The organism is Helicobacter apodemus, assembly GCF_003097575.1.
In the GTDB taxonomy this organism is placed as follows: domain Bacteria; phylum Campylobacterota; class Campylobacteria; order Campylobacterales; family Helicobacteraceae; genus Helicobacter_D; species Helicobacter_D apodemus.
The window spans coordinates 286,024-1,208,769 of record NZ_CP021886.1; the positions used below are offsets into that span (position 1 = coordinate 286,024).

The following is a 922,746-nucleotide window of genomic DNA, read 5'->3' on the forward strand; positions in this document are numbered from 1 at the left end:
AAAGTGTTTGGTAGAGATTGCTTTTTATCGTGGCTTTTGTCCCTAAGATTAGGATTTTAGAATCTTTGTTTTTAATGGTGTTTTCTAAGGCTAAGATTCCGGGTTTAATAACCCCAATGATAGGGTAAGATGAGACTTGTTGCATTGATTGTAACCCATAGGCACTTATGGTATTGCACGCTACAATGAGTAAGTCGATATGCTGGGTTTTAAAAAAATTTAGAGCTTCTAGGGAGTATTGGATAATGACTTTTTGGCTGCGGTTTCCATAAGGAACTCTTGCGGTATCGCCATAATAAATGATTTCTTCAAAGATTTGAGAATTTATAAGGCTTTTTAAGACACTTAAGCCTCCTGCTCCACTATCAAAAACACCGATTTTTTTGGGAGTTGTTTTAATTTTTTGCACTATCATTCATCATATTTAAGAATTCTTCGTTGTCTTTGGATTTTTGCATTTGGGAGTAGAGGAAAGTTAAGGCGTCTATTTCATTATTCATTTGGTGGATAGCATTGCGTAATACCCATACTTTTTGGAGTTTATCGGCTCCTAAGAGGAGTTCTTCTTTTCTTGTTCCGCTTTTTAAAATATCCATTGCGGGGTAGATTCTACGCTCTGAAATATGTCTAGCTAGGACAATTTCGCTATTTCCTGTGCCTTTAAACTCTTCAAAAATCACTTCATCCATTCGGGAGCCTGTTTCGATAAGGGCGGTTGCGATAATGGTTAGGGAACCTCCTTGCTCGATGTTTCTAGCTGCTCCGAAAAATCGCTTTGGCTTATGGAGGGCATTAGCATCTACCCCTCCGCTTAGGACTTTACCACTACTTGGGGTCGCGGTATTATAAGCCCTTGCGAGTCTAGTAATAGAATCAAGCAAGATTACTACATCTTTGCCTAACTCTACCATTCTTTTAGCCTTTTCTATAACAAGCTCCGCAACGCGTGTGTGATTATTCGCTGGCATATCAAAGGTGGAGCTATAAACCTCTCCTTTAACGCTTCTTTCCATATCGGTTACTTCCTCTGGACGCTCATCGACTAGTAAAACAATGAGTTCAATTTCTGGATGATTGTGCGTGATTCCATAGGCTAATTCTTTCATAAGCTCTGTTTTTCCTGTCCTTGGCGGTGCTACGATTAAGGCTCTTTGTCCTTTGCCAATGGGGGCAAATAAATCTAGCATTCTTCCGGTGATTTTTAGGCTATTGTATTCTAAATGGATTTGCTCTGTTGGGAATAGGGGGGTTAGATTATCAAAGAGGGGGCGGTTTTTCATCTCATCGTGGGATTGGTAGTTAATCGCTTCTATTTTTAGCAATGCATAGTAACGTTCTTGGTCTTTAGGGGAGCGGACTTGTCCGGTTACAATATCTCCACTTCTTAGGGCGAATCTGCGGATTTGGGTGCTACTTACATAGGCGTCATTTTGAGAGCCAGAGAAGTTTTCATCAATAGCGCGTAAGAAACCATAGCCTTCTGAAGTGATTTCTAAAATCCCGGTAAAGAGGATAAAACCGCCTTTACTCACTTGGGTTTTTAAGATTTCAAAGATTAAGTCTTGACGCAAAAGCTCTTGGGGGTTTTCAATACCTAAGGATTTTGCAATATCGGCTAGTTTGTTAATAGGTTTTGCACGTAAGTCTTCTATGGTGTAGCCCTCAACGGGTGTATGTGTCCTCATCTTTTGTTCTTTTTTATGCTGATTATCGCTCATATAAAAACCTTTTTAAAATCGCAAAACTCCTTTTAAGAGAGTGCAAAAATTTTGCTTGTCAAAGAATGCTTAAGAGAACTATTAAGATTAGTTTTATTTAAGTCTTTAGTTTAAGTCGAAGTTTCCCTTCTAGTAGTTTTGCAGATGTTACAATAAAGTAGAATTTTAGTCTAAAACTTTTTTCTTGTCAATATTAATTTATTAATGGGTAGAAAATTAACACATTCTTTTAATGTTTGGTGGATTCCTTAAATATTACTAATAAAGAATTGACTTTATATATAAATTAAGTTTTAATGCTTGTTTTATAACTAAATTTGGTAAAAGGAAGCTTCAGATGAATAAAGGTTTGATTATGGTTTTATGGGCTATTGTAGCCATTATTGGGGCTTATAGTTTTGGGGTTTTAGCACTCCATAGCGGAGAGAGCATTTCTGCGGTTTGGTTAGTAGTAGCCGCTGTATGTATTTATGCTATTGGCTATAGGTTTTATTCTAAATATATCGCTTGTAAGGTGTTAGAGTTAGATGATAATCGTGCTACTCCTGCGGTAATAAATAATGATGGTAGGGATTTTGTCCCTACTAATAAGATAGTGCTTTTTGGGCATCATTTTGCCGCTATTGCGGGAGCAGGTCCTTTGGTTGGTCCTATTTTAGCAGCACAAATGGGGTATTTGCCCAGTATGCTTTGGATTGTTGTAGGTGTTGTGTTAGCAGGGGCTGTGCATGATTTTACGGTGCTGTTTATCTCTATGCGTAGGAATGGTAAATCTTTAGGAGAGATTATTAAGCTAGAGCTTGGTAAGGGAGTAGGGAGTATTACTATGATTGGGATTTTAGGTATTATGATGCTTATTATTGCGATTTTATCCCTTGTGGTGGTGAATGCCTTAGCACAATCGCCTTGGGGGTTATTTACGATTGCTATGACGATACCTATTGCGATTTATATGGGGATTCATATGCGTTTCTTGCGTCCAGGTAGGATTGGGGAGGCAAGTATTATAGGCTTTGTATTGCTTATCTTGGCACTTATTTATGGTAGTGAGGTGGCAGCAAGTCCTACTTTAAGTGCGTTTTTTACTTTAAGTCCTGTTAGCTTAACTTATGTAATTATTATTTATGGCTTTGTCGCTGCTATTTTACCTGTGTGGTTTTTGCTCGCTCCTAGGGATTATTTAAGCACTTTTTTAAAAATTGGCGTTATCGTGCTTATGGCGGTGGGGATTTTAATTGTCGCTCCAGAGGTTAAATTTGCAAGTGTAACGCAATTTATTGATGGGAGTGGTCCGGTTTTTAGCGGAGAATTATTCCCCTTTTTATTTATTACTATTGCTTGTGGGGCAATTAGTGGATTCCACGCACTTATTTCAAGTGGGACAACCCCTAAAATGCTAGAGAGAGAATCGCACGCTAGGGCTGTTGGTTATGGAGCTATGATTATGGAATCTGCAGTTGCGGTAATGGCGTTAATAGCGGCTGTAATTCTAACTCCGGGATTGTATTTTTCTTTAAATGTTGCTCCAGCTGCACTTGGGACGAGTGCTTTTTATGAGAGTGGAGCACTAAAAGATGCTGCTCTTGCTGCACAGGTAGCAGCACAGACTATTAGTAGTTGGGGATTTGTTATTACTCCAGAGGAGATTTTAAATACTGCACAAGAAATAGGGGAGGGCAGTATTTTAAGCAAAACAGGGGGAGCACCGACTTTTGCGGTTGGTTTAGCTGTTATTATTTCGCAAGTTCCACTTTTTAGTCAAGGTTCTATGGCGTTTTGGTATCATTTTGCTATTTTGTTTGAAGCACTTTTTATCTTAACGGCAGTAGATGCAGGAACAAGGGCTGCTAGGTTTATGGTGCAAGATATATTAGGTAATGTTTATAAGCCCTTTGGGAATATTCAATCTGTTTTTTATGGTGCGATTGCGACTTTGATTTGTGTAGCCCTTTGGGGTTATATTCTTTATCAAGGGGTAACAGACCCACAAGGTGGTATTAAATCTCTTTGGACGCTCTTTGGGGTTTCTAATCAAATGCTTGCGGGAATGGCTTTGCTTGCTGTGGTGGTCGTGCTTTTTAAAATGGGTAAAATTAAACAATCTTGGGTTGTCATTTTGCCTGTAACTTGGGTATTGGTAAGCACTTTGTATGCGGGGACTTTAAAGCTACTTCCTGCTAATGGAGAGAAGATTCACGATTCTGTTAGCCATATCGCCATTTGGCAAAATAATAGTGCAAAAGCCGAAGTAAAAATGCTTGAAGCAATGGCAACAAGTGATGTAGAGCTGGCTACTAAACTCACTCAAGAGGCACAAAGGCTTTCAAAGATTGCTAATAATAATCTTTTAAATGCGATTCTTTGTGCCTTTTTTATGTTTGTAACTTTGCTTGTTTTGGTGCAAACTCTAAGGATTTGTTGGCAGTGTTCTAGGGGGCAAAAAACCATTCCTTTAGCGGAATTTCCTTATAAAAAGATAAGTGATTATGAGGGGGTTGTTTAATGGATAGAATATTAAAGGTTTTTAGCTTACTAAAAAAAATCTATCAAAAATCTGATAGATTTTTGTATTTACTTGTTGGCATACCTAGTTATGATAAATATAAAGAGTATATGTCTAAATACCGCCCTAATGAACCCCTTAAAACACAAGAGGAGTTTTTTAAAGAAGCTATGGATAATAAATATGGTTCTAAGGGCAATCCTAAGTGTTGTTAAGAAAGACGCGATAAGTTTATCGATACCTAATCATTCTTGCACTTGGGGTGTTTGTGTGATTCTTTCTATTTCTGCGATGGCTTGTATAATACCATATCGGTTTAAAACCACATTACTTCTAGCTTTTGTTAGGAGTAATTCCGCATCTAAAAAATTGCTTGTGCTTTCAATCCTTGCTTTATAGCGATTTTGTGAGATTCTATAATTTTCCTCTGCTTGTTTAAGGGCTATAAGGGAGATTTCATAAGCATTTAGAGCAAGATTATAAGTTTCTAGGCTTTCAAAGAGTTGTAAATTTAGATTTTCTATGAGGGTGATTCTTTGGGATTGAAAAGCTAATTTATTGACTTTAGAGGATTCTAAGAGATATTTATCTTTAAAGCCATTGAAAAGATTAAGATTGATTTGTAATTCTGCTGAAGTTTCCTCTCTATAACTACCATTTTTGCCTATTAATGGGTAATTATCGCTATAATTGGTGTATTTTCCTATAAGGTTAATATCGGGTAGAAAATTTCCCTCATTGCTTTTGATGAGATAATCTTTGCTTTGGATGATTTTGTCTAGGTGGAGTAATGCGGAATTCTTTGCATACATAAGATTTTGTAGGGCATCAAGCTTCAAGCTTGGTTTATGGAGTTTTAATTCTATAAGTTCTTTGGGATTAATGCTTGTGTTTGTGTATCGTTCAAGCGTTTTTATAAAGTAGGCTAAATTACTCTTTGCGCTTAAGAGTGTTTGCGTGGCATTTTTAAGTTCTACTTCTACTTTCAATAAATCATTTTTAGGGATTAATCCTACTTTATAAAATTCTGCACTTTCTCTCCTTTGCTCCTCTAAGAGGGCTTTAGATTGCTCGGCTATGAGGACATTTTGGTTTTGACGCAACACATTAATATAAGCGGTTTTAACTAGCAAAATAATATCCTCTTTAGTGGCTTGTAATTGGTGTTCTTGTGCTTGGTAGAGAGAGTTAGAGCTAGAGAGTGTGAAAATATCGCTTAATCCATTAAAAAGGTTATAGGTAATGTTACCTCCAAAACTTCCTGAAGCTTTTTTATCTCTTTGGTTTAGGCGATTGCTTTGATTGGTGGTGTAATTAGCGTCAATAGATGGATAAAAAGGGCTTTGGTTTTTTTGGTGAATATATTGCATTTCTTTTAAAAGGTATGTTTGTTCTTTGATATTATGATTATTATTAAGGGTTAATTCTATGGCTTCTTGCAAACTTAGTGCATAGCTAAAATGAAAAAGACTTATAAGGAGTAATATTTTATAAAACATACTTTTTTTCCTTAGTGATAAAAAAAGATAAAAGGCAAGGGATTAGGAAAATGGTTAAAAAGGTGGATAATGCTAATCCCCCTAAGATTACTGCCCCAAGCCCTCGATAGATTTCGCTTCCAGCCCCGGGAGCTAGGACTAAGGGAAGCATACCAAAGAGTGAGGTTAGGGAGCTCATATAAATAGGTCGGATTCGGACTCTTATAGCTTCTATAATGGCTTTTTGATAATCCATTCCATAAATCCTAATATTATGTAAAGATTGATAGATGATTAAAATAGCGTTATTTACAACAATTCCTACTAAAATAATAAAGCCAAGCATTGTAAGGACATCTAAACTTTGCTTGATTAAAAAGGTATCCACAAGCCATAAGCCTAAAATCCCTCCACTTAAAGCTAAAGGGATAGTAAAGAGTATGATAAAGGGGTAAATAAAGTCCTCATATAAAGCTGCCATTAACAGATAGATAATAAAAACAGCAAGGATGAATCCCCCCTCTAAAGCAAGCCGTATTTTTGTAAGTTGGTTAGCATTTCCACCAAGGGTTAGTTTATTGTCCCCTAAAAAACCATTGTTTCTAAGTTTTTCTAAAACTTCCTTTTCTATTTTATCCATCGCTTCTTGTAGCGTGATATTTTGGGGGGGATTGATTTGTAGGGTTATGGTGCGGTTTGTCTCTAAATGCCTAATTTCGTTAATGCCATATTCTAGTTTTTGTAAAGCTAATGAAGAGAGCGGTAATATCCCTCCATTAGGAGTATAAATAAGGGAACGATGAAGTTCTTCTGGAGAGGAGATTTGGGATTTTTGAGTTTTTAAGATTAAGTCTATATTGTTTCTCCCCTCTTCTTTGTATTCTGCAATTTTTCTGCCATCCATTAAAACATCTAGGGCTATACCAAAACTTCTTGAGTCTAAGCCCACTGCTTTTAATCTGTCATTATTGGGATAGAGATTAAATTCTGGATAGAGTAATTCTAGGCTTGGGATAGGTCTTATTTGTGTTTGTGTTCCAAAGGTTTCAAAAATAATTTTTTGTAATTCTAGGGCGGTTGCTATAATGGATTCTAAATTTTCTCCGCTAATATTGACATCAATGCTTCTTCCTGCTCCCCCTCTTCTTTCAAAGATGCCTGCTTGGGAGGTATTTCCGCTAATACCGGGAATGGTTGCAATACATTCTCTTGCTAAGGGGATGAGTTCAGCAGCCCTTGTAATCTCTGTAGAACGCAATCCAAAGAGCATATTGGATTCACTCCCTAAATAGAATATATTGTGGATAGGAGGCATTTTTTCATTACCTTTAAACCCATTTTCTTTTAAATAAGGTTGCAGACACGTAAAAAGCATTTCACCGATTTTTTGACGCTCATTATAAGAAAGTCCTGGAGGTGGGTTTAGAATGCTTAGAATGAAATTTTGATTGCCTTGTGGGAGATATTCCATTTTGGGGAATAGAATATAACCTAATAGCAAGGGGAGGGAGGTTAAAGTAAGGATTGTAAGAACCTTGCTTTTAGTGTTTTGAAGGCATTTTTGGACGAAAAACATAATGAGGGCTACACATTTATCACCAAAATTTTGGAGGCATTGGGAGATAGTATTTAAGGGTTTTAGAGGGATTGTTTGGAATTTTGGTGTTATTTTATGTATTTGGTAATATAAAGTTGGAATAACTATTAGGGATACAAAAAGTGAGAAAGCAACCGCACTGCTTGCAGCAAGGGCTATATCTTTGAAAAGTTGTCCTGCTTCTTCTTGTATCCTAATAATAGGGATAAAGATAGCAATAGTAGTAAGCACAGAAGCAATTAATCCGCCAATAACTTCTGTGGTTCCATCATTAATAGCTTGAAAGAGGGGTTTATTCATTTTTGTATGTCTATGGATATTTTCTAATACTACAATAGATGAATCTACAAGCATACCTACTGCAAAAGAGATCCCCGCTAAAGAGACAACATTTAAAGTCCTATTAAGGGCTGCCATAATGATAAAAGTCCCAAAAATACTTAGGGGTATGGAGAGTGCGATAATAAAGGTAGAGGTGATAGAGCGTAAGAATATAAGGAGTATCCCACAAGCTAAAAAAGCTCCTATAAAAATGTTTTGTTGCACTAAAGCAATGGCTTGTTGTATATAATCCCTTTGGTCATACATCCATTCTAATTTTAGGTGTTCTTTGGCTAGGATTCCTGCATTGAGACTTAAAAAAACTTTTTCTACTTGATTTGTTAAATCTAAAACATTAGCATCAGCGGTAGGCTTGATAAAAATACTTAAGGCTTCCTTGCCATTATAAAGGGAAGCGGTCGTTTTGGTGCTATAACCTTCTTTGACTTCTGCAATATCCTTAATTCTTACACGTTTTAAGCCATCACTCCAAAGAATGGTGTCAGCAATCATTTGTGGGGTTTTATATTCAGCATTTGTGCGGATTCTATAAGATTTTCTTCCATAATTCATAATTCCAGCAGAGATATTGACATTTTCTCTCTCTAGGGTGTTGATAATAGAATCAATGCTTAAATTATAAGCGGCTAATTTTTGATAATCTAAGATAATATGCATTTCTCTATTATCTCCACTAGGGAAAAACACTTCTGCAACACCCTCTATTCTTTCAAAATATTGAATGATTTGCTCATTAAAAAAAGTTCGGTATTGGCGGACATTTTTATTTTTGTCTAAGCTTATTAACATCATACGCACTATGGGTGAAGTATCTTCTCCAGTAGCCCTTATAATAGGCTTATCTATATTATCAGGGTATCCTTTAACTTCATTAAGCTTATTACTAACTTCTAACATCACTTGGGTTAAATTGGTGTTAATGTTAAATTCTAAGGTAATAAAGGCTCTGCTATTGCGAGCGTTAGAATATAAACTTACTAAATTATCAATGCCTTTAAGGGCTTGTTCTTGCCTTTGGATAATTTCTCTTTCTATTTCATAGGGTGTTGCACCGCTCCAAGTTGTTTGTATAGTAATAATAGGACGCGTAACTTTTGGCGTTAATTGATAAGGCAGACTCTTAAGGCTTAAAATTCCAAAGAGTGCCATTAAAATCATTAAAACAATAATAACAATGGGTCGGTTAATTAGTGTTTTTATCATAATGCTTGTTCTTTAATGCTCTCTCCATCCTTTAAACGTTCATTACCTTGAGTAATAACTCTATCTTCTGTGCTTAGGGTCGTATTTAGTGGTTCAATAGAGGCATTAAATCCTTCATAACCCTTGATATTAACCATTACTTGTTTAGCTTTGTTGTCTTTGATGATAAAAATCGCGTAGCCATTTTGTATGGGAATGATACTATCTCTAGGGACAAGAAGACTTTCTTTTTCTCTTTGTATATGTAGGTTAGCTTTAACTTCTAAGCCTTCAATGAGTTCTCCTTTTTTATCTTCAATAGAGAGTTTAATAGGGAAAGTCCTAGTTTTGGAATCTCCTAGAGGAATAATGGCGATGATTTTAGATGGGTAGTTTTTACCAGCAATGGAGGTTTCTATAGTATCCCCAATTTTTAAAGAACGTAAGATTGCAAAGGGGACTTCAATGGTTGCTTCTAGCGGGGTGAGTTTGGCGATTTTAAAAACATTTGCTCCTGTGCTTACCCACTCACCAATTTTGAGGGTTTTTTCTAAAACTACCCCATCATAGGGGGCTTTTATCACTTTTTTTTGTAGTTGTGCTTGGAGTAGCTGTAACTCTGAAGCAATAGCGTTTGTATTTCCCTCTTGAGCTTGTAGGTCAAAGAGGGCGTCTTCGTATTCTTTATAAGCAATGGAATTACTTTTATAAAGCTCCTCATAACGTTTAAAATCTTTTGTGCTTTTTTTTAAAAGAGCTTGTGCTTGTCGTAAGAGAGCTTTTTTAATAGTAATTTCTGTATTTAGTAAATCACTATTAAGCCGTGCTAGGGCTTGATTTTTTTGGATTTTATCCCCTTCATTGACAAAAATTTCTTCGATAACACCAGAAATTTCAGAGGCTAAAAAGGATCGTTCGCTAAAATACAAAGACCCGATATAGTAATGATTTTGTGTAAAGATTCCATTTTTAATAGGCTCTGCGACGATGAGTGTAGGGTTTCCTAAGAGTTGATAAGAAAAGAGCAAAATACAAATGATAAGGATTTTCATATTTCTATTAAGACTCCAAAGTTTTGGTATTTATGTTTTTAAAAGAGCATCAAACTTCTTTTGTAAAAAAAGGGGTTGGTAAGACTGCTTGGCTTTCCTTAACCCTTCAATCCCTAAATCCTCTTCACGATTGACATAAGTATAATTGTGCCACTCTCTAGCTAAAAACTCTCTATTGATAGCTTGATAAGCCCCTTGATAGTCAATATCTGCCTTTTCGATATGGATAACAATCGTATTTGCATTTAGAGGTTCCCCAAAACTAAAAGCGATAATTTTGCCATTTACCCTGATAATTCCTCCTTTAAAGCTTAGAGTATGAAAGGCTTTTAAGGATTCTATAATCCCTATATATTCATTCTTTAAGCCCTCATTAGCATTATCCTTATCAAACCATTGTTCATAGGTTGTAATAAGTTCTGCAACATTACAAGTATCTAGGGCTTCATAACTAAAAGGATAACGTTCTAAAAAGCGATTAAGATGGGTTTTTTTCTTATGATATTTTTTGCCCTTTAACGCAATAAGCTCGGGGATAGAGTAAATATAATCGCTCCTATCCTCCCTATAAACATAATCAAAAGCATTAGGTAGCAAGGATTCTAACTCCTCCTTATCTACTTGGCTTAAAGAATGGATAGAAAACTCCAAGCTTTGAGTTTTATATCCCTGCATAATGGCTAGAATGGCTTGTTTTTTGGATTCTTTATGGTTGTCTTTGTGGATAGGATAAAAGATAAAGGGTTGTTTATTGGGGTATTGGGTTTGTATTACAAGGCAGTCGTTACAAACACAATAACTAATGGCTCTTGAGTAGTGCCATAAATAAAGATTACTAAAAGTTAAATCCGATACTAAGAGGTTTTGAGGTTTTAAAAAACTTTCAATGAATGCTTTATCTTCTATGCTAATAGGCTTAAAGTCCATACAATTTCCTTATTTTAAAGCGTAATTGTATAGTAAGAATTATAAAGATAGATTAATTCTAGGAATGTTTTGCTCTTGGGGTAGAAATTTTTTTGTTTGTTTGAGTTTTCTCATTTCTTGGCTTAATTGCTGTTTTTGAGTTTTAGCATATTCCGTGATTTGCTCCATTATCGTTAGAGCTTCAAATATTTCATCCCTTGTAGTGAGAGTAGGCAGATTATCTAATAATTCGTTAATTTTATTATCGTTTCTATTAAGGTAAGCAACTTTTAATTCATTGAGCCAGTTCATTTTGATTGACCTCCTTCCAAGCTTCTAATAAGCCTTTGGTTACTTTTATTACAATATCAATTTTATCTTTACTATTTTCCATATTTGCTTGGGTTAAAAGCTTGATTTGGTGGGTGTATAATCCTGTTAGATAATGAGCTACTTGCCCACCTTTTTCATAATCTAAAGAATTGAGTAATTCTACAAAAATATCAGTTGTGCGATTGATATAATAAATTTTTTTTTCAATATCCTCTGAGTCGATACAACGTTTTGCCATAGAGGCAAAACGCAAGATACCCTCATAAAGCATTTCGATCAATCTTGTAGGAGATTCTACTGCTACAGAGTTTTGTTGATAGGAGTTATAAGCTGCATTGGGTTTCATTTCTAGCCTTTATTGTTTCATTTGTGCAGCAATGATTGTAGACAATTTTTGTTGTTGTTGGGTAAGCTTGGCTATCATTTGATCATAAAGTGCCCATTTCTCTGCCATCGCATTATATTTGTCATCAATCCGTTTTTGCGTATTGGTTTTTTCTGTCTCTAGTTTTTTCTTATCATCATTAAGTGAGGTTTCTAGAAGCTTTAAGGTTCCCTTTTTTTCTTTTCCATTGACTTTCTCATCGGTAATAAATCCATCAAGGGTTTTTTTAATTTTTGTAAAAACTCCATCAATTTCTTTACTCTCTCCATTAATAATGCTAGTGCTACTTCTGAAAAATGCGATGGCAGCGTCAGGATCTTTTTTAAATTCTGTATCGAATTTCTCTTTTTCAAACTTCAAAGTTCCATCATCATTAAGAAAGACACCAAATTTCATTAAGTTATTTCCACTAGGGTCTATAGAGGTGATAATAGCATTCAATTTACGCGTGATACTTGTAATATCACTATTACCATTGAAAACTCCTGTTACTTTCGTATCCTTATCATATTTAGTAAGCTCTTTGAGTTTATTAAACATTTCATTATAGTTTTCTACAAACTTTTTGACTTCATCACTAAGCCCACTATCATCTCTTGCTATCCTTACGATAACTTCTTCATTAGGTTTAGTAACTGCGGTAAGCTCTAGGGTAAGTCCAGAGACAATATCATCAATGCTATTTTTATCCCTTTCTATATTAATCCCATTATAGGTAAGTTTTGCATTTTGTGCTTTTTGGATATTTGTGATATTCATATCCTTTAAGAAGTTTTTGTTTGTTGCATAAATTCCTGCATTTAATCCTAATGAATCTAGTGCATTATCGCTAGAGGATAAGGTAATCTCTTCTCCACTTTGATGATTTAAGATAAGTCTGCCATTTTCTATTTTGGCTTCTACTTTGGTAGTGCTTGTTTGTGCATTGATAAGAGCAGCGACTTTTTCTGCATTATTAGCTCCTGTTTGTGAGCTAACTTGGCTTAAATCAAACTCTGTGCCATTGATAGAAAACTTTCCGGTTAAAGTTTCGTTGCTTACTCCTTTGCTACCTGTAACTTGGTTAGGGGTTTGTGTTTTTTTGGTAGAAAAACCTAAATCAGTCTCTGCACTAGTTGTTCCTTGTGCGGCTTGGAATTTCATATCTTTAACTTCAACTGATATGTCTCCGCCCTTAGAATCATTAAGCATTAATCCTGTGCCATCTTTATTAAGTTCGATGGTTACTTGTCCGCTATCGACTAATCCTTTGAGTGTGCTATTGCTTGGATCTTCAAGTTTTTTGTTGATAGCATCTAAAAGTGCTTGAGCGTTTTGTTCTGCAGTATTCCCAAAGTCGCTTTGAATATCCTTAGCGTCAATTTTTAGTTTTTGACCAGCAATATCAAATTCAATACTTCCTGAATTGGTAGTTTCTATTTTACCTCCGGGTAATGCGGATCCTACTAGGGTGCTACCAAAATAGACTTTATTATCCGCTCCGCTATCTTTAGACTGAATCATTAATTGGTAGGGATTATCTCCACCTGTTTTCATAATGATACCTAAAACTTTACCATCTGTAGCGTCTGTGATGGCTTGTCCAACTTCAGAGAGAGTCATACCTGCTTTAATATTAATATTATAGTTTGTGCCATTATGGTAGAAGTTTAAGGTTGTATTTTTGTTGCTAAACACACTATCCCTTGATGCGAATTTTAATCCTACTTGATTTACATCATTTTGTGCGAGTTGGGAGACATTAATTTTAATATCTTGCACCGCTAAACCAGCCCCTGCAGTTGCCTTTATCCCTGTGCCTTCAATAGTGGTTGAACGTTTTTGGTAAGTGCTTAAATCCGAGAGATTCTTTGCTTGAGTATTCAAAGAAGTCATATTGGTTATGAGTTTAGCAAGCTCTGTTTGTTGTTCGACATTTTTCTCTATTTTTTTGGTGATAGGATTAATGAGATTTTTAACATCATTGTTTTTAAGCTCATTAAGATTATCCCAACTTAAGAGTCCGCTACCAATTCCTAATGATGAAGTAGTTGCTATTGCCATAATAAACTCCTTGTTTTTGAGATTATGCCTCTTTGTTGAAAATTATGCCTACGATTTCTTTCATTTTCGCCATAAGTTTCATTGCCTCATCGCTTGGAATTTTTCGGATTAAGCGATTCGTGCTTTTTTCAGTAACCGAGACATACATTCCATTAATATCTTCATTAAAGCCAAAAGAAATGCTTGTATTAAGAGGATTTAATTCTTTATTGAGTTGTTGTGCTAACTCAATAAGTTGCTGCCTTTTTTCCTCTTTATCTTGATTTTTTTGACTTTCCTTAATACTTTGTTCCTGCACTTGCTGTGTTTGCATAAATGAGGAAGTGGAGGTATTGTTATCTCTTGTTTTATTCCCTTGATGGGTATTTATTGGGTTATTAGCAATTTTTGTTCCACTTTCAATTGTATTCATTTTATCCCCTTTTTAATAAATTTCTTTGAAGTATATCGGATATTTATAAAAAAAGTGAAGTAAAAAATAAATTCTTTATTATTTTTTGATTTTGAAGGATTTTAGTCTTTTAAAAGGTGGGGATAGTGATAAGTGATATTTGTATGCTATTTCTTGATAATAGGAGTAGCGGATAATGTATTATATTAAGGGATTAGGAGTGAGTAGTTTAAGTCTTTAAATATTTTGTGATGTAATAAGTTCTAGTGGGTCAATATGCTTATCTTTAAGGGTTACTTCAAACTTTAAGACATTTTCTACTCTCCCTATGGTGTATCCCTTTTTTACGGTGCTTCCGGGTTTGATGGTCGGAGCTATTTTATCAAGTTGGGCATAAATGGTATGTATATTATTTTTATGCTCGATAATTACAACGCGTTTTAGAATCGGTGTATCTTTGGCAAAAACAACCTTTCCATCAAGCACACTTTTAACTTTGTCATCTCCTTTTGGGACAAGGGTTATGGATTCATTAAAGACTTTCATTTTATAAACGGGGTCATAATAAGGACCAAAACGTTTTTCTATCGTGAAATCATCAAGCGGGGCTATTGTCTTAGCGCCTTTGTATTTGGTGGTGTTGATATTATGATAAGAGCTCGCTACTTGACGCACATCAAAGTCATTAGTGGGTATTTTTTGGGATTGTTGTTTAGTGTTTGTAGGTGAGAGATTTTCAGGTTGTGGTTTTTCGCTTTTGGCTAATTCTTGAAGTTTTTTGCGTTTTTCTTCCTCTTGGCTTTTTAGGATATTAAGATTAACAAGTATATCTTGGAGACCATCCCTTTCTTGGACGATTTTCTTTAGCTCTTGGTTGTATTTTTCAATTTCTTTTTGATAATTTGCGAGTAAGGTTTGTTGCTTTTTTTGGAGATTTTTTAGGGTTTCCCTTTTTTTGTTTTCTGATTGTATAAATGCTTTGAGTGTTTTGAGTTCTTCTTGTAAATTTTGAAGGTTAGCTACAATTTTGCTTTGTTCTTCACTTAGATTTATGATATGTTGTTTAGTGTTTTGGTTTAAAACTTTAAAGCTCTCCTCTGTTAGTAAATCCCGAATAGATTCTGGCTGGTAGCTATTTAATAAGATAGAAAATGAAGCCTCTTTAGTCATTAAATCAATAATTTCTAATTCTATTTTTTTGCGTTTTTGGAAAAGGTCTTTTTGTGTTTGTGAGAGAGCCTCTATAGATTTTTGTTTTTGGAGGTATTCTTCCTCATTTTTAGCAATGTTAGCCTCACTTTCATCTATAACTTTTTGCAAGGCTTTAGCCTCTTCTTTTTGTTTATTGGCTTCATTGCCTAATTCTTGAAGTTTTTGATTGATTTGTGCTTCTTTTTTCTTTTTACTTTCAAGAGCGGCTTTATTTTGTGTGATTTTTTGGCTAATATCTTTTTCATTGGCGTTTAAGAAAAGTATGCAAAAAAGAATAAGAAATATTTTAAACATTTTTAATCCTTTGCTTGTAGGCTAACAATCCAAACAGAGATTAAGGAGATGGTTAAACCTACAAATAAGAGAATAATGCAATCTGCCATAGGGGAGAATATTTTTGGGTTGAGACTTAATTCTTGCATAAAGATTAGGAATGTAGGGTTTTGGGTAACATACCATAACCCAATGCCTACGATAATAACAGCGATAATGGTATCTAAACAAGCAAGTCGGAACAATATTTGAGAACGCATCCATAGAGGTGCTCCAAGTAAAGTCATAATCTCCATCCTTTCTAAATGCTGAAATTTCCAAATTTCTATTTGTTTAAACATTAAGAGGATGCTAATAAGTGCAATAAGGCTTGAAAAGATAAGAATACTTCCATTAATAATTAAAAGTAGTTGGTAAATTTGGCTATGGCTTTTTGTGAAAGTTTCTATGCGTAGAATGTTATCAAGAGACTTTAAGGCTTTGTTAATGGCTTCTAGCCGTGAAGAGCTTGGGTAAGAATCAAGGTTTAATGAATAAAAAAATGGGAGAGAATTTTTGAGTAATGTTAGGTTAGTGGGAGAGATATTTTTCTCTAAATTTTCTAAAATAATTTTTGAATCTATGGTGTTGAGGGATTTAGATTCTGGAATTTTATTTTTAATTTCTTCTAGGGTTAATTCTTTAGAAGCTGCAAGGATAATCGCATAATTATTGCCTAATTTACTCTCATAGTCTTTAAGTATCCGATGCATAAGCAAAATACTTTCTAAAGCAAAGAGTAAGGCAATAAGGGGAATAATCAGTGCTAGATGATTTTTAAGAGAGTTCATAAATCACTCCTTCTTCAATGTGTAGATGACGATAATGGAGATTGAAAGCTTCTGGGATTCTATGTGTTACAACTAATATGGTAATGCCTAATTGTTCATTAACCCCTTTTAGGAGACTCCATATCACTTCACTAGAATAATCATCAAGGTTTCCTGTGGGTTCATCGGCTAAAATAATGAGAGGATTATGGGAGAGTGCTCTAGCCATTGCGACCCTTTGTTGTTCTCCTCCGCTTAGCTCTAAGGGATATTTACTGCCTTTATGAGAAAGTTTGATATGCGCTAGAAGTCTATCTGTTTGGGATTGGCAAGATTCCTTAGTAAAGCCTCCTATAATCATAGGTAGCATTACATTTTTTTCAACATTGAAATCTTTAATGAGTTTATAATCTTGAAAAATAATTCCTAAATGACGGCGAAGTGTTTCTATATTTTTTTTACTTGCTTTAAACATCTCTACTCCACATACTTCTAAAGAGCCGCTTTTTAGATTTAAATCGCCATAGATAGAACGCATTAAAGTGCTTTTACCGCTTCCACTAGGACCGCTAATAAAAACGAATTCTTGAGGGAATATGCTAAAAGTTGCGTTTTTAATAATCATTTCATTGTTATAGCCTAAATTCATATTTTCTGCTTTAATAATTGCATCCATTGTTTAATCCTTCAAATAATAGAGTGCAAAGCAATCTGTGGGATTGATAATTTGCCTCCGTTGGTAGTGGTTTTTCTTTGAAATATTGGACTTTATTGTCAATAATTATATAGTGGTTTTGCGGATAATTGAATGCCCCAAAAGAAATTTTTAAGACTTTTTTAGGTTTTTGTGTAGAATTTGATTCTACTAATAAATCTTCAAGATTTAAAAAAAAGTCTTTTTTTAGAAATTTATGGGGGGCAAATTGTGTAAGCATTGCTTGCTTGATTGAATCTGCGGAAGGAAAAGTAAAATCATAGGTTCCTTTTGTGTTTTTTTGTGTATTTTTAGCGGTTAATACCAAATCATAAATATTTTTTTGCTGTCTTTTCCAACGCGCTTCATATTTACTTGTTATTGGATTTTGTTGATTAATAGCCTCTTTAGCGGTGAAAAGTGGTGAATCTTTAGCTAAAGTTTGACTATATTCAAAGTATTCTTTGCTGTCTGTGCGTAATTCTAAAGTTCCTCTTTCTTTTAAAATCCTATGGGTTTGTGTCAAGAAAGATGGGCTAAAGATTCTACGATGAGGATTTTTATCCCAAGGGATTGGAAAATGAATAAATATTCTCTCTAAAGAGTTAGTAGGTAATAATTCTAAAAAGATTCTTGCATCATAATTAAAAATAAGCAAGTTTTTGAGTTTGCAAAGCCCAATTTGTCTAGCAACTTGCTCTAAAGAGGGATGATGAATCTCTAAGCCTATGTGTAAAATATCCGGATTATTCTTTGCATTATGTAATAAATGTCTCCCGCTACCAAAGCCAATTTCTAGCCAGAGAGTTTGTGTGGAATCTTCTAACATTTTTTTAATATCTGCAATTTCTTTAATAAAAGGGAGTTTAAAGCTTGGGGTAATGTTCTTTGGTGTTAGATTGTGAGATATAAGGGAATTTTGTTGATTAGCTAAGAATAAAAGTGCAGTTTTTGCGATCTCTATGGGGGCGATTTTAGATGATTTATCACATTTTATGAGATATTGGTCTTCTTTGGGGGATTTAATGGATAGAAAGAAGTCTTTAGGGGGTAGATTGTGTGGAATATATCTTGTGTGAAGTAGAGAGTGGTTTTTAAAATAAGCAGAAATGTAATGCTCTAAAAAATAAAATTTACCTTCTTGTGTAGTAGTCTCAAAGGGAAGGGCGGGGAGTGTCAGGGTGTGAGATTTGAAATGTGGCATAGGATTAAAAAGAAAGTGTTACTTCTTTGGTTTGTTTAGATTCTAAACCATTACTATCAAGAGCACTAACGCTATAATCGTATTTTTGTCCGGGTGTTATTTCTCTATCTATAAATTCTGGTGTTAAGACTTTGTTGTAACGCAAGATTTCACTAAAGAAGCTTGATTTCTTATAAACAATGTATTCAGTGGCTCTATCATCTTGAGGAGTCCAACGTAAAATCACAGCATTATTTTCAATTTGTGCATAAGTAATAAGGGGTGTTGCTGGAATTTGTAGAGTGCTACCTGTTACAGGAGGACTTTCAAGGCTTGGAATTCCATCTTTATCAATAGCAAGAATCTTATATTCGTAACTTTGCCCATCTTTATCTATTATATCTGTATAATTTGTTGCCGAAGAATCTAAAGTCTGTAATTTAGAAAAACCTAATAGGGAAGAGCGTAAAAGTGTATAGTGGGTAACTTCTGGATTTGGGTGTTTATCCCATTGCAGGGTAATTTTTCTAGGGAGATTGTTGGTAGCTTGCAAATTGCTAACAGAAATGGGCTTTGGCTTAGTAGTAGCTATTGCTACTTCAGAGGGTTCTGATAAGGATTGATTGGCATTATAGGCATAGATTCTATATTCATTAGTTGCATTATCTTCTAAATTTTTATCAAGATATTCCACTAAAAGACGATTAGGGATTTTTGTAAGTTCTTTCCAATCACCATTTTTATTTTTCTTTTCTATGAGGTAGCCAGTTACTCTTAGATCTGGGTGAGGATTCCAAAGTATTTTGATAATGCGTGGATAATTGCTAATGGCTTTTATGTAGCTTAGGGGTGCTAGAGTTTGTGTTTTTGCTTCAATAATTGGTGAGTAGGGTGAGATATTTTTATTTGTATCAAAGGAAGCAAATTGGTAGAGATAATCCGTATTTGGTGTTAATTTTGTATCCGCATAATGGGTTATGAATCTTGAATCTAAAGTGGCTATTTTTTGGAAATTTTGTTCATTGGCTTTCTTGCGGTAGATTTGATAGCCTATTGTATTAGAATCAGGCACAATTTGCCATTCAAAAGCAATTGTGTTAATATCTGTTAAGGTCTTAATATCATTAGGGGGTGTTAGATTATTATTAATGGTTTGGGGGGTATTGGGGTTTAGGCTTGATAAGGGGTTGTTTAAGGTGCTACTGCAACCATAGGATATTAATAGCAAAAAAGCATAACAAAATAACTTTAAAATATAGGTATTAGGTTGCTTCATAGAGATTCCTTAAAGATTTACTAATTGATAGCACTTTTAAAATATTAATATGCTTAATACGCATTTTGTTTAGTGCTAAATCATAGCATAGATTTTCTAAAAATATTATTTACCAAAAATATGGCAATACATCTCATCAAGAGGTATTTGAAAGTCTTTATTTAAGGGCTGTTGGTAATAAGATTCTTCTAAATAATCTTTCATATCTTCATAAAGTGGGGCATAAACTTTTATGAATTTTTGTGTTTTAGGGTGAATAAAATGAATGATATGAGAATGTAAAAGAATCCTTTTTTGGTAATTTTCTTTATATCCATAGAAATTATCGCCTAAAATATGACGATTAATTCCTGCTAAATGTGCCCTTATTTGATGGGTTCTTCCGCTAAAGAGTTTTGCCCCTATGAGTTCTGTTTTGTGGTTGGTGATAATTTTAAAAAAAGCACTTTTGGCACTTTTAGCTAAAGGATTGTTTAGAGTTGCAGTAATGTATTTTAAGCGGTTTTTTGGGCTACGTATGAGAGGGAATTCTATAATTTTGTGCTCTTTAAGGGGCTTATCAATTACGCATAGATAATATCTACCCATTGTCTTAGATTTGATTTGAAGGCTTAGGTTCTGGTGGGCTATGTTGTTTTTAGCGATTATCATAGCACCGCTTGTGCCTTTGTCTAATCTATGTACAATTCCTAAGCGATAGGAATCTCCAAGATTTGATAATGCAAAATTTTTGGCAACAAGATAATCTACAAGTGTTGGTTCTTTGTCGTATTCATTAATCCTGTGGGTTAAGAGATTAATGGGTTTGTTGATAACTAGCACATCTTCATCTTCATATAAAATAGGGATAGAAAAATATTTTTCAAAAGTTTTTTGTGGAGTTATTTGTTCTTTAATGCTGATAATATCTCCATTTTTTATAAGAATCCCTTTTTTATCTAGGGGTGCATTATTAAGGAGAATTTGTTGATTTTGGATAAGTTTTTCTACTTGGTTACGAGGCAGATTAAGTGTAGAGGATAGAAATTTATCTAATCGCTTTGTTTCATTATTAAAAGCCCTAAAAGTAATAGATGATCTTTTCATAAGTTTTTATTCTTTATTCTAAAAAGTTGTGTTAGAATCCTAGCCTCTTAAACCAACATAATAATTCAAGGTATTGATTTTGTTTAGCTTCAATAAAAAGATTCTAGCATATTTTGATTTTGCATTGCTTTTGCTTACAATTCCCATTATTTTATTATCTTGGCATCTTATTAATGAGAATAATAGTTTTTTAGGGGATAAAGTATTAGTTTATATGTTTATTGGGTTTTTGGTGTTTATTGTAGTATTCCTTATTCCTATGCAACAAGTGCCATGGCTAATTATTTCTTTTTATTGGTTAAATATTCTTTTGTTGCTAATTGTGGAATTTTTTGGTAGCACAAGGCTTGGTGCTCAAAGATGGCTTGAAATTCCTTTTGTGCATTTTACCTTCCAACCCTCTGAAACAATGAAGATAGCACTTATTTTAATGTTAGCTTATCTTATTAGTAAAAATCCTCCTAAAAAAAATGGTTATGGTATTTTTCAATTTTTAAAATTTTCTTTTTTTATTTTATTACCTTTTGTTTTTGTCTTAAAACAACCCGATTTGGGAACTTCTTTAGTGCTGCTGTTAATGAGTTATGGTGTTTTGTTTCTTATTGGGGTTAATTATAAAATTTGGCTTATTCTTTTAGTAGCGATTGGTTTTTTATCACCGATTTTATATGCGAATTTGCACGATTATCAAAAAAAACGTATTATAGATTTTATTTCTAAAGATCCCGATTATCAAGTTCAGCAATCTATTATCGCTATAGGTTCTGGAGGGATCTTAGGTAAAGATAAGCAAGAGGCAACACAAGCTATGTATCAATTTTTGCCAATTGCAACTAGTGATTTTATTTTTCCTTATTTTGCAGAAAGATTTGGTTTTATCGGGGTTATTGGGCTTTTTATTCTTTATGGAATGCTTATTTTTCATATTTTTAGCCTTAGTAGAGAAGATAAAAAAGATTATTTTTTAAAAGTCGTTTCTTATTGTGTGGGATTATTAATTTTTATTTATTTTAGTGTTAACATCGCAATGACAATTGGGTTAGCCCCCGTAGTTGGGATACCTTTACCCTTTTTTAGTTATGGCGGAACTAGTTTTATTACCTTTATGGTTTTATTTGCTATTTTAGAAAATATTCTTGCTTTTAAGTATAAATTTGTGTATAATCACAGCTCTTTTTTAAATCAGGGTCCTTAGCTCAGCTGGTTAGAGCACTCGGCTCATAACCGATTGGTCATAGGTTCAAGTCCTATAGGACCCACCACTTCTTTATAGGAAAAATAGGAATATTTTATGAAAATCCAATGCGTAAATATCAAATGTCAAGGTTGTGTTGATAAAATTAAAAATGTCTTAGCACAAAAATATCCAGATTTAGAGGTGGATATTCCTCAACAAATTGTTGAAGTCAATGTTAATGAAGAACAGCTCAAGGAAATTCAAGACAAGCTTCAAGAATTAGGTTTTTTACAACCTCAAGGCATTGTGGGAAAAATAAAGAATTTTTTTACACATTAATTATTAAGGAATCAGTCTATGGAAATTCTTTTGCTCATTACTATAGTTATTATTGCTCTTGCAATTATGAATTTCAAAGATTATCTCTCTAATCCTCATAAACGTCCAAAGATATATCCAGAAAATGAAATTGAAGATTTTAAAAATTATCAAGATATTTATACTACACCTAGTAAAGAATATAAAATTAGAAATAGCGAATATGGCTTAATGATAGGGCTTATGTCAAAACTTGCAAAAAGTGATGGCAAAGTTTGTGAGCTAGAAGAGGAGATGATTGCTAATACCTTAGAGGATATGGCTGAACAGATTGCCTTGCAAAGTGCTATGAATCAAAAAGAAGAAATTTTGCAAACACTTCAAGCAATTTTTGCTAATACTCAAGAGGCAGTGGAGGAATTAACGCAAAAATATGCAACACTGACTAAAGGACAATATAAGGCTCGTCTTAAATTAGTTGAATATTTATTAGCCCTTGCTTATGCTGATGGAATTTTGGGTGAAAAAGAGCGAGAAATTATTTTAGATGTTGCGGCTTATTTGGAGATTGAAAATGCAGATTTTAATACTTTATATGAAGCATTTATCGCCTTTTATGCAGAGCATAAAAAATCCTCTAATATAGACGAAGCTTGTAAGGTTTTAGGGGTTAATAAAGAGGATAGTTTGGAGGAGATAAAAAAGGCTTATAAAAAATTAGTAAGAGAATATCATCCTGATATTTTGCACCATAAAGGATTGGATAAATCTATTATTGAAACATCCACGGCAAAACTTCAAGAAATTAATGCTGCTTATGAGAGCATTAAGGCTTTTAAGAAGGAATAAGGTGGAAAAGAGGGTATTTGCGGATATTATCAAAATTTATCACTTCTTAGAAAATGAAAATAAAGCTATGAATGCTTTGTATGAAAATGTGAGTCTTCAAAATATTCCTAGCTTTTTAGTAGAAATTTTTGCTTCATTACCACAAAATGAGGAAATCCTTTTAGCACTTCTTGATAGAGTTTTAAGCTTAAAAGAGGCTTCTTTAGAAAATATTTTAAAAAAATTTGATTACTCTGAGGAAAAAATATTGGAGGTAAAAGAGAGAATGTTTTTGTTAAGTGAAAAATTCTATACACAAAAACACGAAAAATTGCTTAATTTTATCCAATCCCAACAGCTTTTAACTCCTTTTTTAAGGGAACTTATAGAAGTTGTGCATAGAATTGGTTTATGTTTTAATAGATTTTTTAGAAGTTGGCAAAAAGAATTGATTTTAGGGATTAACAAGAGTTTAAAAGATAGGTATTATAATGATTTGCCTACCATTTTAAAGGTTTTACAGACAAGTTTAGAGGTTACTAAAGATGGGGAGATTAGTGATAGAAGCTATTCTATTCCTGTTTTAAAAGATACTTATGAAGCAGTGGCTTATGCAGATTTTTTTGAAAAGGAATTTTTAACTTTTAAAACCATTTTTCAAGAGTCTTTGCCGCTTTTAGAAAATACCAAAGAGGTTTGTCCCAAATTAGAACAAAAGGGATCTTATTTAAGATACCTTAAAGCTTTGCAACAAGCCTTATTGCAAAAGGATACTAAAGAACTCTTAGAATCTTGGCGTGAAGTGGATAGGTGTTGGATGCAGATTACTTCACCTTTACAAATTGGACATCCCTTAGAGTATTATGAGGATCATTTTAGAAGAGCTGTTGCACCAGAGTGGGATTTAAGAATTGCTAGAATTTATGAGGGTCAGGATTTATTAACAGGTGTCTCTAATTGTGGCATTAGCAAAGAATCTTTTTTGAGATTCTATCAAGAATTAAGCTCACAAATGCCAAAGACTGCTTTTAAATCTGAAATAGATGTGTGCGTAGAAGAGTCTTTAAAGAAAACTCAAAGTTATGGTGGAATGCCTTTGTTGTTTTATGGGGCAGAGTTAAATGGGCTTTTTAGTGCACAAGTTGTTCCTAATGATGAAAATGTAAGTGCAAAATATGGTAAGAAAATTTTTTATTTTCCCGATAGGGTTAGGGAGCTATCTTGTGCAAAGCCTTTTATGCTTTTAAGCTCTAAAACCTTTTCGCAAGATTTTCTAGATTTTAATCGGGAATTATTGTATTTTAGAAAAGAAGATTGGTATAGGGTTTATGAAATTTCTACCATTGGGCATGAGTTTGGGCACATTCTATGGGTGAGCTTTGATAGTGAATTGCAGATGAATAAGAGTGGAGAATTTAAAAATATTGAAGAATTTAAAGCAACAATGGGTGGTTTAGTCTATTATTTTTTAAAGGGTGATTTAACCTTGCTAAAAGAATTGGTTTTTAATACTATATCCCGTGCAGTCTCCCTTATTACTTGGCAGAGAGAAAATGAAGTATTGCCTTATTATTGTGAAGGACTTATTCATTTAGATATTTTATTTAGTAGTGGAATCTTATCTTATTGTGGAGATTTTGAGAATATTGCTTTGAGTGTTGATTATGAAAAGGTGAAAATTCTTATGGATTTATATTTAAAGACTTATAATGAATTAGTTGCTGTTTATTTACAAAAAAGTGATGCTAAAGAGTTTTTAATTAGGTATATGAAAAAAGATGAAAAAGGTATTTTTAAGCCTATAAAAATAGAAGTTTTATTATTTGTCGAAGACTATTATAAAAAATATCAAGAAATAGGGCAGAGAGTAGATTCTATAACCCCACAAATATGGAAAAGAAATTATATAAGGAGACAGAATGAGCGTAGTTGTTCGTGATGCAGAGATAAATAAAGCTAAGGAATTAATTTATGAATTAGCGGGGATACATTTATCCAACGATAAAGATTTAGCTATTAAGAATCGTCTAAATAAATTAATCAAAAGTTGTAATATTCAAAATTTTGATGATTTTTTTTCGCAATTAAAAACTGGAAAGTTTAAGCAAGAGTTTATCAATACCTTTACTAACAATAAGACAGATTTTTTTCGGGAAGATTTTCATTTTGTAGATATGTTAGATAGGATATTACCACATCGCTTAAAAGAATCAGAACCTTTAAAAATATGGTGTTCTGCAAGCTCTACAGGAGAGGAACCTTATTCTATAGCGGCAACTTTATCTTATGGTAGAGATATTTACCGCTCTAATACTCCTTGTAGTATTTTAGCCACAGATATTGATACTTCTGTCTTAGAGACTGCTAAAATTGGTGAATATGTGGTTGATACCTGTATTACTCCATTGCCTGAATGGTTAGATTTAGAAAATTCTTTTGATATTACTCCTAAGAGTGAGAGAAATGTATTTATCAAAGTAAAGCCTTCTTTAAAAAATTTTATTACTTTTAAACAGCTTAACTTACAACTATCTACTTATCCTTTTGGGATTAATGAATTTGATATTATTTTTTGCCGTAATCAAATTATTTATTTTAAAATTGAAGATCAAGAGAAAGTATTAAAAAAGATTTTTTCTTATTTAAAAATTGGTGGAACACTTTATTTGGGTCATTCAGAAAGCCCTTTGGGCATACAAAATAAAGTCGAAAAACTTGGACAGAATATTTTTATAAAAGTGATGGATTAAGTTTTGGGAAATTACGATAAACATCATCCAGATTTGTTGTTGGCATCTTCCCCTTATAATGGAGAAGGTAAAAAAATCATAGGTATTGGTGCAAGTACAGGTGGAATTGATGCGATTGTAAAAATTTTGCAAAATTTGCCTGTTAATCTTCCTCCTATTGTTATCACACAGCATATACCTGCTGGATTTTCTACTTCTTTTGCAGAACGTCTTGATGAAGTCTCTGCTATAAAAGTATATGAGGTTAATAAAAAAATGCTTCTTAAATCTTCTTGTGCCTATCTTGCGGCAGGTGGAACGCATTTGTTGTTAAAACGTAGTGGTAATGAATATAGTGCCGAACCCTTAGAAGGAGAGAGAATTAGTCGCCATAAACCAAGCGTTGATATTATGTTTCGTAGTTTAAATAATGTTGCTGGAAAAAATGCCTTAGGAATTATTTTAACTGGAATGGGTGATGATGGGAGTATTGGCATAAAAGAGCTTCATAAAAATGGAGCTTATACTATCGCACAAGATGAAGCAAGTTGTGTAGTTTTTGGTATGCCAAAACAGGCTATTAGCAGGGGTGCAATTACTGAAGTAGTATCTTTAGAGGATATTCCTTTAAGAATTGTTAAGTTTTCTCAAGGAACATTAATTAATAATCGAAGGGAATAAAATATGTTAAGTCCTTCAGGGATTATTGAAGAATCTTATGAAATTAAAAATTCTAAATTCCTTGCTTTTTTAACCCCTAAAGAGGTTTTTATTGATTTTATTGCTAAGATGCGTGTAAAACACCCTAAAGCTGTGCATTTTGTTAATGCTAGTAGAGGGTTTAATGAACAAGGACAGATTGTAGAATCTTTTAGCGATGATGGAGAACCAAAAGGGACTTCAGGAATGCCTGCTTTAAAGGTGTTAAGAGGCTATGAGCTTGTTGAATGCGGGTTAGTGATTGTGCGTTATTTTGGTGGGGTGTTGCTTGGTAGCGGTGGGCTGGTGCGGGCTTATACACAAAGCGCAAAAGAAGTGATTTTAAAAGCACAAAACCTCGATGCTCTAATCCCTTATACGCCAAAGACAAAAAAAGAAATTTTTATTCCTTTTAGTGATTTATCCCAAGCAGAATATTGGATAAAGAAAAAAGAAATTGAAATTCTAAAAAGAAATTTTCAATCAGAGGGTGTTTTGCTTGAAATTTCAGCCTCTTTAGAGAGTGTGCGATCTTTTTTAGAGACTTTGAAGCATTAAAAAGAGTTTATAGGCTTGAAAGAATAGCAAAATACCAAAGGCTAAAAAAAGGATTCCACAAATTTTGTCAATCCTATCAAAAAAAGTATTGCTAATAAAGCTTCTACTAAAAGTGCCTAAAAAGATAACCAATAAAAACGATAAAGATAATCCACAAAGCAAAATTATTAAACTTATTTCAAAGTTTGTATTTATAAAGGGTGAGATGACAATAGTAAAAAATAAAATTGCTTTAGGGTTAGAGAGGTTAATTAATAAACCTTTAAAATAAATAAAAAGACTTTTTTCAAGTTTTTGGTGGAAGTTAATATGGTTTTTGGGCTTTTTAAAAAGTGTATAGGAGATATAAAAGAGATAGATTCCTCCTATGAGGTTAAGGGAGATTTGAATAAAAATGCCATTAAAAACTTGTGAAAGTCCAAAATAAATAAGGCTTAAAAAAATAATCCAACCACTAAAAATTCCTAAAAATGCTAAGAATCCTTGTTTGCCGCCAAAATTTAGTGTGTTTCTAAGGACGAATAAAATATCAGGTCCTGGAGTTAATGCTACCATAAAGCCTAGTAAAAAGAGTCCTAGAAGTTCCATACTAAAAATAGGGAAAGTTTTTAGGAGTTTGGAGTGTTTTTTTTATAAGAAGTGTTTCTAAAACTGCCATTCTAATAGCAACCCCATTGGTAACTTGTTCTAACACTTTACAACGTTTATCTTCAAGCATTTCATCACTAATATCAATATTGCGAATTACAGGTCCTGGATGGAGTAAGATAATATCCCTCTCCCCAAAAAGTTCTTTGGTAATACAATAATCACTAGCATAGTCTTTAAGACTTGAATAAATAGGAGAATTATGCCTTTCTGTTTGTGTTCTTAAGCTCATTACAGCATCGACTTCATTGATGATTTCTTTTAAAAAAAGGCTATGCCTTAGTGAAGTTTGCGGTATAAAATGCGGAGGTCCTACTAAAATAATCTCCATTCCAAAGCGACTTAGAAGTTCAATGTTACTATTGGCTACGCGAGAATTTCTTATATCTCCTACAATGGCTATTTTTTTGTTTTGTAAATTCCCTAAATGTTTTTTAAGTGTAAGTAAATCTAGAAGTGCTTGTGTAGGGTGTGCGTGTGCCCCATCTCCCCCATTTATGATAGAACAGGAGACATATTTAGAGAGGATATTTGGCACTCCAGCATTTTTATGGCGGACAACAATAGCACTAGGATTCATTGCATTAAGATTAGCCGCTGTATCAAAGAGTGTTTCACCTTTGTTAGTGGAACTTCTTGAGACTTCTAATCGAACAACATTTCCCCCAAGTTTCTTAGCTGCAAATTCAAAGCTAGAGAGTGTGCGTGTAGAGTTTTCAAAAAAAATTGTAACGATGATATGCCCTTTTAAGCTATTTCTTGGCTTTCCATCTAAAAACTGCTCGGCTAACTCTAAAATATTTTCTACTTCTTGTTTGCTGAAGTCTCTTGTATCCAATAAATGATTTGGCATTAATTCACCTTCTGTAATCTCAAAGCCTAAAATTATAATCTTTCATCCATAAAATAATAATAAAGTTGTATAATTAGCTTAAAAATATCTTTAAAAGGGAATCTTTGAAAAAACCTAGATTATCTTTTTCTTTATTGCATAAAATCTTTGTTGCAGCAAGTATTCGTAGGTGGAATGATCAGGCTACACCTGTAGAGTTTTTAGAGCTTGATAAACAAGCGCATAAAATTGTTATCGCGTATTTCTTAGCACATTTTGAAACCATAAAAAACAAACAAACAATTGATTGGGAGCTTTTGATTTTACAATTTTGTTATGAGTTTTTTGAGCGGATTATCCTTACGGATATTAAACCCCCTGTTTTTCATAAGCTTGTTAAAAATCATAATAAAGAGCTTGTAGATTTTGTATGTTTAGAGCTTGAGGAGGATTTAAAAGGTTTTCCTTTTTTTGAAAATATGCGTAGTTATCTTTATGGAGAGGTTAATAATATAGAAAAACAGATTCTAAAAGCCTCTCATTATTATGCTTCTAAATGGGAATTTGATATTATTTATCATTTTAATCCTAAAATGTTTGATGTTCAAAATATTAAAAATATCATTGATAGGCAAGTAGAGGAGCATTATCATTTAGCAGGGATTGTTGAAATTGTACTTTACCAAGAAATACGAGAAATTATAGGTATGTTTGGACAGCTTAGATTCCAAAAACGTTGGAGTCAAACACCTAGGGTTCCAGCCACCTCTGTTTTAGGGCATACTTTGGTTGTAGCCCTTTGTGCTTTATTATTAGGCTATGATTTAAAATGTTGCAAACAGATGCAAATTAATCATTTTTTATGTGGATTATTTCACGATTTGCCAGAGATTTTAACAAGGGATATTATCTCTCCTATTAAGCGAAGTATAAAGGGATTAGATACTTTTATTAAGCAAATTGAAGAAGAGGAGGTGAAAGAAAAAATCCTTACAAAAGTTCCAAAACTTATTCAAGAGGATATTATTTATTTCACTAAAGAAGAATTTAGTAATCGTTATAAAAAAGATGGAAAAATAATATTCTTGCCTAAAGGTGAGGAGATTTTAAGGGATTTTAATAAAGATTTTTATTCGCCTGTTTTTGGGGAATTTTTGAAATATTGCGACCATTTAAGTGCGTTTTTAGAAGCAAAAATTTCCATAGGGCATGGAATCTCTAGTAAAGATTTACAAGAGGGTGCAAAAAACCTAGAATATCAATATAATGATAAAGAAATTAATGGGATAGATTTGGGTTATTTATTTAGAGGATTTAAGGGTTAATATGCTTTTAATAACTTTGTATATTATCGGGATTACCGCAGAGGGAATGACTGGTGCATTAGCTGCTGGAAGGCATAATATGGATTGGTTTGGAGTGATATTTATTGCTTGTGTAACAGCTATCGGTGGTGGCTCTATTCGTGATGTTCTATTTGGGCATTATCCTCTTACTTGGGTGGCTCATCCTGAATATCTTGTAATTATTTGTCTTGCAGCATTAATCACTACAAAAATTCCTTATTTTGTAGAGCGATTTGAAAAGGCTTTTTTAGTGCTTGATGCCTTAGGTTTAGCCGTATTTAGCGTTATTGGAGCAAGAGTTGGTATGGATTTGCACTCTAGCGGTGCTATGGCAGTAGCTGGTGCAGTTATTACGGGGGTTTTTGGGGGTATTTTGCGTGATATTTTTTGTGCAAGGATTCCGCTTGTATTCCAAAAAGAGCTTTATGCTAGTATTGCTTTATTGACAGGTAGTTTATATGTAGTGCTAAATTTTATTAATAGTTATTATTTTGGTTTAAGTGAAAATTTTATAACTATTTTTTCTCTATTGGTTGGTTTTGTTGCTCGATTGCTTGCCATCCGCTATCATTTGGGATTACCAATTTTTCAATATAAGCCTAAAGAATAAACTTGGTTATTGAATATTTGTTGGATGTAAAATATAAAGAGTTTTGGTATTTTGCAATGATTGTCTTTGCTAAGAATTGCTACGCTAATTGTCAATATTAATACTCTCTTAAATATTTCAAGGTAAAATTTCATATATTATTAATATCAAAGTAAAAAGGTAAGTAATGAAAAGAGTGGTTTTAAGCTCATTGGTTACATTGGCGTTGTTACAAGGGATAGGTATCGCAAAAACTTTTGCAAAGGTAAATGGAGAAGAAGTTACAGACAAAGATATTACGCTTTTAATGCGTGCAATGCCTGGAGTATCTTTTGATCAATTACCCCAAGAAGGAAAAGAGCAAGTCATTAATCAGGCTATTGAAAGAAAGCTTTTAATTGAGCAAAGCAAAAAAGATAAGATACAAAATACTAAGGAATACAAAGAAGCTATAGCTAATGCACAAGATGACTTAATGCTTGAAGTTTGGATGCGTCAAAAGTTGGATAAAATCAAAGTTTCTAGTGCGGAAATTAAAAGCTTTTATGATGAAAATAAAGCAGGATTTATTCAACCTGATCTTATTAAAGCAAGGCATATTTTGGTGAGTTCTGAAGAGGATGCTAAGAGAATTATTTCGGATTTAAAAAAATCAGGAACGAATGTTTTAAGTAAATTTGAAGAGTTGGCTAAGATTAAATCAAAAGATGGTTCTGCACAAAATGGTGGAGATTTAGGTTGGTTTGATAAAAACCAATTTATTCCAGAATTTTCAGAAGCAGCTTTTAAGCTCAAAAAAGGAAGCTATACGCAGACTCCTGTAAAGAGTCAATTTGGTTATCATATAATTTATGTAGATGATAAAAAACCATCCGCTACATTATCTCTAAAAGAGGTAGAGGGGCAGATTGAAAATAATCTTAAAATTAGCAAGTTTCAAGATACAATTAAAAAAGAAAGTGACGAATTGCGTAAAAAAGCAAAAATTGAAATTTCTCAATAAGGATTTTTTATGTTAGTTAGCGGGAGTGTTGTTTTAGATAAGGCAAATAAAGAAAATTATGGCGTAGGTGCATTTAATTTTGTAAATTATGAAATGCTAAGTGCGATTTTTGAAGCGGCAAATCTTAAAAATTCTCCTATTATTGTTCAAGCAAGTGAGGGTGCTATTAAATATATGGGTATTGATATGGCAGTAGGAATGGTAGAGATATTATCTAGGAGGTATCCTCATATTCCTGTTGCTTTGCATTTGGACCACGGGACAAGCTTTGAATCTTGTATTAAGGCAATACGAGCAGGTTTTACTTCTGTAATGATTGATGCTAGTCATCATCCTTTTGAGGAAAATTTAAGAGAAACTAAAAAGGTTGTTGAAGTTGCGCATATTGCGGGAGTTAGCGTTGAAGCAGAGCTTGGTAGATTAATGGGGATTGAGGATAATATTTCTGTTGATGAAAAAGAGGCGTGTTTGGTGAATCCTCAAGAAGCAGAGGAGTTTGTTAAAGAAAGTGAAGTAGATTTTTTAGCGCCTGCTATTGGGACAAGTCATGGTGCTTTTAAGTTTAAAGGAGAACCTATTCTTGATTTTGAACGTCTTATAGAGGTAAAGAGGCGAACAAAGATACCTTTGGTGTTACACGGAGCAAGTGCGATTCCACAAAATGTAAGGGAAGCATTTTTGCAAAATGGTGGAGATTTAAAGGGTAGCAAGGGTGTTCCTTTTGATTTTTTAAAAGAAGCCATTAAGGGTGGAATTAACAAAATTAATACCGATACAGACTTGCGAATAGCATTTATATCTGAAGTGCGTAGGGTAGCTAATGAAGATAAAACGCAATTTGATTTAAGAAAGTTTTTTACTCCTGCAAAGGAATTTATGATAAAGGTGATAAGTGAAAGAATGGATGTTTTAGGAAGTTCTAATAAGATTTAAAAAGAAGGGAATATAATGGCATATTCAATGGGAGATTTAAAAAAGGGTTTAAAGATTGAATTAGAGGGTATCCCTTATAAAATTGTAGAATATCAGCATGTAAAGCCTGGAAAAGGGGCGGCATTTGTTCGCGTTAAGATGAAATCTTTTTTAGATGGCAGAGTGTTAGAGAAAACTTTTCACGCAGGGGATAAATGCGAAGAGCCTAATTTGCAAGAACATTCTATGCAGTTTTTATACCACGATGGCGATTCTTTTCAATTTATGGATAATGAGACTTATGAACAAATTGGGTTAAATGAGGTGCAAGTTGGGGATAGTGCTAAATGGATCATTGATGGAATGAGTATTAGTGTTTTATTCCACAATGGTAAAGCCATTAGCGTCAATGTTCCACAAAGTGTAGAATTAAAAGTTACTGAAACTCCTCCTAACTTTAAGGGGATACTACAAGTGCAGGCAAGAAACCAGCTACATTAGAAACTGGGGCGGTTGTGCAAGTGCCTTATCATATCTTAGAGGGAGATATTATCCGTATTAATACAGAGAGTGGCGAGTATTTAGATAAGGTAAAATAAGGAATAAAATGATAGTAAGAGTTTTGGTTCCATTGGCGGATGGATTTGAAGAGCTAGAAGCAATTTCTATTATTGATGTTTTAAGAAGAGTTGGTTGCGAGGTTATTCTTGCTAGTTTAAAGACATCTTTAGAGGTCTCTTCTCAAGGAAAAGTTAAGTTTATAGTGGATAAAAGTATTTTTGAAATACAGGCGGATTGTTTAGATGCGGTAGTTTTTCCTGGAGGTTGGGAAGGCACTCAAAATCTAGCAAATTCAGAATCCTTAAAACATATTTTGCAGATTCTGCATAATAAAGGCAAAATTATTGGTGCTATTTGTGCTGCACCTTTAGCGTTATTTAAAATGGGGATTTTAGAAAACAAACGATTTACTTGTTATCCCGGTATTGAGGGAATGATTGCAAATAATTATTATCAAACTATGCCTAATGTTGTTGAAGATGCAAATATTATTACTTCAAGAGGACCTGCTACGGCTTTAGAATTTGCTTTTATATTGGCAGAAAAGTTAGTAGGATTAGAAAAAACCCAAGAGATAAAAAAAGGAATGTTAGTTCTTTGAAAATCATAACCTTTTGTTTTGGAGCGGGTGTTTTATTAGCGGGTTGTTTAATGGGTTATAGAGACTTAGTTTATAATCCTCAAGTAATCCCTAAAGAAATCCCTAAAGAAGTTCCCCAAATAATCCCTAAAGAAGTTCCCCAAATAATCCCTAAAGAAGTTCCCAAAGAAGTGCTTATGAAGCAAGTTGCTGAACATCTATTAAGTCCGCAAAAACTTGAAGAGTATATTCAAAACATTCCTATTAACTTCAAAAAAATTCTTACGCAATTTACACAGCAAGTTGCAAAACAATGGGGCAAAGATAATGCACCAACTGCTTCTCAAGATATTTATGTAAAATATACAAACTCTTATCTCTCACGTGCAGAGGTAGATTTTTCAAAAGGTGTAATATCTGTTTCAACTTTAGATACAAAGAATCCTAAAGAAGCCTTGAAAAAAGCTATTGTAACGACTTTATTAACGCCAGAAGATCCTCAAGAGGTTGATTTGTATTCTGATAAAGATATTGAATATAGAGGGAAGCCTTACTTGGCAAATTTAGTAAAAGATAATGAAGGGATGGTTGTTCTTTATCCTTGGAGGGCTAATCGTTATGCAAAATATTTAGTAGAAAATAAATTACAAACAAAAGATATTGTAGAAGGTGGTATAACAAAAAAGGTGCATTATGTCCAGTTTGATATGGTAGGAGATAGAGAGATTCAAAGCGAACATAAATATGGGGAATATGTAGCACTTTATTCTAGAGAATATAAGCTTGATCAAGCTTTGATATTTGCTATTATTAAAACAGAGAGCAGTTTTAATCCCTATGCGGTTAGCCGCATACCTGCTTATGGATTAATGCAAGTTGTCCCAACAAGTGCGGGGAGAGATGTTTATAAAACTTTAAATAGTAGAGATGGAGTTCCAACAAAGGAGATGCTTTTCACCCCAAAAACTAATATTCAATATGGTTCAACTTATTTAAATATTCTCTTTACGCGTTATTTAAAGGGGATTAAAAACTCTCTCTCACAGGAATACGCTGTTATTGCTGCTTATAACACAGGTAGTGGAAATGTTTTATCAGTCTTTCATAGTAATAGGACAAAGGCAGTAGAAATTATTAATGGAATGACTTCTGCAGAAGTTTATAGAAAGCTTAGAACTTCTTTAAAATACGAGGAAGCAAGAAATTATCTTTTAAAGGTTACAACTGCTAAAAAAGAATTTCAAAAAGTATCAAATAATGCCTCATCTTTAGGGGATATAGCTAGTTTGCAATAATGGAAATTTTTGAATTAGTGCAAGCTCCTAAAGTATGCAGCTATTTGCCAGATTGTGAAGCAACTTTTCGTTATTTTTACATTCAAGGATGCACCCCTAGTTTTTATTATAAATTATTAGATAGGGGTTGGAGAAGATTTGGGAATTATTTTTTTGTTCCCATTTGCAAAGAATGTAATGCTTGTATTACTATTCGTCAAGATTGTGAATCTTTTGTATTTTCTAAATCACAAAAAAGAATTTTGAAAAATCCTTTAACACTTAAAATTTGTCGCCCACGAGTAACCCAAACCCATTTAGTCCTTTATGATCAATACCATAAAAGGATGCAAGACAAAAAGGGTTGGGATTATCAAAATATCACCTTAGAAGCTTATTATGAAACTTTTGTTCAAGGTTATCAAAGTTTTGGCTATGAATTTGATTATTATTATGGAGAGCAACTAGTAGGGGTTGCTTTAGTAGATATATTGTCTAATAGTATTTCTGCGGTTTATTGTTATTATGATCATAATTTTGAAAAATTCTCTATTGGAACTTATTCTATTCTTAAGCAAATTAAAATTGCAAAAGAGTATAATATTAAGTATTTATATCCAGGCTATTGGATAAAGAATCACCATTCTATGGGGTATAAAGAGAGATTTAAACCTTTTGAGATATTAAGTAATCGTCCTCATTTGAATGAAGAAACTATTTGGATAAAGGAATAATTTGCATTATACAAATTTTATTTCTCATCTTTTTGAAAAAATTACACATTGTGCCTTTCCTAGAAAGATGCAAGTCTTTATTAACCGCACTTATGTGAAATTTTTTGGTATTAATATGGAAGAATTTGATACTTTAGAGAGTTATCCTACTTTAAATGCCCTTTTTACGCGTTCTTTTGTTAAGCAAAGAGAGTTTGATAAAACAACTACAACTATGATTGCTCCTTGTGATAGCCTTATTATGGAGTTTGGAGAGTGTCAAAATGATTTAGCTATGCAAATTAAGGGTAAAGCTTATGCTATTAGTGATTTTGTAACAAAGAATTTAGAAGATGGATTTTTTTACATAAATTTTTATCTCTCCCCTAAAGATTATCATAGATTCCACGCACCTATAAATTTAAAGGTAAAAAGTGTGAATTTTATTAATGGAATGTTGTTACCTGTGCATAGAAAATCTTTAGAAAAAAATGATAATCTTTTTAATAAAAATAAAAGAGTGGTTTTAGAATGCATAGATGATTTTGAAAATCCCTTTTATTTAGTTGCAATAGGTGCTTTAAATGTTGGAAGGATTCAAATACATATTATTCCAGAGATTGTAAATTTAAAAGAAAATAAAAGTTTTATTTTTAAAGAATCTTATCTTTTAAAGAAAGGAGATGAAATTGGTTGTTTTGAAATGGGTTCTACTATTGTTGTTTTATCTAAAAATTGGGAATATTCTATAAAGAATAAGGAGAAAATACATTTTGGAGAATGTATAGGTAGCCATAAAAGAGGTTAAAGATGAGAGCAAGGATTGAAGCGTTAAAAGAAAAAAATGATGTTTTGTTGGTAGCGCATTTTTATCAACGCGATGAAGTTGTAGAAATAGCGGATTTAACAGGTGATAGTTTAGAATTAGCTAGGAAGGCAAGTGCGAGTGAGCATAATATAGTCCTTTTTTGCGGTGTTGGATTTATGGGGCAGAGTGTAAAGATATTAGCACCCGGCAAACAAGTGTTTATGCCCAAAATCGCTTGTTGTTCTATGGCAAGAATGATTAGCGATGCGTATTTTGATGATTCTATTGCGTTACTTGAAAGTTATGGAATCACAAATATTTTTCCTGTTACTTATATTAATTCTAATGCTGAAGTTAAAGCTAAAGTTGCAGAACTTGGTGGCGTGGTTTGTACAAGTGCTAATGCTACTAAAATTATGGAATATGCACTTAAGCAGGGCAAAAAAATCTTTTTTTTACCCGATAGATGTTTAGGCGAGAATTTGGCTATTCAAAATGGGCTAAAAAGTGCAGTTTTAGGAGAAGATTCTAAAGAAGCAGTGCAGGGGGCTGATGTGATTTGTTATAATGGCTTTTGTTCTGTGCATCAGCTTTTTACTCCAGAGGATATTGATTTTTATCGTGAAAAATATCCCGATATTTTAGTAGCTGTGCATCCAGAGTGCAAACCAAGTGTTGTAGCAAAGGCAGATTTTGTAGGTTCTACTAGTCAAATTATTGCTTATGTAAAGGGGCTAAAAGAAACGCAAAAAGTAGTAGTAGGGACAGAATTTAATCTTGTCAATCGTTTAAGAAAACCTCATAATGGGATACAAAACACTTTTGTCCTCTCTTCTACAAAACCCGAATGCCCTACAATGAATGAAACAACTTTAGAGGATATTTTAAGGGCTTTAGAATACATTGATAAAGGGGAATCTTATAATGAAATAATATTGCCTAAAGATACTGCTATAAAAGCTAAGAGGGCTTTAGATAAGATGCTTGAACTTTCATAAAGGAAACAAATGCAAAAGATTTTATTAGATGATTTCTTAAAACAGGTTTTAAAAGAGGATGTTGGTAGGGGTGATTTGTATATGCGAATTACTAATAGCTCTGTTGTAGAAAGTTATATTGTCGCTAAAGAAGAGGGTGTATTCTCTGGTAGAATGTATGTAGAGAGATTATGTGAATTACTTAATATTAGAGGTGAATTTAGTTTAGAGGATGGAGGAGAGTTTGGGGCAGGGCAAAAACTTGTAAAATTTATCGGAAATATTAATGATATTTTAAGTGCCGAGCGAACAATTTTGAATCTATTAGAGCATTCTAGCGGTATTGCTACTTTAACTAATATTTATGTCAAAGCTATGGAGGGGAGCAAATGTATTTTACTCGATACGCGTAAAACTCGTCCTTTGTTGAGAGATTTTGAAAAATATTCTACCCGTAATGGTGGGGCTATTAATCATCGTTTAGGATTAGATGATTGCTTGATGCTCAAAGATACACATTTATCAAGGATACTTTCTTTAAAAAAGTTTGTTGCTGATGTTCGTTGTAAAATCCCTATGACCGCTAAAGTTGAAGTAGAGTGTGAAAATCTTTTACAAGCAAGAGAATCATTAGAAGCAGGGATAGATATTTTAATGTGTGATAATATGGAAATACCAATGATAAAAGAAGTGGTAAAAATGCGTAATGAGTTAGCACCTAGTGTATTTTTAGAGGCTAGTGGCGGCATTACTTTAAGCAACATTAGGGAATATGCTTTAAGTGGTGTTGATGCTATTTCGTGTGGGGCAATTATTCATCAAGCAAAATGGATAGATATGAGTATGAAAATTGATTAATGCAAGATAGAGAAAAGCAATTTATCCAAACCTTAAAGAGAGGAAATGCTACTTATGGGGTTGGCGATGATGGTGTTGTTTTAGGGGACTATGTTATAGCTACAGATGCGTTTTTTGAAGGAATCCATTTCAAAAGAGAATGGGGCAGCTTAGAGATTCTTATTGAAAAATGTTTTTTGGTTAATCTCTCTGATATTTATGCGATGAATGCGATCCCAAAATATTTACTCTTAACCCTTTGTGTTCCAAAAGATATAAAAGATGTTAAATATCTTGCTAAAATCTTTTCTGCAATGGCTTTGAAATATGGTCTAAAGATTATCGGGGGAGATACGATTGTAGGGGAGAAATTGCATTTTTCTTTAACGCTCTTAGGGCAAAAGGGTAAAAAAGGATTATATCGCTGTGGCATTAAACCTAATGATTATCTAGCCTATCTTAATCCTAAAAGTATTTTAAACTATTCTAAAAAACAAGCGTTTGGAAAAAATATTTTACATTTAAAAAGGGCTTTATTGTTTGGCATTTATCCTAAAGATAGTCGTTTTGCAATGCCTTTGCTATACCCTAAAATGATTCTAGCCCTTAATGCTATTGCAAGGGCTGGAATGGATATTTCTGATGGAATCTTTATAGAGTTATCAAGATTGGCTAAGATTAATAAAATTGGTTTTACATTTTTGCTAAAAAAATCAAATTGGTTTTATTCCCCTGAAGAATACCAAATGCTTTATGCTTTCTCTCCCTATAAACTCTCAAAGGCTAAAAGATTAGCTAATCAATATCGCCATCAATTAGTTGTATTTGCAAGAGCAAAAAGAGGCTCTTATAAATTAGTAAAGAAAAATTGGCACCGATAATTTAAACTTATTAATACAGATGATACCTTTTTATGGATTATAAATTTAATAGCAATAAATTTGTAAGAATAAAAATCTGCATTAACTACTACTTTTTATAGAATGGAGTCAATATAAGATTCTTGAAAACTTCTATATTTTATGTGTATAAATGTATCAATTCTATTTCATTTACCTATTATGTGCTATTTATTTTGATATGTCTTTACATAGAAAAAGAAAGTATTAAAAAGCGGTAATTCATCTTAACCCTTCTAATAAGTTTTGATAGCGGATTATACAAGGTAAGCATAATCAAAACTAATTTTTATAAAAGATAGAAGTTGTGAGGCAGGGTTTATAGCTTATAAGTGCCTTTTAAAAGAATTAGCTCTTCCTTAAAAAATTTCATTCTTTTAGCCCTGTGCGTTTAAAATTAAGTTGGACTTTGAGGTCATAGTATCTTTACAAGTTGCAGATTAAGGCATCAGGTTAGATTAAGTAGATTAAAAACCACCCCTTTACATAAAAGAAAAGTTTTCAAAGAAACTATGATTTTTTAGTTTCTTAAAGAATAGTTTTAAGATTCTATTTTTAAAAGTATTAGTTATTGCCTTTGTTATATTAGATTTATTAAATACAAAGGATTTATTCCTTTGTGATTTAAGAAGAACAGGCGGATTTACCATTATCTACAGGTTGGATAGAGCTATTATCCGCTAGTTTCTTTTGATTAACTTCTTCTATAAAATCCCATAATTCTTTAGCGGCTTTAAGGTATTCTTGAGAGGATTTAGAATTTGGGTGAAAATAAACAATAGGTTTGCCCTCATCTCCTCCCTCTCTAACACTAGGTTCAATAGGGATTTGTGCAAGTGTTTTTGTGCCATAGTTTTTGGCAACTTCTTCTGTGGTGCCTTTACCAAAAATATCATATTCTTTACCGCTATCAGGACAGATAAATCCGCTCATATTTTCGATGATTCCAGCTACTGGGATTTTAAGTTTAGAAAACATATCTAAAGCCCTAGCTCCATCATCTAAAGCAACTTTTTGCGGAGTAGATACCGCTATTCCTGCAGTTACAGGCACACTTTGTGCTAATGTAAGTTGTGCATCTCCCGTGCCAGGGGGCATATCTATAATCATTACATCTAAATTATCCCATAATACATCTGTTAGCATTTGTTCAATCGCACGGATAATCATAGGACCTCTCCAAATAAGGCTCTGTCCCTCATCATATAGCACTCCCATAGACATCATCTCTACACCATAGGCTTGAAGCGGGATAAGTTTTTTTAGTGCTTGATGCACTTCAGGCTTATCTTTTTGCAATCCTAACATTCTAGGCACATTAGGACCATAAATATCTGCATCTAAAAGAGCTACCTTTTTACCTTGTTGGGCTAGAGCAATAGCGAGATTAACACTTGTTGTTGATTTACCAACTCCCCCTTTACCACTACTAACCATAACGAAGTTTTTAATTTGGGGTGCTAAATTTTTTGTCCCTTGGGGCTTATTGTTGTTTTGTGGAGAGGGTTGTTTAATATCTAAGTTAAGTTTAGTAATGCCATTGTCTTTAAGTTTTTGCGTAATACTCTCACGCAATGTATTAGCCACATCTGCAGAAGCAGAGGGAATCTCTAATCGTATAGAAACAGAATTTTCGTGTATTAACATTTCTTTGACAAATCCAAAGGTAACAATATCTTTTTCAAAATTAGGGTAAATAATCTCTTTAAGTAAATTAACGAGTTGTTCTTGATTCATTTTTTTCCTTTTTATTAAACTTCTTGTCTTTCTTGTTCGATAATATCTTGTGAAATTTTATAGCTACAAAACTTTGGTCCGCACATTGAGCAAAATTTGGCTTCTTTGAAAACTTCTTGGGGTAAGCTCTCATCGTGATATTCTCTAGCTCTCTCTGGATCAAGGGCTAATTCAAATTGTTTATTCCAATCAAAGCTATATCTTGCATTGCTCATCGCATCATCCCTTACCCTAGAGTGAATCCTGCCCCTAGCTATATCAGCAGCGTGTGCGGCAATTTTATAAGCAATAATGCCTTCTCGGACATCTTTAACATTGGGTAACCCTAAATGTTCTTTAGGAGTTACATAACATAACATAGCAACTCCTTTCCACGCTGCAATAGAAGCTCCAATAGCAGAGGCGATATGATCATAACCTGCAGCAATATCTGTTACAAGAGGACCTAAGACATAAAAGGGTGCTTCGTGGCATAATTCTTTTTGGAGTTCTACATTGCGTTCTATTTCATTCATAGGCACATGCCCTGGACCCTCAATCATAACTTGTACATCTTTCTCCCAAGCCCTTAGAGTAAGCTCACCTAGAACTTTAAGCTCTCCTAATTGTGCTTCATCACTAGAATCCGCTAAACAGCCCGGACGCAAAGAATCTCCAAGGCTTAAAGAGACATCGTATTTTTGACAAATTTCTAAAATATCATCAAAAGCCTCATAGAAAGGATTTTGCTTATGATAGTGCATCATCCAAGCAGCCATAAGGCTTCCGCCACGACTTACAATACCCATTTTTCGTTTAGCAAGGCGAGGCATATGTTCTAATAAGAATCCACAATGGATAGTAAAATAGCTTACACCTTGTTTGGCTTGTCTCTCCATAACTTCTAACATCTTATCAATAGTTAGCGCATTAATATCATTTTTAACATCGTGTAGGATTTGATAAATAGGGACGGTTCCAATAGGCACACTAGAGTTTTGAATAACCGCTTGACGAATACTATCCAAATCTCCCCCTGTGCTTAAATCCATAATAGTATCTGCGCCATATTTAATAGAAATGAGAGTTTTTTCAATTTCTTCTTCAATAGAGCTGGCAAGAGCAGAGCTTCCAATATTAGAGTTAATCTTAGTTCTTGTCGCTACACCAATCCCCATAGGCTCTAGGTTCGTATGATTGACATTAGAGGGAAGTATTAATCTTCCTTTGGTGATCTCTCTTAAGACATCATCAGTTCTTAAATGTTCGATATTGGCTACATATTCCATCTCTGGAGTGATGATGCCCTTTTTGGCATAATGAAGCTGTGTTTTGATTTTATCGTTTTTACGCGCTTTAACCCATTGTGTTCGCATACTTTCTCCTTAGCTAATTGTTTTGGCTTCTAAAGGTAGCAAAATAAAAATAAATTTTAGCTTTTCTTTTTGTAAAGAATGGATAAAAATGCGAAGATTCTTTAAATTTGTGTAAAAGCTAGAGGAGTTTCTCTAGCTTTTAATTAAAAGAGATATTTAACTTCAACTCTTAATTCGTTGAATTTCTCTTTATTGGTAGAATTAACACTATCATCTCCTACAGAAGATCTAATGCTTTTTTGTGCTTTTGATTGCAAGAAAGAATAATAAGAAGAGATTTTGAGGGATTTAGAATATTGCCAAGTAAGATTTGGGCTAATTTCATAGAAACTAATATTTCCAGAACTTTTAGCATTTGATAAGCCTCTTGTAAGCTTATTTTTTCCTTGAACATAATCAATACCGATATTAAGATTGTCTAAAATATCATAATTCACATTTGAATAAAAGGCACTAAGCTTATTTTTCTCATATCCTTTAGGCATTGCTCCACCACCCACATTAAACATAGAGATATTTATTCCTGTAGCTGCGTTGTCAAACCAAAGTTGTCCTGCTTTTAAAAACCCTCCTTCATTATCTAAAGAAACCGCATAACCATCTTGAGTATTACCCCAATAGCCTACATTAAGAGCGACAGGAACATTAAAATCACTAAAGTCTAATCCTGCACCAAGTGTATAAAGGTCATTAGCAGTTTTAGGCTTATAACCCCACATAGTTTCAGTATTGGTGCTAAGAGGTCCTGAATTATCTAATTTGCTATAAGCATATTGTCCTGTTAAAGATACCATATTATTATCCCAAGTTAATTCACCAAACCCGATAAAATCCGCAATATCTTGGATATAATAGAGCCATAATTGAGTGCTGAAGTTTCCGATACTTGTATCATAGTTGCTTAAAGCAGCGAGTGTATAGTAAGGTTTAGCTACAGAACCGCCATTACCATTTGGCACACCGTCATCTAAACTCCAAGAATCAAAAGCTCCTGCTGCGAAACTCCAGTTATCAATATCAGAATTTGTGATAAATACTCCCGTTCCTCTATCATCAGAATCATTAAGTGGAGTTAATAAAGGCATTTTACCTAATTTGAATGTAGTAGAAGTGGTATCTGGGGTAATAGTTGCGGTAAATTCACGCACACCAAATTGACCATCACTTCCAGCACCTAGACCATTGCCTATAAATCCATTTGAAGTTGAAGTATTGTTGTTTGTATTACCACTTGTGCCTTTTCCGTGATTAACATTATTAGAACCCCCATAATAAACACCAAGATTCATAGAGATGTTGTTAATAACAGGAGTTTTAAAGAGTGCTTCGGCTCTCCATTGGTGTTTAGCACTACCCTTACTTGCACCACCTTGACCTCGAATACTTGCCGAATCATCTTTGGTATATTTTTGATTTTTATATCTATCATCTGTATAACGATAACGCAACATACCGCTAACATCAATACCCTTGATGGCTTCCTCTAAAGGCTGGGCTGAACTTATAGTTGATAAACCAGCAAGTGCAACGCATGTTGCTAAACTAAGCTTTATAAATTTCATTTTATTCCTTTCTTTTTAAAGTTTGAGTGCATTTTTGGTCACAAAACCATACTTTAGAGTATATTTAAGCTAAACTTAAATAAAAATTAAAAAGTTTAATATAGACTTAGATTTTTTAGGATTTATAGAGTTTAAGGGTTAAAAAGGTATAATCGCAACTATTTAATTCTACATAAATATTTGGATTTTAGGAGCTAGAATGAAGAAGTATTTAAGAAAAATATCTGATCCCAAAGTTGTTGGTATCTTTAGTAAAAGTGGCTTAGGACTAGCTGCTGTGCTTATTATTGTGGGTTGTAATAACAATATTGGTGAGAATGTGGGTGGTAAAGTAAAAGAAGCGGTTAAAAATGGTGCAACCGTAATGATAGAGCAACAAAGCGATGGAAGTTATAAAATATTAGAGGAATATCCAAGTAGCACGACTCGAATAATTTTAAAGGAAGCAAATGGTAATGAGAGGATTTTAACTCAAGAAGAAGTGGATATGCTCATCGCTGAAGAATCTAAAAAGATTGATTCTGGAACTTCACAGCTTACCAATCCAACAGGTGGTGGATTATCCTTAGGGGAGACGATTTTAGCAAGTGCTGCTGGAGCAATTTTGGGGAGTTGGATAGGTAGCAAACTTTTTAATAATCAAAATTTTCAATCCCAACAAAGAAGCTCTTATAAATCACCACAAGCCTATGAACGCTCACAAAGCTCGTTTAATAAGGGAGCTACCGCAGGGACAAGAGCGGGGACAAATGCCGGAAAAAGTGGGTTTTATGCTCCTAATAACACAGGTGGGCAAAATAGAAATAATGTTTCAAGCGGCTCTTCTGCGGGTTCAAGCAGTTTTGGGGGGTAACCTATGGAGATTTTAAAAGTTAATCCTTTAAGTCCAAAAGATTTAGAAGAGCTTGGGCTTAGTTGGCATATGGATACTGACAATACTTCTTATGTTAGTGATGAAATTATAGAGGTTACAGAACAGGAAGCACAAGATTATTATAATGCTACTAATGAACTCTATGATATGTATATTGAAGCGGGGCAATATGTAATTAATAATCGTTTGTTTTTTGAGCTTGGAATCCCCTTTAATCTCATAGAAGCTATTGAGATGAGTTGGGCAGAGGAAGTGCATTGGCATTTGTATGGTCGTTTTGATTTAGCTGGTGGAATTGATGGGAAACCTATTAAGTTACTTGAGTTTAACGCAGATACCCCGACAATGGTTTATGAAAGTGCGATTATCCAATGGGCGATGTTGAAAAAAAATGGATTTGATGAATCCTTGCAGTTTAATAATCTCTATGAGGCTTTAGGTGATAACTTTAAACGTATGATTACTTTAGGGGATGATATTTCTAATTTTGGTGCAATTTATGAGGGTTGGAAGATACTTTTTTCTAGCATACAAGGGAGTGAGGAGGAAGAAAACACGGTGAGATTGCTTGAAGTGATTGCTAAGGAAGCAGGATTTAAGACTGATTTTTGTTACGCTCACGAAGCACATTTAGATGAGAGTTTAGGTTTAAGTTATGCAGAAGAGAATTTTGAATTTTGGTTTAAGCTTATTCCTTGGGAGAGCATTGCTACTGATGAACCAGAAATGGCGACTTTAATAACTGCAATGATACGCAATAAAAATACAATCTTTTTAAATCCTGCTTATACATTGATGTTTCAAAGCAAGAGAATGCTAAAGATTCTATGGGATTTATTCCCTAATCATCCGCTTTTGCTAGAAACTTCTTTTGAGCCTTTAGCTAATAAAAAGCAGGTTAAAAAACACGCTTTTGGTAGGGAAGGGGAAAGTGTGAGTATCCTTGATAATGCGGGGAATGCTTTAATAGTAAAAGAGGGAAATTATGGGAATTATCCAGAAGTTTATCAAGAATTTGTGGATTTAAATACCTATAATAATAGTTTCTACCAAGCAAATGTCTTTTATGCTTATGAAGCTTGTGCGTTAGGATTTAGAAAAGGAGGAGAGATTTTAGATAATCTATCAAAATTCGTCTCCCATAAAATTAAATAAGCTATAAAAATAGGATAATAATTATTGAGTTTATACTCCTTGCTCTATAGATTTTACAAGATTCTTTGGTATTGATATTTAATAGGTCTTGGATTATTTGTAACATTTTGTAGAATATTGTGTTAATGTTTTAATTTTATTGGGATAGTATGGTGAGTTTGTGTTAGAATCGGCAAAGATTTAATTTTTTCAAATGCTTTTGTTAATCCATTAATTAAAGATAGCTGTAATGAAACGTTTAGAGCAGATTCTAAAGATCAAAAAAGAACAATTATGGAATGTTATTATCATTGGAGGAGGGGCAACAGGGTTGGGTATAGCGGTTGATTGCGCAACTCGTGGCTATAAAACTTTGTTATTAGAGAGATCTGATTTTACAAAATCGACTTCTAGTCGCTCTACAAAATTATTACATGGGGGTGTAAGATATCTTGCTCAAGGCAATATTTCTTTAGTTTATGAAGCACTGCACGAGAGAAGTCTATTAATACGCAATGCGCCACATTTATGCAAACCACAAGCTTTTGTTATCCCTACTACAAGTATTTTTAGTGCTTTTTATTATACTATAGGACTTAGTATCTATGATTATATGGCAGGAAGATTAAGCTTAGGCAAAACGCGCTACCTCAATAGAGAAGAAGTTAGAAAGAGTTTAAGTGGGATAAAAGACTTAAAAATGCAAGCGGGAGTTTGTTATTACGATGGGCAGTTTGATGATGCTAGATTGGGTTTGAGTCTAGCTAGAACTGCGGTTGAAAATCAAGCTTGTTTGATAAATTATATGCGAGTTAATCAATTATTGAAAAATAAAGAGGGAAAAATTTGTGGTGTTGAGATTGAGGATGTTTTAGAGCCTTCTTTTAAGCAACAAATCTATTCTCAATGTGTTATTAATGCAACTGGAGTTTTTAGTAATGAGATTAATCAAATGGATAAAGATGATAGCTTAAGTCTCGTGGTAAGCCAAGGAATCCATTTGGTGTTTGATGCGAAGATTTTACCTAATGATAATGCTTTGATGGTCCCAAAAACTTCTGATGGGAGGGTATTGTTTGCTATTCCGTGGCATCATAAATTAATTGTTGGAACAACAGATACCCAAATCCAAAATGTTGCCTATGAACCTCTGCCTTTAGAAGAAGAGATAGATTTTCTTTTAAAAACACTTAATGAATACACTACTAGAAAAGTTAATAGAGAAGATATTTTGTCTATTTTTGTTGGCTTACGTCCATTGATAAAACAAAAGAATAAAGCTAGTAAGAATGTGTCAAGAAGCCATAAAATCCACATTTCTGAAAGTCAATTAATCTCTATTAATGGTGGTAAATGGACGACTTATAGAAAAATGGCAGAAGAAACGATAGATTTTGCTATTGCAAAGAAATTATTACCTTATCAACCTTGCATAACTAAAGAGCTTCCTTTATATGGTTATTTAAATAATGGAGATTTTAAGGATAGACTCTGTGTCTATGGCAGTGATTATAGGGCTATTTTAGAATTAGAGCAAAAAGAAGCACAATTAGCCCAAAAAATCCACCCCAATTATCCTTATACTTATGCGCAAGTCTTGTGGGCTTTAGAATATGAAATGGCAGAAACTTTAGAGGATGTATTATCTCGTAGAATCCGCTTATTATTTCTTGATGCAAAGGCTTCTAATGAAATAGCTAAAGAGGTTGGAATATTTATTGGTAAATATAAAAACTGGAGCAAAAAGAGATTAGAAAAAGAGATTGAAGATTTCAAAAATTTAACCAAACAATATTGCATTAAAGGAGTTTAGTGTGAAAAAATATATTATGGCTTTAGACCAAGGAACAACTTCATCAAGAGCTATTATTTTTGATAAAGAGGGCAAAATTATTGCTAATGCGCAAAAAACTTTTACGCAATATTTTCCTCATTTGGGTTGGGTGGAACATGATGCAAAGGAAATATGGAGTTCCCAAATTTCTACTCTTACTGAAGCTTTAGCAAAATCTAATCTTAATGCTACAGATATTGCAGCTATTGGCATAACCAATCAAAGAGAAACAACTATTATTTGGGATAAAACAACAGGGGAACCTATTGCTAAAGCTATCGTTTGGCAAGATCGTAGAACCGCTGATTATTGTGAGAATCTGAAAAAAGATTATTCTAAAATAATATATTCTAAGACAGGTTTAATTATTGACGCTTATTTTTCAGCGACAAAAATAAAATGGCTTTTAGATAATATCCCAAATGCTAGGAAAAAAGCTAATAATGGAGAATTATGCTTTGGAACGGTAGATACGTGGATAATTTATAATCTTACACGTGGTAAAGTGCATATTACAGATCCTAGTAATGCCAGTAGAACAATGCTTTATAATATCCATACTTTAGATTGGGATGATGAATTATTAGAATTATTTGATATTCCTTTATCGATTTTACCAAGAGTAAAATCCTCTAGTGAAATCTATGGATATACTGCAACGCGTTGGGTAGATAATGAAATTGCAATAGCGGGAATTGCAGGAGATCAACAGGCTGCTCTGTTTGGGCAAATGTGTATAGATAAAGGTATGATAAAAAATACTTATGGCACAGGATGTTTTTTATTGATGAATACAGGAGAGAAGCCTGTTGAGAGTAAAAATAATCTCTTAACAACCATTGCGTGGCAAATTGATGGAAAGACCACTTATGCTTTAGAAGGTGGCGTATTTGTCGGTGGTGCAGCTATTCAATGGCTAAGAGATGGTGCTAAAATGATACGCACCTCTTCAGATATTGATGCCTTAGCCGCAAAGGTTGAAGATAATGGCGGAGTTTATTTTGTTCCTGCTTTAACTGGACTTGGTGCACCTTATTGGGATCAATATGCTCGCGGAACCTTTTTTGGGATTAGTAGAGGGACGACAGATGGGCATATGGCTCGTGCTGTTTTAGAAGGTATTGCCTTTCAAGTCTATGATATTGTTAAAGAAATGGAAGCTGATGCCAATAGTGTTTGCCAAGAAATTAGAGTTGATGGAGGAGCGAGCCAAAGTCAATATTTAATGCAGATTCAATCAGATATTTTTAACTTTAATATAGTGCGCCCAAAAATAATTGAGACAACTGCTTTAGGAGCAGCTTATTTAGCAGGATTAGCGGTGGGATATTTCAAAAGTATTGATGAGATTAAATCGCAATGGCATATAGATACTTTATTTTCACCAAAATTAGACAAAAAACAAGTTAATAAGATGTTATATTATTGGCAGAAAGCTGTAAAAAGCTCCTTGCATTGGCTAGAACAAGACGATAAAGGTTTTTGAAATGAGTATTTTTATGGCAGAGCTTTTAGGTACGGCTTTAATGATACTCTTAGGTAATGGAGTAGTAGCGACTTGTTGTTTGAAAAACACTAAACATGATAAAAATGGGAATTGGATGATAATAACTACTGCGTGGGCTTTTGCAGTATTTGTAGGGGTTATTGTTGCTGGACCAATAAGTGGTGCACATCTTAATCCTGTTGTAACGATAACTTTCGCGCTAACAAATGCTGTTGCTTGGAAATTAGTACCACAATATCTCATGGGAGAATTTATTGGTGCTATGGTAGGAGCTTTTTTGGTTTGGATAGTTTATAAAGATCATTTCAAAATTACAGAAGATGAAAGTGCTAAGAGAGCTTGTTTTTGCACTGAACCTGCAATTCGTAATTATGTATCTAATTTTATTAGTGAATTTACTGCTACTTTCGTTTTAATTTTTACGATTTTACATATTACAGGTGCTAATATTCATTTAACAATTGACCCAAATGCTAATATAGGGCTTGGTTCTATAGGTGCTTTACCTGTGGCTATTTTAGTTTGGGTATTAGGTCTTTCTTTGGGTTCTACGACAGGTTATGCTATGAATCCTGCTAGAGATTTAGGACCTAGGATAGTGTTATTTTTGCTACCACTTAAAGTAAAGATAGATTGGAGATACTCTTGGATTCCTATTTTAGCTCCATTATGTGGTGGAGTTGTAGCAACATTTTTTTATATGTTTTTAAGTTTATGATACTTAGCATCTAAGTTTGCTTATAAAAATATATAGCCTAAAATTTAGAATGTATTTGAATCTTGAAATGGGAGAGAAAAGGGTAGAATTCAGATAATTTACAAACAAAAAACACTTAAGCAATAGCAAAAAGAAAAGTAATATTTAAACACCAAAAAGGTTAAATAACAATAAACAATAAGAAACTAAGAAAACTAAAGCCTTAGATAAAGAAACTAAGAGACTAAGAAACAAATAAACTAAAACATATAAAGAGATATGAAGAATAAATAACAAACTTAAAAACTTTAAAAGCATAAACAAAAACCAATAACCCTACTAAAGCTTTCTTATATACAACAAAAGAAAGCTTGATTAAAACTAATTAAACCCAACAAACCTAACCAAACAAACTACCAAATCTATCTAAACATTACCACTTAAAAGACCTAAACTAACTAACCTAACAACCACTTAAACCCCTTAACTTTATTAAATCTATGAAAACTTATTAATTTATTTATTAAAAATCTTATTAAACCCTACAATAAACTTTAAAAGAATAATAAATAACCAACAAAAGATTCAAATAGAAAATTCAAACAAAACTTAATCTTTCAAAGAAATAACCTACTAAAACTTTATAAGAACTAATAATCCTTACTCCCTTATTATTTTTTATCTTTACTATGCTGTGTGGGTATGTTATGTTAATCATTATCTTTAGTGCTGTGTATTAGCTCTAATGGATAGGGGTTTTAGTTATTTGGTGGGGTGTAGTGTTGGCTGTTCTTTTTAGGCATTTTTATTTAGTGTAGTAGCTGGGTTTTTACTTTATTTTTATTGTGTGCTGTGTGGGTATGTTATGTTAATCTTCATCTTTGGTTTAGTGTGGTTTTTAATCTTTATCTTTGTTGTTGTGTGAGTAAGATTAAATAAAAGTAAATAACACTAAACAATCCTAAATCTTAACAAACTAACCAACCCTAACCAAACAATAACCCTACTAAAGCTTTCTTATATACAATAAAAGAAAGCTTGATTGAAACTAATTAACCTAACAATCCTAACCAATCTTAGCTATGGCTACCTAAACATTACTACCTAAAAGAGCTAACCAATCCTAACCTAATAAACCAAACAAACTAAACCAACCAACCCTAACCAACCAAAGAATAACCAAAACTAAATAAAACTAAATAAAACTAAATAAAACTAAATAAAACCCTTAAAGGATAAAGTAAGTAATACTAACTAAGAGTAAGTAAAATAAACTAACCTAACAAACTAAACCAACCAACTCTTAAGGAATAGAGTAAGTAGGGGTAGCGTGTGGGATTGTTTTAGTTATTGTCTTTATTGTGTTGTAGTAGCTGGGTTTTTACTTTATTTTTATTGTGTGCTGTATGTTGGGGAGGAGGAGGGATAAGTATTATCTTTGGTGGGGGGTATGAGAGCAACTAAAGAGTCAATAAAGCTTAGTGCTTTTATTGTCTCTTAATCTTTGTCTCTTTTTGATTATTCTAAATGTTATTAACGCAAATTGTTTTCTCTTTAATATTCTCTTTAATATTTAATAGAGAGAGTATGGCTACCTTTCCCCTACCACATATAATTAAACTTCCCATACCCTGTATGCATAGTGGTATTCTTAGTCCCATTCATTCCATAGTTAGAATTCTTAAGTAGGGATAAGGATTAAACCCTACCACATATAATTAAACTTCCCATACCCTGTATGCATAGTGGTATTCTTAGTCCCATTCATTCCATAATTTAAAGAGAAATAAAAAGCATCATTTAAAGGAATAACTAAAGTAGTCCCTAAAGCATATTCTAAATTATCTAATTTACTCTCTCCTCCTCCATAATACCCTATATTAGAATATCTCCCTTTAGGATTATCTACATTAGGATTCATAGTCCAATCTACTCCTGCATACACTAAAGTCTTAAAATGTTTATGCCAATCACTATATAAAGAAAGAGAGGTTTTAGTTTTAAATAAATTCATCTTATGGGTATAATTGCGTCTTGTAATAGTATTGATGGCATTACTCATCGTATAAGCTTTAGAATATCCTCCATTATAACCTAAACCTATCTCTGGAGTTAAAGTATGCTTAGTATTAAGCTTAATATTTATCCCCATATTAACATTAGCATCATAAGCATAAGATTTAGGTTCTCCTTTAAATTCTGTTTGTCCTACCCTTTCAGAAATATCATTTTGTATTAAACCAAATTGTGAAGAGAATTTAGAAAAGAGTTCATAATCTTTATAATTAAAAGGATGATAATACCTAACTCCTGCATAATAGGTTCTATTATTTAAAGCTAGAATATCTGAAGGATAAGTTTTAGAACTAAAATCATCATATCCTCCATAAATCCCATAAATATCTTTATTGTTAGGATTTAAATAACTATAACCAAAGATTACTCCTTTAGTATGTCCTTTAGAAGTTAATCCTCCATTTAAAGAAGTATTACTCTTAGAGATATAAGGAAGCATAAAGGCTAAATGATTCTTATCTTTAGTTTCACTAGATCTAAGTAAAGCATCACTCCCTAAATTATCAAAGTTTGCATAAATAGCTCCTTCCTCATAAGCCTTATTAAAGTTAGAATACACATTAGCACTTCCTTGATTATGGATTAAATTCACCGCATTCATAGCATTACCCATTACAGCATTTACAAAGTTTGCTCTAGCTTGGGTATTACTAATGAGTGTTTTTCCTAATGCTGCTGCTGAAGTCTTAGCAGCATCAACAGAAAAGCTTAGAGTTTTACTTAAAGCATCAACATTAACATTAACACTAGGATCATTGGTTTTAAATTCTGCTTTAGCAAAGACTTTAGAATTAATCTCTGCAGGATTGCTTATAGTAGTATCTTGAGAAGTATCAATATTAATAACATTTTTAGGATCTTGAACTAAAGAAGAGAGATTAGTAATATTTCCTGCATCAAAGGTAACATTAGAAACACTTACAACACTTAAATTAGTTCCTGTTATTTCTAAAGGTTTAACCTCTCCTTGAGAATTTGTAGAGACTAACCATTCTTCAACTTCTACTTTACCACTTCCATTACTCTCTATTTTCGTAGTATCACTAACTTTACCTGTATTGCTTATACTTAAACTACCACTTCCATTATTTTTAATATTAGCCCCTATACTAGCATTCCCTGTATTACTAAGGGAGAGATTTCCAGAACCAGAGTTAATAATATCTGATTGTAAGGTAGCATTCCCTTCGTTTTTAATAACGATAGGAGCATCTCCACTTACTTCAATATTTCCTGCAACCTTTGCATTATCAGAATTAGTAATACTAATAGGGGCATTACCACTAGCAGTGATAGAGCCTCCTATGCTACCACTTCCTGTGTTAGTAATGCTTAAAGGAGCATTAGAGGAAGAAGTGATAGAGCCTCCTATGCTACTATTGCCAGAGTTAGTAAGGCTTAGGGCTACATTATCTTTAGCTTCAATACTTCCTGTAATATTACCATTACCAGTATTTTCTACACTAAAGTCTTTAACTTCATCAGAGAGTGTAATACTTGCTTGAATCTCTCCTGCATTAGAAATACCTGTTTTAGCTTCTATCTTTCCTGCGATATTAATATCCCCTGTGATATGGTTATTGGGAGCTACATTAATAGCTGATCCATCTGAACTTTTGATAATAGCACCTTTTTGGATTTCTATACCTTTTACTTCGGTTTTTTTACCATTTTGGATATTAATGTTGATACCACTTACTTTAGCATCTATAACGCTATTTGGTTCTAGGATGATTTTGCCAAGTTTGGTATCTCTGCCTGTGGAATCAAAATTATGAATATAGATACCATTTTCTGCTTGTATAGTTCCTTTATTGATAATAGTTTCTATATTATTCCCCACTTCATAGAAAATACCACTAGACTTGGCTTGAATGAGACCTTCATTGAGGATAGTTTTGATACTTGTAGGGCTGTTGTCCCTATTAAAAACAACAATACCAGAGGTTTTAGTCTCTATTGTTCCACTATTAACTAAAGCATCGACCTTTCCACCCCATATGACTATACCACCATCTCCAGTGCTTTCTTTAGTCCTTATTAATCCCTTATTGATAAGAGTAGTTATTGGAGAGTTAATAGTATATATGTATATACCAGTATTTTTTGATTCTATCGTCCCACTATTAGTAATGTTTTCTATAGTAGAATGATTAATGTAAATACCATGTCCCCCCTCTATCGTCCCCTTATTCTCAAAATTAGTAATGCTAGTCCCATTTAAGATATTAATCCCTACTCCTCTGTTACCCTCACTCTTAATAATTCCATTCTCACCATTAATAAAACTACTAATCGTAGCTTTATTAATATATACCGCATCCCTACCACTTGTCTCTTTAGCAAGAATAGTTCCTGTGTTGTTAAAATTAGTAATGGTAGTATTAGGTTGTAAAGCAATACCATAACCTTTAGAATCTATTATTCCACTATTGCTAAAGTTATCAATAGTTCCTTGAGTGATATTAAAGTTAAATTTACCAGTATTAGTATTAGTTATGGTTCCAATATTTTCAAAAGATTGGATAGAGCTTGTATTAATACTAATATTATGATTCCCACTCCCACTAATTAATCCTTTATTGGTAATACTCTCTATCGTAGCATTATTTTGAATATTGATAGCAAAGTTAGCATTTGTATTAGTAATACTCCCAGTATTAGTAATTTCTAAGTTTTTATATTCTTTAGTTTGTGAAGCAGAGATTTGTTTATTAGTAAGTGCTTTTGTTACTTTATTAGCATTAGTATCTGTTGTTGTATCTAAAGTATCATTACCTATTGCTACCCAATTATCTTTAGCACTAATACTATGAGGAATAGTTAATAAAACACTTGCACAGATTAAAGAGAGGAAAGAGGGGCTTAGAGATTTAGGATTTAATAATTTAAAATTAATATCTCTTATTTTAGGATTAGAATCTAATGTTTTAACATTAATCCTAGAGTATAGAGGTTTAAGATTAGAATTAGAATCTAAAAACTTAGGATTAAATAATTGAGAGATTAAACTTTGAGAATCTAAAGGTTTAGGATTCATAGCTTTTGTATTGAGATTAGAATCTAAAACTTTAGGATTTAAAAGTTTAGAATATTTATAATCAAAGTTCATATTTAAACTTTGAGAATCTAAAGGTTTAGGATTACTTTTAGAATCTAATGTTTTAACATTACTCTTAAAATCTAAGTTTAAAACATAATCTTTAACATTAACCTTGATAGTCTCTATAGGAGTATTATTGCCCCCCCCCCCCAGAATTTATAATAGGGCTTACATAAAAAGATTTATTACTCATAATTTCTCCTTTTTTGCCCCCCCCCCCCTAATATATATTATATTAGGAGATTTAGGCATTTTTACTATGTATTTGTCATAAGTTATTTTTAACATTTCTAGTATAGCATAAAATTTAAACTTTATTAAGTAATATTTAGGATTATTTTAACTTTTAATTAACTTTTAATTTTTGGTTTTTAAAGGAGCAGGGTGGGGTAAGCTAATTGCGTGTTAATCCGCTTATGTTAAAATATGGATATTTTTAAGGAGTAGGATAAAATGAATTTCAAACCAAAATTGCATAAGAAATTGCGTTTTAAGACGCATTTTCAAATATTATCGGGGTTAAGTTTGGCAATCTTTTTTGCCTTTGTTGTGGGATTTTTAAGTTTTTATTATTTTAAGGCTTCTTTTGAAGTGGCGGCTTTTATTGGGATTTTGTCTTTACTTATTACCTTGTGGATTAATGAGGCTTTGCCCTTAGGGATTGTTTCTTTGCTGCCTATTATTTTATTCCCTGCTTTTGGGATATTAGATGTTAAGAGTGCGACAAGTAATTATGCAAATCCTATTATATTCCTCTTTTTGGGTGGTTTTATGCTGGCTATTGCGGTAGAGAAAACTGGATTGCATAAGATTGTGGCTAAGCAGTTTCTAGGTTATTTTCCTGCTACCCCTAAGGGGGTTATTACCGCTCTTGGTGTTGCAAGTGTGGCTTTAGGCAGTGTGCTTTCTAATTCTACGGTTGCACTTTTGCTCGTGCCTATTGCTTATTCTATTACGCAAGATCCCTTGCTTAAAACGCGTTTTTTGTTAGCAGTAGCCTTTGGGGCTAGTATTAGTGGGATTACCACTCCCATAGGAACGCCACCTAATTTAATCTTTTTGGGGTTTTTGGAGACTATGAAGTTTGAGAGCATTAGTTTTGTAACTTGGATTTTAATGATGTTGCCTTTAAGCATTAGTATGCTTTATGTGATGATTAAACTGCTTTCTTATAGGGTTGTGGAGGAAGAGCTTAAGATTGATTCTTTTGAGGGTATTGGAGTAAGCTTTGAACATAAAAAGTTAATTGTGCTTGTGGGGGTTTTGCTTCTTTTGCTGCTGCTTAATTCTCCTATAAAGCCTATTTATAGTGGGATTGGTCTTAATGAAAATATTTTGTTGCTAACTTTTGGATTATTAATGTTTGTCCCTAAGATTGGTTGTTTGCGTTGGGAAGATTCTAAGGCTATTCCTATTGAAGTTATGTTTTTGTTCGGTGCTGGGTTTTGTATCGCTATGGCGATAGCTAATGAATTTAGGCGATGCCTTTAAACCTATTTTTGAGTATTTTGGGACATTGCCTATTTTGGTCTTTTTGTTTTGTGTTTGCCTACTTGTTTTGTGCTTAACGATGTTTATTAGTTCTACGGCTTTGATTGCTATTTTGCTTTCTGCTATTTTTGCTTCTACCAAAGACTTTTTAGATGTGCCTATGCAAAGCTTAGTTATGCTTATTGCTACGATTTGTGTGGGGTTTTCGTTTATGTTTCCAATCTCTACTCCTCCTAATGCGATAGTTTTTAGTAAAGGTGGGGTGAAAATCTGGGATATGTTTAGGTTTGGATTCTTATTAAGTATGGCGGGGATTGTTTTAATCATTGTCTTTGGTATGCTGTATTGGCGGTGGTTTTTTTAATCTTTAGTATCTAGGAGTTTTAAACTCATAAAAGATAATAGCTGCTAAAATGCAAAGTCCCCCTAAGATTTGGGATAAATTTGGACTTTGTGCTAGGAGAGTAAAGGCTAAAATCATCGCAAAAATAGGCTCACTAAGCTCTATAAGTGCGACAGAGTTTGAGCTTGTTAAGCTTAGGGCTTTTATCGTGCAGTAAAATCCACCAATGGTGGGCAGGAGGGCTAGGGCTAAGAGGAGGGTTAGGTTTTGGAAGTTTAGATGAAAATTTAGATGTGTATTAAGAATCATCGGAAAAGCTAAATAAAAGCTTCCTATCAAGAGTAAAGCACAAAGCCCTAAGAATCCTGTTTTAAGATTAAAGTATTTAGTAAAAAACAAAAATAAGCCATAACCTAAACCCGCTAAAATAGCCTGAATGAGAGCTTTAATATTGCTAAAATCCTCTAAGCTTCCTCCCTCGCTTATGAATATCAAAGTAAGCCCGATAAAAGCTAGGATTAGGCTTATTATCTCTTTAGGTGTAAAAAATCTTTTTTGATATACGCATTGGCATAAAAAAGCACAGAGTAGGGAACTTGCAAAAAGTGTAAAAACAACACTTGCTACACTCATACCCACATAAGCGGCACTTTCAAAATGATAAAGCATAAAAATTCCAAAAAAGGCACATAAAAGCAAGGCTTTAAAATGCTGTTTTATCAACACTAAAAAGTCTTTTAGCCTCTTTAGGAGGGGGATAAAAATAATTAATCCTGCAAGGAGGCATTTTAAGAAAGCCACTTCAAAACTTGTAAAATTTTCTTGAAAAAGTAATACGCTAAAAATCCCTACAAAGGCGTTGCATAAAGCGGCTAGAGTGGCGTAGAAAATCGCTTTATTCATAACCAAATCCTTGTGTATTATGGCTATAATGTTGTAAAATTTTCTTCCATAAAGAAAGATTTGAGCTGGATGCGGAGGAAAAAATTCCCCCCATTTTTTCATTAAGTCTTTTATATTCTTCATTTTGTAGCATTATTTTATGGGCTTTAGCAAGATTCCAAAAAAGGAATGCTAGGCATTAAATGATGCACCAAATGATAATTTTCAGCATGTATTCCTGTAAAAAATAATTCTAATTTATTGCCAAATCTATTCCAAGATCTTTCCATTTCTTTTTGATTATGGATAATAGGAAAATGTTCCGCCATTTCTATAAACCAGCCTATTATTGGAAATGTTGTTACTAAAGGAATAAACCAATAAAAAAATAAAATATCTAATGTGTTTGTATAAAAGCATAGCAAAAGAATAACAATCCATAAAAGAATTAAAGATTTTAATTCATTGTCCTTAAAATCTCCCAAACGATTTTTTACAAGATATTTAATAAAAGTTAGGCTTTTACTAAAAAATAAGGGAAAAATGAGATGTTTTAAAATAAATCTTTTCTTTGTCTGTGGTTGAAAAAGCTTAGATTCTCTATAAAAATCATAATCTGGATCTTGATTTTTAATACCCAAAAAATTATGATGAAGCATGACATGGCTTCGTCTATACTTCTTAAAAGTTTGAAAAATTAGACAACCACTTGCAAATTTACCCAAGAAATCATTTAATTTTCTATTTTTTGCTAAAACTCTATGGGCTGATTCGTGCAAAATAGTCGCTAAAGCTCTTTGTCTAGAGCCTATGAAAAAAATTGTAAAAATATAAATAAGGATGTTTTGCATATAACAAGAAAAAACAATAAGCAATAGAATTTGGAAATAATCCCAAAATATAGCTAAAATTCCGTGATAATTATCAAATTTTGATAAAGCTCTTAAATCTTTCATAATGTTCTTTTCAAAACGCATTTTTGTCCCCTAGTTGTTGAAAGTTTTAAAATTTGATTTTTAGTCTTAATTAAGACTAAATGGATTTTCTTAGCCTAGCCAAAATAAATCGCTAAATTCATTGAAATTCATAGCTTCTAAGTTTTGTTGGTTACTGCAAATTTCTTGAATAACCGCTGCTTTTTTAGGGTCAAACTTGGTGGCTAAATTTTCTTTAAATTTGTTTAAGAGTAGGGGGATTCCCTCATTTCTACGCCTTTTGTGTCCTACTGGGTATTCTACTTCTATCTTTTGGGTTTTAGAGCCATCTTTGAAAAAGACTTGCACTGCATTTGCGATACTCCTTTTATCGGCTTCTAAGTATTCCTTAGTGTATCGCTCATCGACTTCTACAAGCATTTTTTCTCTTAGCTTATCTATTCTTGAATCTTTGGCTATATTATCTTCATAATCATCGGCAACAAGCCTACCAAAGATTAGAGGAATTGCCACCATATATTGTATGCAGTGGTCTCTATCGGCTGGGTTTGCAAGTTCTCCTACCTTATTGATAATGCGGTGTCCTGATTCTTGGGTTGTAATGATGATTTTTTCTATTGTCTCAAGGCGGTCTTTGACTTCATTGTGTAGTTTCAAAGCTGCTTCTACCGCAGTTTGCGCGTGAAATTCTGCGGGAAAGGAGATTTTAAATAATATATTTTCCATTACATAAGAGCCAAATTCTTTAGGAATGGTAAGCTTTGCACCTTTCATTTTCACATCTTCATAACCCCAAAAACTAGCACTTAGAGCAGAGGGGTAGCCCATTTCACCGCTTTTTGCCTTGAGGGCTAAATCCACGCCTCTACTTGAGGCGTCCCCTGCTGCCCAACTCTTTCTACTCCCTGTATTTGGAGCGTGGCGATAAGTTCGTAATGCCCCCCCATCAATAAAAGCGTGAGAGATTGCGTTTCTAATCTCTTCAAAGCTACAACCTAGAAGCTTCGCACTTACTGCACTAGAGGCGATACGGACAAGTAAAACATGGTCCATTCCTACTTTGTTAAAGCAGTTTTCAAGTGCTAAAACTCCTTGAATTTCGTGAGCTTTTATCATAGCCTTTAACACACAACCTACTTTTAAAGGCTCTTTACCCTCGCTAATATTTTTGCGACTTATATAATCACTAACCGCCCAAATCGCTCCTAAATTATCGCTTGGATGTCCCCATTCTGCCGCAAGCCAAGTATCATTAAAATCAAGCCACCTTACCATAGCACCTACATTAAAAGCCCCTCTTATGGGTTCAAGCTGATAAGAAGTTCCGGGTATTTTGCTCCCTAGTGGTCTAAACTCTGCTCCCTCAACACTGGGTCCTAAAAGCTTCGTGCAAGCGGGGTATTTGAGGGCTAAAAGCCCACAACCTAAAGTATCCATTAAACAATATCTAGCAGTCTCTAGGGCTAATTCGCTAGTGATTTCATATTCATCCACATATTTAGCGATTTTTGTTAGCAACTCATCAAATTCTGGTCTTTTTGCCTCTAAGATTCCCATATTACTCATTTGTTCTCCTTATCTCTTGTCAATCTCTACAAATTCTCTAGGTTCTACGCCTATGTATTCACTACTTGGGCGGATGATTTTGTTATTTGCTCTTTGTTCTTTGATATGTGCACTCCACCCACTTACCCTACTCATAATAAAAATAGGGGTGAAATACTCTGTTTTAATCCCCATAAAGTGATAGGCTGATGCACTATAAAAATCTGCATTAGGGGGCAAATTTGGTTTTTTCTCTTTCATTAGAGTTTCAATAGCTTCACTAACTTTAAAGAGTAGGGTATCGCCCCCTAAGTGCTTACTCCATTCTTTGATTAAAGCATTTCTAGGGTCTCCTCCTGCTCCATAAACCCTATGTCCAAAGCCCATTAAGAGTTCTTTATTGCTAAGTTTTTCATTCACGCCTTTGAGGGCTTCTTCTACACTATTAAAGCTTTGTATTAAATACATCGCTGCTTCGTTTGCTCCTCCGTGCAATGGTCCTCTTAAAGCACCTATGGCTGCGGATATGGCAGAGAATATATCACTTTTGGTGGAAGCACAAACTCTAGCGGTAAAAGTAGAAGCGTTAAACTCGTGTTCTGCATAAAGGATAAGGGAGCAGTGCATAGCTTTGATAAAATCCTCTTTGGGTTCTTTTTCTAAAAGTTTTTCTAAAAAATATCCTCCTATACTCTCTTGTTTAGAATCAAAGCTAATTTCTTTGCCAAAATTTGCATAATGATGCCAAAATACAAGGATTGAGGGCAGGATTCCTAAAAGTCTAATGATTTTTTCATCTTGATTACTAAAATCCTCTTTCTCCCCCTCTAATGCCCCTAGAGCTGATACTGCAGTTTGCATAAGATTCATAGGATGGGCGTTTTTGGGGATTGCCCTTAAAATTGCCTTTAATTCCTCACTTAAAGCCCTTTGTGCGATAATCTTTTGTTTATATTCTTTGAGTTGTGAGAGGGTGGGTAGTTCTCCAAATTGTAAAAGGTAAGCGACTTCTTCAAATTCTGCATTTTTTGCTAAATCTTCAATCGCATAACCATAATAATTTAACCCATTGCCTAATCCGCAAGTGCAAATCGCACTCTCTCCAGCTATAATTCCGGCTAAGCCGCCTTGCTTTTTTTTCGCTTCACTTAAGCTCATTTTTTTCTCCTTTAAAAAGTTTATCAAGTTTGTTTTCATAAGCATAATAATCAAGCATTGTATAGAGCTCTTCTCTTGTTTGCATAAGCTCTAATACTTCTTTTTGGTGTCCATTTTTGAGTATGCTCTCATACACTAAAACCGCTGCTTTATTCATCGCTCTATTAGCAGAGAGTGGATATAGCACCATAGAGATTCCTACTTCTTTAAGCTCTTTAGCGGTAAAGTAGGGGGTTTTGCCAAATTCTGTAATATTTGCTAAAACAGGCACTTTAATGGTGTTGGTAAATTCTTTGTATTCCTCTAAAGTATGGATAGCTTCGGCAAAAATCATTTCAGCACCCGCTTCTACATAGGCTAAAGCCCTTTGTATAGCCTTTTGTTGCCCTTCTATGGCGTGTGCGTCTGTTCTTGCCATTACCACAAAATTATTATCAATCTTTGCGTCCATCGCCGCTTTAATCCTATCGCACATTTCTTCGGTGCTAACAAGCTCTTTATTGGGTCTATGTCCGCATCTTTTTTGTGCTACTTGGTCTTCTATATGGGCTGCTGCCGCACCTGCTCTTATTAGCTCTTTGATAGTCCTTGCGATATTAAAAGCACCTCCAAAGCCTGTATCTGCATCAACAAGCAAGGGAGTATCCACACAAGAGGTAATGCGTCTAACATCAATACACACATCTTCAAGCCCCACTATGCCTAAATCGGGTAGTCCATAACTCGCACTTGCAACGCCACTTCCTGAAAGATATAAGGCTTTATGCCCTAATTTTGTAGCTTGTAATGCACTATAAGCATTAATAGTCCCTACTATAAGTAGCGGTGAATTTTCTTTTAAAGTTTCTCTAAATCTCTTTCCTGCACTCATTTATTCTCCTTTATATGATGGTTTTCATAAGTTAAATTTAGTGATACTCCTTATATAATTGTGTTTAAGGCATTATAAAACCAATTTCTATAAAAATAAATGCTATTTCTTTTGGTAAAATGCAGTATAAATAAACTTTTTCTTAAAAAGATATTCAACTTTTATACAAAGTGTAGATTTTCTATACTATATTTTTGGGTTCTAATTACCTAAAAATAAGAGTAAAGTATTACTAAAAGTAACATTGCAAAGATGGGGGGCTAGAATATGTTAAACTCAATGGAGAGATTAGGAGAGATTTTTAAAAAGTCAAGATTGAGTATCAATAAGTTTGCAGAGATTCTACATAAAGATAGGAGGACGCTTGTAAGCTGGATTAATCTTAAAACCAAAAAAGAGCTTAGTGAGGAGATTAAAGAAAAGATTTGTGAGCTTTTTTATTATCCTAGAGAGATTTGGTTTTGTGAGGATGTAGATTTTTTTAACCTATTGCATAAGATTCAAACAAAAGAAATTAAAATTATTGATGATGGGTATTATGGGGGATTGAAATATATCTTTGAAAATGAGAATGAGGGGTCTTTGATTATCCACCCTAGCTTTCCTAATCCTGCTTATAGGGATTTTATCTGTCCTGCGGTGTATAAAGAGAGTAAAAATGAGGATATAGAAGTTTATAGGATTAAAAGGTGGGAGAAAATGAAAAATTACTCTTTTGCGGTTAGTGAGTGGTATTCGATTAAATCTTTATTGGAATTTTGCTTTGCTAATATAGGGAATTTCTATACACATTCCCAAAAAATAGCAATTCTTGAATTAATGATTGAAACCTTTAAAGATAATCTTAATAAAAATCTTTATTTTTTTGATTCTTATGATAAAAAAATTTATGGATTAGATCTTATTTATACTTCTATTAATATTAAAGAGGAAAAAATGTTTTTTAAAGCACCTATGGAATCTTTGATTATAGAAATTTGTAATAGTGAGTTTGTCAAAAAGCTTCATAGGCATTATACTAACGCTAAAGAATGTCCGATACATATCACTTCTAATGGGGCTATTGAAACGCTTTGTCTTTTGTTGGATTGTATTCAGAGGAATTTAAGCTTTGAACAAAGCTGTGAAGTGATAAAGGAGAAGAGTTTATTTAAAGACTTATTCCTTAAAAGTTTGAGTTTGGATTATAGGAAGTAGGGTAGGGATAAGCTACTAAAGCCTTATACTTTTATACTTTGGTTGATTTAGTCTGGTTTTTGTTACTAAAATCCCATACCTAAGTATAATTTGGAATATCTCTATATTTTCATAATTTTGGTTAAAAGTTTTTTGTCAATTTAAGTGGATTTTTATCAATGGTTTCTTACAATCCGCTTCATATTTTAATATACATTCTTATTATTATAATTATGTTAAATTTATCTTTTATGGAGTATTTAATGGATAGTAGAAACTTTTTGCACCAAAAGTCTTTTTTAGGTTTCTTAATTGTGTATTCTTTGGCATTAAGTGTTAATGCTGAAGAGAATTATAAAATTCCTAATGTAATTGTTTCCTCTACCGGGCTTGAAGAAAATGTGGATTTAAAAGTGGGGAATATTTTAGTCCTTGAAGGAGAGGAATTAACTAAAAAAGGTTATTCTTCATTAGAACAAGCCTTAGAAAGAGTTCCGGGAATCTCCTTTGTTAATAGTGGGCTTGGACGCAATATTGATATGAGGGGGCAGGGGAGCAAAGCAAATGTTGCGGTGAAAGTTTTAGTTGATGGTAGAGAAATTAATGTGCTAGATAATTCGCACGGCGTTACGCCTCTTGAAGCTATCAATTTAGAGAATATTGAAAGGATAGAAATTATACCCGGAGGAGGTGCGGTGCTTTATGGAAATGGCACTAGAGGGGGAGTGATTAATATCATTACCAAAAAAAGTAAGCAAGATAGTTTAGGTGTGGCTTTGAAAAATCAATTTTTTGATGCTGGACATTGGGGTGGAAGCTTCAATACTAATTTAAGTAAAAAAATTAACGAAAATTTTGCTGTTTCTGCGGATATTAATGGTTTTAATAAAGATGGCTTTCAAAATGGAAGTAACGAAAAAGGGTTTTTTGTAAATTCTAAGGCTTATTTAGATTTTGAAAATTCAAATTTAGTATTTGGGGTTGGTTATCATAAGAATAAGAAGTCAAGCACGGGTTATTTAACAAAAGCTCAAATAGATTCAAATCCAACACAAAAAGGGGCTGATGATATTTTGCAAAAAATCACGCGTCCAGAGTTTAGTCTTGATTTCACCCATAACTTTAGTGATGAATGGGAGTTTAACGCTAATACTTTTTGGCAAAGTCAAACCATAAAATATATAAAAAATATTCAAGCTAGAAGAGCAATGAATATAAGTTATAATTTATCCCAAAGTGGAAGCTCTTTTAAAGATACCTTAACAGGACTAAAGCTTAAGAATAAATACCATTACAGGGATAATTCTTATTTCGTTGTTGGTTATGATTTTGAACATCACGATGCAAAAAGAGATAGCAGGGTTTCTTATGGGAATGTAGGACCTATTGTATATCATAAAATGACAACTATTATGGATATGAAGAAGCAAAGCCATTCGCTTTTTGTCTTAGATTCTCATCAATTTACAGAACAATTTTCTCTTAGAGGGGGAGTGAGGTATGAATATGCTACTTATAGAGGGGATAGGACTTATCGTAGTGAGATGGCTATGAATGTTCCTCCTAATAGCAGTCCTACTGATACAACCACAAATTTTAGTATGGATAAGAAAAATACCCATAATTTTGCCTTTGAGCTTACCCCTAAATTTCAATATTCTAATACAGGTTCAATATATTTCAAATATGAAAGAGGCTTTGTAAGCCCAACTCCAGCACAATTTATAAATCGTAACAATACAAGGATAAACCCAAACTACCCCCCTTACTATACTGCTAATTTGAATTCTGAAAAGTATAATACCTTTGAGATGGGCTTAAACGACCTTTGGTGGGATTTTTATGGTTTAAATGTAGTGGCTTTTTATACTCAAAGCAAGGATGAAATCTCTTATACAGGAGATCCCCATTCTGCAACGGGATCCTTTTGGAGGTATTATAATATAGACAAGACAAGACGCATAGGCGTAGAGCTTGCGTTGCACCAAAGTTTTTCAAATGGACTCACACTTAAGCAAAGCCTTAACTTTTTAGACGCAAAGGTTTCAAAAGGTGTAAATGATGGTAAGAGGGTGCCTTATGTTTCAAAAGTTAAAGCTACAAGTTCGCTTGAATATGCTTTTAATAAGAATTTTAAAACTTTTGTTGATGTGAGTTATTATTCAAGGGCAAAAGATGGTGGCAGGATTCTACCAAAGGATACAAACACGGGGAAAATTTCAAATATGGGCTGGATAAAGGAGTATTTATTAACAGATATAGGTGCAAGCTATACTTATAAGGATTGGCAAATTTTAGGCGGTATTCATAATCTTTTTGATGAAAGCTATTATACTTATCAAAACTCGGTAGATAATCAATACTTGGTGGGTAGTGGAAGAAACTATTATTTAGAACTTAAATATGTATTCTAAAAAGCCCTTTATCTTTACAACTATTATTTTTGTCGCTTATTTTTTTATCATCCTTGCTAGTTTATGCTTAGGTGATGAAAATCTAAGCCCCATTGAGCTTTTTGACTATATTGTAGGAGGAGATGAAATTCAAAGAATGATTATATTAGAGGGGAGACTTCCGCGTATTATAATGGCGATTCTTATTGGAATGTTACTTGCAAGTAGTGGAGCTATTACACAAACAATATTTTCAAATCCCATAGCAGATCCTTATATTATAGGCATAGCTTCTGCGGCAACTTTTGGGGCTTTTCTTGCTTATCTTGTTGGTTTAGGGGATGTTTATTTTGGAATTATTGGCTTTATTTGTGCATCACTTTTTTCTTTTGGGATCTTTAAGGTTTCAAATAAAGCTAGTTTAGTTACATTACTCATTATAGGCATAGCAGCTTCTTCATTCTTAGGTGCTTTTACTTCGTTTTTTACTTATCTTATTGGTGAAGATTCCTTTAAGATTATTACTTGGCTTATGGGTAATATTGGTTTTGCATCGTGGTTTAGGGTAGTTTTGCTTTTTATTCCTTTAACTTTTTGTATCTGTTATTTTTATAAACATAAAAATGAGCTTAATATTCTCTTAAGTGGTGATGATGAAGCTAGAAATTTAGGTGTTGATGCCACTAGACTTAAAATCAAATTACTTGTTGTCTCTAGTTTAGCTGTCTCCTTTGCGGTCGCATTTACGGGGCTTATTGGTTTTGTGGGATTAATCATTCCTCATATTGTCCGCTTAGCGATAAAAAATTATAATAATGCACTTGTAATTCCTCTTTGCACGCTTTTGGGCGGATTGTTTTTAGTTATTTGCGATACTCTTGCGAGGACACTTTTAGCCCCCATTATCCTACCTATTGGAATCCTTACAGCATTTTTTGGTGCGCCTATTTTTTTATTTTTGGCATTGAAAGCTAGGAGTATGCTATGATGGAAGTCAAAAATTTATATTTTTCTTATTACCAAAAATCTCTACTTAAAAACATAAGTTTTCAAATAGGGCAGGGCGAATTTCTAGGAATTTTAGGACCAAATGGCTGTGGCAAAAGCACCTTAATGAAAAATATGCTGAAAAACTTAGATTATAATAGCGGAGAAATTTGCGTTTTAGGCAAAGACTTAAAAAATTTTAACTTAAAGGAATTTGCTAAAATTTCAGGCTATGTTCCGCAAAGCTCACAACTTAAAACACCGCTTAAAGTGCTTGATGTTTTGCTAATGAGTAAATATGCAGGGCTTAAGCATAGCTTTAGCGATTATAGCCAAAAAGACAAGGATGAAGCGGTGAAGTTAGCTAAGAGTTTAAAATTTGAAGACTTTTTAGAAAGAAATGTGCTTTCTTTAAGCGGTGGTGAATTTCAAAGGGTGCTTTTAGCAAGAGCGATTCTAAAAAATCCAAAAATCTTGTTTTTAGATGAGCCAACTTCTGCACTTGATTTAAATTATGCTATTGAACTCTTAAATTTGTGTGAATCCCTAATTAAAGAGCGTAATATGGCAGTTGTAGCGATTTTGCACGATTTGAATTTAGCGTCTATGTTTTGTTCGCGTATTCTTTTTATCAAAGAGGGCAAAATTTGTTATGATGGAAAAGTTAATGAACTCTTTACAGAAGAGATTTTAAAAGAAATTTATGATTTAAATTGTAAAGTGCTTATGCAAGAGGACAAACCCTATATTTTAGCAATCAAGTAATTGGGGTAGAGATTGAAATAAAAGGAAAAGAATGAAAAAGATAATTTTTTTATGGTGTGCTTTTGTTGGACTTGTTTTTGCTAATACAGAAGAGTTAAGATTAGTTGTGCTTGACCCAGCGAGTATCGAAACGCTTTTTATGTTAGAGAGTGGGGATAAAATTGTAGGAATTGCTAATTTGCAACATTCTAGTATTTATCCACAGGAGAAAACAAGTAAAATTACTTCTGTTGGGACTTTTTCTAATCCCTCCTTAGAGAAAATCGTTCAACTTAAGCCAACTCTAGTAATACTAAGCTCTTATTCTTTAAATTTAGAAAACGAGCTTAAAAAGTTTGGGATAAAAAGCTTGTATTTAAAGGCTGATAGGCTAGAGGATATTCAAAGCAATATTCAAACATTATCCCAATTAGTTCATAAAGAAAAGGAGGGGGAAAGTTTGCTTAAAAACTTTAATCAAGAATTAGAAAAACTAAGAGAAAACCCCATTAGAAAAAGTGCGTTTTATCTCTATTCTAGTAATCCTTTAATGGCTTTTTCGGATAACTCTTTAATGGCTGATATTTTAAATCTCATTGGGATTAGCAATCTAAGCCCTAAAAGTGAGATTGAGAGATTTATTATCTCTAGTGAATTTATGGCAAAAGCAAAGCCTGATATTTTAATCCTTGGAGTTGGAATAGGGGATGTTGAAAAGTTTAAAGAAGCTAATCCTCTTTTAAAAAATACTCCAGCATTTAAAAATTCTGCCATTTTCTTTAATCCTAATACCTATATTTTATTGCGACTAAGTCCAAAAATTACAGATAGAATCGCAGAGTTTAAAGTAAAAATAATTCAAGGGAAATTCTAAGCAAGAACAAAAAGTCTTAAAGTGTAGGGGGATAAACATAAAATTAAAAAGTTTGAAAATTATAGTTTTCAATACAAAATAATATTTTTTTGCTATAATCACAACTTATTAATTATGGCTGTATTTAAATTTTAAGAAATTTTTAAGAAAAAGGAAGCTTATGCGTTATCCCATAGATTTTAAAGATGATTTTGCGATGAATCTATTATTTTGGATTGAGAGATTTATTTATAGCAAACTTAATAGCCTCTCTAATCATCAAGTCAATAATAAAAAGGAAATTATTACGAGTCTTAATATATTGCGTAAAGGGGTTGAAAATATAGAAACCTTGCAAGAAGTTTGCAAACAATGTAGAAATGCGGGATTAATTGGCATTAATACTTATGTAAATCCACTTCTAAAATTGTATGAGTATTTAACTTATTTGGGATTTGCTTCTTTAAAGGAAGTTGATGAAGAAATGCTAAAAGAATTTTTAACTATCCATACAAGTGCGTTATCGGATGCGACTAAAAAAAACTATCGAATCGCATTAATTAACTTCTTTGGCTTTGTGGATAAGCAAAATGAGGAAGAAGATGGCTCTTCTTATATTTTTCGTATTGAATTAAAGAATTGGGGAGGATTACGCGGTAAAAGCGGACAAAAGCTTCCCTCTTATATGAATGAAGAGGAAGTAAAAAGGTTTTTAGATGGGATTGATTCTTTTCCTTTTAAGCATATGAATTTGGGTGCTAGGAATAGACTTTTATTAAAAATTATTATTTACACAGGGATACGCGTTGGAGAAGCCTTAAACCTTAAGGTTAAAGATATTATGCTTGATAAGGAACTTTATATTATACAAGTTCGGGGTAAAGGCAATAAACCACGTGTCGTTATGGTTAAAGCAAAAAATATAGCTTCAGATTTTTCAGCTTGGGTAGAATCTCGACCGCTTGAAATTGAAGATGATTTACTTTTTTGTAATCATAAAGGCAAAAAACTTACTCAAGCTTATGTTAGTAGGATTGTAGAGCAAGTCTTAATAACTAATGGGATTCGCAAAGAAAAAAATGGCGCACATATGTTAAGGCATTCCTTTGCCACCCTACTCTACCAAAAATCTCAAGATTTAGTATTGGTGCAAGAAGCCTTAGGACACGCAAGTTTAGATACTTCAAGGATTTATACACATTTTGATAAACAAAAATTAAGGGCTACAACAGAGATTATAGAATGATTCAATCAATGTCTATTAAGTCAAACTCTTTAAAAATAGTTGGTTTTTTGATAAGTGGAGCTGCAAATTCATTAGCTCTTTGGTAGATTGGTAAAGAAAAAATCTCTTTTTTATCTTCTTTGTTGGGCTTTTCTTTGAGGGCGTAGAAAGGTTGATCATTTTTCTTAGATTTTTTAGAAAGATTTAAAGCAATACTTTGCATTTGGGGTGTTTGAAAGTAGCCTTGAAGTTGTTTAATTTTGTTAGCAATATCTGTATAATAAAACTCTGCTTGAGTGTTAGATTGAGAGCTTTTTTGCCAAGTATAACCCTTGTTGTAGGATTTGATAATATTTTTCCAATTCCCCTTGTGTTCTTTATACCAAAATTTTAGCTCTGTAATAGCAATTTTTGCAGCAAAATCATCATCATCCACTAACATAGCTCCAACCATATTTTGAGTAAATCCATTTTGCTTAAGTTCGGGATAACGTTTAATAACTCCGGGAATATAAGCGTGAAAATTTCCTGCACTTGGGTCTTGAAAATTCATCTTATAAACTCCAGCACAAGATTCTTTCCAAGCTATGGCTGCTAAAGTATAACCAAATCCTTCTGCTTCTCCAGCTAAATAAGCGTGGAGTAAAACCTCTTTTTGGGAAGGGGAAAATTGCTCTAGGGGGACACAAGAATTCTTAAAATCTACCTTTGGGAGAGCATAGGAGGAAACACTATATAGAGCAATTAATAATCCTTGCAAGGCTAGTTTAAGCATAAAATTTCCTTATCTTAAAATTAAACAAAAATTAGCAATTATTATTCCACTTTGGAATCTTTAATTCAAAAGTTGCAATGGCACCTTTCTTATCTATTCGGTTTTGCAAAGAAATAGATCCACCAAGATTTGTAGCCGCATTTTTGGCTAAAAATAGTCCTAACCCTGCCCCACTTTTATTTCCGGCTCTTTTAAAAGGTGCATAAATATCTTCTAACTCTGAATCTACACCACATCCTTCATCAATTACAACAATCTTTAGAATCTCATTATCGACAATAAGGCTTTGGAGAAATATATTTTTACCCTCTGGGGTAAATTTAAAAGCATTTTGTAAAAAGTTTTGTATAACTTGGGTTAGGAGTGTTGGTTTAATCATTAAGAAAAGTCCTTGAGTTTGCAGTCTATAGGTAAAATTTTTCTTTTCTTTTTGGCTTAAGATTTTAAAATTTTCTGCGATATTCCTTAGAGCTTTGGTTATATCAAGATGGATAGATTTTTCAAATTGCGCACTCTCTTGGCGACCTAATCCTAATAAAGTTTTAACAATAGCATTAATTTCATTGATGCTATGAATGTTTTCCTTTAAAGCATTAATATAAATTTCTTTTTCACGCTCTTTAATGAGTGTTACTTCGCATTTAGTTTTAATGACAGCTAGAGGTGTTTTTAGTTCGTGGGCTATACCGATAAATAACTGCTTTTGTGTGTTAAAGTAATTTTTAATTCTTTGCAAAAGATTATTGATAGAGGTTACAAGAGGGTTAAATTCCAAGGGCAATACCCTCTCATCAATTAATTCTAAATCATACTCTTTAAGCTTACTTAGAGTTGTTGATAATTTTTGAATAGGTTTATAGAGAATATTAGAAAAAGCTAAAGCAAAAAGCTGAATTAAGATGAGACAGAAAAAAAATACAACAATAATTCCTTCTAATAAGGTATTTAAAAAAGTTACTTCTTTGGTTATGTTTTGGGTAATCTTTAGGGTTTTATTGTGTAAATAAGGTGTAGAGATGGAATAGTAATAACTCTGATGAGATTGAATGCTTTCATAAAGATTTTTTGGTATTTTCTCATCAAAGACTTCTATTTTTAGCTTTTCATTGGTTAGTGGATTTAAATCTTGAATGTAAAAAATTTTTCCTGCTTTATAATGAATATTGTTTTGCAAAATATGGTCAATGTATTTATAAATATTGTGTTTAACGCTTGTATAGGTTGTATAATAAAGATAAGAATAAAGCAACAAAGAAAATATCGTTAAAAAAGCAACAAAAGAGATTATAATTTGCTTTGTATAATCTCCTCTTATACTCCTTTTGGATAACAAAATCTATAACCTCTGCGTCTTACAGTTTCTATGGTAGAAATATCTAAAGGTTTATCCATTTTTTGACGAATCTGATTGATAGCGACTTCGATAACATTAGGAGTTACAAGTTCTGGTTCTTCCCAAATAGCATCTAATAATTGCTCTTTTGATACAATTTGTTCTCTATGTCTTGCAAGATGTGTTAAAACTTCAAAGGGCTTTCCTTTAAGCTCTATTTCTTGCCCTCTATAAGTAATTTTTTCTTCATCTGGATTAATGATTAAATCTTCAATTTCAATTAAATTTGTTCCTCCAAATCGCAATCTTGCTTCAATTCTCGCGACCAAAACACCAAAATCAAAAGGCTTGGCTAAAAAATCATCTGCACCACCTTTTAAAGCTTCTATTTCACTCTCTGCATCATCTCGTGCAGAAATTATTATAATAGGGGTTCTAGGGGATTTACTTTTGACTTGTTGAATAATTTCTAATCCACTTCCATCTGGTAACATCCAATCAACTAATACTAAGTCATAATTACGAATGCTAATATAATATTCACCATCTTTGAGATTTTCTGCTACATCTGTTTGATAATTAAACTCATTTAGTCCTTCAGTAATTGTTTTATTAAGACTAATTTCATCTTCAATAATTAAGATACGCATTAAATATCCTTGCTTTACAAATTTGATACCGCTGCCATTATAGCATAAATTTAGCTAATTTTAAAAAAAGTTTTATAAAAAATTAAATTTAAGGATAAAAATAAATCTAATTTTTTAACTATCTCTTATTGACTTTTTAAACTTTTATCTTGATTATATTTGGCGATTTTTTAAAATATCGGCAATTAAGAAAGATAATTCAATCGCTTGATTAGCATTTAATCGAGGATCGCATTGTGTATTATAGTTACAACCTAAATTTTCTTCTGTAATGGCTTGCATACCTCCTACACATTCTGTTACATCTTCACCTGTCATCTCTAAATGCACACCACCTGCATAAGTTCCGATGCTTCTATGAATCTCAAAAAAACTTTTAACTTCCTCTAAAATGCTATCAAAATTGCGTGTTTTATACCCACTCCCTGCTTTAATAGTATTTCCGTGCATAGGGTCAATACTCCAAAGTATCTCCCTACCCTCATTTTTAATAGATTCTAAGAGTTTAGGTAATTTTTCTTTAATGGTTGTAGCCCCCATACGAATAATGAAGTTTAATCTCCCTGCCTCGTTATTTGGGTTTAAAATCTCACAAATGCCTAAAATATCCTCTTTTGTTGCATTAGGTCCTATTTTTACCCCTAAAGGATTATCTACACCGCGTAAAAATTCTAAATGAGCACCCTCTAAATTACGCGTTCTTTCACCAATCCAAAGCATATGTGCAGAGCAATCATACCATTTCCCAGTAAGATGATCTTGTCTTGTAAGGGATTCTTCATAATTTAGCAACAAAGCTTCGTGAGAAGTATAAAATTCTGTCTCACGCAAGGTAGGTGTATTAGTAGCATTAATACCACAGGCTTCCATAAAAGCTAGAGCTTGATTGATTTTATCTGTCATTTGTAGGTATCTATCCGTAGAAGCTCCGTGTGCAAAATCAAGATTCCATTTTTGTACTTTGTTTAAATTGGCTAATCCACCTTGTGCAAATGCACGAATGAGATTTAAGGTAGCAGCACATTGATGATAGGCTTGCAATATTCTTTTAGGGTCAGCCTCTCTAGCTTTAGCTTCAAAAGCCATTCCATTAATAATATCCCCTCGATAGCTAGGTAATGTAACACCATCAACGGTTTCTGTATCATTGCTTCTTGGTTTAGCAAATTGTCCAGCAAGTCGTCCAACTTTTACCACAGGAGAAGCACCTGCATAAGTTAAAACTACCGCCATTTGTAAAATAACTTTAAATAAATCACGAATCTTGATGGTATTAAAATCCGCAAAACTTTCTGCACAATCTCCACCTTGCAATAAAAAGGCTTCACCCCTAGAGACTTTAGCTAAATGTTTCTTTAAAGCCCTCGCCTCACCTGCAAATACTAAGGGGGGGAATTTACTTAATTCTTCTTCAACTTCTTTTAATAGTTTTATGTCATTATAAATTGGTTGTTGTAAGGCAACTTTTTTTCTCCAACTTTTTAGATTCCACTCTTGCATAAAATTTCCTCTATATATATTGTAAATGTAATTGTAGTTAAAAAAGATTAAAAAGGACTAAGTAAGGGGTTCTACTTAGTAAATTAGTAATAGTATTATTTGCCTAAATAAACCTGTCTTGGGCGAGTAATTCTAATATTTGGAGTTTTGATATGTTCCATAACTTGTGCACACCAACCAGGCATTCTACCAATTACAAAAATGGGGGTAAAAAGTGACACAGGGATTCTTAGAGCTGTTAGGATAATGCCACTATAAAAATCTACATTAGGATAAAGATTTCTTTCTTTGAAATAATCATCATTTAAAGCTACTTCCTCAAGTTTTTCTGCAATTTCACTGAAACGATCATTCATTTTAATCCCCTTTTTAGCTAATTCATCTTTCAAGCCTTTAATTGCTTTAGCTCTAGGATCATAACTCTTATAAACGCGATGCCCAAATCCCATTAGTCGGAAAGGATCACTTTTGTCTTTCACCCTTGCGATAAATTTATCCACATTTTTAACATCCCCTATTTCTCTTAATTGATCTAATACTTTTTCATTGGCACCTCCATGTGATGGTCCCCATAAAGCATTAATTCCTGCTGAAATAGCCGCATAAGGATGAACTCCTGTTGAAGCTACATTCCTAACCGTTGTAGTAGAAGCATTTTGTCCGTGGTCTGCGTGTAGGGTAAAGATTTTATCTAATGCTTCCACTTCAAGGGGTAAAATCTCTTCTTCTCCGGATAAAGAATATTTCAATCTTCCATTAGGGTATGCCCTTAACATATAAAGGAAGTTTTCTACATAATTACGACTAACATCTGGATAAACAAAGGGAATACCAACAGAATTACGATAAGAAGAAGCGACCAAAGTGGTGATTTTGGCAATGATTCTTCTTGCCATAGTTTGGTAATCATCTTCATCACCCATTTCTTTATGGTCAAAGTAGAAAGTAGATAATGCAGATACTGCGGAACTAAGATTTGCCATAGGATGCCCACCATCTGGAAAGGCACTAAAGATATTGATTAATCCCTCGTGTAAAAAAGAGCGGTGTCTAAGTTCTAAATCAAACTCTTGGGATTGAATATCATCTTTTGGCAATTCTCCTGTAATTAATAATTTGGCAACATCAGTAAATTTGTATTTTTCTACTAATTCTTCAATAGGTAGTCCTCTATAAAGTAATTGACCATTTTTGCCATCTATATAACTAATAGTTGATTCACAGCCTGCAGTAGAGCTATAACCGGGATCATAAGAAAAAATATTGGTTTTTTCAAATAATTTACTAAAATTAACTGCTTTGGGTCCCCTTGTGCATTCAATAAGCTCAAAGTCAAATTTTTCACCTGTTTCATTATTAATTAGTGTTATTGTTCCCATTTTAATTCCTTAAAGTTATTGTATGTTAATCAGTAAGTTTAGGTTATAGACCCTAAGTTTCTTACCTCTATCTTTGGTGCTTATGCCTTTTGATTTTACGGAATTTTAAAAAAAAAGTCAAATAAAATTTATCTTTACTTTAAATAGTTAAAGAATGATTTACTATTTTTACACATTAATTATAAATAATATCTATATCACTGCCAGGATTGAAATCAAAAATATTTTCATTTTTTAATACATTAAGTTTTATATTTTTAAAAATAATATGTATTTTGTTTTCTAAGGCATCTATAAAAGTGATTTCCTTAGGGATACCATCTTGAACTAAAATTGTATAAATTACTCCTGCAACCTTAGCTTCATAGGTGTTTTTATCAATTTTTTTTGCTTGTTGCATGAGGGATAAAATATTAAGATTTTCTTGGATATTTGTAATAATGGCTTGTCGGAGCTTTGGTTCATAAATGATGCTTATGCTCTCTTGGATATAAATATCTTTAGGGATTGGTTTAGTATATCTCCATAAAGCATTACTTGGAGCTTGAATATAAATTTCTCCCTCATAAAGAATCTGTCCATTTTGGGAAGTAAGTGTTTGGATAAATTGTGCTTCAAAGCTTTGAATCTCATTTAATTCTACCGCAGACGATAAGATTTTCAAAAAACATAAAGATATAATCATTTTCTTCATTAAACTTTCCTCAATTTTGATTATTTTTAGCATTTTAGCTAACTAGTATCGCAATTATGATAAAATCCTGCTTTTAATATCCCCATATTTTAAATTCGAGAAAGAAGGTTATTTATAATGATAGCAAATCTTACAAAAAATTTTTTTAGTAATAGGAATGATCGTCTTATCAAACATTATCAAAAAGAAGTTAAAAAGATTAATAATTTAGAATCTCACTACGAAGCCTTAAATGATAAAGAGCTACAAGAAGCCTTTGAGGCATTAAAGAGTCGAGTTCAACAATCAGCAGATCCCCAAGAAGAGTTGCAAAAAGTGCTTTTTCGCTCTTTTGCTATTACAAGAGAAGCTAGTAAGAGGATTCTTAATATGCGTCATTTTGATGTGCAGCTTATTGGGGGTATGGTATTACATGTAGGTAAAATTGCTGAAATGAAAACAGGAGAAGGAAAAACTCTTGTAGCAACCTTACCAGTATGTCTTAATGCAATGACGGGGGAAAGTGTGCATATTGTTACGGTTAATGATTATCTAGCTAAAAGAGATGCAGAGACTATGCGACCCTTATATGAGTTTTTAGGGTTTAGTGTTGGGGTTATTGTGGGTGGATATTATGATGATGAAGATAGGCTAAAACAATATGCTTGTAATATTGTTTATGGCACTAATAATGAATTTGGATTTGATTATTTACGCGATAATATGAAATATGATTTTCAACAAAAAGTGCAAAAACATCATTATTTTGCCATTATTGATGAAGTAGATTCAATCCTTATTGATGAAGCAAGAACACCGCTTATTATCTCTGGTCCTGCAAATAGGACTTTGGATAATTATAAAATCGCTAATGAAGTTGCCTTAAAATTGAAAGAAGAAGAGCATTATAGTATTGATGAGAAAAATCGTGTTATTTTATTAACAGAATCTGGGATTAGCGAAGCAGAGAGGCTTTTTAATATTGATAACCTATATAGTATAGAAAATGCAATTTTAGCCCACCATTTAGACCAAGCTTTAAAAGCTAATAATCTTTTTAAAAAGGATAAAGATTATGTATTGCGTGATGGGGAAGTCGTTATTGTTGATGAATTTACGGGACGATTAAGTGAGGGAAGGAGATTTAGTGAGGGATTGCATCAAGCCTTAGAAGCTAAAGAAAATGTAAAAATAAAAGAAGAATCTCAAACCCTTGCAGATATCACTTACCAAAATTATTTTAGGCTTTATGAAAAGTTATCGGGTATGACAGGGACAGCACAAACAGAAGCTAGTGAATTTTTACAAATTTACAATCTTGAAGTAATTTCTATTCCAACTAATATTCCTGTTCATAGAAAGGATTTGAATGATTTAATCTATAAAACAGAAAAAGAGAAATTTAAAGCTCTCATACAAAAAATCATAGAACTTCATAAAAATGGGCAACCTATATTAGTAGGGACTGCTTCGATTGAAAAAAGTGAGAGAATCCACGAACTTTTAAAGGCACAAAGGATTCCGCATTCTGTTTTAAATGCTAAACAACACGCACAAGAAGCAGAGATTATCAAAGATGCTGGAAAAAAGGGGGCGGTAACCGTTGCTACAAATATGGCAGGAAGAGGAGTGGATATAAAGATTGATGATGAAGTAAGAGAGCTTGGGGGGCTTTATATTATAGGGACAGAAAGACACGAATCTAGAAGAATTGATAACCAATTGCGGGGTAGAAGTGGAAGACAAGGAGATCCTGGAACAAGTCAATTTTATTTAAGTTTAGAAGATTCTTTATTGAGGATTTTTGGTAGTGATAGGATTAAAAATATTATGGATAAATTAGGGCTTGATGAGGGAGAGCATATAGAATCTAAACTTGTAACAAGATCTGTTGAAAGCGCACAAAAAAAAATTGAAAGTATGCATTTTGAAGCAAGAAAGCATCTTTTGGAATATGATGATGTGGCTAATGAGCAAAGAAAGGCTATTTATCGTGTAAGGAATGAGCTTTTAGATCCTAACCAAAATATCACGCATCGTATTATTGAAAATAGACAAGAATGTATTGCCCTGCTCTTGCAAAAAGCTGAAGTTTTTAGTAATGAGGATGATTTAAATGCACTTTGTGGATTAGCTTTAGAGGATTTTAATATCACCCTAGAAGCAGAAGCACTTAAAGAATATTACCAAAAGCATAATAATTTTGAAACCTATTTAGATAGGGTTTTAACACAAGCCTATGAAGAAAAAATGTCTTCTTTAAATGAAAAAACGCGGAATGAAATAGAAAAGCTTATCTATTTACAAACATTAGATAATCTATGGAGAGAGCATTTATATACAATGGATAACTTAAAAACAGGGATTGGCTTAAGGGGGTATAACCAAAAAGATCCCTTAGTGGAGTATAAAAAAGAGAGTTTTAATCTTTTTTTAGATCTTATTAAGCAAATTAAATACACAAGTATTAAAATGCTACATAAAGTTCAACTAAACCCTCTTAATGAAGATATACAAGAAGAGGCAAAACACACTAAAATAAAACTTGAACAAAATAATACTCATCTACAAACCAATGATTATTCATTTATGTCTAAAAAACCTGTTAGAAATGAACCCTGCCCTTGTGGAAGTGGAAAAAAATATAAAAATTGTTGTGGAAAAAGCGGTCCTAAACAAGGAATCTTAGCTCAATGAGTTCCCCAATAATCCCTTTTTTAATCAAACGTTATTTACGTTTTAACAAACAACAACCCTTTATTTCTATATCCGCTATTCTTGCATTTTTGGGGATTTGTGTAGGTGTAATGGTTTTAATTGTTGCAATGGCATTAATGAATGGTTTTGATAAAGAGTTTGAACGCAAACTCTTTGTGATGAATTATCCCCTAACAATGTTTTCTAATTATTTAGAGAAAATAGACAAACAAACTTTAGAAACTTTAGAAATGGATTTTCCTCATTTAAAATTTAGCCCTTTTATCCAAACACAAGCATTTTCCAAAATGGGACAGAGAATAGAAGGTGGTATTGTTTTTGGTGTAGATTTTCAAAGAGAGGCTTTAATAAATCCTATATTTGCTAAAGCTTACCAAGAAGCACAAACTTCTTATAAACAAATCTACCAAGCACCTTATATACCAAATACTTTTGATGTAATTGTTGGTGAGGGGTTAAAAGAATATTATGGATTACAATACCAATCTAATTTGCTTTTAATTTTTACCAATGCAATGCCTAATGCAATGAGTATTTCCCCAACTATAAAACGTTTTAATGTTAATGGATTTTTTCATTCTGGGTTATTAGCTTATGACAAAGGCTATATTTATACTACTCTTGAATCTTTAAGTATTATTAAAAATATGCCTAAAGATACTTATGATGGGATACATATCTACTCTAATAATCCCCAAAAAGATATTTTACTGCTTCAAGAAAGATACCCGCAGACAAAAATCATTGGCTGGTGGGAACAAAATGGGAATTTTTTTGCCGCTTTAGCGTTAGAAAAAAGAGCGCTTTTCATTGTTTTAATGCTTATTATATTGATAGCTTCTTTAAATATTATTACTTCTTTATTAATGACAATAATGAATAGAAGAAAAGAAATTGCCCTTTTACTTACTATGGGAGCAAGTATTCAAGAAATTAAAAAAACTTTTCTTTATCTAGGGAATCTTATTGGGATTAGTGGAATGCTTTGTGGTTGTACGCTTGCTGCTATCATTCTTTTTATCTTATCAAATTTCTCTGTAATTTCCCTCCCTGCTGATGTTTATGGAAGCTCAAAACTCCCATTAGAGCTCTCTTTAATCGATTTGATTTTTATCATCAGTGGCTCACTCATAATCATATTCCTTTCCTCTTATTATCCTGCTAAAAAAGCTACACAAATGGATCCTTTACAAGTTTTACGCAATGAGTGAAAAATTTGAAAAAATCTTTATAGAAATTACAAACTTCTGCGGACTTGATTGTTCCTTTTGCACACCTAAAAAACAAGTAAAAAAGCTAATGCCACTTGAGGATTTTAAGAAAGTTACACAAAAAGTTTCACCTTATACAAAACTCTGTGCTTTACATATTTTAGGTGATCCCCTTAGTGTTAAAAATCTATCGCAATATCTACAAATCGCACAATCCTATAATTTAAAACTAGAAATAACTAGTAGTGGATTTTATCTTGAAGATAACATTGATGTACTTTTAAATACTCCTTGTATCCACCAAATTAATATTTCCTTAATGAGTGCTTTATACCAAAGTAAAGCTGTTAATCTTGAGGAATACTTTCAACCGATTTTAAAACTCTGTAAGATGCACCAAGAACTAAAAAGTGAAAAATTTATTAATTTAAGACTTTGGAATTTAGATAAAAATTTCAATCCCCCTGCCCTCAATACAGAAGTTTATAATTTGCTAAAGCGATATTTTGCATTTCGAGAAACCTCTGCTTTGAAGATTCGCCTAAATTACAAAATTTTTCTTCATCAAGCAAGATGTTTTGAGTGGGCAAATGTAGCTTCTACAATCTCATATAAAAAAGGATTTTGTTATGGGGGTATAAAGCAGCTTGGGATCCTTTGTGATGGGAGAGTTGTTCCTTGTTGCTTTGATACTAAGGGTATTATCAACTTAGGCAATATTTTAGAAGAATCTTTAGAGGAGATTTTACTAAAGCAAAGAACAAAATCTTTAGTGCAGGGATTTAAAGACAATAATCTTGTAGAATTGCTTTGTCAATTTTGCAGTTATCCTCAATATTTAGCCTCTAAGTCTCCTTGTAGGAATTGATGAAGTTTATTGTATTCCCCCCTTGTTAAAAACCTAACTTTTCCACTAGGGAGATTATTTAAAGAGACAAAGCCATAAGCAATGCGTTTTAAATCTAGTATTTCTAACCCAAAATGGCTAAAAAACCTCCTTAACTCCCTATTCTTACCTTCATTGATAATCACTTTAAGCTTTGAAAAATTTTTTGTATTTTTAATGACTTCATAGCCTAAAAAAGGTGAAAATTCCATAGATTGGATAGGGCTTTTAAAGTGCCCACCTTTGGTAGCGTCCTCTAAGTTTAACCCACTCTCCATAGTATCAAAAACCCTCTCTTTAATGAAACCAGAAAATTTCAATAAATAAACTCTCTCTAATTTGCTCTCCATAAGTTTTGTTACAACACTTATATTATCACTTAATAAGAGTAGCCCTTCACTGGCAAAATCAAGCCTACCAATAGGTGTAAAATGAGCAAATCTCTTAGGTAAGGAATCAAAAATGGTCTTGCGTCCCCTATCATCTTTTTTGCTAACTAGCTCACCTTTTGGTTTATTATAAACAATAAGAGTGTATGCTTCCCTTTCTTTTAGTAATTTATCATTGACATAGACTTTTTGATTTTCAACCTGATAAGAAAAATCTTGAATAATCCTTTTATTGATAGAAACTCTACCCTCTTGGATAAGCTTATCGGCTTCTCTCCTTGAATATGTAGAATGGTGGGCGATATATTGATTAAGACGCATTATTTATTAAAGTAAAAAGATTCTTTTTTTAAAAGTTTTTTAAGAATCTCTAAATGCTTCCCTTGAAACTCTAGTAAATACCCTTTTTTATCGACTTTTAAACTCCCTCCACAAGCAAGGGTTTTCTTGATTTTTTTTAAAATTTTTTGCATAGTGGATTTTTCTTCATAAAATATTCCACAAAGTGTAATATCTTTTCCTTTACGTTTTTGAGAGTTTATCCATAAAGTATAAGAATCCCTGTTTTTAACCTCTAAGGGAATATTACAAATACATTGACTTTGGAGATTCTTGCATTGCTTACAAACTTTATCAATCCCATCACAAAAATTTGCTTCTAATTTGAAATGATTGAAATTTAACCCACCCATTGTAATTCTTTTAATTCCTCTTTAATCTGACTATGCACATAAAAAGAGCTTATCATTTCTAATTCTTGTGTTTTGGTTTGGTAACGAATCCTAAGCTCTCTTTTTCCTTTATGCTTAAGAGCAGCTTCCCGTAAAATGATAATAGTATTTTCATTACTTTGCGTATCTAAAAGGAGAATTAAAGGATCACTGGTATCAGCCTTTTGCATAGCAAATTCAACCTTTTCATTATGTGCCTCTTCTAAATGCAAAATTTTATCGGCTTTAAGTTTTTTGGTTTCTTCTTGTTCTTGCACTGTGCATTTAACCACAACGGGCTTTTCCCTATCCCATAGTTCAAGCTTACTTAAGGTTTGTTCAAAAATAGTAAGCTCTACACTTCCATAGAGATCTTGAAGCTTTAAGATTCCATAACGTTTGCCACTTTTTGAAAATTTACTAATAATATCTTCAATTTTACCCACTAACAAAATACTGCTATTCTCTGCAATATCTTGGATTTGATTCGTAAAAGCACAATGAAGCTTTTTAATAGCCTCTTTGTATTCATCAAGAGGATGTCCTGAAGCATAAAACCCTAAGCTCTCTTTTTCAAGTTCTAAGATTTCTTTAAGGGAATATTCCTCTTTATCTATTAGATTAATATCAACTGCCATTAATTCCTCACTATCTCCAAAAAGTGAATTTTCAGCAACTTTTTTAGCGAGTTGGGCAGATTTTGAAGCTTCTGTTATAGTCTCTATTTGCTCTAAGAGTGTTTTTCTCGTATATCCAAAACAATCCATAGCCCCACTTCTAATAAAAGATTCTAAAGCTTTTTTATTAACCTTTTGGGAATCAATCCTTTTTAAAAAATCTTTTAAATCTTTAAACTCTCCATTCTTTTTTCTCTCCTCTAAAATGATATTAATAGCAACTTCACCTGCTCCTTTAATAGCACCTAAACCAAATAAGATATTACTCTCACCATCAATATCTGCAACACTAAATTCTAATTCAGATTTTTGTAGATTGGGTGGGGAGACTTGAATATTCATCTTTTTAGCCTCTTCAATATATTCTACAACTTTATCGGTATCATTCTTTTCTGAAGTTAATAAGGCTGCCATAAATTCTTTTGGATAATAAGTTTTTAAATAGGCAGTTTGAAAAGTAATCATCGCATAAGCAGCGGAATGTGATTTATTAAATCCATAACCAGCAAATTTAACAATTAATTCCCAAAGTTCTTCGGCTTTAACCCTGTCAAATCCTTGTTTTTGTGCTCCTTGTGCAAATTTGCTTTTATTATCTTCCATAATTTGGGCATCTTTTTTTCCCATTGCTCTTCGTATTAAGTCTGCCTCTCCTAAGCTAAAGCCACCAATTTTTTGCACAATTTGCATAACTTGTTCTTGATAGACAATGGTTCCATAAGTAGGTTTTAAAATGGGTTCTAGTTCTGCAAACATATAAGAAATAGGTTTTCTGCCGTGCTTTCTATCAATAAAATCATCTACCATTCCAGATTCCATAGGACCAGGACGCCCCAAAGCAATAATAGCTATAATATCTTCAAAAGTATTAGGCTTTAATCGTTTATTAATGCCTTGAAACATACTTGATTCTATTTGAAAAACACCCAAAGTGTTACCATCTTGTAAAGTCTCATAAACCTTTTGATCATCCATATTTGCTTCTAAAAAGTCAATTTCTTTTTCAAATCTATTTTTAATAAGTTTTAAAGAATTATCAATAAGTGTTAAAGTCTTTAAGCCTAAAAAGTCAAATTTTATTAGATCTACATCTTCTAAGTATTTCATAGAATATTGCGTTGCGATGATACCATCACGTGTAGAACAATATAAAGGGGCTTTATTCCAAAGTTCTTGCTCAGAATCTATGACAACAGCAGCAGCGTGAGTTCCGGGATTGCGTTTAGTGTTTTCTAAGATTAGGGCAAATTCCCATACCTTTTTTGCTAAAGGATTCTTTTGGATTAATTCATTAATTTTTGGTTCTTTTTCATAAGCTTTTTGTAGTGTAATATCTAATTCTTTAGGGATGAGTTTTGCCATAGAATCTGCTTCGCCATATGGCATACCCATCACCCTTGCTACATCTCTAATAACCGCTTTTGCTTTCATCATACCAAAAGTAATAACTTGGGCTACATTATGCCGCCCATATTTTTCTGTTACATAATCTAAAATCTCTCCGCGTCTGCTTTGGCAAAAATCCATATCAATATCAGGCATACTTACGCGTTCGGGATTTAAAAATCTCTCAAAAAGTAAATCATATTTTAAAGGATCAATATTAGTAATTTCTAAGCAAAAGGCAACTAAGCTCCCTGCAGCACTTCCTCTACCAGGTCCTACAGGGATTCCCCTCTCTTTAGCAGCTCGCACAAAATCCCAAACAATTAGCATATATCCCGGGAATTTCATAGCATTAATAACATTTATTTCGTGTTCTAAACGTTCTTTATATATTTGGTGTTTTTCTTTAGGGATTTTTTCTAATCTTTTCTTTAAACCCTCTTTGCATTTATGGGTAAAATACTCACTATCTCCGATACAATCTAACCCTTCTTGTTTAGAATATTCTTTAGTAAATTTAAAAGTAGGTGGAGTTGGATTCCCTAAATTTAATTCTAAATTACATTTGTTAGCAATTTCTTGCGTATTTGCAAGGGCTTCTGGAATATCTGCATAAAGAGCCGCCATTTGCTCGGGGCTTTTAATATAAAACTCTTGCACGGTATGCCGCATACGATTAGGATCATTAAAGTCTTTGCCAAAACCAATACAAAATGCAACCTCTTGAGCTGTAGAATCGCTTTGTTTAGTGTAATGTGTATCATTGGTAGCGATAATTTTAATCCCTGTTTCTTGAGAAATTTGAATAATTTGTGTATCAATGAGTTGTTGCTCTTCAATACCGTGCCTCATAAGTTCTAAATAAAAATCCTCCCCAAAAATATCTTGATACTCTAAAGCTACTTCTTTAGCTCTTTCATAGCCTTTTCTTCCTTTGTTATCCTCTTTTTTAAGATTTAAATGCCATTGCACTTCACCATTTAAACAAGCTGAAGAGCAAATTAAGCCTTTGCTATACTCCCTTAGCATTTTTTTGCTAATACGTGGCTTCATATGAAAGCCATACAAACAAGCTTGAGAGCTTAAATACATTAGATTCTTATAACCCTCTAAATCTTTTGCATAAAGGCATAAATGAAAACGTTGGTTGCTCTTATCGCCTATTTCCTCGGCATTGTGCAAATAAGCTTCCATTCCTAAAATAGGTTTAATACCCTCGCTTTTCATTGTTTTATAAAATTCAATAGCACCAAACATATTTCCGTGATCTGTAACTGCAACGCTATTCATTCCTAATTCTTTAATACATTTTGCTAATGTTTTGATTTTATTTAACCCATCTAATAAAGAATATTCTGTGTGTAAATGTAGATGTGTAAAACCCTCTAACGTTGTGTTAGAATTTTGTATTTCTGTTTTGCTCATTAATGCCCCCTCTAAACTTTTTAAGCTTTAAAAGCTCTTTTTAATCCTCAATATAATTTTTGAGTTTTCTCCCTACTTTTGGGTGTTTAAGTTTTTTTATCGCACTAGATTCTATTTGCCTTACCCTCTCTCTTGTTACATTTAATTCTTTCCCAATTTCTTCTAAGGTTCTATCTGATTCATCCTCTAAAAGTCCAAATCTCATACGAATAACAGCTTTTTCCCTTTCATTGAGCTGGTCTAAAACATCATCAATTTGAGACTTTAAATCCTCTTTTAAAATCTGCTCCATAGGTCCTGCTAAAGTCTTATCCTCAACAAAATCTCCGAATTTTCCATCCTCTCCATTGCCAATAGGGGATTCAAGACTAATGGGTTCTTTGGTGATTTTAATAACATTTTTAACCTTATCTACAGGAAGCCCAACTTCTTCTGCTATTTTTTCAATGTCTGGCTCTTTACCCTCCTCTTGCAAGAATTTCCGCATAATCTTATTGATACGATTAATGGTTTCAATCATATGAATAGGTATCCTAATAGTCCTTGCCTGATCGGCAATTGCTCTTGAAATCGCTTGCCTAATCCACCAAGTTGCATAAGTGGAAAATTTATAACCTTTTTTATATTCAAATTTATCGACAGCTTTCATAAGCCCGATATTCCCCTCTTGAATTAAATCTAAGAAAGGCAATCCACGATTAGTGTAACGTTTAGCGATACTTACCACAAGACGCAAATTAGACTTTGCCATTTTTGTCTTTGCTTTATCGGCTATATCTTTTCCACGTTTAATTTGTTCTAAAATCTGCTTGAGTTTTTCTGGCTCTAAATCAAAGCTCCCCTCACTGGCTGCTTTAGTTTGAAAGAGTTTTTTTATCTCCATATAAGTAGATACCATTGTAGTCTCTGGCACAGATGCGGTAATTTCTGCTTTACTCATTTGTGTAATATTCTCTAAGATTTTCCTATGGTTATTAAGCAATAAATCATTAAAAAGGGGTAAGCGGTATTCTAAACGTTTCAATTCCCTATCAAAGCCCTCATCGCTTTTTATAGTATTCTCCATAGCCTTCACAAGCTCATTAATCAATTTACTAGTAGGACCTAAATCTAATAATTTTTCTTTTAGGAATTGTTTTTTATGGGCTAAAATAAGTAGAAAAAGCATATCATTATCGCTTTTTTTCTCATTGCTTTGCTCCCAAGTTTTTAACCAATCTTTCTTAGCTTTCTCCAAAGCTTTAAAGCTCGCTAAAACATTTTCAATTCTTTTTTGATCTTTTTTACTAATAGGTTTTTTTGCCTCTCCAACTTCTTCACCCTCTTCTATCTCTTCTTCTTCCTCCTCTTCACTCTCTTCTGCTTCTTCATCATCAAAGCTTTTAAAAAGCTCTTTAACTCTTCTTTCCCGATTAATTAAGGCTTCTTTATAGTCTAAGATAAAATCAATCAAATAAGGCACAGAGCAAATCGCATCTAAAATAATATTCTCACCCAATTCTATGTTTTTACTAAGCTCTACTTCGTCCTCACGCGTTAAAAGCTGAATCTGCCCCATTTCTCTTAAATACATTCTTACTGGACTATCACTACGACTCCATTCTAATAGTTCTCGCTCTTTCATAAAATCAAATTCTTCTTCTAATTCCTCATCTAAAAGTCGTTTTTTTTCTTCTTTTATCTTCTTTGCTTCATCTTGATTAAGGAGTTTTGCAACTTCTGAAGCAGACATTAATTGCTTATTATATTTTTTAGCTAATTCCTGCACTCTTTTTGCTTGAGCAGCTGTTGGTAATTTACCTAAGACTTGTGCAACCTTTTCATAAGAAATGTATTTTGTTGTATTTTTAAATAACTCATCAAGCTGTTGATTAACATTTTTCGCAGACATAGCAAACTCCAAAAGCAGTATATATGATTTGTCAAAAGTCCTGGATTATACATAAAATTATTTAAAACTTTATTAAGAATACTTTATTCTATTTTTAACGAAATTGCCAACATTCTTTCATTTGTTTTAAATATTTTTTATCCAAACTTACAATTAATAGCTCTTCCCTATCGCCTAAACAATCTATAACCTCACCATTAGGATTAACTAGTAAAGAATCCCCATAAAAATTCCATAAAGTTTGTGTTATTTCATCTTGATGTTGTCCTATACGATTAGCCCTTAGAATATAACAATTATTTAAAAAAGCACGCATTTTAATAATACTTCTCCAACGCAAAGAAGAATCAAAAGTAGAAGCACTAGGGAGTAAAACACAATCGACTTGATGGGTTTTAAATTGTAACCAAAACTCATCAAAGTGTAACTCATAACCAAATAGGATAGAAAACTTTAGTCCGCCCATACTAAAAACGGGAGGAATTTTGATATTTTTAGGAATAGTATTAGCAAAAAATTTCGCTTCATTCCAATGTTCATAGGGCATCAATCTTTGTGCTCGATAAAAAAGAATTTTTCCCTTATTAATAATGGCTATAGATTTATAAATTTTATTCCCCACTACTTCAAATATCGGCGTTACTATGGTAAGAGCGTAAGAGTTAGAGATTTTTATCAACTGCTCATTGCTAGATTGTATAGAATGAATAAGTAAGCTTTTCTTTGTATTTTCAAATTTTTTAAAAAATGGGCTTAATAAATACTCCCCAAAAAGAATGATTTTTGCTTTTTGTTCTAATGCAACTTGCAAATAAGATTTTATTTCGTTTTCACCTTTAAAGGCTGATAGCTGAAGTGCAGCAATTTTCATTATACTTCCTTTTTATCAACTTGCTCATCAAATTGTGCTTTTAATTCTTGGCATCGTATTTTTGCATCTTCAAGCATTTTTTGTGCCTTTTTTAAGGTTTGCATTCCTTCTTTATAAAATTCCATACTCTGATGCAAGGTTATATTTTCATCACCTAGCTTTTCAATATATTGTTGAACAATCATCAAATGATCTTCAAAACTATCGCTTTTAATATTGTCATTTTTTTTGTTTTTATTCATTGTTTTGCTCTGTTGTTTCACTCTCTAAAAGTTTCTTTGCATCTATACAAAGATTCTTCCAAGGAGATTGAATATCTACTGCTTCACATTCTGTGTAAGCTTGTATTGCTTCTGGAATCTTATTTAATTTGTGATTTAAATAACCTTGTAAATAGTAGATTTGTATTTTTTCTTGTGGTTTTGAGATATGTGTTTGGGCTGATAAAAGCAATTGTAAAGATTCTTGAAACTTAGCTTCACGATTAAGAGTTTCAACTAAACTTAATTCAACCCAAGGAGAATATTCATAATGTTGGTATTTATTTTGTAGGTCGATAATCTTTTGAGCATAGATTTTAATAGCCGTATCATCTTTTTTTTCAAGTGCATTAAGTAAGGCAATACGATAGATTTCGATCATTTTTTCATTGTCTTTTAGTTTTTCTTCTAAAATTGGTAAAAGGTTAAAAGCTTCTTCTTTACGTTTTTCGTGATTTAAAGCCATAAATAACACCCACGCAATATCATTATATTCTTCTTTACTTAGGAGATTAAGGGCATCTCTGGACGCAAGAGCCGCTTTAGGATAATTTTGCAGTTGGTATTCCACCCACCCTAAATAATAAAGCCATTTTTCTTTATTCTCTGCTTTAGTAATTTTTTGTAATGCTTCTTGTGCAATTTTTTGAGCAGGAATATATTGTTGGTTTTGGTAAAGGCATTGCAATAAATCAAATTTTTCACTCTCTTCAAGAGGAATTTTTTCTGCATATAAATTACCATAATAAGCAGCACTTTTGCAGTTATCTTCAGAGAGGGAATCTTTGACTAAAGCAGCCACTGCACCTAATAATAAAGGATTGTTTTCTTCTAATTCATTACGCAAGGCAAAAATTTCTTCATAATGTTTTTCTTGAAATAAGGTTTCTATTTTTTTCTCTAAAGCCTTTTTAGCTTCTTCTTTGCCTTCATAGTTTTTAAGAACATAGTCATAATGTTTCAAACGTTTTTCTACATCATCTTCATCAAGTTTTAAGAGCAAAATATCATCTAATTCCTTAATTTCCTCTTCCTCTTTGTCGTCTGTTGGGTTTTGTAATAAAAGCTGATAATAATGATGAGCCTTAGGGAGATTCTCTGATTTATCATACCATATAGCGACATCTTTAAGTATATCTCTGTATTCTGGATAATCTTCATCAAGGGATAAAAATAGTAATTCTGCAATTTGTGCTGGAACTGTATAAATGCCTTTTTCTGTCCATTGTTTTAACATATTATAATAAGTTGGGACATCTTTTTCAAAGAAAGTTGGATTAGCCTCTAAAACACTCTGGAGATATTTTTGGGCTTCTTCTTTATCCGTTTCTCTGTAATATTCCCCTAAAGCGATGGAAGCTAAAGAAGCAATATCTAAATTTTGTGTTTCATTAAGCACGGATTGATAAAGATTTAATACTAATTTCCTCTCCCCCCTTAAATAGAGATTTTTTCCATAATCTAATCGCGCTAGGAGTTCAAATTGATCCCCTTTGTATTCATCAAATAATCGTCTATAATAATAACTAGCCTCTTCAAAGAAATCCATCTTTGCATAGGTCTTAGCTATAATATATAAAATCTCTGAAATGTGAATATCTGTGGGATAGGCATTTTGCCAAGTCTTAGCAAGCGTAATAATATCCTCATAGTTTTCCTCACTTGCTAAACCATCTAAAGCTATTATCTTTAAATACAAAATATCGCGTTTAAAAATGGTATTAGGAAATAAAGAAGACATTTCATCAATAGCTATTAGAGCTTCTTGATAAGACTTATTAGCTATTAGGGATTGAATTTTTAAAAAAGAATCTTTATCAGCACTCCCTGTATTATCACTTATAGGAGACATTCTAATATCTAAAACACCAATACTTGGATAGCCAATAATATCATTAAAAGTGATAGGAAAATTTAAACCCTCACTTGGTTTATCCTCTAAAAAGGGCAAGGTATCCTCATAACCAACAATCTGCCACCTTTTAGATTCTATATTGGTTTCTAAAGGGATAGGATAAGGGGTATTAATATTAAAGGCTGTGTTAAAAAGTTTTATTTTTTTCTTAGGGGTTATTCGCAGATAAAAACCTTTTTTTTGCAATTCTGGTTCGATTACAAAAAACAAAGTATTGCTACTTGAAACCCTTGATGCTAGTTTTTGATCAAACTTACATAAAATACTTTCTACTTCGGAATTTCTATTTAAAGTTTCTTGGCATAAAAAAGGTTTATCGTGAATAATATTTAAAACTGCGAAGTTCTTATTGTTTTCTTTACCGCCATTAATATATAGCTCTAGCCCAAATGCAAATTCTAAGCTACAAAAATACAAAAAAATAAGAATAAATTTTTGTTTCATATACTTCCAAGCTCTTTAAAATTCTGTGTATTATACTTTTTTTGCATTAAAACTCTCATCAAACTTTTCTTGTGCTGGTAAAAATTTAAAATAAGTAATTTCAGCCCTTGCTAAAATTCTCATAGGGGGACCCCAAAACCCTGTTCCGCGATTTACATAGATTTGTGTTTTTGCATTATGTTGATAGAGTCCTGCTAAGTAAGGTTGATCAAGAGTTACTAAAAATCTAAAAGGAAAAATTTGACCGCCGTGCGTATGTCCGCTTAAAACTAAATCTACCTGATTTTTTTCTTTTACTTCAAAGATAAATTTAGGCTGATGGGCTAAAAGGATAGTCGGTAAAGTTTCTTGCCTATTTTCTAAAGCTTCTTGTAAATTGGGCTCTAAAACGCCAATTCTCTTACCAAATAAATCATAAACTCCTGCAAGATTAATTAAAGGCTCTCCATTTTTTTCTAAAAGAATATTTTGATTTTCTAAAATTTTTATCCCCATTGACTTAATGGTTCCTAATAATTCACCAATATTATGAAAATATTCGTGATTACCAGCAATAAAATAAATACCAAGAGGGGCTTTTAGGTTTGATAACTCCTCAAGTGCTTCTGAAACTTGAGAGATTTTAGCATCAATAATATCGCCTGTAAGAAATATAACATCGGTTTCAAGCGCATTAGTTTGTTTAACAATCTCTCTTACCGCATTTTTTTCTATTAATCCCCCAATATGTAAATCACTAATTTGCACAGCACTAAAAGATGTGGGTAATTTTGATAATGGGAGTTCTATGACTTCTATCTTAGGTTTTAACCCCCCTTCAATCATACCCCAACCCAAATAACCACCTGCGAAGATTCCACTTCCTATATTAACAATATTCCTAAAAAACCCTCTCCGCTTCTTACTAAAATACGGGATTAAAGATAAGGGTTGATAAATAAGCATAACAACAAATAAAATAAAGGCTACACCAATAGATAAAGAGACTAAAAAATAAAGACTTAAGGGTATATTGAGATAATAACGTCCCCAAAAATAACACAAAATTCCCAAAAAGTTAAAGACTAAAAAATATTTTAAAAGCAAAAGTGGGAATCTTGTCTTTATCATTCTTTTAAATAACAAAAAATAAATGCCAAGATGCATTATCAAAAAAACTATTAAAGCTAAAAGGGGGAATAGATTTTTCATAAATTTTTATCCTTTATTTGTCTATAAACAGATTTAATCTCTCTTAAGGAGTTCTAAAATTTCAAATTTATACCATTCTCTAAGAAAATTTTCAAGATACTGCCTAATCTATAAGGGATACTTTGCCGCTCCAATAAGGCTATTTTACAATCTTGATAAGTTTTAAGGTATGCTTTAATCACAAATTGAGAATTATATTTAAGCGTGAAAGATAGTGATAAATTTAAACATTTATATCTAGTTTTTTCATTATGGGGGGCTTTAATTTTTTTGGATAATGGAATTTAATTGTGGAAACACGAAAGCTCGTCAGCTATTCTACGCTTCCACATTAAGAGATTGTTTTAGTTTTAAGTTTTGAGATTTTAGATTTTTTGCCTTTAAATTTTTGCTATCAAGTAGATATTGTAGATATTTAACTTTTTCCTCTATAGTATCCATTAGTTCAAAAATGCTTTTGTTATTTTCCCCTGCTACTTGGGAATTGATCTTAAGCTTAAACATCTTTTGTTTAAACTCCTTTATATTTGTGCCATTGACAGCTTCTAAAAATTCTCCAAAGTGATCAAAATCCAATAATGAATCTAATTCTTTATTTATATCCTCTACCGCACTTTTACTCATAGAGGGGTCAAGTCCCTGCATTTTCCCCCAAATAGTTACTTCTCCAGCAATTAAAGGAGTAGGCGTTGTGCCAGTATGCATATTGCTACTTAAAAACCCTACCAAAAGTCCTCCTTTAGTAATGCTTCCATCTTTATTAGTGTATTTTTGAAGCATAACATCAAAACTTCCATTATTGAAAACATTAATATCAAAAGGCTTTGGAATAACACTATCATCTTTAGTAAAAAAGCTAGGGGCAATGCTTTCATTACTAGAAACACCTTTAAAGCCATCATTAGCTAAGATGTTTTTAACTTCTTTATAAGAATATACTTCTTTAACCTTTCCATTTTGTTTATCTATCTTGTAATTTTGTGGAAAATGCTCCGCTAAATCCTCCCCGCTAAAACTCTCTTTTGAGGCAAGTTTAGGACTTTTTTCTAAAAGTTGAAAAACTATCTTATAGGCATTACCCAAAGTTTGGGCAATATCTATGCTTTTATATTCTCGAAAAACCTTTCTACTATCTGTCTCTTTTGCTACTAAGTTTTGCATTGTAGAGGAGTGAATCTTATAATCCTCTGGTATTCCTGCTGCTTTATTAAACTCTTTAGTAAAATACCCTTCTTTATCGACTTTATAGCCTAAGATTTCTTTAGAATCTAAGGAGGATTTTTTAGATTCTATGCTTTGGTTATTTTTTTCTATATTAGTATTGTCTGCATTATTAGTATTACTTGCATTAGTATTACTGATGCGGAGATTATTGCTAATGTTTAAAGAAAAACTACTTAAAGAAAAGCTAGAGTTTAAAGAACCTATCATAGTTATATTCTCCTTTTTCAAGATTAAATCTATCAATATGCTTTGATACTTTATACTTCCATTCCTTAGAGGTATCAAAGCAAAAGATATTCCTTAAATACTGAGATTTCTTCTATTTATTTTAATCTTTGAAAGATAAAAAGAGAGAAAAGCTATCTACCTAAACATTAATATCAAGCTTTTTCATCGCTTGTTGGATTCTTTGTTTTTCTTCTTGTTTCTTTTTTTGTATGCGCTTTAGATTCTTTTTCATTGCTTCATCTAGCTCTTCGAGCATTATTTGCATAGGGCTTTTGTAGTTTTTTTCAAACTCTTCATCCTCTTTTCGCCATTGATCTAATTTTCTTTGATAAGATTTCATAAGTTCTGAATGTTTTTTCTTAAAAGTCTCCAAATCAGTTCCAAACAACCAACTACCATCTTCCCCTGTTGCATAGAGAGGTCCTAGAGACTCAAGGTAGGAACTAAAAACCCACTCCACTTCTTGCCTACTTAAACTTTTATCATACCCTTCTCCTTTACCTCTTATTGTTGTTGTGCCTTCTATTGTGTAACTCAGTTTATTAACAACAGCTACTAAAAGCCCACCTTTAGTAATAGAGCCATCTTCATTAATGTATTTACTGCCATTAGGGTTGAAATTGAAGGATTCTTCTTGACCACCACTAGCATTATTAAAAATATCTGTAGCAGGGAGACCTTGTCTCATTGTCTCACCACTGCTAAAGAAGAGATTTGAAGCTTTTTTATCTTGCTTTTCTAAATCTTTCCAATTTGCCTGATTACTAGCAAAATTCATATAATCCTTAGTAGTTTGATAAATTTTAGTAACTTGCAAACTTCGTCTATCATATTCATAGCCTTGAGGGAATTTAGCTATTTCTTCAAGGCTAAAACTATCTTTATCTTTTAAAGTATCCTCCCCTACGACTTGGGAGAGAATCTTATAGGCATTACCTATGGTTTTGGCAATATCTATATCGGTAAAGTCCAAGGAAGGAGCTCTTACCCTCACTAAACTCTCTAAGCTTGAGGAGTGAATCTTATAATCCTCTGGTATTCCTGCTGCTTTATTAAACTCTTGTGTAAAATACCCTTCTTTATCGACTTTATAGCCTAAGATTTCTTTAAAAGCTAATGAGGATTTTTTAGATTCTATGCTTTGGTTATTTTTCTTTATATTAGTATTATCTACATTATCAGAATTACTTGCATTAGTATTATTGATGCGGAGATTATTGCTAATGTTTAAAGCATAATTATTAAAAGAAAAGCTAGAGTTTAAAGAACCTATCATAGCTATGTCTCCTTGTTTAATATATCTTAAGATAAATTATTATCGTATAAGAATCTTATATTAGGTAATTCTATTACTTCAAAGAAATTCAAGCAAAAGGTATTCCTTAGTAATTAAGATTTATTCTAATGCTTCTAGTCTTTAAGGAATGAGAAAGAAAGTTCTGTCATTGAATTAAAATAATCTTTGCCATTAAAGATAGGATTTAAAATAGCTCCAACATTGACATAAACATTAATTTAGAGAATCTCTAAAATAAATATTGTTATGCTATTTATTATACTTCCCTATCCATCTTTTGTGTTTTAAGAAAACTCTCTATGATGAAGTTATCTAACCTGTTGAAAGAAGAATCCACATTGGAGCTTTGATTAAATAGGAGAGAGAGCAAATTCGCTTTTTGTTGGTTTTGTAAGAATTGCAAAGTATTAAAGATATTTGTATCTTGATAGGTTTGATTTTGGCTTTTGCCTTCAATAGGCTTAAAAGGATTTTTTCCTTTTTGTTCCACTAGATTGTTGATTTGCTCTATCTCCACATTTTCCACTCCAATCCCCTTTAGCTGATTCTCATTCTTGGCTTGATATTCTTTTCTCAATTCCTCCCATTGTGCCCTAAACTCTTCTGGAGTTATTTCATTGATAGACTTTCTTAATAGCTCTCCAGCTTTACCCCTATCAAGGATATTCATCCCCAATAAATTATCATTCTCATCTAGGATGTTTGCATATTTGCTTCCAGCCCTCTGCATCTCTCCTGCTATCGTTAAATCACCGACTATATATTCATCATTTAATACCATAAAAGCTGTGAATTTACCACTTTGATTTAATTCACCCTTATTGTCAATGAATTGAGGAATCTTCAAAAGAGAATCATAAAGCGATTGATTATCACCCATTGGCTTTTGCTTAGCTTGGCTTATCAAGACTTCTATGCCTTGATTAGATAGTTTTGAAAATGCTTGGTAGCTGTTTTGAATACTTGCTTGCATATTAATATTGTTGTAATAACCCAATGCTTGGGACAAATCATATCTTACAACAATATCAGAAGGGATTTTTATGCTACTTGGGATTCCAAGTTTTGCATTCAAGTCATTGTGGAAAAATCCATCTTGATTGGGCGTATAACCAATAGCTTTAGCAACTGTTCCATTCCAATCAAATAAGGAGGTTGAAGAATTTGTCGCAGAATCTATTGGAGTAGGTTTTTCTTGATTTTTAGACAATAAATTATTCTTTTGATTAAAAGAGTGCTCTAACTCCCTTTGTGTAGTCAAATGATAATTATTATGAGATTGAATCTTCATCATTAATCCTTATTGAAATCTTGATTCTAAAACTTTTTTATATTGGTTGCGTATTTCATTAACAATCATATTATTGGGAGTAAACCCTATTGAATACGCAGTTCCTGTTGCTATATTATAAATAGCCGTTCCGTAAGAAAAATAGATATATCTACCATTCCTAGAATAACCCACATGCCTTCTTACAGTAAAGCCTATAAGATTATAAGGAGTGCCAGTGGCAGCTAACCAATCCTGTCCTCTGCGTTGGCTTGGATTAGAGCATGAAGATTGACCTTCTCCGCATAAACCTATAGAAAAATAATTGCCGTTTCTCTTTAAGGTTTTTAACTCATAATCACTAGGAACCATAATAGCATGAATTTCATTTCCTCCACCAGCAAATCCAACCCTATATCCCCCTTCACCTGTTTTTTCTCTTCAGTGTTTAGTTTAGTAACACCTACACTATTACTAGTAACTTTTCCTTTACTCACTAACGCTAAAACATCTTCTTGTGCTAATGCTAAGCTTAAAGGTAAAGAACCTAAAACTAAAATACTCAAAACCTTTTTAAACATAATTTCTCCTTTTTAAAATTTTGTGTTTTCACTCTAACATAATTTTTATTTTGAAGTCAATCTTTATTTTACTTTTATAATTATTTATTCTTTAAAATTCTAGTCAATATCTTTAAATTTAAAAGGATTGGAATGAAAAAACTTTTGCTTACTCTATTGTTTCTAACAAGCACTCTTTTAGCCAGTGATGAACTCAATATCGATAATCTTTTTAAAAAACAAATTGGTTTAAGGAGCATTACAAGCTTTTCTTTGCTTAGCACAGGAAATGCCAATACTTATTCTCTCTATCCTAATATTAGTATAGGGGGAGATACAACACTTTGGGATGATACCAAGCAACTAAGTCTTAATCAGGCTTTTATTTATACACTTATGCCTAAGTTTGATATTCTTGTATCAGGGAGTGGTAGTTATACAAGGAAAGAATATACAGATACTTCTAGTCAAAATCGCATAGGTTTTGATAATTTATGGCTTGGCTTTATCTATACAGGCAAAAGTATTGCAGACTTTATCCCACAGATTACCTTTCAAACCGCTATTCTCCAAAGAGAATCTTCAGCTACTGAAGATAAAAGCTTCTACCTTAAATCCCAAAGTCTCCAAGCAACCCTAAGGGGATATAGTGATCCTGTAGTCTATAGTATTTATAGTGGATTGGGATATAACGCAAAAAGGAAGTTTAAGATAGGTAAGATAGATTATGGGCATAGTCTCTATATAGGAGGAGATCTCTCTATTATCTTAAGCCCTAAAATCACTTTAGATTTAGGAGCAGAACAGAGATTCCAAACCAAACAAAAGATTAATGGGAATCAAACCTCTAATATCCGCTCTATCCCTACCTTTTCTGTTGGTTCTACTTATAGTCTTAACCAAGATACAGCCATTTCTGTTAATGCTAACTTTGGTGGAAGCTCTGCTGCTCCAGATGCAATATTTGGATTAACCTTATGGAAAAAGTTTTAAATGATACTTCAAGTCTTTAAACTTTATTTGGTTGTGTATCTATGCTTCCTTACAAGATAACAAGAAAGAAATAACTATGAAAAGACTCTTAAAATTTCTTATCTTCTTTTCTTGGCTACCCTTAGCTTTAAAAGCAGAATTTATCCTCAAATCCTATCAAGAGATAAGGAATGAGAAGGTAATAAGACAAACTTATGAGCAATCTTGTGGTGCTTCCTCACTAGCTACTTTAATAAACCTTATTGATAACCAAAAGCTTAGTGAATTAGATTTGTTAAAAGTAATGAGTGAAAAAGAACTTACTACCGATATGGTAAGCTTCTTAGATTTAGAAGAAGCGGTTAAAAAACTAGATTTTAAAAGTGATTCTTTTCGCATTAATGAGCAAGTCTTAGATAAACTTATTAATATTCCCTTACTTGTCAAAATTGAAGATGATCCAAGATTCCCACATTTTGTAATCATCATTAATTATCAAGGTGATTTTCTTAAAGTGCTTGACCCAAGCTTTGGAGAATATATTAGCTCTAAAAGAGAGTTTTATAGTATATGGGATAGAGAGAATAAAGGCGGATATGCTTTGGTAGTTGTCCCAAAGCAAGAGTTTAAAAGACTTGATTTTAATTTCCCTAATAAGCTTAATTTTGAAAAAAGGGTGTTTGGGAGGTTTTAGACTCATTAATCTACATAAGACTCACAAAACTAAGCTAAAAAGCTTTTAGAGCTAGAACATAAAAATCGTGCGATTTTTGTTATAATCTAGGGCAACTTTATATTCAAGAATTAGGATTATGCTTTTTAAAACTTTCTTACAAACCTTGCCTGTTTTAATGGCTTATTTGCCACTTGGCATTGCATTTGGTATTCTTTTTTCTACATTGCAAATTGCTTGGTATTTTGGAATCTTAATCGCCATTTTTGTTTTTACAGCTGCGGGACAATTTTTACTTATTTCACTCCTTAGTATAAATGCTGGATTATTAGAAATTGGTATTGCCTCTTTCTTGCTAAATATTCGCCATATGTTTTACTCCCTTGCAATTACTCCTCAAATTAAAAATTTTGGCTCAAGTAAATATTATATTCTCTTTGGATTAACAGATGAGACTTTTGCTCTTGTAAAAACTTACCAACAAGAACAAAATTTGCAAGAACAAAATCTCTCGCTTAAAGCATTGCAAAAATATTATATAACTATTACTTTTTTAAACCATATGTATTGGGTTGTAGGTTGTGCGTTAGGGGTATTTATAGGAAAACATTTAGAATTTATACCTAAAGGTATAGAATTTTCCCTTACAGCCCTTTTTAGCGTATTAACATTATCCCTTTTGCAGAACTCTCCTAATAAAATACCTTTCATTATCGCTTTAGGAATTGGAGTAGTAGGCTTATTTTTCTTTCCAAGTGAGCAATTTTTACTTTTTAGTTTGCTTTGTGGTATTTTTGTCTTACTTATTGGTAAAAAATGGATTTATCGTGGATAATCAAATATTTTATATTATTGGTGCTATTTTCTTTGCCTCTTTAGGGACAGCAATAACACGATTTTTACCTTTTTTTCTTTTAAAAGATAGAGTGGATAGCCCTCTTTTAAAATATTTGCAAGATACTATGCCACTCTTAATTATGACTCTTTTAGTGTTTTTTACCCTTAAAGATATTCCTTGGGAGCAAACCTATGGAATCTATGAAATTAGTGGAATTTTATGCGCAATTTTTTGTTTTTTATTGTTTAAAAATTCTGTTTTGAGTATATTTTCAGGAATTATTTTTTATCTTTTGGTAATAAGGATTTTTTAAATGGTTAAAATTTATGGGATTAAAAACTGCGGTAGTGTTAAAAAAGCAATAGATTTTTTTATGAATAAAAAAATAGATTATGAATTTATTGATTTTAAAAAAACACCACCTAGCTTAGAAAAAATACAAGAATGGGCAGAAAGAAGTTCTTTAGAAGCACTTTTAAATAAGAAAGGCACAACTTACAAGAAATTAGAATTAAAGAATAAAACTTTAACTCCACCATTAATTCAAGATTATCTTTTAAAAGAACCTATGCTTATTAAAAGACCCGTAGTTGAAGCAAAAAATAAAATATTCATAGGTTTTGATAGTGAAAAATATGAGGAGATACAATGCTAAAAATCATTCAATTTAGTAGTTTTATTTCCCTTATTTTTATTTTATTGGGTTGTGCTAACATCACTCCTGCTTCTGTTTCTACGCAAATAGACTCATCCCTCCCTAAGCAAGATTTGAGACTTTATGCAAAAGATACCCGAGTTTTTAAAGATAGCTTAAAGCTTAAAGAAGGCTATTTAAAGCATTTTTTCTCACCCTTTAATCAAGAGCCACAGCTTAATGCTTTAGAAGTTCAATGGGGATTAAGGGCTGCTTATAATAATTTAGGCTTTGGTGAAAACCTCCTCCCTTATACCATAGATTTTATAGATAATATCAAGCAAGAGATGAATCTAGAGAGTTTTCCTAACACCAAAAAACCTGCAATTATCACTCGCTCTACAAACTTAAGGGTTGTTCCAACACATAAACCACGATTTTTAGATCCTAAATTACCCGGAGAGGGATTCCCCTTTGATACTTGGCAAAATTCCTCTATCTATGCAGGAACACCTATTTTAATCACACATTATTCACAATCTAAAGAGTGGGCTTTTGTAGAGAGTGGGTTTGTAAGTGGTTGGGTGAGTGTTTTAGATATTGCTTTATTAAATCCTACCCAAATACAACTTTTAAAAAACACTCAAGATTTTCTTGTAGTTAAAAAAGACTATACTCCTATAAAAAGTTCTACTAATCATTTCTTAGAATCTGCTAGAATTGGTATGCTCTTACCCCTTATTGGAAGCACTAAAAAAACTTATGAAAGCCTTTTTTTTATCCGCACCCCTAGTGGTTATGCAAAAGTGATTAAAACCCACCTACCTGTAGAAAACTTTGTAAAATTCCCTATGCCCTTTTCTTCAGTAAATTATGCGAATCTTACTCAAGGTATTGTTGGTGAAAGGTATGGTTGGGGAGGAATGTTTGGTAATAGGGATTGTTCTATGTTTTTACGCGATACTTTAGGAAATTTTGGTTTTTTCTTATTAAGAAATTCCCAAGCACAAATTAAACAAAAAGATTTTAAGGATCGCTCGTTATATGTTGATTTATCACAAAAAACACCCCAAGAGAAAATAGCTTTTTTAAAAGAAAATGCTATTCCCTTTGCGACTTTACTTGGTATGAGGGGGCATATTATGCTTTATCTTGGAGTTTTTAATGATGAAGTTTTAGCCATTCACGATATTTGGGGATTAAGAACATTACAAGACGGAAAAGAAGGGAGAGAAATATTAGGGAGAATCATCATCACTCCTCTTGATATTGGTAAAGATATAAAAACTATTTCACAAGATTCTTTACTCATAAAACGGATTAGTGGAATGCGGAATCTTTTTGAAACAAATGAATTAAAAAATGCAAAATAGTAACTCTAAAGAAATAATTGAATGCAAAAATGTTAAATTTTCTTTTACCAAAGAACGAATTTTGTATAATGTGGATTGGGTAATTAAAGAAGGCGATTTTTGGGCTATCATTGGACCAAATGGTGGTGGAAAAAGCACTTTAGCGCGTCTTTTAGTGGGATTATTAAGTCCAACAGAAGGCAGTATTATTAAAGATTCTAACCTAAAAATTGGTTATGTCCCACAAAATACTTTCTTCAATCGCCACTTCCCAATCACTGCTTTAGAGGTTGTGATGATGGGATTTTTAAAATCTAATCTTTTTGGAGGATTTTTGCCTAAAAATGCTAAAGAAACAGCCTTAAACCTTTTAGAGCAGTTTCATTTACAATCTTATGCAAATAAAAAAATTGGTGAGCTCTCTGGTGGTCAGAGGCAAAGGATACTTATCGCAAGAGCATTATGTGGGAATCCTAATCTTTTAATTTTAGATGAACCAACAGCAAGTATTGATTCAAAAAATCAAAAAGAGATTTATGATTTATTGCAAAAAATCAATCAAGAAAAGACTATAATTATAATTAGTCACGATGTTTCTGTTTTATTAGGTTATGCTAGAGAAGTTTTATATGTTAATCAAAGCATAAAATCTCATAATATTAGTCATTTAAAGCAAATTCATCAAACTGAGCATTTTTGTGAAGTAGAAATGTTAATGGAATTTCAACATTCAAACAATTTAGGAGGTAATCAATGAATAATTCATATGATGTAGCAATCATAGGAGCTGGAATTTCTGGGAGTGCATTATTTTATGCTTTAACACATTATACAAATATTCAAAGAGTGGTTTTATTAGAAAAGTATTCAGAACCCGCAACACTTAGCTCAAGTGGAAATAATAATTCTCAAACTATCCACGCAGGAGATATCGAAACAAATTACCCTTTTGAGAAAGCTAAAAAAGTAGCACGAGATGCAGAACTTTTAGTTTCTTATGCACTTTTTCATAATTTACAAAATAAAAGCATTTTTGAATACCAAAAAATGGCAATTGGTGTAGGAGATGAAGAAGTAGAGTTTATGAAAAAACGTCATCAAGAATTTCAAGAGATTTTTCCAAATTTAGAGTTTTTCACTAAAGATACCCTAAGAGAAATAGAGCCTAATGTTGTTAAGATGCTTGATGGAAGTGATAGAGTAGAAGATATTGTAGGTTCTGGATCAAGAAAAGCTTTTTGTGCGATGAATTTCCACGCTGTATCAAATCATATGATAGAACAAAGTCTTTTTGGGGAACATAAACTAATTTGTAATTTTAAAGTTACAGATATTATCGAACAAGGGGATGGGGCTTATACCCTTAAAGCTCCCGGACAACCCCCTATCACCGCTTCTTTTGTTTTAGTTGATGCGGGTGCACATTCATTAGTCTTAGCTCAAAATATGGGATATGGATTAGATTTAGGCTGTTTGCCTATCTCTGGTAGCTTTTATTTTATACCCGGTAATAAACTACAAGGAAAAGTCTATACTGTTCAAAACCCTAAACTTCCTTTTGCAGCAATACACGGAGATCCAGATATTATTGCTACAGGAAAAACAAGATTGGGTCCTACTGCACTTTCTTTACCTAAACTTGAACGTTTTAAAAGTGGCACTTTCTTAGAATTTCTTAAAGTTTCTGGGTTTGGGGAACTCTCTACTGCAAAAATTATGTGGGATTTAATTTCTGATAGGGAAATTAGAAATTACATTTTACGAAACTTTATTTATGAAATTCCAAGTATTGGACGAAAATATTTTTGGGAAGAAGCAAAAAAGATTATCCCCTCTATTCAACTTCATGAGTTATCTTATGCAAGTGGTTTTGGTGGTATTAGACCCCAAGTTCTTGATAAAACACAAAAAAAGCTAATCTTTGGTGAGAAAAAAATTAAAAGCAATAAAGGTATTACTTTTAATATGACTCCAAGCCCGGGTGCTACAAGCTGTATTAAAAATGCTCTTGTAGATATGTTAGAGATTGTAGAATACCTTGGTAAAGAAATTAAAATGGATAAAATCAAAGAAGAATTAAAAGAAGAGAGTTTGGAGTGGGTGCTTGAGTGATATTTTGCAATATACTTTTATGCAAAATGCCCTTATTGGAGCATTTTGGGCGAGCATTATTTGCGGTATTATTGGCACTTTGGTTGTTACTAATAAAATGGTATTTCTTGCAGGAGGTATTGCTCATAGCCTCTATGGCGGAGTTGGGATTGCGATTTTTTTAGGATTCCCAATTATTATTGGAACAGCCTTTTTTAGTGTTGCTTGTGCTATTTTTCTTGGAATTATGTTGCTTTATGCTAAAGAGAGATTTGACGCGTTAATTGGCTCACTTTGGGCTTTTGGAATGGCGGTAGGAATTATCTTAGTAGAATTATCACCTGGATATAATAAGGATTTTATGGGATACCTTTTTGGGAGCATCTTAAGTATCACAGATAATGATATTTACTCTATGATAATTTTTAGCGGTTTTTTATTTTGCTTTGTTTGGCTAAATTATAGAGTTATTCTTGGTATTTCTTATGATAGCGAATTTACCCAATTACAAGGAATTAATACAAAAGTTTTTAATATCCTCTTAATGATTATCATTGCTTTGGGTATTGTTATTTCTATGCACTCTGTTGGACTTATTCTTATTATCGCACTTTTAAGTATCCCTGCTTATTGTAGTGAAGTTTTTACTAATTCCTTAGCTAAGATGATGATTGCCTCTAGTTGTATTTCTTTTATCGCAATGATTGGTGGCATTTTAATCGCTTATTTTTATGATTTTGCTGCTGGTGCTAGTATCGTTGTTGTGCTTTGTGTTTTGTCTTTTATTTTAATATTGGGAAATTATTTTTGTCACAAACAATTTTCAAAACCTTAAAGGTAATAAAAATGGAGAATTTACAAAAAGAAATCAATCAATACAAAAAAATCGCTTCTAGGGCTGTAAAAATCGCTCTTATATCTTGTGCTATTACCATTATTTTTGCTTTTCTTAGTCTTTGGATTCTTCTTAACCAAATCACAGCAACAGCGAATCTTACAAAAAATATTAGAAATTTAGAGCAAAAAATATTAGAAATCTCTAATTTTAAAATGGAATAAAAAATGCTTTTATCCTTTTAAAAATTAAAGGAGTTTCAATGCTTTCATCAATCAATCCTTATGGATTAGGAAATATACAAACTAGCCATACTATACCTACTACCGCAAAACAAAATGAAATAACACAAAAACCCCAATCAAAAGAGATTCAAGAATTGCCTACAATCTCTAATGAGGCACTAGAAATTCGTAAATTTAGTGATGGTATTAAAGGTGCTAATGAAATTATTGGTGCTATGCAAATTGCGGATATAACTTTAAATGCCCTAAGCTCTCAAGTTAAAACTCTTGGAGGGGTTAATTCTCAAAATATAGACGCCTTAGATAAAACAGCAAAGAATGCACAATTTAAAGGAGACGCACTTTTTGGTAAAGAACTTACATTAAACCTTGCAGGGGAAAATGTTTCTCTTTCTCTACCTCTACCTAGTCAGTTACTTAAAGAAAATTCCTCTCTTATGCAGGCATTAGCTAATAAACACGATGAAATCTCACAAAAATTAGGGCAAGTTAGCGATCTCGTAGAAAAAGCAAGTTTGCCACTTAATCAGGCAACAACAAATTTTGATTTTGAAAATTTTGATGCTAATACCTTTAAGGGCTTATTTTCTTGAGCCTTAAAGTTATTATTGCAAACCTCTCATAGATTCTTAGAAAAATCTATAACTTCTTCTTTAGAAAAACGAATTTTTTGAGGTATTTCATCTGTTTTCCTATGCCCCACTACTAACATTATAGAAGTTTTTTCTTTGGAAGTATCAAGCTTTAGATAAATATCTAAAGCCTCATTATTAAAGCCCCCAATAATGCAAGAGCCAAGATTTAGTGCAGTTGCTCCATTAGCTAAATTCCCTAAGGCTAAAAAAGTTTGCTCTCTTGCATAATGAAGTTTTTGCGCAGGATTCATAGATTCAATAAAAGGTTTATAAAGTTCAATACGTTTTTGGAGTTCTTCTTTTGACATATTTCTTGATTGTAGTTTTTTTACAAAATATTCCCCAAAATCTAATCGTGCTACAACAATAATGATAGCTCCACACTTTGCAACATGCTTTTGAGAATTAGCAATTTCTGCAATTTCTTGTTTAGTTTTGTTATCTTCTATAACAATAAATCTCCAAGGTTCAAGCCCTAAAGAACTAGGAGATAATCTCCCCGCTTCTAAAATATAATCTAATTCCTCTTTGCTTAAAAGCTTCTCTTGAAACTCTCTGCACGAAAAACGTTCTTCTAATATTTTTTTAAAAATTTCTTTTTGCATATTCTCTCCTTATAAAATAAATATTTTCTAGTTTTTTTGCTTCTAAAAGTTGAAGCTTTCATCGACAATTAAATCCCCTTTTTTCAAATTTTCTAAATATTGTTGAAGCTTACGCAATAAAAAGGATTTCTCTCTTAAAGAAAGTGTCGAATCTTTAATAAGTATTTTTCTCCTCTCATCATAATGCTTATACAAAATCATAATCATCTGCCGCTTTAGCATCTCTTTGTTTTGTGCCTTAATACGTTCATCAAGTAAAATTCCAATTAATTGTGAATCTTCTAAATCTTTTTTTAAGAGTTTCTCATAAGCTTCCCTTTGAGAAAAAAACATGGAAGATTCTAAATAATTCATAACATATTCCAAAAGATCCATATCCTCTAAAACACTTTTAATAATAATCTTTTCGACAAGAGTATAATAATCTTCATTGCTTTGAAGGATTTCAGAAGTTGGTTTTATGTTATTTTTATGGACTTTTGTTGGGATTAGATGTAGGGGTAAGTGAAGTTTTTGTCCTAACCATATCCTGTATTCCTCTTGTAAAACTAAAGATAATTGGTGTAAAAACTCCAAAGATTCTTTTAAGCAAGAATCTTTTTGCATAGGATTTTTTAAATCATATTTTGCAATAATCTCCCCAAAAACAAAATCCACTAAAGAAATAGGAGCATAAAATAAATCTTTTAACTGCTTTATTTCGCCATTATTTACCATATCAGCTGGATCTAAGCCTTTATCAAAAATTACTACACCACCTTCTTTGTGAGCTAAACTTAAAAGCATAGCGGCTTTAAAAGCCGCTATGATACCTGCACTATCACCATCATAAGCAATAATAACCTTTGGGTTGCCCTTAGCTATTAAGGGTAAATGTTCTTTGGTTAAAGCTGTTCCTAAAGTAGCCACTGCATTATTAAACCCTGCTTGGTGTAGCATAATCACATCTAAATATCCCTCTGTAATGATAATCTCCCCTTTTTTATAAATATTTTCTTTAGCTTGGGGATAACCATAGAGAAGTTGTGATTTATTAAAAAGTTTGGTTTGGGGGAGTTAATATATTTTGCTTGGTGATTCCCTAATGTCCTCCCTCCAAAACCTACGATTTTATTTTGGGGAGAACGAATGGGAAAAATTATTCGTTGGGCTAATCGTGCGTAATAATGCTTAACTCCATTTTCATCATCTACTCCTAATATCCCTAAATTCAAAGCCTCCGGTAAAGAAATAGAATGCTTTTGTAAATATCCCATAATCTCATAATTATTAGGTGCATAACCTATTTCAAAAAGATTTCTAATAGACTCTGTAATGCCTCGTTTTTGAATATAACTCTTAGCTTCTGCATTGAGTTGTAGCTGGTAATATTCATTCATAAAATCTAAAATTTTATTATCTTCTTTGGGTTGATAAGTTTGGGCATAAGTTAAAGAAATATTATAAATTTGTGCTAGTTTTTCAAGAGATTCTTTATAAGAGATCTTTTCATATTCCATAACAAATTGGATACTATCTCCACCCACACCACAACCAAAACAATGGTAATAGCCCTTATTGGCGTTAATAACAAAGCTTGGTGTTTTTTCTTGGTGAAAAGGACAACAAGCTTTATAGGTTGCTCCTACTTTCTTCACTTCTATATAATGAGAAATAACCTCTACAATATCTAACTGATTTTTAAGATTTTCTATACTCTCTTGTGTAATCAATGCTAATGAGCCTTAGATTTTTAGATAAGCTTATTATAGAATATTTGTTATAATTAAAAGATAATAATTAGTTGTTTTAAGGTTTATATTTGGAATTTTTAGAAAGTATTGAATACAGAGATCCACTTTTTGGAATCATAATCCTCATCTTTTGTATAGGATTAATTAGCCTTTTTGCTTATTATTGGAATTATATTATTAGTAAAAGGCAACACCAAAATCTATTAAAATTTATGAAAAACTTTGATTATATTGGCTTTGATAAAGAAATCAAAGAATTTTTAGCCTTAAACCCAAACCCTACTTCCTCACTCATTTTTATGGCAAAAACCTATCAAAAATGTGCAGATTATGAAAAAGCTATTCGCCTTTATAACACACTTTTAAGCTCTATTAAAAACCCCGTTGATAAAATCCCAATTTTAGAAGATTTAGGCGATGTTTATTATAAAGCTGGTTTTCCTTTGCGTTCTAAAGAAATTTATTTAGAGATTCTTTACCATTATCCACGATCCCCTAAAATCTTAAAATCTCTTATTAAAATCTATGAAGAGCTTGCATTATATCAAGATGCTCTTAATGCACTAGATTGTCTAGAGGAAATAGAGGGCAAAACAAAAATGCATCATCTTTATTTACAAACAAAAATTATTATCTCTAACCAAAATTCCACAGAAATAAAACCTGAAAAACTTGAAAAGCTCATTGAAGAGGAGCCTAAGTTATTACGTTTGGTTTTGAGTTTTTTTAAAGACTTCTATCCCTCTTATTTTTGGAGATTTATTCAAAATAAGTCCAAAGAGGAGATTTTTCAAATTTTAGATATTTTATGGAATCTTGAAAATAATGAACTTCCTAATGTAGCATTCCAAAACCCTATTCTAAACGATATTTTTCAAGCAAAAGGGTATTATCCTTTACAAAAAGGAACTAAAGTTTCCTTTGAATTAGAATCTTTATGCCTTTTACGCAAATACAGAAGTTATCAAGGGGATTTACAATTTAATTATTCTTGTAATTCTTGTAAAGCAATTAGCCCACTCTCTTTTGAAATTTGCCCGCATTGTGGAGAATTACTAAGCGCAAAAATTTTAGTTTTTATAAAAGAAAAATATGATGAAGAAAGTTACTCTTTTTTGTGATGGTTCATCTTTAGGGAACCCCGGAGCTGGTGGATGGTGTGCTATTTTATATTATAAACACCACCAAAAGATTCTAAGTGGTGGTGCAAGTAATGTAACTAATAACCAAATGGAACTTTCTGCACTTATTTTTGGGCTTGAATCCCTTAAAGAATCTTGTGAAGTCTTAGTTATTAGCGATTCAAAATATGTTTTAGATGGAATCTCTAAATGGTTACCTAATTGGATTAAAAAAGATTTTAAAAATGTCAAAAATCCAGAGCTTTGGAAGCATTTTTTAGAGGTTTCAAAATATCATAACCTACAAATACAATGGGTAAAAGGGCATAGCGGGCATAGCGAAAATGAGCTTTGTGATAAAATCGCTAAAGAAGAAGCCCTAAAAATTAAACAAAAGGGATGAGAAAATGCATTTAAAAAATTTTCAGCAAAGTTTAGGATATTCCTTTAAAAATACACAATTGTTAAAAGAAGCACTAACGCATAAAAGCACAAAAAAAGAAACGCATAATGAACGTTTGGAATTTTTAGGAGATGCAGTTTTAGATTTAATTATTGGGGAATTTTTATATAAAAAATTTCCGCATTCTCCAGAGGGAGAACTCTCTAAAATGCGTGCTTCTATCGTGAATGAAAAAGCTTTTGCTACTTTAGCAAAATATTTAAAAATTGGGGAATACCTTTATATCTCTAGTGCAGAAGAACAAAATAATGGGAGAGAAAAAGATTCTATTCTCTCTAATGCTTTTGAAGCAATTATGGGGGCAATTTATTTAGAAAACGGCTTAGAATCTGTGCAAAAATTAGTGCTTAATTTACTTGATAAAGTTTATACTATTTCCGATTTTAAGAATCTTTTTTATGACCATAAAACTAATCTACAAGAACTTACACAAGCTATTTTTGGGGTAATACCTGAATACATTGTTTTAGATTCTAAAGGACCTGATCATAATAAAGAATTTTTAGTAGGAGTTTTTATACAAGAGAAAGAATACGCAAAGGCTAGTGGAAAGAGCAAAAAAGAAGCACAACAAAATTGTGCGAAAATTGCTTTAGAAGTCTTAAAGGGACAACAATGAATACTTTCGGAGAATATTTAAGATTAACAACTTTTGGAGAAAGTCACGGAAAAGGAATTGGAGGGGTTTTAGATGGGCTTCCAGCGGGATTAAATATTGATGAATCTTTTATTGCGACTGAAATGGTTAGGAGACAAGGGGGAAGAAACTATTACTCCACCCAAAGAAAAGAGCCTGATAAAGTGGAGATTTTAAGTGGGGTCTTTGAGGGTAAAAGCACAGGAACGCCTTTAGGGTTTTTTATCCACAACACCTCTAGCAAAAGCAGTGATTATACTGCTTTAAAAGATATATTTCGTCCAGGACACGCAGATTTTACTTATTTTTACAAATATGGCATAAGGGATTATAGGGGAGGAGGACGCAGTAGTGCTAGAGAAAGTAGTGCTAGAGTAGCAGCAGGGGCTATCGCAAAACTCCTCTTAAAAGAATTCCAAATTACTCTAAGAAGTGGAATTCTTAGCATAGGAAATGTTACAGGAGAGGATATAGACTTTAATTTTGCTATCCAAAGTGAAATCTATGCTTTAGATAAAAAAGTAGAAGAACAACAAAAAGAAGCTATTACACAAGCTAGAAAAGCACATAATAGTATCGGTGGAGTAGCGATTGTGAGTGCTTTAAATGTTCCTATTGGGTTAGGCGAACCTCTTTATTATAAATTAGATTCTGCTATTGGGAGTTTAATGCTGGGGTTAAATGGAGTAAAAGCGGTTGAAATTGGGAGCGGTGTAGAATGCTCTAAAATGCGGGGCTCTCAACATAATGATGTGATTTATAAGGGGGGATTTGAAACTAATCATAGCGGAGGAATCTTGGGGGGAATTAGTAATGGTGATGAAATTTTGATTAAAATACATTTTAAACCAACCCCTAGTATTTTTATCCCACAAAACTCCCTTAACACTGCTAAAGAGGAGTGTTCTTGTATTATTAAAGGGAGGCACGACCCTTGCATTGCCATTCGTGGAAGTGTTGTGTGCGAATCAATGCTTGCTCTTATATTAGCAGATATGCTGCTCCTTAATAGTGCTTCAAAGCTAGAAAATCTCAAAAAAATCTATGCAAAAAACTCCTAAAAAAGCCCTTCTTTTTGCGGATAAAAAGTTAGGTATTGGTTTAGGTCATATGAGCCGCACTAAAGCATTAGCAAATTTATTAGAACAAAATCATTATCAAGCTAAAATCCTTGATTGCATATTCTTAGAATCGTTTAAGGAATCTTGTGATTTAATGAGTATTGATTCTTATACCTTACCTATAGATTCCTATTATCAAGCCACTTCTTTAGCAAGAGTTTGTATATTTTTTGATGATACATTAAGGCTACCCTACCCTAAGGGCATACTATTAAATGCCTCTTTAGGGGCAGACTTACAATCTTATAAAAACAAATACCCTAATCATACCTTATGGATAGGCAAGGGATATACACTTTTGCAAAAACCCTTTTTACAGCTCCTTAATACTCCTCATAAACTACATAAAACTATAAAAAATATTATGGTTACTTTAGGGGGTGCAGATATTTTGGGTTTAACCAAATGGCTTTGTGAAGAACTTTATACTTTCAATTCAAATTTTCAAATCCATTATATTCATAAAGATAAACATCTCTTTAAAAAAGCAAAAGGTTATAGCAATCTTAATGCTACACAAATGGCAAATTTATTCTCACAAATGGATCTTTGCATTTGTGCTTGTGGGCAAACGCTTAGTGAAAGCATTGCTTGTAAAGTCCCAACTTTAGGATTAGAAGTCGCTATCAATCAAAGAGCAAATTTAATAGGCTATGCAAATTGTATAGAAAGTATTAAGGAAGTTTGGACACTTGATAAAGAAGCATTAAAAACACAACTTTTACAAAGTATTATTAGACTTAAAGATCTCTCTTATAGAGAACTTTTAGTAAAAAGAGGGTTTCTCCTCTTTTGTGAAAATACTCAATGGAAAGAGGGTTTTAAAGCCCTAAAAGCCCTCTTAGAATAAAAGCCTAGAATAAGCAAAGGAATGAGAGCTTTTAAAAATACTCTTTTGCTGATTAACCTCTAAGGAATGAAAAATTAATGCATTGAGTTTAGAATAGTAGTCATCATCAAATTTTTTTGCTAATTGCTCTACGATATTCTCTCCTTTTTGGGTATTAGATTCAAAACTAAGAAAACTCTCTTCTAATTGATTCCACATTTTTGAAATTTCTTGAGTAACACCATTAGTGGCATTACTAAGTGCCTCTAAGGAAAAAGAATTGTTTTGTGAAAAACTTAAACTACTTTGTTGATTGCTTTGCACACTAGAAAGCGTGAAATGAAGGCTAATATTTTGAATATAAGCTTTGTTGGCAGAAGCTTGTAAGCCTTGAAAATTGAATTTATCATAAGAAGTTTGTAATTTTTTAGAATCTTCTTCATTATCTTTAGCGATTAAATCAATATGGTGAATTTGCCCTGCTCTACCATCATTAAATAAAAAATCTGCAGTTTTTTGTTTAATACCTAATAAGTCTCCCCCTTCTCCTCTCATCATCTCTTGAGCTTCTTTTGGGTTAAGATAAATCACACCAATACCTTTTTCTCCAAGACCAACTAGCTCTCCCTCACCCTTTGGGTTGGGAATCCAAATTCTTAGCTTGTCATAAATGGGATCGTTTTTATCAATTCTTCCATCTCTATTGGTATCATATTTTGCTAAATCTTTAAAACCATCTCCACTTTGAGTTCCAAAAAGCTCACTGCCATTATTAATAATTCCATCATTATTTTTATCTAAAGCTAAAAATCCTGAACCCTTCTTTAAAGTAGAGATTTGATCTTTTTTACCATCACTATCTAAATCAAAACTCATCGTAATATCACTAAGCTCTGTTCCATTTCCCTCATAATCAATAACCAAAGGATCAATAGGTTCATTGTATTTAGTGGGTTGTTGAATCCTATCATTTGTAGAATTAATTTGAAGATTTTGCATAAAACTTTGTGAGAAATGAATATTTATATTTAAATCTCTTTTTACCCCGTCTTTCCCTATAATGCTTCCTTGTATAGAAAGATCTAAAGATTGATAAAACCCCTGCTTAATACTTAATCCACTCCCTAAATTAAAGCTAGGACGACTAAAATTTTTATTCAATAAAGACTCTAAATCATCAAAAGAAGACTTAGAAGGATTAGCGTTCTTATTAGAAAATAATTTCTCCCAAATCTTTACCATTTCATTTTTTATTTCAGAGACTTTCCCTAATGCTTGATTAATAACTGCTTTTTGAAAATCCTCTAATTTTTGATTTGACAAATCTATTGAGGAGGAAATATTAGTTGCTTTTTGCCCTCCCTCTTTTTGATTAGTAATTTGTGGAACACTATTTGCTTCTTTTTTTGTAATCTCTTCTCCTAAAGCACTCTGGTTGGTCGTAATAAATGAGGCTTGTAGAGAAGAGAAGCGAATATTTGCTTCCATTGCTTCTCCTTGTTTTAAATAAATTAACATTGACTATATCGACATTTTATTAAAAAACTAAATCTTTTTACTAAGACCTTAAATCAATAATAAAAAATTATGAATTATTTTTAGATTTTAAAAGCACTCCACTTTCTAAATGTTGCGTATGGGGGAATTGATCAAAAAAGGCTAAAGCAGTAATTTGGTGTGTTTGCCTTAGAATCTCTAAATCTTTTAGGAGTGTAGCGGGATTGCAAGAGATATAAAATATCTGATTGAATTGCTGCAAAAATCGACAAACCCTCTCCCCTGCTCCACAGCGAGGTGGGTCTATTAAAATAGTGCTGAAAGTATATTCTTGCAAATTAATGGAATCTAATCGCCTAAATTTTCTTTGAAAGGTCAATGCTTCTATACACTCCTCTCCACTTAAACGCACAAATTCTATATTAGAAATTTTATTTTTAGAAGCTGCAAATTTTGCTGCTTGAATCGAAGTTTTAGAAATTTCAGTAGCCAGTATTTTTCTAAATTTTTGCGATAAAGGGAGGGTAAAATTCCCACAACCACAATACATTTCTAATAAATCTAAAGAATCTTTTTCTGCCTTAGACAAAATCCATTCAATCATTTTTACATTAATACTAGGATTTGGTTGTGTAAAACTCCCTTCATCATAACGATAAAAATAATATTTATCGGCAACCTCTAATTTCTCTATAACATAATCCCTATCTACAACTAGTTTAACTCCTCTGGAGCGACCAATTAATGCTATTTTCATCAAAAGCTTTTCTTCTAATATTTTCTTTAATTTTGTCGCTAAAATTAACCAAGATTGCTCAAGTCTCCTATGGTAAATAAAAGTTATTAATAGTTCATTTTGTTGTGTGGATAATATCTCTAAAGCAAAAAGCTTATTAATAAACTCCCTAAAATCTCTTTGGTGAAGAATGGGGTGCAAGACTTGTAAAAATTGTTGGATATTCAAAACCAAATTTGGGCAATTTTGTATGCAAACAAACTGCTTACCCTTACGCATAGTATAAAAAAACCCATTATCTTTATGGTAGATTCCTAATTCACAACGTGCTCTAAAACTACTCTCTGAAGATAAAAAAACTTCATAGGGATCAAAAGCAAGAGATTTTGCGACTAAAGCTATTTTATCCTCTAAAGGATATTCTATACAACCCCCACAAATTCCCAAATAATCACAAGTCATAAAATATTAATGAAAACTTTGCACGAGGTTTATTGTTAAGAGATTAAACCCATCTACTAAAATAAAAATTAAAATTTTAAAAGGTAGAGAAATCATTGTTGGTGGTAACATCATCATACCCATAGCCATTAAAATAGAGCTAATTACCATATCAATTACCAAAAAGGGTAAATATAATAAAAATCCAATTTGAAAAGCGGTTTTCATTTCACTAATAATAAAAGCAGGTAGAACTATACTTAAAGGGACATCATCGACACTTTGGGGATTCTCCATTCCCCTAATACGATAAAAAATGGCTAAATCTTTAGGTCTAGTATTTCTAATCATAAAATCTTTAAAGGGGGCTGCTGCAAGCACAAAGGCTTCATCATAAGGTATTTCTTTGGCAACATAAGGCTTAATGCCTTTTTCATAAGCCTCTTTTGCGATAGGTTCCATAATAAAAATTGTTAAAATCAATGCAAAAGAAACTAAAAGTTGTGTAGGGGGAGATTGTTGCGTTCCCATAGCGGTGCGTAAGAAAGAAAATACAATAAGAATCCTAGCAAAACTTGTAGCCATTAAAATAAATGAAGGTGCTAAAGCTAGTAAGGTGAGAATAACGACAATATTTAGGGTCGTTACTAAATCTCCTGGCTCTGTTGGCACTCCTAGTGTTAAATTTACCATTGGAATTGTAGGAGTTTCTGGAAGTTCAGGTGGTGCAGCTAACAGAAAAGATGGGAAAATTTCAATTAATAACCATAAAGAAAAAAATAGCTTCATAAAGTCTCATTTGGGTTGTTGGTTGGGATATTGCTTTCCCGTTGTTGTATAGTTTTTTCTAAAATATTTTGATTTTTATGCAAAGATCTATTATCAGGATAAAATCTAAACTCTACACGACGATTAGTGGCACGATTCTCCTCATTAATATTGGGAAATACAAAATTATTGGCTCCACCCCCTAATGCGGTTATTTTTTGTGGATTTACATTATTTTGCATAAGAATCCTACTAACACTTGCAGCCCTTAATGCACTTAAGCCTAAATTATCTTGATATTGTGCGGTGGGTTTAACTACTCTATCATCGGTATATCCAATAACATCCATATGAGTATTAGGTGGAATTTTTTGTAAAATTAGAGCAAGTCTTTTTAAAAATAAAATCTCATCAGCACTAGTAACATTATAATCATCAGGTTTAAAAAGTAATTTTCCATGAAACCTTAAAATAAATCCTTCAGTCCCATTATCAATAATACTAGAGGGACCTAAAGAAACTTTTACATTTTCTTTAAAATCTAAAATCTCACTTTCTATTTTTTTAACTTCTTCTGTGGTTTCTGGATCTTCTACCATATCAGCTTGTTGTTGAATCCTTGTATTATCAACTTCTATCTTAATGCCACCACTTAAAAGGCTTAATGCACCATCAACACTACCTTCGGCTTCTGATAACTTTTTAGCATCAAAGGTAACCATTGAAAGCAATAAAATAAAAAAAGTAAGGATTAAAGTAACCATATCCCCATAAGTTCCAAGCCATAAGGGTAAGACATTAGGGCAATCACAAGGTGGACAACGTTTTGCCATATTATCTCTTACTCAAACGAACTTACGCGTTGATTAGGGGGTAAAAAGGTCAAGAGTTTTGTTTCTAAAGAGCGTGGATTATCTCCGGCTTGAATTGACATAACTCCTTCAATAACAAGAAGTTGCACAAGTGCTTCATCATTAGCCCTAACGACTAAAATATTAGCAATAGGTGCTCCTAAAATATTTCCAATAAATGAACCATAAAAAGTCGTTAAAAGGGCAACAGCCATAGCAGGTCCAATAGATGCAGGATCAGACATATTTAAAAGCATTGCCACTAATCCAATAAGTGTCCCAAGCATTCCATATGCCCCTGCATAAGAACCCCAAGTATCAAATAATCCGGCATTAGTTTTATGGCGATCTAGAGTTCTATCCATTTCAATCTCTAACAAATCCCGAATACTATCAGGTTCTGCCCCATCAATTGCCATACCAAGCCCTTTACGCAAAAATGAATTTTCTTCTTGATTAACTTGTTGCTCTAAAGATAATATCCCATCTCTTCTTGCTTGGGTGGAATAATCTACCAACCTTTTAATTAATGCTGGAACATCAAAAGTTTGTGGTTTAAAAGCAATCATAAAAAAAGCAACACTTTTTTTCATCGTTTCCATTTTATAAGCAATAAATAAACTTGTAATTGATCCCCCAACTGTAATCAAAATGGAGGGAGGATCCAAATAAGGTGCAATTCCTACCCCAAGCATCATCGCCGTTCCAAGCAAGATAAGTGATAATGACATACCAATAACCGTTGCTATATCCATCGCTAAAATCCCTTATAAAAATATTCAAATTACTTTAATGACTATAAAGATTTAATTTTAAAATTTATTGTGTTAAAATCTTATTAAATTTTTCTAACTAAAGTATGGACTTCAATTCTATGAAAAATACTTCTTTATCAATTATTATCTTAGCTGCTGGAAAAGGCAAAAGAATGCAATCACAAACCCCAAAAGTTTTGCATAAAATTTGCGGAAGGGAAATGCTTTATTTTAGTATAAAAGAAGCCTTAAAATTAAGTGATGATGTGAGTATTGTTGTAGGCTTTGAAGCTAAAAAGATTCAAGCAAAAATGAAAGAATACTTTGGCAATAATATTGTCTTTTTAGAACAGGATTTAAAGAATTATCCCGGCACTGGCGGAGCGTTAAAAAATTATCATCCAAAATACCAAAAAGTATTAGTATTAAATGGGGATATGCCCTTAATCCAATCTGAAGATTTAGAAAAGTTTGTTTCTATGCAATCTGATATTATTATGAGTGTTTTAGATTCCCCTAATACCTATGGATATGGTAGAGTTGTTATAAATAATGGAGAGGTTTTAGAAATCATTGAAGAAAAAGATGCTAGTGCAGAAATTTTAAATTTAAGCACTCTTAATGGTGGTATTTACTGCTTTAGTAAAAGTATTTTAGAAGATTATCTCCCCAAACTTCAAAATAATAACGCACAAAAGGAATATTATCTCACAGATGTTATTTCTCTTGCTAAAAAAGATTCTAAAAAAATCACGCCTATTTATGGAAAAATAGAAAATTTTAAAGGTGTCAATGATAAGCTAGATTTAGCTAAAGCAGAAGAAATACTCGGTAATAGGATTAAAGAATATTGGCTTAAAAAAGGCGTTAGAATGAATCTTATAAATACCATTTATATTGAAGATTCTGTAACCTTTGAAGGAGAATGCGTTATAGAAAATGGAGTAAGTATTTATGGGGATAGCAAGATTATTAACTCTCATATCAAAGCTCATAGCATCATTGAATCAAGTATTATTGAAAATAGCGATATAGGACCCTTAGCACATTTAAGACCACAAAGCATACTTAAAAAAACTCATATTGGTAATTTTGTCGAAATTAAAAAATCTACACTTAGTGGAGTTAAAGCCGGGCATTTAAGTTATATCGGAGATAGTGAGATTGATATAGGGACAAATATCGGAGCAGGATTTATCACTTGTAATTATGATGGCAAAGATAAACATTTAACAAAGATTGGAAAAAATGTATTTATTGGGAGCGATACTCAAGTAGTATCCCCAATTTGTATTGAAGATAATTGCATCATTGGGGCAGGAAGCACCGTTAGAAAAGATATAAAAGAAGGAGAATTGTTTTTAACAAGGGGCGAGGAGGTAAGAAAAAAAGGGTTTTTTTATGATTTTTTTAAGAAAAAAAGCATAGAATAATTTTCATTAAACACTACAAACACTATCCAAAGTACAAAAATAAGGAGTTTTATATGCAAGTTAGATTAAATGGAAAAAATATCTCAACACAAACAACAACTCTACTTCATCTCTTACAAGAATACAAAATTGACACTAAAAGCATTGCTGTTGCCATTAATTTAGAAGTTATTAAACGAGATAAATGGGATACTCACTCTCTCAAAGAAGGTGATACTATTGAATGTTTAACATTTTTAGGAGGGGGGTGATCAATCATAAATTTCAAACTACCCTATAAACTTAAAAATCATTTAAGGAAAAATAATGAAAATTGCTGCTTCTATTATTGGAGCTGGAGGTTATACAGGGCTAGAGCTTATAAAGCTACTTATTAATCACCCCATTTTTGAACTCGTATCTATTTATGGCACAGAATATCATGAAGAATTAAGCACCCTTTATCCTAGTTTTAAAAAAATTCTTTCAATGCCAGTTTTACAGACCAATATCCAAAGTATTGTTCAAAGTTCTAAGGTTGTTTTTCTAGCATTGCCCCATCAAAAAGCTATGGAATACATTAAAATACTCTCAAAACACGAAATTAAAATTATTGATTTATCAGCAGATTATCGATTATCTCTTAATCAATATGAAGCTTTTTACACACGACATCTTGATGCAGAAAATCTTAACAATGCTATTTATGGTCTCCCAGAATACAACCGCTCTTTGATTGCTAAAAGTAACTTAATAGCAAATCCAGGTTGCTACCCAACAGCTTCACTTTTAGCCATATTGCCTTTTATTCCTTATTTAGATAGCACACAGACGCTTTATATTGATGCAAAAAGTGGCGTAAGTGGAGCGGGTAAAAAACTTGCTTATACCTCACATTTTGTAAATATTAATGAAAACCTCTTTGCATATTCTCCTATTACTCATAGGCATTCACCTGAAATTGATGAACAAATCACAAAGATCACCAAGACTTCTATCAAAATCCTTTTTGTCCCCCACCTTATCCCGCTTACTAGAGGAATGCTTGTCTCCATTTATGCTAGACTCAAAGACATTATTAACCCCTTAGAAATACTCCAACAACATTATAAAGAAGAAAAATTTATTAGAATCTGTGATTATTGTGTCCAAATTAAAAATGTTGTAGGAACGCATTTTTGTGATATTTATGCCAAAAATGATGGGAAGGATTTATTTATTACTGCAAGTATTGATAATCTTTTACGAGGTGCTAGCTCACAAGCAGTAGCTAATGCAAATTTAATGTGTGGTTTAGAAGAGACTTTAGGTTTGCCAAAAATTGCCTATGTTCCCTAATCTTATAACTATTAAAGAAAATGCTATATTTATTGCCGATTCTCATCATCATAGCCTTTATCGTAATACTTTAGATAAATTTTTTCAATCTCTCCTGCTTCTCCCTAGAAGACAAATCTTTTTAATGGGAGATATTTTTGATTTTTTAGTTGGTGATATTTCTCAATGCTTAAAAGATAATCAAAAAACACTAAATATTTTAGAGCAACTTGCCTTAAAACATGAAATCTATTATTTAGAGGGAAATCACGATTTTCTCCTACAAACAATCCCTGCTTTTAAAAATATTCGTTGTTTTTCTATCCAATCTCAACCTATTTGCTGTTTTTTAAACCAAAACAAAGTTTATTTAGCCCACGGGGATATTCTCTTATCGTGGCATTATAGATTTTACACAATGTTAATACGCCAAAAAATCACTATTAAATTTTTACATCTCTTTAAAAACATCCTTTATCCTTTCTTAATTAATCATTTAAAGAAAAAAACGCTAAAAGAATCCTCTAAGGATTCTTCACATTTCATTACTCAAAGAATCTTAAATTATATTAAGCAATACAATATTCAACAACATTCTTATATTATTGAAGGGCATTTTCATCTTAATAAAAATCTAAATTTTCATACTATGAACTATATTGGACTACCTCTTTTTGCTTGTAAAAAAAAATATTTTGTTGTAGAATATGAGAATAATTACCTATCCTTAAAAATGAAGGAGTTTTAGTTGGCAAGTTTTGAAAAACAAGATACTTTAAAAGCAAGCAGTAATGAAATAGAGCTTGTTGATTTTCGAATTTATAAATTAGAGAAAGGTAAAATTTATGAAGGAATTTATGGGATTAATGTCGCTAAAGTTAATGAGATTATCCGCCTACCACACTTAACTGAATTACCTGGTGCACCTGAATATATTGAAGGTATTTTTGATTTACGTGGGATTGTCATTCCTGTGATTAACCTTGCAAAATGGATGCATGTGGAAGTCCCAAAAAACAAAAAGATTAAGCCTCGTGTTATTATAGCAGAGCTCAATGATATTGTAATTGGCTTTATTGTTCATGAGGCAAAACGTATTCGAAGAATCAATTGGAAAAATATAGAACCCGCTAATTTTAGCTCCTCATCTAGCACAAATTCAAAATTAGATAAGGGAAAAATTACAGGTATTACACGAATTGATGGAGGGGAAGAAGTTTTACTAATTCTTGATTTAGAAAGTATCATTCAAGATTTAGGTCTTTACCGCCCAGAAATTAACGCTGATCGCAGTTATACACAATTTGGAGGTTTGGCGCTAATTTTAGATGATAGTGCAATTGCACGAAAAATTACCAAAGAATTTTTAGAAAAAATGGGCTTTGATGTTACAGAAGCTAATGATGGAGAGGCTGGTTTAGAAAAACTTGAAAAACTTTATGAAAATTATGGTGAAAAACTTTCGCAATTCCTAAAAGTTATCATTTCGGATATTGAAATGCCAAAAATGGATGGTTTTCATTTTGCCAAAAAGGTTAAAGAAGACCCAAGATTTGCTAAATTTCCTATTATCTTTAGTTCCTCTATTAGTGATAAATTTAGTAAAGAAAAAGGTGAAAAAGCAGGAGGAGAATCTTATCTTGTGAAATTTGATGGAAATAAACTTCACGATGAGATTTCAAAAATTGTTAGTAAATATGATAAAGAATTAGAAAAGTTCTAATTTATATCTTTAAAAGAAAGGGATTTATATGGATGAAATGCAAGAAATAATGGAAGACTTTTTAATCGAAGCATTTGAAATGATTGAACAGCTCGATCAAGATTTAGTTGAGTTAGAAACTAGACCAGAGGATTTAGATTTACTCAATAGAATTTTTAGAGTTGCTCATACTATTAAAGGTTCAGGTTCATTTCTAAACTTTTCAGTTCTTACTCATCTTACACACCATATGGAAGATGTTTTAAACAAAGCAAGACACGGGGAATTAACAATTACTCCTGATATTATGGATATTGTTTTAGCTTCTATAGATTTTATGAAAAAACTTCTTAATGCAATCCGTGATACAGGAACAGATGCAAATACAGGTTTAGATTCAGATATTGCTGTAGTTGTAGAAAAACTTGATGCCATATCAAAAGGAGAATCGCTATCAACTCAGCCTGCAGTAGAATCTCCAGCTGCTGATACTATACCCATAGAAGAAGAGCCTGAACTTGATTATGCCAATATGTCTCCAGAGGAAATCGAAAAAGAGATTGATCGACTACTTAGTAAGCGTCAAGAAGAAGATAAAAGAAAAAGGCAGCAAAAAAAAGCAGAGGGCAAGGGCGAAGAAATTCAAGCTCCAGCAGAAATTAAAGAAAATGCTCCAGTTACTCCTGAACCCGAAATCGCTACTGCTACACCAGTAGCATCCACTCCTGCAAAGCCTGTAGCTACTACAAAAGCCCCCCCTAAAACAACAACTCCATCACAAGACACTAAAGCTCCTGCTACTGCTGTTGAACAGACTATTCGGGTTGATGTTAAAAGGTTAGATAGCTTAATGAATCTTATTGGTGAGCTTGTATTAGGAAAGAATCGACTGATCAAAATCTACAATGATGTAGAAGAGCGGTATGAGGGAGAGAAGTTCTTAGAAGAACTTAATCAAGTTGTAGCAAGTGTTTCTATGGTAACAACTGATATTCAATTAGCAGTTATGAAAACAAGAATGTTACCTATTGGGAGAGTTTTTAATAAATTTCCAAGAATGGTTAGGGATCTCTCAAGAGAGGTTGGTAAAAACATTGAACTTATCATTAGCGGAGAAGAAACAGAACTAGATAAATCTATCGTTGAAGAAATAGGTGACCCTCTTGTGCATTTGATTAGAAACGCTTGTGATCACGGAATAGAAACCAAAGAAGAAAGGGTTGCTGCGGGAAAAAGTGAGCAAGGGACTGTGGAATTAAAAGCTTATAATGAGGGGAATCATATCGTTGTTGAAATAAAAGATGATGGAAAAGGAATGGATCCAGAAGCTCTCAAAGTTAAAGCAATTGAAAAAGGACTTATTAGCGAAAAAGAAGCAGATACTATGAGTGATAAGGAGGCTTATTCTTTAATTTTCAAAGCTGGTTTCTCCACAGCAAAAGTCGTTACAAATATTAGCGGACGTGGTGTTGGTATGGATGTTGTAAAGACCAATATTGAAAAACTTAATGGTATTATTGATGTAGAAAGTGCTTTTGGAGAAGGCACCACTTTAAAACTCAAAATTCCTCTTACACTTGCTATTATTCAATCTTTACTAGTTGGTGTGCAAGAAGAATATTACGCTATTCCGCTTGCTTCTGTTATTGAAACTGTTAGAATCTCTCAAGATGAAATTTACACGGTAGAAAACAAAAGTGTTTTAAGACTTAGAAATGAAGTGCTTCCACTTGTGAGATTAGCAGATATTTTTGGGGTCAATGCTGTTCTTGATAATTCTGAACAAGCCTATGTTGTAGTAATTGGTCTTGCGGAAAATAAAATAGGAGTAATTGTTGATTTTCTCATTGGGCAAGAAGAAGTTGTTATTAAATCACTTGGCTCTTATCTCAAAGGAACTGAAGGAATTGCTGGTGCAACTATTCGAGGAGATGGTAGAGTAACGCTTATTGTAGATATTGCAGCAATGATGCAGATGGCAAAACAAGTTAAAGTTAGCATTAGTAATCTCATACAAGAAAATGAATCTAAAAAAGGAAAAAGTGCTCCTAGCGATTACCAAGTTTTAATTGTGGATGATTCAATGACTGATAGGGCTATTATGAAAAAATCCCTTAAACCTCTAGGAATTACTTTAACAGAAGCCACAAATGGGGTAGAAGCACTAGATATAGTTAAAAATGGAGATAAAACTTTTGATGCTATTTTAATTGATATTGAAATGCCTAAAATGGACGGCTATACATTAGCGGGTGAAATTAGGAGATACGCTAAGTTTAAAAATCTACCACTTATTGCCGTTACAAGTAGGACAAGCAAAACTGATAGAATGCGTGGAGTTGAATCAGGTATGACAGAATACATTACCAAGCCCTATTCTCCAGAATACTTAATGAATGTTGTAAAAAGAAATATCAAATTTACTATGGAGGTAACTGAATAATGAGTAATCAATTACAAGATGTTCTACAAAAACAACAAGAGCAAAAAAAACCAGCTGCAGAGAATGAAGATGTTATTCAACTTGTAGCTTTTGTTGTAGGCTCTGAAGAATTTGCTTTACCCATCTTAACTATTCAAGAGATTATCAAACCTTTTGAATATACTAGAGTTCCAGGAGTTCCAAATTATGTTTTAGGTGTATTTAATATGCGTGGTTGGGTTATTCCTTTGATTAATTTACGTCTCAAGTTTGGATTACCTTTTGAAAAACCGACAGAGGATACACGTTATATTGTTATTAAAATTCAAGAAGAGAGAGCTGGATTTGTTATTGATAGATTGACAGAAGCTGTAAGAATTAAAGAATCAGATGTAGATCCCACTCCTGAAACCATTAGTCAAGATGAAAGCCTAATTTATGGAGTAGGCAAAAAAGATGATAGGTTAATTACTATTTTACGACCTGAAGAGCTTCTAAAACGTACTTTTTAGACTTTCTATTGTTAGAATTATTTAGGCTTATGATTTCGTAGTAAAATATTATATCTTTGTTGTAAAATCGGATTATTAGAAAGGTCAAAATTATCAATAATCTTTTTTACATCTCTTTCATCCAACAAATCTAGAGCTTCTTTTAATAGGATACTAAAAGCTAATTCATCTTCACTATTAACAATTTCAGCAAATTTCTTTGTATAATCCTTAATTAATGTTTTTTCTTCATTTTCCCTATCTTTATCCTTTAGCAAAACCGCTTCTATATTTCTTAAAACAACAATTTTTTTATTTTTAAGAACAGCCTTTTTATAAGCATTGGTTAAAGACATAATACGTTCTATAATCTGATTCTTTTTATCTTCATCTTCATAATATTCCTCATAATTCTCATATAAAAAATCAGGGAAATAATCATGAATAATTTCAAATTTAAGTTGGGATATTTTAGTAAATTTGCTTTGATTATTATTTTTTTTCATTGTATGAATAATATCTCTTAAAAAAGCAATATCCTCTCGTTTTTTACTATAAATGCTCATTTGTTCATATTGTTCTTCAGGTGGATATTCCCTACATAATTCTTCTATTTCTTCTAATAAACTTTCTTGGTAGTATCTATACACTAATTCTATAATCTGTGTTATTTGTTTATAATACTTTTCGCTAACTTGGGACAAAACTAATTCGACAGCTTCATTCATTCCATAAAAAGCAAAGATTTTTTCAATAGCTTCATAAAGTGTAAAAAAATCTATTTCTTCTTTTATAGCGTGGGATATATTCTCTAATTCCTTGCTAATATACTCACTTGTATTATCAGAAATAATCTCCACTTGCTTCTCGCTAGGCATCATTTCTAAAAACTCTAAGATTCTATTTTTACTGATTTTTTTTGATAATTGAATAAGCTCTCTTGTTGACATTACTTCTAAGGTTGCTTTAGAATACCCATAATTAGATAATTGGTAAATCATCTCTTTTCGTTCAATCAATGTAACTCCTGCCAAACCCTTAAGGCTTGAATATGTTCTTTGGTATCGTGGCACCGAATAATATTAGCCCCATTATTGAGTGCTTCTAAATGAATGGCTAAAGTGCCAGCTAAACGCTCATTAACATTAGATGGAATAATTTTATCAATCATAGATTTACGACTAGCACCTACTAAAAGTGGATAACCAAAATGAAAAAAATGCTTCAAATGCTTGATTAGTTCGCAGTTATGCTCTAAGGTTTTTCCAAACCCAATCCCGACATCTAATATAATATGTGTGTTTCCATTTTTATAAAGTTTTTCTATTTGTCGCATAAAAAAACTATCAATTTCTAAAAATAAATTTTCATATTGCGGATTATATTGCATTTCTTTAGGATTTCCTTGCATATGCATAATCACACATTCACATTCATAACCACGAACAGCTTCAAGCATTTTTGGGTTTGTAAATCCTGTAATATCATTAACCACGCAAAAACCATTTTCTAAACAAAGCCTTGCAACTTCTGGAGTGTAAGTATCAATACTAAATTTTACCTTTTTTATTAAATTTTCTGCAACAATGAATTCTACAATAGGTTTAATCCTACTCCTCTCTTCCTCTGCACTTATCCAAGCACTTCCAGGACGAGTAGAAGCACCACCAATATCAATAATATCAACACCCTCCTCTATCATTTCTAAGATTCGTTTTCTAGCACTTTGTAAGTTTTGTCTGGAATATTCATAAAAACTATCAGGGGTTACATTAATAACCCCCATAATACCAAAAGGATATTCTAATTCTTTGAAGTGCTTCTTAATTACTAAAGCAAGATTTTTTAACCCAAAAGGTTGAATTTGCAACTTTTTTAAAAGCACTTTAGCTTGAGATTTGGTAATCATCAAAATCCCATCATAAAACTCTTTAGCATAGACTATGGCATCTTTTGGGAGAGCAAAATCTCCTCCACAAGCTAAAGCTTCTTGTTTAAGAATATTTGCTGCAGGTGCCTTAATACCATAAAGATAAAAACTAAAAATCTCACCTTTTAAGGAGAGTATCTCATAACCTATTCCATCACAATGAAGTTTTTTTAATTCCTTTTTGCAGTTTTTTAATCGCTTCACAAACATATTATTCCCTAATGATGACTTCTAAAGTTTAAAATTTCTTTGTTTAACTTTTAAAATCATCAATAATAACACTAATAAAATATTATGATGTTTTTCTTTTTGGCTATCCCACACTAGAGCTTCTTCAAATACCCTATGTTCTTGCTCATTAAAAAATAGCCCACTTTTAATACAATCCATATATAAAGCTTCAATCTCTGATTTTCTCTCACTGCTCCCAAACTCTTTTTGCCTTTCTTTTAAAAAATCATAAACTTTTTGGAGATTTAAAGTTTGAATCTCTAAAGGAAATGGGGGTAAAGGAGTTTTTTGTATTTTATTCATAATAGGGATTCTTGAACGTATTGTTGGCAATAATAAAGATTTCATTTTTGTAAAGAGGATAAAAATAATTTGGCTTGGTGGCTCCTCTAAAACCTTTAAAAGAGCATTTTGCGCAGGAATATTAAAGCTATTTGCGGCAATTAAAAGTGTCTTTATTCCATTACTTGCAATATAACTCTCATCAATAATAGCCCTAGCTATTTCTATATTCAAATCCTCTGCACAAAAAAGTCTAAAAAACTGGGGATTATTATTCTCATAATAAATATTTGCTTCTTCTATGGGGTTTTTAGTCAATAAAATATGGCTAAAAGGATATTGCATATTTATTCCAAAGAGATGCGTCCAAACATTGCTGCATCAATAGTTAAATTAAAGATTCTAAACATTTGCATAAGCTTAATATCTATAAGAGGATCTGTAGATTGCAAAGTAAAACTATTTTGTAAATTAGTATCAAATAGCCATAAAAATCCATCTTCACGATTAAACACAAATTTAGCCCTTGGTGTATCATTTCTCCCAACATACCAAAAGAAATAACGTCGCATAAAAATATTATCAAAATAATCATCAATAAGAGCCATTTCTGTATCATCTTTATGGAATTTATCAATTTGAGGGAATAAAGAATGAATGCTTAGTATGGGCAAATAAGGACGATTGCTACTTTTATTAATAGAATTAATAATATAATGGATAAACCATTCCCTATCCCTATCAGTAATTAAAATCAAACTCTCACCATTAAATATTCTTTGTAAAGTTCTCTTAATAAGAGGAATCCACTCAAACTTACGCTCTTCTAACCAAGTAGGACGACTTACATCGTGCCGAAGCGTATGAATGGTCCAAGAAGCAATATCTTGCATTATTTTTCTAATTTATAAATGCTATGTAGTGTCCTAATAGCAAGTTCTGAATATTTAAGTTTAATAATCATAGAGATTTTAATCTCACTTGTGCTAATCATCATAATATTGATATTATCCTCCGCTAGTGCTTGAAAAGCTTTAGCGGCTACTCCACTATGAGACTTCATACCTACACCCACAATAGAAACTTTTGCAATATCAGAATCATAATCAATACTTTCAACATTATCTTCAAAAGATTTTAAAACGCGTTTGGTATTTTCTAATTCTACTTCTGGGATGGTAAAGTCTAAATCTGTTTTTCCATCTCTACCAATGGTTTGCACAATCATATCAACATTAATATTAGCCTCTGATAATGTCCCAAAAATCTCTGCAGCAATACCGGGTCTATCCTCTACATTACAAATACTCACTCTAGCTTGATTCTTATCTAGTGCAATCCCACTAACAATTGGCTGTTCCATAATTAACTCCTCTTTAGTAATTAATGTGCCCTCATTATGATTAAAACTATTTCTTGTAACTAAATTAACATTGAGTTTTTTTGCCATTTCAACCGAGCGATTAAGTAAAACTTTAGCACCCATTGAAGCAAGCTCTAACATCTCATCATAACTAATCTTATCAATTTTTTTAGCTTTAGGTTCGATTCTAGGATCTGTAGTATAAACCCCATCAACATCGGTATAAATCTCGCATAAATCTGCCTCTAAAGCCCCCGCTAAAGCAACAGCGGATAAATCACTCCCTCCCCTTCCTAGTGTTGTTACTTCACCTTTAGAAGTAACACCTTGAAAACCTGCAACCACTACAATATAATCCTTAGCTAATAATGCATTTAACCTTGAAGTATCAATCATTTGAATCCTAGCTTTTGTATGGGAATTATCTGTAATCATACCCGCACCTCTACCACTTAAAGAAATTGCTTTATAGCCTAATTCTTCTAAAGCAATTGCTAAAAGCGCACTTGTAATCCTCTCACCCGCACTCAAAACCATATCCATTTCGCGTTCGTTAGGCAGTTTAGAAAAAAATTTTGTATAATCTAAAAGTTTATCGGTCTCTCCACTCATTGCTGAAACCACTACAACAAGACTATGCCCCGCTTTTTTGGTTTCTACAACACGAGCAGCAACATTTTGAATCTTCTCACAATCCCCAACACTTGTGCCACCATATTTTTGAATAATTAGCATTTATAAATACCCCTTCTTTTTAAAATACTCTAAAACCTGCTTATAGACAGGTCGTTTAAAATAAGTGATATAATTAAAAACTTCATCAATTGTTACAAATTTATATTCATCAAATTCTGGTTCTTCTGTATGGATATTGATACTCCCCTCCTCTTTTAAACGCACTAAAAAATATTTTTGTATTTGTCCATCATAAGGATACATTTTTTTGACAACTAAAGGAGGAAAATCATAACTAATCCATTGAGGATATTCTGCGATAATATCTATAGCATCTGTCCCTATTTCTTCTTTAAGCTCACGATGTAAGGCCTCTTTAGGGGTTTCTGTTTTATCAATTCCCCCTTGAGGAAATTGCCAAGCATTTTTAATATCAGTGCGACTTGCGATAAATAATTCACAAATAAGAGGGTATTTTGGAGAGAGTATAATAGCAGCTACATTAGGGCGATAAGTTTTTGTCTCTTTTTTCACTAATATTCCTAACCAAAATATTTCTCTAATAATAATTTAAAACTTTTTAAACGCAGTTTATATTAAGTTGAATTTTTATAAAATCTTGAATATTTCTTTAATTATCAATATAGGGTAATAAACAAAATCATTAAGGTTTCTCTTGCAAAAGCAGACATTATCAAAAAAATCTCAAGAAAAATATAACAAGATTCTTAAAATAGCTTTTAAACTTTTTTTAAAGTATGGCTATGCTAAAACAAGCCTACAAATGGTTATAAAACAAACAGAGGGTTCATTAGCCACTATCTACAAACTCTTTGGGGATAAAAAAACTTTATTTGTAGAATCCCTAAAATATGGCACAAAAGATTTTATGGAAGCACTAGATAATAATCTCTTTTGTATTGATAAGTCTAATTTAAGTTTAGAAGATTTTTTAAAAAAATATGCACAAAACCTTCTTAATGAGATGTTTCAAAAAGATTCTATTGCTCTACAACGTATTATTATCATAGAGGGGTATCACCAACCAGAAATTTTTAAAATTTTTGAAGCTGTTTGTATCAAAAAAGCAAATTTCTACCTTATAGAAGGGTTGAAAATTTATTGCCAAAAAAACAATTTAAAAATCAAAAACCTTGAAGAAGCTCAAGATTTTTTTATCAATCAAATCATTCATCCCTATTTTTATTATATAATTTCTAATTCAAGCTATACTCCTCCAAAGACCAAAGAGGAGATAGATAAAATTATCCAAAGAGGCGTTAAAATGTTTATGTTTTATTTAAAAAATTATGAGGAGTTTTAATGAGTATTGATACCAATCTTTTAATGCGTTTGCAAAAACTAGCAAATATCACCCTAAAGACAGAAGAAATAGAAAAAACCAAAGATAACTTAAATGAAATTATAAATTTTATTGAAAATATCAATAACCTTGATTTGGAAGACATTCCTACTTTCTTTAGCCAAAGAACGACTGCTTTAACTATGCGGGATGATATTCCTATTAATAATCCTAACATAGCTCAAGATATTTTAAAAAATGCTCCAAAAAGTGAAAATAACTTTTTCATCGTGCCTAAAATTATTGAATAATGGAAAAGTTAAGCATTTCTTTAGATAAAATCCAGATGGATTCTTCTTGGAAAGAATTCCTTAAAGAAGAATTTTTTAAGCCCTATTTTTTAGAAATAAAACAACATTTTATTCAAGCAAAACAAAAAGGGGCTATCATATATCCTCCCGCCCCACTCATCTTTAACGCCTTTAATCTCACACCGCTCCCAAGCTTAAAAGTTGTTATTTTAGGACAAGATCCCTATCATAATAAATCCCAAGCAATGGGACTTTCTTTTTCAGTTCCTAAAAATATCCCTCTCCCCCCCTCACTTAAAAATATTTATAAGGAATTAAACGAAGATTTAGGGATACCCCCCTCTAGTAATGGTGATTTAAGTAAATGGGCAAAACAAGGTGTGCTACTTCTTAATAGTATTTTAAGTGTAGAGGAGAATAAACCTGCCTCTCATCAACATTTTGGTTGGCAGCTCTTTACGGATGATGTTATAAAAAAAATTAGTCAAGAAAAAGAGGGGATTATATTTTTATTATGGGGAAATTATGCAAGGGCAAAGAGTAATCTTATTGATAGCAAAAAACATTTTATATTAGAAGCCGCTCACCCATCTCCACTTGCTAAAAGCGGTTTTTTAGGCTGCAAACATTTCTCAAAAACCAACAAAATATTACAAGAACAAGGTAAAATCCCTATTGATTGGCAAATTGACTAAAAACTCTCCATAGGCATTTGCAATTCTTTATTAATATTTAAAATTTTTAAAATCTTTTGATCACTCTTTGTTAGAGTTTTAAACTCTACTCTACGCGATAATTCTTGACTTTCAAGAGGTTTGGCAAAAGAAAGTCCATTAGCCCGCAAAACCTTAATAAGCCATTGTTTATAAGGATTAATATCGGTATATTCAAAACAATATTTTAAAACTTCTAAAGCTCTTGCTTGTGATAATTCAGCATTTGCTAAATACCTAACCTCTAAGCTATCAGTATTTTTCCACTCTGTAGAAGTGTGTCCCTCAATCCTAATCTCTTCAATATCATCTTTATATTTTTCTTGACTTAAAATCTTAATATATCGTGGAAAAAAATCATCTAATATTTCTTTAAAACGTATTTTAACAACCTTTTGCCCTTGATCAAACAAAATATCTGGCTCTCTAAAACGCACGGTATTATCGGTATCAATTTCTGCATTCCATTCTTCTAGGTTATTAGAAAACTCCGCAATTAAATCATTATAGAGTTTCACTTGTAAATTTTGATGAGTTTTAGCTATATCACTCATTTGCCTATTAAGCTCTAAAAGTTCAGCATTTTGCAAGGCAAGCCTTTTTTCTGTGGAACTAATAACCACCATATAAGAAACCGCAACGAGCAAAAATATCATCATAATCCCTGCCATCATATCCGAGATACTAATCCATTCACTACCCTTGCTATTGCTTATCATTAGTTTCTTGCTCCCATAAGCTCTTTTATTCTACGCAAAAACCATTCATAATCTTGACGAAACCCTAGAGTAATATTAGATAATGCACTATCAAGATCCCCTAAGGATTTACAAAGATTCTCATTTAAGTTTGAAGTTTGAAATAAAGAAGAAGTAATATTTTCTTGCATAATTTTTAAAATCCCATCAATTTCTTTACGATTATTCTCTAAAGAATGATAAGTTTCATCTAAAGCTAAACCTAAATTTTTTTGCAAATTATTAAATTCATTTAAAAGCTCTGCGCTTGCATTTTTTGGTAATTCTAAACTTTTCTTCGTTAAGAGTTGGAGCATTTCCATATAACCTTTTGCCATAGATTCTAAAGAATCTTTGATTTTTGCTTCTAAGCTAGAATATTGCTTAATAACTTCTTTAGAATGCGAATCTAATTGCGTTTTAGAATTTTGCAATAATTCTTTTGTAAAGTTTTGGGTTGTTTTTGCGATAACCCTCAAATGTTCCTGTAAGTCGTTTTGTAAATTTTGATGGCTTTGTAAGGTTTGGTCGTATTTTTTCTTCAATTCTTCAAAACTCTTTTGGTTTAAAGTCATAAGTTGATTTTGATAGCTTGTTGTTGTATTTTTCAAATACGCAGCTAAAGCTTCTAAAGCATTTTTATAAGATTCTCCAAAGCTACTACGCATTTGGTCTTGAAATTCCCTATTACATTCACTGCCCTTTTCAATCATCGCATTAATATGTTGCCTAAACCCATCTATATTATGCTGCATTAGATCTTCAAAACTCTTTGTATGCTGTTTGTTATACTCTAAAATACGATGGATACTATTATGCATTGTATCAGCAGTTTTATTGAGGCTTTGCGTAATAGTTTCATTACTTTGTATAAAAGATTTTTCTATGTTTTGAGTGCTTTGGCTAAGGGTATTAGCAGTATCATTTAGGAGTGTATCAAGACTTTTAGTAGTTGTTGTCATAGTAGATTCAATCTCTTTTGAAAGTCCTATTAATACTTCTTTATTGGTTTTAAAATTTTCCTCTAAAGTTTTAGTGGTATTGCCTAAGAGGGTATCAAAACTAACAATAGCATTCCTAATATGCCCCTCAATAGTATAAAAATCTTTGCTAAGTTGCTCACTTGTCTTTTGGCTTACTTCTTGCAAGCTTGTATTAGCTTTGTCTAAAGAAAGTTCCATATTTTGTGTATGCTTAATCAGCAAATCATCACTTCTTTTTGTTTGGCTCTCCATAAGTAGTAAAGATTCCCTTTGGGTATTATCTAGCTTTTGCAAAGTATTATCAAAAATTTCCCTAATTCCTCCTATTTTCTCTTCAATCTTAAGCTGTATTTGTGTTATCATTTCCGCATTTTTTTCTTTTAGCACTAAATCATTAGCATAAATTTCTTGCGTGTGGTGTTGGATTTCATCTTTGATAGCTAATGTAAAGTTTTGAATATTTTCTTTATTTTGTGTTAAGTATTGTTGATTAAAGTTCTCAAATTGTTGTTGAAGATTAGTTAGATTATCGCTAGTTTTTTGATAATCTTCCTCTAGCACTTTTAAGTTAATAGTTAATAATTCTTGCGTGTTGCTCTGATGTTCTTTAAGGCTTTGTCTGAAAAACTCCTTTAGAGTTTCAAGATTTATTTTTGTTAAATCTAAAGTTTGAGAATGGGAATTCTCTAAGGTTTTTGTCAATTTTTCTACGCAATGCAAGGCTTTACTTGCGTCTTCGTGCATTGTAGAAAATCCGGCTAATAGGTGAGATAATTTTTCATTTTCTATTCTTGAAGCTTCAATACTATGGGCTAAAGATTCATAAACTCTCAAAATCTCCTCATCGCGTTTAGTAATTAACTCCAAAGACCTTGTAGAGCTTTCAAAAACGCATAAAGTGTTTTTTAAATGCTCCCCTAGACTTTCTACGGAGTCTTTATAATCCTCTTGCCACTTAACCATTGAAGAAACCGCATTATTAAGCTCTTTAAAGTTATCCCCAAATTGATCGCTAATGCGTTGATTAAAATCTTTAATAACTCCCTCTAAAGCAGCAATTAACTCTTTAGAAGCCCCTTGCGCTAAATGGTGCATTGCTTCTTTTAAGGATTGATTAGTAGTTTGAAAAGATTCTTTTAACACAAGAAAATTTTGGGATTGTATTTGGTAGTAATTCTCTTGCAGTTTATGGGTTTGTTTATTTTGCTCTAAAATCTTTGAGAGATTTTCCAAATCCGCTAATTTATCCAATTTAGAGATTTGAAGTGAAAAATACTCTAGCATATTTTCAAAATCACTTTTAACTGCTTTGCTCTTTTGTATGATGGCAAGTAAAATAGCTAATCCCATACCTAAAATCGAAGTATAAAAAGCAATTTTTAATCCCCCCAACAAAAAAGGCACAGAGCTTTCAATATTCACAACATCAAAATTTTGTAACCCCACAAATATACCTACAAAAGTCCCCAAAACCCCAGTGCTCATAATAATGGATTTAAAATCGCGATGCTTTTGCTTCCCATAACTAATAAAATCCCAAATCGCCAGTGCAACCATAATGAGGGTAAAAATTATATTAATGGCAATGTTTTCCATTTATTTCCTTTTTCTCCTCTTATCATTATCAAAACGTTCATCATCTAACCAATCAGGCTTTTGAATAGTAGGTCTTTTACGATTTATCATATAAAGCATAAACCGAATCACGAAAACTAGCATAACAAAGGTAATAATCGCAGAAATAATAGTCCCTAAATCATAACTTTCTCTAAACATTAGGGTTGCTCCACTTCAATATCTACATTCATCCTATCAATCTTATTAAGCATTCCAATAAGTGCAATAAACTTTTCAAAATAACTCTTAGAATCACCCCTTAATAAAATCGCTGTATCCTTTGGCATTTCCAATAATGCCAACTCCAGTGCTTCTAAAGTCGTTTGATTTTTATCTAAAAAATAACTTCCTTTTTCATCAATAGTAATTTCTACTTGTTTTAAATCTTGAGTAATCTCACTAGCTCCTTGTGCTTGAGGAAGATTAATAGGAATCTTACCTTGTGCAATGAAAGTTGCACTTGTTAGCACAATTACGAGCAACACAAGCATAATATCAATAAATGGGACAACATTAATAGTATCCATTCTTTTTGCATTCTTCATTTTTACTCTTTTATTTATCTTTTTTAATCTTTTTCTTTTAAAGCTTCCCATCTAGCTATTAAAACTTCAGTTTGCCTAAGTAAGAGATTATAAAAAACAATAGAAGGAATCGCTACAAGCAATCCTCCAGCAGTTGCGTATAAAGCTAAAGCAAGACCTATCATAATAGCCCCTGTATCCACTACTCCAGATTGTCCAATTTGAACAAAAGTTAAGATAATTCCAAAAACTGTCCCTAATAGCCCAACATAAGGTGCATTAGAACCTATTGTTGCAATAAGCGTTAAGTTTTGAGATAAAGCAATTTCTAATTCTACTTTTTTATGATAGGCATGAAGCATAACACTACGATAGAATAAAACACGTTCTATAATAGCCCATAAAGCAATGATACTCATCACCAACAAAACACCAAAAATTCCATATTCTACAATATCTTTTAAAGCTAATCCAAACAAATTTACTCCTTATTTTTTATAAAATTCTTTTAAACTCTGCATAATCTCTCTTTTTTGAATCTTTTCTTTAAGACTCTCTCGTTTATCGTGGAGATTCTTGCCTTTTGCTAAGGCAATTTCAAGTTTTGCTTTATTTGTTTTATTAAAATAAATCTTTAAAGCTACAATACTCATTCCTGCTACTTGAGTTTTCCCAAAGAGTTTATCAATCTCTTTTCTATGCAAAAGTAACTTTCTAGGACGTTTTTCATCAGGCTTGTAATAATGGTTAGTTGTCCCTAATGTTGCGATATGGGCTTGAAACAAAAAAGCTTCACCTTGGATAATTTTAACAAAGCTATCTTTTAAATTTACCTTTGCCTCACGAATGGATTTTACCTCACTACCCTTTAATTCAATCCCTGCTTCATATTTTTCTAAAATAAAAAAATCATAATTAGCCTTTTTATTGGTTGCAATTATCTTCATACTGCTCTCCAAAAACAACTGCCACTACCACTTAAAAAAAACCCTTCCTTAACCCAATGATTAAGATTAGGGTAAATTTTAAGTAAAGGGGCTAATAAATCATTAATCTCAAAAGCAGATTTTTCTAAAATTTTATTATTCTCTAAATAAAACCAATTTTCTTGACTAGGCTTATAAAAGTTTTTAGAATATTCCTTATAGATTTGAGCGGTATTACAAGGAATATTAGGATTTACAATCTCTACTTTTAAAGCTTCCTCATCATAAAATTCCACTACTTCTCCTCTCCCACTTACATTAGCCATTGTATATCCACTGACAAAAAAAGGCACATCACTCCCAACTCTGCTTCCAATTTCACAAAGCCTTTCTTTCTCCAAATCAAGCTTACAAAAATCATTCACCCAACACAAAAAACTTGCCGCATTAGAACTTCCTCCGCCTAACCCCCCACCACTTGGTATTTTTTTATTAACAACTACTTGTAAATGTGAAAGGATTTCTCTTTGTTGTTGATTTAAAAAAGGCAAAATCTCTTTATAAGCTCTATAAATAGTATTTCTCTCTAAAGAACAATCAAAATTTCCTAATATTTCAAACTCTTTAGAATCTAAGCTTATCTCCATCTCATCATACAAGTCTTTATAAAGCATAAAACGCGAAGAAAGCGTATGATAATCTTGACCTTTGTAAACCATTTTACCCGTGATTTTCAAAAAAATATTAATTTTTGCAAAAGATTTTATCATAAACTTTTTTTCTTGGCACCCATTAACTTGCCGATATAATCCCCTTGCCTACTAAGAGATTTTTTATTCTCCTCTAAAATAGCTAATTTCAATTCCTCACGCAAAATCAATAGATTAGGGGGAGCTTCAAATCCTAATTTTACATTTCCTTTATCAATGGAGACAACCTTAATAACGATATTATCGCCAATAGTGATACTTTCATTTTCTTTTCTTGATAAAATCAACACAAGGAAATCCTATTTACTAAATATTCTATATTTTTTTCTTGGTATAAAATTATAGAAAAAAATTCCTCAAATTTTACTATATATTTACCTTCTTTGTAAATTTTTAAATCCTCTTTAGAGATTCTTTTTCCATTAAAAACAGCTTCTTTAAGATTCTCTTGACATTTAATAATAGGAAAAGGCAAAATATCTAAAGGATTTAGTTTTTTTTCATTTTGATAGACTAATCCCCCCTCACTTAATCGCTCTAAATAACTAAGTGAGCCAAAACAATCAAGTTCTCTAGCAATTAACTCTCCTAAAGAGCGGATATAGCTGCCCTCACTCACCCAAACTTTAAAACTTAAAAAAGGATGAGAGTAATTTAAAAATTCTATTTTAAAAACTTCCATTTCTTGAGCTTTTAAAACCACCTTCCCCCCTGATCTAGCAATTTCATAAGCTTTTTTTCCATTAATTTTTTTTGCACTATATTTTGGCGGGATAAAAGAGACTTTACCACAAAAACTTTGCAACAAAGATTCTAGCCTCTCCTCTTTAAACCTCTTAATATTATGAATCTTTTTAATCCCTTCAATATCTAGGGTATCACTCTCTAATCCTAGCCAAAGTGTAGCTTGATAAACTTTAGGATTCTTATCTAAAAATGTAAAAAGTCTTGTATATCCCCCATAAGCAATGATTAAAGTCCCACAAGCAAAAGGATCTAAAATCCCGCTAAATCCAGCTTTTTTAACCTTATCGCGTTTTTTAAGCTGACTTAAATAAGCATTAGAAGAAATAAAGAGAGGTTTTTTAGCAACAAAGATACAATTCAAACTTTGCCTTTAAGCTATAATTATTAAAAAGGATTTTTATGAAAAAGATTTTATCATTTTTTCTTTTAGGATTTATACTCTATGGTTGCTCTTATAAAGAAAATATCGCCACACAAACCCTGCTTATCCCATACCCTATGATTATTTATCAAAGTGCCTCTAGCACTTCTCCTATCCCACAAGATTTAATCCAAACTTTTCAAAACCGCTTCAAAATACTTTTTAATCAAAACCCCGATAATGCCATTACGCAAGTAGAATATTTTTTCACAGATTTTTATAATGAATCTCAAGGGGATTTTTCACCTAATGCTTCTTTTTCAAGGATTGCAAGATATATCTTTACACTCCATATTAAAATCTCCTACCCCAACAATATAACAAAAACCCTAAAAAGAGATTATGAATTTCCAGTTATAAGCTTCAATCCCCTTTATGATTCACATTTTGATAAACTCATTTTAGAATCCTTAAAATAACGCAATTAAAAGAATACTCTTAAGAACCGATATTTTTCTATTTCTTTTAGAGTTTCATTTCCTATCTTTAAAAGCTCTTGATGGGTCTTTTTATTCTTCAATAATTCATTGAAATGAAATCCAACCCCACCAAAAGCAATTATTATAAAGAAAATAAGAATTTCTTAAACTTTATAATAATTCCTTTGATACTCTTTGTAAAATTCTTTTATATTTCAAACTAAAAGATTAAAATAAGACTAAAAAACTTTTAAATAAGAATAATCAATAAAACAAATCAATAAAAACAAAATATCTAAACAAAGATATTAAAAGATAAAAGTTTTTAATGGTAAATCCTAAACCAAACGAACAAATACTAGTTAAAACAAAATACTTAAGGGATAAACTAAATAAAACTAATCCCCTACCACATATAATTAAACTTCCCATACCCTGTATGCATAGTGGTATTCTTAGTCCCATTCATTCCATAATTTAAAGAGAAATAAAAAGCATCATTTAAAGGAATAACTAAAGTAGTCCCTAAAGCATATTCTAAATTATCTAATTTACTCTCTCCTCCTCCATAATACCCTATATTAGAATATCTCCCTTTAGGATTATCTACATTAGGATTCATAGTCCAATCTACTCCTGCATACACTAAAGTCTTAAAATGTTTATGCCAATCACTATAAAAAGAAAGAGAGGTTTTAGTTTTAAATAAATTCATCTTATGGGTATAATTGCGTCTTGTAATAGTATTGATGGCATTACTCATCGTATAAGCTTTAGAATATCCTCCATTATAACCTAAACCTATCTCTGGAGTTAAAGTATGCTTAGTATTAAGCTTAATATTTATCCCCATATTAACATTAGCATCATAAGCATAAGATTTAGGTTCTCCTTTAAATTCTGTTTGTCCTACCCTTTCAGAAATATCATTTTGTATTAAACCAAATTGTGAAGAGAATTTAGAAAAGAGTTCATAATCTTTATAATTAAAAGGATGATAATACCTAACTCCTGCATAATAGGTTCTATTATTTAAAGCTAGAATATCTGAAGGATAAGTTTTAGAACTAAAATCATCATATCCTCCATAAATCCCATAAATATCTTTATTGTTAGGATTTAAATAACTATAACCAAAGATTACTCCTTTAGTATGTCCTTTAGAAGTTAATCCTCCATTTAAAGAAGTATTACTCTTAGAGATATAAGGAAGCATAAAGGCTAAATGATTCTTATCTTTAGTTTCACTAGATCTAAGTAAAGCATCACTCCCTAAATTATCAAAGTTTGCATAAATAGCTCCTTCCTCATAAGCCTTATTAAAGTTAGAATACACATTAGCACTTCCTTGATTATGGATTAAATTCACCGCATTCATAGCATTACCCATTACAGCATTTACAAAGTTTGCTCTAGCTTGGGTATTACTAATGAGTGTTTTTCCTAATGCTGCTGCTGAAGTCTTAGCAGCATCAACAGAAAAGCTTAGAGTTTTACTTAAAGCATCAACATTAACATTAACACTAGGATCATTGGTTTTAAATTCTGCTTTAGCAAAGACTTTAGAATTAATCTCTGCAGGATTGCTTATAGTAGTATCTTGAGAAGTATCAATATTAATAACATTTTTAGGATCTTGAACTAAAGAAGAGAGATTAGTAATATTTCCTGCATCAAAGGTAACATTAGAAACACTTACAACACTTAAATTAGTTCCTGTTATTTCTAAAGGTTTAACCTCTCCTTGAGAATTTGTAGAGACTAACCATTCTTCAACTTCTACTTTACCACTTCCATTACTCTCTATTTTTGTTGTATCACTAACTTTACCTGTATTGCTTATACTTAAACTACCACTTCCATTATTTTTAATATTAGCACCTATACTAGCATTCCCTGTATTACTAAGGGAGAGATTTCCAGAACCAGAGTTAATAATATCTGATTGTAAGGTAGCATTCCCTTCGTTTTTAATAACGATAGGAGCATCTCCACTTACTTCAATATTTCCTGCAACCTTTGCATTATCAGAATTAGTAATACTAATAGGGGCATTACCACTAGCAGTGATAGAGCCTCCTATGCTACCACTTCCTGAATTGTTAATTTTTAATTCAGCATTTCCTGCTGTTTTAATATCTCCTCCAATACTTCCAGAATTAGAAATAGCTAAAGGAGTGCTACTTTTAGTTTCAATACTTCCTGTAATAGCATTAGCATTACTTGAAGTATTAGTAATAGAGTTAAGCTTACTACTCTCATCAATAGTAATATTCCCTAATATAGAAGCATTACCATTATTTACTAATCCTCCATTAACACTAGCACCTTTTTCTATCTTTATCTCACTCCCTATATTGGCATTACCACTATTTACAATATTACCTTCTAGTTTCGTATTAGCACCACTTATGGTAATACTTCCACTAAGGGTAGCATTCCCTGAATTGCTAATAGCATTCTTTGAAGTAGCGGTTATAGTTGCACCATCTGATATAGTGATGTTACCAGTTATATTAGAATCCTCATTAAAAATACCTGCTTTCGTTCCTCCTTTTATCATAGAGCCAACACCTGATATGTTAATATCTCCACTAAGGTTAGCACCATCGCTAACCCAGATTCCACTTTCTACTCCCTCTATCTTAGCTCCATCTTTGATAGTAATTTTTTGGGTTTTTGATCTAGTATCTAAGTAAATACCATTTTCACCCCCACTAATCTTAGTATTAGCTCCACTAATTTCAAGATCTCCTAGAGTTTGGTTTGTTGCTACTGTAATACCTGAATATTTTCCATGCACTACTGCTCCATCTTGCATAGAGAGCTTTCCAAATTTACCATTACTTACCGCAATACCAAAACTATTTGCTCTTATTGTTCCTGTATTAATAATAGTTTCAATAGTTCCTCCACCTTGTAGTTTAATACCTGCATCTGCTGCTGAGCTACTCTCACTAATTATACTTCCCTTATTAATAAGGGTTTTAATAGTTCCTCCTGCAGTGAATATACCACTATCCCCTCCTTTAATTGTCCCACTATTATTAAAATTACTAATCGTAGAACCATTAATCTCAACACCCTCTCCCCTCTTATTACTTATCGTCCCCTTATTCTCAAAATTCGTAATAGTAGATCCTGATGCTCTAAAATGCCCTATCGTCCCACTATTAGTAAAATTACTTATACTACTCCCATTGAAAATATTAATCCCTACTCCTCTGTTACCCTCACTCTTAATTAATCCCTCATTACTAAAGGTTTGTATGGTAGCTTTATTAATAAATACCGCATCTCTACTAGCAGTCTCTTTAGCAAGAATAGTTCCTGTGTTGTTAAAATTAGTAATGGTAGTATTAGGTTGTAAAGCAATACCATAACCTTTAGAATCTATTATTCCACTATTGTTAAACTTATCAATAGTTCCTTGAGTGATATTAAAATTAAATTTACCAGTATTAGTATTAGTTATGGTTCCAATATTTTCAAAAGATTGGATAGAGCTTGTATTAATACTAATATTATGATTCCCACTCCCACTAATTAATCCTTTATTGGTAATACTCTCTATCGTAGCATTATTTTGAATATTGATAGCAAAGTTAGCATTTGTATTAGTAATACTCCCAGTATTAGTAATTTCTAAGTTTTTATATTCTTTAGTTTGTGAAGCAGAGATTTGTTTATTAGTAAGTGCTTTTGTTACTTTATTAGCATTAGTATCTGTTGTTGTATCTAAAGTATCATTACCTATTGCTACCCAATTATCTTTAGCACTAATACTATGAGGAATAGTTAATAAAACACTCGCACAGATTAAAGAGAGGAAAGAGGGGCTTAGAGATTTAGGATTTAATAATTTAAAATTAATATCTCTTATTTTGGGATTAGAATCTAATGTTTTAACATTAATCCTAGAGTATAGAGGTTTAAGATTAGAATTAGAATCTAAAAACTTAGGATTAAATAATTGAGAGATTAAACTTTGAGAATCTAAAGGTTTAGGATTCATAGCTTTTGTATTGAGATTAGAATCTAAAACTTTAGGATTTAAAAGTTTAGAATATTTATAATCAAAGTTCATATTTAAACTTTGAGAATCTAAAGGTTTAGGATTACTTTGAGAATCTAAAGGTTTAGGATTACTTTTAGAATCTAATGTTTTAACATTACTCTTAAAATCTAAGTTTAAAACATAATCTTTAACATTAACCTTGATAGTCTCTATAGGAGTAGAATGAGGCATTATTTTGCCCCCCCCCCCGCTGGGTATTAAGGTTGTAAGTGTAAGCATAGAGTTTTGCATAGGTTATTCTCCTTAGTATTAAAATATTTTTGCTTAATCAATATTTTTAATCTCTGAATAATATTATTCCGTTATTTATGCTTTATATCTAAATTTCTCTAAAAAGTGTATAAAAGTTGCGGGTTTTGTGCAGTTTTCTACTAAAATTAAGATTTTATGGAAAGATTAAAAAAGGATTCTTCCACTATGCGTATAAATATTGGCTTTATTATCTCTAGCAAAGCCTATTAGAGTAACCCCAGTTTGTACTGCCGCTTTTACTCCCATATAAGTAGCCGCTGCTTTTGAAACTATAATAGGGATATTATGCATCACCGCTTTAACTACCATTTCCAAAGAAAGTCTTCCGCTTACAAACAACACAGCATTACTAGGATCAACTCCTTGCATAGCTGCCTTTCCCATAACCTTATCAATGGCATTATGCCTCCCAATATCTTCAGAAGTTAAAATTTGATTTTCTAAAACCAACATCGCTTTATGCACACAACCTGTTTTTTCAAAAAGTTCGCTAGGATAAGAGAAATATTCAAGATTTTTAAAAATCTCCTTTATGCCGATTTTATAAGGAGATTGGATAAACTTTTCTACAATGTGTCCTTCTAGATTCCCTGCTACACCCACACAACAACCAGAGGTTAATGTCTTTTCTCTAAAAAGATGCCTTAACTTTTCCTCTTCTATCTCTGCTTGCATTCGCACTGATTTGCCATCTTCTGCAACTTCTAGCTTTTGAATCACTGATACATCTTCAAGCACTCCTTCACTTATCAAAAACCCAATAATATGAAAATCTTGCTCATTAGGGATGCTCATAACTGAAAGAAGTTTTTTTTCATTAAGATAGAAAGCTATCCTCTCTTCTTTAACTACATAATCAATGCAAATGGAAGCATTTCCATTAACATCGATTCTATCAATTTGAAGAGTTTGGTAAAAGGATTCCATTAAGCATTAATTTCTTTATAATAATAACTATGCAAAATGGCAATCTCTTCCTCGCCCATATGCCCATCTATAATAGCATTTAATGCACCCTCAATGGCAAAAACCGCCATATAAATATGGGTAATTAAAAAAGCAATAATCAAAAACCCTAATGCGTTATGCACTAATGCCATTATTCTTAATGTTTCAATATCGGCAAATTGGAAGAACATATAAGCACCTGAAATTGCCATTATGAATCCACCAATAGTGCAAATCCAAAACCACATTTTCTGTCCAGCATTAAATTTACCCGCAGGAATAGCTCTTTTCTCTTGGGATAAATATCCTCCCATCATCATTAACCACTGTATATCATAGGCTTTTGGTAAAGCATTTTTTACCCACATTAAAAACATCAAAATTCCAAAAACGACAAAGGCAATAGTAGCAATCCCATGTATATCTCTTGCAAGACGAACAAAAGCACCACCGCCTAATTTATCTCCAAAAACCATTATAAGTCCTGTTAGAGCAATTATCATAAAAGGAATAGCTGCACACCAATGCACGATAATGTTATAAGAAGAAAATACACGAATCTTTCTTCCATGATTAAACTTCTTTTGCCCTATAACTATATAATGCCCTAAAAAGGCTAAGATAGTAAAGAGTATCACTAAGGCAAAGATGGTTGAGAAATAATGCCCTTGTAGAAGCGTAAAGATCTCTCCCCATCCTATAGAATTTGGAGAATGAATCCCCCATGATTTAACAGATTCTACTTCAGGACCTCCATAAAGCTTATGATTCATAGGATTAATCATTAAAGAATTATTGCCCTGGGTAGTTTCCGCATATTGCTTCCCACTCTCTGCATTTGGCGTATTCGCCGCCAATACTGCCCCTACTAAAGCTAAAAAAAGGACAGAAACTCTAAAAAAAGATTGAAATAGTTTCATACAATCTCCTTAGTTTCCATAAGCAGTTTTCCAAACATTTGGTACAGCATTTGGAATGTTTTGTCCTCTCATTGCTGCACGATGAGTAATAATATTTGAAACCTCCTCACCACTTCCTGCTAAGAGAGCCTTTGTCGAACACATGCTAGCACACATTGGCACTTTTCCTTCTGCAATTCTATTTTGTCCATAGAGTTCATATTCTTCTTCACTATTGGTTTCTTCAGGACCTCCTGCACAAAAGGTGCATTTATCCATAGCACCCCGACTTTCAAAAACTCCATTTTTTGGAAATTGCGGTGCACCAAAAGGACAAGCATATAAACAATACCCACAACCAATACAGGTTTTTTTATCATGCAATACAATCCCATCTTTACGAATATAAAAACAATCTACTGGGCAAACTTGCGCACAAGGAGCATCTGCACAATGCATACAAGAGATAGATACGGCACTTTCTTTACCGACTTGCCCTTCATTAAGCAAAATCACTCTTCTACGATTAACGCCAATTGGCAAATGATGTGCCTCTTTACAAGCTACATCGCAGCCGTGGCATTCAATGCAACGATTGGTATCGCAATAAAACTTAATCCTTGCAAAATTTTCAAGGTTTGATTCAATTTCACTCATAAGTTCCTCCTTTAGGCTTTTTCAATACGGCATAAACCACATTTTGTCTCCGGACAAGCGGTATTATAGTCATATCCATAACTTGAAATCATATTAGCTGACTCACCAATGGCATAAGGGGCAGTGCCTTGAGGATATTTGTCAAGCAGATTTTTTCCCTGCTCTAAACCAGAGAAGTTTTGCGGCATCCACACACTATTAACATCTACGCGATAAGAAAGCTTTGCTTTAATCAAAGCACGTGTCCCCATAGTTCCATACACCCACACCATATCACCATCGTTAATACCAAGCTCATAAGCCTTATCAGGGTGAATCTCTACAAACATCTCCCCTTCAACTTCAGCTAAATATTTCGCACTTCTTGTCTCTGTCCCAGTCCCCATATGTGCAACCAATCGCCCACTTAGCAAATTAACAGGAAATTCTTTTACCCAATCTTTTTCAATCTGTCTTGAACGATACTTGATATTAGCCCGATAAAGATTAGGCTTATCTGGGAAGTTTGGATATTTATTAACCAAATCTCCACGCACAGAATGGATAGGTTCACGATGCAAAGGAATCTTATCATACCAATTCCATACAACCGCCCTTGCCTTCCCATTACCATAAGGACAAAGTCCTGCTTCAAGAGCCTTTTCGACTAAGATATTATTTCCAAAGCCTATAGCATAAGTTGTTCCTTCTACTTGCTTTTGTTCTTCTTTAGTAAGTTTTATTCCTAAAGATTCTGCATTAGCTGCACTAACAGGAGAATGTCCTGCAACACTAGCATTAGGCAATCTATGGGGAGAGAGCATACTTTGCCCATCTGGTGATACATCTCCCCAATTTACCCTAAATCCCATACCCCCACGCATTACAGGAATGGAATCATTATAAAATACTGGTGTTCCGGGATGCTTATCGCTCCAACAAGGCCAAGGAAGCCCATAATACTCTCCTTTAAAAGGACCCTTTCCTTCAAGAGTAACTTTATCAAACATATGCCAATTTTCTTGATGAGCTTTTAAACGCTTATAGCTCATACCTTGCAATCCAATAGAGCGAACACTTTGTGTTAATTCTGTTGTCGCATCTTCAGGCCATATAAACTCACTTCTTCCTTCTTTTTTGGCATTTTCATAAAGGCTTCTTTGGAACTCCTCTAAAAAGCCAAATCTCTTAGCAAATTCAAAAAGCACTTCTTGATCTTCTTTACATTCAAATAGAGGTTCCATAACTTTAGAACGCCACTGATAACTACGATTTGTTGCCGCTACAGAACCAGAACTTTCCATTTGAGAAGCTGCTGGAAGCAAGAAAAGATCATTATCTCTATCACTATAAATAGCTAAATCATTCACATAAGGATCAACAAAAACTATAAGATCTAATTTATCCATTGCTTTCTTTTGTAAATCAAGCAAAGAAACTGAAGTCATACCTGAACCGATAACTACTAAGGCACGAAGTTTTGTTCCTCCATTGTTTTGGATATTTTCATCATCTAAAACACCAAACTTCCAAGTTGAATGCGCATAACCCCTTGTTTCCATCATTGTTTTATTCTTAAAGCGAGAAACTAGCCAATCATAATCTACATACCAATGCTTCGCAAAATGTCTCCAAGAAGTTTCACTTAAATTATAATAACCGGGTAATACATCAGGGTTTGCTGCCATATCCGAGCTACCTTGTACATTATCGTGTCCCCTTAAGATATTCACGCCTCCACCATTTTTACCCATATTCCCTAAAAACATTTGCAAAATTGGCATAATACGGGTATTGCTAGTTCCAACGGTATGTTGCGTTAATCCTTGATTCCAAATCAAGCTTGCAGGTTTTGCTGCTGCCATTTCCTCTGCAATATGGATAATATCCTTAACAGGAATCCCTGTGATATTACTTGCCTCCTCAACAGTATATCGCATTGCTTCTTTAATAATCTCTTCATAGCCATATACACGATCTTCAAGAAACTTCTTATCATAAAGATTATTTTTTATAATATGATTGAGCATACCATAAATAAGGGCTATATCTGTCCCGCTACGAATCCTATAATATTCATCGGCTTTTGCACCCGTTTTAGTAAAACGCGGATCTACAACAACAATCTTAGCTCCCGCCTCTTTTGCACGCAAAATATGCACCATTGAAACAGGGTGATTCACCGCAGGATTAGCTCCGATGATAAAAATGTATTTTGAAAACATCATATCACCAATATGGTTTGTCATTCCACCAAACCCAAATGTATTTGCCACACCGGCAACTGTTGGGGAATGTCAAACTCTATTACAATGGTCGATATTATTTGTTCCAAAGAATGCGGAAAATTTACGGAAATAATAGGCTTGCTCGTTAGAAATTTTAGCACTTCCTATCCACATTACCGCATCAGGACCGCTCTCTTCCCTAATAGCACTTAACTTAGAAGCGATTTTATCCATTGCTTCATCCCAGCTTGTTCTTTGCCATTTGCCATTGACTTTTTCAAGAGGATAACGCAATCTTGTCTCACTCCTCGCCCTATCAATTAAATCCGCACCCTTACAGCAATGCCCACCTTGAGAGATAGGATGATCTTGAGCTACCTCTTGACGTACCCAAACACCATCAACCACTTCAGCAATAACCCCACAACCAACAGAACAATGGGTACAAATTGTTTTTATTTTTTGTGAATTAGGATATTTTTCCTGTAATTCTTGCTGTGTAGCAGAACGCATCGTCTTTGATGTATCTGCACCAAAGACATTACTAGCACCCACCAAACTACCAAGAGCAGTCATTTTTAAAAACGCACGTCTTGTATTGCGCCTTCTCATTGTTTCACTCATTTTGCTTCCTTTCTTATTTTGCAACAGAATAATACAAATCCCATTGCTTACTTTTTTGGTAAAGAATTTCCTCTTTAGGAGACTTGCCTTGTACAACATTCTCATTAGGTGTATTTTTACTACATCCTGCCAATACAACACCAACACCAGCAACAGCTACAGAAGTCTTGGTGGCATTTTTCAAAAACTCACGCCTACTTTTTTGCATATTTACTCCTATCCTAAGATTTGGGATAATCCCACTAAGACTTTTTGAAAAAGCCTTAGTCAAACTATCTTTAATGGTAAAACTCTTTTTCAAATTTCAAAAAAGATTCCAAAAGCAAGGCTAAATGCAAATACAGCTTAGAATCTCCCCTTTCTTGTAATTCCCTGCATAAACCCAAAAAAGCATTATGAGAAAACAAAAAAACCTCTTTAGCTAAAGAATCTTGATTATTCTGAATAAGATAACCTATAAATCCAAATAAAAATCCTATATGCTCTTCAGTATCTTTGAAGCGATCTCTATTGAGACGAATATCACTTTGTTTAACCAATGAACGCATTGTTAATAAACTCTCACCGCCGATACAATTCTCATAATAATGGGAAAGATGAATGCCAACTTGCTTCCCATCAAAGGGCAGAGCAAACATTTGTGTATGCTCTTGTTTAAAGCCTTGCATACCATTATTTTTTATTTCTTCTTGTAAATAGCTAAGACTTTCATCTAAAGATTCTTCCAATAAAGATTGCTTCAAAATCAAAATCTGTTTTTGGGAAGTTTCCAATCTCCCCTCAATGAGTTCATACACAAAAAACCCATTAAAAAAATCATAATAGAGATTTCTGGCATTTTGAATATTTTGCTGTTCTTCTTTAGTCAAATGAAGCATTAAAGTCCTCCAAACATTACTTTTACTTTGCAATCTGGACAGCACTGGAGTGTTTTTAACTTTTTCTCATCAGAAGCAAAAGCAGAACTTAGAATCGCAAAAACTTTATCAATGGATTTTTTAGTCGAAAAAACTTTTCCGCACTCTACACACTTAAAAGGCTCATCTTTAGCGAGTTCCTTGCTTTTAAAATATTCCCTATTAAGCTCTAACCCATCCCTACTTAGGTCCATAACATTCTCTGGACAAGAAGTTACGCAATAACCACAGGTAGTACAAATAGAAGGATTGAATCGCAAAGAAAAATCGTCCTCTTTAGCAAAAATTGCATTAACATTACAGGCTCCTACACAAGAGAGACATAATGTGCATCGTGTAGAATCTACCTTAATATTTCCATAAAAAACAGGTGCTATACTCTTAGCTATGCCAAAATCTTTATCCTTAATCATATATTGCAGACGTTGAGCAAAAGATTCTCTATGGGGCTTATTGTAGCGATTCTTGTACAAATATTTCTCAAAGGACTGAATTTCTGTAGCTCTTTGATAAATCTCCTCTACATTGTCTGTATAATAAATCGCATTTTTTGTATAAATTTGCATAGTGATAGATTTAACAAAATCTACTACACTCTCAATCCATTGATTTTCTAAATCTTGCATAAAAATCAATATCTCATTCCCACTTGTTTGCAACATACTCATCAAATCATTTTCATTTAAAAATGTTAAATTGGGTAAAACTAAAGGAGTTAAGGAACTGGGTAATATAAAATTTTGTCTAATTAAATTTTCATAACCTTGATAATCACACAAGAAAATCACTTTATCTTCATAAAGATCTATAATCTCCTCTAAACCTTCTTTGGGTATCTCTTCATATTCTAAAGCACCTGTAGGGCATACCCCTACACATAATCCACACGCAGTGCAGTCTATAGGAGAGAAAACAAGCTCCATTAAGCTATCATTAGCCCCCACTCCAAAAGTAGGGCAAATTTGAGCACATTTGGAACAATGCTTATCACGGCGATGATAATATTGACAAATTTCATTTTTAAAACTAATAACCTCTTTATAGCTATATATTCCAAGATTTTCTTTAAGATAAACCATTAAACTTTGAGGATTGTCAAAATCTGCTACACTATAAATTCCCCTAAATCGCAATAAATTCTCTTCATAAACAAACACGACAGCTTGTGCAAAGGAGATATTTTCCTCATTCTCCATCTTAGCGGTAAAATTCCCAAATCCCCCATTAACACTAGCAATCTTTGCAATATCTAAATAAAAAACTTCAAAATCACTTTCTAAATCTTTCCCAAAATGCTTAACAATAGAGGGCATCTCTCCATCATCACTAGTGTATATTAAAGCTATTTGGTTATTAATGGTAATGCTCTTTGTATCTTCAAGTATAAAATCATCAACAATTTCTTGTATTTGACTTAAAAAATCTAATTGCTCATTATAAGCTAAATATTTCTTGTCTAATAATAAATGACCTCTAGGAGATGAATTTGGCAATCCCATCAAAAACCTTTACTTTAGCTTTTCAAATATAACTTTGGGTTTTATTCTACTCCTAATACCTTATAAAAGTCAATATTTTTTTAAACATTTCATTATACTTATTAATATATATTGAAGTTTAATTTAAATTGTTGGGATTTGTTAATTTTGGAAGTTATAGCAACATAATTTTGTATTTTTAGTAAAACTAGCAAAAGCTAGTTTTACTTGGAAGAGCCTTTGCTTAAAGCCTCATTAGCATATTTTTCGCCAATTTCAAAAGCCTTTTTATTAAGATCAATAACTTTAGCAGGAACCTTACTAATCATTGTCTCATAGACTAAATTTCTCTCTACACATTTTGTCAAAGTTACAGTAATAGCTAAAGCAACCACAGATTGGGTAACTACATTACCTACCTCTTCTTTTGCTATTGTAATAATAGGGATAGAATAAATTTTAAACTTTTGCTTATCTTCCTCACTGGGTGTTATTAAATTAGGCTCAATCACAATCGTTGCACCCTCTTTTAACCCCCCCTTAAATTGGTCATAGCTTACTTGGGCGGTAGATAACATAAACTCTACCTCGCCTTCATTCGCATAAGGGTATAAAATCTCATCATCATCAAGCAAAATATCAACTTTGGTAGGACCACCACGAACTTGAGAGGTATAAGTAGCAGCTTTAACACCATATCCGCCATTTTTAATTTGTGCTTCTGCTAATATTTCCCCTGCTAACAAAACTCCCTGCCCACCAACTCCTGTAAAGCGAAGCTGTCTTCTCATTTTGCACCCCCCTTTTTAGCCTGTGCCTTTTCTTGCACTTGCTTATAAGCCTTACAATACTCTATTGCATCAGGGTTATGGTGTAAAATTCCTGTTGGATATTTTTGATTTTTTTCCGATTCTTCTAAAGCATCATATTTTTTCTTAGAAACAATAAGGTTTTCAATCCATTTAAGCGTATCAACTGCTTCACCCATTTTATTTTTTCTACCTAAATTAACATGGCAGTTACTAAAAATATCAATGAAGCTAAAACCCTCGTGTTGAAATCCCTCCACTAAGACTTTTTCCATTTTTTTAGGATCTAAAACCGACTCTCTAGCTACAAAACTTGCTCCAGCTGCTTCTGCTAATTTACAAGCATCAAAAGTAGGATCAATATTGCCATATTGTGCAGTTACAGTCCACATTCCCTGTGGTGTTGTTGGTGAAGTTTGGGAATTTGTCAAACCATAAATAAAATTATTAATCAAAACATAATTAATATCAATATTTCTCCTACAAGCGTGAATAGTATGGTTTCCACCAATAGCTAAACCATCACCATCACCCCCTACAACAATGACCTTTTTAGTAGGATTTGCTAATTTAATCCCTGTGGCATAAGCTAAGGTTCTGCCGTGTGTAGTATGCACGGTATTGCAATTTACATAAGAAGAAATACGACCGCTACAGCCAATTCCGCTTACCAAGCAAACATCATCCATATTCCAACCAAGCTTATCAATGGCCCGCACAACAGCCTTTAAAATAATGCCATCACCACAACCCCAACACCAAAGTGTCGGCATTTTATCCACTCTTAAATATTCATCATAATTAAATGCCATTTTATAACTCCTTTACCTTATTAATTATTTCTGTTGGGGATAGTGGGCGTCCATTTGCCTTACCTAAAAAGTCTACTTCCTTTTTCATAATATGTTCAACTTCTACTAAAAATTGTCCTTTATTTAGCTCTGCTACAAGGATTTTATTAAATCTTTTGCCAAGCTTCTCTAGCTCCTCTTTAGGCGAAGGCCAAATTGTAATAGGTCTAAAAAGCCCTATTTTGATACCACTTTCACGCAATCTATCTACCGCCTCCTTAGCACTTCTTGAAGTAGAACCATAGGCAATTAATAAAATTTCAGCTTCATCTAACTTATATTCCTCATAAGCTACAACTTCATTCCTTTTACTAAGAATTTTATTAAAAAGTCTATCAATTAAGTTTTGTGAAAGCACAGCATCTTCAGTAGGAAACCCGGTAGGTCCGTGGTGCAATCCTGTAATATGATAGCGATATCCTTGAAAAAAAGGATTTAAAATAGCAGATTCATCTTGTTTAACCCCATAAGGCTTATAATCGTTCTTGTCTCCATTAAAAATACGACGATTTATAATACTTTTTTGAATCTCTGCTAAATCTGGCACTGTAGCTTTACCGTGCATATGCCCCAAGGTTTCATCAAGCAATAAAAATACTGGGGTCATAAACTTTTCTGCTAAATTAAAAGCACGGACTGTTTCTGTATATGCCTCTTCTAAACTACCCGGACATAAGGCAATAGATTGAAAATCACCATGTGATGGATGAGCTGCTTGGGCAATATCACCTTGTGCTACACGCGTTGGCAATCCTGTTGATGGTCCTCCACGCATTACATTAACAATCACTAAAGGTATTTCTGCCATAAAGCTTAATCCGATTTGTTCGGATTTCAAGGAAATTCCAGGACCTGAAGTAGCAGTCATTGATTTTACACCGCTCATTGCTGCTCCAAGTGCTACAGAAATCCCGCCAATTTCATCCTCCATTTGGATAAAACTCCCATTTTCTCTTGGCAATAACACACTCATTTCGTGTGCTACTTCACTAGAGGGTGTAATAGGATAACCACCAAAAAATTTACAGCCTACATCAATGGCTGCGTGTGCCACTAATTCATTTCCACTTGAAATTATTTCTCTACTCACTTATTACTCCTTATAGAACCATAAAACCATTAGCTCTAATTGCCTCTGCTCTTTGCTTAGAATCTTCTGTTAGTTTTGCGAATTTAAATTCTTTTTTATCCGCAACAGCAATCGCAAAATCCGGACAATGCAACTCACAATCCATACAACCAATACAACTTTCAGGATGAATAACCTTAACAATTTTTCCCAAAACTTTATGTTCGTCTAACTGCATACCCAAAGTTCCACTAGGACATACTGATACACATAAATCACAAGCTTTACAACGACTTTCATTAACCCAAACCGGAGTATTTTCCGGTGCCTTTAATAATCCCATTTCGTAACTCCTTAAATTATAATATTTAAAAACCAAAATCCATTTTCAAGCCGATATTTTTAAATTATGTGCCTCCTCAAAAATAGATTCAAAAATAATTTTTATTTAATTCATTAATGAGAATTAAAACAGATTGTATAGATTTATCAAATTGCTTTTTTTCTACTTCATTAAGTTTTAACTCTACAATCTTTTCAACTCCATTAATACCAAGTTCCACAGGCACACCAGCTACTACATTAGTATAACCATATTCCCCTTGCAAAAAAGTAGCACAAGGCAAAATTTTATGGCTGTCACTCATAATAGCTCGCACCACTTCTGCTGTAGCTTTTGCAGGTGCAAAATAAGCAGAACCATTTTTTAAGCAAGATACAATCTCAGCTCCTGCATTTTTAGTCCTCTTAATAATTTCATCAATTTCTTCTTGACTAAGCAATTCACTAAGTGGCACACCATTAACTGTAGAAAATCTAGGAAGGGGAACCATATCATCACCATGTCCTCCCATAACAGGAGCCACAATTTGTCCTTGAGCACAACGAATCTTATCAAAAATAAAACTTGCCATTCTAGCACTATCTAACACACCAGCCATACCTAAAATCTGTCTTGGATTAAATCCTGTTTCTCTTAAGGCGGTATAAACCATAGCATCAAGAGGGTTTGTTACAAGCACAACAATGGCTTCTGGTGCATTCTCTTTAATATGATTTGAAATCTCACCAACAACTTTAGCATTAGCAAATAACAAATCACTCCTACTCATTCCGGGTAATCTTGGAGAACCTGCTGTTATTACAACAACATCACAACCTTGCAAATCCTTAGGGGAAGCAATGACTCCTAATTTTGTAAAATTGACACCTATGCAAGAAGCTTGAAACATATCTAAAAGCATACCTCTAGCTCTGTCTTTATCCTTATCTTGCAAAACAATTTCATAGGGGGTTGTGGCAGATAAAATAAAGGCTAAAGTAGAACCCACATGACCTGCACCTATAATTCCGACCTTTTTAACTCGTTCCATAAATTTATATATCCTTAAGAAGACAAAACAAATTTTGCAATTTTTTGTAAAAAGCAAAGATTTATTTAACTTTATGTATTAGTATTGTCAATCATTTTACCTTAAATAAATCTTATTATTTAAATTTTTTTGTTATTTTGAAAAATGCTGCAAATGTTCTTGATAACTCTTAGAAAAAGAATGCACACCACTTTTATTTCTTACAAAATAGAGATAATCGACATTTGCAGGAAATATAGCAGCTTGAATTGCTTTAAAACTCACACTTCCAACAGGTGCTTGTGGAATCCCATCATAGCGATAAGTATTATAAAAGGTTGTATCATTTCGTATCATTTCAGGAGTAACTTTTGTATGAGAATATTTACCATAGTTTAATGTGCCATCCATCTGCAAACGCATTTTCAACCTTAAACGATTATGGATAACTGCGGATACCAAAGGCATTTCTTCATTGTTAGCGGATTCTTTTTGGATAATAGAAGCAAGTGTTATATATCTAAACCATTGTTTCTCATCATATTCACCTAAAAATCTTATTGCCCATTTTTGATGCTCTTTTAAAGAAGTATTAACAAGATAATACATTAAGTGTTTTTCGCTAATGCCCTTTGGTATCTTATAAGTATTTGCTAAAATCACCCCATCAATATAAGGTGCATATTCTTTATAGGCTAAATGCAACTTTTTTTCATCAAGCCCTAATTGAAGTGTTAAATCTTTGATAAAAAAATACAAAGTCTCTCCGGGAATAAGCGTAATATCCTCTAAGAGCGCCTTTGATTTTGTTATTAAATATAAAAATTCCCCTTTAGTTAATTGTGTCCTACCAATATCTAACCAACCACTTTGAATATGCCCTAAGAATCGTAAAATATATGTATCAATTTTTATTAAGTCAAAATTATTTTTTCTTAAATATGCTATAATTTCATTTGTTCCTCCTTGTGGAATATAAACCACTTTGCTAGAACTCATTGGAATTTGCAAATAAAAACACAAGACAATTAGTAAAATGAAAAAACTATCAATAAGAACATTAGAAAAAATTTTGTTTTTTACATTTTTTATTGGGATACTCATAACACTCTATGCCTTTCTTTATAATGGAATAAGGATTCATCAATTTGAAATTGCTGGAGTAAAGCTTGAGGGATTGTATCTAAAGTTAGATAAAAAATTAATTGTGCAACTCCAAACCCTTAATCTAACGAGTATAGATTCTACAAATCATAAAACTTTTGATATTAAACAACAAATCCAATATGCAAAAAATATTCATTTAGTCTTACAATACTTTCAAGAAATTAGTATTGAAACAATACTTTTTGAAGATTATCAAGCAAATTTATTCTACGACGGAAATAATTTTACGATTAACCTCCCTGAAGTTTATGCAAAACTTAATCTTAATGAAGAATCTTCTAAAATCCTTATTGAAATTCAAGATCTCTATTTAAAGCCTTATAATATCTACTATCAAGGAAGTGGGGAATATAATTTAAGGAGACAATCTTTAAAACTTGTGGGAAAATTAGATTTCTTAGAGTCCCAAAACTACAGCACTCTAGCAAGCGTTCATTTACAAATCAATAGCACTTTAAATAACCTCTTACTTACTGGCTCTAGCACCACTTTTGAAAATATTAAATTTTTACGCCCTATTCTCCCTAAAATACAAAATCCGCTTGTAGATGCTTGGGTATTTGATAACTATTCTGCTACCGATATAAAGATTCACGACTTTTTAGTTAGCATTCCTTTAAAAAGTAAAAATCTTTTAGAAAATTCGCTTAAAAATCTTTATGTCTCCTTAGAAGCAAACAATACACATATCACTTTTCACCCTAACCTCCCACCCATTCACGCCAAAAATCTTCAAATTATCTTTAAAAACAACGCTTTAGAATTCTACCCTAGTAATCCTAACTACCAAAATCACTCCCTAAATGGTAGCCAAGTTGTCTTAAAAAACCTTACAACAAATCCTTTTTTACAAATTAATATTGCCACAGATACCATTTTAGATTCAACTATTTTAAACCTTTTACAAACTTATAATATCTCTCTACCTATTGCCCTGCCCGAGACAAAAATCAAAACTAATCTTTATTTAGGGATTGACTTAATCACACATTCTATAGAAACAAAAGGCTTCTTTACTGCCAAAAATGCAAAAACTCTAATCAATGCTATGCCTTTAACCTCTGAAGATATTCAAGTCAAACTTGATAATGAACTTATTTATATAGAAACAAAAAACACCCAATATGAAAATCTTTTAAAAACTGATACAAACTTTATTATCAACACAGATAACAAAAACTTAAGCGGAGATTTAACAATTGACTTTCTTTTATTATCTGACAAATTACCAGAATTATTGTTTATACAAAATCAAAAACTCCCCTTTAATGTAGATTTTAAACAAAAAGATAAAACTATTCTTTCGCTCCCAACATTATCTTTTGAAGCCACACTTAGCGATTCTTATAGTTTTAACTTTCAAGATATTGTTTTCTTCCTCCCTTTTTCTAAATTTTTGCAAAATTATTATTTACAAGGCGGGAAAGTTAAAATCTCCACACAAGACTTTGAATCTTTCAAGGGGGATTTAAAGATCCAATCTAACCAACCTTTCTTGCTTGATAAAACTACCAATAAACCTTGGAATTCTTTGCATTTACTTTTAGATTATCATCCAACAAGTTTTACGATTCAAAACATTGATAATACCTTTAAATTCCATAGCTCCAAGCAGTCTAAAAATCTTAATCTTAAAAATATTGCTTTATTTATTGACCCTACACATTTTTCTAATCATATCCTTAATGATATTCCATTAATTATTGAAGGAGAAAACTCTAATATCCTTTTTAAAGATAAGCTACTCTTGGGTGATTATTTTTCATTTTCGATAGTAGATGATGAAATAAAGGGGGTCTTGAGGTATAAAAATGGCGTGGCAGATTTGTATAAAAAAAATGATTTTTATACCATTGATGCTAGAGAATTTGGGGATGAATTTGTTAATACTTTTATCAAAAAAAATGCTTTTCATCAAGGAAGATTTTTCTTAAATGCCAACACAAATTCTCAAGGAACATTAATAGGTGAAATAAAGTTATCTAATACTGCCATCAATGAATTAAATATTCTCCAAAACCTTATGGCTTTTATTGATACTATTCCTGCATTATTAAGCCTTAAAAACCCGGGGTTTAATCAAGATGGGTATTATGTAAAAAATGGAACTATTCAATTTGGTCTTAATGAGGAATTTCTTGCTATACAAGCCCTTGAACTCAATGGCAGCTCTATTGATATTAAAGGAAAAGGCATTCTTTCTTTAAAAAATAATAATCTTGATTTTTATGCACAACTTATTACCGCAAAATCTTTAAGCAACATTATCAACAAAATTCCGCTTGTAAATTACATCTTGCTAGGCAAAGAAGGCAAAATTTATACAAATTTTAAAATACAGGGGACTTCAGAAAACCCTATTATCCAAACCCAAGTTACGCAAGATATTCTTCTCTCTCCTTTTAATGCCTTAAAACGTGTTATTGTTTCGCCTTTTGAAATTTTTAATAAAACAAAAGATGAATCCATCAAATAAAGGAAATTTATGCAAAAAGCCACCAAAAAACAAATCCAAGAAATAAAATCGCTTTTTTTACAACATTATAAAAACGCTAAAACAGAATTAAACTATACCAATGACTATGAGCTACTCATTGCTGTAATGCTCTCTGCTCAATGCACAGATAAACGCGTCAATCTTATCACTCCAGCACTTTTTAAAAAATATCCCGATATTCTCTCACTTAAAGACGCTAATATAGAAGAAATAAAAGAACTTATTAAAACTTGTTCATTTTTCAACAATAAAGCCAAAAACCTTAAAGCAATGGCAGAGGAAGTTTATCAAAATTTTCAAGGTGAAATACCCCTAGATAGGGAATCATTAAAAAGCTTATCGGGTGTTGGACAAAAAACTGCAAATGTTGTTTTAATTGAATCTAAAGAGGCTAATTTTATAGCTGTAGATACTCATGTTTTTAGGGTTTCTCATCGTTTAGGATTAAGCAAAGCCAACACACCTTTACAAACAGAAGAAGATTTAACAAAAGCCTTTAAGGATAATCTTAGCACACTCCATCAAGCTATGGTTCTCTTTGGTAGATATACCTGTAAATCCCTAAAACCACAATGCCAAAATTGCTTTTTAAATCATCTTTGCAAAAGTAAAATAAGCTATAAACCCAGATAAACCCGCTAAAACTTCTTTATTATTAACATATCCCAAATATCGCTTAAACGATAATATCATAAAGTTTATATCTAAAATAGACTATAGTTGTCTTATCCCACATTAATTGTTTTTTTGTGTATCAATAGACATAACCATTAGAATACTTTTTTATGTTACATAATGGATACAAAAATATTATGAGATTTAGTAATTTCCTGCAACAATTTATTCTCCAATTATTGAAAAATTCTTATATCACCTTGTATTAAAATAATTTTAAGAATAATCACTTAAAGCAATTACTCCAATATGGAGCTTTCTAATAGTTTATTATTTGCATTGTTATAAATACAATTAAATAACTCTTTCTACATAAAGTAGAAAGAAAAAATGCTTATTTTATTTTACAAAAAGCACAGAATCTATTTTATCGCTTCCATAAATGGGGGCTAAAGTTTTTTCATAAGCTTCTTTCATAAAACCATTAGTATTTAAGGTTTCTATTTCTTTATTCAACCATTGCAATAATTCTTTATCACCCTTTCTTACTGCAGGAGCGATAACATCCTCTTCACCTAGCTTTTCAATCCCTACTGCAAATTCAGGATTTTCTTTAGTCCACGCAAATACTAATAAATTATCGTGAGCTAAAGCATCACCTCTAGCATTTTTTAATGCCAAAAAAGCTTCTGTGTTTTGGTCAAATTTTAAAAGCTCAATTTCAGGATGATTTTTACTAAAATAAAAGTCCGCAGTTGTTCCTTTATTCACAATAAGTTTTTTACCTCTTAAATCCTCAATAGAAGTAATAGCACCTCCTAAAGATACCACGCCTAAAGCTACTTTCATATAAGGAGTAGCAAAATCAACCACTTCTTCTCTTTCTTTTGTTTTTGTGAAGTTTGCCATAATAATATCGATTTTTCCGCTTTTTAGAAATTCTACACGACTAGCAGCCTCAACTAATTCAAATTTAACTTTAGATTCATCCCCTAACAAATCTTTAGCAATTTGTTTAGCAATCAAAACATCAAAGCCATCATTTTGTCCCTCTTTATTAATAAACCCAAAAGGAGGCTTATCGCTAAAAACCCCAATGGTGATAACATCTTTCTTTTTAAATGATTCTAAAGTATTCCCTCCTTGATTAGTGCAACCTATGAGGTAAAAGCCCAATATTAAACTAACAAGCAAAATTATTTTTTTCATATTTATTCCTTTAAGTATTAGATTCCTTACACCCTAATTATATTCAAAAAATACACTTACTTCTATATATTTTTTTCTTATCAAAATTCAAAAATATTTAAAAATCTCTTAACTCTCTCACTCTTTGGATTAGTAAAAAACTCCTTAGGCGAAGCTATTTCCTCTATCTTTCCCTTATCAAAGAAAACAATCCTATCCGCAACATTTTCTGCAAATCTCATCTCGTGAGTTACTAAAATCATCGTCATACCCTCTTTTACTAACTCTCTAATTACCTCTAAAACTTCTTTGACCATTTCAGGATCTAAAGATGCTGTTACTTCATCAAAAAGCATTATTTCAGGATTCATACATAAAGAGCGAACAATAGCTACCCTTTGCTTTTGTCCTCCACTTAATGTCCGAGGATAAAAGTCTCGTTTTTGTTCTAAACCAACGCGTTTTAAAAGTTTCAATGCTTCAGAAACCACCGTTTCTTTTCTCCTTTTTTGCACCTTAAGGGGAGCTAAAATAACATTTTCTAATACATTTAAATGCGGAAAAAGCTCATAATTTTGAAAAACCATACCTATTTTTTCTCTAATTTTTCTCCATTCTACTAAGGTAATGTCCTCTCCTTTAAAATAAATCTTTCCCCCATTTATATTTTCTAATCCATTAATACAACGCAAAAATGTGCTTTTTCCACAACCACTTGGACCCAAAATCGCACATACTTCACCCTTTTTTATTTCTAAAGAAATATTATCTAAAATCAAAGTCTCGCCAAATTTCTTGGTTAAATTCTCAATGCTTAATAAAACTTCATTACTTAAATGATGAGCCATTCTCCCCCTTATGCAAATTTTCTTTCTAAAATACGACTAACAAAAGACAAAGGATAACAAAGTAAAAAATACAACAAGAAAATCCCACCATAAACCCAAAAACTTGCCTGGGGATAATCAATAATATTCACCTCAATAATCTGTTGCCCAACTTTTAGCATATCACTCACCCCAATTAAAGCAGCTAATGGTGTCGTTTTAATCATCCGCGTAAAAAGATTAACTAGAGGAGGTAAAAGCCTTTTTAGGGTTTGTGGAAAAATAATAAAAATTTGGATTTGCATCTCACTTAACCCTAAAGCTCTGCCGCTTTCACTTTGGTGTTTAGGAAGGCTTGATATAGCTCCACGCACCAAATCCCCCATCTCTGCAATACCCCAAAGACTAAAAACAATAATACAAGCCTCTATAGCACTTAAGTTAAAAAGAAAAGAAAACCCAAAATAAACAATAAAAAGCCAAGCAAGGATGGGGATAATACGAATACTTTCTAAATAAAAACGACACAAAAAGCTCAAAACCCTAGAGGGCAAAGTCATCAAATAACCCAAAACAAACCCAAAAACACAAGAAAAAAAGATGGAGCTAAAAGCAATTAAAAAGGTAATCCCTATCCCTTCTAAGATTCTTTTTATTATTTGCCAATCTAAAAAAAATTCCATTTAACCTATAATCTTCTTATAATGCTTCTCTAAAGCATAAAACAAAAGGGATAATGGCAACAAAACCACCAAATAACAAAGAACTAGCAATAATAAAGTTTCGCTACTTTTATAATAACTTCCTAATAAATCTTTAGTTACATAGAAAACATCGGCTAAAGCAATAGCACTTACCACAGAAGTTTCTTTTAGCAAAAAAATTGCATTAGCACCAATATAAGGAAGACTTACCATAAGACTTTGGGGCAATACAATATAAAAAATAAGTTGCATTTCATTTAAGCCCAAACTCCTAGCACTCTCTAGTTGAATCTTGCCTACAGATTCTAATCCGGCACGAAAGGATTCTGCCATATAACTCCCACCTAGAAACACTACACCTATTAAAGCACAAGTATAGCTATCAAGCTTCCAACCAATTTGTGGCAACCCATAATACAGGAAAAATAATTGAATAAGCAAAGGGGTATTGCGGGATAGCTCCACATAAGCTTTAACTACCATACAAAAACCTCTAACCTTATAATAAGTAATAATAGCTACAAAAAACCCAACAATAATAGAAAATATCACACCCCAAAAAGATAAATGCAAAGTAAGCCATAAAGCCTTAGTAAAAAGTGGAATCGCATTTTCCATAAAACCCCAATCCAAACCTAACATCCCAATAATCTCCTAATGTAGAAAATGCCTTTTATGGCTAAAATAAAGTGCCATATTATTCTCATTAGCACAAGCTATAACTTCCTCATCTCTAACACTTCCACCAGGTTCAATTACTGCACTAACACCTGCTTTATAAGCCTCTTGTATGCTATCTTTAAAAGGAAAAAAGGCTTCAGAAGCTAAAACACAACCTTGTAAATCTATCCCCATTTCTTTAGCTTTAATAATAGCAGCTTTTGCCGCATCAACACGGCTTGTCATACCCATCCCAATAGCTACCATAGCACGATTTTTCACATAAACTACGCAATTAGACTTTACAAGTGCAGCGATTTTATAGGCAATTTCTAAGTCTTGCATTTGTGTATTAGTGGCTTTTTTAATACTCATACATTGTGCGTTTTTCACTTCATCACTTAATACTTCATCGCTCTCTTGCAAAAGAAATCCCCCTTCAATATGTTTAAAATCTTTAGCATCTTTAGGAAGTTTTAAATACCTCTCCCCACAAAGAAAAATCTTTAACTTCTTCTTAGGCATTAAAAATTCTAAGGCTTCCTTAGTAATACTTGGGGCAACCAAAACTTCAAAGAATATTTTTCCCATTTCTTGGGCTAAAGCTAAATCCACTTCCCCGTTAACAGCGACAACACCGCCATAAGCAGAAATACTATCACATCTTAAAGCTTGCCTATAAGAATCCAATAAAGTATCACTTATAGCAAATCCACAAGGATTGCCGTGTTTTACAATACATACCGCTTTACTTTCTCCAAAATTTGAAGCGATCTTTACAGCACTATTAATATCTGTAAGATTATTAAAACTTAGTTCTCCTTTTAAGGTTTTAAAGTTTTTAGAATAAAAATCCTCCCATTCATAATACGCTCCTTTTTGATGAGGATTCTCACCATAGCGGGTTTTACCCACAAGCTTTCCGGCTAAAAAATGCATATCCCCAAATCCCTCTTTAAAAGTTTTATTCATATAATTAGCAATCATTACATCATAACTTGCGGTATGTTCATAAGCCTTTATCATCATTTTTTGACGCAAGACTAAAGTATTTTGATGGCTCTTTAAGGCTTCAATAATAAAATCATAATCACTAGGGTTACTAACTACCAATACGGATTGAAAATTCTTAGCAGCTGCTCTAAGCAAGGTAGGACCACCAATATCAATATTTCCTATAATCTCTTCAAAATCATCAGTTCTTTGTATAGTTTGTTTAAAAGGATAGAGATTAACACAGACAAGATTAATATCCCTTATCCCATATTCTTTAGCGATTTTAACATCTTCACTATTTTGCCTCCGATATAAAATCCCACCAGCAATTCTAGGATGAAGGGTCTTAACTCTCCCACCAAACATCTCTTGACTTTGCGTATAACTACTCACTTCTATAGCCTCTATCCCTTCTTCTTGCAAGGTTTTCAAAGTTCCACCTGTAGATATAATCTCATACCCTATTGCTATTAGCTCCCTTGCAAAAGAAATTATATTGGTTTTATCACTCACACTTAATAAAGCAGTCATTTCTATCCTTTTAACAATCTTAAAAATATCCAACCACCCACCACTATAAACATCACAAAAGGGAATAAGATTCCAATTTCTGGCAATAAAAACCCGCTAATGGCTAATCTTGAGAGGATAAAAAATATCCCCCATAATAACAAAAGACTAAGTATCATTCCAAAAGTCATCATACCCAAATGGATATAACGATTGCAATCAGGAGTAAATCTTGATAAAGCAATCATCATTAAAGGTGCAAAAAGAGGAAACAAAAGCAAGACATAAAAAGAGGCTCTAAGTTTTTGGGTATTAATACCTTGTTGGGCTAAAAGCTGTATTGCTTCATAAGCATCTATTAAAGAAATATTCCCCTGCTTTTCATAAATATTATCCAAAATTTTGGGCTTAAAACCCTCTAAAATCGTATAACTTTCTTGATATTCAACGACTATTGGAGTTTGACCTAGCTTTAAATCTTTTGGCAAAGTCGTAATCTTGACATTTTCTAGTTTCCACTCCTCACCAGTAAAAATAGCTCTTTGTGATTGAATCACTTTATCAATTAATAAAGTTTGCGGATTAAACTCATAAACCCTTACCCCCTCTGCACTTTGCAATAAAGGAAAAATCTTTTCAAAATAAATATAATACTGCTGATATTTCAATAATACATTACTTTTATAGCTCCCTACATAGCCTCTTTCTATAATCAATTCTATTTTTTCTTTAGCATAAGCAAAAGGTGTAGCGTTCAAACCAATAAAGGCAAAGATTATAACAAAACTTATAAAAAAGATAGGTGCAAAAATATTAAATCTTGAATATCCAAGTGCTAAAAATGCAGTCCATTGAGAATTTCTCAACATAGCATTGATTAAAACAATTTGTGCTAATATGAGTGCTAAGGGCAAAATAAAACCGCTTGCATAAATAAAATCATAAGCAATAAGCAAAACTATCAAATTAGCAGAATTAGGAAATTCATCGACAAACTTTATTAAATCAATAAAAACAAAAAAGCACTCTAAGGCAATAAAAAGTATTAAAAAATACCGCATATAAGAAAAACTAATATAACGATAAAATAAACTCATTGAACAAAATCTTTTAGGGTTTGCTTAGGGCAATTAATCGTATAAAAACAAGAGATTTTGGAGGCAAGTAACGCAGGATTATCTAATTTTGTAATTTCTAGTGCAACCTTTGAACAATGCTTAATCAAAGCCTCATTTAACTGCATTTCATATTCATTAAAATCCTCTAACACCCATTTAACAACCTCTTGCTTATTTTGTGGCTTCCCAATACCATAGCGAATCCTATAATATCCATTTCCACACATACTATCAATAGATTTTAGCCCATTATGCCCACCACTTCCACCACCAAATTTGAATCTAATTACACCAAATGCTAAATCCAAATCATCGTGTATTACTAAAATATTTTCTATTTTGTAATAATTTTTTACTCTCAAAAAACATTCTCCAGAGGCATTCATAAAAGTAGTAGGTTTTAATAATAATATTTGGTGAGACTTATAAAGCTCACCATAAAAGTCTTTATTAGATTGTTTGGTTGCTTCTAAAGAAGCAATGAGGTCATCTATCACCATAAACCCTATATTATGGCGATTATTCTTGTATTTATCTCCGGGATTCCCCAAACCAGCAATTAAAAACATTTAACGCGATTTGATAACACCTACAATAGCTACATCATTCCTCTCCACAATTTTTACTCCATTATTTTGTGGCAAATCCCTTATAAGAATAACATCCCCTACATCAAGATTTGTTACATCAATTTCATAGTTTTTAGGGAGATTTTCAGGAGCAGCTTTTACCTTAATACGTTTTTTAGAAAGCATTAAAACTCCTTTATTTTTTAATCCCTTTGCAGTGCCTACAATCTTTACCTTCACAGAATATTTAGCCTCAATTCCTTCTTGGGCTAACATTAAATCCACATGGATAATATCATTAGTAATAGGATCTTTTTGGTATTCTTGAATTACAACAGGATATTCCTTAGAACCAACTTGAATTTTAAAAATTAAATCTGTTTTATTGCGAACTTCGCGTATAAAATCATTGCGTTTAAACGCACAATGAATATTTTCTCTGCCTTTCCCATAAATATTGGCAATTAGATAACCATTTTTTCGTAAAGCTTTTACATCCGCTTTAGAAATACTCTCTCTAATTATTCCACTTAACATTTAAATCCTTCATTCATAAAATTAAAGGCTAAAATTATGGCATTTTTTTTTTAAAAGTTTATTTAATTTAAGCTCTCTAAAATCTTTCCAAATGCTTCTTTAAAGCTCTGCAATCCTTCTTGTAGCAATTCTTTTGCAACTTTTTCTACATCAATCCCTGCTTCTTTAAGCATTTTAAAATAATCCTCTAATTCTTCATCACTAGGCAAATAAGCACCATCAACTACATTTAACTCCATAAAAGATTCTAAAGCAGTTAAAGGAGCAGTATTAATCGCATAAGGGTGATAAAGCTCTTTAATATAATAACTAGGCTCTAACTCTCCACCTTTAACCCCCGTGCTAGCAAAAAGCGGTCTAACAGGCAAAGAATAATCTTTAACAATCTTATAAAGCTGCTGCGCATTTTTAATCCCTAAAGTTCCCGTTGGAATTTCTTTATTTTTAAAAACTTCATCACATTTTCTATCAAATCTGGAGACAAAAATACTAAGCACTGCTCGTGGATATTCTTTTAATTCCATTTTATTGCTTTCTTTTAAAATACCATAAGCCTTTTTAAAAGATTCCATACACTCAATAGCTTGTTCTTTGGAAAAAACTAAGGTTGCATTTACAGGAATACCTTGTAAAATTAATTCCTCCATAGCAACAATTCCTGCTTTAGTTGCTGGAATTTTAATCATTACATTAGGATAACCAATACTCTTAAAAAGCCTAACTCCCTCATCAATGCTTCCTTTAGCGTTATCGCATAAGTTAGGATCAATCTCAAAACTAATATAGCCATCATTAGGATTATCCTCATAAATAGGGAGTAAAATTTCTGCAGCCCTTTTTATATCTTCAATAGCTAAATTTTCATAAATCTCTTTTGGCTCTTTTCCTTTGAAATCTTCCTTTTGTTTTTGATAACTTGCATTAGTGAATGCTTGTTGAAAAATCACGGGATTACTAGTAGCACCTTGAATCACCTTACTTTGCACTAATGTTTGAAACTGATTTTCTAAAAACTCCCTTTCAATAAAATCACACCAAAGCGAAAAGGAAATATTTTCAGACATTATAAACTCCTTAAATATACGCGATAATCTCTCTTAAATCTTTCTTATCTACAATAATATTTGCAAACTTCTTAACAATATCTTTACCACAAAAAGAAATTGTTTTCTTAGCATAAGGGAACATTGAAATATCATTAGCACCATCCCCCATTACAATAGTATCCTCTTCACCGATACTTAAGAGATTCTGCACTTTTTTAAGCATTCTCCCTTTAGAGTAGCTAAACATCATCTCCCCTCCAACTTCTCCGGTTAAAACTCCATTTTTATGGTGCAAAGTATTACTAAAATGCATATCATAACCCAATACTTTCTTACCCGCACTAACCCCTTCATCAAATCCACCACTAAAAACTACCACCTTATAATCTTTGGCTTTTAGGGCAAGTATTAACTCCTTAGCACCAGGAACATAAGGAAGATTGTTGCAAGTCTCCTCTACAAGAGGTAAAGGCATTCCCGCTAAAGTCTCCACCCTCCTTTTTAAACTTTGGTAAAAGTCTAATTCTCCATTCATAGCTTCTTTGGTAATTTTACTTACCTCTTCTTCTTTGGCATAAGCTTTTGCTAAAAGATCAATGGTCTCCCCATCCATCAAAGTAGAATCAAAATCAAATACTGCAAGTTTCACATTCTACCCTTATGAAATCCCTAATTTTTTCTCTAACTTTACAATTCTATCCCAAGTTTCAATCACAGAATCGGGATTCAAAGAAATTGAAGAAATACCATTTTCTACCAAAAATTCTGCAATTTCTGGATAATCACTAGGTGCTTGCCCACAGATGCCACAATATTTATTATATTTCTTACACGCATCTATGGCTAGTTTAAACATTTTTAAAAGGGCAGGATTGCGTTCATCAAAAATATGGCTTACTAACTCACCATCTCTATCTACACCTAAAATAAGCTGTGTTAGGTCATTAGAACCTATAGAAAATCCATCAAAGAGCTGCAAAAACTCATCAGCTAAAATCACATTTACAGGCAATTCACACATTACATAAATCTCTAATCCATTCTCTCCTTGCACAAGGCCATTTTTACGCATAATCTCTAAAACGCGTTTTCCCTCTTCAGGTGTTCTTAAGAAAGGAATCATAATTTTCATATTCGTAAATCCCATTTCATTCCTAGCCATTGCTAAACCTTGACATTCTAATTCAAAGGCGTGGATATATTCCTTGGAATAATACCGACTAGCCCCCTATAACCAATCATAGGATTTTCTTCTTGTGGCTCGTAATTTTTACCACCTACCATTCTGCGGTATTCATTAGATTTAAAATCACTAGTCCTTACAATAACTGGTTTTGGGTAAAAAGCTGCTGCAATCATACCCACACCCTCTGCGATTTTTTTAATAAAAAAATCTTTAGGATTTGCATAACCAGACATAATATCCCTCACACCCTCTATTCCATCAAATTCTCGATTACCACTATGTAAATCAATAAGTGCTAAAGGATGAGCTTTAATATAATTATTAATAATAAATTCCATCCTAGCTAATCCTACACCATTATTAGGTATCATCGAAAACGCAAAAGATTTTTCCGGATTTCCTACATTAATATAGATTTTTGTTTTGGGTTGTTCTAGTGAGCTTAAATCTACCCTTTCAACTTCATACTCAAAGATTCCATCATAGACTAACCCATCCTCTCCCTCTGCACAAGAAACCGTTACTTCCATCCCCGTTTCTAAGGTTTCTGTAGCACCTACTGCACCTACAATAGCAGGAACACCAATTTCTCTTGCTACAATGGCAGCGTGGCAAGTTCTACCCCCACGATTAGTAATGACTGCAGCGGCTTTTTTCATCGCTGGTTCCCAATCAGGATCTGTATTATCCGTTACTAAAATTTCGCCAACTTGTAATTCTCCCATATGCACAATATCATTAATTACCCTAATCTTTCCGCTCCCAATCCTTGCACCAACAGCTTTACCCCTAATTAAAACAGGCTTTTCTTTAGAATCTACAAAATAATATTTTTCTAAAGTATTATTACTTTTTTTCATTTTTTGACTTTGCACTGTTTCTGGACGTGCTTGGACAATAAAAATTTCTCCACTATTTCCATCTTTTGCCCATTCCATATCCATAGGACGATATTCACCCGCTTCTTTAGAATAATGTTTCTCAATTAAAACTGCATAACGCGCTAAAGTTAAGACCTCATCATCATTAATAGAAAAACTTTTTAATTCCTCTTCTGTAGTATCAATATTTTTGGTAGGATGTTTAGCACCAGGGGCTGCATACACCATTTTTATATTTTTATGCCCTAATTGACGCTTCAAAATAGGACGTTTTCCTAATTCTAAAGCAGGTTTAAAAACATAAAATTCATCAGGATTAACACTCCCTCCTACCACATTTTCACCTAACCCCCAAGAAGAGGTAATTAACACAGCATCTTTAAAGCCTGTTTCTGTATCAATACTAAACATTACTCCCGAGCTTGCCTTATCAGAGCGAACCATTTTTTGAACCCCAACAGATAAAGCTACTTTAAAATGGTCAAATCCTCTTGAAGCCCTATAACTTACTGCTCTATCGGTAAAAAGTGAAGCCATACAAGATTTAATATAATGAATAAGCTCACTTTGTCCTTGAACACTCAAATAAGTATCTTGCTGCCCAGCAAAAGAAGCATCAGGTAAATCCTCTGCGGTAGCAGAGCTTCTAACGGCTACATCGGCTTCCTCCATTCCATATTCTTGACTTAAAATCCTATAAGCCTCTAAAATCTCCTCCCGCAAGTCTGTAGGCAAGGGAGTCCCAAAAATCATATCACGTATCTTTTTGGAGCGGACATTTAAAACATCAATTTCTGTTACATCAATCCCATCAAGGAGTTCTTTAATTTTATCTCTAATCCCAGCACTATCTAGCAAATACCAATATGCCTTACTAGTAATGGCAAATCCATTAGGGACTTTAATACCCATAGGAACAAGCTCTTGAAACATCTCACCAATACTTGCATTTTTACCGCCCACAATATGGACATCTTTATTGTTTAACTCCCTAAAAAACTTGATGTATTGCATTATAATTTTCTCCTATAAAGATAATCTTGATTTAGCAAAACAATTCTACTTAAAAAATATTTATCTCATTCTTAGTTTATCTCTACTTTATCACTTCTTTGTTAAACTTTAGTATTTATATTCTTTGAGATTAGTAAAAACTACACAATTAAACTTCAAGGTGATAAATGGAAAATCTAGAATCGGTTTTAAAACAACACAAACTTACTTTAGAGAACTACCAAAAGATTTTGCATATTCTACAAAGGGAGCCAAATCTTATTGAAATTGGGATTTTTTCTGCTATGTGGAGTGAGCATTGTAGCTATAAATCAAGCAAAATTTATCTTAATGGATTCCCAAGTGATGCAAAATGGGTGCTTCAAGGACCAGGAGAGAATGCAGGAATTATTGATATTGGTGGAGGATATGGGGCGGTGTTTAAAATAGAATCCCATAATCACCCAAGTTTCATTGAGCCTTATGCCGGAGCTGCTACAGGAGTTGGAGGGATTATGCGTGATATTTTTACTATGGGAGCTAAACCTGTAGCAAGTCTTAATGCCATTCGCTTTGGCGATATTACCCAAAACAATTCCACAGGCTCTAAACACCGCTACCTTTTACGCGGAGTTGTAAGTGGTATAGGAGGATATGGTAATTGTATGGGAGTCCCAACCATTGGGGGGAGATGAGCTTTGAATCTTGCTATGAGGGTAATATCTTAGTTAATGCCTTTACTTTAGGGATTATCAAAAATGATGAAATTTTTTATGGGAGGGCTGAGGGAATTGGAAATCCTGTTATTTATGTAGGGAGCAAAACCGGACGAGATGGCTTAGGAGGTGCTGTTATGAGTAGTGATTCTTTTAGTGAGGATTCTAAATCTTTGCGTCCTACTGTGCAAATAGGCGACCCATTTACAGAAAAGCTCCTTTTAGAGGCTTGTTTAGAATTATTCAAAAAAGACTTGATTGTGGGGATACAAGATATGGGGGCTGCAGGGCTTACAAGCTCTAGTTTTGAAATGGCAGGACGCAGTGGAAGCGGAATGATACTACACTTAGATAAAGTGCCTACGCGAGAAGAAAAAATGAATCCCTATGAATTAATGCTTAGTGAATCCCAAGAGCGAATGCTTATTTGTGCCAAGAAGGGTTGTGAGGCAAATATTATAGAAATCTTTAACAAATGGGAGCTTGATTGTGCGATTATTGGGGAGGTTACTAATAGTGGCAAAATGGAGCTTTATTGGGAGGGTGCAAAATGTGCGGAGATTCCTATTGCTCCCTTAAGCGAGGAAGCACCTATTCTAAAGCGTCCAGTAAGTCAAAACCCTACTTATTTAGATTCTCTGCCACCGCTTAAAAAAGAAATATTCCAAGCTTTAAACCCTAATGAAATCTTTCAAGAACTTTTAAAAAGCCCTGATATTTGTGATAAAGCGTGGGTATATGAGCAATATGATAGCACCGTGCAAACCAATACTATTACCAAAGCTGGGAGTGGTGGAGCAAGTGTTATTAGAGTAAAAGAAAATAACAAAGCTTTAGCAATGAGTGCCATCTGCCCTATTAGAATCTGCTACCTTAACCCTAAAGAGGGTGCAAAACAAGCTGTAGCAAAGGCAGGAAGGGATATTGCCCTAAGGGGCGGTAGAGCCTTAGCAATCACTGATTGTCTTAACTTTGGAAACCCAGAAAATCCAGAAGTTATGTGGCAATTTAAAGAAACTTGTGAAGGCATTAAAGAATCTTGCAAAATACTCAATACCCACGTTGTAAGTGGAAATGTTAGCCTCTATAACCAAACTAACCAACAAGATATTTATCCTACACCTACAATAGTTGGTGTTGGTGTTATTGATAATCCTTTAAAGACGCTTAGTAGTAAATTCTCTGCTAATCTTAGCATCTATCATCTAAAACCTAAATCTTACAATCCACAATTTGGTGGAAGCCTTGTAGCTAAACACTTTGGCAATAGCATCAAAGCCCCTATTGCACCTATTAATCTACAAGATGAATTACTCCTATGGGATATTCTTTTAAAGGCTAACGATAAAGGATTATTAAAAGCTGCGGTTGATATTTATCAAGGAGGTCTTGCCCTCTCCCTAGCTAAAGCTTGTATAAGAGGACAAGTAGGGTGTGAGAGTATTCAACCTTTAAGCTTTCAAAATCTTTTTGCAGAATCCCCGACACAAGTCTTAATCGCCATAAATACTCAAAAAGAAGAAATTACTTTAAAATCCCTTATGGATTTAACAACAAATTCTAATTTTTGCTTAACAAAAATAGCCCATACTGGAGGAGATAAACTAAAAATAGGCGATATTTCTCTGCCCTTACAACAAGCAAATAAGTATTATTTTGAAAGCTTTAAAACCACTATTGAAACCTTTTAAATTATTTTTATTCTTGTATTTTGGGATTCATAGGGCTTATGCTATGGATTTTGAAACTTTTTACCAACAAGTCCATATTCAAAGCTTAGAAAAAAATTACATCCGCTTTAGAGGTAGAAAATTATTAAGTTATGAATCTTATCATTTAATGAATACAGAGCAAAAAGAACAACTTTATGGTTCTTTAGTGCTTGTATTTACTAAAATTTCTCGCTTTATCACTTTTAATGAGCAAAACGGGATTGGAATTGCCACGCAATTAGGAAGCTATTTACAATTTGACATTAAATACTATGAAACCCTAGAGGATATTGGAATACAAGGAGAGATTAAAGCAATATGTGTGTTGCCCTATTTTGATAAATGTATCCTACTAGGGTATCAAACCTTTTAATTATTCAAATTGCCCTTTAATATTTCCTATCCATTCTTTAATCCTTTGCTCACTTAGCTCTTCTTGATTATCTTCATCAAGCATTAAGCCTATAAATTGTCCATCAACAATTGTCTTTGTTTCTTCATATTCATAACCCTCTGTTTTAGTAAATCCAATAATCTTTCCTTGTTTATTAGCGACTTCATAAATAGGTAATAATCCATCACAAAAACTATCTGCATAAGTATCTTGGTCGCCTAAACCCACTAATGCTATAACCTTTCCATTAAAATCCTCTGGGCTTAAAGTCTCTAAAAACTCTTCCCAATCCCCTTGCATATCTCCACTACCATAAGTTGGAGTTGCTAAAATAAGATTTTTATATTCTAAAAGTTTTGCCTTCTCTGTTTTTGCAACATCAAAAAGATCTACATCTCCTAATGTATCAGCAATTTTCTTAGCGATATTTTCAGTATTTCCACTATCACTGCCATAAAATAAACCAATTTTTTGCATTATCTATATCCTTTTATTTAAATTTTAAGAAACATTATTATTTTAAAACAAAAATCATTAAAATAGAATTATAAGAATACTATGTATTATTAACTTAAACTTAAATTTTCTACGATTACAATCTATTAAATTATTTTAAATTATAATTACATTCCTAAAATATTTATAATAACAAGGATTTTACTTATGAAAAACAAAAAATATTTAAGTTTAGTGTTAGCTTGTTCCTTATTAGGAAATGTGGCAATAGCTCAAGAGAATAAAACTTATGATGCAGAAGATATTGCAGACATATTTTATCAGTTAAATAGTAGCCCACAAGATCCTAAAAGAAAAATTAATCATACAAAAGGTTTCTGTGCTAGCGGAATTTTTGAACCTACTACAGATATTACTGCTACAATTGATGTTCCATTATTTAAACAAAGTTCTATTCCTATGGAAATTCGTTATTCATTAGGTGGTGCTATTATGGATGACAAGAGTAAAGCAAGAGGAATGGCTCTGAGGTTTCAAGGAGAGAACCATCAATGGACAATGGTAATGCTAAATACGGAAGTAAATTTTGCAAAAAATCCCCAAGAGTTTGGACAATTTTTTGAGATGAGAATACCTGTAAATGGTAAAGTAGATACACAAAAAATTAAAAAACTAACTCAAGAAATAGATTCTTATAAAAATTATGCAGCTATGGTTGATAAAATGGGCATCTCTAGTCTTGAAAATACCCCTTTTTATAGCAATCATACTTTTTGGTTTAAAACACCCAACCAAAAAGATCCCATTCCTGCTAGATGGAAATTTATTCCCAAAGATGGGATAAAATATCTTGATGAAAAACAACTTAAAAATATGAGTAAAAATTTCTTGCTTGAAAACTTCCAAACTTACACACAAGCAAAACCCATTGAATATGATATGTATCTTGTGTATCCTAATAAAGGAGACGCGACCAATGATACGACAGCTATTTGGAAAGGAAAGCACAAAGAAACTTTAGTGGGCACTTTAAAAGTTCAACAATACCAAGGAATGCAATGTAATAAAGATGTTTATTTTCCAGCGGATTTACCAACAGGTGTGGAAGCACCAAAAGACCCACTATTTGATCTTAGAAATGCTACTTATGCCATAACCTTTGGTAGGAGACAATAATCTTTAATAGGACTTAGTCCTATTAATACTGCTTCTTTTGAATCTCCATTTTTATTTCACCCACTATTTCATTAACCCTTAAGCTAATTTCTTGGGAATTATTAACCGCTTCAACGCTTTTTTGTGTAACACCCTCTAATTGATTAATAGCTTCATTAATTTGTGAAATACCCTCTGTTTGTTCTTTAATAGATTCACTCATATCATTAATACCTTGCACTAAGACATTAACATTAGCTTCAATCTCATTTAAAGACTTTCCTGTTCTCTCTGCTAATTTTCTAACTTCATCTGCAACAACTGCAAAGCCTCTTCCGTGTTCTCCTGCTCTTGCTGCTTCAATAGCTGCATTTAATGCTAAGAGATTAGTTTGATCGGCAATATCTTTAATCACACTTACGATATTTTTAATATCCTCTGCTTGTCTTGTAACCTCTCCTGTCTTATCACTAACATTTTGCATAGAGCTAGAGATTTCTTCAATAGCAGTAGCGGATTTCTCAAGTGAGGAATGCTGCTGAGAAATAGCATTTGATAAATTCACCATTTCTTCGTTTTGTTTATTAGAGCTACCCTCTAAGTTTAAACTCATCATTTCTTGGGTTTTTAAAATATTTACCATTTCATCACCTAGATAATTAATCCCATCAATTAACACACAAGCTTGTTTTTCATATCCATCTGCTTTAATTCTTTCTCTAAAATCATTATGGGAATATCTTTTCAAAATTTGATTAACTTCTAAGAGTAAAAAAGACCAACTCTTCATAGCTTCATTTAGCAAATTGACTAAAAGATTCAAATTAGGATTAGAGGGCTTATTGGTAATTTGTAAAGACAAATCACCCTTTTTGAATTTACTAACAATATCTTGAAATTGCGAAATTGTTTGTTTATCTGTTTCAATACCAAGTTTAATATCTTTAACATTTTTATTAATCAATAACGCCATTTGACTAAATTCATCCTTAGAATTAATGGGTGTTAAAGAAACATTATCAGTCTTATAACTTAAATATTCAAAAAAAGAAACAATATTTCCTTGCAAGATTCGAACACTTTTTACGATATCCGAGTAAAAACTCCAAACTAGCGGTATGATAAAAACAATAAAGATTCCACATACAATTAAACCAGCCAATAAAAAATTCTTAGCTATAGCACTTACAAATATATTAGAATATATTTTTGCCTCACTTTCTACATTATCAATATAAACACCTGTCCCAATCCAAAGATTATCCGTATTAGCAATTTTTTGTGCATAAGCGACTTTTTTGGCATCTATTATAGTGCCATCGGGTAAAGGTTTGGAAAACACATAATAAACAAATCTCCCTTCTTTACTTTGGTTTAATCCCGTATCTTTTAGCTCCCTAACATAGAAAACTCCATTTACATCTTTAATATCATAAAGGGATTTACCCACTAAATCCGGTCTCACAGGATGCACTATAGGAGTATAATCTTTATAGGCAAAGAAATACCCTGATTTATCATCTTCAAAACGAAATTCAGAAATTGCTTGGTTAAGCAGCATAACCTGATTTTCTTCTGAAAGCCCTTTTACTAACATTCCTAAAGAGCTAGCTAACATATCTGTAGCTAATTTTAGTTTTAGCTCTATTTGAGAACGAATTATGGTATTCATATTCTCTTCTACACTTATTCTTGCCTCCCTCTCACTCCACAATCCTGAAAGAATTAAAGCCACTAAAGCAAGACAATATCCCAAAAATAACACTATAATTTTCATTTTCAAAGAAAGCTTCTTAAACATAAAATCCCTACCAAATTTTAAATTAATACAACACTTTGTATTTTATCCCTAAATTTAATTATTTAAGGATTTTTTATTTTTTCAAAAAACATTTATTAAAACACTTAAAAAGTAAAATTTTATTAATAATACCTATTAACCCGTATAAATTTACCCACTTAAAAAACTCTACGCCTTAAAATCCCTAAAAATAAACATAAGTTAAAAAGCGTTATAATTTGAAACTAAAATATTTATTAATATAGTAAGGAAACTGCTGTGAATCCTAAACAAAATCCAACACCGCTTGAATACATTATTATCACCAATGCTAAAGAAAATAATCTCAAAAACATTCATCTTAATATCCCTAAAAATAAGCTTGTTGTTTTAACAGGACTTAGTGGCAGCGGGAAAAGCACTCTAGCTTTTGATACCCTCTATGCAGAAGGACAGAGACGTTATATAGAAAGCCTCTCAAGCTATGCAAGACAATTTTTAGACAAAATCGGTAAGCCAGATGTCGATAAAATAGAGGGATTAACTCCAGCTATTGCTATTGATCAAAAAACTACGAGTAAAAATCCCCGCTCCACCGTTGGAACTATTACAGAGATTTATGATTATTTACGGCTTTTGTATGCAAGAGTAGGAATCCAACATTGCCACCTATGTAAAAAACCTATTTCACAAATGAGTGCTAGTGATATTATCACTCAAATCTTAAAATTGCCCGAAGATTCTAAAGCCCTTATTCTAGCCCCTATTATTCGTGAAAAAAAGGGAACTTTTACAGATAAACTTGAATCTTTGCGTCAAAAGGGTTATATAAGAGCACAAATTAATGGTGTCTTAGTGCGTCTTGATGAAGAGATTCATTTAGCTAAAACCAAAAAACATACTATAAAAATTGTTATTGATAGAGTTGTTATTAATCCCCAAAATAAAGATAGGATTGCACAAAGTATTGAAAAAGCCCTTAAAGAATCTTATGGGGAAGTAGAAATTGAACTCTTAAAAGAAAATAAAAATGAGCTTATCCATTTTAGTGAGCATTTAGCCTGCTTTGATTGTAAAGTCTCTTTTAATCCTTTAGAGCCCCTTAGCTTTTCTTTCAACTCCCCTAAAGGTGCTTGCCAAAAATGCGATGGCTTAGGGATTAGGTATAGCATTGATACCAAGAAGATTCTTGATATTTCTTTACCCTTAAGTGAGGGGGGAATTAAAATCATTCACGGATTTAACAAAAGCTATTACAATGAGCTTTTTAAAGGATTTTGTAAAGCTAATAAAATCAACCCACAAAGTGCTTTTGAGGACTTAAAAGACTTTGAACAAAAAGCTATTCTTTATGGAAATAACCAAGAAATAGAATTTACTTGGAAAAGCTCCCATTTAAAGCGTCCTTGGAGTGGCATTATAGCCATTGCTTATGATATGTTTAAAGACAATAAAGACTTAAATGATTATATGAGTGAAAAAGTTTGTGAAGAATGCAAAGGGCATAGATTATTACCCCAAAGCCTCTCTGTGCAAGTAGCAAACAAAACTCTAGGAGAACTCTTGGATTTACCCATTGATCAATGTTATGGCTTCTTTGCTAATACACAAAATTTTGAATATTTCAATACCCAACAAGCAATGATCGCTGCCCCTATTTTAAAAGAAATTTGTGAGAGACTCTATTTCCTTTATGATGTAGGCTTAGGTTATTTAAGTTTAGGGAGGGACGCTCGTAGTATTAGCGGCGGGGAATCGCAAAGGATAAGAATAGCTAGTCAAATTGGGAGTGGTTTAACAGGCGTTATGTATGTGCTTGATGAACCAAGTATTGGATTACACGAAAGGGATACTTTAAAGCTTATTAAAACCTTAAGAAACCTGCAACAAAAGGGAAACTCTGTTATTGTCGTAGAGCACGACAAAGAGACGATAGAACACGCAGATTTTATTGTAGATATTGGACCAGGTGCGGGAAAATATGGAGGAGAAGTAGTCTTTAGCGGGAATCTCACACAACTTTTAGGCAGTGATACACAAACCGCACAATACCTAAATGGTAAGAAAAAAATAGAATATTTTGTAAGGAGAAATCAAGAAGAATGGATTGAGATTAAAAATGTCAATATCAATAATATCCATAATCTAAGTGTGCAAATACCACTTAAAAACTTTGTATGCATAAGCGGAGTAAGCGGAAGCGGAAAAAGCTCCCTTATCCTGCAAACACTCCTGCCTGTAGCCCAAGAAATCCTTAATAATAGCAAAAAGGTAAAAAAAGTGGATGGGGTAGAGATTGAAGGACTAGAAAAACTTGATAAAGTTATATACCTAGACCAAAGCCCCATTGGTAGAACCCCCCGATCTAATCCTGTAACCTACACCGGTGCTATGGATGAAATACGGCAAATTTTCTCCCAAACCAAAGAAGCACAAATCCGTAATTACAATATTAGTCGCTTTAGCTTTAATGTCAAGGGTGGAAGATGTGAAAAATGCCAAGGTGAGGGAGAAATAAAGATTGAAATGCACTTTTTACCCGATATTATGGTGAAATGTGATTCGTGTAATGGGACGCGTTATAACGCACAAACACTTGAAGTAGAATATAAAGGCAAAAATATCGCACAAGTCTTAGAAATGAGTGTTGATGAAGCCTATGAGTTTTTTAACAAAATCCCCAAAATTCACCAAAAGCTTAAAACACTCAAAGAAGTAGGATTAGGCTATATCACTTTAGGACAAAACGCTACTACCCTTAGTGGAGGGGAAGCCCAAAGGATCAAACTTGCTAAAGAACTTAGCCGCAAAGATACCGGAAAAACCCTCTATATCCTTGATGAGCCAACCACAGGATTGCATTTTGCCGATGTAGATAGACTTGTAAAAGTTTTGCACCACCTAACAGATTTAGGCAATAGTGTTATCGTCATAGAACATAATTTAGATATGATAAAAAATGCAGATTTTATCATCGATATAGGACCAGAGGGGGAAGCAATGGAGGCAATATCGTAGATAGTGGATCTCCAGAGAAAATCGCAAAAAGGGCTAAAAAAACAGGAAGTCATACAGGGAGATTCTTAGCTAAAGAGCTAAAACACTCATAAAATCCCTTACCCTCCTCTTAAAAATCTTAGCTAACTTGACTTAGTTTAAGTGAAATCAATCTCTACGGCAAAGCATACCAGCTAATTAATTTTAATGGCTCGATTGAAGAGACTAAAAAGTGTAATTTTGGCAAATACTCTACAAAAACATCAATATACTTGTTTTACTTTACTTCCTCATTTGTTTCAAGTCTTAAAGAAACTCCCAAACAATACCAAAAATCAAAAAATTTATATTTTTTACCAAAAAACTCCCACAGCTAAAAGTAATTTTTTCTTATAATGCATTTTTTAAATTTTGCTATAAAGGATTGAATATGAGAGAAAAAATAGCAAAAGCAGTCTGTGCTTTAGGTATTTGTTTGAGTGCATTAAACGCACAAGAAATAAGCGGTTTTGCCTCACCAGAAAGCATTTGGGTAGAGGGAAATAGCGTTTATGTAGCCAATGTCGGCGAGAAATTAGCCCCTCTAATAAAAGATAATGATGGCTTTATCTCTAAGCTTGATACACAGGGGAATATAATAGAATTGCACTTTTTAAGTAATTTAAATGCTCCAAAGGGTATGACCCAACTTGACAATACACTTTTTGTCGTAGATATTGATACTCTAAAAGGCTTTGATATTCTAAGCAAAAAACAGGTTTTTTCGCTACCTATTGTAGGTTCTGTGTTTTTAAATGATATTGCCGCCTATGACAACAACACACTTTTTATGAGTGATACAGACACAGGCATTATCCACAAAGTCAATGTGAAAAATAAAAAATATGAAACTTTTATGAAGCTTGATGCAGACAAATATGGCAGACCAAATGGACTTTTGTTTGATAAAGACAAAACAAAGCTTTATGTTGCTAACACAAGAGGTGGAGAAGTGCTTAGTATTGATATGCAAAGCTTAGGGATTAAAACACTCATTGCACAAAAGGGTGCGTATGATGGTTTAGCCTTTGCCAAAAATGGTGATTTGCTCGTGAGTAATTGGGGTGAGAATGGCAAGGGTGCGATTTATAGGGTTGATAAGAAGGGCAAGAAAAGCACTTTAAATCTCCCCTTTATCAAAGGACCAGCGGATATGTTTAGCGATGGGAAGTTTTTATGGATTCCCAAAATGGGAGAAAATAAGATTCTAAAAATTAACTTGCCTTAAAATATTTATATAAAAACTTAAAAGTTATACTTCATACAATCTTTTAAGCTTTTGGGCTTTTACACCTTTCCCCTTGACAAACACTAGGTGTCAGGATTTATAATTACAGAATCTATTTTATCCTAAAGGAGTAGCAATGACAAAAATGTTGTTTTTTGCACTAATGTTTGGCTTAATGTCTCATCTTTTTGCAACACAAGCACAGGTAAAAACGCTTTTGATTGCTTCACACCCTTATCCAGAAAGATCCACTTTTATTAAAGGCTTAGAGGAGGCTGCAAGAGGTGTGAAAGGCGTGGAGGTGAGGAATCTTGAAAGTCTCTATGGCTATGACACAAGGGCGATTGATGGCGCAAAATAGCGGGAGATTACAAGGCAGTATGACAGAATCGTATTTTTGTTTCCTACGCATTGGTTTAATATCACGCCGATGATGAAAGCCTACCTTAACGAGACTTGGGGAAGCGTAGGACCGGGTTTGTGGAGCGGCAAAGAAATGTTAATAGTTTCTACTGCGGCAGGAGGCTCTAGCACCTATGGCAAAAATGGCAGAATCGGCGTGGAACTTAAAGATGTGTTTTTGCCGATGAAAGCAAGTGCTTTACATTGTGGTATGACATACTTAGAACCTCTTGTTTTTGAAACAGTGAGCCATTCAAAACTAGAATCTTATCAAAAAGCCCTCATTGAGCGACTAAGCAAATAATCATCACAAGGAGAGAAAATGCAAGACAAACTATCCCTAGAGCGTAGAGAGTTTTTAAAAACCTCTGCAAAGTTTGGTACAGTCGCAAGTTTAGCAAGTTTTAGCGGCTTTGCTTTGAGTGCGTGTAATTCTAATTCCACGCAAAATATAGAGAAAATACAAAACATTCAAGGAGACACAATGAAAACCAATCTTACCCCAAAAGCAAAACAAACTTTTGAAAAACTCTTTGACAGCACTGATGTGCCACTTGCAAAGAGCGACCCCGAGTTTTTTACCAATTATGTGAATTTCGCTTTTGATGAAGTCCCCACAGAATCTAAGCTTGAGCTTAAAGAAAGCTTGATGATTACTCTTGCTTCACTTGTAGCCATTCCTGCTTTGAGTGAGTTTAAAATTATCCTAAAGGCGACTTTGAAAAATGGCGTTGAACCTGTGGCAATCAAGGAAATTCTCTACCAAGCCACGCCTTATGTTGGTATGGGAAAGGTGCTAGATTTTATCAGTGCCACCAATGAAATCTTTATGCAACAATGAATCGCACTTCCTTTAGAATCTCAAGGCAAGATAGAATATGCCCAAAGGAGAGAAAAGGGGCTTGAAACCCAACGCACACTTTTTGGTGAAGCCATTGATAAAGGCAATGCAGCAGCACCAAAGGATTATCAACATATCCGCACCTTTTTAAGCGCAAACTGCTTTGGGGATTATTATACGCGTGGTGGGCTTCTTTTAAAGTTTCGGGAGCTTTTAACCTTTGTATATATTCTTTCAATGGGAGGGGCAGATTCTCAAGTGAGAGCACATATTGCAGGGAATCTAAGAATCGGAAATGATAGAGCTAAACTCATTGCAGTTGTTACTGCACTTGTGCCTTATATCGGCTATCCTAGAAGCTTAAACGCCCTAAGTGTGCTTGATGAGATAGCACCCTTGCGTTAGATAAAGATTTAACTATCTTAGATTCTAAAATAATCCACGGTGGATTATTTTTTGCAAGGATTTAAGGCGTGAATTTAGGTTTTAGTGCTGTGATGAATTACTCTTAACTTTTACCTTTTATTTTTCTTTAAATCATCAAGAGGGGGGGTTAGTATAATCTTGCGTTTTGTATTTATGGCAAAGGAATGCAATAGCAAGAGATGAAGTTGAAACAGATTCTTAAGTGAAAGATTTATTAAAAATTGCAAAAATATCCCTTAAAAGCCTCTCGCCAAAACTACCCCACTTGTCAATTTACAAATGCCTAATTCTTATATATTTAGAATCACTTTTCCATTTGGTTGTCTGATTAACTTCAGATTCTATCTCATCAAAGACATTTTGAGCTAACTTGAAAATATCCATTAAACAAGCTCCTTATCATAAAAACCCTTTGCGATAAGTGCTTCCTCTATTAAGGAGGTGCGAAGATTAAGGCTTGAATTTGTGCCTATAAAACTTATCTGTTCCCAATTTATGCTCTCCATTGCTTTTTTTACTTGCATTTTGTCTTTAAGGATAACAATACCATAGCCTCTTCTGTGTGGTAAGGATTCAAAATCATAATAAAGCTTCATTTGTGGCTTTGTGTGTGGGTGGAAACAAGTGCTAGGCAAATACAAATCGCATTTATGCAGCATAGCTTTATTTCTTGTGCTAGAGCTTGTGCCTCCATCACTTAGAGAATAAACTTTGATAAATTCCTTACAAGTTTTCATCTGTGGAATTTCAATGTTGATAGACTTATTTTCGAGCAAAGCATTATTGACCCATATTTGGAAAAGTGTCGCAACTTCAACCTCCTTACCATTTGGATAAATAAAACTATTTAAAGGTAGTTTTTCACTCAAAGCTAAAGTAAAATTCCTAATCCTTTTTTAGGACTACCCTTACCATCGCTATCAAATAAAGGTGGCAAAATAAAAGCAACAAAATCCGCAAAATACCCTGCGTGATTAATAAACCTTAAAGCAAGATTACTACGAAGCGCAAAAGGAGGATTCCCTAAGACAATGTATTTTTGAAAGTCTTTATTTTGTTCTTGTGGTAAAAAAGAAAGAAAATTTTGGCATAAAATCTCATTATTTTTTGTATTCTAAATCAATGCCAACTCTTTTATTTTTTGGCATCAAATCATAAAAGCTACAATCCCCGCAACTTGGTTCGATAAAGGTATAATTTTTCATTGAAACCTTATGTAGCTTTGTAAAATTCCTAAAGCTTTTAAAACAATATTTCGCTATTTCTTTTTTGGTGAAAAACTCATTATGGCTTCGATAATTTGCCTTAATAAGTTCGTATTTATTGCCTAATAAAAAATTTAAATCAAAAAGGTATTCATTGGGGATTTTTCGTGTAGCTTCCCAACGTTTTAATGTGCCTGTATGAAGATAGAGCTTTTTAGCAAGTTCAGTAATGCTGTAATTTTGTTTAAGCTCGTAATACATCGTATTTGCGGTCATTCTCTCTAATCCTCTTTTTAATACACTTTATCTTGCAAACACTAAAAACGCACTTAAGGGCAATATAAATATTTTGTTATAAAAACAATAATTTTATCCTCCCCCTCCCTCTTGACAAATACTAAGTATCAGGTTTTATAATGTTATTTTTACTTTAATATTTTAAGGAGCAAATATGCAAAATAAATCTCTTAACAAAACACGTAGAAATCTCTTCAAAAGTGCGAGTATTGGTGCGGGTATAGTGGCACTTGGCGGAGCTTTTAGCCTAGTGAATGCAAAAGATACTAAAGCACACGACTTACCAGCAGCACCCGGTAAAGACTGGGACAAAACCTTTCCTAAAAGTGATAAAGTTACTCACAGCAAGGTTACTTTTCATAACCGCTTTGGAATCACGCTTGTAGCGGATATGTATGTGCCTAAAAATGCAAAAGGCAAACTTCCTGCCATTGCAGTTAGTGGTCCATTTGGTGCAGTAAAAGAGCAGCCAAGCGGACTCTATGCACAAACTTTGGCAGAACGTGGATTCATCACCCTAGCCTTTGACCCAAGCTTCACGGGGGAAAGTGGAGGTGCGGCAAGGTATGTCGCCTCACCCGATATAAGCACAGAGGATTTTAGTGCAGCGATGGATTTCTTAAGCACGCAAAAGAATGTAGATAAAGATAAAATCGGCATTATCGGCGTTTGTGGTTGGGGTGGATTTGCACTCAATGCAGCAGCAAATGACCCACGCATTAAAGCAACTCTAGTTTCTACAATGTATGATATGAGTCGTGTCAATGCCAATGGCTATTTTGACGAAGAAAACAGCAAAAAAGCAAGAATACAAAAGCGCAAAACTCTAGCACAGCAAAGAATTAAGGATTATAAGAATGGCAAATACGCACTTGCTGGTGGCGTGCCTGAAACTTTGCCAAATGACGCACCGCAGTTTATGAAAGATTATCACGCGTATTACAAAACCCCACGCGGTTATCACAAACGTTCGCTCAATTCAAACAATGGATGGAATCTCACCTCCTCTCTAAGCTTTCTTAATATGCCTATTCTCACATACAGCGATGAAATAGATAATGCAGTTTTAATAATTCACGGGGAAAATGCCCATAGCAGATACTTTAGCGAAGATGCCTTTAAGAAGCTAAAAGGCAACAATAAAGAGCTTTTTATCGTGCCTAACGCAGTGCATACAGATTTGTATGACAATCTGCAAAAGATTCCTTTTGATAAAATCGAGGTATTTTTCAAGCAATATCTTGCATAATGCACTAAGTTTAGAATAACCTTATCTTTATGGCGGTAAAACTTTTATGGAATTAAATTTTACCACCATATTGCAAGGCATACTTTAAAATCTCTAATTTTTGCATTCATAAATAAAATTGTGTAGCACATTTCAAGCACTAAGCAAAATAACCACATAAACAAGTCTCATAAAAAGGATAAAAGATGAAAAGAACAATCATTGAAGCAGAGCGCAAAACTGGGATTCCCTCTACTAGAATTCGCTTTTGGCTTAAAAAAGGGCTTTTCCCAGAACTAGAAACAGACAAGAATGGTGTCCGACTTTTTGACAATCAAGATATTGATAAGCTCAAATGGGTTGAATGGTTTCGTTTTGTGAAAATGAGTTTAGCAAACATCAAACGTTATATGCACCTCGTCTCTCTTGGAGAAAAAAGCACTTTTCAAGAACGTAAAAAAATCCTTGAAGACCAAAGAGAGTTAATTATCAAAGACCTGCAACTAACACAAGAAATTCTAAGTAAAATAGAGCAAAAAATCAAAACTCTTGATAAACAATGCCATTGTAAAGTGTAAAATACATTTGTAGCAATTCCTACTCTATTGTCGATTTTTTTACAAACCCCTTGACAAATATTACATATCAGGGTTTATAATTTTACTTCAACTTTTTATTTTAAAGAGAAGTAATACAAGAAAAAAGTGCAGAGAGTTTTTAAAGAACTCTACCTGTATCGCAGGATTAGCAACATTTGGGGTGTAAGCACCAACCCTAACACAAGCTTCTCTAAATAAAGCAATTCTAAAAAAGGAGCAACAATGCAAACTCTTACTCTCAATAATAGCATTAAAATGCCACTTCTTGGGCTTGGCACTTATCAGCTAACAGGAAGTACGGGGCAAAAGGCGATGTGCCAAGCCATAGAGGTGGGTTATCGGCTCTTTGATAGCGCACAAATGTATGGCAATGAAAAATATCTTGGAGCAGCGATAAATGCGGCAATAAAGGGCGGAATCAAACGCGAGGAGTTTTTTATCCAAACAAAGCTCTTGGGTGCAAATAGCGAGAATTCCACGAAAAAATCCATTGAAAAATCACTCCAAAGTTTAAGGCTTGATTACATAGATTCTCTGCTTATCCACGAACCTTACGCACAATCAAAGGCAATGTATAAAGCAATGGAGAGTTTTTATAAGCAAGGAATCTTAAAGAGTATTGGCATTTCAAACTTTAGCGCAAAGGCTTATAAAGAATTTATACAAACTTGTGAGATAATCCCTGCGATTAATCAATGCGAGACGCATTTGCTAATGCAGCAAAAGCCCTTAAGAGAGGTGATGAAGGCTAAAGGCACACTCTTGCAGTCTTGGAGTCCCTTTATCGCAGGGAAAAATGTGGCTGGAAAAAATATGGGCGGGGGTTCAATCTTAGAAAATCCCACACTTAAAAGTATTGCTTCAAAATACGATAAAACCCCCGCACAAGTGGTTTTGCGATTCCTCATTAAACAAGGAATCTCTGTCATACCAAAAACTTCTAAAAAGACAAGAATGATAGAAAATTTTAATGTTTTTGATTGCTCTTTAAGTGCAGAAGATAGGGAGATTCTAAGTGCTTTAGACACAAATAAAAGCTCCTTTTCTTGGACGAATTATTAATTAGTGAATAAAGTATTATTTCTTACTCCTCCCTCTCCACTCCCTTACTATTCTCTTAGATTCAACAAAATAAAACCATAGAATGCCCCCCCCCCACTATAATTAACATTATTAGCTTTTAAGTAAGGAATAGGAAATTTAAAGAAATTTTGTTTCTTAGCTTTAATAAAAGCTTCCCCTAATTGATAAGAAAGTGTATTTTTTATTTTTAAAGCATCTTTATAATCTCTATAAGATTCTAAGGTAGGAAGTTTTAAACTAGGATTCTTTTTTATCTTTTCTTGGTATTCTTTTTGTTCTTGTTTATGTTTATCTTTGATATAAGATAATACATAAGGCATTCTTATATTTGTGCCATTTTTGCAAGTCTATCCAAATTGTAGGAATTTTTACCTAAAAGGCGGGGGGGGTAGAAACCCAATGGGGTTGCAGAAATTTTGTGCCAAAACTGCACTTTTTGCTTTAAAAATTGATTTTCACTTTTTAAAATTATTCATTTAAACATTAGTTTATATTAGCTCTAACGCTTTTTGTGTGAGTGTGTGGGGCAATAAGTATGTATTTTTGCCCTTGTGTGTGGCGTTTGCGAAATGCTTTAATAGGAGAAAAAATGGATAAAGGAAATAATGCAATAAATATAAATCGTGCGAATGTGGGTGATACGCAACGATTACAACCATTAGAATCTTGTAAGGAGTTTCCACAATGAAAACAAATCAAATAGCTTTTAAATTATCACGCACAAAATACAGAGATTAAAGATTGAGGATAGACAATGCAAGATTCCAAACAAATCAAAGCCTTATTATTTTCTTATTTTCACTTTAAAAGGCAATTTTTGGGTATTGTAAGTGAGATGCAATTGCTAAAAGACATAGATGAAATTGAGGATTTTGTAGCTTTCAAAAATGATGAGATTATTGGGGATTTAATTCGGGAGATAAATAATGAAAATTAAACTTGAAAAGACAGATTTAGAGTTTGGGGATTTAACACTAATTTAAAATTTTAAAGAGATTGCTCTTAATGTTAGCTTTAGTTAGGAAGCTATGGCTTCCTAAAGCTGTGGTAATTCACTTACTTTCAAGTGCAGTTTTAATTGCAAGAATCGGAATAATAAAAACCATTAAAGCCATACAAACAACAATTATTTCTGTAAGCATTACAAATCCCTTAAATTTTTGATTTTTTTATTAATATTTTTCTGTAAGAGGATGATTGCCACTCCTAGAAAAATAACCGCCACAAAACCTAATGATAGCAATAAGAAACTTATTGTCTCATAATTGGTAATACTCCAACCTAAAATAGCCAAATAAGGTAGCCACAGCAATACCAAGCCAAAATTTTAAATTGTTAATTTCCTCTTTCGTTTCATCTAACTTACTCATAACAAAATTATATCCCCTCTTTTCTTAAAATATTAAAGCCCCAAAAGCTTTGTAAATTGCGTTGGCAAAAATTAAAACTAAACCAATAAAGCATTTCAATAGGGTTTTTTGAAGCATTTAGAAAGCTTTTTAAGTATAATTGTCGCAGGGCATTCACCGCAGGATGAAGCCCTGCAGTGAAAATTTATGCCCAAAAGGAGCGAAGATGGACATTGCTAAATACATCTTGGTTACAATTATATTGCTTTGTCTTATAATTGTCAAGGCTTATTAGCCTGTGTGCTCTTTGTAGCACACCTTGATGTATTCCTGTTTTTTTGCATTTTGACTTCTAAAAGTCTTAAAACAAGATAAGCAACACTAACTTCAACAATCCTTGATAATTTAATCACTTTTAAAACCTATCCATTTCACATAAGCTTTAAAAAAGATTAAACACCCAAAGGGTGAAAGGTTCTAACACAATAGGTTTGTGTTAGAGAATAATATCAAAACTACACTTGTTTAACTCATCAAACATAGAATCTTTCCATTTTTGAAACATTATTGTTTTGTCTCTTTATTTGGTGTATATGTTGTAGAGAACCATAAGCACCAATAGTAGAATCATAATTCCCACCCATTTCATAATTTCAAGAAAGAAAGATAACCAAGATTTCTTAGCTTTTTTATTGTTTTCTACAGCCTGTAATCTGCATTCTAACTTTCTCTTTAAGAGCAATTTCACGCTCTCTTAATTCAAGCTGTTTTTTAAGAATCTCATCATCTTGAGATTTACGCTTATCGGAAAACTCTTTAGGGGAGATTTTTCTTTCATTATTCATTTTTTTCTCCTTTAATTTAAAGTTTGGATAATCCAAACTGCATACAAGGATATACTATCCCTGTTGGGATAACTTATATCCCAACTAGGGGTTGTAAGTATTTTAGTGTTAGCTACTTAAGAAAAGCAGTGATAAAGTCAAAGACTTTAGATTGGAGGATAATTATTAAGAATCCTAAACCTATTGCATAGAATTTCATCTCTTGCCTAAGAGAGCGATAATCAGCTCTAACTTCTGCAATTTCTTTTTGCACTTCTGCTATTCTTTTATCCACAAAGTCTTTAGTGGCTAATTCGTTTCCTATCTCCTCTAAAGCTTCAGCTTTTAGCCTATCAAGATTTATCTTTTGTGTAGTTGCTCTATCATTGACCACTTCTTCAAAAGCAATCTTTAACTTAGTGGCTATTTCTTTATCACTAAAGATTCCATCAAGTAAGGCTTTAAAGCCTTCATTTAATTGGTATTGATGATTAGTCATCATTTTCTCCTTTTATATGATTAGATTATAACATAATAAACAAGGATACACCTATACTAACTCATCTTTGTAGGTTTTTAATATCCACTTCTTTAAGCTCTTGCTAAATGGAAGGGTTTCAAACCACTCTTTTGCATAACTTGGATTCCATACATGCAATGATTCTAAATCATTTAGCACTTGATTAGAATCTAAGAATTCCTTTTTAAGGATACCTATTAATTCCTCTTTAAAGTTATGATTATAACTTCTATCTATTCTAGTCCTAATTTCTTCTAATAAATCCTCATCGCAAAATTCATCTAATGTGACTTCTACTTCAACTATCATATTTACTCCTTAATTTTATTACATTTTTCACAAATAACTAAATAATCATCTCCTATTAACCCACTGCCTATTATGGTATTTTGCCTTTTTGCAACCGCATATATCACAATTTGCATAACGCAATTCCACATTATCAGCATAGGGTAAGAGTTTAACTACATTCTCCCACATTTGATGATGAATGTTTGATAACAATCCAGCAATATAGAAGTTATAGTTATTCCTATTGTTAATAATTGCTTGTATATATTCTTTCTTGAAGAATTGAATCTCATCAATTAAAAGTGTCTTATGCTGACTATAATCAAAGGATTCATCATAGACTTCTAGGCAATTTTCAACATTCCTAGCAAAAAACTCTCTTTTAGATACATTAGGTGCAATGAGTGCAACACCTTGTGTGCTAAACTCTTTTGCAAGAGATAAGAGTTTTGTGCTTTTACCTGCTTTCATAGTTCCTAAGATTAAATGAAGCATTTAAGAAATCCTCTTTTGTCTATGGAGAGTGATTGTGTTTAAAGCATTAAGATTTAACAAATCATTCAAATCATTAACCTCTTCATTCCAATTTGCAATGTAAGTGTCAATTCCTAAATGTAAGAGTTTAGCTACTAAAGTTGCTTCACTATTACGACCTGCACTATCTTTATCAAAAGCAACAATCACTTTTTTATCTTTAAATAATCCTAGAACTTCTTCCTTATAAGACCAAACACCAGCAAAAGAACAAAAATCACTATTCTCTTTTTTATTTTGGCTAACTCCACTAAGAGCATCAATATGCCCCTCAGTAATCCATATCCACTCTTTACTTTTAAGTGTAGAGTAAGTTAGATTAAAAGGAAGTGGGATTTCAAGTTCAGAGCAATTAACATTTAACTCTTTAATTGTAGAATCTCCATTAATAGTTCTTAAGGAAAATCCACAAATTAAATCTGTATATAAATCAAAACAAGGAACAACACAAACATTCTTAGAGTAATTCCAGCCATACTTCTTTTTACTAAAGACTTTAAAGTCTTGTAAATCCTCTAAAGGAAAGTATTTAGTTAATTCTTGCTCTAATCTTGTAATATCATTCCAACCTAAAAAGCCTATTGTTTTAACATCACAAGTAATCCCACGATTCTTATAATAAGCTTCTTTTTTTGCTTGTTGTGTTAAAAGGGAATAACGATATATGAAGGTATAAACCATTTTTAATTGCATATTCCTAGATAAATTTTTATAATCTCCAAAGATTTCTCTTAACACAATATTTTTAAACTCTTTTTGTGGCTCAAAGACTTTAACTTTTTCTTTCAAAGTTGGTATTCTTTTTACCACTTTTGGTTGAATAGCTTGATAACTACTTGCTTCAAGGAATGGAATACTCCAAGCACTATGCAGCCACTCACAAGCTTTTTTAAAATCCCCATTAAATGCCATTTTAGCCATTTCAATAGGACCACCACTTAATCCACAAGCAAAGCAATGACAAGAATTGCTCTTAGCATAGACTGCTAAAGAGGGTTTTTTATCTTGGTTTTTATGGGCTTTAATATTAAAGCAGTGCATAACTTTACCATTGCTTTGGATAGCATAATCAGCCCCTATGGAAGCTAATACTTCATTAATAGGAATCTGTTTTAGCCTATCTAAATCATATTTCATTTTTACTCCCTTTATTACTCTATAAGACCGCTATTATTGATTGCCTCAATAATTTCCTTGTTGTTACAATTTTCTGCACACTCTTTAAGCTCAATAAAATCACTCTTATTCCAGCCTATGTGCTTATTAAATTCTAAAAAGTCTATAACAAACTCATTATCCCTATTCTCAATGGCTACTTTTAGCTCTTCTATCTTTAAATCATTTTCATAAAAATTCATAATATCTCCTTGTAAAATAAAAATTAACAAGGATACAAGCAGTATAATCCCACCCTCTTTGGGATACTTGTATCCCAACAAAGGGTAAGATTAGAGTAGTTTTTGCTACTTTGTAGCTAAATTAGAAATCCTAATTTAGAGAGTATCCACTCTAAGATAGAGTAAATACTCCAAAAGAGATTCAATACCCCCACAAGGGAAGTAAAAATCCCTTGTGGAATATTTGAAACTCCCAAGCAAAAGCTTAAAAGTGTAGTTAAATAAATTTTAAATATTCACCATTTCTCATATCAAAAGCAAAAGTTTGAGAGATAAATTGCTCTTTAACTTTTACTTTACCATCCTCTTTTTCTTCCTCAAGTATTTCTACTTTTTCAAAGCAGCCTTTTATTAAAAATCCTCCAATATCTTTCTCGCACAATCCCGCACTTAATAATAAAGCTGATTGCCCATCATTGGGTGTTTGAATGCTAGAAATGAAATTATTTTTTACAGGATTTAGTAATTTATTCCAAAATTCTTTAGGAGCATTTGTATTGGCTAAAAGCTTTTCTTTTTGCCAAATTTTAAGCTCTTGAAAGGTTTCAAAAAGAATCCTCTCTTTAAAGTTTGATTTTGGTATCTCTACATTTGAAAAATCTACTTCAGCAAATGGCTTAGAATTGCTCTTAGAAATTAATGCTAATAAGTCAGATTGACTTTCTGCATTCTTATCCTTTTTAAAGAGCAAAAAGTATTGTTTAAACTTTAAATGGTCATCATTATCAAAGAAAAAATTTGCAACAAATTGCATTTTGGCTTTTTGTAAATAGCTAACCATTCTTTCATTGATACAAGATGGATTAATGATTAAAAGCATATAGCCTTGCTCACTAATTGTTCCTACCCAAGTTTTTACAAACTCAATTTCTAAACGATTGTTTGCTTCTTGTGTTTTTAATTCCCCATAAGGAGGATTTAAAAAAAGAAAATCAAAAACATCTTTACTCTTTCGCATACTATATATGGCATCTGCAGAGGCAAATAAATCTACTCTTTCTTGTGCTTCTTTGCCTCTATTCTCATCTAATTCAACACCAAATGTTTTTATATTCTTAAAAGCTTTTTTTCCATAACTCCAAAATAATGCCTTTTCCGCAACAAGGGTCGCAGATTCTAAAGTTACTAAATGTTTTATCTTTAGAAATCTCCTTGATGAATGCTTTAACTGCATTAATATCAGTAGGATAATAAGCTAACTTTTCTTCACACGCTAATCTTGCCATTTTTTCTCCTTTAATTCTTTAATTCATAAATATTTAAGCCACTTCTAAATCACTTTTGTAGCTTTTTGCTTTAATTTCTTTTTTTCTTACCATAGAGTGATACACTAACTCAATTATTTTGCATAGCTCCTTATACTCATTATCAATAAGAAAGCTCATATCAAAAAGAGTAAGGAGTTTGGTATCTTTTGCTTTATCTCCAAGAGAATGTAAAACAGTGTAGCTTATAATAGGTGTTAGTGATTTACTTTTTACCAATTCAAAAACCTTTTTTCTAAAGTTTTTATCCTTTGGAACAGGAATACCTAACTTATCAAGCCAATTAGAAAAATCTTTTAATGTTTCCTCATTAACTTCAATGAAACCAAAAAGTGGCTTTTTAGTCATTAAGTATTTTTTACTTAATAACTCCTCTGTATAAATAATTACTAAGGAATAACCACGCTCTAAAGGTGCAATTTCTCTTTTATAACGCATTTTGCTCCTGAAGTTTATGTGTTTGGCATTAGAAAATCCTGCTGATAATCTTTTATCAGACAACACAGAAGTAAATGTTTTATTAAAAACCCTATTGGTAACTGCTTTGATGATTTGTGTTTTTCCAAAAAGCTCTGCATAAAGCACATCTTCATTGTTATCAACAAAAACATCAATGCAATCCAACCTAAAAACAGATTTTCCATCACTGCTTTCTGTAACTAAAGCCATAAAATCTTTTTCTTTATTAGTATTTAATGTATTATTCATTTTTTCTCCTTATTAACATAATTAACAAGGATATAAGCAAAAACCCTTAAGTGGGATAGCTTATATCCCAACTTAGGGTTTAGGGGAAGTAGAAATTTTAACTTTCTACTTTGTTTAGTAGTTTATTTAGAATATTTAAGATTATGATTTATTTCAAACTCTCTAGCATAAAATTCATCATAACCCAAGTGCTTGATATAATGGTTATAGCAGTAACCACTCCAACACCTAAAAGCCAATAAATGCCTTGCACTTTTGCATTTGCAATCTCTAGCTTCAGCTCTTTTTCTACTTTTGCAATTTCTTTTTCTACTTCTGCTATTCTTTTATCCACAAAGTCTTTAGTGGCTAATTCGTTTCCTATCTCCTCTAAAGCTTCAGCTTTTAGCCTATCAAGATTTATCTTTTGTGTAGTTGCTCTATCATTGACCACTTCTTCAAAAGCAATCTTTAACTTAGTGGCTATTTCTTTATCACTAAAGATTCCATCAAGTAAGGCTTTAAAGCCTTCATTTAAGACATATTGATGAGTATTCATTATATATCCTTTCATTTTATCTCCTTATTCTATCATTTTTAAGGTTGTTACACCTTAAATATTAACAAGGGTAGAAGTATCCCAAAGTGGGATAGCTTATATCCCAACTTAGGGCTAGGGTGAAACACAGATTTCAATAATCTATAAAAACTATAAATATACATTCAATATTTAAATTTCTCTCTTTTCTCCTTTATCGCTTCATTACTATAAAGTTACACAGGGTGTAACTAACCTACTCTTTTATTCAATATTCCTAAAATAAGGATAATTGAATATTTTTACAACTTTCATCTTTTAAAGCATTCACAATATCATCCGCAGTCATTTCACAAACCATTTGTTCGCCATTTTTAATGAAAGTTACCGACATTGTTTTTTGCCCTAAATCTTCTCTAATTCTTTGTTCTAAAGAAACTTCTATTAACGCTTTTTCTTTGACCTCTTTAGCAAATACATTACTTTGCAAATTCCTATAATGGGATTCAAAAGGATTCCACTCTCTAGGAGAGAAGCTCCATTCAGAAGTTTCTGCTTCTGCATTTTTAGAATCATCATTCTTTAAAATTGCCTTTGCGATTTGCTCTTAAATAGATATTCCCTTATCAACAGCTAAGGAAGCTAATTCATTAGCGGTATTAACAAGTCTTCCCTCTAAATTATTTAAAGCTTTGATTTTTTTACTCATAAGGGTTAGGGCTATATATTGTGGAGAATTACGATAACTAAAGAATTTCACAATACATTTTTCTTTTTGCCCTATCCTCCAAGCCCTACGAGAGGCTTGTTTTAAAGTAGAAACATTGTAGCCTGTTTCATAAAAGAAAAGACTAGGATAATCAAGTAAATCCAAACCTGTTTTAACAAGTTCTGAATTACAAATAAGAATATCCGCATAATTATCTTTAATCCACTTATCTCGCCTATCAGGATTAATAGCACTTGATAAATGTTTAATGATTTGATTAGGAAAAGATTTTTCAAGGATTTTAACTATCCTCTCAGCAACACCAAGTTCAGAAAATGTTACAAACAATAGTTCTACGCTTTTGTTGCATTTCTTTTTCTAATTCTTTAATTAAGGCTTTTTCTTTATTGGTAATGTAACTTTCATTAACTAAAGGATAATACTCTATAAATTCAATGCCTAACTTTTCCTTGCTTGCATCAACAGATTTTGCCATAAAAGGTAAATCTGGTATTGACAAGCTAGAATTTGCTAAAGCACCCAATAAATGTTTTTACCCTCCATAATTTGTTCTACAATATTACTTAAAAAATCTCTATAGGGAATAGAGATTTGTTCCTCTAAATCTACACTAATAATCTCCTCTTTATAATTAGGTAATGCTGTATTCATCTCATCAAGTCTCAAGAATAAAGTCATTCCTAACAATTCTTTAACAAGAAGAGGATTAATAAAAGGAAGCTCCTTTAATTTAGTAGATTTTCCCTTATGGGTGATTAAACCATCTTGGAGGCTTAAATTATGAGCTTCTCCAACAGAATATTCTCTTTCAAAAGAACCAAAGGTTTCTACAAATTTTTGCACTTCACTATATTTTAATCCTAAAGTTTTTTTCATAAATTGAGGATTCATTTTATAGAGAATATAAAAGATAGAGGAAGCATAACCATTAAGTAATGTTCCTGTTAATCCTACAACTTTCTTACTGCAAGAGGCTAAAATTCCAAAAGATGTGCCTTGTGCGGTATCGTTTCCTTTAAGTTCGTGAATTTCATCTAAAATGAGCAAATCAATAAAATATTTTGGCATTTTCTTTTTAATAAATTCTGCCACCCCATATTTTTTCTTTGCACCAACTAATGGATTCTTTTTTATTCCAAGTATCCATTCTTTAAAGGTAGTTTGTTGGAATCTATTCATACTAATTAATTTCCTGCATTTTTTACAAGAAACCTTTTCCTCTATATTTTGTGTTAATCGTGATAGAGTGCAAGTGATGTCTTTACTTAAAGTATAAGCTTCACCTGTGTATTCATCAATGCGTGTAACATTAAGGAATGTATTATTTTCATCTATAATAGTTTCTAATTCCTTACCACAACTAGCACATTTAAGAACACTTAAAGAATGATTTATTTTCTTAATTTGTGTTTTTGCGGTTAAATCTAAAGATGGTATGCGTGGATAAGATAACTTAGCAACTTCTTTAGAGCAGATGAAAAATCTTAATAGGTTTTTTTCTAAATTCTTAAAAACTGCCATATCAGAAAATTTTTTAATGATTATAATTTCATAATTTAAGATTGCTTCATTACTTTTTCCAAGTGTTACTTCTATCTCACTTGCCCATTTAGGAACAAGATGCGATGGACTCATAATAAAGACATTCCCTCCATTTTTCAATAAAGAGTAAGATAAGCTAATCCCCATTAAAGTTTTTCCTGTCCCCATCTCACAAGATAAAAGAAGGGATTTTCTTTTTTTCAAGTGATTAACACCAGCAGTAATAATAGTAGCTTGTGTAGGAAAAGGTTTTTTCTTAAGCCTTAATAATGTTTCAATATCTTTATTGTATTTGGTAGGCTCTTGTAATCCTATAAATGTAGGCGATACTGATTCGTGCAAAGAAGCCTTAATAGCAGTTTTATGATTGATTAAAAAATCTGAAAAGTTCATTGTTTATCTTTATTATCATAGAAAACTAAAAGGCTTTAGATTAAAACCTTTTAAACTAAAACAAGGATATACCTAACCCCAAATGGGATAAAATATATCCCAACTTGGGGCTGATAATTATAAATTAGTTAAAGAAGTTTATGCAAATTAGGATTGATAAATCTTATCAATGCTTTTTGTATTGCAATTAGTGTGCTATCCTCCACAATACCAATTTTGCTTTGGAATCGTTTTGTAGATAGGTATCTAGTTTGCTGAATATTAAAACCTGATACATTAGATAACCCATTTACACTATTAGGTTGTATTTGCACTATCCACGGCAATGAAGCAAACTTATCTCTCCAAGTTGTAATAGGAACGACAAGTCGCATAAATTGACTAGCCAAGTAATTATCATCAATGATTACAGCTGGTCTAATCTTTTTAATTTCATTACCTATAGTAGGGTCAAAATTAACATACCATATTTCATTGCAATTCATCATCTAAATCCCCTGTTTCTAAGTCTTCATAGAGAATAGAAGAGAGCTTAGAATCATTATCTGCTAATTTTACAGCATTATGCCATTGCTCTAATTCTAGTCTATATTTATACTCTTTCACAGCATCCTTAATAATATTTGAAATGGATTTTAAACCATAATCACGCTTAATATCATCAAGCATTTGTTTAAAATCCCTATCCGCATTAAATGTAATTTTAACAGTATCCATATACTCTCCTTAATACAGATTAATATAAGGTAATTATACCATATATAGCTAAGGCAATTAATCCATTCTAGCTTTATGTTTAACTTTGTGTGTGTATTTGCTTCTATTTCTCACAAATCTAGTTTGTAAATTAATCTCTCTCTTATAAGAGGCAATAATTGCCTTATTTCTTTTGATGGTTATATTTTTCATTGTTTATCCTTATTAAAATTAACAAGGATACAAGTAGAATCCCCAAGTGGGATAACTTCTATCCCAACTTAGGGCTTAAAAGAAAAACTACAGGCTAAGTAGTTATAGTTTTAGAGGATTTTTATAATGGTTGTAATAATACCCCCAACATAAAAATTCATCATTTACCTAATGTTTCTAATAAGAATTTTACCATTGCAAAGTTTGCACCAATAATTACAACTGCAGATGCTATACCTGTGTAAATGACAAACCACATTTGCTTTGTTTGAGTTTTTGCAATCTCAGTTCTTACTCCTGCAATCTCCGCTCTAACAAAATCTTTCGTAGCTAATTCTCCTTTTAGCTTTTCAACTACTTCTTCTCTTATTAACTCAGAGGAGATTCTATTATCTCTTTTAACTTCATCGACAATAGCAACAATATCATTTAAAACTTCTTGTTGTTCCTCTTCTTTATAGCTTTTTTTAATAAGCTTCATTATTAAAGCTATTGTGCTTTGTGAAATAGTATGATTGGGTTGTATAACTTGCATCATATTTCCTTGCATATTAATTCCTTAATTCTTTCTATTATACCACAAACTCTCTATTCATCATTACAAGTTAGTAATGACTGCAAGACAATCTATGGATAATTGTATAGCTTAAAGCACCTAAAACTGATACTTAGAGTAAAAATACTCTAAGAAAGGATTCTTATATTCCCACAAGGGAAGTAATAATCCCTTGTTGGAATATTTAATATTAAAAAGTCTCTTAGGTTTTATTTCAATCTAAAGGAAAGTAAATAAATCACTCTTGCTTAGGCAGTAAGAGTTTTATTGCTTATAAGATTGATAAAAGCCTAGAGGGTTTAGATTTAAAACAATAAGAACTAGAAAGGTATGCCCTCTCCAGCATCAGTATTGTTTGGATTGACTTGTGGCTGTCCTTCATAAACTGCATTAGGTTCATTATCAACAACTACTTCAGAAGTATTAGCATCTGCTTTTGCACTATTGCCACCAAGCATTTGCATACTTTCTGCTGTAATGCTATGCTTACTTTTCTTCTGTCCATTATTATCCATCCAAGTATCTAATACCAAACGACCTTCAATTAACACAGAAGAACCTTTTTTAAGGTATTGATTAGCTACTTCAGCAGTTCTACCAAAAAGATTCACATCAATAAAACATACTTCTTCTCCTTGTGAGCCATCTTGCTTTTTATAGCGGCGATTGGTAGCAAGTCCTAGTTTAGCTAATGCACTTTGATTGGGTAAATAACGCAACTCAACATCACGAGTTAAATTTCCTACTAAAATAACTTTGTTAAACATTTCTATCCTTTAAGATAAATTTAGACAAACTAAAGTTGCCTTTAAAAACAAACACTAAAGGTGGAATTTGCTTGTAAAGACCACCTTAGAGTGCTTCTTAAAAATTACAGACTTATATTCAAAAAGAAAATCTACACTAGGAAATCCTTGTTCATTCCTCTATGACAGAAATGCTTTTAAAAACATAAGCACCTTAACAAACTTAAAATCTAAAAAAGAAATTCCTATGAAGTGTAAAACTCCTTTAGGCAGAAAGACTTAAAAGATATAAGTATCCCAAAAAAACCAAGTCTTAAATAAATCTACACTCTGGAATATCAACATCAACCCCCTATAGTAGAAAAGCCTTTAAGACTTTTAAAGTTTTCAGGTATTATTAAATTAACTAACTAGGCGTTAGTGATAATTTTTAATTTATCTTTATGTTCTGCATAGTTGGCAACACTATACACGCCTTAAATCGTAATTAAAATACAAGGCTTTTTGCCTTTATGAATTTTTTACGATTTAAGAGCTGCTCTATGTCACCATAGAGAACGGACTATATCTTCACTCTAAAAAAGAGTGTCCCTCCGCTTGGACTGTCTTAGTAATTCCTCATTCTCTCTTATACTATTATGCTTCTTCTTTCTTACTCTCTTGTGTTTTAGCTTTTTTAGTTTTAGCTTCTTTTGTCTCAATAGATTTTTTAATCTCTTGTCTTAAAAAGAAGTTTTCTATACCACGACTTTTGCCATTATTGACTAATAATTCTTTACCATACATATTTGCTTCTGTAATTTTTGTATAAATCTCATCAACAAGTTTAATCCATTTTTCCATATCTTTTGCACTAATTTTATCACCCAAAAATTCCTTAATGTAGAATCTAGTGCATCTGTTGCCCTTAATTCTCTAAAGATTTTTATAGTATTTAAAGACTTAAGGACAAAGACTTCTGCATTAATGTTCTTTTCAATTGTTGCAATCTTTCGTTTTTGGTTTGCCTCAATAATACTTCGTCTTGATGGTGGATTATTATTTTGTGTAGGTTTTATGGGTTGATTATTTGTTTCAACAATAATTTCTTGTTCTTGTTGTCCTGCTTTGATTTTAGCCATTTTAGCTCCTTATTATTTAATTGTTGTTTTTTATATAGATAATCATCTTTTAGCTTATGTTTATAGACTACTTAAAAAAAGAGATTGGATAATAATGAGAGAATAAATGAGGTAAATATACTTGCTTACAGCCTACTCCTAGATAAAGGATAGAATTTGTAATTTATGAATTTCTACAAAACATTAAGGTTTTAAATATTACAATCTATTACTTTATCTTGTGGATAGTCTCTGAACTTTCTTCATAGGATTAAAGATTAAATAGAAACTTAAAAACAACATATTAAAAGGATTTGTAAAGTAAAAGGATTTTTGAAGGAAAAAAGTTAAAAGCTTTACAAAACCTATTTGTTATTTGCTCTTATTGAAGACTTTAACCCATTAGAAGCTTAGCTGCTGATTATCTCTAAGTGTTAATTGTTACTGCATAATGCACTATTATTTCTAATAGTTGGAGTATAACACTCTAAACAAGGAGAGACAGAAAAAGACAATGTATGGCTTTTCAAGAGGAATAACACCCTTTGAAGACAATAATATATCTTTTACTTTATCCTCTTGTATTGCAAGACTTCCCAGCAATTCAAAGGGAAAGAGCTATATGGTTTAACCCTGAATTAGACAGTTTAGTTTTATGAAAATCGGACTATCTCAAAGGATAATCGATTTTCAAGAGGATAATCTCTAGGTGCAACTGCTACACCTATAAATGATTTAGAAAAAACCCTAACACCACTTAACTTAATAAGAAAAACTATTCTATGGTAAAAATTTATAAAGTCAAGCGTTTTGTAATTTTTAAATTAAAAGGTTAAAGGTATTTAAAATATGGTTCAGATTAAAGATTTACTTTTTTAACCCTTTATTTTTAAAACTTATTTTTTAAGATACATACAAAAGAGTGAAATTGCTCCAGTAGAATTTTTAGAGATTTTTTAATTTAAAAAATTCAAAATTATTTTTTAAGTGAAAATTTAAAAGAAATTTAATTGTGAAAAATTTGTTTAGAATTTTCTTTTAGAATCTTTTTAAACTCTTTTTATATATTTTTATATTCACAAGAAATGTGCTTTAAATATTGTAAAATGCGAGGTTAAAAGACAATGAATTTCAAGAGTAAAAGAGAGAAATTAGGAGGGTAAAATCTTGCTCCTCTTTGCTAACCCATATTTGCATAACACAAAGACCAAAGATTAAATCTTTATCTCGCTTTAATATCTCTTTATCATAATTTTCACTTTGGGTAAAAACATCTAAAATATCGTTACAAAAATGTTTTTTAAAATAAAGGATTAAAGCTTTTATTTAAACAAAACAATCATACTAGAATATTTTAAGGAATTATTTGTTATATTAAAAAGCTATAAATTTAAGGATATAAAGATGGAAGCTATGGAGATTGCAAAATATTTCTTATTTTTGGCTAGAAATAGAGAAGCTGGTAATACCATAAGTAACCTTAAAATCCAAAAAATGCTTTATTACGCACAAGGATATTCATTATGCTTATTTGAAAAACCTCTTTTTAGTGATAGAATAGAAGCTTGGAAGCATGGTCCTGTAGTCAAGACAATCTACAAACAATTTAAAAAATATGGTTTAGATTCTATATCTTTTGATGAGTTAAGTAACTTTAATACCGACAGCATCGCAAACAATAAAGAAATACAAGAATTATTAGTTTTTATTTTTAACAAATATGGCTCTATGTCGGCTTGAATTTATTCAATAAAACTTTCTCGATATTGTTCATTTGTGATAAGTTGTGGGGCATAGTAATTTAAACATTACTTATAAGGTCTATGCCAAATTTATAAAAAATGACAACAAAGAAAGGGCAACCTTTTTAAATGATTATAAGGAGTAAAAAATGATAGTTAAACCACAATTCAAAACAAACTATACAAGGGTAAATAATACCCTTATTAAACATGAGACTTTAAGCGTTAATGCTAAGATGCTAGCAATACTGCTTTTAAGCTTACCTAATACTTGGAATGTCAATGTTGAATATTTAACAAAAACGCTAAGTATTGGACAGACAGCCATAAGAAAAGCCATGAGAGAACTAATTGATAATTCTATCTTAAAAAGAGAGCAGGGAAAGACAAATGGGAAGTTTAATGGAAAAATGAAATATGAATTTATAGATCCTCAAGAGGAGGAGATTTTTATAAAAGAGGAGGAAATAACAGACCCAAAAATCATAGAAAATTTAGAATTTAATGATCTGCTAAACCAACCCTTGCAACAACAAGGACAGGATTTATCAGAAAGCTTAAAAGAGCCTAAAAATAATGATTCCTCCCGTTTGGTAGAATCACTTATAATGGAAAATTTACCAACATATAAAGATAGATATAATAATAATATTTATAAAAAAAGAGAATCTATATTAAGACAATCACAAAAAGTTATAAATTTATCAACACTCTTTATTAAGCCTAAGAAAAATCTTGAATTAGATTTTAAAGACTTTTCAGAAGAAGAATTAAAATCCATACAAAACTTTTTTAATTACCGCAAGGAAAAACACAGAAATCTTTGCCTTACCACAAAGAAAAGCATATTAGACAACCTAAGAAAGCTAAAAGAGCAAGGAGAGGATATTATTAGCATTATTCAAACAAGCATTAATCGAGGTTGGAGTGGATTATTCCCTAAAAATAAAACCATAATGCCTACCTATGGCTTTAGATCTAAGAAATCTTTAGCTAAACAATCACCCAGAGATAGGGAACAGCAAGATAAGCAAGATAAGCAAGATAAGGAACTTATTATGCAACATATTGGTGAATTAACCCCAGAAAATCTAGCCAAATACGAGCAAGGAACGATAGTGCCTTTAACGATTAATGGAGAGGAAAGGCATATCCAAAAACAGGGTGATTTGGTGTATTTTGTAATTTAAGGAGAGAAAATGCACTACAAAAAGACAAAAACCCCTAAGATTCATTCAGGGAGCTTTTATTTAACAGAACAAACCTTGCAAGTTTTAAATTTTATTGCAGAACTTGAAAATATAAGCCGAAGTTTGATTGTTGAAAATGCTTTAATTTCTGCGTTTAAAGGATTTAAAAATGGAGAGAAAAAAAAAGAAAAAAATTTACCCTAAAGCAAAGCACAATCAAAAAAATAGGAAAAATAAGCAGACAAAAAAATATATCCAAAAATGCTTATTTGCATAAGTGCTTAGATGATTTTTTTATACAAAAATCAACACAAAATTTATTTGTTTTTCAATTTTTAAAGGAGTGTAATAATGGAAGCACGCATATTTAACGAAATAGTTCTTTGTAAAGTCAAATTTGAAAATGAAGTATTCAAGGAATATCTCATAGAGTTTATTAACATTATTCCTAAAAGCTATTATCAGAAATTAGCCTTCGTCTTAAATGATAGAGGATTTAATATTTCTTTAAATGAGTTTGCAAGGATTTTTAAAAAAGAAATGCTAAAAACTTGTGAGCAAAAGGCATATCAAGGACATATCAAAAACTTTGTAGGCACAAGGCTACAAGAAATAGAGATAATAACTAAACTTCTGTATTCTCAAGAGATTAAAAAATGCCCTAAATGGGTGCAGGAGGCATAAGAAACAATGGAAGCGATGATTTTAAAATCCATGTTGCATTATCAGGATGATTTTTTTGAGTTTTTAGAAATTGTAACCCAAAATTGTTTTTCTAAAAAGGGTTTAGACATTTTAGAAAAAATGATACCCCTAAAAGAAAAAGAAGCTTTAAGCATACAAACACTCCTTTGCTCTTTAGATGAAAATTTCAAGCAAAGCGATTATTTTTTAAACTTCCTCTCTACAGAGCCAAACCCTAATTATTTAAATTTTACGCAAAATTTCATCTTTGAATCTAAAATCAAAAAACAAAGGCTTTTAGCGGACAAACTAAAAAATGCTAGTAATGATAATGTCTTGCTAGATTTATCAATGCTGCAACAACAGCTAGAAATACATAGCAATGACCTAAAAACTGAAAAGGAATGGATTGAGGAATTAAAAGACAAAGTCAAAATGCCGCAATATCCTACTAAAATTGATTTTTTAGATTCTTGTTTTAATGGGGGATTTACACTCGGGCAATTAATGCTTATAAGTGGAGATGCAGAAGCTGGGAAAACAATGTTAGGCTTACAGATTTTAGAAAATCTAGCTAAAACAACCAAAGTGGGCTTTTTCTGCTTTGAATTTATGATTGAAAATCACTTGTATCGAAAACAAAAGCAAACTAGTAGTTCAGATAATATTATTATAGTTAATGAGGGATTTGATATTTATGAGGTTGTAGCAAATATTAAAAGAATGTATAAAAAGGGGGCTAAGTTTTTCTTAATTGATAGTCAAATGCGCCTTACTACCCCTCAAACTCGAAGTATGGAGGAGGAGGAAAGTTTAAAATTTAGCACACTTGCAAGGCTTTGCCATACCTTAAAAATCTTTGTGATTTTAATCGTGCAAACCGCTAAAGGAGATAAGGATAATCCTATGGGGAGCAAAAAGGGAGGACACGAAGCAAGTATCACTATTAGGATAGAGAAAATCCCCGAACAAAAGGGAGAAAATACAGATTTTAACGAAAATGAGAGAATAATCATTGTCAAGAAAAACAAGCAAACAGGGAAGCATTTTAAAGAAAAGGTATTTTTTAACCCCAAAACCTTAACCTTTAGCAAAGAACAGCAACAAGAGCCTTTAGAAGTGTTTTTTGAGGATAGTAAAAAAACAATGATTATTGATACACCAAAGATTTAAGGAGTTAGTATGGAAGAAATTTATCTTTTTATTTATGGGATGGTTTTTGTGTTTGTCTTAGACATTATTACTGGGCTTGTTTTGTGCGTTATAAATGGAGTATGATAGATGCAAGGTATATAAAAAACAAGGAGTGTATTATGGTTACAAATCTTGAAGCATTAAAAGAGAGAATAGATATTATACAAGTGCTTAGTAAATACCTACCTTTACGCAAAAGTGGAGTAAATTATGCTTGCAATTGTCCCTTTCACCAAGAAAGAAGTCCTAGCTTTATAATCTCCCCCCAAAAACAGATTTACCATTGTTTTGGTTGTGGAGCTAGTGGGGATGCTATCAAATTCTTGCAAGAATATAAAAAGCTAAGTTTTGAGGAAGCCTTAGAGGAAATTGCTAATGATGTGAATTTTACCCTTATTAAAACCCAAGTAAAACCCCAATATAAAGGATATGAAGCCCTAAAGTCTCTTAATGATGTTTTTAAAGAACATTTAAGAGCAAAAGAGAATAAAAAGATAATGCAATATCTCTTTAATCGTGGATTAGAATTAGAGGATTTAGAATCTTTTGATATAGGATTATGTCCTAATACTTTACCAACAGAGTATAAAAAGGAATTATTAGAGCTAGGGGTTATGTATGAGAACAATAAAAGCCCATTTTCTAATCGCATAACCTTTGGGCTTAGGAATGCTACGCATAAAATAGTAGGATTTTCAGCAAGGATTCACCCTTATATTAATTTTACAAACACCGCTAAATATATTAACTCTAAAGAAAGCAGGATATTTAATAAATCCCAAATACTCTACAACCTAAGCAAGGCTAGGAGTGAGATAGCTAAGCAAAAGAGTGTGTATATTGTAGAGGGTTTTTTGGATTGTATCGCTCTTTATAAAATGGGCGTTAGAAACTGCGTTGCAACTTGTGGAACTGCTTTTAATATCCACCATTTAAGCAATATTAATCGATTAAAAGAGGATATTCATATCAACCTTTGTTTTGATAATGATGAAGCAGGGCTTATGGCTTCAAAAAGAGCTTTAGAACTTTTAATCAATGAAGGTTTCTTTAACTGCTCTTTGTCTTTTTTAAGTGGAGGATTTAAAGATATAGGGGAGATTTTACAAAAAAAGGCAGAATTGCGGTTTAAAAATATCGATGGCTTTTCTTACTTTTGCCTAAATGGCATTAAAACCGCACAAACACCTAAAGAAAAAGAGCAGCATACCAACAAGATAAAAGCTATTATTGCAAGGCAGAGTAATTTTTATCTCAAAGAGGAGCTAATAGCCAAAGCTATAGATACCCTTAATCTTTCACCCTCTTTTTTTACACAAAGCAGCAAGAATAATAAAAATACTTCTTTAGAACAATCCCTTTTTAAAACCTTGCTTTTAGATGAGAGCTTAATTGAAATTATTATGACATACTCCCCACGCATAAATGCGGGGGTTTCTAGTATCAACAAATCTAGCCTACTTTTGTAGGTCTTACAAATTCTCCACTAAGAGTTGATGCCCCAACTCTATAAATGTTTAAACTAGCATTATAATCTCTATCTAATTTTGCTTTGCAATTAGGACAATCAAACATTCTATCTTTAAGATTCAAATCGTTTTTGATATATCCACAACAACTGCAAGTTTTGGAGCTAGGATAGAATTTATCAATCTTAACAACATTTGTTTTAGTCGCTAAGATACCAATAAACTCGTTAAATGCTAAATCATTTATCTTTCTACCCCAAATCTTAGCCATAGCCTTTAAATTTAGGTCTTCAACAAAGACATTATCATACTTTTTAGCTATAGTCTTTGCTAATTTAAAGAAATAATCTTTTCTTGGTATTCTTTTTGTTCTTGTTTATGTTTATCTTTGATATAAGATAATACATAAGGCATTCTTATATATCCCCATAGACTTTTAGAGTTTAGAATTAAAGCTTGTCTTAGTTTATAAGAGAGATGAGGTTTAAAGAGTGAGGAATCAGTGCTATAGTTTAAATGAAATTTGTAAAGTTTGGGTTTGAGTTTTTAATGTTTTGATAGTGTTCTCTAATTTATTAAGATGGAGATTCATATTAGCGACAAACTCATTATTTATCTCTATTTTTTTCTGTTGTAATTCTTTGTCAAAAATGGGAGTTTTTAAAGCACATTCCCACCACAAATCTATAATGTTTTGATAAAAGCAAATTTTATTCTTAGAATGTCCTAGCCAAAGCATAAGGCTACGCCAAGGCTTAGGTCGTATATAGTGGATAATTTGGATATGATCTTTAAAACGCAAAAAATCATCTTTTTCAAAAATTTTAAAATCATCACTTTGAAAAGTTTGAAGCCAAAAATTATATCGTAGGGGAAGTTTAAGCGTATTTTCATTTTTTATAACAGCATTTAATGCCTCTTGATCGAAATGATTTGGATAATTCTTTAAACGCGTTAAACATTTTTGCTCTAAACCTTGTATCCTCCATTCTTCAAGATTAAAGAGTAAAAAACCTGCATTATAAATATTCTCAAAGGGTGCTTGATTTTGCACCGTTGCTAATGTAAAACCCTTTAAATCAAGACTAAAAAGCTCCCTTAAATCCCCTTCTACAAGCATATCTACATCTAAATAGAGGCAAGTTTTGCAACTTTTTAGTAAAGTTGGGATTACAAGACGATAATAAGTGGTGAAATTCCTGCCTTCGCCCCAGCTTAAACTTCCCATAGTTTTAAAATCTATCGTGATATTTTAATAACCTTTATCAATCAAGGATAGCTCTTGTTAAGTTCAGAGGCTAAGGTATTTAGTTTTTGTTCATTCTCTAGGGAAATATCCTCACTTAAGATATAAAAGACATAACCCTCACATTTTTCCTCATCGCTTAAAGTCTCAAAATTAAGCTTATCATATCCTATTAATCCATAATCTGCTTCGCAAAAATCCTTAAACCCTCTTTCTCTTTGAGTATTTTTAATAATACTACTTATCAAAACCGCAACATATTTAATGTAATTATTATCCGCACTAAAGACGATATTAAACATTCTCTCCCTCTATTGGAATTTCATTCTCTTTAAATCTTTTATTTTTGTAAAACCAACATTAAAAAATCCGCTAAATTATTTTCATCAAGAATCTTTTGGATTTGGTTTGACACAGAGCAAATCTTCTCATATAAAGATTGATTTTTATCAAAACCTTCAAAAGCGTGAATTATATCCATAAATCCTTGTCCATAAGCCCATTTTCCAACTAATGTAAATCCCCCCCCCCCCGCAGAAGTACAAGCAATTTCTAAAGATTTTTCACTAAAGATATTAAGGTGAAAAGGTGGGATTAAATGTCTATACACTCTATTGCTTGCTAGAGCATTAGCATAACTTGAAAGGGAGGGATGTCTTGGCACTTCTATCACAAGCAAGGCATCTTTTGCCATATTTTCCCCAAAAAACTCTAAAGTTTGCTTAGGATTAGCTAAATGCTCCAAAACATTAAAAAAGGTAACAACATTTGCTTTATTAATAGCCTCTAAAAGCTCTTGATTACAATTTTGTATATCTAAAAAGCCCTCTTTCACATAATCACCCTTTAGTTTTTCATTAGAAAACTTCAAAGCTTTCAAATCTGATTCAAATCCTCTCACTTCATAGCCTAATTCTTTAGCGACATAGAGATTTTCTCCTCCACCACTTCCAATGTCAAGCCAAAGCTTATTTTGGGAATATTTCTTAGCAATTTCATCAATAAAGCTAACCTTAGGCTTTGCTATAAACTCCAATCTTTTATTAAAAATTTCATCATTCAAATAACATTCAAAAGCACTTTGAGAGCCATCATTGGTATAAAGCTTATGTAAGTCTTTTAAGGGATTTGCTAAAAAGAGGTTTTCACAATTTTGGCATTCCTTATAAATAAATTCATAAATTCTTGCAAATTCCACCACTTCCTTGCTTTCACAAATAGGACAAGCGTTTAAAGATTCTTTTTCTTCTTTAATAAACTTTTTTGCTTTTGCCTTAGCGTTTTCGCTTTGATTTTTAAGCCATTGAGGCGTTCTTAAGATAGCTTTATTATCAAAATCTTTGCCATATCTCTTTATTGCTTTCATTTTTTCTCCTTCAAAATTTCATTTGCTCTTTTTAAGTCGCTAGGTTCATCTATATCTAAAGAGCTTTGTGTATCCATTAAGAAATAACTAGTTTGCTTAGCTAAAAAAGTAAGATTTTTAAGAAAATCTTTCGTCTTACCTAAATAAATTGCTCCATTTGCCATAAAGACTTCAGGCAATTCTTGCCTTGGCATAAAAGGAAACGAATCATTGCAGATTCCTTTTAAATAACCTTTTTCATTTAAGATAAAGGCTTTTAAAATTGTCTTTTCGTAAGTACAAACACTAATTAAGCTTTGAGCATTCTCCTCTTGAAACTTTCTATAAGCTTGTTCTATATGTGCTGCTTCCCTAAAGGGTGAAGTAGGTTGCAACAAGACAAATTCTTCATAATTTGGATAATGCTTTAAGCAATACTCTACAACCTCATCACTTCTTGAAGTATCTTGTGCAAGCTCTTTTGGTCTTTTTAAGATGCTAACGCCTTGATTGTTAGCATATTCTAAGATTTCCTCATCTTCACTACTTACGATAATCTCTTGGATACATTTTGATTCTTTAGCGGCTTTTATGGTGTAATAAAGCAAAGGTTTATCACCCAAAAGTGCTAGATTTTTCTTTTTAATGCTTTTACTTCCTCCCCTTGCTGGGATAATTGCTAATAGCATTTTCACTTCTTAATAATAAAAGTTGGTTTGTGTAAAAAGGGGAGCTTTTGTAAGGCTAAATTCTTATCCTTAATAAATTCATCGACTGCCTTAGTCTCTCCTGCAAAAATAGAGTAATCATCAAACATTATAATCCCCCCCCCCCACTTACCCTTTCATACATATTATCCAAGATAGTTACAGCGGGTTCATAAACATCCGTATCAATGTGTAAAAGTGCGATTTTAAGCTCTGGCTTATCCTTGCAGTATTGAGGCAGAGTATCATTAATATCGCCCTTAATAAGCTCATAGTTTTCTATCTTTTTATAAGCTAAAGCCCCTCTGTATCTCTTCATAACTAATACCACTTCCTGCTTCATCAATAAAGGCTTGTCTTTTGTGCTTATCTTCTTCAAAATTCGTCTCTGGAAACTCTCCAAAGGTATCAAAGCCTATGATTTTTCTACTAGCTTCCGTTTCAAGAATATTCCGAAAATGCACCCATTCAAAAAAGGAATTTCCTTTAAATACTCCACATTCTACAATAGCTCCGGGTAAATGCGTAATTTTTTTATAAAGCTCCAAATGCACGATAAACTTACCAATGCGTCTATCATCTGCAGTAATAAAATAACCATTTTCATATTCAAAAGCCTTATTGGTATCATAAGCATTAAGTTTCATTTTTTCTCCTTTAACCTAAATTTGCTTGACCATATTCAAAAAGATTGCAATCATATCTTGGTAGAGCTTGGGGATTATGCAAAATATCCTCTAATGCAATATCCTTATAATTCACATCAAAAGAAAATCCCACACTTAAAAGTATTGCTTCAAAATACGATAAAACCCCCGCACAAGTGGTTTTGCGATTCCTCATTAAACAAGGAATCTCTGTCATACCAAAAACTTCTAAAAAGACAAGAATGATAGAAAATTTTAATGTTTTTGATTGCTCTTTAAGTGCAGAAGATAGGGAGATTCTAAGTGCTTTAGACACAAATAAAAGCTCCTTTTCTTGGACGAATTATTAATTAGTGAATAAAGTATTATTTCTTACTCCTCCCTCTCCACTCCCTTACTATTCTCTTAGATTCAACAAAATAAAACCATAGAATGCCCCCCCCCCCACTATAATTAACATTATTAGCTTTTAAGTAAGGAATAGGAAATTTAAAGAAATTTTGTTTCTTAGCTTTAATAAAAGCTTCCCCTAATTGATAAGAAAGTGTATTTTTTATTTTTAAAGCATCTTTATAATCTCTATAAGATTCTAAGGTAGGAAGTTTTAAACTAGGATTCTTTTTTATCTTTTCTTGGTATTCTTTTTGTTCTTGTTTATGTTTATCTTTGATATAAGATAATACATAAGGCATTCTTATATATCCCCATAGACTTTTAGAGTTTAAAATCAAAGCTTGTCCTAGTTTATAAGAGAGATGAGATTTAATGCGGGAGGGGGCACCTAGGGGTTTGGGGGGATATTACCACTAGTCTGTTTTAAGATCCTATCTCTTAGTATTATGAAATCTTTATTGTTGGGAAATTTTTTAGTAAGTTCAAGAATTTTTGTGTAACTTTCTTTGAGGTATGGACTTTTAAAATAGTTTTTAAAAAAGTTTTCATCTAGTTCTATTTCTTTTATAAATTGTTCTGCCTCATTGAAGCGAGAACATTCATAATAGTTTATAAAAAGCTGAATAATATAGAGCACATTTGGGTGGAGAGAAAAAGCAAGATAGAGATAATCTAAGTAATCTTTTTTATAGGCTAATTTAGCGACTTGAAAAGTGTAATAAGCTGAATAAGCCTTTTGGAATAAATGTGCTTTAAATTTGTGAATGCGTCTAGTCATTATCTCATATAATTTCTCATAATCAAAGATTTTCCAGTAAAAGCTTGGTTCATCTCCTAAGCCTATATAGCTTGCTACTTTTGCAAATGAGCTATCTCCAGAATAGATAGTTTTTGCATTAGACATAAAAGAAATTTCAAAGAAATTTCTTTCTGTATCTTGCAATATTGTATCAAAATCATCAATGCAGTAAATTTCTATATTTTTATAAAAGTTTTTTAAGTCTTTAATTATTTTAAAGTCATCGCTACATAAAACGATGGTTTTATCTTGGTTTAATTCTATAAGCTCTATGGCTATTTCTATAGGCATTGCCTTGTTCCAATATGCATTTTGTTGAATTTGTGTATTGGGGTGAAAGACAATGTCTCCACTTCGGATATGAATTATGATAAATTCTCCTAATGTCTTACTTAGTCTTGAAGCTTCCTTAATGATTTCTTTTATTCTTTTAGAAAAACCTATTTCATTCCATACCTTTTTATAATGATGTCCTATACTTTTAACATCTTTAAATATTCCTTGATGTGTTAGAGTATAGGAGACAAACCAACCCCAATCTTTATCAAATGGAAGTTTTTTTAATTGCTCTAAAGTAATTTTGTTAAAATATCCTCTATCCATCGGAAGCGTCTTAGTATAAGAATATTGTTTAATAAAATCTTTACTAAAAATTTGTTCTTCTTTTCCTGTATGTAGAGATGCTATTTTATTATCATCAACTTTTTCAATGAAGTTAAAAAGGGATTCACAATCCCACCAAGTATAACCAAATTTAAAATCTGTATATTTAGAGAGGACTAAGGCATTTAGAAGGGGTAATAATCTAGCTCCAATGCCATCTCCTCTTGAAGCTACTACCAACCCCGGATATTTTCTACTAAAAACGCGGATGGCATTAAGCTTACATTTAGTATTTCCTTCCATAGATATTTGTAGCTCTTGTGTATAAAATTCACTTTTTAACTCTATATATAAAACCTCTTCACTATAAATAGGTATGGATTTTATGAGTTCAAATTCTTCCCCCTTTTTGATTTTTATCAATAAATTTTGTTGATTGCACCAAAGATATTGCTCATCAAGGTAGATTTTAATGTATTCTAAAGCATATTTTTTTTCAAATTTAACGATATAGCATTCTTTATACTTTTTTAAATTTGTGTTTAATTCTAATAAATCCCTTTTTTTAAAAACCAATTCATCTCCTTAACTCTAATAAAAAATGTTTGAATCCCCTAAGAGTGAATCTCATTTGGAGAAATTTACACCCTAGCTGATAAACTTCTTGATTTTTTAGCTCAAAAGCTTCTTTAAAGTCTTTATAATCTTCTAAAGCGAGTGGTTTTCGTTTTGGATTAGCGATAAAATATAGTTTTGAAAAACCGAGCTTTATTTTATGAATGGTAGCAATGAGGGCAATTTTTAAAATTAATGTTTTTATTCCTATGTGATTATTAGCATAATCCATAAGCTTTAAGCCTATTTTATAGCTTAGTTGATTTTTTACTCTCTTAATAGCACCTGTTTTTTCTGTAGCGTTTAAATAAGGTTTTAACGCATAAAATTGTTTTTTAAGATTTAAAGGATCAATAGAAAAATTAAGGATGAGTTTGGCTCTTTTGCAATAAGTAGGAACAAAGACTCTTTTGATAGAGTTAGCTTTTTCTCTGTCTTTATAGTTATTTGCCCAAGCTAGTATTTTTTGTGCTGTTACAATAGAGCTTTGAACTCTTAAGTATTCCTTTAATAAATTACAATCTCCATTGAAACTTTCTAAAATATTGTTAAATCTAGGAGGAGCTTTATATTGACTTTGGTAAGCACAGCTTGAACTTGTCCTAATCCTATAGACATAAAAGGCTTTTTGTAAAACATAAATCCTAGAACTAATCCCCACAAGCAAGACACCAAATAGTAAATCCTCTGCATAAATATCACTGGGATACAAAAGCTTGTTTTTATATACCAAGGAATGATTTATCATTCCTTGGCATACGAAGCAAAAGCTTCGTATGCCAGTGTAAATATTGATAAAAATAAAGTCTTTATCACTTATAACACCCTCTTTTGTAATACGATAATTTTGAAAGTGTGTTCTTAAGTTCTCATCCTTTTCCACCCCATCAAAAAAATACTCAAATCCAGAATACAAAAAATCCACCCCTTGAATATAATAAAGATAATTTTTAAAAGTATTAGGTTTAATAAAATCATCTGAATCAATAAAGCAAAGGTAGTCAAAATTTGGAGTGTCTTGGATTTGTGTATCGGGGTTTAAAAGGCTTTCAAAGTCTTTTATAGCCTTCTGACATATAAAGGCTTGAATAAGTTTTTTGCCGGTATAACAAAAATAACTTTTAAAACCTTTAAAGGTTTTCATTTCATCTTTTAGATTCCCAAAAGTTTTTGCTTCAAGATTTTGTTTTAATTCCTCTTTGTTTTGAAAGTTAAGTCTTCCACCAGCTGTTAAAATACCTATGTTTCTAGCACTGCCTTGTCCTGCATTTTTTTGTGAAAAAACAAAAATCCTCGTATCTTTTTGGGCATATTCAAGGGCAATTTGAAGACTCTCATCAGAGCTTTCATCATCGCATAAGAATAGTTTAAAGTTTATATGGCTTTGGCTTAAAATACTTTCAATGCATTGTTTTAAATAAGGAGCAACATTATAAATAGGGACAATTACGGCTATGCTTTTTGTTTGCAAAGTTGTAATGTAAGTTCGCTCCATATCTTTAGGATCTTTGGTTTCTTTGTAGGATATATTGCTAATATCTTTTAGGTTGTGATTTTCCTTATTCTTGCATAGATTATTCATTCCCATCCTTTAGTCTTAAAAACTCTTTTGGGTTTTTATAAAGAAATTCTATTGCATGAGCTAATCCCATATAGTCTTCTGCCTCTACAAGCATTCCAGAATTTTCATCTACAAATTCTGGAATCGCTGCAACTTTATTAGTAATAGGCACAAGCCCACTAGAACTTGCTTCATCTCTTGAAACACCTTGAGAATCCATACGCGTTGGATTTAAAAAGATTCCATATTCTTTATGGAGTTTAGCGATTTCCCCTTGTTGTAAGAATTTTTGTTGAATGGTTATATTTTTAAATCCTCTTAAAGGTTTAAGTGTTTCTTTGAATAATTCTCCATCTCCAATGATAAGAAATTCTAACTCTTTAAAAAAGTCTTTTTTACTAAGTGCTAATATGGCTTTAACCGATAAATCATTAGCGTATGTTTTGTATTTGTTTTCTTTAAAACTTGCTATTGTGATAGGCACAAGCCCACTAGAACTTGCTTCATCTCTTGAAACACCTTGAGAATCCATACGCGTTGGATTTAAAAAGATTCCATATTCTTTATGGAGTTTAGCGATTTCCCCTTGTTGTAAGAATTTTTGTTGAATGGTTATATTTTTAAATCCTCTTAAAGGTTTAAGTGTTTCTTTGAATAATTCTCCATCTCCAATGATAAGAAATTCTAACTCTTTAAAAAAGTCTTTTTTACTAAGTGCTAATATGGCTTTAACCGATAAATCATTAGCGTATTTTTTACTAGCAAAAGGTCTAATAGAGTATAAAAATCGCACAAAGAGAAACCTATACCGCTGAGAATTTAAGCTTAAATAATAATTTTTTAAAGATTTTTTAACACCTAATCCTTTAAAAATAAAAAAATATTTAAAAAATAGTATTAATTTTCTATGTAAAGCTAATATTCCATTTATTAAAGCTGAAATTAAGTATTTTTTAATAAAAAAATATTGCTTTAAAATTTTTTCTTTATTATTGATATAAAGAAAAAATTTAGGAATTCTGCCTAAAGATTGATTTTCCATCAAAAACCTTTATCTCTCTTTGTATGCTTTGCTCTATACTGCTTTGCTCTCTTACTCTTTTTGCGGCATTATTAGAAAGTCTTAAAAACTCTTTTGGGTTTTTATAAAGAAATTCTATTGCATGAGCTAATCCCATATAGTCTTCTGCCTCTACAAGCATTCCAGAATTTTCATCTACAAATTCTGGAATCGCTGCAACTTTATTAGTAATAGGCACAAGCCCACTAGAACTTGCTTCATCTCTTGAAACACCTTGAGAATCCATACGCGTTGGATTTAAAAAGATTCCATATTCTTTATGGAGTTTAGCGATTTCCCCTTGTTGTAAGAATTTTTGTTGAATGGTTATATTTTTAAATCCTCTTAAAGGTTTAAGTGTTTCTTTGAATAATTCTCCATCTCCAATGATAAGAAATTCTAACTCTTTAAAAAAGTCTTTTTTACTAAGTGCTAATATGGCTTTAACCGATAAATCATTAGCGTATGTTTTACTAGCAAAAGGTCTAATAGAGAGAATTTTTTTTCTTGATTCTGCGCTTTTAGGGATATAGTTAAAGAGAGTTGTGTCGATTGGATTATGTATGATAGAATAAGAATCTTTTGGTAAATCCATTCCAATATCTCCTAAGCATTCATTTTTAAAATGTTGAGAGACAAAGATAAAATGAAGATTTTTATGGTTTGCGCCAATGATTTTTTGCCAAAATTTTTTTCGCCGCTCACTCATCGATTTTTGGCGATTGATTTCAGCTTCACCTAAATGTTCAAAGTTAAATAATCTCCTATACCACATTTGTATTTCATAACCGTGAACCCATACAAGAATATTAATTTTATCTACAAATTGGCTTAAGATTTCCCACATCTCCTCATCTAAGAAATGTACTAAAATATGCGTGTATTGCTGGCTTTGCAAAGAATGTAGTAAAACTTCCTTAGAGGCACTCATTACATCAATTCCCTCAAACTCATAAGCGTAGTATTTGCAATCATTATTTAGTCTAAAAACATCCACTAAAACACCCTTTTCTTTATAGGCTTTTATCCTTGTGTGTAAGAATCCAAATTTATAAATGTCTTCATAAGAGGGGTATTGCCTAGTTAAAACTAATGTTTTAGATTTGGCTAACATTAAATAGGGCTCATTACTCACATCATCTAAAATTAGCTCTTTAATCTGGATTGTGCCACTCCCTTTAATCCTTAACCCAAAGCGAATATAAGCGCAATGATTTGGCAAACTTAAAGTAATAATGTCTCCTATCTCATTGAGACTTTTAGAAATACTATGCTTATCTTTATCTAATAACTCACAAACGCTCCTTAAATCTTCTACATCATATTCACATTTAAAGAGAAGTTTTGAGTTTTGGAGCAGATTCATCGCTTCTTTTTCTAAGGGTTTTTTGAAATAGATGGTTTCTTCCTCGTGTTTTTGGAGTTTTGAGGTAAGTATTAAATAAGGATCTTGGAGCTTCATAGAGACTTTGTGGGAGTTTTTGAAAAGCTCATAGAGTTTAGAGGCAGAGAATTTATAAATATCTTTTGTGGTGCATTCTTCTTTCAAAGAAGCGGGAATGAGTTTTGTGATTTTGGGGTTTATATTATCAAAAGGAATACCGCTATCTTGTAGATACAGATCATCAATAACTTCGAGTTTATCATCAGTAAGTAAGGCTCCATTTTTGCAATAATTAAATCGATCAAGTGCTAACATATACTCTAAGTGATAATTTGTTTTGCCATCTAAGAATTGGTGAATTAAATATTCTTTTAGTTCTTTTACACAAAGAATAGAGGAGCAAATATCAAGCTCTTTGACTAAGCGGTATTCTAAATTCTCATTTTGTAGTATTAATTTTTCTGTATAAGTATAGAAACAAGCTTTACCGAAAGCTTTATAATCGGAATATTTTTGTGCTAAAAGTAAATCTGTGAGATAGGATTTGCCATAATAATCCTTAGGATTAAAAATACTAAAAAATCCTGATTCTAAATTTTTTAAATAAGCAATACATTCTTTTTTGGAATCTTTTAATAAAATATTTTTATCTTGCGTCTCTAAAATTTGATTGAAGTTCTTATAAAGAATTAAAATTTTATTATTAATAGATTTTTGCGCCTTGAAATAAGTAATAATTCGTTCGTATTCTTCTAAAGAGTTGATTTGGGAGTAGATATAAATAGGAGATTCACTATAAGGTATAAAATTGTCAAACATTACAGAACACATAAAAGAAAATCTGTCTTTGTAGGTATGCTCACTCATAACCTTCCTAAGTCCTAATAATCGGAATTTTCTGTAATATAAATCTTCTTTTATAAGGGGGTTTAAGTTTTTATGAATCTCTTTGGCATTATCAGAGGCAATCACTAAATCACCAAAAAAATATCGGATCGCTCTTGAGAAATTACTTAACACTATGGTATTAGAAGCTAAAAGTTCAAAAACTCTTCTAGCAAACATTGTTTGTGAGTTTTTAATGCTATTAATGTTAATCCCAAATTTATAGCCTTTATAAGCTTTTTGTATTTCTTCAAAATTTAAGCCCCCAATAATAAGATCTTGAAATTCTTGAGGGTAGGAGTTATGTGCGTGGCTTTTGCCATAATTTCTATCATAAATAGCCACAGGTTTTAGTGCTTTAGCAGCGTCAATAATGATGCTAAAGTCTTTGTGTCGGTTTGGAAAACGCATATAATAAGAACCTGCAAAGCAAAAACCATCTTTTCTACTTAATGCTTCAATGGGATTACAAAATTTTGTTTGCGCGGCAAAGGGGAGGCAATAAACATTAGAATGTTTCGCATAATATTTGTATTTGGCTACACAATGTATATCGCTTGTAAATATAAAATCCACTTCCTTTGCAAGATATAAAAATCTTTCAAAATCAATGGGGTCTTCTTTGTTCCAAAACGCTGTTGGAATTTTTGCTTTTTTACAAAATTCAAGTAATGCTATAATCTCCTTACTTGGCATTGATAATTTCTCTTTCCACGAAGTATCAAGCCCACTCCACGCTGATTCTATTAATACAAAATCTGGTTGAAATTCTTGAATTTGGGATTCCCATTTGCTAAATGTAAGATAGAGCAAATTACATTCATACTTGAAACAATGGTAGCTAAACTCATCAAGAATACAAGCGACTTTAATGGAGTTAGGCTCTGATTGGAGAGTGAATCGTTTTTGGGTGTTTTGTATATTATGCGTGGGGAATAGGAAGCTATGTTTATTAGAAGTAGGTAAAATATTGGGTTTAACTTTGCCTTTAAAGGCTTTATAGTCTTGATGGAGATCATAAGGTAGAGTGAGGATTTTTTTCAAAGACTTTGCTTTAATGATTCTATTCCCCCATCTAAAAGAAAGGGTGTTTTTTAACCGATCTTCGTTTTGTTGGGAGGTATTGAGTTTTAGTAAGAGATTTTGATTTTGTTCTTTTAGATTTGTGATAGTTTGCTTTAACCGATCTTCGTTTTGTTGGGAGGTATTGAGTTTTAGTAAGAGATTTTGATTTTGTTCTTTTAGATTTGTGATAGTTTGCTTTAACCGCTCTTCGTTTTGTTGGGAGGTATTGAGTTTGTTGTCTAGTTTTTTAATAGCTCCATAGCTATAAAGTGTATAATAACTATCATAAGTAAGTTTTGATAATACCTTATTTAACATTTTTTTTTCATCTAAATGCTCATTGGGAATATAAAGATGCGTAGGTGTGCTATTAAAAGTCTCACAACAGCTAAAATTTAAGGCTTCTAAAAGAGTGTTGATACGATGAAAAGAAGAAATATCTATAGCTTCAATATAAATAAGGGGTCGATTTTTTTTAATAGTTTCTTTAGCCCCTAATAAAACTTTTTCTTCCATTCCTTCAACATCAATTTTTATTACCCCTATTTTTTCCTTAAATTTAAAATCATCTAATCTTTTGCATTGGATATTGCCTTTTCCTAAAGTAAGTGCATTTCCTCCTAAGTTGCTCGTATCTAAATGTGTAAATTCTCCTAATTCCTCTCTATCACTTAAGCCATAATTATAAATTTGTATATTTTGGTATCCATTGATTTCTATGCTTTTTTGGGTTATTTCACACAGCTCTTTATTGGCTTCAAAGGCATAGACTTTAATCCCATTAGCTGCTAAAAACAAAGAATGGTTGCCTATATTTGCCCCTATATCTAAAAAGGCAGAATTTTTGTCTATTCTTTTTAGAATATCTTGTAGCATTGCATATTCGTAAGGGATTAATTTAGCAGTAATTTCTCTTTGAATATAATCACTTTCTTTATAAGGGAGATAGAGTTTATAGGTTACATTCTCTTCATTTAATATTAAAGTTGTAATTGTTTGTGCTTCCATTACACTTCTCTAATATTAACAAAATCTAAAATTTCTTGGGTTGGGATATTTAAATTTAAAAATGCTTTATGCGCTACTAAGATAATAATGAGTTGGGACTCATCTAAAGCTTCTTTTAAAGTGCATAGTCTAACATTTGGATAACTTAATTCTTGAGGCAAATGTTTGATATGGGGTTCGACAATTAAAATTTCTCGTTTGGCATCTGTGATAATGGTCTTGGCGATTTTCATTGCTGGGCTTTCTCTTAGGTCATCAATATCTGGCTTAAAAGATAGTCCTAAAATAGCAATTTTTTTATAATCCTTTTGCAAGAGTCTATGCGTGATTTTTTGAGTAACAAAATGTGTTTTGTAGTCATTAACTTCTCTAGCCGTTTTAATCAGTTTAGATTGTTTAGGAAAATCACTTATGATAAACCAAGGATCAACAGCAATGCAATGTCCGCCAACTCCACAACTTGGCTTTAGTATATTCACTCGTGGGTGATGATTAGCAAGTTTAATAAGCGTATAAACATCAATACCCGCTTCCTCACAGATTAAAGATAATTCATTAGCAAAAGCAATATTAACATCTCTAAAAGCATTTTCTGTAAGTTTTGTCATTTCGGCAGTCTTTGCATCTGTAGGGATACATTCTCCTTTGACAAAAATCTTATAAAGCTCTATAGCCTTTTTTGTGCATTGGGTTGTAATCCCGCCAATAATCCTGTCATTTTCTACTAACTCTTTGAGGATAGATCCCGGTAATACTCTCTCTGGAGTATAAGCTACAAAAATATCTGCTTGTTTATTGTTATGAGGAAATTTCAAATCCTCTCTTATTGTGCTAAGATATTGGGATATTTTTTCTGTGGTGCCGCAAGGAGAGGTTGATTCTAATAGCACAAGATTACCTTTTTGTAGGTATTTTGCAATAGCCTTAGAGGCTTGTTGTATATACTCTATATTGGGTTGATGATTTTGCTTAAAAGGTGTTGGCACACAAATAATAAATACATCTGCATAATCAGGCTTTAAACTTGCTTTTAAAAATCCTTTTTTTACCGACTCAAAGACAAGTTTGTCAAGCTCTGGCTCTATAATGTGCGTTTTGGCTTGATTGATAGTATCAACAATGGTTGGATTAGTATCTACGCCTAAGACTTCTAATCCTTTTTGAGCAAAGATAGTAGCTGTGGGTAGTCCAATATAACCAAGTCCAATTACGCATATTTTCATTCCTTATCCCTTTGTAAGTTTTTGATGAAATCTACAATCCTTTCACAAGCTTTTCCATCGCCATATGGATTAATAGAGTGAGACATTGCTTGATAATCTTTAGGATTATCCAAAAGATTTTGTGCCTCTTTTGTAATGCTTTGAATGTGCGTTCCGACTAGTTTCACTACCCTAGCCTCTAATGCTTCAGGTCTTTCTGTGTTGTTTCGCATTAATAATATAGGCTTTCTTAGTGAAGGTGCTTCTTCTTGAATACCTCCAGAATCTGTCATTATGAAATAACAATGAGACATTAAATAGACAAAATATTCATAATTTAAGGGTGGGATTAAAAAGATATTTGGGGTATCAGTAAGTAAGCTTTTTGTAGTTTTTTGCACATTAGGGTTAGGATGTGTAGGATAAATAATATCTATTTGTGGATTATTATAGGCAATTTGTTTTAAAGCCTTGCAAATTTGGATCAGTCCTTCTCCAAAATTTTCTCTCCTATGAGCTGTTACAAGGATAAATTTTCTTTGGGGGTTTAAAGGATAGTAAAGCGATAAATCTTTTTTAATCTTTTGCTCTAGGTTTTGATTAGATTTTATAAGATTGAGCGTTAAAAAAAGTGCATCAATAACTGTATTTCCGCTAATGCAGATATTTTTTTCTTTTTTACCTTCAAGGAGTAAATTATTTTTTGAATCGTTGGTTGGAACAAAATAGTAATTTGTTAAGGTATCAATCATTTGTCGATTAGCTTCTTCAGGGTAGGGGGATGCAAGGTTGTGTGTCCTAAGACCTGCTTCGATATGGGCAATTGGGACTTTTTCATAAAACCCCGCTAAAGCACCGCTCAATGCCGTTGTAGTATCTCCATGAACTAGGATTAAATGAGGTTTAAAACCTTGTAAAATCTCTTTTAAGGCTAATAGGATTTTTGCTGTAATACTAAATAAGTCTTGATTGGATTCCATAATATTTAAATCAAAGTCTGGTTGTAAATTAAAAAAATTTAAAGTTTGATCTAACATTTCTCTGTGTTGGGCACTCACACAGAGTTTGGTTTCAAAATCAGAATCTTTTTTAAAAATATTCACTAAAGGAGCCATTTTTATGGCTTCTGGTCTAGTTCCAAAAACAAATAAGACTCTTTTTATCAATTTATGACCTTCTAATACTATTGAAAATTGCACTTTTCAAACTAAAATGCACTTATATTTTTTAAATATTCTAAGAACTACAATGAGCTTTTGCAGTAACTTTTTCGTATAGATTTGAATGGCGGATTATAGTTAATAATTTCTTAAACTTCAAGGTAATTAAGATTGAATTCTGCTCTATATTCCACAAAATATCTTACATTCTTAAAAGATTTGATTATTTTTTGAAAAATAGACTAAAAAAGTTTGAAAAGTGCAATTTTCAATAGTTGTTAGAGAGTTATAAATTAATGAAATCTAAAGTTGCCATTATTATTCCTGTTTATAATGTAGAACAATACCTAAGGCAATGCTTAGATTCTCTACTCTCTCAAACCCTTAAAAGCTTACAAATCCTTTGTGTTAATGATGGTTCAACAGATAAAAGCTTAAATATCCTTGAAGAATACGCTAATAAAGATAAACGCATACAAATACTTAATAAAGAAAATGGCGGACAAGGTAGTGCTAGGAATCTAGGTATTGCGTATGTAAATGCAGAATGTGTATATTTTGTGGATTCTGATGATTGGTTAGAAATAGATGCTTTAGAAAAGTTTTATACCCTACTCCAAAAAAGTAATGCGGATATAGTGTTAAGTGGAGCATTAGCCTATGTTGATGATACGCAAAAATTCTTTCCAACAGACTTTTCTAATATTCTCCATAAAACCCCTTATGTTTCTGGCAAAACCTATTGCTACCAACAAATAAAACCTCTTATTTTTACAGGATTTGGAGTGCCTTTTAAATTCTACCGCTACGATTTTTTAAAAACCCTTTTAACTAATGAAAAACTCTATCCAGAAAACAATAAAATGACGGGGGGGGGGGCAACAAACTATTATTCGAAGATGTCTTCCCATCTATCAAGGCTCTATTACTTGCAAAAAGAATTTGCATATTCAAAGAAGACTTATACTACTACCGCATACGAAAGGATTCCACAATGAGAAGCAATTATTCTTGCAATGAGGGAATTTTTGATATTTTTGTAGTGATAAAGCAAGTTGAGCAGTTTTTATTAGCTTATCATATTATGGATGAGCTAAAAAATGAATTTTCTCTGTTTGTGTGTGAATGTATAAACTTCCACCTTAGACGCTGCTCTAAAGTATTCAAAGAAAGGTTTATTCAACAATCCCAAGAGATTATCAATGGATATGATGATTCTTATTTTACAGACCCAAAAACAGAAGCAATGGCAGAGTATATCTTAAAACTTCAAGGCAAAGGTGCTACACAAAGAATAAAAAATCATCTAGCCTATAAACTAGGTCAAGAAATGCTAAAAGCAAAATCTCCCCTAAAGATTCTAAAGCTCCCCTTTACCCTCATTAAAACCATCCAAACCCATAAATTTGAATCTAAAGTTTTAAAAACTCTTTATAAATCCCATCCACAACTTAAACCACCTGCCCTAGAGCATTATGCAGATTATAAAGAAGCATTAAAAGTTAAAGAGCATTTAAGCTATTGCTTAGGAGAGGCTATGCTTAAAAATCCTTTGACTTTTGTGTTTAAAATAGCTTTTATTTATAGGGATTATAAAAGGAAAAGATTATGAAATCCAAAGTTGCCATTATTATTCCTGTTTATAATGTAGAACAATACCTAAGGCAATGCTTAGATTCTCTACTCTCTCAAACCCTTAAAAGCTTACAAATCCTTTGTGTTAATGATGGTTCAACAGATAAAAGCTTAAATATCCTTGAAGAATACGCTAATAAAGATAAACGCATACAAATACTTAATAAAGAAAATGGCGGACAAGGTAGTGCTAGGAATCTAGGTATTGCGTATGTAAATGCAGAATGTGTATATTTTGTGGATTCTGATGATTGGTTAGAAATAGATGCTTTAGAAAAGTTTTATACCCTACTCCAAAAAAGTAATGCGGATATAGTGTTAAGTGGAGCTACCATTTATTACCAACTCTTAGAAAAATATGATACGAAGTTTTTATCCACTTGCTATAATAAGCAAGATGAAGAAATTTGCGATTTTAAAGCCATACAATCTAAGATTTTTACTAGAATTGCACCCTTTTTTAAGTTTTACCGCTTTAGCTTCCTCCAAACACTCTTAGAAAATGGAAAACTCTACCCAGAAAATATACTCTTTGAAGATATACTGCCCCATATCAAATCTTTGCTTTTAGCAAAAAAAATCACCTTTTTAAACCAAAATAAATATTTTTATCGCGTGCGAGAAAATTCTACAATGACAAGCCAATATTCTCGTAATGCAGGCATTTTTGATTCCCTTGTTGCGGTTAAACAAATCGAAGAATTTTTATTAACCCACCATTTAATGGATACCTTAAAAAAAGAATTTTTCATCTTTGTTTGCGAGCATACCCAATACCACTTTAATCGCTGCTCCAAAACATTTAAACCAAGCTTTGCACAAAAGGCTAAAGAATACTTAGCCACCTTTGATAATCCCTATTTTATCGATGAAAAAACACAACCCTATAAAGAAAAAATTTTAAAAACTTTAGATTTAAACAAACCAACAGGTGCTACGCAAAGAATAAAAAATCATCTAGCCTATAAACTAGGTCAAGAAATGCTAAAAGCAAAATCTCCCCTAAAGATTCTAAAGCTCCCCTTTACCCTCATTAAAACCATCCAAACCCATAAATTTGAATCTAAAGTTTTAAAAACTCTTTATAAATCCCATCCACAACTTAAACCACCTGCCCTAGAGCATTATGCAGATTATAAAGAAGCATTAAAAGTTAAAGAGCATTTAAGCTATTGCTTAGGAGAGGCTATGCTTAAAAATCCTTTGACTTTTGTGTTTAAAATAGCTTTTATTTATAGGGATTATAAAAGGAAAAGATTATGAAAATAGCCGTTGTTTTAGCTGGTGGTGTCGGAAAGAGAATGGGAGATGTGAAGCTGCCTAAGCAGTTTTTAGAAATTAATGGCATTGCTACGATTATCTTAACCTTAAAAAATCTCCTAGATTCACAACTTTTTGATTCTTCATATATTGTAATCCATAAAGATTGGAAACAATATCTTGAGGAATTGCTTACAAACTCTTGTGTAAATATCCCTAAAGAAAACATTATTTGTGGTGGAAAAGAGAGAATAGATAGCATAGAAAACGCCCTTGATACTTTAAAAATAAAAAACACCAAAGGGGATGATATAGTGCTTTTTCACGATGCTGTCCGACCTTTTATCACCAAAGAGTTACTCAATAGAGGCTTATTAACAGCCCTTAAATATGATGCTTGTGTCGCCATCACCCCCGTTAAAGATACGATGATTATTGTAGAAGATGAAGTAGCCCTTGCAATGCCTAATCGTTCCTCTTTATTTCACGGACAAGCCCCTGATATATTTAAATTTAGTCTCATTTATGATTGTATCAAGAGCTTAAAACCTGAAGAAAAAGCCACTATCACCGGCACTGCACAAATTTGCCAAACAAAGGGGGTTAAAGTGCATACCTTTTTAGGGGATGAAAGGAATATAAAAATTACAAGCATAATGGATTTATTCTTAGCTAAAGCAATTTATAGAGAGATGTATGAGCAATGAAAGCGTGGGTATTAAAAGGAATTGAGGATATAGAGCAAACCCAAGTGGAGACGCCACTTATCAATAAAGGTGAAGCGTTAGTGAAAATTAGAGCTTGCGGTATTTGCAGCAGTGATTTAGACAGATTCTACAAAGGGGCTTATCACTATCCCCTAATCTTAGGGCACGAAATCGCTGGAGAAGTCATTGAAGTAGCAGAGGATTTAGATAAAAATCTCATCGGCAAAAAGGTGGTGGTATTCCCCCTACTACCTTGCAACAAATGCCAAAATTGCTATAACAAGAATTACGCACAATGTGAAAATTATAACTACTTTGGTTCAAGGAGAGACGGAGGATTTGCAGAGTTTTTATCTGTCCCATTGTGGAATCTTAAGATTTTTGAAAATAGATTTGATTTTCTAAACGCTTCCCTTTGTGAGCCTGCTGCGGTAGCAAAACATACCCTCTCTAAGATTGAGGGAAAAGAGATTTGCATTATAGGATCGGGCGTAATTGGGATTTTAATAGGAATTTGGGCTAAACTTGCGAATTTAGAGGTATTTTTCTTAATTAGAAATAAAGCAAAAGCAAAATTCTTAGAACAATTAGGCTTTGGAGTGATTTTTTCAACAACTAAAAAATTTGACTCTTGCATAGAATGTGTCGGTAGTGAAGAATCCTTGCAATCTTGCATAGAAATTACGAAAAGTAGGGGTAAAATTATCCTTGTAGGTAACCCTAAAGCTGCGATAAATCTACCCCAAAAAGTCTATTGGAATATTTTAAGGGAAGAGTTGCAAATACAAGGGATATGGAATAGTGAGTATCCCAAAGATTGGGATTTTGTTTTAAAAAACCTAGATAAAATCCCCGCACAAAAACTCATTACGCACACCTTTAAATTCCACGAATGCCAAAGGGCTTTTCAAGCACTCTCATCCACTTCTAACTTCCACATAAAGGGGACTTTTATTAATGAGTAAAATTTCTGCTTCTTTAATGTGTTCTAACCCCTACACCCTACAAAGTGATATACAAACTTTAGAAAATACAAAGATTGATTATTTGCATATGGATATTATGGATGGGCATTTTGTCCCCAACTTAGGCTTTAGCATAGATTTCATACAATCCATACGTCAATGCACCTCCTTGCCCTTTGACTTCCATTTAATGGTCGAAAATCCTCTCAAAATCATCCCTAGACTTTCTTTGCAAAAAGGAGATATTGTCTCTATTCATTTTGAAGCAAGTTATTATTTAGAGGATATTATCGCACTCATTAAAAGCTATGAATGTGAGCTTTTTATCGCTCTAAACCCCCAAACTCCGGTATGTATCCTAGAAAATTTACACCATCATATCAATGGTGTAAATTTTCTAACAATAAACCCCGGATTCTCTGGGCAAAAAATCCTGCCTATGGCTATAGAAAAATTTTTATACCTTAAATCCTATCTTTTAAAAAACAATTTAGAACATCTAAATATCGAAGTTGATGGAAATATGAGTTTTGAAAACGCTAAGAAATTTAAAGAAATGGGAGCAGATATTTTTGTCGCTGGCACTTCTAGTATCTTCCCCAACAAAAAATTATCCAAAAAGCAAATCCAAAACTTCCAATCCCTACTAAAGGCGTAAAAATGAAATTCTCTATTATCATTCCTGCATATAATGCACAAAAAACCATTGCTGATACGATACAATCCATCTTAGAGCAAAAAGTAACCCCCGAATATGACTTTGAGATTATTATTATTGATGATGGGAGTAGTGATGATACCTTAAAGGTGTGCGAATATTTCCTACAATTCCATAAAAATATAGAAGTTTATACCCAAGCAAATAATGGATTAACAAAGGCGAGGAATCAAGGTGCTTCAAAGGCGAAGGGTGAAATACTGCTTTTTTTAGATAGTGATGATATGCTACCACCTAACACACTTTGGCATTATTATTTGGTGTTTAGCAACTATGAAGTAGATTTTGTAGCAGGACTTATGGGGTATTATTGGGAGCATAGCAAGTCTTATAGCATAGATAAAAACTACCTAAGAGGTCATAAAGGATTCTTAGATAAATCCCTCTTTATCCCTGTCTTTGCTTATGTAATAAGTGCTAGCACAAAAGCTTACAAAAAAGAATTTCTCACCAGACATAACTTGCGTTTCTTAGATGGGCATCATCTGTGCGAAGATCATTTATGGACTTTATCACTTCTTAAATACACACAAGCGGTATTTTTAATCGATGAAGTCGTTTTGTATTACCGAATGCACGCTAATAACTCTGTGAGTAACTGGAAAAATAGTTATTTAGAAGATATGATAGCGGTGCAAGAGGGAATTTTAAAACTCCAAATGCCTTTAGATTTAAACTCCTATTATGAGCGTTTTTTAAAAAACTTTGATTTTAAAAAGTTCCTTGTAGAACAGGCTATTATAGGGCAAGAGAGGGCTAAACTCCAAGAGTTAGTAGAGCCTTTGCAAAAACTATTAGAAATTATCCCAACCCAATACCAACAAAAATATATGCCAAAATGGTATGCATTCAATGATCATAGCAAGAGTGGAATTTATAAAACCATATTACGCATTAGACGCAATAGAAAGCTTAAAAAAACCTATAAAAAGCTGAAAAACTTTTTTATCAAACCCCTAAAACATCTTTTAGATATGGCTAATGGATTATGGTATAGACGATTGCTTAAGAAATACCAATGCCGCCATAAATTCTTAAAAGTTCTCTACCAAATCTTCTCTTATTTACCCATTACCAAAGCAAAGGTTACTTTCGCTGAATGTATCTATGAAATGAAATATCTAGGGGCTATTAAGGAAACATTAAAAGATTCTAATCTTATTATCACAACCCTAAATTATAGAATAACGTTAAGTGATGATATAAAAAGAATGTATCATTTAGCAAAATCGCCCATTATATTAATCGATAATTACTACCAACCCCTCTTTGGCATTACCACAAGGAAAGAATCCCTTGTATTGCAATGCTGGCACGCTGGAGGACTTTTCAAAAAATTTGGCTGTGATAATGCCGTTAAAGGGAGTAAAGAATACCAATATGAAACCAAAATTCATCAATCCTATTCTTATGCTTTCGTATCTGGAAAAAAGGCAATAGAGGGATATATGAGTGCTTTTAATCTCAAAAGGGAGCAAATCCTACCTTTAGGGAATATTATGGCAGATATTCTTATCAACAAGCAAATAGACCAAAAAGAAGCAAAAGTGATTTTAGGGGTCAATCCTCATAAAAAACTCATTGTCTATGCCCCAACCTTTAGGGACTGGGAAAGACCTGATTTTAATCTTCATTTAGACTTCCAATCTTTTATAGAAAAATATTCTGATAAATACGAGTTTGCACTAAGAATCCACCCAACTACCAAACCTACCATCAACCAACAAGGGATTCATAACTTTTCTTTAAAAGAAGAATGGTTAGTTTTAAATGCTGCTGATGCTCTAATTACAGATTATTCCTCCATTATATTTACTTATGCGTATTTTGGACGCCCTATTTATTTCTACCCCTATGATTATCCAAAATACCTAAGCCAAAAAGGATTTTATGAAGACTATTTGCATTTTGTCCCCGGAGATATTGCCTTTAGTGAAGAGGAGTTATTAAAGCTACTAGAACATATCCCGCCCATAAGTGTAAAAGTGCAGCAACTATGGCAAGACTATATGGGAGAGTGTGATGGTAATACCGCAGAAAAAATAGCGGATTTTATAAAGACGAGGATGGGTATAAACAATGCTTAAAGACTTAGATTATAGAGCAATAAACTTTATAGAAACCACACAGGCAAGTCAAGATTCTTTTACCCACTATTTACACCTTATAAAAGCACAAGAAATTCATACAATCCAACTACTATTTAGCGAAAATATCACAAAAACCATAAAAATTGCCATTAGCTATAACAAAACCCATTATATCCCTCTACAAGAATTTTGTGCTAATGGAAAGCTCCATAGGGTAAAAAACACCTTTAGGGGAAATATTGCTGCTATCAAAGTCAAGATTCTTAAAGGGCGGCTTAGGGATATGCAAAACATAGAAATACTCTCTAAGGCATATAATCGCCTAATCATAGCTGCTAGAAGTGATGGCATAGGGGCTAGAATGATAACCCTACTAAATACTATTTATTTAAGCAATTTGCTTGGGGGACAAACAAAATTTGGCTTTGTTTGGAAAAATGACTTTCTCTCTAATAATCTTAATCCTATGAGGAATAAAAATGAAATAGAAGGGAATAAAATCGCCGGTTTAGGTTTAGAGGGTGAGGAAGCAATCTTCACACAAGAGTTTATCCAACAATTCTCCTATACAAACTCTCTAGGAGTCTATAATGGCTCTTATCCAAAAGGCAATAATCTACAAGAATTTCTGCAACTCTCTATAGAGGCTACCACAACTAAAGATTGCTTTTTTCTAAGTATCCCTACGCCACTTTATGAGATTTTTAAAGAAATTCAAGAATGTGAATACAGGAAGGGCTTAAGAGAGATTTGGGATACTTTAGAATTCACGCCTAAGCTTAAAAATATTATAAATACGGCTAAAAAAATAGCCCTACAAAATCAAGATTTTATCGCTATACACATAAGAAGTGGAGATGTAATTTTTATCCCTGAATACCGCAATAACTTAGATAGAATGTTCGCTCATACATTACCCTTAGAATTAGCCATAGCTTGTATTGAAATGGAACTAAAAGCAAATCATAAAGTCGTATTATTTTCCGATGATTTTTCTTCTATGGAGATTTTGCTTCGATGGTTTAAAAATCACAAGCTTTTATATTCTATCCAATCCTTAATCCCTGCCAATCTTGACCTAAATAATTTAGAAAGAGTATTTTTTGAAATTACTTTTATGTCCTTTGCTGATAAAATCTATACCTCCAAAACCTCTGTTTATGCAAGACTTAGCCATTATATAGGAAATAATAGTGTCTTAATCAATACCTATGAAGTCTTTGATAAACAAACACAATACCAATTATTACAACAATACACTATAACCCCTCATCGATTCCAAAGAGCCTTGAGTAGTTTTTATAAGTTTGTATTAAGTAGAGATTTAAACCTCAATTACACTATTCAACAAACCCATATTAAAGCTTGTATGGAAGCAGATAAAGAAAATTTACTCTATAAAATGCTTTATATAGATTTGCTTTTAGAGACTAAAAGGCATTATCAAGCTAATGAATCTTTAGAGGATATTATTAGCAATCATCACTCAAGCTTTATAACAATGCTTTCGCAGCCAAATCATACCGCACAAAGAGAAAAATACCTAAAAATAAGCCTTGAATATCATAATATTGCAACCATTGCTTCAGCATTAAAGCCTTTCATTCCAGTGCCTAATAAAGTGCCTATCCCCCCAAACCCCTAGGTGCCTCCTCCCGCATTAAATCTCATCTTTCTTATAAACTAGGAGAAGCTTTGATTTTAAACTCTAAAAGTCTATGGGGATATATAAGAATGCCTTATGTATTATCTTATATCAAAGATAAACATAAACAAGAACAAAAAGAATACCAAGAAAAGATAAAAAAGAATCCTAGTTTAAAACTTCCTACCTTAGAATCTTATAGAGATTATAAAGATGCTTTAAAAATAAAAAATACACTTTCTTATCAATTAGGGGAAGCTTTTATTAAAGCTAAGAAACAAAATTTCTTTAAATTTCCTATTCCTTACTTAAAAGCTAATAATGTTAATTATAGTGGGGGGGGGGGCATTCTATGGTTTTATTTTGTTGAATCTAAGAGAATAGTAAGGGAGTGGAGAGGGAGGAGTAAGAAATATTCCCTCTAAAGTCCTATCCTCTACAAATATTCATCCTTAAATTCCTTACTCATTGCAAATTTATGTTAAAATTAGAATTATTCTCCTGTATAAGGACAACACGATGAAAAAAGTATCTTTGATAGCTTTTAGTTCAATATGTTTTTTACTACTAAATGCTTGTTCGCAAAAGCCAAATTTAGCACTTAATGTCAATGTTAATCAATCCTGCAAAGAACCTATTGTTTTTTACCAATTTGACTATATTGCAAAGGGAGAGTTTAACCATTTAAATTTTGAAGAAAGCACGATTAAAAGTCTTTTAAAAACTGCTTTAGAAACAAGTGGTTGCTTTAAAGAAGAAGCGATACTTGATGATAATGTATATTCTTTAGAAGTTCTTTTTGGAAGCATTAATAACCAAAAAACACAAGGCAATTTTCTTAGCTCAAACTCTCACAATGAAACCATTATTGAAGTTAAATTAGCTTTTCATAACCCTAATGAAACAAGAATCTTTAGCGGAAAATCCACCCTTGAAAAGCAAAATACCAAATATCTCAGCATTGGTAAATCCGCTACTTTAACCTCTAATCAAATTCAACAAACACTTACCAACGCAATTAATGTATCTGTGAATGAGGCAATTCAATCTTTTTGGGGCAAGTCTCTAAAGCCCTTTAAATAACTAATAGCCTACTAATAACCCATAAAATTTTATCAACAAAAAATAAAGAAAAGCAAACACCCAAAAGAGCAATCCCCACAATAATTTTCAATGGCAAAGTAGCATTTTGCAAATAGATACTACCATCTTGAATAATAGGTTCTTTTAAAAACATATAGACAATTAACTTTAAATAATAATAAGCAGCAATGGCACTATTAATAGCCATTACAAGTGCTAAAAATAAATAATCATTAGCAAGAGCCGCCCCTATTAAATAGATTTTTCCCCAAAACAATGAAAAGGGTGGAATCCCCGCAAGAGACAACATCAATAACCCCATAATTACTGCCATAAAAGGAGATAATTTGATAAGTCCTGAAAATTTCTCATAAGTGTGATCATAACGCGTATCCCATATTTGCTCTTTTGATCGGGTTATCCAGAGCATTCCAAAAATACCTAAATTAGTAAATAAAAATAAAATCCAATACAAAAACAATGCGCTATAAGCCATATCATTACTAATTAAAATAGCACTAAAGGCAAATCCAGCGTGCGAAATAGAACTATAAGCTAACATTCTTTTCACATCTTTTTGCGTTAAAGCTACGAGATTTGGTAAAGTCATTGTAATAACAATCAAGGCATAAAATACATAATGAACCCACAAAATATCATTAATAAAAAAGTTAAAAATCCTAATTGATACTATTAAAGCTGCAATTTTTGGGGCAATAGACATAAAACCAGCTAAAAAAGCATTAGAACCCTCATAAACATCAGGAGTCCAAGTATGAAAAGGCACCAATGAACATTTAAAACCAAGCGCAACAATAAAAAATGCAATACCCGCTAAGACTAAATAAAAAGGTTCATAATCAGTTTGTTGTAAAACACCAATAATACTACTTAAATCTAAATACCCAGTTGCAGCATATAATAACATTGCTCCATAAGCGAAACAACCCGCAGATAAAGCCCCCATTGTGAAATATTTAATAGCAGCTTCAAAAGCAGTTTTTCTATTATGCATAGCAATGAGTGTATAAAGTGCTAAAGAAGCTACTTCCAAACCTAAGAAAATAACAATTAAATGATCGCTACTCATCATAAATTGCAATCCAGCACATAAAAACAAAAAAAGTGCGTAATATTCCGGATATTCAAATTCGTGAAATTTATTATAATTCAATGTTAGGGGGATAAACAAAATCGCTGCGGTTAATAAAATTATCTGCCCCAAAAGCGACAATCCATCAATTAAAATCAAATCAAAAAAGGCTAAAGAAAAATCAAAATTTAAAAATACAATATACCCTAAATCAAGGATTAAGAACAAAAGAGCAAGTATGGTGTAAAGCTGCTTATTAGAATCTTTAATACATAAATCCACCACCAAAATAATAATTGCACCTACAATGGCAATCAACATTGGCATAATGCTAAAGAAATTTAAACCCTCTAAGGAAATATTAAAAGCTTCCAACATTGACTACCTCCTCTTGAATATTTTGCATATCCTCTTTTGATACCATATTTAAAAACTCCCAATTTTTCTCATCTACCACCCTTAAATGAGCGATATTTAGCATATTCTCCACCCCTTTATTAATAGGCTCTAAAAGCACTTTAGGATAAATTCCAAGCCATATAACAATCACTACAAGCGGCAATAAAGCAATCATCTCCCTCTTATCTAAGTCTTTTAATTTGAAATTCTTTTCATTTTTTAACTCTCCATAAAATACCTTTCTATATAAATGCAACATATAAATCGCACCTACAATGATACTAATTCCAGCAATTCCGGAAATAATAGGAGAAATGGCAAAAAATCCCAAAAGCGATAAAAACTCTCCAACAAACCCCATAGTTAAAGGCAATCCAGCAGATGCCATCATCATAACCCCAAAAATTGCAGCATAATTTGGCATAACTTTTGTTAATCCGCCAAAATCACTAATAAGCTTAGTATGGCGTCTATCATAAATCACACCAACAAGCATAAATAAAGCTCCACTAATAATCCCATGACTTAACATAAAAAATATAGAACCCGCAATCCCTTCAATATTTAAAGAAAAAACTCCTATCATAATAACACCCATATGCGAAATTGAGCTATAAGCGATAACTTGCTTCATATCCTCTTGAGCAAAAGCTACCATAGCCCCATAAACCACCATAATTAACGATAAAATAGCTATAGGGAGCAGAAAAACTACACTCGCATCAGGAAAAAGCGGTAGAGAAAAACGAACAAAGCCATAAGTTCCCATCTTTAACAAAACAGCAGCTAAAATGACCGAACCAATGGTGGGAGCTTGTCCGTGGGCATAAGGCAACCAAGTATGGAAAGGAAACATAGGCACTTTAACAGCCAATCCACAAAAAAATGCTGCAAATAACCAAAGTTGCAAATCACTAGGGATAACTTCTATGCTATACCATTGCAAAAGAGAAAAAGTCCATATACCACTAATTGCATAATAATAATAGGCTAGATATAAAATACCCACTAACATAATCAAAGAACCCAAAAAGGTATAAAGAAAAAACTTCACAGCCGCATAAATTCTACTGCCACTACCCCAAGCACCTATGATATACAACATAGGGATTAAAGAAAGCTCCCAAAAAATATAAAATAAAATCATATCAAGGGCACAAAAAACGCCTATCATAATGCCCTCTAAAAACAACAAAGAAATGACAAGCTTTTTAACTTCGCTTTTTTCATTAAGGTAAATGAAGCCAATAAGACTAATAAAGGCACTCAATAGAATCAAAAATAAGGAGATTCCATCAACTCCTACTATATAATTAACACCAAAACTCTCTATGAGTGGAAAAGCAGTAACAAACTGAAAACTATCCGCTTTAGAATCAAAGCTCATCCAAAGTAGAATCGCTAAAGATAATTCAATAATGCTAACAATAATTGCATAAGCTCTAAGATTATTCCTAATAACAATTGCAAATATAGCCGCTAAAAAAGGAAAGAAAATAAGTAAAGTTAAAAGATAATCCATAGGGCTCTCTCCTTAAGATATAAATATCAATAATAATAAAAGAATTAATCCAAAAAACATTATTCTAAGCATATTAGAAAGATTACCACTTTGAATAACTCTTAACCTAAAACCAGCTCCATTAAGCATATAGGCGATACCATCAACAATAAAATCAATGATTTTTTTATCAATTTGCCACCAAAAAAATCTTGAAATTTTGATAAAACTTTGAATAAAAATCTTTTCATAAAGATAAGGAATATAATATTGATTAAACAAAAGCCTATAAATAAAAGTTTGCTCCCAACAAGGAGAAAAACCGCCTTTGTAATATTTAATAACTGCAAAAACAATCCCCGCTAATGCGACAAAAGAGGTGATAAATATAAGATTCCATACTATTTGGCTATCAAGTTTAGAATCAAAATCTGGTAATGTGTGTGTGATAAAATGATGAAAGAAAGGTTCAAAAAATCCACTAAAAACTGCTAATATACCAAGAGGCAACATTGCATAAAGCATATAAGGATAAGCTTCGTGAGGATGCTCTTGATGTTTTTTCTCCCCAAAGAAAACAAGCATAATCAATCTAAAACTATAAAAAGCTGTTAAAAATGCCCCTAAAAGCAACATACCCCAAAGTATATAAGCTCCACTGCCAAAAGCGGCTTCTAAGATTTTGTCTTTAGAGAAAAAGCCAGAGAAAGGATAAATGCCCGCTAGAGCAATAGAAGCTAATATCATTAAAATTGCTGTGTATTTCAAAGGCTGATATAAAGCCCCCATTTTACTAATATCTAATTTATCATTCATTGCGTGCATAACATTTCCCGCACCCAAAAATAGCAAAGATTTAAAAAATGCGTGGGTTGCCAAATGAAAAAGTGCTATCCAATAAGCCTCTAAACCAGCAGCTACAAACATATACCCTAATTGTGAAAGTGTAGAATAAGCAATAATTCTTTTCAAATCACGATTAACCAAAGCCATACTTGCCGCAAAAACCGCTACAAACGCTCCTAAAGAAGCGATAACAAATCCAACTTCTGGAATCATTACATAAAGAGGATTTGCTCTAATAACTAAATAAACCCCCGCTGTTACCATAGTCGCTGCGTGAATAAGTGCCGAAACAGGCGTTGGACCCTCCATCGCATCAGCTAACCAAGTATGTAAGGGAAATTGCGCACTTTTTCCCATAGCTCCTATAAACAATAAAATACCAATAGCTACCAAAATCCCCTTAGGTGCTTCATAAATATTATTAAATACTTCCTCATAAGTTAAGCTTCCAAAAGTCCAATAGATTAAAAATATGCCAAGCAACATTCCTAAATCCGCTATACGATTCATAATAAAAGCCTCATTAGCGGCAAAACTAACACTATCCCTTTGATACCAAAACCCAATTAACATCCAAGAACATAACCCAACACCTTCCCAACCAATGAATAAACCAGCAAAATTATCACTAACTACCAAAATAAGCATAGAAAACACAAAAGCACTTAAATAAATAAAAAAGCGATTAAAACTTTTATCGTGTTTCATATAACCTATCGCATAAATATGCACACACAAAGACACTAAGGTTACAACTATCATCATTGTAGCAGTTACTCCATCAACTAAAAAGCCAAAAGGGATATAAAGCCCCCCTGCACCAATCCAATCCATTAAAACGGATTTTAAGATTCCATTTTGAAAAGTATAAACAAAAAGAAATAAGGAAGAAAGAAAAGAAACCCCAATCATTAAAGAAGCAAAAATAGCGACACTTAAAACTTTTTCTCTTGTAGCAAAAGGTATCCCAAACACTGAACCAACCAATGGAGCAAATAAAGCACTATACAAAAAAGCTTCCATTCTTAGCCTTTCATAATTTGAAGTGAATCTAGATCAAGCGTATGGTATTTTTTATACCACCCAATAAGCAATCCTACACCAACAGCAACTTCACTTGCAGCAACCGCTAAAATAAAAAAGGCAAAGAGCTGCCCATTTAAATCACCCAAATAATAACCAACAGCTACTAACCCCACATTAACAGAGCTTAATAAAATTTCGGTTGCAAAAAACAACATTAAAATATTTTTACGTCTTAATATCCCAAAAATACCTATCATAAACATCAAAGCAGACACAATTAAATAGTGATTAAGTGTTATCATTTTAATTCCTCTTTATGGTTTTCACTCTCCCCTAAAGTCAAAGAATATTTCATACCCTTACTTGCTAAAATAATTCCTGCTATCATCGCAACTAAAAGCATAATAGCGGCAATTTCAAAAGGTATTAAAAATTTGGTAAAAAGCACATACCCAACCATTTGCACATTACCTATTCCCTCTTGTGTAGGTAATGAAGGGATAATTTCAGCAAGATTCTCCCCAATAATAGGTGCTATAACGATAATAACAAGCAACAATGCACCAACCCCACTTAATAAAAATAAAATTTTAGGATTCTCAATCTTTTCATTTTGTAAATTTTGTGTATCAAAAAACATCATAGCAAAAGCATAAAGTGCAATAACAGCTCCGGTATAAACAACAATTTGCACCACCCCTAAAAACTCCGCTTCAAGCAAAAAAAAGAAAGCAGAGATAAATATCATTCCTGCCGCTAAGGCACTAAGGGCATAAAGGATATTCCTTGTAGTAACCACTACCAAAAACATTGCCAAAGTCAAGGCACAAAAAGTATAAAAAGCAATAGCCTCAAACATTTTCTTCTTCCTTTTGTAAATATTTCAATGGAGTTATTTTGATTTTTAAATCCGCATCCACACTAACACTCCCTACCCCATCATATTCACAATCTTGACCTTTTAAAACTTTATCAAGGGGAGTTAGCATATCTTGCTTCAAAGAAAAAGATGCCCTTTGCTCACAAGCATTCTCATATCTACCACCATGCACGATAGCAAGCTCTGGACAAACTTCAGCACATAAACCACAATAAATACAACGTCCAAAATTAATCGTATATTCACTCACTTTTTTACGCTTATCCTCGCCATAGCTTGTCTCCATTCTAATACAATTAGCCACACAAATTTTCTCACACAATCCACAACCAATACAACGTTCACTTCCACTTTCTAAAAGTCTTTTTAACTCATGCACAGCCCTATATCTAGGACTAATAGGTAATTTTTCCAAAGGATATTGCACGGTATGAATTTGCGCCTTACACAACTCTTTGAAAACTAACCATAACCCTACAAACATCTCTCCTCTAAAGGCTCGATTCCAAAACCGAATAAATTTTTGTCCATCACTTAGTGGCTTTTGTTTATCAACAATTTTTACATACTTACTCATAATCCACCTCCTAAAACTACAAAACCTGTTAGTAAAACATTTAAAAGTGCCAAAGGAAATAAAACCCGCCAACATAATCCCATAAGTTGATCAGGTCTAATATGGGGATAAGCAGCCCTAGCCCACATAAATAAAAAGATAAAAAACATTACTTTTAAAATAATGGCAATGCCTCCGGGGATAAACCATAGAGGATTAAACCCACCTAAAAATAAAAGAGAAACAATAAAAGAAAGTGCAATCATATTAGCATACTCACCAATAAAAAACATTCCCCAACGCATTCCAGAATATTCTGTTGCATATCCCGCAACAATCTCTGCTTCGTGTTCTAATAAATCAAAAGGCGTCCTATTTAACTCTGCATATCCTGCGATTAAAAATAATAAAAATGCTAAAGGTTGAGAAAATATTAACCAATTACTAATTCCACCGCTTTGATAATTATTAATATCAATCAAAGACAAAGAACCAACAAGCATAATAGGCGCTAAAAGCGATAATCCCGACACCACTTCAAAACTTAAAAGCTGTATAGTTGTCCTAGCAGCCCCTAAAAGGGAGTATTTACTATTAGCACTAATCCCTCCTAAAAGAGGACCATAAAGACCAGCAGCACCGACACCAAGCACAAAAAGAATCCCTACATTAATATCAGAAATAATAGGTTGTATAGTCATTCCAAAAGCTTCAAATTCAGGAAAAAATGGAATTGGAGCCATAGCGATAAAAGCCGTTGCAGCAGTAATTGCTGGTGCTATTCTAAAAATAATAGGATTAGCACCACTAGGAACAATGTCTTCTTTAGTAAAGAGCTTAATTCCATCGGCTAAAATCTGTAAAACCCCAAAAGGACCAACCATTGTAGGACCTAAACGTCTTTGAAAAAAAGCTAATACTTTGCGTTCTACATAGGTAGTAAAGCCTCCTAAGGCAGAAAAAATTAACACAACTAATAAGATCTTAATTAAAGTCTCAATCACATAAACCAACATCAAATAACCTTTATAGAAGCTTTAAGATAACGGGAACTACCGATAAAATCATCAAATTCACAATCACCCAATGCCATAAAATCACCCTCCATACCCAAATCAATGATAACTTGTGTTTGCAAGGTTTTTTCATCATCTAAACTTATCTCCACTCTATCATTAGCACTTAACTTCAGTTTTTGTGCCAAAGAAGCAGAAATTTGCAAACCATTTTTAGAATCAATATATTTAGACTTTAGAGTTTGTTTAGAAAAATGTGCCATAGGGTTTCTAATATAGAGATTATATTCTCGTAATGGCTTTAACTCTACAGGCTGAATTTCGATATTTTCTTCTAAGGGATAATTAGTGTTTAATAAATATCCCCGTATTTCTGTGCCATCATTTGCAAAGCCATATTCTAAATCATCATATTCTACAGATTTAAATCCTTTTTCTAAAGGAAGCAATGGGGTATAATCAATGGTATTTTCACAATCTAAACACAATTCCTTTGCAATATCATTAAGCTCATAGCCATAATAAGGCGTTGCAGGAGATATAGGAATCACTCTTTTATCAATATTGACCAATGTGCCTTCTTGCTCGTTTAAATAAGGCATTATAAGCATATTCTCACTACTAGATCCAATCCTATAATCCCCTTTTGTGTTATAGCCTATGCAATACCCCTCTTTTTCTTCATCTAGGTTACAAATAAGCGATATTCCTAAAGCATTAGTTGTAGGTGCAAGTAATAAAATCTTGACTCCCGAATATCTCTCAATCATTCCTAAGATTCTAGCAATGTTTTGAGCATTTGGGGCATTATAAATATCAAATCCAATCACCAAAATCGGATTTTTAGCAACATTTAAAGATTGTTTTAGTACCTCTAGGGATTCTAATAAATCCTTAGAGCAATAATCGATAAGCTGACTACTTGAAATTGTAATAGTTTCTTTAACTTTACTACTCTCCTCTTTTTCTATAAATTTCTCTTTTCCCTCTTCATCTAAAACTGCATTCCCACTCTCATCAAGTTCTGGAATTTTAACTTTTGTTTTAACTTCCCTTTCTATTTCCTTTTCCATAAATGTTTGATATTTTTCAATTTGCCTCTTTAAAGATTCCACCCTCTTATCCTCTGGAATACAAATACTTGCTAACAAAAGGGCAAAGGCTTCTTCAGAATCTGGTTTATAAATACCTTTAATAAGATTTGCAGGTTTTACAAAATTATTAGCAACACAATCTTCCATAGTATGAAAATACGCTAAAGTCGCACCTTTATTTTGTTTCATAGCATTATTAATAAAATGCGTAACTACTGGCATATCATAACTCATAGCACCACCAAAACAAATCACTAATGTGCTATCCATAATATCTTTTTGGGTGGCTTCCCCTAAATTTCCAGATGTATAAGAAAAAACCTCAAGAAATTTTGAAAACTCCTTGACTTCATCACATAAAAGCCTATAACCCATTTTTTCCTTCAAATACTGCAAGATTAGAGCCTCTTCATTGCTAATATCCCCTCTAAAAGCAATCGTATGGGCTTCTTTAAAAGCTGCTATAGTAGCCCTAAAAGCATTTTCATTCTTTTGTATATTCTGATTATTTACATCAAAGGCTAATCTCCCAGCAGGACATAGGGTTGCAAAATTCCAATCACTAGTAACACGATAAACCTGTTTTTCTGCCCCTCCTATGCCTGCTTGCTTCACTTCATATTCAATAGGACAGCCATTAGCACAATGCACGCAACTACTTGGAATCTTATGCAGCTCCCACGCATTAGAGCGGTATTGAAAATGCCCAATACTAAGTGCCCCAACAGGACAAACACTCGCACATTCTCCACAATCACCACAATCTCCTTCACCGCTAAGACCAATTAAAGATTTTTTAAACTTTGTCCAAACCCCATAAGCATCTTTTGGCATAATATCTTTATATTCTTTAGAGGGCATATTACCATCGTGCTTTAGGGCTTTAATATAAGACTTTCCAATCTTATCCTTACAAAGCGTTACACAACGTTCACAAACAATACATAAATTAGGGTCATAAACAGTCTTTCCCCAACTATCAAAAGATTTATATTCATCTTTTAAGGCATATTCTTGGGAATTGACACCAACATAATGCGTATAATTTTGTAATTCACATTCTCCACTTTTATCACAAACACCACACTGCAAAGGATGATTCACATCATAAGCTTGCATAATTGCTTTACGCTCTTGTTCAATTTCTGGGGTATTTACAATTACTTCTAAGCCATCTTTTACTTTCGCATTACAAGCATAAACTCTCTTCCCATCAACTTCCACCATACACATTTTACAAGCTAAAGTAGGAGAACACGAAGTAAGGTAACAAATAGCGGGAATAAATACTCCATTTGCTCTTGCTGTATTTAAAATACTCTCTCCCTCATTACACTCAATCTCATAACCATCAATCTTAATTTTTACCTGATTCATTATGCCACCTTATTTATACTAATTTTCTTATAACAATAACTATTCTTTTCTTTTTTTGGCACCCATAAAATCCCTATCATTCCCTTTATGAATTGATTTTCAACAAAAGAAACTTTTAAATTTCTATTATCTAGTTGAATATTAATAACTTGATTATTTAAAACTTTCCCCACTCTAGCAAATTGCTTAGAAGCCTCAAGATAAGGAGATTTAATAGTATCTCTTGCTTGAATATAAACTACCATTCCATCAATTCCATAGACTTCATTAATACTACTAATAGGGGTTTTAGTCATATTTGTTTGCACTTTTATAGATTCTAAGAACACTATTTGAATATCTAAGTTTTGACTTATTAAAGCTAAAATTCTAGCAATATTTTCAGCCTTTTTGGAATTATAAAAATCCTCTCCTATAATTAAGGTCTTTTTAAGAGATTTTGCAAAAACCCCTTCAATGGCTTCTAATTCTTCTTCTGATAAATTAGATTCGGATGCAAGATAGCCAATATCAAGATTTTTTTTAAATTCCAAAACTTCATCATTAGTTTGGGTAATCAAATACATCGCCAAAAGGGCAATAACTGCTTCCTCACACTCTACCTCATAAAGAATCTGTTTAATAAAAGGATCTCTACAAAAATTCAAAGGATGCAATAAAAAAATTTCTTTGTTTTGAAAATGTAAATTAGGTAATAAATTAAAAAACTCTTGAATAAAACCACCTAATAAAATAATACTTTCTTGCTGACTACCCTGCTGCTTCAAATATTCATCAACACAAGTAATCTTCCCACCATTCGCAAGATAAGTATCAAAAAAAATTGTTTTGCTCATTTTTAAGAAGCCTTTTTAACAACAATTGTCCAATCTACTTCATTAAAACGTAAAGAATTCATCAATATATAACCACACTCATCAACAATATTTGCACTCTTTTGAACATTGTCAAAATCTATAACTTCAAACAAAAAAATCCCTACCTCCTCTTTTTCTAATTCATTATTTAAAATCTCTTTTAAACGTCCTGCAAAATCATTTTTTAAATGCCTTAAATCAAATCGCTTCATCTATCAATCTCTCCAAAAACAATATTTGTATTACCAATAATTGTAACCACATCTGCTAAATAATGCCCAGGCAATAAATCCTGTAAGATTCCGGTATGAAAAAAACTAGGTGTTCGTATTTTTAAACGATAAGGATAAGGCTCTCCTTGAGAGCAAATAAAAAATCCAAGCTCTCCCTTAGGAGATTCTGTTGGGACATAAATTTCTCCTACAGGAGGACGCATACCTTGCGTAACCAAAACAAAATGCTGCATTAAAGAATAATTTTGCGTCATAATTTGCTCTTTAGGGGCAGAGAAATAACGCGTATCCTCACACATTAAAAGGGTATCGGTTGCTTTGTATTTTTCAATGAGTTGATAAAGGATTCTAACACTTTGACGCATCTCTTCAATATAGAGTAAATACCTACCATAACTATCATTGCTATCACTTATAGGAATATCAAACTCTAATTCATCATACATTTCATAGGGTTCTTCTTTTCTAATATCCCACTCAATACCACTTCCACGTAATAAAACACCCGATAATCCCCAACTTTTTGCCATCTCTTTACTAACAACACCAACATTTTCTAAACGCATTCTCCAAATTCTATTTTCTGTTAATATCCCTTCATACAAAGCAATTTGTTTGGGTAATTCATCCAAAAAATGTTTTAAAGATTCACACCAACCCTCTGGTAAATCCAAAGGCACTCCACCGATTCTTACACTAGAATGCGTTAATCTAGCACCGCAATAATCTTCAATTAAATCAATAGCAAATTCTCTCTCTCTAAAACAATAAAGAAAAATACTCATAGCTCCAACATCTAAAGCGTGAGTAGCCAACCAAAAGAGATGAGAGATAATACGATTAAGCTCTAATAGCATTGTGCGGATTACTTTTGCCCTTCTAGGGACTTCTACACCTAAAAGTCTCTCAACACTTAGAGCAAAGGCATAATTATTAGAGCTCGCAGCAATATAATCCATCCTATCTGTGGTAGGCAAAAACTCATTATAAATCATATTTTCAGCCATTTTTTCCATACCTCGATGCAAATAGCCAATCTCTGGAGTTGCCTTAACAACTCTCTCACCCTCTAATTCTAAAATTAAACGTAACTGACCATGCGCACTTGGATGTTGAGGACCAAAATTCACTACCATTACATTATCGCTAATCCTATCAAAAGCTATATTTTCATAAAAAGGAATTAGTCTATTTGGGGTTTGCATATTATTTCCTCTTTTGTAAGTGTTTAATTTTTTCTGGTTTTACCTTAGCAACAAAAAGCACTCCTTCCTCTTCTTGATAAGTAATAGGATGCGCTCTCTCTTCACCTTCTTTAATACTCTCTCCATAATCAACTTCATAACCAAGTCTTGAAAATCTTGTTGTATCATATCTATCTACTCTTGCAGAATCCCTTTGCTCTTTGCCAATAACATCACGATATTCCTTACCAAAGATGGTATCAACCTCATACCATTGTGCATACTCATCACCTTTCAAAGGATAGCTTTTCAAAAGTGGATACCCAACCCAATCATCAGGCATTAAAATACGTTTAGGATAAGGATGATTTAAAGGCAAGATTCCAAACATATCATACATTTCCCTCTCGCTCCAATTTGCACTACTAAAAAGAGAGCTAACAGATTCTATTTTAGAATCCTTTTTTAAAAAAGTTTTTACCCTCAAACGTCTCTTTTTCTGCATAGAAAGTAATTGATAAAAAATTTCAAAACCACCCTTTTGCGCAAGATAATCTATCGCACTCATCTCACTTAAAATATCATAATCTAAAGCTTTCAATGATTCTAAAAGAGAGAATATATTATCTTTATCCACCCAAATTACTAATATTCCTCTTTCTTCATAGGTTTCTAACAAAGGACATTGTGCTTTTAAAGATTCTACATCTTTTAGATAAATAGAATCTGTTACCTCTAATTTGGGTATTTGAGGTGATACATAGAATCTATCCTTATAATAAACTTTCTTTTGTGCATTGGTTTTTGGTTTATATTCTCTCATTTTTCACCTTTACAAAAGACGTTTAGGAGCTAATTTGCGACCTGCTTTTTGTTTTCTGATTTTTTGTTGTAAAACCATCAAAGCATATTGTAAGGTTTCTGGACGCGGGGAACAGCCCGGAAGATAAATATCTACAGGAATAATTCTATCAACCCCTTGAACCGTGGCATAAGTATTAAACATTCCCCCCGTATTTGCACAGCTTCCCATAGAAATAACCCATTTAGGTTCTGGCATTTGATCATAAAGTCTTCTTACAAATTGTGCATGTTTTTTAGTCACCGTTCCTGCGACAATCATTACATCACTTTGTCTAGGTGAAGCCCTAAAAATTGTCCCAAATCTATCAAAATCATAACGACTAGCACCTGTTGCCATCATCTCAATAGCACAACAGGCTAATCCATAAGTCATAGCCCAAAGTGAGTTACTTCTGCCCCAATTTACTAGTTTATCAACACTGGTTAAAGCAACAGGTAATCCTGCACTTTTAAAATAATTTACTTCATGCTCTGCCATTGTAAAGCTCCTTTTCTCCAAGCATACACAAAACCTATTACTAATAAAAACACAAATAAAAGCATTTCAATAAAGCCAAAAACTCCTAAAACCTTGAAATCCACTGCCCAAGGAAACATAAAAATAATTTCCACATCAAATAAAATAAATAATAAAGCCATCAAATAAAATTGTGAAGAAATTCTATTAGGTTGCTTTGTTGGTGCCAAACCGCACTCATAAGGAGCTAATTTTAGTTTTTGAGCATTTTTATTTGCAAGAGATTTACCAATAAATCTTGATAAAAAAGTAGTGGCTAAAAATGCCACAAAAGTAAAAATAAAAATCACAAAAACACCAAAATAAGAATGAGCCAAATCAAGATGAGACATAAATTCTCCTCAATGCTTAAAAATTTTATATTAAATATTATCGAAGTTTTCCTAAAAATCAAAAGAGAAAAAATATTTTTAAAAAAATTTTTGACAAAAGTTACATCTAGCTATACCAAATAAAGATGAAATCATCCTTTAGTTTTGTAATTTTGTGATTTAATAATTTATTTTCGCTTTAAAATAGCCTCCAAAGAGCTTTCAACATCCCCAGCATAAGTAATATCTTGAGCTTGTAATGTATCATCTTGTAAAATTTGGGGGATACTATTAGCTTTTTGTATATCATCCCGCATAGATGCCAATTCAGAGCTATGATAAGAATAAATCATTTGGGCTGACATTACCCCTTTAATTTCTTCTATCCTTTTAAGTGTTTTTATCTCATTGTCAATATTTTCAGATTCAATAGTAATAATAATTTTACCGCTCTGCTCTTTATAATGGCATTCAACATTAGTTATTTGCCCCATCTCTCTCCACAATCTATCTATATCCTCAGGCTGACACATAACGACAACACTAGATACATTAAAATCTTCCATACTCTCTCTCCTTAAGGTAATTTCCAAAACAAAATTCTCTGTGCATCTTCAGAACTTACAAGAATGGTATCATTAATAAAAAGAATGCTATTTAACAAATTTGTATGCCCCTTTAAATAAGCCACTTCTTCTTTACTCTTAATATCAAAAACAATAATATCGCTATTCTCATTTTTAGTATAAGCACCCCTAGAAGCATTCTCATTAAGACCTACACTATACACCAAAAATTCAGATTCCTTAATATAAAATTGTCTCTTTTGTTGGGAATCTAAGAAATAAACTCCAACTTTCCTATCTTGCCCAGCTGTAATAATAATATTATTACCCATAGAATCTTTTTTCATCTTTACTTCATAAACATTGTCTTTATTGACTTCTTCAAAAGTTTGCAAAACCTCTCCATCTTGGGTTTTACCATAATATAAAATCCCCGATTCTGAAGTGCTTAAGAAATATTTTCTATCTTCACTTAAAACAAAATCTGAAAATCTCGCTTCAGAGAGTTGTTTGCGGTATAAGATTTTAGAATGCTTTAAATCATATAACAATATCTCATTACTTACTAAGCCCAAAAATATCTGTTCCTCATTGATAAAAAGGGCTTTTTTAATGTTTAAAAAATTCTCCGCACCAAAAATTAATACTAACTCCCCATCAAGAATAAAAAGATTTTTCGTTCCTTCACTACCTTCACTATTAATTAAATATTTTCCTTTATAAAGATCGACAGAAAAAACTTTAGGGGCATAAAAATCATCAAGAAAGCCACGAATATCTGGAAGTTTAACAATACTATGTTCTTGAATATTTTTTAAAGATTCATCAAAAGTTATTTCTAAAACTTCACCAAAATCTGTGGCAACAAATAATCGTCCCTCTATCAACTCCATAGAAATAATATTATGGTTTATATTGAGTTCATAACTAGGGGTTATTATCTTAGCAAAAAGAAAAATAGGTATAAATAGAAACAAAACTCTATACATTCTCTCTCTCCCTAATTCCTATAGCATTAGTAGGACAACTTTTAATACACATTCCACAACCTATACATTCTTGATTAATTTTAGGATAAAAAAGCCCGATAAACTCAATAGCATTAGAGATTCCCAATACACTTTGACAAATATCCTTACAAGTATAACACATTGTTTTTTGATGGGCTATACATAAATTTTCCTCAATGACAATAGCAACATTCCAATTTGCCCTATTCTCCCAACCCTCCTCTCCAACCTCCAATACTCCATTAGGACAAGCAATGGCACATTCTCCACACAATTTACAGCCATCAACCCTAAAATCTACATAAACAGATTTGCCATTACTTTTGATAATTCCTTCTTTACAAACTCTGCTACAAGCATCTACACAATCTTTTTGACATTCTTGACAAAATTTATAAAAAAGGGAGCGGTTAAAGTTATAAGGAGGTAGAACAAAAAGATTCTCATCTTTTTGTTTCCCATAATTTAATAAAGAATGAAAAAACTCCCTCCTATTAAGCATTTATTTTAACCCCTCATTTAAAACATCAAGGAGATTAGAACGCACATTTCCATTATCTTGACGAAAATCTGCTTTAAAATTATTCCCAACAAGTGCTGGAGCATTAACTTGTGTTGTATGGCAAATCACGCAATTAAAACGGGAATCATCCATCTGTCCTTGTAAATCAACATTATCCCTAAAATTATAAAAATGTGATTTAGGCATAGGAACAGCACCTACTGCTTCAGCAATATCAGGTAAATGGCAAGAAGTGCAAGCATTATTATCCTTTGTAATAGGCAACATACCCTCTGTGCTATGTGGAATCATTGGCGGAGCATTTTCAAAAGCTCTCTCAATAAGCATTGATTCTCCTGCCACCTTACCACTATAATCATAAGCCTCTATGGTTGCATTTTCATTAAATAAAGTAGTTTTTCTCAAACCTAATTCATCCTCTGAATAACTCTTTAAACCTTGACAGCCTAAAAAAATAATTCCTAATACCGCAATACTCATCATTGCTACTTTTTTAAAATTCATTGTTTTTCCTTTTTTGCAAAACTCAAAAGATTAAATGTAAGGGCATTATCCCCACAAACCTCAATACATCTTCCACAACGTGTACATTCACCACTTATTACATTTCCACTATTTTTACCAATAAGCCCTAAAACCTGTTTTTCTGGGCAGATATGTTTGCATTCCATACAATGCGTGCAAGATTCCAAGTCATATTTAACCCTCAACAATGCAAATCTACCGATGAATGAATAAAAAGCCCCTAGCGGACATAAATGCCCACAAAAAGCATTTTTAGTTACAAACAAATCTAACAAAAAAACTATTAGCAAAGAAAAGCCACCTAATCCCATCCCAAAGACCAAACCTCTATGCAACATAGAAATAGGACTAATAGCTTCAAAAGCAGCTAATCCAAAAATACTTGAAAGGATTAAAGAGAGGGCTAATACGATATAGCGGATTTGTCTTTTTAAAAATACAAAACTTCCTAAATTCCCAACTTTTAAGATTCTACGCAAATAATTAGCTAAATCTGTAATTAAATTTATCGGGCAGACATAAGAGCAATAAGCTCTCCCAACTAGCAATCCATAGAATAATGTAACAATTAAAGCCCCTATTAACGCATTACTCCCTACAATAGCCCCACTAAAAAAGAGTTGTAAGATAGCAAAAGGATCACTTAAGGGAATCACACCAAAAACTAAAGAACCACTAAGATTGCCTTGTAATATTTTCCAACCTGCATAATTACCTAAAAAATACAAAAGGAGCAATCCTACTTGAACCAATCGTCTTAAGATTAAAAACTGGTATTGCCTCATCTTAAATCTCTCCACCATTTAAATAATCTTGTACTTTTGAAGGATTAAGAATTTCTGGTAAATTACGCGTTTTTGCCTTTTCCAAGCGATTTTCATCTTGGGTTTCCCAACCTTTAATATAATTTGTCCCAACACTGCCTGATGCAATTTCTCGGGGCAAAACAATAATAGAAGCCTTATCAGTTACACAAGCCTTTTCGCATTTACCACAACCCGTGCAAACTTCGCTTTCCACAACAGGTAAAAGATAAGAATGCTTACCCGTTCTATCGTTGCGTTTTACTTCTAGCTTAATTGCCTCACCAATTAAAGGACAAGCACGATAACAGGCATCACATTGAATTCCCCAATAGGCAATGCAATGTTCTTTATCAACAATAGCCACGCCCATTTTTGCATCCCTAATCTCCCATAAACCATTTTCATCTTGAACCAACTTAGGATCTAAAGCCTTTGTAGGACAAATAGGCACACAGGGAATATCAGGACACATCTCACAAGGAATATCTCTTGGTTTAAAATAAGGCGTCCCAATAGGCATTCCATCTCCTGCACTAGCAAGCTTTAAAGTATCAAAAGGACAAGCCTCTACACATAAGCCACACTTAATGCAATGCTTTAAAAACTCTTTTTCCTCTAAAGCACCTGGTGGTCTTAGTATTAAAGGGTTAGCTTTGCTTTCTTTTAAAAAAGCACTCCAAACTAATCCACCAATAGAAGCTAATGCAACAGCTTGAGCACTATTTAATAGAAATTTTCTTCGTGGATTATTTGCACTCATATTGTTTATGCCTTATAAATTTTAACCGCACATTTTTTAAAATCTGTTTGTTTAGAGATTGGACAAGTCGCATCAAGACAGACTTTATTAATATAAACCTTCTCATCAAACCACGGCACATAAACTAAGCCCATAGGGGGTCTATTCCTACCACGCATATCAACCCTAGCTTTTACCTTCCCGCGTCTTGATTCAACCCAGATAAGATCATTTTGTTGTATGCTTAGCTTCTCTCCATCTTTTGGATGCATATAACATAACGCCTCTGGCACTGCACGATAAAGCTCTGGAACCCTCATTGTCATAGTCCCACTATGCCAATGCTCTAAAACCCTGCCTGTGCTTAACCAAAAAGGATATTCTTCACTTGGCATTTCTGGTGGGTCCATATAAGGGCGGAAAAATATTTTTGCTTTATTTTTAAGTGAATAGGTTTCTTGTGTTTTTGGACTTAGCAAGTCTCCTCTAGGAAGAGATTTTTGCAATTCACCATAAAAGGCAAAATCACCATTATTTTGTTTTCTGGCATAATAATCATATTTAGCGTTAAACCTCCATTGAGTTTCCTTTCCATCAACAACTGGCCACCTTAAGCCTCTTACACGATGATAAGTATCAAAATCTGCTAAATCATGACCATGCCCTACACCAAATTTGCGGTATTCTTCCCAAAGGTATTTTTGGATAAAGAATCCATAACCTTCAAAAACTTTCCCATCACTTCCAATAACATTTCGCTTATCACCAAACACTTCGGAATTTAGAGTGTTTTCTAATGTTTTATCAGAGATGGAATAGCTTTTTGCCTCTTTATTAGCAAATAGCACTTCAAAGAGTGTTGTATCCTCATTATATCCCATAGCTTTGGCTGCCTCTAACACATTAGGGAGTGTTAATTTATCATTGATTCTTTGCTCACCCCATACTTCTTTTAGCGTAAAATATTTAGAAAATTCCATCATTTGCCAAATATCACTCATAGCATCACCTTGGGGTAATACTTGCTGTTTCCAATGTTGTGTTCTTCTCTCAGCATTTCCATAAGCACCCCATTTCTCATAAATCATCGCAACGGGCAAAATCAAATCCGCCACTTTTGCACTAATACCCGGATAAGCATCAGAGACTACGATAAAATTATCCATTTCTCTAGCAGCTTTTATCCAATGGTTTGCATTAGCAGTATTTTGCCAAGGATTATTGACTTGAACCCACGCCCATTTAATCTTTCCATCCTCTAAATCGCGCATAATTTGCATAAAATGCGCTCCAATAGCTGGATTAATGGTTCCTGAAGGTAATTTCCAAATTTTCTCTGTAATATCTCTATGTTTTTTATTTCCTACTATCATATCAGCAGGTAATCTATGGGCGAATGTCCCTACTTCTCTTGCTGTCCCACAGGCACTTGGTTGCCCTGTCAATGAAAAAGCACCGCTCCCAGGTTTTGCTTGTTTCCCTAAAAGCATATGCACCATATAAGCTTGTTCATTAACCCAAGTTCCTCTTGTATGCTGATTCATACCCATAGTCCAAAAACTTACGATTTTTCTATCTTGTTGCGTATAATAATTTGCAAGTTGTTTCAACTTTGCTTTAAAATCCTCCAAACTCTCAGCAGAATCCCCCTTAGCAAGTTGTGCGACAAAATCTAATGTATAAGGTGCTAATGCTTTTTTAAAATCCTCAAAAGAGATTTCCCAATGATTCCCAGCTTGAGCATTATGTTTATTTTCCATAACATCGCCAGATTTCATTCCTAGATATTGCAGGGTTACCCCCTCTCTATCACTAAGGACTTTTGATTTTTCTTTAGCTGCAATATCAAGCTCTTTGGGATCATAATCAGAATGCTTAATATCTGTTCGCATACCATAGCCAATATCCGCAAAACCTGTTGTAAAAATACAATTTTTCTTAACAAATCCCCAATCAATGCTTTTAGGATTATTATAAACAATTTCTCTTGCGATATAATTCCAAATTGCCAAATCTGTATGCGGGGCAAACACAATTTCAATATCTGCTAGATCCGAAGTTCTATTAGAATAAGGCGTAAGATTCACAATCTTTACTTTATCAGCATTAGATAGCTTCCTATCTGTAACTCTAGCCCACAAAATTGGATGCATTTCCGCCATATTAGCTCCCCAAGTTACGATAGTATCAGTTAATTCAATATCATCATAACAGCCCGCTGGTTCATCAATACCAAAAGTTTCTATAAACCCAACAACCGCACTAGCCATACAATGTCTAGCATTAGGATCAATATTATTACTTCTAAATCCACCTTTAACAAGCTTAACTGCCGCATAACCCTCTTGAACTGTATATTGCCCAGAGCCAAATACGCCAATACCTGTAGGTCCAAGCTCCTTATAAGTTTCTTTAAATTTTTGCGCCATTACATCAAAGGCTTTCTCCCAGCTTACAGGCTTAAACTTTCCTTTCTTGTCAAACTCACCTTTAGAATTTACACGCAATAAAGGTTGGGTTAGCCTATCTTGTCCATACATAATTTTTGCATTAAAATAACCCTTAATACAATTTAAACCTCTATTTACAGGAGCCGCTGGATCTCCTTTAACAGCAACAATTTGTTCATCTTTAGTTGCCACCATAATCCCACAACCCGTTCCACAAAATCTACAAACTGCTTTATCCCACTTCCAATTACTTTCAATTTCTTTAGCCGCTGCTAAACTTGAAGTAGGCACAGCAATACCAACTGCACTAGCAGCACTAGCAGCTGCAGCAGTTTTTAAAAATGCTCTTCTATTCATAACTATAAGCCTCCCTATAAAGTCTTAAATTCAACATCATTTTTGATGTTATAGAAAATTATAACACTTTAAGAATTCTTAAAATTTGATTTAAGTCAATATATACATTTTGGTATTACGGTTTTTTAGGAATTTATCGAAGTTAAGAAGTTTGAAAAGTTTTTCATAATTATGCGGTCAAAATAAGGTTTTACTTATTTAACCATTAAACGTCTTAAAGCATCCTCTACTTGAATAGGGTCGGATTTAGAAATAAATTCATCAGCATTTAAAGAACGTGCCATATCTTCATTACTACTACCACTCATAGAAGAATTTACGACAATAGGTATATGAGAAGTTCTAGAATCCCCTTTCATTTGCTTCATAACTTCAAAACCACTTGCCTCTGGCATTTCTAAATCCGTAATAACAATGCCTATATTAGAAATATCTGCTCCACCAAAGATATAATCTAGCAATTTTTGCCCATTTGAAAAAGTTTTATAATTAACACCTAATTTATTCAAAATATTTTCCATAGTTTTGACAACAGCTAAAGAATCATCGGCTAAAAGAACTTCTTTATCACTAACAATTTGCTTAACTCTGTTAATTTGATCATTTTTTTCATCTTCAACCCAAGGAAACACATCCACAAGCATTCTCTCAATATCTACTACTTGAACCAAGCTCCCATCAAAATATCTTGTGCGACTAACTAATTTAGTATTTAAGCCTGTATCTGAACTTTGTTCAATTTCTGTCCATTTTTTATTAAGAATCCTATCAGCCTCATAGATACGAACACCCACTGTCCATCTAGAAAACTCGCAAATCATAACCACTTCATCCTCACCCTCTTCCCTCTTAACACCATAATTTTCAAGATTCTTAAATTCGTTATTAGCATCATAATAAAACCATTTCTTTAAATCTATTAAAGGAATAGTAAGCTCTCTAATAGTGATTAATCCCTCCACTAAAGAATTTCCTTCGTGAGATATTACCGTAACATCCCCACGATACTTAACAACCTCCCGTATCTTAAAAACATTAACCGCATATAGATCTTTATCTTTTTCAAGCCTAAAACACAAAAGCTGTAACTCATTATTTCTATGTAAATTCGTGGTTTGATCAACGCTAGATAAATTAGACATAATCATTTCCTCTTTTTGAGAATTTCTCTGCATTATAACATACTTTATACTAGATATACTTTAGATATTTTTATACATCCCCAAAAGCTTTTGATTTTTCAAATACTTCCTCCATACTCCCACTATTAGTAATTTCGCCATTTTGAAAAAAATAAACTTTATTAGCCAAAGCAATCGTTGAAGGACGATGCGCAATAATAATAACAATCCTATTTTTGATAATCTTTACTAAAGTTTCTTTTAATTCTTCTTCTATTTTACTATCTAAAGCACTGGTTGCTTCATCCAAAATTAAAATTTCAGGATTCTTATACAATGCTCTTGCAATGGCTATCCTTTGTCTTTGACCACCGCTTAAATTAGTCCCAAATTCATCTAAAATACTATAAATTCCTTGAGGGAGAGATTGGACATAATCCCAAATCTTAGCTTGTTTTAAAGCATTTTTTACTTTATCCTCATCAACTTCTGCATTATAAGCAATATTTTTTGCAATACTATCATTAAAAATAAAAATCCTTTGGGTAACAATAGCAATTTTACTCCGCAAAGATTCTTGTGTATAACTTCTTATATCTTTTCCATTAATAACAATCCTCCCTTTACTTGTATCATAAAGACGCAAAAGCAAATTCACTAAAGAGCTTTTCCCTCCTCCACTACTTCCAACTAAAGCAATACACTCTCCCTCGTTAATGCATAAATTAATATTCTTTAAAGCCTGTTTTTCTTGATAAAACAAATCTACCCTTTCAAAAACTATGCTCTTTATCTTCTCTTGTAAAACTTCAACGCCATCTTGTATTTTTTCTTTCCTATCTAAGATTTCAAAGATTCTATCTCCAGCCACGAAAGCTATCTGTATCTTCCCATAAAGGTGGCTAACTTTTTTTAAAGGAGTATAAAGCATAAATAAGGCCGTTACAAAAGAAAAAAATGCTCCTGTGGTAATCTCTCCGTCAATAACTTTATGCCCACCAATAAAAATCACACCCGCAACAGCAATAGCTCCTAAAGTCTCCATTAAAGGCGATGTTAATTCAGAAATACGCACTGTTTTCATAGAGAGTCTAAAAAGCTCTTTATTTTGGTGAGAGAATTCATCAAGCTCTATTTTATTCCCATTATTAGCCTTAATAATCTCTATATTATTGAAAATTTCGATAAGTTTTGCGGATAAATCCGCATTTTTCTCTTGCATTTTTTTAGAAGTTTTACGCATTTTTCTAGCGATTAAAACAATAGGATAAAGGGCTAAAGGCATAATAAACAACCCAAAAAATGCCAACTTGGGGCTTTGATAAATCACAACAGCAACAAGCCCTATGATCGTTAATCCCTCTCTAATTCCCTCAATAAAATAATTTGAAACTGCACCTTGAATTGCTCCAATATCACTTGTAACCCGCGAAAAAAGTTCGCCATTACGATAACGATTAAAAAATTCCATTTCAAAAGTTAGCATTTTTTGTAACAAAATATCTTTCAAACGTCTTGTAATATCTTGCCCAACAAAATTCATAAAATAAGTTTGGATATAAGCACCCAATCCTTTAGTAAAATAAGCTAAAACAACCAAAAAGGGAAGTATTACAAGCATTGCTTGATCTCTTTTAATGAAAATATCATCAAGCACAGGTTTCACAAGATAAGCACTAGCACTACTAGCAAGGGCAACCATAATAGTCCCCAATATAGAATAAATAAAATATAATTTATACTGCTTAATATAAGGATAAAAACGTTTAAAAAATAATTTCATTATTTTGTATGCTTTGATTATGTTTTAGAGGTGTTTTATCAGTGTAAAAATATTTCTCGCCATTAATAACACTACTCCTTACTCCTTCAGGGATATTAAAATTACGTTGCAATCCTGGATCAATTTCTAAAATCCTATTAAAGAAATAAGAAAATACAGGGGCTGCAGCAACTCCCCCTGTCTCACTATCCCCCATAGAGGTATTATCATCTTTCCCATACCATATAATTGTCTCTATGCTAGGTGAAAATCCAGAAAACCACGCATCAATATTATCATTAGTCGTTCCTGTCTTTCCAGCTATTTCAATCCCTGCAACTTTAGCACGTCTTCCTGTTCCATTTTCGATACTATTGCGTAAAATATCCATCACCAAAAAACTCTGTCTTGCATCCGCCAACTCTGTCTTTATCGCCTCACTAAAAAATATTGTATTCCCCCTAACATCTACAATCCTATCAACTAATCTTGGTTCAATTACTACACCATAATTAGAAAAAACCATAAAATTTTTCGCCATTTCTATTGGGGATGTACCAAAACTTCCTAAAGAAATCGTTAAATCTTTTGGAATATTTTTAAAACCATATTTCATTAACTCATTATAAATCCTATCAAATCCCACCTCTTCTACTAAATTAATAGTCGCTAAATTAAGGGATTTTGACAAAGCTTCTTTGAGTGTTACAAAACCTCTTAAAGTGCTTCCATAATTCTTAGGTTGCCATCTTTTTTTCTCATTATTAACCCTATAATCATAAGTCCTAGCAATATCAGGTATTTCATAATTTTGAGAAAGTCCAGAATCCATTGCACTTAAATACAAAAAAGGCTTAACACTACTTCCAATTTGTCTAGAACTTTGTGTTGCACGATTAAAATTACTTTTCTTATAATCCACACCACCTACTAATGCAAGGATTTTCCCACTTTGACTTTCTAAAACAACAAAGGCTCCATTTAGCTTATCTTCCAAACTTTTATTATCTTTATGTCGTGACAATATCTGTTCATAGCCAAAATAAAGGGATTCTTGAGCAATCTCTTGATAATCAAGATCAATATTTAAATAAATCTTATAACCACCATTTTTTAAATTTGCTATCTCCTTAAGTTGTCTTTGCACTTCATCTACCACATAAGGAGCGACATTCTTTGTTAAAGTATCATCATAAACCTGTGGAGCTTGGGCTAAAGATTCTTCTAATTCCTCTTGGGAAATCCAACCTAATTCATTCATCCTTTGCAAAACATTATTAGCCCTTGCTAAAGAAAAATCATAATTTTTGGTTGGGTCATAAAAACTTGGTGCTCTTGGGAGGGAGACAAGCATAGCAATTTCTTTTAAAGTAAGCTCATCCATATCTTTTCTAAAATATCCTTTTGAAGCTGTTTTGATACCATAAAATCCGTGTCCAAAATAAGTATGATTTAAATAACGTTCCAAAATCTCTTCTTTGCTTAAAAGAGTCTCTAAACGCAGAGCCAAAAGAATTTCTTTAAGCTTTCTTTCAATAGTTTTATCTCGGGTTAAAACAATATTTTTAATAAGTTGCTGTGTAATAGTGCTTCCACCCTCTGCATAACGAGCATTTTTGATATTCTTAAGCATAGCACGCATGATAGCATCTAAATTAACTCCAATATGTTCAAAAAACAAAGTATCCTCAATGGTTAATAAGGCTTCAATGATTCTAGGGGGTATTTCTTCAAAGTTTGCATAAAAACGAAATTCTTTATCAAATAGATTAGCTATTAAACGTTCTTTTCTGTCAAAAATTTGTGTAGCAATAGGAGGATTATAATGCAGGATTTTATCTGTATCATCTCTAATTTCTGAATAAATACGACCAACAACAATGATAATAATAAGAACTCCAACAATCCCAACAACGCCTAAAAGTCGTAAAAAAATTCTCATTAAAAAAACCTAAAAATCCTAATTAAGATATAAAATGCTTTAAAATTCTATCATACAAAATTTTAAAAAAATATTGCCTATTGATTCTTTAAAATTTGCAACTAAATAACACTCTAAGATTCTTAAATAAATTTCACTAAACTATAATATGCCATAATCTAACATTTATAGTAATACTTTTTACAAGAATCATCATTTAAAGGAATAACTAAAGTAGTCCCTAAAGCATATTCTAAATTATCTAATTTACTCTCTCCTCCTCCATAATACCCTATATTAGAATATCTCCCTTTAGGATTATCTACATTAGGATTCATAGTCCAATCTACTCCTGCATACACTAAAGTCTTAAAATGTTTATGCCAATCACTATAAAAAGAAAGAGAGGTTTTAGTTTTAAATAAATTCATCTTATGGGTATAAGTTCTTCTTTTAATGGTATTACTATTTGCCCCTCTTATCTGTTATAATGCCTACCTTAATTTTAAGATTAAGGAATCTCTAATGAATAAACTAATGCTTAATCTCTCTATTAACTTTCATTTTAAAGGATTCTTTAGTGAATAACACCTATTTTAATAATCTTAATCCCAATCTTAATAACCCTAATAACTTAAATACTAACCCTATAAGGATTCTCTATGTCCTCTTTTAATCCAAACTCTGCAAAAGAAAGAATAAAAAACCATTTAATCTATAAATTGGGTTTAGCTTTAATTACTTATGATAAGCAAAGAAAAGAAAACTTAAAACATAACAATAAAATTAAAAAATCTCAAACTCCTATAATCCCTAATCATACTTTATGTGCTAATCTCTCTTACCAACAAGAATCTTTTAAAAACACTTATTCTTCTTTTAATCTGTGGGGGGGGGGCAAAATAACACTTATTTAGTTTCTCTTATTCCTTTTGCCTTTTTAAAACTTCTCCTCTGTCTTTATAAAATCAAACAAACCCATAAAAAACAACAGCAATTCTATAAACAAACTATACAACTCTTTCCTAATCTTAAATATCCATCTTTACAAGATTGTAAAGATTATCAACAATCTCTCTGCTTTCAATACCATTTAGCCTATCTATTAGGAGAGGCATTAAGTAAAGCAGATAAGATTTGGTATAAAGGAGGATATTTTACATTAAACAAGAAAATAAAAGAAGCTAAACACATTTACAAGCTGCACCAAGAATATAAAGCTATACTAAAAGTATTTAATCTACCTTATTGCTTTATCCCTAAAGAATCTCTTTTACAGACACTTTCTTTTTTAAAAGCTTTAAAACATCTTTATAATGCTTCAGATTCTAAAACAACACAAACTTTCTTTTTACACCTTTTTAACCAAATACCTTTTTATACACAAAGACCTTTTCTTTTAAAATACAAAGAGGAGATTTTAGAATGGTTAGAATCTAAAGAATTTAAAGAACAATATATAAAGACTAATCATCCTTATCCCCCTTTACTTAATCCTAAGAGATTATATAAGAAAGAAAGCATAGAAGTAAAATCTCAAAGAGAGGATAGAGGTAGAAGTGAGGATGGAGGAGAATTACAAAGGAGAGGAGATAGAGAGGATAGAGAAACTAAAGAAGGTAAAGAAGTAGAGATTCAAAGTAAAGAAACTAAAGAGAAAGAAACGCAAAGTAATAGTAAAGGAATTAAAGGTATAAAGACTGAAAGTAAAGAGTCTCAAGATGGAGAATTGCAAAGTAATACCAATGTCTTTATAGATTCTAAGAGTAAAGAAGAGATAAAGAGCAAAGAGATTAAAAGCAATAAGGAGATGGGGGATAAGGAGAGTAAAGATAATGGAATAAGTGGAAGTCATACAAAAGAGAGGATTAGAGGAGAGAGTGAAGAGGTAAAACATAAAGAGAAATTAGTAGCATTAACAATACAAAGCAATAATGAGGTAAAGAGTAAGGAGATTAAAGAGGATAGAAATAGAGAAACTAAAGAAGGTAAAGAAGTAGAGATTCAAAGTAAAGAAACTAAAGAGAAAGAAACGCAAAATATAAAAGGGATTATTAAAGAAATAAGTAAGCAACAAGAGATACAAAATCAAAAAGAGAATAGTGAGGAATTAGTAGAAGTAAAAACAGAGATAAATAAAGGGATAGGGGATAGAGATAGTGAAAATGTAGAATCTAAGAATGAAGAATCCTTACAACCTTATGCTAATTTAAGTTATGAGAGTATTCCTGCTTCCCTTGCTTGGGATTTGAATTTGCCATTAGTTGGGGGGTATAATTTAATTTTTATAGGTCGTGGTGTTAGCGGACATGCAGCATTATGGAGATATTTATCTTTGTGTGGTATTAGTGTCAAAGTAATACGCGAGGGAGATCAAAAAGCTATGTTTCTTCCATTATATTCTAGAGATAGTGCAGAAAATACTTGTATAGCCCTCATTACTTGGTGGAATCATAATAGATTAAAGCAAGCAAGCTTATTAGATAAAAATGTTCCTGTGATATTTCTTGTGCGGGATCCTATTTCTCGGTTAAAATCTGCGATGAATCATGGTAACGGTATAGGAAATGGAGAGTTTGTATTAGGGGATGATTTAGAGAAGGTATTGGATAGGAAGCGATATTATAAAAATAGCAGAACGATAAATCCAGAGAGTCTTGAGCATCTATGGAGAGCGTATGATTTTAGGGATTATACAAATGTTGCTTGGTTTAGTGGTAAAGAAATTGTTTATGTAGATATGCAAGAGATTATGCCAAATCGTGCATTTGAGACAATGACAAGATTATCTAAAATAGTCGGATTTAATCCGCCAAAGCCAGAGAATAAGCATTTATTTGAAGCGCAATCGGTAGTATTTGAATTAGCACATACATTGCCTTTAACATTAAAAGTGAAATATGATTGCAATGTGATTTGCATTGAAATTACAAGGGATATTTATACAAACCCAAACAAATATTTATTAAATAATGAATTAACGCCACATTTAATGCTAAAGCAAATTAGTATTAGGCTTGAAACTGAACATTATGCAATTTTATTCCAAAATAAACCATTATTTAAAGAAGTTTTAGAGTATTTGGATAAATTTGTCTTAGCGCTTTGGGAAAAAAAGGAATGGATAAGACAAATGCAATGGAATGAGGCAAGGGTATTAGAATACCTAAGAGATAATAAACCTCTACGCAATGAAATTTATAGGAAACTAGAAAAAGAATTAGTGCATATTAAATCTCATCGTCTTGATATTGTAAAGTCTTGGAAATATTACCAAGAGTTTGTGAAAATGTGTGAAGTGTTGGATTAAATTATTTTATAATCTTGCGTCTTGGGCTTTATTTTTAAATGATGATGGATTTGTAAATGTGCGTGAATTGTTTATACAATGTGTGCTTCGTTAGTGGATTCTTATAAAGTGTTTTCAAGATATTTCATCGACTTTAGTAACAAAACTAAGGTGTGTTAATAATATAAACAAAATAGTTGGATTTTAAGGGATCATAAGTTGGTTTCATTATTCCTTTTATTGCAGTTGTGTTGCAGTATGATTGGGTTTGATGAAATATTCAAATCTTGCTTGTCTTCAATGTAATAAAAATGAAGCAATGTTTTTGTATAATACTTGAAATCTTAGTAAATTTAAGGGTTTGCGATGAATATTCATTCAGATTTTTTAAATCCCAAAGAAGCACTAAAACTTTATGATTTAGATATTTTCACCTTAGGCAAAATGGCAGATACGATTAGGCAAAAGTATTTTGGCAAGAAAGTGTTTTTTAACTCTAATGCTCATATTAATCCTACTAATGAATGTTCGGATTTTTGTAGATTTTGTGGATTTTCCGTGCATAGAAAAAATCCAAATCCTTATACTCTAAGCAAAGAAGAGGTTTTAATTAGGGCAAAGAAAGCTATAGATTTAGGGGCGTTGGAATTGCATATTGTGGGGGCACATAATCCTAAATTAAATTTAAAGTGGTATTTAGAGGTATTTGAGGCTTTGAAACAAGCATTTCCTTTCATTCATCTTAAGGCTTTAACAGCAGCGGAAGTGAATTACTTAGCAAAAATTACAGGAATAACTTATCAAGAGGTTTTAGAATCTATGGCTAAAGCAGGTGTGGATTCAATGCCAGGTGGTGGGGCTGAAATTTTTGATGAAAAGATACGAGAATATATTTGTAAGGGAAAAGTAGATTCTAAGACTTGGTTGGCAACACATAGCTTTTGGCATAGTTTAGGTAAAAAATCTAATGCGACAATGCTGTTTGGACATATAGAGAGCAGGGAGCATAGGATTGATCATTTATTGAGATTATATTATCAGCAAGAGGATAGTGGGGGATTTAATGCTTTTATTCCGCTTGTTTATCAAAAGGAGAATAATTTTTTACAGGTTAAAGACTTCCCCAGCGGACAGGAAGTTTTAAAGACTATTGCTATTGCTAGAATCTTATTGCCTAATATTCCTCATATTAAAGCTTATTGGGCGACTTTAGGCATTAATCTTGCTATTGTAGCACAGGAGTTTGGGGCAGATGATATTGATGGGACCATCCAAAAAGAAGCTATTCAAAGTGCAAGTGGGAGTAAAAGTGCTAATGGAATTTTGAAAGATGAGTTAGTGGCACAGATTACTAATGCGGGATTTATAGCAGTTGAGCGTGATAGTTTGTATAATGAGGTAAAAGTTTATTAAGGGGTGTTTATGCGGTATTATAGTTATGAGTCCTTTAAGACTGATATGAAAACCCTAGTTTGCAAGCTTGATTTTAATCCTGATGGTATTGTGGCGATTTCAAGAGGCGGATTGACAATGGCACATTTTTTAGGGATTGCTTTAGATTTGCGTAAGATTTATACAATAAATGCGATTTCTTTTGTTAATAAAGTTCAACAAGAGTTACAGGTCTCTAATATACCAGAATTAAGAGATAATTCAAGAATCTTAATTGTCGATGAGATTATTGATAGCGGAACAAGTATGGAGAGGGTTTTAAGTATTTTAAAAAATATTAATCCTAATATTGAGTTTAAAACTGCTGTGATTTTTGCTAAGAAAAATGCAAGAATACAACCTGATTATTTTATTCAAGAGGCTAAGGAATGGATTGAGTTTTTTTGGGAGGTTGATATTCTTAAATCCCTTAGAGAAAGGCGAGAGAGTTAGTTATTTTTGACGCTTTAGGCAGTCTTTGCATACTACATACAAAAGCATATCGTGTCCTACAAGCTTGGAGTTGTGAGAATTAGCTACTTCTATTTGGAGATTTTCTATCTCTTCATTGCAAAACTCTTCGATTTTGCCACATTCTACGCAAATAATATGGTCGTGGTGAAGTCCGCTAGCAATTTCATAACGTTTTCCTGTCTTATCCACTTCTAGCGAATTTACAAAACCTTCTTTTTCAAGAAAGGATAGGATTCTATAAATAGAGGAAATGCTTGTATTTTTGTAAGTTTTTTTAATAATTGCAAAAATATCTTCTGGACTTAAATGCCCTCCATCCTCATAAATAGCTTTTAGGATAAATTCTCTTTGTTTGGAATTTTTAAGATTGTTTTTTCTTATTGAGAGATGTAATCTATCAAGGATAGTTTTAAGAGATTCTTTATACTTTTTCATTGTTAGCCCTTTTGTATTATTTAAGATACTTTTTGAATTATTTAGGGGGAAATAAAACTCTAGGAGTATAGCACAATAATACTATAAAAAACAAATATAAAATGATAATTATTTTTATTAATTATTAAGTTAATATTGATTATTATTTTATTAAATTCTTTTATAGGAAGTGTTCTAATTTAGTATTTAAGGAGAGACAATGTCGGTTTTAGTTATTGGAGGTGATGAAATTACTCCTATTAAAGCAGTATTAAAGGATTTTGGCTGCAAGGAAATTACACACTGGGATGGAAGAAGGGAGAGCGTTAATCATAAAGATTTACCTAAAAATATTTCTTGCCTTGTGATGCTAACGAATTTCTTAAACCATAATACGATGAAAAAATTTCGTAATGCGGCAAAAAAGAAGGAGATTCCTATAATTTGCACCAAAAGGAGTGTAAGTTGTTTATATTGTGAATGTGTGAGGGTTTTTGGTGAAGAGCGTAAAAATTGCCCCTTTAAGTAGGGCTTAAGTCCAAGGAGCAATTTGCCTCCTATGGGTATGGAGCAATGCTATAAATAATGTGGTAGAGGAGGGATCATTTAAGAAATATATTTTAGTGGATTTAAGACTTTATGGGGTGATTACTTTAGGAGTTTAATCCAACACTTCACACATTTTCACAAACTCTTGGTAATATTTCCAAGACTTTACAATATCAAGACGATGAGATTTAATATGCACTAATTCTTTTTCTAGTTTCCTATAAATTTCATTGCGTAGAGGTTTATTATCTCTTAGGTATTCTAATACCCTTGCCTCATTCCATTGCATTTGTCTTATCCATTCCTTTTTTTCCCAAAGCGCTAAGACAAATTTATCCAAATACTCTAAAACTTCTTTAAATAATGGTTTATTTTGGAATAAAATTGCATAATGTTCAGTTTCAAGCCTAATACTAATTTGCTTTAGCATTAAATGTGGCGTTAATTCATTATTTAATAAATATTTGTTTGGGTTTGTATAAATATCCCTTGTAATTTCAATGCAAATCACATTGCAATCATATTTCACTTTTAATGTTAAAGGCAATGTATGTGCTAATTCAAATACTACCGATTGCGCTTCAAATAAATGCTTATTCTCTGGCTTTGGCGGATTAAATCCGACTATTTTAGATAATCTTGTCATTGTCTCAAATGCACGATTTGGCATAATCTCTTGCATATCTACATAAACAATTTCTTTACCACTAAACCAAGCAACATTTGTATAATCCCTAAAATCATACGCTCTCCATAGATGCTCAAGACTCTCTGGATTTATCGTTCTGCTATTTTTATAATATCGCTTCCTATCCAATACCTTCTCTAAATCATCCCCTAATACAAACTCTCCATTTCCTATACCGTTACCATGATTCATCGCAGATTTTAACCGAGAAATAGGATCCCGCACAAGAAATATCACAGGAACATTTTTATCTAATAAGCTTGCTTGCTTTAATCTATTATGATTCCACCAAGTAATGAGGGCTATACAAGTATTTTCTGCACTATCTCTAGAATATAATGGAAGAAACATAGCTTTTTGATCTCCCTCGCGTATTACTTTGACACTAATACCACACAAAGATAAATATCTCCATAATGCTGCATGTCCGCTAACACCACGACCTATAAAAATTAAATTATACCCCCCAACTAATGGCAAATTCAAATCCCAAGCAAGGGAAGCAGGAATACTCTCATAACTTAAATTAGCATAAGGTTGTAAGGATTCTTCATTCTTAGATTCTACATTTTCACTATCTCTATCCCCTATCCCTTTATTTATCTCTGTTTTTACTTCTACTAATTCCTCACTATTCTCTTTTTGATTTTGTATCTCTTGTTGCTTACTTATTTCTTTAATAATCCCTTTTATATTTTGCGTTTCTTTCTCTTTAGTTTCTTTACTTTGAATCTCTACTTCTTTACCTTCTTTAGTTTCTCTATTTCTATCCTCTTTAATCTCCTTACTCTTTACCTCATTATTGCTTTGTATTGTTAATGCTACTAATTTCTCTTTATGTTTTACCTCTTCACTCTCTCCTCTAATCCTCTCTTTTGTATGACTTCCACTTATTCCATTATCTTTACTCTCCTTATCCCCCATCTCCTTATTGCTTTTAATCTCTTTGCTCTTTATCTCTTCTTTACTCTTAGAATCTATAAAGACATTGGTATTACTTTGCAATTCTCCATCTTGAGACTCTTTACTTTCAGTCTTTATACCTTTAATTCCTTTACTATTACTTTGCGTTTCTTTCTCTTTAGTTTCTTTACTTTGAATCTCTACTTCTTTACCTTCTTTAGTTTCTCTATCCTCTCTATCTCCTCTCCTTTGTAATTCTCCTCCATCCTCACTTCTACCTCTATCCTCTCTTTGAGATTTTACTTCTATGCTTTCTTTCTTATATAATCTCTTAGGATTAAGTAAAGGGGGATAAGGATGATTAGTCTTTATATATTGTTCTTTAAATTCTTTAGATTCTAACCATTCTAAAATCTCCTCTTTGTATTTTAAAAGAAAAGGTCTTTGTGTATAAAAAGGTATTTGGTTAAAAAGGTGTAAAAAGAAAGTTTGTGTTGTTTTAGAATCTGAAGCATTATAAAGATGTTTTAAAGCTTTTAAAAAAGAAAGTGTCTGTAAAAGAGATTCTTTAGGGATAAAGCAATAAGGTAGATTAAATACTTTTAGTATAGCTTTATATTCTTGGTGCAGCTTGTAAATGTGTTTAGCTTCTTTTATTTTCTTGTTTAATGTAAAATATCCTCCTTTATACCAAATCTTATCTGCTTTACTTAATGCCTCTCCTAATAGATAGGCTAAATGGTATTGAAAGCAGAGAGATTGTTGATAATCTTTACAATCTTGTAAAGATGGATATTTAAGATTAGGAAAGAGTTGTATAGTTTGTTTATAGAATTGCTGTTGTTTTTTATGGGTTTGTTTGATTTTATAAAGACAGAGGAGAAGTTTTAAAAAGGCAAAAGGAATAAGAGAAACTAAATAAGTGTTATTTTGCCCCCCCCCCCCACAGATTAAAAGAAGAATAAGTGTTTTTAAAAGATTCTTGTTGGTAAGAGAGATTAGCACATAAAGTATGATTAGGGATTATAGGAGTTTGAGATTTTTTAATTTTATTGTTATGTTTTAAGTTTTCTTTTCTTTGCTTATCATAAGTAATTAAAGCTAAACCCAATTTATAGATTAAATGGTTTTTTATTCTTTCTTTTGCAGAGTTTGGATTAAAAGAGGACATAGAGAATCCTTATAGGGTTAGTATTTAAGTTATTAGGGTTATTAAGATTGGGATTAAGATTATTAAAATAGGTGTTATTCACTAAAGAATCCTTTAAAATGAAAGTTAATAGAGAGATTAAGCATTAGTTTATTCATTAGAGATTCCTTAATCTTAAAATTAAGGTAGGCATTATAACAGATAAGAGGGGCAAATAGTAATACCATTAAAAGAAGAACTTATACCCATAAGATGAATTTATTTAAAACTAAAACCTCTCTTTCTTTTTATAGTGATTGGCATAAACATTTTAAGACTTTAGTGTATGCAGGAGTAGATTGGACTATGAATCCTAATGTAGATAATCCTAAAGGGAGATATTCTAATATAGGGTATTATGGAGGAGGAGAGAGTAAATTAGATAATTTAGAATATGCTTTAGGGACTACTTTAGTTATTCCTTTAAATGATGATTCTTGTAAAAAGTATTACTATAAATGTTAGATTATGGCATATTATAGTTTAGTGAAATTTATTTAAGAATCTTAGAGTGTTATTTAAGGGAATTAGGATAGGAATTTTTATTAAGGTTAGTATTTAAGTTAGAGTTAGAAGTTATTAGGATGAAGTATAGGGATTCCTTAGGGTTAAAGCCATTTTTTCTTTTTAAAATAAATAATGGGAACAATCGTAGAAATAATCATCATCAAAAGCACAAAAGGATAAGCATAGTCCCAATCTAACTCTGGCATATGCTTAAAATTCATTCCATAAACTGTTGCGATAAGTGTAGGAGGCATCATTGCTACAGTTACCACGGTAAAAAGCTTAATAATTTTGTTTTGTTGGATATTAATTTGGCTAGAAAAAAGTTCTTGGATGTTATCTAAAATATTCATATTAACATTTGCAAATTCCACCAAAGAGTTAATATCCTTTAAAACAATACTTAAGTCTTTCTTAGCTTGAATATCTGCCTTATTAGTTCTAAGTAATGCAGTAATAGCTAGTCTTTTATCAAAAAGGCTATCACGCAAACTTAAATGCATTTCTTGCAAAATAGCAAGTTTTTCTAAAATTTCGTCCCCTAATTGCTTATCAAAAACAACATTCCTCCTTAAAAGTCTTGTTTCTTTGGCAATACTCTCTAGCATATCCGCATCTTTTTCTACACGCAATTCAAAAATTTTAGAAATTAAATCAAATCCATCTTCAAAATTTTTTGGGCTTGCTAATACCCTTTGTTGGATTTCATCAAAAACCTTAAACTCACTATAGCGAACAGTAAATAAGATATTATGTGCCAATAAAAAAGTAATGGTTTCATTATGTAAGATATTTTCTTCATTGGGACGCGTTAAGAAATAAGTATTAATAGTAATAGTTTCACTATTTTCCCAATAGCGGGAGGATTCTTCAATCTCTTCTCGTTCTTCTTTAGTGGGGATGTCTAAAAGGTAGGTTTTAGAGATATAAGAAATCTCTTGTAAGCTTGGGTGTAAAAGATCAATCCACAAAATATCTGCTTCCACTTCTATGGCATCAACAGATTGGATACTCTCACGAACAACCATTCCATTACGTTTAATAAAAAGATTTAGCATAACCCTCTCCCCTAAATTCTATCCTCACTTTTTTTATCTAAAACCTCAAAGGCGGGTAACACAATACCTTCTAATAATTCTAATCCTGCTCCACCCCCTGTTGAAGTGAAACTCATATTGTCTTTATCACCTGCCTTATCTACTGCATCAGCTGTATCTCCCCCACCAATAACACTATAAGCATAAGTATTAGCAATAGCGTGAGAGATACTAAAGGTTCCACGCGAAAACTTTTGATTCTCATAAACCCCTAAAGGTCCATTCCAAATAATAGTTTCACACTCTCTTATAACTTCGTTAAATAATTTCACGGTTGCAGGTCCAATATCAACAACCATAAATCCATTAGGAATATCTTGAGCGGGGGTAATTTTAATCTCTTTTGAATCTTTAACATTATCTGTGGAAACAACATCCACAGGTAGATAAATTTTCACATTCTTTTCTTTAGCTGAACGCAAAATATGCCTTGCCTCTTCTAATAAATCATCCTCTACAAAAGAAGCCTTAGTATCATAACCTACTGCCTTTAAAAAAGTATTACTCATCGCTCCACCGATGATAATCTTATCTACTATATCCAAAATAGCGTTTAATAAAGTAAGCTTTGAAGAAACCTTAGAGCCTCCAACAATTAACAATAAAGGTCGTAAAGGATTAGTAAGAGCAATAGCAAAAGAATCAATTTCCTTTTTTAAAAGCAATCCTGCAACCTTTTGTTTAGCATACTTAGCAATCCCATAGGTTGAAGAGTGTTTGCGGTGAGAGGTTCCAAAAGCATCATTGATAAAAATATCACAAAGATTCGCTAATTTTTGGGAGAGATTATCGTCATTTTTTTCCTCACCCTCATAAAATCGGATGTTTTCTAAAAGGATAATACTCCCATCAACAAGTGTATTGAGTGTTATTTGGGCATTGTCTAAATTATCCACAAATACAATATCTTTTAAAAGCAATCTTTCAAGTCTTTTAAGAATAGTTTTAAGAGAAAATTCTTCACACCTTTGCTTAGGGCGTCCTAAATGGCTTACTAAAATAATGGATTTAGCCCCATTATCAATGCAATAATTAATCGTAGGGATAGCCTCTCGTATCCTTGTATCATCGTTAATATTTAATTCACTATCTAATGGCACATTAAAATCAACGCGTATCAAAATGCGTTTATCTTTTATATCTATTTCGCGGATATTTTTAACTTTTTGCATTCTTTTAATATTTTCAATCATTCTTAAACCCTTAGCCTTTATGTTTCTAGGATTTTAGCTAGATATGCCTTAATTTTTGCGTAAAATTAGGATTTTTAAGAATACAGAGGCAATGAAATTTCAAACCCCTTTTTTTCTTCTTGGAGGATCTTTATACTTCCATTATGAGCTTCAATGATTTGTAAAGATAATGCTAAACCTAAGCCATTACCCTTAAGTTTCGTGGTTTTAAAAGGTTCAAAAAGAATTTGTGGATTTTCAATAGGTTTTCCACTGTCAAAAATTCTAAAAATAGCATTATTTGAATCATTAAAATAATAAAACTCTATTACTCCATTATCACTATCTCCATCTTCTATAGCATCAATAGCGTTAAAAAGAAAATTTTGCAAAACAATGCAAAGTAAATCAAAATCTGCTTCTAACTTCTTATATTCAAAATCAAACAAAAAATGAATATTCTTAGAATAGGTATAATAATCAAGAACTCCCCTAAGCTCATTTTCTATATTCTTTGGATCATTAGTGCTCTTTTGAATATGCACCCCTTTAGAAAACAACAAGGTTGCTTTTATGATTCGTTCAACCCTCCAAATAGATTTTTTAATCTCTAATACTAAGGCTTTATTTTTAATATCCACGCGATTAGACAATGTCGATGCAAGCAGGGCAACAGAACCTATGGGATTTCTTATTTCGTGGGCTAAATGTGCAGAGATTTGCCCCATTGAAGCTAATCTCTCTCTGCGTTTCTCACTGGTAATATCTGTTGCAGAAATGATAGTTTTATTGAGTTTTTGATTGCTTTGAAAAAGATATACTCTAGATTCTATCTCTATTTCTTGACGCGTACCACCTTGTAGATGAAAATAATCTAAAAGCTGTGGAATCTCACTAGCAAGAGAGTTTTGATAAAATATTTCCCCCCCTTCTTCTAGCACCCAAACTGCTGTTGGAAGAATATCTAAAACTTCTTCAAACAAGGCTTTTAACTCTATAAATTCTTTTTCTACTTCATAAGTCTGCGTAATGAGTTCTTTTAAACCCCTAGCAAAAGATTCTTTATCGCTACTGCTTAGGGATTCTAATAAGTTTTCATCAATCACTTTAAACTCTATTATTTTTGTAAATCTTTTAAATAATTAAAAAGTAACTCGCTAAACCCAAAACTTCCACTTAAAGATTGGGAGAGGGTCTCTTTATACATTGATTGGTAAATATCGTGCCCAGGGGCTTTAGGGAAAAGGCTATCATCGGTTTTTAGGGCAATATCTAGCATATTTTTAACAATTAATGCTTCAAAGGCATCAGTTTGCTCCCTTAAAAGGGAATCATCATCGGTTTTTTGGATTTTTGGTGTCTCTTTAATCTCATCTAATAATTGCTTAGAATAAGCACTAAAATTATCAAAATTAATATTCATCATCTCTCCTTAAATAATTTCTAAATCCGCACTAAAAGCACCTGCTTTTTTCATCGTTTCAATAATAGCGATCATATCCTTAGGGGTTGCTCCCATTTTTTGCAAAGCCCTTGTGACACTTGCAATAGTTGGATTATTAGGGCTTGCTACAACTGCTTGCCCTGCACTAAAAGTTGCCCCCCCTCCTACATCTTGAGCTTCAGGGTCATTAATAGCTTCATTAGAGACTTTAATCGTGATATTATTGTGTGTAACTATCACAGGAGAAACTTCGACACCAAGTCCAGCAATTACTGTTCCTGTTCGTTCATTGATAATAATTTTATCTTCTTTGACATAATCAATATCAATATTTTGCACTCTAGCTAAAAATTCCACCATACTCATTTCTTGGGGTCTTTGTAGTTTAATAGTCCTTGAATCTACAGCAGTTGCAATTGTTAATTTTGTATTACTAAAGGCTTCATTGATACGTTTTTGAATTTGTATGGCATTTTGAAAATTCGATTTTTTAAGACTTAAAGTAGCATTTACTTTATTATATAAATCATAGCTTACTTCCCTTTCAACAATCCCTCCATTTGGCATATCAGCAACTAAAGGATGATTAGCACTCCCCCCTCTTTCACCTTTACCCCCTATCCCTATTGCGCCTTGAGCCACTGCATAAATTCTACCATCTAAACCACTTAAAGGGGTTAAAAGCAAAGTCCCGCCTTCAAGGGATTTCGCATCCCCAATACTAGAAACTAAAATATCAATCTTATCCCCTTGTCTAGCAAAAGCAGGTAATTTAGCAGTTACCATCACAGCAGCAACATTCTTAGATTGTATCGCATTAGGTTCGATTTTTACATTCACACTCTCTAACATATTTGCCATAGATTGCATAGTAAAAATTGAGGTTGTCTTATCACCTGTTCCATTTAAACCTACCACAAGTCCATAACCTAACAATTGATTATCCCTAACACCTACAATATTTGCTACATCACTAACTTTTGCACCTAAAAGTGGGAGAGCTGCAAATATAAAACTTATTAACATCTTTTTAAGAAAAGTTTTATTCATTACTTTAAAGTCCTTTTAATATTTTCTTAAAACATAAAAAGCAAAATATATTCCATTTCATCTTCAACAATATTTAATGAATTTTTGCTAAGATTTTGCTTTATATTTTATCGGAGTATAGCGCAGCCTGGCTAGCGCACACCCTTGGGGTGGGTGAGGTCGTGGGTTCAAATCCCGCTACTCCGACCATTTTTTAAAACTTAGCTATTATCAAACAAATACTTAAAATTATCAAAAACTTCTTGAAACATCACACTTAAAACCGCTATATAGAGTATTACAAGTAAATATTTATGCCTTTTAGCATCCATAATATTCAAAATCCAAATCCCGATTCTAACGCCTATTAAAGAAGCAATGCCCACGATAAAGCCTTGCTTATAATCCACATATCCGTGCATTGATAAAGAAATAAAACCAGAAAGTGAGGAAAAGATAATAAAAAAGAGTGCAATGGGGATAATTTTTTTACTACTATAGCCCAAATAATAAGCTAAAAGGGGTGTTAATATCATACCCCCACCGATCCCTAAAGAAATAGCAAAAATCCCTACGAGTATCCCACAACCTACTAAAAAAAATTTAGATTTTAAGGGATTATGGATTTTTGCCTCTTCTCCATAAGCATTAATCTTAAAAAGCTTAAAAAGATTATAAAGCAAAAAGAGTATAAAAACCGCACTTATAATATCAGAAGATACCCTATCAAGAATAACCCCACTAAAAGCTGCACCAAAAAATCCACCTATCCCTACATAAAATCCATCTTTAAAATCTAAATAACTTTGTTTATAATTGATATAAGTGCCATAAAAAGATGAAAATATCATTTGCATAATAGAAATACCAATAGCAATCTTAATATCATTCCCCAATAAAACCATCATAGGAACAACAATCGCTCCTCCACCTATACCAAAACAACCCGCTATTACCCCTGTAAAGATCCCTATTACAGCAAGAATAATAATAGCCAAAGGTTCAAAAGCCAAAATCTCCATTTTCTACTCCAAAAAACAAAATTGTTAAAATAATATAGCCTAGATAAAAAACTACTAAAGATGAACTTAAAAAAATTTTTCTATAAGCTAAAAACATTACAATTCTCTATCCCAATCAAGCAAGGAAACAATGAAAGACAAAAAGAAAATAACACATTTTGTCAAAGTAGCAGGTTGAGCAGGTAAAGTAGGTCTGGAAGATCTAGCACATTTATCCTTAAGCTCTAACCATCAAGACAAAAATGTCTTAACGGATTTTATCGGCAATGAAGATGCAGGCGTGTATCAAATCAATGAGGATTTAGCACTTATCCAAACCGCTGATTTCATCACCCCTGTTGTAGATGATCCTTATCTTTATGGACAAATTGCTGCGGCAAATGCACTTAGTGATGTTTATGCAATGGGGGGAGAAGTTAAAACCGCTCTTAATCTTGTAATGTGGGATTCTTGTAATATCCCCTCTGCACTGCTAAAAGAGATTCTACAAGGAGGATTATCTAAAATCCAAGAAAGTGGAGGTGTTTTATTAGGAGGGCATACTATTGCAGATAATGAGCAAAAGTATGGATTAAGTGTTACAGGTATCATTCACCCCCAAAAAATATGGAGGAATAATCAAGCTAAAATAGGGGATTGCTTTGTCTTAACCAAACCTCTAGGAATGGGAGTTTTAACAACTGCTCTAAAAGCTGGAAAACTCTCTTCAACTATGCAAGATACTATTGCAAAGATTATGGCAACACTCAATCAAAAAGCCGCCCAAATCGCACAAAAATACCCCATCCACGCCTGCACAGATATAACGGGATTTGGGCTTTTAGGGCATTTATATGAAATGTGTAATACAAATATCACGCTTTGCCTTTACTCCCAAGAAGTTCCCATCCTTAAAGAAGCCATAGAATTTGCAAAGCAAGGGATAATCCCCGGTGGCAGTTATGCTAATGAAAAAAGTATAAAACCACATTGCCATTTTAAACTTGGTAAAGATTCCCCTTATAGAGGTTTAGAGATTTTACTCTTTGATGCACAAACTTCGGGTGGATTAGTCTTTGCCCTACCCCAAAAAGAAGCTTTTTTACTAAAAAAAGAGCTTATAGATAATGGATTAGAGCATACAAATATTATTGCAGAAGCTAGAATAAAATCTAGCTTTCCACTAGAGATATATTAACTCTCTTTTTGCAAGGCACAAGAATCCAAGAGATAAATAATATGTTGCCATACCCTCTTAGTATTTGCACTTAAACCTATCTCACAAGTGCTAGAACTAGAATACCCTAATTCTATGGGTTGTTTTTGGTAGAACTTTACAAATCCCTCTAAAGCTGAAGTATTTAAAGAGGGATTTAAGAATCCTTTATCACCTGCAAATCCACAGCATTTAGTATCTTGATGAATAAAAACTTCTTTCGCACAAACCTTAGCAATATCTATTAAGGCTTGTTCGTTATCAATTTCTTGCTTATAAGATCTTGTGCTACAAGGAGCATAAAGCCCTATTTTTATAGGTTTTTGAGAGATTCTAAGGGAGGGGATAATAAACTGCAATACAAAAGATGGCATATCAAAAATTTGAAGTTTCACATCTCCTAAAACTTCAAACTCTCTTATCCTCTCTAATAACTCCAAAGAACAAGCACTATGGTCGCAAACAATAGGAATTTCTCCTCCATTACTTATCTCTTTTAAAGCTTTGAAAGTCTTTAATGCCACTTCTCTAGCGATATTAGAATAACTCTTAAAAGCTTTTGAACAACATAAGCCAGTAATATTCTTAGGATAGCGGTATTTAATCCCTGCTTTTTGGCATAAAGATTGAAAAACCTCTTGAATATTGCGTTTATCATCGGCTTCTTTGGGGGGAGAGAAAATCCTATTTAAACAGGAGCTAAAATAAATCACCTCTTTTTTATGGGGTAATACGGAATCTTTATAGAATTTTTTAGGATTTGCATTAGGAAAACAATGAGGCATAATAGGCGTATGTATCCAATTATTGAGCTTTCTAGAAATTCTTTGGCTTAAAAGTGGCGTGCAATTAGCTACTTTTATAGCAGTTTTTAACGCACTACTAGTTAGTGCAAGATTTTTGCTTATATGATGAGCAATTTTAGGAAAATTGCCTTGAATATTTTTAGCAACACAAGCTGTATCGATATGTAAAGGACAGAGATTAGCACAAGCACTACAAGTCGCACAGGTCTCTATCCCAAAATAACGATAACCTAACTTTAATGCCTCTAGCTCTTCTTTTTCTTTAATGCTCAAGAAATCTTTAGATTCTAAACGTTTAATCTCTACATAAACACTAATTCTTTGACGCGGTGTTAATGTAAGATTTCTACTAGGGCAATGTTTCTCGCAAAAACCACATTCCATACAAGCCCCAACAAGCTCTCCTACCTCATCATATTCTTCCCAGGAGGGCTTAAAATTTTTTAAATGGATATTTTTGTCCTCACTAATAATAACATTAGGATTAAAAATATTTTTGCCATCAAAGAGATTTTTGATCTTTTTATTAATGGCATAGGCTTTTTTACCCCATTCTAATTCCACAAAAGGTGCTACCATTCTCCCGGTTCCATGTTCTGCCTTAATACTTCCTTGAAGATTAGCTACAACTTTTGCTAAATCATCCATAAGTCCTCCAAAGGCTTTATTTTGTACTTTGTCATTAAGGTTAGGCGTAATGATAAAATGCACATTACCACTTAAGGCATGCCCAAAAATAATCCCTTTAAAAGCATATTTTTCAAAAAGTTTTAATATCTCTGCAATCCCTTTCGTAAAATCCTCTATAAAAAAGCAAATATCCTCTACAATAACAACGCTTCCTTTAGGGCGGTTACCTGCTGCTATGGGTAAGATTCCCTTGCGGATTAACCACCAAGAATCTTGCTTTTGCTTATCCAAGCTAAAACACACACCAAAGAGTGTTTTTAAAGCTTGCATTTTAGGTGCTAAAAAATCAATATTTTTTTGCAAAAGATTCTGGGTTTTTGCTTCAAGCTGTATCAAAATCGCACAATTCCCTTCTTGAATCTGTAATATCTCTTTAGGCATCCCCTCTAAATGTTGTGCGCTTTTTAAACAAGCATAATCCATAATCTCTGCTGCATTGATAATATCTTGATGTTTAGCAAAAAGTAAAATCGCATCACTAGCCTCATAAATATCACTAAAAAATAATAAAGCACAGGCTTTATGCGGGTGATTGTCTAAAGTATAATACTCTACTTTGCTAACAAACCCCAATGTCCCCTCTGCCCCAATAAAAATATGATTGAAAATATCTTTAGGATTATCAAAATCTACTAAGGCATTAAGGCTATAGCCGGTAGTGTTTTTAATACTAAATTTTTTCTTAATAAGAGAGTGAAGCTCCCTATCTGCTAAAATCTCTTGACGCAAATGCAACAATTCCTTTACAAGCAAGGAGTGGCTTTGGCAAAATGCTTGGAATGATTCTTCGCTAGAAGTATCCAAAATAGAGCCATCTTGCAAGATAATACGTACAGATTTAATAGTGTGGTAACTATTATGCTTCACTCCACAACACATTCCACTAGAATTATTAGAGAATATCCCCCTATTTTTGCACTAGCAATCGTCGCTGGATCTGGTCCTATTTTCTTACCGTAAGGAGCCAATACATCATTAGCATAACTCCCAATCACTCCACAATCACAGATAATGCTCTTAGCCCCTTTACCAATCTCTACTTCCTCTTTATGACAAATCACTAAGACATTCTCACTACTCGCCTGTCCGCTAAGAGAAGTTCCCGCAGCTCTGAAGGTTAAGGGTATTTCAAAATAATATGCCAATTTTATAAGCTCTCTAATCTCCTCCTCACTCTCACTCCAAATCACCGCTTTAGGAATATAACGATAGCAAGAAGCATCAATCCCATAGGCAAAACGACGTAAATAATCTAAAAATAATCGCTCTTTAAAAATCTTTTGGGTAGCCTCTAAAAATGCAGAAAAATTTTTCATTAAAACTCCTTTAGTAAAGACACAAAGACATTTTTTAGGTTTTCTACCTCACTTATCTTTACCCGCTCATTAATAGCGTGAATCCTATCATTACAAACCCCACATTCTACGACATCTACTCCGTATTCCGCAAAATATCTCGCATCACTTGTGCCTCCACTTGTGCTTAATGTGGGCGTTATTTGCAGTGTTGTTTGTAAAGATTGCATAACTTTAGCAACAAGGGAATTATTCGGATTAGTTAAAAAAGGTTTTGAACTTTGTTTAAGATCTAATGTATGAGGAATATGCTTTAAAAGATCTTGTAAATATTGCTTTAAATCCTCTAAGCTTGTTTGCGTAGAGTTTCGCACATTAAACATAATTTTTAAATCATTAGGGGTTACATTCACAACCTCCAACCCCCCCTTATATCGGTAATAACAATTTTACTTGGCTCAAAAGAAGCATTCCCGCTATCAAGGTTATAACCCGCAATTTTAGGCAAAATAGGTGCGATAATTTCTACAGGATTGATACACTTATTAGGATAAGCAACATGCCCTTGCTTTCCTTGAATCTTTAAGATTCCATTAATTGAACCTCTCCTGCCTATCTTTATCATATCACCAAAAGTATTAACGCTTGTAGGCTCTGCAACAATAGCAAAATGCGGGAGTAAGTTCCTCTCCTTTAGAGATTGCAAAGCGTATTTGCTCCCATAGATTGCTTCTCCCTCCTCATCACTTGTTAAAAGAATCGATAGGATACCATTAAAAGAATGTGTTTTGCTCTCACAAAATTCTTTTATGGCACAAAGAAAAGCCGCAACCCCTCCTTTCATATCCTGTGTGCCTCTACCATAGAGATACCCTCCTTTAGCCACTGGAGTAAAAGCCTCCCAACCATCCCCGGGAGGGACAACATCAATATGCCCGCCAAAACATAAATCCCTCCTCTCCCCCTCTCCTTGAAATTGTTTATACAAAAAAAGATTTTTAACATTATTTTTATTCAATTCTAAAACTTCAAAATCGGGTAAAAATTCTTTAATAAACTTATAAATACCGCATTCTTTGGGGTAATAGTGGGATAAGTGATAAGAGTCTTTAAAACTTCTAATATCTGCATAAATTTCTCCTAAAATTTCATCAATTATAGCATTTCTAGGTAAGAGTGATTGCAAATATCCCACAAATATCACATAAGTTAAAACAATAAATCTTAGATTACATATTTAGATTTTATAATGTGTATCGGGTTGTTGTAGCCTAGAATTTATAGATTGATTGATTAATTTTAAATCCTAGGTAGAAATATGAAAAGTAAGGTTTTGAGTTTATAGTGTTAGGATTTTCTATGGTTTTTAATATTGCCTAACTTAACAACAGAAGTAATAATTGCTGGAATAAGTGAGAGCCAAGCATTGGGTTTATCATTTATGGCTAGATATGCACCAAAGCCCAAACTTCCAACGATAACGATAACAGCTGTGATAGCCCCCAACCCTTGCAAACCATAAAACCAACGCATACTTGACACTCTATTCTTTTGTTCTTGCCTTTCTAATTCAAGAATTTCCCTATCTATTTGCATTTTATATTCAGCAGTTTTTTCAAGCAAATTCATAGCTCGTTGTGCTAAAGGTTCGGGGAGTTTGCCTATTGCGTTAAGTTCGTTTTCCATAAAAATATTATTTTGTATATTTAATTGATTTTGTGGGTTTGTATCATTTGGTGGATTATTTTTTCTTACAGGCTTCTTATTCATTTGTCAAAGTCTTGAGTTTTGTTCTCTGTTCTTTATGATTTGCATTAATTTGTTTATAGGCTTGTATTTGTTTTTGTTGAATCTCTTGTGTAATTTGTCCATATTTTTTGGGTGCAGTTGGTGAGGATATAGCAGAAAATCCATTGGTATAACCTTCAGCAAAGCTATCAAGAGATAAATTTGTCTCAGAATCTCTTTTACACAATTTATAAATCCAAAAGCCTATACCAGCAGTTAAAATGCCAAATAAAACCCATTTAAACCATTTCATTGTTATCACTCTTTTGTATTTTTATATATTTTAACATATTAAATAGTAAAGTCGGTTATTTCTCTATAATCTTAATTTCGCTTTGATTTAGATTATACAGCTTATACACTAATTTATCAATTTGGGATTCTAAAACGGAAATATCAAAGGTGGAATCTTTTGCCTTAAGTTTTAGAATCTCATCAACTAAAGCAATGATTTGATTCACGATATGTTGGTTTGCTTTGGTGGTTTTTGGGATAGGGAGTTTTAAAAGATTATTTGTTTTTAACTCACCTTCAATACCTCCTCCCATATAAAATTCACGCATAAGAAAATATACAAAAGAAGAGTTTAAAAACCCTGTAAGATATTTCATATCACATTCTTTGCCTGTAATGAGATTTGCGGGGGCTAGAGCAAAAAAGCCTTTTTCCTCATACACAAAACAAGATTCATTTGCCATTATGCAAGGATAAAGAATCTTACCTTGATATGTAATTTGAGCTTCCATTGTAAAATTGCAAGTGGAATCATAAAATTGCGTATATAAACGATAAAGATTCTCAATTATTTCTGTTCTCTCTCTCTTGTTGATAATTCAGATTCAATTAAGTTTATCTCATTTTCATTCAATCCATAAGCTTTATAAATCAAAGAATCAAGGTGCGATTCTAAAGTTTTTAGCGTTGCATTTGAGCGATAAATTGCGGATTCTTCGCTCTCAACTTCGGTCATTAGTGTTTTACTAACTCCCTCGTTTCGTGCTTGAAAACCACAATTTCTCATCTCAACTGCTTCTGCTTGTGCATTGGTATGATTTACCTTAGAATTGTTGTTCTCTCTAGCATCATCTCTCTCTTGATTCAACGCTTCCACACCGAGCGGGTGAGATTGTAGGTTTTTAGAATCTGCTTTGGTTTGCAAAATCTCACTTGCAAGATTTTCAATCTCTTTTAAAAGTGTAGAATCTATTTTGTGTGTCTCTATAATAGGTAGTTTTTCTACAAAGATTTTGCTCATTTCATAACCACTCACACCTAAAGTTGCTCCAATTTGTTTAAAATACCAAAAGTTTGTCTTAGAGTTGAGAATCGCAGTTAGATAGAGTAATCTATTTTTATCTTTTATATTATCGCTTAAAATGAAACATTTTTGATTAGTAAAAAATCCTTGCATATCAAGATAAGCAATAAATTCCTTTGCCATATTTGGATAGATAATCTTGCCTTGATATTGTTTTTGTGGCACTTTAAGTCCCTCACAGAATTTAAAGGTTTCTTTTAACTCTAATTCAAAATTTTCACAAAGCAACTTCACTAAAACAATAAGTTGAGATTCCACACAGGCAAGGAGCAGGTAAGCTAAACTATATTTTGCCCCCCCCCCCCGCACAATAATATTTATTTCTTTCTCATCTAATCCATAGAGGGAGAAAACCATAGAATCTAGTTTAGTTTCTAAAGAATCAAGGCGAGATTCTAAATCTTGCAACTCTTCTTTATTATTAGAGTCTTTTTCTTCTCGCAAAAAAGGGTTTATCCCCTCCACGCTCCCCTTAGCCCCAAAAAAGACGCCGCTTTTTTGGCAATCAAGGGGAGAGCCTCGCTTATTCGCTTCTAGCTCTAATCGTGCGGAGGCACTACTGCCTCCTTTTTCCACGATTTCCGCACCACGAAGCGAGCGAGTATTTTTGTTGCCCTTAGCTCCTAAAGACTTTTTGCACTCTATAATCTCTCGCATGATTGCTATAAATTCTGCTTCTTGGCTTTGAGTAATTTTGGGGATTGGGAGATTTTCTAAAAAAGCTTTCTTGTAGCGATAGCCACTTTCTCCTAATCCCCCTCCTGCATAAAATTCCTTAAAGGCAAAAGTGCAAAGTTTAGAATGTAAAAGCCCTAAAAGGTATTCTAGGGAGCTTTTAAAGTTTTTATTACCACTTAAAATAAAGCTTGTTGCTTCTGCATAGAAATACCCAAACTTAAACTCACCATTATCTAAATAAAATTGTGGTTCTCTAACGATTTCACTATATACGATTTTAGGTTTGGCAAATTCAGGTAAATACGCACAATTTCTAAGATTATAGGGCGTTATGCCTTTATCATCTCGGTTATAGAATCCTTTGCCCTTGCTCTGTTTGCCCTCACTCGCCACCTTATCAAAGTAAGTCTTAAGTGTTGGATACTTATCTATATCAATAGGCGGAATTTTAATTTTTTGAACTTCTTTAGTTTGTGTTTTAGAATCTTTGAGAGAAGCATTTGCGATTCTAGTATCTTGCGTGGATTTTGTGGATTGCGTAGGATTTGAGGAATGAGACACACTTTTTTGTGCTTCGCAGTGAGGCAAATCCAAACTCCCGCAAAAGCCGCCAAGAGACGAATCGTCTATTGTGTAGCCATTATGGACATTGATTATCCACAATCCCGCCCACTCATAACTATACCTTTTAATATCTCTCCCACGCAAAATAGGCTTAATCAGCTCCTTTGTCCTTGCTCTCTCCTCCTCATTAGCACACGCATTTAAAATCTCCTCACGTTTTTTAGTATCTATAATAAAGGCTTCATTGTAGCCTGTTTTGATACCATAATTTATATTTATATCCCAATCCTTTAGCGGTGTGCCGATTTTTTCAATCTTTGCCTTTAAGGTTGCAATTTCTGGGCTTGTGAAAATAAAGGAATCAATGCTTAGGGAATCTTGTGGGATTTGAGTAAGCTCTAAGCTCTCCTCTAAGGGTTCGTTTTCTTTGGGGTTATAATCCTTTGGGTTTGCATAGTTTAGGCTGTGGCTTGCATCGGCTTTTGCCTTATGAAACTCTAAAATGCTCGTATCCACTGTGGCGGATTCAAAAACTTTCACACCATTTAAATCCAGATAGGCATTGATGGTGGTGTTTTCAAGCAAAAATTTGCGTAAAGGCTCGCCATAGGCAGCTCTGCACCATTTATTAGAGGTGATGAAGCTTAAGATACCATTGTCTTTAAGAATCTTAAGCCCAAGTTCGTAGAAGTAGGTATAAATATCGCTCGTGCCTTTGTAAATGCTAAAGGCTTTTTGCAAATGAGGTTTTAAGTGTTTGATTTCTTCTTGTCGGATATAGGGTGGATTACCAATCACCAAGTCAAAGCCTAGAAAATCTCCAAAAGTATCTTTTATTTCTTGTTTGTTTTCTTTACCCTCTGTGGCTTTGATTGCATTATTTGCGCTCACTCGCTTTTGTTTTTCCTCAAAAGTTTCTAAATCTAGCACTTCAGGAAATGCGAAACGCCATTCAAAAGTATCACTTTTACGTAGAGATTCTAAAGTTTCAAATTCTTTCTGGATAAGGGCGAGTAAATCTTGTCCCTTTTTGTCTATAGGCTTAGGTTCTAGCTCCTCCAGGGTGGGTTGGAATTTAAGATTCTTTTTTCTAATAATCCTTATTATCTCCATACCAAAGGGCGTTTCCATATCAAAGCATTCATCGCCATAAATTCGCACGAATGCCCTTAAATTTTTCTCTAAAGATTCCATTATGTAGCCATTATTAATAAGCGCATCTTTAAAGAATGTTTTTAGCGAATGTATTTCTTTATCTATGTCTTGTTTGTTGCCTAGCTTTTCTTTATAAATTTGCACGAGTTCATTGTAGCGCAGAAGTTTTTCTTTGAAGTTTTTACTAAATGTAGAATCCTGTTTTTTTAGCCACGCAAAAGTTCCTCTTTGTGGGTTTTGTTGCTTATCATACTCATAAGTGTCAAAATGTGAGATTAAACTATTCCCACACTTAATATTTATATCAATATTGGGTAGAGTTTGGAGCTTATGAATTTTAGAATCTTTATCTTTAGAAAAGTTAAGATAATAGGCGTTTTTAAGTAGCTCTATCCAAAGGCGTAGCCTTGCGATATTGCACGAATTGGGATTAATATCCACGCCAAAGAGATTGTTTTCAATAATAGATTTTTTAAGTTCAAAAAGTTCCTTTTGGATTTGGTGATTTTTATCTTGTTCGCCCTCTGGTCTTTGATAGGTGAAATTTTTGCTGCCTTTAGTTAGATAAATTTCATCATCTAAAATCCGCAAATCTTCACAATCAATTTCCAAAAGCCCAAGTCTATAATAAACGCTCACCATTTCACTTAATGCAGAGACGAGAAAATGTCCGCTACCCACGCTTGGGTCGCAGATTCTAATGCCTTCTAAAAGTTTTTTGTATCTTTCTTTGATTTGTGTGCTATTTTCTCTTTGCTTTCGCTTTTCTCTCTGTATTTCTTCGTCTATATCTTCTAAAGTTTTTGCGTTCCATTGAGGATTTTGTGCATTGAATTTCTCCAATACGATTTTTTGCAAACTTTCCTTACACATATAGGAGGTAATGAAGTTTGGGGTATAGAAACTGCCCTCTTGATAGCCATTGAGCTTTTCAAACATCGCACCAAGCACACTTGAATTAATCAGTTTGTCGCTTGTGCTAGAATCTTGACTTTTGCCAAAGTCAAAGCATTCTAAGAAATCAAAGAGATAGGTAAGAAAGCGGACAGATTTTCCCTCTTTATATTCTGTTTGTGTAGTGGCAAAGGGCAAAATCTCTAAAGTATCATCAAGCGCACTTAAGTCGCAAATTTCTTTTTCATCTTGGATAAAAAGTGAGGAATTAAGATAAGGCAGGAAGTTAAAGCCCTTATCTTGCTTTCGCTCCGCATAATCCCTTGCCAACACTTCAAAAAAGAGATGAGCCAAAATGCTAAAACTCGTGATTTTTGTAGAGGTTAAGAATTGCAAGTTTTTATCAAAATCATTAAAATGCAGCAAGTTTGCTTCAATAAGTTTCAAAAACAAAATCCGATTGAGCCACACGATAATATGGCTCATCGTGGTTTCAAAATCACTTGGTTTATTATCGTTTTTTAGCTTGTCGCTGATATGTTTTGCGAAGCTGCTTTTTTGTGCCTCGTCTATTTGAATAAGAATCTTGCCCTTAGTCTCTATTTCTTTTAAGCCCAAAATATGCAAAAGCTCATAGTAGAATTTGGGATTAAGAGCGTTGGGATCTCTTTTGTATTCGTGGTGCAAGAAATCCCTATTTAGAATCTTATGTGCAATATTTAAGTGTTTGTCGTTGCGTAAATCAAAGAATATGCATTGAAGAGATAATCCCCCCCCCCCCGCAGCGTTAGAATCTAAAATTTTGGAGAGCTCATTATAAAAATCGTTTTGATTCTCTATCAAGCTCCCTTTTTCATTGAGTTTTTTATAAACTTTCTGAATCTCTTTATTTGCTTCAATGAGCCTTTTAAATTCTAACGCATAAAAGATATAGAATTGATAAAAATTAGTCATGATAATATAGCGCACACTTGCATTGCGTATCAAGCTTTGATTTTCCCCTTCTCGTTCGCGTAAATAGTAGAGGATACACTCGTGCAATGCCTTGCAATTGGGGTTGCTTTCGCTCAACATTTCGGTTGAGTTTTCGGGCTTTTTTGCTTCAATAATGATTTCCACATTGCCATCTTTAAGCAAAGCCAAGTCAATTTCGCTATTGCCTTTTTGTTTGAAAGCTGCTTGAGCGTGGAATCCTAACCCTTGCAAAAAGGGTGCAAGAACATTTGCAACAAGGGCTTTTTCATTTTGCTCTTTGTGTTTCTCAAGGGATTCCAAATATTGCGCAACTTTTTCTTTAAACTTCTCTAGCCCAAATACTTTAGAATCCGCATAATCCTTATTATGAGATTCTAAAAATTCTTTTAAAGGAATGGATTTAAAACTTAGAGACATTTTTATCCTTTTGTAGCTATTCAAATGTAATCTACTTATTGTTTGGTTAAGAGAGTTAAAATTTAAAATTAATGCTTATAATACTCATTGAAAATGGCTTATTATAGCATTATTTATGTAGCAAAATTATCTAAAAAGGATATTAAAATAATTAGGTTTCCTTAAAACCTAATTATTTTTGCTTTTCATAGAGCTTTTTTTCTATATCTATATAAAATTGAGCAATTTTGCCATAGGCTACTTCCCAAGCCTTAAGCACTTTATCATTAGGGTTTAAAAGATTTTTAATGGCTTTTAAAAGGCATTCCCCAACAAGCGGATAATGCTCTTCTTTTACATTTAAACTTATATGAGTCTTAGCGACTTTCTCTACAAATCCCCTTGTATTCTCTAAATTTTCTATATTTTTAGCTGCCATTAATATGGCTAACGCTAAAGCTTTTGGTTGCTCACCAGATACTTGTTTATCCTTATTAAACATTGGTTTTACTTCAGGATAAGTTTCAAACAATACCCTATAAAATTCTTTGGTTAAGCTTTCACCATTTTTTTGCAAAATTGGCACACATTCTTTAATAATTGTAATCTGTTCTTTTGTCATTTTTACTCTTTATATTGAAAGTTTAAAAAGATATTTTACATTCTAAAGAGCAATAAATTATTGATGTAGGTTAATTTATTAAGGTTAATGCAACAACTACTTCATTCTTTCATAGCGATAAATGTAGCAAAATTTACCCATCTAAAAAGGGTTTCTATGCCTTTAAAGCCAGAATCTCTTAGCATCTTTTTATTTTCTCTCTCACTATAGGGCACAAGAACATTCTCCAAAGCCTCTCTTTTTTTGGTAATTTCAAATTCGCTATAACCTTGTTTTTTCTTGCTTTGCAAATAATAATCAATCATTGCAAAATCTAATCGTTTATCCTCACAAATGATTTTTTCTGAAAAGATAAAAAAACCTTCAGGTTTCAAAGAATGATAAATCTTTTGGATGAGTTTTTCTCTATGCAAAGGGCGGATGAATTGTAAAGTGTAATTGGCAATAATACCATCACATCTTGGAAATTCCTCCTTTAAAATATCTCCACAAATAAGCTTTGCTTCCATCCCATAAGCGTCTAGCTTATTCTTTGCAATTTTTAACATAGAAGAGGAGTTATCTATCCCAATAAGATTAAGTTTAAAATCCGCTTTTGCTAATATCTCAAGCAACATAGTTCCTGTGGAAGTGCCTAAATCTAACAAAATAGAATCTTCTTTTAAAAAGCGCAAAGCAAAATCCGCACTTAAAGACAAAACCTCTTTATAATAGGGGATAGAGCGACTAAGCATATCATCAAAAACCCCCGCAACCTTTTCATCAAATTCAAATTGCTTCTGCAAAGATTGTGTAAAAATTTTATCCACAGGATTGCTCTAACTTTAAGATTTTACAAGCTTTTTGTATATCTTGCTGAATTTGTGCCTTTAAAAGCTCTAAGGTATTAAAATATTCATTATCGCGGATCTTTTTATAAAAATAAAATCCCGCCTCTTTTTCTGTAACTTCTATATTTTGTCCTAATAAATGCCCTTCAATAGCAAAAGTCTTATCCGTGCTTACGCGGTTGCCTAAGAAAATTACTGCTGGATATTTAAAACTTGTATGGCTTTGTTTTCCCAATTGCACATAACCTGCATATACTCCCTCTTGTGGAAGCAAAAATCCATCATTTTTTAAATTAATGGTTGCAGCAAGGCTTTTCTGCCCTATTCCTTGCCCCCTAATAATCTCTCCCCTAATCTCAAAAAGTCGTCCTAAAAGCCTATTAGCTTGTTTAATATTGCCATTTAATAATAATTCTTTGATTAAACCACTATGCACAGAGAGTTTTTTATAAAATACTTCATTAACAATGGTTAGCTTACCTGAAAAATGCTTTTTAATATCAAAGGGATAATAAGCCCTATCCTTACCAAATCGAAAATCATAGCCCACAACAATATGGGTAAGATTTGGCAAAATACTTAAAAGAAGCCTTAAAAACTCTTTAGCATTCTTTTCTTTGACTAACTCTAAAGAAAGGTGATAAATTGGGTAAGAGATAAAGAATTGCCGATATTTTTTAGGGAGTAACTCTCCCATATTTGATTCAATACACAAAATTGCACCCCCTTCATCTAAAGCCTTAAAAAGTTCAAAATGAGCAATATGCATACCATCAAATTTCCCTAAAGCAATACTTGTAATCTTAGAAGCCTCTTTAGGCTCTTTCACAAGCGATAAAAAACTCTTCATTCCCCTCCTTTCCCTTAATAATAGATTTTTCACAAATACGGACTCTCAAGCCATTTTCTCTCAAAAACTCTAGCGTGCTTTTAAGCGATTGTTGGATGCTTTGATTATCTATCACCACCCCCTTTTTGTTTCGTTTTGCACTCCTCCCTACTTCAAATTGTGGTTTAAAAAGCAAAATTAACCACCGACCAATTAACCCTTGAAAACTCTTCAAAATAGAAAAAATAGAGATAAAAGAAACATCACAAACAACAATATCATAAGCTTTTAGTGGAGATAATGCAGCAAAGCTTCTAATATCTGTTTTCTCAAAAAGCTGAATTTTAGGATTATGCCTTAAGGTGCTATGTAATTGGTGGCTACCCACATCTACACAATAAACAGCTTTTATACCCTTTTGTAATAAAACTTGTGTGAATCCTCCTGTGCTAGATCCTATATCTAATGCGTTTAAGCCCTCTAAAGCAAAGGAATGATTAGATAAAAAGCCAAAAAGCTTCTCCCCTGCCCTACTTACAAAACTTTTCTCTTCCTTAAGGGTGATTTCATCCTCTAAAGAAACTTCTAAAGAGGATTTAAGCATTATCACTTCATTAACGCTTATAAGTCCTCTTTTAATAGCTTCTTGGGCTTTGTTCCTTGATAGAAAGAATCCCTTTTGAATACAAGCTTTATCTAATCGCATCATCACTTTTGAATGGCTTTAAAGCCAAAATTTAGAGTATTTTCCCCAAATTTTTTATGGGATAGTGTGATACTTAATCTATCTTGAATGCGTTTATTTTGAGGGGAAAATTCCAATAAATAATATTCTCCCCAAGGTATTGCGTATTCTGCTATTAGTCCTTGCAATTCACTGGCTTTTAAGGGCGTTACTTTAAGAGGTTTTTGTCCGCTATTTAAAACAAGATTATAGGCTTTTAAAAAATCTTTCTTCCCATCACTTTGATAAACACTGACAAAAAATATTTCTCCCTTTTGTTTAGGATAAGCTTCCTCATCAAATGCATTCAAATGCGTAGCTATGAGGATAATTTGTGTTTTTTCTTGATAAATAATTTCTGTCTTTCTGGTAGCTTGAATATAAGATTCTTGCAAAGAAGTCGGGGTAAGCTTTATGAAATTCACAGGATGATCCGCACAACCAACAAACCATAAAACACTTAAATAAATAAAATACTTTAACATTCTTTCACACCAATTTGGTAATACATAAACCCCATTCTTTGGAGCCGTTTTATATTGTATTGATTGCGACCATCAAAAATAATAGGCTCTTTTAACAATGTTTTAATCTCATCAAAATCTGGACTTCTAAATTCTTTCCATTCCGTAACAAGCACCAAAGCATTGCAATTCTTTAAAGCTTCATATTTACTGGATGCATAAGTAATATTAGGAACACCTTTTAAATAATTTGTCTTTGCCTCTTCCATAGCCTTTGGATCATAAACCTTAAACCTAGCACCTTTTGTTACTAACTCATTAATAAGCACGATAGAGGTTGCCTCACGCATATCATCGGTTTCTGGCTTGAAACTAAGCCCCCAAATTGCAAAGCTTTTATCCCTTAAATCTTCCCCAAAATGCTGGATGATTTTTTTTGCTAGAATCTTTCTTTGCTCTTTATTAACTTCCTCTACTGCATTAATAATTCTTGGATTAATCCCTGATTGCAAAGCGATTTTACTAAGTGCTCTAATATCTTTTGGAAAACAACTCCCTCCATACCCACAACCTGCATAAATGAAGCTATAACCTATTCTCTTATCACTCCCAATACCCCTCCGGACATCATTCACATTTGCACCCACCGCTTCACAAATATTAGCTATTTCATTAATAAAACTAATTTTTGTTGCAAGCATTGCATTAGCTGCATATTTTGTCATCTCCGCACTTTGAATGTCCATCGTAATAATTTTGTCATAATTCCTGCCAAAAGGAGCATAGAGCTCTTTTAAAACCTCTTCACTTGTTTTATCCTCTGTGCCAATAATCACTCTATCGGGTTTCAAAAAATCATTAACCGCATCGCCCTCTTTTAAAAACTCTGGATTGCTTGCGACACTAAAACTAATATTTAAATCTCGCTTTTGTAAAGATTCTTGAATAACCCTTTTTACCTTATGTGCTGTGCCTACTGGAACAGTAGATTTATTAACAACAATTAAAGGTTTTTGCATAATTTCGCCAATTTCTCTTGCAGCATCCAAAACATATTGCAAATCTGCACTTCCATCCTCTCCCATAGGTGTGCCAACAGCAATAAAGACTATTTCACAATCCTTTAATGCTTCTTGTAAAGAAGTTGTAAAAAATAAATTCCTATGGTCATAATTCTTGACTACTAAATCCTCTAATCCCGGCTCATAAATAGGAATTTTACCTAATTTTAAATCTTGTATTTTACTCTCTTGTGTATCCACACAATAGACTTTATTCCCCATTTCAGAAAAGCATGTTCCACTCACCAATCCTACATAGCCTGTTCCTATGATTGTTATATTCATACAAGATTCCTAACTAAACTCTAAGTTTATTGTGGAATTATAGCAACTTATTCCTTAGGAAGTTTTAGTTTCTTAAAAGAATACTTAATAGATAGTATTGTAATTTTTAAGGCAAAATTGTTTATAATCTTTAAAATCATTATTTAGGAGTTTTTATGCTACACGAATACAGAGAACAAATCAGTGTCTTAAAACAAGAAAACGCTCATTTTGCAAAAATTTTTGATGAGCACAATAATTTAGACCAAAAGATTCAAGATATTACAGAAGGCAGAGAGCATCTTGATGATATGGAGTTAAGGGAATTAAAACGAAAAAAACTTGAACTTAAAGATGAAGCACACGCCATCATCATGGAATATATTAAAGAACAAAAAAACTAAGGGCTAACCCTTAACCCTTTAGTGTATTTTTATGCCATTGCTTATAAGACTTTGAAACTTTATGAACTTTGATCCCTATAATCTCTGGAATCTCATAGCTATGCCATTTAAGAATTAACTTTTTTATCTTTTTAAAATCTTTTTGATTAATCTTAAAACTTAAACATATTTCTTTCTCTCTTACCTTCTTATTTTTCCAAAGATAATGACTTGTAATAACCTCTTGTTGCACACAAGAGGTCAAACCTTTGTTAAAAGCTTTTTGAATAAGTTTTTTTGCGTTTTTAGGATTACTAGTTGTTTGTAAAATCATAAAAGCCATTATTGGGTTTCTTCCTCTTTAGATTTTTTCTTATCCCTCTCTTCTTGTGCTCTCTTTTTTTCTTCTTTTCTCATTAATTCTAAATTTATCTGACGCTCTTTAGATTTTCTAAACTTTTCTATAAACTCTTCCCTTTCAGTTGAGCTTTGATAGGCTATGGGTTTTATAAAAAACACAATAAGCATCAAAATAAAAAAAGCTATAGAAATTTCTTGATTTTGTGTAAGGTAATACCATATTACTGCAATAGCAAATGCGATAATAATCTTAAAGAGATGAATCACTAAAGCATCTTTGGGGGAATATTATGTTCTTTAAAAAGGAGGTTAGTAGCATTACTATCTCTAAAAGTGCTTAAAAATACCTGCGGTAAAAATAGCAATGGTATCTCTAAATCATCGCGTCCAGCAGTTTTTTGTATCATTTTTGAATGCCTATCAAAAATCTCAAAATTCCCAATATTAGCAGTCATAATAAAATCAACCCCACAATCAGCCATTTCATAATAATCATTAGAAGCCATTTTATAAGCTAAAGTCGGATTAATTTTTAAAAGATAATCATAGCTATCTTTATAAAAAGGGAGGATTTTTAGCTCCAATATATTTTCTAATTTCTCCAAAAATTGTATTTCTTTAACAAAACTTTCTAACTCTCTATCAATAATAAAAGCAGCTTTAAAACCTTTCCAGCTCCTAAAATTATCATCTTTTTTAAAAGTTTCTAAAACAATTTCTGGGATAAACTTAATGCTCCCCTCTAAGGCTAAAATATCAATTTCCTCTTTCAAAAAATGCGTTAATTCCTCTTTAAATTCTTGCTCTTCATAAAGTTTTTTAATAAGCTTTATAATCACTATAAGACTTTGACTATCACAAATTAAAGTTTGCTTATCTTCTTTTTGTATGGTTATAAGCACTTTTAAAACTTTATAATAAAACCTCTCTTGCATTAAAAAAGAAAGTTTATTTCCTAGAGGAAGTTGTTGAATTTGACAATCATTAATGCAATTTTTTTTTAAAAGGTTTTTTAAATTTTGCAATAAAATTATTGAACTTGTAGGATAAAAATCATTATGCAATATCACAAAAGAATCCATATTATTCCTTCAATAAATTTTTTGTAAGATAATTTTTAAATTTTTGTATATCGCCCTCAAAGCATTCTTCTAAAATATCTTTTTGGAATTGGCAAATATAATCATCAATTTTACTATCTTGAGGATAAAGGTAAGTTTCAAGATTTTGAGCATTAAAAATGCCATTTTCAAAATTTGCTACGAGTTTTAATAAATCTTTATTTTTATTTTTTTGGTATAAAGAATAAGCAATTACAAAAAAGGCTTCCGTTAAATATTCTTTATTTTCAACGCTTAAAGGTGTAGCATAGGCATAAGGTAAAAAAGAAAGAATAAATTTATCATCTTGCTTAAGCCCATATTCTCTTAAAACTTCTACTTTTTTTAAAAAAGATTCAGGATTAATTGCTAAATCTTTTATGACTAAATGTGGATTTAAAGGCTCAATTTTCCAAGTAGAACCAAATTTTTTATATAAAGAAACTATTTTTAATTCAAAATCAAAAACAACCACATCATTAATTTTAAATCCATAGGCATCATAAGTGTATGCAAAAACATCTTCTTTAATTTCCTCTAACAAATCAGCAAGGGTAGCATCTTCATCAATCATCCTATTAATCTTAGTGTAATAAGGTAAATAATCCGTTTGTATATCAAAACGAAACAACTCTAATTCTATTTTCTTCATCAAACTACCTCCCAAACAAGCTTTCTAGTATAGCAAAAATTTCTCATTTTTTAAACTTACTATTTTTAGGGTTTGATAATAAAGCTTTCATTGAACTATTAATCCCCTCTTCTTCATTATTTTTGGCATTTTTAGGCTCTAAAAGCACTCCAAACAAATTAATATAAAGACATAAGTCAGAACGAAAATTCTCATCATCAGGTAATAAAATTTGCACAATGCTTTCTAAAGGAACTGTTACAAAACTCCCCAAATTATCCTCACCAAATCCTGCTTCAAAATATAAATTATTCTCCTCTAACTCTAAACTCTCAAAAGTATAGCCAGCTAAAATAAACATTGTTAAATCATTAAAGGTATCATAAATCTGATTGGGTAATGGAGGTTCAAACTTCACACAAGCGACACTACAGACAATAGAAAAATTTATGCGTTTATCCATAAGAACTTTTATTATTTCATAGCAATGCCTTTTTAATAGAGATAAAAACCTTTTATCACTTAACAAAATTTTCACCACCCCCTCCTTATAAAATGCCTTTTAATTCTTCAAGCAATAATCTCACTTCATTAATACCAATTTTCCAAAAATCTTTATCCTCAATATCAAGCCCAAAAATAGCAACAAGATCCTTAGGTGACTGACTACCTCCAAGGCTCAAAAACTTTTCATATTTAGGAATAAAACTTTTACCCTCTTCACGATATACACCAAAAAGTGCCATTACTAAAAGTTGTCCATAGCTATAAGCATAGCAATAAAAAGGTGTATGAATAAAATGAGGAATATAAGACCACCACAGACGATAATTTTCACTTAAAATTACACTATCCCCAAACATTTTTTGATTTTCATCTTGCCATATTGTATTAATTTCCTCTGTGGATAACTCACCCTCTTTTGTATGAATCCTACGTTCAAAGTTTGTAAAAACATTTTGCCTAAAAAGTGTCGCAAAAATATCCTCTAATTTTCCAGCATAAAGGGCAATTTTCTCCTCTTTCTTTAAAGAATCTTTCATATTCTCAAATAAGAGCATTTCAGCAAATACGGAGGCGGTTTCAGCAGTAGTTAAAGGTGTATCAGAATTTAAATACCCCACACTATAAGAAAGATTTTGATGGATAGTGTGCCCCAATTCGTGAGCTATCGTAAAAACATCTCTCCTTTGGTTAGTATGATTTAAGAGCAAATAAGGATGAACACTTGCAATCCCACTATGGCTAAAAGCTCCTCCTCGTTTATTGTCTCTAGGATGAGAATCAATCCAACCCTCCTCAAAAGCCTTTTTGGCAATCTCATAAAATTTAGTAGAAAAATCCTTAAAAGTATCCAAGATGATCTTTTTAGAGTCTTCATAATTAAAAACTTCATTATTACTCATAGGCAAAGGTGCATACCTATCATAATCATAAAGTTTATCATAGCTTAAAAGCCCACTTTTTATATTGTAATACTCCTCAACAATTTTTACATTTTCATCAATAGTTTGCACCATTAAATCTACGCTTTTTTGTGTCGTTTGGTTACTGATATGGCGAGATTCTTCTAAGCTTTCATATCCTCTAAGCTCACTTTGTATTTTTAAATCTTTTCTCACAACATTATAAATATACGTCAAAAACTCTATATTCCTATTTAACTCTAAGCTCAAAGATTGTGCTGCTTTTTTTCTTGTCTCTCTATCTTTATGGTAAAGAAAACTTAAAATTTCTTCTTCGCTTAGCTCTTGTTCATCAAACTTAAATTTTATGCGACTAAAATGCTCATCAAAAAGCCTTTTAAAGGCATCAACCCCAACGGGTTGTGTTTTTAATAAAATTTTTTCTTCAGGTAGGGTTAGTTGATGTTTAGCATTTTTAGATAAAAGCTCCAAAAAATAAGTGTATTTTCCACCTTGCTGGATAAACTGCTCTTGCAATTCTTTTGGAAGTGCATTAAACTCCACTTCAAAAAAGAGTAAAGATTCTTGGGCTTTATTAACCTGCATTTCACATTCTGCATAAAACGCTCCCTCTTTGGTATTAGCAGCAAAAGATAAAAAAGCATAAGTCATTATTCTAGCAAGATCTTCACAATTATTTTCATAAGTTTCTACAAGTATAAAAAACTCTTTGGGGCTTAAAGCGTGAAGTTTATCTTTATATTTCTCTTCAAATATTTTTGTATTTTCAATACTTTTTTTAATAGCAACTTGCAAAGAATCTTTATCCTTAAAAAGTGGAGTTAAATCCCACAAACTCTTCATATCTTGCATAACATTCCTTTTTAAATATAAATCTCACCTAAATCACAAATTCTACACCAAATGCACTTAATTTAGAATATTTTAGATAAATTTTATCATTCTTTAATCATTTGCAAATAGATTATTTATAAATCTCTTGATTGCTTTTTTATTTAACATAAAATAAAGTCATACATTTCCTATATCATTAACAACACCATCATCAAATAATAAGCCCTTCTTCTACATAATTTTCAAAAATACTTAATATTGTAACAGCTCTATGGCATAATGAGAAATATTATTCTTAATTAAGCTCCATCTTAATAAATGAGGCTTATTATTTTAGAATATTCTAAGGCTAAAGTTAAAACATTTTTAAAAACTTAAAAAGAGAATTCTTATGAAAAAGACATTATTAAAAATGCTTTTGGTCGCAGGTATCAGTGTTTATTCTTATGGAAATATAGATTATAATCAAAGTAATGATAGTTTTAATGTGTTGCAAAAATATGAAACCATAAAAACTAATGAAAATAAACAAAATACAAAAAATATCATTGCAAGTGCAGAATCTAAGTCTGGATTAGTGAGAAGATGCGTTAGTATGAAAATAGGCAGACGTATTTGTTTTTTAGTATGGAAACCCATAATTTAAAGGAGAGAAAATGCCTATAGGTGGTGCAAACAATATCGTATCAAAGACACTCTATCTATCCGCCAATAATCGCTCACAATCCTCTCTGCAAAGGGAGGCAGAGCAAGATTCACAGACAAAACCAAAAAACATTCAAGAATCTATAAAAGCAAAACTAATAGGGCAAGATTCTAATTATAAACCCGTGCTTTTTAATGATCCTACAAGCGGAAATAGAATTAGCACACTCCTCTCTAAAGAGAATTTAGAGCGATTGCAAGAAAAATTTGATAAAAAAGATTTTTTACCAGAGAAGATGGGCTAATACGCTTAAGCGGCAAGGCAGAATCCTATGTGAGTGGTTGGTATGCACACATTACTACTGGAGATGTGGAAGCACAAAAAGCGGATTTAGACAGGGATGGGAAATTTTCCGAATCAGAAAGAGAGCTAATAAAAGACGGCTATGAATTTGGGATATTAGAAAAAGGTATTTTAAACAATGGTATAGTGGTGCATTCTGTCTCTACAAACTCAAAGGCAGACGATACCAATGTGCGCACCATAGAGGATTTACTCAATAATTTCATCACTCAAGACCAAAATTTAGATGGCGAAATAAGTGTGAAAGAACACATTGAAGTAACTCGGGGTAGCTTAGCAGAGACACTTAAAAATATTTTAAAATCTCAAGAAAATTCTTTAGCCAAAATGGTGGATAACTCCAACCAAGCAAATAATGAAGGAGCAAAAACAAAAAGGAAAAATAAACCCAATATATCAGCTTTAGAGGAGGCAGCAAAAATCTTAGCAAAAATCAAACAAAGTAAAGATTTAAGCTTACTCTCACTACAAGAGCAAGAAGTAGTGCGACAATATTTCGCAGGAGAAGTAGAACAATTAAAACAACAAAATGTTGATTCTAATGCTATCAACCAACATCTAAGCGATAAAATTCAAGAATTTGTAGAAGAGGTTTCCTCTAATAAAAACCTTATTTTTGAAACAAAGGCATAATTAGCACTCTTTATTATAACCTCATCTAAGACTAAAATCATAAATAAAGCAACTTTTAGTCTTAAAACTTTACTACTCTTGACAAAGTTCTGTGCAAAAGCCCTAGTCCTTATTTATATTCCTTTCTAAAAATTTATAAACTATCAAGAAACAAAATTCCTAACAAGGGACTATCATCATTTATATAGCTGTAGATTGTTAAAAGTATTTAGGATTCTTATGATGATGGATTAATTTTTTTGAATTAGAACATAGCAAAAAGCACAAGAAGTTAGAAACTTCTTGCAAGATTTAAAAAAGATTTCAAAAAAGGTAGGGGAATTACATCATTCCACCCATACCTCCCATTCCACCCATGCCACTCATATCAGGCATAGCTGGTTTATCTTCTTTAATCTCATGGACAGTTGCTTCTGTAGTGAGCAACAAGCTAGATACAGATACTGCATTTTGTAGAGCGATTCTAGCAACTTTGAGGGGATCAATAATTCCAGCTTCAAACATATCAACATATTTTCCGCTTGAAGCGTCAAATCCATTGTTAATATTAGAATCTTTTTCCACATTATTAACAACCACACCATCATCAAATCCAGCATTTGCAGCAATTTGCTTAATAGGAGCTGAAATGGCACGTTTAATAATTTCATAACCAATTTTTTCATCACCCTCTAAATTAAGTTTTACTTTTGCTGCAGCACGAATTAAAGCAGCTCCACCACCAATAATAATCCCTTCTTCTACAGCAGCTTTAGTTGCAGAAAGTGCATCATCTACTCTATCTTTTTTCTCTTTCATTTCTACTTCACTTGCAGCACCCACTTTGATAACTGCCACACCACCACTAAGTTTTGCTAATCGCTCTTGGAGTTTTTCTTTATCATAATCACTAGTTGTCGATTCAATTTGTGTTTTAATCTGTGCTATTCTAGCATTTACTGCACCTTTATCCCCTGCTCCATCTACAATAGTTGTATTATCTTTATCAATAACAATTCTTGAAGCTTGCCCTAAATCTTCAATAGTAGCATTTTCTAGTGTTTTACCAAGCTCTTCACTAATCACTTCTCCACCTGTTAAAGTCGCAATATCTTTTAGCATTTCCTTTCTTCTATCGCCAAATCCAGGAGCTTTAACAGCAGCAACATTTAAAACACCCCTTAATTTATTGACAACCAAAGTTGTTAAAGCCTCACCCTCAATATCTTCAGCAATAATTAATAGAGGCTTACCACCTTTCATTGTAGATTCTAAGAGCGGCAAAATATCTTTCATAGAAGTAATTTTTTTATCGGTTAAGAGAATATAGGGATGCTCTAACTCTGCCTCCATTTTATCGCTATTAGTTACAAAATAGGGGCTTAAATAACCTCTATCAAACTGCATACCTTCAACGACACTTAACTCATCATTAATCCCTTTTGCTTCTTCAACGGTTATAACCCCATCTTTTCCTACTTTTTCCATAGCTTCAGCGATTAAATCTCCTACTTTTGCATCAGAATTTGCAGAAATTGACGCAACTTGGGCAATTTCTTTTTTACCCGCTACAGGTTTTGTAATTTTCTTAAGCTCTTCAGTAATAGCTTCCGCTGCTTTATCCATACCTCTTTTTACCTCAATAGGATTTGCTCCTGCTGTAATATTCCTTAAACCCTCTTTAAAAATACTATAAGCTAAAACAGTGGCTGTTGTTGTTCCATCCCCTGCTGCATCAGCTGTCTTACTAGCAACCTCTTTAACAAGTTGAGCACCCATATTTGCGATAGGATCTGCTAATTCTATCTCTTTTGCGACAGAAACACCATCTTTGGTAATACTTGGTGCACCAAAACTTTTTTGGATAAGGACATTCCTTCCTCTAGGTCCCATAGTAACTTTTACCGCATCACTTAATTGCTTAACACCTTCAAATAATCTATTTCTTGCATTATCTGAAAAATTAATTTCTTTGCTTGCCATTTTTACTCCTTAAATATAATATATAATCATCAAATTTTAATAAACTTAAGCTATTACGCCTAAAACGTCTTCTAATTTTAATATTAAATATTCCACACCATCAAGCTTTACTTCTGTTCCAGAATATTTACCAAATACAATTTTATCATTGGTTTTTACATCTTTTACTTCACTTCCAACAGCTTTTACAATACCCATTAAAGGCTTTTCTTTAGCATTATCAGGAATAATGATTCCAGAAGCAGTTTTAGTATCTTCTTCAAGTCTTTCTACTAAGACTCTTTCTCCAAGTGGCTTAAAATTCATAGGAATTACCTCCATCAAATAATTTTTTATAAAAACGAGTGCAATTATAATTAAAAAAAAATCTTTTGTCAATAACCTTAGTAAAAAAATTCATTTAAATTTAGTCTAATAAACTAAACATTAATAAGTGTATCTAACTAAATATGATAAAAACCTAGCATAATTCTAGATATAAATTAATATTTTCAAATTTTTGTAAAGAAAATAAAGCTATACTACTTAGTAAATAAACACAATATTTTAACTACAAAAAGTAAGGATTCTTTTATGTATTCATATTCAGACAGAATTAATAACCTCTCAGAATCTATTACCATAGCAATTAGCACATTAGCTAGAGATTTAAAAGCACAGGGTAAAGACATTCTTTCATTTTCCGCCGGAGAACCCGATTTTAATACACCACAAGCCATTAGAGAGGAAGCTATAAAGGCTATCCAAGAAGGATTTACAAAATATACTGCTGTTTGTGGAATCCCAGAACTACTACAAGCTATTAGCGACAAATTAAAAAGAGAGAATGATTTAAACTACACCACCAAAGAAATTATTGTAAGCAATGGAGCAAAACATTCCCTCTTTAATGTTATTGCAGCACTTATCCAAAAAGGCGATGAAGTCCTTATCCCCACCCCTTATTGGGTTACCTACCCAGAGCTTGTATCTTACAGCTTAGGGACAAATGTATTTTTGCAAACTACACAAGAAAATAATTTTAAAATCACTCCCCAACAATTAAAAGATTCCATCACTCCTAAAACTAAAATGCTGATTTTAACCACTCCTTCAAATCCTACAGGAATGCTCTATTCTAAAGAAGAATTACAAGCACTTGCTGAAGTCTTAAAAGGAACAAATATTTGGGTTATTAGTGATGAAATCTATGAAAAGCTTGTTTATAATGGTAGCTTCACCTCTACTGCAAGTATTAACTCTGATATGTTAGAGAGGACTATTACCATTAATGGATTAAGTAAATCTGTGGCTATGACAGGTTGGCGTATAGGTTATTTAGCGTGCAAAGATAAAAAGCTATGCAAACTTATTGATAATCTCCAAAGTCAATCGACTTCTAATGTCTGCTCTATCACGCAAAGGGCTTCTATAGCTGCGCTTGATGGGAGAGCGGATGAAGAAATCAAAAAAATGCGATTAGCTTTTGAAGAAAGAAGGGATTTTGCTTGCAAAAAAATTAATGCTATCAAAGGATTAAATGTAAATACTCCAGATGGTGCTTTCTACCTCTTTGTAAATTGCTCAGAAGTTGAATATGATTCTATGCATTTTTGCAAATCTTTGCTAGAAAAAGTTGGGGTTGCAGTTGTTCCAGGTATTGGATTTGGAATGGATGGATATTTTAGATTTTCTTTTGCTACGGATTTAAAAAGTATTGAAGAAGGTATTAAACGAATAGAAAGTTTCTGCAATTCCCATTAAAGCTAAAGCAATACATCTTCTTTTAATACTAAAATTGATTGATTTATTAGGGATTATCAATATCTCTTTGCAGTCTATCCCAAATATACCCAAATAAAACTATTTTAACTTACCTCTATCTATAACTAATCTTAATAGTGATCTAAATAAGAAGTAACTCTATATAATTATTTCAATAATTAATAATCTAATAATCCCATTTATAACCCTATTTCTTGGGATAAACTAATCTCACCCTCTAAATGAATATTGTTTATAAGTTTCTAAAAGTAACATAATAATTTATATATTACTTTATTATCAAGGTATTATAAACTTTAAAACAAATTGTATAGTATCCTATGAATGAGAATTAAGTTCAATTATAAAGTCAATTCTCACTAAATCTTTAATAAGAAAGGAGATGAGCTTGAGTCAATATACAAAAATTTCAAATGTGTTTAAACAACAATACGAAAACTACATTGGCGGTCAATGGGTTCCACCAGTTGATGGAAAATACATTGAAAATAAAACGCCTATTTCTGGGGAAGTGCTTTGCAAAGTTCCACTATCAAGTGATAAAGATATAGAAAATGCTCTTGATGCGGCACATAAAGCCAAAGATAAGTGGGCTAGCACAAGTCCTACTGAACGTTCTAGGATTTTATTAAAAATTGCTGATAGGATTGAAGAAAATCTTGATTTAATCGCCCACGCAGAAACTTGGGATAATGGCAAACCTATCCGTGAAACACTCAATGCAGACATACCTTTGAGTGCCGATCATTTTCGTTATTTTGCCGGTTGTTTGCGTGCTCAAGAAGGAAGCATTAGTGAAATTGATGAAAACACTATAGCCTATCATTTTCACGAACCTCTAGGAGTAGTTGGGCAAATCATTCCTTGGAACTTTCCTCTTTTAATGGCAGCTTGGAAACTTGCTCCTGCATTAGCGGCGGGAAATTGTGTAGTTATAAAACCAGCAAGCCCTACTCCAGCAAGTATTTTAGTGCTTTTTGACATCATTGGCGATTTGCTCCCTGCAGGGGCAGTTAATATTGTTAATGGAAGTGGAGGAAAGATAGGGAAATCACTTGCAACAAATCCAAAAATCGCTAAGGTAGCCTTTACAGGCTCTACAAGTGTTGGGCGGCAAATTATGCAGTTCGCTACAGAAAATATTATTCCTTGCACTTTAGAGCTTGGAGGTAAATCGCCTAATATTTTCTTTGAAGATGTTATGGCATATGAAGATGAATACCTAGATAAAGCCATTGAAGGACTTGTCCTTTTTGCCTTTAATCAAGGTGAGGTTTGCACTTGCCCAAGTCGAGCTTTAATCCACGAAAAAATTTATGATAAATTTATGGAAAAAGTCCTTAAACGAGTGGAAGCTATCAAAGTGGGGAATCCTTTAGACCCAAATACAATGATGGGTGCTCAAGTAGATGAAAAGCAAGTAGAAACTATTTTAAATTACATAAAAGTAGGAAAAGAAGAAGGTGCACAATGCCTTATTGGTGGTGAGAGAAATCAACTAAGTGGTGAATTATCCAAGGGTTGCTATATCAAGCCTACCATCTTTAAAGGACACAATAAAATGCGTATATTCCAAGAAGAGATTTTTGGTCCTGTTTTAGCTGTAACCACCTTTAAAGATGATAAAGAAGCCCTAGAGATTGCTAATGATACAATCTATGGTTTAGGAAGTGGCGTTTGGACACGTGATATTAATAGAGCTTATAGATTTGGACGAGGCATTCAAGCAGGGCGAGTTTGGACAAATTGTTATCACGCCTATCCTGCACACGCAGCATTTGGAGGCTATAAACAATCAGGAATCGGTAGAGAAACCCATAAAATGATGCTAGATCATTACCAACAAACTAAAAATATATTGGTAAATTATTCTATCAACAAATTAGGTTTCTTTTAATAAAAACTAAATTAATGGGAATTTAACCCCATTAAATAAAACTAAAATTTAAGGAGTTTAAAATGAGTATCCCAAAAACTATGAGAGCAGCTGTATCTAAAGAGTATGGAAAACCTCTTGTTATCGAAGAAGTTCCCGTTCCAAAACCGGGCAAAAATGAAATATTAGTAAAAATTGAAGCTTGCGGAGTTTGCCATACAGATTTGCACGCTTGCGATGGTGATTGGCCTGTAAAACCTAAAGCAAACCTTATCCCCGGACACGAAGGCGTTGGTAGAATCGTAGAATTAGGGGAAGGTGTAACGCATTTAAAAGTGGGTGATGTTGTTGGAATTCCTTGGCTTTATAGTGCTTGCGGACATTGTGAGCATTGCTTTGGAGGATGGGAGACACTTTGCGAAAGTCAAGAAAATGGAGGATATTCTGTCAATGGTGGCTTTGCGGAATATGCTGTAGGGGCTGCGGATTATGTTGGTATATTAGATAAAAATTTAAGCCATCAAGACTTAGTGAATATCGCCCCCATTCTTTGTGCAGGTGTAACTGTTTATAAAGGCTTAAAAATGACTGAAGCACGACCAGGAGAGTGGGTAACCATTTCTGGGATTGGTGGGTTAGGTCACGTTGCTGTGCAGTATGCTAAGGCAATGGGATTGCGTATTGCTGCTGTTGATGTCGCTGATGACAAACTTGAATTAGCAAAAAAATATGGAGCTGAAGTTGTAGCTAATGCAAAAACTGAAAATGTCGTTGAAAAAATACGCAATGCGACAGATGGAGGAACTCACGGAGTGCTAGTTACTGCTGTTTCCCCAAAAGCTTTTGAACAAGCTGTTGCACTTACAAGAAGAGGTGGAACTGTCGCTATGAATGGTCTTCCTCCAGGAGAATTTCCTATTAGTATTTTCAATATGATTTTAAATGGAATCACAGTAAGGGGTTCTATTGTTGGGACAAGACTTGATTTACAAGAAGCCATTAATTTTGCCCAAACTGGCAGAGTAAAAGCTCATATTACTGCAACAAAGCTAGAAAATGTCAATGAAGTCTTTGATAAAATGAGAAAAGGACAAATTGATGGGAGAATGGTTTTAGATATGGCGCAATAACGCCTTTTAGGTGATTTCACCTAAAAGGTTAAATAAAGGATAAACAAATGACTATTAGTTTTCAAGGAGAAAAAGTGTTTTTAAAAGGAAAACCCCTTAAAGTAGGTGAAAATGCCCCTGAAATAACACTTGTTGGTAAAGATTTTAGCGAAATTAAAGTTGGCAGCAAACAAGATAAAAACAAATTATTAGCGTTGTCCCAAGTCTTGATGGATCGGTTTGTTCTATACAAGCAAAAAGATTCAATCAAGAAGCTACAAAACTTAAAGATTGCATAGTGTATATTGTAAGCATTGACACACCCTTTGCGATGGAGAGATTCTGTTTAGATGCTAATGCAAAAAATATCATCGTAGCTAGCGACTTCATAGATAAAACTTTTGGGGAAAAATATGGTTTAATACTTGCAAATTCTTTTCTTAAAGGAATGCTAACCCATGCTGTTCTTATTATTGATAAAGAAGGCAAATTAATTTATCAAGAAATATGCGAGGAACTTGGTAATGAGCCAAACTATCAAGCAGCTCTTAATAAAATAAATACCCTCTAAGCTAAATCTTAGTATCAAGGATAATAAATAAATGGTTAAACGCGTAATTGCAACACAAAAAGCATTAGAGTTAATTAAAAAACTCCAAGAGGAATATGGTAAGCTTCTCTTTCATCAAAGCGGTGGTTGCTGTGATGGTTCTGTTCCTTTATGTTACCAAAAAGGAGATTTCAAAGTTGGGGAGAATGATACTCTTTTAGGATATATAGGCGAAGCCCCTTTTTACATTCATTATACCCAATATGAATATTATAAACATACACAACTTATCATTAACGCAAAAGAAGGAAATGGTAGCGAATATTCTTTAGAATATGGAAGCGGCGAAATGTTTGTTTTAGAGTTAAGGCTATTTAGTGATGAGGAAATACAAGCATTACAGACCACTTCTTAATGCTATTTTGCAATTCAAACTTCCACTCCTTTCATTATCTCTATAAACTCAAAGAATCTATAAAATTTATAAAAACTTAAAAATCCTTTTTTAAATCGCTACAATATATATAAATAAAAGTAATTATTATAATAATAATTTAATAAACCTTTTTGTATAACTACAATTGCTTAATGCTTAATGCTTAATGCTTAATGCTTAATGCTTAATGCTTAATGCTTAATGCTAATAATAAATTATTAAACGAAGGAAAGAAAAGTTATGCTAAAAGATTCTACTATTAAAATCACTTTGAGTTCTTTACTGCTATCCCAAGTCTTAGCAATGGGGGATTCAAAATATGTTTTAGATACTTCTGTTGTTAGTGCTTCGGGGTTCTTACAAGATGTTAAAGATGCTCCTGCTACTATCAATGTTATCTCTAAAGAGGAGTTATCAACTAAACCTTATCGTGATATAACAGAAGCTATTGCGGATATTCCCGGCGTAGATTTGTTTGCTAATAAGGGAAAAACAGGAAATTATAATATTACGATGAGGGGTATCACAGGATATACGCTTATATTAGTTGATGGAAGACGTCAAGGGGTTGGGGGTGAAGTTGGTCCTAATGGATTTAATGAAATCTCTAATGCCTTTTTACCTCCGCTATCAGCAATTGAAAGAATAGAGGTTATAAAAGGTCCTATGTCTACCCTTTATGGCTCTGAAGCTTTGGGTGGAGTTATTAATATTATTACCAAAAAAGTTAGCACAAAATGGGGATTAAATGTTCAAAGTGATGGCCTCTTTCATAATGATTCAAGCTGGGGAAATAGTTATTCTGCAAGCCTTTATGGAAGTGGTCCATTAGCGGAAAATTTAGGATTAGCCCTTCGTTACCGACAATTTCATCGGGAGGGTTCTAATGTAACATTCACTAACAACAGTGGACAAGTTGTTCCAAGCAACCAAGAACAAAGCCCAACAAGAGCTAATAACTTCAATGCTGGAGCAAAACTTACTTATCTCCCTACCCCAGAAGATACCATAGCCTTTGATATAGATTATTCTAAAAACTCCTATAACAACAAAAGTGGTCAATTAGGCACATTGACAAGTCCTTTGAATAACGGTGGTTTAACAGGTGGATATACCCCCAAAATGAATGTTGATAAGATTGTAACTTATCTCACACACCAAGGAACTTATAATAATTTTAATCTTGATTCTGGACTTCAATACAATCGTGTTACTAATGATGGCAGAGAAGTTGTAGGACAAGCTACACAGAAAGATTTGGGGAAAAATAGGGATATTAAAGCAGAGGATATTATTGCAGATACTAAAATAGTTATCCCTATAGGGGATAAAAACATCTTAAGCTTGGGGGTGAATACAAATTAGAAAAAATGCGTGACAAGATTGCAAACCCTAATAGCTTTAAACAATACATCTTAGCGTTTTTTGCCGAAGATGAATTTTCTATTTTAGAAAATCTAAACTTAACCTTAGGGGGGAGATATAACCGCCACAAAGAGTTTGGAAACAACTTCTCGCCAAGAGGCTATTTAGTATTTAACCCAAATAATGCCCTAACACTTAAAGGAGGGGTAGCAACAGGGTTTAAAGCCCCCTATGCTAACCGCTTAATCGCTGGAGAATATAATTATGGAGGACAAGGGAGATACCCTATTTATGGAAACCCTAATTTAAAAGAGGAAACTTCTATTAACTATGAAGCCTCTGCTATCTATAATCAAGAAAACTATTATCTAAGCCTAACGGGATACTTTACAAAATTTAAAGATAAAATTTCTAGCACAAGATTTGAACAAAATCAAAATGTCCCAAGTATTGGAGTTTGCTCTGCACAGCGTTGCTTTCAAGCCATTAACCACGGAAAGGTAGATTATAAAGGGATAGAATTAGCAGCAGGCATTACTCCTGCACCAAATCTTAGCTTTGATCTTGCCTATACCTACACAGATAATAAAGTTAAAGAATCTGATACACAAAATGCCATAGGTAAGCCAGAGAGTGGCTCATTGAAACATAACTTAATGGGAAAGGCTACTTATAAAATCCTCAAAGCTACTCCCTACCTCAAAGCAGAATATCAAGGGAATAGATATAGAGATCCTAGCGAATATAGTAGCGTTAATCGATACTATAAAAATGTCTTTTTGCTCTCTTTAGGTTTAGGCTATGAAATTAATAAAGATTGGCATTTAAATATGGGGGTTTATAATTTACTTAACAAAAATTTCACTCAAGATTTCATAAAAACTACTTCAACTAATAACAATGGTCAAGTTACTGAAACTTGGTATAATGCCTATAATCGCGTAGAAGAAGGCAGAAGGTATTATCTCTCCTTAAGTGCAAATTTCTAAATAATAAAGATCTCCTTGTAAAGAATTGAAAGAAAAAATTTCTTTCAATTTTATTTTAAACAACCTTTATTCCAAAGATAAATTAACACCCATACTTATTTTAATTAAAATAAAATTTTAGTGAAGTTTAATTGTATAAGCCATTTTAAATCAAATGGCGTAGCAATTTTTGATAGAATAATGTCATTTATGTTAATATCTCCAAAAACCCCATCAAAGCTTCTTTAGAAAAAGAATTAAAACTTATCCTATTTTTAAGGGTATTTGGTGATTGATTTAACACTCTCCCTTGATTACTAGAATTTACCTATTAAAGGTGCGGGTAAAATTAAGGAATCCCTAAAGAGAGATTCTAGTTTCAAAGGCTATTAATTCCTTTTTAACCCTATAGCTTCTTGCATAAGCTGGTCTGCGGTAGTAATAGATTTTGCACTCATTTGGTAACCCCTTTGATAAATAATCAAGTCCGTTAATGCCGTCCCGGTATCCACATTACTTGTCTCTAACATATGATCTAAGACTCTTCCATATTTTAAAGCTGCATACCCCTTATCTTCCCACGCTAAAAGAGGAGGTCCGCTCACTATAGAGGCTTCTCCATTTCTAATACGAATATTCATCTCTAAAAGATTCCCCCCTACTTTACTTAATCCTTGATCATTAACAAAAGCTGCAATACCAAATCTCCCTAAAGCCTCAATCTTGTTGTTAGTAAAATTGGCTAATATAATCCCTTGATCATTAATGACAATCTCTTTTAATATCCCTTCAGGGGCACCATCTTGCGTAGTAGATTTAACACTAGAATCCGCATAAGCAAAGTTACTTGAGGTCTTGCCATCTTGACTTTTGGTTAAATCCACACTAATATTTCCATTGCCAAAAGGGACTTGAAATACTGGTGCTTCCGCACTACCATCGGGATTAAAACTTATCTCATTGATTATAGGAGTTTCGCTAATAAGTGTTTTACCTGTAACATCATAAATCGCACTCCTTACCTCCCAACGCTCATTAACTGGTGGAGTAACACTTTGGTCTCTTTGCTCTATAAGGATATATTGATTTTTTAAGATAAATTTTTGTCCTGATTCATCATAAATTTCTGTATTACTCTCATAAGTTGGGACTTGCAGCTGTGTGCTACTAAGAGAATTTACAGCAAGAATCTTCCATCCTATAGTATCCTCTAGTGGATTTGTATCCCCTGCTCCATTAACCTTTTGATAAAGTAACCCATTTAAAGAAATAATATTACCTTCCTCATAAGTAGTTCCCCCTTGATAAGTAGCCACTTCACCTATTATAGAATCAGCGATTTCTTTCCAAGATTGGGTATCATCAGCAGGATTACCAACTTGTGCATTATTGGGTTCTTTTTGATAAATTTTCCCCTCAAAAGCAACTAAGTCTCCATCTTGATAGGTTTTATTGTTACTATAAGCTGCTACCCTACTTGAATCTACCAACTTCCAAGCATTAACATCATCAAGAGGATTTCCTGCAGTTGGGGTATTACCATTTTTTTGAAAAATTAATCCTTTATACTTAACATAATCACCATCGGTATAATTAATCGCAGTATCAAATTCTTTAATACGCGTTTCAAAAATAGAATCTAATTTTTGATTGACTGCCTTTAATTCTAATTTATCGGCTAATTTACCACTAATCCCTAAAGTAATATTTTGCAATGTATTATTACCAAGATACAAAGAATGATCTGTTGGGAGTCCATTAGCATCTAATTTTAATCCAAGATCTAAACCGGTATTTTTTTTGATTAATTCTGTCAATTCTTTTATCGTAGTAAAACTATTATCACCCTCTTTACCATAGGTGAAAGTATAACTCGTAGTTTTTCCATTTTGGGTAATGCTAAAAGTAATATCTTTGTGATTTTTAGCATCTAAAGGGGTTCCTTTGGAATCCATCAAGGTATTAATATCTTGATTAAGGAATTTTTCCTTATCAAAATTTCCCTTTTCATCTTGCAAGATACTAATAGGCTTACCATTTTGGGTGCGATTTAGATTAATGGCTAAACCTACTTCACTCGTTAAAGTTGGTTGATAATATAATTCCCTAGGGATCTGTATTGGCTCTAAAGTCGAACCACCAAGACTAGCATAATCTTTTTCTATATCATTAGTGGCCGTAAATGTTCCATCCTCTGCGATTTTTTTAAGGTTAATGCCATACATATAATAACCTAAAGAATTTACCAAATATCCTTCACCATCAAGACTAAAAGAACCATCTCTTGTGAAATAATTTTGCCCCATAGCACTTAGAGGACTTTTAATATCAAAAGAGCCATTCTTATTAGTCCCAACGACAAACCAACCTTTTCCCGAATAGGCTACATTAAAAGCCCCATCTGCTTTTACATAACTTCCATCATTAACATTAATGGCGTTAGACCCAACTTTTACACCATAGTTATAATCATTATTAATAGGAGAGTTTGCATTAACATAATCAAGATTAGTTGCAAAAATACTGCTAAATTCTGGGGAATTTGCTCTAAAACCTGTTGTATTAACATTAGCAATATTATTAGAAGTAACATCAATCCCAAATTGATGCGTTTTAATACCACTTATTCCATTATAAAGAGCTCCTACCATAGTCAATCCTTTTTATTTCTTAGGATAGAAAGATTGTGCTGCAGTAATTGGCATAATAAAATGATCGCCTAATTTAATATAAGGCACCCCTTTATCATAAACAATACTTTGAACCTCTCCCCTTCCCATCTCTGTAGTTAAATATTTGTTAGTATTAGAATCAAGGTTATATTCGGCACTAATTTTATACTCTCCAGCTCTTACAAAACTACCACCATCATCTCTTGTATCCCATTCAAATTCAATATAGCCACTTTTTCCATTATATTCTTTAAGGCTAATTTCTTTTACAATTTGTGTAGTATCCTTACCATCTTTATCTTTAGCTTTAGTTGTAATAGTAACTTTTGGATCTCCTTTAGAGGCGTCAATAGGTTTATCAAAATAAAGCGAAAATTTCACCTTATCATTATTAGATAGCGTAAGGGCAGAATATCCTGTTTCTGCAATTTTACCAATCACATCTACTGCACTATAACTATTTAAAATATTTCCATCAGTGATATTACCTGCTAAAGTCTGCATAGTTTTAAGCATATTATCTTGTGTTTGGATAAGTTTCTCTTGGGCTTCAATAGTTTTTTCATTAGTCTTTTGCATACTCTCCATAGCAGTTGTCATTTTTTCCATAGCAGTTTTCATCTTTTCTTGTGCTTCTACCTGTGTTAATTGTGCAGTTTGCGTTAAAATCTCTTGTGTTTCCATAGGAGCTGTTGGGTCTTGATTTTTAAGCTGCTCTAAAAAAAGCTTCATAAAAGCTTCATTGTTTAAAGAGTTTCCTCCGGTAGGTTTATCATTCTTAGGGATTGGAGAATCCCCAGGAAAAGTCGCATTGTTAGTATTATTAGTCGTGGCATTATTATTTGCATTATTGGTATTATTGGTATTTGTTGTAGCTGTATTTGCTGTGTTAGTTGCAGTAGTATTATTTGTAGTTGTTACATTTGTATTCATTTTTACTCCTTAAGCATCATAGGAAAAGCGTAAATCCATATGAGAAATTTCTCTATAAGAATCCTCGACTTGTTGATAAACATACAAGCTATTTTCATTCCTTTTTTGATGATTTTGAGAATTTTGGTGAAAATTTTGTTGAGAATTTCCTCTATTTGAATCACTAAACCCGCCTCCTAAGCTATTTCCTGCAGTATCTTTAAAGTCCATTTGCACTTCATTAAATCCTAAATTACTTAATTGGTTTTTAAAATCTTGTGCATTTTGCATAAAAAGCTGTAAAGCTTGCTGATTAGAACCAATTTGAATATGAATATTATCCCCTCTTTTTGTAATGGTAAGTTCAACACTCCCTAAATTTTGAGGATTTAATTCTAAGGAAATTTTAGTAACAGGTGGGCGATAGTTTTGTAAAGCCTCTTTTAGCTTGTCGCTAAAGTGTATAAAAGTATTTTGGATACTAAAACGTTCAATATTTTGGCTTTGTATGGCACCTTGATAAACTTCTTGATAGTTTTTTTCTTTTATCTCCTTTTGTATGGGGCTTGCCTCTTTAGTTTCTGATACAAAAGAGCTTTTAGCTGAATTTTGCATTTTTAAAAGATTATCTAAAAAACTTTGTTGTGAATGCTCTTTAACCTGTATTTCCTCTTTAGTAATATTTTGTATATTTTGCCTCTCTTCTTGTAAGGCAAAATGCTGTTTTTCATAAGATTTATCCATAATTTTGTTTTCTTTCTTAACAGAGGAATAAGGGTTTTTCTCCTCTTTAAAAGAAATTTTTGGCTTCTCTTGCTTACTAAGATTTTCTTTTGTTTGCTTAATAGCTGTTTTAGAGGATTGTTCTAAAATAATATTAGAATCTTTAGGAATTACATTTATAACCTCCTTTGGACTAGAAGGTATTTGAGAATCTTTGAGATCTTTTTTCTCTCCCTTTTGCGTTAAAGTAGAAATAGTTTTTTCTTGATGTGTATTTTTTAAGCCTTTGGGGTTTTCTTTTATTACTTGAAAATCCTCTTTTACTTCTTGGATGATCTTATCTTTTTCTTTTTTTAAGGAGAGATTTTTTTCTATCTTTTTGCCATTTTCTAAGATTTTTTTATCTTGTAAAAAAATCGCGTTTATAACCTCCTTTGGACCAGAAGGTATTTGAAAATCTTTGAAATCTTTTTTCTCCCCCTTTTGCGTTAAAGTAGAAATAGTTTTTTCTTGATGTGTATTTTTTAAGCCTTTGGGGTTTTCTTTTATTACTTGAAAATCCTCTTTTACTTCTTGGATGATCTTGTCTTTTTCTTTTTTTAAGGAGAGATTTTTTTCTATCTTTTTGCCATTTTCTAAGATTTTTTTATCTTGTAAAATATTGCTTAATACTTCATTAGGAATAGATGCTTTTTTATCTTTTAATCCTGTAACCTTACTTTGAGACTTTTGGGGAATTTCTTGCAATATAGTTTTATTGGGCTTTTGTGTATCCTCTTGAAAATGTATTTTTTTAACAACAAGGTTTAAATTATTGGCTTTTTGAAGAATATCTTTTAAAGTCTTAGGAGATTTTGTTTCTTTTGCCATTTGCAATAATTCTTTGGCATTTTGGGGAATAGATTTGACAATCTCTAAAGTGTTGGCTTTTTTTACAAACCTTTTTTCTATTTCTTTAATTTCTTTAATTTCTTTAATTTCTTTAATTTCTTTAATTTCTTTAGTATTCTTTTTATTTTCTTTTTTCAAGATAAGACTTTCTTGCTTCACCTCTATTATCAGTTCTTCTTTGCTCTCCTGATTATCAAGATTTTTTTGCTCTTTAGATAATAAATTCATCTCTTTTTTTTCTTGTTTATTGAACTCTTTGAGTGCTTCTTTATCTTCTATTAAATCATCAAAAATTTTTGAAAAGGCTACTTCTTCTTGCAAATCCTCTTGGGTTGGAATTTTATTTTTATCTTTGGATACATCGGTTACATTACTCTTATCTATTTCAAGAAAAGAAAGCATAGAATCACCTCTAAAATTTATAAATTTTACCAGCAATATAAGCAAATAGTATTCCTAATTTTTTAGATTTTTTCTAAGACTATTTTCGATAAAATCCGCACAATTTTTATTTTCAAGGAAAGTTATGCAAGAGATTAGAAATATTGCAGTTATTGCTCATGTCGATCACGGAAAAACGACTTTGGTTGATGGTCTCCTTAGACAATCAGGCACTTTTGCAAGCCACGAGCAAATTGATGAACGTGTAATGGATAGTAATGATATTGAAAAAGAAAGAGGTATTACTATTCTTTCAAAAAATACTGCGATCCATTATAAAAACACAAAAATCAATATCATTGATACTCCCGGACACGCCGATTTTGGGGGTGAGGTTGAGAGAGTTTTAAAAATGGTTGATGGCGTCTTATTGCTTGTTGATGCTCAAGAGGGGGTTATGCCACAAACAAAGTTTGTTGTGAAAAAAGCCTTAGCGCTAGGGCTTTGCCCGATTGTTGTAATTAATAAAATCGATAAACCCGCCGCACAACCCGATAGGGTTATTGATGAAGTCTTTGATCTCTTTGCCGCTATGGACGCCAATGAAAAGCAACTTGACTTTCCTGTAGTTTATGCAGCAGCAAGAGATGGCTATGCGATAAAAAACTTAGAAGATGAAAAAAAGAATCTAGAACCGCTCTTTGATGCGATTTTAGAGTATGTCCCTTTGCCTAGCGGTGAATCTAATAATCCACTTCAAATCCAAATCTTTACTTTAGATTATGATAATTATGTAGGAAAAATCGGTATTGCTAGAATCTTTAATGGCAAGGTAAAAAAGGGTGAAAATGTAATGTTAGCTAAAGGCAATGGAGAGAAAACCACGGGCAAGATTACTAAACTCATTGGCTTTTATGGACTTGCTAGGACAGAAATACAAGAGGCACAAGCTGGAGATATTATTGCTCTAGCAGGATTTCACTCTATTAATGTAGGTGATTCTATTGTAGATATTAATAACCCTATCCCACTTGACCCTATGCATTTAGAGGAGCCTACAATGAGTGTAAATTTTGCGGTTAATGATTCCCCTTTTGCAGGATTAGAGGGCAAACATGTAACCGCTAATAAACTCAAAGAGCGATTAGAAAAAGAAATGCAAACCAATATCGCAATGAAAATTGAAGAATTAGGCGAAGGGAAGTTTAAAGTTAGTGGTAGAGGGGAATTACAAATCACTATTCTAGCAGAGAATCTAAGGAGAGAGGATTATGAATTTAGTATCTCGCGTCCAGAAGTTATTACCAAAGAAATAGAGGGAAAGAAATGTGAACCCTTTGAATCTTTAGTGATTGATACACCCCAAGATTACTCGGGCAGTGTTATTGAAAAACTAGGGAGGAGGAAGGCAGAATTAAAAGCTATGAATCCAATGGGAGAGGGATATACACGATTAGAATTTGAAATTCCCGCTAGGGGATTGATTGGTTATAGGAGTGAGTTTTTAACCGATACCAAGGGTGAGGGAGTTATGAATAATAGCTTCTTAGAATTTCGCCCCTTTAGTGGAAGTGTAGAGACAAGAAACAATGGGGCTTTAATCTCTATGGAAAATGGTGAAGCCACACCCTTTTCTTTAGGAAATATTCAAGAAAGAGGAGTTTTGTTTATCCCTCCACAAACAAAGGTTTATATAGGTATGATTATTGGGGAGCATAGCAGAGAAAATGATTTAGATGTTAATCCTATAAAAGCTAAACATTTAACTAATATGCGTGCTAGCGGTAGTGATGATGCCATCAAACTCACCCCACCCCGTGATTTAAATTTAGAAAGAGCTTTAGAGTGGATTGAAGAAGATGAGATTTTAGAAGTAACACCTAAAAATATTCGGATTCGTAAAAAAGTCTTAGATCCAACACAAAGAAAAAGAAAAAATAAGTAAGGAAGGAAAAATGCTAACAGTTATTAAAAGAAATGGACGCGTTGAGCCACTTGATGTTACCAAAATACAAAAATACACCAAAGATTCTGTAATGGGATTAGAGGGAGTTTCACAAAGTGAATTAGAAGTTGATGCTAAATTACAATTTCGCGATAAAATAACAACCCAAGAAATTCAGCAAACACTTATTAAAACCGCCGTTGATAAAATCGATATTGATTGCCCTAATTGGACTTTTGTAGCGGCTAGATTATTCCTTTATGATTTATACCACCGCGTCAATCGGTTTAATGGCTATAAAAGCCTCAAAGAATACTTAGAATTAGGGGAAAAAGAAAACCGCATTATTAAAGGAATGAAAGAGAAATTTAATTTAGAGCGATTAGATTTAAAGATTGATAAAACAAGGGATTTACAATTTACTTATTTAGGGATTAAAACCCTCTATGATAGATACTTACTAAAAGACAAGCAAGGTAATCCTATAGAATTACCCCAACATATGTTTATGGGAATTGCGATGTTCTTAGCACAAAATGAAGAAGACCCTAATTATTGGGCAGAGCAGTTTTATGATTTACTCTCTAAATTTGAAGTTATGGCAGCAACCCCCACGCTCTCTAATGCTAGAACACCGCGTCATCAACTAAGCTCTTGTTATATTGGTAGCACACCTGATAATATTGAAGGTATTTTTGATTCTTATAAAGAAATGGCTCTTTTAAGCAAATATGGGGGAGGTATTGGCTGGGATTTTTCTAAGATTAGAGGCTTGGGGAGTTTTATTGATGGGCATAAAAATGCAGCGGGTGGAGTGATACCTTTTTTAAAAATCACTAACGATATTGCTATTGCTGTTGATCAACTTGGCACGAGAAAGGGGGCTATCTCTGTTTATTTGGAACCTTGGCATAGTGATATTTTTGACTTTGTAGATATTAAGAAAAATAGTGGGGAAGAGAGGCGAAGAACACACGACTTATTCCCTGCATTATGGATTCCAGATTTGTTTATGAAAAGAATTGCCGAAGATGGCTTATGGAGTCTTTTTGATGCGTTTATTTGTTCTGATTTAACCGATCTTTATGGGGAAGAATTTGAGACACGTTACCAACAATACGAAGCTAATGAGAGTATCCCAAGAGAAACCATTAAAGCTAAAGAATTATGGAAAAGAATCTTGACTAGCTATTTTGAAGTAGGATCTCCTTTTTTGTGCTTTAAAGACAATGCTAATAGGGCAAACCCTAATGGACATTGTGGAATCATTAGAAGCTCTAACCTCTGCACAGAAATATTCCAAAATACTGAACCTAATAAATGCTTTATTCGTGTAGAATTTGAAGATGGCAGTATTGAAGATTATCCTGAATTTCAAGAAGTCTTATTGGATAATGGGACTAAAAAGCTCTCTAATAAAATTACTTCTCTTGATAGCATTAAGGGCAAAAAAGTTTTTATCGCCCAAAGAGAATCTGTAGATGGAAAAACCGCTGTTTGTAATTTAGCATCTATTAATCTTTCTAAAATACATACCAAAGAAGATATAGAGAGGGTTGTTCCTATTGCTATTAGAATGCTTGATAATGTTATTGACTTAAACTTCTACCCTAATCGCAAAGTTAAAGCTACCAACCTTAATAATCGTGCTATTGGACTTGGTATAATGGGTGAGGCACAAATGTTAGCAGAATCCAAAATAGAATGGGGAAGCAAGAAGCATTTAGAAAAAATTGATGAAATTATGGAAATGGTTAGCTACAATGCCATTAAAGCAAGTTGTGAGTTAGCACAAATCAAAGGTATTTATAATGAATTCCATGGTTCTTCTTGGTCGCAAGGAATATTCCCTATAGATAGAGCAAACACTGAAACTAAGTCTTTAGTAGATAGAGGAGGTCTCTTTGGGTTTATCTATGATTGGGATTTTTTACGCAATGAAGTAAAGACTAAAGGAATCCGCAATGGTTACTTAATGGCAATTGCCCCCACAAGCTCTATTTCTATCTTAGTTGGCACAACGCAAACAATTGAACCTATTTACAAACGTAAATGGTTTGAAGAAAATTTAAGCGGACTTATCCCTGTTGTAGCACCTAATTTAAACTTAGAAAATTGGAATTACTACATAAGTGCTTATAATATTGATCAAACCGCTATTATCAAAGCAGCAGCAGTGCGTCAAAAATGGATTGATCAAGGGCAAAGCACCAATATCTTTATGTCTTTAGAAAAGGCTAGTGGAAAATACCTCAATGAAATCTACACACTTGCGTGGAAATTAGGATTAAAATCTACCTACTATCTCCGTTCCCAAAGTATAGAAGCAGAAAATTCCACAATGGATAGAAGTATTGAATGTGAGGGTTGCCAATAAGTGAATAAGGCTTATTTAATTGATACTTCTATTATTTTAGATGATATAGAAAATCTCTTTTTTCTCTATCAGGGTGGAGAGAATACGATTTTTATCTGCGATGTTACCCTAAGTGAGCTTGATAAAAAGAAAGATTTAAGCACACAAACAGGATTTTTCGCAAGAGAGTTTTTCCGCAATATCTTAAGTGATGAGTCCCGTATCTCATCTTTTAAGCCTCTTTTAGAGGATAGTATCCATAGCATTAACTTTGCCTATAATAATACAAAGATTCCCCTACAAATTATTCATCGCCCAAGATATGAAATTCAACATTTAGACTATGGCTTAAATGATGCAAGAATCTTAGAGATTGCTAAAGATTATGGTTTTATATTACTCACCAATGATATTTCACTTAAAGTTTATGCCATCTCTAATAATCTCATCTCCCAGTCTTTAATCCGTGATAAAATCGACGATCCACATTCTATTAACTTCTTCCACCCGCTTAGAGCACATAAGAAAAATATTGCCTACTCTATTCAGAACAATCAAGATTTTCTATCCTTGAAAAATTGGAGTTTATTAGAAGTTGATGAGGAGGACAACACAGAAAGCTCTCTTTATCTAACAGGGAAAAAATATTATGGGATTAAGCTAGAGGGAAGTTTTGAAAACTTAAATTTTGATGAAATCTTAAAAGAGGACAAACTTTATATCCAACCCATTAATTTAGAGCAGAAATTCCTTTACACAATCCTAACCCACCCAAAAAATAAAATTACTATCTGTAGTGGAGCAACGGGTAGTGGAAAAACACTTATTGCACTACAAGCTGGAATTAGCTTATTTAAAAGAGGGGTAGTCAATGGCATTATTTATATGAGGAATACCATTACCGCTAATGATAAAGAAGCGGAATTAGGTTTTAGAAAAGGTGATGAGAACCAAAAGCTTAGTTATTTTATGTATCCCCTCTTTAGCACCATTAATTTTATGATTACTAAAATGCAAAAGGAATCTTTAGCAAAAAGGATAGAATACAAAGGCGATGCTAATAGCTTTGAGAGCAGAGAAGCCACAGAATACTTTCTCCAAAAGCATAATATTGAAGTTATGGATATAGCACACGCCAGAGGTGTGAGTATCGCAAAGAAATTTGTTATTTTTGATGAAGCACAAAATGCTTCTAATGCAACTATTAAACTTATCGGGACAAGGATTGCTGAAGATTCTAGAATAGTATTTTTAGGCGATCCGGCACAAATTGATCATCCCTATCTTAGCAAATACCGCAATGGATTAGTAAGCTTATTAAAAAAGGCAAAACAAGACGATTTTCTAGCAGGAATTGTTTTAAAGCACACTATTAGGAGCGAGATTGCGGGTTGGTTTGAAGAGAATTTCTAAGAATCTTTATCCTCTAAAGGATGAATTTCTATCACCTGTGCTAAAACTTGTGCATAACTATCCTCTAAAGTGATATTAGAATGAAATTTTAAATCTAGGAGATTTTTAATGGGTTTTTGCTGGATATGGGCAAAAACATAGCCTTTTCTTTGATAATTCTTTGGATTTTTAGATTCTAAGCTTGAACGCAAAGTCTCTAAATAATTTTGGTTTTTATAAAATGCCTCTTCTAATTTTTGTGTTAAATGTACCCCAAAAGGTTTTAAGCTATATTCGTATTTTTTCAATCTTGATTCTAACTTTTGTTGTAGAGACAAAGATAAATAATGGAATTGGTAATAAAGATTTTCTAATTTATTAAAAAAGGGATTCTTTTCTAAAAGCATTGTTAAAGTATCAAAAGTTCTTGTTTTATGCTCTAAAATGCGTTTTAGTTTATCCTCTAAGCTTTTTTGTAAAAAATCTAATCCCATTAAACATTCATTCTTATCAGGCAAGAGTAATTCTATCGCTGCTGATGGCGTAGGAGCGCGTAAATCCGCTACAAAGTCGCTCAATACAACATCCGGTTCGTGCCCTATAGCAGAAATAACAGGCGTTTTCATGTGAAAAATAGCTTCAACCACCAAAGGTTCATTAAAAGCCCACAAATCCTCTAAACTCCCTCCACCCCTTGCTAAAATCACGCAATCTACACCTAAAGAATCCGCATATTTTAAATTCCTAGCAATCTCTTCTTTAGCACCTTCACCTTGCACTAAAGTATCAAGCAAAAAAAACTCTGTTAATTCCCACCTCTTTTGTGCGACCCTCAACATATCGTGTAAAACTGCCCCGCTCTTAGAGGTAAGCAAGGCTACTTTTTTAGGGAATTTTGGGAATGGTTGTTGTTTTTTAAAATACCCTCTCTTTTCATATTCTTCTTTTAGTTGCTCATAGGCTAAAGTTAGCTCACCAATACCACTTGGCATAGCACTAATACAATTTAGCTGGTATTCCCCTCTTGGAGTATAAAGCGAAATAGCACCAAAGAGAACAACACTGCTCCCCTCTGTAATTTTAAATTTCAGTTTAGAAACATTTCCCCTAAACATTACACATTTGAGATTAGAATCTTTATCTTTTAAAGTAAAATACAAATGTCCGCTAGAATGATAAGTGCAATTACTCACCTCTCCACAAACACTCACTTGTAAAAAAGTTGCTTCTAATAAACTCTTAATTTGTAAATTTAATGCACTAACACTTAAAATTTGCATTATTCAACAAACATAATAGCAAGATTGGCACTAATTTGTTGCCCCTCTTTGGCATAAATTTCTTTAATCTCTCCACCAATGGTTGCTAAAACTTGATTTTCCATTTTCATAGCTTCCACAATAGCTAAAACATCACCCTCTTTAATCTTATCCCCTACTTTTACATAAAGCTTAGTTAGGTTTCCGGGCATTGGAGAGATAATATGACCCCGCAAACTGGCTTGAGGCAGTGAATCACTATTGCTTTTATCATTTGTAGAATCCTCATTTTGAGATTCCACTAAAACTTCTTTTAAATCCCCATTAATACGGATAAAAAATGGGCGAACCTTTTCATCTTTTGCACCGCTTCCTTCAACTTTCACCCTATAAGATTCGCCGTGTAAATTAATCGTAAATTCCTTAGACATTGGAGAGTGAGACCCATCCTCAAAGGTTTTAAGGGATTCTGGAGATAAACGATTTTCATTACGTTCCTCTAAAAAAGTCTTTGCGACCCCACCAAAAATAGCATAAGAAATAACATCTGTTGGACTTTTAGCAAATTCCTTAGATTCTTCTTTAGCCTTTTGCATTTCTGGGGCTATTTTATCCGCTGGACGCATATCAATAATCTCTTCCCCCTCTGCTTTTATCTTATCAAGCAATTCTTTAGCAATAGGAGCAGGAGTCTTCCCATAGCAACCTTTAATCATATTTTTAGATTCTATAGTAAGTGTTTTATACCTTGTTTGGCTAAGAATATTTAAAACCGCTTGAGTCCCAACAATCTGGCTAGATGGAGTAACAAGGGGAGGATACCCAAAATCTTTCCTTACTTTAGGAATTTCTGCTAAAACCTCATCCATCTTATCTAATGCATTTTGTTCTCTTAATTGATTAGCCATATTAGAAATCATACCACCGGGTATTTGATTAACTAATACACGCGTATCAATTTGGTTGTATTCAGATTCAAACTTTTTATATTTTCTACGATTGCGTTTAAGTATCTCTGCTGCCCTTTCCATAAGGCTTAAATCTAATTTGCTATCCCATTGTGTATTTTTAAGTGTTGCTACCATAGATTGCGTGCAAGGATGGCTAGTCCCCTCAGCTAAAGCGGAATTAGCTAAATCAATAATATCCACTCCTGCTTCAATAGCCATTAAATGCGAACCAAAGGCAAACCCTGCAGTAGAATGCGTATGTAAGGCTAAAGGAATGCCTATGGTTTCTTTTAATGCTTTAACAAGCTCATAAGCAGCATTAGGCGTTATTAAACCCGCCATATCTTTAATAGCTATAGAATCACAACCCCGCTTTTCTAACTCTTGGGCTAACTCTACAAAATTTTTGGTAGTATGCACCGGTGAAGTTGTATAGCAAACCGCTCCTTGTGCGTGTTTTCCTTGCTTTTTAACTTCCTCTATGGAGACTTCAAGATTCCTAATATCATTTAACGCATCAAAGATTCTAAAAATATCTACGCCATTTTGTGCAGAGAGCTGGATAAATTCTTTAACGACATCATCAGCATAATGACGATAACCGATAAGATTTTGACCTCTTAGCAACATTTGGATAGGGGTCTTTTTAAAAATATCTTTAAAAATTGCTAAACGTTCAAAAGGATCCTCTTTAAGGTATCTTAAACAGGTATCATAGGTTGCCCCACCCCATACTTCAACACTATGAAACCCTACTTCCTCAAAAATCCTTGCTGCTTCTACCATATCCTCTGTTCGCATTCTTGTTGCCAGTAAAGATTGATGCCCATCCCTTAAACTATTTTCTGTAATTTTTATCATTCTTGAACTCCACAAATCTTATAGAAATGAAGCATTATAACATTAATTCTTTTTGTAAAAAGATTTTTATTCTTTAATTCTTAAAATATTTTTACTTTGCTTTTCTTTTAGTATCACAAAACACTACGCAAAACAACATAAAACCTATATTATTCTATATCCTTAATGTATAAGACACATTGTTTTATCAAGTAGGTATCCTATTTGTAAGTTTTTAAAGTTTAAGCACTAGATTTCTTATCCTCTACATTCAATGGGTATTAAAAAATAGATAGATAAAGATTGTTGATAGTATATCTTACTAAAGAGATTCAAAAGATATTCACTCCATTAAACTTTTAAACTTTGCCCTGCTTTACATAGTCAAGATACATCTAACCTAATAATTGCTTCAAATATCACTTTTTCATTTTCTTAGCAATAAAATCCGCAATAAAAGCACTAGAGCACCCTAGATTAAAAACTTCTTTTTCGCGATACTCTTTGATACTTAAGGCTCTTTGGTCTTTATCCTCATTTTTTATTTTCTCAATACTCTCAAGACATTCTTTAACATCTCTAGCATAAAAATGTAATGTTGGGTTATAAAAACTAATCCCTTTATAAGTATTTTGGTTGTCAAAGCCAATCAAAATAGCGGGTTTTAAAGTTGTTAGGGGAAAGGTATAAACCAAGCTTGAATAATCCCCTATAAGACAAAGGCATTCTCCCATTTTTTCTGCACTTAAACGATTAGAGGTATCATAGAACACCCCCCCCCCTCTAGGGAAATTAAGAATCTCTTGATAATCCTCTTTTTTAGAACCCGGATGTGGGCGTAAAATAACTTTTTGATTATTTGTTAAAAAAACTTTTAAGAGTTCTTTAACCAAAACAAGATTCTTCGTATCATTAATAGCGATTAAAATAGTCTCTGCATTAACCATAGGAGGAATCTTAGAATATTCTAAAATATAACTATCAAGACTAGGATAACCCGCACATACAAGCTCTTCCTCATAACCGCATTCTAAAAACTTCTCTTCTAAAATTTTATAATTAGAAACAGAAGTTATCATCCTAAACCCATTAATCCCCATTTTTCTCTTAAACCAAAAATCATCAAGAGAGCGATTGCGTTGATAAAGTGCGGCGATAGGGTCAATATAAGCGTGAGAGACATAAACATACTTTGCTCCCCAGCTAGGAGCAGTAAGTGGCATAAGACAGGTTACATAAAATTGAAAAATATTTAAAAATATCCCCATATAGCTAGATTGTAGAGGGAAGCAAATAGATTGACTTCTTTTAGAAGGAGGCAAACACACATAAGATTCTTCATCATAATACACATAAATAACCCTTAAGTTTTGCCTCTGCAAAAAATCTCCAATCTCTCCTAAATGTTTGCCTCCACTAAAGGTTGTAACTTGTATCCCAACAACAGGAGATTGCAGATTAAAATAGCTCGTAAAATAATCATTAGCCCTAAAGCATAGCTCTTTAAAAGCTACCACAAAGGCACTTTTTTCATCTAAAGAAATCCAAAAATGCAAGCAAAAATACCCCGTATAACTCAAAAAAAGAAAATGGTCGTTTATAACATTTTCTTTCACCCATTCAAAGTTAAAGTTCTCAAGGGCTTCTTTAAAGACTTTCTCTAAAGATTCTATGCCATTTTTAACTAAAGGCAAGCTTTTAGCATTCTCGAATAATTTCTTATAAAAATCTTTATCTTGATGAATAATCCACAACTCCCCCTCTTGAATACTATTTTTTAAGAAACTAAGAGAGGTAGATTCTAAGGAATCATCCACAATAAAAATTTGCCTTTGTTCCATATAATGTTGCTTTTGCAGCTCTTTTATCATCAAATGAGCCGCTTGTGTATCCTCTCCATTAGGATAAAGGTAGAGATTTTTAGACTTTTTTTGCACTCCAGCACCTTGTTGTATATTTAATATCCAATTCCTTAGGTAGCCTCTCACTCATCTTTTGAGTGATTTTTCCAAACAATTCTTGTCCCTCTTTAGTTTCTAAATCCCAATAAGGATTTTTTACACTCCGCCAAGCATTGATATAATTCTCTAAACTCTGATGAAAATAAAAATCTTCCTCTATATAAATAATATTATCAAAAAGTTCTTTATGCTCTGCTATAAAGCTTCTTTGCTCCTCTCTCCTCACACCTCTTGTATAATTTGGCACAAACTCTAAAATAACATTTTCCGCTATCTCTTGAATCTTATCGGACAAATCCCGATGATTCCACATACAAGAAAAATAACTTTGAGGCTTTAACAACCGATAAGCTTCCTTTAAAGCCTCTAATCTATCCATCACATTAAAGCTGCTCCCAAAGGTAACCCAATCAAAATCACCGCTAGAGAGTGTAGAATCAATCCCTGTAGCCCTAACCCATTCAATCTTACTGCCTTTTGTCCTTTCAATCCCAATTTCACGCATCGCATCATTAGGCTCTACGGCAACTACTTCACAACCTCTCTCTAAAAGCATAATGCTTAAATTCCCTGTTCCAGCACCAATATCAGCAACTCTTAAAGGGGTATTTTTGCCCCCCCCCCCGCCAACTTCACGAGCATAGTAATAGTATTTGGTGCATAATTAGGTCTAAATTCATAAAATTTTGCGTGTTTGGTATAATCCCACACTTGTTCAACGATTTTTTCCATAGTTTCTCCTTAAAATAAATTTTTAGATGTAAATTTTAGATTTTAAACTTTTGATGATATTCCCACCTCCTTTTTAAAATCAATTTTAAAAAAATTATGCAAAATATACTCTGCTAAATATTCACTAGCCTTACCAAAGTGATAAAGATTATCTGCTCTATATCTAACAATCTTTTCTGTCCATTGTCGCTGTTCTTTTTGAAAGGCTTTTACTACTTTAATAAATGCTTTTGTGCTTAAAGTATCCAAGCATTTTCCAAGCCTTTCATCTAAAACTTGCTCTTTAGTAAATAAAACAAGGCTAGGGGCAAGGCTTAAGAAAGGAAAGGAATATTTAGAAGTTGTTTTTCCACAGACAAATAAAAAAGAATCCAAATAACTCTGTGCTTGAATTTGCCAAGAATCATCGATAAAAAAGTTTTTAGCAGATTCTAAAGGTTTAAGCATTTGCTTCACATAAGCACTATTCCAGACATTTTCACAAAATCTTCTTGAACGCAAAATCACCTTAACATTAGGAAGTAAATCTTGTATAACCCGCATATAAGGTATCATTAACTCTAGCTCTGCTATATCATAAGGTGCAAATAAAACTGCCTTTTTCACCCTTGCTTCTTGCCTACTAATTTCACTCACCATTCTATCAAACCCCAAATAACCACAAGGGATAAATTCCCCCCCCCCCGCTAGGCATAAACTTAGGAGAAGCAATACAGAGATAATCAAGCTTTTCTTCTTGCTCTTTTAAAAATAAAGAGGAAAAATCTGCTAAAGAATGTCCTACAATGATTGTAGAAATTTTTGTATTTTTAGGAGTCCAAGATACTTTACAAAGCACATCCACATAATCTACTAAATCCAAATAAAAACAAGGGAGAAAGATAGCTAAAGAATCTAAAGATTCTTGAGAGATTTTTTCTTGAATCCTTTGGTAGGCTTCAGAGGTTCCGCAAAAATAGACAATTTTAATACCACCTTTAGAAAACTCTGTGATTTTATCATCTAAAAATCCCAAATGCTTATCCTCTGCCATACCCCCAAGTTCAATCCCTAAAACTTGTTTCCAACCTTTAAGGGCAATTTGGCTTTTAAGCTTTTTAACACTCTCTCTAGCATAAAAAAGCATAGAATCTTCACAATAAGGGATAGATAATTCCTTAAGCTTATCTTGAAGTTTAAAGATAGTTTGATGATTTAAACCCGAGCGTTTATCCCAAGCAAGTTCCACACTTGCACCTTGAGACAATATCACCTTAGCATAATCCCTAATGCCGCAAGTGTCTATATTATCATCAATAAAAATCGGTGTTTTCCCTGTAACATACTCTACCATACCACCAAGCACTTTTCCTGTAACTCCTGCGGGGTAGATATAAGTTGAGGGTTTCATAATATTCCTTTATCAAACCCTACTTTTGAGGGTTTTAAACTTTTCTTACACTCCAAGCCCTAATTTTATAAGGGATTTGAATAACCGATAAAGAAGAGATTTTAGAGCTAATCATCGTTAAAATCTCTTGCCACCGACGCTCACCTGCTTGAGCTTGTATATCATTCACAGAATGCCAAGCACCTAAATAACGTTCCTTATCCATAGTTTCAAAGTAATCGCATTCCATAAAAAAGCAATCTTTAAAATCTCCTGTAGAGATAAGAATTTCTTCCCATTTTTTGACATTTTGACTCCCACTGCTAACGCGTTCGAGCTCTGGGACAATGCGTTTAATCTCATTTTCAATTTCAAAAAAAATAGAATCTTCTTGTATATTTCTAGGATTCCAAATAGCAGTAAAATATTTGCCCCCCCCCCGCTAGCATTTTTGAGTATCCTTGCAAATTCTGGCAAGGATTTTTTAGGGTCTGTCCAATGAAAGGAGCTTGCCATAATTACCCAATCAGCATAATGAGAATCCACACCGGTTTGCTCTCCACTTCCCTTTTGCCATTTTACATTCATACCCTCTGTAACCTTAACTCCCTCTTCTCGCATATTATCATTAGGTTCTACCGCCAAAACATTACAACCAAGCCCTGCTAAGACTTGAGTAAGCTTCCCTGTCCCTGCTCCAACTTCTACAATATTTAAATCTTTTATAGGCTTTCTCTCATCATTGACACAAGCGATAAGCTTTTCTAAAAGCATTTCACTATAAGCTGGACGATTATGATAATGTTTTGCAACCTCTGTAAAATCACCTTGCTTCATTGCATTTCCCTTTTATAAAATCTTGGAATTATACCACCCACTGCTTAAACTTAGCCACATTCCCCCAATATATTTGAGATTTTAAGCGATTTAAAAACACCTAAACCCTAAACAACAAGAGAATAATCTAGCTTTAAGAATAACTTATACGATGAATTAAATAAGGTTTATTTTAATCTTTATTGAAATCCTCTATATTGATAGATAAAAAACTGCATAACTACTACCTATACCTAAATCATTCTACCTTTTAAACTAAAACAATAACTACTTAATAAACTTGCTTAAGTTTCAAATAAAGAAGAATAATAAATAACAATAAATCAATAAAACAAAGATATAAAAAATAAAAACCTTTAGGAATATTAAATATTACTAAGTAATACTAACTAAAACACAACAAACAAAGAATAACCAAAACTAACTCACCAAACTAAATAATATTTAAGAGATAGTGTGGATATGAGGGGATAATCATTATCTTTAGTGTAGTGTATTAGCTCTAGTGGATAGGGGTTTTAGTTATTTAGTGGGGTGTAGTGTTGGCTGTTCTTTTTAGGCATTTTTATTTAGTGTAGTAGCTAGGTTTTTACTTTATTTTTATTGTGTGCTGTATGTTGGGGAGGAGGAGGGATAAGTATTATCTTTGGTGGGGGGTATGAGAGCAACTAAAGAGTCAATAAAGCTTAGTGCTTTTATTGTCTCTTAATCTTTGTCTCTTTTTGATTATTCTAAATGTTATTAACGCAAATTGTTTTCTCTTTAATATTCTCTTTAATATTCTCTTTAATATTCTCTTTAATATTCTCTTTAATATTCTCTTTAATATTTAATAGAGAGAGTATGGCTACCTTTCCCCTACCACATATAATTAAACTTCCCATACCCTGTATGCATAGTGGTATTCTTAGTCCCATTCATTCCATAGTTAGAATTCTTAAGTAGGGATAAGGATTAAACCCTACCACATATAATTAAACTTCCCATACCCTGTATGCATAGTGGTATTCTTAGTCCCATTCATTCCATAATTTAAAGAGAAATAAAAAGCATCATTTAAAGGAATAACTAAAGTAGTCCCTAAAGCATATTCTAAATTATCTAATTTACTCTCTCCTCCTCCATAATACCCTATATTAGAATATCTCCCTTTAGGATTATCTACATTAGGATTCATAGTCCAATCTACTCCTGCATACACTAAAGTCTTAAAATGTTTATGCCAATCACTATAAAAAGAAAGAGAGGTTTTAGTTTTAAATAAATTCATCTTATGGGTATAATTGCGTCTTGTAATAGTATTGATGGCATTACTCATCGTATAAGCTTTAGAATATCCTCCATTATAACCTAAACCTATCTCTGGAGTTAAAGTATGCTTAGTATTAAGCTTAATATTTATCCCCATATTAACATTAGCATCATAAGCATAAGATTTAGGTTCTCCTTTAAATTCTGTTTGTCCTACCCTTTCAGAAATATCATTTTGTATTAAACCAAATTGTGAAGAGAATTTAGAAAAGAGTTCATAATCTTTATAATTAAAAGGATGATAATACCTAACTCCTGCATAATAGGTTCTATTATTTAAAGCTAGAATATCTGAAGGATAAGTTTTAGAACTAAAATCATCATATCCTCCATAAATCCCATAAATATCTTTATTGTTAGGATTTAAATAACTATAACCAAAGATTACTCCTTTAGTATGTCCTTTAGAAGTTAATCCTCCATTTAAAGAAGTATTACTCTTAGAGATATAAGGAAGCATAAAGGCTAAATGATTCTTATCTTTAGTTTCACTAGATCTAAGTAAAGCATCACTCCCTAAATTATCAAAGTTTGCATAAATAGCTCCTTCCTCATAAGCCTTATTAAAGTTAGAATACACATTAGCACTTCCTTGATTATGGATTAAATTCACCGCATTCATAGCATTACCCATTACAGCATTTACAAAGTTTGCTCTAGCTTGGGTATTACTAATGAGTGTTTTTCCTAATGCTGCTGCTGAAGTCTTAGCAGCATCAACAGAAAAGCTTAGAGTTTTACTTAAAGCATCAACATTAACATTAACACTAGGATCATTGGTTTTAAATTCTGCTTTAGCAAAGACTTTAGAATTAATCTCTGCAGGATTGCTTATATTAGTATCTTGAGAAGTATCAATATTAATAACATTTTTAGGATCTTGAACTAAAGAAGAGAGATTAGTAATATTTCCTGCATCAAAGGTAACATTAGAAACACTTACAACACTTAAATTAGTTCCTGTTATTTCTAAAGGTTTAACCTCTCCTTGAGAATTTGTAGAGACTAACCATTCTTCAACTTCTACTTTACCACTTCCATTGCTTTCTATTTTCGTAGTATCACTAACTTTACCTGTATTACTAATACTTAAACTACCACTTCCATTATTTTTAATATTAGCCCCTATACTAGCATTCCCTGTATTACTAAGGGAGAGATTTCCAGAACCAGAGTTAATAATATCTGATTGTAAGGTAGCATTCCCTTCATTTTTAATAACGATAGGAGCATCTCCACTTACTTCAATATTTCCTGCGACCTTTGCATTATCAGAATTAGTAATACTAATAGGAGCATTACCACTAGCACTAACTCCACCTCCTAAAGTAGCATTCCCTTCGTTTTTAATAACGATAGGAGCATCTCCACTTACTTCAATATTTCCTGCAACCTTTGCATTATCAGAATTAGTAATACTAATAGGAGCATTACCACTAGCAGTGATAGAGCCTCCTATGCTACCACTTCCTGAATTGTTAATTTTTAATTCAGCATTTCCTGCTGTTTTAATATCTCCTCCAATACTTCCAGAATTAGAAATAGCTAAAGGAGTGCTACTTTTAGTTTCAATACTTCCTGTAATAGCATTAGCATTACTTGAAGTATTAGTAATAGAGTTAAGCTTACTACTCTCATCAATAGTAATATTTCCTGATATAGAAGCATTACCATTATTTACTAATCCTCCATTAACACTAGCACCTTTTTCTATCTTTATCTCACTCCCTATCTTTGCATTATCAGCATTAACAATATCTCCCTCTAGTTTTGTATTAGCACCACTTATGGTAATGCCTCCACTAAGGGTAGCATTCCCATTATTCCAAATGGCTTTACCTGAAGTAGCGGTTATAGTTGCACCATCTGATATAGTGATGTTACCAGTTATATTACCACCATCACTAGTAATACCTGCGTAGTATCCTCCTTTTATCATAGAGCCAACACCTGATATGTTCATATCTCCACTAAGGTTAGCACCAGATCTAACCCAGATTCCACTATAACTCCCCTCTATCTTAGCTCCTCCTGATATATTAATATCTCCACTAAGGTCAGCATTAAAGCTGAGTATGATTCCATTATAACGCCCCTCTATTCTAGCTCCATCTTTGATAGTAATCTTTTGGGATTTGGTTCCAGATTGCAAGCTAATACCAGTGTAATTTCCACTAATCTTAGTATTAGCTCCACTAATTTCAAGTTCTCCTAGAGTTTGGTTTGCTCCTACTACAATACCTGAAAGATTTCCATGCACTACAGCCCCATCTTGCATAGAGAGCTTTCCAAATTTACCATTACCAGCTACACTAATACCAAAACCATTTGCTCTTATTGTTCCTGTATTAATAATATTTTCAATAGTTCCTCCATCTTGTAGTTTAACGGCTGCATCTGCTGCTGAGCTACCCTCACCAATTATACTTCCCTCATTAATAAGGGTTTTAATAGTTCCTCCTGCAGTGAATATACCACTATCCCCTCCTTTAATTGTCCCACTATTAGTAAAATTTTCTATGGTAGAACCATTAATATTAACACCAGTTCCATTACTATTACTTATCACTCCATTATTATTAAAGTTTGTAATACTAGATTGATTCCCTATCTCAATACTTCTACCATCTGTCTTTATTGTCCCACTATTACTAAAATCTGTAATAGTAGTTTTATTAATATATACACCCACTGCATTACCAACAGATTCTATGGTTCCAATATTTTTAAAAGTTCCTAAAGTAGCATTATTTTCAATAGCTACAGCAGAGGAATTACTTTGTTTTTTTATTAATCCTTTATTCTCAATAGTTCTTGCACTAGCATTATTAAGTTGTAGTGTATTTCCATTGCCATTATTTTGAAGTGTTACTCCATTATTAATAATTAAATCATTATAGGTTTTTCCTGCTACATTACCTATAATTTTATTATTAACTCCACTAGTATTTGTTATAGTATCTATAGTTCCATTATTTTCTAAAGTAATAGTTCCTGATGTAGCCCAACTATCAGCTACTAAAGAAGTATTTAAAGCAGTTATTAGACTGAAGCTTAAGAATAAAGAAGAGCTTGGCAAGTTAGAGATCAAAGAAAAGTTATGAGATTCATTTTTCATTGGTTGTTCCTTTTATGTTAATCTTTTGGCTATAAAAAATATTTACTTTAATAAAATTAAATATATTATAACATATATTTATAATAAATTTATTTATATTAAAGAATGTAAATTTAAAATACTCTTGTAAAGTAAGAAGTTTAGGGATTAATTGATTAAAGATTAAGGCTTTAAGATTAGAGTGAAATTTAGATTCTATAATAGAATCTAAAAACTTAGGATTAAATAATTGAGAGATTAAACTTTGAGAATCTAAAGGTTTAGGATTCATAGCTTTTGTATTGAGATTAGAATCTAAGGAATTAGATTTTAAAGTAGAATCTTTTGTATGGGATTGTAAAGTTATAGTATTTGCAGTTTTAGCATTGACTTTAGAATGTAAGACTTGGCTTCTTATAGGAGTATTATTGCCCCCCCCCCCCGCAGGGCATTAAGGTTATAAGCATAGAGTTTTGCATAGGGTATCCTCCTTAGTATTAAAATATTTTTGCTTAATCAATATTTTTAATCTTTAGATAATATTATTTCTATTGTTTATGCTTTATAGCTAAATTTTTCTAAAAATATGATTAATTCTACTCTTTAACGAATATGCCCCATAAACTCTTCTCTTGTTTTAATATCACTTTTAAAAAGTCCTCTAATGGCACTTGTTATCATTATGCTATTTTGTTTTTCCACTCCACGCATTATCATACACATATGCTGTGCTTCTGCTACTACCATAACTCCTTTGGGCTGTAACACTTCCATTAAAGTATCTGCGATTTGGGTTGTCATCTTTTCTTGGATTTGCAAGCGTCTGGAATAGACTTCCACTAATCGTGCTAATTTTGAGATTCCTACTACTTTTGAATCTGGAATATAACCGATGGAGATTTTGCCAAAAAAAGGTAATAAATGATGCTCACATACTGAATAAAACTCTATTGCTTTTAAAATCACCATTTCATTACAGGCTCCATCACTAAAAACTACATCCAAAATCTCTCTAGGATTGCTTTTATACCCACTATATAAATGCTTCCAACTTTCAATAACTCGATTAGGGGTATTTAATAATCCCTCTCGCTCCCTGTCTTCTCCAATATAATCAAAAAACTTTTTAATACTTTCTTCCATATCTTACCTTTATCGATTCATTAAAGCCCTAATGCGATTTTCAATACTAGGATGTGTACTAAATATCTCTTTAATGCCAAAAATATAAAGTGCTGCCCTAGTTGGATTCTGATCACTTGTGCTAAAATCTGATTGTGCGTAATGATTGCTAATCTTTTGCAAAGCTTTAATCATGGGCTTACTATCACCCATTAAATAAGCCGCACCTGAATCTGCCATATATTCTCTACTCCTGCTTAAAAACATCTGCAAAACCAAAGTAAAAAGGGGTAGAATAAATTGCAAGGCTATCAATAATCCTCTAGCAAGATTCGCCCCTCTTTGTCTTGAACCCCCCAAAAACATATAAACACCATAATTCACCACTAAAAGCATAATATTGCTTAAAACCCCTACCATTAGAGTAAGTCGAATATCTCCGTGGCGGATATGGCTTAACTCGTGTGCCATTACTGCCTTTAATTCCTCTCTTTGTAGATTCTTCACAAGTGTTGTGGTGAGAGCTATTAAAGAATTATCCTCCCTCCAACCACTGGCAAAAGCATTCATAAATGGGGCTTCCATTAAATAGAGTTTGGGTCTATAATCCAATCCTGCCTCTTTGACTAACTCCTCTAAGATTGTGCTTAATTCTCGCTCTTGAATGCTTAACTCATAACCATATTTAATCTCTTTGTATTCATTCCCGCTTAGCAAAATCCCTTTAAAGTTACTAATAACTAATAAAACGATTCCACTAGCTACTAACAAAAGGCAAAAGGTAACTACTGGAAATTGCTGAAAAGTTATTAGGGCATAGAAGCCAACACTAAGTGAGGGGGCATTAATACGAATAATATCTACAAGTAGCCCGATAAAAACAAAAATAGCGATATATATGGCGATAACACATTGGGTTTTCAAACGATTTTCTGCTATTACTCTTTCAAACACACTTACTCCCACTCTGTTTGCATAACTTCATTATGTGCAATTTCTCGTAAAAGATTGGTCGCATAAGCACCTTTTGGTAAATAAAAGCTAAATTCACCTTGTGCTTCTTCTTCTTTGTAAAAAAACTCTAAATCTTCTACAAAAATCCACGCATATCTTCTTTGCCCGATACTTTTTATTCTAGCATCTACGAAATTTTTTTCAAAAAAACCTGCTAAGTTTTGCGTTACTTGCATTTTTTTGCCCCCTAATAACCCCATAACAGAAATACTTTTATTTAAAAAACGATGAGAGTCCTCATAAATGCTCTCATTGCTTATCATAAAATTTCTACCAAAAGGATAATGACACATCATATCTCCGCTAAAAAGCTTAAAAAAGTGGGGTTGGTTTTTTATACCTTTGCAATATTGCTTATCACTAAAACATTCAGGAATATCTTGAGTGTGGAGATAGGCGGTTAATACTTCTTTAAAGTTTTCATCAAGTTTGAGTAAATGGGATATATCAATCCTCAAAGAAAGCCATTGATTAAAAAGGAGGCTTTGGTAAGCCCCTATCAAAAAATCTCTTAGTTTTTTGTTGCGTAGTTTTTTCTCCTCTTTAATAATAGATTCTCCTAATAAATAATTATCTAAATTTTTACCAAAACGTTGGTAGCCAAAATAATTAGGAATTCCATAGGATTTTATTTGGGAGATAATTTGAAAAATTTTTACACTATTGAGTGGATTTAGTTTTTTTACGCGGATAAAAAATCTATTGCCTTTAAGGTGTCCGATTTTGATTTTATTTTGGTGTTTGGTTGTTTCTAAAATTTTGATACGTTCGTGAAAAAAAGACTCTAACTTCTTTTCATAAAGGCTTGGTAGGCTAATATGCTGAATAGCTAAGGAATCCTTATCTTTAAGCCCGGCATAGCCTATCTCATTTTCTTTAACACCTAAATAAGAAGAAAAAGCTTTTAACATTTCAAAAGTTGTAATATTTTTTTTACGCAACTTAATGATTAAATGCGAACCGCTACCGCTAAAAGTATAAAGGGGAATCTCTTCTACAACGAAATCTCTTGGGGTCTGCTTAAAATAAAAATCAATAGGAGAGTGGGTATAGGCATAAGAAAAAGAAAAATTCATTTTCTTACTTAACTTTGACTAAAGATTAATGACAGCCACATCCTCCGCCACCACAACATCCTCCATCGCCGTGATTATGAGCGTGCAATCCTTGACTTAACTCTTGTTCTGTCGCTTCTCTAACATCTAATAAAGTTACTGCAAAACTCAAAGTTTTGCCCGCTAAAGGGTGGTTATAATCCACAATAACTATATCATCATTAAAGTCTTTAACAATCACTTGAACGGTTTGCCCATTATCTCCTTGCCCAAAGAGAGTCATTCCAGCTTGTAAATCAATCCCTACAAATTGTTCTCTTGGAACTTCTTGCACATAATCTGAAATGTATTCACCATAAGCATCATTAGGGGCGATAACTATTTCTTGCTTATCACCAACAGACATTTTAGCAACTGCATCTTCTAGCCCCTTAATAACTGCACCGCTACCCATAATAAATTCTAAAGGCTTCCCCCCTATATTAGAATCTAAAATATTTTCTGTGCCATCTTCTTTTACTTGGTATTCAATGCTTACAACTTGGTTATTATTAATCATAAATTTCTCCTATAAATTTAATAGAATCTTTTTAGATTCTTCTGCTTCTTTGGTTTCTGGATAAAGCTCTATTAATGTATCTAAAAAACGTTTTGCATTGTCTTTTTCTTTAATTTCAATAAAAGATTTTGCACTATTTAGCATTAAATTTGGTATATAATCTGCTTTATCATAACGCGTTGCACTCACTTTATAATAGTAAATAGCGTCTTGATAACGCTTTTGAGTAAATGCAATCTCTCCTAATAAATAATTGCCCCTTGCGGGTTTATAATGCCCTTTAACTGCAAATTGCAAATATTCATTCGCTAATTCATAATCCTTAGCGTTTAAATACTCTTCAGCTTCTTTAAATACTAATGCAAGTTCTTTATTTTTGAGCTCCTCTAAAGCTTTTGCCTTTTGGGTATCTTGTGTTTCTTTATTTTCCTCTTTAGGGGATTCTTGCTCATTCTTTGCTACTAATTCATTTTCTGCTTTGCGTTCTTTATCGGTATTTACATTCTCACCATTATCATCTTGCTTACTATTATTATCTTGTTTATCTTCTAAAATCGGTTGTTTTAAATCTTTTTTAGAATCAAGATTTGCGATATTTTCATTTTGTTTATCCTCTTGAATTACCTGCTTTTCTGCTTTTTGTATAGGATTAGAGTCTTTTTGATTATTCTTTGTAGCTAATAATTGTTTTTGTTTAGCTGTTTGTTGTGGGATTAAATCATATATTTCATCTTTTAAACTTTGAATCTCTTCTTTAAGTTGTGTGTTATTTTTTGCTAATATTTCACTTAATGCAGTAATACTTTTTTTAAGATTTTCTATATTTTCATTTTGTAAAGCGAAATTTGAATCAACATGATTGCGTATATTTGCCATAGCCGCATTATTTTCGCTTTGCATCGTATGGATTTTATTAGTAACTTCTTGTATCCTCTGTATCTGTCCTTCAAAAACACTTTTTAAGCCTTCTTGTGATTCATCAAGGGTGTCTATCTTTGTAGAAAGATTAAAAAGTTTTTCGTTCATCAATTTCGCTTCACTCTTTGCATCAAGAGAGCCGCCAGAGTTAAAAGCTGATGGCTCTTGTGAAAAAGCTATAGTAAAAATCATACCTATAAAAAAGATTTTTCGCAATTTATCTAACCTTATGGCAATATTTTAAAGGTTACTTTTCTATTTTCAGCCCAACATTCTCTAGTCTTTGAAGTGCAAGTTGGCTTACTCTCTCCATAACTTACAAGGATAGTTTTATTTTGATCAACACCCTTTGCTACAAGAGATTCCCTGACAGCTACCGCTCTTTTTAAACCTAAAGCATAGTTATACTCATCAGTTCCCCACTCATCGGTATTACCTTCAATTCTTACTGATAATGTCCCAATTGCAGGAGATAGTAAAACATTTACATTATTATCTACCACTCTTTGCATATCTGGGCGAATAGTAAATTGGTCAAAGTTAAAGAAAACATTCTGTAAATTACTATCTACATACTTTATCCTCTCTTCTAAATTCGCAAAATTATCTTTACCTGCTACATAACCCTTTCCATTATTTGCACTTTGTCCATAAGAATTACTTGATGAACTTGATTGCACACTCCCTTTTTGACTACAACCAGCTATTAACAAAACAGCTGCTAATGAACTTAAAACTAAAAGTCGTTTCATTATCTTTCTCCGTGATATTTTTGATTTAATTTAAAGATTATAACACATTATTTAACAAAATGCTACAAAACTTCTTTTACCAATCCATAGATTGAATCACACTATCTTGCAAAGGAAATAATAAGGTTTTATTGTAATTTAAACGTATAATTCCTAAGGCACTTTGATTAGCTTCGTGTTTAATATACATAATAGTCTCTCCATCTCGTGAAAATCGTGGTAATTGATTTACCCCATTAGATGTTAAACGTCTAATAAAATCACTTTTAGTAGAAACTAGATAAAGATTAAAGGTATTAGGATTAAAAGCTTCATTGCTTTCACGACTTGAATAGACAATATAATCCCCAAAAGCATTAGCGGCATTATTATTTCTGCCGTGAAAAACCATTTGCTCTATCTTCCCCGATTCTTCTCCTAAAATTGGCATAGCAAATACATTAGGATACCCTAATCTATCAGAAATAAACATGATCTTGCTTTCTTCTTCAATAAAATTTGCACTTACATCAATACCTTTATAATTTGACAATTTCTTTAATTGTGCCGATGGAATATCGTATAAAAAAATATCTGCTTGCTCATTAGGAGCCATTGTTAAAAGTATTTTTTGAGAGTCTTTACTCACATCAGAAGCTACCAACATACCCTCACTTGTTAAAATCTTAGTATTCTCTCCAGTTTTTAAATCATATTTAAAAAGTGTAGGTCTATCCAAATACTTCGTATAATAAAAAGCATTTTGTTCCTCATTAGCCCATTTTGGAAACACATTTAAGCCTCCGGCAATAACTTTAGTTTTATGCGTCAATGTATAATCTGCTAATAAAATCTCACTCTCTCCGGGTTTTGTATAACGAGCTAATACCACCATTCTTTCTAACCAGCTTACATCTGGGGCTTGCGTATATTTGTTAATATCCACTGCTATTTTATGTGCTAAAAAAGGATAAGCATCAGATTTTGTAGTGCTATATTGTTTATTAAAGGCTAGATTTTCAGAATTAATATCATAAAGCTGTAAATTAACTTTTAATCCCCCATTTCTGAATGTCTCCGTATCAATCTTTGCGATTAAATCAATTTTTTTAGAGCGGTATTCATCAAAATTAACGACTATTCCACTTGAAACAATTTGCTTCTCTTCTTCAACACTAAAATGCCCAGTAACCTTTAAATCAGCAACAAGCATTTTAAAAATTTTTAAACCATATTCTTTTTGATAATAATCTGTTCCTACAATTCGCACTAGAATATTAGGAAGTCTTCCAAATTTTTTTACCACCTCTAAAGTTGCATCAACATTAGCATATACTAATTGGCTGCAAAAAATAAGAAAAATATATAGTCTTCTCATATTTTATACCTCTGTTTTAAAAGTTACAATAATATTTGTTTGATCTCCGCCCTCATATCTTGGAAATTCTTGTGTCAGCATTATATCTAAAAACTCTTTCAAAGCTGTATCAAATTCTAAATCTCCAGAAAGCCTCATAATCGAATAAGAAAATTTTCCTAAACTATTAATACTAATTTGCACCTCTGCTTCATATTGATTCCTATTCCATATAGGATTCCAATTTTTATATAAAATTTCTTGAACTTTTGCATAAAACTCATCATATTCGCCTTTGGGAGGAGTAAAAGTCATTGTCCTTTTCACTTCTAAGCCTGCTATTATTTTTTCTAATTCACTATTAAGAGTATCTTCTTTTTGAACACTCTCACGAGCTTGCTTTCTCTTAGCAATTTTATCGTCTTGACTTTGGGGTTTCAACACTTCTTTTTTAAGAGGTTGCTTAATTTTTACTTGTTGGAATAAATCATTAATTCCCAATCCAACATTAGGAGTTTTAGAAGCACTTTCATCTTTTATAGGGATTTCTTCAACTTTAGGTTCAACTTTTTTGGCACTAACTTTTGCTTGTATTTTAGGTTTTTGTTCTTCAAAAAAATCTATATGGAATGCTGTCTCTTTAAAAGTTGTATATTCTTTTATGGGTTTGTTAATATTATTAAAATGTGCAATAAAAAAAAGAATAAGGCAGACATAACCAATAATAGCTATGCCACCACTTATAAATAATAAAGGAAATTTACCCATCAGTTACTAACGAAACTCTGCTAAAACCACTTTGTTTAGCTATTTTTAAAATATAAATAACATCATCATATTTTAAATTTTTGTCCGCTCTAATATACACCTGCGTATTTTTATCATAAGCATTAGCAAATACATTAAAGCCATCAGGAAAACTATCAAAAGTAAAAATATCACTATTAAGGTAAATATTTCTTTTTAAATCAATACGAATTTCAATCTTTGAATCTTCTGCAATTCTTGAAACCTTAGAACCTTGAGGTAATACAATTTCTTCTTGATAGGTAATCACAGGTGCAGTTACCATTAAGATCGCCAAAAGCACAAGCATAATATCTACTAAAGGGGTAATATTAAGCTCTGGATTCTCTTCCCAATTAAAATTTTTCAAAATAACTCCAAAGTTTTTATTCTTTTGATGCGATTAAAACATTAATTTGTAATTGCAAATAAGTATTAAGCTCAAAGACTTTTCTTTTTAAGAAAAGATGAAAAGAATAAGCAGGAATAGCTGTCAAAATACCTGCGGCAGTAGCTACCAGTGCTTTTGAAATAATAGGAGCAATCACATCTAAAGTTGTTTTAGAACCAACCCCTAACTTTGAAAAAGCTTCTAAAATCTCAATAACCGTCCCAAATAAACCAATAAAAGGGGCAGTAGAAGCAACAATAGCTAAAAATGTTAAACCCAAAGTGGCATCTTTCATAGCTTTATCAAGAGAATATTGTAAAACAGTTGCTGTTATTTTCTTATCAACATTATTTAAATTAGAATAAAGTAAAGAGCTTCTAGATAAGGCATTTTTACCATTTAATAAACCCTCTAAACACTGCTGCTCATTTGCAAGAGTCACATATAAAGAAATATAGCGATAGAAAAATATCCAAATTACCAATATTAAATAAATAGAAAGCCAAGCAAGCATCACTATAGTTACAACACCATAGTTTTGCAAAAATGAAAATATCATAATGCACTCTTAGCATTGTTTTCAATATGTGAAAAAACCATTGAAAGGGCTAGTTGATTGTCCGTAGATTCTTCAAGAAGCTTTTTAGCATCAGAAATAGCTTTAGCTATTTCACTTTCATTGCCTCCATTAATATCTACTGCACCATCTACAAGCACATCAACACTTTGTTCATCAACCCTTACATAGCCCCAATTAATAGCAACCATCTCTTTTTTATCATCCAATCTTTGCACTTCTACAACACCTGCCCTTAATGTTGTAACTATGCCAACATGTCCTGGAAGAACACCAAATTCTCCCTCACTTCCTGGAAGAGTAACAGATTTTACATTATTAGAAAAAATCTTTCCCTCTGGAGTAACAATATCTAATTTTAAGGTTTCCATTTAAAGGCTCCTTTAGGAATTTACCTTCATTTTTTCTGCTTTTTCAAGAACCTCATTAATATTTCCTACCATATAAAAAGCATTTTCTGGAATATTATCGTATTTACCCTCTAAAATTCCCCTAAAACCCTCTAGGGTTTCTTGTAAAGTTACATATTTACCAGGACTGCCAGTAAAAACTTCTGCGACGAAAAATGGTTGTGAAAGAAATTTTTCTATTTTTCTTGCTCTTTCAACAACTTTTTTATCCTCCTCTGAAAGCTCATCCATACCCAAAATAGCAATAATATCTTGCAAGTCTTTATATTTTTGTAAAACTTGTTGCACACTTGTTGCTACCCTATAATGCTCTTCACCTACTACTTGAGGATCTAAGATCCTTGAAGTTGAATCAAGGGATCTACAGCTGGATAAATACCCTTTTCAGCAATCTTTCTATTTAAAACCGTAGTAGCATCAAGATGAGCAAAAACAGAAGCAGGTGCTGGGTCTGTTAAATCATCTGCTGGAACATAAACCGCCTGCACAGAAGTAATAGAACCTTTTTTAGTAGAAGTGATTCTCTCTTGTAATTTTCCCATCTCACTTGCCAAGGTAGGCTGATAACCAACTGCTGATGGAATCCTTCCCAGCAATGCAGACATTTCAGCACCAGATTGAGCATATCTAAAGATATTATCAATAAACATCAAAACATCCAAGCCTTTCTCATCTCGAAAATATTCAGCCATTGTCAAACCAGTAAATGCTATTCTATTTCTTGCTCCTGGTGGCTCATTCATCTGTCCATAACATAAAGCAACTTTATCTAACACTCCAGACTCTTTCATTTCGTGATACAAATCATTCCCTTCACGCGTTCTCTCACCAACACCAGCAAACACTGAATAACCGCTATGTTTAAAGGCAACATTATGGATAAGCTCCATAATAACAACGGTTTTACCAACACCTGCACCACCAAATAAACCAACTTTACCACCTTTTGAATAAGGAGCTAGTAAATCCACTACTTTAATCCCTGTTTCAAACATTTCTGTTTTTGTGCTTTGGTTTTCAAAACTTGGGGCACTCCTATGAATAGACCACTTTTCAGGATCTTTTAAGTCCTCTCCACCATCAATAACATCTCCAATTACATTAAAGATTCTACCTAAAACTTGCTCTCCAACAGGAACAGAAATAGGGTTCCCCTTAGCAATCACTCTCTCTCCTCTTGTCAAACCCTCTGTCATATCCATAGCAATTGCACGAATTCTATTATCTCCTATATGTGCTGCTACCTCTAAAACCAATTTATGGCTTTGACCATCTATATCAAAATTAATCTCTAGTGCTTCATTAATCGCTGGAAGATAAGATTCAAAATCTACATCTACAACAGGTCCCATAACTTGAATTATTTTTCCTAACATATTTTCTGACATTTATTACACTCCTTATTTCATCGATTCAACACCGGTATTAATTTCTACCAACTCTGTCGTAATTGCTTCTTGTCTTGCTTTATTATAAGCAATTGTTAAACTTTTTGCCAATTCACCTGCATTACTAGTTGCCGCATCCATTGCTTGCATTCTCGCACTATGTTCAGCAGCTAAGGAATCTACTAACGCAAAATACATACTAAATTCGACATATTTATTGGCTAATTGATTTAATATTTCATTTTCTTGCTCATTGGGTTCAACCTCTAAAATTGAACTACATACTTCAGGTAATTCAATAGTTTTAATAGGCAATAATTGTGAAACTTTCATTTCTTGAGAAATCATGTTTTTAAATCCATTATGCACTAAAATTATTTTTGAAGTAACACCATTTAAATAATCCTCAACAGCCTTATTGATAAAATCGGCTGCTTGTGAATAATCTGGAGAGGCACTTAAACCCACTACACTATCTAGCACTTCAATTTCATTGAATCTATAATATTCAACAGCTTTTTTACCAATCACACGTAAGCGGACTTTCATATCTTTAAGTTTATGCTCTGTTATAAGTCGATTCACTTCTTTAATAGTATTAATATTAAATCCTCCACACAACCCTTTATCTGCAGTAACAAGAACAATATCTACAAGATTTAAATTACTATTTTCAAGAAAAAAATAAGGATTATCAACCGCATTATTCCCATTAGATACTCTAGCTTTAATTTCTGCAAGGACTTCTACAATTTTATTAGCATATGTTTTCGAACGTCTAGCCATCTCATCAGCTTTTTTAAGCTTAGAAGTAGATACAAGCTTCATAGCACGTGTAGTTTTCTGCGTATTAAGAACGCTTGAAATCTGTTTTCTAATATCTTTTAGATTATTTCCCATATAGGCTCCTATGCTATTGCCATTATGCTGTAAAACTAGCTTTAAATTCTTCTAAAGCTTTACAAAGGGTTTCTTCAATGTCTTTATCAAGCATTTTTTTAGAACGTATATCTTCAAAAATTTGTGGATATTTGGCTTCTAGAAATGGATATAAATCCGCTTCAAATTTTGTAATGTTTGAAACAGCAACATCATCCATATAACCTCTAGCACCTGCAAAAATAACAACAACTTGACGCTCAATAGGTAATGGTGAATAAGGAGGCTGCTTTAATACTTCAACCATTCTTTGCCCTCTATCAAGCTGTTTGCGACTTGATTCATCAAGGTCTGAAGCAAATTGTGCAAAAGCCTGAAGTTCTCTAAATTGAGCTAAATCTAATCTCAAAGTCCCAGAAACTTGCTTTGTAGCCTTAATTTGTGCTGCACCTCCAACACGTGAAACTGATAAACCAACATTAATAGCAGGACGTATCCCAGAGTTAAAAAGATCTGTTTCAAGGAAAATCTGACCATCGGTGATAGAAATAACATTCGTTGGGATATAAGCAGCAACATCTCCTGCTTGTGTTTCAATAATAGGTAAAGCTGTCAATGATCCAGCACCCAATTCGTCATTAAGTTTTGCAGCACGTTCTAATAATCTAGAGTGAAGATAAAAAACATCTCCTGGAAATGCTTCTCGACCAGGAGGGCGTCTAAGAATTAAAGACATTTCACGATAAGCTACAGCGTGCTTACTTAGATCATCATAAACAATTAAAGCATGCCTACTGTTATCCCTAAAATATTCACCCATAGTTACACCTGCATAAGGAGCCAAATATTGCATAGCAGCAGAATCAGAAGCAGGGGCATTAACAATAATAGTATATTCCATAGCACCATGCTCTTCTAATTTTCTTACAACTTGTGCTACGGTGGATTCCTTTTGTCCAATTGCAACATAAATACAAACGACATCTTGACCTTTTTGATTAATAATGGTATCAATAGCGACAGTTGTTTTCCCTGTTTGCCTATCACCAATTATTAATTCTCTTTGTCCTCTACCAATAGGAACGAGTGCGTCAATAGCCTTTAAACCTGTTTGTAAAGGTTCATGCACTGATTTTCTAGCCATAATACCAGGGGCTTTTTCTTCCATAAAACGATATTCTTTAACTTCAATAGCACCTTTTCCATCTATAGGATCACCTAAAGCATTTAAAACACGTCCCATCAATCCATCGCCAACAGGAACACGCAAAAGCTTATTAAGTCTTTTAACCGAAGTGCCTTCTTTAATTTCTTTACCAGCTCCTAAAACAACAACACCTACACTTCCTTCCTCTAAACTTGAAGCTAAACCTTTATCACCTGTATCAAACTCAACCATTTCATAAGACATTGCATTCTTAAGTCCATAAACTTTAGCAACTCCATCTGCATAAGCGACTACTTTACCTACTTCTGCAATATCTAAATTTAATTCAAAATTATCTATTCTTTCTTTAATAATTGAACTAATCTCATCGGCTTGTAACTTTGCTACCACTACTACTCCTTAATAATAAAATTAAAATGCTCTTAATATATGATTTTTCAAATCATTAATAAACTTATCTTGAGAAAAAGAAATTTCAATTCCTAAATCTTCAACAACCAATTTAATACCATTTTTTTGAACAATTTTTTGTTCTAGAAGTAAATTAACTCCAAGTTTCTTACTAAACTTACTTTCAAAATCTTTTACTTTAACTTCACCATAATCTTCATTGACTATAAGAAAAGCAACATATTCTTTTTTTAAAAAAGAAACATAAGAAGATACCTCCTTATAGAGCTCTGGAAACAAATCCAACCGATTATGTTCTGCTAAAATTTTAATAAAATTTATCATCTTACTATCGATTTTATTTTCTAAAATATCTTGAATAATAAAATCAACTTTTTTTTCTATAGCAATGTAAGGAGATTCCATAATTTCCTGAAACTTAACAATATCATAGACATTGCTAAGTCTTGCAAATATATTCATGGCCACATTTAATTCTTCCTGTGTTGCAACCCTAGAAAATGCTTTAACATAACGTTTTGCAATTAACTCTTTCATCTTATATTGCCTTTTTTAGTAAAGATTGAGTCAATACTTCTTTGTTTAAAGAAATAGAATCTTGATGAAGCACTTCATCTAAAATTTCATTAATAACTGATTTTTCAATTTTTCTTCGTTCAAAAGCCATACTTTCATTGAATTGCTTTACTAAATTTTCAAGTTCTATTCTTGCATTTTCTTCGATTTTTTGAGTAATCACATAGGTTTCCTTATGAGCGGTTTCTACAACCTCACTTGCAATCCTTTTTGCTTCTTCTAAATCCTTAAGGGCTTGTTGCTTTTCTTTTTTAGATGCTTGAAGTTTTTCTTGAATTCTTGCTAAAGAGCCTGCTATCTCTTCTCTTCTATTTACAAAAATTGCTTTAATTTTATCTGCAGCAAAATAATAAATTAAAGCAAAAAAGATTACAAAATTAATAGTTCTCTCGATAATATCTACCTCTCCACTCCCATTAGCTGCTAAAAGTATATAAGGAGCAACGACCAATAAAACAATGATTCTTTTCACCTATTTCTCCTCACAACTTCTCAAGTTTAGCCTGTAAATTTTGCTTAAAAATTGGTATTTGCAATGATAGTGAAGTTTTCAAAACATCTCTTTCACTCCGTAAGTTTGCAACAAAATCATTATATTTTCGCTCTAATTCTTCTTTCTTTTGTGCAATTTTTATCTCTGCATTTCTCTTGGCATTTTCATGAGCTTTATTCTTAATAATAGCAGCTTCTTTTTTGGCATTCTTTAATATCTCTTCCATCTCATCTCTCAAAGCTTTAATATCTGTTATATTCTCTTGGATACCCTCACTATCTCTCTTAATTGAATCCTCTCTAGTGTCCATAAAATGAAGTAATGGCTTATACAAGATATTATTTAACAAATATACCAAGACAAGAAAAGTAACGAACACCAGCGCCATTACCCACAGAGTTGGGATAATAGTCATTTGAACTCCTTTCTACAATTTTAAAATTATGCTTTATTGTATCACGAATATTTCTAAGTTTTTCTTAAAAACTTTCATTGAGTAAAATATTCTTAAACCTTTTTATCTCCTCATCGTTACTAAATTCTACAATTAATTTATTTTTAACAAAATTTGCCGAAATTTTATTCGAATGCAAAATTGCACAAATATTCTTTAGCTGCTTCATTAATGCTTTATTCTCTTTATTTTTAGGCTGTAAGATATTATTTTTTGCGATATGATGACTTTTACTATCTTTTATATTTTTAACAATTTTCTCTGTTTCATGGACACTTAATTTTTGTCCGATAATAGAATGAGTAACCATTATTTGCTGTTTTGGAGGTAAAGTTACGAGAATCTTAGCGTGCCCTTGTGAAATCTTATTTTCTAAAATGCATTGCTGAACTTCTTTATCAAGTTCTAAAAGCCTTAGAGTATTCGTAATTTGCGTCCTTGATTTTGAGATACGTTTAGCAACTTCTTCGTGTGTAATTCCACAATCCTCAATCAGTTCCTTATAAGAATGTGCCAAGTCAATAGGATTTAAATCCTCTCTTTGAATATTTTCAATTAAAGCAAGTTCTCTTAATTTCTCCTCTTGAACTTCAACAATAATTGCTTTAATGCTGCTCTCTCCTGCAATTTTACTAGCCCTAAGACGCCTTTCCCCCGCAATTAAATAATAAGAATCGGCTTCTTTGGTATTCTCATAGACCAAAACAGGTTGCAATAATCCATGCTCACTAATAGAATCTGCTAATTCTTGCAAGCTTTTATTATCAAAAACTTTTCGCGGCTGTAAGGGATTAGGCTTAATACTATCAATATTAATTTCAATCACCAAACCAGAATTATCATTTAAATCTTTTTGATAAGCTTCTTCCACTTCACCTAAAATTGCACTTAATCCTCGTCCCAATCCAACAGACTTTTTAGCCATTAAGCCCTCTTTAAAATGGCTTTTGCAAGGTTTTGATAAGCTATATTACCCTGTGAGCGAACATCATATAATATTACAGGTTTTCCAAAACTAGGAGATTCAGCTAATTTAATGTTTCTAGGAATAACTATCGTATTTTGAGCATCATTAATCTTAATAAGTTGCTCATCAAAATGCTGTAACAAATCTGCAAAAACCTGTCTTGAAAGATTGTTTTGAGAACTATACATTGTAGGCAACAAACCTTTAATAGCCAAATTTGGATTAATCTCTTTACGCAAAAGCTTAATAGTATTCAAAAGTTGTGCTAATCCCTCTAAAGCAAAAAATTCACATTGAATAGGAATAATAACAGAATGTGAAGCACTAAGAGCATTAATAGTTAAGGGACCAAGTGCTGGAGGTGAATCAATAATAATGTAATCATAAACACTAATAATATCTTCAATTTTCTTTTTTAATATTAGCTCTCTACCACTTCTTTTTTGATTATAAAATTCTTTTTCAATACCCACTAAACCAATATTTGATGGTGCAAGGTGTAAAGTAGAAATAGAGGTTTTCTGAATAATCTGGGATAATTGTTTGGTTCCTATTAAAACATGATAAATATTAAATTCTATACTATTACGATGAAATCCTAAACTTGTAGTTGCATTAGCCTGTGGATCAGCATCAATAAGCAAAACTTTTTTTTCCTCTACTGCTAATGAAGCTGCTAAATTCACAGCTGTTGTTGTTTTACCAACTCCACCTTTTTGATTGGCAATACAAATCACTTCACACATCTTTAACTCCACTATCGCAAACTATAAATTCTCTGCCCATCAAGCAATATTGAACCATCTTCAAAAAGACTTGCATTCTTAAGAGATAGAATCCTTCCTTTATGGTGAAAATTAAAATGAAAATTATTTGGAAATTCTAACTTATATTTACTAAAAATTTGCTTCCATTTAAAAACTTCTATTTTTTCTATAAATTTTTCTAAAATATCTTTTCTTGAAATTTGAATATCCAAAGCCCCAAAATTTTTATTTTCTACCTTTAAATTTAAACCAATCCCAACTAAAATCTTATCTTCTATTAAAGTGCATAAAACGCCACCAATTTTCTTATCTTGAATGTATAAATCATTAGGCCATTTTAGCCATACCTTAGAGTGATATTCTTCTAAAATGCTTTTAAAAATATAACCATAAAAAATAGAAGCAGATTCTAAGGGTAAATCTTGCGGCAATGAATCTTTATAAAGAACAAAAGAAAAATACAATCCCTCTTTTGCCGCTTCCCAAACATTACCTCTACTCCCTATACCTTTATTTTGATGATGCGCTACAACCATAATAGGAGGTTTTAATGTATTATCTTTTAATTTTTTCACTAAAAAAAGATGGGTAGATTCTAAACATTCAAAAAATAAAATTTTCATTATTCTAATATATCTCCCTCCTTAAGCCTCTTTCCTTGTAAATATTGATAAGCACTCACAATATTCTTAGAGGGTGATTGTAAAAACTCAATCCACATACTCCCCATTTTAGTCCCCACCAAAACTTTTTCTTTAGTAACTTTAAGGATTAAACCAGCTGGATTTTTAGACTCCATCTCCTCTAAAATCAATCCCCTCATTTTTAAACCATTTTTTAAAAATATTCCTGGCCAACTCTCATAAGCAAGGGATTTTACAACAATCTCTTGGGCATTATCTAATACAACCTCTCCAAACTCTTTTTTAATCTTTTTACAAAAGCTGCTCTCACACTCCCTTTGCTTTAAAGGCATAACGCAATCTATTATTTCTAAAAACTCTAAAATTAACTCTGCTGCTAAATGCGATAATTGCTTAAATAATTCTACAGCATTTTGTTGAGTATTTTTTATAACTTTTATCCCTAAAATATCACCACAATCTAAGCCTTCTTCCATTTTCATTACACTAACACCAAAATATTTTTCATTCTCTAAAATACTTGCTTGAATAGGACTTGCTCCTCTAAATTTAGGTAAAATCGAAGCGTGAAGATTAATACAAGGTGCTATATCTAAAACTTCTCTTGAAAGAATCCGCCCAAAAGCCGCTACAATAATCATATCACAAGGGATATTTTGGAGAGATTTTATGGTATCTTCATTCAAGTCTTGAAAGATTGGAATATCTAACTTTTTATTAAGGATTAATGCTTTAGTAGGAGGCATTTTAAGCTGCATAGATCTCCCTGATTTTTTGTCACTTTGACAAACTAATGCCTTAATATTATGATTTTTTAACAAAGATTCTAAAATAACCGCTGCATAAGTTGGTGTCCCCATAAAAATAATATTCATTTTTCTGCCTTAATTTCTGCTCTCACACAATTTCTGGAACAAAAAGCGTCCCTTGTATATGTTTTTGATTTAATAAAAATTCTTTTAAAACTTCAAGTTTTTTACCACTTGATAAAAACATACTCCGCTTATTTTTTAACAAAAAATCCGCCGCTTTAAGCTTAGTAACAATGCCGCCTGTGGCAAAAGCATCATTAGGAGTAGGATTAGATTCTAAATCCTCTTTAGGGATATAATGCACAATTTTACGCATTTTTGCATTAGGATTAATTTGTGGATTATCCTCATAATAACCCTCTACATCACTTAAAATTACCAACATTGAAGCATCAAAATAATGTGTTACCTTAGCAGAAAGCTGATCATTATCACCCCCAAAACCTAAAAAAGCTAATTCCCCGGTAGTGGTTACATCATTTTCATTAATAATAGGCAAAACCTTATTCTTTAGCAATACTTCAATAACATTCCTAGCGTTTTGCGTGTGCTTTCTTGAATCAAATTCATAATTAGAAATTAAAAGTTGTGCACTAGTAATTTGATATTGCTTAAGGGATTCTGCATAAATTTTCATCAATAAGGGCTGACCAATCGCTGCTAATGCCTGTTTATTTTCTACAATATCTTTATCAAGATTTAAGGAAGTAAAGCCTGTCGCAACAGCTCCAGAGGATACCAAAATAATCTCATAACATTTTCTTAATGTCGCTATTAATTCACTTAAGGCGTGTATTTGGGCTAAATTAATTTTTTGCTCTTTAACCAAAACAGCACTTCCTACTTTTAAAACAATCCTATCTTTTAACATCAATCCTCCTTTATGCTTTGGTATAAAAAAAACTTTAATATTTCTACATTTTTGCCAATCACACTAGAAACACCAATAACAAACAAAGGCTCATCACCCTTAATAGTTTCTCTAGAAAAAGCTTTTTCTTGCCTAAACCAACAAAAGGCTTTTTCTTTATTTAAAACAAATCCAAAAGACTTTAAAAATCCCTCCAAAGCTTCAGTATTTTCATTAATATCTATTTTTGAAAACATAATTCCATAAGGTTTATTAGATAAACCTTCACTAAAATTTCTTAACTCCTCTTTTAAAACTCTAAATTGCTGAACTAATGGGCGATGATTTGCAACATCAAGCACAAAAAGCAGAAATTTTGTTCTCTCAATATGTTGTAAGAACTTGATTCCAAGTCCTTTTCCGGCACTAGCACCACTAATAATTCCGGGAATATCTGCCATAACAAAAGATTGGTATTCATTAATATTCACAATCCCTAAAGAAGGGATTAAAGTGGTAAATTCATAATTTGCAATTTCTGGCTTTGCATTAGATAACACTGAAATAAGCGTAGATTTACCCACATTAGGGAAGCCAACTAAGCCTACATCAGCAATTAGCTTCAACTCCAATCTTACCTTTTTTTCAATACCTGGCAAACCCGGTTGTGCATAAGTTGGACGTTGATTGGTAGGGCTTTTAAAATGGACATTACCAAGCCCTCCTTTACCCCCTTGCAAAAACAAAACTAACTCTCCCTCGTCTATTAAATCAAACAACAAAGCATTATTTTGCAAATCAAAAACTTGAGTCCCAGGAGGAACTACAATAACTAAATCATCGCCCTTTTTTCCATATTTATTGCGTCCCATTCCAGACTTACCATTGTGTGCTTTAAAAATCTTATGTCCTCTAAAATGTGAAAGGGTATTAGTATTTCTATCAATTTTAAAATAAACATCACCACCCTTTCCACCATCTCCCCCATCGGGACCACCATTAATAACGAATTTTTCTTTGCGAAAAGAAATAGCACCAGCTCCACCTTTTCCAGAAGATACAAGAATCTCAACACTATCAATAAACATAAAAATCCTAGAAAGATTTATTTAAGAAGAAAGCCCATCAAAGGGCTTAGAGAAGCTTAAGAAGCAGGATAGATAGAAACTTTTTTACGATTCCTATCTTTTCTTTCAAAAGAAACAATACCATCAATTAAAGCAAAAATAGTATGATCTTTTCCGATTCCGACATTATTACCAGGATGCACTTTTGTCCCTCTTTGACGTATGATAATATTTCCTGCCCGAACAAACTCTCCACCAAACTTCTTAACACCTAACCGGCGTCCAGCTGAATCACGATTATTTTGAGTACTTCCTTGACCTTTCTTATGTGCCATTATAACTCCTTATTGTAAGAATCTATGCAGTGATTTTAATAACACGAACGCGCGTAAAATCTCTCCTAAAACCTCTTTTGGTTTTACTATCTTTTCTACGACGTTTCTTAAAAGTGATAACTTTCTTGCCTCTACCCTCATTAATAACTTCAAGTTCTACTAGAGCACCTTCAACATAAGGAGTCCCAATATTTATATTATTTTCTTCACAAAGAGCTAAGACTTCTTTCACTTCAACTTTTGACTTTGGCTCAAGGTTTAAACAATCAAGTAATACAACATCACCTTCACTCACCTTGTATTGTTTGCCTCCATTCTGAATGATTGCATACATTATACAATTCCTTATAATTTGAAATTTCTGAAGTTTCATTATTTTAAGACAATAAAACTTTTAATTATACTCTAATCTTTTTTAAAGAATATTTAAGCTACTTAGGATTAATAACGCTTTTACCCTAAAACTCTATTTCAAAATTCTAAATACTTAAAGTTATACTTCAATTTTAAGTTTTTTATTCCACCAAAGCAATACATTCAATTTCAACCAAAGCATCCTTAGGCAATGTTTTAACCGCAACTGTGCTTCTTGCAGGTTTATGTTCGCCAAAAAATTCCGCATAAATCTGATTAACTCTAGCAAAATACTCCATATCACTTAAGAATATTGTTGTTTTAATAACCTTACTTAAACCACTATTTGCTTCCTTTAAGACAGCTTGCAAATTATTTAAAACCTGCCTTGTTTGGTTTTCAATACCTACCACTAAATCTCCCTTTGGTGTAAGACCAATTTGTCCTGAAGTAAAAACCATTCCATTAGCACAAATTGCTTGTGAATAAGGACCTATAGCCTGTGGAGCATCTCCTGTAAAAACAATTTTTAGCATTTTCTCTCCTTTACTTTATTCTATAAATAGTATAGAATTATACCGATATTATAAACTTTTTCTAATTCTAAGCATAAGGAAAATCTATGAAACTCATCTTTAAAATTATTAAAGTAAGCATTTTTCCTCTCTTTATTACCTCTACTTCATTAAATGCAGAAAATTTTTTAGAAATTCCCTCTAACAAACCCGATCCAACCCTAGCCCTAATCCTTACACAAAACGACAAAGACTTTTTAGAAGAGTTGCATAAATACCCTAAAAATACTGCATTTTTCATTGATGGGAAAACAGAAAAAATTATTGCCACCAATAATCCCCCCAAACTTCCAACAACACAAGAAATATCAAGAACTTCCCCACAAAAAGTAAATACTACCCCAAAAACAAAAAAACTTCAAAAACTAGCTCCGCATAATATACCCTACCAGATGCAAGAAGAGAAAATTGACCTTTTACGGTAATTTTTAAACTTAAGGATTTATAATGATAGAAATTGAATTTTTAGGACCACTAGGAAATAAAGTTTTACAAAGCAATGCAAAAGACTTCTATGATCTTAAAGAAGAATTACAACAAATTCCAGAAATACGAATTTGGCTTAAAGATTGTGCAATTGCACTTAATAATGAAATAATTACTTCTTTAGATACTCCTTTAAAATCTGGAGATAGGGTTCTACTCTTACCTCCAGTATGCGGTGGATAATGCAAACAAAAATAATAGGATTAGAACTTTTTGATGGGGCTTTAGATACTAGAACCATTTATGCAAATTGGTATGACTTTGCGGCTAATAATAATCTTGGTGCTAATAGTGTATTTACAGGGATTGTCCGTGCTGAAAATGGATATGAAGGCTTAAGTTTTGATATTTATGAACCCCTTTTAGAAGAATGGTTTTTAGGATGGAGCAAAAATGCCTTAGAAAAAGGAGTTTTTTTGAGAATGGCACATTCTAAAGGGGATGTCTTAAATCACCAAAGCTCTTATATAGCAGGAGTTTTTAGTCAAAAACGGCGGGCTTGTTTGGATATTTTTGAAAGCTTTATTGAAGATTTTAAACACAAAGCCCCTATTTGGAAATATGATATTAAAAACAACCAAAGATTTTATGCTAAAGAAAGAAGCCATAAGCTCCCATTTAGTGGAATATTATCGTGAGAATTGTGGTATTTAGCGGGAATTCTAATAGTGGCAAAACTACGCTTATTGAAAAACTCTCCCTTGCCTTACAACCCAATAAAAAGATTAGTATCATTAAACACGACCCAAAAGACAAAGCCATCTTTGATACAAAGGGAAAAGATTCTTATAGATTTTATGAAAGTGGAGCCAATATAGCTATTTTAAGTCCTACACAGACAACCTTACGTTTTCATACCTCTTTAAACATTACAGAAATTATTAAGTATTTTAAAGATTGCGATTATCTTTTTATCGAAGGGCTTAAAGAACTTCCATTCCCTAAAATAACAATCGCTAGAGAAAATTTAGATGAGCGTTTCTTTGCTTTTAGCAATGCTTTAGCTATCGACAATAGCATAAAAGATTATTCCAAAATTCCTAAAAACATTGATATTTTAAACTTAAATAATACCCAAGAAATACTCCATTGGATTAACACACACATAAAGGATACACTATGAAAGAAGCAAAAATTGGAATTTTAACACTATCTGATAGAGCTAGTGCGGGAATCTATGAGGATATTTCAGGAAATGCTATTATTGCAACCTTACAAGAATACCTCATCTCACCTTGGAGTAGCATTTATAAAGTCATAGCCGATGAACAAAAAGAAATTGAAAAATACCTTATAGAGTTTGCGGATAAGGAAGTATGCGATTTAATCATTACTACAGGTGGAACAGGACCGGCAAAAAGGGATGTAACACCAGAAGCTACAGAAGCCGTATGCCAAAAAATGCTTCCGGGCTTTGGCGAGCTTATGCGACAGAGTAGCTTGCAATATGTTCCAACCGCAATTCTTTCAAGACAAACTGCGGGAATTAGGAATAAAACCCTTATCCTTAACCTACCGGGAAAACCAAAATCTATTAGGGAATGCTTAAATGCTGTATTTCCTGCAATCCCTTATTGTTTAGATTTAATAGGTGCAAGTTATCTACAAACTAATGAATCTATTATCAAAGCTTTCCGCCCCAAAAGCTAAGAGCAAAAAGGCTTTAATACAACCTAGAAATAAGATTAAAGATTCTATAAGTGGCTTTTTCAATACCCAAAGCGATATTATCCCCAAGCAATTTTTGTAAATATAAATCAAATTTATCCTTTTGCAACCAATGCACCTCTTTAATCCCTGCAAGAGTATAAAGCTTATTTTGTGCTTCATAAATACTTCCTATCTCATCAATTAACCCAAACTCTAAAGCATTAGCAGCACTTAAGATTCTACCTTGTGCAAAATATCCTTGATTGTTTATATCTAATCCTCTAGCTTGCACCACATCATTAACAAACATTTTATACTGCTCTTGAATTAATCCCTCTAACATCTCTTTTTCTAAAGCATTCCAAGGACGCATAAAAGTTCCAGCTTCTTTATAATCTCCTGCTTTTAAACTTTGAGATTTTACACCTAATTTCTGTGCTAACTCGCTAATATCTACACCATTTAAAATTACTCCAATAGATCCCAATAAAGCACCTTTATTAGCAATGATAGAATTTGCCCACATTCCTGCTAAATAACTGCCACTTGCCATAGAACCTTGTGCGTAAGCAACAATAGGTTTAATTTTACTCACCCTCTTAATCGCTTCAGAAATCTCTATACTAGGGGCTATTGCACCACCTGGAGAATTAATAACAAGCAAAATACCTTTAATATTTGGATTTTGCTCTAATTCATAGAAATTTTCTAAAAAACTCTCACTTTGCATAATAGGACCTATCAAGTCAATCCTTGCTACATTAGCATTGTTATTCTCCCCTTCACCACCTGCAGAGAATATTAAAAACACAATCAATAAAAACACTAAAGCCTTAAAATACTTCATAATAAAATCAAGCGGCATAAGCAAAACTCTAAAAAACTTCACAAATATCCTTTAAAATAATTTTGATATATAGAATTATACTAGGTTTACTATTGGTTTAATAAAACTGAATACTATAATTCCTAATTGTTATTAAACAATAATTTTATTTAAAAGGGATATATATGATTAATTACAAAAAATTGCTTCAATATTAATGCTTTCAGCTTCTCTTTATGCCGCAGAATATACTGCAGAATGGAATTATACAGATAAAGGTCCTAATCGTTAGCATTCTTTACATCCAGAATGGGAAACTTGCTTTTTGGGAAAAGAACAATCCCCTATTAATATATCTTCTTTGAGAGCCATTGATAAAGTTAATAGCTTAATATTGAGATATGAATCTGATTCTAAAAATGTTGTCAATAATGGACACACTTTGCAATTAAATTTTGATAATATGAGCTACATTACTTTCAATGATACAAAATATAATTTATTACAAGCACATTTTCATACGCCATCAGAACATCATTTAGATGGAGTGATTTATCCTTTAGAAGGGCATTTAGTTCATCAAAATGAAAATGGAGATTTATTGGTTATTGGGGTATTTTTCAAAAAAGTAAGCAAAATCCCATCATTAAAAGTATGTTAGCAAACTATTCTACAGAGATTAATAATCAAATGCCTTTGGAAAAATTAAATGCAAAAATGCTTTTACCTACAAAATATCGTTTCTATTCTCTCAAAGGAAATTTAACAACCCCTCCTTGCACTGAAAATGTGCAATGGATTATTCTTGATAATCCAGCAACAGCCTCTGCAGAACAAATCAAAAAATTAAGGGAGCTTTTTCATAATAACAATGCACGAACTTTACAAGATTCTAATAATAGAGAGATTACTTTCACAAAGTAATCTCAACTAATTTATAATCCATTCAGGTAAAGAGCCAAAATTTTTGTATTCTCTAGATCTAATTTACTACTTATAGCAAGTAATTACTCAAAAGGAGACTAAAGAACAATATCAACCTATATTTCTTAACAGCACAGCTATTAAAAAATTGAAAAAGAATTTAAAAACTTAATCTTGAAAAACAAATCTCGCCACTTATTATTAAAGAAATGGAATAGGTAATTTAACAAGTCCAATTAAATCAGCTTGTGATGTTTATTATAAATGTCTTAAATAATTTGGCTACAACATTTATGGCTTAGCAAGATTTGGCTATATTGTTTTAATCCCTATTATGATACTCTCAAACAGATTAAATGAATCAAAGCATTCAATTGAGTATTGCAATTTTAGTGGGATATATTTTGGTGGTTTTTTATTATTTTTTTAAGGAAATTTATGAACCTTGAAAATATTGCAAAGCTAAGTTTTTTAATAATGTCTTTAAGTTTTTTTGCTTAGAACATTCAAAAAGCCTAAACAAACAATACATAAAGATAATAAATTTAAAATCCCTTATAAATTATGGCTTCTCATTACTTCATATATTCTTAACGCCATAAGGTATTTACCTCATACGCTAACACTTTCTATTCATTCTTACTTTTGTTTGAGTATGGATTCGCCTTTTTCTTTTGTAATTCTAATATTAACAAAGGACATAGTGTATCCTTGATTTTAATTTCTTTATATTGTAGTATGTATGTTCTTGTTCTCTCCAATTTCTTTAACAATTTTCTATAATTTATTATCAACAATAAGCATACCTAATCCATAGCCATAGGGTTTGTTAATTTTGTCAATATTTTGATAAAATACAATATTTTTTCAAGGCTTAGGTATGGATATTTCTTTAGAACACATACGAAACTTTTCAATTATTGCTCATATTGACCACGGAAAATCTACCTTAGCAGATTGCCTTATACAGGCTTGTGGAGCAATAACAGAGCGCGAAATGAGTTCCCAAATAATGGATACTATGGATATTGAAAAAGAAAGAGGAATCACCATAAAAGCACAAAGCGTAAGATTAAACTACAACCATGAGGGACAATCCTATATTTTAAACCTCATTGATACCCCAGGGCATGTAGATTTTAGCTATGAAGTTTCGCGTTCTCTTGCTTCTTGTGAGGGGGTTTTATTAGTCGTTGATGCTAGTCAAGGCGTAGAAGCCCAAACTATTGCCAATGTCTATATGGCATTAGATAATAATCTTGAAATTATCCCTGTTTTAAACAAAATCGACCTACCAGCAGCAGCACCAAAACGTGTAAAATCAGAAATTGAACAAACTATTGGACTAGATTGCTCTAATGCTTTAGAAGTTAGTGCTAAAGCAAATATTGGCATCAAAAATTTATTAGATTCTATTATCAGGCTTATTCCACCACCACAAGGAAATACTAACGCACCCACTAAAGCTCTCATTTATGATTCATGGTTTGATAATTACTTAGGAGCTTTAGCTCTTATACGCGTAATAGATGGCAGCATTAAAAAGGGGCAGAATATTTATATTATGGGAAGCAAAAAAAACCACGAAGTCTTAGATTTACTCTATCCCCACCCCATAAAAGGACAAAAAACAAAAGAAATAAAAACCGGAGAGATTGGTATTGTAATTTTAGGGTTAAAGAATGTAACAGACATTGCCGTTGGAGATACCATCACAGACTTTAATAACAAAACTAAAGAAGCTATTGCAGGTTTTGAACCCGCAAAACCTTTTGTTTTTGCCGGAATCTATCCTATTGATACAAATAAATTTGAAGACTTGCGTGATGCACTCAATAAACTCAAACTTAACGATTCAAGCCTCACTTATGAACCTGAAACTTCTGTAGCCTTAGGATTTGGATTCCGCATAGGATTCTTAGGGCTATTACATATGGAAGTTGTTAAAGAAAGACTAGAAAGAGAGTTTGGGTTAGATTTAATTGCTACTGCACCTACTGTAGTGTATGAAATTACCCAAACTGATGGCACTATCCTCAAAATCCAAAACCCCAGCCAATTACCCCCTGAACAAAAGATTGCTAAAATAAAAGAACCCTATGTAAAATCTACCATCATAGTGCCTAGCGAATTTTTAGGAAACATCATAACCTTACTCAACAAAAGAAGGGGCATTCAAAAAAAAATGGAATACCTGCAAGAAACAAGGGTATTATTAGAATATTGGATTCCTACCAATGAAATTGTTATGGATTTTTATGATAAGCTCAAATCTTGCACGAAAGGTTATGCAAGCTTTGATTATGAACCTATCCATTACCAAGAAGGTAATTTAGTCAAACTTGATATTAGAGTAGCCAATGAAATTATTGACGCTTTAAGTATTATTGTCCCCAAAAGCAAAGCTTATGAAAAGGGCAAGGAACTTATAGAAGCAATGAAAGAAATTATCCCTAGGCAGCTTTTTGAAGTAGCCATTCAAGCAAGTATAGGCAACAAAATTATCGCAAGAGAAACGATTAAATCTGTAGGCAAAAATGTAACAGCAAAATGTTATGGAGGAGACATTACAAGAAAAAGAAAATTATTAGAAAAGCAAAAAGAAGGTAAAAAAAGAATGAAGGCTATTGGAAAGGTAGCCCTTCCACAAGAGGCATTTCTAGCGGTGCTTAAGATTGATTAATCTAAAAACTTCAATAAATCCCTAAAGGTAATGACAAATCTTTAGCATCAGTTACCAATTTGACATATTAAAGACAAAGATAAAGAATAGAAAGTGCAATTAAAAACAAGCATTATAATAATAAAATGGCTAGAAATGATAAAGTTTTTTGATGGGTTTTTATCAAAAGCAAAAAAAGATACCATCACTATCACTTTGCCAGAAAGTCTTAAGTCTAATGAGTTTGCTAAACCTAAAAATCATATTAAACTTTCTATATTTTTATCTTTGAAATCTCGCTCTCTAAGTTTATTTAACCCTAACACCCTTATTAACACTGAAATCCTAACATTTAGAATCAACACTAGAACCCACAACTACACTTAACAATACTAAAAATACAGAAAGCTTTATTAATTATCACTAATAAAGTGAGTGATAAAGGAAGCATTACTAGCTTTTTGGAAAATGGAGCCGATAAAATCTTTAAACTTCTAATATTGGCTATTAAAACCTCTATTCATCTTTTTGTATAAGGCTTTCAAAAACATATCTTTTATCTACTTTTACCGCAAACAACTCTGCACAAAATCCCTTGCTTCTATCAAAGATACTTCAATTTTATCTAAATCCTTTCCTCCAGCGGTAGCAAAATCGTCCCTACCTCCACCATTACCGCCCATTACATTGGCAACCTTTTTAACCCACTCTCCAGCCTTAATGGGAGCATTTTTAACACCTGCAGCAATTTTACCCTGCTTATTAATAAGCAAGATAGCGACCTTATCATATCTATTCTTAGCCTCATCAATAGCGACTTTAATGTCCTCTAAATCCACCCTAGCGATGATAAGAGATAACCCTTTTAGATTCTCTACCTTAAAAGAGTGCAAACTTTGAGATTTTTGTGGCAAGTTTTTTAATAATTTTATCTGCTCTTTTAGCTTTTCAATCCCCATTAACAAATCCTGTGTTTTTAAAGCTTCTTTTGCTTGGCATACCTGCTCTAAGGCACTTTTTCCATAACTATAAGCAGCCTTTCCACATACCGCTTCAATCCGCCTAACTCCACTGCTTACTCCACTTTCTTTTGCGATATAAAAACTCCCTATATTTGCAGTATTTTCTATATGAATCCCTCCACAAAGCTCAATAGAATCCCCAAAAGTAATCACTCTCACTCTCTCCCCATATTTCTCACCAAACAAAGCCATAGCTCCCTTATTTTTAGCCTCATCAAGACTCATTTCCTCCACAATTTGGGGATTAGATTCTAAAATTTTTTGATTTACCATTAATTCAATTTTCTCCAACTCTTCAGCACTTAAAGCCTTAGGATGAGAAAAATCAAAACGCAAACGATTAGGCTCTACCAAACTCCCTGCTTGTGCGATATGTGTCCCTAAAACATCCCTCAAAGCCTTATGTAATAAATGGGTTGCACTATGATGCTTCATAATCTCTACCCTTGAATCATCTACTTTTATTATTACTCTATCCCCAACCCTTAGAGTCTCTAAAACTTCTATTTGTGAGATATTTAAACCAAAATATTTTTTTGTATCTAGCACCTTTGCTACAAGCTTATTATCAAACTTAAAAATCTCCCCCCTATCTCCAATTACTCCCCCACTCTCTGGATAAAGTGGAGTTTTATCAAACATTACATAGCCTCTATTTTCTAAACACCTAACTTCTTTAAATTCCTCATCAAGCAAGGCAAGAATCTTCCCTTCAGATTTTGAAGTTTCATAGCCTATAAAAGTATTTTTCCCAAAGGATTCTAAAAGATTCTTAAAATCCCCCTCTTTTAAACTATCCCCGCTTCCCTTCCAATGAGCCTTTGCTTGCTCCTTTTGCTTTTGCATACAAGCTTCAAAGCTATCCATATCTACACCTAATCCCTCCTCCCTTAACATATCCTGTGTTAAATCCAAAGGAAACCCATAGGTATCATAAAGCCTAAAGGCAACTTCTCCACTAAAGAGTTGATGAGTTTTTTCATTTTTGATTTTCTTTAATTCTTTGCCAAAAAGACTCATCCCATTTTCAAGCGTTTCAAAAAACCTCTCCTCCTCAGCTTTACATTGAGATTGCAATACCTCTTGCTTCTCTTTTAGATAAGCATAATGCTCCCCCATACACACACAAACGATCTCTAAGACTTTATACAAAAAAGCTTCCTTAATGCCTAATAAATACCCGTGCCTAACCGCTCTACGCAAGATTCTACGCAAAACATAACCCCTACCCTCTTTATCGAAATTCACCCCTTGTGCTAAAAGAAAGGCTATCGCCCTTGAATGGTCAGCAATCACCCTAAAACTTGCCCCACTCTTATAAATATATTTTTTCTTAGCAATTTCCTCTACTTTAGCAATTAAAGGCATAAAAAGCGAAGAATCAAAATTACTCCTTTTGCCCTCCAAAAGTGCCATAACCCGCTCTAAACCCATTCCTGTATCAATACTTGGCTTAGGAAGAGGTTTTAAATTCCCCTCTTTATCTCTCTCATACTGCATAAAAACAAGATTCCAAATCTCTAAAAACCTATCCCCATCCCCTCCAAAATAATCCTCTTCTCCCTTAAAATACTCCTCGCCTTGATCAACAAAAATTTCGCTACAAGGACCACAAGGACCAATATCTCCCATTTGCCAAAAATTATCCTTATCCCCCATTCTCTTAATACGATGAGGGCTAATATGCGAACACCACAACTCATAGGCTTCATCATCACTTTTATGAATCGTTACATACAAGACCTCTTTATCAAACCCCAAAACCTCTGTAACAAACTCCCACGCATAGGCAATTGCTTCTTTTTTGAAATACCCACCAAAGCTAAAATTTCCAAGCATTTCAAAAAGCGTATGATGCCTTGAAGTATAACCCACATTTTCTAAATCATTATGTTTCCCACCAGCACGGATACATAATTGTGAGCTTGTAGCGATATTAGGCGTAGGGATTGGGACTTTTCCGGTAAAAACATCTTTAAACTGCACCATTCCCGCATTTGTAAAGAGCAAACTTGCATCATCAGGCACTAAAGGCATAGATTGATAAACCTTATGCCCCTTATTTTTAAAAAATTCTAAATACAAGGCACGAACATCTTTTTTCATACAAAAAACCTCTAAATCAAAATGTAAAGATTTTACTAACTTTCTATTAAAAAATGGCTTTATTGACCAAAAACTAGAATCCAAAGAATATAAAATGAAGATTATTTAGTGGTGGCCACGACTGGACTTGAACCAGCGACCACTACCATGTCAAGGTAGTGCTCTACCAACTGAGCTACGCGACCCTACAAAGACAACTGAAGCAAAATAAAAGAGGGGCTAATTCTAACAATTTCCTCTTTTAGGTTTTCTTAAAAAACTTTGCAAGAATATCCAAGCTACCCCACAATTAATCATTACATCTGCAAAGTTAAAAATTGCAAACTCAAAAAGATAATGCCAAAAGATATAATCCACCACCCCTAAATGGATAAATCTATCAAAAACATTAGAAATTCCTGCACCAAATATCACACCCAAAGGGATACTATATTCCCTCAAAAACTCTTTATTGTTATATAAATAAAAAAAGATTCCTAAAAGCAAAAGTATTTGTAGATATTTTAACCACCCTTGCAAAAATGCAAACATAGAAAAGGCAACGCCTTTATTATAAACAAGCACTAAAGAAATAATACTCCCCTCATAACCAAAACCACTTAACACAAAAAACCATTTAATACATTGATCCAAGACAAAAATAACGGTCAAAGCAATAACAAAGAACAAATAAGACTTTCTCACGAATAAATTTTTCCCTTAAAATATGCTTCACACTCTTGCATAGTATTTTCCAAAAGCTTTAAATCCTTGCCCTCTAACAAAATCCTAAGTTTATTCTCTGTCCCGCTATAACGGATTAAATGCCGAATCTTTTTAGAAGCAATCCCTTTCAAAAAAGTTCCATACCCCTCTAAACCCTCTAAGTTTGGTTTAGAGTCAATGGGCAAGTTTTTGAGAATTTGGGGATAAAGCTCAAAACAATCCAAAATCTCGGATGCAGGCTTATTAAATCTTAAAATATACGCCATTGTTTGCAAAGCACTCACTAGCCCATCCCCCGTTTTTGCAAAATCACTAAAAATAATATGCCCACTCTGCTCTGCACCGAAGTTTAAATGATGCTCTAACATACTCTCAAGCACATATTTATCACCAACATTAGAACGTATGAGTTTAATATTATGCTCTCCTAAAAACTCCTCTAATGCGTAATTACTCATAATAGTCGCGACAATAGTATTATGCTTTAGGGTTTGATTTTCTTTAACTGCAAGGGCTAGAACACCAATAAGTTTATCACCATTTACGACATTACCCTTTTCATCCACGACTACAAGCCTATCAGCATCACCATCAAGTGCAAATCCAATATCAGCCCTAACTTTCCGCACCTCCTCTTGCAAACTCAAAGGTTGCGTAGCCCCACAGCTCTCATTAATATTAAAACCATTAGGCGTATCATTAATCACAAATACTTCCGCACCTAGCTCATTAAAAATTGTTGGAGCTACCTTATAAGCAGCCCCATTAGCACAATCAATAACGATTCGAACGCCGTGCAAAGATAAATCCTTAGGAAAAGAGTTTTTAATATGCACGATATAACGTCCTACCACATCATCAATCCTCTTAGAAGAACCTATCTCTTTACCCCTCTTTTGAGAGCTTTCAAGCAAGTCCTCATCAGCATAAATCTTTTCAATATTTTTTTCATCTTTTTCATCAAGCTTATAGCCGCTTTTACCAAAAAACTTAATCCCATTATCCGCATAAAGGTTATGACTAGCACTTACCATAATCCCACCATCACAACGCATATCTTCCGTTAAATACGCAATAGCAGGGGTTGGCATAGGACCTATTTGTATCACTTCATACCCCACCGAAGTAAGCCCACTAACAAGGGCATTCTCGAGCATATAGCCACTGCGTCTAGTATCCTTTCCTACCAAGATTTTATTAGTCTTAGAATGCTTCCTATAATAAATTCCAGCGGCAATGCCTAATTTCAACGCACAAAAAACATTTAATTTAGCCCCAGCCACACCCCTTACACCATCTGTCCCAAAAAGATCCATTACTACACCTCTTTAACAATACTTTTATTTTATTTGCTTTTAATAAATTTTCAAATAGAATTCTAGCTTAAATTTTTAACAAAAGGATTAACATCTTATGGCAAATCACAAATCAGCACAAAAGCGTATCCGACAGACCAAAAAAAGAACCGAAAGAAACCGATACTATAAAACAAGAATCAAAAATATGACAAGAAACTTACACGAAACACTAGAAGCAAAAGATATTTCTAAAGCTCAAGAACTCTTTAAACAAATCAATCAATCATTTCATAGCTATGTTAGCAAAGGAATCTTAACCAAAAACACTGCTGCAAGAAAAGTTAGTCGCCTTAATTCCTTAGTAAAAAAATCCGCTTTAGCAAACGCCTAATTCTAGGTAACTGCTAATGTTAGCCAAAAAATTACAACCCTTTATTGACCGTTACAATGAAATTAGCAGCCTATTACTACAGCCAGAAATTCTTAACAATATCCAAAAAATCACTGAATTAAGCAAAGAACAAAGTAACCTAGAAGAATTAGTCCAAAAAGCAAAACAATATTTAAAAAATACCCAAACCATAAAAGATAATAAAATCCTTTTAGAAGATAAAGAATTAAGCGAATTAGCTAAAGAAGAAATCAAAGAAGCACAAGCACAAAACCAAACCTTAGAGCAAGAAATTAAAATCCTACTTCTCCCTAAAGACCCTAATGATGATAAAAATATCTATCTTGAGCTTCGAGCAGGGACAGGAGGTGATGAAGCGGGCATTTTTGTTGGGGATTTATTTAAAACCTATGTGCGTTATGCGGATTTAAAGGGGTGGAAAGTCGAGATTATAAGCTCTAGCGAAAATAATGTTGGGGGCTATAAAGAAATTATCGCCCTCATTAAAGGAAAGGGTGCTTACTCTAAATTTAAATTCGAGGGTGGCACACACAGAGTCCAAAGAGTCCCCGAGACAGAGTCACAAGGCAGGATTCATACTTCAGCCATCACCGTAGCGATTATGCCAGAAGTCGATGATGTAGAAGTTACTATCAATCCTAATGATTTAAAAGTTGAAGTCTTTAGAGCAGGAGGACATGGGGGACAAAGTGTTAATACCACCGATTCTGCAGTGCGTATAACCCATATCCCAACAGGTATTAGCGTTTCTATGCAAGATGAGAAATCCCAACACAAAAATAAAGACAAAGCATTAAAAATCCTCAAAGCTAGGATTTATGAAGCAGAGCTACAAAACCAAATGGAACAAAACGCACACGCAAGAAAACTGCAAGTAGGAAGCGGGGATAGAAGTGAGAGAATCCGCACCTATAACTACCCACAAAACCGCCTAAGCGATCATAGAATAGGACTAACACTCTATACCCTAGAAGAAATTATGTTAAATGGGAATCTCGATTCAATTATTGACCCAATTCTTGCCTATTTTCAAGCACAAGCTTTACAAATCAACGACTAACTTAAGTATTATTTTACATTATTATCGTTATAATTGCTCTTTTTTAGGACAGATGGGTGAGTTGGCTTAAACCACATCCCTGCTAAGGATGCGTAGTCGCAAGATTACCGAGAGTTCGAATCTCTCTCTGTCCGCCACTCTTATGCTTTTCACAACATCCCTATACATCTTGATTAACCAACCTTATATACTCTTTTAAGCAATGAATGAAATTTCTTATCTAAATAAAATTTAGATTTTATACTACAAGAGAATTTTCAAAACAACTTATAACAAACTTAATACAAAATATGCTTAAAATCAACTAATAAATATTAGGGGGGGGGGGGCAAATAAAGCTCTATTTAATGCTAGGCTATTACAGCATAACTTCAGAAGGCTTTTGTATAAAATAACGAATGGTTGGACCAAGTTGCTCGACTTTTAATACTACATAGCCGTGATTTTTCGCATCAAGGGGGATGTTATTAATGCTTTGTGGGCAATCACTTAGCACTTCTAAAATTTCACCATTTTTTAGCATTGGTAATACCTCTAATGTCCTCATTGCAGGATAAGGGCAAGGCTCTCCTTGCAAATCTAATCGGTAGTTTGGCTGCATCATCTCTGCTCCTTTATGACTTCAAATCGTTTAGTTTTTTTGAAGTAATTTCGTTCAATAAGCAGTATAAGGGCTAAAAAAAGTAATAATCCTGCATAATTTACCATCAAACCGCCATAATCTCCAAAAACCTCTAAAAGATTAATGCGTGGAAAACTTGTTGCTAAAGGAGTGGCATAATAATCCCAAGTTGCAGCAAGAAGTGTAGAGCCTATAACATTACCTATGCCTACAATCCAATAATGCACTTGTCCTTCTACTGCTCGATACATCCAACCACATTCACAACCTCCTGCAATAACAATCCCAACTCCAAATAAGAATCCTCCAATAATGGCATTAGGGGCAGCCCACATAATTTTAGGAGGTAAGCCCAACATTACATAACTAAAAACACCAATAGTAGAAACTATCATACCTATAATAACTGCTTTTGCCATATAACCTCTTCCAGTAATAAATAAATCTCTAAAGGCAGAAGTAAAGCATATTTGAGCACGGGAGATAATAGTTCCAAATCCTACACCAAAGAGCATAGCAATCCCCAAAATAGGAATCCGCTTCCCTTCAGGTATTGTTCCAGACACCATTAAATATCCAATCCAAATAAAGATTCCTAAAAAGACTAGAACACCTAGTAGAAAAAATAGTTTTTCTCTAATAGGGGATTGGTGAAACTCTTTTTGTGAAGTTACTTTTTGTAATTTTATAGGAGAGCGAAAAATAGGTAAAACAATAATCTTTGTCCCTACCCATACGCCCATAAGACTCATTATCGTAAAAAACCACGCGTGCAAACTAAATTGTGGAATTCCTGTAAAAAAACTTGCTAAATTGCAACCCATACCCAATCTAGCCCCAAATCCTGCTATGATTCCACCTAGTAGAGCTTGAAGTATTCTTATTTTACTTTGCGGAAAACGAAGTTTGATGTTATTTGCCATTAAGGACACCCCAAGAGCTCCTGCAAACATACCAATAATCATTACTCCATCGATTCTATCTAAAGGCGTTCCCTTTAAACCAATAATCTTAAAATATCCCCAAGTGCTTGTATCGACACCAACAAGATTAAGGATATGCCCACCCCAACGCGTAAATTCTCCCGTTACCGCCCAATAAGTCCCTGTCAAACCAAAATAATAAGCCGCCATTACACCCAATGCAATAACAGCAGGCATAGGAGACCAAAATCTTATTAAATAATTTTGTTTAAAAATCTGAAACATTAAAAAACCCTAAAAAATTAAGAATAACAGATTTGAAGAAAAAAGAAGAAATATCTGTCTGCCCTACCCTAGAGCCTTAATGTATTATAACATTATTTTATGAAATAATGTTATAATTTGAATATATTACTAAATTTAAGGATAGTGATGAAAAATAAAATTATCAAAATTTTAGGATTAGGATTACTCCCTCTAAGTCTTTTTGGTGCTAATAGTATTGAGCTTTATAATACCCCTTTTTGTGGTTGTTGTAAAATGTGGGAAGAATATATGACAAAAAAAGGATATCAAATTCATAGTGCCTATACAGAAAACATTGGAGAAATCAAACAAAAATATCAAATTCAACCAAAATTTGAGAGTTGCCATACTGGCATTATTGATGGTTATGTTGTTGAAGGACATGTTCCAGAAGATGCTATAAGATGGCTATTAGAGAATAGACCTAAAGATGTAATAGGTATCTCTGTGCCGGGTATGCCAATAGGAAGTCCGGGAATGGAACAAGGCGATATGGTAGAGGATTATCCTGTGGTTGTAATGTATAAAAATGGGGATTATAAGATTTATGGGATTTATAGAGGGGATACCTTAATACATAAAAACTCTAAAACTTCTTTTTAAATATAAAATGGGGATATTGATAAAAATTAATTAGATAAGTAGCAAAAATCGCAAAACTCCCCCCAAGCAAAGTTAGAAAGCTAGGAATCTCTGCTAAAAGCCAATAGCTACTTCCCAAAGCAATTACTGGGACAAGTAAGGTAAAAGAAGCGGCTTTGGTAGCACCAATATAAGAAATACCAATATAATAAATACTTGTTCCAATGGCAGTTGAGAGGGCTGCTACCATAAACATCATTAACCAAAATCTGCTATCAAAACTAAAAATACACATCATCGTGTTATTCCATAAAAATAAGGGCAACCAAAGCAAGATACTTAAAAATGTCATATAAAAGTTAATCGCTAAAGGGTGAATTTTAATCCTTTGACAAACCAATGTTAAAACCGCCCAATCTATGGCACATAATATAAAAAATCCATTTAAAAATAATTCTTGAAAATTTTGTAAATCTAAAAGGCAAATTCCCGCAATAATCCCAAATCCTAAACCTAAAATTTCATTAGTTTTGATTGTCTTTTGTGAATTTGTATTATAGAACATATAAGCTAGTATATAGGCAAATATGGGAGTGAGTGTTGTAACGATCACGCCTCCTTTCCCTGCACTTCCATAATCTAATCCAACAAAAAATAAAATTGAATACACACTATTTAATAAAGCTGCTAGAAAAAGGAGTTTAAAAATTTGAAAATTAAGGCGTAAAGGAATCTTTAATATAAGAATAAGGGGTATAGAAGCAAGAAATGCAAAGAAAAACCTCCAAAAGGTAACCACTTCAGCACTCGTATATTCAACCATAATCTTACTACTAGGCCAAGAGCTTCCCCAAAATATCATAGCCATCACCATAAGGAAATAAAAGGAAGCTTTTGACATTTTAGACTTTGGATTTTGTCGCAAAAAATAGGGCTATCGCCCCTAAAATAATAGCAATCAAAGAGGCAATCAAAATAGATATTTTTGCTAATACAATTTGCTCACTAGTGGTATAGGCAAGATTAGCGACAAACATAGAAATCGTAAATCCAATACCAGCAATAATGCCTATGGCTGAAATATGCCCATAATGAAGCCCGGTAGGCTTTATAGCAATATGTAATCTCTCGCCTAAATAAGCAAAAATCAAAACTCCTAAAGGTTTGCCGACTATAAGCCCCAATAAAGTTCCCATAAATAACCCATCAGTATTAAAATTAACACCAGAATCTAACTTCACTCCTGCATTCAAAAACGCAAATAAAGGGACGATGAAATAAGCACAAATAGGCTGTAAGAAAGTTTCTATTTTTACCAAAGGGTTTTGTGCGTAATGAGAATATTTTGCGAGCTTATCAAGAATTTGCACACGTTTATTGGCTTCTTCCATGTTAATTCTTTTTTCTTTATTAGGGAGAAAGAAAGAAGTAAGATTGTTAGCAATTGTCTTTAAAAAGCCTTGTTGGGATTCTTGGATAGGGATAGAGTTTCTTTTATTAGCATTTGCAAATTTATTCCATTCCTCTAAAATATCTAAAATCTGCACAAAATACTTTCTACGAATGTTAGAGCGACCCGGGATACTAAAGGCTAAAATAACTCCGGCAATAGTAGCGTGTATTCCACTATTATAAATCGTAATCCATAATAAAATACCAAGAAAGATATAAGCAGAAGTATATTTCACATCATAGTAATTAATAGCGATTAAAATGCAAGTAATAACAATAGCGGCATATAACCAAAATAAATCTAGGGTATTTGTATAGAGAATAGCAATCACTAAAATAGCTCCCAAATCATCAAAGACTGCTAAGGTTACAAGAAAAATTTTTAATGTAGAAGGGATTCTTTTACCAAATAATAATAAAAGTCCTAAAGCAAAGGCTGTATCTGTGCTCATCGCTACACCAAAACCATAAATAGAATCGGTGTTATAGTTAAAATATAAATAAATAATAATGGGGATAACCATCCCGCCTAAAGCTCCCAAAAGGGAAAAATTTATCTTTTTAAATCCTGCTAATTCCCCATAAAGCACTTCTCTTTTCATCTCTAAACCGACCATTAAGAAAAATAAAGCCATAAGGACATCATTTGTAAAATGCAAGACACTAATGCTAAAAGACCATCTCTCAATAAATGCGCCAAACTCTAGTTCCAAAAATTCGAAATACCAATTACTATATTTAGAATTTGCAACAAGCATTGCCAAAACAACGCAGAAAAATAATAAAACTCCCCCAAAAGATTCGTGATGAATAAAAGTATGCAATCCTTCTTGCAATCTATCTTTTACATAACTTGTTGCACGAATAGTATTTTTAAAAGGGCTTGTAACTTTGCTTTTTGATAAAAAAAACATTTTTTTCCTTTAAAAATAAAATCTTAAACTATTTTAACAAAAATTTTATCGATAGAAACACTTTTTTAAATATTATTAAAACTTCCCACACCAACAAAGCTTTCTTCAATAAAATGCGTTTAAAAAAGGATTTGTTATAATTATGGAATTTCTCAAGGAGGAACAATGCTTAAAAACATCGAATCAAAACGTTTATATACAGCTATTGTTATGCTAATTGCCATAATTTTAATCGTGCTTTTTCATAGTCCTTTTTTATTATGGAGCATCTTAGGGATTGCTTGTATTATAAGCTTTTATGAATCTTATCAGCTTTATACAAAAGCTAAACCAAATCCTCTTTTTACAGGATTGCTTGTCCTATTTTGGATTAGTCTTTATTGGCTAGAAACTTTGCATATTATCTTTGTAATTTTAATAATCCTTGCTTCTTATAAAGCCTATACACAAAAGGGTAATATTGCTTATGCGATGCCTTTTATTTATCCCACCATTCCTTTTGCGTTTTTATATCTTTTATATTTAGATTATTCCATTAACGCCATAATTTGGCTTTTATTTATTGTAGGTTTAACAGATAGTTTTGCGTATTTTGGGGGAAAATTATTTGGAGGAACGTTTTTTAGTAATAGTTGCCTCTGCCATATCTCACCTAATAAAACTAAAGAAGGCGTTTTGATAGGTATTAGTGTCTCTGTGGTAATTTCTACCTTTGTGGGGCTTGGAGTTTGTAATTTCTCTACTTCGTTACTTTTAAGCTTAATAACTAGTATTTCAAGTGTGTTTGGTGATCTTTATGAGAGCTTTTTAAAACGTCAAGCAGGGGTTAAAGATAGTGGCAATTTACTCCCCGGACATGGCGGAATGCTTGATAGATTAGATGGATACTTCTTTGGGGGCATTATTTTATATGTAATGCTAGAAATCTCTAAAGGGAATTTGTCTTAATGATACTTTTAGGCTCTAGTGGCTCTATTGGTATCAATACCTTAGAGATAGCAAGAAAGTTTCATTTAGAAGTAGAAACTTTAGGCGTTGGGTATAATATTGCTCTACTTAATCAACAAATTTTAGAATTTAATCCAAAAAATATTATTATCGCTTCAGAAGCAGATACTGCAAAAATAACATCATCTTTTAAAGGCAAGATTTATTGCGGTGAGGGGGGAATTTTAGAGGCTATTAAGGATTCAAAAAGCAATCTTGTTATCAACGCACTCGTAGGATTTTTAGGATTATCCCCTACTTTGTATGCGATTAAATCTAACAAAATCGTGGCTTTAGCGAACAAGGAAAGTTTAGTTGTAGGGGGAGAATTTATCGATACTTCTAAGATTATTCCTATTGATAGCGAACATTTTGCTTTAAATTACCTTATGAATTTCAATCCTACAATGCGTCCTTTTAAGAATCTCTATATTACTGCAAGTGGCGGGGCATTAAGAGATACTCCCTTACATTTACTTAAAAAGCAAGATGTACAATTAGCCCTACAACACCCTAATTGGCAGATGGGTAAAAAAATCACTATTGATTCTAGCACAATGGCAAATAAACTTTTTGAAGTCTTAGAAGCTTTTTGGCTCTTTAAAAGTAAAAATATTGACGCCTTTATCGAAAAAAACTCTCATATTCACGCACTCGTGGAGTTTTGGGATGGAAGCATTGTTGCACATTTTGCAAATTGTAATATGCAATTACCTATTGCCTACGCTCTATGTTTTGGGCTTAAATTAGGGGAGGAATTTTTAAACAATTTTTCTACTAAACCCCTCATTACACCTTTAAAAATCCATTCAACGCCTTATTGTTTGCAACCCATTGATACTAACCGCTATCCCTTATGGGGCTTTAAGGATTTATTATTAGAAAACCCAAAATTAGGGGTGATTTTCAATGCGGCTAATGAAATAGCAGTGGAAGCCTTTTTAAATAATAAAATCACTTTTGGGGGAATAGAAGCTATGGTTAAAACATCTTTAAAAAATTTTTTAAAAGTTAGATACTCTACTCCTCAAGAACTCTTAGAATTTGATAAAGAAATTAGGGATTTTACTGAAAAGCTTATCAATTAGCACATTGATAATGCTCTTATCCCTCCTCACAAATCCTAAGAAACTCTTGATAATATTTCCAAGACTTTAGAATATCAGGATAATATTCTTTAACAAAAGTTAAATTTTTATCAAATACCTTTTTGAGCCTCATCCTCATTTCTTTATGCTCCCTTAGATATTTTAAAATATCATTTTCATTAAATTGCTTAGCTTTTTCAATTTCAATCCTTTTTTCCATTGCAACAACAAATTTATTTAAATACTCCCTTGTAGCATTATAAAGCCCTTGATTATCTCGCAAATTTTTAATCTGCGACTCTTCTACAAAAATAGCTAAATATTGATATTTTGTTTTATAATTTAGCATTTCATTTGTAATATCTACACAATTGATATTATTATGCATCTGGTAAGTAGTAATAAAAATTTTAATGCTCTCATCTAATTTAAGGCTTGATAAATCATAATTTCCTTTATATGTTACCTTGCCTATATCTTGAGTGTTTGCATAGAGGGTAAATGGAAGCACTCCATATAAATCTCCCCTATTTATTCTATCGGCAAATCGTATCTTTTCTGTCTCTTTAAAGATTCCTAACTCTTTAGTAACTCTATTCATTGTATCAAAGGCTACATTAGGCATTATCTCTTGCGTATCTAAACCAATAATCTTTGCATTTGGAATCTCATTTAAAATTTCCCATTCCATTTTACCCCAAGTCGCAATATTACAACAAAATTCCAAACTAGGAGATGACCCGCCGCTATAATCAAAATAATCCAAAACATCATCACAATCACAAGCAAGAGTAAAATTAGCCAATCTACTTCCGCAATAACCTAAATGGTTTGCATAGGTTTTTGCCATACTTATAGGGTCTCTAAAAACAACCAATAATGGAATATTGTTGCAAACAAGGTAAATAAATTTTAATCTCTCATTACTAAAACGGAAGCGATTTATTAAACATAAGATTCCGCTATTTTGTAAAATTCTATCAAACATTGAGCGATAACTATTCCTATCGGCACAAGCCATAAGATGACTAAACTGCACTCCATAATTGCTCAAATAAGACCTCATAGAACTCCAACCACTACCCCAAGTAACCAACCACACAAACTTATAATATGGAGGCAATGGCAAATTCAAATCCCAAGCAAGGGAAGCAGGAATACTCTCATAACTTAAATTAGCATAAGGTTGTAAGGATTCTTCATTCTTAGATTCTACATTTTCACTATCTCTATCCCCTATCCCTTTATTTATCTCTGTTTTTACTTCTACTAATTCCTCACTATTCTCTTTTTGATTTTGTATCTCTTGTTGCTTACTTATTTCTTTAATAATCCCTTTTATATTTTGCGTTTCTTTCTCTTTAGTTTCTTTACTTTGAATCTCTACTTCTTTACCTTCTTTAGTTTCTCTATTTCTATCCTCTTTAATCTCCTTACTCTTTACCTCATTATTGCTTTGTATTGTTAATGCTACTAATTTCTCTTTATGTTTTACCTCTTCACTCTCTCCTCTAATCCTCTCTTTTGTATGACTTCCACTTATTCCATTATCTTTACTCTCCTTATCCCCCATCTCCTTATTGCTTTTAATCTCTTTGCTCTTTATCTCTTCTTTACTCTTAGAATCTATAAAGACATTGGTATTACTTTGCAATTCTCCATCTTGAGACTCTTTACTTTCAGTCTTTATACCTTTAATTCCTTTACTATTACTTTGCGTTTCTTTCTCTTTAGTTTCTTTACTTTGAATCTCTACTTCTTTACCTTCTTTAGTTTCTCTATCCTCTCTATCTCCTCTCCTTTGTAATTCTCCTCCATCCTCACTTCTACCTCTATCCTCTCTTTGAGATTTTACTTCTATGCTTTCTTTCTTATATAATCTCTTAGGATTAAGTAAAGGGGGATAAGGATGATTAGTCTTTATATATTGTTCTTTAAATTCTTTAGATTCTAACCATTCTAAAATCTCCTCTTTGTATTTTAAAAGAAAAGGTCTTTGTGTATAAAAAGGTATTTGGTTAAAAAGGTGTAAAAAGAAAGTTTGTGTTGTTTTAGAATCTGAAGCATTATAAAGATGTTTTAAAGCTTTTAAAAAAGAAAGTGTCTGTAAAAGAGATTCTTTAGGGATAAAGCAATAAGGTAGATTAAATACTTTTAGTATAGCTTTATATTCTTGGTGCAGCTTGTAAATGTGTTTAGCTTCTTTTATTTTCTTGTTTAATGTAAAATATCCTCCTTTATACCAAATCTTATCTGCTTTACTTAATGCCTCTCCTAATAGATAGGCTAAATGGTATTGAAAGCAGAGAGATTGTTGATAATCTTTACAATCTTGTAAAGATGGATATTTAAGATTAGGAAAGAGTTGTATAGTTTGTTTATAGAATTGCTGTTGTTTTTTATGGGTTTGTTTGATTTTATAAAGACAGAGGAGAAGTTTTAAAAAGGCAAAAGGAATAAGAGAAACTAAATAAGTGTTATTTTGCCCCCCCCCCCCACAGATTAAAAGAAGAATAAGTGTTTTTAAAAGATTCTTGTTGGTAAGAGAGATTAGCACATAAAGTATGATTAGGGATTATAGGAGTTTGAGATTTTTTAATTTTATTGTTATGTTTTAAGTTTTCTTTTCTTTGCTTATCATAAGTAATTAAAGCTAAACCCAATTTATAGATTAAATGGTTTTTTATTCTTTCTTTTGCAGAGTTTGGATTAAAAGAGGACATAGAGAATCCTTATAGGGTTAGTATTTAAGTTATTAGGGTTATTAAGATTGGGATTAAGATTATTAAAATAGGTGTTATTCACTAAAGAATCCTTTAAAATGAAAGTTAATAGAGAGATTAAGCATTAGTTTATTCATTAGAGATTCCTTAATCTTAAAATTAAGGTAGGCATTATAACAAAAAGGGAGTGAGAGAAATTTATTAGGAAACTTGTTTATCATCTATTGCATTAACAATTGTTTCTATGATAAATCTAGGCTCCTACTCTTCTAAAGAGGGTTTAAAGTCCTAATTGCCTTTATATATGATTTAGCTCAATTATAAAGTCAAGCAATGAGAAGTTTTAATGTTTTTATAAATCTGGCTTATTTTAATAAACCTGCTTCATAAAGAAAAAGTGAGCCTTGGTAATCAATATTTTTCAGTTTATCCCTTTTAGCATAGCTCAAATACAGATTTTCCTTAGCTCTTGTTACTGCTACATAAAATAATCTTCTTTCTTCTTCTAAACTCCCACCTTGCGTCATAAGCTTTTTATTAGGGAATCTTCCCTCCATTAAATCAATAATATAGACTTCTGCAAATTCTAATCCTTTACTAGCGTGGATACTTAGTAAATTCACGCCCTCCCCCTCACTCATCTCACTAGAGCCAAGCACCATAGCATTTAAAAATCTGCCTATCTCCTCATAATGGCTTGATAAATCCCTCAATACTAAAATTCTCCTTTCAATCCTTTGTAAAGATTCTTGGTATTTTACTGGATGAATATTCCCCTCTTTGGTAATAGCCCTTTCTTTAGCAAGCTTTTGTATAACTATCTGAAAAATAGAAAGTTGGTAAATCTTGGAGAGGAGATAATAAGGTTTGTCCTTAATATTTAATACACTAAAAAAGTAAAATAAGGCGTTTAAAAACTCCGCACCCTCTTTATTAATCTTTGAATACTTCAAAAGCGGATTGTCTTCAAAATCCTTATGCAGTCCATCAAATCTCAAGCTTTTATTCATATAAAAATCATCAAATAAGCCTAATTGTATATTTTGCTCCCTTTTCTTAAAGGGTTCTTGGATAGTTTTATCTGGCTTTAATAAGCCTTGGATAGGATTCCCATTCCCTAATAATACTAGGGCTTCATAAATATCTTTTGCTAAGGCATTACCGATACCTTTTACATAGCTTAAAATATGGATAAAAGCCATCATATCTTTAGGGTTATAGAGCAAAGAGAGGAGGTTAAGCACAAAAACTACTTCTTTGGTATCAAAAAAGCTAATGCCTCCCTTGCGTTTGGTGGGAATGTCTATCTCCCTTAAACTTGCCTCTATACCATCAGCACTTGAATTATTCCTAAAGATAATAGCAATCTCCCCAAAAGGACGATTGGAAAGCTTAATTTTGTTTGCAATCCCTTGGTATTGTAAAAACAACTCTTCAAAGACTAATAAACTTGGCAACCCAAAATTTTCGCTCTTTACAACTTCTAACTTCTTAGGGTAGATCCTAGGGTTTTTTTCAATCACTCTATTAGCAAGGTTTAAAATAGGGGCAGTAGAGCGATAATTTTTGGTTAGGCTAAAGATTCTTCCATTAGTATAATGCTCTTTAAAACTTGCGATAATGCTAATATCTGCCCCATTAAAAGCATAAATACTTTGGTCATAATCCCCCACACAGAAAATAGATGGAGGATTGAGGGCTTTAAGGATCGAATCTTGCAAAGGATTGGTATCTTGGTATTCATCGACTAAAATTTCCTTGTAAGTAAGTTTTTGCTCTTTAACCATCTCCCTATAATAAAGCAATAAATCATTATAATCAGCGTAATGATAGGCTTTTTTTAAATCCCTAAACTCCTCCCATACATCTAAATAAATCTCCACATATTGTAGTTGGTCTTGGTTGTACTTAGCAATCCATTCCTTAAAATTACTATCAATCGTAGAGTTTTGGTAAAGAGAGAAAATATCATAGAGATAATTTGCACCATAAGGAGTAATATCAGAAACATTAGCAAATACACGTTTGTCATAGAGGCTTTTAAAAAGCACTTTAAGTTCTCTTGGTTGTTTAAGGATAATAGAATGATGGTTTTTTAAATAGCGGTAAGCCACAGCGTGAAAAGTGCCTGCTTCAATCTGTTTGACAATACTATCATCAAATTTCATTAAAAGTCTTGTAAGCATTTCTTGAGCAGCTTTGTTGGTGAAAGTTAATAATAAAATCTCCTTAGGACTAATACCTTGCTGCAACAAATAAGCGATTCTAGCAACGATTGTTGAAGTCTTGCCAGTGCCCGCTGATGCAATTACCAAATTATACCCACTAGGGGCTAAAGAGGCTTGTTTTTGTTGTAAATTAAGGTTTGATAGAGGCACAATTCCTATTCTTTAATATAATCTTTAATAGACTCCGCAACACCAAAAAACGGATAATCTTTTTTATTTAAAACCACTTGAGCTAGAGTATTGTTATCACAATTTAAAACAATAGGTGCTAAGAAATTTACCCTAATTCCATCTCCCTTTTCTCTAACAAAAACACAAAAAACCTTGACATTAGAGCTTGCTTTGATTTCTAGTAAAGTTTGGATACTTGCGGAAACTTCAAAAGAGTATTCACGCACTTTATAGGGATTAACTAAAAGTAATTCTACCTCCTTTCTATCCATAGACAAAAAGGCTAATGCACCATCATCTACTTCTGCAAACTCAACTTCATTAACATCTTCAAAGCCTAGAATGGGGGACTTTACCATAAACTTTTGACTTTTCATCATTGCTTTTTCCTTAAACTTTAAAATTTCTAAGATTTTACCCTTAAATTTTTATCCTTAAAATTTTTAGATTTAATTTTTTGGTAAAATTCAATATCAAAAACACTCTAGCAAAAAGTATTCCATTTACAAAGGTTTTTTTATGCAAGAAAAAACAAATTCCACTTATAACCCAAAAGAAATTGAAGAATCTTATTACCAACTTTGGGAACAATGCGGATATTTTGAAATTTATGGCAATGAGGCTATACAAAAGGTGGGAAAAACCTTTTGCATTATGCTACCCCCCCCTAATGTAACTGGTAGCCTCCATATAGGGCACGCACTTAATCATACGCTCATAGATATTATGGTGCGATTTAAACGAATGGATGGATTTAAAACACTTTGGCAACCCGGACTTGATCACGCAGGAATCGCTACGCAAAATGTCGTAGAAAAGCAACTCTTAGCACAAGGGATTAAAAAAGAGGATTTAGGGAGAGATACTTTTATAAAAAAGGTGTGGGAGTGGAAAGAGCAAAGCGGCGGATTAATTCTTCAGCAAATGCGAAAATTAGGGGTTTCTCCTGCTTGGAGTAGAACGCGTTTTACGATGGATGAGGGATTGCAAAAAGCGGTTAGGGAAGTGTTTGTAAAACTCTATAATGAGGGCTTAATCATTCAAGGAAAATATCTTGTTAATTGGTGCACACACGATGGGGCATTATCAGATATTGAAGTAGAATATAAAGAAAATGAGGGAAAACTCTATTATTTACGCTACTTTTTCAAAGAAAGTCAAGATTATCTTGTAGTAGCCACTACAAGACCAGAGACTTATTTTGGGGATACTGCAGTAATGGTTAATCCTAAAGATTCTCGCTTTAACAAACTTATTGGCAAGAGCGTAAAACTGCCTTTAAGCAACAAAGAGATTCCCATTATTGGAGACTCTTATGTAGATATGGAATTTGGGACAGGTTGTGTGAAAGTAACGCCCGCACACGATAGCAACGATTATGAAGTTGGTAAAAGGCATAATTTAGAACAAATTGTAGTTTTTGATAAAAAAGGCATTTTAAATGAAATTGCGGGTGAGTTTGCAGGATTAGAGAGATTAGAAGCAAGAGAGATTATTGTAGAAAAACTGCAGAAACTTGGTTTTATCGAAAAAATTGAATCCCATAAAAATCAAGTTGGGCATTGCTATCGCTGTGGAAATGTCGTAGAACCTTATATCTCTAAGCAATGGTTTTTAAAAAAAGAAATCGCACAAAAAGCTATTGAAAAAACTAATGCTAATGAAAGTAAATTTTTTCCTCCGCAATGGAAAAATAATTATAATGCGTGGATGAAAGAGTTAAGGGATTGGTGCATTTCTAGGCAGCTTTGGTGGGGACATCAAATACCTGTTTTTTACTGCAACACTTGTAAGGCACAATGGGCTGATACCAAAGAGACAAAACATTGTCCTAAATGCAAAAGTGAGGACATTTATCAAGATCCTGATGTGCTTGATACTTGGTTTAGCTCGGCTTTATGGTCTTTTTCTACATTAGGTTTTGGTAATGGCGAATGGGGTAAAGATACCCTATGGTTTGAAGAAGATTTAAAAACCTTTTATCCTAACTCGCTTTTAATTACGGGTTTTGATATTTTGTTTTTTTGGGTGGCAAGAATGCTGATTTTAGGGGAACATCATCTATCAAAACTGCCTTTTGCAGATATTTATTTACACGCTCTTGTGCGGGATGAAAAAGGGCAAAAGATGAGTAAAAGCAAGGGTAATGTTGTCAATCCACTAGATCTTATTGAAAAATATAGTGCCGATGTTTTACGTTTCACCCTAGCAATCCTTTGCGTGCAAGGGAGAGATATTAAACTCTCTAATAGCCAACTAGAAATTAGCAAAAATTTCACTAATAAACTTTATAATGCTACAAACTTCTTACTCCTTAATGCAAACTCGTTTCCTAATCTTGAGGAGATTGGGACACCTAAGAGTGCATTAGGGCAGTATTTAGCACAGCTTCTAAGTGAAACTATCAAAGAAATAAGAACGCATTTAGAATCTTATCGCTTCAATGATGGGGCTAATACACTTTATCGGTTTTTATGGGGTAGTTTCTGTGATTGGGGGATTGAACTTAGTAAGGTTAGCAAAGATTGTATTATAGAAATTGGTGCAATCTTTAAAGAATCTCTTTTATTACTGCATCCTTATATGCCTTTTTTGAGTGAATATCTATGGCATAGACTCTCTAATAGTAACTTAGAGAAAAATAATTCTATTATGGTAAAGCCCTACCCCACATTTTCTTATAACAATACCCCTAATTTCAAAGTCTTTGAAATTATCTTAGATGCGATTATCTCTATTCGCCGCTCTAAAACAGTGATTAATCTTGCTAATCAAAAGATTGATAAAGCTTATATTCGGTTAAATGATACCATTCCTGATAATCTCTTAGATTTATTGAAAAACTATATCTGCAAACTCGCAAAAGTAGCAGATATTCAAATCACTCATCAAAAAATTCCAAATTGTATTGTCGATATTACCGAAAAATTAGAAACTTATATTCCCACTCAAAGCATTGATTTAAATCCCATCATCCAAAGACTACAAAAGCAGCAAGAAAAAACACAAAAAGAAATTAACAAGCTAGAGGGAATGCTAAATAATCCAAAATTCCTTGCTAATGCACCTAAAAATGTCTTAGCGGATAATCAAAATCTACTCTTAGAACAACAAGAAAAGCTTAACAAGATTCAATTAGAGTTAAAAAGTCTTTTAGGCTAACTCTTTTGATAGATATTCTGATAAACCCTTAATAAAGCGATAAATAAAGCAGTAATAGCAGGTCCTAAAACAATCCCCCAAAATCCAAAACTCGTAATTCCTGCAAAAATGGCAAAAAAGACTAAAATTTCATTAATTTTTACAGGAGTCTTAATCAATACACGATTGATAAAAGCTATCAAAAAGGGCTTGACAATATTATCAGCTAAGGTCGCTATGATTAAAATAGAATACAAAACTATAACAATAGCAGTAGTAATATCCCCCAAATAAATCTCATATAAAGCTACAGGCAACCATACTAATGTCCCACCAATAACGGGTATCAAAGAAGCAAAACCATAAAATACACCCAATAAAATAGCATTATACCCATAAAAAAACATCAAAATACCAAAAAGCACTCCTTGTATTACCATAGAGGCAATAGAAGAATAAAACACAACGCTAATTACTCCGCTTACTTCATTGTATAAAGATTTGATTTGCTTTTTTTCAAGAGGAATGAGGTTCAACAAATACTTCCCTAAAGAATTACTATAATAATAAGAAAAAAACAAAAAGATAACGATAAAAAAAGTATCACTTAAGAAAAATAAGCTATTTTTCCCTGCTTGTGCAAAAATAGATAATCCTCTTTTCACAACCTCTGCCCAATTCATAGAATCTACTTTTAAAATCCATTGATTAAGCTCTTTAAGTGCAAAATCCGGCAAATACTCATATAAGGCTTCATTTACCACTATCCATTGATCTTTGATATAAATAATAAAATTTTGTAATTTTGATAAATCTAAACTCGTAGCCAACTCTGCTAAATTTATCATTACATAAATAATAGGCATAAAACAGCCAATAAGCAAAGATAAAGTCGCAACAAAAGAGGAAAAAACATTCGATTTTGTTTTTATAAAAATTGCTTGATAGATTCCTTGTGTAGCTAAAAACAACAAAAAGGCGATTAAAAGCTTCATCAAAAAGGGTGAATAAAGCTTCAATAACGCTAAAACGCTCAAGACAAAAACAACAAGAAAAAAATAAGTTCCTTTGTTACTTACCATTGCTAAAGCCCTTTAGATGGTGGATAAATAAATACACTCTCCCTAAAAATTTCAATAGGCTCTTTAGAATCTAAAGCGTAAGCTTTAATCTTTATAGGTATATGAGTATCCTTTTGCGTATCTTGTGCCAGATTTTCATCGGTATAAAGCACTACAATTTGTTTAAACTTCTCTCCAGCTTTAATACTAAAAGCTTTTGAAGGGCGTCTAATTTTAATAGCAGGATTATTTTCAATTTCAAAATAAAACTCATAAGGCTCTTGCTTAGTGTTTTGGAATAAAAAAATATAAGAATTTTCAACACGATGATGATCCCTAATCGTATAAAGTTCATTGCGGTTAATATTTAAAAGCATATCCTCCTTTGTAGAACTCATAAATAAAAGTCCTATGATAGTAATCCCCAAAGCCACGACATAAGCAATCGTTTTAAAACGAATATAATTCACTTTATTACGCATATCAATAGCTCGTGGGCTAGTCCAAGAAATCAAAGTTTCCTTACCAAGCTTACCCATAACTTTCGTGCAAGCATCAGAGCATTCTAAACAATTAATACATTCTAATTGCATACCCTTACGAATATCAATATGGGTAGGACAAATCCTCACACAAGCTTCACAACCTATACATTCTGCAGATGATTCTGGAGGCTTTTTCCATAACTTAATACCCTCTGGATTAAAAACTACTCCACCGCGTTTATAATCATACACTGTCATTATCGTATCATTATCATAAAGCACACTTTGCACTCGGCTATAAGGACACATATAAATACAAAAGTTTTCTTTGATAAAAACAATATCTGCAATTAAAAAAATAGCAATCCCAAAGAGAAAAATCAATAAATATTTATGCTCTAAAGGATCTTGAATATAAGCAAAAAAATCTAGCGGAGGCACAAAATACCACATAAAATTAGATGCAGCAACAAAAGATAAAATAATCCATAGAATAAGAGCTATTGCCTTTTTAAATTGGTTAGCTCTTAAGCTCATATCAGGTTCTATCTGGCGATTTTGCATTTTTTTACGCAAGCGCAAGAGCTTTGTTTCAATAAAATCACGATATAAAACCCTAAAAATGGTTTGCGGACAAGCCCACCCACACCATACTCTTCCTGCTAAATTTGTTAAAAAGAAAATTGCTAAGAACATTAAAATTAACAAAAAAGGCATCAAATAAAACTCTTGTGTATTAAAAACAATGCCAAATAAATGTAATTGCTGATGATCAAAAGAAAGCAAAAAGATTTGGTTTCCATTAATTTGTATGAAAGGGAGACAAAATATTAAAATGGTTGTTACAACATACATTATGTAACGCTTTTTGAAATATTGCGTAATAGTAATATTGGATTTATCAACAGACATATCACACTTCCCTAAAATTAAGTTTTGGAATTTTAACATATTTTAATAAATTTGACTTCCTTATTTATGGCTTGATTAAGATAGGCCTATAAATTTTATGCTATAATCCTCTCCTAAATAAATTTTAAAAAAGGTGGTGATTTACCAATGCCAGGCATTAAAGTTAGAGAAAACGAATCTTTTGATGATGCTTATAGAAAATTTAAAAAACAAGCAGATAGAAATCTAGTGGTAACAGAAAGCAGAGCTAGAAGATTCTTTGAACCTAAGACAGAAAAACGTAAAAAGCAAAAAATCAGTGCGCGTAAAAAAATGTTAAAACGTCTTTATATGCTAAGACGTTATGAATCAAGACTTTAGTCTTGATTGAAATTCTTTCATACCTAAGCTTAAAAAATAAAAACTTACAATAATAATATTTGCCGCAACTAGCCCACTAAAAAACCCAACAATATCAAGAAAATCTTGCTTTAATAAAATAAAAAATCCAACCACTAAAAAGGCATAAGCTAATAACCTAAAGGGCATAAAAAACATTTTAACCCCCACTTTATTAGAATTTTTATCAAAATTTCCCCAAAAGGTTCTATATTTAGCTTTCTCTTTTTCCCCCTCTAAGGAAGAATTATTATCCTCTCTGTAAAACCCTTCTTCCTTTGCCTCTTTATCTGACATTGCTAAAACTTCTAATTCTTCTTGTGTTGCATTGGCTATTAATTGATAAATTTTATTCTTTTGAGTCAAGAATACCGCAAAAATAATGCCACAAAACGCAATAAAAGCAAAAATAAAGCTCCAAGCAAATTTCTGCTCTGCTAAAAGATAAATACTTAGAAATAAAACACCAACTAATAAAACGCTAATTATCCTCATCTTCTTCCCATTTTTCAGGTTTTTGATGGGCATATTTAGGATCTTTACTTAAAGCATCAAATTCCCTTTTTTGTGCTTTATAGGCTTTATAGACATTTAAAATAGCAGCTAAAATCCCCCAAACTACACCTAGCCAAAATAGCCAAGAATATCCAAATAGCCATTTTAAGCCATAGCCTACTCCAATCCCTATTAAAACCGCAACTACCATAGAGATTCCAAGTGTAGCATTAGAATAAGCTAAAAGTGCGTCCTTGTATTTGGGTTTATTTTCTAAATCTCTTTCTTTATCTTTCATAATTGCTAATCTCCAAAATCACCTCTCTTGCTCTTTCTAACACACTTTGAATTAAATCCTCATCCATACAAGAACAAATAAACCCACTTTCAAATTGTGAAGGTGCTAAATAAATACCTTTTTGCAACATTCCTCGATGAAATTTTGCAAACATTTCTGTATCACTTTTTTGTACATCTTTAAAATTATTTACAGGATTTTCATTAAAGAAAAACCCAAACATACTTCCCCTTACACAAACTTGCAAAGGGATACTAAACTCTTGAGCAATATTTTGTAATCCCTCTGTAAGTTGCAAAGCTAAAGATTCTAGATTTTGATAAATTTTTGGGTTTTGTTTTAGTTTTTCTAAAGTTGCTAATCCTGCACTCATCGCAACAGGATTACCGCTTAATGTTCCTGCTTGATACACAGCTCCATTAGGAGATAGCAAACTCATTATCTCTTCAATACCACCAAAAGCCCCCACAGGCATTCCGCCCCCAATAACTTTTCCAAAAGTTACCAAATCACCATAAACCCCATAAAAATTTTGCGACCCATTAAGGGCTGCTCTAAACCCACTCATTACCTCATCCATAATTAAAACAATATTATGTTGGTTACAAAGATCCCTTAAATCTTTTAAAAACTCTTTTGTAGTAGGCACTAACCCCATATTTCCTGCTATAGGCTCTATAATAACACAAGCAACACCATTACCACTTTTTTCACTCTCTTTAATACATAGCTCAACACTTGTTATATCATTATAATGGGCTACTAAAGTATGCTTAACAAAATCTTGCGGAACACCTGGTGAGCTAGGATTCCCAAAAGTTGCTAACCCACTCCCTGCATTAACAAGCAAAGAATCACTATGTCCGTGATAACAACCCTCAAACTTAATAATATCGTCTTTTTGCGTATAAGCCCTAGCAAGCCTAATAGCACTCATTGTTGCCTCTGTCCCACTGGAAACAAAACGGATTTTATCAATTCCTTCATAAAGAGCAATTATTTCCTTAGCCAAAGCCGTCTCTAAAGTAGTTGGAGCACCAAAAGAAAGTCCTTTTTTAAGAGTATGCAAAACCATCTCTTGTATATATTCATCACTATGTCCAAAGATTAATGGACCCCAACTTTGCACAAAATCAATATATTTATTCCCATCCTCATCAATTAAATAAGCCCCTCTACCCTCTCTTATAAAAGGGGGAGTGCCGCCCACACTTTTAAAAGCCCTCACAGGAGAATTTACTCCACCAGCAATAACTTGCTTTGCTTCATTAAAGTCGTTGATACTATTTAAATTATTTAAAAATTCCATATTTACCCTTATTAAATACCTAATTAAATATCTAATCATACACTAATTTTAAAAATCTTTATAAATAATTCCAATTTTTTACTTTTCAAAGTTTTAAAAGTTTATAATTACAACTTTATTTCTCTAAAAAGGCATTTTATGCAAGATTTTAAAATTTTTACAGGAAGTGCACACCCTAACTTTTCTAAAGATGTTGCGGATAATTTAAACATAACATTAGCAGAAGCTGAAATTAGTCGCTTTAGTGATGGAGAGATTAGTATAAGACTTTGTGAGAGTGTTAGGGGAAAAGATGTATTTGTAATCCAACCAACCTGTGCTCCTGCAAATGATAATTTAATGGAGCTTTTCATTATCATTGATGCCTTAAAAAGAAGTTCTGTTAATTGTATCAATGTGATTATGCCTTATTTTGGCTATGCAAGACAAGATAGAAAAGCTGAACCTAGAGTTCCAATTACTGCAAAATTAGTCGCTGACTTGCTCCAAAGAGCAGGTATTACTAGACTTGTCACTATGGATTTACACGCTGGTCAAATACAAGGTTTTTTTGATATTCCTGTAGATAATCTTTATGGTTCTGTGATATTCCAAGACTATATCCGATCAAAAAATCTGCAAAATGCCATTATCGCAAGTCCGGATATAGGAGGAGTTGCAAGAGCTAGATATTTCGCTAAACTCTTAGGATTAGAAATCGTCCTCATTGATAAACGGAGAGAGAAAGCTAATGAAAGTGAAGTGATGAATGTTATTGGGAACGTAAGGGATAAAAATGTTATTTTAATTGATGATATTATTGATACAGCTGGAACAATGGTAAAAGCCGCTTCAGCTTTTAAAGAAAAAGGAGCGACAAGCGTAATTGCATTAGGAACTCACGCTGTCTTTAGCGGTGAGGCTTATGAAAAAATTGAAAAAAGCCAAATTGATGAAGTTATTGTTACAGATACCATTCCACTTAAAATAGCTTCCCCTAAAATCAAAGTTTTAAGCGTAGCTCCTTTATTTGCAGAAGTTATTAGAAGGATTAATAAAAATGAAAGTGTCAATTCTCTTTTTATTTAAGATATTATCTCTTTTTATACTCTTAGAATACTCTCTTAATGCAGAAGATTCCAAGAAAATCCAAGCCATTTTAGAAACCACTGCTGGAAAAATTACTTTAGATTTATTCCCGCAAGTTGCCCCTAAAGCTGTAGAAAATTTTGTAACGCATATTAACAATGGGTATTATAATGGGACAATATTCCATCGCACTATTCGTAAATTTATGATTCAAGGTGGTGATCCAACAGGGACAGGCAGAGGTGGAGAATCTATTTGGGGACAAGATTTTGAAGATGAGATAGTGCAAGGTTATACCTTTGATAAAGCAGGAATACTTGCTATGGCAAATGCAGGGGCTAATACTAATGGTAGTCAATTTTTCATTACTACAACAAAAACACCCCATCTAAATGGACTACATACTATTTTTGGGGAAATTAGCAAAGAAAATCAAGAAGAAAGCTTCAAGACTCTAAGAAAAATAGAATATACCCCCACTAACACACAAGATAAGCCCCTTAAAGAGCAAAAAATCATCAAAGCTTATATTCTCCAAATAAATATAAAGAAAAATTAATCTTTTAATTTTCTTTTATAGAGTAAGAGAATTCCTATTATTAACAAAAATACTATAATCTCTACAACTAAAGATTTAAATCCAACTTAACTACTCTTTAACAAATTCACTAAAATTGCATCGGCTTTTAATAATTTCGTTTGCTCTGCACTACTTAGGAAGCTTAAATGCTTCTTATCCTTAGATTTTTTAGCACCTCTTATCCATTTATCAATCTCATCTACCTTTATAGTCTCTAAACTTATATCTTTTTTCTCATCTACATTGATACTACCTTGATTATTCCCAATAAGATTTAAGAGAAAGTCATCAAAACTAAATCCCGCTGATGAAAAATTGAAATGCTTTATCGCAAAAATATCGGTAATCTCTGAGGTCTGCAAATTTTTAGCGACAAATAACACCATTTCATTATCTCCACTCATTACCTCTTTGAAACTTAAATCACCATCTAAATTAATATCTTGAGTAATAGAGTGGTTAATAAAATCTGCTAAATTATCAATAAAGCCTATTTGCTCTAAAAATCTTTTTTGCTCTTCATCTCCTGCTGGTATGCTCTCTGCAATAGAATAATATTTTGAGTTTATAACTGAAACAAGACTCTTTAAATGAATACCCTCATCAATACTAATGCTTCCATTCCCATCACTATCCCCACTTAAATAACCCACCTTATAAGCAGCATCATAATACCAACCCTTTACATAGCTATTTGCTTTCTCTAAACTTCCAAATTTCTCATTTAATCGTTTAGCGTTTGCTTCATTAAGTGGAACATAAATAGTTTTTCCACTCACTTCATCTACAAAACTCACTGCATTTTGAGGAATATCCTCACCCTTTGTCTCTAAAGGATTATAAGCTTTTAATATCTCTTCACTTATATTTTGTGGTTTAGAATCATTAGTTGCAATAAAAGACTTTTCAAAAATATTCTTAATAGCCTCTTTATTTTCTTGCGTTTGTATAAGCTCTAGTAGAGCATTATTGGACTTTGTTTGATGATAACTAAACCCATCTATTTTAGAATCTATACTACCCTTTTTTAAGGCATTATCTACAACATTATTTGTAGCATTTGCTAAAGCAACACCCTCCCCTTAGAGTGGTGGAGTGCCTCTTGAATAAATTTCTTCTTTTGAAGATATTTATCTTCAAAAGAAGTTATACTAAGTTGATTATTTCTATCACCGCTAAAACCATTAGCGTAAGAAGCATATCCACTTCTAGAATCGACAGAATACATTAGTTTCTCCTTATATACTCTATCCTTTGATAATTTCCAATTCCTTTACACATAAACAAGCAAAAAACATTCCTTTTATTTCCTTATCTACCTTTAATCTTTTTATTTTATAATTTCTCAAATTTTATTATTTTAAAAATTAGGATTCTTGTGCAAACACTTCACACACTTTTAACCTTAAAAAAACTCTATTTACTCCGAGCATTAGGCGTAAAATATTGTAATCCCCAACCTCCAATATATACTCAAGATTCTTTTAAAATTAACAATCCCGCAAACCTACAAAAACTTATCCAAGAATGCCAACTCTGCCCACAAAAATCGTCTATACCTCATATAGGACTTTATAATCTAAAATCTAAAATTACTTTTTTAAGTTTAAGTCCTATTTTAGATATACAACTACGTTTTACCTCCAAAAACTCACAAATGCTAAAAAAAATTATTGAAAATGTCTTATTACTTTCTTTAAAAGAAGTATCAATCTTGTCACTTTTAAAATGTGAGATACCTAAAATCTCTCAACACCAATGCTACCAATCTTGCAAAAACTATCTTTTCAAGCAATTAGAATTTTCAGAAAATAAGCTTATTGTTTTGTTAGGACAAGAAGTTTATGAGTTCTTTTGCGACGACAAAACACCTTATGAAAACCTACAAGGAAAATCCTTAAAATGGGGAGACTTTCTTTTATTTCCGACTTTTTCCTTAACCCAACTATTAAGGCAACCACAATTAAAAATCCAAGCACACCAAGAATTTCTAACACTTAAAGGATATTTATGAGATTATTTACAACATTATTATTAAGCCTATTGCCAAGTTTAATATTAGCCGCTGGTAAATACCCTTCCCCACTCCCCACACCAAAAACTGAAATTCTCAACATTGAAATTCAAACCTGTTCTAAAGCCTGCCTCAAAGAATATTTACAAAAAGGACAAATTTTCTCTTTTTTAGCTAATGTTAATAAAAATAACACCAATGAAGAATTACTTACCAATGCAAAATCTCTCTCAATGGAATTAGAAATTGCCTCTATTCCTTATTTTTTAGATATTCAAAAATCCGCTTTAATCCAAATTGCCCTACTCTTTCCTAAAAAAACTATTGGGCGGTATTCAATCTCTTCAACCAATGTTATCTTAAGCTACCTATTTCATCGCAACCAACCCTTTAACTTTGAAGTCTTTGATAGCAAAAGTGAATCCTTAGAGGATTTGCAAAATACCATAGATACCATTACATCTAAGGGATATAAACAAATCGTGGCTCTATTAACCTATGTAGGGGCTAATAATATCAATCATTTAAAAACCCAAATACCTATTTATATCCCTAGCGTACATTCCTCTCAAATTACAGAACCGCTTATGCCAAATATTATCTATGGAGGCATTAGCTATGAGAAGCAAATAGAAAAACTCTCTGCTTTAAATCCCAACTCCACAAAGGTTATAAGTTTCTATGATGAAGGTTATATTGGAAGCCAAATGAATGAATATGTCCTAAAATACAATTTAGACACTATTTACTCTAATGCTTTTAATCCTAAGAGTGCTACAACATTCCCTAAAGAAATTAAGACTATCCAACCCCTACTTAAAGATTCAAAAATTTTTCTCAATACCCCCATCACACATTCAAGTATTATTCTCTCACAAATTACTTATAATGATATAAAGATTAATGGTATCTACTCTACACAAATTAATTATAACCCAAGCCTCCTCTCTATCACTCAAGAAAAAGATAGGAATAATATGTATATTGCAAACTCCATTGCAAAATCTGATTCACTGCTTGTTGAAGAAGCAAAATTACTCAATGCAGATTTAGAATATGATTGGATTAACTATTCTACTGCTTATGGGATTGAATACTTTTACTTACAAAATATTCCTAATGCCAAAGCCTATTTCAAAGAAGCCATAAAAAACAATCAAGTAGAATATAAAATTGATATATTAACCCCTAAAAATAATCGATTTGTTCCTATTAACTATGAATATTAAAAATATTGTTCCTCCTAATTGCTATCTCAAAATTATCAAAAACCGTAATTACAGATATTTGCGTTTGCAGTTTAAAGATTTTTCTACACTTTTACTAACAGCCCCCAAACATATTAGTGAGAAAGAATGTTTAAATTTCTTACAAGACAACAAAGAGTGGATTGCTACCCAAATAAATTCCCAAAGTCAAATAACCTACACCCTCTTAGAAGAAAAAATATTCCTTTTTGGCGAATGGATTGACTTTAAAGATACTTCTATTCAAAAACTCTGGCAGGAATTTATATCCACTACCACACCTTCTTTAACCATTAAAACTAAATTGCAGGAATTCTACCAAAAAGAACTCCACTCTTATATCCAACTATCACTTCAACATTGGTGCTCTTTAATGAATCTCTATCCTAGCCAAATCACCTATGGAAAAAGTATTAAACAACTAGGTTGCTGCTATAGCAAGTCTCACAAAATCCGCTTTAGTTTAAAACTTAGCTTAATTCCAAAAGCACTCATTGATTCTGTTGTTATACACGAATTAGCACATATCAAATATCCAAATCACCAAAAAGAGTTTTGGGAGCTTGTTTTAACTTATGATAAAAACCCTAAAAATATTCATTTATGGTTTAGGGAAAATCATTCTTTCAATCTTTATCTCTATAAAAGAATTTTTAAAAATTAATACATTGAAATTGCAGTATTAAAGATAATATGATGGCTAATATTTTTAATTAATGAATCATTCTTTTTATGTTTTGGAAAAGCTAAAAACATTTTTCTTCTTAGTTTTAAACCTCTTACGCTACGAGTATAAAGCATCCTGTTTTTCAATTCATCTTGAATATGCAAATAAGGCAAAAAACCAACATATGCGTCTTTGCCTTCTACTTGAGAAATCAAGAAATCTTTAATCTCAGAGAGTTTATCAAATTCTAATGAGATTTTTAATTTATCACTTTTAATGGCTAATTTATCTAAATGCTTTTTTATAATGCTTGCAGTTTGCGTTTGGGGATTTAAACCAACCCAATTATAGGAATACAAATCTTCCCCTTTAACAATTCGCGCTAAAGGTTTATTACAAACTAAAACCAATTCATCTTCAAGCCATTCCCTATAAATAATATTCTCTTTAAAGAAAGGGGATTCTACAATAGCTATTTCACATTTCTTATTTTGCAAATCGTGAATAGCCTCTACAGAAGTTGCGACATAATGTTCAATATTAGGATAAATATTACTTTTAACTTCTGTAAAACACTGAGGTAAGATAAATTTTCCAACGGTGTAAGAACAAGCTATTTTTATCGTTTCACAACGTTTAATCATCATCACCATCTCTTTTTGGTAATCCTTTAAAGTCTTATTAAGCTTTACTAAAATCCAAAAAAGACTTTCACCATCTTTTGTAAGCAAAACTCCATTTTTCTTACGATAAATCATCTTTGTATTAAAATAAGATTCAATAATTTTAATGTGCTGAGTAACTGCTGGTTGTGAGATGCCTACTTTCATAGAAGCTTTTGAAATACTTTTCTCTTGAGCCACAATCATAAAAGTTTGCAATTTTTCAAAATCTCGTAGCATAAATACTCCTCCCCACGAGCTCAAAAATTATAAGATACACATAGTATATCATATAAACACTATTATCAAAATATAAACACTTTATTGTTATAATCTATTTAGAATATTTGTAACTTTTTCCAATCAGAAGGCTACCTATGCAAAAAAAACTTCTACAACAACTCAATCCCTCCCAACAAAAAGCGGTTAAAACCATAGAAGGGGCATTGCTTATTCTAGCCGGAGCAGGAAGTGGAAAAACAAAAACCATTACAACAAGGCTTGCGTATTTAATTGATGAAATTGGAATTCCACCTAGTGATACCCTTACGCTAACTTTCACCAATAAAGCCGCTTTTGAAATGCAAAAAAGGGCTTTAGATATGATAGAAAATACTACCCCTCACCCTCCACTGCTTTGCACCTTTCATAAATTTGGGCTATTATTCTTAAAGTTTCATATTCACCACTTAGAGCGTAAAAATAATTTCACGCTAACTGATAGAGAAGATACCAAAAAAATCCTCAAAACATTCAATAATAACCTATTCCCTATGCCTTTATTACTTAGTGAAATATCCCACTATAAAAACTCCAAAATTAGCCCACAAGAAGCGATAGAAAATGCTTATAGCCCGACTTATAAACAAATCGCAAAAATCTATTTAGACTACCAAGATTTTCTTTTACAGAATAATAGAGTTGATTTTGATGATTTACTACTTTTGCCACTTGAAATTCTCCAAAAATTTCCAGAAATTGCTAAAGAAATTAGCCATAAATACCAATATATTATGGTTGATGAATACCAAGATACAAATGAACTTCAATATTTACTTTTAAAACATCTGTGCTTTACACACCAAAATATTTGTGTTGTTGGGGATGATGACCAAAGTATTTATAGCTGGCGTGGTGCGAATATCCAAAATATTTTAAACTTCACACAGCATTTTAGCAATGCCCAAATGATTAAACTAGAAGAAAATTATCGCTCTAGCAAAAAAATCTTAGAAGCTGCTAATAACCTTATTTCTAAAAATAAAGAACGTTTAGGAAAAACTCTTAGAAGCACATTAGAGGAAGGAAAGGCTGTTGAGATTCTACACAGTAGTGATGAGTTAGAGGAGGTAAAAAATCTCTGTAAAATCATTAAAAAGCTTTTAGCTAATGGAGTAGAAGCACAAAACATTGCCATACTCTTTAGACTTAATGCACTCTCTCGCTCTTTAGAAGAGGGATTTAATCGTGAAAAAATCCCTTATACCTTAGTTGGTACTATCCGCTTTTATGAACGCAGTGAAATCAAAGATATTTTAAGTTATTTTCAAGTTCTTACCAATATCCACGATGATTTCTCTTTAATGAGAATTATTAATAAACCCAAAAGAGGTATTGGCAAAACCACCATAGATAAACTAAAATCTCTTGCAGAAGCGAAAAGTTGCAGCATTTATCAGCTATACAAAGAGGATGTAACCCTAGAAACACTCTTAGGGAACAAAACCTTAACAAACCTAAAAGAGTTTTTTAATACTTTAGAATCCTTGCAAAAATGCCTTAAAGATTCCCCTCAAGATTTTCTTGATATTTTTGAGTCTAAAATAGGGTTTTGTGAATCCTTTAATAAAAGCAATGAAGAAGTTGAAAGAGTGAGTAATATCCAAGAATTTTATGGAATTTATAGAGAATATCACAAACATAATCCCCTTATGGAATTAGAAGATTTTTTAAATGAGTTAGCTTTAAGAAGCGACCAAGAAGATGTAGAAATGCGGCAACAATCTAAAGGAATCAAAGGCATAAATTGTATGAGCGTGCATTCTAGTAAAGGCTTAGAATTTGACTATGTTTTTATCATCGGGCTTGAAGAGGGATTCTTCCCTATGATTAAAGAATATAGTAATTTAGAAGAAGAGCGAAGATTAGGCTATGTTGCTTTCACAAGGGCAAAAAAAGAGCTTTATTTAAGCTATGTAGATTCAAGATTTTACAAAGGCAATCGTGCCAATATTTCACCCTCTAGATTTTTAGAAGAATGTGGAGTTATTTACCCCAAAGATTCTAAATATTCCTTAAAATCTCTAGAAAATGATAGTAACTTTAAAAAAGGGGATTGTATCTTCCATAAAATTTTTGGTGCAGGGAGAATCTTGGAAGTTACCAAAAGCGGCAAAGAAACAAAATTAAGAATAAACTTTGGGGGTTCTATACGCAATATTTTAAGTAGCTATGTCAAGAAAGTATAACACCTAAACCCTCTGCAATTAATCTCATCTTATGATGATCATAGTATTTTGGTATAATTTGCTATCTTAAGGAGGGATAATTATGGAACTAACACCCCAAGAAAAAGAAAAACTAGAAGAACTTTGTGCGATGTCTTTTGATATGGCAAGAAACAATGACTACCAATCTCTAAAAACACTTTTACAAAATGGATTAAACCCTAACCTTACAAACCACAAAGGTGATTCTTTATTAATGCTTGCAAGCTATCATAATAGTATAGAATGTGTTAAATTACTTCTACAATACAAAGCAGAAGTTGATAAAACAAATGATAAAAATTTAACACCACTCTCTGGAGTGTGCTTTAAAGGATATGTAGAAGTTGCAAAATTATTGCTTGAAAATGGAGCAAACCCAGATTTAAAAAACCCTATGGGAATGACTCCTTATGATTTTGCTATTTTATTTCGCAGAAAAGAGATTATCAAACTTCTCAAACAATACTCTAATAAAAAAATCAGTCTCTTTAAGAAGCTATGGATAAGCTTCTAGGACACCTCATACAATTATTTTCTGCACTACAATAATCCTAAACAATGAGTTTATAAAATTTTGCGGGGGGTTTTAAGGTTTTAAAAGATAAGGTGGTAGATTTAAGCTTTACTTGTAGAATCTCATTGAGATTCTACAAGTTTATAGACCTAAAAGCTCTTTTACCCTTTTGCCATAAGCGGGATCAGCTTTGGTAAAATGTTCAATTTGTCGCTTACAAATCTCTGCTGGAACACCCTCCATTGCCTCTTTAATGTTTTGACATAATGCTTCTTTTTGCTCACTACTCATTAAACGATACAAATCTCCTGCTTGGCTAAAATGATCTTCTTCATATTCACGATGATTATATCTACACATTACATCACCTTCTTGTATATGTAATGGTGGCTCGATAGCATTGGTATCTTCTTTATAATCATCATAATAACTTGGATTATAATTTCTCTCTCCACCATATTTACCCATTTGCATATATCCATCCCTATGGGTATTAGCCACTGGTACAATAGAAGCATTAACAGGAAGTTGAGAGTGATTGATGCCTAAACGATACCTTTGTGTATCTCCATAGCTAAAAAGTCGTCCTTGCAACATTTTATCAGGACTATATCCAATTCCTGGAACAACATTAGCTGGATTAAACGCTGCTTGCTCCACTTCTGCAAAATAATTTTCTGGATTTTTATTTAACTCTAAAATCCCTACTTCAATAAGCGGATAATCTTTATGCGACCAAACTTTCGTTAAATCAAAAGGATTAACTTTGTAATTTGCAGCATCTTTTTCTGGCATAATCTGCACACAGAATCTCCATTTAGGAAAATTCCCTTTTTCTATATTTTCAAATAAATCTTTTTGGTGAGATTCCCTATCTTTAGCAATAATCTCTTCTGCTTCTTTATTAGTAAGATTATGGATTCCTTGCATACTCTTAAAGTGAAATTTCACCCAGAATCGCTCATTTTTTGCATTAATGAAGCTATAAGTATGGCTACCAAACCCGTGCATCTCTCTATAACTTCGTGGTATTCCTCTATCACTCATAAGTATTGTTACTTGATGCAAAGATTCAGGGTGTAAGCTCCAAAAATCCCAAGCAGCTGTAGCACTCCTTAAATTGGTTTTTGGATCTCTTTTTTGCGTATGTATAAAATCAGGAAACTTCACTGCATCTTTAATAAAAAATACAGGGGTATTATTTCCTACAAGATCCCAATTTCCCTCATTAGTATAAAACTTCAAAGCAAATCCTCTCACATCGCGTTCTGCATCTGCTGCACCTCTCTCACCTGCTACGGTGGAAAATCGTAATAATACTTTTGTTTTCTTTCCCACAGAGCTAAAAATATCTGCTTTTGAATATTGTGTAATATCATTAGTAATAATTAATTCACCATAAGCAGCACTTCCCTTAGCATGAACTACACGTTCTGGGATTCTCTCTCTGTCAAAATGTGCTAATTTTTCTAAAAGCCAAGTATCTTGTAAGAGTGTAGGTCCTCTTTTACCCGCTGTAATAGAATTTTGATTATCTCCTAATGGTGTTCCCGTTGCTGTTGTTAATTTTTTACTCATTGAATATCTCCTTAATTATTATTTATAATTTATATAGAAAAATTACTCCATAAATATATCATATTTTTATTAAAAGAAAATTATTATCAATAAATATTTTGAAATTTAGTTACAAAATTCTTTTTATTAAAGATGCCAAAATTAAAACTTCATTTATTACATTTTTGCTAAAATTATTCTTGTAGGTGTAGTGAGTGGTTGCTTTTTAAAGAGGAAAGTCCGAGCTACTTTGGGATAGGATTCCATTTAACTAATGGCTAGAGCAATCTAAGGGAAAGTGCAACAGAAAACAAACCGCTAAATAGCAAGGGTGAAAAGGTAGGGTAAGAGCCTACCGAAAATGTAGTAATACATTTTGCTTTGCAAACCCAATCCGTAGCAAAAAGGGCAAGGTTAATATCCCAAATTTTAGCCCTTTGCTAGATTTTTAATGCAAATTAAAAACAAGATAAATAACCACATAAACAGAACTCGGCTTATAGCTACACCTAAATTTTATAAAGGTTTTTATGATGAAAAAAAAATCTCTCCAAGGCTCAAATATCCAACTCTCTCATGGAAGCGGTGGTATTCAATCCCAAATTCTTATTACAGAGCTTTTTTATAAACACCTAAAAGGTTCTATAGTAGGAATGGGGGAAGATGCGGGTATAGGTGAGATAAAAAACAAAATGGCAATTAGCACCGATGGCTATACCATCTCTCCTTTGTTTTTTCCCGGGGGTGATATAGGCAAACTTGCAGTTTGTGGGAGCTGTAATGATATAGCAATGACGGGTGCTAAAGCAAAATATCTCACCGCTAGTTTTATGATAGAAGAAGGATTCTTAATAAAAGATTTAGAAAAAATTTTAGAATCTTTCAGCAAGTACCTAAAAGAAAGTGGAGCAAAACTTATATCAGGAGACACTAAAGTTCTACCCAAAGGAGCATTAGATAAAATTTTTATTACCACTACAGCTTTTGGGGAAGTCCTTTACCCTAACTTAAGTGCTTTTAAGATTCCAGAAGATACTGCCATACTCTTAAGCGGAGATATTGGCGACCACGGGGCAATTATCTATTCTACGCGTGAGGGGATAGATTTGCAAAGTAACTTACAAAGTGATTGTGCCTTACTTTATCCTATGTTACAACCCCTTTTTGAAAATGATATAAAAATCTATGCTTTAAGGGATGCAACAAGAGGTGGTATTGCGGGTGTCTTAAACGAATGGGCAAATGCGTCTAATATTGGAATCACTATAGAAGAAAACAAACTCCCAATCAAAGATGAAGTCAAAGGAATTTGTGAACTTTTAGGATTTGAACCTTACAATTTAGCCAATGAGGGTATGTGTGTTTTAAGTGTTGCTAAAGAAGATTCTCAAAAAACTTTAGAAATTTTACATAAAACACAAAATGGCAAAAACGCACAAATGATAGGCTATACCCATAATCATCACCCAAAATCCGTAATTTTACAAACAGATTATGGCTCAAAACGTTTCTTAGAATATCCTAGCGGAGAATTGCTCCCTAGGATTTGCTAATGCTAAAGAGTTTGCCATATAATCTTTTTAAGATTCCGCACATACTCTAGCACTAGCCCAAGCAGAAGCTAAATTATAGCCTCCTCTATCCCCTACAACATCAAGCATTTCACCATAATATAAAACCCACGAATAGTTTTACTTTCTAAAGTATCAATATTTACAGAACTGGCACTTATTCCCCCTCCACTAACCTCTGCATTTTCAAAGCCTTGCAACTTAGGATTCTTAAGCTCCCAATTTTTTAGGTGAAAAATAAGCTTTTTAATACTTTTTCTATCACATTGCTTTATGTTTAAAACCCCAATAAAAACTTTAACAAATTTGGGAGGTAAAAAACCATTTAATATTTACAATGACGATCTTTGCGGAAAATTCTTATGGAGTTTTAACACCATTTGTTCTAAAAATATCTCGTCAGAATTAGGCAAAAAATCTATAACTAAAACACTATCCTGTGGATTCTTCTACTTGAGAGGAAATATCTAAAATACCAAAACCTGAAACCCCATAAGCAGTGAAAAGCAAATCATCAGAAACCTCTTTTTGGAAACTCTTTTAAAATTCAAAAAGAAAAAGAAGGGGCTTATAGACTATACACTTTTAAAACCTAAAAGGAGTTTTAGATTATGAAAAAAGATTTTCTATCCCACAATACCCTTATTGCGCAATTACTAAATACCCCTTATCAAAAGCCCTTAAGCCACAAAGATATTGCAATGATTATGGGGGATTTAATAGTTAGCCAAAGCACACTCTCAAGAAAGGCTCATATTGAAAAGAAAGAAGTGATTATTTCTACAAAAAATACAAAATACCAAGAAATTCTTAGGAGTGTATTTCACGCTTCTATTATCTCACAAATCCTAGAGACCTTCCTTTATGGCATTAATGTTTTTGAGATTAATTGGGAAAGGAGAGATGGACTTCTTGTTCCAAGCCTTGTAGGCAGAGATTTTCAAGAATTTAAATTTAACAATGAGGGCAAGTTAGTCTTTTTAGGGAATGGGGGAGAGGAGGAAATTCCACCTTTTAAAGTAGTATATGGAATTTATAACCAAAGCTTCCGTGTCCCCTATGGAGAATCTACATTGCGGCATTTATATTTTAGCGTAAATATTAAAAATGCAGGATTAGAATTTTGGATAAGGTTTTTAGAAAAATTTGGAGAGCCTTGGGCTATTGCAAAAACCGATGATGACCCCCAAAGTTTAGCTTATGAAGTCTCTAATATGCTAAATGGCTCAACGGCTGTTATTGACAAAGAAGAGGAGATAGAATTAATCCAGCCTAGTGCAAAAAGTGATTTTAAAGACTTAATACAATATTGTGATTCCCAAATCACTCGATTTATCTTAGGAGGGAACTTAACAGGTGAAGTCAAGGAAGGAAGTCTTGCAGCAGCACAAGCTCATAATGAGATTAGAAGTGAGATTGCCCTAAGTGATGAGCGAATATTATGCTATGTTTGCAATCGTGTGATTGGCTTCTTTAAAGAACTTAATGGTATAAAAGAGGAAATTACCTTTTCTCTTTTTAATGAGGATGAACCAAAACTAGAACTTGCCAATAGGGATAAGACTATCTATGAAATGGGATTCCAACCCACTCAAGAGTATATAGAAAAGACCTACAATATAAAGACCACAGCTTTAAGTATAAAAGAGCAAGAATTAAGTGCAGAGACTCCTACAAAAAAAGGAGAGAAAGATTTTAAACCTTTTAAAAATGCTTTAAATACTCCTTTAATCCCTTTTAAATTGCCCTTAAATAAAAACTTAAGTTTAGATGAAATTGATAGCTTTACAGAAAATCTAAAGCTTAAAGACTTAGATTTACAATCCCTATTGGAAAATGCTAAGAGCTTTGAGGAAGTAATGGATAGCTTAGAGAAGTCTTTGCAGGGTGAGGACTTAGAAATAGCAGAAGCACTCTTGAGCGAGGCTATAATGAATGCACAAATCTATGGGGCAATCAATGGTTGATTTTAGCTTTAATCTCCCACCAGAGGAAAACATAAAAGCCTTAAAAGCAAAGAAGCCTAAACTTAGCTTTAAGTATGATGAAGTAATGCACGAAGCACACTTAAAGGCTTTTACCATCGCTAAAGTAACCAAACTAGATCTATTAAGTGATATTCAAGATTCTTTGCTTAAAGCTCAAAGTGAGGGCAAAAGCTTTGAAGTTTGGAAAAAAGAGATTAAACCTACACTTGCTAAAAAGGGTTGGCTAGGCAAGGTAGAAGTAATTAATGATAAAACAGGAGAGAGTAAAACGATTAATGTTAATAATACAAGATTAAAGAAAATCTATAACACCAATATGCGAACAGCCAATGCACAAGGTAGAGCTAAAGCACAATACGCACTAGAAGGTGAGATTTATCTAAGGTATATTGCACTCCAAGATGGATTGACTAGACCAAGTCATTTAAAAATGCAAGGCATTACCTTACATAGAGACGACCCCTTTTGGAAAACAAATTATCCACCTAATGGTTGGAATTGCAGATGTGTAGTAAGGGCTTATAGTAAAGCAGAGTGTGAAAGTCAAGGCTTTAGTATTTCACAAACTCCTCCTCTTCCTATTGCAAGTGTAGATTGGAGTTACGATAAGAGAGGATTAGAGAAAGATAATAGCCTAAATACCATTTTAGATTCTAAACTTAAAAAGTTTGCTAAGGATAATAATAAGAGTGTGTTTGTGGAATCCTTACAGGCTACAAAAGAGGATATTTCACAAGTTAGAAAAAACTATGCAGCCATTAAAACACTGAAACAAAAAGCATTAAAGGGCAAGGCAGATAAAGAGTTTATTCCTATTGCTAAAACCACACAAACACTGCAAAATCTACTCCATACAAAAGCAAAAGAAATTTATTTAAGCGGTTGGACTTTAAAAACCCATACACATCATACCAATGTAGCAGAGTTTGATTATTCTTTATTACCCTTTTTAATCAGAGATACCAATGTGTATAAAGTAAAAGAAAGTAAAGAAAACCATATTGTTTATTTTAGTAAGTTTGGGAGTTACTATAAGGCTGTGTTTAAAGTAACGCAAAATAAAGAAGAAGTGTTTTTAGTGAGTTTAAGTAAGGGAAATAAAAAAATATGAGGTTGCCAACCTCAAACCTAACAGCTAGAAGCCGATTTCTAACCATAACCCTTTCAGAGATGGCTAATCCCTTAACACGCTCTCGTGCAGACGGCTATTTTGGATTAAGTGCAACAATTCTACCACAAAAGGATTAAAAAATGCAAGAAAGCCTATTTGAAACTATTCCAAACTATTACAAGCCACCACTCCCTTTTATGGGGAATAAAATGCGAATGTTAAAGACCATAAAAGCGTGTTTGGAAACGCTTACAATTTCAAAGGATACGATTTTTTTAGATGTCTTTGGTGGAAGTGGATTAGTCGCACATAATCTAAAAATGTGGTATCCAAACAATCGTGTCCTTTGGAATGATTTTGATAATTTCCAAGAAAGGCTTAGATTATACCCCATTACGCAAGAGATTTTAGAGAGAATAATAGCCCTAAAGATTCAATCAAAAGAAAAATTAACTCCACAAGAATCAAAAAATGTAAAAGAAATTTTAGAATCCTATCCCCAAAAAGATTTAGATTGTATTACCATTTCCGCTTGGTTGCTCTTTGGTGGAAATTATGCAATGACAAAAGAGGCTTTGTTGCGAAGCACTTTTTATAATAGAATTACCAAATCTTTATCTAAAAGTGTAGGATATTTGCAGGGTGTAGAGAGAGTCATATGGATTTTAATTTTACCATAAAAGAATTTAATAAGCAGCTAAACATACATCGGTATTTATAAAATAAATTTACAAAGTAAATTAATACCATAAAATGATAAAACTTGATTGTTTGTTGGAGGGAGTGAGATTTAACAAACCCATTTAGGGTTGTTATTTAAAATTTAAAACCAACATTCATTGAAAGATTAAGGTTATATTGATCTTCTATAAATTCATTAACAACTTTAAAACTAGTGAAAAATGAATTATCAAAGAAGAAATCTACGCCAGCACCTAGACTAACAAGTGTTGTTGGTAATTGATAGTGTTGCTCTAGTGGAAATTCAGAAAAATCTCTAAAATTAGATTTTAATCGAAGATTTTTACCACTTAATCTATGCTCATAAATTGCAAAGGTTGAAAATTGATTTGTAAAAGCACTATGTTTGACTAAATATGCAGCATTTAAACCAGCAGCAAGAGAGGTGCTATCGTGATTAATAGAATCATAAGACTTTGAAAAAGGTGCTTGATTTTCTTTGAATGATTCTTGGAAAAGATGAGAATAATTAAAATAAGCTAAAGGAGTTAATCTAAAAGAATTTACATCAAAATCCTTAGATAAACCAAGTTGTGCTGAACCTAAAAAACTATAATAAGAGCTTTCAATATTGCTATCTCTTAGGAAAGTTGTCCTCTGCATATAGTTTTTAAAAACACCCAAAGAAGCACTGCTAATGACATTGAAATGTTCTAATTTGAGATTATGATTATAGGATGCACTTCCCCCATCTGTTTTGAGGTTTGAATAATTAAAGTTAAGCTTAGAGTTAAAGACACTAAAATTGAAAATACCATAACCATTTTCTGTGGTTTTTGAGCCTACATTCAAGCCTATATTTTTAAGATTCCCGTTATAATCTTTGCCAAAGACTTTCTTATAACGTGGGCTTATATAAAACATAGAAGTTTTTTGCTCTTGCTCATCAAGAAGAGGATAAAAATCATAAGCACCAAGAGAGGCAAGTAAAACAGGATCATTTTTAGTGTTTTGAGCCAAATAATCTTGTGTGAAGCTTTGATTGAGTGCAAGGATAAAATTATTGTGAATATTTTGATAATATTGCGTATAAACTTCTGTCATATTTTTTAAGCCATCTAAGCTTTCTATGCTAGATAAACCTTTGCTTTGTGCACTTGAATTGACATAATCTAAGACCAGTAAAATGATTCTTATAAATATCACTTAAATCATCTCTTCCTCTAATGTTTCTTAAAGCACTTGCCGTAGTATCATTTTCAATCTCCGCATAGGCTTGAGGTTTTATTATAGGGATTATTCTAACAACACGGCTTGTATTGAGATAATGATTAATAGTTTTGTCGCTAGTTATAATTCTCAATTTGCCTTTTTGTGAGCTTTTGTAAGCTTCCATTTGCTTTAAAATACTAGCTAACATCTCTTTATTAGCCACGTGAAGCTCAAATGCGACATTACGCCCTTTAGGATTATTCATTATCATAATAGGCTCTATATGCCCATCTTTTCGGCGTTTATTAATGCTGACATTATCAGAAGCTAAAATAGCAAATTCCATACTATTATTTTGTAAAACTTTCACATAATCAAAATTATTAATATGTTGCGCTAAATTACCCAAATCAAGTTTTATAGAATGTCCATTAGTATAGAAAGCAGGTATAGGAATATATTCTAAATATCCTCCATTAATATTATAATTGTTTGCAATAAGTTTTGAGTTTTTAGTGTTTCCAAATTCAAGTTGTAGATGAGCGTCTTTATTTTGCGTATAAGAGCCTAAAACATTTAAGTCTTGTAGGTCTCCATTTCCAGCACGAACTGTGCCTGCATTGTAAACATCTTTATTAATTGTCCCATTTCCAGCAAAGATTGCACCTTGTGAAACTAAGACATCTGAATCTAAAACACCACCGCTTCTATCCTGTCTTTTAAGGAGACTCAACTTACCGTCTTGTATAATAGTATTTCCCCGATAGCTATTATTCCCTGTAAGGACTAAATGCCCAGATCCTTGTTTGATAAGCCCTACATCCAAGTCTTTTATTTGTTCTCTTGGTGAATTTAAGGCATTTATCAAATGCAGATTATCATCCCATTTCTTCTGTCCTATATCATTTTCAAAACGTCCATCATAGTTTCCTGTATTGACAGTATAATAGGCTTCTTTTTTGCCACCAAATTCGTGAATATCTCCCAAATTAAGCCTGTTGGCATCCAAAAGAGAGGGTCCTTTTATAGCTTTACCTATATCTAAAACCCCTTGCCCATAAATAGTTTCTTTAGATACTTGAAAAACCCTACCATATTGCGCATTGCTCTCAACAAGATTATTGACAATATTTGTTGCTTCAGCTGTTGTATAGCCCTCTGCTATTAAATCTCGCTTGATGGTTTCGTCATCTGTTGGTGGGGTATTATCAATATAAGCGATTGAAAACTTCCTGTAGTTTTCGTAACTCCTTTTAACTACCAGCTTAGGGGCTTGATAATCTTTATTAGCAGTGCTTAATAAAACATCCGCAATTTGCTTACCATTTAAGAAAGGGTATTTTTGTGCTACGAGTGCAGCTGCACCACTCACCATAGGAGCTGCAACTGAAGTTCCACTTGCTTTGACATAGCCTGAATTGTGTCCTCTGACAGCATAAGCAAAATTAATATTTGCCCCAAAAGCCATTAGGGAATAATTTTCACTTTTTAAAAATACATTGCCATTGGTTTGAGTCCCTTTGGCAGTTATTCTTATTTTATTTCCTTGCTTAAAAACAAGATCGGGGTTTAAAGAACCAACATTAATAATGGAGCGTAAATTTTCATCATAAGTTGGAACGGCAGCAATTATTTGTGGGCTGATTAATGTTTCATTTCCAGAAGCAAATACAAGCAATGTTTGATTATTACGACTTAAATTATATAAACGCGTTGCGGCACCAACTGTGTTAGCCGCATTTAAAGCCTGTTGCGGAGTTCTTTGTTGGCGTTCAACCCAGCTGTTGCGAGGGAAACCCCAACTAGCATTAATGATTTTTACTCGATTTTTTGCAAAAAAGTCTCCAACAGGACGAGCATAACCACCAGTGGCTTGATAAGAATAAAGCATAGAATCATAAGCCACACCATAGGGCTTAAAGTTGTCAATCTTATTTCCAGCAATAAGAGAGGCTACAGCAGTTCCATGCCATGGATCAGAGTTATTAGATAGTAGTTCTCCACCTACCTTACCTCTTAAACTAATGTGGTTTTTATTTAAGGGGCTATCTGCAATGCCGACATTCACTCCTTTGCCTGTAATACCTTGTCTATAAGCTTCATGGGCGTTAATTAAATTCCAAGTTTTAGAGTTTCTTGCATCATCTGCAAAAACTGTTACCAATGAGAAAGTTGATAGAATTAATAAGAATCGCATTTTATTCCTTATATTAAATTTTGAGGGGGCTAATTGTAGAGGCTTTTTACTTAAGGGTTGCATAAAGTATTCTTTTATCAATTTTTTTGTATTTTATATTTACTTTTGGGAATAAAGAGTAATCATCGCTTCAATAATACAGTAACCCTAACCTTTAATCTTTTTGATTTTTAAGTTTCTAGTTTTTTATCTAATTCTACTATAAAGAGATTTTTGAAGAAAAGGTTAATGGATAAAACAAAATATCTGAATTGATAGATAAAAACTGCTGTTTGTAGAGAAAATAGTAGAATAAGCAATAGCTATAAGCTTAATTTGCCATGCTGAGATTTGGGCAGCCAATATGATAAAAAAATTTAAGCAAACACTCAATATTGCATCACAAAATAAGAATCCATAAAGTTTTTGCAAAAAGCACAAATAAAAGATTAAGGAAAGTTTATTAAACGCATTGTTGGCAGACTCCCTTTGTATTTAGAGAGCTTATCCCTTAAAGAAGCCCAAAAGGTGATTGTTGGGCTTAAAAAATGGGAAAAGAATAAAGGGTTAAAGTCTTGAATAAGGAGCTTATATTAATAGGCTTTTAAAGGCTCTTTAGATAGTATTTTAAAAAGGATAAAAATGGCAAAAAATAGTGATAATCTCATTAAAAAAACTTGTAAAGAGCTAGGGCTAACACAAAAGGAGCTTGCCGAACAAATGGGCATAGCAGAAAACACAATTAGCCAATGGAGTAGAGGCGTTGCACCTACTCCTGCGTGGGCTGTGAAAATGTTTGAACTTTTAAAAATTGAACGACAATATAATACAATAAAAGATTTTTTTATTAACTCCACAAAATAACTTCATAAATTATTTTTTTCATAAAAAATCACTTAAAATATTATTTTATACTTGACAAAATCATATAACATTTGATATAATTGCAACATAAATCGTTTAAGAAGCGATTAAAATTTTAAGAAAGGGACAAAAATGGAAAATATTAAAGTAAATCCATATAGAAAGAGAAATGGAGATGTGATGTTATACATTAATGATTATGAAAGAAGGGTTAGCTTTGGAATTAGCGATATAGTCTATACAAGCAAAATGACTAAGGGTCAAAAGAATCTTTGGTGCAGATTTATAGATAAACTAGATAATGTTGAGCCTGTGATAAGAAATTTTGTAGAAAAAGAAGAGCATAAGGAAGAAAAATCTGCATTAGATTTTGGAATCACTCTTTATATTACCGATACTGCAAATGTTGCAGGACATAATGTTGAAATGGATGGAGTATATCCCCCTCAAGCAAGAAAACTCTTACTTCTTTAAGCAAGAGATGAATTGCCTACCACTATTTTGACGGTAGAGAAAAATTAACAAACATACAAATAAGCTCAAATACTTTGAATTTAACTATTGACACAATAAGTTATTTGAAATATACTAAGCCTATGAAAGCAATATATGATACAAATCAACATTTAGTATTTTTGTTGCAATATCATCTAATCTTTGTAGTAAAATATCGTAGAAAAGTCATAGATAATGGGATTTGTGCAAGGCTTAGAGAAATTTTTGAATACATAGCAAAATCCCCACGATATGCTTCACAAATCATAGAATTTACACGATATAGACCATTTGCATATTCTTTTTAAATCTGAGTCTAAAAGCGATTTGGTTGCTTTCATTAATGCCTACAAATCCGCAAGCAGTAGGCTTATCAAAAAAGAATTTCCACAAATTAGGCAATACTTATGGAAAGAATATTTTTGGAGCAGAAGCTATTTTTTAGCAACAACAGGTGGTGTTACTTTAGAAGTTTTAAAAAAATATATAGAAAATCAAGGTATAGAAGACAATCGCCCCAAAAACAATATATGACAAAAAAAGAAAAGAACAGGAAAGATTAAATGCAAATCACTAAAGGATTCAAATATAGAATCTATCCTACAAAAGAACAAGCACAAGCACTAGATCATCAATGCTTCATTTACAATCAAGCCTAAATATTTACCTAAATTTCCAGCAAGAAATGTGGAATCATAACAAAGACTTAAATAAAAAAGACAGAATCTACCTTAAAGCTTCAGAAATAGATTCTAAAGTAAAACTAGCATTAAAGCAAAGAAGCTTAAGCTATAAAAGCGTAGTTACCCAACAAGCAAGGATTAATGCAAATAGAGCCTATAAGCATTAAAAGACAAGCATAAAGGCTTTCCTGAGTTTAAAAACTCTAAATTTGCCAAACAAAGCTTTAATTGGAACAATCAAGGCTATCAGATTAAAGATTCCATAAATCCAAAGTTTAAAATATTTAGATTAATGAATATTCCTTTAAAAATGCGTTATCACAGAGAATTGCCACAAGAATACAAACTCAATCAAATCACTATTACAAAAAGCCACGATAATATTATCTAGCACTTAGTATTACTTATAACAAAGCCATTAAAGAATGTGTAAAAGATAATCTAAAAGCAGAATCTTGCGTAGGCATTGATTTAAATATTAATAATATTGCATTAAGCAATGGCACATTAATTAAGATACTTTCAAAAAACATTAATGCCAAAAAATATGACAATGTTTTTAAGAGACTGCAAAGAAAGCAAAGATTTCAAAAAACTTCATCAAAACACAAAGGAGATTAAATAGAATCTATGAAAGGAGTAGTGATATTAAAAAAGATAGTTATCATAAGATAACGCATAGGTTAATACAAGAATTTGACTTGATAGTAGTTGAGAATCTGCAAAACAAAAATATAACTAAAAGAGCCAAGCTTAAAAATGTAAAAGCAAAAAGTGGCTTAAATAAGTCTATTTTAAATACCTCATTCTATCAATTCACACGAATGCTTGAATATAAGCTTAAGCACAATGGCAAATTCTTTATAAAAATAAATTCACAATACACAAGCAAAACTTGCAGTGTTTGCGGATACATTAAAGAAAAACTTACGCTTAAAGACAGGGTATATCTTTGTGAAAATTGTGGTAATACTTTGCATAGAGACATTAATGCTGCAAATAATATTTTAAAGCGTGGATTAAAGTCGTTTGGGTTAGGAATTAGCCTATTGGACTATAAACAAAAAGTCTTGCGAGTTAGCTAACAAAAGTTAGCTTTAGTTAGGAAGCTTCCACTTCTTAAGTGGAGGTGATTCACATTCCTTGCTAATCGTTTTAATCTCCTCTTGCGTAAGAGAATTTGCTCTCCTATCATGAGCAATGCATAGAAATTCTCCCTTTTGGCTAAAGATAAAAGCTTCACTAGAATCATTGATATTTACTCTAACAAGGACCTTGCTTCCTACTTCAATGCATTTTGTAGGCACATATTCAAAGGGGTGCATTTCAATGTGTTTTTTACCCATAATTCTTGCCTTGCCTTCCTCTGCATAGAGTAAGAATTGCGTATAAGGCACATTAACTCTTTTAAAGTTTGCCTCACTCCATAAATCCATTGGGCTTTTACCTCTTGCCTTACTCCACCTTCTTGATACTCTATCAATATTCCAAAACTCCACCGCTTCATCAAGTAAAATTTGTGCGGCTTCAAAGGTTATGATATGTTTTTGTTGGGTTTTTAGTGGATTGCCTAATGCGTCCTTACTTTTTCTCTCTTTCTTAGGAGTTTGAAACTCAATCGCTACTCTCTCGCTTGTATTTCTACCGATATAGCTAGTAATAGCGGTAATGTAGCTACTTTGTATTGTGCGGAATCTCCTCTCAACTACTGCCTTAGCTTTACCCTTATAGGCTGCACTTCGCACAAAGACAATATTAAGCCCATCTAGCAGCCCTTGAACCTTATTGCTTAGATAGTCTTTCCCATTATCAAACTGAATTGCTTGAGGCTTACCCATACTTTCAAAGGCTTTCCACATTAGCCTTATAACTGCATTAGAATCGCTTCTCTCACTAAGATAAGCCACATTTCTACCGCTATATACATCTATTACAGAGAGAATACTTGGGCGTATTTGCTTTCCATCATTATCTAGCACAATGGCATCTAGCGGAGAGCTGTCTATTTGCCATAATTGATTAGGCAAGGTATATAAATCCCTTTGCATTCCATAGGCAGGTTCTTTATAAGAGTCTGTTTTATCTGTGCCATAAGTGATAAGCGTGTATTCTAAGGAGTTTGCTTTGAGATAAGAATCCAAAAAGCGATTAAGAGTATTTGGTGAAAATAAAGGAGGAATCTCACATTTAAGGAATTTCTCATAAGAATAACCTTCAACATACAAGTGTGCAATGATATGTAGCTCTCTCCATAGTTGCATCTTATTAAGGTATCCACTCCCCATTACTCTCCACATTTTTATGGCTTCCTCTTGCACCCAAACAGGGAGTGAAGTTGTGCCTATCTTTGCAACGCCTCTTTTATCACTTAAGCCACTTAAGCCTTGTGTTTTATATTTTCTAGCCCAATCAAAAAGCTTTCCTTGTGTGAGCTTTAAGGTAGAATTCTCTCTATTTTTAAGCACAAGGAAGTCTGCTACTCTAATTCCTGAAGCTTTTGCACTCTCATAGTCCATTAAGATTTTTTCTCTGTGCTTTGCTTGGGCTTTTTCTTTTGCACTTAAAGCAATCCACTCACGCTCTTTGTTTTCTTTAATTTCTACCCCACCATTAGAGCAATCATCCCTATGAATAGAGGAATCGCTACGGCTAGCAGTATTACAATCACACTTGCTAATGTGATTAGTCCTTCTGTGGTGTAAAATTTCTGTCTTATTTTGTTTAATTTCTGCTTCATCCTGTTTAAGGGTTTTATAGGTTTCATCTTTATCTCCTTTACAATCCAATGTTATAGAATCCTTAGATTCCATAACATTAGATTGTGCGACTTCGTCATTGTTGGATTCCACCACTTCTTCATTGCTAGGGCTTTGCTTAAAGCTTTTCATACTCTCATTTACCCTTGCGGTTTCCACTATCTCACCCATTTCCTCTAGCACATACTTTATAGGATAGCCTTTCTCTATGGCTTCCACTTGCTTTGTGGATAAGGGGATGTTCCAGATTTGGAGGATTTTACCTGCGTTGCCGCCGATACCATTTGTGTAAGTAAAGTTTATTATAATAGGCCTAATAGAACAAATTTTTTTGCCACTCTGATTGGCTCTAAAACAAGCTTTTTCTAGGCTCTTTTTATTAACATTAAAGGATTCTGCAAACTCTTTACTACTTATCCATTGCCCCATTTTACACCACTTCTTTAAAAATTTTAGTTGGATAACCTTGTTTTTCTATCTTTTCAGAGTTCTTTTGTGCCTCTTCCAAGCTATCGCAAAAGATAACATCATCTTCCCCAAATTCATTTAAATAAACCACGACAAAACCAGCTATTCTTTTTTCATTTTCCATTACGCAACCTTAAATCCCTCTTTTTCTAGCATCTCCTTAAGTTCTTTGGCTCTACCCCATTTACCTTTTGTAATGCCTTTGGATAAATCACATAACACGCTATAATCAGAATCACTAAGACCTTTAGCTTTAGCCCAAGTGCGTAGCTTAAACCCCTTTTTAACCATTTGCTTGGTGAGACAAGTAGATTTTTTGCGCATTTTCTTATCTTTCATGGCTATACCTTTACTTTTATGTTATAATACACTTAACCACCCCACGAGGGAGTGGAAAAGATGTAAAAAGACTTAAGCTTTGATCTCTATTTTTATAGAGATTCTAAGCCTTAGCCACTTCACAACCTTTTTGAATCTAAAATGTAGCATTTTAAATCCTTTTAAAAGATTGCAAACCCACCCAAACTTGTTTGCAATACTCTTGAAATGCTGAAAAACTAAAATTTCTAAAATATATTGGATAACTTACATATTAAAGCTACTACTTTGATAACAAGAAGTGTGTGTATAAGTATTATGAATATTACAACATCCATTACCTGTTGCTAAAAGCTTCTTACCTAAATTCTTATTTTTCTCAAAAAGATAAATAGGCAATCCTAATTCTAAAAGTAAAATGGCACAAAAAAACCACTTGCACCACCAACAACAATAATAATCTTAGGAATTATTGAAAACTCCCATAAGACATTATTTTTTTATAACGATTTTGTAAATAATCCTTATCATCTCGTATCTCTTGCAAAGAAGTCAAAAAATACTCTTTAATCTTCTTAGCCGCCATCTCCTTATCCCTATGTGCGCCAATTTTTGGTTCTTCTATAATCGCATCAATCAAGCCTGCTTCTTTAAGGCTTTCTGGAGTAATTTTCATAGATTGTGTCGCACTCTCAATTTTACTAGGATCATTCCACAAAATTGCCGCACAACCCTCAGGCGAAATAACACTAAAGACAGAATATTCCATCATAGCAAGTCTATCTGCAACAGCAATTGCTAACGCTCCACCGCTTCCACCTTCTCCAATAACAATAGAAATTGTTGGTATCTTTAAAACACTAAAATCTTGTAAATTTTTCGCTATAGCTTCACTCTGTCCCCTCTCTTCAGCACCAACACCAGGATAAGCACCTGGAGTATCAATCAACATTAATAGAGGAATATTAAATTTTTCTGCTATTTTTGCAACTCGCAAAGCTTTACGATAACCCTCTGGATTTGGCATACCAAAATTTCTTTGGATTTTATTTTTCGTCCCTCTCCCCTTCTCTTCCCCAATTACCATAACCTTTTGATTATCAATTTTCCCAAGATAACAAACAATAGCATTATCATCACTAAAATGCCTATCGCCGTGAATTTCCATCGAATCTTTTAAAAGCAAATTAATATAATCCATTGTGTAAGGACGATCAGGATGCCGTGCTAGTTGTAACTTCTGGTAATCAGAGAGATTAGAATACACCTTATGTATTTCTTTATCTAAATCCTTTTGTAAAATCTCAATTGCGTGAATATCATTTTTAAGCTGTGCAGTTGTGATACTCTCTTGAAGTGTTTTAATCTTTGTTTCAAATTCCAAATAAGTTGGCAAACTTACACCTTCTTAAAAATAACAACCCCATTAGTTCCACCAAAACCAAAGGAATTGCTCATAATAGTATTAATATTAGCTTCCCTAGCTATATTAGGTATATAATCCAAATCACATTCTGGATCTTTTTGTAATTGATTAATTGTTGGTGGCAAAATACCCTTTTGCATAGCCATAATGGAAATAACGGCTTCTATACCACCTGCTGCCCCTAAGCAATGCCCTATTTGACCTTTTGTAGAACTTACAGGAGGAACATCACCATTGAAAGCTTTCTTAAGTGCTAAAGTCTCGTATAAGTCATTATATTTTGTGCTAGTTCCATGAGCATTAATATAATCTATCTTAGCATTTGCCATTTTTAGAGCATTACGCATAGCTCGGTAAGCACCCTCTCCCTCTGGAGCTGGAGCTGTGATATGATTAGCATCACCACTCTCACCAAAACCAATTAATTCTGCATAAATCTTAGCTCCTCTTGCCCTTGCCATCTCATATTCTTCTAAAACTAAGGCAGCCGCACCCTCTCCCATAACAAAACCACTTCTTTTAGCATCAAATGGACAAGAAGCAAATTGCGGTTCATCATTCCTATCACAAAGTGCTTTCATAGCAGCAAACCCACCAATGCCAACACCACAAATAGCAGATTCCGCTGCAACTACCAACATTCTATCGGCTTGATTTAGCATAATTGTTTTTGCCGCTTCAATAATGCCGTGTGTCCCGGCTGCACAAGCCGTAACACTTGCCAAGTTTGGACCTTTAAGTGAAAAATCAATAGAAATAAATCCACCCAACATATTTACTAATGCAGAAGGGATAAAAAAGGGGGAAATTCTTTTAGGTCCTTTATCAAAATTAATCACAGAATTTTTTTCAATATTTCCTAAACCACCAATACCCGAAGCAGAAGATATGCCAAAACGTTCTCTATCAATACTACTAGCTAAACCCCCTTGTGAATCAAAAAATTCACTATCTTCCATAGCTTCTTTAGCAGCCTTAATCCCAAGCTGAATAAACCTATCAGCCTTTTTTACTTCTTTAGTATCCATTACACTAACGGGATCAAAATTAGTAATTTCTGCAGCAATTTTCACAGGAAATTCAGAAATATCAAAAGAGGAGATTGTTTTAATTCCACATTTTCCCTCAACAATAGCTTCAAAAGAATCCTCTCTATTTAACCCTAAAGCATTAATCATTCCGATACCTGTAACTACAACGCGTCTCATACTTCTCCCTTAAAAACTTTAATAAAATACTTTTTATAGTATGCCAAAAGACATACTATTTAAATATAATTTAAGATTTTATCTTTTCAATATAAGCTACCACATCGCCTACTGTTGCAATATTCTCCGCATCTTCATCAGGAATTTCAATCTCAAATTTCTCTTCTAATGCCATTACCAATTCAACAACATCTAAAGAATCAGCTCCTAAATCATCAACAAATTTAGATTCTGATTTAACCTCACCTTCATTTACATTTAATTGTTCCACTACCACAGCTTTTACATCATCAAATATTGCCATATAGCATTCTCCTTAATTTTTTCAATATTTAAAATAAAGAATGTATTGTAGCTAAGTTTTTCTTAAAAAACTTCAAATTTCTACATATACAACCCACCATTAACCTTTAAAACTTCTCCTGTAATATAATTTGCATAATCAGAAAGTAAAAATGCAACCGCTCCTGCTACTTCCTCTCCGCTTCCAAAACATCCCAAGGGAATATTAGCAATATAAGATTGTTGTATCTCTTCTTTAAGTTTATTTGTCATATCACTTTGAATAAATCCCGGAGTAACACAATTAAAGCGAATTTTTTTGCTACCACCTTCTTTGGCAAAAGATTTTGTCATAGCTATCATACCACCCTTACTTGCTGCATAATTACATTGCCCTATATTCCCAATCTCACCGATAATAGAAGCAATATTAACAACACTGCCATAGCCCTGCTTACGCATAATTTTAAGTACCTCTTTACAACCAATAAAACAAGAGAGTAAATTAGCATCTAATACAGCATTAAATTCCTCTACTTTCATACGCATTGAAAGCTTATCATTAGTAATACCTGCATTATTAACTAAATAACCTAATTCCCCATCACTATTAGTAATAAGTGCTAAAGCCTCTATAAATTGTGCTTCATTAGTAGCATCAAAGCAAATAACAGCTGCTTTGCCACCTTGTTTTTCAATTGCATTTTTTAGACTGTCTGCAACTTCGGGTTTAGAGCGATAATTAATCCATACTTTTAATCCCATTTGTGCAAGCAATCTTGCAATATCAGCCCCAATCCCTTTACTAGAACCAGTAATTAAAACATTTTTACCATAAAACTTCATAATAATCCTTAAAAATAAAGATGCATTATACCTAAATTAAGGGGTTACTTCATAATAAATAAAGACTTTAGAAGTAGTTATATTCCTCTTTATATCAAGAATCTTCAATCCCTCAATTAGCAAATTTTCTAACTCACTTAGGGTTTTTACATTCTTATTTGCACATTCTTTTAACAAAATACCCCGATAATATTTCGCATAATGGCTGACCTTTTTTTGGTTTTTTATAAAAATAGGCTCATAGACTAAAAATTTAGGAGGTATTGGGAGGCATTGTTGATAAAATCCTGCCCTTAAATCTAAAATCTCTTTTTCTTTATCTAAAAATTGGAAATATTTTTCTTTATAACTAGCATAAAACTTTTTACTCTCAAATTCCAAAAATCCGATCCCTTGTTTTACATCATAATAAGGAATACAACAATTAGCCCTCAACAAACCAAAAAGATTAGAAAAGATTAAAACTTGCCTATCAATATATTCTTGAGAGTTTAAAGGCAAATTTTCATAATCAAGGGCTCTAAAAGCTACGCCATCATAACGCAAAATAGCCTTCAACAGCGGAGTTTTAAAGATATTTTGCAATAAAGCTATTTCATCTATATTAAGCTTCTTAACCCCTAAGAGTCTCTTTAATTCTTCATCGCTTGCACTTGTTAAAAAAGCATGATAAGAATCTAAAACTTCTTTTAAATTGGGGGTTAAAAAATCCTTATAAAACCCTTTTTTGCTTTGTATTTCTTGTGAATGGGAAGTTCTTTTCTTTTCACTAGGTGAGAATAAAATCCACATTTTGCACCCTTATGCTATAATTTTGGCAAATTCTATCATTAAAGGCTTAAGTTATGCAACATTTATTTAAACTCCGCCCCTACTTTTTAACCCTCTATTTATTGCTTATTGCTGTCTCTCTAGGAGCAGGTTTAGCAAGTGGAGCTTTTGCAACCTCTTCTATTTTTCGTGCTGCAGAAATTGTTAAAAATTTAGAAATCACAACATTTCAATCAGGAGTCCTAATGACTTCTATTTTCATAAAACTTAACGTTCTCCTGAATATTTTAGCCCTCTATATCCTCATTTATGAAATCTTTACTTTAAGTGTCTGTAGAAAAAAAGTTACCCCTTTATTGGGACTTATTAATGTTATTTTGATTTTTCTTTTTACCCTCTATTACACCCCCTTTATCGTAGAAGCACAAAGTTTAGGGGAAGAATCTTTTTATAGTGAAACTTTTGCCACTATGCATCATCAATCTGTTTTAGTCTTTAAAGCCCTTATGGCAAGTTTATTTATACTCTTTATTTATCGCCTTTTAAGGATTATTAATAGCGATTGCAAAGATAAATAAACACACAATTTCTACAAACTTCCCTTTTGGAAGTAAGCTCAAAAGAAATGGCTTTTGCCTTAGATTTAATCTCTGCTAAATACTTGGATAAATATTCTTGCTTTTGCACTAATACTTCCTCATAAACAATTTGTGATTGGCAAATACTATAAAAAGCAGCTTCAATAGATTCTCCTAAACCAAATTCTTTGACCGCTAAAGCATAAATAGCAAGTTGAAAATCTTTAGATTTTTCATAATTTTTGAGGGTATCGCATTGTATTTCTTTTTTATATTTATAATCTAAAATCAAAATTTCTTCACCCCTTTTATCAATCCTATCTATCTTCCCATAAAAAGGAATCCCACAAAATTTCATAGAAAACTCCCTCTCAAGGGCTAAAGGTATCCACCCTTCTCGCAATCTTTTTTCCTCTTTTTTGAAAAAGACTTCTAAATATTTTTTAGCTAATTGGCTTAAAAATTTTTCTTGTTGATTTAAAGAAATTTCTAAACTTTCATAAGTTTTTTGAATAACTTGCTGAAAATCCCTTTTTTCTAAAAACTCACTAAAGCCCTCCTGCAAAGCCTTATGAACTTTGCTTCCTATATTAAAAGTCTCTTTTCTCTCTTTGAATCCTTGTATGTAGCGATAATAATACTTCCTTTTACAAGTTAAGAAACACTCCAGACTAGTTGGACTAAATTCAAGCTCTAAAGGCTCTATAATCTCCACTTCTTGATAATTTAACGCCCTCCCACGCAAAAAATATTGCCCAAATGCTAAAACATTACCCTCTAAGACTTGTTTTTGCGAAAATACCCTCTCATCTAATAAAAACCTTGAGGGCTTATCCTCTTGATTATCAAGAGTTAAAATCCATACCTCTTTAGATCTTTTAAAAAGCTGCGAATAATAATATTTTTGTAAATTCTCCCTATCTACCCTAGTAGGTAACCCAACTTTTTGCCGTATTGTAGTATTTAAAAAAATGTCTTTATGGCTTAAAGCGGGAACATTTTCCTCTATAAATTCTGGAATTAAAACATAATTAAACCTTATTCCCCTTGTCTCTAAAATCCCCATTACACTAATTCTACCTCCCCCCACATCATCCAAACTTTCTTGCTCTAGCATAAAAAGAAAAGCCACTATCTTATCTTTTGGGGATAAATGATGGAGATATTTTAGCCCACAATAAAATTTCTCTAAAACTTCGTAAAGTCTTGTTTTAACTTTTTTATCTTCTTGGGTTTCTTCTTTAAATTCTGCCAAAAAAGTCTCTAAAGATTCTAAGTCTTTAAATTTTTCTAAAGATTCTAATAAGAGCTTAAACAGGGAAGTTTCTGTTATTTTTTTACCCATTGCAAAATTAAAATTCCTTGCTTTATCAAAAAGCTGAAGATATTTAATAAAATCCTCATTAGGTAAAATCACACAAATTTCCTCTGGTGTAATACCCTTAGCTAACCATTTATCAATTTGCATAAAACTAGCCCCAACTTGGGTAATTCTATCTGGGGTTTGTAAAATATGAATCTCCCCTGCTTTATCATCACTATTTTTTTTAAAAAAAACTTTTTCTATTTTTTGAGATTCTAATTTCACCATAACTTCACCAAAATCTAAAGAGAGATTAAAAAGATTTTCATAATACTTTTGATTAAAAACTTGAATATCAAGCTTAAAAAAAACAGGCTTATAAAAAGAAATCTCCTCAAAAACCAACATTTCAAATCGACTTAAAAACCCATCTAAAGCAATTTCAATTTGATGATATTTTTTTAAAAGATCAAAAGTAATTTTAAAATCCTCTAAAAAATATTTATCAAAAAATCCATTAGAATCTAACTTTTGCTTATAGGTTTTAAAAATAGCTTTTAATACTTTCAAGTGATCATCATAAAAGGCATAAATATCAAGTTTCTCTAGCTGTTCTAATACTATACACTCTGCACATAGCTCATCATAAAACTTCAAAAAAAAACTAGAATTTAAAAGAAATTGTGAAAAATTCTTTGCAAACTCTCCAAAACTCTTAGTTTGATTCTCTCTAATGGCTTCATAGAGATAAATAAGGCGTAAAAAATCTGGAATCTTAACTTTATTTTCAACCCTTAAAATAAATTCCAAAAACTCACCAATACTCTGGGTGCTAGGCAAAAAACCTTGATGATTTTGATAGAAAAATTTAATAGCCCTTGAAGTAGAAAACAAATAAAGGGTTTGAAGACTCACTTATAAAATCCCTTTAATAATTTTTACAACATTTTCTACACTCAATCCAAAATACGCAAAAAGCTCCTCCCCTTTACCGCTAGCCCCAAACCTATCTATACCAATCACCTCATCGGCAAAAGCCCCCCATTCTAAACCTCGACTAGCTTCAAGCACAACCACTTTACCTTGCAATAAAAAATCTTGATAGCTTTTATCTTGCTCCAAAAACAAATCCAAACAAGGCACACTTACGACTTGAACTCCTATATTTTCCTCCTCTAATCTTAAAGCACATTCTAAGGCTAAGCTTACTTCACTACCACTTGCTAAAAGGGTAACTCGAAGAGGTTTTGTAGATTTTTGTTTTACATACGCACCTTTTTTAACCTCCTCTTTATGGACTTTTTCTAAAGTCCTAAGATTCTGTCGGCTTAACACAAAAGCACAAGGACCCTCAATTTCAAAAGCACATTGCCAAGCTGCGATATTTTCATTAGCATCTGCAGGACGAAAAACCTTTAAATTTGGCATAGCCCTAAAATGGCTTAATTGCTCGATGGGTTGATGGGTTGCACCATCTTCTCCTACGCCTATGCTATCGTGTGTCCAAATATAAAATACCTTACTATTCATAAGAGCCGCTATCCGCACACTAGGGACTAAATAATCACTAAAAACAAAAAAGGTTGCACTAAAGGGTAAAAAAATCCCATAATTAGCTAAACCATTACAAATAGCCCCCATACAATGCTCCCTAATGCCAAAATGAAAATTACGTCCTTTAGGGAAATCACCCATACCCTTTAATTCTGTATTATTAGAAGGTGCTAAATCCGCACTCCCCCCAATAAACCCTTCTAATGACTTCGCAATAGCATTTAAAATCTCTCCATTGCTAGAACGCGTTGCAATACTTCCCCCTTCTTTAAATGTTGGGTAAATAATAGCGTTAAAATCTGGGTTTAATAGCCTCTGTAACAAATCTTTTTTAGGATGGTTAGCATAAATCTCCTGCCATTGTTTATTAGCTAATTCCCCTAATTCTTGAGTATTTCTAAAGCGAATAGCACAAGAAGGAGGGATAAAAAACTTCTCTTTGGGGTTAAATCCTAAGGCTTTTTTAGATTCTTCTATCTCTGCTTCACCTAAGGGTGCTCCGTGAGCTTTATGAGAGCCACAAAGATTAATAGAACCTTTGGCTATTTGTGTTTTAGCGATAATTAAAGAGGGCTTATCACTTAGCTTTGCATTATTTAAGGCTAAATCAATGGCTAAAAAATTATGCCCATCAATTTCAAATACTTCCCAACCTTGAGCGGCAAAACGCATTTTAATATCCTCATTAAAAGCTATCTTACAATCCCCTTCAATCGTAATATTATTACTATCATAAATAACAATCAGATTATTTAATTGATGCAATCCCGCTAAGGAGGCAGCCTCATACGAAATACCCTCTTGTAAATCCCCATCACCACATAAACAATAAACCTTATGAGAAATAAGCTTATCATCTAATAAAAAACTCGCTAATTTCCCCGCCATAGCAAAGCCCACTGCATTAGCAATACCCTGTCCTAGAGGACCTGTAGTAATGTCAATTCCTTGTGTATGTTTATATTCTGGATGACCGGGGGTTTTAGAACCCATTTTTCTAAAATGCTTTAAATCTTGCAAACTTACATCAAAACCCCATAAATGCAATAAACTATAAATTAAAGCACTTGCATGCCCTCCGCTAAAAACCACCCTATCACGATTAATCCATAAAGGATTCTTAGGGTTTAATCGGAGATGATAACCCAAAGTAACAGCAATATCTGCTAATCCCATAGGAGCACCCGGATGCCCACTATTGGCTTCTTGCACCATATCTGCACAAAGGAATCTTAAAGTATTTGCCATTAACTGATATTCATTAATCTCATTTTTATCTAACATTATCTCCCCTCATCTTGAACCTTTAGTAACAAGTTTTGAAATTTTGCTTTTAAAGTCTCATTTTCGCAAAAATCTTATATCTTTTAAAAACTTTGCAATAACCACCTTATTATTCATTAAAAAACAAGTTTTCTTATAATCTACTTTTATTAAGCACTAAATTTAATTCTCTACTTATGCCTGCTTTAAGGCTAATAAGTCCCTATTACAAAATTTAAAAAAATGGATTTTACAATAACAACACTTAATCTATAAAACCTAACTATCACTTAAAAATCTAAGAAAATTGCTGAATTATCTTTAAAAATTCTTTATAAGTCTTATTTAAGTCCTTGATTTCTTCTAATGTTTCTTGGCTTAATTGGGAATCTTTTTGCAGTATTTCTAAACGTTTATAAATATAGCAAAAAAGCTGATAACTAATATCAGGTATTTTATTTAAATCATCACTATTCCCTTTAATCACTGCTTTAGCTGGAATCCCAACAGCCGTAGAGTTTGGAGCAACAGATCGGATAACGACAGAATTTGCACCAATTTTAGAATTAGCCCCAACAACAATATTCCCAAGCACTTTTGCACCCGCTCCAATAATCACATAATCTTCAATAGTCGGGTGTCTCTTGACTTTCTCTAAACTCACACCACCCAAACTCACCCCTTGATAAATCATTACTTCATTGCCAATTTCAGCAGTCTCTCCAATCACTACCCCAATACCATGATCAATAAACACTCTATGCCCTATCTTACAAGCTGGATGAATATCAACATTAGTAAGCCATTGTGTAATTCCCATTATAACCCTTGCTAAGACTTTAAAGCCTTTATTATAAAGACTATGCGCAAAACGATAATGGACTAAAGCTATTAATCCAGGATAATTAAAAAATAATTCTATTTTAGAATTAATAGCAGGATCTTTTTCTAATATTACTTTAAAGTCCTCTTTAATTGTCCCCCATAAAGTCGTAGCATAATTCATAATATAGCCCCCTCACCCTTAAAAATAGTCCGTAAATATCCATTCTCACTAAGCATTACATAAAGTTGCCCTAAAACTTCCTTTTTAGAATCATCAGGTATCTCTTCACTTTCTTCAAGCTTTTGCTTTAATCGTCTCTCAATTTCTTTGGTATCATAATCTAAATCATCTAATACATCTAAAATCGTTTGTGCTTCTAAGAGATTTTCAATGCTATATTCTCCTTTTTCATCAAAAACCACACTTAATTCTGTTGGGTGCGTAAAAAGATTATGTCGCATTCCAAGCACTTCTTGATAAGCCCCAACTAAGAAAAATCCTAAAAAATATTCCTCTTTATTCACATCAATATCGTGCAAAAACAAAGGAGTGTTTTTATTAAATGCAATCTCTCCATCACTATCACAGGTAATATCCCATAAACTTGCACTTCTTGTAGGTCGCTTGTTAAGTTTATCAAGTGGAATAACAGGGAAGTTTTGTCCTAAGCCCCAATAATCTGGTAAGCTCTGAAAAAAACTACAATTTAACAAATACCTCTCTTGCACTTGTTCTTGAATCCTAATAATATCACGATGATTTTTATACTTTAAAATTTTAATCACCTTTTTAATAATTAAATGCACTAAAACTTCTGTATTACTCCTATCTTGCAAATCAATATAACCCAAATCAAAAAGTGTTAAAAGAGATTCCATATGCTCTAAACTATCGTGCAAATATTCAATGGCAGTTTTTTCTACAATACTATTGTATAAATCATAAAGCTCTTCAATTAAGGGAGGATTTTTTTCTTTTAAACGCAAAGCTTTTTCATCATATTCTTGTGAAAAAAGCTCTAAAACAGGACTAATAAGCACTGCGTGATTAGCACAGACATAGCGTCCAGATTCGATGAAAATATCCGGCTCGGGCTCTTTTTTGTTTTTAGCGATTTCTTTAAGTGTGAAAACAACATCACCGCTAAATTCTGCTAAAGTATAGTTGCGGTTTTGGTGATTTTCATATTGTGTATATTCTACAGCTAATCCTCCGCCAATATTCACATATCTTAGATTCTTAGCCCCCATTTTTCGCAATTCTGCATAAATATTCCCAGACTCCCTTAAAGCTTTCTTTAAAGGTGAAATATCGCTAATTTGGCTCCCAATATGGAAATGAATCATCATAAATTGTTCTAAAAGATGATTTTTTTTAAGCAAATCAATAGCTTCTACAAGTTCTGTTGCACTCAAACCAAATTTAGAATGGAATCCTCCGCTTTTCGCCCAAGCTCCAGCCCCTGTGCTATGAAGTCTTATTCTCAATCCAATCTTTGGGTAAGGCTTCCCCATAGTCTTTGCTACTTCAATAATGGTTTCAAGCTCATTTAATCCCTCAATGGTTAAGGTAATATCGTGTCCCATTTTTGCAGCAATAAAACCTAAAGAAATCATTTCTTTATCCTTAAATCCATTAACCGTAATAGGAGCATTAGCATTAGTATATGCCATAGCAATAATAAGCTCTGATTTACTTCCAGCTTCTAACCCATAGCAACGTTTTTGCGTTAATTCCATTAAGGGTAAAATAAAATTAGGATAATGATTAACTTTAATAGGGAATACAGCCTTAAACTCCCCTTTGTAATGATTTTCTTTAATAGAATCTTCAAAACTCTGAAAAATCTTTTCGATTTGTTTTTTTATCAAATGGGGAAAGCGGATAAGCAAAGGACCCCTATATCCATCCTCTCTAGCCTTCTTTACAATTTCAATAAGCGCAGGACTATTTTTATAATTCACTTTAACACGACCATCTTCAATAAAAAAATCATCATTTGCCCAATATTGAATACCATAATCAACCATAACTATACCTCAAATTCAAAATATGGAAATATTGTAACATAATTCCTAAAAGTTATTAATTTCATCTTTAAATATTGTTTAATTGTTGTTTAACTTTATTTTACTATCATCTCAAAACACATTTTTGAAACGCAAAAATGCCAAAATATTAATAAAAATTTCTCTCAAGGATACATACAAGGATACATAAATGAAAACTACTACCTATTCACTTATTTTGATAACTACTTTATCTAGCTTTTCTCTAGCACATCCACATAATCATTACCATTCCCATTCATCTATAGAAATGTCCCATAATACACATAATATTGCAACAAATGTTATGGCTTCTATGCATAAACCTATGATGGAAAATAACCCTATAAAGAGCGGAAATGTCAATAAAGACTTTTTAGCTAATATGATACCTCATCATCAAGGTGCAATTTTGGCTTCAGAAGCAGTGTTAAAAGTCCCCAATTTAGATCCAAGAATCCGCAAAATCGCAAAAAACATTATTAAAGCACAAGAAAAAGAAATTATATTATTTAACTCCCTACTTAACAACAAAGATTTCCCCCAAACATCCGATAAAAAAGCTTATGAATACTTTTATAATGAAAGCCAAAAAGCTATGGTTTCTATGATGGATAAAATGCATAAAATCCACGAGAATAATCCTCAAAAAGCTTTCTTAGCGGGTATGATACCTCATCATCAAGGTGCAGTTGTAGCCTCAGAACAGATTTTAAAAATCACTAAAGATGCAGACATTATAAAAATTGCTAGGGATATTATTAAAGAACAAAATAGAGAAATAGCAAAAATGCAAAAACTCTTAAAAGGGATGGAATAAATTCCTATTCCTTATCTAAGCAGTAATATTAAATCCCTCTTGTATATTAGAATTACGTTCATTATTTCCTACCCCATTTTGAGCATTTTGCGTATCCATTGAACGATTATTTGCATCGTCTCTAGCTTGTCGTGTATTTTCTGATTTTTGCGTATTTAAAGTATTACTATCTTGATTGGTTGAACTATAATTATTATAAGCACCATAAGAGCCCACACTACTTACATTCATAATTACTTCCTTATTCTTAAAAATTTTAGAATCTATTTGTATCTCAAAACTCCTTAAAACAATATTATTTTATTAAAGACTATAAGGCATAAAGAATAGCAAGCCTCTAAGGATTAAATCATAAAATTTTAAGGCTTAATTTTTATTTTTTATCAAGCCTTTGCTATACTAAAAAAATTTTACAAATCTAAATACTATATAAGGAATATTAATGCAAGAAACTATTGATTTAATCGCACAATATGGCTATATCCTCTTATTTTTATACTCCTTAGGGGGTGGTTTTGTTGCCTTAGTAGGTGCAAGCGTATTAAGTTATGCAGGCAAGATGGATTTAACATTAACTTTAATCATAGCAGGTATAGCAAACTTTTTAGGAGATATTGCACTTTTTTATCTTGCACGTTATCAAAAACAAAGCATTATGCCCTATTTTGCAAAATACCGCAGAAAACTTGCTTTAGTGCATTTGTTAATGAAAAAATATGGCTCGTGGATTTTAATCATTAAAAAATATATTTATGGACTTAAAACCCTTGTTCCACTAGGAGTAGCTCTGACCAATTATCCTTTAACGAAATTTATATTTTATAATGCCATAGGTTCCATAATTTGGAGTGTCAGTATTGGAGTTTGTGGATATTTCTTAGGAGAAATTCTCATTAAAACCTTTGATACTCTCTCTAATTATCCTTACATTGCACCTTTATTTATAATCCTCTTATTTGGGGGCTTATGGCTATGGCTTAGTAAAGTAAGTAAAAAATGGGGACGGCAATGAATCTAAAAGAATGTATGAAAAATCAAGTCCTTGTTCTTGATGGAGCAATGGGGACAGAAATACAAAAAAAATCTGTATCTACTTGGGGAGTAAATACCAAAGGAGAAAGCCTCAATGGATGCAGCGAAGCCTTAAACCTTTATGCTCCCTCTATTATTCAAGAAATCCATACAAGTTATTTACAAGCAGGTGCAAATATCCTAAAGACAAACACTTTTGGAGTTATGCCTTGGGTTTTAGCAGAGTATGGACTAGAGGATAGGGCTAAAGAGATAGCAAAATTAGGAGTCCAACTAGCTAAAGAATGTATCTCTACCCATACAACATTACCTCATCAAGAAAACGCACTTTTTATAGCTGCCTCCTTAGGTCCTGGGACAAAACTCCCTAGCTTAGGGCATATTACTTATGATGAGATGTTTTTAGGCTATTGTGAGTGTGTAGAAGGATTTAAAGAAGCAAAAGCTGATATTATCCTCTTAGAAACCGCACAAGATCCCCTGCAAATTAAAGCGGCTATCAATGCTTGTCAAAATATCGCAAAAGAGATTCCTATTATGGTTTCCGCTACTATTGAGACTAATGGTGCTATGCTAATAGGAACAGATATTGTAACACTCTTTTACATTTTAGAACCCTTTGATATATTATCTTTAGGGATTAATTGCGGTTTGGGTCCTGATTTAGCTAAAAAACATTTATTAGCCCTTAGTGAGGTTTCTAAGTTTCCTATTTCTATCCACACCAATGCAGGTTTGCCCCAAAACAGAGGGGGGATTACTTATTATCCAATGGAAGCAGAGGAATTTAGTGAGATTCAAAAAGATTTTTTAAATATTAATGGAGTATCTTTACTAGGGGGATGTTGTGGAACTACTCCTAAACACATAAGACTTTTAGCGGAAAAAACTAGAGGCAAAACCCCTCTTCCACCTAAAGCTAATTACCAACCAAGCATTACCTCACTTTTTAATACCTACTCCCTTAAACAAACTCCATCTCCCCTGCTCATTGGAGAACGTTCCAATGCAACAGGCTCTAAGGCTTTTAGAGAAATTCTTTTAAAAGAGAGCTATGAAATGGCTTTAAGTGTAGGGGTAGAGCAAGTAAGAAGCGGGGCACATTGCCTTGATATAAGTGTTGCTTTTGCTGGGAGAGATGAGAGTAAAGATATGCAAGAGCTTATTAGCCGATATTGCACCAAAATCCCTCTACCCCTAATGCCAGATTCCACACAGATTAAAGCTTTAGAAACCGCTTTAAAACTCATTGGTGGGAGATGTATTATTAATTCTGCCAACTTAGAAGATGGGATAGAAAAATTTGATACCATCGCACAATTAGCTAAGAAATTTGGCTCTGCATTAGTCTGCTTAACCATTGATGAAAAAGGAATGTGTAAAGATTCTAAAAGCAAGATTGAATGTGCTAAAAAGATGATGGATAGGGCTATTACTATCCACAACTTAAGGGAGGAAGATATTATTTTTGACCCCCTTACTTTCACCATAGGAAGTGGTGATGAGGAATATTTTGATGCGGGTATTCAAACGCTCAATGCCATTTTAGAAATTAATAAGCTCTATCCTAAGGCAGGAACTATCCTTGGGCTTTCTAATATTTCTTTTGGTTTAAGTAAAGAGGGGAGAATCTGTTTAAACTCTGTTTTCTTACATCACGCATTAAAAAATGGTTTAAGTGCTGCTATCGTCAATGTTTCTCATCTCATAGCCTATAATCAATTAGAACAAAAAGATAAAGAAATATGTGAAAATTTAATTTTTAATACCCAAAAAACTTCCCAACCCCTTTATAACTTCATTAAACACTTTGAAAATAAGAATAATCTCAATGTAAGAGCAAAAAACAATGATTCCCACCTTAGCACACAAGAAAAAATAGCAAAATATCTTATTAGTGGGGATTTAAAAGCAATGCTAGAACTCTTACCCCAAGCTAAAGAAGAAATTAATCCAGAAATTATTGTCAATGAAATTCTTATTGATGCTATGAAAATTGTTGGGGAAAAGTTTGGTGCAGGAGAGATGCAACTTCCCTTTGTCTTGCAAAGTGCAGAAGTCATGAAAAAAAGCGTGGATTATCTCAATGAATTTTTACCTAAAAAAACAAGCTCTCACAAAACCACCATTGTTATAGGCACGGTTAAAGGTGATGTGCATGATGTAGGAAAGAATCTTGTAGATATTATTTTAAGTAATAATGGCTTTCATGTGATTAATATAGGTATTAAAGCAGAATTAGAAAAATTCTTAGAAGTGCTAAACACGCAAAAGGTAGATTGCATAGGAATGAGTGGGCTACTTGTAAAATCTACACTTGTTATGAAAGAAAACTTAGAGGAGCTTAAAAGACTAGGAATCAAAATCCCCATTATGCTAGGTGGAGCAGCTTTAAATCAAGCTTTTGTCGATGAATATTGTCGCCCTAATTATGAAGGTATTATTTTTTATTGTAAAGACGCCTTTGATAGTGTTGCGGCGATGCAAATTATCCAAAGCGGAAATTTTAGCGATTTAACTCTACCTAGCCAAAAAAACGCTAAAAAAGATTCCAAACTTCAAAAAAGACTCGCTAAAAAGCAAGAAAGTAAAGAAGTAGAAAGGGTTATAAAACCTCTAAAATGTGAATTAACTTTCCAATACCAAACATATTCTCCCCCCTTTTTTGGTGAAAAAAATCTCAAACTCAACCTTCAAGAAATTAATGAAGTCTTTGAATTTTTAAACAAAGATTTATTGTTTAAGCACCGATGGGGATACAACAAACTACCCAAAGAGGAATACCTACACCTTAAGCAAAAAGAATTAGAACCTATGTTGCAATCCCTTAAAGAAGAGTTTTTAGAAAAAAAGATTTTTGAACCCATTGTACTTTATGGATATTTTTATACCCGCACTAAAGAGCCTTTACAAAAAGAAGATGGGCTTATTTTAGAATTAAGTCAAGAAAAAGATTTTTCTACTTTTCAATCCTTTCTTTTTCCCCGCTCTTGCAAAAAACCTTATTTATGCCTTGGGGATTATTTCAACCCTCAAGGAGATATTTGCGCCTTACATTTAGTCTCAAGTGGGCTAAATTTCACTCCCTTTGAAGATCAGCTTTATAAAGATTCCAAATACCACAAATATTATCTCACCCACGCTTTAGGGATGGATTTAGCAGAAGCTTTAGCAGATTTTATTCACGCTAGGATAAGGAGAGAATTAGGATTAGGCATAAAAGAGGGACAAAGATATTCTTTTGGCTATCCCGCTTGTCCGGATTTAGCTTTAAGTAAAGGGCTTTTTAATCTCTTAAAACCAGAAAAATTAGGCATAACACTTACCCAAACTTACCAAATGACTCCAGAAGCTACAACTTCAGCCCTAATAGTGCCTCACAAAGAGGCAAAATATTTTTCAATTTAAAAGGATAAAAAATGTTTAACAAACTCAACGCAGAAGAACAAAGGGTTATTTTACATAAAGGCACAGAAGCACCTTTTAGCGGAAAATACGAAAACTTTTTTGAAAAGGGTATTTATGTCTGCAAACAATGTGGAAATGAGCTTTATTCTTCAGAAAGCAAATTCCATTCAGGCTGTGGCTGGCCTAGTTTTGATGACTGCATACAAAATGCTATCAAAGAGCAATTAGATGCCGATGGCAGGAGGGTAGAGATAGTTTGCGCAAAATGTGACGGACATTTAGGGCATATTTTCAAAGGGGAAGGCTTTACGCCAAAAAACACGAGGCATTGTGTAAATTCAATTTCGTTAGATTTCAGAAAAAATTAGTTTTTGTAAGAGAAATTTTGCTAAAATCGGGAATAAGAATTCAGCTTTATTAAACTTTAAGGAAAATATGGAAGAGTTATTCATACAATGGCTACATGAATATGGCTATATTATCTTATTTATTTGGAGCACATTAGAGGGCGAATTAGGTCTTATAATGGCAGGGATTATGTCCCATACAGGACATATGTCCCTACCTATTGCAATCTTTGTAGCAGGACTTGGCGGATTTGTAGGCGATCAAGTTTATTTCTACATTGGTCGCTACAATAAACCTCTAATCTACAATAAATTAAAAACCCAAAGACGAAAATTTGCACTTGCACACCTGCTTTTGCAACGTTATGGTTGGCCTATTATTTTTATTCAACGCTATTTATATGGTATGAGAACTGTTATTCCTATGAGTATTGGAATTACACGTTATAGTGCAAAAACTTTTGCCCTTATTAATTTTATTAGTGCTATTATTTGGGCAACTATTACGATTTTATTAGCTTATTTCTTTGGAGAGGAGCTATTACAACTGGTAGAATATGGAAAGGAACACTATTATATTGCTATTCCTTTTGCCATTATGCTAGGTGGAGGAATTTACTATTATCTGCATAGAGTTACACAAAAAGCTGGAAAAAAATATTTAGGAGAAACCAAATGAAAATTTCAAATAGTCATCAAAAAGGCGAAGTAAAAATACTTTTTATTAAAGATAAGAAAATCTCCCAACTTACCAAAACGCAAAAGGATACCCTATCCCTTCTAGGATTTGAAGGAATTGGAAACATCTTTATTCCAGAGAATAAGACTTTTGTTATTGGTATTGACAAATCTCTACAAGACTTCCCAAATACCTTAAGAGATTCCTTAGCACAAGCTATAATGAGCCTTAAAAAACTCAAAATCAAATCCATAAGCTTAGAAGCACAAAGTTTGCAAGAAATCAAAGAAATTTGCGAGGGAATCTTGCTTGGCAATTATACTTTTGACACCTTTAAGAGTGAAAAAAACAAAAGCAATCTAAAAGAAGTTTATATCCACGCACCAACATTAGATAAAAAAGCTGTTGATTCGCTCATAGCACAAACACAAATCATTGCTAATAGTGTCAATACCACAAGGGAACTTATCAATACTCCACCTATGGAAGCTACCCCTGAATATATAGTCAATTTTGTAAAAAACCTATCTAAAGAAATCGGATTTGAATGCAAGGTGCATAATACACAGTTTTTAGAAAAGGAAAAAATGGGAGCTTTCTTAGCAGTCTCTAAGGCAAGTTGCCATAACCCTTATTTAGTGCATTTAACTTATAAACCCAAAACTTCAAAAAAATCTAATCTCAAGAAATTTGTATTTGTTGGGAAAGGCTTAACCTATGATTGCGGGGGATTAAGCTTAAAGCCTAGCGATTATATGACAACAATGAAAGCGGATAAAAGTGGAGCTTGTGCGGTTATTGGCATTGTAGATTCCCTAGCAAGACTTGGGATAGAGGCTGAAATACACGGGATTTTAGGATTAACCGAAAATATGATTGGGGGGAATGCCTATAAACCCGATGATATTTTAATTGCACGAAACGGCAAAAGTATTGAAGTTAGGAATACTGATGCAGAAGGTCGTTTAGTATTAGCCGATTGTCTTAGCTATGCAAGTGATTTAAAGCCTGACTTTTTGATAGATTTAGCTACACTTACGGGAGCTTGCGTTGTAGCTTTGGGTGATTATACAATGGGGATTATGGGATATAACCCAAAACTCAAAGAGGATTTTTTAAAAATAGCCTCTAGTGCTGGAGAATTAGGAGGTATTCTTCCTTTTAATCCTTACTTAAAAAAGCTTTATAAATCTGAAGTAGCGGATCTTTGTAATATCCCATCAAGTCGTTATGGAAGTGCCATAACTGCAGGAATGTTCTTAGGAGAATTTGTCGCAGAATCTTTATTACAAAAATGGTTACACTTAGATATTGCTGGACCTGCTTATGTAGAAAAATCTTGGGGGGTTAATCCCTTTGGTGCAACCGGTGCTGGAGTGAGAGCTTGCATAGAATTTGTTAAACAAAAGGCATAATATGGGCTTATCTATTGGGATTGTGGGTTTACCTAATGTAGGAAAATCCACCACCTTTAACGCATTAACCAAAACCCAAAACGCACAAGCGGCTAATTATCCTTTTTGCACCATTGAACCTAACAAAGCAATTGTTCCTGTTCCCGATGAGAGATTAGCAGAATTAGCAAAGATTGTTAATCCCCAAAAGATTCAACACTCTGTTATTGAATTTGTAGATATTGCTGGGCTTGTTAAAGGTGCAAGCAAGGGGGAGGGATTAGGCAATCAATTTCTTGGCAATATTAAAGAAACTGAAGTCATCTTGCATATTGTGCGTTGCTTTGTAGATTCTAATGTTACACATATTGAAGGCAATATCAACCCTTTACGCGATATAGAAGTTATTGAAACAGAATTACTCTTAGCGGATATGCAAACGCTTGAAAAAAGAATCGAAAAATTAATAAGAAACGCTAAAAGTGGGAACGATAAAAAAGCAAAACTAGATTTACAAATCGCTCAATCTTTACTCAAACATATTCAAGAGGGAAATGCTGTAAGGGATTTTCAAGAAAAATCTAATGAATCCTTTATAAATTTAGATAAAGAGCTTAGATTCTTAACCAATAAAACCATTATTTATGGAGCAAATGTCGATGAAGAGGGATTAAGAGAAGATAATGAGTTTTTTAATAGCCTTAGAGACTACGCTAAAAAAACAAATTCTGAAGTTATCAAAATCTGCTCTAAAATAGAAGAAGAACTCGTAGGATTAACACAAGAGGAGCAAAAAGAATTTTTGCAAGAATTAGGCATTAAAGAAAGCGGACTTGATAGCATTATTCGCCTAGGCTTTGAAAAACTAGGTTTAATTAGCTATTTTACCGCAGGGGTAAAAGAAGTGCGTTCTTGGACTATCCATAAAGGCGATAAAGCCCCTATAGCAGCAGGTGTAATACATCAAGACTTTGAAAAGGGCTTTATCAAAGCAGAAGTGATTGCTTATAAGGATTTTATACAATATGGGGGAGAAGCTAAAGCAAAAGAAGCAGGAGCAATGCGGGCAGAGGGAAAAGATTATATTGTAAAAGATGGCGATATTATACATTTTAGGTTTAATGTTTCAAAATAAGCTTCTATAAACAAAACTTATTAAAATCTACTTAGCATAAATTTTCAATACCAAAAAAGAAATTTTTCACTCTTTTTGTTTATATCTTATAAAGATCATTCCTTAAATCTTTTATTAATTAGATGATTTGCAAGTTTGGTTTCAAGGCACTTTCTTAATTTTTAATATTGATGCCTACAAACTCAAACATTTAAACCCCTACAATTCCTCTTATATGACTTCTTATTCTTTAAAACCAAGTAAAGATTGAATATTTTGTTGATGTATTTTTATGAATGCACTTTCTTTACAAAGATTTTCAAATTTTTCTTGAAAATCTTTTAAGAAATTATTAGGGATACAAAAATTTCTAATCTCCCTCTCCCCTATTCTCTCATTATTATCTTGATAAATCTCACTTAAAGATTTTCTTCCTTCTTTAGAGATGAAATATAAATATAAAGCTTTGGCAATAGCATAATCTCTTAATCGTAAAACCAAAATCCCAGCATTAGCAATCACAATTTTATCCTTAATCTCCTCACCTATAATCGCCACCTTTGGATTCACTCCACGAATAGCTAATAAAATATCATAAGGGCATAAGCGAATATCTTGTATCTTTTTAGAACTTGTTTTGAGGCTATATTCACCAAAAGTATTGGTAAAACCATAATCTTCAAAATCTTTTATTCCCATATCATAACATTCTATTAAATCTTTATTATCTTTTGTATCAATTCTTTGTCCCCTAAAGCAAGCCTTCAAATACTCTTTAAGTTTTACTCTGTTATCCATCAAAGTATCTTGCATATAAAAAGAGGGTTTTAAATAACTTTCATTGAGCAACTCATAGCTCACTAATTGGGAATAAGCTCCATTTTGTTTAGAAAAATATAAATCTAAAATCTCCTCTTTATTAATAATTCTATTATACTTACCCTCTTTTAAACAAAAACTTTTAAAATCCATAAAAAGAATTTTTTTATTCTCTTTAGATAATACCAATAAACAAAACTCTCCCATTTGGTGAGGAAAAATATTTTTAGGTAACTCCATAACACACTCTAATAATCGATTGCTTATCAAATATTTACAAAATTTCTTACCTAAATCTTTATATAACAAGACAGAGCGAATAATAAAAATTGCTTTTGTTTTAAAATGTGCTAAAGAATGTGCTAAAAATGGTATTTCAGGGGCTATTTTGGAATAATTGTCTAAGAATATAAATCGTAAATCCTCTTTAAAATTAGGCAGATTTTGCCGAGTTAAAGGAGGGTGGCAAAAGATTTTATCAAAGGTTTTACTATCTTTTGAAAAAGAAATATCTAAAACATCGACAACTTGAAAATGAGATTCCCTAACCCCCGCTAAAGACGCAAGAATCTTTGCAATACCAATAAGCTCCTCATTAATATCTTCACCATAAATAATACAATCCTTCCCCCACTCTTTTAAGGAAAATATCCAACTCCCCATACCACAACAAGGATTATAAATACTCTCTCCTTTTTTAATCTCTAAAAGTTCTAAAATAAGAGTGTTAATCTCAATAGGAGTAACATAATCATAAAATTTCAAAATAGTTTTTTGTAGAGCAATAGCTTGTATAAATCTCTCAATATTTTCTAAAGAAACTCGGAGATCCCCCAAACTTCGTAAGATTTTTTTCCAATTTAGTTTTTCATCAATTAAAATTGGTTCTATATTTAGAGATTGTAAATATTGATAAAAGGATTTTGGGATTTGCCTCTCTTTTACACTAAGCAGCTTATCTTTAAAACTTATATTTTGATGGACTAATAAAAATTGCAAAATGATTTTTAAAGATTCTAAATTATCTTTAGAATATCTTTGAATATATTGAAAATTTTGCAACAATTCTTTCATTAATCTTCCTCTTTTCATCTCTACTTTTAAGGAATAAAAGTAAAATTATAACAAATTTCTCCTAATGCAAGCAGAATAATGCTCCTTTAAAGATTCTAAAGTTTTTAGAAATTTTCCTTAAATTCAATTTGTATTTATAAAAATTTTTATACAATCTTACATATTCCATCTTAAAACACTAAGAGTTATTCTAACTATGACTAATACTTGCTTGATAGAAGATTTTATTAACAAATTAAAAAATAGCCAAAAATGCTTCACCTATGAATTTTCAACACCTTCTAGCTTCTCATTAGAGAGCTTTTATGATTTTAGCGACTCCTTACTCCAACAACTTGATGCCTTTGTTTGCACAGATTCCCCATTAGCCAAACTTAAACATAGTGCAACCTTAGCAAGTCTTAAATTGCAAAATACTTTCAAAATCCCAAGTATTACAACAATGTCTATGCGAGATAGGAATACGCTCTCTTTACAAAGTGAGCTTATTGGAATGAATAGCTTAGATTTACGCCTTGTTTTAGCCCTTACAGGAGATCCTTTAAGGCTTGGCAACCAAACACAGGCTAAAGGGGTTTTTGAAGGTAATAGCAACTTATTGCTTAAAATCATAAAACAACTCAACCAAGCAAAAGATATTAACAATCAAAACATTAGTGGAAAATGCAAAAGAATCTATCCCTTTAGCGTCTTAAATGCCTATCCCAACAAAAAAGAAACCTCCTATAAAAAAATGAAAGAAAAAATACAAAATGGAGCAGAAGCGATTTTCACACAACCCATTTATGATTTACAAATCGCTAAAGAACTTATAAGCTGGAATAAAGAAATCAACCAAGAATGCAAAACACAATCTGTTTTAGTGCTTGGCTTTTTCCCTATCACTTCTTATAAAACCGCTTTATTTTTACACAATAAACTACCTGGTGTCCATGTCCCACAAGATTGGCTTAATGCCTTAGAAAAAGCCCATAATAATGAAGCAGCCATTGGGTTAGCAAAAAGTAAAAATTTTTTTGAAAAACTTCGGTGTTTTTACCAAAAAATTCATTTTATGAGTGCTAATAAACCTAAACTCATTGAAAATATTTTATGCTAAAATCCCAAAATAATTTATAAGTAGAATAGTATAAATGGTTGATCGTCCTTTATTTTTCTTTAGTGCAAGTTTAATCACTATTAGTATTTTATTTTCTTATTCGCTCTCTACCTTTGCTACTTTATATTATGAATATAATGAATTTCATTTTATGATTCGTCAATGTATTGCTGGAGTTTTAGGTATTTTAGTAATGTGGGGAATCTCTAAATGCAATCCTGATTCTTTTATTTTAAAATTTGGATTTTTATTATTTTTTGGTGGAATTTTTTTAATGTTTATTATGCATTTCCTCCCCGAAAGTCTCGCAACAAGTGCTGGAGGAGCAAAAAGATGGATTAGGCTGCCTTTCTTTTCCTTGGCTCCTGTAGAATTTTTTAAAATTGGTTTTGTAGTTTTTTTAGCTTGGAGTTTCTCACGGAGATTTTCTTTAGAGGAGCAAAAAGATTTAAAAGAGGAATTTATTACTTTCTTACCCTACACCTTAGTCTTTTTAATCGCTGTTTATCTCATCGCCATTTTACAAAATGACTTAGGACAAATTGTCTTACTTGGCACAACTCTAGCCTTAATGATGATTTTTGCAGGATCTTCTTTTAAACTTTTCTTGTATCTACTAAGTTTTACTTTCACACTCTTTATCATTGTAATTGTTACAAGTGCTCACCGCATTATGAGAATAAAAGCTTGGTGGGCTGGAGCACAAGATTTAATCCTCTCATTTTTTCCTCCAAGTATTGCTAATTCTTTACGCATTGAAAACCTCCCTGAACCTTATCAAGTGCAACACTCCTTAAATGCCATTGCTAATGGGGGTATTTTAGGAGAAGGCTTAGGCAATGGACTTATTAAACTTGGTTTTTTAAGTGAAGTGCATACCGATGTTATTTTAGCAGGCATCACAGAAGAAATAGGATTTTTAGGATTATTTTGCATAAGTCTGCTTTTTTTAAGCCTTATTTTTAGGATTCTAAAAATCGCTAATCGCTGTGAAAACACTATTTATTACCTTTTTTGTTCAGGAGTTGCCATTATTTTGGGTTTTTCTTTTTTGATTAATGTTTTTGGTATTTCTGGGCTTATCCCCATAAAAGGCATTGCCGTCCCCTTTTTAAGCTATGGAGGAAGTGCTATCTTAAGCTCTAGCATTATGATTGGTATGGTTTTATCTATTAGCAAAAAAGCAAAAATATCCTAATTTTAGGAGAGTTTGATTATAATACCAAATCCCATACAACAAAGAGAGAGAATGAAAGATACGAAAGCTCTAAATATTCCTACATTAAGCGGAAATCTTTGCAACCAAAACCTACTCCAAGCAGCACAACAATTCCAAACCCCACTTTTTGTTTATGATTTTAACCAAATAGCACAAAAATACGAACAACTAAAACTAGCCTTTGGAGGGAGAAAAATGCTTATTTGCTATGCTCTAAAGGCAAATTCTAACTTGAGCGTTATTAAAAAACTCGCTACTTTAGAAAGTGGTGCAGATTGTGTTTCTTTAGGAGAAATTAAACGTGCCATTATTGCTGGAATCCCTGCTTATAAGATTATTTATAGTGGCGTTGGAAAGCAAGATTATGAAATACAAGAAGCTTTAAAAATTGGCATTTTATTTATTAATATCGAAAGCAAAGAGGAACTTTTAAGGATTGAAAAAATCGCTAAAACCATGAATATAAATGCTAGAATTTCCATCCGTGTTAATCCAGATATTAACGCCCAAACACACCCCTATATCTCCACGGGCTTAAAAGAAAATAAATTTGGCGTTAGCATTGAGGAGGCAAAATCGCTCTATTTATACGCACATAATTCTAAGGTCCTAGAACCCATTGGGATTCACTTCCATATAGGTAGTCAATTAACCAAACTTACCCCCATTGAAGAATCAGCACAAAAAATCGCCTCTTTAGCACATAGCTTATTAGCTTTAAAAATCAATCTAAAGTTTTTTGATATTGGAGGCGGTATTGGGATTACTTATGATGATGAAACCACTATTAACCCTTATGATTACGCACAAGCTATTTTAGAAACCCTAAGAGGGCTTGATGTGACTATTATTTGTGAGCCAGGCAGATTTATTGTAGGTAATAGTGGAGTATTTTTAACCAAAGTTTTATTAGAAAAAGAAAATCAAGACAAACGTTTTATTATCGTTGATGGAGCTATGAATGATTTAATCCGCCCAAGCCTTTATAATGCTTACCATCAAATTATCCCACTAAAAGATACAAAAGCTCATCAAAGTCTTGCAGATGTTGTAGGACCTATTTGCGAAAGCGGTGATTACTTAGGAAAAAATATTGCTCTACCCAAGCTAGAAAGAGGGGATATTTTAGCAATTCTTAGCGTGGGAGCTTATGGATTTAGTATGTCAAGTAATTATAATACCCGTACAAAATGTGCAGAAGTTGCTATTGAAGATGGAAAATTACGACTTATCCGCAAAAGAGAAAGTTTTGAAGATTTAATTGCTTTAGAGAAGGATTATTTATAGGAGTTTGAATGAAATTAGAAGCTTTTAGAAAAGAAATTGATGCTATCGATGATAATATTTTAGAGCTTTTAGAAAAACGTATGGAAATTGTAAAACATATTGGAAAGTTAAAAGCCCAAAGCAATACTCCTATTTATCGCCCAGAAAGGGAACAAGAAATTATCCAACGATTGCTTGCAAAAAACCCCCATTATTTAAACAAAAATGCCATTGAATCCATTTATTTAGAAATTTTTGCGGTAAGTAGGAATCTTGAACTTCCAGAGAGAATAGCTTATCTTGGTCCCCTTGGAAGTTATACACACCAAGCTGCTGAAAGCCGCTTTGGAGGAGTGTGTGAGTATCTCCCTTATAACACCATACAAACAACCCTTAAAAGCGTTGAACAAGGTTGCACAAACTATGCCGTAATCCCGATTGAAAATAACCAAAATGGCATAGTTGGGGAAACTCTTGATTTGCTAAAAAGCACTCCTTTAAAAATTGTCGCTGAAGTCTATATGCCAATCCATCATTGTTTTGCTACCTCTTCTCAAAACATTCAAGAGATTAAAAGAATCTACTCTAAAGATATTGCCTTTGGGCAATGCTCCCATTTCTTAAGTGAAAGAAGCTTAGATCATATCCAAAAAATACCTGTAGATTCTACAGCTAGAGCTGCTCAACTTACTGCAGAGGACTCTCAATCAGCTTGTATATGCTCACATATTGGGGCTAAACTCTATAAAGTGCCAATTTTATTTGAAAACATAGAAAATAATGCTAACAACCAAACCCGCTTTATTATCATTAGTAATTTTAAAAACCAATCCTGTGGTAGAGATAAAACTTCTATTTTTGCAAATCTAGTAAATACCAATAAACCCGGGGTATTATATCACTTACTACGAAATATTAAAAAGCTTAATATTAATATAACTTCCATACAATCGCGCCCCGCACATTCCAATGGCAATTTTAGCTATTGTTTTTTTATTGATGTTGATGGGCATATTGACGATGATAATATTCACCAACTCTTTGAAATTTATCCCCAAGAATTAAAATGGCTTGGAAGCTATTTGAAAAACTAATTTGCTTGAAAATTCTATTAAAAAAATACTATAATTGCTTCTTTAAACTCAAAAGGAGAACCTAAATGGCAGAAGAAGAAAAAGAATCTAAATTAGCAGCCTTAAAACAAAATAAAATGATTCTCTTTGCTATTATTGGTGTTGTAGCATTACTCTTAGTTATTTTAATTGTAGTAGCCATCTTAATCTTTAGCGGTGATGATGAGCCACAAGCCAATGAACCTATCCAACCAGCACAACAAAGTGCGGCAAGTAAAGGAAGTATGGCAAACCCAAATAGCAGTCTTTTAAGTGTAGGTCCTATGTATCCCCTCAAGCAATTTATTATCAATTTAATGTCCACAGGAAGTGGCAAACGTTACTTAAAAACCTCTATTGTTTTAGAATTAAGTGTGGCTCCCTTGCAACAAGAAGTTGATACAAAAAATGATGTTATACGTGATGTAATTATTACGATTTTAAGTTCTAAAACCCTCGAAGAAGTTCAAACGACAAGAGGCAAACAAAAACTTAAAGAAGAGATTATCGAAAGAATCAACGAATTTTTAGTGGATGGTAGAATCTCTAATTTATTCTTTACTGAATTTGTGGTGCAATAATATTTGGTAGAAATTGGCATTGATTTAATTGCTATTAAAAGGATTGAGTTATTCCTCCAAAGATTTGGTGAGAGGGGCTTACTAAAATTCCTCACTCCAGAAGAAATAGCAATTGCCAAAACCACCCAAAGTATTGCAGGGTTTTGGGCAGCAAAAGAAGCATGTTCAAAAGCTTTAAAATGTGGTATCTCAAAAGATTTAGCTTTTTATGATATTCTAATCTCAAAATCCCCTAAAGGAGCACCCCTTCTAACACTCACGCAAGATAAACTCCTTGCTTTTAATCTCTATTCTCTAAGCCTTTCTATAACCCACGATAATGGTTTAGCCATCGCAATTGTTGCTGCAAATTTTAAATAAAATAAGCTTTAACAAAAAAATGCTATAATGCCGACCTTATCTCATTTGAAAGGAATTTTGTGATTCGATTATGCTCTTCTTCACTTAGTAGAAAACTAATCTTATCAGCCTATCAGATTCCTTTTATACAATGTGATAATAATTTTAATGAAGAAAGTCTGTCTTTAACGACGCCTAAAAGCTTCGTCTATCAAGCCGCACTCGGGAAACATAAGGCTGCACTCCAAACCTACGGGCTAGAAATTCCACTTTTAGTAGTCGATAGCGTAGTGGAATGCAAGAAAAAACTCCAACGAAAAGCTAAAACTCAAGAAGAGGCAAGAAGTTTTTTGTCAGCACAAAGTAACGCTTCTATTAATATTTTAACTTGTATGATTTTACATTCCCAAGATTTCTATTTTCTAAATCTTAGTCAAACTTATTACGAATTTTTTAATTTCAATAAAGAAGATATGGAATCATATCTTATTAGCAAAGAATGGGAAAATAAAGCAGGAGCTGTTATGGTAGAGGGATTCCATCAAAAATATATCAAAAAACAAATTGGGGAAACTTCTAATGCTATGGGATTAAATTTTCAAGCACTACACCCTTTTTTAAAAGAAACACTATGAATACCGGGATGGTTGCTATAATGCTTGCTACTTCAATTATTATTGGGCTACTTGGTCTTATTTCTTTCATATGGGGGCTAAAGAATGGGCAATTTGATGATGAAAAAAAAATGATGCAAGGTGTCTTATTTGATAGTGAAGAAGACTTACGACATATGGCAAATAATCAATCAATAAAAAAGGAAAAAAATGAATAAAATTTATAATATTGCAATTATTGGAGGAGGTCCAGGAGGTATTGCTTCTGCCGTTGAATCCGCTATTTTAGGAATTAAAGAAGTAATTTTATTTGAAAAGGGTGAGGGACACTCTACAACCATCCGTAAATTTTATAAAGACAAAAAACGTGTAGATAAAGACTATAAAGGGCAAAAAGTAGAACTTAATGGGAACATCTATTTCTGTGATGGGACAAAAGAAAGCACCTTAGATTTATTTGATAAAATTATTAAAGAAAATGGCTTAGAAGTTCATTTTAACACAGAAGTAGAATCTATTAAAAAAGAAGGAGATTTATTTACCATTCAAACAACGAATAATGAAATTACAAAAGCTAAATTTATCGTAATTTCTATTGGAAAAATGGGGCAACCTAACAAGCCTACCTATCCGCTTCCATTCTCTCTTAAAAAAGTCATTAACTTTAATGCAAATACCACTACAGATGGAGAGAAAATCTTAGTGGTAGGAGGTGGAAATTCCGCTGTTGAATATGCTTGTGTGCTTAGCCAAACTAATCCTATCACACTCAATTATAGACGCACAGAATTTTCAAGAATCAACGAAACCAACCAAGAAAATCTAAATGCCTGCCTAACATCCCAAAAGATCACCCCAAAATTTGGTATAGATATACAAAAAATAGAAGATGAAAATGGCAAACCCAAAGTTTATTTTACAGATGGTAGTGAGGAGGTCTTTGATAGAATCATTTATGCCATTGGTGGAATAGCACCTATTGATTTCTTAAAAAAATGTAATTTAGATCTTAATGAAGATGGCACCCCCATAGTGGATGATAAACATCAAAGCTCTGTGGATGGAATTTATATTGCTGGTGATATTCTTTTTAAAAATGGAGGTTCTATTGCAGCAGCATTAAATCACGGCTTTCATTCTATTCAAAGCATCCAAGAAAAGCTTACAAAATTTTAAAGCTTTGTATTATATAAATTTTAGTAGAATAGCCATTTATTTTACAATCTTATTAACAAGGATAAGAAATGGCAAGAAGATGTTTTTTTAGTGGAAAAGGTCCTATGGTTGGCAACAATGTAAGCCATGCAAACAATAAAACCAAAAAGAGATCTCTCCCAAACTTAAGAACTATTAGAATCAAACTAGAAGATGGAACAACTGCCAAAATTAAAGTCGCTGCTTCTACTCTAAGAACTATGAAAAAGCGCTCTTAATCCTTTATTTTGGATTAAGCAGTGCTTAATAATTTTAAAAAATTCCTCCATTGGGAAGGTGTTCAAAAACCCGATATTGATTTATCAGGAGCACTTTATGAACAATTAAAACCTTTTAGAACTCCTTTTATACTCTTATTTTTAGGATTGCTTCTTAGCACATTAGGATATGTAGTTATCACAGACTACACTTTAATTGAAGCCTTTTTTCAAGCTTCTTATACTTTTACAACAACAGGCTTTGGGGCACTAAAAGAAAATGAATTTGATGCTTTAGACATTATCTATACCGCAATTGTAATGCTTGCTGGTTCAGCTGTTTTAAGCTTTTTTGTTATTAGTATTATTGATGTATTAAATCGTGGAAAACTTATCTCTATCATCAAGGAACGCAATATGATTTACAAAATCGCCCGCCTTAAAAATCACTTCATCATCTGCTATCACAATGAATACACCATCCAACTCTCTCAACAATTCAGAGAAGCACATATACCTTTTGTTGTCGTAGATAACAATAATGTATTAGAGGATATTGCGGCAAAATACCATTATCCTTTTTATGTTAATGAAAATCCACATACAGAAATTGCTATGTTAAAATCCCATCTCTCTAGTGCTAGAGGTGTTATTACGCTCTCTAATAATATTGCCGATAATATTGCACAAATTGCTTCGGTGCGTCTTTATGAAAGAGAATTAGGACGTAAGCCTTATTTTATCATTGGCAATGCTAATACCAATGAAGATGAAGAAAAACTCAAAAAACTTGGGGCAGATTATGTCGTCTCCCCTTCTAGACTCTTTGCCCAAAGAGTTAATGCTATGGCAACGCGTCCGGATATGGAAAACTTGCTTGAACGTTTCGCTTATCAAAAAAACACACCACTTGATTTAGAAGAAATTGTTGTCCCGCGCTATTCTTGGTTAATCTTAAAAAAACTCAAAGAAACACATTTACAAGAAATTACACAAACCTTCATTGTAGGAATCACACAAAAAGAGGGTAAATTTATCTCTATGCCAGATGGGGATACACTCATTACTAATGAATGCAAATTGCTTGTTATTGGGACTTCTAATGGAGTGCGTTTAACTAAACAATTAATCGCCAAAAAAGATAAACCCGAAGAGTTAAAATATGTTTAGTCTCTTTCCTATTGATAATGGGGTATGTGCGGCAGAGGGATTTTTCTGCGATGGCATAAGTGCAGGATTAAAACAAGATTCAATGCCTGATATTGCTTTTATCTACTCTGATATCCCTTGTGAAGTAGAAGCACTTTTCACACAAAACAAGTTTCAAGCCGCACCTATTTTGCATTACAAAAATTACAACACCCCTTTTAAGACAAATTTTGTTTTAATAAATTCTAAAAACGCTAATGCGCTAACAGGCATACAAGGTTTAAAAAATATTGAAGAAATTCTTCAAGAATTACAAAAATTGCACCCACAAATTCACAATCCTATTATGAGCTCTACAGGAGTCATTGGCGTTCAACTCCCAAAAGAAAAGATTATTCAATCTCTCCAAAAAATACATTTACACCACAAAAACAACAAACAAGCCTCCCTTGCTATTATGACAACAGATAAATTTAATAAAACCCTTGCTTTTGAAGTTCTTTTAAAAGATAAAAGCCATTTTAGAATCGGTGCCATTTGCAAAGGAGCGGGTATGATAAATCCCTCACTTGCCACAATGCTATGCTTCATTACAACAGATGCGGCTATCCCCAAAGAGGATATGAAGCCCTTATTAGAGGAAGCCTCTAAAACAACCTTTAATGCCATTAGTGTAGATGGGGATACTTCAACCAATGATACGATTTTGCTTTTAAGTAATGGTAAAAGTAAAGCTTATAATAAAGAAGCTTTCCTCTTTGCCCTTACACAACTTATGCAACACCTAGCATTAGAGATACTAAGAGATGGAGAAGGCTCTACAAAGCTTGTCGCCTTTGAAGTTAAAGGAGCTAAAAGCAAAAAAGAGGCAATCAAAGCGGCTAAAGCCCTTAGTCAATCCTTATTAGTTAAAACTGCACTTTTTGGTTGCGACCCTAATTGGGGCAGAATAGCATCGACTATTGGAGCAAGTGGCATAGAATGCGACCCTAATACTTTAGAAATTTACTTTGGCGAAGTCTGTGTTTATGCTAAAGGACAGATTTTTTTTGATGATGATAATGAAAAAAAAGCTGCAAAAATCCTCCAACAAGATTCTTATAAAATCACTTGCAATATTGGCTTAGGTAAGGAATCTTTTATTGCTTATGGTTGTGATTTAGGTTATGAATACATTAAAATCAATGCAGATTATAGAAGTTAGCACAAATCGTTTTGATTAAATCTTTAGAATCTATAGCCTTTAACTTAAAAGCCTCTAAACATCTCCCTCCTTGTAATTCAAACACTATCATTTGAAAAATACTCGCAATACCCTTTTTATCTAATACACTAAGCTTATTAGGGATTCCTGTTAAAAATCTCTCAATAGGTTCTTGTGGATTCATACCAATAACACTTTCTCTAGCCCCACTCATCCCTACATCACTAACCCCAAAAGTTCCTTCAAAAATCTCTAAATCATCTGTGCCTATATGCGTATGCGTGCCCAAAATTGCTCCAATTTTACCTTTAAGCATCATAAACATCGCCTTCTTCTCACTAGTAGCCTCAGCGTGAAAATCTATAATAATATTCTTTATCCCCTCAAGCCATAAGTTCTGCACTACTTCCTTAGCACAAATAAAAGCATTATCACATTGTGGCATTCCAAAATTCCCCATAAGATTAAGCACTGCAAAAGATTCTTGATGAATCTCCCCACAATATAATCCCGTGCCAATCACTCCTTTAGGGTAATTATGCGGACGCAAAACTTTAGAATCTTTTTGTGCTAAAAGCGGAAAAATATCCTTTTTATCCCAAGTGTGATTCCCTCCTGTAAAAATATCTACTCCATAAGACTTTAATTCTTCATAAGCAGAAATTCCAAGCCCAAAGCCGTGACTTGCGTTTTCACCATTAGCAATCACACAATCTAAATGATACTTCTCTCTAGCAGTTTGCAAGTATCTTTTCACTCCCTCTCTGCCAATCTTTCCTACAATATCCCCAATAAATCCAAAACGCATTAAAATCTCATCCCAAAAGAACCTGATAGCTTCATATTATTTTCCTTTCTTGCCAACTCATCAACAAAAGATACACTCAAAAAATAATCCTTAAAGCTAAGATAATAAGAAACTCCTAGAGAAATGAGATATTTATTAAGTTCATTTTGTTGGGTAAAGGTTTGGGTTATAAAATCATTAAATCGTGCTTCATTTTTAAGTGTTTTTCCATTTAATCGATATTCATAGATTCCAAAGCCTGATACAATATGCTTTAAAGAGGTATCTCCAAAGTTATAAGAGAGATTTAAACCACTTGCTAGGGAGGTGGTATGATGGTTAATAGGATCATATTCTTTAGACCACATTCCGCTTTCTTTAAAAGATTCTTGGTGATAATAGGCATAATTAAGATAGGCTAAAGGCGTTAAAGTGAAGTCTTGTAATTCCCAGTCTTTTGCCATACCCATTTGCAAAGAAAGGCTTAAGTTATTATAATTTGCGTTAATAGAGTCAGGAGAACCTAAAACCTTCCTATCCATTTTATTAAAACCATAATTTACAAAAGCTCCGCTAAGAAGCTTGAAGGCTTCAACATCATAAATTGCATTAACACCCAAATTAACATTCTTTGAATCAAAATCACTTCCATTAAAATCTAAATTGGTGTTAGAATACTTTAGATTTAAAGTTGTTCTTAAATCCTCATTAAAATCTTTCCCAATAGCTAAATCTACACCACTTGAATAACCCTTATTACCATCCCCATTAATTTTTTTATAATTAGGACTAAGATACCAAAAGAAGCTTTTATCATTCAATTCTAAAAAATTCCAAGTATTAGTTAGACTATCACTATTAACAGAAGCTACATATTGAGGCTTTTGCTTAAGATTAAAGGCTAAAGAAGTAACAGCAGTAGGATTAAGGGCAAAGAGCATATTTTGTTGTGTAGCAGATAAAGCATTATTGGCATCTGATGCAGCATTATCTAAATAACTCTTTCCCTCAATACTTTCTAAAATCTCTATAGAATTTGGGCTATTATCTAGAAGTGCAAAATAATTTCTATAATTCTCTGATAAATCTTGGTTATTCCTTATTTCTCTTAAGACACTTCCTATACTGCTATTAGGAGTATTATAAGCATCACTTTTAAGGGCAGAAGCTGCATTAATTGTTCTTTTATCTGCATCAAGCACAGCTTCAAAACGCATTGCATTATTTTCAGAAACCTTTATTTCTGTAAATTTATCAATAGAATTACTAAGCTCTCCTAAATCAATCTTGACATATTCCCCACTATAAAAAAATTGTTGAAGTGGGATATATTCTAATATCCCACTTTGAATATCATAACTACCCGCAATAAGCTTAGAATTTTTATGGCGTCCAAAATCAAGCTGCAAACGACTATCCTCTCCCTTTTGTGTATAAGCCCCTTTTACTTCTAAATTACTTAAATCCTCATTACCAACCCTTACAATACCCTCATTAGTCAAATTTTTATGGATAATCCCATTACCGCTTAATTTTCCACCTTTTTCAACAAAAACACTGCTATTAACTAACTCCCCCCCCCTTTAGCACTTCTCCTTAATCGCAATGCCCCATTTTCAATAATCGTAAGACCCGCATAAGTATTTTTCCCACTAAAAGTTAATTCTCCTGTGCCTTTTTTGATAAATCCAACATTAAGATTATCCATATTTGTTGGTAGGTTTTTAGCATTACTTAAATGCAAACTAGAATCCCATTGTTTTTGGGTAATATCATTGCTAAATTCTGCATTGTTTCCTTGTGTATCCACTGTATAATAGAGTTCTTGAGTATTATTTTTTAAGGTTTGCTTATCTTTATCATTAAGGCGATTAGCATCTAAGGTAGCTACACCCCCTAAAGCCTTTTTTATATCTAAAATACCTTGTCCGAAGATGGATTCTCTAGATAATCGAATAACTGCATCATAATTTGTAGAAATTTTTTTTGTAATAAGATTTTCTACAATTTTTTCTGCTTCCTCATGTGTATAACCCTCTGCTTCTAAATCTTTTTTAATTTGTTCTATATTATTACCATTATTGTTATCTTTTGGTAGATCATTGTCAATATAAATAATTGTGTAATATCCTGTATCACCCTCATCACTTTTTTTCACTACTAGCTTAGGGGCTTGATAATCTTTATTAGCAGTGCTTAATAAAACATCTGCGATTTGCTTACCATTTAAAAAGGGGAATTTCTGTGCTACTAGTGCTGCTGCACCACTTACCATAGGGGCTGCCATAGAAGTTCCACTTCTTTTGAAATAACTATTGACATGCGCAGCATTGGCACTATTAATTTCTTCTCCAAAAGCCATTAAAGAATAATTTTCACTTTTTAAAAAACCATTGCCAAAATCACTCACCCCCTTAGCCCTTATTATTAATTTATCTCCATTCCTAGAAACACCATTAGCATTTAAAGATCCAACATTAATAAAAGCACGTAAATTCTCATCAAAACTTGGCAAGGTAGAATACAATCCTGAAGCAATAATCCCCTCATTCCCACTAGCAAATACGAGTAAAGTTTGATTGTTTTGTGCTAAATCTGTTACTTCTTTAGCACAAGCGGCTTGATAAGCATTTCGCAAAAAAAACTCTGGTTGTTTGCCCTCATAAAAAACTGCATTATCAAAGATTAAATCTTGAAGCCCAACAAAGGGATAAAGTGTAGTATTCCAACTATTATTAATAATCTTTACCTTATTTTTGGTAAAAAAGTCTGTAAAGCTAGGAATATCACCATTCCCAAAGATTTGTCCAGAATAAAGCATAGAATCATAAGCCACACCAAAAGGCTTATTCTCATCAAGCTTCTCTCCAGCTATAATACCTCCTACATGGCTCCCATGATCATTACTAGAAGCATCAAATATTAATTCTTCACCTATTTTATTCTTTAAGCTAATATGGTTTTTATTCATAGCCGTATCTAAAACACCAACATTCACACCCTTACCTGTAATACCCTGCTTATAAGCATCAGAGGCATTAATTAGATCCAAAGATTGAGAATTAACAAAACTATCCGCAAAACTTGTTGCCAAAAATCCATAAAATAATAAAAATCGCATTTCCCCTACCTTGAAAGAATATTTTTTAATTTTTTTAAAACTGCTTGTAATACCTTTTCCTCATCTTTAGTTTCTGCATAAAAAGTATCTTGTTGCTTATCCAAAAAAACAAAGGTAATTTTTTCTGCATAATTAAAAATTTTAGAGATTCTAGCATTTCTTCCTAAAATTTTAATTTTAATTAGCTCTAAAAATTGCTTAGAGTAAATATCTAATTCCCCAAATCTCTCTTCAATTTCCCTAGCAATAGCATAAACATTTTTAGTATCCTCACAGCGCGAAAGTCTCCTATAAAGCTCTAAACGCAGTGATTCAGAGGCGATAAGTTCAGGGCTTAAAAATGCCCTAACGCTTAATTTCACATCTACATTATTTTCTTCTCTCATATTCCCACTTAGGGTATAAATCGCCTCCTCAAGCATTCTTAAATAAAGCGAATAGCCAATGTTTTTAATATGCCCGCTTTGTGCCTCACCTAAAAGATTCCCTCCTCCTCTAATCTCTAAATCATGATAAGCTAAGGCACCTCCACTCCCTAAATAAGAATTTTTCTCTAAAGCCAAAAGCCGCTTTTTAGCCTCTTGGGTAATGGATATAGAATCTTCTAATAAAAAATAACAAAACCCCTCTTTATTGCCCCTACCAACTCTCCCTCTTAATTGGTGTAAATCTGCAATCCCAAACCTATCACTTTTATCAATTAAAATGGTATTAGCATTAGGTAAATGTAACCCAGATTCCACAATAGAAGTGCAAAGCAGCATATCAAATTCTCCTTTAGCAAAGCCTAATAATATATCCTCCGCCTCTTGCTTAGGGATTTGTGAATGCAAAATAGCGATTTTCAAAGTAGGCAGTATCCTTAAAATCTCCTCTTTTTTATGCTTTATAGAGGCGATATTATTATAAATATAAAAAATTTGCCCCCCTCTCCTTAGCTCCCTTAAAACACTCTCTTTGATCAAAGAATCACCATACACTTTCACAAAACTTCTAACCGCTAATTTCTCTTTAGGGGGTTCTTTTAATTCACTCAATCCCTTAATATGGGAGAGTGCCATATTAAGCGTTCTTGGGATAGGGGTAGCAGACATTGTAAGCAGGTGAATATTTGTGCTTAAATCTTTAATTTTTTCTTTTTGCTTTACACCAAACTTATGCTCCTCATCTACAACAATTAAAGCAAGATTTTTAAAAGTTACATTTAAAAGTATATGCGTCCCTACAACTATATGTATCTCTCCATTTTGCAAACCCTTCAAAATCTCTTTTTTTTCTTTAGCAGATACATACCTATCAAGCCTTGCAATCTTTACCCCAAAATCACTTAATCTTTGAGAGAGCGTTTGAAAATGTTGATAAGCTAGGAGTGTAGTAGGGACGATAATGGCAGATTGATAACCACTTAAAAAACAAGCAAACATAGCATTCATAGCCACCTCTGTTTTGCCAAACCCAACATCTCCACTTAATAATCTATCCATAACCCTATGGCTAGATAGATCTTTAAATATTTCCTCTATGGCCCTCTTTTGACTTTGCGTATAAACAAAACCACTTTGCGATTGAAAAAGTAAAATCTCCTCTTTATTAATATCAATAACTATCCCATCAATGAGTTCGCGTTTTGCAGCAAGAGCTACAATGCCCTCTGCAATCACAAGCAGTTTTTCACGCACCTTTTCTTTTAATTTAGCAAAAGAACCTTTGCCTAATTTATCTAAAAGAGGGACACCTCCATCGGCGATATACCTATCCACCCTATCAAGATTTTCTACGGGTAAAAGCAGCTTATCATCCCCTAAATATTTTAATTCAATAAAATCCCTAGTTGCTCCAAAAATATTTGCTTGGATAATCCCATTAAAAAGAGCAATCCCATAATCAATATGCACCACATAATCACCCTTTTTTAGCTCATCAATTAAAATCTTGCTTTGGATCTTGCGTTTTTGCTTAGTAGGAGTATTTAGAGATAAGATTAAAAGCTCTTTACCTAAAATCCAAATCCCATAATCTTTATCTAAGCAAAATTCATATTCCTTATGCTCACTAGGAATAATCCCTGCTTGACGAAGCTGGGATTGTGTTTTAGAGATAATAATGATTTTTTTATCTTTATGCAATGTTAAAAGGGTTGAAAGCTGGTTAAACTTGCAATCAAAATCTTGATAGTTTGTAGATTCTTCTAAAACATCAAAAGTTGAAATCTCCTCTAAAACCTGTGGATTTTGCTCTTTAAACTCTATAATTTCTGGAATTAACCTTAAAGCTTGGGGTAATAATTTGCAAGGGTATTTTTGGAATAAATACTGGGTATCCTCTAAATACCATAGCCCAAAAGAAGCCACCAAAGAATTATGCCTATCTTGCACTTCCTCTTTAGCAAGATTTTCCTCTATGCTCTCTAAAAGTCTCTCATAACCCAAACTATCAAGATTAAAAAAAGCTGGAGGAATCTCTAAAGTCTCCATTTCCTCTTTAAAAGAAATTTGTGTTTGCACATCAAAACTTCTTATACTTTCAATTTCATCACCAAATAAAGAAATCCGCACAGGATTTTCTAAATGAGGAAGAAAAATATCTATAATATCCCCACGAATAGAAACTTCTCTACTTACTTCTACTAACTCTACAAACTCATACCCAAAATACAATAACCGCTCTTTAAATGCTTGCAAATTAACTTGCATACCAAATTCCATTTTAAAACCTTGCAAAGATCCTAATTTTGGCATTTTATGCAAAATAGTATGCAAAGGGGTGAATAATAATTTCTTATCTTTACATTGATAAAATTCTTTAAGGGTATTAAAAATCCCTAAAAGCTCCTCTTGATAGCTTCTTAAGTCCTCACCAAAAACTACTGCAAAATCAGGCAAAACAAAAGATTCAAAGCCAAGAAATTTTGCTACATCATTAAGTTTATAGGCTTGAATGTTATCTTCAACAACAAAGATTAAACCCTCTTTATAAGTTTTTTGAAAATGGGTTTTGTTAGTATTTAAAAACTCATAAATACTACTTTGACTCAATATCTTCCTTATTTTGAAGAGTTATAGGTTTAATTGGGGTACCAAAAGATTGCTTATATTCCGCATCATAGACATTTTTATATTCATTACCTTTATGCACGATACTTTGACCAACAAGCTCACCGGTTTTTTCTATAATAAGCTCTTTAGCGATAATCTCTCCCTCAATTCTACCTTGAGGTAAAATCTCTATAATATTACAAGTGCAACTTCCCATAACCTTACCACTTACCACTAAATGCTCTGTGTTAATATTCCCATTGACATTACCATTTTTACCAATTATTACATTATTCTTAGCAATAATTCCGCCCTCTAAATTCCCATCAATATGTAAATTGCACTCACTAAGAATATCGCCTTTTATTCTAGTGCCTTGAGCGATAATGCTTGTGTTTCCTGAATTTCCGACAGACTGTTTATCACCGTTAGTAAAGATTGCCATTTTATGCTTTTCTCCTTTTCAAAAATTTCTGTATAATCCCTCATAGTCCATTCTATAAAGGGTCTAGGATTTAAATCCTTTCCCAAATAACGAATCTCATAATGCAAATGGGGTCCTGTGCTTCTTCCCGTATTTCCAGAATATGCAATTAATTGCCCACGTCTTACAAAATCCCCTTTTTGCACCACCACTTGATTTAAATGTGCATAAAAGGTTTTAAATCCAAAAGCGTGTTCTAATTTTACCATAATTCCATATCCACCATTATAACTGCCTCCCACAAAATCTGCTACACCATCAGCTGGAGCATAAATAGGAGTCCCAATGGAGACACCAAAGTCCATACCTGTATGAGAATGGGTTCGCTTTAAAATAGGATGCACTCTTATTCCCCATTCTGCTGTAACACGATGAGTGCCTCGCAAAGGTGAGCCATTAGGGATTAACTGCATAACCAATGCCTTTTGCGTGCCTGTAATCTTTGCTAAATCCACCCTCTCTACGAGACTTAAATTTGTTTCAATAATCCTATCGCTTAATCCAACAATCCCCTCTAAATCCTCTATTCTATCAGAAACTATCATAAGCTCTTGAGTTTTTTCATTAATTAAATCCTGAAGTTCTTGGTTTTTTTCATTAATTTTTGAATACTCTCTTTGCATTAAATTCCGCTTATCTTCAATCTGTTTCACTTCTTTTAAAAGCAATTGAATCGAAATAAAACTAAAGAAAAAAATCACCACAACTAGCAACACAATATACAAAACGATTTGTTTCATATATTGATGAATATTATATTGTTTAGATCCATTAATATCTGTAATAGTTACAATAAACCGATTTTTCATATTCTAAACTTCCTCAAAAACTCTCCTCCTACACTAAAAGAACCGCAGACTAGATATTTTTCTTTTTCCTTTAAAAACGAAAATTCTCTATAAGGTATTTCTAAAATCTTTAAAATCTGTTCTAAATCCTCTTTAGGCATTATTCTTGGATGATTCAAAACAAAAATTTCTACACTTTGAATAATAGGCTTTAAAACTTCCAAAATTGCCTTTGGGTCTTTATCTTTATAAGAATTATAAACTAAAATATATTTGTCTTTACTAAAATTCTCCAAAATTGCCTTTGCACCCCCTACATTATGTGCTACATCTACCCATACATTAGAAAATACTTGTTGCATTCTCCCTTGCAAATCTAATCTTGGAAGATTTAGAATATCCCCTCTATATCCTAAATCCTCAAAAGCATAGTAAGCTAAAGCTAGATTCTCCTGCTGATATTTAGGATAAGCATTTTTAGAGCAATATTGTTTGATCGCCTCTGAAATATCCTTAGAATCTAACACTGATAATTGTGTTTTTTTACTCTCTGCAACCTCTTTAGCGATTTTCACTACACAAGAAAAACTTTGAATCCCCAAAATCGCTCTTTTACTCATTGCATTAAGTTTAGTCCTAGCAATAGCCTCTAAGCTTTCTCCTAAAAACTCTTGATGATCTAAACTTATAGAGGTAAAAAGCGTTAAAATAGGCTTAGTGCAAGTTGTAGTTGAATCAAACTCCCCTCCAAGTCCTGCTTCACAAACAAAATAATCACATTCCCTAAAAACTTCCAAAGCTAAAAAAGTTAAAACTTCAAAATAACTAGCTTCTTGAAGAATCTTTGGGTTTAAACTTAAAAAAGCCCTATCTAGCTCCTCTAAAGAAACATTTTTACCATTTAGCCAAAAACGTTCATTAAAATAGAGCAAATGTGGGGAAGAAAAATGTCCTACATTCAAACCTCTTTGCCTTAGTAAAAGGCTTAAAAATCGCCCCACACTGCCCTTTCCATTAGTGCCAACAATATGGATAATCTTACATCTTAGATGAGATAAATGCGGCAAAAAGCGTAAGATAGCTGGTGCTCTTTTAGGGTCAAAATGGGCATATTCACTCCCTTTTTGTTCTAAAAAATCTTCAAGCCTCATCAATAATACCTTGTGTATCTTCATATTTAGCAAATTCCTCTAAAACTACTTTTAGCATTTTTTCCAAACTTTCCTCCTCAATTCGGTGTGCGACTTGAGCACTAAGTTTTATAGGAATACGCGTTTGTTGATACACAAAAATACTTTTCCTTACTTCTGCATCTAATTTACGAATAAAGGTAATAGCCTGTTCCTTTTGTCTGTCTAACAAACAAGCTAAAAACTTCTCTTCCCCATAATAAGCAATCAAATCACTAGTATTACTATACTTCTTTAAAAACTTTCCAAGTATAGTCAATACGCGTTTTAATGCTTCACTTCCATAAAGTTCAAGGGCTTGATGATAACTCACAATACCAAAAATAACAACAGAATAATTTTTCTTATTTTCCCTATATTCCTCTTCAGCAAAATTCAAAATATCTTGCATACCTTCCTTGCTTATCAGAGTTGTAATAGAATTAATAGGCAAAGAATCCATATCAGCATATTCTAAAACACTGGCTTCTTTAGTATTTAACTCTTGCTCTAGTTTTAAATCTTGCTCTTCTTTTCGTTGGGGGTAAGGAACGGCAAATTCTTGAAAAAAAGTTTCTATTTTTTTTAAAAGATTCTTTCCATTTTCTTTATCCCTGCTACCCTCTAAATACCTTTTTATTTTCTCTTGCAAATTCTTAAATTCATCATTTTCTATTTTAAAATCACCAACAAATTCTAAAACTTTATCAAAATCATTCCATTTAACCTCTAAATTTTTTTTCGTTTGTTCCAACCAACGTTTTTTATAAAGCTCTTTAGTTTGAAAATTAATTTTATCAATTTCTATAAGATACCCTTTAGCAAGAGTATTAATCTCTTTATCAGGATGCGTAGATAATAACCTTAAAAAAATCCTCTCCATCTCTAAGAGCATATTAAAGTTCGCCCTATAATGATAGATAAGATTAAGCACTTTGATTAAGAAAATTGTGAATTCATCTTTGTTTTTAAAAGATTTATTAGCAATCTCTTTAGCATCTCCTTTTAACATTGCTAATAACTGATTAAGATCTATAGGCTCTTCTTTTTTTATCCCCATTTTTTTCGTCTGGTGATAAAATTCTTTTTCATAAGCTTCTGGTGTTGGTTCAATTTTATTTTCTATGAGCTGCCGTAAAGTTTCTCTAGCTATTAATTTTATATTTGGCATTATGAAATATCAATCCCAATTTGTGAAATAAAACTATCTAAAGTGTTTAAAACCGCCTTATTAATCACTTCCATTCTTATAGAATCAGTAATAACTGAAATATTCCCTAAAGCAAAATTATAATATCCCTCCTTAGTGAAAATTCTTGTTTTTTGGGTAGCTTTATTAGTGTATTTAAATTCAATCTCTGTTTTACATTGGTAAAAAGTTGAAAAACCTATGGTATTTTCTGCCAAAGGAGAGAAACTAATATTTTTTAAAATAATTTCAATCACCGCATTTGAATCCTCTTTATCTGAAATAGCAGTATGGAACTTCTTAAAAATAGCCTTTGATACCTCATCTTTTAAAGTTACGCTATTTTTAGGATCCCTTACATCAATTTTTACTTCCACAAAAATCCTATCCTCAAAAACTTCTTTAGTATGATGAGCTATGGGCGTATAACCACAACCTGCTAAAAAGACTATAAGGAGAAAGAATACATACCTACTCATACAACCACCAAATTTACTAATTTATTAGGCACGACAATTTCTTTAAGAATCTTCTTATCAACAAGCCATTTTGCAACTAATGCCTTTGCTTTATCTATAATAACCTCCTTAGGAGTATCAAGAGCTACTTCAAGCTCCCCTCTACGCTTTCCATTAATGGTAATTGCCATAATAATAACATCATCTTGCAAAGCTTTTTCATCTATGGATAATTCTTTAAAGTTTTCTAAATAAAAATATTGCTGACTAAGCTCCCAACAAATATGCGGGATAATAGGTTCTAAAACATTTAATAAAACAAAATACCCCTCACTCCATATTTGTGGATTATCTTGCTCACTTAGTGCGTTAAGTGCTTCCATACAAGCAGCAATTAAAGTATTAAAAGCATAACCGCTCTCATAACTAAAAATTTCATTAGATTTTTTTAAAGCTTCATAGACTTTTTTTCTAGCAAACTTTTCTACTTTAGTAAGTGCATTAGAATCAATACTTGGCAGTGCATTTACCTTTTGTGCTTTCTCTATCCTCGCACATAGACGTTTAATGAATTTAAAAGCCCCCTCTAAGGCAGAATCATTCCATTCTAGCTCTTTAGTAGGAGGTGCAGCAAAGAGGATAAAAAGCCTTGCAGTATCCGCACCATATTCTTGAACAATCTCTTCAGGATTGACGACATTTCCTTTAGATTTACTCATTTTAGCACCCTCTTTTATCACCATACCTTGCGTAAGCAAATGCAAAAAAGGCTCACTTTGTTGGGTATATCCTAAATCCCTTAAGACTTTAGTAAAAAACCGCGAATAAAGCAAATGCAAAATAGCATGTTCAATACCCCCAATATACTCATCAACGCCCATCCAATACTTCTCGTCCTCTAAACTTAAAATTGTTTCCTCTCGCTTCTTAGGTGGAGTGGTATAACGCAAAAAATACCAACTTGATTCCACAAAAGTATCTAAGGTATCACTCTCTCTTTGGGCTTCTCCTCCACATTTTGGACAAATACACTTCCTCCAAAGAATATGTTTTTCTAAAGGATTCCCTTCCCCATTAATAACTACATCCTCTGGCAATTTAACCGGTAATTTTTCTTTATTTTCAGGCACAATTCCACAATTCTTACAATGGATAAGCGGTATAGGAGTCCCCCAATATCTCTGCCTTGAAACCCCCCAATCGCGTAATTTATAATTAACAACAGCCAAGCCTAAATTTTCCCTTTGAAAATAATCTATAATTTTTTGCTTAGCAGTTTTTGAATCTAATCCATCATATTCTTGAGAATTGATTAATTTCCCCGCTTCACAATAAGGCAATTGCCTATTACCCTCACTAGCAATCACTTCTTTAAGGGGGAGATGATATTTCTTAGCAAAATCAAAATCCCTCTCATCGTGTGCTGGGACACCCATTACAGCACCGCTACCATATCCCATTAAAACAAAATTTGCCACCCAAAGGGGTATTTTTTCTTTGCTTAGAGGATGAATTACATTAATTCCTAGAGCAAAACCCTCTTTTTCTTGCAAGGAACGTTCTTTAATAGAAACATTTTGCATCCTTTGAATTTGTTTTTGAATCTCCTCTTTTAATAATCCTTGCTGGATTAAAGCCATCACCAAAGGATGCTCTGGTGCTAAGGCACAATAACTCACCCCAAAAATTGTATCAGGACGCGTGGTAAAAACTTCTACTGCTTCTAAAGTCTCTCCCTTAACCTCCAAAGGTCTTTCTAATAAAAACTTAAAACTTAAGCCCTCTGACCTACCAATCCAATTTTTCTGCATTGTTAAAACCGCATTTGGCCATTTACCCTCTAAAAGGCTTAAATCCTCCAAAAGGCTTTGGGCATAATCGGTGATTTTAATAAAATACTGATACATCTCCTTTTGAACAACTTGCGCATCACAACGCCAACACCTCCCTTCAACAACTTGCTCATTAGCAAGGACTGTTTTATCATTTGGGCACCAATTTAAAAAACCTTTTTTACGATAAATAAGTCCCCTCTCCCACATATCAATAAATAAACTCTGCTCCCATTTAGAATAAAGAGTATCACAAGTCGCTAATTCTCTAGTTTTAGAAAAGGAAAAACCAAGCGAGTAAAGTTGTTTTCGCATATTGTCAATATTACTATAAGTCCAATCTTTAGGATGCGTTTTATGCTTTATAGCCGCATTTTCTGCAGGCATTCCAAAAGCATCCCAACCAATAGGATGCAACACATTAAAACCCTTTCTACGAAATCTTCTTGCAATAGCATCACTAATACAATAATTACGGACATGCCCCATATGGATATTCCCACTAGGATAAGGAAACATACTTAAAATATATTTTTTGGGGAGATTCTTATCCTCTTTAGGCTCATAGGCATTATTCCCCTCCCAAAAACTTTGCCATTTTGTTTCGATAGCTTTTGCGTTATACTCCATCACCACTCCTAACTATAATTATTATAGTTCTTAACACTCTCAACAACCACAAAAACAATAGAAACTATATTAGCCGCTAAGGCTCCTAAAGCAAGTGCAACGGCAACTGCAATATCATTAAAAGCCTGCATATAAATAAAAGCAGGAATTAAATGTAAGTCTGCAACTAAAGAAGCTGCCATAATCTCTGAAGACATATAGTTCCTAACCCCCACTTTTAAAATGGTTGAAAGCATATTAACCCCAGCAGCAATAAAGAGCATAATAACATTTTGTTCATATAAAAAACCAATCGTTGAGGTTAAACTCATTAAAATAAAAAAAATAAAAATAACTTTTCCCCAGTCCATCAATACTCCTTAAATCCTACCTCTTTCATACATTTCTCTTAACTTCTTCTTCTCTAAGGCTCTTTTATTTTTCTCCGCTAACATTTGATGGTATTTTTTTAAATCAAATTTCAACAAAACCACAAGCTTACTCGCTACAAAAATAGAGCTATAACTACCGACAATAGAACCTACAAGCATAGGCAAACTAAAGCCTTTAATAATTTCACCACCGAATAAATACAAGGTTAAAACCACAAAAAATACCGTCAAAGAAGTGAGTATCGTTCTTGAAAGTGTCCCAGAAATAGCCTCATTAATAACACTCTCTAAATTATCATTCACCCGCAAATTAATAGTTTCTCTAATCCTATCAAAAATAATAATCGTATCATTAATAGAATAACCAATCAAAGTTAAAAGTGCCGCAACTACTTCTAAGCTCAAATCAATCTTAAACAAAACAACAGCACCTGCAGTAATAACTACATCGTGGATTAAAGCAAGAATACTTGTTAGAGCAAAACGCCATTCATAACGATAAGAAACATACACCATAATAGAAACAAGGGCTAAAATTAAGGCTAGAGTCCCCTTCTCTTTAAGCTCATTCCCAACTTTTGGTCCCACAATATCCACACGACGAATGCTTAACTCTCCAGTATCACTAAGTAATTTAGCAATTTCCTCCCCAATATTTTGCTCCACAGAAGAATTTGCCGTAGGTAACTTAATTAAAATCTCCTCAGGAGAGCCAAACTCACTAACTTGAACCCCCTTAAAAGATTCTACACTTTCTAATCTTTTACGAATCTCGGCTAAAGGAGCAACTTTAGTATATTGAATCTGCACGATAGTCCCACCGGCAAAATCTACCCCTAGTGAAAATCCGGGTTTAATAAACAAAATAATAGAAGCAGTAAAAAAAATCGCAGAAATCACAATGCCATAATTAGACATTTTTATAAAGTCATAGATTTTATTATATTTAAAAAAATCCATTAGAGCTTCCTTTTATAAACTTGTTGTTTATAACCAAACCAAAGGGCATAGTTTCCAGACTTCATAATACTATTTTGCAAAAACCTAAAAATGCCGTGAGTTCCTACAATAGCGGTAATTACAGAAGCTATAATGCCTATACTCATAGTAATAGCAAATCCCTTAATAGCCCCTGTTCCAAACACATAGAGCAAAACAGCAGCAATTAAAGAAGTAAGGTTAGAATCAAAAATAGCTCTTGAAGCATTCATATAGCCATTTTCCATAGATTTTATAAAATTCTCTCCTGCTCTAAATCCCTCCCTAATCCTCTCATTAATAATAACATTAGCATCAACTGCCATCCCCACCGTTAAAATAATACCCGCCATACCCGGCAAAGTAAGAGTAGCTCCAAAAAGTGCCATAACAGCAACTACAAGCAAAATATTAACAACCATAGCCAAATTAGCAATCACTCCAGCAATACCATAATAAAATACCATAAAGAGTATTACAAGCACTGCTCCACTAATAAGGGCTATCAAAGAAGCCCTAATACTATCCGCACCCAAACTTGGTCCAACACTTCTTTTCTCTAGCAAAAAAATAGGAGCTGGCAAAGCTCCACTGCGTAAAGCAATGGCAATATCACTAGCTTCAGATACACTAAATCCACCACTAATTTGTCCGCTACCCCCTCCAATTCTCTCACGAATAACCGGTGCAGAATACACTTTTCCATCTAAGACAACTGCCATACGATTCCCGACATTTTTACCCGAAAAATCCGCAAAAATTTTTCCTCCTTGAGAATTAAGCGTAAAATTAATAATAGGTTGTCCATTATTATCATAAGCAGCCCTCGCATCTGTTAGCATACTACCATCTAAAATGGGAATGGCTTTAAGCAAGATTGTTTGTTGGGGATTATTAATAAAGGGCAATATCACATCCCCATAACTTTGTGCTTCCCTCTCACTCATCGTAGCTACTCTAGCATTCCTAGCCTCATCAACAGCCATCATTTGCAAATGACCACCCTTTGAAATGAGATCTAAAGCCCTCTGCTCCTCTTCTTGAGTTTTAATACCGGGTAGCTGCACCAAAATGGCATCACTACCCTGTTTAATCACGCTAGGCTCTGATAAACCAAATTGATCAAGACGATTGCGGATATTACCAATAGCCTGTTCAATAGCAAAATTTTCTAAATTAATTTTCTCATTAGCACTTAGAGTAAGGGTGTATTGTAAATCCTTTTCTACAATCTCCAAACCCTCTTGCTGACTTAGGTATTTATCAATCTTTGATTTTTCATTAGAATCTAAGAGCTCAAAACTTAAATTATCCTCACCCACAACTAATTTATCAAGCAAGATTTGCTCCTCTATACTATAATGATTAAGAGCAGAAGCTAAAGTCGCATAACGCACTTTTATCGCCTCCTCACTCTTAACACCTAATAAAAGATTTAATCCACCTTGTAAATCAAGTCCTAAAATAATCTTAGGACCTTGCGTTTGTAAAAAAGTGGGCAAAGATAAAATAATGCCAAAAAGTGTAGCTAAGATAAAAAAAAACAGCTTACTATTAAAAGGCTTTTTCATTTAGAATGATTATCCAACTTTTTAGCAACATAATCTTTTGCTAACTTCACAATCGTATCATCATTTAAACGCACCATAAAATGATCCTCTTCGCGTTTAACGACTTCTACAATAAACCCTCCACTGGTAATAACCTTATCCCCTTTATCTAAAGCAGTAATCATTTCTTTGTGATTCTTTGCCTGTTTTTGTTGGGGGCGAATGATTAGAAAATAAAAAATTGCGATTAAAACAATTAAAGGAAGAAGTTGCATAAAAATATTTTCAGCATTTTCCATAAAATAACCTTTTAAACTTGAAAAATAATGGCTTAATTCTAGCAAAGTTTTACTAATTAAATCTTTAAGTTAAATTTTGGATTAAAAAATCCTTAGCCCTTTGCAAAAAAATCTTAGCAAACCCCTCCTCATCCTCGTACCAACCTTTAGGCAAAACAACACATTCACAAACTCCACCCCAACCACCACCTTGCCACCTTCTCTTTGCACTCTCTCTTACAATCTCTAAAGTTGGTATTCTTAGATAATCCGCAATATGCACATTACCCGTATCTGGGCTTAATAAACAATCTAGGCGACTAATGAACTCCACAAGATTGAGTAAATCCTCATTGTTTTTGAAAGTCTTAACATTACCCTGTGAAAATTCCAAAAATTTAGCCCCACTTTTAGGATAATCCATTACTATAAAAAGATAATCAGGAAACGCTTTAGCTAAATTTTCTGCAATGCCTAGCTAAGTTAGAAAAGAAAAATTCTTAAGGGTTTTTAGAGTAATGCAAAAAGGATTAATCCCAATAATTTTTAGATATTTCTTAGCCCCAAACCCTCTAACACCTCATCAACAAATACAGTATTTTCTCCCCCTCCCCCTTTTTTTAACAAAACTTGTGAATAATTAATCCTTAAAATCTCTTTATCAAAATGCTTTTTATGGATAGAACGTACAAGATTTAATCCCCCCTCCATAAACGCACGATTTTGTTTCCAATAAGGATTAATCACCCGCTTAATCCCTGATATAAACAAAATTCCCTTTTTCAAAAGTCCTTGCGAAAAAGTGGTTAAATGATATTTAGCAGAAATAGCCTTAACTTCTTGAATAGCTCTTAAATTATCGTGTTGCATAACAAGCAACACTACATCAAAAACCCTTATTCTGCAAAGTTTCTACATAATCAATAATTTCATCGATAAAATCCACATTCCTAAACAAATTTTTTGCGGTATCAAACTTCACAACTAAACTTAAAATTGCTTGAGGATAAAGAAATTTTAGGGCATAGAGACTTTTTAAATTTACCATCGCATCCCCCACTCCAGCACAGGGTAAATAAACCGCTATTTTAAGAGGAATCTCCCTCCTTTGAACTAAATTCCTTAAAAACATATTAAATCTCCTTTAAGCATTGCCCACTTTATCTCATCCTACTTTATCGTGTTATGCTACTTGTATTTTAAAATTTTCCTAGAACATTTTAATATCCTAAAAACAAGCTATATACTCCTATGCTTCTAGCATAAAAAAATTCTTATATTTTTGACATTTGCTAATCTTAAAACAAGTGCATTGTTGCACTATTTCCCCATAAGCTACATTTACAACCAATCTTGAAATAACTTTAAAAAGCACCATTTTGCCCCTTATATTTTTTATTATCTTGAATATAGGCAATAAAGGCTCTAGCTTTTTGCAAAAAAGATTCCAAATGCTTTGACTTTTCTTCACGCCAATTAGACGGCATAATATGTTGCTGAAAATACCCCCCATAAAATCCCCCACTCCACTGCTTAGATACCTTTTTTGCAATCACTTCTAAAGTTGGAATACAGGCATTATCGGCGATATGAATATGACCACTATCTACACCTAATACACCATCAAGGGAATGAATAAACGCAGCTAATCCCTCCAATCCCTGCTGATTATAAAAGACTTGAATATTTTTTTCTATAAAAGGCATAAAATGGTATTGTGTGCTAGGATGATTAACAAACACAAATAAAACTTCGGAAAACTCCTGACTTAAGCTTTGGACTAAAAACTTCCACTCATTTATTGTAAAATTAACTTTCGTTGTAACATTTTTAGCAAAAGGAAAGATACCTACAACCAAAGAATACCGACCATTTTCATTTAAACTTGCTAACAAAGACCTATTTTTTTCAAAAGTCGCTTCTAAAACCGGTAATTTTGCTAATGAGAAATCAAGAGTAGAGTATCGTTTATCAAAAACTTCACGATTAATTTGCCTAACTAAATTTAAATTCCTTTCTATCTCACTATGCCCTTGCAACCAATAAGGATTAATAAAAGTCTTAATCCCTCTCAAATAGCGAGTAAAATATAAAAAAACCTGCCTAGAAAACAAAAGCGATTGACTTAAAGTAACAATTTTAGATTTTGCTTGAATGACTTGAGCAATTTTTAACACTTCAACATCATTATGCTCCACAATCAAAAGAAAATCAAAACAAAGATTCTGCCATTTTTGCTTTTCTTGAAGTAGTAAAACTTCATCAACATAAAGCTTTCTTTGTTTTTCATCTTTTAACAACTCTAAGAATATTTGACTTTTAATTAAAAGGGAGATTTTTGCATAAGGATAAAGAGATTTGATCGCATAATACATAGGAATACAAACCATTTCATCGCCAATCCTTTCGCGTATGATATTCCCTAAAATAAGGATATTTAAAGGATACATAAAATGCTTTGTAAGGGAAAGACGAGCTTAGCCATTAATGATGGCAAACCTTATCCCTAATAAAGAAAAAGATACTCCCTAAAATACCCGCTGTAAAGGAAGCAATTAAAATAGAAATTTTCGCTACATCTGTGGCAACTAAAGCGTGATCACCACTAAAAGCAAGATTAGTTACAAAAATAGACATAGTAAAGCCAATCCCGCCTAATGCACCCGCTCCAAAAATCTCTACCCACGATACACATTGAGGACGAGCTGCAATACCTAATTTTTCGGCTAAAAAAGTAAAGGTAAAAATACCAATTGGCTTACCCAACACTAATCCGCACAAAATCCCTAAAAAGACATGATCAATGCCAAAATCAATATTTGCACCAATAGTTACCCCCGCATTAGCAAAAGCAAAAATTGGCATAATCAAAAAACTACTATAAGGGGCTAAAGCGTGTTCTAAACGCATCAAAGGATTTTGCACCGCATTTTTATGTTGAGCTAAATGATGTAACGCCTCTACTTGCTCACTTTGAAGCAAAACACTATCTTTTCGTTTTTCCGATTCTTGAAAATGCGATACAACAACTTTCATTTTCTCCATAAAAGAGAGCGTATCTATTTTTGGGGATACCGGTATAGTGAAAGCTAAAGCAACCGCAGCAATGGTAGCGTGAATCCCAGAATTATGGACAGCAATCCATAAAAACACACCCAAAATCATATAAAGACTAAGGGCTTTTACCCCCATTTTATTTAAAACCATTAAAACAAAAATAATACCCGCTGCAACAACCAACCAAGAAAGACTAAGCCCACTAGAATAAAAAACCGCAATAACAATAATAGCCCCTAAATCATCAGCCACCGCTAGAGAAACTAAAAATACCTTAACAGAAATTGACACCCTCTTACCCAATACCGATAAAACACCCAAGGCAAAGGCAATATCTGTTGCCATAGGTATCCCAAATCCGTGTGCTGATTGTGTTCCAGCATTTAGTGCATAATAAATAAGCCCTGGTCCAACCATACCCCCAAGTGCAGCAATTACAGGTAAAGCAGCTCTTTTAAACCCCGCAAGCTCTCCAAATAAAACCTCCCTTTTAATCTCTAAACCAACAACTAAAAAGAAAAAAGCCATTAAAGCATCATTAATCCAAGCCCCCAAACTCATACCTATAAAGGAGCCGTTAATATCAAGCCCTATTTTGCTCTTCCAAAGTGCTGCATACATCTCACTTAATGGAGAATTTGCAGCAATCATTGCTAGAACTGCACAACAAAGCAACAATACTCCCGCAAAAGACTCACTTTTTGTTAGTTTTTTAAAAGTTTCTAAGATTCCACTATTATTTTGTAATTCCATATTTTCCCCTATACAATCTCAACTAATTTTCCACTATCTTCGGTATAAAAAATGTAGCCATACACTTGCTTTTTAAGAATCACCTTAATACTCTGCATATACTCACGTATTTGAATCTCATAAGCAGACTTTGGCTGACCGCTTTTATAATCAACAATAAAAGCTTCTTTTTCGTTTTCAACCAAAAGGTCTAAACGTTTTTGTCTTCCATTAGATAAAAAAGGAAGTTCGCATTTTACACTACCTTTTTGTAGAATTTCATTAAATTGATGATTTTTAAGCAGTAAATTACATTTATTAAGAATTTCTTGCAAGGTTTTTTGGGATAAATAAAACCCCTCTTTATTACGCAAAATCTCTAAAAGCAAAGAATCTTCCAAATGATTTTTTAACTTCTGCTCCATCACAAAATGCAAAGCAACCCCAAAGGACAAAGACTGAATATCCCCTTGTAATACCTCTTTTTGTGCCACTTGCATTTGCTCTTGTCTGCCAAGATTCTCTAACATCGCTGGATGAGGATACTCAAAAGAAGTCTCTGGAATAACAGCTTTAAAATCGCTAATCTCTAAAGATCGCATAAGCTCCCCCCTCTCCTCATCCCTTAAACCTATCTCCCCAAAAGCACTTTGAGCGTTTTTTAATCCATAAAAAATCTGCATCGTCCCTTTTGCTCGCGTTAAAGCCACATAAAGTTGATTCTTTAAATCTTTCTTTGTTAATTCTTTCTCTTTTAAAAGAGCCTCCTTATAAGGTGGCTCTAAAGACATTCTTATAGCACTCCTTTTATGATTATCGTATTTAAAGATTCTCTTTATACTTACCCCATCCGCTCCAAAATCAAAAAAAAGCCTTTTAGAAACTACACTCTTTAAACTCTTTCTATCCACGATCAATACATTTTCAAACTCTAAGCCCTTAGATTTATGAATAGTCATAATCCGAATACCAAAAAAATCACTAGAAACAATCTCCTCTTGTAAAGTCTCAATCCCATCTAATAGTTCTTTAACACTAGAAAATTTCAAAGCCACTTCCAAAAACCGCTTAGCACTTAGACTAGCAATCCCAAACTTTTGCATAAGAGGCAACAAAATCGCAGCAGGACTCTTTGTAGGCTTCAAAAACTCCTCTAAACTCTGCTCCCTTAAACCCAAAAGCATAAAAAATTCTTTTTCAAACAGAGGATTTTTTGCCTCTAAAAACTTTAAAAATTCAATTAACGCCCGCACTTCATTATGGAAAATTAACTTTGTGCTAGTATCCATAACCACCCTTAAACCCCTCTCTTGTAAAAATATTGCTAACTCAACAACAGATTTATTATCAAAGACTAAAAGCGTAATATCAGAGGGATTAACCCCATATTCAAGCATTTTAACAATGCTCAAATACACCTCCTCTTCTAAATCCTCACAACCACAAACCCTTACATAACCCTCTTTTTCAATCATAGGCACTTGCGGGATAAAGCCCTCAATTTTGCCCAAAAAAGTATCATTGACAAACTCCACAATATGCCTAGCACTACGATAATTATTAGTCATATTTTCTTGCTGCATTTGCTTAGATGCGATTTTAAAAAGCTCTGGATTCCCTCCGCGGAAGCGATAAATAGACTGCTTAATATCCCCCACATAAAAAAAGCTCCGCAAAAACTGCCTTGAACCTATCCCCGACTTAATCTCCTCAATAAGAGGCTTTAAAATCTCATATTGCAAAATACTCGTATCTTGAAATTCATCAATTAAAAGATGGCTAATCACGCTATCTAAGCGAAAATACAAAAAATCCTTAGAAAAATTCTCTTTGCAAAGGAGTTTATAGACTTTAGAAGAGACCGCATTAAAGCTTAAAAGATTATTTTCTTGATAAAATTGTGCTTTTGCCTGTAAATAAACCTTAAAAACCCTATAAAACTTTTGTAGATATAAAGCCTCATCCTCCAAAAAAAACCTAGAAATCGCCTTTTTTAACCCTATAAAATCCGCATCATTAAAAAGTATCTTAGAAAACCCCCTATATTCCCTCAAATCCTCTTTTAAAATCCAAGTTTCACACTTACTAAGCAAAGCGCTAAAATCCTCAAATTGTAATTGCGGATGAATCTCCCCTTTTTGCACATAATAAGACTCTTTAATCCCCCTAGCATAAGCCAATGCTTGCTGCTTACAATCACTCTTTAAAAGAGAGCTTATAAACAAAGACTCATCAAGCATTTCCTTAAAAAAATCCAAAAACTCACAAAGGCTTAAAAGACTTTGCAATCTCTGCTCTCTCCTCTCATAGCAAAGTTCCAAAACATCCTCAAAGGTCTCATTATCCAAAAGTTTTAAAAAAATCTCCGCAATAACCTCTAAATTATCCTGCCCAATCTTAAAATCATATTCCACCCCCACATACCAGCACAACCCCCGAAGTATCTTTTGAAAAAAGGCATCAATAGTCGTAATTTTCAATTCCTCTGTTAAAAAACTCTGGTAAATAAAAGGGATTCTCTCTTGAATCCTCTCACTCTTAATGCTACCAATATTAGACTCAACTTTTTTTATAAATTCATTATCATTCCTATGATAATAAATACTTTGTATCTCCTTAATAATCCGTTCTTGCATTTCTTTAGCAGCCTTTTTTGTAAAGGTAAGCGTTAGGATACTAGAGGGTTTAGCCCCCAAAAAAAGCAATTCTATATACCTCCACACTAATTTATAAGTTTTTCCGCTACCCGCACTTGCACTCACACATAACAAAGCCTTATCCACTTGCTTTTCCTTAACTTAAAGTTTTTACATTATAGCAAAATCCTCAATTTTCTAAAAGTTGATTGACATAAACTAAAGTTTTATACTATAATACACTAAGAGTATAAAATATTTTAATAATTTTTCTTAAGGAACAAACAATGTCAAAAAGTCTCTATGATACTTTAGAAGTATCCCCCAATGCAAGCAGTGAAGAAATCAAAAAGTCCTACCGCAGACTTGCTAGAAAATACCACCCTGATATAAACAAAGAAAAAGAAGCTGAAGAGAAATTCAAAGAAATCAATGCAGCCTATGAAATCCTAAGTGATGAAAAAAAACGCAAACAATACGACCAATTTGGGGATTCAATGTTTGGCGGACAGAACTTTCATGATTTTGCAAGAGGACAAGGAAATGTCAATTTAGATGATATTTTAAGCCAAATTTTCGGTGCTGGTGGAGGATTTTCACAAGGAAGTTTTGGGGAGGCTTTAATGGCTTTGGAAGCTTTGATAGCTTCGGAGGAGGTTTTAAAACCGCTAACCTTGATATTAACGCACAAATTACAATTCCTTTCATTACAGCTGTATTAGGGGGCAAACATAATGTAAGTTTGCAAAATCAAAATTTTGACATTAAAATCCCCGCAGGAATCAAAAATGGAGAAACCATTCGCCTAAGAGGTAAAGGCAAGAGCATGGGCAACCAAAATGGAGATTTATTACTAAAAGTAACAGTTGCCCCACATCCACAATACATTCAAGAAGGAGACAATCTTACTAAGCCCTTTGATTTACCCTTAAAAACAGCCCTCTTTGGCGGAAAGATAGAGATTGAAACACTTTACAAAAACATCACTTTAAAAATCCCCAAAAACACAAAAAACCACCAAAGATTCAGGGTAAAAGAATTAGGGGCTTATAACCGCAAAACTAAAAGTAATGGGGATTTATACCTAGAAGCCAATATTATTTTACCAGATATTGATTCACTGCCTAAAGAATTAGTAAAATCTCTACAAAAATATTTATAAGGAGCTAAAAATGTATAGCTATGACGAACCCGTTTATCTTATCAGCGTTGTTGCAAAAATCCTCTCCATTCACCCACAAACTTTACGCCAATACGAACGCGAAGGCTTAGTAGAACCTGGACGCACAGATGGAAAAATGCGTCTTTACTCCCAAAGGGATATTGACAAAATCAAAACAATTTTACGCCTAACAAGGGATTTAGGGGTTAATCTAGCAGGTGTTGATATCATTTTAAGACTAAAAGACAAGCTAGACGAACAAGACAAAGAATTAGAAGAATTGCGTATAAATTTAGAAAAATTCAAAAGCAACCAAGCCCATAAACATGTTTTAAAGAAAGAAAGCTCTTATGAAGTCATTATTTTTCAAAAATAAGCCTTTCTTTAAAGAAACTTCTTAAACGGCTTTTAATACTCCCTAAAAAATATCATATTTTTTAAATATTAAATTAAACTTATGTTTTTTTATTTAAAAAGCCCAAAGAAATACAATCAAACCTAATCAACTAACAAATTAAAAAATAAAATAGCCATACTCTATACTTTAATCAATATACTTTAATCAATAAATTGTATTGATAATATCTACACACTTAAATATTTAACAATCAATAATAACACAGCAAAGAATATTAACTTAAAATTCACAGAACTTTATTATATTAAAGCCATATTATAATCATATTCTTAAAATCTAGTAATTTAAGCTAAAAAATAATTTTAAACGACCTTTAATATTCTTTTAAGTAGAATGGGCTATTTGTTGTGCATTAAAACACTTACACAAAGGTAAAACACTTACACAAAGGAGACTTTTAATGAAGCCAATAAGTAAAAAACTAGCAAATAGATACTCTATTACAGGGGGGGGGGGGCAAAATAATGCCTCATTCTACTCCTATAGAGACTATCAAGGTTAATGTTAAAGATTATGTTTTAAACTTAGATTTTAAGGGTAATCCTAAACCTTTAGATTCTCAAAGTTTAAATATGAACTTTGATTATAAATATTCTAAACTTTTAAATCCTAAAGTTTTAGATTCTAATCTCAATACAAAAGCTATGAATCCTAAACCTTTAGATTCTCAAAGTTTAATCTCTCAATTATTTAATCCTAAGTTTTTAGATTCTAATTCTAATCTTAAACCTCTATACTCTAGGATTAATGTTAAAACATTAGATTCTAATCCCAAAATAAGAGATATTAATTTTAAATTATTAAATCCTAAATCTCTAAGCCCCTCTTTCCTCTCTTTAATCTGTGCAAGTGTTTTATTAACTATTCCTCATAGTATTAGTGCTAAAGATAATTGGGTAGCAATAGGTAATGATACTTTAGATACAACAACAGATACTAATGCTAATAAAGTAACAAAAGCACTTACTAATAAACAAATTTCTGCTTCACAAACTAAAGAATATAAAAACTTAGAAATTACTAATACTGGGAGTATTACTAATACAAATGCTAACTATGCTATCAATATTCAAAATAATGCTACGATAGAGAGTATTACCAATAAAGGATTAATTAGTGGGAGTGGGAATCATAATATTAGTATTAATACAAGCTCTATCCAATCTTTTGAAAATATTGGAACCATAACTAATACTAATACTGGTAAATTTAATTTTAATATCACTAAAGGAACTATTGATAAGTTTAGCAATAGTGGAATAATAGATTCTAAAGGTTATGGTATTGCTTTACAACCTAATACTACCATTACTAATTTTAACAACACAGGAACTATTCTTGCTAAAGAAACAAGTGGTAGAGATGCGGTATATATTAATAAAACTACCATAGAGACTTTTAGTAATGAGGGATTAATTAAGAGTGAGGGTAACAGAGGAGTAGGGATTAATATTTTCAATGGGAGTAGTATAAGTAATTTTACTAATAGTGGGACGATAGGGCATTTTAGAGCATCAGGATCTACTATTACGAATCTTAATAATAGTAATTTTATGGACAGTTTAAGCGTATTGGATTATTCCAAAGTAAATACTATTATTAATACAGGAAGTATAGGCACAGGCAATCCGGGTCTATTAGTTAAAATCTCTACTATTGACGCCATAATCAACAGAGGAACGATAGAATCCACAAGCGAATCAGAAACTTATGGTGGAGCTATTGTGATGCTTAGTTTCTATAATGCATTTAATAGTATCAAAACTATCCTCAATGAAGGTCTCATTAAAGCCAAGTCTAGTGGTATTGCATATGAAGTGGGGAATAATATAGAAACTATTATCAATAAAGGAACTATACAAGCAGAAAGATATGGTATTTCTATCCATAGTTTTGATGCCTCAGGTTCAGATAATAAAGAATTAGGAAAGATTATCCTAGAACCAGATAGCGTTATAGATGCTAAAGTAAGTGGTATCAACATTAGAGTCGGATTTAATAAAAAAGTCAAAGTCTCTGGTATAGAAGTTAAAAAAGGTGCTATTATCAAAAGTTCAGATGGATCAGCTATTAATGTAGCTCCCAATAACCATATCACAGGGGATATTAATATCGCAGGAAAGATAGAAGCTAAAACAGGTATTTCTAATGCAGGAGAGATTCAAGCAAGTATTACACTCTCTGATGAAGTTAAAGACTTTAGTGTAGAAAATACTGGTAATGGTAATATTACAGGAAGTATTGAAGCTAAAGATAATGTAGCCCTAAGCCTTACTAACTCTGGCAATAGTAGCATAGGAGGCTCTATCACTTCTTCCTCTAATGCTCCCTTAAGCATTACTAACTCTGATAATGCAAAGGTTGCAGGAAATATTGAAGTAAGTGGAGATGCTCCTATCGTTATTAAAAACGAAGGGAATGCTACCTTAGGAGGTGGAGTTAGTGCTAGTGGTAATGCTCCTATTAGTATTACTAATTCTGATAATGCAAAGGTTGCAGGAAATATTGAAGTAAGTGGAGATGCTCCTATCGTTATTAAAAATGAAGGGAATGCTACCTTACAATCAGATATTATTAACTCTGGTTCTGGAAATCTCTCCCTTAGTAATACAGGGAATGCTAGTATAGGGGCTAATATTAAAAATAATGGAAGTGGTAGTTTAAGTATTAGTAATACAGGTAAAGTTAGTGATACTACGAAAATAGAAAGCAATGGAAGTGGTAAAGTAGAAGTTGAAGAATGGTTAGTCTCTACAAATTCTCAAGGAGAGGTTAAACCTTTAGAAATAACAGGAACTAATTTAAGTGTTGTAAGTGTTTCTAATGTTACCTTTGATGCAGGAAATATTACTAATCTCTCTTCTTTAGTTCAAGATCCTAAAAATGTTATTAATATTGATACTTCTCAAGATACTACTATAAGCAATCCTGCAGAGATTAATTCTAAAGTCTTTGCTAAAGCAGAATTTAAAACCAATGATCCTAGTGTTAATGTTAATGTTGATGCTTTAAGTAAAACTCTAAGCTTTTCTGTTGATGCTGCTAAGACTTCAGCAGCAGCATTAGGAAAAACACTCATTAGTAATACCCAAGCTAGAGCAAACTTTGTAAATGCTGTAATGGGTAATGCTATGAATGCGGTGAATTTAATCCATAATCAAGGAAGTGCTAATGTGTATTCTAACTTTAATAAGGCTTATGAGGAAGGAGCTATTTATGCAAACTTTGATAATTTAGGGAGTGATGCTTTACTTAGATCTAGTGAAACTAAAGATAAGAATCATTTAGCCTTTATGCTTCCTTATATCTCTAAGAGTAATACTTCTTTAAATGGAGGATTAACTTCTAAAGGACATACTAAAGGAGTAATCTTTGGTTATAGTTATTTAAATCCTAACAATAAAGATATTTATGGGATTTATGGAGGATATGATGATTTTAGTTCTAAAACTTATCCTTCAGATATTCTAGCTTTAAATAATAGAACCTATTATGCAGGAGTTAGGTATTATCATCCTTTTAATTATAAAGATTATGAACTCTTTTCTAAATTCTCTTCACAATTTGGTTTAATACAAAATGATATTTCTGAAAGGGTAGGACAAACAGAATTTAAAGGAGAACCTAAATCTTATGCTTATGATGCTAATGTTAATATGGGGATAAATATTAAGCTTAATACTAAGCATACTTTAACTCCAGAGATAGGTTTAGGTTATAATGGAGGATATTCTAAAGCTTATACGATGAGTAATGCCATCAATACTATTACAAGACGCAATTATACCCATAAGATGAATTTATTTAAAACTAAAACCTCTCTTTCTTTTTATAGTGATTGGCATAAACATTTTAAGACTTTAGTGTATGCAGGAGTAGATTGGACTATGAATCCTAATGTAGATAATCCTAAAGGGAGATATTCTAATATAGGGTATTATGGAGGAGGAGAGAGTAAATTAGATAATTTAGAATATGCTTTAGGGACTACTTTAGTTATTCCTTTAAATGATGCTTTTTATTTCTCTTTAAATTATGGAATGAATGGGACTAAGAATACCACTATGCATACAGGGTATGGGAAGTTTAATTATATGTGGTAGGGTTTAATCCTTATCCCTACTTAAGAATTCTAACTATGGAATGAATGGGACTAAGAATACCACTATGCATACAGGGTATGGGAAGTTTAATTATATGTGGTAGGGGAAAGGTAGCCATACTCTCTCTATTAAATATTAAAGAGAATATTAAAGAGAAAACAATTTGCGTTAATAACATTTAGAATAATCAAAAAGAGACAAAGATTAAGAGACAATAAAAGCACTAAGCTTTATTGACTCTTTAGTTGCTCTCATACCCCCCACCAAAGATAATACTTATCCCTCCTCCTCCCCAACATACAGCACACAATAAAAATAAAGTAAAAACCCAGCTACTACACTAAATAAAAATGCCTAAAAAGAACAGCCAACACTACACCCCACTAAATAACTAAAACCCCTATCCATTAGAGCTAATACACAGCACACAATAAAAATAAAGTAAAAACCCAGCTACTACACTAAATAAAAATGCCTAAAAAGAACAGCCAACACTACACCCCACTAAATAACTAAAACCCCTATCCATTAGAGCTAATACACAGCACACACTAAAAATAAAGTAAAAACCCAGCTACTACAACACAATAAAGACAATAACTAAAACAATCTCACACGCTACCCCTACTTACTCTATTCCTTAAGAGTTGGTTGGTTTAGTTTGTTAGGTTAGTTTATTTTACTTACTCTTAGTTAGTATTACTTACTTTATCCTTTAAGGGTTTTATTTAGTTTTATTTAGTTTTGGTTATTCTTTGGTTGGTTAGTTTGTTAAGATTTAGGTTTGTTTAGTGTTATTTAGTTTTATTTAGTCTTATTTAGTTTTATTTAGTTTTGGTTATTCTTTGGTTGGTTAGTTTGTTAAGATTTAGGTTTGTTTAGTGTTATTTACTTTTATTTAATCTTACTCACACAACAACAAAAATAAAGATTAAAAACCACACTAAACCAAAGATGAAGATTAACATAACATACCCACACAGCATAGCAAAGATAAAAAATAATAAGGGAGTAAGGATTATTAGTTCTTATAAAGTTTTAGTAGGTTATTTCTTTGAAAGCTTAAGTTTTGTTTGAATTTTCTATTTGAATCTTTTGTTGGTTATTTATTATTCTTTTAAAGTTTATTGTAAGGTTAGGTTTAATAGAGTTTAAACCTTAAAAGGGTTTATCAAGGATAAGGGTTTAACTTCTCTATAAAGTATTACTTGCTTTATTTCTTGAGGATTGGTTTTGGTTGAGTGTTGAGTTATTCTTATTTAGGATTGGTTTGTTAAGATTTAGGTTTGTTTAGTGTTATTTACTTTATCCCTTAAGGGTTTTATTTAGTTTTGGTTATTCTTCGGTTGGTTAGGATTGTTAGGTTTAGTTTGTTTGGTTATTTAGTTGGGTTTAGTTACTCTCACACCCCCCACCACCAAAGATAATACTTATCCCTCCTCCTCCCCAACACACAGCATAACACTAAAAATAAAGATTAAACCTAGCCAACACAAGATAATAATTAAAAAAACCACTTCCAACACTCTACACCCACATAACCCCTACTTACCCTATTCCTTAAGTATTGTTTGTTTTGCTTACCCCACTTACCACCCTTACTCACACCCACTTACTATCACCTATACCCACTTACCCTTACTTAGGATTGTTTGGTTAAAGTAGTATTTCTTAGTAATACTTTAGTATTACTAAAGATTTTTATTTTTTTAATATCTTTGTTTCATTAAGAGATTAACTACTTTATAAAGTATTACTTACTTTATCTCTTAAGAGGTTGTTTAGTTGGGTTTGGTTACTCTCACACCCCCCAAAAAAAATAACGATTACTCACCACACACTACCACTTATGCTCACTTACCCTTATAGTATTGGTTAGGGTTAGGTTGTTTTAATTTAATAGTTTAGTATTACTTACTTTATCGCTTAAGGATTGTTTGGTATTGATTAGCCTTAATATCCTCTTTAAGATTTAGTATAGAGAGTAAGTTTAGTTAAGTTTAAAGTATAAAGAGGGGATTTTAATAAGGTTAAATAGGATTAATGATAAAGAGTAAGAATGATTATAGAGAGTAGTTAAGTTTAAAGTATAAAGAGGGGGGTTGGTTTAAGTATTATTCTTAATTTACTTAATGCCTTTGAGTATTGTTTGATTATTCTTATTTAGGATTGGTTTGTTAGAAGATTCACTCCTTTATAAAGTATTACTTACTTTATCCCCTAAGGGTTTGTTTTTAGGTCAATTATCAATATTAGATTCTCGGTTTTTATCTTAAGGGTTAAATTAGAGGATTATCTAATTCTATTCTTATTTATATCATTTGTAGATTTCTTTTAAAATACTCTAAGGTTTATTTATTAAACAAAAATCTTGAACTTTATCTCTACTAATAAAACTTAACTTTTATCCCTTATATTTCTTTTACTTACTCCCTATACAATAGGGTAACTACTAAAGAGATAGGAAGGCTTAACATATTAAGATAATAATACAACGCTATTAATCTAGAGGATAAAACTTTACTCTAAATTCTAAAAAGATTAATCATTAATAAATCTAAGAGCTATTGATAAAAAGAAAGCTTAAAAAACATAGAGACTTATATAAAAGGTTTAACTTCAAAGATATACTACATAAGATAAAGTCTAAATAAACTCTTTTCAAATACAGACAACAATATAACCGATACAAGCATAAAGAAATAATCATAAAGTAAGGGGGATAAAATATCCTTATACTCTCATCTCCGCACCGTCCTACTTTACCACATCTGAAAGTTGCAGTATCATCAGCGAAGAAGAGCTTAACTTCTAGGTTCGGAATGGAGCTAGGTGGAACCTCTTCTCTATTAGCACGAAGATGACAATATAAGGGGATTTTATATTTTGTTAAAGACTCAATTTACCTCCAATATATTAAACCCTTAAAGAAAGTATTAATTCATCTATGTAATCTCTACATAGATGAAAGTTTGTTTCATTGAAATATCAAATTTTTATTTATACTAAGCTATCAATTATTTATTAAATTTTATTAAAAATTTTTATTCTCTATAGAGTCATTATAAACCTATTAATAAAATACTTTTTTCTTTAATACAATATCTCTCTTTTATTCTTAAGTTTTATAGTTTTAAGTAATAATTATATTTGTATTATCAATACTTGTAGGCTTACTTTTATTCTATAAATAATAATTTATCAAGCACAATAAAGGTTTTATACTTCTTTTTTCTTAAAAGCTTCTATTTGTTATTAAAAATATATTTAGAATTTAAGTAATAATCAATCTAACTTTAAAAAGATTGGAGTGTATTTACACTCATTAAGGCAGTGGCTTTTATCAATTAAGCCAAACGGTCTATTAGTAGTAGTCAGCTAAACATATTACTATGCTTACACCTCTACCCTATCAAGCAAGTAGTCTTCTTGCGACCTTCAGGGAGAGTTCATCTTGGAGTTGGCTTCACGCTTAGATGCTTTCAGCGTTTATCACATCCATACGTAGCTACGCTGCGATGCCCATAGCAGGACAACAGCTACACCAGTGGTATGTCCATCCCGGTCCTCTCGTACTAGGGACAGATCTCCTCAACTCTCCTACGCCCACGGCAGATAGGGACCGAACTGTCTCACGACGTTCTGAACCCAGCTCGCGTACCGCTTTAAATGGCGAACAGCCATACCCTTGGGACCTGCTCCAGCCCCAGGATGCGATGAGCCGACATCGAGGTGCCAAACCTCCCCGTCGATGTGAGCTCTTGGGGAGATCAGCCTGTTATCCCCGGGGTACCTTTTATCCTTTGAGCGATGACCCTTCCACACAGAATCACCGGATCACTATGACCGACTTTCGTCTCTGCTTGACTTGTTTGTCTTACAGTCAGGCTGGCTTATGCCATTACACTCTTCTTGCGATTTCCAACCGCAATGAGCCAACCTTTGCAAGCCTCCGTTACTTTTTAGGAGGCGACCGCCCCAGTCAAACTACCCACCAGGCATTGTCCTACTAGAGGATAACTCTAGCTAGTTAGCAGACAGAAACATTAAGGGTGGTATCTCAACGATGGCTCCATCTCTACCAGAGTAAAGATTTCATAGCCTCCCACCTATGCTGCGCATAATGCTCCCATCGGCAGTGCCAAGCTGTAGTAAAGGTCCACGGGGTCTTTCCGTCTTGCCGCGGGTAGGAGGAATTTTCACCTCCACTACAATTTCACTGAATCACTCTTTGAGACAGCTCCCATCTCGTTACGCCATTCATGCAGGTCGGTATTTAACCGACAAGGAATTTCGCTACCTTAGGACCGTTATAGTTACGGCCGCCGTTTATTCGGGCTTCAATTCAAAGCTTTGCATTGCTGCTAACTAATCCTCTTAACCTTCGAACACCGGGCAGGCGTCACACCTTATACTTCCTCTTACGAGTTTGCAAAGTGCTGTGTTTTTGGTAAACAGTCGGGAGGGACTCTTTGCTGAGACCACATTGCTGTGGCACACCTTATCGCGAACTTACGGTGCTAGTTTGCAGAGTTCCTTAAAGAGAGTTCTTTCACGCGCCTTAGAATACTCATCTCATCTACCTGTGTCGGTTTACGGTACGGGCAATATTAGCTAAACTTAGAGGCTTTTCTTGGCACGACGATCTTAATGATTCTCCTATCCATCCGAAGACTTCAAAGAGCCTGTTGGGTTTGGGAAAAGGAAGCGGATTTGCCAATCTTCTTACTTGCACCCTTCGACCAAGACTTCTATCACTTGGCTCATCTTGACCCTATGCGTCCCCCCATCGCACACTAATATTGGTATTGGAATATTAACCAATTTTCCATCGACTACCCCTTTCGGACTTGTCTTAGGACCCGACTAACCCTACGATGACGAGCATAGCGTAGGAAACCTTAGATTTTCGGCGAAGTGGATTCTCACCACTTTTATCGCTACTCATTCCTGCATACTCACTTGCATACGCTCCACCACTCCTTACCGGTATGGCTTCGACGCTGTATGCAACGCTCTTCTACCACTGTGCATCAGCACAATCTACAACTTCGGTGTCTATCTTAGCCCCGTTATATTTTCTGCGCAAAATCACTAGACCAGTGAGCTGTTACGCTATCTTTAAAGGATGGCTGCTTCTAAGCCAACCTCCTGGTTGTCTGAGTAACTTCACATCATTTTCCACTTAGAATAGAACTTGGGGACCTTAGTTGGTAGTCTGGGTTGTTCCCCTTTTGACGATTGATTTTATCACCCACCGCCTGACTCCCAAGATACGGTAATAGGTATTCGTAGTTTGACAGGGGTTGGTACCGCGGTGAGCAGCCCTAGCCCAATCAGAGCTCTACCCCCTATTACTATCACTTGAGGCTATACCTAAATATATTTCGAAGAGAACCAGCTATCACTGAGTTTGATTGGCCTTTCACCCCTATCCACAGCTCATCCCAACCCGTTTCAATGGGTACGAGTTCAGTCCTCCGGTGGGTGTTACCCCACTTTCAACTTGGCCATGGATAGATCACTCAGCTTCGGGTCTGCAGCATCTGACTAAACGCCCTATTCAGACTCGCTTTCGCTATGGCTTCACATTGGTTTAACCTTGCCAGATACCACAACTCGCAGGATCATTATGCAAAAGGCAGTCCATCACCCTTGTAGGCTCACTTGAAACTTTAAGCTAAATTCATCTTGTGGTGACTTTTTAGGGAGTTTTGTAAAATGCTTGTGTGATAGCCCTAAGGCTAATCTCCGCGCATTTTACTGCACAACCCTAAAAATTCACGCACAATCTTAGAATTTCTGTTGCTCTTGTATTTCTAGGTTTGGAATTCCTAGGTTTTAATCTATCTTTATGATGGTTTAAATCTTTAGGATTCCAACTTTCATTTATCTTGCATTCATCTTGGCATTATCGCAAAGAAAATTTTTAGGAAGTGTTCTAAAAAACAAGTGAGACTAGCCCTAATGGCTGTCGCAATGAGTTTTTTAAAATTCTAGAAATTTTCAAAGCGAGAATGTCAAGCAGGTTACTACGCTTAAAGGCTCAAATGAGCCTACAATAGGGCTCTGAATGATTGTAGGCAAATGGTTTCAGGTTCTATTTCACTCCGCTCACTGCGGTTCTTTTCACCTTTCCCTCACGGTACTGGTTCGCTATCGGTGTAGTAGTAGTATTTAGGGTTGGAGAGTGGTCTCCCCTGCTTCAGCCCGGATTTCACGTGTCCTGACCTACTCTGGATACTGCTACCTAAAAATACATTTTCATATACGGGACTATCACCCTCTATGGCTATCCTTTCCAGAATGTTCTATTAATGTATTTTAGTGGATATTGCAGTCCTCAACCCCCAATGCAAGCATTGGGTTTGCCCTTTTCCCCTTTCGCTCGCCGCTACTAAGAGAATCTCGTTTGATTTCTTTTCCTCTAGTTACTGAGATGTTTCACTTCACTAGGTTCGCCTGTGAGCAACAAAGAATAGAAAAGATTTTATTATTCTTAATCTAGAAAATTACTAAGATTAAGATATTGTATAAAAGTATTTATAATCTTTAAAGACTGACTATAAAGATTAAAGTCTCTTAACAAAGTTTTAAAAATTAGAAAGATTTCTTATACTTTCTTTCTACTCTTTGTTACTCACATAGCTAGTATTGCTACTAGCTGGGTTGCCCCATTGGGAAATCTATGGATCAAAGCTTCTTGACAGCTCCCCATAGCTTATCGCAGTCTAGTGCGTCCTTCATCGCCTCTACTACCCAAGGCATCCACCATTTGCCCTTTATAAGCTTAACTGAGTTTTTAATGATTATTCTTAACGCCACTGCCTTAATGAATGTAAATCCATTAAGACAATCTTTAGTTTTATGCGTGATTGTAGTTATTACTTAATATAGGCTTTAACAATAAGTTGTCAAAGAACATCATTTTTTAAAGACAAAGTTTGAAAATACAAAGATGGTGTTTTAAAAAATGGAAGTGAAATTATACAATAGGAAGCTTAATAGAAGATGAAAGGGAAGGAGCTACCAAAATGAAATTTTCATTTTGGTAAGTTTTATTTTGCCTTATATCCTTTAAGAGCAAAAAATAAAATATAAATGTAGCATAATACAGGGATTAGGTAGGAGATTAATAAACCAAAATAATCAGCCATTAGTCCTTGAACTGGAGGAATAAGAGCTCCTCCTACTATAGCCATACAAATTATCCCCGAAGCTTGACTTGTGAATTTACCTAAATTTTTAGTCGCCAAAGAAAAGATCGTTGGAAACATTATGGAGTTAAATAATCCTATGGCAAGTAAAGCAACCATCATAATTTTCCCTGCAATATTTTCCCTATCTTCAAAATCAATGCTTAACCCAAAAGCAATAGCTATTATGATTAAAACAATGCTCATTATGGCATTAAAGGCTAAACATTTATTAGGTGCAATTTGTGTCATTATAAAACTTCCTACAAACCTCCCCACCATAGCAGCACCCCAATAATAAGCTATGTATGTAGCCCCTACTTTTTCTTCGATTCCCATTACATCTTTCATTATTAAAATTAAAAACGATCCTATACTAACTTCTGCTCCAACATAGAAAAATATAGCCCCAGCCGCCAAAACAAGATGCGAATACTCAAATATGCTAGTTTTTCCATCGCGATTCTCATCACTAACTTTTTTAGCCCTCTTCCTTACATCAGGAAGCTTTAAAAGATAAACAACAACCGCTAAAAGTATCAAAACACCTGCTATCCCTAAATAAGGAACTTGCACAGATTGTGCCTCCTCAATCTTAGTTGCATATTTAGTAACATCTGCAAGTATGAATATAGAGCCAAATAATGGTCCTAGAGTCGTCCCTAAAGAATTAAAGGCTTGCACCAAAGTTAAGGCTGTTGCTTCCTTGCCTGGTGCTAATAAGGTTACAAAAGGATTACCCGCAGCTTGCAATAAAACAATTCCACTTGCTAAAATAAATAAAGCACCTAAAAATATGGGATAAGAAGCTGTAGAAGCAGCTGGATAAAACAAAATGCAACCCAAAGCTGCAAGCAAGAATCCTAAAATAACACCAAGAGGATAACCAATCTTTTCCAAAAGTTTTCCAAAAACCCCACCCACTATAAAGTAAGCACCAAAGAAGCAAAATTGTATTAAAGCAGCTTCAAAATAAGTAAGGTCAAAAATAACCTTTAAATGAGGAATTAAAATATCATTTAAAACCGTAATAAACCCTACAACAAAGAACAAGGTAGCAAGCGTTGCTAAAGCAAAAGCATTTGATTTAGTTTGCATATTTTTTCCTTTTAATTTGAATTAAATTGTCTATAAATTTGTATTAAATGCTTCGTAGAGCTATCATGTTCTTGTATTTTTCCTCCTTTTAATTCAGATAAAATAGTCTTAGCCAACTCTTTTCCAAGCTCCACTCCCCATTGATCAAAACTATTAATATCCCAAATTATGCCCTGAACAAAAATCTTATGCTCATATAAAGCCACCAAAGAACCTATACTTCGCGGACAAATTTCATCTAACAAGAGAATATTACTAGGTCTATTACCTGAAAAAACTCTATGAGGAGCAAGTCTTTGAATTTCATCCTCACTAAAACCCTCATTAAACATTTCTGCTTGAGCTTCCTTAAGGGTTTTTCCACACATAAAAGCCTCCGCTTGAGCAAAAACATTGCTAAGCAAAATTTCGTGGTGTTCTGGCAAACTGCCCCTTTTACTCAAAGATGCGATTAAGTCAATAGGGCTTAAATGCGTCCCTTGGTGCAAAAGCTGAAAAAAAGCATGTTGTGCATTAATGCCTGTATCGCCCCAAATAATAGGTCCTGTATCATAATCAACCCTTTTACCATCTTTTCTAACCTGTTTGCCATTACTTTCCATATCAAGCTGTTGTATAAATTTAGGCAAATACCTTAATACAGAATCATAAGGTGCAATAATATGGCTACCCGCACCAAAAAAATTAATATACCAAATCCCCACCAAAGCCATAATAACTGGCATATTTTTTTCAAAAGGTGCATTACAAAAATGCTTATCCATTAAATATGCCCCTTCAAGCAAAGATAAAAAGTTTTCTTTACCCAAATAAATCATAATAGGCAAACCAATCGCTGACCAAAGACTATAACGACCTCCAACCCAATTCCAAAATTCAAACATATTTTCTAAATCTATGCCAAACTCTCTAACTGCTTCTTTATTCGTTGAAACAGCAACAAAATGTTTAGCTATATATTTCTCATTTAAAGCATAGTCTAAAAACCATTTTCTAGCCGTAAAAGCATTCGTCAAAGTTTCTTGAGTAGAAAAGGTTTTAGAAGCTACTATAAATAAAGTAGTCTCGGGATGAATTTTTTGCAAAACTCCTTGTAATTCAATCCCATCTACATTAGAGACAAAATGCATATTAAGCCTTGGATACCCAAAGTTTTTCAAAGCCTTACACACCATTAATGCCCCAAGATCTGAACCACCTATGCCTATATTGACAACATCTGTGATAATCTGCTTAGTATAGCCTAGCCAAGAACCCGCCCTTAAAGAATCAGAGAATTTTTGCATTTTTTGCAAAACTTCCCTCACATTAGGCATAACATCTATGCCATCAACTTTAACAGAGGAATTAGCCCTATTCCTTAAAGCCGTGTGTAAAACCGCCCTATTTTCTGTCGTATTGATTTTTTCACCCTCAAACATAGCGGTAATTTTTGCTTTTAAATCACATTCTCTAGCTAAATCAAATAAAAGATTCAAAGTATCATTAGTAATACGATTCTTAGAATAATCAAGTTTTAAATCCCCAATTTGCAAAAAGTATTCAATCCCTCTAACACCATTTTCTTTAAACAAGTCTCTCATATGCACATCTTTCATAGCCATAAAATGACGATGTAATGCTTTATAAGATTCTAAATGCGTTAAAGATTTCACTACCAGCCTTTCTATGTCTCCATATTATAATCTCTTAAATGATTTTCCAAAGCGACTGCAATCCCACTAATACCCGGATATTTTGCCAAAACAACATAAACAGGAATCGCAGCTAAATAAGCATTAAATCTCCCTTTATCCTCAAAACGCATTCTAAAAGGTGAAGTTTTAAAATACTCAATAAATCGGGGTATAATGCCCCCACAAAGATAGACCCCACCTCTAGCCCCTAAAGTTAAAGCCACATTTGAAGAAACCGTGCCTAACATTGCACAAAATATATCCAAAGTCAAACGGCATAGGGGACATTTGCCGCTTAAAGCTTGCTCACTAATAAGTTCAGGACTCATTTGCCCATCCTTAACCCCCTCTATATCCGCTAAAGCCTCATAGATTAAAACAAGCCCAGAGCCACTTAAAAAGCGTTCAATAGAGACATGTCCATATTTTTTCCTTGCATACTGCCAAACCATTAATTCTGTATCATCAAAAGGAGCAAAACTAACATGCCCTCCCTCTCCTGCTAAAGCCATATATTCGCCCTTACGGCAAGGCATAAGTGCACTTACCCCAAGCCCTGTGCCAGGACCCAAAACCGCTTTGGGTGCATACAATGCACAAGAAGTTCCGCCCACTTGCAAAAACTCTGAATGGGACATTTTGGTAATAGCATAAGCTTGTGCGGTAAAGTCATTAATAAGTATTAATACCTCTAAATTTAAAGCCTGTCTAGTAGTCTCTATGGAAAACGCCCAATGATGATTAGTCATTTGCACCCAATCTCCTACAACAGGATTAGCAATAGCAAAAGCACCAAATTTAATAATAGGATTACCAATTTTACTTAAATAAGCCTTCACCGCATCAACAATCGTATTATAATCATTGCAAGCAAGAACTTCTATATTTTGAATTTGCTCATTCTCTGTTTCTAGGGCAAATCTAGCATTCGTGCCTCCAATATCGGCTAAAAGCCTTGGGTAAGTTTTATTTTGAGAAATAGACATCGCACATTACCTCTCTTGAGTGAAGTATATAAGAAATAGGGATTTGGGGGTTTAAGCCTTTAATCGCTTTATTAAAGACTAAAAACTTTTCTTGTGTAGCGATACACAAAAATAATTTCTTACATTTCTTTAATGCAGATAAAGACATAGAAAGCCTTTTATAAGGTGCATTTTTAGGGTTTATTAAAACGATATTATAAGGACTCTCCAAAGCCATTTGAAATTCATCCGCTTCAGGAAAAAGAGAGGCTGTATGCCCATCAAGTCCCATTCCAAGAATAGCAATATCAGGCTGTTGGTAAGAAGCATTAGCGTTTTTAACTAATTCTTCTAAAGTAAGATGAGGGTTTTCAAAAAATGGCGTAAAATGAGAATCCTTAGCATGGTTTTGTAAAAGATGAGTCCTAATCAAACCAGCATTACTATCTTCATTATTTAAATCTACAATCCTTTCATCCACTAAAGAAATATTGCACTTTTTCCAATCGCAATTTTCTTTGCTTAACATTTCTAAAAATGCAATAGGGGATTTTCCTCCTGAAAAGGCTAAACTAACCTTATCTTTATCCAATAAAGATTTATTTATAAGCCCAACAATATCCCTAACTAAAGCCCTATTACATTCTTTTGTAGATGCAAACTCATATAACTGAAACATCAATCTTTATTCCCTCAATCCCTAATTAGGAAAAAATAAAACCTAACGCAACTATACCCATAAAATAAGTTAAGAAAAAACCATTCCATTTAAAAATCCCCTAAATATATTCCAACTTTACCCATTAAAAATTGTGCCATTCATACCCATCTTTTTTAATAAGCTCAAAAGATTCTTTAGGACCCAAACTTCCTGCAGGATAAAAGTATAAAGGAGTTTTATGCTCCCGCCAATTCTCCAAAATAGGATCTACCCAAGCCCAAGCTACTTCAAGCTCTTCTTTATGATTAAAAGATGCTTGATTACCCTCAATGGCATCTAAAATCAATCTTTCATAGGGTTGCATAATAAAAGTATTATTGAGATTTAAAATCAAATCTCTCTCTTCACATTTCATTGTTTTTCCATTCTTTTTGACACTCAAATTCAAAGAAATTTGATTATCAGGTTGCAAATGAATAATAAGTTTATTAGAATGAGGCTTTAAACTTTCTTTATTTTTAAAGTGAATAACAATTTGTGCAAAAGAATCCGCCATTCTTTTTCCCGTCCTAATATAAAAGGGAACTCCCCTCCAATTATCATCCAAAATCTCTGCCTTTATAGCGACAAAAGTTTCAGTTTGACTATCTTCTTTAATATTATCTTCTGCCAAATACGCCTTAAAATTACCCGATTTTATATACTGTGCTCTAATAACATCTTTTGCTATATTCTCATCACCTAAAGGCTTTAGAGCTTTTAAAAGCTCAAATTTTGCCTTTCTTATAGATTCCGCATCAAGATTAGGAGGGATTTTCATAGCCACCAAAGAGAGGATTTGCAAGATATGATTTTGCACCATATCCCGCAACGCACCCGTATTATCATAAAATTCTCCTCTACTTTCAACACCCAAAGTTTCAAAAACACTAATTTCCACATAATCAATATGTTTTCTATTCCACAAAGAAGCAAAAATAGGATTAAAAGCTCGTAGAATTAAAAGATTTTGAATACTCTCTTTTCCCAAATAATGATCGATTCTATAAATCTGCTTCTCATCATAGTATTTAGCAATTTCATTATTAATAGCTTGACAGGAGTGCAAATCCATACCTAAAGGCTTCTCAAGAATAATCTTTACATTGTCTCTATTAAGCCCAACTAAGGCTAAATTTTTACAAGCTTGCATAAAAAATTCTGGGGAAATAGAAAAATAAATAACAATATTTTGACTTTTATCGCCAATCCTTTCTTTTAAAGCAATAAAGTCTTTTTCATTATTTAAATTGATACTTAAATAACAAATGCTATGAGTAAATTCTTCCCATTTTTTATCAACGCAGTTTTTAATATGTATTTTAGATTTGCTACTTAACTCCTCTATAAATTGCTCCGTGTTAAATGCACTTCTACTTGTAGCAATGATTCTTCCAATAGAGGACAAAAAACCATCAATATGGGCTTGATAAAGCGATGGAAAAATCTTTCTCATCGCTAAATCCCCAGTAGCTCCAAATAAAATAAAATCAAAACCTTGCATAACCTTCCTTAACAATATCAATATAGATTCTCACAAAACTTTAATACTAAAATTAACATATTTTAAAGCTATTATTTTAGAATTTTTACCTAAAATTAACATAATTACTAATAAATTAATAAAATTAAATTCCGCCCCCCTTTAAGGAAAAAGATGATAAATAAGCAATTAGAACAAATCACAAAAAACATTATAGAGCGAAGCAAACCCACAAGAGAGGCTTACTTAGAACGCATTACAAACCATAAAGGAAAAATCCAAAGAAAAGACTTAGGCTGTGCGAACTTAGCTCACGCCTATGCTAGCATACCCAATTATATGAAAGAAAAAATCAAAGAAAATAAAGAATCCAATTTTGCCATCATTTCCGCTTATAATGATATGCTCTCCGCACACCAACCCTTTAAAAACTACCCCGATATACTCAAACAAGAGCTCTTTAAGAATCGTGCCTTTGGTCAATTAGCAGGTGGCACCCCAGCAATGTGTGATGGCATTACGCAAGGTTATGAGGGTATGGAGCTTAGTCTATTCTCACGCGATGTAATCGCAATGAGTGTAGCCATAGCACTCTCACACAATGTCTTTGATGGAGCTTTTTATCTTGGGGTATGTGATAAGATTGTCCCGGGGCTTTTAATAGGTGCTTTAAGTTTTGGGTATTTACCTAGTATTTTTATCCCATCAGGTCCAATGACAAGTGGAATCTCAAATGATGAAAAATCCAAAATGCGACAACTTTTTGCCGCTGGCGAGATTTCACGTGATAAACTGCTTGAAAGCGAAATGAAATCCTACCACGATGTAGGCACTTGCACCTTTTATGGCACCGCAAATTCTAACCAAATGCTAATGGAGTTTATGGGGTTGCATTTACCAAATTCTGCTTTTATTAATCCAAACACCCCCTTAAGAGAAGCTTTAGTTAAACAAGCCGCAGCCCATATGGCGCAAAACCAAGTCAAGCCAATAGGAGAACTACTTAGTGAAAAAAACATTATTAATGCCATTATTGGGCTAATGGCAACAGGGGGTTCAACAAACCACACCATACACCTAGTAGCCATAGCCAGAGCAGCAGGGATTATTATCAATTGGGATGATTTTGATGCACTCTCAAGTATCACTCCACTTCTAGCAAGGGTATATCCTAATGGCAAAGCCGATGTCAATCAATTCCAAGCCGCAGGAGGATTAGCCTTTATCATTAATGAGCTTTTAGAAAATGGGCTTTTATATGAGGATATAGAGACGATTATGGGGAGAGGAATGCGGGATTATACCAAAGAGCCATTCCTAATTAATGGCAAACTACATTACCAAGAGGGGACAAAAACAAGCCAAGAGGAGAGCATATTAAGAAGCATAAAAAATCCCTTTTCTCAAGATGGAGGAGTGAAAATCTTGCGTGGAAACATAGGCAGAGCAGTGATAAAAACCTCCGCCATTAAAGAAGAGCACCAAATAATCCAAGCTCCTGCTATAGTCTTTCACTCTCAACAAGAATTTTTGCAAAGATTCCAAAACAAAGAATTACAAAAAGACTTCATCGCCGTTTTACCCTATCAAGGAGCAAGGGCAAATGGTATGCCAGAGCTTCATAAGCTTACACCTTCTTTAGGAGTCTTACAAGATCAAGGCTTCAAAGTAGCCCTTATCACAGATGGGAGAATGTCCGGAGCTTCAGGCAAGGTCCCAGCAGCTATCCATATAAGCCCAGAAGCTTTGCTTAATGGAAATATAGCGAAAATCCAAGATGGCGATATGCTAATCCTTGATGCCAAAAATGGCAGATTAGAGGCTCTAATAGACGAACAAGAATGGAAAAACCGCAAACCAAGCAAATTTGACAAAAAAGAAACTTTTGGTTATGGTAGAGAACTTTTCGCAGGTTTTAGAGAACAAAGCTCAAGTGCAGAAACAGGTGCTATGAGTTTTGGCGGATATTTTAAATAAGGACAATAAATGCAAGCAAGAGAAGTTTTAGAAATTAGTAAAATTATTCCAGTCATTACCATTTATGATTTAAAAACAAGCATTGATTTAGCACAAGCCTTAGCCAAAGGAGGCATAAAGATTCTAGAAATCACACTACGCACCAAAGAAGCACTAGAAGCAATAAACCTTATATCCCAAGAAATGCCAGATATTATAGTAGGGGCAGGAACTATCCTAAATGCTAAAATGCTAGAACAAGCTAAAAATGCAGGGGCTAAATTCGCCATAAGTCCGGGCTTAAATGCCATTTTTGCTAAAGAAGCTAAAGCCATAGATTTACCCCTAATCCCAGGAGTTACTACCGCAGGTGAGCTAATGTTAGCTCTTGAATTTGACCTTAAAAATCTCAAGTTTTTTCCCGCAGAATCTTCAGGAGGAATACAAACGCTAAAGTCTTTCTTAGCTCCTTTTAGTAGTGTAAAATTTTGTCCAACAGGGGGTATAAATTTAAACAATATCAAAGAATACTTAACATTAGAAAATGTAGCCTGTGTAGGAGGCTCTTGGCTAACCCCTAAAGAACTAATTATCAACAAACAATGGGATGAAATCACCCAAATCGCACAAAAAAGCCTTGCTAGAAGCCAACAAACACCCCTTTTTAAAAACCAAAAGTTAAAAGTTAATTAAAAGTTAAAATAATCCCAATATTACTTAATAAAGTTTAAATTTTATGCTATACTAGAAATGTTAAAAATAACTTATGACAAATACATAGTAAAAATGCCTAAATCTCCTAATATAATATATATTAGGGGGGGGGGGCAAAAAAGGAGAAATTATGAGTAATAAATCTTTTTATGTAAGCCCTATTATAAATTCTGGGGGGGGGGGGCAATAATACTCCTATAGAGACTATCAAGGTTAATGTTAAAGATTATGTTTTAAACTTAGATTTTAAGAGTAATGTTAAAACATTAGATTCTAAAAGTAATCCTAAACCTTTAGATTCTCAAAGTTTAATCTCTCAATTATTTAATCCTAAGTTTTTAGATTCTAATTCTAATCTTAAACCTCTATACTCTAGGATTAATGTTAAAACATTAGATTCTAATCCCAAAATAAGAGATATTAATTTTAAATTATTAAATCCTAAATCTCTAAGCCCCTCTTTCCTCTCTTTAATCTGTGCAAGTGTTTTATTAACTATTCCTCATAGTATTAGTGCTAAAGATAATTGGGTAGCAATAGGTAATGATACTTTAGATACAACAACAGATACTAATGCTAATAAAGTAACAAAAGCACTTACTAATAAACAAATTTCTGCTTCACAAACTAAAGAATATAAAAACTTAGAAATTACTAATACTGGGAGTATTACTAATACAAATGCTAACTATGCTATCAATATTCAAAATAATGCTACGATAGAGAGTATTACCAATAAAGGATTAATTAGTGGGAGTGGGAATCATAATATTAGTATTAATACAAGCTCTATCCAATCTTTTGAAAATATTGGAACCATAACTAATACTAATACTGGTAAATTTAATTTTAATATCACTAAAGGAACTATTGATAAGTTTAGCAATAGTGGAATAATAGATTCTAAAGGTTATGGTATTGCTTTACAACCTAATACTACCATTACTAATTTTAACAACACAGGAACTATTCTTGCTAAAGAGACTGCTAGTAGAGATGCGGTATATATTAATAAAGCTACGATTAGTAGTTTTATTAATGGTGAGAATGGAATTATTAAGAGTGAGGGTAACAGAGGAGTAGGCATTAATATCTTAGGGGGGACTAGCATTACTAATTTTGAGAATAAGGGATTAATACAGACTGAAAAGAATACAGGTAATATAAAATTTACAACTATAACCTCTGCAATTAGGATTAATCCTGATACTACAATCCAAACACTCACCAATAAAGGCACAATAAAAGGGGGGAAAGTAGGAATCTATGCACTATCTGGTTATGGCAATAGTCAACACCATATTGGCACCATTGATAATCAAGGGCTTATTGAAGTAGATGATGATGCAGTAGCTGCTATAATGTTTGCTACATTTGCTTCACACCCAACTATTGAAAATATCACCAACTCTGGAACTATTAAAGGTGGAAATTATGGACTTTTAATAGAAAATGGAAAGATAAAAAATATGAGAGTTTCAGGCACTATAGAGGCTAAGAAAAATATTATTTCTTTTTTTAATGCAGATGCCTATGGTGAAAATCACCACACTGGTAACATCGAAAACATCACTATTGAAAATGGGGGACCTTAAAAGCAGGAGAGGATGCTATAAGGGTTACAGGAATATCAATGACTCCCTCCATAGGAAACCTTATTATCAAAGAAGGAGGAATCCTACAAGGAGGAGATAATCATTCAGCCATTGCAATTGATGCAAACCCACAACATAAATTTACAGGTAATATCCAAATTGAAGGAACACTAAAGGGTGGTAAGGCTATTACCAATCAATCTGTAATGGGTGGAAATATTACAATAGGGAGTAATGCTAAGGTAGAAGGAGGTATTGTAAATCAAGGAGGAAATATAGCAGGAAATATAGAGATACAAAAAGGGGCGAACTTTAAAGGAGATATTAAAAATGAAGATAGAGTTGTAACAAATAGTAATGGAACTACTACAACGATTGCTTCAAGTCTAAGTGGTTCTATTTCTAATGCTAGTGATAGTCCTTTAAATATTTCTAACTCTGGCAATAGTAGCATAGGAGGCTCTATCACTTCTTCCTCTAATGCTCCCTTAAGCATTACTAATTCTGATAATGCAAAGGTTGCAGGAAATATTGAAGTAAGTGGAGATGCTCCTATCGTTATTAAAAACGAAGGGAATGCCACCTTACAATCAGATATTATTAACTCTGGTTCTGGAAATCTCTCCCTTAGTAATACAGGGAATGCTAGTATAGGGGCTAATATTAAAAATAATGGAAGTGGTAGTTTAAGTATTAGTAATACAGGTAAAGTTAGTGATACTACGAAAATAGAAAGCAATGGAAGTGGTAAAGTAGAAGTTGAAGAATGGTTAGTCTCTACAAATTCTCAAGGAGAGGTTAAACCTTTAGAAATAACAGGAACTAATTTAAGTGTTGTAAGTGTTTCTAATGTTACCTTTGATGCAGGAAATATTACTAATCTCTCTTCTTTAGTTCAAGATCCTAAAAATGTTATTAATATTGATACTTCTCAAGATACTACTATAAGCAATCCTGCAGAGATTAATTCTAAAGTCTTTGCTAAAGCAGAATTTAAAACCAATGATCCTAGTGTTAATGTTAATGTTGATGCTTTAAGTAAAACTCTAAGCTTTTCTGTTGATGCTGCTAAGACTTCAGCAGCAGCATTAGGAAAAACACTCATTAGTAATACCCAAGCTAGAGCAAACTTTGTAAATGCTGTAATGGGTAATGCTATGAATGCGGTGAATTTAATCCATAATCAAGGAAGTGCTAATGTGTATTCTAACTTTAATAAGGCTTATGAGGAAGGAGCTATTTATGCAAACTTTGATAATTTAGGGAGTGATGCTTTACTTAGATCTAGTGAAACTAAAGATAAGAATCATTTAGCCTTTATGCTTCCTTATATCTCTAAGAGTAATACTTCTTTAAATGGAGGATTAACTTCTAAAGGACATACTAAAGGAGTAATCTTTGGTTATAGTTATTTAAATCCTAACAATAAAGATATTTATGGGATTTATGGAGGATATGATGATTTTAGTTCTAAAACTTATCCTTCAGATATTCTAGCTTTAAATAATAGAACCTATTATGCAGGAGTTAGGTATTATCATCCTTTTAATTATAAAGATTATGAACTCTTTTCTAAATTCTCTTCACAATTTGGTTTAATACAAAATGATATTTCTGAAAGGGTAGGACAAACAGAATTTAAAGGAGAACCTAAATCTTATGCTTATGATGCTAATGTTAATATGGGGATAAATATTAAGCTTAATACTAAGCATACTTTAACTCCAGAGATAGGTTTAGGTTATAATGGAGGATATTCTAAAGCTTATACGATGAGTAATGCCATCAATACTATTACAAGACGCAATTATACCCATAAGATGAATTTATTTAAAACTAAAACCTCTCTTTCTTTTTATAGTGATTGGCATAAACATTTTAAGACTTTAGTGTATGCAGGAGTAGATTGGACTATGAATCCTAATGTAGATAATCCTAAAGGGAGATATTCTAATATAGGGTATTATGGAGGAGGAGAGAGTAAATTAGATAATTTAGAATATGCTTTAGGGACTACTTTAGTTATTCCTTTAAATGATGCTTTTTATTTCTCTTTAAATTATGGAATGAATGGGACTAAGAATACCACTATGCATACAGGGTATGGGAAGTTTAATTATATGTGGTAGGGGAAAGGTAGCCATACTCTCTCTATTAAATATTAAAGAGAATATTAAAGAGAATATTAAAGAGAATATTAAAGAGAATATTAAAGAGAAAACAATTTGCGTTAATAACATTTAGAATAATCAAAAAGAGACAAAGATTAAGAGACAATAAAAGCACTAAGCTTTATTGACTCTTTAGTTGCTCTCATACCCCCCACCAAAGATAATACTTATCCCTCCTCCTCCCCAACATACAGCACACAATAAAAATAAAGTAAAAACCCAGCTACTACACTAAATAAAAATGCCTAAAAAGAACAGCCAACACTACACCCCACCAAATAACTAAAACCCCTATCCATTAGAGCTAATACACTACACTAAAGATAATGATTAACATAACATACCCACACAGCATAGTAAAGATAAAAAATAATAAGGGAGTAAGGATTATTAGTTCTTATAAAGTTTTAGCAGGTTATTTCTTTGAAAGCTTAAGTTTTGTTTGAATTTCTATTTGAATCTTTTGTTGGTTATTTATTATTCTTTTAAAGTTTATTGTAGGGTTAGGTTTAATAGAGTTTAAACCTTAAAAGGGTTTATCAAGGATAAGGGTTTAACTTCTCTATAAAGTATTACTTGCTTTATTTCTTAAGGATTGGTTTTGGTTGAGTGTTGAGTTATTCTTATTTAGGATTGGTTTGTTAAGACTTAGGTTTGTTTAGTGTTATTTACTTTATCCCTTAAGGGCTTTATTTAGTTTTGGTTATTCTTTGGTTATTCTTTGGTTGGTTAGGGTTGTTTGGTATTGGTTAGCTCTTTTAGGTAGTAATGTTTAGGTAGGTTTTATAAAATTCTTTTATCTTTAAGGGGTTAATGAGTTTTGGTTAGGATTGTTAGGTTTAGTTTGTTTGGTTATTTAGTTGGGTTTGGTTGCTCTCACACCCCCCACCAAAGATAATACTTATCCCTCCTCCTCCCCAATACACAGCACACACTAAAAATAAAGTAAAAACCCAGCTACTACAACACACTAAAAACAATAACTAAAACAATCTCACACGCTACCCCTACTTACTCTATTCCTTAAGAGTTGGTTGGTTTAGTTTGTTAGGTTAGTTTATTTTACTTACTCTTAGTTAGTATTACTTACTTTATCCTTTAAGGGTTTTATTTAGTTTTATTTAGTTTTATTTAGTTTTATTTAGTTTTATTTAGTTTTGGTTATTCTTTGGTTGGTTAGGGTTGGTTTGTTTAGTTTGTTTGGTTTATTAGGTTAGGATTGGTTAGCTCTTTTAGGTAGTAATGTTTAGGTAGCCATAGCTAAGATTGGTTAGGTTTGTTGGGTTTAATTAGTTTTAATCAAGCTTTCTTTTGTTGTATATAAGAAAGCTTTAGTAGGGTTATTGTTTGGTTAGGGTTGGTTAGTTTGTTAAGATTTAGGATTGTTTAGTGTTATTTACTTTTATTTAATCTTACTCACACAACAACAAAGATAATGATTAAAAACCACACTAAACCAAAGATAATACTTATCCCTCCTCCCCAGCCAACACACAGCATAACACTAAAAATAAAGATTATCCCCCCATATCCACACCATCTCTTAAATATTATTTAGTTTGGTGAGTTAGTTTTGGTTTTACTTGCTTTTGGTTATTCTTTGTTTGGTTAGGATTGGTTGGTTATTTAGTTGGGTTTGGTTACTCTCACACCCCCCACCAAAAAAAATAACGATTACTCACCACACACTACCACTTATGCTCACTTACCCTTATAGTATTGGTTAGGGTTGGGTTGTTTTAATTTAACATTATTTAGTGTTATTTACTCTTAGTTGCTCTCATACACAACAAAGATAAAGATTAACACACGACACCCACACAGCATATCAAAAATAAAGATTAAAAAACCAGTCGCTACACTATATCCACACATAACCCCTACTTATCCTTACTCTCTATGCTTAAACTTAACTAACCTTGCTCTTTATAATCTTTGTCTATTTTTAATTATTCTAAGTGTTATTAACGCAAATTGTTTTCTTTTTAATGTTCTCTTTAAGGTTTAGTATAGAGAGTATAAGTTTAAGTATAAAAAGGGAGTTTCAGTAAGGTTAATTAATAAAATTAAATAGCTTAAGAATCTTCCACAAATTCTTATTACTTCTTATACAGATATAGGGAATTTTTAAGGGCAAGGATAGAAAGGAATTATTGGTTTTAAGGTTTAAGTGTTAGATAAAAAGATTATTATAAAATCAATACAATAATAATACACAACATATTCATAATGATTTTAGAGAATATAAAGCTAACTCTTTTGCTACAAAAGTTTCTTTAAATACTTATAAATTACAACAACTCTCTAAAGATTCTATGTGTTCTAACTCAATACGGAGAATGAGGATATTTTTAGAAAAACTATCAATTCTTACCTTCAGTATTTTGCAAAATCTGTTATAATCTCTCTCCAAATTTCAAGGAGTGAAAAATGAAAAAACTTTCTTTAACGCTATTTTTAATGATATTACCCCTCTTTCTCTTAGGCTGTAAAAAAGAGGATAAACTAGTTGTAGCTACAGCAGCAAACTTTGCTCCTTTTGAATACAAAGAGGGTAAAGAGTTTAAAGGAATTGATATAGAAATTGCACAAGAAATTGCGAAACAATTAGGAAAAACTTTAGAAATCTTAGATATAGAATTTGATTCTGTGGTAAGTGCTATTAATAGTGGTAATGCAGATTTTGGAATGAGCGGATTAACGATTAATCCTACCCGTTCTAAAGTGATTGATTTTTCTATCCCTTATTATAATGCCGCACAAGTTGTAATTGTTAGGGAGGAAGATTATAATCCTGCATTAGAGGGAGATACACAAGCACTTATTGATTGGATTAAGGCAAAAAATGGGATTAAAATTGGGGTTCAGAGTGGGACAACGGGTGCCTTTTATGCAATGGGTGATGAAAGCTGGGGATTTGAAGGATTTAAAAACGCAGAGGTTAAAGGCTTTGTTAATGGAGGTTTAGCAACTAATGCCCTCACAAATAAGCAAATTGATTTAGTTATTATTGATGAGGCACCCGCTAGAATATTTGCTGCAACAAATCCTGCCACAAGAATCATTAACACCTACCTAACAGAGGAAAAATATGGGGTTGGGGTCAATAAAAACAACCCTATCCTATTACAACAAATCAACGATATTTTACAACAAATGCAAGAGAATGGCACAATGGAAAAAATCCTACAAAAATACTTCTAAGGTCTGCATTTGAGCGAAAAATTAGCAATTTTTTATCAAGAATTAATCCTAAAAGGCAGTTATCACCTTGTCCTTGAAGGAATTTTTGTTACGATTTTACTTTCAATTTGTGGATTATTTATCGGTATTATCATTGGCACACTCATCGCTATTTTAATCACTAAAAAAGAAAAAAACTCCTTGCAAAGGTATATTACGATAATAGTTAAAATGTATGTAGGGTTTTTTCGCGGGACTCCTATTGTGGTGCAACTCCTCTTTATTTACTTTGTTATTTTACCGCTTTTAGGATTAGCTGGAAGTAGTGCATTACTTGTAGCAGTTATTATTTTTGGTTTAAATAGTGGGGCTTATGTTAGTGAGATTATGCGTAGTGGAATTTTGAGTATTGATAGAGGACAAAATGAAGCTGCTAGGGCGTTAGGGTTAAACGCTAACCAAAGTATGCGTTTTGTCGTTTTCCCCCAAGCTTTTAAAAATGCTCTGCCAAACTTAGGCAATGAATTTGTTACACTTTTGAAAGAAACTTCTGTGGCTAATTACATTACCGTGCATGACTTAACCTATGCCTTTAGGGTTATTGGGAGTTCAAGTTATGAATATATGGTGCCATACTTTTCTTTAGCGCTTTGTTATTTAGTACTTGTTTTAATAGCTAGTTATTGTATTAGTCTTTATGAGAGAAAATTAAGAAAAAGTGAAAATTAGGGTCAATGGAAATTAAAGTAAATGATAGAAGTTAAAGAACTTATTAAAAAATATCAGCAAAAAATTGTGCTTAATAAGATTAATATAACTTTCCATAAAGGTGAAAAAGTAGTGATTATAGGACCTAGTGGGGGAGGAAAAAGCACTTTTTTGCGTTGCCTTAATCTACTAGAGATTCCAGATAGTGGGGAGATATGGCTTAATGATAAAAGAATCTCTAATTTAAGCCCTAATCTCTACCCAGATCTTCAAAATATCTCTAAAAATGCCTTGAAATTAAAGATTAAAGAATATGACTTAAAAATGCGTCAAGACATTGATGAAGCAAGAAGTAAAATGGGGATGGTTTTTCAACATTTTAACCTCTTTAATAATCTCAATGTTTTAGATAATATCACCTTAGCACCCATACAGCTAAAAAAAGCAACCCCCCAAGAAGCCCAAGAAATTGCAAAGGCTCTCTTAGAAAAAATTGATTTATATGATAAAAGAAACGAATACCCCTCCCGCCTTAGTGGTGGGCAAAAACAACGAATCGCTATTGCTAGGGCTTTAGCGATGAAACCTGAAGTTATGCTCTTTGATGAACCAACCAGTGCGTTAGATCCAGAAATGATAGGAGGAGTATTAGAACTAATGAAAGACTTAGCTAATGAGGGAATGAGTATGATTTGTGTAACACACGAAATGAGTTTTGCTAAAGAAGTTGCTACACGCGTATTGTTTATGGAAAATGGTAGTATTTTAGAAGACCAATCTCCCCATCTACTCTTTAATCACCCAAAAAACGAACGATTAAAATTTTTCTTAAGCCATATTAGGAGCTAATTTCAAAAACAAAATACTTAAATCCACTAATACCTACAATCTCTACGCTTAAAGATAATACCAATAACATAATCAACTTCCAGTTCTTTAAAAGGATAAAAAACTTTTTCCAACCAAAATAATGCAAAGTAAGTAATAAAAGCACCATTCCGCTAATACTTCCAGCTAATGCTAATCCAAAGGCTTGAAAAAATTGCATTAAAACCAAAGAACAAAGCACACCTACCCCCAAAGAAAAAGCAGAAATTTTAGCCGCTAGAGATTGTTGATTTTGCGAATAAAGCCATAAAGAAAAGATTTTAGCTAATCCAAAAGGCAAAAGCCCAACCATATAAGCACTAAACACAGAAGCGGTCAGAAGTGTATCCTCACGCAAAAATTTCCCCCTTTCAAATAAAAGCCAAATAATCTCCCTTTGTAATAAAATACCCCCTACTACACAGATACTTAACAAAAAACATAAAAGCCAAAAAGGTTTTTTCAAAGCATTTAAGGCTACATCCTCTTTTTTATCTTTAAGGCATTTTGCAATAAAAGGAAAAAGTGCTACAGAAGTAGCAATAGCAAAAACCGCTAAAGGGAGTTGAAAGATTCTATTAGCATAATACAAATAAGAAATAGTGCCACTGCTTAAAAAGGAAGCCAACAAGGTATCCACAAAAGAAGCGATTTGTGCGGTAGAACTTCCAATCATAGCTGGAAAAAACTGCTTATAAAAAGATTTTACGCTTTTATAAATAAAATCCTTTTTGCGCTTTAATTCTTTTACTCCCACACAAAATAGCTTAAAAAATTTCAACCTCCACAAAGGATAAAGATGCAATAAAATCTGCCCAACTCCACCAGCTAAAACCCCATAACTTAGATATAAAACACTTGTATAAGAATCGGAATTTTGTGCTAAAAGCAATGAGATAATCATCGCTATATTTAACATTGCAGGGGAATACGCCCAAGCGGTGAAGTTATGTTTATACTGCAAGATTGCCCCTAAAAAGGTTACGATAAAGATTAATAATAAATACCAAAAATTAATAACCACCAAAGGTGCGGTTAAAGCAATAAGCTCTTCAGAAAATCCATAAGCTAAAAGCTTTGTTATCTCCCAAGAAAACACCCACACCAACAACAAAAAAAACAAGAGCAAAAGGCAAAAATTCAAAAAAATTTTAAGAGCAAATCCCCCTTTATATCTAGCTTTTAAAAAACTCGGCAAAAAAGATTGATTAAAAGCCCCCTCACCAAAGATTCTACGAAATAAATTAGGGAATTTAAAAGCTACAAAAAAAATATCACTATAAATTCCCGCCCCAAGAATAGTAGCCATCAACAAATCGCGTATAAACCCTAATATTCTTGATATTAAAATTCCGCTACTATTGGTTAAAAAAGCTTTAAAAAACACCTTGCCTCTTTTAATTTTATACTTCTTATAGTAATTTTACATTACAATACTAAAAAATTATTTTTACATAAAAAGGTTTTAGAATATGTTAAACAAAAAACCAAGCTCGACATTTCAGCCTTACTATGTTAATGAATGTGAAAATATTAAATTAGCCATTAAACAAGTAGCCTCAAAATTTAATAAAGACCCTAATACTTTAGATTTTGATTTACAAAGTATTATAACTTACAAAAAAACTTCTCAAGATCAACAATTAAAGCTTATTCCACAAAATGAAGTTAATCTTTTTTTAAATAATCGCAATAATCTTTTAGACTCAAATTTAACTATTACCCAACATTATTGCATTACAATCAAAGAACAATCCAAAAAACAGAGGCAATTCCATTTTCAAGCCGATAAAATATTTTCAGAAATTTTTTTAATCTTTAGGGTAGGTTTTACTTATACCGATACCATCTTTGAATCCCTCTATGAAGAAATAAGGAAAATAAAAGTTTGGAATAAAATCCTCATTTTTAACGAATTTGCAGAAAAAAAAACCTTAAAAGAGTTTTTATCTAGCTTAGAATACCCCCTAAAACAAGAAGCAAAATATCTCTTAGTTCAAGGTATCAATCTTCTACCAACCCTAGAATCTAAACTTGAATTTAAAAAAGAAATAACAAAAAATTTTCAAACCATTAATAAAAATGAAATTATTTGTATTTATCATAAAGCCTTGCAAGGCAAACCCGGTAGAAATGCTCGTGGAGAATATATTATCCCAGAAGTGCCAAAAACACTCCATCAAAATAGCCCTCTAAAATATGATAGTGCAAGTATCAAAGCTAAAGAATATCCCAATGCCATCTATTATCTATCAGCCATAGGAGGGATTTTAAAATATGATAAAGATTATTTGCAAATTCAAGATACTTTTGAAGTTAAAGAAGTAAGCCTTAAAACGACAGGTTCGCTCATAGGAGGAATTGATAGCGGCACTACTATTAATATTACAGAAGCAGATAGCCTCAAAGAATCTTTAGGGCAAGGAATGAAAGTAGAAGCCTCAAGAGTTAATATCGCTGGAAACATTGGTGCTTACACAGAAATAAAAGCCAAAGAAGTCAATGTAGGAGGATTTACACACCAAAGCTCAAAAATTTATACCCAAAATGCCACCATTAAAATACATAAAGGTTATGTATATGGAGAGATCATTAAAATACAAAATCTTGAAACAGGTATTATCGAGGGAAAAAGAGTAGAAATAGAACAAATGTATGGGGGAAAAGTTTATGCAGAGGAGATTTTTATTCAAAAACTCTATGCTAATGCCTTTTTATACGCAACAAAGAATATTAAAATTGCCACAATGTTAAAAGGAGAAAATAAATTTTTCATCGCTGCTAATTACAGCCCACAAGCTAAAGAATATTATAATACACTTATAAAGACAAAGAATAACTCAATGCAACAAGTTATTATTTTAACTAAAGAACTAAAAGCAGAGATCTCACATATCCAAAAACTCAAGCCAACTGCAGATGAGACAAGAAAAAACCTAATGTTTTATAAAAACACCAAAACAACCCCTCCTAGTTATCTTCTTAAAGAATTTGAAGCCTATCATCAACTTGTTCTTGACCTCAAACACAAACAAGAAACAATCAACCAACTTAGCCAAACTTATAAACAATCACTAAAAGACTTAAACGCTTTTGATGAGGCAACACAAAATGCAACAATTGAAATACAAAGCGGTTGGGTAGGATATAACGAAGTGCATTATCACTTCTATTCACCAAAGCTAGAATTAATGCTTATCCCAAAACCTAACCAACCCAAAAAAGTTTCTTATAATAAACAAACTAAACAACTAATTTTGCAGGAGTAACAATGATTATAGCATTAGAAGGTGAAATATTTTTAAAAGAACCCACAAAGATTGCCCTAAAATGTGCAGGAGTAGTTTATGAAGTTTTCATCTCCTTACAAACAAGCAATCAAATTTCCCAAAAAATAGGTGAAACACTAACCCTCTTAACAACGCATATCTTGCGTGAAGATGCTCAAATACTCTTTGGTTTTTTAGAAAAAAATGAACAAAAGCTTTTTGATACTCTCATCAAAATTAATGGCGTAGGACCAAAAGTAGCAATGGCAATCCTCTCAACTTATACCCCACAAACTTTTGCAAAAGTCGTTGAAAGCAACGATATTACATCTATGCAAAGGGTGCCAGGAATTGGACCAAAAAGTGCAGGTAGAATCTTAGTAGAACTCTCTGGTTGGTCTTTAGAGCTTAGCCATAATACACTACCAAAAGAAGATTCTAATCTCCATCAAGTTATCTTAGCCCTAGAATCCCTAGGCTATAAAAATGATATTATCCACAAGGCAACAAAAGATTTAGAGCCTAATGAAGTAGGACAAATGGTAAAAGCTGCCTTAAAAAAAATACAAGGTTTATAAATGAGCAAAAAACTGCATTTAATTTCGCTTGGTTGCACTAAAAATCTCGTTGATAGTGAGGTTATGCTAGGGAAATTAAAAGATTATGAAAATACCCAAAATTTAAGCGAAGCGGATTTAGTTATCATTAATACCTGTGGCTTCATTGAAGCGGCTAAAAAAGAAAGTATTGGAGAGATTTTAAACGCTCTAGAAAACAAAAAAGAAAATGCACTTTTAATCGCAAGTGGTTGCTTAAGCGAACGTTATGCTAAAGAGCTAAAAGAGGAGATTCCACAAATTGATATTATTACAGGCGTTGGGGATTATGATAAGATTGATAAACTCATACAAGAGAGAAAACAAAGTGGAAAAACTATTGTTTCTAACCAAAAAGGAACTTTTTTAATACAAAACAATATGCGTATTATTAGTAATTCTACAATCCACGCTTATATTAAACTCTCTGAAGGATGCAACCAAAAATGCAGCTTTTGTGCTATCCCCTCCTTTAAAGGAAAGCTGCATTCAAGAACACTTGATTCAACCCTTAAAGAAGTGAAAAATCTCGCCTTAAAAGGTTTTAGAGACTTTACTTTTATCTCCCAAGATTCAAGCTCATACCTAAGAGATTTTGGCATTAAAGATGGATTAGTGGATTTAATTGAAGGGATTGAAAATCTAGTTTATGAAGGAATCCCTATTAAAAGTGCAAGGATTTTATATCTCTACCCCGCAACAACTTCTGCAAAACTTATTCAAAAAATCATTCAATCCCCTGTTTTTCATAATTATTTTGATATGCCCTTGCAACATAGCTCTCAAAAAGTTTTACAACAAATGGGGCGCAATGGGGGATTTAAAAATCTTTTAAAATTAATGCAAAAAGCTCCCAATAGTTTTATCCGCACAAGCTTTATCATAGGGCATCCCGGAGAGGAAGAAGAAGACTTCAAAGAACTTTGCGATTTTGTAGAATCTTTTCACTTTGATAGGATAAATTTCTTTAGCTTTTCTTGTGAAGAAGGGACAAAAAGTGCGATGATGGAACAAATCCCACAAAAAATTAAAAATATAAGGCTAAAACAAATCCATACTCTTTTTCAAAAGCAATACCAACAAAGCCTAAAAAATTTAGTAGGCAAAGAAATTACTGCCATATTAGAGGGCATTAGTGAGGAAAGTGAATACTTCTATAAAGCAAGGGATATACGATTTGCTCCAGAAATTGATGGAGAGATTTTAATTAATGATAAAACCTTTGAAGAATCTTTAGAATTTGGATTTTATCGCATAAAAATAACAGAAATTGTAGGGGATACTCTTATAGGTTGTGTTATTGGAAAAGCCTAAATTAGAGTTTTTAGAAATCCTAAGAGGAGGGAAAAATCTCTTAGCTTTCTCAAGTGGAGCTGATTCTACCGCACTTTATTTTTTGTTAAAATCTTATGGCATTAACTTTGATATAGCTATTGTAGATTATGGCACGAGGTGTCAATCCATCTTAGAAATACAAAGGGCAAAAACACTCTGTTTTTGGGATAATAAACAATGCCATATTTTAAAATCTCCAAAAATAGAAAAGAACTTCGAGCATAATGCAAGAATTATCCGCTATGAATTTTTTCAAAGCCTAGCTTTAAAAGAAACTTATACTAATATTGTCTTAGCACACCAACTTGATGATAAGTTTGAATGGTTTTTAATGCAGTTTTGTAAAGGAACAAATATCAATGCTATGCTGATACAGCCTCACATCACCCAAAGAATCAAAGACTATGAGTATAATATTCTCCGCCCTATGCTAGGTATTAGCAAACAAGAAATTTTAAACTATCTAAGAGAGCAAAAAATCTTTTATTTTGAAGATTTTAGCAACTCTAATACGCATTTTAAACGCAATTATTTTCGCCACCATTTTACCCATAAGATTTTAGAAGAGTTTAAAAAGGGAATTGCTTTTAGCTTTAAGCTTTTAGAGGAATCTAAATTTGCATTAGCACTTGATGATTTAGGAGGATATTATTGTTTTGCTTCTTCACCAAAAGACTTATATGCCATTGATTTAGCTTATAAAAAATTAGGGTATATCCTCTCAAAAAAGCAAAAATTTCAAATCCAAAAATACTTAAACCTGCAAGAATATTCCTTAGTATTTGGGGACAAAATTGCTTTAGAAAAAAGAAATAATAAAATTTATATATTTCCCTACCTCTTAAATATTAGGATAAATAAACAAGAAAGGGAGATTTATAGAAAAATGAATCTCCCCAAAAAATTCCGCCAATTTTACCATTACCAACAATCCTTAAAAAAGCTCCCAACATAAGGTCTTTAAGATAATTAAAGAACCAAAAATAAACTTTTTATTAACTTTTCATAATAATTACAATCTTTTAAGACTGAATAATTATAATTTCATTTATAAAATAATCTAATTTATACAAAACAGGGGGATTTATGTTTAAAAATCTAAAAATTGGCACAAAAGTTACTATCATTGTTTCATTAGTTTTTATTCTTTGTTTGGGGTCTTTGTCTATTATTATCTCTATTGTTACTTGTAATATTCAATCAAAAAGTAGCGAAGATTTACTAGAAATGGTTTCTCAAGATGCCGCTAAAAGTTCTCTCATAGTTTTTAATGAAGTTTATACAGCACTTGCAAATTCTCACGGAAGAATCCAAATGCTTATCCAAAATTCTTCTAATAACAAATTACAATCTTTAACAGAAAGCGTCGTAAATGTCCTAGATAATAATAATTGGGGAACTTATAGTTATATTTATATAAAAGATGCAAATTTCATTGGGGATACAATACCCTCTGCATATAAATTAAACAATGGTGGATTTATGTTAATAGCTAAAGATAATGACGTTCAAAATCCAGGTGGTATAGTAATGATAGCACCAGATGAAGTAATTACAGATTTTAGAAGCGTTCAGCAAACATTAAAAACCGGAAAAATATCTATGGGTAATCCAAGCATACAAAGTGTCGGGGGAGAATCACCTCATTTGGGAATTGCCATTAACTTTCCTTTAAAAGATCGACAAAATATCACGCAAGGTGTTGTTGGAATATTTATTAATTTAGAGAACCTATCGAAAGAACTCAATAACAATGAATATTCATTTTTTAATGATGACTATAGAATCCTAGTTTCAGAAGATTTAACAATCGCTTCACATCCCAACAAAGATTTTCTTGTAAAAAATTTCTCTAATGCTATCAATTCAAAAAATGATAACACCTTAATAGATGCTATTAAAAATCGCCAAAATGGAGTATTTTCTTTTATAGACTACAAAGGGCAAAAAAATTTAGTTGCGGTAACGAATTTTGAAATTGGTTATAGAACAGGTATTTTTTGGAATACTCTAGCTTTAGCTCCCATAGATTCCATTTATGCCAATGTTTATAAATTAAATTATATTATCTTAGGTTGCAGTATTGTTATTTTATTAATATTAATCTTGGTATTATTCTTCTATATACACAGAAATATAACAATAAGAATTACTAATATCTCAAACCATCTTTTTAAGTTTTTTAGAGCCTTGCAACATAAAGGCGAATATCCATCTAACTTAAAACCAAGATCTAACGACGAATTTGGTCAAATGGCAGTAGCCATTAATGAAAATATTCAAAAAACCCAAAAAGGCTTAGAACAAGATACAAAAGCTGTAGAACAATCTGTAGCCACTGCTAAAGAAATAGAAGCAGGAAATCTTACAGCAAGAATTACAGAAACTCCTCATAATCCTCAATTAGTAGAATTAAAAAATGTTTTGAACCAAATGTTAGAAACTTTACAATCTAAAGTAGGTTCTAATATGAATGAAATTAATAGGGTTTTTGAATCTTATAAATCCCTAGACTTTACAACAGAGATTCCTAATGCTAGAGGAAGTGTAGAAGTAACAACTAATACTTTAGGGCAAGAGATTAAAGCTATGCTTCAAACAAGTGCTACTTCTGCTAAGAGCTTAGGGGAACAATCTAATGCTTTACAAGAAGCTATGAAGCGATTAACAGAAGGCTCTCATACCCAAGCTAATTCTTTAGAAGAATCCGCTACTGCTATTGAAGAAATCTCTAGCTCTATGCAAAATGTTAGTGATAAGACAGGAGAGGTTACAAGACAAGCAGAGGATATTAAAAATATCGTAAGTGTGATTAAAGATATTGCCGATCAAACTAATCTCTTAGCATTAAATGCAGCTATTGAAGCAGCAAGAGCAGGAGAACACGGAAGAGGCTTTGCAGTTGTTGCAGATGAAGTTAGAAAATTAGCAGAGAGAACAGGAAAGTCTTTAAATGAGATTGAAGCTAATGTTAATGTCTTAGTGCAAGGTATTAATGATATGAGTGAATCTATTAAAGAACAAACAGAGGGTATTTCACAAATTAATGAAGCTATTAATCAATTAGAGGGTGTTACACAAAATAATGTAGAGATTGTTAATGATACCAATAGTGTTACACAAAATGTTAATGCTATAGCTCAAGAGATATTAGAAGATGTTAATAAGAAGAAGTTTTAGAAGGTTTGTTTGTCTAAAGGAAAATTCAATCAAACTCATAAAATATTTTTTTATATTGAGATTTAATGAATTTAGTTGTATAATGCCAACAAATCTAAAATTTAGCTATAGGGAGATTTCAAATGTTTAAATCTTTAAGTATAGGTGCAAAACTTATATTGTCAGTATCTGTTGTTGTTATCATAGGCATAACAATTTTAATTGCCATTGTTTCTTCTAGGGTATCCACAAATATGAGTAATCAAATAAAACAAACTCTTACAGAATCATCTAAACGTTATGCAAATAAAATGGAAGGTGCTATAAATGAAAGTATAGCCCTCATAGTAGGACTAACGAGCTCTGTGAATGATGAAATTAAAAATGGTGAATTTAATCTCGCTCAAATTGAAACTCTTATCAAAGCTACTTTTGATTCTTCCTCTTATGCAACTTACGCATTTTTATATTTAGAAGATGAGTCTATGTTAAAAGGAACGAATATTATAAGCCAATATAAAAGCGAATTAGGCAACTTTGGAATGATATTTTCAGATAGTGATACTACTAGACCTGGTGGGGTAGAAGCTATACAATTTAACGAAAGTCTTAAAAATTTCCCTGTAATGCAACAGCTCCGCAATCAAATGAAAACCACTCCTGATAGAAACACTATACTAATTGGTCGTCCAGGTAAATTTAATATTGCACAACAAGGGGAATTTGTAGGAATCAATATCGCAACACCCATTGTTGATAGAAACGGAAGATATATAGGTGCTATTGCTTTTATGTTTAATTTAGCAAACTTTGCCGCTTATCTCTTAAATGACAAACTTGATTTATATCAAGGAGATACAAGGGCTTTAATAACTCAAGATGGAATCATTGCTGTGCATAAAAATAGCTCTATCGTTCTTAAAAACCTACAAGACATTAATAACAGCACCCAAACAAAAGCCATCTTGGATACTATTAGAGCAGGCTCTTCTGCAATTTTTGAAAATTATGTTACAACAACTGGAGCAGAAAGTTTTGCCGCTGTTGCTTCATTTCACACATTTAGAAATACAAGTAGTTGGAGTATTTTGGTAACCTCTCCTGAAAGTTCTGTTTTAGAAACACTTTATAATCTACAATTACTACTAATTCTTATTGGCATTATATTTTTAGTCATAGTTCTAGCAGTCGTCTATTATTGCATACAACTAATAGTTGCTAAAAGACTTCCTATTTTAGCTAATGCTTTAGAAATTTTCTTCCGCTTCTTAAATCACGAAAAAATAGAGCTTAAGCCTGTTAAAATTAATGCCAATGATGAAATAGGTAAAATGGGTTCTATCATCAATAAAAATATTATCTCTACCCAAAAAGGCTTAGAACAAGATACAAAAGCTGTAGAACAATCTGTAGCCACTGCTAAAGAAATAGAAGCAGGAAATCTTACAGCAAGAATTACAGAAACTCCTCATAATCCTCAATTAGTAGAATTAAAAAATGTTTTGAACCAAATGTTAGAAACTTTACAATCTAAAGTAGGTTCTAATATGAATGAAATTAATAGGGTTTTTGAATCTTATAAATCCCTAGACTTTACAACAGAGATTCCTAATGCTAGAGGAAGTGTAGAAGTAACAACTAATACTTTAGGGCAAGAGATTAAAGCTATGCTTCAAACAAGTGCTACTTCTGCTAAGAGCTTAGGGGAACAATCTAATGCTTTACAAGAAGCTATGAAGCGATTAACAGAAGGCTCTCATACCCAAGCTAATTCTTTAGAAGAATCCGCTACTGCTATTGAAGAAATCTCTAGCTCTATGCAAAATGTTAGTGATAAGACAGGAGAGGTTACAAGACAAGCAGAGGATATTAAAAATATCGTAAGTGTGATTAAAGATATTGCCGATCAAACTAATCTCTTAGCATTAAATGCAGCTATTGAAGCAGCAAGAGCAGGAGAACACGGAAGAGGCTTTGCAGTTGTTGCAGATGAAGTTAGAAAATTAGCAGAGAGAACAGGAAAGTCTTTAAATGAGATTGAAGCTAATGTTAATGTCTTAGTGCAAGGTATTAATGATATGAGTGAATCTATTAAAGAACAAACAGAGGGTATTTCACAAATTAATGAAGCTATTAATCAATTAGAGGGTGTTACACAAAATAATGTAGAGATTGTTAATGATACCAATAGTGTTACACAAAATGTTAATGCTATAGCTCAAGAGATATTAGAAGATGTTAATAAGAAGAAGTTTTAGGGAAACTTCTTCTTTAAAAGGAATCTCTTTAATTATTCTCTAATAATCTCTTTATTATCCTTTATTTCTTTCTTTAATTTCATTAATCTCTTTAATTCTTATAAAATATGTTCAATGTTCCTATATAGTGCAAACTTAAGGACAACAATGGAATCTTAGACAAATAGATGAAGGCAAAATCATTACTACCATTAACTTTACCCTTTGTCTTGATTGCCTCTTTTGTTTCCTCTGGTATTATCATCAAATAGTTATTCCCAATTCATTTTAACCAATGCACCACAATCAAATAACTATTAGCTATGCCTACTTCCCTTACCACAAGTAACTTACCTTCCAAAGGGCTGTATGGCTAAAGTTATCTTTTCCACCTACACCTTGGTAGTAAAGACCATAGGTTGTATCATCATTAAGATTAAGGACTAATCCCGCATTCACATAATCCATAGTATTTAAAAACTTCGAACTGCTATCAAATGCTTGTCGATTAACTTTAACCCCTGTTTTAAAGTCATTCTTAACATATTTCTTAATCCCAGCTTCAACAGAAGCAGTAAAAATATCATTAAAAGTCTTATCAATCCAAACAGCAGCATTCACATAACCAAAGTTTATAAGAGAAGTCTTATAAAAGATATATAAATATCTTACAAAGAGGATTAGATTAGATTAGTTTGAGTTAGAAATTAGCCCATAAACAAAATCTTGTGTGTTAGCTAGGATTACTTAGATTTAATTAGGAACCCCTCACTTCTTAAATGGGAGTGATTCACCAAAAAGCTTTTACCAGCTCCTGTTTTACCAACTACTAAAATATTTAAATTTTCATTTTTAGCCTCTTTCCAATCCCTCTTTACATTTTTCTATAACCTCTGTAATCAAAAATACTAGATTTGATATAATCCCGCATTAGTGTTTTGTATTTCTTTTGACACTTTAAACTTCTCAATATTTAAAAGAAAAATACCGATTTAAACTTTAGCTTATTTTGAAGCATAATGCAAAAAGGGTTTAAAACTACAAAAAGCTTTTTGTAGTTTATAAAGAAGTCTTGTATAGATTAAGTATGTTGCGTATAAAAATAAAGGCAAAAATTTAAGTCTCACTCATCCTACCAAAAAGTAGGAATTCCTTAATGCAAAGCAGCATTAAGTTCAATTTTACGATTAGAGCGAAAAGCTATCATATTCCCACTCTTAGAATCACATCTAAAATGCACCCCATTTTTACCCGATAACTCTCTACCCTTGTAGATTCCACTCTCTTTAATTTCAAATCCCGGATTAATCTCTGCTAATTTCTGTGCTTCCTCTAAAGAGATTTTAAAAATAGTTCCTGCTAAAACTGCGATTCCACCATCGACAATACAACCATCCCCTAAAGAAATGCCTGTAGAGCTATTTACCCCTAAAAGACAATTTTTACCAATACTAATAGGGTCAGAATTTCCACCGCTTAAAACCCCTAAAATACTAGCTCCACCGCCTACATCACTACCTTCACCCACAATAACACTTGAACTAATACGCCCCTCATTCATACAAGCACCCATTGCTCCTGCATTAAAATTCACATAACTAGCCCCTGGCATTTGGGTATAACCTCCATTCCCTAAATACGCACCAAATCTTGTTTTAGCAGTATCTAACAAGCGGATATTGTCATATTGTGGAATAACTTGCATTAAATAACGAGGAAACTTATCAACAAAATCAATTGCCGGAAACTCTCCACGCATTTTAAGTGCAATCTCATTTTCCCTTAACCATTCTAACTCAAAAGGCACATTCCCACTCCAAGCAACATTGCTTAAAAGCCCAAAAATACCATCTAAATACAAGCTCCTAAGCGGTGCTTTTCCTAGTGATAACGCAAGTAGTTTCATATAAGCAGATTCCACACTTTGGCATTGTTTATCTTGATAAATCGCACAAAAACGATAACGAAAATCCCCGTTATCTGTATAAATTCTCCCCTCTTGTAAAGCCCTTTGCAATTCTAAAACAACAGCGACATTTTTATGTGCGTTAGGATTACTTTGTGTTTGTGCGATAAAAGGGGAAAAATCCTCTAAAGCTTGAATAATAAATTCCTCTGTAATACCAAAAACAAACTCACTCTCACTATCCTCTAAAATCTCACATTTATCACGCAAATCCCAAAAAATCGCATAACTCCCAAAATTTTCATCCCAATTCAACACTGGATAAGTTGCCTGCAAGACTTTATTATTCATAACGCCCACATCCGCATAACAAATGCCAAAACCTAAAGGTTTCTTATAATCACGCTTAGCCTCTATTTTTGCAACCTTTTCTTTAAATGCTTCAATACTCATAAAAACTCCTTATTTTCTTTCAATTATAAGAATATTCCACTATAGATTCCATAAATTTATGAAATTTTCTTTAAGAAAATGCTACAATCTTAAAAAAACATTAAAGGCAAAAAATGCAGCAAAAGGATTGGGTATTAGTTATTATTTTCTTAAGCATTGGACTAATTTTTATCGCATTGTTTTTTATATTCTTTTTTTACAAAAATACCCAACCCCCCAAAAAACAAGAAAAAATGCCAAATGCCAAAGAGATTCTAGAGCTTTTAAGGCAAAAAGAAAATACTTTAGAAACCCTCCATCAATATAGCAGCCTTGCTAAGATACACCACACCTCTTATTTTCAAGAAAATGAAAACTTTGATTTAGAATTTGTCAGTATTCTAGCCTCTCACAAAAATGTCAATGCTAAATTAGTTTTAGAAATAGAAAAATATTTTAAATCCATAAACCCAAACCGCAAAGAGCTTTTAGACAAAGCCTTAGAGAGCGGATTAAACAAACGATAACTAAATTTCGCGTGGATCCGCTATTTTGCCCTTAATAGCACTTATAGCCGCAACTGCAGAGTTTGCAAGATAAACTTCAGAATTCCTTGCACCCATTCTCCCTACAAAATTACGATTTGTTGTAGAAACACAACGTTCATTATCGCCTAAAATCCCCATATATCCTCCTAGACACGCTCCACAAGTGGGATTAGAAATCAAAGCTCCAGCTTCTAATAAAATATCAATATAACCTAATTTATGAGCATCTTTATAGATTTGTTGCGTCCCAGGTGTTACAATTAATCGCACATCATTATGCACTTTTTTACCCTTTAAAATCTCACTAGCAATGCGTAAATCGCTTAATCTCCCATTAGTGCAGCTCCCAATAAACACTTGATCGATTTTTAAATCATCACGCACTGCTTGTGTAACACTCTTTCCATTACTAGGCAAAAATGGGTAAGCGATCACGGGTTCTAAAGTGCTAATATCAATCTGTAAAGTTTGCGTATAATTCGCATCATTATCAGAGAAAAACTCCCTAGGTTTAGCCCTTAAACTTTTCCTTTGTCGCAAAAACTCTCTTGTAACCTCATCAACAGCGATAATTCCATTTTTTGCCCCTGCTTCAATAGCCATATTACAGAGTGAGAATCTATCATCCATATTTAAATGCCCAACTCCTTCCCCACAAAACTCCAAAGCTTGGTATAAAGCCCCATCAACACCAATTTGTCGGATAACTTCTAAAATCAAATCTTTGCCATAAATATGTTTAGCGGGCTTACCAATAAATTCTACTTTAATAGAGCTAGGGATTTTAAACCAATTTTTTCCCGTAATCATCGCATAGGCTAAATCGGTGCTTCCCATACCTGTGCTAAATGCTCCTAATGCTCCGTGTGTGCAAGTATGAGAGTCTGCACCGATAATCACATCTCCACTAACCACTAAACCTTTCTCTGGCAAAAGAGCGTGTTCAATACCCATATCTTTTTCATCAAAGAAATATTTAAGCTTATGCTTCTTAGCAAAATCCCGACTAATTTTTGCTTGATTAGCACTTGCAATATCCTTTGCTGGAATAAAATGATCCATTACAATACAAAATCCCTCTGGATTTGCAAGATTTTTAGCACCGCTTTGCTCATAAGCTTTAATAGAAAGTGGTGTGGTAATATCATTACCAATTACCATATCAATCTTACAATCTACTATATCTCCTGCATAAACTTCCTCTCCAATATGTTCGGAAAAAATTTTTTCTGTAATTGTTTGTCCCATTTTCACTCCTTACTTAATCCTATTTTTAAAAAAATCCCGAATTTTTAAGATTTTTATTTTTTGGGAATAAAAACTATTTGGATTTGCGACCAAATAAGCACTCACTTCCATAATTACTTCATCGACTTTAAGATTGTTTTGCCGCATTGTATCTCCAGTTTCCACTAAATCTACAATCGCATCTGCCATACCCACTAAAGGGGCTAATTCTATAGAACCATAAAGTTTAATAACCTCGACACTTAAAGCCTTTCTAGCAAAAAAAGCTTTCGTAATATTTTCCATTTTTGTAGCAATTTTTAAATTTGGTTTTGAAAAATCTAGCACATATCCATTAGGAGAACCAAGGACTACTTTGCATCTCCCAAACCCTAAATCTAATAAACGCACCAAGGGGCTTTGCTGCTCTTCTAAAACATCTAAACCCACTACACCAATATCAGCAGCTCCCCTTTTGATATAAACAGGAACATCTTGATTCCTCACTAACATAAAACAAAAATCATTCTTTTGCAAAATAAGCTTTCTATTTTCAAAGCATAATTTTTCTTGCAAAAACCCCTCAAAAACCTCTAAAGCTTTTTCACCAATTCTGCCTTTAGGCAAAGCAACCTTTATCATAATACGATACCCTTTGAAGTAATCTCCTCTGTAATAACTTTTTGCATACCTTTAAAAACCAATAATTCATCATAAATACAATTTACAAAAAAACGCGATAAAAACTTTCCATCCCCACCGGTGAAATAAATTTTTTTACTTTTAGAAGTATTTTCTATCATTAAAAGAATAGACTTTAGCATACCAAAACTTACCGCATCTCTTGTATTTTGAGGAAAAGTATCAACACTTACACCAAGATTCATTTCACAATCTAAAATGGGAATTAAACCCAATACTTTTTTATATTGAGCAATCCCGGGAAGTATATAACCCCCTAGATGAATGCCTTGTTGCATTACATCAATGGTAATTGCACTTCCTGCATCCACAATAACACCATCTTTAATGGCTTTGCAAGCGGCAATTCTATCAACCCCCAATCCCTTATAATTAGTATCAAGCGATAAAAAAGGCGTTAAATCAAAACAACTAGCGTGTGAATACAATAAAGTTTTTGTCAATTCCTCATTAACACTAATAAAAATAATAATCTCTTTAGAATCTTTTACAGAAAGATTATCCTTACTCTCCCTCCAAACCTTTCCGTGATAATAAAAATGCAAAAAAGAATTTCCTATATCACAGAGAATCATTTATAACCTATTTAATTTGAAAATATGAATCATTAACAAAAATTTTTCTATTTGCACTAAAAACAGGTTTTTTAATTTTACCTGGAATCTCTATAATCTCATGATCGCTTAAATCATCTGCAATATTAATCATATACCCACGCGTTTCTAAGATACTAATCTTTTGACCATGACTTGCCCCCGTAAAATGTGCAAAAGGGAATTTAATACGTTTTATTTCATTTAAATCCCTATCCGTTAAAATAACTTCACCCTCTGAAGTAAATAAAAAAATCCTATCGCCTACAAATAAAATATCTTTAATATTTGCTTCAAAAGTGTTAATCACCGAAGGACTAACTGAAATAACGCGTTTAGGCGTAGCAGCGACCATACGATTGTCAATGGCTTCTAGAAAAATAACATTATTAAAATACTTATCCCCATTAACAACAATATTACGCACCATTTTCATATTGATTTTATCAACAATAGCAAGCTTACCATCTAAAGTAGGTAAAATAATAATATCCCCTAAGAAATAAGGAGAAGCAATCAAAGTATCATTAGTGGGTGCAGGAGGATTTTCTAGTTTATAAAGACTCTTATTAGTTTGAATATCAAAAATACTTAAAGTATTATTATCAAAGACTAAAGCAATTAAATTATCTCGCATACTAGCACTTACAGGATTAAAATCAAATCGTAAGGAACGAGTCTCTTTTGTTTCTTTGTGGATTAAAATCAATTCTTTAAGATTATTCGTTGCTAAATAATATTCTTCAGATTCATTTAAATAGCGAGCATTCTTTGGCAAAAATATTTCAGGAATCTCTCCATTTTTTGTAATAAATTGTCCATTTTTCAAAGTTGCTCCATTACGTGTTATAAAAACAATAGGGGAGTTAATTGTGCTTGTATGAGAGATTTTTCCTTGAACTTCTTCTTTTTTGGGGTTAAAATAAAATTTCGACCCACAACCTACAATAAAAACCGCTAAAAGACAATATCCAACCAAACCAATCTTTTTCATTCTTTAATTCCTTTTATAGTTAAATGCTCTAAAGCATTAGCAATATCTTTTGTAGGGGAATTATTTTGTATTTTCTCTAAGATATTCTTTGCTTCCTTAAAATTTCCCTTTTCTATCTCTAAAAAAGCAGCTTGAAGATAGCCAAACTCTGTAGAATCCTGTAAATTTAAAACCTCAATATTCCGATTTAAACTCGCATTTTGGTATTTAGAAAATTTAGCGATTATAGGATCTTTAGAGGATTGTAATTGCTCTAAAGTGGCTTTATCATTAGCAAAAAGAGCTTTTTGAAAAAGATACAAATCATAAAGCTTACTTTGACTTTCCTTTAAAGACTGAAGGGCTATTGTCTCTCCTAATAACGCCTTTTCATAAAAATTCGCTATTTTTAATTGTTGTTTTTCTTGATAGTAACTCATAATATTATACACAACCAACCAAGAAATCAAAGCAGCAACAAGCACAATAATAGGGATTTTATAACGTTTAAACCAACCTTCAAATCGTATTAAGCCCTCTAGCATTTTTTCATTATTGTTAAATTCATCTTTAACATAATTAACATTTTGTCGCAAGCTCATTTTCTCTCCTTAAATTCCGGTGCTGCCAAATCCACAGCTACCGCGTTTTGTTTTATTTAATGAAGCGGTTTCTTTAATCTTTGCTTGTTTAACTTTACAAAGCACTGCTTGGGCTATCCTATCGCCAACTTTTATTCTAAAATCCTTTTCCCCAAAATTCATAGCAATAACCTTAATCTCTCCACGATAATCACTATCAATAGTCCCGGGTGTATTTAAAATAGTAAATCCATATTTTAAAGCTAACCCACTGCGTGGGCGAATTTGAATCTCATACCCCCTTTTAATCCCAAAGGCAAGTCCGGTTGCAATTAAAGCCCATTTTCCAACAGGAATTACTAACTCCTCTGTAGAACATAAATCAAATCCTGCAGCACCTCTGCTCTGATATTTTGGCAAAACTGCTTTAGGAGAGAGCTTTTTAACTTTTAAAGTTGCCATCAATATACCTTAAATTTAAAATGAAATTTCTTTATAACAAATATCTAAAATTTCATAATCTACCCTTCCACGAGGTAGCTCAACACTCACTTCATCCCCTACAATCTTACCTAAGAGCTGTTTAGCTAAGGGTGAGTGATAGGAGATTAAACCCTTATCAGGATTACTCTCTGTAGCCCCTACAATGGTATAACAAAACTTCTTTTCACTTTCTAAATCCTCTAAAGTAATTGTAGAGCCAAAACTCACTTTATCGTGAGTAATAGTAGAGGGGTCAATAACACGAGCTTGCGCTACAAGTTGCGTAAGCTCATTAATCCTTGCATCAATAAAAAGCTGTCTCTCTCTTGCGGCGTGATATTCTGCATTTTCTTTTAAATCCCCATATTCCCTTGCTATATCAATTTCTTTAATATTTTGAGGACGTTCCACTTCTTTAAGGTTTTTAAGTTCATTTAAAAGCTTATTATAGCCATATTCTGTCATAGGTTCCACAAAACTTCTCCGATACAAATTAATTCATAATACTAACTAAAGAGAGTTAAAAAGCCCTTTATTTTAATAAGTTTTTTGCAAAATATTCAATTTTTCTCGCACAATTTTCCGCACTCCCATTTTTTAAATATTGCATTAAAACTTCCTTTTGTGAAAAAAACTTTTCATAATCAAAACCCTCCCATTCTTTTAAAAGAATATGCGGTTTTACATTTTGCTGTAAAATCTCTGGAATAATAGGGAAGTTATGAATACTTGGATTATTTTTAGGAGAGTGGAAGAAAAAAAACTCTAAAAAAATATTCGCCAAACCAATATAATTTAATTTCACTAAAGATTTTGCAAGTAAAAAATCAATAGCCTTAGCCTTATAAACCAAAAGTGTTGGAATCCCAAGTAAAGTAGTCTCTAAAGTTGCCGTGCCACTACATACAAAGGCAAATTCACAATCCCTTAATCCCTCATAAGTATCAAAAGAAAGGGCAAACTCCTCAACATTTCCATAAATTCTTTCTAATTGTTGTTTTTTGAAATGCTTAGGAATAATTAATAAAGCTTGTTTATTCTGCTTTTTTAAGATTGTAGCTACAATCTTAAAAACAGGTAGCAAAGCTTTAATCTCTGCTACTCTAGACCCGGGCATAAAGGCTATAAGATTTGTTGTTCTTTTACATACATAAGAAAAAGGTAGGGTATCTAAAAGTGGGTGTCCTACATAAGAAATTCTTGCTTCATTTGGATAATAAGCACATTCAAAAGGCAATATTCCCCAAAGTTCATCACAAATCTTTGCTAAAATTTTAGCACGATAAGCTTTCCACGCCCAAACTTGTGGAAGTATATAATAGATAATATAAGGTTTTTTATTACTTTTAAAAAGATTTTGAATAAGGGGAATATTAAAAGAAGAAGAATCCATAAAAATAGCAATATCACATTCTCTAGCCTTTTGTAATAAAACCTTTCGTATTTTGAAATACTTAGGGAGTAATTTTAGGGCATCAACAAATCCCATAACCCTAAATTCCTCAACACCAAAAAGGCTTTTATAATCCCTTTGTAAGGAATCAAAAACCCCCTCTAAAGTGAAATTTATCTGCTTTTGCTTTAAGATTTTAATAAGAGAGAAGAGATGAATGTTAGAAGAATATTCTAAAGCACAGACAAAAATTTTTAAAGTCTTAACTTCCATTTTCTCTATTTTCTTGATAGGCAATCTCTGAATTTATTTTAGAATACTCTAAAGTAATAGCCTGTATCTGCTCTAATAACTGCTCTAATAAATAAAATAGCTCCATAGCCTCTTGCAATGATACATAATCATTTGCTGGGGTTGCAAGAAGTTTTTTACGCTTTTGATAAGAAATTTCTAACTTTTTTAGAACAATAGGCTTTGGTGGAAGATCAACATTTGCTTGTGAAAGCAAATTTCCAAGAGCATTAAGATGTGCTTTTATTAAAGAAAGATCAATCTTAGGATTGCTCTTCTCTAGCTTAAGAATTTCTTGAGAGCTTTCTAATAAATGCAATTTCTCCTTAAGTGCATTCTCTAATGCTTTATTTTTCTCCTCTAATTCATTATTTTGCACCTTTAATAAAGCATTTTTAGCAGAAACTTCATTAAAAGTTTGGATTAATTCCTCTTTATCCTTTTGCAAACTTTGATATTCTTCATTAAAACGTTTTTTTTCTGCTTCAAAAATTTCATAAATTTGCCAAGATTCCTTAATGGTCTCTAATTTCTTTGTAATTTCTTGAAGGGCATAACTATGATTCATAAAACTTCTTTTTTAAAAAACCACAAAAAAGCAAACATAACTCCAGAGGTTTTAGGATAAGATTCATTAAAAATAAAAGAATAAGCTTGACTTTTTGGGATAAAAATCACTTCTATATTTTCATCATCAACCCCGCCCCCATCACTTACCCTATAATTCTCATCAATTTGTGCAAAAAACAAAGTTTGCTTACTCCCTGCAAATCCCACAGAGCTATAAAATTCTGTAACCTTATAAATCTCCTCTAAAGGCACATTATACCCACACTCTTCCAAAATCTCTTCTTGAGCTATCTGCTTTAAAGTTTTATCAGTTTTATCAGTGATTCCCGCACATAACTCATAAGTCCAGCCAATCTCTACTTGTGTGTTATTTGCCATCTCCTTAAGATAAACCGCAGGACGAAATTGCTTAACTACAACAAAAGATTCTTTTTGTTTATGATAAAGAAAAACAGCAACACTATCATGGGCTTGAATAATATCCCATTTCCTCTCCTTACCATTTTCACAAAAGAACATACTTTTAGGCTTAATATAAGGAGAATCTTTACATTCACATAGGCGAATATTAGTTATGCTTTTAGTTGATTTCATTAGCAGGTGCTAACCTATCTTGTGTCAAATAAACAATATAAGAATTTTTCAATGTTTTAAAAGGAACATTTTCAATATTATTTGCCAAAATACCATCAAGTTCATTCTTATAATTGTTTGCCAATCTTAAAAAAATTTCACGCTCTTTGCCCTCTAGTTTTGTTTGGGCGATTTGTAAATGCTTCAATGGATTCACTGCATTACCATTTTTATAGACTCCAAAATGTAGATGAGGACCTGTGCTAAGTCCTGTGCTTCCGACCGTTCCTACCTGTCTGCCTTGCTCTACAAAAGTCCCTACTTTAATACCTTTATTAATATTATGCATATGAGCATAGAGAGTCCTATAACCATTTTCGTGTTGAATAATCACCGTTTTTCCATATCCGCCTTTAACTCCTGCAAAAACAACTCTACCCTTACCAGCAGCCTTAATAGGTGTATGTCTAGATGCTGCATAATCCACCCCTAAGTGAGGGCGTTTATAGCCTAAAATAGGATGCTTTCTAGCAGTAGAAAAATGCGAAGAAATACGTTTATATTTCAATGGTGTTAGTAAAAGGTATTTATTAAGATTATTCCCGTGTATATCATAAAAATGTCCATCTTGATGACGAATAACATAATGATCGCGATTGCTCACATTTAACATTGAAGCTTTGATATTAGGAGAGCCAAAATATTTTCCAAGTCTATATTTTCTCTCATAAACAATAGCAAATTTATCATCTTTTTTAATCTGTCTCTTAAAATCAATACTATTTTTATAAGCCTGTATAAAATCCGAAGCCAATAAAGTATCGCCTGTATATTTCACAATATCATTATACAAAGAGCTTTCCACAGAAAGTGCTAAGGTTCGTTTTTCTACAAAATGGGTAATAGGCGTTGCACGCATTTGATAAACACCATTTTTTTGGTAAATATGCAACTGCGAATCTTCATTAATAGAAATTAACGCCTGCAAAAGCCTTTCACCCTCATAGAGTGTATAAAAAGTACTTCCGCTAATAATCTCATCAGCGAGTTCTTTGTCCTCTGGTGCTAAATCATAATAAACTTTTGCGGGAATAGAATTTTTTTCAAAAAAAGTTAGTAAGGTTTGTCCTTGTTCCCATTTATCCTCTTTAATCGTAGCGGCATTAATGGCTAAAGGAAGCAAACAACAAATAAAAGGCAATCTCGTTTTCTTGATAAATTTCTGCAACATAAAAAACCTAATTTGGAAAAATTGAAAAGCTAAATTTAAAAAATTCTTAATATTCTAGCAAAAAAATGTAAAAAATATCTTATTTTTAACTTAAAAAGTAGAAATCTTAGCACCTAACGCTTTTTCTCATCATTAAGCACAAAAGGTGTATCTTGATACACAGAAAAATTTAACCAATTTAAAAATAACACACTCGCCGAAGAACGCCAAGAAAAAATCGGCTCCCCTTGGGAATTAAAATAATTTTGCGGTTTTTTAATCCCTAAACCCTTTTGTAAATCCCGCTTATACTCTATCTCTAAAGTATCCTTAGCATATTCAGGATGCCCTAAAATAAAAAAATCTTTAGAATCTTTTACCGCACTTATACCACTAAGCTCTCCTTCTAATAAGATTTTCAATTCGCAATTCTCTCTTATTTGCAAAGGATTCATAGCACAATAGCGAGAATGAGGGATTCTAACAATATCATCTAATCCATTAAGCAACAAATCCTCTTTGACTAAAGAATGTTCAAAAACCCCAAATAATTTTTCCTCTAAGCGAATCTTTTGTATTTGGTGGAAATAATACAATCCCGCCATTGCCCCCCAGCATAAATACATTGTACTTGTGCAATTTTGCTTTAAATACTCCATAATAACAACTAATTCTTCCCAATACTGCACTTCTTCAAAGGGCAAATGTTCAATAGGGGCACCTGTAACAATAGCCCCATCAAATTTTTTACCCTTAATATTTTCAAAATTCACATAAAACCTATCTAAATGACTCTTAGGCGTATTTTTGCCAACATAACTCTGTGTAGAAAGAAGCGTAATATTCACCTGCAAAGGAGAGTTTGCAAGGAGTGATAAAAGCTGATTTTCTGTCTCTATTTTGGTAGGCATTAAATTAATAATAAGAATCTCTAAAAGGCGAATATCTTGGGTTTTTGCACGAAGCTCCCCCATAATAAAGGCTTTTTCTTTTAAAAACGAAAAGGCTGGAATATCCTCTGGAATAACAACTGGCATAGGTTTCCTTATTTCTCAAGTGCTTGTTTTAAATCCGCAATAATATCACAAGGATTTTCTAGCCCAATACTTAAGCGAATCGTGCAAGGAGTAACTCCCGCTGATTGTAACTCTTTCTCACTAAGCTGTGAATGTGTTGTAGAGGCTGGATGAATAACTAATGATTTAGAATCCCCAATATTAGCAACAATAGCAAAGAGTTCTAAACTATCGCAAATCTTTTGTGCCGCTTCAAAGCTCTCTGCTTCAAAGCTCAAAAGCCCACTACTTAAAGAATCTTTAAAATACTTTTTCAAAAGCCCATTATAGGTATCCCCCTCTAAGGCAGGATAACAAATATTATGGGCTTTAGGATGGGATTGTAAAAACTTAGCAACTTCTAAAGCATTTTGACTATGCTTTTTGATTCTAAGCCCTAATGTCTCTAAACCTTGTAAGATAATCCAAGCCGCTTGTGCAGAGAGTGTAGCACCAGTATTTCTAAGCCATTCTGTGATAATGCGGATACAAAAAATCGGTAAAGGCAAATTTGCATAAACCAATCCGTGATAACTTTCATCAGGGGTATTAAAGGGGGCATAGCGAGGATTATTTTTAAGCAATTCATTAAGATTAGGACGCTCTATCACTACACCGCCTAAAGCACTCCCTTGACCATTAACATATTTGCTTAAACTATACACACTAATATCTACACCAAATTCAAAGGGTTTATGCAAAAACGCAGTAGCCACAGTGTTATCACAAATACTAACAATCCTATGTTTTTTCGCAATCTTTGTGATTTTCTCTACATCAGCAATAGCAGTTTGCGGATTAGAAAGACTTTCAAAAAAGATAGCCGAAGTCTTTGCATCAATGGCTTTTTCTAAAGTCTCCTCAATATTATCAATATCAAAAACTCTAGCTTCAATCCCAAATCGCTTTAAAGTATGCACGACTAAAGTCTGTGTTCCTCCATAGATTTTATTAGAATACACGATATTGTTACCATTTTGCGCACAATTCACTAACGCATAAAATACCGCAGAGGTTCCACTAGAAGTAGGGATACCAAAAGCACCCCCCTCTATAGCTGCAAGTCTAGCCCCTAGTATATCAACAGTTGGGCTAGTTAATCGCGAATAAATATTCCCTAGCTCTTCCAAACCAAACCTAGCGGCTGCTTGTTTTAAGCTCTCAAAGCTATACGCAGTATTTTGATAGATTGGGACACTTAAAGTTCTTTGGGTATCATAAGTATAACCCGCGTGTAAAGCAAGGGTATCTTCAGAAAAATGATTATGGGTTAAATTTGGCATTATATTTCCTTTTTTGAAATTTCAAAAAATAATAGCATATATTTTATAAATACATATTGTATCTTAAAACTATAGAAAATATTTTTAGAATCTGTTACCTTTTGCTACACCACATAATCTAAATCTTAATTGCACTCTGAAATTTCATCATAAAGCCTATTAATAGCTAAATACAACATTTCATAGATTTTTTTAAACCCCTCTAAATCTTTATAATGATAAGGATCGGGTATATCTCTCCCCTCTAATCCATAATCCCCCATAAGAACCACTTTATCTTTAGAAAAAAACCGCAATAAATCTTGATAATTCTGCCTATCCATCGCAACAATTAAATCAAAACTATCATCATTATAAGCATTAACCTTGCGACCCTTTAAACAAGAAATATCAATCCCATTATTTTTTGCAACCTCAATAGAGCGAGAATCTGGAGATTCACCAATATGCCAACCACTAGTTCCTGCAGAATCTATTTTCAAATCCATTCCCCTCTTTTGCGCTAAATCCCTAGCAATGCCCTCCGCTAAAGGTGAGCGACAAATATTCCCTAAGCATACAAACAAAATAGCATTAATCTTTTTCAAATCATTCCTTTTATATTAAAGCCCACATTATACTAAAATACTCTTTACTTAAATCAAAGTTTAAATTTTATGCTATACTAGAAATGTTAAAAATAACTTATGACAAATACATAGTAAAAATGCCTAAATCTCCTAATATAATATATATTAGGGGGGGGGGGGGCAATAATACTCCTATAAGAAGCCAAGTCTTACATTCTAAAGTCAATGCTAAAACTGCAAATACTATAACTTTACAATCCCATACAAAAGATTCTACTTTAAAATCTAATTCCTTAGATTCTAATCTCAATACAAAAGCTATGAATCCTAAACCTTTAGATTCTCAAAGTTTAATCTCTCAATTATTTAATCCTAAGTTTTTAGATTCTAATTCTAATCTTAAACCTCTATACTCTAGGATTAATGTTAAAACATTAGATTCTAATCCTAAAATAAGAGATATTAATTTTAAATTATTAAATCCTAAATCTCTAAGCCCCTCTTTCCTCTCTTTAATCTGTGCGAGTGTTTTATTAACTATTCCTCATAGTATTAGTGCTAAAGATAATTGGGTAGCAATAGGTAATGATACTTTAGATACAACAACAGATACTAATGCTAATAAAGTAACAAAAGCACTTACTAATAAACAAATCTCTGCTTCACAAACTAAAGAATATAAAAACTTAGAAATTACTAATACTGGGAGTATTACTAATACAAATGCTAACTTTGCTATCAATATTCAAAATAATGCTACGATAGAGAGTATTACCAATAAAGGATTAATTAGTGGGAGTGGGAATCATAATATTAGTATTAATACAAGCTCTATCCAATCTTTTGAAAATATTGGAACCATAACTAATACTAATACTGGTAAATTTAATTTTAATATCACTCAAGGAACTATTGATAAGTTTAGCAATAGTGGAATAATAGATTCTAAAGGTTATGGTATTGCTTTACAACCTAATACTACCATTACTAATTTTAACAACACAGGAACTATTCTTGCTAAAGAAACAAGTGGTAGAGATGCGGTATATATTAATAAAGCTACCATAGAGACTTTTAGTAATGAGGGATTAATTAAGAGTGAGGGTAACAGAGGAGTAGGGATTAATATCTTAGGGGGGACTAGCATTACTAATTTTGAGAATAAGGGGACGATAACTGCTAGTAATAATACTGGTATATATGTTAGAGGAGGAATTATTAAAACCCTTATTAATGAGGGAAGTATAATTTCTGCTGGAGCTAACTCAACATTTTATTCAGGTATCTCGCTAGAAGGTGGAGGAACCATTGAAAATATTATTAATATAGGAACTATAAGATCAAATGGTTTTGGTATTGATGTAGCTTTTAATGGTAAATTTGGAAACCTCATTATGAAAGATGGAGCTGTAGTGCATGGAAATCTTTCAGGTATTGCAGTAGGAGTAAACCAAACTCTAGGAGAACTTGAAATTAGTGGAGCTAATACTAAAATTAGTGGGGGTGAAAATGGTATTAGCTTACAACCTGGATCAAAAGCCCAAAAGATTACTATCAAAGATGGAGCTAAGATAGAGGGAGGTTATAGTGGAATCAACCTTTGGGATAACGCTGACCTTAGTGGAGATATTAATATATCAGGTGTTGGCTCTATGATAAAAGGAGGAAGCGACGCAGGTATTTTTAATGAGAATTCTAATATAACTGGTAACATCACTATATCAGATGGTGCAACTATAACCGCTACTTCAGGTAAAGCCATTTGGAATAATGGGAATGCTACCCTTAGTGGAGGCATTACCATAAGTGGTGCTAATACAAAACTAGAGGGAGATATTGTTAATGCTGATAATGCAAAGATAGGGAGTGAGATAAAGATAGAAAAAGGTGCTAGTGTTAATGGAGGATTAGTAAATAATGGTAATGCTTCTATATCAGGAAATATTACTATTGATGAGAGTAGTAAGCTTAACTCTATTACTAATACTTCAAGTAATGCTAATGCTATTACAGGAAGTATTGAAACTAAAAGTAGCACTCCTTTAGCTATTTCTAATTCTGGAAGTATTGGAGGAGATATTAAAACAGCAGGAAATGCTGAATTAAAAATTAACAATTCAGGAAGTGGTAGCATAGGAGGCTCTATCACTGCTAGTGGTAATGCCCCTATTAGTATTACTAATTCTGATAATGCAAAGGTCGCAGGAAATATTGAAGTAAGTGGAGATGCTCCTATCGTTATTAAAAATGAAGGGAATGCTACCTTACAATCAGATATTATTAACTCTGGTTCTGGAAATCTCTCCCTTAGTAATACAGGGAATGCTAGTATAGGGGCTAATATTAAAAATGAGGGAATAGATCATTTTTTTAATTTTTTAATTAACTTTTAATTTTTGGTTTTTAAAGGAGTAGGGTGGGGTGAGTTAGGATAGGCAGAAAGTCTAATAATTAGCCATTATTTATGATAAAAAGTTACATCTTGTCTATAATCTAATAATATTTAAAGCTTATTGTCGAGTTTATGGATAAAGTTTGGTTATAATTACTAGTTATAAAGGTTTAAACTTATTTTTAAGGAAAAAAAATGAAATTCAAAGGTTTTTGTGGTTTTTGGCTTTTATTTGGAGTATTGTTTGCAGAACCTAGGCATCCAGAATGTATAGCTCCTGCTAAACCCGGAGGAGGGTTTGATTTGACTTGTAAGTTAGCGCAAATAACTTTAGCTGATAGTGGAATCTTGCAAAAGGTTATGCGTGTAACTTATATGCCCGGGGGTGTTGGTGTTGTCGCTTATAATGCAATGATTAATTCTAAGGCTAAAGATTCAAATATTATTGTGGCTTTTTCAAGTGGAACCTTGCTTAATATTGCTACAGGAAAGCATGGCAAATATAATGAAAATGATGTGAAATGGCTTGCAACAGCGGGTGTGGATTATTCAGCAATTTATGTTAAAGCAGATTCAAAATACCAAACTTTAACGCAACTGCTTGAGGATTTGAGGGCTAATCCTCAAGCGATTAGTTTTGGTGCTGGAGGGAGTGTTGGCGGACAAGATTGGATGGTTACTGCTTTGCTTGCAAAATCTGCTAATGTGGATATTAAAAATACGCGTTATGTTGCCTTTGAAGGTGGGGGTGATACGATGATCTCTTTACTTGGTGGACATATTGATGCTGCAGTGCAAGGGCTTGGTGAGCTAGTATCCCAATTAGATTCGGGTAGCATAAGAATATTGGCTATCTTTTCAGAGGAACGTTTGAATCTCAATGATAAAATAGCACAAATCCCTACTGCAAAGGAGCTAGGGTATGATGTCGTATGGCCGGCTATTCGTGGGTATTATATGGCTCCTAAGGTTTCGCAAAAAGATTATGAGTGGTGGATTAATGCTTTTGAAAAACTTTATGAGACTCCAATTTTCAAGGAGCAAAGGGATCAGAGAGCTTTATTTGAATTTAATAAAAGCGGTAAAGAGTTAGAAGAGTTTGTGAAAATGCAAACTCACCAAATGCGGCAATTAGCTAAAGAATTTGATCTTATTAAATAATGTTAAGTATTAGGATTTTTTCTTTACTTTTTATTTTTTTAAGCCTTGTTTTGTTTTATTATGGGCTTGGTATAAAAAGTGAGTTTAATTATGAGCCTCTAGGTCCCGCACCCTTTCCTTTAGCAATACTTGGCTTGATAGCTCTTTGTAATGTTTTACTTTTGTTTTTTTCAGAGCATACAAACATTCAATGGGCTGGTTTAAGGATTATGCAAAAGTTAGGACTTTTGCTTTTAAACTTCTTTGGCTATGCCTTTGTTTTTGAGATTTTTGGATTCTTGCTTGCAAGTGCGATTTTTATATTTGTTACTTCCCTTATTTTTGGGGCTAGGTTTTTCTCTGCCCTTATTTTTGCGGTATTGTGTAGTTTAGGGTTATTTTATCTTTTTGATATTTGTTTGCAAATTACCTTGCCTCTTGGTGAGATTTTTGCGTAAAATTAAGGTGTGAGATAAGGTATTTAGGGGTGAAAGGATAGAATGGATATATGGAATTATCTAATGCAAGGCTTTAGTGTAGCCTTGAGTTTAGAAAATTTAATTATTGCGATGATTGGTTGTTTGATAGGGACGATAGTTGGAATGTTACCCGGACTTGGTCCTATTAATGGTGTGGCGATTTTGCTTCCTTTGGCTTATTCTATAGGGCTTGAACCTGCTTCGGCTTTGATTTTGTTAGCGACTGTTTATCTTGGGTGTGAATATGGAGGAAGGATTTCTTCGATTTTGCTTGGAATACCCGGAGATGCAGCGGCTATTATGACAACTTTAGATGGGTATCCCCTTGCAAAATCAGGAGAGGCTGGAAAGGCTCTTTGTATTTCAGCTATAAGCTCATTTATTGGTTCTTTTATTGCTATTGTTGGGATTATTTTATTTGCTCCTTTGCTCGCAAAATGGTCTTTAAGCTTTGGTCCTGCAGAATATTTTGCTCTTATCGTGTTTGCTTTGGCAACTTTGGGTTCTATGATGGCGGAGAAACCTATTCGTTCGTTTATGGCTGCTCTTATTGGTTTGTTTTTGACGACAATAGGTATAGATGGGAATTCTGGTGTTTATCGCTTTACTTTTGAAAATCCGCATTTGTTTGATGGGATTCCTTTTGTTATTCTTGTTATTGGCTTGTTTTCTATTAGTGAGATTTTGTTAATTTTGGAAAATACCCATAGTGGTAGTGTTGTTATCAAAAAAACAGGCAAACTTTTGATTAGCTTAAAAGAGTTTTTTTATTGCTTTTGGGTGATTATAAGGTCGGGAATTACAGGGTTTTTTGTAGGAGTTTTACCTGGGGCTGGTGCTACCATAGCAAGTGCTATATCTTATATGAATGAAAAAAAGTTAGCGGGTAAAAAGGGGAGATTTGGAGAGGGAGATTTAAAAGGTATTGCCGCACCAGAGGCGGCTAATAATGCTTCAGCTTGTGGTTCTTTTATCCCTATGCTAACTTTAGGGCTTCCTGGCTCTGGCACGACTGCTGTAATGATAGGAGCTTTAAGTCTTTATAATATTAATCCTGGTCCTACTATGTTTAATGAACAACCGGATATTGTTTGGGGGATTATTGCTTCTTTATTGATTGCAAATATTTTATTGCTTATTTTAAATATCCCTTTAATAGGGGTTTTTGTGAGAATCTTAAGTATTCCTACTTGGATTTTAGCACCTATTATTGCGGTTATTTCTGTTATTGGGATTTACTCGATTAATAGCACAAGCTTTGATATTTTTTTAATCCTCATTATTGGTATAGTGGGGTATGTCTTAAGAAAACTTGCTTTTCCTATGGCTCCTTTAATCTTAGGGTTTGTTTTAGGGGAATTATTAGAGGTAAATTTAAGAAGGGCATTGTCTATTAGTGGTGGAGATTTTTCAATTTTGTGGCAGGGGTATATCGCACAGGTTTTATTGGTTATAGCTGTGTTGATTATCATCGTGCCTTTGGTTTATAAATATTATAAAAAATCTCAAGGTTAATTTATTAATGTTGCTTATACAAACTTGATCAAAGAATAAAAAGTATAAAATAGAATATCTTTTTTAGGATAATTTAAGATAAAGGTTTAACAGTGCGTATATTGATGTTTAGTTTAATGGGTTTTGTAGTAGCTGTTTTATTTGGTTGTGAAAAAGCGGATTCTAGCGTTATCTCTAGTGGAGCAAACACTACGCAAGAGCGATTAGAAGAGATGAATAGTATTGATAGAAACTCTTATGCGGAAGTGGCGGATGTATTTTTAGAAACGCAACATATTACCACGCAGGATAAACCTTATTTCTTGGTTTTTGGTGCTAATGGTTGCTTGTATTGTGATAGATTGAAAACGCTTATTAAGCAGGATTCTCAAATTAAAGAAAGCCTAAAGAATAATTTTTCCCCTTATTATATTAATCTTAGCTATTCTAAAAAACATAATGTTGATTTTTTAAACAAAAAAGTATCAACCACCAAATTAGGGCAGATATATGGTGTTCGTTCAACCCCTACATTAGTTTTTCTTAATGCTAATGGGGATACTTTGTTTGTCTATCCTGGATATATGCAAAGGGATAGGTTTATGGCTACTTTAGAGTTTTTGCAAAATCCTGATATTGCTAAATTAGATGAGAAAACTATTGCGATGAAATTACGTGATTTATTTGAGCAAAAGAAAATTTAATTAACTAATGGTTGGCAGTTTTTATTATAAAATTTATTTATTTGAAAAAGAAAGGAAATAATGGAACTGCAAAATTTTGTTAATAGAATTGTTAAAGGCTTTTGTAACTTTTGGGTTATGATTGCATTATTGCTTCTATATGCCACCGCCTGTGGTGTGGCAACTTTTATAGAAAATGATTATGGAACTCCTAGTGCTAAAGCATTGATTTATAATACGCAATGGTTTGATTTGCTACATTTGCTTTTGGTCTCAAACCTTATTGGTGTTTTAATTCGCTCTCGTGCTTGGCAGAGAAAAAAATATGCAAGTGTGCTTTTTCATTCTTCTTTGGTTATGATTTTCATAGGGGCTACAATAACTAGATATTATGGCTTTGAAGGTGTTATGCATATAAGAGAGGGAGAGCGGAGTAATGTCATACAATCACAAGAGGAATTTTTGACTATTTTAGCAAAGATAGATGATAAAGTTTATCGTGCGTTTTTCCCCACAACTATTACGCCTTTGGTGCAGAAAAAGTTTGATGAAACAATGTTTTTTTTAAATAATGAGTTGCGTGTAAGATTTGTAGAATATCTTGCAGCAGAGGATAAAATGAGCATTGATTCGTTAAAGGTAGAAGTTAGCTATGGGGGTTTTAGTGAAATTGTTAATGTAGAAAAAAATATAATGGGACAAACTCCTATACTTTTTAGCTTAGGTGATGCAAAATTTGGGTTAGAGTGGGGCAGTAGAGCTATTATGCTTCCTTTTGCTTTGGAGTTAAAAGATTTTCAACTTGATAGGTATGCAGGCTCAATGAGTCCCTCTTCTTATGCTTCAGAAATAGTCCTAATTGATGAGAAAAATAATCTTGAAGAGCCTTATAGAATCTTTATGAATAATGTTTTAGACTATGGCGGTTTTAGGTTTTTTCAATCTTCTTATGATCAAGATGAGTTAGGGACGATATTATCTGTGAATAAAGATCCTGGCAAAATCCCCACTTATATCGGCTATGCTATGCTAACTTTAGGGCTTTTGTGGTCGTTTTTTGCAAGGAATGGGAGATTTTATAGATTAGGTAAATATTTAAAAGCACAGAATCTAGCCCTTGCTTTTGCATTTATTAGTGCTTTTGCTATGAATTATCCCCTTTATGCAGAGAATGCTAAAGAAAGTCCTCAAGAGATTGATATACCTAGTAATGCGAGTATTTTAGAGCTGTTAGAAAATCTTAAGAATAAGTCTTTACCGCATTCTCAAGAGTTTGGAAAACTCCTTGTGCAAGACTTTGGCGGTAGGATAAAGCCTGTAGATACAATGGCTATGGAATATATCCATAAAATGACAAAAAAAGATGAGTTTTTGGGGCTTAATAATATGCAGTTGTTTTTGGGGATGATGATGTATCCTAATGAATTTAAAAAAATCAAAATGATTGCTATTTCTACCCCAAAGCTTAAAGAAATTATAGGCGTGGATACTAAGGATAAGTATATCGCCTTTGATGATGTCTTTAGTAATGGTGAGTATAAAATAATCAATTATTTAGAGGAGGCTAATAGAAAAAAGCCCTCTATGCGTGATAAGTTTGATAAGGATGTATTAAGTGTTGATGAACGCATTAATGTAGCCTATTTAATTTATACTGCACAAAGTTTGCGTATTATTCCCGATTTCAAAGAGGATGGCACAACTTGGTATTCACCAACAGAAGCGATGGCTGATTTTAGTCCAAAAGATAGAGAGCAGTTACATAAGCTCTTTCAAGCCTATTTTGCAAGTTTTCATCAAGGTTTAGTTGAAGATAATTGGGAAAATGCTAGTTTAGCCCTTGTGGCATTGCATAAGATTCAAGAAAAATTTGGTGGTGAGCTATTACCTCCTACTTCTAAGATAACCTTAGAGATATTTTTAAATCACTATAATATTTTTGATAATTTGACCTTTCTTTATATTTTAGCGGGATTGTTATTGTTTGTGCTAGTGTTGGTGCAGATTTTAAGGAATAAAAATATTAATATTTTGCCTACTAAAATTATTTATTGGGTGATTGTGATTTTAGCACTCTTGCATACATTTGGGCTTGGTGTGCGTTGGTATGTCGGAGGGCATGCACCTTGGAGTAATGCTTATGAATCTATGATTTATATTGCTTGGGCAGCTGGAATTGCGGGAGTCGTGTTTTTTTCTAGGAGTTTTTTAGCACTTGCTACGGCAAGTTTTCTAGCAGGAATTTCTCTTTTTGTCGCTCATTTGGGTCTTATGGATCCACAAATTGGGAATTTAATTCCTGTTTTAAAATCCTATTGGTTAAATATTCATGTCTCTATTATCACCGCAAGTTATGGATTTTTAGGGCTTTGTTTTATGCTAGGTGCTATTACTTTAGTGCTTTTTGTGTTCCGCTCAAAGAAGCATCAGCAAATTGATGAGACAATTTTAACTCTGCATACTATTAATGAGATGTCTATGATTTTAGGTTTAGCAATGCTTACTATTGGGAATTTCTTAGGTGGAGTATGGGCTAATGAATCTTGGGGGAGATATTGGGGTTGGGATGCAAAAGAAACTTGGGCTTTAATATCTATTGCTATTTATGCAGTAGTTTTGCATGTGAGATTTTTACCTAAAGGGGAGAGTCCTTATATTTTTGCCACTTTAAGTGTTGTAGCGTTTTATTCTATTTTAATGACTTATTTTGGGGTAAATTTCTATCTTTCTGGACTTCATTCTTATGCTGCTGGAGATCCTCTCCCTATTCCTGTGTTTTTGTATTATTTTGTTGCAGGGACGATTCTTTTAATAGTGGCTGCAGCAAGAAAGAGAGATTTGCAATCCCCTAAACTCTCTTAAGTTAATATTTTTTAACTATGAAGCAAGAATATTCTTGCTTTAACTTAAATGAAACTAGTTGGTGGTGTTTATCTTTTTTAAATCTATAAAACTTAACTTATTTTAATTTACATAATGAATAAGATTTAAATTGGTAGTTGTGCTTAGAGGATTTGACTTTTAATAAGGCTTAAGAGTTTAAGAATCCTTAATTCTATTTAGGTGGTATTTAGGGATTTGGGAGCTTAGGATTTTGGTATTAATGTGTTTGAATATTTATATGATTTGCATAAGTTCTAACGATTAAAGAGAGGCAAAAGCAAACGATAAAATATAATCCTGCTACGGTGGCAAATACACTAACAATTTCTTCAAAGCTTGTAGAGCGGGCTAAAATATCTTTGGAGACATTGGTTAATTCTACTACATTTAAGGCAGCAAGAAAAGAAGTATCTTTAATGGTGGTAACACATTGTGAGAGAATTGTAGGGATTACTTTGCGGTAGCATTGTGGAAAGATAATATACCATAAGGTAAAGGGGAAGCTAAAACCTTGTGAAGCAGCTGCTTCAAACTGCCCCTTAGGGATAGAATTTAATCCTCCGCGAATAATCTCTGCCATCACTGAAGAGGTATAAAGGAATAAGCCAATGGTGCCAAGCACTGCATAATTTGCGGGTATCCCAAGCACAACAGGTAAAACAAAACAAGCCGCATACATCCATAAGAGCAAAGGGGTATTCCTAAAAACCTCTATATAAGTCCCTGCTAAATATCCTAAAAACTTACCCGCACCAAATTTGCCATAGTTTCTCATTACTGCAAGGATAGAGCCAAAAATGATAGCCCCACCTGCAGCAAAAAATGCCATAATAAGGGTGAGTTTTAATCCACCTAGTAACGCATAAAAATCAATTATATCCATTAGCCTACCTTTAACTTACCTTACTACTACACTTTTTTTAAGCTTTTCTTCATAAGAGCGTGTAAAAATTGCTAGAGCATAACAGACTACAAAGTAAAATGCTCCTGCAATTATATATGCGGGTGCATAATTAAGACTTGATTGTGCATAAGAGTCGGCATTATACATAATCTCTGCACCTGCGATAATAGCTAATACGGAGGTGTTTTTGATAAGATTGACTGCTTGATTAGTTGCTGGAGGCAAAATTATTTTAATAGTCTGTGGCAAAATAATATAAATCATTTTTTGCGTATAATTAAAACCTTGTGAAGCAGCTGCTTCAAACTGCCCCTTAGGGATAGATTGTATTCCACTTCGTATTACCTCACTCATATAAGCTCCTGTATAAACGCCAATCCCAACTATACCAATAGTGAAAACATCAAGGGTTATACCAATATAGGGAACTTTGGGTAAAACATAATATAAAAAGAATAAATTAATCAATAAGGGCGTATTTTGAAAAAATTCTACATACACTCTAGCCCACCACCTTAATATTGCAAATTTACTTGTTGCCATAAGGGCGTGAAATACCCCCATAATAATGGCAAGGCTTAAGGCTAAAATAGAAATTAAAAGTGTAAGCCCAAAGCCTTCAAAAAATACATTAATGTGGGAGAGGGTATCAACCCATCTCCATAATGCAAAAGGTGAATCACTCATTAGTTCTCCCAAAATCCTATAAGGGTTATTTTAAATTCCACTTTTTTGCAAGTTCGTTAATAGCATCATTATTATCACGCACAAAGTTATTGACATATTCACTCCATTGTGCATCACTTTTGCGTGTTACAATGCCATATTCTTGTGGATTAAGACTATCCTCTAAAATCACATTATTGTTATCTAAATACCCGCGTAAGATGGATTTATCCACAGAAAAGGCATCAATTCTTTTAGAATCTAATGCTGCTTTTAAAGAGGGATAATCGGGTAATTCTTGCACTTTAACTTTCATTCCTATTTCCTCTGCGGCTTCCATAACAGCTTTTTTGGTGGTTGCTGCTTGTGCTACACCAATTATTTTGCCATCTAGGCTTTTAAAATCTATGAAATTATTTTCTTTTAATACCAAAAAGCCAATAGGATCACTATAATAAGAATCTGTAAAATTGTAGGTTTTCTTTCTTTCCTCTGTGATAGTAAAGGTTGCAATTACAGCATCAAGTGTGCCATTATCAAGCAGGGGTCCTCGTGTCTTTGCGGTTACAGGTTCTAGTCTTAATTTGTTTTCATCGCCTAAAATTTCTTTAGCAAGCATTTTTGCCATATCAATTTCAAACCCTTCGATTTGGTTAGTCTTGGGATTAAGCAAACCAAAATTTGGAGCGTCTTTTTTGACACCTACTACAAGCTCTCCACGTTTTTTAATGGTTTCTAAAGTGCTTGTGTTATTGTTTGTGTTGTTGTTACTACACGCAACAAGTAAAAAAGAAAAAGCTACGCTAAGTCCTACCAATACGCTTTTGGTTAATTTTGTCATATAAACTCCTTTAGTTAATGTGTAAGAATCTTGCTTAAAAAGAGTCGTGTTCGCTCATTTTTAGGATTCTCAAAAAAGTTTTTAGGGATATCTTGTTCTACAATTGCCCCATTTTCCATAAATATCACCCTATCGGCTACTTCTTTAGCAAAGCCCATTTCGTGTGTTACTATAACCATTGTTGTGCCTTTTTCATAGGAAATTTTTCGCATTACATCTAGCACTTCTTGCACAGTTTCTGGATCTAGTGCAGAAGTTGGCTCATCAAAAAGGATAATTTTCTTTTGGGTGCAAAGACTTCTTGCGATTGCTACCCTTTGTTGTTGTCCTCCACTAAGTGTAGCTGGATATACATTTGCCTTTTCTTCTAATCCTACTACTTGGAGGTATTTATAGGCAATTTCTTCTGCTTCTTTTTTGTTCTTCTTTTGGATTTTCATAGGTGCAAGCGTGAGATTCTCTAACACACTCATATGGGGATAAAGGTTAAAGTGCTGAAATACCATTGCACAATATTTACGACAAATAGTAAGCTTTGTTTTGTGTGTAAGCTCAATGCCATTAATGATGACTTCCCCTGAACTCACTTCCTCTAAACCATTCATACAACGAATTGTTGTGCTTTTGCCACTTCCACTAGGACCTATAATAACGAGCTTTTCACCTTCATTAACAATTAGATTAATATCTTTTAACACTTGGTGTGTGCCATAAAATTTATTTACATTTTTGAGTTCAATCAAAATAAGCCTTTTTTGTGATTGATACAAATCATTTTATATATGTAGATATTGTAAGAAAATGAAATTTAAAAAAACTTTAATTTATAAAATAAAGTGTTATGACTAAAGTTCTGAGCTTATATGCTATATTTATAATAGAAGGGCATTGTTTATGCGGTATTTGTTTCTAATAAAGTATCCTTTAAGATTATTTAATTATAATAATAGTTATTATATTAAATATAAAATTAAGGATGATTTGGGATGATTGATTATAGTGGCATTGGTTGTAGTATTGATTTTATTAAATCCCAAGGGGGGATTTGTGTATTAGATACACAGCAAGATTCTTCTATGGATTTTGGGTTACACGATAGTATATATCAAGAAGTTTTTAGCTTTGTTAATGGGTATGAGTTTTTTGAGGCTATAAACGCTAAAGAGGAAATTACACAAAAGGTAATTCTTATAACAGGGGGGATTGATCAGATTCTTTTACATTCTCATCAAAAATTTATTGATAGATTTTTAGATAGTGGGGGAATCCTCTTAAGTTTTGCCCCAAATTTTATTGATTGGTTGCCCGGAAATTCCTTGTATATTGCTAGTGAGATTCCTATTAAAGATAGAAAGATTTTGACTTGCGAACATCCTATTACTAAGGGCGTGAAAGATTATGATATTACTTATAGGAGAGGGGTTTGTGGGTTTTTTTCTCGGGGTTATTTCAAGCCCCCTTTAGGGGCTGAAGTGTTTTTAAAGGATAATGCGAATGAATGTGTAGGTTATATTGATTTTTATTCTACTAAGGGTGTTATCCTTAGCACGGCTGGAGCTGATTTATTTGGCTATGGACTTTTTGAGCAAAGCACCGCAAAGAGGCTTGGGTTAAATCTTTTGTTATGGATAGAGCGGGTTTTAAAGGAAAGGGGATGAAAAAAGCAATTATTACAGGTGGTTCTTTTTATCATCAAAACCTTTTTAAGGTTTGTGGGGGAGGTTTGGAGATTTGTTTGCTACAAGGCTTTATTTACCCAATCTTTATAAGGAGGAGTTATGCGATTTTGATTATGTGGTTTTGGCTTCTAGGCTTAATGGGAAGTTTTTAATGCAAAATGCTTCTAAGCTGTTAGATTATATTAATAATGGAGGCAATATGGTTTTATTAGGGGGCGTGGATTGTGATTTTTTGCCTTATCTTGATTTTAAGCCTACTGAAGTGAATTTTTGGTGGTGGTTGAATGAGGGGGCAGATTTACCCCTTTATGCTTTTGATGTCTCGCATAGATTATGGGATTTTTTAAGGATTGATGAATGCAAATGGCATTATCACGGAGTTTTTAAAGACAATGACAAATATGAGAAAATTCTAGTCAATGAAATTGGGGAATCTATTATTTGTAAAAGCCATCATTTTAAGGGGAATTTATATTTAACTTCATTAGATCCTGATTTTCATATAGGACAAGGATTTATGCCTATTACAATTCCTTTCTTTGAAAAATATATGCGGTGGATAGAAACGGATATTTTGGAGGAGAAATGAAACGGCTTTTAATACTTTTTGCTTTGTTAGTTTCGCCCTTATTTGCTGAAGTTAAAGTTGCGGTTTTTGGTGGATTGTGGCCTATGCCTGTGATTTTAAGCTTTTTGACAGAGGCTAAGATTATCTATATCCCTAAAGCTTCTGTTAATGCACTCAAATATTCCATTGTTTCAGAGATAAAGCCAGAGTTTTTGGGTATCCCCTATGGAAGTAATGAGGGTATTGAAGAGCTTTTAGCTCTTGATGCAGATGTTTATATGTGCCATATTGCCGATACTAAGCTTTATACACAGCTACAAAGGGCGGGTAAGGAGGTAAAATCTTTCTCGGTAAATGTAGAGAATTATGATTTGAAAATGACTTTAAAGCAATGGTTAGAGGGGGTTGGTCAATACTTTGATATTGCTAAGAAGCAACAAGCTATTATCGGAGATATTACCCAAGCAGAGGAGTTTATAGCAAGTCGCATAAAAGATTCTAAGGCAAAGGTGATGATTTTACGCTCCCTTGATAATAACCAAATTCTTTTAGGAGGAAGGAGTTATTTGATAGAAAAAAGCGGTGGTAAGAGTGTTTTAAAAGCTCAAAAAGATAGCCTTATTAATCTTGAAAGCCTATATGAGTTAGACCCTGATGTGATTTTTATCACTAATTTTACAGATACAACCCCTAAGGATTTGTTGGATTCTAAGCAATGGCAGGGATTAAAGGCAATTAGGGAGAAAAAAGTTTATAAACTTCCCTTAGCGACTTATCGTCCCTATGCCCCAAGCCTTGATGTTGCACCTACTTTACTTTTTATGGCGAAGAAAACTTATCCGCATTTATTTGAAGATATATCTTTAGGCGATGTTTTTAGTAAGCATTTTGTGAAATTTTATGGCATTAACCTAACGCAAAAGCAAGTGGATTTGATTTTAAACCCTGATTCAAGGGCTGGAATTATTCAATAATCTTTTAAAGGAATAAAATGTTAAAGTTTATTGGTTTTGTTTGTGGAGTATTTTTAGGTGTAAGTCTTGCAGCATCCCCTAAAGTTGCTGTTATAGGTCTTTGGCCACTCCCTTCATTATTGGCATTTTGGACAGATGCGGAGTTGGTTTATATCCCAAGGACTTCTTATAATGTTATGCAACACTCCATTAATGAAAAGTATTTTCCCCAATATAAAGAGGCAAGAATTGGTAATAATGAAAACTTAGAAGCATTATTGGCTTTGGATGTAGATATTTATATTTGCGGGTTTGCAAATCTTAAAATTTGTAGCGGATTAAAGAATGCTGGGGTAAAAGTCATAGAACTTAGCACAAACATAGATAATCATAATTCTAAAAAGACTTTAGAGCATTGGCTTGTAGAATTGCAACCTTATTTTGCCATTGAAGCAAAAAATCAAAAGCTTATTTATTCTATCACCCAGATTGAAAAGCTTATAGAGGAGAAAACAAGAAATATTCCCAAACCTAAGGTTTTGATTATTCACCGCTTTGATAAAGATAATATCACAACGGGGTATTTTTCGCATTATCTCATTCAAAGTAGCGGAGGGGAGAATCCCTTAGGTTATGGGGACTTTAAAAGTATCAGCGTAGAGGAGATTTATAGGCTCGATCCTGATGTGGTGTATATCTCTAACTTTACCCCTTTACAACCTAAGGATTTCCTAGAAAAGAAAGAATATAAGGGATTAAAGGCGGTGAAACAAAATAGGGTGTATAAGCTTCCTTTAGCAACTTATCGTCCCTTTGCACCAAGCCTTGAATTAGGTCCTATTTTGCTATTTTTAGCAAAATATAATCATCCTTATGTGTTTGAGGATTTAGATATAAAAGAGACTTTTAAAAATTATTTTTATGAATTTTATCAGATTGCTTTGGAGGAGAAAGAGTTGGATTTGATTTTAAATCCTAACGCAAAAACTGGAATTCATTATTAATTAAGGGAGAAAAAATGAAAAAATATACGGCGTTATTATTAGGTATGAGTGTTTTAGTGGCTAATGATAAAGTTATTTTAGATAAGGCTAGTGTTTCTGGGGAAAGTATCAATGAGATTGCTTGGGAGCTATTAGAATACCAATCAAAAATGCCTACTAAAAGTGTAAGTTTAATTGGGGAAAAACAACTTTTGCAATCAAGTAGTGGGAGTGGAGGAATTCAGAGTATTTTAGAGAATGTGCCGGGAATTACTTATGCTAGGACAAGCGGTTTGGGTGGAAATATCAATATGAGGGGGCAAAACACTAGAAATTCTCGCTCTATTATCGCTATTGATGGGGTTAGGGTAAGTGGTAGGAGTGAGCTAGAATTTGATATGATTGACCCCTTAGCATTGCAAAGTATTGAGATTATTCGGGGTGCTGCTTCTTCTATGTATGGCTCTAATGCAATGAATGGAGTGATAAATTTTAAGACTAGGCGGTATATGGGGGATGTGAGTGCTCCTTTTAAAATGCAAGCTAAGATTCGTGGGCTAGAATATACAAGTGTTAATAATGGCTTTGGTGGTAGGGCCGAAGTCTTAGGAGGGGGAGATGGTTGGGATATTTTAGTGGGTTTAACCGGGAGAAATGCTAAGGATTTTAGAACACCTAGTGGTGTGGCTAAGGAATCCAAATATCGCTCCTTAGGCACCGATTTTAATGTGGGTTATACCAAAGATGACATTCGCTATTATGTATCGGGCAAATACCATAAACTTAATAATCACGAAGCTAGCGGACTTTTTAGCCGACCGGGAAGTTCTTATGGATTTACAATGTCTGAAGATCCTTTGGTAGAAAGTTATCTAAAAATAGGGATAGAAGCCTATGATTTAAGAAAAGCATTTGCCGATAAACTTGATTGGTATAGCTATTGGAGACGTTACAATACTGATATTTACACTCGCCAACCTAATGGAGAAGACCACCACAGAAAGGTTTATAACAATAACTATATAGGGGGGCGATTAAACTTGGATAAAAAAATTAACACTCATCTTTTGAGTTATGGGATTGATGTTTGGAGCTCTATTAGTCCTACGCCTTTAAAAGATATAACAATACATCCTAATCCTAAAGTTACAACAACTTCAAGACCTACTTATCAAGTAGCCATTGCTCCTTATATAAAAGATGATTATTATATCAATGATAGCTGGATACTCTCGGGTTCTTTGCGTTATGATTATTATAAGATGAAAATAGGCAAAGAGAAATCCACGGTTGAGAAAAATGATAAAACAGGAGAGACTACGAAATTTTTGGATTCTCATAGTAGCGATACTAGCGGTGCATTAACAGGAAGTTTGGGGGCAACTTACTTAATGAGTGATAAGTTTTCCTTGCATACAAATATCTCTCAAAACTTTAAATCTCAAGGCACTTCGGGTATGTTTCCTAATCTAGGGAGTAGTATAAAAACAATTGCGAATTTGGATTTGGGACCAGAATATGGGCAAACCTATGAGATAGGTGGTAAATTCACCGATAAAAACCATTATAGTTCTTTGGTATTTTACCGCACTAATTATAAGGATATGATAGCCAACAAGAGGATTGATGCAACGACTCAACAACTACAAAATATCGGGGAGGCTTATGTTCAAGGCATTGAGTTAGAAAGCACTCATCGCTTTTTAGAGCATTGGAATTTACGAGTTGTTGGGGCTTATACTTATGGGCAAGATAAAACTGCTAATAAGCCTTTAGCTTATATTACTCCCTTTAGCGGAAGTTTAAGTTTGGGGTATGATTTTATTTGGGGGAGTTTGAATTGGGTTCAAAGGGCTTATTTAGGCAAAAATAGGATTGATAATACCCAAGAGAAAAAAACGAAGAGTTATACAATGAGTGATGTTAAGGCGGTGGTGAATCTAGGGTATTTTAAGAAAGATTTAAAAGATATGGAGATGATTGTTGGTGTAGAAAATCTCTTGAATACTAAAGGGAGAAATCCTGCCACACAAGAAAATATCAATTTTAGTAGGGCTTTAACAAATCCTCTCTTAGAGCCTGGAATTAATGCCTTTATGAAGTTTGCGTATAAATACTAATGAAATATTTATTGCTTTTATTTGCTTTAGCGTTGCTTAGTGTTTTGGTTTTAGGCATTGGACGTTACCCTTTAGAATATCATCAGATTTTAGAGGTTTTGCTCTCTCCTTTTTCTACACAAGAATTTGATGAGAGAATGCGTTATATTGTTCTTGAAGTGCGTTTGCCACGCATTATTTTAGCTATTTTTGTGGGGGCATCTTTAGGGATTTGTGGAGCCTCTTTTCAAAGTATTTTTAAAAATCCTCTAGCCTCTCCTGATATTTTAGGTGTAGCGAGTGGAGCGGGATTTGGTGCTGCTTTAGCAATTTTATTGGGGCTAAATATTTATTATTTAACCTTATTTGCCTTTGTGTTTGGGATTTTGACTTTAATTTTAGTGTTGCTTATTGTTAGGGATTGCAATAATAGGATTATGATTATCTTAGGTGGAATTATTATATCCGCTCTTTTTCAAAGCTTTATTTCTTTACTTAAATACATTGCCGACCCGCAAGATGCTTTGCCCGCAATGACTTATTGGTTACTTGGTTCGTTGAATGTGAGCAATTTTCATCAATTACTTTTTTGTTCTCTAGGAATGTTGGTAGGTGGGATCATTATTTTTATGTATCGTTGGAAGCATAATCTTTTAATGCTTGATGAAATGGAGGCAAAAAGCTTGGGGTTAAATATCACAGCTTTAAGGATAGCCTTAATCTTTGCTTCTACACTTATGGTATCTTGTGTCGTGAGTATTTGCGGGATTATTGGTTGGGTTGGTTTAATCATTCCCCATATTGCAAGGATGATTGGGGGAAGCAATATGAACTCTGTTATGCCTCTTAGCCTATTAATTGGTGCTATTTTTATGCTCATTATTGATACTTTAAGCAGAACTTTAAGTGCTGAGGAGATTCCTATTTCTATTTTAAGTGCTGTTGTTGGGGCATTATTTTTTGTTGTTATACTTTATCGTTTTAAAGGAGTAATGAAATTATGAGTTTGTTTCGTGTGGAAAATGGGGCATTTTATCGCCATAAAAAATTGATTTTTGAAAAAATAGATTTTGAAATTAATAGTGGTGAGGTATTGGCCATACTTGGGTGTAATGGGGTAGGGAAAACGACTTTGATTCAATGTTGTATGGGATTTTTGAAATGGCAAAAAGGGAGAAGCTATTTGCAAAATAAAGCTATTGAAAGCATTGCTCCTAAGGAATTATTTTCTAAAATTGCGTATATTCCTCAAGCAAAGAATTTCAATGTTGCTTTATCTGTGTTTGATATGGTGTTATTGGGTTGCAATGCTAAGATAGATTTAATCCCAAAAAAAGAACATTGCTTAAAGGTGGAAAAAATATTGCAAGAAGTGGGAATAATGCACCTAAGCAATAAAACTTGTGATGCCCTAAGTGGGGGAGAATTGCAGATGGTTATTTTCGCTAGAGCTTTAGTTAATGACCCTTTGGTGGTAATTTTGGATGAGCCAGAATCCCATTTGGATTTTCAAAATCAGCATAAGATTTTAGAAATTTTGAAGATTTTAAAAGATAGGGGTAAAGGAATAATTATTAATACCCATTATCCCCAAAACGCACAAATGCTTGCTGATAAAATTCTTATTATGCATAGAAATCAAGAATATCTTTTGGGGGATAATAGACTTTTAAGCAAGAAGCAATTAGCTAGAAGTTTTGAAGTAGAAATTGGATTTTTTGATTATCTTGCAATGTCGGTATGAAAGCTATTTATTCTTGTTAGAAGTCGTTTTTGCCTCTTGTGATGAAAATAATCTTTGTCCCGCTAAAATCAAAATGTTCGCGTAAAAAATTTGCTAGGTAACGTTTGTAACTAAAATGCAGACTTTTGGGTTTATTCATAATAAGTGCAATTTGTGGGGGTTTGTTATCAAATTGTGTGCCATAATAGATTTTAACAACTTTTCCTTTATCGCTAGGGATAGGGTGTTTTATGAGGGCTTGTTGGAGAAGTTCATTAAGTTTAGCGGTAGGGATCCTAAAACTGAAATTTTTATAAACTTTTAAAATCTCCTCCTCTAGTTTTTGGATATGCCTCCCATTTTTAGCTGATATAGTAAGGGTTGGGGCATATTCTAAGAATCTAAAACGCAATTTAAAATCCTGCATAATAGCTTTAAAGTCCTTATAGGCAATATCCCATTTATTCAATACTACAATAGTGGCTAGTTTGTATTTATCAATTAATCCCGCTATTTTTTCATCAAGCTCTACAAAGGGTTTAGAGGCGTCTAAAACCAAGAGTGCAATATCTGTTTTGCTTAAGACTTCTTTGGTGCGAAGCAGGGCAAATCTTTCTAAATCCCCTATCTCTCCTTTGCCAATTTGCCCCCTGCGTCTAATGCCTGCTGTATCTACAAAGCATACTTGGGTGTTACCAATAGTGCTAATCTCATCTACAGGGTCTATAGTTGTCCCTGCAATATTAGAAACTAAAGAGCGTTCCTGCCCTAATAAAGCGTTTAAAAGGGAGCTTTTGCCAACATTTACGCGTCCTATGATACCTATATTAATGTTCTCTTGTGTGTGGGAGTGTTCTAAAAAATCCTCCAAGGATTCCTCCTCCTCATTATGGAATAATGGTGCGATGGGTTGGTCTTTAAAATGCTTTAAAATAGCGTTTTGCAATCCTGCAATCCCTCGATTATGGGTAGTGGAGATGAAAAAATAATTTTTACTCCCAAATTCTGTGAAACTCCATACTTGCTGTTCCTCTTTTTCATTATCGATTTTATTAATGACTAAAAAAATATGCGGGTTTTTTTTCTCTAGGTGGTAAAAAATCTTTTTATCCTCCTCATTGGGGGGCTCTTTGCCATCAAGTAGGTATAAAATCAAATCGGATTCTTCTGCAACTTTGAGGGAATTAGAGGAGATATGTTCAAAAAAGTCGTTTTTTTTATCTAATCCTCCAGTATCAAGGAGTAAAAAATTCATCTCACCAAGCGTGATATGGGCTTTTTTAATATCCCTTGTTGTGCCTGCTATTTTGGAGGTGATAGCAATGCGTAATTGGCATAAGCGATTAAAAAGAGAGCTTTTGCCGGCATTGGGACGCCCTATAATAGCAATAGAGCCATAAATTTTATCCATAATGAAGCCTTTTATAAAAGGGGGATTCTACTAAGAAGTGAGGAATTTTGTCAAATGCTTGTAGATTGAAGCATAAAAATCTTATTATTTTAAAAAAATAAAGAATTAAACGATGAGACAAGAGAGCGAAGCGATTTTATCCATACTTTTTGCTGGTTTTTTATTTACGCTTATGGGAATGTTTGTAAAGGTTTTAACGCCTAATTTACCGGCTATGGAAATAGTTTTTGCAAGGAATTTTTTTGGGCTGATTTGGGTTATGGTGGCTTTATGGTTTAATCCTCCTAAAATGCAACAAGGTGGAAAGCCTTTTGTGCTACTTTTTAGGGGTTTTGCTGGAGGTAGTGCAATGATGGCATATTTTTATAATATGTCGGTAATGCCTTTAGGAACCGCCTTTGCTTTTTCTGCAACTTCACCCATCTTTTTGGCACTTTTGGGAGTGATTTTTACACACCAAAAGGTTTCTTTGAAAGTATGGATAGCTATTTTTATAGGTTTTTTTGGGATTTTATTAATTAGCAATCCAACGAGTATTTCTTTAAGTTTTTCTGGATTGATACTTGGTATTTATAGTGGCTTAGGGGCTGCTTTAGCTTATTTATCAATCGCTAAACTTTCTAAAGCTTATGATACAAGGGTGATTATCGCTTCTTTAATGCTTAGTGGTTCTATTCTTCCGCTTTTTACGCAATTAATACCTTATGAGATATACCCCATTGCTCTTTTTGAGAGATTTGTTATGCCCACTCTTTGGGAGTGGATTCTTATCCTGGGTTTAGGTGTGGTTTCAACTTATGCACAAATTTATCTTACTAAAGCTTATAGTATGGGGAATCCTCCTATTATTGGTGCTATGTCTTATATGACGATTTTTATGGCAACCTTTGCGGGTATTTTATTGGGGGATAAAGTCCCTAATATCTTTGTGGTTATTGGGATGCTTTTAATAGTCTTAGGTGGAAGTTTGGCTGCTTTTGGCAAAAAATAGAGTGGGAAGTATTAATATATCGGGTATTAATCAATGTAGAATCTTTTAGTGCTATCAAATATTATTAATCTTAATTTTTAAAGTCTTAAGATTTCATAGGTAGGGAATAGTGTAGGTGATAATGTGTAGTAATTTAGTGTTGTTTGATAATGTTATATAGAAAGTTTTAATTATTTAATCCCTCATTAGTTATAGTTTATGCTTTATTTAAAGATAATTTAAGACTAAAACTTAAGCGTATAGAGTTGTATAAATATTTATTTAGAAGCTTATAATTAAGAGATTGAAAGTCTTTTTATGTTGAGATTGCCATAGATTATCCTATGTGATTAAGATGTAATTGTTACTCTTGAGGCTTTTAATCTCATTTTTAAGGGTTAGAGATGGATATATTTTGTGAAATTTTTTAGGCAATTAATGTTAATTAAAGCTTAACCTTAAATCCAAACCTATCCTAAGCTTTTTAATTTAAAATCCTTATTTAAGTCTTATTTCTAGTGATTTTTAAAAGATAAAAAAGAATCCTACTCCTACAATCTCAAGAAAAATCAAAGCAATTGCCAATGTAATTTATAGAAAATTTTATAGATTTTGAGTTTTCAAGTAGTGGTATTATCTTTTATGATGAGTCTAAAGCAGAGCTAGAAAAAAGAAGCTTTAAGAAAATAAAATTTTTTATTAAATGATTTAAAATAGGTTCTAGCTTAAAATACCCTAAGATTCTAAACTTGTAATTTTCAATACTTTATTAAAAGGTTATTTAGCGATAGTTGCTATTAAAATTTCTTTTTCTAAGGTATAGAGTTCATAGCGGATATTTTTGAATTTTTGGCTTTTTTCTAAGTCGTAGAGCTTTAATATTTCTTCTAATACGCGTGAAGATTCTTGTGTGCGTTTGAAATTTGCGATCATAATGTCTTGTAGATTGGTGCGTTGCATTTCCTCTTGGGTGGTAAGTTTTAAAATATCATTTTGGGAATCTCTAGCAAGAAGCGGGTTTTCTTTTAAAGAAACTTTGCATTGATGACGCAATTTTTTGAGTTTTAACGCAAGGTTTTTATTATTAAAAACATAACGAAGCATATCTTCTATAACGCGAATCCCCTCGCGTAAGCGATTGAGATTAGCATCAAGGATACGAAATGTTGAATCTTCTAGATTCAAATTTTATTCTCTTGAGTTGAAGATTCCAAGAATTTGTAATAAAGAAACAAAGAGGTTTAAAAAATCTAAATATAAACTAACTGCGGCCATTACAGGGCTATCATAAAGACCTCTTAGAATGTTTTGTGTATCATAGGCTATAAATAAGCTAAAAAGAATTGCTCCAACCCCTGCAATGATAACTTGTAAGATTGGACTACCTAAAAATAAATTAATTAAAGAACCAATTACAACAACAATAAGTGCAATAAAGAGCATTTTCCCCATATTGGCTAAATCTTTGGTAGTGCGGAGTGCAAAAATACTCATTATGCCAAAAATAGCGGTAGTTAATAAAAAAGCTTGAGCAACAATAGAAGCACCACCTGGCATTCCTAGGATTCTACTTAAAATAGGGGTTAATGTTAAGCCTGTAACGAAAGTAAAGCCAAAAAGCATAGCAAGGTTGATACCGGGTTTTGCTTTGGTAAAAAATAATCCAAAAAGTAGTGCAAATTCTAAAATAACAAATCCAATATAGTATTGGGATACAATATTACCAAGACTGCTAATTCCAACATAAGCACCAACTGTTGCAGCTAAAAGGGAAGCGGCAAAAAGCTGATAAGTTTGTTTAACAAAACTAATTAAAGCAACATCGTTTTGTGCAAGATTATTTTCCACATATTGTGAATTATAATCGCTTTTAATAGAATTTCTATTATATAAAGACATTATTCATCCTTAAAATATGGAGTTTAATAAGGTCAATATTGTAGCGTATTTTTTAGTAAAATTCCATAAAGGGGTAAAAGATGTAAGGTTTTGTATGTTAGAATATTTGTTTAATTTGGAATTTGTAGAAATGCTTAAGGGAAAAATCAAATGGGGAAGATAAAAATCTTTATCAATGGATTTGGTAGAATCGGACGCTGTATAGCTCGTGTTGTTTTATGCAATAGCTCTGATAGATTTGAAATAGTTGGCATTAATGATTTAGCAAATTGTGAAGTGTTAAGTTATCTTTTAGAACACGATTCTATCCATAATCAAAGCATAAAAGCTAAACAAACAGAACATAATATCTTTGAATTTAATGGCTATAAAGTCCCCTTTAGCGCAAAGAATAATCCCTCTGAAATTGATATTAAAGGTGCGGATGTTATCCTTGAATGTAGTGGGTTGTTTTTGCAGAGAGATTTTGTGGAATGCTATTTACAAAAAGGGGCTAAGAAAGTTATTTTTTCTGCTCCTGCTAAAGATGATACCCCTACTTTTGTTTTGGGGGTTAATCATCATCTTTATAAAGGAGAATCTATAATCTCTAATGCTAGTTGCACGACTAATGCTTTAGCACCTATTGTAATGCTTCTTGATAGGGAGTTTGGTGTAGAAAAAGGAATTTTAACTACGATTCATAGTTATACTAATGATCAAAACCTCATAGACTGCGTTCATAAGAAAAACGATTTACGACGATCTAGAGCAGCAGCGGTTAATATCATACCTACAACTACAGGAGCTGCTAAGGCATTACATCTAGTTTTGCCACAAATGAGAGGCAAGCTTCACGGGCATAGTGTAAGGGTTCCAATCCCAGATGTTTCGATGATTGATTTAAATATTAATTTGAAAAAAGATACGACTAAAGAAGCGATTAATCAACTTTTTGAAAAGTCTTCTTGCTCTGTTTTAAAGGGTATTTTAGGTGTTGATAAATCTTATGGCGTTTCTCAAGATTTTATTAATAATCCTCTAAGTAGTATCATCGCCAGTGATTTAACTTTTGTATTAGAAGGAAATATGGCAAAGATTATGGCTTGGTATGATAATGAATGGGGTTATTCCAATCGTATCTTAGAGATGGCGGAGTGGATTTTAAAGGATAAATAAATGCGAGTTATTAGTATTTTTTTGTGGGTAATGGTTTTAGGGGGTGTGTTGTTAGCAAAAAACCCTCCTTTTTCGCTCTATACTCTAAATGGCGAAGAAGAAGGGCATACTTTACTTGTAATTGGTGGGATTCACGGCGATGAACCCGGAGGGTATTTTGCTCCAGCGATTTTAGCACAATATTATACGATTAAAAAGGGTAATGTTTGGATTGTGCCTAATCTTAATCCTGATAGCATAATGGCATTTAAACGAGGCATTTATAAAGATATGAATCGTAAATTTGCACATATTAGCCCCAAAGATCCAGACTTTGATAATGTTGTTAGAATTAAAGAGATTATTAAAGATCCTAAAGTGAATTTTGTTGTTAATCTTCACGATGGGCATGGATTTTATAGAGAGAAATGGGAAAATTCTATTTTTAATCCTAAGGCTTGGGGGCAGACTTATGTTATTGATCAAAAAAGTTTAGGTGATGTGCTATTTGGTGATTTGGATAATATTACTAAGCAAATTGAGATGAAGCTTAATCAAAATTTGCATTATGATTTTCATACCTTTGGAGTTCGTAATACACAAACGCGTTTTAATGATGAAGAACAGCAAAATTCTTTAACCTTTTTTGCGGTTACTAATCTAAAACCTGCTATTGCTATTGAAACTAGCAAGAATATTAAAAAGCTAGCTTTAAAGACTTTTTATCAACTAAGCTCTATTGAGGTTTTAATGGATATTATGGGGATTAAATATGAGCGGGGCTTTGAAATGAATTTAGAGGAAGTTGGTAAAAAAATTAAAGAATATGGAAAATTAAGTATTAATGAAAATATTACTTTAGAGCTTGAGAATATTAGAAATGTTATAAATTTTATGCCTTTAAAAAAAGGAGAGAATAACTTTATATTCACTCATCCATTAGGCAAGATTTATCAAAGCAAACAAGGCTATGAAGTTTTTGTTGGGCATCAAAAGCTTACTTTGTTAAAACCTGATTACTTTGCTATGGAATGCGATATTAAAGATATGAATATTTCCTTAGATAAGCAAGCATTACAAGCTGTGAAGTTTGGGGCAATATTAGAAGCTAAAGAGCAGTTTTTAGTAGAAGGTAGAGAGGGAATAAGGGTCAATGTGATTGGTTATGCAAAAAAGGGAGTAGTAAGTGAGGATAATATGGAGATTAAACTTGATTGGATTGATGGCAATTATTCCTTAGATAAGGATAAAAAGATTTTTCGTATTGAAGTTTATAAAGGGAGTAATTTTTGTGGGATGATTAATATAAAAAAGGAAACTAATGCAGCATAAAAAAGCAGTTGTTCTCCTAAATATGGGGGGTCCTAATAATCTTTTAGAAGTCAAAACATTTTTGCAAAATATGTTTAATGACCCCTATATTTTATCGATTAAAAGTAGCTTTTTTCGCAGCCTTCTTGCAAGTTTTATTACGCATAAAAGGCTTGAGGAAGCACAGAGTAATTACCAAGCAATTGGAGGTAAATCTCCTCTTGTAGAGCATACTTTTGCCCTTTGTGAGACTTTAAGCCAACTAGATTCAAGTTATTTTTATACTTATGCTATGCGTTATACCCCACCTTTTGCTAAGGATGTTGTTAAAGAGCTAAAAGCAAAGGCTATAGAGGAGATTATACTTTTTAGCCTCTATCCGCATTTTAGTTATACTACAACGCAGAGTTCTTATGATGATTTTATAAAAGCCTTAAAGGAGCTTGATTATCATCCAAAATTATGTTTTGTGAGGAATTATTATTCCGATAAAATGTATAATCAAGCTGTGATTAATCGTATTTGTCAGGCTTTAGGAGGTGATGATTGCAGAGAGTTTCATTTGATATTTTCCGCACATTCTCTGCCCCAAAGAAATATTGACAAAGGTGATCCTTATCAAAAAGAAATTATTGCTAATGTAGAAACCCTAAAACCTATGTTAGAAACAATGGCGTTACATTTTAAAAGTATTAGCATAGCTTATCAATCTAAAATAGGTCCTATAAAATGGCTAGAACCAAATTTGCAAGATATTCTTAAAAATTATCAAAATGAAAAACTCCTTATTTATCCTATTGCCTTTAGTATTGATAACTCCGAAACAGATTTTGAACTCTCTATCCAATATAAAAGAGAATCTCAAGCCTTGGGTATTAAAGACTATCGTGTAGCAAAATGTCTTAATAGCGGGGAAGATTTTGCAGAAAGTATTTTGGCATTAATCCATTCAGAACTTTGTCAAAGCGTAAAGTTAGCTAGATAAAGGAGTAATGATGCAATATAAAGAGCTTTTTAGCTATTTAGGAAAAATTCAAATAATTTTAGAACAAAAAGCTATTAGTGGATATGTCGCTTGTATTGTAAATTCAGGATTTGGGGATATTATTACCAATGCCAGTATATCATCTGTTGTTCCACAGATTTTAGGGCTTGAATTTAAAGGTATTACTTCAAAAGTTGCTTGTTATGATGATATTAGTAATTGCATAAAGTTGTTTCCCTATTTTTGGAGGAATAGATTCTATGAAAAATTTTTAAAAGATATTAATTTTATGCATTTTAGCGAAAATGAAGTTTTTATCATTGAAGTTAATAATGTTTTGCTTGATATGGAATCTCTAATTATGCAACTTTCTAAAGCCCCTAGAGGTTCTATAATATGTATAGCCCCTATTACTTTGTTTTATACCAATGATTATGGAATATTTGCCTACCAGTTTGGGATAGATTTGTATGATAATGGATTTACCCAGACATTGCAAAAGAATCTTTATAAAAAAGGCTTTTATGATGCTATTGATTATTCTCCTATGAATATTTGCATTCACCAAAGAATAGGTGATAGCGGTATTGTTAAGATAAATTCTAATGGGGATATTATTAGCACGGATTGGATTAAAAGAGAAGATAAATACAAGCAATATGGTTGGTATAATTTAAAAAATAAGAAAGGTTCCCAATGGCTTTATGGTGAATATTGCAAGAATCATTCCTTAAAAGATTTTATCCAAAGGTTGAAATTAAACTTTCATAAAGCAAGGATTTATTTTATTAGTGATGGTTTTGAAATGGCTCACCAAGTATTAGAGCAACATCCACTTGCTAAAAAGCATTTATTGGGACTTAATATAAGCTATGATTCCACGGTGGCTAGAAAATATGGAGAAGAATTTATCAATGTTATTAAAGACTTAAAAGAAATTGATAAGGTTATTATTGGTGAAGACTATGCTTCATTTTTGGAATGTATTAAAATCATCCTTAGTTCTCATTTGGTTTTTTCTAATCGTAGGGCTTATATAATGAGGACTTTACTTGGGTTTAAAGCCGATAAAAGCTTTCCACAAATAGTTTGTATTGATGGATTAGAAAGTGGAGCAGATTTTTATCTCCAAAAGAAAAATATATGGATTAATGGGGCATTAAGACAAGAAGTTGTTAATGGTATTTTATCCTTTAATTTAAACATTTATGAAAAATATGTTTATTCCAATCTATATGGAGAATCTAGTTGGAAATTTAGTGTGCTGCCTTTCTATTCTGCCTCCTCCCACATTAAGTCCCACCTCTCCTATAAACTAGGGGAGGCAATGATTTTAAACTCTAAAAGTCTATGGGGATATATAAGAATGCCTTATGTATTATCTTATATCAAAGATAAACATAAACAAGAACAAAAAGAATACCAAGAAAAGATAAAAAAGAATCCTAGTTTAAAACTTCCTACCTTAGAATCTTATAGAGATTATAAAGATGCTTTAAAAATAAAAAATACACTTTCTTATCAATTAGGGGAAGCTTTAATAAAGGCTAATTCTGTGCGGGGGGGGGGGGCGAATATTTGCACCTTTATTTGCCTACATCACATTCTTCAAAGAAGTGCGTAAGTTAAAGAGGGAGTTTAGGGAGAAAAAGGGAATGCCCTGCAAAGGGCAGTTTGTTATTAACCCCCTAGATTAGTGAAATGATGAAGCAATCCACCATTATAAGCACTAAAAATGGGATTAATCAATTCCGCAATTTTATAGACTTGCAGGTTTAGATTTATGAATTTAGTATATAATTACCCTTTTATCTTTAAGAGCATTTAAAGGCACAATCTTTGTTAAGTCTTATTATTCCCGTTTTTTATAAAAATGCTGATTCGTTTATTTATAAAAGAGCTTTAGAATTAATAGAAAAGTTCAAAGAAAAAGAAACTTTTGAAGTGATTTTTGCGGATTGTAGTAAAGATTGTTTATTAAAAAGCAATTATACACATATTAAAATCCTCCACTCACCCTCTAAGGCACGGATTTTTTCTCCTGCGTATGCTAGGAATGCAGCGGTAAATCTTGCAACACAAAAATATTTGTTTTTTTATGATGTGGATATGGATTATGCTAGTGATTTTGAATCTTTATTATCACAAGAGATAGAATCTAAGCTAGAAAGTGGCAAGGAGCGGTTTATTTCACTTCCATTTTTATATTTAACCTTTGAGGGGACAAAGGCTTTTGAGAATACAAGAGATTTTACTACATTACTAATAAGTTTTTTAAAGGGTGAAAATCATTTGGTAGAAAGCCTCTCTGCTAATAGCTCAGCAATTATCTTAAAAAAGGAATACTTTGAAAGTTTAGGGGGATTTAGGGAGGGTTTTTTGGGGCATGGGGGAGAGGATTTTGAGTTTTTGCATAGACTTGCAGCCCTTAATCCCCATTCCCAAAAGCCAAAAGACTATTATACTGATGTGCGGCATCAATTTTTAGGTGATGCAAAAGGCTTTAGAGCGTATCTTAGCTTTTATTCACTACCTTACTTTTTTAAAGGTTTAGTATTGCTCCATCGGTGGCATTCTCGCCCTCTTATGAATATTTTTTATTTCAGACGCAAACCTAATGAAGCCCTTTTGTTAGAGAGTATGCGTTGCTTTGATATCCAAAATGCAAATTGTGTATGGCATTCACACAATCCTACCAAAGACTTACGCCTTTTTATACTCTCTTTGATGAATTGCTATGGCTATGAGAAAGAGGATTATAGTGGGTTTTTTCAACTTGGTAAAGGGGTAAAACCTAGAAAAAAGCCTATAGGTGGTAAGATAAGAAAACTCCTCACAAGACCTAAAGAATTTTTTAGTGATAGTGCATTGTTTCAACACATAGGGCATTTAAAGATTCCAACTTTTATTTATCTATGGGCTTTTTATGACTTTATAAAGCCCAATAGAGCTTATCCTAAAGAGCTTTTAGGAGATTGTTTGCCTATTTTTCCAAGACAATCTAATCTTACAAAAGATTCTGTGTTTTATGGGTGGGGACGCAAAAAAACGGGTTGGAATGCCATAGTTTTAGCACAAAAATACCATTGCAAATTTATTTTACTAGAAGATGGATTTATTCGCTCTTTTGATTTGGGGATTAAGGGTTCATCTAGCTTTTCTTTAGTGCAAGATGAGGTGGGTATTTATTATGATGCAACTTCTCCAAGTGCATTAGAAAATCTGCTAAACACCTATGATTTTAAAAGTGATTCTATGCTTATTAATACCGCTAAAGAGGCAATGGAGTTGGTTGTTAAGCATAATATTTCTAAATATAATTGTTTTAAAGAGGTTCCACAAGATTACTTTAAACCTTGTAAAAAGAGAGTTTTAATTATCGCACAAACCAACAAGGATTCTAGTTTATTATATGGTTATGGTGAGAAGTTTAGCACAAAGGAGATGATAGAAGATGCTGCCTTAGAAAACCCAAATGCTAAAATTTATCTCAAAATTCACCCAGATGTGCTAAGTGGTAAGCGGCAATCTGATATTGAATCTCATAAGATTCCACCATTTTGTGAGGTGATAACAGAGGATTTTAATCCTCTCTCTTTGCTAAAATATTTTAGCAAAGTCTATACTAAAACTTCTCAAATGGGCTTTGAAGCCTTGTTTGTAGGTTGTGAGTGTGTATGTTATGGAATGCCTTTTTATGCAGGTTGGGGGCTTACCATAGATAAGCAAACTAGCCCAAGGAGGAATCGCAAATTAAGTTTAGAAGAGGTTTTTGCTGCAAGTTATATACTTTATACACAATACTATAATCCTATTTATCAGCACAAAAGCGATATTTTAGATACCATCTATACGGTGATTCGTTATAAGCATTTGTATGTTAAAACAAGCCATAAGGCTTATTTTTTTGGATTTTCTTATTGGAAACATAATTTTATTAAGCCTTTTGTTCGTAATTATTCCCCCCAAAATTTGATTTTTATCAATCCAATTTCGGCTAGTCCGCTAGAGGTGGCATTGAAAAAAGGATTAGATTTGACAAGTGATATTTTTATTTGGGGGCGTAAAAGTTTCAAAGAAGTAGAATCTTATGCTAAGAAAAATGGCTTGAAAATCATTCGTGTTGAAGATGGGTTTATCCGCTCTCTCTCGCTTGGCTCCGATCTTACTCGTCCCTTTTCGCTTGTCTTTGATAATATAGGAATCTACTTTGACCCTACACAACCAAGTAGATTAGAACATATCCTACAAAATACATCTTTCCCTCCTGCTTTAATTGAGGAAGCAAAACTTTTAAAAAAAGAGATTTTAAAAAGCAAAATTAGTAAATACAATATTGATTCTCATAAAACACTAAATCTTTCTCAAGATAGGATAATTATCTTAGTAACTGGACAAGTTGAAGATGATGCTTCTATTGCTTATGGTTCGCCTGGAGAGACAAATCTTTCCTTGCTTAAGCAAGTAAGAAAAGAAAATCCGCAAAGCTATATCCTTTACAAACCACACCCTGATGTGTTAAGTGGGAATCGTATCGGACAAATTGCACCACAAATTGCATTAAAATATTGCGATGAAATCATAGATAATGTGAGTTTATCTTCTGCTATAGAAGTGGTAGATGAAGTGCATACTCTTACTTCACTTAGCGGGTTTGAAGCTTTGCTTTATGGTAAAAAAGTCGTAACTTATGGAATGCCTTTTTATGCAGGTTGGGGGCTTACCATAGATAAGCAAACAAACCCAAGACGAAATCGTAAGTTAAACCTAGAGGAATTAATCGCAGGGGCATATATTCTCTACCCTCAATACATTCACCCAAAAACCTTGCAGACTTGCTCTCCTAATGTATTGATTAAAGCCCTACAAGAAGAAAAAACAAAAATTAACAAAAATAAACTTTATGCAATGAAATACAAAATATACTCTTTTCTTTCAAGAAAAGCACAAAGGCTTTGTTTATACCTTAAACTTTAACTTATTGTAAAAGATTTAAACTAAGTGCCATAACCGCCATTCCAACAATTAATCCATAAAGACTATCGTGTGCTTTATCATAGGTTCTGGCCGTAGGCAAAAGCTCATCAAATGAAATAAATACCATAATTCCAGCGACAATAGCAAAAGTAGTAGCTAGAGTTAGCCCTCCCATAAAAGGGAAAATTATAATAGCCCCTATAACAGCTCCTAAAGGTTCTGCAAATCCTGATAAGGAGGAATAAACAAAAGCTTTTTTCTTATCACCAGTAGCGTGATAAATAGGTAAAGATACTGCCATTCCCTCTGGAATATTATGCAAAGCTATGGCAATAGTTACCATAATACCAAGAGAGATGCTATCTAAACTTGAGACAAAAGTCGCAAACCCTTCAGGAAAATTGTGAATAGCAATCGCTATAGCTGTAAAAATACCTGTTCTTTTGAGTGCCTTTGTATTAATCTTTATGGTATTTTCTACAAAATAAATAGGTTTTTTTCCATAAGCTTGCACAACAGGACATATTTTCACCTCCGAACAATCCTTAGGTTCGTGTGGATTAACATCTTGCGGAATAAATCTATCAATCAAACCACTTAGGATAATGCCCGCAAAAAAACAAATCAAACCAAATAGTTCTGCCCATTTAGACTGATAAAATTCTGAAAACTGATGCAAAGATTCAGGTAATATTTCCATAAAAGAGATATATATCATCACACCTGCTGAAAATCCAAGTCCAAAAGACAATATCCTCAAATCATCTTTTTTAGAAAAAAATGCTATAACAGCCCCAATAGAAGTAGAAAATCCTGCTAAAAGCGTTAAAAACAAGGCAAATATAATTTGAGAAAAAGTAAATTCCATAATTATCCTTTAATAATTTTTATTATATAATATATTTTATCATAAAAATATTATTTCTTAATAGATCATTACTCGATTAAGTCTATAAAATTTTTATAAATATCTCTAATTTTTTAACAAATCTAATTTAAATATTTTCTATATTACTGCAACATAAACAAATTTAAAATATTTTATAAAAATAAATCCCAAATATCTCACTTATCCAATGAAGTCATTCATAAATATAAGAACACAAGATAAATTTTACTTTTCAATGCGAATTTTTCAATAGATTTCTGTCCTCAAAAGGCTTTAAGCTTACTTATATAACACCTCATTAATCTAATAAATTACTAAGGGAAATATAAATCATACCATCAATGTTTCTAAAATAACCATTACACTACTTCTACCAAAGTAGAAAGCAAAAAATAAATCAACTGCCTACTAAAATATATTTAAACCTACATCTTATATAGCTATATCTTAGTAAAATGCTGAAAGTTTTAATATATAGAATGAATCCTTAAGTTTATCTCTTTAGAAACACCAAATCAAATAACATTCATATAAACTTTGGAAGTTTTTATAATTATAGTCCTATAAATTCCCAAAAACAACAAAATCCAAACTATTAATAAAATAAACTTTAGGCAACAATAAGCAATGAATTTATTACCTAAAAAGTATAATAAACTTTCATTTATAGGAAAATACCAATAACCCCCTCCTATTTGCAGAACTTTTATCGTTTTGCGTAATGATGCATCTAAAACTTTAGTGGATTATCAATACTCCCAATAAATAATATATGGTTAAAACTAATGAAAATGAAAATTATACCTTTGCCTCTTCTCGTCTTTGTAGATACTCCCAATACTTATCAACATTTTTTTGCCATTCTTCAATAAGGTATTCATTTTCTGGTTTAAATAAATGTTTAAATCTCGCTTGAACTCCTAAGTAATCACGGACGGGAACTTTATTTTTAGGACGATAGGTAATTCTTAGCTCTGTCCCATTAATTATTTCGTATAGAGGAAACACCAAAGAATCAACAGCTAAATCACTCATCTCAATGGTTTGATGAGCGGGGAATCTCCACTCTGTCGTGCAAGCACTCATAGCATTAATAAATGTAGGACCCTCTGTTTCAATGGCTTGCTTTATTTTTTTACTCATATCTTTCCATTTATTAGGAGCCACCTGCGCAACATAAGGAGAGCCATGTGCCGCCATAATAAAAAGTAAATCTTTTTTTCTATCTTTTTTACCATAACTAACACGTCCTGCAGGGGTTGTAGTAGTAGAAGCCCCAAGAGGTGTAGAACCACTTCTTTGTCCCCCTGTATTTGCATATACTTCATTATCTAAACAAACATAAGTAAAATCGTGCCCCCTCTCAAAGCAACCACTGATAAACTGGAATCCAATATCATAAGTAGAGCCATCTCCACCAAAAGCTACAAACTTTGGTGTTTTATCACTATATAAACGATCTTTTCTTTTTAAGGCTTTATACATAGCTTCAGCCCCTGCAATAGCCGTAGAGCTATTTTCAAATCCAATATGTATCCAAGGCACATCCCAAGAAGTATGAGGATATACCGCAGTGCTAACTTCTAAGCAACCCGTAGAAGCTGCTACAAGCAACGGATATTCTGTTGCATTTAAAACTTCTCTAACGATAATTCCATGAGCACAGCCCGGACACAAAAGATTTGCACCTTCAAAACGTTCACTTGATCTAGAATATTGTTTTAAATTCTTAATTTCACTCATATCAATCTCCTTTTAATGATATCCCAATTTTGGACCTCTAAGCCCTATAAACTGCTGCCTTTTATGGGTTATTTTACCCGCTTTTGCGTCAGCATCTAACTCTTTATAGATTGTTTGTAAATTGTTTTGGGTTAAATCCCGACCACCAAGCCCATAAATATAATTACTCACTATAGGCTTATTATCCATTTGATACAAGGCTGCTACTCCCTCATTAAAAAGCATTCCCATAGTTCCTGCTGGCAAACTTCTATCTAAAAAAGCGACCGCTTTAGCCTTTTTTAAAGCTTCTCCAAATTTCTTATAAGGAAAAGGACGCAAAACACGGACACTAAGCACTCCTGCTTTAATGCCTTTTTTTCTTGCCTCTTTAGCTGCAATTCTAGCAGATTCAACGGTTGTTCCTAAAGCTACAATCACCACTTCCGCATCTTTCAAATCATATTGTTCGACAACATTATATTTTCGACCTGTTAGAGCTTTAAATTCTTTAAAGACTTTTTCTATAACACTCATAGATTGCATAATAGCGTTGTGGAGTTGCGCCTTATGTTCAAAATGCCAATCTTCCTCTGTTTGCGAACCATAGGTTGCAGGTTTTTCTAAATCTAGCATAGCATTTTTAGGTTTATAGTCTCCAATAAACTTATAAGCTACATCATCTTTTAGCGGACGCACACTTTGTGCAGTATGAGAACAGATAAAACCATCTTGATGCACCATTACCGGCAATCGCACATCATAATCCTCGGCAATTTTAAATGCCATAAGGTTAAAATCATAAGCTTCTTGAGGATTATAGGTGCAAAGATTCACCCATCCTGCATCACGTCCTAAATACATATCAGAATGATCGCCATTAACATTTAAAGGACTAGCTAATGCACGATTAACAACATTTAACACAATAGGCAATCGCATACCAGCGGCTTGATAAAGCACTTCCACCATTAAAGCAAAGCCTTGAGAACTTGTTGCAGTTGCTACCCTACCTCCAGCAGCTGCTGCTCCCACACAGCCACTCATAGCAGCATGCTCTGATTCCACCATAATAAATTCCCCATCAATATAACCATTGGCTAAAAAACTTGCATAGTTTTGCACAATTGGGGTTGATGGAGTAATAGGATAAGCAGAAACAACATCAATTTGTGCTTGACGCATTGCATGACTTGCTGCCATATTACCATCCCATACTTCTACTTCTTGCAGTTCATAAACTTCTGCCATTACTTATCCTTTTTCTTAGATTCTTTTGCTGGCCATTTAGAGAGTGCAACCTCATCAGTTTCATAATTATTAAACATTAAAAGGGATTTTGGATTAGTCGGACAAACTTCTACACATACTCCACAGCCCTTACAATGCACATAATCTACACCAGACATTTTCTCATCCCTAACTAAAATAGAAGAATCAGGACAATACACCCAACAAAAATAACAATTAATGCAATGCTCTGTATTAAATATAGGCTTCTCAACACGCCAGTGAGCAACACTTGCTTTATAGGAGCTATCTGGGCGATATTCTCTATCATTTGCGTGTTTTTGTGCCATACCAACCCCCTCTTTTTCAAAAGGGAATAATACTGATCCTGCTTCAAATTCATTCCAACCTTTATATTCCACAATTAACTCCTATTTTACTTCATTATAAGCTTTTTTAATAACTTCCATATTAGCATCAATAACTTTTTGGGGCAATTTTTTACCCAAAACTTTCCTAAAAGATTCTAAGAAAAAATCAAGTTCTAAAGCTCTTGAAACCTTTAGAAATGCACCCAACATAGGTGCATTAGGAATTGACTTACCAAAAGCATCTAAAGAAAGCTTAATACAATCTAAAATATAAACTTCCTTAGCTTTAAGTTCAGGCTTGCTCTCTAAAAATTCTTCTTTACTTAAATGCGTGGTGATTATATACTTGGTAGTAGATTTTTCATTAGCACAAATATCTGTGATATAGGTTAAGCCCGGATCAATAACTAGAATATAATCAGGCTTCATAAATTTTTCGTGATTTAAGATACGGTTATTATCAATACGATTATAAGCTGTCATTGCTGCACCTCTTTTTGCCGAACCATAAAATGCAAAAGCTTGCACTTCTTTACCTGTGCCTGCAATTACATCTGCTAAGCCCTTAGCACCTGTTACCGCACCTTGTCCTGCACGGCTATGCCATCTAATTTCCAGCATAATACCTCCTAATAATGAAATTTTATTTCTCTATATTGCCAAAAATTGTAATTAGAAAATCTTAATTATTAAATAATTTATCAAAAAATACTTTATTGTGTAAAAATAACTCACTAAAATTGAAATCTTATAAAGTCTTAAGACTTCTAATGGCTTCTAGGGCATCTGTAGAAATTTGGTGGGTATATCTTTGTAATAACTCCAAAGAAGCATAACCGCTTAATACAGCGATAGCGTTAATAGTAGCCCTTTGTGCGGCTATTATATCAAGAGGAGTATCCCCTATCATCGCAGCTTTTTCTTTATCGCATTTTGGCATAAGCTCTAAAGCCTTTAATATTCCCTCACTATCAGGCTTTGGCTTAGTAACATTTTCCCTCCCTATAATACATTCAAAATATTCTAAGACCCCAAAATATTCTAAAAGCACTTTTGAATATTGAGCAGTTTTTGTTGTAACTATTCCTAAATAAGCAAACTCATAAGATTCTAAAATAGCTTCTTTAGCATTGTTTAAAAGATAAGTTTTAGCTTTACAAATCTTTCTATAGTGTTCTTTATAAGCTAAAATATAAGGCATACTTTCTTTTTTATCAATCCCTAAAGTTTCAAAAATATCTTCTAGAGGATAACCTATTTGTGCAATTATTATTTCTTTAGCAGGTATTTCTTTTTTATGGGTTTCAAAGGCTACGCAAAAACTCTCATAAATCGCCTTTGTAGAATCTATTAATGTCCCATCTAAATCAAATAAAATAATTTTATCTTTTTGCATTCTTTAAACTCTCATCAAATTTTGTATAAATTTACACTTTTTTACTTTAAGTTTCAAAAAGCTAATATTCTAAATTTTTTTAAAAATTAGGATTGAAATGCCAAAATATTATGACAAACTTCTAAGAAAACTACAAAAGCGTCCTTTAAGCCAAAATGAATTTTCATCCTTGCTTTGCGAATTAGGAGGATTATTAGCAGAACCTCAAATAGAACTAGAAATCATTAAAACATCGGGTATTCCTCTGCTTTTTGCTCATAATAAAGTTTATCTAAGAACCACCCTTACTCCTTATTTGCAAGAGAGTTTTTGCATTGTTGATATTGAAACTAATGGGCATAATCCTTATATCCACCAACCCATAGAAATAGGAGCTATTCATTATCAAAATGGGGAGATTAAAGAAACATTCCATTCCTTTATCTTTTGCCAAAATATCCCACAAAAAATTACTGAAATCACAGGTATTACAAATTCTATGCTTCAAGACGCCCCAAAGATTCATCAAGTTTTAGAATCTTTTAAATTATTTTTAAAAGATTCCATCTTTGTAGCCCATAATGTCGATTTTGATTTTAATTTTCTTAGCAATGCTTGTTATTGTAATCATTTTGGCTATCTTTATAATCCGCGTCTTTGCACAATTAAACTTGCACAAAAAACCCTCCAATCCCCAAAATATTCCCTAGGTTTCCTTAATGATTTTTTAGGAATCCATCATCATACTTTACACCGAGCCTTAGAAGATTCTAAAATTACTTTAGAAATTTTTAAAAAATGCCTTAAACAGCTAGATAAAAATATCTACACAAGCTATGATTTGCTAAAATTTACAAATTCAAAAAGTATTTTACAAGGCAATTTAAATGAAAACTAACCATTACCCAAAAAACTTTGAAAATATCCCAAGCCCTTGTTATGTGCTAGAAGAAGAAAAATTTGAAAAAAACCTAAAGCTTCTAAACTTTATCCAACAACAAAGTGGAGCTAAGATTCTCCTAGCACTTAAAGGCTATGCTCTTTGGAAAAGTTTTGGAATAGCTAAAGAATATTTAAGTGGAGTTACTGCAAGTGGAATTTATGAAGCAAAGCTTGGGTTTGAAACTTTTGGCAAAGAAATTACAACTTTTTCTCCAGCATACAAAGAGAGAGAAATGCAAGAACTTGTTAAAATTTCTCATCATATTATCTTTAATTCTTTTTTGCAATGGCAAACCTATAAACCCTTTATTGACAAAGAAAACCTCCAAAGATTGACTAAAAAACGACCAATCATTGAAGTAGGACTTCGGGTTAATCCCCAATATAGTGAAGTAACGCCTAAAATTTATAATCCTTGCGTAGAAGGCTCAAGATTAGGAATCACTCCTAAAGAATTCCAAAAGGGGTTTAAAAAATATGGTCTAAGCGGCATTAGTGGCTTACATTTTCATACCCATTGTGAGCAAAATAGTGATGTGCTAGAGCGGACATTGCAGCACTTTATCAAGCATTTTAAAGATTTTATCTCCCAAATGCGATGGATTAATTTTGGTGGCGGTCATCACATTACACGCAAAGACTATAATGTAGAATTACTCCTTAAAATCCTCAAAAAATTTAAAAAGAAGTTTAAAACACAAATTTATTTAGAACCCGGGGAAGCTATTGGTTGGGAAAGTGGATTCTTAATAGGAAGCGTTATAGATATTATCCATAATGGCATTGATATAGCTATTTTAGATATAAGTGCAGCAGCACATATGCCAGATTGTCTTGAAATGCCTTATCGTCCAATGGTTCGTAATAGTTTCAATGCCCAAGTAAAAAAAGGGAAAAATCTCAAATTAAAAGGAGAAAAACCTTATTGTTATCGCTTTGGCGGTCCAACTTGTCTTGCAGGGGATATTATTGGGGATTATAGTTTTGAAAAGCCATTAAAAATAGGGGATAAAATTATTTTTGAAGATATGATACATTATACAATTGTTAAAAACAATACTTTTAATGGTGTCCCCTTACCTAGTATTGGAATAATTCATAAAAATGGCGAATTTGAACTCTTTAAAACTTTTAATTACGAAGATTATAAACATAGAAACAGCTAAGATTTTAAGAAGAATTCAAGCATTCTTAACTATAATTACTCTAAAGCTAAATGTAACATAAATTACATTCTAAAATAAAATCTTAACAAGCTTATAAACTAAAAGTCAATCTCTCTATGAGGCTATCAAATCTTTAAGGAATAAAGATGAAACATTACTCTAAATTATTACTTATTTTGTCTTGTGGCTTATTCTTTCTTTCTGGTTGTTTCGAAGACAAAAAGCAAGATTCACCGCAAAATATGGCTATTCCTGTTAGTATCTACAAGGTTCAAAAACAAAATATTCCCATCTCATTTGAATACCCCACGCAACTTAAAAGCCTTCAAAGTGTTGATATTTATGCAAGAGTAGAAGGAATACTCTTAGAGCAAAACTTCACAGAGGGTTCTTTTGTTGAAAAAGGCGATAAACTCTTTAAAATCGACCCTGCAAAATACGAAGCAAATGTTAATATTGCCAAAGCACAACTTCAATCCGCACAAGCGAATTTCAAAGAAGCTAGTAGAAACTGGGAACGTTCTAAAAAACTTTTTGAAGAAAAAGCCTTAAGTCCAAAAGAAAGAGATCAAGCTCTATCTCTTTATGAAAGTGCTAGTGCAGGGGTTGAAAATGCTAAGGCTAACTTAGAAAATGCTCTTATTGATTTAGGATATACAGATGTAATAGCAACCGCAAGTGGAAAAATCGGTATCAAAAAATATGATATTGGGGATTTAGTAGGTGGTGCAGGAGGGAATAACATTCTTGTTACCATCACTCAATTAAATCCTATTCACGCAGAATTCTCAATCCCTAACAACGATTATTATTTTTTAAGGAGTTTAGAACAAGATAATCTCATCGTGCAATACATTCTACCTAATGGCAAAATTTATGAAAAAGAAGGCAAGTTAGACTTTATTGATAGCATCATTGATGCTAGCACAGCAACTATTAAAGCACGAGCTATTGTAGAAAACACCGATAACCTACTTATTCCCGGAGAATTTTCACGTATCCACCTAGAAGGTTTAGTAGCTAAAGATTCTATTGCCATTCCCCAAGTAGCCCTTATGCAAGATTCTAAGGGTAGCTATGTTTATAAAATTATTGATGGAAAAGCCACTCCAGCACCAGTTGTTTTAGGAAATAGCGTAGGAAATACCTTTTTAATTCAATCAGGTTTGGAAGAGGGTGATACTATTATCACTAATCAACTTATTAAAATTCGTCCAAACACTCCTGTAACTCCAATGAATCAATCCACAAATCAATAAGGGTTTCTATGTTTTCTAAGTTTTTTATCAATCGCCCTGTTCTTGCAATGGTAATGTCTATTGTCCTTGTTATTGCAGGCTCTTTATCAATCTTTTCTTTGCCTGTAGAAGAATACCCTCAAGTTACCCCCCACAAGTGGTTATAACAGCAACTTATCCCGGAGCTAGTGCGGCAGTTATTTCAAACAATGTTGCAAGCGTATTAGAAAATAGCATTAATGGGGTGGAGGGAATGATTTATATGCAATCCTCCTCCACTTCATCAGGCTCTCTTTCCATTAATGTCTTTTTTACTAATGAAACAGACCCCAACCAAGCAACTATTAATGTTAATAATCGCGTCCAGGCGGTTTTAAGCAAACTTCCTCAAGAAGTGCAAAGGTATGGAGTAAGTGTCCAAAAACGTTCTTCTACCATTTTAGCTGTTTATTCTCTCTACTCTAGCCTTACAAGCCAAAACCCAACTTATCTTGCAAATTATGCAGCCATTAATATCATTGATGAGCTAAAAAGGATTCCCGGAGTGGGCGATGCGACACTTTTTTCGCGTCAAGAATATTCAATGAGGATTTGGCTAGATCCTGCAAAACTCAACAAATACAACCTTATCTCATCTGAGATTATCGCACTTATTCAAGAGCAAAACTCACAATTTGCAGCAGGTGCATTTGGGCAAGAGCCTATTAGAGAGGACTTAGACTTTACCTACACGGTTACAACCAAAGGACGTTTTTCCACACCACAGGAATTTGAAAATATTTTAATCCGCACTAATGCGGATGGTTCTTCTTTGCTGCTTAAAGATATAGCAAGGGTTGAATTAGGGGCAGAAGATTATAGTGTGAATGCCTTTTATAATGGCAAACCCGCTGTTGCATTTGCTACTTTCTTGCAGCCTGGAGCAAATGCTTTAGAGGTTGCTAGTAATGTCGAAGCAAAGATGAAAGAACTTTCTTTAAAGTTTCCAGAAGGCATAGAATACGCTATTCCTTATGATACAACAGCCTTTGTACATATTTCTGTAAAAGAAGTTATTAAAACCTTTATTGAAGCCATTATCTTAGTGATTATTGTTATCTATTTTTTCTTACAAAACTTCCGAGCAACTATTATTCCTGTATTAGCTGTCCCAGTATCCATTATTGGAGCCTTTGGGGGAATCTATTTACTTGGCTTTTCTATTAATCTCTTAACACTCTTTGGTCTCATCTTAGCCATTGGAATTGTTGTTGATGATGCCATTATTGTTATAGAAAATGTCGAGCGGATAATTCATCAAGAAAAACTCTCTGTTAAGGAAGCCACCACAAAAGCTATGGAAGAAATAGCAAGCCCTGTTATAGCTATTGTTTTAGTTTTATCCGCAGTTTTTATCCCCGTAGCTTTTATCGGTGGATTTTCTGGAGAGATTTATAAACAATTTGCCATTACTATTGTTATATCTGTGATTATTTCGGGATTTGTAGCATTAACGCTTACTCCAGCACTCTGTGTTTCTATCCTAAAAAATCAAGAAGTAAAACCTTTTTATATTGTTAAAAAATTTAATAATTTTTTTGATTGGCTTACCCATAAATTTACACAAAGCGTAGCTATTTCTATTAGACGAGGAATGCTATACCTTATTTTATTTATAGGATTATTAGCCATTACTTATGGGTTATTTACTCGCGTTCCTACCTCTTTAGTCCCTGCTGAAGATAAAGGAATTTTGCTTATTTCTATGCAACTCCCTCCCGCTACTGCTCTTAGTAAAACAACACAAATGGCTTCCTTTGTAGAAAGCACCGTAAGAAACAATCAAGAAGTAGATTCTATTATGGTTTTAGCAGGATATGATATATTATCTAGTGCGGTTAGAACTTTTGGGGGTGCTGCTTTTGCTAAATTAAAAGATTGGGGTGAGCGAAAAGAATCCTCCCAAAGCTCACAAGTATTAGCAGGTTCTCTAACTAAACAGCTTATGCAAAACCCAAATGCTATTATCTTTGCCCTAAATCCCCCTCCTATTATGGGTCTTAGCTTAACAGAAGGTTTTGAAATGTATATCCAAGATAGGACAGGAGGCAGTATAGAGGATCTTCAAAAATACACTCAACTAGTCTTACAAAAAGCTAGTGAAAGAAAAGAGCTAACCGGACTTAGGACTACATTAAATGCTAATATCCCGCAATATAATGTTTCACTTGATAGGGATAAGGCTAAATCCTTAGGCGTTAATATAGCCGATGTTTTCTCAACCTTACAATCTACCTTTGGGTCTTATTATGTCAATGACTTTAATCTCTATGGAAGAACCTACAAGGTTAATATACAATCTGAAAGCCCCTTTAGAGAATCTCCGGAGAATTTACGCAATGTGTTTGTTCGCTCTCAAAGTGGTGAATTAATCCCTATTAGTGCATTAGTAACTTTTGAAAGAGTAATTGGGGCAGATATTTTACAGAGATTTAACCTTTTTCCAGCCGCACAAGTTACAGGTAACACTAATCAAGGCTATTCTTCAGGCGATGCCCTAAAGGCTATTGAAGAAGTAGCTAATGAAGTTTTACCCGATGGCTATACCATTGCTTGGTCTGGAAGCTCTTATCAAGAGAAAACAAGCAGTGGGACAGGAGCAGTTGCGTTTATTTTTGGGTTAATCTTTGTTTTTTTAATTTTAGCCGCACAATATGAGCGTTGGTTAATGCCATTAGCGGTTTTAACAGCCGTTCCTTTTGCAGTCTTTGGGGCTATTTTTGCAACTTGGATTCGGGGATTAGAAAATGATATTTATTTTCAAATTGGTCTTGTAACACTCATTGCACTCTCTGCGAAAAATGCGATACTTATCGTTGAATTTGCTATGCAAGCACGGGAAAAAGAAGGAAAGAGTATTTTTGATGCAGCTATTGAAGCGGCAAAACTTAGATTTAGACCTATTGTAATGACTTCATTAGCCTTTACCATAGGAGTTTTACCCCTTGCTATTAGCACAGGTGCAGGAAGTGCTAGTCGGCACGCCATTGGGACGGGGGTTATTGGGGGAATGTTAGCCGCAACTTTTATTGCTACACTCTTTATTCCCCTCTTTTATACTTATTTTGCAAAACTTAGTGAATTTATAGCCCGCTTAAGGAATAAAAATGAATCATATAATTAGTATTATCTGCTTTGCTTTTTTACTAGCAAGCTGCTCCCTCTCCCCAAATTATCACCAACCTGTAATTAATCTTCCTCAATATCTTGGTTTAGAACCAACAGAAGAGAAAATCTCTGAAACTTGGTGGAAGGATTTTGGGGATTCAACCCTTGATTTATTTGTTCAAGAGGCGTTAGAAAATAACTATGATTTAGCCTTAGCAATGTCAAGAGTATCGCAAGCTAGAAGTAGTTGGAGCTATGCTAGAAGCGATAGATACCCTAATATAAAATTACAAGGTGAGGCAACAAGAAATAAAAAGGATTCCAATAAAGGCCAGCTAGAAAATTATAATAATTTTTCCCTAAGTGGCGTTGTTAGCTTTGAACTTGATTTATGGGGAAGAGCTAGGGATGCCGATAGAAAAGCTTATGCTACTTTGCTTTCAATAAAAGCCAATCAAGATGCTATCAAATTAAGCCTTATTGCTAATGTCGTAGAAAGCTATTTTGGTATCCTTACGCTTAATAACCAAATACAAATTTCACAAAATACCTTAAAGGCACGAGAAGAAAATTATCAATACCGTAAAAAAGAATTTGAAGTAGGACAAACTTCAGAAATTATTATGCAACAAGCAAAATCAGAAGTAGCGTCGGTAAAAGCTCAATTACAAAGTTTATTAAAAGAACAAAATGCTGCACAGACAGCACTTTTAATCTTATTAGGAAGAGACCCAGAGGGTATTTTTAATGTGGAGATTCCAACACAACCACAAACGCTCCCTAATGCACCTATTATACCTGTTGGATTGCCTTCCTCTATTTTAGAGCAACGTCCAGATATTGAAGCGGCAACACAAAATTTAAAGGCGGCTAATTTCGCTATTGGCATTGCAAGAAGTGCTTATTTTCCTACTATTTCTTTGACAGGTCTAGCGGGATATGTTAGCCCAGAACTCAATAACTTAATACAAAACTCCTCTTCAACTTGGAATTACGGGGGTAACTTTGTAAGTAATCTCTTGGATTTAGGTAGAACAAATGCCAATATTAATCTTGCAAAAGCCCAATATCAAGAAATGCTCTTAACCTATGGACAAACTATTAATAAGGCTTTTGGGGAAGTTAGAGATTCGCTTTTTAATTACTCTATTAGTAATGAGCGTATTCAAAGCCTTAATGAGCAAGTAGAAGCCTTAAAAAGAGCTTTAGTTTTAGCACAGATTCGTTATGAAGAGGGCTACACCAACTATCTAGAAGTTCTCACAACACAAAGTAATCTATTTGCAGCAGAGCTTAATCAACAAAGTGTAAAACTAGAAAACCTAAGTGCAGCTATCAATCTTTATAAAACCTTAGGTGGTGGTTGGAATAAAGAATATTATGATAAAGACTAATTATAATTTTTAAATCAATAACAGCGATAAATAATTTTACCTTGAATAGTCTTGTTTTGTAATTTTGCTGTAGGGGAGATAATACTATCTAAACTAGCATTAGAGTTTATCTTACTACTGCTCTTTGCAAGAGCAAAAAGTGGTGCTACAGGCTCTTCAACTTTTCCTAATGTAATTTCTTTAATTTCACATTTTTTTCGCAAGGTTTTCGCATATTTTTTAGCAATACCCTGTGCTTTTTGTAGTAATGCAATATTAAGCTCCTCATCAAGTTCTTTATCTTGATTTTCATCCACACTTCTGTGAATACTTGGAAGAGTAAAAACCAAATAAGGATTCTTCTCTATTTGACTTTGAATAAAATTTAAATGAGTATTGAAAGTTTCTAAAAAATCTTTGTTGAACTCACAAGTAACACTCCAATGTGTTTGATAGCCTATTTGCTTTTTAATACCACCATTATCATAAATATAATAAGGTGCAATTTCAAATCCACCACCCTTACAAATTCCATATTTTTGTATCTCTTGATTTACAAGATTAAAGGTTTGGATAATTTGGTTTTTTTGTGCAGTAGAGAGATTCTTTTCATTCCTAAGTTTTTCACTCTCATTAATTTGTGGATTAGCAATTAACAAGGCAGGTTCTATCTTTGTCGTTACTGAAATATTTTGATATACAAGCATTTCAGTTCCTATGAGAGCTTCCATACAACCCAAAAAAATAAGAATCTTCTTAACCATCAATAAAGCTTTTATTTTCTATTAAGATAGGAATCATTAGGATTATTAAAATCCATTTTAAAGAGCCTTTTTTGCACTTTCAACAATCTTTGCAAAATTCTGTGGCTCATTCATCGCAATATCTGCTAAAACTTTTCTATCTAATACAATACCAGCCTTTTTTAAACCAAACATAAAACGTGAATAACTAATAGCATTCATTCTGCAACCCGCATTAATTCTTACAATCCAAAGCTTCCTAAAATCTCTTTTTTTTTGTTTTCTATCACGAAAAGCATAACATAAACTTCTTTCAAGCTGTTCTTTTGCTTTTCTAAAGTGCTTATGCCTTGCACTATAAAAACCTCGTGCTAATTTTAAAATTTTCTTATGACGTCTTCTTCTAACTACGCCTGTTTTTACTCTTGCCATTTTAATTCCTTTACCATTTATGGTGTGGTATTTCTACCAAACTTACCCTTACTTTAAAGGGGAATAACTCATACTCAAATTTATGCCATACAAAGCATTTTTTTAACCGATTCAAGATTTGCATCATGAACATATTTAGGTGCATTAAGATTTGCAATTTTTCTTGGACGCTTTTTTGTCAAAATATGACTTTTAAAAGCTGAACCACGTTTAATAAGATTCTTTTTTAACTTAAATCTTTTAGCTGCACCGCGATTTGTTTTCATTTTTGGCATTTTCACTCCTTTCATAAGATAAATCATTTTTTAGGTGTTACTAACATATTCACATAACGACCTTCTACTTTAAAATCTTTATCAACATTGGCAACATCTTCAAGCATTGAAGCAACCTTATTTAAAATTTCAAAACCAGCTTGTGGCTCACCTACTTCCCTCCCACGCAAAAATACTCGAAAACGGACATGCTTATTCTCGCTTAAAAATTCTTTAGCGTGCTTAACTTTATAGTTTATATCATTAGAAGCAATCTTGACAGAAAGCTTGATTTCCTTGATTTCTATTTGTTTTTGCTTCTTTTTTGCTTCTTTTTGCTTCTTTTCTTGTTGATAACGAAATTTACCATAATCCATTATCTTGCAAACAGGAGGCTTAGCATCAGGAGCAATCAAGACTAAATCTAAACCCTTACTCTCTGCAATCTCTAAAGCTTCCTTAGGACTAATAACGCCATACTGCCCACCATCATCGCCTATACACCTAATCTCTGGAAAATTAATGTCCTCATTAAGGACTATATTATCATTTTTACTCAAAAACTAACCTCACGCATTTTCTCCTTCATAATTTTGATAAAATTATCATATTCCCAAAGGGATTGTTGTTTATCCCTTCTGTCCCTTAAAGAAATCTTTCTCTCTTCAAGTTCTTTTTCTCCTAATACAACAATCATTGGAACCCTCTGTTTTTCAGCATTCCTAATGCGTTTATTAAGGGTTTCATTTTTTTCATCAATCTCTGCATAAACACCATTTTTTAATAAATCCTTACACAATTCTTTAGCATAAGCATTACAAAGACTATTAATAGGAATCACAATAATTTGTGTAGGTGCGATGAAAAATGGAAATTCCCCACCAAAATGCTCTGTTAAAATCGCAATAAAACGTTCAAAACTTCCTAAAATAGCACGATGTATCATAACAGGTTGCTGTGGGATATTATCTTCACTTATATATTCTAACTGAAATCTCTCTGGAAGATTCATATCAATTTGTATAGTCCCACATTGCCACTTCCTGCCAATGGCATCGGTGATTTTAATATCAATTTTTGGACCATAAAATGCTCCACCGCCCTCATCAATTGCATAATCAATCCTACATTCATTAAGGGCGTACTTTAAAGCTTGCGTTGCTTCCTCCCAAATTTTATCATCGCCAATAGATTTTTCTGGACGTGTAGAAATCTCCATCTCATAACTAAATCCAAAGGCGTTTAATATTTTCTTTGTAAAGTCAATAATATTTTGCACTTCTTCTGCAATTTGACTAGGGCGACAAAAAATATGAGCATCATCTTGTGTAAATTCTCTCACTCTCAAAAGCCCGTGCAAAACTCCACTTTTCTCGTGGCGATGTACAATACCATATTCATAAAACCTCAAAGGTAAATCCCGATAGCTACGCAAAGTGCTTTGATAAACTTTAATATGCCCAATACAATTCATAGGTTTAATGCCATATTCTACCTCATCAATAGTCGTAAAATACATATTTTCACCATAATTTGTATAATGCCCACTACGTTTCCATACAGCACTTTTTAGAATCTCTGGACCTCTTACAGGCTCATATCCGCGTTCAATTAAAGCCTGTGTTAAAAGATTTTCAATATTTCTTCTAAGTCTAGCACCCTTTGGAAGCCATATAACCAATCCTGCACCTATTTCCTCATCAAAGCTAAAAAGCTCCATCTCCATTCCCACTTTTCTATGGTCACGTCTCTTAGCTTCTTCAAGTTGCTTTAAATATTGATTCAAACTCTCCTTATCCGCAAAAGCAATGCCATAAATTCGCGTTAGCATTTCTGCTTGTTCATCTCCCCCAAGATAAGCCCCGGCAATTTTAGTAAGTTTAAAAGCAGTGAGTAACTTCAAAGTAGGCAAATGAGGACCACGGCATAAATCTTCAAACTCTCCTTGTGAATAAATGCTTAATCTCCCATCTCCTAATGGAATGTTCTTAATAACAGCTTGCTTTAAATCATCAGACTTAAACCTCTCTATAGCCTCTTCTCTTGGTAAATAATACTTAACTATTGTCTCACCCTTTTTTGCAATTTCCTTCATTTTAGATTCAATTTGCATTAAGTCTTCTTCACCAATCTTTTGATTTACTCTAAAATCATAATAAAACCCCTCATCTACAACAGGTCCCACAAAAAATTGTGCTTCTGGATATAATGCTTTAATGGCTTCAGCCATCAGATGCGCACAGGTATGACGCATAATAAATAAAGAATCTTTAGAATTATCAAAATATATAGATTGACCATCTAAGCCTAATTCTTTAGCACTTTGAGTATCATAAATTTGATTATCTATTTTAATACCAATTACTTCAGACATTAAAAATCGCCTTAAACTTCAAAAATATTAGGCTACATTATAGCACAATTTTAAAATTTTTAAAAATCAAGTTCGTGGGTTAAATTTTTAAACTTAATATCTTCTAATTGTTTTTTAATATGTCTATTCTCTTCATTTAAAGAATCTAATTGTGCTTGTAGTTGAATAATATTACGGCTAGTAAAATAAATATTATTACGAATATAGATTTTTGGCACAAATAAAGCAAGAACAAAAAACATTAACAAAAAAACAAAACTAACCATTTTAAAAGGAATTTCACCTTCTGAATTTTTTACCAATTCTTCTAAAATTTCTTCTTTTTCTTCTATTTTCAATGAGATATTTGCATTCTGCTGCTGCAAATATAAAGTATCAATTTCTGATTTTTCTTGTGCATCTTTAATATTCTTAGAGTGATTCTCATATTCTTCCAAAAATTCTAAATCTTCACTAGAGATTTGTGAATCTTTTGTAAAAATCCTTTGAAAGACATTCATCTTTTTTATTTTATCTTTTTCTTCAAGACGCAAATTTTCATAATTTTCCACTCTCTTGCCTTAATTACCAAACTCAAACACTCTTAATTTAGCACTCCTAGAGCGTGGATTATTCTTTATCTCTTCTTTTGTTGCACTTAGGGGCTTTTTATAAAAGTTTTTACCTCTTTTATGATGATTTCCACATACACATTTCATCACTTCTTTGGGGCATATACAATTCCTTTCCCAATCCCTAAAAGCAGTTTTTACAATCCTATCCTCTAAAGAATGAAAAGAAATAATCCCTACTCTAGCACCTTTTTGAAAATTTTTTTCTTGACAAATTTTAAGCATTCTCTCTAATTCCCCTAATTCATCATTAACTTCAATCCTTAAAGCCTGAAAAGCAAGAGTTGCTGGATGTATTTTTGTATGTTTAAAATGCCTTGAAATTAACTCACTTAAAGCACTCGCACAAACAATCTTTTCTTTTTTCCTAAAATCTACAATTAAACGTGCTAGTTTCTTCCACTCTCCAATCTCCCCAAAATCTCTAAAAATTCTTTCTAATTGCGTTAATGAGTAGGTATTAACAATCTCTTTAGCATTTAGGGCATTATGAAGATTCATACGCATATCCAATAAAGGCGAATCAAAACAAAATCCCCTCTGTTTATCATCAAATTGCATAGAAGAAACGCCAATATCTGCCAAAATTCCTACAATATCATCATTCCAAATATCTGGTAAAACCTCACTAAATCTTCCAAACTTTACTTCAAACCTATTTTTAAATTTACTCAATCGTTCAAAGGCATAAGCAATAGCTACTTCATCTTGATCAATGCCAATAATTTTTAATTTAGGATATTTCTGCAAAAGGGCTTGACTATGCCCCCCAAATCCTAGAGTGCAATCAATGAAGACACCACCATTTTCAACCACCAAAGGGGTGCAAAAAGATTCTAAAACTTCTTGTAATAAAACAGGATTATGAGGGATGCTCATTCTTTATCTCTTATAATCTTTGTGCCTAATTTACTAAATTTCTCTTCTAATTTTTCATAACCTCTATCTAAATGATAGATTCTATGAATATTTGTCTTTCCTTTAGCTACCAATGCAGCTAACACTAAAGCACTAGAAGCACGCAAATCTGTTGCCATTACATCAGCCCCCAAAAGCTCATAACCTCCATTAATAGTAGCCATATTCCCATGCAAAGAAATACTTGCTCCCATTCTTTGTAATTCACTAACATGCATAAAACGATTTTCAAACAATCTCTCTTGAATAATACTAGCTCCCTCACATTGAGTAGCTAATGCCATAAATTGTGCTTGCATATCAGTAGGAAAGCCAGGATATTCAGCAGTAGAAACTTCAAAGGGGTAAAATTTACTTGTTGGATAAATCGTAATAGAATCTTGATTAAAGGTGAGTTTAAAGCCTATTTCTTCTAACTTTGAAATAATAGCTCCCAAATGTGAAGGATTAACTTGGTGTAAGGTAATTTGGGAATTTGTAATAGCACCTGCACATAAATAAGTCCCTGCTTCAATCCTATCAGGAATAACATAAATATTTGAAGGTAACTCTAAAGCCTCTCCTCCACTTCCATAAATTTCTACCTCATCACTACCAATACCTTTAATTTCTATACCGCTTGCTTTTAAAACTTCGCAAAGCTGAATTACTTCTGGTTCTTTTGCAAGATTAATGATTTTTGTTTTTCCCTTAGCCATAGCTGCTGCCATTAGGATATTTTCACTACCTGTAACGGTGATTTTATCAAAATTAATCACTGCTCCTTTTAATCCTTCCTTAGCTTCTGCAACAATATATCCGCCTTGTATATGTATCTTAGCACCCATCTTTTCTAATGCTTTAATATGTAAATCTACTGGTCTAGCACCAATAGCACAGCCACCTGGCAAACTCACCTCACAATACCTAAACCTCCCTAAAAGTGGTCCAAGCACCAAAATAGAAGCACGCATTTTACGCACAATATCATAAGTGGCTTTGGTATTATGAATCTTTGGGATTCTTAATGTTGTTGTGTGAGTATCAAGAAATTCCACTTCACACCCAAGCATTTTTAAAAGTAAAAAAAAAGTTTTTATATCCACAACATTAGGTAAATTATGCAAAGTTACTTGTTCTTTACTTAATAGGCTTAATGCAATAAGTGGCAAAGCAGCATTCTTAGCTCCTGAAATATTAATAGAGCCTTGCAGTCTCTTACCACCTTCAACGCATAAAAAATCCATCTTCTTAATCCTATTTTTTCTTTTTTTCACTCTCTCGAGTTTTGAGTGCTGAACCAATGGCGGTTTCAATTTCTTTTTTAAAATTTGGATTGCTTTTTACAAACTCTTCCCTATGGCGCACTACATTATCAATATCTATGGAGCTACAAAGTGCAAATGCAGAAATAAAATCCATTCTGCCTTGATATTCTTTACTCTCTTTTGAAATATCCCCAAAAGGCATAAAATGCGTAGTAAAGGCATCTAAAACTTCTTGTGTAACTTCTGTGCTTGGCGTGCCTTTTAATACAGAAATTAAATAATCAATATTTCTAAATTTTGCTTCCCTATTTTTCTGATACTCTAATGAATTCTTTATTTTTTCATAAATTACAAAAATAATACAAAGAATCATAAAAGGCAGTAAAGCTATAAATAAAAGGCACCAAATAAAAATATAGAAGTCTAGACTATACACTAGTTTCCTTGAATTTTTTGATAAAAAACATTTGTTGCCCTAACAAAACCATCAATACTCCCGCAATCATAACGTTCTCCCCTAAACTTATAGGCTAATACCATACCTTTTTTGCATTGTTCTAAAAGTGCATCCGTGATTTGAATCTCTCCATTTTTACCCGGTTTTGTCTCTCTTAAAATATCAAAAATATCAGGTGTTAAAATATATCTCCCAATAATAGCTAAATTACTAGGAGCTTCTTCTTGAGAGGGTTTTTCTATCATATTATCTACCATAAATACATCATCGCCCACTTCTCTGCCTTCAATAACGCCATATTTGCTAATATCCTCTAAAGCAACTTCTTCCACAGCAACGATAGAACAACGATATTTTTCATAAATCTTACACATTTGTAAAAGTACTCCAATATCTTGATTATTGTCGCATAAATCATCACTTAAAATCACAGCAAAAGATTCATTGCCAATGAGATTTTCCGCAGTTAAAATAGCGTGCCCTAAGCCCCTCATCTCCATTTGTCGCGTATAAGAAAAAGTGCATCTCTCTAAAAGCATTCGTATTTCTTTAAGATAATTCTCTTTACTTGTCCCTTTAATTTGGTGCTCTAATTCATAACTAATATCAAAATGATCCTCCAAAGCCCTTTTGCCCCTCCCTGTAACAATTGCCATATTCGTAATACCTGCTTCAATGGCTTCTTCTACACCATATTGTATAAGGGGTTTATTAAGTATTGGCAACATCTCTTTAGGTATAGCCTTAGTGGCTGGTAAAAAACGTGTCCCATAACCAGCAGCTGGAAATAAACATTTCTTAATCATTCTCTCTCCTTTATAAAATATCTATTAAGCCACTTTGGTAAAGCTTGAAAAACTGCTTAGCAATTCTTGGGCTTTTAGAACCTTTTTGGGTAGCATAATTGATAGCCTTTTGCTGGATATGTGCAAATTCATCATAAATATTAGATTTTTTAAAACACTGCGCTAAGACCTCCAAATATTCTTTATGCCCATAACTATAAAAACCTATACACAAAGGGAATCTATCACTAAGTGCAATCTTATCCTCATCACCCTCAAAGCCAAAAATCTCATTTTCATCATGGAATTGTTGCAATAAATGCCGCCTATTAGAAGTTGCATAAATTAAAATATTTTTAGGGAATGCTTCAATACTGCCTTCTAAAAATGTTTTTAGAACTTTATATTCTTTCTCATCCCTATCAAAACTCAAATCATCACAAAAAATAATAAACTTATAAGGCTTGTTTCTCAAATAATCAAAAATTTCAGGAATCTTTTGTAAATCTTGTTTTAAAATCTGTAAAACCCTTAAACCCTCTTTAGCATATTTCCCCAAAAGAGCTTTAATGAGTGAAGACTTTCCACAACCTCTAGCTCCCCATAAAAGCACATTAACACATTCCTTGTTAGAGAGAAAAGATTGAGTATTTTGGCATAGCAAGGCAATCTCTTTTTCTAAACCAACAAATTCTTTAAAATCGATGAATTCTATCTCTTCAATACAATGCAAATAACCACTACTACGATAAATACTCGCTAAATATCTATCAAACTCCCAATTTAGTTCCATATTTTAGTTGCTTTTTTTGATTTTACTAATTAGCTTGTCTTCTTTTTTGGAATATTCAAAAACAATCTCTCCTCCCTTACTTAAATCACCAAACAACATTAAATCACTTAGAGTATTTTTAATTTCTTTTTGTAAGACTAAATTTAGGGGTCTAGCACCCAATTCTTCATTGAATCCTTTCTGCACTAGATATTCTTTAGCATTTTTTTGCAAAATAACTTTAACATTTTTCTCTGCAATTTGAGCATTTAAATCCATAATACTTTTATCCACAATCTTTAAAATTTCTTTATGACTAAGAGGGTTAAAGGCGATAATCGCATCAAATCTATTCCGAAACTCGGGGAAAAACTCTCTTTAATAGCACGATTAAACTTCATCGTAGAATCTTGAGCAAATCCCAAAGTTGGAGATTCTTTAGAGCCTACATTAGAAGTCATAATCAAGATAACCGATGAAAAATCACTGCTTATACCATCATTATCTGTTAATTTAGCATAATCCATAACCTGTAAAAAAATATTCAAAACATCGGGATGTGCCTTTTCTATCTCATCTAGCAATAAAAGCGTATGAGGATTTTTTTTAATCATCTCTGTTAAAATACCTCCTCTTTCATACCCAACATATCCTGCTGGTGCTCCTATTAGTTGCGAGGTTGAATGTTTTTCCATATATTCACTCATATCAAGACGTTCAAAGTTTATTCCTAGAGCTTTTGCTAATTCCTTTGCAAGTTCTGTTTTACCAACTCCGCTTGGACCACTAAAAAGAAAAGAGCCAATGGGTTTATTAGGGAGATTTAATCCTGCTTTATTGCGTTTTAGTGCAGTTACGACCTCTTCAATAGCTAAATCTTGTCCATAAATCCTAGATTTTAGATGTTTATCTAAATGCTTTAATATGCCTTTATCGTTTTTTGTAGCTTCAATTTCAGGAATCTTTGCCATTTTTGCAACCATTTGTTTAATAGTTTCTAAACTCACTCTACCGCTCTTACCCTGCAACTTATAACTAGCTCCCGCTTCATCAATAATATCAATAGCCTTATCGGGTAAAAATTTATCGTGCAAATACCTTACAGAGAGTTCGACAGCAAGTTTCAATGCTTCCTTAGTATAAACGACATTGTGAAACTTCTCATAATACTTCTTCACCCCCTCTAAAATCAAAATTGTTTCTTCCTCTGTAGGCTCATCCACATCAATTTTAGCAAAGCGACGTGATAATGCTTTATCTCTATCTAAAAAATTACGATATTCCGCATAAGTACTAGCACCAATACACCTTAGCTTACCACTTCCAAGCATTGGCTTTAATAAATTGCTTGCGTCCATACTTCCATTATTTGTAGAGCCTGCCCCAACAAGCATATGAATCTCATCAATAAATAAAATCACATTGCCTCTTGCTAAAACCTCATCACTTAAGGCTTTAATACGTTTTTCAAAATCCCCTCTATATTTTGTCCCTGCCACTAATGCACCCATATTTAGCGAAAAAAGTTCCATACCAAATAAAGGATTATTTTTTTGGTTTAGCTCAATAGCTAACCCTTCTGCTACTGCAGTTTTACCAACTCCTGGCTCGCCTACTAATAAAGGATTATTTTTCTTTTTACGCAATAAAACCTCGGAAGTGCGTTTGATTTCTTTACTTCTTCCAATAATGGGATCTATTTTTCCATCTTTAGCTTCTTGAGTAAGATTAATACAATACTTTTCCAAAAAACTTCCCTCTTGTATTGAATCTTTTTTATCTTGAGCAAATAAACCTTGATGTTCTGTAATATATTCTAAAATATTTAAACGTGAAATGCCTTGATTATGCAATACCTTAGAGCAAAAAGCCTTATCCTCCTCTAAAATAGCTGCTAGTAAGTCTCCTACTTGTGCTTCTTTCCTTTGCGATCCTCTTACATGATTAATCATAATTTCTATAACACGAGTAACCGCTAAAGTTTCTATAGGCATCTCACTATGATTTTGGTGTTTTTGAATATGATTTAATAAATAAGCTTCAATTTGCTCCTTTATTATCTCTACATTTCCTCCGCATTCTTGAAGTGTTTTAATAATCTTTGGATTGCTTAAAAGAGCGTGAAATAAATGCTCTAAAGTTAAATATTCATGCCCTAAATCTTTCGCATTGTTTTGTGCACTTTTTAAAATAAAATTCAATTCTCTACTAATTTCTATCATTGTTTTACTCTAAACCTTTTCTAAAATTGCTCGCAAAGGAAATTCATTCTCTTTGGCTTTCTTTCTAACCTGCATAGCTTTTGTTTCAGCAATATCATAAGGATACACACCACAAACACCCTTGCCATTATGATGAATTTGTAACATTAAATTTAAAGATTCCTCCAAATTTTTATGAAAAATACTCTGTAATATCTCCATTACAAATTCTTGTGTTGTATAATCATCATTTAGCAAAATTACTTTATAACGCGTAGGCTCTTGAATTTTCTCTAATACTTCCGTATTATTTTCAAGTTGCATTTGTTGTTTTGGCAATATCTTTCCTTTCAATTCTAATTTAAGGTAGAAATTATAGCATTTTTATAAACCTCTATTTTAAAAACTAATCTTTAACCAACGCACTAATGGCTTTGAAATGCTCCTCTTTACAATGCAATAAGGAAGTAAAGAGTAAAGTCTCACTGCTTATAATCCTAACCCCTCCATTCCTTAATTCTTGCATAGCTAAATGATGATGCAATAAATCTCTAGAGCTACAAGAATCTTCTATAACATAAGTTTCAAAACCTCTTTGTTTAGCATCAAAAGCACTCTCACGCACACATACATGGCTTTCAATCCCAAAAATAACCAAAGTTTGTATTTGCTCCTCTTGTAAAGAGTGGCAAAATTTCTTTTCCCCAAAAGCACTAAAGGAGAGCTTCTCTAAAGGCTCTATACTACATTGCACAATACTCTTTCCTAGTCCTTTTGGATATTGCTCTAAAACAAGTGTCTTAAATCCTAATATTTCTGAAACTTTTAAAAGCCTATTAGCGTTTTTTAATAACCTCTCTTTTTCTTGCATTACTTCAAAAATCTTTTCTTGAATATCAACACAAACAAAAGCAGTCTTTTCTCTCTTTAAAGAAGGCTCTGTTTTTACATCATAACAAACTTGCATATCATCTCCTTTTAAATCTTACGATGATAGAGCAAATCGGCTTATAACGCCTTTAAATAGAACTAATACTCAATACCAGCTTTTTTTAAGGCTTCCCGAATACTACGCATTTGAATATTTTTGTCAAAACACCATTTAGGGGCTAATAGGGTATCATTCCTTACGCCCGCACTTACTCTGTGAATCACAACATTTGGAGAGATTATCTTTAAAGATTCTACGATAATATCAATATACTCCCTAAGGGTAATAGGCTGATACTCTCCTTTATGATACATTTGTGCTAAGGCTGTTTTTTCAATCACATACAAAGGATGAACCTTTATTCCATCACTCCCCCATTTTAAGACCGTTTTTAAACTATGTAGCATCATCTCTTTACTCTCTTTAGGCAAACCATAAATAATATGAGAGCATACCTTCAAGCCTCTTTTTTTAGTTTCATTAATCCAATACTCCATTCCATCTGTGCTATGCCCTCGATTAATAAAGGCTAGGGTCTCATCATAAACAGATTGTATCCCATATTCTACCCAAATTTCCTGCCGTTTTGTTTCTTGCAAAGTGGCTAAGAAGTCTAAAAGCTCTAAATTTACACTATCGGTTCTAGTTCCAATAGACATTCCTACGACATTTGGGAGATTAAGAGCTTGTGTATAAAGCTTTTGTAGAGTAGAAAAAGGAGCATAAGTGTTGGTAAAGGATTGAAAATATATCATATAACGTTCAATACCAAATTTATTTTTGTGAAAATCACTTTGCCATTTATATTGATTATGAAGTTGTTGTAGTTGCGTTTGTAATAAAGGATTTTCTTGCATATTAGGATTCATTTTTAAAGCTACTTTAGGTTCGTGCTCTAATGTGGGAGAAAAACTTTCATTCTTGCAAAAAATACATCCACCCTTTGCAACCGTTCCATCAATATTAGGACAAGTAAAACCCGCAAGTGCTATAGGTATTTTTCTCACCTTTTGCCCAAAACGACGTTTGCAATAGCGTCCAAAAGTCAGCATTTGCTTCATACAAGACCTTTATAGAATATATTTACCATCAAAACAAGCTTGACAGAATTTATAATCCTTTAAGCCAACACTACGTTTTAACCCCTCCAATGAAAGAAAAGATAGGGAATCCGCACCAATAAATTCACACACTTCCTTATTACTCATTCTTGCACTAATAAGTTCAGAAATATCTGGAGTATCAACACCATAATAACAGGGAGAAATCGTTGGAGGTGAAGAAATCTTCATATGTATTTCTTTTGCCCCACAATCTCTTAAAATTTTTACAATCTGCTTACTTGTCGTCCCTCTAACTATAGAATCATCAATAACTATAATGCGTTTATTTTCAATAAGATCTTTAATAGGATTTAATTTTAATCGAACCTTTAACTCTCTAATTTGTTGTGTAGGTTCAATAAAGGTTCTGCCAATGTAATGATTCCTAATAATTCCTAATTCAAAAGGGATGCCGCTTTTTTGGGAATATCCAATAGCAGCAGCTACACCACTATCTGGCACAGGAATTACTAAATCTGCTTCTATAGGGTTTTCAAGAGCTAGTTCCTCCCCCATAGCTTTCCTAATGTTATAAACGACATTCCCATAAATATGGCTATCTGGTCTTGCAAAATAAACATATTCAAACACACAAGGATAAGGATTGGGTGGCATAATATTATAGCTTTGCATTCCCTTTTGCGAAAAGACTAACATCTCACCTGGTGCAACATCACGCAAGTATTTAGCACCTACTAAATCAAAAGCACAAGTTTCGCTTGCTACAATATACCCAACACTACCATCTGCATTTTTAATCTCTCCAAGGCTTAAGGGGCGAAATCCGTTGCAGTCACGGATAACAAACATTTTTTTGCGACTAAGTATAATAAAACAAAAAGCACCTCTAAGGTGTAAAATCGCTTCTTTTATTCTATCTACAAGATTTTCTTGCTTTGCCCTTGCTATTAAATGGATAAGGTTTTCTGTATCCATATAACTCTGAAAAATGGCACCATCCCTAATGAGTTCTTGTTTAATTTCTTTAGCATTGGTTAAGTTTCCATTATGCACAATGGCTACCTGCCCTAAATCATAACGGGCAAAAATAGGTTGTGCATCTGCCATAGAATCCTCACCAGCGGTTGAATAACGATTATGCCCTATTGCACTAAATCCTTTGAGTTTGCTTAAAGATTCATTATCAAAAACTTCTGTTACCAATCCCTTTCTTTTGATTGTAACAATTTTTTCTCCATTAGAAGAAGAAATCCCTGTTGCTTCCTGTCCGCGATGCTGCATAGAAAAAAGTGAATAATAAGCCATACTAGCAGCATTTGCTACATTATAAACGCCTACTACAGCACATTCTTCTTTCCAGTCTTTATTTTCCACAAAAAACCTCAAAAATTTAAAAAATCTTCAATACTATAAAATCCATTTGGCTGATTTTTTAACCAAACTGCTGCTTTAATAGCACCCTTTGCAAAAGTCAATCTTGAAGTTGCGGTATGAATTAATTCTAAATACTCTCCATCACCATAAAAGCCAACATTATGCTTCCCTACAACATCACCTCCACGAAGAGACATAACTCCAATTTCCCTTTCGCTCCTCTCTCCAATATTCCCATCTCTTCCACTTATTCTAACTTTATCAAGTTCTAATCCTCTAGCTACTGCACAAGTCTTAGCAAGACTTAGTGCAGTCCCACTTGGTGAATCCTTTTTGTGCTTATGGTGCGTTTCTACAATTTCAATATCAAAATCTTTTAAAGCATTCGCCACCATTGCAATAGTGCGATTTAAAACCGCTACTCCCAAGGACATATTACTAGCATAAAAGATTGGCATCTTTTTAGAAGCCTCTTTAATAAGATTTTCACAATGAAATTCTAAGCCTGTTGTTCCAATCACAATAGGTTTTGGGTGCGATAAAGCTACTTCTAAAAGTTGTTCTGTGCCTTGTGGGGTAGTAAAATCAATCACAACCTCACAATTCTCTAAAAAAGCTTTTAAATCACTAGTAATAAGAGTTTCTGATTCGACACAAAAGTCTAAAACTTTACGCGTATAAAGACTTCCTAACTTAATATTAGGACTTTCTTTTATAAATTCAACGATTAATCTCCCAACACGACCACTCGCCCCAAAAACTCCAATACCCAACATATAATTTCCTTATTTATGATGCTCAACAAACTCTATAGCCCCTAAAGCTGCTGTTGCACCATCTGAAGCTGCACAAACTACTTGTTTGGGAGCATCTTGCCTTAAATCACCCGCTACAAACAATCCAGGAATGTTGGTTTCCATCTTTAAATTAACTATTGCTTGTCCATATTCATTCATAGCACAAAGTGATGTCCCATCCTCTTGCATTAACACTGCATTATTCACATTATATCCAATGAGCATAAAAATACCTGCAATATTAATCTCTTTGGTCGCATTGTTTTCTAAATTTTTTAATTTCAATCCTGTAACTCCAGAATTATCTCCACAAATTTCTTCAATTCCATAAGGGGTTAAAAATTCGATATTAGATAGGCTTTTAGCCCTTTGCACTGTTATAGGTGCTGCTCTAAACTCATTTCTCCTATGAATAATTGTCACTTTAGAACAAATTTTTGCTAGATAGATGGACTCCTCAATAGCGGTATCTCCTCCCCCTAAAACAGCAACTTCTTTGTTTTTATAAAAAAATCCATCACAAGTCGCACAAGAACTAACTCCTTTACCCCAATAAGTATCCTCACCCTTTACATTAGAACGTTTAGGGCTGCCCCCTGTGGCTACAATAACAGATTTAGCTTCTATTTCTTTGCCATCACTTAAAACTATGACAAAAAAATCTAATTTCTTTTTTATGCGTATAACTTCTGCCATCTCATGTTTTAAACCAAACCTAAAGCATTGCTCTTGCCAAGGTGCCATAAAATCAAAACCGCTTTTTACTTCAGCCACTCCGGGATAATTCTCCAATTCACTACTTGTAGTAATTTGCCCACCAGGCATTCCTTTTTCAAACATTATAACATCTTTCAACCCGCCTCTTGTTGCATATAATCCAGCACTAAGTCCAGCAGGTCCTCCACCAATAATAGCTACTTCTAACATAATTTTCTCCTTACATAGATTTAAAATTTAATAATTTATAAATACCTTTATTTTTAACTCTTTGATATAACATTAAATTCTCTTGATTTTGTTTAATTAAAAAACATTGTGGAAGCATTCTAATATCAAATTCGTGAATGAGTTTCAACATAACTCCGCTAGAAACTTTTAAATCAATAATTTCTTTAGAGTTGTTTTGCCCTAATTGATACATATCTATAGCTAAAATACTTTCATTTTGCTTTATTTTGCTCTTTAAAAATTCTTCCCATTTAGGCATATAAGAGCTATAAAAACATAATTGGTATTTTTCACTCATAGGCTCAAATAAATTAACTTCTCCATCCTCTTCCTCATAAAAAGAATCCTGATTAAAATATATTTTTGAAACAGAAGTAAAAGAATATTGATAATATAAAAATGCACCTACTGCAAAAACAATGATAAACGCTATAGAAAAACCAGGGCAACATTTTTTCACTTTTACCCTTTTTAATTATCTATATTCAATTTAAATCAAGCTATCAAGCTTATTTTTAAACTCTTGTTCTGTTGAAGCACCAACAATCTCATCTACTTTTTGACCATCTTTATAAAAATAAATTGTTGGGATAGAGCGGATTCCGAATTTTTCTGCTAATTCTTGTTGCTCATCAGTATTGACTTTGCAAATCTTTGCTTTTCCTTCATATGCTTCTGCAAGCTTATCAATAATAGGGGCAATCATCCTACAAGGTCCGCACCAAGGTGCCCAAAAATCTATTAACGCAACACCGTCTTTAATAGTTTCGTCAAAATTTTGTCCTGTTAATTCAATATAACCAGCCATTTAATTTTTCTCCTTAAATAATAATTTTTAACGGCGACATTTTACAATAAATAACTTAAAAATACAAAAATTTAGCTCTATCAACCTTTAGAGCAGATCATTCTTTCAATCTCTTCTAAAGGTATTTGTAAATTTTTGCAAACACCATCTAAGACTCCATTAACAAATTTTGTAGAATTATCATTACAAAAACCTTTGGTAATTTCCAAGGCTTCATTAATCACAATTGCCTTATCAGTTGATGTATAAACGATCTCATAAACACCAAGCCTTAAAATTGCTTTTTCCATCTCTCCAATACGTGAAAAATTCCATTCTTTTAATTGATGGGTAATACGTAAATCAATTGCTTTTAAATGATGAATAACGCCAAAGAAAAGATTCATAGCAAACTGCTTTTGGGTATTTTTTATCTTTTGCTCCTGTAAAACCTCTTCTATAAAGTTCTCAATATTTTCATTCCCGCTACCATAAGCATAAAGTAATTGCATAACAACTCCACGTGCTTGGCTCCTTGTAGCCACTTAAGCTCCAATCTTTCGGTATAAATTAATGAGTTCAATCAAACCACTCATGGATTCAAATCCCTTATTGCCAGATTTTGTCCCCGCCCTCTCAATAGCTTGCTCAATGGAATCAGTTGTTAAAACGCCAAAAGTAACGGCAGCACCATAACGAATAGTAACATTAGCGATACCCTTAGTGGATTCAGCACTTACATAATCAAAGTGCGGAGTGGAACCACGGATAATAGCACCTAAACAACAAACACCATCATAATTACCTTGTGCTAGTATCTTCTCTAATGCGAAGGGAATCTCAAAAGCACCTGGAACTAAGATATGTGTTAAATTCTCCTCCACTCCACCATGACGTAAAAAACAATCTTTAGCACCCTCTACCAATCTATCAGTGATTAAGTGGTTAAAACGACTAGAAATAATGGCAATTTTCTCATCACCAATTAATGACAATTCCCCTTCAATTAACTGCATTTTTGCTCCTTTTGTATAAAATTAGTAATTTGCAATAATTCTTTAATAAGTTCATTTAAAACCTCGGGCATTAGCATATTAGGTCCATCACTTAAAGCATTTTTGGGATTAGTATGCACCTCTGCAAATAAGCCATCAATCCCTACAGCACTCGCTGCCCTTGCTAAAATAGGTGCAAACTTTGAATCTCCATCACTCTTTCCATCTGCACCACCTGGCATTTGCACGGCGTGTGTTGCATCAAAAATCACAGGTGCAAATTTTCTCATAATCACTAATGAACGCATATCCACGACTAAATTCCCATAACCAAAGCTACTCCCTCTTTCTGTAAGTGTAATCTTATATTTTTGGGATTGCTCATAACTTGCCTCTGTCCCCCACGCGTTTTAATGGCTTTTAAAACAGAATATTGCATATCCTTGGGATTCATAAATTGTCCTTTTTTAATATTAACAATTGCTCTGCTCTTAGCAGCCTCTACAATCAAATCTGTTTGACGACATAAAAAAGCAGGTATTTGTAGAATATCTACAACTTGGGACGCAAGTTTAACTTGATAAGTTTCGTGAATATCTGTTAAGAGTTTATAACCAAATTTCTTTTTGATATTAGCTAAAGATTCTAAACCCCTCTCTATCCCAGGTCCCCTAAAAGACTCCAGACTTGTCCGATTAGCTTTATCAAAGCTTGCCTTAAAATAAAAATCTATTTGAGGGTTTTTAGCTATTGGTTTTAAGCTCTCGGCAATTTCCTCTAAAATTTCATCATTTTCTATTACACAAGGTCCAGCGATTATAATCATCTCGTATCCTTTTTTAATAAATTGAATTCGTGTTTTTTAAAATCATAACTATAAACCTCACCGCTTTCAATAATATAATGCCAACCATAAATATGAAGTGTGCGTGCAAGGTATTTTTCTTTTACATTAGGGTAAGTGAAAAGATTTTTGATTTGATTTTCAATATTAATTTGCTCTGTTAAAAAAGAGCGGATAATTTTATCCTTTGGTTGAAGTGCTAAAACTCTCTCTTTTACTCCTTGGATTAATTTTAACCAATTCCTAACATTAGGCATTCTTGCTTTAAAATGCTCCTCTTCATACAAAGCTGCACATCCACCACAATGCGAATGCCCGCAGATAATAATATTCTCAACCTTTAATGCCTCTAGGGCATACTCAACAGCAGAAGTGGTTGCTAAATACTCATCAGCTTGGCGATAAGGTGGGACAATATTTGCGATATTGCGGATAACAAAAAGTTCACCTGGCAATGTCTTGGTGATTAAATTTGGCACAACCCTTGAATCTGAACAACCAATAAAAAGTGTATGAGGATTTTGTCCTTCTTTAAGGTCTTCAAATAATTCTTTATAGGCTAAAAAATCTTTCTCTTTGAAAGCTATAGCACCCTTAAATAAATTGTCAATTGAACTTTCCACTATAAACCTTTTATGGAGTTATTTTACTAACTGATTCCATAGCAGCGGATAAATCCTCACCTATACTATAAAGATATAAATCCACTCGTCTGTTTTTAGCCTTAAGTGTTGGTATTTCATTACTAGCAATGGGTGAAAATTCCCCTTCCCCTCCACCTATTATACGTTTTGGAAGCACCCCTTGTTGTATGATTAAATTTGCAACATTGACACCCCTTGCAATAGAAAGATCTAAATTATCCTTAAACTCTAAATTAGGTTGAATAGGCGTATTATCTGTATGACCTATTGCTTTTATAAGCACTCCATCGGGCATTTTTGCAAGCTCTAAAGATAATCGCTTTAAAAAGGCAATACCACCTGTATTACTCAATATTGCACTGCCACTCTCAAAAAGCAAAGATTCAGGAATACGAATAATAACCCCTCTTTCAGATTCCTCAAGCTCGACAGCAGGACCACTAGCTATTTTATTTACTTCATTATAATCCGCGACTAAACTTGCAAAAATATTTACAACATTATCCATCTCTACCTCTGTTTCTATAGGCGTTGCTTGAATAGATGCTGGAGGATTAATTTGTGTTAAAGAACCTTTTTCTAAAACAGATAAAGACCCTTCTAGAGAACCTATTGCCTCTGAAACTTTAAGGGTATCAAAGGTTGCCATAGAAAGCAAAAGGATAAAAAATGTAAGAATTAAAGTAACCATATCCCCATAGGTCCCAAGCCATAATGGAACACCATTTGGACAATCACAAGCAGGACAAGAATCCTTTGCCATATTCGCTTCCTCTAAAAATCTTTTTCTTTATCATTATAACTTGTATTTGGTTATAATTGTATTATTTATAAATCTTAAACAAGGCTTTTTTTGCAAACTATAATTGATTTTATTCTTGAAAGTGTTGGAGATTTAGGTTATTTTGGGATATTTGTTATGATGCTTTTAGAAAGTAGCTTTATTCCTTTTCCTAGTGAAATTGTTATGATACCTGCGGGATATTTAGCCCATAAAGGAGAAATAAATTTTTTCTTAGCTATTTTTTTTGGTATCTTAGGTTCTCTTAGTGGGGCTTTAATTAATTATTTTCTCGCATTATATTTTGGGAGAGAGATTCTTATTAAATATGGAAAATATTTCTTTTTTCAAGAATCTACGATGAAAAAAATGGAAGCATTTTTTACCAAACACGGCAACATTTCAACTTTTAGTGGCAGACTTATCCCTGTGGTGCGTCAATATATCTCTTTACCTGCTGGGGTTGGAAAGATGAATCTGCCTTTATTTTGCTTTTATACTTCATTAGGGGCAGGGATTTGGGTAATTATCCTAACAACACTTGGTTACTTCTTAGGACAAAATGAAGAACTCCTTAAACAATATCTCCATTTTATCATACTTTCTCTTCTTGTCCTTGTAGGATTTGGAATCCTAATTTATATCTACAAACAAAAGAAATCTTAATCTCTTTTAAGTTAATTTCTCATTGCTCTGTTTATCCTCTAGCCATTCCTCTTTAGTAAAAATTATCTCTACAGCTTCAATAAGCTGAGTAGCGATTTGAATGATAAAAGCACTATCATTTAAAATAGAAGTTCCATTAGTAACACTAATTTTATTATTTGCAATCAAATTCTCAACCTTACGCAAAGCATTGTAATCCTTTTCTTTTAAGAGTTCTTTAGCGGCTTTTAGTTGCATAAGTATCAAACGCACGTTTTCATCTTTCATTAGCTTCAATTCTTCAATACTTCTTAAAAGCTCTCCCAAATCTTTTCGCATTATATTATACTCATTAGCTAAATATTCATTAGACGAACTTGCATAAGCTTTCATATTTGTTTGGATAATTTTAAGATTTTTAGTAGCTTCTACAATATCTCTTGAAGCAAGTTTAAAAGAAAAAATTCTATTATTTTTATCATCATCTTCTATATAACTTTGAGCTTTTGTAGAAAATTCCATAATTGCATCAAAAAGCACCTTTATCTTGCGTTTATAAAGATAATCTAAATCGACATCCCCGCTAAACCATTTTTTACTCGCAATAATCTCATCAAAACTTACTTTTCCTCGAATGTCACTGCGATTAAAACCTATGGTATGGGCGATCATTGCATAAGCATTATTATATAAATGCATACTTTCTTTTTGCAAAGCTTCAATAGCAGTATTAGGATATTCAATAATATTTTTATTTAAATATAAAGGCGCATCCATCTCTCTATCTTTTGGAGCTTTAACAACTTTATCTAAAAATAAAACAATTTGGGCAATAAACAAAGAAATAAATATAACGGCTACAAGATTAAACAAGGTATGAAATAAAGCGGTTTTTAAAGGTAAATTCTCTTGAGAGATTCCAATAATACTAGCAGTAATATCCACTAGATGCAGAAAATAAGGAAAAAATACAATAACAAGTAGTGCAATAGTAAAATTAAAAATACAATTAGCTAAAGCAAGTTTTTTGCCCTCAATATTAGTGCTTAAACTAGCAATTACTGCAGTAACTACACCTCCAACACTTGTCCCCAAAGTTGCCGCAAGAGCATTTTCATAACCAATCTGTCCGCTAACAAGGGCAGAGATAATAATGGCTAAAGTTGCGTGGCTTGATTGAACAATCCCCGTAGTTAATGCCCCTAAAGCAACAAAAATCAAAACTCCTTTAAAGCCTACAAAATTAAATTGTGATAAATCCATAATTTCTTTATAAGATTCAAATCCATTTTTAATATAATCAACACCCAAAAAGAAAAAGCCAATCCCCATAAAAATCGAACCTACACCTTTTAAAATATTATCTTTTTGAAAACCTAGTAATGTCCCACTAACAATTAAGGGTATTGCTAAAGTAGAAATATTAATATTTGTTAATCCAACAATCAACCAAGAACCGGCACTATTCCCTAAATTTGCACCAAATACAATCCCAATTCCTTGTGCTAGAGTAATTAATCCAGCAGAAAGAAAAGAGATAGAAATTATGGATACAAGCGTAGAAGATTGCATTAAAACTGTGGTTATAACCCCAAAAGCGATACTTTTAAAACGTGTATCTGTGGATTTTGTCAAAATCTTTTCTAATAACCCTCCACTAAAAACCTTAAAACCTGCACTAAGATTCATCATTCCAATAAGTAAAATAGCCACTCCTGCTAATATCTTTGCTAATTCAGGAAAAACCACCAAACAATACATTAAAGCAAACACTAAAACTACTAAAATAGAACGTCTAAAACTTTGCACCAACACTCCTAAAAGATTAAATTAGGCTACCATTATAACAAAATCAAAGGAGTAAATCCCATTATTAAATATTATTTCAGCACAACTTTACAAAAAATAAGTAAAATAAAAATTCACCTTATAAATTCATACATTTAGGAGAAATAATCTATGGAGGTTTATAAACAAAATATCCTAATTATCGGGGGAGGATATGGTGGATTAAAAGTGGCACTTGGGATGCAAAGACAACTCAAAAGCAAGGCAAAAATTACTTTAATTAACAAGCACGACTATCATTACCAAACTACCCTGTTGCATAAAGTAGCGGTAGGGACTTTAAGCTCAAGAAAAGCAAGAATCTACTATCGTAAAATCCTCAATCTCAATAAAATCTGCTTCATTAAAGACAAGATTACCAAGCTCTGCCCTAAAGAAAACAAGGTCATAGGTAATGGTGGAGAATATCACTATGATTATTTAGTTATTGGTTTGGGGTTTAAACCCGATAATTTTGGGATAAAAGGTGTTGATTCTTATACCCACAAATTATCCTCTCTTAACGCCTCTTTAAAGCTTACTCAAAATATTGAAAACAACTTCAAGGAATTTGTGCATACCAAAAACCCTTTAGACTTGCATACCATAGTATGTGGGACAGGATTTACGGGGATAGAATTTGCCGCAGAACTTGCTACACAACTTGATGAACTATGTCTTATTTGCGGTATTGATAGAAAAATACCCAAAGTAACTTGCATAGGGAGATCCCCACATATCTTACCTGTTTTTAATGAGACACTCACCCTATGTGCAGAAAACAAACTAAAACAAATAGGAGTTAATTTAATTTCTAATGGAACTATTGAAGAGATTCAAGAAAATAAAGTATTGCTTAAACAAAATGGGCAATCTTTAGAAATTCAAGGGAATATTATCATTTGGAGTGCTGGTGTTAAAGGCAATGATATTGTTGAAAATTCAGAAATTCCTAATAAAAAAGGTAGAATCCCTGTTAATGCTAATTTACAATGTGAAGCTTTTCCTAATATTTATGTAGTAGGAGATTGTGCCTTAGCTACAAGTAAAGATGCTATTCACGCACCAACAGCACAGCTTTCTGCACAAATGGGAGATTATTTAGCCAAGCTTTTAATCGCAAAACTAGAAAACCTCCCTTTCAATAAACCCTTTAAATTCCATCATCGAGGGACAGTTTGTTCGATAGGGCATACCGATGGAGTAGGCATTATTTATCATAAAAATATTGGTGGGGAGATAGCAGCTTTTATGAAAAACACGATTGAAAATCGATGGCTTTATAGCATCGGAGGCTTTAAGATGGTTTTTAAAAAAGGACAATTCCGATTCCGAACAAGCAATTAAGAAAACTAGGATAAGGCTATAATAAGTGTATGCTACTAAGATTCTTAAGGAAGGCATTGAATGAATAGCCTTTTAAAAAAGAACCTAGAATGATTTTAACGGATATATGATGGAGCAAACTATCAACAATGGGACATAAAAAGCACAAAAACCAAGAATCTCTATTAATTCTGCATTTGCAATCAAAATAGATTAAAAAGCACCTTTAACGCTTTTAAAGTCCTTATTGCAAAGATTGCATTGACACCCAAACAAAGTCTATACAGCATACTAAAAATATTCCAATAAACTTAAGATTTACTTTAATTATAACCAAAGTAATGATTCTAAAATATCCTATTGCTAAAAGGCATTTATGAATAATAAAACTACCAACAAAATCAACATTCATCGTGGGGATAAAAAATAAGATTATAAAATTGCAAAATAGGTTTTAGTAAAATTTAAAAAGGCAATGAAAAGCTTATAAATTCGCATTTAAGAGATATTCTACATTTTACATTCCAAGTGTTATGTTACACTAAACCCTTATCTTGCAATCTCTCAAGGTTTATTTTATTTGCTATTTTGCCAAAGTTAATATACGCAATATCATCACCAATTAGCAGATAACAAAAAGGTTATTTGAATACCAGCACATCTAAAAGAATAAACTACAACTTTTGTTTTATAAGCGGATTTGATAAGATAAGAAGAAATGATGGGGTGGGCGATGGGAATCGAACCCACGACCCTCAGGACCACAATCTGATGCTCTAACCAACTGAGCTACGCCCACCAAAATGGTCGGGGCGAAAGGATTCGAACCTTCGACCCCTTGGTCCCAAACCAAGTGCGCTAACCAGACTGCGCCACGCCCCGACACGAAGCAAAATTATAATGTTTTCACAACTTTTTGTCAAGATTCCATTTTAATGGTTAATGTGATAATTTGGGGCTTCCTTTGTAATTAAGACATCATGAACATGCGATTCTCTTAATCCACTTTGTGTAATCTCTACAAATTCTGCTCTCTCCCAAAGTGTAGTAATATCTTTAGCTCCTAAATATCCCATTGATGAACGCAAACCACCAACCATTTGGTGGATTACATCTGCGATTTTACCCCTATAAGGGACTCTTCCCTCAATCCCTTCAGGGACAAATTTCTCTTGTGCCATTCCTTCTTGAAAGTATCTATCTGCACTCCCCTTATTCATAGCACCCAAGCTTCCCATTCCTCGATAGCTTTTGTATTGCCTGCCTTGATAAATGATAGTCTCACCCGGTGATTCCTCTGTTCCTGCTAACATACTCCCTATCATTACACTACTAGCACCTGCTGCAAGAGCTTTAGCAATATCGCCAGAATACTTAATCCCCCCATCGGCAATTAAGGGTATCCCTACCTTATGGCAAGCCTTTGCAACATCGGCAATAGCAGTAATTTGTGGGACACCTACACCCGCTACAATACGCGTTGTGCAAATACTTCCTGGACCAATCCCTACTTTTACCCCATCTACACCTGCTCCAATTAATGCCTCTGCACCTTCACTTGTAGCGACATTACCTGCAACAATATCAATATTAAGATATTTTTTAATCTCTTTAATAGTCTCTAAAATTCCCTTGCTATGCCCGTGTGCTGAATCTAAAACCAAAATATCAACACCTGCTTCTACTAATGCTTTAGCCCTATCATATTGATATACGCCAATAGCAGCCCCAACCCTTAAGCGTCCAAAATCATCCTTATTCGCATAAGGATATTCAATACGTTTTTGTATATCTTTAATCGTAATTAATCCTTTTAAAGTTCCTTTTTCATTCACAATAGGTAATTTTTCAATTTTATGCTTATTCATAATATTTCTTGCTTCTTCTAAACTAGTCCCTACTTGTGCGGTAATAAGAGGGGCTTTAGTCATTACTTCTTTAACAAGACGTTTTAAATCTGATTCAAAACGCATATCACGATTAGTCAATATCCCAATTAAACCCCCATTATCATCTACCACTGGAACACCGGAAATTTTATAATTATCCGTAATAGCCCTTGCTTCCATTAAAGTCGCTTCAGGGCTAATAAAAATTGGGTCTATAATCACTCCACTTTCACTTTTTTTAACCTTTTTAATTTGAGCAACTTGTGAGCTTATATCCATATTTTTATGGATAATCCCAATGCCTCCAAGCCTTGCCATTGCAATAGCTGTCCTATATTCTGTAACCGTATCCATAGCTGCAGAGATTAAAGGAGCATTTAAAGTGATATTTCGGCTTAATTGTGATTGCAAAGAAACTTCTTTAGGTAAGACTTCAGAATATGCAGGAACTAATAAAACATCTTCAAAAGTTAAAGCCTTAGCTCGGATTCTCATTTTTTGCTCCTATTTTAATGAATTTTCTAAATTTAATGCCAAATCTAATAATTCCTGCTCTTTAAAGGCAGAACTTATAAACTGCATCCCAATAGGTAATCCCTCATCTTTAGATACAGGAAGCGAGATAGCAGGCAATCCCGCTAAATTAACACCAATGGTATAAATATCCTCTAAGTACATTTGTAAAGGGGTCTTGCAATCCTCAAATCCAAAAGCTACACTAGGAGCAACAGGAGAGAGTATCACATCACAATCTTGTAAAATAGCTTGGTATTCCCTTGTAATAAGTGTCCTTGCCTTTTGTGCTTTAATATAATACGCATCGTAATATCCACTACTTAACACAAAAGAACCCAATAAGATTCTTCGTTTCACCTCATCCCCAAAACCATTAGAGCGCGTTTTTATATACAAGTCTTTTAAATTTTGCACTTCTTTAGCCCTATTACCATACCGCACTCCATCAAATCTTGCAAGATTAGAGCTTGCTTCAGCAGTGCAAATCACATAATAAGCAGAGAGCATATAACTTGTATCAATCATTGCTTTTTCTACAATTTTATGCCCGTTTTTGCTTAAAATATCAATACTCTTTTGGTAAGCATCTTGCACATTTACATCAGCATCTTTTAGCAAAGAGGGTATGATGGCAATAGACATTTTCCTATTAGGATTAAGTTTTTGGTAAGTTTTACTAGACTCTTTATTAACAGAAGTTGAATCTAATCTATCATATCCCGCAATACAATCAAATAAAATCGCACTATCTTTTACATTTTGGGTAATAGGTCCTATTTGATCTAGGCTAGAACTATAAGCAATCAGCCCATATCGGCTAACTCTCCCATAGGTAGGCTTTAATCCAACACAACCGCAAAAACTAGCAGGTTGCCTAATACTCCCCCCGGTATCACTGCCTAAAGCTGCAAGAGCAATCCCTCCAGCTACTGCAGCGGCACTCCCTCCACTGCTTCCACCGGGTGTTTTGTTAGGATTGTTAGGATTAAGGGTTTTGCCATAAAAACTACTAGCACTGGTGCTACCCATAGCAAATTCATCCATATTTGTGCGTCCAAAAGGGGCAAATTTATGCTTCAAAAGATTTTCTACTACACTAGCATTATAAGGAGCAATATAACCTTGCAAGATATTACTAGCACAAGTGATATTCCATCCTTTTACATTAATATTATCTTTAATAGCAATAGGCAAAAAATCCTCTTGATAATCTTCAATCTCGCCAATATAAGCATTTAGATTGCTTGCCTGTATTTTTTCTCTCAAAGTTTTCTTTAATGCTTGGATTGCCCCTTTATCAAACTTCAATGCCTCTTCTAAAGTAGGAATATTCATCAATTTCTCCCAAATCTTCAATCTAATTTTAGAATTATAATAAAATTAGTTAATAAAGTGGTTAATCCCTTTATTTTTTGCTACAATTTTAGCTTTTAATTAAGGAGATTTTAATGCTATATTTATATATCAAAATTTTTCATATTTTTTCTTTTGTCTCTTGGATGGTAATGCTTTTTTATCTCCCCCGTCTTTTTGTTTATCATACAGAACATAAAGGCAATAAAGGCTTTTGTGATGTAGTCAAGATTCAGCAAAAAAAACTTTTTAACTTTATTGGTTATCCTGCAATGATTTGCACACTACTCTCCGGTCTTGCAATGATAGCTTTAGAGCCTACACTCTTAAAAGGAAGTGGTTGGTTACACGCTAAAATCCTTATTGTTGTGCTATTAGTGGCTTACCATTTTAATTTATACCGCTATATGATAGCCCTAAGGGAAGATAGGGATATGCATACAGGAAGATTCTTTAGAATCCTTAATGAATTCCCTAGTATTGCCCTTATTATCATCACTATTTTAGTTATCCTTAAACCTTTTTAAATGCAAAATATAAAAAGTAATAAACTATGGGGAGGAAGGTTTCATAAAGAAACTTCACAGCTATTAGAGGAGTTTAACGCTTCACTTCCTTTTGATAAAAGACTTTATAAGCAAGATATATTAGGCTCAAAAATCCACGCTAAAATGCTCCATAAATGCGGAATTTTAACTAATGATGAGATGCAAAGTATTTGTGTAGGCTTAGAACAAATAGAGCAAGAGATACAAGAGGATAGATTCATATTCACACTTAGTGATGAAGATATTCATATGGCAATAGAAAAAAGACTCACCCAAATCATAGGAGAAGCAGGTAAAAAGCTCCATACCGCAAGAAGTAGAAACGACCAAGTAGCCCTTGATTTTAGACTTTTTGTATTAGATTGCAATAAAACCCTCCGATCTTTATGTCTTAATCTTATCCACACACTTTTAAATATCGCACAAGAGCATACAAAAACTATTTTGCCCGGATTTACGCATCTCCAACACGCACAGCCGATAAATTTTGGTTTTTTAATGTGTGCTTATATTTGTATGTTTGTGCGTGATTTTGAACGTTTAGAATCTTCTTTTAAACGCAACAACTACTGCCCCTTAGGTGCAGCAGCATTAGCTGGGACGCCTTATAATACCGACAGATTTTATACCGCTAAGGCTTTAGGATTCATCGCTCCTACACTTAATGCCACTGATAGCGTAAGTGATAGGGATTTCGCACTAGATTTTTTGTATGATTGTTCCCTTATTGCTATGCATATCTCAAGACTTGCAGAAGAGCTTGTATTATGGAGTAGTTATGAATTTAGATTTATTACCTTAAGTGATGCTTATTCTACTGGAAGCTCAATAATGCCCCAAAAGAAGAATCCTGATATTCCTGAACTTTTAAGAGGAAAGAGTGGGAGGGTTTTTGGTAACCTTTTTGCTCTATTAGCAGTTATGAAAGGCTTACCCCTTGCTTATAACAAAGATACTCAAGAAGACAAAGAAGGTGTTTTTGATACCTTTGATACCCTAGAAATCTCCTTAAGAATCCTCAATGACTTGTTAAAGACTATGGAAATCCATACCAATAATATGTTGCAAGCGTGCAAAAAGGGGCATTTAAGTGCAACAGATTTAGCGGATTTTTTAGTAACAAATTGCGATATTCCCTTTAGAGAAGCTCATCATATCACCGGTGAAGCTGTAGCCTACGCAGAGAGTCTTGGCAAGGATTTAAGCGAACTTAGCATAGAAGAGCTTTGTAGGATTAACCCAAAAATCCCAAAACAAGCTCATAAAGCGTTGGATTTATTTGCCTCAATGGAAGCTAGAAACTCCTATGGAGGAACTTCACAACAAGCTACTTTAACACAAATCCAGAGCCTACAAGCTTGGCTTCAGACCGCTAAAGCTTCAATGGAATACTAATGGCAGATAAACAACAAGAAATCATCGCAATGTTTGATGAAATCGCACAAAGTTATGATTTAGCTAATCGTGTTATGAGTTGTGGGATTGATATTGCTTGGAGGAAAAAGGCGTGTAATTTAGCCTTTTCTAATCTCCCTAAGCAAAGTTTAGATTCCTTGCATATTGCAGATATTGCTTGTGGAACGGGGGATATGATACTACATTGGCAAAAGAACGCACAAAAAAACGCTATTACACTTCAAGAAATTAGGGGCTTAGACCCTAGTGCGGAAATGCTAAAAATCGCACAAAAAAAGCTTCCCTCCATTAGCTTTACTCAATGTGAAGCGACAGCTCTACCACTAGAAAATGAAAGTTTTGATATTGTATCTATAGCCTATGGAATCCGCAATGTGCTAGAGCGTAAAAAAGCCTTAGAGGAGTTTATGAGGGTGCTAAAAGAGGGTGGAATTCTAGTTATCTTAGAATTTACTAAATGCCATAATCCAAACTTTTTAGAGAATTTAATGGGCTTTTATACCAAAAACATTCTACCCCTAATTGGTGGTATCATCTCTAAAAACTATCGGGCTTATCGGTATTTGCCAGATTCTATTGAAGAGTTTCTAACTAAAGAAAAGTTACTTTTAGAATTAAAAGAAGTGGGTTTTATCCCTCTTTATACTAAAGCATTTTCGGCAAATGTTTGTACACTCTTCGTGCTTAAAAAGCACTCCACAAAGCAAACAAACTAAGCACTTATTAAAGGAGTCCTATTATGAAACATAAAATACCACTAAAACTACAAACAACTAAATCCCCCCCCCCCCCACCTACACTAAAGCATATTTTACATATATGAGTGCCACCTTAAAGAGATTTACAAAACCAAGTAAGGAGGGTTACTGTGCTATTTAAAGATATTGATTTAAAAAATATTGCCAAAGAATTCAAGGAAATTGACAAAAATACTTTTATTATGGATTTGCAATCTATTTATGAAATAGATTGTTTAAAAATTAATGAAACCAATTTTCTCCTTAATATTTCCTACGATGGAATTTCTTGGGAATCATTACAAACTAAAGAAAATCACTATAATCTCAAAGCAAGATATATAAAGATTCATCTACAAACTTCTAAAAAACCTAAAATAGAGGTTTTAATAAGAAAATATCCCGGATTATTCCTAATGGCATTAGGTGCTGGATGGGGCGATAGAATGATTGCACTTTTAAATGCGATGTATCTTGCTAAACACACAGGATTTAAGTTTGGGTTTGCCTGGAGAAGAATCAATAATTCCTATGCTTTTTCAGTTTCTAATAAATATCAAGCCATAATCATTGATGAGGAATCCAAAATCTTTGAAAAGGATTTCATTGACATCTATTCCTACACCCATAAACCCAATATAGTATATAGTCACTACGACGGTCTCTATGCTCTACCTAGAAAGGATAATATAGAAGACTATAAACAAAAACCATTCTACCACGACTTTGGTTATTATATCGTACATTATAATCTAGGCTCACATATCAAAAACATTCCAGAGGATTTTAGAAAAGAATACAAAACCTTATGGCAAGAAATTGGCTTTACCCCTCTTATTAAAAACCTGCTCTTAAAAGCTGATACTATTTTTAAAGATACTTTTAAAGATAAAATCACCATTGCTATTCATATCCGATTAGGCGATATTGTCTATGGAGCCTCTAGGGGTGTATTTATTTGTGGTATGTATAAAGACAAAGCTATGCCTATAGAGATAGCCTATGAGATTATCTTAAAAAATAGAGACAAAAATATCCTGCTCTTTAGTGATAATCCTGTAATTTTAGAGAAATTATCCAAACATTTTTTAGAGTTTTATGGATTTAAGCTTTATTTAGCAAAGGATTTATTGCCCCAAGATATTACAAAATCTGAAATTGATTTATTTGAAATCCAACTAATGTCGCATTGTAAAATTATCTATTCTACATCAGGATTTGCAAGACTAGCAAGTCTTATAGGAAATGCTAAAGAACCAGAGGGTTGGGCGAATCTCTTTAGTACTGAAGAGATTGTAAATATTTTTGATAAAAATAAAGACAAAATAGATTTAGATCCTCTATGCAGAGCGTATTCACTATTTTGTGAATTTATATTCTCTAAATCCCTTAATAAAAGCCCTAAAGAGCTAAAAACAATCTTACAAGAAGCACATACTTTAGATCCTCAAAACAGCCTTTATATAGCACTCCTTATAGAATGCCTATTATCACACGATATAAAAGAAGCCCTTATACAATTAAAGCAATACAGTTGTGATGCTTTTATAGACTACCTTAATCATCCTTATGTAAAAATGTGTATGCCTATGCCAAATACCTTACTAATGGCTGATTTCATAAAGCAAAGCACAAATGCTACTATTTTAGAAAATACCAACAAAACTCTAAAAACAGAAGTGCAAACGTTACAATTTGATTTAACCTATGGCACAGCCTCCTCCCGCATTAAATCTCATCTCTCTTATAAACTAGGACAAGCTTTGATTTTAAACTCTAAAAGTCTATGGGGATATATAAGAATGCCTTATGTATTATCTTATATCAAAGATAAACATAAACAAGAACAAAAAGAATACCAAGAAAAGATAAAAAAGAATCCTAGTTTAAAACTTCCTACCTTAGAATCTTATAGAGATTATAAAGATGCTTTAAAAATAAAAAATACACTTTCTTATCAATTAGGGGAAGCTTTTATTAAAGCTAAGAAACAAAATTTCTTTAAATTTCCTATTCCTTACTTAAAAGCTAATAATGTTAATTATAGTGGGGGGGGGGCATTCTATGGTTTTATTTTGTTGAATCTAAGAGAATAGTAAGGGAGTGGAGAGGGAGGAGTAAAAGGGGGTAAATAAAGAGCAAGGATAAAAAATCACACCAAGAAGTATAAAAAACATTTTGCAGGATTGATACAATAAAGGGCTTTATAAAATTATGCTTTTGCTTTAAAATGACTTCTAATTTAAACTTTAAAAAATCTTTAGTAATTCTATTAACCTAATCTTCAAGTCTTAAAATAAACAATCAATAAACAAAGCCTTTATTATCTATTGCATAATCATTGATTATGATAAAGCTAGTCTTTGTATTCTTATTTGTGAGGTTTAAGGGTTGAGGTCGGGGATTGTAAATTGTGAAGTTGTAGATGAGACAAGTAGATTTTTTACGCATTTTCTTATCTTTCATAGCCACACCTTTACTTTTATGTTATAATACACTTAACCACCCCAACGAGGGAGTGGAGAAAGTGATTATGGCTCTAGTTTGAAAGTAATTCTTAACTTCCAAACTCTGAGCTTTACAACCACCTTTTTATACTTTAAAACTCGCATTTTAAAGCTCCAAAAGTGATATTCTTCCTACCCAAACCGCTTTTGGGTTTTTTATCTTTTTATGATAAAACTCTTTAAAAGTAATGAAACTATAAGTAAAATTTTACTTTTTTATCAAGGTATAAAGGTAATTTTTTACATAGTAAGGATAATCTGTGCATAATTTTGGTGTTAGAATTAAAGAAGCAAGGCTTGAGAGAGGTTTAACTAGAAAACAATTAACCGAACTTACAGATACAGCAGAAAAAACGATTTATAATTATGAGACAAATAAAGTGCCAATTACTATGGAATTTTTAATTATGGCGGCTGAACAATTAGGCGTTAGTTATAATTACTTGGCACACTTGGATGATTTGTCCATAAGTGATGTCCATAACTCCACCAAACCAACTGCAAACCTTAAACGATGATATTGTATCCATTCCCTTTTACGAGGATATAACAGCAAATGCAGGAAGCGGTGCATATAATGAAACAGAAACAAGCCGTGTAATGACTTTTGGTAAGGACTTTTTGGTGAGTATTTTGGGCTTATTTCTTTTAAAGATTTGTCTATTATTAGAAGTATAGGAGATTCTATGTATCTTACACTGCCGCAAAATTGCTTCCTTTTAATACAAAGAGGAAAGACAAAAGAGGGTGAAATTTGTGTAACTAGGATTGAGGACGAGCTTTAGTCAAACGCCTACAAAAACGCCCAAAATTGAAGCTTTTTAGCGACAATAAAACTACGACCCAATAGAATTAGACGGCGCAAACTTTAAAATTATAGGACGTGTGGTGGGCTATTTCAAAAAAACCGAACTTTGAGAATGTCTCTTAAGTTTCTGACAATTTTGTGATGATTTTTATGAGTGTTTTTAATAGTGTTTAATACGAGGTTTAAGCCACTTTTTTAAGGGCATTTTGTGATTGATTTTGTAATGTTTTGTGAAAAAATAGCCATTTTGTGAAAAAATCTAAACTTAATTTTCCATTTTAAATCGAAGTATTTTTAAGCACAAATTACCATTTTATCGCACTTCAAAACACTTTACTTTCTAAAATTTGCACTTTAAAATAAAACTACCCCCTTATAATAGATTACAAATTGTAAAATTTGAGGTTTGAAATTGTAGATTGTGGGGTTGTGAGATTTGGAATTGTAGGTTTTTATACAATAAAAGGCTATTTTACAGAAAACATTTTCTTACAAGATGTGGTAAATTAACATTATCAATGCACAATGTTAGATAACTCAATGAGAATTATGGATAATCTTTAGGTAATGTTAATACACAATTAAGAGAACTTTAATTGTATCTCACAAAAAAAGGGGAGGATTAAAACCTCTAATGGTAACTAAATCCCCAAATGAAAGATTATATTTTTAGCATTATTAAAAAGCTAATAAGATTCTAAGAAAGCTTTAGGATTAACAACTATAAGTCGTTAAAAACTCAAAAGGATGAGGTCTTCCCTCCCAAGGCCAAATCTCTGTTTCAAACTTATATGCCTTATAAGTTTGGATAAAGGCTTCACTAAAGACATTATCAACCTTTAGATATTCTCTATCAACTAACATTTCTTCAATAGCGTGCCTTAGTGTATGAGGAAGCTGTTTAATACCCTGTTCACGCACTTCATCTAAAGTCAGCTCAAAAAGATTAACTTCCATAGGCTCTCCGGGATGAATCTTATTTTTAATCCCATCTAATCCCGCCATCAATAAGGCAGCAAACGCTAAATAAGGGTTACTAGAACTATCAGGAAACCGAAATTCCATCCTTTTAGCTTTCTCTCCGCTGTTATAAGGAATCCTAATACTCGCACTTCTATTTTGTGCAGAATAAGTAAGAATAGAGGGAGCTTCAAAGCCGGGTATTAATCGTTTATAGGAATTTGTAGAAGCATTAGTAAAAGCCGCTAATCCTCTAGCGTGTTTTAAGACTCCGCCTAAAAAATATAAAGCTTCCTCACTCATTCCCTCATAAGCATCTCCTGCAAAGAGATTCTTTCCCTGCTTCCAAATGCTTATATGTGTATGCATTCCGCTACCATTATCATTATATAGAGGCTTAGGCATAAAAGTCGCACTCTTACCATTAAGATGTGCTACCATTTTAATAACATATTTAAGCTTTTGCACATTATCAGCCGCTTCAAGCATATCCCCAAACTTCACACCTATCTCCCCTTGTCCTTGTGCTACTTCGTGATGCACAACAAAAGTTTCTAATCCCACTTGGTTAAGAACTTTCACCATCTCTGCTCTTATATCTACCATAGAATCCACAGGTGCTACTGGAAAATAACCCCCTTTAAGTCCCGGACGATGCCCCAAATTTACGCCATCATATTCTTTAGAGCGATTCCACTCCCCCTCTTCTGTATCAATCTCATAATACTGGCAATTTATAGAATCCCGCATTTTAATAGAATCAAAAACAAAAAATTCATTTTCAGGACCATAATAAGCAATATCCCCTATGCCAGAATCTTTTAAATGTTGCATAGCTTTTTTAACAATACTTCGCGGACATTTCTCATAAGGCTCATTTTTATAAATATCCCATATATCGCAAAATACCACCATAGTAGTATCAGCTGTAAAAGGATCAATAAAATATCGTATAGGGTCAGGAATTAAAATCATGTCGGATTTATCAACAGGTTGCCAAGCAGGAATAGAGCTCCCATCAAAGGCAATCCCCTCAAAACTCTCCTCATCAATGGCAGTAGCACTAAAAGACAAATGATGCCATATACCCTTAATATCAGTAAATCTAAAATCAATAAATTCTACTTCATTTTCTTTACACACTTCAAAAAATTTTTTTATAGCTTGTTTATCAACTTTTGGTTTATTTAGAGCCTCTTTCATTGTTTATTCCTTAAATTCCTCAATTAATTTACCCCGAAATTATAACAATAATTTTTTAAAGTATTCCCAAAAACACCAAACATTAAATTTACACAAAAACCCTAATGATAAAACTTTAATAAATTAGTATTTGGTTATGCAGTATTCAATTTCTTAAGCTTCAAAAATTAAAACTTTAATGGAGTTTATATTCTTAAAGATTTGCAAAGATTTGTAAGGGTATGAAAGTAAAAAATATAGAATTATTATTATTTTTATTTATGAATATTACTCCTAAAAAATAGCAATAAATAAGGTAATTTCAAGATTATTTTTGGTTCTCATTTTATTTTTAATGATTTAAGTTTTTTTTAATGGTATTATACTACAATTCTTTGATTAAAAACCAAAAAAGAAAAGAAGTTTCAATGTCTCCTAATCAACCTCAAAATCTAAGATCTCTTAAAAACTACCAAATCACTCCCAAAGATTTAGAAATACTTGCTACTTACTTTTCTATTATTCATCATAGCAAAGGGAGGATTAGACTTCGGGCAAGTTCAAAACTCAAAAACGCTGTAGAAGAAAACTCTGTTGATGCACAATCACTCTTAGAATGCCTTAAAAAAATTCCAGCTATTAAAGCGATAAAGTTTAATAAAATCGTGGGTTCTTTAACGATTGAATATGACTTTAATCTTTTGCAACCAAGTTTTTGGGAATTCTCCCTTAAAGGAGAAAGACTAGAGGAAATTTCACAAACCATTAATACTATGCTAAAGGACTTATAATGACAACACAAGAAAACTTGACTCAAGCCTTAGACAATGAATACAAATCCTATAGTTTTTATGCTAATGCCTCTAAAACTTTTGGTTTTCCTTTTAACCAAATTTTTAGCACTAAACTCCAAGATATTAACGCTCTAAATTTACACCTCACTAGCCTAAATATCCCTATACCCACCAACCCTTACATTAACACTATTTTGCCTAATACCTTAGAAGAAACTTTACAAAATGCTATAAGTAACGAAAACACAGGCATTACTCTTTATAACACCTTAATCACTCAAGAAACAGATATGAGGGCTTTAGATACTTTCTATTTATTACAAGCAGCTTCTTTTAATCACCATATCCCTACTTTGCAAAACTTTCTTTATGGTTTGAGGCAAAATAATAAAAATCCCTTAGAACAGATTCATCAAGGAAAAGCTCTTTTAGATGAGACTGGAACTATCATCACACAATTACAAAATGGAAATCTCTCACAAGGAGAATTAGAGGGCTTTCTTAATAAACTCAATTATTCTTTAATTGGGGGAATAATACTAGGTGCATTTGGTGCAATCATCTTAAATGAATTTTTAAATAGAGAAAAGGAGTAAAAATGCCATTACCATTTATCGCAGGATTAGCTATAGGTTCAACAGCCGCGTTGTTATTTACTAAACGAAAGACATTAAAAAAGATTTTAGAATCTAAAAATATCCAAAAAAGCTTTCATCAAGGTAAAGAAATTTCTTTAAAAGCTTATAATAAACTCTCAAAAAGCATTAAAGATGCAAAAGGTGATTTAGAGCAAAAATTTCTTAATAAAGAAACTGCTACAAAGAAAACAAGTAGTGCTAGAAAAAACACAAAGCACAAAGAAGGATAAATAATGGTTATAAACACAGGAACATCACGATCTATTGTAGGGCACGCCATTAGCGGAGCAATCATTGGCGGTATGCTAAGTGGAATCTATGAATTTTCACAATATAAACAAGGAAATACTTCCAAAAACAAAGCTTTAAAAAGCACACTTAAAGCCACATTAGAAGGTGGCATTATCACTGCTAGTGGAATTGCTGCTACTAATGCTTTAGGGAATACTTCCAAAAACCCTTTACGCAACACTCTAGAAGCTACTGCCTGTATTGCTTTAGGATTAGCCAGTGTTTATGGAATCTCACAATTAATTAATACAAAGCTTACTTCACAAAAGGAAAAATAATGAATACACAACCTCACCCAAACAATCCTTATACAAAAAACAATCCAAATACCTCTACACAAAATAATAAAAATAGTCTCTTTGGAAATACCAATCCCAATGCACAAAAGGACTTTTTAAAAGGGGCTTTAATAGGTGCAGTGGCTACTTTTATTTTAACCAATGAAAACGCACAAAGAGCAATTTTTAAAGGTTTTGCAAAAATAAGTGGAATTTTTGAAGCAGGAATTGAAGAGCTAAAAGAACGTTATGAAGATGCTAAGGCTGAAGTTAATTCTGAAGAATAAACAAGAATAACTATGTTGGCACAATACGAACTTACTTTAAGCCTCATTCATTCAACCAAAAAACGCGCAAGGTTTAAATACGCTTACCCAAAAGATTCAACCATTAATCCTTTACATCTACGCGTAGAACTTGATAATATAGAAAATATCTCCTCTCTTAGAATTAATGCTATTTTAAATAACATTATCATTGACTACCAAGGGGATTTAAAAACAATCCAAACGAAAATCTATCAAGCCTTACTTAAACATATCACGCAAAGAAAAAATCCCAAAAAGCAAGAAAGTTACATAGCCCTAAGAGATGAGATTCCAAGCTCTGCAGAAGTAACCCGTGCTGGAACCGCTCTTGTGCTTTCACCTTTTTTGAATAATCTAACCATACAAACTGGATTTTCTCTTGTAGCTTGTGCGCCTTTGCTTTTAAGCGGTGTAACAGAAACTTTTACACACGGCATTAATTCACGCACTTTAGAAGCTTTAGCAGTGGCTATCTCTCTTTATTTGAAAGACTTTAAAACTGCAAATTCTACAAACTTTATGTTGGCATTAGGCGAATATATAGAAGAAATGACAATGTATAAAAGTGATGACCTCATTAAAGAATTGGCTAAACCAACATCAGGTGAAGTATGGATTGAACTCAAAGAAAACAATAAAACTATTACTAAAAAAGTCTCAAGTGATACCCTAAAAATTGGTGATATTGTTGTTATCGGTGCAGGAGATACAATTTTAATTGATGGGCATATCATTGAAGGGGAAGCTCTTGTTAATCAAATTTCTATGACAGGAGAGGCAACCCCCACACAAAAAGCACGTGGAGATAAGGTGCTATCTGGCACCATCGTTCAAGAGGGGAAAATCAAAGTATGGGCAGAATCTATTGGTAAAGATACCGCTACAGCAAGGATTAAAAGTTATATTGAAGAAACCCTAGTCCAAAAATCCTCACAAGAATTAAATGCTTCTAAAATGGCAGATTCTCTTGTCCCTATCACCTTTGGTTTGGCAATCCTCTCTTATCTTTTTACGCGTGATTTAATGCGCGCCGCTAGTGTTTTACAAGGTGATTATTCTTGTGCTTTGAAACTTACCACACCTGTTACTTTCAAATCCGCTATTTCTAGTGCAGGAAAGGAGGGCATTATTATAAAAGGAGCAAAAAGCTTAGAATCCTTGCAACTTAGTGAAGTTTTTATCTTTGATAAAACAGGGACTTTAACAAAAGGGGATTTAGAAGTTTTAGATGTTTATTCCTTTTGCGAAGAATGGAGCCCAGAAACCATCTTAAATCTTGCCGCAAGTATTGAAGAGCATTATTTTCATCCTGTAGCACAAGCAGTTGTAAAAGCCGCTAAAGAAAAAAAATTTACGCATTTTCACCACGACGAAGTAACTTTCATAGTAGCACGTGGAGTTAAAAGTGAAATTAATGGGAAAAGTGTCGTGATAGGGAGTCGCCATTTTTTAGAAAATGACGAGCAAATTCCCTTTGTCACCCATAATAAAAAAATAGAGCAAATTCTCTTAAGCGGCGAAACTCCTCTATTTATAGGTTATGGCAAACAGCTATTAGGAGTAATTTTACTCAAAGATACGCTAAGAGAAAATTCTAAAAAAGCACTAGAACGTTTAAAAAAAAGTGGTGTAAAAGAAATTATTATGCTTACAGGAGATACTAAACAAAAAGCCAAACAAATAGCCCAAGAGCTAGAAATTAACCGCTATTATGCGGAATTACTCCCTACCCAAAAAGCAGAGATTTTAGAACGTATTATGCAAGAGGGCAAAAAAGTAGCTTTTGTCGGAGATGGAATTAATGATGCCCCGGCTCTTATCCGTGCAGATACTGGTATTGGTATGCATAAAGGTGCAGATATTGCAAAAGCAAGTGCGGATGTTGTACTTTTACATGATGATATAGAAGCGGTTGCAGAAGCCAGAGAAATCGCTATTATGTGCTTAAATAAAGTGCATAGGAACTTTAAAATTACCGTAATAGTTAATAGCCTGATTTTAGGACTTGCCACTTTAGGAAAACTCTCTGCTATCCAAACTGCTTTTATGCATAATGGAACGACTATAGCTTTGCTCCTTAACGCCTTACAAAGAATAAAAATTAAAGAAAAATAATGCGTCTTTTATTATTAATAGCTACAACACTTAGTGGAATTATATTAGCATCTACCCTAAAAAACACTTATTATAAATACAAAAAATACAAAAGGAATGATGATGAAAACTAAAGATTCACTAGAACAAAAAAGAGAAATAGCAAAAATTGGCATGAGCACCTCTTTGCTCCTTACTGCTGGAAGTGCTTTGTTTTTAAGACATACTTTAGCAAAGAGAATCCACATAGGTGCTGGCATAGCACTCATTGGATTTTCTTTATGGCATTCCTCTCTCTACCCCAAAACAAAGCTAAAAGATAAAAGTTCCTAACTTTACCTTGTTATTAAACTTTTTAGTTGCAGTAATGAAATTTTAGTTTTTAAGGATGAAAAACTTGATACATTTTTTAAGTATTCTTATAGCAATTTTATATTTGGGTTGTGCTAAACTCCCAAACACACAGGAGCTTACACATAAAATCCCACAAAACTTTATTAACAAAGAAATCCTTATAAACCTTAGCGATACCAATATTAATCTTACAACCTCTTTAGCCCCTAAAGAACAATTAAATTCCCTATTCCTTGATGAATCTTTAGAAAAGCTTTATGAAATCGCATTATCAAGCAATACTGACTTACAGATTATGCAAACAAGAATACAACAAGCTAGAGCACAGCTAAAAAGTGCTTGGGGAGGACTTTTTCCAACCCTTAATGGAAACCTCAACACTAATGATAGCCATAGCAAAAACAATGCCACTCATAACTCTTCACAAAGCACACAAATAGGGGCTACACTTTCTTGGGAGATAGATTTATTTGGGAGATTAAATGCGAATAAAAGTGCTAAAGAATCCTTATACTATCAAAGTTTAGAAAATTTAAAAAATGCAGAAATTAGCCTTTTAGCAGAGGTTACAAGTCTTTATTTTACCCTTAGAGAAACTGCTCTTAATATTCTCCTTACCCAACAAAACATTACTGCCCTAACACAAGCCTTAGAATTAACGCACCTTAAAGTAGAAAATGGTCTTTTAGATAGCACAGAACTTTTTAACAAACAAGATTCACTCAATAATGAGCAAAACACCCTAGAATCTCTTAAGATGAAATTAGAAGAAAACAAAAATGCTCTTTTAGTTTTACTAGATTTAAACAACCTGCCTTTTGATATTCACGATTCTTTTGTCTTCCATAATCCTCAACCCTTTAACCCAGACACTATTCCAGCAGATGTGCTTCTATCGCGTCCAGATATTCAAGCAAGTATCCAAAGTCTCTATGCACAAGTTTATAATAAAGCCAATGCTAAAGCTAGTCTTTTTCCTACTTTATCATTTAATGCAAACATTAATGAAATTTTGCACTCCTCTGCCCAAAATAGTGGAAATATTGCGTGGCAACTTGCGGCTTCACTCACCGCACCCCTACTTAATCGCACCCAATTAACACAAAATTATTTGCTACAAGATGCACTCTTAAAAGAATCCTATTTAACTTTACAAAAAAACTTAAACACTGCATTAAGTGAAATAGAAAATGCCATTTTTAACACCCAAAATACACAATTACAACTTGAAAATAACAAACACGGACTACAAAACGCTAAAGAATATTATAACTTCTCTAATAATCGTAGAAATATGGGATTAATTGATGATTTAGAACATTTAAACAATACCACCTTTTTAAATAATTCACAAAAAAACCTTAATACTTCAACAAATGCTAAACTTCAAGCACTTATTACATTATTTAAAGCTTTTGGCGGCAATCTTTATCTCTCTAAAGGAATACAATGAATACTTCAGAAAATATTTTGCAAAACTTAAATCCTAAAAGAAACTATAAAAAACTCCTTTTATTGTGGATTATAGCCCTTTTAATACTCATCCTCTTAGGTGGGGGAATCTACTATTTTAGCAATAGAGCACCCCTTATTATCTACCAAACCAAAGAAGTATTCCTAGGGGATATTTCAAGCACTATTAGTGCTAATGGAACACTCTCTCCTACCAATGAAGTTTCTATAGGAAGTGTTATTTCAGGTATTGTTTTAAAGGTTTTTGTAGATGTTAATGATAGGGTAAGCAAAGGAGAGGTTTTAGCTAAAATTGATTCAGAGAGTATTGAGCAAAATCTCTACCGATTTCAAGCTCAACTAGAAAGTGCAAAGGCTCAATTAAAAAGCTCTCAAGTGGCTTTAGAAGAGAAAAAATGGCAATACCAACAACTCCAAAATCTCTATGAAAAAACGCAAGGTAAAACCCCTTCAATGTTAGAATTACAAAGTGCAAAAACTTCCTATAATGCAGCCCTCAGTGATATAGAAATTAAAAAAGCCAATATTAAAGAAATTGAAACCTCTATCCGCTCTACCCAAGTGGATTTAAAAAACTCTCAAATCATAAGCCCCATTGATGGTATTATTTTAAAACGTTCCATTGAAGCTGGACAAAGTGTAGCGGCTTCTTTTCAAGCTCCTGAATTTTTCATCGTAGCAGAGAGCTTAGAAGAAATGGAGCTTAACGCAAGTGTTTCAGAAGCAGATATTGGGAAAGTGCAAGTAGGACAAAAAGTGAATTTTAGCGTAGATTCCTACCCCTCAAAAACCTTTGAAGAAAAAATTAATCGTGTCAATTATGGTTCTAATTCTAGCACTTCAAGTAATGGCGTTGTAAGCTATGAAGTAAAAATTTATGTCCATAACAAAGATTTACTTTTGCGTCCGGGAATGAGTGCTACAGCCGATATTGAAGTAGCCAGTGCACAAAATGTTCTTTTAGTCCCCTCTAGTGCCTTATATTTCACCCCCAAAATCACCACCAAAACACAGAATAAAAATCCTTTCAATCCTTTAAGCAATGTTAAAAGGAGAAAATCTCCGCAAAAAACAGCGGCTAATCAAGGAAAAACCCTTTGGATATTAGAAAATAACTTACCCAAACAAATAGAAGTTGAAGTTGGTATTAGCAATGGGGAATACACACAAATCTCTAGCGAATTAATCCAACCAGGCACACAAGTTATCATAGGACAACAAGGTAGCTAATGCAATTCATACAATTAAGCAATATCCATAAAAGCTATGGAAAACCCCCTCATACTTTTGAGGCTTTAAAAGGAGTAAATCTCCAAATAGAACAAAGGGAATTTATCGCACTAATGGGACCAAGTGGTAGTGGCAAATCAACAATGGCAAATATTCTAGGAACCCTTGATAGCCCAACAAGTGGAATCTATGAGTTCTGCGGTGTTAATGTCTGTGCTTTAAACCTCAAAGAAAAAGCTCTCTTAAGAAGAAATTATATTGGCTTTATTTTTCAAGGATTTAATCTCCTACCTAAAACAACGGCTTTAGAAAATGTTGAACTCCCCCTTATTTATCGCCAAATACCCAAAAAAGAGCGTTTAAGAATCTCTATGGAAGCCTTAGAAATGGTAGGATTAGAAAAATGGTATAACCATAGCAATAATGAGCTAAGTGGAGGACAACAACAAAGAGTAGCTATTGCAAGAGCTATTGCTTCTAAACCTCTTTTTTTACTTGCTGATGAACCAACAGGGAATCTTGATACAAAAAGAAGCATAGAAATTATGGAGATCCTCTCAAGGCTCAATAAAGACTTTAAAATCACTATCTTAATGGTAACCCACGAACCTGATATGGTTAAATACACAACAAGAAAAATACTCTTTTTAGATGGTTTAATTCAGCAAGACTTAAAAGGCAATATATGATTTTAAATGCCTTTTTTCTAGCTTTTCGGCAAATTAAAAGGAATTTTTTACGCTCTTTTTTAACAATGTTAGGAATAATTATTGGCGTTGGTGCAGTGATTGTTATGATTGCTTTAGGTAATGGCACGACATTAGCTATTACAGAGCAAATGAGCAGCTTAGGGAGCAATATTTTGCTTATATTTCCCGCAAGAGATCAAACACCCGGAAGAGGTGGCAGAAAACAATTTATGCTAAAAGATGTAGAAGATTTAAAACTCCAAGTAGGGCATTTAACTCGTGCAATTGCTCCTGTAACCTCTACAAGTCTTTTAGCACAATTCCGACAAAACAATACGCAAACAGAGATATTTGGGATTGATGAGGATTATCTCATCGCTACAAACTGGGAAACTACTCAAGGAAGGACTTTTAGCAAAGAGGAATATAAAGCAGGAAGTAATGTTTGTATGATTGGTGGAAGTGTTTTAAAAAACCTTTTCAACAACGATCTTAGTAATGCCTTAGGCTCTCGCATTAAACTTGGAAATATTGTTTGTGATTGCATAGGTGTTTTAGAGAGCAAAGGACAAGGTGCTTGGGGAAATGATCAAGATGATGTAATTTTACTTCCGCTTAAAACCTACCAAAGAAGTATCTCAAAATCTGATTCCCTTTATAATATTAATCGCTTAATGGTATCCCTTAAAGATGATATTAACTCCACTACTGCACTTAATCAAATCTCTATGGCATTACAACAAATACGCAATATCAAAAAGGGGCAAAAAAACGATTTTGAAATTATGGATACTAAACAGATTCTTGAAATTATGAAAAATACAACGAATAATCTTACACTATTTTTAGGTGCTATTGCAGGAGTTAGTTTGATTATAGGGGGCATTGGGATTATGAATATTATGCTTGTCTCTGTTACAGAGCGAACCAAAGAAATAGGGACTCGTTTAGCTATTGGTGCTTTGCAAAGCGAAGTTTTATTACAATTCCTTATTGAAGCCATAACCCTAAGTTCTCTTGGTGGAATCTTAGGGATTATTTTAGCCTTTTTTTCTTCTTTGGGTATTAGCCACTTAATGGATATTCCTTTTAGCTTTGATTATAGTGTTGCGCTATTTGCCTTTTTATTTTCTGCTTTTATTGGAATCTTATTTGGTTATATTCCCGCTAAAAGAGCTTCAAAACTTAATCCTATTGATGCTCTAAGGCACGAATAAAAGAGTTTATTTCATACGGAAGTATAGATATTAAAAACTTGTTTTAAGTAATTTTATAATAGAATAAAAGTTTATTTTAAATTAAGGTAGTTTTAATGAAAAGGACCTATCAACCTCATAATACACCCAGAAAAAGAACTCACGGATTTAGAGCTAGAATGCAAAACAAAAATGGAAGAAGAATTATCAATGCTAGACGTGCTAAAGGAAGAAAAAAATTAGCTCTCTAAAATTGGAATTATTTTGGTTACTTTAAAAATAAAAGCAGAGTTTGAAAGTGTTTATAAAAGTCAAAAAAGATGGCATAGTCCCTATTTTATCCTTTTTTTTAAAGAGAATATCCATTCTCAAAAAAGAATAGGATTTTGTGTCTCTAAAAAGATAGGAAATGCGGTTTGTAGAAATTCCATAAAAAGACGTTTGCGTAATATTTATAAGGAATCTATACCAAAGCTAAAAAATGGAGATATGATTTTATTAGCTAAAAGCGGAGTAGATAAAATTACCTATGAAACCTTAAGGAATAACTATAATTATGCACTTTTAAGACTTAATTTAATGCAAAAATTAGGGTAAATTTATGTTAAAAAAAGTAAGTAAAGTCAGTATTAATATTATTAATTTTTATCAATGTTATATTTCTGCTTTATTAGGTGCAAAATGTCGCTATTACCCCAGTTGTTCAGAATACTCTAAACAAATTTTCCACTTCCATAATCCTTTTGTGGCTTTTTATAAAACACTCTTACGCATTTTAAGCTGTAATCAGTTTTTTCAAGGAGGGATTAATTATCCAAAAGCAACGCTTTTTATACAACCCATTTTTACTTCACCAAAACATTTTAACTTTTGGCTAATCCCTACACAACCTATACTTTTTAGCCTAAAAAACTTCACAAAACGACAAGTTTATATCATCAAAAATCTATCAAAGGATCCTAGTGTTTAATAAAATTGATAATCTAAGCTCTCAAGCAAGAATCTTAATTGCCGTTATTTTAGCACTCTTGTTTTTTATCCCTTATAGTTATCTTTATAAACCCACTCAAACCACAGAACAAGAAAACAAAACAACCAATTCCGCCATCCCACAAACTATACAAGAGCAAAGCACCCAACCCATACAACAAAATCTCCCCACAAGTAATAATCCAACAAAAGAAATTATTGCAACCATTCAATCTAAAAATTTTGAATACCAAATTGATAGATTAGGAAGAATCACGCAAGCTTTTTTAAAAGACACCAAGTACCAAAAGGACTCCCAAGATTTACCACTTTTCTCCACAGATATTTCCCAACAAGATAACCCAAAGCCCTTAGAAATAAGATTTTCTGACCCCCTAATCAATCAGCAAGCTTTTAGCACACCCTATTTAGCAAATACCACCAATATCCAAATAGAAGGCAATCCCCAAACCCTAATACTCACACAAAAACTTCAAGAAATTACCATTGAAAAGCATATTACCTTTTATCCTAATGGATATTATGAGATAAATATTAATGCCCCACAAAACTACGTTTACTTTGTATCTCCGGGAATGCGTCCTAATGTAGAAAGTGATGCTTATATCTTTAAAGGCGTAATTATTAAAGAATCTGATAATACTATCACAACTATAGAAGATGGAGATGCTAAAGAACAAACTAATTTCAAAGCCTCCACTATCTTAGCCGCTGTTGATAGATACTATACAACCCTATTTTTTAAACAAGAAGGAAATATAGATTCTATTATTTTAAATAATAGCAATAAAGACCCTATGCCCTTTATTAGTGCTAATGGAAATATTAGTTTATCAGGTTATATTGGTCCTAAAGATCACAGAGTATTAGAGAGTATTAACCCCTCTCTTACAGATGTTATAGAGTATGGAATCATCACCTTTTTTGCAAAACCTCTTTTTTTACTTTTAGATACACTCTACAAGCTAACAGGTAATTGGGGGTGGGCTATTATTTTACTCACACTTATTGTTAGAATTGTGCTTTATCCACTGACCTATAAGGGTATGGTGTCTATGCAAAAGCTTAAAGACTTAGCCCCTAAACTTAAAGAAATACAAGCCAAATATAAAGGCGAACCCCAAAAACTCCAAGCCCATATGATGGAACTCTATAAAAAACACGGAGCCAACCCTATGGGTGGTTGTTTGCCATTACTCTTACAATTACCCGTATTTTTTGCTATCTATCGTGTTTTATATAATGCCATAGAATTAAAAGGTGCAGGGTGGCTTTTATGGATACAAGATTTATCGGTTATGGATCCTTATTTTGTATTACCTATTTTGATGGGGCTTACAATGTTTTTACAACAACATTTAACACCCACAACCTTTAGCGACCCTATGCAAGAAAAAATCTTTAAATTCCTACCCCTTATTTTCACGATATTTTTTGTTACTTTTCCTTCAGGATTAGTGCTTTATTGGTTTGTTAATAATGTTTTTTCAATCCTCCAACAACTTGCTATTAACAAATCTTTAGCCTATAAAAAATCCAAAGAAATCGCAGAACATAAACATCACCCAAAAGATTCTTAAATGAAAAAAATAGAAGCTGATAGTTTAGAAGATGCACTCATAAAAGCCTCTAATGAGTTTAATTGCTCGGTAATAGATTTAGAATATGAGATCATTCAAAACCCTTCTAAAGGTTTTTTAGGATTTGGTAAAAAATCCTCTATTATTTGCGTAGAACCAAAAATAAAAACCACCAAAGAAGAATCTAAAAAAGAAAATCCACAGCATTTAATACACAAAACCCCATCTTCTTTACGACAAGAAAAGGACATAGCAATTATTGCAAAAACTATCCAACAAGAATTAAAAGAATTGCTAAGCCTACTCCCTTATAACATCCATACAATCCTAGTCAAGCCTTATGATGAAAATACCTTATATATTAAACTTGATGGAGAAGATTCTGCTTTACTCATTGGTAAAGAGGGTTATCGTTACAAGGCTATTTCTTATTTGCTTTTTAATTGGATAAATCACAAATATGGCTTGATGATAAGGCTAGAAATTGCGGAATTTTTGAAGAATCAAGAAGAAATGATTGCGAATTATTTATTACCCATTATTGAAACAATTAAATTAACAGGTAAAGCACAAACTAAGCCTTTAGATGGAGTTTTAGCCCACATTGCCATTACACAATTAAGGGAGCAATTTCCCAATAAATACATAGCCTTTCGTTTGACAAACGATGGGCAAAGGTATATTATCATTAATGACTTCCATCACGCATAGCACTATTGTAGCACCCGCGACCACTTACGGAAACTCTTCACTGAATGTTATCCGCTTAAGCGGGACTAGAAGCTTAGATATAGCCTCACAACTTGCTAAAAAAGATTTAACCACTCTCCAACCTCGCTTTGCAAAACTTACAAAAATCTATTTTGAAAACAACATTTTATTAGATGAATGTATTATCATTTACTTTAAAAGCCCTCATAGCTATACAACAGAAGATATAGTAGAGTTTCAATGCCACGGAGGCACTTTTATCGCAAAAAGCATCATTGAAGAATGCATCAAATATGGAGCCACCCTTGCAAAACCCGGGGAATTCACTAAAAGAGCCTTTTTAGGAGGCAGGATTGACTTAACACAAGCTCAAGCGGTTGCCAAACTTATCCAATCTAATAATGCACAAGCTCACAAAATGCTAATGCGACATTTAAAAGGAGAAATGCAAGAATTTTGCGAAGACTTAAGGGAATCTCTTCTTAAAATACTAGCCCATAGTGAGGTTTTTATCGATTATGCGGAAGAAGAATTACCACAAAACCTACTCCAAAGCATCCAAGACCAATTAGATTCTATCCTCCATACACTCTCTAATCTCTCCGAACAATCCCATCAAAAACGCAATATCTTTGAAGGCTACAAAATCTGCATTATTGGCAAACCCAATGTTGGTAAAAGCTCACTTCTAAACGCACTCTTAAAGGATAATCGTGCTATTGTTAGTGATATTGCAGGCACGACACGTGATAGCATTGAAGAGAGCTTTATGCTAGATGGGCATTTATTACGGCTCATTGATACTGCGGGAATTAGAAAAAATGCAGATGTTATTGAAAACGAGGGCATCCAAAGAAGCTTGCAAAAGGCTAAAGATAGTGATTTACTCCTTGCTCTTTTTGATAATAGCAGAATCTTAGATGATGAAGATTTAGCAATTTTAGATCTTTTAGAGAAATACAAAGATTCTAAAAAAATTGTTGTCATTATCAATAAAGTAGATTTAGAAACTTGCTTTAACCAAGAATCCCTAGCACCCTTTCAACCCTTATTGCTTTCTTTAAAAAACAAAGATTCCTTGCAATCTCTTAAAAACCATTTAAAGACTATTTTAAGCTCCCAAGATGATAATCATACCTTACTGCTAACCTCCCAATATCAATTTGAGGCAATACAAACTTGCGTCCAAGTGCTTAAAGCCTCGATTATTCCTTTGCAAAATGGAGAATTAGAACTCTTTAGCTTCCATATCAATGAAGCATTACAAGCCATTGCCTCCCTTACAAGACCCTATGAATACTCCCAAATGCTAGATAAAATGTTTAGTGATTTTTGCTTAGGGAAGTAAAGCCTAGAATCCCCTAAAAATAATTTGCTTTTTGGCTTGAAGTGTTTGCCTCTTAAAGGTATTGCTAAAAAAATCTTGCTTAGATTCTCGAGGCATTAGGGGCAATATCGCAAGGAATTTCCCCCTAAAAATCTCCCCATCTTCAAATTCCCCCCTTGTATCATACATTGCCAAAAATTGCTCCTTACTTAAAGTCCTATTTCCAAGTGATGGGTCTGCTAGCCACACCATCTTTTCATCAATACCTCTAATCACAGAGAAATGATCACTCTTGCGATGTTTGAGATACACCACTACAGGAACCTTAAGCTTAGAGAGCTGTTCAAAACTAGCAGCAAAACCCTGTGCTTTAAACCCAAATCCTGCTAATGCCTTTGCCATGTCCTCAAAACTTGATTTATTATCTCCTTTATCCATTGCTTGAAGTATCTCTTCCTCGCTAGTTTCTCTACCATAATAAAAAGTAAGAATTGTAGCTAAAGAAGCAGCCCCACAAGAGTAATCTAAATCTTGCTTGATGATTTTTTCATCCCTTAGCTCCTTATAGCTTTTTATTCCTATAGAAAGAGTGTGAGAGGAGTTTATAAAAAAACGATAATCCTTAGCTTCTAACAAAGAAATCCATAAAAGAAAGTATAAAACCTTGAATTGAAAATATTGCAAATCATCATCTCCTTTTACCTTTACCCCTTAAGAGGAATCTTAAAGTATAAAACCTAAAAGCCTTGCCCTAAAAAGTATAACTCCAATGCAAAGTGGCACTACTATTACTATCTTTTTGCGTAGCAGCTTTGAAGCTAAGGTTTAGGATATTCCCTTCAGAGAAACCATATCCCAAGCCAAAGGTTGGTTGGAGGAAGCTACGATGAAGCCCCTCTTTCCTGCCATCAAATCTACTTGCTCTTTGGTGAAGCCATTCAAAACCTAAACTTAGAGTAATCCATTCATTAACCGCAAAGCCAACATTAGGATGGAGCAAAAGCACATTTCCGGGCTTATAAGTTCCATCTTTGCTTTTGCGTTTATGACTATAGCGATAGGTGGTGTTTAAAACCAAAACCACAGGATCAATACTTTTATACACAATGCTTCCTACTTGCAAAGAATGCAAATACGAGGATTTATCAAGGTTTTTCTCATAAAGTGCGGTTTCTATGTAGCCTAAAACACCAACACTTGAATCATCTTTTAAAAACTCATAATTCACACCTAGCCAACCATCTATAGGCTTATGCGTAAAGGTATTCGCAGAAGTATTAGGATCTTTTTGCTGCCTATAGCTCCCTAAATAACTACCACGGATATAAAGATCTGCTTTATTGCTTATCCCATAATTAACCCCTAAAGTCCCGATAAGATTATCATTCTCTTGCTCACTCTCCCCAAAGCTAGAGGGAATAGCCACAAAACCAGTATTACTAATAGGGACGATAATAGGATCTCCTGTAGAGAGATTCTGACTTTTAGAATTGATATAACTAAGGGAACTCTCAAGCTTAAACTTCCCTTTCCCACTCACTAAATCCTCTACCAACAAAGGCATATCTGCCGATAAAGACGCACAAAAAATAACAAAAAAGAATAATAGAAATTTCATATCAATACCTTAAAAATATAAAAACGCATTTTTAAAAAATATCTGTCCATACAGGACAAAAGAAACCAAATACTAACAATAAAGAATTATCTATCCAGCTATAAAATCTATAAAAATAACTTCTACTTCCTTGCACGATAAAAAATTTAGTATAAACTTTGTAGTGATAGCATAGAAAGATAAGGATACCTTCTAACATAATAACTAGCATTCCAAGAAGCTGCCACCATTTGGTATTAAAGAAAATAAGAGAGATAATTAGAAAAAGAGTTTCGATAAAAATATGAAAATAAAAAAATACTTTAAAAGCATCAGATTCTTTTCTTGATTCTAAAAGCGTTTTAAATCTCGACCACATAGAATAACTTTTATTAATAGAGATAAGGGGGTAGATGGAATATGTGAAACAATATTTCATTAAGGGTATCCTTACCATTCATCCTAAAAATCCTAATAGCAAAGAACTTATGGCATCTCTGCTCTATGTAACAAAGCATAAGGATATAAAAAATAAGAAAAAAAGGAATCGCAAATATTATATACATGCCAGGAGATTCATAATAAAGAACACAACCAATAACCCCTAAAACTACAAGCCCAAAGTTAAAAAGTGTGATACCCCATACTACACTCCTTGTAGAGAGAATGATTCGTTTTTTACTAAGCATTTTTATCTCCTAGATGAGTTTCTTTTAAAAAGCCCGCTATGGGACAAAAAACCAAAAAGCACCAATAAAACAAGGAACTATCCAATCATAGTAAAAAAAAACATAATAGAACCTATCTTAATCAAGTAATGTCATTAATAATATTGTAAGCCCAAAAAGCACATAACTCATAAAAACATAACGCAATTTCTTAGAGGAATATTGTGCTTGATTTCTATAAAGCCATTCTGAACAAACAAACATTAACAATAGGACAATACAAGTTATTATAAACATAAAATATTTTGCTTTATTAGACTACCATCCCATTTTTCCTACAAACTTTCCAGCACCAGCTCCACCAAGCACCCATATAGGAGTCCCTAAACCCATTTTGATAGCACCGATAGGATTTCTAGCATATTTTATGCCAGTAAAAGCCCCCCACGCTACAGCTCCTCCAAAACTCCACCAACTCCAACCTTGATTTTTACCGATTTGGTATCCAATATTTCGTATCCCTCCATAGACTCCGCCAATAAGACCTGCACCCACAAATGGTACCCACGCTCCCTCTGTGGTTTTCATCTCTTCATTAGAGAGGGCTATTAATTCTAAAGGTTTAGAATCTTGTATAAAAAGTGATTCTATTTCTTGTTGTGTAAAACTATCTTGTGCGAAAGTCAAAGTAGAAAGAAAAGTAAAAGAAACTAAAAAACTAAATATTGTCTTTTTCATAATGAACCCTTTAAAGTGTAATTTTTAATAAAATTATTCTATTTTTAACGATATTAAAATAATCTTAAGGTGAGAAAGGGAATTAAAGATAAAGTTATGTAAAGTATAAAAGTAACACTTACCTTAATCAAGTAATGCCATTAATAATATTGTAAGCCCCACAAAACATAGGTTTATAAGAATATAACCTGACGCTTTAGAGGGATATTGAAAATTATTTTTATAAAGCCATTCTACAGAAAAATAGCGGGGTGCTTCATTTTTATAAAACCAATAAAGACAAACAAATATTAATAGCACGACAATAAAGGTTATTATACTATGCCACAAACTAGCTTTTTGATAAGGATAAAACCATAAAGTAACAATCCCAATAATGGCATAACTACTTAATAGAACACAGAAGCGAGTATTTTTATGATTATTTTTCACTAAGCCCTCACCTTAATTACCATAAGATTCTTTTAGTAATCAATACCATTCCTACAAATTAAATCTTGCAAAAATATCACCCACTGCATAAAACATAAAGGATAAAAATATATCTAAAACCAAATAAACCAATAAACCCATAATAATTACCAAAAATGGAGTTATAGGAAGCTTACGCAATGAGGGCAAGTATAAATATCCAATAGAGGGAGGGAGAATCATTGTAGCTACAATAAATCCCCCCATAATAGCTAAATTTTGCGACAAAGCAGACAAGATAAATAACATAAAAAAGAGAGAAAAGGTTAAGATAAAAACCTTTTTCTCATTATTCTTTATCCTTAGCAACCTTTTAAAAAACAATTTCCAACTTGTTTTATACGCTCTAAGAAAACGGCACTGCATTACACAATTATCTATGATAATTATAATATTTATAACCCATAGCCCCACCATAAGTAGTAATTCCCTGCATAGCACCGGTAGTGATTGCTTGTCGTATTGGTGCTGGCTTAGTAACAATAGGAGGTAATCCCTTAAATGTTCTATACATTGTTACCCCTGTTTTCCACATATGCCCTCCTATTGGACCCATTACTCCTCCCTTTCCCACAGCTCCCCGAAAACTCCACCAACTCCAACCTTGATTCTTACCAAATTAAGAAGATATACCTTAATCATAATCAAAGAAAACATTAAATCACCGATAAAAGATTTTAAGTTTTATTAATGGACTTCTTAAAGAAAATTATTAAAACTAATGCGACACAGCCTAATATAACAAAGATTAGATTAAGTATATCACTATCAAATCTAATACTCATCATTAGGAATGTTAAGAGTAAATAAGCATAAAATCGCTTGTAAGTAAAATCATCTAAATGGCATAAAACATACAACGAAAATAGAGAATAAATATAAAGCATTATATTAGCTATATCCGTTATTAAGGTTGGTTCATGCATACAATTACCAGAATTTCCAAGGTCGCCTAGAATAAACAGGATCTTTTGGTCCTAGAGCATTTAAATAAGTCAAATTAGTAACTGTTAGACTCATTCCAACCCTTAAATGCTAACAATGGTACCCACGCTCCCTCTGTGGTTTTCATCTCTTCATTAGAGAGGGCTATTAATTCTAAAGGTTTAGAATCTTTTATAAAAAGTGATTCTATTTCTTGTTGTGTAAAACTATTTTGTGCGAAAGTAAAAGTAGAAAGAAAAGTAAAAGAAATTAAAAAACTAAATATTGTCTTTTGTATAATGAACCCCTTAAAATGTAATAAATTTTAGTTAATATAAATATTTTTATTAAAAGAATATTAAATGAGAGAAATTTAAAGATAAAATGATGGAATATAACAAGTAACACTACCCACGTTTTAAAAAACATCTGTCCATATAGGGCAAAAGAAACAAAATACTAAAAATAAAGAATTATCTATCCAGCTATAAAATCTATAAAAATAACTTCTACTTCCTTGCACGATAAAAAAATTTAGTATAAACTTTGTAGTGATAGCATAGAAAGATAAGGATACCTTCTAACATAATAACTAGCATTCCAAGAAGCTGCCACCATTTGGTATTAAAGAAAATAAGAGAGATGATTAGCAAAAGAGTTTCGATACCCATTAAAACATAAAACATTTTCCGACTACTTGCAGAAAATTTTCTATAAGTCATAAATAATTCTATAAACATCCAACAATCTTAGTAAATAAGGTAGGATTGATTTAACTTTGTATTGATTTTCATTTTGTTGCAAATAATATCTTGAGGCTTATGATGAGTGCAAGTTTGGATTCAAAAATTCCTATTTGCTTAGGTGCAATTTTATAGGTATTAATGAGAGCAAAGAAGTGATCAAGATTAATCAAGAGTGGATAGAGGAATTCAATTTACAAAATCTTATTCAGTGTGAGCTTTTTAAAAAATATAAGAAAATGTTAGTGATTTTAAGGCTAAGTATTCTAAGGATATTAATCACACAGCATAGACGAGATCTTTAAATGATTTTAAAACAACTATTATAAATAAAACAAATAAAGTCAAATTAATGAATAAAAAGATACAAGGAGAGTAATAACCTTATAGATAAATGCTTATGCATTTTATAATTTGATCTTAACTATTAAGATATAATTTCAACAATAGCTATTAAAAATTCATTTAAAAAGGGTATTTATGCGGTATATATTTTTCTTTTTGCAATTTTTTTATTCATAGCGTGTTCTTCAACCCCAAAGACTAATACACTAAGGTATTTACCTATGAATGGAGAAGATTTAGGTATAGGCTCAACGCCCACACCTCCGCTTAATGAACCCATACCAAATGAAGAATCAAGAAAACTGCTAATGAGTATGGAAACAACAAAAATCCCCATAATAGGCTCTAACAATGATGTCAATAGCGCATTAGCCATAGACAGAAATGTTTCCAATCCTCTATCAATTATGTCTTCATCGGGAGGACTCCTAACGCTTTGGGCACTAGAACCCGGAAATTGGGTATGGGGATATACGCCTATTGATAGTCTTGAACTTGGTAAGGCAACATTTTGGCGTATTATCAGTTTTCCAAATGGACAGGTGATGATTAAAAATCTAGCAAAAAACACTTGTCTTCAAGCTTATAAAAATGGGGTAGTTCATGAGCTATGCGATAGTCGAATGCAAACACAATTATGGAATATCAATTTTTTTAATAACCAAGCAGTCCAAATTCAAAATGTAGGTGCAAAAACTTGTTTGCAAACGCCAACTATACGAACAACGACATATTATAGTATTTATTTAACAAAGTGTGCAATCAATGAATCTAACCTTGACCAACAATGGTATATCACCCCAGTACTAGAAGAATCAAATCCTATTTTTTTCACTAAATAAATCAATTAAGGAGCAGTAAATGAGAATATTATTATGTTTTTTAATGAGCTTTACCTTTGCCTTTACCAATCTTGAGGATTATAGAGTAAGCACTTGAAACCTACAAGGCTCTTCAGCAAATACTGAAAGCAAATAGAATATAAATATCTAGCACCTTATCACAGGCGATAATCCCACTAATATCCTTATAGTGCAAGAAGTAGGTGCTATGCCTACAAGTGCTAGGAGGACAGACGAGTGGTTCAGCTAAGTGGCACACCTGTGAAAGAGTTTATTTGGAAGCTTGGGATTTATTCTCGACCAAATTCCGTTTATATTTATTATGCTCCGCTTAATGTAGGAGCAAGAAGAGTGAATCTTGCTATAGTCTCTGATAGAAGGACTGATGAAGTCATTGTGGTGCGTCAAAATATCGTTGCAACGGACTCTTCGCGTCTAGCCATAGGCATTTGTACTGGCAATGATATATTTTTTAATATCCACGCTTTAGCAAGTGGCGGAGGTAATACATCTGCTTTGGCTACAGCAATATATGATACTTTTATCAATATGCCATAAATAAATTGGCTTATTGCAGGGGATTTTAATCGTAACCCAACACTTTTGCAATCTAGACTTGATACAAGGATTACTAACCATATTCGTATTGCTGCGCCAAACTCTGCTACACATTAGCACAAGAGGTGCGAATAGAATCCTTGATTATGCAGTAGTTTGTAGGTCAATCCCTTCTCGTTCCGCCCTAGTTTTGCCACACATTACCGCGTTGCTTATAGTAGCAAATATACGCGCACACCTTTCATCTGACTATTCACTTGTGCATTTTGGACGATTTTAGGGGGAAAAATGAAAAAATTACTTTATTGCTTATATTAATTTCAAACTTTGTATATGGGGTAGAGCCAGAGGATTTGCCGGATTTTACCGCTCCATTTTCTATAAGAAATCTTTTAACAAGAGATTTGCTTACGCTAGATATGCGCTAGATAATAGAAAACCAAATTGGAATCTCAAACAAGTTCTCCTTGATGAGCAAACTCGCAAAAGCGATCCTTTTGATAGCTTTAATTTAGGGGCTTCACAATTTGTCAATACAGAGGTTTCCAAGTTGTGCTTAGGGATTGATGAAAGCAGATTTTTTGCACTGAAAGATTGTGAGGAATATTTAAAAAGTAAAAAGTTTGAAACTCTATTTACAATTATTCCCATAACGAGTGCTGCAGTGCAAATTCGCTCTTTTGTTTTGGATAAAACAGAATGTATTGCAGCGTTTTTTAACCCACGATTGCCTTCAAGAATAGGCATTAGTATTACTCCTTGTAGTATGGATAAAATATTTAGTATAGATATGAGTAAACTTATGCTTATCTTACCTCCTTTGGTAGAAGCAAAAACAATTAATCCTTAAAAGTTTGCATAAAAGAAAGATTGAGTTTGTGTGCAAAAGCAATCTCAAATCGCTCTATATCAGCCCTGCAGCACTTTTTTATGAGGGTGAAAAGACGCAAAATTATGAAATAATAGGTGAGGGAATTTAAAGTTAATACAAAAAGTGAAAGTAGAGTGTCTTATAGCACTTATGCAAATGCTCTTATCAAGCTACTTTCTAGTGGAGAGATTAAAATGTGCCAAAGATAAACCTCATTAAAGTGTAGATTCTAAATGGTATAGTGGCACAGATTTTATGTAAAAAGATTTTGTGCCTATTCTTCATTCAACATTCTCTTCATTGCCTTGCAATTTTGTTTTGTTTTTTTTTGATAGAATATGAGTTTGGAAATAATTATAGAAAATAAGGAGAGGGAATGCAAAAAGAGGTTGCACAAATTTTTAATAATGGAATTTTTGAGATTCCAAATTATCAGAGAGACTATGCGTGGGAAACAAAAAATGTAGAGGATTTGTGGGAAGACTTGCTAGAAGCAGAACAAGCCAAAAATGATGAAATGGGACATTTTCTAGGCACAATTGTAGTAGCCAAAAATCCGCAAGATTCAAATGTGTATGACATTATTGATGGACAGCAGAGAGCCACTACACTTTTTATGTTACGCTATGCGCTACACTATAAAACACAGGACACTAATTGGGGACTTAACAATTTTTTAGACAAAAATCGAAATCCTAGACTAAGAGTAATTGAGCAAAATAGAGAGTTTTTTTCAAAAATTTTGCAACAAGCAGAAAAAGGTGTATTGAATAGTGCGTTGGAGCAAGAAATTAAAACCGATGGGCAAAGAAAACTCTATGAAGTTTTTAAGAGCATTTGGAGTTATGTAAGCAACCTAGACAATCAAAGGGCAGAGACACTTCTCAATGTGCTTGAAAAAATGGTGCTTATGTGGCTAGAGGAAAAAGATTCTGGCAGGGCAATTAGAATGTTTCAAACCGTGAATGATAGAGGTATGCCGCTCTTAATTTTAGACAAACTGAAATCTTTGCTTATTTTGTATTCTAATAAATATTGCGAAGGCAAACTTGATGAAACAATTAATGAGCGTTTTGGAGAGATTTTTGTAATCATCACAGAAATAAGAAAGCACCCTTTGTCTGCATCTTTAGCCGATAGAGATTTTAGTAAAGAGATAGAGGCTAGAATCTTTAATTATCACGCATTGGGACAAAAAGAAATAGGACATTATAGCTATGGCGCAGATGAATCCTACAAGAAGCTAAAAGATTTACTCAAAAACAAAGTGAAAGATTTGCAAAATCTGCCAAATGAAATGAATAGAAAACAAAAATTGCAAGATTTGCACGATTGGCTTAATCATTATTCAAAAGATTTACTTGAATTTTTTAAAGCATTTTTGGAAATTGCTAAAATGACAGAAAACAATATAGAATCTTTTAAGCTATTGTATATTTTAAGAATCAATCCCTATTTTTATTCCTCTCTAGTAAGACTAAAAATGAATAATATCCTAGATGATGAATGCCTAAGACTTTATGCACAAGCTGAAATATGCTTTTATGGTTTAGGTTCTGCAAATGATTCTAGTGCTTACAAGCTCTACCAATTTGTAGACAATAAAGATACACTGAAAACCAACATAATTGATATGTGTAAAAAATGCAGTAAAGGTGGATATAAGAATATTAATAGTTTTATAGATGAAGTAGCTATAAATAATTTTGATTGGAAAAAATATTTTCACTATATGTTTTTAACTTACCATTCAAAAAATATGGATATTAAAACCTTTGAAAAACTATTGGGAGGAAAAGTGTATTCTATGAGTATTGAACATATTGTTCCACAAAATGCAATAGAAAATGGCTCACTGCAACAATATGGCTTTAAAGACAGAGAAGAATTTGATGTTTTAAAAAATACCTTTGGTAATTTACTTGTTTTGGAATCCAATTTAAATAGCGCAAATAAAGATTACGGATTAGCCAAAAAGCAAGAAAATTATAGAAATTCTCAGATTCCTTATAATGTAGAATTTGCAAATAGAGAGGATTTTTTATCTTTCAATAAAGAGAACATAAAGCAGGAGAATGAGAATTTTACGCAATGGGCAAGAGATTTTTTTAAAGATTTTTTAGAGTAAATTAAATTCTAAATCCTAAAGGACACCCAATGCGCTACTTCATCGGCATAGCATCAAAAAATCATATTCAAATAGGGCAAACAGGGGGATTTTGCCAACTCTGCCACGGCAAAGCCGCGCCGCTTAAAAGAATGAAGCAAGGGGATAAAATCATCTATTATAGCCCAAAGCTTACTATGGAATCTAAAGAACCTTATCAAGCATTTACGGCACTTGGTGAAATCGCTGATGAAAATGTGTATCAAGTGGAGATGTTTAAGGGCTTCTTTCCCTTTAGGCGTGATGTGCTATGGAGCGAAATTAAGCGAGAATGCCCTTTAAGTGTGGCAAAGACACACCCAGAATGGAAAGCATACGCAAGCAAACTACGTTTTGGGCATTTTGAAGTCTCTAAAGAGTTTTTTAACTTCCTCGCAGAGTATATGACAAAGGATTCTTAATGCAAAATACAATCTGCCAAAGTTGCGGTTGCTATTATAAAAGCAAAAACGATTAATCCTTAAGGAGAGCATTGAGATTTTCTGTTGGAGAGTATATCCTATCTATAAGTGAAATTATGCGAAAATACATTAAACAATCCCAACTTCAAAAGAGACTTTTATGACACAAACCTTAGCGCAAACACTTTTTAAATCCGCTGACAAACTCCGCAAAAACATTGACGCCGCCGAGTATAAGCATATCGTTTTGGGCTTAGTTTTCTTAAAATATATCTCCGATAGCTTCCAAGCTATTTTTGAAAGAGTGCAAAATGATGGCGGAGACACAGAGGACAAAGACGAATATCTCGCACACAATGCGTTTTTTGTGCCCCCAAAGGCGCGGTGGGGTTATATTATGGAAAACGCCAAACAAAGCAATATCGGTAGCCTTTTAGATGCTGCAATGCAAACCATAGAACAGGAAAATCCAAGCCTAAAGGGTGTTTTACCCAAAGTCTATGCCAAAGAAAATTTAGATTCCATTTGCTTAGGCGGACTGATTGACTTGCTCTCTAATCTCTCTTTAAGCGGGGAAGGAGGAGGTAAGACAGCCCAAAGTAGCGATATTTTAGGGCATATTTTTGAATATTTCTTAGGTGAATTTGCGCTAAGTGAGGGCAAAAAAGGTGGGCAGTTTTACACCCCAAAAAGCGTTGTAGAGCTTTTAATCACAATGCTAGAGCCTTACAAGGGGCGCGTATTTGACCCTTGTTGTGGCAGTGGCGGAATGTTTGTGCAAAGCGAACTTTTCGTGCAGAGCCATCAAGGCAGCATTGATGATATTTCTATTTATGGACAAGAGAGCAACCAAACGACTTGGCGACTTGCAAAGATGAACCTTGCCATTCGGCAAATTGACTCTAGCCAAGTCAAATGGAATAGTGAGGGTAGCTTTTTAAATGACGCACACAAGGACTTAAAAGCAGATTTTGTCATCGCCAACCCGCCCTTTAATGACTCCGATTATAGTGGCGAACTCTTAAAGCAAGACGGACGTTGGAAGTTTGGCATTCCCCCTGCTACAAACGCAAACTATGCGTGGATTCAGCATTTCCTCTATCATCTAGCCCCCAAAGGCGTGGCGGGATTTGTCCTTGCCAAAGGTAGCCTCACAAGCAATACCGCGACAGAGGGCGAGATACGCAAAAACTTGATAGAATCCAACCTCATTGATTGCATTGTCAATCTCCCCGCTAAGCTTTTCTTAAACACACAAATCCCCGCAAGTCTTTGGTTTATCCGCCGCTCTAAAACAAATAAAGAAATCCTTTTCATAGACGCAAGAAATTGTGGCGAGTTGATTAATCGTAAAAATCGTATCTTAACTCATGAGGATATACAAAAGATAAGCCAAACCTACCACGCGTGGAGAAAAGCGCAGAATCCACAAGATGGAGATTCTAAAAATCCAGTTTCCCATACTGACTCTCCCCTTTGTCATGCTGAGGCTTTAGCCGAAGAATCTCAATCTATAAAATCCAAGCAAGATTCTAAAAGTTTAGAATCTCTCCCGCCTTATAGCGACATCAAGGGCTTTTGCAAATCTGCTTCCCTGCAAGAAGTCGCCGCACTTGGCTACACGCTCACGCCGGGCAGATTCGTAGGGCTAGAAGAAAACGAGCAAGATTTTGACTTTGAGGCAGAATTTACGCGCTTAAAAGAGGAGTTACAATCTCAAATGCAAGAGGAAGAGGCATTAAATCAAAGGATTTTGGCTAATCTTGCGTTGGTAGAGAAATGAAAGATATATATATACAAAGCGGTAAAGCACCACCGTGAATGAGCGAAAATTGTAGTATTAATACCTCAAGAATACATAAAACACACAAAGGCAAACAATGAATAAAACCACTTGGCAAAGGCTAAAGTTGGGGGATTTAATATTGACACACAAGCCGTGATGATTTATGTAAAAGATTCATTACAATCTGCTATAATGCCTAGAAAATAAATATAAGGAAGCAAAGGAAAAATAATGAATATCACCTTATCCAAAGAAGCACAAAACTTACTTCATCTCGCACAAGAAAATACAAAACAGCCAATAGAAGCGATTATCACAAAGGCATTGGCAAATTATTTAGAGGATTTAGAGGATTATAAAAGTGCGCAAGAAGCAGAGAAGCGACTACTTAGCGGCACTTCTTTTATTGGCATTGAGGATTTGGCAAAAAAGGCAAAACTTAATACAAGTGAAATTTGAAGCCAAAGCAGAGAAAGAGTTTCTAGCCCTCGCAAAATCCGCACAAATACAGATTCTAAAATACCTTAAGAAAATTGAAAATTTAGAGAATCCTAGAGACTTTGGCAAGGCTCTAAGTGGGAATTTGAAAAATTATTGGCGTTATCGTGTGGGGGATTATAGACTGCTTTGTAAGATACAAGAAAATGAACTTATCATCGTGGTAGTAGATATAAATCACAGAAGCAAAATATACAAGATGTTTAAGGGCAAGTGATGATAAATAAAACCACTTGGCAAAGGGTGAAGTTGGGGGAAGTAGCGGAGATAAATCCACCAGAATCTATTAAGAAAAATACACTTGCCAAAAAAGTTTCTATGGATAATTTAGAACCATTTAATAAGAAAATTTATTCTTTTAGTATGGAATCTTTTAAAGGTGGAAGCAAATTCAAAAACGGAGATACGCTATTAGCAAGAATTACGCCTTGTTTAGAAAATGGCAAAACTGCTTTTGTTGATTTTTTAGAAAACAACGAAATTGCTTTTGGTTCTACCGAATTTATTGTTTTAAGACAAAGGGAAAATATAAGCGACAAACACTTTTTATATTATTTGGCAAGAAGTGAAAATTTTAGAGAAACTGCTATCAAATCAATGACAGGAAGTTCAGGTAGAGAAAGAGTGCAAATAGAGGTGATAAGGGATTATGAATTTTTACTCCCACCCCTTGAGATACAGCATAAAATCGCGGAGATTCTAAGTAGTTTGGACGATAAGATAGATTTGCTTCATCGCCAAAACAAAACTCTGGAATCCTTAGCCCTCACTCTCTTCCGCCATACTTTTATAGAGAATCCTAAAAACCCCAATGTCCCTTGTCATTTTAAATCCCCTGCTTGTCATTCTGACCTTGAGTGCAACGAAAGGGAAGAATCTCAAGAGGAAGAATCTCAAAAATTAAATAGAGATTCTTCAGTTTTTGCAAAACTTCAGAATAACTCAAAAAGCGTTGTCGGGGTGGGGGAGAGTTTGAGAGGGGGAGGGAGCGACTTCGCGCTCGTTTCGCAAGAAACTAGCCTAAACTTGCACATTCAAGCCCCTCCCCTCCCTCATAAAAAAGATTCCACATTAAGAGATATTTCGGCTTCGCCTCGTGCAATCCGCAAGGATTTCACCCTCACTAGCAAATATGACAATGCCCACACTTGCAAAGGCGACAAAGCAGAATCTACAAATGAAAAATGGCAAATCGGCAAGTTAGGGGATTATGTAATGCCTAAAAAGGGTAAAAATATTACACAAAAGAATGCAATCAAAGGGATTTATCCTGTAATTGCGGGAGGGCTTGAACCTGCATATTATCATAATCAAAGCAATACAGAATCTCCCGTGATTACAATTAGTGCTTCTGGGGCAAATGCTGGTTTTGTTAATATTCATTATCGCCCTGTTTGGTCGTCAGATTCGTCTTATATTGACCAAACTATTACACCTTATGTGTATTTTTTCTATCTATTTCTAAAAATAAATCAAAATATCCTCTACGACAAGCAAGAAGGGAGTGCCCAACCGCATATTTATCCAAGTCATATAATGGAATTAGAAATGCCACATTACCCCAAAGAATTAATAGAAGTTTTTGAAACTCAAATACAAGTCTATTTCAATAAAATATCCCATAATATGAGAGAGATTTTAAATCTACAATCAATGCGGGATATGCTGTTATCAAAAATCTTAAATGAAAAAATAGAGGTGTGAAATGGCATACAAACATATTATCTATATGGGTGCATATAGCTTAAAAACTTGGATTAGAAAAATTTTTGAAAAAGAGATTGAGTTGCCAGAGTATCAAAGGGATTTTACATGGAATTCTAAAAATGGAGAAAATTTAAAGGAATCGCTAGAGAAAGGTTATTATATCCCTCCTGTAACACTTGCAAAATATAATGACAAAATTTATTTACTTGATGGGCAGCAAAGATTAACAAGTATAATATGTCTTTATTTAGGGGTGTGGCCTAAAGATAAAAATAAGAAAAATATACAAAAAGAAGATGAGGAACAAGAATATGAGAAAGAGTTCTCTCCTAATTTTACATTTAAGATTCTACAAGATTTGCAATTAGGCAGCGTGAAAACCTTACTGGGAGATCCTGATGAGTTTCAAAAAGAAATATTTGAAAAGAGTACTAAGTATTTAGAAAAACAAGAATTAAAATTTAAAGATATAGAGAATATATTTTTGCCCTATTGTTTGATTATGCCAAACTTAAAAGAATATAAAGACCAAAGAGATTTTTTTGCTGAAACTTTTAGAAGAATGAATACATTAGGGCAACAATTGAGTAAAAAAGAGCTAAGAGGAACTATATTTTGGCTTTATAAGAATATAAAACAAGATATTTACACGGATAGGGTCAAAAATTTTGAAGAAGAGCTTAAAAAATTAAGAGTTTTTGGAAATGATAGTGATATGTTGGGTTATTTTGCAATAGTTTGTAATTCAAAGAAAAGGGCTGGAAAAATAATGGAAAATATGAAAGAAATAACAAACAAGTATAGTCGTGATACTGAAGAGTTTCGTAGATACGTTGTTGATTTTCTTCTATGCTATGGGAAAGGAGAATATAATAATATTTGGGATAAAAAAGATATTGAATGTATAAAAAATAATCAGGATAGATTTCAAGATTCAGAAAGTTATTTTTTAGATTTTTTTAGAGAAAATAAAAAAAATTATAAAGAAAGAAATATTTCTTATCAAGATGTATATTTATTTTCTTTTATTCTGTATGTTTATTTTAGTAAGAAAGAAATCAGCAAAGATAAAATTAGTGAATTACTGGAATCTGCCAGAAAAAATATGAGTGAATATTTGGAAAATCTAAAAAATAGTAAAGAAGATACTTTGGAAAATTATCGTAAAGAACCTAATACAGCCAAGAGAATTGCACAAAGATTATTGATAGCATTTCAAGTTGTTTATCCAGAGGAATATGGCAATGAATAACGTAGAATTAATTAATCAAACATTGCGAGAACATCTACAATCAAATATAGAGTATTTTGGCGATAATATCTCAACCCCACAAACTTACTTTTTTCTTTCTATGCTATTTTTACAATCAGTAGGTTTTATGGAGCAAAAAATCAGTTGTATTGTATGGGAGATTGGATATAGGGAGCATTTAGAGAGATATAAAATTTTTAAAGATTATCGCATGGAAAGCATAGGATACAATGAATTAAGTATGCTATACAAAAAACTAAATAAAAGCAATGCTCTTAAATTAGAGAATGAAAATAATATTTTAGACAACATCAAAGAAATAATAAAATCTTCGTCCTCTTTATTTGAAGAGTTAGAATATAATTTTTTTGTTCTTGAAAATGAAATTCCTAAAAAAGATTTAAATAGTTTAATTACAGATTTACGAGAGCAAAGAAATTTTATTGCGCATTTCAAATCATTTTACCCTGATAAAAGTATCATAAGCTTTTGCGCCAAAAATGAAAACAATAAAAATATTAGATTTGAAGGTTTTTTGTTTTATCTTGCAGTTTTAATTAAGCTTGACGAAATGTTTATAGAAGCCTTTAAATCTTATGAAAATGATTAAATTATTAGGATAACCCAATGCAACCCTTCAACGAAAGCACCATAGAATCCCTGCTCCTCGAGCATTTAGAAAACGCGGGATACATTTTTGTAAAAGCTTTTGGGACAAAACATAGGCTTTGTGCGAATCAATTCGCACCTCCGATATTGGGAATTTTGCATTTTCTATTTCTCACACTTTTGGAGGTGCGACTTTAGTCGCACTCAAACAAAATGGGAGTAATAAAATGAAAATGGAACTATTGAAAATCCTTTGCAAGACAAAATAAAAAATAATCAATATAATCAAGCAAAAATATTGAAAATGATTAATGAGGCAAACCATAAGTGCGACTAAAGTCGCACCTCCAAAAAGGTAGGCAATGGAATTGATGATTCAAAAACACACTAACCTCCCACATATTGACTAAGTGGGGTATTGGCAGTTTGTTACCATACGCACACAGGATTCTATTGATGAAACATTTCTTTCTATCACTGATAAGGATATTTCAAAGGAACAATTTAAAAAAGATGAATATGCGGATTTATCACTTAAAGGAAATTATTAAATGGAGAGATTCTTCAATATCTTTATGTGTTTTTGCTCTCGTTTGATTCTGTTTTATATGAGCTTGCTTGTTTTTGCATTATGCCTAATCATTTGCATATTCTCTTTAAACAAAAAGAATCCCTCGCCCTAATTATCAAAAAACTTAAAGGTATTAGTGCAAAAGCTATCAATAAGCAATTGGGATTTAAGGGGAGATTCTGGGAGAAAGGATATTATGATAAAGCCATACGCAACCAAAAACATTTTGAACGAACTTATCGTTATATTGTTCATAATGCTTTAAAAGTTGGATTAAAAAATGAAGAGAGGTTTTATGGAAAATATGATTTATTATAATCATCGACTATATCGGAGGTGCGACTAAAGTCGCACCTCCAAATCACCAAGCGCAACGAAAGGACACAATATGCAAACTGATTCCCTCAACGAAAGAACCATAGAATCCCTACTCCTTGAGCATTTAGAAAACGCAGGATACACTTACAAAAGCGGCAAAGAGTTAGAGCGCGTCAGCAAGGAGTGGATACTTGAAGGCAAGTTTAGGGAGGCGGCGTGGAGGATTAACTTTGCGGATTCTAAGCAGTGCAATCTAATCTTAAGCCAAGAAACCCAAGAGCAGCTTATAAACGAGGCATTGGCAAAGCTTAAAGCCCTCGAAAATGAGGAACTTTTAGAATCTAATGCCAAATGCCACGCTTATCTTACACAAGGTATCCCGCTTGAAGTGCTACTTGATGGCGAAATGCGGGGCATTCTCTTGCAAGTGCTAGATTTTGAAAACCCGCAAAACAATCACTTTTTGGCTTGTAACCAACTCCATTTTGAATCTAAAATGCCCAAACGTCCCGATATTGTGCTGTTTGTCAATGGCTTACCCTTGAGTGTATGTGAGCTTAAAAATCCCCTAGATGAAAACGCTACCTTGCAAAATGCCTATAACCAACTGCAAACCTACAAGGCGCAGATTCCCTTTTTATTTATCCCTAATGTGCTGTGTGCGCTAAGTGATGGACTAAATAGCAAGGTGGGGAGTTTGAGTGCGGATTTTACGCGCTTTATGGTATGGAAAAATGAGGAATCGCAAATACCCCTAATGCCCGATGTGTTAAAACCTCACAATCTTTTAGAATTTACGCGCTTTTTTGTCCTCTTTGAAAAAGAGACTTTTAACGACAAAACAGGCTTATCCACGACAAAAATTATTAAAAAAATCGCCGCATATCATCAATATTACGCAGTGCAAAAGGCGATAGAATCCGCTAGAAGCGCAATGAATGGAGACAAAAGAGGCGGGGTAGTCTGGCATACGCAAGGCAGCGGCAAGAGTCTCACGATGGTATTTTTTAGCGCAAAGGCGATTATGAGCTTTGCTAATCCCACGCTTTTAATCATCACCGATAGAAACGACCTTGACGAGCAGCTTTTTAGCACTTTTGCTAAGGCAAAGGAGCTTTTACGCACAGAGCCAATCCTCGCAACGAGCACACAGGACTTAAAAATGAAGCTTAAAAGAGCAAGTGGGGGCATTGTCTTTAGCACGATTCAAAAGTTTAGAAGCGAGAAAGAAAGCTTTGAATGCCTAAGCAAGAGGGAAAATATCCTCGTGCTGTGCGATGAAGCCCACAGAAGCCAATATGGCTTTGAAGCGCGACTTGATGAGGAGGCGCAACTCCGCTATGGCTATGCAAAATATTTGCGAGACGCGCTGCCAAATGCAACTTATCTAGGTTTTAGTGGCACACCGATAGAAAAGGCAGATGCGGACACAAGGCGCGTTTTTGGAGAATATATTGATATTTATGATATTGCAAGAGCGGTAGAGGATAAGGCAACTTTGCCGATTTTCTATGAAAGCCGATTAGCCAAAATCGCTTTAAGCACAGAGGGGCAAGAGCTTTTAAATGCGCTAGATTCTAAACTAAGTAGAAGCGAGGAGCAAGAGAAAATCAACGCCAAAGCCACTAGGTTATGCGAGATTGTCGGGGCAAAGGAGAGGTTGCAGACTATTGCAAAGGATATTTTGGAGCATTTTACGCAGCGGCAAGAGATTTTGCAAGGCAAGGCGATGATTGTTTGTATGAGCCGAGAAATCGCAGTGTCGTTATATGAGCAAATCGTGCATTTAAACCCCTCGTGGCATAATGAGGATTCCACAAAGGGTAAAATCAAAGTGATAATCACTGCAAAGAGTGATGATGGAGCAAAGATAAGCCAACACCACACGAGCAAGGCGCAACGAAGCGAAATCGCTAAAAGGCTTAAAAGCATTGATGATGAGCTGCAAATGGTTATCGTGTGCGATATGTGGCTTACCGGCTTTGATGTGCCACCGTTGCATACGCTTTATATGGATAAATTCCTAAGCGGACATAACCTTATGCAAGCTATCGCAAGGGTAAATCGCGTGTATAAGGACAAACCTGCGGGGCTAGTCGTGGATTATCTAGGCATTGCCAATGAGCTAAAAAACGCACTAGAATTTTATACCCAAAGCGGAGGCAAGGGCGCGTTTATACAAGAAAAGACAAAAATCATAGAAAAAATGCAAGAAAACTATGAAATTACCGCCCAAATGCTGCAAGGGATTAATTATTTGGAATATTTTACGCTACAAGCGCGAGAGAAGCTTCAGCTTATCGCCCAAGTTTTAGAATGTATCCTAGCCCAAGAAAATGGCAAAAAGCGGTTTTTGGATAATGCAACAAGGCTTTTAAAATCCTATGTAATGGCTCTACCTTGCGAGGAAGCGGAGAAAATCGCAAAAGATGTAGCGTTTTTTGACCTCATCAAAAGAACTTTGAAAAAATACGAAAGAGAGGAGGAGGGAAAATCTCTTGTGCCGCAAAGTGCGATTAAACAAATCATTAATGATGCGATTGTGAGCGAGGGAGTGGTGAATATTTTGGATAGCACAGGGATTGTAAAGCCCAATCTCTCTATCCTTTCAGAGGAGTTTTTAAGCGAGCTTGCCTCCCATAAGCACAAAAACCTTGCCTTGCAGACTTTACAAAAGCTTTTAAACGATGAATTAAGTGCGCGCCTTAGTTCTGCACTCTCTGCAAAAAGCTTGATAGAGCGACTGCAAAAGACAATGCAAAAATATCAAAATAACCTTATTAGCGTGGTTGAAGCCATAGAGGAGCTCATCGCCCTAAGCAAGGAACTCATTGCGAGTGATACGCAGAGAAAGGAAATGGGACTAAAAGATTATGAATTTGCCTTTTATGAGGCGATTGCTCAAAACCAAAGCGCAAAAGAAGTGATGAGTAAGAGTGAGCTAAAGGCACTTGCCATAGCGATTTTTCAAACTCTAAGGCAAAATGTCAGCTTAGATTGGCAGCACAAAGAATCTGTGAGAGCGAAGCTAAGAGTAGCGGTTAAAAGGGTACTTAAAGAATATGGCTATCCGCCAGATATGCAAAAACTCGCGGTGGATAGAGTCATAGAACAAGCCGAGCTTGTGGCAAATAAGCTTGTGTGAGGCTTGGTATTATGCTTGATTTTTCACAACCCATACCTTTGAGGGTATAGCAGTATATCTTTATTTCATCTTGTTTCTTGCCTCTGTGGTAGGTGAGGTTGTGGGCACACTCTAGGGTGGTGCAGGAATGATAACAATGCCCTTATTGCTTGTAAGCGGTATAAATCCTCTCCAAAGCCCTAGCTACAAACAAGCTTCAAGCCTGTGTCGGTTCGTTTGTCAGTGCGGCGCATTATTATCATCAAGGCTTGGTGGATATGAGAGAAAGTCGCACATTAATGCTTATTGCTACATTCTTTGGGGCGGTGGGTGCGATTTTGGTGCAGTTTATAGAAATTGTCTTGCTTTCCAAACTCTTGCCCTTTGTGATGATAGCGGCGGGCAGATATGCTTTGCTCTCAACGCAACTGCTTATCGGGGAGTTTTTAGAATCTCCTGTTGCAATTTTACCTATAAATACTTTTATGCTATAATCTTTTGAAATTCTAAAAAAGAGAAAGATTAATGTTCTGGGACCAAGGCTATTATTCATACTCCATTCTTGCATATTATTTCTCTAAAACCTCGCATTAGCTTACATTGCTTTTATCCAAGATTCTAAAATAACATTTAGGCAAAGCCCTAAATACACAAATAAACATAAAGGAAATTCAATGAAAAACATAAAGCTTACCCCAAATTTAGCGTGGGGATTGGTGATTTTTGGTGGCATTGTAGAGTGCTTTTGGGCGAGTGGGCTAAAGTATAGCGATAATTTGTTTGCTTTTACCCTCACAGGCATTGGGATTTTTATCTCCTTTATCTCTATGATTCTAGCGGTTAAGGTGCTAGAGATTGGAATTGCATATAGCGTATTTGTAGGCATTGGCACAGCGGGGATTACACTCGCAGAGATTCTTATTTTTGGTGAGCCTTTCTCGCCGCTTAAGATTCTTTTTATCACTACCTTGCTTGTTGGCGTGGTGGGCTTAAAGCTCTCTAGCAGCGAGAAAGAAGAGGCACAAGAGGAAAAGCTTGTCTCAAACTTCTCACATGATTTGGGGCTTGATACAATACTTGAGGAGGAGCAAAGATGAGTTGGGTGTATTTACTTCTTGCGGGGTGTATGGAGATTGTCGGTGTGATTACGATGAAAAAATACTCTCTAAGTGGGCGCAATATCTTTTTACTTGGGATCTTGGTGCAATTTATGCTAAGTTTCGCACTGCTTTCTTTAGCAATGCAAGAGATTGCTATGGCAACAGCTTATGCGATATGGACAGGCATAGGTGCGGGGGGTGGTGTGCTAGTTGGAATCTTATTTTTTAAAGAAAGCAAGAATCTTAAAAAGCTCTTTTTTATCACACTCATCATCGCTTCAGTCATTGGGCTTAAGGCGATAGGCTAATTTTAAGTAGCGTAGAATTTTGCAAGTAAAGCTTAAGATTCTACGCTATAATTTTGCATTTTGTATTGTTAAGCTACAATTCCACAAAAAGAAAATTGGGGAAACATTCAATGCAACACACATATAATGAAAAGATTTTAGGCAAATACACTATTATGGAAATTGTAGAAGAATGCAATACTTCACATAATAGGATTTTTAAGACGAAATCTGCAGGGAAAGATTTTCAAATTACCACCATATCAAAGATAATATCAACGAATTAACCCAAAGCACACTTTCACACATAGCACAAAATCTTAACGATATACATCGCTCTAATATCTCACACTTAAAACTTGATGAAGATGAAACATCTTTCTATCTTATTAGAGAGATACTCCAAGAAGTTCGCAAGATTGATAATAGCATTTTTGAAGAATATGACGAGAAATTTCAATACCAAAAGTTGCTTGAATGTTATTTGCAGATTTTTAAAGCCATAAAACATATTCACCATAAAGATTTTTATCACGGCAATATCAATCCTAGCAATATTCTTATCAATGAAAACAATCAAGCTTTTTTGCTTGATTTTGGAAAAAGCTATTTTTATGAATCCCTAAAAACTAATTCTAACCAAAACATTGATGAACGATTTTATGCACCAGATCAGATTAAAGATGTTAGCAATGTGGATGCAAAAAGTGATATTTATGCGTTTGGGCTGTGTATACTGAAGATATTTTTAGATAGCTTACCAGAGAAGAATATAAAGTTTGAAAACCTTTATACCTATCCTAGAGACCTAAAGAGGATTTTTGAAGCAGTTACAGAACAATTTGACTTAGAAGACAAAGAAAAGGATCTTTTCGCGCTTATTCAACAAATGACAATAGAAGAGCCACAAAATCCGTATAAGCTTAGAGGATTTAGGTGTGGAACTTCATAAAATCTATAATAAACTTATATCAAAAAATACATTTGAAATACATTGCCTTGAAAAAGCTATGCACACATATTGCGATAAACATAATATTGAAAAAAATCCTGAAATTTTTTCAATCATATACAAGAAAGGACAAATGGACGCAATGCTTATATGCGGCAAACTCTCAACAAACAAAGAGAGGAAAATCAGTTAGAAATTGCTTTAGGAGATTTAATATTTATTTGCAAAACAGAGCAAAATGATGATGAATGTTTGTTTTGTGTTGGGATTATTGAAAATCAATCTAATTGGATTGACAATATACAAATTGATGGTATTGAGATAAATCATCGTTTTGTGATTACAACAAAAGGTTATAAAGCTAAAAATCGCGCTACAGATATACTATTTCTTAAACAAGAACTTAACGCAAGATTTAAAGAAACAGAAATACAAGCTAAGCGTAAAGAAATTGATAGGCAAGCCATAAAAAGCGAAGAGGCTTTATTAGAGGCAGAGAGAAAATGGCTAGTTTCAAAGAAACGTACACAAAAAGCTAAAATGTTGGAGGTAAAAAGAGGAGATAATATGCTTGTCTTTGAAATCATCAATGAATAGCAAGATAACCTAGAATCTCGAGATAGCAAAAACTTACAAGATTTACAAAATCAGGAGGATATAAACGATACCAAAGCATTACAAGAAAACAAAACACAAAATGTCTTTAAACCTAAAGATAAAGTTATTATTGAGGAAAATGGTGAAAAAGATCCAATTAAAGGCGAAGTGCAAAGTTATGATTGCGCTACGCAAAAACCTACAATAAAACTCCCTAAAGAATATGATTCTGTTGCTATAAATAACAATCCAAAAATGACTTATTCTATCTCTCACGATTATCAAATAGAGGAAATTTTATGGAATAAGAAAAATCGCACATTAGAGGAGCTTAACGATGGAAACACTCTCATTCCAAATTTGCTTAGGAAAATTAATAATCCCAAAGAGCTAAAAGCAAACGAACTTATAGAGATAAAATCTTTCATAGATTCTTCACTTGATGAAAATCAACAAAAAGCCGTGCAAAAGGCTTTGAGTTTAGATAATGCAAGTGAAATTTTACTCATTCAAGAGCCACCCGGAACTGGTAAGACGACAACTATCACAGAGATAGTAAAGCAGCTTATGAAAAGACATCGGCATTATAAGATTCTTATCTCCTCACAGAGTAATCAAGCTGTGGATAATGTGCTAGAAAAAATCGCAAAAGAGGAAGATAAGATTTTGCGCATTGGAAATGATGAAAAGAAAATGAGGGAGGGAGCAAAGAAATTTGTGCCACAAAAAGTGCTTAATAAAATCATCACAGACACAAGAGAGAATCAAAAATAATCCCATTAAGCACTAAAATGAGGGCATTCAAGAGGAACTGAAAAATTTGCAAGATGAGTTTGACAAAAAGCTACAAACCTTAAGTGCAAAGATTGGTGCAGATAAAGACAAAAGCCGTGATACTGCAAATTTATTTTTAAAAAATATTCGCCTCTTTTTTGGCACTTTGCTTGGTATTTCTTAGAAAGATTTTAAAGAAATTGTCTTTGATGTGGCAATTATTGATGAGGCTGGGAGAGCTACGCTAAGTGAGCTTTTAGTGCCTTGTATTAAAGCAAGGAAAATTATCTTAGTGGGCGACCATCAACAATTAGCTCCAGTAGTAGATGATGAGGTAGCGAAGCATTTAAAAGATGCGAAAAAGCAAGAGGTAGCCACCTCTCTTTTTGAGCGATTATATGAGAGAATGGAGAATGCAATAAAAGATAAAACAGAGTATTTAGGGTATTTCAAACATCGCTTAACTTTTAACTATCGCACCCATTCTAGTATCTGTGAGCTATATAGCCACAGCTTTTATGGGGGAGAATTGCAAACAAAAGAGGGGCAAGATGAGCTAAAACGACATCATCTCACTTGTTTTTCAAAAAATGCAATTTGGCTTGATACAAGCAAAAAAGTGATAAAGAAGATAAACAACAAGGCACGGGGAAAATTAATCACTGCAACGCAAAGATTATAGAACGCACACTTAAGAGACTTAAAGAAAAAATAAATCCAGATTCTATTCAAGATATAGGCATTATCACGCCTTATAAGGCAAAAGCTGATTTGCTTAAAAATAAGCTTAAATCCATAAGAAATAATTTTAAGGATTCTAATATTGGGCTAGATATTGGCACGGTGGATAGCTTTCAAGGCAGTGATAGGGATATTATCATTTATGATTGTGTGTGCTCCTCTAAAGGCAAAAATAGCAAACAAAGCCAAAGGCAAAGAAAAGGGGCAGATTGATTTTATTGCCGATGAAAAGCGGCTGAATGTTTCGCTTTCTCGTGCAAAAAATAGATATGCAAGAGCAACAAGACACGAGCTATTATTGGTATGATACAAAATGGGTGCTTTATCCTATGTATGTCAGCAAGGTAACATACGATATTGTGCAGGAGCAGGATATTCACCCTATCATTCTTAGTATTTTAAAAAACATTAAAAAGTTAGAGAGTTTGCAAGATATAAATATAGGGCAAACTTTGGGAGACATCACACAGCTTGATAGCGAGATACTTAGGAGTATTTTAGCAGATTTAGAGACAAAGGGCTTTATTAAGACAGCAGATTCTATAAAGCTTAGCGATAGTGGCAAAGAAGCCTTGCAGAAAGAAAAAGAGAAGATAGGAGAAACAAGATTGATTATGTGTTAAGTGATGGCATTTGTGGAGAAATGCTAAACAAAGCAGAAAAAGTAAAGATTTTCATTTATCAAGACCAAAAGATTCAAAAGATGTTATAGAGCTTAAACCAAAAGGCGAGAAAAGATTGAGATTTGAAAATTTAGATGAATTATTTAATGAAGATGAGACTTTAGGCCTAGAGCAAATGTTAAGGGAGATTCTAAGTCCAACAAAGGGAAGCGAATCCTACGATATAGAGCAAATATGTGCCATAGATGAATCTAAAAAATATTTCAAAGAATACATTTGCCTGTTTTATAAAAACAAAAGTGAGGAAGAAAAAATTTTGGCTTTAAATGAAAGGATAGAAATTGATAAAGACGCGACCAAGCTTCTTGATAAACTCATAGATGCCAGCAATTTCAATCCCAGTGAAAATCAAACCTATCAAGATAATAAACAAAAATTTGAAGAATTCACTCCTGAAGTTATAGAGGAGCAACTAAACATTGATTTAAGCGAGGGCAAGACTTTAGAAACGCAAGAGCATAAAAAATATTTGAAATATATCTTGGCTAATGCAAAAGAAGCAGTATATATCCAAAGTCCTTGGATAAGAGCAAATATCCTTGAAATATATCAAAGTGATATAGAATCTGCACTCAAAAGAGGTGTTAAAGTGCAGATTAAATATGGCTTAAAACCTAGAAACCGATTTGATAAGATAGGCATAGATAAGGTTTCAAAAAATATTACCACACAATGGAGCAACAATTATCCTAAGCTTTTTATGTTCAAATCAGACAATAGTTATTCAAAGATTCTCATTTGTGATAGGGAATTTATGATTATAGGGAGCTTTAATTGGCTAAGTTTTGGTGGAGAATCTCAAAATGGTGAAAAGCCGCGAGATGAGACTTCAAGCATTAATAAAAATAAGGATTCCATCGCAAAAGAGATTGCAAAATTTAACTAATTGTGCTAAACGGTAATGTCTTTTGCCTCTCAAAGTCTCTATTAGCTTTTTGATTTTTCTTATTTAAATTTTAGAAATCTCAAAAGGAATCCTATGTCCAATATTTTTACAAAACACTCTTTGTATTTGCTTGTGCGTTGCCTAATTGTGTGAGTAACGTATTTTTCTCTATTTATTATATTATTGATGGAATCTATGCCTTTTGTCATTATTAGCTTTATTGGCTTTGCACTTACAAAATATGGTTTTTATTGGTTCATCTGTGTGGATTAGTCTTCCTTTAGGTAAGGGCAAGTCAAAGGAGGTTTCAATTCTCTTTAGCATTTCTTTGGGATTGTTTTTATTGTCGTTTTATGGCGATATATGCGTTCTTCTTTGTACTTTTTTGGTAAATTTGCTAGAGATTCACAAATCTTCTAAGGCAAAAGCAAGGGAGTTTATAAGTATTTTTATTTACTTTACATCATTTATTGTATTTTATTCTAGATAATGCTTTGCAAATTTGTGCGAAAATATGTATAGTATGTTGATTAACATTTTAATGGCACTTTGCAATATCTTTTTGGATTATTTGTTTATCGCAGTATTTGGTTGGGGATTATTTTCTGCGGCACTTTCTACTTGCATAGGCTTAAGTTTGACTACAATTTTGGGCTTTTTGCCTTTTATTTTTGGTAATGTGGAGCTAAAATTTAGCAGGATTCTCTTTAAGTTAAAAACACTTGTAAATATTTTTTACAATGGCAGTTCTAAATTTTTAGGCAATATTTCAGGTTCAATTTTAACGATTGTCGCAAACCTTTTATTACTTAAGCTTTCAAGACAAAGCGATGTGGAGACATTCTCTGTTATTCTTCATATAGATACTTTCATCGTTACTTTTACTATGATTTATATGAGGGTATGCAACCCGCCCTCAGTTATAATTACGCAAAAAGGACAAGACAAGGCTAAAATCTCTCATTTTATATTTTTAGCACCGCCTTTTTGGTTTTTATAGTAATTATGTTGTGGAGTGAAAGTTTAGTCGAACTTTTTGCAGAAACAACAAATAAAGACTTTACATTAATAGAACTTGAGACAGAGGGTGGGATATTAGCACATTATAATCGCTATAAGCAAATGCAAGAAATCCTAAGCTATGGTATGGAGAATAGGCTATGAGTCCTATATCACTAAATGCCATCACTCTCCTATTATTACCACTTTTTGCTATCCTAATTTCAAAGATTTTACTTTTAAGAGTATGTATGAATATTTGAAATTCAATGGATTTGTGATTTATCCGGGTAAGTTAAGCGGTGCTAATACTTTTAGAATAGGCAATATAGGTGATTTGCAAGCTCTATGCTTTGGTTTAGGAAGTGGTTTATTTGATGACTCTATCCTCATCAATTAGCTTTAAAATTCTATCAAACTCATTAAAAATATTGTTACCTTTTTCAAGATTGATTGGATATTCTTTATTGCCAAAGCAAATCTTTGATTCCATACTATTGCATAAAACTTTCATATTATCTAAAGAAAAATGTGGTAATAACTCAAATTTATCTCCATATTGTTTCTCATTACATTCATACTCTGAAACTTTTAAACTTTTATCTTTGTAATAATCTTTGCAATAGCAATAAAACCCATAATCAAGCAAGTCTTTTACATTTGTTGTATTACTTAAGCCGGGTAAAAGTTCAACTTTATTGATATGATCAAAATATCGGATTCTACGATATCTTTGAAAAATCTCTTTTCTCTCATTAAGGAAGTCAAATAGTGCTGGCTCTCCAATTAAAAGTTGCTCCCGCCATTCTTTTTGTGATAAATCAGTGTTTTTGATAACCTCTTGCATTTTATCAATTAGATTTTCACCCTTACACTCTAGTAAAGCATCTAAAAATTCTTTGAAATAAGGTAATTCTGAACGGTTTTTGCTTCCTTTAAGAATCCAATTTAAGGCTTCCCTATCTCTAAAATTATCATAGGGGGAATTGCCATAAAAGTAATTCCTGTGATAAAAACCAAAATCCCCTATACATAAAAAGGCTCTTTGAAAAAGCGTAAGATTCTTATCTAAAAATTGCTCGTTATCTAAAATTTCCATTGTTATATTCGCATATTGTTGAAATTTATATAGGTTTGGTTGTTTTAAGAATTCGGATTCTTCTTCATAAGATCCAAAATCAAACTCTTCATCGCTAAAATCAAGGAGGAAATCCACCCAACCTTTTAAAACTTTATGCTCACTTGTTTGGTTAAGTATGTTCTCCCAATTTTCTCCTCCCTCACGACTAGCCAAAATTAGTTCTGCTTTTTTTACTTCTAAAGTATAAATATTTTTATGAAATTCATAGGTAGGATTATCTATCAAGAATTGATAGATATTTTGATGTCCTTGTGAAAGATGTTTAAAAAGCTTAAAAAATGAGGGTATATGCTCTTCTGGGTTATCAAGACGATGATTTTCAATAAAATGCCTACACACTCTTAAATAATCATTAAATGCAGATTTATCAATATTCTCTACATTCTCTACCTCTATATTTTCTTTCATAAAAAATAAAATAGAGAAAAAATAGCAAATATCTGGATAACTCAATGTTTTATTTTTATTAAAAAAAGACGAGTTTTTTAATTTTAAATCCTCGTCTTTTTTTAAACTATGAAATGATATACACAAGCTTACCACTCTATCAAGCAATTTGATGTTTTCAACATTTTGCAAAGGTTCATAAAATTCATTTATGGGTTGGTTGGGATTCTCAATAGCCTCTTTAATATTTTTAGATTCTATTTCTTTATTTTCTAATGCAAAAAAGAGAGTAGCATAATGGAGAAAATTACACCCTCGCGTATCAAACTTTTCTGGATTTTCACTATCAAAAAAATAATCACTCCAATTCGTATCCATACTCTTTAAAAGTTCTTGTTCTTTAGAGATTTTAGAATCTTTTTCAATGAATGATTTAAGGTTTTCATATTTACTAAGCTGTTTGCCTCTTGCATTCATTTTGATATATAGCTCTTCACCAAGTTCAAATTTTCCCATATCAAATAAATCAAAGGTGATATTATCTAAGTTTTCTGCAAGTTTTTTAATCTCTCTTTTGCTCTTAACTTCTTCAAAAATCCAATCAAGCATATTTAACATTGCTTTAATGGTAGGGTCATTATTGAGATTTTCTGCTTTCTCAAACTCTCCGCCTTTGTCCTTAATCGCCTCGCTTGGCTTTTTGCTTATATCAAAGTCCTTTTTTAATAAATTTTTACAAAAATTTGCAGAGCTTCTGCGAGTATTATAGGAAAACTTTGCCAACAAATCTTTTATTTGCTCCAAACAACCCGCTTTTTTATAAAGATAAAAATGCAATAGCCAAAGTGTTGTAATACGTTGTTGCCCATCAATGAGTAAAAATTTATCATTTTCTTGATAGCCATAAATAAAATCAATATGCAAGGATTGTCTTTTACCATTTAATACATTAAAGATTGCAGATAGAAACTCATTAGCGATTTTACTTTGAGACTCCCTGCCTTGTGCATAGTCTCTTTGTAATATAGGAATTTCAATTCTATATTTTTCTAGCAATTCTTTGAGATTCATTTATTCTCCTTTGTGTATCTTTTTAAAGACTCTTTAATGGCTGCAAGATAATCCTCTTGGTCTTTTTGTTCAAAAATATCAGGATTACTCTTGTTTTCAGAAAATACTTTTTCAAACACTTTTCTTGTAGCAATGGGAATGAGTTTGTCCTGTTCGCCAAGTTTTTGTATTGCTTTGCGTTTTTGACTAAATATTTGATTACCAATTTGACTATTTGACTCTTTATCAAGCAATGTGAGATTTTGGATTGTATGTAAAGTATCATCATTTTCAAAATTGTCATTAATTTTCTTACATAATTTCTTAAATGATTCATCGTCAAAATTAGATTCTTTGATGCTTTGGTCAATTTCTTGCTTAAGCATATCATCATCAATGTATGATAAAGTTTCCTCGAGCCATTGAATAATACTTTTATTGTCTTTGCCTTTTATAGCCCCTTGAATGCTTTCAGACTTTTGAGCGTAAATATGCTCTAAACTCCATTGCTCCAGCACAAAACGATTGAATTTAAAATATTCATTGGAACTTTCCTCGCAGATAAGATATTCCAAATTAAAAAGTAAGAGAATCTCTTTTATTTTTGCATCATCTTTTTTATACTGTAGTTCCTCTATATTTTCAATCTTTGAAATTTTATTTTGAATTTTTGCTAAAAGCTTTTGCGAAAATAATTCTTTGTTGGTATCATTTTTCCATTCTTTATAGAGGGAATAAATATTTTCTCCACTTAAAATCAAAAATCCAAGATAGTGAAAAATTTCTCTATCTATTTTGTCATTTCCTTGTCCGCTTGCAAAGCCAGAGAGTGTATTGATTGCATTCTCTAATTCATTCCATTGATTATTGAGTGTTCCGTCTTTATAGCATTTGTAAAAATACTCAAACAAATAATGTTTTTTATTTGAGGGAGGAACAAGTGATTTTAAATATGCCTCAATTCGTTGAATATCATCTTTTAGTATTTTATTTTCTATATCTTCTTTCTTATTAATTTTATTTAACACACAATACCTAAAATCCCTATTTTCTCTTGCTTCAATTTCGCTTCGATACCAAAGTTCTGCCCTATCTTTTAAATCATCAGAATCTAATTCATCATTTTTGCTTAAAAATAAAGCTTTAATATTCTCTGCTTCCACTAAAGGGATTTTTCCAATATTCAGGCGAATAAAAACTTCATTTTCATTTTCTTTAGGGGCGATTTCATACCAAAGGACCTTGCATTTATCAAGCAATACCTCTAAGAACTTATTTCTGTCAATGCTTTCATTGTTAAAAAAACCTTGTATAACTTCATAAGCTTTATAAAAATGATAAAAATCTATGTTTTCAATTTCTTCTTGAGTTTTATCTTTGATATTTTTCAAAAAATCAGTGCTATTGAGACGAGTTTCATAGGAAATATTAAAGAAATCTTTATTTTCAAGGAATTTTATGATTAAAAATATTGTCGTAAGTCTTTGTTGCCCATCAATGATTCTATATTTTTCTTTATTATTTTTCACAACCACAGGTTGTAGGCAATAAAAATCAGATTGATTCTGCATTTGTGCAAAATCCCAAATATCTTGCAGTAAAGCTTGAATCTCCCTCTCACCCCAGCGATAGCTTCTTTGATAACTTGGGACAATAAAATTTTTACCCCCCCAAATCTGCAATAGCTCTTAAAGACTGATATTGTTGCTCACTCATTTTCATTCCTTATATCTAATTTTATAACAAAATTATAATATATCCATACTCCACTCACTCCCATTCAATTGTGCCCGGGGGTTTGCTTGTGATGTCATACACCACGCGGTTAATACCCTCAACCTCATTAATAATGCGATTAGAAACAGATTCTAAAAAATCGTGGGTAAAAAATTGTATTTTAAAATTCATCTTTAATATTCTCATAATGCCTCTCTTTAAGAATTTCTGGCAATTCTTTGACAGATGGGAATTCCTCTGTAATCTCCAAACAAAGTGCTTCAAGGAGCTTATCGCCGAGCAAGTTTGCATATTTTCCACGCATTGCTTTTTCATACCAAGCAATCAAATGGGATTCTGTAATAATACTTTGAATCTTATTTCTCCAGCCAATTTGTGTGAGCAAAGACAAAATGATAGACTTTTCAGCTTCCTTACACACAATAATAATTCTATCACTTTGAATATGAGATACTATGCTTTCTGCTAATTCGTTATCAAGACTTAAGTGCTTAATTTGTATTGCCACTCCCCAATTTGCATACATATCAAGCCCTCTATCTGCCGCATTAGTTACACCAACTCTATAAATGCGTGCTTTTTGTGTGGTGAAAAGATTATTTGAATCCAAGCACATTACAGATTTTGCAAAATCTTCAAATTCTTTTAAAATATTGAGCTTGTCTTGATTGATTGAGAGGGTGATACTTAATTCTAAAGTTTGCGCTAATGTATCAAAGAGTGAATGGGTGATAATTTCATAGACTTTATCCAAACTGCGCTTCAATCCAGCTTCATACCAAAACAAATTAATAAAATGTGAAATCTCAAAACTTGCTTTATCTGTATTCAAACAATAGTCAAGGGCATTGTTGAGTTGTATATATTTGCCAATAAACTTATTATAGATATAGCTTTCAATCGCTCCATTATGTTCTCTATTAAATTTTCCTAATTCCACAATAAATTGGGGAGGAATCGCGTTAAATAAATCATCTTGAAACTTTGCCGAGCTTGTAGAGATTCTACCAAGTAATGCAATACAAACTTCGTCTCTCCAAGCTTTGCTTTTGGTTCTGTATGTCTCAAGATTACCTAAATCTATATCGCCAAAGGTTCTATCACGATAAAGAATCTCTGCAATTTGAATCGGTTTATAAAAGTGGATTCTTGATTTTGTAATGACTTTATCTAAAGCTTGTTTTGCAGCTTTTAGCATACTTTTTCCTTATTTTGTGCTGACGCAAACCCACGCAATACTTTTAGCATTTCCCTTGCTACTGCTTCAATGAGTGGCACAGGCACACTATTGCCTATTTGATGTTTGCATTGTGTGTAAGAGCCTATAATTTGGTAGTTTTCTGGGAATCCTTGTAAGCGTAACATCTCTCTTTCTGTTAATCGCCTCTCATTATCAACCAAAAGATAATTCGCTGAAGCACCAGCCCTAAGGGCGCAAGAATAGTGATGGGGCGTAATAGAGCCACCTACATTTTCGTGTGTGATATAAGGTTTAGCAATAGTTTTTTTCATTCTATTTTGTCTTGATTGTTTAATGGAATCTTTCACATAATACCTTTTATCCACATTAGATTCTAAAATCTCTTTGAGTGTAATTTTAGATTCTAAAGGAAGCGGGAAACTAAAAGGCACATTTTCTTTAAAACCACAAATAATAATTCTCTCTCGTTTTTGCGGAAGTCCAAAATCAAGAGCATTTAATACTTTACTATGAACAAAATATCCCAAAGATTGCAGATGTGAAAGGATTGTTTTAAAGGTTTGTCCTTGATGATGGGCGGTTAGGTTACGCACATTTTCTAACATAAAGGCTTTGGGTTGCTTATCCTTTAAAATGCGTTCAATCTCAAAAAATAATGTCCCCTGTGTCTCGTGTTTAAATCCCTTCTTGCCCCCTATAATACTAAAAGGCTGACAAGGAAATCCAGCCAACAAAATATCAAAATTTGGAATAGCTCTAGAATCTATTTTTGTAATATCGCCTTGTGGATATTTTCCAAAGTTTGCAAAATAAGTTTTTGCAGCTTCCTTATCCCACTCTGACGAAAAGACACAGATTCCACCTAGTTTTTCAAACCCCAACCTTATTCCGCCAATCCCAGCAAATAAATCTATAAAAGTAAATTTTTTTATTGTAAGGTCTTGATTGCCTCTTTGTTTCAAAATGGCATTAGTAAATAAATTTGCAGTCATTTCTTGCTCCAAGTTCATATAACTCCCTCACTCCCATTCAATCGTGCCCGGGGGTTTGCTTGTGATATCATACACCACGCGGTTAATACCCTCAACCTCATTAATAATGCGATTAGAAACAGATTCTAAAAAATCGTGGGGCAAATGCGCAAAAGTCGCCGTCATTCCATCAATTGCTTCCACCGATCGCACACAAATCGTATTATCATAAGTGCGATTATCGCCCATCACACCTACGCTTCCAGTACCAAAACAATAGTTTTTGCGGTAAAATGCAGTTTTCATGATTTCTTCCACACGATATGCCCATTGATATTATGTTTCTCATAAACCTCTAGCACGTCTTCTAAGAAGTCTATTAATTCTTTCTCATTGGCATTTTTGGCAGTTTCTAACATTCTTAAAAACATCTTTTTGCCTGTTTCGGTTTGTTTTAGATTTTTCTTTAAGAAATTATGCTTACTGCAAAGTGTTTGCCCATTTTCTAAAGTGGCTTTACCGCCCAAATCTTTAGGTTTAATATGGTCAATGTGTAGTTCCACGCCCTCCTTTTTGCCCATTCCACAGATAACACATTGATAGTTATCTCGCTCTAAAATTTGCTTTTTAAGTGCGGGGGTAAAATCCTCCAAATCCTCCCGCAAAGCAACAAAATCAGGGTCATAACGATAGACTCCTTTTGCAATTTTTTGCAAATAACCCCTTTGGTGCAAACTCCGAATCCCTCTATCCGGGTCCCTAAAAACATTTCCTGTGCGTTTTTGCCACTCTTTGACAACCCAATCCACAACTTCGGGGTGTGGAATATCCCTCTTGGGATTTGCTTTAAAAAATTCCATTATTAAATCAAGTTGGCTACCTTGTTTTTCACTCATTCAAACAATCCCCCTTCTTTTTTAATTATCTCTAAAAAACGATTTTTCGAGAGTTCGCAATAGGTGGAATCTAATTCAATGCCTACAAACTGACGCTTATTGAGATAAGATTCTATCATCGTTGTGCCACTCCCACTAAAAGGGTCGCATACTACATCGCCGACAAAAGAAAAAAGTTTGATACAGCGGCGTGGTAATTCTCTAGGAAAGGGTGCGGGGTGTCCGATGCGCTTTTTAGATTCCCCATTGAAAGTCCATAGTCCATTAGTCCAATCCATAAATTCTTGCTTTTGTATATCACTTTGTCCTTTATATTGTTTTTTCCACTCGCCCTTATATAGCACGAGGATTAACTCCACAGGGGCAATCACATAAGGAGCTGAAGCAGAGAGCCAACTCCCCCACGCAGTGCGCCTTGAGATATTGCCCTCATTCCATATTATCGTGCTATGGTATCTCCAACCCACTTTTTTAGCAATCTGTGTTAAATCCGCTCCTACACTTTGTTGTCCGCCTTTATTTTTGTCCAAAGGGATATTAAGACAGAATCTTGCTCCATTTTTCGCCCAAAAATAGCAGTTTTTCAACCAAATTTTACAAAATTCTAAATATTCTTTGTAGTCATTAGAGTCCACATTGGAGTTGTATTCTATCCCTACATTATAAGGCGGCGAAGTAATGATTAAATCAAGGCTTTGAGGTTGTAGCAATTGTTTATTGAGCACAGAATCATTGTATAGCATTATATTTTTATAGTTGAATATAGTGTTGTTTTTCTTTAGATTATTGTGTATATCATTTGTTATTGTCATTTGTATTTCTTGGACATCATACATTTTTGAGTTTTTGATTTTCTCTATTAGCATTTATATTCCTTCATTAAAATTTGTATCATTACTACTCCCACTCAATTGTGCCCGGGGGTTTGCTTGTGATATCATACACCACGCGGTTAATGCCCTCTACTTCATTAATAATGCGATTACTCACAGATTCTAAAAAATCGTGGGGCAAATGCGCAAAAGTCGCTGTCATTCCATCAATTGCTTCTACCGCACGCACACAAATCGTATTATCATAAGTGCGATTATCGCCCATTACACCTACGCTCCGCACATTTAAAAGCACACAAAACGCCTGCCACACTTTGTCATAATAGCCTTGTTTGTGGAGTTCGTCTATAAAGATAGAATCTGCCTCACGCAATAAGTCCAAATCCGCCTTATTCACCTCGCCCATAATGCGTATGGCAAGCCCGGGTCCTGGGAATGGGTGGCGCATTAGCATAGATTCGGGCATTCCAAGCTCTCGCCCTAACGCTCTTACCTCGTCTTTAAAAAGCTCCCGCAAAGGCTCAATGAGCTCAAACTTCATCCATTCAGGCAACCCCCCGACATTGTGATGCGACTTTATCGTCTTAGAGGGACCCTTGACACTCACAGATTCTATTACATCAGGATAAAGCGTGCCTTGTGCGAGGAATTTTATCTCACCTTTGGTATTGTGCTTTTTCGCCTCTTTTTCAAAGACTTCGATAAAAGTCTCGCCGATGATTTTACGCTTTTTTTCTGGGTCTAGCACGCCTTTAAGCCTGCTTAAAAATAGCTCGCTCGCGTCCGCAGTAATCAGCGGCACTTTGAGATTTTCTCTAAACATTTTCTCCACCGCTTCCCTCTCACCCTTGCGCAAAAGCCCGGTATCCACAAACACAGGGATAAGATTTTCCCCAATGGCACGATAAAGCAAAGCTGCAACGACACTAGAATCTACCCCACCACTCACCGCACATAAAACCTTAGAAGGCGTTGGCTTTTTGGTGCTTTTAGCGGATTGTTCGCTCGGTGCTTGGTCATTACCCTCAAGGTAACTCCCTTCGCCCCTCGCTCCAAAACCACTAAAATCCCTCAAAAATCTTTCCGCCTTAGAATCTTTGGCAAAATCTTTAGATTCCACTTTCGTTTTGCTTTGCTTTTCATCTAGTATTCTAAGATTTGCGGTAGTGCTTTCGTAGTTTTTTTGGGATTTTGGGGGTGAGGCTAGACTAATGGTCTGCGAACTTTCAAAATCCCAAAAATCTGCGGAATGATTGCCCAAAGTTGAATGCCTTTTGAAACACGAAATCAGGTGGTCATTCACCATTCCAATAGCCTGCATAAACGCATACATAGTCGTAGTGCCGACAAACTTAAATCCACGCTTTTTCAAATCTTTAGCGATTGTATCCGAAAGCGGTGTAGAAGCGGGCAAATCTGCAATACTCTCAAAGGCATTGATAATCGGCTTACCTCCCACAAAGCCCCAAATATACTTATCAAAGCTTCCAAACTCCTTTTGCACTGCCATAAATGCCTTAGCATTGGTAATTGCAGATTCTATTTTGGCACGATTGCGGATAATCCCCTCATTTTGCATTAAAGATTCTATTTTGCTTTCATTATAAGCGGCGATTTTATGGTAATCAAAGTCATCAAACGCCACCCGAAAACCCTCACGCTTTTTAAGAATCGTAATCCAAGAAAGCCCCGCCTGAAAACTCTCTAAAACAAGAAACTCAAAAAGTTTCCTATCATCGTGCAGTGGTTCGCCCCATTCATCATCATGATAGTTTTCATACAATTTACGCGCCACCTCGTCCTTGTCTGTTGCCCAAGCACAGCGCATTCTCTCACACTTTCCTTGCACCTCAAGCCCCAAAGACTTTTGCAAACTCTCACGCGTAATATTTAGCGGAATAAGCTCGGGTGAAAATGCACCTGCACTCCCTGCGGGGATAGGTTTCTCTCCTGTTTTTGCAAATCCTAAATGTTGATAAAAGCCCAAAGCCCACTCTAAACTTGCTACCTTTATCACTTCATATTTGCCTAAATATCGCGTAAATGCTTCTTGCAGCAAAGCTTTACCCACGCCTTTTTTAAAAAGTTCTACTGCGACAAAAAGCATTGTGATTTCATCTTTTTGCACCGCGATAAATCCCAGCCATTGCCCTGCACTCTGTGCGATAAGCAGATTTTTAGAATCTCCAATATCCGCTTTGATTTCCTCCCTCATACCTGCAATTTGCTTCTTGCTTAAATTTGGGTATATCGCCTTTACGCCCTGCTCCCAGATTTCAACAAGCCTTTCTATGGCTTGTGCTTTACCAACTTGCTTAAAGGATTCCACAAGAGTGATAAAATGCAAAGAATCCCTTAGGGATTCCAAAGCGCACTCTAAGTCCTCCCTTGCTACCTCCATAGGAGTTAGTATAATCTCCCGATAATTTCCAACGCAAAAGGGTTCTCCTACTTTGTAAAAACCTAGTTCGCTATAATAAGAGAGGGCTTGCTTACGACTATTAAGTTTGATTTTTTCAAATGGGTATAAATGCCGATTCAAAGCCTCTTTAAGTAATGCTTTGCCAATCCCTTTGCCAAAGTGTTGCGAAGCAACAAAAAGCAGAGTAATTTCATTGCTTTTCACTGCAGTAAAGCCTAGCCATTCCCCCGCTTTTTTGGCAATCAATATTTCCTCTGCCTTTGCAATATAATCTTTTTCTATCTCTTTGCGCCTGTGGGTAATAAAAGTTTCACTTACTTGCTGCGTGGCTCTTACAGAATCTTCCCAAATTTTAAGGAGCTTTTTTATCGCTTGTGCTTTGCCTATTTCTTTAAAAGCTTCTTTTATGTCCTTAAAGACAGGATTCACACATTGCCTAACCCCACTTCCATACACGATTTGACGCAGTTTTACAATCTCATTTTGCGCAAAATTCCGCATATTCCAGCAAGTATTTGCACCACAAATGCCTACGGCAAAATTTTGCAGAATTTGCCCCCCGCACTCACTATGCACGACTTCAGGGTGAAACTGCAAGGCATAAATTTTGCGCTTAAAATCTGCAATCGCACAATAATGTGTATTGCCAGACTTTGCAAGCTCTTTAAATCCTTGAGGGATAGTTTCTACTTTATCAGCGTGGCTCATCCATACGATAGAATCTTGCTTCACATTTTTAAAGAGTGCGTGGATAGAATCGGTATTTTTTATCTCCCACACTTGCTCCTTATGTGTGCTAATCTTGCTATTTATGCCAACGCACATTGCTCCAAGCTTTTGGGCAACTTTTATAGAGCTTAAATTATCCTCTTTTATCAGGCAATACACTTCCTCTAATCCCAAAGTTTCAAAGCCATATTTTACGCACATTCTAGCCACTTCGCTTCCATAGCCTTTGTTCCAAAAATCGCGGTGTAAAAGATAGCCGATTTCTACAATTTTTTTAGACTCCCCTTTGGTTTTTTGCGCCTTGTTTTCTAAAGGCTCAAGGCAAATTTGTTCGTAATTCAGCCCTGCATTGCCGATAATCTTGCCGCTTTGCTTCTCTATAATCGCCCAGATTCCAAAGCCATACTTTTTATAATGCGTCAACTGCTTATCCAGCCATTCTTGGCTCTCCTTTTTGCTAAATCCGTGTCCCCACGTATACATCGTCTTTTCATCGCTTAAAATTTCGTGTAACGCCTTAAAATCTGCTTGTGTATAAGGGCGTAAAATCGTGCGTTCTGTGCTCAAAATAGGTGCAGTAACTGTGTCGTAAGATTTTAAAGCGGTTTGAAGTCTCTTTTTACTTATTTGCAAATGCACGATGGGGAAGTCTCGCCCTGCGGAATCTTGCGCGCTTTTGCTCATTATTTCAAAGCCTAAGTACTGATAAAATGCCAAGCCTTGCGTATTTTGCTCATTACAATCCACCAAAATGTAAGGATAATCTTTCAAATATCGCTCCAATGCTTCTTTTAGCAATGCCTTGCCCACACCTTTTCTAAAGGCACTTGATGCGACAAAAAGCATTTCAATCTTGTTCTTTTCCACACCAATAAAGCCCAAAAAATCCTTTTTATCTGTCGCAGTGATGATATTTTGGGAGCTTTTGAGTGCTGCTTTGACTTCTGGCTTAATCTCTGCAATGTCTTGCTTAGTTAAAAAAGTGTGGCTTACTCGCACAGAATCTTCCCACAAATCTATTAGCGTATCAAGCATTTGAGGAAACTTGCTGTAGTTAAAAAGCGTAAAAGAAAGGCTCATTGGCACTTGTGCGCCTTGAAGTGTGGGATAAGATGAAGTTTTAGAATCTTTATCCGCATAGGATTCCATAATCTCTAACATCGCCTTGCCAAACTCTTGCGCTTCTGCCCTCATCACGCGCCCACCAAAATGTTGAGCAATAAGCTGCATACCATAGCAGATTCCAAGCACAGGCACACCAAGAGAAAATAAGCCAAAATCTGGTTTATAAGCATCTTTTTCATATACACTTGCAGGTCCTCCGCTTAGGATAATACCCTTAGGGTTTTTACCCTTAATAAAATCTAGCTTTTCAAAGTAAGGGACAATCTCGGTATAAACCCCATATTCACGCAAACGCCTTGCGATAAGCTGTGTGTATTGAGAGCCAAAATCTAGCACTAAAATTTGTAAATTATTCATAAAAATCCCTAATGAAAATTTATGGAGAATCTTATTTAAGATTAACTTATAACTTAAGAAAATATTGCTTATTGCATATAATGTGCACCAACAGAATGGGAACGTTTGAGTGCTGATTCAACAATATTTTTAGCAGTTAATAAACGCAGTTTTAAAAGTCTCCCAACACCGCTTTGTAACATAACTTCAATGCCTCCTAAGGCTTCATTAAGGTCGCTTTTTTTGCGAATAATACCAACTTTATTCCACATAAGATTGCGTAAAATAGTTTTGAGGTTTTCATCTTGTTCTTTATGGAGGGTTTGGGTATGGAGTGGAAATTCCCTTTTATTAAGGGTGCTTTCTTTTCCTAAAATATCTAATGTAGCACGACGCGCAAATACAAGAGCTTCTAAAAGGGAGTTTGAGGCAAGACGATTAGCTCCATGCACTCCTGTGCAGGCACACTCTCCTATAGCATAGAGATTATCCATATGTAATACCTTGCCCCTTTCATCGGATTTAATACCCCCCATACAATAATGAAAAGCAGGGGAGATAGGGATTTTATCTTTAGGTAAATCGAAGCCAAATGCGTTAAGATTGCGGGCGATATTGGGGAATCTTGTCTGAAAATAATCTTTAGAGAAGGCACTTAAATCTAAATAAACTTCAGATTCTTGAGAATTAGCAGGGTATTTTTGCAAAAGTTGTAATTTATAATCATAAATAGAACGTGCAACTTTATCCCTTGAGGCAAGCTCTCCTTTATCATCATAATCAAATAAAAATCGCTTTCCCCAAAAATCTATGATATAAGCCCCTTCACCCCTTAGAGCTTCACTAAGGAGCATTTTCCTAGCATAAGGCGTTTTGACAAATACAGTGGGATGAAATTGTAGCATTTCCATATCTTGAAGCTCTAAGCCATTTTCTAAAATCATCCCGTGTAATTCACTAGAGGTTGTATAGGCATTGGTATGGTATTCAAATAAAGCGCCTATGCCCCCACTTGCTAAAATAATATTTTTTGCATACAGATTGTAATTTCCTCTTTTGGTTAATACACTTACGCCATAGCAGTGATTGTTATCTATAAGCAGCTCTGTAACGGTGGCGTTTTTCCATAGAGCATGGGAGATTTGTGAGATAAGATGACTATGTATAACTCTACCTGTGCAATCTCCTCCAGCGTGTATAATCCTAGAAGTGCTATGAGCAGCTTCCTTGGTAAAGAGTAAATTCCCCTCCTTATCTCTATCAAATGGGATTTCTTTAGCAATTAAATCTTCTAATACCTCTAAGCTCTCTTGGCTAAGGAGTTTGACAATTTTTTCATCACACATACCAGCCCCTGCTTTTAGGGTATCATTAATATGTAAAGGAATATCTTTTTTATCTTTTGCAACAGCAATTCCACCTTGTGCATAAAAGGTATTGCACTCCCAAGGTTGATCTTTGCAAAGAATAAGGACTTTAAGATTTTTAGGTAAGTTTAAGGAAGCATAAAGTCCTGCAACTCCAGCACCAATGATAATAACATCATAATGCATTAGTAGTCTTCTTTAACGCTGGTGTTAGTATCTCTAAAAGGGTCGTCTTTAAAGCCACATCCATTAAAGAATATAATCTGTGCTATAATCAGCATATGAAAAAGGTATCGCAAATTTTGTCTCATCTCTTTAATACTCCTTCTTATCAAAAACTTCACCAAACTCAACAAATCAAAGGGTTTTTATGGGCTTTGCCTAAAAGTTTGCGTGATGGTGTTTGTTTTTGTTATATCAAAAACCAAGCTTTATTTTTTGCTTTAAAACATCCTTGTTATAAACAGGAGTTTGATTATAAACTAACAATAATAAAGCAGTTATTAAAGCAATACCAACAAAGCAAAGAGGAATTATTGGGGGTTATGGATATTAAAGCTTTTGTGAGTAATAATGCCTACCAAAAATTCCAAACACAACAAGCAGAGAATTTGGAAGTTTATGGGGAAATAGCTAAGGGGGATTTTGAAAATCTAGCCAAAGATAAAGAAATTAGAGAAATTTTTGAATCGATTAGAAAAGCTATTTTATGCAACCATTAGCACCTTTAAATGAATATCTTTTGAAAGAATTAAAAAAAATCCCCTCACAAAGTGGCGTATATCATTATTTTGATAGTGAGGGGAGATTGCTTTATGTCGGAAAAGCTAGGAATTTAAAAAATCGCATTAAAAGCTATTTCCGATTTACCCCCAAACTTAGTGTTGCGCCTAATTTAAGCCCAAGAATTACACAAATGGTCTCACAAGTGGCTACATTGCGTTATATTCTTGTAGAAAATGAACACGATGCACTTATTTTGGAAAACTCTCTTATTAAGCAATTAAAGCCTAAGTATAATATCCTCTTACGTGATGATAAAACTTATCCTTATTTATGTGTGGATAAAAGCCAAGATTATCCGCGTATAGTTTTGACGCGTAAAGTAATGAAAAAAACACAAAACATTCGTTATTTTGGTCCTTATTCTAGTGGAGGAAGGGATTTGTTAGATTGTCTTTATGAGTTTTTTCCGCTTGTGCAAAAGGAGAGTTGCATCCGCGGTAAAAAGGCTTGTTTGTTTTATCAAATCAAACGTTGTTTAGCACCTTGTGAGGGGAGGGTGAGTCAAGAAGAATACGCAAAAATTTTAGAAAAAGCCTTAGAATGTATAGAAAATCCCAAAAAGATTCTTACAAAACTAGAAGAAAAAATGGAGTTTTTATCGCAACATTTGCGTTTTGAAGAAGCGATGATTTTACGCGATAGAATCCTAAAAATTCAGCAGATTAACCCCCTCTCTAGTGTGGATTTTGCTAGATTGGAGGATTTGGATATTTTTGCGCTTGTGTTAGAGGAGAAAAGAGGGGTTTTAGTGAAGTTTTTTATGCGTAATGGGAGGATTGTCTCTAGTGCTTTACAAAACATTAAAAGTGACTATGGATTTGAAATAGTGGAGATTTATAAACAAGCCCTCATTGATTATTACCATAAGGATTTACCCTTAATCCCCAAACAGATATTAATTCCCTATGATTTAGGCGAGGTCAAGCAGGAATTAGAGAATTTCTTTTCTTTGCAATTGCAAAGAAAAATTTCTATCCATTTCCCCAAAAATGGAGAGAAAAAAAGGCTTTGTAACCTTGCTTTGCAAAATGCTAAAGAAACTCTAAGATTAACTACTAACCAAGAAGAAAACATTTTAAGGGATTTGAAAGCATTATTAGGACTGCAAAACATTCCTTATCGGATTGAAGTGTTTGATACCTCCCACCATAGGGGTGCTCAAAGTGTCGGGGCTATGATTGTTTATGAAGAGGGTTTTATTAAAAAATCTTATCGGCATTATACATTAAGCGGAAGTGATGAATACTCCCAAATGCGTGAAATGCTTGCAAGACGCATTGAATCTTTTTCCCTAGATTTCCCTCCAGATTTATGGCTTTTAGATGGAGGATCGGGGCAGATAAATTTAGCTAAAGAATTGTTGCAAAGTGTGGGGATAAATATTGAAGTGATAGGCATTGCTAAAGAAAAAATTGATTTTAAAGCCCATCGTGCTAAGGGTGGAGCTAGGGATGTATTAAGAGATGAGCGTTTAAAGGAATATCGGCTTAAAGTTAGCGATAAACGTTTGCAATTTTTACAAAAATTACGGGATGAAGCCCATCGTTTCGCTATTACCTTTCACCAAAAACAAAAACAAAAAACAATGTATAAAAGCAAGATTTTAGAGTTAAAAGGTATTGGTAAAAGCACACAAAAGAAACTTTTAGCTTATTTTGGAGACTTTCAATCTATTTATCAAGCAAGTTTGGAGGAATTGCAAAAAGTGGTAGATTCTAAAAAAGCTTTAGAGATTTATAATCTCTTGCAATAATAACAAGCTTAGTTAAACTTTATTAACACCACCAAACCCTACAATCTTAAATCTTACAACTCACAATTCTATAATCCTAAATCCTACTAATAAAACTTAACTTTTATCCCTTATATTTCTTTTACTTACTCCCTATACAATAGGGTAACTACTAAAGAGATAGGAAGGCTTAACATATTAAGATAATAATACAACGCTATTAATCTAGAGGATAAAACTTTACTCTAAATTCTAAAAAGATTAATCATTAATAAATCTAAGAGCTATTGATAAAAAGAAAGCTTAAAAAACATAGAGACTTATATAAAAGGTTTAACTTCAAAGATATACTACATAAGATAAAGTCTAAATAAACTCTTTTCAAATACAGACAACAATATAACCGATACAAGCATAAAGAAATAATCATAAAGTAAGGGGGATAAAATATCCTTATACTCTCATCTCCGCACCGTCCTACTTTACCACATCTGAAAGTTGCAGTATCATCAGCGAAGAAGAGCTTAACTTCTAGGTTCGGAATGGAGCTAGGTGGAACCTCTTCTCTATTAGCACGAAGATGACAATATAAGGGGATTTTATATTTTGTTAAAGACTCAATTTACCTCCAATATATTAAACCCTTAAAGAAAGTATTAATTCATCTATGTAATCTCTACATAGATGAAAGTTTGTTTCATTGAAATATCAAATTTTTATTTATACTAAGCTATCAATTATTTATTAAATTTTATTAAAAATTTTTATTCTCTATAGAGTCATTATAAACCTATTAATAAAATACTTTTTTCTTTAATACAATATCTCTCTTTTATTCTTAAGTTTTATAGTTTTAAGTAATAATTATATTTGTATTATCAATACTTGTAGGCTTACTTTTATTCTATAAATAATAATTTATCAAGCACAATAAAGGTTTTATACTTCTTTTTTCTTAAAAGCTTCTATTTGTTATTAAAAATATATTTAGAATTTAAGTAATAATCAATCTAACTTTAAAAAGATTGGAGTGTATTTACACTCATTAAGGCAGTGGCTTTTATCAATTAAGCCAAACGGTCTATTAGTAGTAGTCAGCTAAACATATTACTATGCTTACACCTCTACCCTATCAAGCAAGTAGTCTTCTTGCGACCTTCAGGGAGAGTTCATCTTGGAGTTGGCTTCACGCTTAGATGCTTTCAGCGTTTATCACATCCATACGTAGCTACGCTGCGATGCCCATAGCAGGACAACAGCTACACCAGTGGTATGTCCATCCCGGTCCTCTCGTACTAGGGACAGATCTCCTCAACTCTCCTACGCCCACGGCAGATAGGGACCGAACTGTCTCACGACGTTCTGAACCCAGCTCGCGTACCGCTTTAAATGGCGAACAGCCATACCCTTGGGACCTGCTCCAGCCCCAGGATGCGATGAGCCGACATCGAGGTGCCAAACCTCCCCGTCGATGTGAGCTCTTGGGGGAGATCAGCCTGTTATCCCCGGGGTACCTTTTATCCTTTGAGCGATGACCCTTCCACACAGAATCACCGGATCACTATGACCGACTTTCGTCTCTGCTTGACTTGTTTGTCTTACAGTCAGGCTGGCTTATGCCATTACACTCTTCTTGCGATTTCCAACCGCAATGAGCCAACCTTTGCAAGCCTCCGTTACTTTTTAGGAGGCGACCGCCCCAGTCAAACTACCCACCAGGCATTGTCCTACTAGAGGATAACTCTAGCTAGTTAGCAGACAGAAACATTAAGGGTGGTATCTCAACGATGGCTCCATCTCTACCAGAGTAAAGATTTCATAGCCTCCCACCTATGCTGCGCATAATGCTCCCATCGGCAGTGCCAAGCTGTAGTAAAGGTCCACGGGGTCTTTCCGTCTTGCCGCGGGTAGGAGGAATTTTCACCTCCACTACAATTTCACTGAATCACTCTTTGAGACAGCTCCCATCTCGTTACGCCATTCATGCAGGTCGGTATTTAACCGACAAGGAATTTCGCTACCTTAGGACCGTTATAGTTACGGCCGCCGTTTATTCGGGCTTCAATTCAAAGCTTTGCATTGCTGCTAACTAATCCTCTTAACCTTCGAACACCGGGCAGGCGTCACACCTTATACTTCCTCTTACGAGTTTGCAAAGTGCTGTGTTTTTGGTAAACAGTCGGGAGGGACTCTTTGCTGAGACCACATTGCTGTGGCACACCTTATCGCGAACTTACGGTGCTAGTTTGCAGAGTTCCTTAAAGAGAGTTCTTTCACGCGCCTTAGAATACTCATCTCATCTACCTGTGTCGGTTTACGGTACGGGCAATATTAGCTAAACTTAGAGGCTTTTCTTGGCACGACGATCTTAATGATTCTCCTATCCATCCGAAGACTTCAAAGAGCCTGTTGGGTTTGGGAAAAGGAAGCGGATTTGCCAATCTTCTTACTTGCACCCTTCGACCAAGACTTCTATCACTTGGCTCATCTTGACCCTATGCGTCCCCCCATCGCACACTAATATTGGTATTGGAATATTAACCAATTTTCCATCGACTACCCCTTTCGGACTTGTCTTAGGACCCGACTAACCCTACGATGACGAGCATAGCGTAGGAAACCTTAGATTTTCGGCGAAGTGGATTCTCACCACTTTTATCGCTACTCATTCCTGCATACTCACTTGCATACGCTCCACCACTCCTTACCGGTATGGCTTCGACGCTGTATGCAACGCTCTTCTACCACTGTGCATCAGCACAATCTACAACTTCGGTGTCTATCTTAGCCCCGTTATATTTTCTGCGCAAAATCACTAGACCAGTGAGCTGTTACGCTATCTTTAAAGGATGGCTGCTTCTAAGCCAACCTCCTGGTTGTCTGAGTAACTTCACATCATTTTCCACTTAGAATAGAACTTGGGGACCTTAGTTGGTAGTCTGGGTTGTTCCCCTTTTGACGATTGATTTTATCACCCACCGCCTGACTCCCAAGATACGGTAATAGGTATTCGTAGTTTGACAGGGGTTGGTACCGCGGTGAGCAGCCCTAGCCCAATCAGAGCTCTACCCCCTATTACTATCACTTGAGGCTATACCTAAATATATTTCGAAGAGAACCAGCTATCACTGAGTTTGATTGGCCTTTCACCCCTATCCACAGCTCATCCCAACCCGTTTCAATGGGTACGAGTTCAGTCCTCCGGTGGGTGTTACCCCACTTTCAACTTGGCCATGGATAGATCACTCAGCTTCGGGTCTGCAGCATCTGACTAAACGCCCTATTCAGACTCGCTTTCGCTATGGCTTCACATTGGTTTAACCTTGCCAGATACCACAACTCGCAGGATCATTATGCAAAAGGCAGTCCATCACCCTTGTGAGTCTCACTAAAAAATTAAGCTAAATTCGGCTTGTGGGAATCTACGAAAAAGTCTTAGTCATTACCGCTACGTAACTCCTTGCGACTTTTTCTTGATAACCCACATCTTATCCACAATGCTAGAATTTCTAGCTGTTCTTATTAAAAGATTCAACTCTAATGGAATCTTAAAGATTAAGATTCTCTCTATTGTTGTTTCGCAAATAAGAAACACCCTATAGTGCAGTATTTTAGATAAGAAATGTGCGTTGTGAAGTTTTTTGCACGGAGACTAGCCTTAGGGCTATCGCACAAGCAAAAAGCGAACTCACACATCTTTAGCTCAAAAGACAAGCCTCTCTAATTTCTTAATGAGACCCACAATAGGGCTCTGAATGATTGTAGGCAAATGGTTTCAGGTTCTATTTCACTCCGCTCACTGCGGTTCTTTTCACCTTTCCCTCACGGTACTGGTTCGCTATCGGTGTAGTAGTAGTATTTAGGGTTGGAGAGTGGTCTCCCCTGCTTCAGCCCGGATTTCACGTGTCCTGACCTACTCTGGATACTGCTACCTAAAAATACATTTTCATATACGGGACTATCACCCTCTATGGCTATCCTTTCCAGAATGTTCTATTAATGTATTTTAGTGGATATTGCAGTCCTCAACCCCCAATGCAAGCATTGGGTTTGCCCTTTTCCCCTTTCGCTCGCCGCTACTAAGAGAATCTCGTTTGATTTCTTTTCCTCTAGTTACTGAGATGTTTCACTTCACTAGGTTCGCCTGTGAGCAACAAAGAATAGAAAAGATTTTATTATTCTTAATCTAGAAAATTACTAAGATTAAGATATTGTATAAAAGTATTTATAATCTTTAAAGACTGACTATAAAGATTAAAGTCTCTTAACAAAGTTTTAAAAATTAGAAAGATTTCTTATACTTTCTTTCTACTCTTTGTTACTCACATAGCTAGTATTGCTACTAGCTGGGTTGCCCCATTGGGAAATCTATGGATCAAAGCTTCTTGACAGCTCCCCATAGCTTATCGCAGTCTAGTACGTCCTTCATCGCCTCTACTACCCAAGGCATCCACCATCTGCCCTTTATAAGCTTAACTGAGTTTTTAATGATTATTCTTAACGCCACTGCCTTAATGAATGTAAATCCATTAAGACAATCTTTAGTTTTATGCGTGATTGTAGTTATTACTTAATATAGGCTTTAACAATAAGTTGTCAAAGAACATCATTTTTTAAAGACAAAGTTTGAAAATACAAAGATGGTGTTTTAAAAAATGGAAGTGAAATTATACAATAGGAAGCTTAATAGAAGATGAAAGGGAAACATAGCGGATAAGTGAGAAAGCTATAAAAAACATTATAATTGCTATAAGAATATCTATTGTTTTAGTCATTTTAATAAGAATCTGACTTAACTTCAAAGCACCATACCCCAAACCAAAAAACCATAAGAAAGATGCAACTAATGCTCCAGAGGCAAAAATAATTTTTTCATCAAAGCTAAACATTAATACAGCAGCACCTATTACAAAAACGGTGTCCAGATATACATGGGGATTTAAAAGTGTAACGGCTAAAGTCAATAAAATTGTTTTTTTAAGGGATAATTTATTTCCTTGAGAAATTTCAAAGCTTGATTGAGATAAAAAGGCAGATTTTAAAGAAAGAAACCCATAATAAAGAATAAATAAAATCCCAAGTATGGCGATAGTTAGATTAATAACAGGATTCTTTGCGAAAAATTCCCCTATTCCAAATACTCCAAATCCCATTAAAACAACATCACACAAAAAGCAAATTCCACTAACTATAAAAATATGATTTTGACTTATACCCTGTTTAATAATAAAAGCATTCTGTGCACCAATAGCAGCGATTAAAGAGAAGGAGAGCAAGAAACCTTTAAAGAAAAGCAATATCAATTTTCCAATCCTTTAATTAAACTTAATACTTGATTAAAATATTTCTTATCCACAAAAATATAATCTCTATTGAAAGCTGATACCACTAAATATACTAATATTATTTTCTTTATAAAGTTTTAAAACTTTATAAAGAATTCCACTTTCATTTAAATCATTTAATTCATCTAAATAAAATGCTTTAAAGATGGGGGAATACTCTCCTTTATAGACAAAAGTAATAATACTAAAACTAATCTCAATAAGGTTGTCATCAAATAATTCATTAGGCAATTCTTTAAACTTTCTTGCATAGTGCCTGTAATCTGATTTTCTAGTGAATTTGCATTCACTTGGACAAAGGGGGGGCTTGGAATCCTTAGAATATTAATATCTTTTTCCTTAATTTTGATTCTATATTCCGAAATTAAACGCTTTCTACTAGAAACAAAAGAATCTAAAGTTTTAGTGATCCCATTAGGCAAATCTAAAGAAGCAATATCTATTGTGTAATCTTTGGATTTTAATAAATTATTTTGGAATAAGAAGTCAATTTTTCTCTTATGCAACAAATAGTAATCAGGTTGGAATTCACCATAAAAAGAAGCAATTTTAGACTTCAAAGTAACAATATCTACCCCTATATCTTTATAATCAAATAAAAGATAGGTATGGTAAATTTCATATTAATATTCCTTAAAGAGAGTTACACTCTTAACACATTTTACTTAAAATTTTTAAGATTTTAATGTAAATATTTAACCCAAAAAGAAAACTCATACAAAGAAAGAATCTTTTATTTTCTACTTTATCTCTAAGTCTTAATCTTACTTTTATACTACTTTATGCATAACATAAAAGGATATATTATTAAACACTTACATAAGAATCTTTAGATTTTCTATTATTTGATTACATTCACTTCATCAATGCTATATTTTGGTGGAGAATAGCGGGATCGAACCGCTGACCTCCTGCGTGCAAAGCAGGCACTCTCCCAGCTGAGCTAATTCCCCAAGAGGACTATTAAATGAGAATCTAGTTTTTCTATTCTTTCTCTTAATAGTTTGATAATTTAAAATTGGTTATTTTTGATGAGAAAGTGCTGATTGTGAATTGTTTTTGAAAGGAGTTACCAAATAGGTAATAACCAAAAAAACAATAAAGAATCAGTGCTTTATCGCAAAAAGAACAATTTTTGGTGGGCTTAGGAGGACTTGAACCTCCGACCTCACCCTTATCAGGGGTGCGCTCTAACCACCTGAGCTATAAGCCCCTACTTTTAAAGCCAAACAATCTCTGACAACTAAGCAGGAAAAAGAAAGATGTAACATAAACTAAATAAACAAATATTTAGTTAATTCTCTTGAAAGGAGGTGATCCAACCGCAGGTTCACCTACGGTTACCTTGTTACGACTTCACCCCAGTCGCTGCATCCGCCGTGGGCGGTAGCCAGTTTGGCATTCCGACTTAAGGCGAATACAACTCCCATGGTGTGACGGGCGGTGAGTACAAGACCCGGGAACGTATTCACCGCAACATTGCTGATTTGCGATTACTAGCGATTCCAGCTTCATGTAGTCGAGTTGCAGACTACAATCCGAACTGAGAGAAGTTTTTGAGATTTGCTCCATTTCACAATATTGCATCTTTTTGTACTTCCCATTGTAGCACGTGTGTAGCCCTAGGCGTAAGGGCCATGATGACTTGACGTCATCCTCACCTTCCTCCTCCTTACGGAGGCAGTCTCCTTAGAGTGCTCTACCAAATAGTTAGCAACTAAGGACGAGGGTTGCGCTCGTTGCGGGACTTAACCCAACATCTCACGACACGAGCTGACGACAGCCGTGCAGCACCTGTTTTCAAGCTCCCTAAAAGGGCACTCCCATATCTCTATAGGATTCTATCAATGTCAAGCCTAGGTAAGGTTCTTCGCGTATCTTCGAATTAAACCACATGCTCCACCGCTTGTGCGGGTCCCCGTCTATTCCTTTGAGTTTTAATCTTGCGACCGTACTCCCCAGGCGGAATGCTTAATGCGTTAGCTGCATTACTGCAGAGACAAGCTCCGCAACAACTAGCATTCATCGTTTAGGGCGTGGACTACCAGGGTATCTAATCCTGTTTGCTCCCCACGCTTTCGCGCATCAGCGTCAGTTATGTTCTAGCAGGTCGCCTTCGCAATGAGTATTCCTCTTGATCTCTACGGATTTTACCCCTACACCAAGAATTCCACCTACCTCTCCCATACTCTAGAATAACAGTTTCAAATGCAGTTCTATGGTTAAGCCATAGGATTTCACATCTGACTTGCTATTCCGCCTACGCGCTCTTTACGCCCAGTGATTCCGAGTAACGCTTGCACCCTCCGTATTACCGCGGCTGCTGGCACGGAGTTAGCCGGTGCTTATTCGTTAGATACCGTCATTATCTTCTCTAACAAAAGGAGTTTACAATCCGAAAACCTTCATCCTCCACGCGGCGTTGCTGCTTCAGGGTTTCCCCCATTGAGCAATATTCCCTACTGCTGCCTCCCGTAGGAGTCTGGACCGTGTCTCAGTTCCAGTGTGTCCGTTCACCCTCTCAGGCCGGATACCCGTCATAGCCTTGGTGAGCCATTACCTCACCAACAAGCTGATAGGACATAGGCTGATCTCATAGCGAAAAACTTTCCCCCGTAGGGAGTATCCAGTATTAATCATCGTTTCCAATGGCTATCCTAGACTATGAGGCACATAACCTATGCATTACTCACCCGTGCGCCACTAATCCACTTCTAGCAAGCTAAAAGCTTCATCGTTCGACTTGCATGTATTAGGCACGCCGCCAGCGTTCACTCTGAGCCAGGATCAAACTCTCCAAAAAAGTTAGAAGTTTATCTCTTTAATTAATTGGGATATAAACTTCTAAGGATAAGGAGTATGGCAAACTAAATACATAGTAAGCCACTCTCCCTATCAAAGTTTAAACTAAACATAAATTAAACATAAACTCTTCTAACAAAAGTGTTATTCATTGAAAGATTAAAGATATGATAATCAATGATAATGAAAAACTCTTTAGGATTTTTAAGTATTCTTGAAGTCTTGAAGTTTAACTTAAGAAGTTTCTTAAAAATTAAGAATAAGAATCTAATTAATTTCTTTAATTAAAAGCTTTAATGTAGATTCTTAGCTTTGGATTAGTTTGTCCTAAAATCTCAAAATCTCTGTTTAAACTTTTGTTTTACAAGCATTAGAAGTTAAGAAATCTTTATTGGTTATCTCTAAATTAAAATAATATAATAGCTAGTAATTACTAGCTAATAAGATTCTAACCATAGCTATTGCAATTAGATACTTAAATCTCTTTAACTCTTATAAAACACCAAAGTAATAAATGAGTTCTCTATTATGATTTTAGAAAATTCAATAAGAAATGTCTTTCTTTAAGAATTTCCTGCTTAGTTGTCAAAGATCATTTAACTTTAATGTGGTAATACATTAAAAGATTAAAGAACATTTTTACATCTATTTGAGTTATTGAAATTTCTTTAAGGCTAAATCTTGGAATGCTTTCATTCTTAAAAGAGATACTAAAGCTTTATAATAGAGCATTACCTTATTAAAAAGATGGATAATGTCTCTTTAGTTTTCTATTTTTATCAATAGAAGTAGGGAATGCTTCATTGTATTTCTTAAGCTTCTTTATTGAATATTAAAAACTTAAATGTTTAACTTTAAGCCTTTAATAAATATTAAAAACTTAAGGCTTTAACTTTAATTTAAATACAACCTTTTAAATAGTTAAGTTACTAATTCTAGTTTAACTTCATTAAAAGTTTAAGGAACTTATCTCTATTAATATCCTAAATCAAGCTGAATTTTCAAAGAACCCTTTTAAAATGCAAAAAAGGAAGTGAAATTATAGTAAAAATAGCTTAATATGAGATTAAGGGGCGGATTAATGGATTAAAGGAGTTATAAATGTTCTATTAGGTTTTAGATAAATGATTGATTGAATTTCAAAGAAGATTGTTTGGTTAAGATTAGGTAGATAGATGAGTAAGTCAGTGGATTAAGTGGATTAAAGATTAAGTAAGTCTTGGGTGTTAAAGATTAAAGGGGACAGAGATAGTTAGGTATTAATGTAGAGCAAAGAGTAGAGATTAAAGGAGATATTAGGTGTTAAAGATTAATAAGTAGATATTAAAGATTAGAGGAGATATTAAGTATTTATTTAAGTTAGGTGTTGAGTAAGTATTAAGTGAATATTAAAGATTAAAGGGGATACAGAGATAGTTAGGTATTAAGTAGATGTTGTTGGTTAATTAAGAGAATGGGGGAGGATTTAGCTTTTGGAATAATTCTTGCTTGTTTAATTGGGAATATTTATTAACAAGGGATAATTAATGAATGTTAATGATAAAAATAACTCTATGTGGGGTTTATTAAATAAAGCTTATCAAAACAAAAACACAAATAGTGATAGTATTTCTGAATATTCACCAAAGAATAATTCTACTTTCAAGGCACAAGAAACAACCAAGACAGAATCTCTATTTAATATTTTTAACAATAAATCTAATCTCTATGCACCAAGCACAATTCAAGATTCCTTTGAAAAGAGTAATGCAATGACTAAAATACAAAATTTTGCTGCTACTTTTAATCAGAATTTATCGGAATTAGGAGAAGCGATGTATAACAATGGAATCATTACTAAAGAGGAAAAAATGGGATTTGATATTTTACAAAAATATAATCCCAGTTTAAATCCTCAACAAACAAAAAATATATTAGAAACTTCCAACTTAAGTGCAGAAAACTTACAATTATTAAAAAATCTTGATAAAAAAATCGGAGCTATTCGATATTTTGGAAGATTCTAAATCTCCCAAAAATTTCATTTTAAATTTTCTATTTTTAAAATAAATTTATTCTCTCTCTCTTCAAAGAATATTTCTTCTTTTGAGACTTCATAATAAATTTCAAGATTTCCTCTTTTTATGGTTTGATAAAAACCATTCTCCAAAAGCACCTTATTTTCTCCTAAAAAAATCTCTTTACCCTGCAAAAGAAGCCCAAAATCTAACCCTCTTAAGGAATCATCACCAAAATGCTTTCTTATTATAGTATCTTTGGCATAGCATTGTTGATTAAGGCAAATCTTATTTTTAAAACTTGAAAGAGAAAATAATAAATGCCCAGTATTAAAAATTTCTAAGGTTGTCTCATTAGGCAATACTTTAATAAAACCTGTATCATAGAATCGAAAATCTTTAGTGGAGAAAAAAATAATTTTAGGAGTGGTTTGTTGTAGCTTTGGACTATGTTTTGCACAACCCAAAACTATCAAAAAACCAAAAGAGAACAAAAGAATGGTTAAAATTCTTCGCCTGTTAAAATACGATACCATCTTTTTCCATCAAGTTTTAATTCCATACTTACTTGACATAAACCATCTTTATAAACAGTTTCTATAATTTCAGCATTCCTAATAATCGCCATTACTTTTGTTTTAACAGTAGAGTTTTTCAACACCATATCTCTCACAGTATCTTGAGCATTTACTCTAATTCCATACATTTTCTCCCCAATTTGCCTATAAGCATCTACAATTGCAGCTCTTTTAGCCAAAGCCAAAGCTTGTGCTGGAGATAATGTAGATTCTGGAGCAACACCCATTCCAATAGCATTAATTTCAATAATACTTGATGGAGTAATCATTGGGGCATTGGGGATAACTATATCATCTCCGCCCGCTTCAATACCTTGTAGAGGCACAGCAGGAGTATTTGAGTTTCTATGATTTCCTTGAAATTCTGTATTACCCACTGGACTTGTTATTGTATAGTTTGTTCCATAACCTGCTGTAGAAGCTATTTGAGGACTATCTACTAAAGTAGTAGTTTGAGCAACTGCTAAACTTGAACCAAAAAGCATTCCTGCTAAAACTAATGAAATTGTTTTTTTTGTGATCATTCTAATCCTTTTGATTTAAGATATATTTTAAGAAGCAATTAGCATTCCAAATTTCATTTTACAAGTATTTCCCTTAAATTTCCCACCATTTTTTCCATTCCCTCCTCATAAAGTTCTCCTGCTCTTTGCCAAAAACTTTGCATATCATCATAAGGTAAATGAATACTCGCTAAAGCTAAAGTATAAAGAAAATGACTTAAAGAACCTCCAAATAAAATCCCAATAAACGCATTTTTTTGTTCAATAGCAGATATTTCATCATAGATAGCATCTACCTTAGAAAATAAATCAATTTTAGAATGAACCTCTATTTTAAATAAATCAGAAATCTTGTTTTTAAAAACAATTATTTCAAAGAGATATTTTTGCGTATCTTTTGTATAAAATTGCTCTTCTTTAGGATCTTTAAAAAGTGATTTTAACTGAGAGATGGCTTCTTTTTTATTAATGGATCTTAATTCAAAATCTTCAAAATGTGTAGGAATGGCACCTTTAATATACGCCCCATCATTTAAATTTAAAATACTAAAGGGTTTTAATATCTTAAAAGTCTCCTCTAAAGAAGTTCTTGAGAGTGAATAAAGTGCGTCTGAATAAATATCATTACTAAAATTCCCATCAACCCTATAAGCATCCTCTGGTATTATTTCTTGCTCTTCTCCATAATAAGAATTTGCAGCGTGTTTTTTCACCCCTTTTTTATACCCACAATCAAGCCCACATAATATCACATCACTTCCTAAATAACTTGCTAAAGCAGCACCTGCATTACCAACTAAAGGAGCGGTAAATTTCACTTTAAACCTTGGCTCATTAAGGTTCGCCGCACTAGAGCCATCACGTTCAAACATATAAATTTCTTTTGCTACCTCTTTAGCCTTTCTATCAAGCACAGAAGCACAAAGTAAAGGTATATTATCTAAAGGAGCTTCTCTTAAAATCCCATCTAAATAATCATGCCTTTCTATTTCTATTTGAAAATCTGGCTTGATACCAGCTTTTAATAAAGGCTTCAAAGCTGTCCCACAACTAAAAATAATCATTTTACCTTGGTTTTCTTTAATGAAGGGCAATAAAAAATCAAGGCTTGGACCCGTAGCGACAACACAAATAGGAGCATTCACCCTTTTAGGTTCTATCAACATAGGATTAAGAGTAAAACTTCTCTTATTAATAATCCCTTTCATCTCATCTTCATAAGTTCCCCAACCTCTAAGAGATTGCGAATGTAACTCATAAACCAAAGCACGAGCACTTTGTGTAATGGGGGTTTGATACATCACAAGCTCAAACCTCATAATAGCCGTGCTAATCCTACGAGAAGCAAAAAAATTCAAAGCATAATTTCTTTGCATAATGCTTTCTATAAAAATATATCCCCCCTTACGCTCTACCTTGCTAAATAATAAAGCAAACTCCACAAAAAAACAAGAAATGCGGAATAAATCTAAAGATTCTTCAAAAATAAAAAAATTATTAATTTTTTGATACTTCTCCACCAAAATTTGCAAAAAGATTCCACCACCTAGCCCAAAAAGGCTAAGATTAGGCAGAAAGTTACTTGGCAAATGATAATGCTCAATGCCCCCATTATTAAGAGCAAAATTTAAAATCCCATTGACCCAAATAGAACTATAAGGGAATCTTTCATCCATCATTGACATTTTATTCCCACAAACACGATTCCATTTATCATTAATAGGAGGTTCAAAGGCTAAATTTTCGTGAATTGTAAGCATAGTAGATTGTCCATCTTCTAAAGGATAGAGCCAAGCATTATTTTGGAGATTAATTATATTTACCCCTTCTTTACCAATATAAAGTTGATATTCTTTAGAGGGTTTTTGCAAAGCTTCAAAAATAGCAGAGTTTTCTTGCTGAAAGAATATCAGATTCTCTCTAAATCTATTTTGACAAAAAACTTCAATTTCCTCACAACTGCTATTTTTTAACAATTCTATAATTTTCATAATATTTAATTCTAACTTCCTTCCTTAAGGCTTTAGTGCATAAAATAATAACATATTCCCATACTTTAATCTCCATTAAATAAGAAGAATTAAAATATTTTAATTCTTTAATTAATATAAAAATTAGAGTGCTTTAACCCTCATCTTTTAACCCCCCCCCCCACTATTTTTAAAAATTAGCACAATGCTATCAATAACTTCACAATAATTCTGCTAATTCTTACACAAAAATACTAATTATAAAATATAGCTTAAAAAAAAAATTAGTTTTATAAGCTTATATTAAATAAAGTTTTAATAGAATTTTGACCATAAAATTTCGGCTAAAAAAGGAGCAATTATGTCTTATGTGCAAAATATCATTCAAAAAGTACAAAAACTCTATCCTGACCAAATAGAGTTTCATCAAGCAGTCAGAGAAGTTTTAGAGTCCATAGAACCTGCTTTAAAAAAGGATAAAAAATACGAGAAGTTCAAAGTTTTAGAAAGAATAGTGATTCCAGAAAGACAACTAAATTTTAGAATAACATGGGAAGATGATAAAGGAGAGATTCAAGTTAATAGAGGATACCGAATAGAATTTAGTTCACTTTTAGGACCTTATAAAGGTGGTTTAAGATTTCATCCTAGTGTTACAGAGGGGATTATTAAATTTCTAGGTTTTGAACAAATTTTCAAAAACTCTCTAACAGGTTTAGCAATGGGAGGAGGAAAAGGCGGAAGTGATTTTGACCCTAAAGGCAAAAGTGATAGAGAAGTTATGCGATTCTGTCAAGCCTTTATGAATGAGCTTTATCGCCATATCGGGGCACATACAGATGTTCCAGCAGGAGATATTGGTGTTGGCGGAAGAGAAATTGGCTATCTCTTTGGGCAGTATAAAAAACTTACTAATCGTTATGATGGTGTTTTAACCGGTAAATCTTTACTTTGGGGTGGAAGCTTAGTAAGGACAGAAGCAACAGGCTATGGAAGCGTGTATTTTGCAGAGGAAATGTTAAAGCACAGCAAATTTGGGACTTTAGAGGGCAAAACTTGCTTAGTTTCAGGAAGTGGAAATGTGGCTATCTATACCATTGAGAAACTCCAACAATTAGGGGCAAAACCTGTAACTATTAGTGATTCAAAAGGTATGATTTATGATGCAAATGGCATTGATTTAGCCCTTCTTAAAGAGATTAAAGAAGTTAAGCGAGAAAGTCTTGAAACCTACGCAAAAACAAAAAAAAGTGCAAAATGGACAGGTATAAAAGACTATCCAAAAGATTATAATCCTCTTTGGGGGATTCCAGCATTTGCTGCATTCCCAAGTGCTACACAAAATGAACTTAACGCAAAAGACGCTGAAAATCTGCTCAAAAACGGATGTAAATGTGTTAGTGAGGGTGCGAATATGCCATCAACTATTGAAGCTGTCCATAAATTCATTGATGCAAAAATCTGTTATGGTCCGGGTAAAGCTGCTAATGCTGGTGGAGTAGCAACAAGTGGTTTAGAAATGAGTCAAAATGCCTCTATGACTGCTTGGAATTTTGAAGAGGTGGATAAAAAGCTTCATAATATTATGAAACATATCTATACAAGTGCAAGTGAAGCTGCAAAAGAATTTAAAGACCCTACCAATTTAGTATTAGGAGCTAATATTGCAGGCTTTAGAAAAGTTGCTAATGCGATGATTGAGCAAGGTCTTGTATAAAATATTTCTTTTATTACTAGTATTTTTAGGTTTAGATTCCTTATATGGGGAATCTTTAACTTTTAAGACCTATTCAAAAGACTCCTTTGTAATAACTCCAACCTCCCTTATGAGCGAAAAACTTGATGGGATTCGTGGAATTTGGGATGGAAAAACTCTCATTAGCAAAAATAATTATCCCATAAATCCCCCTAAAGAATGGCTAGAGAACTTTCCGCCATTTAGTCTAGATGGAGAATTATGGCTATCTTATAATGCTTTTGAAGAGACTTCAAGTATTATTCGTAATTCTAAATCTACCTTAAAAGAGTGGAAACAAATTACTTATTATGTCTTTGATGTGCCTAATATTTGTGAAAAATGTAACCTAAAAGAACGTTTAGGGATTTTAGAGGAATATTTAAAATCTCATTTCACGCCGCAAATAAAAATAATTCCACAAATTCCTATCCAAAACCAAGAGCATTTACAATCTTATTTTCAAGAAATTTTAGCAAGAAATGGTGAAGGATTAATTTTGCGGGATAATATTAACTCCAATATCGCTTATAAATACAAAGCCTATGAAGATAACGAATGTGAAGTTATAGGTTATACGCAGGGCAAAGGGAAGTTTAAAGGACAATTAGGTGCCATTCTCTGTCAAGCATTTATTGATGGTGCTTATAAAACCTTCAAGATTGGTTCAGGCTTTAGCAATAAAGAGCGAAAATCTCCCCCTCCTCTTCACTCCATTATTACTTACAGATACTTTGGCTTCACAGCAAATAAGCTACCAAAATTTCCTATTTTTTTAAGAATTCGCGATAAAAATTTTTAACAAAAATGTTACAATTATATTCTAATCCTTAAAATAAGGAATAAATTATGTTAGTTGAGATTCAATCCGAACTTTACTTCATACTCCTCGCTACCATTGCTATTATAGCGGTTTTAAACCCTTTTGGAAATCTCCCACAATTTCTTGATATGACAGAGGGATTAGCACTTAATACTAGAAAAGATCTTTTTAGAAAAATACTCTATACAGCCTTTGTTATTGTTATGGTTTTTTTATTTTCTGGTTCTTTTATTATGACTTATCTTTTTAAAGTCGATATTAATCACTTACGAATTGCTGGTGGCTTATTGTTAATCATAATTAGCCTTAAAAGCCTTATTATGCCCAAAAAAGAAGAAGAATTTTCCCATTACCAAAATTTAAGTAAAAACGAATTACTTAATCGAAGTGTTGTCCCTATGGCTTTTCCTATGTTAGTTGGCCCTGGGACACTCTCTACTATTACGGTAATTGCTGAAGAAAGTGGTTTAGTTATTACTATCTTTGCCATCATAGTAGCTTTTATTTTTATGCTGATTTTATTCCATTATGCTACAACCATTGAACACATTATTGGAAAACTCATCTTACAAGTCTTTTCAAGAATTGTCTTAGTTTTTATTATGGCAATGGGGGTAAAAATGATGATAACAGGTTTTAAATTTCTCCTTCATCTCGCCTAGATATTCTTTAAAATTATTTGTAAGATATTTTCTGTAGCATTACTGGAACATTGTTGTTGCAATTCTTTACTTATTTGGCTTATTTTCTCTTCTTCTAAATACCCCAAAATATCCCATAATACTTCATCAAATAAATTTTTTTCTTCACATAAAAACCCTAAATTCTTATTTTCTAAAAATTTTGCATTAAAATATTGATGATTACTAGCCGCATAAGGATAAGGGACAAACAAAGAGGGCAACCCATTAGCACATAACTCCCACAATGAACTAGCACCTGCTCTTGAGAGTGCAAAATCACAGATTCTAAAAATCTTTGGCATTTGTTGGCTAAACTTAAACAAACATATATCAAAATCACCCTCTAAATTATCCCCATCCTCAAAAACCATTAATTTTAGTTTAAGGGATTGATATTCCTTATATACTCGTTCAAAATCTCTTTTACCACATTGATGATAAATCCTTATTCCTCTAGCTTTCATATCCTCTGCCACACTTAAAGCAAAGTTATTAATCGTTCTAGCTCCTTGCGACCCTCCCATAAATAAAACATTTATCACCCTATGCCTTATTCTAGCGGTTTGAAAAAATGCTTGATTAATAGGATAAAATTTAGTAGGCGAAGTATCCAAATAAGAGGAGAAAAAAAGTTTTGCATAAGGCTTTAAAAGAGTATTTAATCGTCCAATTTTTGCATTTTGTTCATGAATGATTAAAGGGATTTTCAAAACAATAGCAGCAAATGCTGCAGGTGCTGCAGAATATCCTCCCACAGAAAAGACAAAATCAATCTTTTCTTTCCTTAATATTCCTAAAACCTCATAAAAAGCACTAAAGTGATGCCAAAGAGACCTTATTTTACCTATTCCTTTTTGATTAACAACCCCACAAGTCTTTAAAAAGTATTTTTGAATAAAATAAGGATTATTTTCAAAATAGATTCTATCCTGTCCTGCATTACTCCCTATAAAAATACATTCTAAGCCATTTTTAAAACATTCTTCTAAAAAAGCTTTTGCAACGCTTAAATGTCCTCCTGTCCCACCACCTGTAATAACTACTTTCATTAAATTCCTCTAAAACTTTATTAAAATCTTAACACAAGAATACTTTAAAGGCATAGCAACTTCTTAAAATGTGTAGAATATGCAACCTCTTATGACAAAAGTTTAAATAAAATAATACTTTTTTACAAAAAGTATTAAAAATAATTGTAAAATCTCCTTAAAATACACCAATATCATAAAGGCTTAAATATGGAAGAAATGAATATTCTTGATAAAAAATCCCTATCAATGTCTATCTTAATGACCCCTAGTATGGCAAACTTCCGCGGAAGGGTTCATGGTGGAGATATTATGAAGCTTATGGATCAAGTTGCTTATGCTTGTGCGGCTAGATATTGTGGCAAATATGCAGTTACACTATCTGTTGATAGTATTACCTTTAAACAACCCATAGCTGTAGGCAATCTTGTAACCTTTAACGCATCGGTAAATTACACCGGCACTAGTTCTTTAGAAATAGGCATTAAGGTTATTGCTGAAGATGTTTATAATCATTCTAATACTCATACTAATAGTGCCTACTTTACAATGGTATGTGTTGATGAAGAGGGCAAACCTGCTAAGGTTCCAGAATTCATCCCGCAAACCGATGAAGAAAAAAGGCGACATAAAAACGCTATTAAACGCAAAGAAGTAAGAATGGAATTAGCCAATAAACAAATGTGATTTTATGTTACAATTTCTCCTCTTGGAGGGATTATGCCAAACCAACAAAACAATATACAAAATATTCAAAATACAGTGATAACTAACCATCTAAACCGACTTTTTAAAAAAAACTCAAAAGCCATTGCGCTACTTTTTAAAGCCCTCATTAGAGGTGAAAAACTTTATCCCAAAGATGTCCTATTAAAACCTAGAGAAGAAAAAACTTCACAAACCAATAATAAATCCCTATCAAAACCCCAAAACTCAAAGACAGATTCTAAGCCATTAACAAAAACCCTCACAAAACCTCCCCTTAATATTGAAGGATAAATGCAATTCCATATCGTCCTCCATCAGCCAAGAATACCTCAAAACACAGGAAATATAGGAAGGCTTTGCTTTGCAAGCAATTCTATTTTGCACCTTATTCACCCCTTAGGTTTCAAAATTTCTGCAAAGGAACTCAAAAGGGCTGGAATGGATTATTGGAAAGATTTAGAATTTTATGAGTGGGATAATTTTAAATCTTTTCTAAACTCCGCTATTGCCTTAGAGCATTTTTACCTCACTACCAAAAGCACCTTAGCTTACTATAAAGCAGACTTAAAAAATGGTGCATATTTACATTTTGGGAGAGAAGATGCTGGATTAAATCCCTCTTTACTCGCTCAATACCCCAAACAAACACTCACTATTCCTATGCAAAATAATGCAAGAAGTTTAAATCTTGCGACAAGTGTAGGGATTGTTCTTTATGAAGGCATTAGGCAACGCGATTTATTCCATCTCTAAACGCAATAAAAGCATTTCATTGCCCTCTATTATTGCAACTGATGAAGAACCACACAAAGGGCATTGTGTATAATTTATCCCTACAGCTTGACTACTTTGCTTACAATTCTCACAAAATAGCTTCACTTTAACCAATCTAATAAACAATTCAGCATCTTCACAAATGCTCCCAATCTTAAAATCCAAAAATGCTCTTTTTAATAAATCCGCATTTACTCCACTCCTCTCCCCAATTTCTAAATGGATAGCTAACACCTTACTGGCTTGATTATCTTTAGCAATTTGCTCACAATTCTCAAGCAATGAGGAGACTACTGAAAATTCGTGCATACTTTTTCCTACTATTTCTACAAATTAAAATATTTTTAGTTATCATATTGTAAAATATTTTTTTTAATCTTAAAAACACTAGAAATTTTAGATTTTTGCAAGGCAATCAATGAGACATTTTCTAACTTTAGCGGATTTTAGCAAAGAAGAAATTTTAGAAATTTTACAAATCGCTAAAAAGCTCAAAAAAGAGCTAAAAGATGGTCAATATAGCAATCTTTTAGAAAATAAAACCTTAGGAATGATTTTTGAAAAAAGCTCCACAAGAACTCGTGTAAGCTTTGAAGTGGGTATCCACCAACTAGGGGGTAAAGGAATCTTTTTATCAAATAATGATATACAACTTAGTCGTGGGGAACCCCTTAAAGATACCGCTAGAGTGCTCTCATCTATGGTAGATATGATAATGATGCGAACCTTTAAACATTCAAGCCTAGAAGAATTCGCACAATACTCTAGTGTGCCTGTAATTAATGGCTTAACCGATGACTTTCACCCTATGCAATTACTCGCAGACTTTTTCACAATGCAAGAATGCCATAAAGATAAAAACCCTATAGTAGCATATATCGGAGATGGGAATAATATGGCACATTCTTGGTTAATGCTTGCTGCAAAACTTGGGTTTGAATTAAGAATCGCCTCCCCTAAAAATTACCAAGTTTCACCAAAAATTCTGCAACAAGCCCAAGCATTCGCTAAAATTTCTGGCTCAAAGCTATTAATAATGCAAGACCCTAAAGAAGCAATTTTAAATGCAGATGTTGTTACCACAGATACTTGGACTTCTATGGGACAAGAAAAAGACAAAGAAATGCGAAAAAAAGCATTTAAAGGCTATTGTGTAGATAAAGCACTTTTATCCCTAGCAAAACAAGATTCTATCTTTTTGCACTGCTTACCCGCCTATCGAGGAGAAGAAGTTACGCAAGAAGTTTTAGAAGGCACACAGAGTAAAGTTTTTTTAGAAGCAGAAAATCGCTTACATATACAAAAAGGAGTTATGGTTTGGCTACATCAAAATCGTTAATACAACACAAAGAAACAAATTGCTACCAAAAACTTAAACAAGCAATTACACAAACTCACAAATATGTCTCTGATTTACCAGAATCTCTTCAAGACTTCCCCAAGGATTCTTTAGCCTATTGTCTCAAAGATAACAATAATGAAGAATATTACCTACTCTCTACAAAAATTGTTAAAGCCCTTATGGAATCTGCAAAAAAGTTAGAAGAGGATAAATACCTCTTTAAATTAGAGCAAGAAATCTACAAGAGTATGCCTATTGATTTTGATGATGTTTGGTGCATTGCCTTAAAAGAAATCAAAAATTACAAAAAAGACCCCAAAAAGATTATCCAAAATATCAAAAAACGTTATCCCTATTTATTTGTAAATTTTGATTTAAATAATTCTATGAATAACATAAGAATATAACTAATGCAACCTACCATAGACTTTAAAAAGTTTGCCACTTATTCTAAACCCGGTCCCCGCTATACAAGCTACCCAACCGCTATAGAATTTAATGAATCTTATACTTTAGATTCTTACCTCAAAGACTTAAGAGAGGATAAAAGCCCCCTCTCTTTATATATTCATCTCCCTTTTTGCCGCACCGCTTGTTATTTTTGTGGTTGCAATGTTATTTATACAAGCAAAGAAGAAAATAAACAACTTTATATAAAAAACCTCCAAAAAGAGCTAGAAATCTTAAAAGATTCAATGGATACTACAAAAATCGTTTATCAACTCCATTTTGGAGGGGGAACACCAACTTTTTTTAACGCAAAAGAGCTAGAAATCATTATTAATCTTTTAAAAAACACTTTCCCAAACTTCGATAAAGAAGCAGAAATTGCCTGTGAGATTGACCCTAGATATTTCACTACAGAACAAATGCAAGTGCTAAAAAATGGAGGTTTTAACCGACTAAGCTTTGGAGTGCAAGATTTTAATCAAGAAGTGCAAGCGGCTATCCATAGATACCAACCCTTTACCCAAGTGCAAAAGGCTATCGAAATTGCAAGAGATTTTGACATCCCCTCAATTAATTTTGATTTAATCTATGGACTACCTTATCAAAACTTAGAAACCTTTAAACAAACCCTCAAATCTTGCATAAGTTTAAACCCTGAACGTTTTGCTATTTTTAACTACGCCCACGTGCCTTGGCTAAAAAAAACTATGCGAAAAATCGATGAAACTACCTTACCTAATCCCGAAGAAAAGCTAAAGATTCTAGAATACACCATTACCTACCTGCAAGAAGCAGGATATAAAATGATTGGAATGGACCATTTTGCCAAAGCAGATGATGAACTTTTTCAATCTATACAAAAAGGTGAATTAAGGCGAAACTTTCAAGGTTACAGCACAAAAGGTGGGACACAAACTATAGGCATTGGCTTAACCTCTATTGGAGAGGGAGAGAATTATTATGCCCAAAACTACAAAGAAATGCCTCTTTATCAAGAATCTCTACAAAAGGGGAAACTACCCTTTTGCAGAGGCATTAAGCTTAGCCTAGATGATAAAATTAGAAAAAAAGTGATTATGCAGTTAATGAGTAATTTTAAACTCAATTTTACACAAATCCAAAAAGACTTTTCTATTAATTTTAAAGACTATTTTAAAGAAGAATTAGAAAATCTAAAGCCCTTGAATGAAGCAGGATTCATTACTCTTAAGAGTGATGAAATTCTAGTTAGTGAGATGGGAACTTTATTAATCCGTAATATCGCGATGGTTTTTGATATTTACCTAAAAAAAATCGCGCAAGGACAAAAAGTTTTTAGCAAAACAATTTAGGATAAAAATGGCACATTTTGAAAATTATAACTATCTAGCAACAAGTGATGCTTGCGTTAAATGTGGAAAATGTCTTCCAGATTGCACGATTTTTGCTATTAATGGCGATGAAGCAACTTCCCCTAGAGGCTTTATTGACCTATTAGGTGCTTACCAAAGGAAAGAAATTCCCCTTGATAAAAACGCAAAAGAAATTTTTGAAAAATGCTTTTTATGCACGACTTGCGTTAGCGTATGCCCAATCTCTCTGCCTACAGATACACTCATTGAAAATATCCGCTATGAGCTTATGCAGAAGTACGGAATTAGCTGGTTTAAACGCATATTTTTTTATCTCCTAAAGCACCGCAAAATTATGGATTTTAGTTTTAAAATTATCGCATTTTTCACTCCCCTACTTTTCAAAGAAAGCCCCGATAAAAGCTCTATAATTCCCCGCTTTAAACTGCCTCTTATAAAAAATAGAATCTTTGCTAAAACTTATAAAAAAAGCTTTTTAAACACCCATAAAGAACACTTAACTTTTGATTCAAAAAGTAAAAAAAAGGTAGCAATTTTTATTGGTTGTTTGGGGAATTACAACTACAAAGAAATTGGTGAATCGCTACTTTATATTTTAGAAAAATTAGGGATTAATGCGATGATTCCAAAGGCACAACAATGCTGTGGAGCACCGGCATATTTCACAGGGGATTTTGAAAGTGTGGATAGGCTTATCAAACACAATGTAGAATATTTCGAAACCTTTATTGATGAAGTAGATGCGATTTTAATCCCAGAAGCAACTTGTGCGGCGATGGTAATAGAAGATTGGGAAAAGTTTATGAAAAACAACCCAGAATTTAAACAAAGAATCCAAAAAATCTTGCCAAAAATTCATATGGCGACACAATACCTAGCAAATGCTACTCATCTTAAAGAATACTTAAGCAATCTCCAAACTACCCATAAGCCCACTTTAACCTATCACGACCCTTGCCACGCTAGAAAAGTATTAGGAATATGGAAAGAACCAAGAGATCTTTTAGCACAAAACTATACTTTAATAGAAATGGAAGATTCTAATATGTGTTGCGGTTTTGGCGGAGTTACTATGCAAACTGAACGTTTTGAACTTGCTAGTAAAGTAGGGAGCAAAAAAGCCAAAATGATAGATAAAACACAAGCAATGTATGTAAGTGCAGAATGCAGTGCTTGCAGAATGCAACTAAGCAATGCACTCTATCAAGAAAAGGTTGATATTCCCTTTAAACACCCTTTAGAATTAATTGCCAATGCAATAAGGCAATAACCCTATACCACAACTTTAGCTTTACAATCTATTCAAGAAGTATCAAAGCTTATTTATAATATAATCACAACAAAGCAAAAAAGGGGTTATATTTGCATAAAATTACATTGATTGTATTAAGTGCAGGAGATAGCAGTCGCTTCCAAACAAAAAAGATTCCTAAAAAACAATGGTTACGCATAGGAGAACTCCCCTTATGGCTAAAAGTAGCTCAAGAAATTAGCAGTTATTACCCCTTTAACAAAGTCCTTATTAGTGCAAAAGAATGTGAAAAGAAATATATGCAGCGGTATTTAGACTCTTTTGGATTAGACTTCCTACTCACAACGGGTGGAGAGACACGGCAAGAATCTCTTAAAAACGCCCTATCACAAGTAGATGAAGAATTTGTTTTAGTAAGTGATGTTGCACGTTGTAGTATCCCCAGAAGCATATTTGATACAATCCTATTAGAAGCTAATAACTATGATTGTGTTGTCCCTTATATCCCCATTAATGATACTATTGCCTATGATAAGGATGGCTTAGAATATCTCCAAAGGGAGCAAATAAAAATCATTCAAACCCCCCAACTAAGCAAAACAAAGATTCTAAAAAATGCCTTAGGAAATCACACTTACACCGATGAAAGCAGTGCTATTTATGCAAATGGTGGAAAAGTAGGATTTGTGCTAGGCTCACTACAATCAAGAAAATTAACCTCTTTAGAAGATCTATCAAGCCTTTCATTGCCCCCACCTGACAAGAAAACCCTTATTGGTTGTGGTAGTGATATTCACGCTCTCAAAAAAGGAGAAGGAATTTTACTAGGAGGAGTCTTCATCCCTTGTGAATTTAAGCTCATCGCCCATAGTGATGGGGATGTATGTTTGCACGCTTTAAGCGATGCCATACTAGGGGGAATTGGTGCTGGAGATATTGGGGAGTGGTTTCCTGATAATGATGAAACCTATAAAAATGCAGATTCTGCAAAACTCTTAGAACAAATTACGAATTTTACCCTAAATGTTGGCTATACAATCCAACAAGTAGATATTACGATATTTGCACAAAAACCCAAAATATCTCCCTACAAACAAGCCATAGAAAAAAACATTGCTAAACTCTTAGGGATTCCCCTATTTTGTGTAAATGTAAAAGCCACAACAACAGAAAAGCTTGGTTTTATCGGTAGGCAAGAGGGGATTTTGGTGCATTCTAATGTGGTTTTAACCTACTTCCAATGGCACAATAAAACAAATGAGGAACAACAATGAAAATTTTAATTATAGAAAATGAAATTTACTTAGCACAAAGCATCGCTACAAAACTCAATCATTTAGGATTTGACTGCGAAAATGTATCCAACATCAAAGAAGCCTTTAATATCCAACTAGTAGATATTGTTTTATTATCTACAAATATCGCAGGAGAGGATTTCTATCCACTCATTGAAAAATTTAAAAACTCCATTGTTATTTTAATGATTCCCTATATTAACGATGATACCGTTACATTTCCCCTGCAAGCTGGAGCGAGTGACTATATTGTAAAACCCTTTATGATTGATGAACTTGTTAGAAAAATCAAACATTTCACACATTACAAACAATTACAAAAAGAAATTTTATTCTATAAAGATTATTTTTGCAGTTCCTTAATCAACCCAAACCATTCTATTAATACAATAGTTTCCTTTCCTCTCATCATCAAAAGCATTTCCCAAAAGATTATTGATGCTCATGTGATTAATTACGCTATTATAAAAAAACTATCCATTAACTTCCATTCTTTTTACAAAAACCCCAAATTCCAAGATTATCTAAAAAATACTTCTAGGCAACAGCTTAACTACATCATTGGCTTTGAAACACTTACAAAAGAAAAAAGAGAGGAATTTTTAAAAAAATTAAAAAATACTCCCGCAATGCTTTCTTACTTAGGCGAAGAAATTGAAGATAGTTTTAGCAATGTTTATGAAATCAGCACCAAAAGTATCACTGAAAATCTCGAAGAAGATATTTTGAGTGTCGATGAATACGTCAAAACAACGATTTTAAAATTTGAAGATAAATATCCTGATACAGAGCTTAGCAAAAAGCTTGGAATGTCCAGAAAAAGTCTATGGGAGAAAAGAAAAAAATATGGAATTGCAAAGAAAAAATAAATCTCTATTTATCGACAAAGAAGCTATTTTTGCCCTCCTTTTATGCCAAGAGGGGCTACTTTATCCAGTAACGCATTTAATGGATGAAGCAAAAATGCTAGAGGTAGATAAAACCGGACTTTATAACAACCAAAGCTTCCCTTTCTCTTTCATTCTAGCACCCGCAGGAAAACGCAATGAAGAGATTATCAAAACCGCTACTAAAGGGGAAGTATTAGACTTAGTCTATAACAACCAAGTCTATGGGACACTAAAGGTGAATTCAAGCTTTTTTATTGATAAAAAAGAAAGACTTTTAAAGATTATGAGTGGAGATATTTACTCGCAAAAAGCACAAGATATTTATCGTCGATTAGGTAATTATGCCATTTGTGGAGAATACAGCATTATAACTTCACTCGCAAATAATTGCTTTGATAATAGAATTGCAAAAGACAAAATCCTACAATTCAAAAAAAACGCAAAAGCACAAAGCATTACTTCAATGGTATTAGACGCCTCCCCTATTACAAGGATTCACGAACATATATTCCGACTTATTTTAGATAAAAACCAATTATTAATCCTGCTCTTGCTGCGCAAACAAAATGAAGATTTACTAGATTTTCAAATCCGCAAAGAATGTTTAGAATATGTGATTGAAAACTTCTTACCAAAGGGCAAAATTATGATTTTTCCTTTAGATAACATCTATCTTTTTGCTGGAGCACACGGGATTATCCTAGATGCTATCCTCTCTCAAAATCTAGGTTGTGAGAGAATAGTTATTGGGGAAAATTATCCCAATCTAGCTATTTACTATGACCACCAAAAAATCCATTCTATTTTTGATACCACCAAAAACATTAAAATCAAAGTAAAACTCCTTAGCGAATTTGTTTATTGCAACCAATGCAACACAATTATTAGCACCAAAACCTGCCCACACGGGAAACACCACCATATTAATTATTCCTCTAATTTCATCCAAAGCATTTTAAAAGCAGGATTAATCCCTCCTACTATTTTAGTGCGAAAAGAAGTATCAGCAAAAATCCTTAGCCACCTTTTTCCTAAACGTTTTCAACACATTATTAAACAATACCAAACAATGTTTTCAAAAAATGGTATCTTGCAAGAGCAAAGTGAAGAAGATTTTTATTTAAAACTTATCGAACTTTACCAAACACATCTTTAAATTAGGAATTTTTATGCAAGAAAAAAGTTTTTTTCTAACTTTTAAAAATCCAAAAGATTTCTTAGCTAAAATGTATCTTACGCTATGTTTTAGCGGTTTATCCCCCAAAGCACCTGGAACTATCGGGACTTTAGTCGCAATACCCTTTGCTTATTATATCGCTTCCTTCTCGCACACTACACTTTTGCTCTCTGCCCTCTTAATTTCTGCACTTGGTATTAAAATCATCGACCATTATGAAAAGGAAGGATTAGAACACGATAGAAAAGAAATTGTAATTGATGAACTTGCGGGCGTTTGGGTAAGTATTGCTATAATTGGCAATACCACACTTGGGATTGTATTATCTTTTATTTTCTTTAGGATTTTTGATATATGGAAGCCATCCATTATAGGCAAAGCAGATAAAAATATCAAAGGGGGCTTGGGGGTAATGGGGGATGATTTACTCGCAGGATTTTTTGCAGGGATATTAGGATTAATAGTTATAGGAATCCTAACTAAAATGGAGAGCTTGAATTTTTAAAGTAGCGATAATAAATCTTTTAAATTATGCCATAATCCAATCACAAACAGCACAAAGGATACCTAATGAATCTACTAATAAATATTAGGGGGTGGGCAAAATAAATCCCACCCTTTACAAACTCTCCTAAGAACTAAAACTCTACATTCTATAAAAACAAATTCTAAAACCCTCAAACTTTTAAACCCTAAGCTTTTAGATTCTATTATAGAATCCAATTTCACTCTAATCTTAAAACCTTAATCTTTAATCAATTAATCCCTAAACTTCTTACTTTACAAGAATATTTTAAATTTACATTCTTTAATTTAAATAAATTTATTATAAATATATATTATAATATATTTAATTTTATTAAAGTAAATATTCTTAATCCATTGAAAAATGAATCTAATAACTTCTCTTTGATCCCTAACTTACCAAGCTCTACTTTATTTTTAAGTTTAAGTGTAATAAGTGTTTTAAATACTACTCCTTTAAGTGCAGCTCAAAGCTGGACTCAACAAGGAACTATTAATATTAGTAATAGTGGAACTAATAATAAAATGGTGGGGTAAGAAAAATTAAAGCAAAAATGCAGAAAAGGTATATTGATATAACCTATAGCACAGGTAGAATTTATTGGTATTCAGGGTTTGTAGATATAAAGTTTAATATTAACGATATTAGAACCATCACTTCTTTTAAGGCTACTGCTTTTGGAGCTGATGATTGGGCAATTCTTTATCCGCCAAATAGAGCTATTACAGATTCTCAAAGGGATAAACAAGGATTACTTTATGTTCCTTATAATTCTAATGGGAGATTTTGGGAAACTGCTAGATATAATGGAGCAATTGCAGAGGCATTGAATAGATTAGAATTGCGTGGGCATTTAAGAAATGGACGCAATTTTATAAGAATGTTTTTTTCAACTTGGGATGGAGGAAGTTGGTATGCTATCTTTAGAATTATAGGTGAGGGTATTTCTTGTGCTAATGTAACTCCACAATGGGGTCAAACTTGTTCTAGTGGATTTTTATATGAGGATTATAACTACTATGAATACACTTGTCCTAGTGGATATTCTGCTATCAATAAAGGTGGGAATTGCCACCCTAAAAGCATAAGGGATTTGGTAGATACCAATGGAGATGGAATAGGGGATTCTTGCCCTAATAGCACTCCTCCACCTCTAAATTGTCAAGGCACTACAAAGTTTTGCCCTTAAAAAATCATCTATATTTTGCATTTAATAGCCTTTAAAATTTAAAGATATTATACAATTTATAAGCCTAGTAACACAACCAAAAATCCAATCCCAATGGCAATTGCTAATACCATTGCGACAAATATAAAAAGTAGGTGTAATTTAAACATTGACTTTAGCAAAATCAATTCCGGCAAAGAGCAGCCCCCACCGGCGATTAAAAAACTCATTATCACACCTAGTGGCACTCCAGCATTGATAAACCCAAGCCCAATAGGAATAATGGTTTCTATGCGGATATAAAGCAAGATTCCAACAAGGGCAGCAAGGATTATGCCAAAATAATGAAAATTTTGCAGTAGAGATTCTAAGTTTCCCTGCGGGATGAAATCGTGAATCAAAACTCCAATAAACACACCTACCACAAGATAGGGTAGAAGTTTTTTGTATTGCTTAAGACTTGCATTGAGCGTGGATTTAAAAGATATTTTCAAATCTTGACTTTGCGTATAACAATTTTGAGTTTTTAAAATCTTAATAGGACTTGGTGCATTGGTGCTTTTTGCCCAGCAACAAGACATTGCACTTTCTTTTTGGAAAAATTCACCCTTAAGCAAAAGTGTGGAATTGCAATTTTTCAAAGCAAGCGAGAGTAAAAAAACTGCCACCACTACAAAGATTGTATATGCCATTGTAAGGGTGATTCCAAAGCTAATTAGGAGCATTGCAAGGATAATGGGATTAAGAAGTGGAGAACTTAAAAGATACGCGAAGCTCACACTCAAATGTACTCCATTGCGCAGGAGGGCTTGAAAAAATGGAATGGTAGAACAAGAGCAAAATGGCGTGATAGCTCCCAAAACAATGGCTTTTAGGTAGCTTGAATAATTTAGGTTAAATGCTTTGATAGTGTTTGCATAACGTGCATTAAGGAATCCCACAAGCATATCTATACTGATAAATAAAAGCGAGAGTTCTGCAAAGAGTATTACAAAGTTTTGTAAGGCATTAAGAATTTGGTGTGAAATCATAGAATATCCTTTGTATTTAGAATGAATATAATGCAGTATAATATAAAATAATTAATATATCAATATATTTAGATATATTAAATTAAAATGATTATCTTTGCTTAAAAATTTAATATTTTTGTCAAAGGGAATGTGTAAGGATCTAACTAAGAATCTAATTTAAGAATCGCGGGGGCAGGAATAGAGTAGGAATCTCTGCAAATGCGTTTTTATATTTCACAATAACATTGCTTATTTAATAAATGCTCTCAAATTTGTATTAAAGATGTAGTGATTTTTTCAAAAGGAAACTTTTGCGCTCTAAAATTGGATTTTGGAATGATTAAAACCTTATTCATACCTTTCAAGCATAGCTAAAAGTTCATCTTTTGAGGAAAATTCGTTTTTTTGAAGAATCTGATTTTTAGCATTAACTTCTTTCCATTTGGCTTGGAGATAGGGGATTTTTGCATTTTTTGCTGCTTCCTCATCTTTAAGACAATTCCCCACAAAAACACTTTGTTTGAAAGGAGCATTTTGTAAGATAAAATAAATCATCATAGGGTTAGGTTTAGATTCTATATTAGGATTTGTGCCAATGATAATATCAAAATATTCTGCGATATTATGCCTTTGCAAAATTGGTTTTAGTTTCTCTTGGGGAGCGTTAGAAGCAAGAGCTAAAAAATAATTTTTTGTCTTGCAAGTTTGGAGCATTTCACGCACACCTTCAAATAGTGTCGCACTTTGCTCATAATGCTTTTTAAAGTATGATTCAAAGCCAACTTTGTAGCTTCTATGGGGAAAATTGTCAATATCATAAAAAACTTTTGCACAATCAACGCCGGGTGTGTGTATAGCGTGTTGTATGGTGGATTTTGGAATCTTTGGTAGTTGTTTGTCTTGGCGAATTTCAGCAACTGCAGCACAAATGCAATCCTCACTATTAAGTAATGTTCCATCCATATCAAAAATTACATTTATCATTTACTCTCCTTGTGTGGTAAAAATTATAAGTTAGATTAGGTAAGAATAGGCTTAGTTGGGATATTTTGGATTTAGAGGATTTGTTTGAATAAGAAGATTAGTATTGGAATTTAAAATATGAGTAAGTGGAAATATTTTGGTTCGTTAAGTAAATTTGACAAAGTGAATTTGAAGTCGCCTTTGGATAGAATGGTAAAAACAATTATCTTAAAATAGAGGATAAAGAGGCGATGAAACTTCAAGACATTTTGTTAGATTCAGATTATGCTTTAGAGCTATTTAGCCAAGATTCTATTAAAAGTTTAGAATCAAGGATTATCACAAAAGAGACAAAGGCGAGTGCTTTAGCCTACTACACCCCTTGTCTTATCCGTAATAAAGAAATCAAACTTACTCCAGAAGAAATTATCCGCCAACTCTACCTTGATAAACTTATCAATGAATACCGCTATCCAACAAGCAGAATTCAAGTGGAATATGCTGTGCATTTTGGACGTGAGGTTAAAAGAGCGGATATTGTGATAATGGATAAACTTCAAATCACAAGTGCGTATATTATTGTTGAGCTTAAAAAGCCAAAATTAAGAGATGGCAAAGAGCAACTTAAAAGTTATTGCAATGCCACAGGTGCGACTATGGCAGTATGGAGCAATGGAAGCCAAATTAGTTATTATCATCGCAAAGACCCAAATTATTTCCAAGAAATTCCTAATATCCCCACAAGCGATAAAAGCCTTAAAGATATTTTGCAAAGCAATTTTACCTTTGCAGATTTGATTGAAAAAGATAAGTTAAAGACACAAAAGAAAAGTTTGAAAAAAATTATTGTGGATATGGAAGATGAGGTTTTAGCAAATGCAGGAGTAGATGTGTTTGAAGAGGTATTTAAGCTCATCTTTATTAAGCTTTATGATGAGTTAGAGGGTGCAAGAGATACACAAAGAAATTTAGAATTTAAAAATTATGGTGAATCTGATGTAGAACTAAAAGAAAAAATAGAAAAACTTTTTGCTAAGGCAAAGAAAAAGTGGGAGGGCGTGTTTAGTGATGATGAGAAAATCCGCCTAAGTCCCTCGCATCTAAGTGTTTGTATAGGCTCACTAGAAGAAGTCAAGCTTTTTAACTCTAATTTAGAAGTCATTGATGATGCGTTTGAATATCTTGTCAATAAATCTGCTAAAGGCGAGAAAGGGCAGTATTTCACACCGCGTTATGTGATTGATATGTGTGTAAAAATGTTAAATCCAAAAAAAGAAGAGAGTATGATAGATACCGCAAGTGGAAGCTGTGGATTCCCGATTCATACTTGCTTTTATGTATGGAGAAGCATTTATAAACAAAAAGGTATTGAAGCAAGTCATCTTTTTACAGCAGAGAAAAAAATTCCAGAATGCGAGGATTATGTGAGAGAAAAAATCTTTGGCGTGGATTTTGATGAAAAAAGTGTGCGAGTTTCAAAAATGCTCAATCTCATCGCAGGTGATGGGCATACAAATGTGTTATATCTTAATTCTATTGACTATATGCAATGGGAAGAATGGACGAAAAACGAGGATTGGTATGATGTGTATAATGAGGGCTTTAAAAGGCTAAAGAAACTAAGGGCAAACAAAAATGAAAATAGAGATTTTAACTTTGATATTCTTATGGCAAATCCGCCCTTTGCGGGAGACATTAAAGAAAGCAAGATTCTAGCGCGTTATGAACTAGGCAAAAATGCGAGCGGCAAGACACAAAGCAAGGTGGGACGCGATATTTTGTTTATTGAACGAAATCTTGATATGTTAAAACCGGGTGGGAGAATGGCTATCGTGCTTCCACAAGGGAGATTCAACAATTCAAGCGATAAATACATAAGAGAATTTATAGCACAAAGGGCTAGAATCTTGGCAGTAGTTGGGCTACATCAAAATGTCTTTAAGCCCCATACAGGCACAAAAACAAGCGTTTTATTCCTGCAAAAATGGGGTGGAGATGATGGAAAAGGTGGGGAGCTTTGCCCTAAAAAAGAGGATTATAATATTTTCTTTGCGACACAAAGTCTGCCTAGCAAGGATAATTCAGGCGAGAAAATCTACTATGAAAAGCTAGACTCACACGAACATTTAATCGTCAAACACGATTTGTTTCACCCACATTTAGAGGGTGATGAACCGATTTTACAAAAGGGCGAGAGTGAGGAAGCATTTGAGCAAAGAATGCAAGAATATAAAGCAAATTGTGAAAAATACAAAGACTTACAATCAGACGGAATCGCAGAAGCTTTCATAGAATTCGCAAAAAGTGAGGGTTTAAGCTTTTGGAGGGAGTAGTGTCAAATTTTCAAAGATTTCAACATTTTAAAGAGTTTATAGAAATAGATTATTATGCATATTTTTCAAAATGCTATTTCGCGTTAAATGCTTATGTAAAAGTAAAGTTTGAAGGTAATGATAGAGAAAAAATTGACCAACTTAAGGAAGATTCAACAATACAGAACAGATTTAAAGAATTATTAAATAATGCTATTTTTTGCTCAAATTTAAAGGATTTTAAACAAAAGCTCTATGAAGCCCAAATTAAAAATGCAGACAACATAATTAGCTTTGGAAAAGTAAAAATTCAATCCTTTCAAAACAAAGATATAATGGAAAACAATCAGCCTATAAAGAAAAATGGAATCACATATATTTTAAAAATATACTCTGGAAAAGATGAAAAAATATCTTTTGAGTGCAAAAATACTAGAGAAACAACTCTTCAAAAAGAAATAAAATGCAAATATAGTGAGTTAGAGAAAAAATTAAATGATACTAAATTATCAAAGCCACAAAGAGATACTATAAAATCTTGTTTTGATAAAGAGATTCAGCAATACAATCAAGACCTTACGAATACCATTAACGAGATTGAAACAACAAAAGATACAGAAAATACAAATTATCAACTCATTTATAAGGGTTTTGTAGAGATTTTATATCAATTAAGAAATGCTCTATTCCATAGTGAAATAGACCCCAAAGAAGAAAATGTTTGCAAAGTATATAAATTAGCATATCTGCTATTTAAAGATTTTATTTGCAAACTTCCCACAGAGGATACGAAATGAACACATTAAATCAAACCTTGCAAGAAAAATTCCCGCATCTTGAGCTAAGTGTGCTAAAACTTAGTGAAGTGCAAAAGGATAATGAAACCAAGCGGATTGATAGTGAATATTTTAGAAAAGAGTATTTGGAGAAAATTCAAGCTTTGTTACCGCAATCACAAAAACTTAGTAAATTAATGGTGAGTGGATATTACGGAATCTTACCTAAAAGCGATGATTATTTAGAAAATGGTTTATGTTTGGTTAGAGGTAAAGACTTAAGAGATTCTAGTTTAGAAATTACAAATCTAGTTAAAGTACCTTTTGACTATTTTGACGAGCGTTATTGTATTCATAAAAATGATATTTTATTTTTAGTTAAAGGTGCAACAATAGGAAATGATGATGGCGTATTATTTATCGTAGATGAGCCACAAGAAAAAATGATTTTTAATGGCTCTGTTTTTAAGTTGCAAGTTAAAAATATAAATCCAGCCTATATTTATATTTTTATGATGACTTCATTTTTTACCTTTCAAAAATTAAGAGAAGTTGCAAACAATGGCATAGAATATAATTCCTTGAAAACCATAAAAAACTATTTAATCCCCCTACTCCCTATGTCTTTTCAGCTAGAGATTGAAAAGCTTGTAAAAGATTCTCACCTTGCCCTAGAACAAAGCAAAGCCTTATATAAAGAAGCGGAGGATTTGCTCTATACTGAACTTGGATTAAACCCACAAAATCCACTGCAAAGTATTTTGCAATCTCATAGCAATAACATAAACTTTCGCATTGCTACCCTAAAAGAATCTTTCCTAAAAACAGGACGACTAGATAGTGAATACTATCAAGTCAAGTATGAGAAAAACGAAGCAGTGATAAAATCTAAGCCTTATGCGAAATTAAAGGACATAGTAGAGATTAAAAAATCCATAGAGCCCGGTAGCGAGGCATATAGAGAAAATGGAATCCCCTTTATAAGAGTAAGTAATCTTAGCTCCTTTGGCATAAGTCAAAGTGAAGTATTTTTAGATTCTAAGGATTTCAAAAAAGGCGAATTAGAATCTTTGTATCCTAAAAAAGATACGATTTTACTAAGCAAAGATGGGAGCGTGGGGATTAGCTATTGCCTAGAGAACGATTTAGAATGTGTTACAAGCGGGGCGATTTTGCATCTAACAATTAAGAATCAAGCCCTTGTTCTACCTCAATATCTAAGCCTAGTTTTAAATGCATTGCCTACCAAACTTCAGGCGCAAAGGGATAGCGGAGGCTCAATTATCGCGCATTGGAAAATAAGTGAGATTGAAAACCTCTTAATCCCATTGCTAGAACTTTCTCTTCAAAAGATAATAGAATCTAAAATCACCCAAAGCTTTGCTTTAAGAGCAGAGGCAAAAGCACTTTTAGAGGAAGCTAAAACAAAAGTAGAATCCGCTATTAGTGGCGGGGATGGGCAAATAATGTCCTCTTTATGAGCATAAAGCTTACAATCTTTAGGATCTATTTCCCACAAATCAAAGCAAAATTACGCGATTCTAAAAAGGCTTATCGCTTAGGCGAATGGGAGCTTTTAGAAGATCTGCTAGGTTTAAAAACCTTATCTTTTTCTAAAAAATCTTTTGATAAAAATATAAAATCTTTTAAATTTAGCAAAAATTCATATATCCAAAAACTTAATATCAGCATTCAATCTTTAAGCCAAAGCTTTGGTGTAAGCGGTAGGTTAGATTCAGAATATTATCAAGTTAAGTATGAAAGAAACGAAGCGGTAATAAAATCTAAACCTTATGCAAGACTAAAGGATATAGTAGCAATTAAAAAATCCATAGAGCCCGGGAGCGAGGCATATAGAGAAAATGAAATCCCATTTATACGCGTTAGCAACCTGAATCCTTTTGAGATAGGGTCAAGTGAAATCTGTTTAGATTCTAATGATTTTAGAGAGGGCGAGTTGGAATCTTTATATCCCAAAAAAGATACGATTTTACTAAGAATGATAGCTTTGGCATTGCATATTATGTGGAAAAAAATTTAGAGTGCGTTACAAGCGCAGCAATTTTGCATTTAAAAATTAAAAAAGAAGCGAAAAAAAAAGACTGATTGCACCTCAATATTTAACTTTAGTCTTAAATGCACTCACCACCAAACTTCAAGGATAAAGGGTATTTGCGAAGAAATATTGTTTTATTCAGCCAAGATTGATATAATAGATTACTATAATAAACAAGTTATTCCACTATAAAAGGATTACGATTATAATAAGGATTACGATGAGAAGCCTTGCCTCATTCCTATATGCACTTATTTTCCTCTCCTTTATCTTTTGTGTGCCCTTTTCTTCTGCTCTTACGCTTGAAAATACTACAAATACACAACAAGTCCTACAAAAACTTGCCGATAAACCCAAAGACAGACCCATTGCATTTAAAAGCAAACCCGATTCGCTAACGCAATGCCTTACGCCTATCTTTACGCAATCTGAAGGTTATGTGGGTGTAAAAGATTGCGAAGAAGCAATAGATGCGCGTTATGATGTCTTTAGCCGCATAGCATGGAAACTGCTTGATACTTGGGTGTGTTTAAGTGCAGAAAATGAAGAATATATTCAAGGCAAGCGGCTGATTGTAAGACCTTGTGTCATTGATGATAAAACGCAAAGTTTTACAATCAAAGATAATATGCTCTACACTCCTGATTTACGCTTTATAGTTCAGATGAGCAATGGATTCCTTACCTTGCAAAAAAGCCAATCTAAAGGCACACAATCTAATCTCACCCTCCATAATATGCAAGAATGGCTCAATACAATAGCCACTCCTGCACCTTTAATGCAAAGGAGCTTTATTGCATGGAAGTTTATCACCACTCAAGGTTTTGATTTGTATTATTTGCGCAACAATGAATCTATCAAAAATGTCCCCCAAGAGTTGTATTTCAACCTTGAAAATGGCAGTATTGCACAATATGAACCCTCAAACGCAAAGATGTTTTGCCTCACTTCTAAGCAGAATGCAAAACAAGATTGGAATTGGGCGAGTTGGGAAGAATGTTTGCAGCAAAATCTACAAGAAGGCAAAGCAAAATCCTCTAAGCCAAATGCACAAAATTGGAATCTTTTTATGTTTGCAGATAATGATAGTGCAATGCTTAAGGATTATTTAGGCAATTTTTTACGCGTTACTAAATATGGCATAAATTGGGGTGTGCCCTATACTGCTAAGGCGGATTTTCTAGCTAAAGATACAAATGAGGGGCAGACTTCGTATTTTCAATTCAGGCATGATATGCAAGATTGGGAGCGATTTAAAAATGCAAATCTTTCAGATTCTCTTCCCACTTGCCCCGCAAATGGCTCGTATATAAAGAATCTAAAAGCTACCATGCAATTACCTCCTAGCTTTATATTAACGCAAGAGTGGAAAAAGCGATTATGGCAGATTGCGACAACAACTGATGGCGTTTTAGAAAGAGCTGGGGATTGTGGCGTGTGTTTGCTACAAAGCTATCAAATGATTGCTGAAATGACCGAATATACTTCTACCCCGCTAGAATCTGCAAAGGATTTTGGTCTAAGGATTAATATTGATGAAATTGTGAGCTCTTTTGGAGATTGGAAAAATGGAAAAGACCAAATAAGAGCTGCTAAAATCGCCCTAAAAATTAGAGAAAAGTATATTAAAGAAGGAAAAGATTTTAACCAAGAAAGCACATTATGTGGAAATTCCATATTATCTTTATTCCAAAACTTAAAAGATTCCCAATATTGTATTAATCTCTTTTATGTAGGTGTTAAGAATCCAGAGATTGCTAAAGAAAGAGTAAAAATAAGGGTGGCAAAAGGCGGACATAGCATTGACCCTAATGTTATTGAAACAAGATATTATAAATCTTTAAAAAATCTAAATACAATTGCTCCTCTTTGTAATAGCATTATTGTTTTTGATAACACTCAAACATTTGAAAAAATTTTAGAGAAACGAGATAATTTTTTAAATATCTTTAAAGAGCCAGAATGGATTGTTGGCTTATTAGAAAAACTAGAAGAAATGTCTTAAAATGCAAGGCAAGATGTTAAAATTAAAAAGAGATTGCTCTTAAAAGTTAGCTTTAGTTAAGAGACTTTATTAGAATCTCCATCATAAAGAATTAGAAAGTAAGTTTTAATTCTACTAGGGCTAATATACTAAAACCACTTCCGCTTAAAGTGGCTTTAGATTTGCGAGGGATTTAAGGCTTTTATAAGCGGAAGTGGCATAAGATTAGAATGTTTAAATTATTATTTTTACTTATCTAGCTTTTTATAGCTAGAATGAGCAAGAGTATAATTATTAAAACAATTACGATTTCTGCCATTAGACCTCCTTTAAGAAAGCCTAACCTTAAATCCACATATATTGTATAAGCTTTTTACTTTAGAAATCCTTATTAATCCCTATTTTTAGGTATTTTCAAGGGGGTTAAAAACAGCTTTAAATAATCTATAAACTATAAATATACATTAAATATTCACTTCAAATATCACCTATTTTCATTCAAACACTACCCATTTTTTCATTGTTTTAATAAAATCTAAATCCAACAAATACTTCTCGTTTAAATAGAGTGTTTGCGTAGCTCTTGTGATAGCTACATACAAAAGATTAAGTTCCTCTTTAGCAACAATAGTTTCTTTTTTGTTGGAAGCAATCTCTTTTAAGTCTATAAAATCATCCATTATCTCTACACAATTCCACTCTAGTCCTTTTGATTTATGTCCTGTAGCGAGGATAAAATCAGCTTCTTTTGGTGGAACGCTTAAATCTCTTAGTTCCTTTATAAGCTTTGGAATATCTAAGTTAATATATTTAAAGACAATCATTAATTTACCTCTCCATTCAATTTCTTGTGTTTCATCACAATAATCTAGCAGTTCATCAATATCAGAGAATTTTTTAAGAAAACTATTTTTAATAAAATCTGGTTTTTTAAAAAGTACAATAATTACAAATAGGAAGCTTTCTAATAAGCCTCTTTTAAACCCTGCTCTAAAATATTCTAATATTTGACTTGTTGTAAAGTATTCTTTAGGTAATTCTTCTATGCGTGATTCAATAACATAATAGCGTTGAATTTCGCTAAGGAGTGCAAAAATATTTCTAGTATTACCAGTAAGTCCTTGTGCAAAGGAAAGGTTATTCCATTTATCATTACCTTGATTTCTTGTATGTATAAAATCTCTTTGGTTGGTATCTCTTTGATTGTTTAAATTTACATTCATCGTATAACCTCTACTCTCACACGCTCTCTATACAATTTAGCAAGTTCTATAATTTCTTTTTTGGGGTTTCTACTGTTTTTAGTAAAAAGTAAAATTTTTTCACCTATAATCCTATCAATGGCATAAAAATCATCAGGTTTAGTAAAAATATCTTTAATGTCGGATTTTAAAATAGCTTGATTTTTTCTGCTTAATAAAATTTTTAACTCTCCCTTTTGTATTTTTGCTTCTTTAATGCAGAACTTTAAGGCGGAACCTTTATTGTAGAAACCTTTTTTCTTTTCTGATACAATTAAATCATTATTATTTAATAAAGCAATTCCAAATTTTGTGGCAACAACATAAGAGTTTCTTTTTTTGTCTAATACCTCTCCAATAACAATGCCTTTTTCTTTGGAGATACAATAATTGATTTTTTGCAAGGTGTTTTGCAAAGAATAGAGTTTTAAATTTCTCACTAATATTTTTTCTATGTTTTTAGTATCACTAGGTTTTAAAAACACGACATCTTTTTTAAGCTCATTAAACTTGTTATAGAATATTTTATAGAATTGATAATTCCCATCTTTTTTAATGGATTTAATTTCAACACCACCATAATGTCTTGAAAGGGCATTTTCAAGAGCCAAGATAGCTTCAGAAATAGTAATTCCATCATATTTATCAATTAAAGATTCTAAGAATTTGTGAGAAATTTTTTTCATTTAGTCTCATTCTCCTAATAACTCTGGATTCTCGTGGATATTGCCGATAACTTCTATATTTGGATTTGGTAGGGATGAAATATCACTAATAGCTGGGTGCTCTATACAAACAAACTCAAACATTCCCCGCTGCTGATTAAATTCTACTTTTGAATGATATTCAATGCCTCCTCCATCAACACAATGAGCTATAATATCTCCATCAAATATTCTCACTCCTATTGCATCTTTAAATCCTGTATAGAGTTCAATTTCTAAGTCATTATCATTTTTAGGGATAAAAAAATAATCCCTGTAGAATAAGTTACATAATTATTTAAATGCTTATTCCACACTCTAAAATCAAGAACTTGTAGTTCCATTATCTACCTCCACTCTTTTATGATAAATTCAAATTCTTTTACTCCAAACTCATAATTATGAGTAGATTCCCCATTTTGAATATGAAGTAAAACTCTCTTTCTGCCCTTTTGATACTCGCGAAGTTGCAAATGAAAAACTGCGTATTGATTGAAAGGATAAGTATTAGATACTACTTTAAACTGCGGATTACCGAATTTTATTTCATCATACGCAGTTTTAAATTGTCCTTAAATATTCCTATCTTTATTACTTCATTTGCAATTTCAACCTCATTCATTTCATCTCCTTGTTGCCTAATCTCTGTATTTTGTTGATAATTTAAAGCTCTTTTATTTGTTTTCATTGAGAAAATTCTTTACAACTAATCTTTTCATAACGCTTTTGCATTCACAAAAATATTCAATCTCTCCTGTGCTATCATCATTAAGCATTCCACGCCCACATTTTGGGCAAGCAATTCTTTTTGCGACTTCTTTTCTAGCCATACCTTGCAAACGCTTAGTCATAGCCTTAGCATAGCAGTTATCACACGCAGCAGATATTTGAGTGCAGCCTGTTATCACATTCCAAGTTTTGTCTGTCCATTCTATTTTACTCATTTATTGTCCTTTAAATAGGTATTCACTTAATATCTGCTATACGGTTAACTAAAAACTTTAATTTTTTCATCGCATTTACATAATTATTTATCACCTCTTGTTTTGTCAAATTTAAAACAAAAGCTATCTCCTCAAAGGAGTATTCATACCTTTTATACTCACATTGTATATACCACATATTAGGAGATAGTGGGTTACTTGAACGCTTTATGTGAACAAAATATTTACGCTTATCTTCAATTTCTAAATCATCATAAAATTCTAAACTTGTATGGAAATGTAGCTTCACAAAATCTCTAACTTTTTTGTTTTTCGAGGCAAAGTTATCATTAAAAGCACCCATTGCATCTCCCTAATGCTATGTATAATGTAAGTTAATGGAACGATTAATTTACAAAAATGAACAAAATTATTAAGTAATTTAATCTTTATTAATAAAAATAAATAAATATATTTTATACATTTAATTTAGCTATAATTAAAAATTAATTGTTAAAGGACAAAGAATGATAATTGGTTATGTTAGAGTTAGCACTAATAAACAAGATACAGAATCTCAAGAAATAGAAATATACGAATACTGCAATTACAATAATTTAAAAATTGATAAAATGTTATCTATTGAAATAAGCTCTACAAAATCTCAAGAACAACGCAAAATCTGTGAGCTAAAAAATATGCTCCATAATGGAGATACACTCATTACAACTGAATTATCAAGATTAGGTAGAGATATGTTTGAAATTTTAAATCTTATTTTGGAATTGAATAAGATTGGTGTAAAAACAATTTTTTTAAGGCAAAAAGAGCTATATGGGGATGAAAAACATTCTAAATTAATACTTGCAATTTATGCTTATCTAGCAGAGGAAGAAAAAAAGTTAATCAGTCAAAGAACTAAAGCAGGAATAGAAAAAGCAAGGCTAAATGGTAAAAAATTGGGGCGTCCCTATAATACTTTAAATAGTCAATATGATAGAGATGTTACTAAAATTAAAGAACTTCTAGACAAAAAAGTTCCTGTAAAAAGCATCTGGAAAATACTTTATGAAGAAAAAGGAAAAAGTTATAATGGTCTCCTTTGGTTTTGCAAAAAACGAAATTTAATTTAGAATTAATTTTATTTGCATATAATACCCAAAGTTAATCAAAAAAATTAATCGTTGATTTGTATCATATATTGCTTTCATAGACTTAGTGTATTTCAAATAACTTATTGTGTCGATAATAAATTCAAAGTATTTGAGTTTATTTGTATGTTTGTTAATTTTTCTCTACCGTCAAAATAGTGGTGGGCAATTCATCTCTTGCTTAAAGAAATAAGAGTTTTCTTGCCTGAGGTTAATAAAGAATATTTTAATGATGACCAAATCTTTATGCAATCTATTCCTCTAAACTCTCTTGATACTTTAAGTGTTAAAGAATACACAGAAACTTTTGAAAGGGTGAAATCCATTGCTACAATGAAACCAACTAAAGAAAATGTAAAAATATTACAAATTATGAATAAGTGGCAAATCGAACAATCTGAGAGATTTGCAAAGGTTTGGACTATTAACTTACTAGAAAATCCAAATTTAGAATTTCCAGATATTGCAGAGACGAAGTTTGCTAAGACTTCTAAAATTGCACAAAAAGATAAAAAACTGAAGAGTTTAATATTATCATCAATGTTAAGCTTTAATTAAAACATTTTAAGATATTAGTTTCATCATATCATACATAAATAAAAGGAGGTTTTATTGAGAAAGTTGTTTTTTTGTACCATTTTATTGCTTTTTGTTACGGATTTTGCTTTTGGGGATTCTATTATCCAAAAACCCGTACAAAAACCAAAAGATAGATCAGTTCAAGTTGATACATACTCAGGCAAACTTTGTTATATCCCTACCTTTTCTTTAGGGGCAGACAATGGTTCTTATATAGGGATTCTTAATTGTTCTGTAAGGGAAGCGAGACCTGCAAGATATGATCTATTTGGCAGAATAGGCTATTACATCAATGATACTTGGCAATGTATCACGGCTCCAGATAGCATTGCTACCTATGATAGATGGATAGCAGATTATGTTTATCTTGCCCCTTGTGTGATTAATGACCCAAAACAAAAATGGAAAATTAAAAATAGAATGTTTTATAGTCTTGATGAAAGCTATAGTATTCAAGATGATGGTTCTTATTTATATGCAGTGCATAGACTTACAAAAAAGCTCAATCGGCATAAACTCACTGCTTCTATGAATGAATGGATAAATACTATCGCAATGCCAGGAAATATCAGCATCGTTACTTCACTTTCTTGGGAGTTACCAACTAAAGATGGAAGTGAGCGTTATTTTCTCTACAATGATGCTTCACAGAAAAATACAACTCCCCTATATTACAATCTAGATAAAGGATATATAGCACAATATAATAGTTTAGGTGGAACATTATATTGTATGTATTCTGATGTAGGAAGTAATGATTGGAATTGGGTAAGTTGGGAAAAGTGTAATGATTCAAAGTCTAACAAGAAAGATAAAACTTTTTGGAATCCGGTAAGTATTTCTGAAAATAAATTTGCCTTTGAAGATAAAGATGGGAACATTTTGCGCGTTACAGGGTATGGAGCACATTGGGGTGTGCCTTATACTGTTAAACCAATGTTTTTAGAAGAAGATACAGGAAAAAGTCAAACTTCAGAGTTTTTAACAGATGGAGATTTTAAAGAATTAACGCGTTTTATTAATGCGAATGTAGGTGCAAATTTAGAATTTTGTCCTGCTGGTGGGCATAATCTACAAAGAACATTAAAGCAAAGCCCGTGGTTTCCTTCAAATTTCGAGCTTACGCAAGAATGGATACAAAGGCTTTATGCTATATCTCAAACCACTGCAGGTGCTCCTGTAGCAGGTTCGGGTGTTCCTGCAACAAGTGGATTTTGTGGAGTATGTTTATTGCATTCTTACCAAATGATTGCTGAACTGCTAGAAAATCCTTATCAACCACGCCATAGTGGAGGGTATTTTTTTAATACCGCAGCCCATACCAACCCATTTATTTCTTTTAGGGAAAGGCATTCTATCTTGCACGATACCTTAGCGGATATTTCGCAATATATCAATAGACCTTTAAACACCGTAAGTGATGCTTTTTATCGCATATTAGATAGAGCTTATGCGGGTTCTATTTCTATGCTCCCTCAATATGAATGGCATTTGCTTGGCAGAGTTGATAGAATAGCTGATATTGATACATTACTTTCTAGACTTTTTAGTGCAAGTGCAGGTAGAGTCTACCTTGCGGTATATGTTAGAACTGGTGCTTCTGGGAGCGGTTTTGCTGTGCATGCTATGGTCTTATTAAGGATAAATAATGGTGTGATTGCCATCCCTACAAATATAGAAACTACTTTAGAGGCTTTTACTCAAAGTCTCACTCCCGCAAGAAATGTCAATGAGCTTCATGCAGAACTTTCTAGGGCGGGGAGTTTTAGTCAATCAAGAGAATTGTTAGGTCTGGGTATTTTTGAAGTAAGGGGAATGCATAGAAATGAGTTTGAATCCATAATTTCTGTTCGTGATTGCACAGGAGAAGGTGAGGGCAGAAGAGGAAACACACTTATTCCTTTACCAGAATTACTTAATCAATGTATAAGTGGGAGATGTTTTTAAGATTTAGGTGTTAGCCTTTAGTTTGTTTTATTATTACAGAATCTTTAGTATTTGCAAATTAGATTCTGTAGTCTTGTATCTACTTTAAAGCTACTTCGCAAGGCGTTAATTAGAATAATATTCTTAACATTTATAACACCTAATAACGAAATAGCGTGGGATACAGAATTGATTGTGTTAGCAAAGCTATAATAAGCAGAGTTAACTAACTTTAAGAGTTCCATAAAAACTAAAGAATCACTTTTAATAATTTTTTCTACTTCACTAATCTTAATATCTTTAGCAGTATCCACATATTCTCTAAGCTCTAATGCTGTTTTAGGAAGGGGTGGTAAATCATTAATTGCAGTTTGTAATACTTCTTTCATTCTTTACTCCTTTGTTCTGTAAAAAAAGATTTATTAAGTTGTGCTAAAAGCTTTTCTAAGCCTTTAGATTTTGCTTTTTTATTAATCTCTTTAAAGGCATAATCTGCACTTACTGCACCATAAGCAATATAAACTCTCTCCCCATTAATGGATTCTTTTAATTCCTGCGGCTCTTGGAGTGTTTTATCATAATTGCTGATAAAAATTACTGCTGGAGTATGTGTAATATTAAATTTTTGTGTAACTTTGGGATTAATATCAATATTAAAAGAATATATATTCTCAGGATTTTCTAAAGATGTATTCTTGTCTTTTACTAACAAGTCTCTAATATATTCCAGTGTTGGATTTAACTTTGATATATCATTACCCACTAATCCCTGTAGAATGAAAGTCACATCAGTATTGACTTTTTCTAAAGTTTTAAAATAATTAATAATTGTTTCTTTTGGCATTGATGAGCTAATGACAATAAATATCTTTTCATCGCTAGATAGAAATCTATTACCACTTTGTAAATTATGTGAGCCATTTCTTATTGATTCTAACTCCTCCCTATTAAGCCCTGTATATTTACTAAAATCAATACTTTTGTCATAAAGAATATAATCTTCATTGGCTTTGAGTTCTTTTTTGAAATCCTCCATGTTTGTTAAATCTTTAATTTCTTTTGCTTTGTCGAGATATTCCATACTTGGAGCTTCTATTTGTAGATTTTCAAATTCTTTACTTTCTTGCATTGTGTCTCTTAGAAAATCTATGTTTAATTCTCCTGCTTTTTGCTTTAGCGTATCAGGGTTAATATCAATACTTCCCTCATATTTAGGCAAACTATCTAAGTATTCTTGTGTTTTTGTATTTTCTTTAGAAATAAGCGTTTGGGTGGATAGTAATAGTAATATTAAACTTGGTATTAAAACTTTCATTCTTTCTCCTTAAAAAGCACAACAATCTACTTTTTTAAAAAGGAGGTAGTTAAAATTATCCCCACCTGCTGGTAGATTTTTGTTAGGCGTCCAAATAATCCCTGTTTGTCCTATACCCATTGCAGTAGGGTGGGCTTTGGGAAAAAGTAGTTGAAGCCTATAAGCAGATTTCATCCAGATAGGTAAAGGGTGCTCCCCACATAAAGCACTCTTAGAAGCAGAATTCCATAATACGAATTGTCTATGTAACTTATAAATTAAAGATGAAGCCACACTAGCAGAATCTTCTACATAGTTTTTAGTATTTGTAGAACCTGTGAGTGGATAAGCATTGCCCCAACTTCCTTTGCACCAAAATAATGGGTCTAAAGGTCTATTTGCTTGTGAAGCAACACTATCAGCAATACAAGCCATATTGGTGATAGGATTCCCAAATAATAAAGCTTCAGGATTAATTAATGCCCCTAATGCATCATCATTCCATAATGGGTCAATCTCTGTCATATAAGCTATATCAAATCCTTTCGTGCTTCTAACACACATACTATCAACAAACATACCCACTAGTTGAAATACAGGGTAAATATAATAATGGGCATTAAAGAAAGTTCTTGTTTTATCTTTTGTATTAGCATCTCCTTTTGTTCCCTTTTGGGTAGAAGATAAACCCGAAAAATTTATCCCTAAACCCGCAAAACAAAAGGCATCTTTATTCACATCAATGCTCCTGCTTGGTTCAAAATATCCAACAGGAATTCCAATTCTAATAAAAAGTGGAGGAGGAAATGGGCAAGTGCAAATAGGACTTCTTACTGCAGCAGGAGAGTCTGGCATACTTCCTTTTATTGCAGGTATACCTGCAATATTAATAGGGAAGATACAATTCCAACACATATCCGCTAATGTCTTTAAAATTTGTGTAGGATTTACTGAACACATTCCAAATGCTAATTGGGCGATTAAAGCTAAGAATACAAACACTCCTAAAACCTTTTTCATTTTTTAGCCCCCTTATTGCTTGTATTATCTTGTTTATCTTTTTCTAAACAGATTTCATTAACAATGATTTTATCTCCTTGTTGTTTAATAATGCTGGGTGTATGTTTGAGGGCAAAACGCTTAGCAATTTCAGGTGAGAGATAATAAAAGCTTTGTTTGTATTTCTCTATCATTTCATAATAACTTCCATCACTTAAAAATATCCTATAAGCCATAGTGTTTAAATAATCACTCTGTTCTAGCCATTGTAATTCTTTGGGATTATTTGCATTAATTACAACAATCCCATAAGAGATTTTTGCATACTTTGCAGGATTAAAAGTAAACCCTCGTGGATAGATGATATTGCCCTTAATGTCTTTAATATCTTGTGTGAGCGTATAAGTTAAATCAGGGCTAAATTCTCTATCTCTTGTTGCGGGTGTGAGAGGTATCATTCCTTTAGGTTTATAATTTTTAATGTTCTCTTTTGCTTCCTCTCTTGCTTGATTGGCTCTTTTCTCTATTAAATCCTTATTTTTTATCAAATGTTCTTGGATTAATTCTAAGAGATTTTTCTCTGCAAACTCATAGACTTCTCCTAAGTATAAGGTATTAGAGTCTGCTAATAAAAGATTAAGCAATAATAGAGCTATAAAATTTTTAAACATTATTTGTCCTTTTGCATAATAGCATTCTCAAATAAGAATTTTGTGTTATTAAGGATTTCATCTTGTGTTGCAAGTCCAGCTTTTATTCTATGCCATATGGCTTCATCATTTTTATTCTTATATAAAAAGAAATTTTCAGGACTTGTTGTAAGCTTAAATTTATCTTTTAAATGGGGGTTTTTGTCAATATCAATAAATTCAGCTTGGATTCCATAAATTCTTTGGATATGTTTATAAACTTCCTTTTGTTTATTGATGGCTTCTTGGTTTAAGTCTCCATAGAAAACAACAAAGGCTAATTTGTCTTTTTTATTTTTAAAAAACTCTTGTGTATCTTTATCTTTTTGTGTCGTTTTAGAAGTCTTAGCAAACTTCGTCTCTGCAATATCTGGAAATTCTAAATTTGGATTTTCTAGTAAGTTAATAGTCCAAACCTTTGCAAATCTCTCAGATTGTTCGATTTGCCACTTATTCATAATTTGTAATATTTTTACATTTTCTTTAGTTGGTTTCATTGTAGCAATGGATTTCACCCTTTCAAAAGTTTCTGTGTATTCTTTAACACTTAAAGTATCAAGAGAGTTTAGAGGAATAGATTGCATAAAGATTTGGTCTTTGTCCTCTTGTTTCTCCCCTTTTTTAACTTCCTCCTCTAGTGGCTCTTTCTCATAATAGTGCCAACCACGCTTTGCATCTGTGAAAAAAGAATTTGTGGAATTATTAGCATATAAGAATGAACCAAGCATTAGCGGTATTAAGAAAAATTGTTTTTGCACTGAAATTCCTCTTTCTAAAGATTAAAGAACTTTACCACCAAAACATACCCAATATTTATGAAAGTAAATTTTTTTTGGAAAAGTTTCATTGTGATTTTTCTTGCTTTTGTATTTCGTTGTTTTCTGTGTGTTTTAAAATCTCAAGCATTGCAATAAAAGTTTCAATATCTTCCCTGCTTAAATGAAACTTGCCTTTCATATAGCCATATTGATAAGCTTTGATAATGTTGTATTGTGGGTATTCTTTTTGAATAGCTAAAATCTTTTCAGATTGTTTAACAGCTCTTTTTTGCTTTTTAACTCTTTCTTTTACTCTTAAAAGTGCAGGTTTGCCATATTTACAATAAATAGCATACATTGCTTGTTCTCCAAAAATGTTTTTTAAAAAACCTTTAACATTTCTTACTCCAACAGGCTTAGTTAGTTTTTTCATAGACTTAAACTCAAAAGCTAAGACATATCCCTCTATTATTTTTGTGAGTTTTGATTCTTGTTCTGTTAGTTCTTGTGATTGTGTGGTATCTAAAATCTCTTGTATCTCTTGAGTGTTTAATTCATTGCCTCTTTGTGAATTTGTATTACTCATAATGTTCCTTTGTGCCTATAAAGATATTGTTAATACTTTACCACCAAAACATACCCAATATTTATGGAAAAATGAAAACGGAATGAAAGCCTTTTGAAAAAGGCAGAAAAAACAGGGGAAAGATTTAGCTATATAATTTATTATATAAACAGGGGAAACTCAAATTTTACAAACTAGGGGAAAGATTTGCGTATATGGAATGGTGTTAGGGGGAAAGTAGGTTTTTTTTACAAACTAGAGTTTTTTCAGTGAATTTTTCAATTTTTTCATTTCCATAAATATTGGGTATGTTTTGGTGGTAAAGTTTTATTTTTAAAGGAGAATATTTGAAAAATAAACAATTAAATGGCTTAAAGAGCATTTTTAAAGAAAACAAGATTAACACCAAACCCATATTTTCTATTTTTATTCTATGTTTAATTATCTTATCTTTTATGCTTATACTAATAGAGGTTTTTAGTAAGCATTATACCTTTGCATTTTTAAAAACCAATAGTTTGACAAATGTAACTTGGGTTTTATTACAAAAAGATGTGGATAAATATAAATTTGATTTAAAAGGCAAAATAATTGCTTTTGACTTTCCCCTTGATACAAAATATTTTAAAAAAGATACCCCTTTTGCAAAAAAAGTGAAATGTCAAGGAGGAGATAATCTCTCTACGCAAGATAGGGATTATTTTTGTAACAACTATCATATAGGCAAAGCAAGAATAGCTGATAGCAAAGGAGCTACTGTGAAGCAATTTGTATTTAATGGGGTAATTCCTAAAGATTCCTATTTTGTAATGGGAGATAATCCTAATAGTTTTGATAGTAGATATTGGGGATTTTTAACTAAAGATAAAATTAAAGGAGTGGCAATATGGAAATATTAAAAAAGCATTCAATGAGTTTAGCTTTAGTTATGGCACTTAGTGCAAATAGTGTTAATGCTGGAATTTCTGATTTTATTCAAAAATCTCTTAATGCCAAGACGACAGAAACTTCGGCTGGATACTATAAATCACAAGTTTCGGGTTTAGCAACATTAGGAGGTGCTAGAGTTAGATGGGGTGGAGTAGATAATATTCGCCCCTTTAATGTGCAAACTCCACATATTAATGTGGGTTGTAGTGGTATTGATATGGTTTTTGGTGGTTTCTCTTACTTAAACTTTGAATATTTAATTGAAAAGCTTAAAAAAATCTCTACTGCCGCTCCTGCTTTTGCATTTAAAATGGCATTATCCACCCTTTGTAAGGATTGTGATACCATAATGACAGCGTTAGAAGATATTTCTAATGAAATTAATAAACTAAACTTTGATTCTTGTCAAGCACTATCTAATTGGTCTAATAGAGCAGGAGAGAAATTATCAGGCGTCGGTTTAACAGGAGTGGAAGGAGGGCAAGTAGCAAGTTGGCTTCAAGGTATGAATGATGGATTATCCAAATGGGTAGAGAAATCCAATAATTTTATTAATGGACTGGACAATAATCCAGATTCTAAGAACACGACAATCATTTATGATCAAGGCTCTTTATTACAACAGGGTTTAAAAAATCTTGAGAGTGTCTTTAAGCGATTAATGGGAGAGAAAGAATATGAGAAAATCTTGCGTGCGGTTTTTGGAGATGTTATTGGGCATAAATCAGAGAATAAAGAAGATGTTATCCCTAAATACACACATTTGCCACCAAGTATCAATACTGAAGAATTCGTAAAAACACTAGGGGGCGATAAAAATAATCCTGAACAATCTATTTTTACTATTACTAATTATGAGATTGCAGAAATAGGTGATAGTGGAATGTATAGCATTAAAAATTTAGGGACAGAAGAGATAAAAGTAGAATCTTATTATGGAATCTTAAAAAAACAAATTCAAGCCATTATTGATAAAGGAATAACTGACCAACCTTTAGAACAAGCTGATATTTCCTTAATTAGCTCCATTGATTTGCCAACTTGGCATTCAATTAATATTGCGATTGCAAATAGTATGAATGCAGATGCTTATATAGAAATCATCTCCACAAATGCTTTTAAAGGCTTAATTAACAAATTTGCAAACAATGTTTATAGCCAAATTGCGACCATTATAGGACAAATGAGTGCAAATGGCAGATATGATACTCCTGAAGCTAAAGAGGCTCTAAGTGCATTCCAAAAAGACATAAGAGAAATCTCATCAGCTATTATAAATACTATGGATAAGCAACTTGAGTATAATGAAAAAACATTAAACGCAAATACCCATTTACAAAAACTCTATCAAGAATGTCTCATTAGAAGTAAAGGTGCAAAATAAAGGAGTAAATATGAAAAAACTACAAAAAACCCTTTTAGCTTTTTGTTGCATAACTAGCTATGCTCTTAGTAATGATGCCTTTGTTAGTGGTAGTGAGAGTGCCAATAGTTTGCTTAATCATTTTAAAGGGAATATGGACACAACAATCACAAGTCCTATTACAAATGGTGGTGCATTAAGAAGTGTAGATGGAGAATCAAGTGGTAAGGTTAGCCTTACTTGTAATGAAAAAAGTGTTGAGTTTTTAAACATTTCCTATACAGGAAGTGATTTTATTAATATTTCTGTTTCTATGGATAGTGATGGTATTAAAGAATCTCATTATTCTTTTAGTGGTATTAATAATATCTGCTCTAATGGATTTGCTAGATGTTCTTCTAATGGTTCTATTAAAAATAATAATTGTAGGTTTTATGCGTGGGAGAGTGCTGGTAATTCTTTGAAAGTCAAAGAAATACTAGAACAAGAAGCATTAAGTTGTTATTGTATCAGTAATGCTTGTGGTGGATTAGCAAGGAATGAAAAAGAGAGAATCTTAAAAGATATTGGTGGTGGTTTAATTTCTACTCTTGCAAAAAGTTCTCATAAATTTATAGTGGGTGGAAGTGAAATAAAAAATGATTCTTTAGTATATTATGGTTCAAGTGCTGAGGCTTGTGAGTATATAGGAGAAATGCCAAATGTTAATAGAGGTTCTAGTTTAAAAAATGCCTCTACAAAACTTGCTTCAGAGCAAAGCGGAGATGAAAATAGTGTGTATTCTATCTTTCAAAAATCCACAGATAATAATACTCCCCTTGATAAAGAAGTAGAAAACTCTTTAAAATCCTCAATTAATAACATAGACAATTCTTTAACTTATAAGAAAAATGCAACAGGATATGATTTTTCCTATGTTGATTCTAAAGGAAATAAACAATCTTCAAACTATCAAAATCAAGATATTAATGAAATTTTATATTGTGAGATAGAATATTCTGAAGTCTCCCCTACACTCTTTTCTGATAACACTATAAGGGGTAAAACCACAAATTCTAATACCACAACTAAAACTGCTATTAAAGAATGTGTAAATAATCGTTGTCCTCTAAGTAGTGGAGAGAAAATTAAACACCAATGTGGGAAAGTTGATGATTTTGCAGAGACTATCGGAATATTAAGTGGTGTTAATGAAGTGATGAGTGATATGGTATGTGCAAGATGAAATGCATTCAATACTTGTTGAGGCAATAATCACAAAATTAAGGAGAAACAATGTTTAAAAACAAAGAATACCATTTTCTATATATGAAGCATATAAGTGAGCCAACTATGGCTAAATTGACACTTAGTGTCAATGAGGAAGCAGAACAATTGTTGAAAAAAGGCTACAAAGTCAGATTACTTTCAACTCTGCAAGGAGAGAAAGGATATATACAAACCCTAGAAGTTTAAGCAAAGTGAAAGTGCATTAAGGAAGCTAGAATGAGAGAAATACATTTAAAAATCGCAAGGGTGGCAAGTCCTTGCGAAAAATTGCAAAACGGCAATTACTTTAACCTTAACCATTTCCTAATTTCTTCACGAAATAAGGTAAGCAATATGGCAAGTATCGCAATGCAGAAATTTAGAAGTTCCAGCATTATGGACTCCTTTGAAGTTGGATTCCTCCCACGCACCCAACCAAATAACCAAAAAAAAAGCCCAATCCCAAAAAAGGATTGAGCTTAACCAACTTCACAGGTTTGCAATTTTGTATCCATCTTGCCAAATGGATAAATGATTATAGCACAAATTTATAAGGTAACAAAAATGACTAAAAAAGAATTAGAGAAATTCCTTAGTGTTAAAGAATTTAAAGAAACAAGTGTTTCCTTTGAGGATAAAAAAATAAATGTTGTTATTTGCAAAAACAATAAAGATTATTTTGTTTATAGTTATTGCATTTTAAATCCAGCTGAAACTATGATAAGGCAAAAATACAAAACAATTGAAGAAATGCTCCAATCTTGGTTTTTCACAAATCTTTTTAAAAAGAAAAAATAAGGCTTAGACAATGAATCAAATCCTTAAAATTATCCTATTTTTTAGTTGTTTTTTCTCTTATCTTTATAGCATAGATTGTCATTTTTTTGGAGAATTTCAATACTATGGAGGGCATTATTACGCCACTACTGCTAAAAGAATGAGTTTTGAGGAGGCTAAGACTTTGGCAAAAAGGAATGGAGGTTATTTAGCTATTCCTAATAACGCACAAGAAAATCAATTTCTTTCTACTCTTGTTCCTAGAGGTCAATATGCGTGGATTGGAATACACGACCCAAATTTTACGCAAAACCATTGTCTCCCTGATAGAGGTTGCCATTTTAGTGATACAAGATTTAGGGATATAAACAATAAACCTCTTGGCTATTCTAATTGGGCAACCAATCAACCTGATAATTTGTTAAAAGAATATGATGTTATAGAGGGAAAAGAAGTTATCTCACCACTTGGAGAGCATTGGGTAGCTATGGCTTTTAATGGACAATGGGCAGATATGGGGAATCACGCTGGGGAGGAAAATCCTAAGAAAGAATATGCTTTAGTAGAATTTGATACTCAACCTGTATGCCATTCTGCCCCACAAACTGATATTTTTAATGATGGAGATTTATTAGGAAAATGTAATTCGTGGATAAGTGATGATGCAAATTACCCTATTGATGAATCTAAGGGAGTGCAAAACCTCTCTTGCTTGAAAGACCCTAAAGGAACAAGTTTTTGTCCGATAAATTTAACAGAATGTAGAGTGGATAATGGGGATAAGGTAAATGGTGGGGTAAGAAAAATTAAAGCAAAAATGCAGAAAAGGTATATTGATATAACCTATAGCACAGGTAGAATTTATTGGTATTCAGGGTTTGTAGATATAAAGTTTAATATTAACGATATTAGAACCATCACTTCTTTTAAGGCTACTGCTTTTGGAGCTGATGATTGGGCAATTCTTTATCCGCCAAATAGAGCTATTACAGATTCTCAAAGGGATAAACAAGGATTACTTTATGTTCCTTATAATTCTAATGGGAGATTTTGGGAAACTGCTAGATATAATGGAGCAATTGCAGAGGCATTGAATAGATTAGAATTGCGTGGGCATTTAAGAAATGGACGCAATTTTATAAGAATGTTTTTTTCAACTTGGGATGGAGGAAGTTGGTATGCTATCTTTAGAATTATAGGTGAGGGTATTTCTTGTGCTAATGTAACTCCACAATGGGGTCAAACTTGTTCTAGTGGATTTTTATATGAGGATTATAACTACTATGAATACACTTGTCCTAGTGGATATTCTGCTATCAATAAAGGTGGGAATTGCCACCCTAAAAGCATAAGGGATTTGGTAGATACCAATGGAGATGGAATAGGGGATTCTTGCCCTAATAGCACTCCTCCACCTCTAAATTGTCAAGGCACTACAAAGTTTTTACCCTTTAATAAAGATAGAGCTTGTGTGCAATATGATGGGAAATTACAATGTTCTCCTCATCCTTGTTTTGCAGGAGGTAGTGGAGGAAATGCTTCATTAGTAGAAAATATTAATAAAAATGTAGGGGTTAATGATTCTACTAATAATGGTTGGAGGGAAGATGGAAGTTGTGGAGGACAACTTTTAGTTTTTAATGGGAAAAGCCATAGTTGTAGAAGTAGTGATAAGCTCTTAGGTTTAAGCGGGGGCGGGTGTTGTAATAAAAACAAAGTCTTCTTAGGATTAGTATCTTGCAAAGAGAATGAAAAGAATCTTGCAAAGCTTAACCAGCAGAGCCTATGTAAGGAGATTGGAGAATATTGCTCTAAAAGGATTAAACTAGGTTTTGCGAAAGTTTGTATTCAAAAAAGTAAATCCCATTGTTGCTTTAATAGTCTCCTAGCAAGGATATTTAATGAACAAGGTAGGCAGCAAATAGGTAAAGGTTGGGGGAGTGGAGAATCTCCTAATTGTTCTGGATTTACCACAGAGGAGTTTCAAAAATTAGATTTTTCTAAGATGGATTTGAGTGAATTTACCAATTCTTTAAATTTTAGGGTTAATGATAGTTTTGCTAAGGGGCAGGCAGAGAAAATCAAGGATAGAGTGCAACAAAGTATTCATACTATTAATAGTATGAAGGCAAATTAATGAGGTTGGTTATTATGGTAAGCTCCTCCCACGCACCCAACTTCATAGCCAAAAAAAAGCCCAGCCTCAAAAAGAAGCCGAGCTTATATAACACATATAGGCATCAAACCTTTTATTCCATTTCTCACCAAAACGAAATGGATAAGCAATTATAATACAAAGGAGATTTATGTTAGCTAAAACACATATTACCTTTGCTCTCTCTTTAGCTTCAGTAGGTGTTTTTATAATACAGCCATTTATACCTATTGAAAGCACCCATTTATTAATCTTTTATTTTGCAGTAGCCTTTGGGGCAATCTTCCCTGATATTGATGAACCACATTCTAAAATAGGTAGAATGTTTATAGGGGTATCTCACTTAATGAATGCTATTTTTGGGCATAGGGGATTTACACATAGTTTGCCTTTTATTATTATCTTAATCCTTTTGTTAATGGTGCTATGTAATTTTGAGAGTGTTAGGACATTTATAAATGGCTTTTATGAAAATGCTTTAGTATTTCTAGTAACTGGATTTATTCTAGGTAATCTTTTGCATATAGTTGGAGATATGATGACCTTAAGTGGTGTGCCAATCTTTTTGCCTTTTAAAAGTAAAAAGTATTTTGCACTTCCTAAAGTCTTAAGATTTAGAACTAGCGGATTAGCCGACCAAGTAATTGCCTATATCTGTGGAGCATTGTTTCTTGGGATTAATACATTAATGAATCCAACTATAACAAATCATTTGCAGAAAATGTTGTGAGAGAGTGAGAGTATGCCCTGATTATTGAATGATTGGCATTTCTATTAACACAAATTTTTCTTGCGATTAATCTATATTGATTTCACGATTTTATAATATTAAAAATTAATTTAAAATTAACTTTCGTTTTTTGCAGAACCAAAGGAGACCATTATAGTTTTTGTTCTCCTTTTCATAGAGTATTTCCCATATTTTTTTCACAGACATTTTTTGCTTCAAAAGAGATTTGATTTTTTTAATATCTTTGTCGTAGTAACTATTAAGAGCATTGAATGGGCGTCCAAGCTTCTTTCCTCGCTCTCTAGCTTTCTCGAGTCCCGCTTTTGTCCGCATTACTATTAATTTTCTTTCCTCTTCTGCAATATAAGCATAGATCGCTAATATTAACTTAGAAGAGCTCTCACCATTTGATAAAATCATTTGTCTTATAAAAATTATTTTAACGCCTTTTTTGTCAAGTTCTAATATAAAATGCAAGATTTCAAGCATATCTCTACCCAATCTTGATAACTCTGTTGTAATAAGAGTATCTCCGCTATTAAGCATATCTTTCAATTCTGTAATTTTTCGCTTTTCTTGAGATTTTGTTGAACTAATTTCGACAGAAAGCATTTTATCAATCTTAATGCCATTAGAAAGGCAATATTTTTCAATTTCAATCTTTTGAGAATCCGTTTCTTGTTTATTTGTGCTAACTCTTACATAGGCTATGGTCATAATATCTCCTTACAATGATTAATATTATACAAAATTACAATACAAACTATAAAACTACCACATATACAAACTAATCGCAGGATTATCTTGTATCCATTTCTCCCTTTTATCTGCTGAAACACTAGCATTTAATGCTCTTACAACATAATCGCTAAATTCTGCAGATAAAAGATTTTCTAGCTTTTCACTCACACCAAGATTGGTAAAGGTTGCAAAAACGATACATTTTCGTCCTTGCTCTAATTCTTCTCTTAGCTCTTTTATAAGTGCTAAGTCCTTGTTAGTGGTAAAACTAGAATCCACAGGAGGAAAGTAGAAAAATCCATCAGGATTCTTTTTGCTTTTTGTAGAAAATGCCAAATGTGGCAAGTCTAAAATAGACAAGCTATCATTTGCTAATACACCAAGCAAAGATTTATCCCCTTCAATAATAGCTCCAACTAGAGATTGAATGTAAGAGCGATATTCCTTTATAAACTCATTGTTTGCAGGAACACTTATAACTTCCTCTGCATAATTTGGAAGTTCAAAATTCATCTCATCTAATCTTAAAAACAAAGTAAAATCTAAAAGCTCCTTAATCAACAAAGGGTTAATTTTGGGAATCTCTTTTAACTTTTTACTTTTGCCCCGTTTTGTGACCACACCATCTTCAACACTACAATCCTCCCAATTTTCTTTTGTGTATTCCTTCTCTGCTGCACCAAACCTATCTACAAAAATACCTAAATCTTCATAATTTAAGCCCATTGTATGCTTCATAAAGTCTGGATTCATTCTATAAAGAATATAAAAGAGAGAGGAAGCATAACCATTTAGAAGTGTGCCTGTTAATCCAACAATTTTAGAAGAACAAGAAGCAAGCATTCCAAAAGCAGTGCCTTGAGCGGTATCGCCACCTTTTAATTCGTGGATTTCATCTAAGATTAAAAAGTCAATAAATCCATTTTTCAATCTTTTTTTAATAAACTCAGCTACACCATAACGCATAGCAACGCCTTTTAGTGAGGGTTTTTTAATCCCTGCATACCATTCTTTAAAAGAAGTTTGTTTTAGCTCTGGAACAACATTTCTGCAATTACATTTATGTAATTGTTTAAAAAATCGCCTTGTTACAAAACCTGCTTCTTTGTTTTTAAAATATTTTTTTACCTCTTTAAGTGTAAAGTGAGTATTTTTAAGCTCTTCTCCATACTCATCAACTTCTATATAGTTGATAGGCTCAGAGCAAAAAGAATTGGATACTTCTTCTAAAACTTTTCCACATTGACTGCAACAAAACCGCCAAAGGCTAGAATTAATCTTTTTTGCCTTAATAGATTCTGTTGTATCAATAATCTTTTCTCTAGGATAAGAAAGCTTTGCAACTTCCTTGCTACAAATAAAGAATCTTAAAATCCCATCTTTGCTATCATTTTGATAGTCAATGATGGTTTTAAAATTACGAACAATCACAATTTCATAATTTAAGATTGCTTCATTACTTTTTCCAAGTGTTACTTCTATCTCACTTGCCCATTTAGGAACAAGATGCGATGGACTCATAATAAAGACATTCCCTCCATTTTTCAATAAAGAGTAAGATAAGCTAATCCCCATTAAAGTTTTTCCTGTCCCCATCTCACAAGATAAAAGAAGGGATTTTCTTTTTTTTCAAGTGATTAACACCAGCAGTAATAATAGTAGCTTGTGTTGGGAAGGGTTTTCTCTTTAATTCTAAAAGCACATCAATATCCCCTTGATAATCTAAAGGATTTTCAATTCCTTTGAAAGTTGGGTCTATGATTGCACTTAATTGGGACCTAATAGCGACTTTATTTTCTATTAAAAATTCTGAAAAGTTCATTGTTTTCATTGTTTATCCTTATTATCATAGAAAACTAAAAGGTTTTAGATTAAAACCTTTTAAACTAAAACAAGGATAGAAGTATCCCAAAGCTGGGATAAATCTATCCCAACTTAGGGCTGTATGTAAGTATTTTAGTGTTAGCTACTTAAGAAAAGCAGTGATAAAGTCAAAGACTTTAGGTTGAAGGATAACTATTAAGATTCCTAAACCTATTGCATAGAATTTCATCTCTTGCCTAAGAGAGCGATAATCTGATTTTACTCCTGCAATTTCAGTTCTTACCTCTGCAATCTTAGTTCTAACAAAGTCTTTACTATCAATGTATTCTACTTCTCTTGCTTCTTCATACTCTTCATAAATAATACTTGCGTCTTTAAAAGTATTTTCTATAACACTTTTAACTTCATCAATATTATCAGACTTAAACCATAATTTTTCGCCATCATAGACTTCAAAATTCTCTTTAAAAGTTGTTAATTGCATTATTTATTCCTTTCTTTGTATTTTTGTGTAATTCCTTATATTTCTTTATTCCAAACAAATTCATCTGGATAACTAAAATCACTAAATTAGTAATTTCGCCTTTCTCATTTTTACTCCTCATTTATGCAATTGCACTAATTTAATGGTGTTATTAACTTTGTCAAAATGTAATCTAAAGAGTTTTTCTAGGATTTGTTTTTCATAAAAATAACCCCTATAAAGCATTTCTTTTGTAGAGATACCTAAAATATTAGATTTTATGTAATACCTCCACCAAGATTCACCATTAATCACACAATAACATTGTCTCTTTTTATCAAAAAACATATTTTTTGGATTAATATTATTTTTTTGCAGTATATAAGCAAAGATTCTATTTTGTTTCATCTTTGTCCCCTTTGCTTTTTTTCACAAAGTCATATAGGACTTCGATTAAAATTTCCAAGCACACAATAGGTGCGATAAGAAATATTTTCACAAAAAGAGTCCAAGACAAAAACTCTTTTTCTTGCTCCAACTTATCTCTCTGAAAATAAAGAGCTACAAACCCACAAACTAAACAAAGTCCCAAATAAATAAGCGTAAAAAAACCAACATCACAAAGGCTCATAATAAACCCCTTGCTCTTAAATCTCTTAGCTCCTCATCAGAAAGTAGATTTTCCTCTCCAAGTTTGTAGCTTGTTACAAGAACTGCACTATACATTCCTTGTCTTTCTAAAACTACAACAATTCCTGTCATCTTATCAATGATTTTCTGAGAAATGCTCTTATGATTACAACCTACTTCTTGGGTTTGGGTTTGTCTAATTGCTCTTGAAATAGCACTACTTAAAACCTGAACTTCATCAAGGATAAATCTTTGTTGAAGTCTATTGGCAAAATGTTTGGTAACTTTAATCCCATTTTTAAAAGACCTTAAAAGATTGTTATATAAAAAGCTCTCATTAGCTTTTGTTTTTTTGCTCTCTTTTTGTGCTACGCTTTTTGCAGTTTTTTCAGAAATAATATTTATTAAATCGTTTAACGATACTCTGTTAAAATGAATATTTGTCGCTGACATTTGAAAACTCCTTAAGAAGTCTGCAAAGGAAAACGACAATCAATTAATCCACAAGGGATAATTTGTCCCTTGCAGACTAATGTTTAATTTTTAAAAATAACTAAAACCTATCAAGCTAAGATAAACCAAGCTTGAACCACCATTGAAGTATTTGCTCTAAGATGGAGTAAAATACTCTAAAGAGATTATTATCCCAAAGGGGAAATACATAATCCCTTGTTGGAATATAAAAAAGCCTAAGCTTCCTTATTTTTCTGTAACTAAATACCTATTTTTACCTATAACTTGCCTACCTCTATTGCCATTCCATCCTGTTACTAAAATAGCAGTATGAGTATCTCTCTCATATTTCACTACAAAAGTAGTAGAACCGCTAGTAATTTCAAAAAGATTCCTTGCAGGATTCTTTGAAATTTCAGTAACAATATGGGCGACTAAAGATAGGTCAAAACTCCTATTACCTAAACGCTCTTTAAAATGATTACTAGGGATTATTTTAAGCATTTCAACTCCTTTTACCTAATCAAGAGGTATTTCGCTCTTGTGGTAGTCTTTGAAAAATCTTTTAAGACATTTTCATAGCTTTGAGGATTTCCTTGCTTCCAAGCATTAATATCTAAAGAAGTGCTTGTTATTCCACCTGCTAAACTTAAAATTTTATTATCAACACTTAATTTCTTGATTTCTAAATTATTAAGTTTATCTACAAAAGACTTTTTTAAAGAATCTAATCTCTCATTTAATACCCTTGTAGTTTCATTTAAAGTTAGTATTTCTTTTGCTTCTTCTTTGAGTGCTTCATTAATATGTGTGCAACCATTAAGTCTTAGCGGACAATCACTATTAAAGGGGCATAACCCACAATAACCTTGTGCTTCTGCTTTGGGTTCAATTTGTAACTCTATTGCATCTCTTAATTCCTCTGCTTTTTTCATCGCTATTTTTTGTAAGGATGTATTGGGTTGTATCCAAAAGAATTCGTGCCAACCATTATTAACATTAAGGGCAACAATACAAGCAGAGATTTTTTTATTCTTTTTTTCTTGTGCTAAAAGTGCCATTTGAAATTGCACTTGCAATACCCAAGATTCATAAGGAGATTCAACACTGTCACTAAGTGATTTGCACTCTACAATGATAGCCTCATCTTTACTTTCTATCAAAAAATCAATATGACTCCTAAAAGAACCATCATTGTTTTTCACCTCATATTGCTCTTTAAAAGGAATATTTCCAAAGCCTTTTTTCACTAAATCTTCTGCTAAATGACCACGCTCAAAAGTAATAGATTGTTCTATGGATATTTCCTTGTTGTTCATTTTTTGTAAATAGGCTTTACGCAAACACCCTGCTATATCAGAGCTTCCAACATAAAGCTTTCTATCACCTAAATTCTCAAAACTTTCTTTTTCTAAAATTTCTTTGAAGTTTTTAGTCCATAATTCTTTAAAATTAATGGCTCTTTTTTCCATTGTTTATCCTTATTAATAAAGTCTTAAAGACTAATAACAAAGATATACCTATCCCTTAAGTGGAGTAAAGATATATCATAGTCTAAAAGATTAAAACAAGGATAGAAGTATCCCAAAGCTGGGATAAATCTATCCCAACTTGGGGCTGTAAGTATTTAACTTATTTATTACGAAGATTTGCTATTTTATAGACATCTTTATTTTCTCTTTTTCCAACTGCAATTACAGAGACTACTTTTGCAACTTCTTGTTCTATATGTATAACAATGCGATAAGTAGCATTTGCAACATAAGTTTTTCTAAGTCCTTGCAACTTAATATTGCCTCTGTTATATAAAGGTTTAGAATAAAGGTATGGATTAGTCTTATATTTTTCAAAATAAGACATAACTTCCAAAAAGACATCACTTGGCAGAATAGATAAATCAGAGATGACTTCTTCTTTATAGATGACTTTAAACAATAAGTCCCTTATTTTTAAGCCGCTCTTTCATCTCTTTTTCGGATATCCATTTAGGATTCCGCATTCTTTCTTCTGCAATTTTAACAATTTCTTCGTCTTCTGCACTAAATTTTGCAACCATAGTGGCACACTCTTTAGCTACATCGGTAATGGAGTCTAATCTCCATTCTTTTTGTAGAGTTTTAAAAATATCATAAGTTTCTTGTGTAACTTCAATTTGCATTTTTAACTCCTTTACATTTTATTTTTACATGTGTTGATTACACCATAATAAACAAGGATACACTATCCCTATTGGGATACAAGTTATCCCAACTAGGGCTGTAAGTATTTTAGTGTTAGAAGAGTTTTAAAATCGCTACAATAAAGCCACCAAGAGCAATTTGCAAACCAATAAGCCATTTAATGATGTCTGATTTTACTTCTGCAATTTCAGTTCTTACTTGATTAATCTCTGCTCTAACAAACTCTTTTGTCGCAAGTTCATTTTTAAACTTTTCCTCCACTTCATCTTTAATAGCTTTTGCGGTGATATTATCATTTGTTTTAATATCATTAGCTACTGCTAAAACAACATCTATGATTTCATCTTTTTTATCCTCTTGCTTAAACTTCTTAATCATCTCAACAAGTAAAAGCTTTGTAGAATAAGAAAGAACTTCTTTTTGTTGCATTGTTGTTTCCATTTTTATTCCTTTTTCTTATTATACACTAAAACCACCAGATTCTATATTCACCCTCTCTTTTTGCATAATCGCATTTAGAAGCAACTTCTTGCAAATCATTAATAATTGCAATACTTTTAGGGGTTATAGGATAGATAGCATTTGTATTAAAATCCATCAAGGATTCATAATTAATGATATGCTCATCTTCTTGTATATGATAATGAATCTTTGCTTCCTCTAAAGTATTTGTTACTTCATCAAAAGTCAAAGTATCTTCAATATCTTTACTACCTACTTCTCTACCAATTTTTACTTGATAATCCAATATATGATGGGGTCTATATCCCATTTTTTATCCTTTAAATTTAATTTGTTTTAATTAGGGAGCTATTGAGCTACCTTTCTAAGTTTAAATTTACAAATACGCTCTAAGGTTTTATAATAAGCAATCCAACTCTTCAAATTGTCGTTCAATTTGTTATGATGAAAATCCACAATCTTTTGTGCTTCTCTTTTGCAATGCTCTTGCAAATCTTGCCACTGATACACTGGCATTTTCATTTCACCACTATAAGCAGAAACTTCCACTTTTAAAAAGTCTCTAAGACAATCCTTGTGCATATCTGAAAGCTCAACTTTTTTTAAAACCTTATTCATTTTTAATCCTTTAAAATAAAGTCTTTAAAAAGACTAATAAAACAAGGATATACCTATCCCTTAAGTGGGATAAATCTATCCCAACTTGGGGCTGAGTAATACAAGTTCTTATAAAGAAGCTAAATATGCTTTTGTTATCTCTTTAAATGGAGTATATTGTTTATTTTTAAAATCTAATTTAGCAACAAACCATTTTCCATTCTTTCTAAGATAAACATATTCAATATAATATTCTTTGGATTCTTTTTCTAAAAATTTAGTTAAAGAACATTCTAGTGCCTCTTCTTCATAAGCTTTTTCTTTTGTTTCATTGATTGTTTCTCTTAAAGCACTTATGTTTCCTAATTCAATTAGCCAATATGCTAATGTATCAGAATCATAATGCTCTTTTAAGGTTTTACCAACACCATCAACATATCCATCGTGGTGGCAATAAATGCCTTTGACTCTATCTGCATTGTCTTTTGAAGTAAAAATATAACATCGTGTAGCCATACTTACTCCTTTATGCAACTTGCTTAACCCAGCAGAGATTACCACTAGAATCTTTTCTTTCAAAGAAGCCAAGATTCTCTAAAATTGAATCTTTGTTATAGGTATCCCCTATCACTCTAATCCAATCACCTTTTCTTTCATAATCAAAGCCTAAAGTTTTAAGTGCTTGTAAGTCTTGATTAATATCCACAACTTCAGCACTAACTTCTAAGCTTTCATCATTATTGTTTTGGGATTGTGGAGTAATGATTCCATCTACTTCATCAATAGACCTAATACCATTAATATTAAAAGCTTTACGCAAAGCTTGTGCTTCAGCAACTTTTTTAATCATAGTATCAGGTTTATCTGCCCAAAACTTAGTGGGATTTCCTTCTTTAGTTTTTTGAACATATTCAGAATATGCTACTTCAGTAATAAAAGGCTTTTGTGTATCATTGCGATATACAATAGCCTTAGCAACTAAATCTTCTTTATATTCCCAAACTCCATTAACCATTTTTGGAGTTTTCTTAATTTCAGAGGACACTTCAATCCCTCCAAAATTTCCACTCTTGTGAGCCATAGATAATAAGCCATCACGACTCACTAAAGGTTCAACTTTGACTACCCACTGTCCATTTACTTGAGACTTCCTCTCTAAAAAGAATATCTCCTTTGTAATAGGATTTAATCCTAACTCCTGTGCAACCTTTAAACAAAAGTCTATATCTTTTACAGAAGCACCTAAAGGAAACATTTGATTTTTAATAAATTCAATGTCTTGTTCAGCTAGGTTTTGGGGATTGTTTTTTGTAGTAATATTTTTCATTGTTTATCCTTATTATCATAGAAAACTAAAAGGTTTTAGATTAAAACCTTTTAAACTAAAACAAGGATAGAAGTATCCCTAAGTGGGATAACTTGTATCCCAACTTGGGCTGTAAGTATTTTAGTGTTAGCTATTTAAGAAAAGCAGTGATAAAATCAAAGACTTTAGGTTGGAGGATAATTATTAAGACTCCTAAACCTATTGCATAGAACTTCATCTCTTGCCTAAGAGAGCGATAATCTGATTTTACTCCTGCAATCTCCGCTCTAACAAAATCTTTCGTAGCTAATTCTCCTTTTAGCTTTTCAACTACTTCTTCTCTTATTAACTCAGAGGAGATTCTATTATCTCTTTTAACTTCATCGACAATAGCAACAATATCATTTAAAACTTCTTGTTGTTCCTCTTCTTTATAGCTTTTTTTAATAAGCTTCATTATTAAAGCTATTGTGCTTTGTGAAATAGTATGATTGGGTTGTATAACTTGCATCATATTTCCTTGCATATTAATTCCTTAATTCTTTCTATTATACCACAAACTCTCTATTCATCATTACAAGTTAGTAATGACTGCAAGACAATCTATGGATAATTGTATAGCTTAAAGCACCTAAAACTGATACTTAGAGTAAAAATACTCTAAGAAAGGATTCTTATATTCCCACAAGGGAAGTAATAATCCCTTGTTGGAATATTTAATATTAAAAAGTCTCTTAGGTTTTATTTCAATCTAAAGGAAAGTAAATAAATCACTCTTGCTTAGGCAGTAAGAGTTTTATTGCTTATAAGATTGATAAAAGCCTAGAGGGTTTAGATTTAAAACAATAAGAACTAGAAAGGTATGCCCTCTCCAGCATCAGTATTGTTTTGATTGACTTGTGGCTGTCCTTCATAAACTGCATTAGGTTCATTATCAACAACTACTTCAGAAGTATTAGCATCTGCTTTTGCACTATTGCCACCAAGCATTTGCATACTTTCTGCTGTAATGCTATGCTTACTTTTCTTCTGTCCATTATTATCCATCCAAGTATCTAATACCAAACGACCTTCAATTAACACAGAAGAACCTTTTTTAAGGTATTGATTAGCTACTTCAGCAGTTCTACCAAAAAGATTCACATCAATAAAACATACTTCTTCTCCTTGTGAGCCATCTTGCTTTTTATAGCGGCGATTGGTAGCAAGTCCTAGTTTAGCTAATGCACTTTGATTGGGTAAATAACGCAACTCAACATCACGAGTTAAATTTCCTACTAAAATAACTTTGTTAAACATTTCTATCCTTTAAGATAAATTTAGACAAACTAAAGTTGCCTTTAAAAACAAACACTAAAGGTGGAATTTGCTTGTAAAGACCACCTTAGAGTGCTTCTTAAAAATTACAGACTTATATTCAAAAAGAAAATCTACACTAGGAAATCCTTGTTCATTCCTCTATGACAGAAATGCTTTTAAAAACATAAGCACCTTAACAAACTTAAAATCTAAAAAAGAAATTCCTATGAAGTGTAAAACTCCTTTAGGCAGAAAGACTTAAAAGATATAAGTATCCCAAAAAAACCAAGTCTTAAATAAATCTACACTCTGGAATATCAACATCAACCCCCTATAGTAGAAAAGCCTTTAAGACTTTTAAAGTTTTCAGGTATTATTAAATTAACTAACTAGGCGTTAGTGATAATTTTTAATTTATCTTTATGTTCTGCATAGTTGGCAACACTATACACGCCTTAAATCGTAATTAAAATACAAGGCTTTTTGCCTTTATGAATTTTTTACGATTTAAGAGCTGCTCTATGTCACCATAGAGAACGGACTATATCTTCACTCTAAAAAAGAGTGTCCCTCCGCTTGGACTGTCTTAGTAATTCCTCATTCTCTCTTATACTATTATGCTTCTTCTTTCTTACTCTCTTGTGTTTTAGCTTTTTTAGTTTTAGCTTCTTTTGTCTCAATAGATTTTTTAATCTCTTGTCTTAAAAAGAAGTTTTCTATACCACGACTTTTGCCATTATTGACTAATAATTCTTTACCATACATATTTGCTTCTGTAATTTTTGTATAAATCTCATCAACAAGTTTAATCCATTTTTCCATATCTTTTGCACTAATTTTATCACCCAAAAATTCCTTAATGTAGAATCTAGTGCATCTGTTGCCCTTAATTCTCTAAAGATTTTTATAGTATTTAAAGACTTAAGGACAAAGACTTCTGCATTAATGTTCTTTTCAATTGTTGCAATCTTTCGTTTTTGGTTTGCCTCAATAATACTTCGTCTTGATGGTGGATTATTATTTTGTGTAGGTTTTATGGGTTGATTATTTGTTTCAACAATAATTTCTTGTTCTTGTTGTCCTGCTTTGATTTTAGCCATTTTAGCTCCTTATTATTTAATTGTTGTTTTTTATATAGATAATCATCTTTTAGCTTATGTTTATAGACTACTTAAAAAAAGAGATTGGATAATAATGAGAGAATAAATGAGGTAAATATACTTGCTTACAGCCTACTCCTAGATAAAGGATAGAATTTGTAATTTATGAATTTCTACAAAACATTAAGGTTTTAAATATTACAATCTATTACTTTATCTTGTGGATAGTCTCTGAACTTTCTTCATAGGATTAAAGATTAAATAGAAACTTAAAAACAACATATTAAAAGGATTTGTAAAGTAAAAGGATTTTTGAAGGAAAAAAGTTAAAAGCTTTACAAAACCTATTTGTTATTTGCTCTTATTGAAGACTTTAACCCATTAGAAGCTTAGCTGCTGATTATCTCTAAGTGTTAATTGTTACTGCATAATGCACTATTATTTCTAATAGTTGGAGTATAACACTCTAAACAAGGAGAGACAGAAAAAGACAATGTATGGCTTTTCAAGAGGAATAACACCCTTTGAAGACAATAATATATCTTTTACTTTATCCTCTTGTATTGCAAGACTTCCCAGCAATTCAAAGGGAAAGAGCTATATGGTTTAACCCTGAATTAGACAGTTTAGTTTTATGAAAATCGGACTATCTCAAAGGATAATCGATTTTCAAGAGGATAATCTCTAGGTGCAACTGCTACACCTATAAATGATTTAGAAAAAACCCTAACACCACTTAACTTAATAAGAAAAACTATTCTATGGTAAAAATTTATAAAGTCAAGCGTTTTGTAATTTTTAAATTAAAAGGTTAAAGGTATTTAAAATATGGTTCAGATTAAAGATTTACTTTTTTAACCCTTTATTTTTAAAAGGTACCCTAAGTAGCTAAATTATTTTTCTAGATTTGTTTTTAGCATTTTCTTAAGGGGGATTTTGAGGAGAAAAAGGATAATTGCTAAGGTTAATAATACATAAACGGCATTTCCAAAAAGACTTGGTAGGGATTCTAATTTATCCGCTTCTACGCCACCACCAATAAGTCCCGCTACTACATTTCCAAGTGATAATGAAATAAACCAAAGCCCCATAACTTGTCCTCTAATTATTTTGGGTGCTATACTAGTCATTAAGGATAAACCTATGGGACTTAGGGCAAGCTCACCAATAGCTAAGAATAAATAGCTTACAATAAGCCACCAAGGGGAGACTTGAGTGCCTCCATTATTTAATACAAAATAAGAAGCAAACATCATAATGGCAAAAGATATAGCAGCAAAAATAATGCCTAAATTAAATTTTGCGATACTGCTAATTTCCTTGTTTCTTTTGGATAATGCTATCCATATTGTGCTCATAATAGGTGCTATTGTGATGATGAATAAGGAATTAACGGATTGAAACCAAGCAGCAGGAATCTCCCAACCAAAAATTATCCTATCTGTATAATCTTGTGCAAAGAGATTAAAAGAAGTTGGTTGTTGTTCAAAAGCAGACCAAAAAAAGGTTGCCGTGATAAATAAAATAAGAAAGACTATGAGGTTTTTTCTCTCATTAGGGGTAAGTCCAGCAAAAAAGAATAAATATCCAAAATAAAGTAAAGCGACTATGCTAATGATTACTATCATATTCTTTGAAATACTCACTGCACTAAGCTGTATTATGCCAATTCCACATAATAGCACAAAGACTGATAATAAGCCTAAGGCAATAAAAGTATAAATGGCTATATGTTTCTTGGATTGAGTAGGCTTAGCCCAAGTGGAGTCAATGCCTATTTTTTCTTCAAACTCTTTAAAATCTGGAATAGTTTTAAAATAAAAAATCATTAAGGATATTAGCATACCAATCCCGCCAATACCAAGGCCTAAATGCCAACCATATTCTTTAGCTACAAGCCCACAAATAAGAGGTGCTATAAATGCTCCGATATTAATACCCATATAAAATATGGTAAAGCCAGAATCTTTTCTTTCGTCCTTTTGTTTATAAAGTAAGCCAACCATTACAGAGGAACAGGTTTTAAATAAACCTGTTCCTAAAACGATAAAAATAAGCCCTAGAAAAAACATAAATGGAGAGAATACTGATAAAGCTATGCTTAAGTGTCCCAATGCAATAAGCAATGCTCCAATTAATGTGGCGTTTTTTTGCCCTAGCCAATTATCGGCTAAATAACCCCCGGGTAATGTGGCGAGATATAAAGTTCCAGCGAAGATTCCAACAATAGCACTAGCACTTTGCCTATCAAGCTCTAAACCACCATCATTAATTGTGGCTATCATAAATAATACAAGCAAAGAACGAATACCATAAAAAGAAAATCTCTCCCATAATTCTGTCGAAGCAAGACTAAATAAGGGCTTTGGATGCCCTATAAATGAGGTATCTAAATGAGTTTTATGCATAAGCTCTCCTTAATAGAAAAATTATTCTATATCTTTTAAATCTGACAATTATATTCATTAGAAAAATTAATTTCTCTAGCATAGCATAGTTTTATCTTAAAAAATTATTAGGTTTTTAAACATTTACCAATAATTATAAAATTATTCAATAATATGAGCATTTTTAGGAATGAGTAAAAATAAATTAAAGTATGATACTATTTATGTGGGCTTAAAACTAGATAATCTAGCATAAGAGAAACGATAAATTTAAAATATTTACGTGAGATATTAGTGGTATTTTAGAGAGTTTAAACTAAAAAGCAATAGAGGCTAAAGGTGATAGATTTGCTAAAATTAGGTGGATTGTATAAGTAGTGCAAGTTAAGAAATCATTTAGTTTTCATGCTATTTGCATTGTTTATGTAAGCTAAGAGAGGAGAAGGATAATTCTAAGAAATTAATAGGCTTTAAAATCCTAGTCATCAATCTTGCTCCTTAATGTGATTGCTATACTCCAAAGCGTATGGTATAGCTCTTGTTTTTGTGTTTGCGACATTCTATCCTCTTTTTTGAAATGTTGTATTTTAGCTAAAAATCGTAAATTTTTTTATCCCTTATTTTATCCTCTTTGGCTTAGAAACAGCCCAAGGAGCGTAAGGATTCCACCGATGATAATATATACACTTAGCACCTCGCCCAAACTCACACACGCAGCTATTACGCCAATGACAGGCACACTATAAATATACGCACTTGCTTTGAGAGAGCCAAGCAGTTTTAATGAAGCATTCCACGACAAATAGCACAGTCCAGAGGCGACAAGCCCAAGAAAGAGCAAGTTGGCAAGATTCATCGCCTTAACATAGCGCGTGAAATCGTGCAATGTGTGAAAATCTCCCTGCAAAATGCCCGATTGATACAAGGCAAAAGGTAAAGCAAAAAGCAGCCCATAAAAAAAGATTCTTTTTAGAATCACAAGATGTGAAATCCCCTTAAAACGAGCAAAAATCATCTCCAAAACAAGCGTATAAACAGACCAAATAATGCCGGCAAGCAGACAAAGCAAGTCGCCGATAGGATAGATTTGTAAGACAAATTCGCCCCGAAATATCACCAAAAAAATCCCTACAAATGACACAAAAAAGCCTAAAATAAAGAATCTGCTTAGTTTTTTGCCATAGACAAAGGCAAAGAGCAGTCCTGTGAAAAAGGGATTGATAGCCACAAGCAATGAGGCGTTTGAAGCGGTGGTGTAGAGCAAAGCAACATTTTCGGCGAGAAAATACAAGCAACCCCCGCTAAGTCCCGCAAGGATAAAGAGAATTTCATTAGAAAAGCCGACAAAGGCAATGCGTTGTGTGTGCAATTTGACACACAAGAGATTTAAGAACGCATAAGCAATAAAAAAGCGGATAAAGAGAATCTCCGCAGGAGCAAAGTCAGGCAATAAAATCTTCGTGGAACTAAAGGTAACACCCCAAACCAAGATTGTAAAAATAGCGAGCAAATGCCCTTTTAAGGTATCAAAAATCATCAATCTTTCTCACACAAGTGCTTTTGGTGCAAAGCTTTTCATAAAATTCAAATCAAATCTTGCTTGATTATGCGTTTTTGGCATTATATAAGAACAACTTTTCAATTCGGTGAATTTTTGGAAAAATTATTTTTTACAATAATACACAAATGCAGGCGGGATATTGTTCCACACGATTGCGGACTTTTTTATCTCGCTAAACATCTCCTTGCTGTAAATTCTTTTGCGGAATCGTTTAGCACCAGCAGAAGGCAAAATATAAGCAAAGGTGGCAAAAATGCCGCTCATTCGTAAATAGTTGTGGATATTTTCTAAAATTCGCTGTTGCAATGCTTGGTTTAAAAACGCCCACGGAATCCCAGAAACAATCACATCGACAAAGGGCATTTGCCTTTCTTGCATCATTGTTTGCAAAAATTCAGCTGAACCAAGCGCAATATCAAGGTGTGGAAATTTTTTGTGCAGTCTGTTGGCGATTTTAGTGTTAATTTCAACAACGAAAAACTGCCCTAAATCAGGCTTTTTGCGTAAAATCACCTTTGTGAAAGCACCCATTCCAGGTCCTATTTCAACGATATTGCAAGCTTGTTCAATGCCGATATTTTCTGTGATCACTTCTGCAAGATATTTAGAACTCGAACACACAGCACCAGTGCATTTTGGATTAGTCAGATAATAAGGCAGCAAGCTCACTCCCTTTAGGCTGAAAAGCTGCTAAGCTTGATTTGTCGGTTTAGCAAGGGTATTAGAGCCATAGTAGTCTCATCAAGACTTCATAAAATTTTTTCAAGGGTAGTATAGCCTTTTTGTGTGAAGTCAGTGTGAAATTTCTTATAAGGTTTCACATACCACTTCTGTGTATGGAGCGTTTTTACAGCACCTTAAAAAAGTGTGTTCAAATCATTTATTTGTAAAGCAAGATTTTTACTTCGGAGACTTCTTTGAAGAAGTAAATAGTGCTGCAGATTCTATTTTTGAGGTGGATTATCTGGGTTATCAGGGTCATAGATTTTATGTGTTTTGCTTGGAATAATCACATTGATTTCTCTAGGATCTACATCTTTGCCATTATTGCTTAGTCTTAAAAGCAACTTTTTAAACTCATAGGCACTGCTTGGCTCATAGAAATTTCCACCTGTGGCAAGGGCAAGTTCTTTTAAAGCATTTAAATTTTTATTCAAAGCTAAAGTGTGGATTGTAACCCAATTTTTCTTAGAGCCACCGCTATTTTGCACGATATTGTGATTAAGATTCTTTGTGAGGTAGAGCATTTTATCTACATTTCCCATATCGTTTGGATCGCCATCGGTGATGAGATAAATTTCTTTCTTCAGTCCATTATCTTTTGTAAAATGACTCATCGCTTTAATGAGGGCATAATTTACAAATTTTGTATAAGACTTGAGGGCTTTTAATTTTTTTGCATTCTCCACAAATTCGCTTGGACTCAACACATCATCATAATCCTCGACATCATAATCGCTAAAGCTTACAAGTGTGATTTTAGCATAGCTATCTTTGTCCTTTTCAAGTATATGTTGAGCAATAAGAGGGGCAATATCCTTAAACGCAAAGATATAATCCTTCATTGAATTTGCAACATTTATCACGATGGCAACTTCTTTAGCTGGTTTTTCACGAAGCTTGAGGTTGTAAGGCTCTTTTTCTTTATCATAATTACTTAAGATAAGATGCTGTTTATCACAAATACTTGTAACCTCTAAATCTGTCCCATTAAGTGTATAGAAAAAATCTCTACCTGGGCTTGTATAAGTGCTATTTCCACTTGAGATACCCCCTGATAAAATCTTCCCTGCAAACCGGAGATAGCGAATTTTATCTGATATTTTTTGGATATTAACTGTATCTTTATCATATACCCAAAGTACACTAGGGTCAAAATGTGAAATCATCGCCATTTCATCGCATTTCGCTCCATAAATAAGGCGAGAGAGCATTGTATCAATAAGCTTTTCATCGACTTCTGGAATTTTTGCTAGAGTATTTGCATACAAAGTAAAACTAAAAACGAAACAAAGTAAAGCTTTGGCTAATATGATTTTTGTCAAATACTGCATTAAAGTCCTTTATGTATTTTTGTTGGAGTGCTTGTTCCCTAAAGAAATGCGTTTAAGTTTGGGTAAAGGGAGGTTTAAAAGTTCAATGTGCCTTAAAGCTTCCTTGCAAAAGCCGTTTAAATCTTTTTTGATTCCATAATACGCCCATACGCCTTGCCTTTGAAGCTCCAAAAATCCTGCGTCTTTAAGAATTTTTAAGTGGCGCGAAAGGCGAGATTGCACCATATTTAAAGACTCTTGTAAATCACATACGCAAAGCATACCTTGTTTTTGGTAATGCTGTGCTAAAAAGGCAAGAATTTTAATGCGACTTTCATCATTGATTGCCCCTGTGATTTTTAAAAAATCCTCAATACTTTGCATATTTATTCCTTTATACTTTTTGTATTTTACTACAAATTTATTTTTATGAAGTAATAAAATTGCAAATTCTATAAATAATGGCTGATTTATAATTTATAAAAAATTGTGTTAGAATTCACCAATTCATTTATGGATAAGTGAGTTACAAATGCCCCTTGCAAACAAAGGAGGCACACTATGAATGCTTGGGTACTATTAGCATTGGCAATTATTTGTGAGATTCTAGCTTCTAATTTGCTCAAACAAGTGAGTGTATCGGGTAAGCACTTTTTATTCTTATTTTGCCATTTTTATGAGCAGCAGTTTTGCATTGCTCTACTATGCTATGAAAAGCATTGATTTGAGCGTAGGCTATGCTGTTTGGTCTGGGGGTGGGAGTGCTACTTATCTCTATTGTTGGCTTTATGCTATTCAAAGAAGAGATATTTTTTAAAGATTTTATTCCTCAGTTTTATCATCGTCAGTGTAGTGGGGCTGAAACTTATTAGCAAGACATAAAAGAACAGCTTCTGCGATTTGCTTATCTTATGCTTTGCTACCTCCGCCTACACCAATACCACCAATAAGCTCATCACCGACAAACAGTTGCATCATGCGAAATATTTGCCAAATTGATAGTTTTAAGCGCATTGACTAAAAAAGCATCACAGGCACTTCAACCAATACTCCTACTATGCTTACAAGAGCTTGAAGAGAATTTATCCCAAAAGAAGTAATGGCAACGGCAAGGCTAAGTTCAAAGTTATTTCCACAAGCGATAAAACTGATAGCACAAGTTTTTTTTCATAGCCAAAATTTTTACTCAAATAAAAAGCAATAAAAAACATTACTACAAAATAAGCCACCAAAGGCAAAGCAACAAGCAAGGTGTCAAAGGGCAGTTTAAGCAAAGATCCGCCCTTATACGAAAACATCACTATAACGATATAAAGCAAGAATATAAGGGTAATAGGGCTGATTTTGGCAATGAAATTTTCTTCATAAAATTTTGCTCCCTTATATTTTACGAGAATGAAACGAATTAAAAACCCTAAAATAAAAGGAATGCCAAGATAAACGGCTACATTTTTAGCAACGAAAGCAAAAGATAGAGTATAGCCTTGCAAATTTATACCCAAAAATGAAGGCAAAACTATCATAAAAACATAAGCCATAATTCCAAAGAAAAAGATTTGAAAAAAGCTATTGAAAGCCACTAAACTCAGAGCCAGCTCTTTATCCCCTAAGGCAAGGTCTATCCATATCAAAACCATAGCAATACATCGTGCAAGTCCTATGAGAATAATTCCTTGCATATATGCTAGAGTAAAATTTGGCAGAAATAAATAGGCAAGGAATGCTAAAGCAAACATCAATAAATTTAAGCCCAAAGAAACAAAAAGGATTTTCTTATGGCTAAAGACTTTAAAAATATGCGTATAATTAGCCTTTGCTAAGGGCCGGTAAAGCATTATAATAAGCCCTAAAGCAAGGGCTAGATTTATATCATTAAATTCTAAAAGCTGATAAAATCTACAATTTGGGGGGAAATAGATTCCTAGTGTCAAGCCAAAAGTCGCACTTAAGAATATCCAAAGTGGGAGAAGTTTATCTAAAATTTTCATCTTTTTCCTCACAAACCAAACAATACAACCAAAAACCCAAAGCCTATGGAGATTGCCAATACCATTTGCTACAAAAAGACAGATCAGCTTCGTCTTAAACATTGATTTTAGCACAATGAGTTCAGGCAAAGAGCAGCCCCCACCAGCAATTAAAAGGTCCATCACAATGCCAAGTGGCACTCCAGCATTGATTAACCCTAAGCTAATAGGAATAATCACCTCTACGCGAATATAAAGAAAAATTCCTATAAAAGCCGCCATAATCACGTCCAAATAGTTAAAGTTTGTAAGAATTTCTTGCAAGCTATCTTGTGGAACAAAATCGTGTATAAAAGCCCAGATAGCCATACCCATAGCAAGAAAAGGAAGAATCTTTTTGTAATTTATAAAGCTTGAGGTGAAAAAAGATTGCAAAATTTTGCGTTTAGCTTTAGATTCCACTTGTGGAGCTTGAGAGTGGAATTTTATCGCTGTATTCTGCTCTAAATGCGGCGAAAAATGGGATTTGGGGCTTAGAGTAAAAGAGCCTTTGCCTCGCAACAGCCTTGACTTTGTAGGAAAGTTTGTGAAAAACTCCTCTTTAAGCAAGAATTTTGCATTAGCGTTTTTGAGGCTTAATGCGAGGAAAAATACCGCTAGAATCACAAAGCACATATAACTTAACCCAAGTGTAAAGCCAAAAGTTATAAAAAGCATTGAGATGAGGATAAGATTAATGAGTGGAGAAGTCAAAAGATAAGCAAAACTCACGCTTAAATGAACGCCATTACGCACAAGAGCTTGGAAAAATGGAATCGTAGAGCACGAGCAAAAAGGTGTAATTGTGCCTAAAAATCGCTTTAAGATAGCTTGGCATTGGTGCTTAAATGCTTTTGTATAGCGTTAGAATAACGCGTATTGAGGTAACTAACAAGCATATCTACGCTAAGAAACAAAAGGGAAATTTCTACAAAAAGTAGAATAAAATTTTGTAGAGTGTGTAAAATTTGAGTAAAAAATGTCATCGTTTATTCCTTAATAATTCTTTGCATCTGAATAAAACTAACTAGCTAAAATACTTTTTAGTTTGGCCTTACTATAATTTAAATCCATATACTTAATTTAACCTGCATTTTTTAGGATGAATAAGAATTATATATTAACCTTTTCTAATTCTAAGAGCTTAACCTTTTTCTCAATGCCTCCAGCATATCCTCTCAAATCACCATTTGCACCCATAACGCGATGGCAAGGAATGATAATTGAAATTGGATTATGCCCAACTGCACTACCCACTGCTTGTGCGGACATACGGGACAATCCTTTTTTTATGGAGAGTTCTTTTGCGATTCCTCCATAAGTCCTAGTCTCTCCATAGGGGATAGAATAGAGAATTTGCCATACTTGTTTTTGGAAGTTTGTTCCTATTAGGTATAGGGGTAAAGAGGAATTTGGTTTATTCCCTAAAAAGTAATTATCTAGCCAATTTTTAACTTGTTTGAATAAGGGCATTTCTTTTTCTTGATGCTCCTTGTCTAAAGTAAGTGCAAAGTATTTTTGCCCTTCAAACCATAGTCCGCTTAAGCCATTATTGTTTGCACTTAAAAGGATACTTCCAAGAGGAGATTGATAATAACTAATGTATTGCATAGGCTGCCTTTGCTTGTTGGTATTTATAGAATTTTACCACTTGTTCTTTAAAACCTCCCGTATTTTCCTATCCATTCTATATTGACTTAGTGCATAGATAGCCCAAATCATTGCAAAAAACCAACTTTGTTCATTGAAAAAATCTTTTGTATATTCTCAAAACTTAAAAAATAGAATTTAAAGATAATTGCTTTAACTCTAGAATCTTTTATATACTGGTATAAAACCCCAGAATACATTGATTTAAAAGAGTTTAGATTGTGATACACCATTTTTGTATAAGTTGCTTGTAGCAACAAATTCGCACTATCAAAATATGGATTAAAAGTAATAATTAACATATTTGTATTCGTATCTATCACAGCTTTAGAAAAAATGGATATAGATCCAAAATTATTTTTATTTTCAAATTAAACTGTTAAAGAAACTAAATCGTCTAGTGCTTGTTTAGCTATTTCTTGCGGATTCTTTTTAACGAAGTCCCCTCTAAAAGACAATTATAAAATAAATCATAGTCAATACTTATTGTTTTATCTGTTTTAGAAGACATATCTTTATTAATTCTATTATTTTTTATCAAATGCTAGATAGTAGCAATCACTGCTTCAAAAATTCTATTTTGCAACAAGGACATTGAGCATTTACTCATAGTTATCGTAATGAACTCATTATGTTTATTTACAATGAAGTTTTTTGGAAGAAAATTATCAGACTTCATAAATGCAAAATCCACCAAATAACATTATTTAAAGCAAGCACCTTAATTTTATCTCAAAAAACTATCAAACCTAACTATAAATATTCAATTCTATTAATATAAAACCTCCAAACATTCTTTATTATATGCTAAAGCTCTAATTTACTAAGTTTTTCATAAGATTGATAAACATAAGAAGCAACTAGCTTTATTTACTTTTATCTAATAACTTATTAGTTTTTAGCCCTTGGTAACATTTGTAGCATTTAATGATAAATTCTGCTTAAATAAGGGATAGAAAATGAAAAAAGCTAAAAGTTTTAAGGTTTTTTCATTGTGCTAATCCTGATATAATGGATTTGTTTTGTATCAGAAATAAACATATTTTTACAATGCTTTTTCACCTTTGTATTTTTTAAGATACATTGAAAGTTCCAATATGTGTTAATGAAATATCTTTACATTAGAATTTTAACTTTAGGGATTCATTATAGAGGAAGCACCACAAGATTGTTCATAACTTTGTTTCACCATATTTTGGTTTTTAAGCATTTGGTAAGACTTCACTACAAACTCAGCTTGTAAAATAAGCGAAAAACATAAAATAATGAAATTTTTGATACCTTTTGCATAAAATTCCTCATTTATTTTATTGTAACCATAATAAACAACCCAAAAATTTTTTTAAGTATTTAAGAAAGTTTTTGCTTTTTTAATCAACATTTTGTTAGGATTAAATCCTATACAAAAGGAGATTTAATGAAAAAGGTGTTTTTAACTGCAGTGTTGGCTTTAGGGCTTATGGGCGTAACTAATGCGGAGGAAGTAGATGTATTAGCACTTGTTACTAAAGGTAAAGTGAGTGATAATTCTGCAGGAGTTAAGGTTTTAAACATTAAAGAAGAACAAGAAGTTGTAGGAGGCTATAGACCTTATACATTAGGTTGGAATTACTACATAAATACTATGCCTTTTACTAATAGCTATAATGCCAATTCTCGTCCTCAAAGCAATCAACATATGGTTAACGCCTTTATGAGATGCTATGTTAGCAAAAGATGCTAATTTAAGAAATATTGATAGAAAAAAGAAGGGATAATATGTTTCCTAGTGTAAGTAAATATAATTATATGAATTTAGAAATGAAATTATCTACAACAGCCTATAAATCTGCTCATGTGTCTTTTGGAGAAGAAGAGGATATAAGAAAAATGCAGGAGATGATAGAAGCTAGTGATATTTTAGTTAGCAATATCAAAGTAAGAAAAGAAGCAGAATCCCCATACCAAAATAATGTCTATTTTAGAGACCCTCTTAATGGTGCTTATGTCAATGTGGGCTTAAGCTATGAAAATTTAGATAGATTACAGGAAGTCTTTGGAGAAAATGCTCTAAAGACTGATGGAAAGAATATCTTGCTTAAAGGTAGGGCAGAAGAGTTTGTGAGTAGTTGGTATGCAGATATTACTTATAAGAGAGGTTATCTCAGAGAAGATATCAATCAAGATGGGTTCTTAGATAGGGCAGAGAGGATGAGCACTCATTCTTTTAATACAATGCAAAGGCAATTTTATGGTGGCACAAAGAATAAAGATGTAAATCTAGGGAATGTCTCAACCTATATTAAACACTCCCAAATGATGCCAGGGAATTCTAACCTTTCTACTTCCTTAATGGAGAAATATACCTCTCATTCGATTGAAGAAGAACTTAATAAAATGATTACCATAGACCAAAAAGCTAATGGCTCTATCCGATTAAACCAATTAGGAAGCAAGCAAGAATACGCACAATATCTTGATGAGATTATCCACACTCAAAAGCAGGAGATTGATAGTATTGCCACCGAGGAAGATCTAAAGGAATATCTATTAAAGGAGCTTTTAAAGAAAACCAAAGAATTCTTAAAAAAGCAGTTAAAAAAATCTGGGATGGAACACAAATCTATTGAAGCGGACGCTTCCTTAGAAGAAGTTATGGATAAAATTGTGGAATCCCCGCAAAGCACTAAAGAGCTTTTAGAAAAAATCCAAACGCAAGCCACAGAAAATGAAGACCCCATTTTTACACAAATCCAAAAACTTACCAAGCTTGATAAACAAACTCTTAAAAATAATCTAGAAAATAATCCCGATTTTGAAGAAGATATTATTGCTATTGTGCAAGGAATAGCACAAAATGTAGATAGGAAGTATGCTTCTAATACTTTAGAGAGGGCATTAGATATAAAGGCATAAAGATTTAAGCTTAAGCTTAACTAGTATTTCTATTCCTTTAAGGTTATTATAGAGAGATTTAATCTTTCTAACCTTATAGATTCTCTAATCCCACTTCTACTTCAATATCGCCCCCAATTACTTAAGAAAACATAGATTTAAGATAACTTTTTGCATAAAGCAAGGGAATATTTTGCTTTGATACCTTTAAGGAACAAAGTTATAAATTGTAATCTTAAAAGGAGAATTTATGTTAAATACTAGCTCAAATACTCCCGATACTGCTTTTATCCAAAGAGGTGCTAAAGCCTCTATACAATAACAAGAAAGGGTTGAAGTAAAGAATCAAGAAAATAGGGAAACAATAAGACATTGGCTGAAAAAACCAGGAGACTATCTAAACATAAGTGCTTCCATAGAACTTCCTTGACAGATAGAGATAATAAGGACACGAGAAGCTACTGCTAAGATTAACTATGACGTTATAGAGGAACATTCCCAAAGATTCACTAATGTAAGTGAAGAAAGATACCAAAGTGCTAAAGCTTATATTTATCAACAAATGGAAGAAATTGCTCTTGCTGTTTATGAAGAAGAGGGAAAATCAGATTTACTAGGGACTTTGCTTTTACTGGGAGGACATATATCTTCAATAGATAGAGCAGATAAAGTATTTAATGAGGAATTAGAATCAAATGCTAGAGAATTTGCTTCATCATTAAAGACAAAAGATAAAGAAAGGATTGTAAAAGCGCAAGAGGATTTAGAGTATGAGTTAAGCATAGTGCAAATTGCTAGTGGTGGAATAACTACTATGTGGTGGTTCTTTGCACTTGCAGATAGCAAAATACCTGCAGAAAATCTCCAAAAGATTAAAAATTATTTAGGGATAATGAAAAGTTATATTCAGGATAATTACGATATTTCAAATATTAAAACTAAAAATGGTCTTATTATTGAAAGTAGTGTAGAAAAAGGAATAAGAACTTTAAGTGTTACACTCCCATTTGATAAAGTAGGGAATTTAATCTTAAGCTATAAAGAAAAGAATCACCAAACCCTTTTAGAAATGTTTAAGTATAAAGAAAAACTCTCTAAAGATTCTTCTATAAATTCTAGGGATTCTTTAATGCAAACTTTATTAAAAGAGGGTAAATAGGTAAATTTCTAGTGAATTGTTCTTGTGGCATTCAATAATGCAAGCAACGCGACACCTGCATCGCCAAATAATGCCATCCATAAATTTGCAAATCCAAAAGCACCAAGAATCATAATAGCAACTTTTACCCCTAAAGAAAGGGCAATATTTTGCCATAGAATTTTACGCGTTTTTTGAGCAATACTTAAACTCTGTGGTATCTTTCTTAAATCATCATTAAGTATTACAACATCCGCCCCCTCTAGGGCTAAATCACTGCCTGTTTTCCCCATAGCAATACCAACATCACAAAGCATTAAGGAAGGGGCATCATTAATCCCATCTCCGACAAAAGCGACTTTATTCTTGCCCTTTTTTTGTAAAATATTCCTTAAACACTCTACTTTCCCAGTAGGGAGTAAATTAGCAACAAAAGCATCAATCCCAACTTGCTTAGCGACTTCTTTGACAACAGATTCTTTATCTCCACTTAAAATATGAAGTTTATAACCTTGGTTTTTTAACAAAGTGATAGCCTCTTGTGCCTCATCTTTAATAGTATCCTCTAAAATAATACTTCCAACAATTTCATTTTCTAACGCAAGAAAAACTTGACATTCGCCTATTAAATCATCTCCAATGAATTGCTGCGTAAGATTTCCTATAAATCGTGCGTTACCTAATGCAACTTTTTTACCTTCCCATATAGCACTAATTCCCCCTCCAGCACTCTCTTGTAGGTTTTCAACCTCTAAAACTTCCGCATCTAGTTTTGCAATAGCCTTAGCAATAGGATGATTAGAATGGGATTCTAAAGTTTTTGCTAAAGCCATAATCCATTGCTCATCATAGGTGGAATAATTTCGTATTGCCTTAACAATTAATGTGCCCTTTGTAAGTGTGCCGGTTTTATCAAAAATAATAGTCTTAGTATCAAAAAGTGTCTCAAGATAACTTGAACCCTTGATTAAAATTCCTTCTTTAGAGGCTCTACCAAGTGAAGCAAAAAAGGTAAGGGGTATAGAGATAACCAACGCACAAGGGCAAGAAACAACTAAAAAAACAATCCCGCGATACAACCATGTATAGAAAACTTCACTAAAACCCTCTATAAAACCATTTGGAGCAATAATTCCAAAATAAATAGGAGGCAATACACTAATACCTATGGCAAGAAAAACAACAATGGGAGTATAAAATCTAGCAAATTTAGTGATAAACTCCTCACTCCTACTTTTTTGTGCATTCCCTTCTTCTAAGAGTTTAATAATCTTACTAAAAGCAGAATTTTCATAATTTTGTGTAACTTGCATATGCAAAACACCACTGAGATTAATCCCACCAGAGAGAAGATTATCGCCAACACTTACATTTTGTGGAATAGATTCTCCACTTAAACTAGAATTATCAATGCTACTCTCACCTTGAATAATAGTCCCATCAACAGGGATTCTATCTCCTGCTAAAAGCACTAAAATATCACCTTTTTGAATTTTTTTTGGGTCGATATTGACAACTTTATCATTTTGTAAAATTTTCGCATTTTCTACCTTGAGGGAAGCAAGCATTTGGATAGATTTTTTAGACTTTTCTACTACAAGACTTTCTAAAAATTCTCCTACTCTATAAAATAACAAAATCGCTACAGCCTCAGCCCCATCCCCTATAACCCAAGCTCCAATAGAAGCAAAAGTCATAAGAGTATTTTCGTTAAAAAACTCCCTTTTTAAAAGCCCTTTTAAAGCATTTTGTAAAACCCCATAACCCAAAGCAAAATAACAAAAGATAAAAACAAAAGATAAAAAAGTTTTATCTATAGAGTAAGGAAGTATTTTAAACTCAAAGACTAATCCAATAAGATAAAGTAAGCCGCTAAAGATTAATAGTATTTTTGCAAAATTTTTCTTTAACCCATATATGCCTTTAATATCAAAATTACAATTACAACGAAGTGTATTTTCCATCTCTTATCCTTAATTTACATTTCACTAATATGCTCTAAGCCTTGTTCAAATATCTTTTGAATATGATCATCATCAAGCTCATAAAAAACTTCTTTCCCTTGCTTTTGATAACGAACAAGTCTAGCGTGCCTTAGGATTCTTAACTGATGAGATACAGCAGATTGTGAAAGATTAAGAGCAAAAGAAATCTCATTAACACAAAGTTTCTCTTGTTGCAAAAGTGAGAGAATACGAATGCGTGAAGAATCCCCAAATATCTTAAAAAGTTCTGCAAGTTCATAGAGCAATTCTTCTTGGGGCAAAGCATCAACTATCTGCTGTAAAATCTTTTGCCTATCTACACTAATCTCTGGCATAACTTTTATCCTTTTAATATATGATTATATATTCATATATAAATTTAATGTGGAAGTGTAGAACTATTTTTATAAAAATATTCTTAAAAACTCTTACCTTTTTATAATCAATAATCTTTAGCTTTCCATAAATACTGATGGGCTTTTACTTAATATCTAATCCCTTAGTATTTTAAGCGTAAATCTAATTTAAAAAGCTATACTAGCAAAATAAATTTTGAAAATTTAAGGAGACGACATAAGATGAAAATTACAAAAACATTACTTTCTTTTTTTATGTTTGCTAGTTTAGTGAATGCAATGGAGCCTATCAAAAGCAAATATGATTTTAATACCACTTATGAAAATGCTAAAAATTTTCTAACACAAAAGAATATACCTATTTTTGCTGAGTTTGATCATAGTAAAAATGCTAAAGAAGTTGGTTTAGAATTAAATGCCACCAAAGTCATAGTCTTTGGTAACCCAAAAATTGGAACATTTTTAATGCAAGAAAATCCACAAATTTCTATGGAATTACCACTTAAAATTTCTATTTATGAAGACACTAAACATAATACTTATATAACCTATACAGACATTAAAGAACTCGCTAAAAAATATAATATTAAAAATAAGCAAGTCGTTACAAATATTGATAAACTCTTACAAGAAATTATAAAAATCTCCACAAAATAAAATCTTTTAAAAGTGTGGAACTACTCCACACCATCTCTTAAAGATATTTAAATTCAAAATAAGAGTTAGAAAAAGTGCGATAAAAAGCTTTTTATCGCACTTAAACTAATATTCATTTTCTATTCTATTCTTGGTATTTAAAGTAAAATATGGTATCTTAGGCAAAAAATTACTATAAAGGGCATAAAATTTGAGTTATGGAAATCATTGGTAATATAAATTTCACCATTATTGTAGTAGGAATTATTCTTTTTATAAGCGTTTATGCAAGTAAGCTTTCAGAAAAGATAGGAATCCCTTTGTTGCTAGTGTTCTTAGGGATTGGTATGTTGCTTGGAAGTGAAGGGATTGTAGGGATTGAATTTGATAATGTGTTCTTAGCTCAAATAATTGGTATGATAGCCCTTATTTTTATTCTTTATAGTGGGGGACTTGATACTTTTTGGGAAGAAATCAAGCCTGTAATGATAAATGGAATACTCCTTGCAACCCTTGGTGTTCTCTTAACTGCTGTGATTATGGCTTGTTTTATTTATTTTGTGTTGGATTTTACCTTTTTAGAATCTATGCTTTTAGGCTCAATCATCTCTTCTACCGATGCTGCAGCAGTATTTATGATATTACGTTCCCAAAAAATAAAGCTTAAAAACAATATAGGACCGCTTTTAGAGCTTGAATCAGGCAGTAATGACCCTATGGCTATTTTCTTAACCATTACAATCTTACAACTTATTTTTATGCCACAAACCCATTCAGTAGGTGAGTGGATTTTACAATTTGTTGCCCAATTTGCCGTCGGCGGAATTTTAGGTATGTTATGCGGCTATCTTTTTCCTAAAATCTGCCAACATATTAATATCTCACAAGCAGGTTTATACCCTCTTATTAGCGTAGCTTGGCTTTTTATGATTTTTGGGGTTTCATCCTTTTTAAATGGAAATGGTTATTTAAGTATTTATCTAGCTGGTATCATTACTAATAAATATGCCTTTCCCAACAAATCTAATATCATTGCTTTCCACGATGCTATTGCGTGGATGATGCAAATCGTTGTTTTCTTAGTCTTAGGATTGCTTGTATTTCCCTCCCAATTACCCGGCGTTGCGATTCAAGCATTGATTTTAGCCTTTGTCTTAATTTTCTTAGCTCGTCCTCTTAGTGTATTTATCTCACTTTATAAAAGCAAATATAATAAAAAAGAAAAAATCTATATTTCGTGGGTAGGGCTAAGAGGAGCTGTTCCCATCATCCTTGCAACCTATCCTTATGTTTATAAATTTGAATCTTCTTCGACAATTTTTAATATTGTCTTTTTTATGGTAATTATTTCTGTGCTTTTGCAAGGAATAACTATAAGTTTTATGGCAAAAAAGCTAGATATTAGAGAATAAATGGAATCTTTTTTGCTTAAAACTCTCTAATTCCTAATAAAGGTTCCTGATGAGACTCTTAGTTTTATTTATTTTTCTATCAAGCTTTACACTGGGCTATCAAAGCTATCAACCCCCTAATACAATTTCTCCGCAAGTTTCCTACCATCCTTTATATGAACAAAGACGCAATCGCTTACTAGGTATTTATGGAGTGAGCAATAAAACAAATTCTGATGCAACCTTAAGCATTACAGGGAATAATCTTCAAAACCATAGCCTTAGCGAAAAACTCTCTGGAATTGGACTTGTTGTTGGGTATTTACTCAACCCAAATCATAGAATCTTATTGAATTTGGAAAACTTTTTTAAGAAAAATGGTTTCTCTTACCAAACCTTTACCCTAAACTATGCTTTCACTCCACAAATCCCAAATACTATAAAGTGGCGTTTATTATTAAGTGCAAATGTGGGAATAGCATTAGCCAATTTTAATGAAGGTAGCTTTGTTGTCAATAATAGTGCTATGGGAAAACTTAAATATACAGGATTTACTTATGGAGTAAAAGCAGGAACTATTTATCAAACCACCTATGGAGAGTTAGAATTAGGGATTCAAGCAAGACGACTAAATTTTGGCAAAGCAAATAGCAGCATCCCTATTAATGATGTCCCCACTTCCACTACGCTTGATTTAAGTGAGACTTCAAGCACAGGATTATTCTTAGGTTATAATTTTCTTTTTTAAAAATGACTCTTACACCCTCCCTTAAAATCCCTAAAAAACCTTCTAAAAAATTTATTTCTAATCTTTTAGAAGAACATTACCATCTCTTTAATACCTCTTGTAGCATTTCACAAGCATTACCTGATCCCTTAGGTATAGCAAGAGATTTTAGAGATGATAAAATAGCCCTCTTTTGTGCATTATTTTCTTATGGCAATGTAAGGGCAATTATGAATTTCTTACAATCTTGCAATCTCCACTCCCTAAAAAATCATCAAATCTCAAAATGCACTAGCAAATCTTACCGCTTTCAAAACAACGAAGAAATACAAGACTTTTTTCAATCCCTCATAAACTGCAATAGCCTCTATCATACTTTCTATAAAAACTATAAAAATGGTTCCCTCATTGAAGGTATCTATGCCCTACAACATCTCCTTTATGAGAAGTTATCACTCAACACAAAAGGCTTAAGATTCTTAATAGGCAAACCCTATTGTAATTCTCCAATGAAACGTTGGAATATGTTTTTGCGTTGGATGGTAAGGGAAGATTGTTTAGATTTGGGTTTATGGAAAGGTATTAAAAAAAGTGATTTAATCCTTCCATTAGATACGCATACTTTTAGAGTCTCTCAAAGGCTTGGGATTTTAAAGCGAAAAACTTATGATCTACAAGCCGCACTAGAAGTAAGCAATTTCTTAAAAACCCTTGATAAATACGACCCTATTAAATATGATTTTGCACTTTATAGAATCGGGCAGTTAAAGCTCATTAGTTCTTAATCCCTAAAAGCGTGTTTATCATTTCATCAATAGTTGAAATTACTTTTGCATTAGCACTATAACCACTTTGAAATCGTATAAGATTCACTAACTCATCATCCACAGAAACTTCTGAAGAGCGTTTATATTCTTGTTTAATAGCTACATAAACAGCTTCTTTAGTTTCTTGAGTGGTTTTCGTTGCTTCTGTTTGAGAAGAGACTTTGCCAGCAATAAGGCGAAAATATCCACTTATAGTTTCAGAATGCTTATTCCCCTCATAATCTGTAAAAATAACTTTATCATATTGGAGTTGTTGCATCATATTAGCTACTTCAAAATTCCCCGATACTGGCTCACGATAAGCACGAATTAAAGTAGGATCTTCCCTATATTCAAGGGCTAATCTCATATCCTTTGCATTACTACCTTCAAAAAATCTATTTACCCCAAAGGCTCCTGCAAAATTTGTCCCCTTATCTTGTATAGAAATATAAATCTCTTCAGAAGGATTTTTAGAAGTTATAGCAAAAGTTCTATTATCATTAGTAAAAGTTGCTACAAACCTATCATCAAAATCATCACTAGCATTATTATTGCTATTATCATCTACATTGGCATTAAGCTGGTCTAATATACTTTGCATATTCGTAAGATTATCAATAACCACGGTTCTTTTGCCCAATGTATTACCCTGTTTGTCATACATTACCACATCAAAACTTCCCTCATTAATATTATATCCGCTTGTCGTAAAAGCATCTTGGTAATTAATCCTTAAAATATCACTAGAAGCACTCAACCTAGCACTTTGTGCATATAAATTATTAGTCGTTTCTATAATCCCATTGGCAAAACTATCTAAATCATTAATATAAACCTGGAGTTTTCCTATACCCCCCGCAGTTCCATCTTCTAGCATATCTTCTGTGCGGATTAAATCTAAAATAGCCCCTACTTTCCCTTGATTTAAAGAATTAGAAAGATTATATTCTTTATGATCCGTCCTTAGATATTTAATCGTATAAAGTCCATCAGGATTATCAAAGTTATCTAAAGTTAAAGGTTGAAAAGAAGCACCATCAACAATAACTCTCCCACCAACATTGAGTGTATATCTCTCTTCAAAATCAGCAATATTTTTATTGACAGGTGCACTTCCTTGCAAACCATTTTTAAAAACATCTGCACCAATGAGATTATTAATTTCAAATTCATATTGATCCCTCAAATCCCTTAAATCATTAGCTTTTTTGTTTAAATCCTTACTCTCATATTCTGCTATTTGCTTATTTAAAATAGCGATCTGTTCCCCTAAACGATTCACTTCTTCAACCGCAGTTTTTAATTCTTGATTAAGACTTTTTTGAAGATTAACCAAACGTTCTCTTGTTGTTGTGATATTATTAATAAGTGTCTGGGATTGCTCTGCTAAAGAAACTTTTTGAGCAGAATCCCCAGCTTTAATGGATAAATCTTTCCAAGCGTTAAAATACTTTTGTAAATCATTATAAATCCCAACTTTATCCACTTCTGGATAATAAGAGGAAGCCTCTTTAAGTCCTCTAAAACTAGTATCATAAAAAGTTTTTTCAGAAGTTGCTCTTTTATAACGAGAAAAAGTATATTCATCATGAATTCTCTCAATACTTAAGACAGAAAGTCCTTGCCCTAAAGCATAATTTTGGTTCCAAAGTGGAATTTCAGCTGCTGTCCGAACAACTTGTCTTGAATAAAATTCATTATTAGCATTAGCAATATTATTACCAACGGTATCCACCATTACTTGATGACCCATTAGTCCTGTATAAGGAGTATTAAGAGATGAAAGTATTCCGCCCATAAGAATCCTCCTCTCTTATATTTCAGCTTTTAAAAATGTAGAATTACCTAAAGTGCTTTTCTTATATCCTCCATCTTCTACTGGAACAATATTTTTAAGAAGCGAATTATAAAACTCGCAAACCGCTAAAGACATCTTTCCAAAATGAGAGTTAAGCCTTTTAAGCTTTTCAAGATTATCATGAAGTTCTGCAGTAACTTCATTAGCACCCTCACCTAATAATTTTTGTTTATCCTCATAAGTCAAATCAGTAATTGCGGCATTGGGATAGTATTCCCTAAGTTTAGCTTCTATACCTTGAGCATAAGCTTCTTTTTTTTTGATAAATGAAGCTATCAATTCTTCTTTTTGTGAAACTCTAGCAAAAATCGTATCATTGTTGGCAACTTTAATATCGGTAATATCTTGCTCTGTAATAGCTATTAAAGCTTTCACATCTTCTAAAGCATCTTTTAAAAATTGCAAGGACATAAGATAACTCCTAATATAGACTTATCTATTATCCAAGCAATTCTTGTGCCATTTTTTCTGCACTACTCCTCAAATCAATTTTATAACTACCATCTAAGATTGCTTGCTTAATGGTTTCTGTGCGTGAGCTAAAAACTTTTGTGTTTTGTGTTTTGTGTTTCTCATCCATAGATTCATTTCTAGGGGTATTTACCGACGAAGTATTTTTATTATTCGCCTGATTAATGGCATTGGAAAAATTAGAATTATTCATCAAGTGGTTAATCATTCTGCCTCCTTTTAATAATTTATTTCATTACTATAACTAAATCGGCTTTTTTCAAAAAAACTAAAACGAATTTTTTATACTTTTTGAAACATCTTGCAAAAACTTTTCTGCATCAGTTTGAGGCGGAGCAATTTGGTGCTGTGAATCAAATAAAGGCACATTTGCTCCACCAATCTTAATAGTATAAAGTATCACAAATAACATAAAATAAATAAATAGTCCAAAACCAATAGAGGGTATAAACCAATCTTTCATTTCATTCCTTTGTCTTAAATAATATAACAAGTTTTTACAAAATATTTTATTAATTAAGAAAATATCGAATTGAAGCAAAGGACTTTATAGGAGTTGTGGCAATTTTAGAGAGAGTTTGGGAGTTTATAATGCCCCCCAAAGCAAAAATTTCTGCCTTATAATCTTCTAATTTGAGGGTATTTAAAAACTCTACCCCTAAAGGCTCTCCTTTATTAGGAGTTTTAAAGATAGGGCTAATAGTGATTCCATTTACACCTAATAAATCCGCTTTTTTCAGTATTTCTTTTGTATGTGCGCTAAAAAAAACTAGAGAAAATTTTCTTTTAGCCTCTAAAATTAAATCCATTTGTGAAGCATTACAATGCAATCCATCAAAACCAAAGCACATCCCTAATTCAAAATTTGAATTAATAAGGCTCGGAATTTTATAAGATTGGTTAAGTCTTAAAAATACCTCTAAGAGCTTAGGATTAAAAGCCAATGTCTTATCACGATAACAAGCAAAATCAATCTTATGGGTATCAAGAATCTTCTTGTAAAAAGTATCAAATTCTAAAGGAGTTGTGGGATAAAGAGTAGGAGAAGTAATAAGGTAAGCTTTAATGATCTTCCTCACTCATTAAAACAGCACCTGCTAAAAAGACATAGGTTAGAATCATAAAGATAAATGCCTGTAAAAATGCCATAAAGGTGAGGATTAAAAATGCTGGTAGAGGAGCTACCCAAGGTGCTAACATCAACATAACAAGTAAGAACATATCATCACCTTTAATATTCCCAAAGAGACGAAAGGACAAAGAAACTAAACGCGAACAATGGGAAATAATTTCAATGGGAAACATCAAAGGAGCTAATAAACTCACAGGACCCGCAAAATGGGAAAAATATTTTACTATCCCAAAAGTCCTCATTCCTTCAAAGTTATAATAAACAAATACAATCAAGGCTAAAGTAAGCGTAAAACTAAGGCTTGAAGAAGGGGCTTCAAAACCTGGGATAATACCAATAGCATTGGCTAAAAAAACAAAAAATGCAATGGTTGCGGTAAGGGGTAAATATTTTCTAGCCTTTTCCTCTCCTATAACATCTTTTGCCATAAAAATAACACCACCTAAAAAAACTTCAAAAACATTTTGAATAGCACCTGGCACTATTTGCATTCTCGAAGTTGCAAGTTTTGCTAAAACAACGGCAATAATGGCGATTAAAATTGTATGAAATGCAATAATAAAATCGTGATTGTGGCTAATTAATCCTGCAAATGTAAAAAGTCTCCCATCCATATTTAGCTCCCAAAAAATAAAAATCACTTAATTATGCCAAAAAAATTTTAATATTAAATTAACTTCTAGCAACAACGGAGGTTTTAAGGATTAAATCATACATCGTTTTTCTATCTTTTCTCCACAAAGGGGACAATATACCAATAATGATAGAGCCAGAAATAAGAAACAAAATAAACCTTACAAAAGCTAAAAAGAAAGTAACTTTTTTGCCATCATCCCGAATAAGTAATAAATCATAAGCTTTTTTGCCCGGAGTTTGAGCCTTAAATGTTAAAAACAAAGAAATAATCACGCCATAAAGCAAAACCCCAACTAAAGGACCCCAAATAGATTCACGAAAATCTTTTGCGTTCCCTATAACAACATAGGTAAGGAAATATAAAATAGGCATATAAATCATAAAAATATCAATAATTTGAGCCTTTGCCCTTTGGATAAAACTTGCTGCAAGAATCGCACAATCTCTAGTATGCTTATGCGACACTTGATTTAAATGTTCTTGAGAATTTCGCTTAAGTTTTCTCCAACGTTTTGCATTTTGCCTCATTTAATTCCCACGACTACCGGGTTTAATAGCCACACTACCTTGCTTACATAAAGGGCAATTTGCAGCTTCATAAGTATCAAAAACAAAATCCTCTAAAGCAAATAAAGGTAAAGAAGAATCCAACTTACACTCTAGGTAATCACCAGCCCTAAAAGCATTAAACCTCTTGCAAATCCCACGATTAGCTAAAGCTGCATAGCCTACAATGTTAGCGCCCAAAGACTCTACAACCCTAGCACATTCCATAGCAGAACCCCCAGTAGTGATAATATCCTCACAAATTAAAATTTTTTCCTCTTTATAAATTTCAAATCCTCTTCTTAAAGTCATTTCTGCATTAACGCGTTCTGTGAAGATAAATCTCACACCAAGACATCGTGCAAGCTCATAACCTGCCAAAATACCACCTAATGCCGGAGAGCAAACACATTGCACTTGTATTTTAGATTCTTGAATAACTTTTGCTAAAGATTGTGCTAATTCATAAGCGAGTTTTGGGCTTTCTAAAACCTTAGCAGACTGGAGATAAAAGGGGGAATGCTTACCGCTACTTAATAAGAAATGCCCCTCTAAAAGTGCATTTGCCTCCTTATAAATCCGCATAATATCCATAAATTCTCCTTATTTAGACTAAAGGTATGTTCCTATGAAGTCTATATGGTGCATCTAAAGCATTAATACATATTCAATAATACCAATACTTCTTATTTATTCTGCTTAAATACACAAACTTCAAACGAAAGCATTGAGGTTTATAGTTTTTTGAATAGCTAAATAATTAGTGGTTGTAAATTGTTCATAAGATTCTTTATATTTGTCAAGTTTTAATAATTTTTTACTAGGCAAAAATCGATAAAGAGCCATATTTTCTTTTTCAAAGAAAAGCCAAAAATCCTTGAAAAATGTCCTTGTATCTATATTACAACCTCCAAATTCAAAAGTAATAATATCAATAGCCCTCTTAGCAAACATTTCTTTAGCACCAGCAAAAACATCGAGCTCATGCCCTTCTACATCAATTTTTAACAAAGAAATATGATTTATAGATTTTTGCTGACAATAAGTATCTAAAGTTAGAATTTCAACTTTCTCACTCTCTTCAAAAGGAATATTAAGGAATGCTAAATCTCTTTTGGTTAAAGAAGCTAACCCAGAGCCTTTTTTATTATAAAATAAGATTCTCTCCTCATTGACTTTTCCCAAACCAAAATTATTTAAAATAATGTTATTAACTTTTGAAAAGTCATTCTGCGATAAAATCCCAAAAGTATAAATAGATGGCTCAAAACAATGAATTTGCCCCCCCCTCCGCTACCTCTTTCATAAAAGGAAGATTCCTAAGGCTTGATTGTAAAAACATTCCCTTATTGGCACCCACATCAAATATACAATAGGGAGGGTTAAAATTTTGTTTTAAAATTTCAAATACAAGCTCCTCTCCGCTATTTTGAACATTATCTCCACAACCAATCCCAAGTTTAAATAAAATACTTTTTAGAATAGCTTCATCATCTTCTATTTTTTCAACTTTTTTATGAAAAATGTCTTTCTTAAATATTTTATGTAACATGTTAAATACTCTCTATTACTAAATTAAATTTTTAATAATTCTTCTTCCTTGTGTTTAACTAACTCATCAATTTTCTTTACTGCATTATCTGTAAATTTTTGAATCTCATCATAGGCTTTTTTAGACTCATCTTCACTAATAGACTTATCTTTCTCTAATTTTCTAATCTTATCATTAGAATCTTTGCGAATATTCCTAATTGCCACTTTAGCTTTCTCACCAATACTTTTAGCTTCTTTAGCAGTCTCTTTTCTTTGCTCACTTGTCATTGGGGGGAAAAAGAGCTTGATACATTCACCATCATTATTAGGATTAACTCCAATATTTGCCTCTTGTATCGCCCTTTCAATCTCTTTTAAAAGACTTTTCTCCCAAGGAGTTATAGAAATTGTATTAGCATCTTGAACAATCACAGAGCCCACTTGATTAAGAGGAGTTGGGGAGCCATAATAATCTACACAAATAGGCTCAACGATAGAAATAGAGACCTTTCCACTCCTTAAAGTTCCAAACTCTTTTTTCATAGATTCAATACTTTTATTCATCATCTCTTGTGTATGTGCATAAATATCTTGCAAACTCATTTCTCTACCTTCAAAATCTTTACTTCTCTTGTGGCAACACTGGAACACTTGGTGCAACAGGAACTTGATTATCAACTTCAGGAGAAATACTTACATTATCTAAAATAGAACGTTTAGAATCTTGTAAATAAAGGTATCCTAAAGCAATAGTATTAATTACAAATAAAAATCCTAATCCAAAAGTTAATTTTGCTAAAAACCCAGCAGGACCCTTTGCACCAAAAAGACTTTCATTGCTTCCACTATAAGTCCCAAGCCCTATACTTGAGCTTTTTTGTAACATTACAATAATCGTAACAAAAATTGCTAAAATAAATTGCAATACCAATAAAATTCCACTCATAATTTACCTCAAAAATAAAATTCTTAAGATTCTACTAAAATTTATCTAATACAAGCATAAAATCAACCCCTTTTAAAAAGCCGCAAAAGCTTGAAAATGAGAATTGATAAAATAACAAAAATCACTATAAAATAATTCATCGTTAAAATTTTCTGTATTAATACAAAATGAATAAGAGCGAAAATAACAGCAATATAAACTGCGTAATAAAGTTTGAAACGATGAAAATAATTCCCCAATATAAAACACACTATAAGAAGTATTAAACTTAAAAACCCAAAATACAAATAATGTTTGCTTTTTAGCTCTTCTAAAATCAAAGAAAATTCCCAATTAAAGTCTATTGCAAAAAAGATTCCGCTATGGAGAAGAGCTGCAACTAAGGCTAACAATCCAAAACTTTTTTTAATAGGTTTAAAGATAACCAAAGAAACCACCAAAAAAACAATACTCACCCATCCGCTAAAAAAATATAAACTCGCTAATGGGTCAGCAAAATCACCAATTTTATAGCTTTCAACACCTAATACAATCTGCCATAAGAGCAGAAAAACTCCAAACATCAAAAGGGTGTCTAAAAAAATCCCATAATGTTTTTTCACCTTTATCCTTAATAAAGTTTTTTTCTATCAAGTCCTGCATAAAGATGCTCTACTTCTTTTGCATAACCATTTAAGTATAAAGTCGGAACCCTTCCTCTTTGTCCTATTACACGTTCGCTACTTTGAGACCATCTAGGATGTGAAACTTCAGGATCAACATTACCATAAAAACCATATTCTCTAGAATTTTCTGCCTCCCAAGTTGAAACAGGCTGTTTTTTTAAAAATTCTATTTTATTAATAGATTTAATCATTTTATAACCATATTTCCAAGGTACTACCAATCTAATAGGTGCTCCATTTTGTGGCAATAATCTTTTTTTATACATTCCAACTGCAAGCATAGACAAAGGATTCCTTGCCTCATCAATCCTCAAACCCTCCTTATAAGGAAAATCAAGAAAACTTGATCCCATACCAAGTCCTAAGAATCCTCCTTGCATTGGGAATTGCTTAGGATCATAGAGGGTTGTAAAACGGATATATTTTGCTTCTTTAGTGGGTTTAGCAAAGTTAATAAATTCTCTTAACTCAAACCCAATCCAAGGAATTACCATGCTCCAAGCTTCTACACATCTAAATCGATAAATCCTCTCTACTAAAGTCATTTTAGTGATTAATTCTTCAACATCAATCACAAAAGGTTTTTGCACTTCCCCTTCTATACTGATACTCCAAGGAGAAGTCTTTAAAGAACCTGCTTTATTTTTTGGGTCGCTTTTAGAATATCCAAATTCATAAAAATTATTATAACTTGTCGCTAATTCCTCTGGAGTTGGGAATATAACATTTCTATTGATCTTTAGCATTTCTTTATCACTCATTGGGCGATAATGCAATTTATCCGTTTTATTAACTATATCGGCTAAAAGACTTTCCACACTCAATGCAGCGACTAAACTACCAGCTCCAAGCTTTAAAAACCTTCTTCGTTGTTTAAAAAAAATTTCAGGCGTTACCTTTTGATATTCTTTAGGGGTAACTGCTTGATACTTTAACTCTTTCATAAAAATTCCTCAATTAGAAATTAAATTTATAGTAAAAAAATCAATGATTGAGGTAGAAAAAATTTCTGAATTTTTAGGTAAATAATGGATAAATTGATCAAGGAATTGTTTATTTAAAAATATCTCGCCACAAACAATGATACCTTTGGTATTATAGCTCTCTTCCATATCTCTACTAAAATTAGCAAAAAATTCTGCAAAAGAATCTATAATCCCAAAACACAATAATTCTTTTTCTACTCCTGCTAATTTAAAACTCATAACAGAACGCAAAGTTTTCAAAGTATCAAGATACACTTTCCCTTCTTCATTACGTTCTAATTTAAAATCAATACGAGGTCCTTTTTGCCCAACAAAATTTGATGCACACTCTAAAACTTCATAAGCAAGCAACATTAAATCCATAGAATCTACTTTAAAATCCAATAAAATACCGCACATCCCTATTAACTCTAAAAGATTAAAAGATATTTTTGATTCTTTAGAATAAGTCTCTAATTCCCTTATTAAATCTTGATTTTCCTTAGTAAAATTTTTCAACAAAGATTGTGTAGTTTTATTAAATACCTTTAATTCATCAATCCTTAAAGCAATATTAGATTCAAAAGCAAATTCTAATGGTTCTTTAAAACTTTGATTAAAATAAAGCATAAAACGCGTTTGACCTCTACCTAAATAGAGTAGATTCACTTTTTCTAATTTTTCTCTTAAAAGAGCTTTTTCAAATTCTTTCATAGTGGCATAAGAAATGTCTTTTGCTTCTTCAAAACGATGTTGGAGAATTAAAGAGTTTTTACCCACACTAATCAAAACTGGGGAGGACTCTTGAGTAATGAAATAACAAAGACCAAGCCTTATTTTTTCTTCTTTTAGCGGTAACAAATACAAACCACTATACTCTTCTAAAAATTTTGTCAAAAGCACTAAAAGCGGTTCATAGGGCAAAACACACGCTACAAAAGATTGGGAAAAAAACTCTGTAAAAATGGATTTTGGCTTTAGCCTTATAAGAGGCTTTTCTAAAGTTGCTAAAGCTTGCAGCTCTTCTTTAGAAGCTTTAAAAATTATTTGAGCATTATTCAAACAAAAAGGCATAAACCAATAATCACCTTCTATTTTTTTAGGATTTTTTTCATCTAGTAAAACCAATTCTTTTTTTCCATAAACAGTCTTTAAAAAAACCCTCTCTCCTTTCTTTAAAGCTTGGGCTAAATGCCCCAAAGAATCTTCTAATAAAACCTTTGAATTTATAAGCATCTCAGTCTCATTATTAAAAAAATTCAAAGGAGTTTGAGCAAAATTAATAAAATCTCCCCATAAATTACAAAAATTTTCACTTTTCCTACTGCTTATTGCCTGTAACTCCAAAGCACTCAGATACAAAGAGGGGATATTATAAGAAGTCTCTAAAGGGGTTTATTAATGCTTTGATTATCTTCTAATACCCTCATTTCTTTAAAACCCCATTGCAAAGATAACGGGATAACTTTTGATAAATAATCACTAAATTCTAAAACAACAGATTCTTCACCACAAACTTGCAGAAAAAACTCTTTATCATCACCATAGAATCTACCCTTTAGAGAATGTTGCATAAGCGCATTATCCAAAATTTTTAAAATAAAATTCTTAACATTTTGCGAATTATGGAATTCTTCAATAAAACCAAAAACTAGAGAAATATTCACTTTAATAGCCCTTATAAGAAAAATGCGCAATCTCTTGCAAATTTTGATTATTTTTTTTACAAACTTTTACATCTAAGGATTCTAAATATTCAATAGTTTTTGCTTCCATAATTTTTGCTGCTTGCAAAATTTCTTGAGATAATTCAAAAGTTGGGTCTGTGCCAATAATAAAAGGTTTCACACCTAAGACTTTTGTAGGTGGTAAGTCTCCTAACATTTCAATCATCTTCAAAGTTTGCAACATTTCAACTTCATGAGCACTTCCAGCCCAAGTAATATTATTAGGAACAGCACTAAAATCAAAAAAATAAACATCACCAACTTTTGCATCATTAGCATCTATACAATCTAAAATTAAAACTTGTTGGTATTGAGTAATAAGCGGAATGAGGTGTTGTGCCATAGTGCCTCCATCGACAATATCAACGCTACTCTCTCCGCTAAAAGCATAATTCACTTTAAGAAGATTTGAGAGATGAACTCCAATACCTTCATCTCCAAATAAAATATTACCTATGCCTAGAATTAAAATCTTCAAAAATTACCTTAATGTTACCCATCTTTTTCAAATTTATAGCCACTAACAATGGTATCAACACCAGCTCCGGGATATCTTGTTGCATTCCAAACTGCCATATAGATATGCACAGGAAGAAAGATAATAAATGCCCAAGTTAATATATGATGTATCCCTCTAACATTTGCAATACCTCCAAATAATACCTCTAAAGGTCTAAGAAAAGATAAAAATCCACCAAGCCCTTCGTGAAAAACATGTGCATATAAGATTAATCCAGTAAGAGAAATAGAAAGAATTAAAAACATCACACCTATATAAGTTACAAGCTGAATGGGATTATAAGCTCCTTTTATATGAGGATGCGCTGCTATAAATAAATAATTCCCTATAATCTTAACCCATACAATAGGATTAATAAGATCTAAAAATGAACGTCTTTCAATATGGCATTCTTTAGAAAAGAGAAAAATATAAATCCTAAAAATTGAAACCGCAATTAGCAAAAAGCCAAAAATAAGATGCCAACTACGCATTAAAGCATATAAAAAGCCCACTGGCTCTCCTGTAAAATTATTCGGTGCTAAAAAAGGATAAGCAATATAAAAGCCTGTTGCTATTAATGCAAAAATAGAAAAAGCTCTTATCCAATGGAATATCCTTGTAAGTCTTGAAAACTCATAAATGGATCGGTATTTTGTCTCCATATTCTTCTCCTTTAGCATTTAAGATTCGTAGCAATAGGATCAATTTTATACTGCCCTATTTCATTCCCTTTTGTATCCATTAAATGCACAGAACAAGCGATACAAGGATCAAAAGAATGGATAGTGCGAATAATCTCCAAAGGTTGCGTAATATCTTCAATCTTAGTACCAATTAAAGAAAATTCATAAGGTCCCATTTGCTCTTTTGAATCTTTTGGTCCAGCATTCCAAGTGCTAGGAACAACACATTGATAATTAGATACAACGCCATTTTTGATTCTAATCCAATGGCTAAGCGTCCCTCTAGGAACATTACCAATGTAACGCCCTTTATATTCTTTATTATTATCAATTTTATAAGGAGCACAAGTACTTTGATCGCCAGTTTTTAGATTTTCAACTAAAGAATTAAAAGCTTCAATCCCATAATTAGCAGAGAGTTTGCACTCTAATGCTCTAGCTGCAGTTCTTCCTAATGTTGAAAAAAGAGCTTCTACAGGTAATCCAGTATCTTTTAAAAATTGATTTACAATTTGAGTAATCCTAGGATTCTTCGCCGCTAACCCAACTACCATAGCCGCTAAAGGTCCAACCTCCATAGCATCTCCCTCATAACGAGGAGATTTTATCCAGCTATATTTTCCTTTAATATCTAAAGCCTTAGTATGAATAGGTTTGCCATCTGGTCCAATGGTATCAGCATCAACAAAACCTGTATAATTAGCCTCTGTTTCTCCATCATAAGGGTGAAGTGGTTGATTATTTTTATACCAAGAATGTGTAGCTTCCTCTGTGATTAACTCCTCATTTAAGTCATAAAGCTTTGAAATATCACCATTTCTTACAATACCAGTGCTATATAAAGTTTCTTTTCTATTAATAGGTATCTCTGCGTGACAGAGGAAATTTCTTACTCCACAACCCTTTAAAACACTAGGTTCATTTTTATAAACCTCTGCTGCCATTACAATATCTGCATAATAACCACGATTTACAAAATCTGCACATTCCTTATACTTTGTTAGCCAATCACCCAATCTTGTAGGATCTAAAATATCTACTACACAAGTAACTCCACCCACAGTTAGACTCTGAGGATGAGGCTGTTTAGCCCCAAAAATTGCCATAAGTTGAGCCATCACCCTTTGAACTTCAAGAGCCTTTAAGTAATGGGATAAAACAATAAGATTTTGCTCGGGTGAAAATCTATAAGTCTTATGCCCCCAATAACCATTAGCAAAGGGACCAAGACCTTGTTTAGAGCTTGCAAACTTCTTCACACGCTCTTGAACTGCTTTTAACTCATCTGCTCCTGCAGCAATAGGATTATCTACATATTTAAAGGCAAGTTCTGAAGCTTTTTTTGGGTCTGCTTTAAGGGCAGAAGTAATATCACACCAATCAAGCCCATGTAGATGATAAAAATGCACTAAATGATCGTGTAAGACCAAAGAAACATTCATTAAAGAGCGAACCATTTCTGCATTAAAAGGAACTTGAATCCCTAAAGCATCCTCTACTGCTGAAATCCCTGCTTTATAGTGAGAAAATGTGCAAACTCCACAAATTCTTTGCACCATAAAACCAACATCTCTAGGATCTCTATTTTTCACAATAACTTCAATACCCCTCCATAGAGTGGAGCTAGAATAGGCATCAGTAATAACATTATTATCATCAACAATCACTTCAATTCTTAAATGTCCTTCAATTCTAGTAATAGGATCAACAATAATTCTTTTTGACATAAGCCCCTCCTTTATTGGTTATCTTTTTTGATATTAGTTAATACTGCGTGAGCTGCTATACCAATTGCAGCAGCACCTAGCAAAGTAATCCCAATATTATCAGCGGTTCTATCTGCACCACCAAAGAATGGTGTATTATACAGCTTATTAGCCATAGGCTCTTCAAAAGGACCCATTGTATCCCAAAAATTTGGTTCACTACAGCCTATACAACCATGCCCTGCTTGAATAGGCCAACTTGTATGGGAATTAAAACGGAGCTTAGAACAATTATTAAAAGTGTAAGGTCCTTTACAACCCATTTTATAGAGACAATAACTATCTTTTGCACCATCATCCCCAAAAGCTTGCACGAACTCTCCTGCATCAAAATGCCCTCTTCTCTCACAAAGATCGTGAATCCTAAGTCCATAAGCCCATTTTGGACGATTAAATGCATCAAGACTTGGTAATGTCCCAAAAAGAATAAAATGAATAACATTACCAACAATATTTTTTTCACTTGGCGGACAACCAGGAACATTAATCACTGGTTTATTAATAACTTGACTTAAAGGTTTTGTTGCTGTTGGATTTGGATTAGCTGCTTGAATTCCACCAAAGCTAGAACAGGTGCCAATTGCAAAAATAGCTGCTGCGTGTTCACTTGCCTCTACAGTGCCTTGCCAACCCGTCTTTCCATGTGCCCCAATAGTTAGATACTGCCCTTCTAATCCAGTAGGGATTCCTCCCTCCACCATTAACACATAACGACCTTTATATTTTTCAATAGCAGCTTCTAAATTATGTTCTGCTTGAAATCCTGAAGCTGCCATAAGTGTTTCATGGTATTCTAAAGAGATGTAATCAAAAATCAAACTATCAATGCCTGGTCCATCACTTCTAAGCAAACTCTCACTACAACCCGTGCATTCTGCCATATGCAGCCAAATAACAGGTAATCTATCGGCTACTTCAGCCGCTTTTGCAGTAAGAGGAACAAAACTTGCAGGAAGTGAAAGCATAGCAGTCATTGCTCCTGCCCATTTCATAAAATCTCTTCGTGAGATTCCATTTCGCCTTAAAGCTTTAGTTATACTATTCCCTTTTTTAAGGGCAGGGATTTTATGAATCTCTTCTAGTCTCTTTTGTGCCTTTTCAAGAAGGACTTGTTCTCTTTGCATCTCCATATCATCTCCTTAATACTATGATTTTTTTGATAAAATTAAATTTATCTCTTTTATGCTTAAAAAATACTAAGTTATAAAAAATTATTATGTAACTCAAAGTTATAAAATTATATTTACGAATCTTCATTCCCGATTTCTATATCATAGTTTTGAATATCTATAAGCCAATAAAATCGTGCAACTTTATCCAAAGCAGGTTTAATAAGTGCAACTTGATAACCTTGCCTATACTCTACACTCTGAACTTCTCCCACTAAAATTTCAGGATAAAAAATATTATCATAGCCACTTGTATAAACAATATCTCCTATTTGCACAGGAGGAAAAAGAGGGATATAATCCACAATAAAGCCTTTATTAGCATCATACTTTGCAATACCCGGTATTTTATTTTCACCAATTACCGTGCTATAGGTACATTTCTCATCACCATTTAAATAACCTATAAGGCGATGATTTTCAAATTTGGCAATTCCCGCCACAACGTTATTATGTATAAGCCCAAATATAAGCTTATCATCAGGCTTCTTATCAAAATCAGATTGCAACCAAATCTTTGCATAATTATTCATATCCACATACGAAATATTACGAACAAAATGAATATTTGGCAAATCTATTGGTAACCTTGAAGAAACCGATTCTAAAAGTTCTTTATATTCTACATTTAAAGCATTAAAAAAGTATTCAATTTGTTGCTTATCCCTTAATTCATTGTTTAAATACTTGATTTGCTCCGCTTGCTGGAAATGACGCGTAATAGTATTAATGATATTATTATTAATATTTAAGATTCCTATTTTAATAGCACTGCTAAGACGCAAGACTTCTGAATGAATTTCTTTAGATACTTTTGTAGAAACAAAAAGCGTAACAGCAATAAAAACAATCCAAAGAAAGACTTTTTTCATTCACTACTCATAAGATAGTTGCTGAAGAACATCGATTTCCTCTAAAGCCTTTCCCGTTCCTTTTGCAACACATAATAATGGTTCATCACCAACATAAACAGGTAATTTGACAATATCAGAAAGATATTTATCTAAACCTCGAATCAAAGCCCCTCCACCGGTTAAAACAATGCCATTTTCAACAATATCTCCCGCTAAATCTGGAGGCATCTGTTCTAATACATCTTTTAAGGCATTAGAAATTTCCTTAAGGGGTTCTTTCATAGCCTCTCTTACATCTTCACTTGTTAGCTCTATAGTATTTAATAACCCACTTACTTGATCCCTCCCTTTAACCTGCATATTAAGAGGTTCATCAAGACTAATAGCTGAACCAATTTGTATCTTTATCTCTTCTCCTGTCCTATCCCCAATAAGCAAACTATATTTACGACGCACATAATCCACAACTGCATTATCTAGCTTATCTCCTGCCGTTCTTAAAGATTTTGAAATTACCAATCCACCAAGTGATATAACTCCAATTTCTGTCGTCCCCCTCCAATATCTACAACCAAACTTCCTTTTGGTTCTTTAACGGGTAGTCCAGCACCTATAGCTGCTGCCATAGGCTCTTCAATTAAAAATACCTCTCTAGCACCTGCACTAATAGCCGACTCTCTTACAGCCTTTCTTTCAACCCCTGTTAGCCCATAAGGCACACACACAATAATTCTAGGACGCATTAAAGCCTTTCTTTTATGGGCTTTTTCAATAAAATAACGAAGCATTTTCTCTGTCATATCAAAATCTGCAATAACGCCATCTTTCATAGGACGAACCGCTAAAATGCTCCCTGGTGTTTTCCCAACCATTTCTTTAGCTTCGTGCCCAACTGCTAAGACTTTATTTTTGCCATAACGATCATTTTGCACAGCCACCACAGAAGGTTCATTAATAATAACACCTTGACCCTTGATAAGCACAATAGTGTTTGCTGTCCCAAGATCTATAGAAATATCATGTGAAAACCAACCAATTATTTTATCTATCAACATATTCTCTCTCTTTTAATAAATTTAGGCACTTTTTTTATTTGTTTTTTTGTGTTTAACTAACATAGGTTTTGCTTTCTTTAAAATCACCTCTTTAGTAATTACCACCTCATATTCTTTTAATTCAGGCAATTCATACATAATATCAAGCATCACATCTTCCATAATGGCACGCAAACCCCTAGCACCCGTTTTACGCTCTATGGCAAGATTAGCAATTTCTTCTAAAGCCTCTAACTTAAAAGTTAATTGAACTCCATCTAAAGCAAAAAGTTTTTGGTATTGCTTAACTAAAGCATTTTTTGGCTTTTGTAAAATATTCATCATTGCTTCTTTGTCAATATCTTGCAAGGTAGCTACCATATGCAAACGCCCAATAAGTTCAGGAATTAATCCAAAATTTACTAAATCATCAGGTTCTACATATTCTAAAATTGTTCCACTTCGTTGTATAGAGTTTATGCAGTTATTAAACCCCAAAGTATTACCACCTATCCTTTTTTCTATAATATCTTTTAATCCATCAAAAGCACCTGCACAAATAAATAAAATATTTTTGGTATCAATTTGGATAAAATCTTGATTAGGGTGTTTTCTACCTCCTTTGGGAGGAACATTAACAACACTACCTTCAATGATTTTCAAAAGTGCTTGTTGCACTCCTTCTCCAGAGACATCCCGAGTAATAGAACGATTCTCAGAAAGCCGTGAGATTTTATCAATCTCATCAATAAAAACAATTCCTTTTTGTGCCTTTTGAACATCTCCATTAGCTTCTTGAATAAGTCTTGTTAAAATATTTTCTACATCCTCTCCAACATATCCTGCCTCTGTTAAACTCGTTGCATCACAAATGGCTATAGGGATATTAAGAAATCTCGCTAAAGTCTGTGCCATTAGAGTTTTTCCACTGCCTGTTGGACCAATTAATAAAATATTAGACTTAGCAATTTCTGTATCATCATCTTCAATATTTTGCATAATCCTTTTATAATGATTATAAACAGCAACACTAAAAACTTTTTTGGCTTTGTCTTGTCCGATTACATACTCATCTAAAATAATTTTTAACTCTTTTGGCGGAAGTAAAGTAATATTTTCTTCAAATTCCTTTATACTTTCAGTATCTACATAAGGATTAAAATCACTCTCACCAAAAAGTATTTTATAAGAGGCAATCACACAATTTTTACAAATACAAACATTATTACCTGAAATAACAGGATTATTATGTGTTTCTTCAGATTTACAAAAATCACACACTCTCTCACTCATCATTCCTCCTTATAAAAGGGATTCCCCTTGTTGATTGGATAATAAACTCACACATTTTAAAAATATTTTCATCCTTATAATTTTCTTCTAAAATTTCTTGTGCTATTTCTTTAATAGGTTTATTCCCAAAAAATAAACGCTTATAAACATTATGAATCTTATCAACTTGATGATGCTCAAAGTTTTTTCTTAAGCGGTGTAAATTTAATCCTCGAATCACCGCACGATTTCCCTCTGCTAAACAAAAGGGGGTATATCTTGAGATAAAGCACTTGCTCCAGCCACCATCGCATAATCTCCAATTTTGCAAAATTGGTGAATAGGGGTTAATCCACCAATATTAATATGACTCCCCATAATAATATGACCACCTAAGGTAACACCATTAGCTAAAATACAAGCATCTCCAACAATACAATCATGAGCTATATGCACATAAGCCATAAGAAGATTATTATTCCCAATAATAGTTTTACTCCCTCCACCCTCTGTGCCAGGATTAATCATTGTAAATTCACGAATTTTGTTATTATCCCCAAAAATAAGTGCATTAGGCTCATTATGATATTTAAGATCTTGAGGTTTCGTTCCTAACACTGCATTAGGAAAAATTTCGTTATTTTTTCCTAAAGTAGTATTCCCTACAATAGTTACTTGATTATAAATTTTTGTATTATCCCCAATTCTTACATCTTTACCAATCACGCAATAATGACCTATCTCTACATACTCACCAATAACAGCACCATCCTCTATAATGGCAGTTGGTGCGATAGTGGCCGATTTTGCAACACTCACTTTATACCCTCTCTTGAGTTCTTATCAATAATCATTGCTTTAAGCTCCGCTTCTGCTACAAGCTTATCTTCCACATAAGCATAACCTTGCAAAACCCAAATACCTCCCTTTTGCTTAACCACTTCAAGCTTATAAACAAGTTTATCACCAGGATTTACAGGATTTCTAAATTTCGCCTTATCAATACTCATAAAATATACAATTTTATCGCCTTTGTTATTAGAATCTTCACCAAACATACTAACAAAGGCTAAAACACCTCCTGCTTGTGCCATTCCCTCTATAATATAAACACCCGGATAAATAGGTTGTATAGGAAAATGCCCATTAAAAATTTCCTCATTAATGGTAATATTTTTATAAGCTTCAATGTTCTTATTATAAGCAATGGAGGTGATTCTATCTACAAGCAATAAGGGATAACGATGAGGAAGAATGTCTCTAATTTTTTGCACATCATAAACCATATCTAACATCCTTAAAAAATAAATATATTATATCTTAAACTCATAATGCCATTTTTCCGGGATTTAATATATTATTAGGGTCAAAAGCTTTTTTAATAGCTCGGAATAAATCCATCTCTTCTTGCGTGAAAGCAAGTTTCATAAAAGGTGCCTTTGAAAGACCAATGCCGTGCTCTCCACTTAATGTGCCACCAAGTTCAATGGTAATTTTAAAAATCTCTTCAATAGCTTCATAACCCCTTTTAACTTCTTCTTCTTTTGTGCCATCCACCATCACATTAGTATGCACATTACCATCCCCAGTATGACCAAAACACGGAATGAGGACATTATATTTTTTAGAAATTTCAGCAATTCTCTCTAAAAGCTCCGGAAGTTTAGAGCGAGGAACGGTAATATCCTCATTAAGTTTCTTACTTCCATAGATACTAATACTAGGGCTTGCATTCTTTCTAGCAAACCATAAATTTACAGATTCTTCCTCATTCTTCGCGACAATAAAATCATTTGCTCCATTTTCATAAAATTTTTCTTGTATCTTTGTAATTTGGTGAGTAATTTCTTCTTCTAAATTAGCATCTACCTCTGTTATAAGGATTGCTCCTGCTTCTTTTGGTAAGCCCTTATGGAATTTCTCCTCCACAGCTTTAATGGTAAGATTATCTAAAAATTCCATAGCTACAGGCGTAACACCACTTGCCATTGTTTTATAAACCGCATTCATTGCAGATTTAATACTTGGGAAGACGCCCATAGCACTTTTGCTATATTTTGGCTTACTTAAAAGCTTCAAAGTAATTTCTGTAATAACCCCTAAAGTTCCTTCACTAGCAATAAGAATCCCAGCAATATTATAACCCGCCACATCTTTAATAGTCTTTTTACCCGCCCTTATAATATTTCCATTAGGCAAAACTGCCCGCAAAGCCATTACAAAATCTTTTGTAATACCATATTTAGCAGCTCGCATACCTCCTGCATTTTCACTTACATTACCCCCTAAGGTAGAATAATGCTCACTTGCAGGATCGGGTGGATAAAACAATCCTACTGCCTCTACTGCCTTTTGAAGTTGCATATTAACAACACCAGGTTGCACTCTTGCTACCATATTCTCCATATCAATTTCTAAAATTTGATTCATATACTTTTCTAAGGCTAAAACTACACCGCCACCAACTGCTAATGCCCCTCCTGTAAATCCACTACCAGCACCACGTGGAACAATAGGGATTTTATAATCATTGCAGTATTTTACAACTTTACTCACTTCTTCTTCATTATGAGGAAACACGACACATTCAGGATATTTTCTTTCTCTTGTTGCGTCATAACAATAAGCACTTAAGTGAGCTTTATCATCAAAACAATCTTCCTCTCCAACAATAGCCCTTAAATCCCTAATCTGCTCTTGTGTCATTTTAAACCTTAAAAGATATTCTTAATGCTTTGAGTGAAATAATTAGTAATACGTCCAAAAAATGTTGCATCCTCATCCTTAATCTCACCTTTTAAAAGTGCGTCAAAATACAAATAATAATCTTGAGTTTTAACATCATTAATAATATAAGAAAACCAATTACTATTTACATCCCCTATACGCGAATAAAAGGGAAGGACTCTCTCTTGAATGGGTGCTCTCCCAGTAATATAATCTTTCTTTAGCACACTAAAGGTTTGACAATCTAAAACTTGCCCTTCATTAAGATTAACTAAATATACGACACCCGTAGCATATTGCAAACATATTTGCCTAAAATCTCCTTTAACAGGTGCAGTATGTCCAATATCCATTAAATAAGCAGCAAACAAATCAGGATGAAGCCAAGTTATATCAGGATAAGCAGCATTAATCTTCTCATAAATTTCTTGGGTAGGAGCAATAAGAAAAGCTCTATCATTAAAAGCTCTAAAAATTACCTCATCACCCTTTTGTGGAGTTAAAAGGGGTATTGGGAATGCCTTTTGTTCAAAACCTTTAAAAGATTCAAAAGCAATTTTTGCTTTATTGTCTTTAATTTCAATAACTGCAGCTTTAGCTACAATTCCAGAACGATCTTTATTAAACCAACGAATAATCTCACCACTCTCGCCTACTTTTAAGTCAAAAGCTGGAACATAAGCATAATGTTGAGAATCTTCATCCATTTCAATAATTGGAACAATAAGTTTATTGCCAAAAGGGGAGGCAAAAGCAAAAATATTAAAAAATACAGATATTATTAAAAGTCCAAAATATCTCATAAATCAAGCCCTAAATATATAGAATCTTAGTGCTTGGATTATAATAAACTTTTTCTTTAAAGAATGTAAATTTTAATAAATATACTCAAATAAACTAAAGAAGGGCTCTAAGAAGCTATACTTAAACTCTTAACTCTCACCCACCCAAACTCTCTTTAGCTATTTTTATAATCGATTCATCAGAGTTTAAATTTATCCAAAGAAATTGTTTTCCGCTTTGTTGCTCGCCATTTAATAAATCCCCACTATTTCTATATTGTAAATCCAACTTAGCAATTTCAAACCCATTTTGTATCTGGCAAAACCTCTCTAAACGTTCTATTTTATCTTTATTAGTATATAAAAAACAATAACCTTTTAATCCATTACGACTAACTCTGCCCCTTAATTGGTGCAAAGTTGCTAACCCTAAACGTTCTGCACCTACAATTACAATAGTAGAAAGTTTAGGCAAAGAAATTCCCACCTCTATGAGCGTTGTTGCGAGTAAAATATTTCCCTTATCTCTAAATTCTTCTAACACCAACTCTTTAGCTTTATCCTTGCCATAGGTAACATACACCCCTTGAAAATGTTTTTTCCAAAATATTTCTCCCTCCTTTAGAGGGACATAATCTGCATCTTTGCCCTCCTCCACCAGAGGATACACAATAATAATCTGATACCCTTTAACAATTTCTTTATGGATATGGACTAAAAGTTTTTTAAAATCTTGCTTATGAATAATCTCTGAATCAATATCCTTTTTATAAGGCAAATCTTCTATAAAACTAAAATCTAAAAAATTTGACTGAACCATTGCCAAAGTTCTAGGAATAGGAGTTGCAGAAAATTGCAAAATATGAGGACGTTTCAAGTCTTTCTCAAATTTTCTCTCTAAAGTGTTACGTTGTGCAGTTCCAAAACGATGCTGTTCATCAATCATCACTAAAGAATAATCTTGCAAATCCTGGTATAAAAGTGCGTGACTGCCAATAAGAAAATCACTAGTATGCAAATCCCCTTCTTTAGCACCTTGAGTGAATAGAGCAACTTTGATAAAAGGAGGTAGAAACTTTTGAGACTCCTCATAGATTTGTCTAGCCAATATAGAAGTTGGAGCCATTAATAAACTCTTGTTAGGATATGCCATTAGCACTGAAGCAAAAATAACCAAAGTCTTTCCACACCCAACATCCCCTATAATAACCCTTCTTGCAGCTTTGTTACTAGCAAGAGATTGTTTAATTTCATAAATAGCCTTCATCTGACCTAAAGTTAATTTAAAAGGCAAAGAATCTATCCAACCTTCAATCTCTCCTTGCAGAGACTTTAAACTTTGAAATTCCCTCTTTTTAGTTTTTAACTTCCGCATATATTCATAAATCTCTACAAACTTCAAAGCATCTAAAAAATCCCCAAAAAATCCTCCTTGTTTTTGAAAAGATTCAAAGAAATCAAGATTAGGTTGATAAATCATTAATAAAGCTTTTAAATATTTTACAGGAATCCTTGGGTAAAAACTTTGCAAAGATTGCAAAGAAATATTTTTAGAAAAATCACGCAACAAGCTTTCTTGAGTCCCCCTTGTGCCAAAATTTGGAAAAATCCCCTCTAAAGATTTTAATATTTTTGGCTGAATAAGCGTATAATATCCACCATTTTTTTGTATTTTGCCACTGATTATTAGATGCTCACCTGGAATGAATATATTTTTATGATAAGGCTTTGGATTAAAAATAACAAGCTCTATTTCTCTATCAAACAAAGAAGCATAACAAAGCACCTTAGCGGCTTTATAAGAAAAATATTTTAACACCTCTATTTTTAACACCACTTGGGTATTTGCCTCTAAAGTTTGGGATAAATAACTATTGGTATAGCCTTTAGGAGTAAAATGAAGCACAAATCCAAAAAAGGTTTGAATACCTAACTTTTTAATACTCTCTGGAATCTCCAATTAATCCGCACTCACAACAGAAAAGGTTAAAGCAGAAATCTCTTGGTGATTTTTAATATAAGCATTGACATCCTCAAGTTTAAGGTTTGCAATTTCTTGTAAAACTTTATGATTAAAATCAAGCGGCAAGCCTCTATAATGATTATTAAAAGCAGCATTTAATCTTTGCGAGAGTGTTTCATTACGCAATGGCTCACTACCTAATAAATATTGTTTAGCTTCTTGTAATTCTTGTTGTGTAATCCCCTTTTGTATAAATTCCTTTATAACTTCTTTAACAATACTCTTAGCCTCTTTTTCATTATCAATACTTGTTTGCAAATAGCCTTGTGCATAAGAAATTGTTTGACCTGCATTTAAGTGCATAACTGCAGAATAAGCTAATCCACGTTTAACACGAATTTCTTCCATCATGCGACTACCAAAACCACTTCCACCTAAAACAAAAGAGGCAACTTTAACCCTTGCAATTTCTTTTTGAACATCTTTAACCTCTAAAGGAGCACCAAAATAAATATAAGCTTGTTTGGTATCTTTAACTTGCCGTTTATACCCTTCATCTTGATGAACTTTGATAGGCTTAATTTGCACTGCTTTACCTTCAGGCAAACCCCCTAAAACATCATTTAGGCTTTGTGTAATTGTTAAAAAGTCAATATCCCCTCCTGCAATAACGATCGCTGATTTTAAATTAATGAAAGTTTGATAGAAATCTTGAATATTTTTTAAAGTAATTTTTTGAATAGATTCCTTTGTCCCACTTAATGGATATTCTAAGAGAGAATCCTTAAAAATCATGGCATTCAAAGCACGATTAGCTTGGTAGTCAAAATCACTTTCTTTTTCTAAAAGAGAAGTTAGCGCAGTTTCTTTTACTTTCTCTAAAGTAGCTTGTGTGAAATTTGGATCTTGAAGTAAAGACTTTAAGAGTCTAAATCCAGCCTGACTTTCCTTTTTCATACCACTTAAAGTAAAACTCATCGTTTCAAATCTACTCTCAACCTCTAAAGAAAGAGCCTTTTCTTCTAATTTTTGAGAAAATTTCGTAACCCCCAATTCTTTAGTCCCTTCATTTAAAATGCTACTTGTTAAATCCGACAATCCATAAATCTCTTTATTACTAATCCCTCCTGCACCTTTAAAAATAATTTGCACATAAAACAAAGGAAGTTGAACATTTTGCTCATAAATAATGGGAATATCCACACCCTTTATTTCAACATTCTTTAATTCAGCTGCCATTAAAAATCCTTTTATTCCAAGTAAAAATAAAAAAATGTGTAAAAAAACTCTCACGAAAAACACTCCAAAATATCATAAGCCGTATTGCGTTTTGCGGGAATCTCCCCAATATCTTTAATTAAACTTATCATTTCATTTTGATTCATAGAATTTTTAGCTCCTGCTGCAGCCACTACATTTTCTTCCATCATTGTGCTGCCTAAATCATTAGCACCAAATAACAAGGCTAATTGCCCGATATAAGAACCTTGTGTTACCCAACTACTTTGGATATTAGCAAAATTATCCAAAAAAATCCTACTACAAGCTAAAAGTCTTAAATACCGATTAGAAGAAGCTTTATGCAAATGAGGAAACTCTTTTTGCAAAGGCGTAAAGGCTGGTTGAAAACTCCATAAAATAAAAGCTCTAAATCCATTAGTCTCATCTTGTAAACCCCTAATCCTCTGCCAATGCTCTATAATATCCTCATCACTCTCTACACTTCCAAACATCATTGTAGCGGTGCTTTTCATACCAATTTTATGAGCTTGCCTATGAACTTCTATCCATTCATCAGAATCCAACTTTTTAGGTGCGATAATATCACGTACCCTATCACTTAATATTTCCGCTCCTGCCCCTGGTATAGAAGCAAGACCGCATTTTTGCAAACGTTCTAAAACTTCCAAAATAGAGATTCTCGAAATTTTTGCAATATAATTAATCTCAATAGCAGAAAACCCATGCACAGTTATTTGTGGATATTTTTGAGTAATATGCAAGAGTAAATCTTCATACCACTCTATTTTTAAACTCGGATGAACCCCACCTTGAAACAATATCTGTGTCCCACCAATAGCAAGCAATTCATCAATTTTTTTATCAATCTCATCAAAACTTAAAATATAAATATCTGCTTCATTGATTCTACGTTTAAACGCACAAAACTTACAATCCACCCAACAGATATTCGTATAATTAATATTCCTATCTACAATAAAACTCGTGATATTATCAGGATGCAATTGTTTTTTAATAGCAAAAGCTCTTTCTCCTAGCTCTTTTAAAGAAGCATTTTGCATCAAATCTAAAATCTCTTTAGGGCTAACTCTAGGGAGTTTTATTTTTACACTATCTCTATTTTTTATCTGCATAATTAAAATCTCTGTCCCATTGTAAATTCAAAAGATGAAGTGTTATCTCCGGGTTTATTATCAAGTGCCTTAGGAATAATAAAAGTAATCGCACCAATTGGTGAAATCCATTCTAAAGCAATACCTGTAGAACTTCTTCGTATTTGAGTGATATCATTTTTTCCAAGCATACCATAATCATAAAACACACTCAAACGCATAGGCACTGTTTCAAACAATCCATAACTAAGCTCCGCTGAACTATAAGAAGTTTTGTTAGCACCAATCCTTGTGCCAAATCTATCCCTTGGGCTAATAGAATTGGTTTGATAACCCCTAAGCGAATTTATCCCCCCTAAATAAAACCTCTCATTTAAAGGAACATAACCATTATCTTGAATATATCCTAACCTAGAGCGGAATCTAAAGGTCAAATCTACATCTATCAAATCCTCTAAGTTTTTAAAAAAATACAAATTACCAAAATACTTCAAAAACTCTGCATCACCACCAACTCCTGCATATTCTAAACTTGCATTAGCCTTCCAACCATTTTTAGGAAAAAAGTAAGAATCTGTATTATCATAATATACACCCGGTATTATGGAAGACTTAGTATATTTTCCGCGATAATAATTCAAATAAAAAGAATTGCTAAAACTTGAAAGCTCTGATTGTTGATACATATAGCCCAAGGTTGTCTCTAAAGTATCAGTAATCCTTCTTCCCCCAACAAGACTAAAACCTCTTGTTTTTTCTTTATAATCAAAGTTATCATATTGACTTTGATAAACATCTGTTGAGAGACTATAATTACTATCTAAAACTGCAGGATTATAGATATTAAAACGATAAGAAGTAGAAATTTGACTTTTATCAAGATAAATACCAGCCGTTAAGCCTGTCCCGAAAATATTCCTATCTTTAATCGAAGCACTCCCCATAATACCATCATAGCTACCATAACCTACACCAAAACTAAATTCACCTGTTTTAGCTTCTTTTACTTTAACAAGCAAATCAATGTTTTCCTCATCAATCCGTTTCTCCTCAATTTGAATATCATCAAAACCACCTGAACGCATAATAGAGTTTTTAGAACGTGTAATTTTTGTCATATTATATTCATCACCGGGTGCTAAGAGGATATTTCTACGAATTACTCTATCCAAAGTTTTAGAATTACCAGAAATAATAACATCATTAACTTTTACCTTTTTTCCAGGTTGAATATAATAGACAATACGAACTTCAGACTTTTCTACATCTTTATCCAAATCAGGAGTAACACGAGCAAAGGCATACCCTAAATCCCCAACTTTATATTTCAAAGTTTCCGCATCTTTACGCATTGTAGAAATATTAAAAACTTTTTTTTGCTTAGTTTTAATAGCACTATAAAGATCCTCATCATCAATTACCATTTCTTCTTGAACAATATCAATACTAGAAACCTTATAAGGTTTTCCCTCTTCAATATAATAATCTAACTCTGCATCATAGGTTGTAAAATCCGTCCTTAAAAAAGGCTGGCTAACTTTAGCATCTAAATAACCTTTTTGCAAATAAAGATCTTGAATCCTAAGCGAATCTGTCTCAATCTCATTAATTTGCAACTTACCACTATTAAACCCCCACATCCAACCTAAAAAATCTCTTTCTTTATTAGCAGTTGAAGCTTCAATACGAGATACCTTAAGATTTTCTCTCCCATAATAGTTAGCTTTACGAATAATAATTTCTTCACCCTGATTAATCTCCAATGTTACTTTAAGAGCATTTTGGCTAATTTCTTCAATTTTTGATTCTATTATAGTATCATAGCGACCTTGTTTTTCAAACATTTCAATAATGCGTTTCTTTGTAGCATTAATTTTCATTTCATCATAAACATCGCCCTTTTTTAATCCTATTTCTTTATTAATAACAGTTTGATCTTTACCTGCTCCATAACCACTAATAATTAAACTTGCAATAACAGGCTTTTCAACAAAATGAAAAACCAAAATCCCACCCTCTTCTGTAGCCCAAATATCTTTAAAATATCCCTGCTTATAAAAATCAAGAATAGATTGATTAATCCTTTGAACATCAAGCGTTTTACCAATTTGCACTTTAGCAATCTCATTAGCAATAAGGGGAGAAATATAATTTAGCCCATCATAACGCACCTCTTTGATAATAGGCAATTCAGCACCAACAACCAAAGCACAAGAGCCAACTAATCCCAATAAAAATGATTTAAGAGCTTTCATTAATGATAAAACCTCGCAACTTTAAATAGCAAAATTAATATTAAAGTTCCAATTATACCCTAATTTTGACATTAAACCTACTAAAACTAAAGCAAATAAATATATAATTTTCAAAAAACTTTAAATGAGGATAAATGCAAGCAGGAATTATTGGTCTAGGATTAATTGGTGGTTCTTTAGGATTAGCACTAAAAGAAAGTGCAATGTTTAAAAGGATTGTGGGGTTAGATAACAACGAGATTCATTTGCAACAAGCCCTGTCTTTAGGCTTAATTGATGAAGGTGTAGAATTAGAGAAAATCAAGCAATGCGATGTTATTTTTCTTGCAACACCCGTAGAAGCCATCTTAGAGATTCTTCCTCAACTCATTGGCGTATCCCCACATACCACAATTATTGATTTAGGTAGCACAAAATATTTAATATCCCAAAATATCCCCCCAAGTATTCGCAAAAATTTTATCTGTGCTCATCCTATGAGTGGGACAGAAAATTTTGGACCAAAGGCAGCATTTAAAGACCTTTTGCCCCATCATATCATAGTTTTAACAGATTTAGAACAAAGCGGAGAATTTCAAATTTCAATGGCAAAAGAAATATTCATTACTTTGAAAATGAATATTATCAAAATGGATTCAAAATCACACGATAACCACGCTGCTTTCATTAGCCATTTACCGCATATCATTAGTTATGCCCTAGCAAATACCGTGCTATCCCAACAAAACCCAAAAGATATACTAACCCTAGCAGGCGGAGGATTTAAAAGTATGGTGCGAATCGCTAAGAGCTCTCCTAAAATGTGGAGTGATATTTCTAAACAAAATCGTGAAGAAATTTTAAAATCCTTAGAATACTTCCAAAAAGAAATAAACTTTGCAAAAGAGTTAATTAACAACCAAAAATGGGAGGAATTAGAAAATTGGATGACAGAGGCAAATTCCCTTTATAAGATTTTCTAATCCCTAAAAGGCTGAAGCCATAATATTAAATCATCCCCAATTTGTTGTGAATACAAAATCCTAAAATTAGCTTGAAGTTGCATATGAAGCTGAAAATCACTCTGCATAGAAGGATTTAGAAAAAACAATACCATATCAATTTGGGGGATCAAAGTCTTAAACAACTCTGCTCCCCCCTCACACATCACAAAACCTTCAAACTTTTCTATCTTATGGAGTATTTTTACTTCTCTCTTAGGAACAAAAAATAAAGGAGCTTTTTTAGGAAAATCTCTTAAATGCGTTAAGATTGTTACACAAGGTGGTCTTTTATCCTTTAAGGTTGCATACCTGCAATCAAGTATGGGATTATCTAAACGCACACTTTTACCAGAAATTAGAAGGATATCTACTCTTGTCCTTAAATTATGCATAAAACTTTGTGCGGCTTTAGAGCTAATTTGCCCTCCATCAATGCTGCCATCTAAACGACTAGCATATTTAAAAAGGATGAAACTCCCTTTGCTTTGCAGACTACTAAAAGGAATTAATAATGCCTTAGAATCTTCATAAGCCCTCAAAAGCTCTTTTTCCTCCCAAGCCTTTATAACTTGCACTCCACAACTTTTAAGTGCGTTAGCCCCTCCTTTAGCCTCTTTATTACAATCCTGTGTCCCAATAATGATTTTTTTAATCCCTAATAATTTTAAAAGTTCTGCACAAGAGGGAGTTTTTCCACGATGTATGCAGGGTTCTAAAGTAACATAAAGGGTTATATCTTTGAAATAATCCTTAGCATTTTCTAAAAGAAATTGATGAATCTCTTGAGATTGAAAAAGATTAAAAATTGAAGAATCTCCGCTTAGGCGATAATAAGATTCTTGCAATGCTAAAACCTCAGCGTGCGGATCACCTGCAACTTTGTGAGCTTGAATGCTTAAAATCGCCCCAAACTTATCTAAGATAACAGCCCCAACAGCAGGATTTGGCAAAGTTTGACACTGATAATCCCAAGCTTTTTTAATCGCTAAATCAAGATAAAAAGAATCTACCATAGAAAATAAGTTTGTGCTTTTTTGATGGCTTCTATAGGGATACTCTGCCCACTTTCAAGCTTTATAGAATCCTCATAAACCTCTACTAATTTACCTTTAAATTCCCTCTTATCGAGCATTTTAACTTTCACAAGCTCACCAATAGCACCTTGAAAATGTGTTAATGTCTTTAAAATGCGTTCAATTCCCGGTGAGCTAACTTCCAAAAAATAATTCTCAAAATTTGGCATTTCTACATCTAAAAGTGGTGAGAGGGCAAGACTAACCTCTTGACATTCCTCAAGACTAACAGAGGGCTTTTTAGAAATATAAACGCGTAAGATTTTATGATTATTTTCATTGATAATAGCCATATCATATAGCTCACAACCCAAACTTTGGATTAAAATAGAAATTTTTGCTTCTAAATCCGAGCTTATCATTACTCTAATGCTCCTAAATCTAACCCTCTTGCTTTGTCCCCCTGCTTTATATTCCTCTCTTTTTGTAAAGCTTGAAAAATCCTATCAAGACGCATTTCTTTCTCTAAAGAATCATCAAAAACAAAGTTAAAATCTGGACAACGAAACCAACCACTCTCTTCTAAGCAATATCCTTTGATAATATTTCTTGCTTTTTTTAGCTGGTGAAGAATAACTTTTTTTTCCTCTTGTGTGATAAAAGAAGGATCTAAAAAAACTTGTGCGAAATACTTTCCTCTAGAACATTTTACCTCTAACACACTAAGATTATTTAATCTTGTATCCTCTAAATTCGCTAAAGCAGAGGGAATAAGCTCTTTTAAGAGAGATTGGATTCGTTCTAATTTAATGTTTTTCATTTATAATGTCCTTTGTTTTTCCACTTCCTTATAAGTTTCAAAGACATCGCCTACTTGAATATCATTATAATTTTCTAAAACAATCCCGCATTCAAAACCTTTAGCTACCTCTCTTACATCATCTTTAAAACGTTTAAGGGAAAGAATATTGCCATTATGTATTACCACTCCATTACGAATTAATCGCACTTTAATACCTTTTTGAATAACACCATCTGTTACAAAACAGCCCGCAATAGTCCCAACTTTTGCGATATTAAAAGTCTCTCTAACTTCAGCTTCCCCAGTATTTTCCTCTTCAAGCACAGGAGAGAGAAGCCCTCCTAATAATGCTTTAATATCATCAATAAGTGCATAAATAATAGAATAAGTTTTAATCTCAACTCCTAATTCTTTCGCTTTATTTTTTACACTTCCAGTTGGTCGCACATTAAATCCCAAAATAACAGAATTTGCACTAGCAGCAGCCAAAGTTACATCACCCTCTGTAATTCCTCCTACACCTTTATGAACAATATTAACTTTTACCTCTTCATTTTGAAGCTTTTCTAAACTTCCTTTAATAGCCTCTAAACTTCCTTGTGTATCGGCTTTAACAATAACGGGAAGATTTTTTAATTGCCCAAGTGCTACCATAGTGCTTAATTCATCAAAAGAAACCTTTGTAGAATGAGAAAACTCTTTTTGTCGCAAATGTGCTAAACGTTTTTGTGCATACTCTCTTGCAATATTATCATTAGCCACCACGAGCAAAATAGAACCTGCTGGAGGCACTTCATTGAATCCCGTAATTACTCCAACCCCAGATGGCAAAAGATTCGTAACATTTTTGCCATTATCATCACTAATAGCCCTTACTCTCCCAAATGCCGTATCTGCAATGATACTATCACCAACTTTTAAAATCCCATTTTGAATAATTAAAGTCGCTACAGGACCCTTGCCCTTCTCTAAGCTACTTTCAATAACGACTGCACGAGCAGGTCTATGAGGATTAGCCTTTAAATCCAAAATTTCTGCTTGTAATAAGATAATTTCCAACAAATCATCAATACCCTCTCCACTCTTAGCGGAAATATGCACAAACTCATAGTCTCCCCCCCATTCAAGCGGAGTAAATCCTAATTCCGCCGCTTCTGCTTTAACCTTATCAGGATTAGCATCAGGTTTATCAATCTTATTAATCGCAATAATAATACAAGCATTAGCGGCTTTGGCGTGATTAAGTGCTTCAATAGTTTGCGGCTTTACCCCATCATCAGCTGCAATGACAATAATAGCAATATCTGTAATTTGTGCTCCACGAGAACGCATCTCACTAAAAGCCTCGTGTCCGGGAGTATCAATAAAAGTGATTTGCTTCCCTCCTTTGGTGATTGTATAAGCACCAATATGTTGTGTAATGCCGCCTGCTTCACCAGAAACTACTTTTGTATTCCTAATCACATCTAATAAAGAAGTTTTTCCATGATCAACATGCCCCATAATCGTAACTACTGGTGCTCTAGGCTCTAAATGCTCTTCTTTGTCCTCATCATCGTGGAGCTGCGTATAATCTAATTCATCCGCGGTATTAATAATTTCAATTTCAACACCAAACTCTTCAGCTAAAATTTCAATAGCATCTTTTTCTAAAAAATCATTTTTAGTAATCATCATTCCAAGATTAAAAAGCACTTTAATAACTTCACCCGTAGAACGTTTAATTTTCTCTGCAAATTCATAAGCCCTAATCTCCTCTGGGACTCTAACAACTCCACTAATGGATTCTTCTACTTTTTGAGGTTTTGGGGCTTTTTTACGGCTTGATCGTCTCGTTGTGCCTTGCTCCATAAAAGGATTATGTCTTTGAACTTTGATTCTATCAGTAGCTACCTTTTTTTCATTCTCCTCTTCATCAATATCTACTTCATCTTGCACACTTAAATCAAATAAAATGATGCCCTCATCTTCCTCATCATCACTTGAAGTATGAAATTCTCTATTATCTAATAAATCTATTTTTTGCTGGTTTTTTTTCATCACAAGGGGTTTATCTTTTTTCTTTTTCTTTTCCCTTTTAGAAAAACTCTCATCTAAATTTCCAAGCAAATCCTGCAAAGTCTTACCCGTTACTTCTTTCTTTTTCTCTACTTTTGGTAACTCTTCTTTAATATCCCGCTTTTTAACGATCCTTAACCCTGTTCGTTTAATAGCTGGATTATCTTGAGTAAAGTCTAAATGTAACTCTTCAATAACATTATTAGGTTTATCTAATTTCTCCTCAATCTCTTGTGTAGATATTTCAGAAATTTGTTTTTTCTTTTCTTTAACTTTTTTAATAGTATTCTTACTTTCTTTAGCTTCTATAATAGGAGTTTCTTTTAAAGAATTACTTTTTTTAGCAGCTGTTTGTTTAGTCTCTTTTTTAACTTCCTCTTGAGCCCTCTCAACACTTTTTCCTGATAAAATATAATTATATAATTCTTCAGCTTGTGTAGCCGTTACACCACTAGAAGCAGTTTTTACTTCAAAACCTAGCTCTTGAGCTTTTTGGATTATTTCTTTGCTTGTTTTCCCAATTTCTTTGGCAATCTGACTAATACGGATTTTATCCATATACAAAAATCTCCTTTAATGATTGTTTTAAAATTTTTTTCAACCCTTTGTCAATCTTACAAGTTTTTATAATGCAATCAACAATTCTATTGTTATCTACACAATCTCTACACACATAAAAACTCCTTCCTACACCACTAAATTTGATAAGTTCTCCCTCTTTATATTGCAAACGTATTAATTGGGATTTTAAAAATCTACCCCTACAAACAATACACATTCTAACCGGATTAGACATTAATATTCCCACATTATAACAAGCTAGAACTTAAATTCATCATCAAAAACCATACCAAAATTATCAAATTCAAGACTTAAAACTCTTAATTTATAAAATTTAGAAGATAAAGCTTCATATAAATGCTTAGAATCCTCTGCATAACAAAGATTAAAAAAAGTCGATCCACTCCCTGATAAAGTGCTCATAAGTGCACCATTAGTAAGTGCAGTTTTTTGCACATCAAATAAAATAGGGATTTGTCGCATTCTATAATATTGGTGTAATCTATCCATACTTGCTTCTTTTAGTAACTCCCACTTTTCCTCAAAAAAAGCGACACTTAAAAATGCAGAATGCGAAAGGTTAAAAAAGGCATCTTTTTGTAAATATTTTTTGGGCAATGTTTGACGCGATAAATATGTAGAAATAGATTGGTTAGGAATAACCACAACAGCAGAAATACAATGGGGCAATTGTTTATTTAAAAAACGCACCTCTTTATTATGAATCATACAAGTATTAAACCCTCCCATACAAGCTGGAGTAATATTATCAGGATGCGTTTCATAATGCAAAGCTGCATTTAAAATCTTTTGCTTATCAAAAGCTTCACCAGCAACTTTAAAAGCTGCACTAAGTGCACCAATAATCACAGCAGAAGAGCTGCCCAAACCCTAGAAATAGGAATAGAGTTATTAAAAACAAATTTAAAAGGAGGCGTTTCACCTATGAGTTTTTTAAGCTGCTCATTAAAAATCCTAACAAAAGCATTATCTATACGCAATTTTGGATTCTTTGAACCCTCACCCAAAATCTGTATAGAAGTGAATTTAGAGGGTTTTAAACTAAAATAATTATAAAGCTTCAAAGCAAGCCCTAAACTATCAAACCCCGGTCCTAAATTAGCACTCGTTGCTGGAACACGTAATTGCATTAAATACCTTTTAATCCAAATTAGCAAATTTTAAGGTAAATTCCACCTCACCTTTGCCAATACGTAGCTCTTTAGCTATAGAATCTACACTCCAACCATCTTTAAACATAGAAATAATGCGTCCCTCATCGATATTACTAGGATTTGTTGGGGTATAAGCAAATTCCTTAATCCTATCTTCTAGTGTAAAAACCTTTCCCTCCACCTCCTCTTTATATTGTTTATATTCCTCATTTAATCTTTCTATTTGACTCCTTAAAGGCATTACTTGTGAATGCAAATTTGTATCAATAAGATTCTTCATTTCTAAACGGGTATCTTGATAAATTTGCTGCTTAATACTTTGCTTAAAACCCTCTAAATCACTCTCATAAGTTTTAAGCTTTTTTTGCAAACGATAAATCTCCTTATTTAAGTCCTCAATAGATTTCTCATAACGTTTAGATCTTTTAGTATTTTCTGCATCTTTTAGATAAAAATAAATAATTAATAAAGCAAAAACTAAACCAACCCCCACACCAACCCATAACAAAATATTCTCATTACCAATTATCATTAACATCAACCTTATTTATTAGACTTCATAAAGCGAATAAGTGCTCTTTCTTTAGAAGCTACATAGCTATCCCATTCCATTTCATCTCTTGTATGAATCTTCTCAATCCAAGCAAGATTATCACGTAATACAAAGTAAATAGGGACAATCCTTATAGGAAAAGTTGGAAGTTCAATCCTGCCATAATACAAAATATTCTCTGAAATTTTTGAATCTTTTAACACAAAGCAACTATGCCCTATAGTTGTTACTAAATCCGAATTTGCCAAAGGAATATAAGTCTTTTTATTCCCCTCTATCCTTTGTTCTAAAGATTCTATTTTTCTATAAATCTCAACTAGCAATTCTAAAATAATGGTATTCTCCCCTTCTAAATTCCCCTTTTTAGCACGCATTAAACGCAACCATTCCCCAATGGGGTCTTCATCACTTTGTGTGAGTTTATTAAATTCCATTACAAAAGACTCTGAATTATTATGAACCTCCTCATATTCAATCTTTAATAAAGTATCAATTAAACGACTTTTCATAACCTCTACCCTCTTATTACCAAATCTAAAATACAAAATCCAAAAAATATTACACCCAAATAACCATTAACACTAAAAAATGCTCGTGGAATATTATGAAAATTTTTCGCCACAAGGTATTGTTCATAAGCAAGAAACAAAGCAGCAATTACAAGCCCAACCCACATAAAAATTCCAAGTTTAGCCCAATAAATAAATAAAGCCCAAAAAACAATAACTAGTATATGAAAAATTCTTGATAAATACAAGGTTCTCTCAATCCCTAAAAAACTTGGTATGGAATGCAATCCCTCCTTTTTATCGTGTTGAACATCTTGCAAGGAATACAATAAATCAAATCCAGCTACCCAAAACAAAACCCCCACACATAAAGGCAAAGACCATAATAAAACCTCTCCACTAACCGCCACTACTCCGGCAATAGGGGCTAAACCTAAACATAATCCAAGCACTAAATGTGCTAAAGATGAAACCCGCTTCACCAAAGAATACCCCGCCAAAACCCCCAAAATAGGAAAAGAAAGATAGAAACAAAGAGGATTGATAAAAAAACTCACAAGAATAAAAATTAAAGCATTAATTCCAATAAAAACAATCATTGCCTTAACAGAAATTCTACCATCAACACTAGGGCGATTTTGTGTGCGTGGATTTGTCTTATCAAACCTTCTATCAACACAACGATTAAAAGCCATCGCAAAATTCCTAGCACTTAGGGTTGCAATCACCCCAAAGATTAATAACTTCCAACCAAACCATCCATTAGCAGCAACACACATCGCAATAAAAATAAAAGGCATAGAAAAAATACTATGCTCAAACATTACAAGTTCGCTAAAATCCTTAACCTTTACGCTAAAATCCTTAAACACTCCTAAATCTCCACACCAACAATCTAAAAATACGATATTTTAATGACTCCAACATAGTTTGAAGTTTGAAACTAAAAATTTTATAAAAATATTTTTAGAAATATCTTGCATTGAAATATTTTCAAGAATTAATAAATCCACAATCCTTAAAAATATTAAAGAACCCAAAATTCTAACGCATTTTTTTAAAAAACTAAATTAAAGATAAAAGAGCATTTGGGATTCTTTTTAGAATATTTTGTTATAATCTTTTTAGAATATTTACTTCATTTTATTTCAATTAAACACAAAGGAAGCATCAATGAAAATTATGATAATCCAAGGTCCAAATCTCAATATGTTAGGTGTTAGAGATCCAAAAATTTATGGAAATATAACACTTCAAACCATTCACGAAAATATCCAAAAACACGCTGAACAAATGAATATCGAAGTGGATTTTTTTCAAAGCAATTTTGAAGGAGAAATTGTCGATAAAATCCAAGAATGCCTAGGACAATATAATGGTATCATCATTAATCCTGCAGCATATTCCCATACTTCTGTTGCTATCCGTGATGCCATTAGCTCGGTTAATCTACCAACTATTGAAGTGCATATTAGCAATATCTACGCTAGAGAAGACTTTAGGCACAAAAGCATTACAGCGGCAGTATGTGCTGGAATGATCACTGGATTTGGTCCTATGAGTTATCATCTAGCACTCCAAGGTCTCTCGCAAATCTTGGGGGAAATTCAAGCTATCCAACAAGCACAAGCACAAGCACAAACTATGCAACAAAATTAAATCTCAAAGATAATGTTAAAATTTATTGACTTTAGGATAATTAGGAAAAATGGAACAAAAATCTTTAAGAAAAAAGATACTCACCCAAAAATCATACTATGCAACAAAAACCTATAATATTAGGGAATATAAACCCAATTTTTTCTATATCACCCCAACACTTTTTAAACCAAAATATCTTTTTAAAATTCGTAAAAAACTATCAAACTTTCTCACTCAAACTTCAAATCCTTATAATCTCTTTACCAACAAAGCCTTAAAATCCTACGCCATCTTAGGAATTGGTGGTAACAAAGGCAATGTTTTAGAGACTTTTTGGAAATTCTTTAACAAGCTAAAAAATAAAAATATTATAATCTATCATTCACCTTTTTTAAAGAATCCCGCTTTTGGATATACCCAACAAGCAGATTTTTATAATGGGATAGTTTGGGTAAAAACCAATCTTTGCCCCATTGATTTTTTTAGTTATTGTAGTTATTTAGAACGTATTTTTAAGCGGGATAGAAAAAGGATATTTAAAAATGCACCGCGAACCCTAGATATAGATATTTTAGGCTTTAAAAATATGAAAATTACTTTCAAGGAACTGCACATTCCCCATAAAGAATGGGCTAAGAGAGAAAGTGTTTTAATTCCACTAAAAGGGTTTCAATGAAATTATTTACCTACAATGCAGAAACTTCCGCACTTGCTATTACACAGGCAAAAAAGGAATTAGGTGATGAATTTTCTATCATTTCTCAAAAAAAACTAGCTAATGGAAATTATGAAATCTCTGTTGCCATTAGTGAGGAGGAATTTAACAAAAATAAAGATAATCAAGACAATCAAGAATCCTCGATTAAAACTAATAATATCGCACAACGACTAGAGCTTATCGCACAAAAAGAATTAGAAAGAAAACGTTCTTTGCAAAATACACAATCCCCCCTCCCTGAAGAGGTATCCTTACAGCTCTCTGATGCAGTGCGTCAAATCTCCCAAATTGCTGGTGTTGCGACAAAAATGCCCCCCGCAAAATCCCCCTATCCACAAGAAGATAAACTAAAATCCAATATCCCAAAAGAAGAAACCCCAACAAAAGAACACAAAAAAAGCAAGGAATACAAACAAGGTTTAGGGGAGTTAAAAATTATCCAAAATGAAATTAACCGCTTAAATGACAAAATAAAGCTTATACAAAATATGTTTTGGGAAGAAAGAGGTCCTAAAAAAGAGGGATTAATCATTCCTCACGAATTTGCTGAAATTTATAGAATCGCTAAAGCAAGCGGAATGTTAAAAGAACATTTAGAAAAAATTATGCAATTAACACTGGAATTAATGCCTATTAAAATGCGTGAAAACTCCATACTCATCAAAAGATATTTTAGGGAAGTTTTACGCAAAATGGTTTATGCAAGAACAGAAAATCTAAATAGCAATGCCAAAAACATTATGATGTTAGTAGGTCCAACAGGTGTGGGCAAAACAACCACTTTAGCAAAACTTGCAGCGCGTTATTCAAGGCTACTCAATAGACATTATAAAGTAGGAATTATCACATTAGATACCTATAGAATAGGTGCGGTCGATCAATTAATGTTTTATGCTAAAAAGATGAAATTAAGTATTGATACGGTGGTAGATACAGAAGAATTTATTAATGCTCTAGATTCTTTAAAATACTGCGATTATATTTTAATTGATACTGTAGGAAGCTCACAACACGATAGAGCTAAATTACAAGCCCTAAAAAGCTTTGTCAATGCAGACTCAAATTCTAAAGTAGATGTTAGCCTAGTGATGAGTGCAACAACAAAATATGAAGACTTAAAAGATATTTACCACACTTTTTCAACACTAGGGATTGATACACTAACCTTTACAAAACTTGATGAAACTAACAACTATGGCAATATTTTCTCCCTCATTTATGAAACCAAAAAACCAACAAACTATTTCTCAATCGGGCAAGAAGTTCCCAATGATATAAAAGTAGCAAGTAGCGATTTTTTAATTGATTGTTTGCTAGATGGCTTTATTAGGGCATAATGATGAAAAATCAAGCAGCAAACCTAGAAGATCTAGTAGCAAAAGAAAAAAAGTCTCATACAAACTTTGTCGCCATCACAAGTGGAAAAGGCGGAGTTGGCAAATCCACCTTTAGTGCAAATCTAGCCTATAAACTTTGGCAATTAGGTTTTAAAGTAGGGGTTTTTGACGCAGATATTGGGCTTGCAAACTTAGATATTATCTTTGGTGTTCGCTGTGAGAAAAATCTCTTACATGTCTTAAAAAATCAAGCAAAGCTTAAAGATATTCTTATCCCTATAGAACACAATCTATATTTAATACCCGGAGATTCAGGGGCTGATATTTTTCGCTACAAAAGTGAATTTATGTTTGAAACTTTTATCGAAGATTCCGCACTTTTAGACCATTTAGATTTTGTGCTTATTGATACAGGAGCAGGGATTGGGGAATACACACAAACCTTTTTACACAATAGCGATGATATTATTGTCTTAACCATTCCAGACCCAGCAGCTATCACGGATGCCTATGCGACTATCAAACTAGCGGCTAATTTTCAAAAAAGAATCTTTATGTTAATTAATATGGCAAAAAACCAAGAGGAATCTTTGAGTATTTTTGAAAAAATCCAAAAAATCGCAAAGCATAATATTCAAAATATCAATTTAGAACTGCTCGGTAAAATTACTAAAAATCCACTAATTAACCATTATAGTAAAAATCGTGGAATATTTGTAAAAGAAGAACCAAATTGCAATCCCTCCTTAGAAATTGAAGAAATCGCAAGATCTCTTGCTAAAAAAATGGAACGAAATGTGCTAGTGCAAGAAGACAAAAGATTTGGCAAATTCTTTAAAAAAATTTTAGGACATTTTTAATTTAGGAGCAAAATACCAATGACGCTAAGAATGGATAATTTTTTAAGCTTTGCTGTTGTCTCTGGATTTTTTATAGGGCTTTTATTATCCTTTATAAAATTTGATGAGCCAGAGATGATTGTAGCAGGAACTTTAATCTCTACAATCGGGTTTTATCTAATTTTCCTTTTAAGCGCATCTTTATGTGTAAAATTCTTTAACCAAGATCCAAAAATTACCCAAAAGCCCTCTTACAATCGTCTTTTAGAAGAATATATTGAGGAATTTGATAAACGTGAGAAAATCACCAACAAAATACGAAGCTTCTTAAGGACAATGGAAAAAACATTAAAAGAAGAAGACATTGATGATGCTCCAAAATCTAAGCAAAAGAATACCTATGCTAAAAACTTCTAATGGCTACCAAAGCACGATTAAACAAAATCAAGATAATTTAGCATTAGATTACCTCCCAGCCCTTAAAGCTCTTGCTTTTCGGCTAAAAGAACGCTTACCTGCAAATGTGGAATTTTCTGACCTTATATCCATAGGCACTGAAGAGCTTATAAAACTTGCAAGAAAATACGACAAAAATATCAATGATTCCTTTTGGGGTTATGCAAGACCTAGAGTCTATGGTGCAATGCTTGATTACCTAAGAAGTCTTGATTATGTAGGAAGACATACAAGAAGCTTGATACGAAAAATCGATAAAGAAATAACAAAATACTACAATGACTACCAAGAAGAACCGGATAATACTTACTTAAGTAAAATATTAGGTGAAGAAGAAGAGAAAATCAAAGAAGCAAGAAATGCTAGTGAAATTTATGGGGTTTTACCCCTTGATGAGCAATTAAGCGGACAACAAGAGGATAGAACTTATAACAAAATTGAAAAAGAAGAGCTTATAGAAATTATCCAAGAAATTTTAGAAAAAGCCTCCAAACAAGAGCAGCTCTTAATCCAACTCTACTATTATGAAGAACTAAATTTCAAAGAAATTAGCGAGATTTTAGAGCTTAGCGAATCTAGAGTCTCCCAAATCCATAGATCCATAGTTAGGAAGATTCGCCAACACCTTGAACAAAGGGGGATAAATGGCTGATATATTAAGTCAAGAAGAAATTGACGCCCTTTTAGAAGTCGTTGATGATGACGCAGATGAAACAGAGGAAACAATAGAGAAACCAACAATTTCTCACCAAAGACAAATTACACTTTATGATTTCAAACGTCCAAATCGTGTAAGCAAAGAACAGCTAAGAGCCTTTAGGGGATTCACGACAAAATGGCAAGAGCACTCTCTAGCCAAATTTCTGCAATTATGCGCTCCATCGTTGAAATCCAGCTCCATAGTGTGGATCAAATGACTTATGGAGAATTTTTAATGAGCTTACCAAGCCCTACAAGTTTCAATGTCTTTTCTATGAAACCCCTTGATGGCACAGGAGTTTTAGAAATTAACCCTAGCATTGCATTTTCTATGATTGATAGGCTCTTAGGTGGCAAAGGAGACCCTTATGAATCCACGCGTGAGTTTAGCGATATTGAATTAAACTTACTAGATACAATTTTACGCCAAATGATGCAAACCCTAAAAGACGCTTGGGGACCCATAACAGAGATTTTTCCCACCGTAGATGTTAAAGAATCTAGCCCAAATGTTGTCCAAATTGTCGCACAAAATGAAATCGTTATTATGGTGGTAATGGAGATTATCATAGGACATAGTAGTGGGATGATGAATCTTTGCTATCCTGTAATATCCTTAGAATCCATCCTCTCGCGTCTTGCAAGTCGTGATATTATGTTAAGCGAAACAAGCTCTAAAAAATCCAGAAACAAAGAGCTCCAAGCCCTACTTGGTGGAGCCAAGGTAAATGTTACCGCAATGTTAGGGGAGACAAAGCTTATGGTAAAAGAAATTTTAGATTTAGAAGTGAATGATATTATTAGGCTTGATAGACCAGCAGATGATACAGTAATTATCAATGTCGATGGTAGAGAGAAATTCCTAGCAAGTATTGGGTTACACCGCTACCGCAAAACTATTGAAATTAAAGAAATGATTAAAACAGAAAAAGATCTAGTTAAAGAAATCCTTGAAATGCTTGAAATACAACGCAAATCAAGAGCTAATGAAATAGAAGATGATTAAAAGGAGGGATTATGCTAAAAGACTTTTTAAAACTCATTATTCAAGAAAGTATCTCCACCATTGAGGGATTATTAGGGCAAGCCCCTGATATTCATCATATAGAAACACAAGATGGCAAAAAAGATGATTTTAAGCCCCCTCTTGCAAAGATTAGTATCCAAACCCAAGATGCCTCTTTAGCCCTATTCATATCTGCCAAAGCAGGAACTGCCCTAGCAGATATGATGTTAGGGGGAGAGGGAGAATCCAAAGAAACAATGGAAAGCGATGATTTAGACGCAACAAAAGAAATCGCTTCAAATATCTTTGGGGCAATTTCTACTTCACTAAGCGGGCAAAAAGAGCTCCCCAAGTTAAGCTTCACCATTAATAATATAGAGTTTATCGCAGAGGGGGATTTAGGGCTTGATAATTACCAAGGTTTCTACACCTTTGCGTTTAATGTAGGAAATATCCAAGATTATTTATATTTTGCACTCTCTCCCGCTTTTGAAAAACTTTTTAACCCTAATGAGCAATCCACTCCGCAAGCTATTCCTAATGATAATAGCCATAATTCTGTTACTTTAAATAATACAGAGATGAAAAATATGAGTATGCTTCTTGATATAAGATTAGACATAAAAGTCCGAATAGGGAAGAAAAAAATGCTCTTAAAAGATGTTATCGCTATGGATATAGGAAGTGTTGTAGAGCTTAACCAACTAGCTAATGACCCTCTGGAAGTGCTAGTAGATGAGAAAGTTATCGCAAAAGGCGAAGTGGTAATTGTGGATGGAAACTTTGGTATCCAAATCACAGAAATTGCTCCCCAAAAAGATAGGATTGAGCAATTATTAACTAATTAAAATCCCTAGAAAAATAATATATTTATACTATATAAGTGTATAAATCCTACTCTATCTATGTATTTTACGATGTTTATCGGTTATACACGATTTATACAAATTATACACTTTTAGAAAGAGAAAAAGGAAAAATTAAGAATAAAAGAGGTTTGAAATAAGAGAAAGTAATAAATTCTAGGGGTATAAAGAATTAGAAAGTAAGTTTTAATATAAAAAGAGATTCTACTAGAGCTAATATACTAAAACCACTTCCGCTTAAAGTGGCTTTAGATTTGCAAGGGATTTAAGGCTTTTATAAGCGGAAGTGGCATAAGATTAGAATGTTTTAATTATGTTGTTGCTTTAGACTAGCATTTTATAGCTAGAATAAGCAGCAGAATCACGACTAAGACAATTGTAATTTCTGCCATTAGACCTCCTTTTAAGAAAGCCTAACCTTAAATCCACATATATTATATAAGCTTTTTACTTTAAAAGTCCTTATTAATCCCTATTTTTAGGTATTTTCAAGAGGTAAACACCTTTTTGAATTATAATCTTACAGCCACAATCCCAATAAAAAATCAAAGCCATTATTTAAACGATTATTAAAAAAAATTAGGAAAAAGAAATTTAAGTTAAAGTTAAGTATATATAAAAAATTTTAAAGAAAAAATTAAGCTTTGGAGTAAAGCCAATCTACCTTTTAACAACACCATAGTTATATATTGTAAATTTGCTTTTTGCTCTGCTTTTAATGAATTGCTTAATTCTATAAACTCACCCCACCCCCTTTTTAAAAGCTAAAAATTAATGCAATGAATAATCCTCTTTACTTAAATCAAAGTTTAAATTTTATGCTATACTAGAAATGTTAAAAATAACTTATGACAAATACATAGTAAAAATGCCTAAATCTCCTAATATAATATATATTAGGGGGGGGGGGGCAAAAAAGGAGAAATTATGAGTAATAAATCTTTTTATGTAAGCCCTATTATAAATTCTGGGGGGGGGGGGCAATAATACTCCTATAGAGACTATCAAGGTTAATGTTAAAGATTATGTTTTAAACTTAGATTTTAAGAGTAATGTTAAAACATTAGATTCTCAAAGTTTTTATTCTAAGACTTCTAAACTTTTAAATCCTAAAGTCTTAGATTCTAAAAGTAATCCTAAACCTTTAGATTCTCAAAGTTTAATCTCTCAATTATTTAATCCTAAGTTTTTAGATTCTAATTCTAATCTTAAACCTCTATACTCTAGGATTAATGTTAAAATAGATTCTAATTGCTTAGAATCTAATGTTTATAAAGATAGTCTTAAGTTTTTAGATTCTAAATTAGAATCTAAAAAATCTATAAAGATAAAATCTAATATGAATCCTAATGCTTTAGAATCTAAAAGTAATGTTAAATCTAAAGCATTAAAGTTTAATTCCTTTGATTCTAATCTTAAGAATCCTAAATGCCTTAATTATTCTTTATTGCCAAGCTCTACTTTATTTTTAAGTTTAAGTGTAATAAGTGTTTTAAATACTACTCCTTTAAGTGCAGCTCAAAGCTGGACTACACAAGGAACTAGTATTAGTATTAATAATACTGGAACTATTGATACAATAGATACTAACTCTACAGGAAGTGTTATAGCTAATACAGGAACAACCTATAATGATTTAGTAATTGATAATGGAGTAACACTTCAAAATACCAATAATAGAACTAACCAATTTAATGCTATTGATATAAACAAAGGTGCTACGATAGGGAGTATTCATAATAAAGGAACTATAAGTGCTACAGGAACTATGAATAATATTGGATATGGTATGTATATCCAAAGTGGTTCTAAAGTAGGGACTTTTATTAATGAAGGAAGCATTAATACTAAAAATTTTGCTATTCAACTTAAACAAGGAACCATTGATAACTTTCAAAATAAAGGAACTATTACTTCTGCAGAGACAAAGAATTCTTATGGTGTTGTTTTACACGTTTCTAAGATAGAAACTTTTAGTAATAGTGGGAGTATTATAACTAAAGGAACTCTTAGTAAAGATGCAGTGTTTGTTAATACAGCTACGATAGAGACTTTTAGTAATAGTGGGAGTATTAAGAGTGAGGGGAATAATAGTGTAGGGATTAATATCTTAGTGGGGAGTAGTATAAGTAATTTTGAGAATAAAGGGACGATAGAGGGTCAAGGTGATAGTATATGGTTACAAACGAGCACTATAAAAACCTTTGTTAATAACACTCAAGGAATATTAAAAGGTAAAGCAGGGATACATATATGGGGTTCCACTATTGAAAACTTAACCAATAAAGGAACCATAGAATCTACAGGAACAAATACATCAGTATCAGAACTTGTATGGAATGGAGGAATTGTTGCTACCGCTTATGATCATACACAACCACATATCAAAACTCTCACCAATGAGGGAGTGATTAAAGCAAAGAATAATGGTATTTTCTATGAAACAGGGGCTAAGATAGAAACTTTTATCAATAAAGGCACGATTGAAGCAGAACAATATGGGATTTATATTAAAAAATCTTATTATCAATTAAATGATGGTGAGATAGGCAAAATCATCTTAGAAGATGGTAGTGTAACGGAGGGGAAAGCAGGAGGGATTAGTCTTGATATTGACGATGGCACAGGCAAAAAAACAACCATAGCAGGCATAGAAGTTAAAAAAGGAGCAACACTAAAAAGTGAGAATGCAGCTATTGCAGTAGCCCCTAATAATCATATCACAGGAGATATTAATATTGCAGGAAAGATAGAAGCAAAAACTGGTATTTCTAATGCGGGGATTATTAGTGCAAATATTAGCTCTAGTAGTGATTCTCCTTTAATGATTGCAAATACAGGGAATGCAAACATTACAGGTAATATTAGCTCTAGTGGAAGTGGAGGATTAAATCTCTCTAATTCTGGAAGTGGAAATATAGGGGGAAATATTATTGCAAGTGGAAGTGGTAAAGTTAGTATTGAAAATAAAGGAACTGCAACGATAGCAGGAAGTATTAGTGCAAGTGATAGTGTAGCTTTAAGTATTACAAACTCTGATGATGCAAAGATTAATAAAGGCATTACTCTCTCAGGGGATGCACAATTAAGTATTAGTAATACAGGAAGTATTGGTAAAAATGATAAGGGGGAGAACATTACCAATAATAGTTCTGGTAGAGTTACTATTAAAGATTGGGTTATTACTAATACAGGAGGTAAATTAGATACACTAACCATAGCAGGAAGTAATACAAATGGCGTAAAGATTGATAAAATTATTATTGAACAAGGGGGATTAGATTTAAACCAACTTGATAATCTTAGTAATGTAGTTTCAGGAATCCCTACTAAGAATATAAGCTCTATTGTTACTAATGGTTCAGGAGATTTAAGTTTAAGTTATGACCCCATTAGTGGTTTATTAAGTAGTAGTGTAGATTTAAATGCAGGTATAGCAGGAGCTACTTATAGGAACTTAATGAATAATGCTATAAGAAGGAGTGCTTTTATTGATTCTGTAGTGGGTAATTCTATGAAAAGCCTAAGTAATATGTTTAATACTCCTTCAGCCTCTGTAGTCTCTTCTTTTGAAGATAGGGATATTTATTATGCTGATCTCTCCTCTTTAGTCTCTAGTGATATTTTATTCTCTTCAAAAGAAAGCAAAAAACATTCTTTATTCTTTCTTCCTTATCATTCCTACCAAAAAACAGAACTTTCTTTAGGGGAATATAGTAAAGGGAATATTAATGGGATAATTACAGGATATAGCACAAAGATTAATAATGCTTTACATGGAATATATATAGGTTATGAAAAGATTAATATGCAATCTAGGTATTTTGATATAAACAATAAGGCTTATTATACAGGATTGAAGTATTTTAATAATTTCTATGCTTTAGATGAAAATAAAGAAATCTATATAAAGCTAGATAGTAAATTCACCTTTATTAATAATGATTTAACGAAAAAGATAAGTGATAATCTAGCTAAGGCTAATCCTAAGACTTATGGTTATGCAGCAACAGCTTCTATAGGGATAAACTTCATACAAGGGGATAATGTTTTCTCTCCAGAGATTAGTGCTGCTTATGAGGGAGGTTATACACAATCTTATAGTATGGAAGATATACAAGGGAGTGCTACTGTAAAAGGGGGAGAGAGGTATTATGTCAATAAGCTTAATCTCTTTAGTGCAAAAACAGGATTTAGTTGGTATAGGGATTGGCATCCTCATTTTAAAACTTTAGCTGAAGGGGGAGTGAAGATTAATATTAATCCTTTAACCACTTCTTCTGCTAGATTTGGGACAATCTATGCTAAGGATTCTTATCTTTTACCTAGAGTTAGTGAGTTTATAGGAGCTTCTTTTATTATTCCTTTAAATAGTGCTTTTTATCTTTCTTTAAACTATACAGGGAATTTTGATAAAAATGGGGTTATGCATACAGGATATACGAAGTTTAATTATATGTGGTAGGGGATAATCCTTTAAATAATGGTAAAATACCCCCTATAAACAAATCTAGTCTTTGGCGAGTTTCAATATAGATTAAAACTAGAATAAAATTTAATGTAAGGAGAATATGATATAGCACTTGTTTTAGCTAATAGGACGGATGGGAGTGGTTCAAGGTTAAATGCTTTATATATTGCACAATATTTAGGAGATTTATCTTACGCAAAAATTTTATGGAAAGGTATTTAATAAGCTTCAATGAAAGAAGCGATTTTAAACCCTTAGAAGCCAAAGAATTAGGATTTAGTCATATGCTAGACTTTAGCGAAATAACCAAAGCAGTGTTAAATAAGCTTGGATTTGATAGAGAAGAGGCTTTAATCTTTAAGCTAGATAAAGAATCAAGAGTTTATTATCAAAGATGGTTCAATGAATACTCACAAACTGCTTATGAGACAGAATCAGATGAAGAGCTAACGACAAGTTATCGCTTAAGCACCTATGCTCTAAAAATTGCTCTAATTAGTCAAATCTTTAATGAGACTAGCAAAGGGATAAATATTTGCAGTATTAAGCCAGAAATCAAGCTTGAATATTTGCAAGAAGCGATTTATATTATTTCCCTTTTTAGAGAAGAAAGCGATAAGCTTTTAAAGTGTTTGAAAGAAAACAACAAGATACACTTTAAAATAGATTCCATAGAGGAGAAACTCATAAAGAAAATTGAAGCTTCACCTACTAAAGAAATTACAAGAAGTCAAGCATTAAATATTCGTGGTATGAGTGCTGAAATCTTAGATGAGATATTAGAGAATAGAATCGTAAAAAAGAAAAAAAATAATAGCAAAAAGCCACAAGAAATATTATATTTATAACCACAGGTTAAATCCATCTTGGACCCAGCAAAAGCTGGGCTAAAGCTTAATAAGCCTTGACAGCAATTATACAAAGTAGTATAATCGCAACCAAGATGAATTTCGTAGCTTTCATCTTAGCTCCTTTAGGGGCATAGATTTTGCCACAGGGGGTAGAGAGCCTGTGGCAATTACCCCACAAAATTATACTTTAACTTCTATAAAAAACTTGCACAAACTACATTTAATTGTTTAATTACCAAATAAAAAATCTAGAATAAATTATACACTTGTATAAATTTATACACTCTCTGTATAATTTATTAAAAAAATACAAAAATCTTGAAAGTGCCTATTTACCGATATTTTATACAAATAAAGAAAAAAATCTATATTTTCTCTGTATAAGTGTATAATTTATTATCTAGCCTCGTATTTTACGATATTTATTGATTATACAAAAATTATACAATTTATACATTTGTATAAATATTTATACATTTATACACTTTTTATAAAGAAAGAGGAAAATTAAAATACCTCCCTAAATAATTTGTAAAAGTCGCTTGAAGCTAAAATATATTTTAAGTGAAAATTAAGACTTCAATGTTTCACACAAGGAGATTTTTAACCTTTCAAATGATAGGAACTAATTATACAAAATACACCCCCCCCCGTATGTATTATTCTTAAAAAATCTTTAATCCCTTATATTAATAGTTTGAAAAATCCTATTAATACAAAAACCACCCCCTGCTATATACAAAAAATTTCAAAGAAAAAATGAGCTTTTTTAGCTTGTTAAAGAATGATTTAAGATTCTACATTTAATGGAAAATACAAAGAATCTGCGATTACTTACGCCCAAACCACCATTGAATCCAAAGCGTAATTTACGCCCAAGCAACAAACCAACCCCTGCTGTAATGCTTAACCTCACAGCCCGCTACGCGGTCTGTTCGGGCTACAGAGCCCTGCGGTCTCTTACGCAATAGCACGAGTCAAAGTCTCGTGCTTGTAACTCACGCAACTAGATTGCGTTCGTAGTGATGAGTCTTGCAGTCTCATCACTTTACGCAGAGCCAAGGTCTCTGCTGATTGCTATGCTACCCTATGGGGTCGCCTCGCTTCTGCCTTACAAGTAAGGTGTTACTATCTAAGGCAGTCGTGCTACGCACTTGCACGAGGCGATAGCATAGCGATTTAACGCCACGCCACTAGGGCACGCTGCTGCTAACGCCGTGGCGTGGCAAGGAGCTACGCTCCCTTTAACACAGTGCGTTTTTTAGAATCTACGCTATAAAATGCAAATTAAAAGCATAAACGCTTTGTAAATTTGCATTTTGCCACGCACCGAGCTACTTTTAATCGGATAAATTTAAGTCAAAGCTTTTTCGCCCTTATTCCCCCTTATCCCCTCTCAAACTCTCCCCTAAATCCCCCTTTTAATCCCATATTTTCGCTGATAGCTTTTTGCATAATTTGTTTTTATAGACAAGCTATAAAAACGCAAAAACTATCGCTCAAATATTTTGGTTGGAGGGAACTTGAGAGGGGGTTTAAGGGAGAAAATTCTAAGGGCTTAGGTTAGCAAATTCACCCTCCGCCCTCTTTGCTAACCACGCTTTGCAATGCTAAAGCATTGTAGGATAAAATAAATTAAAGGGACATTTTATAGAGTTTTTTACGCTCACTAGAACTTGCGATATTGAGTTGGGCTCTGTATTTTGTGATAGTTCGACGCACTATTTTAATGTCAAATTTTTCTTCGATAAGTTTTAGGATTTTTGTATCACTTAAGGGCTTTTGTTTATTTTCCTTTCTAACTAAATCCGCTACAAAATCCTTAATAGTAACATTAGCTATTTCTTCATCAATAGCGGTAGCAAAAAATACTTTAAGCGGGAATATGCCACGGGAGCATTCTAGAAATTTATTAGAAATTGCTCTTGAAATAGTGCTTGGGGCGTGTCCAAATTCTTGGGCTAAATCTTTAAGTTTCATCGGTTTTATTTCTCCCCCTGTGAAAAACTCATATTGGTATTCTACAATCATAATGCCAATTTTATAAAGCGTTGCTTTTCGCATCTCTAGTGCATCTACCAAATCTCTAGCCTCTTTGGTTTTTATTTTAATAAATTCTTCTTTGGCTTTGAGATTTTTTTCTTTATGGAGATTTATTTCAATACCTGGATAATATTTTTCATTGATTTGCACTTGAATATTATTAGATTCTTGTCGGATTAAAATATCAGGAATAATCACTGCTTCTTTTTCATAAAAATCTAGTGCGGGAGGGTTTTTGAAGCTTTGAATTACACGCATAGCCTCTTTGTAAAGGCATTCGTCTTTAAAGTGAATATGATGTTCTAAATCTTCTAAGATTTTTGAGCAAAGTTCAAAAATTTCAGATTTTATATCCATATTATCTAGTTGAAAGTAAAAGGATTCTTTTAAATTTTTTGCCCCAATTCCTGGTGGGTCAAGATAGGCAAAACGTTTGCGGATTTTTTCTATTTCTTCACTGCTGCAGCGACATTCTTTAGCCATATTTTCAATATCACCTTCAAAATACCCTTCCTCATTAAGGTTTTCTATGATTTTTAGGGCGATATTTTGTGAAGTTTGTGTGGGGAAAAGAGGGGGAATAATTTGTGCTAATAAGCTCTCTTCTAAGCTCTCCTCTTGGATACAAAAATTTTCAATACTATCACTTAATCCCCCTCCTTGTCCTGCTCTAGAACCTTTTGGGAGATTTCTATTTTTTTTGTAAGAGGAGAAGTTATTAGTTATTTTTGATTTTATATCAAAATAAGGATTGTCTTTTGCAAACTCTCCTAAGGTTTCCTCTAAATCTTGCATACCACTTTGCAAAATAGGTAACCAGCTTTTTAACGTGGAGGAGAGTTTGCTTTTAAGTGTCGTAGAAGCTTGGGTTTTTAATTTCATATTTTGAAATTTTCTCCTAGATAATGCTTCCTAACGAGTTCATTAGTATGAATCTCCTCTGAATTGCCACTTGCTAAAAGTTTCCCTTTATTAATCACATAAGCCCTGTCGCAAACACTCAGTGTTTCACGCACATTATGATCGGTGATTAAAACCCCTATTTTAAAGGTTAAAAGTTTTTTAATAATATTTTGTATATCTAAAACTGCAATAGGATCAACCCCCGCAAAAGGTTCATCTAATAAAATAAATTTTGGTTTTTTAATAAGTGCCCTTGCAATCTCTACTCTTCTTCGCTCTCCACCGCTTAAGTTAATGCCTTTGCGGTATCTTATAGGTTCGATGTTAAAAGTCTCTAAGAGTTCCTCTATCCGCTTAATTCTGTCTTTTTCTCTTGGAATAGATATTTCTGCGGCAATCCTTAGGTTTTCCTCTACGCTTAAGTCTTTAAAAACGCTACTTTCTTGAGGGAGATATCCAATACCTAATTTAGCCCTTTGGTGCAAACTTAGATGGGTAATTTCCTCATCATTTAAAAATACTCCTCCAACATCTGGGGATAAAAGCCCGCAAATGATATAAAAACTTGTTGTTTTTCCCGCCCCATTAGGTCCTAATAAACCTACAATTTCGCCGCTTTTTACTCTCACGGAGATATTAGAGATAATTTTTGTTTTTTTAATAATTTTAGATAGTTGCCTAGCTTCTAGTTTATACATAAATTTGGTATTCCCTTTCATCTTTTTGGGGTAAAATCTTAATAGTTGTAAAGCTTATTCCGACTTCTTGCAGTATTTTAGCTAATTTTTCATCCCCCATTCTACAAAATGCCAACCTTCTTTTTCAATCTCCTCTAAAAATCCTAGCTCTAAAAGACTTTGCAAATCTTTTTGGTAAATATCATAATGGTAAATTTGATGGTCATATTCTTGTTTTATTAAAAAAGTTGGTGAAGTAACAAGACTTGTGCTTCCTAGATACTCTGCTATGGCTTTGATTAGAGTTGTTTTGCCGCTTGCTAAATTCCCCTCTAAAAGATAAATTCCTTTTTTGTTTTGAATTGCTAGGCTTTCAGCAAGCTTTGTAAGTTCATTTTCTTTTAGAGTGAGTGAAGTTAAGAGTTGCATAGATTTTCTTCTTTAGGGCGGACTTTGATTTGTCTAATTTCTAGTAATTCTTTTACATTTTTTAGAAGCGGAGTTTCTAGGGCTTGTGTAACTTCTGCTTTGGGGTCATTTGCCATAGAAGTTTTGGGGTTTTGTTGGGGGGTTGTAGGATTAGTGGTATGGGGGGAGGTAGTATCTAGGCTTGTAACATTGGGATTAACGGGCGTAGTTTCTTGGGTTTTAGAAGATTCTTCTTTACTTAGGGATTTAATTTGCGTTTGTAAGCCAAAAATCTCTAAAACGAGATTTTTAATAATAGAATAACTATTTCTTAATCGTTCTTTGTCAGCATCTTTTGCTTTGCTCTCCCATACTAGAAGATTATTATCAAAGGATATAAAAGTAATATTTCTTTCAAAGCACTCCCCTAAGTCATAATTCCTCTCATAGATTTTTTGAAGGAGTAATTGGAATAAAGAGGGGTTTTGTTTAGTTGAAGTAGGCGTTTGTGTGGGGGTAGGTGAAGGGATAGGAGAGGGGTTAGGCGATATTGGGATTTGTGGGTGTTGGTTTTTTAAGTTTTCTATGGCAATATCAATTTCTTGAATCTGCATAGCTTCTAGCATTTTAAGCAGGCTTAAAGTTAGCACAAAATTATCATCAGAGCCTAAAAAGAGGAGTTCTTTAGCTTGAGCAATAATGCGAAAAAATCTATCAATAAGTATAACATTATAAGTGCTATCACTTTTTAAGAGTTTATCTTTAAGAAAAATACTCATTTCATCTAGGAGCATTTCGCTTTCATATTCTAAAAACCCTTCCATTTCTTTAAGTAGTTTGTCTCTATCATTATTTAAGATGCATTCAAAGAGGGATTGCAGACTTTGGGGGTTGATAAGCCCTAGCATATTCGCACAGGCATTGGGGGTGATATTGTAATTAGAATAGATAATAACTTGGTCTAGGAGTGTTAATGTATCCCTTAAAGAGCCGCTTCCACTCCGTATTAGCATTTTTAAGGCTTCTTCTTCATAGGGGATACTTTCTTTTTGAAGGATGTTTTTTAAATGTTCTAAGATACTTTTATCGGAGATTCTTTTAAACCTAAAATGTTGCGTTCTGCTTAAAATCGTAGCAGGTAGCTTTAGAGGGTCTGTTGTCGCAAGGATGAATTTAACATAAGGGGGGGTTCTTCTAGGGTTTTTAAGAGAGCATTAAAGGCTTCTTTAGTTAGCATATGCACTTCATCAATGATAAAGATTTTGAATCTTCCCATATTAGGGTGGTATTTGGTTTGCTCTATAAGATCGCGAATATCATCAATTTTGCGGTTAGACGCACCATCAAGTTCAATAATATCAATGTGCCGCATTTTGTGAGGATTAGCAGCGATACAATTCGCACACTCTCCACAAGGCTTTGCCTTAGGTCCATTTTCACATTGCAAAGATCTAGCAAAGATTCTAGCACTTGAAGTTTTGCCACTTCCCCTTAATCCAGAGAATAAATAGGCGTGAGATAATCGCTTGGTATTTAAGGCTAAAGAGAGTGTTTTGCTAACAGATTCTTGCCCTACAAGTTCATCAAAATCTAAGGGGCGATATTTGAGTGCTAAAGCTTCATTGTGTTCTTGCATATTAAACCTAACTTATAAGGAAAAATTGGAGTAAATTTTACTAAAAAAACGCTAAAAATTCATTAAGAAGTTGAAATAAAATCTTAGGTTAAAGGGGTTAAAAAGAATACAGCAGAAAGAGACAATCTTAAAAAGATTGTCCCCCATAATAAAAACTTAAGAAGCTTGTTTAATTTCTTATTTAAGTTTGTAGTATTTGTTATTGTAATTTCTTATTGATGTTATCTCTTAAAACTTATATTTAAGTCCTGTATTTATGCTTAAATAAGTTTCATTAGTGGAGTTAGATTTACCCACTAAGATTTGCTTGATACCTCCTCCGATATTTAAAGAGAGATTTTCTTTAATATAAACATTCCCCCCAAAAGTAAGTTGTCCATAAGTCTTTTTCTTTTCATCATTACTGATTTTAAAGACAGAAGTAGAACCTGCAAATCTTGCTATATAATCATCCCCATTATTAACAACATATTGCTCTAGCTTAGGAGTGATATAAAGATAAGAGTTAGCCCCAAAGTATTTCCTAGCCTCTAATCCTGCTTCTAAGCTTAGAGCATTGTTTGTTAAAGAGCGAATCTTTTTAGCTAAAGGGGTTCCGCTTTGTGCATAATTAGGGGTGAAACTATAATAGTAATTCACGCCACCAAAGGGTTTAATAAAAAATGCATTAGAAATTTGGAATACTTTTCCTATGCTTCCATTAAAGCCAAAGAGCCTTCTTGTAAAATCTGCAGAATCTGTTCCTAAGGAATTATAATCATATTGCTTAATGGGGCTAAGTTGTGTATAGGCTTTTCCACCTACTTCCCAATCTTGTGCGAATTTTATGAGAGTATAAAGCCCTAATTGGTAGTTATTGCTTTGTTGCTTATTAATTATGCTCTTAAGGGTAGAGTTTGCATAAGTAAAGTATCCACCAAGTAAGAGATTAGTATTAATGTTTCTATCAATCCCTGCAGTGATACCATAAAGTCCCCCATCATTATCCCCAATGATATTTAATCCCCCAAAGGCATTTGCCCAAAGACTAGATTTATACGCATCATAATAACTATAAGCTGCATCACTACTTAAGGCTGCAAATCGTTTAGTTTCTATATAGGGATTATTAAATCTTGCAATTCTATCCCCAATTGCCATATCATTAGCCACATTAATAGCCCCTAGTTGGCTAGAAGCATTAGAAGTTTGTGTGGCTACTTGTCCTTGTGTTCTTGTATCTTTAAAGAAGGAGAATTTATTAACTTTATCGCTAGTTTTACTATCATTTATACCATTACTTATAGCTTTTATTAGAATATCATAATCGATACTAGAACTGATAAGAGAATCTAAAATGCTTAATGCTTCTTGCGTGTTTCCGCTTTGGGAGATGGATGTTGTAGAATCTTTTAGGGTTGCTGTATTAAGCGTGGCTAAGAGTTTATTGTCTTTTTTATTCACTAAAGTTATTAATACATTCTCTGCCACCCTAGCATCCGCACCTTTTACCAACACACTAAGAATATCTTTTGTTGTGATGTTTGTGTTGTTAAAAGTGTTTGTAGCTTGTATTTTGCTATCAATATCTTTAAGAGCCTCCTCAATATTTTTGATAATTTGTGCCTTATTGCTAATATTTGTTTTATTGTAGGTTTCTTTTGCATTTTCAAGATTCTTTTTAGCAGTTTCAAGGTTAGTTGTCTCTTCTGCAGAGAGGGTTGTTAGTTGGTTTTTAATGAACTCACTAATGGTTTTAGAATCTTTAAGGTTTGTAGTGTTTATTTTGGAGTTATCTACATTGACTTTTACAAAAATATTCTTTTTATCCTCATCAACACGAACCTCATAGATGTAATTATCATTGGTTAGATTATCCACTGCATCTACTATTATCCCATCCAATAAGGAGGGTTTAGAGAGATAGGAGGCTACTTCTCTTTCATAGGTTACATTAATGGATCCTCCGCTAGAGGGCTTCCAAGTCTTATCGTCTTGCTTTTCTAAAACACTTTGGTTATCCTTCTGAATATCCACTCCCCCTTTTGCAAAAAGCAGTGTTTTATCATCACTTAGAGGACTATTCTTGGTGGTTATGCCAAGGCTACTTTGGGAATTAATCGTGGCTTTTCCGCTAACATTGATAAAGCCATCATTCCAAAAATTAAAAGTGGTATTCCCCTCTGTCTTAAGGTTTCCTCTAATATTTAAAGTGGCTACCCCCAAAGTGTTGGTATTATTCCCTAGAGTATTAGCCATACGAATATGGTATTCATATTCAGAAAGGGTATTGCTACTAGTGCTAGTAGCACTATTATTAAGTGTAACTTTATCCTTAATAAGTTTGTCGAAAATATGGATAATATTAATATCTGCATTACTAGGAGTAGCAAGGGTGATGTTAGTATTATTCTTTGTATCAACATTACCTATAATATCAAGTTGGCTCCCTAGAATATTCAAGTTAGAATTTGTTTGTAAAGTGGTATTAGCTGTAATCTTAGAATCTCTTAAAACACTTATATCCCCCTTATTATCTATCCCCTCTTTAGCAATAGCGGTAAAGCCATAAATTTTGTCTTGCTTAGCTTTATCGGTATAATGACCAACTTCTATATCAGTTTCAATAGTTATCTTTTTATCAGTAGTGAGTGTGATAGTGTTAATGGGGTTTTCAAATTCAATTAATCCTCCTTTAAGGGTTACACCCTCATCTTTAATCTTAGAATCTGCTTTTACACTCCAATTTCCATTGCTTACTTGAAAGTTATCGGTAAAGCCTTTATTATCTGCAATATCTACCGCATGCACAGAAATAGAACCTAAAATACCAAAGCTTATTAAAGCTTTTGAACTAATTGATGAAATATTCATTCATTCTCCTTGTTTGAAAATATAAAATGAGACTTTTATTCTGCCCCCCCCCCCGCTGAATATTTGATTAAATCCTGCCTTTTTGTGAAAATTTTTAAAAATTGTGGGATTTGGTAATGTTTAAGTTAAATTTAAGAATTTTTAGGAGTTTTGGGGTAGTTTATGGAAGTTTGAGGGAGAGGTTAGTTTATGGAAGTTTTGGGATTAGGCTAGGGTAATCTTAGAAGCTTTCATCGGAGGATTTTGTCGTTTATAGGGAATCTTTATAAATTGAAATATCAGGTTGGAGTTTATAGATTTTGTTTTTTAATCGGACTAATAATCCTGTATCTATGAGCTGTCTGAAGGTTTTTACAACGGTGGGTTTGCTAACCTTAAGCTGCTCTACTATATCTTCATAGGAGCCATAAAAGATATTATCTTTATCGCTATTTTCGATTAAGTATTTGATAATTTCTATTTTTTTACCCCCGACAAAAACAGAGATAGCGTTTAATAAAACATTTTTTTCGTGGAGTTGTTTAGCTTGGAATTTTGGTAAAGTCGCTTTTAGAATGGTTTTTAAAATATCCTCTATATCAATGGGCTTTAGGATATATCCATCTACCCTCAATTCTATACAATCTAGTAGATATTGGGTTTCTGTGTGGGCTGTAGCGATAATAATTGCCATATCCCATAGGGGGTTTTTCTTAATCTCTTTAATGAGATTAATACCGTTTAGCTTTGGCATTAAAATATCTGTAATTACTAAATCAATATTTTGTGTTTTTAGAATCTCTAGGGCTTCTTTGCCATTTCTAGCGGTAAAAAATTCTTTTACATAGTCTTCTAAAGCCATTTTTGCGAATTTTAAAATATCTTCTTCATCCTCTACATAGAGGATTTTTAGTTTTTTTAAGAGTGTTTCATTCTTTTTTGAGGGCATTTTATCTTCCTAAGTTTTGTTGTTCGTCATTTCATTATTTTTTGTGGGGATAGAAATGATAAACTGCGCCCCATAAAAATCATTTTCTAAAACCTTAAAGGGTTGTGGTAGCATTGGTAGTGTTGCTCTCCAATAGGTGTTTTTTACTTCAATACTTCCTTGCATTTGCTTTTCAATGATTTGTTTAGACATATAAAGTCCAATTCCTGTTCCAACGGATTTATGCTTTGTAGTAAAGTAAGGTTCAAAGATTTTTTGAATATCATCAAGCTTTACCCCTCCTGCATTATCCATAAAAAATATTTTAACATAATCTTTTTGAATTACCGATTCTTCAATAACAAGGATTAGGATTTTAGGGTTTGGGATTTTTCGCTCTTGTAAAACATCTTGAGCGTTTTTAATGAGATTTAAAATTACTTGGGAAAAAGCATTTTTATAACCATAAAGCATCGTTGTTTGGGGGCATAATATGTTTAATTCTATCTCGCTTTGTTTTAAGAAGGCATCTACAAGCGAGATAGAATCCTCTAAGTTTTCTTTGAGGTTAAAAGATTCCTTTTGGCTAGAATTGTGAAAAAAATTCCGAAAATCTTCAATGGTTCTTGACATTTTTTTAGCGATTTTTAATCCATCCTCTACTTGGGTATCAATGAAGTCTTTGGTGAGCTTTCCATTTTGGGATTTAACTTTAAAAGCTTGGATAAGTAGCATAAGAGCATTTAGGGGTTGTCTCCATTGGTGTGCAATATTCCCTATCATCTCTCCCATACTTGCTAATCTTGCTTGTTGATACATAATTTGGTCTTTTTTTCGGCTTTCTAAGACTTCTTTTTCAATGGTTTCTTGTAAGGAGTTATTGAGATTTTGTAATTCTTTGGTTTTTTCTTGTACTTTTGATTCTAAGAGCATATGGAGGGTTTTGATATTTTGTAAGATTAAAAAACTTAAACATAAAGTGATAAGCATAATAAGGCACATAATCCCTAACACTACTTTATGAAGTATATTATAGAGTATATTATTACGTTCTTTTTCTATTTCAATAAGCTTAAGGTTATTACTTATAATCTTAGAAATTTGTCTGTTTAATTGATTAATAGAGATTTTTAGGGATTCCTCTTGGATATTTTCTCCTCCTAAGATGCCATTAAGTGGGGTTAAGAACTCTTGAATTTGTCTATTTAGGTTTTGTGAATCTTCTAAATTGCTTTTTAAAATATCCCTTTCTTTAGTAGTTTTGGTTTCTTCAATGAAAAAGTGATAAATTCTAAGCCCGAGTTCTCTAAGGATATTATGGTTTGCTAAATGGCTTTGGCTTTGTTGATAGTTTTCCCAAATTTCTTGAATTTTTTCTTGGTTTTCTAAAAAGATAATTTTTTCTTCCTCTATAGAGGGTAGATTTTGCATTTGATTGATGATTTGTCGGATTGCTTCTAATTCTATCAAGGAATGATTGTATTGTGTAAAGAGACTATCATAATCAGATTTTAAACTAAAATAGAAAATATAAGAAATAATAGCTAAAGATAGTAAGCCAGAGGCAATATTAAAGACTAAAATTCGAGCTTTTGCTTCTAAAGAAGTCCCAAATAATTTTGTTTTTCCCAAGCTTTTTAAACCTCTTAATGAAATTTTTAAAATTCTATCCTAAAAAAGACTTTATTTAATAATTTTTTTATGCAAAAAGTGTATGATTGCATTCAAACCTAACAAGTAGGTTTGAATCTTGAAAAAGAATTAAGGAGAACATTATGAAAAAAGTTCTATTAAGTTTGGTGTTGGCAAGTGGTTTTTTAATGGCAGCTGATGGTGCTGATATTTATAAAAAATGTATAGCCTGTCACGGGGTTAATGGAGACAAAGTAGCCCCTGGAAGCAAAGGTGGAGTTACAATTGGTGGTATGGATAAAGCAAGATTGATTGAACAGCTTCACGGATATGCAGCAGGAACAGCTGATAATGGTGGTGCAAAGCAAATTATGTATGCTAATATGAAAAGCTGGAAATTGTCAGATGCGGATATTGAAGCTGTAGCAGACTATATCTCAAAACTTCCTAAAAAATAATCCTCCCCTTATTTGGGGACAATATGCCCTATATCCAAATCCATTCACAGAATTTTTTTGATAATTTTCATACGCTTTCTCAAGCAATATCCCCTAATAATCCTCAAAAACTTGGTATTGTTTTAAAAGATAATGCCTATGGACACGGGTTAAAAGAAATAGCGACTTTAGCTAAAAAATGTGGAATTATTTCTTGTTTTGTTAAAAATATTCAAGAGGCGTTAGAGGTTATTGATTGGTTTCCGCATATTAGTATTTTATACCCAAATGCTTTAGAAAATCCCTCTCTTTTTAAACAATGTTTGGAGTCTCCTAATATTTATTTTTGTATCTCTGCTTTAGAGAAATTGCGGGATTATCCGCCTTTAAGTAGGATTGAACTAAAGATTAATACAGGGATGAATCGTAATGGCATTGCTTATAATTCTTTAAAAGAAGCTTTTGAGCTTATTGTTAAAAACAAATTGCAGCTTGTAGGAATCTTTACCCATAATGGTTTTGGGGATAACTTTGGTTGTGAGTTTTATACCCAAAATGCTGTATTTTTAGCAATTAAAAAAGAAGTTTTAAAACTTTGTGAGAAATACTCCCTACCTAAGCCTCGCTTTCACTCTCTTTGCTCTTCAGCTGGATTAAGGGCTAATAAAGACCTTAGCATTCCTCAATCTTTACAAGATGATTGTTATCGTATCGGTATCGCTTTTTATGGGTATTTATGCCAAGAAGAGATTTTAAATATACCTATACATTTGAAGCCTATCGCCTCTCTTTGGGCGAAAAAAATTTCTTCAAGAATGCTTAAAAAGGGAGAGAGGGTAGGTTATGGAGGAATTTCTGTCTTAAGTAGGGATTGTGTAGTTAGCACTTATGATATTGGTTATGGGGATGGGCTTTTTCGCTTAAGGGAGGGAATGGAGCTTTATACCAAAGAGGGTTTTAAGATTTTACCTCCTGCTTCTATGGATTGTCTTAGTGTAGAGAGTGAAAAAGAAGAGATTTGTGTATTTGATAATGTAGAGAAATGGGCAGAGGCTTTTAATACTATTCCTTATGAGATTTTAGTGCATTTGCATTCTAGCATACCCAAAAAGATAATATAAATGGTATGATTGCGTTATTAATCTCTACATAAGGAAAGTCGTGAATCTTTGTCTTTTATTTGGTGGAAAGACCTATGAGCATGAAATTAGTATTGTCAGTGCAATTGCTCTAAAAAAACTTTTTTCACATTTGCATTTTTTTATTTTTTTAGATGATAATCATCGTTTTTATCTTATCCCCTCTAATAAGATGCAATCAAAACTTTTTAGCTCTAAAGATTATAAAAAAGAAAAACAAATCTACCCTAAAGAAGGTGGATTTTTTTATAAGACTCTATGGGGTGAGAAGTGTTTAGATTTTTCTGTGATTTTAAATCTTATCCACGGCTTTGATGGTGAAGATGGCGTGATTGCCTCACTTTTGGAATTTTATAATATTCCTTATATTGGACCTAGGAATCCTGCTTGTGTATTAAGCTGTGATAAAGAGCTTACTAAGCTTTATGCAAAAAGTCGGGGAATACAAACTCTAGATTATAAGATTCTCTATAAAGGCGATACGCTTAATGGGGTAGATTATCCTGTAATTATAAAACCTGCAAGGCTTGGTAGTTCCTTAGGTATTGCTATAGCCAAACACCAAACAGAGTTAGAATATGCAATAGAACAGGCTTTTGAATATGATGAGAAAGTATTGATTGAACCCTTTTTTAAGAATATTAAAGAATATAATTTAGCGGGTTATAAAGCTAAAGATGGTATGCACTTTTCTTTTATTGAAGAGCCACAAAAACAAGAGATTTTAGATTTTGAGAAAAAATACCTTGATTTTGCACGCACACAAAATGCTAAAGAAGCTGCTATCGATGAGACTTTAAAACAATCCTTGCAAGAAGCCTTTAAAAAGATTTATGAGAATTGCTTTGAGGGGGCTTTAATCCGTTGTGATTTTTTCTTTAAAGATTCTATTATTTATTTAAATGAGATTAATCCCATACCTGGAAGTATGGCAAATTATTTATTCTACGATTTTTCTAAAGATTTACAAAATCTTGCACAAAATCTCCCGATACAAAAGAATCTTAAAATTTCTTATGAGTTTTTGCATAAAATTCACTTTGCTAAAGGTAAATAGTGGCACAAAAGACACTAGTATTTAGGGGTGAAATGTTTGGTATCTCTTATGAGTTTATAAATTTTGACATTTCTAAAACATTGGTTTTTTTGCACGGCTGGGGTTCAAATAAGGCTTTAATGAAACAGGCTTTTGAGGATTGCTTTAAAGAATACCGGCATTTATATATTGATATGCCTGGATTTGGAAACTCTACACTCCCATCTTTTGGGCTTACTTCTAAAGATTATCAAGCCATTTTAACACTTTTTTTAGAGGCTTTAAAGGTAGAACCTTTTGCGATTTTTGGGCATAGTTTTGGAGGCAAGATTGCGACTTTATTAAATCCTAAGAATCTTGTTCTTTTAAGTAGTGCTGGGATTTTGCTACCTAAGCCTTTTTGTGTAACTTCTAAGATTAAGATAAGCAAAATCCTTAAACATTTTCCCTATTTTCATAATATTACGAAAGTTTTTCTACGCTCTAAGGATGTTGCTGGTATGGAAGAGGTAATGTATCAAACTTTTAAAAATGTCGTTGATGAGGATTTTTCAGCAACATTTGCACATTTTAAAAATAAAGCTTGGATTTTTTGGGGGGAGGATGATAGGGTAACTCCTTTGTATGCAGGAGAGAAAATACATTCTTTAATCAAAGATTCAAGCTTTTTTACTCTACAGGGAGATCATTATTTCTATCTAACCCAAGCAAAAGCCATTGAAACTAGCCTTATGGGAGCATTTTCTTAAAAGAATAAAGTGATTGATTCATTCTTTAACTTTATTTTGTTAGAATTTCTAAATTTTTAGATTTAAGGATTAAATGGTGCAGAATATTGATTTTTTCATTATGACAACAAGATGGATTTTTCTTATTGCACTTGGGTATTACATTATTACTAATTTACAATGGTATCATTATAAAATTTCACGCGTTATTTTTAAACATCATAAGCAAAAATGGCATTTACTTTATTTTGTTTTGCCTATTCTTTGTTTTATTTTTCTTCCCTATGATATTTATTTTTATCTTTTGATTTATTTTTATCTTATATTTTTTGGGTATTGGATTTTCAATCTTAGTAACAAACTTATTTTTACAGGGAGAGTGCTTCGATTTTTTGGGCTTTATATTATTTTTATTCTTTTTAATGAGTTGCTTTTATTGAGTATTGCAAAACCCTCTATTCTTATACAAATTGTTTATTTATTCCCTTTGCCTATATCTCTTGCTCTTTCTTTGGTAATAGAGAAAATTTTGCTTAATCGCTATAAGAAACTCGCTCAAGATAAATTAGAAAGTATGCATAATTTAATCATTATTGTTATTACAGGGAGTTATGGTAAAACAAGCTTAAAGAATTTTTTGTTTCAAGTTTTGCAAGAATCTTTTAAAGTTTATGCCACCCCACGCAGTGTTAATACTCTAACAGGTATTATTGCAGATATTAACCAAAACCTTTCACTTTTGAATGATGTTTATATTGTTGAAGCAGGAGCTAGAGGGTTGGGGGATATTCAAGAAATTATTGATTTAGTGGCTCCTCAAATTGTCGTAGTAGGCAAGATTGGAGCAGCCCATATTGAATACTTTAAAAACATAGAGACAATTTATAAGGCAAAATATGAGATTTTAGAGAGTAGGCGCTTACAGAGGGTGTATATTTATAAAGATAATATTCAACCTACTATTTGTCTTGTGCCTATTGTAAATTTTCCGCAAAATATTAGTAATATAGAAGCAACTTTAAATGGCACAGATTTTGATTTAGAAATACAAGGTGAGAAATTGCATCTAAGCACCCCTGTTTTGGGAGCTTTTAATGCTATTAATATTAGTGCAGTGATTGCTATAGCTAAAGATTTGGGTATGAAAAATGAGAGCATTATTAAGCAAATTTCTAAATTAGAGCCTATTAATCATCGCTTAAGTAAAATTGTTGTGAATGACAAGGTTATTTTAGATGATAGTTATAATGGGAATCTTGATGGTATGCTTGAAGCCATTAGGCTTGCTTCTTTGCATAATGGTAGAAAAGTTATTGTTACTCCTGGTTTGGTAGAGAGTAATAAAGAATTTAATGTCGCTTTAGCTAAGGCTATTAATAGTGTTTTTAGTGTTGCTATTATCACAGGGGAGCTAAATTCAAAGATTTTACAAGAGAATATTTCTAATCCTCTGAAAGTAATTTTAAAAGATAAAAGCAATATTGAAGGGATTTTAAAATCTATAACAAAACCCGGAGATTTAATCTTATTTGCTAATGATGCTCCAAGTTATATTTAATGTGGATTTAATGGAGGGATAATGGAATATTTATATGCACCTTGGAGGAGTGGATACTTTAAAGAAAGTCAAGAGGAATGTATTTTTTGTCAAATTTCAAACCAAAATCTTGATATACCTAATAGAGTCTTTTATCGTGATGATAAAATATTTTGTGTGATGAATAAATACCCTTATGTTCCGGGACATTTTCTTATTATTCCTCATCATCATACCGATACCCCTTGTGATTTGAAAGAAGATATTTGGTTGCATTTGCAAAAATTTGCACAAAAGGGCGTGGGGTTACTTAATGAATTTGGAGCAAAGGGGATTAATATGGGAATGAATATCAAGCAAGTAGGCGGTGCAGGTATTCCAGGGCATATCCATTTGCATCTTATTCCTAGATTTTTTGGCGATACGAATTTTTTTACAACTATTGGTGATTGTAGAGCCTATGGGGTGGATTTTGAGGAGATTTATTGGAGGATTAAAGAGCTGTCTTTGAAGTATTTTGTAGAAAACTAGAAACCCTTGGATAAAGATTCCTTCTTGGGTTTGTTAGAGGGGGGGGGTTAATCTTATTTAGAATATATTAGGATATGCAAGTGATGATGAGGCAGCTTTACAAGGGCTTTGATTATCGTTTTTAGATTACCTTAAATTGTAAAGAGAGTAGGATGTGAGATACATAGGTTTTTGTAAAGGAAATAAGGGTATGGATTTGTTTGAGTGCAAGCTTTTATGTTGATAAAAATAAAAGGTGGTTGAGTTAAATAGGTATGGATATTTATTCATTTCAAGCAGAACTTTTGTCATGGTATGAAAAATGTGGGAGAAAAACTCTACCTTGGAGGGATAAGAGTATGCCTAATCGTCCTTATAGGGTTTTAATTAGTGAAATTATGCTTCAACAAACACAAGTTAAAACCATCTTAGAGCATTATTATTTTCCCTTTTTGCAAAAATTTCCTACTTTAGAATCTTTAGCAGAGGCTAGTGAGGAGGAAGTATTGTTACAATGGAGGGGAATGGGGTATTATACAAGGGCTAGGAATCTCTTAAAATGTGCGAGGATTTGCTCTTGTGATTTTAATGCGTGTTTGCCAGATTGCGTGGAATTATTAAAAACCCTCCCGGGTATTGGTAGTTATACTGCTGGAGCGGTGGCTTGTTTTGGGTTTGATAAGGCTGTGAGTTTTGTAGATTCTAATATTAGAAGAATCCTTATTCGGCTTTTTGCTATGTATAATCCTACTCAAAGCCTTTTAGAGAGTGAAGCTAGAAATATTTTAAATACGGAAAATCCTTTTAATCATAATCAAGCTTTGATAGATTTAGGGGCGTTGATTTGCACCCCTAATCCCAAATGTCTTTTGTGCCCCCTTAGTGAGTTTTGTAAGGGCAAAGAGGATTTAAAGGCTTTAAATCTTAAAAAGACTCCTAAGAGCATTAAGAAAAGTCTTCATCTAGGCGTATTTGAAAAAGATTCTCAAATTGCCCTTTATAAAAGTCAAGAGAGGCTTTATTATAATCTCTATAATTTTCCTTTGTTAAAATCCCATCAATCTTTGGAAAAATTAGGAATCGTAAAACATTCTTACACTAAATATCTTTTGGACTTACACCTGTATAAGGTGCAGGATTTAGGAGTTTTTGAGGACGATATAACCTTATTTAATCTGCAAGATTTAGACACTCTTCCTATTTCTAGTATGACTTTAAAAATTTTAAAATTTTTAAAGAAAGTGTAAAAAATTAAAGTTAAAATGAGGGAAGTTTTTATAGCATTTTAAAAATAAATAATTAAAAGGAATATTATGCCACTTTTAGATAGTTTCAAAGTCGATCATACTAGGATGCCAGCCCCAGCTGTGAGGTTAGGTAAGGTTATGCATACTCCAAGTGGAGATGAAGTTTGTGTTTTTGATTTGCGTTTTTGTAAGCCTAATAGTGAGATCTTAAGCCAAGAGGGGATTCATACTTTAGAGCATCTCTTTGCAGGGTTTATGCGGGATCATCTAAATAGTGATAAAGTCGAGATTATTGATATTTCGCCAATGGGTTGTAGGACAGGGTTTTATATGAGTTTAATTGGTAAGCCAAGCTCACAATCTGTCAAAAAGGCGTGGGAAGAAAGTATGCAAGATGTTTTAAAGGTTAATGAGATTCCAGAGGCTAATGAGCTACAATGTGGAACTTATAAAATGCATTCTTTAGACGCTGCTAAAGCAATAGCAAAAGATACTCTCAATAAAGGCATCGGCATTATGGATAATGAATCGCTAAAGCTTAATTTATAATGGATTATCAAGAGTATTTAGAAGCAATTAAAACTTTAAATTTATGGGCTAGGCATTATTATGTTTTAGATGACCCTTTAGTTAGCGATGAGGAATATGATAAGCTCTATCACCAAATCAAAGAATTTGAAACTAAAAATCCTTCAAAAGTCGCTCAAGATTCTCCAACGCAGAGGGTTGGGGATAAAATCTTAGAATCTTTTAGTAAATCATCCCATATACAAAGAATGTGGAGCTTAGATGATGTCTTTACCTTACAAGAACTCCAAGAATGGATACAAAGAGTGGGTAAGGGGGAGAATCTTGCCTTTAGTGTTGATCCTAAATTTGATGGGGCGAGTTTAAATCTTTTATATGAGAATGGATTACTCATAAAGGCAATAACAAGAGGGGATGGATTTGTTGGCGAGGAAGTAACACAAAATGCAAAGACTATTAAAAGCATTCCTTTAAGTATTCCTTATAAAGACAAAATTGAGATTCGTGGGGAATGTGTGATTGCTAAAGATGATTTTGAAAACATTAATCAAGAGCGATTGCAAAAGGGCGAGAATCTCTTTGCAAATCCTAGAAATGCTGCTGCAGGGAGTTTAAGACAATTAGATTATAAAATTACCGCTAAACGCAAATTGCAATTTATCCCTTGGGGGGTTGGGTATTGTGAGATTAAAGAACAGAGTTTTTTTGCCCTAATGCAAAAGATTCGTTCTTTTGGGTTTATTACCTCCCCCTTTTCTAAACTTTGTGAAGATATTAAAGATATTGAAACTTCCTATCAGCTTCTAATCAAAAAAAGGGATTCTTATCCTATTACTTTAGATGGAATGGTTATTAGGCTTGATGATATTGCTTTGCAAGAGGCTTTAGGATTTACGATAAAATCTCCAAGATTTGCTTGTGCTTATAAATTTCCAGCAATTGAAAAAAGAACGAAAGTTTTAGATATTGACTTGCAAGTAGGTAGGACAGGAGTGGTTACTCCTGTGGCTATTTTAGAGCCTGTGAAATTAGAGGGGGCAAAGGTATCACGAGCAACTTTACATAATTTTGATGAAATCAAGAAAAAAGATATTCGCATTAACGATACGGTGATTCTTATCCGCAGTGGGGATGTAATACCAAAGATTATTAAATCACTCCCTAATTTGCGTGATGGGACGCAAAGAGAGTGTAAAATCCCCCAAAATTGCCCCATTTGTGGAAGTGAGCTTTTAATTGAGGAGAAACTTATTAAATGCCAAAATCTTAATTGTAAGGCAAGGGTGAAAAATTCCATTATTCATTTTGTGAGTAAAAAAGCTCTAAATATTGATGGATTAGGGGAGAGGATTGTAGAATTACTCTTTGATGAGGGAAAGATTACAAAGTTAGAAGATATTTTTTCTCTAACTTTAAAGGATTTAGAGGGATTAGAGGGCTTTAAGGAAAAAAAGATTGATAATCTCTTAAGGGCTATTAAACAAACTAAAGGGGTAGAGCTTTGGCGTTTAATTAATGCTTTAGGGATTGAACATATTGGAGAGGGGGCGAGCAAGAAGTTAGCTAATGCCTTTGGGGTGGAGTTTCATACAAAGAATCTTGAGGATTTTCTTGAATTAGAGGGGTTTGGCGTGGAGATGGCAAATTCTTTATTAGAGTTTTGCAGGGTTAATAAGCAAAGGCTTTTAAAGCTTCTTGAGATTCTAACCCCAAGTCATGCAAATGCTATTAAAACAGATTCAAAACTTCACGGAAAGACTTTTGTTATCACCGGCACACTCTCACAAAGGCGAGAATATTACCAAGAGATTTTAGAATCTCTTGGTGCAAAAGTTAGCAGTAGTGTTTCTAAAAAAACAGATTTTTTACTCTGTGGTGAAGAGGCAGGTTCTAAACTAATAAAAGCACAGGAGTTAGGAGTAAAAATTCTCAATGAGAGGGAGTTTGAGCTATTATCAAAAGGCTAATTTACTGCCCCATTTACCATCAAGCCTATATATGCCATAAGTAAGAAGTGTTTATGTTTTAATAGCTAAATAGTTGTGTCTTGGAGTTAATAACATTTCTTTTAGAGCAATAAGGGTTTCAATTATTGAGCAAAGACAAGAAAAAAGGCTTTATATCTACAATCTCTTTTGAGATTTTAATTTCTAAGCTTTGTGCGGGGAGATTAGAAGTATTTTGTGCATTGATAATGTTGGCTTTCCCGTATTAAGAGAAAATATTTTGTTGTAGAATAGCCTTTTAATGCATACAAACACACCAAATTTAACTCGTTAAACTACTACTCTTTTGCTTTTGTAAATGATTTACTTACTTTTTCGCTTATGGATTTTTTCTGCTGTAATTTTTCAAAAATATGATATTCTGTCTTTAAGGTATTTGTTTGGGTATTTTTTGTTGCAATTTTTATATGGATAACTCACAAGGAAAATACCAACAATTATAACGAATTTTGTAATTATATCCATATTAGGTATTAAGTAATTCTATATGGATATTAAACAATCCCACATTTACTATTTTTCTTAGGGTTTATTGTTTTGGTTTTGTTGAGCGTGTTGATAGGGAATTAAATATTACCCTTGCGGTTGTAGGTATAAATAATTTTCACAACAACTAAAAATAAATTTGATGAGTTTTTGAATTTGTAAATCACACCTATAACCTAATAATTGCCTATTTTAGGAACAATAAATTAACTCGTTTGTTGTTGATTATTGTTTCTCTATTGCGCTTTAAAATATTCAATGTAGTTTCTTCCTTATTGGTTTCTTTTATTATGTTTTTGTGTATCTAACTAACTATTGCAAGAAGAATCAAGTAAAATCTAACCAACAAATCGCACTTTTTGTGATTTGCCCAAAAAAGCAAAACTTATCCTTAGGATTTGTCTCAAATTTAGGTGATTATTAGAATCACCCTACTTCACTAAATGATAATTATCAAAATCCTAATAACTTCATGTTTCACCTTTAAGCATATCTATAAATACACAAGAAATTAAGAAAATATTAAGCCAGGTCATTGTGTAGGTGTTAATTGAGATGGAAACTTATCTTAAGTAGTAGAATTTTAAATCTTTAATAAATTCTTTATGGGTAAAAATTATTCATACTTAGCTTTGTTTGATATGTTTAATGCAAGGATCTTGTTTGTGGATAGCGAGTATATTTATACCCATAGAAAAAATTTCATACCCTAAATTTTGTAAAAATTCTTGGATTTCATTTTGGTTTGACTTAATGATTTCTATTAGCAAAATAGGGCAAAATTTTTCTATGCTTTTTGCCCCTCCTTTTAAAACTTCCATTTCCATTCTTTCTACATCAATTTTGATGAAATCTATTCTTTCAAGCTTTAGCGAATCAATGCTAATTAATGGCACTTTTTGCGTGTTGTCTTTATTGATGGTTTGCCCTATAAATTCATTTTTTTCATCAAATTTTAATTCAAGGCTTCCAAAAGAAGAGGGTTTAGTATAATCAAGCATAGGTATTTCTAGAAATTCTCCTTTTTTCTTGGGACAACCAAGGGCTACATTTAACGCACGAAAATTAAAGCAATTATTTAAGGCGAGATTCCCCGCTAAGGCATAATAAATTCTCTCTTGTGCCTCAAAAGCTAAGCCCCCCCCCAGCTAGTTGTAGCAATAGACCAAGCAATGGTATGGGCACCTATATTTGCACCACAATCAAGGGCAAAAACCCCTTCTTTAAAATACTGCTTCCTAAGCTTTAAAAGCTCTATCACATTGCCCACTTCTAGGGCATCAAAACTTGCAGTTTGTAGGTATTGGTAGCCTACGCCATAAGCACCATAGGCATTTTCATTTCTATCGAGGTAATTTACTATCATAGCCCCTGTGTTGGTAGAGGCTAAAATAAAGGGAAGAGGTCTTTGAATATTTTGCATTTTTGTCCTTTTAACTAGGGTTTGATGAAAAGATTTTATAACACTTGCTTAAAATTAGACTTAAAAAGGAGTGAAACTTGCCCTTTGTGTTAAGAGTGTATAGCCTTAAATAGAGGAATAAATATTGAAGGAATTATTTTGATGTTTGTAGCTGGATATATTTTTTAGGGTATAAAAGGATTTTTTCTTCTTTAAGAAGTTGTGTAAGAACTTTTTTAAAGGCTTTTTTGCTTAAGAAGCAAAGTTTTGTAATTTCTTGTGGTGGGCTATCATAATGAAGGGGTAAGATTCCTTGATGTTGTTTAAGGGCTTCTAAAACTTTTTGGCAGTCTTTTTGAATATTTACTTTTTCTTTAGGATTTTTTAGCCATAAATCGCATTTGCCATTAGGATAGATTTTTTTGATAAAGGCTTCTTTTTCTTCAAAAAGATTTGGGCTTTCAAAAATTTCATTTTTATATAAAAGCCCTAAATAAGTTTTATTAATAATACATTCATAGCCTAAAGGAGTTTCCCTAAAGGGAATAATCTTGACTTTATCAGAGGTGTTAAGAGGATAGGGGGGTTTGAAGTTTTTTAAATAAGGTTTAAGATTATATTTAGCGATTAAGCGATTTTCTTTATCAGTGTCTATAAAAACTGCTATTTTAGTCCCTAAAGTGAAATTTTGTGGCTTAGAAGAGGGCATAAATAAATCTTTTGCGATACCCAATTCTAAAAAACAACCAAAGTTATTTTTATCCTTTATTGTGAGAATGGCGATTTCTCCTTTGAGTGCTTTGGGTTTTAAAGTAGTAGCAATAGGTCTATCCTCTGAATCGTGATATAAAAAAACCTCCACTTCATCACCAATGTTTAAAGTATCTAAGAGATATTTATTAGGTAGCAAAATTTCTTGATTGTAATGTTGCAAATAAGCACCAGCTTTGCTAAATTTGCAAATTTTAAGTTTTTGTAGAGTGCCTATTTTTATCAATCTATTATCTCCATGAAAGTATCAAATAAACTTCTTCCTAGCGGTATTTGGTATATTTCTGAAATACGCCAACCTACCACAAAAATCATAATCATAAAGATAATAAATCCTATGAAGGTTAAGATCAATAAAGCTTTAGAAAGTTTTAGATAAAAATGCTCATCTAAGGCATCATTGATAATTTTATAATATTTTAGCCAATCCACAAAAAAACTAAACCAAAAAGCAAAAACACCTAATAAAAGTATGCTAATAGATGCAAATATAAGCATAGAAATATAGGGTGAAAAGCTTGTGCTAAATTCATAAATATTCATCTCCCACATTAAGATGGCATAACTAATATGCACACCAAAGAGAACAAAAGCAAGCAGTAGCACCATAAATATTTTTTGCACACACAATTCGATAAAAGTGCAATGTTGTGTAAATTCTTTGTTGGTTTGTTTTTTAATCTCTTTGTCGTTTTTATCCAATAAACGCAAATTGACAATTTGTGCTTTTAGGTTTTTAATCCAATCTTTTCGGGATTCTTTCATAGTCTCATTCATTGATTGAAGCCTTTAAGTGAAATGATGGGATTATGCCTCAAAATTGTTAAGGAAGTTTTAACAATCTTTAAAAGAATTTCTTAACTTTTACGCATAGGATTTATCAATATGGAATTTTTTATAAAATGCCTCTAAATCTTTAATATCCTCTAATAAGCCTTTTTTTTGAAGAGATTTTAAAACTTTTTGAGAGCAATCTGTTTCTTTTGGCCACTCTTTGGTGTAACCATCTTTACTATTCTTATCAGTTGCGTCAATAAAAATCATTGAGTGAATAATTTTTATATCCCTTTTAGCATCAATATTATTAACTACTCTCCAAAGAATCATATACAGATTATCCAAGTCGTTTTTTTGGTAGTCTAAGAAAATGCCTATACTTAAATGTTGATTAAGTATTTTGGGGATATTTTTCTTAAAAGCTGTTTGCAAGCTTGTCTTTTTATCGATACTAATTAGGGTAATGGGGTTTTTGGTGGAAGTATAAAATTGTTTTAAATGTTTGATATTTTTAAAGAGGGGATTTAATAGCTCTTGTAGTGATTTATCACTTAATATTTCCAAGGACTTTTGCACTTCCTCTCCTGTGCAATCAATACCTAATTTACCCCCATAAGCATATTCACTGCAAGCGTGGTCTAGCACATCACAAATTCCCTCTGTAATAAGACAATTTTCAACTTTGAAGCGATTAAGGATATAGGGGATAATAGCCTCTTCTTTTAAAGAGGGAGCATCCTCTCCTACAAAGAGGGCGTGTTTAACAAAGCTCATTTGTCCAACTCCCCAAAATGCGTGCATACTTTGTTGGGCTTGTCCTTGAAAACGTGCTTTAATTTTCGCTAGGATGAGATTATGAAATACCCCATTTTCTGGCATATAATAATCTATTAAATCAGGAGTTGTTGTCTGCAAGAGTGGCAAAAAGATTCTCTCTGTGGGGTAACCTAGGTATTTATCCTCTAAGGGAGGCTTACCTACAACGGTCGCTAGATAGATAGGATTGACTTTAGAGGTTATAGCCTCTACCTTTAGCACAGGATAGGGTTCAATAGGTGTGTAAAATCCAGTATGGTCTCCAAATTTGCCCTCATCCCTTAAGGTATCAGGCTCAACAAAGCCTTCTATTACATAATCACAATCATAAGGGACATATAAGTCATTACTTAGGCATTTTACCATTTGTGGCTTTTTCTTGCGTATAAATCCATAAAGCATAAGTTCAAATAAACCATAAGGCAAAGGGGCAGTAGCGCACCAAGTATAAAGAGGGTCTCCACCTATGGCAATGCTAACGGGCATTTTTTGTTTTGCTTCTTTATAGGTTTGCAATAAATTCATAGAATCTTTATGGAGTTGCCAATGCAAACCTAAATGATTCTTATCATAAACTTGCAAACGATACATTCCAAGATTTTTAACATTCCCATCAAGGCTTTGTGTGTAGCACTGCCCCATAGTGATAAAAGCACCCCCATCTTCCTCCCATGTTTTTAAAATAGGCAGGGATTGTAAATCTATTACATTGCCTCTTTGGATGAGGGCTTGACAAAGTCCTTTTTCTTTGAGAATCTTGGGGGCTAAAAAACGCAAATTAAGCAGTTTTGGGAGGAGTTTTAAAGCCGTTTTAAAGTCTTTGGGGGGTTTTAACCTTAGGAGATATGCAATATCCTCTGCGATTTTTTGCGTATCCCCAATGAGTAATTCTACCCTTTTGAAACTTCCAAAAAGATTCATTAAAACGGGTGTTTTAAAATGAATATTTTTTTCTTTATGGATAGGATTGGTGAAAAGTAAGGCTTTAGAATCTTTTTTCTTGACTTCTAAATAGGCTAAATGAGGAATTTCTAAATGAATATCTAAAGGTTCTGTTATGATTTTTATTTCATTATGCGCTTTTAGTAAATCAATAGTTTGTCGCATTAGGTATTCCTTACTCTTTGAATTATTATAGGGGTATTTTACCAAATTTATAAAAAGGTCTTGATTTTATCCTCGCACTCTTTACAATTCTTGAATTTTCTTGAATTTTTTGAGATAATTTAGTTTTTTAAAGCTAAATTCTAAACATTAAAGATTATTCAATGCAAATTTTATTAAGGATTGTTGAAAGTATAGAAAATATTAGTGAAATGGTGGCAAAGATTTCTATTTTTTTGTTATGGATTCTTTGTTTATTAGTTTTTGCTTTAGCGGTGGCATTAAATTTTTCTTATGTTAATAGCCAATTAGATGATTTTAGCCTTTATTGCTTTGCTTTGATGATTCTTTTAACCTTTTCTTATACACTAAAAGAAGATAGGCATGTGCGTTTAGATTTGCTAAAATATCCTAAAAACCTAAAAAATATCAGCTGGTTGCTTATTAATATATGCTTTATTCTACCTTTTTCTTTAGTGATTGCAAAATATAGTTTTGATTTTATGATGCACTCTTATTCCATTGGTGAATCTTCGCCTAATGGCAAGATACCCTATTATTTTATTTTTAAATCTTTTGTGGTAGTGGGGTTTATTTTATTGGCTTTACAAAGCATTGGAGAATCTTTAAAAACCTTTTGTTGTTTGCTGCATAACAAACAAAAGACTTAAAGGAATAAATCTAAAATGGAATTATTCGCCCTTATTATTTCTAGTATTATTTTATTAATCCTTGGTGTGCCTGTTGCTTTTGCCTTTGGCTCTAGTGGATTAATTGTTGGTAGCTATTTAGTGTTTTTTGAAAATAATCCTTATATTTTATCCTTTTTGCCTAATCGTTTAGAGGGGATTTTTAACAATACCACTTTGATGAGTATCCCTTTATTTATCCTTATGGGAATGATACTAGAGCGTAGCGGAATTGCAGAGCGACTTATAGGTTCTATCGCAAAGTTTTTTGGCTCACTTGGTGGAGGGGCTGCTATTGGAGTGATTATTGTAGGGGCTTTATTAGCTGCTAGTACTGGTATTGTTGGTGCTACGGTTGTAATGATGGGGGTTATTGCAGTTCCTGTGATGGTAAAAGCACAATATAATAAGAGTTTTCTCTCTGGTGTAGTTGCTGCAAGTGGGACATTAGGACAGATTGTTCCTCCCTCTATTATCCTTATTATTTTAGCTGATGTTTTGCAATTAAGTGTGCGGGATTTATTTGCTGCTGCTATTTTGCCTAGTATTTTGCTAATAGGTGCTTATATTTTCTTTGTTTTGGGTGTTGTTTTCTTTCTCCCTCATTTTGCACCCGCTAGTGAAGATTCTAGTAATATTAAATCTTTAGCCCTAGAAACGCTTAAGGCAGTTATTCCACCTATTGTTTTAATTATTCTTGTTTTAGGGAGTATTTTAGGCGGATTGATAGAGCCAACCGCAGCTGCTGCTTTAGGGGTCATAGGGGCTTTAATCTTAGCACTTTTGCAGGGGCGATTAGATCTTAATTTGCTCCATATTGCAGGGAGAGAGACGATACTTTTTTGTGGTATGGTATTTGCTATTTTAATTGGTGCGAATTGTTTTACGCTTGTGTTTAACACTTTAGGGGGAGATAGCATAATTTTGGAGTTTTTCTTAGTGTATTTGGACTCCCCTTTATATTTTGTGCTTGTTGCTATGCTGGTTATTTTTATTTTAGGTTTTTTTATTGATTTTTTTGAGATTTGCTATATTATTTTACCCATTTTAGCAGGAATTGCTATGCATTATCAAATTAATATGCTATGGTTTGCTTTGCTTGTGGCAATTAATTTGCAAACAAGTTTTTTAACGCCTCCTTTTGGGTTTTCTATTTTCTTTTTAAAGTCTGCAGTGGGAGAGTGTATTAAGATTAATGCAATTTATAAGGGGGTTTTACCCTTTATCTTGCTGCAGCTTTTAATCTTAGCGGTGATGTTTTTATTTCCAAACCTTACCTTAAATAGTGAAGATTGGGGCAAAATTTTACAATTTATTTTTTAAGGAGATATTATGAAAAGACGCGATTTTATCAAAAAAACTACTTTGGGTGCAGTGGGTGTTGCGGGTGTCGTAGCATTAGTAGGTTGTAAAGATAAGGTAAAGCAAGGAGAGAATACAGGTGGTGTAGAATCTGCTAAAAAAGCTAATATAAAAATCTCCCTTGCGATGAGTTGGTCGCTTACTTTGCCGATATTATCAGATATAGTAAAACATTATACTAAGGTGGTTAGCACATTAAGTGAGGGTTCTATACAAATAGAGATTTTCCCAGCAGGTAAGCTTGTCCCCGCACTTGGAGTCTTTGATGCAGTCAGTAGTGGGCAAATTGATGCGTATCATTCCGCTCCTTATTATTGGGAGGGAAAAAATACAGCATTTAATCTTTTCTCGGGTATTCCCTTTGGTATGATTGATAGTGAAATTAATGCTTGGTATTTATATGGAGAGGGTATGGATTTGTGGAGAGAGATTGCAGGGAAATATAATCTTTATCCTCTTTTAGGGGGTGCAACAAGTATCCAAATGGCGGGTTGGTATAAAAAGGAGATGAATACCTTAAAAGATTTTGAGGGTTTAAGGATTCGTATGGTAGGAGTAGCAGGACAGATTTTAGCTAAACTTGGGGCAGCACCTAAAAGCACACCGGGTGCAGAAATTGTTCCTAATTTAGAAAGGGGAGTTTTAGACGCAGCAGAATGGGTCTCTCCTGCTTTTGATGAGAAACTTGATATTCATAAAGTAGCACCTTATTATTATACGCCTTGGCAAGAAGCGGGTTCTATTACAGAATTTGTCTTTAATAAACAAAAATGGGAGAGCTATCCTAAAGAAGTGCAAAATATTTTAGAATTTGCGAGTAAAGAAGCACATTTACAAATGACGGCTATGGGGCAGTTTTATAATGCAAAGGCAATGGAGAGATTACAAAATCAAGGGGTAAAGGTTAGGACATTCTCTCCAGAGATAATACAAGGCTTTAAAAAGACTTTAGTGCAAGTGCTTGATGAGGAAAGCACAAAGAATCCAGATTTTAAAAGAGTTTTACAAAGTTATCAAAGCTTTCAAAGAGAGCAAGAAACTTGGACAAGGGATAGTTTAAGGGCTTATTTAGAGATTAGAGGGTAGGGAATTAAGATTTAGGTTAAATAAAAGTTTAGCTTCATTGCATTAAATTTTGGAAAAGGAAAAATTATGAATTATCCCATTTGTATTCTCACCCTTCACCATATTCATCCCTTTGAGGATTGGTTGAGTGTAAGCCCACAATTATTAGGTAAAGCTCTTATAAATATTAAGCAAAAGGGCTATAACTTCATTTCTTATGCGCAATTCATAGAGATTTTGCAATCTAAAAAGAATCCTTTGAAAAAACAAGTGCTTTTAAGTATTGATGATGGTTATTTTGATGTTTATAAGTATGGATTTCCTGTTTTAAAGGAGCTAAAAATTCCATCGGTTTGTTTTTTAATCACTAATACTATTGTAGAAAAAAGGCAAAAAGAGCCTGTTTTTAAGCCCCATAAAACCATTGATTATACTGCCGATATAGAATATTTTTTAACCGCTGAAGAAATTTTTGCTATGAGGGAATGGATGGCTTTTGATAGTCATACCGCGTCACATTATAATTGTAATACACAAGATAAGGAAACTTTAGAGTTTGAATTGACTACTTCTAAGAATAAAGTAGCAGAGCTTTTTCCGCAAAAAGATATTTTTGGTTTTTGTTATCCCCGTGGAAAATTTAATGCCTTGTCCCAGGAGACTTTAAGAGAGTGTGGATATTCTTTTGCTTTTTCTACTATAGAAGGAGGTGCTTGTGTGGAATCTTGTGATAATTTTGCTATAAAACGGATTTGTATCTCTAGTGCATCTGCTAAAAGAGGGGAGAGGGATTATCTAAAGCGGTTAAATACAAAGCTCTTTATTTATTCAACCCCAATTTTAGGGAGTTTAAAATCAAAACTTAAGGCTAGAAAATCAAGGGGAAGTTTCTAATTAAAGTTGTAAGTTGTTATAATTTGATAATTTGAGTTTTAGGAGTTTTATATGTTGCTTTTCACCCCCGGTCCAACCCCTATCCCGGAATTTATGCGTATGGCTATGAGTGAGCCTACCATCCATCATCGAACTTCAGAGTTTGAATCCCTTTTTGCTAAAGTAAGAGCAGGTTTAAAAAAGATTCTTAAAATGCGTGAAGTTTTAATGCTTGCAAGCTCTGGAAGTGGAGCGATGGAAGCGTGTGTAACTTCTCTTTGTGCAAAAAAGCTCTTAAGCGTTAATAGCGGAAAGTTTGGCGAACGTTTTGGAAAGATTGCTAAAGCTTTTAATATCCCTTTAATAGAAATTAAAAATGAGTGGGATACCCCTGTAAGTTTAGAATCTATTTTGCAAGTATTAAAAGACAATCCCGATATTGACGCATTTTGTATGCAAGTGTGTGAAAGTGCGGGTGGATTAAGGCATCCTTATGAAGAAATTACAAAAGCTATTAAAGCCTATAACCCTAACATTATGATTATTATAGATGGTATTACTGCTATGGGGGTAGAGCCTTTAGAAGTAAGTTATGTAGATGCTTTAATTGGTGGCTCACAAAAGGCTTTTATGTTGCCTCCTGGAATGAGTATTATTGGGCTTAGTCAAGCGGCTATTGCAAAAATTGAGGAAAGGAATATTGGGTTTTATTTCAATCTCAAAACAGAGCTTAAAAATCAAGTGAAAAATACAACTGCTTGGACGGCTCCTACTACGATTATTATAGGGCTTTATACATTTTTAGAGAAACTTCAAGAAAAGGGTATAGACAGACTTTATCAGCAAACAAGGGCTAGAGCCTTGGCAACTAATGCGGCGATGGAGGGAATAGGATTGAGGATTTATCCTAAAACTCCTGCTTTAGCAATGACAACAATTTTTAATGAATCTAGTGAAGATTTAAGGAGGATTCTTAAGAATGACTTTGGGGTTAATGTAGCAGGTGGGCAGGATCATCTAAAGGGCAAGATTTTTAGGATTAATCATATGGGATTTATTGCTTTAAATGAAATTTCTTGGGTGATTAATGCTATTGAGCTTAGTTTAGAGAGATTGGAGGTAAGAAAGTTTGATGGTAGGGCTAATCAAATCTTTTTGCAAAAGTATTATGAAATGATGTAATAAAGTAGAAAAATGAAATTTTTAATCACAGGAAGTGCGGGGTTTATAGGCTCATTTTTAGCATTAAGGCTTTTAGAGAGAGGTGAGGAGGTTGTAGGCTTAGATAGTATTAATGATTATTATGAAGTAGCAATTAAATATGGCAGATTGCAAAAGGCAGGAATACCACAAGAATTAGTAGCATATAATACTTTAGTGCAAAGCAAAAAATACCCAAACTATCGTTTTATCCAGTTAAATTTAGAGGATAAAGAAAATCTTTTAAAACTTTTTGAAAATGAAACATTTGATAAAGTTTGTAATCTTGCCGCACAAGCGGGTGTGCGTTATTCACTCCTTAATCCCGATGCTTATATCCAAAGCAACATTGTAGGTTTTCTAAATATTTTAGAATGCTCTAGGCATTATGGGATTAAGCATTTAGTGTATGCTTCTAGCTCTTCGGTGTATGGATTAAATGAAAAAATGCCTTTTAGCACCAGCGATAATGTCGATCACCCTATTAGTCTTTATGCTGCTAGTAAAAAGAGTAATGAGCTTATGGCACATACTTATTCTTATTTATTTAATCTTCCTACGACAGGTTTAAGATTTTTTACGGTTTATGGTCCTTGGGGGCGTCCTGATATGGCATTATTTCTTTTTACAAAGTCTATTTTAAAGCAAGAGGCGATAGATGTTTTTAATTATGGTGAAATGCTAAGGGATTTTACTTATATTGATGATATAGTAGAGGGTGTAGTTAGAGTGCTTGATAACATACCTAAGCTAGATTCTACTTGGAATCCTAAAAATACAGACCCCCATAGCTCTAAAGCACCTTATAAAGTTTATAATATAGGCAATAATCATCCTGTCAAATTAATGGATTTTATAGAGATTTTAGAAAAGGAGCTTGGAATAGAAGCAAAAAAAACTATGCTCCCCTTACAAGCCGGAGATGTTCCTGCTACCTATGCCGATGTTAGCGATTTAGTCAATGAGTTAGGCTATAAGCCTAGCACTTCTATTAAAGTTGGAATAGCCAATTTTGTCGCTTGGTATAGAGATTTTTATCAAATCTAAAATATCTTAAATTATGTTGTTTTTAGTCTTTGTGTGTTAGAGTTCGCCTTTTAAATTCTTAATATATGTTAGGTTTTTATGATTATTATTCCAGCAAGATTGAAATCTACCCGCTTTCCTAATAAGGTTTTAATCCCCATTGGGGGAATCCCTATGGTTATTCGTGTAGCAAAGATTGCTCAAGAAGTCGATAGGGTTGTGATTGCAACTGATGAAGAAGCGGTAAGAGAGGTTTGTAAAGATTATGGGTTTGAAGCTATTTTAACCGCTAAAAATCATGAGAGTGGAACAGATAGGATTGCTGAGTGTGCTAGAATCTTAGGATTAGCTGAGGATGAAATGATTATTAATTTACAAGGTGATGAACCCTTTATCGAAAAAGAAGTGATACAAAGTTTAAAGAATCTTATGGCAAAAAAAGCTAAAGAGAGTGGAGAATTACCCTTTATGGGGAGTTGCGCTAAAGCTATTAGCAAAGAAGAAGCAAAAGATTGTAATCTTGTTAAAGTGGTTATAAATGCTGCTAATGAGGCACTTTATTTTTCACGCTCTCCTATCCCTTATGATAGGGAGGATAAAATAGCTAATAGCACAAATAGCTATTGGGGGCATTTAGGTATTTATGCCTTTAGCGGGAAGAGTTTGCAAGAGTTTTGTAAGCTCCCAAAATCTACCTTAGAGGAGATAGAAAAACTCGAGCAGTTAAGGGCTTTAGAGTATGGAAAGTGCATTATAATAGCAAAGGTTAAAAGCAGATCTTTTGGTATTGATACTCCAGAGGATTTAAAAAAGATAGAAAAATATTTATAAGGAGTGAAATGCAATTAATAGAGGTTTCTAAAGAAGCTAACTTACCAACGAAATTTGGGGATTTTAAAATCCAATCTTTTAGAGAGAAAAAGAAGGTTGGAGATGAGGTTTATTGTTTAGATCATCTTGTAATAAAGAGTGAGGAACTTCCTAAGATTCCACTTGTTAGAGTGCATTCTGAATGCTTAACAGGTGATGCGTTGCAGAGTTTAAAATGTGATTGTGGCGGTGAGCTAGAAATGGCTTTAAAAAAGATAGCTAAAGAGCAAGGAATGGTAATTTATCTGCGTCAAGAAGGTAGAGGCATAGGACTTTTTAATAAAGTCAATGCTTATGCCTTGCAAGATAAGGGTTTAGATACCGTGGAGGCAAACTTAGAATTAGGGTTTAAAGAGGATGAGAGGGATTATTCTGTGGTGAAGTTTATCTTTGAATTTTATGCTTTAAAGCAAATTCGTCTCCTTACCAATAATCCTAAGAAAATAGAAATTTTTAAGCAGATGGTAGAGGTTGAGAGAGAGCCAATTATTATCCAGTGCAATCGACATAATGCACATTACTTAGAAGTGAAAAAAGAGAAAATGGGGCATTTACTTTAGGAAGTTTTATGGAAGAGAAAATCACCTATGCAAGAGCAAAAGAAATACTGCAAAATCAAAAAATATCGCCCAAAGGCTTAGAGAGAGTGTTTTTATATGAATCTTTAGGGAGGGTTTTAGCTAAAGATATTTTTGCTAGTGAGGATATGCCAGAGGTTGCATTATCAAATATGGATGGATATGCCATAAGCTCTACAATGATAGAGTTAAGCAAAGGGATTTTTACAATACTAGGTGAAAATCCAGCAGGGAATGAAAAAAAGGTAGAATTACCTCTTACCCAACCTTATGCTATTAAAACTCTAACAGGTGCAGCAATACCCCATAATGCAGATATATTAGTTCCTTTTGAAAATGTGAATGTTGATGGAGAATGTTTGAGGGTTAATGAATTTCCTAAAATAGGAGAATTTATAAGAAAAGTTGGCGATAATTATAAAAAAGGTGAGAAACTCTTAAGCCAAGGAGTGAGGCTAAATGCTAATCATATCGGGCTTCTTGCGAGTTTAAATCAAATCTTTATAGAAGTTTTTGAGAAACCAAAAGTTGGGATTTTAGTCAGTGGTAATGAGATTTTAGAAATTGGAGAATCTAAGAATAATCCCCATTGCTTCTATAATGCTAATGGGCATTTGCTTTATGCTAAAGTTAAAGAAAATGGAGGGATGCCTAAGCTTTATCCCATTTTAAAAGATGAGAAATTTAGCATACAATCTTGTTTAAAAGATGCCTTAGAGGAATGTGATTTGGTTATATCAACAGGTGGGGCTAGTGTTGGGGATTATGATTTTATACAAGCTATTTCTAAAGAGTGGAGTGAGAAGATAGTCTTTAGGGGGGTTAGGATTAAGCCCGGGCAGCATATTATTTATGCAAATTTTTTGCAAAAGCCATTTTTTGGTTTGCCCGGATTCCCTAATTCTACTTTAGTAACCTTTGAACTTTTTGTTAAAGCAATTTTAACAAAACTTTGTGGAATGCCCTTTAAAGAGGAGATTGTAGAAGTTACACTTCAAGAGGACTTGCAAAAAGGTGATAAGAGATTAGAATTTAGGGTCTGCAATATTAGGCATACAAGGGGTAAGATTTTTATAGATTTTGAAGGTAAAAAAAGCTTTCAAAGTGCGATTTTAAATAATTTTTGTCCTTTAGATAACGCAAGAGTAGGATTAGCAATTTTAGAGGGTAATAAGCTTAAGGGAGAGAGGATACCTGTTATTTTATTAAACTCCTAGCATTTCTCCTTTCTAAAGAAATATCGTAGCAGTTGGGAAAAGCAAGCTTAGTTCCACTCCTGCTTAAGATATTTTTACAAAGGAGTTAGCCCTTATAGTGCTTTTACTTAGCCTTGCACTTAGTATCAAAGATACTAAAAAGGCGAGGTTATATATCCCCCTATGATCCCACCATTGTTTTTTATACCATAAAAGAATTTTTAAGCTAGAGATTATAATAAAACACCATTCCTAGTTGGCTTAAAGCTTTAGAATCTTCAAAACTTAAATCCTTTTTCCTTAGGAAAAAATAACTCTTACAACCATATTTTTGAATATTATCAAGGGTTTTTAGTTCTTGCTTTGAAAGTAAAGAGGGGAGAATAAGTGTTAAAGTTTGGATTCTTTGGTGCTTTTTGAGGGTTTTATAGGCATAATCTATCGCATAAGCGCAATGCTCTTTTACCCCAACAACGCTAAAGGGTGTTAAAAGCTCTTTAGGGATGAGGGATAAAAACCTATGTGTGCCAAAGCTTTTAAAGGGTAGCATTGATTAATTCCCCAATTTCTTGGTATTCTAATTTTTCATTTTGTAAAAGTTTTTGTTGGATGGTATTAAGAAGATTTTGGTAATTTTTAAAAAATTCTATACGTTCTATTTTGCAATTTTCTAAAATCCTTAAAATATCTTCTTCACTGCCTATAAGGTATTCCCCCATTCCATAGGATTCAACCATTTTTTTAGCAATGTTTTTAGCGATGTTTAAATCCTCTTTAGAATGTGAGTAGTATTCATCATAAAGTAGCTTTAATGCTGCAATCCCCGAGAGATGCACTTTGATTTGGTTTTCTAATTCATTTTTGCTTGAAAATTCTTTATCTAAGTATTTTAAACCATCACTCATTAAAGTTGTTTTCTCAAAAGGTATTTCTAAATGATACGCACTAAAGGCTTTTGCTGCTTGATAAAAAGCTAGAATTTCTTTTTCTTTTTCATTAAAGCTTAGTTTTTTCTTTACCCCTATCATCACCTTATCACGCACACTTAAAATATCTTCTTTTTGAATAATTTTAGAATCCCTTTTAATCGCATTCAGTGCTGCCTCATTAATGAGTGAAGCGATACCAGCTCCGCTAAACCCTACGCAAAGTCTTGCTACCTCTTCAAGATTAAAATCATAATTTTTATCCCTACAATGCACTTTTAAGATTTTAATCCTCTCTTGCAAATTGGGTAATTCAACAAATATTCTCCTATCAAATCTTCCACTTCTTAGTAAAGCTTCATCCATAGAATCCATATTATTGGTTGCCCCAATTACTATAACGCCTTTACTATCTTCAAAGCCATCCATTTCTGTTAGGAGTTGGTTAAGCGTTGCTTCGCGTTCATCATTACGCATACCTCCTCTTGCTTTACCCACTGCATCAATCTCATCAATAAAAATAATAGAGGGTGCATTAAGCTTAGCTTTAGTGAATAAATCCCTTACTCTTTTTGCCCCCATACCGACATAAATTTGCACAAAGCTTGCACCACTTTGGTAAAAAAATGGCACACCAGCTTCCCCTGCTAAGGCTCTAGCAATTAATGTTTTACCAACTCCAGGTGGTCCTATTAGAAGCACTCCTTTTGGGAGCTTTACTCCAAAGTTTTGGTATTTTTGTGGAGATTTTAGATAATCAATAATTTCTTCTAATTCCTCCTTAGCTTCACTAATGCCAGCTACATCTTCAAAAGTGATATTAGATTGCGTGGATTGTATCTTAGCTAAATCAAGGCTTTGATTAATCTCGTGGCTTAGTTTCTGAATATCTTGAATATTTTTAAAAGAGAGATTTTTACCAGACTCTTTAGAGTATTGAGAGTTTTTAATTACTAAAAATAAACAAATAATAATGGCAAAAATAAATAAAATCCATTCTAAGTTTTCTAAAAAAGTAGAGTGTGTAGTAATTTCTATGGGAATTTTCTCACCAAAACTTTTAAGATCTACACTTTCTTTAGAGATTTTATAAGATTGCTGATTGATTTTAAAATATAAATAATCCCCTCTTATTTTTGCAGAATTTGGGAGCGAATCTTGCATAAGATAATGTAATTGTGAATTGCTAATGAGCATAGCATTATCCTTTAAAGAAAGAATTGCTAGTAAAATCAATGCACTAATAGAAAGACAAATCCCAAAAATAAGATATTTAGATTTGTGCATAATTTTTATCCTCTTTAGCAGTAAAATGGGTTACTTTTATCCAGCAGTCTTTAGAAATTGGCATTTTAGAAGTAATTTCAATTCGATTATAATATTCATCTAATCCGCTATAAAGGGTTTGATTTTCTACTACTTTTTGCGATTCTATTAAAATATTAAGAGGAGTATTAGATTGTTGGAGTTTTTGACGCATAGCAAGATTATTGTTTGCGACAATTACTTCAAGTTGTTTTTGACGCTCTTTAGCGATATTTCCTCTCACATCTCGTTTAAGCGTGCTTGAGGGTGTTCCATCTCTTGGGCTATAAATAAAGCTATGCAAATGGGTAAGGGGTAATGCCCTAAAATTTTCTAACGCTTCTTCCCAAATTTTTTGTGATTCTTGTGGATGTCCTATAATATAATCACTACCTAAAGCAAAGCCCATTTTAGAAAGCTTTTCAAAAAGTAGATAATCTTTGGAGTAAGTATTTTGGCGATTCATAAGCTTTAGCATAAAAGGGGAGGTGTGTTGTAAGGCAATATGTAAATGCCGCTCTATCTTAGGATTAGCTAGTATTTCAAAGAAAGCCCCATTAATTTGTGAGGGCTCTAAACTTCCTAATCTTAAGCGTTTCACTCCATCAATTTGGCAAATATCTTGTAGTAACGTGCTAATGCTCTGCTTAGATTCAATGCCCCAACTTCCCATATTCGTTCCTGTTAAAATAAACTCGCTAAAGCCTTTTTGGCAAAGGGTGGTGATTTGTTGTAAGATTTTTTCTTTGCTAAAGCTTCTAGCCTTTCCACGAACACTAGGGATGATGCAATAACTACAAGCGAAGTTACATCCCTCTTGAATCTTAATAAATGCACGACTCTTTCCGATAAAATCTGTAATGATTGTAGAATCGAGATTTTCTAAATCATCTTGCAGATAAAAGCTTTTTGATTGTTTAAGTAATTCATTGATTTGTTCTTTAAAAGAATGTCCAAATACCCCAAATACAAGCCCTTTTTGCAAAAGAGATTCTCCTTGAGTTTTGACTCCACAGCCTGTAAAATAAATTTTTTTTCCCTCATTTTGGAGGCGGTTAATATAGTTTCTTACTCCACTATCTGCCCCATTAGTTACTGTGCAAGAATTTACAATAATAATATCACTATCTTCTTCATAGGGGGTTTGTATAAAATCCCTTAAAGCATTCATCATAACTTGTGTATCAAAAAGGTTAGTGCGACAACCAAAAGTCTTGAAATAAACTTTAGGTTTTCTTAAGGTATCAGCTATCATAAATTTCCTTGTATGGGAGGAATAGAACCATCATTTATAGGGATATTTTTATCTCCGCTATAATAAATAGTAGTGCTTGGGTAGGCAATTTCAATCTCTTTGGTTTTAAGGATTTCATTAATAATCTCTGCACTAATGTTGCTTCGGAGTGCTAAAGTTGCAAAGGAATTTGTGAGATACCATACAGAAATTCTAATACCATTGGGTTCTAAGAAACTATATACACGAGGTTCAACACTAAGGTTGCGTAAAGTGTAGCGATTCCTTAATTTATTAAATTGCTTCCTTGTAGATTCTGTATAGCCTTTAGCATATTTTCTAGCACATTCTCTAGCGATATGGCAAGCTTTTGCGTGGTCAGATTGAAAAGTTATGGTGAAGTCTATGCCATCCCATACGGTTTGCATACCACTATGGCTATAATTAGAAAACATAGTGGTAAAGACGAAATTATTAGGGATAAATATCACTCTCCCTGCACGGCGATTTTCTTTATAAGAGGTTAAAGTAACATCTTCATATAAAATAATTCTTAATACTGAAATATCTAAGACATCCCCTACATACACTGCCCCATCTTTGATAACCTTTATCCTATCCCCTGCATGCACGGCTCCACCAATAATAATAACAAACCACCCTAAAATTGACATAAACAAGTCTTTCATCGCAATGGCTAAACCAGCAGAGGCAAATCCAAGCACAGTTACAAGATAGCTAACATTATCCAAATAAGAAAAAAGTAATATTACAATAATTAAAGTAATGTTTAAAAAGTTAATAATCTTATTAGCAGTATAAATCCTTTCGTTATTATGGATATATTTACGCACCCCTAATTTTGTAAAAATGGCAATGGCTGTAAGGATTAAAAGAACAATTCCAATATAAACCCCCTTGAGTGTTTGTGCTTTAATTTGTACCCTTAATTTTTCTATATTTTCTTCTGCCTCTTTAGAAAAAATCCCAAAAGTTGTTGAGAATATATTTTGTGTGGCTTCTAAAACTTTTATAGTCTCTGCATTATCTTGCAAGGCTTTGAGAATAGATTGAGGATTAGAAAAGAGGCAATAATTAGTTGTGCAAATTTGCGTTAATTGTTCTTTATTTTTAGAGTCTTTAAAGACTTTTAAAAGAGTGTTTAAAAGAATTTCCTTTTTACGGAGGTTATCTAAAGTTTCCTCTAAGGTTTTGTAATTAGTTTTGAGCGTTTCTATTTCTTGCTTACTCCTTTTGATGTAAGAGAAAGCTTGAATGATTAAAATAGGATTAGTTACATTAGGAATCTCCCCTAAGTTAGTGCTTTCGATTAATTCTATAAAAGGAGAATCCTTATGAACTTCTAGGAGGCTTTTTTGCTGATTAAGTGTGTTGAGATTTCTCTCTAAGCTAATAAGCTGACTTTGTGTTTCAAGGGTTTTTGGTTGTGCTTGTAGAGAGGAGACTTCTTCTTGAAGTTTGGTAATATTAAAAATAACTTGTTGGTAAGTTTGGTAGTTAGAATATTTTTTTAGCCAAAGATTATTAGGATTATTTGAGATTTTATCAATGCTTTGGATTTCTTGGTCTATTTGTTGAATGATTCTTATTTCCTCTGCACTGCTAAGTGCATAAAGCTTGATACAGCTAAATAAAAAAATGAAACTATAAAATAATAGTTTCATTCTTGAAATTCCTTGAGTATTTGCATTAATAAGTCTTTGGGGATATCTTCTTTAAAGATAAAATCCCCTATCCCCTTTGGCAAGACAAACTTTAATTTGTTGTTAATGCTTTTTTTGTCCAGGAAAAAGGCTTGATAAAAGGTCGTAATATCTTTAATCTTGTAAGTAGTGGGTAAATTGTTTTGTTTGAGGATTTGTAAGATTTCTTGATATTGTTGTTGAGTGATGAAACTTAAACGAAGTGCTAAGGTATTTGCCATAACTATTCCAATACTTACCGCCTCTCCGTGCAAATAATGTCCATAACCACTTTGGGCTTCAATGATATGCCCAAAGGTATGCCCATAATTTAAAGCTGCCCTAATCCCTTTTTCTGTCTCATCCTCTCTTACAACTTTAGCCTTAATGCTTACAACTTTATAAATACATTCTAAAAGATTCTTAGAATCTTCCCAATTTGTTGTTTTAAGGGAGGTAAAAAAGTCTTTATCAAAACAAATTGCCATTTTAATAATTTCTGCTATTCCTGCGTTAAATTCTCTCTTAGGGAGTGTTTTTAGAAAGTGGGTATCAATATAAACCGCTTTGGGTTGGTGAAAAAGCCCAACAAGGTTTTTACCAAATTGATTATTAATGCCTGTTTTACCCCCAACACTAGAATCAACTTGTGCTAAGAGTGTGGTAGGGATTTGGATAAAATCAATCCCACGCATAAAAATTCCAGAGGCAAAACCTACTATATCGCCGATGACTCCTCCGCCAAAAGCAATCATTAAGGAGTTTCTATCTAAGCGATGATTGAAAGCAGATTCTAAAATAAGTTCTATACTTTGCATATTTTTATAAGTTTCCCCATCTTGCAGGCTTAAACAATAGACTTCATTAGCTTGAATTTTAGAGAGTAAGAATTGTAAATGCAATCCTGCAATTTTTGGATTGGTGATGATTAACACTTTCCCTTTATGGGAGATATTGGGTAAAGCACCAAAGGTGATAGAGTAGTTAGGCAGGGTAATTTGCATAGGGATAATTGCCTTTAGCTTAAGTAAAATTTACTGAGAATTTTAGCGATTTTTTGTTTTATTTATCCTTTATGTTATAATTTATTGCTTATGGGGAATGGGGATTTATAATTTATTTAGTAGTCTTAGATAAGGGTAGAATTATGTTAAAGGCTTGGATTTTTTTATTTTTAGCAATTTTTTCTGAAGTATTTGGCGTTTCTATTGTTAATTATTCACAAGAGGATAATAAAGCTTTGGTGCTATCTATACTCTTTATTAGCATTGCCATTGCGTATTATTGTATGTCTTTATCCCTAAAAAAGATTAGCGTAGGCATAGCCTACGCGATTTGGGAGATTGTAGGCTTAAGCCTTATTACAATTATTGCTATTTTTGCATTTGGGGCAGAATTAAAAATGCAAGAATATATAGGTTTAGCATTAGCACTCCTTGGAATTGCACTAGTAAATTTTGGAGAGAAGCCTAGCAATGTTTAATATTTACTTGCTCTATGTTGTTTTAGCAGCCCTTTTAGATGTTTTTGCAAATCTTGCATTGAATAAGTCTAATGGGTTTAAGAATCTTAAATGGGGAATTTTATCGATTTTGTTAGTTTGGTTAGCTTTTTATCTCTTAGTATTAAGTTTAGAGGGAATGAAGCTTGCCATAGCTTACACGCTTTGGGGAAGTATAGGGATTTTAGGAACTACACTTGGGGGATGGTATTTTTTTAAACAAAAGCTTAAACCCATAGGTTGGATTGGAATTTGTATGATTATCCTTGCAGTTATTACTCTAAAAACCGCTTAAATTTTTAGAGTTTATCACTTTAAACGATGATGGTTAAGATAATATCTCCCTCTTTAAGAGAATCTAAGACTTTCAAGCTTTCTTTATCTTCTATTTGTCCAAAGACAGTATGTTCCCCATCAAGATGAGGTTGGGGGGCAAAACAGATGAAAAATTGACTTCCGCCAGTATCTCTTCCAGCGTGTGCCATAGAAAGGGTTCCTTTTAGATGTTTATGGGGATTGTTTTCTAGCTCACAGGCAATACTATATCCGGGTCCTCCTCTTCCACTCCCTTCAGGACAACCTCCTTGTGCGACAAATCCAGCAATTACGCGGTGAAAATTAAGATTATCATAAAACCCACTTTGTGCTAAAGAAGCAAAGTTTGCTACAGTATTTGGTGCTTCATTGGGGAAAAGTCTAATGCTCATATTACCTTTTTGTGTTTTTATCATAGCAAATTGCAATTTATCAAGGACTTCTTTACTAGTATCAAATGTTTTAGTTTTCATTGGGATTCTCCTTTAAGTTTTCTAAATTTTTTATTATTTAAAGACTGGTATTATAGACTATAAAAGCGTTAAAATTATAATTTTTTACTAAAAATTTAGGATTAAATGAAAAGAGTGCTTATAGTTATGAAAATATAATAGTCTTGGAATAATATTTAAAGAAAGTTATTGTAGTATTGGGATCTAAAACTCTAATGACAAGGGAATAATATGTCTAAGATTATTTTGTTACTTTTCTTAGCTGTAAATCTTAATGCAGAGTCTTTATACCCTTCTTGGTTAAGGTATGGTGTAAAGATTGTTACAGACTTTGGAATGTATAATGAAATAGAGGGTTATGGAATTATTATTAATGATGGTTTAATCATTACAAGCGCACAAAATGTTTATCAAAATAGCAAAGTAGGGAATATCCTAGTTTATGATACAGAAGCCCTAAACAATCCCATTGCTTGTCTTGGTTATGCTAAAGTCTTAGCCTTAGATACAAATTTAGATTTAGCGATTTTGGCAATTTCTACCTTTACAGATATTTATTGTAATATTCTTCCGCATGGAAGTTTTCGGGCATTGATTTTTGAAGAAAGTTTTTTAAATCTTTTAGAAGAATCTCAAGATTTTACTTTAGATAAAAATGCGGATATTTCTTATATCATGATTGGTAATTGGCTAGAGTTTCAAAGAAAAATGATACCCTTAGGAAAATTTATGACTTTATTACAAGTCCAAAAAGAAAATTTTTTAGGAATGCCTATTTTTGTAAAGAGTAAGGATTTTTTTGTAGAAGATTTCTTTGCAGGAATTATTACTGGAAAGGTGCAAAAAAAAATTTTAAAAGCTAAAGAAATTGTGCATTTTCTTTGTGAAGTTAATAGTAAGACTACCATTTTTCAAGCATACCCCTCTATCCAAACACATTGTTATGCTAATTAGCAAGATTAAAGTAAAATGAGGGTAGAATCTAGCCACATTTTTGTATTTTTAAAGGGAATAAATGTCTGATTTGCTAAACCAAGATATTCAAAATATAAATATTGAAGATTCTATTAAAGAGAGTTATCTTGATTATTCTATGAGTGTTATTGTAGGGCGTGCATTACCTGATGCTAGAGATGGTTTGAAACCTGTCCATAGAAGAATACTTTATGCAATGTATGAACTTGGGGTTACTTCTAGGGTTGCTTATAAAAAGTCTGCAAGGATTGTAGGGGATGTGATAGGTAAATACCATCCTCACGGAGATACTGCAGTTTATGATGCATTAGTAAGAATGGCACAAGATTTTTCTATGCGTCTAAGACTTGTCGATGGACAAGGGAACTTTGGTAGTATTGATGGGGATAGTGCTGCGGCTATGCGTTATACCGAAGCAAGGATGACTCAAGCTTCTGAAGAGATTTTGCGGGATATTGATAAGGAGACGGTGGATTTTCTCCCTAACTATGATGATACCCTAAAAGAACCGGATATTTTACCCAGTCGTCTTCCTAATATTTTAATTAATGGTTCTAATGGAATCGCTGTAGGAATGGCTACAAATATCCCCCCGCATAGAATAGATGAAATTGTAGATGCTTTAGTTTATATGATTGATAATCCCAAAGCAGAGCTTGATGAGGTTTTAGGATTTATTGAGGGACCAGATTTTCCAACAGGCGGAATTATCTATGGTAAAAATGGGATAAGGGAAGCTTATGAAAGTGGTAGAGGTAGAATTAAGATTAGGGCAAAAACCCATATTGAAAAAACCAAAACTAAAGATGTGATTGTGATTGATGAAATACCCTATCAAGTCAATAAGGCACGACTTGTAGAACAAATTGCTGAACTTGCAAAAGAAAAGGTTATTGAAGGCATTTCTGAAGTTAGAGATGAATCTGATAGAGAGGGGATAAGGGTTGTTATTGAATTAAAAAGAGAGGCGATGAGTGAGATTGTGCTTAATCATCTTTTTAAATCTACCCCTATGGAAAGCACTTTTGGGATCATACTCCTAGCCATTTATAATAAAGAGCCTAAGATTTTTACCCTCTTAGAGCTTTTAAACTTATTTATCTCCCATCGTAAAAGTATCGTTATCCGCCGCAGTATTTTTGAGCTAGAAAAGGCAAAGGCTAGAGCACATATTTTAGAGGGTTTAAGGGTTGCCTTAGAACATATTGACGCTATTGTAGCACTTATCCGCTCTAGTAGTGATTCTAAAGTGGCTAAAGAGGGATTAGTGAGTAAGTTTAATTTAAGTGAGATTCAAGCCCAAGCGATTTTAGAAATGCGGTTACAACGATTAACTGGTTTAGAGCGGGATAAAATAGAAAATGAATACCAAGAACTCCTTAAAGAGATTGAATACCTAAGCTCTATTTTGAAAAGTGAGGAACTCTTAAACAAAATTATTAAAGAAGAATTGCTAGAGATAAAAGAGAAGTTTTCAACGAAGCGATTAACCGCTATTGAAGAAGACTATGAAAGTATTGATATGGAGGATTTAATCCCTAATGAATCCGTAGTTGTTACTATGAGCCATAGAGGTTATGTTAAGCGAGTCCCAGTTAGAACCTATGAGAAGCAAAACCGTGGCGGGAAAGGTAAAATCTCTGCAAATACTCACGATGATGATTTTATTGAAAGTTTCTTTGTCTCTGATACACACGATACGATTATGTTTATTACCAACAAAGGACAACTCTATTGGCTTAAAGTCTATAAGATTCCAGAAGCAAGCCGAACCGCTATTGGTAAAGCTGTCGTAAATCTTATTAATCTCTCTCCTGATGAAAAGATTATGGCAACTATCACAACTAAAGATTTTAATGATGATAAATCTATTGCCTTTTTTACCAAGAATGGAATCATTAAACGAACGAATTTAAGTGAATTTAAAAATATAAGAAGTGTCGGGGTTAGGGCTATTAATCTTGATGATAATGATGAGTTGGTTACTGCTAAAATTATTTCTTCAGAGATTAAAGAAATCTTAGTGGTTACTTATGAGGGAATGTGCGTGCGATTTGTTGTAGAGGATGTTAGGGAGATTGGTCGTGCAGCAAGAGGGGTTACTGCTATTAAATTTAAAATGTTAAAAGATTATGTGATTGGTGCAACGATTATTGCTAATGAGAATGAGGAGATTTTAAGCGTTAGTGAAAAGGGTATTGGCAAAAGAACAGAGGCTAGCGAATATAGAATTACCAAAAGAGGCGGTAAAGGGGTGATTGCTATGAAGCTTACCCCTAAAACAGGAAAATTAGTAGGCGTTGTGAATGTTGATGAAAATATGGATTTAATGGTGCTAACAAGCAGCGGTAAGATGATTAGGGTAGATATGCAAAGTATCCGCAAAGCAGGTAGGGCTACAAGTGGAGTAATTATTGTAAATGTCAATGATGAAAAAGTAGTGTCTATTGCACGATGCCCTAAAGAAGAAAAAGAAATACAAGAGAGTGATGAGGATATAGGTTTGCTAGGAGTAAATAACAAAGAGGAATAATGCAAAAGATTATTTTTGTCCTCTTTTTGTCAATGCCATTTTATGCTTCTGAATATATCTTTTCCTACCAACTAAATGTGAAAAATGGCATAATTTTAAAAGAAAAGTATTATTTCTCCCCTACAATGATAGGGGCAAAGGTGCTAAATAAAGACAAGAATCCTAATAAAAAATGTGAAATCTCTCATTTAGCAAGGAGCGAAAAAGAGTTTTTAAAAGAGCATAAAGAAGAGATTTTAGAATGTTTTTTTACTTGGGGGATTAAGTTAGAGGATAGGACAAAAATGCAGCATTTACAAAGCCAATCACTAACCTTTTTATGGATACCTCCAACGCGTATCCAAATAGAGTTTGAGAGCGGAATCGCAACGATTTTTGCTCTTAAAAATAAGGAGATGAGATGAAATTAGCCATTGTAGAAGATGATATTAATATGCGAAAATCTTTAGAAATCGCTTTAGGGGAATATAAAGAATTTGAAGTGATAAGTTTCAAAAGTGCAAAAGACGCCTTAAAAAAACTTGATGATTCTATTGATTTGATTATTACAGATATTAATATGCCCCAAATGGACGGATTAGAATTTTTAAAAATCCTCAATGGTCGTTATGAAGCTTTGATTATAACAGGAAATGCGACTTTAAATAAAGCTATTGATTCTATCCGGCTAGGGGTCAAGGACTTTTTAACCAAACCCTTTGAAGTGGAAACTTTAGTAGAAGCGATAAAGCGAGCCAAGAAAGCAAAAGAGGTCATCGCTAAATCTCCCAAAAAATCCGCCATTTCACAAAAACAAAGTTTTGTTGCTACTTCAGCAGCATTAGAAAATATCCTAAAGCTTGTGAATAAAGCCGCTAAAACAGATGCTTCTATGTTGTTATTAGGGGAGAGTGGTGTAGGAAAAGAACTTTTTGCAAACCATATTCACCAAAACTCTTTACGGCAAAATTCCCCCTTTGTAGCTATTAATATGGCAGCCATTCCAGAGAATTTATTAGAATCAGAACTTTTTGGTTATGAAAAAGGTGCTTTTACAGACGCTACAGAGGGTAGGGCAGGGAAATTTGAAATAGCTAATGGAGGAACACTCTTTTTAGATGAAATTGGAGAAATGCCCCTTGCATTACAGGTGAAATTATTAAGGGTTTTGCAAGAGAGGGAAGTTGTTAGGCTTGGGAGTAGTAAGCCCCTTAAGGTAGATATTCGATTTATCGCAGCAACTAATGCCGATATCCAAAAGAAGATTAAGCAAGGAGAGTTTAGAGAGGATTTATTCTTTAGACTGCAAACTATCCCCGTGCATATCCCTCCATTAAGAGAGAGGGAAGAAGAGATTATTCCGCTTTGTGAATGGAAGTTAGAGCAAGTAGATTTACAATATGGCATAGGAAAGAAAAAATGGGGCAAGGGTGCAAAAGAACAGCTTTTAGCCTATAATTGGCCAGGTAATATTCGAGAACTTTTATCTGTTGTTGAGAGGGCTGCTATTTTGTGTGAGGAAGATACCATTATGCCAGAGGATTTATTCTTAAGCTCAAGAGAGAGCGGAGGGGCGAAAAAGATAGCAAATTTAGAAGAGGAGTTGCTTTATGAAGCTTTAAAAAGTTGTGATTCAGATATAGATAAAGCCGCCTCCCTTTTAGGGATGAAAAAGGAATCTTTTATGCAGAAAATGGAGCAATATAATATTAAACTATAAGGAAAGTGATGAAAAAGTATAATGTAGCTGTAGTGGGTGCCACAGGGGCAGTAGGTGAGGAGCTTTTTAGGGTATTAGAGGAGAGGGATTTTCCTATTGCAGAGCTTATCCCTCTAGCAAGTGCTAGAAGTGTAGGGAGAGAGATAGAATATCAGGACAAAACTTATGCCATAAGGGAGCTTACCCATAAAGTCTTTGAAGAACAAAAGATTGAAATCGCATTTTTCTCTGCAGGAGGTAGTGTGAGTGCAGAATTTGCTCCAAGTGCAGCTAAATCCGGTGCGGTAGTGATTGATAATACAAGCTATTTTAGAATGCAAGAAGATGTGCCTCTAGTTGTCCCAGAAGTTAATCCTAAGGATATTGGTTTATGGGAAAAAACAGGGATTATCGCAAACCCTAATTGCTCTACTATCCAAATGGTTCAGGTTTTAGCCCCTTTGCATAGAGCCTTTGGGATTAAGCGCGTAGATGTTAGCACTTATCAAGCAGTTTCTGGTGCGGGTAAAAAGGGAATGGAAGAATTAGTGATACAAATGCAAAAATTCTTTGATTTTAGTTTAGATTCTTGTGAGGCTAAAGCATTTCCCCATCGTATAGCCTTAAACCTTATCCCACAAATTGATGTGTTTTTAGAAAATGGCTACACCAAAGAAGAGATGAAAATGGTAAAAGAGACTAATAAGATACTCCATAGTAATTTTGAAGTGAGTGCTACTTGTGTGCGTGTGCCTATTTTGCGTAGCCATAGTGAATCTATCACGATAAGGTTCGAAAAAGAAGTAAGCCAAGAAGAAGCTCAGGAGGTATTAAAACAAGCCCCCTGTTTAGTTCTAATAGACAATCCACAAGAGGGCAAATACCCTATGCCTACCCTTGCTACGGATACAGATGATACCTATGTAGGGAGAGTGCGTGTAGATAATTATAATAAAAGGGTATTGCACCTTTGGTGCGTAGCAGACCAGTTGCGTGTAGGGGCAGCAACCAATGCTATAAGAATCGCGGAAAAATGGATAGAAAACTATCAAAAATGAGTTTATATAAGTTTTTTGCAGTAACCAATACGATAATTAAAATTAATTTAATCTTTATTGAATTAAAATACCTAGAATCAATTATTAATTTGGTGTTTTCATAATATATAAGGAGAATACCCTATGCAAAACTCTATGCTTATAACCTTAATGCCCTGCGGGGGGGGGGGGCAATAATACTCCTATAAGAAGCCAAGTCTTACATTCTAAAGTCAATGCTAAAACTGCAAATACTATAACTTTACAATCCCATACAAAAGATTCTACTTTAAAATCTAATTCCTTAGATTCTAATCTCAATACAAAAGCTATGAATCCTAAACCTTTAGATTCTCAAAGTTTAATCTCTCAATTATTTAATCCTAAGTTTTTAGATTCTATTATAGAATCTAAATTTCACTCTAATCTTAAAGCCTTAATCTTTAATCAATTAATCCCTAAACTTCTTACTTTACAAGAGTATTTTAAATTTACATTCTTTAATATAAATAAATTTATTATAAATATATGTTATAATATATTTAATTTTATTAAAGTAAATATTTTTTATAGCCAAAAGATTAACATAAAAGGAACAACCAATGAAAAATGAATCTCATAACTTTTCTTTGATCTCTAACTTGCCAAGCTCTTCTTTATTCTTAAGCTTCAGTCTAATAACTGCTTTAAATACTTCTTTAGTAGCTGATAGTTGGGCTACATCAGGAACTATTACTTTAGAAAATAATGGAACTATAGATACTATAACAAATACTAGTGGAGTTAATAATAAAATTATAGGTAATGTAGCAGGAAAAACCTATAATGACTTAATTATTAATAATGGAGTAACACTTCAAAATAATGGCAATGGAAATACACTACAACTTAATAATGCTAGTGCAAGAACTATTGAGAATAAAGGATTAATAAAAAAACAAAGTAATTCCTCTGCTGTAGCTATTGAAAATAATGCTACTTTAGGAACTTTTAAAAACATTGGAACCATAGAATCTGTTGGTAATGCAGTGGGTGTATATATTAATAAAACTACTATTACAGATTTTAGTAATAGTGGGACAATAAAGACAGATGGGAGAGGTATTGAGATAGGGAATCAATCTAGTATTACAAACTTTAATAATAATGGAGTGATAAGTAATAGTAATGGAACTGGTGTTAATATTAATGGTTCTACGATAGAAAATTTTACAAATAGTGGGATAATTAAAGGGAAATATGGTATTTACACTAATAATTCCACTATAGAAAGCATTACTAATAGTGGGACGATAACTGGTCAGAATAGTGGTATATTCACTTCAGGAGGAACTATTAAAACCCTTATTAATGAGGGAAGTATAATTGGTGAGGGTAGCTCATCATCAAATTCAGGCATCCACCTACAAGATGGAGGAACTATTGAAACTATTATTAATACAGGAACAATAAGAGCAAATGGTTTTGGTATTGCGGTAAGTGATGGCAAATTTGGAAAGCTCACTATGCAAGATGGGGCAGTAGTACAGGCAAATTTTTCAGCTATTGCAGTAGGAACAAACCAAACTCTAGGAGAACTTGAAATTAGTGGAGCTAATACTAAGATTAGTGGGAGTGAAAATGGTATTTTTTTAAGCTCTGGAACAAAATCCCAAAAGATTACTATTAAAGATGGAGCTAGAATAGAGGGGGGTCGTAATGGAATCTTACTCGGCTTTAATGCTGACCTTAGTGGAGATATTAATATATCAGGAGGAGCTAGAATAGAGGGAACAACAGAGAGTGGAATCTGGGTTGACAATGGTGCTAACCTTAGTGGAGATATTAATATATCAGGTGTTGGCTCTATGATAAAAGGAGGAAGGGAAGCAGGTATTTCTAATGATGGTGGTAATATAACTGGTAACATCACTATATCAGATGGTGCTACGGTTACTTCAGATGCTAACAAAGCTATTTGGAATTTTCGCAATGCTACCCTTAGTGGAGGCATTACCATAAGTGGTGCTAATACAAAACTAGAGGGAGATATTGTTAATGCTGATAATGCAAAGATAGGGAGTGAGATAAAGATAGAAAAAGGTGCTAGTGTTAATGGAGGATTAGTAAATAATGGTAATGCTTCTATATCAGGGAATATTACTATTGATGAGAGTAGTAAGCTTAACTCTATTACTAATACTTCAAGTAATGCTAATGCTATTACAGGAAGTATTGAAACTAAAAGTAGCACTCCTTTAGCTATTTCTAATTCTGGAAGTATTGGAGGAGATATTAAAACAGCAGGAAATGCTGAATTAAAAATTAACAATTCAGGAAGTGGTAGCATAGGAGGCTCTATCACTGCTAGTGGTAATGCCCCTATTAGTATTACTAATTCTGATAATGCAAAGGTTGCAGGAAATATTGAAGTAAGTGGTAATGCTCCTATCGTTATTAAAAATGAAGGGAATGCTACCTTACAATCAGATATTATTAACTCTGGTTCTGGAAATCTCTCCCTTAGTAATACAGGGAATGCTAGTATAGGGGCTAATATTAAAAATAATGGAAGTGGTAGTTTAAGTATTAGTAATACAGGTAAAGTTAGTGATACTACGAAAATAGAAAGCAATGGAAGTGGTAAAGTAGAAGTTGAAGAATGGTTAGTCTCTACAAATTCTCAAGGAGAGGTTAAACCTTTAGAAATAACAGGAACTAATTTAAGTGTTGTAAGTGTTTCTAATGTTACCTTTGATGCAGGAAATATTACTAATCTCTCTTCTTTAGTTCAAGATCCTAAAAATGTTATTAATATTGATACTTCTCAAGATACTACTATAAGCAATCCTGCAGAGATTAATTCTAAAGTCTTTGCTAAAGCAGAATTTAAAACCAATGATCCTAGTGTTAATGTTAATGTTGATGCTTTAAGTAAAACTCTAAGCTTTTCTGTTGATGCTGCTAAGACTTCAGCAGCAGCATTAGGAAAAACACTCATTAGTAATACCCAAGCTAGAGCAAACTTTGTAAATGCTGTAATGGGTAATGCTATGAATGCGGTGAATTTAATCCATAATCAAGGAAGTGCTAATGTGTATTCTAACTTTAATAAGGCTTATGAGGAAGGAGCTATTTATGCAAACTTTGATAATTTAGGGAGTGATGCTTTACTTAGATCTAGTGAAACTAAAGATAAGAATCATTTAGCCTTTATGCTTCCTTATATCTCTAAGAGTAATACTTCTTTAAATGGAGGATTAACTTCTAAAGGACATACTAAAGGAGTAATCTTTGGTTATAGTTATTTAAATCCTAACAATAAAGATATTTATGGGATTTATGGAGGATATGATGATTTTAGTTCTAAAACTTATCCTTCAGATATTCTAGCTTTAAATAATAGAACCTATTATGCAGGAGTTAGGTATTATCATCCTTTTAATTATAAAGATTATGAACTCTTTTCTAAATTCTCTTCACAATTTGGTTTAATACAAAATGATATTTCTGAAAGGGTAGGACAAACAGAATTTAAAGGAGAACCTAAATCTTATGCTTATGATGCTAATGTTAATATGGGGATAAATATTAAGCTTAATACTAAGCATACTTTAACTCCAGAGATAGGTTTAGGTTATAATGGAGGATATTCTAAAGCTTATACGATGAGTAATGCCATCAATACTATTACAAGACGCAATTATACCCATAAGATGAATTTATTTAAAACTAAAACCTCTCTTTCTTTTTATAGTGATTGGCATAAACATTTTAAGACTTTAGTGTATGCAGGAGTAGATTGGACTATGAATCCTAATGTAGATAATCCTAAAGGGAGATATTCTAATATAGGGTATTATGGAGGAGGAGAGAGTAAATTAGATAATTTAGAATATGCTTTAGGGACTACTTTAGTTATTCCTTTAAATGATGCTTTTTATTTCTCTTTAAATTATGGAATGAATGGGACTAAGAATACCACTATGCATACAGGGTATGGGAAGTTTAATTATATGTGGTAGGGTTTAATCCTTATCCCTACTTAAGAATTCTAACTATGGAATGAATGGGACTAAGAATACCACTATGCATACAGGGTATGGGAAGTTTAATTATATGTGGTAGGGGAAAGGTAGCCATACTCTCTCTATTAAATATTAAAGAGAATATTAAAGAGAAAACAATTTGCGTTAATAACATTTAGAATAATCAAAAAGAGACAAAGATTAAGAGACAATAAAAGCACTAAGCTTTATTGACTCTTTAGTTGCTCTCATACCCCCCACCAAAGATAATACTTATCCCTCCTCCTCCCCAACATACAGCACACAATAAAAATAAAGTAAAAACCTAGCTACTACACTAAATAAAAATGCCTAAAAAGAACAGCCAACACTACACCCCACTAAATAACTAAAACCCCTATCCACTAGAGCTAATACACTACACTAAAGATAATGATTAACATAACATACCCACACAGCATAGTAAAGATAAAAAATAATAAGGGAGTAAGGATTATTAGTTCTTATAAAGTTTTAGCAGGTTATTTCTTTGAAAGCTTAAGTTTTGTTTGAATTTCTATTTGAATCTTTTGTTGGTTATTTATTATTCTTTTAAAGTTTATTGTAGGGTTTAATAAGATTTTTAATAAATAAATTAATAAGTTTTCATAGATTTAATAAAGTTAAGGGGTTTAAGTGGCAAGAGTAATTAAAAATACTCTTTTATATTTTTTATCTTAAAAGAGTTAATGAATCTTAGTTAGGGTTTGTTAGGATTGGTTGGGTTTGTTAGGATTTAGGATTGTTTAGTGTAGATAGTAAGAGTTAGTAGGGGTTTTAGTTACAACCCTTTTAACGATACAATGAAAGTATAATTTAAAAAATCCTTAATTTTCTTTGGATATAATGCCACCTCAATGGATGCAAAAATAAAAAATTTTGTAAGCAGCAATCATTTATTAGCCCTTAGTGTATTAGATAATCAGCAAGAAATTTATACCGCAAGTTGTTATTATGCTTTTTGCGAAAAATACATTAGTTTAGTGTTTAAAAGTATGCAAGATTGCAAACATATTCAATTTGCAAAATGCAACCCAAAAGTTGGCGTTATCATTGCTGAAGATTCTAAAAAACTCCATTTGATAAAAGGCTTACAAATTAAGGCTTCTTTTAGAGAATCTTTAGAAAATGAAAGAGCTCTTTATTATAAAAGATTCCCTTATGCTTTGCTAGGAAATGGAGAAGTTTTTACACTTGATATTTTATGGGCGAAATATACAGATAATACGCTGTTAATGGAAAAAAAATTGATTTATCAAAGAAATTTGTAAAGGTTATTTATGAAAAAAGTTTTATTATTAATGAGTGGTGGAGTAGATTCTAGCTATTGTGCGTATTTGCTCCAAAAACAAGGTTTTAGTGTTTATGGGATATACCTTAAACTGCACGATAAAGAAGAAAAACATAACTATTACCTACAAAATATTCAAAAATGTGCACAAGTTCTTAACTTCCCTTATGAAATCATTGATGAGCGAGAGCTGTTTAAAAAGGCTGTTTATGATTATTTTATAGAATCTTACAAACAAGGCTTAACGCCCAACCCTTGTGCTATGTGTAATCCTTTTGTGAAATTTGGAATTGCCTTTACATTAGCCGATAAACTAGGATGTGATTATGTCGCAACAGGGCATTACGCACAAATCAAAGAAGGAAAAATAGCTCAAGCAGTCGATAATACAAAAGATCAAAGTTATTTTCTCTTTGGGGTCAAACAAGAATGGATTGCTAGAATCCTCTTCCCATTAGGGGATAAAAAAAAGGAGGATATTAAACCCATAGCACTCAAAGAACTTCCTTGGCTTGGGACTTTAGAAACCTATAAAGATTCACAAGAAATTTGCTTTGTAGAAAATTCCTATATTGATGTTTTAAATAAACATTATAATACACAACAAATGGGCGATGTGCTAGATGAGGAAGGCAACAAAATTGGCACACACAAAGGCTATATGCAATATACCATTGGCAAACGCAAAGGCTTTACTATTAAAGGTGCCCTAACACCGCATTATGTTTTAAAAATCAATCCAGCTAATAATACTTTAGTTGTAGGCTCTAAAGAATCTTTAGCAACTTCAGAGATTAAAGCCTTGAATTTCTCCTTGCCTAAAGAGTTTTTTGTCAATCATCAACCCTTAGATTGCGAAGTAAAAGTCCGCTATAAAAGCCACAAGATACAAGCTACTATTGAATTAGATTCTAAAGATAATCAAGAATTTATCATTGCAAAACTCAAAGAACCCGCTTATGGTGTAGCATCAGGACAGGCTTTAGTTATTTATGAACAAGACAAAGTTTTAGGCGGAGGGTTCATCGTATAATTGGTAATATTAATAAGGGGTAAGAAAATTCTAAAATTGTATCTTTTGGCGTTTTTTTGTTATAATAAATAACAATTACAAAGGAGGAATAACCTAAAATGAAGAACCGCATAGCTGTTGCAACAGACTTTTCACAAAATAGCCTTATAGCCATTTCAAAAGCCTTATATTTAGCAAAAAAATCAAAATCTACTTTAGATGTTGTGCATATTGTAGAGCATTCTATTTTTCATGACCCTAAGCAAAGCAAAAGAACAGGAAAAGAAGCATTAGCAAAATTCATTCTTGAACACTTCCCAAGTCCAGAAGTTGTAATACAGGAATTTTGTTATGTCGGTTCTATTGTTAAGGGAATCTGCAAACACATAAAAGAAAGAGAATGCAAACTTTTATGCGTTGGCTCTGCAGGAGAAAACCATCATTTAACAGAAATATTACTTGGTTCTACCGCTAAACAAATCGTTAAAAAATCTCAAATACCTGTGCTTGTAACTAAAAACGAATCTCTACCAGATTATATCAATGCCTTTTCCCCAACAGATTTTTCAAACAATTCCTTGAAACTTGCAAAAGTTACTAAAAAACTTTTTGACAATATAAAAATTACCTTTTACCATATGATTAATCGCCCCTTTGAAATTAGATTAGGGCATTATGGGGCAGATGATGAGCAAATTTCAAAATATAATAAAAGTGCAGAAGAAAAAGCGAAAGAGCAATCTAAAAAATTCCTTAAAGAGCTAGATAAAAATAATGTTAATATGGTATTAGATAGTGGGATTTTAACTTATACTCGTCTTTTAAGTGTTGCAGAGAGCAAAAACTCCTCCCTTGTAGTCTTACCTACAAGCGGAAAAGTGAGTTTCTTTGCATTAGATGTTTTAGAGCATTCTAATCTTGATGTTTTAATTTGCAAATTCTAAGGTCTGGTGAAAAATCTCTCCCCTCCTTTATTTTTTAATTCTAAAGAACGCATTGTTTTTGCATTATTTTTATGCAGTATCCTCATCTGTTCTCTAGGTTTTAAATATCACCAATTTCATACTTTAAAATCCCAAAAAACACCTCTTATTTATGCTAATGTCTTATCCCAATATACAAAAACCAAAAATGCTAAAAGTTACTTTGTATTAAAACTCCAAACCAAATTTGGAATCTTTTACACAACTTCAAGGGAAGACTTAAAAGACTTAAGATACAAAAATATCCATTTAAGGGTAATTTTCTCACAAGTAAGTTTTTTAGACTTTTTAAAGGGCTTTTATGCCCCAAGTTTTAACCTTATCCTTTTAGAAGGGGAGGATTTTAGAAAACCTGTCCGTGATTTCATCTCTAAACAACACACTAATCCTTTAATGCGTGAATATTATCTTTCACTTTTTCTCTCTGACCCCCTGCCCCTTGCTTGGAGAGAACTCTCACAAAGTTATGGTATTTCCCATCTTTTTGCCATCTCTGGCTACCATATAGGCATTTTAAGCTTTGTGGGATTTATGGTTTTAGGCTTATTGTATAAACCTTTGCAAAAATATTATTTTCCTTATCGTAATTATTATTTTGATATAGGCATTTTAGTGTTAATCCTTTTAATCCTTTATTACCTATTCCTTACACAATCCCCCTCTTATCTTAGGGCTTTGGCGATGTCTTGTGTAGGGTTTTTTCTCACCTTTAGGGGATTAGATCTTTTAAAGTTAGAATCCTTCTTTTGGAGCATTGCTCTTTTGCTTGCCTTTTTCCCAAATCTTATTTTTTCGCTTGGTTTTTATTTTTCTTGTATGGGGGTGTTATATATTTTTTTATTTTTTAAATACTTTAAACTTCCAAAAGGATTTTGGCAGAAATTCCTCTATATTGCATTACTCAATGCTTCTACCTTTTTCTTAATGGGGATTATTATTTATTATTTCTTTCCTCCCTTTTCTCCTTTATCCCTCTTCTCTTTGCTTTTAACGCCTCTTTTTACACTCTATTATCCTTGTATGTTATTAGCACATTTTTTGGGCTTTGGAGGGATTTTAGATAGCCTACTTTTAAAATGGCTAAGTTTAAATCCCCCACCATTGCTTTAACACCTAGTCTTTATCTCTTTGTTCTTTGTAATGCTTTAACATTATTGGCTATTTTTTATCGTTTAGGGTTTTTTGCCCTACTTTGTGTAAATATTGCTTATTATGGCTATGGAGTTTATGACTATTTTACTATCCATTAGGGATTATTATTGTTTTTAAAATCTAGGGTTTCTTTTGTAGAGGCAGGTTTAACTTCTATCGCTTCTTTGTTAAAAGTTGCAGAATCTTGTGTAGCTGTTTCTTTAGGGGGTTCTTTTTCCTCATAAAAATCAAGTGAAGAGATTTCTTTTAAATCCACCTCTTTGGTGAGATTCTCTACCCCTTGTGTGAGGCTATTTTTATAAGCTAACGCCTCTTCTTTAATTTTACTTAAATTTACTTCCTTATCTAAACTCTCTTTAGCCTCATCCATTGTTTTTTTGACTGCTTTTAGGAATTTTGCCACATCCACCAAAGCCTTTGGTAATTTTTCAGGACCTAAAAAAATAATAGCTACCACTGCAATGAGCAAAATCTCAAAAAAACCCATCCCAAACATAAATCGCCTTCCTGCTCTAGCTGAAATTCTCTAATTTGAGGATTTTATCGCATTTTGGAATAAAGTGTGCTTAGAAACTATCAAGAAATTAGTTATATAGGAGACATTATTATGAAAATAACCTTTAATAGCGCACTTTTTTACCTTTTATTGCTATTTGCATTAGGAGGTTGTATTTCTCCTAGGACAGACGCCTTTCTATTAGGCGCAGGGATAGGTTCTGGAGTTACCTATTATTTTTTAAATGGAGGTAAAATTGATGGAATTAGCAAAAAATCTCTCACACAAAATAAACAAGGCAAAATTGTTGATGTCTCTATTCCTGCAGAGCTAGAGTGGTATTATTTTGAATCTGAGCTCCCTAATTACACCCATTAGGGGCATTTAAAAACTCTTTTAAAGAGTGGTGATGCAAAATAGGATTAAACTCTAAAACCTCATAATTTGCGGCATTTTTTAAGAAAAATGGGTCTTTTTGTGTAAAAGCTTTAGCCTCCTCTTTATCTGCAAAACAACCTATAATAACCCCACCTACTCGTGGATTTTGAGGACCACTTACAAGCAATCTCCCACTTTCATAACCCTTTTGTAGATATTCTCTATGGGAGGGCAAAATCTTATCAATAACCTCTATATTTTGGGTATAAGTAACTAAAATTACAAATAAATTTTTCATTTTAACTCCTTTTTAGCATTATAACAGCTCTCTTAAGCTTTTTTCCAATTTTTATAAATATTATGGATATTATCCCTAATATCGCCCACCCAAATGCCACTAATACAAGCTACCATTTCTACATTTTCTAACCGCTTAACATTTTGTGCGTCAATCCCACCAATAGCACAGCGAGTAATCCCCTCTATTTGCCCAAATAAATCAAGTGGGATATTCTTTGCATTAGGCTTAATTTTAGAAGCAAAACAAGCCCCAAAGGCGATATAATCTGCCTTTAACATTTTAGCTTGATGGGCTAATTGCAAACTACCATAACAAGATACCCCCAAGATTCCTTTGAAGTTTTGACGAATCTCCCTTAATTCCTCTTGCGTATAGGGATTTTCATCCTCTTTTTTGCCAATATGCAAACCCTCTGCCCCTATGGTTTGTGCTAATTCCACCCTATCATTAAGGATAAAAATCACTCCATTTTCTTGGCATTGACTTTGCAATTCCTCACATAAGGATTTAATGACATTATCTTTATGCGTTTTATCACGAAATTGAAAACAGCTAATCCCTGCATCACAAGCTTCTTGCAACATTACAGACAAACGCTTATAAGGCGTTAAAATCTCATCACTAATAGCATAAACTCCATTTAACATTTCATCACTTTTTAAAAAATATTCTTTTAAAATTGTAGCATTTATGTTAAGAGCTTTACTATGCAGAAGTTAAAAACTTTTCAAATCCTTATTAAAGGTATCGTTCAAGGCGTGGGATTCCGCCCTTTTATTTACAAAATAGCTACCAAATATCATCTAAAGGGCTATGTATTAAATAATAATCAAGGCGTTAAACTCTGCATTCAAGGGGAGGAGAAAAACTTACAATCTTTTTTGAAATCCTTAAAGAATCCCCCAAATTCCGCAAGGATTGATTCTATTACCCAAAAAGAGCTAAAAACTTCTCCAAACTTCCATTCCTTTGAAATTAAAAAAAGCCTAGAGCACTCCTTTAAAAGTGCGATTATTCCAGCGGATATAGCAATGTGTAAAAAATGTAAAAAAGAGCTTTTTAATCCTAAAAATCGCCGCTATGGCTATCCCTTTATAAGCTGCATAGATTGTGGAGGCAGATATAGCCTTATTGCTTCTTTGCCCTATGATAGGGATAAAACCGCAATGACAGACTTTAAAATGTGTAAAGCCTGTCAAAAAGAATATGAAAACCCAGCTTCAAGACGATTCCATTCAGAAATTAATTGTTGTCCAAATTGCGGACCTAAACTTTTTTTCACAAGAGATTTTAGCCCCCAAAAACTTCCCGATTCTCAAATCACTCCCTTTTTAAATACCCTAAAAAACCCCTTAGAATCTGCTATTTTAGCTTTAAAAAATGGAGAAATACTAGCCATAAAAGGGGTTGGTGGTTATGCCCTTATCTGCGATGCAAGGAATAAAGAAGCCATTTTAAATTTAAGAAAACGCAAGAATCGTCCTAAAAAACCCTTTGCGCTTATGTGTAAAGATACCAACACTGCCAAGCAATTCGCAACTTTAAACGCTAAAGAAATAGAAGTGTTAAACTCCCCCATTGCCCCTATCCTCTTAAGCCAAGCCAAAAACTCCTGCCTCCCTTTAGAGCTTATTGCTCCAAACCTAAGCACTCTAGGTATTATTTTGCCTTATGCACCTTTACACCACTTACTTTTTGCCCACTTAGACTTTCCGCTTATTTTCACTAGTGCCAACTTAAGCGGAGAGCCTTTAGTAAAAGATTATTACCAAATTTGTGAAAAACTCCAACACATTTGCGATGGAATCTTGCTTTATAATCGGGATATTTTCAACCCCATTGATGATAGCCTTGTACGTGTTATTCATCAAAAAACACAGGTTTTAAGACGAGCTAGAGGGTATTTATGCGATGTTACCTTACCCATTAAACACCATAAACGCTATTCTAGCTTCATTACACTAGGTGCACAACAAAAATCAACCTTTACTTTTCACTTTAGAGATAAGACTTTATTAAGCCCCCATTTAGGAGATTTAGACAATATTGAAAGCTTTGAAAACTTTAAAAAAACCTTAAAACTCTTTTCTGCAAGATATACAACAAAGATTCATACTTTTGGGCTTGATATGCACCCTAATTATCACCAAAGGCATTTGGTGCAGCCTCAAGATAAAACGATTCTCATCCAACACCACTTCGCACATCTCCTCTCTAATATAGCAGAGAATTCCCTTAAAGAGGAGGTTTTAGGGATTATTTTTGATGGCACAGGTTATGGCATAGATGGCAGTATTTGGGGAGGAGAGTTTTTACAATGGAATCCTAATAATCCCCTAAGCTTTAAACAGCTATGGCATTTTCAACCCTTTTACCTACTAGGAGGGGAAAGTGCTATTAAAGATACAAGAAAATTAGCCATAGAAGCGATTTTTATAGCCTTTAAAAACGATTATTGCCAAATAAAGCTCCCCTTTATCACTTCACTCCAAAAGGATTATGGAGAAAATTCCCTAGAAACTCTGCACCATTTACACCAAAGACAAAACCAACCCCTTTGTCAATCTGTGGGAAGGCTTTTTGATATTATTGCTACACTTTGTGGGGTAATAGAAAAAACCAGCTATGAAGGGGAAGCGGGAATGATTTTAGAATCCCTTGCTAAATATGCTTTACAAAACAAAAAAACGCCAAAAACCTATACCTTTAAATGTCAAGATTCAATAATTTTTTGGGAAATAATGATACAAGAGATTTATAGAGACTTACAAAACAATCTTGATAAAGAGCAAATCGCACTCAATTTTCATTTCACTTTAGCAAAAATCATCCAAACACTCACCCAAAATCAGCAAAATATAGCCTTAAGTGGAGGATGTTTTCAAAACCTCATCCTTACCACATTAACCCTAAAACTCCTTAAAAACAAATCGGTTTTTTTAAACTATGAAATCCCTTGCAATGATGGGGGTATTAGTTTTGGTCAAGCTTACTTTATGCAACTCTTAGAAAATAATCATTACAATAATAGCCTCTAAAAGGAATTTAATGAAAACAATCAATAATCCAACCCTAAGTAAAAAAAGCATTGAGGTCGCACAAAGAATCCTATCCAAAAATGACAAAGAAGCCCTAAAGCTTCGTGAGTTTTACAATGATAATGGGATTTTCACCATTAATCTTATGAGTTCCCCTGGAAGTGGCAAAACAACCCTGTTAGAAAATCTTGCGAAATACCATCTACTAGATTTTAGTGTAGTAGAGGGGGATTTGCAAACTAATCGCGATGCAGAGCGTCTAGCAAAATATGGAATTAATGCCTACCAAATCACTACAGGAGATGCTTGCCATTTAGAAGCCTCTATGGTTAGAGAAGCTTTAGAAAATCTCCAAAAAACTGCCTCTTTAAAGGAATTTTTGTTTATTGAAAATGTCGGCAATCTCGTCTGTCCTGCAAGCTATAATTTAGGTGCTAATATGAATATTGTCCTACTCTCTACACCAGAGGGGGATGATAAAGTGCTAAAATACCCCACAATGTTTTTGTGTGCAGATGCAGTAATTATCTCAAAATCTGATTTAATGGAAGTTTTTAACTTTAAAGTTACACAAGTCAAAGAAGATTTAGATAGACTCAAAAAAGATATTCCACTTTTTTTGCTTTCTAATGAAGAAAAAACTCTTAAAATACTTAGTAATTTCTTAAAAGAAAATAAGGAGAAAAATTATGTGTCTAGCCATACCTTCTAAAGTTATTTCTATTGATAAAGCTACTAATACCGCAACCCTTGATACTTTAGGCGTGCAAAGAGAGGCAAGTTTAGATTTAATGAATGAGGAAATAAACATCGGTGATTATGTGCTTTTACATATTGGTTATGTAATGGGTAAGATTGATGAGGAACAAGCCAAACTCTCTTTAGAAACTTATGAGGAAATTATAAAAGCCATAGAAGAGGAGGAGAGAGAGTTACAAGAGGCTAATAAAACTACTTAAAAATCTATCCCATAAATCAAAAAAGGCTAAAGAGAACTATCTACAAATAATATGTTACGATATATCACCTAGAACTTTACTAGGCTACTTTCTTGCTATCAAGATTAATATTTACACATTAAATAAATCATTGAATGCTTCACTCATCGTTGGGTGTGTATAGATTTGATCTCTTAATATTTCATAAGAAAGATGGGAATCCATAGCTAACTTAATGAGATTGATCATCTCATAAGACTCTTCACAAAAGAGTGCTGCACCTAAAATCTCATTGGTCTTTGCATTAATAATAACCTTTAGCAGTCCTTGAGGTTTTTCAAGAACAATAGCTTTTGGAATCATCGCAGCTGGGAGTTTTGCTACCTTTATTTCATAGCCTACTTTAATTGCTTCTTTTTCACTTAGTCCCACCTTAGAAAAGGGTGGGTCAATAAATACGCTAGAGGGCAATGCCTTGCGTTTTGTGCGATTATAGCCTGTATTACACATATTACTTACAATAATACGATAATCATCAAGCGAAACATAAGTAAATTGTGCACCACCATTCACATCACCTAAGGCATAAATATGGCTCACATTGCTTTGAAGTTTATCATTAACGATAACTGCACCCCTTATATCAAGCTCTACTCCAGCTTTATCACAGCAAAGACTTTGTGTATTTGGCTCTCTACCTGTAGCACTAAGAATCGCATCCGCTTCAAGCCTTAAGGATTGTCTATTGCGCTTAATACTAAGAATACTTATATCCCCTTTATCTTCTATCTCTACAAATTCCACACCACAGAGGATTTCAATACCCTTTTGCTGAAAACTCTCATAAATAGATTCTGCAATATCTTTATCTTCTTTCTCAAGAAAGTCTCCTTTCTCTGTAAAAGTGTTACCTTTGAACCAAAATTTGCATATATCACAGCAAATTCTAAGGCGATAAAGCCTCCACCGATGATAAGTAAATGCTTAGGCAAAATGGACTATTCATCAATGTTTTGCTTGTAAAGATATGTTTGCTCTGTGTAATACCCTTAATATTAGGGATTATGTCTTTTGCACCAGTATTAATGAAAATTTGTTCACTTTCAATGAATATCTCCTCATTTTCTCCTTGCATAGTAAGCTTTACAATCGTATCACTATGAAACTCTCCTTTGGCATTAAAGATTGTAACATTGGAAAGATTATTAAGCTTATCATAGTTTTTTTGCCTCAAGGTTGTGGTTAGATTTTGCTCCTCTTGCACCGCCTTTGCATAAAAAGTTTGCTTTTCTACAAAATTTGCATCCTTAGGGCTTAAAAGAGCATTTTTTACGAGTGATTTTGATGGCAAACATCCTATATTAATACAAGTCCCACCATACATTATTAGAATCTTGCTCAATTAAAGCAACTTTTTTCCATTGCTTGCTAAATATCCTGCTAATGTTTTTCCACCTTTACCAAAACTAATAATAATCGCATCAAATTTTTGCATAGTTTATCCTTTAAAACATCATAATAAAAAGATATAGCTTTTGCAGTATATTATACTCTAAAAACACCAAATAAGGCAGAGATCTATATTTTTAACAAAATTTTCCACGCATTCAAGAGGCTATCAAGGTTATACCTTGCATTGGCTGGGCTAGTTGAAGGCAAAGAAAATATCACTATCTTGTGCCTAAATTTTTGTGGAGTTAAGGGTGTAAGGGTTTTATAATGGGAGTGGGAATGTAGTGTTAGTGGTAAGTTTTGATTCTTACAATATTGCTTAAATAACATTGTCGCTTTTGTGCCATTTAAGCAAATAGCTTGAATCTTGCTTGAATGCAACAAGGTAAAAATATCATTAAACACAATATTTTTTAGACTAGAATCACTAGAGCCTTTAATCTCGCATGATTTCACCATATCCCATAACACAAGTAAATGGGATTTAAGAAACTCTATTTTAGTAACCATAGACTGCATAGACAAGGGGATATTTTGCTTATAACCTATTGCACTATACAAGGTAGTGTTTTGCTCTGAAAGAATAGCTTGGGGGGTAATAGAAGCTGGTGCAATATCTCCATCTTTAAACAACAGCTCTAGCACTCTCCAAAAACGATTTTGTGGGTGTGCATAATAAAATCCTACATCTCTTGAAACAATAGAGGGAAAAGATCCAAGAATAAGGATTTTAGAATCTTTAGTTAAACCGCTAGGAGCAAAGGGATGAGTAGGCATTTTTATCCTTATATGTATGAATATAACTTAGAGCAAATATAGATTTTGTGGTGGATTTTACACAATCTTTCAAACTCCTAAACTTATATTTGAAGTGCTTTGCGTATTGAAATAATACAAAAACACTTTAATTTCCTCACCATATCACACCAAGCACCTGCCATTTTACCAAAAATATTTAATCCTGCACCCTATCTTATGCATTACCTTTCAATCTTTAAAACCTTAATATTTATAAAATATTTTATATTCCTACTCTATCTGCTCCTTAGCCAAAAAATCAATAAACACCTTAGCATAAGAAGCAAAATTCTAGTATTTTGATAAAGAATTTTGCTTTAGTCTATTTGTCTCCTCTTGCAAAGATTTTGCCTTTTCTCTACGATGATTAATTGCATTGACCATTTTTATTGAATCTCTAGGAGAGGGATTTTAAAGTTTAAAAAATTACTTTCATTTATTGATGGCATAATTGCTCCACTTGTCAATCTTATAAGCAATTCTTGTAATATTTTAGTTTTTACTAAAAACATCAAAAAGGTTTTTAAAATCTTTTGTTGTTTTTCTAAATAACGAAAAATCCTGTAAAGGCAATTAAATTTTCTTTATCACTTTCAACAAACGCTATAAGCTTTCTATGATTTATATTAACTTTATCACCCAATCTGACCAACTAATAACCTCCCACCTTTGCACACAAGTTGCCTTTCTAACAGAATATTTCTTATATGCAAACTTATATTTTGTTTTGAGGTGTCAAAGCAAAGTTTCTTTAGATGTAATCCTGCGAAGGTAAAAAGTTTTGCCATAGCATCTTGTGCTAAAAATACACTTTCACCTAACTCATAGAGTTCAATCTTGACCTTTTTGTCTTGCGTGGTGTAGAGGAGGAGATTTGGCATATTAATCATATCTTGAAAAACTTACAAATATTATCTATGTATGTGTTTCCATTTAAATCCATTCTTATTGTTCTAAATTCTAAATAATTCTTATCTGCACCAAAAGTTGAATTTTTTTGTGAAGTTGAGGCAGGATAAATATAAATATTTTTACTATTTTCTATTGAAATTTCGAAATCTTTAGGATTAAAATGCTCTAAATAGTTTTTATACAAATATTCAAAAAATATTTTAGAGCTGTTGATTTGTTTTAAAGCTTTTTCACGATTTTTTTGACTATTACTTGATTTTATTTCACAAAAAAATATATGCAAACCTTTATTTTTGCATATCAAAACAATAAAATCGCAACTATCCACCCTAGCTTTATTCTCAAAAAGTTTCTCAATAGGTCGGCAATTCTTATGTTTAATGTCTTGCTGTATAATTAAAATATCATCGGTGTTTCCTTTATTAAAACATATATCTTTAATCACGCTTGACTCTTCTTGTTCGCTAACACATAAACACCCATTTTTGTTTTTTGCCCTTAAGCTATGATGAATAGAATTTTTAAAGTTAGAGAGACTTTTATTTGTCATTACTATCCCCTTTGCTTCTCATAGCTTCCTCAAAAATCAATCCTTGATTTTCATTTTGTAAATCAATAGACTCATCAAAGGTTTCCATAAAAATACCTTGTTCTTGCGTGATTTTTACCGCCCTTAAAGTGTTTTTGTTCTTAATATTTTCTGCCAAATATGCTTTCACTTTTTTAGATTCTAAACCATATTCCTTGCTATATCCTTGTCTTTTTAATTTTTGGATTTGATTGCTTGAAAGATTCTTTAGCATAATGCAATTACTCAATTCCCGCACAATATAATCACTATGTGTGGTAATAAATACTTTAACCCCTGCATTGACAAGCAAGACAAGCAATCTTGCGACAAGAATCTGATTTTTGGGGTGTAAATTCAGCTCAGGTTCATCTATCATTAGAATATCGCCAACTTGTGCCCTATGCAAAACATAATAATTAAGCATTAAAAGGGAGCGCACCGAACTAGAAGCCCTTTGCACTAAAAACTTTCCTTTTGTAATTCTTTGTTTTGCACCCGGGGCAAACTCTATCCCCTCTGGGCTAACAATATATTTTCCACCCACAACTTGATAAAGCAATTCTATAATTTCTTTATGCAAGGCATTTTCTTTTTCGCCCTTTTTAATAAAGCTTGTTTGTTTAGCCACCTCATCAAGCTCACGCACAAAATAAATATTATCCTTTACAGGCTTTGGGTAGCGAGAATATCTCGCGTTTAATACATTAAACACTGTTTCCTCTATATTTTTTCCATTTGCCCTTGAAATTTTCTCAACAATTTCATTTTTATTCACATCTAACTCTCTTTGAAACATTGTCGCACCTGTGCGTTCAGCACTTAAAATAAATGCGTAAGGATAAAAACCTACAACAATATAACGAAATAAAGTTGATACAAAAATTTGCTTTCTTATACCAATATCTTTTTGCATTTTTTCATTAAAACGATTTTTGCTTTTTTTATAATCAAACAAAAAATATTCTCTAGTCGCTTCCAATAATTCAAAATGCAAAGAATAAGAAAAATAATCAAATACCTTTTCTCGTATTTCTGCACTTTCTACCTGTTCTATGTATGAAATCATTTCTTCCACAATATCTATATGAAACTCACTATTATTAAAATCTTCTTCTTTACCCGCCAAAATTTCAGCTAAGCTATTCTTATATGCCATATTTAATGTTTTAAATAATTCACTAACAATATTTTTCATTATATCAGAGGAGATTTTCATTACACATTCATCTTCTATTGCAATATTATTTAAAAGCTTTTGCGTTATGTTTTCAATAAGGTTTAAAATAATATATCCTGTATCATTATTAATAAAATCCAAATACCCATATAGACTATAAGTCGCATAGGTTTTGCCTGTATTGTTTTCACCACAAATAAGCGTCAAATCCCCCACTTCAAATTCTGCTTCATCAAGCATTCCGATATTTTTAATATGAATTTTCATTTTTTATCCTTTCTACTCCCACCATATTAGATTTTTAAGTTTTGGGTATTTATTTTTTAACATTAATTAAACTCATCTATTTTGCTTAATTCCAATAAATTTTGATTGTATTTTATTAGTTTTTGTTGTAATCCTACCTTATACTTAATAAGGGTTAGGAATAAAGGCTAGAATCACAAGTATTAATAAGGAGTTTATTCCTTATCCCGCTAGAACAAAGGCTTGCAAAAACAAAATAAGACTAATAAATTTTATTATGGGTAAATTATTTGAGGTAGATTTTAAGCTTTTAGCGATAGAATTAGAAAAATATTTTAAATACAAGGTGAATTTATGAAAAAAGAATTTCTTTTTACTTCCGAATCTGTTACAGAAGGACATCCTGATAAAATGGCAGATCAAGTTAGTGATGCGATTTTAGATTATATTATAGAACGTGACCCAAAAGCTAGAGTAGCGTGTGAGACTTTATTATCTAATGGATATTGTGTGATTGCAGGAGAGCTAAAAACACATACTTATGCGCCAATGCAAGATATTGCTAGAAAAGTGATTAGGGAGATAGGATATATTGATGCGCGTTATGGTTTTGATTATCATAGTGCAGGTGTATTAAATGGAGTTGGCGAACAAAGTCCTGATATTAATCAAGGTGTTGATAGAGAAGATGGGGAAATTGGTGCGGGAGATCAAGGCTTAATGTTTGGTTATGCGTGCAAAGAAACAGATGTTTTAATGCCTCTACCTATTTATCTCTCCCATAGAATCACAGAAAACTTAGCAAAGGCTAGAAAAGATGGAACTTTGCCCTTTTTGCGTCCTGATGGTAAGTCCCAAGTAACTATTAAGTATGTTGATGGGATTCCAGCAGGGATTGATACGATTGTTGTTTCTACACAACATAGCCCAGAGACTTCACAAGACACATTAAGGAGTGCAGTTATTGAAGAGGTTGTCAAAAAATCTTTGCCCCAGCAATTTGCTAAAGATAATATCCGTTATTTTGTCAATCCAACAGGAAAATTCGTTATAGGGGGACCACAAGGTGATGCAGGTTTAACAGGCAGGAAGATCATTGTTGATACTTATGGCGGAAGTTGTCCGCACGGGGGAGGGGCTTTTAGCGGAAAAGATCCAAGCAAAGTTGATAGGAGTGGAGCTTATGCAATGCGTTATGTAGCAAAGAATCTTGTAGCAAGTGGTATTTGCGATAGGGCAACTATTCAAATTGCCTATGCCATAGGTGTTGTAGAGCCTGTTTCTATTTTAGTTAATACGCACGGAAGCGGCAAGGTTGAAGATTCTAAAATTGAAAAATGTGTTAAAGAGCTATTCCAGCTCACACCTAGAGGTATTATAGAATCCCTTAATCTCCTCCGCCCTATTTATCAAAAAACTGCAAGCTATGGACATTTTGGTAGAGAACTTCCAGAATTTACTTGGGAAAAAACTGATAAAGTAGAGGCTATTAAAGATTATTTCAAACTTTAAGGGTATATTTTAAACGCAAAGGATTAATCATAAGACCCATTTCTTTATAGAAAAAGATGTCTTGGGGGTATATTTCTTGCAAGGGGCAGAAAGTAATTATAAGGAAGCAAGAGATTCTAGAAATTTTAGATAAATATCTAACCTTTTTAGCCACAAAAGGAACTTAAAAATCCTTGTGTGTCTCCTATACAATCTGCTCTTTTTAAAAACAATAAACTTTATTTTTGCATTATTCAAGGAATCTACAAACCTATACAAAATTTCAATACTATAGAATTTAGTCTCGATGATAACCAATGAATTAAAGGTTTCCAAATTTGATAAGGATTTAAGCATTAAAGGAATAATGTTTGAAAAATATCTTGTTATAAAAAATATAGATTCCTAAATAGGATAATTTTGGGGTTTTATTTAGAGGGAGTGAATAAAGATACAAGATTTTAATGGTAGAGAAGATTATAAAGAGCTATTAAATAACATTAAATCTTATATAATCTTTTAAGTTAAACTACTCTTTTTTTAAGCCCAACCAAAAGGCATATTTTGGTTATAATCCCATCAATAATAATCATAGAATGGAGTTTTTATGGAAACAAATATTGTTACACGATTTGCCCCATCTCCTACGGGATATTTACATATTGGAGGCTTGAGAACAGCACTTTTTAATTATCTTTATGCAAGGGCTAATGGCGGAAAATTTCTCTTACGCATTGAGGATACCGATAAAGCTAGGAATTCTAATGAAGCTAAAGAGGCTATTTTGAGGGCTTTTAATTGGGTGGGTTTAGATTATGATGGAGAGGTTATTTACCAAAGCGAACGTTTTTTGATTTACCAGCATTACATTGAATTACTCTTAAAAGAGGGAAAAGCTTATTATTGCTATATGAGCAAAGAGGAATTAGAGGATTTAAGGGAATCCCAAAAGGCTAGAAGTGAAACCCCACGTTATGATAATCGCTACCGCAATTTTCAAGGAACTCCACCAGAGGGAATAAAGCCTGTTGTGAGGATTAAAGCACCCTTAGAGGGTGAAATTAGCTTTGAGGATGGGGTAAAGGGTAGAATATCTATTAATGCTAAAGAAATTGATGATTTTATTATCGCAAGAAGTGATGGAAGCCCTACTTATAACTTTGTCGTCGCTATTGATGATTCTTTAATGGGGGTTACCGATATTATTAGAGGAGATGATCATTTAAGCAATACTCCCAAACAAATCCTTATTTACCAAGCACTTAATTTTAAGATTCCTAAATTTTTTCATGTGCCAATGATTTTAAACCCACAAGGGCATAAACTTAGCAAAAGAGATGGGGCAATGAATGTTATGGAATACCAAAGTATGGGCTATCTCCCCCAAGCCTTGTTAAACTTCCTCATTCGTTTAGGTTGGAGCTATGGAGACCAAGAAGTCTTTAGCAAAGAAGAAATGCTTAAACTCTTTAATCCTAAAGACCTAAACACCGCTCCATCAGCGTATAATCAAGAAAAGCTTTTATGGCTTAATAGCTACTATCTTAAAAATCTCACAAATGACAATATTAATGCCCTACTCCCCCTCTATAATGAAAAAATCCCTTCCCAAAAAGCACAAGATATGCTTTATACAGAGTTAAAAGAGCGTTCTAAAACCCTACAAGAATTTGTCGCTCTTTTAAGAGAGTGCCTCTTGCCAATAAGTGTTTATGATGAAAAAATGAAAAATAAGTTACAAACTTCTGAAAATATACATTTGCTAAAAGAACTCATTATTTATTTTAAAGCCATAAAAAAACCTATAGATTCTACAAAAGCAGCGGAGATAGAACTTGAATCTTTTGCAAGTTTTCAAGGCATTAAACCTAAAAGTTTTTTTATGCTCTTGCGTTTTGCACTCTTAGGAAAAAGTGGAGGGGTTAGTATTGCACCCTTACTTGCTGTTTTAGAAAAAGAGGAAATTTTAATGCGTCTTAAAAATGCCTTAGCTATTCTTGACATTACTTAAAACGTTTTCTTAAAGACTTCTAAATTTTTATCCCTTTAAGATAAATTACTTGCACCTGAGTCAATAAGCTTGGTTATTTTGATAAAAGGCAATCATAGCATATTAACAAAAACTTCATTGCTAAAGACAAGTTTAGATTTAGCAATTCTTGATGAGAACACATCCAAACACTTATAAGAATTGACAAAGATTCTAACTCCACTTGAGTTTTGATAAAATTATGTCGTTTAAATATTTTGACAAACTCCTTAAATGATAAACTTAAAACAACAAATATTATTATCAAGGACAAACTTCCTTTAAGGATACAGAAGAGTTTTAAAAATAATCCCGCAAAATTTCTTTAGCAAAAAGGTTTTACAATGCATTTTAGGGATAAATGGGTAAGCAAACTGAGGTTTCAAATAGAAATTACACCTAATTATCTACAAAATACAGATTTATTTTTTTTAAAAAAACACTCCTTAAAAATTAAAGTATAAATAGCCGATGAACCCTTTAATGCCAATATCTACTAACAATTGTTTTGATAAAGGTTTAGCACTCTCCTAATTAATGCTAGTTTTTGGGAAGCTAAAAACAGGTAAAACTTTTCTTTAATAAAGCAAGCATTATTAGGCACATACAGAGGGTAAAGCCAGAAAAATACATAAGGAAAAGCAATCAAGAATATGGTGAGAGAACAAGGATATTTAAAATAAAGAAAACAAGCAAAATGGCAAACATTAATAAAGTATAGTATATTCTTTGATAAGAAAAATTTCAAGAACACAAAAATTTAAGTTGAGGCATCAAGTTATTAAAGCGACCAATCTTTAAATATTCCTGTTTTACAAAGCAAAGGATTTAATAAAGCTCTCTTTAGAAGTTTTAGACAGAGCTAATAGACTTTAAGCAAAACTTACAATCCTAACAAAAGCTTTACCATATTCATTCAAAAGAATATTTTTTATCTCATTACACAATAAAATTACTTTGTTATTAGAAATCACCCCCATAAAGCAGTATGCTTTAGCAGAATGGTGTATCCTTTAATTATAATTTTAAAATCTAAACACTTTTAGAGATTTTACTTTAAACCATACTATATTAACTGCCTAAGTAATAAAGTTTTAAGCTTAAAAATACATAATCTAAGGCTTTGTCAATTTAAGTATGCATAACAAAATAGCATAATTAAGTAAAATCCTTATACCAAATCAAGATCTAAGCTTCAATTTAACAAGAATACAAATAAATTTTTCAAGGTTTAGGGAGTAATAAAGAAAAAAGATGGTTTAAATTTATTTTTAATTTTAGTTTTATTTACTTTGGAGTATCATTCAGATATTGATATTTTTTATCAACAAATTATTTTTATAAAAGGATTATTGACTATGTTAGTAACTAAAAAAGCTCCAAATTTTAAGGCCCCTGCTGTTTTAGCAGATAATCAAATTGTTAATGATTTTGAACTTTCAAGAAATCTTGGCAGAAACGGTGCGATTGTATTCTTTTGGCCAAAAGACTTTACTTTTGTATGCCCTTCTGAAATTATTGCTATGGATAAAAGAGTAGTAGCGTTTAATGAAAAAGGATTTAATGTAATTGGTGTCTCTATTGATTCAGATGTGGTGCATTTTGCTTGGAAAAATACTCCTGTTAATCAAGGTGGGATTGGTAATGTTCAATTCCCTATGGTTTCTGATATTACTAAACAAATTTCACGTGATTATGAAGTATTAATTGACGAAGCTGTTGCATTAAGAGGTTCATTCCTAATTGATAAAAATCAAATTGTTCGCCACGCTGTTATTAATGATTTACCACTTGGCAGAAATATGGATGAAATGATAAGAATGTGTGACGCTTTACTTTTCTTTGAAGAGCATGGTGAAGTTTGTCCTGCTGGTTGGAATAAAGGTGATAAAGGTATGAAAGCAACAACTGAAGGTGTAAAAGAATATCTCTCACAAAATGCTAATAACCTTTAATCAAAAAGGGGAGGCTCTCCCCTTTTTGATTTCGCATCTCCTTAGAAAATTTTGCTTTAATCAATTTAACCTTTTATCGTAAGTTTGCTAATTTTGGGTTAGATGATTCTTAATTTGGTATTTTTAATCCGGAAAATAATTATATTCACCTAACATTAAGAAATACAAGAATATTGTTTTATTGCTTCTTAACTTGATTCATTCAAACTATTTATTGACTTAAAATACATCTTTTTAGAATTTCAAAATTTACCGCGCAGAGTTAAAAACCTTTCATTTTTGATAAACATTTCTAGATTAATCTTAGAGATAACTATCTTTACATAATATTTGTTTTATTGTTATCTTAAAGCTTAAAAGTCGTAAGTTTTCTTTTTAAAACGCTTAAGAGAGCATTTATATTCATTAGTATAGAATAATAAATATTATAATAGTAACAAAAAGTATCCATGTAAGAACAATAAGGAGACACATAATTTATGAAAATGCGATCATTAACTACAAAAATATCAGGTTTAGCTATTATTACCTTTGTAATCATCATACTATTACTAAATTTTATGTATTACAAAAGTTCAGCACGTATTGTTGAAGATCTTTATCACACTATACAAAAAAGTGTTTTAGAAGCTTCTTATACAACTATAAATATCACTATGAATATTGAGGCTAAACAGCATTTAGAATTTGCAGCTAATATGCTCTCTAAAGTCAATAAAGACGATATTGTTTCACAAAGAGAAATTCTAAGCTACACATCACAAATTGTAAAATATGCAGATATTTTTATAGCCTATGAAAATGGAAATTATCTTGATGAAGCCTATCCTGAAGAACCAAAAATAACTTTTAGTAACAATTGGGATATTCCAGAGATAGATATGAGAATGCGTCCTTGGTATCAAGAAGCAAAAAATGCTGGCAAATTTATTGTTACTTCTGCTTATATTTCACAAGCTGGAGCACTAAAAGGAAAAGAAGTCGCAACTGCAGCATTACCTATTTATGAAAATGGCAAATTTATTGGCGTCATTGCAGTAGATATTGTTATTACGGATTTTCAAAAAAGATTTGAAAACTTTGTAACTGCTGAATTACCTAGTCTTTCGGTATTTATTACCGATAATAATGGAGAAATTATCTCCCATAAAGACCAAAGCTTAGTTTTAGATAATAAAAGAATTGAAGCAGAAGATGCAATACGTGATGCTGTTAAAAAGTCTAGAACTGGAGTTGCAGAATATACCAATTTAGGCTTCTTAAAAACGGTGTATTATGCACAAATGCCATTTGGATGGATAATTGGAGTTTCTGCAAATCAAGATGACTATATTCGGGGCGTACAATCTGCTGTTATTAAAAATACAATAATTGCTCTTATTTTACTAGCCATTGGCATATCAGTGCTATTTTTAATCATTAGAGGCTTCCTCAAACCTATCTCTAGTATCCAAAAGGGATTATTTTCTTTCTTTTCTTATATTAATTACGAAACTAAACAACCCCTTAGTGCTATTAAAATCTCTTCTAACGACGAATTTGGTCAAATGGCAGTAGCCATTAATGAAAATATTCAAAAAACCCAAAAAGGCTTAGAACAAGATACAAAAGCTGTAGAACAATCTGTAGCCACTGCTAAAGAAATAGAAGCAGGAAATCTTACAGCAAGAATTACAGAAACTCCTCATAATCCTCAATTAGTAGAATTAAAAAATGTTTTGAACCAAATGTTAGAAACTTTACAATCTAAAGTAGGTTCTAATATGAATGAAATTAATAGGGTTTTTGAATCTTATAAATCCCTAGACTTTACAACAGAGATTCCTAATGCTAGAGGAAGTGTAGAAGTAACAACTAATACTTTAGGGCAAGAGATTAAAGCTATGCTTCAAACAAGTGCTACTTCTGCTAAGAGCTTAGGGGAACAATCTAATGCTTTACAAGAAGCTATGAAGCGATTAACAGAAGGCTCTCATACCCAAGCTAATTCTTTAGAAGAATCCGCTACTGCTATTGAAGAAATCTCTAGCTCTATGCAAAATGTTAGTGATAAGACAGGAGAGGTTACAAGACAAGCAGAGGATATTAAAAATATCGTAAGTGTGATTAAAGATATTGCCGATCAAACTAATCTCTTAGCATTAAATGCAGCTATTGAAGCAGCAAGAGCAGGAGAACACGGAAGAGGCTTTGCAGTTGTTGCAGATGAAGTTAGAAAATTAGCAGAGAGAACAGGAAAGTCTTTAAATGAGATTGAAGCTAATGTTAATGTCTTAGTGCAAGGTATTAATGATATGAGTGAATCTATTAAAGAACAAACAGAGGGTATTTCACAAATTAATGAAGCTATTAATCAATTAGAGGGTGTTACACAAAATAATGTAGAGATTGTTAATGATACCAATAGTGTTACACAAAATGTTAATGCTATAGCTCAAGAGATATTAGAAGATGTTAATAAGAAGAAGTTTTAGGGAAACTTCTTCTTTATTGGCTTAACTGCAATTTTCAAGCATTTTCTAAGCACTCTATTTCTTTGACCATTACTACTTTTATTTTGATTAATAAAACTTTCTTTTTATCTCTCAAATCACTGCTTTAAGCACTAGAAATTTTTATTTGTTATTATGTGTTTAGATAGGGAAGTTCTCAAAGAGACTCAAATTATCCAAACATAAGGGTTTATAACAATTAAACCTCTCCATAGCCATAAGTATTAGCGATAAAGTCAATATCTTTATCCCCTCTTCCACTAAGATTAATAAGGATTTTTTTCCCTTTAAGATTTGGGGCTATCTTTAGAGCATAAGCTAAAGCGTGGCTAGATTCAATAGCAGGAATGATACCCTCTTTTTTGCTTAAGAGATAAAATGCAGCAATGGCTTCTTTATCTGAAATTGTTGCTACTTTAGTGCGTCCAATACTATACAAATAAGCGTGTTCTGGTCCAACACTCGGGTAATCTAATCCACTTGCGATACTATAAACAGATGCTGGCTCTCCCTTAGAATCTTTTAACATAATTGAATTAAACCCGTGCATAACACCTTCTTCTCCATAGCTCAAAGTTGCTGCATTCTCTCCTAATTTTTCACCTCTCCCCAAAGGCTCTACCGCTACTAACTCTACACTATCATCAATAAATCCACTAAAAATCCCCATAGCATTACTGCCGCCCCCAACACAAGCTATAACTATATCTGGCAACTCTCCTGTCATTTCAAGGAATTGCTCTTTAGATTCTATCCCTACAATACTTTGAAAATCTCGGACAATCTTAGGAAAGGGATGAGGACCAACTACAGAGCCAATAGCATACATCGCATTATGAGGATCTTTTAGATAAGATTGAAAGGCAGAATCTACCGCCTCTTTTAAGGTTTTTGCTCCAAAGCTTACAGGAATAACCTTAGCCCCTAAGATTTTCATACGCACTACATTTGGATGCTCTTTAGCAATATCCACCTCTCCCATATGAATCTCACATTCTAACCCAAAATAAGCTGCTGCTGTAGCTAATGCCACTCCGTGCTGTCCAGCCCCTGTTTCTGCAATTAATTTCTTTTTTCCCATAAATTTTGCTAAAAGTGCTTCACCCATACAATGATTAAGCTTATGTGCTCCTGTGTGGTTTAAATCTTCTCTCTTTAAATAAATTCCAGCCCCTTTATATTCCCTTGTTAAATTATGTGCAAAATAAATCGGAGTAGGACGCCCTTGAAAATGTTTTCTAATTTTTCGTAATTCCGCGATAAAATCACTATTTTGCGCGATAAGATTATAAGCTGCATCGATCTCTTGCATTGCTTTTTGAATACTCTCTGGGACAAAACTTCCACCAAATTTTCCAAAATACCCTTCTTCATTAGGGAATTGCTTTAAATAAAATTGTTTCATTGGTATCCTTTATTCATAAGTTTTGGGTTTTAATTTCATCATCCAACCACTAGACCAACCCACTAATACTAATATATAAAAAGCCTTACGCACTTCAAAATAAGATTGTGCATCCATAAAACTATGATTAGTAATCATCATAGTAACAAATACAACCAACAACAAAAATAAATTAAAATGCTCATAAGAATCCAAAAGATTCTTGCGTATAACGACAATATAAATAAAGACTAAAAGTCCTAAGACCAAAAATATTAGCTCTATATAGCCTATAATTCCATTTTTGAAAAAAGGAGAAATGCTAAAACCAAAAATCCCACCAATAATAACATTAAAATTTGGTTGCATTAACTCGATAATTCTTCCTATTATCTTACTTTTATCAAAATGTAAATTGAAAAAATATACCACACAAGGAATAAGAACAAATAAACCATAAAAGAGATAATCGGCAATCATAATAAGGAGTTGTTTATCAAAGATACCCTCCTTAGTGAATTTTGAAGCGTCCTCTAAAGAAAAAAAGTCTAAATATACTCTCTCTTGTATAAAAAATTGATAATAAAGCAATGTAACAAAAACCAACAATATACTAGCGATACAAAGACTATAGACTTTTGAAATATAACTTGTATAAACCCTAACAAAATGAAAAAGACTAACTAAAATTCCTGCTAATAATAAAATAATTGCGATTATAAAATACACTCCATAAGGCTGTGTTATTAAGCGAAACATTTGTTTAAAATCTTCTACAAAGCCTGAAAGCAGAAGCATTAGAATAGTAAAAAGTGCTAACACAAAATATAAAGAAGAAAATACCAAATGGGGAAGCATATTTTTTTTCATCATTTAACCTTTTTATAAATTAAGGATTCTTTATAAAATAATTATCAACACCATCGGCAATTCCTAATGCAAGTGATTTTTGGAAAGCACTTTGATTAAGTCTCTCCCCTCTTTAGGATGTGTTAGATAACCAACCTCTAACAAAACTGAAGGCATCAATGCCCCTACTAAGACCCAAAATGGACCCTCTCTTACCCCTCCATCTACAACCTTATACTTTCCTCTCACTGCTTGTAACATTCCATATTGAACATCAATGGCTAAACGATTAGAAGCAATAATGCGCTGAGTATTGAGTGTATTTAAAAAAGACTGCCTAGAAAAATAAGTCATAACTTCGGTATCATCTTTATTTTCTAAAGCAGCTACTTTCTTAGCTCGCTCACTCCTAGCCGTTGAGAGAAAATAACTTTCAATACCTTCTGACTTCTCTTTATTTTCCACAATAGCATTAGCGTGGATAGAAATAAATAAATCCGCATTTTTATTATTAGCAAATCTTGTTCGCGCCCTAAGCCCTATAAAAATATCTTTAGAACGTGTCATATAAACCTGATATCCCCTCTTTTTTAACTCCTCATTAAGATATTTAGCAATATTTAAGACAATCACTTTCTCACAAACTTTGCTGACACTTATAGCACCACAATCCTTCCCTCCATGTCCTGGATCTATTACAATGACTTTTTTTTTGCCAACCCCATTAACATTTACTGCAGTGGTAACCTTAGCTGTGCTGGTAGTTGTAGTCTTTGGAGGTGTTTTAGCTATCTTAGGTTCCTCAAACAAAGAAGCAATAGAAGGTGAATTGAGACTTTTACTGTTAGGAAATATCAAAACTGCCTTTTTAGCTGATACCTCTAAGGGGATTTTTATCTCTTTAGAGGAGTTAATCACAAAACGTACCCTCTCTTTAGAATTTTGTGCTATCTTAAATTCTATATTATCTTCAAACTTAAAAACTTTAGCACTCCCCATAAGCTCCGCTTGTATATCATAAACATAACGAATCCCACCATTGTTTTTTAAAGAAAAGTTTTTAAAATCTTGTTTTTTGATATTTTGGTTAAAATTTAAAATAATGCTATTTTGACTTTGTTGGATTGAAATTATCTTCAAAGACTGCGCTAAGAGAATATTACCAAAGAAAAGAAAAATTAAAAAAACTCTCATCATTGTATTAATTCATCTAAAATTTCTTGCACACTTTGAATTTTTTCAATCCTATAACCATTCGCCCCTGTAAAATATAAACCCTTATTAGGATCTCCTAAATATCCATCACCCAAGCCATCGGCAATGCAATATCCTACTTTTTTTGCTTCTTCCCCTCGATGGCAGGGAGCTACACAATTACTTATGCAAGCAATTTTCTCCCCTCTTCCCTCTCTTAATGCCTTAATAATTCCCGTAACAACAGCCCTTGCGGGATAACCCACCGGAGATTTAATAAGTTCAATATCTTCTTTAGTAACCTTTAACATTAAGGCATTATAATGTTTGGCATCACATTCTTTAGCCCCTAAAAATCTAGTTCCCATTTGCACACCACTAGCACCTAAATCCATAAATTTATCAATATCTTTTCTATCCCAAATTCCTCCCGCAGCAATAACGGGAATATCTCCCCATTTTTTAGATTCCTCTAACACCTGTGGAACTACGGCTTCAAGCTGGTATTCAGGTTTAAAGCAATCTTCATAACTTACCCCTTGATGTCCTCCACTTAAGGGTCCCTCTACAATAATAGCATCAGGGATTCTTTTGTATCTACCCTCCCAACGCTTACAAAGGATCTTTAAGGCTTTTGCTGAAGAAACAATAGGAATAAGCATCACTTGCGGAAAATTAGAAGTAAATTCTGGTAGATTTGTAGGCAATCCCGCCCCTGTAATAATCATATTAGCCCCTGCTTCACAAGCATCCCTTACAACTCTGCCATATTCATTAATAGCATAGAGGATATTTGCCCCAAGAGGATTTTCACCACAAATCTTTCGGGCATTTTTAAAAATTTCAAATAAAGATTCTCTAGAGTAGAAATTAATAGTATCAAAAGGACGATTTTTAACAGCTTTTTGAATAAAAGCACTATTTTTATAATAACCTGTCCCCACACAAGAAATAATGCCTAATGCACCACATTTTGAAACATTTCCCGCTAGATTATCCCAACTAATCCCAACTCCCATTCCACCCTGAAATATAGGAATTGGAAGCGTATATCTACCAATTTTTAAAGGTTTTAATTGAACTTTTTGTAGCATAAATTTCCTTTTATTGAATCAAAACTTTAATGAATTTTCTTTTTCCAACTTGTAAAACATACTCACCCTCTTGCAAATTAAGCTTACAATCCTCTAATTTTTGGTGATTAAGTTTTACAGCACCTTGTTTAATAAGTCTTAGAGATTCAGAATTAGAAGCACTTAATCCACATTCACTCATAAGCTGTGCTATCCAGATATTTTTAGATTTTATAAAACTTGGCATATCACTAGGTAATTCATCTTTACTAAAAACGCGTATAAATTCCTCTCTTGCTTCTTGTGCCTTTTGCTTATCATAATAACATGCAATAATTTCTAAGGCTAAATCCTCTTTTATGGCTTTTGGATGGAATTTTCCTTGCTCTACCCCTATTTTTAAAGCTTCAATTTCTTGCAAAGTTTTTGTGCTTAAAAGCTCATAGTAACGCCACATTAAAGTATCGGAAATACTTAAAATTCTCCCAAACATTTCTTTGGGTTCTTGGGTGATTCCTACATAATTCCCTAAACTCTTACTCATCTTTTGCACACCATCTAAACCTTCTAATAAAGGCATCATTACGACAGATTGCTCTTTATTTAATCCATAAGATCTCTGTAAATGCCTCCCCATCAACAAATTAAATTTTTGATCACTCCCACCTATTTCAATATCACAATTTAAAGCCACAGAATCATAACCTTGTAAAAGCGGATAAAAAAACTCTACGATACTAATAGGGTTTTGTGCCTTATACCTTTTTTCAAAATCATCCCGCTCTAACATTCTTGCAACAGAAAACTTTGCGGATAATTCAATCATTCCTTTGGTGCCTAATTTTTCAAGCCAAGTGGAATTAAAAACAATTTCCATTTTTGAAGAATCTAAAACCTTAACTACCTGCTTTTGATAAGTCTCTGCATTTTCTAAAACCTGCTCTTTACTCAAAGGTTTTCTTGTCTCATTTTTTCCTGTTGGATCTCCAATCATCCCCGTAAAATCCCCAATAAGAAAATAAACCTTAGCCCCATATTTCTGAAAAATAGCAAGTTTTTGTAAAAGCACTGTATGCCCTAAATGCAAATCCGGAGCCGTTGGGTCAAACCCTGCTTTAATACTAAAAGTTTCTCCCCTCTCAAAATAAGCAGATAGCAAAGTTTTAATTCCCTCTAAGCCTATAATTTCTTGTGTCCCCCTTTCAATCTCTGCTAAAGCTAAATTAACTTTTGATTGCAAACTCATCCTCTCTCCTTAATTCGCATAGGCATCTTTTAGGGCATAAACATCAATAATCTTATAACGATTACCAAGTTTTGCCTTAATTTCTTTTGTATCACGAATATGGGATTCAAAACACATTTCACAATGGGTGGCATAATTACTTTTTTGTGAGCCTAATTCCACACTTAAAACATTAATATCCATTTTTGCTAAGAATTGTAAAAAATTCGCTAAAACACCTTTTTGGTTTTCTAAAGCAACGATGAGTTTATAAGTTTGTAACTTATCCCCAAACCAATTTACATAAAGCATTTTAACACCTTTTTGAATCTCCAAATACGCCCTATCACAAAGTTTGTGATGCACAAAAGCCTTAGAACCATTCTTAAAAGCAATAATTCCATCGCCAAATTTTGGATGACAGCAATAATCAAAAACGGCTTGATTAATCGTATGATTGGTATAAATAGCTAAATTATCAAAACGCAATTCTTTAAGTTTTAAAATCCTCGTTTTAATCCGCGTTAAAAACCCGATATTTTGACGATAATTATTTTCAATCCGATTTTTAATATCTTTTAAAAAGCTAATATCGGTTGTAGCACGATAAGCCATATCCTCTAAATCACTTTCTATTAAGTATCTTTCAATTTCTTCTGCACTTTTACCAAAAATTGTTGCGATAATATTAATAGCACTTTTGCGTTCAATCTCTTTTATTCTAGAAGCACAATTATTACGAATCTGGCTTTTTGCCCTAGAGGTTTTAACCGCATCAGCCCAAGAGCAACGCAAAATATTCTCACTAGCAGTTACAATCTTTACAATATCTCCACTTTTTAATCTTGTTAAAAGAGAGGTTTTTTGGTTATTTACATACGCTTCTTTAGCCCTGCTCCCAACTTCCGTATGCACTGCATAGGCAAAATCTAGCACAACTGCACCAATAGGCAAAGAATAATTATCCCCATCAGGGGAAAAGACTACAATATCCTCACGGTATAAGTCATTCTTAACAAGCTCATAAAATTCCTCAACAGAATTATTTTGAAATTGTAACTTATTAAGCCATTCTAAACTTGGGGCATTATTATTGCCACCTGTTTTGTATTTCCAATGTGCTGCAATCCCATACTCTGCACTTTTATGCATATCCTCTGTCCGAATTTGCACTTCAAAAATTGCCGAATCATCAAAAAGTGTGCTATGGATAGTTTGGTATCCATTTTCTTTAGGTAAGGCAATATAATCTTTAAACCTAGACATTATAGGTTTATATTTTAAATGCAAGATTCCAAGTGCCCTATAACACTCTAAAGGATTTTTGACAATTACCCTAATAGCCAGTAAATCCAAAACCTCATCAATAGAAATTCCTTTGCGTTGCATTTTAAGGTATATAGAATAATGCCGTTTAATACGACTTGTAATACTAAAATCTCCTACAGGTATTCCCCCTTGAATTAAGCTCTTTTCAACTTTTTGGATAAAGGCATTCAGTTTTAATTGAATCATTTGCTTATGCCTAGAAAAATAATCATCAATTTTTTTATATTCTTGGGGAAAAATATAATAAAAACTTCTATCTTCTAATTCATTTTTTAATGAAGAAATACCAAGTCTATGTGCTATGGGCGCATAAACAACTAAAGTTTCCTCTGCGATTCTCTTTTGTTTATTAGGTGCTAGGGCATCTAGGGTTAGCATATTGTGTAACCTATCACAAAGCTTCACAACAAGCACTCTAACATCTTTTACAGAAGTAATTAACATTTTACGAAAGCTTAGGGCTGCTACAACAAGTTTTTCACTAGAATATGAAGAGGGTAATTCTTCTGCACGAATGGCAACAATTTTTGTTAATCCATCCACTAAAGAAGCAACATCTGCCCCATAATCCCTTTTTACTTCCTCTAAAGTATAAGGTGTATCTTCTACAACATCGTGTAAAAGTGCAGCACACACCATCTCTTCATCTCCACCAAAATAAGTTACAATACAAGAAACCAATAAGGGATGGACGATATAAGGCTCTCCACTCTTTCTTACCTGCCCTTGATGGGCTTGTGTAGCAAAAGCAATCGCATTTTGTATGCTAGGAACTTCTTCAACCATAGAATAAAGCAACTCTATTGCTTTATTTGGGCTTGTAATTTCTCTAACTTTTTTTAAAAAATCCAAAAATCAACCTTGCCAATCCTTAAAAATTATCCTTAATTTCTAAAATCCTCAATTTTCTCTAACCCAATCTTTCCCTCTGCGACTTCTAAAAGTGCAATATCGGAGAGTTTATCACTTTTAACATTTTTATTAACTAGAGGTTTAGCCCCACGACTTAACTCATCAATTCTCACAAATAAAATATTAGAAAGCAAATATCTATCAAAATTTACTTTTTCTAATGCCTTAGAAGCAATTTGTTCTATTCTCATTTTATTTCCTTATATAAATTTAGATTCGCAACTTTTGAATAAATAGCATCTTCGTTTTGTTGAACAATATTTAAAAGATTCCCTTTTTTAAACATATTACAAACAATAATAGGAAGAGCATTATCCTTTGCTAAGGCAATAGCCGTATCATCCATTACCTTAATATTATCCTTTAGGGCTTGTTCATAACTAAGCTGCTTAAGCATCACAGCATCACTAAATTTCATAGGATCTTTATCATAAACCCCATTAACCTTTGTCGCCTTGATAATTATTTCTGCACCTATCTCTACCGCCCTTAGAGTAGCCGCCGTATCTGTTGTGAAAAAGGGATTCCCCGTTCCTGCGACAAAAATAACAACGCGTCCTTTTTCTAAATGCCTAATAGAGCGACGATTAATATAAGTTTCACAAACTTCTTTAATCTCTAAAGCACTCTGAACGCGAACATCAAGCCCGTGGTATTCTAAAGCTTCCTGTATAGCCACTCCATTAATCACTGTAGCAAGCATACCCATATAATCTCCACTTGTACGTTTAATCAATCCACTCTTTGCCGCACTCACACCACGGATGAAATTCCCACCACCAATGACAATACCAACTTCTGCACCTATATCTACTAGGGATTTTAGCTCCAGGGCAACATAATCTAAAATAGAACTCTCAATCCCAAAACCACTTTCACTTGCTAATGCTTCACCAGAAAACTTTACCAACACGCGCTTTATCATCATAAAACCTTTGAGTTTCAAATGAAGCATTATATTAAAAAGTTACTTATGAATAAGTAAAGACTAAGCGTTATCTACCAAATTTTATTATTATCTTCGCGTAATTTTTCTATTTGCTTTAACTGCTTTTGTAAGGCTTTATCAAAACTACCTTTAGGATTATTAGAAGAGGGTTTTGATAAATCTTTACGATTATAAAAATCTTCAAAATACTCTTGATGTTTCTTAAACCCTGCACTATCAGGCTGCAAATTACGCAAATTTTTTTGTTGTAATTGTAAATTTAAATTATCCAAATGCTGTCTTAAGCTTGATGGTTTTTCTTTTTTTAACAATGTTTCAGAAGCCATATCAATACTTTCTTTATTCATAGATTCTTTAGCATTCCCTTGATACCCTACTAAACATACCACCAAAAGTAACAAAAAACAACTATAATTCATAAACACCTTAAATTCAAAATATCTTTGATTGAATTTATAACATATTTTATTTAAGATTTTAAAAAGCAAATCAAGGAAAAAAGATGAAAAAATTATTTACTAATACAAGTTTGCTTGATAAAAATGCCATTGATAAGTTTTATTTATCTCCTGAAATTCTTATGGAAAATGCAGCTAGGGGAATGAGAGAATTTATGTTACCCTTTTGTAAAGAAGATTCAAAGATTTTGTTTGTCTGTGGAAGTGGAGATAATGGCGCTGATTGCCTAGCCTTAGCTAGAATGCTTTGTGGAAGATGTAAAATAACTATCTTGTTACCCCTTGCCCTTAAAAGTAGGCTTGCTCTTCTACAATTTCAACGACTAAAAAGTCTAGAATCACATTGTGAGCTAAACTTTATACAAACTTTAGAACATAAAGAAAAATTTGATATTATTGTTGATGGTATTTTTGGCATAGGATTTAGAGGGGAACTTCCAAAAAACTTAGAAAATTTACTCCTTTTGCTTAATCAAATGCAGGCTTTAAAGATTGCTTGTGATATTCCAAGTGGAATTGATAAAGCAGGAAATCCTCGTTTTATCCAAAATAAACCCTTAGCCTTTAGGGCAAATTTCACACTTACAATGGGAGCGTTAAAAACAGGGCTTTTTAGTGATTATGCTAAAGATTTTGTAGGAGACATTCTTTTACTGCATTTAGGCATAGAAGAAAATCTTTTTACCCCAAATTCCCCCTTTCATCTCTTAGAAGAAAAAGATTTTAAACCCCCATTAAGAGAAACAAATAATTGCAACAAAGGAGATTTTGGGCATTTAAGTATTTTTATAGGTGAAAAGGGAGGTGCTGGGATTCTTGCTGCACTTGCTGGATTTAGGATAGGTGCTGGGCTTGTTAGCATCATTGGGGAATGCCCAAATTGCCCTATAGAGATTATGCAAACAAAGAATCTCCCTGCTAATACCACAGCTATTTTGCTTGGAATGGGGTATGGGAGAAAGTCTCCATCCCTGATAAAAACTCTACAACCCCATAACGAAATTCCCCTTTTATTAGATGCAGATATGTTCTATCACGAAGACTTTAAAGCTTTTTTAAAAAACTTCACCAATCTTATCCTTACTCCACACCCTAAAGAATTTATAGAGATTCTTAAACAACTTAATAATCAAGAAATTTCTATCGCTGAAGTGCAAAAAAACCGCATTCCTTTAGCCTTAGAATTTAGCCAAAACTACCCAAATACCACCTTAGTGCTTAAAGGGGCAAATACCCTTTTAGCCAAAAAAGGAGAAGTTTTTATCAATCCTTTAGGAACAAATACTCTTGCAAAAGGTGGAAGTGGGGATGTTTTAGCAGGAATCATTGGGGGTTATTTAGCACAAGGATATGATTGCTTAGAAGCCTGCATACAAGGAATTTTAACCCATAACCTTTGTGCGAAAAAATTTGCCACAAAAAATGCAAATTTTGCACTTAGTCCCCTTGATTTAATCGAGCAAATCCGCTACATTTAAGCAAAAAATTAAGGAGATAATGTTGGAAAATGATATTTTACAAATAGGGAATAAAAATTTTAAAAGTCGCTTGATTGTAGGTAGTGGAAAATATCCGGATTTTAAAACCACTTATGATGCTACAATAGCTTCAGAGGCAGAGATGATAACAGTAGCGGTAAGACGCGTTAATATCACAAACCCTAATGAGGAGAATTTGTTAGATTATTTTAAGCATACAAATATCTCTTTTCTCCCTAATTCTGCAGGTTGTATCAATGCTAAAGAGGCTATTACACTTTTTCGCTTAACCAAAGAAGCAACTGGGATTGACTTTATTAAACTTGAAATTATAGGGGATACCCAAAAAACTCTTTATCCTGATGTTATTGAAACCTTAAATGCTTGTGAGGTATTAGCCAAAGAAGGATTTAATGTCTTAGCTTATACTAATGATGACCCCGTAATGGCAAAAAAGCTTGAAAATGCAGGAGCAAGTGCTATAATGCCTTTAGCTGCACCCATTGGTAGCGGACTTGGTATCCAAAACCGCTATAACATAGCCTTTATTAAAGCTGCAGTCAAAATTCCTGTAATCGTAGATGCTGGGGTTGGTTGTGCTTCTGATAGTGCCATAGCAATGGAACTTGGTGCAGATGGTGTTTTAACAAATACCGCTATAGCACAGGCAAAAAACCCTATTTTAATGGCTCAAGCTATGCGTGATGCAATAAAAGCTGGAAGAGCAAGTTATCTTGCAGGTAGAATCCCTAAAAAACCTTATGCAACCGCAAGTTCTCCAAATGATGGTTTATTAGAATTCAGCTAGGATTTTATAAATAGAGGGGATATTAAAAAATGTGGCTCCGGATGTAGGATTCGAACCTACGACCAAGCGGTTAACAGCCGCCTACTCTACCGCTGAGCTAATCCGGAATAAAAGAGGTAGAATTATATAGAAAAACCCTTAGGGTGTCAATAGTTTTAAAAAAATAAAGAGAAACTTGAAAAACAATATAGTAAAATACTATAATTTCATATCAAGTTTATAGGAATTCGAGGTTTTATGGGACGAGCATTTGAATACAGAAGAGCAAGCAAAGAAAAACGTTGGGATAAAATGTCTAAACTCTTTCCAAAATTAGGCAAAGCAATTAGTATTGCGGTTAAAGAAGGCGGGAGTGGAGATCCTGATATGAATTCTAAATTGCGTAGTGCTATCTTAGCTGCTAAAGCCCAAAATATGCCAAAAGATAATATTGAAGCTGCTATTAAAAGGGCTTTGGGTAAAGATGGAATCCAAATTACAGAAGTAAATTATGAAATAAAAGCCCCTTATGGAGCTTTATTTTTTGTAGAATGCGCTACCGATAATCCTACAAGAACTGTTGCCAATCTTAAAAGCTATGTGAATAAATTTGGTGGCACAATGCTTACTAATAATTCCTTAGAATTTATGTTTTCCCGCAAAGCACATTTTGAAGTTGCTAAAACAAATATTAAAGATTTAGAAGAATTAGAGCTTACTCTCATTGATGTAGGATTAGATTCTATGGAGATTGAAGAGGAAATTGTGCATATTTATGGAGATTATACGAGCTTTGGGACTTTAGCTAATGCTCTACAATCCCTCCAAATAGAAGTTAAAAAAGCCGCTTTAGAGAGGATTGCCAATACCCATATAGAATTTAGTGAAGAACAACTTGTGGATATTGAAAAATTGCTTGATAAAATCGAAGATGACGATGATGTTCAAGCAGTTTTTACCAATATCGCCTAATTAACTTAAACTTTGAAAGGATAAACAATGACAAAATTAACACAACAAACTTATGAAAGCTCCATCAAAGAAGGGATATCTCTTGTAGCTGTTGGTGCACCTTGGTGTCCAGATTGTCGAAAAATAGAGCCTATTCTTGAAATTTTAGCTAAAGAGTATGACAAACAAGTCAACTTCTTTGCAGTGAGAGCTGATGAGGAAGAGAGCTTAAAAGAATCTCTTGGAATTAGAAGAATCCCAACTTTAATCTTTTACAAAAATGGTATAGAAATGGGAGAGAGAGTCGTAGAGCCTGATTCTAAAAATGCTATCGAAAGAGCAATTAAGGAAACTCTTGATATTTAAGGCAAAGAATATACTTCTAAAGAGAAGGAAAATACCAAAACTCCTTCTTCTGCTTCTATATGAATAGGGAATACAAGATGCACAATGCCTTCCAAACTCATAACTTGTATTAATGCATCATTAAGAGCCTTTATATCCACAATTTTACCGCTTACAATGTAATTTTGCACTAAATAGCCATTTTTAAGATAAGCTTCACCATTTTTAACAACATCTACTTTTTCAAAAATAGAAGAAAGTCTGCTCTTGATTTTTTCTTGTGTAATATTCGCTTTAAAGGCACTTAAGAGGGTATGATTATCCATTTGGTATTTTGCTAAAGTCTCTGCAGTTTGCATTTTTTGCTTTTGCACTTGCTGGGTAATATGTAATTCCTTACGATAATCCGTATTTTCCTTTTTAAATTCTTGTAGTTGGGGATTCACTAAAGATAGAAATATAATCACAACCAAAAAGAAATAAAAAACAAAAAAGAAAGTATTTCTAATCCAATCAATTTGTGCTAAAAATGCCTTCATTCTTCATTCTCTTCATTTATTTTACTAACAGAGACAAAATTATACCAACCATTTGGCAAAGCATAAAAATCAGCCCGACTTTGATTAAAAATAGAACGCAATGGCACTTCAAGTAAAAATGTATAAACCTGTTTAGAGGGTGTTACTCCATAGAGCGTAAGTTGGGTTTTACTCATCTCTATTTTTTTTAAAGTAATCTGTTCAGGTATCATCCCAAAGAGGTTTTCAACACTTTCTTTAAGGATAATATTCTGTGAAGCAATGGCACTACCAAATCTAACCTTATCTTCTTCTTGCATCTGAAATGTTTGATAATTTTTAATATCTTGCAATAAGTTTTCTCTCTCAAGCAGTGATGCTTCAATCTCCTCTCTCATAATAAATCCCTGAATCTTAAGTGTAACGACAAATCCCAATAAAATAAAGATGGTTAAAAAAATATAACCCCACCAAATACGCGAGATTTTTTTTAATAAAGTTTTCTTATTGGGAAGCGTAAAACTATAATTCATATCATTTCTTTCTCTTCAAAGAATTTATAAGATTCATAGCCTAAATTTGATAAAATATCAGAAACATTACAAGCTCGGACATCTAAATCCAGCATTGTAACATTAGCAATATGTTTTAACACTTCCTTATCAATCTCGTGAGGATTAAACAAAATAATTTGTGTGATAAAATCGCTTTTATAAATCTTATTATTATAAAACTCACTAACAGCAGATTGAATGAATTTAGCCGCATAACTTACACGTGAAAAATCATCAAAAGATTCTTGATGATTATCGTTAATACTTTCTTCAATGGAATCATCAGACTCATCTTTTAAAAACTCAATTAACTCCTCATCAGAATCAGACTCATCTGCTAAATCTAAGTCTCGAAGATTATATAATTCGTGATTTATATCATTGGTTACATCAGATTCGTCAATACCGTCTAAATCTTCACTTAAATGCTTTTTAGCAGTATTATCTCTCAAATTAATCTTGCTCTCTAGAATATAATAAGCACCAAAAAGAATCTCATTCTTTCCTTTGACCACCATCATTGTAATATTAGACTTTTGAAACAAAATATAAAGGTTACAAGTATCTTCGGCAGTATTCTTAATCAAAGAATACAACAACGCAAAAGGGGAAATCACAAAATCCACTCCAACTTTTAAAAATTGTTTTTTGGTCTCTGCAATACCCTCTTTAGAGCAATACACAAACCAATCATCAATTCTTTTAGACTCAATATCTGATACATTCACCCCATATTTAATAAAATCATCTTCATTAGTAGTATCCATCACCCCTTGAATAATCGAAGTAGATAAAGAAGAAATATAAGTAAAAGGCTTTTTAAACCGAATTGAATTAATGTATTTAACTGCTGACATAGGTAACTCGCCAGGGTTTGTTTTAAATGTTTTTGTTTGAGTCTCAATAACTTTAGCACGTTTATAAATTTTTGTTGTAATGTAACAAAACCTATTATCGATTTCAACCCCTATTACAACAGTAGCTAAAAGATAGCGGATTGCTTTTTTGAGATTCATCTTGACTTAAACTCCCATTCTTAAACCATAATATGATAAATAATTTTGCCTTAAGAATAAACTAATTCTTAATATCTTTACCCAATTTTAAGAATTGTGATGATTATCTTCTTGCAATATTTACCTAATGCATATGCACTTTGTGTTCCATTTCTGTAGGATAAAAAAACTTTACCCCCATTTGCACCATCAAAACACCAAAAATAACAATAGCTAAAGCGGCAATATTCATAACGATTTTTCTTAATCTTGCTTGAGAGAATAAAGTATTAGCTAAAAACCCCATTATTAACAAAGGAATCATAGTAGCTATTCCAAAAACTGCCATAATCACCCCTCCTTTAAGGGCACTTGCAAAACCCACTGCACTTGATAAAAACGCATACATAAAACCACAAGGCAACAAACCATTCAAAACACCTAACAAATATAAATTTAAAGGAGTTTTCACCGATAAAAATTTTTGGAATCTTTTTTGATACCATCGAGAGTTTTGCAAAGAATGCTCTAAAAAAACTAAAAAATTAAGTTTGCCTAAAAGGGATATTCCAGCTAAACTCATAGCTATCCCAGCAAATATAAAAAGTCCTCCACGCAAATAAGGATTAATCGCAAACATACTACCTAAAAACCCAACTATAACACCCAAAAAAATATAAACACCAATGCGTCCAAAATTATAAAGTAAATGATAAGCTAAGATATGTCTTTTATTTAAATCTTTAGGCAAAGAACTACAATAGGCTAAAACAATGCCTCCGCACATCCCAATACAATGCCCAAAACTGCCTATTAATGCAATCATAAAGAGACTAATTAATTCCCAACCTTCCACTATATTTTCTCCCAAACACTCCCAGAGAGGGTATCCATAATTTGGATACCCATAGAAGAAAGCTCTAGACGAATGGCATCAGCTTGCTTAAAATCTTTTTGCAATTTTGCTTCTAAACGTTTTTGGATTAGCGATTCTATGACTACTTTTTGCTCCCTACTAATACCTAGTTGAAAATAAGCAAAGGCATCTTTACCCCCAATCCCTAAAAGTCTTTGTATAATAGCTAAACCCCCCGCAATAGCAGGAATTTCTTTGGCTTGTTTATTGTCTAAAGTTTCATTAGCTTTGCTAACAAATTCATCAACCACACTTAAAGCTTTTGAAATATTTAAATCATCCCCTAATGCTTCTAAAAGCATTGCTTTAAATTTGGAACAACCTTTTTCTTCTATGCCTTGTATAGGAGAGATTCGCTTTTTTAAGCGATAAATTTTATCTAATCGCTTTTTAGAACTTAACAAATCCTCTTCAGAGAAATTTAACCCAATACGATAATGGGTGCTTAGGAGATAAAAACGCAAAATCTCACCATCATAATTTTTTAACGCATCTTTAATAAAAAAACTATTACCCAAAGATTTTGCCATTTTTTCACCATTAATAGTTACAAACCCATTATGTATCCAATATTTAGCAATTTTTTGATTATCCGCACATCGCGTTTGTGAAGCTTCATTTTCATGATGAGGAAAAAGCAAATCTGCCCCTCCTCCGTGTATATCAATAGCGTATTCACCTGCATAAGCCAAATGCTTTTTAATCATTGCACTACATTCTATATGCCAACCTGGACGACCCTTGCCAAAAGGAGATTCATATCCTATATCACCCTCTCCTTTATAGCTTTTCCACAAAGCAAAATCTTTAGAATCTTTTTTTTGCTGACTATCTTGAATTCTACTTTGTGTCTCTAATTCCGCATCTCTACCACTTAAACTACCATATTCTAAATCTTTTTTGACAGACAAATAAATATCATCATTAGCAGCCCTATAAGCAAATCCTTTTTGTAAGAGCTGTTGTATCATCGCAAAAATACTCTCTAAACTCTCTGTAGCCTTAGGTTCTATATCTGCCCTAATAACCCCTAAAGCTTCCATTTCTTCAAGATATTTTTGTGTATAGTGTTGTGTAATATTCTCAATGCTTAAGCCACTCTGGAGTGATTTATTAATAATCTTATCATCAATATCGGTGAAATTTTTTGCAAACAAAACTTTATATCCATTTTCAGCCAAAACTCGACGCCATAAATCAAAGACAATTGCACTCCTTGCGTGTCCTAAGTGTGAATCATCATAAACCGTAGGACCACAAATATACATACGAATTTCTGGGGGATTAAGTGGAATAAAATCTACTTTCTTTTTTTTTACACTATCATAAATTTTAATTGGCATACTATATTCCCTTAACTTAAAGAAATGCGAAGATTTAATGGAATTTCAAAAAAGTGACTTTCAAAGTAAGAAGTATAACAAAAAAACTCTAATTCCCAACTACTTTTGATACTCACTTTATAAAATTCTAACCCCTCTAGAATACTCATCTTTACAAAATGCTGACTTATTTGTTAGAATTCACTTATTTATATAAAGTGAAAATTATGGATTTTATAGAACTTGAACTAATCTATGTGCATTTACTTTTATCACTTTTGTTATTTTTGCCTCCACTTATTAATCTTTATGCACTTCTTTTTAAAACCTCACATACGCAAAAATTAAAATTTTTAGCCCTTATGGCTCCTGCTTATTACACTTTTCTTAGTGCAAGTCTTTTTAGTGGATTAGTATCTTGGGCAATGCTTAGATTTACAATAATCCCCGAAGTTTTTATTATGCTTATTCTTTGGCTACTCATCTTTATCCTTGAAATCAAACGACATAAAAAACAAAAACTTATACAAGTAGAATCTAACCCTAATATAAGACTGCTATTCTTCCAATGGGCATTAAGAAAATATCTTTTTGATATATGTGCCTTTATTGGCTTATTTTTACTCATTTTATAATGCAATTCCTTATCCATAAAGACGCTGGAGAGCAGTGCTTAAAACTACAAGGTGATAGTTATCATCACCTCTTTCGAACAAGAAGAACCAAAAAAACACAATTCTTATATCTTAGGAATCTTAGGGATTTGAATTGTTATACCTATTCCATTGCTTCCTTAGACAAAAAAGAAGCATTACTCCATTTAGTTTCTTCTAAAAAGACAGAACTTATTAATCCACCAAATGGGCATTTGATTTGGTCAATCATCGAACCAAAAAATATAGAAAAAACACTCCCTATACTCAATGAATTTAATTTGCGAAAAATCACATTTTTCTATGCAGAATATTCACAAAAAAACTTTAAACTCTCTAAAGAAAGGCTTAAAAAAATCCTAGAAAATTCGTGTGAGCAATGCGGGAGAATTACGGCTTTAGAAATTGAATTTCTTAATAATCTTGAAGAGATATTAACTAAATACCCTAATTTAGCAATTTTAGACTTCAACGGTGAATCTTTAAAAAACCTAAAAGAGGAATCTATTTTAATAGGACCTGAGGGGGGATTTAGCCCAAGTGAGAGGATATTATTTAAAAACAAATCCGTATATAGTGCATTAAATTGTAATATTTTACGCAGTGAGAATGCTGCTATTTATGCAACATTAGGAATATTAATCCCCAAAGCAGGGATTAATCTTATGGGGTAGTAATAGCTAATAAATCAATCACTCCATTTTTATGAAGCATAGCAAGAGCATAAGTAAAAAGACCAATAACAATCACAAAAATTATAGAATACTTCACCGTAAATTTAAATAAATCCGATTCTCTGCCTACTAATCCAACTGCCGCACAAGCAATAGCAATACTCTGTGGGCTTATCATTTTGCCTACAACTCCTCCTACGGAATTCGCTGCTAGGAATAAAACCTCTGGGATGTCAAGTGCTCTTGCGGTTAATTGTTGTAATCCACCAAAAAGTAGATTCGAACTTGTATCACTTCCTGTTAAAAATACTCCTATCCAACCAACCACTGGAGAGAAAAATGCAAAAGCATCACCTGTTTGTGCTAGTGCTAAAGCTAAACTTGCTGAAATTCCACTATAATTTGAGATAAAAGCAAATCCAACAACTAAGGCAATCGTTAAAATCGCAAACTTCATCTCATTTAAAGTTTCCCCAAAAGTTTTTATAGCAGTAGAAACTTTAACCCTAAGTATTATCATCGTAATAATTGCCACTAAGAAAATAGAAGTTCCAACTGTATTAATTAATGGGAAGGTAAAGATTGAATTTACAGCTTTTGGCTCTGGCACAACAGGAATATTTTGCATAATCCCTATAAGCCCCGAAATCTCAAATCTAAAAACAAGAAAATTCAAAACCCCATCTTTAGCAAACAAGGCTTTAAACCAAGGTTGGGTCCAAACTATAATGGCTAAAATCAAAATAACAAAGGGTAGCCACGCTAAAATAATCTGCCCTACACTATAATTAGGTTTATTTTCCACATTAGCTTTTCTACCAACTTCTTCATCAAATTTAAAAACATTCTTAGGTTTCCATATCCTAAGAAATAACGCAACTACAACAATAGAAATAACAGCGGAAGCAATATCGGGCAACTCAGGTCCAAGCTTGGTCGCTGTGAGGTATTGAATAAGGGCAAAACTTCCACCTGCTACTAATGCCACAGGCCAAGTTTCCTTAACACCCTTCAACCCATCCATTAAAAACACTAAGAAAAAAGGAATAAACACAGAAAGGGGAGGGAGCATATGTCCTGCCATTGATGAGATTTCAAGCACTGGAAAATTCAACGCACCCGCCATTGCAATAATGGGAATCCCAACTGCCCCAAAAGCTACTGGAGCAGTATTTGCAATCATACAAAGCCCTGCTGCATACAAAGGACGAAGCCCCAAACCTACCAATAATGCTGCAGTAATGGCAACAGGACCCCCAAATCCAATTGCACCCTCTAAGAATGCACCAAAACAAAACCCTATTAATATAACTTGAATTCTTTGATCAGGAGTAATGGCGATTATAGATTCCCTTAAAATATCAAAATATCCAGATTTTACGGTTAATTTATAAAGAAAAATCGCCGCAATAATAATCCACGCAATAGGCCATAATCCATACAAACCGCCATAAATCAAACTTCCTATAGCATTAGTTAATGGCATATCATAGACAAATAAAGCAATTAATATTGCTAAAACCACGGTTAGAAAACCTGCAACATATCCTTGCAAATTCAAATAAACTAGAGAAACAAAAAACAAAAGAATAGGCAACAACGCCACAAAAGCACTTAACCATTGATTCCCTAGTGGATCATAAATTTGAAACCACATCTTTTCTCCTTGAAATAATTCATACATTCAACAAAAATAAAATAAGCAATCATTATAAAAAATTGATTCTTAAATTTTTACTACCTCTACATCTTTTCTTAAAAAACTATTCCTTCACACTTCTAAATATGTTACAAATTTTTGCAGACAATCCTTACCTTAATTGCTTTTATTCTAAACTTTAATGAAAAATATAGTTTTTTGTGATAAATTTCACAGATACAATTTCTTCAGATTAACCTTGAAATAACACAAGGAGTTTAAATGCGTGTTTTCTTTTTCTCGACCTGTATTGGAGCAGTTGCGTTTGCAGATACCTGCATTAATAGTATTAAATTACTGCAAAAAGAAGGGGTAGAAGTTATTTTTAAAAAAGACCAAACTTGCTGTGGGCAACCAAGCTATAATTCTGGCTATTTTGAAGAGAGTAAAAAAATTGCTCTTTATATAATGAATCTTTTTAAAGGAGAGGAACCCATTATCGTCCCTAGTGGTTCTTGTGCGGGTATGATGAGAGTAGATTATCAAGAGCTTTTTAAAAATACTCCTTATCAATCACAAGCAAAAGACTTTAGCCAAAGAGTATTTGAACTTAGCGAATTTTTAGAAAAAGAGCTTAAAGTGTGCTATGAGGATAAAGGAAGCCCCACTAAAGTAACTTGGCACAGCAATTGCCACGCCCTAAGGGTAACTAAATGTATTGCTTCTGCAAAATCTCTTATCAAAAGCTTAAAAAATGTCGAACTTATCGAGCTAGAAAGAGAAGAAGAATGTTGCGGTTTTGGAGGAACTTTTAGCATTAAAGAACCAGAAATATCCTATGCTATGGTAAGCCAAAAAATACAAGACATACAATCGCGTAAGGTAGAATATCTCTTAAGTGCGGATTCTGGCTGTTTATTAAACATTAGTGGAGCAATGAAAAAACAAGGAGTCAATATAAAAACTATGCACCTTTATGATTTCTTAGCCCAAAGAATAGGAGCATAGGGTATGGAAACCACCAAAGAGCAATACCATAGCATTATCCAAAGCAAGCTTAAAGACGCACAATTACGCAATAATCTCTTAAATGGTATGGATACGCTTAAAACCAACCGCAAAAATCTTATTGCTAATCGTTTTATAGATTGGGAATCCCTAAGAGAAAAGGCAAAACAACTCAAAAATAAGAATCTAAGCAAACTTGATTCTTTGCTAGAAACCTTTGAAAAAAATGCCACCCAAAATGGTTTAAAAGTGCATTGGGCTAGCACACCCCAAGAAGCTAATGAAATTGTTTATGAGCTTATGCAACAAAATAGTGTCAATAAAATCTTGAAGGGCAAATCTATGGCAAGTGAAGAAACGCATCTTAATGCTTTCTTAAAACAAAAAGGATTAGAGCCTATTGAAACCGATTTAGGAGAGCTTATCATTCAGCTTATTGATGAACCACCCGTGCATATCGTAGTTCCCGCCATTCATAAAAATCGCCATCAAATCGGTGAGATTTTTCGTGATAAGCTCAATGCTCCTTTAGAAACAGAACCAGAGAAACTTAATGAAATTGCAAGGATTCATTTACGCAAAGAATTTCAAGAATTTAAAATAGGTTTAAGCGGGGTCAATTTCGCTATTGCCAATGAAGGTGCGATATGGTTACTAGAAAATGAGGGTAATGGCAGGATGAGTACAACCGCTTGTGACATACATATCGCATTTTGTGGTATTGAAAAGGTTATTGAAAGCTTTGAAGAAGCCTCTATTTTAAACGCTCTTTTAATACCATCTGCTACAGGAGCTCCTGTTACTTGCTATAACAATATCATTTCCTCCCCTAGAAAAGAGGATGAGTTAGATGGTCCTAAAGAAGTGCATATTATACTTTTAGATAATAACCGCTCTAATATGCTAAAAGATTCTCATTATTACCAATCCCTTAGCTGTATCCGCTGTGGGACATGCCTTAATCACTGCCCTATTTATGATAAAATCGGCGGACACGCTTATCTTAGCCCTTATCCTGGTCCTATTGGTAAGGTTATTTCTCCTCAACTCTTTGGGTTAAACAAATTTAGTCCTATGCTTGATTTATGCTCACTTTGTGGGAGATGTTCTGAAGTATGTCCTGTAAAAATACCCTTAGCAGAGCTTATTAGAGATTTACGAAGTGAGAGAGTGGGACAAGGTAGAAAAAATGTGATAGGAATTACAGAGGAGACAAAAAATCCTGCTGAAATAAAAGCCATGCAAAGTTTTTCTAATCTAGCAACAAGCCCAAAACAATGGCGTCTTATGCTCTATCTCTCCAATCTCTTAGCCCCACTTAGCAAACCCATCTCTCCTATCCTACCCTTATTAAAGCAGTGGGTTACCTATAGGGAGTTTCCAGCAATAAATGGGAATCTTCACAAAAAAGTATCCCAAATGCAAGGAGTAATTTATGAGTAAAGAAGCTATTCTCAAAAACATTAGAGTTTCTTTGCAACAAAATACTATTAATTACACACCCATATCCTACCAAAGCCCTATGAAAATCACGCAATCTAATCTCATCGAAGAATATAAAATCAACCAAACTAATAATAAAGCCATCATTAAAGAATGCACCTTAGATACACTCCTTACAACATTGCAAGATACCTTAAAAGAAATTAAAGCTAAAGAAGTGCTGTATAATACAGATATTAAGCTGCCTTTAGAAAACCTCCAATCAGATTTTAGGCTAATCCCTTACACAAAGAGTATTGATACTATGCGTGAGCAATGTTTTGGGATTGATACTTCTATTGTTAAGGCACGTTGTGCTGTAGCCAATCTAGGGATTATTGGGCTTAGCTCCAATACCAACGCTCCGCGTCTATCTTCACTCATTACCAACACTTGCATTTATCTTTTAGAAAAAAATAGTATTGTTGAAAATCTCTATGAAGCTACAATCGCCATTAAAACTTACGAAAAAAACCGAAGTGGTGGGGAGATATTACCTTCTAATATCATTTTTGTAGCAGGTCCTTCAAGAACTGCTGATATTGAACTCCAAACCGTTTTTGGAGTTCACGGCTCACGCGTAACTTATGTTTTACTCTATTAAGGAATTCCTTTGAAAAGTAAAAAAGCCTTTACAATGCTAGAATTAATCTTTATCTTAGTAATTTTAGGGATATTAGCTGCTGTTGCAATCCCTAAAATCTCTGCAAGCAGGGAGGATGCAAAACTCGTTGCCCTCAAAAGTGATATTAATACATTAAAAAGCTCTTTTCCAGCTTTTTTCTTATCCCAAGGGCAAGGAACTTTTAATACGGCTATTACTTTAAGCCCCTCTAATTGGGATATTGGGGACTATAAAATCTCTACCAAACTTAATAACAATGCTACTCCTTGCATCAGTGCAAGATTATTAAATGATGAAAATGGCACACAGGCAACCACTCCACAATCTGTAAAATTTTTAGAAATTTCTACGCCTATTGTTGCTAACCAAAAAGGAGATCTTTGTGAAAAACTCGTTTTTGAATTACATTTAACCACTAACACCCCACTTATTATACCTCTCCTAAGTAGTTCCATTGTTTTTTAACTCCAAAAAGGCTTTTAGCCTTTTAGAAGTTATTTTAGCTTTGTTAATTATGGGGGTTTTGTTTTCTTTTGCCTTACCAAAATTTGCCAATTACCAACAAAGTTCTTGTATAACAAAACTTCAGATGCAAATTTTTAATTTCAAAATTGCACTTAAAAAACAAATCAACCAAACAAACAACCCAAATATCGACTTAATGGAACTCTATACACATTTAGATTTAAAACCTAGTAATTGCTCTTTCCAAACACAAAAAAATGGATTTATAGCTATTAATGGCAATAAAAAAATATCCTTTATCCTAAAAAATGGTATCTTAGAATGCCAACCTACCAAAAGTGATAAACTCCACAACGATGAATCTTTATGTGATGTTTTTTAAAACTTCCTAATCACCTTGATATTTAACCTCTACAAAAGTTACTATGCAGGCAAATACAAAGTTTTAGGAAATGAAATACTTAAAAATCTGCTTAAAAATAGCGTAATCCCTTTTTAACAATATTTTTACTATCTTTAATCTCAATATTATCATCAATTTTACCTCCCTTACTAGCCTCAAACACTTTTAGATTCAAGTCATCTTTTTTTCATTATCTCCCCCTTAACAATTTCAATTTTAAATGCAACACTATCTGTTTAGTGTTTAGTAGAATCTTTGTAAAAGTATTAAACTTATAGCTTTCACTTTTATTACAACTTTTTATTTGGTTAATACAAGGCGACAATTAAGAAAGAAAGTCTAAGAAGATTCATAGTTTTTTAAGCAAAACTTCTCACTCCCCATTGAAAGTAAGGATAGCAGAACCCCAAGTTAAACCCCCACCAAAAGCATCTAAAAGCAGCTTTGAACCCTTTTTGATTCTACCTTCTTCATAGAATTCATTAATAGCCATAGGTATAGAAGCCGCTGAAGTATTGCCATATTTTTGCACCGTAAGCACCACCTTTTGTGAATCTATATTTAACGCATCGCCCACAGCAGAAATAATGCGTTGATTTGCCTGATGAGGAACAAAAAAATCAATATCATCAATGCTTAAATGATTTTTCTCTAAAATCTCAACAACATCACTACTAAGCGTTTTTACTGCGACTTTAAAAGTTTCATTACCCTTCATTTTAAGAAATTGCAATCTTTGCTCTAACACTTCTTGACTTGCTGGATACCTACTCCCACAACCTGGGGTTATCAAAAAATCTTGATACTCCCCATTAGAAGAAACTTGGACATCTACAATACTTTTTCTCCTCTCACTAGTAACGCCAATTAATGCAGCCCCAGCACCATCCCCAAAAAGCACACAAGTATTCCTATCTTGCATATCTAAAATGCTTGAAATTTTTTCCGCCCCTATGATAAGGATATTTTTATACATTTTTGAGAGAATAAAAGCATTAGCTAAAGAGAGTAGATAAACAAACCCACTACAAGCTGCAGAAATATCAAAAGCTGGTTTTCCTACAATCCCAAGCTTATTAGCAACGATACAGGCGGTGGAAGGCATACAAAAAAAATCTGGAGAGATAGTCGCTACAATTACCATATCAACTTCTTTGGGGGTTATTTTTGCTCTCTTTAATGCAATCTTTGCTGCCTTTGTCGCAAGGTCGCTTGTAGCCTCATTAGCCTCTGCGAATCTACGCTCTTTAATACCGGTACGTTTCACAATCCATTCATCACTTGTATCCACTATTTTTTCTAAATCATAATTGGTTACAATATTTTCTGGAGCATAAGCACCAATAGATTTTAAAGAAGCATAAATTGGTTTTTCCATCTCCATAATTCCCTTAATTGATTAAATTTTATACTGATGCAGCGCTTGTAAGATTCTATCATTAATATTATTTTCAATCGTAGCAATAGCTTGAAAAATGGCATTCTTCATTGCTTTAGCGTTACTTTTACCATGACAAATAATCACATTACCATCAACGCCTAAAAGCGGAGCACCTCCATATTCTGCATAATCAATTTGCTTTTTAAGCTTCTTAAAAACATTTTTCATAAAAAGTGCGCCAAATATACCCATAGGTGAAGATTTAATGTAATGCTTAAGCAGATAAATAATAGAATCCGCAACACCCTCACTCGCCTTTAAGGCAACATTTCCGGTAAAACCATCGCAAACAATTACCTCCACAGAAGAATCAAAAATATTATTGCCTTCTACATTTCCGACAAAATTAGGATGATTTTTAAGAAAGTCAAAGGCGGTTTTTGTGATTTCATTCCCTTTACATTCTTCCTCACCATTAGCTAAAAGCCCTATTCTTGCTTGTGGATACTTTAAAATAGCAGTTGCATACTCATAGCCCATAACCGCAAATTCAAAAAGATTTTCTGGCTTACAATCTACATTAGCCCCCGCATCGACAACCAAACTTCTTTTCCCATCAATACGAGGCATCAAGGTGCAAATAGCAGGACGCGATACACCCTTTAAACGACCAATCTTAAGCGTAGCAAGACTCATTGTAGCACCACTATGTCCTGCAGAGACAACGGCATCGACTTTTCTATCCTTTAGCATTTCAATAGCTACATAAATAGAGCTATCTTTCCGCTTCAAAGCAGAAGTGGCACCCTCCTCCATTGTAATAACATCATCACAATGGACAATTTCGATTTTACTACTAAGCTTAGAAGGGATAAGGGGAGAAAGGATATTTTTATCCCCCACAAGCACTAAGGTAAAATTAGATTTTTTTAATGCTAATAAACCACCTTCTACAAGCGGTAAAGAACCAAAATCACCGCCCATTGCATCAATAGCGATTCTCATAGAGATTCAATCCAAGCCATTAACTTTTATAAATTCCAGTGAATTTATTAATACGATGAGGCATTCTCCAACTTCCATCCTTATCCTTTATAGGGGTTGCTAAAGCAACTTTATAATGCGTCCTTCTTTTTGCCGCTCTTGTCTTACTTACTCGTCTTTTTGGAACTGCCATTTTACACTCCTTATTTAATTTTTAATATGATAATCACAACGAATCATTTCTAATTCGCTTCTTAGAATCTCTTCTAAATCAATCATTCCACTTTCACATTCAACAATATCGCTAAAATTTCCACTTTCTAAACTAATCACTCCATCACTCAAATAAAAATCTAATACTTCATTTAAGTTTTGAAAATAGGTTTCTCCGCTTAAATCACAAACCAAAGGCGTTTGCCCTTTTAAGAGTGCCTCTAATCTAACCAATCCCAAAGCATTCTTAAGTGATAAAAAGCCCTCTAGCACTACGCCTTCAAGCTCAACCCTAAAGGGTAGTTTTTCTCCATTTTTACAAACTTGAAAAACTTTACTAAAAGGTATTTTAGACATTCTATAATCAATAAATTTCTCTGTCAGCAAAGAAAAATGCAATTTCTCTCTTAGCATTTTCTAAACTATCACTACCATGAACAGCATTAGCATCAATACTATCAGCAAAATCTGCCCTAATTGTCCCAGCTGCTGCTTCTTTTGGATCTGTAGCACCCATAAGCTCACGATTTTTTGCAATAGCATTTAGCCCCTCTAACACGATAATAACTACAGGACCACTTACCATAAAATCTACCAAATCTGTGAAAAAGGGACGCTCCTTATGCACGGCATAAAATTCTTTTGCATCACATTGACTAAGCTGCACTTTTTTCATCGCAGCAACTCTTAAGCCATTACTTTCAAACCTATCAATAATCTTTCCAACAACATTCTTCTTAACCGCATCAGGTTTGATAATGGATAATGTCTGCTCCATTTTTACTCCTATACCCAAATTTCTTGGGGATTTCTAAATATTTTTAGGGCTAATATTATACAAAAAAAAACTGCATTTAATATTAAAGGACAGTTTCTTAGCAATGTTTTTAGAACCTTTTTGGGGATTTTATTCCTAAAATTCGTAATTCTCTATAAAACCTTTCCACGCCATAATATGCCTTTTTATCAATTTTGTAAGAAATAAGTTTTAAATATTCTAAAATATCTTTCTTACTCACTCCTGTTTTGTAAGAATATTTCATAAGCCAATAATGAGGGATTCTAATAGACTTTTTTTGAAAAGATTGGATCATTTTTATAAAAAAACCATAATGCCCCCTTACACAAAGCCTACCAAACACAAAAGGTAAATGCTCCCTATCGCTCCAACATTGTGCCATATCGATAAAATCTTGTTGTTCTTTTTTTCTCTTCAAAGCTTCTACTAAAGCCCTATCTCCAATTAGCACGCGTCCTTTAAGCTTTAAAACCTTTAAAAGTGCATTAGAGGTTGCCGATTGGTAATCATTTCCCTCTTCTGTATTAAGACAAATAACACTTAAAACCTTACTCTTTGCAACAATTCCGATAGAAGAAGCTAAGAATCTTTTATTTTTTTTATTATAGAGTGCAGTAATAGAAGAAACAAACCCAGCATCAAGGCGACCAAATAGAAACTCTGTATTAAGCTTAGCAGGATAAGATTTTTTCTTTTGATAAAATAATTTAAAATGAGAAGGTGTTGGGTAAGAGCGTATAAAAACTTCAAAAGGCAAAAGATTTAAATAATCAATTTTTCCAAAACGCATAAATTTCTACTTCCTTAAAAACAATAAAATTCCTGCGTTATTCTAGCATTTTACAAAATAATACATTACTTAAGAATGCATTATCAAAGAAGTAAATTTTTCTAAAAAAGCTTGAAGTTTTTTAGAATCTTTTTTAGCAGGGGTAGATTCTAAACTTGAATTAACATCCAACATTTTTGCCCCCAAATTTTTATATTGTTGAATATTGTCTATTCCTACTCCACCAGCTACACAAAGATAATTATCAACTTTTGCTTTAAGAAATTGTAATACTTCCTTATCAATGCTTACGCCACTACCCCCACCTAAGATACTCTTAGAATCAAATAGGACAAAAGGACTTATAGAGGCATTAAAGTCTGATGGTTTTTCTATATTCCACACTTCATAAAAGGGAAAATTAGCCGCTTTGAGTGAAATTCCGCCAAAACTCTCCCCACAAACCCCGTGTAATTGTAATGCGTCAATAATCCCCTCCTCATAGAGCTTTATGGCCTGTTGCATAGACTCTTTATCATCTTGTATAACGATAATTTTTAAGATTTTGGGATAGTCTTTAAGGGATTGTGAAATTTCTCTTATTACAGATTCCAAAACAAAACGTGGTGAATCTTTGATAAAAATAAAACCCAATGCGGCTATTTTATCAAAAGGCAACAAGCCCCCCAAATGGCTCTCTAATGCCTTAGCACACATTAACGCATCCTCCTTGGTAGTAATTCCGCATATTTTTAAGAATCCCAAAGGAGATTGCAGGATTCTAAAAACATTTTGATAAAAGGCATTAGGAGAGTTTCTAGCAACACTTACAGAACATTTTAAGGCATTTAAAGCCTCATAGGCATTAGAACTTTTGACTAAATAGCTCCCACATAAGATACCATCAAATCCTATATTACCAACGATAAAGCCATCAAAGCTCGAGTTAATAGAAGATTCAAAGAGCACTTGGCTATTGAGTTGCTCTTTGGCATAAAAAAGCAGATTATAAGCAACGATTTTATCAATCTTAAAGTTATGCAAATTGCGGGAGTTAATCCCAATAAGCAGAGGCTTAAGGGGCTTTAAAAAATCAATTTCTTCCTTGTTATGCACTTCAAGCAAAGGCGTTAATCCAAGTGCTAAGGTTTGCTCATAGAGTTTTTTAAGCTGATTAAAACCATTGACTTGTTCCGCAAATAAAGCGGTTATTAAAAGCAACATATCCGCACCAAAATCATAAGATTCTTGAATCTGCTCTATTTGGGTAATAAAGTCTTTGCGCAAAACACAAGCATTAGGATAGGCAGTTTTTACCTCCTGCAAATCCTCTAAATCCCCTTTAAAATAATCCTTTTCGCATAAAATAGAAATAGCATTAGCACCCGCATCTAGATAGTCTTTAGCAAGATTTTGGAGTGAGGGAATATCGTTAATATTACCCAAGGATGGGCTGGAACGTTTAATTTCTGCGATAATAAAAGGGAAGTTTTCAAAAGGGGGCTTAGTAATAGGGATATTCCTTATTGTAGCCCTTATGGGATATTTAGATTTTGCTTCTATAATTTCTTGAAGGATAGTAACCCTACTTCGTATTGATTGCGGCATTAATCCTCCATATATTGTTGGCTAAGTGTTTTAAAGGTTTGGATGATTTCAAAGACTTCGCCCTTTTGGATAATAGTTTTAGCTAAAAAATATCCTTCTTTAATCGATTCTACTTGCTCACATACATACAATGCAGCACCCATATTCAAAGCGACTAAATCTAACTTTGGGGAGGGTTTAGCTTCAAAAATATCTAAGGCAATGCGTAAATTCTCTGAAGAATCCCCACCTACCAATAAAGAATGATTGACAAAATCTAAGCCCACTTCAATAGGATTAAAAATAGTTGTTTTAATCTCCCCATTTTTTAAGGTAGTAATTTGTGTGGGAGCACACAAAGAGATTTCATCATAGCCATCTAAGCCACTAACTATAAGGGCTTTTTTGATACCTAAAATCGCTAAAGCTTTTGCCATAATCTCTGTATAGCTTTTATCAAAAACACCAATGAGTTGGTGGGTTATGGGTGCTGGATTACTTAGAGGACCTATGAGATTAAAGGCGGTTTTAAAGCCCAAAGAAGATCTAGCAGAAGCCGCAAAACGCATAGCAGAATGGAATTTTTGGGCAAATAAAAAAGTGAGATTGATTTCTCTAAAAATTGCATAAATATTAGCTATATCCATATTGACATTAACCCCTAAAGCAGCAAGTAAATCTGCAGAGCCACTCTTAGAAGTAATAGCTTTATTGCCGTGCTTAATAATTCCAAAACCTTGCTTTTTAGCTAAAGTTGCTAAAAGCAGACTAGAAGTTGTAGAGACATTAAAAGTCTTTACAGCACTGCCTCCTGTGCCAACCATATCAAAATAAATAGGTAAGGTTTTATCCATTTCAAAGGCAATGGCTTTCTTTTTTAGCACAGAAGCAAAACCGGCTAACTCATATTCATCCACGCCCTTAATCTCTAAACTTGTTAGGAAGCTCCCAATTTGTGCTTCTGTGAGATTCCCCTCTGTAAGCTCGTCCATAAAGTTGTAGCTTTCTTGAAAATTTAGAGATCTTTGAGTCAATGCTTTTTTAAGATAGGCTTTAATGGGTATCTCTTCCCTTGTATAATGCAAGAAATTTAAGAGCATTTTAATCCCCTCTTTGCTCCCAATAGATTCAGGATGAAACTGCAAACCTACGAGATGATAATACTTATGCTCTACTGCCATAACTTCACCATCTTCACTCATTGCACTCACTAAAAAGCAATCAGGAATCTCCTCTTTCTTACCTACTAGTGAATGGTATCGCACAATAGGAGTATTAGGACTAATATGCCTAAAAATTCCTTTGTTATTATGAAATAGCGGTTCTACTTTTCCATGCACAATATTTCTAGCATTTTTAATCTCTACACCAAAGGCACTTAAAATCACTTGATGCCCTAAACAAATCCCTAAAATGGGATAAATTCCTTTAAGCTTTTTTACAATTTCAACACTAATTCCCGCTTCTTTTGGGGATTTTGGTCCAGGTCCTATAACAATAAATTTTGGTTTTAAAGCCATAATTTTCTCAATGGAAGTTTTATCATTACGCAAGACTTTAATAGGGTAGTTAAACTGATAAAAAGCTTGGTAAATATTATAAGTAAAGGAATCATAATTATCAATAAGGACTATCATTGTGTATTTCCCTCTTTTCCAATAATAGCTTCAATTAAAGAGAGCATTTTATTTTGTGTTTCAATATATTCTAATGTGGGGTTTGAATCATAAACAATCCCACCTCCAGCCTGTAGATAATAAATACCGCTTTGATAGATGGCTGTGCGGATAGCAATAGCAAAATCCATATCACAATTTTGCGTAAAATACCCAATAGCTCCCGCATAAATATTCCTTTGGTGCTCCTCTAATGCCTCTATGGTTTTAATAGCTTGAATTTTTGGTGCCCCACTAACAGTCCCTGCAGGAAAAGCCGCAAAAAGAGCATCTATTTTATTATGGATTTTTAAATCCATATCCCCCTGCACTTCAGAGACTAGGTGCATAACCCTTGCGTATTTTTCAATAACTTTTTGTTGTGTTACTTTTACACTTCCACCCATAGCAACCTTTCCTATATCATTGCGCCCTAAATCTAGGAGCATAAGATGTTCGGCATTTTCTTTAGGATCATTCCTTAACTCTTCTTCTGCTTGTAAGTCCTCTAATTGTGTTTTGCCTCTAGGACGCGTCCCAGCGATAGGACGTAGAGTGAGTTTAGCAATATTAGAATCCTTAGGGGTAGAAACTTTAATCAATACTTCAGGGGAATTTCCAATAATTTGAAAATCTCCAAAATTATAAAAATACATATAAGGGCTTGGGTTAGTAGTGCGTAAATTTTTATAAGCTTGTAAGGGTGGAAGATTACTTTTTATCTGCATACTTTGGCTTGGCACACATTGCAAAAGATTGCCTTTGTAAATTTCATCTTTTAGGGTTTGAACCATTTTAGTGTAATAATTTTCTTTATTAGCAGAGATTATCTCTGAAGTGATATTCTCTTGAGTGCATTCTTGTTGGGATAAATGTTTTAGAGATTGTAAGATTTCTTGGATTCTTTGTTTAGGGTTATAGGGATTTACCTCTTTGGCGTAAGCTACGCTAAAGATAAAGAGGGTTTCATAAAAATGATCAAAAATTATAAAATCTCTCCCAAAGATGAAAGCATTTGTATAACAATCATAAAGCTTTGGTTTATTAAAAGCAATAGCCTCAATATCCCCAAAAAATTCATAACCCAAATACCCAACTCCCCCTAAAGGAATAGGTAAATCCATAAATTCCTCACCTAAAGGTGGGGTTAAATCTCTAAAAATCTTCAAATAATCTAAAAAATTTGGGTTTTTAGGCATAGGAATAAGCTCTAGGGAATATTTTTGCTCGCCATTTCTTAAATAATAAGCTTTACCTTCTTGGGTAATCCTAAAAGCCTCTTTTAAAACCAAAATAGAAAAACGTCCTTTTCCAGTTTTTAAATAAGCTGATTCAAGTAATACCGGAGCATTAAGAGATTGGCAAAGCATTAAAGGAGTAAAAGAGTGGCTCTCAATCTTTTCAAAGGCTATGGCAGGTTGTAAATCATTAGCATCTAAAGGAGATTGCAAAGATAATTCTTTAGGGGATAAAAAACTAAACATTTTTTTATAAACTCTCTAAATGATTTAGCCGTATTATACAATAGATTCTTGCTAAAAAAATTTTGGATTTAGATATAATACTTCATACTTAAAAGAAAGCTAAATAGAATGAAAGATAATATTTTTTTGCGTTCAAAAAAGGGTTTTTTTGGATTAGAAGATTCTAAAACACACGCCTTTGGTGGGCAATATGTGGCAGAGATTTTATACCCTGCTTTAAAAGAGCTAGAAGAAGCTTATAAGCACATTCTTCCTACAAAAAGCTTTCAACAAGATTTTGTGGGCTTGTTAAAGGAATTTGTAGGACGACCTACGCCTTTAATCTTTGCTAAAAATGCCAGTAAAATCTTAAATAATGAGATATATTTGAAATTTGAAGGTTTAGCAAATACTGGAGCACACAAGATTAATAATGCCATTGGACAGGTATTGCTCGCTAAAAAAATGGGTAAAAATCACATTATTGCAGAAACAGGAGCAGGGCAACACGGATTAGCAGTAAGTGCGGCTTGTGCGAAATTAGGGATAAAATGTAGAATCTTTATGGGAAGTAAAGATATTAAGCGGCAATTTCCTAATGTTTTTAATATGGAGCTTCTAGGAGCAGAGGTTATAAGCGTAAAAAACGGGAGTGAAACCTTAAAAGACGCTGTCAATGAAGCTTTAAGGGAATGGAGCAAAGATTCTAAAAATATTTTTTATGTACTTGGAAGTGCTCTTGGTCCCTATCCTTATCCAGATATTGTAAGGGATTTGCAAAGCATTATTGGCAAAGAAGTGAAAACACAAACGCAAAAATTTTTCAAAGGAAATCCGGATATTATGATAGCTTGTGTAGGGGGAGGAAGTAATGCAATAGGATTTTTTACCCCCTATTTAAAGGATAATATCCGCTTAATTGGCATAGAAGCGGGGGAATAGGACAAGGTATAGGGGAGAATGCCACAAGGATTGATAATACAAATTCCCATTTAGGGATTGTTCAAGGGTATAAGAGTTATTTTTTAAGCGATACATATGGCAATTTACTAGAGACTTATTCTATCTCTGCTGGGCTTGATTATGCAGGGATTGGTCCTCAACTTGCTCATTTAAAAGAAATAGGGGTCTTAGAATTTAAAAGTGCAAATGATAAAGAAGCTTTAAATGCCTTAGAATTCTTTGCAAAAAATGAGGGCATTATTGCTGCTTTAGAATCCTCTCACGCATTAGCTGGGGTTTTAAAAATCTGTAAAGAAGTTGATTCTAAAAAGATTATTGTTAATGTCTCTGGAAGAGGCGATAAAGATATTTTTATTACCGCTAAAGCTTTACAAAAAGAGCGGTGGAGAGACTTTTTAAGTAATGAAATTACAGAGATAGGAGAGTTATGAAAGAAGTTACCTTAATGGGACATATTATTGCAGGGTATCCTAATTTTCAAAAGAGTTTAGAAGCAGCACTTGGAATTGCTTTAGGGGGAGCAAGTTTTCTAGAAGTGCAGTTTCCATTTTCTGACCCTAATGCCGATGGAGAAGTGATTAGAAACGCTTGTGAGGAATCTCTAAAATCTGGTTTTAATACGAATTTAGGTTTTACACTACTACAAACACTACATACAAAACTATTAGAAAATCATTGCAAAACCAAACTTTTAATTATGACTTATGCAAATATTCTTTTTGCCTATGGGATAGAATCTTTTTTAAAAAGAGCCAAAGAATCTGGAGTATTTGGACTTATTGTCCCAGATTTATCTTTACAAAATGATGAAAATCTTTTTTCCTTAGCTAAGAAATTTGGATTAGAAAACATTGCATTACTTGCACCTCATACCCCTCCCTTACGGATAAAAAAACTCGCCCAAAAAAGCGGGAGTTTTGTTTATGTAGTAGCAAGAAATGGGATTACAGGGGATTGCACACAAATCACCCCTGAACTTTTAGCCTATATTCATAAAGTTAAAAATAATTGCAATAAACCCATTGCCTTAGGATTTGGCATACAGAGCAAAGAACAGATTATAGCTCTTAGAGGGATTGTCCCTATTGTAGTAGTTGGGAGCGCCTTTGTTAAACATATTACACAAATAGACTCAACAAAAGACTTTCTCTTAGAGTTACAGAGTTTTACACAAACTCTGCTAGGATCTTAAGGAGGGGATTATCCTCTATCTTTTAGACCTAATTTTTCAATAAGACTTGCATAACGGGTAAAATCTGTTTTTTTAAGATAAGAAAGCAATCTTTTTCTTTGTGAAACAATTTTTCTTAATCCTAAACGACTAGAATGATCTTTTTTATTCACCCTTAAATGTTCAGTGAGTGTTTTAATCCTATCACTTAAAAGTGCAACTTGCACTTCTACAGAACCTGTATCTTTTGGATTTCTAGCAAAAGCAGAAGTAATTTCTCTTTTTTTCGCCGAATCTTGAGCCATCATAGACCTCCTGATTGGTAATTTTTAAAAAGATGTATTTTAACATAGATTTTATGAAAAATACTAAAAATTATTTCTTGATTTTATGATTTTATAGGTTAAAACTCACTAGAATTACAAACTAATTTTGTAAATTTTTGGAGTAGAATTGGCAAAGACAAATGCAGAAAAGTCTATTTTAGCGAAAATCACGCCTTTTTTATCTTATTTAACAGGTTCAAAAGACTTAACGGTTGTATTTTTTATTATTGCAATCTTAGCTATTATCATCGTTCCCTTACCTAGCGGATTATTAGATTTTTTTCTTGCAACTTCTATTGCACTTTCTGCTTTAATTATCTTAATTGCTTTATATGTCAAAAAACCTACAGATTTTTCTGCTTTTCCAACTTTGCTTTTAATCATTACCCTTTTTAGATTATCCTTAAATATCGCCACTACAAGGATGATTTTAAGTAATGGACATTTAGGGACAGAGGCAGTAAGTAGCATTATTACAGCTTTTGGACAATTTGTTGTTGGTGGAAATTATGTTATTGGGATTATTTTATTTATTATCTTAGTAATTATTAACTTTATGGTTGTTACCAATGGTTCTACAAGGGTTTCTGAAGTAAAGGCTCGATTTACTTTAGATGCGATGCCCGGGAAGCAAATGGCAATTGATGCGGATTTAAATACGGGATTAATCGGGCAAGAGGAAGCTAAAGCTAGACGCGATGAATTAGCTGCTGAAGCCGATTTTTATGGTTCTATGGATGGTGCTAATAAATTTGTAAAGGGGGATGCGGTTGCTGGGATTATTATTACACTTATTAATATCATTGGCGGATTTTTAATTGGTGTTTTTCAAAAAGATATGTCTGTTGCAGATTCTGCGGCGACTTTTACCATTTTAACCATTGGAGATGGTTTAGTTTCACAAATACCAGCCCTTGTTGTTTCTACCGCCACAGGTATTATTGTAACACGTTTCAGCAAAGAGGGAGAAAATTTTGCCTCGGGGATTATCGACCAACTCATTAATGAATCTAAAACTTTAATGATTGTTGGAAGTATTTTATTACTCTTTGCACTTGTTCCGGGACTCCCTACCATTTCTTTGGGTTTTGTAGGCATACTTTTTTTATCTCTAGCTTTACTTTTAAACAAGCAAAAAGATGGGGAGGTTTGGAGATATGTTGAATCCTTGCTACAAAAATTTAAAAAACAAGAATCCCTAGAAACAGATTCTTCACCATCTTTAGACAAACCTTTAAAAAGAAACGCAACCCAAGATCAACAGCCCCCGCCTCCAGCTCCGCAAGAAAGTGAGGAAGAACGTAAAAAAAGAGAAGAAGCAGAGATTGAAAAAGCCCTAAAAGTTAAGATTTTACGCGTTGGTTTAGGTTATCAACTCATCAAATTTGCAGACCCCGCACAAGGCGGGGAACTTGTGAATAAAATTCGTGCTATCCGCAAAACAATGGCAACAGAATATGGAATTTTAGTGCCTATGGTGCATTTAAGGGATGATTTAAACTTAGCTCCTGATGAATACCAGATTTTACTTAAAGAAATTGAAGTTGGACGCGGAGTGATTATGGTTGATAAATTCCTCGCCATTGCCTCTAGTGGTTTTGTGGGTGAGATTCCAGATGGTGTGCCAACTAAAGAGCCTGTTTTTGGGCTTGATGCTTATTGGATTGATGAAGACAAAAAAGAAGATGCTATTATAGAGGGTTATACCATTATTGATGGTGCAACTGTGATTAGCACCCATATCCAAGAGCTTATTAAACAATACGCAGAAGAATTATTAACGCGTCAAGAAGTGCATAATTTATTAGAAAAATTAAGCAAAGATTATCCTATTTTAGCAGAGGAGATTAAAGGCGTTGGAATAGGGACTATTCAACATATTTTAAAAGAGCTATTACACGAACAAATCCCTATTAAAGATATGTTAAGCATTGCAGAGGCTATTGCTGATGGTGCTCCTGCTTATAAATCGGATTTACCAACCCTTACAGAATATGTGCGGGCTTGCTTAAAGCGGCTCATTAGTCATAATTTTCAAAGTGATGATGGAATCTTGCGTTATTTTGTATTATCCCCCACTTTAGAGCAATTTTTATTAGAACGACTTCCAGAACCCCAAAAAATGGGGCAGAGATTAAAACTTAGCCCAACAGAATCGCAAAACTTTTTAGATGCCCTTAATGAGTCTTACCAAAAATCCGCTTCAATGGGTGCTGTGCCTATGATTGTAGGGGGAGTGCCTATGGTGCTTAGGAAACCTTTAGCAATCTTTATGGAACAATATGGCTTTGCACGTAATATGGTAGTGCTAAGCACCGCAGAAATTGATTATCAAAGTAAATATGAAATTTTGGGGACTATTGACTTCTCCCTATAAGGAAAAATATGCAAATCCACCACCTCTCCCATATTGATTTAGATGGCTATGGTTGTCAGTTAGTGAGTTATGAATTTTTTAGCAAGAACACTAATGTATATTTTTATAATGCAAACTATGGAAAGGAAGTTTTAGCAAGGTTAGAGCAAATCTTTAGAAATATTAAAGCTAATATTACAGAGGAAGCGTGGATTATTATTAGTGATTTAAACCTTAGCTTAAGTGAATGTCAATCCCTCAAAGAATCAATTTTAGAGCTAAATTTAACAGGGGGTAAAGTCAAGCTTGAATTATTAGATCATCATAAAAGTGGACAAGAATGTGCAAATAAATATGAATGGTATTATTTAGATACTAAAAATTGTGCAACAAAAATTGTTTATGAGACTTTTTTAGCTAGATTTTCTTTACCAGATTCTACAAGACTATGGCTAGAGCCAATGGTTGAAATGATAAATAGCATTGACTTATGGAGAGAGGAAGGATATGGGTTTGAATTTGGCAAAGTTGCTATGCGTTTGATTGTAGAGTGCAAAGAGCTTAATCGTTTTATGTTTGAAAATGAAGATAGGACTTATAAACTTGCACTCCTTAGGGAAGCTTCAAAATTTTTAAACCAAGAGAGGGGGCATATCCTCTTAGATAATGAAATCTTGAGCTTAAAGAAAAAGTTTTTAAAAGGTAGTTTAATGAGTGATACCCTAGATAATTTAGCTTCAAACTTCCAAGTGGAGCTATTGAAAAAATACCTCGATAAATGCCATATTACTTGCGAGGAATACCAAGGATTTTTAAGTTATAGTATCGGGAGTATTTCTGTTTTAGCCAATTTATTTTTAAAGCAAAATCCACAATTCCATTTTTTCTTAGATGTTAATCCTAAAGGAAATGTTAGTTTAAGAGCCAATAATGCTTGTGATGTGAGTGTTTTAGCTAAAAAATATTTCAATGGTGGAGGACACGCTAATGCAAGTGGAGGGAAAATAGAGGGATTTAAGGAGAGTTTTTTATATGAGGATATTTATGAAAATATCCAAAATATTTTAGGAGAGCAGCATGAATAAAAAAACCATTCAAGAATTAGAAGAAGAGATAGAAGAGCTTGCCATTCAGCTTAGTGATATGCTATGTGTCGCCTTAATACTCTCAGGTGTTAAAGAATCTAAACTTCAAGATGCTTTAGATTCTTATATTGAGGACTTAGATGAGGAAAGCTTAGAATATGGGGTCAAAGAGATTTTAGCTAATATCCAAAAGTTAAAGCAAAATAAACCCGAATTTTTTGGAAAATAAAGTGGCAAAAAAGATTGCTATACTCTTTAGCGGAAATGGCAGTAATTTAGAAATAATTATTAAAACTCTCCACCAAAAAGCCTTCAAACAAGCAGGAGCTTTCATTCAAAAGGAGGGCTTATTAATTAGTGGGATAGATAAGCAATACATTGAGTGCCAAGATTATCCTAAAATAGAAGTTGTTTTAGCTCTTAGTAATAGAAGTAATGCTTATGGAATACAAAGGGCTAAAACTTTGGGAATACCTACACAAGTTTTAGAAAGCAAGGTTTATTCTAGTAGGGAATCTTTTGATAAAGATTTAGTAGAAATCTTACAATCTTTTAGGATTGATTTATGTGTTTTAGCCGGATTTATGAGAGTGCTAACACCCTATTTTGTAGAATCTATCCCTTGTATCAATATCCACCCCTCACTTCTGCCACTTTTTAAAGGAGCTAGAGGCATAGAGGAGAGCTTTAATGCTCCTATGCAATTAGGGGGTGTTAGCGTGCATTATGTCAGCAACGAGCTTGATAGTGGAGAGTTAATAGCACAAGGAGTGTTAATCAAACACAAACAAGAGAATTTGCAATCTTATACACAAAGGATTCATAACTTAGAACATTTTTTATACCCTTTAGCGATTTTAAAGGTGCTTTATGGGGATTAAGGTTTTACACACAGAGTGGAGTAATGGTTATGGAGGACAAGAGATTAGAATCCTCCTTGAAATGCAAGTAATGCGGAATCTTGGTGTGGAATGTGCATTAGCTTGCAGGGAGAATGCAGAGATTTTAAATAAATCTCAAAATTTAGGGTTTGAAACTTTCACTCTTCCTTTTAGGAGAAAAACAGATATTCTTAGTATTTGGCAATTAAAGCGGTTATTAAAACATTATGATATTCTTAATACCCATAGCGGAATTGACACTTGGTGTGGGGGTTTAGCAAGCATTGGAAGCGGAAAGAAATTCATTCGCACTAGGCATTTATCCACGCCTATCCACCCTTCACGATTAAATTTCATTAATAATTTAGCAGATTTTATTATTACCACAGGCGAGAGCGTTAGGGAAGCTATGATAAGGGATAATCATATAAAACCAGAAAAAATAGCTTCCATTCCTACAGGAATTGATGTTAGGACATTTCAAAAGAGCCTTTATGATAAAGAAACGCTCAAAGAATCTTATAAAATCCCAAAAAATAAAATTATCATTGGAAATTTAGGGGTTATGCGATATGCCAAAAGGCAGGATATTTTTATACAAGTGGCTAGAGAGATTCATAAAAAATATCCCCATACTTACTTTATTATTGGTGGAAGTGGAGATAGTTTCCCCTACTTAGAGGGACTTATTAAAGGCGGGGAAGGGGGAGAGAATGCGGAGGCATATATTAAGCTTTTAGGGTATATTGAAAAACCAGCAGAGTTTTTAGCAATGCTTGATATTTTTATGCTAACTTCTGAAAAGGAGGGCGTGCCACAGAGCTTAATGCAAGCTCTTTTAATGGAGATTCCAAGTATTGCTAGTAATGTTGGGAGTATTAAGGATTTATACCATAATAAGAACTTTTTGTTGATTCCTAAGCCAACTTTAGAAACATTTTCACAAGCCCTAAAGGAACTACTAGACAATCCCCATTGCATAGAAATCAACCCCTATTTTATCCTACAAAAATTCTCCTCTGAAGTTATGGGAAAGCAAATTTTAGCAGTATATGAGAAAGTGTTAAATGAAAATTTTACTCATTAGGAATGATAATATCGGAGATTTAGTCTGCTCCACCCCTTGTTTTGAAGCCTTAAAGAAAAAATACCCCAAAGCACAAATTGATATTATTGTAAATAGTCTTAATGCCCCTGTTGTTATCGGGGAGGGAGGTCACAATCCTTATTTGGATAAGATTTATATCTACACTAAAACCAAACACACAAAGGGAGTTTATACTAAAATAAAAGCCTTATTCCATAAAGGTTGGATATTATTTTGTCTTTTGAAACAATCTTATGATGTGGTTGCCATCTTACGCATAGCACCCTCTAAATATTCTACACTATTTGCTAAATGTGCAAGGGGGAAAATCTGCTATGGGGCAGGTAGCAAAGAAGATTCAAGGATTAAAGGCATACCAAATTTTGTGGAAACCCCCATTACTAGCCACCACGAAGTAATGGTATGTTTTGATATTTTAGCACCGCTAGGCGTGGAATATGGGGGAGAGAAGACCATTTATGCGTATCCCCATTGCTATAACAATAGAAATATGCCCCCCTATATACTTTTTCATATCTCAAGCAGACGATTAAAAGATAATCCCTATCCCTTAGAATATTTAGAAGAAATTATCAAAGCTCTGCCTTTTGTTGTTGTAATAGGAGATAGCGATGATAAGTTTAGGTGTGAAGCATTAGCAAAATTACAAAATTGTCAATACCAAAACACAAAAACACTTGATGAAGTTGCAGCTCTTGCTAGAGGAGCTTTACTAACTCTTGCCTTTGAAGGTGGGGTGGCTCATATTTTTGGGGCGTGTAATGCTAAAGCAATTACAATTTTTGATAAGGTAAATATTGCTAGATGGGGAACTTGGGGGAAGATTGAATGGTGTTTGCAAAGTGAGAGTAAAAATGCTAAAGATATAAAACCCCAAATAATTATAGAAAAGGTTTTTGCTCTGCTCCAAAAAGATTCCATTTACTAAAAATCATCAAAATCCATAGACTGAAAATTTCTTTACTAAGCCCTAATTTTAAGAATCCTTATTTCATTAAGTATTACAAGAATATTAAAATGCCCTTTTAATCAAAGTTTTTTGGTTGAATCACCACCCAGATAATCTTTACTTTTAAGATTCTTTTAAAGCCTCTTTAAAAGTCTTTTAGGCTCATAAAACTTTTATTTATTCTTTTTAGGCTACACTCCTTTAAAGCAAAGGCTTAGATGGGCTTAGTTTTGTGAAATGAGACTTTTTGTGATTGTTATTTTAAACAAAAGTTCAAGAGCGAACCATCCTTTAAGTGGGACTATTTTTATTAATTATACTTTAGGATAAACATAGCTTTGCCAAAATCTCTACACTAGTTTGTTTATCAAAGATATTGTGCTACACCTAAATTATTGAATGAATATTAATCGTTTCAAGGCTTTTTTATCATCTTTTTCAAAAAAACTTGTAACTTCAACCAATCTTGTAAGGGTAAAAGTGGATGCCCAGAAAACTTGCCAAAAGCAGGAAGACTTTTAGAAATTGCTCCCTAGCCCCAATTTGGGTAAATTCTCCAATATGCAAATGCCCTGCACTTCCTGATTGCCCTCCTAATACTACATTGCGTCCTGTGGTTGTCGAACCTGATAAACCAGCTTGAGAGACAATAATGCTATATTCTCCAATACAACAATTATGCCCAATTTGCACAAGATTATCAATCTTTACGCCCCTTTTAATCCGCGTCTCACCAAATACTGCCCTATCAATGGAAGTATTAGAACCAATTTCTACTTCCTCTTCTAAGACAACTTTACCATTATGATAAATCTTAATATGCTCTCCATTTTGAGTATGCGCATAACCAAAACCATCACTTCCTATAACAGAATTTGCGTGAATCCTAACATTATCTCCAATCTCACAATCATTATAAATACAAACATTAGGATAGATAATACAATCTTTACCTACTTTAACATTCTCCCCAATCACTACTCCTGCCATTATCACACACCCTTTTGCTATAACGCTTCCTTTACCAATTACAGCATTTGGTGCTATCTGCACATCCTCTGCTACAATAGGTTCTTTAGAGCTTCCAAATAGAGGCTTAACAAAAAACTGCGTTAAATAAGCAAAGGCAAGGTAAGGATTAGGGGTTAAAACCCCAAGACTTTCTTTAGGAAGATATTTTAAATCATTACTACGAAGCATTACAGCGGAGGCTTTTGTCCTAAGCACAGAAGAAGCATATTTTTCTTTCTCTAAAAAGGTAAGGTCATCTTTAGTAGCAAATTCTGGGGATTGTATTGCTTGTATTTCATAAGATTGAGAGAGATGATATTCTACCCATTCTCCATTTCTATTTTGCACCACCCTCTCTAAAATTCTCTTTTCTTTCAAAAAACTAAGGAGTGTATCTAACTGCATAGAATACACTTTAATGCGATTCAATGGCTAAAATGCCACTTCTTGCAACATCTTTTGGCTTATAAGAACGGATGGCTTTTAATAATCCATTAATCCTCTCGTGATTATCACAAGCCATAAAAATAGCATATTTATCATTCACTTCAACAAGCTTTCCATTATAAGAGTTAAAAATCACACTTAATTCACTTAAAAATTCTTTTTTGTCAAATTTCACAAGCACGGATTCTTGCTCTACAATTTGCTCATCTTCTAAAACTTTCAAAACAGGAATAAGTTTATGGAGTTGTTTTAAAATCTGCTCTAGCACCCTCTCATCCCCTTTGGTAGCAATAGTTATACGCGAGAGTTCAGTTTCTAAAATAGGAGCGACAGTTAAGGATTCAATATTATACCCTCTACCGGCAAAAAGCCCACTAATACGAGATAATACACCATGTTCATTTAAAACAATGGCGGTAATAATGCGTTTAATCTCCATACTTACTCCTTATACTCTAATAACATATTAAACAAAGCCCCACCTGTTGGCACCATTGGCAATACATTTTCTAGCTTATCAATGCGGACATCTAATAAAGCAGGTTTATTCGAATCAATGGCTAATTGTAAAGCTTCAATAAATTCTTCTTTAGTATCACAAACATAACCTACACCGCCAAAAGATTCCGCAAGTTTTACAAAATCTGGTTGCGTGCTTAAATCAGTATGGGCAAACCTTTTATCATAAAAAAAGCTCTGCCATTGGCGAACCATCCCTAAATAACTATTATTTAAAATAACATTCACAACTGGGATATTATCCACAAAACAAGTTATCATTTCTTGAATATTCATCAAAATTGAGCCATCGCCGGTGATATTAATAGAGATTTTGTCTTTAAAAGCCTTTTTAACCCCCATAGCAGCGGGTAATCCAAAACCCATAGTCCCTAAACCGCCACTACTTATAAATTGTCTAGGAAAGCAAAAGGGATAAAATTGTGCCGCCCACATTTGATGCTGCCCAACATCTGTTGTAATAAATGCACTATCACCTAACATTTCCCCCATTTTTTGTATTACCCATTGAGGTTTTAAGACTTCTTGGGAATCTTCATAGCTTAGAGGATGCAACTTTTCATAACATTTTAAGGTTTCTTTCCAATTAGCAATATTTTGACTCTCATAACCTTTTAAAAGCGGGATTAATTCCTCTAAAACATTTCCAACATCTCCTACAATAGGGTAATTAGCATTCACAATTTTACTAATGCTACTTGGGTCAATATCAATATGAATAATTTGTGCATTCTTAGCAAACTCACTTAATTTTCCTGTTACCCTATCATCAAATCTAGCCCCTAAAGCAATGATTAAATCCGCCTCACTCATTGCCATATTAGAACAATAACTTCCGTGCATTCCAACCATCCCTAACAAGTCAGGATGATTAGCAGGTAACACGCCAAGTGCCATTAAAGTTTCAACCACTGGAATATGTGTCAATTCACAAAATTCCTTTATACATTTAGCAGCATTTGAAACAATACAGCCCCCACCTAAATATAAAATAGGCTTTTTAGATTCTTTTATCACTTGTGCGATTTTTTTAATCTGTCTTATATTCCCTTTATAAGTGGGTTTATAGGTTTGCAAGGTAATCTCTTTAGGATAATCAAATTTTCCAATTGTGGCACTAATATCTTTGGGTAAATCAATATGAACAGGACCTGGACGACCACTCCTTGCGATATAAAAGGCTTCTTTTAAGATTCTAGGAAGCTCTTCAATGCTTTTAACAAGATAATTATGTTTCGTGCAAGGACGCGAAATACCCACTGCGTCAATTTCTTGAAAGGCATCTGTCCCAATTAAGCTTGTAGGGACTTGTCCGCTAATGATAACTAAAGGTATAGAATCCATATACGCCGTAGCAATACCTGTAATGGCATTGGTAATTCCAGGACCACTAGTAACGATGGCAACCCCCACTTCCCCGCTTGCTCTTGCATAGCCATCAGCAGCGTGAATAGCAGCTTGCTCATGCCTTGTTAAGATATGCTCAAAAAAATCTTGTTTATACAACTCATCATAGATATTTAAAGCAGCACCGCCGGGGTAACCAAATATGACTTTTACCCCCTCATTTTTCAAAGCGTGAATAACCATTTCAGAACCATTTAAACGCATAAAAACTCCTCATTAAGTCTTTGTTGGATTGTATGTTAAAAACACTTTAGCAAACCTAAAATATCTAATCACAAAGTCTTTTTAACGCATTGCATAAATATTCTACATCTTTAGGCGTATGCGTATAGTGCAAACTCACACGAATCCAACCGGGCTTTTGTAAAAATGTCTCATTATCTTTTAGTCCCAATAAATCATGTCCATAAGGACCTGCACAAGAGCAACCAGCACGCACAAGAATACCATATTCCCTTGAAAGAATTCCTGCCATTTCATAGGGGGATTTATTCCTAATATTAAAAGGAAAAATTCCTAAAGCGTTATAATCTAAATTACCATAGACAATAACATGCTTCTCATTCCCTAAAAATTCTTTAAAGATTCTAGCAATTTCTTCTTTATACGCTAAAATCCATTGTTTATCAATCTCATCCCGCAACAAATAGGCTAATCCGCCCCTTATAAACTCTAATATACCTGGAGTCCCAGCTTCCTCTCTAACTTCCTCATTAGCAAAATACCTAGCACTACTACGTGAAACATAGCCTACTACACCCCCACCACAAAAAGTTGGGGAAAGTGTTTTATCGATTAAATCGCGTTTGATGATTAATACTCCACTACTGCCAACTCCTCCTAAGAGCTTATGAGGAGAGAGAAAGGCAACATCATAAAAATCACAAGGTATATCAAAATATGCTGAAGAGCTTGCCATATCATAGCACACAATCCCTCCATAGCTTCTCACTAAATTAGAAATTTCTACAAAAGGAGCGATAATCCCACTCACATTAGAAACTAAAGCAAAAGAAGCGATAATTTTTCTCCCTCTATTTTGCTTTAATATTAACTCTAAAGATTCTAAATCTACCAACCCATATTCATTAAGAGGAATCCTAACTACCTCACAAAGCCCCTCTCTAAAGCTTAGTTCGTTACTATGATGCTCAAAAGGACCAACAATTACTAAAGGTAACTCTAAGGATTTTAAAGAATCCCCTAAGATTTGCTTAGTCTTAGGAGGGATATATATCCCCATAATCTCTTGAAATTTCTTAATAGCAGCACTTGACCCAAAACCACAAGAGATTACTGCAAAACTCTCATCAAGGCTAAAAGATTTACTAATAATTGCACGAGCATTTTGATAAATCCTACCCATTATTTCAGAATGTTTGGAGCTTTCAGAATGCGTATTAGCATAAAAAGGCAAAATATTTTGAATCCTGCTCTCCACACAAAATGCTGCTAATCCACTAGCTGTCCAATCAAAATAATACATTCCTGCTTTTAAAATACATTGCTTTTTTAAAATCTCCACTTTTTGTTCTTGCTCTTTAAAAGTGGGTAATAAAGATTTAAAAAAACCTCTCTCCACAACCAAATTCCTAAAATCTTAAATTTAAAGTATTTTACCATAAGCAAGAGCCTTAATGAGGATAAATTGATTCTTTTAAAGAAGCTTTTGTTATACTTCAAAATCTCATCTTAACGCTAGGATTTTTATGGAGAATATTCTTACCCTTGGTGTTATTTCTTTGTTAATTGTTATTGCTCCCTTTCTTAGCTCTGTTACGAAAATCCCACTTGTTGTAACAGAAATTTTATTAGGTGCTTTTGCTTTTCATTTTAATTTTTTTACACATTCTCCTTCTTTAGAATTCACAGCCCATATTGGATTTTTGTTTTTAATGTTTTTGTGTGGCTTAGAAGTTGATTTAAAAACATTTAAAAAATTTGGTGGGAAATTTTTAAAATCCGCTAGCCTTTATTTGCTAATTATTTATGGGACAGCCTTACTTTATGTGTTTTACAAAGATTTAAGTGAATTTTATATCGCAGCACTGCCTATTATGAGCTTAGGTATGATTATGGCGATGCTTAAAGAATATCCCAAAAATATTTCGTGGCTACAACTTGCACTTAATGTTGGAATCTTAGGTGAGCTTATTAGCATTATTGTTTTAGTAATTTTAAATGGCACTTATTCTTATGGATTAACTTGGAAACTCTATGAAACACTTTTTGTCCTATTTGCTTTCTTAGGTGTTATCATAGGAATTTTCAAAATTGCGGATATACTTTTTTGGTGGTTCCCAACTTTAAAATTCCTTGCCATCCCTAAAGATTCTACTAAAAACCAAGATATTCGCTTTTCTATTATGCTTTTTTTATCAATGATTGGAATCGTGCAGATGCTAGAATTAGAAACTGTTTTAGGAGCATTTTTAGCAGGTATGATTCTCTCTACTTATTTCCACTACCAAAAGGGTTTAAGCGAAAAGCTTAATGATTTTGGATTTGGTTTTTTTATTCCATTATTTTTTATCTATGTAGGTTCCACTTTAGATTTAAAACTCATCACTAGCAACCCAAGTCTTTTTTCACAAACATTTTCTATTATCCTTATAATGGTTACTCTAAGAGTTATAGCCGCATTTATTGCTTATAAAAATTATTTTAAAAGTTATAAAAAAACTATTCTTTTTGCCTTTAGCCATTCTATGCCTTTAACTTTTCTTGTAGCTACTGCACAACTTGGAAAGCATTTTAATGCTATTAGTAATGAGGAATATTATGCCTTTATCCTCGCGGCTATTTTAGAGAGCGTTTGCTTAAGTATTTGTATTAAATTTATTTATACTTTCAAAAGTAACTTCTTATCACAAAACAATGCGTAAAATTTCGTATTATTATTTATTTATTTACATTTTTTTGTGATAATGTTAGATAGATTTTACTTTAAGGAGATCCTACAATGAAAACTCAAATCTTATTCCTAAGTGCCTTATTAATGGGTAATCTTTACGCCTTTGAAGCAGCGGAACTTCCTAGCATTACTTCAAGAGAGTCCCCAGATATTTCACAAAACACTATTTATTCTTATTATGATTCTATCAAAGAAGCAAAAAAAGCTGTGGTGAATATCTCTACACAAAAAAAGATCAAAGCTCCTAACATTCAAGGGCATCCTTTTTTAAATGATCCATTTTTTAAACAATTTTTTGGGGATGCCTTTGGTGCTATCGTCCCAAAAGATAGAATTGAGCGAAGTTTAGGGAGCGGAACGATTATCTCTTCAGATGGCTATATCGTAACTAACAACCATGTTATTGATGGTGCAGATAAGATTTCAGTAGCTCTTCCAGAATCCAATAAAGAGTATGAAGCAAAAGTGATTGGAAAAGATGAAAAAACTGATTTAGCTATTATCAAAATCAATGCTAAAAATCTTCCGTTTTTAAAATTCGCTTCTAGCAATGAAGTCCAAGTAGGAGATATTGTTTTTGCCATTGGGAATCCTTTTGGAGTTGGAGAGAGTGTAACTCAAGGGATAATCTCTGCACTTAATAAAACAGGAATTGGAATTAATGATTATGAAAACTTCATACAAACTGATGCTTCTATTAATCCCGGAAATAGTGGAGGTGCTTTAGTAGATAGCAGGGGAGGATTAATAGGGATTAATACTGCTATTCTATCAAGAACAGGAGGAAACCACGGAATTGGTTTTGCTATCCCCTCTGAAATGGTGAAAAAAATCTCTAAAACCCTAATCGAAAAAGGAACCATTGAACGTGGGTATTTAGGCGTTGGGATTCAAGATGTCAATAATGACTTAGAAGATGTTTATAAAGAACAAAAGGGTGCTGTAGTTATTTCTATAGAAAAAGATTCTCCAGCTCAAAAAGCAGGTTTGAAAGTATGGGATTTAATTACAAAAGTCAATGGAATACCTATTAGATCTGCTGCAGAGCTTAAAAATATCATTGGCACTTATAATCCAAAAGATAAAGTAACCCTAACAATCCTACGCGATAAAAGAGAACAAACACTTAATATCACACTTACAAAAGCTCTAAACAATACAAATTCAAATGGAAGCGTAGTTGGAGGCATTAATGGCTTAGAAATAGTTACATTAAATACAGAGATTAAAACGCGTTTTGGTATTCCTAATAATTTACAAGGTGTTTTTGTAACTAGGGTTCAACAAGGTAGTAAGGCTGAGGAAGTTGGATTGATTGAAGGCGATATTATCACACAGGTAGAAAGTTTTAGCATTAAAGATGCCGAAAGCTTCAATGAAGCACTCAATCGCTATAAAGGACAATCTAAACGAATGTTAGTCAATCGTGGAGGGAGAGTTTTTAGTATAGTCATACGTTAGCTTAACTCCACTTTGGAGCAACAATATCTATTTTAAAAAAGGTGAAAAATGCTTATTTTCAATCCTTTATTTACAATTTTTTCTCTTTTATTTGCTGGATATATTGCTAAACGAAGCAAGGTTTTAAGACAAAAACAATCCCGAATGTTTTTAGATTTTGTCATTACCTTTGCACTTCCCTGTCTTATTTTTAACAAAATTTACCATTTAAATTTTGAAACTTCTTTATTGCTCCTTATTGGTATGGGCTTGATTGCTTGTTTTATTGCAGGAGTTTTTGCAGTAATTTTAGGCTATATTCTAAAATTTTCTAAAAGCACTTTAGTAAGTATATTTTTACTCACAAGTTTTGGCAATACACTGTTTGTAGGTATCCCTGTAATTGCCGGTATTTATGGTGAAAGATTTATTGGAGAGATTATTTTTTATGATTCTTTAGCCACTGCTTTGCCTATGTTGCTTTTAAGTCCTTTCATTCTTGCTTTAGGCACCTATCAAAAAATAAATTTGTGGGAGAATATTAAAAAAATTATAAGGTTTCCACCCTTTATCGCCTTAGCATTAGGGTTTTTATTAAGACTTTTTCCCATTACTGATTTTATCTTCTCTCCCATAGAAATTTTTGGTAGCACCGCTACCCCTATTGCCCTTTTTGCTATTGGTCTTTCTCTTAGCTTTAATGCGATTATAACCTCTTATAAGAGTGCAATTCTTGTAATTTTTTGCAAAACACTTTTAGCACCCTTTATATTTATTCTCTTAGTGATGATAATAGGCTTAGAATTTAATACCATTGCAAAAGTAACTATTTTAGAATCCGCAATGCCAACAATGACCTTAGCAGGTGCTATCATTATGAAAGCTAAATTAGACTCAAATCTTGCTATAAGCTCTATTGCATTTGGCATTCTCTTTTCCTTACTCACAATCCCTTTTTTAAATTATCTTTTAACCATTCTCTAAATCTACCGCATTTTCTTAGTAACAATTAATTCTTTCATACAAAGATAGCTATTTAACGCACCAAGATAGGCTTTAGCAGTTGCTTGGCAAGTATCAAGATGTAGCCCATGTCCAATTACCGCTGGTTTATTTGGATCAAATTCTACTTTTACTACAACCTTAGCTAAGGCATCTTTACCCTCACTCACAGCTTCTACTTTATAATCTTTTAAGACTCCATTATAACCGCTAATTCTATCAATAGTCTTCAAAATCGCATCAACACTTCCATTCCCTATGGCTGCATCAACCTTTTGTCCATTATCCTTTTGTATGCAAATTGCCGCATAAGGAAACCCGCTAGAACAAGTACTAATTTGCAAACTCACAAGCTCAAAAACTTGCGGTATCTTGGTAGATTCCTCTGTCATAATAGAACGTATATCCTCATCATAGACTTCCTTTTTTCTATCACAAAGTATTTTAAACCTTTCAAAAGCGGCATCCAAAGATTCTTGAGAAATTCCACTAAAGCCTAAACTTTCTAATTTATCCTTAAAGGCTGCTCTACCACTATGCTTACCTAAAACTAAACCATTATCTTCAGGTATCCCAATATCACTTCTTTTCATAATCTCATAAGTTTCCCTATGCTTAAGCATCCCATCTTGATGAATCCCACTCTCGTGTGCAAAAGCATTTTTACCAACGATTGCTTTATTAGGTTGTGGGCATATTCCGGTAATATCTGCAACAAGCTTACTACAAGCATAGATTTCTTTAGTGTTAATACGCGTATCTAAACCTTCAAAAACATCTTGACGCGTCTTTAGTATCATTACCACTTCTTCTAAAGCAGTATTCCCCGCTCTCTCTCCCAATCCATTAATAGTGCATTCTACTTGTCTTGCTCCATTTTGAATCCCAGCAATAGCATTAGCCACCGCTAGACCTAAATCATTATGGCAATGAACTGATAATATAGCACTCTCTCCAACACATTGCTTCATCTCTCGAATGATAGAGCCTATTTCAAAAGGTAGGCGATAACCTACGGTATCAGGCAAATTAAGCGTTGTAGCTCCTGCTTCAATAACCGCAAGTGCGACTTCTTTTAAAAATCCTATATCACTCCTACAAGCATCCTCACAACTGAACTCTACATCTTCACAATAGCTCTTTGCAAGTTTTACAGCCTCTATAGCCCTTTTAAGCACCTCATTAGGCTGCATTTTAAGCTTATATTCCATATGTATAGGACTTGTAGCGATAAAAGTATGAATCCTTTTAGATTGAGCTTTTTCTAAGGCTCTAGCAGCAGTTTCTATATCTCTTGGAATTGCCCTTGCAAGAGAGCAAATAGTTGTTTTTTTGAGAGTTTGCGAGATTCTAAAAATTGCTTCATAATCCCCCGGACTAGCCGCTGCAAATCCAGCTTCAATTATATCAACTCCTAATTTTTCTAATTGTATTGCAAGTTTGATTTTTTCCTCTGTATTCATAGAAGCACCGGGGCTTTGTTCGCCGTCTCTTAATGTTGTATCAAAAATCTTTACCATTTCCATAATATTTCCTTAAAGTTTTATTTTCTTAGAATGTGTTTAAATGAATGCTAAAGAAAAAATCCCAGAGGAAGAAACCTGCAAAAGGTCAAAAGGTTTTTAAAAATATAGCTATAATGCCAAATACAACAAACTCTCACCTATTACCCCTTAAGTAAAACGTTTTTTTAAAAGATGATAAAAAGCCCTTAAAGGGCCAAATAATACATAACAAGTAATCCCAACAACAATGGTATAAATAGGATAAATAAATAAAATTGCTAAAACAATCATTAATAATACAACAATTTTCCCAAAATTTACTTTTTCAAAATTCATTTTTTTAAAACTAGGGTAGCGGACATTACTAACCATCAAAAGGGCTACTAGTAAGCTTGATATAATCAAAAACTTTAAAATATATTCTGAAATTTCTGGATAAGTTTTAGAAAAGTTTATTTCAAAAAGTAACCAACCTACAATAAAAACTGCGGCAGAGGGTATAGGCAACCCAATAAACATATTAGGTTCATTATGATTTGTTGTAACATTAAAACGTGCCAATCTAATAGCACCAAAGACTACATAAAGCCCGGCTATCACAATACCAAATTTACCATAATTATATCCACCATAAAAAAATAAAATTATGGCAGGAGCAACACCAAAAGCCACAATGTCTGCTAAAGAATCAAATTCCACACCAAACCTACTTGTAGTTCCTGTTAAACGTGCTATCCTACCATCTAATCCATCAAAAATAAGACTAATTAAAATAAGCCAACAAGCAATCTCAAATCGCTCTACAAAGGCATAAGCAATGCTTAAAACACCTAGGTAAATACTTGCACCTGTAAAGAGGTTTGGCAATAAATACAAGGGGTCAATTTTCATTAATAAACATAACCTAAAGCACTAGAACCAGCAAATACTCTATCTCCAACAGAAACTTTTAATTCTGTATTTAAAGGGATTCCAATCCTTGCTTTACCCTTAAGAAAAAAGCCTATTCTCTGTGTTACTTTAAATTTAGATTCACCAAAATACAAATGAAGATTATTACGATAGGCTTTAGGGTATATAAACATTTCTACTTTCATTCCCTGTGTATGAAAAAACTCCAAAAGTGTCCTCTGTCCAATAATGGGTGAAGCATTCAACACACCATTAATCTTCTCCTTTTGTTTCATACTTCCTTCAAAAGGCATTCTTAATAACCCGCAAAAATAAAGAGGCTTATCAATCTCTAAATAAATTCCATTGTCTGTTTTTTCTATACTCTCAATTTTGCCATCAATAGGAGATAAGATTAAATTCTCCGCGATATCTTCGGGGATTCTCTCGGGATTATAATAACAATACAAAACACCTACTATAAAGATAAAAGCAAGCCAACCTAAGAATCCCGAAGAAAAAAGCCAACTAAGCAATAAAACAATAACACCAATAACTAATGGTTTCCACCCTTCTCTTGCGATGATTTCTGTAGTTGTTTTCATTATGGTTTTAAGCCTCTTCTTTTTGCTCAATCACTAAGCGAGTAGGCAAATTATTCGCTTTTTCATACGCAGAAATAATCTCTCTAACTTTTTCTCCATCAATATTTTCTTTATCAAATAATTCTTTTACCATACTTTCAATAGCTTCTCTATAAATCTCTAAAGATTCCTTAACAGCTTCAAAACGTTCATTCAATACTTTTTTAATATGAGTATCCATTTTTTCCGCCATTTCTTCACTATATTCTCTTGAATTTCCAAGCCCGCCATTTAAAAATACATTCCTCTGCTTCTCTAAAACCATAAGTCCTGCCACATCGGTCATACCATAATAACTCACCATTGCTTTAATAATATCTGTAGCTCTCTCTAAATCATTACTGGCACCTGTTGAAATTTCTCCTAAAAACACTGCTTCTGCCGCTCTACCACCAAGTAAGACATCCACTTCAGCAAGTAATTCGTGTTTTTGCATAAGGTATTTATTCTCTTCTGGCGTATTAAGTGTATAGCCAAGTGCAGCTAAACCGCGTGGAATAATAGAGACTTTAGTAACCTTTTTTGCTCCTTTAGTAATCTCTGCAATAAGTGCGTGCCCACTCTCGTGATAAGCAACGATTTTTTTCTCTTTAGGGGAAATTCTCCGCGATTTTTTCTCTAATCCGGCAATGCCTCTCTCTACAGCCTCTAAAAAGTCATTTTGTTCCACATCTTTCTTATTATTACGCCCTGCAAGTAAGGCTGCTTCATTAACAATATTTGCTAAATCTGCTCCTGCAAGTCCTGCAGTTAATTTAGCAATTTCAAATAAATCAACATTTTTAGAAAGCTTGATATTTTTAATATGCACTTTTAAAATCTCAACCCTTCCTTCAAAATCTGGTTTATCGACTAAAACTTGTCTATCAAATCTACCCGGACGCAAAAGTGCTGGGTCTAAAACTTCGGGACGATTCGTTGCTGCAAGAACAATAACAGGGGAAGAATCGGAACTAAATCCATCCATTTCAGCTAAGAGCTGATTTAAAGTTTGCTCCCTTTCATCATTGCCACTTATCATTCCTCCTGCTGCACGACTTTTACCAATGGCATCAATCTCATCAATAAAAATAATACTAGGAGCTTCCTTCTTAGCGTTTTCAAATAAATCTCGCACACGACTAGCACCCACTCCAACAAACATTTCAATAAAACTACTTCCACTCACAGAAAAAAACGGAACATTCGCTTCTCCAGCTACAGCTTTTGCAAGAAGTGTTTTTCCTGTCCCAGGAGGACCAACTAAAAGCACGCCTTTAGGAATTTTTGCTCCTAATGCAGCATACCTATCAGGATTCCTTAGAAAATCCACGACCTCTACAACCTCATCTTTAGCCTCAACATTCCCCGCCATATCCTCAAATTTCACATTGGGTTTTTCCGCATTTACAAGCTTTTTAGAGCTACCAATACCTAGAATCCCACTTCCCATATTTTTTTGCATACGATTAGCTAAGAACATCCAAATAGCAAAGAAAATAAAGACAGGCAATACCCAGCCAAAAAGCATATCACTAAGCCAATTACTCTCATTATAACCTGTGTATTCTACGCCTTTTTCATCAAGCAATGGAATAAGCGTATTATCAGGATTTACCCTTTGAGCGTTATAAACAATTTTAGAACCATTGCTTATAGAAGTTGCTTTAATATTGGTTTGTCCGATGGCTACAAAACTCACTTCTTTATTTTCAATAAGTTTTTTTAATTCATAATAGTTAATTGTTTTAGTGGCACTAACCCCATTAAAGGCGTTTAAACTATCTCCACTAGGAGAGATAAATCGGAAAACCACAATAGCAATGATGGCAAAAATAACAAACATCAAAAGAGGATTTTGATTAAAAAAGTTACCGGGTTTTTTTTCTTGATTATTATTAGGTTTTTGTTGTTTCATTTTGGTATATCCTTATTAATTTTTATTGAAAGCTAAGGTTACCCATTCTTCTATAGTTTCTCCATTTAGCTTTTTTAAGTTTTTGAACTTATCAAGAACTTTAGATTCATACTTCTCTAAAATACCAGATAATATCAAAACTCCACCCTTTTTTACAAACCTATCTAAAGGTAATGCAATAAGCACATCAGCTAAAATATTAGCTACTACAACATCAAAATACCCTTCCCTTTCCTTTATCATCTCTAAAGAACCTTGCCATATAGTATCTATTGTAACATCATTTTTTAGCATATTCGCTTGTGTAGATTCTACAGCTATACTATCTGTATCACAACTCCACACCTCTGCCTTACATTTTTTTGCTAGAATAGATAATATTCCACTTCCACAGCCTACATCAAGAATCTTCTTATTCTCCAATGCTAAACTATCAAGCATTTTTATACAACCAAAAGTGCTTCCATGATGACCACTTCCAAAGGCAAGTGCAGGATCAATAATAATATTGATTTTTTCTTTTTTATTAGCATACCAGGTTGGATGAATATAAAATTTCCCATATTCCAATGGAGAAACAGAATGATAATATTTTTCAATCCAATCTTGATTCTTTTCTTGCGTTTCTTTAAATTCTAAA

889 protein-coding genes, 9 tRNA genes, 5 rRNA genes, 1 other RNA gene and 33 pseudogenes (2 of these 937 cut by a window edge) are annotated in these 922,746 nt (G+C 33.0%); 394 read left to right on the plus strand and 543 right to left on the minus strand.

Annotated features, from left to right (window positions below; all coding sequences use genetic code 11):
* Together murI and rho are read right to left on the minus strand one after the other, a co-directional pair.
* Nucleotides 1–415, minus strand: partial view of a glutamate racemase gene (gene murI, locus CDV25_RS01395; RefSeq protein ID WP_108910458.1) — the 5' portion only. The gene continues 365 nt to the left of window position 1, outside the view; 415 of the gene's 780 nt are visible here — the first part of the coding sequence; the start codon lies at nt 413–415; its stop codon lies off the left edge, out of view.
* On the minus strand, nt 396–1,718 hold the full coding sequence (gene rho, locus CDV25_RS01400) for a transcription termination factor Rho (protein WP_108910459.1): 1,323 nt from the start codon (nt 1,716–1,718) through the stop codon (nt 396–398). The genes murI and rho overlap by 20 nt, the downstream gene beginning before the upstream one ends.
* Nucleotides 1,719–2,055: 337 nt before the next feature.
* On the opposite strand from rho, the gene CDV25_RS01405 reads away from it, so the two are divergent.
* Nucleotides 2,056–4,221 (plus strand): carbon starvation CstA family protein, encoded by a 2,166-nt coding sequence (locus CDV25_RS01405; RefSeq protein WP_108910460.1) that lies wholly within the window; start codon nt 2,056–2,058, stop codon nt 4,219–4,221.
* Nucleotides 4,221–4,436, plus strand: a complete 216-nt coding sequence (locus CDV25_RS01410; RefSeq protein ID WP_108910461.1) for a CstA-like transporter-associated (seleno)protein — start codon at nt 4,221–4,223, stop codon at nt 4,434–4,436. The genes CDV25_RS01405 and CDV25_RS01410 overlap by 1 nt, the downstream gene beginning before the upstream one ends.
* Nucleotides 4,437–4,466: 30 nt before the next feature.
* Here CDV25_RS01410 and CDV25_RS01415 read toward each other — a convergent pair whose 3' ends face one another.
* From CDV25_RS01415 to CDV25_RS01480, 14 genes are all read right to left on the minus strand, one after another.
* Entirely contained in the window at nt 4,467–5,720 is a 1,254-nt protein-coding gene (locus CDV25_RS01415; RefSeq protein WP_108910462.1) for a TolC family protein, read from the minus strand.
* Complete coding sequence (locus CDV25_RS01420) at nt 5,710–8,841, minus strand: efflux RND transporter permease subunit (protein WP_108910463.1); 3,132 nt, start codon at nt 8,839–8,841, stop codon at nt 5,710–5,712. Before CDV25_RS01420 ends, CDV25_RS01415 begins: the two co-directional genes overlap by 11 nt.
* A complete protein-coding gene (locus CDV25_RS01425) occupies nt 8,838–9,872 on the minus strand; it encodes an efflux RND transporter periplasmic adaptor subunit (protein WP_108910464.1) in 1,035 nt (344 codons plus the stop codon). Before CDV25_RS01425 ends, CDV25_RS01420 begins: the two co-directional genes overlap by 4 nt.
* A 30-nt stretch (nt 9,873–9,902) precedes the next feature.
* Entirely contained in the window at nt 9,903–10,799 is an 897-nt protein-coding gene (locus CDV25_RS01430) for a DUF2156 domain-containing protein (protein ID WP_108910465.1), read from the minus strand.
* A 39-nt stretch (nt 10,800–10,838) separates the two neighbouring features.
* Entirely contained in the window at nt 10,839–11,090 is a 252-nt protein-coding gene (locus tag CDV25_RS01435; protein WP_034554376.1) for a hypothetical protein, read from the minus strand.
* The gene (gene fliS / locus CDV25_RS01440) at nt 11,074–11,457 is read right to left on the minus strand and encodes a flagellar export chaperone FliS (protein ID WP_108910466.1); all 384 of its coding nucleotides are present in this window, start codon (nt 11,455–11,457) and stop codon (nt 11,074–11,076) included. The genes CDV25_RS01435 and fliS overlap by 17 nt, the downstream gene beginning before the upstream one ends.
* 9 nt (nt 11,458–11,466) lie before the next feature.
* Nucleotides 11,467–13,539, minus strand: coding sequence for a flagellar filament capping protein FliD (fliD, locus tag CDV25_RS01445; protein ID WP_108910467.1), 2,073 nt, complete (start codon nt 13,537–13,539; stop codon nt 11,467–11,469).
* 22 nt (nt 13,540–13,561) lie between these two features.
* Nucleotides 13,562–13,951, minus strand: coding sequence for a flagella length regulator FlaG (gene flaG, locus CDV25_RS01450; protein WP_108910468.1), 390 nt, complete (start codon nt 13,949–13,951; stop codon nt 13,562–13,564).
* A 216-nt stretch (nt 13,952–14,167) separates the two neighbouring features.
* Complete coding sequence (locus CDV25_RS01455) at nt 14,168–15,436, minus strand: murein hydrolase activator EnvC family protein (protein WP_108910469.1); 1,269 nt, start codon at nt 15,434–15,436, stop codon at nt 14,168–14,170.
* A gap of 2 nt (nt 15,437–15,438) precedes the next feature.
* Nucleotides 15,439–16,245, minus strand: coding sequence for an FtsX-like permease family protein (locus CDV25_RS01460; RefSeq protein ID WP_034554002.1), 807 nt, complete (start codon nt 16,243–16,245; stop codon nt 15,439–15,441).
* Nucleotides 16,232–16,900 (minus strand): cell division ATP-binding protein FtsE, encoded by a 669-nt coding sequence (locus tag CDV25_RS01465; RefSeq protein WP_034554001.1) that lies wholly within the window; start codon nt 16,898–16,900, stop codon nt 16,232–16,234. Before CDV25_RS01465 ends, CDV25_RS01460 begins: the two co-directional genes overlap by 14 nt.
* Nucleotides 16,884–18,122: a tRNA (guanosine(46)-N7)-methyltransferase TrmB gene (trmB, locus tag CDV25_RS01470; protein WP_108910470.1), complete on the minus strand. Its 1,239-nt coding sequence runs from the start codon at nt 18,120–18,122 to the stop codon at nt 16,884–16,886. Before trmB ends, CDV25_RS01465 begins: the two co-directional genes overlap by 17 nt.
* Before the next feature lie 4 nt (nt 18,123–18,126).
* Nucleotides 18,127–19,377 carry a fibronectin type III domain-containing protein gene (locus CDV25_RS01475; RefSeq protein WP_108910471.1) on the minus strand — a complete coding sequence of 417 codons (1,251 nt, stop codon included), beginning with the start codon at nt 19,375–19,377 and terminating at the stop codon, nt 18,127–18,129.
* A gap of 105 nt (nt 19,378–19,482) precedes the next feature.
* Nucleotides 19,483–20,463 (minus strand): RluA family pseudouridine synthase, encoded by a 981-nt coding sequence (locus CDV25_RS01480; RefSeq protein ID WP_108910472.1) that lies wholly within the window; start codon nt 20,461–20,463, stop codon nt 19,483–19,485.
* 79 nt (nt 20,464–20,542) lie between these two features.
* Between CDV25_RS01480 and CDV25_RS01485 the strand changes: the two genes are divergently transcribed.
* From CDV25_RS01485 to CDV25_RS01520, 8 genes are all read left to right on the plus strand, one after another.
* Complete coding sequence (locus tag CDV25_RS01485) at nt 20,543–21,658, plus strand: FtsW/RodA/SpoVE family cell cycle protein (protein ID WP_108910473.1); 1,116 nt, start codon at nt 20,543–20,545, stop codon at nt 21,656–21,658.
* Nucleotides 21,649–21,725 (plus strand) — tRNA-Ile (locus CDV25_RS01490). Before CDV25_RS01485 ends, CDV25_RS01490 begins: the two co-directional genes overlap by 10 nt.
* Nucleotides 21,726–21,754: 29 nt before the next feature.
* Entirely contained in the window at nt 21,755–21,979 is a 225-nt protein-coding gene (locus CDV25_RS01495; RefSeq protein ID WP_108910474.1) for a cation transporter, read from the plus strand.
* A gap of 18 nt (nt 21,980–21,997) precedes the next feature.
* The gene (locus tag CDV25_RS01500; protein WP_108910475.1) at nt 21,998–22,807 is read left to right on the plus strand and encodes a TerB family tellurite resistance protein; all 810 of its coding nucleotides are present in this window, start codon (nt 21,998–22,000) and stop codon (nt 22,805–22,807) included.
* Nucleotide 22,808: 1 nt separating this feature from the next.
* Nucleotides 22,809–24,725, plus strand: a complete 1,917-nt coding sequence (gene ciaB, locus CDV25_RS01505; protein WP_239056380.1) for an invasion protein CiaB — start codon at nt 22,809–22,811, stop codon at nt 24,723–24,725.
* A complete protein-coding gene (locus CDV25_RS01510; RefSeq protein ID WP_108910476.1) occupies nt 24,706–25,536 on the plus strand; it encodes a CheR family methyltransferase in 831 nt (276 codons plus the stop codon). The genes ciaB and CDV25_RS01510 overlap by 20 nt, the downstream gene beginning before the upstream one ends.
* Before the next feature lie 3 nt (nt 25,537–25,539).
* Nucleotides 25,540–26,196, plus strand: a complete 657-nt coding sequence (locus CDV25_RS01515; protein WP_108910477.1) for a CheB methylesterase domain-containing protein — start codon at nt 25,540–25,542, stop codon at nt 26,194–26,196.
* A gap of 3 nt (nt 26,197–26,199) precedes the next feature.
* Entirely contained in the window at nt 26,200–26,772 is a 573-nt protein-coding gene (locus tag CDV25_RS01520; RefSeq protein WP_108910478.1) for a YigZ family protein, read from the plus strand.
* Here the strand turns inward: CDV25_RS01520 and CDV25_RS01525 are convergent.
* Nucleotides 26,752–27,327, minus strand: a complete 576-nt coding sequence (locus CDV25_RS01525; RefSeq protein ID WP_239056381.1) for a LysE family translocator — start codon at nt 27,325–27,327, stop codon at nt 26,752–26,754. The two genes, CDV25_RS01520 and CDV25_RS01525, sit on opposite strands and share 21 nt — an antisense overlap.
* Before the next feature lie 34 nt (nt 27,328–27,361).
* A complete protein-coding gene (locus CDV25_RS01530) occupies nt 27,362–28,273 on the minus strand; it encodes an aspartate carbamoyltransferase catalytic subunit (protein ID WP_108910480.1) in 912 nt (303 codons plus the stop codon).
* 104 nt (nt 28,274–28,377) lie between these two features.
* Here CDV25_RS01530 and CDV25_RS01535 point away from each other — a divergent pair, with 104 nt between their 5' ends.
* The 12 genes and pseudogenes from CDV25_RS01535 to CDV25_RS01590 all read left to right on the plus strand — a co-directional run bounded on the left by CDV25_RS01535 (nt 28,378) and on the right by CDV25_RS01590 (nt 38,733).
* Complete coding sequence (locus CDV25_RS01535; RefSeq protein WP_108910481.1) at nt 28,378–29,577, plus strand: HD domain-containing protein; 1,200 nt, start codon at nt 28,378–28,380, stop codon at nt 29,575–29,577.
* A gap of 1 nt (nt 29,578) precedes the next feature.
* Nucleotides 29,579–30,208: a trimeric intracellular cation channel family protein gene (locus CDV25_RS01540; RefSeq protein WP_108910482.1), complete on the plus strand. Its 630-nt coding sequence runs from the start codon at nt 29,579–29,581 to the stop codon at nt 30,206–30,208.
* 166 nt (nt 30,209–30,374) lie between these two features.
* Entirely contained in the window at nt 30,375–31,190 is an 816-nt protein-coding gene (locus CDV25_RS01545) for a peptidylprolyl isomerase (protein ID WP_108910483.1), read from the plus strand.
* Nucleotides 31,191–31,199: 9 nt separating this feature from the next.
* Nucleotides 31,200–32,123, plus strand: a complete 924-nt coding sequence (locus CDV25_RS01550) for a class II fructose-bisphosphate aldolase (RefSeq protein WP_108910484.1) — start codon at nt 31,200–31,202, stop codon at nt 32,121–32,123.
* 15 nt (nt 32,124–32,138) lie between these two features.
* Nucleotides 32,139–32,701 (plus strand): annotated as a pseudogene (gene efp / locus CDV25_RS01555) (elongation factor P).
* Nucleotides 32,702–32,709: 8 nt separating this feature from the next.
* The gene (locus CDV25_RS01560; RefSeq protein ID WP_239056382.1) at nt 32,710–33,264 is read left to right on the plus strand and encodes a DJ-1 family glyoxalase III; all 555 of its coding nucleotides are present in this window, start codon (nt 32,710–32,712) and stop codon (nt 33,262–33,264) included.
* Nucleotides 33,261–34,538: a murein transglycosylase domain-containing protein gene (locus CDV25_RS01565; RefSeq protein WP_239056383.1), complete on the plus strand. Its 1,278-nt coding sequence runs from the start codon at nt 33,261–33,263 to the stop codon at nt 34,536–34,538. Before CDV25_RS01560 ends, CDV25_RS01565 begins: the two co-directional genes overlap by 4 nt.
* Nucleotides 34,538–35,251, plus strand: coding sequence for an arginyltransferase (locus CDV25_RS01570; RefSeq protein WP_108910485.1), 714 nt, complete (start codon nt 34,538–34,540; stop codon nt 35,249–35,251). Before CDV25_RS01565 ends, CDV25_RS01570 begins: the two co-directional genes overlap by 1 nt.
* A gap of 1 nt (nt 35,252) precedes the next feature.
* Entirely contained in the window at nt 35,253–36,038 is a 786-nt protein-coding gene (locus CDV25_RS01575) for a phosphatidylserine decarboxylase (RefSeq protein ID WP_108910486.1), read from the plus strand.
* Between the two features lie 2 nt (nt 36,039–36,040).
* Complete coding sequence (nadA, locus tag CDV25_RS01580) at nt 36,041–37,036, plus strand: quinolinate synthase NadA (RefSeq protein ID WP_108910487.1); 996 nt, start codon at nt 36,041–36,043, stop codon at nt 37,034–37,036.
* A 9-nt stretch (nt 37,037–37,045) separates the two neighbouring features.
* Entirely contained in the window at nt 37,046–37,873 is an 828-nt protein-coding gene (gene nadC / locus CDV25_RS01585; protein WP_108910488.1) for a carboxylating nicotinate-nucleotide diphosphorylase, read from the plus strand.
* A complete protein-coding gene (locus CDV25_RS01590) occupies nt 37,873–38,733 on the plus strand; it encodes a thiamine-phosphate kinase (RefSeq protein ID WP_108910489.1) in 861 nt (286 codons plus the stop codon). Before nadC ends, CDV25_RS01590 begins: the two co-directional genes overlap by 1 nt.
* 642 nt (nt 38,734–39,375) lie before the next feature.
* Here the strand turns inward: CDV25_RS01590 and CDV25_RS01595 are convergent.
* The 3 genes from CDV25_RS01595 to CDV25_RS01605 all read right to left on the minus strand — a co-directional run bounded on the left by CDV25_RS01595 (nt 39,376) and on the right by CDV25_RS01605 (nt 43,405).
* Entirely contained in the window at nt 39,376–40,488 is a 1,113-nt protein-coding gene (locus tag CDV25_RS01595; protein WP_108910490.1) for an Mrp/NBP35 family ATP-binding protein, read from the minus strand.
* 14 nt (nt 40,489–40,502) lie between these two features.
* Nucleotides 40,503–41,843: a phosphomethylpyrimidine synthase ThiC gene (gene thiC / locus CDV25_RS01600; protein WP_108910491.1), complete on the minus strand. Its 1,341-nt coding sequence runs from the start codon at nt 41,841–41,843 to the stop codon at nt 40,503–40,505.
* 143 nt (nt 41,844–41,986) lie between these two features.
* Nucleotides 41,987–43,405 (minus strand): major outer membrane protein, encoded by a 1,419-nt coding sequence (locus CDV25_RS01605; RefSeq protein ID WP_108910492.1) that lies wholly within the window; start codon nt 43,403–43,405, stop codon nt 41,987–41,989.
* Between the two features lie 199 nt (nt 43,406–43,604).
* Between CDV25_RS01605 and CDV25_RS01610 the strand changes: the two genes are divergently transcribed.
* The 5 genes from CDV25_RS01610 (at nt 43,605) to CDV25_RS01630 (ending at nt 49,472) form a co-directional block, all read left to right on the plus strand.
* The gene (locus CDV25_RS01610; RefSeq protein ID WP_108910493.1) at nt 43,605–44,258 is read left to right on the plus strand and encodes a UPF0323 family lipoprotein; all 654 of its coding nucleotides are present in this window, start codon (nt 43,605–43,607) and stop codon (nt 44,256–44,258) included.
* A gap of 3 nt (nt 44,259–44,261) precedes the next feature.
* Entirely contained in the window at nt 44,262–45,434 is a 1,173-nt protein-coding gene (locus tag CDV25_RS01615) for a glutathionylspermidine synthase family protein (RefSeq protein ID WP_108910494.1), read from the plus strand.
* Nucleotides 45,435–45,663: 229 nt separating this feature from the next.
* Nucleotides 45,664–47,226, plus strand: coding sequence for a glycerol-3-phosphate dehydrogenase/oxidase (locus CDV25_RS01620; RefSeq protein ID WP_108910495.1), 1,563 nt, complete (start codon nt 45,664–45,666; stop codon nt 47,224–47,226).
* 1 nt (nt 47,227) lies between these two features.
* On the plus strand, nt 47,228–48,733 hold the full coding sequence (glpK, locus tag CDV25_RS01625) for a glycerol kinase GlpK (RefSeq protein WP_239056384.1): 1,506 nt from the start codon (nt 47,228–47,230) through the stop codon (nt 48,731–48,733).
* A gap of 1 nt (nt 48,734) precedes the next feature.
* Nucleotides 48,735–49,472, plus strand: a complete 738-nt coding sequence (locus tag CDV25_RS01630) for an MIP/aquaporin family protein (protein ID WP_108910496.1) — start codon at nt 48,735–48,737, stop codon at nt 49,470–49,472.
* 1,684 nt (nt 49,473–51,156) lie between these two features.
* Here CDV25_RS01630 and CDV25_RS01635 read toward each other — a convergent pair.
* Nucleotides 51,157–54,639, minus strand: a complete 3,483-nt coding sequence (locus tag CDV25_RS01635; RefSeq protein ID WP_108910497.1) for an autotransporter outer membrane beta-barrel domain-containing protein — start codon at nt 54,637–54,639, stop codon at nt 51,157–51,159.
* A 444-nt stretch (nt 54,640–55,083) separates the two neighbouring features.
* Between CDV25_RS01635 and CDV25_RS01640 the strand changes: the two genes are divergently transcribed.
* Together CDV25_RS01640 and CDV25_RS10680 are read left to right on the plus strand one after the other, a co-directional pair.
* Entirely contained in the window at nt 55,084–56,121 is a 1,038-nt protein-coding gene (locus CDV25_RS01640; protein WP_269149121.1) for an SLC13 family permease, read from the plus strand.
* A complete protein-coding gene (locus CDV25_RS10680) occupies nt 56,099–56,485 on the plus strand; it encodes an SLC13 family permease (protein WP_269149122.1) in 387 nt (128 codons plus the stop codon). The genes CDV25_RS01640 and CDV25_RS10680 overlap by 23 nt, the downstream gene beginning before the upstream one ends.
* A gap of 3 nt (nt 56,486–56,488) precedes the next feature.
* Here CDV25_RS10680 and CDV25_RS01645 read toward each other — a convergent pair whose 3' ends face one another.
* From CDV25_RS01645 to prpB, 5 genes are all read right to left on the minus strand, one after another.
* Nucleotides 56,489–57,367 (minus strand): DMT family transporter, encoded by an 879-nt coding sequence (locus tag CDV25_RS01645; protein ID WP_108910498.1) that lies wholly within the window; start codon nt 57,365–57,367, stop codon nt 56,489–56,491.
* Between the two features lie 146 nt (nt 57,368–57,513).
* On the minus strand, nt 57,514–58,323 hold the full coding sequence (locus CDV25_RS01650; RefSeq protein ID WP_204161853.1) for a fatty acid desaturase family protein: 810 nt from the start codon (nt 58,321–58,323) through the stop codon (nt 57,514–57,516).
* Nucleotides 58,324–58,392: 69 nt separating this feature from the next.
* Nucleotides 58,393–59,847 (minus strand): 2-methylcitrate dehydratase, encoded by a 1,455-nt coding sequence (gene prpD, locus CDV25_RS01655; protein WP_108910499.1) that lies wholly within the window; start codon nt 59,845–59,847, stop codon nt 58,393–58,395.
* A 9-nt stretch (nt 59,848–59,856) separates the two neighbouring features.
* Nucleotides 59,857–60,984 carry a citrate/2-methylcitrate synthase gene (locus CDV25_RS01660; protein WP_108910500.1) on the minus strand — a complete coding sequence of 376 codons (1,128 nt, stop codon included), beginning with the start codon at nt 60,982–60,984 and terminating at the stop codon, nt 59,857–59,859.
* Nucleotides 60,971–61,855 (minus strand): methylisocitrate lyase, encoded by an 885-nt coding sequence (prpB, locus tag CDV25_RS01665; RefSeq protein ID WP_108910501.1) that lies wholly within the window; start codon nt 61,853–61,855, stop codon nt 60,971–60,973. The genes CDV25_RS01660 and prpB overlap by 14 nt, the downstream gene beginning before the upstream one ends.
* 267 nt (nt 61,856–62,122) lie before the next feature.
* Between prpB and CDV25_RS01670 the strand changes: the two genes are divergently transcribed.
* The 6 genes from CDV25_RS01670 to CDV25_RS01695 all read left to right on the plus strand — a co-directional run bounded on the left by CDV25_RS01670 (nt 62,123) and on the right by CDV25_RS01695 (nt 69,254).
* Nucleotides 62,123–63,052 (plus strand): hypothetical protein, encoded by a 930-nt coding sequence (locus tag CDV25_RS01670; RefSeq protein WP_108910502.1) that lies wholly within the window; start codon nt 62,123–62,125, stop codon nt 63,050–63,052.
* 242 nt (nt 63,053–63,294) lie between these two features.
* Nucleotides 63,295–65,445, plus strand: coding sequence for a TonB-dependent receptor (locus tag CDV25_RS01675; protein WP_108910503.1), 2,151 nt, complete (start codon nt 63,295–63,297; stop codon nt 65,443–65,445).
* Nucleotides 65,435–66,412: a FecCD family ABC transporter permease gene (locus CDV25_RS01680; RefSeq protein WP_108910504.1), complete on the plus strand. Its 978-nt coding sequence runs from the start codon at nt 65,435–65,437 to the stop codon at nt 66,410–66,412. The genes CDV25_RS01675 and CDV25_RS01680 overlap by 11 nt, the downstream gene beginning before the upstream one ends.
* Entirely contained in the window at nt 66,409–67,176 is a 768-nt protein-coding gene (locus tag CDV25_RS01685; protein WP_108910505.1) for an ABC transporter ATP-binding protein, read from the plus strand. Before CDV25_RS01680 ends, CDV25_RS01685 begins: the two co-directional genes overlap by 4 nt.
* Nucleotides 67,177–67,207: 31 nt before the next feature.
* The gene (locus CDV25_RS01690; RefSeq protein ID WP_108910506.1) at nt 67,208–68,029 is read left to right on the plus strand and encodes an ABC transporter substrate-binding protein; all 822 of its coding nucleotides are present in this window, start codon (nt 67,208–67,210) and stop codon (nt 68,027–68,029) included.
* A 160-nt stretch (nt 68,030–68,189) separates the two neighbouring features.
* Nucleotides 68,190–69,254, plus strand: a complete 1,065-nt coding sequence (locus CDV25_RS01695; protein ID WP_034552136.1) for a tyrosine-type recombinase/integrase — start codon at nt 68,190–68,192, stop codon at nt 69,252–69,254.
* 1 nt (nt 69,255) lies between these two features.
* Here CDV25_RS01695 and CDV25_RS01700 read toward each other — a convergent pair whose 3' ends face one another.
* The 6 genes from CDV25_RS01700 to lolA form a co-directional block, all read right to left on the minus strand.
* Nucleotides 69,256–70,008 (minus strand): hypothetical protein, encoded by a 753-nt coding sequence (locus CDV25_RS01700; RefSeq protein ID WP_239056385.1) that lies wholly within the window; start codon nt 70,006–70,008, stop codon nt 69,256–69,258.
* 31 nt (nt 70,009–70,039) lie between these two features.
* Nucleotides 70,040–71,260 (minus strand): sensor histidine kinase, encoded by a 1,221-nt coding sequence (locus tag CDV25_RS01705; protein ID WP_239056386.1) that lies wholly within the window; start codon nt 71,258–71,260, stop codon nt 70,040–70,042.
* A gap of 59 nt (nt 71,261–71,319) precedes the next feature.
* Nucleotides 71,320–71,991 carry a homeostatic response regulator transcription factor HsrA gene (hsrA, locus tag CDV25_RS01710; RefSeq protein ID WP_034552145.1) on the minus strand — a complete coding sequence of 224 codons (672 nt, stop codon included), beginning with the start codon at nt 71,989–71,991 and terminating at the stop codon, nt 71,320–71,322.
* Nucleotides 71,992–72,144: 153 nt separating this feature from the next.
* Nucleotides 72,145–73,491 (minus strand): class II 3-deoxy-7-phosphoheptulonate synthase, encoded by a 1,347-nt coding sequence (locus CDV25_RS01715; RefSeq protein WP_108910508.1) that lies wholly within the window; start codon nt 73,489–73,491, stop codon nt 72,145–72,147.
* Nucleotides 73,492–73,586: 95 nt separating this feature from the next.
* Nucleotides 73,587–74,870: a citrate synthase gene (locus tag CDV25_RS01720; protein WP_108910509.1), complete on the minus strand. Its 1,284-nt coding sequence runs from the start codon at nt 74,868–74,870 to the stop codon at nt 73,587–73,589.
* A gap of 175 nt (nt 74,871–75,045) precedes the next feature.
* Nucleotides 75,046–75,564 carry a LolA-like outer membrane lipoprotein chaperone gene (gene lolA / locus CDV25_RS01725; protein ID WP_162550391.1) on the minus strand — a complete coding sequence of 173 codons (519 nt, stop codon included), beginning with the start codon at nt 75,562–75,564 and terminating at the stop codon, nt 75,046–75,048.
* A gap of 117 nt (nt 75,565–75,681) precedes the next feature.
* On the opposite strand from lolA, the gene secA reads away from it, so the two are divergent.
* From secA to CDV25_RS01740, 3 genes are read left to right on the plus strand one after another with little or no spacing between them, the layout of a single operon-like run.
* Nucleotides 75,682–78,240, plus strand: a complete 2,559-nt coding sequence (secA, locus tag CDV25_RS01730) for a preprotein translocase subunit SecA (protein ID WP_108910511.1) — start codon at nt 75,682–75,684, stop codon at nt 78,238–78,240.
* Nucleotides 78,237–79,472, plus strand: a complete 1,236-nt coding sequence (locus CDV25_RS01735) for an ABC transporter permease (protein ID WP_108910512.1) — start codon at nt 78,237–78,239, stop codon at nt 79,470–79,472. The genes secA and CDV25_RS01735 overlap by 4 nt, the downstream gene beginning before the upstream one ends.
* Nucleotides 79,465–80,340 carry an SPASM domain-containing protein gene (locus tag CDV25_RS01740; RefSeq protein ID WP_108910513.1) on the plus strand — a complete coding sequence of 292 codons (876 nt, stop codon included), beginning with the start codon at nt 79,465–79,467 and terminating at the stop codon, nt 80,338–80,340. Before CDV25_RS01735 ends, CDV25_RS01740 begins: the two co-directional genes overlap by 8 nt.
* Here the strand turns inward: CDV25_RS01740 and CDV25_RS01745 are convergent.
* The 13 genes from CDV25_RS01745 to CDV25_RS01805 all read right to left on the minus strand — a co-directional run bounded on the left by CDV25_RS01745 (nt 80,304) and on the right by CDV25_RS01805 (nt 96,117).
* Complete coding sequence (locus CDV25_RS01745) at nt 80,304–81,068, minus strand: pseudouridine synthase (RefSeq protein WP_108910514.1); 765 nt, start codon at nt 81,066–81,068, stop codon at nt 80,304–80,306. The genes CDV25_RS01740 and CDV25_RS01745 overlap by 37 nt on opposite strands.
* Entirely contained in the window at nt 81,068–81,439 is a 372-nt protein-coding gene (locus tag CDV25_RS01750; RefSeq protein ID WP_108910515.1) for a translation initiation factor, read from the minus strand. The genes CDV25_RS01745 and CDV25_RS01750 overlap by 1 nt, the downstream gene beginning before the upstream one ends.
* A complete protein-coding gene (dnaE, locus tag CDV25_RS01755; RefSeq protein ID WP_108910516.1) occupies nt 81,427–84,945 on the minus strand; it encodes a DNA polymerase III subunit alpha in 3,519 nt (1,172 codons plus the stop codon). Before dnaE ends, CDV25_RS01750 begins: the two co-directional genes overlap by 13 nt.
* A 40-nt stretch (nt 84,946–84,985) precedes the next feature.
* Nucleotides 84,986–86,836 carry an RNA polymerase sigma factor RpoD gene (gene rpoD / locus CDV25_RS01760; protein ID WP_108910517.1) on the minus strand — a complete coding sequence of 617 codons (1,851 nt, stop codon included), beginning with the start codon at nt 86,834–86,836 and terminating at the stop codon, nt 84,986–84,988.
* Nucleotides 86,837–86,930: 94 nt separating this feature from the next.
* Entirely contained in the window at nt 86,931–87,707 is a 777-nt protein-coding gene (locus CDV25_RS01765; RefSeq protein WP_108910518.1) for a carbon-nitrogen hydrolase family protein, read from the minus strand.
* Nucleotides 87,707–87,949 carry an exodeoxyribonuclease VII small subunit gene (xseB, locus tag CDV25_RS01770; protein WP_108910519.1) on the minus strand — a complete coding sequence of 81 codons (243 nt, stop codon included), beginning with the start codon at nt 87,947–87,949 and terminating at the stop codon, nt 87,707–87,709. Before xseB ends, CDV25_RS01765 begins: the two co-directional genes overlap by 1 nt.
* On the minus strand, nt 87,942–90,326 hold the full coding sequence (locus tag CDV25_RS01775; RefSeq protein WP_108910520.1) for a DUF7494 domain-containing protein: 2,385 nt from the start codon (nt 90,324–90,326) through the stop codon (nt 87,942–87,944). The genes xseB and CDV25_RS01775 overlap by 8 nt, the downstream gene beginning before the upstream one ends.
* A 30-nt stretch (nt 90,327–90,356) precedes the next feature.
* A complete protein-coding gene (locus CDV25_RS01780; RefSeq protein WP_108910521.1) occupies nt 90,357–91,517 on the minus strand; it encodes a metallophosphoesterase in 1,161 nt (386 codons plus the stop codon).
* A gap of 318 nt (nt 91,518–91,835) precedes the next feature.
* The gene (locus CDV25_RS10285; RefSeq protein ID WP_204161854.1) at nt 91,836–92,948 is read right to left on the minus strand and encodes a Cj0814 family flagellar-dependent secreted protein; all 1,113 of its coding nucleotides are present in this window, start codon (nt 92,946–92,948) and stop codon (nt 91,836–91,838) included.
* 160 nt (nt 92,949–93,108) lie between these two features.
* The gene (locus tag CDV25_RS01790) at nt 93,109–94,245 is read right to left on the minus strand and encodes a Cj0814 family flagellar-dependent secreted protein (RefSeq protein WP_108910522.1); all 1,137 of its coding nucleotides are present in this window, start codon (nt 94,243–94,245) and stop codon (nt 93,109–93,111) included.
* Between the two features lie 277 nt (nt 94,246–94,522).
* Nucleotides 94,523–95,557, minus strand: a complete 1,035-nt coding sequence (locus tag CDV25_RS01795; protein ID WP_108910523.1) for a Cj0814-related protein — start codon at nt 95,555–95,557, stop codon at nt 94,523–94,525.
* 9 nt (nt 95,558–95,566) lie between these two features.
* Nucleotides 95,567–95,908 (minus strand): hypothetical protein, encoded by a 342-nt coding sequence (locus tag CDV25_RS01800; RefSeq protein ID WP_108910524.1) that lies wholly within the window; start codon nt 95,906–95,908, stop codon nt 95,567–95,569.
* Entirely contained in the window at nt 95,884–96,117 is a 234-nt protein-coding gene (locus CDV25_RS01805; protein WP_108910525.1) for a hypothetical protein, read from the minus strand. Before CDV25_RS01805 ends, CDV25_RS01800 begins: the two co-directional genes overlap by 25 nt.
* Nucleotides 96,118–96,249: 132 nt before the next feature.
* Between CDV25_RS01805 and CDV25_RS01810 the strand changes: the two genes are divergently transcribed.
* The 11 genes from CDV25_RS01810 to CDV25_RS01860 all read left to right on the plus strand — a co-directional run bounded on the left by CDV25_RS01810 (nt 96,250) and on the right by CDV25_RS01860 (nt 104,329).
* A complete protein-coding gene (locus CDV25_RS01810) occupies nt 96,250–97,089 on the plus strand; it encodes a hypothetical protein (protein ID WP_108910526.1) in 840 nt (279 codons plus the stop codon).
* Between the two features lie 76 nt (nt 97,090–97,165).
* Nucleotides 97,166–97,762: a C39 family peptidase gene (locus tag CDV25_RS01815; protein ID WP_108910527.1), complete on the plus strand. Its 597-nt coding sequence runs from the start codon at nt 97,166–97,168 to the stop codon at nt 97,760–97,762.
* A 118-nt stretch (nt 97,763–97,880) separates the two neighbouring features.
* Nucleotides 97,881–98,576 carry an AzlC family ABC transporter permease gene (locus CDV25_RS01820; protein ID WP_108910528.1) on the plus strand — a complete coding sequence of 232 codons (696 nt, stop codon included), beginning with the start codon at nt 97,881–97,883 and terminating at the stop codon, nt 98,574–98,576.
* Nucleotides 98,569–98,892 carry a branched-chain amino acid transporter permease gene (locus CDV25_RS01825; RefSeq protein ID WP_239056387.1) on the plus strand — a complete coding sequence of 108 codons (324 nt, stop codon included), beginning with the start codon at nt 98,569–98,571 and terminating at the stop codon, nt 98,890–98,892. Before CDV25_RS01820 ends, CDV25_RS01825 begins: the two co-directional genes overlap by 8 nt.
* On the plus strand, nt 98,893–99,234 hold the full coding sequence (locus CDV25_RS01830; RefSeq protein ID WP_108910529.1) for an arsenate reductase family protein: 342 nt from the start codon (nt 98,893–98,895) through the stop codon (nt 99,232–99,234).
* Nucleotides 99,228–100,586: an SH3 domain-containing C40 family peptidase gene (locus tag CDV25_RS01835; RefSeq protein WP_204161855.1), complete on the plus strand. Its 1,359-nt coding sequence runs from the start codon at nt 99,228–99,230 to the stop codon at nt 100,584–100,586. Before CDV25_RS01830 ends, CDV25_RS01835 begins: the two co-directional genes overlap by 7 nt.
* Entirely contained in the window at nt 100,576–101,322 is a 747-nt protein-coding gene (locus CDV25_RS01840) for a metal ABC transporter ATP-binding protein (protein ID WP_108910530.1), read from the plus strand. The genes CDV25_RS01835 and CDV25_RS01840 overlap by 11 nt, the downstream gene beginning before the upstream one ends.
* Nucleotides 101,319–102,677, plus strand: a complete 1,359-nt coding sequence (locus tag CDV25_RS01845) for an FAD-dependent oxidoreductase (protein ID WP_108910531.1) — start codon at nt 101,319–101,321, stop codon at nt 102,675–102,677. Before CDV25_RS01840 ends, CDV25_RS01845 begins: the two co-directional genes overlap by 4 nt.
* A complete protein-coding gene (locus tag CDV25_RS01850; protein ID WP_108910532.1) occupies nt 102,670–103,491 on the plus strand; it encodes a metal ABC transporter permease in 822 nt (273 codons plus the stop codon). The genes CDV25_RS01845 and CDV25_RS01850 overlap by 8 nt, the downstream gene beginning before the upstream one ends.
* Nucleotides 103,492–103,502: 11 nt before the next feature.
* A complete protein-coding gene (locus tag CDV25_RS01855) occupies nt 103,503–103,715 on the plus strand; it encodes a DUF5408 family protein (protein ID WP_108910533.1) in 213 nt (70 codons plus the stop codon).
* 38 nt (nt 103,716–103,753) lie between these two features.
* Nucleotides 103,754–104,329, plus strand: coding sequence for a flagellar FLiS export co-chaperone (locus CDV25_RS01860; protein ID WP_108910534.1), 576 nt, complete (start codon nt 103,754–103,756; stop codon nt 104,327–104,329).
* A gap of 26 nt (nt 104,330–104,355) precedes the next feature.
* Here CDV25_RS01860 and CDV25_RS01865 read toward each other — a convergent pair whose 3' ends face one another.
* From CDV25_RS01865 to CDV25_RS10400, 3 genes are read right to left on the minus strand one after another with little or no spacing between them, the layout of a single operon-like run.
* Entirely contained in the window at nt 104,356–104,976 is a 621-nt protein-coding gene (locus CDV25_RS01865) for a nitroreductase family protein (protein WP_108910535.1), read from the minus strand.
* A 42-nt stretch (nt 104,977–105,018) separates the two neighbouring features.
* Nucleotides 105,019–105,915 carry a toprim domain-containing protein gene (locus CDV25_RS10395; protein WP_239056388.1) on the minus strand — a complete coding sequence of 299 codons (897 nt, stop codon included), beginning with the start codon at nt 105,913–105,915 and terminating at the stop codon, nt 105,019–105,021.
* Nucleotides 105,916–105,923: 8 nt separating this feature from the next.
* Nucleotides 105,924–106,688 (minus strand): DNA primase, encoded by a 765-nt coding sequence (locus CDV25_RS10400; RefSeq protein ID WP_239056389.1) that lies wholly within the window; start codon nt 106,686–106,688, stop codon nt 105,924–105,926.
* 89 nt (nt 106,689–106,777) lie between these two features.
* On the opposite strand from CDV25_RS10400, the gene CDV25_RS01875 reads away from it, so the two are divergent.
* Genes CDV25_RS01875 through CDV25_RS01895 form a run of 5 tightly spaced genes read left to right on the plus strand, consistent with a single transcriptional unit; the run spans nt 106,778 to nt 110,901 of the window.
* Nucleotides 106,778–107,830: a tetratricopeptide repeat protein gene (locus CDV25_RS01875; protein ID WP_108910536.1), complete on the plus strand. Its 1,053-nt coding sequence runs from the start codon at nt 106,778–106,780 to the stop codon at nt 107,828–107,830.
* On the plus strand, nt 107,805–108,233 hold the full coding sequence (rnhA, locus tag CDV25_RS01880; RefSeq protein WP_034553953.1) for a ribonuclease HI: 429 nt from the start codon (nt 107,805–107,807) through the stop codon (nt 108,231–108,233). Before CDV25_RS01875 ends, rnhA begins: the two co-directional genes overlap by 26 nt.
* A gap of 4 nt (nt 108,234–108,237) precedes the next feature.
* Nucleotides 108,238–108,912, plus strand: coding sequence for a ribonuclease III (rnc, locus tag CDV25_RS01885; RefSeq protein WP_108910537.1), 675 nt, complete (start codon nt 108,238–108,240; stop codon nt 108,910–108,912).
* Nucleotides 108,909–109,991 (plus strand): chorismate synthase, encoded by a 1,083-nt coding sequence (gene aroC, locus CDV25_RS01890; protein ID WP_108910538.1) that lies wholly within the window; start codon nt 108,909–108,911, stop codon nt 109,989–109,991. The genes rnc and aroC overlap by 4 nt, the downstream gene beginning before the upstream one ends.
* Complete coding sequence (locus CDV25_RS01895) at nt 109,975–110,901, plus strand: hypothetical protein (protein WP_108910539.1); 927 nt, start codon at nt 109,975–109,977, stop codon at nt 110,899–110,901. The genes aroC and CDV25_RS01895 overlap by 17 nt, the downstream gene beginning before the upstream one ends.
* On the opposite strand, the gene CDV25_RS01900 is transcribed toward CDV25_RS01895, so the two are convergent.
* The 5 genes from CDV25_RS01900 to CDV25_RS01920 all read right to left on the minus strand — a co-directional run bounded on the left by CDV25_RS01900 (nt 110,893) and on the right by CDV25_RS01920 (nt 115,928).
* Nucleotides 110,893–112,368 carry an SPM autocatalytic domain-containing protein gene (locus CDV25_RS01900; RefSeq protein WP_108910540.1) on the minus strand — a complete coding sequence of 492 codons (1,476 nt, stop codon included), beginning with the start codon at nt 112,366–112,368 and terminating at the stop codon, nt 110,893–110,895. The genes CDV25_RS01895 and CDV25_RS01900 overlap by 9 nt on opposite strands.
* A gap of 97 nt (nt 112,369–112,465) precedes the next feature.
* Nucleotides 112,466–113,575, minus strand: coding sequence for a tRNA (uridine(54)-C5)-methyltransferase TrmA (trmA, locus tag CDV25_RS01905; protein ID WP_108910541.1), 1,110 nt, complete (start codon nt 113,573–113,575; stop codon nt 112,466–112,468).
* A gap of 6 nt (nt 113,576–113,581) precedes the next feature.
* Complete coding sequence (gene fliP / locus CDV25_RS01910; RefSeq protein ID WP_034553944.1) at nt 113,582–114,343, minus strand: flagellar type III secretion system pore protein FliP; 762 nt, start codon at nt 114,341–114,343, stop codon at nt 113,582–113,584.
* A complete protein-coding gene (locus CDV25_RS01915; protein ID WP_108910542.1) occupies nt 114,340–115,155 on the minus strand; it encodes a flagellar motor protein MotB in 816 nt (271 codons plus the stop codon). Before CDV25_RS01915 ends, fliP begins: the two co-directional genes overlap by 4 nt.
* Nucleotides 115,156–115,163: 8 nt before the next feature.
* Nucleotides 115,164–115,928 carry a motility protein A gene (locus CDV25_RS01920; protein WP_034553940.1) on the minus strand — a complete coding sequence of 255 codons (765 nt, stop codon included), beginning with the start codon at nt 115,926–115,928 and terminating at the stop codon, nt 115,164–115,166.
* Between the two features lie 119 nt (nt 115,929–116,047).
* On the opposite strand from CDV25_RS01920, the gene glmU reads away from it, so the two are divergent.
* Genes glmU through CDV25_RS01955 form a run of 7 tightly spaced genes read left to right on the plus strand, consistent with a single transcriptional unit; the run spans nt 116,048 to nt 123,293 of the window.
* Nucleotides 116,048–117,361 (plus strand): bifunctional UDP-N-acetylglucosamine diphosphorylase/glucosamine-1-phosphate N-acetyltransferase GlmU, encoded by a 1,314-nt coding sequence (gene glmU / locus CDV25_RS01925; protein WP_108910543.1) that lies wholly within the window; start codon nt 116,048–116,050, stop codon nt 117,359–117,361.
* Between the two features lie 53 nt (nt 117,362–117,414).
* Nucleotides 117,415–117,612: a sulfur carrier protein ThiS gene (gene thiS, locus CDV25_RS01930; protein ID WP_034555405.1), complete on the plus strand. Its 198-nt coding sequence runs from the start codon at nt 117,415–117,417 to the stop codon at nt 117,610–117,612.
* A gap of 55 nt (nt 117,613–117,667) precedes the next feature.
* Entirely contained in the window at nt 117,668–118,678 is a 1,011-nt protein-coding gene (gene argC / locus CDV25_RS01935) for an N-acetyl-gamma-glutamyl-phosphate reductase (RefSeq protein WP_108910544.1), read from the plus strand.
* Nucleotides 118,668–119,405: a UDP-2,3-diacylglucosamine diphosphatase gene (locus CDV25_RS01940; protein ID WP_108910545.1), complete on the plus strand. Its 738-nt coding sequence runs from the start codon at nt 118,668–118,670 to the stop codon at nt 119,403–119,405. The genes argC and CDV25_RS01940 overlap by 11 nt, the downstream gene beginning before the upstream one ends.
* Nucleotides 119,406–120,380 (plus strand): chemotaxis protein, encoded by a 975-nt coding sequence (locus CDV25_RS01945; RefSeq protein ID WP_034554520.1) that lies wholly within the window; start codon nt 119,406–119,408, stop codon nt 120,378–120,380. It abuts the gene before it with no gap.
* A 28-nt stretch (nt 120,381–120,408) separates the two neighbouring features.
* A complete protein-coding gene (locus CDV25_RS01950; RefSeq protein ID WP_108910546.1) occupies nt 120,409–122,802 on the plus strand; it encodes a hybrid sensor histidine kinase/response regulator in 2,394 nt (797 codons plus the stop codon).
* A complete protein-coding gene (locus CDV25_RS01955; RefSeq protein ID WP_108910547.1) occupies nt 122,802–123,293 on the plus strand; it encodes a chemotaxis protein CheW in 492 nt (163 codons plus the stop codon). The genes CDV25_RS01950 and CDV25_RS01955 overlap by 1 nt, the downstream gene beginning before the upstream one ends.
* 17 nt (nt 123,294–123,310) lie before the next feature.
* Here the strand turns inward: CDV25_RS01955 and CDV25_RS01960 are convergent, their stop codons facing one another.
* Genes CDV25_RS01960 through CDV25_RS01985 form a run of 6 tightly spaced genes read right to left on the minus strand, consistent with a single transcriptional unit; the run spans nt 123,311 to nt 128,287 of the window.
* Nucleotides 123,311–124,291, minus strand: a complete 981-nt coding sequence (locus CDV25_RS01960) for a hypothetical protein (RefSeq protein WP_239056390.1) — start codon at nt 124,289–124,291, stop codon at nt 123,311–123,313.
* The gene (gene folP, locus CDV25_RS01965) at nt 124,288–125,412 is read right to left on the minus strand and encodes a dihydropteroate synthase (RefSeq protein ID WP_108910548.1); all 1,125 of its coding nucleotides are present in this window, start codon (nt 125,410–125,412) and stop codon (nt 124,288–124,290) included. Before folP ends, CDV25_RS01960 begins: the two co-directional genes overlap by 4 nt.
* A gap of 21 nt (nt 125,413–125,433) precedes the next feature.
* Nucleotides 125,434–126,060 carry a DNA polymerase III subunit delta' gene (locus tag CDV25_RS01970; protein ID WP_108910549.1) on the minus strand — a complete coding sequence of 209 codons (627 nt, stop codon included), beginning with the start codon at nt 126,058–126,060 and terminating at the stop codon, nt 125,434–125,436.
* 2 nt (nt 126,061–126,062) lie between these two features.
* The gene (locus CDV25_RS01975; protein ID WP_108910550.1) at nt 126,063–126,608 is read right to left on the minus strand and encodes a HobA family DNA replication regulator; all 546 of its coding nucleotides are present in this window, start codon (nt 126,606–126,608) and stop codon (nt 126,063–126,065) included.
* Entirely contained in the window at nt 126,608–127,813 is a 1,206-nt protein-coding gene (locus tag CDV25_RS01980; protein ID WP_108910551.1) for an aspartate kinase, read from the minus strand. The genes CDV25_RS01975 and CDV25_RS01980 overlap by 1 nt, the downstream gene beginning before the upstream one ends.
* Nucleotides 127,814–128,287, minus strand: coding sequence for an RNA pyrophosphohydrolase (locus CDV25_RS01985; protein ID WP_108910552.1), 474 nt, complete (start codon nt 128,285–128,287; stop codon nt 127,814–127,816).
* A gap of 142 nt (nt 128,288–128,429) precedes the next feature.
* On the opposite strand from CDV25_RS01985, the gene CDV25_RS01990 reads away from it, so the two are divergent.
* From CDV25_RS01990 to ung, 3 genes are read left to right on the plus strand one after another with little or no spacing between them, the layout of a single operon-like run.
* The gene (locus CDV25_RS01990; RefSeq protein WP_108910553.1) at nt 128,430–129,077 is read left to right on the plus strand and encodes a TetR/AcrR family transcriptional regulator; all 648 of its coding nucleotides are present in this window, start codon (nt 128,430–128,432) and stop codon (nt 129,075–129,077) included.
* Nucleotides 129,077–129,367, plus strand: coding sequence for an Asp-tRNA(Asn)/Glu-tRNA(Gln) amidotransferase subunit GatC (gene gatC, locus CDV25_RS01995; protein WP_108910554.1), 291 nt, complete (start codon nt 129,077–129,079; stop codon nt 129,365–129,367). The genes CDV25_RS01990 and gatC overlap by 1 nt, the downstream gene beginning before the upstream one ends.
* Nucleotides 129,367–130,062 (plus strand): uracil-DNA glycosylase, encoded by a 696-nt coding sequence (gene ung, locus CDV25_RS02000; protein WP_108910555.1) that lies wholly within the window; start codon nt 129,367–129,369, stop codon nt 130,060–130,062. Before gatC ends, ung begins: the two co-directional genes overlap by 1 nt.
* Here the strand turns inward: ung and CDV25_RS02005 are convergent.
* The 9 genes from CDV25_RS02005 to truB are packed head-to-tail and all read right to left on the minus strand — an operon-like array spanning nt 130,059 to nt 136,685.
* On the minus strand, nt 130,059–130,799 hold the full coding sequence (locus tag CDV25_RS02005) for an OmpA family protein (RefSeq protein WP_108910556.1): 741 nt from the start codon (nt 130,797–130,799) through the stop codon (nt 130,059–130,061). The two genes, ung and CDV25_RS02005, sit on opposite strands and share 4 nt — an antisense overlap.
* Nucleotides 130,799–133,396, minus strand: coding sequence for a coiled-coil domain-containing protein (locus tag CDV25_RS02010; RefSeq protein WP_108910557.1), 2,598 nt, complete (start codon nt 133,394–133,396; stop codon nt 130,799–130,801). The genes CDV25_RS02005 and CDV25_RS02010 overlap by 1 nt, the downstream gene beginning before the upstream one ends.
* A complete protein-coding gene (locus tag CDV25_RS02015; RefSeq protein WP_034554343.1) occupies nt 133,397–133,576 on the minus strand; it encodes a hypothetical protein in 180 nt (59 codons plus the stop codon). It abuts the gene before it with no gap.
* A complete protein-coding gene (locus tag CDV25_RS02020) occupies nt 133,576–133,962 on the minus strand; it encodes a biopolymer transporter ExbD (protein ID WP_108911807.1) in 387 nt (128 codons plus the stop codon). The genes CDV25_RS02015 and CDV25_RS02020 overlap by 1 nt, the downstream gene beginning before the upstream one ends.
* Nucleotides 133,963–133,985: 23 nt before the next feature.
* Nucleotides 133,986–134,420, minus strand: a complete 435-nt coding sequence (gene exbB, locus CDV25_RS02025; RefSeq protein WP_108910558.1) for a TonB-system energizer ExbB — start codon at nt 134,418–134,420, stop codon at nt 133,986–133,988.
* A gap of 9 nt (nt 134,421–134,429) precedes the next feature.
* On the minus strand, nt 134,430–134,888 hold the full coding sequence (gene smpB, locus CDV25_RS02030; RefSeq protein WP_108910559.1) for an SsrA-binding protein SmpB: 459 nt from the start codon (nt 134,886–134,888) through the stop codon (nt 134,430–134,432).
* The gene (locus tag CDV25_RS02035) at nt 134,885–135,637 is read right to left on the minus strand and encodes a 4-(cytidine 5'-diphospho)-2-C-methyl-D-erythritol kinase (protein ID WP_108910560.1); all 753 of its coding nucleotides are present in this window, start codon (nt 135,635–135,637) and stop codon (nt 134,885–134,887) included. Before CDV25_RS02035 ends, smpB begins: the two co-directional genes overlap by 4 nt.
* Nucleotides 135,634–135,867, minus strand: a complete 234-nt coding sequence (gene csrA / locus CDV25_RS02040) for a carbon storage regulator CsrA (RefSeq protein WP_108910561.1) — start codon at nt 135,865–135,867, stop codon at nt 135,634–135,636. Before csrA ends, CDV25_RS02035 begins: the two co-directional genes overlap by 4 nt.
* Nucleotides 135,861–136,685 (minus strand): tRNA pseudouridine(55) synthase TruB, encoded by an 825-nt coding sequence (gene truB / locus CDV25_RS02045; RefSeq protein ID WP_108910562.1) that lies wholly within the window; start codon nt 136,683–136,685, stop codon nt 135,861–135,863. Before truB ends, csrA begins: the two co-directional genes overlap by 7 nt.
* Nucleotides 136,686–136,723: 38 nt before the next feature.
* On the opposite strand from truB, the gene CDV25_RS02050 reads away from it, so the two are divergent.
* Nucleotides 136,724–137,164, plus strand: coding sequence for a hypothetical protein (locus CDV25_RS02050; RefSeq protein ID WP_108910563.1), 441 nt, complete (start codon nt 136,724–136,726; stop codon nt 137,162–137,164).
* A 406-nt stretch (nt 137,165–137,570) separates the two neighbouring features.
* Here the strand turns inward: CDV25_RS02050 and CDV25_RS02055 are convergent, their stop codons facing one another.
* The 14 genes from CDV25_RS02055 to mltG all read right to left on the minus strand — a co-directional run bounded on the left by CDV25_RS02055 (nt 137,571) and on the right by mltG (nt 154,409).
* Nucleotides 137,571–141,473, minus strand: a complete 3,903-nt coding sequence (locus tag CDV25_RS02055; protein ID WP_108910564.1) for an autotransporter outer membrane beta-barrel domain-containing protein — start codon at nt 141,471–141,473, stop codon at nt 137,571–137,573.
* Nucleotides 141,474–141,638: 165 nt separating this feature from the next.
* A complete protein-coding gene (gene fdhD / locus CDV25_RS02060; RefSeq protein ID WP_108910565.1) occupies nt 141,639–142,421 on the minus strand; it encodes a formate dehydrogenase accessory sulfurtransferase FdhD in 783 nt (260 codons plus the stop codon).
* Entirely contained in the window at nt 142,421–143,362 is a 942-nt protein-coding gene (locus CDV25_RS02065) for a formate dehydrogenase subunit gamma (protein WP_108910566.1), read from the minus strand. Before CDV25_RS02065 ends, fdhD begins: the two co-directional genes overlap by 1 nt.
* A 9-nt stretch (nt 143,363–143,371) precedes the next feature.
* Entirely contained in the window at nt 143,372–143,998 is a 627-nt protein-coding gene (gene fdh3B, locus CDV25_RS02070) for a formate dehydrogenase FDH3 subunit beta (protein ID WP_108910567.1), read from the minus strand.
* 11 nt (nt 143,999–144,009) lie between these two features.
* Complete coding sequence (locus CDV25_RS02075) at nt 144,010–146,829, minus strand: molybdopterin-dependent oxidoreductase (RefSeq protein ID WP_108910568.1); 2,820 nt, start codon at nt 146,827–146,829, stop codon at nt 144,010–144,012.
* 13 nt (nt 146,830–146,842) lie between these two features.
* On the minus strand, nt 146,843–147,037 hold the full coding sequence (locus CDV25_RS02080; RefSeq protein WP_108911808.1) for a twin-arginine translocation signal domain-containing protein: 195 nt from the start codon (nt 147,035–147,037) through the stop codon (nt 146,843–146,845).
* A gap of 70 nt (nt 147,038–147,107) precedes the next feature.
* Entirely contained in the window at nt 147,108–147,707 is a 600-nt protein-coding gene (locus tag CDV25_RS02085; protein ID WP_108910569.1) for a molecular chaperone TorD family protein, read from the minus strand.
* The gene (locus CDV25_RS02090; protein WP_108910570.1) at nt 147,707–149,245 is read right to left on the minus strand and encodes a 4Fe-4S binding protein; all 1,539 of its coding nucleotides are present in this window, start codon (nt 149,243–149,245) and stop codon (nt 147,707–147,709) included. Before CDV25_RS02090 ends, CDV25_RS02085 begins: the two co-directional genes overlap by 1 nt.
* A gap of 203 nt (nt 149,246–149,448) precedes the next feature.
* Nucleotides 149,449–150,015, minus strand: coding sequence for a 2-oxoglutarate:acceptor oxidoreductase subunit OorC (locus CDV25_RS02095; protein WP_108910571.1), 567 nt, complete (start codon nt 150,013–150,015; stop codon nt 149,449–149,451).
* Nucleotides 150,012–150,845, minus strand: a complete 834-nt coding sequence (locus CDV25_RS02100) for a 2-oxoglutarate ferredoxin oxidoreductase subunit beta (RefSeq protein ID WP_108910572.1) — start codon at nt 150,843–150,845, stop codon at nt 150,012–150,014. The genes CDV25_RS02095 and CDV25_RS02100 overlap by 4 nt, the downstream gene beginning before the upstream one ends.
* A 1-nt stretch (nt 150,846) precedes the next feature.
* Nucleotides 150,847–151,974, minus strand: a complete 1,128-nt coding sequence (locus tag CDV25_RS02105) for a 2-oxoglutarate synthase subunit alpha (protein ID WP_108910573.1) — start codon at nt 151,972–151,974, stop codon at nt 150,847–150,849.
* Between the two features lie 10 nt (nt 151,975–151,984).
* Nucleotides 151,985–152,296: a 4Fe-4S binding protein gene (locus tag CDV25_RS02110; protein WP_034554981.1), complete on the minus strand. Its 312-nt coding sequence runs from the start codon at nt 152,294–152,296 to the stop codon at nt 151,985–151,987.
* Between the two features lie 88 nt (nt 152,297–152,384).
* Nucleotides 152,385–153,326 carry a malate dehydrogenase gene (locus CDV25_RS02115; protein WP_108910574.1) on the minus strand — a complete coding sequence of 314 codons (942 nt, stop codon included), beginning with the start codon at nt 153,324–153,326 and terminating at the stop codon, nt 152,385–152,387.
* Nucleotides 153,327–153,458: 132 nt separating this feature from the next.
* Entirely contained in the window at nt 153,459–154,409 is a 951-nt protein-coding gene (gene mltG, locus CDV25_RS02120) for an endolytic transglycosylase MltG (protein WP_108910575.1), read from the minus strand.
* Between mltG and CDV25_RS02125 the strand changes: the two genes are divergently transcribed.
* Nucleotides 154,342–156,948, plus strand: a complete 2,607-nt coding sequence (locus CDV25_RS02125) for a YhdP family protein (protein ID WP_108910576.1) — start codon at nt 154,342–154,344, stop codon at nt 156,946–156,948. The two genes, mltG and CDV25_RS02125, sit on opposite strands and share 68 nt — an antisense overlap.
* A gap of 9 nt (nt 156,949–156,957) precedes the next feature.
* A complete protein-coding gene (gene nth, locus CDV25_RS02130) occupies nt 156,958–157,602 on the plus strand; it encodes an endonuclease III (RefSeq protein ID WP_108910577.1) in 645 nt (214 codons plus the stop codon).
* 381 nt (nt 157,603–157,983) lie between these two features.
* Here the strand turns inward: nth and CDV25_RS02135 are convergent, their stop codons facing one another.
* The 12 genes from CDV25_RS02135 to ppsA all read right to left on the minus strand — a co-directional run bounded on the left by CDV25_RS02135 (nt 157,984) and on the right by ppsA (nt 168,820).
* Nucleotides 157,984–158,793, minus strand: coding sequence for a cysteine ABC transporter substrate-binding protein (locus tag CDV25_RS02135; RefSeq protein ID WP_108910578.1), 810 nt, complete (start codon nt 158,791–158,793; stop codon nt 157,984–157,986).
* An 80-nt stretch (nt 158,794–158,873) separates the two neighbouring features.
* The gene (locus CDV25_RS02140) at nt 158,874–159,620 is read right to left on the minus strand and encodes an amino acid ABC transporter ATP-binding protein (RefSeq protein ID WP_108910579.1); all 747 of its coding nucleotides are present in this window, start codon (nt 159,618–159,620) and stop codon (nt 158,874–158,876) included.
* Between the two features lie 8 nt (nt 159,621–159,628).
* A complete protein-coding gene (locus CDV25_RS02145) occupies nt 159,629–160,282 on the minus strand; it encodes an amino acid ABC transporter permease (protein ID WP_108910580.1) in 654 nt (217 codons plus the stop codon).
* Nucleotides 160,283–160,945 carry an amino acid ABC transporter permease gene (locus tag CDV25_RS02150; RefSeq protein WP_239056391.1) on the minus strand — a complete coding sequence of 221 codons (663 nt, stop codon included), beginning with the start codon at nt 160,943–160,945 and terminating at the stop codon, nt 160,283–160,285.
* Nucleotides 160,946–160,957: 12 nt separating this feature from the next.
* On the minus strand, nt 160,958–162,490 hold the full coding sequence (gene purH / locus CDV25_RS02155) for a bifunctional phosphoribosylaminoimidazolecarboxamide formyltransferase/IMP cyclohydrolase (protein ID WP_108910582.1): 1,533 nt from the start codon (nt 162,488–162,490) through the stop codon (nt 160,958–160,960).
* Nucleotides 162,491–162,492: 2 nt separating this feature from the next.
* Entirely contained in the window at nt 162,493–163,566 is a 1,074-nt protein-coding gene (locus tag CDV25_RS02160) for an LptF/LptG family permease (protein WP_108910583.1), read from the minus strand.
* Nucleotides 163,563–164,156, minus strand: a complete 594-nt coding sequence (gene pth / locus CDV25_RS02165) for an aminoacyl-tRNA hydrolase (RefSeq protein WP_108910584.1) — start codon at nt 164,154–164,156, stop codon at nt 163,563–163,565. The genes CDV25_RS02160 and pth overlap by 4 nt, the downstream gene beginning before the upstream one ends.
* Nucleotides 164,157–164,693: a 50S ribosomal protein L25/general stress protein Ctc gene (locus CDV25_RS02170; RefSeq protein ID WP_108910585.1), complete on the minus strand. Its 537-nt coding sequence runs from the start codon at nt 164,691–164,693 to the stop codon at nt 164,157–164,159.
* A gap of 62 nt (nt 164,694–164,755) precedes the next feature.
* Nucleotides 164,756–165,757, minus strand: a complete 1,002-nt coding sequence (locus CDV25_RS02175) for a transaldolase (RefSeq protein ID WP_108910586.1) — start codon at nt 165,755–165,757, stop codon at nt 164,756–164,758.
* A gap of 10 nt (nt 165,758–165,767) precedes the next feature.
* Nucleotides 165,768–166,388, minus strand: a complete 621-nt coding sequence (serB, locus tag CDV25_RS02180; RefSeq protein ID WP_108910587.1) for a phosphoserine phosphatase SerB — start codon at nt 166,386–166,388, stop codon at nt 165,768–165,770.
* A 9-nt stretch (nt 166,389–166,397) separates the two neighbouring features.
* Nucleotides 166,398–166,901: a putative PEP-binding protein gene (locus CDV25_RS10870; RefSeq protein WP_432805885.1), complete on the minus strand. Its 504-nt coding sequence runs from the start codon at nt 166,899–166,901 to the stop codon at nt 166,398–166,400.
* A 17-nt stretch (nt 166,902–166,918) separates the two neighbouring features.
* Complete coding sequence (ppsA, locus tag CDV25_RS02185; RefSeq protein WP_432805886.1) at nt 166,919–168,820, minus strand: pyruvate, water dikinase; 1,902 nt, start codon at nt 168,818–168,820, stop codon at nt 166,919–166,921.
* Between the two features lie 167 nt (nt 168,821–168,987).
* Here ppsA and purL point away from each other — a divergent pair.
* Together purL and CDV25_RS02195 are read left to right on the plus strand one after the other, a co-directional pair.
* Nucleotides 168,988–171,206: pseudogene (gene purL, locus CDV25_RS02190) on the plus strand (phosphoribosylformylglycinamidine synthase subunit PurL).
* Nucleotides 171,193–171,600 (plus strand): hypothetical protein, encoded by a 408-nt coding sequence (locus CDV25_RS02195; RefSeq protein ID WP_239056392.1) that lies wholly within the window; start codon nt 171,193–171,195, stop codon nt 171,598–171,600. The pseudogene purL and the gene CDV25_RS02195 overlap by 14 nt, the downstream one beginning before the upstream one ends.
* Here the strand turns inward: CDV25_RS02195 and CDV25_RS02200 are convergent, their stop codons facing one another.
* Nucleotides 171,601–172,098, minus strand: coding sequence for a flavodoxin (locus tag CDV25_RS02200; protein WP_108910588.1), 498 nt, complete (start codon nt 172,096–172,098; stop codon nt 171,601–171,603). It abuts the gene before it with no gap.
* Nucleotides 172,099–172,284: 186 nt separating this feature from the next.
* Between CDV25_RS02200 and CDV25_RS02205 the strand changes: the two genes are divergently transcribed.
* The gene (locus tag CDV25_RS02205) at nt 172,285–173,253 is read left to right on the plus strand and encodes a catalase family peroxidase (RefSeq protein WP_108910589.1); all 969 of its coding nucleotides are present in this window, start codon (nt 172,285–172,287) and stop codon (nt 173,251–173,253) included.
* Between the two features lie 22 nt (nt 173,254–173,275).
* On the opposite strand, the gene CDV25_RS10875 is transcribed toward CDV25_RS02205, so the two are convergent.
* Nucleotides 173,276–174,205, minus strand: coding sequence for a methyl-accepting chemotaxis protein (locus CDV25_RS10875; RefSeq protein ID WP_432805899.1), 930 nt, complete (start codon nt 174,203–174,205; stop codon nt 173,276–173,278).
* A gap of 282 nt (nt 174,206–174,487) precedes the next feature.
* Nucleotides 174,488–175,033: pseudogene (locus tag CDV25_RS10880) on the minus strand (cache domain-containing protein); the annotation flags it as partial.
* Nucleotides 175,034–175,291: 258 nt separating this feature from the next.
* On the opposite strand from CDV25_RS10880, the pseudogene uvrA reads away from it, so the two are divergent.
* The 5 genes and pseudogenes from uvrA to CDV25_RS10415 all read left to right on the plus strand — a co-directional run bounded on the left by uvrA (nt 175,292) and on the right by CDV25_RS10415 (nt 180,519).
* Nucleotides 175,292–178,122, plus strand: a pseudogene (gene uvrA, locus CDV25_RS02215) (excinuclease ABC subunit UvrA).
* A 317-nt stretch (nt 178,123–178,439) separates the two neighbouring features.
* Nucleotides 178,440–179,276 (plus strand): SMP-30/gluconolactonase/LRE family protein, encoded by an 837-nt coding sequence (locus tag CDV25_RS02220; RefSeq protein ID WP_108910591.1) that lies wholly within the window; start codon nt 178,440–178,442, stop codon nt 179,274–179,276.
* 136 nt (nt 179,277–179,412) lie between these two features.
* Nucleotides 179,413–179,637 carry an NADPH-dependent FMN reductase family protein gene (locus CDV25_RS10290; protein WP_204161856.1) on the plus strand — a complete coding sequence of 75 codons (225 nt, stop codon included), beginning with the start codon at nt 179,413–179,415 and terminating at the stop codon, nt 179,635–179,637.
* A gap of 36 nt (nt 179,638–179,673) precedes the next feature.
* Nucleotides 179,674–179,982, plus strand: a complete 309-nt coding sequence (locus CDV25_RS10295; protein ID WP_204161857.1) for an NAD(P)H-dependent oxidoreductase — start codon at nt 179,674–179,676, stop codon at nt 179,980–179,982.
* An 18-nt stretch (nt 179,983–180,000) separates the two neighbouring features.
* The gene (locus CDV25_RS10415; protein ID WP_239056393.1) at nt 180,001–180,519 is read left to right on the plus strand and encodes a carboxymuconolactone decarboxylase family protein; all 519 of its coding nucleotides are present in this window, start codon (nt 180,001–180,003) and stop codon (nt 180,517–180,519) included.
* On the opposite strand, the gene CDV25_RS10420 is transcribed toward CDV25_RS10415, so the two are convergent.
* Nucleotides 180,506–180,757, minus strand: coding sequence for a hypothetical protein (locus tag CDV25_RS10420; protein WP_239056394.1), 252 nt, complete (start codon nt 180,755–180,757; stop codon nt 180,506–180,508). The two genes, CDV25_RS10415 and CDV25_RS10420, sit on opposite strands and share 14 nt — an antisense overlap.
* On the opposite strand from CDV25_RS10420, the gene CDV25_RS10425 reads away from it, so the two are divergent.
* A complete protein-coding gene (locus CDV25_RS10425) occupies nt 180,655–180,924 on the plus strand; it encodes a carboxymuconolactone decarboxylase family protein (RefSeq protein ID WP_239056455.1) in 270 nt (89 codons plus the stop codon). The two genes, CDV25_RS10420 and CDV25_RS10425, sit on opposite strands and share 103 nt — an antisense overlap.
* A gap of 404 nt (nt 180,925–181,328) precedes the next feature.
* On the opposite strand, the gene CDV25_RS10430 is transcribed toward CDV25_RS10425, so the two are convergent.
* Both CDV25_RS10430 and CDV25_RS10435 read right to left on the minus strand, forming a co-directional pair.
* Nucleotides 181,329–181,814 (minus strand): hypothetical protein, encoded by a 486-nt coding sequence (locus CDV25_RS10430; RefSeq protein WP_239056395.1) that lies wholly within the window; start codon nt 181,812–181,814, stop codon nt 181,329–181,331.
* A gap of 231 nt (nt 181,815–182,045) precedes the next feature.
* Nucleotides 182,046–182,426: a hypothetical protein gene (locus CDV25_RS10435; RefSeq protein ID WP_239056396.1), complete on the minus strand. Its 381-nt coding sequence runs from the start codon at nt 182,424–182,426 to the stop codon at nt 182,046–182,048.
* Between the two features lie 175 nt (nt 182,427–182,601).
* Here CDV25_RS10435 and CDV25_RS02240 point away from each other — a divergent pair, with 175 nt between their 5' ends.
* The 3 genes from CDV25_RS02240 to CDV25_RS02250 all read left to right on the plus strand — a co-directional run bounded on the left by CDV25_RS02240 (nt 182,602) and on the right by CDV25_RS02250 (nt 185,336).
* Nucleotides 182,602–183,696, plus strand: coding sequence for an alpha/beta hydrolase (locus tag CDV25_RS02240; protein ID WP_108910592.1), 1,095 nt, complete (start codon nt 182,602–182,604; stop codon nt 183,694–183,696).
* Nucleotides 183,697–183,881: 185 nt separating this feature from the next.
* On the plus strand, nt 183,882–184,253 hold the full coding sequence (locus CDV25_RS02245; protein ID WP_108910593.1) for a MerR family transcriptional regulator: 372 nt from the start codon (nt 183,882–183,884) through the stop codon (nt 184,251–184,253).
* Nucleotides 184,254–184,496: 243 nt separating this feature from the next.
* The gene (locus CDV25_RS02250) at nt 184,497–185,336 is read left to right on the plus strand and encodes an aldo/keto reductase (RefSeq protein WP_108910594.1); all 840 of its coding nucleotides are present in this window, start codon (nt 184,497–184,499) and stop codon (nt 185,334–185,336) included.
* Nucleotides 185,337–185,383: 47 nt separating this feature from the next.
* Here CDV25_RS02250 and CDV25_RS10440 read toward each other — a convergent pair whose 3' ends face one another.
* A complete protein-coding gene (locus CDV25_RS10440; RefSeq protein ID WP_239056397.1) occupies nt 185,384–185,677 on the minus strand; it encodes a DUF8374 domain-containing protein in 294 nt (97 codons plus the stop codon).
* Nucleotides 185,678–186,111: 434 nt separating this feature from the next.
* Between CDV25_RS10440 and CDV25_RS02260 the strand changes: the two genes are divergently transcribed.
* Both CDV25_RS02260 and CDV25_RS10080 read left to right on the plus strand, forming a co-directional pair.
* Complete coding sequence (locus CDV25_RS02260; RefSeq protein WP_108910595.1) at nt 186,112–186,294, plus strand: hypothetical protein; 183 nt, start codon at nt 186,112–186,114, stop codon at nt 186,292–186,294.
* 68 nt (nt 186,295–186,362) lie between these two features.
* Nucleotides 186,363–186,521 carry a hypothetical protein gene (locus tag CDV25_RS10080; protein WP_162550393.1) on the plus strand — a complete coding sequence of 53 codons (159 nt, stop codon included), beginning with the start codon at nt 186,363–186,365 and terminating at the stop codon, nt 186,519–186,521.
* Between the two features lie 466 nt (nt 186,522–186,987).
* Here CDV25_RS10080 and CDV25_RS10690 read toward each other — a convergent pair whose 3' ends face one another.
* The 19 genes from CDV25_RS10690 to CDV25_RS02340 all read right to left on the minus strand — a co-directional run bounded on the left by CDV25_RS10690 (nt 186,988) and on the right by CDV25_RS02340 (nt 197,659).
* Complete coding sequence (locus CDV25_RS10690) at nt 186,988–187,119, minus strand: hypothetical protein (protein WP_269149124.1); 132 nt, start codon at nt 187,117–187,119, stop codon at nt 186,988–186,990.
* Nucleotides 187,120–187,395: 276 nt separating this feature from the next.
* Nucleotides 187,396–187,551: a hypothetical protein gene (locus CDV25_RS10085; RefSeq protein WP_162550395.1), complete on the minus strand. Its 156-nt coding sequence runs from the start codon at nt 187,549–187,551 to the stop codon at nt 187,396–187,398.
* A 112-nt stretch (nt 187,552–187,663) separates the two neighbouring features.
* Complete coding sequence (locus CDV25_RS02265; protein ID WP_108910596.1) at nt 187,664–188,029, minus strand: hypothetical protein; 366 nt, start codon at nt 188,027–188,029, stop codon at nt 187,664–187,666.
* 51 nt (nt 188,030–188,080) lie between these two features.
* Nucleotides 188,081–188,359, minus strand: a complete 279-nt coding sequence (locus CDV25_RS02270) for a hypothetical protein (RefSeq protein ID WP_108910597.1) — start codon at nt 188,357–188,359, stop codon at nt 188,081–188,083.
* Nucleotides 188,360–188,404: 45 nt separating this feature from the next.
* Nucleotides 188,405–188,836: an AAA family ATPase gene (locus tag CDV25_RS02275; protein WP_108910598.1), complete on the minus strand. Its 432-nt coding sequence runs from the start codon at nt 188,834–188,836 to the stop codon at nt 188,405–188,407.
* Nucleotides 188,837–190,012 carry a toprim domain-containing protein gene (locus CDV25_RS02280; protein WP_108910599.1) on the minus strand — a complete coding sequence of 392 codons (1,176 nt, stop codon included), beginning with the start codon at nt 190,010–190,012 and terminating at the stop codon, nt 188,837–188,839.
* A 14-nt stretch (nt 190,013–190,026) separates the two neighbouring features.
* Nucleotides 190,027–190,233: a hypothetical protein gene (locus CDV25_RS02285; RefSeq protein WP_108910600.1), complete on the minus strand. Its 207-nt coding sequence runs from the start codon at nt 190,231–190,233 to the stop codon at nt 190,027–190,029.
* 256 nt (nt 190,234–190,489) lie between these two features.
* Nucleotides 190,490–191,446 carry a DUF6094 domain-containing protein gene (locus tag CDV25_RS02290; RefSeq protein ID WP_108910601.1) on the minus strand — a complete coding sequence of 319 codons (957 nt, stop codon included), beginning with the start codon at nt 191,444–191,446 and terminating at the stop codon, nt 190,490–190,492.
* A gap of 85 nt (nt 191,447–191,531) precedes the next feature.
* Nucleotides 191,532–192,245 carry a hypothetical protein gene (locus CDV25_RS02295; RefSeq protein WP_108910602.1) on the minus strand — a complete coding sequence of 238 codons (714 nt, stop codon included), beginning with the start codon at nt 192,243–192,245 and terminating at the stop codon, nt 191,532–191,534.
* A 148-nt stretch (nt 192,246–192,393) separates the two neighbouring features.
* Nucleotides 192,394–192,798 carry a hypothetical protein gene (locus tag CDV25_RS02300; protein WP_108910603.1) on the minus strand — a complete coding sequence of 135 codons (405 nt, stop codon included), beginning with the start codon at nt 192,796–192,798 and terminating at the stop codon, nt 192,394–192,396.
* A 241-nt stretch (nt 192,799–193,039) separates the two neighbouring features.
* A complete protein-coding gene (locus tag CDV25_RS02305; protein ID WP_108910604.1) occupies nt 193,040–193,252 on the minus strand; it encodes a hypothetical protein in 213 nt (70 codons plus the stop codon).
* A gap of 117 nt (nt 193,253–193,369) precedes the next feature.
* Nucleotides 193,370–193,819, minus strand: a complete 450-nt coding sequence (locus CDV25_RS02310) for a P-loop NTPase family protein (protein ID WP_108910605.1) — start codon at nt 193,817–193,819, stop codon at nt 193,370–193,372.
* A complete protein-coding gene (locus CDV25_RS02315; RefSeq protein ID WP_108910606.1) occupies nt 193,800–194,015 on the minus strand; it encodes a hypothetical protein in 216 nt (71 codons plus the stop codon). The genes CDV25_RS02310 and CDV25_RS02315 overlap by 20 nt, the downstream gene beginning before the upstream one ends.
* Complete coding sequence (locus CDV25_RS02320; protein ID WP_108910607.1) at nt 194,003–195,427, minus strand: DEAD/DEAH box helicase family protein; 1,425 nt, start codon at nt 195,425–195,427, stop codon at nt 194,003–194,005. Before CDV25_RS02320 ends, CDV25_RS02315 begins: the two co-directional genes overlap by 13 nt.
* A 128-nt stretch (nt 195,428–195,555) precedes the next feature.
* Nucleotides 195,556–195,915, minus strand: coding sequence for a type II toxin-antitoxin system PemK/MazF family toxin (locus tag CDV25_RS02325; RefSeq protein ID WP_204161858.1), 360 nt, complete (start codon nt 195,913–195,915; stop codon nt 195,556–195,558).
* On the minus strand, nt 195,899–196,144 hold the full coding sequence (locus CDV25_RS02330; RefSeq protein WP_108910608.1) for a hypothetical protein: 246 nt from the start codon (nt 196,142–196,144) through the stop codon (nt 195,899–195,901). Before CDV25_RS02330 ends, CDV25_RS02325 begins: the two co-directional genes overlap by 17 nt.
* Nucleotides 196,145–196,201: 57 nt before the next feature.
* Nucleotides 196,202–196,336, minus strand: coding sequence for a hypothetical protein (locus CDV25_RS10695; protein ID WP_269149125.1), 135 nt, complete (start codon nt 196,334–196,336; stop codon nt 196,202–196,204).
* Between the two features lie 160 nt (nt 196,337–196,496).
* Nucleotides 196,497–196,886, minus strand: coding sequence for a hypothetical protein (locus CDV25_RS02335; protein ID WP_108910609.1), 390 nt, complete (start codon nt 196,884–196,886; stop codon nt 196,497–196,499).
* A 326-nt stretch (nt 196,887–197,212) separates the two neighbouring features.
* Nucleotides 197,213–197,659: a single-stranded DNA-binding protein gene (locus CDV25_RS02340; protein ID WP_108910610.1), complete on the minus strand. Its 447-nt coding sequence runs from the start codon at nt 197,657–197,659 to the stop codon at nt 197,213–197,215.
* 67 nt (nt 197,660–197,726) lie between these two features.
* Between CDV25_RS02340 and CDV25_RS02345 the strand changes: the two genes are divergently transcribed.
* Nucleotides 197,727–197,921 (plus strand): hypothetical protein, encoded by a 195-nt coding sequence (locus CDV25_RS02345; RefSeq protein ID WP_108910611.1) that lies wholly within the window; start codon nt 197,727–197,729, stop codon nt 197,919–197,921.
* Between the two features lie 353 nt (nt 197,922–198,274).
* Here CDV25_RS02345 and CDV25_RS10445 read toward each other — a convergent pair whose 3' ends face one another.
* Together CDV25_RS10445 and CDV25_RS10450 are read right to left on the minus strand one after the other, a co-directional pair.
* A complete protein-coding gene (locus CDV25_RS10445) occupies nt 198,275–198,424 on the minus strand; it encodes a hypothetical protein (RefSeq protein WP_239056398.1) in 150 nt (49 codons plus the stop codon).
* Complete coding sequence (locus CDV25_RS10450; protein WP_239056399.1) at nt 198,403–198,759, minus strand: hypothetical protein; 357 nt, start codon at nt 198,757–198,759, stop codon at nt 198,403–198,405. The genes CDV25_RS10445 and CDV25_RS10450 overlap by 22 nt, the downstream gene beginning before the upstream one ends.
* 1,383 nt (nt 198,760–200,142) lie before the next feature.
* On the opposite strand from CDV25_RS10450, the gene CDV25_RS02355 reads away from it, so the two are divergent.
* The 6 genes from CDV25_RS02355 to dnaG all read left to right on the plus strand — a co-directional run bounded on the left by CDV25_RS02355 (nt 200,143) and on the right by dnaG (nt 205,017).
* Nucleotides 200,143–200,478, plus strand: a complete 336-nt coding sequence (locus CDV25_RS02355) for a Panacea domain-containing protein (protein ID WP_108910612.1) — start codon at nt 200,143–200,145, stop codon at nt 200,476–200,478.
* A gap of 151 nt (nt 200,479–200,629) precedes the next feature.
* On the plus strand, nt 200,630–201,670 hold the full coding sequence (locus tag CDV25_RS02360) for a phage replication initiator YdaU family protein (protein ID WP_108910613.1): 1,041 nt from the start codon (nt 200,630–200,632) through the stop codon (nt 201,668–201,670).
* A gap of 9 nt (nt 201,671–201,679) precedes the next feature.
* Nucleotides 201,680–201,874 carry a hypothetical protein gene (locus tag CDV25_RS02365; protein ID WP_108910614.1) on the plus strand — a complete coding sequence of 65 codons (195 nt, stop codon included), beginning with the start codon at nt 201,680–201,682 and terminating at the stop codon, nt 201,872–201,874.
* A gap of 147 nt (nt 201,875–202,021) precedes the next feature.
* Complete coding sequence (locus CDV25_RS02370; protein ID WP_108910615.1) at nt 202,022–202,354, plus strand: hypothetical protein; 333 nt, start codon at nt 202,022–202,024, stop codon at nt 202,352–202,354.
* Between the two features lie 6 nt (nt 202,355–202,360).
* Nucleotides 202,361–203,527 carry an RAD55 family ATPase gene (locus tag CDV25_RS02375; protein WP_108910616.1) on the plus strand — a complete coding sequence of 389 codons (1,167 nt, stop codon included), beginning with the start codon at nt 202,361–202,363 and terminating at the stop codon, nt 203,525–203,527.
* 140 nt (nt 203,528–203,667) lie between these two features.
* The gene (gene dnaG, locus CDV25_RS02380; RefSeq protein WP_162550397.1) at nt 203,668–205,017 is read left to right on the plus strand and encodes a DNA primase; all 1,350 of its coding nucleotides are present in this window, start codon (nt 203,668–203,670) and stop codon (nt 205,015–205,017) included.
* Here dnaG and CDV25_RS02385 read toward each other — a convergent pair.
* The 10 genes and pseudogenes from CDV25_RS02385 to CDV25_RS10455 form a co-directional block, all read right to left on the minus strand.
* Nucleotides 205,001–205,372 (minus strand): annotated as a pseudogene (locus CDV25_RS02385) (RNA-guided endonuclease InsQ/TnpB family protein); the annotation flags it as partial. The gene dnaG and the pseudogene CDV25_RS02385 sit on opposite strands and share 17 nt — an antisense overlap.
* Nucleotides 205,354–205,497 (minus strand): annotated as a pseudogene (locus CDV25_RS10825) (DUF8374 domain-containing protein); the annotation flags it as partial. The pseudogenes CDV25_RS10825 and CDV25_RS02385, both read right to left, overlap by 19 nt.
* A gap of 25 nt (nt 205,498–205,522) precedes the next feature.
* A complete protein-coding gene (locus CDV25_RS02395) occupies nt 205,523–206,245 on the minus strand; it encodes a glycosyltransferase family 8 protein (RefSeq protein ID WP_108910619.1) in 723 nt (240 codons plus the stop codon).
* A gap of 41 nt (nt 206,246–206,286) precedes the next feature.
* Entirely contained in the window at nt 206,287–206,565 is a 279-nt protein-coding gene (locus CDV25_RS10700; protein ID WP_162550398.1) for a glycosyltransferase, read from the minus strand.
* A gap of 38 nt (nt 206,566–206,603) precedes the next feature.
* Entirely contained in the window at nt 206,604–207,629 is a 1,026-nt protein-coding gene (locus CDV25_RS02405; protein ID WP_108910620.1) for a class I SAM-dependent methyltransferase, read from the minus strand.
* A complete protein-coding gene (locus CDV25_RS02410; RefSeq protein WP_108910621.1) occupies nt 207,626–208,297 on the minus strand; it encodes an acylneuraminate cytidylyltransferase family protein in 672 nt (223 codons plus the stop codon). Before CDV25_RS02410 ends, CDV25_RS02405 begins: the two co-directional genes overlap by 4 nt.
* 2 nt (nt 208,298–208,299) lie before the next feature.
* The gene (locus CDV25_RS10705; protein WP_269149126.1) at nt 208,300–208,425 is read right to left on the minus strand and encodes a hypothetical protein; all 126 of its coding nucleotides are present in this window, start codon (nt 208,423–208,425) and stop codon (nt 208,300–208,302) included.
* Nucleotides 208,425–208,634 carry a TylF/MycF/NovP-related O-methyltransferase gene (locus CDV25_RS10710; protein WP_269149127.1) on the minus strand — a complete coding sequence of 70 codons (210 nt, stop codon included), beginning with the start codon at nt 208,632–208,634 and terminating at the stop codon, nt 208,425–208,427. Before CDV25_RS10710 ends, CDV25_RS10705 begins: the two co-directional genes overlap by 1 nt.
* Nucleotides 208,603–208,962, minus strand: a complete 360-nt coding sequence (locus CDV25_RS02415) for a class I SAM-dependent methyltransferase (protein ID WP_269149128.1) — start codon at nt 208,960–208,962, stop codon at nt 208,603–208,605. The genes CDV25_RS10710 and CDV25_RS02415 overlap by 32 nt, the downstream gene beginning before the upstream one ends.
* A 10-nt stretch (nt 208,963–208,972) precedes the next feature.
* Nucleotides 208,973–209,158, minus strand: a complete 186-nt coding sequence (locus CDV25_RS10455) for a hypothetical protein (protein ID WP_239056401.1) — start codon at nt 209,156–209,158, stop codon at nt 208,973–208,975.
* Here CDV25_RS10455 and CDV25_RS02420 point away from each other — a divergent pair.
* The gene (locus CDV25_RS02420; RefSeq protein WP_239056402.1) at nt 209,139–209,312 is read left to right on the plus strand and encodes a hypothetical protein; all 174 of its coding nucleotides are present in this window, start codon (nt 209,139–209,141) and stop codon (nt 209,310–209,312) included. The genes CDV25_RS10455 and CDV25_RS02420 overlap by 20 nt on opposite strands.
* 15 nt (nt 209,313–209,327) lie before the next feature.
* Here the strand turns inward: CDV25_RS02420 and CDV25_RS02425 are convergent, their stop codons facing one another.
* From CDV25_RS02425 to wecB, 7 genes are all read right to left on the minus strand, one after another.
* On the minus strand, nt 209,328–209,693 hold the full coding sequence (locus CDV25_RS02425; RefSeq protein ID WP_239056403.1) for a DUF8374 domain-containing protein: 366 nt from the start codon (nt 209,691–209,693) through the stop codon (nt 209,328–209,330).
* Nucleotides 209,694–209,743: 50 nt separating this feature from the next.
* A complete protein-coding gene (locus CDV25_RS02430; RefSeq protein WP_108910622.1) occupies nt 209,744–211,333 on the minus strand; it encodes a hypothetical protein in 1,590 nt (529 codons plus the stop codon).
* A gap of 1 nt (nt 211,334) precedes the next feature.
* Nucleotides 211,335–212,954 carry a glycosyltransferase family 2 protein gene (locus CDV25_RS02435; RefSeq protein ID WP_162550399.1) on the minus strand — a complete coding sequence of 540 codons (1,620 nt, stop codon included), beginning with the start codon at nt 212,952–212,954 and terminating at the stop codon, nt 211,335–211,337.
* Nucleotides 212,947–213,726 (minus strand): glycosyltransferase family 4 protein, encoded by a 780-nt coding sequence (locus tag CDV25_RS02440; protein ID WP_204161859.1) that lies wholly within the window; start codon nt 213,724–213,726, stop codon nt 212,947–212,949. The genes CDV25_RS02435 and CDV25_RS02440 overlap by 8 nt, the downstream gene beginning before the upstream one ends.
* A gap of 217 nt (nt 213,727–213,943) precedes the next feature.
* On the minus strand, nt 213,944–218,335 hold the full coding sequence (locus CDV25_RS02445) for an FkbM family methyltransferase (protein WP_108910624.1): 4,392 nt from the start codon (nt 218,333–218,335) through the stop codon (nt 213,944–213,946).
* The gene (wecC, locus tag CDV25_RS02450) at nt 218,335–219,558 is read right to left on the minus strand and encodes a UDP-N-acetyl-D-mannosamine dehydrogenase (RefSeq protein WP_108910625.1); all 1,224 of its coding nucleotides are present in this window, start codon (nt 219,556–219,558) and stop codon (nt 218,335–218,337) included. The genes CDV25_RS02445 and wecC overlap by 1 nt, the downstream gene beginning before the upstream one ends.
* The gene (wecB, locus tag CDV25_RS02455; protein ID WP_349771111.1) at nt 219,555–220,703 is read right to left on the minus strand and encodes a non-hydrolyzing UDP-N-acetylglucosamine 2-epimerase; all 1,149 of its coding nucleotides are present in this window, start codon (nt 220,701–220,703) and stop codon (nt 219,555–219,557) included. The genes wecC and wecB overlap by 4 nt, the downstream gene beginning before the upstream one ends.
* A 290-nt stretch (nt 220,704–220,993) precedes the next feature.
* Here wecB and CDV25_RS02460 point away from each other — a divergent pair, with 290 nt between their 5' ends.
* The 10 genes from CDV25_RS02460 (at nt 220,994) to CDV25_RS02505 (ending at nt 230,800) form a co-directional block, all read left to right on the plus strand.
* Nucleotides 220,994–221,695 (plus strand): glycosyltransferase family 2 protein, encoded by a 702-nt coding sequence (locus CDV25_RS02460; RefSeq protein WP_108910626.1) that lies wholly within the window; start codon nt 220,994–220,996, stop codon nt 221,693–221,695.
* Nucleotides 221,692–222,309, plus strand: coding sequence for a DUF8374 domain-containing protein (locus CDV25_RS02465; RefSeq protein ID WP_108910627.1), 618 nt, complete (start codon nt 221,692–221,694; stop codon nt 222,307–222,309). Before CDV25_RS02460 ends, CDV25_RS02465 begins: the two co-directional genes overlap by 4 nt.
* A complete protein-coding gene (locus CDV25_RS02470) occupies nt 222,306–223,595 on the plus strand; it encodes a glycosyltransferase family 2 protein (protein WP_108910628.1) in 1,290 nt (429 codons plus the stop codon). The genes CDV25_RS02465 and CDV25_RS02470 overlap by 4 nt, the downstream gene beginning before the upstream one ends.
* A complete protein-coding gene (locus CDV25_RS02475) occupies nt 223,592–224,299 on the plus strand; it encodes an IspD/TarI family cytidylyltransferase (RefSeq protein WP_108910629.1) in 708 nt (235 codons plus the stop codon). The genes CDV25_RS02470 and CDV25_RS02475 overlap by 4 nt, the downstream gene beginning before the upstream one ends.
* Entirely contained in the window at nt 224,296–225,264 is a 969-nt protein-coding gene (locus CDV25_RS02480; protein WP_108910630.1) for an alcohol dehydrogenase catalytic domain-containing protein, read from the plus strand. The genes CDV25_RS02475 and CDV25_RS02480 overlap by 4 nt, the downstream gene beginning before the upstream one ends.
* Entirely contained in the window at nt 225,257–225,922 is a 666-nt protein-coding gene (locus tag CDV25_RS02485) for a ribulose-phosphate 3-epimerase (RefSeq protein WP_108910631.1), read from the plus strand. The genes CDV25_RS02480 and CDV25_RS02485 overlap by 8 nt, the downstream gene beginning before the upstream one ends.
* 2 nt (nt 225,923–225,924) lie before the next feature.
* Nucleotides 225,925–228,069 (plus strand): bifunctional glycosyltransferase/CDP-glycerol:glycerophosphate glycerophosphotransferase, encoded by a 2,145-nt coding sequence (locus tag CDV25_RS02490; protein WP_108910632.1) that lies wholly within the window; start codon nt 225,925–225,927, stop codon nt 228,067–228,069.
* Nucleotides 228,062–229,717 carry a hypothetical protein gene (locus CDV25_RS02495; RefSeq protein WP_108910633.1) on the plus strand — a complete coding sequence of 552 codons (1,656 nt, stop codon included), beginning with the start codon at nt 228,062–228,064 and terminating at the stop codon, nt 229,715–229,717. Before CDV25_RS02490 ends, CDV25_RS02495 begins: the two co-directional genes overlap by 8 nt.
* A 50-nt stretch (nt 229,718–229,767) precedes the next feature.
* The gene (locus CDV25_RS10460) at nt 229,768–230,142 is read left to right on the plus strand and encodes a DUF8374 domain-containing protein (protein WP_239056404.1); all 375 of its coding nucleotides are present in this window, start codon (nt 229,768–229,770) and stop codon (nt 230,140–230,142) included.
* Between the two features lie 94 nt (nt 230,143–230,236).
* Nucleotides 230,237–230,800: a hypothetical protein gene (locus CDV25_RS02505; protein ID WP_108910634.1), complete on the plus strand. Its 564-nt coding sequence runs from the start codon at nt 230,237–230,239 to the stop codon at nt 230,798–230,800.
* Here the strand turns inward: CDV25_RS02505 and nuoN are convergent.
* From nuoN to CDV25_RS02630, 25 genes are all read right to left on the minus strand, one after another.
* Nucleotides 230,793–232,271: an NADH-quinone oxidoreductase subunit NuoN gene (nuoN, locus tag CDV25_RS02510; RefSeq protein ID WP_108910635.1), complete on the minus strand. Its 1,479-nt coding sequence runs from the start codon at nt 232,269–232,271 to the stop codon at nt 230,793–230,795. The two genes, CDV25_RS02505 and nuoN, sit on opposite strands and share 8 nt — an antisense overlap.
* Complete coding sequence (locus tag CDV25_RS02515) at nt 232,255–233,814, minus strand: NADH-quinone oxidoreductase subunit M (protein ID WP_108910636.1); 1,560 nt, start codon at nt 233,812–233,814, stop codon at nt 232,255–232,257. Before CDV25_RS02515 ends, nuoN begins: the two co-directional genes overlap by 17 nt.
* A 12-nt stretch (nt 233,815–233,826) precedes the next feature.
* Entirely contained in the window at nt 233,827–235,662 is a 1,836-nt protein-coding gene (gene nuoL / locus CDV25_RS02520; protein ID WP_108910637.1) for an NADH-quinone oxidoreductase subunit L, read from the minus strand.
* 2 nt (nt 235,663–235,664) lie between these two features.
* A complete protein-coding gene (nuoK, locus tag CDV25_RS02525; RefSeq protein ID WP_034553713.1) occupies nt 235,665–235,967 on the minus strand; it encodes an NADH-quinone oxidoreductase subunit NuoK in 303 nt (100 codons plus the stop codon).
* Nucleotides 235,964–236,524: an NADH-quinone oxidoreductase subunit J gene (locus CDV25_RS02530; RefSeq protein WP_108910638.1), complete on the minus strand. Its 561-nt coding sequence runs from the start codon at nt 236,522–236,524 to the stop codon at nt 235,964–235,966. Before CDV25_RS02530 ends, nuoK begins: the two co-directional genes overlap by 4 nt.
* Entirely contained in the window at nt 236,517–237,122 is a 606-nt protein-coding gene (gene nuoI / locus CDV25_RS02535; RefSeq protein WP_108910639.1) for an NADH-quinone oxidoreductase subunit NuoI, read from the minus strand. The genes CDV25_RS02530 and nuoI overlap by 8 nt, the downstream gene beginning before the upstream one ends.
* Nucleotides 237,119–238,117, minus strand: a complete 999-nt coding sequence (gene nuoH / locus CDV25_RS02540; protein WP_108910640.1) for an NADH-quinone oxidoreductase subunit NuoH — start codon at nt 238,115–238,117, stop codon at nt 237,119–237,121. The genes nuoI and nuoH overlap by 4 nt, the downstream gene beginning before the upstream one ends.
* On the minus strand, nt 238,117–240,588 hold the full coding sequence (locus CDV25_RS02545; protein ID WP_108910641.1) for an NADH-quinone oxidoreductase subunit G: 2,472 nt from the start codon (nt 240,586–240,588) through the stop codon (nt 238,117–238,119). Before CDV25_RS02545 ends, nuoH begins: the two co-directional genes overlap by 1 nt.
* Nucleotides 240,588–241,424: a hypothetical protein gene (locus CDV25_RS02550; RefSeq protein ID WP_108910642.1), complete on the minus strand. Its 837-nt coding sequence runs from the start codon at nt 241,422–241,424 to the stop codon at nt 240,588–240,590. Before CDV25_RS02550 ends, CDV25_RS02545 begins: the two co-directional genes overlap by 1 nt.
* Nucleotides 241,425–241,426: 2 nt before the next feature.
* A complete protein-coding gene (locus CDV25_RS02555) occupies nt 241,427–241,657 on the minus strand; it encodes an NADH-ubiquinone oxidoreductase subunit E family protein (protein WP_108910643.1) in 231 nt (76 codons plus the stop codon).
* Nucleotides 241,654–242,883, minus strand: a complete 1,230-nt coding sequence (gene nuoD / locus CDV25_RS02560) for an NADH dehydrogenase (quinone) subunit D (protein ID WP_108910644.1) — start codon at nt 242,881–242,883, stop codon at nt 241,654–241,656. The genes CDV25_RS02555 and nuoD overlap by 4 nt, the downstream gene beginning before the upstream one ends.
* 1 nt (nt 242,884) lies before the next feature.
* Nucleotides 242,885–243,685 (minus strand): NADH-quinone oxidoreductase subunit C, encoded by an 801-nt coding sequence (locus CDV25_RS02565; protein WP_108910645.1) that lies wholly within the window; start codon nt 243,683–243,685, stop codon nt 242,885–242,887.
* Nucleotides 243,686–243,694: 9 nt separating this feature from the next.
* Nucleotides 243,695–244,204: a NuoB/complex I 20 kDa subunit family protein gene (locus tag CDV25_RS02570; RefSeq protein ID WP_034553727.1), complete on the minus strand. Its 510-nt coding sequence runs from the start codon at nt 244,202–244,204 to the stop codon at nt 243,695–243,697.
* Nucleotides 244,186–244,575 (minus strand): NAD(P)H-quinone oxidoreductase subunit 3, encoded by a 390-nt coding sequence (locus CDV25_RS02575; protein ID WP_108910646.1) that lies wholly within the window; start codon nt 244,573–244,575, stop codon nt 244,186–244,188. The genes CDV25_RS02570 and CDV25_RS02575 overlap by 19 nt, the downstream gene beginning before the upstream one ends.
* A 167-nt stretch (nt 244,576–244,742) precedes the next feature.
* Nucleotides 244,743–245,120: a chaperone NapD gene (locus CDV25_RS02580; RefSeq protein WP_108910647.1), complete on the minus strand. Its 378-nt coding sequence runs from the start codon at nt 245,118–245,120 to the stop codon at nt 244,743–244,745.
* 11 nt (nt 245,121–245,131) lie between these two features.
* On the minus strand, nt 245,132–246,109 hold the full coding sequence (locus CDV25_RS02585; RefSeq protein WP_108910648.1) for a WD40 repeat domain-containing protein: 978 nt from the start codon (nt 246,107–246,109) through the stop codon (nt 245,132–245,134).
* Nucleotides 246,102–246,632 (minus strand): 4Fe-4S binding protein, encoded by a 531-nt coding sequence (locus CDV25_RS02590; RefSeq protein ID WP_108910649.1) that lies wholly within the window; start codon nt 246,630–246,632, stop codon nt 246,102–246,104. The genes CDV25_RS02585 and CDV25_RS02590 overlap by 8 nt, the downstream gene beginning before the upstream one ends.
* Nucleotides 246,633–247,157, minus strand: coding sequence for a nitrate reductase cytochrome c-type subunit (locus CDV25_RS02595; RefSeq protein WP_108910650.1), 525 nt, complete (start codon nt 247,155–247,157; stop codon nt 246,633–246,635).
* Entirely contained in the window at nt 247,154–247,963 is an 810-nt protein-coding gene (gene napH, locus CDV25_RS02600) for a quinol dehydrogenase ferredoxin subunit NapH (protein ID WP_034554651.1), read from the minus strand. Before napH ends, CDV25_RS02595 begins: the two co-directional genes overlap by 4 nt.
* 1 nt (nt 247,964) lies before the next feature.
* Nucleotides 247,965–248,744 (minus strand): ferredoxin-type protein NapG, encoded by a 780-nt coding sequence (gene napG, locus CDV25_RS02605; protein WP_108910651.1) that lies wholly within the window; start codon nt 248,742–248,744, stop codon nt 247,965–247,967.
* Between the two features lie 5 nt (nt 248,745–248,749).
* Nucleotides 248,750–251,530 carry a nitrate reductase catalytic subunit NapA gene (gene napA, locus CDV25_RS02610; protein WP_034554649.1) on the minus strand — a complete coding sequence of 927 codons (2,781 nt, stop codon included), beginning with the start codon at nt 251,528–251,530 and terminating at the stop codon, nt 248,750–248,752.
* A 194-nt stretch (nt 251,531–251,724) separates the two neighbouring features.
* Complete coding sequence (locus CDV25_RS02615) at nt 251,725–252,672, minus strand: chemotaxis protein (protein WP_034554648.1); 948 nt, start codon at nt 252,670–252,672, stop codon at nt 251,725–251,727.
* A gap of 70 nt (nt 252,673–252,742) precedes the next feature.
* Nucleotides 252,743–254,434: an ABC transporter ATP-binding protein gene (locus tag CDV25_RS02620; RefSeq protein ID WP_108910652.1), complete on the minus strand. Its 1,692-nt coding sequence runs from the start codon at nt 254,432–254,434 to the stop codon at nt 252,743–252,745.
* Nucleotides 254,418–256,355 (minus strand): transglycosylase domain-containing protein, encoded by a 1,938-nt coding sequence (locus CDV25_RS02625; protein WP_108910653.1) that lies wholly within the window; start codon nt 256,353–256,355, stop codon nt 254,418–254,420. The genes CDV25_RS02620 and CDV25_RS02625 overlap by 17 nt, the downstream gene beginning before the upstream one ends.
* A 158-nt stretch (nt 256,356–256,513) precedes the next feature.
* Entirely contained in the window at nt 256,514–256,765 is a 252-nt protein-coding gene (locus CDV25_RS02630) for a hypothetical protein (protein WP_108910654.1), read from the minus strand.
* A 231-nt stretch (nt 256,766–256,996) separates the two neighbouring features.
* Here CDV25_RS02630 and CDV25_RS02635 point away from each other — a divergent pair, with 231 nt between their 5' ends.
* From CDV25_RS02635 to CDV25_RS02650, 4 genes are all read left to right on the plus strand, one after another.
* Nucleotides 256,997–257,251, plus strand: a complete 255-nt coding sequence (locus tag CDV25_RS02635; protein ID WP_108910655.1) for a hypothetical protein — start codon at nt 256,997–256,999, stop codon at nt 257,249–257,251.
* Nucleotides 257,221–259,644 (plus strand): DUF2972 domain-containing protein, encoded by a 2,424-nt coding sequence (locus CDV25_RS02640; RefSeq protein ID WP_108910656.1) that lies wholly within the window; start codon nt 257,221–257,223, stop codon nt 259,642–259,644. Before CDV25_RS02635 ends, CDV25_RS02640 begins: the two co-directional genes overlap by 31 nt.
* 345 nt (nt 259,645–259,989) lie before the next feature.
* The gene (mqnE, locus tag CDV25_RS02645; RefSeq protein ID WP_108910657.1) at nt 259,990–261,036 is read left to right on the plus strand and encodes an aminofutalosine synthase MqnE; all 1,047 of its coding nucleotides are present in this window, start codon (nt 259,990–259,992) and stop codon (nt 261,034–261,036) included.
* 9 nt (nt 261,037–261,045) lie between these two features.
* Nucleotides 261,046–261,507, plus strand: coding sequence for a phosphoribosyltransferase (locus CDV25_RS02650; protein WP_108910658.1), 462 nt, complete (start codon nt 261,046–261,048; stop codon nt 261,505–261,507).
* Here CDV25_RS02650 and fur read toward each other — a convergent pair whose 3' ends face one another.
* Nucleotides 261,508–261,963, minus strand: a complete 456-nt coding sequence (gene fur, locus CDV25_RS02655) for a ferric iron uptake transcriptional regulator (RefSeq protein WP_034554991.1) — start codon at nt 261,961–261,963, stop codon at nt 261,508–261,510.
* A gap of 199 nt (nt 261,964–262,162) precedes the next feature.
* Here fur and CDV25_RS02660 point away from each other — a divergent pair, with 199 nt between their 5' ends.
* The gene (locus CDV25_RS02660) at nt 262,163–262,471 is read left to right on the plus strand and encodes a DUF2325 domain-containing protein (protein ID WP_108910659.1); all 309 of its coding nucleotides are present in this window, start codon (nt 262,163–262,165) and stop codon (nt 262,469–262,471) included.
* 132 nt (nt 262,472–262,603) lie between these two features.
* Here CDV25_RS02660 and CDV25_RS02665 read toward each other — a convergent pair whose 3' ends face one another.
* Nucleotides 262,604–265,087 (minus strand): DUF2972 domain-containing protein, encoded by a 2,484-nt coding sequence (locus CDV25_RS02665; RefSeq protein WP_108910660.1) that lies wholly within the window; start codon nt 265,085–265,087, stop codon nt 262,604–262,606.
* Nucleotides 265,008–265,253, minus strand: coding sequence for a hypothetical protein (locus tag CDV25_RS02670; RefSeq protein WP_108910661.1), 246 nt, complete (start codon nt 265,251–265,253; stop codon nt 265,008–265,010). The genes CDV25_RS02665 and CDV25_RS02670 overlap by 80 nt, the downstream gene beginning before the upstream one ends.
* A 231-nt stretch (nt 265,254–265,484) precedes the next feature.
* On the opposite strand from CDV25_RS02670, the gene CDV25_RS02675 reads away from it, so the two are divergent.
* On the plus strand, nt 265,485–265,736 hold the full coding sequence (locus CDV25_RS02675) for a hypothetical protein (RefSeq protein WP_108910654.1): 252 nt from the start codon (nt 265,485–265,487) through the stop codon (nt 265,734–265,736).
* A gap of 143 nt (nt 265,737–265,879) precedes the next feature.
* On the opposite strand, the gene corA is transcribed toward CDV25_RS02675, so the two are convergent.
* The 5 genes from corA to CDV25_RS02700 all read right to left on the minus strand — a co-directional run bounded on the left by corA (nt 265,880) and on the right by CDV25_RS02700 (nt 270,541).
* Complete coding sequence (gene corA, locus CDV25_RS02680) at nt 265,880–266,836, minus strand: magnesium/cobalt transporter CorA (protein WP_108910662.1); 957 nt, start codon at nt 266,834–266,836, stop codon at nt 265,880–265,882.
* A gap of 11 nt (nt 266,837–266,847) precedes the next feature.
* Nucleotides 266,848–268,068 (minus strand): phosphoglycerate kinase, encoded by a 1,221-nt coding sequence (locus tag CDV25_RS02685; RefSeq protein WP_108910663.1) that lies wholly within the window; start codon nt 268,066–268,068, stop codon nt 266,848–266,850.
* A gap of 74 nt (nt 268,069–268,142) precedes the next feature.
* Nucleotides 268,143–269,153 (minus strand): sensor histidine kinase, encoded by a 1,011-nt coding sequence (locus tag CDV25_RS02690; RefSeq protein WP_108910664.1) that lies wholly within the window; start codon nt 269,151–269,153, stop codon nt 268,143–268,145.
* An 11-nt stretch (nt 269,154–269,164) separates the two neighbouring features.
* Nucleotides 269,165–269,470 (minus strand): rod-binding protein, encoded by a 306-nt coding sequence (locus CDV25_RS02695; RefSeq protein ID WP_084590173.1) that lies wholly within the window; start codon nt 269,468–269,470, stop codon nt 269,165–269,167.
* A gap of 9 nt (nt 269,471–269,479) precedes the next feature.
* On the minus strand, nt 269,480–270,541 hold the full coding sequence (locus CDV25_RS02700; protein WP_108910665.1) for a flagellar basal body P-ring protein FlgI: 1,062 nt from the start codon (nt 270,539–270,541) through the stop codon (nt 269,480–269,482).
* Nucleotides 270,542–270,652: 111 nt separating this feature from the next.
* Between CDV25_RS02700 and CDV25_RS02705 the strand changes: the two genes are divergently transcribed.
* Nucleotides 270,653–270,730, plus strand: a tRNA-Pro gene (locus CDV25_RS02705).
* Nucleotides 270,731–270,741: 11 nt separating this feature from the next.
* On the opposite strand, the gene CDV25_RS02710 is transcribed toward CDV25_RS02705, so the two are convergent.
* Nucleotides 270,742–271,542 carry a sulfite exporter TauE/SafE family protein gene (locus tag CDV25_RS02710; RefSeq protein ID WP_108910666.1) on the minus strand — a complete coding sequence of 267 codons (801 nt, stop codon included), beginning with the start codon at nt 271,540–271,542 and terminating at the stop codon, nt 270,742–270,744.
* A gap of 193 nt (nt 271,543–271,735) precedes the next feature.
* On the opposite strand from CDV25_RS02710, the gene selD reads away from it, so the two are divergent.
* Entirely contained in the window at nt 271,736–272,719 is a 984-nt protein-coding gene (selD, locus tag CDV25_RS02715) for a selenide, water dikinase SelD (protein WP_239056456.1), read from the plus strand.
* Here the strand turns inward: selD and CDV25_RS02720 are convergent.
* The 13 genes and pseudogenes from CDV25_RS02720 to CDV25_RS02775 all read right to left on the minus strand — a co-directional run bounded on the left by CDV25_RS02720 (nt 272,716) and on the right by CDV25_RS02775 (nt 288,111).
* Nucleotides 272,716–275,100: an FAD-binding and (Fe-S)-binding domain-containing protein gene (locus tag CDV25_RS02720; RefSeq protein ID WP_239056405.1), complete on the minus strand. Its 2,385-nt coding sequence runs from the start codon at nt 275,098–275,100 to the stop codon at nt 272,716–272,718. The genes selD and CDV25_RS02720 overlap by 4 nt on opposite strands.
* On the minus strand, nt 275,097–275,549 hold the full coding sequence (locus CDV25_RS10465; RefSeq protein ID WP_239056406.1) for an FAD-binding oxidoreductase: 453 nt from the start codon (nt 275,547–275,549) through the stop codon (nt 275,097–275,099). The genes CDV25_RS02720 and CDV25_RS10465 overlap by 4 nt, the downstream gene beginning before the upstream one ends.
* Nucleotides 275,549–276,659, minus strand: a pseudogene (dapE, locus tag CDV25_RS02725) (succinyl-diaminopimelate desuccinylase). Before dapE ends, CDV25_RS10465 begins: the two are co-directional and overlap by 1 nt.
* A 216-nt stretch (nt 276,660–276,875) precedes the next feature.
* Complete coding sequence (locus CDV25_RS02730; protein WP_108910668.1) at nt 276,876–277,298, minus strand: hypothetical protein; 423 nt, start codon at nt 277,296–277,298, stop codon at nt 276,876–276,878.
* A complete protein-coding gene (locus CDV25_RS02735) occupies nt 277,291–277,569 on the minus strand; it encodes a hypothetical protein (protein ID WP_108910669.1) in 279 nt (92 codons plus the stop codon). The genes CDV25_RS02730 and CDV25_RS02735 overlap by 8 nt, the downstream gene beginning before the upstream one ends.
* A gap of 55 nt (nt 277,570–277,624) precedes the next feature.
* Entirely contained in the window at nt 277,625–278,062 is a 438-nt protein-coding gene (locus CDV25_RS02740) for a TaqI-like C-terminal specificity domain-containing protein (protein ID WP_108910670.1), read from the minus strand.
* Nucleotides 278,063–278,118: 56 nt separating this feature from the next.
* The gene (locus CDV25_RS02745; RefSeq protein WP_108910671.1) at nt 278,119–283,317 is read right to left on the minus strand and encodes a type IIG restriction enzyme/methyltransferase; all 5,199 of its coding nucleotides are present in this window, start codon (nt 283,315–283,317) and stop codon (nt 278,119–278,121) included.
* Nucleotides 283,318–283,489: 172 nt separating this feature from the next.
* Nucleotides 283,490–283,918, minus strand: coding sequence for a single-domain globin Cgb (gene cgb, locus CDV25_RS02750; protein WP_108910672.1), 429 nt, complete (start codon nt 283,916–283,918; stop codon nt 283,490–283,492).
* 101 nt (nt 283,919–284,019) lie between these two features.
* Nucleotides 284,020–284,727 carry a carboxy-S-adenosyl-L-methionine synthase CmoA gene (cmoA, locus tag CDV25_RS02755; RefSeq protein ID WP_108910673.1) on the minus strand — a complete coding sequence of 236 codons (708 nt, stop codon included), beginning with the start codon at nt 284,725–284,727 and terminating at the stop codon, nt 284,020–284,022.
* Nucleotides 284,720–285,598, minus strand: coding sequence for a bifunctional riboflavin kinase/FAD synthetase (locus CDV25_RS02760; protein WP_108910674.1), 879 nt, complete (start codon nt 285,596–285,598; stop codon nt 284,720–284,722). Before CDV25_RS02760 ends, cmoA begins: the two co-directional genes overlap by 8 nt.
* Nucleotides 285,564–286,286 (minus strand): 23S rRNA (cytidine-2'-O)-methyltransferase TlyA, encoded by a 723-nt coding sequence (gene tlyA / locus CDV25_RS02765; RefSeq protein ID WP_349771116.1) that lies wholly within the window; start codon nt 286,284–286,286, stop codon nt 285,564–285,566. The genes CDV25_RS02760 and tlyA overlap by 35 nt, the downstream gene beginning before the upstream one ends.
* Nucleotides 286,286–286,786 (minus strand): hypothetical protein, encoded by a 501-nt coding sequence (locus CDV25_RS02770; protein WP_108910676.1) that lies wholly within the window; start codon nt 286,784–286,786, stop codon nt 286,286–286,288. The genes tlyA and CDV25_RS02770 overlap by 1 nt, the downstream gene beginning before the upstream one ends.
* The gene (locus CDV25_RS02775) at nt 286,780–288,111 is read right to left on the minus strand and encodes a UDP-glucose dehydrogenase family protein (protein WP_108910677.1); all 1,332 of its coding nucleotides are present in this window, start codon (nt 288,109–288,111) and stop codon (nt 286,780–286,782) included. Before CDV25_RS02775 ends, CDV25_RS02770 begins: the two co-directional genes overlap by 7 nt.
* A 155-nt stretch (nt 288,112–288,266) precedes the next feature.
* Here CDV25_RS02775 and CDV25_RS02780 point away from each other — a divergent pair, with 155 nt between their 5' ends.
* On the plus strand, nt 288,267–288,494 hold the full coding sequence (locus CDV25_RS02780; protein ID WP_108910678.1) for an HP1242/YdcH family protein: 228 nt from the start codon (nt 288,267–288,269) through the stop codon (nt 288,492–288,494).
* Nucleotides 288,495–288,504: 10 nt separating this feature from the next.
* On the opposite strand, the gene cutA is transcribed toward CDV25_RS02780, so the two are convergent.
* Genes cutA through CDV25_RS02810 form a run of 6 tightly spaced genes read right to left on the minus strand, consistent with a single transcriptional unit; the run spans nt 288,505 to nt 292,843 of the window.
* Nucleotides 288,505–288,816: a divalent cation tolerance protein CutA gene (gene cutA / locus CDV25_RS02785; protein ID WP_034553191.1), complete on the minus strand. Its 312-nt coding sequence runs from the start codon at nt 288,814–288,816 to the stop codon at nt 288,505–288,507.
* Nucleotides 288,816–289,100, minus strand: coding sequence for a hypothetical protein (locus CDV25_RS02790; RefSeq protein WP_108910679.1), 285 nt, complete (start codon nt 289,098–289,100; stop codon nt 288,816–288,818). Before CDV25_RS02790 ends, cutA begins: the two co-directional genes overlap by 1 nt.
* Nucleotides 289,100–289,915: an HdrB C-terminal domain-containing protein gene (locus CDV25_RS02795; protein WP_108910680.1), complete on the minus strand. Its 816-nt coding sequence runs from the start codon at nt 289,913–289,915 to the stop codon at nt 289,100–289,102. Before CDV25_RS02795 ends, CDV25_RS02790 begins: the two co-directional genes overlap by 1 nt.
* Before the next feature lies 1 nt (nt 289,916).
* Complete coding sequence (locus CDV25_RS02800) at nt 289,917–290,585, minus strand: DUF5644 domain-containing protein (protein ID WP_108910681.1); 669 nt, start codon at nt 290,583–290,585, stop codon at nt 289,917–289,919.
* 43 nt (nt 290,586–290,628) lie between these two features.
* Nucleotides 290,629–291,102, minus strand: coding sequence for a hypothetical protein (locus CDV25_RS02805; RefSeq protein ID WP_194145573.1), 474 nt, complete (start codon nt 291,100–291,102; stop codon nt 290,629–290,631).
* A 10-nt stretch (nt 291,103–291,112) separates the two neighbouring features.
* Nucleotides 291,113–292,843 (minus strand): M3 family oligoendopeptidase, encoded by a 1,731-nt coding sequence (locus CDV25_RS02810; RefSeq protein ID WP_108910682.1) that lies wholly within the window; start codon nt 292,841–292,843, stop codon nt 291,113–291,115.
* Nucleotides 292,844–293,216: 373 nt separating this feature from the next.
* Here CDV25_RS02810 and CDV25_RS02815 point away from each other — a divergent pair, with 373 nt between their 5' ends.
* From CDV25_RS02815 to CDV25_RS02825, 3 genes are read left to right on the plus strand one after another with little or no spacing between them, the layout of a single operon-like run.
* Nucleotides 293,217–293,471 carry a hypothetical protein gene (locus CDV25_RS02815; protein ID WP_108910683.1) on the plus strand — a complete coding sequence of 85 codons (255 nt, stop codon included), beginning with the start codon at nt 293,217–293,219 and terminating at the stop codon, nt 293,469–293,471.
* 10 nt (nt 293,472–293,481) lie between these two features.
* Nucleotides 293,482–293,775 (plus strand): hypothetical protein, encoded by a 294-nt coding sequence (locus tag CDV25_RS02820; RefSeq protein ID WP_108910684.1) that lies wholly within the window; start codon nt 293,482–293,484, stop codon nt 293,773–293,775.
* 29 nt (nt 293,776–293,804) lie between these two features.
* On the plus strand, nt 293,805–294,467 hold the full coding sequence (locus CDV25_RS02825; RefSeq protein ID WP_108910685.1) for a hypothetical protein: 663 nt from the start codon (nt 293,805–293,807) through the stop codon (nt 294,465–294,467).
* 321 nt (nt 294,468–294,788) lie between these two features.
* Here CDV25_RS02825 and groL read toward each other — a convergent pair whose 3' ends face one another.
* Nucleotides 294,789–296,429, minus strand: a complete 1,641-nt coding sequence (gene groL / locus CDV25_RS02830) for a chaperonin GroEL (protein WP_108910686.1) — start codon at nt 296,427–296,429, stop codon at nt 294,789–294,791.
* A gap of 48 nt (nt 296,430–296,477) precedes the next feature.
* Nucleotides 296,478–296,735: pseudogene (groES, locus tag CDV25_RS02835) on the minus strand (co-chaperone GroES); the annotation flags it as partial.
* A 267-nt stretch (nt 296,736–297,002) separates the two neighbouring features.
* Here groES and CDV25_RS02840 point away from each other — a divergent pair.
* From CDV25_RS02840 to cfrA, 7 genes and pseudogenes are all read left to right on the plus strand, one after another.
* On the plus strand, nt 297,003–298,172 hold the full coding sequence (locus tag CDV25_RS02840) for a pyridoxal phosphate-dependent aminotransferase (protein WP_108910687.1): 1,170 nt from the start codon (nt 297,003–297,005) through the stop codon (nt 298,170–298,172).
* A 409-nt stretch (nt 298,173–298,581) separates the two neighbouring features.
* The gene (gene exaC, locus CDV25_RS02845) at nt 298,582–300,090 is read left to right on the plus strand and encodes an acetaldehyde dehydrogenase ExaC (RefSeq protein WP_239056407.1); all 1,509 of its coding nucleotides are present in this window, start codon (nt 298,582–298,584) and stop codon (nt 300,088–300,090) included.
* Nucleotides 300,091–300,152: 62 nt separating this feature from the next.
* Nucleotides 300,153–301,199, plus strand: a complete 1,047-nt coding sequence (gene adhP, locus CDV25_RS02850; protein WP_204161860.1) for an alcohol dehydrogenase AdhP — start codon at nt 300,153–300,155, stop codon at nt 301,197–301,199.
* A 47-nt stretch (nt 301,200–301,246) separates the two neighbouring features.
* A complete protein-coding gene (locus tag CDV25_RS10470) occupies nt 301,247–301,477 on the plus strand; it encodes a thioredoxin domain-containing protein (RefSeq protein WP_239056408.1) in 231 nt (76 codons plus the stop codon).
* Nucleotides 301,426–301,749, plus strand: a complete 324-nt coding sequence (locus CDV25_RS10475) for a redoxin family protein (RefSeq protein ID WP_239056458.1) — start codon at nt 301,426–301,428, stop codon at nt 301,747–301,749. The genes CDV25_RS10470 and CDV25_RS10475 overlap by 52 nt, the downstream gene beginning before the upstream one ends.
* A gap of 31 nt (nt 301,750–301,780) precedes the next feature.
* The gene (locus CDV25_RS02860) at nt 301,781–302,143 is read left to right on the plus strand and encodes a DUF779 domain-containing protein (RefSeq protein ID WP_108910689.1); all 363 of its coding nucleotides are present in this window, start codon (nt 301,781–301,783) and stop codon (nt 302,141–302,143) included.
* A gap of 261 nt (nt 302,144–302,404) precedes the next feature.
* Nucleotides 302,405–304,518: pseudogene (cfrA, locus tag CDV25_RS02865) on the plus strand (TonB-dependent ferric enterobactin receptor CfrA).
* 368 nt (nt 304,519–304,886) lie between these two features.
* On the opposite strand, the gene CDV25_RS02870 reads toward cfrA, so the two are convergent.
* Genes CDV25_RS02870 through fliK form a run of 3 tightly spaced genes read right to left on the minus strand, consistent with a single transcriptional unit; the run spans nt 304,887 to nt 310,097 of the window.
* Nucleotides 304,887–307,148 carry a flagellar hook-basal body complex protein gene (locus CDV25_RS02870; RefSeq protein WP_108910690.1) on the minus strand — a complete coding sequence of 754 codons (2,262 nt, stop codon included), beginning with the start codon at nt 307,146–307,148 and terminating at the stop codon, nt 304,887–304,889.
* Between the two features lie 12 nt (nt 307,149–307,160).
* The gene (gene flgD / locus CDV25_RS02875; protein WP_108910691.1) at nt 307,161–308,102 is read right to left on the minus strand and encodes a flagellar hook assembly protein FlgD; all 942 of its coding nucleotides are present in this window, start codon (nt 308,100–308,102) and stop codon (nt 307,161–307,163) included.
* Nucleotides 308,103–308,111: 9 nt separating this feature from the next.
* Nucleotides 308,112–310,097 (minus strand): flagellar hook-length control protein FliK, encoded by a 1,986-nt coding sequence (fliK, locus tag CDV25_RS02880; protein WP_108910692.1) that lies wholly within the window; start codon nt 310,095–310,097, stop codon nt 308,112–308,114.
* Nucleotides 310,098–310,221: 124 nt separating this feature from the next.
* Here fliK and typA point away from each other — a divergent pair, with 124 nt between their 5' ends.
* Genes typA through CDV25_RS02895 form a run of 3 tightly spaced genes read left to right on the plus strand, consistent with a single transcriptional unit; the run spans nt 310,222 to nt 315,790 of the window.
* The gene (gene typA, locus CDV25_RS02885) at nt 310,222–312,021 is read left to right on the plus strand and encodes a translational GTPase TypA (RefSeq protein WP_034554856.1); all 1,800 of its coding nucleotides are present in this window, start codon (nt 310,222–310,224) and stop codon (nt 312,019–312,021) included.
* A 10-nt stretch (nt 312,022–312,031) separates the two neighbouring features.
* On the plus strand, nt 312,032–314,398 hold the full coding sequence (locus tag CDV25_RS02890) for a ribonucleoside-diphosphate reductase subunit alpha (RefSeq protein WP_108910693.1): 2,367 nt from the start codon (nt 312,032–312,034) through the stop codon (nt 314,396–314,398).
* Entirely contained in the window at nt 314,399–315,790 is a 1,392-nt protein-coding gene (locus CDV25_RS02895; RefSeq protein WP_108910694.1) for a PhoH family protein, read from the plus strand.
* Here CDV25_RS02895 and xseA read toward each other — a convergent pair.
* The 8 genes and pseudogenes from xseA to CDV25_RS02935 form a co-directional block, all read right to left on the minus strand.
* Complete coding sequence (gene xseA / locus CDV25_RS02900) at nt 315,787–317,049, minus strand: exodeoxyribonuclease VII large subunit (RefSeq protein WP_108910695.1); 1,263 nt, start codon at nt 317,047–317,049, stop codon at nt 315,787–315,789. The genes CDV25_RS02895 and xseA overlap by 4 nt on opposite strands.
* On the minus strand, nt 317,049–318,839 hold the full coding sequence (oadA, locus tag CDV25_RS02905; protein WP_108910696.1) for a sodium-extruding oxaloacetate decarboxylase subunit alpha: 1,791 nt from the start codon (nt 318,837–318,839) through the stop codon (nt 317,049–317,051). The genes xseA and oadA overlap by 1 nt, the downstream gene beginning before the upstream one ends.
* A 398-nt stretch (nt 318,840–319,237) precedes the next feature.
* On the minus strand, nt 319,238–320,755 hold the full coding sequence (locus CDV25_RS02910) for a hypothetical protein (RefSeq protein ID WP_108910697.1): 1,518 nt from the start codon (nt 320,753–320,755) through the stop codon (nt 319,238–319,240).
* Nucleotides 320,739–321,511, minus strand: a pseudogene (locus CDV25_RS02915) (class I SAM-dependent methyltransferase). The gene CDV25_RS02910 and the pseudogene CDV25_RS02915 overlap by 17 nt, the downstream one beginning before the upstream one ends.
* 42 nt (nt 321,512–321,553) lie before the next feature.
* Nucleotides 321,554–322,237 carry a hypothetical protein gene (locus CDV25_RS02920; protein WP_162550403.1) on the minus strand — a complete coding sequence of 228 codons (684 nt, stop codon included), beginning with the start codon at nt 322,235–322,237 and terminating at the stop codon, nt 321,554–321,556.
* A complete protein-coding gene (locus tag CDV25_RS02925) occupies nt 322,155–322,901 on the minus strand; it encodes a hypothetical protein (RefSeq protein WP_108910699.1) in 747 nt (248 codons plus the stop codon). Before CDV25_RS02925 ends, CDV25_RS02920 begins: the two co-directional genes overlap by 83 nt.
* 34 nt (nt 322,902–322,935) lie before the next feature.
* A pseudogene (locus CDV25_RS02930) lies at nt 322,936–323,717 on the minus strand (class I SAM-dependent methyltransferase).
* A gap of 961 nt (nt 323,718–324,678) precedes the next feature.
* Complete coding sequence (locus tag CDV25_RS02935) at nt 324,679–328,146, minus strand: hypothetical protein (RefSeq protein ID WP_108910700.1); 3,468 nt, start codon at nt 328,144–328,146, stop codon at nt 324,679–324,681.
* 281 nt (nt 328,147–328,427) lie between these two features.
* On the opposite strand from CDV25_RS02935, the gene CDV25_RS10095 reads away from it, so the two are divergent.
* On the plus strand, nt 328,428–328,580 hold the full coding sequence (locus CDV25_RS10095) for a hypothetical protein (RefSeq protein WP_162550404.1): 153 nt from the start codon (nt 328,428–328,430) through the stop codon (nt 328,578–328,580).
* A 148-nt stretch (nt 328,581–328,728) separates the two neighbouring features.
* Here the strand turns inward: CDV25_RS10095 and folE are convergent, their stop codons facing one another.
* From folE to CDV25_RS03070, 26 genes and pseudogenes are all read right to left on the minus strand, one after another.
* Nucleotides 328,729–329,268 carry a GTP cyclohydrolase I FolE gene (gene folE, locus CDV25_RS02945; protein ID WP_108910702.1) on the minus strand — a complete coding sequence of 180 codons (540 nt, stop codon included), beginning with the start codon at nt 329,266–329,268 and terminating at the stop codon, nt 328,729–328,731.
* A 9-nt stretch (nt 329,269–329,277) separates the two neighbouring features.
* Nucleotides 329,278–330,201, minus strand: a complete 924-nt coding sequence (gene htpX / locus CDV25_RS02950; protein ID WP_108910703.1) for a zinc metalloprotease HtpX — start codon at nt 330,199–330,201, stop codon at nt 329,278–329,280.
* Nucleotides 330,202–330,203: 2 nt separating this feature from the next.
* Nucleotides 330,204–331,337 (minus strand): tRNA pseudouridine(13) synthase TruD, encoded by a 1,134-nt coding sequence (truD, locus tag CDV25_RS02955; RefSeq protein ID WP_108910704.1) that lies wholly within the window; start codon nt 331,335–331,337, stop codon nt 330,204–330,206.
* A 25-nt stretch (nt 331,338–331,362) separates the two neighbouring features.
* Complete coding sequence (locus CDV25_RS02960; protein WP_108910705.1) at nt 331,363–331,875, minus strand: FKBP-type peptidyl-prolyl cis-trans isomerase; 513 nt, start codon at nt 331,873–331,875, stop codon at nt 331,363–331,365.
* Nucleotides 331,876–331,884: 9 nt separating this feature from the next.
* The gene (locus tag CDV25_RS02965) at nt 331,885–333,009 is read right to left on the minus strand and encodes a tetratricopeptide repeat protein (RefSeq protein ID WP_239056409.1); all 1,125 of its coding nucleotides are present in this window, start codon (nt 333,007–333,009) and stop codon (nt 331,885–331,887) included.
* 11 nt (nt 333,010–333,020) lie between these two features.
* The gene (locus CDV25_RS02970; protein ID WP_108910706.1) at nt 333,021–333,545 is read right to left on the minus strand and encodes an OmpA family protein; all 525 of its coding nucleotides are present in this window, start codon (nt 333,543–333,545) and stop codon (nt 333,021–333,023) included.
* Nucleotides 333,546–333,621: 76 nt separating this feature from the next.
* Nucleotides 333,622–334,902: a Tol-Pal system protein TolB gene (gene tolB / locus CDV25_RS02975; protein ID WP_108910707.1), complete on the minus strand. Its 1,281-nt coding sequence runs from the start codon at nt 334,900–334,902 to the stop codon at nt 333,622–333,624.
* A 3-nt stretch (nt 334,903–334,905) separates the two neighbouring features.
* The gene (locus CDV25_RS02980; protein ID WP_108910708.1) at nt 334,906–335,649 is read right to left on the minus strand and encodes a TonB C-terminal domain-containing protein; all 744 of its coding nucleotides are present in this window, start codon (nt 335,647–335,649) and stop codon (nt 334,906–334,908) included.
* Nucleotides 335,642–335,977: a biopolymer transporter ExbD gene (locus CDV25_RS02985; protein WP_239056459.1), complete on the minus strand. Its 336-nt coding sequence runs from the start codon at nt 335,975–335,977 to the stop codon at nt 335,642–335,644. Before CDV25_RS02985 ends, CDV25_RS02980 begins: the two co-directional genes overlap by 8 nt.
* 76 nt (nt 335,978–336,053) lie before the next feature.
* A complete protein-coding gene (locus CDV25_RS02990; RefSeq protein WP_108910710.1) occupies nt 336,054–336,617 on the minus strand; it encodes a MotA/TolQ/ExbB proton channel family protein in 564 nt (187 codons plus the stop codon).
* Nucleotides 336,614–337,006 carry an ATP synthase F1 subunit epsilon gene (gene atpC, locus CDV25_RS02995; protein WP_108910711.1) on the minus strand — a complete coding sequence of 131 codons (393 nt, stop codon included), beginning with the start codon at nt 337,004–337,006 and terminating at the stop codon, nt 336,614–336,616. Before atpC ends, CDV25_RS02990 begins: the two co-directional genes overlap by 4 nt.
* A 12-nt stretch (nt 337,007–337,018) precedes the next feature.
* Nucleotides 337,019–338,421: pseudogene (gene atpD, locus CDV25_RS03000) on the minus strand (F0F1 ATP synthase subunit beta).
* A gap of 24 nt (nt 338,422–338,445) precedes the next feature.
* Nucleotides 338,446–339,333, minus strand: a complete 888-nt coding sequence (atpG, locus tag CDV25_RS03005) for an ATP synthase F1 subunit gamma (RefSeq protein ID WP_108910712.1) — start codon at nt 339,331–339,333, stop codon at nt 338,446–338,448.
* 22 nt (nt 339,334–339,355) lie between these two features.
* The gene (gene atpA / locus CDV25_RS03010) at nt 339,356–340,870 is read right to left on the minus strand and encodes a F0F1 ATP synthase subunit alpha (RefSeq protein ID WP_034553819.1); all 1,515 of its coding nucleotides are present in this window, start codon (nt 340,868–340,870) and stop codon (nt 339,356–339,358) included.
* A 21-nt stretch (nt 340,871–340,891) separates the two neighbouring features.
* A complete protein-coding gene (locus CDV25_RS03015; RefSeq protein WP_108910713.1) occupies nt 340,892–341,428 on the minus strand; it encodes a F0F1 ATP synthase subunit delta in 537 nt (178 codons plus the stop codon).
* Between the two features lies 1 nt (nt 341,429).
* Nucleotides 341,430–341,939: a F0F1 ATP synthase subunit B gene (locus CDV25_RS03020; RefSeq protein WP_108910714.1), complete on the minus strand. Its 510-nt coding sequence runs from the start codon at nt 341,937–341,939 to the stop codon at nt 341,430–341,432.
* A gap of 10 nt (nt 341,940–341,949) precedes the next feature.
* Complete coding sequence (locus CDV25_RS03025) at nt 341,950–342,375, minus strand: F0F1 ATP synthase subunit B family protein (RefSeq protein ID WP_108910715.1); 426 nt, start codon at nt 342,373–342,375, stop codon at nt 341,950–341,952.
* Between the two features lie 64 nt (nt 342,376–342,439).
* Nucleotides 342,440–343,339 (minus strand): ParB/RepB/Spo0J family partition protein, encoded by a 900-nt coding sequence (locus tag CDV25_RS03030; protein ID WP_108910716.1) that lies wholly within the window; start codon nt 343,337–343,339, stop codon nt 342,440–342,442.
* Nucleotides 343,339–344,127 carry a ParA family protein gene (locus tag CDV25_RS03035; protein ID WP_034553827.1) on the minus strand — a complete coding sequence of 263 codons (789 nt, stop codon included), beginning with the start codon at nt 344,125–344,127 and terminating at the stop codon, nt 343,339–343,341. Before CDV25_RS03035 ends, CDV25_RS03030 begins: the two co-directional genes overlap by 1 nt.
* Nucleotides 344,128–344,138: 11 nt before the next feature.
* A complete protein-coding gene (locus tag CDV25_RS03040; protein ID WP_108910717.1) occupies nt 344,139–344,771 on the minus strand; it encodes a biotin--[acetyl-CoA-carboxylase] ligase in 633 nt (210 codons plus the stop codon).
* Nucleotides 344,771–345,667: a methionyl-tRNA formyltransferase gene (locus tag CDV25_RS03045; RefSeq protein WP_108910718.1), complete on the minus strand. Its 897-nt coding sequence runs from the start codon at nt 345,665–345,667 to the stop codon at nt 344,771–344,773. The genes CDV25_RS03040 and CDV25_RS03045 overlap by 1 nt, the downstream gene beginning before the upstream one ends.
* A 22-nt stretch (nt 345,668–345,689) precedes the next feature.
* Nucleotides 345,690–346,475, minus strand: a complete 786-nt coding sequence (gene proB / locus CDV25_RS03050) for a glutamate 5-kinase (RefSeq protein WP_108910719.1) — start codon at nt 346,473–346,475, stop codon at nt 345,690–345,692.
* A complete protein-coding gene (obgE, locus tag CDV25_RS03055) occupies nt 346,475–347,542 on the minus strand; it encodes a GTPase ObgE (RefSeq protein WP_108910720.1) in 1,068 nt (355 codons plus the stop codon). Before obgE ends, proB begins: the two co-directional genes overlap by 1 nt.
* A gap of 56 nt (nt 347,543–347,598) precedes the next feature.
* Nucleotides 347,599–347,856 (minus strand): 50S ribosomal protein L27, encoded by a 258-nt coding sequence (gene rpmA / locus CDV25_RS03060; RefSeq protein WP_104721169.1) that lies wholly within the window; start codon nt 347,854–347,856, stop codon nt 347,599–347,601.
* A 22-nt stretch (nt 347,857–347,878) separates the two neighbouring features.
* Complete coding sequence (gene rplU / locus CDV25_RS03065; RefSeq protein ID WP_204161872.1) at nt 347,879–348,193, minus strand: 50S ribosomal protein L21; 315 nt, start codon at nt 348,191–348,193, stop codon at nt 347,879–347,881.
* 178 nt (nt 348,194–348,371) lie between these two features.
* On the minus strand, nt 348,372–348,746 hold the full coding sequence (locus CDV25_RS03070; RefSeq protein ID WP_108910722.1) for a RidA family protein: 375 nt from the start codon (nt 348,744–348,746) through the stop codon (nt 348,372–348,374).
* Between the two features lie 86 nt (nt 348,747–348,832).
* On the opposite strand from CDV25_RS03070, the gene CDV25_RS03075 reads away from it, so the two are divergent.
* From CDV25_RS03075 to mog, 5 genes are read left to right on the plus strand one after another with little or no spacing between them, the layout of a single operon-like run.
* On the plus strand, nt 348,833–349,210 hold the full coding sequence (locus tag CDV25_RS03075; RefSeq protein ID WP_034553846.1) for a hypothetical protein: 378 nt from the start codon (nt 348,833–348,835) through the stop codon (nt 349,208–349,210).
* A 22-nt stretch (nt 349,211–349,232) separates the two neighbouring features.
* The gene (locus CDV25_RS03080; RefSeq protein ID WP_108910723.1) at nt 349,233–349,454 is read left to right on the plus strand and encodes a MoaD/ThiS family protein; all 222 of its coding nucleotides are present in this window, start codon (nt 349,233–349,235) and stop codon (nt 349,452–349,454) included.
* Complete coding sequence (locus CDV25_RS03085) at nt 349,454–349,909, plus strand: molybdenum cofactor biosynthesis protein MoaE (RefSeq protein WP_108910724.1); 456 nt, start codon at nt 349,454–349,456, stop codon at nt 349,907–349,909. The genes CDV25_RS03080 and CDV25_RS03085 overlap by 1 nt, the downstream gene beginning before the upstream one ends.
* Nucleotides 349,906–350,394 carry a molybdopterin-guanine dinucleotide biosynthesis protein B gene (mobB, locus tag CDV25_RS03090; protein WP_034553849.1) on the plus strand — a complete coding sequence of 163 codons (489 nt, stop codon included), beginning with the start codon at nt 349,906–349,908 and terminating at the stop codon, nt 350,392–350,394. Before CDV25_RS03085 ends, mobB begins: the two co-directional genes overlap by 4 nt.
* On the plus strand, nt 350,391–350,921 hold the full coding sequence (gene mog / locus CDV25_RS03095; RefSeq protein ID WP_108910725.1) for a molybdopterin adenylyltransferase: 531 nt from the start codon (nt 350,391–350,393) through the stop codon (nt 350,919–350,921). The genes mobB and mog overlap by 4 nt, the downstream gene beginning before the upstream one ends.
* 13 nt (nt 350,922–350,934) lie before the next feature.
* Here the strand turns inward: mog and sppA are convergent, their stop codons facing one another.
* Complete coding sequence (gene sppA / locus CDV25_RS03100) at nt 350,935–351,810, minus strand: signal peptide peptidase SppA (RefSeq protein ID WP_034554627.1); 876 nt, start codon at nt 351,808–351,810, stop codon at nt 350,935–350,937.
* Between the two features lie 262 nt (nt 351,811–352,072).
* On the opposite strand from sppA, the gene CDV25_RS10715 reads away from it, so the two are divergent.
* The 5 genes and pseudogenes from CDV25_RS10715 to CDV25_RS03120 all read left to right on the plus strand — a co-directional run bounded on the left by CDV25_RS10715 (nt 352,073) and on the right by CDV25_RS03120 (nt 355,720).
* A complete protein-coding gene (locus CDV25_RS10715) occupies nt 352,073–352,408 on the plus strand; it encodes a carbonic anhydrase family protein (protein WP_108910726.1) in 336 nt (111 codons plus the stop codon).
* A 29-nt stretch (nt 352,409–352,437) separates the two neighbouring features.
* A complete protein-coding gene (locus tag CDV25_RS10720) occupies nt 352,438–352,671 on the plus strand; it encodes a carbonic anhydrase family protein (RefSeq protein ID WP_269149130.1) in 234 nt (77 codons plus the stop codon).
* Between the two features lie 289 nt (nt 352,672–352,960).
* A pseudogene (locus tag CDV25_RS10485) lies at nt 352,961–353,163 on the plus strand (YbfB/YjiJ family MFS transporter); the annotation flags it as partial.
* Between the two features lie 388 nt (nt 353,164–353,551).
* Complete coding sequence (gene lepA / locus CDV25_RS03115) at nt 353,552–355,354, plus strand: translation elongation factor 4 (RefSeq protein ID WP_108910728.1); 1,803 nt, start codon at nt 353,552–353,554, stop codon at nt 355,352–355,354.
* A gap of 93 nt (nt 355,355–355,447) precedes the next feature.
* A complete protein-coding gene (locus tag CDV25_RS03120) occupies nt 355,448–355,720 on the plus strand; it encodes a hypothetical protein (protein ID WP_108910729.1) in 273 nt (90 codons plus the stop codon).
* A 179-nt stretch (nt 355,721–355,899) separates the two neighbouring features.
* On the opposite strand, the gene alaS is transcribed toward CDV25_RS03120, so the two are convergent.
* The 4 genes from alaS to glmM form a co-directional block, all read right to left on the minus strand.
* Nucleotides 355,900–358,461 (minus strand): alanine--tRNA ligase, encoded by a 2,562-nt coding sequence (alaS, locus tag CDV25_RS03125; RefSeq protein WP_108910730.1) that lies wholly within the window; start codon nt 358,459–358,461, stop codon nt 355,900–355,902.
* 109 nt (nt 358,462–358,570) lie between these two features.
* Nucleotides 358,571–358,646, minus strand: a tRNA-Val gene (locus tag CDV25_RS03130).
* A 40-nt stretch (nt 358,647–358,686) separates the two neighbouring features.
* The gene (gene lspA, locus CDV25_RS03135; RefSeq protein ID WP_108910731.1) at nt 358,687–359,145 is read right to left on the minus strand and encodes a signal peptidase II; all 459 of its coding nucleotides are present in this window, start codon (nt 359,143–359,145) and stop codon (nt 358,687–358,689) included.
* Entirely contained in the window at nt 359,142–360,482 is a 1,341-nt protein-coding gene (gene glmM / locus CDV25_RS03140; protein WP_034554954.1) for a phosphoglucosamine mutase, read from the minus strand. Before glmM ends, lspA begins: the two co-directional genes overlap by 4 nt.
* A 97-nt stretch (nt 360,483–360,579) precedes the next feature.
* Between glmM and rpsT the strand changes: the two genes are divergently transcribed.
* The 3 genes from rpsT to CDV25_RS03155 all read left to right on the plus strand — a co-directional run bounded on the left by rpsT (nt 360,580) and on the right by CDV25_RS03155 (nt 362,073).
* Nucleotides 360,580–360,855, plus strand: a complete 276-nt coding sequence (gene rpsT, locus CDV25_RS03145) for a 30S ribosomal protein S20 (RefSeq protein ID WP_108910732.1) — start codon at nt 360,580–360,582, stop codon at nt 360,853–360,855.
* Between the two features lie 10 nt (nt 360,856–360,865).
* Nucleotides 360,866–361,936, plus strand: coding sequence for a peptide chain release factor 1 (gene prfA / locus CDV25_RS03150; protein ID WP_204161873.1), 1,071 nt, complete (start codon nt 360,866–360,868; stop codon nt 361,934–361,936).
* Nucleotides 361,937–361,982: 46 nt separating this feature from the next.
* Nucleotides 361,983–362,073: transfer RNA gene (locus CDV25_RS03155), tRNA-Ser, on the plus strand.
* A 221-nt stretch (nt 362,074–362,294) separates the two neighbouring features.
* Here CDV25_RS03155 and yedF read toward each other — a convergent pair.
* Together yedF and yedE are read right to left on the minus strand one after the other, a co-directional pair.
* Nucleotides 362,295–362,537, minus strand: a complete 243-nt coding sequence (gene yedF / locus CDV25_RS03160; protein WP_239056460.1) for a sulfurtransferase-like selenium metabolism protein YedF — start codon at nt 362,535–362,537, stop codon at nt 362,295–362,297.
* Entirely contained in the window at nt 362,537–363,766 is a 1,230-nt protein-coding gene (yedE, locus tag CDV25_RS03165) for a selenium metabolism membrane protein YedE/FdhT (RefSeq protein WP_108910735.1), read from the minus strand. Before yedE ends, yedF begins: the two co-directional genes overlap by 1 nt.
* Before the next feature lie 147 nt (nt 363,767–363,913).
* On the opposite strand from yedE, the gene CDV25_RS03170 reads away from it, so the two are divergent.
* Nucleotides 363,914–364,390 (plus strand): DUF411 domain-containing protein, encoded by a 477-nt coding sequence (locus CDV25_RS03170; protein WP_108910736.1) that lies wholly within the window; start codon nt 363,914–363,916, stop codon nt 364,388–364,390.
* Here the strand turns inward: CDV25_RS03170 and CDV25_RS03175 are convergent.
* Complete coding sequence (locus CDV25_RS03175; protein WP_239056410.1) at nt 364,374–365,231, minus strand: DMT family transporter; 858 nt, start codon at nt 365,229–365,231, stop codon at nt 364,374–364,376. The genes CDV25_RS03170 and CDV25_RS03175 overlap by 17 nt on opposite strands.
* Nucleotides 365,232–365,271: 40 nt before the next feature.
* On the minus strand, nt 365,272–366,735 hold the full coding sequence (gene nhaA / locus CDV25_RS03180) for a Na+/H+ antiporter NhaA (RefSeq protein WP_108910738.1): 1,464 nt from the start codon (nt 366,733–366,735) through the stop codon (nt 365,272–365,274).
* Between the two features lie 165 nt (nt 366,736–366,900).
* Between nhaA (CDV25_RS03180) and CDV25_RS03185 the strand changes: the two genes are divergently transcribed.
* The gene (locus tag CDV25_RS03185; RefSeq protein WP_108910739.1) at nt 366,901–367,683 is read left to right on the plus strand and encodes a phosphatidate cytidylyltransferase; all 783 of its coding nucleotides are present in this window, start codon (nt 366,901–366,903) and stop codon (nt 367,681–367,683) included.
* The gene (gene dxr / locus CDV25_RS03190; RefSeq protein ID WP_108910740.1) at nt 367,683–368,810 is read left to right on the plus strand and encodes a 1-deoxy-D-xylulose-5-phosphate reductoisomerase; all 1,128 of its coding nucleotides are present in this window, start codon (nt 367,683–367,685) and stop codon (nt 368,808–368,810) included. Before CDV25_RS03185 ends, dxr begins: the two co-directional genes overlap by 1 nt.
* A 16-nt stretch (nt 368,811–368,826) precedes the next feature.
* Here the strand turns inward: dxr and CDV25_RS03195 are convergent, their stop codons facing one another.
* The 4 genes from CDV25_RS03195 to fliW form a co-directional block, all read right to left on the minus strand.
* Nucleotides 368,827–371,367: a DUF2972 domain-containing protein gene (locus tag CDV25_RS03195; RefSeq protein WP_108910741.1), complete on the minus strand. Its 2,541-nt coding sequence runs from the start codon at nt 371,365–371,367 to the stop codon at nt 368,827–368,829.
* Nucleotides 371,288–371,533, minus strand: a complete 246-nt coding sequence (locus CDV25_RS03200) for a hypothetical protein (protein WP_108910661.1) — start codon at nt 371,531–371,533, stop codon at nt 371,288–371,290. The genes CDV25_RS03195 and CDV25_RS03200 overlap by 80 nt, the downstream gene beginning before the upstream one ends.
* A gap of 365 nt (nt 371,534–371,898) precedes the next feature.
* Complete coding sequence (locus CDV25_RS03205) at nt 371,899–373,911, minus strand: ATP-dependent helicase (protein WP_108910742.1); 2,013 nt, start codon at nt 373,909–373,911, stop codon at nt 371,899–371,901.
* Nucleotides 373,912–373,916: 5 nt separating this feature from the next.
* Nucleotides 373,917–374,312, minus strand: coding sequence for a flagellar assembly protein FliW (fliW, locus tag CDV25_RS03210; RefSeq protein WP_239056411.1), 396 nt, complete (start codon nt 374,310–374,312; stop codon nt 373,917–373,919).
* 139 nt (nt 374,313–374,451) lie between these two features.
* On the opposite strand from fliW, the gene CDV25_RS03215 reads away from it, so the two are divergent.
* A complete protein-coding gene (locus CDV25_RS03215) occupies nt 374,452–377,094 on the plus strand; it encodes a valine--tRNA ligase (protein ID WP_108910743.1) in 2,643 nt (880 codons plus the stop codon).
* Here the strand turns inward: CDV25_RS03215 and CDV25_RS03220 are convergent.
* Together CDV25_RS03220 and ccoG are read right to left on the minus strand one after the other, a co-directional pair.
* Nucleotides 377,091–378,155, minus strand: coding sequence for an AI-2E family transporter (locus tag CDV25_RS03220; RefSeq protein WP_108910744.1), 1,065 nt, complete (start codon nt 378,153–378,155; stop codon nt 377,091–377,093). The two genes, CDV25_RS03215 and CDV25_RS03220, sit on opposite strands and share 4 nt — an antisense overlap.
* Before the next feature lie 2 nt (nt 378,156–378,157).
* Nucleotides 378,158–379,531, minus strand: coding sequence for a cytochrome c oxidase accessory protein CcoG (gene ccoG, locus CDV25_RS03225; protein WP_108911816.1), 1,374 nt, complete (start codon nt 379,529–379,531; stop codon nt 378,158–378,160).
* A gap of 147 nt (nt 379,532–379,678) precedes the next feature.
* Between ccoG and rpsU the strand changes: the two genes are divergently transcribed.
* Nucleotides 379,679–379,891: a 30S ribosomal protein S21 gene (rpsU, locus tag CDV25_RS03230; RefSeq protein WP_006803152.1), complete on the plus strand. Its 213-nt coding sequence runs from the start codon at nt 379,679–379,681 to the stop codon at nt 379,889–379,891.
* Here the strand turns inward: rpsU and CDV25_RS03235 are convergent.
* From CDV25_RS03235 to hemL, 3 genes are read right to left on the minus strand one after another with little or no spacing between them, the layout of a single operon-like run.
* Complete coding sequence (locus CDV25_RS03235) at nt 379,880–380,404, minus strand: hypothetical protein (protein WP_239056412.1); 525 nt, start codon at nt 380,402–380,404, stop codon at nt 379,880–379,882. The genes rpsU and CDV25_RS03235 overlap by 12 nt on opposite strands.
* Nucleotides 380,391–380,702: an AtpZ/AtpI family protein gene (locus tag CDV25_RS03240; RefSeq protein ID WP_108910746.1), complete on the minus strand. Its 312-nt coding sequence runs from the start codon at nt 380,700–380,702 to the stop codon at nt 380,391–380,393. Before CDV25_RS03240 ends, CDV25_RS03235 begins: the two co-directional genes overlap by 14 nt.
* The gene (gene hemL, locus CDV25_RS03245) at nt 380,692–382,011 is read right to left on the minus strand and encodes a glutamate-1-semialdehyde 2,1-aminomutase (protein ID WP_108910747.1); all 1,320 of its coding nucleotides are present in this window, start codon (nt 382,009–382,011) and stop codon (nt 380,692–380,694) included. The genes CDV25_RS03240 and hemL overlap by 11 nt, the downstream gene beginning before the upstream one ends.
* Nucleotides 382,012–382,149: 138 nt before the next feature.
* Between hemL and CDV25_RS03250 the strand changes: the two genes are divergently transcribed.
* The gene (locus tag CDV25_RS03250; protein ID WP_034553778.1) at nt 382,150–383,079 is read left to right on the plus strand and encodes a ribose-phosphate pyrophosphokinase; all 930 of its coding nucleotides are present in this window, start codon (nt 382,150–382,152) and stop codon (nt 383,077–383,079) included.
* Nucleotides 383,051–383,638, plus strand: a complete 588-nt coding sequence (locus tag CDV25_RS03255) for a peptidylprolyl isomerase (protein WP_108910748.1) — start codon at nt 383,051–383,053, stop codon at nt 383,636–383,638. The genes CDV25_RS03250 and CDV25_RS03255 overlap by 29 nt, the downstream gene beginning before the upstream one ends.
* 86 nt (nt 383,639–383,724) lie before the next feature.
* Here CDV25_RS03255 and CDV25_RS03260 read toward each other — a convergent pair whose 3' ends face one another.
* The gene (locus CDV25_RS03260; RefSeq protein ID WP_162550406.1) at nt 383,725–384,438 is read right to left on the minus strand and encodes a hypothetical protein; all 714 of its coding nucleotides are present in this window, start codon (nt 384,436–384,438) and stop codon (nt 383,725–383,727) included.
* Nucleotides 384,439–384,722: 284 nt separating this feature from the next.
* Entirely contained in the window at nt 384,723–384,887 is a 165-nt protein-coding gene (locus CDV25_RS10100) for a hypothetical protein (RefSeq protein WP_162550408.1), read from the minus strand.
* A gap of 150 nt (nt 384,888–385,037) precedes the next feature.
* On the opposite strand from CDV25_RS10100, the gene CDV25_RS03265 reads away from it, so the two are divergent.
* The 3 genes from CDV25_RS03265 to CDV25_RS03275 are packed head-to-tail and all read left to right on the plus strand — an operon-like array spanning nt 385,038 to nt 387,584.
* The gene (locus CDV25_RS03265) at nt 385,038–385,673 is read left to right on the plus strand and encodes a uracil-DNA glycosylase family protein (RefSeq protein WP_108910750.1); all 636 of its coding nucleotides are present in this window, start codon (nt 385,038–385,040) and stop codon (nt 385,671–385,673) included.
* Nucleotides 385,670–386,902: a hypothetical protein gene (locus CDV25_RS03270; RefSeq protein ID WP_108910751.1), complete on the plus strand. Its 1,233-nt coding sequence runs from the start codon at nt 385,670–385,672 to the stop codon at nt 386,900–386,902. The genes CDV25_RS03265 and CDV25_RS03270 overlap by 4 nt, the downstream gene beginning before the upstream one ends.
* The gene (locus CDV25_RS03275; protein WP_239056413.1) at nt 386,892–387,584 is read left to right on the plus strand and encodes a M48 family metallopeptidase; all 693 of its coding nucleotides are present in this window, start codon (nt 386,892–386,894) and stop codon (nt 387,582–387,584) included. The genes CDV25_RS03270 and CDV25_RS03275 overlap by 11 nt, the downstream gene beginning before the upstream one ends.
* Here CDV25_RS03275 and CDV25_RS03280 read toward each other — a convergent pair.
* Nucleotides 387,581–388,489: a LysR family transcriptional regulator gene (locus CDV25_RS03280; RefSeq protein WP_108910752.1), complete on the minus strand. Its 909-nt coding sequence runs from the start codon at nt 388,487–388,489 to the stop codon at nt 387,581–387,583. The two genes, CDV25_RS03275 and CDV25_RS03280, sit on opposite strands and share 4 nt — an antisense overlap.
* A 137-nt stretch (nt 388,490–388,626) precedes the next feature.
* Here CDV25_RS03280 and CDV25_RS03285 point away from each other — a divergent pair, with 137 nt between their 5' ends.
* Complete coding sequence (locus tag CDV25_RS03285; RefSeq protein ID WP_108910753.1) at nt 388,627–390,717, plus strand: ATP-dependent helicase; 2,091 nt, start codon at nt 388,627–388,629, stop codon at nt 390,715–390,717.
* Between the two features lie 79 nt (nt 390,718–390,796).
* Entirely contained in the window at nt 390,797–391,252 is a 456-nt protein-coding gene (locus tag CDV25_RS03290; protein ID WP_162550504.1) for an ankyrin repeat domain-containing protein, read from the plus strand.
* A 141-nt stretch (nt 391,253–391,393) separates the two neighbouring features.
* Here CDV25_RS03290 and CDV25_RS03295 read toward each other — a convergent pair whose 3' ends face one another.
* Complete coding sequence (locus tag CDV25_RS03295) at nt 391,394–392,830, minus strand: catalase (RefSeq protein WP_108910755.1); 1,437 nt, start codon at nt 392,828–392,830, stop codon at nt 391,394–391,396.
* Between the two features lie 182 nt (nt 392,831–393,012).
* On the opposite strand from CDV25_RS03295, the gene rnpB reads away from it, so the two are divergent.
* An RNA gene (gene rnpB / locus CDV25_RS03300) (RNase P RNA component class A) lies at nt 393,013–393,325 on the plus strand.
* Between the two features lie 14 nt (nt 393,326–393,339).
* Nucleotides 393,340–394,362, plus strand: coding sequence for a hydrogenase expression/formation protein HypE (gene hypE / locus CDV25_RS03305; protein WP_108910756.1), 1,023 nt, complete (start codon nt 393,340–393,342; stop codon nt 394,360–394,362).
* Between the two features lie 92 nt (nt 394,363–394,454).
* Here the strand turns inward: hypE and CDV25_RS10885 are convergent, their stop codons facing one another.
* Nucleotides 394,455–394,580, minus strand: a complete 126-nt coding sequence (locus tag CDV25_RS10885) for a hypothetical protein (RefSeq protein WP_432805887.1) — start codon at nt 394,578–394,580, stop codon at nt 394,455–394,457.
* A gap of 411 nt (nt 394,581–394,991) precedes the next feature.
* On the opposite strand from CDV25_RS10885, the gene CDV25_RS03320 reads away from it, so the two are divergent.
* The 4 genes from CDV25_RS03320 to CDV25_RS03330 are packed head-to-tail and all read left to right on the plus strand — an operon-like array spanning nt 394,992 to nt 398,159.
* Nucleotides 394,992–396,347, plus strand: a complete 1,356-nt coding sequence (locus CDV25_RS03320) for a phage portal protein family protein (protein ID WP_108910759.1) — start codon at nt 394,992–394,994, stop codon at nt 396,345–396,347.
* Entirely contained in the window at nt 396,340–397,479 is a 1,140-nt protein-coding gene (locus tag CDV25_RS03325; RefSeq protein ID WP_162550409.1) for a phage head morphogenesis protein, read from the plus strand. The genes CDV25_RS03320 and CDV25_RS03325 overlap by 8 nt, the downstream gene beginning before the upstream one ends.
* Nucleotides 397,476–397,616, plus strand: coding sequence for a hypothetical protein (locus tag CDV25_RS10105; RefSeq protein WP_162550410.1), 141 nt, complete (start codon nt 397,476–397,478; stop codon nt 397,614–397,616). Before CDV25_RS03325 ends, CDV25_RS10105 begins: the two co-directional genes overlap by 4 nt.
* Before the next feature lie 3 nt (nt 397,617–397,619).
* Nucleotides 397,620–398,159, plus strand: coding sequence for a DNA adenine methylase (locus tag CDV25_RS03330; RefSeq protein WP_108910761.1), 540 nt, complete (start codon nt 397,620–397,622; stop codon nt 398,157–398,159).
* Between the two features lie 136 nt (nt 398,160–398,295).
* On the opposite strand, the gene CDV25_RS03335 is transcribed toward CDV25_RS03330, so the two are convergent.
* Complete coding sequence (locus CDV25_RS03335) at nt 398,296–399,366, minus strand: autotransporter outer membrane beta-barrel domain-containing protein (protein WP_108910762.1); 1,071 nt, start codon at nt 399,364–399,366, stop codon at nt 398,296–398,298.
* Nucleotides 399,293–401,569: a S8 family serine peptidase gene (locus CDV25_RS03340; RefSeq protein WP_162550414.1), complete on the minus strand. Its 2,277-nt coding sequence runs from the start codon at nt 401,567–401,569 to the stop codon at nt 399,293–399,295. The genes CDV25_RS03335 and CDV25_RS03340 overlap by 74 nt, the downstream gene beginning before the upstream one ends.
* 621 nt (nt 401,570–402,190) lie before the next feature.
* Here CDV25_RS03340 and CDV25_RS03345 point away from each other — a divergent pair.
* The 6 genes and pseudogenes from CDV25_RS03345 (at nt 402,191) to CDV25_RS03375 (ending at nt 404,675) form a co-directional block, all read left to right on the plus strand.
* Nucleotides 402,191–402,412: a helix-turn-helix domain-containing protein gene (locus CDV25_RS03345; RefSeq protein ID WP_108910764.1), complete on the plus strand. Its 222-nt coding sequence runs from the start codon at nt 402,191–402,193 to the stop codon at nt 402,410–402,412.
* Between the two features lie 132 nt (nt 402,413–402,544).
* The gene (locus tag CDV25_RS03350; RefSeq protein ID WP_108910765.1) at nt 402,545–402,886 is read left to right on the plus strand and encodes a hypothetical protein; all 342 of its coding nucleotides are present in this window, start codon (nt 402,545–402,547) and stop codon (nt 402,884–402,886) included.
* Nucleotides 402,887–403,008: 122 nt separating this feature from the next.
* Nucleotides 403,009–403,441, plus strand: a pseudogene (tnpA, locus tag CDV25_RS03355) (IS200/IS605 family transposase).
* 29 nt (nt 403,442–403,470) lie between these two features.
* Complete coding sequence (locus CDV25_RS10490; protein WP_108910766.1) at nt 403,471–403,566, plus strand: helix-turn-helix domain-containing protein; 96 nt, start codon at nt 403,471–403,473, stop codon at nt 403,564–403,566.
* Nucleotides 403,542–403,757 carry a hypothetical protein gene (locus CDV25_RS10495; RefSeq protein ID WP_108910767.1) on the plus strand — a complete coding sequence of 72 codons (216 nt, stop codon included), beginning with the start codon at nt 403,542–403,544 and terminating at the stop codon, nt 403,755–403,757. Before CDV25_RS10490 ends, CDV25_RS10495 begins: the two co-directional genes overlap by 25 nt.
* Nucleotides 403,758–404,216: 459 nt before the next feature.
* Complete coding sequence (locus CDV25_RS03375) at nt 404,217–404,675, plus strand: RNA-guided endonuclease InsQ/TnpB family protein (RefSeq protein WP_239056433.1); 459 nt, start codon at nt 404,217–404,219, stop codon at nt 404,673–404,675.
* 12 nt (nt 404,676–404,687) lie between these two features.
* Here the strand turns inward: CDV25_RS03375 and CDV25_RS03380 are convergent, their stop codons facing one another.
* The 8 genes from CDV25_RS03380 to CDV25_RS03415 all read right to left on the minus strand — a co-directional run bounded on the left by CDV25_RS03380 (nt 404,688) and on the right by CDV25_RS03415 (nt 411,686).
* Nucleotides 404,688–406,775 carry an integrase catalytic domain-containing protein gene (locus tag CDV25_RS03380; RefSeq protein ID WP_108910769.1) on the minus strand — a complete coding sequence of 696 codons (2,088 nt, stop codon included), beginning with the start codon at nt 406,773–406,775 and terminating at the stop codon, nt 404,688–404,690.
* Between the two features lies 1 nt (nt 406,776).
* Nucleotides 406,777–406,938 carry a hypothetical protein gene (locus tag CDV25_RS10115; RefSeq protein ID WP_162550416.1) on the minus strand — a complete coding sequence of 54 codons (162 nt, stop codon included), beginning with the start codon at nt 406,936–406,938 and terminating at the stop codon, nt 406,777–406,779.
* Nucleotides 406,938–407,153 carry a hypothetical protein gene (locus tag CDV25_RS03385; RefSeq protein ID WP_238700743.1) on the minus strand — a complete coding sequence of 72 codons (216 nt, stop codon included), beginning with the start codon at nt 407,151–407,153 and terminating at the stop codon, nt 406,938–406,940. Before CDV25_RS03385 ends, CDV25_RS10115 begins: the two co-directional genes overlap by 1 nt.
* A 448-nt stretch (nt 407,154–407,601) precedes the next feature.
* Nucleotides 407,602–408,528 (minus strand): acetyl-CoA carboxylase carboxyl transferase subunit alpha, encoded by a 927-nt coding sequence (gene accA / locus CDV25_RS03395; protein ID WP_034553618.1) that lies wholly within the window; start codon nt 408,526–408,528, stop codon nt 407,602–407,604.
* Between the two features lie 2 nt (nt 408,529–408,530).
* On the minus strand, nt 408,531–409,766 hold the full coding sequence (locus CDV25_RS03400; RefSeq protein ID WP_108910771.1) for a beta-ketoacyl-ACP synthase II: 1,236 nt from the start codon (nt 409,764–409,766) through the stop codon (nt 408,531–408,533).
* A 70-nt stretch (nt 409,767–409,836) separates the two neighbouring features.
* On the minus strand, nt 409,837–410,070 hold the full coding sequence (acpP, locus tag CDV25_RS03405) for an acyl carrier protein (RefSeq protein WP_034554778.1): 234 nt from the start codon (nt 410,068–410,070) through the stop codon (nt 409,837–409,839).
* 80 nt (nt 410,071–410,150) lie between these two features.
* Entirely contained in the window at nt 410,151–410,894 is a 744-nt protein-coding gene (gene fabG, locus CDV25_RS03410) for a 3-oxoacyl-ACP reductase FabG (protein WP_108910772.1), read from the minus strand.
* Nucleotides 410,895–410,930: 36 nt separating this feature from the next.
* The gene (locus CDV25_RS03415) at nt 410,931–411,686 is read right to left on the minus strand and encodes a YaaA family protein (protein ID WP_108910773.1); all 756 of its coding nucleotides are present in this window, start codon (nt 411,684–411,686) and stop codon (nt 410,931–410,933) included.
* A 53-nt stretch (nt 411,687–411,739) separates the two neighbouring features.
* Here CDV25_RS03415 and CDV25_RS03420 point away from each other — a divergent pair, with 53 nt between their 5' ends.
* Nucleotides 411,740–412,243 (plus strand): DUF4149 domain-containing protein, encoded by a 504-nt coding sequence (locus tag CDV25_RS03420; RefSeq protein WP_108910774.1) that lies wholly within the window; start codon nt 411,740–411,742, stop codon nt 412,241–412,243.
* Here the strand turns inward: CDV25_RS03420 and CDV25_RS03425 are convergent.
* The 4 genes from CDV25_RS03425 to speA form a co-directional block, all read right to left on the minus strand.
* Nucleotides 412,218–414,461: a PD-(D/E)XK nuclease family protein gene (locus CDV25_RS03425; protein ID WP_108910775.1), complete on the minus strand. Its 2,244-nt coding sequence runs from the start codon at nt 414,459–414,461 to the stop codon at nt 412,218–412,220. The two genes, CDV25_RS03420 and CDV25_RS03425, sit on opposite strands and share 26 nt — an antisense overlap.
* A complete protein-coding gene (tkt, locus tag CDV25_RS03430; RefSeq protein WP_432805889.1) occupies nt 414,462–416,387 on the minus strand; it encodes a transketolase in 1,926 nt (641 codons plus the stop codon). It abuts the gene before it with no gap.
* Between the two features lie 274 nt (nt 416,388–416,661).
* Nucleotides 416,662–417,369, minus strand: coding sequence for a serine O-acetyltransferase (gene cysE, locus CDV25_RS03435; protein ID WP_108910777.1), 708 nt, complete (start codon nt 417,367–417,369; stop codon nt 416,662–416,664).
* Entirely contained in the window at nt 417,366–419,219 is a 1,854-nt protein-coding gene (speA, locus tag CDV25_RS03440; RefSeq protein ID WP_108910778.1) for an arginine decarboxylase, read from the minus strand. Before speA ends, cysE begins: the two co-directional genes overlap by 4 nt.
* A gap of 190 nt (nt 419,220–419,409) precedes the next feature.
* On the opposite strand from speA, the gene CDV25_RS03445 reads away from it, so the two are divergent.
* Nucleotides 419,410–420,057: a DUF305 domain-containing protein gene (locus tag CDV25_RS03445; RefSeq protein ID WP_108910779.1), complete on the plus strand. Its 648-nt coding sequence runs from the start codon at nt 419,410–419,412 to the stop codon at nt 420,055–420,057.
* Nucleotides 420,058–420,072: 15 nt separating this feature from the next.
* On the opposite strand, the gene CDV25_RS03450 is transcribed toward CDV25_RS03445, so the two are convergent.
* Nucleotides 420,073–420,288, minus strand: a complete 216-nt coding sequence (locus CDV25_RS03450; RefSeq protein ID WP_108910780.1) for a hypothetical protein — start codon at nt 420,286–420,288, stop codon at nt 420,073–420,075.
* Between the two features lie 211 nt (nt 420,289–420,499).
* Between CDV25_RS03450 and CDV25_RS03455 the strand changes: the two genes are divergently transcribed.
* The 6 genes from CDV25_RS03455 to ychF all read left to right on the plus strand — a co-directional run bounded on the left by CDV25_RS03455 (nt 420,500) and on the right by ychF (nt 428,052).
* Nucleotides 420,500–421,069: a DedA family protein gene (locus CDV25_RS03455; RefSeq protein ID WP_108910781.1), complete on the plus strand. Its 570-nt coding sequence runs from the start codon at nt 420,500–420,502 to the stop codon at nt 421,067–421,069.
* Complete coding sequence (locus CDV25_RS03460) at nt 421,066–424,497, plus strand: methionine synthase (RefSeq protein ID WP_108910782.1); 3,432 nt, start codon at nt 421,066–421,068, stop codon at nt 424,495–424,497. Before CDV25_RS03455 ends, CDV25_RS03460 begins: the two co-directional genes overlap by 4 nt.
* An 11-nt stretch (nt 424,498–424,508) precedes the next feature.
* The gene (locus CDV25_RS03465; RefSeq protein WP_108910783.1) at nt 424,509–424,865 is read left to right on the plus strand and encodes a methionine-R-sulfoxide reductase; all 357 of its coding nucleotides are present in this window, start codon (nt 424,509–424,511) and stop codon (nt 424,863–424,865) included.
* 67 nt (nt 424,866–424,932) lie between these two features.
* A complete protein-coding gene (locus CDV25_RS03470; protein ID WP_108910784.1) occupies nt 424,933–425,523 on the plus strand; it encodes a DedA family protein in 591 nt (196 codons plus the stop codon).
* Entirely contained in the window at nt 425,502–426,938 is a 1,437-nt protein-coding gene (locus CDV25_RS03475) for a leucyl aminopeptidase (RefSeq protein WP_432805890.1), read from the plus strand. The genes CDV25_RS03470 and CDV25_RS03475 overlap by 22 nt, the downstream gene beginning before the upstream one ends.
* Before the next feature lies 1 nt (nt 426,939).
* A complete protein-coding gene (gene ychF, locus CDV25_RS03480) occupies nt 426,940–428,052 on the plus strand; it encodes a redox-regulated ATPase YchF (RefSeq protein ID WP_108910786.1) in 1,113 nt (370 codons plus the stop codon).
* 222 nt (nt 428,053–428,274) lie between these two features.
* Here ychF and CDV25_RS03485 read toward each other — a convergent pair whose 3' ends face one another.
* Nucleotides 428,275–429,924, minus strand: coding sequence for an N-6 DNA methylase (locus CDV25_RS03485; RefSeq protein WP_239056415.1), 1,650 nt, complete (start codon nt 429,922–429,924; stop codon nt 428,275–428,277).
* Between the two features lie 196 nt (nt 429,925–430,120).
* On the opposite strand from CDV25_RS03485, the gene CDV25_RS03490 reads away from it, so the two are divergent.
* From CDV25_RS03490 to argJ, 12 genes are all read left to right on the plus strand, one after another.
* A complete protein-coding gene (locus CDV25_RS03490; RefSeq protein ID WP_108910788.1) occupies nt 430,121–431,023 on the plus strand; it encodes a methylenetetrahydrofolate reductase in 903 nt (300 codons plus the stop codon).
* A 34-nt stretch (nt 431,024–431,057) separates the two neighbouring features.
* Nucleotides 431,058–432,221 carry an FtsW/RodA/SpoVE family cell cycle protein gene (locus tag CDV25_RS03495; RefSeq protein WP_108910789.1) on the plus strand — a complete coding sequence of 388 codons (1,164 nt, stop codon included), beginning with the start codon at nt 431,058–431,060 and terminating at the stop codon, nt 432,219–432,221.
* 51 nt (nt 432,222–432,272) lie between these two features.
* Nucleotides 432,273–433,529 (plus strand): diaminopimelate decarboxylase, encoded by a 1,257-nt coding sequence (gene lysA, locus CDV25_RS03500; RefSeq protein ID WP_108910790.1) that lies wholly within the window; start codon nt 432,273–432,275, stop codon nt 433,527–433,529.
* A gap of 8 nt (nt 433,530–433,537) precedes the next feature.
* A complete protein-coding gene (gene pheA / locus CDV25_RS03505) occupies nt 433,538–434,602 on the plus strand; it encodes a chorismate mutase (protein ID WP_108910791.1) in 1,065 nt (354 codons plus the stop codon).
* Between the two features lie 65 nt (nt 434,603–434,667).
* Nucleotides 434,668–435,201: a flagellar basal body-associated protein FliL gene (gene fliL / locus CDV25_RS03510; RefSeq protein WP_108910792.1), complete on the plus strand. Its 534-nt coding sequence runs from the start codon at nt 434,668–434,670 to the stop codon at nt 435,199–435,201.
* Between the two features lie 3 nt (nt 435,202–435,204).
* Nucleotides 435,205–435,561 (plus strand): holo-ACP synthase, encoded by a 357-nt coding sequence (gene acpS, locus CDV25_RS03515; RefSeq protein ID WP_034555430.1) that lies wholly within the window; start codon nt 435,205–435,207, stop codon nt 435,559–435,561.
* A 59-nt stretch (nt 435,562–435,620) separates the two neighbouring features.
* Nucleotides 435,621–436,175, plus strand: coding sequence for a septum formation inhibitor Maf (maf, locus tag CDV25_RS03520; RefSeq protein WP_108910793.1), 555 nt, complete (start codon nt 435,621–435,623; stop codon nt 436,173–436,175).
* Complete coding sequence (gene ccoS / locus CDV25_RS03525) at nt 436,172–436,372, plus strand: cbb3-type cytochrome oxidase assembly protein CcoS (RefSeq protein WP_108910794.1); 201 nt, start codon at nt 436,172–436,174, stop codon at nt 436,370–436,372. The genes maf and ccoS overlap by 4 nt, the downstream gene beginning before the upstream one ends.
* A complete protein-coding gene (locus CDV25_RS03530; RefSeq protein WP_108910795.1) occupies nt 436,365–437,330 on the plus strand; it encodes an NAD(P)-binding domain-containing protein in 966 nt (321 codons plus the stop codon). Before ccoS ends, CDV25_RS03530 begins: the two co-directional genes overlap by 8 nt.
* Nucleotides 437,331–437,398: 68 nt before the next feature.
* Nucleotides 437,399–437,587, plus strand: coding sequence for a 50S ribosomal protein L28 (gene rpmB / locus CDV25_RS03535; RefSeq protein WP_034555082.1), 189 nt, complete (start codon nt 437,399–437,401; stop codon nt 437,585–437,587).
* A gap of 21 nt (nt 437,588–437,608) precedes the next feature.
* The gene (locus CDV25_RS03540) at nt 437,609–438,736 is read left to right on the plus strand and encodes a potassium channel family protein (protein WP_108910796.1); all 1,128 of its coding nucleotides are present in this window, start codon (nt 437,609–437,611) and stop codon (nt 438,734–438,736) included.
* Nucleotides 438,729–439,919 (plus strand): bifunctional glutamate N-acetyltransferase/amino-acid acetyltransferase ArgJ, encoded by a 1,191-nt coding sequence (gene argJ / locus CDV25_RS03545; protein WP_108910797.1) that lies wholly within the window; start codon nt 438,729–438,731, stop codon nt 439,917–439,919. Before CDV25_RS03540 ends, argJ begins: the two co-directional genes overlap by 8 nt.
* On the opposite strand, the gene CDV25_RS03550 is transcribed toward argJ, so the two are convergent.
* The 21 genes from CDV25_RS03550 to CDV25_RS03645 form a co-directional block, all read right to left on the minus strand.
* Nucleotides 439,897–440,727, minus strand: coding sequence for a TIGR00282 family metallophosphoesterase (locus CDV25_RS03550; protein ID WP_108910798.1), 831 nt, complete (start codon nt 440,725–440,727; stop codon nt 439,897–439,899). The two genes, argJ and CDV25_RS03550, sit on opposite strands and share 23 nt — an antisense overlap.
* On the minus strand, nt 440,727–442,208 hold the full coding sequence (locus CDV25_RS03555) for an autotransporter outer membrane beta-barrel domain-containing protein (protein WP_108910799.1): 1,482 nt from the start codon (nt 442,206–442,208) through the stop codon (nt 440,727–440,729). Before CDV25_RS03555 ends, CDV25_RS03550 begins: the two co-directional genes overlap by 1 nt.
* Nucleotides 442,209–442,273: 65 nt before the next feature.
* Nucleotides 442,274–443,827 (minus strand): S8 family serine peptidase, encoded by a 1,554-nt coding sequence (locus CDV25_RS03560; RefSeq protein ID WP_108910800.1) that lies wholly within the window; start codon nt 443,825–443,827, stop codon nt 442,274–442,276.
* Between the two features lie 5 nt (nt 443,828–443,832).
* Nucleotides 443,833–446,862, minus strand: coding sequence for a transcription-repair coupling factor (gene mfd, locus CDV25_RS03565; RefSeq protein ID WP_108910801.1), 3,030 nt, complete (start codon nt 446,860–446,862; stop codon nt 443,833–443,835).
* Nucleotides 446,849–447,307: a bactofilin family protein gene (locus CDV25_RS03570; protein WP_108910802.1), complete on the minus strand. Its 459-nt coding sequence runs from the start codon at nt 447,305–447,307 to the stop codon at nt 446,849–446,851. Before CDV25_RS03570 ends, mfd begins: the two co-directional genes overlap by 14 nt.
* On the minus strand, nt 447,226–448,155 hold the full coding sequence (locus CDV25_RS03575; protein ID WP_108910803.1) for a M23 family metallopeptidase: 930 nt from the start codon (nt 448,153–448,155) through the stop codon (nt 447,226–447,228). The genes CDV25_RS03570 and CDV25_RS03575 overlap by 82 nt, the downstream gene beginning before the upstream one ends.
* Nucleotides 448,152–449,285 carry a Mur ligase family protein gene (locus tag CDV25_RS03580; RefSeq protein ID WP_239056416.1) on the minus strand — a complete coding sequence of 378 codons (1,134 nt, stop codon included), beginning with the start codon at nt 449,283–449,285 and terminating at the stop codon, nt 448,152–448,154. The genes CDV25_RS03575 and CDV25_RS03580 overlap by 4 nt, the downstream gene beginning before the upstream one ends.
* A complete protein-coding gene (locus CDV25_RS03585; protein WP_108910805.1) occupies nt 449,275–450,474 on the minus strand; it encodes a diguanylate cyclase domain-containing protein in 1,200 nt (399 codons plus the stop codon). The genes CDV25_RS03580 and CDV25_RS03585 overlap by 11 nt, the downstream gene beginning before the upstream one ends.
* On the minus strand, nt 450,474–450,971 hold the full coding sequence (locus CDV25_RS03590) for a hypothetical protein (protein ID WP_108910806.1): 498 nt from the start codon (nt 450,969–450,971) through the stop codon (nt 450,474–450,476). Before CDV25_RS03590 ends, CDV25_RS03585 begins: the two co-directional genes overlap by 1 nt.
* The gene (leuS, locus tag CDV25_RS03595; RefSeq protein ID WP_108910807.1) at nt 450,968–453,412 is read right to left on the minus strand and encodes a leucine--tRNA ligase; all 2,445 of its coding nucleotides are present in this window, start codon (nt 453,410–453,412) and stop codon (nt 450,968–450,970) included. Before leuS ends, CDV25_RS03590 begins: the two co-directional genes overlap by 4 nt.
* An 8-nt stretch (nt 453,413–453,420) precedes the next feature.
* Nucleotides 453,421–453,762, minus strand: coding sequence for a DUF6394 family protein (locus CDV25_RS03600; protein WP_034552821.1), 342 nt, complete (start codon nt 453,760–453,762; stop codon nt 453,421–453,423).
* A gap of 9 nt (nt 453,763–453,771) precedes the next feature.
* On the minus strand, nt 453,772–454,743 hold the full coding sequence (gene secF / locus CDV25_RS03605; RefSeq protein WP_108910808.1) for a protein translocase subunit SecF: 972 nt from the start codon (nt 454,741–454,743) through the stop codon (nt 453,772–453,774).
* Nucleotides 454,743–456,332, minus strand: coding sequence for a protein translocase subunit SecD (gene secD, locus CDV25_RS03610; RefSeq protein ID WP_108910809.1), 1,590 nt, complete (start codon nt 456,330–456,332; stop codon nt 454,743–454,745). The genes secF and secD overlap by 1 nt, the downstream gene beginning before the upstream one ends.
* On the minus strand, nt 456,329–456,610 hold the full coding sequence (gene yajC, locus CDV25_RS03615) for a preprotein translocase subunit YajC (RefSeq protein ID WP_108910810.1): 282 nt from the start codon (nt 456,608–456,610) through the stop codon (nt 456,329–456,331). The genes secD and yajC overlap by 4 nt, the downstream gene beginning before the upstream one ends.
* A 64-nt stretch (nt 456,611–456,674) precedes the next feature.
* Nucleotides 456,675–456,983, minus strand: coding sequence for a glycosyltransferase family protein (locus CDV25_RS03620; RefSeq protein WP_162550418.1), 309 nt, complete (start codon nt 456,981–456,983; stop codon nt 456,675–456,677).
* A gap of 152 nt (nt 456,984–457,135) precedes the next feature.
* A complete protein-coding gene (locus CDV25_RS03625; RefSeq protein ID WP_108910812.1) occupies nt 457,136–457,471 on the minus strand; it encodes a hypothetical protein in 336 nt (111 codons plus the stop codon).
* Nucleotides 457,472–457,475: 4 nt separating this feature from the next.
* Nucleotides 457,476–457,721, minus strand: coding sequence for a hypothetical protein (locus CDV25_RS03630; protein ID WP_108910813.1), 246 nt, complete (start codon nt 457,719–457,721; stop codon nt 457,476–457,478).
* A 117-nt stretch (nt 457,722–457,838) separates the two neighbouring features.
* Complete coding sequence (locus CDV25_RS10725) at nt 457,839–457,967, minus strand: hypothetical protein (protein ID WP_269149131.1); 129 nt, start codon at nt 457,965–457,967, stop codon at nt 457,839–457,841.
* Nucleotides 457,954–459,039: a glycosyltransferase family 9 protein gene (locus CDV25_RS03635; protein ID WP_108910814.1), complete on the minus strand. Its 1,086-nt coding sequence runs from the start codon at nt 459,037–459,039 to the stop codon at nt 457,954–457,956. Before CDV25_RS03635 ends, CDV25_RS10725 begins: the two co-directional genes overlap by 14 nt.
* Before the next feature lie 34 nt (nt 459,040–459,073).
* A complete protein-coding gene (gene nhaA, locus CDV25_RS03640; RefSeq protein ID WP_108910815.1) occupies nt 459,074–460,399 on the minus strand; it encodes a Na+/H+ antiporter NhaA in 1,326 nt (441 codons plus the stop codon).
* Between the two features lie 8 nt (nt 460,400–460,407).
* Entirely contained in the window at nt 460,408–463,161 is a 2,754-nt protein-coding gene (locus CDV25_RS03645; RefSeq protein ID WP_108910816.1) for a RecB-like helicase, read from the minus strand.
* A gap of 140 nt (nt 463,162–463,301) precedes the next feature.
* On the opposite strand from CDV25_RS03645, the pseudogene CDV25_RS03650 reads away from it, so the two are divergent.
* The 3 genes and pseudogenes from CDV25_RS03650 (at nt 463,302) to CDV25_RS03660 (ending at nt 468,697) form a co-directional block, all read left to right on the plus strand.
* A pseudogene (locus tag CDV25_RS03650) lies at nt 463,302–464,176 on the plus strand (DnaJ C-terminal domain-containing protein).
* Nucleotides 464,177–464,186: 10 nt separating this feature from the next.
* Nucleotides 464,187–464,552 (plus strand): heat shock protein transcriptional repressor HspR, encoded by a 366-nt coding sequence (locus CDV25_RS03655; protein ID WP_034552841.1) that lies wholly within the window; start codon nt 464,187–464,189, stop codon nt 464,550–464,552.
* 506 nt (nt 464,553–465,058) lie between these two features.
* Nucleotides 465,059–468,697: an autotransporter outer membrane beta-barrel domain-containing protein gene (locus CDV25_RS03660; protein ID WP_108910817.1), complete on the plus strand. Its 3,639-nt coding sequence runs from the start codon at nt 465,059–465,061 to the stop codon at nt 468,695–468,697.
* A gap of 2,744 nt (nt 468,698–471,441) precedes the next feature.
* Here the strand turns inward: CDV25_RS03660 and rrf (CDV25_RS03670) are convergent.
* The 7 genes from rrf (CDV25_RS03670) to zwf form a co-directional block, all read right to left on the minus strand.
* Nucleotides 471,442–471,557 (minus strand): 5S ribosomal RNA (gene rrf / locus CDV25_RS03670).
* A gap of 483 nt (nt 471,558–472,040) precedes the next feature.
* Nucleotides 472,041–475,493, minus strand: a 23S ribosomal RNA gene (locus CDV25_RS03675).
* Nucleotides 475,494–475,755: 262 nt separating this feature from the next.
* Complete coding sequence (locus CDV25_RS03680; protein ID WP_108910819.1) at nt 475,756–476,991, minus strand: sugar MFS transporter; 1,236 nt, start codon at nt 476,989–476,991, stop codon at nt 475,756–475,758.
* Between the two features lie 11 nt (nt 476,992–477,002).
* Nucleotides 477,003–478,595 carry a glucose-6-phosphate isomerase gene (gene pgi, locus CDV25_RS03685; protein WP_239056434.1) on the minus strand — a complete coding sequence of 531 codons (1,593 nt, stop codon included), beginning with the start codon at nt 478,593–478,595 and terminating at the stop codon, nt 477,003–477,005.
* A 62-nt stretch (nt 478,596–478,657) separates the two neighbouring features.
* Complete coding sequence (locus tag CDV25_RS03690) at nt 478,658–479,647, minus strand: glucokinase (protein ID WP_204161875.1); 990 nt, start codon at nt 479,645–479,647, stop codon at nt 478,658–478,660.
* A complete protein-coding gene (gene pgl, locus CDV25_RS03695; protein WP_239056417.1) occupies nt 479,634–480,311 on the minus strand; it encodes a 6-phosphogluconolactonase in 678 nt (225 codons plus the stop codon). Before pgl ends, CDV25_RS03690 begins: the two co-directional genes overlap by 14 nt.
* A 124-nt stretch (nt 480,312–480,435) precedes the next feature.
* Nucleotides 480,436–481,836 carry a glucose-6-phosphate dehydrogenase gene (gene zwf, locus CDV25_RS03700; RefSeq protein ID WP_108910823.1) on the minus strand — a complete coding sequence of 467 codons (1,401 nt, stop codon included), beginning with the start codon at nt 481,834–481,836 and terminating at the stop codon, nt 480,436–480,438.
* A gap of 153 nt (nt 481,837–481,989) precedes the next feature.
* Between zwf and edd the strand changes: the two genes are divergently transcribed.
* The 7 genes from edd (at nt 481,990) to CDV25_RS03735 (ending at nt 492,991) form a co-directional block, all read left to right on the plus strand.
* Nucleotides 481,990–483,792, plus strand: coding sequence for a phosphogluconate dehydratase (gene edd, locus CDV25_RS03705; RefSeq protein ID WP_108910824.1), 1,803 nt, complete (start codon nt 481,990–481,992; stop codon nt 483,790–483,792).
* Nucleotides 483,793–483,801: 9 nt separating this feature from the next.
* The gene (locus CDV25_RS03710; protein WP_108910825.1) at nt 483,802–484,464 is read left to right on the plus strand and encodes a bifunctional 4-hydroxy-2-oxoglutarate aldolase/2-dehydro-3-deoxy-phosphogluconate aldolase; all 663 of its coding nucleotides are present in this window, start codon (nt 483,802–483,804) and stop codon (nt 484,462–484,464) included.
* Between the two features lie 1,382 nt (nt 484,465–485,846).
* Entirely contained in the window at nt 485,847–486,080 is a 234-nt protein-coding gene (locus tag CDV25_RS03715; RefSeq protein WP_108910826.1) for a hypothetical protein, read from the plus strand.
* A gap of 38 nt (nt 486,081–486,118) precedes the next feature.
* Nucleotides 486,119–488,209 carry a hypothetical protein gene (locus CDV25_RS03720; protein WP_108910827.1) on the plus strand — a complete coding sequence of 697 codons (2,091 nt, stop codon included), beginning with the start codon at nt 486,119–486,121 and terminating at the stop codon, nt 488,207–488,209.
* 2,472 nt (nt 488,210–490,681) lie between these two features.
* Complete coding sequence (locus tag CDV25_RS03725; protein WP_108910828.1) at nt 490,682–491,455, plus strand: transporter substrate-binding domain-containing protein; 774 nt, start codon at nt 490,682–490,684, stop codon at nt 491,453–491,455.
* A gap of 9 nt (nt 491,456–491,464) precedes the next feature.
* Nucleotides 491,465–492,163, plus strand: a complete 699-nt coding sequence (locus tag CDV25_RS03730; protein WP_238700796.1) for an amino acid ABC transporter permease — start codon at nt 491,465–491,467, stop codon at nt 492,161–492,163.
* A 21-nt stretch (nt 492,164–492,184) separates the two neighbouring features.
* Nucleotides 492,185–492,991, plus strand: a complete 807-nt coding sequence (locus CDV25_RS03735) for an amino acid ABC transporter ATP-binding protein (RefSeq protein WP_108910829.1) — start codon at nt 492,185–492,187, stop codon at nt 492,989–492,991.
* Here the strand turns inward: CDV25_RS03735 and murJ are convergent.
* Nucleotides 492,981–494,396 (minus strand): murein biosynthesis integral membrane protein MurJ, encoded by a 1,416-nt coding sequence (gene murJ, locus CDV25_RS03740; RefSeq protein WP_108910830.1) that lies wholly within the window; start codon nt 494,394–494,396, stop codon nt 492,981–492,983. The two genes, CDV25_RS03735 and murJ, sit on opposite strands and share 11 nt — an antisense overlap.
* Nucleotides 494,397–494,481: 85 nt before the next feature.
* Between murJ and CDV25_RS03745 the strand changes: the two genes are divergently transcribed.
* The 8 genes and pseudogenes from CDV25_RS03745 to CDV25_RS10905 all read left to right on the plus strand — a co-directional run bounded on the left by CDV25_RS03745 (nt 494,482) and on the right by CDV25_RS10905 (nt 503,626).
* Nucleotides 494,482–496,278 (plus strand): FapA family protein, encoded by a 1,797-nt coding sequence (locus CDV25_RS03745; protein WP_108910831.1) that lies wholly within the window; start codon nt 494,482–494,484, stop codon nt 496,276–496,278.
* A gap of 2 nt (nt 496,279–496,280) precedes the next feature.
* Entirely contained in the window at nt 496,281–496,856 is a 576-nt protein-coding gene (gene ruvA, locus CDV25_RS03750; protein ID WP_108910832.1) for a Holliday junction branch migration protein RuvA, read from the plus strand.
* The gene (rimO, locus tag CDV25_RS03755) at nt 496,857–498,188 is read left to right on the plus strand and encodes a 30S ribosomal protein S12 methylthiotransferase RimO (protein WP_108910833.1); all 1,332 of its coding nucleotides are present in this window, start codon (nt 496,857–496,859) and stop codon (nt 498,186–498,188) included.
* Nucleotides 498,175–499,164, plus strand: coding sequence for a tRNA lysidine(34) synthetase TilS (tilS, locus tag CDV25_RS03760; protein WP_108910834.1), 990 nt, complete (start codon nt 498,175–498,177; stop codon nt 499,162–499,164). Before rimO ends, tilS begins: the two co-directional genes overlap by 14 nt.
* A gap of 1,298 nt (nt 499,165–500,462) precedes the next feature.
* Nucleotides 500,463–500,606, plus strand: a pseudogene (locus CDV25_RS10890) (hypothetical protein); the annotation flags it as partial.
* A 192-nt stretch (nt 500,607–500,798) separates the two neighbouring features.
* The gene (locus tag CDV25_RS10895) at nt 500,799–501,389 is read left to right on the plus strand and encodes a methyl-accepting chemotaxis protein (RefSeq protein ID WP_432805891.1); all 591 of its coding nucleotides are present in this window, start codon (nt 500,799–500,801) and stop codon (nt 501,387–501,389) included.
* A gap of 290 nt (nt 501,390–501,679) precedes the next feature.
* Nucleotides 501,680–502,843, plus strand: a pseudogene (locus tag CDV25_RS10950) (cache domain-containing protein); the annotation flags it as partial.
* 192 nt (nt 502,844–503,035) lie between these two features.
* Complete coding sequence (locus tag CDV25_RS10905) at nt 503,036–503,626, plus strand: methyl-accepting chemotaxis protein (protein WP_432805891.1); 591 nt, start codon at nt 503,036–503,038, stop codon at nt 503,624–503,626.
* Nucleotides 503,627–503,941: 315 nt separating this feature from the next.
* Here CDV25_RS10905 and CDV25_RS03775 read toward each other — a convergent pair whose 3' ends face one another.
* Both CDV25_RS03775 and CDV25_RS03780 read right to left on the minus strand, forming a co-directional pair.
* Nucleotides 503,942–504,226 carry a hypothetical protein gene (locus tag CDV25_RS03775; protein ID WP_108910837.1) on the minus strand — a complete coding sequence of 95 codons (285 nt, stop codon included), beginning with the start codon at nt 504,224–504,226 and terminating at the stop codon, nt 503,942–503,944.
* A 532-nt stretch (nt 504,227–504,758) separates the two neighbouring features.
* On the minus strand, nt 504,759–505,964 hold the full coding sequence (locus tag CDV25_RS03780; protein WP_108910838.1) for a 2,3,4,5-tetrahydropyridine-2,6-carboxylate N-succinyltransferase: 1,206 nt from the start codon (nt 505,962–505,964) through the stop codon (nt 504,759–504,761).
* A gap of 113 nt (nt 505,965–506,077) precedes the next feature.
* On the opposite strand from CDV25_RS03780, the gene CDV25_RS03785 reads away from it, so the two are divergent.
* Entirely contained in the window at nt 506,078–506,470 is a 393-nt protein-coding gene (locus CDV25_RS03785) for a hypothetical protein (RefSeq protein WP_108910839.1), read from the plus strand.
* Here the strand turns inward: CDV25_RS03785 and leuC are convergent, their stop codons facing one another.
* The 14 genes from leuC to CDV25_RS03855 all read right to left on the minus strand — a co-directional run bounded on the left by leuC (nt 506,471) and on the right by CDV25_RS03855 (nt 518,012).
* Nucleotides 506,471–507,739 carry a 3-isopropylmalate dehydratase large subunit gene (leuC, locus tag CDV25_RS03790; protein WP_108910840.1) on the minus strand — a complete coding sequence of 423 codons (1,269 nt, stop codon included), beginning with the start codon at nt 507,737–507,739 and terminating at the stop codon, nt 506,471–506,473.
* Nucleotides 507,740–507,748: 9 nt separating this feature from the next.
* Nucleotides 507,749–508,360, minus strand: coding sequence for an ATP phosphoribosyltransferase (hisG, locus tag CDV25_RS03795; RefSeq protein WP_108910841.1), 612 nt, complete (start codon nt 508,358–508,360; stop codon nt 507,749–507,751).
* Complete coding sequence (locus tag CDV25_RS03800) at nt 508,357–508,995, minus strand: type III pantothenate kinase (RefSeq protein WP_034554281.1); 639 nt, start codon at nt 508,993–508,995, stop codon at nt 508,357–508,359. Before CDV25_RS03800 ends, hisG begins: the two co-directional genes overlap by 4 nt.
* A 7-nt stretch (nt 508,996–509,002) precedes the next feature.
* Complete coding sequence (locus CDV25_RS03805; protein WP_108910842.1) at nt 509,003–510,007, minus strand: PQQ-binding-like beta-propeller repeat protein; 1,005 nt, start codon at nt 510,005–510,007, stop codon at nt 509,003–509,005.
* The gene (locus CDV25_RS03810; RefSeq protein ID WP_108910843.1) at nt 510,004–510,588 is read right to left on the minus strand and encodes a hypothetical protein; all 585 of its coding nucleotides are present in this window, start codon (nt 510,586–510,588) and stop codon (nt 510,004–510,006) included. The genes CDV25_RS03805 and CDV25_RS03810 overlap by 4 nt, the downstream gene beginning before the upstream one ends.
* 9 nt (nt 510,589–510,597) lie before the next feature.
* The gene (gene dut / locus CDV25_RS03815) at nt 510,598–511,029 is read right to left on the minus strand and encodes a dUTP diphosphatase (RefSeq protein WP_108910844.1); all 432 of its coding nucleotides are present in this window, start codon (nt 511,027–511,029) and stop codon (nt 510,598–510,600) included.
* A gap of 15 nt (nt 511,030–511,044) precedes the next feature.
* Nucleotides 511,045–511,515: a transcription elongation factor GreA gene (gene greA / locus CDV25_RS03820; RefSeq protein WP_034554275.1), complete on the minus strand. Its 471-nt coding sequence runs from the start codon at nt 511,513–511,515 to the stop codon at nt 511,045–511,047.
* A gap of 67 nt (nt 511,516–511,582) precedes the next feature.
* Nucleotides 511,583–512,716, minus strand: a complete 1,134-nt coding sequence (gene lpxB, locus CDV25_RS03825) for a lipid-A-disaccharide synthase (protein ID WP_108910845.1) — start codon at nt 512,714–512,716, stop codon at nt 511,583–511,585.
* Nucleotides 512,706–513,302 carry a coiled-coil domain-containing protein gene (locus tag CDV25_RS03830; protein ID WP_108910846.1) on the minus strand — a complete coding sequence of 199 codons (597 nt, stop codon included), beginning with the start codon at nt 513,300–513,302 and terminating at the stop codon, nt 512,706–512,708. The genes lpxB and CDV25_RS03830 overlap by 11 nt, the downstream gene beginning before the upstream one ends.
* Nucleotides 513,299–513,898, minus strand: a complete 600-nt coding sequence (locus tag CDV25_RS03835; protein WP_108910847.1) for an NUDIX hydrolase — start codon at nt 513,896–513,898, stop codon at nt 513,299–513,301. The genes CDV25_RS03830 and CDV25_RS03835 overlap by 4 nt, the downstream gene beginning before the upstream one ends.
* Complete coding sequence (locus CDV25_RS03840; RefSeq protein WP_108910848.1) at nt 513,885–515,108, minus strand: peptidoglycan DD-metalloendopeptidase family protein; 1,224 nt, start codon at nt 515,106–515,108, stop codon at nt 513,885–513,887. The genes CDV25_RS03835 and CDV25_RS03840 overlap by 14 nt, the downstream gene beginning before the upstream one ends.
* A 113-nt stretch (nt 515,109–515,221) precedes the next feature.
* On the minus strand, nt 515,222–516,124 hold the full coding sequence (locus CDV25_RS03845; protein ID WP_108910849.1) for a homoserine O-succinyltransferase: 903 nt from the start codon (nt 516,122–516,124) through the stop codon (nt 515,222–515,224).
* Nucleotides 516,125–516,132: 8 nt separating this feature from the next.
* Nucleotides 516,133–517,425 (minus strand): O-acetylhomoserine aminocarboxypropyltransferase/cysteine synthase family protein, encoded by a 1,293-nt coding sequence (locus CDV25_RS03850; protein WP_108910850.1) that lies wholly within the window; start codon nt 517,423–517,425, stop codon nt 516,133–516,135.
* Between the two features lie 125 nt (nt 517,426–517,550).
* Nucleotides 517,551–518,012 carry a low molecular weight protein-tyrosine-phosphatase gene (locus CDV25_RS03855; protein WP_108910851.1) on the minus strand — a complete coding sequence of 154 codons (462 nt, stop codon included), beginning with the start codon at nt 518,010–518,012 and terminating at the stop codon, nt 517,551–517,553.
* Between the two features lie 83 nt (nt 518,013–518,095).
* Here CDV25_RS03855 and CDV25_RS03860 point away from each other — a divergent pair, with 83 nt between their 5' ends.
* The 6 genes from CDV25_RS03860 to CDV25_RS03885 all read left to right on the plus strand — a co-directional run bounded on the left by CDV25_RS03860 (nt 518,096) and on the right by CDV25_RS03885 (nt 527,044).
* Nucleotides 518,096–520,387 (plus strand): beta strand repeat-containing protein, encoded by a 2,292-nt coding sequence (locus CDV25_RS03860; RefSeq protein ID WP_162550420.1) that lies wholly within the window; start codon nt 518,096–518,098, stop codon nt 520,385–520,387.
* A 194-nt stretch (nt 520,388–520,581) separates the two neighbouring features.
* The gene (locus CDV25_RS03865; protein ID WP_108910853.1) at nt 520,582–521,547 is read left to right on the plus strand and encodes a tripartite tricarboxylate transporter substrate binding protein; all 966 of its coding nucleotides are present in this window, start codon (nt 520,582–520,584) and stop codon (nt 521,545–521,547) included.
* A 50-nt stretch (nt 521,548–521,597) separates the two neighbouring features.
* On the plus strand, nt 521,598–521,984 hold the full coding sequence (locus CDV25_RS03870) for a tripartite tricarboxylate transporter TctB family protein (protein ID WP_162550422.1): 387 nt from the start codon (nt 521,598–521,600) through the stop codon (nt 521,982–521,984).
* Between the two features lie 42 nt (nt 521,985–522,026).
* Nucleotides 522,027–523,520 (plus strand): tripartite tricarboxylate transporter permease, encoded by a 1,494-nt coding sequence (locus CDV25_RS03875; RefSeq protein ID WP_108910855.1) that lies wholly within the window; start codon nt 522,027–522,029, stop codon nt 523,518–523,520.
* 92 nt (nt 523,521–523,612) lie between these two features.
* Nucleotides 523,613–524,203: a SoxW family protein gene (locus CDV25_RS03880; RefSeq protein WP_239056418.1), complete on the plus strand. Its 591-nt coding sequence runs from the start codon at nt 523,613–523,615 to the stop codon at nt 524,201–524,203.
* A 60-nt stretch (nt 524,204–524,263) separates the two neighbouring features.
* On the plus strand, nt 524,264–527,044 hold the full coding sequence (locus CDV25_RS03885; RefSeq protein ID WP_204161861.1) for a cytochrome c biogenesis protein CcsA: 2,781 nt from the start codon (nt 524,264–524,266) through the stop codon (nt 527,042–527,044).
* A 238-nt stretch (nt 527,045–527,282) separates the two neighbouring features.
* Here the strand turns inward: CDV25_RS03885 and CDV25_RS03890 are convergent, their stop codons facing one another.
* Genes CDV25_RS03890 through CDV25_RS03905 form a run of 4 tightly spaced genes read right to left on the minus strand, consistent with a single transcriptional unit; the run spans nt 527,283 to nt 530,219 of the window.
* Nucleotides 527,283–527,948 (minus strand): amino acid ABC transporter permease, encoded by a 666-nt coding sequence (locus tag CDV25_RS03890; protein WP_034554769.1) that lies wholly within the window; start codon nt 527,946–527,948, stop codon nt 527,283–527,285.
* Between the two features lie 15 nt (nt 527,949–527,963).
* The gene (locus CDV25_RS03895) at nt 527,964–528,656 is read right to left on the minus strand and encodes an amino acid ABC transporter permease (RefSeq protein WP_108910858.1); all 693 of its coding nucleotides are present in this window, start codon (nt 528,654–528,656) and stop codon (nt 527,964–527,966) included.
* A 25-nt stretch (nt 528,657–528,681) separates the two neighbouring features.
* On the minus strand, nt 528,682–529,476 hold the full coding sequence (locus tag CDV25_RS03900; protein ID WP_108910859.1) for a transporter substrate-binding domain-containing protein: 795 nt from the start codon (nt 529,474–529,476) through the stop codon (nt 528,682–528,684).
* Between the two features lie 14 nt (nt 529,477–529,490).
* Nucleotides 529,491–530,219 carry an amino acid ABC transporter ATP-binding protein gene (locus CDV25_RS03905; protein ID WP_108910860.1) on the minus strand — a complete coding sequence of 243 codons (729 nt, stop codon included), beginning with the start codon at nt 530,217–530,219 and terminating at the stop codon, nt 529,491–529,493.
* A 243-nt stretch (nt 530,220–530,462) separates the two neighbouring features.
* Between CDV25_RS03905 and CDV25_RS03910 the strand changes: the two genes are divergently transcribed.
* From CDV25_RS03910 to CDV25_RS03940, 8 genes are read left to right on the plus strand one after another with little or no spacing between them, the layout of a single operon-like run.
* Complete coding sequence (locus tag CDV25_RS03910; RefSeq protein WP_108910861.1) at nt 530,463–531,134, plus strand: aspartate/tyrosine/aromatic aminotransferase; 672 nt, start codon at nt 530,463–530,465, stop codon at nt 531,132–531,134.
* Complete coding sequence (locus CDV25_RS10125; protein ID WP_162550424.1) at nt 531,131–531,307, plus strand: hypothetical protein; 177 nt, start codon at nt 531,131–531,133, stop codon at nt 531,305–531,307. The genes CDV25_RS03910 and CDV25_RS10125 overlap by 4 nt, the downstream gene beginning before the upstream one ends.
* The gene (locus tag CDV25_RS03915) at nt 531,307–531,744 is read left to right on the plus strand and encodes a hypothetical protein (protein ID WP_162550426.1); all 438 of its coding nucleotides are present in this window, start codon (nt 531,307–531,309) and stop codon (nt 531,742–531,744) included. The genes CDV25_RS10125 and CDV25_RS03915 overlap by 1 nt, the downstream gene beginning before the upstream one ends.
* Nucleotides 531,741–532,697 carry an ABC transporter substrate-binding protein gene (locus CDV25_RS03920; protein ID WP_108910863.1) on the plus strand — a complete coding sequence of 319 codons (957 nt, stop codon included), beginning with the start codon at nt 531,741–531,743 and terminating at the stop codon, nt 532,695–532,697. Before CDV25_RS03915 ends, CDV25_RS03920 begins: the two co-directional genes overlap by 4 nt.
* Nucleotides 532,698–532,714: 17 nt before the next feature.
* Entirely contained in the window at nt 532,715–533,680 is a 966-nt protein-coding gene (locus tag CDV25_RS03925) for an ABC transporter substrate-binding protein (RefSeq protein ID WP_108910864.1), read from the plus strand.
* Nucleotides 533,681–533,694: 14 nt separating this feature from the next.
* Nucleotides 533,695–535,779: a TonB-dependent receptor gene (locus CDV25_RS03930; protein WP_108910865.1), complete on the plus strand. Its 2,085-nt coding sequence runs from the start codon at nt 533,695–533,697 to the stop codon at nt 535,777–535,779.
* A complete protein-coding gene (locus tag CDV25_RS03935) occupies nt 535,779–536,762 on the plus strand; it encodes a FecCD family ABC transporter permease (protein WP_108910866.1) in 984 nt (327 codons plus the stop codon). Before CDV25_RS03930 ends, CDV25_RS03935 begins: the two co-directional genes overlap by 1 nt.
* Nucleotides 536,759–537,502, plus strand: a complete 744-nt coding sequence (locus CDV25_RS03940; protein ID WP_108910867.1) for an ABC transporter ATP-binding protein — start codon at nt 536,759–536,761, stop codon at nt 537,500–537,502. Before CDV25_RS03935 ends, CDV25_RS03940 begins: the two co-directional genes overlap by 4 nt.
* 16 nt (nt 537,503–537,518) lie before the next feature.
* Here the strand turns inward: CDV25_RS03940 and der are convergent, their stop codons facing one another.
* Nucleotides 537,519–538,892 (minus strand): ribosome biogenesis GTPase Der, encoded by a 1,374-nt coding sequence (gene der, locus CDV25_RS03945; RefSeq protein WP_108910868.1) that lies wholly within the window; start codon nt 538,890–538,892, stop codon nt 537,519–537,521.
* Between the two features lie 112 nt (nt 538,893–539,004).
* On the opposite strand from der, the gene CDV25_RS03950 reads away from it, so the two are divergent.
* Nucleotides 539,005–539,883, plus strand: coding sequence for a DMT family transporter (locus tag CDV25_RS03950; RefSeq protein WP_108910869.1), 879 nt, complete (start codon nt 539,005–539,007; stop codon nt 539,881–539,883).
* 756 nt (nt 539,884–540,639) lie between these two features.
* On the opposite strand, the gene CDV25_RS03955 is transcribed toward CDV25_RS03950, so the two are convergent.
* Together CDV25_RS03955 and CDV25_RS03960 are read right to left on the minus strand one after the other, a co-directional pair.
* A complete protein-coding gene (locus tag CDV25_RS03955) occupies nt 540,640–541,047 on the minus strand; it encodes a thiamine-phosphate pyrophosphorylase (protein WP_108910870.1) in 408 nt (135 codons plus the stop codon).
* 3 nt (nt 541,048–541,050) lie between these two features.
* Nucleotides 541,051–541,761, minus strand: coding sequence for a Bax inhibitor-1/YccA family protein (locus tag CDV25_RS03960; RefSeq protein ID WP_034553973.1), 711 nt, complete (start codon nt 541,759–541,761; stop codon nt 541,051–541,053).
* Nucleotides 541,762–541,911: 150 nt separating this feature from the next.
* On the opposite strand from CDV25_RS03960, the gene gap reads away from it, so the two are divergent.
* The 5 genes from gap (at nt 541,912) to CDV25_RS03985 (ending at nt 550,171) form a co-directional block, all read left to right on the plus strand.
* Complete coding sequence (gene gap / locus CDV25_RS03965) at nt 541,912–542,919, plus strand: type I glyceraldehyde-3-phosphate dehydrogenase (protein ID WP_108910871.1); 1,008 nt, start codon at nt 541,912–541,914, stop codon at nt 542,917–542,919.
* On the plus strand, nt 542,920–544,230 hold the full coding sequence (locus CDV25_RS03970) for a M99 family carboxypeptidase catalytic domain-containing protein (RefSeq protein WP_108910872.1): 1,311 nt from the start codon (nt 542,920–542,922) through the stop codon (nt 544,228–544,230).
* Entirely contained in the window at nt 544,220–545,194 is a 975-nt protein-coding gene (gene hemH / locus CDV25_RS03975) for a ferrochelatase (RefSeq protein WP_108910873.1), read from the plus strand. Before CDV25_RS03970 ends, hemH begins: the two co-directional genes overlap by 11 nt.
* Before the next feature lie 10 nt (nt 545,195–545,204).
* Complete coding sequence (locus tag CDV25_RS10505; RefSeq protein ID WP_239056419.1) at nt 545,205–546,818, plus strand: DUF8374 domain-containing protein; 1,614 nt, start codon at nt 545,205–545,207, stop codon at nt 546,816–546,818.
* Between the two features lie 215 nt (nt 546,819–547,033).
* Entirely contained in the window at nt 547,034–550,171 is a 3,138-nt protein-coding gene (locus CDV25_RS03985; protein WP_108910874.1) for a capsular polysaccharide export protein, LipB/KpsS family, read from the plus strand.
* A gap of 1 nt (nt 550,172) precedes the next feature.
* On the opposite strand, the gene zupT is transcribed toward CDV25_RS03985, so the two are convergent.
* From zupT to CDV25_RS04015, 6 genes are all read right to left on the minus strand, one after another.
* Entirely contained in the window at nt 550,173–551,039 is an 867-nt protein-coding gene (gene zupT / locus CDV25_RS03990) for a zinc transporter ZupT (protein ID WP_108910875.1), read from the minus strand.
* 819 nt (nt 551,040–551,858) lie between these two features.
* A complete protein-coding gene (locus CDV25_RS03995) occupies nt 551,859–552,803 on the minus strand; it encodes a thiamine pyrophosphate-dependent enzyme (RefSeq protein ID WP_108910876.1) in 945 nt (314 codons plus the stop codon).
* A gap of 12 nt (nt 552,804–552,815) precedes the next feature.
* Nucleotides 552,816–554,033 (minus strand): 2-oxoacid:ferredoxin oxidoreductase subunit alpha, encoded by a 1,218-nt coding sequence (locus tag CDV25_RS04000; RefSeq protein WP_108910877.1) that lies wholly within the window; start codon nt 554,031–554,033, stop codon nt 552,816–552,818.
* Nucleotides 554,033–554,434, minus strand: a complete 402-nt coding sequence (locus tag CDV25_RS04005) for a 4Fe-4S dicluster-binding protein (protein ID WP_034554214.1) — start codon at nt 554,432–554,434, stop codon at nt 554,033–554,035. Before CDV25_RS04005 ends, CDV25_RS04000 begins: the two co-directional genes overlap by 1 nt.
* A 9-nt stretch (nt 554,435–554,443) precedes the next feature.
* Complete coding sequence (locus CDV25_RS04010) at nt 554,444–555,004, minus strand: pyruvate flavodoxin oxidoreductase subunit gamma (RefSeq protein ID WP_034554215.1); 561 nt, start codon at nt 555,002–555,004, stop codon at nt 554,444–554,446.
* 127 nt (nt 555,005–555,131) lie between these two features.
* Nucleotides 555,132–555,779: an HAD family hydrolase gene (locus CDV25_RS04015; protein ID WP_108910878.1), complete on the minus strand. Its 648-nt coding sequence runs from the start codon at nt 555,777–555,779 to the stop codon at nt 555,132–555,134.
* Nucleotides 555,780–555,876: 97 nt separating this feature from the next.
* On the opposite strand from CDV25_RS04015, the gene CDV25_RS04020 reads away from it, so the two are divergent.
* The 5 genes and pseudogenes from CDV25_RS04020 (at nt 555,877) to CDV25_RS04045 (ending at nt 563,645) form a co-directional block, all read left to right on the plus strand.
* Nucleotides 555,877–556,656, plus strand: coding sequence for a 3'-5' exonuclease (locus CDV25_RS04020; RefSeq protein ID WP_108910879.1), 780 nt, complete (start codon nt 555,877–555,879; stop codon nt 556,654–556,656).
* Complete coding sequence (gene nspC, locus CDV25_RS04025) at nt 556,646–557,866, plus strand: carboxynorspermidine decarboxylase (RefSeq protein ID WP_108910880.1); 1,221 nt, start codon at nt 556,646–556,648, stop codon at nt 557,864–557,866. The genes CDV25_RS04020 and nspC overlap by 11 nt, the downstream gene beginning before the upstream one ends.
* Nucleotides 557,867–558,012: 146 nt before the next feature.
* Nucleotides 558,013–559,125, plus strand: coding sequence for an efflux RND transporter periplasmic adaptor subunit (locus CDV25_RS04030; protein WP_108910881.1), 1,113 nt, complete (start codon nt 558,013–558,015; stop codon nt 559,123–559,125).
* An 8-nt stretch (nt 559,126–559,133) separates the two neighbouring features.
* Nucleotides 559,134–562,267: pseudogene (locus tag CDV25_RS04040) on the plus strand (efflux RND transporter permease subunit).
* Entirely contained in the window at nt 562,251–563,645 is a 1,395-nt protein-coding gene (locus CDV25_RS04045; RefSeq protein ID WP_108910884.1) for an efflux transporter outer membrane subunit, read from the plus strand. Before CDV25_RS04040 ends, CDV25_RS04045 begins: the two are co-directional and overlap by 17 nt.
* A gap of 14 nt (nt 563,646–563,659) precedes the next feature.
* On the opposite strand, the gene CDV25_RS04050 is transcribed toward CDV25_RS04045, so the two are convergent.
* The 25 genes and pseudogenes from CDV25_RS04050 to CDV25_RS04170 all read right to left on the minus strand — a co-directional run bounded on the left by CDV25_RS04050 (nt 563,660) and on the right by CDV25_RS04170 (nt 583,565).
* The gene (locus tag CDV25_RS04050) at nt 563,660–564,388 is read right to left on the minus strand and encodes a hypothetical protein (RefSeq protein WP_108910885.1); all 729 of its coding nucleotides are present in this window, start codon (nt 564,386–564,388) and stop codon (nt 563,660–563,662) included.
* A 57-nt stretch (nt 564,389–564,445) separates the two neighbouring features.
* Entirely contained in the window at nt 564,446–564,799 is a 354-nt protein-coding gene (gene rplT / locus CDV25_RS04055) for a 50S ribosomal protein L20 (protein ID WP_108910886.1), read from the minus strand.
* A gap of 80 nt (nt 564,800–564,879) precedes the next feature.
* Nucleotides 564,880–565,074 carry a 50S ribosomal protein L35 gene (gene rpmI / locus CDV25_RS04060; protein WP_108910887.1) on the minus strand — a complete coding sequence of 65 codons (195 nt, stop codon included), beginning with the start codon at nt 565,072–565,074 and terminating at the stop codon, nt 564,880–564,882.
* Nucleotides 565,075–565,097: 23 nt separating this feature from the next.
* Nucleotides 565,098–565,613 carry a translation initiation factor IF-3 gene (gene infC / locus CDV25_RS04065; protein WP_034553893.1) on the minus strand — a complete coding sequence of 172 codons (516 nt, stop codon included), beginning with the start codon at nt 565,611–565,613 and terminating at the stop codon, nt 565,098–565,100.
* The gene (thrS, locus tag CDV25_RS04070; protein WP_108910888.1) at nt 565,610–567,427 is read right to left on the minus strand and encodes a threonine--tRNA ligase; all 1,818 of its coding nucleotides are present in this window, start codon (nt 567,425–567,427) and stop codon (nt 565,610–565,612) included. The genes infC and thrS overlap by 4 nt, the downstream gene beginning before the upstream one ends.
* A 59-nt stretch (nt 567,428–567,486) precedes the next feature.
* Complete coding sequence (locus CDV25_RS04075; protein ID WP_052087286.1) at nt 567,487–567,978, minus strand: hypothetical protein; 492 nt, start codon at nt 567,976–567,978, stop codon at nt 567,487–567,489.
* A gap of 9 nt (nt 567,979–567,987) precedes the next feature.
* The gene (gene rsmH / locus CDV25_RS04080; RefSeq protein WP_108910889.1) at nt 567,988–568,917 is read right to left on the minus strand and encodes a 16S rRNA (cytosine(1402)-N(4))-methyltransferase RsmH; all 930 of its coding nucleotides are present in this window, start codon (nt 568,915–568,917) and stop codon (nt 567,988–567,990) included.
* Nucleotides 568,914–570,182 carry a UDP-N-acetylglucosamine 1-carboxyvinyltransferase gene (murA, locus tag CDV25_RS04085; RefSeq protein ID WP_108910890.1) on the minus strand — a complete coding sequence of 423 codons (1,269 nt, stop codon included), beginning with the start codon at nt 570,180–570,182 and terminating at the stop codon, nt 568,914–568,916. Before murA ends, rsmH begins: the two co-directional genes overlap by 4 nt.
* A gap of 10 nt (nt 570,183–570,192) precedes the next feature.
* Nucleotides 570,193–570,639 (minus strand): hypothetical protein, encoded by a 447-nt coding sequence (locus CDV25_RS04090; protein WP_108910891.1) that lies wholly within the window; start codon nt 570,637–570,639, stop codon nt 570,193–570,195.
* Nucleotides 570,639–571,466, minus strand: coding sequence for a UTP--glucose-1-phosphate uridylyltransferase GalU (gene galU, locus CDV25_RS04095; RefSeq protein WP_108910892.1), 828 nt, complete (start codon nt 571,464–571,466; stop codon nt 570,639–570,641). The genes CDV25_RS04090 and galU overlap by 1 nt, the downstream gene beginning before the upstream one ends.
* Before the next feature lie 10 nt (nt 571,467–571,476).
* Nucleotides 571,477–572,238: an ATP-binding protein gene (locus tag CDV25_RS04100; protein ID WP_108910893.1), complete on the minus strand. Its 762-nt coding sequence runs from the start codon at nt 572,236–572,238 to the stop codon at nt 571,477–571,479.
* Nucleotides 572,239–572,241: 3 nt separating this feature from the next.
* Nucleotides 572,242–574,439: pseudogene (locus CDV25_RS04105) on the minus strand (AAA family ATPase).
* A 9-nt stretch (nt 574,440–574,448) separates the two neighbouring features.
* Nucleotides 574,449–574,757, minus strand: coding sequence for an ATP-dependent Clp protease adaptor ClpS (locus CDV25_RS04110; RefSeq protein WP_084590147.1), 309 nt, complete (start codon nt 574,755–574,757; stop codon nt 574,449–574,451).
* A gap of 67 nt (nt 574,758–574,824) precedes the next feature.
* The gene (locus CDV25_RS04115; RefSeq protein ID WP_108910894.1) at nt 574,825–575,385 is read right to left on the minus strand and encodes an isochorismatase family protein; all 561 of its coding nucleotides are present in this window, start codon (nt 575,383–575,385) and stop codon (nt 574,825–574,827) included.
* A 62-nt stretch (nt 575,386–575,447) separates the two neighbouring features.
* The gene (mnmL, locus tag CDV25_RS04120) at nt 575,448–576,410 is read right to left on the minus strand and encodes a tRNA modification radical SAM protein MnmL/YtqA (protein ID WP_108910895.1); all 963 of its coding nucleotides are present in this window, start codon (nt 576,408–576,410) and stop codon (nt 575,448–575,450) included.
* 9 nt (nt 576,411–576,419) lie between these two features.
* The gene (purF, locus tag CDV25_RS04125; RefSeq protein WP_108910896.1) at nt 576,420–577,787 is read right to left on the minus strand and encodes an amidophosphoribosyltransferase; all 1,368 of its coding nucleotides are present in this window, start codon (nt 577,785–577,787) and stop codon (nt 576,420–576,422) included.
* 8 nt (nt 577,788–577,795) lie between these two features.
* A complete protein-coding gene (dapB, locus tag CDV25_RS04130; protein WP_108910897.1) occupies nt 577,796–578,563 on the minus strand; it encodes a 4-hydroxy-tetrahydrodipicolinate reductase in 768 nt (255 codons plus the stop codon).
* A gap of 9 nt (nt 578,564–578,572) precedes the next feature.
* The gene (gene trxB, locus CDV25_RS04135; protein WP_034553394.1) at nt 578,573–579,511 is read right to left on the minus strand and encodes a thioredoxin-disulfide reductase; all 939 of its coding nucleotides are present in this window, start codon (nt 579,509–579,511) and stop codon (nt 578,573–578,575) included.
* Between the two features lie 10 nt (nt 579,512–579,521).
* Entirely contained in the window at nt 579,522–579,992 is a 471-nt protein-coding gene (locus tag CDV25_RS04140; protein ID WP_034553392.1) for a hypothetical protein, read from the minus strand.
* A 30-nt stretch (nt 579,993–580,022) separates the two neighbouring features.
* Nucleotides 580,023–580,340 (minus strand): thioredoxin, encoded by a 318-nt coding sequence (trxA, locus tag CDV25_RS04145; protein WP_034553390.1) that lies wholly within the window; start codon nt 580,338–580,340, stop codon nt 580,023–580,025.
* 80 nt (nt 580,341–580,420) lie between these two features.
* Complete coding sequence (gene nusB / locus CDV25_RS04150; RefSeq protein ID WP_108910898.1) at nt 580,421–580,864, minus strand: transcription antitermination factor NusB; 444 nt, start codon at nt 580,862–580,864, stop codon at nt 580,421–580,423.
* The gene (gene ribH / locus CDV25_RS04155) at nt 580,865–581,335 is read right to left on the minus strand and encodes a 6,7-dimethyl-8-ribityllumazine synthase (protein WP_034553385.1); all 471 of its coding nucleotides are present in this window, start codon (nt 581,333–581,335) and stop codon (nt 580,865–580,867) included. It lies immediately after the preceding gene.
* Nucleotides 581,326–582,140: pseudogene (kdsA, locus tag CDV25_RS04160) on the minus strand (3-deoxy-8-phosphooctulonate synthase). The gene ribH and the pseudogene kdsA overlap by 10 nt, the downstream one beginning before the upstream one ends.
* A complete protein-coding gene (locus CDV25_RS04165; protein ID WP_239056435.1) occupies nt 582,137–582,769 on the minus strand; it encodes a carbonic anhydrase in 633 nt (210 codons plus the stop codon). Before CDV25_RS04165 ends, kdsA begins: the two are co-directional and overlap by 4 nt.
* A gap of 22 nt (nt 582,770–582,791) precedes the next feature.
* Nucleotides 582,792–583,565 carry an OmpA/MotB family protein gene (locus CDV25_RS04170; RefSeq protein WP_034553377.1) on the minus strand — a complete coding sequence of 258 codons (774 nt, stop codon included), beginning with the start codon at nt 583,563–583,565 and terminating at the stop codon, nt 582,792–582,794.
* Nucleotides 583,566–583,655: 90 nt separating this feature from the next.
* Here CDV25_RS04170 and CDV25_RS04175 point away from each other — a divergent pair, with 90 nt between their 5' ends.
* Nucleotides 583,656–584,249 carry a DedA family protein gene (locus tag CDV25_RS04175; protein WP_108910900.1) on the plus strand — a complete coding sequence of 198 codons (594 nt, stop codon included), beginning with the start codon at nt 583,656–583,658 and terminating at the stop codon, nt 584,247–584,249.
* 6 nt (nt 584,250–584,255) lie between these two features.
* On the opposite strand, the gene CDV25_RS04180 is transcribed toward CDV25_RS04175, so the two are convergent.
* Nucleotides 584,256–585,989 (minus strand): Na/Pi cotransporter family protein, encoded by a 1,734-nt coding sequence (locus tag CDV25_RS04180; protein ID WP_204161876.1) that lies wholly within the window; start codon nt 585,987–585,989, stop codon nt 584,256–584,258.
* Between the two features lie 198 nt (nt 585,990–586,187).
* Here CDV25_RS04180 and CDV25_RS04185 point away from each other — a divergent pair, with 198 nt between their 5' ends.
* Nucleotides 586,188–587,402, plus strand: a complete 1,215-nt coding sequence (locus tag CDV25_RS04185; protein ID WP_108910902.1) for an NAD(P)/FAD-dependent oxidoreductase — start codon at nt 586,188–586,190, stop codon at nt 587,400–587,402.
* 701 nt (nt 587,403–588,103) lie between these two features.
* On the opposite strand, the gene CDV25_RS04190 is transcribed toward CDV25_RS04185, so the two are convergent.
* The 4 genes from CDV25_RS04190 to gatA all read right to left on the minus strand — a co-directional run bounded on the left by CDV25_RS04190 (nt 588,104) and on the right by gatA (nt 591,115).
* Nucleotides 588,104–588,180 (minus strand) — tRNA-His (locus CDV25_RS04190).
* 5 nt (nt 588,181–588,185) lie between these two features.
* A tRNA-Pro gene (locus CDV25_RS04195) sits at nt 588,186–588,263 on the minus strand.
* Between the two features lie 50 nt (nt 588,264–588,313).
* Nucleotides 588,314–589,765: an IMP dehydrogenase gene (guaB, locus tag CDV25_RS04200; RefSeq protein WP_108910903.1), complete on the minus strand. Its 1,452-nt coding sequence runs from the start codon at nt 589,763–589,765 to the stop codon at nt 588,314–588,316.
* 9 nt (nt 589,766–589,774) lie between these two features.
* Nucleotides 589,775–591,115 carry an Asp-tRNA(Asn)/Glu-tRNA(Gln) amidotransferase subunit GatA gene (gene gatA, locus CDV25_RS04205; RefSeq protein ID WP_239056436.1) on the minus strand — a complete coding sequence of 447 codons (1,341 nt, stop codon included), beginning with the start codon at nt 591,113–591,115 and terminating at the stop codon, nt 589,775–589,777.
* Between the two features lie 119 nt (nt 591,116–591,234).
* On the opposite strand from gatA, the gene hemJ reads away from it, so the two are divergent.
* From hemJ to CDV25_RS10510, 4 genes are all read left to right on the plus strand, one after another.
* Nucleotides 591,235–591,666 (plus strand): protoporphyrinogen oxidase HemJ, encoded by a 432-nt coding sequence (hemJ, locus tag CDV25_RS04210; RefSeq protein WP_108910905.1) that lies wholly within the window; start codon nt 591,235–591,237, stop codon nt 591,664–591,666.
* On the plus strand, nt 591,667–593,082 hold the full coding sequence (gene argH / locus CDV25_RS04215) for an argininosuccinate lyase (RefSeq protein WP_204161862.1): 1,416 nt from the start codon (nt 591,667–591,669) through the stop codon (nt 593,080–593,082).
* Nucleotides 593,082–593,819, plus strand: coding sequence for a bifunctional demethylmenaquinone methyltransferase/2-methoxy-6-polyprenyl-1,4-benzoquinol methylase UbiE (gene ubiE / locus CDV25_RS04220; protein ID WP_108910906.1), 738 nt, complete (start codon nt 593,082–593,084; stop codon nt 593,817–593,819). Before argH ends, ubiE begins: the two co-directional genes overlap by 1 nt.
* A gap of 152 nt (nt 593,820–593,971) precedes the next feature.
* Nucleotides 593,972–595,936 (plus strand): DUF8374 domain-containing protein, encoded by a 1,965-nt coding sequence (locus CDV25_RS10510; protein WP_239056420.1) that lies wholly within the window; start codon nt 593,972–593,974, stop codon nt 595,934–595,936.
* Between the two features lie 208 nt (nt 595,937–596,144).
* Here the strand turns inward: CDV25_RS10510 and CDV25_RS10130 are convergent, their stop codons facing one another.
* A complete protein-coding gene (locus CDV25_RS10130) occupies nt 596,145–596,306 on the minus strand; it encodes a hypothetical protein (RefSeq protein ID WP_162550428.1) in 162 nt (53 codons plus the stop codon).
* A gap of 301 nt (nt 596,307–596,607) precedes the next feature.
* Between CDV25_RS10130 and CDV25_RS04230 the strand changes: the two genes are divergently transcribed.
* Nucleotides 596,608–596,865: a helix-turn-helix domain-containing protein gene (locus CDV25_RS04230; RefSeq protein WP_108910907.1), complete on the plus strand. Its 258-nt coding sequence runs from the start codon at nt 596,608–596,610 to the stop codon at nt 596,863–596,865.
* Between the two features lie 1,004 nt (nt 596,866–597,869).
* Here CDV25_RS04230 and glnA read toward each other — a convergent pair.
* Complete coding sequence (glnA, locus tag CDV25_RS04235) at nt 597,870–599,318, minus strand: type I glutamate--ammonia ligase (protein WP_108910908.1); 1,449 nt, start codon at nt 599,316–599,318, stop codon at nt 597,870–597,872.
* Between the two features lie 407 nt (nt 599,319–599,725).
* On the opposite strand from glnA, the gene CDV25_RS04240 reads away from it, so the two are divergent.
* The 17 genes from CDV25_RS04240 (at nt 599,726) to mnmE (ending at nt 613,271) form a co-directional block, all read left to right on the plus strand.
* Nucleotides 599,726–600,088 (plus strand): HMA2 domain-containing protein, encoded by a 363-nt coding sequence (locus tag CDV25_RS04240; RefSeq protein ID WP_108910909.1) that lies wholly within the window; start codon nt 599,726–599,728, stop codon nt 600,086–600,088.
* Nucleotides 600,088–600,687, plus strand: a complete 600-nt coding sequence (locus CDV25_RS04245) for a ferritin family protein (RefSeq protein ID WP_108910910.1) — start codon at nt 600,088–600,090, stop codon at nt 600,685–600,687. Before CDV25_RS04240 ends, CDV25_RS04245 begins: the two co-directional genes overlap by 1 nt.
* Nucleotides 600,688–600,689: 2 nt before the next feature.
* Nucleotides 600,690–600,959, plus strand: a complete 270-nt coding sequence (locus tag CDV25_RS04250; RefSeq protein WP_108910911.1) for a hypothetical protein — start codon at nt 600,690–600,692, stop codon at nt 600,957–600,959.
* A gap of 3 nt (nt 600,960–600,962) precedes the next feature.
* Nucleotides 600,963–601,298 (plus strand): magnetosome protein MamC family protein, encoded by a 336-nt coding sequence (locus CDV25_RS04255; protein WP_108910912.1) that lies wholly within the window; start codon nt 600,963–600,965, stop codon nt 601,296–601,298.
* Nucleotides 601,298–601,585, plus strand: a complete 288-nt coding sequence (locus CDV25_RS04260; RefSeq protein ID WP_034552766.1) for a hypothetical protein — start codon at nt 601,298–601,300, stop codon at nt 601,583–601,585. The genes CDV25_RS04255 and CDV25_RS04260 overlap by 1 nt, the downstream gene beginning before the upstream one ends.
* A 12-nt stretch (nt 601,586–601,597) precedes the next feature.
* Nucleotides 601,598–603,721, plus strand: coding sequence for a heavy metal translocating P-type ATPase (locus CDV25_RS04265; RefSeq protein WP_108910913.1), 2,124 nt, complete (start codon nt 601,598–601,600; stop codon nt 603,719–603,721).
* 102 nt (nt 603,722–603,823) lie between these two features.
* Nucleotides 603,824–604,033: a hypothetical protein gene (locus CDV25_RS04270; RefSeq protein ID WP_238700728.1), complete on the plus strand. Its 210-nt coding sequence runs from the start codon at nt 603,824–603,826 to the stop codon at nt 604,031–604,033.
* Between the two features lie 64 nt (nt 604,034–604,097).
* Nucleotides 604,098–605,507, plus strand: coding sequence for a TolC family protein (locus CDV25_RS04275; protein WP_432805888.1), 1,410 nt, complete (start codon nt 604,098–604,100; stop codon nt 605,505–605,507).
* Entirely contained in the window at nt 605,504–606,757 is a 1,254-nt protein-coding gene (locus CDV25_RS04280; protein WP_108910915.1) for an efflux RND transporter periplasmic adaptor subunit, read from the plus strand. The genes CDV25_RS04275 and CDV25_RS04280 overlap by 4 nt, the downstream gene beginning before the upstream one ends.
* Nucleotides 606,757–607,446: an ABC transporter ATP-binding protein gene (locus CDV25_RS04285; protein ID WP_034552755.1), complete on the plus strand. Its 690-nt coding sequence runs from the start codon at nt 606,757–606,759 to the stop codon at nt 607,444–607,446. The genes CDV25_RS04280 and CDV25_RS04285 overlap by 1 nt, the downstream gene beginning before the upstream one ends.
* The gene (locus CDV25_RS04290; protein ID WP_108910916.1) at nt 607,443–608,663 is read left to right on the plus strand and encodes an ABC transporter permease; all 1,221 of its coding nucleotides are present in this window, start codon (nt 607,443–607,445) and stop codon (nt 608,661–608,663) included. Before CDV25_RS04285 ends, CDV25_RS04290 begins: the two co-directional genes overlap by 4 nt.
* A 95-nt stretch (nt 608,664–608,758) precedes the next feature.
* Nucleotides 608,759–608,893, plus strand: coding sequence for a 50S ribosomal protein L34 (rpmH, locus tag CDV25_RS04295; protein ID WP_034552751.1), 135 nt, complete (start codon nt 608,759–608,761; stop codon nt 608,891–608,893).
* Nucleotides 608,894–608,906: 13 nt separating this feature from the next.
* Nucleotides 608,907–609,239, plus strand: coding sequence for a ribonuclease P protein component (gene rnpA / locus CDV25_RS04300; protein WP_108910917.1), 333 nt, complete (start codon nt 608,907–608,909; stop codon nt 609,237–609,239).
* 4 nt (nt 609,240–609,243) lie between these two features.
* Nucleotides 609,244–609,612 (plus strand): membrane protein insertion efficiency factor YidD, encoded by a 369-nt coding sequence (yidD, locus tag CDV25_RS04305; RefSeq protein WP_108910918.1) that lies wholly within the window; start codon nt 609,244–609,246, stop codon nt 609,610–609,612.
* Nucleotides 609,605–611,212: a membrane protein insertase YidC gene (yidC, locus tag CDV25_RS04310; RefSeq protein ID WP_108910919.1), complete on the plus strand. Its 1,608-nt coding sequence runs from the start codon at nt 609,605–609,607 to the stop codon at nt 611,210–611,212. Before yidD ends, yidC begins: the two co-directional genes overlap by 8 nt.
* Nucleotides 611,213–611,923 carry a Jag N-terminal domain-containing protein gene (locus CDV25_RS04315; RefSeq protein ID WP_108910920.1) on the plus strand — a complete coding sequence of 237 codons (711 nt, stop codon included), beginning with the start codon at nt 611,213–611,215 and terminating at the stop codon, nt 611,921–611,923. It begins immediately after the preceding gene.
* Complete coding sequence (mnmE, locus tag CDV25_RS04320; protein ID WP_108910921.1) at nt 611,904–613,271, plus strand: tRNA uridine-5-carboxymethylaminomethyl(34) synthesis GTPase MnmE; 1,368 nt, start codon at nt 611,904–611,906, stop codon at nt 613,269–613,271. The genes CDV25_RS04315 and mnmE overlap by 20 nt, the downstream gene beginning before the upstream one ends.
* A gap of 3 nt (nt 613,272–613,274) precedes the next feature.
* Here mnmE and CDV25_RS04325 read toward each other — a convergent pair whose 3' ends face one another.
* The 9 genes from CDV25_RS04325 to CDV25_RS04360 all read right to left on the minus strand — a co-directional run bounded on the left by CDV25_RS04325 (nt 613,275) and on the right by CDV25_RS04360 (nt 617,280).
* Entirely contained in the window at nt 613,275–613,934 is a 660-nt protein-coding gene (locus CDV25_RS04325; RefSeq protein ID WP_108910922.1) for a C39 family peptidase, read from the minus strand.
* A gap of 67 nt (nt 613,935–614,001) precedes the next feature.
* Entirely contained in the window at nt 614,002–614,868 is an 867-nt protein-coding gene (locus CDV25_RS04330) for a hypothetical protein (protein ID WP_108910923.1), read from the minus strand.
* A 31-nt stretch (nt 614,869–614,899) separates the two neighbouring features.
* A complete protein-coding gene (locus tag CDV25_RS04335; RefSeq protein ID WP_108910924.1) occupies nt 614,900–615,286 on the minus strand; it encodes a hypothetical protein in 387 nt (128 codons plus the stop codon).
* Complete coding sequence (locus CDV25_RS10135) at nt 615,240–615,536, minus strand: hypothetical protein (RefSeq protein WP_162550431.1); 297 nt, start codon at nt 615,534–615,536, stop codon at nt 615,240–615,242. The genes CDV25_RS04335 and CDV25_RS10135 overlap by 47 nt, the downstream gene beginning before the upstream one ends.
* 117 nt (nt 615,537–615,653) lie before the next feature.
* A complete protein-coding gene (locus CDV25_RS10140; protein ID WP_162550432.1) occupies nt 615,654–615,812 on the minus strand; it encodes a hypothetical protein in 159 nt (52 codons plus the stop codon).
* Between the two features lie 21 nt (nt 615,813–615,833).
* A complete protein-coding gene (locus CDV25_RS04345) occupies nt 615,834–616,253 on the minus strand; it encodes a hypothetical protein (protein WP_108910926.1) in 420 nt (139 codons plus the stop codon).
* A 123-nt stretch (nt 616,254–616,376) separates the two neighbouring features.
* Entirely contained in the window at nt 616,377–616,685 is a 309-nt protein-coding gene (locus CDV25_RS04350) for a hypothetical protein (protein ID WP_108910927.1), read from the minus strand.
* A gap of 51 nt (nt 616,686–616,736) precedes the next feature.
* On the minus strand, nt 616,737–617,048 hold the full coding sequence (locus CDV25_RS04355; protein WP_162550434.1) for a hypothetical protein: 312 nt from the start codon (nt 617,046–617,048) through the stop codon (nt 616,737–616,739).
* Nucleotides 617,049–617,097: 49 nt separating this feature from the next.
* Nucleotides 617,098–617,280, minus strand: a complete 183-nt coding sequence (locus CDV25_RS04360; RefSeq protein WP_108910929.1) for a hypothetical protein — start codon at nt 617,278–617,280, stop codon at nt 617,098–617,100.
* Nucleotides 617,281–618,957: 1,677 nt separating this feature from the next.
* Between CDV25_RS04360 and CDV25_RS04375 the strand changes: the two genes are divergently transcribed.
* The 30 genes from CDV25_RS04375 to CDV25_RS10165 all read left to right on the plus strand — a co-directional run bounded on the left by CDV25_RS04375 (nt 618,958) and on the right by CDV25_RS10165 (nt 640,859).
* Nucleotides 618,958–619,578 (plus strand): cytolethal distending toxin subunit A/C, encoded by a 621-nt coding sequence (locus CDV25_RS04375; RefSeq protein ID WP_108910932.1) that lies wholly within the window; start codon nt 618,958–618,960, stop codon nt 619,576–619,578.
* Between the two features lie 237 nt (nt 619,579–619,815).
* Nucleotides 619,816–620,136: an exonuclease/endonuclease/phosphatase family protein gene (locus CDV25_RS10515; protein WP_239056421.1), complete on the plus strand. Its 321-nt coding sequence runs from the start codon at nt 619,816–619,818 to the stop codon at nt 620,134–620,136.
* 373 nt (nt 620,137–620,509) lie between these two features.
* Entirely contained in the window at nt 620,510–620,986 is a 477-nt protein-coding gene (locus tag CDV25_RS04385) for an RICIN domain-containing protein (RefSeq protein ID WP_239056437.1), read from the plus strand.
* Between the two features lie 397 nt (nt 620,987–621,383).
* Nucleotides 621,384–623,135, plus strand: coding sequence for a DUF262 domain-containing protein (locus tag CDV25_RS04390; protein WP_108910934.1), 1,752 nt, complete (start codon nt 621,384–621,386; stop codon nt 623,133–623,135).
* Between the two features lie 29 nt (nt 623,136–623,164).
* Entirely contained in the window at nt 623,165–623,575 is a 411-nt protein-coding gene (locus CDV25_RS04395) for an EVE domain-containing protein (RefSeq protein WP_108910935.1), read from the plus strand.
* Nucleotides 623,576–623,735: 160 nt separating this feature from the next.
* Complete coding sequence (locus tag CDV25_RS04400) at nt 623,736–625,358, plus strand: type I restriction-modification system subunit M (RefSeq protein ID WP_108910936.1); 1,623 nt, start codon at nt 623,736–623,738, stop codon at nt 625,356–625,358.
* A 234-nt stretch (nt 625,359–625,592) separates the two neighbouring features.
* Nucleotides 625,593–625,820, plus strand: a complete 228-nt coding sequence (locus CDV25_RS04405) for a hypothetical protein (RefSeq protein WP_108910937.1) — start codon at nt 625,593–625,595, stop codon at nt 625,818–625,820.
* Nucleotides 625,810–626,076: a type II toxin-antitoxin system RelE family toxin gene (locus CDV25_RS04410; protein WP_239056422.1), complete on the plus strand. Its 267-nt coding sequence runs from the start codon at nt 625,810–625,812 to the stop codon at nt 626,074–626,076. Before CDV25_RS04405 ends, CDV25_RS04410 begins: the two co-directional genes overlap by 11 nt.
* Nucleotides 626,076–627,563: a restriction endonuclease subunit S gene (locus tag CDV25_RS10305; RefSeq protein ID WP_204161863.1), complete on the plus strand. Its 1,488-nt coding sequence runs from the start codon at nt 626,076–626,078 to the stop codon at nt 627,561–627,563. The genes CDV25_RS04410 and CDV25_RS10305 overlap by 1 nt, the downstream gene beginning before the upstream one ends.
* Before the next feature lies 1 nt (nt 627,564).
* The gene (locus CDV25_RS04425; protein WP_108910938.1) at nt 627,565–628,818 is read left to right on the plus strand and encodes a DUF262 domain-containing protein; all 1,254 of its coding nucleotides are present in this window, start codon (nt 627,565–627,567) and stop codon (nt 628,816–628,818) included.
* Nucleotides 628,811–629,428, plus strand: a complete 618-nt coding sequence (locus CDV25_RS04430; protein WP_108910939.1) for a hypothetical protein — start codon at nt 628,811–628,813, stop codon at nt 629,426–629,428. The genes CDV25_RS04425 and CDV25_RS04430 overlap by 8 nt, the downstream gene beginning before the upstream one ends.
* 17 nt (nt 629,429–629,445) lie before the next feature.
* Complete coding sequence (locus CDV25_RS04435; protein ID WP_108910940.1) at nt 629,446–629,625, plus strand: hypothetical protein; 180 nt, start codon at nt 629,446–629,448, stop codon at nt 629,623–629,625.
* 212 nt (nt 629,626–629,837) lie between these two features.
* Complete coding sequence (locus CDV25_RS10145) at nt 629,838–629,978, plus strand: hypothetical protein (RefSeq protein WP_162550436.1); 141 nt, start codon at nt 629,838–629,840, stop codon at nt 629,976–629,978.
* Between the two features lie 26 nt (nt 629,979–630,004).
* Nucleotides 630,005–630,316, plus strand: coding sequence for a transposase (locus CDV25_RS04440; protein ID WP_108910941.1), 312 nt, complete (start codon nt 630,005–630,007; stop codon nt 630,314–630,316).
* A 70-nt stretch (nt 630,317–630,386) separates the two neighbouring features.
* Nucleotides 630,387–633,461: a type I restriction endonuclease subunit R gene (locus tag CDV25_RS04445; protein ID WP_108910942.1), complete on the plus strand. Its 3,075-nt coding sequence runs from the start codon at nt 630,387–630,389 to the stop codon at nt 633,459–633,461.
* Between the two features lie 164 nt (nt 633,462–633,625).
* Entirely contained in the window at nt 633,626–633,934 is a 309-nt protein-coding gene (locus CDV25_RS04450; RefSeq protein ID WP_239056438.1) for a TSUP family transporter, read from the plus strand.
* A gap of 180 nt (nt 633,935–634,114) precedes the next feature.
* Nucleotides 634,115–634,537 (plus strand): DMT family transporter, encoded by a 423-nt coding sequence (locus CDV25_RS04455; RefSeq protein WP_108910943.1) that lies wholly within the window; start codon nt 634,115–634,117, stop codon nt 634,535–634,537.
* Complete coding sequence (locus tag CDV25_RS04460; protein ID WP_108910944.1) at nt 634,534–634,848, plus strand: DMT family transporter; 315 nt, start codon at nt 634,534–634,536, stop codon at nt 634,846–634,848. Before CDV25_RS04455 ends, CDV25_RS04460 begins: the two co-directional genes overlap by 4 nt.
* A 110-nt stretch (nt 634,849–634,958) precedes the next feature.
* Complete coding sequence (locus CDV25_RS10150; RefSeq protein WP_162550438.1) at nt 634,959–635,114, plus strand: hypothetical protein; 156 nt, start codon at nt 634,959–634,961, stop codon at nt 635,112–635,114.
* Between the two features lie 41 nt (nt 635,115–635,155).
* Nucleotides 635,156–635,779: a protein kinase domain-containing protein gene (locus CDV25_RS04465; protein ID WP_239056439.1), complete on the plus strand. Its 624-nt coding sequence runs from the start codon at nt 635,156–635,158 to the stop codon at nt 635,777–635,779.
* 150 nt (nt 635,780–635,929) lie between these two features.
* A complete protein-coding gene (locus tag CDV25_RS04470) occupies nt 635,930–636,376 on the plus strand; it encodes a hypothetical protein (RefSeq protein ID WP_108910946.1) in 447 nt (148 codons plus the stop codon).
* A 168-nt stretch (nt 636,377–636,544) separates the two neighbouring features.
* Nucleotides 636,545–637,150: an AAA domain-containing protein gene (locus CDV25_RS04475; protein ID WP_108910947.1), complete on the plus strand. Its 606-nt coding sequence runs from the start codon at nt 636,545–636,547 to the stop codon at nt 637,148–637,150.
* Between the two features lie 46 nt (nt 637,151–637,196).
* A complete protein-coding gene (locus CDV25_RS10155; protein ID WP_162550440.1) occupies nt 637,197–637,334 on the plus strand; it encodes a hypothetical protein in 138 nt (45 codons plus the stop codon).
* Nucleotides 637,335–637,361: 27 nt separating this feature from the next.
* Nucleotides 637,362–637,832, plus strand: a complete 471-nt coding sequence (locus tag CDV25_RS10735; RefSeq protein ID WP_108910948.1) for an AAA domain-containing protein — start codon at nt 637,362–637,364, stop codon at nt 637,830–637,832.
* Nucleotides 637,829–638,104 (plus strand): AAA domain-containing protein, encoded by a 276-nt coding sequence (locus tag CDV25_RS10740; protein WP_269149135.1) that lies wholly within the window; start codon nt 637,829–637,831, stop codon nt 638,102–638,104. Before CDV25_RS10735 ends, CDV25_RS10740 begins: the two co-directional genes overlap by 4 nt.
* Before the next feature lie 26 nt (nt 638,105–638,130).
* Nucleotides 638,131–638,514 carry a hypothetical protein gene (locus CDV25_RS04490; protein ID WP_108910950.1) on the plus strand — a complete coding sequence of 128 codons (384 nt, stop codon included), beginning with the start codon at nt 638,131–638,133 and terminating at the stop codon, nt 638,512–638,514.
* Between the two features lie 115 nt (nt 638,515–638,629).
* The gene (locus tag CDV25_RS04495; protein ID WP_239056423.1) at nt 638,630–639,460 is read left to right on the plus strand and encodes a phospholipase D-like domain-containing protein; all 831 of its coding nucleotides are present in this window, start codon (nt 638,630–638,632) and stop codon (nt 639,458–639,460) included.
* A 523-nt stretch (nt 639,461–639,983) separates the two neighbouring features.
* Nucleotides 639,984–640,460, plus strand: coding sequence for an MATE family efflux transporter (locus CDV25_RS04500; RefSeq protein WP_162550441.1), 477 nt, complete (start codon nt 639,984–639,986; stop codon nt 640,458–640,460).
* A gap of 5 nt (nt 640,461–640,465) precedes the next feature.
* The gene (locus CDV25_RS10160; RefSeq protein ID WP_162550443.1) at nt 640,466–640,624 is read left to right on the plus strand and encodes a hypothetical protein; all 159 of its coding nucleotides are present in this window, start codon (nt 640,466–640,468) and stop codon (nt 640,622–640,624) included.
* Nucleotides 640,602–640,859 (plus strand): hypothetical protein, encoded by a 258-nt coding sequence (locus CDV25_RS10165; RefSeq protein ID WP_162550445.1) that lies wholly within the window; start codon nt 640,602–640,604, stop codon nt 640,857–640,859. Before CDV25_RS10160 ends, CDV25_RS10165 begins: the two co-directional genes overlap by 23 nt.
* On the opposite strand, the gene CDV25_RS04505 is transcribed toward CDV25_RS10165, so the two are convergent.
* The 11 genes and pseudogenes from CDV25_RS04505 to CDV25_RS10750 form a co-directional block, all read right to left on the minus strand.
* Nucleotides 640,830–643,058 carry a GmrSD restriction endonuclease domain-containing protein gene (locus tag CDV25_RS04505; RefSeq protein WP_108910952.1) on the minus strand — a complete coding sequence of 743 codons (2,229 nt, stop codon included), beginning with the start codon at nt 643,056–643,058 and terminating at the stop codon, nt 640,830–640,832. The two genes, CDV25_RS10165 and CDV25_RS04505, sit on opposite strands and share 30 nt — an antisense overlap.
* The gene (locus CDV25_RS04510; RefSeq protein ID WP_108910953.1) at nt 643,055–644,719 is read right to left on the minus strand and encodes a DUF262 domain-containing protein; all 1,665 of its coding nucleotides are present in this window, start codon (nt 644,717–644,719) and stop codon (nt 643,055–643,057) included. Before CDV25_RS04510 ends, CDV25_RS04505 begins: the two co-directional genes overlap by 4 nt.
* Nucleotides 644,720–644,807: 88 nt before the next feature.
* Nucleotides 644,808–644,921: pseudogene (locus tag CDV25_RS04515) on the minus strand (GMP synthase (glutamine-hydrolyzing)); the annotation flags it as partial.
* A gap of 13 nt (nt 644,922–644,934) precedes the next feature.
* The gene (locus tag CDV25_RS04520) at nt 644,935–645,972 is read right to left on the minus strand and encodes a HaeII family restriction endonuclease (protein ID WP_108910954.1); all 1,038 of its coding nucleotides are present in this window, start codon (nt 645,970–645,972) and stop codon (nt 644,935–644,937) included.
* On the minus strand, nt 645,966–646,985 hold the full coding sequence (locus tag CDV25_RS04525) for a DNA cytosine methyltransferase (RefSeq protein ID WP_239056424.1): 1,020 nt from the start codon (nt 646,983–646,985) through the stop codon (nt 645,966–645,968). Before CDV25_RS04525 ends, CDV25_RS04520 begins: the two co-directional genes overlap by 7 nt.
* Nucleotides 646,986–646,994: 9 nt before the next feature.
* Nucleotides 646,995–647,210 (minus strand): annotated as a pseudogene (locus CDV25_RS04530) (GMP synthase (glutamine-hydrolyzing)); the annotation flags it as partial.
* Between the two features lie 38 nt (nt 647,211–647,248).
* The gene (locus tag CDV25_RS04535) at nt 647,249–647,842 is read right to left on the minus strand and encodes an HNH endonuclease (protein WP_108910955.1); all 594 of its coding nucleotides are present in this window, start codon (nt 647,840–647,842) and stop codon (nt 647,249–647,251) included.
* On the minus strand, nt 647,839–648,654 hold the full coding sequence (locus CDV25_RS04540; protein ID WP_108911823.1) for a DNA-methyltransferase: 816 nt from the start codon (nt 648,652–648,654) through the stop codon (nt 647,839–647,841). The genes CDV25_RS04535 and CDV25_RS04540 overlap by 4 nt, the downstream gene beginning before the upstream one ends.
* Before the next feature lie 85 nt (nt 648,655–648,739).
* Nucleotides 648,740–653,308: a glutamine-hydrolyzing GMP synthase gene (guaA, locus tag CDV25_RS10745; protein ID WP_269149133.1), complete on the minus strand. Its 4,569-nt coding sequence runs from the start codon at nt 653,306–653,308 to the stop codon at nt 648,740–648,742.
* Between the two features lie 68 nt (nt 653,309–653,376).
* Nucleotides 653,377–654,840, minus strand: a complete 1,464-nt coding sequence (locus tag CDV25_RS04570) for an L-aspartate oxidase (RefSeq protein WP_108910956.1) — start codon at nt 654,838–654,840, stop codon at nt 653,377–653,379.
* Nucleotides 654,840–654,965 carry a hypothetical protein gene (locus CDV25_RS10750; RefSeq protein WP_269149134.1) on the minus strand — a complete coding sequence of 42 codons (126 nt, stop codon included), beginning with the start codon at nt 654,963–654,965 and terminating at the stop codon, nt 654,840–654,842. The genes CDV25_RS04570 and CDV25_RS10750 overlap by 1 nt, the downstream gene beginning before the upstream one ends.
* Here CDV25_RS10750 and CDV25_RS04575 point away from each other — a divergent pair.
* Entirely contained in the window at nt 654,957–655,376 is a 420-nt protein-coding gene (locus CDV25_RS04575) for a hypothetical protein (protein ID WP_239056425.1), read from the plus strand. The genes CDV25_RS10750 and CDV25_RS04575 overlap by 9 nt on opposite strands.
* Nucleotides 655,364–657,193: an excinuclease ABC subunit UvrC gene (gene uvrC / locus CDV25_RS04580; RefSeq protein ID WP_108910958.1), complete on the plus strand. Its 1,830-nt coding sequence runs from the start codon at nt 655,364–655,366 to the stop codon at nt 657,191–657,193. Before CDV25_RS04575 ends, uvrC begins: the two co-directional genes overlap by 13 nt.
* 443 nt (nt 657,194–657,636) lie before the next feature.
* On the opposite strand, the gene rrf (CDV25_RS04585) is transcribed toward uvrC, so the two are convergent.
* The 7 genes from rrf (CDV25_RS04585) to CDV25_RS04615 form a co-directional block, all read right to left on the minus strand.
* Nucleotides 657,637–657,752 (minus strand): 5S ribosomal RNA (gene rrf / locus CDV25_RS04585).
* A 483-nt stretch (nt 657,753–658,235) separates the two neighbouring features.
* Nucleotides 658,236–661,650 (minus strand): 23S ribosomal RNA (locus CDV25_RS04590).
* Nucleotides 661,651–661,839: 189 nt separating this feature from the next.
* Nucleotides 661,840–662,475 (minus strand): LysE/ArgO family amino acid transporter, encoded by a 636-nt coding sequence (locus tag CDV25_RS04595; RefSeq protein ID WP_108910959.1) that lies wholly within the window; start codon nt 662,473–662,475, stop codon nt 661,840–661,842.
* A 167-nt stretch (nt 662,476–662,642) separates the two neighbouring features.
* Nucleotides 662,643–663,077 (minus strand): hypothetical protein, encoded by a 435-nt coding sequence (locus CDV25_RS04600; protein ID WP_108910960.1) that lies wholly within the window; start codon nt 663,075–663,077, stop codon nt 662,643–662,645.
* Nucleotides 663,078–663,394: 317 nt separating this feature from the next.
* Nucleotides 663,395–663,470, minus strand: a tRNA-Ala gene (locus tag CDV25_RS04605).
* Between the two features lie 183 nt (nt 663,471–663,653).
* Nucleotides 663,654–663,730 (minus strand) — tRNA-Ile (locus CDV25_RS04610).
* Between the two features lie 93 nt (nt 663,731–663,823).
* Nucleotides 663,824–665,320 (minus strand): 16S ribosomal RNA (locus CDV25_RS04615).
* Between the two features lie 1,525 nt (nt 665,321–666,845).
* Between CDV25_RS04615 and CDV25_RS04620 the strand changes: the two genes are divergently transcribed.
* Nucleotides 666,846–667,325, plus strand: a complete 480-nt coding sequence (locus tag CDV25_RS04620; RefSeq protein ID WP_108910961.1) for a hypothetical protein — start codon at nt 666,846–666,848, stop codon at nt 667,323–667,325.
* A gap of 14 nt (nt 667,326–667,339) precedes the next feature.
* Here the strand turns inward: CDV25_RS04620 and CDV25_RS04625 are convergent, their stop codons facing one another.
* The 3 genes and pseudogenes from CDV25_RS04625 to CDV25_RS04635 all read right to left on the minus strand — a co-directional run bounded on the left by CDV25_RS04625 (nt 667,340) and on the right by CDV25_RS04635 (nt 670,388).
* Nucleotides 667,340–667,852: a hypothetical protein gene (locus CDV25_RS04625; protein ID WP_108910962.1), complete on the minus strand. Its 513-nt coding sequence runs from the start codon at nt 667,850–667,852 to the stop codon at nt 667,340–667,342.
* Nucleotides 667,819–668,295 (minus strand): annotated as a pseudogene (locus CDV25_RS10830) (LPP20 family lipoprotein); the annotation flags it as partial. The pseudogene CDV25_RS10830 and the gene CDV25_RS04625, both read right to left, overlap by 34 nt.
* Nucleotides 668,296–668,471: 176 nt before the next feature.
* Nucleotides 668,472–670,388, minus strand: a complete 1,917-nt coding sequence (locus tag CDV25_RS04635) for a motility associated factor glycosyltransferase family protein (RefSeq protein ID WP_108910964.1) — start codon at nt 670,386–670,388, stop codon at nt 668,472–668,474.
* Between the two features lie 340 nt (nt 670,389–670,728).
* On the opposite strand from CDV25_RS04635, the gene gdhA reads away from it, so the two are divergent.
* Genes gdhA through CDV25_RS04650 form a run of 3 tightly spaced genes read left to right on the plus strand, consistent with a single transcriptional unit; the run spans nt 670,729 to nt 673,587 of the window.
* The gene (gene gdhA, locus CDV25_RS04640; RefSeq protein WP_108910965.1) at nt 670,729–672,084 is read left to right on the plus strand and encodes an NADP-specific glutamate dehydrogenase; all 1,356 of its coding nucleotides are present in this window, start codon (nt 670,729–670,731) and stop codon (nt 672,082–672,084) included.
* Nucleotides 672,077–672,904, plus strand: coding sequence for a DNA ligase (locus tag CDV25_RS04645; protein ID WP_239056426.1), 828 nt, complete (start codon nt 672,077–672,079; stop codon nt 672,902–672,904). Before gdhA ends, CDV25_RS04645 begins: the two co-directional genes overlap by 8 nt.
* A 47-nt stretch (nt 672,905–672,951) precedes the next feature.
* Entirely contained in the window at nt 672,952–673,587 is a 636-nt protein-coding gene (locus CDV25_RS04650; protein WP_108910966.1) for a MarC family protein, read from the plus strand.
* Here CDV25_RS04650 and CDV25_RS04655 read toward each other — a convergent pair.
* The gene (locus CDV25_RS04655) at nt 673,584–674,657 is read right to left on the minus strand and encodes a UDP-N-acetylglucosamine--N-acetylmuramyl-(pentapeptide) pyrophosphoryl-undecaprenol N-acetylglucosamine transferase (RefSeq protein WP_108910967.1); all 1,074 of its coding nucleotides are present in this window, start codon (nt 674,655–674,657) and stop codon (nt 673,584–673,586) included. The two genes, CDV25_RS04650 and CDV25_RS04655, sit on opposite strands and share 4 nt — an antisense overlap.
* Nucleotides 674,658–674,846: 189 nt before the next feature.
* On the opposite strand from CDV25_RS04655, the gene CDV25_RS04660 reads away from it, so the two are divergent.
* Genes CDV25_RS04660 through CDV25_RS04670 form a run of 3 tightly spaced genes read left to right on the plus strand, consistent with a single transcriptional unit; the run spans nt 674,847 to nt 676,097 of the window.
* Complete coding sequence (locus tag CDV25_RS04660) at nt 674,847–675,323, plus strand: acyl-CoA thioesterase (RefSeq protein WP_034554394.1); 477 nt, start codon at nt 674,847–674,849, stop codon at nt 675,321–675,323.
* A 33-nt stretch (nt 675,324–675,356) separates the two neighbouring features.
* Nucleotides 675,357–675,635 carry a hypothetical protein gene (locus CDV25_RS04665; RefSeq protein WP_108910968.1) on the plus strand — a complete coding sequence of 93 codons (279 nt, stop codon included), beginning with the start codon at nt 675,357–675,359 and terminating at the stop codon, nt 675,633–675,635.
* Nucleotides 675,636–676,097: a tRNA (cytidine(34)-2'-O)-methyltransferase gene (locus CDV25_RS04670; protein WP_108910969.1), complete on the plus strand. Its 462-nt coding sequence runs from the start codon at nt 675,636–675,638 to the stop codon at nt 676,095–676,097.
* On the opposite strand, the gene hypA is transcribed toward CDV25_RS04670, so the two are convergent.
* Nucleotides 676,083–676,427, minus strand: coding sequence for a hydrogenase/urease nickel incorporation protein HypA (hypA, locus tag CDV25_RS04675; RefSeq protein WP_108910970.1), 345 nt, complete (start codon nt 676,425–676,427; stop codon nt 676,083–676,085). The genes CDV25_RS04670 and hypA overlap by 15 nt on opposite strands.
* 109 nt (nt 676,428–676,536) lie before the next feature.
* Here hypA and argF point away from each other — a divergent pair, with 109 nt between their 5' ends.
* From argF to CDV25_RS04725, 10 genes are all read left to right on the plus strand, one after another.
* Entirely contained in the window at nt 676,537–677,457 is a 921-nt protein-coding gene (gene argF / locus CDV25_RS04680; protein WP_034554400.1) for an ornithine carbamoyltransferase, read from the plus strand.
* Nucleotides 677,436–677,867, plus strand: a complete 432-nt coding sequence (locus tag CDV25_RS04685; protein ID WP_108910971.1) for a DUF2603 domain-containing protein — start codon at nt 677,436–677,438, stop codon at nt 677,865–677,867. The genes argF and CDV25_RS04685 overlap by 22 nt, the downstream gene beginning before the upstream one ends.
* A 3-nt stretch (nt 677,868–677,870) precedes the next feature.
* Nucleotides 677,871–679,241 carry an oxygen-independent coproporphyrinogen III oxidase gene (gene hemN, locus CDV25_RS04690; protein ID WP_108910972.1) on the plus strand — a complete coding sequence of 457 codons (1,371 nt, stop codon included), beginning with the start codon at nt 677,871–677,873 and terminating at the stop codon, nt 679,239–679,241.
* A gap of 7 nt (nt 679,242–679,248) precedes the next feature.
* Entirely contained in the window at nt 679,249–680,532 is a 1,284-nt protein-coding gene (locus CDV25_RS04695) for a (Fe-S)-binding protein (protein WP_108910973.1), read from the plus strand.
* Nucleotides 680,533–680,624: 92 nt separating this feature from the next.
* Nucleotides 680,625–681,788 carry a bifunctional 2-C-methyl-D-erythritol 4-phosphate cytidylyltransferase/2-C-methyl-D-erythritol 2,4-cyclodiphosphate synthase gene (locus tag CDV25_RS04700; protein WP_108910974.1) on the plus strand — a complete coding sequence of 388 codons (1,164 nt, stop codon included), beginning with the start codon at nt 680,625–680,627 and terminating at the stop codon, nt 681,786–681,788.
* On the plus strand, nt 681,785–682,678 hold the full coding sequence (locus CDV25_RS04705; protein WP_108910975.1) for a response regulator: 894 nt from the start codon (nt 681,785–681,787) through the stop codon (nt 682,676–682,678). Before CDV25_RS04700 ends, CDV25_RS04705 begins: the two co-directional genes overlap by 4 nt.
* A complete protein-coding gene (locus CDV25_RS04710; protein ID WP_108910976.1) occupies nt 682,656–683,855 on the plus strand; it encodes a sulfate adenylyltransferase in 1,200 nt (399 codons plus the stop codon). The genes CDV25_RS04705 and CDV25_RS04710 overlap by 23 nt, the downstream gene beginning before the upstream one ends.
* 13 nt (nt 683,856–683,868) lie before the next feature.
* Complete coding sequence (locus CDV25_RS04715) at nt 683,869–684,381, plus strand: phosphatidylglycerophosphatase A family protein (RefSeq protein ID WP_108910977.1); 513 nt, start codon at nt 683,869–683,871, stop codon at nt 684,379–684,381.
* A 377-nt stretch (nt 684,382–684,758) separates the two neighbouring features.
* The gene (locus CDV25_RS04720; protein WP_108910978.1) at nt 684,759–684,938 is read left to right on the plus strand and encodes a hypothetical protein; all 180 of its coding nucleotides are present in this window, start codon (nt 684,759–684,761) and stop codon (nt 684,936–684,938) included.
* A gap of 17 nt (nt 684,939–684,955) precedes the next feature.
* Entirely contained in the window at nt 684,956–685,591 is a 636-nt protein-coding gene (locus CDV25_RS04725; RefSeq protein WP_108910979.1) for a hypothetical protein, read from the plus strand.
* Nucleotides 685,592–685,647: 56 nt separating this feature from the next.
* Here the strand turns inward: CDV25_RS04725 and CDV25_RS04730 are convergent, their stop codons facing one another.
* Together CDV25_RS04730 and CDV25_RS04735 are read right to left on the minus strand one after the other, a co-directional pair.
* Nucleotides 685,648–686,601, minus strand: a complete 954-nt coding sequence (locus tag CDV25_RS04730) for a permease (protein ID WP_108910980.1) — start codon at nt 686,599–686,601, stop codon at nt 685,648–685,650.
* A 330-nt stretch (nt 686,602–686,931) separates the two neighbouring features.
* Complete coding sequence (locus tag CDV25_RS04735) at nt 686,932–687,567, minus strand: HAD family hydrolase (RefSeq protein ID WP_108910981.1); 636 nt, start codon at nt 687,565–687,567, stop codon at nt 686,932–686,934.
* A gap of 230 nt (nt 687,568–687,797) precedes the next feature.
* Here CDV25_RS04735 and CDV25_RS04740 point away from each other — a divergent pair, with 230 nt between their 5' ends.
* The 5 genes from CDV25_RS04740 to CDV25_RS04760 all read left to right on the plus strand — a co-directional run bounded on the left by CDV25_RS04740 (nt 687,798) and on the right by CDV25_RS04760 (nt 694,695).
* A complete protein-coding gene (locus tag CDV25_RS04740; protein WP_108910982.1) occupies nt 687,798–689,879 on the plus strand; it encodes an N-6 DNA methylase in 2,082 nt (693 codons plus the stop codon).
* Nucleotides 689,879–690,655, plus strand: coding sequence for a hypothetical protein (locus CDV25_RS04745; protein WP_108910983.1), 777 nt, complete (start codon nt 689,879–689,881; stop codon nt 690,653–690,655). Before CDV25_RS04740 ends, CDV25_RS04745 begins: the two co-directional genes overlap by 1 nt.
* The gene (locus tag CDV25_RS04750; protein ID WP_108910984.1) at nt 690,652–692,115 is read left to right on the plus strand and encodes a restriction endonuclease subunit S; all 1,464 of its coding nucleotides are present in this window, start codon (nt 690,652–690,654) and stop codon (nt 692,113–692,115) included. The genes CDV25_RS04745 and CDV25_RS04750 overlap by 4 nt, the downstream gene beginning before the upstream one ends.
* The gene (locus CDV25_RS04755; RefSeq protein WP_108910985.1) at nt 692,112–692,675 is read left to right on the plus strand and encodes a hypothetical protein; all 564 of its coding nucleotides are present in this window, start codon (nt 692,112–692,114) and stop codon (nt 692,673–692,675) included. Before CDV25_RS04750 ends, CDV25_RS04755 begins: the two co-directional genes overlap by 4 nt.
* 235 nt (nt 692,676–692,910) lie before the next feature.
* Nucleotides 692,911–694,695: a DUF1561 family protein gene (locus tag CDV25_RS04760; protein WP_108910986.1), complete on the plus strand. Its 1,785-nt coding sequence runs from the start codon at nt 692,911–692,913 to the stop codon at nt 694,693–694,695.
* Nucleotides 694,696–695,168: 473 nt separating this feature from the next.
* Here CDV25_RS04760 and CDV25_RS04765 read toward each other — a convergent pair whose 3' ends face one another.
* The 6 genes from CDV25_RS04765 to CDV25_RS04785 all read right to left on the minus strand — a co-directional run bounded on the left by CDV25_RS04765 (nt 695,169) and on the right by CDV25_RS04785 (nt 697,906).
* Entirely contained in the window at nt 695,169–695,897 is a 729-nt protein-coding gene (locus tag CDV25_RS04765; RefSeq protein ID WP_108910987.1) for a 3'-5' exonuclease, read from the minus strand.
* Nucleotides 695,894–696,601, minus strand: a complete 708-nt coding sequence (locus CDV25_RS04770; protein WP_108910988.1) for a hypothetical protein — start codon at nt 696,599–696,601, stop codon at nt 695,894–695,896. The genes CDV25_RS04765 and CDV25_RS04770 overlap by 4 nt, the downstream gene beginning before the upstream one ends.
* Nucleotides 696,602–696,607: 6 nt before the next feature.
* Complete coding sequence (locus tag CDV25_RS04775) at nt 696,608–696,817, minus strand: YopX family protein (RefSeq protein WP_239056427.1); 210 nt, start codon at nt 696,815–696,817, stop codon at nt 696,608–696,610.
* 343 nt (nt 696,818–697,160) lie between these two features.
* Nucleotides 697,161–697,307 (minus strand): hypothetical protein, encoded by a 147-nt coding sequence (locus CDV25_RS10180; protein ID WP_162550447.1) that lies wholly within the window; start codon nt 697,305–697,307, stop codon nt 697,161–697,163.
* The gene (locus CDV25_RS10315) at nt 697,294–697,563 is read right to left on the minus strand and encodes a DUF5131 family protein (protein ID WP_204161864.1); all 270 of its coding nucleotides are present in this window, start codon (nt 697,561–697,563) and stop codon (nt 697,294–697,296) included. Before CDV25_RS10315 ends, CDV25_RS10180 begins: the two co-directional genes overlap by 14 nt.
* A 22-nt stretch (nt 697,564–697,585) precedes the next feature.
* A complete protein-coding gene (locus CDV25_RS04785) occupies nt 697,586–697,906 on the minus strand; it encodes a hypothetical protein (protein WP_108910990.1) in 321 nt (106 codons plus the stop codon).
* Nucleotides 697,907–698,069: 163 nt separating this feature from the next.
* Here CDV25_RS04785 and CDV25_RS04790 point away from each other — a divergent pair, with 163 nt between their 5' ends.
* From CDV25_RS04790 to CDV25_RS04800, 3 genes are all read left to right on the plus strand, one after another.
* Nucleotides 698,070–698,675: a recombinase family protein gene (locus tag CDV25_RS04790; RefSeq protein ID WP_108910991.1), complete on the plus strand. Its 606-nt coding sequence runs from the start codon at nt 698,070–698,072 to the stop codon at nt 698,673–698,675.
* 219 nt (nt 698,676–698,894) lie between these two features.
* Complete coding sequence (gene traF, locus CDV25_RS04795) at nt 698,895–699,251, plus strand: conjugal transfer protein TraF (protein WP_239056428.1); 357 nt, start codon at nt 698,895–698,897, stop codon at nt 699,249–699,251.
* 54 nt (nt 699,252–699,305) lie between these two features.
* Entirely contained in the window at nt 699,306–701,219 is a 1,914-nt protein-coding gene (locus CDV25_RS04800) for a DUF1561 family protein (protein ID WP_108910992.1), read from the plus strand.
* A 44-nt stretch (nt 701,220–701,263) separates the two neighbouring features.
* On the opposite strand, the gene CDV25_RS04805 is transcribed toward CDV25_RS04800, so the two are convergent.
* The 6 genes from CDV25_RS04805 to CDV25_RS04830 form a co-directional block, all read right to left on the minus strand.
* Nucleotides 701,264–701,587, minus strand: coding sequence for an HDOD domain-containing protein (locus CDV25_RS04805; protein ID WP_108910993.1), 324 nt, complete (start codon nt 701,585–701,587; stop codon nt 701,264–701,266).
* Entirely contained in the window at nt 701,584–702,513 is a 930-nt protein-coding gene (locus tag CDV25_RS04810; protein ID WP_108910994.1) for a TrbC family F-type conjugative pilus assembly protein, read from the minus strand. The genes CDV25_RS04805 and CDV25_RS04810 overlap by 4 nt, the downstream gene beginning before the upstream one ends.
* Before the next feature lie 9 nt (nt 702,514–702,522).
* Nucleotides 702,523–703,512 carry a TraU family protein gene (locus tag CDV25_RS04815; RefSeq protein WP_108910995.1) on the minus strand — a complete coding sequence of 330 codons (990 nt, stop codon included), beginning with the start codon at nt 703,510–703,512 and terminating at the stop codon, nt 702,523–702,525.
* Entirely contained in the window at nt 703,509–704,162 is a 654-nt protein-coding gene (locus CDV25_RS04820; RefSeq protein ID WP_108910996.1) for a chromosome segregation protein ParM, read from the minus strand. Before CDV25_RS04820 ends, CDV25_RS04815 begins: the two co-directional genes overlap by 4 nt.
* Nucleotides 704,162–704,938, minus strand: a complete 777-nt coding sequence (traF, locus tag CDV25_RS04825) for a conjugal transfer protein TraF (protein WP_239056429.1) — start codon at nt 704,936–704,938, stop codon at nt 704,162–704,164. The genes CDV25_RS04820 and traF (CDV25_RS04825) overlap by 1 nt, the downstream gene beginning before the upstream one ends.
* 85 nt (nt 704,939–705,023) lie before the next feature.
* A complete protein-coding gene (locus tag CDV25_RS04830; protein WP_108910997.1) occupies nt 705,024–705,524 on the minus strand; it encodes a hypothetical protein in 501 nt (166 codons plus the stop codon).
* Nucleotides 705,525–705,850: 326 nt separating this feature from the next.
* Here CDV25_RS04830 and lepB point away from each other — a divergent pair, with 326 nt between their 5' ends.
* The 8 genes from lepB (at nt 705,851) to CDV25_RS04870 (ending at nt 712,706) form a co-directional block, all read left to right on the plus strand.
* On the plus strand, nt 705,851–706,402 hold the full coding sequence (lepB, locus tag CDV25_RS04835; RefSeq protein WP_204161865.1) for a signal peptidase I: 552 nt from the start codon (nt 705,851–705,853) through the stop codon (nt 706,400–706,402).
* Nucleotides 706,390–707,817 carry a conjugal transfer protein TraH gene (locus CDV25_RS04840; RefSeq protein WP_108910998.1) on the plus strand — a complete coding sequence of 476 codons (1,428 nt, stop codon included), beginning with the start codon at nt 706,390–706,392 and terminating at the stop codon, nt 707,815–707,817. The genes lepB and CDV25_RS04840 overlap by 13 nt, the downstream gene beginning before the upstream one ends.
* A 10-nt stretch (nt 707,818–707,827) precedes the next feature.
* Nucleotides 707,828–709,021: a hypothetical protein gene (locus tag CDV25_RS04845; protein ID WP_108910999.1), complete on the plus strand. Its 1,194-nt coding sequence runs from the start codon at nt 707,828–707,830 to the stop codon at nt 709,019–709,021.
* A 50-nt stretch (nt 709,022–709,071) separates the two neighbouring features.
* Nucleotides 709,072–709,251, plus strand: a complete 180-nt coding sequence (locus CDV25_RS04850; protein ID WP_108911000.1) for a hypothetical protein — start codon at nt 709,072–709,074, stop codon at nt 709,249–709,251.
* Between the two features lie 30 nt (nt 709,252–709,281).
* The gene (locus CDV25_RS04855; RefSeq protein WP_108911001.1) at nt 709,282–709,521 is read left to right on the plus strand and encodes a hypothetical protein; all 240 of its coding nucleotides are present in this window, start codon (nt 709,282–709,284) and stop codon (nt 709,519–709,521) included.
* An 87-nt stretch (nt 709,522–709,608) separates the two neighbouring features.
* Nucleotides 709,609–709,842: a hypothetical protein gene (locus tag CDV25_RS04860; protein WP_108911002.1), complete on the plus strand. Its 234-nt coding sequence runs from the start codon at nt 709,609–709,611 to the stop codon at nt 709,840–709,842.
* Between the two features lie 10 nt (nt 709,843–709,852).
* The gene (gene traN, locus CDV25_RS04865) at nt 709,853–711,958 is read left to right on the plus strand and encodes a conjugal transfer protein TraN (protein WP_108911003.1); all 2,106 of its coding nucleotides are present in this window, start codon (nt 709,853–709,855) and stop codon (nt 711,956–711,958) included.
* 169 nt (nt 711,959–712,127) lie between these two features.
* Nucleotides 712,128–712,706 (plus strand): metal-dependent hydrolase, encoded by a 579-nt coding sequence (locus CDV25_RS04870; RefSeq protein ID WP_108911004.1) that lies wholly within the window; start codon nt 712,128–712,130, stop codon nt 712,704–712,706.
* A 105-nt stretch (nt 712,707–712,811) separates the two neighbouring features.
* Here the strand turns inward: CDV25_RS04870 and CDV25_RS04875 are convergent, their stop codons facing one another.
* The 18 genes from CDV25_RS04875 to CDV25_RS04960 all read right to left on the minus strand — a co-directional run bounded on the left by CDV25_RS04875 (nt 712,812) and on the right by CDV25_RS04960 (nt 722,661).
* Nucleotides 712,812–713,423, minus strand: coding sequence for a recombinase family protein (locus CDV25_RS04875; RefSeq protein WP_108911005.1), 612 nt, complete (start codon nt 713,421–713,423; stop codon nt 712,812–712,814).
* A 54-nt stretch (nt 713,424–713,477) separates the two neighbouring features.
* Complete coding sequence (locus tag CDV25_RS04880) at nt 713,478–715,022, minus strand: DEAD/DEAH box helicase (RefSeq protein ID WP_239056430.1); 1,545 nt, start codon at nt 715,020–715,022, stop codon at nt 713,478–713,480.
* 22 nt (nt 715,023–715,044) lie between these two features.
* Nucleotides 715,045–715,278 (minus strand): hypothetical protein, encoded by a 234-nt coding sequence (locus CDV25_RS04885; protein ID WP_108911007.1) that lies wholly within the window; start codon nt 715,276–715,278, stop codon nt 715,045–715,047.
* A gap of 135 nt (nt 715,279–715,413) precedes the next feature.
* Nucleotides 715,414–715,755, minus strand: a complete 342-nt coding sequence (locus tag CDV25_RS04890) for a hypothetical protein (protein WP_108911008.1) — start codon at nt 715,753–715,755, stop codon at nt 715,414–715,416.
* 117 nt (nt 715,756–715,872) lie between these two features.
* The gene (locus CDV25_RS04895) at nt 715,873–716,142 is read right to left on the minus strand and encodes a hypothetical protein (protein WP_108911009.1); all 270 of its coding nucleotides are present in this window, start codon (nt 716,140–716,142) and stop codon (nt 715,873–715,875) included.
* Nucleotides 716,129–716,365: a hypothetical protein gene (locus CDV25_RS04900; protein ID WP_108911010.1), complete on the minus strand. Its 237-nt coding sequence runs from the start codon at nt 716,363–716,365 to the stop codon at nt 716,129–716,131. Before CDV25_RS04900 ends, CDV25_RS04895 begins: the two co-directional genes overlap by 14 nt.
* Complete coding sequence (locus CDV25_RS04905; RefSeq protein WP_108911011.1) at nt 716,362–716,817, minus strand: hypothetical protein; 456 nt, start codon at nt 716,815–716,817, stop codon at nt 716,362–716,364. Before CDV25_RS04905 ends, CDV25_RS04900 begins: the two co-directional genes overlap by 4 nt.
* 246 nt (nt 716,818–717,063) lie before the next feature.
* Complete coding sequence (locus CDV25_RS04910; protein ID WP_108911012.1) at nt 717,064–717,321, minus strand: hypothetical protein; 258 nt, start codon at nt 717,319–717,321, stop codon at nt 717,064–717,066.
* An 11-nt stretch (nt 717,322–717,332) separates the two neighbouring features.
* Nucleotides 717,333–718,289 carry a Dna2/Cas4 domain-containing protein gene (locus CDV25_RS04915; protein WP_108911013.1) on the minus strand — a complete coding sequence of 319 codons (957 nt, stop codon included), beginning with the start codon at nt 718,287–718,289 and terminating at the stop codon, nt 717,333–717,335.
* A gap of 160 nt (nt 718,290–718,449) precedes the next feature.
* Complete coding sequence (locus CDV25_RS04920) at nt 718,450–718,752, minus strand: type II toxin-antitoxin system RelE family toxin (protein ID WP_108911014.1); 303 nt, start codon at nt 718,750–718,752, stop codon at nt 718,450–718,452.
* Nucleotides 718,745–718,975: a hypothetical protein gene (locus tag CDV25_RS04925; protein ID WP_108911015.1), complete on the minus strand. Its 231-nt coding sequence runs from the start codon at nt 718,973–718,975 to the stop codon at nt 718,745–718,747. Before CDV25_RS04925 ends, CDV25_RS04920 begins: the two co-directional genes overlap by 8 nt.
* 115 nt (nt 718,976–719,090) lie before the next feature.
* Nucleotides 719,091–719,438, minus strand: coding sequence for a hypothetical protein (locus tag CDV25_RS04930; RefSeq protein ID WP_104721464.1), 348 nt, complete (start codon nt 719,436–719,438; stop codon nt 719,091–719,093).
* A 25-nt stretch (nt 719,439–719,463) separates the two neighbouring features.
* On the minus strand, nt 719,464–719,769 hold the full coding sequence (locus CDV25_RS04935) for a hypothetical protein (protein WP_104721465.1): 306 nt from the start codon (nt 719,767–719,769) through the stop codon (nt 719,464–719,466).
* A gap of 38 nt (nt 719,770–719,807) precedes the next feature.
* The gene (locus CDV25_RS04940) at nt 719,808–720,077 is read right to left on the minus strand and encodes a hypothetical protein (RefSeq protein ID WP_108911016.1); all 270 of its coding nucleotides are present in this window, start codon (nt 720,075–720,077) and stop codon (nt 719,808–719,810) included.
* 108 nt (nt 720,078–720,185) lie between these two features.
* Nucleotides 720,186–720,572 (minus strand): hypothetical protein, encoded by a 387-nt coding sequence (locus CDV25_RS04945; protein ID WP_108911017.1) that lies wholly within the window; start codon nt 720,570–720,572, stop codon nt 720,186–720,188.
* A 10-nt stretch (nt 720,573–720,582) separates the two neighbouring features.
* Entirely contained in the window at nt 720,583–721,383 is an 801-nt protein-coding gene (gene bet / locus CDV25_RS04950) for a phage recombination protein Bet (RefSeq protein WP_108911018.1), read from the minus strand.
* A gap of 130 nt (nt 721,384–721,513) precedes the next feature.
* The gene (locus tag CDV25_RS04955) at nt 721,514–721,888 is read right to left on the minus strand and encodes a hypothetical protein (RefSeq protein ID WP_108911019.1); all 375 of its coding nucleotides are present in this window, start codon (nt 721,886–721,888) and stop codon (nt 721,514–721,516) included.
* A gap of 326 nt (nt 721,889–722,214) precedes the next feature.
* Nucleotides 722,215–722,661 carry a single-stranded DNA-binding protein gene (locus CDV25_RS04960; protein WP_108911020.1) on the minus strand — a complete coding sequence of 149 codons (447 nt, stop codon included), beginning with the start codon at nt 722,659–722,661 and terminating at the stop codon, nt 722,215–722,217.
* 67 nt (nt 722,662–722,728) lie between these two features.
* On the opposite strand from CDV25_RS04960, the gene CDV25_RS04965 reads away from it, so the two are divergent.
* Nucleotides 722,729–722,923, plus strand: coding sequence for a hypothetical protein (locus CDV25_RS04965; protein WP_108910611.1), 195 nt, complete (start codon nt 722,729–722,731; stop codon nt 722,921–722,923).
* Nucleotides 722,924–723,276: 353 nt separating this feature from the next.
* On the opposite strand, the gene CDV25_RS10535 is transcribed toward CDV25_RS04965, so the two are convergent.
* From CDV25_RS10535 to CDV25_RS04995, 7 genes are all read right to left on the minus strand, one after another.
* The gene (locus CDV25_RS10535; RefSeq protein ID WP_239056398.1) at nt 723,277–723,426 is read right to left on the minus strand and encodes a hypothetical protein; all 150 of its coding nucleotides are present in this window, start codon (nt 723,424–723,426) and stop codon (nt 723,277–723,279) included.
* Nucleotides 723,405–723,761, minus strand: coding sequence for a hypothetical protein (locus CDV25_RS10540; RefSeq protein WP_239056399.1), 357 nt, complete (start codon nt 723,759–723,761; stop codon nt 723,405–723,407). The genes CDV25_RS10535 and CDV25_RS10540 overlap by 22 nt, the downstream gene beginning before the upstream one ends.
* Before the next feature lie 893 nt (nt 723,762–724,654).
* A complete protein-coding gene (locus CDV25_RS04975) occupies nt 724,655–726,169 on the minus strand; it encodes a peptide MFS transporter (protein WP_108911021.1) in 1,515 nt (504 codons plus the stop codon).
* 601 nt (nt 726,170–726,770) lie between these two features.
* Nucleotides 726,771–727,685, minus strand: coding sequence for a DMT family transporter (locus CDV25_RS04980; protein ID WP_108911022.1), 915 nt, complete (start codon nt 727,683–727,685; stop codon nt 726,771–726,773).
* Between the two features lie 126 nt (nt 727,686–727,811).
* Nucleotides 727,812–728,372, minus strand: coding sequence for a class I SAM-dependent methyltransferase (locus CDV25_RS04985; protein WP_162550449.1), 561 nt, complete (start codon nt 728,370–728,372; stop codon nt 727,812–727,814).
* Between the two features lie 281 nt (nt 728,373–728,653).
* The gene (locus CDV25_RS04990) at nt 728,654–729,763 is read right to left on the minus strand and encodes a vWA domain-containing protein (RefSeq protein ID WP_108911024.1); all 1,110 of its coding nucleotides are present in this window, start codon (nt 729,761–729,763) and stop codon (nt 728,654–728,656) included.
* Between the two features lie 9 nt (nt 729,764–729,772).
* Entirely contained in the window at nt 729,773–730,117 is a 345-nt protein-coding gene (locus CDV25_RS04995; protein WP_108911828.1) for an ArsR/SmtB family transcription factor, read from the minus strand.
* 186 nt (nt 730,118–730,303) lie between these two features.
* Here CDV25_RS04995 and CDV25_RS10545 point away from each other — a divergent pair, with 186 nt between their 5' ends.
* Both CDV25_RS10545 and CDV25_RS10910 read left to right on the plus strand, forming a co-directional pair.
* Entirely contained in the window at nt 730,304–730,465 is a 162-nt protein-coding gene (locus CDV25_RS10545; protein ID WP_239056431.1) for a DMT family transporter, read from the plus strand.
* A complete protein-coding gene (locus tag CDV25_RS10910; RefSeq protein WP_432805892.1) occupies nt 730,452–730,559 on the plus strand; it encodes a hypothetical protein in 108 nt (35 codons plus the stop codon). The genes CDV25_RS10545 and CDV25_RS10910 overlap by 14 nt, the downstream gene beginning before the upstream one ends.
* A gap of 265 nt (nt 730,560–730,824) precedes the next feature.
* Here CDV25_RS10910 and CDV25_RS10320 read toward each other — a convergent pair whose 3' ends face one another.
* From CDV25_RS10320 to CDV25_RS10920, 6 genes and pseudogenes are all read right to left on the minus strand, one after another.
* Nucleotides 730,825–732,576, minus strand: a complete 1,752-nt coding sequence (locus CDV25_RS10320) for a permease (RefSeq protein WP_349771112.1) — start codon at nt 732,574–732,576, stop codon at nt 730,825–730,827.
* Nucleotides 732,570–732,734: a hypothetical protein gene (locus CDV25_RS10185; protein ID WP_162550450.1), complete on the minus strand. Its 165-nt coding sequence runs from the start codon at nt 732,732–732,734 to the stop codon at nt 732,570–732,572. The genes CDV25_RS10320 and CDV25_RS10185 overlap by 7 nt, the downstream gene beginning before the upstream one ends.
* Before the next feature lie 127 nt (nt 732,735–732,861).
* Nucleotides 732,862–733,359, minus strand: coding sequence for a methylated-DNA--[protein]-cysteine S-methyltransferase (locus CDV25_RS05015; protein WP_108911026.1), 498 nt, complete (start codon nt 733,357–733,359; stop codon nt 732,862–732,864).
* A gap of 107 nt (nt 733,360–733,466) precedes the next feature.
* The gene (locus CDV25_RS10915) at nt 733,467–733,700 is read right to left on the minus strand and encodes a hypothetical protein (protein ID WP_108911027.1); all 234 of its coding nucleotides are present in this window, start codon (nt 733,698–733,700) and stop codon (nt 733,467–733,469) included.
* Between the two features lie 242 nt (nt 733,701–733,942).
* Nucleotides 733,943–734,077, minus strand: a complete 135-nt coding sequence (locus CDV25_RS10755; protein ID WP_269149098.1) for a hypothetical protein — start codon at nt 734,075–734,077, stop codon at nt 733,943–733,945.
* Between the two features lie 468 nt (nt 734,078–734,545).
* Nucleotides 734,546–734,677, minus strand: a pseudogene (locus tag CDV25_RS10920) (peptidase C39); the annotation flags it as partial.
* Between the two features lie 138 nt (nt 734,678–734,815).
* Here CDV25_RS10920 and CDV25_RS05025 point away from each other — a divergent pair.
* The 3 genes from CDV25_RS05025 (at nt 734,816) to CDV25_RS05035 (ending at nt 737,431) form a co-directional block, all read left to right on the plus strand.
* Complete coding sequence (locus tag CDV25_RS05025) at nt 734,816–735,121, plus strand: hypothetical protein (protein WP_108911028.1); 306 nt, start codon at nt 734,816–734,818, stop codon at nt 735,119–735,121.
* Between the two features lie 35 nt (nt 735,122–735,156).
* Nucleotides 735,157–736,293: a hypothetical protein gene (locus CDV25_RS05030; RefSeq protein ID WP_108911029.1), complete on the plus strand. Its 1,137-nt coding sequence runs from the start codon at nt 735,157–735,159 to the stop codon at nt 736,291–736,293.
* Nucleotides 736,294–736,834: 541 nt separating this feature from the next.
* Complete coding sequence (locus CDV25_RS05035; RefSeq protein WP_108911030.1) at nt 736,835–737,431, plus strand: hypothetical protein; 597 nt, start codon at nt 736,835–736,837, stop codon at nt 737,429–737,431.
* 8 nt (nt 737,432–737,439) lie between these two features.
* Here CDV25_RS05035 and CDV25_RS05040 read toward each other — a convergent pair whose 3' ends face one another.
* Both CDV25_RS05040 and CDV25_RS05045 read right to left on the minus strand, forming a co-directional pair.
* A complete protein-coding gene (locus CDV25_RS05040; protein ID WP_108911031.1) occupies nt 737,440–739,374 on the minus strand; it encodes a heavy metal translocating P-type ATPase in 1,935 nt (644 codons plus the stop codon).
* A gap of 14 nt (nt 739,375–739,388) precedes the next feature.
* Nucleotides 739,389–739,730 carry an ArsR/SmtB family transcription factor gene (locus CDV25_RS05045; RefSeq protein WP_108911032.1) on the minus strand — a complete coding sequence of 114 codons (342 nt, stop codon included), beginning with the start codon at nt 739,728–739,730 and terminating at the stop codon, nt 739,389–739,391.
* Nucleotides 739,731–739,973: 243 nt separating this feature from the next.
* Between CDV25_RS05045 and CDV25_RS05050 the strand changes: the two genes are divergently transcribed.
* The 4 genes from CDV25_RS05050 to CDV25_RS05065 all read left to right on the plus strand — a co-directional run bounded on the left by CDV25_RS05050 (nt 739,974) and on the right by CDV25_RS05065 (nt 743,290).
* On the plus strand, nt 739,974–740,408 hold the full coding sequence (locus tag CDV25_RS05050) for a DUF302 domain-containing protein (protein ID WP_108911033.1): 435 nt from the start codon (nt 739,974–739,976) through the stop codon (nt 740,406–740,408).
* Nucleotides 740,409–740,605: 197 nt separating this feature from the next.
* Nucleotides 740,606–741,799, plus strand: coding sequence for a potassium/proton antiporter (locus CDV25_RS05055; protein ID WP_034553413.1), 1,194 nt, complete (start codon nt 740,606–740,608; stop codon nt 741,797–741,799).
* 49 nt (nt 741,800–741,848) lie between these two features.
* Nucleotides 741,849–742,526, plus strand: coding sequence for a DUF1934 domain-containing protein (locus CDV25_RS05060; protein WP_108911034.1), 678 nt, complete (start codon nt 741,849–741,851; stop codon nt 742,524–742,526).
* A gap of 2 nt (nt 742,527–742,528) precedes the next feature.
* Entirely contained in the window at nt 742,529–743,290 is a 762-nt protein-coding gene (locus tag CDV25_RS05065; protein WP_108911035.1) for a TIGR02757 family protein, read from the plus strand.
* Here the strand turns inward: CDV25_RS05065 and flgK are convergent.
* From flgK to bamA, 31 genes and pseudogenes are all read right to left on the minus strand, one after another.
* Nucleotides 743,280–745,112 carry a flagellar hook-associated protein FlgK gene (gene flgK / locus CDV25_RS05070; RefSeq protein WP_108911036.1) on the minus strand — a complete coding sequence of 611 codons (1,833 nt, stop codon included), beginning with the start codon at nt 745,110–745,112 and terminating at the stop codon, nt 743,280–743,282. The genes CDV25_RS05065 and flgK overlap by 11 nt on opposite strands.
* A 15-nt stretch (nt 745,113–745,127) precedes the next feature.
* Nucleotides 745,128–745,583 carry a hypothetical protein gene (locus CDV25_RS05075; protein ID WP_194145525.1) on the minus strand — a complete coding sequence of 152 codons (456 nt, stop codon included), beginning with the start codon at nt 745,581–745,583 and terminating at the stop codon, nt 745,128–745,130.
* A 28-nt stretch (nt 745,584–745,611) separates the two neighbouring features.
* Nucleotides 745,612–745,851, minus strand: a complete 240-nt coding sequence (locus CDV25_RS05080; protein ID WP_108911037.1) for a flagellar biosynthesis anti-sigma factor FlgM — start codon at nt 745,849–745,851, stop codon at nt 745,612–745,614.
* Between the two features lie 60 nt (nt 745,852–745,911).
* Entirely contained in the window at nt 745,912–746,106 is a 195-nt protein-coding gene (locus CDV25_RS05085) for a hypothetical protein (protein ID WP_034553418.1), read from the minus strand.
* A 49-nt stretch (nt 746,107–746,155) separates the two neighbouring features.
* Nucleotides 746,156–746,722 carry a thiamine phosphate synthase gene (locus CDV25_RS05090; RefSeq protein ID WP_108911038.1) on the minus strand — a complete coding sequence of 189 codons (567 nt, stop codon included), beginning with the start codon at nt 746,720–746,722 and terminating at the stop codon, nt 746,156–746,158.
* Complete coding sequence (locus tag CDV25_RS05095; RefSeq protein ID WP_108911039.1) at nt 746,706–747,389, minus strand: F0F1 ATP synthase subunit A; 684 nt, start codon at nt 747,387–747,389, stop codon at nt 746,706–746,708. Before CDV25_RS05095 ends, CDV25_RS05090 begins: the two co-directional genes overlap by 17 nt.
* 58 nt (nt 747,390–747,447) lie before the next feature.
* Nucleotides 747,448–747,939 carry an RDD family protein gene (locus CDV25_RS05100; protein ID WP_108911040.1) on the minus strand — a complete coding sequence of 164 codons (492 nt, stop codon included), beginning with the start codon at nt 747,937–747,939 and terminating at the stop codon, nt 747,448–747,450.
* Nucleotides 747,940–748,551 carry an orotate phosphoribosyltransferase gene (gene pyrE / locus CDV25_RS05105; RefSeq protein WP_108911041.1) on the minus strand — a complete coding sequence of 204 codons (612 nt, stop codon included), beginning with the start codon at nt 748,549–748,551 and terminating at the stop codon, nt 747,940–747,942.
* A 120-nt stretch (nt 748,552–748,671) separates the two neighbouring features.
* Nucleotides 748,672–749,235: an FkbM family methyltransferase gene (locus CDV25_RS05110; RefSeq protein WP_204161878.1), complete on the minus strand. Its 564-nt coding sequence runs from the start codon at nt 749,233–749,235 to the stop codon at nt 748,672–748,674.
* Complete coding sequence (locus CDV25_RS10325) at nt 749,222–749,509, minus strand: hypothetical protein (protein WP_204161831.1); 288 nt, start codon at nt 749,507–749,509, stop codon at nt 749,222–749,224. The genes CDV25_RS05110 and CDV25_RS10325 overlap by 14 nt, the downstream gene beginning before the upstream one ends.
* Before the next feature lie 23 nt (nt 749,510–749,532).
* On the minus strand, nt 749,533–750,093 hold the full coding sequence (gene frr / locus CDV25_RS05115; protein ID WP_108911042.1) for a ribosome recycling factor: 561 nt from the start codon (nt 750,091–750,093) through the stop codon (nt 749,533–749,535).
* Between the two features lie 19 nt (nt 750,094–750,112).
* Nucleotides 750,113–750,436: a preprotein translocase subunit SecG gene (gene secG / locus CDV25_RS05120; RefSeq protein ID WP_108911043.1), complete on the minus strand. Its 324-nt coding sequence runs from the start codon at nt 750,434–750,436 to the stop codon at nt 750,113–750,115.
* A 62-nt stretch (nt 750,437–750,498) separates the two neighbouring features.
* Entirely contained in the window at nt 750,499–751,038 is a 540-nt protein-coding gene (locus tag CDV25_RS05125; RefSeq protein ID WP_108911044.1) for a cytochrome b family protein, read from the minus strand.
* Between the two features lie 8 nt (nt 751,039–751,046).
* On the minus strand, nt 751,047–752,045 hold the full coding sequence (gene msrP / locus CDV25_RS05130; RefSeq protein ID WP_052087246.1) for a protein-methionine-sulfoxide reductase catalytic subunit MsrP: 999 nt from the start codon (nt 752,043–752,045) through the stop codon (nt 751,047–751,049).
* Nucleotides 752,046–752,054: 9 nt separating this feature from the next.
* Nucleotides 752,055–753,302 (minus strand): protein hydE, encoded by a 1,248-nt coding sequence (locus CDV25_RS05135; protein WP_239056307.1) that lies wholly within the window; start codon nt 753,300–753,302, stop codon nt 752,055–752,057.
* A gap of 149 nt (nt 753,303–753,451) precedes the next feature.
* On the minus strand, nt 753,452–753,733 hold the full coding sequence (locus tag CDV25_RS10550) for a hypothetical protein (RefSeq protein WP_239056308.1): 282 nt from the start codon (nt 753,731–753,733) through the stop codon (nt 753,452–753,454).
* A 1-nt stretch (nt 753,734) separates the two neighbouring features.
* Nucleotides 753,735–754,271, minus strand: a complete 537-nt coding sequence (locus CDV25_RS05140; protein ID WP_108911045.1) for a HyaD/HybD family hydrogenase maturation endopeptidase — start codon at nt 754,269–754,271, stop codon at nt 753,735–753,737.
* A 14-nt stretch (nt 754,272–754,285) separates the two neighbouring features.
* Nucleotides 754,286–754,957, minus strand: a complete 672-nt coding sequence (gene cybH, locus CDV25_RS05145; protein ID WP_108911046.1) for a Ni/Fe-hydrogenase, b-type cytochrome subunit — start codon at nt 754,955–754,957, stop codon at nt 754,286–754,288.
* A gap of 11 nt (nt 754,958–754,968) precedes the next feature.
* Complete coding sequence (locus CDV25_RS05150; RefSeq protein WP_108911047.1) at nt 754,969–756,705, minus strand: nickel-dependent hydrogenase large subunit; 1,737 nt, start codon at nt 756,703–756,705, stop codon at nt 754,969–754,971.
* Nucleotides 756,706–756,716: 11 nt separating this feature from the next.
* Complete coding sequence (locus tag CDV25_RS05155) at nt 756,717–757,868, minus strand: hydrogenase small subunit (RefSeq protein ID WP_108911829.1); 1,152 nt, start codon at nt 757,866–757,868, stop codon at nt 756,717–756,719.
* A gap of 119 nt (nt 757,869–757,987) precedes the next feature.
* Nucleotides 757,988–758,785 carry a rod shape-determining protein MreC gene (gene mreC / locus CDV25_RS05160; protein ID WP_108911048.1) on the minus strand — a complete coding sequence of 266 codons (798 nt, stop codon included), beginning with the start codon at nt 758,783–758,785 and terminating at the stop codon, nt 757,988–757,990.
* Between the two features lie 3 nt (nt 758,786–758,788).
* Nucleotides 758,789–759,822 (minus strand): annotated as a pseudogene (locus CDV25_RS05165) (rod shape-determining protein).
* A gap of 21 nt (nt 759,823–759,843) precedes the next feature.
* Nucleotides 759,844–761,094: an ATP-dependent Clp protease ATP-binding subunit ClpX gene (gene clpX, locus CDV25_RS05170; protein ID WP_034553300.1), complete on the minus strand. Its 1,251-nt coding sequence runs from the start codon at nt 761,092–761,094 to the stop codon at nt 759,844–759,846.
* Nucleotides 761,087–761,892, minus strand: a pseudogene (gene lpxA / locus CDV25_RS05175) (acyl-ACP--UDP-N-acetylglucosamine O-acyltransferase). Before lpxA ends, clpX begins: the two are co-directional and overlap by 8 nt.
* Entirely contained in the window at nt 761,889–762,359 is a 471-nt protein-coding gene (gene fabZ / locus CDV25_RS05180; protein WP_108911049.1) for a 3-hydroxyacyl-ACP dehydratase FabZ, read from the minus strand. Before fabZ ends, lpxA begins: the two are co-directional and overlap by 4 nt.
* Before the next feature lie 40 nt (nt 762,360–762,399).
* Nucleotides 762,400–763,779, minus strand: a complete 1,380-nt coding sequence (glcD, locus tag CDV25_RS05185) for a glycolate oxidase subunit GlcD (protein ID WP_108911050.1) — start codon at nt 763,777–763,779, stop codon at nt 762,400–762,402.
* Between the two features lie 8 nt (nt 763,780–763,787).
* A complete protein-coding gene (locus CDV25_RS05190; protein WP_108911051.1) occupies nt 763,788–764,603 on the minus strand; it encodes a plasminogen-binding N-terminal domain-containing protein in 816 nt (271 codons plus the stop codon).
* A gap of 136 nt (nt 764,604–764,739) precedes the next feature.
* The gene (gene recG, locus CDV25_RS05195; RefSeq protein ID WP_108911052.1) at nt 764,740–766,542 is read right to left on the minus strand and encodes an ATP-dependent DNA helicase RecG; all 1,803 of its coding nucleotides are present in this window, start codon (nt 766,540–766,542) and stop codon (nt 764,740–764,742) included.
* Nucleotides 766,543–767,784 (minus strand): M16 family metallopeptidase, encoded by a 1,242-nt coding sequence (locus tag CDV25_RS05200; protein ID WP_108911053.1) that lies wholly within the window; start codon nt 767,782–767,784, stop codon nt 766,543–766,545.
* Between the two features lie 50 nt (nt 767,785–767,834).
* The gene (locus CDV25_RS05205) at nt 767,835–768,920 is read right to left on the minus strand and encodes a dehypoxanthine futalosine cyclase (RefSeq protein ID WP_108911054.1); all 1,086 of its coding nucleotides are present in this window, start codon (nt 768,918–768,920) and stop codon (nt 767,835–767,837) included.
* Between the two features lie 2 nt (nt 768,921–768,922).
* Nucleotides 768,923–771,154 (minus strand): outer membrane protein assembly factor BamA, encoded by a 2,232-nt coding sequence (gene bamA, locus CDV25_RS05210; RefSeq protein ID WP_108911055.1) that lies wholly within the window; start codon nt 771,152–771,154, stop codon nt 768,923–768,925.
* Nucleotides 771,155–771,288: 134 nt separating this feature from the next.
* Here bamA and CDV25_RS05215 point away from each other — a divergent pair, with 134 nt between their 5' ends.
* Nucleotides 771,289–772,116, plus strand: a complete 828-nt coding sequence (locus CDV25_RS05215) for a prephenate dehydrogenase (RefSeq protein WP_108911056.1) — start codon at nt 771,289–771,291, stop codon at nt 772,114–772,116.
* Here the strand turns inward: CDV25_RS05215 and ribD are convergent.
* The 9 genes and pseudogenes from ribD to mqnP form a co-directional block, all read right to left on the minus strand.
* Nucleotides 772,113–773,150 carry a bifunctional diaminohydroxyphosphoribosylaminopyrimidine deaminase/5-amino-6-(5-phosphoribosylamino)uracil reductase RibD gene (gene ribD / locus CDV25_RS05220; protein WP_108911057.1) on the minus strand — a complete coding sequence of 346 codons (1,038 nt, stop codon included), beginning with the start codon at nt 773,148–773,150 and terminating at the stop codon, nt 772,113–772,115. The genes CDV25_RS05215 and ribD overlap by 4 nt on opposite strands.
* Nucleotides 773,144–773,572 carry a ribosome maturation factor RimP gene (gene rimP, locus CDV25_RS05225; protein WP_108911058.1) on the minus strand — a complete coding sequence of 143 codons (429 nt, stop codon included), beginning with the start codon at nt 773,570–773,572 and terminating at the stop codon, nt 773,144–773,146. The genes ribD and rimP overlap by 7 nt, the downstream gene beginning before the upstream one ends.
* Nucleotides 773,572–773,970 carry a 30S ribosome-binding factor RbfA gene (gene rbfA, locus CDV25_RS05230; protein ID WP_108911059.1) on the minus strand — a complete coding sequence of 133 codons (399 nt, stop codon included), beginning with the start codon at nt 773,968–773,970 and terminating at the stop codon, nt 773,572–773,574. The genes rimP and rbfA overlap by 1 nt, the downstream gene beginning before the upstream one ends.
* A complete protein-coding gene (infB, locus tag CDV25_RS05235; protein WP_108911060.1) occupies nt 773,971–776,568 on the minus strand; it encodes a translation initiation factor IF-2 in 2,598 nt (865 codons plus the stop codon). It abuts the gene before it with no gap.
* Nucleotides 776,561–776,806: a DUF448 domain-containing protein gene (locus tag CDV25_RS05240; protein WP_034554436.1), complete on the minus strand. Its 246-nt coding sequence runs from the start codon at nt 776,804–776,806 to the stop codon at nt 776,561–776,563. The genes infB and CDV25_RS05240 overlap by 8 nt, the downstream gene beginning before the upstream one ends.
* Nucleotides 776,807–776,829: 23 nt before the next feature.
* Nucleotides 776,830–777,722: pseudogene (gene thrB / locus CDV25_RS05245) on the minus strand (homoserine kinase).
* Nucleotides 777,723–777,732: 10 nt separating this feature from the next.
* Complete coding sequence (locus CDV25_RS05250) at nt 777,733–778,278, minus strand: DUF6115 domain-containing protein (protein WP_239056309.1); 546 nt, start codon at nt 778,276–778,278, stop codon at nt 777,733–777,735.
* 11 nt (nt 778,279–778,289) lie between these two features.
* Nucleotides 778,290–778,808 carry a hypothetical protein gene (locus tag CDV25_RS05255; protein WP_034554430.1) on the minus strand — a complete coding sequence of 173 codons (519 nt, stop codon included), beginning with the start codon at nt 778,806–778,808 and terminating at the stop codon, nt 778,290–778,292.
* Nucleotides 778,809–778,813: 5 nt separating this feature from the next.
* Nucleotides 778,814–779,632 carry a menaquinone biosynthesis prenyltransferase MqnP gene (gene mqnP, locus CDV25_RS05260; RefSeq protein WP_108911061.1) on the minus strand — a complete coding sequence of 273 codons (819 nt, stop codon included), beginning with the start codon at nt 779,630–779,632 and terminating at the stop codon, nt 778,814–778,816.
* Between the two features lie 349 nt (nt 779,633–779,981).
* Here mqnP and aroQ point away from each other — a divergent pair, with 349 nt between their 5' ends.
* From aroQ to CDV25_RS05310, 10 genes and pseudogenes are all read left to right on the plus strand, one after another.
* A complete protein-coding gene (gene aroQ, locus CDV25_RS05265; protein WP_108911062.1) occupies nt 779,982–780,467 on the plus strand; it encodes a type II 3-dehydroquinate dehydratase in 486 nt (161 codons plus the stop codon).
* A gap of 49 nt (nt 780,468–780,516) precedes the next feature.
* Nucleotides 780,517–781,125: a 2-amino-4-hydroxy-6-hydroxymethyldihydropteridine diphosphokinase gene (gene folK / locus CDV25_RS05270; protein ID WP_194145526.1), complete on the plus strand. Its 609-nt coding sequence runs from the start codon at nt 780,517–780,519 to the stop codon at nt 781,123–781,125.
* Complete coding sequence (gene flhF / locus CDV25_RS05275; protein ID WP_108911063.1) at nt 781,122–782,504, plus strand: flagellar biosynthesis GTPase FlhF; 1,383 nt, start codon at nt 781,122–781,124, stop codon at nt 782,502–782,504. The genes folK and flhF overlap by 4 nt, the downstream gene beginning before the upstream one ends.
* Nucleotides 782,505–782,506: 2 nt before the next feature.
* Nucleotides 782,507–783,364: a P-loop NTPase gene (locus CDV25_RS05280; RefSeq protein WP_108911064.1), complete on the plus strand. Its 858-nt coding sequence runs from the start codon at nt 782,507–782,509 to the stop codon at nt 783,362–783,364.
* A gap of 18 nt (nt 783,365–783,382) precedes the next feature.
* The gene (locus CDV25_RS05285; RefSeq protein WP_108911065.1) at nt 783,383–783,760 is read left to right on the plus strand and encodes a hypothetical protein; all 378 of its coding nucleotides are present in this window, start codon (nt 783,383–783,385) and stop codon (nt 783,758–783,760) included.
* A complete protein-coding gene (fliA, locus tag CDV25_RS05290; protein ID WP_108911066.1) occupies nt 783,744–784,451 on the plus strand; it encodes an RNA polymerase sigma factor FliA in 708 nt (235 codons plus the stop codon). Before CDV25_RS05285 ends, fliA begins: the two co-directional genes overlap by 17 nt.
* A pseudogene (gene fliM / locus CDV25_RS05295) lies at nt 784,444–785,504 on the plus strand (flagellar motor switch protein FliM). The gene fliA and the pseudogene fliM overlap by 8 nt, the downstream one beginning before the upstream one ends.
* A gap of 11 nt (nt 785,505–785,515) precedes the next feature.
* Nucleotides 785,516–786,352 (plus strand): flagellar motor switch protein FliY, encoded by an 837-nt coding sequence (fliY, locus tag CDV25_RS05300; RefSeq protein WP_108911067.1) that lies wholly within the window; start codon nt 785,516–785,518, stop codon nt 786,350–786,352.
* 1,357 nt (nt 786,353–787,709) lie between these two features.
* Entirely contained in the window at nt 787,710–790,835 is a 3,126-nt protein-coding gene (locus CDV25_RS05305) for an autotransporter outer membrane beta-barrel domain-containing protein (RefSeq protein WP_108911068.1), read from the plus strand.
* Between the two features lie 212 nt (nt 790,836–791,047).
* On the plus strand, nt 791,048–791,689 hold the full coding sequence (locus CDV25_RS05310; protein WP_108911069.1) for a hypothetical protein: 642 nt from the start codon (nt 791,048–791,050) through the stop codon (nt 791,687–791,689).
* A gap of 1,638 nt (nt 791,690–793,327) precedes the next feature.
* Here CDV25_RS05310 and CDV25_RS05320 read toward each other — a convergent pair.
* The 7 genes and pseudogenes from CDV25_RS05320 to CDV25_RS05350 form a co-directional block, all read right to left on the minus strand.
* A complete protein-coding gene (locus CDV25_RS05320; RefSeq protein WP_108911071.1) occupies nt 793,328–794,617 on the minus strand; it encodes an RNA polymerase factor sigma-54 in 1,290 nt (429 codons plus the stop codon).
* Nucleotides 794,614–795,336, minus strand: a complete 723-nt coding sequence (lptB, locus tag CDV25_RS05325) for an LPS export ABC transporter ATP-binding protein (protein ID WP_108911072.1) — start codon at nt 795,334–795,336, stop codon at nt 794,614–794,616. Before lptB ends, CDV25_RS05320 begins: the two co-directional genes overlap by 4 nt.
* Nucleotides 795,337–795,417: 81 nt before the next feature.
* Nucleotides 795,418–795,744: a tRNA (adenosine(37)-N6)-threonylcarbamoyltransferase complex ATPase subunit type 1 TsaE gene (tsaE, locus tag CDV25_RS05330; RefSeq protein ID WP_239056310.1), complete on the minus strand. Its 327-nt coding sequence runs from the start codon at nt 795,742–795,744 to the stop codon at nt 795,418–795,420.
* Nucleotides 795,732–797,359 (minus strand): annotated as a pseudogene (locus CDV25_RS10925) (DNA polymerase III subunit gamma/tau). Before CDV25_RS10925 ends, tsaE begins: the two are co-directional and overlap by 13 nt.
* Before the next feature lie 228 nt (nt 797,360–797,587).
* Complete coding sequence (locus tag CDV25_RS05340; RefSeq protein WP_239056311.1) at nt 797,588–800,212, minus strand: autotransporter outer membrane beta-barrel domain-containing protein; 2,625 nt, start codon at nt 800,210–800,212, stop codon at nt 797,588–797,590.
* 250 nt (nt 800,213–800,462) lie between these two features.
* On the minus strand, nt 800,463–801,140 hold the full coding sequence (locus tag CDV25_RS05345) for a response regulator (RefSeq protein ID WP_108911073.1): 678 nt from the start codon (nt 801,138–801,140) through the stop codon (nt 800,463–800,465).
* A gap of 9 nt (nt 801,141–801,149) precedes the next feature.
* Nucleotides 801,150–802,751 (minus strand): sensor histidine kinase, encoded by a 1,602-nt coding sequence (locus CDV25_RS05350; protein ID WP_108911074.1) that lies wholly within the window; start codon nt 802,749–802,751, stop codon nt 801,150–801,152.
* 143 nt (nt 802,752–802,894) lie between these two features.
* On the opposite strand from CDV25_RS05350, the gene CDV25_RS05355 reads away from it, so the two are divergent.
* The 9 genes from CDV25_RS05355 to ligA all read left to right on the plus strand — a co-directional run bounded on the left by CDV25_RS05355 (nt 802,895) and on the right by ligA (nt 811,880).
* Nucleotides 802,895–803,209: a c-type cytochrome gene (locus CDV25_RS05355; RefSeq protein ID WP_034552268.1), complete on the plus strand. Its 315-nt coding sequence runs from the start codon at nt 802,895–802,897 to the stop codon at nt 803,207–803,209.
* Between the two features lie 23 nt (nt 803,210–803,232).
* On the plus strand, nt 803,233–804,309 hold the full coding sequence (locus tag CDV25_RS05360; RefSeq protein WP_108911075.1) for an alanine racemase: 1,077 nt from the start codon (nt 803,233–803,235) through the stop codon (nt 804,307–804,309).
* Nucleotides 804,310–804,349: 40 nt separating this feature from the next.
* On the plus strand, nt 804,350–805,384 hold the full coding sequence (locus CDV25_RS05365; protein ID WP_108911076.1) for a D-alanine--D-alanine ligase: 1,035 nt from the start codon (nt 804,350–804,352) through the stop codon (nt 805,382–805,384).
* 32 nt (nt 805,385–805,416) lie between these two features.
* The gene (estV, locus tag CDV25_RS05370) at nt 805,417–806,112 is read left to right on the plus strand and encodes an EstV family lipase (protein WP_239056312.1); all 696 of its coding nucleotides are present in this window, start codon (nt 805,417–805,419) and stop codon (nt 806,110–806,112) included.
* Nucleotides 806,113–806,188: 76 nt separating this feature from the next.
* A complete protein-coding gene (locus tag CDV25_RS05375) occupies nt 806,189–807,649 on the plus strand; it encodes a Mur ligase family protein (RefSeq protein WP_204161832.1) in 1,461 nt (486 codons plus the stop codon).
* 21 nt (nt 807,650–807,670) lie between these two features.
* A complete protein-coding gene (locus CDV25_RS05380; RefSeq protein ID WP_108911079.1) occupies nt 807,671–808,159 on the plus strand; it encodes an HIT family protein in 489 nt (162 codons plus the stop codon).
* A 260-nt stretch (nt 808,160–808,419) separates the two neighbouring features.
* Nucleotides 808,420–809,385: an A/G-specific adenine glycosylase gene (mutY, locus tag CDV25_RS05385; RefSeq protein WP_432805893.1), complete on the plus strand. Its 966-nt coding sequence runs from the start codon at nt 808,420–808,422 to the stop codon at nt 809,383–809,385.
* A 66-nt stretch (nt 809,386–809,451) separates the two neighbouring features.
* On the plus strand, nt 809,452–809,934 hold the full coding sequence (gene luxS / locus CDV25_RS05390) for an S-ribosylhomocysteine lyase (protein WP_108911081.1): 483 nt from the start codon (nt 809,452–809,454) through the stop codon (nt 809,932–809,934).
* Nucleotides 809,934–811,880, plus strand: coding sequence for an NAD-dependent DNA ligase LigA (gene ligA / locus CDV25_RS05395; RefSeq protein WP_108911082.1), 1,947 nt, complete (start codon nt 809,934–809,936; stop codon nt 811,878–811,880). The genes luxS and ligA overlap by 1 nt, the downstream gene beginning before the upstream one ends.
* 1,151 nt (nt 811,881–813,031) lie before the next feature.
* On the opposite strand, the gene CDV25_RS10555 is transcribed toward ligA, so the two are convergent.
* The 5 genes from CDV25_RS10555 to CDV25_RS05415 all read right to left on the minus strand — a co-directional run bounded on the left by CDV25_RS10555 (nt 813,032) and on the right by CDV25_RS05415 (nt 817,278).
* The gene (locus tag CDV25_RS10555; protein ID WP_349771113.1) at nt 813,032–813,553 is read right to left on the minus strand and encodes an FkbM family methyltransferase; all 522 of its coding nucleotides are present in this window, start codon (nt 813,551–813,553) and stop codon (nt 813,032–813,034) included.
* A complete protein-coding gene (locus CDV25_RS10560) occupies nt 813,538–813,828 on the minus strand; it encodes a hypothetical protein (protein ID WP_239056313.1) in 291 nt (96 codons plus the stop codon). Before CDV25_RS10560 ends, CDV25_RS10555 begins: the two co-directional genes overlap by 16 nt.
* Nucleotides 813,829–813,961: 133 nt before the next feature.
* A complete protein-coding gene (locus tag CDV25_RS05405; RefSeq protein WP_239056314.1) occupies nt 813,962–814,804 on the minus strand; it encodes a CvfB family protein in 843 nt (280 codons plus the stop codon).
* Nucleotides 814,801–815,355: a hypothetical protein gene (locus CDV25_RS05410; protein WP_108911083.1), complete on the minus strand. Its 555-nt coding sequence runs from the start codon at nt 815,353–815,355 to the stop codon at nt 814,801–814,803. Before CDV25_RS05410 ends, CDV25_RS05405 begins: the two co-directional genes overlap by 4 nt.
* A gap of 87 nt (nt 815,356–815,442) precedes the next feature.
* Nucleotides 815,443–817,278, minus strand: coding sequence for a menaquinone biosynthesis decarboxylase (locus CDV25_RS05415; RefSeq protein ID WP_108911084.1), 1,836 nt, complete (start codon nt 817,276–817,278; stop codon nt 815,443–815,445).
* 161 nt (nt 817,279–817,439) lie between these two features.
* Between CDV25_RS05415 and CDV25_RS05420 the strand changes: the two genes are divergently transcribed.
* The 9 genes from CDV25_RS05420 to CDV25_RS05460 all read left to right on the plus strand — a co-directional run bounded on the left by CDV25_RS05420 (nt 817,440) and on the right by CDV25_RS05460 (nt 826,155).
* The gene (locus CDV25_RS05420) at nt 817,440–817,946 is read left to right on the plus strand and encodes a TRAP transporter small permease subunit (RefSeq protein ID WP_108911085.1); all 507 of its coding nucleotides are present in this window, start codon (nt 817,440–817,442) and stop codon (nt 817,944–817,946) included.
* A 15-nt stretch (nt 817,947–817,961) separates the two neighbouring features.
* Complete coding sequence (locus tag CDV25_RS05425) at nt 817,962–819,287, plus strand: TRAP transporter large permease (RefSeq protein ID WP_108911086.1); 1,326 nt, start codon at nt 817,962–817,964, stop codon at nt 819,285–819,287.
* Between the two features lie 9 nt (nt 819,288–819,296).
* The gene (locus tag CDV25_RS05430) at nt 819,297–820,412 is read left to right on the plus strand and encodes a TRAP transporter substrate-binding protein (RefSeq protein ID WP_108911087.1); all 1,116 of its coding nucleotides are present in this window, start codon (nt 819,297–819,299) and stop codon (nt 820,410–820,412) included.
* Between the two features lie 66 nt (nt 820,413–820,478).
* A complete protein-coding gene (locus CDV25_RS05435) occupies nt 820,479–821,285 on the plus strand; it encodes a polysaccharide deacetylase family protein (protein ID WP_034552301.1) in 807 nt (268 codons plus the stop codon).
* A 51-nt stretch (nt 821,286–821,336) separates the two neighbouring features.
* Nucleotides 821,337–822,446 (plus strand): pyridoxal-phosphate-dependent aminotransferase family protein, encoded by a 1,110-nt coding sequence (locus CDV25_RS05440; RefSeq protein WP_108911088.1) that lies wholly within the window; start codon nt 821,337–821,339, stop codon nt 822,444–822,446.
* A gap of 12 nt (nt 822,447–822,458) precedes the next feature.
* Nucleotides 822,459–823,511 (plus strand): NAD-dependent epimerase, encoded by a 1,053-nt coding sequence (locus CDV25_RS05445; RefSeq protein ID WP_108911089.1) that lies wholly within the window; start codon nt 822,459–822,461, stop codon nt 823,509–823,511.
* Nucleotides 823,512–823,589: 78 nt separating this feature from the next.
* A complete protein-coding gene (gene kdsB / locus CDV25_RS05450; RefSeq protein WP_108911090.1) occupies nt 823,590–824,321 on the plus strand; it encodes a 3-deoxy-manno-octulosonate cytidylyltransferase in 732 nt (243 codons plus the stop codon).
* A gap of 8 nt (nt 824,322–824,329) precedes the next feature.
* Nucleotides 824,330–824,920, plus strand: a complete 591-nt coding sequence (gene ribA, locus CDV25_RS05455) for a GTP cyclohydrolase II (protein WP_108911091.1) — start codon at nt 824,330–824,332, stop codon at nt 824,918–824,920.
* A gap of 8 nt (nt 824,921–824,928) precedes the next feature.
* Entirely contained in the window at nt 824,929–826,155 is a 1,227-nt protein-coding gene (locus CDV25_RS05460) for a molybdopterin molybdotransferase MoeA (RefSeq protein ID WP_108911092.1), read from the plus strand.
* A 205-nt stretch (nt 826,156–826,360) separates the two neighbouring features.
* Here CDV25_RS05460 and CDV25_RS05465 read toward each other — a convergent pair whose 3' ends face one another.
* The 5 genes from CDV25_RS05465 to aroB are packed head-to-tail and all read right to left on the minus strand — an operon-like array spanning nt 826,361 to nt 832,306.
* Nucleotides 826,361–826,684: a hypothetical protein gene (locus tag CDV25_RS05465; protein ID WP_108911093.1), complete on the minus strand. Its 324-nt coding sequence runs from the start codon at nt 826,682–826,684 to the stop codon at nt 826,361–826,363.
* On the minus strand, nt 826,671–828,347 hold the full coding sequence (locus CDV25_RS05470) for an AAA family ATPase (RefSeq protein WP_108911094.1): 1,677 nt from the start codon (nt 828,345–828,347) through the stop codon (nt 826,671–826,673). The genes CDV25_RS05465 and CDV25_RS05470 overlap by 14 nt, the downstream gene beginning before the upstream one ends.
* Nucleotides 828,334–829,620, minus strand: a complete 1,287-nt coding sequence (gene mtaB / locus CDV25_RS05475) for a tRNA (N(6)-L-threonylcarbamoyladenosine(37)-C(2))-methylthiotransferase MtaB (RefSeq protein ID WP_108911095.1) — start codon at nt 829,618–829,620, stop codon at nt 828,334–828,336. Before mtaB ends, CDV25_RS05470 begins: the two co-directional genes overlap by 14 nt.
* Nucleotides 829,617–831,284: a mechanosensitive ion channel domain-containing protein gene (locus CDV25_RS05480; protein ID WP_108911096.1), complete on the minus strand. Its 1,668-nt coding sequence runs from the start codon at nt 831,282–831,284 to the stop codon at nt 829,617–829,619. The genes mtaB and CDV25_RS05480 overlap by 4 nt, the downstream gene beginning before the upstream one ends.
* A complete protein-coding gene (gene aroB, locus CDV25_RS05485; protein WP_108911097.1) occupies nt 831,281–832,306 on the minus strand; it encodes a 3-dehydroquinate synthase in 1,026 nt (341 codons plus the stop codon). Before aroB ends, CDV25_RS05480 begins: the two co-directional genes overlap by 4 nt.
* Nucleotides 832,307–832,449: 143 nt before the next feature.
* Here aroB and CDV25_RS05490 point away from each other — a divergent pair, with 143 nt between their 5' ends.
* On the plus strand, nt 832,450–832,785 hold the full coding sequence (locus CDV25_RS05490; protein ID WP_108911098.1) for a DMT family transporter: 336 nt from the start codon (nt 832,450–832,452) through the stop codon (nt 832,783–832,785).
* A 1-nt stretch (nt 832,786) separates the two neighbouring features.
* Entirely contained in the window at nt 832,787–833,098 is a 312-nt protein-coding gene (locus CDV25_RS05495; RefSeq protein ID WP_239056443.1) for a DMT family transporter, read from the plus strand.
* A 19-nt stretch (nt 833,099–833,117) separates the two neighbouring features.
* Here CDV25_RS05495 and CDV25_RS05500 read toward each other — a convergent pair whose 3' ends face one another.
* Nucleotides 833,118–833,591 carry a peptidylprolyl isomerase gene (locus CDV25_RS05500; protein WP_108911100.1) on the minus strand — a complete coding sequence of 158 codons (474 nt, stop codon included), beginning with the start codon at nt 833,589–833,591 and terminating at the stop codon, nt 833,118–833,120.
* A 210-nt stretch (nt 833,592–833,801) separates the two neighbouring features.
* Between CDV25_RS05500 and CDV25_RS10190 the strand changes: the two genes are divergently transcribed.
* From CDV25_RS10190 to CDV25_RS05525, 5 genes are all read left to right on the plus strand, one after another.
* Complete coding sequence (locus CDV25_RS10190) at nt 833,802–834,524, plus strand: hypothetical protein (RefSeq protein ID WP_162550451.1); 723 nt, start codon at nt 833,802–833,804, stop codon at nt 834,522–834,524.
* 61 nt (nt 834,525–834,585) lie between these two features.
* The gene (gyrA, locus tag CDV25_RS05510; RefSeq protein WP_108911101.1) at nt 834,586–837,078 is read left to right on the plus strand and encodes a DNA topoisomerase (ATP-hydrolyzing) subunit A; all 2,493 of its coding nucleotides are present in this window, start codon (nt 834,586–834,588) and stop codon (nt 837,076–837,078) included.
* On the plus strand, nt 837,078–837,482 hold the full coding sequence (locus CDV25_RS05515) for a hypothetical protein (protein ID WP_108911102.1): 405 nt from the start codon (nt 837,078–837,080) through the stop codon (nt 837,480–837,482). The genes gyrA and CDV25_RS05515 overlap by 1 nt, the downstream gene beginning before the upstream one ends.
* Nucleotides 837,479–838,777, plus strand: coding sequence for a sigma-54-dependent transcriptional regulator (locus CDV25_RS05520; protein WP_108911103.1), 1,299 nt, complete (start codon nt 837,479–837,481; stop codon nt 838,775–838,777). Before CDV25_RS05515 ends, CDV25_RS05520 begins: the two co-directional genes overlap by 4 nt.
* An 8-nt stretch (nt 838,778–838,785) precedes the next feature.
* Nucleotides 838,786–839,814: an aspartate-semialdehyde dehydrogenase gene (locus tag CDV25_RS05525; RefSeq protein WP_108911104.1), complete on the plus strand. Its 1,029-nt coding sequence runs from the start codon at nt 838,786–838,788 to the stop codon at nt 839,812–839,814.
* Nucleotides 839,815–839,961: 147 nt separating this feature from the next.
* Here CDV25_RS05525 and CDV25_RS10195 read toward each other — a convergent pair whose 3' ends face one another.
* On the minus strand, nt 839,962–840,114 hold the full coding sequence (locus CDV25_RS10195; RefSeq protein WP_162550404.1) for a hypothetical protein: 153 nt from the start codon (nt 840,112–840,114) through the stop codon (nt 839,962–839,964).
* 281 nt (nt 840,115–840,395) lie between these two features.
* Here CDV25_RS10195 and CDV25_RS05535 point away from each other — a divergent pair, with 281 nt between their 5' ends.
* The 6 genes from CDV25_RS05535 (at nt 840,396) to CDV25_RS10565 (ending at nt 848,375) form a co-directional block, all read left to right on the plus strand.
* Nucleotides 840,396–843,797 carry a hypothetical protein gene (locus tag CDV25_RS05535; protein ID WP_108911105.1) on the plus strand — a complete coding sequence of 1,134 codons (3,402 nt, stop codon included), beginning with the start codon at nt 840,396–840,398 and terminating at the stop codon, nt 843,795–843,797.
* An 899-nt stretch (nt 843,798–844,696) separates the two neighbouring features.
* Nucleotides 844,697–845,110 carry a hypothetical protein gene (locus tag CDV25_RS05540; RefSeq protein ID WP_108911106.1) on the plus strand — a complete coding sequence of 138 codons (414 nt, stop codon included), beginning with the start codon at nt 844,697–844,699 and terminating at the stop codon, nt 845,108–845,110.
* 9 nt (nt 845,111–845,119) lie between these two features.
* Nucleotides 845,120–846,163, plus strand: coding sequence for a tRNA 2-thiouridine(34) synthase MnmA (mnmA, locus tag CDV25_RS05545; protein ID WP_108911107.1), 1,044 nt, complete (start codon nt 845,120–845,122; stop codon nt 846,161–846,163).
* Nucleotides 846,164–846,261: 98 nt separating this feature from the next.
* Entirely contained in the window at nt 846,262–847,086 is an 825-nt protein-coding gene (locus tag CDV25_RS05550; RefSeq protein WP_108911108.1) for a universal stress protein, read from the plus strand.
* Between the two features lie 6 nt (nt 847,087–847,092).
* On the plus strand, nt 847,093–848,235 hold the full coding sequence (locus tag CDV25_RS05555; protein ID WP_239056315.1) for a ComEC/Rec2 family competence protein: 1,143 nt from the start codon (nt 847,093–847,095) through the stop codon (nt 848,233–848,235).
* Nucleotides 848,202–848,375, plus strand: a complete 174-nt coding sequence (locus CDV25_RS10565; protein WP_239056316.1) for a hypothetical protein — start codon at nt 848,202–848,204, stop codon at nt 848,373–848,375. The genes CDV25_RS05555 and CDV25_RS10565 overlap by 34 nt, the downstream gene beginning before the upstream one ends.
* Here CDV25_RS10565 and tatB read toward each other — a convergent pair.
* A complete protein-coding gene (tatB, locus tag CDV25_RS05560; protein ID WP_108911109.1) occupies nt 848,372–848,773 on the minus strand; it encodes a Sec-independent protein translocase protein TatB in 402 nt (133 codons plus the stop codon). The two genes, CDV25_RS10565 and tatB, sit on opposite strands and share 4 nt — an antisense overlap.
* 111 nt (nt 848,774–848,884) lie before the next feature.
* Here tatB and CDV25_RS05565 point away from each other — a divergent pair, with 111 nt between their 5' ends.
* Nucleotides 848,885–849,151: a hypothetical protein gene (locus tag CDV25_RS05565; RefSeq protein ID WP_108911110.1), complete on the plus strand. Its 267-nt coding sequence runs from the start codon at nt 848,885–848,887 to the stop codon at nt 849,149–849,151.
* On the opposite strand, the gene CDV25_RS05570 is transcribed toward CDV25_RS05565, so the two are convergent.
* Complete coding sequence (locus tag CDV25_RS05570) at nt 849,135–849,449, minus strand: YciI family protein (RefSeq protein ID WP_108911111.1); 315 nt, start codon at nt 849,447–849,449, stop codon at nt 849,135–849,137. The genes CDV25_RS05565 and CDV25_RS05570 overlap by 17 nt on opposite strands.
* A 32-nt stretch (nt 849,450–849,481) precedes the next feature.
* A complete protein-coding gene (locus CDV25_RS05575; protein ID WP_108911112.1) occupies nt 849,482–850,099 on the minus strand; it encodes a thiamine phosphate synthase in 618 nt (205 codons plus the stop codon).
* Nucleotides 850,100–850,159: 60 nt separating this feature from the next.
* Here CDV25_RS05575 and hypF point away from each other — a divergent pair, with 60 nt between their 5' ends.
* The 3 genes from hypF to CDV25_RS05590 are packed head-to-tail and all read left to right on the plus strand — an operon-like array spanning nt 850,160 to nt 853,449.
* On the plus strand, nt 850,160–852,490 hold the full coding sequence (hypF, locus tag CDV25_RS05580; RefSeq protein WP_108911113.1) for a carbamoyltransferase HypF: 2,331 nt from the start codon (nt 850,160–850,162) through the stop codon (nt 852,488–852,490).
* A 10-nt stretch (nt 852,491–852,500) separates the two neighbouring features.
* Nucleotides 852,501–853,202 (plus strand): hydrogenase nickel incorporation protein HypB, encoded by a 702-nt coding sequence (gene hypB, locus CDV25_RS05585; protein ID WP_204161833.1) that lies wholly within the window; start codon nt 852,501–852,503, stop codon nt 853,200–853,202.
* Nucleotides 853,180–853,449 (plus strand): HypC/HybG/HupF family hydrogenase formation chaperone, encoded by a 270-nt coding sequence (locus tag CDV25_RS05590; RefSeq protein WP_108911114.1) that lies wholly within the window; start codon nt 853,180–853,182, stop codon nt 853,447–853,449. The genes hypB and CDV25_RS05590 overlap by 23 nt, the downstream gene beginning before the upstream one ends.
* A 111-nt stretch (nt 853,450–853,560) precedes the next feature.
* Here the strand turns inward: CDV25_RS05590 and CDV25_RS10930 are convergent, their stop codons facing one another.
* From CDV25_RS10930 to CDV25_RS05615, 6 genes and pseudogenes are all read right to left on the minus strand, one after another.
* Entirely contained in the window at nt 853,561–853,938 is a 378-nt protein-coding gene (locus tag CDV25_RS10930; protein WP_432805894.1) for an oxidoreductase dimerization domain-containing protein, read from the minus strand.
* Between the two features lie 93 nt (nt 853,939–854,031).
* Nucleotides 854,032–854,366: pseudogene (locus CDV25_RS10935) on the minus strand (FAD-dependent oxidoreductase); the annotation flags it as partial.
* 8 nt (nt 854,367–854,374) lie between these two features.
* Nucleotides 854,375–854,830, minus strand: coding sequence for an FAD-dependent oxidoreductase (locus CDV25_RS10580; protein WP_239056318.1), 456 nt, complete (start codon nt 854,828–854,830; stop codon nt 854,375–854,377).
* A gap of 176 nt (nt 854,831–855,006) precedes the next feature.
* Nucleotides 855,007–855,657 (minus strand): uracil-DNA glycosylase family protein, encoded by a 651-nt coding sequence (locus CDV25_RS05600; protein ID WP_108911115.1) that lies wholly within the window; start codon nt 855,655–855,657, stop codon nt 855,007–855,009.
* A gap of 907 nt (nt 855,658–856,564) precedes the next feature.
* On the minus strand, nt 856,565–857,140 hold the full coding sequence (locus CDV25_RS05610; protein WP_108911116.1) for a hypothetical protein: 576 nt from the start codon (nt 857,138–857,140) through the stop codon (nt 856,565–856,567).
* Nucleotides 857,130–858,605, minus strand: a complete 1,476-nt coding sequence (locus CDV25_RS05615; protein WP_108911117.1) for an AAA family ATPase — start codon at nt 858,603–858,605, stop codon at nt 857,130–857,132. Before CDV25_RS05615 ends, CDV25_RS05610 begins: the two co-directional genes overlap by 11 nt.
* A 333-nt stretch (nt 858,606–858,938) precedes the next feature.
* Here CDV25_RS05615 and metK point away from each other — a divergent pair, with 333 nt between their 5' ends.
* The 4 genes from metK (at nt 858,939) to CDV25_RS05640 (ending at nt 866,533) form a co-directional block, all read left to right on the plus strand.
* Nucleotides 858,939–860,096 (plus strand): methionine adenosyltransferase, encoded by a 1,158-nt coding sequence (metK, locus tag CDV25_RS05620; RefSeq protein WP_034553672.1) that lies wholly within the window; start codon nt 858,939–858,941, stop codon nt 860,094–860,096.
* 586 nt (nt 860,097–860,682) lie between these two features.
* Entirely contained in the window at nt 860,683–862,086 is a 1,404-nt protein-coding gene (gltX, locus tag CDV25_RS05630) for a glutamate--tRNA ligase (RefSeq protein WP_108911118.1), read from the plus strand.
* Between the two features lie 1,376 nt (nt 862,087–863,462).
* Nucleotides 863,463–864,059 (plus strand): peroxiredoxin, encoded by a 597-nt coding sequence (locus CDV25_RS05635; protein ID WP_108911119.1) that lies wholly within the window; start codon nt 863,463–863,465, stop codon nt 864,057–864,059.
* 479 nt (nt 864,060–864,538) lie between these two features.
* Nucleotides 864,539–866,533, plus strand: a complete 1,995-nt coding sequence (locus CDV25_RS05640) for a methyl-accepting chemotaxis protein (protein WP_204161834.1) — start codon at nt 864,539–864,541, stop codon at nt 866,531–866,533.
* A gap of 217 nt (nt 866,534–866,750) precedes the next feature.
* On the opposite strand, the gene trpB (CDV25_RS05645) is transcribed toward CDV25_RS05640, so the two are convergent.
* From trpB (CDV25_RS05645) to CDV25_RS05685, 9 genes and pseudogenes are all read right to left on the minus strand, one after another.
* Nucleotides 866,751–867,956 carry a tryptophan synthase subunit beta gene (gene trpB, locus CDV25_RS05645; protein ID WP_108911120.1) on the minus strand — a complete coding sequence of 402 codons (1,206 nt, stop codon included), beginning with the start codon at nt 867,954–867,956 and terminating at the stop codon, nt 866,751–866,753.
* A 9-nt stretch (nt 867,957–867,965) separates the two neighbouring features.
* Complete coding sequence (locus CDV25_RS05650; RefSeq protein ID WP_108911121.1) at nt 867,966–868,805, minus strand: LTA synthase family protein; 840 nt, start codon at nt 868,803–868,805, stop codon at nt 867,966–867,968.
* Nucleotides 868,806–868,824: 19 nt separating this feature from the next.
* Nucleotides 868,825–869,981, minus strand: a pseudogene (locus tag CDV25_RS05655) (N-acetylmuramoyl-L-alanine amidase family protein).
* The gene (locus CDV25_RS05660) at nt 869,978–871,072 is read right to left on the minus strand and encodes a nitronate monooxygenase (RefSeq protein ID WP_108911122.1); all 1,095 of its coding nucleotides are present in this window, start codon (nt 871,070–871,072) and stop codon (nt 869,978–869,980) included. Before CDV25_RS05660 ends, CDV25_RS05655 begins: the two are co-directional and overlap by 4 nt.
* Before the next feature lie 10 nt (nt 871,073–871,082).
* A complete protein-coding gene (tyrS, locus tag CDV25_RS05665) occupies nt 871,083–872,291 on the minus strand; it encodes a tyrosine--tRNA ligase (protein WP_204161879.1) in 1,209 nt (402 codons plus the stop codon).
* 15 nt (nt 872,292–872,306) lie between these two features.
* Complete coding sequence (locus tag CDV25_RS05670; protein WP_108911124.1) at nt 872,307–874,457, minus strand: RelA/SpoT family protein; 2,151 nt, start codon at nt 874,455–874,457, stop codon at nt 872,307–872,309.
* Nucleotides 874,458–874,489: 32 nt separating this feature from the next.
* The gene (locus CDV25_RS05675; protein ID WP_108911125.1) at nt 874,490–874,708 is read right to left on the minus strand and encodes a DNA-directed RNA polymerase subunit omega; all 219 of its coding nucleotides are present in this window, start codon (nt 874,706–874,708) and stop codon (nt 874,490–874,492) included.
* On the minus strand, nt 874,705–875,445 hold the full coding sequence (gene pyrH, locus CDV25_RS05680) for a UMP kinase (RefSeq protein WP_204161835.1): 741 nt from the start codon (nt 875,443–875,445) through the stop codon (nt 874,705–874,707). Before pyrH ends, CDV25_RS05675 begins: the two co-directional genes overlap by 4 nt.
* A 71-nt stretch (nt 875,446–875,516) precedes the next feature.
* Nucleotides 875,517–875,885: a hypothetical protein gene (locus tag CDV25_RS05685; RefSeq protein ID WP_108911127.1), complete on the minus strand. Its 369-nt coding sequence runs from the start codon at nt 875,883–875,885 to the stop codon at nt 875,517–875,519.
* An 83-nt stretch (nt 875,886–875,968) separates the two neighbouring features.
* On the opposite strand from CDV25_RS05685, the gene CDV25_RS05690 reads away from it, so the two are divergent.
* Both CDV25_RS05690 and CDV25_RS05695 read left to right on the plus strand, forming a co-directional pair.
* A complete protein-coding gene (locus CDV25_RS05690; protein ID WP_108911128.1) occupies nt 875,969–877,402 on the plus strand; it encodes an NAD(P)H-hydrate dehydratase in 1,434 nt (477 codons plus the stop codon).
* A gap of 22 nt (nt 877,403–877,424) precedes the next feature.
* Nucleotides 877,425–878,210 carry a thiazole synthase gene (locus CDV25_RS05695; protein ID WP_432805884.1) on the plus strand — a complete coding sequence of 262 codons (786 nt, stop codon included), beginning with the start codon at nt 877,425–877,427 and terminating at the stop codon, nt 878,208–878,210.
* Nucleotides 878,211–878,242: 32 nt separating this feature from the next.
* Here CDV25_RS05695 and CDV25_RS05700 read toward each other — a convergent pair.
* Nucleotides 878,243–878,317: transfer RNA gene (locus CDV25_RS05700), tRNA-Asn, on the minus strand.
* 130 nt (nt 878,318–878,447) lie between these two features.
* Between CDV25_RS05700 and CDV25_RS05705 the strand changes: the two genes are divergently transcribed.
* Both CDV25_RS05705 and CDV25_RS05710 read left to right on the plus strand, forming a co-directional pair.
* Entirely contained in the window at nt 878,448–879,161 is a 714-nt protein-coding gene (locus CDV25_RS05705; RefSeq protein WP_108911130.1) for a YebC/PmpR family DNA-binding transcriptional regulator, read from the plus strand.
* A gap of 27 nt (nt 879,162–879,188) precedes the next feature.
* Nucleotides 879,189–879,506 (plus strand): thioredoxin family protein, encoded by a 318-nt coding sequence (locus CDV25_RS05710; protein ID WP_108911131.1) that lies wholly within the window; start codon nt 879,189–879,191, stop codon nt 879,504–879,506.
* Here CDV25_RS05710 and CDV25_RS05715 read toward each other — a convergent pair.
* The 5 genes from CDV25_RS05715 to cysS all read right to left on the minus strand — a co-directional run bounded on the left by CDV25_RS05715 (nt 879,503) and on the right by cysS (nt 883,811).
* The gene (locus tag CDV25_RS05715) at nt 879,503–880,024 is read right to left on the minus strand and encodes a hypothetical protein (RefSeq protein WP_108911132.1); all 522 of its coding nucleotides are present in this window, start codon (nt 880,022–880,024) and stop codon (nt 879,503–879,505) included. The two genes, CDV25_RS05710 and CDV25_RS05715, sit on opposite strands and share 4 nt — an antisense overlap.
* Complete coding sequence (locus CDV25_RS05720; RefSeq protein WP_108911133.1) at nt 880,021–880,536, minus strand: hypothetical protein; 516 nt, start codon at nt 880,534–880,536, stop codon at nt 880,021–880,023. The genes CDV25_RS05715 and CDV25_RS05720 overlap by 4 nt, the downstream gene beginning before the upstream one ends.
* On the minus strand, nt 880,533–881,573 hold the full coding sequence (locus CDV25_RS05725; protein ID WP_108911134.1) for a DUF8569 domain-containing protein: 1,041 nt from the start codon (nt 881,571–881,573) through the stop codon (nt 880,533–880,535). Before CDV25_RS05725 ends, CDV25_RS05720 begins: the two co-directional genes overlap by 4 nt.
* A gap of 124 nt (nt 881,574–881,697) precedes the next feature.
* Nucleotides 881,698–882,408 carry a sulfite exporter TauE/SafE family protein gene (locus tag CDV25_RS05730; RefSeq protein ID WP_108911835.1) on the minus strand — a complete coding sequence of 237 codons (711 nt, stop codon included), beginning with the start codon at nt 882,406–882,408 and terminating at the stop codon, nt 881,698–881,700.
* The gene (cysS, locus tag CDV25_RS05735) at nt 882,408–883,811 is read right to left on the minus strand and encodes a cysteine--tRNA ligase (protein WP_108911135.1); all 1,404 of its coding nucleotides are present in this window, start codon (nt 883,809–883,811) and stop codon (nt 882,408–882,410) included. Before cysS ends, CDV25_RS05730 begins: the two co-directional genes overlap by 1 nt.
* Nucleotides 883,812–884,017: 206 nt before the next feature.
* Here cysS and CDV25_RS05740 point away from each other — a divergent pair, with 206 nt between their 5' ends.
* Together CDV25_RS05740 and CDV25_RS05745 are read left to right on the plus strand one after the other, a co-directional pair.
* Nucleotides 884,018–884,425, plus strand: a complete 408-nt coding sequence (locus CDV25_RS05740) for a hypothetical protein (RefSeq protein WP_108911136.1) — start codon at nt 884,018–884,020, stop codon at nt 884,423–884,425.
* A complete protein-coding gene (locus CDV25_RS05745; protein WP_108911836.1) occupies nt 884,425–885,117 on the plus strand; it encodes a 16S rRNA (uracil(1498)-N(3))-methyltransferase in 693 nt (230 codons plus the stop codon). The genes CDV25_RS05740 and CDV25_RS05745 overlap by 1 nt, the downstream gene beginning before the upstream one ends.
* Here the strand turns inward: CDV25_RS05745 and CDV25_RS05750 are convergent.
* Nucleotides 885,107–886,774 (minus strand): lactate permease LctP family transporter, encoded by a 1,668-nt coding sequence (locus tag CDV25_RS05750; protein ID WP_108911137.1) that lies wholly within the window; start codon nt 886,772–886,774, stop codon nt 885,107–885,109. The genes CDV25_RS05745 and CDV25_RS05750 overlap by 11 nt on opposite strands.
* Nucleotides 886,775–887,038: 264 nt before the next feature.
* On the opposite strand from CDV25_RS05750, the gene CDV25_RS05755 reads away from it, so the two are divergent.
* From CDV25_RS05755 to CDV25_RS05775, 5 genes are read left to right on the plus strand one after another with little or no spacing between them, the layout of a single operon-like run.
* Nucleotides 887,039–887,764, plus strand: a complete 726-nt coding sequence (locus tag CDV25_RS05755; protein ID WP_108911138.1) for a (Fe-S)-binding protein — start codon at nt 887,039–887,041, stop codon at nt 887,762–887,764.
* Between the two features lie 3 nt (nt 887,765–887,767).
* Nucleotides 887,768–889,207 carry a LutB/LldF family L-lactate oxidation iron-sulfur protein gene (locus CDV25_RS05760; protein WP_108911139.1) on the plus strand — a complete coding sequence of 480 codons (1,440 nt, stop codon included), beginning with the start codon at nt 887,768–887,770 and terminating at the stop codon, nt 889,205–889,207.
* Nucleotides 889,200–889,850 (plus strand): LutC/YkgG family protein, encoded by a 651-nt coding sequence (locus CDV25_RS05765; protein ID WP_108911140.1) that lies wholly within the window; start codon nt 889,200–889,202, stop codon nt 889,848–889,850. The genes CDV25_RS05760 and CDV25_RS05765 overlap by 8 nt, the downstream gene beginning before the upstream one ends.
* A gap of 9 nt (nt 889,851–889,859) precedes the next feature.
* The gene (locus CDV25_RS05770; protein WP_239056319.1) at nt 889,860–890,336 is read left to right on the plus strand and encodes a type II secretion system protein; all 477 of its coding nucleotides are present in this window, start codon (nt 889,860–889,862) and stop codon (nt 890,334–890,336) included.
* Entirely contained in the window at nt 890,326–890,718 is a 393-nt protein-coding gene (locus CDV25_RS05775; protein WP_108911142.1) for a type II secretion system protein, read from the plus strand. Before CDV25_RS05770 ends, CDV25_RS05775 begins: the two co-directional genes overlap by 11 nt.
* Before the next feature lie 394 nt (nt 890,719–891,112).
* Here CDV25_RS05775 and CDV25_RS05780 read toward each other — a convergent pair whose 3' ends face one another.
* The 9 genes from CDV25_RS05780 to CDV25_RS05820 all read right to left on the minus strand — a co-directional run bounded on the left by CDV25_RS05780 (nt 891,113) and on the right by CDV25_RS05820 (nt 899,611).
* Nucleotides 891,113–892,117, minus strand: a complete 1,005-nt coding sequence (locus tag CDV25_RS05780) for a beta-ketoacyl-ACP synthase III (RefSeq protein WP_108911837.1) — start codon at nt 892,115–892,117, stop codon at nt 891,113–891,115.
* A gap of 21 nt (nt 892,118–892,138) precedes the next feature.
* Nucleotides 892,139–893,125 carry a phosphate acyltransferase PlsX gene (gene plsX, locus CDV25_RS05785; protein ID WP_108911143.1) on the minus strand — a complete coding sequence of 329 codons (987 nt, stop codon included), beginning with the start codon at nt 893,123–893,125 and terminating at the stop codon, nt 892,139–892,141.
* A 19-nt stretch (nt 893,126–893,144) separates the two neighbouring features.
* Nucleotides 893,145–893,297, minus strand: a complete 153-nt coding sequence (gene rpmF / locus CDV25_RS05790) for a 50S ribosomal protein L32 (RefSeq protein WP_034554913.1) — start codon at nt 893,295–893,297, stop codon at nt 893,145–893,147.
* Between the two features lie 14 nt (nt 893,298–893,311).
* On the minus strand, nt 893,312–893,716 hold the full coding sequence (locus CDV25_RS05795; RefSeq protein ID WP_239056320.1) for a hypothetical protein: 405 nt from the start codon (nt 893,714–893,716) through the stop codon (nt 893,312–893,314).
* Nucleotides 893,682–894,095, minus strand: a complete 414-nt coding sequence (gene ndk / locus CDV25_RS05800; RefSeq protein WP_108911144.1) for a nucleoside-diphosphate kinase — start codon at nt 894,093–894,095, stop codon at nt 893,682–893,684. Before ndk ends, CDV25_RS05795 begins: the two co-directional genes overlap by 35 nt.
* A 109-nt stretch (nt 894,096–894,204) precedes the next feature.
* Nucleotides 894,205–894,906: an MqnA/MqnD/SBP family protein gene (locus CDV25_RS05805; RefSeq protein ID WP_108911145.1), complete on the minus strand. Its 702-nt coding sequence runs from the start codon at nt 894,904–894,906 to the stop codon at nt 894,205–894,207.
* Nucleotides 894,907–894,975: 69 nt separating this feature from the next.
* Nucleotides 894,976–896,493 (minus strand): bifunctional indole-3-glycerol phosphate synthase/phosphoribosylanthranilate isomerase, encoded by a 1,518-nt coding sequence (locus CDV25_RS05810; protein WP_108911146.1) that lies wholly within the window; start codon nt 896,491–896,493, stop codon nt 894,976–894,978.
* A complete protein-coding gene (locus CDV25_RS05815) occupies nt 896,493–898,109 on the minus strand; it encodes a bifunctional anthranilate synthase component II/anthranilate phosphoribosyltransferase (RefSeq protein ID WP_108911147.1) in 1,617 nt (538 codons plus the stop codon). The genes CDV25_RS05810 and CDV25_RS05815 overlap by 1 nt, the downstream gene beginning before the upstream one ends.
* The gene (locus CDV25_RS05820; protein ID WP_108911148.1) at nt 898,106–899,611 is read right to left on the minus strand and encodes an anthranilate synthase component I family protein; all 1,506 of its coding nucleotides are present in this window, start codon (nt 899,609–899,611) and stop codon (nt 898,106–898,108) included. The genes CDV25_RS05815 and CDV25_RS05820 overlap by 4 nt, the downstream gene beginning before the upstream one ends.
* 108 nt (nt 899,612–899,719) lie before the next feature.
* On the opposite strand from CDV25_RS05820, the pseudogene trpB (CDV25_RS05825) reads away from it, so the two are divergent.
* Nucleotides 899,720–900,984 (plus strand): annotated as a pseudogene (trpB, locus tag CDV25_RS05825) (tryptophan synthase subunit beta).
* The gene (gene trpA, locus CDV25_RS05830; protein ID WP_108911149.1) at nt 900,981–901,745 is read left to right on the plus strand and encodes a tryptophan synthase subunit alpha; all 765 of its coding nucleotides are present in this window, start codon (nt 900,981–900,983) and stop codon (nt 901,743–901,745) included. The pseudogene trpB (CDV25_RS05825) and the gene trpA overlap by 4 nt, the downstream one beginning before the upstream one ends.
* An 8-nt stretch (nt 901,746–901,753) precedes the next feature.
* Here trpA and rpsO read toward each other — a convergent pair whose 3' ends face one another.
* Entirely contained in the window at nt 901,754–902,029 is a 276-nt protein-coding gene (rpsO, locus tag CDV25_RS05835; protein ID WP_108911839.1) for a 30S ribosomal protein S15, read from the minus strand.
* 148 nt (nt 902,030–902,177) lie between these two features.
* Here rpsO and flhA point away from each other — a divergent pair, with 148 nt between their 5' ends.
* From flhA to CDV25_RS05865, 6 genes are read left to right on the plus strand one after another with little or no spacing between them, the layout of a single operon-like run.
* Nucleotides 902,178–904,427: a flagellar biosynthesis protein FlhA gene (flhA, locus tag CDV25_RS05840; protein ID WP_108911150.1), complete on the plus strand. Its 2,250-nt coding sequence runs from the start codon at nt 902,178–902,180 to the stop codon at nt 904,425–904,427.
* A gap of 8 nt (nt 904,428–904,435) precedes the next feature.
* Nucleotides 904,436–905,491, plus strand: a complete 1,056-nt coding sequence (locus CDV25_RS05845; protein WP_108911151.1) for a DHH family phosphoesterase — start codon at nt 904,436–904,438, stop codon at nt 905,489–905,491.
* On the plus strand, nt 905,484–905,720 hold the full coding sequence (locus CDV25_RS05850) for a hypothetical protein (protein ID WP_108911152.1): 237 nt from the start codon (nt 905,484–905,486) through the stop codon (nt 905,718–905,720). The genes CDV25_RS05845 and CDV25_RS05850 overlap by 8 nt, the downstream gene beginning before the upstream one ends.
* Before the next feature lies 1 nt (nt 905,721).
* Nucleotides 905,722–906,372: a phosphoribosylglycinamide formyltransferase gene (gene purN, locus CDV25_RS05855; protein ID WP_239056321.1), complete on the plus strand. Its 651-nt coding sequence runs from the start codon at nt 905,722–905,724 to the stop codon at nt 906,370–906,372.
* Complete coding sequence (locus tag CDV25_RS05860) at nt 906,362–907,459, plus strand: glycosyltransferase family 4 protein (protein WP_108911154.1); 1,098 nt, start codon at nt 906,362–906,364, stop codon at nt 907,457–907,459. The genes purN and CDV25_RS05860 overlap by 11 nt, the downstream gene beginning before the upstream one ends.
* Entirely contained in the window at nt 907,440–908,408 is a 969-nt protein-coding gene (locus CDV25_RS05865) for a glycosyltransferase family 9 protein (RefSeq protein ID WP_108911155.1), read from the plus strand. The genes CDV25_RS05860 and CDV25_RS05865 overlap by 20 nt, the downstream gene beginning before the upstream one ends.
* 436 nt (nt 908,409–908,844) lie before the next feature.
* On the opposite strand, the pseudogene lpxD reads toward CDV25_RS05865, so the two are convergent.
* The 4 genes and pseudogenes from lpxD to CDV25_RS05885 form a co-directional block, all read right to left on the minus strand.
* Nucleotides 908,845–909,845: pseudogene (lpxD, locus tag CDV25_RS05870) on the minus strand (UDP-3-O-(3-hydroxymyristoyl)glucosamine N-acyltransferase).
* A 10-nt stretch (nt 909,846–909,855) separates the two neighbouring features.
* Entirely contained in the window at nt 909,856–910,326 is a 471-nt protein-coding gene (ilvN, locus tag CDV25_RS05875) for an acetolactate synthase small subunit (RefSeq protein ID WP_108911156.1), read from the minus strand.
* A 2-nt stretch (nt 910,327–910,328) separates the two neighbouring features.
* Entirely contained in the window at nt 910,329–912,017 is a 1,689-nt protein-coding gene (locus tag CDV25_RS05880) for an acetolactate synthase large subunit (protein ID WP_108911157.1), read from the minus strand.
* 64 nt (nt 912,018–912,081) lie between these two features.
* The gene (locus tag CDV25_RS05885) at nt 912,082–913,299 is read right to left on the minus strand and encodes an aminotransferase class V-fold PLP-dependent enzyme (protein WP_108911840.1); all 1,218 of its coding nucleotides are present in this window, start codon (nt 913,297–913,299) and stop codon (nt 912,082–912,084) included.
* A gap of 223 nt (nt 913,300–913,522) precedes the next feature.
* Between CDV25_RS05885 and CDV25_RS05890 the strand changes: the two genes are divergently transcribed.
* From CDV25_RS05890 to CDV25_RS05900, 3 genes are all read left to right on the plus strand, one after another.
* The gene (locus CDV25_RS05890; RefSeq protein ID WP_108911158.1) at nt 913,523–914,698 is read left to right on the plus strand and encodes a cation:proton antiporter; all 1,176 of its coding nucleotides are present in this window, start codon (nt 913,523–913,525) and stop codon (nt 914,696–914,698) included.
* A gap of 77 nt (nt 914,699–914,775) precedes the next feature.
* A complete protein-coding gene (locus tag CDV25_RS05895) occupies nt 914,776–916,188 on the plus strand; it encodes a DegQ family serine endoprotease (RefSeq protein WP_108911159.1) in 1,413 nt (470 codons plus the stop codon).
* Nucleotides 916,189–916,236: 48 nt separating this feature from the next.
* On the plus strand, nt 916,237–917,151 hold the full coding sequence (locus tag CDV25_RS05900; protein WP_108911160.1) for an AEC family transporter: 915 nt from the start codon (nt 916,237–916,239) through the stop codon (nt 917,149–917,151).
* A 2-nt stretch (nt 917,152–917,153) separates the two neighbouring features.
* Here the strand turns inward: CDV25_RS05900 and CDV25_RS05905 are convergent, their stop codons facing one another.
* From CDV25_RS05905 to CDV25_RS05925, 5 genes are all read right to left on the minus strand, one after another.
* Nucleotides 917,154–918,695 carry a 2-isopropylmalate synthase gene (locus CDV25_RS05905; protein WP_108911161.1) on the minus strand — a complete coding sequence of 514 codons (1,542 nt, stop codon included), beginning with the start codon at nt 918,693–918,695 and terminating at the stop codon, nt 917,154–917,156.
* A 147-nt stretch (nt 918,696–918,842) separates the two neighbouring features.
* Nucleotides 918,843–919,565, minus strand: a complete 723-nt coding sequence (gene pssA, locus CDV25_RS05910; protein ID WP_108911162.1) for a CDP-diacylglycerol--serine O-phosphatidyltransferase — start codon at nt 919,563–919,565, stop codon at nt 918,843–918,845.
* Nucleotides 919,565–920,170, minus strand: a complete 606-nt coding sequence (locus CDV25_RS05915) for a phosphatidylserine decarboxylase (protein ID WP_108911163.1) — start codon at nt 920,168–920,170, stop codon at nt 919,565–919,567. The genes pssA and CDV25_RS05915 overlap by 1 nt, the downstream gene beginning before the upstream one ends.
* A gap of 7 nt (nt 920,171–920,177) precedes the next feature.
* Nucleotides 920,178–922,106, minus strand: a complete 1,929-nt coding sequence (ftsH, locus tag CDV25_RS05920; protein ID WP_108911164.1) for an ATP-dependent zinc metalloprotease FtsH — start codon at nt 922,104–922,106, stop codon at nt 920,178–920,180.
* A 15-nt stretch (nt 922,107–922,121) separates the two neighbouring features.
* On the minus strand, nt 922,122–922,746 hold the 3' portion of the coding sequence (locus tag CDV25_RS05925) for a 50S ribosomal protein L11 methyltransferase (RefSeq protein WP_108911165.1). 206 nt of this gene lie beyond the right edge of the window; the window shows 625 of its 831 coding nt (coding positions 207–831); its start codon lies off the right edge, out of view; it ends in the stop codon at nt 922,122–922,124.

Bases quoted from the DNA above. Each gene is read 5' to 3' on its own strand.
- rho (WP_108910459.1), bottom strand. From the start codon at position 1,718: ATGAGCGATAATCAGCATAAAAAAGAACAAAAGATGAGGACACATACA.
- CDV25_RS01405 (WP_108910460.1), top strand. From the start codon at position 2,056: ATGAATAAAGGTTTGATTATGGTTTTATGGGCTATTGTAGCCATTATT.
- CDV25_RS01410 (WP_108910461.1), top strand. From the start codon at position 4,221: ATGGATAGAATATTAAAGGTTTTTAGCTTACTAAAAAAAATCTATCAA.
- CDV25_RS01415 (WP_108910462.1), bottom strand. From the start codon at position 5,720: ATGTTTTATAAAATATTACTCCTTATAAGTCTTTTTCATTTTAGCTAT.
- CDV25_RS01420 (WP_108910463.1), bottom strand. From the start codon at position 8,841: ATGATAAAAACACTAATTAACCGACCCATTGTTATTATTGTTTTAATG.
- CDV25_RS01425 (WP_108910464.1), bottom strand. From the start codon at position 9,872: ATGAAAATCCTTATCATTTGTATTTTGCTCTTTTCTTATCAACTCTTA.
- CDV25_RS01430 (WP_108910465.1), bottom strand. From the start codon at position 10,799: ATGGACTTTAAGCCTATTAGCATAGAAGATAAAGCATTCATTGAAAGT.
- CDV25_RS01435 (WP_034554376.1), bottom strand. From the start codon at position 11,090: ATGAACTGGCTCAATGAATTAAAAGTTGCTTACCTTAATAGAAACGAT.
- fliS (WP_108910466.1), bottom strand. From the start codon at position 11,457: ATGAAACCCAATGCAGCTTATAACTCCTATCAACAAAACTCTGTAGCA.
- fliD (WP_108910467.1), bottom strand. From the start codon at position 13,539: ATGGCAATAGCAACTACTTCATCATTAGGAATTGGTAGCGGACTCTTA.
- flaG (WP_108910468.1), bottom strand. From the start codon at position 13,951: ATGAATACAATTGAAAGTGGAACAAAAATTGCTAATAACCCAATAAAT.
- CDV25_RS01455 (WP_108910469.1), bottom strand. From the start codon at position 15,436: ATGTTTAAAATATTTCTTATTCTTTTTTGCATACTTTTCTTAAACGCC.
- CDV25_RS01460 (WP_034554002.1), bottom strand. From the start codon at position 16,245: ATGAACTCTCTTAAAAATCATCTAGCACTGATTATTCCCCTTATTGCC.
- CDV25_RS01465 (WP_034554001.1), bottom strand. From the start codon at position 16,900: ATGGATGCAATTATTAAAGCAGAAAATATGAATTTAGGCTATAACAAT.
- trmB (WP_108910470.1), bottom strand. From the start codon at position 18,122: ATGCCACATTTCAAATCTCACACCCTGACACTCCCCGCCCTTCCCTTT.
- CDV25_RS01475 (WP_108910471.1), bottom strand. From the start codon at position 19,377: ATGAAGCAACCTAATACCTATATTTTAAAGTTATTTTGTTATGCTTTT.
- CDV25_RS01480 (WP_108910472.1), bottom strand. From the start codon at position 20,463: ATGAAAAGATCATCTATTACTTTTAGGGCTTTTAATAATGAAACAAAG.
- CDV25_RS01495 (WP_108910474.1), top strand. From the start codon at position 21,755: ATGAAAATCCAATGCGTAAATATCAAATGTCAAGGTTGTGTTGATAAA.
- CDV25_RS01500 (WP_108910475.1), top strand. From the start codon at position 21,998: ATGGAAATTCTTTTGCTCATTACTATAGTTATTATTGCTCTTGCAATT.
- CDV25_RS01510 (WP_108910476.1), top strand. From the start codon at position 24,706: ATGAGCGTAGTTGTTCGTGATGCAGAGATAAATAAAGCTAAGGAATTA.
- CDV25_RS01520 (WP_108910478.1), top strand. From the start codon at position 26,200: ATGTTAAGTCCTTCAGGGATTATTGAAGAATCTTATGAAATTAAAAAT.
- CDV25_RS01525 (WP_239056381.1), bottom strand. From the start codon at position 27,327: ATGGTAGCATTAACTCCAGGACCTGATATTTTATTCGTCCTTAGAAAC.
- CDV25_RS01530 (WP_108910480.1), bottom strand. From the start codon at position 28,273: ATGCCAAATCATTTATTGGATACAAGAGACTTCAGCAAACAAGAAGTA.
- CDV25_RS01540 (WP_108910482.1), top strand. From the start codon at position 29,579: ATGCTTTTAATAACTTTGTATATTATCGGGATTACCGCAGAGGGAATG.
- CDV25_RS01545 (WP_108910483.1), top strand. From the start codon at position 30,375: ATGAAAAGAGTGGTTTTAAGCTCATTGGTTACATTGGCGTTGTTACAA.
- CDV25_RS01550 (WP_108910484.1), top strand. From the start codon at position 31,200: ATGTTAGTTAGCGGGAGTGTTGTTTTAGATAAGGCAAATAAAGAAAAT.
- CDV25_RS01560 (WP_239056382.1), top strand. From the start codon at position 32,710: ATGATAGTAAGAGTTTTGGTTCCATTGGCGGATGGATTTGAAGAGCTA.
- CDV25_RS01570 (WP_108910485.1), top strand. From the start codon at position 34,538: ATGGAAATTTTTGAATTAGTGCAAGCTCCTAAAGTATGCAGCTATTTG.
- nadA (WP_108910487.1), top strand. From the start codon at position 36,041: ATGAGAGCAAGGATTGAAGCGTTAAAAGAAAAAAATGATGTTTTGTTG.
- nadC (WP_108910488.1), top strand. From the start codon at position 37,046: ATGCAAAAGATTTTATTAGATGATTTCTTAAAACAGGTTTTAAAAGAG.
- CDV25_RS01590 (WP_108910489.1), top strand. From the start codon at position 37,873: ATGCAAGATAGAGAAAAGCAATTTATCCAAACCTTAAAGAGAGGAAAT.
- CDV25_RS01595 (WP_108910490.1), bottom strand. From the start codon at position 40,488: ATGAATCAAGAACAACTCGTTAATTTACTTAAAGAGATTATTTACCCT.
- thiC (WP_108910491.1), bottom strand. From the start codon at position 41,843: ATGCGAACACAATGGGTTAAAGCGCGTAAAAACGATAAAATCAAAACA.
- CDV25_RS01605 (WP_108910492.1), bottom strand. From the start codon at position 43,405: ATGAAATTTATAAAGCTTAGTTTAGCAACATGCGTTGCACTTGCTGGT.
- CDV25_RS01610 (WP_108910493.1), top strand. From the start codon at position 43,605: ATGAAGAAGTATTTAAGAAAAATATCTGATCCCAAAGTTGTTGGTATC.
- CDV25_RS01615 (WP_108910494.1), top strand. From the start codon at position 44,262: ATGGAGATTTTAAAAGTTAATCCTTTAAGTCCAAAAGATTTAGAAGAG.
- CDV25_RS01620 (WP_108910495.1), top strand. From the start codon at position 45,664: ATGAAACGTTTAGAGCAGATTCTAAAGATCAAAAAAGAACAATTATGG.
- CDV25_RS01630 (WP_108910496.1), top strand. From the start codon at position 48,735: ATGAGTATTTTTATGGCAGAGCTTTTAGGTACGGCTTTAATGATACTC.
- CDV25_RS01635 (WP_108910497.1), bottom strand. From the start codon at position 54,639: ATGAACTTTGATTATAAATATTCTAAACTTTTAAATCCTAAAGTTTTA.
- CDV25_RS01640 (WP_269149121.1), top strand. From the start codon at position 55,084: ATGAATTTCAAACCAAAATTGCATAAGAAATTGCGTTTTAAGACGCAT.
- CDV25_RS10680 (WP_269149122.1), top strand. From the start codon at position 56,099: ATGAATTTAGGCGATGCCTTTAAACCTATTTTTGAGTATTTTGGGACA.
- CDV25_RS01645 (WP_108910498.1), bottom strand. From the start codon at position 57,367: ATGAATAAAGCGATTTTCTACGCCACTCTAGCCGCTTTATGCAACGCC.
- CDV25_RS01650 (WP_204161853.1), bottom strand. From the start codon at position 58,323: ATGCGTTTTGAAAAGAACATTATGAAAGATTTAAGAGCTTTATCAAAA.
- prpD (WP_108910499.1), bottom strand. From the start codon at position 59,847: ATGAGTAATATGGGAATCTTAGAGGCAAAAAGACCAGAATTTGATGAG.
- CDV25_RS01660 (WP_108910500.1), bottom strand. From the start codon at position 60,984: ATGAGCTTAAGTGAAGCGAAAAAAAAGCAAGGCGGCTTAGCCGGAATT.
- prpB (WP_108910501.1), bottom strand. From the start codon at position 61,855: ATGAGTGCAGGAAAGAGATTTAGAGAAACTTTAAAAGAAAATTCACCG.
- CDV25_RS01670 (WP_108910502.1), top strand. From the start codon at position 62,123: ATGTTAAACTCAATGGAGAGATTAGGAGAGATTTTTAAAAAGTCAAGA.
- CDV25_RS01675 (WP_108910503.1), top strand. From the start codon at position 63,295: ATGGATAGTAGAAACTTTTTGCACCAAAAGTCTTTTTTAGGTTTCTTA.
- CDV25_RS01680 (WP_108910504.1), top strand. From the start codon at position 65,435: ATGTATTCTAAAAAGCCCTTTATCTTTACAACTATTATTTTTGTCGCT.
- CDV25_RS01685 (WP_108910505.1), top strand. From the start codon at position 66,409: ATGATGGAAGTCAAAAATTTATATTTTTCTTATTACCAAAAATCTCTA.
- CDV25_RS01690 (WP_108910506.1), top strand. From the start codon at position 67,208: ATGAAAAAGATAATTTTTTTATGGTGTGCTTTTGTTGGACTTGTTTTT.
- CDV25_RS01695 (WP_034552136.1), top strand. From the start codon at position 68,190: ATGCGTTATCCCATAGATTTTAAAGATGATTTTGCGATGAATCTATTA.
- CDV25_RS01700 (WP_239056385.1), bottom strand. From the start codon at position 70,008: ATGCTTAAACTAGCCTTGCAAGGATTATTAATTGCTCTATATAGTGTT.
- hsrA (WP_034552145.1), bottom strand. From the start codon at position 71,991: ATGCGTATCTTAATTATTGAAGATGAAATTAGTCTTAATAAAACAATT.
- CDV25_RS01715 (WP_108910508.1), bottom strand. From the start codon at position 73,491: ATGCAAGAGTGGAATCTAAAAAGTTGGAGAAAAAAAGTTGCCTTACAA.
- CDV25_RS01720 (WP_108910509.1), bottom strand. From the start codon at position 74,870: ATGGGAACAATAACACTAATTAATAATGAAACAGGTGAAAAATTTGAC.
- lolA (WP_162550391.1), bottom strand. From the start codon at position 75,564: ATGAAGAAAATGATTATATCTTTATGTTTTTTGAAAATCTTATCGTCT.
- secA (WP_108910511.1), top strand. From the start codon at position 75,682: ATGATAGCAAATCTTACAAAAAATTTTTTTAGTAATAGGAATGATCGT.
- CDV25_RS01735 (WP_108910512.1), top strand. From the start codon at position 78,237: ATGAGTTCCCCAATAATCCCTTTTTTAATCAAACGTTATTTACGTTTT.
- CDV25_RS01740 (WP_108910513.1), top strand. From the start codon at position 79,465: ATGAGTGAAAAATTTGAAAAAATCTTTATAGAAATTACAAACTTCTGC.
- CDV25_RS01745 (WP_108910514.1), bottom strand. From the start codon at position 81,068: ATGCGTCTTAATCAATATATCGCCCACCATTCTACATATTCAAGGAGA.
- CDV25_RS01750 (WP_108910515.1), bottom strand. From the start codon at position 81,439: ATGGGTGGGTTAAATTTCAATCATTTCAAATTAGAAGCAAATTTTTGT.
- dnaE (WP_108910516.1), bottom strand. From the start codon at position 84,945: ATGAGCAAAACAGAAATACAAAATTCTAACACAACGTTAGAGGGTTTT.
- rpoD (WP_108910517.1), bottom strand. From the start codon at position 86,836: ATGTCTGCGAAAAATGTTAATCAACAGCTTGATGAGTTATTTAAAAAT.
- CDV25_RS01765 (WP_108910518.1), bottom strand. From the start codon at position 87,707: ATGAAAATTGCTGCACTTCAGCTATCAGCCTTTAAAGGTGAAAACGAA.
- xseB (WP_108910519.1), bottom strand. From the start codon at position 87,949: ATGAATAAAAACAAAAAAAATGACAATATTAAAAGCGATAGTTTTGAA.
- CDV25_RS01775 (WP_108910520.1), bottom strand. From the start codon at position 90,326: ATGAAACAAAAATTTATTCTTATTTTTTTGTATTTTTGTAGCTTAGAA.
- CDV25_RS01780 (WP_108910521.1), bottom strand. From the start codon at position 91,517: ATGAAAAATCTATTCCCCCTTTTAGCTTTAATAGTTTTTTTGATAATG.
- CDV25_RS10285 (WP_204161854.1), bottom strand. From the start codon at position 92,948: ATGATAGGTTCTTTAAACTCTAGCTTTTCTTTAAGTAGTTTTTCTTTA.
- CDV25_RS01790 (WP_108910522.1), bottom strand. From the start codon at position 94,245: ATGATAGGTTCTTTAAACTCTAGCTTTTCTTTTAATAATTATGCTTTA.
- CDV25_RS01795 (WP_108910523.1), bottom strand. From the start codon at position 95,557: ATGAAGATTCAATCTCATAATAATTATCATTTGACTACACAAAGGGAG.
- CDV25_RS01800 (WP_108910524.1), bottom strand. From the start codon at position 95,908: ATGGTTCCTAGTGATTATGAGTTAAAAACCTTAAAGAGAAACGGCAAT.
- CDV25_RS01805 (WP_108910525.1), bottom strand. From the start codon at position 96,117: ATGTTTAAAAAGGTTTTGAGTATTTTAGTTTTAGGTTCTTTACCTTTA.
- CDV25_RS01810 (WP_108910526.1), top strand. From the start codon at position 96,250: ATGAAAAAACTTTTGCTTACTCTATTGTTTCTAACAAGCACTCTTTTA.
- CDV25_RS01815 (WP_108910527.1), top strand. From the start codon at position 97,166: ATGAAAAGACTCTTAAAATTTCTTATCTTCTTTTCTTGGCTACCCTTA.
- CDV25_RS01820 (WP_108910528.1), top strand. From the start codon at position 97,881: ATGCTTTTTAAAACTTTCTTACAAACCTTGCCTGTTTTAATGGCTTAT.
- CDV25_RS01830 (WP_108910529.1), top strand. From the start codon at position 98,893: ATGGTTAAAATTTATGGGATTAAAAACTGCGGTAGTGTTAAAAAAGCA.
- CDV25_RS01835 (WP_204161855.1), top strand. From the start codon at position 99,228: ATGCTAAAAATCATTCAATTTAGTAGTTTTATTTCCCTTATTTTTATT.
- CDV25_RS01840 (WP_108910530.1), top strand. From the start codon at position 100,576: ATGCAAAATAGTAACTCTAAAGAAATAATTGAATGCAAAAATGTTAAA.
- CDV25_RS01845 (WP_108910531.1), top strand. From the start codon at position 101,319: ATGAATAATTCATATGATGTAGCAATCATAGGAGCTGGAATTTCTGGG.
- CDV25_RS01855 (WP_108910533.1), top strand. From the start codon at position 103,503: ATGGAGAATTTACAAAAAGAAATCAATCAATACAAAAAAATCGCTTCT.
- CDV25_RS01860 (WP_108910534.1), top strand. From the start codon at position 103,754: ATGCTTTCATCAATCAATCCTTATGGATTAGGAAATATACAAACTAGC.
- CDV25_RS01865 (WP_108910535.1), bottom strand. From the start codon at position 104,976: ATGCAAAAAGAAATTTTTAAAAAAATATTAGAAGAACGTTTTTCGTGC.
- CDV25_RS10395 (WP_239056388.1), bottom strand. From the start codon at position 105,915: ATGCTACACCAAGCAGGGTTTAATAATGCAGTGGCTACTTTAGGAACA.
- rnhA (WP_034553953.1), top strand. From the start codon at position 107,805: ATGAAGAAAGTTACTCTTTTTTGTGATGGTTCATCTTTAGGGAACCCC.
- rnc (WP_108910537.1), top strand. From the start codon at position 108,238: ATGCATTTAAAAAATTTTCAGCAAAGTTTAGGATATTCCTTTAAAAAT.
- aroC (WP_108910538.1), top strand. From the start codon at position 108,909: ATGAATACTTTCGGAGAATATTTAAGATTAACAACTTTTGGAGAAAGT.
- CDV25_RS01895 (WP_108910539.1), top strand. From the start codon at position 109,975: ATGCAAAAAACTCCTAAAAAAGCCCTTCTTTTTGCGGATAAAAAGTTA.
- CDV25_RS01900 (WP_108910540.1), bottom strand. From the start codon at position 112,368: ATGGAAGCAAATATTCGCTTCTCTTCTCTACAAGCCTCATTTATTACG.
- trmA (WP_108910541.1), bottom strand. From the start codon at position 113,575: ATGACTTGTGATTATTTGGGAATTTGTGGGGGTTGTATAGAATATCCT.
- fliP (WP_034553944.1), bottom strand. From the start codon at position 114,343: ATGAAGCTATTTTTTTCTTTATGGTTATTAATTGAAATTTTCCCATCT.
- CDV25_RS01915 (WP_108910542.1), bottom strand. From the start codon at position 115,155: ATGGCAAAACGTTGTCCACCTTGTGATTGCCCTAATGTCTTACCCTTA.
- CDV25_RS01920 (WP_034553940.1), bottom strand. From the start codon at position 115,928: ATGGATATAGCAACGGTTATTGGTATGTCATTATCACTTATCTTGCTT.
- glmU (WP_108910543.1), top strand. From the start codon at position 116,048: ATGAAAAATACTTCTTTATCAATTATTATCTTAGCTGCTGGAAAAGGC.
- thiS (WP_034555405.1), top strand. From the start codon at position 117,415: ATGCAAGTTAGATTAAATGGAAAAAATATCTCAACACAAACAACAACT.
- argC (WP_108910544.1), top strand. From the start codon at position 117,668: ATGAAAATTGCTGCTTCTATTATTGGAGCTGGAGGTTATACAGGGCTA.
- CDV25_RS01940 (WP_108910545.1), top strand. From the start codon at position 118,668: ATGTTCCCTAATCTTATAACTATTAAAGAAAATGCTATATTTATTGCC.
- CDV25_RS01950 (WP_108910546.1), top strand. From the start codon at position 120,409: ATGGATGAAATGCAAGAAATAATGGAAGACTTTTTAATCGAAGCATTT.
- CDV25_RS01955 (WP_108910547.1), top strand. From the start codon at position 122,802: ATGAGTAATCAATTACAAGATGTTCTACAAAAACAACAAGAGCAAAAA.
- folP (WP_108910548.1), bottom strand. From the start codon at position 125,412: ATGTTTGTGAAGCGATTAAAAAACTGCAAAAAGGAATTAAAAAAACTT.
- CDV25_RS01970 (WP_108910549.1), bottom strand. From the start codon at position 126,060: ATGCAATATCCTTTTAGCCATATTTTATTGACTAAAAACCCCATAGAA.
- CDV25_RS01975 (WP_108910550.1), bottom strand. From the start codon at position 126,608: ATGCAAGATATTGCTTCTTGGACCATTCATACGCTTCGGCACGATGTA.
- CDV25_RS01980 (WP_108910551.1), bottom strand. From the start codon at position 127,813: ATGCTAATTATTCAAAAATATGGTGGCACAAGTGTTGGGGATTGTGAG.
- gatC (WP_108910554.1), top strand. From the start codon at position 129,077: ATGAGTATTGATACCAATCTTTTAATGCGTTTGCAAAAACTAGCAAAT.
- ung (WP_108910555.1), top strand. From the start codon at position 129,367: ATGGAAAAGTTAAGCATTTCTTTAGATAAAATCCAGATGGATTCTTCT.
- CDV25_RS02005 (WP_108910556.1), bottom strand. From the start codon at position 130,799: ATGATAAGCAATAGCAAGGGTAGTGAATGGATTAGTATCTCGGATATG.
- CDV25_RS02010 (WP_108910557.1), bottom strand. From the start codon at position 133,396: ATGGAAAACATTGCCATTAATATAATTTTTACCCTCATTATGGTTGCA.
- CDV25_RS02015 (WP_034554343.1), bottom strand. From the start codon at position 133,576: ATGTTTAGAGAAAGTTATGATTTAGGGACTATTATTTCTGCGATTATT.
- CDV25_RS02020 (WP_108911807.1), bottom strand. From the start codon at position 133,962: ATGAAGAATGCAAAAAGAATGGATACTATTAATGTTGTCCCATTTATT.
- smpB (WP_108910559.1), bottom strand. From the start codon at position 134,888: ATGAAGATAATTGCAACCAATAAAAAGGCTAATTATGATTTTTTTATT.
- CDV25_RS02035 (WP_108910560.1), bottom strand. From the start codon at position 135,637: ATGATAAAATCTTTTGCAAAAATTAATATTTTTTTGAAAATCACGGGT.
- CDV25_RS02050 (WP_108910563.1), top strand. From the start codon at position 136,724: ATGAAAAAGATTTTATCATTTTTTCTTTTAGGATTTATACTCTATGGT.
- CDV25_RS02055 (WP_108910564.1), bottom strand. From the start codon at position 141,473: ATGCAAAACTCTATGCTTACACTTACAACCTTAATACCCAGCGGGGGG.
- fdhD (WP_108910565.1), bottom strand. From the start codon at position 142,421: ATGGAATCCTTTTACCAAACTCTTCAAATTGATAGAATCGATGTTAAT.
- CDV25_RS02065 (WP_108910566.1), bottom strand. From the start codon at position 143,362: ATGAAACTATTTCAATCTTTTTTTAGAGTTTCTGTCCTTTTTTTAGCT.
- fdh3B (WP_108910567.1), bottom strand. From the start codon at position 143,998: ATGAGTGAAATTGAATCAAACCTTGAAAATTTTGCAAGGATTAAGTTT.
- CDV25_RS02080 (WP_108911808.1), bottom strand. From the start codon at position 147,037: ATGCAAAAAAGTAGGCGTGAGTTTTTGAAAAATGCCACCAAGACTTCT.
- CDV25_RS02085 (WP_108910569.1), bottom strand. From the start codon at position 147,707: ATGCTTCATTTGACTAAAGAAGAACAGCAAAATATTCAAAATGCCAGA.
- CDV25_RS02090 (WP_108910570.1), bottom strand. From the start codon at position 149,245: ATGGGATTGCCAAATTCATCTCCTAGAGGTCATTTATTATTAGACAAG.
- CDV25_RS02095 (WP_108910571.1), bottom strand. From the start codon at position 150,015: ATGAGAAGACAGCTTCGCTTTACAGGAGTTGGTGGGCAGGGAGTTTTG.
- CDV25_RS02100 (WP_108910572.1), bottom strand. From the start codon at position 150,845: ATGGCATTTAATTATGATGAATATTTAAGAGTGGATAAAATGCCGACA.
- CDV25_RS02110 (WP_034554981.1), bottom strand. From the start codon at position 152,296: ATGGGATTATTAAAGGCACCGGAAAATACTCCGGTTTGGGTTAATGAA.
- CDV25_RS02115 (WP_108910574.1), bottom strand. From the start codon at position 153,326: ATGGAACGAGTTAAAAAGGTCGGAATTATAGGTGCAGGTCATGTGGGT.
- CDV25_RS02125 (WP_108910576.1), top strand. From the start codon at position 154,342: ATGAAAAAACTATCAATAAGAACATTAGAAAAAATTTTGTTTTTTACA.
- mltG (WP_108910575.1), bottom strand. From the start codon at position 154,409: ATGAGTATCCCAATAAAAAATGTAAAAAACAAAATTTTTTCTAATGTT.
- nth (WP_108910577.1), top strand. From the start codon at position 156,958: ATGCAAAAAGCCACCAAAAAACAAATCCAAGAAATAAAATCGCTTTTT.
- CDV25_RS02135 (WP_108910578.1), bottom strand. From the start codon at position 158,793: ATGAAAAAAATAATTTTGCTTGTTAGTTTAATATTGGGCTTTTACCTC.
- CDV25_RS02140 (WP_108910579.1), bottom strand. From the start codon at position 159,620: ATGGCTCATCATTTAAGTAATGAAGTTTTATTAAGCATTGAGAATTTA.
- CDV25_RS02145 (WP_108910580.1), bottom strand. From the start codon at position 160,282: ATGGAATTTTTTTTAGATTGGCAAATAATAAAAAGAATCTTAGAAGGG.
- CDV25_RS02150 (WP_239056391.1), bottom strand. From the start codon at position 160,945: ATGTTAGGTTTGGATTGGGGTTTTATGGAAAATGCGATTCCACTTTTT.
- purH (WP_108910582.1), bottom strand. From the start codon at position 162,490: ATGACTGCTTTATTAAGTGTGAGTGATAAAACCAATATAATTTCTTTT.
- CDV25_RS02160 (WP_108910583.1), bottom strand. From the start codon at position 163,566: ATGAGTTTATTTTATCGTTATATTAGTTTTTCTTATATGCGGTATTTT.
- pth (WP_108910584.1), bottom strand. From the start codon at position 164,156: ATGTTTTTAATTGCTGGTTTGGGGAATCCCGGAGATAAATACAAGAAT.
- CDV25_RS02170 (WP_108910585.1), bottom strand. From the start codon at position 164,693: ATGTTAAGTGGAATAATTAGAGAGAGTATTTCTAAAGCGGATGTAAAA.
- CDV25_RS02175 (WP_108910586.1), bottom strand. From the start codon at position 165,757: ATGTCTGAAAATATTTCCTTTTCGCTTTGGTGTGATTTTATTGAAAGG.
- CDV25_RS10870 (WP_432805885.1), bottom strand. From the start codon at position 166,901: ATGGCTAGGAATGAAATGGGATTTACGAATATGAAAATTATGATTCCT.
- ppsA (WP_432805886.1), bottom strand. From the start codon at position 168,820: ATGCAATACATCAAGTTTTTTAGGGAGTTAAACAATAAAGATGTCCAT.
- CDV25_RS02200 (WP_108910588.1), bottom strand. From the start codon at position 172,098: ATGCAAAAAATTGGTTTATTTTATGGCAGTGATAGTGGAAATACTGAA.
- CDV25_RS02205 (WP_108910589.1), top strand. From the start codon at position 172,285: ATGAAAAACAAAAAATATTTAAGTTTAGTGTTAGCTTGTTCCTTATTA.
- CDV25_RS10875 (WP_432805899.1), bottom strand. From the start codon at position 174,205: ATGGCGTTATTGATTAATAAAAATGTTAAAGATATTAAACTTGGTATT.
- CDV25_RS02220 (WP_108910591.1), top strand. From the start codon at position 178,440: ATGAGAGAAAAAATAGCAAAAGCAGTCTGTGCTTTAGGTATTTGTTTG.
- CDV25_RS10290 (WP_204161856.1), top strand. From the start codon at position 179,413: ATGACAAAAATGTTGTTTTTTGCACTAATGTTTGGCTTAATGTCTCAT.
- CDV25_RS10415 (WP_239056393.1), top strand. From the start codon at position 180,001: ATGCAAGACAAACTATCCCTAGAGCGTAGAGAGTTTTTAAAAACCTCT.
- CDV25_RS10435 (WP_239056396.1), bottom strand. From the start codon at position 182,426: ATGACCGCAAATACGATGTATTACGAGCTTAAACAAAATTACAGCATT.
- CDV25_RS02240 (WP_108910592.1), top strand. From the start codon at position 182,602: ATGCAAAATAAATCTCTTAACAAAACACGTAGAAATCTCTTCAAAAGT.
- CDV25_RS02245 (WP_108910593.1), top strand. From the start codon at position 183,882: ATGAAAAGAACAATCATTGAAGCAGAGCGCAAAACTGGGATTCCCTCT.
- CDV25_RS02250 (WP_108910594.1), top strand. From the start codon at position 184,497: ATGCAAACTCTTACTCTCAATAATAGCATTAAAATGCCACTTCTTGGG.
- CDV25_RS10440 (WP_239056397.1), bottom strand. From the start codon at position 185,677: ATGCCTTATGTATTATCTTATATCAAAGATAAACATAAACAAGAACAA.
- CDV25_RS02260 (WP_108910595.1), top strand. From the start codon at position 186,112: ATGCAAGATTCCAAACAAATCAAAGCCTTATTATTTTCTTATTTTCAC.
- CDV25_RS10080 (WP_162550393.1), top strand. From the start codon at position 186,363: ATGTTAGCTTTAGTTAGGAAGCTATGGCTTCCTAAAGCTGTGGTAATT.
- CDV25_RS10085 (WP_162550395.1), bottom strand. From the start codon at position 187,551: ATGAATAATGAAAGAAAAATCTCCCCTAAAGAGTTTTCCGATAAGCGT.
- CDV25_RS02265 (WP_108910596.1), bottom strand. From the start codon at position 188,029: ATGACTAATCATCAATACCAATTAAATGAAGGCTTTAAAGCCTTACTT.
- CDV25_RS02270 (WP_108910597.1), bottom strand. From the start codon at position 188,359: ATGATAGTTGAAGTAGAAGTCACATTAGATGAATTTTGCGATGAGGAT.
- CDV25_RS02275 (WP_108910598.1), bottom strand. From the start codon at position 188,836: ATGCTTCATTTAATCTTAGGAACTATGAAAGCAGGTAAAAGCACAAAA.
- CDV25_RS02280 (WP_108910599.1), bottom strand. From the start codon at position 190,012: ATGAAATATGATTTAGATAGGCTAAAACAGATTCCTATTAATGAAGTA.
- CDV25_RS02285 (WP_108910600.1), bottom strand. From the start codon at position 190,233: ATGAATTTTTATGAAAATGATTTAAAGATAGAAGAGCTAAAAGTAGCC.
- CDV25_RS02290 (WP_108910601.1), bottom strand. From the start codon at position 191,446: ATGCAGTTAAAGCATTCATCAAGGAGATTTCTAAAGATAAAACATTTA.
- CDV25_RS02295 (WP_108910602.1), bottom strand. From the start codon at position 192,245: ATGAATAATACATTAAATACTAATAAAGAAAAAGATTTTATGGCTTTA.
- CDV25_RS02300 (WP_108910603.1), bottom strand. From the start codon at position 192,798: ATGAAAGGATATATAATGAATACTCATCAATATGTCTTAAATGAAGGC.
- CDV25_RS02320 (WP_108910607.1), bottom strand. From the start codon at position 195,427: ATGAACTTTTCAGATTTTTTAATCAATCATAAAACTGCTATTAAGGCT.
- CDV25_RS02325 (WP_204161858.1), bottom strand. From the start codon at position 195,915: ATGATGAATTGCAATGAAATATGGTATGTTAATTTTGACCCTACTATA.
- CDV25_RS02330 (WP_108910608.1), bottom strand. From the start codon at position 196,144: ATGGATACTGTTAAAATTACATTTAATGCGGATAGGGATTTTAAACAA.
- CDV25_RS10695 (WP_269149125.1), bottom strand. From the start codon at position 196,336: ATGAAAAATATAACCATCAAAAGAAATAAGGCAATTATTGCCTCTTAT.
- CDV25_RS02335 (WP_108910609.1), bottom strand. From the start codon at position 196,886: ATGCAAGGAAATATGATGCAAGTTATACAACCCAATCATACTATTTCA.
- CDV25_RS02340 (WP_108910610.1), bottom strand. From the start codon at position 197,659: ATGTTTAACAAAGTTATTTTAGTAGGAAATTTAACTCGTGATGTTGAG.
- CDV25_RS10445 (WP_239056398.1), bottom strand. From the start codon at position 198,424: ATGTATGGTAAAGAATTATTAGTCAATAATGGCAAAAGTCGTGGTATA.
- CDV25_RS10450 (WP_239056399.1), bottom strand. From the start codon at position 198,759: ATGGCTAAAATCAAAGCAGGACAACAAGAACAAGAAATTATTGTTGAA.
- CDV25_RS02355 (WP_108910612.1), top strand. From the start codon at position 200,143: ATGGAAGCTATGGAGATTGCAAAATATTTCTTATTTTTGGCTAGAAAT.
- CDV25_RS02360 (WP_108910613.1), top strand. From the start codon at position 200,630: ATGATAGTTAAACCACAATTCAAAACAAACTATACAAGGGTAAATAAT.
- CDV25_RS02365 (WP_108910614.1), top strand. From the start codon at position 201,680: ATGCACTACAAAAAGACAAAAACCCCTAAGATTCATTCAGGGAGCTTT.
- CDV25_RS02370 (WP_108910615.1), top strand. From the start codon at position 202,022: ATGGAAGCACGCATATTTAACGAAATAGTTCTTTGTAAAGTCAAATTT.
- CDV25_RS02375 (WP_108910616.1), top strand. From the start codon at position 202,361: ATGGAAGCGATGATTTTAAAATCCATGTTGCATTATCAGGATGATTTT.
- dnaG (WP_162550397.1), top strand. From the start codon at position 203,668: ATGGTTACAAATCTTGAAGCATTAAAAGAGAGAATAGATATTATACAA.
- CDV25_RS02395 (WP_108910619.1), bottom strand. From the start codon at position 206,245: ATGGGAAGTTTAAGCTGGGGCGAAGGCAGGAATTTCACCACTTATTAT.
- CDV25_RS10700 (WP_162550398.1), bottom strand. From the start codon at position 206,565: ATGTTTAATATCGTCTTTAGTGCGGATAATAATTACATTAAATATGTT.
- CDV25_RS02405 (WP_108910620.1), bottom strand. From the start codon at position 207,629: ATGAAAGCAATAAAGAGATATGGCAAAGATTTTGATAATAAAGCTATC.
- CDV25_RS02410 (WP_108910621.1), bottom strand. From the start codon at position 208,297: ATGCTATTAGCAATTATCCCAGCAAGGGGAGGAAGTAAAAGCATTAAA.
- CDV25_RS10705 (WP_269149126.1), bottom strand. From the start codon at position 208,425: ATGTTTGATGATTACTCTATTTTTGCAGGAGAGACTAAGGCAGTCGAT.
- CDV25_RS10710 (WP_269149127.1), bottom strand. From the start codon at position 208,634: ATGAAGAGATACAGAGGGGCTTTAGCTTATAAAAAGATAGAAAACTAT.
- CDV25_RS02415 (WP_269149128.1), bottom strand. From the start codon at position 208,962: ATGAAACTTAATGCTTATGATACCAATAAGGCTTTTGAATATGAAAAT.
- CDV25_RS10455 (WP_239056401.1), bottom strand. From the start codon at position 209,158: ATGAGGAATCGCAAAACCACTTGTGCGGGGGTTTTATCGTATTTTGAA.
- CDV25_RS02435 (WP_162550399.1), bottom strand. From the start codon at position 212,954: ATGAATAATCTATGCAAGAATAAGGAAAATCACAACCTAAAAGATATT.
- CDV25_RS02445 (WP_108910624.1), bottom strand. From the start codon at position 218,335: ATGGAAGCACAAACAATTACAACTTTAATATTAAATGAAGAGAATGTA.
- wecC (WP_108910625.1), bottom strand. From the start codon at position 219,558: ATGAAAATATGCGTAATTGGACTTGGTTATATTGGACTACCCACAGCT.
- CDV25_RS02460 (WP_108910626.1), top strand. From the start codon at position 220,994: ATGAAATCTAAAGTTGCCATTATTATTCCTGTTTATAATGTAGAACAA.
- CDV25_RS02465 (WP_108910627.1), top strand. From the start codon at position 221,692: ATGAGAAGCAATTATTCTTGCAATGAGGGAATTTTTGATATTTTTGTA.
- CDV25_RS02470 (WP_108910628.1), top strand. From the start codon at position 222,306: ATGAAATCCAAAGTTGCCATTATTATTCCTGTTTATAATGTAGAACAA.
- CDV25_RS02475 (WP_108910629.1), top strand. From the start codon at position 223,592: ATGAAAATAGCCGTTGTTTTAGCTGGTGGTGTCGGAAAGAGAATGGGA.
- CDV25_RS02480 (WP_108910630.1), top strand. From the start codon at position 224,296: ATGAAAGCGTGGGTATTAAAAGGAATTGAGGATATAGAGCAAACCCAA.
- CDV25_RS02485 (WP_108910631.1), top strand. From the start codon at position 225,257: ATGAGTAAAATTTCTGCTTCTTTAATGTGTTCTAACCCCTACACCCTA.
- CDV25_RS02490 (WP_108910632.1), top strand. From the start codon at position 225,925: ATGAAATTCTCTATTATCATTCCTGCATATAATGCACAAAAAACCATT.
- CDV25_RS02495 (WP_108910633.1), top strand. From the start codon at position 228,062: ATGCTTAAAGACTTAGATTATAGAGCAATAAACTTTATAGAAACCACA.
- CDV25_RS02505 (WP_108910634.1), top strand. From the start codon at position 230,237: ATGAAAAAAGTATCTTTGATAGCTTTTAGTTCAATATGTTTTTTACTA.
- nuoN (WP_108910635.1), bottom strand. From the start codon at position 232,271: ATGTTGGAAGCTTTTAATATTTCCTTAGAGGGTTTAAATTTCTTTAGC.
- CDV25_RS02515 (WP_108910636.1), bottom strand. From the start codon at position 233,814: ATGGATTATCTTTTAACTTTACTTATTTTCTTTCCTTTTTTAGCGGCT.
- nuoL (WP_108910637.1), bottom strand. From the start codon at position 235,662: ATGGAAGCTTTTTTGTATAGTGCTTTATTTGCTCCATTGGTTGGTTCA.
- nuoK (WP_034553713.1), bottom strand. From the start codon at position 235,967: ATGATAACACTTAATCACTATTTAATTGTGTCTGCTTTGATGTTTATG.
- CDV25_RS02530 (WP_108910638.1), bottom strand. From the start codon at position 236,524: ATGTTTGAGGCTATTGCTTTTTATACTTTTTGTGCCTTGACTTTGGCA.
- nuoI (WP_108910639.1), bottom strand. From the start codon at position 237,122: ATGAGTAAGTATGTAAAAATTGTTGATAAACAAAAGCCACTAAGTGAT.
- nuoH (WP_108910640.1), bottom strand. From the start codon at position 238,117: ATGTTGGTTTATGTGATTGAGACTTTAATTAAGATCTTATTAGTTGTG.
- CDV25_RS02545 (WP_108910641.1), bottom strand. From the start codon at position 240,588: ATGAATCAGGTAAAAATTAAGATTGATGGTTATGAGATTGAGTGTAAT.
- CDV25_RS02550 (WP_108910642.1), bottom strand. From the start codon at position 241,424: ATGAGCAAAACAATTTTTTTTGATACTTATCTTGCGAATGGTGGGAAG.
- CDV25_RS02555 (WP_108910643.1), bottom strand. From the start codon at position 241,657: ATGAAGCGATTTGATTTAAGGCATTTAAAAAATGATTTTGCAGGACGT.
- nuoD (WP_108910644.1), bottom strand. From the start codon at position 242,883: ATGCAAACCCCAAATAGACTAATTCCTTTTTATGAAAATATAGCTTTT.
- CDV25_RS02565 (WP_108910645.1), bottom strand. From the start codon at position 243,685: ATGAGAGAATATAAACCAAAAACCAATGCACAAAAGAAAGTTTATTAT.
- CDV25_RS02570 (WP_034553727.1), bottom strand. From the start codon at position 244,204: ATGGCAGAGCATGAAGTAAATTATTTTAAAAGTGCAGGATTACCTGTT.
- CDV25_RS02575 (WP_108910646.1), bottom strand. From the start codon at position 244,575: ATGTCTCATCTTGATTTGGCTCATTCTTATTTTGGTGTTTTTGTGATT.
- CDV25_RS02580 (WP_108910647.1), bottom strand. From the start codon at position 245,120: ATGGAAGATTTTAATGTATCTAGTGTTGTCGTTATGTGTCAGCCTGAG.
- CDV25_RS02585 (WP_108910648.1), bottom strand. From the start codon at position 246,109: ATGTATAGAGTTTTGTTTCTATTTATACCTATTTTTCTTTTTGCTAAG.
- CDV25_RS02590 (WP_108910649.1), bottom strand. From the start codon at position 246,632: ATGCTTAATAGGAGGGAGTTTTTTCATTCTTTATTAAATTATGGGAAA.
- CDV25_RS02595 (WP_108910650.1), bottom strand. From the start codon at position 247,157: ATGAATTTTAAAAAAGTAGCAATGATGAGTATTGCGGTATTAGGAATT.
- napH (WP_034554651.1), bottom strand. From the start codon at position 247,963: ATGAGGCAATACCAGTTTTTAATCTTAAGACGATTGGTTCAAGTAGGA.
- napG (WP_108910651.1), bottom strand. From the start codon at position 248,744: ATGAGTGCAAATAATCCACGAAGAAAATTTCTATTAAATAGTGCTCAA.
- napA (WP_034554649.1), bottom strand. From the start codon at position 251,530: ATGAATAGAAGAGCATTTTTAAAAACTGCTGCAGCTGCTAGTGCTGCT.
- CDV25_RS02615 (WP_034554648.1), bottom strand. From the start codon at position 252,672: ATGTCTAATTTATCTAGCGTTGATCAAACCACGAATTTACATAGAAAT.
- CDV25_RS02620 (WP_108910652.1), bottom strand. From the start codon at position 254,434: ATGAAATTATTTTTTAAACGTTTTTATCCTTATATTAAGCAGTATAAA.
- CDV25_RS02625 (WP_108910653.1), bottom strand. From the start codon at position 256,355: ATGAGAATTTTTTTACGACTTTTAGGCGTTGTTGGGATTGTTGGAGTT.
- CDV25_RS02630 (WP_108910654.1), bottom strand. From the start codon at position 256,765: ATGAATTTATTTAAAACTAAAACCTCTCTTTCTTTTTATAGTGATTGG.
- CDV25_RS02635 (WP_108910655.1), top strand. From the start codon at position 256,997: ATGTCCTCTTTTAATCCAAACTCTGCAAAAGAAAGAATAAAAAACCAT.
- mqnE (WP_108910657.1), top strand. From the start codon at position 259,990: ATGAATATTCATTCAGATTTTTTAAATCCCAAAGAAGCACTAAAACTT.
- CDV25_RS02650 (WP_108910658.1), top strand. From the start codon at position 261,046: ATGCGGTATTATAGTTATGAGTCCTTTAAGACTGATATGAAAACCCTA.
- fur (WP_034554991.1), bottom strand. From the start codon at position 261,963: ATGAAAAAGTATAAAGAATCTCTTAAAACTATCCTTGATAGATTACAT.
- CDV25_RS02660 (WP_108910659.1), top strand. From the start codon at position 262,163: ATGTCGGTTTTAGTTATTGGAGGTGATGAAATTACTCCTATTAAAGCA.
- CDV25_RS02670 (WP_108910661.1), bottom strand. From the start codon at position 265,253: ATGTCCTCTTTTAATCCAAACTCTGCAAAAGAAAGAATAAAAAACCAT.
- CDV25_RS02675 (WP_108910654.1), top strand. From the start codon at position 265,485: ATGAATTTATTTAAAACTAAAACCTCTCTTTCTTTTTATAGTGATTGG.
- corA (WP_108910662.1), bottom strand. From the start codon at position 266,836: ATGCTAAATCTTTTTATTAAACGTAATGGAATGGTTGTTCGTGAGAGT.
- CDV25_RS02685 (WP_108910663.1), bottom strand. From the start codon at position 268,068: ATGATTGAAAATATTAAAAGAATGCAAAAAGTTAAAAATATCCGCGAA.
- CDV25_RS02695 (WP_084590173.1), bottom strand. From the start codon at position 269,470: ATGAATATTAATTTTGATAATTTTAGTGCTTATTCTAAGCAATTATTA.
- CDV25_RS02700 (WP_108910665.1), bottom strand. From the start codon at position 270,541: ATGAATAAAACTTTTCTTAAAAAGATGTTAATAAGTTTTATATTTGCA.
- CDV25_RS02710 (WP_108910666.1), bottom strand. From the start codon at position 271,542: ATGGAGATTTTGGCTTTTGAACCTTTGGCTATTATTATTCTTGCTGTA.
- CDV25_RS10465 (WP_239056406.1), bottom strand. From the start codon at position 275,549: ATGAAAAATTTTTCTGCATTTTTAGAGGCTACCCAAAAGATTTTTAAA.
- CDV25_RS02730 (WP_108910668.1), bottom strand. From the start codon at position 277,298: ATGAATAAGAAGCCTGTAAGAAAAAATAATCCACCAAATGATACAAAC.
- CDV25_RS02735 (WP_108910669.1), bottom strand. From the start codon at position 277,569: ATGAAATGGTTTAAATGGGTTTTATTTGGCATTTTAACTGCTGGTATA.
- CDV25_RS02740 (WP_108910670.1), bottom strand. From the start codon at position 278,062: ATGGAAGCTCAAATTACATATCAAGGTAAGATTCTTTATCCTTGCATA.
- CDV25_RS02745 (WP_108910671.1), bottom strand. From the start codon at position 283,317: ATGTCTCTAAGTTTTAAATCCATTCCTTTAAAAGAATTTTTAGAATCT.
- cgb (WP_108910672.1), bottom strand. From the start codon at position 283,918: ATGACAAAAGAACAGATTACAATTATTAAAGAATGTGTGCCAATTTTG.
- CDV25_RS02760 (WP_108910674.1), bottom strand. From the start codon at position 285,598: ATGAAGAGTTTTTTATCGCTTGTGAAAGAGCCTAAAGAGGCTTCTAAG.
- tlyA (WP_349771116.1), bottom strand. From the start codon at position 286,286: ATGATGCGATTAGATAAAGCTTGTATTCAAAAGGGATTCTTTCTATCA.
- CDV25_RS02770 (WP_108910676.1), bottom strand. From the start codon at position 286,786: ATGTTAAAGTATTTTATTTATTTAAGTGTTTTATGGTTTGTTGGTTGT.
- CDV25_RS02775 (WP_108910677.1), bottom strand. From the start codon at position 288,111: ATGAATATAACAATCATAGGAACAGGCTATGTAGGATTGGTGAGTGGA.
- CDV25_RS02780 (WP_108910678.1), top strand. From the start codon at position 288,267: ATGCTACACGAATACAGAGAACAAATCAGTGTCTTAAAACAAGAAAAC.
- cutA (WP_034553191.1), bottom strand. From the start codon at position 288,816: ATGGCTTTTATGATTTTACAAACAACTAGTAATCCTAAAAACGCAAAA.
- CDV25_RS02795 (WP_108910680.1), bottom strand. From the start codon at position 289,915: ATGGATTCTTTTGTGATATTGCATAATGATTTTTATCCTACAAGTTCA.
- CDV25_RS02800 (WP_108910681.1), bottom strand. From the start codon at position 290,585: ATGAAGAAAATAGAATTAGAGTTGTTTCGTTTTGATATACAAACGGAT.
- CDV25_RS02810 (WP_108910682.1), bottom strand. From the start codon at position 292,843: ATGCAAGATATGAAGAGTTTGTGGGATTTAACTCCACTTTTTAAGGAT.
- CDV25_RS02815 (WP_108910683.1), top strand. From the start codon at position 293,217: ATGAAAAAGACATTATTAAAAATGCTTTTGGTCGCAGGTATCAGTGTT.
- CDV25_RS02820 (WP_108910684.1), top strand. From the start codon at position 293,482: ATGCCTATAGGTGGTGCAAACAATATCGTATCAAAGACACTCTATCTA.
- groL (WP_108910686.1), bottom strand. From the start codon at position 296,429: ATGGCAAGCAAAGAAATTAATTTTTCAGATAATGCAAGAAATAGATTA.
- CDV25_RS02840 (WP_108910687.1), top strand. From the start codon at position 297,003: ATGTATTCATATTCAGACAGAATTAATAACCTCTCAGAATCTATTACC.
- adhP (WP_204161860.1), top strand. From the start codon at position 300,153: ATGAGTATCCCAAAAACTATGAGAGCAGCTGTATCTAAAGAGTATGGA.
- CDV25_RS10470 (WP_239056408.1), top strand. From the start codon at position 301,247: ATGACTATTAGTTTTCAAGGAGAAAAAGTGTTTTTAAAAGGAAAACCC.
- CDV25_RS02860 (WP_108910689.1), top strand. From the start codon at position 301,781: ATGGTTAAACGCGTAATTGCAACACAAAAAGCATTAGAGTTAATTAAA.
- CDV25_RS02870 (WP_108910690.1), bottom strand. From the start codon at position 307,148: ATGGTAGGAGCTCTTTATAATGGAATAAGTGGTATTAAAACGCATCAA.
- flgD (WP_108910691.1), bottom strand. From the start codon at position 308,102: ATGAATACAAATGTAACAACTACAAATAATACTACTGCAACTAACACA.
- fliK (WP_108910692.1), bottom strand. From the start codon at position 310,097: ATGCTTTCTTTTCTTGAAATAGATAAGAGTAATGTAACCGATGTATCC.
- typA (WP_034554856.1), top strand. From the start codon at position 310,222: ATGCAAGAGATTAGAAATATTGCAGTTATTGCTCATGTCGATCACGGA.
- CDV25_RS02890 (WP_108910693.1), top strand. From the start codon at position 312,032: ATGCTAACAGTTATTAAAAGAAATGGACGCGTTGAGCCACTTGATGTT.
- xseA (WP_108910695.1), bottom strand. From the start codon at position 317,049: ATGCAAATTTTAAGTGTTAGTGCATTAAATTTACAAATTAAGAGTTTA.
- oadA (WP_108910696.1), bottom strand. From the start codon at position 318,839: ATGATAAAAATTACAGAAAATAGTTTAAGGGATGGGCATCAATCTTTA.
- CDV25_RS02925 (WP_108910699.1), bottom strand. From the start codon at position 322,901: ATGAAACCCTCAACTTATATCTACCCCGCAGGAGTTACAGGAAAAGTG.
- CDV25_RS02935 (WP_108910700.1), bottom strand. From the start codon at position 328,146: ATGAAAAATGAATCTCATAACTTTTCTTTGATCTCTAACTTGCCAAGC.
- folE (WP_108910702.1), bottom strand. From the start codon at position 329,268: ATGGAAGAAAGTATTAAAAAGTTTTTTGATTATATTGGAGAAGACAGG.
- truD (WP_108910704.1), bottom strand. From the start codon at position 331,337: ATGAATTTTTCTTTTTCTTATGCCTATACCCACTCTCCTATTGATTTT.
- CDV25_RS02960 (WP_108910705.1), bottom strand. From the start codon at position 331,875: ATGATTAATAATAACCAAGTTGTAAGCATTGAATACCAAGTAAAAGAA.
- CDV25_RS02970 (WP_108910706.1), bottom strand. From the start codon at position 333,545: ATGAAACGACTTTTAGTTTTAAGTTCATTAGCAGCTGTTTTGTTAATA.
- tolB (WP_108910707.1), bottom strand. From the start codon at position 334,902: ATGAGAAGACTATATATTTTTCTTATTTTTTGCAGCCAATTAGTATAT.
- CDV25_RS02980 (WP_108910708.1), bottom strand. From the start codon at position 335,649: ATGGGTAAATTTCCTTTATTATTTATAAGTGGTGGCATAGCTATTATT.
- CDV25_RS02985 (WP_239056459.1), bottom strand. From the start codon at position 335,977: ATGCTTGTGCTTTTGGCGATCTTAATGGTAACTGCACCTGTGATTACC.
- CDV25_RS02990 (WP_108910710.1), bottom strand. From the start codon at position 336,617: ATGATATTTTCATTTTTGCAAAACTATGGTGTTGTAACTATAGTGATG.
- atpC (WP_108910711.1), bottom strand. From the start codon at position 337,006: ATGGAAACCTTAAAATTAGATATTGTTACTCCAGAGGGAAAGATTTTT.
- atpG (WP_108910712.1), bottom strand. From the start codon at position 339,333: ATGGGAAATAATCTAAAAGATATTAGAAAACAGATTTCAAGCGTTCTT.
- CDV25_RS03015 (WP_108910713.1), bottom strand. From the start codon at position 341,428: ATGAAAGAGTTAATTGCAAAACGTTATGTTAAAGCATTTTCTAGGGTT.
- CDV25_RS03025 (WP_108910715.1), bottom strand. From the start codon at position 342,375: ATGACTATTATCCCAACTCTGTGGGTAATGGCGCTGGTGTTCGTTACT.
- CDV25_RS03030 (WP_108910716.1), bottom strand. From the start codon at position 343,339: ATGGCTAAAAAGTCTGTTGGATTGGGACGAGGATTAAGTGCAATTTTA.
- CDV25_RS03035 (WP_034553827.1), bottom strand. From the start codon at position 344,127: ATGTGTGAAGTGATTTGTATTGCCAATCAAAAAGGTGGAGTTGGTAAA.
- CDV25_RS03040 (WP_108910717.1), bottom strand. From the start codon at position 344,771: ATGAAAATTTTATTTTTTGAATGTTTAGAATCTACCCATCTTTTTTTA.
- CDV25_RS03045 (WP_108910718.1), bottom strand. From the start codon at position 345,667: ATGAATATTATTTTTATGGGGACACCAACTTATGCAGCGGTTATTTTA.
- proB (WP_108910719.1), bottom strand. From the start codon at position 346,475: ATGTTAAAAGATAGGATTGTTTTAAAAGTAGGAAGTGCTGTTTTGGTT.
- obgE (WP_108910720.1), bottom strand. From the start codon at position 347,542: ATGTTTATTGATAGTGTTGAGATTCTTGTATCTTCTGGAAAAGGTGGA.
- rpmA (WP_104721169.1), bottom strand. From the start codon at position 347,856: ATGGCACATAAGAAAGGTCAAGGAAGTACTCAAAATAATCGTGATTCA.
- CDV25_RS03070 (WP_108910722.1), bottom strand. From the start codon at position 348,746: ATGCTAAAAATTGTTTTTACAGGAGATGCTCCACAGGCTATAGGTCCT.
- CDV25_RS03075 (WP_034553846.1), top strand. From the start codon at position 348,833: ATGAAACTCATCTTTAAAATTATTAAAGTAAGCATTTTTCCTCTCTTT.
- CDV25_RS03080 (WP_108910723.1), top strand. From the start codon at position 349,233: ATGATAGAAATTGAATTTTTAGGACCACTAGGAAATAAAGTTTTACAA.
- CDV25_RS03085 (WP_108910724.1), top strand. From the start codon at position 349,454: ATGCAAACAAAAATAATAGGATTAGAACTTTTTGATGGGGCTTTAGAT.
- mog (WP_108910725.1), top strand. From the start codon at position 350,391: ATGAAAGAAGCAAAAATTGGAATTTTAACACTATCTGATAGAGCTAGT.
- CDV25_RS10720 (WP_269149130.1), top strand. From the start codon at position 352,438: ATGCCTTTGGAAAAATTAAATGCAAAAATGCTTTTACCTACAAAATAT.
- lepA (WP_108910728.1), top strand. From the start codon at position 353,552: ATGGATATTTCTTTAGAACACATACGAAACTTTTCAATTATTGCTCAT.
- alaS (WP_108910730.1), bottom strand. From the start codon at position 358,461: ATGAAAAAAGATGTTCGTGCCTTGTATTTAGAATTTTTTAAAAATAAG.
- glmM (WP_034554954.1), bottom strand. From the start codon at position 360,482: ATGGATCTTTTTGGGACAGATGGTGTAAGGGGTGTGGCTGGGGCTAAA.
- rpsT (WP_108910732.1), top strand. From the start codon at position 360,580: ATGGCAAATCACAAATCAGCACAAAAGCGTATCCGACAGACCAAAAAA.
- yedF (WP_239056460.1), bottom strand. From the start codon at position 362,537: ATGCAGCCAAACTACCGATTAGATTTGCAAGGAGAGCCTTGCCCTTAT.
- yedE (WP_108910735.1), bottom strand. From the start codon at position 363,766: ATGTTTCAGATTTTTAAACAAAATTATTTAATAAGATTTTGGTCTCCT.
- CDV25_RS03170 (WP_108910736.1), top strand. From the start codon at position 363,914: ATGAAAAATAAAATTATCAAAATTTTAGGATTAGGATTACTCCCTCTA.
- CDV25_RS03175 (WP_239056410.1), bottom strand. From the start codon at position 365,231: ATGATATTTTGGGGAAGCTCTTGGCCTAGTAGTAAGATTATGGTTGAA.
- nhaA (WP_108910738.1), bottom strand. From the start codon at position 366,735: ATGTTTTTTTTATCAAAAAGCAAAGTTACAAGCCCTTTTAAAAATACT.
- CDV25_RS03185 (WP_108910739.1), top strand. From the start codon at position 366,901: ATGCTTAAAAACATCGAATCAAAACGTTTATATACAGCTATTGTTATG.
- dxr (WP_108910740.1), top strand. From the start codon at position 367,683: ATGATACTTTTAGGCTCTAGTGGCTCTATTGGTATCAATACCTTAGAG.
- CDV25_RS03200 (WP_108910661.1), bottom strand. From the start codon at position 371,533: ATGTCCTCTTTTAATCCAAACTCTGCAAAAGAAAGAATAAAAAACCAT.
- fliW (WP_239056411.1), bottom strand. From the start codon at position 374,312: ATGATGAAAAGTCAAAAGTTTATGGTAAAGTCCCCCATTCTAGGCTTT.
- CDV25_RS03215 (WP_108910743.1), top strand. From the start codon at position 374,452: ATGCAAGAAAAAACAAATTCCACTTATAACCCAAAAGAAATTGAAGAA.
- CDV25_RS03220 (WP_108910744.1), bottom strand. From the start codon at position 378,155: ATGGTAAGTAACAAAGGAACTTATTTTTTTCTTGTTGTTTTTGTCTTG.
- ccoG (WP_108911816.1), bottom strand. From the start codon at position 379,531: ATGTCTGTTGATAAATCCAATATTACTATTACGCAATATTTCAAAAAG.
- rpsU (WP_006803152.1), top strand. From the start codon at position 379,679: ATGCCAGGCATTAAAGTTAGAGAAAACGAATCTTTTGATGATGCTTAT.
- CDV25_RS03235 (WP_239056412.1), bottom strand. From the start codon at position 380,404: ATGAGGATAATTAGCGTTTTATTAGTTGGTGTTTTATTTCTAAGTATT.
- CDV25_RS03240 (WP_108910746.1), bottom strand. From the start codon at position 380,702: ATGAAAGATAAAGAAAGAGATTTAGAAAATAAACCCAAATACAAGGAC.
- hemL (WP_108910747.1), bottom strand. From the start codon at position 382,011: ATGGAATTTTTAAATAATTTAAATAGTATCAACGACTTTAATGAAGCA.
- CDV25_RS03250 (WP_034553778.1), top strand. From the start codon at position 382,150: ATGCAAGATTTTAAAATTTTTACAGGAAGTGCACACCCTAACTTTTCT.
- CDV25_RS03255 (WP_108910748.1), top strand. From the start codon at position 383,051: ATGAAAGTGTCAATTCTCTTTTTATTTAAGATATTATCTCTTTTTATA.
- CDV25_RS10100 (WP_162550408.1), bottom strand. From the start codon at position 384,887: ATGTATTCTGTCGATTCTAGAAGTGGATATGCTTCTTACGCTAATGGT.
- CDV25_RS03270 (WP_108910751.1), top strand. From the start codon at position 385,670: ATGAGATTATTTACAACATTATTATTAAGCCTATTGCCAAGTTTAATA.
- CDV25_RS03275 (WP_239056413.1), top strand. From the start codon at position 386,892: ATGAATATTAAAAATATTGTTCCTCCTAATTGCTATCTCAAAATTATC.
- CDV25_RS03280 (WP_108910752.1), bottom strand. From the start codon at position 388,489: ATGCTACGAGATTTTGAAAAATTGCAAACTTTTATGATTGTGGCTCAA.
- CDV25_RS03285 (WP_108910753.1), top strand. From the start codon at position 388,627: ATGCAAAAAAAACTTCTACAACAACTCAATCCCTCCCAACAAAAAGCG.
- CDV25_RS03295 (WP_108910755.1), bottom strand. From the start codon at position 392,830: ATGAGTAAAAAATTAACAACAGCAACGGGAACACCATTAGGAGATAAT.
- hypE (WP_108910756.1), top strand. From the start codon at position 393,340: ATGATGAAAAAAAAATCTCTCCAAGGCTCAAATATCCAACTCTCTCAT.
- CDV25_RS03320 (WP_108910759.1), top strand. From the start codon at position 394,992: ATGAAAAAAGATTTTCTATCCCACAATACCCTTATTGCGCAATTACTA.
- CDV25_RS03325 (WP_162550409.1), top strand. From the start codon at position 396,340: ATGGTTGATTTTAGCTTTAATCTCCCACCAGAGGAAAACATAAAAGCC.
- CDV25_RS10105 (WP_162550410.1), top strand. From the start codon at position 397,476: ATGAGGTTGCCAACCTCAAACCTAACAGCTAGAAGCCGATTTCTAACC.
- CDV25_RS03330 (WP_108910761.1), top strand. From the start codon at position 397,620: ATGCAAGAAAGCCTATTTGAAACTATTCCAAACTATTACAAGCCACCA.
- CDV25_RS03340 (WP_162550414.1), bottom strand. From the start codon at position 401,569: ATGCGATTCTTATTAATTCTATCAACTTTCTCATTGGTAACAGTTTTT.
- CDV25_RS03345 (WP_108910764.1), top strand. From the start codon at position 402,191: ATGGCAAAAAATAGTGATAATCTCATTAAAAAAACTTGTAAAGAGCTA.
- CDV25_RS03350 (WP_108910765.1), top strand. From the start codon at position 402,545: ATGGAAAATATTAAAGTAAATCCATATAGAAAGAGAAATGGAGATGTG.
- CDV25_RS10490 (WP_108910766.1), top strand. From the start codon at position 403,471: ATGCAAATCACTAAAGGATTCAAATATAGAATCTATCCTACAAAAGAA.
- CDV25_RS10495 (WP_108910767.1), top strand. From the start codon at position 403,542: ATGCTTCATTTACAATCAAGCCTAAATATTTACCTAAATTTCCAGCAA.
- CDV25_RS03380 (WP_108910769.1), bottom strand. From the start codon at position 406,775: ATGGGGCAATGGATAAGTAGTAAAGAGTTTGCAGAATCCTTTAATGTT.
- CDV25_RS10115 (WP_162550416.1), bottom strand. From the start codon at position 406,938: ATGGAAAATGAAAAAAGAATAGCTGGTTTTGTCGTGGTTTATTTAAAT.
- CDV25_RS03385 (WP_238700743.1), bottom strand. From the start codon at position 407,153: ATGAAAGATAAGAAAATGCGCAAAAAATCTACTTGTCTCACCAAGCAA.
- CDV25_RS03400 (WP_108910771.1), bottom strand. From the start codon at position 409,766: ATGAGACGCGTTGTAGTTACAGGTATCGGAATGATTAATGCTTTAGGG.
- acpP (WP_034554778.1), bottom strand. From the start codon at position 410,070: ATGGCAATATTTGATGATGTAAAAGCTGTGGTAGTGGAACAATTAAAT.
- fabG (WP_108910772.1), bottom strand. From the start codon at position 410,894: ATGAAGTTTTATGGTAAAAATGTTTTAATTACTGGTTCTAGTAAAGGG.
- CDV25_RS03415 (WP_108910773.1), bottom strand. From the start codon at position 411,686: ATGTGGATTTTATTCTCACCTAGTGAAAAGAAAAGAACTTCCCATTCA.
- CDV25_RS03420 (WP_108910774.1), top strand. From the start codon at position 411,740: ATGCAACATTTATTTAAACTCCGCCCCTACTTTTTAACCCTCTATTTA.
- cysE (WP_108910777.1), bottom strand. From the start codon at position 417,369: ATGAATTATGCTACGACTTTATGGGGGACAATTAAAGAGGACTTTAAA.
- speA (WP_108910778.1), bottom strand. From the start codon at position 419,219: ATGGTTGATTATGGTATTCAATATTGGGCAAATGATGATTTTTTTATT.
- CDV25_RS03445 (WP_108910779.1), top strand. From the start codon at position 419,410: ATGAAAACTACTACCTATTCACTTATTTTGATAACTACTTTATCTAGC.
- CDV25_RS03450 (WP_108910780.1), bottom strand. From the start codon at position 420,288: ATGAATGTAAGTAGTGTGGGCTCTTATGGTGCTTATAATAATTATAGT.
- CDV25_RS03455 (WP_108910781.1), top strand. From the start codon at position 420,500: ATGCAAGAAACTATTGATTTAATCGCACAATATGGCTATATCCTCTTA.
- CDV25_RS03460 (WP_108910782.1), top strand. From the start codon at position 421,066: ATGAATCTAAAAGAATGTATGAAAAATCAAGTCCTTGTTCTTGATGGA.
- CDV25_RS03465 (WP_108910783.1), top strand. From the start codon at position 424,509: ATGTTTAACAAACTCAACGCAGAAGAACAAAGGGTTATTTTACATAAA.
- CDV25_RS03470 (WP_108910784.1), top strand. From the start codon at position 424,933: ATGGAAGAGTTATTCATACAATGGCTACATGAATATGGCTATATTATC.
- ychF (WP_108910786.1), top strand. From the start codon at position 426,940: ATGGGCTTATCTATTGGGATTGTGGGTTTACCTAATGTAGGAAAATCC.
- CDV25_RS03485 (WP_239056415.1), bottom strand. From the start codon at position 429,924: ATGAAAGAATTGTTGCAAAATTTTCAATATATTCAAAGATATTCTAAA.
- CDV25_RS03490 (WP_108910788.1), top strand. From the start codon at position 430,121: ATGACTAATACTTGCTTGATAGAAGATTTTATTAACAAATTAAAAAAT.
- CDV25_RS03495 (WP_108910789.1), top strand. From the start codon at position 431,058: ATGGTTGATCGTCCTTTATTTTTCTTTAGTGCAAGTTTAATCACTATT.
- lysA (WP_108910790.1), top strand. From the start codon at position 432,273: ATGAAAGATACGAAAGCTCTAAATATTCCTACATTAAGCGGAAATCTT.
- pheA (WP_108910791.1), top strand. From the start codon at position 433,538: ATGAAATTAGAAGCTTTTAGAAAAGAAATTGATGCTATCGATGATAAT.
- fliL (WP_108910792.1), top strand. From the start codon at position 434,668: ATGGCAGAAGAAGAAAAAGAATCTAAATTAGCAGCCTTAAAACAAAAT.
- ccoS (WP_108910794.1), top strand. From the start codon at position 436,172: ATGAATACCGGGATGGTTGCTATAATGCTTGCTACTTCAATTATTATT.
- CDV25_RS03530 (WP_108910795.1), top strand. From the start codon at position 436,365: ATGAATAAAATTTATAATATTGCAATTATTGGAGGAGGTCCAGGAGGT.
- rpmB (WP_034555082.1), top strand. From the start codon at position 437,399: ATGGCAAGAAGATGTTTTTTTAGTGGAAAAGGTCCTATGGTTGGCAAC.
- argJ (WP_108910797.1), top strand. From the start codon at position 438,729: ATGTTTAGTCTCTTTCCTATTGATAATGGGGTATGTGCGGCAGAGGGA.
- CDV25_RS03550 (WP_108910798.1), bottom strand. From the start codon at position 440,727: ATGCGTTTTGGATTTATTGGGGATATTGTAGGAAAGATTGGCAGAGAG.
- CDV25_RS03560 (WP_108910800.1), bottom strand. From the start codon at position 443,827: ATGCGATTTTTATTATTTTATGGATTTTTGGCAACAAGTTTTGCGGAT.
- CDV25_RS03570 (WP_108910802.1), bottom strand. From the start codon at position 447,307: ATGGCAATCTTTACTAACGGTGATAAACAGTCTGTCGGAAATTCAGGA.
- CDV25_RS03575 (WP_108910803.1), bottom strand. From the start codon at position 448,155: ATGAAAAATCGGTTTATTGTAACTATTACAGATATTAATGGATCTAAA.
- CDV25_RS03580 (WP_239056416.1), bottom strand. From the start codon at position 449,285: ATGAGGCTTGAAGATTTTTTAGAACAAAAAGGGAGTGAATATGCCCAT.
- CDV25_RS03585 (WP_108910805.1), bottom strand. From the start codon at position 450,474: ATGCCAAATATAAAATTAATAGCTAGAGAAACTTTACGGCAGCTCATA.
- CDV25_RS03590 (WP_108910806.1), bottom strand. From the start codon at position 450,971: ATGAGTAGGTATGTATTCTTTCTCCTTATAGTCTTTTTAGCAGGTTGT.
- leuS (WP_108910807.1), bottom strand. From the start codon at position 453,412: ATGGAGTATAACGCAAAAGCTATCGAAACAAAATGGCAAAGTTTTTGG.
- CDV25_RS03600 (WP_034552821.1), bottom strand. From the start codon at position 453,762: ATGGACTGGGGAAAAGTTATTTTTATTTTTTTTATTTTAATGAGTTTA.
- secF (WP_108910808.1), bottom strand. From the start codon at position 454,743: ATGGATTTTTTTAAATATAATAAAATCTATGACTTTATAAAAATGTCT.
- secD (WP_108910809.1), bottom strand. From the start codon at position 456,332: ATGAAAAAGCCTTTTAATAGTAAGCTGTTTTTTTTTATCTTAGCTACA.
- yajC (WP_108910810.1), bottom strand. From the start codon at position 456,610: ATGGAAAATGCTGAAAATATTTTTATGCAACTTCTTCCTTTAATTGTT.
- CDV25_RS03630 (WP_108910813.1), bottom strand. From the start codon at position 457,721: ATGTTTTTAAGGAATTTAGTTCAAAGGAGGGAGATTCCTCTTAAAATA.
- CDV25_RS10725 (WP_269149131.1), bottom strand. From the start codon at position 457,967: ATGGTGCTTTTTAAAGTTATTTCAAGATTGGTTGTAAATGTAGCTTAT.
- CDV25_RS03635 (WP_108910814.1), bottom strand. From the start codon at position 459,039: ATGTATCCTTTAAATATCCTTATTTTAGGGAATATCATACGCGAAAGG.
- nhaA (WP_108910815.1), bottom strand. From the start codon at position 460,399: ATGGAATTACAAAATAATAGTGGAATCTTAGAAACTTTTAAAAAACTA.
- CDV25_RS03655 (WP_034552841.1), top strand. From the start codon at position 464,187: ATGTATAGCTATGACGAACCCGTTTATCTTATCAGCGTTGTTGCAAAA.
- CDV25_RS03660 (WP_108910817.1), top strand. From the start codon at position 465,059: ATGCCTCATTCTACTCCTATAGAGACTATCAAGGTTAATGTTAAAGAT.
- CDV25_RS03680 (WP_108910819.1), bottom strand. From the start codon at position 476,991: ATGCAAACTAAATCAAATGCTTTTGCTTTAGCAACGCTTGCTACCTTG.
- pgi (WP_239056434.1), bottom strand. From the start codon at position 478,595: ATGGCTATGAAAGATGTGCATATGAGAGACTTGTTTAAAGAAAATGGT.
- pgl (WP_239056417.1), bottom strand. From the start codon at position 480,311: ATGTTTCAGTTATATGAGTTTGCATCTACAAAAGAATGTAATAGGGCT.
- zwf (WP_108910823.1), bottom strand. From the start codon at position 481,836: ATGCAAGGTTTTGATTTTATTTTATTTGGAGCTACTGGGGATTTAGCG.
- edd (WP_108910824.1), top strand. From the start codon at position 481,990: ATGATAAATAAGCAATTAGAACAAATCACAAAAAACATTATAGAGCGA.
- CDV25_RS03710 (WP_108910825.1), top strand. From the start codon at position 483,802: ATGCAAGCAAGAGAAGTTTTAGAAATTAGTAAAATTATTCCAGTCATT.
- CDV25_RS03715 (WP_108910826.1), top strand. From the start codon at position 485,847: ATGTTTGCTACATTTGCTTCACACCCAACTATTGAAAATATCACCAAC.
- CDV25_RS03720 (WP_108910827.1), top strand. From the start codon at position 486,119: ATGACTCCCTCCATAGGAAACCTTATTATCAAAGAAGGAGGAATCCTA.
- CDV25_RS03725 (WP_108910828.1), top strand. From the start codon at position 490,682: ATGAAAAAACTTTCTTTAACGCTATTTTTAATGATATTACCCCTCTTT.
- CDV25_RS03735 (WP_108910829.1), top strand. From the start codon at position 492,185: ATGATAGAAGTTAAAGAACTTATTAAAAAATATCAGCAAAAAATTGTG.
- CDV25_RS03745 (WP_108910831.1), top strand. From the start codon at position 494,482: ATGTTAAACAAAAAACCAAGCTCGACATTTCAGCCTTACTATGTTAAT.
- ruvA (WP_108910832.1), top strand. From the start codon at position 496,281: ATGATTATAGCATTAGAAGGTGAAATATTTTTAAAAGAACCCACAAAG.
- rimO (WP_108910833.1), top strand. From the start codon at position 496,857: ATGAGCAAAAAACTGCATTTAATTTCGCTTGGTTGCACTAAAAATCTC.
- CDV25_RS10895 (WP_432805891.1), top strand. From the start codon at position 500,799: ATGCTTCAAACAAGTGCTACTTCTGCTAAGAGCTTAGGGGAACAATCT.
- CDV25_RS10905 (WP_432805891.1), top strand. From the start codon at position 503,036: ATGCTTCAAACAAGTGCTACTTCTGCTAAGAGCTTAGGGGAACAATCT.
- CDV25_RS03780 (WP_108910838.1), bottom strand. From the start codon at position 505,964: ATGAGTATTGAAGCATTTAAAGAAAAGGTTGCAAAAATAGAGGCTAAG.
- CDV25_RS03785 (WP_108910839.1), top strand. From the start codon at position 506,078: ATGCAGCAAAAGGATTGGGTATTAGTTATTATTTTCTTAAGCATTGGA.
- leuC (WP_108910840.1), bottom strand. From the start codon at position 507,739: ATGGGACAAACAATTACAGAAAAAATTTTTTCCGAACATATTGGAGAG.
- hisG (WP_108910841.1), bottom strand. From the start codon at position 508,360: ATGATAAAGGTTGCTTTGCCTAAAGGCAGAATTGGTGAAAAAGCTTTA.
- CDV25_RS03800 (WP_034554281.1), bottom strand. From the start codon at position 508,995: ATGATTCTCTGTGATATAGGAAATTCTTTTTTGCATTTTTATTATCAC.
- CDV25_RS03805 (WP_108910842.1), bottom strand. From the start codon at position 510,007: ATGAAAAAGATTGGTTTGGTTGGATATTGTCTTTTAGCGGTTTTTATT.
- CDV25_RS03810 (WP_108910843.1), bottom strand. From the start codon at position 510,588: ATGAGCTTGCGACAAAATGTTAATTATGTTAAAGATGAATTTAACAAT.
- dut (WP_108910844.1), bottom strand. From the start codon at position 511,029: ATGGCAACTTTAAAAGTTAAAAAGCTCTCTCCTAAAGCAGTTTTGCCA.
- greA (WP_034554275.1), bottom strand. From the start codon at position 511,515: ATGACAGAATATGGCTATAATAAGCTTTTAAATGAACTTAAAAACCTT.
- lpxB (WP_108910845.1), bottom strand. From the start codon at position 512,716: ATGGAAGTTAAGACTTTAAAAATTTTTGTCTGTGCTTTAGAATATTCT.
- CDV25_RS03830 (WP_108910846.1), bottom strand. From the start codon at position 513,302: ATGAATCATAGTTATGCCCTTCAAGAAATTACAAAGAAATTAGAGACC.
- CDV25_RS03835 (WP_108910847.1), bottom strand. From the start codon at position 513,898: ATGAAATCAACTAAAAGCATAACTAATATTCGCCTATGTGAATGTAAA.
- CDV25_RS03840 (WP_108910848.1), bottom strand. From the start codon at position 515,108: ATGTTGCAGAAATTTATCAAGAAAACGAGATTGCCTTTTATTTGTTGT.
- CDV25_RS03845 (WP_108910849.1), bottom strand. From the start codon at position 516,124: ATGCCAGTTGTTATTCCAGAGGATATTCCAGCCTTTTCGTTTTTAAAA.
- CDV25_RS03850 (WP_108910850.1), bottom strand. From the start codon at position 517,425: ATGCCAAATTTAACCCATAATCATTTTTCTGAAGATACCCTTGCTTTA.
- CDV25_RS03860 (WP_162550420.1), top strand. From the start codon at position 518,096: ATGTTAAAAATAACTTATGACAAATACATAGTAAAAATGCCTAAATCT.
- CDV25_RS03865 (WP_108910853.1), top strand. From the start codon at position 520,582: ATGAAATTCAAAGGTTTTTGTGGTTTTTGGCTTTTATTTGGAGTATTG.
- CDV25_RS03875 (WP_108910855.1), top strand. From the start codon at position 522,027: ATGGATATATGGAATTATCTAATGCAAGGCTTTAGTGTAGCCTTGAGT.
- CDV25_RS03885 (WP_204161861.1), top strand. From the start codon at position 524,264: ATGGAACTGCAAAATTTTGTTAATAGAATTGTTAAAGGCTTTTGTAAC.
- CDV25_RS03890 (WP_034554769.1), bottom strand. From the start codon at position 527,948: ATGGATATAATTGATTTTTATGCGTTACTAGGTGGATTAAAACTCACC.
- CDV25_RS03895 (WP_108910858.1), bottom strand. From the start codon at position 528,656: ATGAGTGATTCACCTTTTGCATTATGGAGATGGGTTGATACCCTCTCC.
- CDV25_RS03900 (WP_108910859.1), bottom strand. From the start codon at position 529,476: ATGACAAAATTAACCAAAAGCGTATTGGTAGGACTTAGCGTAGCTTTT.
- CDV25_RS03910 (WP_108910861.1), top strand. From the start codon at position 530,463: ATGATTGATTATAGTGGCATTGGTTGTAGTATTGATTTTATTAAATCC.
- CDV25_RS10125 (WP_162550424.1), top strand. From the start codon at position 531,131: ATGAAAAAAGCAATTATTACAGGTGGTTCTTTTTATCATCAAAACCTT.
- CDV25_RS03915 (WP_162550426.1), top strand. From the start codon at position 531,307: ATGCAAAATGCTTCTAAGCTGTTAGATTATATTAATAATGGAGGCAAT.
- CDV25_RS03920 (WP_108910863.1), top strand. From the start codon at position 531,741: ATGAAACGGCTTTTAATACTTTTTGCTTTGTTAGTTTCGCCCTTATTT.
- CDV25_RS03925 (WP_108910864.1), top strand. From the start codon at position 532,715: ATGTTAAAGTTTATTGGTTTTGTTTGTGGAGTATTTTTAGGTGTAAGT.
- CDV25_RS03930 (WP_108910865.1), top strand. From the start codon at position 533,695: ATGAAAAAATATACGGCGTTATTATTAGGTATGAGTGTTTTAGTGGCT.
- CDV25_RS03935 (WP_108910866.1), top strand. From the start codon at position 535,779: ATGAAATATTTATTGCTTTTATTTGCTTTAGCGTTGCTTAGTGTTTTG.
- CDV25_RS03940 (WP_108910867.1), top strand. From the start codon at position 536,759: ATGAGTTTGTTTCGTGTGGAAAATGGGGCATTTTATCGCCATAAAAAA.
- der (WP_108910868.1), bottom strand. From the start codon at position 538,892: ATGGATAAAATTTATGGCTCTATTGCTATTATAGGGCGTCCCAATGCC.
- CDV25_RS03950 (WP_108910869.1), top strand. From the start codon at position 539,005: ATGAGACAAGAGAGCGAAGCGATTTTATCCATACTTTTTGCTGGTTTT.
- CDV25_RS03960 (WP_034553973.1), bottom strand. From the start codon at position 541,761: ATGTCTTTATATAATAGAAATTCTATTAAAAGCGATTATAATTCACAA.
- gap (WP_108910871.1), top strand. From the start codon at position 541,912: ATGGGGAAGATAAAAATCTTTATCAATGGATTTGGTAGAATCGGACGC.
- CDV25_RS03970 (WP_108910872.1), top strand. From the start codon at position 542,920: ATGCGAGTTATTAGTATTTTTTTGTGGGTAATGGTTTTAGGGGGTGTG.
- hemH (WP_108910873.1), top strand. From the start codon at position 544,220: ATGCAGCATAAAAAAGCAGTTGTTCTCCTAAATATGGGGGGTCCTAAT.
- CDV25_RS10505 (WP_239056419.1), top strand. From the start codon at position 545,205: ATGCAATATAAAGAGCTTTTTAGCTATTTAGGAAAAATTCAAATAATT.
- zupT (WP_108910875.1), bottom strand. From the start codon at position 551,039: ATGGAATTTACTTTTTCTCAAATTATATTTGCCTTGTTTTTAACGCTT.
- CDV25_RS03995 (WP_108910876.1), bottom strand. From the start codon at position 552,803: ATGAGTGAAATTAAGAATTTAAAACAATATTCTAGATCAAGTGAACGT.
- CDV25_RS04000 (WP_108910877.1), bottom strand. From the start codon at position 554,033: ATGGCAGAAGTTTATGAACTGCAAGAAGTAGAAGTATGGGATGGTAAT.
- CDV25_RS04010 (WP_034554215.1), bottom strand. From the start codon at position 555,004: ATGCTGGAAATTAGATGGCATAGCCGTGCAGGACAAGGTGCGGTAACA.
- CDV25_RS04015 (WP_108910878.1), bottom strand. From the start codon at position 555,779: ATGCAAAAAGATAAAATTATTTTATTTGATTTAGATGGGACATTAATA.
- CDV25_RS04020 (WP_108910879.1), top strand. From the start codon at position 555,877: ATGCCAAAATATTATGACAAACTTCTAAGAAAACTACAAAAGCGTCCT.
- nspC (WP_108910880.1), top strand. From the start codon at position 556,646: ATGAAAACTAACCATTACCCAAAAAACTTTGAAAATATCCCAAGCCCT.
- CDV25_RS04030 (WP_108910881.1), top strand. From the start codon at position 558,013: ATGAAACATTACTCTAAATTATTACTTATTTTGTCTTGTGGCTTATTC.
- CDV25_RS04045 (WP_108910884.1), top strand. From the start codon at position 562,251: ATGAATCATATAATTAGTATTATCTGCTTTGCTTTTTTACTAGCAAGC.
- CDV25_RS04050 (WP_108910885.1), bottom strand. From the start codon at position 564,388: ATGGTTAAGAAGATTCTTATTTTTTTGGGTTGTATGGAAGCTCTCATA.
- rplT (WP_108910886.1), bottom strand. From the start codon at position 564,799: ATGGCAAGAGTAAAAACAGGCGTAGTTAGAAGAAGACGTCATAAGAAA.
- rpmI (WP_108910887.1), bottom strand. From the start codon at position 565,074: ATGCCAAAAATGAAAACAAATCGCGGTGCAGCTAAAAGATTTAAGTTA.
- thrS (WP_108910888.1), bottom strand. From the start codon at position 567,427: ATGTCTGAAGTAATTGGTATTAAAATAGATAATCAAATTTATGATACT.
- rsmH (WP_108910889.1), bottom strand. From the start codon at position 568,917: ATGAGCATCCCTCATAATCCTGTTTTATTACAAGAAGTTTTAGAATCT.
- murA (WP_108910890.1), bottom strand. From the start codon at position 570,182: ATGGATTTTTTATGCGTTGAAGGTGGTAAGAGACTGCAAGGCTCTATT.
- galU (WP_108910892.1), bottom strand. From the start codon at position 571,466: ATGATTAAGAAATGTTTATTTCCAGCTGCTGGTTATGGGACACGTTTT.
- CDV25_RS04100 (WP_108910893.1), bottom strand. From the start codon at position 572,238: ATGGAACTAAATTGGGAGTTTGATAGATATTTAGCGAGTATTTATCGT.
- CDV25_RS04115 (WP_108910894.1), bottom strand. From the start codon at position 575,385: ATGCAAGTTTGTTATGATGTAAAAACAGAGCCTTCTTTAAAGAGAGAA.
- mnmL (WP_108910895.1), bottom strand. From the start codon at position 576,410: ATGAAGCAAATGCTGACTTTTGGACGCTATTGCAAACGTCGTTTTGGG.
- dapB (WP_108910897.1), bottom strand. From the start codon at position 578,563: ATGTTGGGTATTGGAGTTTTTGGGGCGAGTGGTCGTGTTGGGAGATTA.
- trxB (WP_034553394.1), bottom strand. From the start codon at position 579,511: ATGTTAGAAGTAGCTATTATTGGTGGAGGACCTGCTGGACTTAGTGCT.
- trxA (WP_034553390.1), bottom strand. From the start codon at position 580,340: ATGGCTGGTTATATTGAATTAACAGGACAAAATTTTGACGAAACTATT.
- ribH (WP_034553385.1), bottom strand. From the start codon at position 581,335: ATGCAGTTAATTGAAGGGGAATTGTCATTAATTGGTGATGAGAAAATT.
- CDV25_RS04170 (WP_034553377.1), bottom strand. From the start codon at position 583,565: ATGGCAAAGGATTCTTGTCCTGCTTGTGATTGTCCAAATGGTGTTCCA.
- CDV25_RS04180 (WP_204161876.1), bottom strand. From the start codon at position 585,989: ATGTATTGTTTGGTGGTTTTTCCTGAATTAGCAAAGATATTAGCAGGA.
- CDV25_RS04185 (WP_108910902.1), top strand. From the start codon at position 586,188: ATGGAGGTTTATAAACAAAATATCCTAATTATCGGGGGAGGATATGGT.
- guaB (WP_108910903.1), bottom strand. From the start codon at position 589,765: ATGAGAATCCGAGCTAAGGCTTTAACTTTTGAAGATGTTTTATTAGTT.
- hemJ (WP_108910905.1), top strand. From the start codon at position 591,235: ATGCTATATTTATATATCAAAATTTTTCATATTTTTTCTTTTGTCTCT.
- argH (WP_204161862.1), top strand. From the start codon at position 591,667: ATGCAAAATATAAAAAGTAATAAACTATGGGGAGGAAGGTTTCATAAA.
- ubiE (WP_108910906.1), top strand. From the start codon at position 593,082: ATGGCAGATAAACAACAAGAAATCATCGCAATGTTTGATGAAATCGCA.
- CDV25_RS10130 (WP_162550428.1), bottom strand. From the start codon at position 596,306: ATGAAAGATAAGAAAATGCGTAAAAAATCTACTTGTCTCATCTACAAC.
- glnA (WP_108910908.1), bottom strand. From the start codon at position 599,318: ATGAAAGAGGCTCTAAATAAACCAAAAGTTGATAAACAAGCTATAAAA.
- CDV25_RS04240 (WP_108910909.1), top strand. From the start codon at position 599,726: ATGTCTCCTAATCAACCTCAAAATCTAAGATCTCTTAAAAACTACCAA.
- CDV25_RS04245 (WP_108910910.1), top strand. From the start codon at position 600,088: ATGACAACACAAGAAAACTTGACTCAAGCCTTAGACAATGAATACAAA.
- CDV25_RS04250 (WP_108910911.1), top strand. From the start codon at position 600,690: ATGCCATTACCATTTATCGCAGGATTAGCTATAGGTTCAACAGCCGCG.
- CDV25_RS04255 (WP_108910912.1), top strand. From the start codon at position 600,963: ATGGTTATAAACACAGGAACATCACGATCTATTGTAGGGCACGCCATT.
- CDV25_RS04260 (WP_034552766.1), top strand. From the start codon at position 601,298: ATGAATACACAACCTCACCCAAACAATCCTTATACAAAAAACAATCCA.
- CDV25_RS04265 (WP_108910913.1), top strand. From the start codon at position 601,598: ATGTTGGCACAATACGAACTTACTTTAAGCCTCATTCATTCAACCAAA.
- CDV25_RS04270 (WP_238700728.1), top strand. From the start codon at position 603,824: ATGAAAACTAAAGATTCACTAGAACAAAAAAGAGAAATAGCAAAAATT.
- CDV25_RS04280 (WP_108910915.1), top strand. From the start codon at position 605,504: ATGAATACTTCAGAAAATATTTTGCAAAACTTAAATCCTAAAAGAAAC.
- CDV25_RS04285 (WP_034552755.1), top strand. From the start codon at position 606,757: ATGCAATTCATACAATTAAGCAATATCCATAAAAGCTATGGAAAACCC.
- CDV25_RS04290 (WP_108910916.1), top strand. From the start codon at position 607,443: ATGATTTTAAATGCCTTTTTTCTAGCTTTTCGGCAAATTAAAAGGAAT.
- rpmH (WP_034552751.1), top strand. From the start codon at position 608,759: ATGAAAAGGACCTATCAACCTCATAATACACCCAGAAAAAGAACTCAC.
- yidD (WP_108910918.1), top strand. From the start codon at position 609,244: ATGTTAAAAAAAGTAAGTAAAGTCAGTATTAATATTATTAATTTTTAT.
- CDV25_RS04315 (WP_108910920.1), top strand. From the start codon at position 611,213: ATGAAAAAAATAGAAGCTGATAGTTTAGAAGATGCACTCATAAAAGCC.
- mnmE (WP_108910921.1), top strand. From the start codon at position 611,904: ATGACTTCCATCACGCATAGCACTATTGTAGCACCCGCGACCACTTAC.
- CDV25_RS04330 (WP_108910923.1), bottom strand. From the start codon at position 614,868: ATGAAATTTCTATTATTCTTTTTTGTTATTTTTTGTGCGTCTTTATCG.
- CDV25_RS04335 (WP_108910924.1), bottom strand. From the start codon at position 615,286: ATGAAATATTGTTTCACATATTCCATCTACCCCCTTATCTCTATTAAT.
- CDV25_RS10135 (WP_162550431.1), bottom strand. From the start codon at position 615,536: ATGCTTAGTAAAAAACGAATCATTCTCTCTACAAGGAGTGTAGTATGG.
- CDV25_RS10140 (WP_162550432.1), bottom strand. From the start codon at position 615,812: ATGTTTATAATAACTTGTATTGTCCTATTGTTAATGTTTGTTTGTTCA.
- CDV25_RS04345 (WP_108910926.1), bottom strand. From the start codon at position 616,253: ATGAAAAAGACAATATTTAGTTTTTTAGTTTCTTTTACTTTTCTTTCT.
- CDV25_RS04360 (WP_108910929.1), bottom strand. From the start codon at position 617,280: ATGGGTCCAATAGGAGGGCATATGTGGAAAACAGGGGTAACAATGTAT.
- CDV25_RS04375 (WP_108910932.1), top strand. From the start codon at position 618,958: ATGAATGGAGAAGATTTAGGTATAGGCTCAACGCCCACACCTCCGCTT.
- CDV25_RS04390 (WP_108910934.1), top strand. From the start codon at position 621,384: ATGCAAAAAGAGGTTGCACAAATTTTTAATAATGGAATTTTTGAGATT.
- CDV25_RS04395 (WP_108910935.1), top strand. From the start codon at position 623,165: ATGCGCTACTTCATCGGCATAGCATCAAAAAATCATATTCAAATAGGG.
- CDV25_RS04400 (WP_108910936.1), top strand. From the start codon at position 623,736: ATGACACAAACCTTAGCGCAAACACTTTTTAAATCCGCTGACAAACTC.
- CDV25_RS04405 (WP_108910937.1), top strand. From the start codon at position 625,593: ATGAATATCACCTTATCCAAAGAAGCACAAAACTTACTTCATCTCGCA.
- CDV25_RS10305 (WP_204161863.1), top strand. From the start codon at position 626,076: ATGATAAATAAAACCACTTGGCAAAGGGTGAAGTTGGGGGAAGTAGCG.
- CDV25_RS04425 (WP_108910938.1), top strand. From the start codon at position 627,565: ATGGCATACAAACATATTATCTATATGGGTGCATATAGCTTAAAAACT.
- CDV25_RS04430 (WP_108910939.1), top strand. From the start codon at position 628,811: ATGAATAACGTAGAATTAATTAATCAAACATTGCGAGAACATCTACAA.
- CDV25_RS04435 (WP_108910940.1), top strand. From the start codon at position 629,446: ATGCAACCCTTCAACGAAAGCACCATAGAATCCCTGCTCCTCGAGCAT.
- CDV25_RS04445 (WP_108910942.1), top strand. From the start codon at position 630,387: ATGCAAACTGATTCCCTCAACGAAAGAACCATAGAATCCCTACTCCTT.
- CDV25_RS04455 (WP_108910943.1), top strand. From the start codon at position 634,115: ATGAAAAACATAAAGCTTACCCCAAATTTAGCGTGGGGATTGGTGATT.
- CDV25_RS04460 (WP_108910944.1), top strand. From the start codon at position 634,534: ATGAGTTGGGTGTATTTACTTCTTGCGGGGTGTATGGAGATTGTCGGT.
- CDV25_RS10150 (WP_162550438.1), top strand. From the start codon at position 634,959: ATGCAACACACATATAATGAAAAGATTTTAGGCAAATACACTATTATG.
- CDV25_RS04470 (WP_108910946.1), top strand. From the start codon at position 635,930: ATGCGGCAAACTCTCAACAAACAAAGAGAGGAAAATCAGTTAGAAATT.
- CDV25_RS04490 (WP_108910950.1), top strand. From the start codon at position 638,131: ATGTTTCGCTTTCTCGTGCAAAAAATAGATATGCAAGAGCAACAAGAC.
- CDV25_RS04500 (WP_162550441.1), top strand. From the start codon at position 639,984: ATGTTGATTAACATTTTAATGGCACTTTGCAATATCTTTTTGGATTAT.
- CDV25_RS10160 (WP_162550443.1), top strand. From the start codon at position 640,466: ATGTTGTGGAGTGAAAGTTTAGTCGAACTTTTTGCAGAAACAACAAAT.
- CDV25_RS10165 (WP_162550445.1), top strand. From the start codon at position 640,602: ATGGTATGGAGAATAGGCTATGAGTCCTATATCACTAAATGCCATCAC.
- CDV25_RS04505 (WP_108910952.1), bottom strand. From the start codon at position 643,058: ATGAATCTCAAAGAATTGCTAGAAAAATATAGAATTGAAATTCCTATA.
- CDV25_RS04520 (WP_108910954.1), bottom strand. From the start codon at position 645,972: ATGCTAAAAGCTGCAAAACAAGCTTTAGATAAAGTCATTACAAAATCA.
- CDV25_RS04525 (WP_239056424.1), bottom strand. From the start codon at position 646,985: ATGAACTTGGAGCAAGAAATGACTGCAAATTTATTTACTAATGCCATT.
- CDV25_RS04535 (WP_108910955.1), bottom strand. From the start codon at position 647,842: ATGAGTGAAAAACAAGGTAGCCAACTTGATTTAATAATGGAATTTTTT.
- CDV25_RS04540 (WP_108911823.1), bottom strand. From the start codon at position 648,654: ATGACAATAACAAATGATATACACAATAATCTAAAGAAAAACAACACT.
- guaA (WP_269149133.1), bottom strand. From the start codon at position 653,308: ATGAATAATTTACAAATTTTAGTGCTAGATTTTGGCTCTCAATACACA.
- CDV25_RS04570 (WP_108910956.1), bottom strand. From the start codon at position 654,840: ATGCATTATGATGTTATTATCATTGGTGCTGGAGTTGCAGGACTTTAT.
- CDV25_RS10750 (WP_269149134.1), bottom strand. From the start codon at position 654,965: ATGAGACAAAATTTGCGATACCTTTTTCATATGCTGATTATAGCACAG.
- uvrC (WP_108910958.1), top strand. From the start codon at position 655,364: ATGCAACCATTAGCACCTTTAAATGAATATCTTTTGAAAGAATTAAAA.
- CDV25_RS04620 (WP_108910961.1), top strand. From the start codon at position 666,846: ATGAATGTTAATGATAAAAATAACTCTATGTGGGGTTTATTAAATAAA.
- CDV25_RS04625 (WP_108910962.1), bottom strand. From the start codon at position 667,852: ATGGTATCGTATTTTAACAGGCGAAGAATTTTAACCATTCTTTTGTTC.
- CDV25_RS04635 (WP_108910964.1), bottom strand. From the start codon at position 670,388: ATGAAAATTATAGAATTGTTAAAAAATAGCAGTTGTGAGGAAATTGAA.
- gdhA (WP_108910965.1), top strand. From the start codon at position 670,729: ATGTCTTATGTGCAAAATATCATTCAAAAAGTACAAAAACTCTATCCT.
- CDV25_RS04650 (WP_108910966.1), top strand. From the start codon at position 672,952: ATGTTAGTTGAGATTCAATCCGAACTTTACTTCATACTCCTCGCTACC.
- CDV25_RS04655 (WP_108910967.1), bottom strand. From the start codon at position 674,657: ATGAAAGTAGTTATTACAGGTGGTGGGACAGGAGGACATTTAAGCGTT.
- CDV25_RS04660 (WP_034554394.1), top strand. From the start codon at position 674,847: ATGGAAGAAATGAATATTCTTGATAAAAAATCCCTATCAATGTCTATC.
- CDV25_RS04665 (WP_108910968.1), top strand. From the start codon at position 675,357: ATGCCAAACCAACAAAACAATATACAAAATATTCAAAATACAGTGATA.
- CDV25_RS04670 (WP_108910969.1), top strand. From the start codon at position 675,636: ATGCAATTCCATATCGTCCTCCATCAGCCAAGAATACCTCAAAACACA.
- hypA (WP_108910970.1), bottom strand. From the start codon at position 676,427: ATGCACGAATTTTCAGTAGTCTCCTCATTGCTTGAGAATTGTGAGCAA.
- argF (WP_034554400.1), top strand. From the start codon at position 676,537: ATGAGACATTTTCTAACTTTAGCGGATTTTAGCAAAGAAGAAATTTTA.
- hemN (WP_108910972.1), top strand. From the start codon at position 677,871: ATGCAACCTACCATAGACTTTAAAAAGTTTGCCACTTATTCTAAACCC.
- CDV25_RS04695 (WP_108910973.1), top strand. From the start codon at position 679,249: ATGGCACATTTTGAAAATTATAACTATCTAGCAACAAGTGATGCTTGC.
- CDV25_RS04705 (WP_108910975.1), top strand. From the start codon at position 681,785: ATGAAAATTTTAATTATAGAAAATGAAATTTACTTAGCACAAAGCATC.
- CDV25_RS04710 (WP_108910976.1), top strand. From the start codon at position 682,656: ATGGAATTGCAAAGAAAAAATAAATCTCTATTTATCGACAAAGAAGCT.
- CDV25_RS04715 (WP_108910977.1), top strand. From the start codon at position 683,869: ATGCAAGAAAAAAGTTTTTTTCTAACTTTTAAAAATCCAAAAGATTTC.
- CDV25_RS04725 (WP_108910979.1), top strand. From the start codon at position 684,956: ATGCAGAAAAGGTATATTGATATAACCTATAGCACAGGTAGAATTTAT.
- CDV25_RS04730 (WP_108910980.1), bottom strand. From the start codon at position 686,601: ATGATTTCACACCAAATTCTTAATGCCTTACAAAACTTTGTAATACTC.
- CDV25_RS04735 (WP_108910981.1), bottom strand. From the start codon at position 687,567: ATGATAAATGTAATTTTTGATATGGATGGAACATTACTTAATAGTGAG.
- CDV25_RS04740 (WP_108910982.1), top strand. From the start codon at position 687,798: ATGAAACTTCAAGACATTTTGTTAGATTCAGATTATGCTTTAGAGCTA.
- CDV25_RS04750 (WP_108910984.1), top strand. From the start codon at position 690,652: ATGAACACATTAAATCAAACCTTGCAAGAAAAATTCCCGCATCTTGAG.
- CDV25_RS04755 (WP_108910985.1), top strand. From the start codon at position 692,112: ATGAGCATAAAGCTTACAATCTTTAGGATCTATTTCCCACAAATCAAA.
- CDV25_RS04760 (WP_108910986.1), top strand. From the start codon at position 692,911: ATGAGAAGCCTTGCCTCATTCCTATATGCACTTATTTTCCTCTCCTTT.
- CDV25_RS04765 (WP_108910987.1), bottom strand. From the start codon at position 695,897: ATGAATGTAAATTTAAACAATCAAAGAGATACCAACCAAAGAGATTTT.
- CDV25_RS04770 (WP_108910988.1), bottom strand. From the start codon at position 696,601: ATGAAAAAAATTTCTCACAAATTCTTAGAATCTTTAATTGATAAATAT.
- CDV25_RS10180 (WP_162550447.1), bottom strand. From the start codon at position 697,307: ATGAAAACAAATAAAAGAGCTTTAAATTATCAACAAAATACAGAGATT.
- CDV25_RS10315 (WP_204161864.1), bottom strand. From the start codon at position 697,563: ATGAGTAAAATAGAATGGACAGACAAAACTTGGAATGTGATAACAGGC.
- CDV25_RS04785 (WP_108910990.1), bottom strand. From the start codon at position 697,906: ATGGGTGCTTTTAATGATAACTTTGCCTCGAAAAACAAAAAAGTTAGA.
- CDV25_RS04790 (WP_108910991.1), top strand. From the start codon at position 698,070: ATGATAATTGGTTATGTTAGAGTTAGCACTAATAAACAAGATACAGAA.
- CDV25_RS04805 (WP_108910993.1), bottom strand. From the start codon at position 701,587: ATGAAAGAAGTATTACAAACTGCAATTAATGATTTACCACCCCTTCCT.
- CDV25_RS04810 (WP_108910994.1), bottom strand. From the start codon at position 702,513: ATGAAAGTTTTAATACCAAGTTTAATATTACTATTACTATCCACCCAA.
- CDV25_RS04815 (WP_108910995.1), bottom strand. From the start codon at position 703,512: ATGAAAAAGGTTTTAGGAGTGTTTGTATTCTTAGCTTTAATCGCCCAA.
- CDV25_RS04820 (WP_108910996.1), bottom strand. From the start codon at position 704,162: ATGTTTAAAAATTTTATAGCTCTATTATTGCTTAATCTTTTATTAGCA.
- CDV25_RS04830 (WP_108910997.1), bottom strand. From the start codon at position 705,524: ATGAGTAATACAAATTCACAAAGAGGCAATGAATTAAACACTCAAGAG.
- CDV25_RS04840 (WP_108910998.1), top strand. From the start codon at position 706,390: ATGGAAATATTAAAAAAGCATTCAATGAGTTTAGCTTTAGTTATGGCA.
- CDV25_RS04845 (WP_108910999.1), top strand. From the start codon at position 707,828: ATGAAAAAACTACAAAAAACCCTTTTAGCTTTTTGTTGCATAACTAGC.
- CDV25_RS04850 (WP_108911000.1), top strand. From the start codon at position 709,072: ATGTTTAAAAACAAAGAATACCATTTTCTATATATGAAGCATATAAGT.
- CDV25_RS04855 (WP_108911001.1), top strand. From the start codon at position 709,282: ATGAGAGAAATACATTTAAAAATCGCAAGGGTGGCAAGTCCTTGCGAA.
- CDV25_RS04860 (WP_108911002.1), top strand. From the start codon at position 709,609: ATGACTAAAAAAGAATTAGAGAAATTCCTTAGTGTTAAAGAATTTAAA.
- traN (WP_108911003.1), top strand. From the start codon at position 709,853: ATGAATCAAATCCTTAAAATTATCCTATTTTTTAGTTGTTTTTTCTCT.
- CDV25_RS04870 (WP_108911004.1), top strand. From the start codon at position 712,128: ATGTTAGCTAAAACACATATTACCTTTGCTCTCTCTTTAGCTTCAGTA.
- CDV25_RS04875 (WP_108911005.1), bottom strand. From the start codon at position 713,423: ATGACCATAGCCTATGTAAGAGTTAGCACAAATAAACAAGAAACGGAT.
- CDV25_RS04880 (WP_239056430.1), bottom strand. From the start codon at position 715,022: ATGGGGATTAGCTTATCTTACTCTTTATTGAAAAATGGAGGGAATGTC.
- CDV25_RS04885 (WP_108911007.1), bottom strand. From the start codon at position 715,278: ATGAAAACAATGAACTTTTCAGAATTTTTAATAGAAAATAAAGTCGCT.
- CDV25_RS04890 (WP_108911008.1), bottom strand. From the start codon at position 715,755: ATGCAATTAACAACTTTTAAAGAGAATTTTGAAGTCTATGATGGCGAA.
- CDV25_RS04895 (WP_108911009.1), bottom strand. From the start codon at position 716,142: ATGAAACAAAATAGAATCTTTGCTTATATACTGCAAAAAAATAATATT.
- CDV25_RS04900 (WP_108911010.1), bottom strand. From the start codon at position 716,365: ATGAGCCTTTGTGATGTTGGTTTTTTTACGCTTATTTATTTGGGACTT.
- CDV25_RS04905 (WP_108911011.1), bottom strand. From the start codon at position 716,817: ATGTCAGCGACAAATATTCATTTTAACAGAGTATCGTTAAACGATTTA.
- CDV25_RS04910 (WP_108911012.1), bottom strand. From the start codon at position 717,321: ATGCTTAAAATAATCCCTAGTAATCATTTTAAAGAGCGTTTAGGTAAT.
- CDV25_RS04915 (WP_108911013.1), bottom strand. From the start codon at position 718,289: ATGGAAAAAAGAGCCATTAATTTTAAAGAATTATGGACTAAAAACTTC.
- CDV25_RS04925 (WP_108911015.1), bottom strand. From the start codon at position 718,975: ATGCAAATTGAAGTTACACAAGAAACTTATGATATTTTTAAAACTCTA.
- CDV25_RS04930 (WP_104721464.1), bottom strand. From the start codon at position 719,438: ATGGAAACAACAATGCAACAAAAAGAAGTTCTTTCTTATTCTACAAAG.
- CDV25_RS04935 (WP_104721465.1), bottom strand. From the start codon at position 719,769: ATGGGATATAGACCCCATCATATATTGGATTATCAAGTAAAAATTGGT.
- CDV25_RS04940 (WP_108911016.1), bottom strand. From the start codon at position 720,077: ATGAATAAGGTTTTAAAAAAAGTTGAGCTTTCAGATATGCACAAGGAT.
- CDV25_RS04945 (WP_108911017.1), bottom strand. From the start codon at position 720,572: ATGGCTACACGATGTTATATTTTTACTTCAAAAGACAATGCAGATAGA.
- bet (WP_108911018.1), bottom strand. From the start codon at position 721,383: ATGAAAAATATTACTACAAAAAACAATCCCCAAAACCTAGCTGAACAA.
- CDV25_RS04955 (WP_108911019.1), bottom strand. From the start codon at position 721,888: ATGCAAGGAAATATGATGCAAGTTATACAACCCAATCATACTATTTCA.
- CDV25_RS04960 (WP_108911020.1), bottom strand. From the start codon at position 722,661: ATGTTTAACAAAGTTATTTTAGTAGGAAATTTAACTCGTGATGTTGAG.
- CDV25_RS10535 (WP_239056398.1), bottom strand. From the start codon at position 723,426: ATGTATGGTAAAGAATTATTAGTCAATAATGGCAAAAGTCGTGGTATA.
- CDV25_RS10540 (WP_239056399.1), bottom strand. From the start codon at position 723,761: ATGGCTAAAATCAAAGCAGGACAACAAGAACAAGAAATTATTGTTGAA.
- CDV25_RS04975 (WP_108911021.1), bottom strand. From the start codon at position 726,169: ATGCATAAAACTCATTTAGATACCTCATTTATAGGGCATCCAAAGCCC.
- CDV25_RS04980 (WP_108911022.1), bottom strand. From the start codon at position 727,685: ATGATTTTTGATACCTTAAAAGGGCATTTGCTCGCTATTTTTACAATC.
- CDV25_RS04990 (WP_108911024.1), bottom strand. From the start codon at position 729,763: ATGCAGTATTTGACAAAAATCATATTAGCCAAAGCTTTACTTTGTTTC.
- CDV25_RS10545 (WP_239056431.1), top strand. From the start codon at position 730,304: ATGAATGCTTGGGTACTATTAGCATTGGCAATTATTTGTGAGATTCTA.
- CDV25_RS10910 (WP_432805892.1), top strand. From the start codon at position 730,452: ATGAAAAGCATTGATTTGAGCGTAGGCTATGCTGTTTGGTCTGGGGGT.
- CDV25_RS10185 (WP_162550450.1), bottom strand. From the start codon at position 732,734: ATGACATTTTTTACTCAAATTTTACACACTCTACAAAATTTTATTCTA.
- CDV25_RS05015 (WP_108911026.1), bottom strand. From the start codon at position 733,359: ATGCAATACATTAGTTATTATCAATCTCCTCTTGGAAGTATCCTTTTA.
- CDV25_RS10915 (WP_108911027.1), bottom strand. From the start codon at position 733,700: ATGTTAATTATTACTTTTAATCCATATTTTGATAGTGCGAATTTGTTG.
- CDV25_RS10755 (WP_269149098.1), bottom strand. From the start codon at position 734,077: ATGAAGTCTGATAATTTTCTTCCAAAAAACTTCATTGTAAATAAACAT.
- CDV25_RS05025 (WP_108911028.1), top strand. From the start codon at position 734,816: ATGAAAAAGGTGTTTTTAACTGCAGTGTTGGCTTTAGGGCTTATGGGC.
- CDV25_RS05030 (WP_108911029.1), top strand. From the start codon at position 735,157: ATGTTTCCTAGTGTAAGTAAATATAATTATATGAATTTAGAAATGAAA.
- CDV25_RS05035 (WP_108911030.1), top strand. From the start codon at position 736,835: ATGGAAGAAATTGCTCTTGCTGTTTATGAAGAAGAGGGAAAATCAGAT.
- CDV25_RS05040 (WP_108911031.1), bottom strand. From the start codon at position 739,374: ATGGAAAATACACTTCGTTGTAATTGTAATTTTGATATTAAAGGCATA.
- CDV25_RS05045 (WP_108911032.1), bottom strand. From the start codon at position 739,730: ATGCCAGAGATTAGTGTAGATAGGCAAAAGATTTTACAGCAGATAGTT.
- CDV25_RS05050 (WP_108911033.1), top strand. From the start codon at position 739,974: ATGAAAATTACAAAAACATTACTTTCTTTTTTTATGTTTGCTAGTTTA.
- CDV25_RS05055 (WP_034553413.1), top strand. From the start codon at position 740,606: ATGGAAATCATTGGTAATATAAATTTCACCATTATTGTAGTAGGAATT.
- CDV25_RS05060 (WP_108911034.1), top strand. From the start codon at position 741,849: ATGAGACTCTTAGTTTTATTTATTTTTCTATCAAGCTTTACACTGGGC.
- CDV25_RS05065 (WP_108911035.1), top strand. From the start codon at position 742,529: ATGACTCTTACACCCTCCCTTAAAATCCCTAAAAAACCTTCTAAAAAA.
- flgK (WP_108911036.1), bottom strand. From the start codon at position 745,112: ATGGGCGGAATACTTTCATCTCTTAATACTCCTTATACAGGACTAATG.
- CDV25_RS05075 (WP_194145525.1), bottom strand. From the start codon at position 745,583: ATGTCCTTGCAATTTTTAAAAGATGCTTTAGAAGATGTGAAAGCTTTA.
- CDV25_RS05080 (WP_108911037.1), bottom strand. From the start codon at position 745,851: ATGATTAACCACTTGATGAATAATTCTAATTTTTCCAATGCCATTAAT.
- CDV25_RS05085 (WP_034553418.1), bottom strand. From the start codon at position 746,106: ATGAAAGATTGGTTTATACCCTCTATTGGTTTTGGACTATTTATTTAT.
- CDV25_RS05095 (WP_108911039.1), bottom strand. From the start codon at position 747,389: ATGGATGGGAGACTTTTTACATTTGCAGGATTAATTAGCCACAATCAC.
- CDV25_RS05100 (WP_108911040.1), bottom strand. From the start codon at position 747,939: ATGAGGCAAAATGCAAAACGTTGGAGAAAACTTAAGCGAAATTCTCAA.
- pyrE (WP_108911041.1), bottom strand. From the start codon at position 748,551: ATGGATATTATGCGGATTTATAAGGAGGCAAATGCACTTTTAGAGGGG.
- CDV25_RS10325 (WP_204161831.1), bottom strand. From the start codon at position 749,509: ATGTTACATAAAATATTTAAGAAAGACATTTTTCATAAAAAAGTTGAA.
- frr (WP_108911042.1), bottom strand. From the start codon at position 750,093: ATGAGTTTGCAAGATATTTATGCACATACACAAGAGATGATGAATAAA.
- secG (WP_108911043.1), bottom strand. From the start codon at position 750,436: ATGAGTGGAATTTTATTGGTATTGCAATTTATTTTAGCAATTTTTGTT.
- msrP (WP_052087246.1), bottom strand. From the start codon at position 752,045: ATGAAAGAGTTAAAGTATCAAGCAGTTACCCCTAAAGAATATCAAAAG.
- CDV25_RS05135 (WP_239056307.1), bottom strand. From the start codon at position 753,302: ATGCTTATAAATTCAAAGGTTTTATTAGAAGATTCTTTGGGGCATTTA.
- cybH (WP_108911046.1), bottom strand. From the start codon at position 754,957: ATGGAGACAAAATACCGATCCATTTATGAGTTTTCAAGACTTACAAGG.
- CDV25_RS05150 (WP_108911047.1), bottom strand. From the start codon at position 756,705: ATGTCAAAAAGAATTATTGTTGATCCTATTACTAGAATTGAAGGACAT.
- CDV25_RS05155 (WP_108911829.1), bottom strand. From the start codon at position 757,868: ATGCAAAGAGAACAAGTCCTTCTTGAAAAGGCACAAAAGAGACTAGAA.
- mreC (WP_108911048.1), bottom strand. From the start codon at position 758,785: ATGAAAAAAGTCTTTCTTTGGATTGTTTTTATTGCTGTTACGCTTTTT.
- clpX (WP_034553300.1), bottom strand. From the start codon at position 761,094: ATGAGTGAGAGAGTGTGTGATTTTTGTAAATCTGAAGAAACACATAAT.
- fabZ (WP_108911049.1), bottom strand. From the start codon at position 762,359: ATGGTTTATGATGTGCAAAAAATTAGAGACATTCTTCCTCATCGTTAT.
- glcD (WP_108911050.1), bottom strand. From the start codon at position 763,779: ATGACACAAGAGCAGATTAGGGATTTAAGGGCTATTGTTGGAGAGGAA.
- CDV25_RS05190 (WP_108911051.1), bottom strand. From the start codon at position 764,603: ATGAGATATTTTGGACTTTTAATAATATCTGTATTTTTTAATATTTTT.
- CDV25_RS05200 (WP_108911053.1), bottom strand. From the start codon at position 767,784: ATGGCAGCTGAATTAAAGAATGTTGAAATAAAGGGTGTGGATATTCCC.
- CDV25_RS05205 (WP_108911054.1), bottom strand. From the start codon at position 768,920: ATGCAGATAAAAAATAGAGATAGTGTAAAAATAAAACTCCCTAGAGTT.
- bamA (WP_108911055.1), bottom strand. From the start codon at position 771,154: ATGAAAGCTCTTAAATCATTTTTATTGGGATTAGTTGGCTCTTGTGCT.
- CDV25_RS05215 (WP_108911056.1), top strand. From the start codon at position 771,289: ATGCAAGCAGGAATTATTGGTCTAGGATTAATTGGTGGTTCTTTAGGA.
- ribD (WP_108911057.1), bottom strand. From the start codon at position 773,150: ATGGTAGATTCTTTTTATCTTGATTTAGCGATTAAAAAAGCTTGGGAT.
- rimP (WP_108911058.1), bottom strand. From the start codon at position 773,572: ATGATAAGCTCGGATTTAGAAGCAAAAATTTCTATTTTAATCCAAAGT.
- rbfA (WP_108911059.1), bottom strand. From the start codon at position 773,970: ATGAAAAACATTAAATTAGAACGAATCCAATCTCTCTTAAAAGAGCTT.
- infB (WP_108911060.1), bottom strand. From the start codon at position 776,568: ATGGATAAAATCCGTATTAGTCAGATTGCCAAAGAAATTGGGAAAACA.
- CDV25_RS05240 (WP_034554436.1), bottom strand. From the start codon at position 776,806: ATGTCTAATCCGGTTAGAATGTGTATTGTTTGTAGGGGTAGATTTTTA.
- CDV25_RS05250 (WP_239056309.1), bottom strand. From the start codon at position 778,278: ATGATAATTGGTAATGAGAATATTTTGTTATGGGTTGGTGTGGGGGTT.
- CDV25_RS05255 (WP_034554430.1), bottom strand. From the start codon at position 778,808: ATGAAAAGTCGTTTAATTGATACTTTATTAAAGATTGAATATGAGGAG.
- mqnP (WP_108911061.1), bottom strand. From the start codon at position 779,632: ATGTTTGAGCATAGTATTTTTTCTATGCCTTTTATTTTTATTGCGATG.
- aroQ (WP_108911062.1), top strand. From the start codon at position 779,982: ATGAAAATTATGATAATCCAAGGTCCAAATCTCAATATGTTAGGTGTT.
- folK (WP_194145526.1), top strand. From the start codon at position 780,517: ATGGAACAAAAATCTTTAAGAAAAAAGATACTCACCCAAAAATCATAC.
- flhF (WP_108911063.1), top strand. From the start codon at position 781,122: ATGAAATTATTTACCTACAATGCAGAAACTTCCGCACTTGCTATTACA.
- CDV25_RS05280 (WP_108911064.1), top strand. From the start codon at position 782,507: ATGAAAAATCAAGCAGCAAACCTAGAAGATCTAGTAGCAAAAGAAAAA.
- CDV25_RS05285 (WP_108911065.1), top strand. From the start codon at position 783,383: ATGACGCTAAGAATGGATAATTTTTTAAGCTTTGCTGTTGTCTCTGGA.
- fliA (WP_108911066.1), top strand. From the start codon at position 783,744: ATGCTAAAAACTTCTAATGGCTACCAAAGCACGATTAAACAAAATCAA.
- fliY (WP_108911067.1), top strand. From the start codon at position 785,516: ATGCTAAAAGACTTTTTAAAACTCATTATTCAAGAAAGTATCTCCACC.
- CDV25_RS05305 (WP_108911068.1), top strand. From the start codon at position 787,710: ATGAATCCTAATGCTTTAGAATCTAAAAGTAATGTTAAATCTAAAGCA.
- CDV25_RS05310 (WP_108911069.1), top strand. From the start codon at position 791,048: ATGGAAAGGTATTTAATAAGCTTCAATGAAAGAAGCGATTTTAAACCC.
- CDV25_RS05320 (WP_108911071.1), bottom strand. From the start codon at position 794,617: ATGAAATTAAAAACCCAAGCTTCTACGACACTTAAAAGCAAACTCTCC.
- lptB (WP_108911072.1), bottom strand. From the start codon at position 795,336: ATGTATAAACTAGAAGCTAGGCAACTATCTAAAATTATTAAAAAAACA.
- tsaE (WP_239056310.1), bottom strand. From the start codon at position 795,744: ATGCAACTCTTAACTTCACTCACTCTAAAAGAAAATGAACTTACAAAG.
- CDV25_RS05340 (WP_239056311.1), bottom strand. From the start codon at position 800,212: ATGAATATTTCATCAATTAGTTCAAAAGCTTTAATAAGCTTTGGTATT.
- CDV25_RS05345 (WP_108911073.1), bottom strand. From the start codon at position 801,140: ATGCCCTCAAAAAAGAATGAAACACTCTTAAAAAAACTAAAAATCCTC.
- CDV25_RS05355 (WP_034552268.1), top strand. From the start codon at position 802,895: ATGAAAAAAGTTCTATTAAGTTTGGTGTTGGCAAGTGGTTTTTTAATG.
- CDV25_RS05360 (WP_108911075.1), top strand. From the start codon at position 803,233: ATGCCCTATATCCAAATCCATTCACAGAATTTTTTTGATAATTTTCAT.
- estV (WP_239056312.1), top strand. From the start codon at position 805,417: ATGTTTGGTATCTCTTATGAGTTTATAAATTTTGACATTTCTAAAACA.
- CDV25_RS05380 (WP_108911079.1), top strand. From the start codon at position 807,671: ATGGAATATTTATATGCACCTTGGAGGAGTGGATACTTTAAAGAAAGT.
- luxS (WP_108911081.1), top strand. From the start codon at position 809,452: ATGCCACTTTTAGATAGTTTCAAAGTCGATCATACTAGGATGCCAGCC.
- ligA (WP_108911082.1), top strand. From the start codon at position 809,934: ATGGATTATCAAGAGTATTTAGAAGCAATTAAAACTTTAAATTTATGG.
- CDV25_RS10560 (WP_239056313.1), bottom strand. From the start codon at position 813,828: ATGCAAAATATTCAAAGACCTCTTCCCTTTATTTTAGCCTCTACCAAC.
- CDV25_RS05410 (WP_108911083.1), bottom strand. From the start codon at position 815,355: ATGAATGAGACTATGAAAGAATCCCGAAAAGATTGGATTAAAAACCTA.
- CDV25_RS05415 (WP_108911084.1), bottom strand. From the start codon at position 817,278: ATGCGACAAACTATTGATTTACTAAAAGCGCATAATGAAATAAAAATC.
- CDV25_RS05420 (WP_108911085.1), top strand. From the start codon at position 817,440: ATGCAAATTTTATTAAGGATTGTTGAAAGTATAGAAAATATTAGTGAA.
- CDV25_RS05425 (WP_108911086.1), top strand. From the start codon at position 817,962: ATGGAATTATTCGCCCTTATTATTTCTAGTATTATTTTATTAATCCTT.
- CDV25_RS05430 (WP_108911087.1), top strand. From the start codon at position 819,297: ATGAAAAGACGCGATTTTATCAAAAAAACTACTTTGGGTGCAGTGGGT.
- CDV25_RS05435 (WP_034552301.1), top strand. From the start codon at position 820,479: ATGAATTATCCCATTTGTATTCTCACCCTTCACCATATTCATCCCTTT.
- CDV25_RS05440 (WP_108911088.1), top strand. From the start codon at position 821,337: ATGTTGCTTTTCACCCCCGGTCCAACCCCTATCCCGGAATTTATGCGT.
- CDV25_RS05445 (WP_108911089.1), top strand. From the start codon at position 822,459: ATGAAATTTTTAATCACAGGAAGTGCGGGGTTTATAGGCTCATTTTTA.
- kdsB (WP_108911090.1), top strand. From the start codon at position 823,590: ATGATTATTATTCCAGCAAGATTGAAATCTACCCGCTTTCCTAATAAG.
- ribA (WP_108911091.1), top strand. From the start codon at position 824,330: ATGCAATTAATAGAGGTTTCTAAAGAAGCTAACTTACCAACGAAATTT.
- CDV25_RS05460 (WP_108911092.1), top strand. From the start codon at position 824,929: ATGGAAGAGAAAATCACCTATGCAAGAGCAAAAGAAATACTGCAAAAT.
- CDV25_RS05465 (WP_108911093.1), bottom strand. From the start codon at position 826,684: ATGCTACCCTTTAAAAGCTTTGGCACACATAGGTTTTTATCCCTCATC.
- CDV25_RS05470 (WP_108911094.1), bottom strand. From the start codon at position 828,347: ATGCACAAATCTAAATATCTTATTTTTGGGATTTGTCTTTCTATTAGT.
- mtaB (WP_108911095.1), bottom strand. From the start codon at position 829,620: ATGATAGCTGATACCTTAAGAAAACCTAAAGTTTATTTCAAGACTTTT.
- CDV25_RS05480 (WP_108911096.1), bottom strand. From the start codon at position 831,284: ATGAAACTATTATTTTATAGTTTCATTTTTTTATTTAGCTGTATCAAG.
- aroB (WP_108911097.1), bottom strand. From the start codon at position 832,306: ATGCAAATTACCCTGCCTAACTACTCTATCACCTTTGGTGCTTTACCC.
- CDV25_RS05490 (WP_108911098.1), top strand. From the start codon at position 832,450: ATGTTAAAGGCTTGGATTTTTTTATTTTTAGCAATTTTTTCTGAAGTA.
- CDV25_RS05500 (WP_108911100.1), bottom strand. From the start codon at position 833,591: ATGAAAACTAAAACATTTGATACTAGTAAAGAAGTCCTTGATAAATTG.
- CDV25_RS10190 (WP_162550451.1), top strand. From the start codon at position 833,802: ATGTCTAAGATTATTTTGTTACTTTTCTTAGCTGTAAATCTTAATGCA.
- gyrA (WP_108911101.1), top strand. From the start codon at position 834,586: ATGTCTGATTTGCTAAACCAAGATATTCAAAATATAAATATTGAAGAT.
- CDV25_RS05515 (WP_108911102.1), top strand. From the start codon at position 837,078: ATGCAAAAGATTATTTTTGTCCTCTTTTTGTCAATGCCATTTTATGCT.
- CDV25_RS05520 (WP_108911103.1), top strand. From the start codon at position 837,479: ATGAAATTAGCCATTGTAGAAGATGATATTAATATGCGAAAATCTTTA.
- CDV25_RS05525 (WP_108911104.1), top strand. From the start codon at position 838,786: ATGAAAAAGTATAATGTAGCTGTAGTGGGTGCCACAGGGGCAGTAGGT.
- CDV25_RS05535 (WP_108911105.1), top strand. From the start codon at position 840,396: ATGAAAAATGAATCTCATAACTTTTCTTTGATCTCTAACTTGCCAAGC.
- CDV25_RS05540 (WP_108911106.1), top strand. From the start codon at position 844,697: ATGGATGCAAAAATAAAAAATTTTGTAAGCAGCAATCATTTATTAGCC.
- mnmA (WP_108911107.1), top strand. From the start codon at position 845,120: ATGAAAAAAGTTTTATTATTAATGAGTGGTGGAGTAGATTCTAGCTAT.
- CDV25_RS05550 (WP_108911108.1), top strand. From the start codon at position 846,262: ATGAAGAACCGCATAGCTGTTGCAACAGACTTTTCACAAAATAGCCTT.
- CDV25_RS10565 (WP_239056316.1), top strand. From the start codon at position 848,202: ATGGCTAAGTTTAAATCCCCCACCATTGCTTTAACACCTAGTCTTTAT.
- tatB (WP_108911109.1), bottom strand. From the start codon at position 848,773: ATGTTTGGGATGGGTTTTTTTGAGATTTTGCTCATTGCAGTGGTAGCT.
- CDV25_RS05565 (WP_108911110.1), top strand. From the start codon at position 848,885: ATGAAAATAACCTTTAATAGCGCACTTTTTTACCTTTTATTGCTATTT.
- CDV25_RS05570 (WP_108911111.1), bottom strand. From the start codon at position 849,449: ATGAAAAATTTATTTGTAATTTTAGTTACTTATACCCAAAATATAGAG.
- CDV25_RS05575 (WP_108911112.1), bottom strand. From the start codon at position 850,099: ATGTTAAATGGAGTTTATGCTATTAGTGATGAGATTTTAACGCCTTAT.
- hypF (WP_108911113.1), top strand. From the start codon at position 850,160: ATGCAGAAGTTAAAAACTTTTCAAATCCTTATTAAAGGTATCGTTCAA.
- hypB (WP_204161833.1), top strand. From the start codon at position 852,501: ATGAAAACAATCAATAATCCAACCCTAAGTAAAAAAAGCATTGAGGTC.
- CDV25_RS05590 (WP_108911114.1), top strand. From the start codon at position 853,180: ATGTGTCTAGCCATACCTTCTAAAGTTATTTCTATTGATAAAGCTACT.
- CDV25_RS10930 (WP_432805894.1), bottom strand. From the start codon at position 853,938: ATGTGTAATACAGGCTATAATCGCACAAAACGCAAGGCATTGCCCTCT.
- CDV25_RS05600 (WP_108911115.1), bottom strand. From the start codon at position 855,657: ATGCCTACTCATCCCTTTGCTCCTAGCGGTTTAACTAAAGATTCTAAA.
- CDV25_RS05610 (WP_108911116.1), bottom strand. From the start codon at position 857,140: ATGACAAATAAAAGTCTCTCTAACTTTAAAAATTCTATTCATCATAGC.
- CDV25_RS05615 (WP_108911117.1), bottom strand. From the start codon at position 858,605: ATGAAAATTCATATTAAAAATATCGGAATGCTTGATGAAGCAGAATTT.
- metK (WP_034553672.1), top strand. From the start codon at position 858,939: ATGAAAAAAGAATTTCTTTTTACTTCCGAATCTGTTACAGAAGGACAT.
- gltX (WP_108911118.1), top strand. From the start codon at position 860,683: ATGGAAACAAATATTGTTACACGATTTGCCCCATCTCCTACGGGATAT.
- CDV25_RS05635 (WP_108911119.1), top strand. From the start codon at position 863,463: ATGTTAGTAACTAAAAAAGCTCCAAATTTTAAGGCCCCTGCTGTTTTA.
- CDV25_RS05640 (WP_204161834.1), top strand. From the start codon at position 864,539: ATGAAAATGCGATCATTAACTACAAAAATATCAGGTTTAGCTATTATT.
- trpB (WP_108911120.1), bottom strand. From the start codon at position 867,956: ATGAAACAATTTTATTTAAAGCAATTCCCTAATGAAGAAGGGTATTTT.
- CDV25_RS05650 (WP_108911121.1), bottom strand. From the start codon at position 868,805: ATGAAAAAAAATATGCTTCCCCATTTGGTATTTTCTTCTTTATATTTT.
- CDV25_RS05660 (WP_108911122.1), bottom strand. From the start codon at position 871,072: ATGCTACAAAAAGTTCAATTAAAACCTTTAAAAATTGGTAGATATACG.
- CDV25_RS05675 (WP_108911125.1), bottom strand. From the start codon at position 874,708: ATGAGAATAGAACAAATTGCTTCTAAGGCATTAGAAAAAGTAAATTTT.
- pyrH (WP_204161835.1), bottom strand. From the start codon at position 875,445: ATGATGATAAAGCGCGTGTTGGTAAAGTTTTCTGGTGAAGCATTAGCA.
- CDV25_RS05685 (WP_108911127.1), bottom strand. From the start codon at position 875,885: ATGAATTATAGTTGTTTTTTGTTACTTTTGGTGGTATGTTTAGTAGGG.
- CDV25_RS05690 (WP_108911128.1), top strand. From the start codon at position 875,969: ATGAAAAAATTATTTACTAATACAAGTTTGCTTGATAAAAATGCCATT.
- CDV25_RS05705 (WP_108911130.1), top strand. From the start codon at position 878,448: ATGGGACGAGCATTTGAATACAGAAGAGCAAGCAAAGAAAAACGTTGG.
- CDV25_RS05710 (WP_108911131.1), top strand. From the start codon at position 879,189: ATGACAAAATTAACACAACAAACTTATGAAAGCTCCATCAAAGAAGGG.
- CDV25_RS05715 (WP_108911132.1), bottom strand. From the start codon at position 880,024: ATGAAGGCATTTTTAGCACAAATTGATTGGATTAGAAATACTTTCTTT.
- CDV25_RS05720 (WP_108911133.1), bottom strand. From the start codon at position 880,536: ATGAATTATAGTTTTACGCTTCCCAATAAGAAAACTTTATTAAAAAAA.
- CDV25_RS05725 (WP_108911134.1), bottom strand. From the start codon at position 881,573: ATGAATCTCAAAAAAGCAATCCGCTATCTTTTAGCTACTGTTGTAATA.
- cysS (WP_108911135.1), bottom strand. From the start codon at position 883,811: ATGCCAATTAAAATTTATGATAGTGTAAAAAAAAAGAAAGTAGATTTT.
- CDV25_RS05740 (WP_108911136.1), top strand. From the start codon at position 884,018: ATGGATTTTATAGAACTTGAACTAATCTATGTGCATTTACTTTTATCA.
- CDV25_RS05745 (WP_108911836.1), top strand. From the start codon at position 884,425: ATGCAATTCCTTATCCATAAAGACGCTGGAGAGCAGTGCTTAAAACTA.
- CDV25_RS05750 (WP_108911137.1), bottom strand. From the start codon at position 886,774: ATGTGGTTTCAAATTTATGATCCACTAGGGAATCAATGGTTAAGTGCT.
- CDV25_RS05755 (WP_108911138.1), top strand. From the start codon at position 887,039: ATGCGTGTTTTCTTTTTCTCGACCTGTATTGGAGCAGTTGCGTTTGCA.
- CDV25_RS05760 (WP_108911139.1), top strand. From the start codon at position 887,768: ATGGAAACCACCAAAGAGCAATACCATAGCATTATCCAAAGCAAGCTT.
- CDV25_RS05765 (WP_108911140.1), top strand. From the start codon at position 889,200: ATGAGTAAAGAAGCTATTCTCAAAAACATTAGAGTTTCTTTGCAACAA.
- CDV25_RS05780 (WP_108911837.1), bottom strand. From the start codon at position 892,117: ATGGAAAAACCAATTTATGCTTCTTTAAAATCTATTGGTGCTTATGCT.
- plsX (WP_108911143.1), bottom strand. From the start codon at position 893,125: ATGAGAATCGCTATTGATGCAATGGGCGGTGATTTTGGTTCTTTACCG.
- rpmF (WP_034554913.1), bottom strand. From the start codon at position 893,297: ATGGCAGTTCCAAAAAGACGAGTAAGTAAGACAAGAGCGGCAAAAAGA.
- ndk (WP_108911144.1), bottom strand. From the start codon at position 894,095: ATGGAGCAGACATTATCCATTATCAAACCTGATGCGGTTAAGAAGAAT.
- CDV25_RS05805 (WP_108911145.1), bottom strand. From the start codon at position 894,906: ATGCGTTTTGGAAAAATTGATTATTTAAATCTTTTGCCTTTTGAAGTT.
- CDV25_RS05810 (WP_108911146.1), bottom strand. From the start codon at position 896,493: ATGCCGCAATCAATACGAAGTAGGGTTACTATCCTTCAAGAAATTATA.
- CDV25_RS05815 (WP_108911147.1), bottom strand. From the start codon at position 898,109: ATGATAGTCCTTATTGATAATTATGATTCCTTTACTTATAATATTTAC.
- CDV25_RS05820 (WP_108911148.1), bottom strand. From the start codon at position 899,611: ATGTTTAGTTTTTTATCCCCTAAAGAATTATCTTTGCAATCTCCTTTA.
- trpA (WP_108911149.1), top strand. From the start codon at position 900,981: ATGAAAGAAGTTACCTTAATGGGACATATTATTGCAGGGTATCCTAAT.
- rpsO (WP_108911839.1), bottom strand. From the start codon at position 902,029: ATGGCTCAAGATTCGGCGAAAAAAAGAGAAATTACTTCTGCTTTTGCT.
- CDV25_RS05845 (WP_108911151.1), top strand. From the start codon at position 904,436: ATGCAAATCCACCACCTCTCCCATATTGATTTAGATGGCTATGGTTGT.
- CDV25_RS05850 (WP_108911152.1), top strand. From the start codon at position 905,484: ATGAATAAAAAAACCATTCAAGAATTAGAAGAAGAGATAGAAGAGCTT.
- CDV25_RS05860 (WP_108911154.1), top strand. From the start codon at position 906,362: ATGGGGATTAAGGTTTTACACACAGAGTGGAGTAATGGTTATGGAGGA.
- CDV25_RS05865 (WP_108911155.1), top strand. From the start codon at position 907,440: ATGAAAATTTTACTCATTAGGAATGATAATATCGGAGATTTAGTCTGC.
- ilvN (WP_108911156.1), bottom strand. From the start codon at position 910,326: ATGGAGATTAAACGCATTATTACCGCCATTGTTTTAAATGAACATGGT.
- CDV25_RS05880 (WP_108911157.1), bottom strand. From the start codon at position 912,017: ATGCGTTTAAATGGTTCTGAAATGGTTATTCACGCTTTGAAAAATGAG.
- CDV25_RS05885 (WP_108911840.1), bottom strand. From the start codon at position 913,299: ATGTATTATTTTGATTGGACAGCTAGTGGATTAGCAGCATTTTGTGTG.
- CDV25_RS05890 (WP_108911158.1), top strand. From the start codon at position 913,523: ATGGAGAATATTCTTACCCTTGGTGTTATTTCTTTGTTAATTGTTATT.
- CDV25_RS05895 (WP_108911159.1), top strand. From the start codon at position 914,776: ATGAAAACTCAAATCTTATTCCTAAGTGCCTTATTAATGGGTAATCTT.
- CDV25_RS05900 (WP_108911160.1), top strand. From the start codon at position 916,237: ATGCTTATTTTCAATCCTTTATTTACAATTTTTTCTCTTTTATTTGCT.
- CDV25_RS05905 (WP_108911161.1), bottom strand. From the start codon at position 918,695: ATGGAAATGGTAAAGATTTTTGATACAACATTAAGAGACGGCGAACAA.
- pssA (WP_108911162.1), bottom strand. From the start codon at position 919,565: ATGAAAATTGACCCCTTGTATTTATTGCCAAACCTCTTTACAGGTGCA.
- CDV25_RS05915 (WP_108911163.1), bottom strand. From the start codon at position 920,170: ATGAAAACAACTACAGAAATCATCGCAAGAGAAGGGTGGAAACCATTA.
- ftsH (WP_108911164.1), bottom strand. From the start codon at position 922,106: ATGAAACAACAAAAACCTAATAATAATCAAGAAAAAAAACCCGGTAAC.